We start from the raw sequence: 901,142 nt of genomic DNA, 5'->3' as shown, positions 1-901,142 counted from the left end.
GGCCTCGGCTTCGGCCTGAAGTGGAACATGGGCTGGATGCACGACACGCTGCAGTACATGGCGGTCGACCCGATGTACCGCTCGCACCACCACGGCGACATCACCTTCTCGTTCCTGTACGCCTTCTCCGAGCAGTTCCTGCTGCCCATCAGCCACGACGAGGTCGTGCACGGCAAGGGCTCACTGCTCAGCAAGATGCCGGGCGACCAGTGGCAGAAGCTCGCGTCGGTGCGCGCCTACCTGACCTTCATGTGGGCGCATCCCGGCAAGCAGCTGCTGTTCATGGGCCAGGAGTTCGGGCAGCCGAGCGAGTGGAGCGAGGCGCGCGGGCTCGACTGGTGGATCCTCGACCAGCCGGTGCACCGCGGGCTGATGTCGCTCGTGTCGCAGCTCAACCGCCTGTACCGCGACACCGAGGCCCTGTGGCTGCGGGACAACGAGCCGGGCGGCTTCGAGTGGATCGACGGCGGCAACTCCGCCGACAACCTCGTCGCGTTCCTCCGCTGGGGCGCCGATGGCGACCCGGTCGCGGCGATCGTGAACTTCTCGGGACGTCCCATCGAGGGCTACCGGCTGGGTCTGCCCTTCGCCGGCGAGTGGGCGGAGGCGGTGAACTCCGACGCGGTCGAGTTCGGCGGCTCGGGGCTCGGCAACCTCGGCACCGTGCACGCCGTGGCGGAGCCGTGGGGCGGCCGACCCGCATCGGCGACCATCACGGTGCCCCCGCTCGCAGGCCTGATCCTGAAGCCCCGCGCGACCGAGCCGAAGACGCGATAGTCCAATCGGCCTGCGGCCGGCGCCTCCTCAGCTCGAGGAGCGCGCGGCCGCAGGCCGCGCGCGTCACGAGACCGAAGCCGCGCCAGGTCTCGCGACGGTCGCGGCCTTCGGCCGCACCCTCCTCGACCTTGAGCGCTCCGCACGCAACGCGGCTTCGCCGCATTGCGTGCTGCGCGCTCAACTCAATACAGCAGCGTCGTCAGGCGCTTGCGCGCCGCGTTCACGCGCGGGTCGTCGACGCCGACGATCTCGAACATGTCGAGCAGTCGCAGTCGAACGTGCTGCTTCTCGTCGCCGAACAGCGACCCCATGAGCTCGAGCAGGCGCAGGAACGCATCCTCGACATGCCCTCCCGAGAGATCGAGATCGGCGACCAGCATCTGGGCCTCGACATCGCCGGGCGCGGCAGCGGCGGCCGCGCGGATCTCCTCGGCAGTCCTCCCCTGCAGCCGCGCGAGCAGGCGCACCTGGGCGAGTCCTGCGATCGCCTCGCTGTCGCGCGGATTCTGCGCGATCGCCTTCTCGAACGCGGCGACGGCAGCCGAAAAGTCGCCAGCATCGATCGCGTCGTAGGCCTCCTGGTGGAGCGGCGGCACGGGCGGTGCCGCGGGCTCCGCCGCGTCGTCGTCCTCACCCGCGGGCGCCTCGGCGGTGGGCACGGCGCCGGTGACGCCCTGCTGCCCGGCGAACTCGAGCACCTGGGCCAGCACGTCCTGCAGCTGCTCCTCGGGCAGCGAGCCCGTGAACAGCGGCGCCGGGCGTCCGCCGATGACAGCCGCGACGGTCGGCACCGATTGCGCCTGGAAGGCCTGCGTGATCTGCGGGCTGCGCTCACCCTCGACCTTCGCCAGCACGAGCTTGCCGCGCTGCGCCACCACGAGTCGCTCGAGCATGGGCAGCAGCTGCTGGCTCGGCTCGCTCCACTCGGCGACGATCGCGACGATCACCGGCACCCGGTTCGAGAGCTCGACCAGCGTGGGCAGATCGGCGTCCGTGATCGTGATCACCACGCCGGGCGCACCGCCGTCCGACGCCGTCGGTTGCGGCGCAGCCGCCTGCTCGTGCCGCGCGGCGAGCGCCGACAGGTCGACGGCCCCCGCGATCGAAGCGGGCATGGACTCTGGGATCATTCCTCGACCTCCTTGGCGTCCAGCAGCGACTGCGCATAGCCGACGATCTGGATCTGCGAGCCCTCGGGCGCATCCGCCGGCGGCACCGCGAAGAGCACCTGGATCTGGTACGTGGTCTCGATGCCGCGCCCGGAGGACTCGACGCCGGCGAGGATGCCCGCGCCATCGGCGGTGCTGATCTCCACGCCCTCCTCCGCCGGCGTGGTCCGCTGGGTCTCGTTGAACGACGTCGCGACGATGGCTCCGCCGTCATTGGTGACGAGCATGTGCGGCGGCTGGTCGTCCTCGCTCCACGACCAGTTCAGCTCCGAGAGCTCGTACTCGGGCAGCTGACGCTGCTCGTCCTTCCAGGCGCGACCGATCTGCTCGCGGAGCGCGTCGCCATCGGCCTGGAACCATGAGGCGAAGGGTGAATCGTCGCCGTTCAGCAGCACATCGGCGTATGCCGCGGTGACCTGCGTCGGTCGGTGCAGCAGCAGCGGCGTGTCGCCCGGCAGGCTCGCGGCACCGATCGTCGGGCTCGCGACTGCTGGCAGCTGCACCCCCGAGGCGAGCGTCATCTGGTAGATCAGGCGGTAGTTGCTGCGCGCATCGGTCTGCTCGAAGACCAGCGCGGCCTGCGCCTGCGCGGTGTCCTGCCATCCGACGACGGCCATCACCGTGCGCGGCCACACCTCGGTCTGCTGCGGCAGCAGCAGCTGCACCTCACCGTCGGGGATGCCCTGGATGGCGGCGAGCTCGGCGTTCTGATCACGCACCTCGTAGTTGGTGGCGCGAGCCGCGAGCGCCGGGCCGCTGACCCGCCGCTGCGCGACCTCGGCGGAGCGCTGCTCGTCGGCTTCGGCGACCACGGCGCGGGTGTCGTCGAGCACACGGGTGAACTGGTTCTCGGTGAGCGCCACCTGCGGCAGCGTCTCCTCCAGGGTCGAGGGCGTGGGCTCGACGGCACTCTCGCTCGGGTCGGCGCTGGGCCAGTACTGCGGCGCGCAGCCGGCGAGCGCGAAGGAAGCGAGCAGCGGCAGGGCGATCATTCCGAATCGGCGCGGCCGGCGCAGGGCTCGGCGTTCCGCTCTGCCCTCGCGCGGAGCCTCCCGGGGTGCCTCGTCCGCGGCGTCGATGCTGGGCGCGTCAGTGCTGGCAGCGTCGGTGCTGGGCGCGTCGGCGGCGGGCGCGTCGGCGGCGGGCGCCTCGATCGCCTCCCGGTCGGCGCCGGGCTCGAGCGCGCGCTCGGGCCGCGGCAGACCAGCGCGAGCGTCGCGCTTGAGCTGTCGCCGCTCGGCACGGGAGAGGTCTCGGTGCGAGCGTCGCTGCGGACCGCGACGGCGTCGATGGCGGCGCAGCGCCAGCAGGAACAGCAGCAGCGCGAGCGCGAGGAAGATCAGGCCAGCCGTGATGAGCGGTCCGAACAGCGGCGTCTTGGCATCGAAGGGCCATTCGACGCGCAGGTCGGCCGGTGCCGCGCTGCCCGGCTCCCCCTGGATGAGCATCGAGAAGCCGATCGGCAGGTCGATGTCGAACTGCAGGTCGTCCGCGGCCGCGTACTCCTCGATCCAGAGGTCGCTGCCAGCGATCGGCGGCAGCGCCTCGCTGTCGCCGGACTGCTCGTCGAGCACGAGCTGCGCGCTCTCATCGAGCTGCGCCACGGCGTGCGCACTCTCCCCGAGCCAGCCGAGCACATCGTGATCGCGACCGACCACGGCGGTCACCGGCCCCTCGCCTGCGATCGACACGCTCTGCCGACCGTCGTGCTCGTTCATCGTCGCGCCGGTGATGACGATGACCTGCGCATCGGTGCTCTGCTCGAGCTGCGACACGATCGATTCGGGAGGCGCCCAGATGGTGCGCTGCCCGATGCCGAGGCCGAGCAGGATGAGCGAGATCACGAGGCTCACGGCCGCGAGGATGTATCGCACGAGTCAGGGGTCCTTTCACGCTCTCCCGGGCATGCACGGATCGCAAGGAGCGGACCGCGCCCGGCAGGCAAGCCTCCAGGGTACCGGAATGGTGCCGCCGGGCGCCATCGCGGGTGCCAGCGCGCCGCTCAGGGACGCCCGCCCAGGCACCCTAGGATTCGGGTGTGAACATCAGGAACGGCTTTCTGCTCGGTCTGGTCGGCGGCCTCGGCGTGCTGCTCGCGCTCGCCATCGGCGCCGGGATCCAGCAGATCAGCACCGTGCTCCTGTGGGCGTTCGCCGGCATCTTCCTGGCGCTGGGCGTCGAGCCGCTCATCCAGCTGCTGCTCCGGCGCGGACTGCCGCGCTGGGCCGCCGTGCTCATCGTCTTCGTCCTGATCCTCGGCATCGCCGTCGGCGCCGTGTGGCTCATCGTGCCGACCATCGTGGCGCAGTTCACGCTGCTGGTGGAGTCGATCGTCGCCGAGATCGAGGGCGGAGCCTTCGAGAGCGTGCTCGACTGGGTGCGCGACACGTTCCCGCAGTTCGACGTCGACGGCACGATCGCGCAGCTGGCCGGCGCACTCTCCGACTTCGACACCTGGTCAAGCCTGCCGCCGTGGGTGGCGGAGATCGCAGCCGCCATCGTCGGCGGCGTCGGTCAGGTGGCCTTCGCGCTCGGCGGGCTGCTGATCGTCGTGGTGCTGATGCTGTACTTCACGGGCTCGCTTCCGGCGCTGAAGTCGGGCATGTACCGCCTCGTGCCGGCCTCCTCGCGGCCGAAGTTCATCGAGATCGCGGAGCAGATCATGAAGTCGGTCGGCCGCTTCGTGCTCGGCCAGGGCGCGCTCGGTCTGCTGAACGGCGTGCTCTCGTTCATCATGCTCTCGATCGTCGGCTCAGAGCTGGCCGTCGTCTACGCCTTCATCGCGCTCATCGCGTCGACGATCCCGCTCGTCGGCACCATCTCGGCATCCGTCCTCATCTCGCTGCTGGTGCTGCTGCTCGACGGCCCGCAGACGGCGCTGCCGGTGGCGATCTACTACGCGGTCTACATGCAGGTCGAGGCGTACGTCATCAGCCCGCAGATCATGAATCGGGCGGTGAAGGTGCCCGGCGTCGTCGTCGTGCTCTCCGCGCTCATCGGCGGAACGCTGCTGGGGATCCTGGGCGCGCTCGTCGCCATCCCGGTCGCCGCGGCGATCCAGCTGATCCTGAAGGAAGTCGTCATACCTCGGCAGGACGCGAGATAGCGCCCTGCTGCGCAGCCGTCAGTGCGCGCGCCAGCAGCCCGTGTGCCAGTGGCGTCGATCCTCGATGGCGCGCTCCGCGAAGATCGAGTCCGCGCGCCAGACCACCAGGTGCGCGGTGCCCTGCGTGACGGTGCCGCCGCATCCCGGGCACACGTAGTCCTTCACCGCGCTCGTCGCGGCCATCGGCTGCACGTGCCACTCGCCTGAGCTGCGGCGCTCGGTGCGCGCGGCACCATGCATCAGGCGGTCGACGTCGAGCGGCACATAGGGCTGTGCGCGGCGCTTCGGCCGCCGCCCCGGCATCAGTACCAGCCGACCGACTCGGAGTGCGCCCATGCACCGCAGGGGTTGCCGTAGCGACCGGCGATGTAGCCCAGGCCCCAGCTGATCTGCGTCACGGGGTTCGTCTGCCAGTCGCCGCCCGCGGTCGCCATCTTCGACCCCGGGAGCGCCTGCGGGATCCCGTAGGCGCCGCTCGAGGGGTTCTGCGCGTAGACGTTCCAGTTCGACTCGCGCTGCCAGAGGTTGTAGAGGCAGGAGTACTGGTCGTCGCCCCAGCCGCGGGCGCTCACCATGTCGCGGGCGATCGCCTGCGCGCTCCCGGGGTTGGGGGCGGCGACGCGCGGGATGGCGATCGACGGGGCGCTGCTGGCGCTGCTGCTCGCTTCGCTGGCGGCGGCGCTCGGCGCCGCGGCAGCGACCGGCTCGGGGGTCGGCGTGGGCGTGGGGGTCGGCGTGTGCACGATGACCTGGTCGCGCAGCAGCGCGACCTGCTCGCCGGTGACCGCGTCGAGCGCCTGCCCGGGCCGCTGCTCGCTGGGCAGCTCGACCGGGTCGGCCATCACCTGCGGACTCGGGCTCGCGGCCAGCGTCACGAGCACGAAGCCGGCGGCTGCGAGCAATGAGAGCCCGGAGAGCACGCCGCGGGTGCGCGTCGAGCGCGCGGAGGCGGTGGCAGGTCGGGTGAACACGAGGAGCGAGGTTATCACGAAACGGTAACGAAGCCGAGGGGTCTCGGTCAGCGCACCGCGAGCATCAGGCTCACGACGGTGTCGAGCAGCGCATCGACCTCGTCCTCGTCGTAGCCGCCGAACTGCGCGTCGAACTGCACCGTGCGCACCTCGCGCGCCGTCAGCTCCGGGCCGTCCTGCAGGTACTCGGCAATCCGGTCGGCGAAGCGGTCGACCTCGGCGACGCGGTACCCCCGAGAGATGCGGCTGACGCGCCGGAAGCGCTCTCCGTCCGGCCGAGTGAGCGTCGCGAGCGCAGCCTCGGCGCGCTCGCGCACCTTGGCGAACCACGCGGCCTCGCCGTGCTCGACGACGCCCCGCTCGTGCTCCCGGCGGGCGAACGCCTCCTCCAGCCGCTCGAGCGCCGCATCCACGTGGGCCGGCGAGTAGCCGCCCTTCTGCATCGTGAAGCTGGTGCGCCGGATCGCTGACGAGTCGATGGCCGTGGCAGCCCTGGCATCGGTGGCGTAGGCGCGCCGAGCGTCCTCGAGGAAGTCTTCGACCTGCTCGATGTCGTAGCCCGGCTGGGACCGCCGGGCTCTGGGGAACGTGCTCATCGTCTCCATCATGCCAGCGTGCGCCCGTGGATCACGCGTGCGTGATCTGGAACAGCGCCATCATGACGACCGCGCTCGGCAGCACGGAGTCCAGCCGGTCCAGGAATCCGCCGTGACCCGGCAGGAAGGATCCGATGTCCTTGATCCCCAGATCGCGCTTGATGATGGACTCCGCCAGGTCGCCGACGGTCGCGGTCGTCACCAGCAGCAGGGCGAGGATGATGCCGAACCACCACGGCTGCCCGAGCATCCAGATGGAGAGCGGCACGCCGGCCGCGATCGCGAACGCGGCGCCGCCGAGCAGTCCCTCCCAGGTCTTCCCGGGGCTGATGCGGGGTGCGAGCTTGTGCTTGCCGAGCCAGATGCCCACGGCGAGGGCGCCCGTGTCGATCACGGTCGTCATCGCGATCATCGCGAGCATCCACCACTCGCCGCCGTCCTGCGACGTCAGCAGCACGGCGAACGCCCCGAGCACGACTACGTAGACGATGCACAGCGCACCGGCCGCCACGTCGGCGAAGACAGCGCCGGCGCCCGTGCGGGTCGACGGGTCGGCGAGCTCGACCACGCGGACGACCGCGACGATGGCGATCGCGGCCAGCGTCGACCACCACATGCCCGCGGCGCCCAGGTACCAGGTGACCGGGACGATGGCGCAGCCGAGCAGCACGAGCGGCACGCGCGGCACATCCCGCCCGGCGAACCGCAGCGCGCTCGCGAGCTCGAACAGGGCGAACCCGATGAGCACGGTCGCGAAGACCATGAAGAGCGTCTTGACGAAGATCAGGCTCACCAGCAGCGTGCCACCCAGCACGATCGCGATGACGACCGCCGCAGCGAGGTTGCGGCCGGTGCGCTTGTTCACGCGCTCGCGGGTCGCCTCGATCTGATCCCTGGCGGCGTGGATCTGCGCCTGGATCTGCGCCTCGATCTCGGCGGCGCTCCGATGCTCCCGTCGCATGCGTCGCACTCTGCGTCCCCGATCAGACCTCGAGGAGCTCGGCTTCCTTCTTCTTCAGCGCGTCCTCGATGCCGTCGATCGTCTGCTTGGTGGCGGCCTCGAGCTCCTTCTCGGCGCGCGAGATCTCGTCGTCGCTGACATCGCCCTTGAGCTTCTCCAGATCGGTCATCGCCTGACGGCGGACGTTGCGCACGGCGACGCGCGCCTGCTCGGCCTTGTCCTTGACGATCTTCACGTAGTCCTTGCGGCGGTCCTCGGTCAGCTCGGGCATCACGATGCGCACGATGTTGCCGTCGTTCTGCGGCGAGACGCCGAGGTGCGGGGCCGCGACGATCGCGCGCTCGATCTCCTTGAGGGCGCTCTTGTCGAACGGGGTGATGACGAGCGTGCGCGCGTCGGGCTGCTGGAACGACGCCAGCTGCACGAGCGGCGTCGGCGAGCCGTAGTAGTCGGCGTTCAGTCGCTGGAACAGCGCGGCGTTCGCGCGGCCCGCACTGACGGTCGCGAAGTCGGACTTCGCGACCTCGATCGACTGGGTCATCTTCTCCTTGGCCGAAGCCAGCACATCGCTGATCACGAGGTTCCTTCCGTCGCTGTCGAGTCTATCTGCGGGTGTGCGGCTCAGGCGCGCACGAGCGTGCCGACCGGCTCGCCGAGGATCGCACGGCGCAGCTGGCCGTCGCCGTCCATCCCGAACACGCGCATGGGCATGCGGTTGTCCATGCACAGGCTGAACGCGGTCGAGTCGACGACCTTCAGGCCGCGCACGAGCGCCTCCTGGTAGGTGATCTCCTCGTAGCGCGTGGCCTCGGGATCCTGCTTCGGGTCGGCCGAGTACACGCCGTCGACGCCGTTCTTCGCCACCAGCACCTGCACGGCACCGATCTCGAGCGCCCGCTGGGCGGCGACGGTGTCGGTGGAGAAGTAGGGAAGGCCCGCGCCCGCGCCGAAGATGACCACGCGCCCCTTCTCGAGGTGGCGCTCGGCGCGGCGCGGGATGTAGGGCTCGGCGACCTGGGTCATCTGGATCGCCGACTGCACGCGCGTCTCCGCGCCCGCCTGCTCGAGGAAGTCCTGCAGCGCGAGCGCGTTCATGACGGTGCCGAGCATGCCCATGTAATCGGCGCGACCGCGCTCCATGCCGCGCTGGCTCAGCTCCGCGCCGCGGAAGAAGTTGCCGCCGCCGACGACGATCGCGACCTCGACCGATTCGGCCGCTTCAGCGATCTGCCGCGCGATCGCCTGCACGACGTCTGGGTTGACGCCGAGGCTGCCGGCGCCGAAGGATTCGCCGGAGAGCTTCAGGAGGACTCGACGGCGCGGCTGTGCTGGCATTGGTGCTCCTCCTGCGGGTGTCGGCCCGAGCGCGGACCGTGCAGAAGCCTACCGCGATCGCGGCTGCGCAAGACGCGAAGGGCCGGGGTCTCCCCCGGCCCTTCGCGTGTGATCGAGTGCTTACGCGCCGATCTTGAAGCGCGCGAAGCCCGTGACCGTCAGGCCTGCGGCCTCGAGCACCTTGGCGACCGACTGCTTGTTGTCGCGAGCGTAGTCCTGGTCCAGGAGCACCATCTGCTTGAAGAAGCCGGTCAGGCGTCCCTCGATGATCTTCGGCAGGGCAGCCTCGGGCTTGCCCTCACCGCGCGCGATCTCGGTGACGAGCTCGCGCTCCTTGTCGACCTCTGCGGTCGGGACCTCGTCGCGCGTGACGTAGCGCGGGTCGAACATCGCGATGTGCTGGGCGACCGCACGGGCGGTCTCCGCGTCGTCACCGGTGTAGGCCACCACGACGCCCACCTGCGGGGGCAGGTCCTTCGACGTGCGGTGCAGGTAGACGGCGTGCTCGGCGCCCTCCAGGCGGGTCACCTTGGTGAGCTCCACCTTCTCGCCGATGGTGGCTGCCTGCTCCTCGATGATGGAGCGCACCGTGCCGGACTCGGCCGGTGCCGCGAGGCCCGACTCGAGGTCGGTCGCGCCGGCTGCCGCGACAGCGGCGACCACGCGCTCCGACAGCGCGATGAACTTCTCGTTCTTCGCGACGAAGTCCGTCTCGCACGCGAGCGCGATCATCGTCACGGCGCCGTCGCTCTCGGCGGTGGCGACGAGGCCCTCGCTCGTGGAGCGGTCGGCACGCTTCGCGTTGCCCTTCGCGCCCTTCAGGCGCAGGATCTCGGTCGCCTTCTCGACGTCGCCGTTGGCCTCCTCGAGGGCGGCCTTGGTGTCGCTCATGCCGGTGCCGAGCTGCTCGCGCAGCATCTTGAGGTCGGCGATGCTGATGTTGGCCATGCAGCTGCTCCTTAGTTCGACGTGGACGCTGCGGCGTCCTCGGTGGTCTCTGCGAGGGTCTCCTCGGCCGCGGGTGCCTCGGCAGCCTCGTCCTTGGTCTCCTCGGCAGCAGGCGCCTCGGCCGTCTCGGCGGCGGGCTCCTCGGCAGCGGGTGCTGCAGCCTCGTCAGCGGCCGGCGCGTCCGTGGCGGGTGCTGCCGACTGCTCCTCGAGCAGCTCGCGCTCCCACTCGGCCATCGGCTCGGCAGCGGCGTCGCCGCCACCGTGGCGCTGCATGAGGCCCTCAGCCGCGGCGTCCGCCACGATCTTGGTCAGCAGCGCGACCGAGCGGATCGCGTCGTCGTTGCCCGGGATCGGGAACTGCACGTCGTCCGGGTCGCAGTTGGTGTCGAGGATCGCGATGATCGGGATGCCCAGCTTCTTCGCCTCGTCGACGGCCAGGTGCTCCTTGTTGGTGTCCACGATCCAGATCGCCGACGGCGTGCGCTGGAGGTTGCGGATGCCGCCGAGCGACTTCTGCAGCTTCGTGAGCTCGCGCTTCTTGAGCAGCAGCTCCTTCTTCGTGTAGCCCTGCGTGGTGTCGTCGAAGTCGAGCTCCTCGAGCTCCTTCATGCGGCTCAGGCGCTTCGAGACCGTGTTGAAGTTGGTCAGCAGACCACCGAGCCAACGCTGGTTGACGAAGGGCTGGCCGACGCGCGTCGCCTGCTCGGCGATGGACTCCTGCGCCTGCTTCTTGGTGCCGACGAACAGCACGCTGCCGCCGTGGGCGACGGTCTCCTTGACGAAGTCGTAGGCCTTGTCGATGTAGGCGAGCGACTGCTGCAGGTCGATGATGTAGATGCCGGAGCGCTCCGTGAAGATGAATCGCTTCATCTTGGGGTTCCAGCGTCGGGTCTGGTGCCCGAAGTGCACGCCGCTGTCGAGCAGCTGGCGAGTGGTGACGACGGCCATTGCCGCCTCCTTCTTCTGTTGCGGTTCTGTCGGCATGGCCGGTGGCCGTGCCCCTGGCGCCCTGACCCGCTCCCGCCACCTGTCGGAGCACGAGAGGCTCCGGCGGATGGACCGGTGGAAGTGGTGTCGCGACGGGCGCGCGAAGTCATCGCATAGACGATGCCCTCCTATGCTACATGCCCCGCGCCCGCCCCTGCACTCCGCGCTGTCCACCGCGGCGGCTCGCTCCAGCGCGCGCGACTGCGCGGGTGAGACACCATGCCGTCATGCATCCGCTCACGCTCCTCCTCGTCGCTACGCTCGCCGTCTGGGCCTGGCCGGTGGCGCCGCACGAGGTGGTGCGAGCCTTCGACCCGCCCGCCACGCCGTACGGGCCCGGTCACCGCGGCGTCGACATCGCGGCACCGGAGGGATCCGCGGTGCTCGCTCCGCAGCATGGCGTGGTGCGATTCGCGGGGCCTGTCGCGGGGCGGCCCGTCGTGTCGATCGATCATGCTGCTGGGCTGGTGTCGAGCTTCGAGCCCGTGGAGCCGATGGTCGCGGCGGGCGACGAGGTCGCACAGGGGCAGCAGATCGGGGTGCTGCTCGCCGATCATGTGCCGGGTTCGTCGCGCTTGCACCTGGGAGCTCGGCTCGATGGCGCCTACATCGATCCGCTCACGCTGCTGGGCGTCGAGCGCCCGGTGCTCCTGCCGCGCGCCGAGCAGAAGCTGGGCCGTCGGCCGCGGCGAGCGCTCACGCTCGCGGGTGCGCCGTCCGATACGCGTTCGCGAGCCGATCGAGGGAGACGTGCGTATAGATCTGCGTCGTGCCGAGGCTCGCGTGCCCGAGCATCTCCTGCACGGCGCGCAGGTCGGCGCCGCCGTCGAGCAGGTGCGTCGCCGCGGTGTGCCGCAGCGCATGGGGTCCGTGCGGCCCCGAGCCCGGCAGCTCGGCGAGCAGCGACGTGACCAGCTCGTGCACCCGCCGCTGCCCGAGTCGACCGCCGCGAGCGCCGAGGAAGAGTGCGGGGTGGGGCTTCGCGGGATTCGCGAGCCCAGCGCGCCCCAGGCGCATCCAATCGAGCAGCGCATCGAGTGCGGGCCGGCCGAACGGCACCACGCGTTCCTTCGAACCCTTGCCGACGACGCGCACGGTCAGCCGCTCGAGGTCGACGTCGTCGACGTCCAGGCCCACGAGCTCGCTGACGCGCAGCGCCGAGGCGTAGAGCAGCTCGACCACGGCGAGATCGCGGATCGCCGTCGGCGCTCCCTCCGCGGCCGCCGCCGCGAGACGTGTCAGCACGTCGTCCATCGCCTGCCGGGAGAGCACTCGCGGCAGCTGCCGATCCCGCTTGGGGGTGCGCAGGCGGCCCGCGACATCGGCGCCCCCCTGGGTGGCGATCCACCGGCTGAGTCCTCGCGCGGCGGCGCTTCGACGCGCGATGGTCGCCTTGCCCATCCCGGTCTCCGCGCTGGCGAAGAGCCAATCGCGCAGGGTCTCGATGTCGATCGCATCCGCGTCGTCGATGCTCGCGGCGTCGCAGTGCTCGGCCAGGCTGCGCAGATCGCCCCGATAGGCGCGCACGGTGTTCGCCGAGTAGCCGCGCTCGCGCTCCAGGTGCGCGAGATAGCCGTCGATGGCGGCGTCGAGACGCATGTCAGTCGGGCTTCCTGCTGAATCGCTCCATGCGCTCTGCCGGGTCGAGCTGCAGCACCTGCTCGACCACGTGCGCCGGCAGCGTCTCCCGCGACGGGTGGTGCAGCGCGGGCACGACCGAGTGCGACATCCCGGCAGCGTAGAGCTCGATGAGGTTGAACGACTGCGTGGCATCGATGCCGTGCATGGCGGGCGGCGGCCCGCCCAGATCGTCGGCATAGCTCGTCGCTCCGGCGAGCACCACCGGGATCTCGCAGAACGTGCCGGAGCCGTTGACGTGCAGGTGGCCGGAGAGGATGGCGCGCACATCGCCGTCGCCGAGCACCGCGGCCAGTCGTTCCTCGTCGCGGAACTCCAGCAGCCGCATGAGCCGGTTGCGGTAGGCGAGCGGCGGGTGATGCATGGTCAGCACGGTGCCGAGCGCGGGCGGCTCCGCGAGCGCCGCCGCCAGCCACTCGGCCTGCCCGGGGTCGAAGCCGCCGTGGTGCCAGCCGGGCAGGCTGGAGTCGAGCGAGACGATGCGCAGATCCCCGACCTCGACGATCGAGTCGATCGGGTCCGTCGGCTCGCCTGCCAGCCCCAGGGCTGCGCGCAGTTGCGGCCGCTCGTCGTGGTTGCCCGCCGCCCACACGATCGGGGCGCCGAGCTCGGCCGCGACCGGCTCGATGATCTCGCGCGCGAGCGCGTAGGCCTCGGCCTCGCCCCGGTCGGCGACATCGCCGGAGACGACGATGACATCCGCATCGGCAGCTGCGACGCGGACGCGCTCCATCGTGGCGCGCAGATGCGCGGCGGTGTCCACCAGCCCGGCGAGCGGTGCGCCGCCCGCGAGCAGGTGGGTGTCGCTCAGATGGGCGATCACCACCGCGGGTGCTGGATGGATGCCGAAGCTCACGCGCCCAGGCTAGTCGCGCCGCGCGACGCGCGGCGCCAGCCGCTCGGGTGCTCGACGACGCCGCCGCCGAGCTCGAGCAGCGCCAGTGATGCGCGCACGTCGCGCGGTGCCATCCCGGTGCGGGCCGCCAGGTCGTCGACCGACCGCGAGGCGCGGGTGCTCAGCGCGTCGAGCACTCGCACCTCGTCGCTCGTGACGCCGCCGAGCGGCGCGGCCTCGTCCTCGGGCCCGTCGAGCAGCTCCACCACGTGCTCGGCCCGCTCGATGACGACCGCGCCGTAGTCGCGCAGCAGCCGGTGGCAGCCGGTGCTCGAGCCGGAGGTGACGGGCCCGGGAACCGCGCCGAGCGGCCGGCCGAGCGCGGCCGCATGCCCGGCTGTGTTGATCGAGCCGGAGCGCTGACCGGCCTCGACGACGACGGTCGCGCTCGCGAGCGCCGCGATCAGGCGATTCCTCGCCAGGAACCGCCAGCGCGTCGGCGGCACCCCGCTGGGCGCCTCCGCGACCACGCACCCGGTGCTCACGACCCGGTGGAGCAGCTCGTCGTGGCCGGCCGGATAGAAGCGGTCGAGGCCGCCCGCGAGCACCGCGATGGTCGTGCCTCCGCTCGCGAGCGTCGAGCGATGCGCGGTGCCGTCGATGCCGTACGCGCCTCCCGACACGATGGCGAAGCCCCGGCCGACGAGCCCGGTCGCGAGCTGGCCGGTGACGTGCTCGCCGTAGCCGGAGGACGCCCGGGAGCCGACGAGCGCCGCCGACCGCCCGCACGAGCGCAGCGCCCCGGGGTCGCCGCGCACCCAGAGCGCGGCCGGGGCGTGCGATCCGAGGTCGTCGAGGGCGTCCGGCCATTCCTCGTCGTGCCGGGTGAGGAGCATCTGCCGGTGGGTCGCGCCCTGTGAGAAGGCACCGAGGATGCGCTCCGCGGACAGCCGCGGCAGCCAGCGCGCGAGGGCCTCCGGGACGAGCCGTGCGATCTCCGGATCGTCGAGCGCGAGCGCCCACGTCGCGGCGCCCTCGCCCTCCACGAGCAGCTCCAGCGCGCGGACGTCGCCGAGCCGCTCGCGCACGAGCCCGGCCACGCCGTCGCCGGGCTCGGGCAGCACGGTCCATGCGCCCGCGGCAAAGCGTGCGATGACGGCTGCATCGTCCTGCTCCTGCCTCCCCGGCGGCAGCGTGTGCGCGACGGCCGCTCGCACGTGCGCGAGCTCCAGGCGGAACGGCTTGGGTGCGGGCGTCATGCGGGGATCCCCTTCCTGAGTGCGAGCGCTCGACCGATGTGGGCGCGCGCGGGCGCGGCCGCGCCGTCCAGGTCGGCCATCGTCCACGCGACGCGGACCGCGCGGTCGAGCCCGCGCATCGTGAGCACGCCCGACTCGAGCGCCCGCTCCAGGGGCGCGAGCAGGGGCGCATCCAGCGGCAGATGCTTGCGCAGCCACGCACCCGGCACGTGCCCCATCGCCGTCCATGCCGTGCCCTGCAGCCGCCGCGCCGCTCGTGCGCGCGCCTCACCGACGCGCCCCGCCGCCTCGGCGGTCGAGCGCCGCTGCTCGGACGCTCCCGGGTCAGCCACGCCGACGGTCGCGCGGTCGACGCGCACCTGCAGATCGATGCGATCGAGCAGCGGGCCGGACAGCCTGCCGAAGTAGCGCCGGCGCTGCTGCGGCGCGCACGTGCACTCCCCGGTGCCGAACAGTCCGCACGGGCACGGGTTCGCCGCCAGCAGCAGCTGGAAGCATGCAGGGAACGTCGCGCTGCCTGCCGCGCGGTCGACGGTGATCGTGCCCGATTCGAGCGGCTGGCGCAGCATGTCGAGCACCGCCCTGGGGAACTCCGGCGCCTCATCGAGGAACAGCACGCCGTGCGAGGCGCGGGCCGCGGCGCCGGGCCTGATCACGCCAGAGCCGCCGCCGATGAGCGCCACCCCGGTGGCGGTGTGATGCGGATGCTCGAAGGGCGGCACGAGGTCGAGCGCTGACGGCACCGCGACCCCGCAGAGCGATCGCAGCGAGGCGACCTCCAGCGCCTGCTGCTGCGTGAGGGACGGGAGGATGCCCGGCAGCCGCATGGCGAGCATGGTCTTCCCGGCACCGGGCGGGCCCACCATCATGAGGTGGTGGGCTCCGGCCGCGGCGATCTCCAGCGCCTCCACCGCGTCGCGATTGCCCACCACGTCGGCCAGGTCCACGGTCTCGTGCGGTCGCTGCGGCACGGGATCGCCCGGAACGGGGTCGACCGGTGCAGGGTCCAGCTCGGCGCCCAGCAGCGCGGCAGCGTGCGCGAGGCTCGGCGCGCCCTGCACGCGCAGTCCACCCACGAGCGAGGCCTCGTCGACCGAAGCCGAGGGCACGACCAGCCGCGTCATGCCCGCCTCGGCGGCGGCGCGGGCGAACGGCAGGGTGCCCGCGACCGGGCGGAGGCGCCCGTCGAGCCCCAGCTCGCCGAGCAGCGCGGTGCGACCGTCGTCGGCGGGCACCACCCCGCTCGCGCGCAGCACCGCGATGGCCATCGCGAGATCGAAGTGCGTCCCCGCCTTCGGGAGCGACGCGGGCGTGAGGTTGATGACCACCCGCCCGGTGGGCGCTGTCAGGCCCATGCGGCTGATGGCGCTCCAGGTGCGATGGCGCGCCTGCTGCACGGCCGGCCCCGGCAGCCCGACGATCACCACCGCGGGGAGCCCCGATGAGGCGTGCACCTCGATCTGCACGCCGATCCCCGCGAGCCCGCGGAGCGCGACGCACTGGGCGCGCCCGAAGCCGCTCACGAGATGCCCCGCAGGTGCTCGACCCGCCAGCTCCCGGAGCGCGGAGCGATGACCGCGACCGCATCCAGTCGCACGGGCCCGCGCTCACCGCTCGCCTGCAGCCAGAGCCCGGCGAGGGCGCGGAGCCGTCGCACCTTGGCGGGCGTGATCGCCTCGAAGTGGTGGCCGAAGGCGATGTCGCGCCTGGTCTTCACCTCGACGAAGACGATGGTCTCGCCATCGACCGCGACGATGTCGAGCTCACCGTGGGCGCAGCGCCAGCGACGGTCGACGATGCGCATGCCCGCTCGTTCGAGGTGCAGGCTCGCGGCTGCCTCGCCGTCCAGGCCCAGCCGATCCTTCGCTCGCATGAGCGCAGGAAAGCCCAGGCGCACGGATGCGCGGGCGGACGCGGCGCCCGCCTGTGGAGAAGTCGGCCGGAGCCGCCCCGTCACTCCTCGATCGCGAGGTCCTTCGGCAGCTCCAGATCGCGCGAGGCGAGCTCCTCCACGTTGACGTCCTTGAAGGTGAGGATGCGCGCGGACTTGATGAAGCGGTCGGAGCGGTAGATGTCCCAGACCCAGACGTCCGTGAGCTCGAGCTCGAAGTAGAAGTCGGTGCCCGCGTCGTGGCGGGTGATCTTCACGTCGTTCGCGAGGTAGAAGCGGCGCTCGGTCTCGACCACGTGCTTGAACATGCCGACGACGTCGCGATACTCCTTGAACAGGGCGAGTTCGACCTCGCGGTCGTAGTCTTCGATGTCCTCGGGTTCCACGCCGCCATCCTATGGCCCATCGCCCCGAGGGACCGTCCGCACACGTGCCGCCGGCTCAGTGCATCCAGCGCAGTGCAGCCGGCGCAGCGCAGCCGGCTCAGTGCAGCCGGCGCAGCGCAGCCGGCTCAGTGCAGCCAGGTCTGCCGATGCAGCGCGCTCGGGCCGAGCGTCGCGATCGCCGACATGTGCGCGGCCGAGCCGTAGCCCTTGTTGGATGCCCACCCGTAGCCGGGGTGCTGGGCGTCGGCCTCGACCATCCGGTCGTCGCGCTCCACCTTCGCGACCAGTGCCGCGCCCGAGACCGAGGCGCAGTCGCGATCGGCCTTCGCCCGCAGCGTCGTGCGCAGCGGCGCGCGGAGCGCCGGGGCGAGCCAGTCGAAGGTGCCGTCGAGCAGGATGGCGGAGGACGGCACGTCGATGCCTGCGGCGTGCAGGCCGACGAGCGCCCGCCTGCCCGCGAGCCCGAGCGCCACGGTGAGCCCGAGGCGGTCGATCTCCTCGTTGGATGCGTGCCCGACCGCGCTCACGCCCCACGCTCGCACGTGCGGTGCGGTGGCGGCGCGGCGCAGCGGCGTCATGGTCTTCGAGTCGCGCAGATGCTCTGGCCACGGACCGCAATCGGCGCCGAGCGCGAGGGCGCCGACGCTCACCGGCCCCGCAAGCGCTCCCCTGCCGACCTCGTCCATGCCGATCACGCATGGCGCGTGCGCCCACAGGCCCTGCTCGACCTCGAGCTTGGGCGACACCGCCATCAGCGCGCCGCCTGCGGCGGGTGCAGCCGGCTCTCCGCCCCCTGGGGCTCGACACCGACGAACGACTGCGGATAGTCGTCGAGCCAGGTCCAGCGCTCGACCGGCCAGGAGATGACGATGGCGCGACCGACGACCGACTGCATGGGCACGAATCCGCCACCGGGCGCATCCATGTGGGCGCGCGAGTCGCCCGAGTGGTTGCGGTTGTCGCCCATCACCCACAGGTTGCCCTCGGGGACGGTGACGTCGAACGTCATCGAGCTCGCGGGCTGGCCCTGCTGGTCGAGACGCAGGTAGGGCTCGTCGATGGGCACCCCGTTGACGAGCAGCTGCCCGAAGTCGTTGCAGCACTCCACGGTGTCGCCGGGCAGCCCGATGACGCGCTTGATGAGGTAGCCGTGCTCGTCCTCGGGCGCGAGGCCCACGAACGTCAGGAACCAGTCGAGGGTTCCGGCGATGCCGGTCTCGGGCTCCTGCTGCTGCTCGGGCAGCCAGCCGCCTGGATCCTCGAACACGATCACGTCCCCGTGCTCCACCGCGACGACCGTCGGCGTCAGCAGGCTGACGATGATCCGGTCGTCGACCTGCAGCGTGTCGTTCATCGATTCCGACGGGATCCAGAACGGTCGGATGAGGAACGTCTTGACCAGGAACGAGATCAGCAGCGCGACGAGGAAGATGACGACGATGTCGCGCAGGAACAGCAGCACGCCGCGTCCACGGCGGGCAGTGCCGTCGCTGCGGCTCGCCTCGCCGGCCCCGACCGAATGCGTCATCCCCGCCCTTTCGCCGTCGCAAGTCTAGGCGCGCAGCGCGCGCCCATCGGCCGCGCTTGCCCGCGTTGCATCACGATTCGGCGTCGAACGCAGGAACGGGGCCGGCGTGATGCCGACCCCGTTCACCGCGATGCTCAGTTGAAGCGCTTCTCGCGGATCTTGGCCGCCTTGCCGCGCAGACCGCGCAGGTAGTAGAGCTTCGCACGGCGCACGTCGCCGCGGCTCACGACCTCGATCTTGTCGACCACCGGCGAGTGCACCGGGAAGGTGCGCTCGACGCCGACCTGGAAGGAGACCTTGCGGACGGTGAACGTCTCGCGCACGCCGTGACCCGAGCGGCCGATCACGACGCCCTGGAACACCTGGACTCGCGAGCGCGAGCCCTCGATGATGTTGACGTGCACCTTGACGTTGTCGCCGGGGCGGAAGTCAGGGATGTCGGACTTGAGGCTTGCTGCGTCGACCTTGTCGAGGATGTGCATGGCGATGTCGCTCTCTGCAGCCGCCACAGGCCGACCGCGTCTTGGATAGAAGTTCGAAAGGCGGTGCCTCGCGTTTGCTCCCCTGTGGCAGAGGCCGCCCCTGAAGGCGACGCCGCAAGTGGCACCGAGGGACTATCTTGCCACACGCTGACCACGCTCACCAGCGCGGCCGACGGTCTCAGCGCTGCGGATCGTCCTCGATGCGGATCACGCGGCCCTCCTGCGGGCCGTCGAGGCGCTCGAACGAGGCATCCGCCTCGCGCGGCCGCTGCTCGAGCAGCGGCGCCTGGAGGTCACTGACCACGCGCTCGACGCGGCGCCTGGTCTCGCGGCCGAGCGCCAGCGCCTGCAGCCAGAAGAGCACGATCCCGCCGAGGATCGTCGCCATGATGCCGATCGCGGTGAACGACTGCGATGCGGTCAGCCAGCCGTCGCCGAACCACGCGGTGAGCGCGCTGCCCGTCCGACCGGCGGCGGAATCGACCACGGTGAAGCCCAGCAGCGCGATGACGAGCAGCCACGGACCGACCAGGCGCAGATCGCGCCAGGTGATGGCCCTGGGCCTGCGCACCTCCTTGCGCGCGGCGGTGATGCCGACCACCAGGGCGATCGCGATCGCCAGGCCCGGCCCGAGGAAGGCCTGCAGCAGCAGCGCGTCGCCGAGCGGAGCGCCGGCAAGTGCGCGACCGAACATGATCCACGCCGGCAGCACGACGATCGACGCGGCGAACACCCAGAAGCCCGCGCGCAGCACGGGGTGCCGCCGGGGCCTGCGCTGCTGCGAGGTGCTCGTTGCCATGCGTCGAGGCTACCGAGCGAGGTCGCGTGCCGCCGCAGTGTTCGCTGAGGGCTAGCGGTCGTGGTCGTCGCGCGCGAGCAGGTCGGGCCGCACGCGCCGGGTGCGCTCCAGCGCCTGCTCGTGCCGCCACGCCGCGACGTGCGCGTGATTGCCGCTGCGCAGCACCGCGGGCACCTCGAGCCCCCGCCACACCTGCGGCTTCGTGTACGAGGGATGCTCGAGCAGCCCGGCCTCGTGGCTCTCCTCGACGAGGCTGTCGGGATTGCCGACCACGCCGGGGACGAGTCGCCCGATCGCTTCGATCATCGCCATCGCAGCGACCTCGCCGCCGTTGAGCACGTAGTCGCCGAGGCTCACCTCGAGCACGCGCGCCCGGGTCGCGGCGTAGTCGGCGACGCGGGCGTCGATGCCCTCGTAGCGGCCGCACGCGAAGACCAGGTGCGGCTCGGCCGCCAGCTCGCGCGCGAGCGCCTGCGTGAAGGGCACGCCCGCCGGGGACGGGAACACCACCACCGCATCCGCGGCCTCGTCGGCCCCGAGCAGCTCGTCGAGCGCCTCGCCCCACGGCTCCGGCTTCATCACCATGCCGGCGCCGCCGCCGTACGGCGTGTCGTCGACCGTGCGGTGCCGGTCGTGCGTCCACGCACGCAGATCGTGCACGCCGAGCTCGAGCAGCCGCTCGCGGCGGGCCTTGCCGAGCAGCGAGACGTCGAGCACCCCGAAGAACTCGGGGAAGATCGTGACGATGTCGATCCGCATGGCCTACGCCTGATCGGAGGCCGTTGCCCCGTCAGCGTCGCCGGGCGCCTCCGCGTCGGCCTCCGCCTCGGGCGACGCGTCGTCGTCGGGCTCGAGCTCCTCGAACAGCCCAGGGGGCGGCGTGACGGTGAGGCGGCCGGCTCGCAGGTCGACCTCCGGCACGATCGCCTTCACGAACGGCACCATGACCTCGGTGCCGCCGTGGTCGACGATCAGCATGTCCTGCGCGGGCATCGCGTCGACGCGCACGACGCGGCCGATGCGGCTGCCATCGCGCCAGACCTCGAGGCCGGCGAGCTGGTGCACGTACCAGGCGTCCGGCTCGACCGGGAGCTCGGTGGGATCCTGCTCGACCCACAGCACCGCCTTCACGAGGGACTCGGCCTCGGTGCGGTCGGTGACGCCCTCGAAGAAGGCGACCGGGCTGCCGTTGTAGACGCGCAGCTCGAGCAACTCGAGCGACTTGCCGTGCCACTTCGACGACGTGGGCACCTGCAGCGCGAACCGCGCGCCCGGGACGAAGCGTCGACCGGGATCGTCGGTGTAGAGCTCGACCTTGATCGCGCCCTTGAGCCCGTGGGCCCGTGCAAGCCGTCCGACGCGCAGCTGTGTGCGCGCGGGCACGGCGGGCCTAGCGATCGGTGTCCACCACGTCCACGCGGACGCGGCGTCCTCCGGGGAGCGCACCCATCACGGTGCGCAGGGCGCCGGCAGTGCGACCGCGGCGCCCGATGACGCGGCCGAGGTCCTCGGGGTGCACGCGCACCTCGAGGACCTCGCCGCGCGGTGTGTCGCGCGCGCCCACGCGCACCTCATCGGGGCGATCGACGATCCCCTTCACCAGGTGCTCGAGTGCATCGCGCAGCATGCTCAGTCCGTCTTCTCGGCCTCGCCGGCGTCAGCCGACTCGGTCTCGGAAGCCGGAGCGTCCGCGGCCTCGCTCGACGCCGCGTCGGCGGCCGGGGCCTCCGCTGCGGGGGTCTCCGCGGGCGCCTCAGCAGGCTTCTCAGCCTTGGGCTTCAGGACGGGCTTCTTCGACGCGTCGGCCTCGAAGGCCTTCTTGCCCTCCGGAGCCTTGACCTGGCTCTCGGTGGAGCCCTCGCCCGTGAAGCGACCCCAGTCGCCCGTGAGCTTCAGCAGCGCGGCGACCTGCTCGGTCGGCTGCGCGCCGACGCCGAGCCAGTACTGCGCGCGCTCGCTGTCGATCTTGATGAACGAGGGGTGCTCGGTCGGGTGGTACTGGCCGATCTCCTCGATCACGCGGCCGTCGCGCTTGGTGCGCGAGTCGGCGACGACGACGCGGTAGAAGGGCGCACGGATCTTGCCGAAGCGCTTCAAACGGATCTTGACTGCCACAGTTCTCCTGCTTTGTGTAATGGATGTTGCACCGCGGCCTGCGCATGTGGGGATGCGCGGCCCGCAAAGCTCGGTGAGCATCGCGCGCCGGATAGAGGGTCGGGCGCGTGCTCGACCCCCCATTCTGGCACATCCGCGGACGACGCGCGCGCCATTCGGCTGGCCGCCGTACGCTTCACCCATGAAGTTCGCCGCCTCTGCCCGCTCGTCGCTCGGCATCGAGTGGGAGCTCGCGCTCGTCGACCCGCGCACCGGGGAGATCGCCCCGCGTGCCAAGGAGCTGCTCGCGGCGATCGACGATCGGCGCTTCGACAAGGAGTTCCTCACCGGCATGATCGAGCTGATCACCGGTGTCCACACGACCACCGACGAGGCGATCGACGAGCTGCGGTCGATGCGCGACACCGCGTGCGCCGCCGCCGATCGGCTGGGGGTCGCCCTCGTCGGCACCGGCACCCATCCCACGAGTCGCTGGCGGGAGCAGTCGCAGGGCGACGACCCGCGCTACGCGCGCGTCGTGCAGAAGGCGGGCGACTGGGGGCGCCGGCTGATCATCTTCGGTGTCCACAACCACGTGGGCGTCGAGGACCGCGACAAGGTCGTGCCGCTCATGCGCACGATGCTCGACAAGCTGCCGCTCATCCTCGCCCTCTCCGCCTCCAGTCCGTTCTGGCAGGGGCTCGACACCGGCTTCGCCTCGCACCGCACGATGCTCTTCCAGCAGCTGCCGACCGGCGGCCTGCCGCCGATGCTCGTCGACTGGGGCGAGTACGAGCGCACGCTGCGCGACATGCTCACCGCTGGCGTGATCGACGACGTCGGCGAGCTGCGATGGGATGTGCGCCCCTCCCCCGCGATCGGCACCGTCGAGGTGCGGGTCGCCGACGGCGCGCCGTCGATCGACGACCTCGCAGCCGTGACCGCCCTCATCCACTGCCTGATCGAGGAGGCGTCGCGCTCCCTCGACGCGGGCGAGCCGCAGCGGCACCTGCCGTCGTGGCTCGTGCGCGAGAACAAGTGGCGGGCGGCGCGCGACGGTCTCGACGCGACCGCGATCATGGACGAGGAGGGCACCCTGCAGCCGGTGCGCGACGCGATCGGCGAGACGCTCGAGCGCCTCGCGCCAATCGCTCGGGATCTGGGTGCGACGCGCTCGATCGCGGCCGCCGGCAGGGTGCTCGCTCGCGGCGGTTCCGCAGCGCAGCAGCGCGCCGCCTACGCCCGCGGCGGCCACAGCGCGGTGCTGACCGAGATCCTCGAGGCCATGCGCGCCTAGCCCTAGTCGCCGAGCTTCCCGAACCCGCGCGTTCTGGCGGGAGACCGCTCCGGGTGGGGACGCTCGACGTCAGGCGTTCTTGCGGTCGCGCCAGTCGAGGAAGGGCTGCACGCGGTCGAGGGCGTAGCCGTCCGGCGTGTCGTCGCCCGAGAGCGGGATCGTCAGCAGCCGGGTGCCCGAGGCGTGGAGCGCATCGAGCCGCTCGAACGCGACGCCGCCGACGCCGTCGCGCACGCTCGCGCCGTTCGAGATCTCGATCTCAGCGATGTCGCGCCCGCGCTCCTCGCATGCGCGCCGCAATACGTCGAGCTTGTGCGGCAGCTCGTCGGGCTGGACGAAGGAGTGCCAGATGTCGGCGTGCTCGGCCACCATCGGCAGCGTCTTCCGCTCGCCCTTGCCGCCGATCAGGATCGGCATCTCCCCCATCGGCGGCGGATTCAGCTTCGCCCAGCGCTCGCGGATGCGCGGCAGCGACGCGGCCAGGTCGCGGAGGCGCGAGCCGGGCGTGCCGAACTCGTAGCCGTACTCCTCGTAGTCGCGCTCATACCAACCGCCGCCGATGCCGAAGATGAAGCGGCCGCCGGCGATGTGATCGATCGTGCGCACCGTGTCGGCCAGCAGGTCCGGGTTGCGGTAGGAGTTGCAGAACACCAGCGCACCCAGCTGCACGCGCTCGGTGGCGACCGCCCAGGCCGCGAGCTGCGCCGTGGCCTCGAAGTGCACGCCGTCGGGGTCGCCAGAGAGCGGGAAGAAGTGGTCCCAGCCGAAGACGGCGTCGACGCCCAGGTCCTCCAACCGCTTCGCCGCATCGATGGTGGCCTGCATCGTCGTGTGCTGCGGCGCGAGCTGCACGCCGATCCTCGTGGGTCGATCGATCATGCCTCGAGCCTACGGTGGACCGCTTGTGAGCCGATGGTTCTACCCTGGTGTCGTGACCCAGCTCTCCCCGATCGCCGACCGCGCGGCCGCGCCCGCGACCCTGCCAGAGATCTCCGCGGGCTCGCTCGCCTGGCGTGCCGCCACGATCGACGACGCCGCACGGCTGACGGCGCTGACCAATGCCATGGCCGAGGCTGACGGCGCGCCGTACCGCGAGACCGAGGCCGAGACGCGCGAGGAGCTCGGCGCCGCCTGGCGCGACCTCGAGCACGACACGCTGCTCGGCTTCGAAGCCGATGGCGAGCTGCGCGCCGCGGCGCTCGTGAGCACCGCGCCCGGCGACACCACGACCCTGCGCGTGTTCGCCTTCGGTGGCGTGCACCCCGCTCGACGCGGCGAGGGCATCGGCCGCGAGGTGCTCGCCTGGCAGGTGGCGCGCGCGCGGCAGATCCTGGCCGCATCCGGCAAGGAGCTGCCCGCTCGCATCGCCGTCTACGCCGAGGATGACGACCCCGCCTCGAAGCACCGCCTCTACCTGCACGCCGGCTTCGAGCCCCGCCGCTACTTCTCCGACCTCAAGCGGCCGCTGCAGGGCGACGCGCCCGCCATCCCCGAGGTCGAGCTCGCGGGCTCGCTGCGGCTCGTGCCGTTCTCGTCAGAGGTCGATGATGCGACGCGGCTCGCGCACAACGACGCGTTCCGCGATCACTGGGGCAGCCAGCCGCAGACCATGGAGCAGTGGACGAACGGGCGCAGCGAGTTCGCTCCCGAGTGGTCGTACGTCGTGGTCGACGACGCGCCCGACGTCGACGCGCTGCTGGCCGACGAGGCGACGGATGCCGATACGCGCGCGGCGCTCCAGGCCGGGCAGCCGCTCGTGGTCGCGTATGCGCTCAACAGCCGCTTCGCGGCCGATTTCGAGGTGCGCGGCTACAGCTTCGGCTACACCGAGCTGCTCGGCACGCGCCGCGCCTATCGCGGGCGGAAGGCGGCCATCGTGGCGCTCGCCGCGAGCATGCGGGCGTTCGCGGATGCGGGCATGGAGGCCGCCGTGCTCGACGTCGACACCGAGAACCCGTCGGGCGCGCACGGCATGTACGCGAGCCTCGGCTACACCAAGGAGCACGGCTCGACGATGTACTCGATCGAGCTCTAGCGAGCGCCCCGCAGCGCGAGGAGCGCGCGGGCGCAGCCCGCTCGCGTCATCCCCGCAGGTCGAGGAGCGCGCGGGCGCAGCCCGCTCGCGTCACGAGACCGACAGCGCCTCCAGCGCCTCGCCGACCTGCGTGCCCCCGGCGTTCGCGCGGATCGTGATCCCGCGCAGCTCGGGCCGCGCGACGACCTCGGCGATGAGCCGCGCGACGGTGGCGCGCGAGATCTCGGTCGCTTCCAGCGACCCCTCCGGCTCATCGATCTCGATGCCGCTCTCGTCATCGAGCGTGAGCGTCGACGGTGCCAGGATCACCCAGTCGGCACCGGAATCACGGATCGCCTCGTCGACGAGCGACTTGGCCTCCGCGTACGCGAAGAAGTCATTGTCCTCGGGCACGCCGTGGTCTCGGCTCGCGCCGAAGTAGGACACCATCAGCAGCCGCGCGCCCGAGCGGTCGGCAGCCCTCACCACCTTCAGCGCCGCGTCGTGGTCGACGGCCCACGTGCGCTCGGGGCTGCCGCCGCCGGCTCCCGCCGACCAGACGACCACGTCATACCCCTGCAGGAGGCGGTCGACGGCCGGCTGCTCGAGCGACTCGAGGTCGGCGACCACCGGCTCCGCGCCGGTGGCTTCGATGTCGCCCGCCTGCTCGGGCTTGCGGATGACGCCGTGGACGGTGTGCTCCGCGTGCGCGAGCATGCGCAGCGCGTGGAGCCCCACCTTGCCGTGGGCGCCGAGGACGATGATGCGTGCCATGGCCCCCACCGTACGCGGCTCCGCCTGCGCGCGCGCTCCGGACATCCGCCGCGCCTCCCGCCTGCGCGGTGCCGCTGGCGGGCTCAGTAGTAGACCGCGATCGGGCCGCTGGGGCCGTCGATGACCCGCACGGGAGTCTCGAACACGCGCGAGAGCACCTCGTCGGTCATGATCTGCGCCGCCGGGCCGAACTCGACCACGCGCCCGTCCTTCACGGCGCAGATGCGATCGGCGTAGTGCCCAGCGAAGTTGATGTCGTGCACCACCAGCACGATCGTGCGCCCGAGCTCCTCGGCTGCCCGGCGCAGATGGCGCATCATCTGCACGGAGTGCCGCATGTCGAGATTGTTGAGCGGCTCGTCGAGCAGCACGTACTCCGTGTCCTGTGCGAGCACCATCGCGACGTAGGCGCGCTGCCGCTGGCCACCGGAGAGCTCATCGAGATAGCGGTGCTCGAGCGCGGCGAGGTCGACGAAGTCGATCGAGCGGCTGATGAGCTCCTCGTCGTGCGCCGACAGTCGACCGCGGGAGTGCGGGAAGCGACCGAATCCGACCAGCTGCCGCACCGTGAGCCGGGTGATGAAGTGGTTCTCCTGACGCAGGATGGAGACGACCTTGGCGAGGTCCTTCGAGCGGCTGCTCGTCACATCCATGCCAGCGATCTCGATCGCGCCGTCGTCGAGCGCGAGCAGCCGCCCCATCATCGTCAGCAGCGTCGACTTCCCCGCGCCGTTCGGACCGATGAGCGCGGTGATGCCGCCCCGAGGTATCTCGATCGTGACGGGGCCGATCGCGACCTCATCGCCGTAGTCCTTGCGGACCTCGTGGAGTGTGATCACAGCCGACCCTTCCTGAGGATGACGAAGAGGAACACGCAGCCGCCGACGAGCTCGATGATGATCGAGACCACGCCCTGCGCGTAGAAGACGTGGCGCAGGATGAAGTAGGCGCCGCTGAGCACGACGAACGCGAGCAGCACGGCGACCGGCAGGATGCGTCGATGGTCGTAGGTGTCGGCCGCCTGGTAGGCGAGCGTGGCCACGAGGAACCCCAGGAACACCATGGGTCCGACGAGCGCGGTGGAGACGGCCATCAGGATCGACACCAGGAACAGCACCTGCATGGTCTCGCGGCGGTGGTGCAGGCCCATCCCCATGCTGACATCACGGCCGAGCGCCAGGACGTTGAGCCTGCTGGCACGCAACCAGAGCGCGCCCGCCGCGAGCACGCACAGCGGGATCGCGATCGGCAGGTAGGCCGGGTCGGCGTTCGAGACGTTGCCGAACAGCCTGGCGGTCAGCACGTCGAACTCGCTGGGCGTGAGCAGCCGCTGCATGAAGGCCGAGACCGATCCGAGCCCTCCGCCGACCACGATGCCGATCAGCAGCATCACGGGCAGGCTGCCGTAGCGCCCCGAGAGCAGCCAGCCGTAGAGCAGCAGCGACAGCGCCACCATGAGCACGATCTGCAGCAGGAACTGGGGCACGCCCTGCAGCGCCACGATGCCGGCGATGCCCAGGAAGTACACGGCCGAGGTCTGCACGGCCGAGTACAGCGACTCGAAGCCCATGATCGACGGCGTGATGATGCGGTTGTTCGTCACCGTCTGGAAGCTCACCGTCGCGACCGCCTGGCACAGCGCCACGACCGCCATGACGCCCACGTCGGTCGCGCGCATCTCGGCGATGCGCCAGAACCCGTCCGTGCCGACCGGCATCGGGTTGTCCCACGCGAGCAGCCCGAAGGCGAAGCCGACCGAGAGCACGATCAGCACCGTCAGCACGACGCGGTAGCGACGACCGGCGGCCGGCGTCGGGAACGCGCCAGAGCGTCCGCCTCGCTCGCTCGCCGGTATCGCCGCCGGTGGCCCGGCGCTGCGCAGGTCAACCACGAGGCCGCTGCCGCAGGATCAGGGCGATGAAGACGACGGCGCCGAGCACACCGAGGATCAGCGAGACGGGCACCTCGAAGGGCGCGATGATCGTGCGCCCGACCAGGTCGCAGACGGTGACGATCGCGACGCCCAGCAGGCACACCCACGGCAGGTTGCTCCGCAGGTCATCGCCGCGCACCATCGAGACGATGTTGGGGACGATGAGGCCCAGGAACGGCAGGCTCCCGACGATCACCGTGACGACGCCGGTCGCGACGGCGACGAGGCCGGCGCCCAGCAGCACCACGCGGTGGTAGTCGAGACCGACGTTCGTCGCGATCTCCTCGCCGAGGCCTGCGACCGTCAGGCGGTCGGCGACGACGAAGACGGCGATCGCGACCAGCGCGACGATCCAGAGGAACTCGTACTGGCCCCGGAGCACGGAGGTGAAGCTGCCGGCGAACCACACCCCGAGGCTCTGCAGCATGTCGGTCTGCAGTGCGATGAACGTCGAGACGGCCGACACGACGGCGCCCAGCATGATGCCGATGATCGGCACGATGAGCGATGCCCGCAGCGACACGCGGCGCAGGAAGAGGAAGAAGACCATGGTTCCCACGAAGGCCGCGGCGATCGCTCCCACCATGCGCGGCACGATCCCGGCGCCGGGGATCGCGATCATGACGGTGATCAGCCCGAGGCCTGCCCACTCGGTGGTGCCGGTGGTGGTGGGCTCGACGAAGCGGTTCTGCGTCAGCAGCTGCATCACCAGGCCGCTCATCGCCATCGCGGCTCCGGCGAGCACGAGTGCGACCGTCCGCGGCACACGCGTGATGGCGAACATCTCGGCGCCGTCGGCGGCGCCGACGACGTCGTACACGCCCGTGAAGAGCGACAGCACGAGCAGCGCCGCCACGACCGCGCACCCCACGAGCAGCCGCCAGTCGAGCAGCCGTCCGTCGCGCGCGACAGGCCGACTCGCTGCAGTCGTCGTCATCGCTCCCCCATCGTCGTGCCGCGTCGCGCATGCGGCGGCCGTGCACGTGCACGACCGCCGCAGCAGCCGTCAGTGCGTCAGTTCGCTGCCTCGAGGGCGTCGGCGAACGCGGTCAAGAACTCGGTGTAGGTCTGGATGCTCTCGTTCGTGTAGGTATCGGCCGGCATGTAGACGAGGTTGCCCTGCTGCACCGCGGCGACGCCGGCGAGCGCCTCGGAGTGCTCGAGGATGTCGGCGGCGGGCATGAACTCCGGGTCATCGGCGAGGATCGCCGCGTCGCGATCCATCACCAGGATCCAGTCGGGGTCGGCGTCGGCGATCGCCTCGACCGAGATGTCGTCGCCCTGGTGGTCGTCCGAGGCACCGTCGACCTCGAGCGCGGGCGTGAGCTCGAGCAGGTCGAAGATCGGCCCGAGGGTACGGCCGACCGAGGGCGCGAGGTAGCCGATCTCGCCGCCGGAGGTCGTGACGGCCATCGTCGTCTCTGCGGCGTCGTAGGCGCCGGCGGCGCGCTCGATCGCGGCGTCGAAGTCGGCGACCAGCTGCGCGGCCTCTGCCTGCTTGCCGAACACCTCGCCCAGCACCGTCACCTGGCGCCGCAGCTCCTCGTCCAGACGCTCGCCCTCACGCGGTTCCAGCTGCAGGATCGCCGCCTCGGGCACGAGCGCGGCGAGCTCGGCGTCACGGTCGGAGAAGCGCTGGCCGCTGATGACCAGATCCGGGGCCGCAGCGACGATGAGCTCGAGGTTGGGCTCGCGGTGGTTGCCGACGTCGACGATGGCGTCGTCCTGGGCGTAGGCGATCGTGTCGGGCATGAGCGCCACCGCCGCGGCGGCGAGCTCGACGCCCCAGTCGGACAGCGTCTCGAACGTGCGGTTGTCGAGCGCGACGACGGAGCCGGGATTGGCGGGCACGGTCTGCGTGCCGTGGTTGTCGTCGACGCTGATCGTGGCCGGGGCCGCCGCGGTCTCGGCGGGCGCTGCCGCCGACGTCGAGCAGCCGACGAGTGCGACGGCGGCTGCGGAGAGCAGAGCCAGGGTGGTCAGGGCGCGCTGCACGGGCATGGGTGTCTCCTTAGGAGGGCGGATCGACGACGATCGGGCGGGACGGTGACGCCGCCATCGACGTCACTTAGGCAAGCCTAACCTAACCTGGATCGCGCACGACGCGATGCGCACGCCCCCTCGCCATCAGATGGGCGAAGCGCCCGTCGTCAGCGGTTGCCGAGCATGCGCTGCAGGGTCTCCTGCTCGTCGCCGGAGAGCGCGCCGAACGCGCCCTCGGCCTTCGGCTTGCCGAAGGCGCTGCCGGCCGGAGCTGCCGGCGTGGCCGGCTCGACGCCGCGCTTCGCCGGGTTGCCGGAGCGGCGCTGCTGCTTGCCGCCCTTGGGCGCCGCCTTCTTCGACTGCCGCATGCCCGGCATCGGACCCATGCCCGGCATCTGCGGCACGCCGCCCTTGGCGACGGTCTTCATCATCTTCGCCGCCTGCTCGAAGCGGGAGATGAGCTGGTTCACATCGGTGACCGTGACGCCCGCGCCGCGCGCGATGCGCAGCCGCCGCGAGCCGTTGAGGATCTTCGACTGCTTGCGCTCCTGCGGCGTCATCGACTGGATGATCGCCTCCGTGCGCACGAGCTCGCCCTCGTCGAAGGAGTCGATCGCCTCGCGCATGCCCTTCGCTCCGGGCAGCATGCCGAGCATCTGCTTGAAGTTGCCGGCCTTGCGCAGCTGCTGCATCTGCTTGAGGAAGTCCTCGAGCGTGAAGCCGTCGGTCGCGATCGACTCGGCGAGGCGCTGCCCCTCCTCCTCGTCGAACGCCTTCTGCGCCTGCTCGATGAGCGTCAGGATGTCGCCCAGGTCGAGGATGCGGCTCGCCATGCGATCCGGGTGGAAGGGCTCGAAGTCGTCGAGCGTCTCGCCCGTCGACGCGTACATGATCGGCTTGCCGGTGATGCCGCGGATCGAGAGCGCCGCGCCGCCGCGGGCATCGCCGTCGAGCTTCGTCAGCACGACGCCGGTGAAGTCGACGCCCTCCTGGAAGGCCTTCGCCGTCGCGACCGCGTCCTGACCGATCATCGCGTCGATGACGAACAGCACCTCGTCGGGATCGACGGCCCTGCGGATGTCGGCGGCCTGGCGCATCATGTCGGCGTCGACACCGAGGCGGCCCGCCGTGTCGACGATGACGATGTCGAACTGGCGGCGCTTCGCCTCAGCCACGCCGTCGCGGGCGACCCGCACGGGATCGCCGACGCCGTTGCCGGGCTCGGGCGCGAACACCTGCACGCCCGCCTGCTCGCCCACCACCTGCAGCTGCGTGACCGCGTTCGGGCGCTGGAGGTCGCTGGCGACCAGCAGCGGCTGGTGGCCCTTGCCGCGCAGGTGCTTCGCGAGCTTGCCGGCGAGCGTCGTCTTGCCCGCGCCCTGCAGACCGGCGAGCATGATCACGGTCGGCGGCTGCTTCGCGAGCTGCAGCTGACGGCTCTCGCCGCCGAGGATGCCGACGAGCTCCTCGTTGACGATCTTGACGACCTGCTGCGCCGGGTTCAGCGCCTCCGACACCTCGTGCCCCAGCGCGCGCTCGCGCACCGCGGCCGTGAACGACTTGACGACCTCGAGCGCCACATCCGCATCGAGCAGCGCACGACGGATCTCGCGCACCGTCCCGTCGACGTCCGACGCGGAGAGCTTGCCCTTCGTGCGGAGCTTCGCGAGGGTCTCGGTGAGGCGAGTGGAGAGTGAACCGAACGCAGCCATGGTGCCGCCAGTCTACCGTCGGCCTGGCATGCTGGTTCCGTCACCGCAGAGGGGAGACCGCATGGGCCTTCGAGGCATGCCGCCGACGCACGCGCGGTCGCTCTGGAAGAGCGTGCGCGCGCACGGGTTCACGATCACGGCGCTCGCCCGGCACGCGGCCCGCGTGCACGGCGATCGACTCGGCCTGGTCGTGGACGGCTGGAGCACCACCTTCCGCGACCTGTGGCGGTCGGCGGAGGGCGTCGCCGCCGTGCTCTACATCGGCCCGCTCGAGCGCAGGCGGCTGCCCGTCGTGCTCGCGTGCGCCGGGCCGGCGATGGAGGTCGCGCTGCTGGCCGTCGCTCGCCTGGGGCTCGACGTGATGCCGATGAGCCCGCGGCTGCTCGACGACTTCCGTCGCGCCGTCCCGCGCGACGCGCTGCTCATCCACGACGGCGAAGCACCCGAGTGGCATCGCGGGCCTGCGGCATCCGCCGACCAGATCATGGAGTGGGCGTCCACCGACGGCTCGGGGCTCGGCCACACCCGCCATCGCGCACGCATCGTGCTGCCGTCGAAGACGGTCGCCGGCACCATCACGCCGCACGTGCAGGGAGCGATGGGCGTGCAGGGCCTGCGGCAGCTCGCGGGCCTGCACGACCGGCTCGGCATCGTGGGCACGGATGTGGTGCTCGCCTGCGCTCCCCCGCACCGCGGCCAGGGCCTGCAGATGCTGGGCATGGCGCTGCTGACCGGGGCCACGCTCGTGAGTGCCGCGCACACGTCGCCGGCCGATCGCATCCGCATCATCCGGGAGCGCTTCGTCTCGGTGCTCTCCGCGTCGCCGCTGCAGCTGCGCGGCATCCTCGACGAGCTCGCGCGCACGGGCGAGGAGCCACCGCGGCTGCGGCGCATCATGGTCGCCGGCGACGAGCTCGACGCCGAGCTCGTGCGACGCCTGCACACGACCTGGGGCCCGATCGTGCTCAGCGCTTACGGCTCGGTGCAGACCGGCACCGTGGCGGTCGCCACGCCGGAGGTGCTCGCCTCGCATCCGGGCACCGCCGGGCTGCGGTTGCCGGGCAGCGACTTCGGCATCGTCGGGCACGCCGGCCGCAGCGATGCCACCGGGCTGCTGTGGGTGCGCGGCGCGCACGCCACGGTGATCACGGAGGATCAGGCGCGCATCGAGGACGGCAGGCTCACGATCGTGGGTGCGCTCTCGCAGCCCGACACCGCGGACTGAGGCGGGTCTCGTGACGCGTCGGCCCGCGTCCGCCGCGCCTCGACCGACGAGCCGTCGCTAGCCGACCAGCTGCTCGACGCGAAGGTCCGGTGGACCTTCGCGCGCTCCGGGCGCTGGGGACCCGGTCAGCCGACCAGCTGCTCGACGAAGACGTGGCTCGTGAAGCCCGTCAGGTCGTCGATGCCCTCGCCCTGCCCGATGAGCTTGATCGGGATGCCGGTGCGCTCCTGCACCGCCAGGATGAAGCCGCCCTTGGCGCTGCCGTCGAGCTTCGTGATGACGAGCCCCGTGATGCCCGCCGACTCGATGAACGCCTGCGCCTGCGAGACGCCGTTCTGCCCGGTGGTCGCGTCGAGCACCAGCAGCACCTCCGAGATCGGCGCCTGCTTCTCGATCACCCGCTTGACCTTGCCGAGCTCATCCATGAGCCCGCCCTTGGTGTGCAGGCGACCGGCGGTGTCGATGATGCACATCGTGTGGCCGTGCTCGATCGCCGCCCCGACGGTCTGGAAGGCGACGGATGCCGGGTCCTGGCCCTCGCGCTCCGGCCGCACGATCGCGACGCCCGCGCGCTGCGCCCAGGTGGCGAGCTGCTCCACGGCTGCGGCACGGAACGTGTCGGCAGCACCGACGACGACCGACTGGCCGTTGACGACCAGGAAGCGCGCGAGCTTGCCGATGGTGGTGGTCTTGCCCACCCCGTTGACGCCGACGACGAGGATGACCGCGGGGCGCTCCTGCAGCGACAGCGTCGGGTCGTACTCGGCGAAGCGCTCCTCGAGCCGCTCGCGCAGCATGCGCTTGAGATCCCTCGGGTCGTCGACCATGAGCCGCTCAACGTCGGCGCGCAGCGAGTCGATCAGCTGCTCGGTGATGTCGGGGCCGAAGTCGGCGGTGATGAGCGCGGCCTCGAGGTCGTCCCAGGTCTCCTCGGTGATCGTCTCGCGCTGGAACATGCCCTTGAGGGCGCCGGAGAGAGACCACTTCGCTGCCATGCGTCCATGCTAGGCGGCTCAGCCGCTAGACTCGGCCTTCGGCGAAGGGGAGTATCCCGTCACGCCGCGATCGTCATCACGGAGCCGCAGTGCGGCACCCGGTCGCGGAGGCGCAGGTTGCGTGGGAGAGACGTTCGCGTCCATGCACGCACCCGTTTTCTTCCGAGAGGCCCTCCCCTGTGACCGCGTACCAGATCTTCGAGATCGTATCGATGGCCCTGCTCGTCGCCGTCCTCGTCTTCGACCTGCTCATCGTCGTGAAGCGACCGCACGTGCCGTCGATGAAGGAGGCCACCGCGTGGGTGGTCGTCTACGTCACGCTGGCGCTGGTGTTCGCCGGCGTGCTGCTGCTGATGGGCGATGGCGTCAAGGCCGGCGAGTTCGTCACCGGCTGGCTGCTCGAGTACTCGCTCTCGATCGACAACCTCTTCGTCTTCATCATCATCCTGAGCCGCTTCACCGTGCCCAAGGAGATGCAGCAGCGGGTGCTGATGATCGGCATCCTGATCGCCATCGTGCTGCGCGGGATCTTCATCCTCGTCGGTGTGCAGCTCATCGAGTCGTTCGCCTGGGTCTTCTACATCTTCGGCGCATACCTGGTGTACGTCGCATGGAAGCAGGCGTTCGGATCCGAGGACGACGCCGGCGAGAAGGACAACCTGGTCGTGCGCATGCTGAAGCGGCGCGTCAACCTCACCGACACCTGGAACGGCGGCAAGTCGACGGTCACGATCGACGGCACGAAGTACGTCACGCCGTTCGTGATGGTGATCCTCGCGCTCGGCACCACCGATCTGCTGTTCGCGATCGATTCCATCCCGGCGATCTTCTCGGTCACGACCGATCCGTTCCTGGTGTTCGCGTGCAACATCTTCGCGCTCATGGGGCTGCGCCAGCTCTACTTCCTGCTCGGTGGCCTACTCGACCGCCTCGTCTACCTGCACTACGGGATCGCGGCGATCCTCGGCTTCATCGGCGTCAAGCTCGTCTTCCACGCCATGGAGAAGAACGACATCGCGTGGGTGAACGGCGGCCAGCCGATCGAGTGGGTGCCGCACATCGAGACCTGGCACTCGCTCATCGTCATCCTCGTGTCGATGGTGGTCGCGACGGTTGCCTCGCTCGTCAAGCTGCGCGTCGACGCAAAGGCCACCGGCGACGCGTCGCTGCACCTCGGGCCGTCCGAGGCCGAGCTCGGCGCCGACGGGCACTACCACATCGTCGACGCCATGGGGAAGACCTTCTACCGCCCGCTGCGCGTGGAGCACAGCGAGACCGGCACGCTCCAGGTGATCGACGCGAAAGGCACCGAGGCGCCCGCCGCGGACTTCTCGGCCGACGTGCTCCGCGAGGCGGCTAGGGAGGACATGGACCCCGAGGACCTCGACGAGGTGCGCCGCCGACTGCGCGAGGGACGCGAGTTCGACGAGCGCGGCGACCGCGAGGTGTGATGCGCGCGCCGCACTGCCGCGCGCGGCACGCGTCGTCGCGCTCGTGAGCGCGCCGAGCATCCTCGCCTGGTTGCGGCCGCGTGCGGTGGCGGGTGTCGAGGTCGTCTCGCCGGAGGGCTACCGCCGGGTGCTGCCGGGGCCGCGCGTCGCCGCGGTGCGGGTGAGCGGCGCGACGGCGGCGACGACCGATCCGGACCTCGCGCGCCTGTTCGACCTCGGGGGCGCCGCTGCCCGGCGTGCGGCCGACGACCGGCTCGTGTGGGCGGCTGCTCGGCATGACGTGCCGGCGCTCGCCGCGGCCATCTCCTCGAGCCCGGCGCTGGCGCAGCCCGGCTGCTCGGATGCGCACGAGATGCTCGTGCGGGCGATCGTGGGGCAGCAGATCAGCGTCGTGGCCGCGACGCAGCAGCTGACGCTGCTCGCCGGACTCGGCGACCCGCTGCCGAGCGCACTCACGGAGGAGGGCATCCACCGGTGCTTCCCGACCATGGCGCAGGTCGTCGACGGTGCCGACGTGCTGCGCGGGCCGGCGGCGAAGACCGCGGCCGTGCGGCGCGCGGCGGAGGCCGTCGCGTCGGGCACGATCGCGCTGCCGGCTGCGGCGGCGGACGCGGTGGGGGCCGACCGCGAGCGACTGCGCGCGCAGCTGCTGGAGCTGAAGGGCATCGGGCCGTGGACGGTCGGCTACCTGTCGCTGCGGCTCGGCGACCCGGACGTGCTGCTGCTGGGCGACGTGGCGGTGCGCAAGGGTGCGCGCCACCTCGGGATCGCCGACCTGCCGGCATTCGCAGCCGCGTGCGCCGGACACCGCTCGGCGCTCATGCTGCGCTGCTGGGCCGCCGCCACCCCGCCGAGCGCCGCCTGACGCCCGAGCGCTTCGCGGCGTCCGGGCCATCCGCGGACCCTGCGCGCCGAACGCGACCCGGTGCACCCGGTCGCCGCCGGTGGCAGGGGTCGACTTCGGCGCGGCGGTCCGGCGGGTCGCGGCCGGGGTCAGCGGCGGGTGGCGGTCACCGTGAACTTCGCGTTGCGGCTCACCTGGCGCGTCTCGCCGATCCGGTCGAGCGGCGCGCGGTAGCCGAGCGGGCTGTTCCACACGCACCACAGCTCGCCGCCCGGCGCCAGCGCGCGTCCGGCATCCCGGATCAGACGCTCAGCGACGCCCGTGTGCACGGCGGCGCCGACATGGAACGGCGGGTTCAGCAGGATGAGCGGCGCGGATGCATCGGGCACGCCCTCGAGGCCATCGGCCTGTCGCGCGATCACCCGGTCGGCGACCCCGTTCGCCTCCGCGGTCGCGCGCGTGGAGGCGACGGCTGCGGCGGAGGCGTCGGTCGCGAGCACCTCGATGCCGGGCCGCGCGAGCGCCAGCGCGACACCGAGCACGCCGGTGCCGCACGCGAGGTCGATCGCGTGCGACGCATCCGGGATGTCGCCCAGATGCTGCAGCAGCGTCTGCGCGCCGATGTCGATCGAGGTGCCGGCGAACGCAGCCCCGTGCGCGACCACGGCGAGTGGCCTGCCGGCCACCTCGTGCTGCCGACTCCGGGGCCAACTGATGCCCGGTCGCAGCGGACCCTCGGCGTGCAGCACCCGTGACTTGCGACGCCCGAGCGACGCGTGCACGTGCCGGAAGGATCGGCCGAGCAGCGCGTTCATGCTCATCGACATGTGCTTGACGCGGCCTCCCGCGACGACCTGCACGCGCTCGTCGGCATGCGTTGCGACGAGCTCGGCGATCTCGTCGAGCGCGTCCAGCGAGCGCGGCAGCTGCAGCAGCACGAGCGTCGCACCCTCCACCAGGGCCGCATCCAGTCCATGGTGCTCGAAGCCCGTCATGCCGAGCTCCGCGGCGTTCGCGTCCAGGGCGCGCTCCCCCACCACGAGATCCTGATGCACCCGCACGCGGGCCGCGCCGTCGTGCAGCGCTCCCAGCGTGAGCGCACCGTAGCGGTCGCCGATCACCACGACATCGTCGAGCTCGCGCCCGAGCGCGGCCGCTTCGTCCAGGATGAGCCCGTCGGAGGCGTCGTGCGCCTGCAGCGTCGGGTCCTCGACATCGGGGCGGCGTCGCAGGCGGGAGAAGAGCGCGTCGCGATCGGTCACAGGGTCGATCCTCGCACCCGCGCGGTCTGCTGCACGACCGGAGACTGCACAGTTGGACGATCGGCGGCGCCGACGTCCGACACGTCCGGAACGTTGGGCTGTGCTTCGCGATCCCGCGCCCTAGGTTGAGGCCATGAGAAGCATCGCGCTCGGCGGCCTGGCTGCCGCCATCGTCCTCGGTGTCGCCGGCTGCGCCGGCGCCGGCCCCGCCGCCCCCGCCGCGCCCGTGCCGACCGGGCCGGAGGTGCAGGCGCAGCTCGCCGAGCTGCCCGCGCCCGCGCCCGAGTCCCCGGTGCTGGCGATCGCGACCGTGCTCGAGCAGGACGACGGCGCACTGCTCTGCCTCGGTGCGGTCGCCGAATCCGCCCCGCCGCAGTGCGATGGGCCACGGCTGCTCGGCTGGGACTGGGCGGCGTTCGAGCACTCCGAGAGCGGCGGGGTGCGCTGGGCGCAGGGCGTCGCGATCGAGGGCACATACGACCCGGCGGCACGCACCTTCACGCAGACCGGCGAGCCCATGAGTGTCGCGGCGATCACGATGCCCGCGATCGAGGTCCCGGAGGGAACCCTCGACGACGACACCATCGAGGCGATGCAGGGTGACTTCAGCGCCGTCGAGCGAGCGGATGTGCTCGGCACCTCCGGCGAGCAGGGCACGCTGGTCGTCGAGGTCGTCTACGACGACGGCACGGTGCAGGCGGCGATCGACGAGATCTACGGCCCAGGCGTCGCGTTCGTCATCTCGGCACTGCGCGGTGATGCTGCGCTGCCCACGATTCTCGAGCCGCCGATGGATACCGCCGCGCCCGTCATCACCGGTGAGACGCAGGCCCGGTTGGCGGCGCTGCCGACGCCCAGCGCGACCGAGCCGGTGCTCGCGATAGGCACGGTGCTGGACAACGGCACGCCCATGCTCTGCTCCAACGTCGCGACGTCCCTGCCGCCTCAGTGCGGCGGCCCCGAGGTGCTCGGCTGGGTCTGGTCCAGCGTGCAGCACGAGGAGATGAACGGTGTGCGGTGGACGGATGCCGTGGCGATGACGGTGACCTACGATGCCGCCGCACACGCGGTCACCGTGGTGGAGATGCTGGACCTCGCGGCACTCACCATGCCGGCACGCGAGTCGGTCAGCGGCGACCTGGACGCGGCGACGCAGCAGGCCGTGCAGGACGAGCTCTTCAGCCTGCAGCGCCCGGACGTGCTGGGCGGCGGCGGCGGGAACGGCATCGCCGAGATCGAGGTGGTCTACGACGACGGCTCGATCCAGGCTGCGCTCGACGAGATCTACGGACCGGGTGTCGTGCACGTCTGGTCGTGGCTCCGCTGACCGTCCCGAATGGAGGACGGGTGCTGAGGGGAGGACGATCCGTCCTCCCCTGGTGACCGTTCGACGATCCGTCCTCCATTCGCGACCGGGCGGCCGTGCACCGGGTCGTGGAGGTGCGGCTCGGACGGCGGCGACAGGCGCGCAGGGCTACGCGTCGACCGTCTCGCGCTTCGTGCGCTGGCCGACCACCGCCGAGACGCCGTCCTGGCGCATCGAGACGCCGTAGAGCGCATCCGCGATCTCCATCGTGCGCTTCTGGTGCGTGATGATGATCAGCTGGCTGGTCTCGCGCAGCTGCTCGAAGACCGCGAGCAGGCGCCCCAGGTTGGCGTCGTCAAGCGCCGCCTCCACCTCGTCCATGATGTAGAACGGGCTGGGCCTCGCCTTGAAGATCGCGACCATGAGCGCGACCGCCGCGAGCGATCGCTCGCCGCCGGAGAGCAGTGAGATGCGGTCGATCTTCTTGCCGGCGGGCCGCACCGTCACCTCGATGCCGGTCTCCAGCAGATTGTCGGGATCGGTGAGCGCGAGCGCTCCGGAGCCGCCGGGGAACAGCACCGGGAAGACCTCGGTGAACGCGGCCTTCGTGTCCTCGAACGCCGCCGCGAAGATCGTCTGCATGGTCTCGTCGAGGTCGGCGATGATCTGCTCGAGGTCGGTGCGGGTCCTGGCGAGGTCGGCGAGCTGCTCGGTGAGGAAGGTGTGGCGCTGCTCGAGCGCCTCGAACTCCTCGAGCGCCAGCGGGTTCACGCGGCCCAGCCGCTGCAGCTTGCGCTCGGCCTCCTGCAGCCGCGCCTGCTCGGCCTTGCGGTCCCAGCCCTCGTCGGGCTCGTACTCGGCGACCAGCACGCGCTCCTCGAGGCCCAGCTCGCTGCCGGCGCGCTCGAGCAGGTTCGACAGGTGCAGGCGCTGCTCGTAGGCCTCCATCTCGGCGACGTGCACGTGCTCGGTGAGCTCCTGCAGCCGTTCGCGCAGCCCGCCCTCGTCGCGGCGCAGCCGCGTGAGCTCCTCGCTGCGCTCGCGCCGGGCCGCCTCGCGCTCGGTGAGCACGCGGCGCGCCTCCTGCACGGAGCGCTCGGCGACCGCCAGCACGGGCGGGATGGCGGCGAGCACGCGTGATGCCTGGGTGCGCTGGCGCTCGCGCAGCACGGCGCGGCGGGCGGCCTCCTCGGCGCGGGCCCGCTGGGCCTCGACGTCGCGCGCGAGCGACTCGGCGCGGGCGAGCTCGGCGCGCACCCGCTCTCTGGCGGTCTCGAGCTCGATGCGCAGGTCGGTCTCGCCGGCGCGCGCGGCCTCGAGCTCCTGCAACAGCCCCTCGCGGGCGGACGCGTCGAGCATCGGCCGGGGCTTCGCCTCGAAGCGCTCGAGCGCCTGCTCGGCGGCCTCGACGCCGCGCTGCGCCTCGTCGATGCCGCGCTGCGCCTCGCCGAGCGCAGCCTCCGCGCGCTCGTGCTCGCCGGTGGCCGACTCCAGCCGGGCGCGCGCCCGGCTGCGCTGCTCGCCGCGGGCGGCGGATGCCGCGTCGTGGGCGCGCAGCGCGTCGAGCGCGTCGGCGGCGGCGCGCTTGGCCTGCTGGTGCGCCTGCCGAGCGTCCTCGAGCGCGCCGGACTCCCGCTCGATCGAGGTGGAGAGCTGCTCGAGCCGCTCGGTCGCCGCGTCTCGCTCGGCGATCAGCTCGAGGCGGGACTGCGCGTCGTCGCTGCCGCCCCGCAGGAGGTAGTCGCTCACGAAGTCGCCGCGCTTCGTCACGATGATCGGCGGGCCCGGAAGATCGAGCGCTGCGATGGCGGGCGCGAGCTGCTGGGCCGTCTCGAGCGAGTCGACGATGAAGGTGGCCGCGAGCACGCCCAGCACGCCGGTGGGCGCATCCACCACGGTCGGGGCGTGCACGGCGCCCGCCACGGAGCCGGGCTCGCGGCGCGCGGACTCCGCGTCGGCGACGACCGCCTCGATGCGGCCGAGGCCCTCGCGGTGCGCGTGCTCGATCGCGGCGGCTGCGGCCGCCCGCGACTCCGCCAGCACCGCCTCGCCGAGCGTGCCGAGCGCGGCAGCGATCGCGGCCTCGAAGCCCTTCTGCACCTTCACCCGCTCCGCCACCAGGCCGCCGATGCCGTCGAGCCCGGCGTCGATGAGGCCAGCGGATGCGTTGGCCTTCGACAGCGCCAGGTTCAGCGCCGAGGTGCGCGCGGCGATGGCGTCGCGCTCGCGCTCGACCGCGTGCAGCGCGTCGCGTCGCTCGTCCAGCGCCGCCGAGAGGCTCGCCTGCGCCTCATCGGCGTCCCGGTAGCCGCGCGAGAGCGACTCGGCGTCGTCCGCCTCGTGGTCGTCACCGGTCTCCTCCGCCGCCGCCCGCGCCTCCGCGAGCCGCTGCTCGGCGTTGACGAGCGCGCTCGCTCGCCGCGTGACGTCGGCCTCGCGTGCCGCGAGCGTGGATGCCGCGACCTCGACCTTCGAGCGGTGCCCCGCGGCCTCCAGGTCATGCCTCGAGACGAGCGCCGCCTGCGCGGCGATCTCCTCGTCGAGCGAGTCCAGGTTCGCGCGCGCCAGCGCGGTGGTCGAGGCCGCCCTGCCGAGGCGCGCCTCCGCATCCGCCACCCGCTCCTTGAGGCTCGCGGCCTCGTCGCGCGCGGCGTGCACCATGTCGGGCGTGATGAGCGGCGCGGCCTCGGACGCTTCCGGTGCCTCCTCAAGCAGCGCCAGCCGCTGACCTGCGAGCGCGTGCAGCGACTGCAGCCGCGAGAGCTCGCGCTCGAGCCCGTGCGCGACCGTGCGCGCCTGATCGACGTCGTCGCCGACCATCGCCGCCTCGAGGCGGCCGGCGCGCAGCTGCGCCTGCTCGAGCTGCTCCTGCAGCACGATGCGCTCCGACTTGCGCTCCGACTCGGAGCGGGCGGATGCGTCCAGCTGCGCGCGCAGGCCGATCACCTCGTGCGCCATCAGGCGGGCGCGCGCGTCGCGCACGGTCGCCTGGATGGTCGCGGCCTCCTTGGCGATCTCCGCCTGCTGGCCGAGCGGCTTCAGCTGCCGACGGATCTCGCCCGTGAGATCCTGCAGCCGCGTGAGGTTGGCCTGCATCGCGTCGAGCTTGCGGAGCGTCTTCTCCTTGCGGCGGCGGTGCTTGAGGATGCCGGCGGCCTCCTCGATGTAGCCGCGGCGATCGGCCGGAGTCGCCTGCAGCACATTGTCGAGCTGCCCCTGGCCGACGATCACGTGCATCTCGCGGCCGAGTCCCGAGTCGCTCAGCAGCTCCTGCACGTCGAGCAGCCGGCACGACTCGCCGTTGATCGCGTACTCCGAGCCGCCGTTGCGGAAGAGGGTGCGCGAGATCTGCACCTCGGCGTACTCGATCGGCAGCGCGCCATCCGCGTTGTCGATTACGAGCTCGACGTGCGCGCGGCCGAGCGGACCGGTCGTCGCGGTGCCGGCGAAGATGACGTCCTCCATCTTGCCGCCGCGCAGCGTCTTGGCGCCCTGCTCACCCATCACCCAGGCGAGCGCGTCGACGACGTTCGACTTGCCGGAGCCGTTCGGCCCCACGACGCAGGTGACACCGGGTTCGAACTGGAAGGTGGTCGCGCGCGCGAACGACTTGAAGCCCTTGACGGTCAGGGTCTTGAGGTGCATGCGGCTCCCGATTCGTGGCTTCGAACACCGTAGCCGGGCGTCTCCCCGTTGCGCGCACGGCGCGCGCGGGTCTATTCTGCAACGCTGCCCGCTCGAGCGACGCGCCGGTGGCGACCCGGAACGCCCAGGGAGGCGCCGTGATGGATTCGAGGCTCACGTGGACACCGCTGCCGGTGCCCGCCGACGACTTCGACGAGCCGGCGCTCTCGATCATCGCGCGCTACGTCCGGACCGCGAATCGGGTCAGCCAGCACTTCTGGGGCGACGAGCGGGCCGACACGTCGGTGGAGGAGATCGTCGCGAGCCTGCGCAATGCCGAGGACGAGCTCGCGCTGCGCTGGCTCGTGAGTGAGGCGGGGCGGGACGTCGGCCGGTGCATCGTGAGCATGAGCCGCGAAGCGGGAGCGACGGTCGCCTACATCTCGGTCTGGGTCGTGCCGGAGGCCCGCGGTCGAGGCATCGGACGGATGCTTCTGCAGCGGGTCGAGCGCGAAGCGCTCCAGCTGGGCGCGCGCACCCTGCAGACCTGGGCCGACCACCGGCTGCCGGTCGCCGGCGAGCCGCAGCTCACTCCGGCCAGCGAGCACGGCGCGATCGCCGCGGATGCCCCGGCGCAGCTGCTGCGCTCTGCGGGCTACCGGCTCGAGCAGATCGAGCGCGTGTCCGAGCTCGACGTGCCCGCCGCGCACGGCTCGCTCGCGGCGCACCGGGCCGCGGCGCTCGCGCACGCCGCCGATCGGTACGAGGTGCGCGCGTGGCAGGGCAGCACGCCGCGCCCGCTTCGCGAGGCGATGGCCGCACTGCACGCCCGCATGATGACGGACGCGCCGATGGCGGGTCTCGCGATCGACGCGGAGCGCTGGGATGCCGCCCGGCTGCAGCGGCTCGAGAGCGAGTGGGACGCCGCGCATCAGATCGCCCTGCAGGCGATCGCGATCGAGCGCGGCAGCGGCGAGACCGTCGCGTTCACGGTGCTGCTGCTGCCGGAGCCCGGCAGGCCCGCCGTGCAGGAGGACACCCTCGTGCGCGCCGACCATCGCGGCCATCGGCTCGGCATGCTCGTGAAGGCGGAGAACCTGCTCCAGCTGCGCCGGCTGCACCCCGACCGCACGCGCGTGCTCACCTGGAACGCTGAGGAGAACCGACCGATGCTGCGCGTCAACGAAGCGCTCGGCTTCGTCGCCGTCGGCGCGGAGGGCGGATGGCAGCGACGCGTCGATGAGGATGTCGATGAGGATCCGGCATCCACGGCCGGGCCTGCGAGCATGGAGGCATGAGCGACCAGCACGCACCACGCCGAGCAGACCCATCCGTCGACGGCATCGCCGACGAGCTGCGGCTGCAGGTGACGCAGGGGCTGACCCGCCGGCGCGCCTACCGCGAGCGGCAGCTCGACGCGCTCGTGCGCATGCTGCTGCAGAACGTGTCGCTGTGGGAGGCGGCGCTCGCCGCCGACCTCGGCAAGAGCGAGGTCGAGGCGCACCTGAGCGAGATCGCCTTCACGGTCGGTGAGGCGCAGCACGCCAGGCGGCACCTGTGGCACTGGATGCTGCCGACGCCCGTGCCGCTGCAGCTCGCGCTGCAGCCCGCGCTCGGGAAGACGGTGCCGGAGCCCTTGGGCGCGACGCTCGTGATCGCGCCCTGGAACTACCCGCTGCAGCTCGCCCTCGGGCCCGTGATCGGTGCGCTCGCCGCCGGATGCAGCGTGGTGCTGAAGCCCTCCGAGGTCGCGCCCGCCACCTCCGCGCTGCTCGCGCGCCTGGTGCCGGCCTACCTCGATGCGCGATCGGTGCGGGTGGTCGAGGGCGGCGTGCCCGAGACCACGGCGCTGCTCGAGCAGCGCTGGGATCTCATCTTCTACACCGGCAACGCGCAGGTCGCGCGCATCGTCGCGGAAGCCGCGGCGAAGCACCTGACCCCGACCGTGCTCGAGCTCGGCGGCAAGAGCCCGGTCTACGTGCACCGCTCCGCAGACATCCCGACCGCCGCACGTCGCATCGCCTGGGGCAAGTGGCTGAACGCCGGTCAGACGTGCGTCGCCCCCGACTACATCCGCGTCGACCGCGAGGTAGCGGACGAGCTGGTCGAGCAGCTGCGGCGCGCCACGGCCGAGCAGCTCGGCGATGCCCGCACCTCGCCGGACTACTCGCGCATCATCAACGGCAAGCACCTCGCGCGCCTGCGCGGGCTGCTGGGCGGCGGCACCGTCGTCTCGGGCGGCGACGTCGATGCCGACGAGCGGTACCTGGCGCCGACCATCCTGACCGACGTCGACGAGGATGCGCCGGTGATGCAGGAGGAGATCTTCGGCCCGATCCTGCCCGTGCTGCCGGTCGATGGCGTCGACGCCTTCATCGAGTCGATGCACCATCGTGCCAAGCCGCTCGCGCTCTACGTCTTCGCCCGCGACCGCGAGGTCGTGCGGCGGGTGGAGCGCGAGACGAGTTCCGGCTCGGTCGGGGTGAACGTCGTGGTGGCGCACTACGGCGCGAAGGCGCTGCCGTTCGGCGGCGTCGGCGAGAGCGGCACGGGCCGCTACCACGGGCGCTACTCGTTCGACGCCTTCAGCCATCACAAGGGCGTGCTGTCGAAGCCGACCGCGCTCGACACGCTGCGGCTGCTGTACCCGCCCTTCGGCGAGCTGCGCGCGGCGTTCGTCAAGCGCATCGTGCGCTGACCGCACCCGTCGGCCGAGGAGCGCTCGCCGCAGGCGCGTGCACCCCGTCGTCCGAGCAGCGCCCGCCGTAGGCGGGCGCACCCCCGTCGGCCGAGGAGCGCCCGCCGCAGGCGGACGCGTCACGAGGCCGGTTCAGCGCTTGGGCGCCACGTGCGCCGCCGCCCACCCCACGAGCGGCTGCAGGTCGTCGACGGTGTCGAACAGCGCGTCCAGCAGCCCCGGCCCCACCGCATCCGCCTCGCTCAGCCGACGCCTGGCGGTCATCCACTTGTAGCGCAGCAGCCCGATGCGCGGATGCGCGGGGTCGGTGCCGCGCGGCGCGGTCTTCAGCTGCTCGCCGGCGAGCTCGTAGCCGCCCGCTTCCAGATCGGCGACGACGCCCTCGAGCTCGGTGCCGGCGCCGACCGCCTCCACGGCCGCCCGGTAGGCCTTCGTGAGCGTGGCGTCGCCGAAGAAGCCGCCGCCCAGCGAGACGCCGTCGGCATCCAGGTTGACGAACCATCCGATGCCGGGCGCGCGCTGCGCGAACAGGCCCTGCCTGGTCTTGTAGGGCGTCTTGTCGTGGCTGAAGCGCACGTCGCGATACGGACGGTAGATCTTGACGGCGCTCGCGACCGGTTCGAGCTCCTCTGCCAGCGCCTCGAACGGCGCGCGCACGTGCGTGTCGTAGCGCGGCTTGTTCGCCTGCCACCAGGGCCGCTCGTTGTACACCACGAGCTCGCGGTAGAAGGCGAAGGCGTCGGGCGTGAATCCGTCGAAGGCCATCCGACGAGCCTACGTCCGCCCGCGGCCAGCGCCAATCCGGCCCGCCCCGCGCGCACCCATCCGGCCCGCGACTGGGGCAGGTGCGCCCGACCGGTGCTGGCACGCCGGCACCAGTCAGGCGCAGGAGCACCACTCGCTCAGCGGGAGGGCGCAGCTGGGCGGCGGGGCGGGATGGGGCGGCAGGAGAGCGCAGCGGGCGGCGGGGCGGCGGGGCGGGGCAGCGGGGCGGCGGTCAGGCGACCGCGAGGCCGCGCGGGCGCCGCTGGCAGCGCGGGCAGCGCGTCGAGCCGCGGTTCGCCCACGCCTCGCGCACCATGATCGTGCCGCAGCGACGGCAGGGCTGGCCGCCGCGGCCGTAGGCGTTGAGGCTGTGCTCGAAGTAGCCGGCCTGCCCGTTGACGTTCACGTACTGCGCGTCGAAGGAGGTGCCGCCCTCGGCGAGCGCCTGCGCGAGCACGTCGCGCACATCGGCGAGCAGCGCGAGCGCGCGCACCTGCGAGAGCCGCTGGCCCGGCGTCGCGTAGTGCAGCCTGCTCCGCCACAGCGCCTCGTCGGCGTAGATGTTGCCGATGCCGGAGATCAGCTGCTGGTCGAGCAGCGCCGCCTTCACGCCCTGCCGACGCTGTCGCAGCCGGCGCGCGACCGCGACCGCGTCGAAGTCGGGATGCATCGGGTCGAGCGCGATGTGGGCGGCCTGGTCGGGGATGCCGTCGCGCGTCGGGCGCACCGCGAGACCGCCGAAGAGCCGCTGATCGGCGAAGCGGATCTCGAGCGCGCCGTGCCTCGGCTGCTCGAGCAGCAGGCGGATGCGCGTGTGGCGGTCGGCTGCCGCCCCCGGTTCGCGCACCAGCAGTTGGCCGGACATGCCCAGGTGCGCCAGCAGCGCGTCCTCGCCGTCGTCCAGCGGCACCCAGAGGAACTTGCCGCGGCGAGCGGGCTCGTCGAGCGTGCGGCCGACGAGCGCCGCCTCGAACGCGGCCGCGTCGCCGTCGTGGCGCGAGATCGAGCGCGCGTCGAGCACCTCGACGCCCTCCACGCGCGCGCCGCGGACGGCGAGCGCGAGGCCGGCGCGGACGACCTCGACCTCCGGCAGCTCCGGCACGTCAGTGCTCGGCGCCGGCGGCGGTGAGCTGGCCGTGCGCGGCGAGCGCGGCCGCCATCTCGGCGACCTTCTTGCTGGTGCCCGTGCCGCTCGCGACGGCTCGATCGTCGATGTGCACCGTGGCGGTGAACGTGCGCGCGTGGTCGGGGCCGGCGGCCTCGATCTCGTAGGCGGGGGCGCCCATGCCGCGCGCGGCAGCGACCTCCTGCAGCGCGGTCTTGGGGTCGAGCGCGGCGCCGGTGCGGCCGGGATCGTCGAGCAGCGGTGCGACGAGTCGCAGCACCAGCTGCGCCGACTCGGCGTGCCCCGCGCTCAGGAACGCGGCCCCGAAGATCGCCTCCATGGTGTCGGCCAGGATCGACGCCTTGTCGGCGCCACCCGATGCGGCCTCGCCCTTGCCGAGCAGGATGTGCTCGCCGAGCCCGATGCCGCGAGCCACCTCGGCCAGGGCAACGGTGGAGACGACGCCCGCGCGTCGCTTCGCGAGCTCGCCCTCGGTGGAGTCCGGGAAGCGGCGGTACAGCTCGATCGTGATGGCCTGCCCGAGGATCGAGTCGCCGAGGAACTCGAGGCGCTCGTTGTGCGGCACGCCGCCCTGCTCGTACGCCCAGGACCGATGGGTGAGCGCCAACGCGAAGAGCTCGGGGTCGATGTCGACCCCGAGCTGTTCCAGCAGTCGGCGCTGCGCCGCCGCGGCCGTCGGGTGATCCGATCCGGTCGTGGCGGCCGTGCGCGCGTGCTCCGTCATGCGACGGCGATCCTCGTCAGAGGGATCAGACGTCGGCGACCTTGCGGCCCTTGTACTCCATGTACAGCGGGGTGCCGGCCGAGTCCTCGACCACCTTCGCGCGGTGCGGGAGGCTGTAGACGGTCTTGCCGCCCTCGACCGTCTTGACCAGCGTGGGGGCCTCGGCCTTCCACTGCGAACGGCGCGCACGGGTGTTCGACCGCGACATCTTCCTCTTGGGAACAGCCATTGCTCACTCCTTCTTCGACGCCGGGGCGTCATCATCCGACGAGTCGTCGGCTACATCTTGTGCGAAACCTTGGAGCGCAGCCCACCGAGGATCGATGGTCTCCGCCGGCACGTGATCGGTGCCCGGCTCGAGCCGCTCCCCTGTCTCCGGGTCGAGCCCAGAGCAGTCCGGTCGGTCGACCGGTTGGAACGGCAGCGCCAGCACAACCGCGTCCCGGACCACCGAAAGCATGTCGACTGTTTCGTCGACCACGAGGTAGTCGGATTCCGACGCACCATCATACGCGAAGAGCTCGAGGAAGTCGACATGGAGGTCCAGGTCGAACTCGGTGAGGCATCGCGCGCAGGTCGCGAGCGCCATGGCATCAGCGGTTCCGGTCGCCAGGATGCCCTCGTGCACGCTCTCGAGGCGCAGCACCAGCTCGACGGGCTGATCGGGCAGCACCGCCGCGAGGCCTTCGCCGACCTTCTCCCCGAAGGGTGCGGTCCGATAGACCTCGCGCATGTGCCCCGGCTGGCGCGAGATGTCGCGCACAGAGATCACGAACGGATGGGGGGTGGGCATCCCTCCATCCTACGCCACGCGCGCGCCACGCGCCGAAGGGCGGGGATCGTGCCCGCGCGCCGCACGCAGTTCCTGAGGATTCCTGCCACGAGATGTCATGATGCATCCGTGTCGACCATGCGCGCGCTGCCCCTTGCCCTGATCGGCTGGCTCGTGTTCGTCGAGCTCACGAGCGGCGTGCTGCAGGGCTACTACGTCACCCTCACCCCGGACATCGCCCGCCACATCGGCGTCACCGATGCCGACGTCAACTGGTTCGAGGCCGGGCAGCTGCTGCTCTCGGCGCTCATGGTGCCGGTGCTCGCGAAGCTCGGTGACATGCACGGCCACAAGAAGATGCTGCTGGTCTCGACCGCGATCACCGCCGGTGCGAGCTGGTGGATGGCGTTCTCCGGCGACTTCGTGAGCTACCTCGTCGCCTTCTCGCTGCAGGGCGCCTACACCGTGTGGCTGCCGCTCGAGGTGGCGCTCATCTTCGACCGCGGCCGCCGCATGGGCGCCGCCCCCTCGGCGACCCGTCGCGCCGCCGGCCTGCTGGTCATCGCGCTGGAGGCCGGCGCCATCGTCGGCGCGCTCGGCGCCGCGATGGCCTTCGGCGCCTTCGGCGAGGCGATGTCGCCGACCCTCATGCTGCCCGCCGTCATGGTCACCGTCTGCTTCTTCGCGATCCTCTGGGGCGTGCCCGAGTCGGAGCCGCTCCCCGGCCGCAGCCTCGACGCCGGCGGCTTCGTGCTGCTGGCGCTGTCGCTGCTCACGATCACCTCCGGTCTCACGTTCCTCAAGATCGGCGGCCCCGAGGCGTGGTGGGGCTGGGCCGTGATGGCGCTCGGCGTCGCGCTGCTGCTGCCGTTCGGCAGGTGGGTGCTCGGCAAGGCGGACCCGGCCATCGACCTGCGCGTCATGCGTCGGCCGGAGATGTGGCCCGTGCAGCTCACCGCCGGACTCGTGGGGGTCAGCCTGCTCGGGGCGCAGACGCCGCTGGCGACCTACGCCGGCACCGACCCCGCCCTCGGCTACGGCCTGGGACTCGACGCGAGCGGGCGCTCGATCCTCATCGGCGTCTACCTGCTGTCGCTCATCGTCGGTGCCGCCGCGCTCGCGGTGCTCTCGGCGCGCGTGCGCCCGCGACTGCTCCTGATCGTCGCTGCCACGCTCGTCGGCGTCGGCTACCTGCTGCTCGTGCCGTTCCACCTGGAGATCTGGCAGGTGTTCGCCTGCATGGCCGTCGCAGGCGTCGGCTCCGGCGCGCTCGTGGGGGCGCTCCCGGCAGCCGCTGCAGCGGCAGCGCCACGCGGCCAGACCGGTGTGGCGGCCGCGATGACGAACACGACGAAGACCATCGGCGGCTCGTTCGCCTCCTCGATCTTCGCCATCGTGCTCGCCGTCGGCGCCATCGGCACCGCGGCCAGCATCGGCGGCTACATCGTGGTGTGGATCATCTGCGGCGTCACCGCACTCGTGGCTGCCGTCGGCCTCATCACGGTGCCGAAGCTGGCCTTCGCCGACCCGGAGCCGCAGGCCGAGCAGGCCGCGCCGGTCGGTTAGGCCTTCGCCCGCAGCGGCCCCTTGAACACGCGCCACGGATGCGTCTGGGCGACCGGCTTGATGATCGTCTCGTCGATCGAGACGTGCCCGGGCAGCGCCAGGATGTCGGTCATGACCTGCGCGACGTCGTCGGCCGAGAGCGGATCCTGCACGTCCCGGTAGACCGCGTCCGCCTTCTCCTTGTCGCCCTCGAAGCGCACCAGGCTGAACTCCTCGGTCCAGACCATCCCCGGCGCGATCTCCATCACGCGGATCGGCTCCCCGTGCAGCTCCAGCCGCAGCACGTCGACGAGCTGCTTCTCGGCGGACTTCGCGGCGTTGTAGCCGGAGCCGTTCGGGTACGGCACGGTCGCGGCGATCGAGGTGACGACCATGATCTCGGCGTACGAGCCGTCGACGGTCGATGCGCGCAGCAGCGGCAGCACTGCGTCGATGACGCGCTTGGTGCCGATGACGTTCGCCTCGAACATCCAGCGCCAGTCATCGATCGAGGTCTCGGCGAGCTCGGCCGCACCCTTCGCGCCGCCCGCAACCTGCACGAGGCTCGTGGGGCTGAACGCTGCCGCCGCCCGCGCGAACGCGGCGACCGACGCCTCGTCGGTGAGGTCGGCGACGAAGGTCTCGCAGCCGATCTCGGCAGCGAGTGCCGAGAGCCGCTCCTCGCGCCGGGCGACGGCGAGCACCTGCCAGCCGCGCGCCACCGCCTGCCGCGCCACCGCCTCGCCGATGCCGCTCGATGCTCCCGTGACGATGATCCGCTTCTCGCTCATGCCGCCATGCAACCAAACGCCGACCGGTTGCGCCAATCGATGCGAGTGTTACGTCATGCGACGCCGCCGCCTCGCCAAGCGCGAGGCACCGCCGCACACTGGTGGCACGACCTCATCACCCTGGCTCCGCCCAGGCCCAGCAAGGAGACACCATGAGCGACTGGAAGTTCGAGACCCTGCAGGTGCACGCCGGCGCCCAGCCCGATCCCACCACCAAGGCGCGGATCACTCCCGTCTACCGCACCACCTCCTACGTGTTCGACAGCACCGACCACGCCGCCCGCCTGTTCGGCCTGGCCGAGTTCGGCAACATCTACTCGCGCATCCAGAACCCCACCAACGACGTCGCCGAGCAGCGCATCGCCGCGCTCGAGGGCGGCACCGCCGCGCTGCTGCTCGCCTCCGGCCAGTCGGCGACCACCTACGCGATCCTGAACATCGCCGAGTCGGGCGACCACTTCGTCGCCTCCTCCTCGATCTACGGCGGCACCTACAACCTCTTCAACTTCACGCTCCGCCGGCTCGGCATCGAGGTGACCTTCGTCGCCGATCAGGACGACCTCGACGAGTGGCGTCGCGCCATCCGGCCCAACACGAAGGCGCTGTTCGGCGAGACGATCGGCAACCCGCGCATCAACCTGCTCGACATCGCCGGCGTCGCGTCGGTCGCCCACGACGCGGGCGTGCCGCTCATCGTCGACAACACCATCGCCACCCCGTACCTGCTGCGGCCGCTCGAGCACGGCGCCGACATCGTCGTGCACTCGGCGACCAAGTTCCTGGGCGGCCACGGCTCGGTCGTCGCCGGCGCGATCGTCGACGGCGGCAGGTTCCCCTGGTCCACCTCCGACCGCTTCCCGGGCCTCACGACGCCCGACGAGTCGTACCACGGCGTGACCTACACCGAGGCGCTCGGCGACGCCCTCGCCTACATCGTGAAGGCCCGCGTGACGCTGCTGCGCGACACCGGTGCGGCCGCGAACCCGGATGCCGCCTGGCAGCTGCTGCAGGGCATCGAGACGCTCTCGCTCCGCATCGACCGCCACGTCGCGAACGCCACGAAGGTCGCGCAGTTCCTCGAGGCCCACCCGCAGATCGCGGCGGTGCACTACGCGGGTCTGCCCTCCAGCCCCTGGCATGCGCGCGGCAAGCAGATCGCCCCCAAGGGCACCGGCGCCGTGCTCTCGTTCGAGCTCGTCGGCGGCGTCGAGGCTGGCAAGGCGTTCGTCGACTCCCTCGAGCTCTTCAGCCACCTCGCCAACATCGGCGACGTGCGATCGCTCGTCATCCACCCGGCGTCGACCACGCACGCGCAGCTGAGCCCCGAGCAGCAGCTCTCCGCCGGCGTCACCCCCGGCCTCGTGCGCCTCTCGGTCGGCATCGAGCACGTCGACGACCTCATCGCCGACCTGGTGCGCGGCCTCGAGGCTGCCGCCGCGGTGTCGACGCCGGTGCCGGCGGCGACGGCCTGACGAGCGCGGCAGGCGGGCACCCGTGGACTGGCAGCTGAGCGACGACGCGCAGCCGGCCGCCAGGGTGCCCGCGTCGCGCCTCCATGACGCGGTGCTCGCCGGGCCGGGCCACGTCAGCAGCGGCACCGTGCCCGTCACGGGCGCGTGGCGCCCCGGCGACGATCCCGGCGAGCGGCGCTTCGCCCGCATCGGCGACGTCGACGTCGAGGCAGGCGGCAGGATCGCGGATGCGGTGGTCGCCTACGAGACCTGGGGTCGCCTCAACGAGGCGCGCGACAACGCCGTGCTGGTGCTGCATGCGCTCACGGGCGACAGCCACGTGCGCGGACCGGCCGGTCCCGGACACGCGACCGCCGGCTGGTGGGAGGAGGTCGTGGGCCCGGGCCTCGCGATCGACACCGACCGGCACTTCGTCGTCGCCCCCAACATGCTCGGCGGCTGCCAGGGCACCACCGGGCCCGCGTCGCTCGCGCCCGACGGCATCGAGCTGGGGTCGCGCTTCCCCCGCGTCACGGTGCGCGACCAGGTCGAGGCGCAGCGCAGGCTCGCGGACCGCCTCGGCATCGCTCGCTGGCACGCGGTCGTGGGCGGCTCGATGGGCGGCATGCACGCGCTGGAGTGGGCGATCGCCCACCCGGAGCGGGTCGGCCGGACCGCGCTGCTCGCCTCCAACGCCGCCACGAGCGCCGACCAGATCGCGCAGAACACGCTGCAGCTCGAAGCCGTCACCACGGACCCCGGCTGGCTGGGCGGCGACTTCTACGATCTTCCCGCCGGCGCGGGGCCCGCTCGGGGCCTGGCGCTCGCGCGCCGGATGGCGATGCTCGGCTACCGCTCGCAGCAGGAGCTCAACGAGCGGTTCCAGCGCGCCTGGCAGTCGAGCCTCGACCCGCTCGCCGGCGGCCGCTTCCAGGTCGAGTCCTACCTCGACGTGCACGGCAACCGCTTCACGCGTCGCTTCGACGCCGGCTCCTACGTGCGGCTGGTCGACGCCATGTCGACGCACGACGTGGGCCGCGGCCGCGGCGGTGTCGAGGCGGCGCTCGCGCGCGTCACCTCACCGACGCTCGTCGTCGGCATCTCCAGCGACCGGCTCTTCCCCGTCGCCGACCAGCAGCGCCTCGCCGCCGGCATCCCCACCTGCACCTCCGGTGCCGAGCCCATCGTGCTCGAGAGCGGCTTCGGCCACGACGCGTTCCTCATCGAGTCCGGCCGCGTGGGCGACCTGCTCGCGACGCTCATCGCCTGAGAGGGCGAAGGGCCCCCGGCGCGCCGACCGCACGAGCATCCACACGGCGCCCACCAGGATCCCCACGTGCACGAGGTTGCGCAGCGTCAGCAGCAGCACCGCGAGCGGATCGGCGACCACCAGCGCGTCGTACGTCCACGGGAACTGCAGCTGGGTCAGCACGGCCACGGTGCCGATCGCTCCGACGCCGATCCAGTGGCGGCGCGCGCCCGCCTCGGCCAGCAGCAGCGCCGGGAGCGTGAGCCAGAGCACGAACTGGGGCGAGCCGACCTTGTTCGTCACGATCATCGCCGCGACGAGCGCGACGGCGAGCCAGACGATCGCCTCACGCCCGTGCGAGCGCCGCACCGCGAGCGCCCCGAGCACGGCCAGCGCCGCGACGGTGAGCACGAGCACCGGGGTGGCGAGATCGGCGATCCGCCCGACGCCGTCGAAGTCGACCTGGAACGTGTAGAGCTGACGGTCGAAGGAGACGTGGCCGTCGCCGACCGCCGCGAGCCACATGAACGGCGTGGCCGCGACCGCCTCGATCTGCAGGCCGCGGTCGCCCTGCTGGGTGAGGAACGAGAGCGCGTGCTGCGAGCCGAGCAGCAGCGCCACCAGCAGCACCGCCGCCGACACGATCGCCCCGGCCGCGAGGATCCTGCCGCGCTGCCGGCGCGCGATGAGCAGCGCGAGGTAGAGCACGCCGGGCCACACCTTCATCCAGGCCGCGACGGTGAACGCTGCCGCCGCCCAGCCCGTCCTGCCCTGCCGCAGCACGACCAGACCGATGACGCACACCGCCACCGCCACCGTGTCGATGCGAGCGAGCGCGACCGGCCCGAGCGCGAGCTGCAGGCCGAGCCACACCCACGCGAGCACGTGGCCACGCGGCACGCGCAGCAGCATCGCGAAGGCGACCGCGTCGAGGGCGGTGACCATGAAGATCCACACCAGCGGGAGCAGCTCCGGCCCCAGCAGGTTCGCGACCAGGATCGGCGCCCAGGCCAGCAGCGGATACACCCACTCGGCATCGATGCCGAGCCGTCGACCAGCCAGGCCCTCCTCGACCCAGAAGGGGTAGACCGCGAGCACGTCGCCGTAGGCGTCCGAGACGCTCGGGATGTTCGCGATCGCGAGCAGCGCGTGCACGCCCCCGAACGCGAGCCAGAGCCATGCGCGATCGCGCGTCAGAACAGCCTCCTGGTGGCGTCTCGCACTTCACCCACGAGCTCCTCGATGATGTCCTCCAGGAACAGCAGGCCGGTCGTGTCGCCGTGCTCGTCGAAGGAGCGGGCGATGTGCGCTCCGGTCGAGCGCATGAGCGCGAGCGCATCCTCGACCTCGGCGTCCTGGTAGATCGAGGCGAGCTGCCGGATGCGCTTCGACGGCACCGGCAGGTCGGCGTCGACGTCGTCGGCACCCAGCACGTCCTTGATGTGCACGTAGCCGTTCGGCGTGCCCTCGGCGTCCGTCACGACGTAGCGCGAGAAGCCGCGCTCGCGCACCGCCGCCTCGATGTCGGTGGGGGTCGCGTTCGGCGCCAGCGTGACGATCTCGTCGAGCGGCAGCGCCACGTCGCGCACGCGGCGCTCGGTGAACTCGAACGTGCGGCTGATCGCACCGGTGGGGTCGAACAGCAGCCCCTCGCGCTTCGAGGTCTCGACGATGGTCTCCACCTCGTCGATCGTGAACGCGCTCGCGGCCTCGTCGACCGGCTGCACGCCGAAGGCCCGCAGGATGCCGTTGGCCACCGCGTTCATGATCCAGATGACGGGCTTGAAGACGCGCGAGATGAGCACGAGCGGCGGCGCGAGCAGCAGCACCGCCCGGTCGGGCACCGAGAAGGCGGCGTTCTTCGGCACCATCTCGCCGAGCACCACGTGCAGGTAGGTCACGAGCAGCAGCGCGATCACGAAGGCGACGATCGAGACCACCTCCGGCGGGATGCCCGTCCACTCCAGCGGGCCCTCGAGCAGGTGGTGGATCGCCGGCTCCGAGACGTTCAGGATCAGCAGCGAGCAGACGGTGATGCCCAACTGGCACATGGCGAGCATGAGCGAGACATGCTCCATCGCCCACAGCGCCAGCTTCGCGGCGCGGTTGCCGCGGTCGGCCAGCGGCTCGATCTGGCTGCGCTTGGCGGAGATGACGGCGAACTCCGCGCCGACGAAGAAGCCGTTGGCGGCCAGCAGGATGACCAGCCAGAGGATGCCGAGCCAGTCGCTCATCGCTCCTCCTCCTGCGCTCGCGGCCGGTCGATGTGGCGCACGCGATCGACGCGGCGGCCATCGACGCGCTCGACCCGCAGCGTGCCGCTGTCGATCTCGACGGTGTCGCCGACGGTGGGCAGCGAGCCGAGCTCACTCATGATGAATCCGCCGACGGTCTCGTAGGGCCCGTCCTTCGGGATCGTGATGCGGGCCCGCTCGGCGAGCTCGTCAGGGCGGAACTCGCCGGGGAAGCTCGTCCAGCCCGGCCCCTGGATGACGTCGACGTGCATGCGGTCGTGCTCGTCCGAGACCTCCCCGACGACCTCCTCCACCAGATCCTCCAGCGTCGCGATCCCGGCAGTGCCGCCGTACTCGTCGACCACGATCGCCAGCTGGTAGCCGCTCTCCTTCAGGTCCGACAGCAGCGCATCCAGGTGCACCGACTCCGGCACCCGGTGCGGGTCCTCGGCGATCGCCGCGACGGGCACATCGGCGCGCCGATCGCGCGGCACCGAGATCGCCTGCTTGACGTGCGCGATGCCGATCACCTCGTCGAGGTCGCCATCGATGACGGGGAAGCGCGAGAAGCCGGTGCGGTGCGCGAGCGCGACCAGATCCGCGACCGAGTCGCCGCGCTCGATCGCCTCCACCCGCGGGCGGGGCGTCATCACGTCGCCCGCCGCGAGCTCCGAGAAGCGCAGCGTGCGCGACAGCAGCGTCGCGTGGTCGAGGTCGAGCGCGCCCTCCATGGCGCTGCGGCGCACGAGGGTCGTGAGCTCCTCCGCCGTCCTGGCGCCCGAGAGCTCCTCCTTCGGCTCGATGCCGATCGAGCGCAGGATGCCGTTGGCCGAGCCGTTGAGGCCGAGCACGGCGGGCTTGAAGACGGCGGTGAACGCTCGCTGGAAGGGCGTGACGGCGATGGCGGTGCCGAGCGGCTTCGCGAGCGCGAGGTTCTTGGGCACGAGCTCGCCGATGATCATCGACAGCACGGTCGCCCCGGTCATGGCGATGACGCTCGACGCGGGGCCGGCGACCGGCTCCGCGAGCCCCCAGGAGACCAGCACGGGCGTGAGGAGGCGCGAGATGGCGGGCTCCATCGTGTAGCCGGTGAGGAGCGTGGTGAGCGTGATGCCCAGCTGCGCGCTCGAGAGGTGCGTCGAGGTCTGCTTCAGCGCCTTGATGGTGCCGACCAGCCGGAGCTCGCCGCGGTCGCGCCGGGCTTCGACATCCGAGCGGTCGAGATTCACGAGCGCAAACTCGCTCGCGACGAAGAGGCCGGTTCCGATCGTCAGGATGACGCCGATGGAGATGAGGATGAGGTCCATCAGCCGATCGGATCCGGCTTGGGACTATGACTGTTGTCGTCGTTCACGAGGAGCATCATATCGACCGCGACCCAGGGCACCACGGTGGCGGGCCGCAGCCCGACGGGCGTGGCTCACCAGCTGACCGGGAGCGCCTTGCCCTCCTCGTAGCCGGCCGCAGACTGCACGCCGACGCGCGCGCGATCCCGGAACTCCGGCACGCTCGACGCCCCGGCGTAGGTGAACGACGAGCGCACGCCGGAGGTGATCATGTCGAGCAGGTCCTCGACGCTCGGACGCTGCGGGTCGAGCAGGATCGTGGAGGTCGAGATGCCCTCGGCGAAGAGCGTCTTGCGCGCCAGCTCGTACGCGTCCAGGCCGGCGTTGCGCCCCAGCACCGCGCGCGTCGAGGCCATGCCCCACGACTCCTTGTAGAGGCGTCCGCGCTCGTCGCGCTGCAGCCGCCCGGGCGCCTCGATGGTGCCGGCGAACCACGACCCGACCATGACGCTCGACGCGCCGGCGGCGAGCGCGAGCGCGACGTCGCGCGGGTAGCGCACGCCGCCGTCGGCCCACACGCGCGCGTCGAGCTCGAGCGCGGTCGCCGCCGTGTCCAGCACCGCCGAGAACTGCGGCCGACCGACCGCCGTCATCATGCGTGTCGTGCACATGGCGCCGGGACCGACGCCGACCTTCAGGATCGACGCGCCGGCGGCGACCAGGTCGCGCACGCCGTCGGAGGAGACCACGTTGCCGGCCGCGACCGGCAGCGCGTCGCCGACCGCGGCGCGCACGGCCTCGAGCGCGCGCAGCATGCCGCCCTGGTGGCCGTGCGCGGTGTCGACGACGATGACATCCGCGCCCGCCTCCACGAGCGCCGCCGCCTTCGCGCCCGGGTCGCCGTTGATGCCGACCGCCGCGGCGACGTGCAGGCGGCCGGATGCGTCCAGCGCGGGCCGGTAGATGTCGGCGCGCAGGGCGCCCAGCCGTGAGGCGATGCCGAGGCAGCGACCGCCATCGACCACGGGCGCGACCTCGACGCCGGCGCGCTCGAGCGCGGCGAACATGGCGCGGCCGTCGGCGACGTCGGCGGGCGAGAGCTCCGGCAGGCGGGAGTGCAGCAGGTCGCCGAGCGTGGCGTCCGGCAGCGCCGAGGCCAGCCGCTCGGCCGGGATGGCGCCCAGCATCTCGCCGTCGGCGCCCTCGATCACGACGCAGTGTCCGGGGAGCGCCGGCACCCGCTCGAGCACGGCGGCGACGACGTCGCCGGGCCTCGCCGTGTGCGCCGACTCGAGGCCGATCGGCTGCGCCTTCACCCACGCGATCGAGCGGCACGTGTCCTCGATCGGCGGATCCTGCGTCAGCACGGCGAGCGCACCACGGCGCGCGAGCGTCGCGGCCATGCGCGGGCCGGTGACCGAGTTCATGTTCGACGCCACGATCGGCAGCGTCGCGCGCGTGCCGTCGTCGGGTGAGAGATCGACGCTCATGCGCGACCCGATGTCGCTGCGGCTGGGCACCAGGAAGACGTCCGAGTAGGTGAGGTCGTGCTCGGGGATGTCGTCGATGAAGCGCATACGACCAGGGTAGATGTGCGCGCCGAGCGCTCAGTCCTTCGCCTGGCTCCAGTCCTCGACGATCGCGGTCTGCACGGGGAAGTCGATCGGGAATCGTCCGAACAGCAGCCGGCCGGCCTCCGCCGCGGCCGCCCCGACCGTCTCGGCCACCTCTGCCGCGCGCTCGGCAGGCGCCTGCACGATCACCTCATCGTGCAGGAAGCAGACGAGCGCGGCGCCGTCGATGTCGCGGATGCCGCGCCGGATGCCCGCCATCCAGGCCAGCGCCCATTCGGCAGCGGTCCCCTGCACGACGAAGTTGCGCGTGAAGCGGCCCCACGCGCGCGCCTGTCGCTGCCCGCGCTGATCGTCGCCCCACGGGGCTGGCAGCGGCGAGGTGCGCCCGAGCCACGTGCGCACCCGCTCCCGACGCTCGCCGGCTCTGGCAGCCGACTCCACGACACCCATCGCCTTCGGGTACGCGCGCGCCAGCCGCGGCAGCACCACCGCCGACTCCCCCGTGGTGCCGCCGTAGAGCGCCCCCAGCATGCCGAGCTTCGCCTGCTGCCTCGTGGCGACGACGCCGCGATCGACCAGGCCCCGGTACAGATCGGTGCCGCGGCCCGCGTCGGCCAGCGCCTCGTCGCGCGCGATGGCCGCGAGCGCGCGCGGCTCGAGCTGCGCGGCGTCGGCGACCACCAGTCGCATGCCCGGCTCCGCGGCGACCGCTCCGCGGATCTGCCGGGCGATCTGCATCGCGCCGGAGCCCTCTGTCGCCCAGCGCCCCGTGACGACGCCGCCGGGCACGTACTCGATCGCGAGCCGGCAGCGGCCCTGCGCGTCGCTGCGAGCCCAGCGCTGCGCCCACGACCAGCCGTTCGCGGTGTGCAGCCGCGCGAGGTGCTTGTACTCGATGAGCGGCGCGATGACCGGATGGTCGTGCTCGCGCAGCTCCCAGCGCGCCGTCGAGGCGACGTCGACGCCGGCCCGCTTGAGCGCCTTCAGCACCTCCTGCGGCGAATCGGGGTTGAGCGACGGCGTCGCGAGCGCTGCGCGGATCTCGACCGCGAGCGCCTCCATCCTGCGCGGCCGCGAGCCGGGGCCCGTGCCCGCGTGGCGCTCCCCCAGCGCGCCGACCAGCAGCGCGTCGTGCCGGGCGCGATCGAACGGCAGGCCCTGGCGGCTGAGCTCCACCGACAGCACCCCGCCCATCGACTCGGCGGCGGCGAGCATCCGCAGCCCTGCATCGTCGCCGATCGCCGCCTCCTGCAGCGCCAGCTGCGCCGCGAGCGCATCGAGCGGCTCCGCCTCCGGGGCCAGCGAGAAGAGCCCCCCGGCGTCGGCGCGCAGCGGCCGGGCCCACCGCTCCTCCGCCTCGATGCCGCGAGCCTCGACGAGGATCCGATGCACGAGCCGCACATCCCGCACCCGCTCCAGCGCGAGCCCGGCGTCGAGCAGCGAGCCCGCGATCGCCCTGGCGTCCTGCCAGACGATGCGCGCCCCCGGCGCGGCCACTCGGGGATCGTCGGCGACCCGCGCGCTCGCGTGCACCGCGACATCCCTCGCGCGCCCGTCCGCCAGGGTCGCCACCGCGATGCGCGCCCCGCGGTCGAGCGGTGCGACGCCCACGTCGAAGCTCGCGGCGACCATGCCTGCACGCTAGTGCGCCGCGCCCACTCCCGATGTCGGCCCGGATGCGGCACGATGGACGTCGGAGACAGCGATGACTGCGCAGGTGGTGGTGCTCAACGCGACGCTCGAGCCCATCGGCGTCGCTTCGCTGCAGCGCGCGGTGGCGTTCATCGTCAAGGAGCGCGCGCAGATCATGCTGGCGGCCGATGGCGTCATCCGCTCCAACTCGCTCGAACTCCCCGTGCCGCGCGTGGTGGTCTTCAACGACTACGTGCAGATCCCGCACACGCGCCTGTATGCACCGGTGCCGTGGAGCCGACGCGGCGTGCTCGCGCGCGACGACCACCGCTGCGCGTACTGCGGCGCGCCCGGCGCGACGATCGACCACATCCATCCGGCCTCTCGCGGCGGCGCCTCGACCTGGCTCAACACGATCACCGCCTGCGTCGCGTGCAACGGCGCCAAGGGCTCGCGCACCCCGGCCGAGGCGGGCATGCGCCTGCGGTTCGAGCCTCGCGTGGTCTGGCGGCGCGAGGTGCTGCTGCTCGCTGTCGCAGCCGCCGGCGTCGACCTGCAGGAGCTCGGCCTGGCGCATTGAGCCTGCCGCGCGCGCCACTATGCTTGTCGGCAGTGTCGCCGCGGACTGCCTGCGGCATGCCCGGAGATTTCGAAAGAGGCGATCGATACCGTGTCCACCCCTGCGGACGACAACGATTTCGGAGCGAACGAGTGGCTCGTGGAGGAGCAGTACCAGCTCTTCCTCAAGGACAAGGACTCGGTCGCCCGATCGTGGTGGCCCATCCTGGAGCGCTACGCCGCCCAGCGTGACGCCGGTGGCGCCGCCACCAGCATGAGCGAGGCGCCCCCTGCGAACGCGGCGCCCAAGGCCCCCGCACCGGCACCGGCATCGGCATCGGCATCGGCATCGGACGCACCCGAGCCCAGCGCACCCGAGCCCAGTGACGCACCCGAGCCCCGCGATGCACCCGAGCAGGCCGCCGCGCCCAAGCGACCCACGCCGCCGCGGCAGCCGCAGCGAGCCGAGTCGCGCCCCGACCAGCCGGTCGACTCGGGTGAGGCGCAGCGTGCGCAGGATGCGCCGCAGGAGGAGACCGAGGGACAGGCCGAGACACCGGCGCCCGCGACCAAGGCCGACGGCGGCATCGTCGCCAAGACCACCGGCCAGGCCGCCCGGCCGATGCCGGTGCCGGCGGATGCGCCGACGGCAGTGGAGAAGAAGGCTCCCGCCGACGACGAGCCGAGCGAGGAGCCAGTCGTCACGACGCTCCGCGGCATGCCGAAGACGCTCGCCGTGAACATGGACAAGTCGCTGTCGATGCCGGTCGCCACGAGCGTCCGCACCGTGCCGGCGAAGCTCATGATCGACCAGCGCATCGTCATCAACAACCACCTGCGGCGCACCCGCGGCGGCAAGGTGTCGTTCACGCACATCATCGGCTATGCCCTCGTGCAGGCGCTCAAGGCCTTCCCGAGCCAGAACGTCTACTACGACCTGGTCGACGGCAAGCCCGCGATGATCGCGCCGCCGCACGTGAACCTCGGCATCGCCATCGACATCCCCAAGCCCGACGGCACCCGCGCGCTGCTGGTGCCGAGCATCAAGGCGTGCGAGACGATGAACTTCCAGGAGTTCGTCGCCGCCTACGAGGCGCTCGTGAAGAAGGCTCGGGCCAACAAGCTCGATGCGGGCGACTTCGCCGGCACCACCATCTCGCTCACCAACCCGGGCGGCATCGGCACCGTGCACTCGGTGCCGCGCCTGATGCCGGGGCAGGGCTGCATCATCGGCGTCGGCGCGCTCGACTACTCGGCCGAGTTCATGGGCTCGAGCACCGAGACCCTCGCCAACGCGGGCGTCGGCAAGACCGTCACCCTCACCTCCACCTACGACCACCGGGTGATCCAGGGCGCGGGCTCCGGCGAGTTCCTGAAGATCGTGCACGGCCTGATCGTGGGCGAGCAGGACTTCTACAAGGGCATCTTCGCCGACCTGCGGATCCCCTACGAGCCCATCAAGTGGGCGACGGATGTCGCGGTGCGCGAGGCCGACGAGCTCTCGAAGCAGACGCGCGTCACCCAGCTCATCAACGCGTTCCGCGTGCGCGGCCACCTGATGGCCGACATCGATCCGCTGGAGTACGTGCAGCGCACGCACCCCGACCTCGAGATCGAGCAGCACGGGCTGTCGTTCTGGGATCTCGACCGGGAGTTCGTCACCGGCGGGTTCGGCGGCAAGCGCTCGGCGCTGCTGCGCGACATCCTCGGCGTGCTGCGCGACTCGTACTGCCGCACGATCGGCGTCGAGTACATGCACATCGCCGACCCGGCGCAGCGCCAGTGGTTCCAGAGCCATCTCGAGGTGCCCTACGTCAAGCCGACCCACGACGAGCAGATGCGCATCCTGCGCAAGCTCAACGAGGCAGAGGCCTTCGAGACCTTCCTGCAGACGAAGTACGTCGGCCAGAAGCGCTTCTCGCTGGAGGGCGCGGAGTCGATGATCGCGTTCCTCGACGCGATGCTCGCCGGCGCGGCCGAGTCGGGCGTCGAGGAGGTCGCGATCGGCATGCCGCACCGCGGCCGCCTGAACGTGCTCACCTCGATCGCCGGCAAGACCTACGGCCAGGTGTTCGAGGAGTTCGAGGGCGCCGCCGTCTTCCAGGGCTCTGGCGACGTCAAGTACCACCTCGGCAATGCCGGGGAGTTCACCGCCGCCGACGGCTCGACCGTGCCGGTCTACCTCGCCGCGAACCCGTCGCACCTCGAAGCGGTCAACGGTGTGCTCGAGGGCATCGTGCGCGCGAAGCAGGATCGCCTGGCAGACGGCGACTACAACGTGCTCCCCGTGCTCGTGCACGGCGATGCCGCGAACGCCGGGCAGGGCGTGGTGTTCGAGACGCACCAGCTCTCGCAGCTGCGCGCCTACAGGACCGGCGGCACGGTGCACCTGGTCGTGAACAACCAGGTCGGCTTCACCACGCCCCCGACGGAGTCGCGCTCGTCGACCTACGCCACGGATGTGGCGAAGTCGATCCACGCGCCGATCCTGCACGTCAACGGCGACGACCCCGAGGCGGTCGTGCGCGTCGCCGAGCTGGCGTTCCAGTATCGCCAGGAGTTCAACCGCGACATCGTCATCGACCTCATCTGCTACCGGCGCCGCGGCCACAACGAGGGCGACGACCCCACGATGACCCAGCCGCTCATGTACTCGCTCATCGAGCAGAAGCGCTCCGTGCGCACCCTCTACGCCGAGAACCTCGTCGGCCGCGGTGACATCACCAAGGAGGAGTACGAGGCGGCCCAGGCCGACTTCCAGGGCAAGCTCGAGCGCGCCTTCATGGAGACGCATGCGGCCGCGACGGGATCGATGCCCGTGGTGACGCCGGAGCTGACCGAGATCGCGACCAGCGAGCCAGAGGCCACCGGGGTCGACGCCGCCGTCATCGCGGCCATCGGCGATGCGCATGGCAACCCGCCGGACGGGTTCACCGTGCACCCGAAGGTGCAGCAGGTGCTGGACAAGCGCGTCAAGGCGAGCCGCGAGGGCGGCATCGACTGGGCGTTCGGCGAGCTGCTCGCGCTCGGCACGCTGCTGCTCGAGGGCACCCCCGTGCGGATGTCCGGCCAGGACACGCGTCGCGGCACGTTCGTGCAGCGCCACGCGGTCATGCACGACCGGGACAACGGCCAGGAGTGGCTGCCGCTGGCCAACCTCGGCGAGGAGCAGGGTCGCCTGTCGATCTACGACTCGCTGCTCAGCGAGTACGCCTCGATGGCGTTCGAGTACGGCTACTCGGTCGAGCGCCCCGACGCGCTCGTGCTGTGGGAGGCGCAGTTCGGCGACTTCGCCAACGGGGCCCAGATCGTCATCGACGAGTTCATCGCCTCCGCCGAGCAGAAGTGGAACCAGCACTCCTCGCTCGTGCTGCTGCTGCCGCACGGCTACGAGGGCGCGGGTCCCGATCACTCGTCCGCCCGCATCGAGCGCTTCCTCCAGATGGCCGCCGAGAACAACATGACGATCGCGCGGCCGTCCACCCCGGCGAACCACTTCCACCTGCTGCGTCGGCAGGCGTACTCGCTGCCCCGGCGCCCACTCGTGGTCTTCACCCCGAAGGCCATGCTGCGGCTGCGGGATGCGACGAGCGCGGTCGAGGACTTCACCACCGGTCGCTTCCAGCCGGTGATCGACGACCAGCAGGTGCAGGACGCGGGAGCCGTCAAGCGGGTGCTGCTCCACTCGGGCAAGATCCACTACGACCTCAAGGCGGAGATCGCCAAGCGCGGTCGCTCCGACGTCGCACTCGTGCGGGTCGAGCAGCTCTACCCACTGCCGGTCGACGAGATCAACGCCGCCGTCGACCGCTACCCCGACGCGCAGCTCGTCTGGGTGCAGGAGGAGCCGCTCAACCAGGGCTCGTGGCCGTTCGTGCACCTGGCACTCCCCCGCCACCTGCACGGGCGCACGCTCCGGGTCGTTGGTCGCCCGCAGTCCGCGAGCCCCGCCACCGGCTCGGCCAAGCGGTCGGCGCGCGAGCTCACGACCATCCTGGAGTCGGCGCTGGGCTGATCCAGCCCCGCTGTCGAGCCCGACCCTCAGGAACGGCTCAGCAGGCACGGGTCCCCGCATGCGAAGGGTGCGGGGATCTTTGCGCGCCCGCCGTTGTTGGACCTCGCAAGTTTGCACATACTGTTACCAAACACTGTTATCGCTGACGGATGATCCTCCGGCGGCCAGCAGGGAGCGGGGGCAGACGTGCAGAGGGCAGCAACACCAGCAACAGCACGGTGGTTCGGCGGAGCTCCCGCGGCAGCCGGCGTGGGTGTCCTCCCCGGCCTGCCGCTGACCGGAGCGCAGTCGCCGAGAGCGACCCCCGCCCTGGCCCGACGACTGCAGCGCGACCGCCGCATCCGCGCGCGGCTCTCGCTCACCGACGCATCGATCATCCTCTTCGCGACCGTCACCACGACGATGGGCGTGCTCTGGGCGACACCCAGCTTCGACATCCTCTACCCAGAGCTCGTGCTCGCCACGCCCGCGCTCGCGGCCGCCGTGTGGCTGATCGCGCTGGTCGGCTTCCGCTCCCGTGAGACGGCGATGCTCGGCTCGGGCGCGCTCGAGTACCGCCGCGTCGTGCACGCGACGGCACTCGCGTTCGGCGTGCTCGCCGTGCCGTGCATCGCCTTCGACTGGCCGGCGATGCGGCTGCAGCTGCTCATCGCGCTCCCCGCCGGCCTCCTCGCGCTGCTCGTGGGCCGCTGGCAGTGGCGCCGGTGGCTCATCAGCCGCAGGCGCATCGGCGATCATGTCGCGCGCACGATCCTGGTGGGTGATCGCGACGAAGTGGCCTACGTGCTCGAGCGGCTCGGCAGCATGCGCGACCTCAACTACCACGTGCTCGGCGCCGCGATCGAGGGCGACGGAGGCCAGCCCCTCACGCTGCGCGACCGCACCATCCCCGTGCTGGGCTCCAGGTCCGCGCTGTGCGAGACGGCCGAGCGCATGGGCGCCGACACGGTGATCCTGGCGAGCAAGCCGGATGCCGATCCCGACTACCTCACGCAGCTCAGCCGGCAGCTCGAGGGCACCTGCGCAGAGCTCGTGCTCTTCAGCCGGCTCACCGATGTCGCCGGTCCGCGCATCTCCTTCCGCCCGGTCGACGGCCTGCCGCTCATCCAGGTGCAGATCCCGACCTTCGACGGCGGCAAGCACGTGCTCAAGCGCGCGACCGACATCGTCGTCGCCGGGCTCGCGCTCATCGCCGTCGCCATCATCTCGGTGCCGATCTCGATCGCGATCAAGCTCGACTCCTCGGGCCCGGTGCTGTTCCGGCAGGAGCGCGTCGGCCGCGACGGCCGCACGTTCATGATGCTGAAGTTCCGCACCATGCGGGTCGATGCCGAGCAGCAGCTCGAGGCCCTCAAGGAGCAGAACGACGGCGCCGGCCCGCTGTTCAAGCTGCGGCACGATCCCCGCGTGACGCGCGTCGGTCGCTTCCTCCGCAAGCACTCGCTCGACGAGCTGCCGCAGTTCTGGAACGCGCTCAAGGGCGAGATGAGCGTCGTCGGCCCGCGCCCTCCGCTGCCGGATGAGGCGACCAGCTACGACGGCACCGTGCTGCGCCGGCTGTACCTGAAGCCCGGCATCACGGGCCTGTGGCAGGTCAGCGGCCGCAGCGACCTCTCCTGGGATGAGAGCGTGCGGCTCGACCTCCGCTACGTCGAGAACTGGTCGGTCATGGAGGATCTCATGATCATCTTCCGCACCGCTCGCGTCGTCGTCCACCCGGCCGGCGCCTACTAGGAGCACCCATGCGCATCGCCATGCTCGGCACCAGGGGCGTGCCCGCCGCCTACGGCGGCTTCGAGACCGCAGTCGAGGAGATCGGCGCTCGGCTCGCCGCGAACGGCCACGAGGTCACCGTCTTCGGTGACCGCACCGATCCCGAGATCAGCGAGCACCGCGGCATGCGCATCGTGCACGTGCCCTCCGTGCCGCTCAAGCAGCTCGAGACGCTCAGCCGCACCGGCATCGCCACGATGCGCGCACTCGCTCGCGCGAAGCCGGATGTCGCCTTCGTGTTCAACGCCGCCAACGCGCCCTACGTCTCGCTGCTGCGAGCCGGTCGCGTGCCGGTCGCGGTGCACGTCGACGGGCTGGAGTGGCGCCGAGCCAAGTGGGGCGGGGCCGGCCGCGCCTACTACCGCTGGGCGGAGCAGCGCGCGGTGCGCACCGCCGACGCGCTGATCGCGGATGCGCCGGGCATCGCCGAGTACTACGCGACCGAGTTCGGCGCTCCGACCGAGCTGATCCGCTACGGCGCTCCGGTGCTGCAGCGCGGCGCCACCGCGCCGCTCACCGCCATCGGGCTGGAGCCGGAGCGCTTCCACCTGGCGGTCGCGCGCTTCGAGCCCGAGAACCACGTGCTCGAGATCGTGCAGGGCTACCGCGAGAGCGACGCGCAGCTGCCCCTCGCGGTCGTGGGGTCGGCGCCGTACAGCGCCGAATACACGCGGGCGGTGCACGAGGCCGCCGCGGGCGACGAGCGCATCCGCCTGCTCGGCGGCGTCTGGGATCAGGAGCTCCTCGACGCGCTCTACGCGCACGCCTACACCTACCTCCACGGCCACTCGGTCGGCGGCACGAACCCGTCGCTGCTGCGCGCCATGGGCGCTGGCACCGCGACCATCGCGTGGGACGTCGACTTCAACCGCGAGGTGCTCGACGACGACGCCTGGTGCTTCGACAGCCCGGCATCGCTCGCGGCGATCCTCGCGCAGGTGGAGGCCGACGAGCCGCAGGTGATCGCCCGCGGCCTCCGCAACCAGGATCGGGCGATCCGCGACTTCCGCTGGGACGACGTGGCGCGGGACTACGAGCGCCTCGCGCTGGACCTCGCGGCGGGCGCATCGATCCACACCACGGCGCGGCACGCCCGCCGCGGCGATCCCGAGCCCGATTCCCGCGCCTCGCCCGTGCTCGCATGAGTGGGCAGCGGCACAGCACGGCGACGGCGGAGCGCGCATCATGACCGCGGCGCCTCGCGCGCTCACCTTCGTCACGGTCGTGTTCGAGCCCGAGATCCCGCTGCTGCGCCTCCAGGCGCGATCGCTGGCGCGCTTCCTGGATGAGGCCGCCGTGGCCGAGATCATCGTGCTCGACAACTGCGCCGGCGGCATGCCCGGGCGCACGCGCCGGCGGGTGCTCGCCGAGTTCGGCCCGATCCTCGCGCCCCGCGTGACCTTCCTGCGCACCGCGGAGCTCGGCGTGCGGGGCAGCACGGCCGGCTGGCGCAGCCAGCAGGCGGCGAAGCTGCTGATCGCCCGCCGCATCGGCACCAGCCACTACGTGATCCTCGATGCCAAGAACCATCTCGTCGCGCCGGGGGCGGCCAGCGACTTCGTCGACGCGACGGGCACGGCGCGGGGCGGCACCCACCCCTACACGGAGCACCCGCTGCGCAGCGATCTCGAGCGCACGCTCCGATTCCTGGGCGCGGACGACGCAGCGGTGGCCCGCGCGATCGAGGACTTCCCCACCACCATCACGCCGTTCGTCATCGACACGGCGCTCGCCCTGCGGATGATCGACGACGTCGAGGCGACCGCGGGCGAGCCGTTCGCCACCGCGTTCGAGCGGGCGAGGCTGCTGGAGTTCTTCCTGTACTCCGGGTGGTCGATCCGGCGGGAGCAGCGCGTGCCGGTCAACGGTGCGGCGATCCGGGCGCCCATCATCTGGCCGGGCCGCGCCACGGAGCAGGGCGCGCGCGACGCGATCCGTGAGAGGGACGACGCGGATGCGCGCTGGTTCTCGGTGCACCGCCGCGTACTGGTGCGGGCGGATGCGGCGACCAGGCGACACATCATCGCGTTCTGGACCGAGCGAGAGCTGATGAGCGCCGCCGAGGCCCGCGCCTTCGTGCGCCGCTTCCGCCGCTCCTACGTGCCCGCGGTCGCGCGCGCCCGGATCGCTGAGCGGCTCTCAGTCCTCGGCGGTCGGTGAGTGCCGCGCCGCATGCGGTCGCGAGCCCCGGCGGCGACCATCGCTGGGCGCTTCGGCGTAGTAGGTGTTGCGATGGCTGGAGGCGCGCGCCTTGTTGAGCACGATGCCGAGGATGCGGCCACCGGCCGACTCGATCGAGCGCACGGTGTTCGCCAGCTGCGCGCGCCGGGTCTTCGAGGAGTCCACCACGATCACCACGCCGTCGGCGAGCGGCGCGAGCAGGTTCGAGTCGGCCACGGTGAGCACCGGCGGCGAGTCGATGATCACCGCGTCGTAGCGCTGCGACACCGTGTCGAGCATCGAGCGGAAGGCCTGCGAGGTGACGATCGCCGCCGGATTCGGCGGCACGGCGCCGGAGCTCAGCACGTCCGGGCCCCGCTCGCCCCACGACACGATCGCCTCCGACAGCTCGACATCGCCCATCAGCGCCGTCGTCATGCCGACGGAGCTGTCGTGGCCGAAGAGCTCGCCGACCCGAGGTCGGCGGAGATCCGCATCCATCACCAGGGTGCGCTCCCCGGTGTCCGCGAGCGTCAGGGCGAGATTCGTCGAGAACGTCGATTTGCCCTCGCCCGGCGAGGCGGAGGTGACGAGCAGTCGGCGGGAGCCGCCGTCCAGCGACGAGAAGGCCAGGGCGGATTGGATCCTGCGCATGTCCTCAGCCACGGGACTGTGCGGTTCGCGCGCGACGATGAGGCCCGCCAGCACGTTCCGCTTCGTGCGGGTCACGACACCCAGCACCGGGACGTCCGTGACGCGCGCGACGGCCGCCTCGTTGCGCACCCTGGTGTCGGCGATCGTCGCGATGAACGCCAGCAGCACGCCGAGCAGGAAGCCGATCGCTCCCGCGAGCATCGCGTCGCGCGTCTTGTTCGGCACTGTCTGCACCGTGGGCGGCACCGCGTCGTCGATCAGCGACGCCGTGATGTTCGCCGATCCCTCGACGCCCTCGGCGGCCACATCCTGCACGACGGCCGCCAGCTCCTGGGCGACGCTGTTCGCGATCGCGGCCGCGCGGTCGGGGTCGTTCGACGTCGCCGTGACGTCGAGGATCACCGTGTCCTGAGGGATCGCGATGGCGATGGAGCGGGCCAGCGCGCGCGGCTCGATCTCCATGTCGAGCTCAGCGATGACGGGTTCGAGCACGCGCGAGGATGTCGCGAGCCGCGCGAAGGAGAGCATCTGGTTCTGCGTGTAGGCGGAGCCCTGGTTCAGATCGGAGCCGGACGTTCCCTGGTTGAGCGCGAAGTAGAGCGAGGCGCGGGACTGGAACTGCGGCTCGATGGAGGAGGAGACGAGGTAGCCTGCGCCGGCGGCGAGGATCGTGAGCCCGACGATCAGCGCCCAGAACTTGCGCAGCGCCTCCCAGACGTGAGAGAGGTTCCAGGTCGCGGGCTCGACCATCACCATGTCGGCTCCTCGGCGGCGCGACGAGGGCGAACCTGCGCGCCGGTCTCCGAGCGCTCGTGACGACTGCTCATGGTGGAGACACTACCCGCGCAGCAACCGCACGCCCGCAACAGCGTGCCGATAGCGTGGGGTGGACGGTCTCGCACAGCAGCGGCGCCGTCTCCCCGGGACGGCTGACGTGAGGGAGGTCACGATGCGCGTGCTCGTCGCGTGGGCAGACGACTCATCGCCCAACCTCGGCGTGCGTGCGCTCGGAGAGGGGTCGGCCGACCTGCTTCGGCGGCGCTGGCCGGATGCGGAGTTCGTCTACATGAACTACCGCCGCCGCCCACCGCAGATCGCCTGGGGCACCGGCGCGCTGCTGCGCGAGCGCGTCACCGGCACGACGGGCATGATGGACTGGCTCGCCGGGTTCGATCTCGTATGGGACACCCGCTCCGGCGACAGCCTCGCCGACATCTACGGGCTGCCCAGGCACACGACCATGTCGCTCGTGCACGAGTTCGCGACGCAGGCGGGCGCGGCCGTCGTGCTCGCACCCCAGACGATCGGCCCGTTCAGCACAGCGCGCGGCCGCGCGCTGGCCCGCAGGTCGCTGCAGCGCAGCAGCCTCGTGTTCGCGCGCGATCCGCTCAGCGCCGCGTCGGCGGCTCGCATGGGCCGCAGACCCGATGCGGTGACCAGCGACCTCGTCTTCGGACTCGACCAGCCGGTCGCCGGCACGCCGCGCGACGTGCTGCTGAACGTCTCCGGGCTGCTCTGGCAGGCGGATGACCACATCGACGCGTCCTCGTACCGAGACGCGATCCATGCCATCGTCGAAGGACTCCTCGCCGAGGGCCGCGCCGTGACGCTGCTCCCCCACGTGCTCGAGTCCGGCAACCCGGACGACGACGTGCCGGTGTCGCGGGAGCTGGCGGCGACCTACGGCGACCGCGTGGACCTCCTGATCCCCGCCGATCTGGCCGAGGCGCGCTCGGCCATCGGCTCGGCGCAGCTCGTCATCGGCGCGCGCATGCACGCGTGCTTGAACGCGCTCTCGACCGGCACACCGACCGTGGCCATGGCGTACTCCCGCAAGTTCGCGCCGCTCATGGAGTCGATCGGCTGGGATCGCGTCGTGTCCATCGCCGATGCGGACGACCTGGCGGCAGCCGTGCTCCGGCATGCCAGGCAAAACACGCTGGCAGCGGATGCCGCTGCGGCGCAGCTGCGAGGGCAGCGGCTGCTCGAGCCGCTCGTCGACCGGCTGGACGCGCTGTGACGGACGGCTTCCAGCGCGCCGTCGGCGATGTCGTCGCTCGGCAGGCGTGCTCGGGATGCGGGCTGTGCACGAGGCTCGACGCGTCGCTGCGCATGGCGCTCGACGCCGACGGCTATCTCCGACCGCGGTTCGACGGCGCCTCGCGGGCGATCCCGAACGCGACCGCGATCTTCCGGCGCGGCTGCCCCGGCGTGCTCGTGCGAGCACCGTCACCGCCGGAGGATGCGACGATCCATCCGCTGCTCGGCGCCCACGTCGGCATCTGGAACGCCTGGGCGGCCGACCCCGAGCTCCGACATGCCGGCAGCAGCGGCGGCGCGCTCAGCGCGATCCACACCTGGCTGGTCGACAGCGGGCGCGCGGCGCGCGTGACCGGCGCCGCCGCAGATCCCGCGACTCCTCGGCGCTCGGTGCCCGTCACGATCACCTCCCGCGAGCACGCCCTGCGGGCAGCCGGCTCTCGGTACGCGCCGGTGGCCTCCCTCGACTCGCCCGACGTGCTCCGACCCGACTCGGCCGTCTGCGGCAAGCCCTGCGAGATCTCGGCGATCCGGCAGACCGCGAGCGACCTGATCGACGGCGAAGCGCCGCTGCTGCTGTCGTTCTTCTGCGCGGGCACGCCGAGCCAGTCGGGCACGGATGCGCTGCTGGCCGACCTGGGCATCGGTGCGAGCGACGCCGTCGACGAGCTGCGCTACCGCGGCAACGGCTGGCCCGGCCGCTTCACCGCTCGATCCGAGCAGCGCGTGGTCACCGCCGACTACGACGAGTCATGGGGGCGCCGGCTCGGGCCCACCACCCAGTGGCGGTGCAAGGTGTGCGTCGACGGCGTCGGCGAGTCCGCCGACATCGTCTCGGCCGACTCCTGGGTCTCCGACGACCGGGGCTACCCCGTCTTCACTGAGGGCGAGGGCCGGAGCGCGCTGCTCGCGCGCACACCGCGCGGACGCCAGACCATCCTCGATGCGCAGGCGGCTGGCGTGATCGTGCTCGAGCCGCTGGAGATCGCGCAGCTGGCGCGGGCGCAGCCGCTGCAGACGGGACGCCGACGCTTCCTCAGCGCCAGGCTGCTGGGCTCGCGGTTCGCGGGCCGGCGTCCGCCCGCGTACCGCGGCTACCGGCTCCTCAGGCTGTCGCTGGGCGCGCCGCGCACCGCCCTCCGCGCGCTGCGCGGCACCTTCGCGCGCGTGCGTCGCGAACAGGGAGCTCGGCGATGACGTCGTCGCTCGCGCACGACGCGGCACGCGGCGCCTTCTTCACGCTGGCGGCGCAGGCCGCGCGCATCGTCCTGCAGCTGGTCTCGGTGGTGGTGCTCGCACGGCTGCTCTCCCCGCATGACTACGGCATGCTCGCGATCGTGCTGGTCGCCGTGGGAGTCGGCGAGATCTTCCGCGACTTCGGGCTCACCTCCGCGTCGATCCAGGCCCCGCAGCTCTCCGTCGGGCAGCGCGACAACCTCTTCTGGCTCAACGCGCTCATCGGGGCCGGGCTCGCGATCGTCATGTTCGCGATCTCGTGGCCGCTCGGCGCGGTCATCGGCGAGCCGGAGATCGTCGGCATGGCGCAGTGGCTCTCGCTCGTGTTCGTATTCAACGGTCTCGCGACGCAGCATCGGGCGAACCTGATGCGCGCCGTGCGACTGCGTCCGCTGGCGATCACGGATGTCGCGGCGGCCGCCATCGCCCTCGCGGTCGCGATCGCGGCGGCGCTGCTCGGCGCCGGCTACTGGGCGCTCGTCATCCAGCAGCTGGCCAACGCCGGCATCGTGCTCGTCGGCGTCATGATCGCCGGCAGATGGGTGCCGCGCGCGTACTCGCGCGCGCACAGCGTGCGAGCGCTCGTGACGTTCGGGTGGAACCTCGTCGCCGCGAACCTCGTGCAGTACGCGGCGCGCCAGGTCGACACGGTGCTGGTCGCGATGCGCTTCGGCACCGCACCGCTCGGGCTCTACAACCGTGGCTTCCAGCTGGTGATGACGCCGCTCGGGCAGGTGCGCGGACCGCTGCAGTCGGTCGCGCTCCCGGTGCTCTCCCGCATCCAGCAGGACCAGCCGAGGTTCGACACCTACGTCACGGCGGCCCAGCTCGCGCTCGGCTACCTGCTCGGCATCCCCCTGGCGATCCTCGCCGGGCTCGCCGAGCCCGTCGTCGCGATCATGCTCGGCGACGCCTGGCTGGATGCTGCACCGCTGCTGCGCATGTTCGCGATCGCCGGCATCCTCACCACGCTCTCCTACGTGGGCTACTGGGTCTACCTCGCGCGCGGCCTTGGCGGCCCGCTGCTGCGGTACACGATGGTCACGGCATGCATCAAGATCGCGTGCGTCGTCGTCGGCTCCTTCTTCGGGCTGGTCGGCGTCGCGATCGGCTTCGCCGTGCACCCCGCGATCGCCTGGCCGATCTCGATCGCGTGGCTGTCCCGCGTGACACCGCTGCCGACCCGCAGGCTCTACGCCGGCGCCGCGCGAGTGCTCGCCATCGCCCTGCTCGCCGGCGCTGCCGCGTGGTGGGCGAGCCGGCCGCTGGAGGCGCTCGGGTCGTGGCACGAGGTGGGCGTCGGCCTGGCGGCGGGACTCGTCGTCGCCGCGATGTCGCTGCTGCTGCCGATCTACCGACGCGACGCGGCGTCGCTCATGGTCTTCGTGCGACTGATGGTGCGGCGCCGCCGCCCGGAGGCTGACGCCCAGGGACGAGCCGACTGAGCCGAGGCGTCAGCCGCCGCTCGAGCTCGTCGCGCGGGCGCGCATCCCAGGCGATGGCGAGCCCCGCGAGGAACCACAGAAACATGCCGAACTGCGTGATGAGCGCGACGGCGAGCAGCGCGGGCAGCTGCGCGGTCACGGCGATCGACGCTGGATTCGCACGGCCGCGGAGCAGCCCGGTCGCGGTCGCCACGAGCACGAGGACGACCACCAGCATCGGCACCCAGCCGAAGCGGAGCGCGATCAGCAGCAGTGTGTTGTCGACCGACTGTGCGAAGTTGCCGAGATAGACGCCGCCGACCAGGCGGTCCGCCCAGTCGCCCGCCGTGCCGAGCGGCCGCACCTCGAGCAGCAGGGTGAAGAGGTCGCCGCGGTAGTCGGCACTGCCGCCGGCCTCATCGCCCGCCTCGGCGAAGACGCTGCCGATGAACGAGACGATCAGTGCCCCGGCCGCGAGCCCTCCGGCCACGATCGTCCAGCGCACGGTTCGACGGATGCCCGGCAGCAGCAGCACGCTCAGCGCGAGCGTCAGCCCGAGCGTGATCAGGCCGATGCGGCTGAAGGTGACGACGACGGCGCCCACGAGCGCCGCGAGCGCGAGCAGCGTGACCGGCGTGCGCCAGCGAGCGGCGACCACGAAGGCCGACGACATCGCCAGCGATGCGCCCAGCGCGATCGAGTGCCCGAATGCGCCTTCGGCTCGGAGGAATGCCGCGCGCGGCTGGAGGCTGGACCACTGCGCGTAGGCGCCCTGGCCGGGCACCAGCACGAACAGGTTCGTCCGGGTCGCGAATTCGATGAGCGCGAGCAGGGCTGCGGCGACGGCGACCGCGGCAATGGTCTGCACCACGAAGCGCGCCGGCACCCGCGTCAGCACGAGCCGACCCCAGGCGTATGGCAGCACCCACTGCAGGATGGCGATGATGGATGCGGAGAGGGTCGCCAGGTTCAGGGCGTAGAGCACCAGTACGAGCAGCGTGAACACCGCCACGAACCCGTCGACCACGGTGAGGCGCAGGTCGGCGAGGTTCGCGATGATCGCGGCGATGGTGATGAGCGTCAGCGCTGCCCAGAAGAAGCCGACCGTCGCCCCGATCCAGATGGGCACGAAGAACAGCACGAGCGTCCACGTGACGAACGTCAGCCGTGGACTGGCGCGGAACAGCAGGAGCCCGACCCCTCCCGCACAGAGTGCGAGCGGGGCGAGCAGGAGCAGCGACTCGCTCATGCTCGCACCCTGCGCCGTCGCCTCACGGGCCCAATCTACTCAGGCCACGTTCGACGGCGGGCAGCGCGGATCCGTCAGCCGAGATCGGTCACGCGGAACGCGTCGACGGTGAACACGCCCGTCGTGCTCGCGGAGCCCGACCGGTTCGAATGCACGCCGACGGCACCGCTCGCATCCGGGCCTGCCGCATCGTTCGCCACCACCTGCCAGGTCGCGGGTTCCGGGGTGCCGGTGCGCCAGATGCTCGCCGAGAACGTGGTGCTCGTCGAGCCCGTGACCTCGGCGGCCAGGGTGAACGAGTCGCCCGCGGCCCGCGTCAGCCCTGGCACCGGATAGGTGCTGAGCACCGTCCTGCCGTGCTGCAGCACCAGCCAGACGGTGCCGTTGTCGCGCAGCCAGGTGCGCACCCGGTAGTCGTCACCGCCCGTGGAGCGCGCGATGACACCGAAGAAGGCAGAGCCGGTGGACGGTGCCTGGTCGAGCGAGAAGTCGACCGAGACCCGCACGTCCTGCAGGTCGGCATCGCTCAGCAGCACATTGCGCGTGGAGCCGGCACCGAGCGTGAGCACACCCGTTCCGCCCGACACCGACAGCGGCGCCGAGCTGCCGCTCTCGACGCCCCAGGCGCCGCCGACGTCTGCCGTGCCCCAGCCCTGCGCGACGGTGCGACCGAAGTCGTCCGAGGCCGCGAAGTCGCCGGGCGGTACGACCGGATCCGTCGCCTCTACGCTCCTGGTCGTGGTCGCGGTCGCGCCGTCATCGTCGGTCACGGTGAGGGTCACGGTGTAGGTGCCGGCCGCCGCATAGCTGTGGATCGCCGTGGCACCCGTGCCGGCCGTCGTGCCGTCGCCCCAGTTCCAGCTGTACGAGGTGATGGTGCCGTCGGAATCCGCCGATGCCGCAGCATCGACGGACAGATCGAGGTCGGTCATCGCTGCGGTGAAGGACGCCGTCGGCGCGGCGTTGCCCCCGGGCGCTGCGGTGACCGTCACCGGGCTGCTCGTGGTCGCGGTCGCGCCGTCGTCATCCGTCACCGTCAGCGCGACGGTGTAGGTGCCGGCCGCCGCATAGCTGTGGTTGGCCGTCTCGCCGGATCCGTTCGGCGTGCCGTCTCCCCAGCTCCAGCTGTAGGAGGCGATCGAGCCGTCGGCATCGCTGGAGGCCCCGCCGTCGACCGCGACCTGCAGGTCGGAGACGGTGGAGGTGAACGACGCGGTCGGATCGGCATTCACCGGTCCGCCACCCGTGTTCGGGTCGGTGACGCGCAGGCCGTCGAACGAGAAGGCCGCGGTCGAGGTGGCGGATCCTGCGCGATTCGCGTGCAGGCTCACCCAACCGGAGCCCTGCAGCCCCGCCGTCGAGTCCGTCGTCGACAGCTGCCAGTCGGCCGGCTCAGCGCCGCTCGCGGGCCAGGCCTTGGCCTGGATCGTGGTCGGGCTCGAACCGCTCACCTGCACGCGCAGCTGCAGCTCCTCGCCCGCGGTCCAGTTGAGGCCGAGCGGCACCGCAGACAGCACCGTGGAGCTGCCGGAGCGCTGCGCGACGAGCCAGACGGTGCCGTTGCTGCGCATCCATGCTCGCACCGTGTAGTTCTGCGATGCCGACTGCCGTGCGGCGATGCCGACGTACGAGCTGCCGGTGGCCGGCGCCTGGTCGATCGCGTACGTCACCGTGGTCGAGCTGTCGGCGACCGAGAGGCCCTGCAGCGCCATGTTGCGCGTCTGGTTGGCCGAGAGCGTCAGGATGCCGTCGCCGCCAGCGACCGTGGCCACCGCCGCCGAGCCATGCATCGGTGTCCAAGTGCCGCCGGTGTCGGCGTCACCCCAGCCCGCGCTGACCGTGCGCTCGAAGTCGTCCCTCGCGGCGAAGGCGATCTGGGAGACCGTCAGCTCCCTCGTCGTCGTCGCCGTGCCGCCGAGACTGTCCGTGACGGTCACCGTGATCGTGTAGGTGCCGCCAGCCGCGTAGGTGTGATTGGCGGTCATCCCGCTGCCGGTCGCCCCATCGCCCCAGTTCCACGCGTAGCTCAGCGTTGCGCCGTCGCTCGCCGATGACGCCGCGGCATCGACATCGACACGCAGACCGGACGCGGTCGCGGTGAAGGAAGCGGTCGGGTCGGCATGGGATGCCGTGACCTGTCGGGTCGTCGTCCCGGTCGCTCCACGGTTATCCGTGACCGTCAGCGTGATCGTGCGCTCCCCCGGTGTCGCGTACGCGTGCGATGCCGTGGTGCCGCTGCCGTCGGCCGTGCCGTCGCCCCAGTTCCACGAGTAGGAGGCGATCGAGCCGTCCGGGTCGGAGGATCCGACGCCGTTCACGGCCACGGCCATGCCATCCGCCGAGGTGGTGAAGGAGGCCGTGGGCGACTGGTTGGCGGCGAGCACCGTGACGTCGTGCGTCACCGCTCCGCTCACCCCCCTGCTGTCGGTCACCGTGAGCGTCACCGCATAGGTGCCCGCCGTCGCGTAGGTGTGCGTCGGCGCCGCACCGGATCCCGTCGGCGTGCCATCGCCGTAGTTCCAGGAGTACGACGCGATGGTGGCGCCGGTGTCCGCCGTGGAGGCGGTGCCGTCGAAGGTCGCCGTCAGGTCGTCCGTCGACGAGATGAAGGCTGCCGTGGGCGCCTCCTGGCCGAGCCCCGTCGTGTAGTGGCTCATGACCTGCCCGCTCGTGAGCGCCGTGGGGTAGACCGCGACCTCATCGATGCGTCCGTTGAAGAAGTTCGACGACGGCCGGTTGGGCCAGCCGTTCAGGTTGTCGCCGCCGATGCGCCAGTAGCCGTTGTAGGCCTGGGCCGCGACGGTCGAGGGATCACTGCCGACCAGTGCGCCGTCGACGTAGAGCCGCATGCCCTCGGCGCTCTGCGTCGCCACCGCGTGATGCCACTGTCCGTCGTTGTAGGACTGTGTCGAGTTCACCGTGCGCACGCCGCCCGGGTAGACGCCGAACGTCAGCCGGCCGTTGTTCTGCATGTAGACGTGCCGGTCGTAGCTGGCAGACGAACCCGTCTGCGAGTTGCCGAAGCCGATGATCTTGCCACCCTGGTTGGTGGACGTGCGGAACCAGGCCTCGGCGGAGAACTCGGAGGTGACGGCGCCGCTCGAGGGCGACGAGACACGACCGTTGCTGTTGCCGCCGAAGTTGGTGGCGGTCTCGCCGGTCACGCCCGCGACCGCGCCAGGGGTGATGCTGCTCGTATTGCTGCCGAACACCGGGTTTCCGCCGCCGGCGTAGTCGATGCCGATAGTGCCGAGCGGATAGTAGATGGACGCGCCGTCATCGAGCACGGTGTTGACATAGTCGGACGGGGTGCCGTTGCCGACCGTCACGGTGACCGGTTGGCTCGTGACGGCGTTGCCGTCGCCATCCACGGCACGCACCGTGTACGTGTAGGTCGCCCCCGGTGTCAGTCCGGTGTCGTTGAACAGCACGCGAGGCTGGGACTGCGGCCACCATCCGGAGCCGACGACCTGCGACTGCACGACGCCGGGCGTGCCGGTGCGGCGCAGCTCGTAGGTGAGATCACGGTCATCCCGATCCCAGTTCGAGGGCATGGAGATGCGTACCCGGCCCGCGACCGTGGACGAGGCGGTGGGCGCGCCCCACGCGGAGCTCGCGATGCGCGGTCCCTGCTTGGGCCCGCCGGGAGGGGCGGTCGAGAAGCGCACGATGCCCTCGTAGCGCTGGTTGTTCACGCCAACGAACTCACCGGCGACCGCGAGGTACTGCCCGGTGCCCGTCATGGAGAGCCCCGCCTGGTTGAGGCCGGACGTGTGGCCGATCAGGAAGTCCGGGTACCACGCGTAGGGCTGCGGCGCCGGCGTGCCGCTCCAGTCCTTGTAGATGCTGCTCACGGACGGGCTGCGCGTGAGCGTGCCCTCTGCCGTCGCGCTGAACGCCTCGACGTAGCGATAGGTGCGGGGGCTCAGCTCGGGCGCGAGACCGACGGTGTCGCACTCGTGCGTGTGGCTGGTGGCGTAGACGATCTCGCCGGTCGACCAGACGCCGTAGTGATCGCCGTGGCAGTCGGCGATCCAGCGGATCTCGCCCGTGCCCGCCTCAGCGGCGAAGACGCCCTCGAGGTTGCCCACCGTCGTGTTCGCGTACACCCAGCCGGTCCCGTAGACCCCGGAGTCGTCGACCGCGAGCGCGAAGATGCCGGCCTTGCCTGCAGCCGAGCCCGAGCTCCAGCCGTTGATGACGGTGTCGGAGGCAGCCCACTCGGTGTCGATGGCTCCCGTGATCGGGTCGAGCGCGACGAGGCCACGCTGCACCACGCCGTTGACGAGGTAGAAGCGTCCGGCTGCGATGACGTGCGCGCCACCGGGATCGATGACCATGGCGTCGCCCTGTCGATCCGTGGTCGGCGCCCACGGCCGGAGGGCGCCGTTCGTCGTGTCGAATGCGGCGAGGTTGGTGCGCGCGACGCCGTTCGCCTGCGAGAAGAGACCGGTCATGTAGACGGTGTCGCCCATAACGGCCATGGCGTAGACGCCGGAGCCGCCGATCGCCGGGTTGAAGCCGGGGACCAGCTGGCCGGTCGCGGCGTTCAGCGCCGCGAAGTTCCAGCGGGTCTCGCCGTTGACCGTGTTGAACGAGCCGCCGATGTAGATGCGCGAGCCATCGGGCGAGGCCGCGACCGCGCGGATGACGCCATTGACCTGGGGCGCGAACGGCAGCAGGTTTCCGTTGGTGATGTCGTACGCGAGGATGTTGCTGCGCGGGGTGAGGTTCGTGCCCGGCGAGGCGAGCGGCGCGCGCGCGTTCTCGAAGCCGCCCACTGCGTAGACGGTGTTGCCGATCATCGCCTGCGCCCAGACGTAGCCGTTGTCGATCTGCACCGTCGGCAGCGGATCGGCAGTGACCACCCCGTCGGTGCGCTGCTGGAGCGTCACCGGTCCCGGTGGCACGTCACCGTCTGCGGCGGAGACCGCGGTGACTCCGGTGAGCAGCATCGCACCTGCGGCGATCATTGCCGCGGTGCTGACCAGCGCTGCCCGCAGAGGGCGACGGTGAGCGGGCATGGTGTGCTCCATCTGTCAGGAGGTGGTTCCCGTGAAGACCGCGACGGGTTCGCCTGCGGCATAGTTGACCGACACGGTGATCTCGCGATCAGCTGCCGGGTCGAGCATGAAGATGTAGGTGCCGTTGACGGCGCCGCCCGGCGCGACATCCCCCGACAGCGGCGACGGGTTGCCGGCCGTTGTGCCGATCCCGAGCTCGTCGCCGGCGACGACGGTCACCAGGGCGGAGTCGACCGGTTGCGTCTCGCTCGAGGTGTTGCGAGCGGAGACGGTGACGCGGACCGCGGGCCCGTCGACCTCTCCGGGCGTCTCGGCGGTCACGGTGATCGCATCGACCGCCACGATCTCGATCACCATGCCGGTGTCGAACGACACCGCCTCGTCGATGGCGGCCGCGGTGGTCGGCAGCGGCGCGGCCATGAGCGGGCCGTCGGGCGTCGACGCGTCGACGTCCTCAGCACCGGGCGGAGGAATGCGGGCCGGGCGAGGCGATGCGCTCGGCGTCGGTGCCGCGGCGTTCGGGGCGGCGGAGGCGCTCGGCGCCGCCGACGGCGAGGCAGCGGGCTGCGGGCCGGGCGTGGTGCTGGAGGCGGGCGTCGCGGAAGAGCCTCCGCAGGCCGTGAGCCCGAGCGCGATCGCGGCAGCGAACCCCGCTGCCAGGACTGCTGTCGTCGAGCGATGCATTCGACGAGCGCGTCGTTGGGCGTCCACGTCTCTCCAGACTGTCGTGACCTGCGGCTCCCCGACCGGTTCCACATCCTTCGCAACCTCGCTTTGGGGTACCGCCTGTTCGGAGCGTAGCCATAACGCTGTTACCTATCTACGAGCCCTGGCTTAGGATGACCTCAGGAGCAGGCACACCCACCGGGGCCCCGCCTGAGGAGGTCAGATGCGAGTCCTGTTCGACGCCTACTGGTGGCAGCGTGGACCAGGCGCCAATCGGACGGTGCAGCGAGAGCTGCTGCTGGCCTGGACGAGGGCATTCCCGCACGACGAGCTGATCGTCGCGCTGCGACGGGACGCGGAGGCGGCCGGACTCCCGGATGGCGCGGGCACTGCCAGGACGAGCCTGTGGCCGCATGCGCTGTCGAATCGCTGGGAGCTGCCCCGGATCGCCTCCCGCACGAGCGCCGACATCGTCGTCTGCCACAACTACACGCCCGCGTCCGGCCCCTCGCTCGTGTTCATCCACGACGTGATGTTCCTCGAGCAGCCGCAGTGGTTCTCGCGCGCAGAGCGCGCCTACTTCGCGCCGATGCTCCCCTGGGCGCGACGGGCGTCGATCGTGGCGGTCTCCACCGAGACCGAGGCGGCCCGGGTGCTGCGGCATGCGCCGCGCCTGCGACCGCCGGTCGTCACGGGCCTCGGCGTGCCGCCGGGCCTGCAGGGCGCGATGCAGCGGCCGCCGGCGATCGCCGCCGATGCCGAGTTCGCCGTCACGGTCGGACGGCTGAACGTGCGGAAGAACCTGGAGACCGTGATGAACGCGGCTGCCCGCTCCAGGCGCATCACGCCGACCAGCCCGCTCGTCGTCGTCGGCGGCGTCGAGCACTCCGGTCGCGGATCGACCGTGCCGGAGCGCGCGCGGCCGCTGCTGCAAGACGGCAGGATCGTGATGCTCGGGCCGGTGCCCGATGAGCAGCTCGCCTGGCTCTACGCGCACGCGGCGCTGACGATCTCGCTCAGCCTCGACGAGGGCTTCGGCATGCCATCGGTCGAGGCGGCGAGCTTCGGGTCGCCCCTGCTCGTGAGTGACATCCCGGTGTTCCGAGAGACGGTCGGCGACTACGCGGCGTTCGTGCCGCCGCTCGACGAGGCGGCTGCCGCGGCGCAGCTCGACGCGACGTGGGGTGCTCGGCCGAGCGCAGCGGCACGCGAGCGCGCCATCGCCGACTACACCTGGGACGCCGCGGTGCGCAGGCTGCGCGGCGCGATCCGGTCGGCGCGGCTGGCCGACTAGCTGCCGCGCCCGCCGATGAGCTCGGCGAGCTGGTTGCCGGCGGCGAGTGCCGCACGCATCGCCGCGTGGTGGTCCCGGGCGCCGCCGCCGTGACCGTCCGGGATGTCGAGGGGGTCGGGGCCCGCCCGCCAGAAGCGGCGCCGCGCCTGCGTCGGCAGCGGACGCAGGCCGCGCATGCCGTGGATGTGCTCGCGGAAGGCCGCCACGGCGCGCGGCGCAGGCGTACTGTCGCCGCGCTCGTAGTCGTTGCCGAGCCAGAGGGCCTCGCGCAGCGTGAACACGACGCCTCGCATCTCCGGGGCGGCCGCCACGACCGAGGAGCGCTGCTCGCGCGTGGCCGTCACGACCAGCGCCGCGGCTCGGATCATCGAGGGCTCGAGCGCGCGGGCCCGGTGCTTTGACCCCATCTGGGCCCACGCGGGCTCATCGCGGAAGGCGATCACCTCCGCGCACGCCGACCGCTCCTCCGCCACGCGCACGCCGGCGCTCGCGACCGCGACACCGTCCAGCCCGGCGCGCTGCCCGAAGCCTCGTCGCAGTGCGAACTCGGCCATGGGCGAGCGGCAGACGTTCGCCGTGCAGACGACCAGGATGCCGCCATCGGGTGCGCTCATCGGACGGCCCCGCGAGTCGTGTGCGGCTGCCGGGCAGTGCGATGCTCGCGGACGAGCCGGCGCCCGTCCCGCAGCGCGCGCAGGTATGCCCGCCAGGGCCGGATCGACACCACGAGCTGGCGCCGTCCTCCCCGCAGCAGCACATCCAGCCCGACCCTCGGCGCGGTGCGCAGCCATCCACGCACGTGCTCCTCATCCAGGTGCTTCGCCGCGTAGAGCAGCCGATTCCGGATGTTGTAGTAGTAGTAGATGTCCGACTTGGCGCGGCCGGGCACCACCTCCTGCGTGCCGCCGGCATCGTGCACGACCGTCGCGTCCACGAGCGCCCAGCGCCCTCCCCGGTCGAGCACGCGATGCGAGAGATCGACGTCCTCCCAGTAGAGGAAGTACTCCTCGTCGAAGCCCCCCGTGGCATGCCAGAGCTCGAGCGAGATCGCGAAGCACGCCCCGGTGGCCCACTCGCGCCGGTCGGCGCCGGGGAAGCGCGGCCGCGCTCGGGCGCCGCGCACGGCGCCGTCCGCGAGGTACAGGTCGGCGCCGGCGAACCACGGCTCGCCGCCAGGTCCGACGATCGTCGGCGACGCGAGCAGCATGGGATCGCGCTGCACCGCCGTCACGAGCGCCCTCAGCGATGCTGCGTCGATGCGCGCATCGGGGTTCAGCGCCACGACGACTCGGGCGCCCAGCTCGTCCGCTCGTGCCACGCCGGCGTTCGTGCCGCCGCCGAAGCCGAGGTTCTCCTCCAGCAGCACCGCCGTCCAGCCGTGCTCCTCCGCGAGCTCGCGCACGCGCGCCTGCTCCCGGCTGCCGCTGAAGCAGTCGACCACGATGATCCGGCCACCGGCGGGCAGCTCGATCGACGCGGCGTGCTCCCGCAGCAGCGTGCTCGAGCCGAAGTTCACGATCACGACCGCGAACGCGGGCAGCGGCGCGGCCACCTCGCCCGTCACTGCGAGTCCCGGTCCAGCTGCTGCATCTCCGTGAACCACTTGACCGCGGCGAGCATCAGGAAGGCGGCGTTCGCGAGCGCCAGCGCGGTGTAGATCCAGAGGAAGCCGGTCGTCCATCCCCAGAGCAGGAAGACGAGGCAGAGCAGCCCGAAGTCGGTGGGGATCAGCAGCATCGAGCGGGCGAACGTGCCGCCGCCGCGGGCGTGCGTGGATCGCACGCCGGCCTTGCCCTTCAGCAGGTCGTTCAGCAGCATGCCGAAGAAGGTGACGACGCCGACGATCGAGAACACGAGCGGCACCAGCAGCCACGCTGTGTCGCGGTAGGGCGTGTGCAGCCACAGCGCGAGCAGCACCGCGAGGTGCAGCGAGGCGATCTTGAGCGCATCGACGAAGTGGTCGAGCCACTCCCCCGAGAGGCTTCCTCCCCCGCGCAGCCGCGCGAGCTGCCCGTCGGCGGAATCCCAGGCGTAGCCGAGCGCCAGCAGCACGGCGATGAGCACGCCCGACCACCACTGGGTGGGCAGCGCGAGGAGCAGGCCGATGCCGACGAAGGTGTGCAGCGCACTGAACGCGGTCGCTCCGTTGGGCGTCCAGCCCCACCGGAATGCCGCAGCGGCGAGCACTCGGCCGATGCGGCGATTGACGTAGACCGAATAGCCCGGTGCGCCCCGCGCGTGACCCTTCTGCGTGCTGGCCAGCCTGCGGTACGTGTCGGCGAACGCCTCGGTCATCCTCACACCCCCGCCTGCTTGCCAGAGCCGGACCCCGCTGCGCGCGAGGCGACTGGCGCCGAGTCTAGGCCCAGGCCCGCGCCGCGGGGCAAGGTGGCACACTGGCGCCATGCGCACCGGGAGTCGTCGGCCCATCAGGGTCATGCAGTCCTTCGGCCCGCCTCGGCCGACCTCCAACCCCTACGTGCACATGCTGGATGCCGCGCTGGCAGCCACCCCCGGGGTCGAGCACCTCCGGTTCGATCGCCGCCGCGCGCTCCTCGGTCGCTACGACGCGATCCAGTTCCATTGGCCAGACACGCTCTTCGGTGGGTCGAGCCCGGTCCGCGTCGCCGCGCGCCGCATCTTCGCTGAGGCGCTCCGGATCCGGCTCGCGCTCTCGCGCATCGCCGTGCTTCGCACCGTGCACAACCTCGAGCCGCACGCCAGCTCGACGCCGTGGGAGCGACGCTATCTCGCATGGCTCGAGCGCAGGACCGACCATCGCATCCTGCTGCACGAGCTGACCGGGATCCCCGCGGACGTGCCGTCGACGCTGATCCGTCACGGGCACTACCGCGACTGGTTCGCCGCGATGCCTGCGGCCGAGCCGTCTCGGAACCTGCTCGGATTCGTCGGCCTCGTGCGCCCCTACAAGGGGGTCGAAGAGCTGCTCGACGCCTTCGGCACCACGGCCTCGCGGCACCCGGAGCTCCGGCTGCGCATCGCCGGCAATCCTTCGTCCGAGCAGGTCGCGCGCGAGGTCCGTCGGCGCGCCGCGCTCGATGCCAGGGTCTCCCTCGACCTCCGCTATCTGTCCGAGGAGGAGTTCGTGGACGCTGTTACGCAAGTCTCGGGATTGGTGCTACCGTACCGATTCATGCTCAACTCCGGCACGGTGCTCGCGGCGCTCTCCTTGCAGCGCCCCGTCCTCGTGCCGCGCACGGAGATCAACGAGGCACTGGCGCGCGAAGTCGGGCCAGACTGGATCACGATGTTCGACGGCGCCCTCACCGGCGAGCATGTCGCGCACTTCGCTGCCTCGCTCGACGCCCCGCGCACTGCGGCGCCGGATCTCTCGCTGCGCGACTGGGACCGCGCAGGCCCGCTGCATCGCACCGCGTTCTCGCAGGCGGTCGCGCACCGCGACGCTCGGCGGCGGCCGTGAGGAGCGACGCCGCGGTGCACCGGCCGGTCTTGGTCGCCGTGCCGACGTACTGCCGTGTTCCACAGCTGCCTGCGCTCGTGCGCGCGATCCGGCAGGACGCGCAGACCGTGGAGGCCGACCTCCGGCTCCTCGTCGTGGACAACGATCCCGACCGGTCCGCTGAGCAGACGGCAGCCACGCTCGGCGTCGACTATCTCGCCGAGCCGATCCCCGGCATCGCGGCCAATCGCCAAGCAGCGCTGGATGCGGCGGCAGACGACGAACTGGTCGTCATGATCGACGACGACCTCATGCCCGAGCCCGGCTGGCTCCAGGGCCTCGTCGACGCGTGGCTGCGATATCAGCCGGCAGCCGTGATGGGCTACGTCCGCTACGTGTGGCCGGAGGGCACCGACCCCTGGATCGCGGCCGGAGGCTTCGTGCGGCGCACCGAGTTCCCGACCGGGCAGCGACTGTCGACGTTCGTGACCGGCAACGTGCTCATCGACGCAGCGAAGGTGCGCGCCCTCGGCGTCCGATTCGATGTCTCGCTCGGGCTCTCCGGCGGCTCGGACGTGCAGTTCGGGCGCGACCTGCTCGCGAGCGGCGGTGTGATCGTCGCGTCAGCCGATTCCGTGGCGCGGGACGACATCGAAGCGGCACGCACGACGCGCGCATTCGTGCGCCGACGCACGATCTGCCAGGGTCAAGTGCGAGCGCGCCTCTTCACGAGAGCCGACACCCGCGCCAGCAATCTGGCCAAGCGCGCCGGATTCCTGGTCGGCGGAATCGTCCGCCTGCCCGCGTTCGCAGTCGCCGAGCTGACCGCCAGGGCGCGTGGGGATCTGGCCGGCAGCGCTGGCTACCGGCGGCGGATCTGGTTCGCGCAGGGGCGAATCCTGGGCGCGGTCGGTCGCGACGAGTTCGAGTACGCGCGCGCCACTCCGGCACCGGCGCTGCCCTGATCGTGCCCATCCTGCATCGCGCTCGCGTCGAGCCTCCTGCTCGCACTCGCTCTTCGCGCGGCGTACGGTGATCAGCATGTCCCTGCGGAGCGCGGTGTTCAACGCGAAGGTCAGGACGGTGCGCGCCTCGTCAGGTCGCTTCCTCGACGAGCTCCTCGCCAACGAGCGCATGGCGCCCTCCGCGCTGCGAGCTGAGGAGAACCGGCTCGCCGAGTCGATCGTCGCCTTCGCGATGCGCGAGTCACCGCTCTACCGAGACCTGTACGGCGACATGGGCATCCGCGCCCAGGACATCCGCGATCCGTCCGAGTGGCAGCGCCTCCCGTTGCTCGACCGAGCCATGGTGAAGGCGCGCAGCGGCGACCTGACGACGCGCGAGGCGAGCAGGTCGACCACGCGAACCGCACTGACGGGCGGCAGCACCGGAGAACCGCTGCGGACGATGCACGATGCACGCGTGCCCACCTTGGCGCTGGCGTGGCGGATGTACTCCTGGTGGGGCGTCGGACCGCACGATGACCTGGCGCGGATCGGGAGGTGGAGCTTCGGTCGTCGCGAGGCCGTGCAGAATGCGCTCGCCTGGTGGCCCACTCGGCAGACCTACCTCGACGCCGCACACATCTCCGAGGACTCGATGGCCAGGTTCCATCGCACGATCGTCCGTCAGCGCCCGAAGCTGCTGGAGGGCTATGTCGGCGCTCTGCTCGAGTTCGCCGACTTCGTCGAGCAGCAAGGGTTGCGCATGCCTCCCCTCACCGCGGTCGCGACCACCGCGGCGCCTCTCCCTGCCCCGGCGCGCGCCCGGCTCGAGGCCGTGTTCGGCGCTCCCGTGTACGACGAGTACCGAGGCTCGGAGTTCGGTTGGCTCGCAGGAGAGTGCGCTGAGCGCGACGGGCTGCACATCTTCTCCGACGTGCATCGCATCGAAGTCGTCGGGGCCGATGGACGCAGCCTGCCCGCGGGAGAGGTCGGTGACATCGCGATCACCGATCTGCGCAACCGCGTCTTCCCGCTCATCCGCTATCGCACCGGCGACCAGGGGGCGCTCCGGGAGGGGCTGTGCCCGTGCGGGCGTGCACTGCCGCTCATGGAGCAGCCGAAGGGTCGTGACACCGACATGATCCGACTGCCGAGCGGGGTCGTGCTGGCGCACCGGCTCATGGCCATGTTCGGTGCGCACCCCGAAGCGGTGCGCCAGTTCCAGATCCACCAGCAGCGTGACGCCTCCATCGTCGTGCGCGTCGTCCAAGGCGATGGCGCCGATGCGGCCCGCCACATCGACGCCGCGCTCGCCGGCTTGCGCGACCGGGTCGCGGGCGAGGTGCCGGTGCGCCTGGAGAAGGTCACCGCACTGCCCTACACGGGCGGCAAGACGAAGTACGTCATCAGTGACGTGCCTCGGAGCTGAGGTCTCGCCGCCAGCCGCTCTCCCGCGCCTCCCGAGGATGCAGTACGCTCCGTCGTGTAACACTGTTACGCAAAGGAGGGCGCATGACACGCATCGGGTATGCAGCGGGAGGGTTCGACCTCTTCCACGTCGGCCACCTCAACCTGCTCCGCCAGGCACGCGAGCACTGCGACGAGCTCGTCGCCGGCGTCGTGAGCGACGAGATGCTGCACGAGGTCAAGGGCGTCGAGGCGGTGATCCCCACGCTGGAGCGCGTCGAGATCGTTCGCTCCATCCGCTGGGTCGATCGCGTGCACGTCGAGACGGTGCCCGACAAGCTCGACACCTGGCGAGAGGTCGGCTTCACGCACTTCTTCAAGGGCGACGACTGGCGAGGCACCGAGCGCGGGCTGCGGCTCGAGCGCGAGTTCGCCGAGGTCGGCGTCGAGATCGTCTACTTCCCCTACACGGCGCACACGTCGAGCAGCGTGCTCCGGCGCGCCCTCTCGCAGCTGGACGAGATGGCGGATGCGACGAGGCGCCGGTCTCCTCGCCGCGCTGCCGCCTTCTAGTCGCGCGCAGCCAGGAAGCTGTAGACCTCGGTCTCGTCGACGCCGGGGAACGCGCCCGGCGGCAGCGCCGCCAGCAGGTGCGAGTGCGCCCGCGCGCTCGGCCAGGCCTGGCCCGCCCACTCCTCGGCGAGGTCGGGCGGCGGCTGTCGGCAGCAGGTGGGATCCGGGCAGCGCGACACCGATCGCTCCTTGGTCGCCCGGCCCCGGAACCACTTCGCCTCCGAGAACGGCACGCCGATCGAGAGCGAGAACTCGCCGCTCTGGCTGCGCTCGGTCACCGCCGTGCACCAGAAGGTGCCGGACGGGGTCTCGGTGTACTGCTCGAACGGGTTCACCTTGTCGGCGACGTCGAAGACCTCCCGGCTCGTCCACCGCCTGCAGACCGGCTGCCCCTCGATGGCGCCGGTGTGGTCGGCGGGGAACGTCACACCGTCGTTCTCGTAGGCCTTGTAGATGATGCCCGACTCGTGCACCTTCTGGAAGTGCAGCGGTATCCCCAGGTGCACGGTCGCCAGGTTCGTCAGGCGATGCGCGGCGGCTTCGTACGAGACCGCGTACGCGTCGCGGAGATCCTCGACCGCGAGCTGCCGCTCCCGCTTCGCGTTCGCGAGGAACTCGGCAGCGGTGCGCTCGGGCATCAGCAGTGCTGCCGCGAAGTAGTTCGTCTCGATGCGCTGCCGCAGGAACGCGCCGAAATCCGCGGGCACGGAGTGCCCCAGCACGTGATGGCCGAGCGCCTGCAGCAGCACCGAACGCGGGTCGTGGCCAGTGCGCGTCGAGCGCGAGAGGTAGATGCGCTTGCGCTTGTAGTCCATCACCGAGCGCGTCGAGTGCGGCAGGTCGCCGACGTGGTGGAGCGAGAAGCCCAGCCGCTCCGTGATCGCGGCGATCAGGTGCTGCGACAGCGGCCCCGACTGGTAGCCGACCTTCGCGAGCATCGCCGCGGCCTCCGCCTCGATCTCCGGGAAGTGGTTGTCGCGCGAGCGCATCTCGCTGCGCAGCTGCGTGTTCGCTCTGCGCGCCTCCTCCGGCGTCGCCACGCGCTCCTCGGCGACCCGATCCAGCTCGTCCACGAGCGCCAGCATCGTCTCCAGCACGTCGTCGGGCGTGCGCGGACCGATGCGCATCGTCGGCAGCCGCTTCTGCTGCCACGTGGATGACTGCATGGCGCGCTCGAGGCGCAGCTCCATGGCCGCACGCTTCGACGGCGGTGCCGTGCCGGTGAGCTGCGCGAGCGTGACCCCGTAGAGCGACGCGAGCTGCTGCAGCTGCGAGAAGCGCGCCTCGCGCTTGCCGAGCTCGAAGCCCGACAGCTGCGATGGTGCGAGCCCGATGGCGTCGTGCACGCCGTCGAGCGTGAGCCCCGCCTGCTTCCGAGCGTGGCGCAGGGACTTCCCCAGCTGCAGCGCGTCGACGGGCTCGGGCTCCGGGGCCGATCGCGCGGGTCGGTTCCAGGTGCCAGTGGTCGACGATGCGCGGGTCATGCGAGCACCATACGGCAGAACTGCGCAGGGTGGCAGAAATGCAGAACTTCAATCCTGAGTCGCCACCTCGTGCTTCAGATCTGCCCACAGAGTGGTCATCACCATCCCTCGCACGAGGACCGATCCAATCCAAGGAGCGCATCATGACCGAGCAGGACCGGACACCGGACACCCGGAGCACGCTGGCGACCGAAGCCGCTGAGCTGGAGCTGGAATGGGCGGCGGACGCCCGCTGGAACGGCATCGTCCGGGACTACACCGCTGCGGACGTCGTCCGACTGCGCGGCTCCGTGACCGAGGAGCACACGCTGGCGCGCCGCGGTGCGGAGCGCCTGTTCGAGCGCCTGCACGCCGACCCCACGCCGATCCGCGCCCTGGGCGCCCTGACCGGCAACCAGGCCGTGCAGCAGGTGCGCGCCGGCCTCGAGGCGATCTACCTCTCGGGGTGGCAGGTGGCCGCGGATGCGAACCTGTCGGGCCAGACCTACCCCGACCAGTCGCTCTACCCCGCCAACTCGGTGCCCGCGGTCGTCCGCCGCATCAACAACGCGCTGCAGCGTGCCGATCAGATCGAGCGCGGCGAGGGCACCTCGACCGTCGACGACTGGTTCGCGCCCATCGTGGCCGATGCCGAAGCCGGATTCGGCGGCCCGCTCAACGCCTTCGAGCTCATGCGCAGCATGATCGTCGCCGGCGCGGCCGGCGTCCACTGGGAGGATCAGCTCGCGAGCGAGAAGAAGTGCGGCCACCTGGGCGGCAAGGTGCTCATCCCCACGCAGCAGCACGTGCGCACCCTGAACGCCGCGCGCCTCGCCTCCGACGTGGAGCGGGTGCCGAGCATCATCATCGCCCGCACCGACGCCGAGGCGGCGACGCTGCTCACGAGCGACGTCGACGAGCGCGACCGCCGCTTCCTCACCGGCGGCCGCACGAGCGAGGGCTTCTACGAGGTGGCGAACGGCATCGAGCCCTGCATCGCCCGCGGCCGGGCCTACGCCCCGTACGCCGACCTGCTCTGGATGGAGACCGGCAAGCCGGATCTGGAGATCGCGCGCGCCTTCGCCGAGGGCATCAAGAGCGAGTTCCCCGACCAGCTGCTCGCCTACAACTGCTCGCCGTCCTTCAACTGGAAGCAGCACCTCGACGACGACCAGATCTCGGCGTTCCAGCGCGAGCTGGGTGCGATGGGCTTCCGCTTCCAGTTCATCACCCTGGCTGGCTTCCACGCCCTGAACCACTCCATGTTCGACCTGGCGAAGGGCTACGCCGACAACCACATGACCGCCTACGTCGACCTGCAGGAGCGCGAGTTCGCCGCCGAGGCGCAGGGGTACACCGCGACCAAGCACCAGCGCGAGGTCGGCACGGGCTGGTTCGACCAGGTCGCCACCGCACTCAACCCCAACTCGGGAACGCTGGCGCTCGCCGGTTCCACCGAGTCCGAGCAGTTCGACTGAGCACGCACCGATCGACGCAGGAGGACGACCATCATGCATGACCGCATCCGCATCACCGCCACCGCCTCGGGCCAGGACCGAGTCCTGACCGACGATGCGCTGGAGTTCCTGCTCCAGCTGCACGACGCGTTCGAGTGCACGCGGCGCCAGCTGCTGCAGGATCGCCGCGCGCGCCGCGCCGCGTTCGCCGACGGCGACACCCCGCGCTTCCTGGCCGCGACCGCGCACATCCGCGACGACGCCGGCTGGCGGGTCGCCCCGCCGGCTCCCGGCCTGGAGGATCGCCGAGTGGAGATCACCGGCCCGATCGAGCGCAAGATGACCATCAATGCGCTGAACTCGGGCGCGAAGGTCTGGCTGGCCGACTGCGAGGATGCCTCGAGCCCGCTCTGGCGCAATGTCATCGCGAGCCAGGTCAACCTGCAGGACGCGATCCGGGGGCAGATCGAGTTCACGAGCCCCGCGGGCAAGGAGTATCGGGTCACAGCGGAGCGCACGCCGACCATCGTCGTGCGCCCCCGCGGCTGGCACCTCGACGAGCACCGGATCCTCGTCGACGGCACCCCCATGTCGGGCTCGCTGGTCGACTTCGGCCTGCACTGCTTCCACAACGCCGAGGAGCTCATCGCGAGGGGCGCAGGACCGTACTTCTACCTGCCGAAGATCGAGAACCACCGCGAGGCTCGGCTCTGGAACGAGGTCTTCGTGATGGCGCAGCAGTTGCTCGTGCTGCCGCAGGGCACGATCCGCGCGACCGTGCTGATCGAGACGATCACCGCCGCCTTCGAGATGGAGGAGATCCTCTACGAGCTGCGGGAGCACTCGGCCGGCCTGAACGCCGGACGCTGGGACTACCTGTTCTCAATCATCAAGGCGTTCCGGCTGCGGGGCGAGGCGTTCGTGCTGCCGGACCGCTCACAGCTGACGATGACGGCCCCGTTCATGCGCGCCTACACCGAGCAGCTGGTGCGCGCCTGCCACCGTCGTGGCGCGCACGCGATCGGCGGCATGGCGGCGTTCGTGCCGAGCGCCTCCGACCCGGAGGCCACCGAGCGCGCGCTGGCGGCCGTCGCGAGCGACAAGTCCCGCGAGGCCGGCGACGGCTTCGACGGCTCCTGGGTCGCGCACCCCGGGCTCGTGGCGACCTGCCGCGAGGCCTTCGACGCGGTGCTGGGAGCGCGCCCGAACCAGCTCGATCGCAGCCGCGAGGACGTGCCGGTGGATGGCGATGCGCTCATCGATCTGTCGATCACGCGCGGCGAGATCACCGACGCGGGCCTGCGCTCCAACATCGAGATCGGCATCCGCTACCTCGAGGCGTGGCTGCGCGGGCACGGCGCCGTCGCGATCCACTCGCTGATGGAGGATGCCGCGACGGCCGAGATCTCGCGCTCACAGGTGTGGCAGTGGATCTACACCGAGTCGGCCACCGACGACGGTCGCAGCATCACCACCGCCCGATGCGAGGGCATCGTCGCCGAGCTCTCACAGGACTTCGACCGTGCTCCCGGCAACCGATTCCGTGAGGCGATCGCACTCTTCCGCGAGATCGCGCTGGAACCGACCTATCCCGCCTTCCTCACGCTCGCGGGCACCGAGCGCTACCTCGCCGAGGGTGTGGAGCGCACGAGCACCGGTTCCATCCCGGTGCAGTCCGAGCCCGAAGCGGTCACTGCCGAGGCGGCCGCGTCGATGCCGCTCTCGTCGGCCGGCACGGACGACGAGGCGCGCGAGCGCGAGGCCGCCTGATCCGGCCGAAGCGCACTGCGGATGCAGGAAGGCGGGGCCCCGATCGGGCCCCGCCTTCCTGTCGTCGTCGGTCGCTCAGCCGTGCTGCGCCTGGGCAGCGCGCAGGCTCTCCAGCAGCCGCTCGCGCAGCTCTTCCGGGGCGCGGTCCTTGCATGCGCCCTGGAGCGCGCTCGTGAGGGTCTCCCCCACGTGGTGCTCCGCTGAGCACTCCTCGCACTGCTCGAGGTGCGCACGCACGTCAGCGGCGTCCTCGGCGCAGAGCTCCTTGTGGAGGTACTCCTCCAAGGCCGCGCGCGCCTCGGCGCAGTCCGTCTTCTCCTCCAGGGTGCTCACTGCTTCTTCTCCTTGTCGGTGCTCTCCGGCACTGCGATGCCCTGCTCGCGGGCGTAGTCGGCCAGCAGCCCGCGCAGCAGCCTGCGGCCGCGGTGCAGTCGGCTCATCACGGTGCCCACCGGCGTCTCCATGACCTCCGCCGTCTCGGCGTAGGTGAGGCCCTCGACGTCCACCCAGTAGACAGCCATGCGGAAGTCGGTCGGCACCTGCTGCAGCGCGTCCTTCACGATGCCGGAGGGCATCCGATGGATGGCCTCGGCCTCGGCGCTGCGCGATGTGCTGGCGGTGAAGGACTCGGCGTCGCCGATCTGCCACTCCTCCATGTCATCGAGGGCCGCTTCGAACGGCCGGCGCTGCTGCTTGCGATAGGTGTTGATGTAGGTGTTGGTCTGGATGCGGTAGAGCCACGCGCGCAGGTTCGTGCCCTGCTGGAAGGAGCCGTAGGCGGCGTATGCCTTCAGCAGCGTCTCCTGCACCAGGTCTGCCGCGTCCGCCGGATTGCGCGTCATGCGCATGGCGGCCGCATAGAGCTGGTCGGCGTACTGCATCGCCTGATCGACGAAGTCGTCGCGCTTGCTGGCTTCGGCCTGTTCGCTTGTCATCGCGGGCGAGTCTAGTGTCGCGGGCCCTGCATCGAGCGTTGCAGTCGTCACAGCTTCCTCCTCCAGACACTTGCTGACCGATAGATTGCAACCGATGAGCCACCCAGAGCATTCCCGACAGACCAGCGCGCGCCGCTGGCCCGCCCCGACCGCGTCGACGAGGATCGACGCTCGCGTGCAGCTGCCGGGCTCCAAGAGCCTCACGAACCGCGCGCTGCTGCTGGCGGCGCTGGCCGACGGGCCGTCGACCCTGCACCGGCCGCTGCGCAGCCGGGACGCGACGATCATGGCCGAGGGACTGCGGGTGCTGGGCGCGGTCATCGACGAGGTCGTCGGCGACGGCGCGTTCGGGCCCGACCTCGCGGTCACCCCGCGGCCCATCTCGGGCGGCGGCCACATCGACTGCGGGCTCGCGGGCACCGCCATGCGGTTCCTGCCGATCGTCGCAGCGCTCGGCGATGGCGCGGTCTCGTTCGACGGCGACCCGCATGCGCGCAAGCGCCCCATGGATCAGACCATCGCGGCGCTGCGCGGCCTCGGCGTGCGCGTCGACGCCGACGATGCGCGCCTGCCCTTCACCGTGCACGGCGGAGGCGGCGTCACCGGTGGCGAGCTCGAGATCGACGCGAGCGCGTCCAGCCAGTTCGTCTCGGCGCTGCTGCTCGCCGCGCCCCGCTTCGAGCGCGGGCTCACGCTGCACCACCGCGGGCACCGGCTGCCATCGCTCCCGCACATCGAGATGACCCTCGCGGCCCTGCGGCAGCGCGGTGTCAATGCGCACGCGGTGGGCGAGGCCACCTGGCGGGTCGAACCAGGATCCATCGCACCCTTCGACGAGCAGATCGAACCCGACCTCTCGAACGCGGCGCCCTTCCTCGCCGCGGTCGTCGCTGTCGGCGGGCGCGTCGTGCTCGACGGCTGGCCCGCGCACACCACGCAGGTGGGTGCCATGCTCCCGGAGCTGCTCGCCGCGTTCGGCGCCGAGAGCTCGACGTCCGACGGGTCGCTGACGGTCGAGGCCGTCGGCGGCGACATCCCAGGGGCCGCGCTCGACATGCACGCCGCGGGCGAGCTCTCCCCCACCGTGATCGCGCTCGGCGCGCTCGCGTCGGGCCCCGTCGAGGTCACCGGCATCGGCCACACCCGCGGGCACGAGACCGACCGCATCCAGGCGATGCTCGAGAACATCACGGCGCTCGGCGGCACGGTCGTGGAGCTGCCGGACGGCATCCGGGTCGAGCCGGCGCCGCTCGCGGGCGGCGAGTGGGGCGCCTTCGACGACCACCGCATCGCGACGGCCGGCGCCGTGGTCGGGCTGCGCGTGCCGGGCATCGAGGTCGACGACATCGGAGCGACGGCGAAGACGATCCCGGAGTTCCCGGAGCTGTGGGCGGCGATGCTCGCGGGGCAGGATCCCGCAGCATGAGCTGGATGCAGGAGTTCGACGATCCGTACGAGGAGTACGACGAGTCGAGCGTGCGCGAGCGCCCCAACCCGAAGGCGAATCGGCCGCGCTCGAAGCACCGGCCCGAGCACGACGACGCCGTCACCGGCATCGTCACCGGCGTCGACCGTGGCCGCTACCGGCTCGCGGTCAGGGTCGGCGAGCCCGACGAGGCGGTCGTCACGGCCGCGCGCGCTCGCGAGCTGCGCAAGCAGTCGATCGTCGCTGGCGACCGGGTCGATGTCGTGGGCGACACCTCCGGCGAGACCGGCTCGCTCGCGCGCATCGTGCGCATCCAGCCGCGCACGACCGTGCTGCGCCGCTCCGCCGACGACGCGGATCTGGTCGAGCGCGTCATCGTCGCCAACGCCGACGTCATGCTCATGGTCGTGGCATCGGCCGACCCGCCGCCCCGCGCGGGCATGGTCGATCGCTTCCTGGTCGCGGCCTTCGACGCGGGCATCGCGCCGGTGCTCGTGATGACGAAGACGGATGTCGCCGATCCCGCGCCCTTCCTGGCGAACTTCGCCGGCCTCGACATCGAGGTGTGGACGTCGTCGATCGACGACCCGCCCGCGGAGGCGCTGCGGGAGCGGCTCGCTGGGCACACCACCGTCGCGGTCGGCCACTCGGGCGTCGGCAAGTCGACGCTCGTGAACGCGATTGTGCCGAGCGCGCACCGCGCCGTCGGCCACGTCAACACGGTCACCGGGCGCGGCCGCCACACCTCCTCGTCGACGGTGTCGTTCAAGCTCGGCGACGGCTGGATCATCGACACCCCCGGCGTCCGCTCCTTCGGACTCGGCCACGTCGCCACCGCGAACGTGCTGCGCGGCTTCCCGGACCTCGCGGCGGTTGCCGAGGACTGCCCGCGCGGCTGCACGCACCTCGTCGACGAGGAGTACTGCGAGCTCGCGGTCGCGGCCGCCGACGGCCGGCTGGAGCAGCGCCGCGTCGATTCGATGCAGCGCCTGCTCGGCACCCTCGTCGCGGCGCGCGGGCTGCGGCACCAGGAGTAGGCGGGCATACCCTGGAGGCGTGACCGACTACGACGACGACCTCGCGCTCGCGCTGCGGCTCGCAGATGCCGCCGATCGCATCGCCAGCGATCGCTTCGGTGCCCGCGACCTCACGATCGACACGAAGCCCGACTCGACGTTCGTGACGGATGCCGACCGAGCCGTCGAGCAGCGCATCCGCGAAGTGCTGGCGGCCGAGCGGCCGGACGACGCGATCCTGGGCGAGGAGTTCGGCCGCGACGGCGACGCGCGGCGGCAATGGATCATCGACCCGATCGACGGCACGGCGCACTTCCTGCGCGGAGCGCCGATCTGGGCGACGCTCATCGCGCTCGCGGTGGACGGCGTGCCGGTCGTCGGTGTCGTCTCCTCCCCCGCGCTCGGCGCTCGCTGGTGGGCGGCGCAGGGGCAGGGTGCCTGGAAGCTGTCGGCCGGCGGGGGCGCGCCAGAGCGCCTGCGCGTGTCGGGCGTGGCAGCCATGTCGGACGCCGCGATCTCGTATAACTCGATCCAGGGCTGGGACGGTGCCGGCCGCGTCGACGAGCTCATCGCCTGGCAGCGCGACGTGTGGCGAGCGCGCTCCTACGGCGATGCCTGGAGCTACATGCTGCTCGCCGAAGGCAAGCTCGACGCCGTCGGCGAATTCGATCTGCAGCCCTACGACCTGGCCGCGCTCGTGCCGGTGATCGAGGAGGCCGGTGGGCGCTTCTCATCGATGGATGGGCAGCCCGGCCCGTGGCACGGCACCGCGCTGGCGACCAACGGCCTCCTGCACGACGCGCTGCTGGAGCGCTTCGCGCGCTGATCTCAGCCCGCGGAGGCCGCCGCGAGGCCCGCGACGTCGAGCTTCCGCATCCCGAGCATCGCCCGTGTCACATCGGCAGCGCGCTCGCCCTGCATGAGCTCGCCCAACTGCTTCGGGATCACCTGCCACGACGCTCCCCAGCGATCGCGGCACCAGCCGCACATCGACTCGGCGCCGCCGTCGGCGACGATCGCGTCCCAGAGCCGATCGACCTCCGCCTGACCGTCGACCGTCACCGCGATCGACACCGCCTCCGTCTGCGGAAACCGCGGGCCGCCATCCAACAGCTGATAGGGCACGCCGCCGATCGTCAGGTCGACGACGATCGCCTCGCCCGCCGCCGCCTCGCCGGGCCACGGATCGTCGCGCTCCGGGCGACGCATGACGGCCGTGACCTCCGAGTCCGGCAGCAGCGTCACGTAGAACGCAGCGGCCTCCTCGATGTGTCCGTCGAACCAGAGCACTGTGCGCACCGTCGCCATGGCCGACATCATGCTCCCCGCAGGCCCAGCCCGCTAGCCTCGGCGTATGCAGGAGATCACCCCGAACGAGGTCGCCGACCGCCCGCTCATCGACGTGCGCGAGGCGCACGAGTGGCAGCAGGGCCACGCGGTAGGTGCCATCCACATCCCCATGGGCGAGATCGTCGAGCGGCTCCCGGAGGTGCCGGACGGCGCGGCGATCGTCTGCCGGTCGGGCGCCCGCAGCGCCCGGGTCGTCGCCTTCCTGGAGCAGCAGGGTCTCAACGCGGTGAACGTCGCCGGTGGCACCATCGCCTGGGCCGCCGACGGGCGCCCCATGACGGGCACCGTCGGCTGACGGCACACCCCATCCGCACACGGCTCGGGGCCCTGCGCCCCGCGCCGTGACGACGCGGACGCAGAGCCCCGAGCTGCGGTGAGGGTGCCTTCGGATCAGCTGGAGACGATGAGCTTCTTGTTCATGAACTCCTCCATGCCGTGGGGGCCGAGCTCACGGCCGAAGCCGGAGCGCTTCGTGCCACCGAAGGGCATGTCGTAGTCCTCGGCGCCCGCGCCGTTGATCGCCACCATGCCCGCGTCGATCCGGTCGGCGACCGCGAGCGCGAGCTCGGGGTCGTTGCACCAGATGCTCGAGCCGAGGCCGAAGGGCGTGTCGTTGGCGATGTGCACCGCATCGTCGACATCCTTCGCACGGTAGACAGTGCCGACGGGGCCGAACAGCTCCTCGCGGTAGGCGTCCATGTCGCTCGTCACGCCGCCGAGCAGTGCGGGAGCGACCCGCGTGCCCTCCGACGCCGCGACATCGCCCACGAGCACCTTCGCGCCCTCGTCGACCGCCGAGGCGACCTGCTCGCGCAGTCGGTCCGCTGCTGCCTGGGAGGAGAGCGGCCCGACGAGCGCATCCTCGTCCTCGGGTCCGCCCACCTCGAGCGCCCTCATCGCGTCGCTGAGCTTCGCGGTGAACTCGTCGTAGTGCTCGTCGAGCACGATGAAGCGCTTCGAGGCGTTGCAGGCCTGACCGGAGTTGTCCATCCGGGTCGCGATCGCGGCCTCGACCACGGCGTCCATGTCGTCGGCGGAGAGCACGATGAACGGGTCGGAACCGCCCAGCTCGAGCACGACCTTCTTGAGGTGACGTCCGGCGATCTCGGCCACGGCCGCGCCCGCCCGCTCGGAGCCGGTGAGCGAGACGCCGCGCACGCGCGGGTCGGGGATGATGATCTCGCCGATCTGGTCGTTGGTCGCGAAGACGTTCTCGTACGCGCCGGCCGGGAGTCCCGCCTCTTCCAGGATCTCGGCGATGACGGTCGCCGACCACGGGCACTGCGGCGCGTGCTTGAGCACGATGGTGTTGCCGAGCACGAGGTTCGGGAACGCGAAGCGTGCGACCTGGTAGTACGGGAAGTTCCAGGGCATGATCCCGAGGATCACGCCCTGCGATGCCTTGCGCACGCGCGCGTCGACGCCGGAGTCGACCTCCAGCACCTCGTCGGCCAGGAACCGCTCGGCATTGTCCGCGTAGTAGCGGATGATGTCGCTCGAGAACTCCGCCTCGAACACACCCTGGTCGATGGGCTTGCCCATCTCGGTGCGGATGATCTCCGCCAGCTCGCGCGACCGCGCCTTGAACGCATCCGCGGCCTTGGTGATGATCGCGACACGCTCCGGCAGGGGCGTCGCCGACCAGGTGGGGTACGCGGTGTGCGCCCGCTCGATCGCGCCACGCACCTCATCATCGGTCGCCGTCGGGTACTCCTTGACGGTCTTGCCGGTGTACGGGTCAGTGACTCGGTACTCGCTCACGAACTGCCTCCTCGCAGGGGTCGGGTATGACTCCAGCGTATCGGCGTTGATGATCTGGTGGTCAACAGCGTGCGACTCGACCGATGGTGGAGATGGGGGGAATCGAACCCCCGTCCAACGCTCGGACCGTGCGGCTTCTCCGGGTGCAGCTCAGGGATGGCGTTCTGCTCGGCTCCGACCTTTGTCCTGAGCACCTAGGTCGACGAGCCCAGTCACAGTGAAAGTCCCGCGATCCCCTGTGACGCAGGATCGCAGCAAGCTCTCAAAACGACGCCAGGATCCGGGGCGAGAGCAACCCCGGTCTGACGGACTTCAGGCTCGCTTATGCAGCGAGGGCGAAGTCGGTGCGCTTTGCATTGGCACCTATTGGTTTGCAGGGGGCGTTCAAGAGATAACCCTGCGTCCTCTACCCGCTTCCCGCTCCGACTGAGGCGCTGTCGAAACCGATCATCCCCATGGAGTGGTGCGAGTCGCACGCTGTTGAGTTTCCAAAGCCGGACGCATCCGGCACGCTGGCTGGGCCAGCCCGTCATCATATCGCGCCGTCGGCATCGCGGGCAAGCGCTCGAAGCCCGTCCTCGATCGGTGCATGTGGGTGGCTCGAGCTACCTTCCTCGCGACGAGGGAGTCGGGATGCGCGGCAGCGAGCAGGCGGGAGCAACGCTCGAGTCGGCGCGCGCCCTGCTCGAGGTGTGCCGCTCGCTGGCGCTGGAGCCGAACGACGAGGTGGCCGAGCTGCTGGCGCGCACCGCAGAGCTCGCCCGCATCGTCGATGCCCAGAGCGTGCTGCTCGCGGCCGCGGTCGCCGAGCGCTCCGCCGGCCCCGTCGACGGCTCGCTCTGCCGCCGCCTGGGCCACAGAAGCGCCAAGGAGGCCCTCGCGTCGGCGTTCGGCATCCGGGGTCGACAGGCGACCGAGCTGCTGACCATGGCGGCGCGCACGACCGCCTCCGTCGGCGTCTCCGGCGGGACGGTGCCGGCCCGCTACCCGCACCTGGCCGCGGCGCTGCAGGCGGGCGAGCTCTCGCTCGCGCAGGTGCAGGCGATCGTGCAGACGCTCGACCCGGTGGCACCGCGCGCCGATCTCGAGCAGCTCGCCTGGGCGGAGCGCGCGCTGGTCGACGCGGCGACCGACCCCGCGGCACCGCTCGTGCCCGAGCTGATCCTCGTGCAGGCGCGCACCTACGCCGCGATGCTCGACCCCGACGGCGTGCTGCCGACCGCGGAGCGCCACCGCGCGATGCGCTCGCTGCGGATCGGCCAGCGCGACGACGGCATGTGGATCATCTCGATGGTCGCCACCCCCGAGGCGGGTTCCGCCATCAAGGCGCTGCTGGATGCCTACACGGGCCCGCGCGTGCACGTCGCGTTCCGCGACGATGACGACGGCGGCGACGGTCGTGCGCAGCCGGCCGACGAAGCGCAGGCGGAGGCCGAGGCGGTCGACGACCGCACCCCCGAGCAGCGGCGGCACGATGTGCTGGTCGGGCTCGTGCAGGCGCACGCGGCCTCCGGCGACGCACCCACGGTCGGCGGCGACGCGCCGGTGCTCGTGATCAGCGGCACCATCGAGGCGTGGTCCGCCTACCGTGACGGGCTCGACAACACCGACCGCACCCTGCGCATCGAGCACACCGGCGATCTGCTCCCCATCGAGGCCATCGATCGCCTGCTCTGCGACGCGCGCCTGCAGCCGGTGGTCGTCAATGACTGCCACCACGCCCTGGCGCTCGGCCGCTCGCAGCGACTCTTCTCTCGCGCGCAGCGACGAGCGCTCGCGACGCGTGACGGCGGCTGCCGCGCTCCTGGCTGCCGCATGCCGCCCGCCTGGTGCGAGGCGCACCACGTGATCTCTTGGCTCGCCGGTGGTCCCACCGACATCGCGAACGGCATGCTGCTCTGCAGCCACCATCACCACGAGGTGCATGCCGGTCGCCTTCGCATCGAGCGCAGCGGGCCGACGCCGGGCAGCTGGAGGGTCGTGTCGGTGCTGCGACCGCCCCGACGCGGCGAGGCCCGCGGGCGCAACGCGGCGACGCCGACGAGCACCGTGCACGCGACGGGGACGAGCACCGCGAGCGGCAGCTCCGGCATCGCAGCCGATGCTCCACGGCCGCTCGCCATCCCCGTACCCGCGGTCGAACTCGGGCGGTTGCGACGCCCGGGTCCCTCTGCGGCCCGCACCCGCGGCGGCGCCGCGTCGAGTGCCGTGGAGCATCGAGCCGGCGTGCGCATGCGCGCCCTCGGTCGCGAGCGCGACGCGCGGGGTCGACGCTCCACGCGACGCGGTCCGCGCGCTGTCGCCGTCGACCTTCGACTGCCAGAGCTCGTGCTGCGCAGATGATGGGCCGGTCCGCCGAGCATTCCGCCTGGCGATGGGCAGCTCGGCCGATCAGCCGAAGAGCATCTCCGCTTCGCGGTACCGGTGCGGGGGCACGCGCTTGAGATCGCCCAACGCGTCCGCCATCGGCACGCGCACGATGTCGGTGCCGCGCAGCGAGACCATCGTCCCCCATGCGCGATCGACGATGGCGTCGATGGCGGCGAGCCCGAATCGGGTCGCGAGCACGCGGTCTGCGCCGCTGGGCGCACCGCCGCGCTGGATGTGACCGAGCACCGTCGATCGTGACTCGATGCCGGTGCGCTCCTCGATCATCGGTGCCAGCAGCTCGCCGATGCCGCCCAGCCGCGGGCGGTTGAAGGCGTCCAGGCCCTTGTGCGAGTGCGCCTCCTCCATGCCCTCCAGCTTGAATCCCTCGGAGACGACCACGAGCGGCGCGCGGCGCCGGTCGTAGACCGACTGCACGTACTCGGAGATCCACTCGATGGAGCGCGGCTGCTCGGGGATCAGCGTGACGTGCGCGCCGGTCGCGATCCCGGTGTGCAGCGCGATCCAGCCCACGTGGCGGCCCATGACCTCGAGCACCATGCAGCGCATGTGGGAGTCTCCGGTGGTGCGCAGCCGATCGCCGGCCTCGGTCGCGATCTGCACCGCGGTGTCGAAGCCGAAGGTGTAGTCGGTGGCGTCGAGGTCGTTGTCGATCGTCTTGGGGACGCCGACGACGGGCAGCCCATCGTTGGCGAGGCGATTGGCCGCCGCGAGCGTGCCTTCGCCGCCGATCGCGATGACCGCGTCGATGCCGAGCCGCCCGAGCGTCTCGGCGATCTTCTCCGCGCCGCCGTTGGGTCCCTCGTACGGGTTCGTGCGGCTGGTGCCGAGGATCGTGCCGCCGATGCGGCTCGTGCCGCGCACTGCCGAGCGGTTGAGCACGCGCACGTCGCCGTCGACGAGGCCGCGATAGCCATCGCGGATGCCGACGAATTCGAGGCCGTGGTGCACCATGCCGGTGAGCACGGCTGCGCGGATGACTGCGTTGAGTCCGGGGCAGTCGCCGCCGGACGTGAGGATGCCGACTCGCATTTCACCTTCCCGTCGGAAGGCCCTGGGTGAACGCTGCCGACACTCCATCCAATCGACTGCGAGGGGGTTTGTCGAACGCCCGGAGCTAGTCGCCCATGCGGTTGCGCGTGCGCATGGCGCGATCCGCCTCGCGCTTGTCCTGCCGCTCGCGCAACGCGTGACGCTTGTCGTACTCGCGCTTGCCCTTCGCGACCGCGAGCTCGACCTTCGCGCGCCCGTCGGAGAAGTAGAGCGAGAGGGGCACGAGCGTGTAGCCGCCCTGCGAGACCTTCACCGAGAGCTTCTCGATCTCATCCCGGTGCAGCAGCAGCTTGCGCTTGCGGCGCGGCGGGTGATTGGTCCAGGTGCCCTGGCCGTACTCGGGGATGTGCACGGCGTCGAGCCATGCCTCTCCGCCGTCGATGAAGGCATAGCCGTCCACCAACGAGGCCCGACCCGCGCGCAGCGACTTGACCTCCGTGCCGCGCAGCACCAGTCCGGCCTCGACGCGGTCCTCGATCGTGTAGTCGTGGCGAGCCTTGCGGTTCTGCGCCACGACCCTGTGACCCTGTTCGCGAGGCATGGCTGACTCCTGAGTTCGGTGGCGGATCGTGGTGCCCGAATGACGGGCAGCCGTTCAGTCTAGCCCCTGTCGGCCGGCAGCGGCCGTCGACGACGGCGCGATCAGACCTTCAGGTAGCGACGGATCGCAACGGCCGCGGCGACGCCCGCGAACAGCACGCCGATGCCCAGCAGGATGGGCACCACCACGAGCGCATCATCCACCGCCACGATCGCGATCGTCTGCAGCATCGGCGCCACATAGCCCTGCAGCACGAAGTGCACCACCGCGACCATCGAGCCGGCCGCCAACACCGCACCGATGAGTGCCGCGACGACACCCTCGATGATGAAAGGGGTTTGGATGAAGCGATTCGACGCGCCCACGAGCCGCATGATGCCGAGCTCTCGCTTCCGCGAGAAGGCCGAGAGCCGAATCGTGGTCGAGATCAGCAGTACGGCCGCCACGAGCATCAGCACGGCCACGCCGATGGCGGCGAGGCTGGCGGTGTTGAGGACCTGGAAGATCGGTTCGAGCAGCGCCCGTTGATCGCGCACCTCCAGCACTCCAGGCAGCGCCGAGGTCGCCTCCCGGATCAGGTCGGCGTCGGCTGGCGTCGTGGGCCGCACCCAGAGCGCCTCGTTCATGGTCTCCGGGCTCGCAAACTCCGCGCTCGCCGTGCCCCCGAACTGCTCGATGAAGTGCTGATAAGCCAGTTCCCGATCCTCGAACTCCACGTTGCTCACGTAGGGCGCGATCGCACCGCTGTCGAGCACGTCGCGCACCGCGGCGATCTGCTCCTCGTTCGCGGCCGTCTGCGTGCAGGTCTCGGTGGCATCGACCGGTCCGCAGAAGTAGATGCCCACCTGCGCGCGGTCGTACCAGAAGCCCTTCATCTGGTTGATCTGCAGCTGCAGGAGAATCGCTGCGCCGACGAACGAGAGCGAGATGAAGGTCACCAGGACGACCGACACCACGACCGAAAGGTTGCGGCGAAGGCCGTTCCAGACTTCCTGCGCGATCAGCTGCAGCCTCATGCGAGCTCCGCCTCGTGGTCGAGGCCGAGGTCGAAGTCGGCGAGGTGCCGTCGATAGCTGCCGTGCGTCTCGTCGCGCATGATCACGCCCGCGTCGAGCTCGACGACGCGCTTCTGCAGCTCGTCGACGATCGAGGCCTCGTGCGTGGCCATCACGACCGTCGTGCCGCCCTCGTTGATGCGTGCGAGCAGCGCCATGATGCCGGCACTGGTCGAGGGATCCAGGTTGCCGGTGGGCTCATCCGCCAACAGGATCGGCGGCCGGTTCACCACCGCTCGCGCGATCGCCACGCGCTGCTGCTCACCACCCGAGAGCTCGTGCGGCAGTCGGCTGGCCTTGCCTGCGAGGCCGACGATCTTGAGCACGTCCGGCACAGCCTCGGAGATGAAGCCTCGGCTCTTGCCGATCACCTGCAGCGTGAACGCGACGTTCTCGTAGACCGTCTTGTTGTTCAGCAGCCGGAAGTCCTGGAACACCACCCCGAGGTTGCGGCGGAAGAACGGCACGCGCCGACTGGGCAACGCCTTCAGGCGCTGCCCGAGCACGTGCACCTCGCCGGCGGTTGGCGTCTCCTCGCGGAGCACCATGCGGATGAGGGTCGATTTGCCGGAGCCGGAGGCGCCGACGAGGAACACGAACTCGCCCTTGAGTATCTCCAGGGAGATGCTGTCGAGAGCGGGGCGCGCTTTGCGGGAGTAGGTCTTCGAGACCTCGTCGAAGCGAATCATGGCCTGCTGAGGCTACGGGGCGTCGGGGGCAACGGCGTGCACTGACGCGGCGGGTCATGAAGCCGACCGCAGAGACCCACGCTCATGAACCTGGGAGCGAGCCGAACGCCACGCCGGAGAAAGCCTCAGGCTTTACTGAGCGTTATCGTTCTGTTACGTTGGCTGAGTCGCGCAGCGATCGTGCCTCCCCGGCGCACGATCCGCATTCACGCTGCACACCCCGACGAGGGTCACGAGCTCGTCGCTGGGTCGCGGAATGCCTTCGATCACCGCGCGACAACCCTATCCAACGATCGGGCTTGGCGCCGCCATGCCCTCTCGCGCCCTGCGCGAGACCTCGTGACTACTCAGCAGATTGTGAGAGCGCCTTGCCCCAGCGCACATCCCTCGTCAGCATCGGCGCGGCCACCCTGACCCTTGCGGTCGCCAGCGCCACCGTGCTCGCAAACCCGAGCGTCGTCGAGGCCTATGGCCTGGAGACCGGCGGGTCCGGCACCAGCTACTACCTCAACGACCAGTTCACGCCGAAGGCGAACCACGAGTTCGAGCTCGGACGCGCGGACGACCGCGCCTACTTCGGTGACTGGAACGGCGATGGCGTCGACACCGCCATGCTGCGCCGCGGCGCGCAGTACCTCACCACATCGAACAACGACTCGCCCTCCACCGGCCAGGCCGTGACCATCGGCAGCGCTGGCGATGAGGTCTTCGTCGGCGATTGGGACGGCGACGGCCGCGACACCCTCGCGGTGCGACGCGGCTCGCAGTTCTACGTGCGCAACTCGCTCTCCGCCGGACCGGCAGAGTTCGTCGTCGCCTATGGACGTGCCGGAGACACCATCCTGGTCGGCGACTGGAACGGCGACGGCAAGGACAGCCTCGCGGTTCGACGCGGTTCGATCTACCACGTCCGCAATACGATGACCAGCGGGCGGGCCGACCGGGTGATCGGCTACGGCCGTGCCAGCGACGCCGTGCTCGTGGGTGACTGGAACGGCAATGGTCGCGACACCTTCGCCGTGCGGCGCAGCTCGACCTACTTCATCTCGAACACGATCCGTGAGGGCGCAGCCGACATCACGGTCATCTACGGCCGTCCGGGCGACACCTCGTTCGTCGGCGACTGGAACGGCGACGGCGTCGAGACCCTCGGCGTGCGGCGCGCGACCGCGGCCGCCACGCCCGCACCCGACCCCGTGCCCGCACCCGGCACCGGCGGGATGCCCGGCCCCAACAACACCGGTGTTCCGGCGGGCGTGAACCTGCGCGTGCACAACGGCAACATGGTCATCACCCGCGCCGGCACCGTCATCGACGGCCTCGACATCCGCGGCTTCGTCGATGTCCGAGCAGCGAACGTGACGATCCGCAACTCGATCATCCGCGGAGGCGCGGAGGGCGGCCAGGACTCGCTCGTCCGCAGCGCGTCCAACAGCGCGAGCCTGACCATCACCGACAGCGAGCTCGTCGCATCCGTCGCATCGCCCAAGATCGACGGCCTGCGTGGCTGGAACATCACGGCCGAGCGTCTCGACATCCACCACGTCCTCGACGGCGTGCACCTGTGGGGCTCCGGCAACGTCACGATGCGCAACTCGTGGGTGCACGACATCCTGCACTTCGAGAACGACCCGGGTTGGAACGGCGGACCGAGCCACGACGACACCGTGCAGATCCAGAGCGGCTCGAACATCACGCTCACCGGCAACCGCATCGAGGGCGCGTACAACGCGGGCATCATCCTCACGCAGGACGCCGGCCCGATCTCGAACGTGCGGATCACCGACAACTTCCTCGACGGTGGCGCCTGCACGATCAACATCTCCGAGAAGTCGCACGGCCCGCTGCGAGGCATCGTCATCGACAACAACACGTTCGGCGAGAACTCGCAGCACAACTGCCACGTCATCTACCCGCCCTCGAGCAGCATCTCGCTCGACGGCAACCGGACGGCCAACGGCGGCGCGCTGAAGTACGTCAAGCGCTGACAGCTCCACGCAGTGCACGAGGGCCCCGTCGCAATCGCGGCGGGGCCCTCGTCGTGCGCGTCAGCTGCGGCGGTGCTGGCGCGTCATGACTGCCAACCGGAGACGCGCCCCGTCGCCTTCGCGGCGGCCAGGATGCCCAGCTGCATGCGCTCCGGCTGGCCGAAGTAGCTGCGCTCATAGAGCTCGTGCCTGGCGCCGAAGCCGGTGCCGACCGCATCCCACAGCTCGCCCATGACCTCGAGCCGCTCGCGCGCATCCGCGCCGCCCGATCCGCGCAGCAGCGGCTCGATGGGCGCGACGTGCTCGCTGCCGAGGCTGTCGAGCGGCACCGGCAGATGCGCGAACGCGGAGGCGAGCATCGTCTGCAGGTTGACGCGCATGCGGCTGTAGGCATCCGGACCGTAGGCGGCGAACGCCATCGCGGCCTGCGCCCCGGGCCCGATCGAGTCGCCCGATGGCTCGCTCTGCTCGATCATCGCATCGCGCAGCGCGGCGACCGTGTCTCGGTAGGCGACGAGCTCGCCGAGCGCGGCCTGCACGCCGCGCAGCTCGCTCGTGCCCATGATCTCCGCAGCCCGCACGGCGAGCCCAGCGATGCGCTCGAGTTTCGCCTCGAGCCTGGTCGTCGCCTGGAAGACCAGCCTCGCGCTCCACCCGACCGCCCCCTGATTGAAGGCGAGCATCGTCTCCGGATCGCGGATGAAGACGTCATCCCACGGCACGAGCACATCGTCGAAGACCACGAGCGCGTCGTGCTCCGCGAAGCGATGCGCGAGCGGCTGATCATCCCGAGCGGGCGTGCCGCGCGTGTAGATGCGGACGCCGGGCGACGCGACGGGCACGGAGGCCGCGATCGCGAACGCCTCGGTCTGCACCTCGCCGCCGAAGTGCGACACGAGCAGTCGCTGCGCGGTCGCGGCGCCGGTGACGACCGCCTTCGCGCCGCGGATGACGACCCCCGCATCGGTCTCGCGCACCACGTGCAGGAAGACGTCCCCCACCTCGTCCGGCGGCAGGTCGCGATCGACGGGCGGATTGACGAGCGCCTGCGCGTAGTGGGTGACGTCGCGCTGGTCACGCGCGAGCGCGTTGCGCACCTGGCCCTCGAACCTCCCGAAGAAGGGTGCGTGCGCCGCCATCGACGTGATCACGCTGGCCATGAACTCCGGTGTGCGACCGACCCAGCCGTGCGTCTGGTGCTGCCAGGCGCGGATCGCATCGCGCTGCACGCGCAGATCGTCCCGCGACTGCGGCAGCACCCAGAACGGATGCGTCACACCGGCGCCGTCATCGGTGGGCACGAGCAGCGCATCCGACCCCTCGCCGTGCAGCGTGTCGTAGAGCGAGGCGATCGTGCGGGCGACGCCGGCGAAGGCGGGGTGGTCGGCGACGCGCTCGACCGGGATGCCGTCGTGGATGACCGCGCGCCCGTCGTCGAGGCTCTCGATGTACTCGTCGCCGGTCTGCGGCCTGCTCGGCTGGGCGGGATCCACCTCTGGCACCGTCATGCTGCTCGCCCTAGTCGTCCGTCTCCTGCTGCTGGCGCTTGCGCCAGCGGATACCGGCGGCGATGAACCCGTCGAGGTCGCCGTCGAAGACCGCCGACGGGTTGTTGACCTCGTGCAGCGTGCGCAGGTCCTTCACCATCTGGTACGGCGCGAGCACGTAGGAGCGCATCTGGTCGCCCCAGCTGGCCGAGATGTTGCCCGCGAGGTCCTTCTTGCGCGCAGCCTCCTCCTCGCGCTTGAGCAGCATGAGGCGGCTCTGCAGCACACGCATCGCGGCGGCGCGGTTCTGGATCTGGCTCTTCTCGTTCTGCATCGAGACGACGACACCCGTGGGGATGTGCGTGATGCGCACCGCCGAGTCGGTGGTGTTGACGCTCTGACCACCCGGACCGGACGAGCGGAAGACGTCGACCCGGATGTCGTTCTCGGGCACCTCGACCTGATCGACCTGCTCGAACAGCGGCACTACCTCCACCGCCGCGAACGAGGTCTGGCGCTTGCCCGCGGCGCCGAAGGGGCTCATGCGCACCAGCCGGTGCGTGCCAGCCTCGACCGCCATGTTGCCGAAGGCATAGGGGGCGTCGATCTCGAACGAGGCGGACTTGATGCCCGCCTCCTCCGCGTAGCTCGTCTCGTACACCGAGACGGGCATGCCGTGCTGCTCGGCGTACCGCAGGTACATGCGCAGCAGCATCTCGGCGAAGTCGGAGGCGTCGACGCCGCCGGCGCCGGCGCGGATCGTGACGACGGCCGGTAGCTGGTCGAACTCGCCGTCGAGCAGCGTCCGCACCTCCAGCTCGGAGATCAGCTTCTGCAGGCTCTTGAGCTCCTTCTTGGCCTCGGCCTGCGTCGCCTCGTCGGCCTCTTCGTTCGCCATCTCGACGAGCACCTCGAGGTCGTCGATGCGCGACTCGGTCTCGCTGATGCGCTTCAGGTCTGCCTGCGCGTGGCTGAGCTCGCTCGTGACCTTCTGCGCGGCATCCGGGTCGTCCCAGAGGTCGGGGGCACCGGCAGCCGCCGAGAGCCGGTCGATGTCGGCTCGCAGACGGTCGGCGTCGAGCACCGACTTGATGTCGAAGAAGGTGGAGCGCAGCTCGGCGATCTCGCCGGCGATGTCGATATCGGCCATGATCATCCAGCCTACCGACGCGAGCCCGACCGCCGGCACCGGTGACCCGCCCGACGTAGGCTCGGACGGTGAGCGGTCTCGATCAGTCCGAACGGTTTCCCTGGCGCAGGATCGCGGGCGCCGCCTACGTGCCGACCGCGGCCTTCGCGATCGGCGAGGGCGCCGTCATCCCCTACATCCCGCTCATCGCCGGCGACCTGGGCGCATCGCTCGCGGTCGCCGCCGTCGTGGCGGCCATGCTCACCGTCGGCCAGCTGGCGGGCGATGTGCCGGGCGGCAGCGTCGTCGCGCGGTTCGGCGAACGACCGACCATGATCGGCGCCGGACTGCTCGTGCTCGCCGCCGTGGCGCTCGCCTTCGTCTCGACGACGGTGTGGATGCTGGGCGCGGCGATCTTCATCCTGGGACTCGGCCACGCGGTGTTCGCGCTCGCACGGCACGCGTTCATGACCACCTACGTGCCGCTGCGCTACCGGGCCAGAGCGCTGTCGACCCTCGGCGGCATCTTCCGCATGGGCATGTTCGTCGGCCCGCTGCTCGGCTCGGCGGTGCTGGGGCTCGGCTTCGGCCTGAGCGCCGTGTGGATCGTCTGCGCGCTCGGCACGGTCATCGCGATCGTCGTGCTGTTCGTGCTGCCCGATCCCTCGTCGGTGTTCGAGCGCACGCGGCCGACGACCGGCGTGATCGAGCTGCGGCAGGAGCGGTCGGGCATCTGGACGGTCGTGCGGCAGCACGCGACGGTGCTGCTGACGGTCGGGGTCGGCGCCGCGATGCTGTCGCTCGCGCGGCAGGCCCGCAACGTGCTGCTGCCGCTGTGGGCCATCTCGATCGGCCTCGACGGCGTCACCACCGGCCTCGTCATCGGCATCGCAGGCGGCGTCGACTTCGCGCTGTTCTTCATCTCCGGCTGGGTGATGGATCGGTTCGGCCGGCTGTGGAGCGTGGTGCCGTCGCTCGCGCTCATGGCCCTGTCGTTCCTGCTGCTGGCGCTCACGCACGATGTGGACGCCGCCGTGCTGTGGTTCTGGATCGCCGCGATGGTGATGGCGCTCGGCAACGGGCTGGGCTCCGGCATCCTCATGACCCTCGGCGCCGACCTCGCCGATCCGCGCAACCCCGCCCCGTTCCTGGGTGCGTGGCGACTGACGACGGATGCCGGTGGCGCCGCCGCGCCGCTGCTGATCTCGCTGCTGATCTCGGTGGCGTCGATCGCCTGGGCCGCTGGCGGTCTGACCGCGCTGTGCGTGCTCGGCGCGGCGATGCTGCTGCGCTGGCTGCCGCGCAAGCCACGCGCGTAGCGACCCGCCGCGCGGCTGCCGTCGCGGCCGCCGATGAGGCTGGCCTGACTGAATCCTGCGTTGTCGCACCGGCCGCACGGTGGGATCATTCGGGGCAGGTCGCAGCATCGGCGCTGCGCCGTCGACGGCGTCACGGGCCAACGTGTGGAGGATCCCGTGGAACGACGTCAAGAGTCTCGGAGGGCACCCGTCATCGGGGGCGTCATCGCCGCGCTCGTCCTGAGCCTCGCGCTGCCGGCGCCCGCCACTGCGGCCGATGACGATGCCCCGTTCACGCTCGTCGTGCTGCCGGACACCCAGAACTACAGCTACGCGAACCAGGCGGTGCTGGATGCGCAGCTGACCTGGGTGCGCGACTCGATGGCCGACCTCGACGCTGCGTTCGTGATGCAAGTGGGCGATCTCGTGAGCGACTGGGACAACCCGCGGCACTGGGAGAACGTGTCGGGCGCGTTCGAGATCCTCGATGACGCCGACGTGCCGTACACCGTGCTGCCGGGCAACCACGACTTCGACGAGGCCACGGGCGATGTGAGCGTCTTCAACAGCCACTTCCCGCCGAGCCGGCACGCCGACGCCGCCTGGAACACCGCCGAGCGCCGCTACGGCGGCTACCTCGGTCAGAGCCAGTTCGGCCCCGATCCGATCGACCGCGGGAACGCCGACAACTACGCGCTCTTCACCGCGGGCGGCACCGACTTCCTGGTGCTCAACCTGGAGTGGGAGGCGCCCGGCTACGCGCTCGACTGGGCAGATCGCGTGCTCGACGCGCACCCGAATCGCACGGTCATCATGGCCACCCACAGCTTCCTCACCGTCAACGGCCTACGCATGACCACGCCGCAGCGGCCCGGCGGCACCTCGACGGCCGCGCTGTGGGAGCAGTTCGTCAGCACGCACTGCCAGATCCGCCTGGTGGTCGCCGGCCATTCGAACGTCGGCGATCTCGGCGAGGCGAATCGCACCGATCTCAACAGCTGCGGCCAGCCGGTGCAGCAGATCCTCACCGACTACCAGTCGCGCGCGAACGGCGGCAACGGCTGGCTGCGGTACTACACCTTCGACCCGGCAGCGAACACGATGCGGGCGACGACCTACTCCCCCACGCTCGATCAGTTCGAGACCGATGCGAACTCCGCGTTCACGGTCCCGTTCGAGCTCAGCGAGACGCCACCCACACCGCAGACGGCGATCGCCGCCGACGCCTTCGGCCGCTCGACGGCATCGGGCTGGGGCACGGCGGATGTCGGCGGGCCGTGGACGGTGAGCCTCGGCAGCACCGGCCCACTGTCGGTGAGCGGCGGCGTCGGCCGGATGTCGCTCATCCCCGGGCAGACGCGCATGGCGGGGCTCGACTCCATCGCCACGACCGACGCGGTCGTCGACCTTAAGGTCGCGTCGGGCTCGGCGTCGAGCGGCGGAGCCGCCCACACGACCATCATCGGCAGACAGGTCGGCAGCTCGACCTACGGGCTGAACGTGCGCTTCGAACCGGGCGGACGGCTGCGCCTCTACCTGCTGCGCGGCAACACCGCGCTGGACGTCGCGGACCAGAGCTGGACAGCCGGCGTGCCGCTGTCGATCCGGCTCTCCGTCAGCGGTACCAGCCCGACGCAGCTGGCCGCGAAGGTGTGGCCCGCCGGCGGCAGCGAGCCGACCGGCTGGCAGCTGCAGGCGACGGATGCCGCGGCGGCGCTGCAGTCCCCCGGCAGCGTCGCGATCCGCTCGTCGGTGAGCTCCTCATCCAGCGTGCCCTCGACCGTGCTGAGCTTCGACGACCTCCAGGTCGTCTCCGCAACCGCGCCGCCCCCACCGCCACCGCCGCCCGCGAACGAGCCTCCTGCTGCGGTCATCGGGACGCCGACGATCGACGACCTGACGGTCTCGCTCACCGGTGCCGCCTCATCCGACCCCGACGGCACCGTCGTCAGCCACGCCTGGCTGTTCGGCGACGGCACGGGTGCCGCGGGTCCCACCACGACGCACACCTACGGCGCCGCCGGCAGCTACACGATCACCCTCACGGTCACCGACGACGCGGGGGCGACCGCGAGCGCGACGCGCGCCGTCACGGTCAGCAGCGCGCCGCCGCCTCCCCCGCCTCCCCCACCGCCGCCCGGCGATGACGTGCTCGCGGCCGACGGCTTCGCGCGCACGGTCGGCTCCGGTTGGGGCACCGCCGATGTCGGCGGTGCGTGGACGGTCAGCGCCGGCACCAGCTCGCCGCTGTCGGTCGCCGATGGCGCGGGTCGCATGACGCTCATCCCGAGCCAGACCCGGTTCGCGAGCCTCGCGTCGGTGTCGACGACGGAGGCCGTGGTGGAGGTGCGGCTGCGCTCGGAGGTCGCCTCCAGCGGTGGCGCCGCGCACACGACGCTCATCGGCCGCCAGGTCGGCGGCTCGTCCTACGGCCTCAACGTGCGCTTCGAACCCGGCGGGCAGCTGCGCGTCTACCTGCTGCGCGACAACACGGCGCTCGGCGCCTACACCGGCACCTGGACGCCGGGCGAGGACCTCACCGCCAGGCTCTCCGTCACCGGCACGAGCCCGACGCAGCTCGCGGCGAAGATCTGGCCGACCGGCGGCACCGAGCCCGCCGACTGGCAGCTCGTCGCCACCGACAGTGCCGGCGCGCTGCAGAGCGCGGGCTCGGTCACGATCAAGGGCTCGGTGAGCTCGTCGTCCTCGGTCGCCTCCACGCGGCTCGTCTTCGACGATCTGCGCATCACCGCGCCCGCCGCCCCGTAGCTGCAGCACGGCGGGGCGAGGCGACCCGGCCGGTCGCGGGCCAGCACGCCGGTCAATCGACGAAGACTGCCCGGGCCGTCGAGGTGACATCGAGTCGGATGCCCTCCGGCAGCAGGATCGAGACCACCGGGGCGTGCCACACGCTCGAGACGCTGACGGAGGCGCTGCGGGCATCGGCGCTCGCGCCATCGACGCGGATCGCCGTGAGCTCGCCCGCGGCGCGCGCTGTCCACTCGGCTGCGGCGCGATCGACGGCGGCATCGGCGAGCGCCGGCGTCGCGGCGCCGCCGTCGAAGCGCACCTGCTCGAGCGCGAAGGCCTCGGCGGCCGCGAGCGCCGCTCCGTCGGCCACCGTGAACAGGCGTCGCCGCTCGATCAGCAGGCTCGTCGCCGCCGTCACGGCCAGGATCAGCGCGAGCGCGAGCGCCGCGAAGCCGATCGTGAGCACGAGCGTCGATCCCGCGTCCTCCCTCGCGAGTCGCCGCAGCGTGCCGCTCACGGAACGCCGCCGAAGGCAGAGACCGGGTGCATCGCACGCGCGGACACGGGCACGCCGAGGCCGGTGCCGAGCTCGAGCACCGGCGGTGCCAGCGGCAGCTGCACCGTGGTGGCGATCCGCACGGTCACAGACCCACGGCGCGTGGTGCAGTCGCTCGCCACCGGCGTGCAGGAGATCGCTACGGACACCGCGTCGCGGGCGACGCCCGCATCCGCCATCGCCACGCTGATGGCCCGATCGGCAGCGGCGATCCCGGCGCCGTGCGCGTCAGCCTGCGCGATGACGCGCGCAGCGTGCCGCGCGGCGCCTTCGACGCCCAGCACCGCGTGCTGGATCTGACCGAGCGCAAGCACGAGGTAGACGAGCGGCACCAGCAGCACCACGCCCACGGTGAGGAATTCGAGCGAGGCGGATCCGCCCTCGTCGCCAAGGCGTCGAGCCGAGCGGGCCAGCACCGTGCGCGCCTCAGCCGACCGACTCGACCGGCGCATGGCCCGTCACCTCCAGGGCGGTGGGCCCGAGCAGGCCGAACAGCGGCAACGGTGCCGCGACGCGGATCTCGATCGTCTCGAGGCCGGCGACGGTCGCGGTCGCCGCGGTGATCTGCTCCGTGTATCGCGGCCCGATCGCCGTGGTGATCAGCGCCCGGGTTCGTGCGATGCCCGCCGCCGGATCGGAACCGACCAGCGATGCGTGGCGCGCACCCTCGCGCGCCGCATCCGAGAGCGTCGCCCGCACGTGCATCGCGAGGGCCAGCTGCATGACAGCGAGCACGAGCACGACGAGCAGCCCAGCCACCATGGTGAACTCGGCGACCGCCGAGCCGCGCTCGTCGGCCAGCCGCATCAGAAGCTCGTGACGCGCGCGATCGCCTGCTCGAAGACGCCCGTGAGCGCCGGGCCCGCAACCGTCCAGATGACGATGACGAGTCCGGCCGTCATCAGGGTGACGAGCACCCACCCGGGTACGTCGCCGCGCTCTTCGTCGTGGATGCGCCCGACGAGGCGCTGGAATCGTCGGCTGATCGTCGACATGGTCTCCTCCTCCTTCAGAATCCGACCTGCAGCACGTAGACACCCGGCCACAGCGCGAACGCGACGGTGGTCGGCAGCAGGCCGAACACCAGTGGCAACAACATGGCGTTAAGGTACCTTCATGGATTGCGTCATCTACACCCGCATCAGCCTCGACCGCACCGGCGAAGGCGCTGGAGTCGAGCGGCAGGAGCAGGAGTGTCGCGAGCTGGCTGAGCGCCTCGGGCTGACGGTGACGAAGGTCTACACCGACAACGACATCAGCGCCACCAGCGGCAAGGCGCGCCCCGGCTTCGAGGCCATGCTCGACGCTCAGCCCACGGCCATCGTCGCCTGGCATCAGGACCGGCTGCTGCGCCTGACCCGTGACCTGGAGCGCGTCATCGCACTGAACGTGCCCGTGTACACCGTGACGGCAGGCACTCTCGACCTGACCACGCCAGCGGGCCGAGCCGTTGCGCGCACCGTGGCCGCGTGGAGCCAGTACGAGGGCGAACAGAAGGCCACACGACAGCGGGCAGCCAACCGGCAGCGCGCAGCCAAGGGCGAACCCTCCGGGTCGGTGGGGTACGGCTACCGTCGCGGAACGGACGGGCTGGAGGTCGTTGCAGACGAGGCTAAGACCGTGCGCGAGATCGCAGCCCGGTTGCTCGATGGCGAGTCGCTGCGCAGCATCGCCACTGACCTGAACCGTCGCGGGGTTGAGCCGCCCAGGCGCACGGCTGGCGCGGGCCTGTGGAACGGCACCACGCTGCGACAGATGATCCTGCGGGAGTCGCTTGCCGGTCTTCGTCGCTACCGTGGCCAAGTCATCGGAGAGGGCAACTGGCAGCCGATCATCAGCCGCGACGAGCACGACAGGATCGTCGCCCTGCTGAACGACCCCAGCCGCAAGCGCCAGCACGTTGGTCGAGCACCGAAGCACCTGCTGGCGGGGATCGCGCGCTGCGGGAAGTGCGGCGCGAAGATGAAGCGCGCGCCCGGCAGGCTGACGACCACCAAGACCGGCAAGAAGCGTCAGCCGCCGAGTTACTCGTGCCTTGAATGCTACGGCGTGCGTCGCAAGCAAGACCTGGTGGACGCACTGGTGGAGGGCGTCGTGGTGGGCAGACTGCAGATGCCAGATGCAGCGCAGTTGTTCACCCAGGGCGACCCGGCTGCCCTGCAAGCGGCGCGGGACTCCATCGAGGCCATCGACGCCAGGCTGGCCAACGCTGCCGACCTGTTTGCCACTGGCGACATCGACGCTGCGCAGTTGGCTCGTATCACCGAGCGATTGCGAGTGGACCGCACTCAGGCTGCTGCCGACTTGGAAGCTTCGCTGCCCGCTGCCGTGCCTGCTGAGCTGATGGGCAGCACTGCCCCCGCCACATGGGCCGCACTCAGCATGGACAGCAAGCGCGCCGTCCTTGCGACGCTGGTGACGGTGACCATCATGCCGTCAGGGTCGGGCAGGTCCTTCGATCCAGACCTGGTGCGGATCGAGTGGAAGGGCTGAGCGGTACGGAGCGACCTACGTCGCGGGTGGCCCCGAGTCAATCTCCTCGTTCGGCAGGTTCACGACGAGACCGTTCGGCCCGTGCCAACGGACCTCCCCGGACGAGAAGCGCACCTTGCCTACGAGCCGATCCCTGAGCTGCCAATCAGTGAGGTCGGGCTCGTTGGCCCCGTCCTCGGGCTTGAATCCCCAGATACGGCGGTCTTCACGGCGCACATCCGGCGCGGGAAAACTTGGGGGCACGGGGTGATCCCCACTGACCGAGTACAGGGACCGCCGAACGTACTCGATGTAGTTCCGCAGGTCACTTACGTCGCGCCACCGCAATGAATCCGAACGCTCAGGCTGTTTGGACTGGTTAAAGCGAACCATCCATACCAGGGCCTCCCATCGTTCGCGCAGCTCCGCCGGTAGAGCGTGCGCATGGCTGGACCCCGCTTGCAACAGCGCTGCGGCACGATCGTTCCTTTCTCGATGAACGTCAGGTGTCGCCATGACTCGAACGAAAGAGCCTAAGTCCTCATCGCCTCTTTCGATTGTCGTGAAATTGGCGAGCGCTGCGATCAGCTGATCGGCTGCATACGTTCGCCGCTGCTCTTCATCGACGCGTTGCGCTTCTCTTCGCTCCGTCGCAGCCAGATCCGTCTCGTGCTTCAAGACCTTGGCGGTTTGCCGCGAGCCCACCCAAGCGGAAAGGAGGCCACCAACGAGCGCACCCAGTAGCGCTGCCAGCATCTCAGTCATGCTGAGCAATCTAGTGGCGCGCACCGACACGGCTCGCTACCAGCCGCGCCGCGCGCCTAGCCCTCGCAAATGTCTGCAGTAGCAAATCCTGACGGATGGTCGGCCGCGTCATATCCCGGCGAGTAACGGTTGACGTCGTCAGATACTTCGACGCGGTTTGCCGCAGGCGCTCCATCGCCCGCTTGGTTCGCATGATCGCAGATGTAGAGCATTGCGTCCGCGGCGATCCGCTGCGCCTGCTCATTGGTCGTTTCGGTCGGCACATAGATCGTGGCCTTCCTGCCGGAGAATCGCGCACTGTCGAAGACGACGCCTGACTCGCTCAGGAAGGCCTCCAAGTCGAGTGGGGCAGTCTCGGCCGCAGGCTCGGACACGGTTGGCTCAACCGGACCCGACTGCGTCGGCTGGGCCGGCTGCGAAGGAGTGCTGTCGTCCGGCGGATTGACAACCGCACTGACACCGCCGACGACCACAAGCGCCGCGACAAGCCAGACCCACCACCTCAGGGACCAAGGCCTCTTCGGTACATCTGAAGGCTGAGGGGATCGGGTGGGCATGCGTGGCGCTCCTCTGAAATGTGACTCATAGTCCGTGGACTCATTGTCACCTTAGCGAAACGGTTGGCGGGTGCCTGCTCCATCTCACCGCGCCGCTTTCGGCACGCGCGTGCGGGAGCTCAGAAACCAGCACGGCTGGTCACAAGAGGACTTCGCCCACCGTGCGAACCTCGACCGCACCTACGTCTCCGGCATCGAGCGCGGCCGGAGGAACCCAACGCTCGACATCATCTACCGCCTCGCCGAGACGCTCGACGTGCCAGCTGCCGATCTCCTCTCGGAGCGCGCCTAGCCACACCCTGCGGCCCGCACGCGCGGTCCCCACCAGCAGCTCTCAGCGATCCGCTGGTGCCTTGGCGGCTACCGGCCTACCCCAACCACTTACCCCACACACCAACGGCCCCGGCGAACGCTGTCAGGCGCGCAAGCGCCGCTCCTAGCCCCGGTAGGCGACGCGCCGAGGGGCCGCGAGAATTAGCCAAAAGGGCGGGTTGCGGCATAATAGTGCACATGGAATCAGTCGTCAAGGTATTCTGCGAAGGCGTCGGGCACACCAGCCACGACCCCCTCACCCTGGCGCTGTTCCGCGATGACGGCGACGGCTGGGCACGCGTCCACAATGAGGGCGACTCGGACCCGATCCTGTGGGAGCCGAGCGGGGAAGTCTCCATCAGACACACTCTCGACTGCGATCGCTGTCCGTACAAGGGGTACTTCAAGCCGGAGACGCTGTACCCTCAACTTGACGCGGCACGCGCTCGCGGCTGGATGCCAGCCCCGCGCTAACGCCACGCGCTCTACAACTGCACAACACGGGTTCTCACGCCACGCCTGACGTGAATGGGGGTCTACTCAGGAGCTTCTCAACGGGAGTTCAACACCGGCACCTCGCGTGCCGTTCCGTTGAGGAGCTTTTCCGTTGTCTACATCCCAACCACTCACTCCGCATCAGGCAGTGGGCCTCGTTGCCTACAACGCACGCATCGGTGATGCCGAGGCCGAGAAGGTAGCGCGCCGCAACCTGGCCGAGGCCAAGATTGCCGATGCGATCGAGCGTGCGCTTGCCGTCGCGCCGCCGCTAACCACGTCGCAGATCAAGCGACTGTCGGGCCTGCTGCGCACGGGGGGCTCGAAGTGAACCGCCGTCGTCTGCGGGCCGATTACCCGTCCAGGACCTGGCTGTCCGAGGCCGAGGCGATGAACGTGCTGCGCCGCGGTGCCGATCCTGCGTGGTTCGAGCCTGCATATCAGCGCGCGGTCATTATCCCTCACCGGGCCGATCGTCCGTACAGGTACGGACTCATCCGCGTGTACGGCGACTCCGCCGCACCTGAGGCGTACGACGTCCAGTGGTTCTGGGATCGGGAGGGGCTGTCCTGGGCACTCGAGGCTCAGTGGAGCGGCCTCGTCCCGAACGCTCGTCAGGGTGAGCCTCGCCTACCCTACGACGTGTTCTTCTTCACCGCGGACGAGCCGCTGCGCCTGCGGTTGGTGGTTGAGGTCGGCGACTTCGACGATGACGAAGACGAGGGCGACGAGTGAGCGCCGTCGACATCGCACTCAGTCTCGCGGCGGTCGGCTGGCATGTGTTCCCGTGCACCGCAGAGGGCAAGCCGCTGGTCCGCTGGGGCGACGAGGCCACCACCGACCCGGCAACCATCAAGCGGGGGTTCCGCCGGGGCGAGCGCATCGGCATCCACTGTGGCAAGTCCGGGCTGCTGGTGGTCGACCGGGACCGCAAGGACGACCGAGACGGCTTCGCGAGTCTGAAGGCGGCGGGCATCAAGTTGCCAGCGACGATGCACTACACGAGCCGCAGTGGGCGCGGCAGGCACGACCTGTATGCGGCCCCGGCTGGCATGGACTGCACCATCGCTACCGACGTGCACGGCATGGCGGGCGTGGACATTCGCGCGGGCGTCGGCATGGTCATCTACAACGGGCCAGCGCTCACCGAGGCCCCGAGCCTCGCCCCGGCCCCGGCGTGGGCCATCGTCCACCGCAAGGAGCGCGGCTACTCGTCCACGGTGTCTCTGGAGGCATGGCTGGCCGAGGAACGCACGCCGGAGCCGAACACCAAGGCGCGCACGCTGGCCGAAGCCGTGCCGCTCGACGGCGTCAGCAACGCCAAGCTGCTGCCCCTACTAACGCCCATCGTGGACGCGCTGGTGTGGGGCCAGGGTCGGCGGCAGGCGTACGATGTCGCCCGCGAGCGCTACACGCGCAATTACCCGGACGCTGGCGAGGCGTTCGACCAAGCGTGGATTAAGGCCGTCGCTCGGGTGGAGGCCGACTGGCAGGCGGTGATGCACGCGCCGCCGACCGAGCGCATCGCGCCGACCCGCGCCGAGGCGAGGCCGCGCGCCCGCACGCTACAGCTCACGCCGGCATCGGCCATCAGGCCGCGTCCGGTGGTGTGGTTGTGGGACGGCAGGCTCGCGCTCGGCACTCTGGCACTGCTCGCAGGCCGCGAGGGTATAGGCAAGTCGACCACCGCCTACTGGATCGCCGCACGGGTCACCCGTGGCGAGTTGCCGGGCGAGTCCCTCGGCAAGCCGCGTGGTGTGCTGATCGCCGCTACGGAGGACTCCTGGGAGCACACCATCGTTCCGAGACTCATCGCTGCCAAGGCCGACCTCGACAGGGTGTTCCGCGTTGAAGTGCGCACCGCCGAGGACATCCACGTCGGGCTGTCCCTCCCCCATGACATCCACGCACTGGAGCAGGCCGCGCAACAGACCGACGCCGGGCTGCTGCTGCTGGACCCGCTCATGAGCAGGCTCGGCGAGCAGGACACGCACAAGGACTCCGACGTGCGCATCGCGCTGGAGCCGCTCGTGGCCGTGGCTGACACCACCGGCATGGCAGTGCTCGGCATCATGCACCACAACAAGTCCGGGTCGACCGACCCGCTGCAGCTGGTCATGGGGTCCAAGGCGTTCACGGCAGTCGCGCGATCTGTCCACACGGTGGTGATCGACCCCGACGACGACACCGAGCAACGCAAGCTGTTCGGCACCCCGAAGAACAACCTCGGTCGCACCGACCTGCCGACGCTCACGTTCACGATTGCCTCGACGGGTGTCCGCACTGCCGAGGGCACCGCCTGGACAGGTCGGGTCGTATGGGGCGAGGACCTGCACGAGTCCATCGGTTCGGTGATGGGCCGCACCGGTACCGAGACCGACAGGTCTGCGACAACCGAAGCCGCCGAGTGGCTACAGGACGTGCTCTCCGAGGGAATCATGGCGTCTTCCGCCGTCAAGGAGCGGGCCAAGCGGGTGGCAATCAGCGTCGACGCTCTCAAGCGGGCCTGCAAGCGGCTCGACGTCATCGTGACCTCGGCTGGCTACCCCCGGCGCACCTACTGGGACCTGCCAGTGGGCGCACAGTCGGCGCAACCGCTTAGGGGAGAGCAACTAACTACACCAACCACACCAACTAGTACCCGACTAGGGATGTCGGAAGCCACAGTCGGTGCAGTTGGTGCAGTCGGTGCGGTCGGTGGGGCACCACGCGCGCGCAAGCCCACTAGGGCCGCTGGCGGGCAGAAGCGGAAGCCTCGCGTGGGGAGGACCCCGTGAGGCCCACAAACTCGCCCGGTTGTGTGGACATGTCACTCGTACCGCCGGTGAAGGCCCCCATGACGCCCGCAGTTGCGTGGTCCGCCCTGAACGCCGCACTGGAGGACAACGCGCCGCCGTGCGACGGTCGCGCGCTGTTCACCGCTGACCGGCTGTCCGAAGAAGAGCGCGCACTGTGCGCATCCATCTGTGCGAGCTGCCCCGTACTGGACCTGTGCAATGCCTACGCGGTCGCATCCGGGCCGACGTTCGGCTTCTGGGCCGGGCACGCCTACTCCCTGGGAGGGAAGCAGTGACCCCAAGGGCAGCCCCATCAACCACCGCGCCGGGCGGTCCCCGGCAACCAATGGAAGGAACCACACCATGAGCAAGTACACCGCAAGCGGCGTCGAGAAGAGCATCCAGTCGTCGATCGCTGGCTTCAAGGCACGCGCAACCGTCACCAAGGAGGCCCACCGATCGGAGCGGCAGAGCATCCTAAACGATGTCATGACGTCCGATCTCGCCAAGCAGGAGCACCTGGAGGCTCTGGACAAGCAAACCAGGGGCAAGCTCGACGCGATCAGGGGTGAGCAGGAGGCCTACGTGTCCGGCCTGCGCACCAGCGTCGAGCGCGAGCTGCTCGGCCACCAGCCCACCGACGCCAACAGCGTGCTGCTGCGCCGTGACGCCGCCGACCGTGCTCGGCGCATCGACGACGAGGCCGAGGCGCTGGCCGTACTCGGTGACGCCGTCCGCAGCGGTGACGACAGCCTGGCGCACGCGGTCGGCTACCGTGCGCGTCAGTCGGGCTGGGTCGACGCCCTCGACGCCTACCGGCTGGCGCAGCCGCAGTCCGCGGACGCCGCTGCCGCGCTGGCCGTGGTCGAGGGCCTGGAGCGCGACACCGGCTACAACCTGGCGAACCAGATCACCTACTCGGCACCCTTCTCGGAGAGCGTCGGCGCTGCCTGAGCACCGCCCCGCCGTCGGAGGCCCCTGGCGCTGCTGGGGGCCTCTGGCGTGCGTGTGTGCAGGCTGGCCCCGTTAGGACGCCCTCGGACGTCTGAGCGCGCCTGAGCATGACTTGCGACCGGGCCACGCCCGCCCCGCGCTCCGGACCGTCAGCACCACGCGCCAGCACGCCGCGATCCATCATCACACTGTTTCATCACAGTGTTTGCCAGAAGGGGACCCTTGAGGCATAGTTGCTCGTGTTCGAACAAACGTTCGAATGCATGAGGAGGCAGCCCATGAGCACTATTACCGAAGCCGAAGCCGAAGCCCAGCGCCGGATCGACTGGCTGGCTCAGGCCAGCGCCGAGGACCTACTGAAGCAGTACCGTTCCTCGATCACCCGCATGGAGGCAGCAGTCCCGCTGTCGGATGACTACTTCGAGCACGCAGCCAACGTCACGCTCACGGAGCGCGCCATGCTCAAGCGGATGGGCGCCTGAGCCGTGGCGACCCCGAGCATCTACGAGGTACGCAAGTTCCTGGTCGAGGACAACGGCTGGACCGAGGTCGAGTTCACCGATCTGGCTGAGGCGCACGACCGCTGGATCAACGACGATGGCACCACCACCGCAACCTACGACGAGTGGGAGTACGCCGCTGCCACCTTCACTACTGCCGGAGCGCAACTGTGAGCACCGAGGCTGCCGTGGTGGACGCACGCTTCGCGGGCGGGGCGATCAGCGTCGAGCGCGACACCGAGTATCTGGACGACGGGCACCCTGTCGTCATGCTCTCGCTCCCTGGCCACACGGTCGCGCTGTTCCCGCACGAGGCCAGCGCGCTCGCGGCTACACTCGCCGCGACAGCCACCGGCGCGACACGGGCGCAGAGCCGATGAACCTCGGCGGCTACTGGGCCATGTACGACGTCACGCTTGCCCGCGTGCGCCAGGAGAAGCCCGACACCTTCGCTGCCCTCAAAGCCATCCTGGACGGCTTCCAGCCGCCAAGCGCTGCGGACGCGTTGTTCCCAGGCGGCGCGGACGATGATCTCGCCGACGCCCTGCACGACGCGGGCTGGCACATCCACTTCACCGAGGGCACCTACGTCTACACGGCCACGCATCCGGGCACTGGGGCGAAGCTTCAGCACGTCGAGGGCGACCTGTACGACCGGACGAAGAGGTCCAGCCGATGACGACCATGATCGGCTACCTGCGCGTGTCCACGGAGGAGCAGGCCAACAGCGGCCTCGGCCTGGAGGCTCAGCGCGACACCATCCAGCGCTACGCCGACGCGCACGGCTGGGAGGTGACCTGGTACGTGGACGAGGGGCTCAGCGCCAAGTCGCTCGACCGCCCGCAGTTGCAGGCCGCGCTCGCCCGGCTGCACGTCATCCCGAAGCGCCGCGACGTTGACGGCATCGTGGTGGCCAAACTCGACCGCCTGAGCCGCAGCGTGCACGACTTCTCGGGCATCCTGAAGTTGGCCGCTGCGCGCAAGTGGTCGGTCGTGGCTATCGACCTCGGCGTGGACACCAGCACGCCCACCGGCAAGCTCGTCGCCAACGTCATGATGTCGGTGGCCGAGTGGGAGCGAGAGGTAATAGGCGAGCGCACGTCTGCCGCCATGCAAGCGGCCAAGCGCCAAGGCAGGCACATGGGCCGGGTGTCCACGCTCCCCCAGCGCACCGGCGACCGCCTGCTGGCCCTGCGCGCCACGTACACCCTGACCGCCACGGCTGCCGCGCTCAACGCCGAGGGCCTCACCACGGCGACCGGCGCACCTTGGACGGTCAACACCGTGGCAAAGGTGCAGCGGCGATTGCTCGCCGTCTGAGCGGGCCACGACTGCCGCGCGGCCTCGATGTCAGACCCCGCCTCTACGATCAGCATCATGACGAACGAGACGAAGGCCGCTCTGCAGCAAGCCACCGAAGCCATGTCCGCCGCGCGCGCTAAGGCCGACAGCGCGATTCAAGCCTGCCTGGCACAGATCGCGACCGACCTGCCTGCAAGGGCCGCTGATGCCGCGAAGCGTGTCGCCGTCGATCAGCCTGAAGTGACCAAAGCACTCGGCAAGGAGGGCGTCACCGAGATGCGCTCGGCACTTGGATCCGCCGCCGAGGAACTCGGTCGAGAGTTCGTTGCAGCGACCGACGACATCGACTGGGCAACCATTGCCTACTCCAAGGTCGATAACCGGCATGTCCACAACGCGCTCTTCAAGCGCTTCTATCGCCGCACTGGAGCGCTCAGCCAAGTGCTCAGTGCCAGTGGCTACGACCTCGAAGACCGTGACCCGTTCATCCCCCAGGCGCTGTACGACGAGGCCAAGTTCACCCAGCTCAGCGAGGCATTGACCGCGCTCAACGTTGCGTCGGCCAACGTCGAGAGGGCCCGCAAGGAAGACAACGACGCAGCGGTGGACGACCTTTGGGGCGACTGACGCTTCCAGCCCTGCCGCCCGACCGCGCGCTCGACCGCACTGCGAGGATGGGCACTGTGGACACCGACCAACCCGACGAGGGCTACCGCACCTGCACGACGTGCGGCGGCGACTGCGAGCCGGAGCCGGTGGCTGAGGACGGTCAAGGCGTGCGCATCGCTTTCAGTTGCCCGGAGCACGGCGTGCAGGCGATCGTGGATCCGTTCGACGGGCTGCGCTAGCGCCACCTGTTGACCGTCGTCGCTACGGGGCGAGCAGGTCGCTCATGCGCCCCATCAGCGCGAGGAGTTCCTCAGCCGTTTGAGGGGCCATCTTCTTGGTGTGGGCCCTCAACTGCCGCTGGAGGTACTCAGCCACTTCGTCGGGGGTTGCGGTGTCGCTGTGGCGTCGCAGGAAGGTAATCCAACTGCCAACCGTGATGCCGAGCACCTCGTGCTCCTTCGAGCGGGCGAGGAACTCGTCCATCAAGGGGTGCGCTCGGGGCAGACGCCCGAAGTTGTTACCGCCGTCCTGACGAGGCTTCGCCACCACCAGGTCAGCCTTCGTCGGGTAGGGCGCAGCGCTCTCGGGGTAGTCAATGCCGACGTCCGTGGTCGACGCGCGCACGTTGCGGACGTGCTGCCAGTGGTAGTCGCGGAACTCAGCCGCGTAGCGTGCAGACTTCACCCACGGCTCGATCACCTGAGGGATGCCCGCCACGGCGTCGGACAGGTGCCAGGGCACTACGCAAACCAGGTCATGCGGCGCGCATGCCTCGGGCGTGACCTGGAACCGTAGCGACGGCTCCCCTTCCTTCGAGAGCAACCACCAGCCCTTGAGTTCGATGCCTAGAGCGATGTCGTTCGCGCCCTGATCGCGGCGCACGAGGCGCACGTCGGGGAAAGCTTGCGACGAGCGCTCGAAACGGTACCCGAGCCACTCCTCCTCCGGGTCCCACATCGACCGCAGCTTGTTCAGCGTCCGGACGACCTCCACCTCGATGCCAGCCCCGAGCAACGTATTGAGGTTGAACAGGTCGGTAGCGGCGACTCCGCTGATGGGGTTGCCGAACTCGAACTCGCCAGGCAGCGCGAGGAGGGCCGCGCGCACTCTCGTCTGAAGCGCGGTACGCGGGTCGTCCGGATCGAGCTCTGGCTCGCTGGGCGCGTCGGGGGCATCAGCGTCCACAACCTGGCCGGGGTCGATGGCTTCAGCGGCATCTTCGTCGGTGGGCACAGCGGGACCGACCTCGAACTCATCACTCATGCTGATGCCGCCCCGAAGTAGGTCACCTGCGCGTCGACGAGACGGCCCGCTGCGATGTCTTGGAAGGTCGGATTCAACTCGGCGACGTAAGCGCGCCGCCCGAGTTCGACAGCCGCCACCGACGCCGATGCGAGACCACCGAACGGCTCCCACACCACGTCGCCCGGATCGGTGACCGCCTGCACCTGGCGGCGCATGAACTCCAGCGGCTTCTGGTTCAGGTGGGCGGCAGACTGGACCGAGGGGTTGTGTACGCGCGGCGCGGAACGCTCCAGCGTCCCCTTGAAGCGCTCGGAGTCGTGCAGGGCAGGCCGCTGCCACACGTTGGTCAGACCGTGGACGTGGTTCCACTTGTAGCGGAGGGTGTCCCACTCCTCAGCCGTCACAGAGTGCTCGCCGTCGAGGGAGAAGAACGGACGTTCGTGGGCCACACCGTGCTCGTTCGCATAGGCCGCGAGGCGTGCGACCATCTCGCCGGGGGGCCAATACCAGAGCCAGTCTGCCGTCAGGTACTTGCGCGTCGCAGCGTTCTTGACTCCGCACGCCTCGTTCGACTTGTAGAGGGGCAGGCCGCTGCGCTGCCACTCATAGCGGAGCCAGGGCTTCACGTCGAGAGGGCCGTCGGGGGTGTCGATGATGAAGCGTCGCTGGTAGAGCACGGACACTTCGCTCACGACGGGGAACCGCCGGATCGTGCGACCGTTGACGTTACCGGCGATGTGCGAGACGCCCTTGTCCCAGGTGATCGTCTGCACGTACTCCCAACCGTGCTCGACTAGCAGCGGGTGCACCGTCGCCCAGCCAACCTCGGTGTTCCAGAACCAGAGCGTTGATCCGGGCTTCGCCGCGCGATCCCAGGCCGTCACGTGGGGGCGGTACCAGTCCACCAGCCCGTCAGCGCCTGTCGTGTCCCCGTGGAACCCGCGCACGCCGTATGCGCCATCACTGATGATCGTGTCGGGTGCTTCCCAGTCCTTGTAGGCACGGAGCACGTTCCCCCGGTGCAGCGTGTACGGCGGGCGGATCGGGGTGACTGGCATGCTCACAGACTAGAGGGGGCCGCAGACCTCGCGCGGGAAGGCCCAAGGGGTGTCCCTCAGCCCGAAGGGCGAGTAGTACCTTTATCCATTTGTGTTGGGCACGAGCATCGAGATCTCCTTACGGCCCGCCGCCTCGAGCAGGTCACGCTTCGCGGCCTCCCGGGCGTCGAGCGCCTGAGCCTGCAGCGTCTGCGCCAACGGCGTGCCCCGCTCCAGCGCACCGCGCATCTGGTCGACGCTGCGCGTGACGCCGGCATGGCCCAGCTCGTCGGCGAGCGTCCCGAGCGCCCGCGAGAGGCTCGTGCCCGCAGCGGCATCCGCGACCACGGCCGCGAGCTCCCGCCCGAGCGCGCTGTGGCCGGCCGCGCCGACACGCCGCAGGGCGTCCTGCAGCCCCTCGCCCGCCGCGAGGCTGAGCGACAGGAACTCGAGGATGGACGGCAGCTCGCTCGAGATCCGCGCCAGTCGGCGCTTCGCGCGCCGCTGCAGCAGCCAGTCGATCGCGAACGCACCGATGGCGGCGCCCAATGCCGCGAGGGCAGCGGGCAGCACGACCGGGCCCTGCTGCATCGCGCCAGCAACGCCGAGCGTCGCCCCGAGCGCGCCGCCCACGACGCTCCATCGCAGCTGGCGCCCGCGGAAGTCACTGAGGGTCTCGGCGGCCGACGCCTGCCGCAGGCGACGCTGGATGCTCTCGGGTGCGCCGAGGATGCCGTGGATCGCCGGCGCCGCGCGGTCGCCGACCGGCGACACCATGACACCGAGCACGCGCGCCGGATTCACTCGGCGACGGGCGACCAGGTCGCGGGCGCCGGCGGAGACGTCGAGCACGTAGGGTGCGACGCGGTGCAGCAGCAGCGGCCGCCGGAACACCGGTACGAGACTGACGAGCAGCCACAGCCCGAACCCGAGGCTTGCCCCCAGGATCAGGCTCCACCCGATCTCGGCGCTCATGCGAAGGACCGCGCCTCGGTCGGCAGCGCCCCGATGCGGAGCATCACGCGATAGGCGATGAAGGTCACGATCGCGCCCGCGGCGATGAGCGCGAAACCGCCGCCCGAGTTGTACGCCTGCGCGGCCTCCGGTCGAGTGGAGAGGATCAGCAGCACGATCCACGGCGCGGCGACCCCCAGCCGGGCTGCGCTGACCACCCAGCTCTGTCGTGCCTCGAGCTCGCCCCGGGTGGCGAGATCCGCCCGCAGGTAGGCGGCGAGCTCCCGCAGCACCGTGGTGACCTCGGTGCCGCCGACCTCTCGTGCCATGCGGAGCGTCTCGATGATGCGGTCGCCGACCGGGTCAGCCAGTCGATCCTTCAGCCGGTCGAGCGCGTAGCCGAAGGAGCCTGTCGCGCGCAGGTCTGCGGCGTAGCCGGCGAACGCCGGCCGAGTGACCGCGGGGCCGGCGTGCTCGAGCTGCGACACCGCATCGGGCAGCGCGAGGCCGCTGCGCACCGCGGAGACGAGGTGGTCGACGACGTCGGGCCACACCGCGGCCTGCGCGCGGCGACGCCGCTTCGCGCGCCAGCGGACGGCAAGCGTGGGCGACGCGCCGGCGGCCACGAGCGCGGCGCCCGCGACCGCGATGACCGGTGTCAGCGCGAGCGCGACCCCGGCGGCCAGCACCCCTGCCAGGAGGGACACGGCCAGCAGCGCCAGGGGTGGGATGCCGTCGAGTCCCGCCTGGGTCAGGCGATCGAGCAGCGCAGCCCGCGGGCGCGGATCGCCGGCAGCCTCGACCCGGGGCCAGAGCCAGGGACTGATCGCCAGCACGAGCCCCAGCCCCAGCAGCGCACCCAGCAGCCAGCTCATGCGCTGCCGCCCTGCAGGAGTGCGGTCGGGTCGATGCCTGCGGCTGCGAACTTGGTGACGCGGGCCGGGTGCGACCCGGTCGGCTCGAGCAGCCCGTCGCGCATTCCGAACAGCGTCGAGGCCTCGATGATGCCCGCCGTCGACTGCCCGGTCGGCGCCAGGATCTCGATCACCTGCCGGTTGCCGCGAGCGTCGATCGCAAGGTGCACCACGAGATCGATGCACTGCGCGACGGTCGGCACGACGAAGCCGGCGTCGATGTTGCGGCCCGCGAGCAGCGGCAGCGTCGTGAGCTTCGCGAGCGCATCGCGTGCGGAGTTGGCGTGGATCGAGCACATGCCGCTCACCCCGCAGTTGAGCGCCACGAGCAGGTCGAGTGCCTCCGCTTCGCGCACCTCCCCCACGACGAGCCGGTCGGGCCGCATCCGCAGCGACTCCTTCACGAGTCGGCGCAGCGTGATCTCGCCCGTGCCCTCCAGCGACGGCTGCCTGCACTGCAGGCCCACCAGGTCGTCGACGGGCGGGTCGAGCTCGAAGGTCTCCTCCACCGTCACCACCCGCTCGCCTGGCCTGACGCCGGCGAGCAGCGCGTTCAGCAGCGTGGTCTTGCCTGCGTGCGTGGGACCGGAGACGAGGATGTTGCACCCGGCGACGACCGCCTGTGCCAGGAACGTCGCCGCCTGCTGGCTGAGCGCGCCGCGCTCCACGAGTGCCGCAAGCGAGGAGAGGCGACGCGCGAACTTGCGAATGTTGAGGCTCATCGCACCCCGAGCGACGTCGCCGCTGGCCACGTGCAAGCGCGAGCCGTCCGGCAGCGATGCATCGACGAACGGCGTGCTCAGGTCGACCCGGCGGCCGGTGGTCGAGAGCATCCGCTCGACCAGGTCGCGCACCTCGGTCTCAGTGAGGCGCAGCGGCAGCTGCTCGCTGACGCCGCTGCGAGCGCAGAAGACGCGCGAGCCCTGGTTGATCCAGAGCTCCTCGATCTCGGGATCGTCGAGGTACGGCTGCAACGGCCCGTAGCCCGACACCGCCGCCAGCACATCGCGCTCCGCCTGCCGCTCATCGGCGAGCATCGGCTGCGTGCCGCCCAGTGAGCGTTCCGCGTAGGCGCGCACGGCGTCGCGCACGTAGCGCTCGGCAAGATCCCCGGAACCCGTCAGGTCGATGCCGTCGCGCCGCACCGTCGCCCGCACGTTCGCGGTGATCTCGGCGACGGCTTGACGCATGCGAGCCAGTGAAGCCGAACGGCACCGCCCGCCGCGGAAGTTGTCCACAGCACCGAACGACAGCTGGCAGCGCACGGTCCACTCGGAACCCACCCGGGCATCCGCCGACCCGCGCCTACGATGAGCGCATGTTCGAGCTCTGGATCGCCAGCACGTCAGCCGAGCCGGCCGGAACCGACCTGTGGGGCGTCGCGATCCCCGCGTGGGTCGGCGCGATCGGCTCGATCCTCGCGAGCGCAGTGGCCGCGTGGGCGCTGATCGGCGAGCGCAAGACCTACAAGGGCCTGCGGCAGACGGTCGCCCCCGAGCAGGAGGGCGTCCCCGCGCCGCCGATCGCACCCGAGCGAGCCACCGCGGCCTCGGCCGAGCCGGGCCCGGACGAGGAGACCCGCCGTCGCCTCTCGCAGCTGGACGGCTGGGGTGACGCGGGACGTGCCGCACCGCCCGTGGAGCCGAGCATGCGCCGCTCGGCCCTGCAGATCCGACGGAACGACCGGCGCCACTTCGAGCTCGTGAACGTGCTCGACGTCTCGATCGCCGTCCTCGAGATCCGCCAGGCGGACGCCGGTGAGGACGTCCGCCTGCCCCGAACCCTCCCGGCGGTGCTGGAACCCGGCGAAGGCCTGCCCCTCGTGGTCAAGCGCACGCTCACGAGCCCGGCCGTCATCGGCCTCGACGTCACCTACGGCACCAACGACTGGTCCAGGCGTCGACGCCTCTTCCTCGACTGATCAGGCGCTGGCGGAGTCGCGCTCCGGCAGCACCCAGCCGGGCCGCACGAAGTGGCAGGTGTAGCCGTTGGGGTTCTCCGCCAGGTAGTCCTGATGCTCGGGCTCGGCCTCCCAGAACGGACCGGCGGGCTCGATCGTGGTCACGACCTTGCCCGGCCAGAGCCCCGACGCGTCGACGTCGGCGATGGTGTCGCGGGCGACCCGCTCCTGCTCGGGCGTGAGCGGGAAGATCGCCGAGCGGTAGCTCGTGCCGATGTCGTTGCCCTGCCGATTGCGCGTGGACGGGTCGTGCACCTGGAAGAAGAACGCGAGGATGTCGCGATAGGTCGTCTGCGTGGGATCGAAGACGATCTCGACGGCCTCGGCGTGACCGGGGTGGTTGCGGTAGGTGGCGTGGTCGTTGTCGCCGCCGGTGTAGCCGGCGCGGGTGCTCAGCACGCCCGGCTGCCGACGGATGAGATCGTCGAGTCCCCAGAAGCATCCGCCCGCCAGCACGGCCGTCTCGGTGCCGGGGTCGCTGGTGATCGTGCCGGGGTCGTTGATGCCACTGGCCATGGTGGGTGCTCCTCACTCTGCTGACGGCGCGCGGTGCGACGTCTCATGATGCAACGCTGGCGGGCTCCATTCTGGTCCCGATCGGCGGAGATTCGCTGAGCGTTCAGTCCGGTCGTTCGGCCCAGCGCAGCACGCGCAGCGCCCGCAGCGTGATCCAGCGGTTCGGCTCGCCGACCGCGCCGTAGTCGTTGACGGCGTCGCCGCCGTGCTTGACGTCTAGCGGCCAGCGGCCATCCTCGTCACGCTTGGCGTGCACCAGCTCGAGCGCCTCGCCCATCCGCTCATCCGGCTCCGCGCCCACGGAGCGGAAGTGCTCGAGCGCCCGCAGCGCGTCGTACTCGTGCCGCAGCGGGAACGCGAACTGGGTTTACGTCGGCTTCGGGATCTCACCCGTCGTCCTTCGACGCAGCAGACCGCGCTGCAGCAGGTACGCCTCGCCGCTCGCCCGCGCCTCGCGCACCGCTGCCATCGACACCGACCGTGCGTCGGCCACCTGCTCGAAGGCCGCGAGCGCCTCCAGCACCGCGATGGTGGTGTCGAACGACGAGCGCACACTCCCGCGCTCCTGGTCGCAGTTCCAGCCGCCGTCGGCCATCCGCTCCCCCAGCAGCCGCTCGACGATGCGCGCGTCAACGCGATCGAAGTACATCGCGTTCGTCACGAGCGCGGCGTTGATGCACGGCTCCACCTCGCCCTCGAAGAACGGCTCGTCGTCGTACTCCCAGCGGGTCACGCGCGCCACGTCGTCGATCGCGCGCTGCACCGCGGCATCGGCCGGGTCGGCCCCGAGCAGACGGAGCTCGGTGAGCACGTGTGCCGTGGACGTCCAGGGCTGGCCCGGCAGCGTCGGCTTCGACGCGGGAAAGTTCGCGCCGCCAGCCCACTGGCCATCGGCGCCGCGCGCCGCCAGCAGCGCCGCGCCCCAGCCCTCGGCCGCGACCCGCGCTCGCTCGCGCGCCACCGCTTCCGGCGCCTCGTCGAGCAGGTCGGCCATCACCTGCCAGCGGATCGCCGGATCGCCCTGCAGCAGCCAGTCGATCGTGCTCATGCGCTCACCCAAGCACCTGCCGCCCGCTCGCGCGAGCGGCGAATCCGTCAGCGGTACTCGGGGTTCTGGAACCCGAAGCGCTCGCCGTCCTTCCACGCGCGCCGGTCGTTGCCCTCGGTGGGGATGCCGCCGCGCAGCATGCGCGCCAGGTGCAGCAGGTTCCACGCCATGATCGTGACGTTGCGCTTGGTGAAGTCGTTGTCGGCGCCCGCGCGCGAGCCGTCGTCGAGCTCGTCGCCGTAGCTGGGGCCGGGGCCCGCCTCACCCACCCAGCCGGCGTCGGCCTGCGGCGGGATCGTCATCCCCAGGTGCTGCATGGCGTAGATCACCCGCGATGCGCACGCCTTCATGCCGTCCTCGTTGCCGCCGACGAGGCATCCGCCGACCTTGCCGTAGAAGATCGACTGCCCGGCGTCGTTCAGCAGCCCCGACTCGGCATAGAGCCGCTCGATCACGCGCGTCGCGATGCTCGACGGCTGCCCCAGCCAGATCGGCGTCGCGAGCACGACGATGTCGGCGCGCTGCACCAGCTCCCACAGCGCCGGCCAGGCATCCTCGGCCGCGCCCTGCTCGGTCATGTCGGGCTGCACGCCGGGCGCGATGGCGTGATCGACCGCGCGCACGACGTCGACCTCCACGCCCTGCTTGCGCAGGATGTTCGCGCTCGCCTCGATGAGCAGCTCGGTGTGGCTCTCACCCGGCGACGGCGTGAGCGTGGTGTTGAAGTAGAGGGCGCGAATGGGTTCGGTCATGTCGCTAACGGTGCCACGGACCGGCTGGACGCGCCATGATCAGCGGTCGCGCGCCTCGATGAGTGCTGCGAGCCTGGCGGCGAACTCGGCCGGCGCATCTTCGCCCCTGGGCAGGAACCCGGCGCCCGTCTTCGCACCCAGGTCGCCGCGCTCCACACGCTCCCGCAGCATCGAGGGCGCGGCGGATGCGTCGCCGAGCGTCGGGAAGATGCCATCCGTCACGCTCGTCCACACGTCGAGGCCGCCGAGATCCATGATCTCGAATGGCCCGGCGAGCGCCCATCGCGGCCCCAGCCCGGCGGTCACGGTCGCGTCGACCTGCTCGGCGGTGGCGATGCCCAGCTCGACCAGGTGCATCGCCTCGCGGTAGAGCGCCGCCTGCAGTCGGTTGGCGATGAAGCCCTCCACCTGCTGCGCGAGCGGCACGGCGGTCTTGCCAGCGTGCTCGAGCAGCGCCACCATCCGATCCACGGTCGTCTGCGGCGTCGCCGGACCCGGCACGACCTCCACGAGCGGCACGGTGTCGGCGGGGTTGAAGAAGTGGGCGATCACGAGCCGCGCCGGATCCCGCATGCCCGCCGCGAGCGCGTCCGGCGCGATCGACGAGGTGTTCGAGGCGATCACGGCCCGGGCGTTGGCCGCCTCCACCTGGGCGATGAGCGCTCGCTTCAGCTCCAGCCGCTCGGGCGCCGCCTCGAGCACGATCGTCGCGCCGTCGACGGCCTGCTCGACCGTGTCGAAGGCGGATGCGCCCGCCGACTCCGCGGCGCTCGCCGCAGCCTCAGGCCGCGGGTCGAAGATGCGCACCTCGTGGCCGGCGCGGGCGAGCACGCGCGCGATGCCGGCCCCCATGATGCCGGCGCCGAGGACGGCGATGGTCTCGGTCACGTCTGGGGCTCCCGTTCGTCGATGCGCGCGCCCAGTCCGATGTCGGCGAACAGCCGGTCGGGCATGAGCGACAGCAGCGGCGCGACGAGCCGGTATCGCCAGTCGCTCACGACGATGCCACGGCGCGTGCGCAGCCCACGCAGGCCGTCGCGCACGACGCTGCGGGCATCCGCCCAGCCGGCGCGCGGCACTGCGTCGGGCGAGATGCCCATCCGCTCGTGGAACTCGGTGACCACGAAGCCGGGCAGCAGGGCGGTGACGGTCACGCCGTCGCGGCGGTAGCGCGCGTGCAGCGCCCGCGAGAGCGTGATCACCTGAGATTTCGCGGCCGCATAGGTGCCGCTCGGCAGGCGCCCGGCGAGGCTCGCGACGTTGAGGATGCCGCCCCGGCCGCGCGCACGCATGCCGGGCAGCGCCGCATGCGCGAGCCGCAGCGGCACCCACGAGAGCAATGCGTGCATGCGTCGCTCATCATCGATCGCGGATGCGTGGAACGGCTCAGCGACCGCGAACCCGGCGTTGTTCACGAGCACGTCGACGGCGCGGGTGTCGGCGGCGAGGCGCGCGGCCACGCGCTCGAGGCCGTCCTCCGTGAGCAGATCGGCCACCAGCACCTCGGTCTCGACGGGCAGCTCCGCCGCCAGCGCATGCAGCCGATCCTCATCCCTGGCGACGAGCACGAGCGAGAAGCCGTCTGCGGCCAGCTGCCGGGCGAACTCGGCGCCGAGTCCAGCCGAGGCACCGGTCACGAGCGCGCGCATCTCCATGAGCCAACACTGGCAGAACGTGGATGTCGGCGTGCGTTGCCGCCGGTAGCATCAGAGGACCCACGCGGGAGTGGTGGAATTGGCAGACACGCAAGGTTTAGGTCCTTGTGCCCTCGTGGCGTAGGGGTTCAAGTCCCCTCTCCCGCACTCGACGCACGACGCGAAGGAGCACGAGCGTGCATCCGCTGCCATCAGAGTTCCTCATCGACATCGAGGGCCTCATCACCGGTGCGGGCGTCTGGGCGCTCGTCGTGGTCTGCGCGATCGTGTTCGTGGAGACGGGACTGCTCGTCGGCTTCCTGCTGCCGGGCGACACGCTGCTCGTGATCGCGGGCATCCTGTCGTTCACGGGCGACATCGACCAGCCCATCTGGCTCGTGATGCTCTGCATCGCCGCGTGCGCGATTGCCGGCGATCAGCTCGGTTACTACATCGGCAAGAAGGCCGGGCCACCGATCTTCCAGCGGAAGTCCTCCGGTCTGTTCTCGCACAAGACGATCGACCGCACGAACCGCTTCTTCCTGCGGTACGGCGCCGCGGCGGTCATCATCGCCCGGTTCATCGGCATCGTGCGCACCTTCATGCCCGTCGCTGCGGGCGTCGGCAAGATGCCGTGGCCGCTGTTCTTCCGCCTCGACATCATCGGCGGCCTGCTGTGGGGCGCCGGCCTGCCGCTCTTGGGCTGGGGCGTCGCGCACATCCCGGGCGTCGCGGATGTCGTCACCCAGTACATCGATCTCGTGCTCATCGGCGTCGTGCTGATCGCCATCTCGTTCATCGTGTGGCACGCGATCCAGTCGCGCCGGGAGGTGGAGCGGGAGATCCGCGAGGGCACCGCGACGAACGAGGTGGAGACGCTCGACCTCTCCGGCACGAACGATCAGGGCATCGACCGCTGACGCGCCCGCGGCATCCGCCTGCGCCGCGCCGCGCCGCGCCCGCCCATCCGGCCCCGCGCCCGCGCGCCCGCGTGCACCCGCCGGGCAGAATTGTCGCTATCGGCTGGGAACGAGGCTGCTAGCGAGCAGTTGGCGACATTTCTGCGGCGAGCAAGGCTGCGTCGCGCGGCGGCGCAGCGCGGCGCTGCCGCACAGCAGCGCGACGGCGGAGCAGCGCGGCTACGCGGCGCGGCTACGCGGCTACGCGGCGAGCCAGACCGCCCGCGCGACATCCGGCCCCAGGTCGACCGTGCCCGTCGCGGTGCGCACCTGGATCGATCCCGAGTAGGGCTTCTGCCCCAGCACGGTGAGCTCCGCATCCAGCGCCACCCCGGCTTCGGCGAGGAACCGCAGCATGGCCGGATCATCGTCGGCGATGCGCACCACCGCGCCCTCGTGGCCGACCGCGGCCTCGGCGAGCAGCACCGCCGCGGGTCGCACGGTGGTGCCGTCGGCTGCCGGGATCGGGTCGCCGTGCGGATCCCGCACCGGATCACCGAGCGAGCGAGCGATGGAGTCGAGCAGCCGATCGCTGAGCGCGTGCTCGAGGATCTCCGCCTCGTCGTGCACCTCGTCCCAGTCGTAGCCGTGGCGCTCGACGAGCCAGGTCTCGACCACGCGGTGCCGCCGCACCTGCCGGACGGCGAGCTGCAGACCAGCGTGCGTCAGCTCGATCGCGCCGTAGGGGCGGTGGTGCACGAGACCGGCGGCCGCCAGCTTCTTCACCATCTCGGTGACGGTCGAGTTGGCGAGCCCGAGCCGCGCCGCGAGCTGCGACGGCGTGACCGGATCCGCCTGCCACTCGGTGTGATGGTAGATCGCCTTGACGTAGTCCTCAGCAGCTGTCGACTGCATGCCGCCTCGCTCTCGTCGCTCGCGCCTCGGCACCCCGAGGGGGTCCGACCTGCAACGCTAGCCCGCTTCCTGACCGAGGATGCGCTCGGCGAGCGCCGTGAAGGCGAGCCGACGGTGGCTCCTGGCGTCCTTCTCCTCGGCGCTCAGCTCGGCAGCCGCGCGGCCGCCGCCGTCGTGCGGCACGAAGATCGGGTCGTACCCGAAGCCGTCGTCACCGCGCGGCGCATCGGCCACCTCGCCGCGCCACTCGCCGCGCGCCACGAGCTCGCCGTCGGCATCCACCCACGCCGCGGCGCAGACGAACCGCGCAGCCCGGTCGGTGCGGTCTCCGAGCCGCTCGAGCAGCAGCGCGACGTTGTCGCGGTCGTCGCGCGTGCCGGCATAGCGCGCCGAGTGGATCCCGGGAGCACCATCCAGCGCCACGACCTCGATGCCGGAGTCGTCCGCCAGCGCCGGCAGGCCGGTGCGCTCGTGCGCCGCGCGCGCCTTGATGAGCGCGTTCGCCTCGAACGTGTCGCCATCCTCGACCGGCTCCGGCCCGTCGTCGGGCAGCAGCTCGACGCCCGGCAGCAGGGGCGCGAGGATGCGGCCGAGCTCCTCGACCTTGTGCGGGTTGCGGGTGGCGACCACCACCTGCAGCCCGCCGCCGACCAGGTCGAGCCCGGTCGAGCCGGTGACGCTCACGCGCCCGCTCCCAGCGCCTCGCGCTGGATCTCGGTGAGCCGCGCCGTCCCCGCGAGCGCGAGGTCGAGCAGCTGGTCGAGCTCCGAGCGGTCGAAGGGCGCGCCCTCCGCGGTGCCCTGCACCTCGATGAGCAGGCCGCGGCCGGTCGCCACGACGTTCATGTCGGTCTCGGCGCGCACATCCTCGGTGTAGGCGAGGTCGAGCATCGGCGTGCCGTCGACGATGCCGACCGAGATCGCCGCGACCGAGTCGATGAGCGGCTTCGCGCTCTTCGGCACCCGGCCCTCGCCCTGCGCCCACGTGATCGCGTCGGCGAGCGCGACGTAGGCGCCCGTGATCGCGGCCGTGCGGGTGCCGCCGTCCGCCTGCAGCACGTCGCAGTCGACCGCGATCGAGAGCTCGCCGAGCGCCCGCATGTCGACGCCCGCGCGCAGGGAGCGACCGATCAGGCGCGAGATCTCGTGCGTGCGCCCGCCGACCTTGCCGCGCACGCTCTCGCGATCCATCCGCTCGTTCGTCGAGCGCGGCAGCATCGAGTACTCCGCCGTCACCCAGCCCTTGCCCTTGCCCGCCATCCAGCGCGGCACGGTCGGCATGACGGATGCCGTGCACAGCACGCGCGTGCGGCCGAAGGAGATGAGTGCGCTGCCCTCTGCCTGCTCGCTCCAGCCGCGCTCGATCGTCACCTCGCGCAGCTCGTCGAGGCGCCTGCCGTCCTTGCGTGCCTTGTCGTTCGTCGCCATCGCGACCTCCTTCAGTCGGTGCGACCGGGCAACTGGATGACCCCGGTCTGGTGGAACTCCACGTGCGTCACCTCTGGCCCCAGGAAGCGCCGCGCGAGCCGCAGGAACGGCTCCTGCGCCTCGGTGGTCGCCTCGAAGGCGTAGACCGGCGTCGAGGTCGGCGGTGCCAGCATCTGCCGGTCGCTGAGGATGCGGTAGACGTCGGCGGCGGTCTCCTCGGCACTCGAGACGAGCCGCACGTCGGGGCCGGCGACGTAGCCGATGGCGCCCGCCAGCAGCGGGTAGTGGGTGCAGCCGAGCACGAGCGTGTCGAGATCCTCGGCGAGCAGCGGTGCGAGGTACTCGTGCGCGGCCTCGAGCACCTCGTCGCCGGTCGTCACCCCCGACTCGACGAACTCGACGAAGCGCGGCGCCGCGGCGGCGGCGATGTGGGGCACGCCCGCGTCGCCGAACGCGCGCTGGTACGCACCGGATGCGATCGTGCCCGACGTCGCGATCACGCCGATGCGCCCGGAGCGGCTCTGCGCGACCGCTGCGCGCACCGCCGGCTCGATGACGGCGACCACCGGGATGCCCATGCCCCGCTCGTAGCGCTCGACCGCGAGGTCGTGCACGGCGGCGGTCGCGGTGTTGCACGCGATCACGAGCATCTTCACACCCTGCGCCACGAGCGTGTCGAGCACGTTGAGCGCGAGGTGGCGCACCTCATCCTGCTCGCGCGGACCATACGGGCCGTTGGCGGTGTCACCGATGTAGGTGATGGACTCGGCCGGCAGCTGGTCGATGATGGCGCGGGCCACGGTGAGCCCGCCGACGCCACTGTCGAAGACTCCGATCGGGCGCTGCACGACGGCAAGCCTAGTCTGGCCAGCGTTGCGCCAGCCTCGCACGGTATCGTCGGCACCCCGGCGAGGCGAGGAGCCCCAGGTGATCGAATTCGATGCCGTGCACAAGGAGTATCCCGACGGCACCGTTGCCGTCGGCTCCTTCAGCCTGACCGTGCCCTCCCACAACGTCGTCGCGCTCGTCGGCTCCTCCGGCAGCGGCAAGACGACGCTGCTGCGCATGGTGAACCGGATGGTCGAGCCGACCAAGGGCACCGTGAGCATCGACGGCGTCGACGTGCGCTCGATGGACCGCGTGAAGCTGCGCCGCTCGATCGGCTACGTGCTGCAGGCCGGCGGCCTGCTCCCCCACCGCACGGTGGCGGACAACGTCGCCACCGTCCCCGTGCTCCAGGGCACCAGCCGCAAGCAGGCCAGGGCAGCAGCGCTCGGGCTGCTCGAGCGCGTCGGTCTCGACACGGCGCTCGCCGACCGCTACCCCGCGCAGCTCTCGGGCGGCCAGCAGCAGCGCGTCGGGGTCGCCAGGGCGCTCGCCGCCGATCCGAACATCCTGCTCATGGATGAGCCCTTCGGCGCCGTCGACCCGATCGTGCGCGACCAGCTGCAGACCGAGATGCGCTCGCTGCAGGCCGACATCGGCAAGACCATCCTCTTCATCACGCACGACATCGACGAGGCATTCGCGCTGGGCGACGAGGTGGTGGTGCTGCGCACCGGGGCAGAGATCGCGCAGCAGGGCACGCCAGCAGAGATCCTCGCTGCCCCCGCTGACGACTTCGTGGCGAGCTTCGTGGGCGCCGGCACCCCGCACCGCACCCTGCGCATCCGTCAGATCGACGGCCGCGACGTGGTGGTCGACGGCGACGACCGACCGACCGGGGTGCTCGAGCGGTGAACTGGCTGAGCCAGAACCTGCACATCGTCGGCCAGTTGCTGGCCGACCACCTCGTGCTGTCCGTGCCACCGATCCTGCTGAGCCTGATCATCTCCGTGCCGCTCGGCCGACTCGCCGCCGGCAGCCCGCGGCTGCGCACGCCGCTGCTCACCGGCACGGGGCTGCTGTACGCGATCCCGTCGCTGTCACTGTTCATCATCATCCCGCCGATCCTGGGACTCCCGCTCCGCTCGCCGGCGACCATGATCACGGCGCTCACGGTCTACGGATGCGCGCTGCTCGTGCGCGGCGCCGCCGATGCCTTCGCGTCGGTGCCGGCCGAGACACGCCTCGCGGCGACCGCCATGGGCCACTCGCGTTGGGCGCTCTTCTGGCGGGTGGAGCTGCCGCTCGCCGGCCCCGTGCTGCTCTCGTCGCTGCGCGTCGTCACCGTCTCGACGGTGAGCCTCGTCACGGTCGGCGCCGTCATCGGCATCTCCAGCCTCGGCACGCTCTTCACCGACGGCTTCCAGCGTGGCATCGACGCGTCGATCATCACCGGCATCGTGCTCACAGTGGCCGTCGCGTTCCTGCTCGACGGGCTCACCGTGCTCGCGGCCCGAATCGCGCTGCCTTGGCACCGGGTGGTGAGCCGCGCATGAACCTCTTCGTCGAAGCGATCCAGTGGATCCTCGATCCCGCCAATTGGACGGGCGCCGGCAGCATCGGCCAGCGGATCCTCGAGCACCTCGGGTTCTCGTTCTCGGTGCTGCTCGCGGCCGCCGTGATCGGCATCCCGATCGGCACGCTCATCGGCCACACCGGGCGCGGCCGCGGCTTGATCATCGCCATCACCGGCGGAGCACGCGCCTTGCCGACGCTCGGCCTGCTGACGCTGCTGGGCCTGGGGCTCGGCATCGGCCTGGAGGCGCCGTTCCTCGCGGTGCTCGTGCTGGCGCTGCCGCCGGTGCTCGCCGGCGCCTACGCCGGTGTCGAGTCGGTCGACCGCGCAACGGTCGGCGCCGCGCGCGCGATCGGCCTCACCGAGCGGCAGATCCTCACCGGCGTCGAGCTGCCGCTCGCTGCACCGGTCATCATCGGCGGACTGCGCTCGGCGGCGCTGCAGGTGATCTCGACGGCCACGCTCGCCGCCTACATCTCCGACACGGGTCTCGGCAGGCCCCTGTTCTCCGGCATCAAGACCCAGCAGTACGACGCGATGCTCGGCGCCTCCATCCTGGTCGCGCTGCTCGCTCTGGTCGTCGAGCTGCTGTTCCAGATCGTCCAATCCGCGGCATCTCGCCGCGCCGAACCCCATCGCGCGCAGGCCCCTGCGTCAGAGAGGATCACCGCATGAACATCACACGAGGCAGGGCTGCACGCACGATCGCCGCAGTCGGCGCGGCCGGAGTGCTGCTGGCCGGCTGCGCCAGCGCCGACCCGCTCGAGGAGGGTGGCGAGACCACGCCCGCGGGCGAGGGCGACGCCGGCACGCTGGTCGTCGGCTCGCAGGACTACTACTCCAACGAGATCATCGCCGAGCTCTACGCGCAGGCGCTCGAGGCCGACGGCTACACCATCGATCGGCAGCTGCGCATCGGGCAGCGCGAGGTCTACATGCCGGAGATCGAGTCGGGCTCGATCGACCTCTTCCCCGAGTACACCGGACCGCTGCTGCAGTACTGGACGGAGGAGCCGGCCGAGCGCACGAGCGACGAGGTCTACGGCGCGCTCGTCGAGGCGGCACCCGAGGGCCTCATGATCCTCGAGCAGGCGCCCGCGACCGACCAGGACTCCTACGTCGTGACCCGCGAGTTCGCCGAGGAGCACGACCTCACCACGGTCGCCGACCTCGCGAACATCGACGAGCGGCTCACCATGGGCGCCAACTCGGAGGCGGAGACGCGACCGAACGGGCCGATGGGCCTCGCCGACGTATACGGCATCGAGGTGGACTTCACGCCCATCGAGGATGGCGGCGGCCCGCTCACGATCCAGGCGCTGCAGGACGGCGACATCCAGCTCGCCATCGTCTACACGGCAGACCCGACGATCGCTCAGAACGACCTGGTCGTGCTCGAGGACCCCGAGGGCCTGTTCCTCGCCTCGAACGTCGTGCCGATCGCGAGCGACCGCGTCGACGAGGAGGCGCAGGAGACGGTGAACGAGGTGAGCGAGGCGCTGACCGCGGAGGCGCTCGTCGACCTCAACCGCCAGAGCGTCGAGCAGCAGTCGCCCGCCGCGGACATCGCGCGCGCGTGGCTGGAGGAGCAGGGCCTGCTCGAGTAGCAGCCCCTGCCATCGTCTCGTGACGCGCGCCGGGCGCAGCCCGGCTGATGCCGTTGGTCGAGGAGCGGGCCGGGCGCAGCCGGCCCGCGTCACGAGACCCCGCTGCGGGTTCTCCCGTCGGCGAGGTCTCGTCACGCGGGCGGCCTCGGCCCACGCTCCTCGACCTTGCGGCCTCCGCGCTCACCGCAGGGGTGAGCGCTCCGGCCGCAGCATGCGGTGCATGGGGATGCTTCCCCAGGTCGGGCCCGTCTCCACCTGCTCGTCGAGGTGACGGAATCCGCGCCGTTCGTAGAAGCGCGCGGCGCGGTCGTTGCCGTCGATGAGCCACAGGTAGTGCGGACGCTCGTCGACGACCGCGTCGAACAGCGCCGCGCCGAGCCCGGTGCCATGCATGTCGGCGTGCACGTAGAGCCGGTCGAGCTCGCGATCCGCGGGCGGCGGCACGAGGCCCAGCTGCTCTTCCCAGGCTGCGGGCGCGGTGATCGTCGAGGCAACGCCCACGATGCGACCCTCGTGCCATGCGATCCGCCGCACGGCGGCTCGTCGGCCCGGATCGCCGAAGGCACGCGCGAGCCCGACGATGTTGGCCTGCGCCAGGCCTCGGATCGCGAAATCGTCAGGCAGCTGTCCCGCATACGTGCGCTGCTGCTCCTCGACGAGGAACATCGCCCACGCGGGAGCGTCCTGCGGTGTCGGCTCGCGCAGCTCGACGCCGTCCGGCAGTGGGCGCGTGGTGTTGGACACGGAGTACGGCACCGGGCCACGCTACCCGGCCCGGCTGCCCCACCGCAGGCGGCCGGGCAGCCGTCCGCGCATCCGCCACCGTAGGCTGGCGGGCGTGAACGACACCGCGCTCATGACCGACCGATACGAGCTGACGATGATCGATGCCGCGATGCGCAGCGGCACGGCATTCCGGCCCTCCGTCTTCGAGGTGTTCGCCCGGCGCCTCCCCGGCGCCCGGCGCTACGGCGTCGTCGCCGGCACCGGTCGCTTCCTCGAGCGGCTCGCCGAGTTCCGCTTCGGCGACGACGAGCTGCGCTTCCTGCGCGAGAACGACGTGGTCTCGGCTGAGCTGCTCGACTGGCTGGCCGAGTACCGCTTCTCCGGCAGCATCCGCGGCTATGCCGAGGGCGAGCTCTACTTCCCCGGCTCCCCCATCCTGGTCGTCGAGGGCAGCTTCGCCGAGGCGGTCGTGCTCGAGACCGTCGCGCTCTCGGTGCTCAACTACGACTCCGCCGTCGCCAACGCGGCGACCCGCATGGCGCGCGCGGCGCAGGATCGTCCGGTCGCCGAGATGGGCTCGCGCCGCGCGAGCGAGGAGGCAGCGATCGCGGCCGCGCGCGCCGCGTACATCGCGGGCTTCTCCGCCACCTCGAACCTGGCCGCGGGCGCCCGCTGGGGCATCCCGACCATGGGCACGGCGGCGCACTCGTTCACGCTGCTGCACGACTCTGAGGCCGCGGCCTTCCTGGCGCAGATCGATACGCACGGCGTGGGCACGACGCTGCTCGTGGACACCTACGACATCGAGCAGGGCATCCGCACGGCCGTCGAGATCGCGGGCACGGAGCTCGGCGGCATCCGCCTCGACTCGGGCGATCTCGCGGAGGTCGCGGGTGAGGCGCGAGCACTGCTCGACTCGCTCGGCGCGACCGGCACGCGCATCACCGTCACGAGCGACCTCGACGAGTATGCGATCGCCGGGCTGCAGGCGAGCCCGGTGAACGCCTACGGCGTGGGCACGAGCGTGGTCACGGGTTCCGGCGCCCCCGCCGCGGGCATGGTCTACAAGCTCGTGGCTCGCCAGGGCGACGATGGCGCGTGGGTTGGCGTCGCGAAGCACTCCGAGAACAAGGCGTCGAAGGGCGGCGAGAAGGTGGCTGCGCGACGCATGCGCGATGGCGTCGCCGTCGAGGAGACGGTGCTGCTCGGCGGCGAGCGCGCGCTGGCGGATGCGAGCCTCGACGGCCGCGCACTGCAGGTGCCGCTGGTCACCGACGGCGAGATCGACGCGCGGTGGCTCGGTGCCGCCGGCGTGGAAGCCGCGCGCGAGCGCCACACCCGCTCCGTCGCGGAGCTCCCGGCCGACGCGCACCGCCTCGCCCGCGGCGAACCCGCGATCCCGACGGTCTTCCGCTGACGCATCCGCCCCGATCGTCAAGCGCCAAGACCGCCGAGCACCGAGACGCCGGCCGAGCACCGCGACGCCGGCCGGGCACCGCGACGACCGGCGAGCTTCCCGAACCGACTCGCCTCGCGTCGAAACCGCGCGATCCGGGGAAGCTCGCGCTCTGGGCGGATGTCGAGCTTCCCCAAGCGGCGCGACGCTCGTCGAGAACGCGCGATCCGGGGAAGCTCGCACTCGGGGCGGATGTCGAGCTTCCCCAAGCGGCGCGATGCTCGTCGAGAACGCGCGATTCGGGGAAGCTCGCCGCTGCATAGCGGAGGGCGGCGCTCGGCGGATGCGGGCGGCGCTCGGGTGGCGGTGAGGCGGCTCCCGGGAGCGGCGAGCGGCTCGCGGAGGCGGAAGCCGCGGGCGGGGGCGGTGCGCTGCTCGGTGCGGCAGCTACTCGGTGCGGAGCTTCTCGTAGATCTCCTTGCAGGCGGGGCAGATGGGGAACTTCTCCGGGTCGCGGCCCGGGGTCCACTTCTTGCCGCACAGCGCGCGCACGGCCTTGCCGGAGAGCGCCGACTGCAGGATCTTCTCCTTCTTCACGTAGTGAGAGAAGCGATCGTGGTCGCCGTCTTCGACAGACTCCTCGTTGAGCAGCTGCTCGAGCTCGCGATCGAGCACATCGGTGCCGCCGCCGGTGCCGATCGAGTCGGGTCCTGCGGTGTCGGGTCCTGTCGTCGTCATGGCTCCATGATCCCACGTTCAGCGCATCCCCGGGCCGGATGCGCGAGGATGCTTGCTTGAGCGCGCCGGGGTGCGCGCGCCACGACCACGAGGGGGAATCGATGGGTGAGATCGAAGAGCACGAGGATCTCGGCTGGTTGCTGAAGACGCTCGACGGCATCCTCGGCGTGCAGCGGCCGCTCGTCATCAACCACCTGCGCGCGCTCCGTCGGAAGCACCCGGAGCTGACGCCCGAGCAGGTCATCACGCGGCTCGAGAAGCAGTACCTCTCCGCCGTCTCCACCGGCGGGGCCGCCGTGGGCGCGACCGCGGTCGCTCCCGGCATCGGCACCGCCGCGGCGATCGGGCTGACGGTCGCCGAGACGGTGGGATTCCTCGAGGCCAGCGCGTTCTTCGGCCAGGCCGTCACCGAGGTGCACGGCATCGCGGTGCAGGACGAGGAGCGAGCGAAGGCGCTCGTGATGGGACTCATGCTCGGCGCCGGCGGACAGTCGCTGGTCAAGCGCGCGGCAGAGCAGGCACTCGGCCGCGGGGGCGTGCAGGGCAATACGTACTGGGGCGAGCTCATCACCTCGGCGCTGCCGAGCGGCGCGATGGGCCAGGTCGTCGACTACCTGCGCCGTGCGTTCCTGCGGCGCATGGCGCGCAACACCGGCGCGTCGATGCTCGGGCGCGCAATGCCCTTCGGCATCGGCGCGGTCATCGGCGGCGTGGGCAACAACATCCTCGGCCGGCAGGTCGTGAAGGCCGCGCGTGAGGCGTTCGGCCCCGCGCCGCTGCACTTCGACGGCAGCCTCGTGCCGCGCATCAAGGAGGCGCGACCGAGCCTGGGTGAGCGCATCAACGAGGCCCGGCAGATCGAGCGCGAGGGACTCGGCGGCGGGCTGCGTCGGCTGCGCGACCGTGCCGCGGCCAGGCGCGCCGGCAGCGCCGACGCCGCGGCCGACATCGAGCGGGCCGCCGAGACGCCGAACGGCGCGTCGCCGGCGGATGGGCCGGGCGACGCGCCGTCGGAGGATCGCGGCGCGGGCAGGGCTAGCTGAGCGCCCCCAGCGTCACCTGCACCTCGGCGGTCTCGCCGTCGCGCACATAGGTGACGGTGACGTCGCTGCCAGCGGCGTGCGAGCGCACCTGGGCGGTGGCGTCCACGGCACCCGTGACCGGCTGACCGGCGATCTCGGTCACGACATCGCCGACCCGGAGACCCGCTGCCTCGGCTGCACCGCCGTCCGAGAGCTCCTGGATCTGCGCGCCGACGGTGCCGACGGATGCATCGGTGACATCGCTCACGCTGGCGCCGAGCAGCCCGTGCGTGGCTTCGCCGGTGGCGATGATCTCCTCGACGACGCGCTGCACGAGGCTCGACTGGATCGCGAAGCCGATGCCGATCGAGCCCGCGGACTCGCCGTCCGTGGACCCCATGCTCGCGATCGCCACATTGATGCCGACGAGCTGGCCGCCGCTGTTGAGCAGCGCACCGCCGGAGTTGCCGGGGTTGATCGACGCGTCGGTCTGCACGACCGGGATGGAGATCTCCTGCTGCGCTGCCTGGGCGCCATCCGGCTGCCAGAAGCCGAACGGTGACTGGTCGGACTGCTGCTCGTCGCCGCTCTGCGGCGCGGCGCTCGATGCGATGCGGAGGCCGCGATCGACCGCCGAGACGATGCCGTCGGTGACCGAGTTCGAGAGCCCGAGCGGCGCGCCGATCGCGATCGCGCTGTCGCCGACGCGCACGTCGTCGCTGGAGGCGAAGGTGATGACGGGCAGATCGGCGTCGACCTTGATGACGGCGAGGTCGACGATCGGGTCGGTGCCCACCACCTCGGCTGCGAGCAGCCGGCCGTCGTTCGTCTCGACGGTGATCGACGCGTTCGCGGACTGGCCGCCGAGCGTGACCACGTGGTTGTTGGTCACGATGTAGCCGCCGGCAGCGACGGCGACCCCGGAGCCCTCCCCCGATCCGGCGTTCGACGACGCCTGCACGGTGACCACGGATGGGCCGGCCTGGGCGGCGACGTCGGCGATCGTGCCGGGGTTCGTGACGGGCTCGCCGGTCGCACCGCCGGTCTCCCTTGCCGACTGCGTCTGCGGCTGCTGGGCGTCCCAGAGCGCCGCGCCGCCGAAGCCCGCCGGGATGCCCACGAGCACGGCCGCGAGCAGTGTGCCGAAGACCAGCCCGGTGCGCCTGCGGGGCTTGGCCGCGACCGCGGTCTGCGCGGATGCCGACGACCCGGCAAGGGGGTAGGCGCCGTTGGAGTACACGGGGGCCGAATGCGTCGGTGCTGCGTCCGCCGGGGCGGAGTACGACGGGTGGGCGTAGCCGGAGGGCGCGGCCGGGGCGCTCGCCTGCGGCGTCGAGGGTGCCTGCCACCGCTGCCAGTCCTGCTGTCCCTGCGGCCGGAATGCCTGCTCGGGATGCGCGGGGCGCTGCTGGGGCGGCTGCTGCGGTGCCATCGGATTCGGCACGCTGTCGTACGGGTTCGTCATGGTGACCACCGTGTCACGTGAATCCATGCAGTTCCTACGCGGCGCCGATGTCGGCCGTTCGGAACCAGCGAGAACCCGATAGCGTCGGATCATGGAACAGGCACCATGGCAGCGAGCGGCCTCCGGCGCGGGCCTGTTGGGCGCAGACGGTCGGCTCGCACCGACGATCTTCGCCGAGATGACCGCGCTCGCCACGAAGACCGGCGCCCTCAACCTCGGCCAGGGCTTCCCCGACGAAGACGGCCCTCGTGCTGTGCTCGACGCCGCGAAGCACGCCATCGATCACGGTCGGAACCAGTACGGGCCCGCCCGCGGTGCACCCGAGCTGATCGAGGCGATCATCGAGCATCAGCGGCGCTTCTACGGGATCGGCCTGGGGCGTGGGGATGTGCTGGTGACCGCGGGGGCGACGGAGGCGCTGGCGGCCACGATGCTCGCCTACCTGAACCCCGGCGACGAAGTGGTCGTGTTCGAGCCGTACTACGACGCCTACGCCGCGATCGCGGCGCTCGCGGGCGCCGTGCTCGTGCCGGTGCCGCTGGCGGCGCCCGACTTCGAGCCCGACATCGATCGGCTGCAGCGGGCCACGACACCGCGCACCAAGATGATCCTCGTCAACTCCCCGCACAACCCGACCGGCTCGGTCTTCAGCGAGGAGACCATGCGGCACATCGTCCGGGTGGCCGAGCGGCGTGACGCGATCATCGTCACCGATGAGGTCTACGAGCACCTGGTCTACGACGAGCAGCACGTGCCGCTCGCCTCCTTCGACGCCGCGCGCGAGCGCCTCGTCTCCATCTCCTCGGCGGGCAAGACCTTCTCGCTCACCGGCTGGAAGGTCGGCTGGATCATGTCGACCCCGCAGCGGATCGCGCAGATCGGCGCCGTCAAGCAGTACCTGACCTTCGTCAACGGCACCCCGTTCCAGCCGGCGATCGCGGTCGGCCTGCGCCTGCCCGACGAGCACTTCGACACCACCGTCGCATCGTTCGCCCGCAAGCGCGACATCCTCACGCGCGGGCTGCGCACCGCCGGCTTCACCGTGCACGAGGCGAACGCCGGATACTTCGTGCTCGCGGATGCCGCACCGCTCGGCATCGAGGACGCGACCGCGCTCTCGAGGCGGCTGCCGGAGCTCGTCGGCGTCGTCGGCGTGCCGCTGTCGGCGTTCGCGCGGCCGTCGCGCCGAGATCTGCGCTCCACCATCCGCTTCGCGTTCTGCAAGTCGGACGACATGCTGCACGAGGCCTCGACGCGGCTCGCGGGCCTGCGCGGCGCCGAGCTGCAGCCCTCGCGGGGCTGACGGCTCAGCCGACGCGGTAGCGCCGGTTGGCCAACGAGGGATTGCGCGCGCGCGTGCGCACGATGGCGTCCGGGTCGATCGGCGCTACAGCGATGCCCTGCTCGTCGCCGAGCGCCGCGAGCGGGATCCCCATCGGGTCGACGATGAGCGAGCAGCCGACGCCCAGCGGCGGTGCCTGGTCGGCCGCCACGATGTGCACGGTCGACTCGATGGCGCGGGCAGTGACGAGCGTCGTCCAGTGCCGTTCCTTCTGCGGCCCGCGCACCCACTCGGCCGGCACCAGGATGACATCGGCGCCCGCGTCGACGAGCCGTCGCGTCATCTCGGGGAAGCGCAGGTCGTAGCAGGTCTGGATGCCGATGCGCGTGCCGAAGGCGTCGATCACGACCGCCTGCGCAGGGTCGCCGGCGGTCAGCCAGTCGGACTCCCTGGTGCCGAAGGCGTCGTACAGGTGCACCTTGCGGTAGGCCGCGAGGATCCCGGACGCGTCGACGGCGACGACGGTGTTGGCGACGCCGCCGTCGTGCTGCTCGATGAGCCCGGCGACGACGACGGCACCGCTGGCGGTGGCACGCTCGCGCAGCATCGCGACGAACGGCCCGTCGAGCGTCTCCGCCGCCTCGGCCGCGGTGGACGCGAGATCCGCCGAGCAGTGCTGCGAGTACTCCGGCAGCACGATCAGCCGCGCCCCCCGGGCAGCCGCCAGGTCGATCCACCGCGCCGCGGCGGCGCGGTTCTCGGCCACGTCCTCCCCCGGCGCCCACTGCACCGCGGCAGCCAGCAGCATCTCGTCTCCCTCTCGCATGCCACCAGCCTAGGCGGCGGCGCTCGCGCGATCGGGCACCAGGTGCCAGGATCGAGAGCGACGAAGGGAGCAGGATGCTCGTCGCATTCTCTGTAGCACCGTCCACCGCAGGCCCCGACGGCTCCGTGCACGACGCGGTCGCGGCCGCCGTGCGGGTCGTCCGCGAGAGCGGCCTGCCGCACCGCACGGACGCGATGTTCACCACCATCGAGGGCGAGTGGGACGCGGTGTTCGACGTCGTGCGGCGCGCCACCGACGCGGTGCTCGCCGTCTCGCCGCGCGCATCCCTGGTGCTGAAGGCCGACATCCGCCCCGGCTGGACGGGCGAGCTCGACGGCAAGGTCGAGCGACTCGAGCAAGCCCTGGAGGGGGACGCATGAGATCAGAGCTGTTCGCCGAGGCGAATCAAGAGCGCCAATCGGCCGATCGATGGGTGAAGCAGTCGAGCAAAATGCTGCGGATCAACGTCTCCGGCGGGCGCGACGTGCTCTCGGCCAAGGGCGCGATGGTCGCGTACCAGGGCCAGATCGAGTTCCAGCACGAGGGTGCGGGCGCCGGCCGGATGCTGAAGAAGCTCGTCACCGGTGAGGGCACGTCGCTCATGCGCATGCGCGGCGAGGGCGAGGTCTTCCTGGCCAGGGATGCGGCGAACGTGTTCACCGTGCAGCTCGAGAACGAGGGGCTGTCGGTGAACGGGAAGAGCCTGCTGGCGTTCGACCCGGAGCTGCAGTGGGACATCCGGATGATGCGCAGCGGCAACATCCTCGCCGGCGGCCTCTTCAACGTCGAGATCGGGGGCGTCGGCACCGTCGGCATCTCCTGCGAGGGTCAGCCGCTACTGCTCGACTGCTCGCAGCAGCCGACCTTCGTCGACCCGAACGCGGCCGTGTGCTGGTCGGCGGGGCTAAACCCCAGCGTGGTGAACAGCATGAACATGCGATCGATGCTGCGCGGCGGCACCGGGGAGGCCTTCCAGCTCGCCTTCCACGGTCCCGGCTTCGTCGTCGTGCAGCCGAGCGAGGGGCGGCCGGAGCTCTCCGGCTCGAACGGCGGCGCGCGCTGACGACAGCGCGACTGCGGCGCTGCCGGGCGCCGAGCGCATCCCAGGCGCAGATGCAGAAGAGGCGCCCTCTCGGGCGCCTCTTCTGTGTGCCGCAGTTCGCGGACTTCTTGTTGCGGGGACAGGATTTGAACCTGCGACCTCCGGGTTATGAGCCCGGCGAGCTACCGAGCTGCTCCACCCCGCGGCACGAGATGAAACATTACCAGGGGCAGAGCGGAACGGCAACTCGGCTAGGGCGCGGTGGTCTCCTCCGGAGCGGCGGTCTCGGCCGGCGTCTCCGGTGCGGCCGTCTCCGACGGTGCGACATCGCCCTCGATCTGCGCCGAGAGCTCGATCGCATCCGCAAGCGCAGCGGTCAGACGCTCATCCGCCTCCGCGGCCGCGACCAGATCGTTCTCGGCGTATGCGGCCTGGCGCTCCTGCAGCGCGGCCCCGGCCGCCTGGACTGCCGCGTCGAGGCGTGCCTGCAGGCTGCCCTCGGGGGCGGGCTCCTCACCGGGCTCATCGCCCGGTGCGGCCGGATCGACGCCGGAGTCGCCGGCCTCGGCTCCCGAGTCGCCGCCGAACAGGGCGTCGAGCGCCTCATCCAGCGTGTCCTCGAAGGCGATGTCATCGCCGAACGACACCAGGATCTTCCGCAGCACCGGGTATGAGGTCGCACCGGTCGACTCGAGGTACACCGGCTGCACGTAGAGCAGGCCGCCGCCGACGGGCAGCGTCAGCAGGTTGCCGTTGCGCACCTCCGAGGCTCCCTGACGCAGCAGGTTGAGCTCCCTGGAGACCTGGTCGTCGGTGTCGAACCGGTTCTGCACCTGGCCGGGGCCCGGGATCGACCGGTCCTTCGGCAGCATCTGCAGGGTCAGCTGCCCATAGGTGTCGGCGACCTCGCCGGCCGTGCCTCCGGCATCAGCGTTCACCGACAGATAGCCGTAGAGCACGTTGCGGCCGTCCTGCGGGATGAAGGTCGAGTACAGCGTGAACGCCGGATCCTGCCCGTCGACCGACATCGTCAGGTAGTAGGGCGGCTGCGTGGGAGCGGCCGCCTGCGTCGAGCCGACCGTCGGATCGGTCGGCGTCGCCCACTGGTCGTCGCCGGAGAAGAACGTGCCGGGGTTGGTGACGTGGTAGTTGCCCAGGATCGAGCGCTGCATCTTGAACATGTCGGCCGGGTAGCGCACATGGCTCATGAGCTCGCCCGACATCTCGCTGATCGGCTGGATGGTGCCCGGGTAGATCTCGTTCCATGCCTGCAGGATCGGGTCCTCCGGATCCCACGCGTAGAGCGTGACCGATCCGTCGTAGGCGTCCACGACCGCCTTGACCGAGTTGCGCACGTAGTTGATCACGTCGCCGATCGGGGGCGTGGGGTTCGTCGTGTCGGCGATCGCCTGCGCGATCGAGCGATGCGAGGAGTACGGGTAGGTCGAGGCCGTGGTCATGCCGTCGACGACCCACACCAGCCGCCCGTCGACGATCGACGGGTAGGTGTCGGTGTCGAGCGTCAGGTAGGGCGCGACCTCGGCGACGCGCTCGCGCGGGTCGCGGTCGTAGAGGATCTGCGACTCATCGGTCACCGCGTCCGAGAGGATGATCTGCTCGGACTGGAACTGCAGCGCGTAGACGAGCCGCTTGAAGAGGTTGTCGAGCTTCGGCCCGCCCTCACCGGCGAAGGTCGTCTCGGCGTTGCCGCTCTCGTCGCCGGAGCGCGGGAAGTCGAGCTCGAGCGTGCCGGGGGCGCCGACGATCGAGTAGTCGGGCATCGACTCGCCGAAGTACACCCGCGGCTCGTACTCGCCCAGCTCGCCCTCGGTCGGGATGCCGGACTGCAGGAACACCGGCTGACCCTCGGGCCCGCGCTGGTTGCCGTAGGCGGCCACGACGCCGTAGCCGTGCGTGTAGACGATGTGCCGGTTGTACCAGCTGTCGTCGTCGAGACCCGAGAGGTCGAGCTCGCGCACCGCGATGACGGTGTCCTGCGTCTGCCCCTCGACGTCGTAACGGTCGACGTCGAGCTGCTCGCCGAAGCCGTAGTAGGGGCGGTACTCCTGCAGGTTGGCGAACGCGTCGGTGACGAGCGCGGGGTCGATGATGCGGATGTTCGCGGTCGTCTCCGCGTCCTCGCGCAGCGCGCCGGGCTCCGCGTCCGTGCGCGCATCCGAGGCCGTCTCCACCATCTCGTCCACGCCCCATGCCGAGCGGGTGGCGTCGATGTTGCGCTGGATGTACTCGGCCTCGAGCGTCCTGGCGCTGGGGTCGACCTGGAAGCGCTGCATGATCGCGGGGTAGGCGACGCCCACGACCAGCGAGGCGGCGATGAGCAGCGCCGTGCCCACGATGGCGACGCGCCAGCGACCAATGATGGCCGTGATGATGAAGAAGATCGCGACCACCGCCGCGATGCCGGCGAGGATCTGGGCGGCGGGGATCGAGGCGTTCACCTCGGTCCAGCCTGCACCGGTCTCGAGGAAGCCCTGCGAGGACTGCGCGAGCGACGCGTACTGGCCGAGCCAGATCGACACGCCGAGCACGAGCATGTAGAGCGTCGCGATGACGGCGAGCTGGATGCGGGCCGAGCGCGAGATGCGGAACTCGCGACCCGTGATGCGGATGGCGCCGTAGAGGTAGGCGGTGGCCAGCGTGGCGACGCCGGCGATGAACAGGACCGCGAGCGCGAAGCCCACGACCTGCTGGTAGAACGGCAGCTCGAAGATGAAGAAGCCGACGTCGAAGCCGAACTGCGGGTCGACCTCGCCGAACGGCCGGCGGTGCAGCCACAGCTGGGCCGTCTCCCACTGCGACGCCGCGGCGACGCCCGAGAAGAGGCCGAGCGCGGCCGGCGCCGCCCACATGACCACCCTGCGCAGCGGCTCGACGAGCTCCTGGTATCGGTCGAGCTGGGAGTTGAGCTGCGCGTAGACGGGGCGCGAGCGGAAGGCGATCTGGATCGCGAGCGCGAGCGGCACGGCCATGGCGACGAAGCCGATCGCGAACATCACCGCGATCGACAGCCAGCGCGTCTGCAGCACCTGCACGAAGCCCAGCTGGTCGAACCAGAGGATGTCGGCGTAGAAGCCGGAGAAGAGCACGAAGGCCCCGATGATGGCGGCGACGATCAGGACCGTGATCAGCAGGGGCGACGGACGCTGCCTCCCGGTGGTCGCGGCGGTAGGTCGTTCGGCGTTGGCAGACACGTCGTGGGGCTCCAAAGGCTATGAGGCGGTCCTGCCAATGGTAGCCGCCGAGCCTATGAGGAAGCGCCCGTCCCGCACGTGGGCAGCGCAGACGTGTCGGCGTTCATCGCGACCGTCTCGATCGCCCTGATCGCGTCGTCGAGCGTGTCGACGGCGAAGACCGTCAGGCCGTCGGGCACGTGGCCCACCACCTCGGCGCAGTTCTCGACGGGCGCGAGGAAGTGCGTGGCGCCCGCATCCTCGGCGCCATGCAGCTTCTGCACGATGCCGCCGATGGGACCGACGTCGCCGAGCGCGGAGATCGTGCCCGTGCCCGCCCAGTCGGTGCCGGCGGTCATGGCGCCGGGCGTGAGCTCGTCGACGATGCCGAGGGCGAACATCATGCCCGCGCTCGGCCCGCCCACGTTCGGCAGCTCGATGTCGACGGTGAACGGGAAGGTGAACGCATGCGACGGGTAGATGCCGACGAGGCGCTGCTCGCCCTCCACGATGGGGGTGATCTCGAGCGTCATCGGCTGGCCATCGCGCTCGATGTCGAAGGTGGTCGGGCCATCCGCGGCGGCGATCGCGTCGCGGATGGAGAAGACGTCGTAGGCGGTCTCGCCGTTCACGCGCAGGATGCGGTCGCCCTCCTCCAGCACCCCGTCTGCCGGAGCGTCCGGGATGACGCTCGCGACTCGCACGTCGCTGACGATGTCGATCCCCTCATGCAGCAGTGCTGCCGCGACCGCTGCCTGCTGCGAGTTCTGCATGTCGATGCGGCCCGCCTCGTTCGATTCCTCGATCGAGACGTCCGGCGGGAAGGCGGCGTCCACCGGGATGATCGAATCCGCCGGGTCGAGATAGGCGCGGGCGACCTCGACCCAGCTGAGCGGTCGCTCCCGGCTCCCGTGCAACGCGATCGTCAGCAGCCGCAGCTCCCCCTCGGTGGGATAGGTCTCCACGCCGTCGATCTCGATCAGCGGGCCGGCGTCGGTCTCACCCAGGGTGTCGTAGGTCGGCCCGGCGGTCTCGACCACGTACGGCGACGGCACGAACGCGAGCGCGAGCCCGGCGGCGGCCGCTGCGGCGAGCGAGCCCCAACCGGCACGCCGAAGGCGCCTCGGCCGCAGGTCGGGAAAGCGATGCTGGACCGGCTGTTCGCGGATGGCGGAGGGCGGGATGGCGGGATTCCCGGCGGGTTCGGACATGCTGGGGATAGCGTAGTCGCATGCCTGAGGACTCCGAAGATCGTCGCCCCGAGGACGAGCTGCGCGAGATGCTGCAGCAGTTCCTCTCCGGCGCCGGACCCATCGATCCGTCGCGTCTCGCCGGGGCGGCAGGCATGCCCTCCGACCCGGCCCAGCTGCAGGCGATCATGGCGCAGCTGCAGGCGGCGCTGTCCCGCAGCGAGGACGGCATCGACTGGTCGGCCGCATCCCGCCAGGCGGCCGCGATCGTGCAGCGCGACCCGGGCTCGGTCACGAGCGCAGAGCGCGATGCCGTGCAGCAGGCCGTCGATCTCGCAGCCCTGTGGCTCAGCGAGACCACCGAGATCGGTGCGGCCACGGGACTCACGATGATGTCGCGCCAGCAGTGGGTCGATGCGACCATGCCCGTCTGGCAGGAGATGAGCGAGCCGGTGGCGAACAGCGTCGCGAATGCGCTGACGCGGGCGATGCAGGAGCACGCGCCGGAGGAGGCGCAGGAGATGCTCGCCGGTGCCGAGAAGATCCTGCGGAACGTGGGCGGCACGATGTTCGCCATGCAGCTCGGCAACGTCGTCGGCCAGTTGGCCGGCGAGACCGTCGCCGGCGGCGACTTCGGCTTCCCGCTGCTCGAGGACACGGCGGCGCTGCTGCCGGTGAACCTGCGCTCGGCGGCCGAGGGCCTCGAGATCCCCGAGGATCAGGTGCACATCTGGATGGCGGCGCGCGAGCTCGCCCACGCACGCCTGTTCCATCACGCACGCTGGCTGCGGCTGCACGTGCTCTCCTCCGTGCGCGAGTACGCCGAGGGCATCCACATCGACATCGAGCGGCTCGAGGAGCTCGCGGAGTCCTTCGACGCGACCAACACGGATGAGCTGCGGGAGGCGCTCTCGAGCGGCGCACTCATCCCCCCGAAGACCCCGGAGCAGCTCGAGGCGCTCGCACGGCTCGAGACCACGATCGCCCTCATCGACGGATGGGTGGATGCGGTCACCGAGGCCGCCACCGCCCGCCTGCCGAAGCGGGATGCGATCGCCGAGTCGGTCCGTCGGCGACGCGCCACCGGCGGCCCCGCGGAGAAGGCCTTCGGCACGCTCGTCGGACTCGAGATCCGCCCGCGCCGCCTGCGTGAGGCGGCCGCCTTCTGGCGCAGCGTCACGGACGCCGTCGGCCCAGAGCTGCGCGACTCGCTGTGGGATCAGCCCGACCTGATGCCCGGCTCCGACGACATCGACGACCCGGCTCGCGTGATCTCCCGCCTGCAGGGCGGCGGCGAGCTCGACGAGATGGATCTGGCCCTGCAGGAGCTGCTCGACGACGCCGAGCGCGCCCAGCACACCACCGCGGAGCCCGGCGCCACGGATGCCGCCTCGCCCACCGACGCCGCCGGCGAGCCGGTCGACGACGCAGGCGACGACGCGGGCGACGATTCCGGCAGCACACCGGACGACGAGCGCGGGGGCGCGCCCGGCGCCTGAGCTGTGGAGAGTCGCGGACGCGACATGCCGCGATGGCGCACCATGCGCCCATGCTTCGTCTCGATCCCCATCTCGCCGTCTTCCGCCGCACGCCGGACCGCATCGCGATCGGGGCGCAGGCGCCGGTCGCCGAGCTCGACGCCGATCCGCCGACGCTGCGCGCCATCGCAGCCCTCACCCGCGGCGTGCTGCCGCGCGAGCTCGCCCAGCTGGTCGGGGATGACGCGGCGCGGACGCTCCTGGCGACCATCGCGCCTGCGGTGCTCGACGAGCCGCCGGCCATCCCGACGCTCGTGCGGGGCCGCGTGCCGCTGGCCGAGCGGCTGCACCGCGCTGCCCGCGACTCCGGGCATCCCGCTGGCAATGACGGGGTGATCGTGCCGGTGGCGCCGTGGCGGCTGCCGGACGCCGAGGTCGCGCGCCTGCGAGGCGCCGGCACCGCCCACCTGCCGGTGATCGTCGGCGACGCCTGGCTGCAGGTCGGGCCGTTCGTGCCCGCCGGCGGCGCGTGCACGCGATGCGCGCCGAAGCAGTCACCGGTGCTGCCGGCTCATCTCACGCCCGCCGCGAGCCCGATCGCGGCAGCCCAGTGCGTGGTGACGGTGCTCGACGCGCTGCGGCGCGCGAGCGACGATGCGCTGCCCGCCGGCTGGGCCGTGCGGATCCGGCAGCGGGACGGCACGGTCAGCGCGCTGCGCCGCCGGCCCTGCCCGCACCTCGGCGCGCGCCCTGCGCGCGGGGCGGCGCGATCTCGGCCAGGAATCGCGAAGGCTGCCTGACCGAGTGCCCGGAGCTGCGCGCCCAGCTGAGCGAGAGCGTGCGCTCGGCCCGGGTGATGGCGACGTAGAGCAGCCGCCGCTCCTCGTCGATCTCGGCGAGGGTGGTGGCGTGCGAGATGGGCAGCAGGCCCTCGGCCAAGCCGCACACGTGCACGTGCTGCCACTCGAGGCCCTTGGCGGCGTGGATGGTGGCGATCGTCACCGCCGCGACCGACGGCTCGTGCTCGGTCTGCGCACGACGCTGCAGCTCCTGGGCGAACGCCGGCAGGTCGGTGCCGCCCGCTTCCTCCGCGAGCGTGACGAGCGCGTGCAGCGCATCCCACTGGGCTCGCTCCTCGCCGTGCGTCGCCGGCGGCTCGGCCCGGTACCCGAGCCCCATGACGATGTCGGTCACCGCCTGGAACACCGGTCGGCGGTCGGCGGGCGCGCTGCGCAGCATCATCACCGCGCGCTTGACGACCGGGATCTCGAAGAATCGGGCCGAGCCGCGCACCGCCGATGACAGGCCGACGCTCGCGAGCGCCTGCTCGAGCAGACCGGACTGCGCGTGGAAGCGCGTGAGGATCGCGATGCGGCTGGGGTCGGCACCCGCGTCGACCTGCGCGCGGCAGGCGGCGGCGATCGCGGCTGCCTCCGCCGAGTCGTTCGCGTGCACCGAGAGCGTCGGCTCCTTGCCCGGCTCGCCGGATGCGGCCGCGAGGGTGAGCGCGTCGCGTCCGCGCATGAGCCGGTTCGCGCAGCCGACGACCGCCGCCGTCGAGCGATAGGAGCGCTCCAGCCGCACCACCTCGGCGTCGGGATGCTCGTGCACGAAGCGGCTCAGGCTCGCCGCGTCGGCACCGGCGAACGAGTAGATCGTCTGGCTCGGGTCGCCGACGACGCACACGTCGCGTCGGTCGCCCAGCCAGGCAGCCAGCAGGCGCTGCTGCATGGGCGACACATCCTGGTACTCGTCGACGGTGAAGTGCCGGTAGCGCGCACGCACCTCGTCGGCGGCCACGGGCTCGCGCTCGAGCATGCCGGCGGTGGCCAGCAGCACGTCCTCGAAGTCGATCTGGCGGCGCTCGTCCTTCACCCGCTCGTAGGCCATGTGCAGGTCGATCATCGCCTCCGGCAGGATCCCCGTCGGCATCGGTCGGATGCGCGCCTGGATCCCGTAGTCCTCGATCGTCATCGCCTGCGACTTGCGCCACTCGATCTCGCCGGCGGCGTCACGCAGCTGCGCCGTCGGGAGCCGCATGCGCAGCTGCGCCGCGGCATCCGCGAGGGTCGCCGCCTTCTGCGGCAGCAGCGCGGGCATGCGAGCTCCGGTGATGCGCGGCCAGAAGTGGGAGAGCTGCGCGAGCGCGGCCGCGTGGAAGGTGCGCGCCTGCACAGCGCCGGCGCCCAGCCGGGCGAGGCGCGTGCGCATCTCGCCCGCGGCTCGAGAGGTGAAGGTGAGTGCGAGCGACGCGTGCTCCGCCTGCTCCCCCGTCGCGACGGCGTAGGCGATGCGGTGCGTGATGGCCCGCGTCTTGCCGGTGCCGGCACCGGCGAGGATGGCGACCGGGCCGCCCAGCGTGGTGGCGGCCAGCCGCTGCTGCTCGTCGAGGCCCGCCAGGATGCGGTCGGCGTCGGTGAGCGCGCCCGAGACATCCGTCATCGGTGCATCCGTCATCGCTCCAGCCACGCCGCGAGGATCCAGGATGCGATGGAGGAGCGTCCCGGCAGCTGCACGATGCCCGCGCGCAGCTCGTCGCGGGTGAACCATCGCACGTCGAGGATCTCGACGCCGTCGGGCACGATCCGCTGGGGCTCCGGCGCCACGCACTCGAACCCGAGCATGAGGCTGCGCGGGAACGGCCACGGCTGCGACCCCAGGTAGCGGGGCTCGACGACCTCGAGCCCGGTCTCCTCCCGCACCTCGCGGACCACGGCAGCCTCGAGCGACTCGCCCGGATCGACGAAGCCGGCGATGAGCGAGTAGCGGTCCGTCGGCCAGGCCGCGTTGTGCCCGAGCAGGATGCGCTCGTCCGCCCGATCGTGGATCGCGACGATGACGGCCGGGTCGGTGCGCGGGAAGTGCGCCGCGCCCGTGGCGGATCGTCGCACCCAGCCGGATTCCTCGAACGCCGCGGGCGTGCCGTCGATGGGGCTGTGCAGGCTCTCGCGCTGCCAGACGCCGAGCGCCACGGCCTGCACGAGCACGCCGGCGTCGGCGTCGTCGAGATCCGCACCGACCTCCCGCAGCGAGCGCCACTGGGCGCCCTCGACCTCGAAGGGCTCCCCCACCAGCTGGCTGAGGATGATGGCGCCCCCTGCACCGCCGGGCTCGGGCGCGAGCCTGCCGAGCCAGCTCGGCGGCACCGGCGGCTCGACGTGCTGCATGGTCTCCGGCAGCTCGCCCGGCGCGAACCGCACGAGCCTCCCGTCGCGCACGGGCGACCGGTCGCCCGCGATCACCACGATGCGGGTCGACGGGAGCTCGAGCGCCCGAGCCACGGCATCGGGGGCGACCCGAGACACGTGGTCGCGATCGATCGCGAAGCGCGCCAGCGGGGGCACGGAACCGAGACCTGCAGTGCTTGGCACGTCACCTCCGTCGCGTGGCGCGGCCCCGCCCGTGCGAGTTGCGGCCTAGCCTGGCATCCATGAGCCCGAACCCCCTCACTCTAGCCGCGCTCGCCACCACCGCCGTGCCCGGCCTCGACGTCGTCGGCGCGACGGAGGACGGCTCCGATGAGCACCGCTCGGTCATCGCCGCGCGGCTCTCCGACGAGTCGACGGTGCAGGTCGTGCTGCCTCGCTCGGTCGCCGCGCTGAGCAGCGCCACCGCGCACGCCGCGGCGCTGGGCGCACTCACGCTCGCGACCCGATCGCGACTGCCGTTCGAGGTGCCCGCGCTGCTCGGCACGACCCCGGCCGGCAAGTCCACGCTCTTCGTGCTCACACGGCTCGCGGGCACTCCGATGCGTCTGGCCGACATCTCCCCCGCGCGGCTCGGCCTCGCCGAGAGCGTCGGCCGGGCGATCGCCGCGATCCACGAGCTGCCGACGTCGGTCGCCACCGATGCGGGACTGCCGCACGAGAGCGCGCAATCGCTGCGCGCCCGGCTGCTCGACACCTTCGACCGAGCGGCGGCGACCGGCGCCGTGCCCGCGGCGCTGCTGCAGCGCTGGGAGTCGGCGCTCGGTGACGATCAGCTGTGGCAGTTCAAGCCCACGCTCGTGCACGGCGACCTGCAGGCGCCCGCGTTCCGCATCGACGGCTCCGAGGTCGTCGGCCTCGACGGCTGGCACTCGCTCGCCATCGGCGATCCCGCTCGTGACCTCGCGTTCCTGCTGGGCTCGAACGAGTTCGGCAGCGTCGACCAGGCCTTCGACGCGCATGCGGCCGCGCGCGGCATCGGTGACCGTCAGGTGCGCCAGCGGGCGATGCTGCACGCCGAGCTGGAGATCGCCAAGTGGCTGCTGCATGGCGTCGACCGCGCCGATGCAGCGATCGTGGACGACGCGAAGGGGATGCTCGCCGGCCTGGTCGCGCGGGTCGACGCCGATCCCGACGCGGCGATCGCCCCGCAGCATCTCGAGACGATGGACCTGACAGGGGTGCAGGCCTACCTGGGTGCGGCGAGCCCGGCCACCGGCGCCTCCGAGCACGCGACCGAGGTGATCGACGCCCCGGCCGGCAGCGCCGGCTCGGCTGGCAGCGCCGAAGCCGGCGCGCCGCCGGCCGATGCGCCGCCGGCTGCCACCGCGGCGGGCGTCGAGGCGGATCGCGCGTCGGTCGCGGACGACGACGACAGGGACGACCGGGCCTCAGCCGACCGCTGAGGCCTCGGCCACTGCCTGCTGCGCGGCGAGCCAGCGCGCCTCCAGCTCGGCGAGCGACTCGATGCGCTCCGGTCTGACGATCCGATCGTGCTCGACGAAGTAGAGCTCGGCATCGACCAGCTCAGGCTCCAGCCCCGCGTGCGCCGCGTAGGCGGCGCGGTAGAGCGCGAGCTGCAGCTGACGGGCCTCGAGGTCTGCGGCGCCTGACGGCAGGCGACCGGTCTTCCAGTCGACGACCGTTGCGCGATCGCCGTCCCGGTAGACCGCATCGATCTTGCAGACGACCGTGGTGCCCGCGAGCGGCAGGTGGATCTCGATCTCGGTCTCGGCCGGCTGGCGGTCGCCGTAGGGCGAGGCGAGGAACGTCTGCTTGAGCCGCTCGAGCCGCTCGGCGTCGATGCCGACGAGCTCCTCGTCGAGCGCTTCGTCGTCGACGGCGTCGCCGAGGCCGATCGCCCCGTCGCGGCGCTCCACCCAGCCGTGGAACAGCGTGCCGAGCCGGGTGGCAGCGAACGGCTGCTGCGGCATCGGCCGCGCGAGCTGCTTCGCGACCTCGACCGGGTCGGCAGCCCAATCCTTGAAGCCGGATGCGGCGACGCGGCTCGGGAGCGTCAGCGGCGCCGGCGCGCGGTCGGCCAGCAGCAGATCGATGACGTCGTCCCAGGGCGTCGACTGCGCCGGATCGGCGGCATCGACGAGCGCGGCGGCCCGCTCGACCTCCGGTCGGCGCCTGCCGAGCGGATCGACCGGCCACGTCACGACCGCCGAGCTGCCGGCGCGCGGGTTGCCGTCCTCCTTCGAGGCGGGATCGAGCAGCTCGGTGCCCATCGTGGCGGCGGCGAGCTCGAGCAGCCGGGTCGGCTTCGCGGGCGTCGTGCCGGTGCCGTACCACTGGGCGCCGGAGAGCCAGAGCGCTCGGCGGGCACGGGTGACGGCCACGTACGACAGCCGGTCGCCCTCGGACTCGGCGTGCGAGGCCAGGTCGGCGAGGAACTCGCCGCGCGCCGCGAGGTAGTCGTGCACCGTCGGCTGGTCGTGGTCGAGCACCGGCAGCATCTTCGCGTCGCCTCGCAGCGGGAACGGCAGCTTCCCCCAGTCGAGCCATCCGCGCGTGCTCGGATCGCGGCGAGCCTGCGCGAGCCGGGGCAGGGCGACGACGTCCCACTCGAGGCCCTTGGAGGCGTGCATCGTCAGCACCTGCACGATCCCGGGCTTCGGCTCCTCCTGCGGCGCGTCGGGCCCGCGGCCGCGATCGACCGCTTCCAGATAGGTCAGCAGGGCATCCAGCGTGCCGCGCTCGTCGGCCGAGGCGAAGGCCTGCACCTCGCGCGCGAAGGCGTCCAGCGCGGCATTCGACCGGTTCGGGTTCGCGCCCACCTCGATGTCGAGCCGGAGCGCCCGCTCGACCGCCCGCACGTAGTCGGGCAGCGGCATGCCTGCCTGACGACGGAGCTCGCGCAGCAGCGTCGCGGCCTGCCGCATCCGGGCGCCGCCCTCGTCGGTGGCGCCCTCCAGCGCCGCCCCGTCGACCAGGGCGTCGAGCGCGTCGACGATCGACGACGACGCCTCGGCGACCACCGCACCGCGGTCGCGCGCGCGCTGCTCGTCGGTGAGACCGGCCTTGGCCATGCGCTGCGCCGAGCGCTGCAGCGCCATGAGGTCGGCGACCCCGATCCTCCAGCGCGAGCCGGCGAGCAGGCGCACGAGGCTCGAGCCCTCCTCCGGCCGACCGAGCACGCGCAGGGCCGCGATCAGGTCGACCACGGCGGGATCCTCGAACAGGCCGCCGCCGCCCGAGCGCGAGACCGTCAGTCCGCGCGCCGCGAGCGCCGCGGAGAGGTCGATGGCCTGCCCGTGCGTCCGCACGAGCACCGCGGCCGTGGTGGCGCCCTGGCCGGCGCCGTGCCCGACGAGCCACGCCGTGAGCTCGTCGGCCTCATCGTCGACCGTGCGGCAGTGGCGGACGACGACCTCGCCCGGGCCGGCGCTGCCGCGAGCGCGGAGCGGCTCCACCGGCACCTCGGCCCGGATGGGCAGCTCGGCCGCGATGGCACCGGCGAGCGTGAGGATCTCGGCATCGTTGCGCCAACTGATCGAGAGGGTCGCCTTCGCCGTCGCGCCGAAGTGATCCTGGAACAGCGCGAGCGTGCCTGCACTGGCCCCGCGGAAGCCGTAGATCGCCTGGTTGGGGTCGCCCACCGCCATGACGGGTCGTTCTCGGAAGATCCTGCCCAGCAGCTCCAGCTGCAGCACCGAGGTGTCCTGGAACTCGTCGAGCAGCACGAACCGGTGGCGGTCGCGCAGCTCCTCGATCGCGCCGTCGTGCGCCAGCAGCGCGTCCAGGGCGAATCGCACCTGGTCGCTGAACTGCACCACGCCCAGGCGCCGCTTCTGCTCGTCGAAGGCGTCGACGAGCGCGCTGAGCGGGGCGAGCGCGCCGACCCGGGCGACGTCGGCCGCGAAGTCCTGCTGTGCCTTCTGCGCGAGGGCGCGCTTGGCGGAGGGGTCGGGCGGCAGCGCCGCCTTCGCCGCGAACGCGTCGGCGAAGCCCGCCCGGCGCAGCCGCTCGGTGGAGACGTGGTGGTCGCCGAGCTCGCCCGCGAGGCGCAGCACGTGCTCCGCCACCCTGGTCGCGGAGCCGATGGTCGCCAGCCGCTCATCGTCCGAGGCGCGAGCGATGCGCAGCGCCATCAGCAACGCGGCCGGGTCGGAGAGCACCTCGGAGTCCGGGTCGCGACCGATGAGCAGCGCCCACTCCTTGAACAGGCTGCCGGCGAAGGAGTTGTAGGTCTGCACGGATGGCTTCCGCGTCTGGACGACGTCGACCGGCACGAGCTGCGCGTCGGCCAGTAGCGCCAGCTGCTGGTCGAGACGATCGGCCAGCTCGCGTGCGGCCTTCCGCGTGAAGGTCAGCCCCAGGACCTCATCCGGTTGCGCGACCTCGTTCGCGACCAGCCAGAGCACGCGCTGCGCCATCGTGTGGGTCTTGCCGCTGCCCGCGCCCGCGACCACGAGCGTCGGCGCGGTCGGGGCCTCGATGACCGCGATCTGCTCCTCGGTCGGCAGCTGCGGGGGCGTGCCGGCCGCGTGCGCGAGCCGCTCGGCGAGGTCTGCGGCGCTGTAGTTCATTCGGTGACCTCCGGGAGGACGTGGATGCCGCACTGGCCGTAGGAGAAGTCGTCGAAGCAGTGCTCAGCGGGCGAGGCGGCGAAGGCGACGCCGCCCATGGTGTCGATCGCCGCTCGCAGGTGCTCGACGAAGTGCTCGCGCACCTCCTCGAACGCGGACGCCTCCACGACCTTCGTCTTGGGGGCGATGCGCGGCAGGAACAGCCGCGCCTCGGTCGGCGACTGCGCTGGCACGCGTTCGATGGCGCCGAGCGAGACCGCCAGCTGGTAGGCGCGCAGCTGCAGGTTGCCGAGCTCGGGGTGCGCGTCCGGCTTGTGCGCACCCGTCTTCAGATCGACGACGCGGACGGTGCCGTCCGTGCCGTGCTCGAGCCAGTCGATCGACCCCTTCAGCTGACTGCCGTCGTCGAACTGCACCATGAAGCGGGCTTCGTGCTCTGCCGGCTCGACGCGCCACCCTGCGCCTCGCAGCGCCAGGAAGTAGTCGGCGATCTGGGCTGCGATCGGCGGGATGTCGGCGCGCTGCCGCGCGGCTTCCCAGGTCGACTCGTGGACGAGCTCTCCCACCCGCGCTCCGATCGCGGCTTCCAGCGCCTGGGCGTCCGTGGCATCCGTCGTCTCGACCGCCTCGTGCACGATGGTGCCGAACCCCGCCGCCCGGTTCGAGGTGGAGCCCGCCAACCGGTCGATCACCCACGCCACTTCGCATTCGTCGAGCTTCTGCAGCGACGACGGCGAGGCTGCCACCGGCTCGTCGGTGTCGAGGCGCGCGTCGCTCGTGATCGGTGCGAGCCCGGCCCACTCGGATGTCGCCGCGCCCACCGCGCCGTCGTCGGCGAGGCGTCGCAGCGCTGCGGCGGCGGCAGCATCGCCCCGCGCGGTGACGCGGCTGCGCAGATGCGCGACGAGCGACCGCAGCGAGTGCCAGGCCTCGGCGTACGGCGGCGCCTTCGGTGCGCCGGCCGTGAACGGCGACGCCTGCTCCTCGTCGCTCTCGACCGCGGCGAGCACGACCGTCGTGCGCGCGGTCGAGACCGCCTTCGCGAAGGTCCGGAGCTCGTCGTGCAGCACCGCCGCGCGGGCATCGTCGGTGACGTCGCCGTCGAGCCGGTTGGCGCCCAGCAGCGATCCGCGCAGACGCAGGTTGGGCCAGACGCCCTCCTGCAGGCTGGCGATCACGACGGTGTCGAACTCGCGGCCGACGAACTGACCCGGCGTGCCGATCGCCACCCTGGCGCCCTCGGTGCGGGCCGCGAGCGAGTCGTCGTCGACGTTCGACGCCAGCCAGGAGTCGACGAAGCCGCCGGTGTCCAGGTCTGGGCGTCGCTCGATGAGCCTGGCCACCTGGTCGAACAGCGCCACGACCGCGTCCAGGCGCCGGTTCGCGAGCGCTCGCTCGACGGCGCCGCCCTCGAGCGCCGCCCGACGCCAGGCGTCCGCCACGCCCGCGGCCGCCCACACCGCCCACAGCGCCTGGTCGACCGACGCCGGCGAATCGGCCTCCACCAGCGCCCGCGCATCCGCGAGCATGCGTGCCAGCCGGCGCGCTGCCGACGCGCCCGCCCGCGCACCGCGCAGCCCCTCCAGCCGCTCGGGGTGCTCGATCGCCGCCCGCACGAGCTCGACGCCGGGCACATGCACCTCGCCGCCGTCGGCGATGATCTCGTGACGCAGCGCGCGCTTGAGACGGCGCACGGCGAGCGCGTCGAGACCCAGCAGGTCGCTGCGGAGCAGCTGCTCGGCCAGCTCGCCGGTGAGCGGCACACGGGCGGTCGCGAGCGCGAGCACGTGCACGAGGGCGTCGACCACCGGCGCCTCGCGCAGCCTGGTCGGCGCGCCCGAGGCGATGGGCACGTCGAGCGCCGCGAGCATCGAGGCGAGCTCCGAGGCGATGCGCCCCGTGCGCACGATGATGCCGATCTCGTCGTGCGTGACCCCGGTGCGGCGTCGCTCGTGGATGACGCGCGCGATCTGTCGCGCCTGCTCATCGACGGATGCCGCGACGCGCAGCTCGACCGAGTCGTCGGTGCCCCCGGCCGCGACGGCGCCGCGGTGGTCGCTCGCGCCGGCAGCGCCGATGCGCTGCGCGAGACTCGCCGCGAAGGCTCGCACGCGCTCGCCGTGCCGGTGGTCGTGCTGCAGCAGCAGGCGGTGGCCGTCCTGCTCGGCGAAGCCCAGCCGTGCGGGCAACCGGCCCAGCAGCGCCGGATCCGCACCCCGGAAGCCGCCCGTGGTCGTGTCCGGATCACCGAACGCGATCACCGTGGCGCCGCGAGCGCGGAGCGCCTCGAGCAGCACGACCGCGCCCTCCGTCAGCTCCTGCGCGTCGTCGACGAGTACCAGCTTCGGCAGCGCCACCGCGGTCAGGCCGACCTCGGCCGCCGCCCTGCGCAGCAGCGACGCGGCCGTGACCGCGTCGGCGCCGCGCCGCTCGAGCCGCTGCAGCCGATCGAACTCGGCCATGAACGCCCCCGCGGCCACCCACTCGGGCACCTCGCGCGTCGTGCCCTCGCGCGCCAGCGCCGTCGCATCCATGCCCCGCTCCGCGGCCGCGGCCATGAGCTCGCGCAGCTCGGCGCGGAACCCGGCCTGCTCGCGCACCGCTGGCCCCAGGTGCTCGGGCCACGTCGGCCCGCTCGGCGAACCGGCGGCCGCATCGTCGGCGTGGCCGGCGAGCATGGCGGCGATGATGCGATCCTGCTCGGCACCCGAGAGCAGCTGCGGCGCCGGTCGCCCCTCGGCGAGCGCGGCGGCAGTGAGCACCGCGTGCGCGAACGAGGGCATCGAGCGCGCCATCGGGCCGGGCGTGACGAGGCCCGTGCGCACCGCGAGCCGATCGCGCAGCGCCGTCGCCGCCTGGCGGGAGCCCGCCACGACCAGCAGCTCGGCCGGCTGCAGGCGTGCCGGCGGACGCCCGGTGCCGTGCGCGCTCGAGCCGAGCCGCTCGGCGGCGAGCTCGACGAGCGCCGTCGTCTTGCCCGACCCCGCGACGCCCAGCACGATGGCCGATGCGTTGTCGGGAAGGTCGAGCACGGCGCGCTGCGAGGCGTCGAGGAGCACGGGCTGGTCGGTCACAGCGCCACGGTACCGACGACCGCCGACACCACCGGACCGCCCCACCGCCGGGCCGCGTTCGCCCGGCGCGGAAGCGACGAAGGGGCACGCGCGGATCGCCTATCCTCAGGAGCATGGACATCCGCATCGGCATCAAGGACTCTGCGCGTGAGATCGCGTTCGACTCGGCACAGGCCGCCAAGGAGGTCGAGGACGCCGTGCTCGCAGCGCTCGGGTCGGGTCACCTCGTGCTCGACGACGCGAAGGGCCGCCGCTACATCGTGCCCAGCGCCGGCATCGCCTACGTCGAGATCGGCAGCGAGTCGACCCGCCAGATCGGCTTCGTCGCCTGATGCTCCCGATCCTCGTGCTCGTGCCCATGGTGATGGGCGCGACCATCGGCCTGCTGGCGCGCTACCTGCTGCCGGGCCGGGAGTGGCTGGGACTGTTCCTGCAGCCCCTCGCGGCCGCCGCCGCGTCCGGCATCGTGTGGACGATCGGCGCCGTCCTCGGCGCCGCAGCCGACAACGGCTGGCTGTGGCTGGCCAGCCTGACAGCGGCGCTCGTGGTGTCGCTGCTGATCCCGCGCGTGCTGCCCGCCCGCCGCGAAGCCGCCGACGCGGCATACCTCGCCGAGCTGCGGTCGACGAAGCGGGCCTGAGCCCCGGGCCGAGCCGAGCCTCAGGCCGTCAGGCCGAGCTCGTCCATGCGACGCGTGTGCGAGGCGACGATGTCGTTGAACGCCGGCTCCAGCCGCTTCTGGCTCGGCACCGCACGGCCGGTCTCGTCGGGCCCGTTCACCGCCAGGTACATCTGCAGCAGCGCATCCCCGACCAGCCGTCGACCCCAGACCGCCATGCGGTCGGAGAGCCGGGGATTGCCTGCGATCGACCGGCGCAGCAGGGCGACGAGCAGCGCGTGGGCGCTCTCGCCCCGCAGCGTCCGCAGCATCGCGTCCTGATCGCCCTCCGGCAGGCCCGGAGCGATGGCGACGAAGAAGTCGCCGAGCAGCCCGGAGACGACGTGGATCGCGAGCAGCTGCTCGTACCAGTCGGCGCCCTCGGTCGCGCGAGCGAAGTGGTGGATCGATTCGGCGAACGGGCCCATCGCCTGCTCGGGCTCGACGCCCTCGCGCTCGAGGATGCGCGCGAACGCTCCCGCGCGGCTGGCGTGGACGCGCACCACCTCGGCGAGCTCGCTGCGCGCCGCCAGCGTCGGTGCGTGCTCGAGCACGCGGCCGGCCTTCGCGACCAGCTCGAGCTCGAGCCCGAGCGCCTGGCCGACGAAGGGCACGAGCGCGGGGCGCACGTCGCTCAGCAGCACGCGGTCGCCGACCACCGGCACCCGGTGCTGACGGAGCAGCTGGCGCGTCACATCGCGCGGCGTCCGATCGAACCACTTCACCACGGTGAGGAGTCTACGGGCGACGCCGAACGCCGCGACGCACTCCCCCGGGTAGGATTGCGGGAGCATACGAACAGGCGGAACACTCCTTGACTTTCCAAGACCTCAACATCGACGCCGATATGGTCCAGGCCCTCGCCGACCGCGGCATCCTCGAACCCTTCCCGATCCAGCAGCAGACGATCCCGCTTGCGCTCTCGGGGCAGGACATCATCGGCCAGGCCAAGACCGGCACCGGCAAGACCTTCGCATTCGGTCTCCCCCTCTCGCAGCGGCTGGGCGAGGCGCCCGCGCCCGGCGTGCAGGCGCTCATCGTCGTGCCCACGCGCGAGCTCGCCGTGCAGGTGACCGAAGACCTGGAGCTCATCACCTCCAATCGGCCCACCACGGTCGTCTCGATCTACGGCGGCAAGGCGTACGAGGGCCAGATCGACCAGCTGCGGGCGGGTGCGCAGATCGTGGTCGGCACCCCCGGCCGCCTCCTCGACCTCGCCAACCAGCGCATCCTCGACCTGTCGAAGGTCAAGGAGATGGTGCTCGACGAGGCCGACCGCATGCTCGACCTGGGCTTCCTGCCCGACGTCGAGAAGCTCTTCTCGCTCGTGCCCGCCGTGCGCCACACGATGCTCTTCTCGGCCACCATGCCGGGCGCCATCGTCGGGCTCGCGCGCCGCTTCATGTCGCGGCCGCTGCACATCCGCGCCACCGATGTCGACGAGACCATCGCGCAGGCCAACATCGAGCACATCGTCTATCGGGCGCACGCGCTCGACAAGGACGAGGTGATCGCGCGCATCCTGCAGGCCGAGGGCCGAGGCAAGACGGTCGTGTTCACGCGCACGAAGCGTGCCGCCTCGCGCATCACCGAGGAGCTCATCGACCGCGGCTTCCAGGCCGCTGCCGTGCATGGCGACATGAGCCAGGAGGGCCGCGAGCGCGCCATGGCGCACTTCAAGGCAGGCAAGAAGGATGTGCTGATCGCGACCGACGTCGCGGCCCGCGGCATCGACGTCGACGACGTCACGCACGTCATCAACCACACCATCCCCGAGGACGAGAAGGCCTACCTGCACCGCGTCGGCCGCACCGGCCGCGCGGGCCGCACCGGCATCGCCGTGACCTTCGTCGACTGGGACGACCTGCACAAGTGGGCACTCATCGACCGCGCGCTCGAGTTCAACAAGCCGGAGCCGGTGGAGACCTACTCCTCGAGCCCGCACCTGTACACCGACCTGCGCATCCCCGAGGGCGTCAAGGGCCGTCTCACGACGACCCCGCCGCACAAGGAGGCCAAGCGCGAGGGCGTCGCGCCGCGCGCCCGCGGCGGCGAGCGGAGCGATCGTGGCGACCGCTCGCGCGAGCGCAGCAGCGACCGCACCGGCGACCGCTCAGGCGAGCGCACCGGTGAGCGCACCGAGGGCGACGGCACGCGCAGGCGGCGTCGCGGCGGCCGCGGTCGCTCGAGCGCAGGCGAGGGCCAGAGCGCCGATGCGTCGACGCAGTCGGAGCAGCCGTCGGAGCCGAAGCGCGCCGAGGGCCGCGGCACGCACGACGGCGGCGGCGTCGAGCACCACGACGGCAACGCGTCACCCACGCGCCGTCGTCGTCGCCGTCGCTCCGGCGGCGGCGGCGCGAACGCGCCCCAGGCTCCGCAGGCCTGACGCCCACCCGCGGCAGCCCACGCTGCGAACGGCCGCTCCGCACTGGCGGGGCGGCCGTTCGGCATCCCGTCGTGCCCGTCCCGCTCCGGTCAGGACATCGGCCGGACGCCGATCAGCGCGGCAGCACCGGCGGCCAGCCGGTGGCGCGCCGCACGATCTCGGCGACCACGGCGGCATCCGTCGTGTGCTCACCGAGGCGGTTGGGCTTGCCCGTGCCGTGGAAGTCGCTCGAGCCCGTCACGAGCAGGTCGAGCCGCTCGGCATGGGCGAGGAGCTGCCGACGGTCCGCCCCGTCGTTGTCGCGATGCCAGACCTCCAGCCCGTCGAGGCCCACGTCCACGAGCGCGTCGAGCACGCCCATCCGCAGCACCGGTCGCCCACGGCCCCCCGGATGCGCGAGCACCGAGACACCGCCCGCCTCGCGGATGATCGCGATCGCCTCCTCCGGCGCTGGCGCGCGGTGCGGCTGGTAGTAGCCGCCCTGCCAGTGCAGGATGCTCTCGAATGCCGCGGAGCGGTCGGGCACGATCCCGAGCGAGACGAGCGCATCGGCGATGTGCGGGCGACCGATGGTGGCGCCCGGCGCCGAGTGCTGCTCGACGTGCGTCCACGTCAGCGGATAGTCCTTGCCGATCGCATGCACCATGCGCTCGGCCCGCGTGACTCGCTCGGTGCGGATGCGCTCGCGCTCGCCCATGAAGGCCTGCGCCTCCGGGTCGAGCAGGTAGCCGAGCACGTGCACGCTCGCGGGCCCGATCTGCGACGAGAACTCCACGCCCGGCAGCAGCGCTACGCCGGCCTCCCGCGCCGCCGCGGTCGCCTCCGGCCATCCCGCGACGGTGTCGTGATCGGTGAGCGCGATGACCCCCAGGCCCGCCGCCGCGGCCGCGCGCACCACGTCCCCTGGCGCGTCCGTGCCGTCGGACTCCCGGGAGTGCGTGTGCAGATCGGCCGGTCCGAGCGCGCTCCAGTCGACGTCGGCCGTCTCGCCCCCTGCCCGATGTCGCTCCATGCCGCCAGCCTACGCGCGCCCTCCCGAAGACCCTCTGCCGATCGCCTACGCTCGCAGCATGCTCGCGATCCTCGGCTGGCTGCTCGCCATCATCGTCGCGGGCTGCCTCACCGTCGCCGCGTGGCCGCAGGCGTTCGGGCTCGAGCAGGCGCCGGTCGTGGCGCAGGTCGTCTCGATGCGCATCGGCGTGGTCGGCATCGCCATCGTCCTGCTGCTGCTGTTCCTCGCCTTCGTGGGCTGGCGGCGCGTGCGTCCCTTCGTGCTCGGGATCGTGTCACTGCTGCTCGTGTTCGTGCTGGTCTCCACCGGCATCCACCTCTCGCGCGGCCTCGACGCCAGCCAGACGCTCTCCGACGGGCTCGACGACGACCTAGTGGTGCTCACCTGGAACACGCTCGGCGACGAGCCCGGCGTCGACGAGATCGCGCGTGTCATCGACGAGACCGATGCGGATGCGGTGATGCTGCCAGAGACGACGCTCACCACCGGCGTCGCGGTCGCGGAGCTGCTGCGCGAGGCCGGCAAGCGCTTCTGGGTGCACACCACCGGCTACTCGCCCTCCTACGGGGCGCTGAACACGACGCTGCTGATCGCGGCGGAGCTCGGCGAGTACACGAGAGACCTCGAGGTGGGCGGCACGCGCACGCTGCCGACCGTGGTGGCGCGGCCCGACGACGGCGACGGGCCGGTGCTCGTGGCTGCGCACCCGGTGGCGCCGGTGCTGGGGCAGATGCGCAACTGGCGCGCCGACCTGGAGTTCGTCGCGGGGCTCTGCGATGGCTCCGACTCTGTGATCATGGCCGGCGACTTCAACTCCACCGTGGATCACTGGTGGCAGCTCCGCACCGACGGCGGCGATCTCGGCGTGTGCCGCGACGCGGCCACCGCCCTCGGCGCGGGCGCCGTCGCCACCTGGCCGACCTGGGCACCGACCTGGCTCGGAGCGAACATCGACCATGTGGTCGCGACCCCGGACTGGACGCCCATCGCCGCGCGCGTGCTCACCGGCCTCGACGGCGTCGGCACCGATCACCGCCCGGTCGTGGTGCGCCTGCGCCCCACCAGCTGAGCGGCGAGCGCCCGTCGCCGCTGCCGCGCACTGCCACAGCCGCACATCCGGGGCACGCGTGTCGGGTTGTTGCACTTCCCGCGGCCAATCTCTGCAACAACCTGACACGCGCCGCCGATGGGTGGGGGCGGCGCGGCGCGTCAGTCGCGCGCGGGCGCGGGGCGCGTGAGCGACTCGATGGCGGCGAGCACCGCGGTGGCGGCCTCGGCGGTCGCGAGCGGCCGGAAGTGCCCTTTGGCACGCAGCCGCACACCCTCGGTGCCCTCGGGGATCGCATTGCCGGGGATGTGCGGGTCGAGATCGGGCAGCACCACGCGGATGCGCGCATCGACACTGCGCTCGGCCGCGAGCGCGCGCAGGCGCTCGTTCGTCGGGTCGAACTCCCGGATTGCCGCGTTCCGCATCAGCCGCGCCCGGGACGATCCGGCGAACGGGGTCGCGAGCGCCACGAGACCCGCGGGCTGCGGCAGCTGCGGCTCCCGCGCTCGCTCCACGAGCATCCGCTTGCCCGACAGCCCGCCCTTGGAGTGGCCGACGAGCACCACCTGCGCGTGCGGATGCGCCGCCATCACCCGATCCACCGCCGCCTCCACGACCACCGCGGCCTCGTGCACGGGCATCAGGTGCCGTGCGAGCTCCGGCACGAAGTGCACGGCGTGCCCGGCATGCGCGAGCCGCTTGCCGAGCGGCTCCATGAACGGCCAGCGCTCGACAACGCCGGGGATCATCACGCAGTGCACCCGCGCGCCGGGCATCCCGATGACGTGCGGCGGGCGCGGATCGAGCGTCGACCGCAGGTGCATGCGGGCCGCGAACTGGTAGTCGAGCGCCCACACGAGCACCTCACGTGGCGTGATCGGCACCGGCGAACTCCTCAATCATGGATGCCACGGGCTCTGCGCCGGTGACCATGGCCTCGTGGCCGCGGCCCTCCGCGACGCGCAAGCGGCCATCCGGCAGTCCCGCGAGCACCTCGGCCACCCACTCGGCAGGGGCGACGCGATCCTCATCGCCGCGGATCACGAGCGTCGGCTGCTGGACCCTCGGGAGCAAGGGGCGGATGTCGTGGTCGAGCATGGTGCGGAGCTTGCGCAGGTACCAGCGCAGCCCGGTCTGCAGATAGAGGCGCGCGCCGATGGCGGCGACGATCGGCGGATCGTTCGACAGATCCTGCACCAGCCGCAGCGCCTGCTGCCATCCGCTGCGCTCGGCCGCGTTCACGGTGGGCGCGAGCAGCACGAGCCGCTCCACGAGCTCGGGGTGTCGGACGGCGAGCTCCACGACGACCTGGCTGCCCATCGAGTGGCCGACCGCGACGCAGGGCACGCTCGCGTGCGCGAGGATCGCGTTCGCCACCAGATCGGCGAGCTCGGGCATCGACAGCGACCGCGTCGGCTCGGGCGCGGAGCCGAAGCCTGGAAGGTCGAGCGTCACCACGTCGAAGGTGTGCGCGAGCTCCGCGCGGAGCAGACCGAAGTACTGCTGCCCCATGCCGATGCCGTGCACGAGCACGATGCAGGGGGCGCCGGGTCGCGGCCAGCGGCGCACGATCACCGAGTGCTCCCCCTCGGTGTGTCCTGCGCTCACCGCGTCGGAGATGCCGTCGGCGGCCGCGCGCCATCGTGCGACGCGCTCGCTGCTGAAGATCCCCATCCGGCCAGGGTACGGCCGGTGCCTGAGGACTCCGCCCGCGTCAGCGCTGCGCGTCGGGCAGCTGTCGCAGCTTCCAGAACGGCCCGATCACGACGAACAGCGTCGAGAGCACCTGACCCACGGCCCCGATCCACATCGTCGCGACGACGCCCAGCCAGGTGCCGAGACCACCCGCGAGCAGCGCCGCGATGGGCATCACGCCCCAGACGCAGAACCGCACGGATGCGTTCATGCGGCCGAGCAGGCGACTGGGGGTGATGCGCTGCCGGAAGGTGACCTGCGTGATGTTGTAGACGAGCACGGCGAAGCTGCCGACGAAGAGCTGGCCGACGAGCAGGGGGAAGGCGATGGCGGGGAAGGTGGCGGCGAGCGGCAGCAGGCACGCGGCGAGGCCGAACGCGATCGCGCTCACCGGGATCGAGCGCGCCTCGCCGATCCGGCGCACGATGTGCGGCGTCGCGATCGCGCCCGTGAGCCCGCCGGCCGAGCCGAGCGACAGGATGACGCCCATCGCCGCCGGGCTCAGGCCCAGCTCGCGCAGCAGGAAGATCGGCAGCAGCGTGAACGACACGGTGCTGAAGAAGTTCGAGATGCCGGTCGTGCCGACGATGCGGCGCAGCAGCGGATTGCCGAACACCCAGCGCAGCCCCTCCGTGATCTCCCGCGCGATCGGCGCGCGGTCGTCGGCGACTCGCGGCTCCTCGTGATCGCGCGTCAGCACCAGCGCCACGAGGGACGCGACGTACGTGCCGACCGTGGCGACGACGGCGAACGGTGCCGTGATCGCACCGATGAGCCAGCCGCCGAGCGCGGGCCCGGCCATGTTCGCCAGCTGTCCCGTTGCCTCGAGCTTGCCGTTCGCCTCGGCGATCTGGCTCGGCCGCACGAGCGAGGGGATGACGCTCTGGTACGACACGTCGAAGAAGACGGTCGCGACGCCGACGACGAGCGCGACGACCACCAGATGCCACATCTCCAGCACGCCGGCCCACCACAGCACCGGGACGACCAGCAGCGCGAGCGCCCGCACGGCATCCGCCCAGATCATCACGCGGCGCTTGCGCATGCGGTCGATCCACGCCCCCGCCGGCAGCCCGACGACGAGGAACGCCGCGACGCCGGCCGCGCCCAGCACGCCCACCTCGAACTCGGTGGCCTGCAGCAGCAGCACGGCGAGCACCGGGATCGCCAGCTCGGTCACCTGCGAGCCGACCTGCGCGAGCGCCTGCCCGGACCACAGCGTGAGGAAGTTGGGGTCTCTCCAGAGCGAGTTCTGGGCCGCGCCGGGCTCGCCGGTCAGCGAGGGCCGCTCCGATTGGGACATGCCAATCAGTATGCGACGCTGATTGAGGAGTGTCAATCGGCGTCGCTAGCATGGAGGCATGGCAGACGAGCAGCCCGAGCAGCGCACGGGCGACAGCGACGCCGAGGTGCAGGCGCGTGCGCGGGCGCTCAGCTCGCCCCTGCGCCTGCGGGTGCTGCGGCTGTGCGCGTTCGAGGCGCGCACCAACAAGGAGCTGGCAGAGCTGCTGGGCGTCAACCCCGGCACGATGCTCCACCACGTGCGCACGCTGGCGCAGACCGGCTTCCTCGCCGCCGAGGCCGAGCGCAGCGGCACCGGTGGCGCGCGCGAGGTGCCCTATCGGGCGACGGGTCGCTCCTGGAGCACCCAGGTGCCGGGCCTCTCCCCCGTGCTGCTCGAGACCTTCCTGCAGCAGATCGACGGCGTGCCGCCCGACATGATCGACATCTCCTGGATGGGCCTGAAGCTCAATGCCGAGCACCGCGAGGAGTTCCAGCAGCGGCTCTTCGAACTCATGGACGAGTTCAAGGAGCGCGGCCCCGACGGCGACGGCGAGACGATCGGCGTCTTCACGTCGGTCTACGCCGATTTCAACCCGGCGGCGCCGGAGCGCTGACGCCGCTGCCACTGCCCGCGCCGCCCCGGGAGTGGGACACTGGAGAGCATGAGCAGTGACTCCACCACGACGCAGCCCTCCACCAACCGCTCGACGACACCGACGTCGTCGGCATTCACCGAGCACATCCAGTCGGGCTGGGCAGAGCGCACCGAGACGACGCCGTCGCCGCGCGCCGCAGCCGCCTATGCGGCCGCGCGCCGCGCACGCATCTCGGCGCTCCACCCGGGCGTGCGGCTGGTGATTCCGGCCGGCGGCCTCAAGGTGCGCTCGAACGACACCGACTACCCGTTCCGCGCACACCCCGACTTCACCTACCTCACCGGCTGGGGGTCGGATGCCGAGCCCGACTCGGTGCTGGTCCTCGAGCCCGTCGCGGATGCCGCCGAGCACCGGGCGACGCTCTACTTCCGCGCGCCCGCAGGCCGCGGCACCACCGAGTTCTACGCCAATCCGGCGATCGGCGAGTTCTGGGTCGGACCGCGCCCATCGCTCGAGCACGTCGCCGCCGACCTCGGCCTCGAGGTCGCCGACCTGAGCGAGCTCAGCGCCGCGCTGGAGACCGAGGGCGAGGTGCTCGTCGTCACCGGCGCCGATCCCGCCGTCGAGGCGCAGCTCTCGGCCGCCAACCCCGACGGCGATGTGCTCGCGCGCGACCTGAGCGAGCAGCGGCTCGTGAAGGATGAGCACGAGGTCGTCGAGATCCAGGCAGCCGTGGACGCCACGGCCCGCGGCTTCGACGACGTCGTCGCCGACCTGCACTCCGCGTCGCAGCACGAGCGCGGCGAGCGGGTCGTCGAGGGCGCCTTCCACCGCCGCGCGCGCCTGGACGGCAACGCCGTCGGCTACGACACCATCGCCGCATCCGGGCACCACGCCTGCTACCTGCACTGGACCCGCAACGACGGCGCCGTGCGCGACGGCGACGTCATCCTGCTGGACGCCGGCGTCGAGGTCGACAGCCTCTACACCGCCGACATCACCCGCACGCTGCCCATCTCGGGCTCGTTCAGCGAGGTGCAGCGCCGCATCTACGACGCCGTCCTCGAAGCCGCCGATGCGGCGTTCGCGATCGTCAGGCCCGGCATCATCTTCAAGGAGGTGCATGCCGCGGCGATGGAGGTCATCGCGCGCCGCACCGCCGAGTGGGGCCTGCTGCCGGTCTCGGCGGAGGTCTCGCTGGAGCCCGACCAGCAGCTGCACCGCCGCTGGATGGTGCACGGCACGAGCCACCACCTGGGCCTCGACGTGCACGACTGCGCGCAGGCTCGCCGCGACTTCTACCACGACGGTGTCGTGCGCGAGGGGATGGTCTTCACGATCGAGCCCGGCCTGTACTTCCAGGCCGACGACCTCACCGTGCCCGAGGAGTTCCGCGGCATCGGCATCCGCATCGAGGACGACATCCTCGTCACCGCCGACGGTGCCGTCAACCTCTCGGCCGCGATCCCGCGCACCGCCGACGACGTCGAGGCGTGGATGCGCGACATCCGCGCCCGCTGACCCGCGCTGCCCCCGCCGCGCCCCCGCCGCGCCGCGTGACGTGGTGACGCGTGTCAGGTTGTTGCACTGTTCGCTTCGCAGAAGTGCAACAAGCTGACACGCGTCGGCGGATGCGCGGTGAGGCGCGGGCGGGGGATGTCGCGGCGGGCGGGCGTCAAGTGGTGACGAGCATGACGGCGATCACGAGCATCACGATCGCGATGCCGCCGTCGAGGATGCGCCAGGCGCGCTCGGTGCGCAGCAGCGGCGCGAGGTAGCGGGCGCCGTAGCCGAACCCGACGAACCAGATCGTGCTGGCCGCGATCCCGCCTGCCAGGAACCACCAGCGTGCATCGCCGTAGGTGCCCGCGACCGAGCCGAGCACGACCGTGGTCTCGACGATCGCGTGCGGGTTGAGCCAGGTGACAGCGAGGATCGTCAGGAACGCCGTCATCCGGCCCTTGCCCTTGCGCGTCGCGACGACGGGTGCGGTCGTCACCGCGCCGGTTGCCGTGCTGGCCGTCCTGCTGGCCGTCGTGCTGGCCGTCGCGGCGGCGCCCGTCGTCGCTGCTGCGGACGCGGGCTGCTCCGCGAGCGGCGGCGCCACGGCCGGCTCGTCCGGCGCGGCTTCCAGCGAGCCGCCGCCGCGGATGGCCCGACGGATGCTCAGCGCGGCGAACCCCACGATGAAGACTGCGCCCGCCCAGCGTGCAAGGCTCTCGAGCCACGGCTCGGCAGCGACGAGCGTCGCCACGCCCGCCACGCCGATGACCTGCAGGATCGCATCGCTCACGACGCACACGAGCACCACGATGCCGACGTGCTCGCGGCGCAGCCCCTGCCGCAGCACCACCGCATTCTGGGCGCCGATCGAGAGGATCAGGCCCAGGCACAGCGCGAACCCCGACAGCAGCGCAACGACACCGTGTTCCATGGCTCCGACGCTACGGCGCGGACGAGATGCAGTCCAACGAATCTTTCTGTCGTGACGTAAGCAGAACTGCATCTAGCATGGCCGCATGGAGCTGCCCCTCGATCACCTGCGCACGCTGGCCGCGGTCGTCGACGCGGGCACCCTCGAGCGGGCGGCCTCGACGCTCGGCATCACGCCGTCGGCCGTGAGTCAGCGCCTCCGGGCCATCGAGCACCGCACCGGACGCATCGTGCTGCAGCGTACGAAGCCCGTGCGCCCGACGGAGGCCGGCGAGACCCTCGTGCAGCTCGCGCGCAAGCTCGCCCTGCTCGAGCACGACGCGCTCGCTGCGCTCGGCGCCGTCGGCGGTCCGACGACCGCGCCCCGCGTGCCGCTGGCGGTGAACGCCGACTCGCTCGTCACCTGGTTCATGCCCGCCCTCACCGCCGTCACCGCACAGACGCCGGCCACCTTCGACCTGCACCGAGAGGACGAGGAGCGCACCGCGCAGCTGCTGCGATCGGGCACCGTCATGGCGGCGGTCACCGCGCAGCGCGAGCCCGTGTCCGGCTGCGTCGCGGCGCCGCTGGGCAGCATGCACTACCGGCCCGTCGCCGAGCGCGCGTTCGCCGACCGGTGGTTCGGGCAGGGGCTGACCAGGGCCGCGCTGGAGACCGCCCCCATCGTCGACTTCGACGCGAACGACACGCTGCAGGCTCGCTTCGCGAAGCGGCATGGGGCTCGCACGGCCGCGCCCCGGCACCGCATCTCCGCCTCGGCCGAGTTCGCCCAGGCGGTGCGGATGGGGCTCGGCTGGGGCATGCTGCTGCCCGGCCAGTTCGAGCGCGGCGTGGCCGACGGCTCCCTCGTGGTGCTGGCCGACGACGCGGTGGCGGTGCCGCTGTGGTGGCAGCGGTGGAACATCCAGTCGCCGCTGCTCGACCTCGTGAGCGACGCGGTCGCGGATGCTGCCCGTCAGTCGGGCGCGATCTCCTGACGCCGGCGGGGGCGTCGCGAGGAGACGGGCGGCTCGCGCCGCTCGCACGTTGCTAGGAGACGGGCGGCTCGCGCCGCTCGGGCGCCGGGTTCGAGACGGGCGTGCGCTCGCCCTTCGCCGGCTCGGGTGCGCCCGTCGGCTGCTGCGGCTGCTCCGGGCTACCGTGCGGCGGCGGCGCGCTCTGCAGCTGCGCCTCGCTCGGCGCCACGGCGCCCTCGCGCTGACCGATGACCTGCATCGCGCGGCCGGCGACGGTCTGCGGCGCGACCACGTCGTAGCGAGCGGCGAGCACCTGCTGGGTCGACGCGAAGTCGCGCTTGCGGCGGATGATCGCGTGCTGGACGACCGCGAGCAGGATGCCGAACGCCAGGCCGAGCATCGGGAACACCAGCACCGACGTGAGCGCCTCCGGCACGAACACCAGGAACATCAGCCCGAGGAATGCGCCGAAGCCGAGGCCGCGGATCGCGCCGCGCATGGCGACCTTGCCCCACGTGAGACGGCCGACGATGCGCTCGACGAGCTTCAGGTCGTTGCCGATGATGGCGAGGCCGGCGAGCTCCGTGTCGGAGCTCGAGACCTTCGCGATCGCGGCCTGCGCCTGCGCATACGTCTCGTAGGAGGCGACGACGACGCCGTTCGGCAGCTGCTGGTCGCCGGCGGTGGATCGCTGGAACATGCTCACCCGTCCAGTCTTCCACGCGCCCCCGCGTCACACGGCCCGGTTCGCTGTCGGCGTCAGGCTCGCGCGGTACGTTGGTGGCCATGAGCGCTCCCACGGTCTTCGTCGCCCGCCTCGCGGGCGCGGGCGTGTTCGATCCCGCCGGCGAGCGCATCGGCAAGGTGCGCGACGTCGTCGCCGTGCCGAGACAGGGCGGGTCGCCGCGCGTCGTGGGCCTGGTGGTCGAGGACCGCGGCCGACAGCGGGTCTTCCTCTCGATCGGCCGGGTGCTCTCGATCGGTGGCGGCCAGCTCATCGCGTCGGCCATCAGCGATCGCCGCTTCCGCCAGCGCGGCAGCGAGCGCCTGCTGCTCGCCGACGTCCTGGGCCGCACGGTCACGCTGCAGAACGGCTCCACCGCAGTGCTCGAGGATCTGTCGATCGCCGAGCAGGGGCCGGGCGAGTGGGAGGTCTTCGAGCTCTTCCTGCGCAAGCCCAAGGTGGGCCCGTTCGGCAAGGGTCCGACGACGCTCGCGCGCTGGAACGACGTGCGCCACGAGCTCGACGCCGAGCACGACACCGAGCACCTGCTCGCCTCCCTCGACGAGCTGCCCGCTGCCGACGCGGCCTCCGCGATGCTCGACCTGCCGCAGCAGCGCATGATGGAGGTCGCCGAGGATCTCTCCGACGGCCGCCTCGCCGACATCCTCGAGGAGATGCACGAGGATCGGCAGGTCGAGATCCTGGCCTCGCTCGAGGACGGGCGCGTCGCCGATGTGCTCGACCAGATGGAGCCCGACGACGCGGCCGACCTGCTCGGCCACATGACGGCCGAGCGCGGCGAGACGCTGCTGGGCCTCATGCACCCGGACGAGGCGGAAGACGTCCGCATGCTGCTGTCGTTCGACGCCGACACCGCCGGCGGCCTGATGACGACCGAGCCGATCATCCTCGCCTCCGACTCGACGGTCGCCGAGGCACTCGCCCTCATGCGTCGTCACGAGATCGCGCCGGCGCTCGCCGCGGCCGTCTGCGTCACCCTGCCGCCGTACGAGGCGCCCACGGGCCGCTTCCTCGGCATGGTGCACTTCCAGCGACTGCTGCGCTACCCGCCGAACGAGCGCGTCGGCACGCTGCTCGACGAGCAGATCGAGCCGGTGCTCGCGAGCGACTCCGCCGCGGAGGTCACGCGGCAGCTCGCCGCCTACAACCTGGTCTCGGTGCCCGTGGTCGACCCCGCCGGCCGGCTCGTCGGCGTGGTCACGATCGACGATGTGCTCGACCACATCCTGCCCGAGGACTGGCGCGCGCAGGAGGAGGCGTCGCATGGCTGAGCACAGCGAAGACTTCTCGCGCCCGAAGGAGCAGCGCCGCCGCGTCCGCCGCCGCGAGTCGAAGGATCGCTTCGGTCGCTTCACGGAGGCGTTCGCGCGCGGCATGGGCACCCCGGCATTCATCGTCGGGATGACGATCTTCTGCACCTTCTGGCTCGGCTACAACTCGCTGGTGCCGCCCGAGGCGCAGTTCGACCCGCAGTCGCAGGGCTTCCCGCTGCTGACTCTCGTGCTCAGCCTGCAGGCCTCCTACGCCGCGCCGCTGCTGCTGCTGGCGCAGAATCGGCAGGACGACCGCGACCGCGTGCAGATCGAGCAGGACCGCATGCGCGCCGAGCGCAACCTGAACGACACCGAGTACCTCGCCCGCGAGGTCGTGGCACTGCGCATGGCCATGCGCGACATGGCCACGCGCGAGTTCATCCGCGCAGAGCTGAAGTCGTTCGTCGACGATCTGGACGAGCGCCGCGACCGCGACGCCGCCCAGTGACGATCGTGCAGCGGTGACGGCCCCGTGGTGACCCCGATCGATCCAGCGCTGCAGCGCGCGCTTGCGACCGTCATCGATCCCGAGATCCGGCGCCCGCTGGTCGAGCTCGACATGATCCCGGCCGCCACGCTCGAGGCCGGCGTGGCGCGCATCCGGCTCGAGCTCACGGTGGCGGCCTGCCCGGCGGCCGACCGGATCCAGGCGGATGTGGTGCAGGCGGCATCCTCCGTGCCCGGCGTCGAGCGGGTCGAGATCGACCTGGGCGTCATGGCTCCCGAGCAGCGCCGTGCGCTCGTGGCGCGGCTGCGCGGCTCGCGCCCGCAGCAGTTCGGCCCCGACACCCTCACCCGCATCATCGCCGTCGCGAGCGGCAAGGGCGGCGTCGGCAAGTCGACCGTGACCGCCAACCTCGCGGTCGCGCTCGCGGCGCGGGGGCTCGCCGTCGGCGTCATCGATGCCGACGTGCACGGCTACTCGATCCCTGCCCTGCTCGGCACCGACGCCAAGCCAACGCGGGTCGGCGACATGATGATGCCCCCGGAGGCGCACGGCGTGCGGCTGGTGTCGATCGGGATGTTCGTCGAGGGCAACCGCTCCGTCTCTTGGCGCGGCCCGATGCTGCACCGCACGCTCGCGCAGTTCGTGACGGATGTCTGGTGGGGCGATCTGGACGTGCTGCTGATCGACATGCCGCCCGGCACCGGAGACGTCGCGATCTCGCTCGGCCAGCTGCTGCCGCACGCAGAGGTGCTCGTGGTGACGACGCCGCAGAAGGCGGCGGCCGGCGTCGCCGAGCGGGCGGCGGAGGTGGCGCGGCAGACGGGCCAGAGCGTGCTCGGCGTGGTCGAGAACATGGCGGGGCTCCCCCAGCCCGATGGCAGCATCCTCGACCTGTTCGGCTCCGGCGGCGGCGACGAGGCGGCGCGGCGGCTCGAGGTGCCGCTGCTGGCGCGGATCCCGCTGTCGGTCGCCCTGCGCGAGGGCGGCGACGCCGGTGCGCCGGTCGTGCTCGAGGCACCGGCAGAGCCGGCGGCGGCCGCCATCATCGCGCTCGCCGAGTCGCTGCGCGGCACCAGGAGCATCTCCGGCCGCAGCCTGCCGATCTCGCCTGCCTGAGCGCCGGCGCTTGCGCTAGGTCGCCTCGTCGTCGAAGCGCATCGGCCCGAGGTCGCGCCGGGGCCTCGCGGTCGTCCGCAGCACCCGCGACTTCGGCGCCTCCGTGTGGAAGTCCGCCGGCTCGTCCCGCAGCGCATCCATCACGATGCGGCGCGGGTCGTACTGCCGCGGATCGAGCTTCTTCCAGTCGACGTCGTCGAACTCCGGGCCCATCTCCTCGCGCATCCGCTCCTTCGCGCCGCCAGCGAGGTCGCGCAGGCTGCGAACGAGGGTGCCGAGCCGCTCTGCGAGCATGGGCAGGCGCTCGGGGCCGATGAGCACAGCCGCGAGGATCAGGATGATCATCAGCTTGTCGAGCGTGATGCCTGCCAGGGACACCCCACTAGGGTAGCGAGCACTGCGGCGAGCCTCGGACAGCCCCGGGCACCGCGGTCGCTACGCTCGACGTCGGAGGAACCGTGCAGACATCACCGCTCATCGCCAAGTACCTCGACGACCTCGCCTCGGAGGATGAGGCCCTCACCGGGGCCCGGGACGCCTCGCTCGAGCTCGGCGTCGCGCCCATCGCGCCCGCTGTCGGCGCGCAGCTCGCCGCGATCGCGGCGGCGACGCAGGCCTCCGCCATCCTGGAGGTCGGCACCGGCGCCGGCGTCAGCGGCCTCTGGCTGCTGCGCGGCGCGCCGACCGCGACCCTCACCTCCATCGACACCGAGCTCGACCACCAGCAGCACGCCCGCGCGGCGTTCGCCAAGGCGGGCATCCCCGTCACACGCGCGCGCCTGATCACCGGCAAGGCGCGCGACGTGCTGCCGCGCATGAACGAGGCGAGCTACGACATCGTCTTCCTCGACGCCGATGCGGCGAACCTGCTCGAGTACGTCGAGCATGCGCTCTCGCTCGTGCGCGTGGGCGGCTCGGTGCTGGTCGCGCACGCGCTCATGGGCGGGCGCGTCGCCGATCCCGCGCAGCGCAACGACGAGGTCGCCGACTTGCGTGCGCTGCTCAAGGAGCTCTCCACCTCCGACGCCGTGCGCGCCGCGGTGTCGCCGGTGGGCGACGGCCTGCTGCAGATCGTGCGACTGCCGGAGCCCGCCTCCGCCTGAACCGCTGGCCGGGCATCCCGGCACCGACGACGAGGGGCCCGATCCGCAATGGATCGGGCCCCTCGTCGTCAGCCCTCATCGGCCGATATCGGTCACGCGGTAACGACGACCCCGGCGAGCGCCTGGTGCAGCGCTGCCGCCTCTTCATCGTTCACGGAGACGACCAGGCGTCCCCCACCCTCGAGCGGGACACGCACGACGATGAGCCTGCCCTCCTTGACTGCCTCGAGCGGTCCATCACCCGTGCGTGGTTTCATGGCGGCCATGCGGCTCCCCCTTCAGTTCCTGTAGGGCCATTATCTCACGTTCCGGTGACACAGGACGCCCAGGGCGCACCCATGGCCGCCCGTGCTAGGGCACGGTCCAATCGCTGCCCACCACGTGCCAGCAGCACCAGATCCACACGGGCTGCAGCGCGACGCAGACCGCCAGCAGCGCTGCCCGCGCCCACGGATGCCGCACGCACGCAAGGATGACGGCCACGGGGAAGACGGGCATGAGCAGCCGCCAGGTCGACGACTGCGGGAACCAGACGGCCGCGAGGTAGAGCAGGTAGGCCACCACCCACAGCCTCGCCTCGATGCCGACCGTCGTCGCCCACGGCCCGGCGAGCAGCACCACCGCGAGGAGCACGATGCCGCCGAGCCAGAGCGGCCACCAGGCGCCGAACCACCACTCCAGCCCGATCGGCCAGGTCGTGAAGGGCACGAGTTCCTGCCTACCGATGTACGCGGAGCGCCAGGAGAGCTCGGTCTCGAGGTAGGCGCTCGTGCTGCCGGTCGCGATGGTGCACGCGATCAGCCAGCCGAAGCCCCAGAGCGCGCTCCAGGCGCCGAGCCCGACGAGCATCCATCGCTCCCCTGTCTCGAACGCGTCGCGCTCGCGCCACCAGCGCACCAGGAACCACAGCCCCAGCGCGAGCGCGAAGGCCAGGCCGCCTGGCCGGGTGAGCGCCATGATGGGGATGAGCACCCACAGCCACTCCCACTCGCGCAGCCGCCACGCGAGCAGCACTGCCGCGAGCAGCAGCAGGAACAGCGCCTCGGCATAGCCGAGCTGGAAGACGGGCGCGAGCGGCGAGAGCAGCACGATCGCGAGCGCGAAGCGCTCTCTGCCGGGCGCGATCTCGGCGAAGAGGCGATAGGCGACGAGCGCGAACGCCGCGGAGGCGAGCACCGACAGCAGCACCGCGGCGCCCTCCCACGGCAGGCCCGCCGCCATCAGCAGCCGCGCCAGCATCGGGTAGACGGGCATGAACGCCCAGGCGTTCTCGCCCACGTGGCCCGAGTCGTCGAGCGGCAGCTCGGTGGGATACCCGCTCATCGCGACGATGTAGTACCAGTGGGCGTCCCACATCGTGGAGTAGTCGAGCAGGTCGGGATGCGCGGGCGTCCAGGCGCTCTGCTCCTGACGCCCGGCGAACGCGCCGAGCAGCGCCGTGCTGACCAGGCGCGACACGAGCCAGAGTGCCAGCGGCCACAGCCACCAGCGCTCGCGCATGGGTGCGCGCGGAGCGGTCAGGCTCGCGAGAGCCACGCGCGCAGGCTGTGCTCAGTCGCGAGGATCTGCGCGACCGGCACCGACTCGTCATCGGCATGCGCCTTCGAGGGGTCGCCGGGCCCGAAGTTCACGGCAGGGATGCCGAGGGCCGAGAAGCGGGCGACATCCGTCCACCCGTACTTCGGCTGCGGTGTGGCCCCGACCGCCTCGATGAACTCCTGCGCGAGCGGTGCGTCGAGACCCGGCCGCGCACCGGGTGCCTCGTCGACCACACGCACGTCGAAGCCCTCGAAGAGCTCGACGAGGTGGTCGGTGGCCTCCTCGACGGAGCGCGAGGGCGCGAAGCGGTAGTTGACCTGCACGACGCACTCGTCGGGGATGACGTTGGTGGCGACGCCGCCGGAGATCAGCACCGCGTTCAGCCCCTCGCGGTAGCGCAGTCCGTCGACGTCGATCTCGCGCGGCCGGTAGGACTGCAGCACCTGCAGCACGTCGGCCGCGTCGTGGATGGCGTTGTGCCCCATCCAGGCGCGGGCCGAGTGCGCCCGCACGCCGCGCGTGCGGATCTCGGCCCGCAGCGTGCCGTTGCAGCCGCCCTCGATCTCGCCGTTGGACGGCTCGCCGAGGATCGCGAAGTCGGCCTGCATGAGCTCCGGATGGGTCAGCGCGAGTCGGCGGAGGCCGTTGTGCTCCTCGCCGACCTCCTCGTGGTCGTACCAGATCCAGGTCACGTCGAAGGCGGGGTCGACGAGCTCGACCGCGAGCTTCAGCTGCACGGCGACGCCGGCCTTCATGTCGACGGTGCCGCGGCCCCAGATGTGCTGCTCGCCGCCCACGACGACATCCCGGGTGGGGAGGTTGTCGTTGATCGGCACGGTGTCGATGTGCCCCGCGAGCACGACCCGGCGGTCGCGCCCGAGGTCGGTGCGCGCGACCACGGTGTCGCCGACGCGCGTGACCTCGAGGTGGCCGACGGTGCGCACCGCGGCCTCGATCGCGTCCGCGAGCAGCCGCTCGTTGTCGGAGACGGAGTCGATGTCGCACAGCTGCCGAGTGAGGTCGGTCGAGGATGCGGTCAGGTCGAGCGTGCGCGAGTCACGAGAGGAGTCCGTCATGGCCTCCAGCCTAGACTTGGGGCATGGCTCGCCCCGCACACGGACATGCACTCGTCACCGTCTTCCAGGGTCGGGTGCTGGACGCCTGGTACCCGGCGCCCGCGCTCGGCGCTGCCGCAGGAGACGCCCAATGGATCGGCGGCAGCGACCTGGACGGCCTCGCCGGCGCCGTGCCGGCGCGCGGCGTCGAGCTGGAGCTGCGGCACGTCGAGATCGATCTGGATGCTCCGCCCGCCTCCGCCGAGGACGCCTATCTGCGCCTGCACCTGCTCAGCCACCGACTGGTGCGGCCGAACACCATCAACCTGGAAGGCATCTTCGGCACACTGCCGGTCGTCGCCTGGACGAACGGCGGTGCCGTCGCCCCGGAGTGGGCGACCGCGCATCGCGTCGAGCTGCAGCGCGCCGGCCTGCAGGTGCAGCTCGTCGATCGCTTCCCGCGCATGACCGACTTCGTGGTCCCCGACGGCGTGCGGATCGGCGACGCCAGCCGCGTGCGCCTGGGCGCCCACCTCGCCCCCGGCACCGTGGTGATGCACGAGGGGTTCGTGAACTTCAACGCCGGCACGCTCGGCACCTCGATGGTCGAGGGGCGCGTGTCGCAGGGCGTCGTGGTCGGTGACGGCACCGACATCGGCGGAGGCGCCTCGATCATGGGCACCCTCTCCGGCGGCGGCAAGGAGCGCATCGCGCTCGGCGAGCGTGTGCTGCTGGGAGCCAACGCGGGCGTCGGCATCTCGATCGGCGACGACACGGTGGTGGAGGCGGGCCTCTATGTGACCGCGGGCACCAAGGTCACGCTCCTGCCGAGCGGCGAGCAGGTGAAGGCCGTCGAGCTCTCCGGGCGACCCGGGCTGCTCTTCCGACGCAACTCGGTCACCGGCGCCGTCGAGGTGCTCGCCCGCGACGGCGACGGGGTCGAGCTGAACGCCGCGCTGCACTGACCGAGCCCGGCGCGGCGCAGCCCCTGCGCCGCGCACGCGTGCTGCGCTGATCGATTGCTGAGCGAGCGCAGAGATGCGCGCCCAGCCGGACGCGCGATGATGGCGGCATGCCACATCCTCAGCCCGATGCCGCGCCGCCGCCCGTGCTCGCGCTGCGCGAACTGACGAAGCGCTTCGGGCCGAAGCTCGCGGTCGATCGGCTCTCGCTCGACGTTCCGGCCGGCACCATGTTCGGGCTGCTCGGGCCCAATGGCGCTGGCAAGACGACGACGCTGTCGATGGCGACGGGTCTGCTGCGGCCCGACGCCGGCACCGCGTTCATCGGCGGGGTGGATGTCTGGGCGGATCCGCCCGCGGCCAAGGCCCGCATGGGGGTGCTCCCCGACGGCGTCCGCCTGTTCGACCGCCTGACGGGGGCCGAGCTGCTGCGCTATCACGGGCTGCTGCGCGGTCTGCCGGAGGCCGACGTCGTCTCGCGCGCGGCCGAGCTGCTCGAGGCCCTCGACCTGGACGATGCGGCATCCACGCTCGTCATCGACTACTCCGCCGGCATGCGCAAGAAGATCGGGCTCGCGTGCGCGCTCATCCACGCGCCGCGACTGCTGCTGCTGGACGAGCCGTTCGAGGCGGTCGACCCGGTCTCCGGCGAGACGATCCGCGAGATCCTGCGAGGCTTCGTGGCGTCCGGGGGCACGGTCGTGCTCTCGAGCCACGTGATGGAGCTCGTGGAGTCGCTCTGCGACCGCGTCGCCATCGTCTCCGACGGCCGCCTGCTCGCCATCGGCACCCTCGACGAGGTGCGGCAGGGGCAGCCGCTGCAGCGACGATTCCTCGAGCTCGTCGGCACCCACGCGCTCGGCGCTGAGAGCCTGTCGTGGCTGCGCTCCTCCTAGGCCTGCGCCTGCGGCAGCTGGGGCGCACGCTCGCCGGCAGTCGGTGGGCGATCGTGACGTTCGTCTTCGCGGTGCTGGGCGCTGTCGGGCTGCTCGGCGCCATCGCGATGCTGCTGGCGGCGCTGCGTGTGCTGGCCCCGGAGGCGGCCCCGGATGCGGTCGTGCTGCTGGGCAGCGCACTGGTCATCGGGTGGGCGGTCGCGAGCCTGCTCCTCTCTGCCGATGACGCGCTGGCACCCGAGCGCTTCTCGATGCTCCCCGTGCCCGCCGCCCGGCTGCTGCCGGGCGTGCTGCTCGCCGGAGCGATCGGCGTCGGCGGCATCGCGACGCTGCTCGCGCTGCTGCTGACGCTCATCGGATGGAGCGTCTCGGCGCCCGCCACCGTCGCCGCGGTGCTGCTCCTGCCGCTGCAGCTCGCCACCTGCCTGCTCGCCGGCCGCGCGCTGTCCTCGATCCTCGCGCGGCAGCTGTCGAAGCGCGGCGGCCGCGACCTGATGATCGTGATCGGCAGCGTGGTCGGGATCTCGGCCGGCGTGCTGGTGCCGGTGGTCGCGGCGGGCGTGAGCTCGATCGGCACGAGCGACTCGTGGTTCGGCGCCGTCACCGACGTGCTCGCCTGGACCCCGGTGGGCGCCGCATGGGGCGTGCCGCACGCGGTCGCGGCTGGTGACGCGATGGGTGCGGCAGCGCGGCTGCTGATCGCGCTCGTCACCGCCGTGCTGCTGTGGCAGGTGTGGGCGCACGACTTCGGCGCACGCCTGACCGCGCCCCTCGCGTCCGGCGGTGGGAGCCGGACGCACTCCGGCGCGTGGCTCGACCGGCTGCTGCCGTCGACACCGGTGGGCGCGATCGCGGCGCGCGGCCTGCGCTATCGGCTCCGCGATCCGCGGCATCTCGTCAACGTCATCGGCGTGCCGCTCGTGCCGTTGCTCGTGCTCGGGATGAACCGGGTGGTGAGCGTCTCCTTCGAGTCCCCGTCGGTGGACGCCGCTCCCGACCTCGGCGCTGCCGCCGGCATCGGTGCCATGCTCATGCCGCTGTTCGGCGCCCTGGTGCTCATGACGATCGCGCAGCTCGACGCCGCCTACGACAACTCCGCGGTCGCCGCCCACGTGCTGACCGGCATCTCCGGCACGCAGGATCGCGCGGGGCGCGCCCTCGGCATGGTCGCGCTGTTCGGCCCGCTGCTGATCGCGACCGCGCTCGTCTCGACCGCGATCGCTGGGCGGTGGGATCTGCTGCCGGGATCGCTCGGCGCCACCCTCGGCACGGCCGGCGTCGTCGTGGGTGTCGGCGCTGCCATCAGTCCGTGGATGCCCGGGCAGACTCCGGCGCCGGAGGCGAGCCCGTTCGGCGCTGGCTCCTCAGGCGGCGCGCAGGCGCTGCTGGGCGCGCTGGTCATGATGGCGGCGACGCTGACGGTCGGCGCGCCCGCGATCGGCACGGCGATCGCGTCGGCGTGGATCCCGTGGCTCGGATGGCTGAGCCTCGCCCTCGGCCTCGCGGTGGGCGCACTCGCCATCTGGCTGGGCGTGCGCCTCGGCGGACGGGCGCTCGACCGACGCTGGCCCGAGCTACTGGCGGCCGTCTCGCGCGCCGCCTGACCGCCCGCCAGCCACCCGCCAGCCCGCCAGCCCGCCACCTGCCACCGACCAGCGCGCGTGCCGCCTGCTGCCTGCCGCCGCGCCACCGGCCACCGACGCGTCCGCAGCGGAGGACAGATTCGCGAGACGGCTCGACCGGAGGACAGAACGTCCTCTCCCGGGAACGCGTCCTCCGCTCGGGACGCATCCGGGGCGCCGACGCGGCTCAGGCGCCGATCATCGCCTCGATCGGTCCGCGCGCGAAGAACACCACGAACAGCACCGCGACGATCCACAGCAGCGGCGAGATCTGCTTCGCGCGGCCCGCGACCGCGTTGACGAGCACCCACGCGATGAACCCCACGCCGATGCCGTTGGCGATGTTTTAGGTCAGCGGCATCACGACGATGGTGAGGAACGCCGGGAGCGCGATGCGGAAGTCGGTGAAGTCGATCTCGGTGATCTGCGTCATCATGAGCGCCCCGACGACCACCAGCGTGGCGGCGGCGACCTCGAGCGGCACCACGGATGTCAGCGGCGTGAGGAACATCGCGGCCAGGAACAGCATCCCGGTCACCACCGAGGCGAGCCCGGTGCGGGCACCGTCACCGATGCCGGCGGCCGAGTCGATGAAGACGGTGTTCGACGAGGCGCTCGCGCCACCGCCGGCGACCGCACCGAAGCCCTCGACGACCAGCGCGCGCTTCAGGCCGGGGAACTGCCCGTCGGGCGTCGAGATGCCCGCCTGGCGAGCCAATCCCGTCATCGAGCCGATCGCGTCGAAGAAGTTCATGAACACGAGCGTGAAGATGAACATCGTGGTCGCGAGGATGCCGATGCGCTCGAACGACCCGAAGGAGACCTGGCCGATGAGCGAGAAGTCGGGCAGGGAGAAGATCGAGGTCGGCAGCGCGGGCGGGTTGAGGTTCCACGCGTTGGGGTCGGTGCCGAGCGACGGCCCGACCTTGAAGATCGCCTCCAGCACGATGGCGATGAGGGTCGCGGCGACGATGCCGATCAGCAGGCCGCCCTGCACCCGGCGCGCGAGCAGGATGCCCATGAGCGCGAGCGCGATGATGAACACGACCGTCGGCAGCGACGTGATGGAGCCGCCCTCACCGAGCTGCACGGGCGGCGCCGCGATGCCCGTGGTGCGCACGAAGCCCGCGTCCACGAAGCCGATGAAGGCGATGAAGAGGCCGATGCCGACCGTGATCGCGGCCTTGAGCGGCGCGGGCACGGCGTCGAAGATCATCCGGCGCAGGCCCGTGAGCCCCAGCACGACGATGATGATGCCGTTGATCACCACGAGGCCCATCGCCTCGGCCCAGGTGAGCTCGCCGACCAAGCCGAAGGCGAGGAACGAGTTGATGCCGAGCCCTGCGGCGAGCCCGAACGGCACGTTCGCGATCAGGCCCATGGCGAGCGTCATCACGCCGCCCACGAGCGCCGTCACGGCCGCGACCTGGTGGTTCGGCAGCCAGCCGCCCTCGACATCCACTGCCGCCTGGTCGGCGGAGAAGCCGCCAATGATGAGCGGGTTGAGCACGATGATGTAGGCCATCGCGAAGAAGGTCACGAGCCCGCCGCGCAGCTCCTGCGGCACGGTCGAGCCGCGCTCGGTGATCTTGAAGAAGCGGTCGACGGCGCTCTTCGGCGCTGCCTGCGTGGTGCTGGTCATGGATGCTCCGGGTCAGCCGCGCAGGCGGCACTCAAGGTCGTGCGGGGGGCATGCGGGCGTGGACGCCCGAGAAGGAGACGCTGCGCGTCAGATGTGGCGCTCGGTGGGCCCCACGTAGAGCTGCTGCGGGCGGCCGATCTTCGTCTGCGGGTCGAGCATCATCTCGCGCCAGTGCGCGATCCAGCCGGGCAGGCGCCCGATCGCGAAGAGCACCGTGAACATGCGCTCCGGGAAGCCCATGGCCTTATAGATGACGCCGGTGTAGAAGTCGACGTTGGGGTAGAGCTTGCGCTCCCGGAAGTAGTCGTCGGCGAGCGCGACCTGCTCGAGCTCCTGCGCGATGTCGAGCAGCGGGTCACGCACGCCGAGCTGCGCGAGCACCTCTTCTGCGGAGGACTTGACGAGCTTGGCGCGCGGGTCGTAGTTCTTGTACACGCGGTGGCCGAAGCCCATCAGCTTCACCCCCTGCTCCTTGCGCTTGACGCGCTCGACGAAGCGCTCGACGCCCTCGCCGGAATCGCGGATGCCGCGGAGCATCGTGAGCACCGCCTCGTTCGCGCCGCCGTGCAGCGGGCCGGAGAGCGCGTGGATGCCTGCCGAGACGGAGGCGAACAGGTTCGCGTCCGTCGAGCCGACCAGGCGCACGGTCGACGTCGACGCATTCTGCTCGTGGTCGGCGTGCAGGATGAGCAGGCGCTCGAGGGCACGCACCATCACGGGGTTCTGGATGTACTCCTCGGCCTCGATGCCGAAGTTGAGCTTGAGATAGTTCTCGACGAAGCTCAGGCTGTTGTCCGGGTACAGGAAGGCCTGGCCGAGCGACTTCTTGTGCGCGTACGCCGCGATCACCGGCATCTTCGCGAGCAGCCGGATGGTCTGCTTGTCGACCTTGTCCGGGTCGCGGGGATCGTGGTCGGCCTCGTAGTAGGTCGACAGCGCGCTGACCGCGCTGGAGAGCGCGCTCATCGGGTGGGCGTCACGCGGCAGCGCATCGAAGAAGCGCCGCAGATCCTCGTGCAGCAGCGTGTGGCGACGAACGCGCTGGTCGAAGGTCGCCAGCTCGTCCTCGCTCGGCAGCTCGCCGTAGATGAGCAGGTGCGCGACGTCGAGGAACGTCTTCTGCTCAGCCAGCTCCTCGATCGGGTACCCGCGGTAGCGCAGGATGCCGGCGTCGCCGTCGATGTAGGTGATGGCACTCTGGGCGCTCGCGGTGTTCACGAAGCCGTAGTCCAGCGTGGTGAGCCCGGTGTCGCGCGTCAGCCTCGACACGTCGATCGCGGAGCGCCCGTCGGCCGCCTCGAGCACACGCAGCTCGGTGGAGCCGCCGTCGTGCTGGAGCGTCACGGAACGATCCGCCTCACGGGCGGGGGTCGATGCGGTGTCGTGGGTCGTCACCAGGACACACTATCGGTCGTCAGACCAGTGCTTCTCACGCGCCGTGAGGTCAGCCCCGGAGGCGCGCCGCGGCCGCCGCGATGTCGGCATCGGAGGCGGTGAGCGCGACCCGCACGTGCGTCCCGTCGCCGTAGAACGTGCCCGGCGCGACGAGGATGCCGAGCTGCGCGAGCGCATCGACCTGCCGCAGCGCATCCGTGCCGTCGGTCGCCCAGAGGTAGAGTCCGGCGTCCGACGAGACCGCGTAGCCGCGCGCCTCGAGCGCCGGCAGGAGCAGGGCGCGGCGGGCGCGGTAGCGCTCCCGCTGCTCGGCGACATGCGGCTCGTCGCCGAGCGCGACCGCGAGCGCGTGCTGCACCGGGCTCGGGGCCATCAGACCGAGGTGCTTGCGCACGGCGAGCACCTGCTGCACGAGCTGCGGGTCGCCCGCGATGAAGGCGGCCCGGTAGCCCGCCAGGTTCGACTGCTTGCTCAGCGAGTACACCGCGATCAGTCCGCTGAGGTCACCGTCGGTGACGCGCGGATCGAGGATCGACGGCGACTCGTCGACCGTCCACGGCAGCAGCGCGTAGCACTCGTCGCTCGCGACCACGATCCCCCGTGCACGGGCCGCGTGCACGACGCGACGGAGCGCATCCACGCCCAGCACCGCACCGGTGGGGTTCGACGGCGAGTTGAGCCAGACCAGCCTGGTCGCCTCCGGCCAGTTGTCGGGGTCATCGGCGCGCACCGGCTCGGCGCCGGCGACCCGGGCGCCGATGTCGTAGGTGGGATACGCGATCGACGGATGCACCACGACGTCGCCGGCGCCCAGGCCGAGCTGCAGCGGCAGACCCGCCACGAGCTCCTTCGAGCCGACGGTCACCAGCAGGTGATCGTCGCTCAGGCCGGGCACGCCGCGCACACGGTCGAACCACTCGACGATCGCGGCGCGCGCCTCCGACGAGCCGTGATTGGTCGGGTAGGCGTGCGCGTCGGTGGCCTCGCGCAGCGCCTGCTGGATGAGCGGCGGCGTCGGATCGACGGGCGAGCCGACGCTGAGGTCGATCAGCCCCTCCGGATGCAGCGCGGCCCGAGCCTTCGCCCCGGCGAGCGTGTCCCAGGGGAACTCGGGCAGCAGCATCAGTCGTGCTGCTGCGGCGGCAGGGCAGCGACGATGGGGTGGTCGTACTTGATGACGCCCACCTTGGCGGCACCACCGGGAGACCCGATCTCGTCGAAGAAGTGCACGTTCGCCTCGTAGTACTCGGCCCACTCCTCCGGCGTATCGTCCTCGTAGAAGATCGCCTCGACGGGGCACACGGGCTCGCACGCGCCGCAGTCGACGCACTCGTCGGGGTGGATGTAGAGCATCCGGTCGCCCTCGTAGATGCAGTCCACGGGGCACTCGTCGACGCACGCACGATCCTTGAGGTCGACGCACGGGAGCGCGATCACGTAGGTCATCGGGCTGTCTCCCCTTCTGTCCTGGTCCTGCTGACCATCCTAAGCCGCCGCATCGACTCGGCGTTCGGCCACGCCAGGGCGATGAGCGACGCGAGCGCCGGCACCAGCGACCAGAGCCACCCCGCGGCGTTGGCGGGCACGAGCGAGCGCTCCGTGCCCCACGCCCCGCGCCCGAGCGGGTCGATCGCGATGATCGCGATCACTCCCACGACGCCCAGCACCGCCGCGATGGTCATCGGTCGGGAACCGCTCGCCGCGCGCACACCGGCGATGAGTCCGACGGCGGCGATGAGCGAGAGCCCCAGGCCCCAGGGCAGCTGCTGGTGCGAGAAGGTGCCGACCGTGCCGACGACGATGCCGGCGAGCAGCGCGCCGACGCGCAGCAGCCACCGCGTGCTGCGCTTCGGCCGTGCCTCGATGAGCCGGTAGTGCTCGACCCTGTCGATCGGTCGCCGTTGGCCGCCCACGTGCAGCACGTCATCGCCGTCGACGGTCAGCTGCGAGCCGTGCGCCGCGAGCGCGCCCAGCACGCGCTCGCGCACCGGCTCGAGCTCGAACGAGGCGTCGGCCGCGTGGGGCGTGCGCACGTAGAGCGGCAGGTCGTACCGGCGGGCCACGAGCACGGCGGCGTGGTGCGCAGCGACGTGATCCGGATGCCCGTATCCGCCATCGGCGTCGTAGGTCACGAGCGCGGTCGGATCGACCTCCTCGACCACGACGCTGAGCGCATCCGCGAGGTCGTCGATGTCGGCCCTGCTCATTGAGGTGGGCGGCGCGTCGGGTGCGGCGCCGGCCTTGCCGTTCGCGTGCCACGCCATGCCGGAGTCATCCCAGCCGTGGATGCGGCGGCCGCGAGCGCCGAGAGCCCGGAGGGCCGCGTCGAGCTCGGCGCGCCGCACCTCGCCGATGCCGACCTCGTGAACTGCTGCCAGGCGCTCCGCGCGCACCTCACCGCGCTCGCCGAGCGTGAACGTCACCACCACCGCATCCCCTCCGTCGGCGGCAACGGTGGCGATCGCGGCGCCGGTCGAGAGCGTCTCGTCGTCGGGGTGGGCGTGCACGAACATCACGCGCTCGAGGCGGGAATCCATCACTCTCATCCAACCACTGTCTCGACCCATCGTCGGCCGTGGCCGCCTCAGCACGAGGACCCCTGCCGCCGACGTCGACCCGGTGCACCGGGTCGCTGCTGGCAGCAGGGGTCCTGTTCGCTGCGTGCTAGCCCTGCTTCTTCAGGCGGCTCGCCTCGCGGCCACGCGTGGTGGCGTCGAGGATCACCTTGCGGATGCGCACATTGGTCGGCGTCACCTCGACGCACTCGTCGTCGCGCGCCCACTCGAGGCACTCCTCGAGCGAGAGCTGCTTGGAGGGCGTCAGTCGCTCGAGCTCGTCGGCGTTCGCCGAGCGGATGTTGTTGAGCTTCTTCTCCTTGGTGACATTGATGTCCATGTCATCGGCCCGCGAGTTCTCGCCCACGACCATGCCCTCGTAGACGTCGTCGCCGGGCTCCACGAAGAAGACGCCGCGCTCCTGCAGCGCCATCATCGCGAACGGCGTCGCGACGCCCGTGCGGTCCGACACCAGCGCGCCGTTGCTGCGGGTCACGATGGCTCCCGCCCAGGGCTGCGTGCCATGCGAGATGGCATTGGCGATGCCGGTGCCGCGCGTGATCGTCATGAACTCGGTGCGGAAGCCGATCAGGCCACGGCTCGGCACGACGAACTCCATGCGAACCCAGCCCGTGCCGTGGTTCTGCATGCCGTCCATGATGCCCTTGCGCGCTGCCAGCAGCTGGGTCACGGCGCCGAGGTGCTCCTCCGGAACGTCGACGGTCAGGTGCTCGAACGGCTCGTGCAGCACGCCGTCGATCTTGCGCGTGACGACCTGCGGCTTGCCGACGGTGAGCTCGAAGCCCTCGCGGCGCATCTGCTCGACGAGGATCGCCAGAGCCAGCTCGCCGCGGCCCTGCACCTCCCAGGCATCGGGGCGGCCGACGTCGACGACGCGCAGCGACACGTTGCCGATCAGTTCGCGATCGAGGCGGTCCTTGACCATCCGGCCGGTGAGCTTCGCGCCCTTGACCTTGCCCGCGAGCGGCGACGTGTTGGTGCCGATCGTCATCGAGATCGCGGGCTCGTCGACCGTGATGGTCGGCAGCGGGCGCACGTCGTCCGGGTCGGCGAGCGTCTCGCCGATGGTGATGTCCGGGATGCCGGCGACGGCGATGATGTCGCCGGGGCCCGCGCTCTGAGCCGGGACGCGGTCGAGCGCCTTCGTCTCCAGCAGCTCGGTGATGCGCAGGTTCTGCACCTGGCCGTCGTGGCGCACCCACGCCACCGTCTGGCCCTTGGTGATGACGCCGGCCTTGACGCGCAGCAGCGCCAGGCGCCCCAGGAACGGCGATGCGTCCAGGTTCGTCACGTGCGCCTGCAGCGGTGCCTCGTCGTCGTAGGTGGGCGCCGGGATGTGCTCGAGGATCGCGGCGAACAGCGGCTCGAGGTTCTCGCTCTCGGGAAGCGCGCCATCGGCGGGCTTGACCGTCGAGGCGCGACCGGCCTTGCCGGAGGCGTACACGACGGGCACGTCGAGCACCGCGTCGAGGTCGAGGTCGGGAACGTCATCGGCAAGGTCGGAGGCGAGGCCGAGGAGCAGATCCTGGCTCTCCTCGACGACGGCGTCGATGCGCGCGTCGCCGCGGTCGGTCTTGTTGACCAGCAGGATGACGGGCAGCTTGGCCTCGAGCGCCTTGCGGAGCACGAAACGGGTCTGCGGCAGCGGGCCCTCGGAGGCGTCCACCAGCAGCACGACGCCATCGACCATCGACAGGCCGCGCTCGACCTCTCCGCCGAAGTCGGCGTGGCCGGGGGTGTCGATGACGTTGATCGTGACGGGCTCGTCGGTGTGCTCGCCGGCGTAGCGGATGGCGGTGTTCTTCGCGAGGATGGTGATGCCCTTCTCGCGCTCGAGGTCGCCAGAATCCATCACCCGGTCGTCGACGGCCTGGTGGGCTGTGAAGGAGCCCGTCTGCCGCAGCATCGCGTCGACGAGGGTGGTCTTTCCGTGGTCCACGTGGGCGACGATCGCCACGTTGCGGAGGTCTGATCGCGATGCGATCGGCATGCAGGTGCCTTCCGATATGGGAGTGCGCGACGAACGGCCGCGATCGCCAAGTCTAGCGGGCGACCGCGGCCGTGCTCGTGCGCCAGCGGCTAGAGCTTCTCTTCCTCGTCGAGCGTCTGGTCTGCCTGCCGGTCGTGGGCGATCCGCTGAGGGTCGGCGAGCGCCGGAACGTCGCGCTCCGGCGACTCCTCCGAAGTGCGCGCGAGCACCTCGAGGCGCACGGCGCGGCGCGCGGCCTGCTTGTCGGGGTCGGGCACCGGGATGGCCGCGATCAGTCGCTGCGTGTAGGGCTCCTTGGGCGCGCGCAGGATGGCGTCGCGCTTGCCCTGCTCGACGATCTTGCCGTGGTGCATCACCGCGATGCGATCCGACATCAGGTCGACCACCGCGAGGTCGTGGCTGATGAACAGGCAGGCGAAGCCCTGCTCCTGCTGCAGCTCCCGCAGCAGCTCCAGCACGGTCGCCTGCACCGAGACGTCGAGCGCGCTCGTCGGCTCGTCGGCGACCAGCAGCTCGGGGCTCATCGACAGCGCTCTGGCGATGCCGACGCGCTGCTTCTGGCCGCCGGAGAGCTCGTGCGGGAAGCGGTTGCGGTAGGACTGCGGCAGCCGCACGGCGTCGAGCAGCTCCTCGACGCGCGTGTCGAGCGCCTTCCCGCGGTGGATCTTCGCCAGGTACATCGGCTCGCCGATCGACTCGCCGATCGGCAGCCGGGGGTTGAGCGACGACGACGGGTCCTGGAAGACGATGCCAACCTTGCGGTTGAGGCTGCGCGCGAGCTTGCGATCGATGTTGGAGATGTCGATGCCCGCGACCTCGAGCCGTCCCTCGGCGATGGGCTGCAGGCCGATCGCGGCGCGTCCGATGGTCGACTTGCCGGAGCCCGACTCGCCGACCAGGCCGAGGATCTCACCGGGACGGATCTGCAGCGAGACCCCGTCGACGGCGCGGAAGGTGCCGAGCTTGCCCTTCTTGCCGTACTCGATCGCGACGCTGTCGAGCACGAGCGCGGGCTTGCCGTCGAACACCTTCTCGCTGCGCGTGGCCTCCTCGGCTGCGCGCGCGTTGACCTCGACGCGTCGCTGGAGCTCCTCGTCGGCGACGTCGGCGTGCGTCGAGAGCGCGAGCGCGGCGGTCAGGTCGATGGCCTCCTGGTCTCCGCCTCCCTCGCCCAGCCGTGGCACGGACGACAGCAGCATCTGCGTGTAGGGCTGCTGCGGGTTGGAGAAGATCTCGCGCACCGGGCCCTGCTCGACGATGCGGCCCTGCTCCATCACGACCACCCAGTCGGCGAGGTCGGCCACGACGCCCATGTCGTGGGTGATGAGGAGCACGGCGGAACCGAGGCGATCCTTGAGGTCGCGCATGAGCTCGAGGATCTCGGCCTGCACCGTCACGTCGAGCGCCGTGGTCGGCTCATCCGCGATCAGCAGCTCGGGGTCGAGCGAGAGCGCCATGGCGATCATGGCGCGCTGGCGCTGACCGCCGGAGAGCTGGTGCGGGTAGGACTTGAACGCCTTCATGGCATCGGGCAGCTCGACCAGGTCGAGCATCTCCAGCGCGCGCTCCTGCGCTGCGCTGGGCGCCATGTTGCGGTGGATGCGCAGGGCCTCCATGATCTGGAAGCCGACCGTGAACACGGGGTTCAGCGCGGTCATCGGCTCCTGGAAGATCGCGGAGACGCGGTTGCCGCGCACCTCGCGCATCTCGGTGGGCGAGATCTCGGTGAGCTCGTCGCCGCCCAGCTTGATCGAGCCGCGCACGCGCGCGTTCTTCGGCAGCAGGTCGAGGATCGCCATGGACGAGACGCTCTTGCCGGAGCCGGATTCGCCGACCACGGCGACGACCTCGCCCCTGCCGATCTCGTAGGAGATCTCTCGTGCGGCCGGGATCCAGTAGCCGTCGACGGCGAAGTCGACGCTCAGGCCGGTGATCTGCAGTGCGGGCACATCGCTGTGCTCGCCGTGCACCGGCTCGGTGTGGGTGGAAGTCATGCCGCCTCCTCCTGCGGGGTGTCGGATTCGCCGGGCGCTGTGGCGCCTGCGACGATGAAGCTGTGAACGACGATCTGCGCACCGTGACGGTCCACTCTCGCGTCAATCGGGGCATGGCGATCGCCTCGTGGGCGCTGCTCGCCGTGCTGGGCGTGCTGATCGCGCTGGGCTCCACCCTGCAGGGCGTCGCCGCCGTCGCGCTCGGGGGCGCCTGGCTGGCCTACGCGGTGCACGTCTTCCTCTGGGCTCCGAGCCTGACGGTCGACGACGGCGGCAACGAGATCCGCAATCCGCTGCGCACCGTCAGGGTGCCCTGGGAGGCGCTGATCCACGTGGACACGCGCTTCGCGCTCACGCTGCACACGCCCGGCGCCGCATGGACCGTCTGGTGCGCGCCGCAGGCGAGCGCCCTGGTCGGCCGCGCCAAGGCACGTCGCGCTCGCGAGGATCGCGATGACCGCGATCCGCGCAATCCGCTCGACGCCGGTGTGCGCATCGGCGACCTGCGCGGCACCGAGTCGGGCGACGCCGCCGCGCTCGTGCGTCAGCGCTGGGCGGAGCACCGCTCCGACATCGACGCCGGCGACGTCGCGGTGCCCACGAGCATCCACCGGGGTCGCGCGGTCGCGCTCGTCATCGGCCCCGTGCTCGCGACCGTCGTGCCGCTGCTGCTCTGACACGGTCGTCAGCGACACCGACTCACCCATTGCGGGTGCTGCCCGAATCCTGTGGCAGCTCCTTCGTCCGACGGATCGAGAACCGCTTCTGGCGCGGGTCGAACGCGTCGCGCAGGCCGTCGCCGATGAAGTTGATCAGCAGCGCCGGGACCACGATGAAGGACGCCGGGAACCAGAACAGCCAGGGCCGGGTGGCGAACGCCGACTGGTTGTCGGAGACCAGCAGGCCCAGCGACGCCTCTGGTGAGCGGATGCCGTAGCCGAGGTAGCTGAGCGCCGTCTCGAGCAGGATCGCCGAAGCAGCGATCAGCGATGCCGCGACGATGACGACGCCGAGCGCGTTCGGCAGGATGTGCTTGAAGATGATGCGCGCATCGCTCGCGCCCGCCACGCGTGCAGCCTCCACGAACTCGCGCTCGCGCAGCGACAGGAACTCCGCTCGCACCAGACGCGCGATGCCCATCCAGGCGACGAAGCCCAGCGTGATGGCGAGGTACTGCACGCCGAGACCGCCGGTCATGCGGCCGACCACCGCGCCGACCACGATGAGCGGGATGACGATGAACACGTCGGTGATGCGCATCAGGATCGCGTCGACCCAGCCGCGGTAGTAGCCGGCGAGGGCGCCGACGACGGTGCCGAGCACGGTGGCGACACCGGCGAGCAGCACGATCACGAGGAACGAGTTCTGCACGCCGCGCATGGTCGCCGCGAAGTAGTCGACGCCGATGCGCGTCTGGCCGAACGGGTGCTCGCCGAGCGCGAAGCCCGCGCCGCCGAGCCACTCGGGGATGAGCGAGAGCGTGGGCTTGCCAGCATCCACGACCGGCACCGGCTGGTAGTAGTTGTGGTGCCACCAGCCCGGGATGGGCCCGAGGCCGATCGCCGAGATCGAGAACGCGAAGATCGCGACCAGCAGCACGAACGAGACCATGGAGGTCTTGTTGCGCACGAAGCGCTTGAAGACGAGCGTCGTCTGGCTCTCGCCGGCGGTGCCTTCGCCCGGCGTCTTGCCGTTAGCGGTGGGGTTCGTCACTTGACCCTCACTCTCGGGTCGAGGAGCGCGTAGCTCAGGTCTGCGAGGAAGTTGAACAGGATCGCGGTGATGGCGATCACGATGAAGTAGCCCATGACCGGGTTCACGTCCACTCTGCCGAGCGCCACGGTGAACAGCGCACCCATGCCACTGATCGCGAACACGCGCTCCGTGATGAGGGCGCCGCCGAGCAGCACGCCGATATCGGCGGCGACGATGGTCGTGATCGGAATGAGCATGTTGCGGAACGCGTGCCGCGTGATCACGACGCGCTCAGACAGGCCCTTCGCCCGTGCGGTGCGGATGTAGTCCTGGTTGAGCACCTCGAGCAGGCCGGCGCGCGCATAGCGCGTGTAGCCCGCGAACGAGATGAGCGTGAGCGAGATGGTCGGCAGCAGGAAGTGCGTGAACGTGTCGAGCCCCATCACCCACATGTCGCCGGAGAGCCCGACCGTCTGCTCGCCGACCGTGGCGATGGGCCGGTTGTTGATGCGCGGGTTCGACAGGTACGCGGGCCATGCCTGGAGGAAGCGGTCGGCGATGACCAGCAGCATCCCGAGGAAGCCGACGAGCATCGTCACGCGGATGACCAGGCTCCGATCCGGGCCGCCGATGACCCAGCCGACCACGAAGCAGACGGCGAGTGTGCCGAGCGCGACGATGCCGACGGTCCAGACCGTCGAGATGTCGAACAGGCCCTGGAGCGCGAAGTACGAGCCGTAGGTGAGCACGCCCGCGATGCCCGCGCCCAGCAGCGCCCGCCGGTTGGCGAAGCCCGCCAGCACCGCGACGACGCCGAAGACCGTGCCGCCGATCAGCAGCAGCAGCCCGACAGCGCCGAGCCCCGGCCGCTGGAACCAGTTCACCGCATCCAGGTACAGGAGCATCCCGAGGGTGGCAGCGGTCGCGATGGCGAAGGTGAGCACGCGTCTGCGGACCGAGCCCGCGGTGAGCGCCTGCATGATCGCGCCGATCAGCAGCGCGAAGACGATCGACGGGATGAGCCCGATGCTCGAGTCGCCGTTCGAGAGCCAGTTGTTGAAGTCGATCGCGATGAACTCCTTCAGCAGCACGGCGGCGAGGAACGACGGCAGCGAGTACAGGAAGAAGCTCACGAACGTCATGCCGAGGTCGAACGCCGAGTACTGGCGGAGGGCCGAGACGATGCCCGTGATGACGCCGAACAGGATCGCGAGGATCGTGGAGGCGGCGACCAGCCTCACCGTTGAGGCGGTGGCGTTGCCGAGCAGCGCGGTCACGGGTGTGTAGTTCAGGTCGGTGCCGAGGTCACAGGGCGTGAAGGGCGTCAAGCAGCCCGCTGCGCCTGCGAGCCAGCCGAACCAGCGGAGCGGCGGCGGCACGTCGAGGTCGAGTCGTTCGATGCGCTGGCCGATCAGCAGCTGTGCGTTCGGGGCGTTCGAGCCCTGGAGGTCTTCCAGGGGGTTCCCTGAGTTCGCCGTCAGCACGTACATGATGAACGACGCGACGAGCAGGGTGAGAATGGAGGCAAGGATGCGCCTCACGATGAAGCTGAGCACGGCTCTGGGCTCCGATCAACCGGAAGATCACGCGGGTCGCGCGTGATCGAGGACGGACACGGGTTGGCCGTGGCTGCCGGGACTTGGGTCCCGACAGCCACGGCCGAAGGACTAACTGGGAATCATTCTGTCAGGCGATCAGCCGACGAGCGACCACTCCCAGGTGTTCCAGATGACGCCCGTCTGGCCGCCGTTGTAGACGACACCGTCGACGGCACCGTTCGTTGCAACCAGACCGGGGGTCTGGAACAGCGGCAGGCCGTAGAAGTCATCGCGGGTGAGTGCGTCGATCTCGATCTGGATCTCGGTCAGACGCTCCTCGTCACCGATGGTCATCTGCGACTCGTCGACGAGAGCGTCGACCTCGGAGTTCGAGTAGCCGTTGTAGTTGCCACCACCGTTGGTCTTCCAGATCTGCGGGAGGCCGGCGTAGCCGACACCCGCGGAGATCCAACCGAAGATCGATGCGTCGTAGCTGCCCGATCCGAGCAGGCTGCCCCAGTCGGGCGAGCCGGCGTCGACGATGTTGAAGCCGGCCTCCGAAGCGCTGGCCTGGATCAGCTGGAACGCGTCGACGCGGTTCGGGTTGTTCGTGTTGTAGAGGATGCTGACCGTCGGCGTGGCGCCGGCGAGCAGCTCACGAGCGCCCTCGATGTCGGGCTCGGTGAAGTCCGAGTAGCCGTTGGCGGCCACTGCGTCCTCGTACTGCGGCTGGTTCGTGACGAACTGCTGCGAGTTGAGCACCTCGGCGTCCTCCTGCACCGGTGCCACGATCGAGTCGAGGATCGCCTGGCGCGGGATGGTCTTGAGGAAGGCCTCGCGGACGTTCGCGTCGGCGAACACCTCGGAGTTCATCGTGAGGTCGATGTGGTCGTACGACAGCTGCGAACCCTGGATCAGCGTGCCGCCGAAGCCCTCGATCGCGGCGATGGTGTCAGCCGACGGCTGCGGCTCGATGACCTGCACCTCGCCGTTCTGGAGTGCCGTGATCTGCGCGTTGGGGTCACCGATGAAGCGGATGATCAGTTCGTCGAAGCCCGGGGCCATCTCGCCGCGCCAGTTGGGGTTCGGCTCGAAGGAGATGAAGCCACCGTCGTCGGCCGTGAAGTCCTTCGGGACCCACATGCCGGCACCGACGAGGAGACCCTCGTCCGTCGGCATCGACGTGATGTTGTAGCCCGTGTTCCACAGCTCGGCGAGCGACTGGAGCTGCTCGTTCGGCTCGGCCGGAGCGTCCGGGTTGCCCTCGGGCGTCTCGGCCAGGAAGGTCGCGAGCTCCTCGGTCGAGCCGAAGCCAGCGTGCTCAGCGAACACGTGCGCCGGCTTGCCGATCAGGTTGACGAGGTTCCAGTCGACGTACGGCTCGCTGTACTCGAGCGTCAGCGTGCCGGCCTCTTCGTCGATCTCGGGGAACGACGTGGTGTCAAGACCCGAGGTGGAGCCAGCGAGCTGGAAGTAGACGTTGCCGGAAGCGACCTCGCCCGTCTCCTCGTCGTAGGTCGCGTCGTCGAACCAGCCCGAGCCGATCGCCCACTGCAGCAGCAGGTCGGTGGTCGTCATCGGCGTGCCGTCCGACCAGACAGCCTCGGGGTCGAGGGTGTACTTGACGACCAGCGGCTCGTCGGTGACGAGCTCGACCGTGCCGTTGGTCTCGTCCGGAACGATGTTGAACTCGTTGTCGACGTAGAAGAACGAACCCGGGCCGGTCGCGTTACCCATGAGGTAGTCGATCATGCCGTTGGTGTTGAGGTTGGTCTCCGGCGTGGCCGAGGACAGCGCCGTCGCAGCGTTGGTCTGCGCGATGCTGATCGAGCCACCGGCGCCCGCGCTCGGGTCGGTCTCGCCCGAGGTGCCCGGGTCGGGGGTGGTCGTGGTGCAGCCCGCGAGCGCGACCATGGCAGCGGTGCCGATGGCCATGCCTGCAAGCGTGCGGCCGCGACGCTTGTTGATGATTGTCACTGGTTATCCTCCTGTGCAAGGTGAGCGAGCGGCTTCTTGAGCCGCAGTGCTCTGAGATGAATGCCAGTCTAGGCACGGCCCCAGCGCCCACCACGCGCGGTGATGCGATCGTTACCATTTTGGTGCTTCCACGATCCTGAGGCGCTCTGCCCATAGCGTTGAGGCGTGCCTGCCATGCTGATCCGCCGACGACGCCTCGTGCTCGAGATCGCCATCGTCCTGTTCCTGTCGCTGGGGGCGAGCGCGCTCTGGTCGCTGCTGCAGTACATCGACGTCTCGACCCGCCCGACGCCCATCGGCGAGCAGCAGGTCGCGCTCAATCCGGCGCGCTCCGACCGGCCGTGGCTCGATCTCGCGTACCAGCTCACCGGCATCGTGCTCGACCTCGTGCCCGTGGCGCTCGTGATCTGGCTGCTGTGGCGCCATCGGCGACCGCACATGGGCGCGCTCGGGATCGATGGAAGCCGTCCCTGGCGGGACACGGCATCCGGCACCGCGCTGGTGCTCGTCATCGGCATCCCCGGCCTCGCGCTCTATGTGGCGGGTCGCGCGACGGGGCTCACCGTCGACGTGGTCCCGTCGCCGCTCGACGCTCACTGGTTCACCGTGCCGGTGCTGCTGCTGTCGGCCCTGCGCGCGGGGCTGACCGAAGAGGTGATCGTGATCGGCTACCTGTTCGAGCGGCTGCGACGGCTCGGATGGAGCGCGTGGCAGATCATCGTCGCGACTGCCGCGCTGCGCGGGATGTATCACCTGTACCAGGGCGTGCCGGCGCTGATCGGCAACTTCGCGATGGGGCTGCTGTTCGGCTGGCTCTATCAGCGCACCGGCAGGCTGCTGCCGCTCATCATCGCGCACACGCTCATCGACGTGGCGGTGTTCGTGGGGTATCCGTGGGCGTACGCGACGTTCCCGGGGCTGCTCGGCGGCTGACCTCGGGGTCTGCTCTCGGGGGTTGATCTCGGAGGTTGATCTCGTGACGCGCGCTGCGCGCGCTCCTCGATCAACGAACTCCCCGCAGGGCGAGGAGCGGGTGGGCGCGGCCCGGCCGCGTCACGAGACCGTCGACCGCCGCGGTGATCCGCTACGGCGCCGGCGTCGCGGCGTCGATCGACCACTCCCACGCGTTCCAGGTGAGCGCGGCAGGCCCGGGCCGCGGCGTGACGCCCCGCACGTCGGCGCGCGCGATCGTCAACCGCTCCGGCTCCACGATCGGCAGCAGCAGGGCGTCGGCGACGAGCGAGGTCTCGAGCTCGAGCAGCGTCTCCTCGAGCGCATCCTGATCGGCGGTCGCGAGCGCCTCATCGAGCAGCGCATCGCGCTCAGGGCTCGCGGCCGCTGTGATGCCGCCGCCCCGCCAGCGCTCGGAGATCTCCGCCACATCCGAGGGCACCGGCGTCATGTGCAGCACCGCATTCCAGTCGTCCTGCTCGAGGCCCGCTACGAGGTCGTCGACGCCGCAGTCGCGCACCGCCCACCCCGCCTCGGCGGCCGGGGCCCGCATCGCGGCCACGAATGCGGCCGCGAACGCCTCCGCGCGATCGAAGCGCACGCAGATCTCGGTGCCGGACGCGATCGCCATCGACTCGCGCAGCATCGCGGCCGCCTCGGGATCAGTGTCGCCGAACCTCTCGCCGAAGCCGGCGTCCTCGAGCGCATAGCCGTAGACGCGGGTGTCGGCGCGGAACAGCATCGAGTCGGTCGTCGCCGCCGCGTCCTGGCCGCCCTCCCCATGCGCGGCCTCGATCGCACCCCGACGGTCGACCGACTGCAGGAGCGACGTGCGGGCCTCGACCGACTGCAGCGGTGCGCGGTCGGCGCGCAGCGCCAGCTCCCACCGCACTCCGAAGCTGTGGCTCACGAGCGCCGCGTCGTCGCGCTCCAGGTCGCGCAGCTGCGCGCTGTCGGCATCCGTGCGCGCGATGGTCGCGACGTCGAGCTCGCCCGCGGTCAGACCGGCGAGCGCGGCGCGATCGTCGGCCACCGGCTGCAGCGCGATCCGCTCGATCGCGGCGCCCTGCGCGCCCACGTACGCGTCGTTGGCCACCAGCTCGACGCGGCCGTGCTGCATCGCCTCGACGCGGTACGGGCCGCTCGAGAGCAGCAGCTCGGCATCCGGCGCGAGCGGATCGATCGTGAGCGAGCTCCAGGCCGCCGCGACCTGCCCGAGCACGAGCGGATCGGCGCGGTCGAGGGCGTCGAGCAGCGCCTGCTTCGCCTCCATCGGGTCGGCGATGCCCAGCACCCGCTGGCCGAGCAGGTGGGCGGGCACCGCGACCTCGAGCGCGAGTCGCCACTCGGGGATCGGCTGCGAGAACTCGACATCGACCGAGCGAGCCCAGTCGTCGCGCACCGCTGCCGAGGCGTGCTGCATGCCGCCGGCGTCCGCGACGTCGAACCAGACCGCATCCTCTGGCAGGTCGAGCGCGCCATCGACGCCGCGCAGCGCGTCGATGGCGAGATCGCGCGTGGACAGCGCGTTGGATGCGGCGGCCCAGCCGAGCATGAGGTCGGCGGCGTCGACGGGCACGCCATCGGACCAGCGGACGCCGTCAGCCAGGTCGTAGCGCACGGTGAACGGCGACTCATCGATGATCGTGGCGGTGCCGAAGGTGGGATCCTCCCGCACCTCCCCGGCATCGTCGATGACCGCGAAGGCGCCGCGCGTCATCGCCGCCACGTCGCGGTTGCCGCTCGTCGCGCCCTGCGTGCTCGCTGCGTTCACGGAGGTGAGCTCGCCCGTCCATGCCACGTCGACCGCCGTTCCGGCGACGACGCGCGGGGGGTGGGCCGGGTCGGCGCAGGCGGTCAGGGCTAGGGCGAGGATCGCGGCGGTAGCGATCGCGAGGGGGCGGAGCGGTCTCGTGACGCGCGCGGCTGCGCCGCGTGCTCCTCGACCTACGGAGGGCATCAGGCGAAGGCCTCCACGGGCGGGCAGCTGCAGACGATGTTGCGGTCGCCGTAGGCCTGATCGATCCGCGACACCGGCGGCCAGTACTTGGCGCGCTCGACGCCCGGCACCGGGAAGACCGCCTGCTCGCGCGTGTACGGCCGATCCCACTCGCCGTGCACGATCGATCCCGCCGTGTGCGGCGCACGCCGCAGCGCGCTCTGCTCGAGCGGCGTCTCCCCTCGGCCGATGGCGTCGGCCTCGGCCTTGATCGCGATCATCGCGCCGATGAACCGGTCGATCTCGGCGAGGTCCTCCGACTCCGTCGGCTCGACCATGAGCGTGCCAGCCACCGGGAACGACATGGTCGGCGCGTGGAAGCCGTAGTCGACCAGCCGCTTCGCGACGTCGTCGTTCGACACTCCCGTCGCCTCCTTGAGCGGACGCAGGTCGAGGATGCACTCGTGCGCGACCAGATCGTGCTCGCCGGTGTACAGCACCGGGAAGTGCTCGCGCAGCCGCGCGGCGACGTAGTTGGCGGCGAGCACCGCGCTGGCCGTCGCCTTCGTCAGGCCCTCGAGGCCCATCATGCGCACGTATGCCCACGAGATCGGCAGGATCGAGGCGGAGCCCCACGGCGCCGCCGAGAGCGGATTGGTGCCGAGCGTGAGGCCGTCGATCTGCTGCGAGGCCACGCGCGGGTCCTGCGGCAGGAACGGCGCGAGGTGCGCCTTCGCCGCGACCGGCCCGACGCCCGGGCCGCCGCCGCCGTGCGGGATGCAGAAGGTCTTGTGCAGGTTGAGGTGCGAGACGTCGCCGCCCATGTCGCCGAAGGTCGCGTGCCCCAGCAGCGCGTTGAGGTTGGCTCCGTCGATGTAGACCTGGCCGCCCGCCTCGTGCACGAGGTCGGTCACCCGGCGGATCTCGGACTCGTAGACGCCGTGCGTCGACGGGTATGTGATCATCAGGCCGGCCAGATCGTCGGCATGGCCGGCGATCTTCGCCTCGAGATCGGCGAGGTCGACGTCGCCGTTCGCGCTCGTCGCGACCACCACGACGCGACAGCCGGCCAGCACGGCGCTGGCCGCGTTCGTGCCGTGCGCGGACGCGGGGATGAGCACCACGTCGCGGTGCTGCTCACCGCGCGACTCGTGGTACCCGCGGATCGCGAGCAGGCCGGCCAGCTCGCCCTGCGCGCCGGCATTCGGCTGCAGCGAGACCGTGTCGTAGCCGGTGATCTTCGCAAGCCAGTCGCTGAGCTGGTCGATGAGCGCCAGCGAGCCCTCGGCGTCGTCGAGCGGCGCATAGGGGTGCAGCTGCGAGAACGCCGGCCAGGTGATGGCCTCCATCTCGGCGGCCGCGTTCAGCTTCATCGTGCAGGAGCCCAGCGGGATCATGCCGCGATCGAGCGCGTAGTCGCGGTCGGCGAGCAGCTTCGCGTAGCGCATCAGCTGGGTCTCGGAGCGGTGCGCCGAGAAGACCTCGTGCGTCATGAACTCGGTCGTGCGCACGAGCGACGAGGGGATCGCCTGCGCGGCATCGTCCTCGGCGTCGGCCAGCCCGAGCGCATCGAGCAGCTTCGGCAGCGGCACGCCCGTGCCCACCTCTGCCCAGGTCTCGTCGAACGCGACGTGCAGCGTGTCGTCGTCGACGGCGTGCACGAGGATGCCCGCGTCAGCGGCCTTCGACCGCAGCTCCTGCGCGCGGCCGGGCACGCGCATCCGCACCGTGTCGAAGAACGACTCGTGCACGAGCTCGATGCCTGCGGCACGCGCGGCACCGGCGAAGCGCTTGGCGACGCCGTGCACGCCCTCGGCGATCGCCGTGATCCCCTCGGGCCCGTGGTAGACCCCGTAGAACGACGCCATGACCGCGAGCAGCACCTGCGCGGTGCAGATGTTGCTCGTGGCCTTCTCACGACGGATGTGCTGCTCGCGCGTCTGCAGCGTCAGCCGGTACGACGGGTAGCCGTCGGCATCCTGCGAGACGCCGACCAGGCGACCGGGCATCTGCCGGGTGAGCTTGTCTGCCACGGCCATGTAGCCGGCGTGCGGTCCGCCGAAGCCCATCGGCACGCCGAAGCGCTGCGAGGAGCCGACCGCGATCCGCGCGCCCTGCGTGCCGGGCGCCTCGATGAGCGCGAGCGAGAGCAGGTCGGCTGCCGCGACCGGCACCCCGCCCTGCTCGGCGGAGGCCGCGAAGATCCCGCTCGCATCCCACACGAGGCCGGACGCGCCGGGCAGCTGGGCGATGACGCCGAAGGAATCGGGCAGGTCGGCGGGCTCGAGCGTCGCGAGCGGCAACTCGACCAGCTCGATGCCCGTCGCGTGCGCGCGGTGGCGCAGCAGCGCCTTCGACTGCGGCAGCAGATCGGCGTCGACGACGAAGACCGACGACGCGGACTTCGAGGCACGCCGGGCCAGCAGCATCGCCTCGACCACGGCGGTGCCCTCGTCGAGCATCGACGCGTTCGCGATGTCGAGGCCGGTGAGGTCGGCGACCATGGTCTGGAAGTTGATGAGCGCCTCGAGGCGGCCCTGGCTGATCTCGGGCTGGTACGGCGTGTAGGCGGTGTACCAGGAGGGGTTCTCGAGGATGAGGCGCTTGATCGGCGCGGGCGTCACGGTGCCGTGGTAGCCCAGGCCGATGGCGCTGTGGCGCACCCGGTTGCGGTCGGCGAGGGCACGCAGCTCGGCGAGCGCCGCGGTCTCGGAGGCTGCTTCGCCGATGCCGGTGCCGGCCGAGCGGATGCCGGCGGGCACCGCGGCGTCCATGAGCGCCTCGAGCGAGTCGAAGCCGACGGCCTCGAGCATGACCTGCTGCGCCGCCGCATCCGTGCCGATGTGGCGGTCGACGAAGGGGCGCATCAGGCGGTGAGCTCGCGGTATGCCGCCTCGTCGAGCAGCTCCGGCTCCTCGGTGAAGCGGAGCTTGACGAGCCAGCCATCGCCCTCGGCACCGGAGTTCACGAGCGTGGGGTCGTCGGCGACCTCGTCGTTGACCTCGACTACCTCGCCGGCCGCCGGCGCGATGAGCTCGCCGACAGACTTCGTCGACTCGATCTCGCCCAGCGACTCACCGGCCGCGAAGCTGCGGCCGACGCCCGGCAGATCCACGTAGACGACGTCGCCCAGCTGCGCCTGCGCGTAGTCGGTGATGCCGACCGTCGCGACATCGCCGTCGACGCGCACCCACTCGTGGTCCTTGGTGTACTTGGTCTCGCTCATGCTCGGGCCTCTCGCTTGTAGAACGGCAGCGTGGTCACCGCGGCCGGCAGTGCCGTGCCGCGGACGTCGACGGACAGGGATTCGGACTCGCGGGAGCCGGGCTCGACGAGGGCCATCGCGATCGGGTGGCCGAGCGTCGGCGACAGGGCGCCGCTCGTGACGGCACCGACGACGCGGTCGCCGTCGAGCACCGGATAGCCGGCGCGGGGGGCGCGGCGCCCCGTGGCGGTCAGGCCGATGAGCACCGGGGCGTCCGCTGCGGGCCCTTCCTCGACGGCGCTCCGCCCGACGAAGTCGCCCTTCGTCTTGAGCGCCACCACCCGGCCGAGCCCCACCTGCACGGGCAGCACGTCGAGCGAGAGCTCGTGGCCGTAGAGCGGCATCCCGGCCTCGAGGCGCAGCGTGTCGCGCGCCGCCAGACCGCAGAGCGTCAGCCCGTGCTCCTCACCGGCGATGACCGCAGCCCGCCAGAGATCCTCTGCGGCGTGCGCGGCGATGTAGAGCTCGAAGCCGTCCTCGCCGGTGTAGCCGGTGCGCGCGATCAGCACGTCCTCGCCCTCGAAGACGCCGGGGAGCGCCCGGTAGTACGCGAGCTCGTCGAGCGACGCCGACTCGATGCCCAGCCGTGCCACGATCGCGAGCGCAGCCGGACCCTGCACGGCGATCAGCGCGGTCTGCTCGGTCTCATCCACGATCGCCGCGTCGAAGCCCGCGATGCGCGACTCGAGGGCCTCGAGCGCCGCGTGGCGGTTCGAGGCGTTGGCGACGATCAGGAACTCCGACTCGCCCGTGCGGTAGACGATCAGGTCGTCGACGATGCCGCCGTGCTCGGCGAGCAGCAGCGAGTACTTCGCCTGCCACGGCTCGATGCCCGAGAGGCGCCCGGCGAGCGCGTGGTCGAGGAAGTCGGCGGCGGCCGGGCCGCTGACGCGGAGCTCGGCCATGTGGCTCAGGTCGAACAGGCCGGCGCGCTCGCGCACCGCCTCGTGCTCGGCGAGGTCGGAGCCGTAGCGCACCGGCATCTGCCATCCGGCGAAGTCGATCAGCTGCGCGCCCGCGGCCTCGTGCACTGCCAGCAGCGGCGTCTGCCCTGCCGTCTCCGATGCGGTCATGAGTCCTCCATTGGTCTGGACTCCCCCACAGTCGTCGATCGATGAGACCTGCTCCTGTGTGGCCTTCCCGAGCGGTTCTAGGACCTGAGAGTTTGGCGGGGAGGCTTGCTCCTTCGGTGCTCCCGAAGGAGCTCTCCCGCCCGGGCGTGCAGCGGCCGGCTGTGTGATGCTCCGCTGATCCTAGCGGGTCTCGGCGTCGTCATCCCGATCCTCATCGGGTTCGTCGTCGGAGTCGGGCGTGTGGTCGTCCACCACCACGAGGTCGGAGCGGAACTGGCCGGTCCGGTACGCGGCCTTGCCCATCATCTGGGTCGCCGCCGGCGCCGTCACGAGCTGCAGGCCGGCGGCGAGCACGAGCATCGTGGTGGCTGCCGGCTCGCGCAGCACGAGCGCGAGGCCGGCGCACAGCAGCACAAATCCGAGCGACTGCGGCTTCGAGGCCGCATGCATGCGGTTCAGCACATCCGGCAGCCGCACGAGGCCGATGGCGGCGGTGAGCGCGAAGAACGCGCCGGCCAGCACCAGCGCCGAGCCGAGCACGTCGAGCATGGCTTCCAGGCTCATCGTCCGCTCCCTTCGGCATCTGCGGGCGCGTCGCCCTCGGATGGATCCGCGCCGCCGCGCGCCGGACCGTTCCCCACCACGCCGCCGCGGCCCGCGACGAAGCGCGCCATCGAGACGGTGGCCGAGAAGGCCAGCAGCGACAGCACCAGGATGACGACGATCGTGTCGCTCTCGTCGGTGATGGCGGCCTGCACGGCGAGGGCTCCCGCCACGGTCGTGATGAGCACGTCGGTGGCGACGACGCGGTCCGCGGGCCCCGGCCCGCGGACGATGCGCACGAGCGAGAGCGTCGCGGCGACGGCGAGCATGACGCCCGCGATCATCAGCACGATCGGCATCAGTCCTCCTCCAGCAGCGCGCGGTCGGCTGCGGTGCCGAAGGCGCGCAGTGCGGTCGCCTCGGTGTCGCCCGCGCTCCGCCGTGCGCGCTCGATGCGCTCGGGCGTGGATGCGTCGAACACGTGCACGAGCACCCACCGCTCCCCGGCGTCGAGCGCGATGGAGCCGGGCACGAGGGTGATGAGCTCCGCCGTGATGGCGGTGATGAACATCGAGCTGCTGCGCAGCGGCACCCGCACGATCGCGTTCTGCGTCGGGCGCCAGAAGGCGAGCACCTTCACCGCGACCAGGAAGCTCGATACCGACAGGCCCCACAGGGTCACGACCACGAGCCGCGCGAAACCGATCGGACGGAAGTAGCGCAGCTCCGGCACGTCCGGCAGCGGGAACAGCAGCTGGATCACGAGCGCGACGAGGATGCCCCAGAGGGCGGCGCCGAGCGAGAGGTCGCCCCAGAGCAGCACCCACACGATGGCGAGGCCGATCGTCGCGACGAGCGAGAAGCGGGAGCGGAGCTTGGGTCGGTTCACGGGATCGCCTCCTCGACCGCGACGTCGTAGGTGCCGCCTTGGATGTCGACGGCGGCACGGTAGGCGAAGTCGGTGAGCGGCCCGGCCAGCGCGGTGAGCGCCACCGTGATCGCCACCAGGACGGTGGCCGCCACCACCCAGACGCGGGGCAGCACGCGCAGCGAGTGCACGCGAGTGTCATCCTCGCCCTGGTCCTGCCAGAAGGCCCGCTGCCAGACGCGGATGACGGCGATGAGCGTCAGCAGGCTCGTCGCGACCCCTGCGACGACGGCGACCAGCGCCGGTGGGCTGTCGTGGAGGAGCGCCGCGTCGATCAGCGCGATCTTGCCCAGGAAGCCCGACAGCGGCGGGATGCCGCCGAGGTTCAGCGCCGGCAGCAGGTAGAGCACCGCCAGCAGCGGCACGGAGGCCAGGCCGCCCAGGCGCGCGAGGCTCGTCGATCCGCCGACACGCTCGATGAGGCCCACGACGATGAACAGCGCGGTCTGCACCAGGATGTGGTGGACGATGTAGAAGATCGCCGCCCCGAGGCCCGCCTGCGTGCCGAGCGCGACGCCCAGCAGCATGTAGCCGATGTGACTGACGAGCGTGAAGGAGAGCAGACGCTTGATCTCGCCCTGCGCGAGCGCGCCCAGGATGCCGAGCAGCATCGTCAGGGTGGCCACCACAAGCAGCAGCTCGCTCAGCGGCGAGTCGGGGAAGAGCAGCGTCTGCAGCCGGATGATGGCGTAGACACCGACCTTCGTCAGCAGGCCCGCGAAGACGGCGGTGACGCTCGCGGGGGCGGTCGGGTAGGAGTCCGGCAGCCAGGACTGCAACGGGAAGATCGCCGCCTTGATGCCGAACACCACGAGCAGCAGCAGCTGGAGCGTCAGCTGCAGCTGCGGATCGAGCGCCGCGAGCCGCTCGGGCAGCTGCGCGAAGCTCACCGTGCCGGTGGCACCGTAGACGAGCGCGATCGCCAGCAGGAAGAGCATCGACGAGAGCACGCTCACGACCACGTAGGTCGAGCCGGCGCGCACGCGCTCCCGGGTGGCGCCGAGCATGATCAGCACGTAGGAGGAGAACAGCAGGGTCTCGAAGCCGACGAAGAGGTTGAACAGGTCGCCGGCGAGGAAGGCGTTCGAGACACCGGCGGTCAGCACCAGGAACGTCGGGTGGAACACCGACACCGGAGCCCCGTCGACGCCGTCGGCGATGTCGCGGCGGGAAGGGAAGATCACGACGATCGCGACCACGATGCTCGAGACCAGCACCATGAGCGAGGACAGCCGATCGGCCACCAGCACGATGCCCAGCCCGTCGGGCCAGGCCCCCACCCAGAGCACCACCGGCCCCTGCGCATCCGCCGCCAGGCAGAGGATGAGCGCGAGCACGGCCACGAGCGCGAGCGTCGTGCCGGAGACGACCTTCTGCCACGCCGGATGCCGGGCGAGGATGAGCGTGATGCCCGCGGCCAGCAGCGGCAGCAGCACGGGCAGCGGCACGAGGTTCGACAGGTCCATCAGCGCTCCCCATGCCCGTCAGGGCGGCGGTCGCGCACGGTGCGGCCGCCGGACTCGGTGTCGTCGTCGTCGGCAGAGGACTCGATGTAGCCCTCGCTCGAGAGGTCCGCCTCAGCGCGGCGACGCACGATGGCGTCCTCGACGTCGTCGGCGACCTCGTCGTGCCCCTCCAGCTGGAACGAGCGGTAGGACATCGCGAGCAGGAACGCGCCGGTCGCGAGCGAGATGACGATGGCCGTCAGCACCATCGCCTGCGGCAGCGGATCGGCGATCAGCTCGGGGTCCTCACCGACGATCGGCGCGAGCCCTGCCGGGCCGGACGCCACGAGGAAGAGCAGGTTGATGCCGTTGGCCATGATCATCACGCCGGCGAGGATGCGCATGAGGCTGCGCTCCAGCAGCAGGTAGATCCCGGCAGCGATGAGCACACCGCCGGCGACGGCGAGAATCAGGGTGGGCGTCATCCGCGCATCCCCTCGGCCGGCAGCGAGCGGTCGGAGCGCCACTCCGGGCGCGGCGCGAGGTTCTGCTCGCTGTGCAGGTCGACGCCGGCACCGAGCGATCGCACGAAGTCGAGCATCGCCCCGATCACGATGAGCCACACGCCCACGTCGAAGAACAGCGTGGTGACCAGCTTCTGCTCCCCCAGCAGCGGCAGCACGGTCTCGAGCGCGTAGGACTCGCCGATCCGGCCCCCGATGAGCACCGGCCAGACCACGCTCAGCACGACGGTCGCCAGTCCGCCGCCCATCAGCTTGCCGGCGTCGAACGGCACCGCGTCCAGCAGCTCGTCGCTGCCTCCGGCGAGATAGCGCACCGCGAGCGCGATCCCCGCGACGAGGCCGCCCGCGAAGCCGCCGCCGGGCTCGTTGTGGCCGACCGCCAGCAGGTAGATGGAGACGAGCATCATCACCGGGAACAGCAGCCGCGTCACCACCTCGAGCACCGGCGAGGCGCGCTGCTCGTCGGTGAAGGCGCCGCGCAGCCAGGTGCGGCGACCCGCCGACGACTGCGACTGCTGCAGCACGCCGCGACCGGAGATCGGACGCCGCACGAAGATGAGGCTCGCCACTCCGGTGGCGGCAGCCAGCAGCACGGCGACCTCGCCGAGGGTGTCCCATGCGCGGATGTCGACGAGCGTGACGTTGACGATGTTCTCGCCGTGACCGAACTCGTACGCCTCTCGGTAGAAGCCGTCGGAGATCGGATCGGCCGTGCGCGATCGCAGGGTGGCGAGCGAGGCCAGTGCCGCGAAGGTGCCCACCGCGACGCCGAGCGCGGCGCGCAGGTAGCGCGCCGCGCGCAGCGGGCGGTTCGTGAAGTACTTCGGCAGTCGCCGCAGCACCAGCACGAGGATGATGAGGAAGACGGTCTCGGCGAGCACCTGCGTGAGCGCCAGGTCGGCCGCTCCGTGCAGCAGGAACAGCAGGGCGACGCCGTAGCCGACGACCGAGAGCAGCATGAACGCCTTCAGCCGGCCGCGGGTGGTGGTCGTGGCGATCGCGGCGGCACTCACGAGCACCGCTGCCGCGATCTGCCCCACGGAGTCGAACAGCCGCACGTCGGCCGTGAGCGCGCCGGAGAGCAGCAGCGCGGCGCCCGGGAAGGCCACCACGACCAGCAGGATCGTGGTCAGGTGCATCGGCAGCGAACCGGTCTGGATGCGTCCGGTCACCTCCACCGCCAGGCGGTCGAGCCCGCGCATGCCCGCGTAGTAGCCGCGCTCGAACGGGTCGATGCCCGTCGGTGCCTGACGGCGGGCGCCGTAGCGCAGATGCAGCAGCGTGCCGATCACCCAGGCGGCGACGGAGGCCACGAGCGGGATGGTGATGCCGTGCCAGAGCGCCAGGTGGGGAGCCTCCTCGCCGGTCGGCACCGCGCTGGTCTGGGCATGGAGCAGCGCCGTGGCCGTCTCGCCCGCGAAGCCGGCGAGCAGGCCGCCGATCGCGAGCGCGACGGGGGCGATGGCGAGCCACGCCGACGCCCGCTTCGGCTCGGCGCCGGGCCGCCCGAAGAAGGTGCCGATCACCAGGCGCAGCGAGTAGGCGATCGTGAGCGCTGCGCCGACCGCGATGCCGACGAAGGCCACCCAGCCGAGTGCCATCAGCTCGCCGCCGGCGTCGCTCAGCGCGGCGTCGAGCGCGGCCTCCTTGCCCAGGAAGCCGAGCGTCGGCGGGATGCCGCCCATCGATGCGGCCGCGACGATCGCGGCGCCGGCGATCCACGGCATCCGACGCGCGAGACCGCCGAGCTCGCGCAGATCGCGCGTGCCGGTCGACTTGTCGACCACGCCCACGATCATGAACAGCGCAGCCTTGAAGGCCGCGTGGGCGGCGAGCAGCGTGAGGCCGGCCTGCATCGACGCCTGCGTGCCGATGCCGAGCACCGTGACGAGCAGGCCGAGCTGGCTGACGGTGCCGTGCGCGAGCAGCACCTTGATGTCGACCTGCCGCATCGCGCGCACGGCGCCGAGCAGCATCGTGACGATGCCGAGCGTCACGAGGCTCCAGCGCCACCAGGGCAGCTCCACGAAGGCGGGCGTGAGCGCGGCGATGAGGAAGATGCCGGCCTTGACCATCGCGGCGGCGTGCAGGAACGCCGACACCGGGGTCGGCGCGGCCATCGCACCGGGGAGCCAGTACTGGAACGGCACGATGGCCGACTTCGACAGCGCGCCGACGAGCATGAGCGCCGCGGCCCACGCGACGGTGGCCGACGTCGGCGGGTCGGCGAGCGTCTCGGCGAGCGAGAAGGTGCGGGTCTCCGACGCCAGCAGCATGACGCCCGTGAGCATCGTGAGGCCGCCGATGGTGGTGACGATGAGCGCGGTCTGCGCTGCGCGCCGGTTGTTCGCCGAGCGGTGGTTGAGCCCGACCAGCAGGTAGCTGAAGATCGTCGTCAGCTCCCAGCCGGTGATGAGCACCACGAGGTCGTCCGACAGCACGAGCAGCAGCATCGACGCGGCGAAGCCCGTCAGCAGCCCCACCGTGCGGTTGGCCAGCTTCTTCGACTCGAAGTACCACGCGCAGTAGAGGAAGATGAGGCCGCCCACACCGAGTACGACCATCGCGAGCAGCCACTGCAGGGCGCCCAGCCGCAGATCGATCGCGATGCCGAGCGCCGGCATCCACTCGACCCGCTCCTGCAGCACCGCGCCCTCGGCGATCAGCGGCGCCTGCATGCCGAACCAGACGGCGGCGATCAGGCTCGCGGCAGCGGGCAGCAGGAAGATGAGCCGCCCCACCCGAGCGCTGAGCGCGCTGGCGACCACGCCGAGTGCGGCGAGCATGGTCACGGTCAGCAGCACGCGGACAGACCCTCTCGAGGTGGGGGTGGAGGCTCCCATGATCCTATCGGCGCGCGCGGCCTGCCGATGACGTCGGCGGTGGCCTCTAGCGTGGAGCCATGCGGCTGCTGCACACCTCCGACTGGCATGTCGGGCGCACGTTCCACGGCTCCGAGACCGTCGACGCGCTCGTCGAGGTGCTGCGCGAGCTCGCCCGCCTCGTGCGCGAGCATCGGATCGACGTGGTGCTGGTGGCGGGCGACGTCTACGACTCGGCGATGCCCGCGGGGCGCCACGTCGAGGCGCTCTCCGGTGCGCTCGCCGAGATCCGCGCCGCGGGGGCGGTCATCGTGCTGTCGAGCGGCAACCACGACTCCGCGGCCCGGCTGGGCGCGAACGCCGGCTTCGTCAGCGCAGGCGGTCTCCATCTGAGCACCCGGGCGCTCGAGCCGGAGTCGTGGCGCGTGCAGCTCGCCGACGAGCACGGCCCGGTGCAGCTGTTCGCGGTGCCCTACCTCGAGCCGGTGGCGCTGCGCGCGTCGCTGCCAGAGGCGGGCATCGCCAGCCAGGCAGACGCCATGCGGTGGGCGATGGATGCCGTGCGCGGCGCCCGCGCCGAGCATCCCGGCCGCGCGGTCGTGCTCGCGCACTGCTTCGCGGCGGGCATCGCCGAGCCGGAGGACGACGCGCCGCGCGACATCACCGCCGGCGGGCTGGACGTCGTGCCGCTCACGCTGCTCGACGGCGTCGACTACGTCGCCCTCGGCCACATCCACTCGCGCCAGACGCTCTCGCCGGCGGTGCGCTACTCCGGGGCCCCGCTGCACTACTCCTTCCGCGAGCGCTCCCCGGAGCGCGGCGGATGGATCGTCGAGCTGGACGCCGACGGCCTGGCATCGGTCGAGTGGCTCAGCCTGCCCGTGCCGCGGGCACTCACGACGATCCGGGGCGAGCTCGACGAGCTGCTGGCCGATGCCTCGCTCGCCGGCTCCGAGGGTGACTGGGTGCGGGCGCTGCTCACCGATCGGCTGCGGCCCGTGGACGCGATGCGGCGGCTGCAGGAGCGCTGGCCGCACGCCGCCGAGGTGCAGTGGATCGGCGGCGAGGCGGGCACGACGCCGGAGCTGCGCGCGCGGCTCGCCCGGCGCAGCGAGGCGGAGGTCGTCGACGACTTCCTGGCGCACGTCCGCGCCGGGGTCGGCGCGAATGACGCTGAGGCGGCGCTGGTGCGCGAGGCGCTCGCGCGCGCGTCGGCCGCCGAGGCGGCGCTGTGAAGCTGCTGCGACTCGAGCTCGCCGCGTTCGGACCGTTCCGCGATCGGTTCGAGATCGACTTCGCGTCATTCGATGCCGACGGGCTCTACCTGATCGCCGGGCCGACGGGCGCGGGCAAGTCGACCATCCTCGATGCCATCGCCTACGCGCTCTACGGGAGCGCACCTCGCTACGCGGGCGCGCCGCACGTGCGCAGCGATCTCGCGGGACCGGCCGAGACCACCTGGGTCGAGCTGGAGCTCGCGGTCGGCGACCGGATCCTGCGGATGCGCCGCACGCCCGAGTACGAGCGGCCGAAGCTGCGCGGCAGCGGGCTCACGAGGGAGCGCGCCACCGCGACGCTCTGGGAGCTGCGGGCCGGCGCCTGGGAGACGCTGGCGACGAGCGTCGACGACGCGAGCACGGAGATCGGCCGCATCCTCGGCCTGCGGAAGGACGAGTTCCTGCAGGTCATCCTGCTCGCGCAGGGGGGTTTTGCCGAGTTCCTGCAGGCCGACAGCAAGGCGCGCAAGGCACTGCTCGAGCGCCTCTTCGGCACCGGCAGCATGCGCCGCCTGCGCGAGCTCCTGCTGGCGGACGCGCGAGCCGTCGATGCCGAGCGCGAGCAGCTCGAGCGGATGCGCGACGACCGAGCCGCGCGCGTCCGGGAGGCCGCCGCATCCTTGTGCGCCGACGACGGCACCGCTGCCGCCGCGGACGACGAAGCGCCCGGCGCGGACGACGAGGCGCCGACGGCCGACGACGGCGGCCCACCGGCAGCGGGCGGCGAGGCGGAGCTCGCGGCGCTCGAGGCCGCCATCGCCGCGCACGTCGATCGATGCGCTGCGCGAGCGGCGACCGCCGCGGCGGCGGAGGGCACCGCCCGGTCGGCGCGCGACGCGGCCCTGGCGGTCCTGGAGCGCATCGCGCGGCGCGACGCCGCAGCGGCAGCGCTGGCCCGGCTCGCCGATGCGGCGCCATCCATCGAGGCGGATCGCGCGCGGCTCGCGGACGCCGACCGCGCCGCCGAGGTCGCCGGGGCGCTGGAGCGCTGGACGAGAGCCGACATCGAGGTCGAGACAGCAGCGGTCGCCCTGCGCGAGGCGACGGCCACCTTGCCGGAGGGCGTCGAGCCGCAGCGCGACGCGGTCGAGGTCGAGCACGATGTGGCCGCCGAGGCCGCCGCGCTGGCGGCAGAGACGAGGCGGGTCGAGCACTCCTTGCCGGAGCTCGAGCGCGCCGCGCAGGCGGCGTCATCGGCGGCGTCCGAGGCCGCGGAGGCGGTCGCCGATGCGAAGCGAGCGCGGGCGGCCGCGCCTGCGGCGCGCCAGGCGCTCATCGACGCCAGCGCCGCAGCCGGCGCGCTCGCGAGCGGCGCGGACGCCGCCGCCGTGCGCGTGGCCGCGGCGCGAGAGCGGGTCGCCGCACGCGAGGCCGCCGATGCGCTGGCCGAGCCGATCGCCGCCGCGCAGGCGTCGGCTGCCCGCACCGCGGCTGCGCAGCGGGAGGCGGCAGAGGAGGTGCACCGGCTGCAGGCCGCGCGCGTCGATGGCATGGCTGGCGAGCTGGCGAGCACCCTCGCGGACGGCGAGCCCTGCCCCGTGTGCGGCGCCGTCGAGCATCCGTCGCCGCACGCCGCGGCGCCAGAGGCAGTGACCGCGGACGACGTCGCCGCAGCGTTCGAGCGCAGCACGCTCGCGCTGGCAGCTGCGGGCGCGGCGAACGACGCGCTCGTCGACCTCGAGCGGCAGCGCGCCGGCCATCTCGGCCGCTGCGGCGACGCCGACCGCGCATCGCTCGACCATGAGCTCGACCGAGCGGCGGCCGCCCTGCGGGATGCCGAGACCGCCATCGCCGCGCGCGACGCCGCCGCGCGGGAGCTCGCCGAGCACGACGAGGAGGCGGCGCTGCTCGACCGACGCATCGCCGAGCTGGAGCGGGACGCTGAAGTGCGAGCCGGGAACGCCGCCGCCGCCGGTGCGCGGCTCGACGAGAGCCGCGCACGACTCGAGCACGGCCTGCGCGGCCATCCGGACGCGGCGTCGCTGCTGGCGGCGACATCCAGTGTGCGCGATGCGCTGCGCGGCTGGCTCGACGCGGACGCCGAGGCCGCGCGGGCGCGCGCCGAGCAGTCGGCGGCAGCCGCGGCGGGCACCGCCGCCCTCGCCGCGCACGATCTGCCCGGCCGCGACGCGACCGCGGCGATGCGGCTCGAGCGCGCCGTCCGCGCGGCGACGCGCGAGCGCGTCACCGCGCACGACGAGGCGGTCGCGGAGGCGCGAGGCGTGCTCGCACAGCCCGATCTCGCCGACCTCGGCGAGCCACCCGAGCTCGAGCCGCTCGAGGCTGCGCTCCGCGAAGCCTCGACGTCCGCCGCCCAGGCGGCGCGCGCGTCCGCAGCAGCCGAGACGACCCGTGGGCTCGCAGCCGCCGATCTCGCCGCCGCCAGGGACGCCATCGCCTCGCTCGCCGACGGCGCCGAGCACGCGGCGACGGTGCGAGCGCTCGCGCGGGCGCTCGACGGCAAGAACGAGCGCGCGCAGGACATCGAGACGTATGTGCTGGCCACCCGGCTCGCGACCATCATCGAGGCGGCGAACGCGCGGCTCGCGGCGATGACCGGCGGCAGGTTCACGCTCGTGCACGATGAGGAGCGCGCGTCGCACGGCAAGGCGAGCGGCTTGGGCATCGCGGTGGTCGACGCGCACACGGGCGTCGCACGCACGACGCGGTCGCTCTCCGGCGGCGAGACCTTCCTCGCATCCCTCTCGCTGGCGCTCGGTCTCGCCGACGTCGTGCAGGCCGAGGCGGGCGGCGTCTCGCTCGAGACGCTCTTCGTCGACGAGGGCTTCGGCTCGCTCGACCAGGACACGCTCGAGGCCGCCATGGCCACACTCGACGAGCTGCGCGTCGGCGGTCGCAGCGTCGGCGTCATCAGCCACGTGCAGCAGATGCAGGAGCGCATCCCGTCGCGCATCCGCGTCGTGCCCGTCCCCGGCGGCGGCAGTCGCATCGTCGTGACCGGCAGCGATGCGCTTGGGGATCCCCACAACGGCCGCGACCCTCGGCGGCGGGCTGGGTAGGCTCCCCCGCATGCGCGATTTCGATCAACGACCGCAGCACGGCCGGCAGCTCGACATCTCGTCGCTCGCGGCCTTCGATCACTTCGCCGGCGGGGCGACCAGCATGGATGGCTGGCGGATCCAGGATGTCGACCTGCGGGAGCGCGGCGAGGTGCTGGAGCGCCTGCACGGCGCCGGCTCGCTCTTCCTCGGTGCCGATCTGCCGAGCGACGTCAAGGAGCGACTGATCGGCGATGGCGCACTCGTCTTCGACGATGTGCCCGACACCCCCTTCAACGCCTACCGCTCCGCGCTCTACACGCCCGACGACCTCGTGCAGGGGCTGGAGCACGGCTATCAGGCGAGCTTCGACGCTCGCGTCTACGCCTGGTCGCGCACGCGCCACCACGACGTGGCCGATACGCTCGCCGCCGCGCTGCACGACCACTCGATCGACGACGCACTCGCCGACTGGGTGCAGGGCAAGCAGATCGTCGGCATCATGGGCGGGCATTCGCTCGCGCGCGACTCGGAGGCGTATCGCCAGGCCGCGCACCTCGCCCACGGGCTCGCGCGCGCCGGCAAGGTCGTCGCCACCGGAGGCGGCCCCGGCGCCATGGAGGCCGGCAACCTGGGCGCTCGCGCGGTCGCCCTCTCCCCTGACCAGCTCGACACCGCGATCGATGAGCTGGCCGCCGTGCCCTCGTTCCACGGCTCGATCCCCGCGTGGATCGCGTCCGCGCGGGCGGTGGCGAAGCGCGTCGGCAGCGGCGTCTCGCTCGGCATCCCGACCTGGCACTACGGTCACGAGCCGCCCAACTCGTTCGCCACCGCGATCGCGAAGTACTTCCAGAACTCGGTGCGCGAAGACATCCTGCTGCGGGTCGCGAATGCCGGCATCGTGGTGCTGCCCGGCGCCGGCGGCACGGTGCAGGAGGTGTTCCAGGATGCGTGCGAGAACTCCTACGCCGAGGAGGGCGCCTGGGCGCCGCTCGTGCTGCTCGGCGAGCGCTTCTGGACCGAGACCATGCCGGCGTGGCCGCTGCTGCAGGCGGTGATGCGCGGCAAGCCCGGCGAGGCCGGCATCGCACTGGTCGACAGCACCGCGGACGCGGTCGCGAAGATCGCGGCCTTCGAGCCGCTCCCCATGGAGACGGTGCTGCACGCGGCCGCGCCCGCGGATCGGCGCTGACGGGCGTCGCTACGCCTCGAGCTCGCCCGCGATGCGGCGCTCGATGTCCTGCGTGGTGGCCTCCGGCAGCGCGATGAGCCCATCGAGCTCCTTCTGAGCGCGCCGGTAAGCGCTCTGCCGCTCCGCGGGCGTCGATGCCTCGCTCTCGGCGAGCGCCATGAGCCGCTGCGCCGCCTGCAGGCGTCCCCGCTCGGCCTCGCTGAAGCCCGTCTGCGCGCGCCGCTTCGCCTCCCGCACTGCCGCTTCGAAGGCGACCTCGTAGTCGCGCACCGCCTCGCGATAGCGCTCGAGGGCCCCGTCGGGCCGCAGCGCACTCGGGTCATCCGGCCGCAGGCCGTCGGCGACGCGCTTGGCGCGGTGGAACGTCTGGGTGAGGGGCTCTCGCATGTCGGTCACGAGCGGGTAGTCGATGAGCTTCGCGACGTCGAGCTCGAAGTCGAGCCAGCGACGATCCGCCTCGTCGTGATCGGCGAGCACCCGTGCCGCCTGACGATCCCGCTCCGCCTGCTGCGCCTCGTCGTGCTGCTGCGGCGCGTGCGCCGCGCCCGCCACCGGGATGATCGGTGCGCGTCGCACGCGCTCCAGCTCGATCCGGTCGCGTCGGCGTCGCTCGTTGTACTTCGCCGCGCCGCCGATCCATCCGCCGATGGCGGGACCGATGATGAAGATCAGCCACCAGTAGTTGCCGGCGAACCGCAGGATGTCGTCCACGCTGGCAATCTATCCGCACCGCACGCGGTCAGCGTGGCTCGTCGGCGCGCTCCTGCGCGTGCGCCAGCGGCGCAGGCTGTGCCTCGTGCGCGTGCGCCAGCGGCGCAGGCTGTGCCTCGTGCGCCAGCGGCGCAGACTGCGACTCGTGCGCCAGCGGCGCAGGCTGCGCCTCTGGCGCCAGCTCAACGTGCTCGCGCTCGTCGGGCACGGTGTCGGCGGGCTTCCGCATCCAGAACGTCGCCACGATGCCGAAGATCCACAGCGCTGCTGCGCCCATGAACGCGGCCCGCGCCCCCTCCAGCAGCGCGTCGCCGCTCGCGACCCCCTCCGCGACGAGCTGCGTCTGCCGCGTGGCCATGATCGTGACGAATGCCGCGGTGCCGGCGGCGCCTGCCACCTGCTGCACCGTGCCCACGATCGCCGAGCCGTGCCCGTAGAGGTGCCTGGGCAGCGAGGCGAGCGACACCGTGAACAGCGGCGGGAAGGTGAAGGCGAAGCCGAGCATCAGGACCATCTGCATGATCAGCACCATCCACCACGGCGTGGAGCTCTGCAGGGTCGTGTAGAGCAGCAGCGCCGCCATGACGACCAAGCCGCCCGGGATCACGAGCGGCCGCGGGCCCCAGCGGTCGTACAGGTTGCCGACCACCGGGCCGAGCAGGCCGGTCAGCAGCGCTCCCGGCATGGTGATGAGCCCGACCTGCAGCGGCTCCAGACCCAGGGCGTCCTGCAGCACGAGCGGCAGCAGGATGAGGGTGCCGAACATGGCGGCCATCGCGAACGCCATGATCAGCACTGTGGTGGTGAACAGCGGATGCCGGAACGTGCGCAGGTCGAGCAGCGCGTCATCGGTGCGCTGCAGCCGACGCTGCCGCAGCACGAACGCCGTGAGGCTGACCGCGCCGACGCCGAGTGCGGCCGGCAGCTGCCACGCCGGCAGCCCCTGGGCTCCGATGAGCGACAGCCCGTAGACGAGGCCTCCGAAGCCCAGGCCCGCGAGCGGGATGGAGCGCGCGTCGAGCCGGGGACGGTGCTCCTGCGCGCCGCCGCCGAGGTTGCGAGCGCCGACGAGCAGCATCAGCAGCGCGAGCGGCGCCACGCCCAGGAAGATCCAGCGCCAGGACGCGAACTGCAGGACCGCGCCCGAGACCGTCGGGCCGAGTGCCGGCGCGACGGACATCACCATCGAAATGGTGCCCATGAATGCGCCGCGGCGTGCGGGCGGCACGAGCTCCATGACCGTGGTCATCAGCAGCGGGAAGACGATCGCGGTGCCGGACGCCTGCACGACGCGGCCGAGCAGCAGCAGCGCGAACGACGGCGAGAAGCCTGCGATGAGGCTCCCGACGACGAAGGCTCCCATCGCTGCGACGTACAGGGTGCGCTTGCTGAACCTGGCCATCAGCCAACCGGTGGCGGGGATGACGACGGCCATCGTGAGCATGAAGGCGGTGGTCAGCCACTGCGCGGCACGCTCGTCGATCGCCAGCGTCGGATCTTCGATAAGCGTCGAGATGGCGACGTTCATCGCGGTCTCGTTGAGGATGACCACGAATGCCGAGATCAGGAGCGTGGCGATGACGAGCGCGCCTCCTGCAGGGAGTCGCTGCGGCGTCGCCGCTTCGGTCGACGGCGTGGGCCGCTCGTTCTGGGTGTCGATCTGCATGGTGCTTTCGGGAAGGCGACGAGCAACCCAGCGGAGGCGTCTTCGCTGGGTCGCGTCGTCGCGTGGAAGGAGGCCGCAGGTTCAGCCCTGCGGTGCCTCCATGAAGAAGAAGTCGATGATGTGGCCGTCGAGATCCGTGAGCTGACCGCCGTACATGCCCCATTCGTTCGCCTCGACAGGCTTGGAAAGAGTACCGCCCGCGGCCGTGCCCGCAGAGGAGAACGCATCGACCTCCTCGCGGCTTCCCAAGAGCATTGCCAGCAGGTTCTCGAGCGCTCCCTCGGGAGCCCGCCGCTGATCACCGACGAGGAACTCGTCGAACCGCTCGTGCTCGAGCAGCATGATGGCGACCTGGTCGTTCACGACGATGCAACTGGTCGTCTCGTCGCTGAACTGAGGGTTCACCGCGAAGCCGAGCGCCTCGTAGAACGCAGTGGCACGCGCGACATCCCTGACTGCGTGATTGGGAAAGACCATCTGCACGGCCATGAGGACTCCTTGCGCCGATCGAGTGTGAACGGCGTTCACATTATGCCCGTCGACGGGTACCGTCAAGGGTGATGGCACGATCCGGCTACTTCCACGGCGATCTGCGTCGAGCGCTGCTCGACGCAGGCTTCGATGTCGCGCGAGCGGGCGGCCCCGACGCGGTGAGCCTGCGGGAGCTCGCGCGGATCGTCGGCGTCTCGCCGTCTGCCGTCTACCGCCACTTCGACGACCACGAGCAGCTCGTCTCCGCCCTGGCGCAGCGCGCGCAGGCGCTGGTCGCGGATGCCATGGAGGAGCGCATGGCAATGGTGGCGCCCGGCACCGCGTCGGCGGAGGATCGTCGCCGCTGGGCCGACGGCCAGCTCGCCGCCGTCGGGCTCGCCTACATGGAGTCGGCGTGGCGCGAGCCCGGCCTGTTCCGCCTCGCCTTCCGCGCCCACCGCAACCTCGATGCCGCCCATGACCCGGACGCGCGGGGGGCGTGCGGACGAACACCCTACGAGCAGCTGGAGCGGGCGCTCGACGAGCTCGAGGCTGCCGGCGAGCTCTCGGCCGCCGCCAGGCCCGGTGCCGAGGCGCTCGCGTGGTCTGCGGTGCACGGCTTCGCCACCCTGACCCTCGACGGTCCGCTGCGCTCCATCGACGCCGAGACCCGCGACCACCTGGCGTGGCGCGTGGTCGAGATGGCTCGCCGCGGCCTCGCGCAGGGCGACGCTGTGGGCTCGGCAGGCGACTAGCCACTGGCTGCCAGGAGCGCGCGCGGCGCACTGCCGGATCCCGGTGCGATGGTGCCGCGTCGCGGCATGGGCGCGCCGCTGTGCTATCAAGGGCTCATGCCCCTCATCTCGGCGCGCGACCGCGATCCGGCAGATCCCTACTTCACCCGCATCTGGACGCTGCCGAACGCGATCACGCTCGCACGGCTGCTGCTGCTCGTGCCGGTGTGCTGGCTGATCGTGGTCGGCGCGCAGGGTTCGTGGCTGCCGGTCATCATGCTCGCGATCTGGGCATCGACCGACTGGATCGACGGCGTGCTCGCTCGCGCGCTGCATCAGGAGTCTCGCTTCGGCGAGGTGATGGACCCGGTCGCCGACCGGATCGGCATCATCGGCGTCACGCTCGCGCTCGCGCTCGGCGGCGCCGTCGACTGGCCGATCCTGGGCGTGATCTTCGCCGTCGATGTCGCCACGGTCGTCTTTGCCGGCAAGGCTGCCCGAGCTGGCAGCATCCACGTCTCCTGGACGGGCAAGGCCCGCACCGCGCTGCTGCTGACCGCGATCGTGGTGCTGCTGCTCGGGCACACCGTGCTGCCCTGGGCGATGCCCGTCGGCATGACGCTCATGCTGCTGGGCGTCGGACTGCACGTCGTGGCCGGCACCGACTACATCCTGCAGGCGCGTCGCCACCGTCGGGTGCAGACTGAACGAGAGGCAGACGCTTGAGGGGGGCGCAATGACCGACTGGATGGACGACCGCGAGCGCATCGCAGGCCTGGTCGAGGACGTGATGGCGAACTGGCACGACTCGGTCGAGCGTGTCGCGGGTGAGGAAGGCGACGACGACTCGATCGTCGGGCGCGACGATGATCGCGTCTCGGCGATCCTGCTGCTCGACGAGGCGAACGTCGAGGCGATGGTCGACGCCGAGGCCGACGGCACACTCGCGCAGTGGCTGCGGGAGGAGCTCGCGGAAGACGAGGAGCGCGAGGACGATGACCTCGACGAGCGCGAGGATGTCGATCTCGAAGCGGCCGCCGACGCCTGGCTGGGCGACGAGGAGACCGAGGCCGACACGGTCACCGACGACGTGCCCGCGCCGGCCGCCGGCGCCGCGGTCGGCGACGATGCCGACGACGACTTCGATCTGGACGACTGGGACGACCCCGAGGCAGACGCGCTCATCGACGAGCTGCCCCGCTGAGCGCCGTCGCGGAATAGGCCCGGGCGGTGGGCGTTGCCCACAGCATGCAGATCGATATCTGGTCCGACGTCGCGTGCCCGTGGTGCTTCATCGGCAAGCGCCGGTTCGAGCGAGCGCTCGGCACCTGGGAGCACAGGGACGCGGTCACCGTGACCTGGCACTCCTATCAGCTCGATCCGACGCTGCCCGAGCACTACGACGGCACCGAGGTCGACTACCTCGCCAGCCGCAAGGGCATGGCGGTCGAGCAGGTGCGCCAGATGGTCGAGCACGTCAGCACGCAGGCCGCGGGCGAAGGCCTGCACTACGACTTCGACCGGCTGGTGGTGGCCAACAGCCTGCGCGCACACCAGCTGCTGCACCTCGCCAAGGCGAAGGAAGAGCAGGCGCCGGGTCGTGCGGATGCCGTGAAGGAGGCGCTGCTCTCGGCGCACTTCGAGCGTGGCATCGACATCGGCGACGTCGATGCGCTCGCCGCCATCGGCGTGCGAGCAGGCCTCGACGAGCGGGAGATCCGCACCGCGCTCGCTGACGAGCGCTACCTGTCCGCGGTGCACGACGACGTCGCGCAGGCGCGCGAGATCGGCGTGACCGGCGTGCCGTTCTTCGTCTTCGACATGCGCCTCGGGCTTTCGGGCGCACAGCCCGCCGAGGTCTTCACGCAGGCGCTGGAGCAGGCGCGCGCTGTCGCTTGAGGACGCCGCAGCGAGCTGACCCCGCCGCGGTCGCCACCGGCGCGAGCGGCCGGACGCGAATCCCCGATCCGCGCCCGGCAACTGCCGGTCGCTACGCCTGAGCGCTGCGCGCCGCGACCGCGTCGCGCAGGATGCCGGTCACAGCCTCGAGCCGCAGGTCGCCGCTCGTGGGCTCCTCGCCCGTGGCTCCGTCGATCGCGCGGCCGATCAGCCCCGCCTTGGCGTCGAGCAGCTCGGCGATGCGCGTGTCGATCGTCTGCGCGGCGAGGATGCGCCACACGGTGACGGGCATCGACTGGCCGATGCGGTGGATGCGATCGATCGCCTGCGTCTGCTCGGCGTCGGTCCATGAGAGCTCGGCGAGCACCATGTCGGCGGCTGCCTGCAGGTTCACGCCGACGCCGGCGGCCATGAGCGAGCAGACGGCCACCTGCACCGAGTCGTCGTTCGTGAAGGCGTCGATGGCGTTCTGCCGTTGCGTCGGCGTCTGGTCGCCGCGGATCGAGACCGTCTTGAGGCCGGCCTTCGCGAGCGTGCGCTCGGCCGTGTCGAGCACGTCGATGTGCTTGGCGAAGAAGACCACCTTGCCCACCGAGTGCGCGAGCTGCGCCGCGTAGTCGGCGGCCAGGTCGGCCTTCGCGCGGCCGATGCGGCGGGCGAGCGCGAAGACGTTCTCGCCGGTGCCGCCCTCCTGCGTCTCGACCTCGCTGCGAGCGATGCGGCGGATGAGGTCCTCGTCGACGACGGCATGCTGGTCGGCCGGGCGCTGCAGCAGCGCGGCGTCGTAGCGACGCAGCATCCTATCGATGAGGTCCTGCTCGGCCGCGCGGATGGATCGCACCTCCGACTCGTCGAGCTCGACCGGGATGTCGGCGATGCGACGGGCGGGGATGTCGCTGGCGACGTCGATCTTGCGACGACGCACGATGCCCATGTCGATGACGGCCTTGCGCGCTGCCGGGTAGAAGCCCCGATCCATGGGCGTCAGCCCGATCTCCTCGAGCTCATCCGTGAGCTCGGCGTTGGGCTCCTTCTGGTCGATCCAGCCGAGGAACCGCCAGATCGCACCGAAGTCCTCGATGTCGTTGATGAGGGGCGTGCCCGTCAGTGCCATCAGCAGCGGATTGCCGACGCGCTCGCGGAGCGCGGCCGCGATCTGCAGCACGTGGCGCGACCGCTTCGATCGCGTGTTCTTGATGAAGTGCGCCTCGTCGACGACCATGCCGCGGAACCCGAAGCGCTCCAGCCAGCCCATGTGTCGGTCGAGCACCTCGTAGTTCACGATCACCACGTCGGCGAACGCATCCAGGTTGTCGCCGTCGCCCTGCACCACGGCGGCGCGGCGGCCGGGCACCCAGCGCTCGGTCTCGCGGGCCCAGTTGATCTTGACCACGCTGGGGGCCACGACGAGCAGCGGGAACGCGCCCGCCGCCTGCGCTGCGAGAAGCGCCTGCGCGGTCTTGCCGAGGCCGGGCTCGTCGGCGAGCAGGAACGCACGGTGGCCCTCGCGGGCCGCCTGCACGAGCTGCGCCTGGTGGTGCATCAACTCCTTGCCTCCCGGCGCCAGGCGCTGCTTCGGCTCCGGCAGCGGCATGCAGGCGGGCTTGCCGTCGGCCGCGACCTCGAACGAGAGGTAGAGCGGCGAGAGCAGGTCGAAGCCGGCCAGTCGGTCGCGCTCAGGCTTGCGGCGCACGTGCTCGAGGTCGGGCTCGAGGAAGGGGTTCGCGAGCTGCACCCGGCGCACCGACTGCGGCACCACCTGCGGCGCCTGCGGCTCCTGCCGCTCAGGCTCCGGGGCGGAGTGCTGCTCGGGTTCGGGCTCCAGGCCCGCGTCGAGCATCATCTCGCGCTTGCGCTCCCGCACGGCGTCGCTGATCGGGGCGCCCTCGCCGAGCAGCGGCAGCAGCGTGGGCTCCCGACTGGCGGCCTTCGCGAGGATCATCGCGATGCCGTCGAGCCGCTTCAGGTCCTCGGCGCGCTGGGCGTCGGTGAGGGCGGTGTCGGCGCGCACGCGAGCCCGCTCCTCGCGGGCGAGCATCGCGACGACCTGCAGCTTGACGCGCGTCGAGCGCGAGACCGCGCCGCGCTTGACGCCCGCCTCGACCTGCCGGACGGCGCGGGCGAGCTGCGGGATGAGTGCGTCGCGATCGCGCGCGGGTGCTTCGGGGGATGCGTCCGTCTCGGGAGCATCGATGGTTGCGGCGTCGGCCACATGTCCTCCGTTCGAGGGGAGCCGATGGAATGGCTCCGGCGTTCGTGCCACGACGAGCGCCTCGAGCAAGGCGGCGGATCGTCGCGCCGGCGGCGGCGGCTGCGGTGCGAGGATGCCGCGATGCGGCACCGGCGAGAACCGGCAAGCTGACGCCTGACGCCCATGCTACCCCGTCGTGGCGCGTGCGCGCGCTACGTCCCGTGTGGAGAGTCAGCCCTCGAGCAGCCGGGCAAGCCGGTCGACCGACGCGAGCAGCTGCTCGGCCTGCGTGCTGCGGGCCTTCTTCATCCGCTGCTCGTCGTGCAGGTCGGTCCAGTCGTAGGTGTGCGTCACGCGCGCGCCGGCGCCTTCCGGCTCGACCTCCCACCGCCACAGGTGCCCGATCGGCGGCTTGCCCTCCTCAGCGGGCTTCCAGGCGATCCGGCGGCCCTCCTCGAACTCCACGATGTGGTTCTCGCGCACCGCGCCGTTGGTGAGCCGCATCGAGAAGACCTCGCCGACGGCGTGCACGCGCTGACCCTCCGGTGCCTCGGCCAGGTTGTCATTGCCGTCCCAAGCCGGCTGCTTGGCCGGATCGGCGATCTGCTCGAAGATCACGTCGGCGGGCGCCTCGATCGTGCGGCTGGCGCTGACGATGCGGGACTCGGTGCTGGTGGTGTCGCTCATGCCGCCATCGAAGCACGAGCACGCTCGGCATCACCACCGGCGATGGCCAGCGAGCGCGCGCAGTGCCCGCGGCCCGTTGCCCGCCTCACCGATCGGGAGTAGACAGGAGCCAGGCAGCTGGCCGACGGAGGGAGCTCGCCATGACCACGGAGAGTGCCAGGAAGCATCCGATCTTCCCGCCGTTCACGGAGTGGGTCGATGCGTTCGCGCTGATGGGCGGCTGGGATGGCAAGAGCCCGCTGCCGGGCATCCGCGTCGAGGAGGTCATCGAGGACGACGCGTTCGTCGTCCGAGCGGAGCTGCCGGGCTTGGATCCGGAGCGCGACATCGACGTGATGATCGAGCACGGGGTGCTGCGCATCCACGCCGAGCGGCACCGTGAGCGGCGCGAGCCGCACCGCACCGAGTTCCGCTACGGGGCGCTCGCCCGCGACATCCGACTGCCGCAGGGCGCACGTGACGACGACATCACGGCCGCCTACGAGGATGGCGTGCTCACCGTTCGCGTGGGGCTCGGGCCGGTCGGCACGAAGCTGCGTCACATCCCGATCGAGCGTCGCTGAGCGGTGTCACGAGAGCACGAGCGCACCCCCGACGGTCGGTGGATCGTCGTCGACGGTCGGCGCTGGCGGGCCGAGGATCCGGCGCTGCCCGCCGATGCGGCCGAGCGACTGCGGTCGCACCTCGGCCGCGCACGGTCGGCGGTGCGGCTCGCGAAGTCCGACCGCGACCGCGACGCGGCACGCGAGCGCGTGCAGCTCGCGAAGGAGGGCCTCGGCGAGCGCGGCGATGCCTGGTGGGATCTGACCGAGGCGGATCGGGCGGCGCGCGCCGAGGAGCGGCTCGCGACCCTCGACGAGCTCGCGCCCCCAGCGTCCTGACGCCGGAGCGTCGCGGCCGCCGCTCAGCCAGAAGCGAGGCGGCGCAGCTCGTCGAGCGCCTTCTCGAGTCTGCGCTCACGCGTCTCGGCGGCCCTGGCCTCGCGGATGCCGCGCGCCATCTCCTTCCGCCGAGAGGGAGCGAGGCCCTCGAAGGCGGTCTTCGCCGCAGGATCCTGGGCGAGCGCGGCATCGAGCTCCGGCGGCAGCTCCACCTCGCGCTCCGCATCGTCGAGCGCGATCACGGCATCGACCTCGTCGCCCGCCTCGACGCCGAGCGCCTCACGCCGCTCCTTCGACAGCCCGAGCAGGTTCTCGCCCGCTCGCTGGCCGATGCGCGTGCGCACGGTCGCGTCGCCGACCGTGAGCGTCACGGGCGCGTTCCTCGCGCCGCCCAGCGACGCGACCTGCTCGTCGTCGAGCACGATCGCCGCTGCCGGACCCCGCCGTTCGATCAGGGTGCGGATGCGCAGCTCGCCCACGTCAGGCCCGCTTCCTGAGCGCCGATTCCTTGTGCGCCGCCTTGGCGCCGCTCTTGGCCGACTCCACGATGTAGTAGGGCTCCTCGTCGGAGGCGCGGAACTGCTGGCCGTCGAACTGGAAGTCCTCGACCCGCTGCTCCTGCACCGTGCCATGGGTCTCGCCCTGACTGGTGTTCCAGCTGACCTCGTCACCCTTGCTGAACGCCATGCGCGGCTCCTCTCGATCCGTTGACGGCACTGTACGCCGACGCGGCGGGCGCGCACAGTGCGGCTCAGAGCGGACGCTTGAGCCCGACGTGGCTGTCGTCGTACCCGAGCCGGGCGTAGAAGGCGCGCGCCCGCTCGCGGGTGCGGTCGGTCGTGATCTGCGCGAGTGCGGCGCCGCGGGCGCGGCCGTGCTCGTGCGCCCACTCGAGCATCGCCGAGCCCAGGCCGTGCGAGCGCTCATGCGCCGCCACCCGAACCCCCTCGATCTGCAGCCGGGTGGTGCCGCCGCGCGAGAGCCCCGGCATGATCGACAGCTGCATCGTTCCGACCACCCGCTCGGCTTCGTCGACGACCGTGGCGAGGTAGTGCGTCGAGTCGCGGGTGACCGCGTCGAACGCCGACTCGTAGCGCGCGAGCTCCGCGCCCTCTCGCGCCCGTCCGAGGTCGTCGTCGGACAGCAGCGCCACGAGCGCCGCCACGTCGTCGCGCACGGCCCTGCGCACGCGGAAGCGACGCCCGCCAATCGTCAGGCGGTCACCGGCCGAGGTGCGCGCCTCGGTCCGCAGCCGGGCGACGAGCGCATCGAGCCATGCGCCCACGCTGTCCCTCGCCTCCGCGGTGTCCGGATATCGGCAGCGCAGGTGCAGGCCTGCCTCGTCGAGGATGAACCACAGCATCACGCCGTCGGTGCGGATGGATGCGCCCACGTACTGCGCCTGCAGGCCGGCCGCGTCGATGCGCACCGGCAGGCGTCGAAGGTCGAGCCACGAGATGGCGAACATGCCTGGAGCCTCGGGCATGCCGCCCCAGGGCTGCAGCACATCCTCGAGCGGCCACGAGCCGAGCTGCACCGCCTCCTTGACGGCCGCCGCGCTCGCGCGCGGGCTGGCATCCGCCGACTCGAGCACCGAATTGGTGATGAACCACCCCGCGGCGTCATGCCACTGCGCGTCGTAGCGGCTGTGGACGGGGAACACCGCCCGCAGCGGCGTGCCGGCGAGCTCCTGCGTCACCGCGGTCATCGCCGCGATCACGAGCGCCAGTGTCGAGACGCTCCCGTCGCGAGCCTGCGCTGAGAACGCGGCGCTGTCGTCGACGTCGAGCACGTCGCGCACCTCCACGCGCTCCGACTCCGGCGCCTCGGCCGTGCCCAGCGGCAGCGGGAACCGTGGCATCACCCCGCCGCTCGCCTCGAGCACGTCGGCCCAGCGCCGTCGCAGCGCATCCGGCGCGCGGTCGCGCCGCCGCAGCTCGCGCGTGTGGTCGGCGAAGGCGGGCGCGGGCGGCAGCGTCGGCTCGCGCCCCTCGCGCACCTCGCCCAGCGCCGTGAGCAGATCGCGCACGAGCACCAGCATCGACCACAGGTCCACGTGCGCGTGATCGGCGGCGAGCACCACCGTCGGTCCCTCGGCGGACTCGAGCACGCAGAGCCGGTGCGACGGGGAGCGATAGGGCGAGCAGGCAGCGTCGAGCACGTCGCGCAGCGCGTCGTTCACGGCTTGCCCCGCCGCGATCGGATGCTCGACCCACGCGCCCGGGCGCACCTCCACCTCGTGCAGCCGCGGTCCGTCGGCACCCTGCGTGAACGCCGTCCGCAGCGTCGCGTGCCGCGCGATGACGGCCATCCACGCGGTCGAGAGGTCGTCGAGCGCGACCGGCTCGCGCATCCGGAACGAGAGCGCCATCCAGGAGCCCGCACGCTCGCCGGCGCCGACGTGTCGCCGCTGATCGAACGACACGGGCAGCTCCACGCCGGTCGGCGTGGTCACCACGTCGAAGCCGCGCAGCCGACCGAAGGGCAGTCGCAGGTGCGCCACGTTGGTCAGCCGCATGCCGGTATCCTACGGAGCCCCTGCCTCTGCGACCCGGGAGCCGCCGTGCCGACCTTCAGCGTTCCTGGCGCCGAGCTCGACGTCGAGCTGAGCGACGAGGGCGGCCGACCCGTGGTGCAGCTGCACGGCCTGACCTCGAGCCGCCTCCGCGACCGGCTGCTGCACCTCGACCTGGGACGCGGGCTGAGCGGCACGCGGCTGCTGCGATACGACGCTCGCGGCCACGGTCGCTCGACCGGCCGCCCGGTGCCCGACGACTACCGCTGGTCGGTGCTGGCCGACGACCTGCTGCGCCTGCTGGATGCGTGGTTCCCGCACGAGCGCGTCCATGGCGTCGGGCCGTCGATGGGTACCGCGACGCTCCTGCACGCTGCGGTGCGGGAGCCGGATCGGTTCAGCGGGCTGACGCTCATGGTGCCCGCGACCGCCTGGGAGACGCGCGTGCCGCGCGCGCAGGAGTACCTGCGTGTTGCCGCGCTGGTCGAGCAGCACGGGCTCTCGAGCCTCGTCGCCGCCGAGCAGGACGCCGCCCCGCCCCCCGCGAACGCCGTCGCACCGCCGACGGAACCGGAGGTAGCGGAGGCGCTGCTGCCCTCGGTGCTGCGCGGTGCGGCGCAGAGCGACCTCCCAGCGCCCGAGCTGCTGGCGACCCTCGGGATGCCGACGACGATCCTGGCGTGGATCGGGGATCCGTCGCATCCACTCTCGACCGCCGAGCGCCTCGTGGGGCTCCTGCCCGATGCGACGCTGCACGTGGCGTCGACGCCGGCCGACGTCGCTCGGTGGCCGGGGATGCTGCTCGCCGACGTGGCGCGCGAGTCGTAGGGCTGCAGTCACCCCGCCGGGGCGACCTCCATCTGCCCCCATGGGCTGCCGTACTCCCCCAGCAGGTCGAGGAACGGCTTCGGAGGCATCGCCTCCGGCCCCAGCACGCCGCTGCCCGACCACACGCCGGTCGCAAGCAGCTCGAGCGCGATCACCGGGTTGATGGCCGTCTGCCAGACCACGCACTGGTGGCCGTACTCCTCCATCGACCAGGCGTTGTCGACCACGTGGTACAGGTAGGTGGAACGCGGCTGCCCGTCCGTGCCGATGCCTCGCACCCACACTCCCGCGCAGGTCTTGCCGGTCATCTTCGGCCCGATCGTCGCGGGATCCGGCAGGCAGGCCGCGACGACGTCGCGCGGCGAGACCTCGACGCCGCCGACCCGCACCTTCTCGGTGCTGTCGAGCCCGAGCGTGTGCAGGGTCTGTAGCACGCCGATGAACTCGCTGCCGAGCCCGTACTTGAAGGTCACGCGCTCGCAGTCGATCCAGCGCGGCATGAGCAGCACCTCCTCATGCTCGACGTTCACGCACTCCACCGGGCCGATGCCCTCGGGGAAGTCGAAGACCTCCGGCTCGCTGAACGGCTCGGTCGTGAACCAGCCGCCGTCGGCCTCGCCCTCCCGTGCGCGCTCCCAGATCACCGGCGGGTTGAGGCACTCCTCGATGGTCGTCCAGATCGAGAAGGACGGCGCGAAGATCTCGTTGCCATCGTCGTCGTGCACCGCGAGGTTCGCGCCGTCGCGCGTACCGAGCTCGGTGATGCTGCCGAAGAGCTCGTCGGCCGCGTAGCGCGCCAGCACGTTCGACATACCGGGCTCGACCCCGATGCCCACGAGCGCGAGCCGCCCCGCTGCCTCCCACTCGGCTGCCTGCGCGAACTGCTCGTCGCCGAGCTTGACCCCGACCTTGCTGTGCGGGTGGTCGGGATGCGGCTTCGACAGGCTCATCGCCATGTCGAGGTAATCGGCACCCGCGGCGAGCGCACCGTCGAAGATCGGCATCACGAAGCGAGGATCGACAGCATTCATCACGTGCGTGATCGCGTGCTCCCTGCAGAGCGCTGCCACCGACTCCGGGTCGGATGCATCGACCTGCGCGGCCGAGAACCGGGCGTCGACCGCCGCAGCATGCTGCGCACGGGCCTCGTCGTAGTCGGCGATCACGATCGCCTCGTAGAAGTCTCGCCGTGCCGCGATCGCGGCGAACGCGCCACCCACGCCTCCGGCACCCACCAGCAGGATCCGCATGCACCGCTCCTCTCGCACCGGCATCCCACCGCGCTCCGCCGCGCGGACGATGATGCTGAATGACGGCGACTCTAGTGGAAGGGCGACGGATTCAGTAGTGTCGGCGACCAACAAGTGCGGATACAGCGGTGCAGGCGAAGATGCTCCGCAGTGTCCGCCGACGCACTCCGAAGGGGCGGCCGTGACCGAGGAACGCACCAGCACCGCGGCCGAGAGCCGTCCAAGCCTCAAGGCCGACGCGATCGGCTTCTTCGACGCCCTCGTGATCGGCCTGGCGTCGACGTCGCCCGCGTACACGATCGCCGCGATCATCGGCGGACTCGTGCTCTACACGGGCGTGCACGCTCCCGGCATCATGCTTGCGAGCTTCATCCCGATGCTGCTGATCGCCTCGGCGTTCTACTACCTCAACACCGTCGACCAGGATTCTGGCACCACATTCTCCTGGGTGACGCGCGCCATGGGCCCGTGGCTCGGCTGGATCGGCGGCTGGGCCATCACCATGACCGGCGTGCTGATCGTCGGATCGCTCGCAGAGGTGGGCGTGCGCTACTCGCTGCTCACGTTCGGGCTCGAGGATCTCGCCTACGACCCGGTGCTCATCCGCATCCTCACCGTCCTGCTCATCCTGCTCATGACCGCGATCTGCGTGTGGGGCACCGAGATCTCGGCCCGGCTGCAGAACGTGCTCATCGTCTTCCAGGTGCTCTCCCTGCTGGCGTTCGCGGTGGTCGCGCTCGTGCAGGTGGCCTCCAACAGCTCGGCATTCGACTCGGTCACACCCTCGTGGGAGTGGCTGAACCCGTTCGGCGGCGGCTGGGCCGGGGTCACTCCCGCGCTGCTGCTCGGTGTCTTCGCCTACTGGGGCTGGGAGTCGGCGGTCAACCTCACCGAGGAGACCTCCAACTCGTCGCAGTCGCCGGGCAAGGCCGCGATCTGGTCGACACTCGTGCTGCTCGTCACCTACCTCTCGGTCACGATCGCCGTCGTGGCGCTGGCGGGCGACGCATTCCTGGCAGAGAACGCGGGCGAGGAAGAAGCGGTCTTCCAGGTGCTCGCGAGCGAGACCATGGGCCCCTGGTCCTGGGTCGTCATGCTGTCGGTCGCGACGTCGGCCATCGCCTCGACGCAGACCACGATCATCCCCGCCTCGCGCACCGGCCTCAGCATGGCTCGACGCGGCGCGCTGCCGAAGATGTTCGGCCGCATCCACCCGCGCTTCCGCACGCCCGATGTCTCGACCTGGTGGGTCGCCGGCATCGCGATCGCCTACTACCTGGGCGTGGGCCTGCTGAGCGAGACGGCGCTGTGGGACACGCTCACGGCGCTCGGGCTGCTCATCGCCTTCTACTACGCGCTGACGGGCATCGCCTGCGCGGTCTACTTCCGCAAGCGGCTCACGAAGAGCGTCAAGAGCTTCCTGCTCATCGGCGTCGGACCGGTGCTGGGCTCGCTGATGCTCATCTGGCTGCTGGTCGCCGCGATCATCGACTACGGGAACCCGGAGAACTCCTACTCGGGGACGGCGTGGTTCGGCCTCGGCCCGCCGCTCGTGCTCGGCATCGGGATCTTCGCCACCGGCGTCGTGCTGATGATGCTCTGGTACGTCCGCGACCGCCGGTTCTGGGATGAGCAGCCGAGCACCGCGGAGCAGGCCATCATCCGCGTGGACATGACCGACCCGAACCGCTGATCAGATCCGTCGACGAGGAGCAGCATGGCCGACAGCGAGCACCTGTGGATGCACTTCACGCGCATGGGCAGCGCCGAGCGCACGCCCACGATCGTGCGCGGCGAGGGGGCGTACGTCTGGGATGACCGCGGCAAGCGCTATCTCGACGGCCTCGCAGGGCTCTTCGTCAACCAGCTCGGCCACGGGCGCACCGACCTGGCGCAGGCTGCGGCCGAGCAGGCCAGCACGCTCGCCTACTTCCCCATCTGGTCGTACGCGCACCCGAGCGCGGTCGCGCTGGCCGACAAGCTGGCGGATCTCGCCCCCGGCGACCTCAACCGGGTGTTCTTCACCAGCGGCGGCGGCGAGGCGGTGGAGAGCGCGTGGAAGCTGGCCAAGAACTTCTTCAAGCTCACGGGCAAGCCGCTGAAGCACAAGGTGATCAGCCGCGCCATCGCCTATCACGGCACCACGCATGGTGCGCTCTCCATCACGGGGCTGCCGGACCTGAAGGCGATGTTCGAGCCGCTCGTGCCCTCCACCTTCCGGGTGCCGAACACGAACATCTACCGGGCCCCGCTGCACCGCGATGACCCAGCGGCCTTCGGCCGCTGGGCCGCCGACCAGATCGGCGTAGCCATCGAGCAGGAGGGGCCGGACACGCTGGCGGCGGTGTTCCTCGAGCCGGTGCAGAACGCCGGCGGCTGCTTCCCGCCGCCGCCGGGCTACTTCGAGCGTGTGCGGGAGATCTGCGACGAGCATGACGTGCTGCTCGTCTCGGATGAGGTGATCTGCGCCTTCGGCCGGCTCGGCACGATGTTCGGCGCGGAGCGCTACGGCTACCAGCCCGACATCATCACCTGCGCGAAGGGGCTCACCAGCGGCTACGCACCGCTCGGCGCGATGCTGGCGAGCGACCGGCTCTTCGAGCCCTTCCGCGAGCCAGGGCAGATGTTCGCGCACGGCTACACCTTCGGCGGCCATCCGGTCGCGACCGCGGTGGGCCTCAAGAACCTCGAGATCTTCGAGCAGGAGGGCGTGCTCCAGCACGTGCGGGCCAACGAGGGCGCATTCCGGGCAGCGCTCGAAGGGCTGCGCGACCTGCCGATCGTCGGCGACGTGCGCGGCGACGGCTACTTCTACGGGATCGAGCTCGTCAAGGACAGGGAGACGCGGGAGACGTTCGACGAGGCGGAGAGCGAGCGGCTGCTGCGCGGCTTCCTCTCGGACGCGCTGTTCGAGGCCGGCCTCTACTGTCGAGCGGATGACCGCGGCGACCCCGTCATTCAGCTCTCTCCCCCGCTCATCTGCGACCAGCAGCACTTCGACGAGATGGCCGAGATCCTGCGCGGGGTGCTGACCGAGGCGTGGGCCCGACTGTGACCGAGCCCGACGAGACCGACAAGGCGATCATCGCCGAGCTGCAGCACGACGGGCGCGCGGCGTACGCCGCGATCGCGGCTGCCGTGGGACTCAGCGAGACGGCCGTGCGCAACCGCGTGAAGCGGCTGACGGATGCCGGCGTCATGCAGATCGTCGCGGTCACCGATCCCACGCAGCTGGGCTTCGCGCGGCAGGCGATGATCGGCATCCGCGCCTCCGGGCGTCTCGAGCCCGTGGCCGAGGCGCTCGCGGCGCTCGACGAGGCCGTCTACGTCGTCATCACCGCCGGCACGTACGACGTGCTCGCCGAGGTGGTGTGCGAGAGCGACGCCCACCTGCTCGAGCTCGTCTCCGACCGCATCCGCGCGATCGAGGGCGTGCGCGAGACCGACACGCTCATGTACCTGAAGCTGCAGCAGCAGTCCTACGCGTGGGGCGTGCGCTGAGCGTCAGTCGCCCGGCAGCTGCATCACCGAGACGATGTTGCCCGCCGGGTCGGTCGTCCAGGCGACGTCCGGGCCCTCACCGTTCCCCGGCGCGATGCCGCGCTCGTCCTGGTCGAAGCCCTCGTACCGCTCCCACGTCGCACCGCGCGCCGTGAGCTCCTCGACCGCCGCGCTGAGGTCGTCGACGCCGAGGTGGAGCACCGTGAAGACGGCAGGCGCATGGTCTTCCTTCGGATACACGAGCACGGTCGCGCCGCCGGGCATCGCCAGCTGCAGCATGCCGTTCTCCTCCGACGCCTGCAGGCCGAGCACGTCGGTGTAGAACGCCGTGGCCGCGGCAACGTCGGGCACCGCGAATCCGCTGAATCCTTGCGTGTAGTCCATGATCTGCGCCTCCGAGCGCAGTATCGAGCGCAGGCCGCGCGTGCGCAAGGGGTCGGATGGAGCCGGGCGCTCGACTGACGGGTGCTACCGCTCGACGACCTGGCCCGCCTCGACCCGCCAGTACCGGTCGGTGCGCACGGTCTCGAGCATCCGCCGGTCGTGCGTGACGAGCAGCAGCGTGCCGTCGTAGGTCTCCAGTGCCTGCTCGAGCTGCTCGATGGCTGGCAGGTCGAGGTGGTTGGTGGGCTCGTCGAGCACCAGCAGGTTGATGCCGCGCGCCTGCAGCAGCGCCAGCGCGGCGCGGGTGCGCTCGCCCGGTGACAGCTCGTCGACGGGGCGGCCGACGTGGTCGGCGCGCAGGCCGAACTTCGCCAGCAGGGTGCGCACCTCGCCGGAGGCGAGCTCTGGCACGAGCGCTTCGAACCCTGCCGCCAGTGGCGTCGAGCCGGTCAGCAGCGACCGCGCCTGGTCGATCTCGCCGATCCGCACGCTCGCGCCGAGGCTCGCGGACCCCTCGTCCGGCTGCTGCTGACCGAGCAGGGCGCGCAGCAGCGTCGACTTGCCGGCGCCGTTCGGCCCGGTGATGCCGATGCGCTCCCCCGCGTTCACCTGCAGCGACAGCGGCCCCAGCGTGAAGGAGCCCTGGCGGAGGACGGCGGCGCTCAGCGTCGAGACCACCGTGCCCGAGCGCGGGGCCGCGCCGATGGTGAAGGCGAGCTGCCACTCCTTGCGCGGCTCCTCCACCTCGTCCAGCCGCGCGATCCGGCTCTCCATCTGGCGCACCTTCTGCGCCTGCTTCTCGCTCGACTCCGTGGCCGCTCGGCGGCGGATCTTGTCGTTGTCGGGCGCCTTCTTCATCGCGTTCCGCACGCCCTGGCTCGACCACTCCCGCTGCGTCCTGGCGCGAGCGACCAGGTCTGCCTTCTGCTCCGCGAACTCGTCGTACCGCTCCCGAGCATGCCGCCGGACGGTGGCCCGCTCCTCCAGGTAGGCGTCGTAGCCGCCGCCGTAGATGCGGTTCGAGCTCTGCGCGAGGTCGAGCTCGAGCACGCGCGTGACGCAGCGCGCGAGGAACTCACGGTCGTGGCTGACCAGCACCACGCCGCCGCGCAGTCCCTGCACGAAGGACTCCAGCCGCGCGAGCCCATCGAGGTCGAGGTCGTTCGTCGGCTCGTCGAGCAGCACGATGTCGAACCGCGACAGCAGCAGTGCCGCGAGGCCGACGCGCGCGGCCTGGCCGCCCGAGAGCGCGGTCATCATGGCGTGCTCGGCGGCGTCGCCCGGCAGCTGCAGGCCGAGCTCGGCGAGCACCACCGGGATGCGCTCGTCGAGGTCGGCGGCCCCGCTCGCCAGCCAGCGCTCGAGCGCGCTCGAGTAGGCGTCTGCCGGATCGACGCCGGCGGGCGCGAGGGTGGGGTCGCCGAGCGCCAGCGCTGCCGCATCCATGTCTGCCGTCGCCTGCGCGCATCCGGTGCGACGGCCGATGTAGTCGACGACGCTCTCCCCCGCCACGCGCTCGTGCTCCTGCGGCAGGAACCCGACGAACGCGTCGGCGGGCGCGAGCGCGACCGAACCGGCCTGCGGCTGATCGACGCCCGCCAGCAACCGCAGCAGCGTCGACTTGCCCGCGCCGTTCGCCCCGACCACGCCGACGACATCGCCGGGCGCGACGGTCACGTCGAGCGAGTCGAAGAGGGTGCGGTGGCCGTAGCCGCCGGCGAGGCCCTGGGCCACGAGGGTTGCGGTCATCCGCCCATTCTCTCAGCGCTGCGGGCTGCAACGGCGCTCAGAGCATGTCGCGTTCAAGGATGGCCCGCTCGAAGGCGCAGCACCGTTCGCGCCCATCCGCGCGCGGGACGCGTACGCTCAGGAGCCGGAGCTGCCTTTGGTTCCCGACGATGGGAGTCCCGATGTCCGGTGCCACGCCGACCTCCGTGCCAGAGCCGACCGGATTGTCGAGCGGCGGGCTGCTCGCGCTCGGCCTGCTCGCCGACTCCTCGATGGAGAACGAGCGGCGGTTGCCGATCCACCCGCTCCACCTCGACCGCATCGACGCGGACGTGCGGGAGCGCATGATCGTCGAGCGCGGCTACGGTTCCGACTTCCAGCTGGAGCCCGGCTACGTCGAGTCGCGCGTCGGTCGCGTTGCCGAGCGCGCAGAGGTGCTCGCATCGGCCGACGTGCTGCTGCTGCCGAAGCCGCAGGGGGCGGATGTCGCCGCGATGCCCGAGGGCGGCGTGCTGTGGGGCTGGCCGCACTGTGTGCAGGATGCGGCGATGACCCAGACCGCGATCGACCGTCGGCTGACGCTGATCGCCTTCGAGGCCATGAACCACTGGAACAGCCGGGGCGACTTCAGCCTGCACGTGTTCCACAAGAACAACGAGCTGGCGGGCTACAGCTCGGTGCTGCACGCGCTGCAGCTGATCGGATCGACGGGCGACTACGGGCCGCGCCGCAGCGCGGTCGTCATCGGCTTCGGCGCGACGGCGCGAGGCGCCGTGACCGCGCTCAATGCGCTCGGCATCCACGACATCCAGGTGCTCACGCAGCGTGGCGTCGCGGCGGTCGGCTCGCCGATCCACGGCGCGCACATCACCCAGCTCAACACCGACGGCGGCCCCATCCACCTCAGCGAGGTGCTGACCGACGAGGGCAGCGTGCTGCTGCCCGACTTCCTGGCCTCGCACGACATCGTCGTCAACTGCACGCTGCAGGACGTCTCGGCCCCCATGACCTACCTGCGCACCGAGGATCTCGACGGCTTCGCGGCGGGCAGCCTCATCATCGACGTCTCCTGCGACGAGGGCATGGGCTTCGAATGGGCGAAGCCGACCGGCTTCGAGGACCCGATGTTCACGGTCGGCGAGGGCGTGCACTACTACGCCGTCGACCACAGCCCGTCGTATCTGTGGAACGCGGCCACCTGGGAGATCAGCGAGGCGCTGCTGCCGTTCCTCCGCACCGTCATGGAGGGGCCGGCATCGTGGGACGCCGACCACACCATCGCGCGCGCGATCGAGATCCGTGACGGCGTGATCCAGAACCCGAGCATCCTGAGCTTCCAGAGCCGCGAGTCCGAGTATCCGCACCGCCGGATCGCGGCGCAGTAGGGAGCGCTCGTCACGTGGACGACCTGGTCGTGCCCCCGGGACCGGGAGCGCCGGACGGGCTGGTGGTGCCGGCCGACGAGCTCGTCGAGCAGTTCTCCCGCGCCTCCGGTCCCGGCGGTCAGGGCGTCAACACCACGGATTCGCGGGTGCAGCTGAGTCTCGACCTGCGCACGACCACAGCGCTCACCGACGTGCAGCGCTCGCGCGCCCTCGAGCGGCTCGCTGCGCGACTCTCGGGCACGATGCTGACCGTCACGGCGTCCGAGCACCGCGCGCAGCGGCAGAACCGCACGGCGGCGCGACAGCGGCTGGCTGCGCTCCTCCGCGAGGCCGTCGCCCCGCCGTCGATCCGCAGGGCGACGCGAGCGACGGGCGGCTCGAGGCGGCGGCGGCTCGAGGCGAAGAGCCGCCGCTCCGACGTCAAGCGCAACCGCAGACCACCGCCGACCGAATGAGCACCCGAGGTGCCGATCTGCCTGAGGTACGTTCGGGGCATCAGCGGACGACGAGGAGCGCGATGCGACCGTTCTTGGACAAGGCCATGCCCGAGTCGTGGAAGGCGGCCGAGCTCTCCTCGGTCGCGGTGCGGGATGAGGCGGCCCGGCACGGGCTGCTCCCGCAGGAGGCAGAGCTCATCAAGCTGCGCGCATCGCAGCTCAACGGCTGCGCCTTCTGCCTCGATCTGCATGCTCGACAGTCCCGGCAGTCAGGCATCCCGCAGCAGAAGCTCGATCTGCTCTCGGCATGGCGCGAGAGCGCGCTGTACTCAGAGCGCGAGGCGGCGGTGCTCGCGATCGCCGAAGCGGTGACTCGGATGCCGCTCTCCGCCGATGCCGAGTCCCAGCTCGAGGCCGCGCGCACCACCCTCGGCGATGCGACCTTCGTGGCGGCCGAGTGGGTCGCGGTCACGATCAACGCCTTCAATCGCATCTCGATCCTCAGCGAACATCCGGTGCGCCCTCGCGATGCCGAGGGCAAGGTCGTCCGAGGGGCAGCGTCTACGGGCGTGCGCATCGATGGATGACCAGCGCGCCGATGGCATCGAGCGGCGGCGCCGGGAGGCGGCCGCGGAGCTCGCCGAGGTCGACCGGCAGCTCGCGGATCTCCGACGGCTGCGCGAGACCGTGCACGACGACGATGAGCACGATCCCGACGGCGTCTCGCTGTCATCCGAGTGGTCGCGGCTCGAGGGGCTGAAGCAGACCCGCATCGACGCGCTGGCGGCGCTCGACGAGGCCGCCGCGCGTATCGAGCGCGGTGAGGGCGGGACCTGCAGCGTCTGCGGTGGTCCCATCGCGCCCGAGCGACTGCAAGCCCGCCCGCAGGCGACCACCTGCATCGATTGCGCCCAGCAGCGACGATGACGACGCCGTTCACCGACTACATCGCGCACGTCGGCGACCGCACGGCGCTGTATGCGGCGGTTGCGCGCTGCACCGACGCCCGCCGCGTGATCTACCCGGGCAGCTATCTCGATATCGCGCCGTCCTCCGTGTGGCAGGACGTCACCTACCTCGACATGGATGCTCGCGCCCGTCGCGCCTTCGCGGACGTCGAGGCGGTCGAGCGGCTCGCGCAGCGGCTCGGTGGCGCCGCGGCAGCGCCGAGCATCGCCTTCGTCGACGGCGACTACACGCGCACGCTGCGGGCGCTGCCGGAGGCCGGATGGGATCTCGCGATCTCGCTGTACGCCGGCCCCGTCTCCGAGCACGTGGCCCGGTGCGTGCGACCCGGCGGCTGGCTGCTCGTCAACAACAGCCACGCCGACGCGGGGCTCGCGTTCCTCGACCCGCGGTACGAGCTGGCGGCGGCGATCCATCGTCGGGCGCACGGCTACCGGCTGGTGACCGACGACCTGGGCCGCTACTTCCAGCCGAAGCGGCCGCCGCATCCCGACCGCGCCGGGCTGCTCGCCAGCGGCAGGGGCATCGCGTACACGCGCCCCGCCGACGTCTACCTGTTCCGACGCGTGCCCGGCCCCGCGGCCTGACCGAGGGGCGTCAGCGAAGCCTGCGCGCCACCGCCCGCGCGGCATGCTCGCCCGACACGAGCGCCCCCTGGATGGAGGCCGTCTCGCGGTGGTCGCCGGTGACGACCACGCGCTCGCCGGTCCACGCGGGGCCGCGGTCGATCGGGCCGGGCCGCTGCGCCGGCACCGCGTGCGGGATGACGTGGTGCGCCAGCACCTCCCAGCGCGACGTCGACGTGCCGTACAGCCTCGCCAGGTCGCGGCGCATCTGCGCTTCGCTCGCGCGCCCATCCGGACGATCGAGCAGCGTCGTCGCCTGCACGAGGTGCCGACCTGGCGGCGCGTACGACGGCGCGACCTCAGAGATGACGGCGGTGTTCCAGATCGGTCCGGCGGGCCCGCCGCCCGGCCGCGAGGCGTCGATGAGCAGGAAGGGGCCCGTGCGCGGCTGCCCGGTCGCGCGGAACCACCAGGTCGTCAGCCCGTGCGTCGCCGGTGCCGGGAGGCCGACCAGGTCGCCGACATGCTGCGGCCCGACGGCGACGATGGCGGCGCGCCCGCGGACGGCGCCCGCCTCGGTGGCGACCTGCACGCCGTCGGCCATCTCGCGGAGCTCGCGCGCGGCGGTCCGAAGCCGCACGCTGCCCTCCGGCGTGCCGTTCGGAGGGCACTCGAGCGATGCGGCCAGCTGCTCGGGCAGCGTTTGCATGCCGCCCCGTGGCAGGCCGGGCGCGCCCAGCGCGAACGACCGCAGCAGCAGCCGCACGTAGTTCGCCGAGGTCTCCCCCGAGCTGTCGGCGAGGACGCCGGCCAGGAACGTGTCGAGCACATCGCGGCGCAACGGCCCGGTCAGCCCCGCCGAGTCGAGCGACGCGCGCAGCGTCGTGTCGGAGGCCGCACGAGACGCGACGGTCGGGCGCAGCAGCGTCGGTGCGATCCAGCGCGCCAGCGCGGCGAGGTCGGATGCGGGCGTGCGGCCGCTGGCGAGGGTCGCGAGCAGGTGCCGCGGATGCCGCAGCGGATGCGCGAGCGTTGTCGTGGTCGCGCCGCTGCGCACGATCGCCCCGACGCCGAACGGCTGCAGCGCGAGTGCGGGCAGGTCGATCAACCGCTGCACCGCCGGGTAGGCGGGGTTCAGCAGTTGGAAGCCGCGGTCGACGCGGAATCCGTCGACGAGGTCGGTGCGCACGCGCCCGCCGACCGCATCCGCGGCCTCCAGCACCACGACCGTGAGCCCCGCCCGCTGCAGCGAGCGCGCGGCCTGCAGGCCGGCGAGCCCCGCTCCGATCACGATGACGTCGGCGTCCATGCGACTCCTCCTACAGCGACATCCGCTCGAGCGCCGCCGAGAGATACGGCGCCGTGCGGCTGGCGGTGCTGGCCGCGACCTGCTCGGGCGTGCCCTCCGCGACCACCCGTCCGCCGGCATCGCCGGAGCCGGGACCGAGATCGATCACCCAGTCGGCCTCGGCGACGATCCGCATGTCGTGCTCGACGATGATCACCGTGCTGCCGCCGTCGACGAGGTGGTGCAGGTGGGTCACGAGCCGGTCGGCGTCGGCCGGATGCAGACCGGAGGTGGGCTCGTCGAGCAGGTAGAGCGTGTCGCCGCGCTGCCCCCGCCGCAGCTCGGAGGCGAGCTTCACGCGCTGCGCCTCACCGCCGGAGAGCTGCGGCGCCGGCTGGCCGAGCGAGACGTAGCCGAGCCCGACGTCGAGCAGGGCATCGAGATGGCGCTGCACGTCGTCGTCCGTGAACCAGTCCCGGGCCTCGCTGACGCTCATGGCGAGCACGTCCGCGACCGTCCGGCCGTCGAGCTCGATCTCGAGCGTCTCCGGGTTGTAGCGGCTGCCGCCGCACGTCGCGCAGGGCGCGTGCACGGTCGGGAGGAAGAGCAGCTCGACCTCCATGGTGCCCTCGCCCTTGCAGGTCGGGCATCGGCCGGCGGGCAGGTTGAACGAGAAGCGGCTCGCGCCGTAGCGGCGACGGCGCGCCTCCGGGGTCACCGCGAATAGCGCGCGCACGCGGTCGAACAGGCCCGTGTAGGTCGCGACGTTGGAGCGCGAGGTGCGGCCGATGGGCTTCTGGCTCACCTGCACGACGCGGCGAAGCCGCCCTCGTGGTCCGTGCGCTCGACCCTCCGTCACGGCTTCGGTCGTCTGCGCGAGCGGATCGTCGGCCGACGCCGCGCGCTCGTCGTTCCCGGCCGTGTGCTCGTCGACCTCGCTCGCGAGGCTCGCCCGCAGCAGGTCGGGCAGTGCCTGCACGACGAGCGTCGACTTGCCAGAGCCGGAGACGCCCGTGACGGCGGTGAGCGCTCCGAGCGGGAACGCGACCGTCAGGTCGGTGACGTTGTGGCGTGTGACCCCCGCGAGCTCGAGCTGGCCGTCGCCCGCCCGCCGCTCGCGCGCGGCGTGCGGGGTGTCGAGCGAGTCGAAGAGGTAGCGCCGGGTCACCGACTCCGGTGCGTCGCGCAGCCCCTCGATGGGGCCCGAGTAGACGACCGTGCCGCCCTTGGAGCCGGCTGCCGGCCCGATGTCCACGATCCAGTCCGCCGCACGGATCACGTCGAGCGAGTGCTCCACGAAGTAGACGGTGTTGCCCGCCTCCTTCAGCGTGGCGAGGATGCCCAGCAGCGACTCGGTGTCGGCGGGATGCAGTCCGGCAGAGGGCTCGTCGAGCACGAACACGACGCCGAACAGCTGCGAGAGCACCTGGGTGGCCAAGCGCATGCGCTGCAGCTCCCCGGAGGAGAGCGACGCGGTGGTGCGGTCGAGCGAGAGCGACGCGAGCCCGAGGTCGATGATGGGCGTCAGGTGCGCGAGCAGGTCGGATGCGAGCCGGCGCGCGGCGAGCAGCTGCTCCGGGGCGACATCCTGCGCACCCGACGCGGAACCGTCGACGGGCTTGGGGCTCCAGTCGGGCAGCAGCACCTGCTCGAGCACTGCCGCGACCTCGTCGAGCGGCATCGCCGCGAGCTGTGTGATGTCGTAGCCCTCGAACGTGACCGCGAGCGCCTCGGGCTTCAGGCGCCTGCCGCCGCAGTTCGGGCAGACGACGCTGACCATGAACGACGCCGCCCGCTCGCGCATCTTGGCGCTCTTCGAGCCCGCGAAGGTCGACAGCACGTAGTTGCGCACGCCGAGGAAGGTGCTCATGTAGCTGGGCGCGACGCCCGCGGCGACCGCCTTCCGCACCTCCGCCGGCGGACGGTCGGTGAACACCGGCACCTGCGGCGACTCCTCGGTGTAGAGCGCCCAGTCGCGCTGCTCGCGCGGCAGCTCGCGCCACGGCACGTCGATGTCGTAGCCGAGCGAGACCAGGCTGTCGCGCAGCTGCTTCCCGTGCCAGGCCTTCGGCCAGGCGGCGAGCGCGCCGTCACGGATCGAGAGCGAAGCGTCCGGCACCATCAGCTCCTCCGGCACGTCGTGCACGCGCCCGAGCCCGTGGCAGGTCGGGCAGGCGCCCTGCACGGTGTTCATGGAGAAGTCCTCGGCGAGCAGCATCGGGGCACCCGCGGGGTAGGTGCCGACTCGGGAGTAGAGCATCCGGAGCACGTTCGCGATGGTGGTGGCGCTGCCGACCGTGGACCTCGCCGAGCCGCCGGAGCGCTGCTGCGGCAGGGCGACCGCCGGCGGGAGACCGGCGATGGAATCCACATCCGGAGTGCCGACCTGGCTCATCAGCCGGCGAGCGTAGGGCGCGACGGACTCGAAGTACCGGCGCTGCGACTCGGCGTAGATGGTGCCGAACGCGAGCGAGCTCTTGCCGGAGCCGGAGATGCCGGTGAACGCGACCAGCGCGTCGCGCGGGATGTCGAGGTCGACGTCCTTGAGGTTGTGCTCGCGGGCGCCGCGCACTCGTACGCCTTCGAGCCCGGTCTCGTGCGCTGAGCGCTCTGCTGCATCCATGTGCGCCAGTCTCTCGCGCGGCGCCTGTGCGCTCGTCGGCGGCCTGCCAGCGAGCGCGTAGCGCACGCCCTGCGCGTTCCCACGCTCGTCTGCGAGCATCGCACCATGTCTTCACCGAACCAGCAGCAGCCGCCTGGCGATGACATCGGTCCCGACGACTTCGCCATGCGCCTCGGGCGCGAGGAGATCATCATCCGGGATCGCTACGAGGCACTCAGCATCGCCAACGATGCGCTCATCGGCGTCCTCTTCCTCGCCGGCAGCATCCTCTTCCTCTGGGAGGAGACCGCGACCATCGCCGCCTGGCTGTTCATCGTTGGCAGCGCCGAGTTCGTGCTGCGGCCGGTCATCCGGCTGGCGCGCCGCACCCACCTGAAGCGCTTCGGGCCCGGCGTTGGCCGAAGCGACGACCAGAGCGACTTCTAGGACCGCTGCGCGCCGGCGCCGGCCTCGAAGGCTGCGGCCGCCATCACTGTCCGGGGATGAGCACGATCTTGCCGCTGCCGGACGACTCGCGGAACTCCCGCTGCGCGTCCCTGATCTCCGAGAGGGTGCGGGTGGCCTGGATGCGCGGGCTGACGTCGCCGCGCCGCGCCACGTCGACGAGTCGCTCGAACTGCTCCGGGGTGTGCATCGTCGATCCGATGAGCCGACGCGAGCGGAGATAGAGCTGGCGCAGGTCGAGCTCGATGACGGCACCGGCGACCGCGCCTGCGATCACCCAGCGGCCGCCTCCGGTCAGCGCCGAAAGCAGTCCTCGCGCGACGTCGCCGCCGACGACGTCAGCGACCACGTCGACCTCGCCACCGGCCGCCTCCAGCACGGCATTGGCGAGGTCGGCCTCGCCGCGGTCGACCGTCGCCGCCGCGCCGCTCGCCAGCACCGCGTCGCGGCCTCCGGCGCTGGTGACGCCGATGACGCGGGCGCCGCGCGCCGCGGCGAGCTGCACGAGCGCCGATCCCACGCCGCCGGACGCTCCGGTCACCACCACGCACTCCCCGGCGACGACCTCGGCACGGTCCAGCATGCCCATGGCCGTGCCGTAAGCGATCGGCAGGCAGGCGAGCTCGGCATCCGTGAGCGGCGAGTCCGTCACATCGTGCACGTACGCGGCATCCACGGCCACGTACTCGGCGAATCCGCCGTCGAACTCCGAGCCCATCACCTCGGCGATCTCTGCCGCTCGCCCGGTGACCGGCCGGGCCGGATCGACGAGCACGCGGCGCCCGGCCCAGCTCGCGTCGACGTCGGCGCCCACGGCGTCGACGACGCCGCAGACGTCTGCACCCTGGATGCGCGGGAACCGCAGCGGCACGCCCTTCCAGCCAGCGACCGCTCCCGGATCCTCCGGCGTGCCGTACGCGCCCTCGCGGCTCCACAGGTCGGTGTTGTTGATCGACGCTGCCGCGACCCTGACCAGCACCTCGTGCGCGAGCGGCACGGGTCGCCGTACGTCATCGCGCAGCTCGATCATGGACGTGTCGCCGTGCCCGACGGTCATCGCCGCCCGCATCGTGGTGACGGTCGCGAGGTCGCGCGACGTGTTCCGGCTGGCAGTCATGCCCCAACGTTTCCAGACAAGCGCCGCATCTCCTCCAGCCGCGCGAGCGCCTGGTCGATCCGACCTGGGTCTGTGCCCCGAACGACGATGTTGGTGCCGAAGGCGGAGCCCTCACGGAACGGGTAGGAGCCGATGCTGAGGTCGGGCATCTCGTCGGCGAGCGCGCGCAGCGCCGCGGCGATCCGGCCCTCGCCCACCTCGAAGCGCAGCTCCCGTGCCAGCACGGGTGAGCCGGCCTCCAGCCCCGGGAGGACGGCATCGAGCATGGCGACGAAGATCGCGGGCACACCGGCCATGACGTGCACATTGCCGACGGTGAACCCAGGTGCCGCACTGATCGGGTTGTCGATGAGTGCCGCGCCGTGCGGGATGCGGGCCATGCGCAGGTGCTCGTCGGTGAGCGTGCGGTCGCGACCGACCGCCTCCTGCAGCAGCGCGCGGGCGTCATCGCGCACCTCGATGCCGACTCCGAATGCATCGGCCACGGCATCCGCCGTGATGTCGTCGTGCGTCGGGCCGATGCCACCGGAGGTGAACACGTGGTCGTGCGCATCCCGCAGTGCCCGCAGGGCATCGACGATGACGGCATGGTCGTCCGGCACCACGCGGATCTCGCGCAGATCGATGCCGAGCGCGCCCAGCCGGCCGGCGAGATGGAAGGCGTTCGCCTCGCGGGTGCGGCCCGAGAGGATCTCGTCGCCGATCACGAGCATCGCGGCGGTGGGGTTCGTCATGGCTCCAGCCTGCCGTGCCGCGCTGGGCGAAGCCAGCGAGTGGGCGTCACGACAGTCGCGCCAGCGCAAGCCCGACCAGCGCGAGCACGGCTGCGATGAGCCCCATCGCGGCATACGAGCCGGTCGCCACGGCGACGACAGGGCCGAGCGCGGGCCCGACGGCCGTGACCGCGGTGATCGGCGCCGCGAACGCGCCGTTGATGGCGCCGTATTCGCGCGTGCCCCATCGGTCGGCGACCGCGGAGCCCTGCACCAGGGTCTGCGCGCCTCGCACCGCGCCCGCGGCGATGCCGATGACGATGAGCAGCCAGGGCGGCCCGGGCACCAGCGCCAGTAGCCCCAGCACGATCGCGCTCAACCCGGCGGTCAGCAGCAGCGGCAGCCGCGGCGACGCCGCGTGCGGCAGCACCACGTAGACGATGCGGCCGAGCACCTGCCCGGCACCGACGAGACCGAGCCCCCACGCCGCGAGCTCGTACGTCATGCCTCGCTCCGTGTACAGCGGGATGATCGCGAGGGCCACGCTGTAGAGCGCGGCCGCGATGGCGATCATCGACAGCTGCAGGGCCCAGAAGCGTCGCGTGCGCAGCACGGTCGAGACGGTGTGGTGCGGCTCGTCCGCTACCCGCGGCGGCCGCGGCGACCAGCCGCGCTCGAGGCTCCACCAGTGCAGCGGCGTCGTGCTCACCACCAGGCCGATCGCGAGCACGAGCATGGTCGCGCGCCAGTCGAGCACGCTCAGCATCGCGGCGGTCAACGGCGCGAACGCCGTCGACGCGAGTCCGCCCGCGAGCGTGACGACGGTCATCGAGCGACGCCGGTGCGCCGCCTCCCTGCGCGCGATGACGGTGAACGCCGCCTGGTACAGCACCGCGGACTGCCCCATCCCGGTCACGATCCAGCCCAGCACGAACACCGTCACGTCGGGCGCGGCGCTGACCAGCGCCAGGCCGAGCGCGCCGAGGAGGCTTCCGGCAGTCATGACGACGCGCGGGCTGCCTCGATCGAGCCATCGTCCGACCAGGATGCCGGCGAGCGCGGAGGTGACGAGCCCGACGGAGAAGGCGAGCATCACGGTGGCGAGCGCCCAGCCCGTGTCGGCGGCGATGACCGGCGCGGCGACGATCAGCGCGTAGTAGAGGATGCCCCAGCTGATCACCTGACCGATGGAGAGTGCCGCGAGCCGCCGCTGGCGAGTGCCCGGCGTCAGTTCGACCGCCTCGCGCCGACCGGAGGTGCGCACCGGTTCGCCCCCGTCAGAGGGCGCGCAGCGCTGCGGCCGCGGCATCGAGCGCGGGTCGCACGACGGAGTAGTAGGCCCACTTGCCCCGCTGCTCGCGCTCGACCAGCCCCGCCTCGGCGAGGATGCGCATGTGGTGCGACACCGTCCCCTGCGAGAGCCCGACAGGATCGGTCAGGTCGCAGATGCACGCCTCTCCCCGCTCCCCCGCCGCGATGAGCGAGAGCAGCCGGAGCCGCGTGGGATCGCCTAGCGCCTTGCCGATCCTGGCCAGCCGCAGTGCCTCCTGCTGCGGCAGTCCAGCCGTGGCCGGAGCGCAGCACGTGCTCGCCCTGTCGGTCGCGTGCGCTGTGGTGCCCATGGTGGGAGTCTGCCACACGCATTGACAAACATCGATGCGTTGTTGGAGGATCGTCGCATCGACAGTATTCAATGCGAGGAGCATGCAGTGCCCCACCTTCCTGTCATCGTCATCGGCGCCGGCCCGCAGGGGCTCGCAGCAGCCGCGCACCTGCTCGAGCGAGGCCTCGAGCCGATCGTGCTGGAGCGCGGATCGCGCGCCGGTACCGCCGTCATGGAGTGGGGTCACGTGCGGCTGTTCTCGGCGTGGGACGAGCTGGTCGACTCCGCGAGCCGACGACTGCTGGAAGGCGCGGGACGCACGATTCCCACCTCGGGCTATCCGAAGGGCGCAGCGTGGGTGCGGGACTACCTGGCACCGCTCGCGGAGGCGCTGGGCGACCGCGTGCGCTTCGGCGTCACGGTCACCTCGGTCACGCGGCTCGGTCGCGACAAGGTCGTGGACGGCGGCCGCGACCAGCAGCCGTTCGCGGTGCGCGTCGTCGACCGCGACGGTCGCGAGCAGCGCCTGATCGCGCGGGCCGTGCTCGACGCCTCCGGCACCTGGAGCCAGCCGGGCCCGGCGGGTGCCGACGGCACGCCGGCGCTCGGCGAGCACGCCGCGGCCGGCCGCATCGACTACCGCATCCCATCGGATGTCAGCGCGCTCGCCGGCGCCCACGTCGCCATCGTCGGCGCGGGCCACTCGGCTGTGCACGCGGTGCTGCGGCTCGCCGAGCTCGCGCAGCGACACCCTGGCACGCGCGTCACGTGGCTCGTGCGGCGGCCATCGGTGGAGGGAGCGCTCGGCGGCGGCGAGGCCGATGCGCTCCCGCAGCGCGCCTCGCTCGGCGCGCGCGCACGGCGCGCGATCGAGGAGGGCACGGTGGAGCTCGTGACGGGATTCCGTGTCGACGAGCTGCGCCCGGAGGACGACGGTGTCGTGCTCGTCGCGGAGGACGGGCGCGAGGTCGGGCCGGTCGCGCGGCTCTTCGCGCTGACCGGATTCCGCCCCGACCTGTCGCTGCTGGCGGAGGTGCGGGTTGCGATCGATCCGGCTCTCGACGCCGTCGCCGGCCTCGCTGCGGAGATTGACCCCAACGTGCACTCGTGCGGCACGGTCGCCGCGACCGGCGCGGCCGAGCTCGCGCAGCCCGAACCGGGCCTCTACATCGTCGGGGCGAAGAGCTACGGTCGCGCGCCCACGTTCCTGGCGCTCACGGGCTACGAGCAGGTGCGGAGCGTCGTCGCGGAGCTCGCCGGCGACCACGAGGCGGCAGCCCGGAACGAGCTCGTGCTGCCGGAGACCGGTGTGTGCGGCGGTGCCGGCGACTTCGGCGGCAGCGGCTGCTGCGCCGCGCCCGCGACACCCCAGCTGGCGGCCGCTGCGCGCTGAGGGCGGCGCCGCTCGGCGCGTCGAGTTGCTGCCTGCATCTAGATTCGTCAATATAGAAGCATGTCTATGCAGCATGCGCCCGTCGTCATCGTCGGCTCCGGTCCGAGCGGCTACACCGCTGCCATCTACGCGGCGCGCGCCGGACTGGCTCCGGTGGTGATCGCCGGATCGGTCACGGCTGGCGGTGCGCTCATGACCACCACCGAGGTCGAGAACTTCCCCGGCTTCGTGGAGGGGGTCCAAGGCCCCGAACTCATGGAGTCGCTCCGGGCGCAGGCCGAGCGCTTCGGCGCACGCATCGTGGTCGACGACGCCACGCAGCTCGATCTCGACGGGCCGGTCAAGCGCATCCGCACGGGTGCCGGCGACGACTACGCGGCGACCGCAGTGATCCTGGCCATGGGCTCCGCCTACCGGCAGCTCGGCCTGCCGGCCGAGGGCCGCCTCAGCGGGCATGGCGTCTCGTGGTGCGCGACCTGCGACGGGTTCTTCTTCCGCGAGCGAGAGGTCGCCGTCATCGGCGGCGGCGATTCGGCGATGGAGGAGGCGCTGTTCCTCGCCCGGTTCGCGTCGAAGGTGACGATCGTGCACCGCCGCGACGCCTTCCGCGCCTCGCGCATCATGGCCGAGCGCGCGCTCGCGCACCCGAAGATCGAAGCGGCATGGAACAGCGAGGTCGTCGATCTCGTCGGCGCAGAGCGGCTCGAGTCGATCGCGCTCCGCGACACCAAGACCGGCGCCGAGCGCGCACTCCCCGTGAGCGGCGCCTTCATCGCGATCGGCCACGACCCTCGATCCGAGCTGTTCCGCGAGCAGGTGATCACGGACGATGACGGCTACGTCGTCGTCGATCACCCGTCGACGCGCACCAGCGTCGCGGGCGTGTTCGCAGCGGGCGACCTCGTCGACCACACCTACCGGCAGGCGATCACCGCCGCCGGTACCGGATGCGCGGCCGCGCAGGACGCGCAGCACTACCTCGCGGCGCTCGAGCTCGCGGAGCCTGCCCGCGCAGTCGAGAGCCTCGTCGCGTGAGCCGCGCGACCAGCGCCGAGCAGGCGCCGATCCTGGCAGCCGCTCCCCGCCGACTGTCCCCACTCGACCGCTGGCTGCCGCTGTGGATCGCGCTGGCCATGGGCGCCGGACTGCTGCTCGGCAGCACCGTGCCCGCCGTCAGCGCGCTGCTCGCGAGGCTCGAGATCGGTGGCGTCTCGCTTCCGATCGCGCTGGGCCTGCTCGTGATGATGTACCCGGTGCTGGCGAAGGTCCGCTACGACCGGGTCGCAGCGATCACCGGCGACCGCCGCCTGCTCGTCTCGTCCCTCGTGCTCAACTGGCTCATCGGACCGGCGCTCATGTTCGCCCTGGCCTGGCTGCTGCTGCCCGACCTCCCCGAGTACCGCACCGGCCTCATCATCGTCGGCCTCGCTCGCTGCATCGCGATGGTCGTGATCTGGAACGACCTCGCCTGCGGCGACCGCGAGGCGGCGGCCGTGCTCGTCGCCATCAACTCCGTCTTCCAGGTCTTCGCCTTCGCCGTGCTCGGCTGGTTCTACCTGACCGTGCTGCCGGCATGGCTCGGCCTCGAGGCGCAGGGACTCGACATCTCGATGGGCGAGATCGCGATCAACGTGCTGATCTTCCTCGGCATCCCGCTCGCGGCGGGGTTCGCCTCCCGGTGGATCGGCGAGCGCACCAGGGGGCGGGACTGGTACGAGGGCACCTACCTTCCAGCGGTGGGGCCATGGGCGCTCTACGGCCTGCTGTTCACGATCGTGCTGCTGTTCGCCCTGCAGGGTGAGAACGTCGTGCAGCGACCGCTCGATGTCGCCCGCATCGCCCTCCCGCTGCTGGCCTACTTCGCGTTGATGTGGTCGATCGGTCTCGCCACCGGCAAGCTGCTCGGGCTCGGCTACGCCCGCTCGACGACGCTCGCGTTCACCGCCGCGGGCAACAACTTCGAGCTCGCGATCGCCGTCGCGATCGGCACCTTCGGCGCGGCATCGGGACAGGCGCTCGCCGGCGTCGTCGGCCCGCTCATCGAGGTGCCCGTGCTCGTCGGCCTCGTCTACGTCTCGCTGTGGGCTGGCCGCGTCTGGTTCCGCACCGAGCCGGCGCCTCCTGTCGTCGACGTCGTCCCGCAGCTCAGCCCGGATCGGAGCGCACCGTGAGCACCGCACCCCCAACCGCACCGTGCTCGTCCACCACGACGCACGCCATCAGTGAGCACGCCGCCACGACCATTGCGGTGACGCTGAAGTCGCTCGCCGACCCGCTGCGGCTGCGCATGCTCTCGGCCATCGCCTCCGATCCGCGCGGCGAGTCATGCGTCTGCGATCTCGCCGAGCTCGCGAACGTCTCGCAGCCCACCGTCTCGCACCACCTCAAAGTGCTCAAGGACGCCGGCGTGCTGGTCTCGGAGCGTCGCGGCACCTGGGTCTGGTACTCGATCGATGCGGGCGCTCGTCCCGCTATCACCGCGCTGCTCGAGAGCTTCGCGCCCGCAGCACTCGCGCCGCCCCACGATGCGGACGCCTACCACGGCCTCGACGACGTCGACCAGGCGCTCTCGCACCTCGCCTCCTCGCTGACGTCACGGTTTCCCCAGCTGAGTCCCGACGCCGTGACGGGCGTGGTGCGCGAGTCCTACGCCGGCCTCGCCCGAACAGCGCGGATCACCGCACACCTGGTGCCACTGACGGAGCGGTTCGCCCGGCAGCGACTCTCCGACCTGACGCGCGACCGCTCGACGGGCGTGCCGCAGGTGCTGTTCGTCTGCGTCGCCAACGCGGGCCGGTCGCAACTCGCGGCCGCGCTCGTCAACCAGGCGGCATCCGGCCGCGTCGTCGCCCGCTCCGCCGGTTCGTCGCCTGCCTCCGCCATCCACCCCAACGTGCGGCCGCTGCTCGAGTCCATCGACGGCGCCACCGAGTCCGAGGCCTATCCCAAGCCGCTCACCGACGACGCCGTCCGCGCGGCCGATGTCGTCGTCACGATGGGCTGCGGCAACGTCTGCCCGATCATCCCCGGTGTGCGGTACGAGGACTGGGCGGTCGGCGACCCGGCGCTCGCATCGGCCGCCGGCGCGGCCGCGATTCGCGACGACATCGCACAACGCGTCGAGCGGCTCCTCGCCGAGCTCGTCTGAGCCGCTGTCCATCCCCCTCACCCCGATCGTTCATCCGCACGACACCCCGAACCCCTAGAAAAGCAGCGGTGCCGGTTCCACCGGCACACGACCGAGAGAGAGTCACCATGTCCGAGAAGCCCACCGTCCTGTTCGTCTGCGTCCACAACGCCGGACGCTCCCAGATGGCCGCCGGATTCGCGTCGGCGCTCTCGGACGGCGCCGTCGAGGTGCTGTCCGCCGGCAGCGCACCGAAGGACCAGATCAACCCGGTCGCCATCGAGGCGATGGCCGAGGTCGGCATCGACATCGCCGGGAACACGCCGAAGGTGCTCACGGTCGACGCGGTCCGCGAGTCCGACGCCGTCATCACCATGGGATGCGGCGACGCCTGCCCCATCTTCCCCGGCAAGCGCTACGAGGACTGGGAGCTCGAGGACCCGGCCGGCAAGGACATCGAGACCGTGCGCCGCGTGCGTGACGACATCCGCGGTCGCGTCGAGCGCCTGCTCGCCGAGCTCGTGCCCAGCGCGAGCTGACGATGGACCAGCTCGACGTCGGCGCACGCCGCGGCCTGCCGGGGATCACCTACCCCGAGCGCTTCCTGCACGCACTCACCGACGAGCTGCGGGCCGACTTCGAGGGCATCTTCGCTGCCGAGACGATCGAGCGCTACGTCGTGGAGTCCTACACCGCCCTGCTGCGGACCTCGGCGGTGAAGGCGCACCTCGTCACGCGTGTCACCCGGTTCGCCAAGGATCGGCTGCACGCCCTCGCCGAGGCGAAGGGCGCCATCCCCCAAGACCGCCCCAGCGTGCTGTTCGTGTGTGTGCAGAACGCCGGCCGCTCGCAGATGGCGGCTGCCATCGCGGCAGAGCGCTCCGGCGGCCGACTGGTGGTGCGCTCCGCGGGTTCGATGCCGGCCACCGCCCTGAACCCTGCCGTCGTCTCGGCCATGGCCGAGGTCGGGCTCGACCTGACCGAGGAGTTCCCGAAGCCGCTGACCGACGACGTCGTGCGTGCCGCCGACGTCGTTGTGACGATGGGATGCGGCGATGCCTGCCCGATCTACCCCGGCAAGCACTACGAGGACTGGCAGCTCGACGATCCGGAGCACGCGACAGCCGAGGATGTGCGGCGCGTGCGCGACGAGATCACCGAGCACGTCGACCGGATGCTCGATCAGCTCGGCATCGCTGTCGCCTGAGACCAGCAGCGCCCGCTCGACCCGTCGCCGTGCCAGGCACACGACGTCCCGCTTCCCGGTACCAGCGGGCGCAGAAGAGCGCGACGATCACGACCTCGATCCAGCTGCCCGCGTAGTACATGAGCTGCGCCCCCGCCTGCACCTCAGCGACCGTGTACAGGCCGGGAGGATCGGCGTAGAGCACCTTGGCGAGGATGCTGTGCGATGCCATCGTGGCGAGGAGCGCGACCGCGGTGACCGGGCGAGGCGCACGATGCGGCGACGGGTCGAGGCCGATCGCCGCGGCGGTCAGCAGATAGCCGGCCAGGAGCAGGTGGGCGTGCACCACCACGTGCACCAGCGAACTGGACTGCATCCACTGGAGCAGCGGCGTGGAGTAGAGCAGCCACAGCCCGCCCGCGCTGAGGCCCGCCGCGGTGACGGGGTGCGAGAGCACGCGCAGCGGGCGGCTCCTGAGCACCCGGGACAGCCGGCGCGCCGGCTCGACCGAGAGCGCCCGCATTGCCAGAGAGATCGGTGCCGCGAGCACCAGCAGCAGCGGGGCCAGCATCCCGATGAGGAGATGCGCCCACATGTGTGCCACGAAGCTGGCGTGCGAGGCGGCTGCGAGCGGCCCAGCGACGGAGATCGTGGCCGCCGCGATGCCTGCGCACCACAGCACCAGGCGAGACCATGGCCACGGCCTGCCTTGCTGTCGCGATCGGACGACACCCATTGCATACAGGGCCACGACCGCGACGGCGCCCGCCACCACCATGGCGTCGACGGACGGAGCGCCGCTCGTGTGGCCAGCGTGACTCGCGTGACCTAGGGCGTCTGAGAGCACCGTTCGCTACCGTGCGGCGCGCGTAGCCGCAGCCGACTTCCTGGTGCGCGCAAGCAGCACGTCCCCCGCGACGACGAGCGCGATGGCCGTCACGTTCCAGACCACGTCGTACACGATCAGGTCGTCCACGTATCGGATCTGATGGATGCCCAGCAGCTTGTGCTGGATCACGCCGTCGTAGAGCTGGAACCCTCCGGCTCCCACGAGCACCCCGCCCCACCACCGTGCGGGCCAGAGGCCACCGCGTCGCCGCAGATCGGCGAGGAGGAACAGGCCGCCGATCGTGGCGAACCAACTCAAGGCGTGGAAGAACCCGTCCGACACCAGGCCGAGGTCGGGCGTTCCGAGGTCGTAGAAGTGATGCCAGTGCAGCAGCTGATGGAAGACGGTCTCGTCGATGAACGCGATCAGGCCCACCCCGAAGAGCACTCCCGACAGGGCGTTCCGCCCCGAGTCGCGGCTGCGCGCCATCCAATCGTGCGTTCGCGTCGTTCGATCTGCGGTGGGGGACGTCGCTGGCATACGGGCAATTCTGCACCGCGGGCGGGCCCTGTCTATCGGTCGATCCCCAGGTTCACCGGCCCGGTCTCTTCGGCGCGTGGACCGCGCCGAGCGCTAGACGTTGCAGCGGAGCGCCACCCTCCTCCGTGGGGACCATGAGCGACAACGTCGTCTCATGCCGAGCTAAGGCGCGCGGTGAGCTCGGCTGCAACTTCGTAGGCCGTCTGCGCTGCAGTGTCGAACTCCAAGACCTCATCGGACCACGCGGCGTAGTCAGCTCGCCGGCGCAGCACGTCCGACCACGCCGGCTCACCGACGTGGGCGAGACCGCGATCTCTTTCGCCGAGCCTTCGCTCATGCTCCTGCGCATCGGAGACCACGAGGTGCACGAAGTCGACCTGTGCGCCTGTGCGCGAGCCCGCAGTGCGCCAAGTCTGCCGAGCCTCCTCGCTGTCGTTGACAGCATCGACGACGACATTGCGTCCGAGCCGCAGATTCTGCTCTGCCATCGCACGCGTCGCTTCGTACGCAGCAACGCCGACTCGCCATCCTGGCGGTAGACCGCAGGCAAGGATCGACTCCTCGACCGCGTCGATGGAAAGGTGGACCGACCCTGTGCGTGCGGCGACGAGCTCGGCGATAGTCGTCTTTCCAACCCCCGGGAGGCCGGAGAGCACGATGAGGCGACCGGTCACGCGGCCGCCAGCGGCGCATTCGCTGCGACCATCTCGCGCAGATCTGCCGTCATTCCTCTTCCCCATCGAACCGCTCGATCCGGTCGTTCTCACTGACAGTCGACGAGCTCGACATCCTCCGCACCTCCCTCTCTCCAGATGGAGCAGAGACGTCGCTGCGGGTTGACCGGAACGCCGTGCTGCCCACGAGGGTCGCCGACCAACCGCTCCAGGCGATCGACCAGGATCGAATGAGGCACGTCGCAAACGCTAGACGTTGAAGCGGAACTCCACCACGTCACCGTCGGCCATCACGTAGTCCTTGCCCTCGATGCGCACCCGTCCTGCGGCCTTCGCCTCGGCCATCGAGCCGTGCGCGTCCAGATCCTCGAAGGAGACGACCTCAGCCTTGATGAAGCCGCGCTCGAAGTCGGTGTGGATGACGCCGGCGGCCTGCGGGGCCGTCCAGCCCTTGCGGATCGTCCAGGCGCGCGACTCCTTCGGGCCTGCCGTGAGGTAGGTCTGCAGGCCGAGCGTCTCGAAGCCGATGCGGGCGAGCTGGTCGAGGCCGGACTCCTCCTGGCCGAGCGACTGCAGCAGCTCGAGCGCCTCAGCGGGGTCGAGGTCGACGAGCTCCGACTCCACCTGCGCATCCAGGAAGACCGCCTTCGCCGGCGCAACCAGCGCGGCGAGCTCGGCCTTCCGGTCGGCATCCGAGAGCACCGCCTCGTCGACGTTGAAGACGAACAGCACCGGCTTGGCCGTGAGCAGCCCGAGCTCCCTGATCGGCGTCGTGTCGAAGCCGGCCTGCGAGAGCGTGCGGCCGGAGTTCAGGATCTCGTTCGCCTCCACCGCTGCCGCAAGCACGCCGGGCTCGATCTTCTTGCCCTTCAGCTCCTTCTCGAGCCGCGGGATCGCCTTCTCGAGCGTCTGCATGTCGGCGAGCATCAGCTCGGTGTTGATCGTCTCCATGTCGGAGGCCGGATCCACCGCGCCGTCCACGTGCACGACGTCGCTGTCGTCGAAGCCGCGCACGACCTGCGCGATCGCGTCGGCCTCGCGGATGTTCGCGAGGAACTTGTTGCCGAGCCCCTCGCCCTCGCTCGCGCCCTTGACGATGCCGGCGATGTCGACGAACGACAGCGCGGCGGGCAGGATGCGCTGCGAGCCGTGGATCTCGGCGAGCCGCGTGAGCCGCTCATCCGGCAGCTCGACCACCCCGATGTTGGGCTCGATCGTTGCGAACGGGTAGTTCGCCGCGAGCACGGTGTTCTTGGTGAGAGCGTTGAAGAGGGTCGACTTGCCCACATTGGGGAGTCCGACGATGCCGATCGTGAGTGCCACGACAGATGAGCCTACCGGCGACCCCGGGCGCAGCCCGCCGCAGCCCGGACAGGTCTCAGGCGGGCCTTGTAGCGTGCCGCGTGCCCGCGTAGCGTCGCGAGCACCTCCCGAGCGGCATCCCGCCCTCGGCATCCCAGAGAGGGCGACGACAATGGCCGCAGCGCAGCACACCGATCCGGCATACGACCCGAGCGAGCACCAGGCCCCCGCAGACAGCGGATCGGCCAGCTCGTTCGCCACCCGCGACAACGAGTTCCCGCCCGATGAGGGCCACGAGAGCGCCGCGCACGACCCGAAGACGGGCGCCCCCGTGCACGGCGACGGCACGCCCAACGCCGACCTGCCGGAGCACTGGCAGCGCGGCGACACCGAGGGCGAGGACCCCGCGGCGCAGCAGGTCCAGGAGCGCGAGCCGGAGGACGGCGAGGTCTCACACTGACCAGCGCACCAGAGCGCATCCGCCGCCGCTTCGTCGTGCACGGCAGCGTGCAGGGCGTGGGGTTCCGCATGGCCGCCTCCGCCGAGGCCAGGCGGCTCGGCGTGGTCGGCAGCGCCCGCAACCGCTTCGACCGCACCGTCGAGGTCGAGGCCGAGGGCACCAGGGATGCGGTGCAGGCCATGGCGCGCTGGCTCGAGCATGGCCCGGCGACGGCCCGCGTCGACCGCGTCGAGTCCGAAGAGGTCGAGCCGCGCGGCGACGCGGCGTTCCGCGTCGCCTGACACGGACCGGCACGCGCCGAGCGGTCGAGCTGCGCACTGCCCCGGAGCGTTCGGGGCGTGCACTGCGCACGGCGCGCAACCGGCGAGCGATCGCTTGCGCGCACCGCGCATCCGATCCAAGATCGTGGGAGCCGCGCGATCCGCGGCAGCAGCACTCAACGAGGAGAGCACCATGAGCGCCATCCCTGAGTTCTCGCACGAGCGCGTCCTGACATCGCAGGGCGCCCGCAGCGGGCTCGTCATCACCGTCGCACTGCATTCCAGCGCACTCGGCCCGGCACTGGGCGGCTGTCGAATGTGGACGTACCCGACGTGGGCCGACGGGCAGGCGGATGCGTTGCGGCTCTCCGCCGCGATGACGCTCAAGAACGCGGCCGCGGGCCTGGATGCGGGCGGCGGCAAGTCGGTGATCGCGGTTCCTATGGGTGAGCCGATCGACAGCGCGCGCCGCCGGGCGGCGCTGCTCGACCTCGGCGACCTGATCGAGGTGCTGGACGGTCGCTACCGCACCGCGGAGGATGTCGGCACGACCGAGGACGACATGGTGGTCGTGCGCGAGCGTACGGCCCACGTCGTCGGGCTGCCCGCGGAGCGGGGCGGCGCGGGCGAGCCCGCCGGGGCCACCGCGCTCGGCGTCTACTCGTCGATCGCTCCGACCCTCGAGGCTGCCTTCGGCTCCGAGCGCATCGAGGGCCGATCGTTCGTGATCTCGGGTCTCGGGCAGGTGGGCGGTCGACTGGCGCGCATGCTGGCGTGCGAGGGAGCGCGCCTGATCGTCACGGACATCGACGACCGGAAGCAGCAGCTCGCCAGCGAGCTCGGCGCTCGCTGGATCTCGCCGGAGCGCGCCCTCACCACGGAGGCCGACGTCTTCGTGCCCGCGGGCCTGGGCGGCATCCTCACCGACGATGCGATCGACGCCCTGCCGGTGCACGCCGTCGTCGGACCCGCGAACAATCCGCTCGCCGACCGCTCGGGCGCCGCGCGCCTGCAGCATCGCGGCATCGTCTACGCGCCCGACTTCGTTGTGAACGCGGGCGGCGTCATCCACCTCGAGGGCATGGCCCACGGCATGGAGTGGCCCGCGATCGCCGAGCGCCTCACACAGATCGGTGACACGCTGCGCGACGTGCTCTCGAGCGCGCGCGACCAGGGCACCACCACGCTCGAGGCTGCGGAGGCGCTCGCCTACGCGCGCATCGATGCTGCTCGCGCGCACCAGTCCGTCGGCGTCTGAGCGCGCTGCCGCCGACGCCGGTCGCCGCCCGCGCGGCCACGGCCTGCCCGACGTGCACCGGCTGCTCAGGGTGCGGGCGTAGCGTCGGCGAGCGCGGCGATCGGGCCGCTGACGAGGAGGCAATGCCATGAGCGATCAGCACCAGCAGCAGGGGCACAGCGACGCGGGTCAGGACGAGCCGGTGGGCGGCTACGGCGACTCGACCGAGGCCGAGGCGCTCACCGGCGAGCCGGAAGCCGACGAGGCGACGGTTCCCGCCGACGACGCCGACGCCGACGCCGCGCAGGAGCCGGCCGCAGACTCGGCCTAGCGCGCCCCACCCGCCGCCCCGCGCCCCGCCCGCCCGCGCGGCGGGCGCGACGCGTGTCAGCTTGTTGCTCGAAACGGCGCCGAGCACTGCAACAAGCTGACACGCGCCGCCCGGACCGGGGCGGGGCGGGCCGGGGCGGCCCGGGCGCGGGCGGGTGGCGGACGCCGAGGGGGCCATGGCGCGGCGGCGCTTGCGGCGATACGGTCGCAGCAGGCACGACGACGAGGCCGTGCCGAAGGAGGCAGGGCGATGAGCCACGAAGAGCGCAGCCACGAGCCGCAAGCGACGCATCGGCACCACAGTGCGGCGCAGGAGGCCAGCGTGATCACCGGCGGCGGCCACGGCGGGCATCACGTGCAGCAGCCCACGGTCGGCGAGGATCCCAAGGAGAACCCGGCAGAGGGCTGGGACCCGAATGCGGCCGCCGCCGATAGGCATACTCCGTAGGCCGAGAGGATGCTGGCAAGCCCGACGAGGCCGAGGCGCTGCCCCGGATGAGCGCATCGTCATTCCCCGAAGTGCATCCGGCCGCCGACGGCTCCTCTCCCGACCATCGTCCGGTGGTGCTGCTGCACGGGGGCAACGTCGCCAATTGGATGTGGGAGCCGCAGCTGCCGGCGCTCGCTGACCGACTCGCCATCACCCCGCACCTGCCCGGCTTCGGTGCGCGAACCGACGAGACCTGGCCGGGGCTGGCTGCCGCGGCCGACGACATGGCCGCGCGCATCCGCTCGCTTGCCGGCGACCGACCGGTCGACGTGGTCGGGCTCTCGCTCGGTGGCGTGCTCGCGCTGCATCTGGCGGCCCGCCACCCGGCGCTCGTGGCGTCGGTGCTCGCGAGCGGCGCCGCCGTCGAGCGCGTGGGCGGCGTCGCGCGAGCGACTTCTGCGCTGCAGCTCGCGCTCTGGCACCGGCGCTGGTTCTGGAAGGCGCAGGCCGTTGCCTTCGGGCTCCCGCCGGACTCGCACGAGCCGTACATCGATCACGGCGTCTCCGTGCGTCGCGACACCGCGCGCGCCATGCTGACCGATGTCTACGCGGGTGGGATGCCGAGCGGCATCGCGGCGTATCCCGGACGGATGCTGCTGGTCGCCGGAGAGAAGGAGCCCGCCGTCATGCGCCGGTCGCTCGAGTCGCTGCGACGGACCGTGCCCACGGCATCGACGCGCATCGCCCCCGGCATGCATCATGTCTGGAACGTCGAAGACGTCGATCGGTGGAACGCGACCATGCGCGCGTGGCTCGCGGGCGAGGTGCACGACTGGCTCCTGCCTGCCTGACGGGGTGCGCCCGGCCAGCGCGCCCGCAGTGTCAGTCGGAGTCGGGCGCGGCGGGCCAGTGCATCGCGCCGTCGGTCGCGGACGCCGTCTCGCTGAGCGGATGCGGGCGCAGGCTGCCGTCGTGCATCAGGTGCAGCACGTCGGCGCCGTGGGCCGCGACGGCGACGTCGGCGACGACCCTGCGGTGGCAGCGCCACCACACCGCCTCCGAGCACATGATGGCGGTGCGTCGCCCCGACGCATCCGCGAGCACCGACGCGAGGCCGTCGGCGAACTCGGGCGAGCGCGTCCACGCCGCGTAGGCGCGGAAGGCCGCGACGCGCCACCAGTCATCGGGTGAGGCAGCGTCCTCATCCTTCGTGAGCCGCCGGCGACCGCCCAGCCGCTCCTCCCAGCGCCAGTCGATGCCGCCGGCTGCCAGCTCGCCCTCGATCGCGTCGCGCGACGCCGCCGGATTGCTGCGGCTGCCCGGAAAGCGGCGGATGTCGACCACCAGCTCCACGCCGGCGCTCGTCAGCAGCGCACGCAGCCCCTCGCCGTCGAGACGACCGTGACCGAAGGTGAGCAGCTCGATCGCTACCGCTCCACCTGCAGACCGAGCTCGATCAGCTCGGTGATGAGATCGCGGTAGTCGATGCCGGACGCCTGCCAGACGACCGGGAACATCGAGATCGACGTGAAGCCGGGCATCGTGTTGATCTCGTTGAGCACGATGCCGTGCTCGGGCGAGACGAAGAAGTCGACGCGCGCGAGGCCCGAGCCGTCGATGGCTTCGAAGGCGTGGATGGCGGCCTGCTGCAGCGCCTGGATGGTCGCGTCGTCGAGATCGGCGGGGCACTCAGTGCGGGCGGTTGCGAGCCCGCGGTACTTGGCGTCGAAGTCGTAGAAGGTGCCCTCGTCGAGCACGATCTCGCCCGGCAGCGATGCGCGGGCGCGCATGCCGTGGTGGCCGCCGAGCACGCCCACCTCGATCTCGCGCCCGTCGACGCCCGCCTCGACCAGCGCCCGGGTGTCCTCCGCGAGCGCCAGATCCATGGCGCGGTCGAAGTCGAGCAGCGAGTCGACGCGGCTCACGCCGACCGAGGAGCCCGCGCGGGCGGGCTTGACGAAGACCGGCATCGGGAAGTCGCCGAGCCGCGCGCGCACCGCGTCCCGGTCCGCGGCCCAGTCCTGCCGCGAGACCGTGATCCACGGCGCCACCCGGATGCCGGAGTGCTCGATGACGGTCTTGGCGAAGTGCTTGTCCATGGCGACCGCGCTCGCCAGCACGCCGTTGCCGACGTAGGGCACGTCGACCAGGTCGAGCAGGCCCTGCACCGTGCCGTCCTCGCCGAACCGGCCGTGCAGGATCGGGAACAGGATGTCGACGTCACCGAGCGCCGTGACGACACCCGCGGCATCCGTCACCGTCATCTCGCGGGACGAGGCCGACTCGGGCAGCCGCACGCTGTCTCCCCCGGTGACCTCTGGCACCAGCTCGAGCGCGAGCGGCGCCGGGTCGTCGGGCTGCAGCACGAGCCGGCCGTCACGGGTGATGCCGATCGGCACGACCTCGTAGCGGTCTCGGTCGATGTGCTCGAGCACGCTGCCGGCTGTGGCGCACGAGATGGTGTGCTCGCTGGAGCGCCCGCCGAACAGCAGCGCGACGCGGGTCTTGCGGGTGGTCTCTGCGATATCGCGGTCGGCCACGGTCACTCCTCGATGGGCTCGTCGTCGGTGGTCAGATGCGGGGCGATGTCGCGCGGATCCATCCCGCCGTCGAGTACCAGCTTCACCTGCTCGAGGATCGGCATCCGCACCCCCTTGGCGGCGGCCAGCTGCGAGACGGGGTCGACGGATGCGAGGCCCTCGGCCACCTGCTCCATGCGCTCGACCACATCGGTGCGCGAGTAGCCCATGCCGAGCAGCCGCCCGGCGGTGAAGTTGCGCGACAGCGGCGACGCGCAGGTGGCGATGAGGTCGCCGAGGCCCGCGAGCCCGCGCAGGGTCTCGCGCTCGGCCCCGTGCGCGACCGCGAAGTCGGTGACCTCCGCGAGCCCGCGCGTGATGATCGACGCCTTGGTGTTCTCGCCGTAGCCGACGCCGTCGACGATGCCGATCGCGAGCGCCACCAGGTTCTTCAGCACCCCGCCGAACTCGGTGCCGATCACGTCAGTGTTGATGAACGAGTGGAAGTAGTCGTTGCGCGCCCGCTTCGCGACGGCGCGAGCGGTGTCGGCGCTGGAGGACGAGACGACGGCGGCCGTCGGATGCTCTTGGGCGATCTCGAGCGCCAGGTTCGGCCCCGAGACCACGGCGATGCGGTGCGGGTCGACCCCGAGCTCTTCGGCGATCACCTCGCTCATGCGCATGCGCGTGCCGCCCTCGACGCCCTTCATGAGGCTGACGATCGGGGCGTCCGGCTCGATCGCGTCGCCATGCTCGCGCAGCAGCTGGCGCAGCTGCTGGCTCGGCACGGCCAGGTACACCTGCGACGCGCCCTCCAGCGCCTCGCGAATGTCGCTGGTCGCGTGCAGGCTCGCCGGCAGCGTGATGCCCGGCAGGTAGCGGGTGTTGCGCCGCGCCTCGTCGATCTCGCGCGCCGCCTCCGGCCTGCGCGCCCACAGCGTGGTCGCCGCTCCCCCGTCGGCGAGCGCCTTCGCGAAGGTCGTGCCCCAGCTGCCCGCGCCCAGGACGACCGCGTCAGTCATTCCGCGGTTCCTGTGCGTCACCGGCGCGCGGCTTGCCCTGCTCGTCGATGAAGCGCCCCGTCTCGGCCTGGCCGTGGGCGCTGGGGTTGTAGCGCTGCGCCGGCGGGGTCTCGCCGCGGAGCTCGCCCAGCAGCCCGGCGATCGCGTCCATCACGCGCTCGGTCGCGAGGTTCATCGACCGCTGGTCGGTCTTGCCCGCGAACTCCGAGAGGTCCACGGGCGGGCCGAACAGGATCTCGATGTGCTTGCGCGGCACGGGACGGATGCCCTTGCCGTAGCGCGGCATGAGGTGCTGCGTGCCCCAGTGCGCGGCGGGGATGAGCGGCACGCCCGCCTCGAGCGCCATGCGCACGGCGCCGGTCTTGCCGCGCATCGGCCACAGGGCGGGGTCGCGCGTGAGCGACCCCTCCGGGTAGATGACGACGCCCAGCTCGTCGCGTACGAGCGTGCGCGCCGCATCCATGGGCTCCGACCGACTGTTCGGCCGACCGCTGCGCTCCACCGGGATCTGGCCGGCAGCCTTGAGGATGCGCCCGACGACGGGAATGCGGAACAGGCTCGCCTTCGCCATGAAGCGCGGCACCCGGCCGGCCTTCCAGATGGCCACCGCCATCACCACCGGATCGATCTCGCTGTAGTGGTTCGGCGACAGCACGAACGCACCCTCTGCGGGAATGTGCTCGTTGCCGCGGATGTGCAGCTTGGCCATCGCGGCCATCACCGGGAGGATCGCGGCCGCGAGGCCGACGTAGACGGGGCTGCGCTCTGCCTTGGGTGGATGGCCCGGCAGCGTCATCAGGCCACCACGTCGAAGTCTGCGCCCAGCGTCTCCAGCTTCTCGATGAAGCGCTCATAGCCGCGAGCGATGATGCCGACGTTGGAGATGCGGCTGGTGCCCTCGGCGGTCAGCGCCGCGACGAGGTGGCTGAAGCCGCCGCGCAGGTCGGGCACCGTGATGTCGGCGCCGTGCAGCTCGACCGGGCCGGCGATGACGGCGGAGTGCTCATAGTTGCGCTGGCCGAAGCGGCATGCGTGGCTGCCGAGGCAATCGGTGTGGATCTGGATGCGCGCACCCATCTCGACGAGCGCCTCGGTGAAGCCGAAGCGCTGCTCGTAGACCGTCTCGTGCACGATCGAGATGCCGTTCGCCTTCGCGAGCGCCACGACGAGCGGCTGCTGCCAGTCGGTCATGAACCCGGGGTGCACATCCGTCTCCACCACGACCGGCTTGAGGTCGCCGCCCGGGTGCCAGAACCGGATGCCGTCGTCCTCGATCTCGAATGCGCCCCCGGCCTTGCGGTAGACGTTCAGGAAGGTCGTCATCTCGGGCTGCCGCGCGCCCTCCAGGAACACGTCGCCGCTGGTGGCGAGCGCCGCGCACGCCCAGGAGGCGGCCTCGTTGCGGTCGAACAGCGCCGTGTGACTGTAGCCGACGAGCTTGTCGACGCCCTCGATGCGGATGGTGCGGTCGGTGTCGACCTGGATCTCGGCGCCCATCTTCTGCAGGATCGCGATGAGGTCCATGATCTCGGGCTCCACGGCGGCGCCGGTGAGCTCGGTGCGGCCCTTCGCGCGGACGGCACCGAGGAGCACCTGCTCCGTCGCGCCGACCGAGGGGTAGGGCAGGTCGATCTTGGCGCCGTGCAGGCCGTTCGGGGCCGACATGCGGATGCCGCTGGGCAGCTTCTCGACCACGGCACCGAAGTTGCGCAGCACGTCGAGGTGGAAGTCGATCGGGCGATCGCCGATGTGGCAGCCGCCCAGGTCGGGGATGAAGGCCTCACCGAGCTGGTGCAGCAGCGGGCCGCAGAACAGGATCGGGATGCGGCTGGAGCCGGCATGCGCGTTGATCGAGGTCTCATGCGCGGTGCGCACGTTCGCCGGATCGAAGCGCAGCGTGTCGCCATCCTGCTCCACGGTGACGCCGTGCAGCTCGAGCAGCCCGCGAACGACGCGCACGTCGCTGATCTGGGGCACGCTGCGCAGCTCGGAGGGGGTGTCGGCCAGCAGCGCCGCGACCATGGCCTTCGTGACCAGGTTCTTGGCACCCTTCATCTGGATGCGCCCGCGCAGCGGCTTGCCGCCGCGCACGGCGATGGTGTCGACGTTCATGCCGACGGCGGCACCGGCGTTCTTGCTGAACTCGGTCAAGTTCACTGGGTTCCTTCCCTGACGGGCTGCGTCTTCGGCATCCACGTCGGACGGTTCGCCTCGAACGCCGTGATGGCGGCTTCGTCGCGGAGGGTCAGGGCGATGTCATCCAGCCCCTCGAGCAGACGCCAGCGAGTGTAGTCGTCGATCTCGAACGAATGCGTGACGCCGGCTGCGGTCGCGGTGCGCGCCTCGAGGTCCACGGTGATCTGGGCGCCGGTGGTCTCGCGGGCCACGGCCCAGAGCGCCTCCATCGTCTCCTCGGAGATCTGGCCGATGAGCAGTCCCTGCTTGCCGGCGTTGCCGCGGAAGATCTCACCGAAGCGCGGGCCGAGCACGGCGCTGAAGCCGAAGTCGCGCAGCGCCCACACGGCATGCTCACGGCTGGATCCCGTGCCGAAGTCGTGCCCGACGACCAGGATGCCGCCGTTGCGGTAGGGCTCCTGGTTGAGCACGAAGTCGGGATCCTGGCGCCAGGAGTGGAACAGTGCGTCGTCGTAGCCGGTCTTCGTGACGCGCTTGAGGAACACCGCCGGGATGATCTGGTCGGTGTCGACGTTGGACCGCTCGAGCGGCACGATGGGGCCGGTCAGGGTGCTGATCTTCTCCATGTCAGGCCTCCTCGCCGGTCGTCGACGCATCCGTCAGCTGGCTCTGGCCGTGCTTGGGGTCGCTGTGCTGCAGATCCCACGGGCTCGAGAGCGTGCCGCGGATCGCGGTCGCGGCGGCCACCAGCGGCGACACCAGGTGGGTGCGGCCGCCCTTGCCCTGGCGTCCCTCGAAGTTGCGGTTCGACGTCGACGCGCAGCGCTCGCCGGGCGCGAGCTGATCGGGGTTCATGCCCAGGCACATCGAGCAGCCCGCGAAGCGCCACTCCGCCCCGAAGTCCTTGAACACCTTGTCGAGGCCGAGCGCCTCGGCCTCGAGCCGCACCCGGGCCGAGCCCGGCACGACCATGACCTTCACGCCATCCGCCTTCTGCCGCCCGCGGATGATGTCGGCGGCGGCGGTGAGGTCCTCGACGCGCGAGTTCGTGCAGGAGCCGATGAAGACGGTGTCGACCGGGATGTCCTTCAGCTTGGTGCCGGGGCTCAGATCCATGTACTCGAGCGCGCGCTCGGCGGCGGCACGGTCGGTCGGGTCGGTGAAGGATTCGGGCGACGGCACCTCGCCGGAGAGCGAGACGCCCTGGCCGGGGTTGGTGCCCCAGGTGACGAAGGGCTCGAGCTCGGTCGCGTCGACGAAGATCTCCTTGTCGAAGACCGCGTCGTCGTCGGTCGGCAGCGTCTTCCAGTACTCGATCGCGGCATCCCAGTCAGCGCCCTTCGGCGCGTGCGGCTTATCCTGCACGTAAGCGAAGGTGGTCTCGTCGGGCGCGACCATGCCGGCCCTGGCGCCCGCCTCGATCGACATGTTGCAGATCGTCATGCGGCCCTCGATGGAGAGGGCGCGGATAGCGCTGCCGCGGTACTCGAAGACGTAGCCGGCGCCGCCGCCGGTGCCGATCTTGGCGATGACGGCAAGGATGATGTCCTTCGCGGTCACGCCGGGGCGCAGGTCGCCCTCCACGTTGATCGCCATGGTCTTGAAGGGCTTGAGCGGGAGCGTCTGCGTGGCCATCACGTGCTCGACCTCGCTCGTGCCGATGCCGAACGCCATCGCCCCGAAGGCGCCGTGCGTGGAGGTGTGCGAGTCGCCGCACACGACCGTGACGCCCGGGAGCGTCAGGCCGAGCTGCGGGCCGACCAGGTGCACGATGCCCTGCTCCTTGTCGCCCAGCGAGTGGATGCGCACGCCGAACTCCTCGGCGTTGTGGCGCAGGGTCTCGATCTGCTTGCGGCTCGTCGGATCCTGGATGGGCTTGTCGATCTCGAGCGTTGGCGTGTTGTGGTCCTCGGTCGCGACCGTGAGGTCGGTGCGGCGCATCGGCCTGCCGGCCTGGCGCAGGCCGTCGAATGCCTGCGGGCTCGTGACCTCGTGGATGAGGTGGAGGTCGATGTAGATGAGGTCGGGAGCGCCGTCCTCGCCTCGCACCACGACGTGGTCTTCCCAGACCTTCTCGGCCAGCGTCTTGCCCATACGGTTCTCTCCCACACACGAACGGGCCCAAGGTGCCCGTCTGCCAAGTCTACGCGCGGCGGTGTGCGGCTCCTCTGCGGGCGAACACGCACCGCGCTGCGGGCGGACGCGCGCCGCGCTGGGGCGGACGCGCTCTTGCGGGATGCACGCCGCGGCGCCGCGGAGGTCTCTGGCGCGCTCGAGCGGCGGCGGGCACGATGGAACCATGCACACCGCCGCCTCCCGCTCCGCCTCGCCCGTCACGGTCGCCGTCACGGGCGGCGCAGGCCAGATCGGGTATCAGCTGCTCTTCCGCATCGCGGCCGGGGACCTGTTCGGGCCCGATCAGCCGGTGCGGCTGCGGATCCTCGAAGTGCCCCAGGCGCTGCCGACGCTCGAGGGGGTGGTGATGGAGCTGCACGATGCGGCGTTCCCCCTGCTGGCCTCGGTCGACACGTCCGCGGATGCGGCGGTGGCCTTCGAGGGCGCCGACCACGCGCTGCTCGTGGGTGCCCGGCCGCGCGGCAAGGGCATGGAGCGCGGCGACCTGCTGGCCGCCAACGGCGCCATCTTCGCCGAGCAGGGACGCGCGATCCAGGAGCACGCGAACCCGGGCATCCGCATCACCGTCACCGGCAACCCGGCGAACACCAACGCGCTGATCGCCGCGGCCGCGGCGCCCGACATCCCGCGTGAACGCTTCGCTGCGCTCACCCGCCTCGACCACAACCGCGCGATCGCGCAGCTGGCCGCGAAGACGGGTGCGGCCGTCGCCGACGTGCGGCGCATGATCGTGTGGGGCAACCACTCGGCGACGCAGGTGCCCGACGTGACGCACGCGGTCGTTGCCGGTCAGCCCGCGGTCGATCTCGTCGAGCGCTCGTGGGTGAAGGAGGAGTTCGTGCCGACGGTCGCCAATCGTGGGGCCGCGATCATCGAGGCGCGCGGCGCCTCCTCCGCGGCCTCGGCGGCGTCGGCCACCATCGACCACGTGCGCGACTGGGTGCAGGGCACACCCGCCGACGACTGGACGTCGATGTCGGTCATCTCCCGCGGCGAGTACGGCGTGCCCGAGGGGCTCGTCTCCTCGTTCCCCGTCACGACGGCCGGCGGCGACTGGTCGATCGTGGAGGGACTCTCGATAGATGCCGACGTGCGCGAGCAGCTCGAGAACTCCGTCGCTGAGCTCGCGTCGGAGCGCGACGCGGTGCGAGAGCTCGGCTACCTCGGCTGAGCCAGCCCTCCCCTCCCTGCTCCCGAGCAGAGGATCAATTCGCGGGTTGGTCCGAGCAGAGGACGAGACGTCCTCTCCTCATGACGTGTCCTCCGCTCAGAACGGTGGCGGCCGGCCGCCGGGCCGACCCTGCGACAGCACGGACGCGATGGAGGCGATGGTGCGGTCGCGGTCGTGCACCACATCCGCGTACCCGAAGCGCAGCCAGCGATCGCCCCGATCGGTGATCGCGCGATTGCGCCGCCGATCCTTCGCCGCCTGCTGCGGGTTGTCGTGCCACTCGGACCCATCGGCCTCGACGTAGAGCCAGCCGTCCACGAGCAGGTCGCTGAACCCGCCGCCAGGGGCGGGCACCTGCGACTCCACCCTCCAGCCGCGATCGCGGCAGGGCACCCGCACGAGTGACTCGAGTCCCGACTCGGCGCGCGGATCCAGCAGCCGGCGCCACGCGCTGCAGCGCCGCGGGAGCCTGCGGAAGAGCTCGTCGATCGCCGGCTCTCCCACGAGCCCCTGATGCCACGCGCTGTCGATCGACGCGATCGCATCGTCGCGCGGCACGCGCTTGCTGTGCTGCACGAGCGCATCGAGCACGGTGACGCGCCACGCCCGCGCATCCGGCTCGTACGGCTCCCAGATGCGTTCGGCGGTCGTGATGGCCTCGGTTCCCCTGCTCGGTGCGGTCGCGACTTGGAGCACGGGCACGTGCGTCACCCAGACGCCGTAGCTGCGCAGCGCCGTCGCGCCGCCGAGCACGCCTCGGGCCGTGAGCGCCTCCACGATGGTCGGATCCGCTCCGGGCAGCACCACCCAGGAGCGGCCGATGCGCCGCAGTTCGCCCGATTCGACAGCAGCGCGGATCCTGCGACTCGAATGGCCCAGCGCTCGAAGCGCGCTTCGGGTGGCGGCACCGCCGGCCGCGCGCATGTCGGTACTCAGGTCGCGCATCCGTGCAGGATGCACTGCGGCGCTCGCGCGCGTGCCCGCGAGGAGCTGAGCGGTGGACAACGCGCTCTGGACAACGCGCTGCGGTGGCCGCGCGCGGTGGTGGGCCGCGCAGGGGCGCGGCGGACGGACCGACGTGTCTCGGGCGGAGGATGCGTCGCCCAGAGAGGACGATCAGTCCTCCGCTCGTGACCGATCGTCGATGCGTCCTCTGCTCGGGACCGCGGCGCCGGCGGCGGGCGTGCGGCGGGCACCGACGTGTCTCGGGCAGAGGATGCGTCGCCCGGAGAGGACGATCGGTCCTCCGCTCGTGACCGATCGTCGATGCGTCCTCTGCTCGGGACCGCGGCGCCGGCGGCGGGCGTGCGGCGGGCGAACCGCGGGCGGCGCTTGTCAGTTCTGGGCGGCCGCCCTATGCTCGAGAGCGATAATCGAAGTGCGTGTTCATATAGAGAACAGCACCCCGCGATGACTTGCGTCGTCTCACATAGGAGTGAGGAACCACCCGTGCAGTTCCACCACCACGGATACGTGTCCACCGACCCGCGGATCCAGCCCGCCGCCGGCATCGGCCTTGATCGGCCGGAAGCGCTGCCCGACGAGGTCGACGTGCTCATCGTCGGCACGGGCCCGGCCGGCATGATCACCGCCGCGCAGCTCGCGCAGTTCGCCGATGTGAACGTGCGCATCATCGAGCGCCGCGGCGAGCGCCTGGCGATCGGCCAGGCCGACGGCATCCAGGCGCGCAGCGTCGAGACGTTCCAGGCCTTCGGCTTCGCCGAGTCGATCACCGCCGAGGCGTACTGGATCACCGAGATGGCGTTCTGGAGCCCCGACCCCGAGGACTCGTCGCGCATCATCAAGACCTCCAACCCGCTCGACGACCCGGCCGGCATCAGCGAGTTCAAGCACCTGATCGTGAACCAGGCACGCGTGCTCGACTACTTCGCCGAGGCCGCGTGCAATGCACCCGGCCGCGTCACGCCCGATTTCGGCTGGGAGTGCGAGCGGGTTGAGGTGACCGACGAGGGTGAGTACCCGGTGCTCGTGCACCTGCGCGGCACCGCGCACGAGCAGGAGGGGCAGGAGCGCACGATCCGCGCCAAGTACGTGGTCGGCGCCGATGGCGCACGCAGCAACGTGCGGCGCGCGATCGGCTGCAAGCTCGTCGGCCAGTCGGCGAACCACGCGTGGGGCGTCATGGATGTGCTCGCTGTCACCGACTTCCCCGACATCCGCACGAAGTGCGCCATCCAGTCGTCGTCGGGCGGCAACATCCTGCTGATTCCGCGCGAGGGCGGCTACCTCTTCCGCATGTACGTCGATCTCGGCGAGGTGCCCGAGGGCGGCGACGGCACGGTGCGGAGCACGCCGATCGAGGCGATCATCCAGAAGGCCAACGACATCATCGCGCCCTACACCCTCGACGTGAAGAACGTCGCCTGGAGCAGCGTCTACGAGGTCGGCCACCGCATCACCGACCGCTTCGACGACGTGCTGCCGGAGGATCGCGGCACCCGCACGCCGCGGGTGTTCATCACCGGTGACGCGTGCCACACCCACAGCGCCAAGGCCGGACAGGGCATGAATGTATCAATGCAGGATGGCTTCAACATCGGCTGGAAGCTGGGCCACGTGCTCGACGGCCGCGCCCCCGAGAGCCTGCTCGACACCTACTCCGGTGAGCGGCAGGTCGTCGCACAGAACCTCATCGACTTCGACAAGGAGTGGTCGACGCTGATGGCCAAGCCGGTCAGCGAGTTCGAGAACCCGCAGGCGGTCTCCGACTTCTACACCTCCACGGCGGAGTTCCCGGCCGGGTTCATGACCCAGTACGAGCCGTCGCAGATCGTCGGCGACGCCACCCACCAGGAGCTGGCGACCGGCTACCCGATCGGCAAGCGCTTCAAGTCGGCGCGCGTGGCGCGGGTGTGCGACACCAACCCGCTGCACCTCGGCCACCAGCACACCGCCGACGGCCGCTACCGCATCTACGTCTTCGCCGATCAGGCGAAGCCCGCAGACGCATCCGCCACGCGCGAGCTGGCCGAGTGGCTGCACGGCTCGCCCGAGTCGCCGATCGCCGTGCACACCCCCGCGGGGCGCGACACGAGCGCACTGTTCGACATCAAGGTCATCTACCAGCAGGGGCACCACGACGTCGTCATGACCGACGTGCCGGACGCGTTCAAGCCGGTCGTCGGACCGTTCGAGCTCATCAACCTCGAGAACGTCTTCGCGACGCTGGAGGACGAGGACGTGTTCGACGCGCGCGGCATCTCGCGCGACGGTGCGATCGTGGTCGTGCGCCCCGACCAGTACGTGGCGGCCGTGCTGCCGCTGACCGCCAAGGACGAGCTCGCCGCGTACTTCCGCGGCGCGCTGCTGCCCGCCGCGCGCTGAGCGCCCCGAGCACGCAAAAGAGCCCCGGTCCGTGGACCGGGGCTCTTCGTCTGTGACCCCAGCGGGATTCGAACCCGCGTTACCGCCGTGAGAGGGCGACGTACTAGGCCGCTATACGATGGGGCCGTGCTGCGCATCTTGCGTTTGCAACCTGGATAGTTTGCCACACGATTCGGCCGTGTGCCAAATCGGGTCGACCGCAGCCCGGATCAGGCGACGCGATGCACCTGCAGCGCACCCGGCATGATGCTGCAGCGCACCGGCAGTCGCCCCACGATCTCGCCGTCGGCGCAGACGATCACCGTCTCTTCGCTCGCGAGCTCCGCACTCTCGCACTCGACGATGTGCATGCGCGGGTCGGACTCGTGCCGGCCGCGGATCGCCTTGCTGAGCACCCGCAGGAACGCTGGGTACGAGAGCTCGTCCGCGAACACCGCGGTGAGCTTGCCGTCGCGCAGGTCGGCGCCGGGCGCGATGGGGATGCCGCCGCCGAAGATGCGGTTGTTGGAGATCGCGGCGATGAGCGTCCGCCAGGTGCGCTCGGCTCCCCCATCGAGCCTGACGCGGAAGGTGCGGTGCTTCGGCCGCAGCAGGGTCGCGAGGATCGCAGCCTGGTAGCGGAAGCGGCTCGGCACCTTCGCGAAGCGGAAGGAGCGCACGTTCACGTCGGCGTCGAAGCCGACCGAGACGATCCCGGCGGCGAGCGTGACGCCGTCGGGATGCTCGATGCGCACCAGGTCGATGCGATCGGGCTCGCTCGCGAGGATCGCCTCGAGTGAGTCGATGACGTGGCCGGTCGACCCCAGCTCGAGCGTCGCCGCCAGGTCGTTGCCGCTGCCGGAGGGCACGATCACCAGCCGCTTCGAGGTGCCACCCACGATGTTCGCCGCGAGATGCACCATGCCGTCCCCGCCGACCACCACGAGCACCTCGGCCTGGATCATGGCGAAGCGCGTCTGCTCCAGTTGCCCGGCGAAGTCAACGGCGACGATGTGCTGCACGTCATGGCCGAGGTCGGCGATGCGCGCCGCGACCAGCGCGCCGACAGCCTCGGAGCGGCCGAACCGCGCTGCGGGGTTCGACGCGACCACGATCTGCACGGAGCCAGCGTACGTGGCGCGTCGCCGCAGTCAGACCTCCTGGGCTCGCCGCGTCGGTGCCGCACCGCCTATCGTGGAGCACATGCGAGTGACCAAGCGAGAGCACGCCTGCATGATCCTGGCCGACGAAGGCCAGCAGCTCGTGATCGATCCGGGCAACCAGACCGGCCCCGTGTCGGCACCGGGCCTGGTCGCGATCGTCATCACGCACGAGCACCCGGACCATTGGGACGCCGAGCATCTCTCGGCGCTGCGCGCCGCGCATCCGACCGTGCCGATTTACGGCCCGGCCGGCGTCGCCGCGGCCGCCGAAGGCTTCGACGTCAAGGTCGTCGAGGCAGGCGAGCGCGTCACCGCGGGTCCCTTCCGGCTGCGCTTCTTCGGCGGTCAGCACGCCGAGATCCATCGAACGATCCCGCTCGTCGACAACCTCGGCGTGCTGGTGAACGAGCGCCTCTACTACCCGGGCGACTCCTACGCGGCCCCCGATGTGCCCGTGGAGCTGCTCGCCGCGCCGGCCGGCGCGCCGTGGCTGAAGATCGGCGACGTGATGGACTTCGTCGCAGAGGTCGCACCGCGCGGGACCTTCGCCGTGCACGATGCGCCGCTGTCGGAGATGGGCCTCGGCATGGCGCACGCACGGATCGAGGATGCGGTCACCGCGGCAGGCGGCGAGCACCACCGACTCCAGCCGGGCGACTCGATCGAGGTCTGACTTACGCCGCTTCCCCCGCCCCGGCTTCTCCATAGCTGAACGGCCTGTTCTATGCTTGAGCACAAGCATCACGACGGATGCGATGACGAGAGCGAGCGACGATGCCCGAGCATTCGGCGGCCAAGCCAGCGAGCGGCTCGCAGACGCTCTCGCGCGGCCTGACTGCCCTCTCGCTGCTCGCCGATCACGGCGGCCAGTCCATCCAGTCGCTCGCCGACCTGCTCGGCGTGCACCGATCGGTCGCCTACCGGCTCGTGCGCACCCTCGAGGAGCACCGGCTCGTCGTCCGCGACGCCGCCGGCATCCTCTCGCTCGGGCCGCAGCTGGTGGTGCTCGCGCGCGACGTGGAGCACGACCTGCAGTCGGCCTCGCTCCCCCACCTGCAGCAGCTCGCCGACGAGCTCGGCGTGACCGCCTTCCTCGCGGTGCGCGACGGCGATGACGCCGTCACGCTCGTCACCGCCGTGCCTCGCGGCGTCAACGCATCCGTCGCCCAGCACCCCGGCCATCGGCACCCCATCGCCCTCGGCGCCCCCGGCGTGGCCCTGCAGTCCATGCTGAGCGATGCCGTGTGGCGCGAGCTCGGCCACGACGAGCCGATGCACCCCGAAGTCGAGCGGGTCCGCTCGCGCGGCTTCGCCGTCAGCGCCAACGAGGTGATCCAGGGCATCACCTCGGTCGGCGCGCCGCTGCGGGCGCGGGGCACCACGGATGCGTCGGTCGCCGTGGTCACGGTCGGCGAGCCCGACGCGGACGCGCTGGGCGAAGCCGTGCAGCGCACCGCCCGCGCCATCGAGGCCGACCTGCGCTAGCGGGGTCATGGAGCTGCTCTCACTCGCCATCGCGGCCGTCGCGGTGCTCCTCGGTGCCGCCGGTCAGCGCATGATCGGCATGGGCTGGGGCCTCATCGTGACCCCGGTCGTGGCGCTCATCGCCGGCCCGCTGGCCGCGGTGCTGGTGGTGAACCTGTATGGCGCCGTCGCGTGCCTCATCATCCTGCCGCGCGTCTGGCACGACGTCGACTGGCGTCGACTGGCGTGGCTGCTCGTGCCCGCTGTGACGCTCATGGTGCCGGGGCTGCTCATCGCGCAGGCGCTCGACACCGATCTGCTGCGCGTGGTCGTCGGAGCGATCGCGGTCGCGGGCGTGATCGTCTCGGTCGGGGTGACCAGCACTGCCCGCCATCGTGACGGCCCTGGCCTGCGCCTGACGGCGGGCTCATCGATCGGCCTGCTGAACGCGAGCGTCGGCATGGGCGCGCCGATCGTCGGCCTCTACTCGCTCGTGTCGGGATGGCACGACAAGACCTTCGTCGCGACGATGCAGCCCTTCTGGACGATCGTGAGCGGCATGATCGTCGTCGTCCGGCCGTTCGTCGCACCCGAGGGCGCGCCGGACTGGCCGCTCTGGGGCTGGGTGGCGATGGTGGCGCCGGTCGCGGCCGGCGTCATCCTCGGCGACCGGCTCGCGCATCGGGTGAACCGCACGGCGGTGCGCTGGTCGATCATCGCGCTCTCGCTGCTGGGTGGCGTCTCGCTCATCATCGCCGGTTCGGTCGCGCTGCTCGGCTGAGCGCTCGGGCGCGCGATCGCGGGCATCCTGCCCCTTCCTCGCCGCCGCTAGTCTGGTGCCGGGGCCCCATTGGCGCGGCCGCTGAGGAAAGGTTGGCCGACATCTTCGACTTCCCGCCGCTCGAGGGCGAGACGCACGACATCATGAGCTGGCGCCGTGAGGTCGCGACGAACTTCGTGCCGCTCGACGTGCATCCGCTGGGTGACGACGAGTTCTGGGCGCAAGCCAGCCGCATCGACATCGGCGAGGTGTCGGTCTTCCGCATCACGCACACCGCGAGCGTCGTGGCCCGCACGCCCAAGCTCGTGCGCCGCAGCCCGAGCGACTTGATCAAGGTGAGCCTGCAGCTCGATGGCGAAGAGCTGATCGAGCAGGATGGTCGGGTCGCGCTGCTGCACCCCGGCGACCTCGCGATCTACGACACGTCGCGCCCGTACACGTTGCGCTTCGACGGCACGACCAGCCTGCTGGTCTTCACGTTCCCGATCGGCTACCTCGATCTGCCCCGCGATGAGCTCGCCGAGGTCACCGCGACCGCCTTCCCGCTCGAGTCGCCGCTGGGCCGCGTCGTCAACTCGTTCTTCGTCGACCTGGCGAAGAGCCTCGCCGAGCTGCCGGGCGAGCACGGGCAGCGCCTCGCCCGCACCGGGCTCGACCTGCTCATGACGCTCGTGTCGACGCAGCTGCAGCACGGCGTGCGGCGCGACCCGAAGCGACAGCTGCTGCACGAGCTGCTCGGCACCATCGACCGGCTGCTCGCCGATCCGTCGCTGTCGCCCGCTACGATCGCCGCGGCGCACTACATCTCGACGCGGCACCTGCACGCGGTCTTCGCTGAGCACAGCATCACCGTGGCCGGCTGGATCCGCGAGCGCCGGCTCGAGCACATCCGCCGCGACCTCGCGGACGCGCAGCTGCTCGAGCTGCCGATCGCGAGCATCGCAGCGCGCTGGGGGCTCGTGAACCCCGCCCACTTCTCCCGCCTGTTCCGCACCACCTTCGGGCAAAGCCCGAGCGAGTATCGGCTCGCCACGGCGCTCGAGCCGGCCATGGTGCCCGACGAGCGGGCGGAAGCAAGCAGCCTGCGCTGACGGGCAAGCGGGTGCCGACACCGCCCGCCTAGCGTGGAGGCCACGCTGGACGAGGAGGTCTCATGCCCGACACGACGCACACGCATGGCGCGCGCGATTCGAACCTGACCGAGGTGACGCATCCGCTGGCTCCGCTGGCGCCCACGGAGATCGAGCGGGTGCGCTCGGTGCTCGATGACGCCGGCGAGCTGCAGCCCGACACGCGGTTCCCGCTGCAGGTGCTGCTCGACCCGCCGAAGGCGCAGCTCGCGCAGTGGGGCGCAGGCGACCCGCTCGGTCGGCGCGTGCTCTCGACGCTGCTCGACACCGAGACGGGGCGCGTCCGCGAAGCCGTGGTCGCGCTCGACGACGACAGCCTGGAGTCGATCGAGACGCTGCCGACCGGCGAAGCGCCCTTCGGGCAGCCGCCCTACCTGTTCGAGGAGTACGAGCTCGTCGACGAAGTCGTGAAGGCGGATGCGGGGTGGCGCCGGGCGATGGAGGCGCGCGGCCTCGATGGCCTCGAGCGCGCGCTGGTCGTGCCGCTCGCGCCGGGCCAGTTCAACGAGCCCGACGAGGTCGGCAAGCGCATGATGCGCTCGCTCACGTTCATGCCGCCCGCCGAGGGCGACAACCCCTGGTCGTTCCCCGTCGAGGGCCTCGTGCTGCTCGTCGACGTCACCGAGCGCAAGGTCGTCAAGCTGGTCGACGAGCGCCAGGTGCCGCTGCCGCAGCTCGACGCGAACTACGACGACGCCTCGGTCGGCGAGCGCCGCACCAGCCTGAAGCCGATCGACATCACCATGCCGGAGGGTCCGAGCTTCTCGGTCGACGGCAATGCGGTGACCTGGGAGCAGTGGCGCTTCCGCATCGGCTTCTCGATGCGCGAAGGGCTTGTGCTGCACCAGCTCGGATGGCAGGACGGCGAGGAGCTGCGCCCCGTGCTGCACCGCGCGAGCGTGCCCGAGATGGTGGTGCCCTACGGCGACACGAGCGAGACGCGTCGCTGGATCAGCTACTTCGACGCCGGCGAGTACAACCTGGGCAAGAACGCCAACGCGCAGCAGCTGGGCTGCGACTGCCTCGGCGCCATCCACTACTTCGACGCCCACGTGGCGGCGGATACCGGTGAGCCGATCACGATTCCGCGCGCGGTGTGCATGCACGAGGAGGACTACGGCGTGCTCTGGAAGCACCGCGAGCTCGACGGCGAGACGACGCACGGTCGCCGCTCGCGACGGCTCGTGGTCTCCTACTGGGCGACCGTCGGCAACTACGACTACGGCTTCTTCTGGTACCTCTACCTCGACGGCTCGATCCAGTTCGAGGCGAAGGCGACCGGCATCGTCTTCTGCGGCGCCGACGAGCCGGGCGCGATCCTGCCGCACGCGACCGAGATCGCACCGGCGCTGTTCGCGCCGATCCACCAGCACATCTTCTGCGCCCGTCTCGACTTCGACATCGACGGCACCGACAACTACGTCGACCAGGTCGATCTCGTGCGCGTTCCGATGGGTGACCAGAACCCGTGGGGCAACGCGTTCGGCCACCGCCGCGACCGGCTGAGCGAGGCCGCCGGCGTGCTCGGCGACGGCGCGGTGGGACGCACCTGGCACATCGGCTCGTCGAGTCGAACGAACGCGGTGGGCAGGCCGACCGAGTTCCAGCTCATCCCGGAGGCGAAGGCGACGCTCATGGCCGACCCCGAGTCGACCGTGCACGATCGGGCGACCTTCGCATCGAAGCACCTCTGGGTGACCTCGCACCGCGACGATGACCTGTACCCCGCCGGCAGGTACCCGAACCAGCACTCGGGCGGCGCAGGCCTGCCGGAGTCGGTCGCGGCCGGCGGCGACGTCGACGGCGCCGACCTGGTCGTGTGGCACTCCTTCGGGCTCTCGCACATCCCCCGCCCCGAGGATTGGCCCATCATGCCGGTCGACTACTCCGGCTTCTGGCTGAAGCCCTACGGCTTCCTCGACCGCAACCCGGCGCTCGACGTGCCGGAGGCGGGCGGCGGCTGCGGCTGCGCGGCCGGAGCGTGCTCGTGCGACCACGGGCACTCGGCGCACGGCGAGCCCGAGCATGACTACGACGGGCACCATGGCCACCACGGCGACGACGGCGAGGACCACGTTGCTGTCCGCTGAGCGGCGCGGCCGCGGCGAGCACATCGGGAGGATGCGATGAGCGAGTTCATCTCGGTCGGCGATCTCGGTCGCGGCATGGAGGTGCATGGCGACGTGCTGCCGACGGTCGACGATCTGGCGGGTCGGACGCTCGACCTGGACGGCGAGCAGGTGTCGTTCGGCGACGACGGCACGGCCGACCTCGGCGGGGAGCGTGGCGCGGCCCACGTCACGTCGGTGCGGCCCGGGGTGCTGCTCGTGCGGCAGCTCTCGGGCCCGCGCGGCCTCGAGCTGCTCGTGCTCGCGGACGGCGGCTACACGCGGGTCTCCGCCCGGCTCCCCGACGAGGCGACGGCGCGGGAGAGCGCCTGGACGCGAGTACAGCGCGGCGAGGAGCCGACCGGGGTTGCCGCCGCCTTCCGGCACGGCCGGCTCGAACGCGGCGGGCGGCTCCACGCCCCGACCCGCGAGCTCGTCGGCATGCGCAACCGGTACACCTACTCCCTTACCGAGTCCTACGAGCACATCTACCTCTCGGAGCACCGATACACCTGGCACTGCCTCTCGGGCGTCGAGGCGGGCCTCGCCGACACCGACGCGTGCGACGCGATCAGCGTCGCCGACGGTCTCGTGCTGTTCGTCTGGCGGGAGAAGATCGTGCCGACCCTCGGGGCGGTGCTCATCGATCTGCAGCAGCTGCGGACGGACGGCGCGATCTTCGGCGACGACGCGTTCGAGCCCGGCAACGCCACGGTCTTCCCGGTTGGCAGCCGATTCGAGGTCGCGAACACCACCGCGTACCTCACTCCGGGTTCGTCCTGATGACGTGCGCGATCGTCACCGGAGGCGGCACCGGCATCGGCCGTGCCGTCGCCCTGCAGCTCGCCGCAGAGGGGTGGGACGTCGTCATCACCGGGCGCCGCGCGCAGCCGCTCGACGAGACGGCGGCGCTGGCGCCCAACCGCATCCGTGCGGTCGCGGCGGACGCCTCCGATGGGCGCGCGATGGACGAGGTCGTGCGGAGCGCGCTGGAGACCGGTCCGCTCGGCGCGCTCGTCACGAGCGCAGGCGGCCACGGATACTCCTCGGTCGCCGAGACCACCGATGACGAGTGGGCGTCGTCGCTGCAGGCGAACCTGACGACCGCGTTCGTCGCCTGCCGCGCGGCGCTGCCGGCCCTGGCCGACGGCGGCGGCTCGATCGTCATCATCTCGTCGCTCGCGGGCATCCGCGCGGCGCCGGAGACCACCGGCTACACGGTCGGCAAGCACGCGCTGCTCGGGCTGATGCGGCAGATCGCTCGCGACGGCGGCGGCAGCGGCGTGCGCGCCAACGCCGTGTGTCCCGGCTGGGTGCGCACGCCGATGGCCGACGACGAGATGCGTGTGCTCGTCGAGCAGGGGCGCGCCGCGTCGGTCGATGAGGCGTATGCGCTCGTCACGCGCGACGTGCCGCTCGGTCGCGCTGCGGAGCCTGCTGAGATCGCCACCCTCGTGAGCTTCCTCGCCAGCCCCGCGAGCTCCTACCTCACCGGCTCGACCATCCTGGTCGACGGCGGCGCGCACGTCGTCGACGTGCCGACGCTGGCCTTCGGGTAGCGACCGCCTGCGCAGACGCCCGCGACGCAACGCCGAAGCGGGCCCCGCCGAGAGGCTGGGGCCCGCTTCTTCGTCCCCGCGATCAGCCGTGGATGACCTGCGGCACACCCATCGCCTTGAGGCCGTCGACGCCGAACTCCAGGCCGTAGCCGGAGCCCTTCACGCCGCCGAACGGTGCCATCGGGTGGATCGTGCCGTGCGAGTTGATCCAGACCGAGCCGGCCTCAATGCGGGCAGCGACCTCGCGCGCGGCCGCCGGGTCGGCAGACCAGACGCTCGCGCCCAGGCCCGCCTCGCCGCGGTTCGCGCGCTCGATGGCGTCATCGACGTCGCGGTACTTGAGGATCGGCAGCGCGGGACCGAACTGCTCCTCTGACACCAGTGCCGCATCGTCGTCGAGGCCGTCGATGAGCGTCGCCGGGTAGAACCAGCCCTTCGCGTCACGGTCGGGCTCCCCGCCGAGCAGCACATTGCCGCCGCGCGACTTGGCGTCCTCCACCAGCCGGTCGACGACGTCGAACTGCTGCTCGGTCGTGAGCGGGCCGAGCACGTTCTGCTCATCCGTGCCGGCGCCCATCGGCATGGCGCCGGCGACCGCGACGAGCTCGCGCACCACGTCGTCGTAGACGTCCTCATGCACGTAGAGCCGCTTGAGCGCCGCGCACGTCTGGCCGGTGTTGATGAAGGCGCCCCAGAACAGGCCCTCGGCGATCGCCTTGGCGTCGACATCCGGCAGCACGATGCCCGGGTCGTTGCCGCCCAGCTCGAGCGTGAGGCGCGTGAGGTTGTCGGCCGACGCGCGCATGATCGCTTCGCCCGTGCTCGCCGAGCCCGTGAACGTAAGCTTGCCGAACGCGGGGTGGCTGCTGATCGCCTCGCCCAGCTCCCGATCGCCCGCGAGCACCGTGAACAGGCCCTCGGGCAGGTGCCGGTTCACGAGGTGCGCCGTGGCGAGCACGCTCAGCGGCGTGTACTCGCTGGGCTTCATGACGACGCCGTTGCCCATCCGCAGCGCGGGCGCGAACTGCCAGGTCGCGATCATCGCCGGCCAGTTCCACGGTCCGATCGCGCCGACCAGCCCGATCGGGCGGTAGTACATGGTGGCCTTCGCCTCGCCGTCATCGACGACGACCTCGGGCTCCAGCACGGTCGCGATGGTGGCGCGGAGCCACCCCACCACGGCGCCGACCTCGAAGCGCGCGCCGGGGCCGCTGAGCGGTTTGCCCTGCTCGCGCGCGATCAGCTGTGCGAGCGCCTCAGCGTTCGCCTCCACCTCGTCGGCGGCGGCAGCGAGCGCCGCGCAGCGCTCCTGGTCGGTCTTCGCCGCCCACGCCGGCTGCGCCGCCTTGGCCGCGTCGATCGCGCGCTCCAGGTCGTCGACCGTGGATCGCGGCGCGTGGGCGAAGACCTCGCCCGTTGCGGGGTCGACGACCGGCATGCCATCGGATGCGCTGACTGCGGCCAGCAGGGACTCGGTGGTCTCCATGGTTCCTCACTCTCCATCGAACAGGGTGTCGTCATCGTCGCATCGGGCTCGCGGGCACTGCCATGTTGTGCGCGCACACCGCTTGCGCAATCGTGCACGGTGCTCCGGCCCGCCTGCGGGAGCACGACGAAGGGGACCGGCCGGAGCCGATCCCCTTCGCGAATGCCCGATGCGCTCGGGCGCTCGGTTCAGCGGTTGTCGCGTGCGGCGCCGACGCCGACCTCGGTCGGCTCGCCGTCGCCCTTCTTCCAGTCCTCCCAGTGCCCGCCGTGCTCGAACTCGATGGTGAGCGGGATCTGCGAGCGGTCGCGCAGCAGCAGCGTGCCGACGACGGCGAGCACGACCATGCCGAGCAGGTAGACGACGATCGACCAGGTGGAGCCGGTCGCCTCCAGCAGCGCCTGCGCGATGGTGGGCGCGAACGCGCCACCGAACACGGCGCCGATGGCGTACGCGATCGAGACGCCGGAGAACCGCACCGAGGCCGGGAAGGACTCGGCGTACCAGGCCGCCTGCGCGCCGTAGGTGAGGCCGAGGCCGACACCCAGGATCGTCGTGGCGATCGCCACGCCCCCGACGCCCTGCGCGGTGAGCGTGAACAGCGGCACGACGCCCGCCGCGAGCGCCGCCCAGCCGATCAGGTAGAGCGGCTTGCGGCCGATGCGGTCCGAGAGCCAGCCGGCGAGGAACGTGAAGACCAGCCATGACACGGCACCCGCGAGGTTCGCTAGCTGCACGCCGACCGGGTCGAAGCCGTAGCCGCCCGCGTCGGTGGGCCGCGATGCCAGGCCCTGGATGTAGCCGCCGGTGGTCATGTAGCCGACCGCGTTGTTGCCCATGAAGACCATCGCGCAGAGCAGCACGATCGTGCCGTACTTCGTGAACACCTGCTTGATGGGCGCCGACTCCTGCTGGGCCGTCTCCTTGATCTCCAGGAAGACCGGTGACTCCTCGACCGTGCGACGCACGATGTAGCCGACGATCACGAGGATGATCGAGACGAAGAACGGGATGCGCCAGCCCCACTCGAGGAACGAGTCGCCGGGGAACAGGGCGCGGACGCCGGCGAGCACGCCGGTCGCGATGAGCATGCCCAGCGGCACGCCCGACTGCACGAACGAGCCGAACAGGCCGCGACGGTGCTTCGGGGAGTGCTCGATCGCCATCAACACGGCGCCGCCCCACTCGCCGCCGGCGGACAGGCCCTGCAGGATGCGCAGCAGCATGAGCAGGATGGGCGCGAGGATGCCGATCTGCTCGTAGGTGGGCAGCGCGCCGACCAGCGTGGTCGCCGCACCCATGAGCAACAGCGTGATCACGAGCATCGGGCGTCGGCCGAGCTTGTCGCCGAAGTGGCCGGCGAGGAAGGCGCCCAGCGGCCGGAACAGGAACGAGATGCCGATGGTGACCAGCGAGATGATCTGGCCGAGGCCCGGCCCCGCAGGCTCGAAGAAGAGCTGCGCGAAGACCAGATTCGCCATGAAGGCGTAGATGAAGAAGTCGTACCACTCGATGGTGGTACCGACCACGACGGCGGCGAGCACCTTGTTGCGCTCGCTCGAGCTCGTGTGCGTCGGGCTGTGGGACACGCTGACTCCTTCGTCAGTAGCGGGGAGCGGCCTGGGCCGAGGACTGGCAGGAACATATACGATTTCGTCCACGACCGTCAAGAGGGCATGTCGCGGCGCGCCTGGTCTCGCGAGCGGCGTGGAGGCGAACCTCCCGCGAACCTCTTGCAGACCAGATTTGTAATCGTATACGATGCCCGCATGGATGCATCGTCGCAGCCCCACCGGGGCGCCCCTCAGACCGCCGTCGACGCCTGGCAGCTGCTCGGCTCGCGACCGTCGAAGGTCTTCGCGATGCACATCGGCTACACGGCGCGCGCTGCCCAGAAGGGCCGCACACCGGAGGCCCCCGGCTACTTCCTGAAGCCCGCCACCTCGCTCTCGACGGGCGGCGAGGTCGTCGCGCCGGCCGGCACCGAGATCTTCGGCTTCGAGGGCGAGATCGCGATCGTCATCGGCACGGCGGCGCGCGCGGTGAGCGAAGCGGAGGCGTGGGGTCACGTCTCGCACGTCACCGCATCCAACGATCTGGGCGTGTTCGACCTGCGGTGGGCCGACAAGGGCGCCAACATCCGCTCCAAGGGCGGCGACGGCTTCACCCCCATCGGGCCGAGTCTGCTGGATGCCGCGCGGCTCGACCCGAACGCCATCGAGGTGCGCACCTGGCTCGACGGCGAGCTCGTGCAGGCCGACTCGACCTCGACGCTCATCTTCTCGCTCGCCCAGATCGTCAGCGATCTCTCGCAGCTCGTCACGCTCGAGCCCGGCGACGTCATCCTCACCGGCACGCCCGCGAACGCCTCCACCTTCTCCCCCGGCCAGACGGTCGAGGTGGAGGTCACGGCGACGACGCTGCACGGCGAGCAGGTCTCCACCGGCCGACTCGCGTCGACCGTGCGCGTCGGCGACCAGCGCCTGCCCGCGTACTCGGCGCAGCCGAAGCCGACGGCGGAGCAGTGGGCCGATGCATCCGGCCGCCCGATCGCCGACTTCCAGGAGTCTGCGCCGCCCGTGCTCGACGAGGAGCTTCGCGAGCAGCTCTCCACGATCGCGCTCGCGACGCTCTCGTCCGCGCTCCGCAAGCGCGGCCTCAACAACGTCTCGATCGACGGCCTGCGCTCGACGCAGCCCGGCAAGCGCATCGTCGGCACCGCGCGCACGCTGCGCTACGTGCCGAACCGGGAGGATCTGTTCAAGAGCCACGGTGGCGGGTACAACGCGCAGAAGCGCCTGTTCGACGACCTGCACCCCGGTGACGTGGTGGTGATCGAGGCGCGCGGCGACAACCGCTCCGGCACGCTCGGCGACATCCTGGCGCTGCGCGCGCGGCACCTCGGCGCGGCCGGCATCATCACCGACGGCGGCGTGCGCGACCTCGACGTGGTGACCGAGATCGGCGTGCCGACCTATCACGGTGGCGGTCATCCCGCAGTGCTCGGCCGGCTCCACGTGCCGTGGAGCTTCGACGAGACGATCGGCTGCGGCGGTGCCACCGTGCAGCCGGGCGATGTGATCGTCGCCGACGGCGACGGCGTGCTGGTGATCCCGCCGGCGCTCGTGCGCGAGCTGGTCGCAGAGTGCATCGAGGCCGAGCGCGCCGAGGAGTACATCGCCCAGCAGATGGATGCGGGCGAGCGGCTCGACGGCCTCTTCCCCATGAACGCCGAGTGGCGCGCGAAGTACGAGGCCACGCAGCACGATGCGGACGCGCGATGACGCAGCGGAGCAAGGCCGAGACGGATGCCGCGATGAGCATCCGCCTCGCACCGTCGAAGTCGCAGCGTGCCTACACGCTGCTGCACGACCGCATCGTCGACGGCACCTACTCCCCCGGCTATCGGCTGGTGCTCGACGCGCTCGGGCGGGAGCTCGACATGAGCGTGGTGCCCGTACGGGAGGCGATCCGCCGCCTCGAGGCCGAGGGGCTCGTGACCTTCGAGCGGAACATCGGCGCGCGCGTGGCCGAGATCGACGAGCTGGAGTACCACGACACCATGGAGACGCTCTCGTTCGTCGAGGGCGCCGCCATCTCGCTGGCCGCAGGGCTCTACTCCAAGACCGATGTCGACGAGGCGCGGGCGATCAACGAGCAGATGCGCCAGTCGCTCGCGGCCTTCGACCCCGTGAAGTTCACGGCGCTGAACGAGGCGTTCCATCGCCGACTGAGCGACGTGGCCCCGAACACGGTGCTCCGAGACGTCATCGACACCTGCTGGCGGCGCCTGGCTCGACTGCGCCAGTCGACGTTCTCGTTCGTGCCCGGCAGAGCGCTGCCGTCCGTCGACGAGCACGAGGCCATCCTCGCGCTCATCGAAGCCGGCGCCGACCCGCGCAGCATCGAGCTCGCGGTGCGCGAGCACCGGCTCGCGACGCCCGAGGCCTACTTCCACCGCCCCAGCAGCACCACCGACTGAGCCTCGCCGCGACCGCGCGGCATCCGCACACGTCCCCACCCGAGAGACCCGACCGAGAAGGAGCCATCATGGCCAACCAGCCCGCAGGCATCCCCGACCTGATCCCCCACTACATCGACGGCGAGCGCGTGCCGTCGGTCGATGGCGACACCTTCGGCGTGCTGAACCCGGTCACGAACGAGGACTACACCGTCGCCGCCTCCGGCAAGCAGGCCGACATCGACCTCGCTGTCGCCGCCGCCACCCGTGCCTTCGAGGAGGGCCCGTGGCCGCGCATGAAGAACCGCGAGCGCGCCCGCATCCTCAGCCGCATCGCCGACCTCGTCGAGTCGCGCGACCAGGAGCTCGCGCAGCTCGAGTCGTTCGACTCCGGCCTGCCGATCACGCAGGCACGCGGTCAGGCGCAGCGCGCCGCCGAGAACTTCCGCTTCTTCGCCGACCTCATCGTGGCTGGTCGCGACGACACCTACAAGGTGCCCGGCAGCCAGGTGAACTACGTCAACCGCAAGCCCAAGGGCGTCGCGGGCCTCATCACGCCGTGGAACACCCCGTTCATGCTCGAGTCCTGGAAGCTCGGCCCCGCACTCGCCTCCGGCTGCACCGTGGTGCTGAAGCCCGCCGAGTTCACGCCGCTCTCGGCGTCGCTGTGGGCCGGCATCTTCGAGGAGGCCGAGCTGCCCAAGGGCGTCTTCAACCTCGTCAACGGCTTCGGCGAGACCGCCGGCGACGCGCTCGTCAAGCACCCCGACGTGCCGCTCATCTCGTTCACCGGCGAGAGCAGCACCGGCAAGCTCATCTTCGGCAACGCCGCGCCCCACCTGAAGGCGCTGTCGATGGAGCTCGGCGGCAAGAGCCCCGCCGTGGTCTTCGCCGACGCCGACCTCGATGCGGCGATCGACTCGACCCTCTTCGGCGTCTTCTCGCTGAACGGCGAGCGCTGCACGGCCGGCAGCCGCATCCTGGTCGAGCGCTCGATCTACGAGGAGTTCCTCGAGCGCTACGCGGAGCGCGCCAAGAACATCGTGGTCGGCGACCCGCACGACCCGAAGACCGAGGTCGGCGCGCTCGTGCACCCCGAGCACTTCGACAAGGTCATGTCCTACGTCGAGATCGGCAAGCAGGAGGGCCGCCTGCTCGCCGGCGGTGGCCGTCCCGACGCGTTCCCGGAGGGCAACTTCGTCTCGCCGACCGTGTTCGCGGATGTCGCCCCGGATGCACGCATCTTCCAGGAGGAGATCTTCGGCCCGGTCGTCTCGATCACGCCGTTCGACTCCGACGAGGAGGCGCTCGAGCTCGCCAACAACACCCGCTACGGCCTCGCCGCCTACATCTGGACGAGCAACCTGCGCCGCGCGCACCTGTTCTCGCAGAACGTGGAGGCCGGCATGGTGTGGCTCAACAGCCACAACGTGCGCGACCTGCGCAGCCCGTTCGGCGGCGTCAAGGCCTCCGGGCTGGGGCACGAGGGCGGCTACCGCTCGCTCGACTTCTACAGCGACCAGCAGGCCGTGCACATCACGCTCGGCGACGTCCACACGGCCCGCTTCGGCGCATCCGCCTGAGCCGCCCCGTCACCGACCCCACACACTTCGAAGGAGAAGCAATCATGAGCGACAAGATCCCCACCCCCTCGGTGCCGGCCCCCGACATCGTGCGCTGCGCTGCGATGGATCTCGTGGTCACCGACCTCGAGGCCAGCCGCAAGTTCTACGTCGACCTGCTCGGCCTGCACGTGACGGAGGAGGACGACGAGGCGATCTACCTGCGGTCGTTCGAGGAGTTCATCCACCACAACATCGTGCTGCGCAAGGGTCCGGTGGCCGCGGTCGCCGCGTTCGCCTACCGGGTGCGCACGCCGGAGGACGTCGACGCGGCCGAGGCCTACTACCGGGAGCTCGGCTGCCGCACGGAGCGTCGCACGGACGGCTTCCAGAAGGGCTTCGGCGACAGCGTGCGCGTCGAGGATCCGCTCGGCTTCCCCTACGAGTTCTTCTACGCCACCGAGCACGTCGAGCGGCTCACGCAGCGCTACGACCTCTACTCGGCCGGCGAGCTCGTGCGCCTCGACCACTTCAACCAGGTGGTGCCCGACGTGCCGCGCGGCCGCGCCTACCTCGAGGATCTGGGCTTCCGCGTCTCGGAGGACATCCAGGACGACCAGGGCGTGACCTACGCCGCCTGGATGCACCGCAAGCAGACCGTGCACGACACGGCGCTCACCGGTGGCGACGGGCCGCGCATGCACCACATCGCCTTCTCGACCCACGAGAAGCACAACATCATCCAGATCTGCGACAAGATGGGCGCCCTGCGCATCAGCGACCGCATCGAGCGCGGCCCCGGCCGTCACGGCGTCTCGAACGCGTTCTACCTCTACATCCTCGATCCGGACGGCCACCGCGTCGAGATCTACACGCAGGACTACTACACCGGCGACCCCGACAATCCGACCGTGACGTGGGATGTGCACGACAACCAGCGCCGCGACTGGTGGGGAAACCCGGTCGTGCCCTCCTGGTACACCGAGGCATCGCTCGTGCTCGACCTCGACGGCAACCCGCAGCCGGTCATCGAGCGCACCGACTCGAGCGAGATGGCCGTCACCGTCGGTGCCGACGGCTTCTCGTACACCCGCGCCCCCGGCGACGCCATGCAGGGCGAACCGGCCGAAGAGGTCGGCTTCAAGATGGGCAACCAGGTTTGAGCGCCGGAGCTGTGCCGGCCGGGGCCGTTCCCGCCGGTCCGAGCCGCGGCCTCGACGACGTCACCGTGCGGCAGCTCGCCGACGAGCTCGCGGAGGCCACGCGCTCGCGCGGCATGATCGAGAAGATCTCGGCGCGCTACCCGGAGGCGACGATCGAGGACTCCTACGCGGTGCAGCGCATCTGGCGCACGCGGCGCGAGCAGGGCGGCGCCAGGCTCGTCGGGCGCAAGATCGGCCTGACGAGCAAGGCGATGCAGTTCGCCACCGGCATCACCGAGCCCGACTACGGCGTGATCTTCGCCGATCAGACCTACCGCTCCGGCGAGTCGCTCGAGCATGCGCAGTGGTCGAACGTGCGCGTCGAGGTCGAGCTGGCCTTCGTGCTCAAGGCGCCGCTCGAGGGCGAGGGCCTGACGGTCGAGCAGGTGCTCGACGCCACCGAGGTGGTGGTGCCGGCGCTCGAGATCCTCGACTCCCACATCGAGCTCTCCGGCCGCACCATCGTCGACACGATCAGCGACAACGCGGCGCTCGGCGCGGTCGTCGTCGGCGATCACGAGATCGGCCCGCGAGACCGCAACCTGTCGTGGGTCGGTGCGCTCTGCAAGGTGAACGACGAGATCGTCGAGACCGGCGTCTCCGGTGGCGTGCTGGGGCATCCTGCCCTCGGCGTCGCCTGGCTGGCCGGCAAGCTCGCGCAGCACGGCGACCGACTGGAGGCCGGCGAGCTCATCCTCGCCGGCTCGTTCACGCGGCCGGTCTGGGTGCAGCCCGGCGATGTCGTCCGCGCCGAGTTCCAGGACATGGGCACGGTCGAGGTGACGTTCCATTGAGCACCTTCCGCGACGCCCTGGCGGGCGCTGACGCTCCGCTCGTCGGCCTCTGGAACGCATCCGGCAGCGCCGTGGCGGCCGAGATCATGGCCGGCTCCGGCGCCGACCTGCTGCTCGTCGACGGCGAGCACGGCCCCATCTCGATCTCGGAGATGCTGCCGATCCTGCAGGCCGCCGCCGGCTATCCGGTCACGACCATCGTGCGGGTGCCGTGGAACGACCCGGTGCTCATCAAGCAGGTGCTCGACCTGGGCGCGCAGAACGTGCTCGTGCCGATGGTCTCGAGCGCCGACGACGCACGGGCCGCCGTGCGCGCCGCGCGCTACCCCGGCGCCGCCGGTGAGCGCGAGGGCGTGCGGGGCATCGGCTCGGCGCTGGCGCGCTCGTCGCGCTGGGGCCGCATCCCTGGCTATGTGCAGGACGCCGACCAGCACGTGTCGGTGACCGTGCAGATCGAGACGGCGGATGCGGCGGCGAACGCCGCAGCGATCGCCGCCGTCGATGGCGTGGATGCCGTCTTCATCGGGCCCGCCGACCTGGCTGGCTCGATGGGCTACCCCGGACAGGCCTCGGAGCCCGCGGTGGTCGACGCGGTCGACGCGGTGATCGACGCGGTGGTCGCGGCCGGCAAGCCGGTGGGCGTGAACACCTTCGCGCCGGCCGACGCCGACCGCTGCATCGCGCGCGGCGCCTCCTTCGTGTTCGTCGCGGCGGATGTGACGCTCATGGCGCGCGGCTCCGAGGCGGCGGTGGCGCGGCTGAAGCGCACGCGCACCGAGACCGACTCCTACTAGGCGCGCGCTCGCCAGCGCGCCGCGCGCTGCGCGAGCGGTGCTCTTCTGCCCGAGCGGTGCTGGCGTGCCCGAGCGGTGCTGGCGTGCCCGAGCGGTGCTGTCCTGCCCGCACCGCTCGGGCGCTGCCGCCCCGGTCGCTCACGTGCAGGCGGCACGGATCGCGCCGGGGTACAGTGCTGCCGCATCCGTTCCCGGGCGAGAGGACACGTCGTGTCGAGCAGAGACCCCATTGACGCCACCCTCGACGCCGCGGATGCGCCGGGGCCTGATCATGACGCGAAGCCGGATGATCCGCCCAAGCTCGCGGGATCGAGCTGGAAGTACGCGTTCAAGCGGGCGCTGAAGGAATTCGGCAGCGACCACGCCACCGACCTGGCGGCGACGCTGACGTACTACATGGTCCTCTCGCTCGCGCCGGGCCTGCTCGCGGTGTTCTCGATCATCACGCTCGTGCTCGCGAACAATGCGCAGACCGTGACGACGCTCGTCGACGACGTCGTGCGACAGGCAGTGCCGGAAGACGCCCGACCGATCGTGACGAACCTCGTCGAGACGATGTCCGAGTCCGCGACCGGCGGCGTCATTGCCCTCATCATCGGCATCGTGGCCGCAGTCTGGTCGGCATCCGCGTATGTGAAGGCCTTCTCTCGGTGCATGAACATCGTCTACGGCATCGAGGAAGGGCGCGGATTCCTCAAGCAGACCGCCACGATGCTCCTCATCACCGTGGCGCTGCTCACCGGCGTCGTGCTCATCCTCGTGTCGATCGCGCTCAACGAGGCTCTCGTCACGGGCGTGCTCGGGCCGATTGCGGAGCCGCTCGGGCTTGGCGATCTGCTCGCGTTCATGACGCAGACGTTCCTGCCGATCTGGGCCTGGGTCAAGTGGCCGGTGATCCTCGCGCTCGTCGTGCTGATGATCGCGCTGCTCTACTACCTCGCTCCCAACCTGCAGCAGCCGAAGTTCACCTGGGTGAGCATCGGCTCGATCGTCGCGATCCTCGGCATCGCGATCGCATCCGTTGCACTTTCCGTCTACTTCGCGTTGTCCTCGGGCTACAGTGCCTACGGCGCGATCGGTGGCGTCATGGCCCTGCTGTTCGTGCTGTGGATCTTCAACATCGTGCTGCTGCTCGGCGCGGAGGTCGATGCCGAGGTCGAACGCGCGCGGCAGCTGCAGGCGGGCATCGCGGCCGAAACCATGATCCAGCTGCCGCCGCGGGATACGAAGAAGGTCGAGAAGATGGCCGCAGCGCGCGACGACCTCGAGGCCGACGGTCGGGCGCTGCGCGCGCGGCATCTCGCCGCCGCGGCCGGCCACGATGGGTTCGGCGACGACGACAAGGGCGACAGCGAGAGCGGCGGCAAGAGCGGCAACGACAGCGACCGCGGAAGTGACGGCGCCGACCGCGACGGCGGCGATGATCGCTCCGGCGGCGACGGTCGCGATGTGCGCGAGGGCTCCGGCACCGCGCAGAGCTCGCGCGAATCACGACGATCGCGACGTGGTGCCGCTGGCACAAAGCGGAAGCTCTTCGGAATCATCCCCCTCGGCAGACGCCGCTGACCGCAACGTCCGCCGCTCCGCCGACCCGCCTCGGCGCTCGCACCGACCGACTGGGGCATTTCCGCGCGACTGGTGCTGGCATAGCAGCACCGCTCAGGCAGGACTGCACCGGTCGGCGGAGGGCCGTGCGGCGGCCGGGCGGCAGCGAGCGCAACGGCAGCTCGGTCGGCGGGCGACTCGGCTGGCGGGCGGCTCCGGTCAGTCGCGGGGCGCGCGCGTCGACCAGAGCGCCCAGGCGATCAGCACCGGCTGGAAGAAGAGCCGGCCGAAGCGACGCTCGTCGGTGTCGAGGCCGAACGCGTCGCGGTGGTTCAGCCACTGCGCGATGTTGCCCGGGAAGACCGCGGCGAAGAAGGCGGCTGCAGCCGACCCCACGAGCGGACGGATGCCGCGGGGCGCAAAGGCGATCGCACTGCCCAGCGCGACCTCGACCACACCCGAGGCGAGCACCACCTGATCCTCGTCGAGCGGGCCGAGCTCGACGGCGGTGTGGGGCACCTGCGCACGGAAGTCCTTGCGCGCGAACGTCAGGTGGCTGATGCCAGCGAAGATCAGCGCCCCGCCGAGGGCAAGGCGGGCAGCCCGGCGCGCGCCCCGACCCATCAGACGACCTGCCCGAGCGCGATGAGCCCGGTGACGACAGCGATGGCGGGGAAGAAGCCCTGCACGAGCGCCGGCCGCACTTTCGTCCGGTCGGAGACGACGAGGTACAGCGCGGCGGCGAGCATGATGCCCGTCGCGGTGAGCACTACGGCGATGCCGGTGAGCCGCGCCCCGGCGAGCACCGCCAGCACGCCGGCGATGGCCGCGACGCCGAGCAGCAGGTTGTAGACGCCCTGGTTGCCGGCGAGCTGCTTCGACTGTGCCGCCTGCTCGGCGCTCGTGCCGAAGATCCGCCGAGTGCCAGGAGCCTCCCACCGCAGCGTCTCCAGCACGAAGATGTAGCCGTGCACAGCGGCGGCCAGCGCAGCGGCGATGCTGGCGATCACGGCGATGTCCATGCCGCTCAGTGTAGGCGCCGATGACCGTTCCGAGAGAGACTTCGTATACCCCCTTGGGGTATACGCTTTCGCCGTGTAGAATGATCTGATGGCTACGACCGACATCACCAAGGACACCCTCGAGCAGACGATCAACGACGGCGGCATCGTGCTGCTGGACTTCTGGGCCGCATGGTGCGGCCCGTGCCGTCAGTTCGGCCCCATCTTCGAGCAGGCGTCGGAGCAGCACAGCGACATCGTGTTCGGCAAGGTCGACACCGAGGCCGAGCAGGAGCTTGCCGCCGGCTTCCAGATCACCTCGATCCCGACGCTCATGGCGTTCCGCGACGGCGTGCTGGTCTTCTCGCAGGCAGGCGCGCTGCCCGGCGCGCAGCTGGAGCAGCTGATCACCGCGGTGCGCGACCTCGACATGGACGAGGTGCACGCCAAGATCGCCGAGCAGGCCTCGGCCGAGCAGACGAACGCGGGCGAGGCGAGCGACGAGCAGGTGCACGCCGACCAGGCGAGCGACGAGCAGGTGCACGCAGACCGCGCCTGAGCATCGTCTCTACCGCCAGGGTGGCGCGTCAGTGCGGGTCGCCGCGAGAGCAGCCGCTCTCGCGGCGAGCCGCGGCTGATGGGACTCAGGTGGCCTGATGATGCGGGCGCCTCGCGACGATGCTCGCGATCGCGCTGATGCACGCGGTCCCGATGATCGCGGCAGCGAGCACGATCCACATCGCTGCATCGGCGGCTCCGAGCCCGGCAAGCAGCAGCGCGAACGGCAGCGCCGCACCGCCTGTCGAGCCCGCGGCGATGAGCGCGCTGGCGGCCCAGCGCGCTCGTGCTCCCTCCAGCGCCATACCGATGAGCAGCGAATACATCGGCCCGATCGCGACCACCGCGAGTGCCGCGGCGCCGGTGCCTGCCGCGGGCGCGACGGAGACCGTCGCAGCGGCGACCAGCAGCGCGATGGCGGCAGTCCCGCCCGCGACCGCCAGACACAATCGGGCCGTCGCGCCCGCGTGCATTGCGCTCGACGCGGCGAACCTGCCGCTCGCGAGCAGGATCCAGAACACGGTGGTGCCGACGGCCGCATGCGAAGGATCGAGATCCAGCAGCACGAACGGAACGATCGCCGAATTGCCCGCGAGCACCGACTCCGCGCCCACCGCGAGCGCGAGCGCCAGGCCTGCCGCGGCCAAGCGGATCGGCGCCCGCTCGGCGCCTCCGGCACCGCGCACCGCCCCCACGTGCAGCTCGGGTCGAGTCGACCCATGGTCGCGGGCTGTGATCGCCAGCGCGACCGCCGCCAAGCACTGGAGCACCGCGACCATCACGTAGGTCACATTGGCGATCGCCGACGGGGCGAGGATCGAGACCGAGAGCGGCAACGCGGCGGCGACGATAGCGACGGTGCCGGTCAGTGCCGTCAGCCGTCGGGCGGTCGACGCGCGATCGAGGTCGCGCACCAGCCCGGTCGCCGAAGCCTCGACGAGGCCGAACCCCACCCCGACCAGTGCGGCCAGAGCGATCATCGCGTGAGGGCCCGCAGCGATCAGGAGGCCGAGGAACGCGCCCGACTGAAGCGCGCTCCCGGCGATCGCGATGTGCACCGGAGGTCGCGCCCACCATGCGCTGAGGACGACGCCCACCAGCACGCCAGCGAAGAGCGCTGGCACCGCCGCTCCCACGATGGCCGCTGCCTCCGGCGCGTCGGCGATGGCGGCCGGCAAGGTGGCCGGGATGGCAGCAGCGGACGCACCCAGCGACCCGAATACGAGGAAGAGCGCGCCCATGCGAAGGCGCCGCTGCTGCGCCTCCTGCTCAGCCACCCGCGTGCGCCGCATCCGCAGCCTCCGCAAGCAGCTCGAGCACATGCCGGTACGACTCGCCGGTTGCTCGCGTCATGCCCAGTTCGCAGGTCCGGTTGCAGGATGCGTGCGCATCGCCGCCGATCGCCCGCACCTCGGCTGCCTCCGCCGCCGTTGCTGCCGCGGTGAGCTCAGGATGCAGCATGCCTCGGTCTCCGGCGAACCCGCAGCAGCCCCAGGCATCGGGGATCCGCACGTCGACAGCCACGGCGGCAGCGATCGCGCGAAGATCGGCGTCGAGCCCGAGCTGCAGCGACGAGCACGTGGGATGCAGCACGAGTGTCGGGATGGACCGCTCGACCCGGAGTGCCGGCAGCAGTTCCCGGGACGCGAATGCCAGGACGTCCTCGACTGGGATCGCGGCCTCTGCGAGCAGCGCCGTGAATCCCTCGGTGCAGCTGCTCGCGTCCGTCACCACCGTGAGGCCATCGGCGGCAGCGGCAGCGATCCGCTCGACCGTGCGCGCGCGATTGGCGTCGGCACCGGCGACGAAGCCCTTCGACGACCACGGCGTGCCGCAGCAGGTCGACTCGACGCCCTCGGGCACGAGCATCGCCAGCCCTGCGCGCTCGAGCAGTCGCCGGAACGCGCTCATGACGCCATCGGCGCCTTCCGCCGGCCCGAACATGCTGTTCACGCACGCCGGTACGTAGATGCCCGCGATTCGCCCGTCGGGGGCACCGACCGTGCTTCCGAGGCTGCGCCGGGAGCTGCCGCCACCGGGGAGCTCCGCCGAGTAGCGCGGCATCGTCTCGTGCCCGAGCAACGCGCGTGCGCCGTCGGTGGCGGCGCGCACGAGCGGCGCCGGGGCACGATCGGCGATCGAGAGGGCGCCAGACCCGACCCGCGTGACGGGGCCCCATGCTCGGCCGGCCGCTGCCCAGCCAGCTGCCGCGACAGGGTTCGCCGTCTCCTGCCGCAACCGCTTCACCAGTCGGCCGGTGTCGATCTGCACGGGGCAGGCGGTGCCGCACATCCCGTCGACCGCGCACGTCTGAATTCCTGCATACCCATAGTCGGCGTCCAGCTCCGCGGCCAACGCGTCGTCGCCATGCAGCCGCGCGGTCTCCGCCGCCCGGCGCACCACGATGCGCTGGCGCGGCGTGAGCGTCAGATCGCGGCTGGGGCACACCGGCTCGCAGTAGCCGCACTCCACGCATCGGTCGACCTCGGCGTCGACGGTCGGGGGCAGGGCGATGTGGCGCAGGTGCGCTCCAGGGTCATCCTCGATGAGCACTCCGGGATTCATGATCCCCGCCGGGTCGCACAGCCGCTTGAGCTCGACCATCACCCCATACAGCTCGTCGCCGTACTGGCGGCGGACGTACGGCGCCATCGCTCGGCCCGTGCCGTGCTCGGCCTTCAGGTTGCCACCAGCGTCGAGCACCAGGTCGACCATCGCGTCGGTGAACTCGTCGAAGCGCGCGAGCGCCGCGTCGCTGTCGAAGCGGTCGGTCAGCATGAAGTGGATGTTGCCGTCCTTGGCATGGCCGAAGATCACCGCGTCGCGGTAGGCGTGCCGCTCGAAGAGGGACTGCAGTCCGGCGCAGGTGTCGGCGAGCGCCCCTGGAGGGACCACGACGTCCTCGAGCAGCGCGGTCGTGCCGCTCGGCCGGGCTCCCGCGACCGACGCGTAGAGCCCCTTGCGGAGCGCCCACGCGCGCGCACGTTCGGCGGCGTCCGCGCCGAAGACTGCGGGCGCTCGGAGCTGCGCGGCGGCGAGGGCTGCCGTGCCGGCCGCGCCCGCGGCTGCGAGCGCCTCGGGCTCGGTCGCGCGATACTCGATGAGCAGGGCCGCGTGCTCATCGGGCTCGAACCCGAGGATCGACTCCGGAGCGCCCGCCAGCCGCTGCCCGACCGCGAGCGAGGTCGCGTCCATGAGCTCGATGGTCGCGGCGCCGGAGCCGACCAGCGCAGGCAGCACGCGCGTGGCGGCGTCAAGCGTCGGGAAGACGGCCAGCGCCGTGCTCGCCAGCGGCAGCACTGGCACCGTGCGGAAGGTGGCCTCCGCGACGAACGCCAGCGTGCCCTCCGATCCGATCACGAGCCGCTGCAGCAGGTCGGCGGGCGACTCCGCGTCGAGGAAGGCGTTGATGCCGTAGCCCATAGTGTTCTTCAACGCGAACTGTCGCCGGATGGCAGCGACAGAGCTCGGATCCTCGCGCACGCGGCGCCGCAGGCGCTCGAGGCCGTCCACGAGCGCTGGCTCCGCGCGGCGCAGCTGCTCGTTCGCGTCCTCCCGCCCGGTGTCGACCACAGTGCCCGATGGCAGCACCAGCACCATCGACTCGAGCGTGCGATAGGCGTTCTCGTCGACGCCGCAGGCCATGCCGCTGGAGTTGTTCGCGACCACGCCGCCGATCGTGCAGGCGGTCTCGCTCGCGGGATCCGGGCCGAGGCGATATCCGAGTCGTGTCAGGCGCGCATTCACCTGCGCCACGGTCGCGCCCGACTGCGCGCGCACGCGCCGTCCGCCGTCCAGCACCGTGATGCCGCGGAAGCGCTGCCGCACGTCGACCAGGATGCCGTCGCCGGACGCCTGGCCCGACAGGCTCGTGCCGCCGGAGCGCAGCGTGATCGCGGCGCCCGACTGCGATGCCGCGGCGAGCATGCGCGCGACCTCCTCCGCGGAGTCGGCGATCACGACCGCGGCCGGGGTCAAGAGGTAATGCGAAGCGTCGGCCGCGTACGCCGCGAGATCGATCGGACGGGTGCGGATGCGCTGCGGGTCGGCGATGGCGTCGGTCACGCCCGTCGGCACACCCGGGCGGATGATCGATGCTGGCATGATGCTCCTCGTCGTGCTCTGTGATCTTCCCGGCTCGACGAGCCGGCGTGCGGGCTGTCTAGACGAGCTCGCCTGCGCTGCGCAGGCGCTCGGGATGACGCAATCCCGCCGCCGCGGCCCGATCGACGACCACGGTGACGCGAGGGTGCAGCTGCAGCGCTGACGCCGGCATCGCCGTCGTGACCGGGCCCTCCAGCGCCGCGGCGATCGCAGGCGCCTTGTGCGGCCCGAAGGCGAGCAGCACGATGCTCCGCGCCTCCAGGATCGTGCCGATCCCCTGGGTGATGCAGCGGCGCGGCACGTCGTCGAGCGACGAGAAGAAGCGTGCGTTGTCGCGGCGCGTCTCCTCCGTGAGCCGCGCGATCCTCGTGCGCGAGTCGAACGCGGAGCCTGGCTCGTTGAAGGCGATGTGGCCGTTGCTGCCGATCCCCAGCACCTGCATGTCGATACCGCCGGCCGCCGCGAGCGCATGTTCGAAGCGCTCAGGGGCGCCCGCGTCCCGACCATCGTCACCGGGAGTGCGCACCAGTGCCGGATCGAGCCCAAGCGGGCGGACGATCTCTCGCTCCACCACGGCGCGGTATCGCTCCGGATGATCCTCGGCGATGTCGAAGTACTCGTCGAGCGCGAAGGCGCGCACGCGTGCGAGATCGAGCGCTCGCTCGGCCAGCGCCGCCCAGACGGGCTCCGGCGTGGAGCCGGTTGCGACACCGAGCACGGCGTCCTTCCGCGCGTGCAGCGCGGCCGCCACGCGGTCGGCGACGAGACGCCCGGCGCTGGCACGATCCTCGGCCAGGTGCAGCACCGACGAGCCGCCCATCATCGGCCGGTGGCCAGCGATGCGCCGGGGATCGCTGCGATCAGCTCGCGCGTGTACGCCTCGGTCGGTGCGGAGAAGAGCTGGAGCGGTGTGCCCGACTCCACGATCCGCCCGCGCTGCATGACGTGCACCTCGTGCGCGATCATGTTCACCACCGCGAGGTCATGGCTGATGAACAGATAGCTGAGCGACAACTCGCGCTGGAGGCGGACGAGCAGATCGAGGATCTGCGCCTGCACGAGCACGTCCAGCGCGGAGACCGCCTCGTCGAGGACGACGAGCTGGGGCTCGAGGGCGAGCGCGCGGGCGATCGCGACGCGCTGGCGCTGCCCTCCGGAGAGCTCGTGGGGCAGCCGCTCCGCCGCGTCCGCCGGCAGCGCCACTTGGTCGAGCAGCTCGCGCACGCGCTCCTGGCGCGATCGACGACCGCCCACGCGATGCACGCGCAGCGGCTCGGCGATCGTCGCGGCGATCGTGTATCTGGGGTCGAGCGACCCGAAGGGGTTCTGGAAGACGGGTTGCACGCGTCGTCGCATGGCGAGCACCTCGCGCCGCGAGAGGCCGGTGAAGTCCTGGCCCTCGATCGTGATTCGACCCTCGGTCGCGTCCTCCAATCCCAGCAGCATCTTCGCGGTCGTCGACTTGCCGGATCCCGACTCGCCCACGATCGCGACCGTCTGGCCGCGGGGGATGCTGAAGGACACCTCCCGCGCCGCCCAGAAGTCGGTGTGGCGGGCCGCGCCCCGCAGCCGGTAGCTGCGACCGACGCCCTCGAGCTGCGCGATCGGCGCGGGTCGATCGGCGGCCGCGACAGGCGCGACGAGCGCCGTCGTGACGAGGCTCGGCGCAGCGAGCACCAGTCGCTGCGTGTACTCGTGCTGCGGTCGCTCGAGGATCTCGCGGGCGGGGCCCGACTCGACGAGCTCGCCTCGCAGCATCACGAGCACCCGGTCTGCTCGCTCTGCCGCGAGCGCCAGGTCGTGGGTGATGAGCAGGACGGCGGTGCCGGAGCGCGCGGTGAGGTCGCCGAGCGTGTCCAGGATGCGCCGCTGCACCGTGACGTCGAGCGCGCTGGTCGGCTCGTCGGCGATGAGCAGTCGGGGCTCACACGCCAGCCCCATGGCGATGAGCGCACGCTGGCGCATGCCGCCCGAGAATTCATGCGGGTACTGGTCGAAGCGCTGCTCGGGCTCTGGGATGCCGACCATCGCGAGCAGTTCGAGCGTGCGTGCGCGCCCTCGGTCGGCACCACCCCGGCCGTGGACCTGCAGCGCCTCGGCGATCTGGGCGCCCACGGTGTGCACAGGGTTCAGGTTGGACATCGGATCCTGCGGCACCAGGCCGATGCCTGCGCCTCGCAATCCGCGCATGGTGCGCTCCGATGCGGTCGCGAGCTCCTCACCCTCGAAGCGGATGCTGCCACTCGCGATGCGACCGTTGTCGGCGAGCAGACGGTTGATCGACGACGCGATCGTCGACTTGCCGGAGCCTGACTCGCCGACTACGGCGACCGTCTCGCCCGGCGCGATGTCGAAGGTGACGCCGCGCACGGCTTCGAAGCTGCCGCTGGGCGTGCGGAACGCGACGCGCAGGTCGCGCACGGAGAGCAGGGGGGTCGTCACGGTCGTCCTCCGGTGGTGGGATGCAGGATGGTGTCTGCCTCAGCGAGCGCGGATCGCCAGAGGCGCTCCACGTCCACGAGGTGGTCGATGGTCGGGGCGGGCTGGCCGTGGAGCCGATTGCACAGCAGCGCAATGCGCAGCGCTGGATCCGGTCCGCTGGCCGCGGCGGCGCCGACGAAGGCACCGGTGAAGCCTGGATGGCCGATGAGCAGTCGATCGCGCCCGCGCCAGCGCACGCGATAGTGGCGGACGCCCTGCCCCTGTCCCGGGTCGAGCGCGATGCGGAGCCCTTGCGCGTGCCGAGGTGAGATGCCGAGCATCGCAGGGACGGCGAGCGCGCCGGCAAGGCGGAGCAGCCCGTCGACATCCCCGAACCAGCCGGCGTGCCCGGCAGCGCCGCGGAAGGCGTGGAAGGCGTTGCCGTCCGCAATCGAGCGGCGCACGGGCGAGGAGCGCCAGCCGAAGCCGGTGTCGTCGACGTCGACCGGATAAGGCCGGCCCGTGCGCACCATGGACTGCTCGATCGCGTCACCATCGGGTCCGGTCAGCGTCGGTGCTGCATCGCGGGGCGCGCCAGGCGTCACCGAGGTGATGGCGAGCGGAGCGAGCACCAGCTCGCCGACGGCATCCGCGAACGGCGCGCCCGCGACCGCCTGGACGACTGCCCCGAGCGCCTGCATGCCGAGGTCGGAGTAGCGCCGGGCGGCCCCCGGCTGCCCGGCCGGGGCAAGCGCGAGTCCGGCGGCGACCGGGTCCTCCACCGCTGTCGGATCGAGGTAGAGCGGCCACCAGGGGCGCATGCCCCCGCGGTGGCGCAGCAGGTCGTCGACGGTCGCGTCCCGGTGCTCTCCGGCCCGCGCGCCGAGCATCTCGCCGAGCGTGGACTCCATCGCGAGTTCTCCTCGGCTTGCGAGCGCCTGCACGGCGAGCGTCGTGAGCACCTTGCTCACCGAGGCGAGATCCTGCGCGTGACCGAGGCTGGCGTGCTCACCGAGCTCCAGGTCGGCGACGCCTGCGGAAGCGGCATGCACGTCGTCGCCCTCGGCGATGGCGAGCACTGCCGCGGCCGGCGCCTGACCGTCGGCGCGCCGCCGCACCACCGCGTCCGCCGCAGCCTGCAGCTGGGTGCCGCTCATGCGGCCTCCCCGAGGATGCCCAGCCCAGGATCGTCAGAGAGCAGGAGCGCATCCGCGTCGCTGCGTGCGCCCCCTTCGACCGGTGAGCGGCGCAGCCACTGCGCGGCGTCCAGGTCGTGCACCGCGGGCGGCAGCGTTGCCGCGACGTGCGCCGCCGCGCTCACGCCCACGACCGACTCGAGCATGCAGCCGATGATCACGCCCACGCCGCCCTCGGCCGCGAGAGCGGCCAGCTCGCGTGCGGCTGTGACGCCGCCGCACTTGGCCAGCTTGATGTTGACCAGATCTGCCGCGCCGCGTCGGATCAGCTCTCGCAGGTCGCGCTGGCCCCACATCGACTCGTCCGCGAGCACGGGCGTCGTGACCGCCTCGCGCACCCTGACGAGGGCGTCGACGTCGTCGGCGCGCGTCGGTTGCTCAACCAGCTCGATTCCCAGACCGTCGTCCTCCCAGCCGCGCAGTATCCGGATGGCGTCGTCCGCGCTCCATCCCTGATTCGCGTCGACGCGCAGTGCCGATTCCGACGCGGGCCCGCTGCGGAGCGCCCGCACGAGCCTGTCGTCGTGCGCCGGATCCGTGCCGACCTTGACCTTCAACGTGCGGAACCCTCGGTCGACGTGCGCGGCCGCGTCGGCCAGGGCATCCTCCAGCGGACCGATCGCGATCGTCATGTCGGTGCGCACGCTCGTCGCCGAATCGTTCGCGAGCACCTCGCGCAGCGGGAGCCCGAGCCGCTGCGCATGCAGATCCCAGAGGGCCGCGTCGAGCGCGGCGCGGGCTGCGCTGTTGCGGGCGAGCGCGCCCTGGATCGCGCGCGCCCACACCTGCGGCGCATCGATGGGCAGCCCCAGCACGGCCTCGCGCAGCGGACCCTCGAGCGCCGCCGCCGCGCCCGTCGTGCCCTCCCCCGTGACGCGCCAGCTCATCGCCACCTCGCCCCAGCCTCGGCGGCCGTCCTCATCGGCCACGGCCACGAGCAGCACGTCGAGCATCTCGGTCGAGCGCACTGCGGTCGTGAACGGTCGCCGCAGCGGCACCGTCGCGCGGTGCGTGCGCAGACTGCTGATGCGGCCGGCCATCAGTCCCCCGAGTGGAAGCGCACGGCGCTCGGCGCCGACCGAGGCTCCGGCATGCGCAGCGGGCCAGCGCCCGGCGTCAGTGCTCCCAGGATGCGCTCGCCCGCTGCGCCAGTCGCGCTCGGCACGCTCGCGGGCACGCCGTGCCAGGTCAGCCAGCCGAGCAGCGCCATGAGCACGGCCTCCTTCTCGTCGGCGCCTACGCCCAGTGCATCGGTCGTGCCCACTCGCACGCCGGGCATCGCCTCGGCGAGACCGTCCATCAGCACAGGGTTGCGAGCTCCGCCGCCGGAGACGAACACCTCGGTCACGCCCGCCCCGAGCAGCGCATCGGCCACGGTGCGGGTGGTGAGGGCGGCAAGCGTGGCGAGCAGATCCTCGGTGCCGATGCGCGTGCCGTGCGCGTCGAGCACGCGCAGCAGGTAGTCCATGTGGAAGAGCTCCTTGCCCGTGCTCTTCGGCGCCTGCAGCGCGTAGTACGGGTTGTCCAGCAGCAGCGCGAGCAGCCCGTCGTCGACCGTTCCCGCCGCCGCCAGGGCTCCATCCTGGTCGTAGCCAGCCGGATGGGCATCCCTCGCGACGATCACCGCGTCCATGAGCGCGTTCGCCGGCCCGATGTCCCACGCGAGCGTCGGCGACTCCGGGTCCACGACGGTGGCGTTCGAGATGCCTCCGAGGTTCAGCGCCGCCGGTCGGCCGGCGCGACCCGCGAGCAGCAGCGCGTCGAGGGTGGAGGCGAGCGGCGCGCCCTGGCCGCCTGCCGCGATGTCGCGTGCGCGCACGTCGGCGAGCACGGGCACGCCGGTGCGTTCGGCGATCCACGCCGGCTGGCCGATCTGCAGTGTGCCGAGCACGACTCGCCCATCGACCCAATGGAAGACCGTCTGTCCGTGCGAGACGATCAGGTCGACCGGGCCGGCGGCCTCGATCGCCGCCGCAGCCGCGTCCGCGAACGCCTGACCGATGCGCGTGTCCAGTCGAGCCACCTCGGCGAGATCGCACGGCTGCGGGGGCAGGGAAGCGAGCAGGCTCTCGCGCAGCTGCGCGCTGTACGGGGTGGAGTCGGCGTGCAGGACTCGCCCCTCCAGCGCGTGCCCCTCCGACTGGAACTCGACGACAGCGGCATCGATGCCATCGTGGGAGGTGCCCGAGATGAGGCCGAGGATGCGCATCACTGCCCGCCCTCCAGAACGCTGCGCAGCCGACCGCCCGTGGCCTCCAGCGCATTCCTGGCGCCAGCGACATCCATTCCTCGTCCGAGCATCACCGCTGCAACCTTGACGCTGTAGCCGCAGGCCTCGAGGGCCTCGACCGCGGAGCGCCGACTCGAGCCGGTGATCGTGCGCACGATCCCCACGGCACGCTCCCGCAGCTTGTCGTTGGAGGCGTGCACGTCGACCATCAGGTTGCCGTAGGTCTTGCCGAGCCGCACCATCACGATGGTGCTGAACATGTTGAGCACCAGCTTCTGGGCGCTCCCCGCCTTCAACCGCGTGGAGCCGCTGATGAACTCGGGCCCGACGACGACCTCGATGCCATGCTCGGCCACGGCGCTGAGCTCGGTGCCTTCGTTGCAGGAGAGCCCGATACCGAGCGCGCCTCGCGCTCGAGCACGGCGCACAGCGCCCACCACGAAGGGCGTGCGGCCGCTCGAGGCAATGCCGATGACGGTGTCGAGCGGCCCGACATTGGCCGCGTCGATCGCCGCGGCTCCTGCCGGTGCGTCGTCTTCCGCGCCCTCGACGGCATCCACGATCGCGGCAGGGCCCCCCGCCATGATCGCGAAGACCTGCTCCGGCGGCGACGAGAACGTCGGCGGGCACTCGGACGCGTCGAGCACGCCGATCCGACCGGGCGTTCCGGCACCGACGTAGATGAGGCGACCACCGGCCTGCATCCGTTCAGCCGCGGCCTCCAGGGCCGCGACGATCTGCGGCATCGCCGCACGCACCGCAGCCGGCACTCCGTGATCGGCGTCGTTCATGAGCGCCGCGAGCTGCGCGATCGGAAGCCGGTCGATCTGCGCGAACCGCGGGTCGGCCGACTCGGTCGTGAGCGTATCCAGCTCGAGGGGAGTTCTTGCGTTCACCGTGAGCGCCTTCCGGTCGGGTCGAGGGCGTCGCGCAGGCCATCGCCCAGCAGGTTGAGGCCGACGACGAGCATGATGAGCAGAGCGCCTGGCGCGAGCAGCGTCCATGGCGCCACCGTGACGAGGGTGCGGGCGTCGAAGATCATCGATCCCAGCGATGCGGCAGGCGGCGGTGTGCCGAGTCCCAGGAAGCTGAGCGACGCCTCGGTGAGCACGCCCCACGACAGCGACAGCGTGATCTGCACGATGAGGATGCCGGTGATGTTCGGCAGCACGTGGCGGAGCATGATGCTCGCCGCGTGCATCCCGGTGGCGCGCGCGGCAAGCACGTAGTCTGCCTCGCGCAGGCTGAGGACCGGGCCGCGCGTGACCCGCACGAAGATCGGTGTGTAGACGACGGCGATCGCGATCGCGACGGTGAACCAGGTGCGCTGCAGCACCGACGCGAGCGTCAGCGCGAGCAGCAGCGGCGGGAACGCGAAGAGCACGTTCGTCACACCGCCGATGGCGAGATCCGCCGCGCCTCGCACGAACCCTGCCACCACGCCGGCGAGCGTGCCGACCACGGCAGCGACGGTCACGGCGACGATCGCGACCAGGGCGGAGTTCGCTACACCGGAGGCGACCCGGGCGAAGATGTCGCGGCCGAACTGATCGGTGCCGAACCAGTGCACGGCGCCGGGCGCCTGCAGCCGAACCGCAGGGTCCTGCGCGGCGGGCTCGAACGGCAGCGCGCCGGTTGCCGACAGCAGCGCGAGGACGGCCAGAGTCAGCACGAAGGCGCCGCCGGTCGCGCCGCTCGGGCTGCGGAGCAGCCGCAGGGCGGTGTCGGTGCCCGCGCGCCGTGGCGAGGCGGGAACCGCGGTGGTCGTTGCACTCATGCGGCACGCACCCTCGGGTCGATGCGACGGTAGAGCAGATCCGTCAGCAGGTTGACGATCACGAACATGACGGCGATGACGAGCACGGTGCTCTGCACCACCGCATACTCGAACTGGTTGATGCCGAGCAGCACCTGGCGGCCGACACCCGGCAGCGAGAAGATCTGCTCCACGACGACCGCCCCGCCCAGCAGGTAGCCGAACTGCAGCCCGGTCATGGTGACGATGGGCACGAGCGCGTTCCGCAGCACGTGCCTCCATTGCAGCCGCCTCGGCGGCACACCCTTCGCTCGCGCCGTGCGGATGAAGTCCAGACCCCGCACCTCGAGCACCGCGGTTCGAGTCGTGCGCATGATCGGGGCCGCGATGCCGAACCCGAGCACCAGCGCTGGGAGCGCCATCTGCTGCAGGTTCAGCAGCGGGTCTTGGATGAGGGTCGCGAAGCCGCGGCCGTTGGGGTTGAAGCCGAAGCCGGATGCCGCCACCGCGAGCAGCGTCGTCGCCAGCAGGAAGGCGGGCACGCCGAGCCCGGCGAGGCCGAGCCCCTGCCCGAACCAGTCGCGCAGCGCGTTGGGCTTCGACGCGGCGAGCATTCCGACGGGAACGCCGATGGCGATGGCGACGATGATCGCCAGCACCGCGAGCTCGAGCGTCACGGGCAGGGCCGCGGCCGTCATCTCCAGGACGCTCTGCTGCGACCGCGCGGAGTAGCCGAGGTTGCCGGTCAGCACCGCACCGATCCAGGTGAAGAACTGCACGATGAGCGGCTGGTCGAGCCCGTAATACGCCTCGAGCGCCTCGCGCTGGTCGGGACTGAGCGCCGCGGCCTCTGTGCCGAACGCGGCCGTGATCTGGTCGCCGGGCAGGGCACGCAGCATGAAGAAGACTGCGACGGCCACCCCGAGCAGGGTGAGCAGGGCGCTGCCGAGCCGGCGAAGGCCTGGCGATGTGCGGATGCGTTGAATCATGGTGCTCCGTCGGTCCGGCCGGGGCTCGCGCCCCGGCCGGAGTGGATCAATCGATGGTGACGTCGCGCAGGTGCTGCAGCGAGCCGTTCGGCATCGGGACGAACCCTGCGACACCCTCGGCGGTGGCCGTGTAGTTGAAGCTCGTGAAGAGCCACACCCAGACCGCCTGCTCCTCGAGCTCGGCGGACACGTCTGCGTAGATCGCCTCGCGCTCCGCGAGGTCGCTCGTCGTGCGACCCTGCTCGAACAGTGCATCGAGCGTGTCGGAGCTGTAGCCGGCGACCGAGTTCAGGTTGCCGGTGCTCGTGAAGTAGCGGCCGTAGGCGGCATCGGGATCGGGCTGCCCGCCGTTCAGCGCGACGGCGAGCTGGAAGTCGCCCGCGACCCATCGGTCGACGTAGGCGCCGGACTCGAGCACATCGAGCTCAAGCGTGATGCCGACTTCGGCGAGCTGGGCCTGGATGTTCTCAGCCTCGGCGACCGCGGTCGAGTAGCCGCCCTGCATCACGATGGCGCGGAGCGTCAGCCCCTCGCTGACGCCTGCGGCGTCCAGGTAGTCGGCGGCAGCTGCGGGATCTGCCGTCGGGCACGGGCGTGCGTTCGGGTCGGATCGGAATGCCGGCGACGTGATGGGACCGGTCACCTCGCCCTCACCGAGCGCAGCGGTGTCCAGCACTTCCTGCCGGTCGATCGCACAGGCGATCGCCAGCCGCACGTTGACGTCCTCGAGCGCCTCATCGCGGGCGTTCAGCTGCAGCGCGTGGTAGCTGAGCTGCGCGGTCTCCGTGACCTCGACGGATCCGCCGATGGTGTCTGCGACGAGCGCGTCGTCGAAGACCGCCATCTGCACGTTGCCGGACTGGAGGGCCGAGACGATCGCGGCCTGGTCGGGGATGACCCGGAACTCGACGCCGCCGATCGCGGGTGCACCACCCCAGTAGTCGTCGTTTGCGGTGAGCGTGAGGGCCTCGTTGGGTCGACGCTCATCGAACACGAACGCTCCCGTGCCGACCGGGGTCGACTCGAGGGCGGCCAGATCGGCGTCCGATGGCAGGATCGCCGTGGTCACCGGCGCGAGCTTCGACGGCAGCGCGGCATCCGGCGCTGCGAGCGTCAGCGTCACGCTGTGCTCGTCGGTCGCCTCGATCGACGTGACACTCGCGAGGTTCGTTGCCGACACCGCGGCGGTCTCGGGGTTCTGGATCGCCTCGTACGACGCAACGACGTCCTCGGCCTCGAACGTCGATCCGTCGGAGAACAGCACGTCCTGCCGAAGGTCGAACACCACCTCGAGACCGTCGTCGGAGACGGTCCACGACTCGGCGAGGCCGGGCGTCACATTGAGCTCGGCGTCGAGCTCGGTCAGCGTGCCGTAGACGTTCTGCAGCACGTTGATGGCCTGGAACTGGGTGGCGGTCCAGGGCAGCAGGGTGTCGACATCCGTCGTGACGCCGACGACCAAGGTTGCCTGTGAGTCAGCGTCATCGCTGCCTGCGGGCTCGGCCGTGGTCGACGAGCAGCCGGCGAGGACGAGAGCGGTCGTCGCGGCAAGCCCGATGGATCCGGCGGCCAGGCGCCGGGATCGCGGGATGGTGGTCATGGGTGCCTCCGAGATGGTGGATGGGTTCCGAGCCGATGCACCGAGGTGCCGCGACGTTGCGGACGAGTCTACGGATAAAAAGTACACGAAAGATTACGAGTATGTAACTTCATTCCATGCGCTGTCCCGCGAAACTTCCATGCGGCTACAGTGGCGACGTCGAGAGGAGCGCGATGCGCGCCGCACCTACCCGCCCGGCGCCCGGAACCCTCCTTGTCGAGGTCCGGGGGCTGCTGCCGTCGCTACGCCCTGCGGAGCGGCGCATCGGCGAGGCTCTGCTGAGCGACCCGGAGGGCTTCGCTACCAGCTCGATCGCCGAGATCGCAGAGCTCGCATCGACGTCGACGACGACCGTCGTGCGCTTCACGCGCAGGGTCGGGTACGACCGGTTCAAGGATCTCCGGCACGACCTCACCGAGCAGAACCTCCGCGAACGGATGGCGGCGGACGACGCCTCCGGGTATCCGACCGACATCTCCCCCGACGACCGGATGCATGAGATCGTCGCGAAGATCGCCCGCAACGAGTCGATGTCGATCGCCGACACCGCGCAGGTGATCGACATCGCGTCGCTCGAACGGGCGGTCGCTGCAGTCGATGCAGCGGAGCGCGTCGACCTCTACGGCGTCGGGGCGAGCGCGATCGTCGCGGTCGACCTGCAGCGCAAGCTCTCGCGGATCGGCCGCATCGCACTCGAGTGGCCGGAGTCGCATGCGGCGTGGACCGCGGCGGCCGTGCTGGGTCCCACCGCGGTCGCCATCGCCGTCTCGCACTCCGGCGCGACCACCGACACGGTCGAGTACCTGCGGATCGCGCGCGCCTCCGGTGCCGTGACGATCGCGATCACCAACCACGAGCATTCACCGCTGGCCGCGGCGGCCGACGTCGTGCTGCGCACCGCGGCCCGCGAGACGCCGTTCCGATCCGGCGCCCTGGGCAGCCGAATCGCGCAACTCATGGTCGTCGACTGCCTCTTCACGGGCGTCGCCCAAGCCCGCTACGACGAGTCGATCTCGGCGCTGCGGCGCACGCGAGACGCGATCAGCCAACGTGCGGCGCGCTGAGCGATACCGCGCGCCAGGCTGCCGCGCGCGTCGGGGCGACCCTCAGGCGCGCTGATCGCTGTCGGCACCGCGACGCTGCACCACGATCGCCTGCCCGATGAAGATCGCCGCCGCGACCGCGCCGGCCACGACGATCGTCCACGGACTCGACTGCGCCTTGAGCACGATGAACGCGACGAGGATCGTGGCATCGAAGGCGATCGTCAGCGCCGGCAGCCACCAGCGGGCCTCGAGCTTCTCGCGAAGGCGCCGGATCACGCCCCACTGCACCGCGATATCCATCGTCAGATACAGGACGACGCCCATCGAGGCGATCTGGCTGAGGTCGAGGAACGCCGTAACGATGATCGCCAGACCGGCGGTGATGAGCAGCGGCTGGTGCGGCACCTTCGCCGGCAACGACGGCGCCTGCCGCATGTCCTGGAGCATCGCGTACAGCCGCGACACCGAGTAGAGGCTGGCGAGCAGGCCGGAGACCGTCGCGACCACCGCGACGGCGACCGTCAGGGCGACGCCCCATTGGCCGAAGAGCGGCTCGGCAGCCTCGGCGAGGGCGTAGTCGCGCGCCTCGACCGCGCCGTCAGGGCCGATGCTCGCGGCGACCGAGAGGGTGATGAGGAAGTACAGCACCGCGCAGATCGCCAGCGAGATGACGATCGAGCGGGCGATGTTCTGCTTCGCGTGGCGGATGTCGTCGCCCTGGTTCGTGATCGTCGTGAAGCCCTTGTACGCCAGTACGCACAGCGCAACACCCGCGAGCAGTCCCGGCGGCTCCACCGGGTCGCCGGTCGACTGAGCGAAGAAGCCCTCTCCCGAGACCGCGGCCGCCACCAGGCCCGCGATGGCGAGCGCGGCGATACCGACGATCTTCAGGATCGCGGTGGCCATCGCCGAGCGCTCGACCAGCGCGTTGCCGACGAGGTTCACGACCGCGGCGGCGGCGATCACGAGCACGCCCAGCACCGGCACCAGCACGACCGAATCCTGCATCCCGAAGGGGCGCAGGAGGTAGGTGCCGAAGGTGCGAGCCAGCAGGCTCTCGGCGACCACCATCGAGACGTACATGAACAGCGTGAAGGAGCCCGCGATCACGCCAGGGCCGTAGGCATCCTTGAGCAGCATCGCGATGCCACCGGCGGAGGGATTCACGCTCGAGTAGCGCGCGTAGGCGTACGAGCTCGCCACCGCGACCACGGCACCCGCGATGAACGCGAGCGGGAACCAATCGCCCGCGAGCTCCGCGACCTGACCAACGAGCGCGAAGATGCCCGCGCCGATCATCACCCCGGTGCCGAGCGATACCGATCCCGCGAGCGAGAGCTCCTTGTCGTCAGCGGCCACCCATGCTCCCTCTCGATGCAGCGCGCCGTTCCTGTCATAGAAACGACGAAAGCCCCCGCTTCGCGGGGGCTTTGCAGAGCTGGGGTACCTGGACTCGAACCAAGAACAAAGGTACCAGAAACCTCCGTGTTGCCAATTACACCATACCCCAATGGTCGCAAGCCGAAGCGGGCGAACCAAGAGTCGAGCATAGCAACTCGATGCGCAGAGCGCGAATCACCGCGAGCCCCGAATGGCAACCCCACTCCCCCGCGAGCGCGCTCCCGGCGCTATCGTCACGACATGGACGTCGACGCTGCGACCCAGAAGATGATCGACAACCTGCCATCGAAGACCGGCAGGAGCCTGGAGGAATGGTTCGTCGTGCTCGATGCGGCCGGCCTCGAGAAGCACGGCGAGGCCATGGCGCTCCTGAAGAGCGAGCACGGCATGACACACGGCTTCGCGAATCTCGTGTTGCATCAGCATCGCTCGAGGAACGACGGCCCCGTGACGGGCGATGACTTGATCGCCGCCCAATACTCGGGCGGGAAGGCGGCGCTCCGGCCGATCCTGGATCGCATCCTCGCTGCCGTCGCCGAGTTCGGTGACGACGTCGAGGTCGCGCCGAAGAAGACGGGCGTCTCGCTGCGTCGCTCGAAGCAGTTCGCGCTCGTGGAGGCCGCGAGCGCGCGGCGTGTGCAGCTGGGCATCAATCTCGGGGATGCGCCTGCGACCGAACGGCTGCAGCTCGCGGGCGGCATGTGCACGCATCGCGTCAACGTCGCCGCAGTCGAGGAGGTCGACGCCGAGCTCATCGACTGGCTGCGCGCCGCCTACGCGCTGGCCTGAGCGGGGGTCAGCGGTCTCGCGCGATGAGGTCTCGGTTGATCACCGAGGCCGCCACAGTGCCGGCACCGGCCGCGACCGCAAGCTGTCGGAACCCAGGGGTGATGTCGCCAGCCGCATAGACGCCCTGCACCGAGCTGCGCTGGGCACGGTCGACCACCACGAGACCGTCCTCGTCTGTCTCGAGCCCGAGCGCCGCGGCGAACTCGATCTGCGGGTGCCACCAGGGGCGCACGAACCCGCCGGTGCGCTCGTTCCGGGTGCCGTCCTCGAGCACGATCGCCTGCATGCCGTCACGACTGCCCTCGATGGCCGCGATGGGCGTGCGCACGAGCTCGACACCGTGCTCGGCGAGCCGCGCCTCTCCCGCTGCATCCACCGCATCCGACCCGTTCGTGAAGACCGCGAGGTCGTCGGTGTGGCGCCGGATCACCATGGCCCGGTCGACGAGATCGCCGGTCTCACCGATGAGCGCGAGCGGCTGGCCCCGCTTGTCGTAGCCGTCGCAGTCCATGCACGAGTGCAGGCTCGTGCCGTACCAGGGGCGCACGTGCTGCGACACCGGGAGCGTCTCGCTCAGGCCCGTCGCGATGAGCACTGCGGCCGCGCGCGTCTCGCTCTCTGCGCGCGAGCCGGGCTGCTCCGCCTGCACCGCGAACCCGCCGTCGATCGCCGCGATCTGCATCACGCGGGTGCGCTCGTGCGTGACGGTCGGATACCGCAGCACCTCGTCGCGACCGCGCGTGCGCAGCTCGAGCGGCGAGATGCCGTCTCGGGTGATGAATCCGTGCGACTGCAGGGTCGCCGCATGGCGGGGCCGGTTGGAGTCGAGCAGCGCCACCGTGCGCTGCTGGCGCGCAAGGTTCAGCGTCGCAGCGAGCCCCGCGGGTCCGGCGCCGATGACGACGACATCCGCGTCCATCAGATGCTCGAGGCCAGCCGGTCGATGCGGGCGAGCGTCGCGGCGCGGCCGAGCAGCTCCATCGACTCGAACAGCGGCGGCGACACGCGGCGCCCGGTGACCGCCACGCGCAGCGGCGTGAACGCGAAGCGCGGCTTGAGGCCGAGGCCGTCGATGAGCACCTCGCGCAGCGCCTGCTCGATTGCAGCGGTCTCGAAGGACTCGAGCTCCGCGAGCACCCGACGGGAGCCCTCCAGCACCGCGAGTGCGTCGTCGCCGAGCTTGGCGACCGCGTCGGCGTCGTGGTGGATGTCCTCGTCGTCGAGGAAGAGGAAGCCGAGCATGTCCTCGGCCTGGCCGATGAGCTGCATGCGCTCCTGCACGAGCGGCGCGGCCTGCTGCAGCAGCGCGCGCTGCGCGTCGCTCGGCTTGCCGTCGAAGATGCGGCCGAGGTACGGCTCGAGGCGCGCCGCGAAGTCGTCGGCGTCCAGCATCCGCACGTGGTCGCCGTTGATCGACTCGGCCTTCTTCGGATCGAACCGGCTCGGGTTCGGGTTGACGTCCGCGACGTCGAATGCGGCGATCAGCTCGTCGCGGGTGAAGACGTCGCGGTCGGGCGCGATCGACCAGCCCAGCAGCGACAGGTAGTTCAGCAGCCCCTCGGGGATGAAGCCGGCCTCCCGCAGCAGGAAGAGGTTCGACTGCGGGTCGCGCTTCGAGAGCTTCTTGTTGCCCTCGCCCATGACGTACGGCAGGTGTCCGAAGCGCGGGATCTCCGTCGCGATGCCGACCTCGCCGAGCGCGCGGTACAGCGCGATCTGGCGCGGGGTCGACGACAGCAGATCCTCGCCGCGCAGCACGTGCGTGACGCCCATCAGGGCGTCGTCGACGGGGTTGACGAACGTGTAAAGCGGCGCGCCGTTCGGGCGCACGACCACGAAGTCGCTGAACGAGCCGGCCGGGAAGGTGATCTCGCCGCGCACGAGGTCGTCGAACGAGAGGTCCTCGTCGGGCACGCGCAGTCGCAGGCTCGGCTGTCGCCCCTCGGCGCGGTGCGCCTGGCGCTGCTCCTCGCTGAGCTCGCGCTCGAAGTTGTCGTATCCCTGGCGCGGGTCGCGTCCCTGCGCGACGTTGCGCGCCTCGATCTCCTCGGCGGTCGCGAACGACTCGTAGAGGTGGCCGGATGCGGTGAGCCGCTCGATGATCTCGGCGTAGATCTCGCCGCGCTGCGACTGACGGTAGGGCGCGTGCGGCCCGCCGGTCTCGACGCCCTCGTCCCAGTCGATCCCGAGCCACCCCATCGCCTCGAGCAGCTGCTCGTAGGATTCCTGGCTGTCGCGTGCGGCATCGGTGTCCTCGATGCGGAACACGAGCTTGCCGCCGTGGTGACGCGCGTAGGCCCAGTTGAACAAGGCGGTGCGGATCAGCCCGACGTGCGGCGTGCCGGTGGGTGATGGGCAGAAGCGCACGACGACATCGCTGCCGGTCGCGGCCGAGAAGGGGACGCTCATGATGGCTCCATCCTAGGCGTGGGATCATGGTGGACGATGCCCGCTCCCGACCCCATCGCCGACCTCGTCGGCCGCCTCGATCGCACCGTGATCGCGAGCGCTCGTCGACGACGAGAGGTCGTGGCCGAGATCGAGGGCGACCTGCGCGAGGCGGTGGATGCGCGGACGACGGCCGGCCAGCCCGCGCCGGCTGCAGCGGCGGCGGTCGCCGCCGAGTTCGGCGACGCGCGCGATGTCGCCGCAGCGCTGTCGTTCGAGCTGCTCGCCGCCAGGGGCAGGCGCTTCACCTCGCTCACCGCCGTCGGCGTCGTCGCGCTGCTGATCGCCTGGTACGTCGGCATGACGACGATCGTCGGACTGCCTGGCTTCCGTGTGCCCGCGGAGTCCGGCTGGATGCTGCAGGTCTCGACGGCGCTCGACGTCGCGGGCCCGCTCCTGGTCGGCACCGCGGTCGCCGCGTGGTTCGCCATCCGCCGCTGGGGCTCACCCGCCGCGCTCGCGGCGGTCGCCGTGCTGCAGCTCGGGTTCGCGCTCGTGCTCGTGCTGGGGGCCATCGCGATGGCGGCCATGCTGGCGGTGCCGGCGGCGGGCACGGCAGCGCTCGTCGCACTGGTCGCCTTCACCATCGTGCTGGGGGCCGCGCTCGCGGCATCGTCCGCCAGCGTGCTGCGGCTGTGGGCGGCAGTCAGCCGCGAGCCGCGCCGAGCACGCTCGTGATCAGCGACGCGGTCTTCACCCAGTCGCTGCGCTCGGTCTCGAGCGCAGCGATGCCTGCGCTCGTCAGCCGGTAGACCCGCTTCGAACGGCCGCCGACCTCCCACTCGCCCTCGATGAGGCCGCGTCGCTCCAGTCGCTTCAGCGCCGGATAGACCGTGCCGCTCGGGAAGTCGAGCACGCCACCCGAGCGCTCCCTGATGCGCTCGACCGCACCGTAGCCGTGGACCGGTCCGGCGGACAGCACCGCGAGCAGCATTGCATCGACGTGGCCGCGAAGGGCATCGGGAGAAGCCATGTTCCCACTGTAGCGGGAGACTGCCTGCATATGCAGACAGCCTGCGGTGCAAGGTCAGCCCGCTCGCCCGACGAGACTGCGCGTCAGCGATGCTCGTCGCCTGCTCGGGACCCCGCTCAGACGGTCTGCTGCGCGACCACAGGATTGCGCAGCGTGCCGACACCCGGGATCTCGACCTCGACGGTCTGACCGGCGGCCATCGGCCCGACCCCCTCCGGTGTGCCCATCAGCACCACGTCGCCAGGCAGGAGGGTCATCGATGCCGTGATCCAGCTCAGCACGGTCGGCGCGTCGAAGATCCAGTCGGTCGAGTTGCCGTCCTGCCGCACCTCGCCGTCGAGTCTGGTCAGCACGCGCAGCGCATCCCAGTCTGGCTCCGTCTCGATCGCCGGGCCGATCGGGCAGAAGGTGTCGAAGCCCTTGGCCCTGGCCCACTGCGGCTCACGGCGCTGCAGATCGCGCGCCGTGACGTCGTTCGCGACCGTCACGCCGAAGACCGCGCCGAGCGCGTTCTGCGGCGTGAGGCGGCGGGCGACCCGCCCGATGACGAGCGCGACCTCACCCTCGAAGTGCACGTTCTCCGACTCGGGCGGCAGCACGATGGCGTCGCCGGGGCCGATCACCGAGGTGTTGGGCTTGAGGAAGACGAGCGGCTCCGTCGGCACGTCGTTGCCCATCTCGGCCGCGTGCTTCGCGTAGTTGCGACCGACCGCGACGATCTTCGAGCGCGGGATCACGGGGGCGAGCAGCCGCACCTCGCTGAGCGCGAGGCGCTGCCCTGTGGTGTCGAAGCCGTTGACGATCGGGTCGCCGACGAGCTCGACCAGCGCGTCGTCGTCGAGGACGCCGAAGCCGATCCGGTCGCCATGCGAGAAGCGGATGACGCGCATCAGCGGGCTCCGGTGAGCTGCAGCATCCAGCCGTGCTCGTCCTCGGCACGGCCGTACTGGATGTCGGTGAGCTGCTTGCGGAGCGCGGTCGCCACGGGCCCCGCCGGCGCATGCTCGTCGCCGATGGTCTCGTCGGCGCTCTTCAGCGCCGCGATGGGCGTGAGCACCGCGGCCGTGCCGCAGGCGAAGGCCTCGGTGATCGAGCCGTCCGCGGCGCCATCGCGCCACTCGGCGAGCGTGACCGGGCGCCGCTCGACGCGGTGGCCGGCATCCTGCGCGAGCTGCAGCAGCGAGTTGCGGGTGACGCCGTCGAGGATCGAGTCGGATTCGGGCGTCACGAGGGTGCCGTCGGCCTTGACGAGCACCACGTTCATGCCGCCGAGCTCCTCCAGGTCCGTGCCGCCCTCGTTGAGGAAGAGCACCTGCGCGCAGCCGTTGGCGACCGCCTGCTGGGTCGGCAGCAGGCTCGCGGCGTAGTTGCCGCCGCACTTGGCCGCTCCCGTGCCGCCTTTGCCCGCTCGATTGAACTCGCGGGAGAGCCAGATCGAGACCGGCTTGACGCCGCCGGCGAAGTAGGGGCCGGCGGGGCTGGCGATCACCATGAAGCGCACGGTCTGCGCCGCCCGCACGCCCAGGAACACCTCATTGGCGATCATGAAGGGGCGCAGGTAGAGGGAGTTCTCGCCGCCGCTGGGCACCCACGCCTCGTCGACCTCGACGAGCTGGCGCACCGCCTCGACGAAGTCGTCCTCCGGCAGCTGCGGCAGAGCGAGCCGCTCTGCCGAGCGCTGCAGGCGCCGCGCGTTCTGGTCGGGGCGGAACGTCCACACCGAGCCATCGGCGCGTCGGTAGGCCTTCATGCCCTCGAAGATCTCCTGGCCGTAGTGCAGCACCGCAGAGGCGGGGTCCATCTGCAGCGGGCCGTACGGCTCGACGCGGGCGTTCGCCCAGCCGTCCTCGAGCGTCCAATCGATCGAGACCATGTGGTCGGTGAAGAACTGCCCAAAGCCGGGGTTGGCCAGCACGTCGGCACGGACGTCGTCGTCTGCCGGCCGCGCATTGCGGGTGAGCGTGAAGTCGAGGCTCATGCGTGCTCCTTGGAAGCGGTGATGCGGTCGACGATAGCGGCGCCGATCTCGGTGGTGGTGCGTCGCGAGCCGTCGCGCGCGTCGATGTCCGCGTCGACGGCGTCGCGGATGCGCGCGCCTGCCGCTGCCTGCCCGGAGTGCTCGAGCAGCAGCGCGGCGGAGAGGATCGCGGCGGTCGGATCGGCGATGCCGCGACCGGCGATGTCGGGCGCGGAGCCGTGCACGGGCTCGAACATGCTCGGGAAGGCGCCGGAAGGATTGAGGTTGCCGGATGCCGCCAGTCCGATGCCGCCGCCGACGGCGCCGGCGAGGTCGGTGAGGATGTCGCCGAACAGGTTGTCGGTGACGATCACGTCGAAGCGGCCCGGGTTGTCGACCAGGAAGATGGTGGCCGCGTCGACGTGCAGGTAGTCGACCGCGACATCCGGGTGCTCGGCGGCGACCGCGTCGACGACGCGCTGCCACAGCCCACCGGCGTGCACGAGCACGTTCTTCTTGTGCACGAGGGTCAGCGTGTGACGACGCTGCTCGGCAAGCTCGAACGCGAAGCGCACGACCCTGTCGACGCCGAAGGCGGTATTGACGCTCGTCTCGTTCGCGATCTCATGCTCGGTGCCGGTGCGCAGCGAGCCGCCGTTGCCGACGTACGGCCCCTCGGTGCCCTCCCGCACCACGACGAAGTCGATCTCGCCCGGGTTGCGCAGCGGGCTCTCCACCTTCGGGTGCAGGCGCGTGGGGCGCAGGTTCACGTGATGGTCGAAGGCGAAGCGGAGGCGCAGCAGCAGCCCGCGCTCGATGATGCCGCCGGCGAGGCGCGGGTCGGCGGGATCGCCGCCGACCGCGCCGAGCAGGATTGCGTCGTGCTGGGCAAGCGCAGCGAGCGTGGCATCGTCGAGGATCTCGCCGGTCTCGAGGAAGTGGGCTGCACCGAGGTCGTACTCGGTCTCGACCAGCTCGACCCCGTCGAGCGCGGCGCGCATGGCGCGCCTGGCCTCCAGCGTCACCTCGGGCCCGATCCCGTCTCCTCCGATGACCGCGAGACGCAGCTGCTCCACGCTTCCTCCTTGCGGCGCTCTGCGCGCCCGTCGACTCGCGGCACTGCACCCGCGCAGGCCGCGGTGCAAGCCTAGTCGCGCGCGATTCCCACGCGGTGTTCAGGCGGGGCTGCGTTAGATTGCCTGCAGCGACGGCTTCCCGGCCGTCCCGACGAATGGAGAGCACCTTGAGCATCGGCTTCGGCATCTTTCTCATGGCCGCTGGCGCGATCGTCGCGTGGGCAGTGCCGGGACTGTGGGAGGTCGAGGGCGCCAACTGGTCGCTGATCGGCTACATCCTGCTGGGCGCGGGAGCGCTCGTGACCCTCATCGGCATCATCATGAACGCCCGCAGCGGCCGCACCTCGCAGGTGTCGCGCGCGAGCGTCGACCCGGCGACGGGCACCCGCGTCGAGCGCACCGAGCGCCGCGACGACGTGGTCTGACAGACGACTCGCTGGCCACCGGCAACGGGCAGGGGCGTCGCTTCGGCGGCGCCCCTTTCGCGTGCTCGGTCATGCAGCAGCCTGCGGCACTTAGTCTGGAGCGGTGAGTCACGGCACAGCACAGCACACGAGCACCCGCGCAGAGGATCTCGCACGTCGCGAGGCGATCGAGGCCTACCGCATCCTCGGCGAGCCGCCCGCGGCCGACCTGCAGGGTCTGGTCGAGCTGGCGTCAGCCGCCTGCGGCGTCCGGTTCGCGCTCATCAACATCATCGACGAGGGCACGCAGCACTCCGTCGCGGCGGTCGGGATCGAGGCGAGCGCGTGCTCGCGCGAGGACTCGATGTGCAACATCGTGTTCCAGCAGGCCGAACCCGTCTTCGTACCGGATGCGCAGCTCGACGAGCGGTTCCGCGACAACCCGTTCGTGAACGGTGAGATCGCGAACGTGCGGCTCTACGCGTCGAGCCCGCTCATCGCCCCTGGCGGACTGCCGATCGGCACGCTGTGCGTGTTCGACAACAATCCCGGCGACCTCAGCCCCGGCGGCACGCGCGCGCTGGATGTCCTCGCCCGCCAGATCGTCGACGTGCTGGAGCTGCGCCGCATGACGCGCGAGCTGGTGCGCTCGAACGATCAGCTCGCGCACTTCGCGGGCCAGGTGAGCCACGACCTCCGAAACCCGCTCGCCGCGCTCTTCGGCTTCCTGGAGCTCGCCGCGACGAGTCCCGAGCTGGAGGGTGCCGCGGATGCCGGCTGGGCGCTGGGCCGCGCGGAGGCTGCGGCCAAGCGGATGCTCCTGCTGGTCGACGACCTGCTCTCGTTCGCGCAGCTCGGTGCCAGCCCGCGGCGCGAGCCGGTCGATCTCGCCGCCGTGCTCGCGGCCGCGGTCGAGGACCTCGATGCGGCGGTCGTCGAGACGGGCGCGACCATCGACGTCGGCGCGCTGCCGACGATCATCGGCGATACGACGATGCTGCGGGCGCTGATGCAGAATCTGCTGTCGAACGCCATCAAGTTCGCGGCGGCGGAGGGAGCGCGCCCGCACATCGAGGTGCGCGCCACGCCCGTCAGCGCCGGCTGGCGCATCACCGTCGATGACAATGGTCCGGGGATCGCCGAAGACGCGCGAACGCGCGTGTTCGGACTGCTGGAGCGTGCCGGTCGCACCGACCTCGACGGCCACGGGATCGGACTGTCGACCTGCCGCCGCATCGTCGACGCGCACGGCGGAAGCATCGGCATCGACGACACCCACCTCGGCGGGGCAAGCGTCTGGGCACTGCTGCCCGACCACTGACGCCGCCAGCGGGATCCGTCAGGCGGAGCGCGTCACCTCATCGATGATCGCGGCCAACTCTGCCGGCTTCGACCACATCGGCCAGTGGCCAGTGGGCAGGTCGAGCATCGTCAGCGCCCGGTGCTCCAGCACGCCGGCGAGGAACGGTATGCCCTGCTCGGCGTAGGAGCGGTAGTCGTCGGCCGAGTAGGACGTGCAGACGACGGTGGCGGGCACGTCGAGGCGGCGCTCATCCATCAGCCGTGCCGCCTCGCGCACGGTGCCGCCAGGCTGCGGCACCGCACGTCGGCGGAACTCGTCGAGCTGCGCATCCGTGAGATCGCGCATCGACCCCTCCTCGAGCTCGGCATCCCAGTTCGTCTCGATCGGCAGCGCGTCGCCGGCGAAGGACGCGTCCATCGCCGCACCGTCGACGATCGGCGCCGTGTCGGCCCAGATGGAGTGGGCGATGCGCTCGACGTTGCGGTCGATCGCAACGGAGGCCGGGAATGCGGCGCCGCTGTGCGCGACGAGCACGACGGGGCCATCACCGATGGCCGCCTCGATCGCGCGAGCGTGGTCGTCGAGCGACACGTCGCCGGGCGCGTCCGCGTCTGGCTCGAGCCCAGGAAGCGTCAGTGCGGTCACGTCGTGGCCGAGCGCTCGCAATCGCTCGGCGACGTCGTCCCAGGCCCACGCACCCAGCCAGAAGCCGGGGACGAGGATGATCCGTGCAGTCGTGGTCTCCATGCGGCAGACGCTAATCGACGCCACCCACGCGCGACAGCGCTCAGTCGTCGGAGCCGCGCAGCGTCCACCACGCGACCGCCATCGCGACGAGCATGAGCACGGCGCCCGAGATGCTGGTGGCGATCACGCCGTGGTCGAATGCGGTGCGCGCGGCATCCAGCAGCCGCTCCCCCGCGGCACCCGCGCCCTCGGTCGCGGCGACCGCGCCACCGAGCGTCTCCCTGGCGGCGGCCGCCATCGACTCGTCCGTGCCAGCGGGCACGACGAGCGACGCCCGGTAGACGGCGGTGAGCAGCCCGCCCAGCAGCGTCGTGCCGAGCACGGCGCCGAACTCGTAGGCAGTCTCGGAGAGCGCCGAGGCGGCGCCCGCCTTGGCCGGCGGCACGGCGGTGAGGATCAGGTCGTTCGAGATCGTCTCCGCGGCACCGATGCCGACGCCCAGCAGGGCGAACGCGATCGCGATGCCGCCGATCGTGACCTCCTCGCCCAGCACCGCGAGCATTCCGTATGCGGCCATGGATGAGGCGAGCGCGACGACCACGACGACGCCCGGGTCGATGCGCCGAACGATGCGCACCACCAGCAGCCCGGCAACGATCATGGCGACCACGCCCGGCACGAGCACGAGCGCGGCGTCGAGCACCGGCATCGCCTCGACGAGCTGCAGGTGCTGCGTGACGAAGAACAGGAAGCCGGTGAGCGCGACCACGCTGAGCAGGTTGACCAGCAGCGCGCCGCTGAACTGCGGCAGCCGGAACAGGCCGACGTCGAGCATCGGCTGCGAGACCCGGCGCATCCGCCGCACGAACGCCCAGCCAGCCAGCACGGCGAGCAGTACCAGGCCGATGCCGAGCGGGTCGATGCCGGCGACGGCGATCTCCTTGATGCCGGCCGCGAGCCCGCCGAGCGCGAGCATCGACAGCGCGATGCCGACCGGATCGATGGGGCCGGGCGCGGGGTCGCGCGACTCGTCGACCAGCAGCGGGGCGAGCACGAGCAGCGGCAGCAGCACCGGCACCGCGATCAGGAAGATCGCGCCCCAGTGGAAGTGGGCGAGCAGCGCGCCGCCGACGATGGGGCCGGCGGCGGAGCCGACCGAGAACGCGGTCGCCCAGACCGCCACGGCGAGGCGTCGCTGCTGCCGGTCGAGGAAGATCGTGCGCAGCAGCGCTAGGGTCGCCGGCATGAGCGTGGCTCCGAAGAAGCCGATCGCGGCGCGGGCGGCGATGAGCAGCTCAGCGGTCGGCGCGAATGCAGCCAGCACCGAGAAGACGGCGAAGCCCGACGCGCCGATGAGCAGGATGCGGCGCCGGCCGATGCGGTCGCCGAGGTTGCCCATCGCAACCAGCAGCGTCGCGAGCACGAGCGAGTAGGCGTCGACGATCCACAGCTGCTGCGCCGAAGTCGGCTGCAGCGCCACCGCGATCTCGGGGAGCGCGAAGTTGAGCGCGGTGATGTCGATCGAGACGAGCAGCACCGGCAGCATGAGCACCGCCAGTGCACCCCACGCACGCGCGCCGGCGCGCGGCGTGCCGGTCGAGAGGGTGGGTGCACTGGGCTGGATCTGGCTCATCATCAGATCACTGTACCGTCTGGACGGTTTTTTGTCGAGGTATGGTGGATCCATGAGCAAGGCGGAGGACACCCGAGACCGCATCCTGGATGCGTTCGAGCAGCTGGTGCTGGAGCTCGGCGAGCGAGCTGGCACGATCGCGGCGACCGCAGAGGCCGCCGGCGTGTCGAAGGGCGGGCTGCTCTATCACTTCGGCTCGAAGGCGGCGCTCGTCGAGGGGCTCGCCGAGCGGCTGGACCGCTTCGGGCAGGCCGAGCAGGCGCGCCTCGCGCCGATGGCCGACGCCGTCAGCGTCTTCCTGCACGAGTCGGTGGCGGCCGAGCATCCCATCGACCGCACGCTGGTCGCGCTGCTGAAGCTGGGCCAGCACGACGAGCACCAGACGGCGCGCGATGCCCTCACGCGGCTCGACGAGCACTACCTGGCGGCGCTCACCGAGAGCCTCGGCGACCGCGACCTCGCCCTGCTGGTCGTGCGGCTGAGCGACGGCATCTACCTGCGCTCGGCCTTCGGCGGCGCCGAGTCGCTGCCGCCCGACTCGGTCGACCGCGTGGTCGCGCGACTCGAGCGGCTGCTCGCCGGCTGAGCCCTGGTCAGATCGGGCGGATGTCGATCTGGCGGATCGCGGTCGCCTCGATCGTCTCGCCGAGACGCTCGATGAGCGCATCCGGCGCCGTCTGGTCGATCGTGACGATGGAGAGCGCGTCTCCCCCGGCCTCCGTGCGCGCGATCTGCATGCCGGCGATGTTGATGCCGGCCTCGCCGAAGGCGGCACCGTAGGTGGCGACGATGCCGGGGCGGTCGGCGTACTCCATCACCACGAAGTGCTCGGCGAGCGGCACCTCCACCGACTGCCCGTTGACACCGACGATCTTCTCGATCTGCTTCGGCCCCGTCAGCGTGCCCTCGACGCTCACGCGTCGACCGTCGCTCGTGGCCAGCACGACCTCCACCACGTTGCGGTACTCGTCGCTACGCTCGTCGGCGGTGAGCGTGCTCGTCACGCCGCGCGACTCGGCCAGCACCGGCGCGTTCACGAAGGTCACCTGCTCGCTCACGATCGACGAGAAGAAGCCCTTGAGCGCGGCCAGCCGCAGCACCTTGACGTCGTAGGCGGCGAGCTCGCCGTGCACCGCGACATCCACGGCCTCGACCGGCCCGCCCGCGAGACCCGCCGCGAACTGCCCCAGCCGCTCCGCCAGCGGGATGCCCGGGCGCACGTACTCGTCGATGATGCCGCCGGCGACGTTCACCGCATCCGGCACCAGGTCGCCCGCGAGCGCGAGCCGCACCGAGCGGGCGACGGCAATGCCGGCCTTCTCCTGCGCCTCGTCGGTCGAGGCGCCGAGGTGCGGCGTGACCTGGATGTTCGGGGCGCTCGTGAGCGCATCGTCCTTCGGCGGCTCGGAGACGAAGACGTCGATGCCGGCGCCGGCGATGGTGCCGGCGTGCAGCGCCTCGGCGAGGGCGGCCTCATCGATGATGCCGCCGCGCGAGGCGTTCACGATGCGGAGCGAGGGCTTCGCGAGCGCGAACTGCTCGGCGCCGATCATGCCGACGGTCTCGGGGGTGCGCGGGATGTGGATGGTGATGAAGTCGCTCTCGGCCATCAGCTCGTCGAGCGTGCGCAGCTCGACGCCGAGCTGGGCGGCGCGCGCCGGGCTCACGAAGGGGTCGAAGGCGATGAGCTTGGTGCCGAAGGCCGCGAGGCGCTCGGCGACCAGCACGCCGATGCGGCCGAGGCCGACGATGCCGACCGTCTTCTCGTACAGCTCGACGCCCGTGTATGCCGACCGCTTCCACTCGCCGCGCTTGAGCGACGCATCCGCTGCCGGGATGTGCCGGGCGAGGCCCAGCAGGTGCGCGATCGCGAGCTCGGCGGCCGAGACGATGTTCGAGGTGGGCGCGTTCACGACCATGACGCCGGCCTTCGTGGCAGCCGGGATCTCGACGTTGTCGAGGCCGACGCCCGCGCGTGCCACGACCTTGAGCTGCGGCGCGTGCGAGAGCGCCTCGGCGTCGATCTTGGTGGCGCTGCGCACCAGCACGGCGGATGCGTCGGCAAGCGCCGCGAAGAGCGCCGGACGGTCGGTGCCGTCGACGTTGCGCACATCGAAGTCGGGGCCGAGGGCATCGACGGTTGCGGCCGAGAGCTCCTCGGCGATCAGGACGACGGGCTTGGACATGCGGGACTCCTCGGAGGTTTGGGCAGGCAGCACCTCGTCGTGCCAGGAATCCAGCCTAGCGACCGTCGCGTGCGGTGCCGAGCGCGGGTGTCGCGGCTGGCCTCCTGCCTTGCCGCGCATCTCTCCCGAGCGGCGCCAGCACCGGCGCCCCGGACCCCTTCCGCCCAGCTGGACCCGGTGCACCGGGTCCGCGGTGGTCGAAGGGGTCGGCGGAGCGCGGCGCGCCGCGGGTGCGGGATACTCGAAGCGATGGATCCCTTCGCAATCGCGCAACTGGTGCTGCGCATCATCCTGGCTGCCGCCTTCATCGGCATGGGCATCACGCACTTCGTGCCGCGCGTGCGCCGCACCATGGCGGCGATGATCCCAGCAGGGCTCGCCGGGCCGGAGCGCGGTTGGGCGGTGCCGCTCGTGACGATCTCCGGCATCGCCGAGATCGTCGGCGGCCTCGGGCTGCTCGCGCCGTGGTGGGGCGTGCGCTTCGCCGCAGGCCTCGCGCTCGTCGCACTGCTGATCGCCGTCTTCCCCGCGAACGCCGAGGCCGCGAAGGACCCGAAGCGCTTCGGCGCCGTCGCGATGCCGCTCGTGCCGCGCGCGATCGGTCAGGTCGCGCTGGGCGCGCTGCTGCTCGTCGCAGTGATCTAGGCAGCAGGCGCGGGAGCGGCTGCTCGATAGGTCGCGAGCGTCACGCCGCCTGGCAGCGACTCCATGCCGACAGGCAGGAACTCGCGGCAGCGGGCGACCCGCCCGAACAGCCCGATGCCGTCCCCGAGCAGCACCGGATTGACCTTCAGCTGCACCTCGTCGATCAGGTCGATGAGCTGACCAGCGATGTCCCCACCTCCGCAGAGCCAGATGTCGCCCCCGGACTGGCGCTTGAGCGCAGTGATCTGAGGCGCGAGGTCTCCCTCGATCAGCTCGATCCCGGCCGACTCGGGGAGGCCTCGGTGCGTCGCCACGATCTGGCGCAGGTGCGGGTACGCCCCTGCGACGAGGCCCGCTTGGAGCGCGGGCTCCTGCGTCCTCCGACCGAGCAGCACGGTGTCGAACCGCTTCGGTCCTGCAGTCACGCCGAATGCTTCACGCAGGTGCGCCGGGCAGGTCTCGGGATAGCGATCGAAGAGGTGCTCCAGGGTCTCCGGCACGAGTGGGAAGCACGACACATCGCCCGCGGCATCAGCGATGAAGCCATCGATCGACGCGGCGATGTAGTACACGAGCTTGCGCATCCGGCGCTCCAATCACGGGCTCTCAGCGTTGCGGCAGCAAACTACCACATCCGTTGTGGTTGCCGTAGGCTGGGATGCATGGTCTCGAACCCCGTTCGTCGAGCAGCAGTCACCGACGCGGCGCTGCTCATCCTCGGGCGCGACGGCAGCCGAGCACTCACCCACCGCGCTGTCGACACGAGCGCCGCGCTGCCCGCCGGCACATCCGCCAACTACTTCCCGAGCCGTGCATCGCTCGTGCTCGCCATGGCGCACCGCATCTTCGAGCGGCTTGCACCCACCCCCGCTCAGCTCGAGACGCTCGCGCAGGTTGCTACCGATGACGCGATACCCGAGTACGTGGGAGCCGTCGTCGAGCGCCTCCTCCTGCAGTCGCACCTCGCACGCGCGCTCATCGAGCTACGTCTCGAGGCATCCCGCGCGCCGGAGGTTGCCGAGGTGCTCACGCCCGTGCTGCGCCAGGGCCTCCGCGACGACATCGCCTTCCATGGCGCAAGGGGGCTTTCCGGCGGTGCACACCTGGTCGAGCAGCTGCACCACCTCGTGAACGGGATCGTGCTCGATCATCTGACGATCGCCCTCAACCCGGACAGCGACCCGGTCTTCGCCGCGAAGGAAGCTGCGCGGCTGCTCGCGCACGGCAGCGAGTCGACCAACGTTCCTTGAACCGCGGGGCGGCGCTATCCGCCGAGCGCACTCACAGCGATCTGGCGGGCCAGCTGCTCGGCGAACAGCGCGAGCTGCGCGCTCACGCCGAGCGCGATCAGCAGCACGCCCGCGCGCGGCACCAGCCGCATCCGACGCCCGATCCACAGCGCCGCGAGGAACAGCAGCCCGGGCAGCACGACGCCCGCGATCAGCAGCCACCACGGCACCGAGTCCTCGATGCCGCTTCCGAGGTAGAGCAGCGGCAGCTGCTGCAGGTTGGCGACCGCCTCGATCGTGTCGTAGGCGAAGCCGAGCGCGAGCAGCAGCGCGACGATCCAGGCATCGCCGGGTCGCTCCGAGCGTGCCTCGCGAGCAGCGGGGGCGGCGCTCACGTGAGCATCCCTGCAGCGAGCGGCCACGGCGCGGTCACCAGCAGACCCGCGAACCACCAGCCGGCGCGCCGGTCCAGCGGCGCGACCCGAGCGGCGGTGAACCACCACAGCAGCGGCGTGACCACGGCCAGCAGCTCTCCGAGCTGATACATGGCGAGCCCGACCAGACTGGGCTGCTGCACGGGGTTGGCGACCACGATCACCGCCCATCCGATGGTCGCCGCGACCGCGAGCGCGAGCATCAGCCAGCCGAGCGCTCCCCATGGGCGCGACGGCCGCGCGAGCTGCGTGCGCTGGTCGGCGGGGTCGGTGGCCGCTGCCCTGTCCGAAACAGCCGGGGCGTCGAGCTCATCGCCCTCCCAACGGAAGGCATCTTCATCACCGCTCATCGCGGCAATCCTACCGATTCGAACCTCACGCACGGTCGCACGACAGGGTGAGTGAGGGTAGCCTTACCTACGCCGACGACATCTGGATCGCCCGCGCCCCATCCCGAACTTCAAGGAGCTCCCTTGCCGCACGCGTTCATTCGCCCCACCCGACGCGCAGCCCTGCCCGCCTTCGCCGTGGTCGCCGCCGCCGCCCTGGCGCTGACCGGCTGCGGCGCCTCGACGCCGGACGCGGCAGACTCCTCGGAGCCGGCGTCCAACGCCGATGGTGCCTTCACGCTCTACGCGGGCCGCAGCGAGGATCTCGTCGGTCCGCTCGTCGAGGCATTCGAGGAGGAGACGGGCATCGACGCCGAGGTGCGCTACGCATCCTCCACCGAGCTCGAGGCCCTGCTGCTCGAGGAGCAGGACCGCACCCCGGCCGACGTCTTCTGGTCGCAGGATGCCGGCTCGCTCGGCGCCCTCGCCGAGGCCGGCATGCTCACCACCCTGCCGGAGGAGCTCACCGGCGCCGTGCCCGCCGAGTTCACCTCCACGGATGGCAGCTGGGTCGGCGTGACCGGCCGCGCACGGGTCATCGCCTACGACAGCGAGGATGTCGCGGCGGACGAGGTGCCGACGGCGATCGCCGAGCTCACCGACCCCTCGTACAGCGGTCGCGTCGCCTTCGCGCCCGGCAACGCATCCTTCCAGTCCTTCGTCACCGCAATGCGCGTGCTCGAGGGCGAGGAGGCAGCGGATGCGTGGGTCGCGGCGATCGCCGAGAACGACCCGATCCTGACGGAGTCGAACGGGCAGACGCTCGACCTGGTGGAGTCGGGCGAGGCCGACTTCGGCCTCATCAACCACTACTACTGGTTCGAGGATGCGCAGGAGCTCGGCGCCGACCAGATGCGCGCGCAGCTGCAGTTCCTCCCCGGCGACCCGGGCGGCATCGTGAACGTCACCGGAGCCGGCCTGCTGACGGGCGCGGCCGGCGACGAGGATGCGATGGCGTTCATCGAATACCTGCTCTCCCCCGCGGCGCAGGAGTACTTCGTCACCGAGACCCTCGAGTACCCCCTGGTCGACGGCGTCGAGCCCGCGGCCGAACTGCCGGCCATCGAGTCGCTGGCCGTCGAGGGCTTCGACCTGGCCGACCTCGCCTCGCTGTCCGAGACGCAGGCGATGCTGGCAGAGCACGGCCTGCTCTGAGGTGATCACCGCGCCGAGGAGCGCGCGCCGCCGCGCATTGCCGCGCGGCGCGCGCTTCCTCGCGCTCTTCGGCGTCATCTCGGTCGCCCTGCTCGCCGCGCCGGTGGTGTACCTCGTGGTGCGCGCGCTGGGCGGCGACCCCGCCGCAGCGCTGCCGCTCGTGCTGCGCCCGCGCACCGGGCAGCTGCTGCTGACGAGCCTCGGGCTGGCGCTCACGGTGATGCTGTCGGTCGGCGTGCTCGGCACGCTGCAGGCGACGCTGCTCGCGCGACTCCGGCTGCCCGCGTCGCGGCTGCTGCTGACGGCGGCCGCGCTGCCGCTCGCGATGCCCTCCTACGTCGCTGCGTTCGGCTGGCTCGGCGTCATGCCCTCCATGAGCGGCTTCTGGGCGGCCTGGCTGCAGTTGACGATCGTCTCGACCCCATACGTGACATTGCCCGTCTATGCCGCGCTCCGGCAGGCACCGGCCGGGCTCGAGATCGCCGCTCGCTCGCTCGGGCGCGGCCCGCTCGCCGCAATGGCACAGGTGACCTGGCCGATCGTGCGGCCGGCCGCGACCGCCGGGGCGCTGCTTGCGGGGCTCTATGCACTCGCCGACTTCGGCGTCGTCTCGCTCATGCGGGTCGAGACGCTGTCGACCGGTATCGCCCGCGCCATGGGAGCGGGCTTCGATCGCTCCTACGCCGCGCTCCTCGGGCTGGTGCTCGTGATCGCGGCCATCGCGCTCGTGCTGCTCGAGCAGCGGGTGCGGCGTGCCGTGCCCGCTGCGCGGTCGCGCTCGCGCGCACCGCTGCGGTGGAACGCCGGATGGTGGACCCCGGTCGCGATCGCCGCGGTGCTCGCGACGCCCGTCGCGGCGATCGTCGTGCCGGTGAGCGTGCTCGTCGGCCGCGTGCTGTCGGCCGACGCCGTCGCCGCGCTCGACGTGCCAGAACTGCTCGACGCGGCCGGCACCTCGATGAGCCTCGCCGTCGCGGCGGGACTGCTCGCGGTCGCCCTTGCCGCTCCCGTCGCCCTGCTCGCCACGCGCTTCCCGTCGCCGCTCAGCCGAGCGCTGGAGGGGTCCGCCACGATCGCCCACGCGCTGCCGGGCATCGTGGTCGGGCTCTCGCTCGTCTTCCTCTCGCTCTCGCTCGTGCCGTGGGCGTATCAGTCGTTCGGTTTGCTGGTCGCCGCCACCGCGCTGCTGGCCACCCCGCGCACGGTCGGGGGCGTGCGCGCCGCGCTCGAGCGGGTGCCGGAGCGCTTCGAGCAGCTGGCGCGCGGCCTGGGCCGACGCCGTGTGGACGCGCTGCTGAGCACCACGGCGCGCATCGCCTCCCCCGGCATCGCCATCGCCGCGCTGCTGGCCGCGGTGGCGGCGCTCAAGGAGCTGCCCGCGACCCTGCTGCTGCGCCCGACGGGCGTCGACACGCTCGCGACCGCGCTCTGGGCACGCACGGACATCTCGCAGTATGCCGCTGCGGCGCCCTTCGCCCTGGCGCTTATCGCGAGCGCGGCCGTGCCTGCCATGCTGGTGCTGGCGTCCACGATCGACCGCGAGCACGGCGACGCCATCACCGAGCGGAGCGGACCATGACCGAGTTGCGGGTATCGGCCGCGAGCACCGGGCATCCCGGCGGTGCCGACGCCGTGCACGCCGTCTCGCTGCATGTGCCGGCCGGCGGCGTCGACGCCGTGCTGGGCGCATCCGGCTCGGGCAAGTCGACCCTGCTGCTCGCGATCGCGGGGCTGCTGCCGCTGCGCGAGGGCGAGATCGCGATCGGCGACCGCACGGTTTCGAGCGCGACGCGCACCGTGCCGGCGGAGCGCCGCGGCGTCGGCTGGGTGCCGCAGGATGCCTCGCTGTTCCCCCACCTGACGGTTGGCCAGAACATCGCCTTCGGGTTGCCGCGTGCAGTTCGCGATCCGCGCGGCGCACGCGTGCAGGAGCTGCTCGACCTCGTCGAGCTGAGCGGCTTCGCCGATCGCCCGTCCTCGGCGCTCTCCGGCGGCCAGGCGCAGCGGGTGGCGCTCGCGCGCGCGCTCGCTCCAGAACCCGGCATCGTGCTGCTCGATGAGCCGTTCTCGGCGCTCGACGCCAGCCTGCGCGTCGGCCTGCGCCGTGAGATCGGCCGCATCCTGCGCGCGGCCGGCGCGACCGCGCTCCTCGTCACGCACGATCAGGAGGAGGCGTTCGCGTTCGCCGACCGGGTCTCGGTGCTGCGCGACGGCCGGATCGAGCAGCACGGCACGGCCGAGGAGCTCTTCGCGCGCCCCCGCTCGGCCTGGCTCGCTCGGTTCCTCGGCGAGTCGACCCTCGTGCCCGCCGAGCGCGACGGCGACGTCTGGGCGACGCCGCTCGGACCCACGCCGATCCCGCCCGGGGCGATCGCCGACGAGCGCGCGCTGCTGGTCGTGCGTCCGGAGCAGCTCAAGCCCTTCGCGGCAGGCGTGGTCATCGAGGTGCGGGACGTCGAGTACTCGGGCCACGACCGACTGGTGCTTGCCGAGGCCGCTGGTGTGCCGGGCTCCGTGCTCATGCGCATGCCCGCCGCGATGGGCATCGAGCGCGGCGCCCGCATGCCCGTGCGCGTGCACGGCATCGCCCATGCGGTGCCGCTGGACTGACGGACGGTCGGATCCGGTCTCGTGACGCGCGTCGGCTCCACCGACGTGCTCCTCGACATTGAGGATGGGGGTGGTGGTTCCGGGTCCGTGGCCTGGCCTTCTCCTCGCCCGACTCTCTCGATGTCATTCGTAGGACTTGTCGGTCACGGATCTGGGGCCGCTGCCCTTGGTTCGGTCGGGAGGCCGAGCCGGGCGGGGACGTGACCTAATAGGACTCTGTCCGACCACGACTACTCAATGTTGTGTCCGCCCGGCCCGGTGAGGTCATCCAACCGATCACGATCGATTGGAGACAGAGCCCATGCTAATCACCCACCCCGAGCAGGCGCAGCGGACAATCGTCGTCGCGGGCGTCGACACGCATAGAGACACGCACCACGTGGCCGTGCTCGACTTGGCCGGCCGCCCGCTCGCGATCGAGCAGTTCCCCGCATCACCTCCCGGCTACCGGCAGCTGCTCGCGTTCGTGGCCGCGCACGGCGTCATCGACAAGATCGGTGTCGAACTGACCGGCTCCTACGGCGCCGGCCTCACCCGCCACCTGACCGCCGCCGGGGTGACCGTGATGGAGGTGAACACCACCGACAAGGCCACCCGCGCCCGCCGCGGCAAGGACGACGCGATCGACGCCGTCGCCGCGGCGCAGAAGACACTCTCCGGCATGGCCTCGGCCACGCCCAAGGACACCACCGGCGCCACCGAAGCGATCCGCCTCCTCACCGCCGTCCGCGACCTCGCCGTCAAGCAGCGCACCCAAGCGATGAACCAGGTCCACGCGCACCTGGTCACCGCGCCCGAGCAGCTGCGAGAACCGCTCCGAGGCATGCCGCGGGCGGCGCTGCTGCGCGCCCTGCGCGGACTCCGCCCCGACCGGACACGTCTGGTCGAACCGGTCCAGGCCGCCAAGGCGGCGCTGCGCGCGCTCGCCGAACGGATCCGCGCCCTCGACGCGGAGATCACGACCGCCGACGCCGACCTGGCAGCACTCGTCACCGCGACCGCACCCACCCTGCTCGCCCGACCAGGCGTCGGCGTCCACACCGCGGCCCGCTTCCTCATCACCGCCGCGAACAACATCGACCGACTCCACAGCAGCGCCGCCTTCGCACGCCTCTGCGGCGCAGCACCCGTGCCCGTCTCCTCCGGCAAAACCCACCGCATGCGGCTCCACCGCGGCGGCGACCGGCAAGCCAACCGCGCCCTCCACATGATCATCATCGGCCGCATCAAGAACGACCCACGCACCCAGGCCTACCTCGCCAAGAAACTCGCCGAAGGACACTCCAAACGAGACGCCATCAGAGCCCTCAAGCGCTACCTCTGCCGCGAAATCCTCGCCGCCCTGAAACACGACCTCAACCCCACTTGACTTCCATAGGACTGTCCTACGGAGGCGGGCTCGGCCGCGTGACGCGCGTCGGCTCCGCCGACGTGCTCCTCGACCTGCGGAGGCGGGCTCGGCCTCGTGACACGCGTCGGCTCCGCCGACGTGCTCCTCGACCTGCGGAGGCGGGTTCGGCCTCGTGACACGCGTCGGCTCCGCCGACGTGCTCCTCGACCTACGGAGGCCGCGTGCGGAGTGGGGTGCGGCCTAGGCGCGACGCAAGGCGCGCAGCGGACAGGCGGCCGGCCCCTCGAGCCGTGCGCCATCGGGCGCGAAGCGTGAGCCGTGCGCCGTGCAATCCCACGAGCGCTCCTGCGCGTTCCATGCCACGAGCGCCCCGACGTGCGGGCAGATCGCGGAGATCTCCCGCGTGCGGCCCTCGACCGTCGATGTCGCCACCAGTCGCACGCCGCGGCGCCCGAGCCGCCCCTCGCCCTCCGGCGGCGTCGCGGCGGGCGCGAGCGCCCCGGGCACGGTGCGCAGCTCCGCCGCCGCGACCGCACCGACGGCACCGAAGGTCCTTCCCGCGGCAGCGGGGGTGATGCCGCGGCGGCGGAGCGTCCGTGCCCATGCCGGCTCGGCACCGGCGATCCGGCCCGCAAGGGCGAGCGCGGCCAGCGTGCCGCCCGTCATGCCCCACTTGTCGAAGCCCGTCGCCAGCAGCACGCGCGCGCCGGAGCCTGGTCGGCCACCGATCCAGGGCAGCCGGTCCGGCGTGCGGTAGTCCTGCGCGCTCCAGACGTGGGTGCGCTCAGCATCCGGCCAGTGCGATCGCACCCAGCCGTCCAGCTCTGCGACGAGGCGCCGAGGATCTGCGTGGCGGCCGACCGCATGGCCGGGACCGCCCGCGACGAGCACCTCGCCGTCGGCACTCGACGCCGTGCGCAGCGACCTCGACGGCGAGTCGACGCTCAGCGCCATCGACTGCGGCAACGAGCTCGCGCTGCGGTAGGCGGCCGCGTAGGAGCGGGTGGCCTCCAGCAGCGCGGAGGTCACGCGCGCGGGCACGGGCGAGCCCGTCGCGAGCACCGCGGTCTCTGCGCGCCAGGGCCCGTCATCCGTCTCCACCTCGACTCCAGGGCCTGCGCGTCGCACGCCGCGCACGGTCGCGCGCACGATCGATCCACCGTGCTCGCGCAGCTCGGCGGCGAGTGCCGCGAGCACGGTCATCGGCTGCAGCTGCGCCTGATCGGCGAGCTCGATGGCGCCGGCCGTCTCGAACGGCAGCGTCGCGGCGCCGCCTTCGGTCACGGGCAGGCCGTGGCGCTGCGCGGCCGCCAGCTCACGCTCGAGCGACTGCGCTCCCTCGAGCGTGGATGCGTAGGAGACCGCGGGCCGCAGCTCGAACGACTCGCCGCGGCGCTCGAGCATCTCGAGCAGGAAGCGCTGCCCCGCGCGCGAGCCCTCGACGAAGGCCTGCACTGCATCAGCGCGGGCGAGCCGTTCGATGCGGTGCAGGCGATCGCCCTGCAGCAGGCTCAGCTTCGCCGTCGTGTTGCCCGTCGCCACCGAGCCGATCGTGCGCGCCTCCAGCACCACGACGCTGGCGCCCTGCCGTGCGAGCAGCACGGCGGTCGCGAGGCCTGTGATGCCAGCGCCGACGACGATCGTGTGCGCGCTTCGCTGCGCCGCCTCGTCGAAGTCGATGCTCGGTCCTGTCGCGTGCCAGAGGGATGTCATGCGCTCCACTCAACGCGCGCGACGCGGGATGCACAATCGGCGAGCATCCAGGTACGGATGCGTCCTGCTCGCCCGCCGCCGCGATGCCCCGAGGGAGCCTCAGCGCGCGATGTCGTCGAGCCAGGTGATGGCGGCGCCGTGCGGGTCGGTGACCGCGAGCGGCTGCGCGTCGCGCCGCAGCACGAAGTCGCCGTCGGTCGCCCATGGCGCGGGCGGACCGATCTCGAGCGTGGCGCCCTCGTTCGCCACCCAGGTCACCGGCAGGTCGCCCATCAGGTCGGCGAAGGAGGCCCGGTCGTAGGCGGTGACGTACGCGAGCACGGCGGAGTGCCACACGACCACGGTCGGCGCATGCTGGGCGGCCTCCTCCACCACCGCGCGCGTGTCGTGCCGCAGGTCGCCACGCCGCACGTGCGCGCGCTCGCGTCGGGCGATCGCGAGCGCGGTGCGCAGCCGGTCGACGCGCACCCCGTCGACGTTGCCGTTCGCATCCGGCCACACGAGCGCCTCGAGCCAGGTCTTCGTCTCGGGCTCGTCGGGATCGAGCGGCTGCAGGTCGAGGCCGCCGCGCCAGGCGACGGTGGGCGGATGCTCGGGCAGCGGCGTCGACGGCGAGGCGACGGTCTCGAGCAGCGGCAGCGCGGCATCGCCGACGTACTTGCCGGGGCCGAAGCGGTAGCGCCAGCGGTCGGGGTAGAGGCAGAGTCCGGCGGAGGCGCCCACCTCGACGAGCGCGATGGGGCCGCGCACGTGCGCGATCGCGGGCAGCAGCGTGGCCATGCGCCGCGCCTCGTTCGTCTGGGTCATGTGGGCGAGCATGGTGGCGCGGATGCGGCTCCAGCTGCCTGCGATCATGTCGCGCACGTCGGCCCACGGCTGCAACGGCACGCCCTCGAAGCGCGCAGCGGCGAAGAGCAGATTGGGCTGACGCTTGCTCGGCTCGAGCTCAGCGATCGCGCTGCAGAGCACCGCATCGGCTGCGACGCCGCGCGCCCACTCGGCGTAGCGCGGCGAGCGCTCCTCGGCCTCGACGCGCGCCCACCGCAGGTAGGCCTCACTGACCTTGCGCTCGCCGCTGACGCTCTCCACCCGCCCACCTTGCCACGCTCACCGCGCCGCTGACAGCCGCGCGCCGCTCCGCGCAGCGACGCCAGCTCGCTGCTCGGCCCCGCCCATCCCCGGCCACCGGTACGAAACGGTCGCCTCCGAGGTCGCGACGCGACCATTCGGTACCGGTCCGCCACCCGACCCCGCGCATCCCCCGGGTACCGGTACCAAACGGTCGCCGGCGGGCGCGTCGGACGACATGTGCGTCCCGGTTGGCGGGATGCGGGTGCGGGCGGGCACGACGGAGGGCCGGGATCGTGGGATCCCGGCCCTCCTGGTCGCTGGGTCAGCGCTGGGCGCTGCCGTCGACGTAGTCCGAGTCGGGCTGCTCCCACGCGAACAGGCCGCGCAGCTTCTTGCCGGTCGCCTCGATCGGGTGTCCCTCTGCCTTGGCGCGCAGCTCCTTGAACTCGGGGCCGCCAGCATCCTGGTCACCGATGAAGCGCTCGGCGAAGGCACCCGACTGGATGTCCTTCAGCACCGCCTGCATGTTCTCCTTGACGCTCGGGTCGACGACGCGCGGGCCGGAGACGTAGTCGCCGTACTCGGCCGTGTCGCTGACCGACCAGCGCTGCTTGGCGATGCCGCCCTCCCACATGAGGTCGACGATGAGCTTCAGCTCGTGCAGCACCTCGAAGTAGGCGATCTCCGGCTGGTAGCCGGCCTCGGTGAGGGTCTCGAAGCCGTACTGCACGAGCTGCGAGACACCGCCGCAGAGCACAGCCTGCTCGCCGAACAGGTCGGTCTCGGTCTCCTCGGTGAAGGTGGTCTTGATGCCGCCGGCACGCAGGCCGCCGATCGCCTTCGAGTACGACCAAGCCGTCTCCCAGGCGGAGCCGGATGCATCCGTCTCGACGGCGACGATGACGGGCACGCCGCGGCCTGCCTCGAACTCGCGACGCACGGTGTGGCCCGGGCCCTTAGGGGCGACGAGCACGACGTCGATGCCCTCGGGCGCATCGATGTAGCCGAAGCGCACGTTGAAGCCGTGGCTGAAGACGAGGGTCTTGCCCTCGGTCATGTGCTGCGCGACCTCGTCGTTGTAGATGTGGCGCTGGTGCTGGTCGGGAGCGAGGAGCACGACGACGTCTGCCCACTCGGCGACCTGTGCGGGCGTGCCCACCTCGAAGCCGGCCTCCGTCGCCTTCGCGCGGCTCTTCGACTCCGGCTGCAGGCCGACGCGCACCTGGACACCCGAGTCGCGCAGGTTCTGCGCGTGGGCGTGGCCCTGCGAGCCGTAGCCGATGATGGCGACCTGCTTGCCCTGGATGATGCCGAGGTCGGCACCGTCGTCGTAGATGACCTCAGTCATGGTGTCTCCTTCTGTTCGTTCGAGAGTTCTGGTTGCTGTCGCGCTGCGGCAGGCGACGCGGCGTCAGCCGCGATCGACCTTGAGCGCGCGCTCGCTGATGGACTTGCCGCCGCGGCCGATGGCCAGCAGGCCGGACTGCGCGATCTCCTTGACGCCGTACGGCTCCAGCAGTCGCAGCAGCGCCTGGCACTTGGGCGAGTCGCCCGTGACCTCGATCACGAGCGCGTCGGTCGTGACGTCGACGACGCGAGCCCGGAAGAGCGTCGCCGCCTCCAGGATCTGCGAGCGCGTCGAGTTGTCGACCTTCACCTTGATCAGCAGGTGCTCGCGCTGCACCGACTGCCCCGGCTCAAGCTCGACGATCTTCACGACGTTCACGAGCTTGTTCAGCTGCTTCGTGACCTGCTCGAGCGGCAGCTGGTCGACGTCGACGACGACCGTGATGCGGCTCAGGCCAGGCACCTCGGTGCGGCCCACCGCGAGCGAGTCGATGTTGAAGCCGCGACGGGCGAAGAGCCCGGCGACGCGGGTCAGCAGACCCGGCTTGTCCTCCACCAGGAGCGACAGGACGTGGGTGCTCATCACTCCTCCTCCCAGACCGGGGCATGGTCTTTGGCGTACTGCACGAATGAGTTCGAGACGCCCTGCGGCACCATCGGCCACACCATCGAATCCTTCGAGACGACGAAGTCGATCACCACCGGGCGATCGTTGGTCTCGAGCGCGAGCTTGATGGCCGGATCGACCTCCGCCGCCGTCGTGACGCGGATGGAGAGGCATCCGTATGCATCGCCCAGCTTCACGAAGTCGGGGATCATCTTGGCGTCGTGGCCGGTCTCGAGGTCGGTGAACGAGTGGCGGCCTTCGTAGAACAGGCTCTGCCACTGCCGCACCATGCCGAGCGACGAGTTGTTGATGATCGCGACCTTGATCGGGATGTCGTTGAGCGTGCAGGTGGCGAGCTCCTGATTGGTCATCTGGAAGCATCCGTCGCCGTCGATCGCCCAGACGACGCGGTCGGGCTCCGCGACCTTGGCGCCCATCGCCGCGGGCACCGAGTAGCCCATGGTGCCCAAGCCACCCGAGTTCAGCCACGAGTTGGGGCGCTCGTACTTGATGAACTGCGCCGCCCACATCTGGTGCTGGCCGACGCCCGCTGCGTAGACCGCCTCCGGGCCCGTGAGCTCGCCGATGCGCTGGATGACGTACTGCGGCGACAGCCGGCCGTCGCTCGGCTCGGTGAAGCCGAGCGGGAAGCGCTCGAGCAGGCCGTGCAGCCGCTCCCACCAGTCGGTGAGGTCTGGGCGCCGCTCGGCCGCGAGCTCCTCGAAGGCCATGAGCAGGTCGGCGAGCACTTCGCGCACGTCACCAACGATCGGCACATCGGCCGTGCGGATCTTGGAGATCTCGGCCGGGTCGATGTCGACGTGGATGATCTTGGCGCCGGGGGCGAACTCGTTCACCTTGCCGGTGACGCGGTCGTCGAAGCGCGCGCCGAGCGCGATGACGAGGTCGCTCTCCTGGAAGGCGAGCACCGCGGGTACGGCGCCGTGCATGCCGGGCATGCCGAGGTGCTGGGGGTGCGAGTCGGGGAAGGCGCCGCGCGCCATCAGCGTCGTGGTGATCGGAGCGCCGGTGGCCTCGGCGAAGTCGAGCAGCTCCTTCGACGCCTTCGAGCGGATCACGCCGCCGCCGACGTAGAGCAGCGGTCGCTCGGCCTCGGAGAGCATGCGTGCGGCCGCGGTGATCTGCTTGCCGTGCGCCTTGGTCACCGGGCGGTAGCCGGGCAGGTCGAGCTTGTCGGGCCAGACGAACGGCGCCGACTCCTGCTGCGCGTCCTTCGTGATGTCGACGAGCACCGGGCCGGGACGGCCGGTGGATGCGATGTGGAACGCGGCCTTCAGCGCCCCCGGCACGTCGGCGGCGTCCGTGACCTGGAAGGTGTGCTTCGTGATCGGCATCACGATGCCGGTGATGTCGGCCTCCTGGAACGCATCCGAACCGATCAGGTGACTGAAGACCTGGCCGGTGATGGCGACCATGGGCAGGGAGTCCATGTAGGCGTCGGCGATGGCGGTGACGAGGTTGGTCGCGCCCGGGCCCGAGGTGGCGAGGCAGACGCCGACCCTGCCGGATGCCGAGGCGTAGCCCTCTGCCGCGTGGCCGCCGCCCTGCTCGTGGCGCACCAGGATGTGGCGGATCGCGTCCTGCTGCATCAGCTCGTCGTAGAAGGGGATGATCGCGCCGCCGGGGATGCCGAACACGTCCGTGACGCCGAGCAGCTCGAGCGACTTGAGGACGGCACCGGAGCCGGTCAAGCTCGGCGCTTCGGCGTTGCGCGGGGGCGCGGGCCGAGGTGTGATGGTCATGACTCTCCTGAGCTCGATCTACCTGCGTGCGTCAACCCGTGACTGCGCCGGTGGCGGCGGATTGCACGAGCTTGGCGTACTTGGCGAGGACGCCGCGCGTGTAGCGCGGGGGCAGCGGCTCCCAGCCCTCACGCCGGGAAGCGAGCTCTGCCTCGTCGACGATCAGGTCAAGCGAGCGAGCGGCGATGTCGACCTTGATGCGGTCTCCGTCGCGCACGAAGGCGATCGGACCGGAGTCGACCGCCTCAGGGGCGATATGGCCGATGCACAGGCCGGTTGTGCCGCCTGAGAATCTGCCGTCGGTCAACAGTAGTACATCCTTGCCGAGCCCCGCGCCCTTGATGGCCGCGGTGATCGCGAGCATCTCGCGCATCCCGGGACCGCCCTTCGGCCCCTCGTAGCGGATGACGACGACGTCGCCCGCCTGCACCTCGCCGTTGGTGAGCGCATCCATCGCGGCGCGCTCGCGGTCGAACACGCGCGCCGGGCCCTCGAACACCTCGGCGTCGAAGCCGGCGGTCTTCACGACCGCGCCTTCGGGGGCGAACGTGCCCTGCAGGATGGTGAGTCCGCCGGTGGCGTGGATCGGGTTCGACAGCTCGCGCACGACGGTGCCGTCGATCGGCTGCGGTTCGAGCGCCTCGAGGTTCTCGGCCAGCGTGCGACCGGTGACGGTGAGCACATCGCCGTGCAGCAGACCAGCGTCGAGCAGCGCCTTCATGACGACCGGCATGCCGCCGACGCGGTCGAAGTCCTGCGCGACGTAGGCGCCGAAGGGCTTGACGTCGGCCAGGTGCGGCGCCCGGGCGCCGACGCGGCGGAAGTCGTCGAGCGTCAGCTCGACCTCCGCCTCGTGCGCGATCGCCAGCAGGTGGAGCACCGAGTTGGTGGAGCCGCCGAGCACCATCGCGACCGTGATGGCGTTCTCGAACGCCTCCTTGGTGAGGATGTCGCGGGCCGTGATCCCCTTGCGCAGCAGCTCGACGACCGCCTCGCCCGACTGGCGCGCGTAGTAGTCGCGGCGACGATCGGCCGACAGCGGCGTCGACGAGCCTGGCAGGCTCATGCCGAGCGCCTCGGCGACGCAGGCCATCGTGTTGGCGGTGTACATGCCGCCGCAGGCACCCTCGCCGGGGGCGAAGCCGCACTCGATGCGGTGCAGGTCCTCTGCCGAGATCTTGCCGGCCTTGTAGGCGCCGACGGCCTCGAACGAGTCGATGATCGTCATCGACTGCGGGATGGTGCCGTCCTCGAGCTTCGCGAAGCCCGGTGCGATGGAGCCGGCGTAGACGAACACGCTCGCCACGTCGAGGCGGGCCGCGGCCATGAGCATGCCGGGCAGCGACTTGTCGCAGCCCGCCAGCAGCACGGTGCCGTCGAGGCGCTCGGCCATCACGACCGTCTCGACGCTGTCGGCGATGACCTCGCGCGAGACGAGCGAGAAGTGCATGCCCTCGTGGCCCATCGAGATGCCGTCCGAGACCGAGACGGTGCCGAACTGCAGCGGATAGCCGCCACCCGAGTGCACGCCCTCCTTCGACGACCGCGCGAGCCGATCGAGCGAGAGGTTGCACGGCGTGATCTCGTTCCACGAGCTCGCGATGCCGATCTGCGGCTTCTCCCAGTCGGCGTCGCCCATGCCGACCGCACGCAGCATCCCTCGACTGGTGGTGGCCTCAACGCCGTCGGTGACCGCGCGCGAGCGCGGTTTGATGTCGATCTCTGGCATGCATCGATCCTACGCCGGGGGTGATGTCAGATCTCGCCGGCGACCGAATCCCACGTGCCCGGCGCGCGTGGCGCTCAGTCGGAGGGTCTACCGTCGGAGACATGATCCAGGTCGGCCTCAGCACGATCTCCGTCTTCCCCAAAGGGGTCGAGGACGGCTTCCGCCTGTCGCGCGAAGCCGGCTACGACGGCGTCGAGGTCATGGTGACCACCGACTCGAAGACGCGCAATCCCGAGAAGCTGCTCGAGTTCGCCGAGCGACACGAGCAGCCGATCATGGCGATCCACGCGCCCGTGGTGCTGCTCACCAGCTTCGTCTGGGGCCGCGACCCGTTCGTGAAGCTCGACCGATCGGCGGAGCTCGCGGTCTCGGTCGGGGCGCCGACGGTGGTCGTGCATCCGCCCTTCCGCTGGCAGGGCAAGTACTCGCGCACGTTCACGGATGCGGTGCGCGCGACCGAGCAGAAGCACGGCATCGAGGTCGCGGTCGAGAACATGTTCCCGTGGGCCGCTGGCGGCATCGACCGGCAGGCCTACCTGCCGGGCATCGACCCGAGCGAGATGGATGTCGACCACGCGACGCTCGACTTCTCACACTGCGCGCTGGCCAAGCGCGACTCGATGCAGCTCGCGCTCGACCTGGGCGACCGGCTGCGCCACCTGCACCTCACCGACGGCGTCGCCGCCGAGGGCGGCCGCGTGTTCGACGAGCACCTCATCCCGGGCCACGGCAACGAGCCCGTCGCCGAGGTGCTGCAGATGCTCGCGCAGCAGCATTGGACCGGCCAGGTCATCGCCGAGATCAAGACGCGCCAGGCGCGCTCCGAGCGCGACCGGCTGCGGCTGCTCGTGGAGACGATCGAGTTCGCACGCGAGCACCTCGGTCAGCCGACCCAGCGCGCAGACGCCGACCGGACAGGAAACGCATGACGATCGCGGTCACCGCCGTGTCGGGACGGCTCGGGAGCGAGATCGTGCGTGCGCTCCAGCAGCTGCAGGCCCGCGATCCCATCGTCGGGCTGGCTCGAACCCCGCAGCGCGCCCAAGGGCTCGGCATCGAGGTGCGCCCGGGAGACTACGCAGACACCGAGCAGCTGACGAGGTCGCTCGCAGGCGTCGACACCCTGCTCCTGGTCTCGGGCAACGAGCAGCCGGAGGCACGCATCTAGCTGCATCGCAACGTGCTGGAGGCCGCCACGGCTGCCGGTGTCGGCAGGGTCGTCTACACGAGCGTCCAGGGCGCCGATACGGGCACCGCATTCTCCCCCGTGGTGCAGAGCAACCGCCAGACGGAAGCCGACGTGCGGGCGAGCGGCCTCGAGTGGGTGATCGGCCGCAACGGCATCTACATCGAGCCCGATGTCGAGAGCATCGACGACCACCGGGCGGCTGGCGAGGTCGCCAACTGCGCGGGTGACGCGCGATGCGGCTACACGACCCGGCCGGAGCTGGCCGCCGCCTACGCGCGCCTGTTGACCGAGTCGGCGCACAACGGCGCCACCTTGCGGCTGCACGGCGAGCCCCTATGCAGGCGCAGCTCGTCGACCACCTCAACCGGACGTTCGACACGCAGCTCGCCTATCGGCCCATGACCGTCGACGAATACCGCGCGGATCGCATCGCGGCCCTGGGCGACTTCATGGGGTCGGTGATCGCCGGCATCTACGAGGGCATCCGCACGGGCGTGCACGACACCCCCGGCGACTACGCAGCGGCGGCCGGTCGCCCCCATCAGTCCTGGGACGACTACTTCGCGTCGCTCCGCCCCTGAAGGGGCTCCGAGCGGGTCGCGGCCAGCGACCCGTCCGGCTCGAGGAGCGTCGCGACGAGGTCCACCAGCGCCGCCCGGTCGGGCTTGCGCATCCGGCCGCGCCTGGGCAGCGCGCCGATGGCGACCACCAGGTCCGGCAGCGCGCCATGGTCGATGAGGCCCGGCAGTGCCGCTGCGACGCGGCGGGCGAGCGGATGCGCGGGGTCGGCCGGCAGCCCCTCCGGCGCTCCGTCCGGCACGACGGCCACCACGACGCGGTCGTCGCCGATCGCATCTGGCACGCCCACCATCAGGGCGTCGGCGACCCCGGGCAGGGAGGCGATCACCGGCTCGTAGAGCCCGACGTAGATGTTCTGGGTGCCGCGCAGCAGCATGTCCTTCTTGCGGCCGAGCAGCGTGAGCCGGTCGCCGTCGATGCGGGCCAGGTCCCCAGTGCGCACCTCTCCGAGCTCGTCGGGCAGCTCGTGCACGTAGGCGCGGGCGAGTCCGGGACCGGCGAGCACCAGCTCACCCTCGTCGATGCGGGCGTCGACGCTGGAGGCGACGCGGCCGACGAAGTCGCCGTCACCCGAGGCGTGCAGCTTCTCGGCGCCATCGGCGATCGCGACCGGCAGGATCTCGCTCATGCCATAGACGCAGCGCACGCGTGCGTCGGGGAAGCGCGTGAGCGCACGCTCGATGAGCGGCGGCAGCACCGGGGCGCCCCCGAGCGCGATGAGGCGCAACGAGCCCGAAGGCGCCTGTCGCTCGTCGAGCAGTCGCAGCATCGCGTCGAGACCGGCCGGCGAGGCGAAGACGGCTTCGGCGCGCTCGAGCAGCGGCAGATACCGTCCCGGCGAGGCTCCCGGGTCGAGACCGGCGGGCGGCAGCGTCCAGTGGCTGCCGGCGATGAGCGCGGGGATGCCGATCATCAGCTGGTCTGTCAGCACGCGGAGCCCGGGTTCCAGACCTAATCCGGAGCGGATGTCGCCGAGGCCCGCGCCGAGCGACGCGAGGGTGTGCAGCACGGTCTTGGGTGTTCCGGTGGTGCCGGAGGTGAAGATGAGCAGCGCGTCGGCATCCGGGTCTGCAGGGGGCAGCTGGCCACGGCCGGCGCGGGCCAGGCGATCGAGCCGCAGCGCTCCGCGCGGCGCGCCGGGCAGCGGAGCCCCGGTGACGAGGTGCTGGGCGTCGGGCAGCAGCTCGCGATAGGCGGGCAGATCGATGCCGCGGCGACGGGCGATGCCACGCAGCCCGGGCGCGGAGACGAGATGCAGGACGGACTCTGCGGCGCTCCACCGCGGCTTCGCGAGCGCGAGCCTCGCAGCGAGCAGCTCCGGCCCGGCTCCGAGATCGACGAAGGCGATCTGCCCACCCGCGCGGCAGATCGCGAGCGCGAGCACCACGGCATCGATCGACGGGCGCACCGAGAACGCGACGCGATCGCCCGGCCGCATGCCCGCGCGCGCAAGTCCCGCAGCGACGCGCTCGACGCGGTTGCCAAGCTGGGCGAAGGTGAGCGTGCGATCGCCGAAGGTGAGCGCCGGGCGCGGGGCATGCTCGCGCGTGGCAGTCAGCACCGCCTCGAGCATGCTCATGCGGCGGCCTCCAGCGTGAGTCGTGCGTAGCCGGGCAGCAGTTGCCCCCGTGCGGGCGCTCGGTCGACGACGCGCAGCCGGCGACCGGCGGACTCGACGCGACGCAGAGCCGCGAGCGCCAGCCGGATCTCGGCCATCGCGAGCGGGGCACCGATGCAGAAGTGGGCGCCGGCCCCGAACCACAGCTGCTTGAGGCTCGCGGCCTGATCGGACGCCGGGTCGAAGCCGCCGCTCGCGCGGTCGGCGGCGTAGGTGGCGAGGATGACGCGGTCGCCGGGTTGCACAGCCACTCGGCCGATCGAGCGCGGCTCGAGCGTCGACCGGAGCATCACGGGGGTCGGCGTCGTCCATCGCAGGCCCTCGGCGATGGCACGCTCCGCGCCGTCGGCGTCGATCGACTCCTGCATCGTGCCGCTGTCGAGCAGCAGCGCCACGATGCGCGGGATCGCCGCCGCGATGGTCTCCGTGCCGGTGAGCACGAACGCGCCTACAGCGCCGAGCGCCTCGTCCTCCGAGAGCCCGAGCGCGCGCAGCCGCCCGGGCACCGTCGACTCGTCGCCCCGGTAGGCGGCAGCCGCGTGCTCGCCGAGCGCATCGAGCACGGCGCGGGCGCTGCGCACCTGCGCGGCCGTCAACGTGGGCCGCGACAGCCGCACCATGCCGGTGATGCCCGCGATCTGCCGGAAGAGCCGGTCGTCGACCGCGGCCCGATCCAGACCGACGAGCAGCGCGATGGCAGCGCTCGCCGATCGCCGCGCGTGCGCCGCCAGGTCCACCCGCTCCCCCGCCAGCAGCCGCCGCTCGATCTCGGCCGCTCCCTCGCCGAGCGCCTCCTCCACGAGCGGCTCGACGAACGACGGCGAGAAGATCGGCGCGAGCCTGCGGCGCAGGGCACGGTGATCCTCGCCATGCATGTTCACGAGCACGCGCGCACCGAGCACGGGCGTCCACAGATCGCTCGACGCGCCCCGCCCCTGCTTCGAGAAGCCGGCGCCGTCGAGCAGCACCTGTCGGACGAGGGCGGCATCCTTCACGACCACGCCCAGCCGCGGCACGCGCCGCACGGGCCCCGGCACCGCCTGCACGAGTGGGTAGGCGATCGGGTGCACGGCGCGCATGAGGCGCTCGTCGCGGCGCATCGCGAGCGCAAGCCGCTGCTGGCGGTCGCTCAACGGATGTCCACGTGGTCGGGCCGGTAGGCGTGATCCTTGTACCAGAGCAGCGTGTTCTTGAGCCCCCACGCCTGCACGCGACGCGAGGAGCCGCGCACCAGGACGTCGTTGCGGCGAGCGATGCGACCCGTGAGGCGGCGGACGGCGTTCACGAGCGCGCGGTCCTCGTGCAGATCCTCGATTGCCGTGCGCGGGAAGCCGCCGCTCGCGAGATAGGTGCTGGCGGTGATCGCGACGTTGCAGCCGGCCGCCATCACGTACGGCCCGTGGAACTCGCGCCCGTTGTTCGCCGGCCGCAGCACCCCGAACGCATCCGCGACCCGCACGGCGCCGGTGAGCGCAGTGCGCTGCACGAGTCCGAGCCCCTCGTCGTGCCGCGGCACCAGCAGGCCGGCGACGAGCTCGAGCCCGAGTCCCCCGGCGGCGGTCGGCGCGAGCGCGCGGCGGATGCGGGCCGTCCAGTCCAGCCGCGGCAGGCAGTCGGCGTCGGTGCGCGCGAGCATCGTGGCGCCGGCGGCGATGCCCGCGCGCATGCCCGTGTCGGCGGCAGCGCCGGTGCCCTTCTGTCGCTCGTCGACCACGCGCCAGCGGCGCAGTCCCCGCTCGGCCACGAACGCCTCGATCACGGCGCGGGAGCCGTCGGTGGAGCCGTTGTCGACGAAGATCGCATCGAAGTCGGCGTCTCGCTGCGCGGCGAGATGCCGGAGCGTGGGGCGGATGCCGCGCGCCTCGTTGAAGACCGGCACCACGACGGCGAGCTTGCCGACCGGCTCCTGTCCCCGGCTCACAGCCGCACCAGCGCGACGCCCAGGCTGATGCCGCCTGCCAGCCCGACGAGCAGCGCGAGGCTGCCGTCGCCGACGAGCCGGCGGTCGAGCGCCTGCCGCAGCTGGATCGGCAGCGTCGCGGAGGCGAGGTTGCCGTGCTGCGCGACGGTCGGGAGGATCTTCTCCACGTCGACGCCCAGCCGGTCGGCGATCGGACCTAGGTGCGGCTCGGCGACCTGATGCATGAGCACCAGGTCGAGGTCGGTCATCGTCGCGCCGTTGCGTGCGAGCAGGCCGGTCACGAGATCCGGCCCGAGCGCCATGAAGGCGCGCTGCAGGGCGCGGCCATCGATGTCGAAGTAGGTGGCGTCGAGGTCGCGCGGCCGCATCGAGCCGCCCATCGGCAGCGTGCCGATCGTCCAGTGGTGGCTGGCGGCGGAGAATGCCAGGTCGATGATGCCGCGCGCGCCGGCCGCTGAGCTCCCCTGCGCCCCGCTCGACCCCATCGCCTCGTTCGCCTCGAGGATGAGCGCCGCACCTGCGTCGCTCATCGTGTAGCCGGGAAAGGAGCGCACGAACTGGTGTCGGTCGGCGACCTTCCACCGCACCGCGCTCGTGGGCGTCTCGCCGCTCGCGATGAGCACGCGTCGCGCCTGGCCGGAGACGATCATCGCGTGCGCGACCTGCACGGCGTTGAGCACCGAGTTGCATGCGTTCTTCACGTCGAAGACGGGCACGCCGAGACCGAGCTTCTCGCTGACGATGTGGGAGGTCGCGGGCTCGATCAGATCCTGGCTGGCGCTCGCGAAGATCAGCAGATCGACGGGCGCGGGCGACGCCTCGATCGCCGTGCGAGCGGCGAGCACCGCCAGATCCGACGCCTGCTGCCCCTCCTCGCGCTCGTGCACCCGGTCGACGCCCGTCATGCGGCGGATGAGGCCGACCGGCAGCAGCACGCCCGGGTTCTCGTCGCGGAGCCGCCGCTCCGTCTGCTCGGTGGTGCGGATGCGCGCGGGGAGATGCGTGCCGACAGCGACGATGGCGGAGGTGAGCGGCACAAGCGCGAGCGTAGCCCGTGCGCGGTGGCCCGCCGTGCGCTCAGGCGGCGGCGAGTCCCGGTGTCGGCGCCAGCGTGTCGAGCGCGCGGATGCGCGCTCCGGTTTCGCGTTGCCTCGCGCTGCGCACCGCGAGGTACGCGGCGAGCAGGCCGACACCGGCGAAGACCACGAGCATGGCTACCGCGCCACCCGCCCCGCCGGAACCGGTCGCGATCGCCTGCAGCGCATCCACCGCATGCGTCATCGGCAGCACGGGCGCGATGATGTCGAAGCCGTCGCCCAGCACCGCGCGCGGCACGATGCCGCCGGCAGCCACCGCCTGCAGGCCCAGCAGCACGATCGACACAACGGCACCCACCGGCCCCCACCAGGCGACGAACGCCAGGTGCAGCAGCGTGGCGACGGCCGCGAACAGCAGCGCGACACCGAAGGTGGCTGGCGCGGCCGACCAGGCGACACCGCCGATCGCGTGCACGACGAGCGACGCCAGCAGCGCCTGCGCCGCGACCACCCAGGCCGAGCGCACGAGCAGGGTCGCGAGCACCCGGCCGTCGGTCTCGGCCGAGGCGAACACGCGCCGGCCGCTCCTGGCGAGCACGAGGGCAAGTGCGAGCGCGCCCAGCCACAGGCCGATCGGCACCGCGATCGTGGCGATGCGCGCCTCGCCGCTGGGCACGGCGTTCTGCTCCGCAAGATTGAAGCCGACGGGGTTGGTGGCGACCTCCGAGAGGTTCGCGAGCTCGCTGTCGCTCAGCTGCGGCAAGGCCGCGACCGCGGTGCGCAGCCCGTCGCCGAGCTCGGTCGCGCCGTCGCCGAGCTGCGATGCCCCGGTCTGCGCCGAGCGGGCGCCTGCGGCCAGCTGCACGGCGCCGGATTCGAGCTCGCCGAGGCCGTTGCCGAGCTCGCGCGTGCCCGAGGCGAGCTGCTGCGCGCCGGTCACGGACGATCCGAACCCGCGGTCGAGCTCAGCGAGACCGTTGGAAAGCCCGGAGGCGCCATCGCGCAGCGCGGGCGATGCGGCCGAGGCCTGTGCCGCACCGTCGGCGAGCTGTGATGCACCGTCGCGAAGATCCGCGCCGCCGGCGGTGACCTGCGCGGCACCGGCGCTCAGCTGATCGAGCCCTGTCGTCACCTCGCCGAGCCCGGCCGAGAGCTGCGCAGCGAGATCCTGCTGCGCGAGCTGGTCGAGGCCGCCCGCGAGCTGCTGCGCCGCCGCGAGCAGCTGCGGATCGGCATCGGGGTCGGCGGCGAGCGCGGCAGCGATCTGCGCTGCGCCCGCGCTCGATGAGGCGAGCGCGCCTTGGAGCTCGCCGATGCCGCCTGCTGCGGCGGCCTGCTCGAGCCCGTCGCTGATCTCAGCGCTCGCCTGCTGCACGCCGCCCGCGAAGGCATCCACGCCGGTCGTGTACTGATCGACGCCGTCGCTGAGGGCTGCCGCTCCGCCGGCCACCTGATCGACGCCAGCCGTGTACTGATCGACGCCATCGCTCAGCTCCGCGGCGCCGCCGGCGAGCTGCGAGATGCCCGACTGCGCGCTGCCGAGCCCAGCAGCGAGCTGGTCGCCGCCGTCTGCGAGGGCGCCCGCGCCGGCTTGCGCGCCGTCGACGCCGTCGGCGAGCTGGTCGATGCCCTCGGCGAGGTCACCGATGCCCACCGCGAGCTCCGCGCCGCCGTCGCCCAGATCACCGGCGCCGTCCGCCGCCGAGCCGAGCTCCTCGGCAAGGGTGCCGAGGCCCCCGTAGAGCCCCGAGATGAAGCCGCTCGTCACGACGTCGCCGAACGAGGCCATGATCGACTCACCGGTCTCGGTGGCGAGGCTCGTCGCGAGCCCGCTGGAGGTGGCATCGGTGACGATGCGGATGCCCGCCTGCCGAGGCTCCTCGCCCTGCAGGCTCAGCACGCGCTGCGAGAAGTCGGAAGGGATCGTCACGACCGCCTGCACCTCGCCGTCGGCGAGCGCCGCAGCGGCATCCTCGTCGTTGAGGATCAGGAACTCGAAGCCGTCGTCATCGTCTGCCACTAGGTCGGTGACCACCTGGCGGCCCGCGAACATGGTCGTCTCGGTGCCGTCCTCCGCAGTCGTCGTCAGCAGCTCGTCGAGGTTCACGACGGCTGCCGGCACGTCGTGGTCGCCGTCGGCCGCGGGCCCGAACGACCAGGCCGCGAGCGCGGCGATGGCAAACGGGGTCGCGGCGGCCGCGGTGAGCGCGATCGCCTTCTGGAACGTGCTGGTCATCGGTCTGCTCCCGTGGTCGCGAGTGCCTCGGTGGGCGTCGCGTCGGTATCGGTATCGGTGTCAGCCGCCGCGTGGGCTTCGGCCGTCGCGCGGTCCTCCGCTGCGGCATCGGCGGGTGCGAGCTCCATCGCGGCGCGGCCGTGCGCCTCGGGCGCCGGCTCGCTCGTGACGATGGTCACGTCGTCGCCGCCGATGCGGGCGGCAATCGCAGCGGCGCCGGAGGGCGCCCCGGATGCCGCGTCGATCCAGAGCACGCTCGGCGTGCGCTCCATGGCGATCGCCAGCAGCACCGCGGCGCGCTCCAGCGGCGTCAGGCGAGACAGCGGCGCCGCAGCGTCGATGGGGCCTCCCGCGGCTGCGGCCGCGCGATCGACGAGCGCGGCGGCGCGACGATCGAGCACCGGCCCGACCGCGAACGGCGAGCGCAGCGCGAGCGCCGCCCTGGCCGCCTGGTGCGCCGACTCGACGTTGCCGTCCAGGTCGACGAGCGCGATGCGGCTGCGGAGCGCGGCGATGTCGCCGGGCAGCGCGGCGCCGCCTACATGGGCGTGCCCGCTCGCACCGATGTCGCCCCGCAGCGCGTGCGCCAGCCGCTGGCGGTCGGCGAAGTCGCCGATGAGGCGCACGACCGCGCCGCGCGGCGCGGTGATCGTCCAAGAGGCAGTGCCGGGTGCGTCGTAGCCGAGCTCCGGCCGCAGCCGCTCGAGCGCGAGATGGCCGCCCGCATCCGCCGCCCACGCGAGCGCCGCCCGGTGCCGGCCGAGGCCCTCGCCCTCGACATCCATGTTGGGCAGTGCGCGGTCGAGCCACCTCGGCAGCCACCACGCACGCTCGCCCATGAGCGTCATGAGCGCGGGGATGAGCGTCATGCGCACCAGGAAGGCGTCGACGGCCACGCCGACGGCGAGACCGAGCGCGATCGACTTGATCATCGCCATGCCCTCCGGCACGAACGCGAAGAAGACGAAGAACATGATGAGCGCGGCCGCGGTGACGACGCGCGCGTTGGCCGCGAAGCCGTGCCGCACAGCGCTGACCGCACGGTCCGGGTCCGAGGCGCGCCCGTGCGCGTAGGCCTCCCGCATGCCGGAGACGAGGAACATCTGGTAGTCCATCGCCAGGCCGAACAGCACCGCCATCAGCAGCACGGGCATGAACGACAGGATCGGCCCAGCCTCGGCGTGCAGCAGCTCGATCCCCCAGCCCCACTGCATGACCGCGACGACCGTGCCGAAGGCGGCGAGCACCGAGGCGAGGAAACCGAGCGCGGCCGTGACCGGCACCAGGATCGACCGGAACACGAGCATCAGCAGCACGATCGCGAGCGACACGACGACCGCGCCGAAGGGCAGCAGCGCGGCAGAGAGGCGCTGCGACACGTCGATCTGCACCGCTGTCGAGCCGGTCACGGCGATCGGTGTGCCGTACTCGGCCGCCAGCGTCGGCGCGGCGTCCCGGATGGCGTTCACCACGTCGACAGTCGCCGGATCGGACGGCCCGGTCTCGGCGATCACCTGGATGATCGCGGTGTCGACGGTCTCATCCGGGAACGCACTGCCGATGCGGGCGACGCCGTCGATCTGCTCCAGCTCGTCGGAGAGCGCGTCGAGCGTGCCGAGAATGTTGGTCACCTGGGTGATGTCGGCCATCACCACGAGCGGTCCGACGGAGCCCTCTCCGAACCCGTCCTGCATCATGTCGTAGGCCTGGCGCTGCGTCGTGCCCTGCGCCTCGCCGCCGTTGTCGGGCAGCGCGAGCTGCAGGCTGGCGGCCGGGATCGCGACGACGCCGACGATCGCGAGCACGCCGACGATCGCGAACCACGGCCGCCGCGCGACGCCGGTCACCCACCGCATGCCGAGGGTCGGCTGCGTGTCGACGTCGCGTGCGGCCAGCCGCGCGGCACGGCTGCCGGGCTTCGGCCGCAGCCGCTCCCCCAGCAGCGACATGATCGCGGGCAGCAGCGTTGCGGCGCCGGCGACGGCGATCGCCACCGAGACGGCCGCACCGATGCCCATCACCGACAGGAACGGGATGCCGACGATGAGCAGTCCGGTCAGCGCAACGATCACCGTGAGCCCGGCGAAGACCACCGCGGTGCCCGCTGTGCCGACCGCGAGCGAGCCGGACTCGCGCACGCCCATGCCGGATGCGAGCTGCGATCGATGCTTGGAGAGGATGAAGAGCGCGTAGTCGATGCCGACCGCCAAACCGATCATGAGCGCCATGAGCGGCGCGGAGTTCGACACCGTGACGAGCGCCGAGGCGCCCAGCACCCCGCCCATGGTGATGCCGATGCCCACGAGCGCCGTGATGAGCGGCAGTCCCGCCGCGAGCAGCGACCAGAACGTGACGAACAGCACGACGCCGGCGAACACCACGCCGAGCCCCTCCACCCACGAGATCGGAACGCTCGTGGCCTGGAACGCCTGCCCGCCGAACTCGACCGTCAGCCCGGTGGCGCGCGCCGCATCCGCCGTCGCCACCAGCTCATCGATGCCGGCGGGAGTGACACCCGCGCCCTGCGGCTCGAACTGCACCTGCGCGAAGGCGTACTCGCCGTCGTCGGAGACCTGGTCGGCGGCATACTCGTCCCACGGCCCGACCGCAGTCGCCACGTCGTCGATCGCGGCGATCTCGGCGACCTGCGCCTCGATCGTGTCGCGGTAGTCCCGGATGCCCTCGCCGTCGGGCGCCTGGTAGACGACCTGCACGGCGCTGCCCGCGACCTGCGGGAAGACGCTGCCGAGGCGATCGAGGGCGACCTGCGACTCGGTGCCCGGGATCTCGAAGGATTCCTGCATGTTCGGACCGAGTGCGAGGGCACCGCCCAGCACGCCGCCCAAGAGCACGACCCAGGTGAGGATGACGAGCCAGGCGCGGCGCATGGATGCGGCGCCGACGCGGGCGAGCCAGGTGGCCATCAGGCGTCCTTCCCCTCGGCGCGCGAGCCGGCCGCGAGCTCGGCCGGCAGCGGTGGACACAGGTCGACGATCGTGTCGATCAGCACGCGACGCTGCAGCTCGCGATCGACCTGGGGCATGTTGTCCCGGTCCGCTTCGCCGATCAGGAAGGCAGCGCCCGCGAGGCCGATCGACAGTCGCATCACCTCGGGCTTCTCGGACGCCTCCGCGACCAGCCTCTGCGCGACACGCGCGACCAGCGCGTTCGCGCGCTCGACGACGGGCACCTCCACCAGGGCACCCCGTTGGCTGATGAAGATCGTGACCGCTCGTGCGTGCGCCTGCAGCAGCTCGACGAAGGCGGTGACCATCGCCTCGAGGTCGTGGCGGTCGAAGGCGAGCTGCTGCTCGCGGGTCGGCACCTGCTGCAGGAGGCCGTCGAGCGCATCGATCGCCGGGGCCAGCGCGGCCTCGAGCAGCGCCTCCTTGGCATCGAAGTGGTAGAGCACCGACGACTTCGAGGTGCCGACGTCGTCGGCGATCTGCTGGATCGAGCTGCCGAGGTAGCCGAAGCGAGCAAAGCGCTCGAGCGCGGCCCGGAGGATCGTGTCGCGGGTAGTCACGTGCACCAACACTACTGACCGATCGGTCAGCCTTCGACCGATCGGTCAGGATCCAGAGCGGATGCTGAGCGTCGCGGGCGCTGCTCAGGCGCGCGCCAGTAAGTTGGGTCGCGACGAGGAGGCGACATGCGCAAGTACCTGTTCAACGCGGGCTTCATCAGCTCGCTCACCAGCGCCATTCCGGTGGTGAAGGCAACGAAGTCCGGCCCGCGCGACTGGCGGCTTGCTTTGCTGTGGGCCAGCTGGGGCATCGGCGTCGCACTCGCCCTGGGCGCCGTCGGACAGCGCGAGGATGCGATCAAGCGCAATGAGCTCGAGCGCGAGCTGCGCAAGACCGCGAAGCGCAAGTGACCGGAGCGGCTCAGACGATGGTGCGAGCATGAGCGAGCCCGTCGCCGTCGTCGGAGACGCGCTCGTCGATGAGGTCGACGGCGCGTCGATCGTCGGCGGCGCGGCCCTCAACGTTGCCGTGGGGCTCGCTCGTCTCGGCGTGCCGGCGCGGCTCATCGCCATGGTCGGCGACGACGAGCCGGGGCGGCTCGTGCGCGAGCACTGCGCGACGCACGGCGTGGAGCTGTTGGCGACGGATGCGCCGCACGGCACCGCGGTCGCCGCCGCCGTGCGCGACGGCGGCACGATGCGGTACGAGTTCAACGCAGCGGGCCGGCAGCGCTTCGTCGACCTCGCTGGGCTCGAGGTCGTCCTGGAGACCGCCCCGCTCGTCGTCGTCTCCTGCCTCGCGCTCGAACACCCCGAGCAGATCGCGCCGCTGCTGTCGCTCTCCCGCTCGCGGCAGCGATTGCTCATCGACCCGAACGCACGGCCGGGCTACCTGGGCGCGGAGGGTGCAGGCGCGCGCTTCGCGGCCGGCCTCGACGCGCTCGCAGCGCGCGCGCTGCTCGTCAAGCTGAGCGACGAGGATGCGGAGCTGGTCTACGGCGAGCACGCCGACGACACCGCGACGCGCTGGCTCGATGCGGGCACCGGCGCCGCCGCGATCACCCTCGGCGCCGATGGCGCCGTCATCGCGACGCGCGACGGGCGTGTGCGCGCATCGGTGCCCCAGCTCGACAAGCCGATCGTGGACACGATCGGTGCTGGCGACAGCGTGCTCGCCTCGCTCACCGCATCCGTCATCGCCGGGGATCACACGAGCGGATGGGCTGCCCCGCTCGAGCGCGCGATGACGGTCGCCGCCGCCACCACGCGAAGCGCCGGCGGACTGCTGCAGCTGCCCGGGTAGCCCGGAACTGCCGCACCCCGAGCCACCTGCGCGCGAGTGGCGCTGCGAGCGCGCCTACCATGGTGCAATGGCCCTGAAGTCGCTCGATCAGTCCTCGAAGCTCAAGCACGTGCTCTACGAGATCCGCGGCCCGGTGGCCGCCGAGGCCGCGCGACTGGAGGCCGAGGGGCACCGCATCCTGAAGCTCAACATCGGCAACCCCGCGCCGTTCGGCTTCGAGACGCCCGACACGATCGTGCAGGACATGATCGCGAACCTCACGCTCGCCGAGGGCTACTCCGACTCGAAGGGCGTCCTCTCGGCCCGCCGCGCTGTGGTGACGCGATACGAGGGCGTGGCCGATTTCCCGCCGCTGACGGTCGACGACGTCTTCCTCGGCAACGGCGTCTCCGAGCTCATCACCATGACCATGCAGGCGCTGCTCGATTCGGGCGACGAGGTGCTGATCCCCGCGCCCGACTACCCGCTCTGGACGGCCATGACGTCGCTCGGCGGCGGCACGCCCATCCACTACCTGACGGATGAGGCGAACGGCTGGGTGCCCGACCTGGCCGACGTCGAGGCGAAGATCACCCCGCGCACCAAGGCGATCGTGGTGATCAACCCCAACAACCCCACCGGTGCCGTCTACACGCGCGAGTCGCTGCAGGGCATCGTCGATCTGGCGCGCAAGCACTCGCTGCTGATCCTCGCCGATGAGATCTACGACCGGATCCTCTATGACGACGCCGAGCACATCTCCATTGCGACGCTCGCGCCGGATCTGCTGACGCTCACCTACAACGGCCTCTCGAAGACCTACCGCGCGGCCGGCTTCCGCGCCGCCTGGGTCGCGATCACAGGACCCAAGGCCCATGCCGCCGGCTTCCTGGAGGGGCTGACGCTGCTCGCCTCGACGCGGCTGTGCCCGAACGTGCCCGCGCAGTACGGCATCCAGGTGGCGCTCGGCGGCCACCAGTCGATCGAGGATCTGCTGCTGCCCGGCGGCCGGCTGCTCGAGCAGCGCGACGCCGCGGTGCAGGGGCTGCAGCGGATTCCCGGCGTGAGCGTGGTGAACCCGAAGGGCGCGCTCTACGCGTTCCCGCGCCTGGAGCCCGAGGTGCACGAGATCCACGACGACCGGCAGTTCGCGCTCGACCTGCTGCGGGAGCAGAAGATCCTCGTCACCCACGGCTCGGGCTTCAACTGGCCCGATCCCGATCACTTCCGCATCGTCACGCTGCCGTGGAAGCGCGACCTCGAGGATGCCATCGAGCGGATCGGCAACTTCCTGGCGTCGTACCGGCAGTAGCCGCGCCCCGCGCACGCAGAAGGCCCGGCGCTCAGCGCCGGGCCTTCTCTTACGTACACCCCCCGGGACTCGAACCCGGAACCAATTGATTAAGAGTCAACTGCTCTGCCAATTGAGCTAGAGGTGCATGGCTCTTCAGCCGAGGATCAAGAATAGCAGACGATCTGGGCCGTCGCGCACTGCTTGGATGGAGCGGATGACGCACCTCGAGCCCGGCATGCCCGCACCCGACTTCACGCTGCCCGATCAGGATGGCCGCCCAGCGACGCTCTCGGACCTTCGCGGCAGGAAGGTCATCGTCTACTTCTACCCGCAGGCGCTCACCTCCGCCTGCCAGCAGCAGGCGTGCGACTTCCGCGACCGACTGCCCGATCTCTCCGAGCACGGCTACGCAGTGCTCGGAGTCTCACGCGATCCCGTCGAGCGGCTTGCGAAGGCACGCGAGCAGGACGGCCTGACGTTCCCGCTGCTGAGCGACGAGGACCTCGCGGTGCATCTCGCCTGGGACACCTTCGGCGAGAAGAACAGCTATGGCCGCGTGGTCGAGGGCGTGCGGCGGTCGACGTTCGTGCTCGATGAGGACGGCGTTGTCACGCACGCGTTCTACAACACGAAGGCGAAGGGGCACCTGCAGATGCTCGAGAAGCGGCTGGGCTTCGGGGCGTAGTTCCCCCGCTGGTCGAGGAGCGGGCGGCGCAGCCGCACGCGTCACGAGACCAAGGGGCTAGTCGTCGAGGTCGGGGTTCAGCCAGAGCGTGACGCTCTTGCGGAGCACGAGCGCGAAGACCGTGACGGCGAGCGCCGCCAGGACGAGGGCGATGGGCACCGGCCCCTCTCCCCCGTTGAAGGTGCCGACGGCGACGCCCAGCTGCAGCACCTGCCACACCACGGCTCCCGCACGTGACCACTGCTTGCCGTTGAGCATCGCCCTGCCGACCTGCAGCAGGAAGAACGCGGCGCCTGCCGCGAGCGCGGCGAGGAAGATGCCGCCGGCGATGTGCTCGGGAGGATCGCCGAGCGCCGTGATCATTGTCCACCCGGCCAATACGAGCATGCCGAGCGCCTCCAGCAGCAGCAGACCTCCGGCCCAATTAGCGGTGCCTGGGCGGTTGCGCGGGGTATCGCTCACAGAAGAAAACCCTTGCCTCTCCGGGGGTGCTGTGGAAGCATAGAACCTTGGCGGCACCGGTGCTGCGCCCAAAGATTTCTGCGCCGCGAGTTTCGCGAAGCGCGACCTCCCACCTCCAATGTACAAGGAGTCATGTATGGATTGGCGTGATGACGCTGCCTGCCTCACGGTAGACCCCGAGCTGTTCTTCCCGGTCGGCAACACCGGCCCAGCGCTCGAGCAGATCGAGAAGGCCAAGGCCGTCTGCGCGACGTGCCCGGTCACCGAGATGTGCCTCCAGTACGCGCTCGAGACCAACCAGGACTCGGGTGTCTGGGGCGGCCTGTCGGAGGACGAGCGGCGAGCGCTCAAGCGCCGTGCCGCTCGCGCGCGCCGCGCCAGCTGACAGCAGACGCATCGCAGCGGGGTCGCCTTCGGGCGGCCCCGCTCTTGCGTGCGCCGGGACGAGCAGCTGGCTCAGACGATCTCGTCGTCGTCTCGGATGTAGGCCAGCGGCACCTTCACGGTGACCTCCGTGCCCTCGACCGCACGGGCACCCCAGTCGATCGTGCCCGAGAGCTCGCCCGTGACCAGCGTCTTCACGATCTGCGTGCCGAGCCCCGAGCCGACGCGGCCCTGCGGCAGCCCCGCACCGTTGTCGCACACCCGCACCGTGAGCCAGCCGTCGGCGCGCTCGGCGGTGATGCGCACGAGCCCGTCCGAGCGCCCCGCCAGGCCGTGCTCGACCGCGTTCGTGACGAGCTCGGTGAGCGCGAGCGCGAGCGGCGTCGCATACCCGCTCGGCAGCGCGCCGAAGGAGCCGACCCGCTCGGTGCGCACCTGCCCGCCCTGGGTGGAGGCGACCTCGCTCGTGAGCTTGACCGCTCGGTCGAAGACCTGGTCGAAGTCGACCGACTGGCTGAGGCCCTCCGAGAGCGTGTCGTGCACCACGGCGATCGATGAGACGCGTCGCTCGGCGTTCTGCAGGGCGGCGCGCGACTCCTCGCTGCTGCTGCGTCGAGACTGGATGCGCAGCAGCGCGGCGACGGTCTGCAGGTTGTTCTTGACGCGGTGGTGGATCTCGCGGATCGTCGCGTCCTTGGTGATGAGCGTCTGCTCCTGCGCACGCATGTCGGTCACATCGCGCACGAGCACGATCGCACCCAAGCGGGCTGCGCCGCGGCGCAGCGGCAGCGCGCGCACCGACAGGGTCGCCAGTCGAGTGTCGATATCGGTGCGCCACGGTGCGCGTCCGGTGACGACCAGCGGCAGCGCCTCATCGACCTCGTGCGACTCGTCGATGAGCTCGGTGGTGATGGCCGCGAGCGACTCGCCCTCCAGCTCTCCGCGGAAGCCCAATCGGGTGAACGCCGACAGCGCGTTCGGGCTCGCGAAGGTGACGGTGCCGGCCTGGTCGAGCGTGATCAGGCCGTCGGATGCACGGGCCGCTCCCCTGCGCGGCACTGACGGGGCCGACTGGTCGGGGAAGTCGCCGTCGGCGATCATCCGGAACAGTTCGTCGGCACACGCCCTGAACGTGCGCTCCAGCCGACCTGCGCTCCGGGTGTCGGCGTGGTTGGCGTGGCGCGTGATGACGGCGATCGGACGCGGCATGAGCACGGTCGACGGCTCCGCCTCGCGGCGCCGTACGGGGAACGCGCGCACCTTCGCGTCGGACTCCACCCCCCACTCCGGCGAGTCGGCTTCGAGCGAGATGCCCTCCTCGAACGCTCGCCCGATCTGCTCCCGCCAGTTGCTGCGGGCAGGCTGGCCGACGATGTCGCGATAGAAGAGCGTCGCGGCGCCTGCCGGGCGAGCATGCTGCACCGCGATGTAGCCGTCATCGTCGCCGGTGGGCAGCCAGAGCACGATGTCGCCGATGGCGAGGTCTGCGAGCAGCTGGAAGTCGGAGCCCAGCCGGTGCAGCCAGCGCAGGTCGAGCTCGTGCAGCAGGCCGTAGCGCTCGGCGATCGACGTCAGGCTCGTCACCGGTTCAGCGTAGCGCGGGGCCAATCATGCTCAGCCCGCTGACCTGCGCACCGTCACGATGGCCGCAGCGGTCATTGCCCCTCCGCGCGGAACCAATCGAGCGCGAGCCGCACGACGGCATCGGGAGCATCATCGGGGATGAAATGCGCGGCGTCGTCGACGAAGGCGAGCTCGAAACGGTCGGCGTGCTGGTCGTGCGCGCGACAGATGTGGCGCGCGATCGGCTCGGCGAACGGGCCGTCGTGCCGCCCGAAGACGACGAGCGTTGGCGGGCGGAGGCGCATTCGCCTGTAGACCCCGCGCATGAGGCGCAGCGACATCGGCACGACCATGCCGCGATACAGGTGAGCCACCGCCATCTCGACTTCGAGCCGGGCGTGCACGCGCAGGTATGCGTCGAGCGTCGCCTCGGTCATCGGTCTCGCGGCGTAGCGGGGGCCGAAGATGGAGCGCAGCGAACGACCGGGACGATGCATGATCAGCGCCGGCATGTGACTGAACGCCGGCATGACTCTCGGGGTGAACGCCATGAAGCCCGGAGGCACGGCGAGCTGCACCATCGATCGCACCCGCTCGGGAGCGCGGTACGAGAGCTGCATGCCAGAGATCGCGCCCAGGTCGTGCGTGAGGAAGTGCGCGCGCTCGACGCCGAGCGCGTCGAGCACGGCCATGAGGTCGTCGAGGTGCGTCTCGGGGCCGAAGCGCGGGTCGTCGGCCTCGGTCCATCCGGAACCGCGGAGGTCGGGGCAGATGACCCGGTAGCCCTGATCGGCGATCGCGGGAGCGATCGCGCGCCACTCCCACCAGTGCTGGGGGAAGCCGTGCAGCAGCACGACCGGCTCCCCCACCCCCATGGACGCGACATGCGTGCGCAGACCGCGAGTCCTGACCATGGTGTGCGTGAACCCGGATGCCGCGGGCAACGGCGGCGTCCATGCGCGTCGGGCGGATCCTTGCGACGGTGTCGGTGCGTCCATGACGAGGCCTCCTGCTCAATCGGTCCTGAACGGCTCTACGCGAACGGTACTACGTTCATAGTGATCTGTCACTACGGATGTAGTGTCCTACGCTCGGAGCATGAGCAGCACTCGCAAGCAGGCCCTCGAGGCAGCGCTCGGCCTGGTCGGGTCGGAGGGCGTGCGCGCGCTCACGCACGGACGAGTGGATGCGGCGGCGGCGCTACCGCCCGGCTCGACGTCGAATCACTTCCGCACGCGTGCGGCCCTGGTCGCCGGTGTCATCGAGTGGATCGCAGCGGCGGAGCTCACCGATGCCGGAGTCCCAGAGATCACCGACGAGCAGGGGCTGGTCTCCGCGCTCACGCACATGATCGAGCTGCAGTCCGGCCCCCATGCGACTCGCACGCGAGCGCGCTATGCGCTGTTCATCGAAGCGGACGCGGATGCGAACGCTCCGCTGCTCGCGCAGCGCGCTCGCTTCGAAGCGTGGATCCGCGGCATCCTCGGCATGATCGGGGGGCGCGACGCCGCGAGAGGGACCACGTTCCTCATGGCGAGCGCCGAAGGGCTTCTGCTGCACCGGCTCACCGTTGACACGGAGGCACCGGTGGAAGCGAACGTGCGGCGCGCCGTGCGCGCCGTGCTGCAGACCGCCTGACGGCCCCAGCAGTCAGCGCGCTGCTGGCCGCCATCGGCCGCGCGGCAATCGTGCGGCGCGCAGCGAGGCGCGGCTCACCGGCGCAGTCGGCGCGGTGACCGCGTCGGCGTCGATGAGCGATAGTGCGAACTCCTGCACCCGGCGGCGCAGGCGCGACCTCCCTGCCACGTCGACGAGCGGTCTGCCCTCCAGCAGCGCCGCGTCCGCCGCGCGCCCATCGAACGGCCAGCACGCCTGCGGCGCCACCCCGGCGAGTCTGCACAGCGTCTCCTGCACCGCCGCCTCCGGCGCCATGCCGATCGCCGACGCGCGCACCTTGTTCACCACGACGCGCACGCGCGCCTGGGGAACGAGCTCCTGCAGCTCTGGCAGCGCACGCACGAGCCGCGCCACGCCGACCGTGTCGCCCCCGGCGATCGCGACGACATCGTCGGCGTGCTCGAGCGCGGCGAGGGTCGCTGCATGCCGCCGAGGCGCGAACAGGTCGCTGGAGATGGCTTCGTCGCGCTCGAGGCTGGCGGCCACGTCGACGACGGTCGTGCCCGCCCAATCCCGGCACCGCTCGAGCACCTCGGCCACCCGGTCGCCGCCCAGCTCCGGCCAGCGGCTCGAACGACCGATGCCCGTCAGCACGCGGATGATGCCGCCCATGGTCGGCACCGGCCGCGCGATGCGATCGAGCTCGTCGACGGTGAGACTGCCGGCGCGCGCCAGTCGCGCGGCGGCGGCGAAGCCCGGGGACTCGTCGAGCAGGCCGAGCGCGGGCGCTACCGCGGCGCTCGTGGTGTCTGCGTCGACCAGCGCGACCCGCCCGCCGAGCAGCGCGATCTCCGCCGCGAGCGCGATGGACGCCGTGGTGCGGCCCGGCGAGCCCGCCGGACCCCAGACCGCCACCACCCGCCCGCGGTCCGGCGGCGCAGCGCTCGCAGCATGCGCATCGAGGCCCGCCTGCGCCTCGATGCCGCTGAACCCGTCGGTCCACGCGACGGCGTGCACGCCGAGCGCATGCGCCCGCGAGCGCTCGGCAGCATCGTCTGCCAGCACCAGCAGGCGCAGGCCGCGCTCGTCGCATGCGGCGACGAGATCGCGGTTCGCATGGCGGTCGTCGGCCGCCACCAGCACCAGATCGATGCGCGGCTCCGCGTCGGCGGCACGCGCGCGCAGCCGCTCGATGAGGTCGGCCGCGGACGCCGCGCGGATGGCCACGCGGTGGCCGTGCCGAGCCGCTTCGCGGACGATCGCGTCCTCGCGCTCCAAGGGCGCCGAGACGGCGATGCCGATCACGGCAGTGACCCGACAGGCTGCGCGAGCGGCACGACCGAGAGCATGTGCTGGTTGGACATCGCTTCCAGCAGCATCGCCGTCTCGTCGCTCGGCACCAGCAGCTCGAGCTGCTGCGCGGAGGAGGCGAGAATGCCGTCGTCCTCAAGCACGCCCACGACGATGGCGCCATCGATCAGCACGGCCGGCACGCCGTAGCCGTCATCGGTCGGCGCGGCCGTCCAGACGTCGACGAGCGACCCCGAGCGCACCGCGCTGGGCAGTGCGCCGCGGACATCGATCACGAGCGCCGAGCGGTCGAGGCTCGCTGCCGCGCCGAGCGCGCGCAACGGCAGCACTTCGCCCTCCCCCACCGTCGATGCGACGAGCATGCCCGTCGGCTCCGCGGCCCCGTCCAGGTACCGATCCCGCGACTGCAGCATGCGCACCTCCACCTGCTGCACGTCGGCGGCGGCGAGCGTCTCGCCTGGCAGCAGCGTGCGGGTCGCGACCCAGGCGAGCTCGGTGCGCGCCGACTGCTGCACCACGAACCACACGCCCGCGAGCGAGGCGACCACCAGGGCGATGCCGATCACGAGCCTCGGATCCATCCAGGTGCGGCGTGCGGCCATCGCATCCTCCTCGTCGACGCGCCCAACCTGACACGGTCGCGCGACACGACGAGAAAGTTCTCCACAGCCTTCGCTCACGCCACAGCCGCCTGGCCCACAATGGGGCCATGCCGATGGAACCCCGACGCTTCCTCGCGATCGCCGACGTCGCCGATGTGCTCAGCACGACCCCCTCCGCGGTCGCCGAGCTGCTCGAAACGGGCGACCTGCGCGGCGTGCGCGTGCGCGGCGCATGGCGCGTCGCCGACGACGAGGTGCAGGCCTGGGTCGACCGCCAGCTCGAGCTCGAGCGCCGACGCGCGCTCTGGCGGCAGGCTCAGGCGGCGAGCGTCACCGACCTCTTCGGCGACCGCTGACGTCGACGCGCTAGGGCAGCCGCACCCAGTCGAAGGCCGAGAACGGCAGCATGCGCCAGGAGCGCACCGCCGACGCGCGCGGGTGATCACCCGGCTCGTGCACGGCGAGGTCGAGGTGATCGCGGCCGACCCGATCGATCGTGCCCGCCACCGGCGTTGGCCCCTCGAGGATGACGGTCGCCCGACGTCGCGCCAGGTCGCGCAGCGCGAAGGCGAAGCTCAAGCGCGCCTGCAGGTCTCCGCCGGCCGCGGCCGGGCGCACGGAAGCGGCGGCACCGTCGCCATCGAGCTCGACGCCGACGATCGCGTGCAGCGGCACGAGCGCACCCGTCTCAGCGGGGGCGCCCTCGAGCACGATGCCGTTCAGCCAATCGCGCCCGAGCGCCATGCGTCGCAGCCGCAGCCGGGCACCGGCCCGCAGCGTCAGGTCGAGCAGCCGGGGCGCAGCCGCGATGCGATCGCGCAGGTCGAGCCTGCCGATGCGGAAGCGCTCCTCCTCGGCCCGGAGGTCGCGCTGCTCGGCGCCGAGCTCAGCCTCGAGCTGGCTCTCCAGATCGTCGAACAGGTCCTCGAAGCGCACGCGGCCGAATCTACGGGCGCGAGCGACCGCCGGGCCGGAGTTCTCCACAGGGCAGCGGTGCCCTTGACGCGGACCCCCGCGAGAGGACTACGTTCGTGCCCCACGGCGGTGCCATCGCGGACTCCGGACCGCAGCTGCGGAGGCGAGGGGGCGACGTGCGTGCGACGAGACAGCGGATGACGGCGGTGGATGCGGCCGAGTTCTTCGACTTCCAGCCCTGCTCGTCGCGAGGCCTGCCCGATCCCGCGCCCCTGATCGAGAACCTGGCCACCGGCGTGATCGAGATCCTGCTCGGTGTCCGCGAGGTGCAGCAGATCGCCCGCTGGGTCACGGAGCCGGTCTACGAGCTGCTGCTCGGGCGCTCGCTCAGCGCGCGGCGGCAGCGAGCGATGCGAGCGGAGCGCGACGTCCCGGGCTTCGTCGTCGGCTCGGTGCGCACCTGCCATCCGTCCGACGGTGTCGTCGAGGGCGCCGTCGTGGTGCGCTCGGGCGGTCGCACGAGGGCCGTCGCGGTGCGACTCGAGGGCCTCGACGGCGGCTGGCGCGCGACGGCGATCCGTGTGCTCTAGGGCTCGGCGCGCGGCGGCGCGTGACCGTCGACATCGCCCGTCTCGGCGTGCTGGTTCGCCGCGTCCGCCTCGGCCTGCGCCGCCTCGCGCGTCTCGGCGACCGTCCGCTCGAGCCGCTCCTGACTCTCGGCGACCTCCGCCAGCAGGCGCTCGCGGGCGTCCGCGCGATCGTTGATGCGACGCACGCGCCGATTGAAGTCCCACATCAGCAGCATCACGACCGCGGCGACCAGCGCGATGGCTGCGAACCCGATGACGCCGGGCGTCACCTGGTTCGGGTCATAGGGCAGCTCCTCGACGAACAGCGGATGCATCAGTCCTCCTCGACGCCCGCGAACAGGTCGTCCTCATCGCCGTCGCTCTGCACGCGCGATCGCACCAGCTCATAGTCGTCGGTCGGCCACGCCTGCCGCAGCAGCTCATTGGGCCAGAAGAAGAAGCGCGACTCCGGGTCCACCTGGCTCGCGTGGGCTCGCAGCGCCAGGTCGCGGGCCTCGAAGTGGTCGGCGACGTGGATGCGGGTCGTCATCGTCTCGCCACGGTCACCCATGCGCTCGGCCCACTCGCGCATGAACGGCAAGCGCTCATCCTCGGGCGAGACGCCCTCGAGCGCGGCCAGCAGCGCGCGCAGGCGCACGCCGCTCATCGTGCGGTCGAAGTAGACCTTCTGCACCTCCCACGGCTCCCCGAGCTCTGGCAGTCCGGCGCCGGCGTGCTCAACAGCCCACATCGTGACCTCGTGGCAGCGGATGTGATCCGGATGCGGGTAGCCGCCGGTCTCGTCGTAGGTGACGACCACCTGCGGCCGCAGACGACGGATGAGCCGCACGAGCGGGCGGCCGGAGATCTCCAGCGGGATGGTTGCGAAGGAGAGCGCGCGCAGCGGCTCGCCCTCGTCGGGCAGGCCGGAGTCGAGGTAGCCCAGCCACGTGTGATCGATGCCGAGCGCCTGCTGCGCCGCCGCCATCTCGAGCCTGCGCAGGCCCGTCATGTCCCTGGCAGCGCGATGCCCGAGCTCGAAGCGCTCGTTGAGCACACTGCCGCTCTCACCGCCCGTGCAGGACACGACCGTCACCTGGGCACCCTCGGCCGCATAGCGCGCGAGCGTCGCCGCACCCTTGCTCGACTCGTCGTCCGGGTGCGCGTGCACCGCGAGCAACCGACGCATGGCTTCTCCCTCCCCAGCACAATGCCGCCCGATGGCGCAACGATAGGCTGGAACCGATCCATCCTCCCACGGACAAGGGCTCATGACCGATCTCGAAGCGCGCTACGGCCGCACGCGATCGCGCACCCGGCGCGAGAAGGCGCTCGGGATCGGCGTCGGCGTCGCGATCCTGCTGACGGCGACCCTGTGGGTGTGGTGGGTCGGCACCGATCCGGCCTCCACGCAGCTGCAGTCGCGCACGATCGGCCACACGATCGTGGACGACGCGAGCGTCGAGGTGGTCTTCGAGGTGTCGGTCGAGGCTGGCACGCCCGTGGAGTGCGCGGTGCAGGCGCTGAACCCCGCGTACGGCGTCGTGGGCTGGCTGCAGCTCGATCTGCCGGCCGCCGAGGCGTTCACGAGCACGCATGTCGTGCAGGTGCGCACGAGCGAGCTCGCGACCACGGGATTGGTCTCGGAGTGCTGGGTGCCATAGCATGCTGGTTGGACCGGCCCACTCGGGGCCGGTTCTGTGCATATCGGGAGACGACATGAACGGCACCACGGAGACCTGGCTGACCCAGGAGGCGTACGACCGCCTGCAGGGCGAGCTGGAGCACCTGCAGGGGCCCGTCCGCGCGGAGATCGCCAAGCGCATCGAAGAAGCGCGTGACGAGGGTGACCTCAAGGAGAACGGTGGCTACCACGCCGCCAAGGACGACCAGGCCCAGATCGAGGCCCGCATCGCGCAGATCACGCAGCTGCTGCGCAACGCCACCGTCGGCGAGGCGCCGGAGGCCACGGGCACCGTCGAGCCCGGCACCGTCGTCACCGCCACGATCGCGGGCGACAAGACGACCTTCCTGGTCGGCAACCGCGAGATCGCCGAGGCCGGCGACGAGCTCGATGTCTACAGCGAGGCGAGCCCGCTCGGCAGCGCCATCATGGGCCTGAAGATCGGCGCGAAGACGTCTTACGAGGCGCCGTCCGGCGCGACGATCGACGTCGAGATCACGGACGTGCAGACGTACCGGGGCTGAGCTCCGACGAGAAGAAGGGCCCCGCGGATCGCCGCGGGGCCCTGCTTCGCTCTGCGCTAGACGATCACCGGCTCGTAGCCGGCACGCCGCAGCGCCTCGAGCACCCGCTCGGCGTGCTCCGGGCCGCGGGTCGTGACCGAGATGTCGATGGAGACGTCGCTGATCGACGTCCAGGCGTCGTGCTGCGAGTGCAGCACCTCCACGACGTTCGCCTGCTCGTCCGAGACGATCTGGGCGATGATGGCGAGCTGGCCGGGGCGGTCGGGCAGCGCGATACGCACCTTTAGGAAGCGCTGCGAGGCGGCCAGGCCGCGGCCGATCACCCGCTCCATGAACAGCGGGTCGATGTTGCCACCCGAGAGCACCGCCACCACCGGGCCGTCGGATGCGACCAGACCGGTCATGATCGCGGCAGTCGCGACGGCCCCGGCGGGCTCGACCACCAGCTTCGCCCGCTCGAGCAGCATGATCATCGCTCGCGCGATGTCGTCATCGGAGACCGTGACGACCTCGTCGACGGCGTCACGGATGATCGAGAACGGCAGGGTGCCGGGACGGGCGACCGCGATGCCGTCGGCGATGGTCGGCTGCGTGACGATGGTCGTCGGCGCATCCGCCTCCAGTGACGCGACGTAGGACGCGGCACGCTCCGCCTGCACCCCGATGATGCGCACGGTGCGACCGTCGCGCGCGGCCCGCTGGCGCATGGCCGAGGCGACCCCCGCCGCGAGCCCGCCGCCACCGATCGGCACGACGACCGTCGCGACATCCGGCACCTGGTCGAAGATCTCCAGACCGAGCGTGCCCTGCCCCTCGATCACGTCGGCGTGGTCGTAGGGCGGCACGAAGGTGGCACCCGTGCGCTCGACGTGCTCGATGGCCGCGGCGAGCGCCGTCTGGAACTCGAGCCCTCGCAGCTCGACCGCTGCGCCGTAGTCACGCGTCGCCTGCAGCTTGGGCAGCGCGACGCCCACGGGCATGAAGATGGTCGCCTGCATGCCGAGCTCGCTCGCCGCGAAGGCGACGCCCTGCGCGTGGTTGCCCGCCGATGCCGCGACCACGCCGCGAGCGCGCTGCTCGTCGGTGAGCTTCGCGAGCATGTTGTAGGCGCCGCGGATCTTGTAGGCACCGGTGCGCTGCAGGTTCTCGCACTTGAGGTGCACCTCGGCGCCGAGCATGCCGCTCAGGTAGCGCGAGAGCTCCATCGGCGTCTCCTGCGCGATGCCGATCAGCCGCTCGCGCGCGCCCTCGAAGTCGGCGAGCGAGGGGCCGGGCAGGGTCGGATCGCTCATGACACCACATCCTGGATCGTCGGGTTCGGGTTCGTGCGCCACGAGCCCGTGGCGATGGTCTTCACGAAGTTGTTGAGGAAGGCGACCGTCGGCACGGCGAACAGCGCACCGGGGATGCCCGCGACCGTCGAGCCGGCGGCGACCGCGAGCACCACCGCCAGCGGGTGCACCTTCACCGCTGTGCCCATGATGAGCGGCTGCAGCACGTGGCTCTCGATCTGCTGCACCAGGAGCACGATGCCGAGCATGATGACCCCCGGCCAGACGCCGAAGGAGATGAGCGCGACCAGCACGGCGATCGCCCCGGTCACGACCGCACCGATGATCGGGATGAACGATCCCAGGAACACCAGGATCGCGATCGGGATCACGAGCGGCATCCCGCCCGGGAAGAAGAGACCGAGGATGTAGGCGCCCAAGCCGATGCCGACCGCGTCGATGAACGCGACCAGCACCTGCACGCGCACGAAGTTGCCGAGCGTCACCCAGCCGGTCTTCGCTGCACCGTCGGTGGCGGCGCGCGCCCGCTCGGGCAGCAGCCCCACGAGCCAGCGCCAGATGCCGCGCCCGTCGCCGAGCGTGAAGATGAGGGCGAAGACCGTCAGCAGCAGCCCGGCGGCGAAGTGCCCGAGCGAGGAGCCGACGGTGAGGGCGCTCGAGAGGATCGACGAGAGGTCGTCACGCAGCGTGCCGAGGATGTTGGTGCCGAAGTCGCGCACGTCCTGCTCGGAGATGTCGAACGGGAGCGAGAGCACCCACGCCTGCGTCTCGCCCCAGAAGCTGACGGCGCGCTCCTGCAGCTGGGGGTACTCGACGCGGATCTGCGCGACGGCGAGCCAACCGAGCCCGCCGACGACCAGGACGAGCGCCACGAGCGCGAGCGCCACGGCGAGGCCATGCGGCCAGCGGTGCCGCGCGAGCGCATCCACTGCCGGGCTCAGCAGCGCCGTGAGCAGGGCGGCGACGAGCAGCGGGATGACGATGATGCTGAACTGCATGATCAGCCAGACCACGATGGCCGCCGCGACCGCGATGGCGACGAAGCGCCACGCCCACGCGCCGGCGATCCGCACTCCCCGCGGCACGTCGTCGTGCGCCGCGCCGATGGCGGGTCGCTCCTGCGGACGTCTGGCGAACAGCATTGCTTGATCCTACGTCCAACGGCCCTTCGCTCCCGCCATGTGCAGGTGGCCATTGCTAGCCTCACGACTCGTGACGACTCGCAGGATCTCGGCCGCGCAGGCCCGCCGCATCGCCATCGCCGCAGGTGGCCTCGACGGTGCGCTGCCCGGTGAGCGCGGCCGTGCCGGTCGTCGCACGATCGAGCGCACGATCGCATCGCTGGGCCTCCTGCAGCTCGACTCCGTCAAAGTGTTCGAGCGCAGCCACTACCTGCCGCTGCTCGCCCGGCTCGGCCCGTACGACCGACGTGCGCTCGATCGGCTGCTGCACCACGACCACGGGCGCGGGCTGGGCGGCTACACCGAGTTCGTGGCGCACGAGGCCGCTGTCATCCCGGTCGCCGACTGGCCGCTCTGGCGCTGGAAGCGCGAGCAGCCGATGCGACCCGGCGACGAGCGTTGGGCGGCGGCGAAGGCGAGCCTCATCGATGACGTGCTGGCGGAGTTCACCGAGCGCGGTCCGATGCGCCCGAGCGAGATGGAGCACCCCGCGCACGAGCGGCTGCCGGGCGGCTGGTGGAACAAGTCCGACGCCTACTGGGCGACCACGGTGCTCTTCCGGCGTGGCGACCTCGTCACCGTCGGGCGGTCACGCTTCGAGCGTCGCTACGCGGCGGCGGACGCGGTGCTGCCGCGCGAGGCGCAGTCCGTGATCGCACGCGCGGATGCGCAGCGTGAGCTCGTGCGCCGTGCCTCCCGCGCGTTCGGCGTGGCGACGCTCGACGACCTCGCCGACTACTACCGGCTGAAGGTCGCCGATGCGCGCGCCGCCGTCGCGGATCTCGTCGACGCGGGCGAGCTCGAGCCCGTCGCAGTCGATGGCTGGGCGCGGCCCGCGTTCCTCCGCGTCGGCACCAGGATGCCGCGCCGCGTGCGCTCCACGGCGCTGCTGTCGCCGTTCGATCCGCTGGTGTGGTTCCGCCCGAGAGCCGAGCGGATGTTCGGCTTCGCGTACCGCATCTCGATCTACACCCCGGCAGCGCAGCGCGAGCACGGCTACTACGTGCTGCCGGTGCTCATCGACGACGAGCTGGTCGGGCGCGTCGACCTCAAGAGCGATCGTCGGGCGGGTGTGCTGCGCGTGCAGCACGCCACGATCGAGCCGGGGCACACGGATCGCGCCGAAGCGCTCGCCGGGCGGCTCGCTCCCGCGCTCGCCGAGGCCGCGGCGTGGCAGGGGCTCGACCGGGTGGAGGTCGCCGGGCGGGGGACGTGGGCCAAGGAGGTCGCCGAGGCGGTGGGGCGCTTCTAGGCCGTGTCGAAGAAGTCTTGCCAGGAGGAGTCCAAGCGCTTCGCGCATCTGTGACTGCACATCGGACGGGCTCATCCGCGAGCGTCGAGATGATGGCTGGTCTGCCATCATTGCTTCGTGCTCAACGCCTTGCCGACAGGTCGCACCGATCGGGCACCCGTTGCGCTTGTGACAGGCGCGGGCCGCGGAATCAGGGAGGCGATCGCGCGGGCGCTCGCCGATATGGGCTGTGTCGTCGTGGTCACAGACGCGGTCGAACGTCGTGCGCGGTCCGTGGCTTCCTCCCTCGATGCGGATGCCGCAGGTCTCGATGTCACCGACGAAGGACAGTGGAAGGCAGTCGTCGCTGCGACCGCGCGGCGCCACGGCAGTTTGGACATCCTGGTGAACAACGCAGGCCTCGGGTTCTCGGCACCTTTGGGCCGCACCTCGCGAGCACAGTGGGAGACAGTGCTGGAAACGAACCTCACTGGTCCGTTTCTCGGAAGTCGGACCGTCGCCCCCGTGATGAAGCGCGGCGGCGGTGGGGCAATCGTCAACGTATCGTCGATTGATGCCGTCCGCGGGAGAGAAGGCCTGCACGCCTACGCGGCATCGAAGGCGGGGCTGCGCGGTCTGGGCCAGTCGATGGCGGTCGAACTGGCCGCCGACGGGGTCCGCGTCAACACGGTTCTGCCGGGGCTTGTGCCGACCTCGATGACCTCGCGTGTCGATCCGAGCTCCTTCGATATTCCGCTCGGTCGTGCGGCACGTCCGGACGAGATCGCGAAGGTGGTCGCGTTCCTCGCGTCTCCGAGCGCGAGCTATGTCACTGGCGCGGAAGTTGTCGTCGACGGGGCTCTGACTGCGCGAATCCCCCGACGCGGCGTCTGACACCGATGGACGCGCGCCTGCGGCGCGCTCCTCAGCCGTGATGGCGGAGGACGGAACGCGCTGCGCGCGTTGACACGGCAGGGCTAGGCTTCGCGACGCGCGCGCCTGCGGCGTGCGCTCCTCAGCCCTGATGGCTCCGGGCTCAACGCGCTTCGCGCATTGAGCCCTGCGCCATCAGAACTGGATGCGGGGGGGCTCTGCGACCGCGTTCGAGTGGTCGACCTCGAAGAACTCGCGCGGCGCGGCGACCGAGGCCGCGAACATCGACGACGGGAAACGACGAGCCTTCGCGTTCAGCTCGCGAGCCGCCGTGTTGTAGTCGCGCCTGCGCGCCTGCGTCTCGTCGTCGAGCGCGGTGAGCGACGCGCGCGCCTCCGCCGTGGCCGAGCCGAGCGGCTGCGATCCCGCCGCCTGCATGAAGGGACGCAGCACCCGCTGCACCTCGGCCTCCGCCGCCGCCTTCGCGGAGGGTCGATCGGCAGTCTCGATCGCCACGAACGCATCCGCGACCCGCTTCCGATCCTGTTCCGGCGCTCCGGCCAGCAGCGGCTCGGTGACGGAACTCCGCTGCTCGAGCACCGCGGCGAGGGCCGCCCACCGCTCATCCACCGCGGTGCCGAGTCGACGGATCGATCCGCGCGCAGCGACGATCCACACGAGCGCGAGGAGCGCGATGACGAGCACCGCACCGATGACGATCCAGAGGGCGAGGAGGGATTCCATGGCGTCCACTCTAGGACGATCGCGCGGCGCGCTCTCAGTCGCCGAGCACCCTCCGCGTCCAGTCGCTCGCGAAGATGCGATCGGGGTCCAGCTCGTCGCGCACGGCGAGGAACTCCGCGAAGCCCGGCACGCGTTCGGCCAGCTGCGCGGCACGCAGCGAATGGTGCTTGCCCCAGTGCGGCCGGCCGTCGTGCGCGAGCAGGATCGGCTCGACGAGCTCGAACAGCGGCCGCGGATCCTCCCGCCACCAGCGATGCGCGGCGATGTATGCGGTGTCGCGACCGTTCGCGGTCGACAGCAGCGCATCGTCAGCGGCGATCGCGCGCATCTCGAACGGGAAGGTCGGCACGAGGTTCGCGTGTCGGAGCGCGCGATCGATCTCGCGCAGCGCATCGGGCAGCGCCGCGACAGGGATGCCGTACTCGAGCTCCCGGAAGCGCACGGAGCGGTCGGCGACGAAGACCTGGTGGCTGGGCTCGACGAAGCGACCGCGGGCCATGATCCGCGCGGAGAGCTCGTTGATCGCCAGCGAGGTGGCCGGAGCCAGCGCGCCGAGCGTCAGGAGTGCGCGGTGGCCGATGTCGGTGAGCAGCCGCTCGTCCACGAATCGGCCGATGGCGGAGCGCGGCGCGAGCGGCCCGTCGACGCGGCGGTTCGACTTCGTCACGGCGAGCGAGGTGCCCGCGAACCAGAAGAACTCGAAGTGATCGGAGCGCTGCAGCAGCCCCATCCAGTCGTCGAGCACGCCGTCGAGGCTCACGGGGGCCTCGATCGCCTCGAGCGCGAAGGCGGGCACGCACTGCAGCGTCACGTCGACGAGCACGCCGAGCACGCCGAGGCCGAGACGCACGGCGGGCAGCAGCTCTGGCCGCTCGGTCTCGCTCACGCGCAGCACGCCGCCGTCGGCGGTCACGAGCGTCGCGGCGACGACGGATGCGCCGATCGAGCGGTGGCGGAGGCCGGTGCCGTGGGTGCCGGTCGAGATCGCGCCCGCGATCGTCTGCCGGTCGATGTCGCCGAGGTTGTCGAGCGCGAGCCCGTGCTCGGCCAGCAGCGCGCAGAGGTCACGGATCGTCGTGCCGGCGAGCACCGTGACCCGGCCGCGCGGTCGATCGAGCTCGACCAGCCCGGAGAGCGCGTCGACCGTGAGGTGGGCGTCGTCCGGTCGTGCCGCGGCCGAGAAGGAGTGGCCGCTGCCGAGCGGCCTCACGGTGCCACGGCACTCGCGCACCCGGGCGATCGCGCGGCGCACGCCGTCCACCGTCGTCGGTGCGTGGATCCAGGTGGGCTCGGCGCGGTGCGAGCGCGCCCAGTTCGTCCATGTCACAGCAATTGCCTCCCCTCGCCACGATAGGTGGGAACGCTGCCGACCACCGCATCGCCGCGCACGAGCTGCAGCTCGCGCACGCGTTCGTTCGGCTCGCCGGACTTCGCGCTCCGCATCCAGACGCGGTCGCCCAGGCGCAGCCGATCCGCTGCCGAGCCCAGCACCGGCGTGTGCACCTCCCCCGCGCCCTCGGCGGGGTCGAGCCTGAGGTCGGGCGGCCACGCGATCACGGGGCTGCGGTCGCGGCCGTGCGGTCCGGAGGCGATCCAGCCGCCGCCGAGCAGGGTCGCGACGCCCGCGGCGGGCTTCCGTACGACCGGCAGCGCGAAGGCGAGCGCCGGCGCGGGCGAGAAGCGCCGATACCCGTCGAAGAGGTGCGCACCGAACAGCCCGCTGCCTGCGGCGATCTCCGTGACCGCGGGATCGCTCCCGGTGCTCTCGATGGATCCGGTGCCGCCGCCGTTGACGAACTCGAGCGGAGCCTCCGCGCGCACAGCGGCGACCGCGGCGCTGCGGCGTTCGAGCAGGTCGCTGACCGACAGCCGCTGCATTGCGCGCACCGCGAGCGCCGGCATCGCGCCGCGCCGGTGGCCGTTCTGCACGCCGGCGACTTGCGCTTCATAGGACATCATGCCGACCAGTCGGAAGCCAGCGCGGCCGACGACCAGGCGTGCCATGGCCCGGACCTGCTCGGGGGTCCGCAGCGGCGATCGCCGCACCCCTGCCCGCAGCGGCCCGAAGCGCAGCCCGGAGTCGAGCTCGATCGCGATCCGGATCTCTGGATGGCCCGGTGCCGCGGCGTCGATGCAGTCGAGGTGCTCGACGCTGTCGATCATGAGCGTGACGCGCTCGAGCGCGCGCTCATCGGCGGCAAGCGCGCGGATGCCGCCGCGATCGACCGTCGGATACCCCAGCAGCACGTCGTCCACCGTGGCCGACAGCCAGATGGCCTCCGAGAGGGTCGCGGCGAGCACGCCTCGCCAGCCGGGAAGGCGCAGCACCGCCTCCGTCACGGCTCGGCTCCGCACCGACTTGCTCGCAAGCCGCAGCGGCACGCCGTTCGCTCGCCGCACCATGTCGCGAGCATTGTGCGCGAGCGCCTCGTGCGAGACCGCCACCAGCGGCCCGTCGAGGTGTGCGACCGCGGCATCCAGCCGCTCCCAGTGGCCCTCGGCGACCCACGGGCGCGCATCGATGAGCTCGAGCGTCATCAGTCGGCACCGTCGTCCGCGCCAGGCTGTGCCGCGAGGCTCACCGTCGCACCGTGCCCGATCGCCGCCGCCAGCATGGGCGCGGCATCGTCGATGTAGCGCCGCGCGGCATCCGCATCCCCGGTGCGCAGCAGGTGATAGGTCACGCCGTCGCTGACGTGCAGCACGAGCGTCGCGAGCTCTTCGAGCGGCCGAGCCGACTCGACGCCGGTGCGCTCGCAGACCATCGCAAGCAGCCCCGACACCGCCTCCACGTAGCGGCGCTGCACCGTGCCCGGCAGGTGCTCCAGCTCGGGCGAGCGCCGGCAGTAGGCCATGATCTCCATGATCGCGAGCTCGTACTCGGGTCGGGCGACGAGCTGCTCGATCCATTCCTCCATCAGCGCCCGGATGACCTCGACCAGCGTCGCGTTCGCGGGCAGGCGCGGCTCCTGTGCATCCGGGTCCGGCAGCACCACGTAGGCGTAGGCCTCGCCGATCATCTCGTCGCGGGAGTGGAAGACGTAGTGGAAGGTCGCGAGCGGCACGCCGGCCTCGGCGACGATCGCGCGGACCGTCGCTCCGTGGATGCCCTCGCGCGCGATCACCCTGAGCCCCGCCTCGATGAGATCCCTGCGCCGCTCCGCTGCCGCTTTCCTCGCCACGCGAACTCCCGATGGTCCCTGCACGGTTCCTGGACGATTGTCCAAGACCAACCATACGACAGCGCCGCGCCCTGCGGTGCAGGGCGCGGCGCTGGTGGAGCAAGGCTCAGGCTTCTATGCGTCGACCTTCGGCTTCGGGCGCGATGCGAAGGTCTCGAACGCGGCACGCGGCTGCTCGCGCTCGGACAGCTCAGCGATGTCGCGGCCCAGCCAGAACTGGTTCCACCAGTCACCGAACACGCGCCACTTGCGCTCCCACATCGGCATCGCGAGGCCGTGGTAGCCGCGGTGCGCGAGCCAGGCGAGCGGTCCCTTGATGGCCAGCTTGCCCTTCTGGAACACGCCGTTCCAGAGGCCGAGCCCGGCAACGGCACCCGCGTTGGCGTGGATGTACTCGCGCGGCGCCTCGCCACGCAGCACGGCGACGATGTTCTTCGCGAGCAGCTTGGCCTGGCGCACGGCGTGCTGCGCGTTCGGCACGCAGAAGCCGCCCGGCCCCGGGGTGCTGGAGAGGTCGGGCACTGCCGAGACGTCGCCTGCGGTCCAGGCGTCCGGCACCACGTCGCCGTCCCGCGCGACCTGCAGGGTCGCGAGCGCGGTGATGCGACCGCGCTCGTCGAGCGGCAGGTCGGTGGCACGTACGACCGGGTTGGCCATGACACCGGCGGTCCAGATGATCAGGTTCGAAGCGAAGCGGTCGCCGGTGGAGAGCTCGCACACGCCGTCGACGGCGCTCTGCAGCTGCGTCTCGAGGTGCACGTGGACGCCGCGCTTACGCAGGTCCTCGACCACCCAGAGCGCGGTCTCCTCGCTCACCTCCGGCATGACCCGGCCCATAGCCTCGACGAGGTGGAACTGCACCTCGTCGAAGCTGATCTCGCGGAAGCGCGAGAGGAGGTCCGTGGCGAAGTCGCGCAGCTCGGCGATCGTCTCGATGCCGGCGTAGCCGCCACCGATGACCGCGACGGTGAGCAGCCGATCGCGCTCGGGGCCCGCGGGCAGCGCCGCTGCCTTCGCGAAGTTGGAGATGAGACGGTCGCGGACGGCCGCGGCCTCCTCGATCGTCTTCATGCCGATCGCCTCGTCGGCGACGCCCGGGATCGGGAACGTGCGCGACACCGACCCGGCGGTCATCACGATGACGTCGTAGTCGAGCGTGCGCTCGTCACCGAACTCCGGCTTGATCGTGGCGACCTTGTTCGCGTGGTCGACGTTCGTGACCTTCGCCTGCACGATCTTGCTGCGCTGCAGGTGGCTGCGCAGCGGCACCACGATGTGACGCGGCTCGATCGAGCCGGCGGCCACCTCCGGCAGGAACGGGAGGTAGGTCATGTAGGGCAGCGGGTCGACGACGGTGATCTCCGCCTCAGCGCTGCCGAGCTGACGCTCGAGCCCGCGAGCGGTGTAGAGGCCGGCGTAACCGCCGCCAACGATCAGGATCTTGTTCACAGACGCACTTCTTCCCCGGTATCAGATGTGGATTGCATCCGATTCTACCGTCCTCAGGATGCGCGCGGGACGTCCGCGGTGCCGCGGGCGTCGGGTGCGCACACGCACACCGCCGGCGACCAACCGCTCAGCTCGAGCGTGCGGTCCCCGATCGGATTGACGCCCGGCCCCGCCACGAGCGAGTGCGCCAGCACCGCGTGCAGGCACTTCACACGCGTCGGCATGCCGCCCGCGCTGATGCCCGCGATCTCCTCCACGTGCCCGTGCGCCTCGCGGTCGGCGAGATACGCGGCATGCGCCGCGGCGTACGCCTCGGCGATCGCCGGATCCGTCAGCTGCTCCTGCAGCTCGGCCATGGTGCCGTCGGCCTCCAGCCGGGATGCGGCCGCGGTGGCACCCGGATGGGTGAGGTAGTAGAAGGTCGGGAAGGGTGTGCCGTCGGGCAGCCGGGGGCTCGTCACGACCACGGTGGGCGCGCCGCACGCGCAGCGGGCGCCGACACCGAGCACCCCGCGCATCGTGCGGCCGAGCTGCGCCGCCATGATCTCGAGGTCGCGGTCGGTCGCGGGGTCGATCGAGCGGTCGGTCATTGCGGCTCCGGGACGGGGCCGACCGAGGTCGGCGCCTGGTCGGTCAGGCCAGCGAGCAGGAACGACGACGCGACCGCTGCCGGCCAGTCGCTGCTGGGGGTCTCGAGGGTGGCGGAGGGCACCTCGCCGGAGGCGGTCTCGAGCGCCGAGCGGTCATCGAGCAGGACGAAGCTCGTCTCGCCCGGGTAGACGAAGAAGAGCCGGTCACGCGCCTGCGCCTCGATGTAGGCGGGGTCGTCCCAGCGGGCCACGTCAGCCTCGAGGGTGTCGACGTGCTGCTGCTGCTCCGCCACCTGCGCCTCGAGCGCGGCGATGTCGCGACGCTGCTCCAGCAGCAGCCCGACCGTCGGCGCCAGCACGACGAATCCCGCCACGACGAGCCCGACCGCGATCAGCAGCAGCCACGACACGCGCAGCTGCCCGAGGGCGACGTCAGACGAGGAGGGCACCCGCCGATGCTACCGGCGGGTGCCCTCCTGCGACGGTCGAACCGCCTATCGCTCGCTGATGCGGCGCGCGCCTCAGCCCTGGAAGCGCGGGTAGGCGCCGGCGCCGGCGTACTCGGCGGCGTCGCCCAGGTCCTCCTCGATGCGCAGCAGCTGGTTGTACTTCGCGACGCGCTCGCTGCGGGCCGGGGCGCCGGTCTTGATCTGGCCGCAGTTCACCGCCACGGCGATGTCGGCGATCGTGGTGTCTTCGGTCTCGCCGGAGCGGTGCGAGAGCACCGAGCCGTAGCCTGCCTTGGTCGCGATGCGGATCGCGTCCAGCGTCTCGGAGAGCGTGCCGATCTGGTTGACCTTGACGAGCAGCGCGTTGGCGGCGCCGCGGTCGATGCCGTCCGTCAGCCGCTCGGGGTTCGTCACGAAGAGGTCGTCGCCGACGATCTGCACGCGGTCGCCCAGCTGGTCGGTCATCGCGCTCCAGCCGTCCCAGTCCTCCTCGTCGAGCGGGTCCTCGATGGTGACGAGCGGGTAGGCGCCGACGAGCTCGGTGTAGTAGTCGGTGAGCTCGGCGCTCGAGCGCTCCCGACCCTCGAAGCGGTAGACGCCGTTGTCGAAGAACTCGGTCGCGGCGACATCCATGCCGAGCGCGATGTCGGAGCCGGGCGTGAAGCCCGCCTTCTCGATCGCCTGCATCAGCAGGTCGAGCGCCTTGCGGTTGCTGGGCAGGTCGGGAGCGAAGCCGCCTTCGTCGCCGAGCCCGGTCGCGAGGCCCTGCTCCTTGAGGATCGACTTCAGCACGTGATAGGTCTCCGCGCCCCAGCGCAGCCCCTCGCGGAACGACTCGGCACCGATCGGCAGGATCATGAACTCCTGCACGTCGACGCCGGTGTCGGCGTGCGCGCCGCCGTTGATGACGTTCATCATCGGCACGGGCAGCAGGAAGGCGTTCGGCCCGCCGAGGTAGCGGAACAGCGGCAGGCTCGACGAGTCGGCGGCAGCCTTCGCGACCGCGAGCGAGACGCCCAGGATGGCGTTCGCGCCGAGGTTCTTCTTGTTGTCGCTGCCGTCCAGCTCGATGAGCGTCGAGTCGATGATGCGCTGATCGTCGGCGACCATGCCCTCGATCGCCTCGGCGATCTCCTCGTTCACGGCGTCGACGGCCTGCTCGACGCCCTTGCCGAGGTAGCGGGCGTCATCGGCGTCGCGCAGCTCGTAGGCCTCGAACGCGCCGGTGGAGGCTCCGGAGGGAACCGCCGCGCGGCCGACGGAGCCGTCGGAGAGCAGCACCTCGACCTCCACGGTCGGGTTGCCGCGGGAATCGAGGATCTCGCGAGCCTGCAGGGTGTCGATGAGTGCCACAAGTGCTCCTTGCTTGGGATTGACGGAGTTCAACGGTGGGCCGTGTTTCGAGCCTAGCCCTCAGCGCATCCGCCCACACGGGCCGATCGACGCTGGCCCGTCGCCCGTGCACGCACCCGCGCGGGCGCCGGGCGTCAGCCGATGGGCTTGACCTCGAGGGTGGCGGCGGAGTCGCCGGCGCGGACGACGGCGAAGTGCGTCGCACCGGACGCCGCGAGCTGCTCGAGCAGGCCGGTCACGTTCTTGGAGCGGCGCTGCATGCGCACGGTCTGGCCGGCGGCCACGAGATCGCGCTTGATCGCGACCGCGTCGGCGGGATCGACCGCCTTGTCGAGCAGCAGCGCGATCGTCTCGCCGCCGTCGTCCTGCGGCAGGCTCACGAGGTCGACGAGCCGCTCGAAGCCGAGCGAGATCCCGACCGCGGGCAGCTCACGCCCGAGGAAGCGTCCCACCATCCCGTCGTAGCGGCCGCCGCCGCCGATCGAGAACGGCAGGTCGGGGTGCGCGATCTCGAAGATGGGGCCGGTGTAGTAGCCCATGCCGCGCACGAGGGTGGGATCGAACTCCAGTCGGATCCCGGCGTTCGCGCCCAGCAGCTCCCGCACGGGCTCGAGCACCGCGGCATCGAAGCCGTCGAGCGTGCCGCCCCCATCCGTGGGCTCTCCCGCCCGGATGGCCTCCAGCGTCGCCAGCAGCCGCTGGCCGTCGACGCCGCGCTCGGCGAGCTCGGCCGTGACGCCGTCGGCGCCGATCTTGTCGAGCTTGTCGACGGTGATCAGTGCGGCCTCGTGCAGCGCTGGTGCGATGCCCGCGTGCGCGAGCGCGGCGAACAGGATGCGTCGGTCGTTGATGCGGATGAACGCATCGGGGACGCCGAGCCGCGTCAGCGCATCGCCCGTCGCCGCCAGCAGCTCGAGCTCCGCGGTGATGCCGGGATCGCCCGCGATATCGATGTCGCACTGCATGAACTGGCGGTAGCGGCCGCGCTGCGGACGCTCCGCCCGCCAGACCGGCGCGATCTGGATGGCCCGGAAGACCGGCGGCAGGCTCGACCGATGGGTCGCGATGAATCGCGCCAGCGGCACCGTGAGGTCGAAGCGCAGGCCGAGATCGGCCAGCTCGAGCGGGGCCTCTGCGGTGCGCAGATCGTCCAGCGTCAGTCCGCGGCGCATGACGGCGAAGGCGAGCTTCTCGTTGTCGCCGCCGAGACCGGCGTGCAGGCGCGCGGCATCCTCCACCACCGGCGTCTCGATCTCCTCGAAGCCGTGGTGCTCGTAGGCGCCTCGGATGACGCGGAGCACACGGTCGCGCACGCGCTTCTCGACCGGCAGGAAGTCGCGCATGCCGCGGGGCGGGTTCACCTGGGTTGCCATGGCTCCATTGTTCCGCACGCCGCGGGCCACTCGGCCCGCTCCCCGCCCCCTCTCCGCGTCTCGGTCCGGGCAGCGCGGCCAACGGACGCGCTCTTGTGGAGGCCTCCGCGGCGGCATAGCGTCGTCACCCACCCCGCCGACCCACCGAGGAGGCCGCATGCGCGCCGCTGTCGTCGATCGCTACGGCCCCCCGGCCGTGGCGCGGATCACCGAGCTCGCCGACCCGCGACCGAAGCGAGGTCAGGTGGTGGTGCGGGTCGAAGCGGCTGCCGTCACGTCGGGGGATGCGCGCATCCGGGGCGGACGCTTCCCCGCCGGCATGGGCGTGCCGGCGCGGCTCGCGCTCGGTCTGCGCGGGCCCCGCAACCGGGTGCTCGGCATGGCGGTCTCGGGCACGGTCGGCGCGGTCGGCGCGGCGGTGACCGGGTTGGCGGTGGGCGACGGGGTCGCCGGCATGACGGGCGCGCGCATGGGGGCGCATGCTGAGCTCGTCGCGATCGAGGCGCGTCGACTCGTGCGGAAGCCCGCGGCGCTCTCCCACGATGCCGCCGCCGCCGCGCTGTTCGGCGGAACGACCGCGTGGCACTTCCTGCACGACGTCGCGAAGCTGCGGGCGGGCCAGGATGTGCTCGTGATCGGTGCATCCGGGGCGGTCGGGACGAGCGCCGTGCAGCTGGCGAAGCTGGCCGGGGCGACCGTGACGGGCGTTGCGAGCGACCGCAACCGTGCGCTGCTGCAACGGCTCGGCGTCGACGAGCACGTGGACTACACCACGACCGATCCCGTCGGCCTCGGGCGTCGGTTCGACGTGATCATCGATGCTGTCGGCACGCTCACGCCGGCCAGTGCGCGTGCGCTGGTGCGAGAGGGCGGCACAGCGGTGCTCGCGGTCGCGAGCCTGGGGCAGCTGCTGCGAGCGCGAGGGCCGGTCAAGGCCGGCACCGCGCCCGGCAGCGCAGCGCTTGTGGAGCGGCTCCTGCCGCTGCTGGAGCAGGGTGTCCTCGACCCGGTGATCCAGCAGGCACTGCCTTTGGCCGACATCGCTGACGCCTACGAGATCGTCGACTCCGGCCGCAAGGTCGGCAACGTGCTCGTGCGGCCCTGACCCCGCACGGGCCGCGCCGGGCGGCTCGTGCGGGACAGCTGCGTCAGCGCGTGAAGCGGCGACGGATCATCGGGAGCGCTGCCCCGGAGCACCGGCGTGAGCACGAGCAGCGCGCGCCGTGACCGCGACGGCGGCGAGGAGCGCGCGGCGACGCCGGGCGATGACTGCGTCGATCGCCGCCGGCTGCGGCTGCGCTGCGGTGATCACGCTTCGGTTGCCCCGGGCACCGCCGACCGCGCGGCTTCCTGCACTCGCAGCTCCGCCTCGAGCTCGCGGATGGCGCCGCGCAGCGCTCGCTCCGCGTCGAGCCCGTCGGCGGCAGCGCTGCGCACCATGCTGAGCAGCGCCCGACCGAGCGCCTCCTCGGTGTCGGGCGTGAGCGCAACCGTGCCATCGTCCGCAGGGAGCAGGCCCGCGCGCCGTCCTCGACTCAGGAGCTTCGCGGCCCGGGCGAGCGACGGCAGGCTGGCGGGGATGCCGTCCAGCGCACTCTGGCGCTCGGGCTTCTCGGCGCGCTTGATGGCATCCCAGTTCGCGACCACGTCGGCGACGCCATCGACCGCCGTGTCGGCGAACACGTGCGGGTGGCGTCTGCGCAGCTTCTCGGTGAGCGTGCGGGCGACATCCTCGAGGTCGAATCGGTCATCGACGCGCGCGATGTCGGCGTGGAAGACGACCTGGAGCAGCATGTCGCCGAGCTCCTCGCGCAGGCCCGCGTCGTCGCCCGCCTCGATCGCCTCGGCGAGCTCGTGCGCCTCCTCGATCGCGAACGGCGCGAGCGATGCATGCGTCTGCTCCGCATCCCAGGGGCAGCCGCCCGGCGCGCGCAGCCGTGCCATGACCGCGACGAGATCGTCGAGCGCCGAGTCGGCGTGCATCGAGTCCGCGTGCATCGATCCAGGCTACGCCAATGGGGAGTCCTCACCATTGACCCCCGGCGGCGACGCGAGGAGCGTGAACGTTCCTTGCAACCGACACGAGAGGTCAGGTCGATGCAGACCGACAGCACACCCACCATCACCGCGCCGCCGAAGAAGCGGCGCCTTCGGCGAGCGCTCGCGCTATTGACGGCCGCCGTCGCCGTCGTCGGCGGCACGATCCTCACCGCGCCAGCGACGCCCGCGGAGGCGGACACCTGCTACACCTGGCAGCGCACGCTCAGCGCCGGTGACAGCGGCGCCGACGTGCGAGAGCTGCAGATGCGCGTCGCCGGCTGGAGCGGCTATCGCACGAACCTCGCGATCGACGGATCCTTCGGCCCGGCGACGACGACCGCGGTCAGGAACTTCCAGCAGGCGTACGGGCTCCAGGTGGACGGCATCTTCGGCCCCGCGACGCGTTCGAAGATCTACAGCCTGCAGGATGCCGACTGCAGCCCTGCCCACTTCTCCTGGAGCGAGGTGGATGCCGGCTGCGGCCAGGGCGGGTACTCCGGAGGCAGCGTCAGCGCAGCCACCGTGCGGCAGAACCTGCTGCGCGCGATATGGCGCGCAGAGGCGATCCGGCACCGCCTCGGCGACCGTCCGCTGACGGTCACGAGCGGGTTCCGCAGCAAGGCGTGCGACCGCCAGGTCGGCGGCTCTGGCTCCGGCCAGCACACCTACGGGAAGGCACTGGACCTCGTCGGCGGGGGCGGCCAGTCGCTCTGTCAGATCGCGCTCGCGGCCCGCTACACCTCGAACACGGTGATCCTCGGTCCTGGCTACCCGAACCATCACGACCACATCCACGTCGACAACGGCGGCAGCTACTGGTCAGCTCCGAGCTGCGGCATCTGACACGGTCAGTCCGACGGTGACCCTGCGGCGGGGCTGGCATCGAGAGGCGCCGGCCCCGTCTCGGTCTTCGGCGGAGGGAAGATGGCCGTCAGCAGCGCATCCACCCACGCGACCAGCTCGACGTCGGGCAGCGGCTCGGCCTGCGTGCCGGCGAGCCGGCCTCCCCCGGCGGTCGGGATCGGCACGACGAGCGTCTTGGCGGTGGGGTTGAGCTTGGCATCGGGATACATGCGTCGCAGCCGCAGCTGGACGGAGTCGGCGAGCTCTGCCGGCCCGACCCGGAGGTTCGGCCCGACCGTGATGACCTCCGACAGCTTCGCCGCCTGCGCCTTGCGCCGCAGCCGGGCGATGGCCACGAGCGCCGCCACCTGCGAGGGCGGCTCGCCGTAGCGGTCGCGCAGCTCGTCGAGCACCTGGTCGATCGCGCTGTCGTCTCGCGCGGACGCCGCCGCCGACAGCTTCTGGTAGGCCTCCAGCCGCAGCCGTTCGGAGTCCACGTAGTCCTCCGGGATCACCGCGTCCACCGGCAGCTCGAGGCGCAGCTCGCGCGGCCCCTCGTCCTCCTCGCCGCGGAACACCGCGACGGCCTCCCCCACCATCCGCAGGTAGAGGTCGAAGCCCACCCCCGCGATGTGGCCGGACTGCTCGCCGCCCAGCAGGTTGCCGGCGCCGCGGATCTCGAGATCCTTGAGCGCGACCTGCATGCCGGCGCCGAGCTCGTTGTGCACGGCTATCGTCTCGAGCCGGTCGTGCGCGGTCTCCGACAGCGGCGTCTCGCCGTCGTAGAGGAAGTAGGCGTAGGCGCGCTCGCGACCACGGCCGACACGGCCGCGCAGCTGGTGCAGCTGGCTGAGACCATAGCGCTCGGCGCGGTCGACGATGAGGGTGTTGGCGTTGGGGATGTCGAGCCCGGTCTCGACGATGGTGGTGGAGACGAGCACGTCGTACTGCTTCTCCCAGAAGTCGACGATCACGCGCTCGAGCGCGGTCTCGGCCATCTTGCCGTGCGCGACGCCGATGCGCGCCTCCGGCACGAGCTCAGCCAGCTGCGCCGCGACGCGGTTGATCGACGAGACGCGGTTGTGCACGAAGAACACCTGCCCCTCGCGCAGCAGCTCGCGACGGATCGCGGCGGCGACCTGCTGCTCGTTGTAGGCGCCGACGAAGGTCAGCACCGGGTGGCGAGCCTCCGGCGGCGTCGCGAGCGTCGACATCTCGCGGATGCCGGTCACCGCCATCTCGAGGGTGCGCGGGATGGGCGTCGCCGACATCGAGAGCACGTCGACGTTCGTCTTCAGCGACTTCAGCCGCTCCTTGTGCTCCACGCCGAAGCGCTGCTCCTCATCGACGATGACGAGGCCGAGCTCCTTGAAGTGCACGTTGTCGGACAGCAGGCGATGGGTGCCGATCACGACATCCACGGTGCCGTCGGTGATGCCGGCGATCGTCTCGCGCACCTCCTTGTCGGTCTGGAAGCGGCTGAGCGCGCGCACGTGCACGGGGAACCCGGCGAAGCGGGCGGCGAAAGTCTCGAAGTGCTGCCGCACGAGGAGCGTCGTCGGGACCAGCACGGCGACCTGCGTGCCGTCCTGCACGGCCTTGAACGCCGCGCGCACGGCGACCTCCGTCTTGCCGTAGCCGACATCGCCGGAGAGCAGGCGATCCATCGGCACCTCGCGCTCCATGTCGCGCTTGACCTCGTCGATGGTGGTCAGCTGGTCGGGGGTCTCGGCATAGGGGAAGGCATCCTCCAGCTCGCGCTGCCACGGGCTGTCGGGCCCGAACCTGCGCCCCTTCGAGGCCATGCGCTTCGAGTACAGCTGCACGAGCTCGACGGCGATCTCGCGCACCGCCTTGCGCGCCTTCGACTTCGTCTGCTGCCAGTCGCTGCCGCCCATCTTCGACAGCTGCGGCGCCTCACCGCCGACGTAGCGGTTCAGCTGGTCGAGCTGATCGGTGGGCACCGAGAGCCGGTCGCCGGGATGGCCGCGCTTCGAGGCTGCGTACTCGATGACGAGGTACTCGCGGGTGGTCTTGACGGGGTTGCGACCGCCGGACGAGACGGTGCGCTGCGTGAGCTCGACGAAGCGGCCGACGCCGTGGGTCTCGTGCACGACGTAGTCGCCGGCCTTCAGCTGCAGCGGGTCGACCACCGAGCGGCGGCGGCCCGCGAGCTTGTGCGGCTGACGAGCGTCGACCCCGACGGCGCGCCCGAAGAACTCCGCCTCGCTCACGAGCTCGATGCGCTCATCGGGCAGCGAGAAGCCGTGCTCGATGGATGCCTGCGTGACGTGCACGATGCCGGGTTCGAGGGCAGCCGGGAGCGCCTCGACGATCCGCGCTGCGACCTCGCGCTCGCCCAGCACCTGCGCCGCGCGCTCCACCAGGCCGTGGCCTGCCGCGGTCACGATGATCCGCCAGCCGGCCCTGGCCCGCTCGCGAAGGTGCGCGACGGCCCCGTCGGCGATGCCGGTGAAGCTCGGCACGGGCTCACCCTCGACCGCGGTGACCGTGTCATCGGCGGCGAGCACCGAGTAGCTCCACCAGGGGGTCTCCACTGCTGCGCGCAACTCGTCCAGGCTCAGGAACCCGCTCGAGAGGTCGACGGGTGCGCTGCCGCCGGCGGTCGCCGCGCTCCAGGCCGCCTCCAGGAACTCCTGGTTCGTGTCGTTCAGGCTCGCCACCCGGTCGCGGATGCGCTCCGGTCCCAGCACGATGGTGCCGGCACCGGGCAGGTAGTGCGTGACCGGCACCATCCGCTCGAGCAGCGCGGGCGCGAGCGACTCCATGCCTTCCACCGGGATGCCCTCGGCGATCTTCTCCAGCATCTGCTGGATGCCGGGGAACTCCGGCGCGAGCTGCTTCGCCCGCGCGCGCACCGCAGGCGTGAGCAGCAGCTCGCGGCTCGGCGGGAGCACGATGCGCTCGACCGGCGTCGGGTCGGAGCGCTGGTCGGCGACGTGGAACCAGCGCATCTGCTCGACCTCGTCGCCGAACAGCTCGACGCGCACCGGGTGATCCTCTGCGGGGCTGAAGATGTCGACGATGCCGCCGCGGACGGCGAACTCGCCACGCCGCGTCACCATGTCCACGCGCGAGTAGGCGAGATCGACGAGCTGGCGTGCCAGGGCGCTGAGGTCGATGCCGCGCGCGCCGAGCGTCAGCTCCACCGGCTCGACGTCGAGCAGGTTGTCGGCGACGGGCTGAAGCGCGGCGCGCACCGAGGCGAGGATGATCATCGGCCTGCCCGTGTCGCGCGCCGCCACCGCGCGGAGCGTGGCGCCGCGCTGGCCGACCGTCTCCGCCGACGGGCTGAGCCGCTCATGGGGCAGCGTCTCCCAGGCCGGCAGCTCGAGGATCTGCGCCTCCGGCAGCCACGCCGACAGGTCATCGCGCACGGCTTCGGCCTCGCGGCGGGTGGCGGTGATCACCAGCAGGGGCCGATCGTGCTGATGCGCGAGCGTCGCCACGACGGGCGCACGCATCGCCTCCATCCCGGTGAGCGCTCCGCCGGTCGATGCCTCGACGACGGGTGCGAGCGCCCCGCTCTCGAGCATCTCGAGGAGCGGCTGCAGGCTCACGAGGTCATGACCACTTCGCCTGCCGCGTCCTTCACCTCGAGCTGCCATCCCTGGTCGTTGGGCTCGTAGTCGGGCAGCACGAGCGCGAAGACGGCCGGGGCCTCCGCATCCAGCGAGGTGCCGGCGGTGAGCGGCAAGGTCTGGCCGTGCCAGGTGAGCTCCGCCGTCGTGGCGCCGACCGGTGCGATGACGAGCAGCGTGGATGGCGCCGCGAGGTCATCCCAGCAGATCAGCGGTGCGTCGCCGAGGCAGGAGTGCACGAAGCGGCCCTCCGGCGACTCGAGCATCAGGTCGGTCATGCCGGAGCCGTCGCTGCGGTCGTTCCAGAGCAGCGTGCCGTCGTCGAGCGTCGCGGAGAGCGTGTAGCCGTTGGGAGCCTGCGGGCCCGTCGTCGTCTCGTCGGCGGCGGCACAGCCGGCGAGCAGCAGGGACGCCGCGATGACCGCGGTCGCCCTCATGGCGATTCGGCGCACGGGCGCCCTCCTTCCGATCGGCACTCCATGCTAGCGGCGTGCACCTGCGCGCTAGGACGGCGCATGCAGGTGCTGCTGCGCAGCCAGGAACCCTTCGGCGATGATGCGCTCGACGGCATCCGCGCCGAGCTGCACCAGCAGCTCGGCCTCAGGCTGCTCGGTCTTCGCGAAGGGCTTGAGCACGAAGTCGGCGGCGTCCTGCCTGCCGGGTGGGCGGCCGATGCCGAGCCGCAGGCGCAGGAACTCCGGCCCGCGGGCGGCGATGATGTCGCGCAGCCCGTTGTGGCCTCCGTGGCCGCCGCCCTGCTTCAGCCGCAGCTCGCCGAGCGGGATGTCGAGTTCGTCGTGCAGCACGATCACGTGATCGAGGTCGACGCCGTAGTAGTCCATCAGCTTCGACACCGGTCCGCCGGAGCGGTTCATGTACGACAGCGGGAAGGCGGTGATGACCTTCGGACCGCCGATCACGCGCGACTCGGCGACCAGCGCCTCGGCCTTGCCGTGCCGCTTCGGCGTGGCGCCCGCACGCCGCTCCAGCTCGGCGGCGACCAGCTGGCCGATGTTGTGCCGCGTGCGCGCGTAGTCGGGCCCGGGATTCCCGAGCCCGACCACGAGCCACGTCTGCGCCATATCGGCGTGGGGGATGCCGGTCTACTCGGAGTCGGACTCGGAGGTCGCCTCGGCGGCCTCGGCTGCCTCGGCGGCCGCATCCTCGGCCGCAGCCGCGGTCTCGTCGTCGACCGGCGCTGCAGGCGTCATGACGCCGACGACCAGGGCCTCGGGGTCGGTGAGCAGGGTCGCGCCCTTCGGCATCGGCACCTCGCCGGCGAGGATGTGCGAGCCCTCCTCCATGCCTTCGACCGACACCGTGATCGACTCGGGGATGTGGAGCGCCTCGACCTCGATCGACAGCGCGGTCGTCTCGTGGTTCTGGATGGTGCCGGGGGCCGTCTCGCCCTCGAAGTGGACGGCCACGTCGACGACGACCTTCTCGCCGCGCTTGACGATGACGAGGTCGACGTGCTCGATGCCCTGCATGCCCTGCAGCACCGGGTTGCGCTGCACGTCCTTCACCAGCGCGAGCTGGTTCTTGTCGCCGATCTGCAGATCGATGATCGCGTTCGAGCGGCGCACCAGCAGGTAGAGCGCGTGCGCGTCGACCGTCAGGTGCTGGGGCTCGGTGCCGTGACCGTAGAGGACGCCGGGGATCTTGCCGACGGCGCGCAGCTTGCGAGCAGCGCCCTTGCCGAACGATTCGCGGATCTCGGTCTCGAGCTTGTCGTACTCGGTGCTCATGGAAGTCTCCTTGTGGGCCGCAGCCCGTCATCTTGTCGACTCGAACGCGCAAGCATGAGGACTGGGTCCTGGCTCCCACCGCGTCGATCACGGATGCTCCTGCATCCCTCGCCGAAGTTCAGCGACTGAGTCTACAGCACGGCGTCAGCCGAACAGGCCCGCGAGCAGGTAGATCGCGAACGACAGGATGAAGCCGATGATGGCCATCAGGCCCTGCGCCACCGTCCACGTCTGCAGGGTCGTCTTCACATCCATGCCGAAGAACTTGCTCACCAGCCAGAAGCCCGAGTCGTTCACGTGGCTGAACCCGACCGAGCCGGCGGCGGTCGCGAGCACGATCGCCGCGACCTCGACGGGGTTGAACCCGCCGTCGACGACCACGCCCGCCATGAGCGACGCCGCCGTGGTGAGCGCCACGGTCGCCGAGCCCTGCGCGATGCGCACGATCTGCGAGATGAGGAACGCCGCCACGATGACCGGCATGCCGATCGAGTTCAGCGAGTCGGCGATCGCGTTGCCGATGCCGGTGACGCGCAGCACGCCGCCGAACATGCCGCCGGCACCGGTGACCAGGACGACGGAGGCGATGGGGCCGAGGGCGCTGTCGGCCACCTTCTCGATCAGGGTGCCGGCCTTGCCCATCCCCCAGCCCAGCAGCCACATCGAGACGATGACCGTGATGAGCAGCGCGATGGGCGTCTCACCGAGCGCGCGCAACAGCGCGACGATCGGCTGCGCCTTGAACGCGTCGGCGTCGTCAGTCGTCGACGCATACATGTTGAGGCCGGTGTTCATCAGGATGAGCACGAGCGGCAGCAGCAGCAGCGTGAGGATCTTGCCGAAGGACGGGCGCGACTCCATCTCGCGGTTCATGTCGTCCGAGCCCTGGAGGATCGCCGGCACGGCGATGTTGTACTTGCGACCCACCCAGCCGCCGAAGAGCACACCGACGAGGTACCAGACGGGAAGCGCCACGACCAGGCCGAGGATCAGGACCAGCCCGACATCGGCGCCCAGGATGGCGGATGCGGAGACCGGGCCGGGGTGCGGCGGCACGAAGATGTGCATGGCGCTGAAGGCGATCGCGGCGGGGAAGGCGACCGTCAGCAGCGAGCCGCCCAGCCGGCGGGAGACCGCGTAGATGATCGGCAGCATCACGACGAGGCCAGCATCGAAGAAGATCGGGAAGCCCATCAGGAGGCTCGCGACACCGACGGCCATCCCGGCCCGCTGCTCGCCGAACCTGCCGACGAGCTTGTCGGTGAGCACGCGCGCGCCGCCCGAGGTCTCGATCATGCGGCCGAGCATCGCGCCGAGCGCCACCAGCAGCATGACGCTGCCGAGCGTGGGGTTGAAGCCGAACGCGAGCGCGCCCATCAGCTGGTCGAAGGGGATGCCGGCCGCGACGGCGGTCAGCAGGCTGGTGATCATCAGCGCGAGGAACGCGTGGATCTTGAACGTCATGATGAGGACGAGCAGCAGGGCGATCGCGGCAGCCGCGAGCAGCAGCAGCCCTCCCGTGCCGAGGTCCCAGTTGAGAACGAGGTCGTCCATGGCGGTGACTCCTTGGTGTGCGTGTGCGTGTGCGGTGCAGTGCGGGTGGCCGTGTGCGCGGCCGAGAGATCAGCCGGGCTGGACGTCGATCGTGCCGGTGATCGTCGCGCCCGCGGAGGGGGCGACGGGGCGGCCCGCAGCGCGGGCCATCAGCATGCGCGAGACCTCGTCGACGATCGCGACGGGGTCCTGCTCGATGGAGATGACGATGCCGCTCTCCCACGGGGCCAACGGCTCGAGCGTCTCCATCTGGCTGTCGAGGAGCGTCGTCGGCATGAACGCGTGGTCTCGGTGGGCGAGCCGGTCGGCGAGCAGCGACGCGTCACCGCTGAGGTGGACGAAGATCAGATCCGCAGCGCTCGAGCGCAGCAGCTCCCGGTACCAGCGCTTCAGCGCGGAGCACGCGACGATGACGATGCGGCCGCTCTCGCGACCGTCGGCGATCGTCTGCCCGATGATCTTGAGCCACGGCACGCGATCCTCGTCGTCGAGCGGGATGCCCGCGGCCATCTTGTCCTTGTTGGCCTTCGGGTGCAGGTCGTCGCCGTCGATGAAGTCGATGTTCAGCCGCGTCGCGAGGGCAGCTCCGATCGTCGACTTCCCCGATCCCTGCACGCCCATGATGATCATCGGCGGGTAGCGCGTATCGCTCATCGGCACATCCCTCTAGTGTCCGTCGCTGCCCGAGAATGCCAGCAGCACCTTCGAGGATACGGCCGCGTCGCGCGCGAGCTCGAGGGCGCGCAGGCCGTCGCCGATCGGCAGCTCGTGGCTGATGACCGCTGCCGCATCGAGCGAGCCGTCCGCGAGCGCCGCCAGCACGTCGTCGAGCTCGCCCGTGAAGCGGAACGAGCCCACGAGCGTCAGCTCGCGGGTGATCGTGGTCGCCATCGGCACCGAGATGTCGCCGGCACGCTGGAGGCCCAGCATGACCACCGTGCCGCCGCGGCGAGCGCCGCTGATCGCGGCAGCGAGCCCGGGCACCGTGCCCGACGACTCGATGACCACGTCGGCGTGCATGGCCGCGATCGAGTCCGCATCCGTCGCATCCATCGCCGTCGCGCCGAGGCGCTCGGCGAGGGCGCGCGGATGCTCGTGCAGGTCGGTCGCGAAGATCTCGCTCGCCCCGTGGTGCTTGGCGACGGCGATCGCGAGCGCGCCGATCGGGCCGGCGCCGATGACGAGCACGCGCTTGCCGGTCACATCGCCGGCCTGCCCGACGCCATGCCAGGCGACCGCGGCAGGCTCGGCGAGCGCCGCCAGTCGCAGCTCGAGCCCGTCCGGGATCGAGCGCAGCATGCGCGCCGGCAGCGCGACCCGCCGCGCGAAGGCGCCGTGCGTGTGCGGCATGCGGGCGGCAGAGCCGAGGTAGGTGCCCGCCGGGCTCAGGTTCGGGCGCTCCACGGGGTACGGCGCGGAGCCGTCGTCGATCTCGGTCGCGGGGTGCACGGCGACGCGCGTGCCTGCGGTGGGTCCGCTGCCGTCGGCGGCCGCGGTGAGCACCGTGCCGACGATCTCGTGGCCGAGCACCATGGGCTCGCGCAAGATGGACTGCCCGGCGGCGCCATGCAGCCAGTAGTGCAGGTCGGAGCCGCAGATGCCGCCGTAGGCGATCGCGACGACCGCCTCGTCGGCGGTCGGCACCGGTTCGGGCAGCGCCTCGACGCGCACGTCGTCCTTCGCGTGGGCGACCAGCGCCAGGTTGTCGGTCATCGTGTTCCCTCTCGCCGCGTGCCTCAGACGACCGCGGTCATGCCGCCGTCGACGTAGATGGTCTGCCCGTTGACGAAGGCGCTCGCATCGCTCGAGAGGAACACGAGCGCTCCCACGAGGTCGCGCACATCGCCCCACCTGCCCGCGGGCGTGCGCTGCGCGACCCAGGCCGAGAAGTCGGCATCGTCGACGAGCGCCTGCGTGAGCTCGGTGGCGAAGTAGCCGGGGGCGAGCGCGTTCACGCTGATGCCGTGCGGGGCGAGGTCGGCGCAGAGGCCCTTCGTGAGCATCACGATCGCCCCCTTGGTGGCGCTGTAGGGCGCGATCGAGGGTCGAGCGAGCTGCGACTGCACGGAGCCGATGGAGACGATGCGGCCGGACCCGCGCTCGATCATGCCCCTCGCCACGCGGCGCGAGAGCAGGAACGCGCTCGTGAGGTTGGTGGCGACGAGATCGTGCCAGTCCTCGTCGGTGAACTCGGCGATCGGGTTGCGACGCTGGATGCCGGCATTGTTGACCAGGATGTCTGGGGTGCCGATCCGCGCCTCGACGTCGGCGACTCCGGCGTCGACCGCCTGCGCATCCGTCACGTCGAAGAGCGCCACGTGGGTCTGCCTGCCGGTCGACTCGGCGATCTCGGCCGCGGCGCGCTCGGCCTTGGCGCGATCGCGTCCGTGCACGACGACGGTGGCGCCTGCCTCGGCGAGGCCCTGGGCGAGCGCTCGCCCGATGCCCTGGCTGGAGCCGGTGACGAGCGCGGTGCGCCCGGTGAGGTCGAACAGGGCTGCTGCGGTCGACATCAGTAGAACTCCTTCGTGCTCATGACGTTCTGCAGCGGCTGCCCGTCGAGCAGCCGCGTCGCGTTGGCGGCGAAGAGCTCGGCGATGCGGCGCGGCTCCTGCATCGACAGCGCCGCGGTGTGGGGGCTGAGCAGCACGCTCGGGTGGCGCCAGAGCCGGCTGTCGGTCGGCAGCGGCTCGACGGCCGTGACGTCGAGCGCCGCGAACCCGATGCGGCCCGCGTCGAGCGCGTCCAGCAGTGCGGGCTCATCGACCACGGTGCCGCGGCCGACGTTGACGAGGATCGTGTCGTCGCGTGCGGCGCCGAGCACGTGGGCGCCGATCAGGCCGGCCGTGTGCTCGGTGCCCGGCAGTGTGGTGATGATGGCATCCACCTGCGACGCCGCGTCCACGAGCTCGTCCATCGGCACCAGCCGATCGACGTGCTCGACCGGCGTGCCGCTGCGCGTCGTGCCCCAGACGGTGGCGCCGAGCGCGGCGAACCGCTCGGCGACGACCGCGCCGATGCCGCCCAGCCCGACGACCAGCACGGTCATCTCCCCCACGTGGCGCATCATGCGGCGGCCATCGCCCCACCGGCGGTCGGCTTGGTCGGTCTCCAGCCGGCGCAGATCCTTGGCGCCGGCGAGCACGCCGAACAGTGCCCACTCGGCAAGCGTCGACGCATGCATGCCGGCGCTCGTCGTCACGACGACGCGCTCGAGCTCCCGCTCAGTGAGCGCCGCCGCCCGCACCTGGCCGCCACCGCCGGCTGCCGTGGTGTGCACCCAGCGCAGCCGCTCGTTCGCGCGCACCGTGCGAGCCAAGGCTCGGGGCGAGACGTCCGGGATGCCGAAGAGCGCATCCGCGCTGTCGAGCATCGCCTCGAACGCGTGCTGCTGGGCGGGGGTGCGCTCCCAGGACTGGTCGCCCTCCCAGTCGCCGTGCCACTGCCAGGGCCGCGTGAGCCTCGTGTCGCGCAGCAGCTCGATGCGCGGCTCGAGCTCGCGAATGCGGTCGGCACTCTCGTCGTCGATGCTCACGGCGACGGCGACCTTCAGAGCGGATGCGGTCATGGCTGCCTCCTTCCTGGCAAGGCTATCGATGCCCGGCAGCGGCGGAGGTCTCGCCGCGACGACGCAGTCGGTCGCCGCCTACTGCTGCTGGGCCGACTGCCGCAGCCGCGGTCCGAGCTCGTCGTGGAAGAACGCCATGAACGCATCGGGGTCGGTGCTCGCATCCATGAGTGCGAAGTGGTCGAAGCCGGCGTCGCGGAACTTCGAGAACACCTCCACGTGCCGGTCGACATCCGGTCCGCACGCGAACGCCTCCTCCATGTCGTCGACACGAATCGACTGCGTGGCCTGGTCGAACGCGGTCTGGTCGGGCAGCTCGGCGAGCACCTTCCACCCGAGCGGCCCGAAGCGGAAGCGCGCGTGCGCCGCCTCCGCGCCGGCGCGGGCATCGGGTGCGAAGGCCGTCGGCACCTCGCAGTAGCGCGGGCCCTCACCGCCCGCAGCCGTCCATGCCTCGATGAGCGATGCATCCGGGTCGGTCGAGAACAGGCCGTCACCGAGCTCGGCGGCGAGCGCTGCCGCCTGCGGTCCGCCTGCGGCCACGACGATCTCGGGCAGGGTCTCCGGCAGGTCGAAGACGCGGGCGTCGTGCAGCGTCAGGAAGTCTCCGCGGTAGGAGTGCGTGCCGCCCGACCAGAGCAGCCGGATGATCTCGAGCGCCTCGCGGAACCGCGTGTGCCGGTCGCCGATCTCGGGCCAGCCCTGCCCGACGATGCGCTCGCTGAGCCGCTCCCCCGCTCCGACGCCCAGCGTGAAGCGGCCGTCCGAGATGATCTGCAGCGTCGCCGCGGCTTGCGCGATGATCGCCGGGTGGTAGCGCACCGACGGGCACGTCACGCCGGTCGCGAGCCGCAGCGTCTCGGTCTTCGCGGCGATCGCGGAGAGGATCGCCCACGCGAACGCGGAGTGCTGGTGCTCCGGCAGCCAGGGGTGGAAGTGATCGCTGATCTCGACGAAGTCGAAGCCGGCGCGCTCGGCTTCCACCGCCCGCCTGATGAGCTCCTTGGGTGCGACGTCCTCGGCGAAGAGCTTGTATCCGATCTGCATGGCTCGACGGTAGGGGCCCGACCTGGATGTCTCGTGGTGGTCATCGGTCGGCGGGCGCCGATCGCCGGGGCGGTTGCGGCGGCGCATCCGGCGCTGACTAGCCTTGGGGGCAGACCCGACCCGTCCAGGAGGACACCGTGACCCACGCCAACATCGCCGTCGTCGGCCTCGCCGTGATGGGCTCGAACCTTGCCCGCAACCTCGCATCGCGCGAGGGCAACACCGTCGCGGTCTACAACCGCACGACGTCCAAGACCGACGACCTCATCGCGGCCCATCCCGAGGCCGGCTTCGTGCGCGCCGCCACCATGCAGGAGCTCGCCGACAGCCTGCAGACGCCGCGCACCGCGATCATCATGGTGAAGGCCGGCTGGGCGACGGACGCCGTGATCGATGAGCTGGCCGCCGTCTTCGAGCCGGGCGACATCATCGTCGACGGCGGCAACGCGCTCTTCACCGACACCATCCGCCGCGAGGCGGCGGTGCGCGAGACCGGCATCCACTTCGTCGGCTGCGGCATCTCGGGCGGCGAGGAGGGCGCCCTCAACGGCCCCTCGCTCATGCCCGGCGGCACCGCGGAGTCGTACGAGACGCTCGGCCCGATCCTCACCGGCATCGCGGCGGTCGCGGACGGCGAGCCCTGCGTCACCCACATCGGCACCGACGGCGCCGGCCACTTCGTGAAGATGGTGCACAACGGCATCGAGTACGCCGACATGCAGCTGATCGCCGAGGCCTATGACCTCATCCGTCGGGGCACGGGCAAGTCGCCCGCCGAGATCGCCGAGGTCTTCGAGGAGTGGAACGGCGGCGAGCTGGAGTCCTACCTGATCGAGATCACGGCCGAGGTGCTGCGCCAGGTCGACGCGGACACCGGCCAGCCGCTGGTCGACGTGATCCTCGACGCTGCCGGCGCCAAGGGCACCGGTGCCTGGACGGTGCAGACGGCGCTCGATCTGGGCGTGCCCGTCTCCGGCATCGCCGAGGCGGTCTTCGCCCGTTCGCTCTCGTCGCGGCTCGCGCAGCGCGCGGCCGCGAGCGACCTGCCCGGCCCGGCGGATGCGTGGCAGGTGGAAGACGCGGATGCGTTCATCGAGGATGTGCGGAAGGCGCTCTTCGCCTCGAAGATGGTCGCCTACTCGCAGGGCTTCGACGAGATCGTCGCGGCCGCGGATGAGTACGGCTGGGACATCAAGAAGGGTGAGGTCGCACGCATCTGGCGGGCCGGCTGCATCATCCGTGCGCGCTTCCTGAACGACATCACCGACGCGTACGCCGCGGATCCCGAGCTGCCGGCGCTGCTGCTCGCGCCCTACTTCCGCGAGGCGCTCGCATCGACGCAGGAGGCGTGGCGACGGGTGGTCGTGGCGGCCGCGCAGGCCGGCATCCCGGCGCCCGCGTTCTCGTCGAGCCTGTCCTACTACGACGGCCTGCGCGCCGACCGGCTGCCCGCGGCGCTCGTGCAGGGGCAGCGCGACTTCTTCGGCGCCCACACCTACCGCCGCGTCGACCGCGAAGGGACCTTCCACACGCAGTGGTCGGGCGACCGCACCGAGATCGAGGCCGTCGACACCCACTAGCGCAGCGCGCTCGCAGCTTCCGCCTCGCGCGTGTCGGGTTGTTGCAGTTCTCGCGCGAGATTTCTGCAACAACCCGACACGCAGCCCTGGCGGGCGCGAGCGGTCAGCAGCGGGGCAGGGCGCGACCCAGCGGGGTAGGGCGGCTCGGCGGAGCAGGGTGACTCAGCGGCGCAGCTCGTGCTCGAGTGCTGGCGCCTGCTCGACCGCGGGAAGCGGCGCGTACTCGGCGGGCTCATCGACGGCGTCGCCGGCGTGGAGCATCGCCTCTCGGCGCGCCTCGGCGCCCGCGTCGCCGGTGAACAGGCCGCGTGGTGCGGTGCTGGTGTCCTCCGCGACGGTGCGTGCGGGCGCCTCCTGCAGCTCGACGCGCTGCCGCGGCAGCGCGTGCGGGTGCTGCTCCCGGAGCCAGCCGACCAGTCGCTCGCGCACCAGGTAGCGCAGGTCGGCCAGCTGCAGGCCGTCGGCTGCGCTGATCAGCACGCGCAGTCGCACGAAGCCGCCGACTGCATCGAAGACCTGCAGCACCTGCACCTTGCCGTCCCACGCCTCGGCGCCCTCGAGGATGCGGGCGAGCTCTGCGCGCATCTCGCCGATCGGCACCCGCCAGTCGACGTCGAGCTCGACCGCGCCCATCACCTCGCTCGAGGTGCGCGTCCAGTTCTCGAACGGCATCGTCGTGAAGTGTGTCGACGGGAGCACCAGGCGGCGGTCATCCCAGATCCGCACCACCACGTAGGTGAGCGTGATCTCCTCGATCGTGCCCCATTCGCCCTCGACCACGACGACGTCGTCGACGCGGATGGCGTCGGAAGCGACCAGCTGGATGCCCGCGAAGACGTTCCCGAGCACCGACTGCGCGGCGAGGCCCGCGACCAGCGAGGCCAGTCCGGCGGAGGCGAGCAGGCTCGTGCCTGCGACCCGCGCGGCCTCGAAGGTGAACAGCGTGATGCCGACGGCGATGACGATCACCACCGCGACGAGCACCCGGCGCAGGACCTCGACCTGCGTGCGCACTTTGCGCGCCCGCCGATCGCCGTGAGCGCTGGCGAAGCGCACGATCACGGCATCGCCAGCGACCCGCAGCAGCCGCACAGCCAGCCACGCCGCGACCGCGATGACCACGATCAGCAGCGCGTGCGACGCGACGCGACCGCCATCGCCGAGCGAGGCGACCAGGCCGTTGGCGGATGCTGCGAGGCCGAGAGCGACCACGAACGCGAGCACCGCGGCCGGCCAGCGCAGCTGTTGCCGCACTTCCGACCGCCGCTCACGGTCGCGGACGACGGCGATGGTCGAGGCCTGCAGCACGAGGCTCGCGACCACGGCGGCGACCACGGCGATGCCCACCGCGATGCCGAGCATGATCAGGATCTGGACGACGTCAGGCAACGAGGCTCCTCTCGGGTCGACCGCCCACGGTACGCGTGCCGCGGCGGCGAACGACAGCCGCGCGCGCGGATTCCGCTGCGCGCGATCATCGCGGTCGGCGGCGGCGCAGCAGCGCTCGCCCCGTCAGCCCCAGCGCGAGCCACGCGGCGGCACCCAGCACGCCCGGCCACGGGAGCGTCAGCACGACCCCCAGGCAGGCGACCATGCCGAGCCAGGGCACCCAGGCGGGGAGCCACAGCCGCACCGCGCCCGAGCCGGCCGTGCCCGAGGCGCGCATGTGCGCCCGCCTCGCGGAGCGCATCCGGATCGCCGAGACATGCGCGATGGCGTAGTAGGTGAGCACGCACGTCGAGGAGAATGCGACGAGGGTGCCTGCGGGCAGCAGCAGCACCGCGACGATCGCGGCGACCGCGGTCGCAGCCTCGGCGATCACGGGCGTGCGGGTGCGGGCCGCGATCAGCGACAGAGGTCCGGGCAGGTCGCGCTCGCGCGCCATCGCGAGACCCGTGCGGCTGAGACCCGCGAGGATGCCCATGAGCGAGCCGAGGCACGCCAGCGCTCCCGCGCCGAGCACCAGCGCGTGCAGGCCCGGCTCCGCGACGAGATCCGCCAGCGGGGTGGCCGAGGCAGGCAGCTGGTCGCCGAGCCGCGCGGATGTCGCCCAGCCGACGGCAGCGTAGAGCGCCAGCACGAGGCCGAGCCCGAGCACGATGGCGATCGGCAGCGTGCGGCGGGGGTCGCGCACCTCCTCGCCGAGCGTCGCCATCCGGGCGTAGCCGGCGAACGCGAAGAACAGCAGCCCGGCGGCCGTCAGCACCGGCACCGGCGCCTCGGCGACCGTCGGCGCCGGCACCACGGGCGTGAGCGTGGCGGCGCCGCCTGTCGCGGCCCAGCCGAGCGCGACGAGGACGGCGATCAGCACGAGCGCGACGATCCCGCTCGACACCCACGCGGTCACGCGCACGCCGAGCATGTTGAGGGCCGCGAGCACCACGATGGCGCCCGCGCCGACCCAGGCGGCGTGCTCCGGCAGCAGGTGCCTGCCCGCGATCGCGGCGATCGCGGCCGCCGAGGCGGTCTTGCCGGTGAGGAACATCCACCCGGCCGTGAAGCCGACACGCTCCCCCACCTCGGCGCGCCCGAACGCGTACGCGCCGCCCGAGACGGGATGCTCCATCGCCAGCTGCGCGGTCGAGAGCGCGTTGAGCACCGCGATGCCGGCCGCGATCGCGATCGCCGCCGGCAGCCATGGGCCGGCGATGGCGGCGGCCGGCGCCCAGACGAAGAACAGGCCGGCGCCGATCATCGCGCCGAGCCCGATCGCGATCGCACCGGGCACCCCGATGCGTCGCTCGAGCACAGTCATGCCCGCCACGCTAGCCGTGCCAGCCAAACGCCGAGTTGCCGACGCGTGTCGGGTTGTTGCAGGGAAGTCGCTGCATTGCTGCAACAACTCGACACGCGCGCTCCCGACCCGGGCGCGCGCGACCGGTGGCGCCGCCGAGACGGCGGGTCAGATGATGCGGCGGGTCAGATGATGCGGCGGCCCGCCTTCTTGGCGCGGAGCAGCTCCTGCAGGAAGCTGCGGGCGATGACGAACAGCACCCCGGCGACGATGACGGGCCAGAGCAGCACGTAGATGGTCATTGCAACGGTCATGGTCTCTCCTCGGATCGGGTTCAGTCGCGTGCGGGTGCGGCGTCGCGGTCGCGGTCGGCGTCCGCCTCGGCATCCGCCTCGGCATCGGACGGATGAGCGCGCTCGCGGCCCTCGACATCCGCGGACGCCGTCTCGGGGTCGAAGTCGCCCGTGACGTCGGCGATGGTGGCGAAGTCGAAGCGCTGACTCGAGCGGAACGACAGCAGCGAGCACACCAGGAACGACACCGCGTACGCGAGCAGCGACGCCGACAGCACCGTGTAGTCGCGCAGGAAGAACAGCGTGAACGGTGCCGCGGCCACCACCGCCAGCACGCCGACGCCCACCCCGACGCGCAGCCCGAAGAAGCCGAAGGCCATGATGCCGAGGATCACGCCGATGCCGATCGTCGCGAGGATCTCGAGCGGCAGCCCGAGGATGCCGGTGAGCGACACCCACTCGAAGCGCACCGGGATGAACACCACGAGCGCGGCGATGACCGACGCGGTGAAGGCGAGGTTCGTGACCTTCTTCCAGTAGAACGACGCGATCACCGGGAACACCAGGCAGCCCCACAGCGCGCCGACGAACACCAGCAGGTCGAGGATGTTGAACTGGCTGGTGGCGAAGAACAGCGCGGCGCCGGTGGCGACGATCATCGTCACGCGGCCCACGAGCAGCATCGTCTTCGGGTTGGCGCGCTCCTTGCCGACCGACTGCCCGTAGATGTCGGTCATCACGATCGACGACAGCGCCGAGAGATCGGAGTCGGCCGTCGACGACAGCGCCCCGATGATCATGAGGAACGCGATCGCCAGCAGGATCCACGGCAGGTACGTGCCCGCCAGCTGCGGGATCAGGTTGTTGACATCGCCGTCGATCGGCTGGATGCCGAGATAGAGCGCCATGACGCCGAGCATGCCGATGCCGATGACGGTGGCGCCGTAGCCGACCGTCGCGGTGATGAACGTCGGCCGGATGAGGTCCTCCCGCACGGCGAACAGGCGCTGCGCGATCGTCTGGTTGCCGATCGCGTAGGCGAGCACCGCGGCGATGTAGGGCGCGCCCTGGTTCATGAACGCATCCGACGAGAAGAAGCTCTGCTGCTGCGGCGTCACGGTGCCGTTCGCGACGCCGGCCTCGAACATGGCAGGGCCGCCGGCGGCGAAGAAGATGACGGGGATGACGATGACTGCGGCACCGAGCATCGCGACGACCTGCGCGAAGTCGGTCAGCACGGATGCCCGGAAGCCCGACCACAGCGTGTAGAGCAGCACGCCGCCCGCGACGATCAGGATGCCGGTGCCGAAGCTGAGCGGCGACAGCATGGCGATGAGCGCACCGCCGGCGATGAAGTTCGAGGTGAGCGAGATGAGCGAGCCGAGCACGTTCGAGCCGGCCAGCATGAGCTGCGAGGAGCGGCCGTGGCGGGCGTACATGACCTCGGCGAGCGTGTGGGCACGAGGGGCGACGGCGCGGATGCGCTTGCCGAAGGGGTAGATGAAGAGGATCATCAGCGCGCCCCAGAGCCCGTAGTGGATGGGGCCGGAGACGCCGTAGGTGTAGCCGGCGGTGGCGGACGCATACATCGATGACGCCCAGATCCAGGTCGCCGTCATGGACGCGGCCGAGATGCCGAAGCCGATGCGGTTGCCGGCGGTCATGTAGCCGTCGGCGTTCTCCTTTCGGCGGCCGATGCCGAGCGTCATCAGCAGCGTGCCGCCGTAGAACACCAGCAGCAGCACGACGACGGCGATCACTCCGAGCTGGACGACTTCTTGGGCGGGCGGCATGCGGTTCCTCTCGTCTGGGCGCAGTCGCGACCCGAGTCGGGTCCTGCGCGCGGTCGTCGGCCGGACGGCGCACCCGCGCGCGGCTTGGCGCGGGGCCCGTTCGAGCAGAACCGATGCGGCGCGTGTCGCGCGATCGAGCGGTGCGCGTGCGCATCCTGCTGGGCGCGGCACCGGTCCTCGTCGAAGGCCAGTCCTTCCACCATCGCATCCGGATCCGCGAGAAGCGAATCGACGGCCGAGCGGCGGCGCGGGTCAGCGGCGGGCGAGCTCCACGAGCACTTCCGCGTGCTCGGTGTGCGGGAACATGTCGAAGACCCGGCCCCGCACCGGCCGCAGCGAGGGCATCGCCGCGAGGTCCTTCGCGAGCGTGACGGGGTTGCAGCTGGAGTAGATGACGCGGTCGACCGCGCTCGACTCCAGGCGCGCGGCGAGCGTGCCGATGCCGCGCCTGGGCGGGTTCACCACCACGAGCTCGGGCGCGCCTACGCCCTCGAGATCCACGCCGGTCGCGTCGCCGACCGCGAACGACGCGTCGACGCCCAGCTCGGCCGCCGTCTCGCGGGCCGCGTCGATCGCCTCGGCTGTGACCTCCACGCCCTGCACGCGCCGACCCGCGCGGGCGGCGTGCAGCGCGAAGCCTCCGACGCCGCAGTACAGGTCGAGCAGGCTCGCGGGCGCGGCCTCGTCGATCCAGGCGGTGGCCTCCCGATAGAGCGCCGCGGCGACGACGGTGTTGGTCTGGAAGAAGCTGCGCGGCCGCAGCCGCAGGCCGATGTCGTTGACCCGCATCACGAGCACGCCGGAGCCGGCGAGCAGCATCTCGTCATCGCCCTCCAGCACCGCCTTGTGCTCGGGCTGCAGGTTGACCGAGACGCTCGTGAGCGGCAGCGCCGCCAGCACGTCGAGATGCTTCCGGATGCGCGGCAGCGCCTCGGTCGAGCGGAGCACGATGCGCAGCGCCAGCTCGCCGTCGGGCGATGCGGTCAGGATGAGGTGCTTGAGCTCGCCGCGCCGGCTCGGCACGTCGTAGGGCGTGAGGCGCGCCTCGCGCACGAGCGCCTCCAGCGCCGGCATCGCGGCCACAAGCGGTCGCTCGTGGAGCGGGCATGCCTGCAGGTCGATCCCGCTGCCGTCAGCGGCGAGGATCCCGAGCGTCGGCGCGGCGACGGTGCCGGCGACGGCCATCTTCGCCTTGTTGCGGAAGCCGCCGACGGCGCTCTCGACCGGCGCATCCCAGACGAGCGTCGGCAGCAGCGCCTCGATCCGCGCCTGCTGCTGGGCGAGCTGCCGCGCATACGGCGTCGCCAGCAGCGTGCAGGAGCGGCAGCGGTCGGCGTCGAAGTAGGCGCAGTCGAGCGCCACGCTCGTCGCCGTCATCGCCGCGCTGCGATCAGGCGGCGCCGTCGAACAGGCTCGTGACGGAGCCGTCCTCGAAGACCTCCGTGATGGCACGCGCCAGCAGCGGGGCGATGGAGAGCACCTCGAGTTTCTCGAAGCGCTGGTCGTCGCGCAGCGGCAGCGTGTCGGTGACCACGACCTTGTCGATCACGTCGGAGTTCAGGATCTCGGATGCCGGGTCGGAGAAGATCGCGTGCGTCGCGGCGACGACGACATTGGTGGCACCGTTGGCCTTCAGCGCCTCAGCGGCCTTCACGATCGTGCGGCCGGTGTCGATCATGTCGTCGACCAGCAGGCAGGTGCGGCCCTCCACGTTGCCGACGATCTCGTGCACCGACACCTGGTTCGGCACCAGCGGGTCGCGGCGCTTGTGGATGATCGCGAGCGGAACGCCCAGCTTGTCGCTCCAGACGTCGGCGACGCGCACGCGCCCCATGTCGGGAGAGACGACCGTCAGCGTCTCGGGGTCGAGCGTGTGCCGGAAGTGCTCCAGCAGCACCGGCATGCCGAAGAGGTGGTCGAACGGCCCGTTGAAGAATCCCTGGATCTGCGAGGCGTGGATGTCGATCGACATGATGCGGTCGGCGCCGGCGGTCTTGAAGAGGTCGGCGATCAGTCGCGCGGAGATCGGCTCGCGGCCGCGGCCCTTCTTGTCCTGCCGGGAGTAGGGGTAGTACGGCATGACGACGGTGATGCGTTTCGCCGACGCGCGCTTGAGCGCATCCACCATGATGAGCTGCTCCATGAGCCACTCGTTCACCGGCCGGCTGTACGACTGCAGGATGAACGCGTCCGAGCCGCGCACCGAGCCCTCGAAGCGGGCGTAGATCTCGCCGTTCGCGAAGGTGCGACTGTCGACATCCATCAGCTCGGTGCCGATCTCGGCGGCCACGGCGCTCGCGAGCTCCGGGTGCGAGCGTCCTGTTGCCAGGACGAGGTGCTTGCGGTTCTTCGCGACGATCGATCCCACTCGGGAGCCTCCCCTAGGCGTCAGGTGCTTGCTGCTCGGCCGCCGCTGCCGCGTCGGCCGCTGCCGTCCCAGGGCGATTCGTCTCGACCCAGCCCGTCATGTTGCGCTGCGGAGCGACCGAGATGGCCAGCGCTCCGGGCTCGACATCCTTGCGAACGACCGTGCCCGCTCCAGTGTATGCGCCGTCGGCGATCGACACGGGGGCGACGAAGACGTTGTGGCTGCCCGTGCGCACGTGCGAGCCGACCTCGGTGCGGTGCTTGGCGACGCCGTCGTAGTTGGCGGTGATGGTGCCGGCGCCGATGTTGGAGCCGTCGCCGACGGTCGTGTCGCCGATGTACGACAGGTGCGGGATCTTGCTGCCGGCGCCGATCTGCGTGTTCTTCGTCTCGACGAAGGTGCCGATCTTGCCGTCCGCGCCGACGACCGAGTTGGGCCGCAGGTAGGCCCAGGGACCGACCGATGCGCGGGCGCCGATCACCGACAGGGTCGCGTCGGTGCGCTTCACGACCGCGTCCTCTCCCACCTCCGTGTCGACGAGGGTGGTGTCGGGCCCGATGGTCGCGCCGGCGGCGACGACCGTCGCGCCGTGGAGCTGCGAGCCGGGCAGGATCGTGACGTCCTCCGCGAGCGTGACATCCGTGTCGATCCAGGTCGACGCCGGGTCGAGCACCGTGACGCCCGCGCGCTGCCAGCGGCGGATGATGCGGTCGTTCAGCTCGTGCGCCGCGGCGGCGAGCTGCACGCGGTCGTTGATGCCCCAGATCGCCCAGATGTCGGTGGCCGGCACCGCCTGGATGCGTCCGCCGCGCGCCTGGATCCGCACCGCCGCATCCGTGAGGTACATCTCGCCCTGCGCGTTGTTGCGGTCGATGGTGCCGAGCGCCTCGCGCAGTGCCGCCGCATCGAAGACGTAGATGCCGCCGTTGACCTCGTCGATGGCGCGCTCCGCCTCGCTGGCGTCCTTCTGCTCGACGATGCGCATGAACGAACCGGCGTCGTCGCGCACGATGCGACCGAGACCGGTGGGATCGGGCAGGTGCGCCGAGAGCAGCGTCATCTGGTTGCCCTCGCGCTCATGCCGCTCCACCAGCCGGCTCAGGGTGTCCGCGTCGATGAGCGGCACATCGCCCGAGAGCACGACGACGTGACCGTCGAAGTCGGCGATCGCATCGAGACCCTGCTCGACGGCGCGGCCGGTGCCGGGCACCTCGTCCTGGTCGGCGATCAGCACGTGCGGCGCGAACTCGAGCACGGCCTCGGCCATGCGATCGCGCTCGTGACGCACGACGGTGACGATGCGCTCGGGGTGCAGCTCGCCGGCGGTGCTCAGCACGTGGGCGATGAGCGGCTTGCCCGCCAGCGGGTGCAGCGGCTTGGGGGTGCGGCTCTTCATGCGGGTGCCCGCGCCGGCGGCGAGGACGATGACGGCAACCTGAGGCACGGGCTCTCCCATCGAGATACGAGCGATCGGCTCCAGGCTACTGGCGCGCGCGGGGCCTCGGCGCGCCGCGGTCGCTGCCGCTCGCACCTCGGTCCCCGTCTGGGCCCGAGGGCCGGATGCGATACTGAGGCGTGCCCGAGCAGCGTCCGACGATCGCCGCCCCGCTGCCGACTTCCGCCGCGATCCGCGCCTCCCCTCGAGCACGGCGGGCCCGCACCGCGGTCGAGGTCGCGGTCGTGCTGCTCGTCGCCGCGGTGATGGGCTTCTGGGCGCTCGACCAGGCGAACATCGCCCCGGACGAGCTCGTCTACCAGCGCGCGGGCCTCGCCTACGTGCAGGGCGACACCTCCGCCAACCCCGAGCATCCCCCGATCGCGAAGTACCTGCTGGGCGCCTGGCAGCTCGCCTTCGGCACCGGCGTGCCGAGCGCGCGGGTGCTCATGGGCTGCGTACTCGCCGCCGCGGTGCTCGTCTCCTACGCGTGGCTGCGCGCGGCCGCGGGCGGTTCCGCCGCGGTCATCGGCGCGATCATGCTCGCCGCCACGCATCGCGTGAACGGCACCGACCTCATCGACCGGCAGGTGCTGCTCGAGCCGTACAGCGTGCTGTTCGGCATGAGCGCGCTCGCGCTGCTGTGGCAGTGGACGCGGCACCGCAGGGCGCTGCTCGCGATCGGCGCGGGCACGCTAATGGCGTTGGCGATCCTGTCGAAGGCCTCGGCGGCCGTCCTGCTCGTGGCGGCGCTCGCCTGCGTCCCCTGGCGCGAACTCGGCGACCGCAGGGTCTGGCGAGCCGTGCTCGGCTTCGCGGCGACCGGCATCGCCGTCTGCTTGCTGGCGTACGTGCCGCTGGGCGGCATCCCGGCCGTGCTCGAGATGATCGAGTTCCAGGCCGAGCATGCGCAGAACGGGCACCGCATCGTCATCGCGGGTGAGACGCACCGCTTCGCGCCCTGGTACGCGCCGCTGTGGTTCGGCGGCGAGGTGGTGGGCTGGTTCGCGCTCGCCGCGATCGTGGCGTGGGCGGGCGCTGCCGTCGTGCTGCGCGGCAGGGAGCTCATCGTCAGGATGCTCGGGCTCGCTGCCATCGCGACGCTCGTCGTCATGGCGCTCTCGCCGGTCGTGCTGCCGCACTACACGGGTGCGTGGCTGTGGCCGCTGCTGCTGCTCACGGGCATCGGCGTGCCCGCGCTCTGGCAGCGCGCGCGGCGGCGCGGCGCTCGGGTGCTGGCCGCGGTGGCGACCGCCTGCCTGCTGGTCGGTCCCATCACGGGGGTCGCGCACGTGCTGACGCTGCGCCCGACCGGCGTCGCGCTCATCGATGCAGCGATGCTCGACGATCCGGCGCCCGACGGCACCGTGCTGATGGTGCAGCTGTCGCCGCACGCCACCGATCCGAACGTCGATGCACCGGTCACGACCGATCCCTACCTCGGCGACATCACCGCCGTCGCGGTCGGCGAGGACCTGCGCTTCACCGCACCGCCGGAGGTGCTCGCGGTGGTGATGGCTGCGGAGGAGCCGGCGCTGCTCGACGAGGTGCGCCTGTACCTGCTGGATGCGCCGCTGGACGAGCTGCTCGAGGACGCGGGCGTCCGCTCGCCGTAGCCTGGGCGCGGTGATCGACGCGGCTCAGCGCTCGACGTTGGCGCAGCGCTCGACCCAGCTCAGCGCCCGTCGCTCAGCGCCCGACGCGGGCGCAGCGCTCGACGCGGCTCAGCGGGTTGCCGCGGCGGGCGGCGGACCCTGCTCGCCGCGCCAGCCGTCGCGCGCTCCGCGCACCATCGCTCGCGCGTTGCGCAGGCGCGGGGCGGCGAAGGCGGTCATGCGCGCCAGCTTGAGGAGCATCCGCGGCACGTCCTGCGCCGTCCACACGCGCGGGGTGGCCGGTCGACGCCAGAGGGCGACGCGGTTGCGCGTCATCATGTACAGCCGCAGCGGCGAGTGCACGAACATCGCGCTGCCGCCCGGCAGCCGCACGAGCTCGTCCCCGATCGTGTGCCGCATGCGCGCGTCGGCGACGCCCGCGAGCTGCAGCCCGGCGGCCTTGGCGCGGAAGCACCACTCCATGTCGACGCTGTCGATGAAGAGCCCCTCGTCGAACGCGCCGGCCGCATCGATCGCGTCGACCGGGATGAGCGAGCCGGAGGAGATGAGGAAGTCGACGTCGACATCCCCGCCCGCCGGCGCGTGCAGCTTGTGGTTGAGGGGGAAGCCGAACCGCACGAAGGGCGCGCGCTCGCCCGTTCGGCCGTCGACGAAGGTGGGGCCGACGGCGCCGAGCGGACCGCGCGCCCGCCGTGCGTCCGCGTGCCGCAGCAGCGCATCCACGCAACCCTCCTCGAGCAGCGAGTCCTGGTCGAGCAGCAGCACGTAGCGCGCGCCCTGCTCGCGGGCGATCGCGACGGCGCGGTTGTAGGCGGCGCCGAGACCGATGTTGGTCGGCTCGCGCACGAGCGCCACACCTGCGGGGATCGCGACGCGCTCGCTCCAGTGCACGCCGCCGGTCGCGGGACTGTCGTTGTCGAGCACCGTGAGCGCGCCGACCTGCGCTGCGGCGCGCTCCAGCACATCCGCGATGGCGGCCTCGTCGGGCCGGTAGGTGACGGCGACGCCGAGGACGTCGGCGCGGGTGGAGACCATGCGCCCCAGTCTGGCGGATGCGCGCGGCGCCCGCGCCAGAAGCGTGACCAGCGGCTCGCATCCGCGTGCTTTGCGAGCCGCTGGTGACACATCTGCGGGTTCGGGCCGCGCGGGCGACTAGCCTGGTAGCCGCGATCCGCCATGGTGTAACGGCAGCACAGCGGCCTTTGGAGCCGTTTGTCCAGGTTCGAATCCTGGTGGCGGAGCAGACGACCCGGTGGGTCGTCTGCGACGTCGCCAGTCGCGAGCGCAGCGAGCGCGGGCGGAGCCCCGACCCAGTCGGTCGTCTGCGACGTCGCCAGTCGCGAGCGCCGCGAGCGAGGGCGGAGCCCCGACCCAGTGGGTCGTCTGCGACGTCGCCAGTCGCGAGCGCAGCGAGCGAGGGCGGAGCCCCGACCCAGTGGGTCGTCTGCGACGTCGCCAGTCGCGAGCGCAGCGAGCGAGGCGCAGCTCGTGCCACGCTTGCTCCGTGACCCAGCCTCCGGCTCTCGTGCTCGAGCGCAGCGCCGCGCACCACTACGCGGGTCCGGCTGCGCGGGTGCTCGTATGGTTCGGCATGGTCGTGATGGGCGCCCTGGCGCTCGTGGGGATCGGATGGACGCTGCTGTTCGTCGCGGTCGTCGCCCTCGCCGTGCGCAATCACCGCATGCTGCGCCGCGGCCAGTGGCGAATCGAGGCGGGCCCCGACGCCGACTTCGCGTTCGGCGCCCGTCGCGACCAGCGCATCCGACTCGCCGACCTCGGCGGGGTCATCGTCGTGCACGTGCCCGCCGCCACGAGCCGCGGCCTGCCGATCACCCGTGAGCGCGAGCAGTGGCGCTTGGTCGGGCACGACGGGTCGACCATCGGGGTCGCGGACACCGCCGGGCTGGATCCCGACCAGGTCCGGCAGCTGCGCGCGCGACTCGATGTGCCGTTCGTGCCGCTGCCGATCGCGGCGCGCGCCGACATCCTGCCGGCCGACACCCCGTGGTGGGTGCGCCATGAGGGGCGCGCGCTCGCGCTCGGCATCGTGATCGCCGTCGCGGTCATGGTCGCCGTGATCGCGGCGCCGAGCTACTGGGGCTGATGTGGCCGACTGCGTGGCTGGGATACTGGACCCATGAGCGACCTGCGCGGCGACGATGTCGACCGCATCATCGAGCAGTGGATGCGTGTGCGGCCCGACGCGGATGTCTCGCCCCTCGACGTGCTCAGCCGCATGACGCGCATCTCGCGGCAGCTGGGGCGCATCCGTGCCGAGGCCTTCCAGCTCGCCGGCCTCGAGTCCTGGCAGTGGGATGTGCTGGCGGCGCTGCGGCGAGCCGACAGCGCGCTGAGCCCCAAGGATCTCATCGCCCAGACGATGGTCACGAGCGGCACGATGACGAACCGGATCGAGAACCTGGTCGCCTCCGGGCTGATCGAGCGCGTGGAGGGGTCGACCGATCGGCGCGTGCGCCTCGTGACCCTCACCGACGAGGGCATCGACCGCGTCGACGTGGCACTCGATGCGCTGCTGGAGGCGGAGCGCCGACTGCTCCGCGACATCCCCGCCGACGACCAGTCGCGACTGGCGGAGCTGCTGCGAGTGCTCTCCGACGCGATGGTCTGATCGCCGAGCTTCCCCGAACCGCGCGCTTTCGCGGCCAACCGCGCGCCTTCGGGACGCTCGACGGGTGGCGGGTTCGAGCTTCCCCGAACCGCGCGACTTCGCGCCGAACCGCGCGACTTGGGGACGCTCGCCGCAGGGGGCGGGGGCGAACTTCCCCGGATCGGGCGGATGGGCGACCGAGCGCGCGGTTTCGGGAAGCTCGACGGGGGGGGGTCAGTAGCGGTAGAGGTCGGGCTTGTAGGGGCCCTCGATCGGGACGCCGATGTAGGCCGCCTGCTCGGGCGTGAGGGTCGTGAGGCGGGCGCCGAGCGCGTCGAGGTGGAGGCGGGCGACCTCCTCGTCGAGCGCTTTCGGCAGGCGTAAGACGCCCAGCTCGTAGTCCTTCGTCGCGAGCTCGATCTGCGCCAGCACCTGGTTGGAGAACGAGTTCGACATCACGAACGATGGATGCCCGGTGGCGTTGCCGAGGTTCATCAGGCGGCCTTCCGAGAGCACCAGGATCGCCCGCCCGGAGGGGAACCGCCACTCGTGCACCTGCGGCTTGATCTCGATGCGTTCCGCGCCCGAGCGCTCGAGCGCCGCCACATCGATCTCGTTGTCGAAGTGGCCGACATTGGCGACGATCGCGAGGTGCTTCATCGCCTGCAGGTGCTCGAGCGTGATGACGTGCTCGTTGCCGGTGGTGGTGACCCAGATGTCGGCGGTCTCGAGCGCATCCTCGACCCGGGCGACCTGGAAGCCGTCCATCGCCGCCTGCAGCGCGCAGATCGGGTCGATCTCGCTCACGATCACGCGCGCGCCCTGCCCGCGCAGCGCCTCGGCGGCACCCTTGCCGACGTCGCCGTAGCCCACCACGAAGGCGATCTTGCCGCCGATCAGCACATCGGTCGCTCGGTTGATGCCGTCGGGCAGGGAATGCCGGATGCCGTAGCGGTTGTCGAACTTCGACTTCGTCACGGAATCGTTGACGTTGATGGCGGGGAACTGCAGGCGTCCGGCAGCGAACAGCTGCTCGAGGCGATGCACGCCCGTGGTCGTCTCCTCGGTCACGCCTCGGAGCCGCTCGGCGATCGTCGTCCAGCGCTGCGGATCCTCCGCGAGCGTGCGGGCGATGAGCGCATCGATGACGCGCAGCTCGTCCGGCGCATCCGCCGGCGTGACGGGCGCCGCGCCCGCCTCCTCCGCATCGCGACCGCGGTGCACGAGCATCGTCGCGTCGCCGCCGTCGTCGAGGATCAGCGTCGCCCCGTCGGCGAAGTCGAAGATGCGATTCGTGCACGCCCAGTACTCCTCGAGCGTCTCGCCCTTCCACGCGAAGACCGGCACACCGGCGGGCGCCTCGGGCGTGCCGCTGCCGACGGCGACCGCCGCGGCCGCCTCGTCCTGCGTCGAGAAGATGTTGCAGCTCGCCCAGCGGACCTCGGCGCCGAGCGCCACCAGGGTCTCGATGAGCACCGCCGTCTGCACGGTCATGTGCAGGCTGCCGGCGATCCGCTGCCCGGCCAACGGCTGCGCATCGGCGTAGCGCCGGCGCAATGCCATGAGTCCGGGCATCTCGTGCTCGGCGAGGCGGATCTGATGCCTGCCAGCGTCGGCGAGCGTCAGGTCGCGCACGGCGAACTCGAGCGTGGGAGTGTGGTCGCCGGTCATCTCAGGAGTATCGCATTCGGGCGGCGCGATAGCATCGTGATCCATGCGCCCTGGTCCCGAGCATGCGTCGCCGACGGCGATCGCTCCTCCGGTTCCGGGGGCGACCGTGGCTCGGCACGCGTGGCCGGATGTGGCGCGCGGGATCACGGTGCTGCTGGTCGTGGCGATGCACATCCTGTTCCTGCACTCCATGCCGCTGCTGCCCGACACGCTCGCCGTGCGCGGGCACCTGCCGCTCACCAGCGCGATGACCCACCTGCGCATGCCGCTGTTCTTCCTCGTGTCGGGCTATCTCTCAGCCGCGATGGTGCAGCGCTCGTGGCGCGCCGGATTCTCGGGCCGCATCGCCCCCCGCTACTACCTCTACGTGGTCTGGCTCACCATCACCGCGCTCGCCCTGCGGACGTTCGCCGTCATCGACCAGGCTCCGTTCGACACCTCCGACTACGTCATCTCCCAGCTGCTCGAGCCGCGCGGAACCCTCTGGTACATCTGGGCGCTCGCGCTCTTCTTCCTGGTGGTCCGGGCGACCAGAGCGATCCCCGCCTGGATGCTCGCGATCCCCGCCGCGATCCTGTTCATCGTGGGCCAGATCGCATTCGACCAGCCGTGGCGCGACATCTCCGCCGGTTTCCTGCCGTTCCTGCTCGGCGCGCGCCTGCCGAAGGAGATCCGCGCCCTCACCGACCGGGTGCCGCTGCGCATCGGCGTGCCGGTGCTCGGCGCTGGCATCGCGCTGGCACTGATCGACTCCTCGCTCCGCTGGCCCCTGCCGGTCGGCTTGGCCGTCGCGGCAGTCGCCGTGCCCGGCGTGCTGATGGTGCTCCCCCACATCGCCCAGTGGCGCATCCTGCGGCCCATCCGTCACGTCGGTCGCAACACCCTGGCGATCTTCGCGATCCACCCGCTGCTGATCGTGCTCGCCAACCGGATCGCTCGCGACCAGCCGATGCTGATGGAGGTGATCGGTGCGCAGCCGGTGCTGGCGCTGCTGTGGCCGCTCGCCCTGCTCGTGGGCATCGTGCTCGTCGCCCTCGCGCTGCAGCGGCTGCTGCGAGCGATCGGGCTTCGGCACCTGTTCGAGATGCCGCGCTGGCGGGCGCTCCGCCGCGCCTTCCGGCTCAGGCGTGCGACGCGGCGGGCCCGACGAGCACAGTGATGCGCGTGCGCGCCGCGTTCAGCTGCGCCACTCGCGCCAGGTGCGCTCGATGCCCTCGCGCAGCGGCACCTGCGACACGGTGCCGAAGCGCTCAGCGAAGCGCGTGGTGTCGAGCACGATGTGGTCGACGAACGATGCCGGCACCTCGCGCTCGTCGACGGGCAGCGCCGCACCGGTCGTCGCTCGCACGAGGTCGATGATCTCCTGCACGCTCCGGCCAGCACCGCTGCCGATGTTGAGCGCGCCAGAGAACGACGGGTCGGCGATCACCGGACGCGCCTGCGCGATCACGTCGTCGACGTGCAGGTAGTCGCGCACCATGGAGCCGTCGCCGAGCCGAGTCACCCGCCCGTCCGTCGCCGCGGCGCGCAGCAGCGCGCTCACGAGCCCGAACTCGGGCAGCGTGCCGTCGGCGCGCAGCCCGTACGGGTTCGCAACGCGCAGCGACGCCGACCGCAGCCCGTGCTCGATCTCGAAGTAGCGCAGGTAGTGCTCGGTCGCGACCTTGCCGATGCCGTAGGGCGAGATCGGCATGAGCGGCGCGTCCTCCGGCACGGCGCCCTGCGCGGAGCCGTACACGGTGCCGCCGGAGGAGATGAACAGCACCCGCCCGACGCCCGTGCGCACCGCCTCACCCAGCATGTCGAGCGTGGGCACGACGTTCGCCTGCAGATCCGCCTGCGGACCTCCGAGGCTGTTCGAGGGCGTCGTCCCCGACAGCGCGTGCACGATCAGGTCATGGCCGTCGACGGCCTGCCGGATCTCGTCACCGACCGAGAAGGTGCCGCGGTGCGCACGCGCTGACGTGGAGCGGTAGCGCGGAGCGGTCGAGAAGCGATCGAAGACGTCGACCTGCCAGCCATCGGCGACGAGCGCGTCGACGAGGTGCGCGCCGAGGAACCCGTTCCCGCCGACGACGAGCGCGCGCGCCATCGCCGAGCTCACGCCTCCCGCGTGAGCGACTCGACGTACTCGTCGAGCATCGCGAACTGATCCCGCGGCGCGAAGCCCGTGGCTTCCAGGCGGCTCAGGTCGAGCGAGCTCTGCAGCGGTCGCGGCGCGATGCCGGTCTTGCCCGCGTAGTACTCCTCGGTGGTGACCGGCGTCACCCGGTCGGCCTCATGCCCGGTGCGCTCGAACACGCGCTTCGCGATGTCGGCCCAGCTCGCCGGCTCGCCGCCGTTGGAGACGTTGTAGGTGCCGTGCGGAGCCCCGACCGCGAGCAGGTGGTCGATCGCGCGGGCGATCTCTGCCGCGAAGGCGAGCCGACCGACCTGATCGCCGACCACGCTCGGTGCGATGCCCCGCTCGGCGAGCGACGCCATCGTGGCGATGAAGTTCTTGCCGTCGCCGACCACCCAGGAGGTGCGCAGCACGTAGTGGTGCGGCACGACCGAGACCGCGAGGTCGCCGGCCGCCTTCGACTGCCCGTAGACGCCGAGCGGGCTGAGCGGCTCCGCCTCATCGTGCTGCTCGCGCGAGCCGTCGAAGACGTAGTCGCTCGAGATGTGGACCAGCGTCAGCCCGTGCTGCGCGGCGAGCGCCGCCAGGCGCGCCGGGCCGGTCGCGTTCACGGCCCAGGCATCGACGCGCCCGGAGTCCGTCTCTGCGGCATCGACGGCGGTGTGCGCGGCCGCGTTCACGACCGTGTGGAACGACGACCAGCGGACGGCGTCGAGCGTCTCCGGGCGGGCGAGATCGACGACGTCTCGGCCCACGAAGTCAACGTCCGCGCGGCTCGACCACTGCTGCCGGAGGGCGCGGCCGACCTGGCCGTTGGCGCCCAGCACGAGGACCCGCCGCGGCGCCATGGGGGTGACGTCGGCCAGCTGCGGGTGCGCGCGATCCTTGTCGGACAGCTCCGCCTGCTCGAGCGGGATCGGCCAGTCGATGGCCGCGGTGGGATCGGCCAGGTTGAGGAACGTGTACTCGCTCTGCGCCTCGGCCGACCAGTGGTCGTTGACGAGGTAGGTGTAGGCGGTGTCGGGCTCGAGCGCCTGGAAGGCGTTGCCGACGCCGCGCGGCACGAACACGGCGATCGACGGGTCGATCTCGATCGTGAAGGTGGCGCCGAAGGAGTCGCCCTCGCGGAGGTCGACCCAGGCGCCGAAGACGCGTCCGGAGGCGACCGAGATGTACTTGTCCCACGGCTCCGCGTGGATGCCGCGCGTGACCCCCGGCTGCGCGTTGAACGAGATGTTGTTCTGCACCGGACCGAAGTCGGGCAGCCCGAGCGCCAGCTGCTTCTCGCGCTGCCAGTTCTCCTTGAACCATCCCCGGTTGTCGCCATGCACCGGCAGGTCGATCACCAGGAAGCCAGGGATCGGCGTCTCGCGAACGCGCAGCTCCTTGCCCGTCTCCAGCTCAGCCATCGGGATCAGTGCCCCGCCTGCGCGTACTTCGCCTCGGCTGCCGCCTTCTGCGGTCGCCACCAGGCCTCGTTCTCGCGGTACCAGTCGATCGTGGCGGCGAGGCCCGCCTCGAAGTCGGTGAAGGACGCCTCCCAGCCGAGCTCGTCGCGCAGCTTCGACGCGTCGATCGCGTAGCGCAGGTCGTGGCCGGCGCGATCGGTCACGTGGTCGAACGCGTCCGGCTCCTGCCCCATGAGCGTCAGGATCGCCTGCACGACCTCGAGGTTGTTCTTCTCACCGTCGGCGCCGATCAGGTAGGTCTCGCCGCTCCTGCCCGCCTCCAGGATCCGCAGCACTGCCGAGGAGTGGTCGTCGGCGTGGATCCAGTCGCGCACGTTCTGACCGGCGCCGTACAGGCGCGGCCGCACGCCGTCGATCACGTTCGTGATCTGGCGCGGGATGAACTTCTCCACGTGCTGCCGCGGCCCGTAGTTGTTCGAGCAGTTGGAGATCGTCGCCTCCAGCCCGAACGAGCGCACCCAGGCACGCACCAGCAGGTCCGATCCCGCCTTCGTCGACGAGTAGGGGCTCGAGGGGTTGTAGGGCGTCTCCGGCGTGAACTTCGCCGGGTCGTCGAGCTCCAGATCCCCGTACACCTCGTCGGTGGAGATGTGGTGGAAGCGCGTGCGGTGGCGACGCGCGGCCTCCAGCAGCGTGAACGTGCCGATCAGGTTCGTGTGCACGAACGGCTCGGGATCCGACAGCGAGTTGTCGTTGTGGGATTCGGCCGCGTAGTGCACCACCGCGTCGGCCTCTGCGACCAGCGCATCCACGACCTCCGGGTCGGCGATGTCGCCCACCACCAGCCGCACGCGATCCTCGGGCAGGCCGGCGAGCGTCGCGCGGTCACCCGCGTACGTCAGCTTGTCCAGCACGACCACGTCGTGCGAGGTGTTCGCGACGACGTAGTGGACGAAGTTCGATCCGATGAAGCCGGCGCCGCCGGTGACGAGGAGCTTGCTCATGGCACCAGCGTACTGGCGCGCGTCTGCCGATCGCGCTCGGCCGCCGGTGCCGCGTCAGTCCTCGAGCGTGGGGACGAACTCCCGCAGCCAGGCGCGCAGGCCGGGGCCCAGGTCCTCACGCTCGATCGCGAGCTGCACGTTCGCCTTGATGTAGTCGAGCCGGTCGCCGGTGTCGTAGCGGCGGCCGCGGAAGACCACGCCGTGCACACCGCCGTCCTCGTCGTCCTCCGCCATGGTCAGGAGCGCATCCGTGAGCTGGATCTCGCCGCTCCTGCCGGGCTGCGTCTGCTCGAGCACGGGGAAGATCTCGGGCTTGAGCACGTACCGACCGACGATCGCGAGGTTCGACGGCGCCGTGCCCGGCTCGGGCTTCTCCACCAGTCCGCGCACCCGCACGACGTCGTCCTCATCCGTCGCCTCCACGGTCGCGACCCCGTACATGTGGGCCTGCTCCGGGTCGACCTCCATGAGCGCCACCACGCACGTGTCGCGCTGGTCGTGCACCTCGAGCATCCGCTCGAGCAGGTGGTCGCGCTCGTCGATGATGTCGTCGCCCAGCAGCACCGCGAACGAGTCGCCGTTGACGTGCGCCTGCGAGCGCAGCACCGCGTGGCCGAGGCCCTTCGGGTCGCCCTGGCGCACGTAGTGCACGTTCGCGAGATCGGTCGACTCGGCGACGCGAGAGAGCTTCGCCGCGTCGCCCTTCGTGTGCAGGATCATCTCCAGCTCGGTCGCCCGATCGAAGTGGTTCTCCAGCGCGTTCTTGTTGCGACCGGTGACGAAGAGCACGTCTCGCAGGCCGGCGCGCACCGCCTCCTCCACCACGTACTGGATGGCCGGCTTGTCCACGACCGGCAGCATCTCCTTCGGGAGCGCCTTGGTCGCGGGCAGGAACCTGGTGCCGAGACCCGCCGCGGGAATCACGACCTTGGTGACGTCATGCTGCATGTGCGCAAGGCTACTTGTGCAGACTCGGCAGTGTCACTAGCGCGGCAACGGCGCAACCTCAGGCTCGGATCAGGGCGAGCACCTCGTCGCGCATCGCGACCATCATCGCCTCCGCCTCCGCCTCGGCGTTGAGCCGCAGCAGCGGCTCGGTGTTCGACGGGCGCACCGAGAACCACCAGCTGCGGTCGGGTGCTGTGACCGTGAGCCCGTCGAGCTCATCGAAGTCGCCTCGACCCGCGAATGCCTCGACGATGCGCGTGTAGGCCGCCGGCACGTCCTCAACCGTGGAGTTGATCTCGCCGGATGCCGCATATGGCGTGTAGCGCGCGGCGAGCGACGACATCGGATCGTCGGCGGTGCCGAGGGTCGCGAGCACGTGCATGGCCGCGAGCATGCCGTTGTCGGCGCCCCAGAAGTCGCGGAAGTAGTAGTGCGCCGAGTGCTCGCCGCCGAAGACCGCGCCCGTCTCGGCCATCTTGTCCTTGATGAGCGAATGGCCGACGCGAGTGCGCACCGGGGTCGCGCCGGCGGCGGTGATCACCTCGGGGACGACACGGCTCGTGATGAGGTTGTGCAGCACGACGACGTCCTGCTCGCCCTCTGCGCGCACGCGGGCGATCTCGCGCTCCGCGACGATAGCCGCGACGGCCGAGGGCGAGACCGCACCGCCGTGCTCGTCGATCACGAAGCAGCGGTCGGCGTCGCCGTCGAACGCGAGCCCGATGTCGGCGCCGTGCTCGACCACGGCGGCCTGCAGGTCGACGAGGTTCTTCGGGTCGAGCGGGTTCGCCTCGTGGTTCGGGAACGTGCCGTCGAGCTCGAAGTACATCGGCACGATCTCGATCGGCAGTGCCGGCAGGCCGGCCGCCTCGCCCAGCACGGCCGGCACCGTCATGCCGGCCATGCCGTTGGCGGCATCCACCACCACCCGGAGGGGCCGGATGCCGCCGAGGTCGACGAGCGAGCGCAGGTGCGCCGCGTAGTCGCGCAGCACGTCGCGGGTCGTGAGCGTGCCGCGCTCGGCGACCTCGCTGAGGCCCGCGTCGAGGTAGCGCTGCGCTCCGTCGCGGATGGCGGCGAGGCCCGTCTCGAGGCTCACGCCGCGTGCCCCGGCTCGCGAGAACTTGATGCCGTTGTAGGCCGCCGGGTTGTGCGAGGCGGTGAACATCATCGCGGGCGCGCCCATGGATCCGGATGCGAAGTACGTGCCGTCGGTGGAGCACAGCCCGATCAGCACCACGTCGGCGCCGCGCGCCCGCGCTCCCTCTGCCGCCGCGGCCGCGAGCGCAGGTGACGAGGTGCGCATGTCATGCCCGATCACGATCGGCGCGTCGGTGCCGACCTCGTCGGCGAAGGCTGCGCCGAGGGCCCGAACGACCGTCTCGGTCAGCTGGCCGTCGACGAGACCGCGCACGTCGTACGTCTTCACGATGTCGGTCAGCGACATGGTTCCTCTTCCATCAGGGCGCGTTCCGCGTCAGCGGCTCGCGTGCCCGGGCTCGTAGCGGACGACCTGCCAGCCCGTGGGGCCGGCGTGGCGGTCGGCGTGGGGTTCGCACAGGTCGTAGCTGCCCTCGATCGCTCCGCGCCTGGTCATGGGCTGCAGCGGACCGACGACGAGCATCTGCGCCTCGTAGTCGACCGTCACGGTGCGGTCGGCGTACCGGCGGCATCCGGGTCGCGAGCACGTCCTATCGTCCATCTGGTCCAGGCTAGCGGCGACGCCGGCTGCGGACGCCGCGACACTAGGATGACGGCATGCCTGCGCGCCAGCACTCCCGCGGATCGCGCCACGGCCGCGAGATCCGCTCGTCGATCGCCGGCCCCGTCCTCCCCTTCCTCTCGTCGCGCGAGACGCGCTTCGAGGACATTGCGGCGGACGCCGCCGACTACGTGATGGCACTGTGGCCCGCGGAGCTCGGAGACGTGCGGTTCCGCTGGGCAGACATGCCGCCGCGCGCACTGGCCGATCGGATCGACGAGGTGCCCGAATGGGCCGTCGACACCGCCCAGCGCACGATCACGCTGTATCGACTGCCGCTGCAGCGCCTGCCGCGCGTGCACATCGACGACCCCTGGCACCGGCAGGTGGCCATCGAGGGCGCGGTGTTCCGCGCCGCAGCCGAGCTCATCGGCCGAGACCCGTGGGAGGTCGCGCCCGACCGCTGGCGCCACCATTGAGCCCGCAGCGCTCACCCTTGAGCCCGTAGCGCTCACCCTTGCGGTGAGCGCGTAGGGCTCAAGGTCGAGGAGCCCGCGGCCGCAGGCCGCAGGCGTCACGAGACCTCACGCGCCCGAGCCCGAACTGACCGCCGCGCTCCGGTCTCGTGACGGCCGCGCCCCTGCGGGCCGCAGCCTCCTCGGCCTACGGGCCCTCACGAGACCCACCGTCAGTGCAAGACCCGCACACCTTCCGCGGAGGGCCCCTGCGGGCTGGCGGTGAAGCCGCCCACGCGGCTTGCGTCGCGGTAGCCGATGCCGATCACGAGGTCCTGCCCGCTCACCTCGAACGAGCCGGCCTCCACCCGCTGCTCGAGGATCCCGTTCGCGGGTAGCTGCACGCTCGTGCCGGCGACCTCGATCTCCTGGTCGGTGTCCGACGTGCTGACGATGTGCACGGTCGCATCCGGTCCGCTCGGCACGGCGATCGACGAGGTGCCGGAGCGCGCCTGGCCGCCCGCGACCCAGTCGAAGTCGAGCCCCGCGCCGGCGACCGCGACCGTCCTGGCGCCGGCGACGACCGGGACATCCGACTCGACCCTGATGGCGTGCGTGCCGACCGGGATCTCCTCCAGCGGGAAGTCGGTGACGCGACCCGCCTCGAGGGAGCCGACGGATTCGATCGTGGAGCCGTCGGATGCCTCGAAGACGACGCGCACGTCGCCGCCCGTGGGAGAGAGCAGGCGCAGCGTCGGCACGGTGTCGTCGTAGCCCTCGCGCGTCTCGAGCCCGGTCGGCTCGGTGACGGCGACCCCTGGCAGCACCGAGGAGGTGAGGGCGGTGACCGGGTCGATGATCTCGAAGCCGCCGCGCTCGAGGCCGCGCGTGGTGATCTGCTGCAGGTGCGCGGCGACCGGGGCTCCGGTGGAGGCGACGCGCACCACGGCGTCCGGCACGCCAGGGGCGATCGCCGCGAGATCGAGCACGATCGATGACCCGCCGGAGACGGCGATGCCGCTCGAGCCGACCGACTCGACCGGCCCGTCCGGCCCGAACACCGTGACGTCGACGCTGGCACTGACCTGGGAGGCGTTGGCGATCGTGAGCACCGTCTGCCGACCGGTGCGCGTGGATCCCCCCACGAGCCACTGATCGAGCCGCGTCTCGGCGCATTCGCTCGCTGCGAAGCCGCGCACGGCCTCCACGTCGAGCGCCAGCGCCTGCGCAGCGGAGAGCGTCGACTCCTCGTTGCGCTGCACGATCGACGCGCCTCCCTGCACCTCGGCGGCGCCGGTCACGCTGACCTCGCTCTGGTCGAGCTCGCCGCCCAGGCTCCCCACCTCGATCGCGGGCTCGCCGATGGTCGCGATAGCCAGCGCATCCGCGCCGTCGGCGGTGCCGACCCGGAGCGCGGGCCCGGCGCACACCCGGGACTGCAGCGGCGACGAGGGCTGCACGACGGTCTCCGGCACCGCGCCCGGCGTGCGGAGATCCTCCGGCAGCGCCTGCGCACCCAGCACGGCGCCGACGCCCAGCGCCGCGACTGCGAGTCCGCCGAGCGCCCGCGCGCTCCAGCGCACCACATCGCGGCGCTCGAAGCGCCTGCCGGCCTCCGCGGCCTCGTTCGCGGCCGCCTCGCGGTCGGTGAGCGTGACGTCGCTGGCGATATCGCCGGTCGGCTCGGCCTCCGCCTCGAGCGCGAGCTCCTCCGGCGCCGGGCGGTGGTGCCGGGTCGCCGACTCCTCGGCCATCGGCGACGGATCGTCGTACTCCTGCGAGTCGTCGAGGGGGTCGAGGTCCCTGCCGCTGTCGGTCACTGCCACTCCCCCGATCCTTCGAGCCTGCGGGTCCGCGTGCGCGCGCCGCGGCGCAGCGACGGGAGCGCAGCGACCACGGCCGCGGCGATCGCGACCAGCTGGGCGATGAGCAGTGCGCCGGCCCATCCCGGCCGCTCCGCGGGCGCAGCAGCGGGCGCGTCCGTGCGCTGCCACAGCAGACCCGCCTCGGTCTGGCCGATCGCCTGCAGGTCGCCGCGCGCGTCGAGCGAGCGCTGCGCCCGATCGTGCACGCCCGCGGCTCCCTCACGCTCCTCCTCGAGCAGCACGAACCGCACGCCTTGCGCGTCCAGCAGCGTCGCGACGTCGACGTCACCCCCGGCAGCCATGTCGACGGCGACCTGCGCCAGCACCGCATCCGCAGCTCCGGGGGCCTGACGCACCAGCTCGGCGGTGGCGACCCGATCCAGGGTCGTGCCGCTGCCGCGCTCGACATCGACCTGCAGCACGTCCTGCGCGAGCGGCAGCAGCACCAGCGTGCCGATCGTGGCATCGCCCTCGGCGGCGGCGTCGACGAAGGCGGGCATGCGACGCTCGGGCGCCGCGACCACGGTCGCCGGTGCGAGGAACGAGGTCGCGATGATCGGCAGCGCGGCGAGCAGCGCGGCGAGCGAGACGACCGCGCCGGGAACGGTGGCGCGACGATCGTCGACTTCGACCGCGACGACGGCAAGGCCCAGCAGTGCCGCGAGCGCGAGCGACGCACCGGATCCCGCCCAGACGGTGACCGGCTGGCCCTCGAACGATGTGAGCGTGAGCCGGCTGGATGCGACCGCGGTGGCGTAGCCGGCGAACAGCAGCACCACCCACGGCCACGCCCGCGAGGGCCGGAGCACCACGCCCGCCAGCGCGGCAAGCGCGAGCGGCGCCAGCAGCCCGAGCGCGAACCAACCCGGGTTGCCCTCGGGAGCGAACTGGGCGATCACGCCGTCGAGCGACGCGAAGGATCCGTCCGGCGACAGGAGCGCCGCCTGCAGCGCGGTCGGCGGGGCCGAGGGCTTCGGCACGCCCGGGTCCGCCAGCGCCGAGAGCGGCATGCCTGCCCGCCACCGCTCCGCCACGATCGGTGAGAGGAGCGCGGCCGTCGGCAGCAGCGAGGCGAGCGGACGCAGTGGCGCACGCCAGCCGATCCCTGCGGCCACCAGCACGAGCAGCAGCATGGCCGGCAGCAGCACCGGGGCGCTCGCGAGCACGATCGCCAACGGCAGGGCCGCGAAGCCGGCGGCGCGCCACGACTCCGACGCGCGCAGGACGCCGACGACGGCGACGGGCAGTGCCAGATGCGCGAGCACGGCGCCGAGCCTGCCCTCCACGATGGCCGCCAGCAGCAGCGGCGAGAGCGCCCACACCGCCGACGCGACCGCCGGCGCCCAGCGCGATGTCGTCATCCGTCGCACCGAGAAGAAGGCCGTGAGCGACGCGATGGCGGGCGCGAGGAAGAGCAGCAGCACGATCGCCGTGGAGGGCTGCCATGGCGTGAGCGAGCCGAGCAGCGCCAGCAGCAGCACGAACGGGTCGGGTGCGCCGACGACGTCGCCGAGCGAGTCGCGCGTGCCGGCGAGCGTGCTCGACCACAGCTCCGGCAGCGAGCTCGACAGCGGCAGCAGCGCGCCACCCACCGCGCTCGACGCGCCGATGAGCTGCGGCGTCAGCACCACGCCGACCACCACCGCGAGCGCGGTGACCCACAGTCCGGCCCCCTCGACGAAGCCGATGCGCTCGTCGACCGCGGTGTGCATCCGCTCGGGGTCGCCGATCGCTCGGCGCTGGGATCGCACCGTGCGCCACGAGGCGCGCAGCGGGTGCAACGACCGCCATCGCGTCGTCCGGGTGGCGGCGATGCGTCGCCGTGCGCGCGCGGTGGCCGGGAGCGCGACCAGGGTCACGAGCGTCGCGTGCCACTCGGCCAGCACGGCCGCGGGTCGCTTCGCGAGCAGGTGCACGAGGGTGCGAACGAGCCCGAGCGGCACCAGCAGCAGCCACTGCAGGATGAGCGCGAGCGGGTTCGCGTAGGCGAGGCGGCGGTGGAGCTGCGCGCGACGCGCGATCGCGACCCGCTGGGCGTCGCTGACGGATCGCGCCGCGAAGTGCTCCGGCCCACCGGCTCGTCGCGCCCTGGCGCGCGGCTCGACGGCCACGCGATGCCCGGCCAGCCGGACGCGCACGCCGAGGTCGAGACCGGCGTCGATCGAGCGCAGCGCCGGGTCGAAGCCGCCGAGCGCCTCGAACACGTCGCGCCGGATGAGCACACCGGTCTCCGCGACGCCCAGGCGGTCGCTGTCGTCGTCGTGCTGGCCCTGGTCGAGCTCCCCCTCGTGCAGCAGCAGGCTGCGGCCGAACGGGGTCATCGTCTGCCCGAACTCGGCGAAGCGGTCCGACGCGTCGGCGCGCATGATCTTCGGCCCCACCATCACCACGCTCGGGTTCGAATCGGTGTGCGCCAGCAGCGCCTGCAGGGCGCGCTCGTGCGGCGTCGCGTCGTGGGCGAGCAGCCAGAGCCAGTCATCGTGCTGCGGGTCGGGCAGCGCGGCGACGCCCCTGCCGATCAGCTCGCCGTACGGCAGCCGCGGTGCCACCACGACGCTGCGGGCGCTGGAGGCCTCGAGCAGCGCGCGCGATTCGTCCTTGGAGCCGCCGTCGACGGCGACGAGCCGCTCGGGAGCCACCGTCTGCGCGTCGATCGCGGCGAGCGTCGCCGGCAGATATGCGGCCCCGCTGCTGGCCGCGAGCACGGCGAAGACCCTCGGATGCACCCGGCAAGGCTAGGCGCGGGACGGCTCGACCGCGGGGTTGTCGTCGGTGTGCCGCGCAATCGGGGGGCGGCTCAGCTGCCGCCGAGACGACCGATCGCTCTGCGCGCGACGCCGGCGAGGCGCTGCGACGGAGAGCGCTCGAGCATCGAGACCCGAGCGTGCAGCTGCTCGATCTCGGCGTGCGCCTGGTCGAGATCGCGCTGCAGGCAGTCGGCATGCGCGCGCGTGCCCTGCAGTTGCGCGCTGAGGCTGTCGCGGTCGACCCGGAGCGCATCCGCGTCGAGCCGAGCGTTCGTCAGCTCGTCGAGCGCCAGTCGCTCGAGCGGCTCCGCGGCCGCAGCCCTGGCACGCTCGGCATGCAGGAACGCATCGTCGAAGGGCTCGTCCGCGCTGTCTTCGAGCGCCGCTGCGAGGCGATCCGGCACCACGCCGGCGAGCTGGGTGAGCGATGCGGCGAGCGACGCGTCGGCCCGGTACTCCGGGCCGTGCAGCTCATCCAGCGCGGGCATGCGCCAGGCGACGAAGGCGGTCAGCAGCCCGGCGCGCATCCTGCGCCAGTCGCGCATGCCGTGATGCCGCGGCGACGGTCGCAGCTCCGGGTTGGCGTCGTAGCCCTCGCCCATGTTGCGGGTCTTGCGCTCGATCTGCTCCATGGATCGCCACGGCAGGTGCAGCACCTCGAGCGCCAGCTCCGCGGGCGGCTCGACCCCGGCAGGCGTCGAGACGCCGTGGTTGCCCTGCACCACCTCCACGTCGGGGTCCCCGATGTGGATGGCGTTGCTCGTCGGATGCGCGATGAGCCCCGCAGCCTGCAGCTGCTCCTCGGTGCGCAGATCGCGGTGCGTGAGGCGGCGGATCCCCGACCCCTGGCGCGCGAAGGGACCCACCAGGTTGACCACCGGCACTTGGAACGACCCGACCGCTGCCGGCAGCTGCTGGAAGACCTCGGCGAGCGACAGGCCGGGATCCACCGGACGCAGGAACTCGTCCGCGTCGCCGTTGATCACCCAGTCGGCGCCGTGCTCGGTGGCGGCGAGCCGTGCCATCCGCGTCACGACCTCGGACTGCTGCTTGCGGTGCACCGGATCGTCGAACACCGTCAGGGGTGCGACCCGCGCGTAGTCCGCGAGGATCTCGCGCGTGCCATCGACGGAGCCGTTGTCGGTCACGAGGATGTGATCCACGCCATGCGCGAGGTGGTGCTCGAGCATGGCAGCGATGATGTCTGCCTCGTCGCGCACCATCAGCGTCAGCACCACGGTCACACGCTCACCCTATGCCAGGGCGCTCGACGGTCAGGCGAGCTTGCGCAGCTTCCGCCGCTCACGCTCCGAGAGGCCGCCCCAGATGCCGAAGCGCTCGTCGTTCTCGAGCGCGTAGTCCAGGCACTGCTGGCGCACCTCGCAGGTGTCGCAGATGCGCTTGGCATCGCGCGTGGAGCCGCCCTTCTCGGGGAAGAACGCCTCGGGATCGGTCTCGGCGCAGAGCGCGTCGGCCTGCCACGCCAGCGGGTGGTCGTCCACCTCGGTGCGGACACCGGGAACGCCGAGCATGATCGGGTCGACGAACCAGTCGCCGGGCACGCCGCGTCGCAGCCCGCCCTCCTCCATGCCTCGCGCTGCTGTCGTGCTGCGCTGCACTCCCTCTCGCATGGCTTCCCCCGGTTCTTGCAAGACCCCGGCCGGGCTCGCGTTGCCCCAATTACACCGGTGTAGTTCGCTCCGCGTCAAGTCGGGGATTCTAAGCGTGTCGCGCGCCGCTGGCCGGGAACTCGGTCACGGCGTGTCGAGGTCGAGCGCGAGCCACGCCTCGGCAGCGTCCACGCGGAACGGCGCGTCGGTGTCGATCCATGCCGCCTCGGATGCGGCGAGGCGTCGCCGGTCGCCATCGACGTCGACGGTCGCGGGGCTCACCGCGAGCAATAGCCCCCGTCCGGCGGCGACGGAGTGCGCGCCGTCGACGCGGCGCAGCTCGAACGGCGCCGGGGGCCGGTACGCGACCGCGCCGTCGAGCGGGCGGGACGGCAGTCGCGGATCTATCTGCGGCGTCGTGTCGACCACGGCCAGCAGCTCTGGCACGTCGACGTGCTTGGGCGTGAGTCCGCCGCGCAGCACGTTGTCGCTCGGGCCCATGAGCTCGATGCCGAGACCCTCCAGGTAGGCGTGCAGGTTGCCGGCCGGGAGGTAGAGCGCCTCCCCGGGGGCGAGGGAGAGGCGGTTGAGCAGCAGCGCCACCAGGATGCCGGGATCGCCGGGGTGCGCGAGCGCGAGGCGGCGGATGGTGTCGGCCTCGCCGGGCAGGGTCGCGGCGATGTCGTCGATCCGGTCCGCGGCCGCCCGCACGGCGGGCGCCACCTCCGGCGCGCCGGAGAGCAGCCATGCCAGCCCCCCGCCGGCCCGCACGCGCTCCGCGACCGGCGCGCATCGCGCGTCGAGGGCCGCCAGCCCGTCGAACACCCGCTCGGCGTCGTCCACCGGCCGGAATCCGCTGAGCGCCTCGAACGGGGTCACCGCCACGATGAGCTCGGGCTTCGCGAACGGATCCCGGTAGTTGCGGTGCGGCGCATCGCGCGCGACACCCGCTGCATCTTCGCGCTCGAACCCCGCGCGTGCGCGCGCCGCGTCCGGATGCACCTGCAGCGAGAGCGGCTCTGCCGCCGCCAGCACCTTGAGCAGCATGCTCGGCTGCCGTCCGCCGGCGGCCTCGATCGCGGCGCCGAGATCCATGCCGGCCTGCTCGCCCGCGGTCACGCGCGACGGGCAGCCAGGATGGGCGCCGAGCCACAGCTCGGCCTCCGGCCCACCGGAGGGCTCGCGGCCCAGGTAGTCGGCGAGCAGCGTGCGGCTGCCCCATGCGTAATCCCGCGGCTGATTGGCGATCGGCACAAACACGTCCCGGTCTCCTTCCCGCGGATTGGCACGAGCGTACCAACGGCCGGGTGGATGCCCCGGTGCCGTCGTACCCTGGCGCCAACGGCCGCCTGACGCAGGCACGCGGCCGCAGCCGCCCATCCACAGAACGAGGAGCCATGACCTTCACGCCGCTGACGAGCGATTTCTACGGGTTCGCGACGGATCTCACCGAGACCGAGCAGGCATCGCTCGCAGAGATCCGCTCGTTCATGGAGGAGCGGGTGCACCCGATCATCGACGATCACTGGCACCGCGACGCGTTCCCGATGGACCTCATCCCCGGCATCGCCGAGCTCGGCGTCATCGGCGCAGGATGGCCCGAGTCGGCGCGCTTCGAGAACTCCGCCGTGTACCGCGGCTGGGTCGCGCTCGAGATGAGCCGCATCGATGCCTCCGTCTCGACTTTCGTGGGCGTGCAGAACGGCCTGGTGGCCGGCTCGATCGGCGTCGCCGGCAGCCCGGAGCAGCGCGCCGAGTGGCTGCCGAAGCTCGCCGACTGCTCGGTGGTCGGCGCGTTCGGCCTGACCGAGCCGCTGTCGGGCTCGGACTCCTCGCAGGGACTGCGCACGGTCGCGCGCCGGGACGGCGATGCGTGGGTGATCGACGGCGCCAAGCGATGGATCGGCAATGCCACGCACGCCGACATCGTCGTCATCTGGGCGAAGGACGCCGCCGACGGCACGGTGAAGGGCTTCATCGTGCCGACCGACTCGCCCGGATTCTCCGCGACGAAGATCGAGCGCAAGATCTCGCTGCGCATGGTGCAGAACGCCGACATTGTGCTCGAGGGCGTGCGGGTGCCGGAATCGATGCGCCTGCAGGGCGCGGCGAGCTTCCGCGACACCGCTCGGGTGCTGCGGCTGACGCGCGCGGAGGTGGCCTGGAGCGCCGTCGGCATCATGATCGGTGCCTACGAGGCGGCAGTGCGGTACGCGACCGAGCGGGTGCAGTTCGGCAAGCCGATCGCCGGGCATCAGCTCGTGCAGGACATGCTCGCGAAGTCACTCGGCCACATCACCGCCTCGATCGCCCTCTGCGTGCAGGTGTCGCGGATGCTGGACGAGGGCCGGCAGGCGGACGCGCACTCCGCCCTCGCGAAATCCTTCACGACCTCGCACATGCGAGAGGTCGTCGGCTGGTGCCGGGAGATCTGCGGCGGCAACGGCATCGTCACCGACTACGACGTCGCTCGCTTCTTCGCCGACGCCGAGGCCATCTACACCTACGAGGGCACCGCCCAGATGAACGCGCTCATCGTCGGCCGCGCCATCACCGGCGAGTCAGCCTTCGTCTGACGCTGGCGACGCGGTCGACCGCCGCTGCGCAGGTGCGGCCGATCCCCCAGCCGGTCACGCTCGTCAGCGCCTCGGCGATGATCGCCCCGGTCATCTTCGAGCTGCCGAGCTCGCGCTCGCGGAACAGGATCGGCACTTCGACCACGGTCGCGCCCGCCTCGAGCGCCCGGCGCGTCATGTCGATCTGGAAGCCGTAGCCCTGGCTGCGGACCCCGTCGAGGTCGATGCGGCGCAGCAGCTCGGCGGTGTAGGCGCGGCAGCCGGCGGTCATGTCCTGGACCGATGAGCCGAGCATGAGCCGCGCGTAGACGTTGCCGAGCCGCGAGATCGCCTGCCGGTGGCGCGGCCAGTCGGCGATGCCGCCGCCCGGCACCCAGCGCGAACCGATCACGAGGTCGGCCCCGGCTTCGAGCTGCGCGAGCATCCGCGGCACGGCGTCGGCCGGATGCGAGCCGTCCGCGTCGAACTCGACCACGGCGTCCGCCCCGCGCTCCAGCGCCAGCCGCATGCCATGCAGGTACGCGCGCCCGAGTCCCTCCTTCTGCGTGCGGTGCAGCACGCTGATCCGAGCGTCGGCGTCGGCCATGGCGTCGGCGAGCTCGCCCGTGCCGTCGGGACTCGCGTCGTCGATCACCAGCACCGAGACATCGGGCGCCGCCTGCAGCAGCTGGTCCATGGTCGTCGGAAGCGCCTGCAGCTCGTTGTAGGTGGGAACGAGGACGATGGCGCGCATGGGGCTCCAAGTGAACGGTCAGCGGGGGCGAGCAATCCTCGCACAGCGAGCCGCAGGCGACTCCGAGGCGGCGAGGCCAGTCGCCACGGCAGGACATGGCACGATGGTGCCGTGCCCGGGCAGAGAAGGAGGACGATCCTCGCAACCTGGATCGTCGCGAACGCGGCCTGCGGCGACGCCGTCCGGAACGTCATCGGCTATCCCGCCTGGGGAGCGATCGTCATCGCGACCTTCGCCTGGGTCGCGGTGGAGCTCGTGCTGCTGCGCGTGCGCCTGACGCGGATGCCCGTGCCCGTCGTCGCCTTCGCCGCGATGGCCCTCGTCTCGGCGCTCTGGGCGATCGCCCCCGGCTGGTCGCTGCTCGGCTCGGTGCTGCTGCTCGGGACGATCGCGAGCGCCGTGCTCATCGCCACGCTCCCCTATCGCCTCATCCTCGACCTCACGCACTGGACGATGCAGGGCCTGCTCATCGCGTCGTTCCTGTTCGAGTCGTTCGTCGCGCTCGTGCTCCGCCGCCCGCTCTTCCCGCTGTGGGCCGACTACCCACCGGACGTCAGCGGCGAGCTGCACTGGTCGAGCGGCGCGCTGTTCGACGGCGGGCGCGTGCAGGGCATCATGGGCAACGCGAATCTGCTCGGGATGGTGGCACTCATCGCGCTCATCATCGCCGGATGCCGCGCCGCGGCCGGACTCGACCGCCGCACCTGGCCGCTGTGGGTCGCGCTGCCGATCCTCGCGCACGCCGCCACCCGCAGCGCGACGGTGCTGTTCGCAACCGCGATGGTCGCGGTGCTGACGCTGCTGGTCGTCTCCTGGGTGCGGTGGCGGGGTGCGACCTTCTACCGGATCTTCGGCATGGCCATCGCCGTCGGGCTCACCTGCATCGGCCTGATCATCGGCAACTGGGCGCACGTGACCGACTTCCTCGGCCGAGACGCCGACATGACGGGCCGCTTCGACATCTGGGGCCGGGTGATCGATCTCGGCCTCACGAGCCCGGTCGTGGGCGTCGGCTACCTCGGATACTGGCTGCCGTGGGTGCCCCCGTTCGACACCCTGGGCGAGATGCACGGCATGGTCTACCTGCAGGCGCACAACGTCTGGCTGGATGTCTTCATGCAGCTCGGCATCGTCGGGGTGCTGCTGTGGGCCGCGCTGCAGTACCGGGCGGTCGCCAATGCGCTCGGCGCCCTCTACCGCGCGCCGGTCGGCGAACGGGCGCTGAACACCATCCCGCTGCTGCTGTGGGTCGCGCTGTTCGTGCAGGGGCTCGCGGAGTCCCGCCCGTGGATCGAGTTCGGCATGATGCTCCTTGTCATCTTCGCCATCGGCCCGCTGCGGAAGCAGATCGCCCCGCGCGCGCCGCGCACGGTCGCGATCACGCAACCGATCTGATCACCGCCGGGCAGCACCTCGGTGCGATCGTTAGGCTGGCCCGGTGACTGCGAACCCAGATCCCTCACGCGACGACGAGCTCATCGAGCTGCGCCAGCAGGTCGATGAGCTGCGGGGAGCGCTGCGGGGCGCCGAGGAGCGCGCTGCTCGCACCGACCCGCTCGATCCCCGCCTGTGGGCGACCAGGGCGCAGCGGCTGGTGCGCTTCGGCGGCCGTGCGGCCCGCGCTGTCGTGCACGGCAGGCGTCGCGCAGCCCCCCTCGCCGAGGGCGACGCCGACGCGCCGTCCTCGTTCGAGCGATGGTCCTCCCGCATGGACGCCTCTCGGTTCGTCGGCTTCCCGGTCGACTGGCGATTCAGCCGAGTCCCGGTCGCAGAGCCGGCCGGCGTCGCGGTCGTGCTGCACTGCCACTTCCCCGAGCTGCTGGACGAGCTGCTCGTCGGCCTGCGCTCGATCGACGAGCCCTTCGACCTCTACGTCACCAACTCGTCCGGCACGAGCATCTCCGCGCAGCAGCTGCGCGCGGCCGGCGCCCAGCACGTCGAGGTGCTCTCGGTCGAGAACCACGGGCGCGACATCTGGCCGCTCGTGCAACTGGTCAACGCGGGCATCCTCGACCCCTACCCGGTGGTGCTCAAGGTGCACACGAAGCAGAGCGCCTGGCGCGAGGCGCACGACACGCTCGACGGCGACGGCGCCGCCTGGCGCAAGTCGCTGGTGGATGCGCTGCTCGGCTCGACCGAGAACGTCGGCGCGATCCTCGCTGCGATGCGCGCCGATCCCGAGATCGCTGTGGTGACCGCCGACGGCAGCATCGCCGGTCCCGAGCACTGGGGCGGTGACCTCGGACTCGTGCGTGGCATCTACCGCAGGCTCGGCATGCCGCTGGATCCGGATGCGCTGCGCTTCCCGGCCGGCTCGATGTACTGGATCCGCGGCTTCGTGCTGCAGGGCCTGCGGGCCTTCCGCTTCGAGCGCGACGATTTCGAGGCCGAGGCGGGCCAGATCGACGGCACGTGCGCGCACGCGATCGAGCGCATGGTCGGTCTGCTCTCCGAGGAGGCGGGCATGCGCGTCCTGACGCGCTCCGACCTGCCGGCCGAGCCGGGCGAGGCCTGCACGGCGCCGCGCGCCAGGCTCGTGCCGTTCTACCTGCCGCAGTTCCACCGCGTCGCCGAGAACGATCGCTGGTGGGGCAAGGGATTCACCGAGTGGTACAACGTGGTCAAGGCGCATCCGCTCTACCCCGGCCACGATGTGCCGCTGCGGCCGACCGAGCTCGGCTTCTACTCGCTCGAGCTCGACACGGTGCGCGAGCAGCAGCTCGAGCTCGCACGCACCCACAGCATCGCGGGCTTCATGTACTACTACTACTGGTTCGCGGGCAGGAAGCTGCTCGAGCGACCGATCGAACGCCTGCTCGAGAGCGATCTCGACCAGCCGATCTGCATCATGTGGGCGAACGAGAACTGGACCCGCCGGTGGGATGGCGGCGACACCGATGTGCTGATCGGCCAGGAGTACGAGTCGGTGCCGGCGGAGCAGTTCATCGAGGATGTCATGCCGCTGCTGCGCGACCCGCGCTACCTGCGCGCCGATGGCGCCGCAGTGCTGGCCGTCTACAAGCTCGCGCAGCTCCCCGATCCGGCGGCGACGGTCGCCCGCTGGCGGGAGCGCTGCCGCGAGGAGGGCGTCGGCGAGCTGCTGCTGCTGCAGGTCGACGTCGGCCCGGCCATGGGCAGCCTGCGCGATGCCGGTGCGATCGGCATCATCGACGGGTCGCTCGACTTCGCGCCGCACAACCTGGACTGGGTCGCGACCGAGATCCCCGCCGACCAGTGGGACGCGCGATTCGAGGGCAGGGCGATGAGCTACCGCGCCATGGTCGACGGCTACCGCCGGCGTCTCGCCGCACTGCCGGAGGACGCCTACCCGGGCGCGATGGTGACGTTCGACAACACCGCGCGCCGCCAGTGGCAGCCGGATCTGTTCACCGGCACCAATCCGTACACCTTCCGTCGGTGGCTCGCGGCGTGCGCCGCGGCGGTCGCGGATCGGGAGCCGGATCGCCGCCTCATCTTCGTCAACGCGTGGAACGAGTGGGCGGAATCCGCGGTGCTCGAGCCGACGGAGCAGTACGGCAGGTCGTTCCTGCAGGCGTGCCGCTCCGCGATGGGTGCGGGATGAGGCTGACGGCGAGCCCGCGCCGGGCGCTCGTCTGGGCGTTTCACGACGTCGACGGCGTCCTCGACGCGGCGAACGAGCACTACCTGCGGGCGCTGCTCGAGCACGTCGAGCGCGCGGTCGTGGTCGTCAACGGCGAGCTCGAGCCCGCCGGGCGCCGACGCGTCGAGGAGCTCGGCGCGACGCTGATCGTGCGCGACAACCACGGCTACGACGTCGAGGCGTTCCAGGCGGGGATCGACGCGCTCGCGCCCGCGCTCGCAGAGCTGGATGAGCTCATCGTCGCGAACTCCTCGGTCTTCGGCCCGCTGCGGCCGCTCCGGGCCATGTTCGACACCATGGCCGAGCAGGACATCGACTTCTGGGGCATCACGCGGCACGGCCCCGCCGACCCGTCCGCTGGGCGCGCGGCGCCGCGCACGGAGCGCGCGCACGTGCAGAGCTACTTCACCGTGTATCGCTCGAGCGTGCTCCGCAGCGAGGCGTTCGCGTCCTACTGGCGCGACCTGCCCGCCATCGAGGGCTACGCCGACGCGGTGCGCCTGCACGAGATGGAGCAGACCGGCTACTTCGAGGATCACGGGTTCACGTGGTCGGTCGCGGTCGACACCAGCGATCTCGAGCACCTCTCGACCAACCCGATCATCGGCCTCGCCGCGCTGCTCGTGCGGGAGCGCGGCTGCCCGGTGTTCAAGCGGCGGATGCTGTACCTGAGCAGCCACGAGCTCACGACCCACTCGGACGGCGCGGCCACCGCGGAGCTGTGGAGCCTGCTCTCGGCGATGCCCGGCGACCTCCGGCGCGAGCTGCTCGCCCACGCGATCCGCACCATGCCCGCACTCCGGCTGCGCCGCACGCTGCAGGATCCGGTGTGGCTCGACCAGGCGGGCGAGCCAGGTCAGGTCGACGCGACGGTGGTCGTGCTCGAGGGACCGATGGCAGCCTCCGCAATCTCGGAGTGGAGTCGATCGATCGGCGCCGAGCGCGTGGCCCTCATCAGCGACGCGACCGACTCGGACGCGGCGCGGGCGGCGGCGGTCGCCGGCGTGCGGGTGCTCGCTCCCGTTGCCGGCCCGGCGATGCTCGCCGCCCTCGAGCTCGCGAGCGAACGCTTCCTGCTGCTCGGCGACGACCCGCGTCCCGGCTGGGCCGAGGATGCCCGGATCGCTCGCTCGCATGCGCGCGCCTCGCTCGGCGATGGCACGATCGCGCTGCAGGCCGCGTGCGCCGCCTTCGACGACGACGACACCCTCGGCGCCATCGTGCCCCCCGCGGCGCTCGGCAGGAGGCTCGTCGGGAGCCTCACGCGCACGCCGTCCAAGCGCGGTCGCGCGGCACTGGAGGCAGCGGCGGGCGGCGGGCAGCCGCAGGCACCCGCTGCCCCTACGCCGGGCGCGTCGCTGTGGGTGCGGCGCGAGCTGCTCGAGCGCCTGGCCGAGGTCGCCGCCGGCATGTCCGCTGCGGACCGCGCGCGCCTGGCGCACCACGAGTGGGCCTCGATCATGCTGCAGGGCCTGGCGGCGCTCGGCCTGCGAGCCCGCACGGGCGTGACGAAGGCTGCGGCCATCACGCACCTGGAGATCGGCGACGCCTTCATCGCCGACGTCGCCCGCGCCGTGGGCGCCGGCGCGCACGACACGCTCGGCGACGTGCTCGCTCGCGCGGGAGGACGCCCGCTGGACGCCACCGTGTTCTTCGACACCGGCGGCGGCTACCGGCATGCCGGTGCGCCGCAGTCCGAGCATCCCAACGGCGGCCCGATGCTCGTGGAGGCAGTGGTGCCTGCGGGTGCGATCGGCATCCGCTTCGACCCTGCAGAGGGCACCGGACTGCTCGTCAGCGGCATCCGCGTCGAGACGCCCGGGTATCGCATCCGGCCCGTGAACGGGTCGCGTGCCGGTTCGCTCGACCTGTTCTCGACGCACGATCCCGCCTACGACATCACGGGGCCCCTGCGCGCCGGCGACGTGCTCAGGATCCGGATCGAGCACGCCGAGCGCATCGACGGGTCCACCGCGGCCCTCGAGCGCATCGAGCGCCGCTTCGGGCCGCTCGGCCCGCTCGGCCGCATGCGCTCGCTCGGCGTGCGGGCGACGCGGAAGGCCGTGCGCCTCGCGCGCTCTCGCATGCGCTAGCCGCGAGGCCCGGCCCGGGCGGATGCCCGCCAAGGCCGGACCTCATCGCGGTCGCGTCAACCGCAGGAGCGGTAGGACGCCACGTCGGCACCGAGCGTCGGCACGCCGCCGAGCAGGATGACCTCGCCTGGCCGCCACTCCGCGAGCCGGTCGCCCGTGGGCACCGGCACGCAGGTGCTGTGCGAGAGCAGCAGCGGGGAGCCCGCCGCGCCCGCCGCCGCGGCGCCGGGCAGCGCGTCGGCGAAGCCCTCGCCGCTCGCGACGAGCACGGAGTCGACGTCGCCGAAGAGCCTGCCGAGCTCGGCGGCGGTCTCGAATCGGTTGTCGCCGGCGAAGCGCTCGACAGTGACGCCGCCGGCCCGGACGGCCTGCTCCATGCCGGTCGAGATCGAGCTCGCGTTCCCGACCACGCCGATGTACGACGGGCGGAGCGCGGCGATCGTCGCGCGCGTCGCGGCGTCCGGCGCGGCGGCCGTGCCGTTCACCAGCAGCACGGGGCCGTTGCGGAGTGCGGCGGCCGGTCCTGCTGCCAGCGCGTCCGGGAAGCGCAGCCCGGTGGCGAGGAAGACCGCGTCGGCGTCCCGCCCGAAGGCGTGCTCCGCGACCATCCGGCTGGTCTCGAACCGGTTCGCGCCGTTGAGCCGCACGACCGTGCGGGCGACGCCGAGGCCGCGCACCTGCTGCTCGGCGGCTGCCGAGACCGAGGGCGTGCCACCGACGATGACGATCTCCTGCGGCTTCAGCCTGCGGATCTCGGCGAGCACCTCCTGCGGCACCGAGCCCGCGGGCGTGAGGAGCACCGGTCCGCCGTCGTGCGCGGCGGCGGGGCCAGCGGAGAGTCCGTCGGGGAAGCTCGTGCCGCTCGCGAGGTACACGACGGGCGCCGTGCTCGGGAAGGAGTCCTTCGACACCGCGACCGAGGTCAGGAACCGGTTCGCGCCGGAGATCCGGTCTGCGGAGGGCATCAGCGATGCGAGCGTGACCGACACCGTCCGGCAGCCGAGCGAGGTCGCCGGGTCACCACCGGTGTGATCGAGCGCCGTGACGCACACGCGGTGCTCGCCAGCCCCCAGCTGCAGCTGCACGCGGAACCCGTGCGCCGCGCCGTAGCCCGGGTAGGAGCTCGCGACGTCGGAGCGTGCCACGCTCGCGACGTACGTGCCCACGTCGCGCCCTGCGACCGAGACCCGCACGCTGCTGGAGGCCGAGGTGCTGGGGTCGACCGCCCAGCCGGTGAGGACGACGTCGCCGGTCGAGGTCCGCTCGATCGCCTCGAACGCACCGCTGGGAGGGCCGCCCCTCGGCTCCACGTCACGACAGCCGATCATCCGGTGGTCGCCGCCCTCGACGTTGATCGCGTAGGCGCAGTACGTCTCGCCCCCGACCGGCGCGGGCACCGCGATCTCGTAGCCGTGCGCCGCGCCCGCGGTCGAGACCGCCCGCTGCACGTCAGGGCGCGGCAGGTCCGCGTCGGCCGCGACCTGCGGCTTGCCCACTCCGAGCGGGCCCCCGCGATAGATGTGCACGCGGATCGGCGACTTCGAGTCGGGGTCGTGCGCCCAGCCGCGCAGGAACGCGGTGGAGCCGACCGAGTAGGTGCTGTCGATCTGCCCGATCGGCGTGCCCGCCTTCGGCGTGACCTCGACGCAGCCGATCATCGTGCTGCCGTGCACGGTCGAGTCGAGCGCGTGCACGCACAGCCGGGTCGTGCCGCTGGGCACCGTGAGCGTGCCGGAGAAGCCGAATCGGTCGCTGTTACCGGGCGTGCGCGCGGGGATGTCGGCCCGCTGCTGCTCGGCGATGAGCGTGCCGACGTTGCGGCCCTGCGGGTAGGGGTTGTTCGCGTAGACGTGCACGCGGATGGGCGAGGTGGTGTCGGGATCGAACGCCCAGCCGCTCAGGGTCGCCTGCAGCCCGTAGGTGGTCGCGCTGGCATCGACGGCGCCGATGGGCGGGCCGCTGCCAGCGCCGCGCGGGTCACCGAACCAGTCGGTGAAGATGCGCCAGAAGTTGCGGTTGCCGTAGGCCGAGCACGAGTCGCCCGTGCCGTACATGTTGGCGAGGGCCGCCTTGTTCGGCTGGTACGGCGTGTAGTTGTAGAGCCCGGCGGTGGCCTGGTTCTCGATGTTGACCGCCGACGATCCGCACGCCGCGTTGGGGTGGTAGAGCACCTGGCGCACGCCGACGCGGTGCTGGTAGTTCGAGGGGTACATCGCGTAGCGCTGGAACTGTCGCGCCGCGTTGTAGACCTGGTAGAAGAAGCCGCCGAAGGACGGGTCGCAGGGCGCCGTGTCCGGGCACGCGAAGCCCGTGGCCCGCTCGTACTGGGTGCTCGAGGGCCGGGAGGTGGTGACGAGCGACTGCTCCTTCTCGAGCAGCACCAGGAGCACTCGCTGCGAGATGTCGCACGCCTGTCCGACGCGACCGATGATCGACGACGCGCGCTCATTGCTCTGCCCCGGCATCGCATCGCAGTACTGCGTGCCGGTCATGGCGGGGGTGGCCTGCCGGTAGTCGCGCAGGCACGTGTAGCCGGTCGTGCAGCTCGGGCGCCGCTGCTCGAGGAAGGTCTGCGTCTGCGACGCGGTGAGCGCCTTGCCGTCGAAGAAGTTCGCGTCCGAGATGAGGTTGCCCGGGGTGAAGTCGGATGCGCTCACAGCCTCCGCGGGAGTCGCCGGTGTCGCGGCGACCACGCCCGACAGCATCGCGATCACGGCGACAATCGCGACCAGTGGCCGTCGTCTCAACATGTGGTTCCTCGCATCTAACCTTCAAGTTTCTGTTGAAGTGTAGCGGTCGCGGCGTACCCCGATTCAAGCGGCGCCCTCGCGGCGGCCGCGGCCCGGCTGGGATACGATGGCGCGGTTCACCTGATCGCCCCGAGAACGCACGGGCGCGCGGTCTTCCCGGAGGCAGGAGCACAGATGTCTGACGTCGCGATGACCCGCGCGCAGCGGCTCGCCGAAGAGCCGTGGGAGCACGCCGGAGCTCGTTCAAGCGGCTTCTCCGGCTTCGTCGCCGCATCGAAGGATGTGTGGCACTACCGAGAGCTGCTCGGTCGCCTCACGAAGCGCGAGCTGAAGGCCAGGTACAAGGACTCGAAGCTGGGCTTCGTGTGGAGCCTCGTGCGCCCGCTCACGATGCTGTTCGTCTACGCCGTGGTCGTCGGCGAGTTCCTCGGAGCCGCTCGTCAGATCGAGAACTTCGGCATCTACATCTTCGCCGGACTCGCGATCTACACGGTGTACCAGGAGATCGTCGGCGCGGGCACGAGTGCCATCGTCGTCAACTCGGGGCTCATCAAGAAGGTCTACCTGCCACGCGAGATCTTCCCGCTCGCGACGATCGGCCCTGCGATGTTCACGCTCGCGATCCAGCTCGCCATCCTGATCGTCGCGGCCGCCGTGACGCCCGGCGCGCTGAGTTTCGGCTCGAATCTGCTGTACGCGCCTGCAGCGATCATCCTGGCGATCATCTGGAGCGCGGCGTTCGCGCTCGCGCTCTCAGCGATCAACGTGTACCTGCGCGACATCGCCTACCTCGTCGACGTGGTCCTCGTGCTCGTCATGTGGGGATCGCCCATCCTCTACTCGATCGCGATGGTCGAGGAGCGGCTCATGGGCGGCGCCTTCGAGTGGCTGCTGCCCGTCTACGTGAACAGCCCCGTCACCCTCACCGTGCTGGGATTCCAGGAAGCCTTCTGGCAGGCGGGCGCCGCGACCGCGCACGTTCCGGCGCTGTGGCTCAACATGCTCGTGAGCGCCGGCGTCGGCCTGCTCGCCCTCTACCTCGCCCAGCGCATCTTCGCGCGCCTGCAGGGCGACTTCGCACAGGAGCTGTGATGTCCGGCGTTCCCATCGTGCGACTCGACGACGTGTCGAAGCACTTCACCGTGCGCAAAGACAAGAGCCTGAAGGAGCGGATCGTCAACGCCGCGCGCGGGCGGGCGCACGCGGAGCACTTCGAGGCGCTCAAGCACATCTCGCTCGAGATCGACAGCGGCTCCACCGTGGGCCTCATCGGCCCGAACGGCTCCGGCAAGTCGACGCTGCTGAAGACGATCGGTGGCATCATCCAGCCCTCCAGCGGCACGGTCGAGCGTCGCGGCCGGATGGCGGCGCTGCTCGAGCTCGGCGCGGGCTTCCACCCCGATCTCACCGGTCGCGAGAACGTCTACCTCAACGCCTCCATCCTCGGCCTGTCGGAGCGGCAGACGGATCAGTACTTCGACGCCATCGTCGACTTCTCCGGCATCGAGCAGTTCATCGACCAGCAGGTGAAGTTCTACTCCTCCGGCATGTACGTGCGCCTGGCCTTCGCGGTCGCGGTGCACGTCGACCCCGACCTGCTGCTGGTCGACGAGGTGCTCGCCGTCGGTGACGAGGCGTTCCAGGAGAAGTGCCTCGACAAGATCCGCTCGTTCCAGCTCGAGGGCCGCACGATCGTGCTCGTCACCCACGCGCTCAGTCAGATCACCGACCTCTGCACGCGCGCCGTCGTACTCTCGCGCGGCTCCCTGGTGTTCGACGGGCCTCCCATCGAAGGCGTCGAGGTGCTGCGCGGCGGCTTCCGCTCGCAGCGCGAGTACGAGGACGCGCGCCGGAGCGACGTCGCCGACGTGCAGCAGGCCGCGCCGATCGAGCGGGTCACGATCGACGGCATCCGCATGGTCGACGACGCCGGGCGGGAGATCACCACCACGGGTGTCGGTGCCGACGTCGCACTGGAGGTGGATCTGACCGCCCACGACCCGGTGGAGGACTGGCGGCTGGGCATCGCGCTGGCGACCGGCTTCGGCCAGCTCGCACTCTTCACGACCACCCAGCGGCTGGGCGTCGACACGGGCCGGATCAACGGCCCGGTGCGGGTGCGCATCGACATGCCCGATCTGCATCTGGGCGCGGGCGAGTACACCGTGAGCACCGCCATCGAGCACACGGAGGGGCCGGAGCTGGCACGCGCCGACGAGGCGCTGCGGATCCGCGTGGAGGGCGACGGCAGCTCCACCGGCACCGCCAGGACGACGCTGAGCGGCGCGCTGCAGGCGCGCTGACGCTGCCGCGCTATCGCCCGGCCTGCTCCACCAGCTCGATGAGCCGCGCGGCTCGCGCATCGAACGACTCCTCGGCGCCGACGCGCGCTGCGATCGAGCGCATCCGGGCGTCGTCGGGCCAGCCCTCGTCGTCGTGCAGCAGCGCACGGAGCTGCTCCGAGGACCGGTACGCGCGCACGGCACCGCCGAAGCGCTCCAGGCCCGCGATCGGGTCGGTCACGACCCGAGCACCGCTCGCGACCGCGTCGAACAGGCGGTTGGAGAGAAAGCCGTGCTCCGCCATGTCCGGCCAGTGGTCGTTGAGCACCCGCCGAGCGCTGCGGTAGGCGAGCGCCGCGCGCTCGTTCGGCAGGTGCTGCGCGCGGATGTGCCGGCGGTCGACGAACGGCTCCCAGCCGTCGCCGTACAGATCCACGTCGACACCCGCGCGCAGGGCATCGCGCACGATCGGGCGGAACACCTCCCTGGTCCTGCCGACGAACAGCACGTCGGAGGCGAGCGACGCATCCCGCGGTCCCGGATGGAACCGCGATGCGTCCGTCGCCTGCAGCAGCGTCAGCACCGGCACCGGTGCGCTCGGCGCCAGGCTGCGCGCCCACGGCTCACTCGCCGCCAGGACGAGGTCGTAGGAGCCGATCTCCTCCTCGTGCACCCAATCCGGATGGCTGATGACCCACAGGATGTTGAAGGAGGACGGATTCGTCGGCATCCGGTAGAGCCCGCGGATCGAGATCGTGACGTCGTCGATCTGATCGGAGTGCGGTCGCGCGATGGCGCCTCGACGGTCGACGAACGCCTGCTGGCCAGCGCGTTCGAGCGCCGCCGCGAGTCCAGCGGCGAACGGGGCGTCGCCCCAGCCGTCCCCCACGGGACCGGCAGGGGCTCCGATGCGGATCGCCCAGCGGCGGCGGCCGTCGGTGCGCCGCAGTGCGGGCCGCACCTGGCGCAGCCCCTCGACCAGCTCGTTGCGCTCCAGCAGCGCGTCGTACTGCGCGATGGCCGCACCGTGCCAGCCCTCGACGGCGAGGCCCGCTGATCGCAGCGCCTCGGCGGGCTCGTCGAGCGTCGTCGCGCCGAGCTGGCGAGCGGTGGGCAGTGCCGGGCCGGCCTGCTCGGCGCGCGCGCGCACCGAGGGAACGACCGCGCCGCCACCCGCAGCCGCGGTCGCGGCGCCGATCGCCGCGCCGAGCGGCTGCCCGATCCTCAGCTCGCGAGCCAGCCGACCGCGCAGCAGGACCACGGGCGCGACGATCGCGGCGACCCGGTACGGCGCGGCGGGGAGATCGACCTCGGGGTGCCCCTCCAGCATCCGCCAGGGCGGTGAGGACGGGTGCGCCACGACGCTGCCGGCGTCGAGCACGGTGCCGGCTTCCGCGCCCATCACGACGGGCTGGACCGCCTCGACGGCGCTGTGCTCGGCGGTGTCGATCAGCTCGCCGATCGCCTCGTCGCCGATCTCGACGTCGTGGCGGGCGATGAGCACCCAGGTCTCGTGCGGGAGCGCCGCGACCGCGGCCGCCGCGCCGGAGCTCCAGCGCGCCCCGCTGCGCAGGACGACGACCCCCGCGCGCTCCGAGATCGACCACTGGGGTTCGGGAGACGCCTCGGCGCCCGGGCCGGGGCGCGCGACGAGGCGCTTCGGCAGCACCGCGCGGCCCCAGGATCCGAGCGCCCGCGCGGCTCGCGCGACGACCCCGCTGGCAGGCTCCGCTCCGGTCGTCATCGCTGCCGTCGCCCGACGAGCATGTCCCCGGTGGCGGCCGTGTGCGCGCTCGATCCTCCGTGCAGGATGATGGCGCGCATCGACTCTCCGTTCATCGGCTCTGCCGCGCCGGGCGCAGCGCCGCCAGTCTAGTGCGATGCCCCCAGGGGCGGCCCGAGCACGTCGCGCAGCGTCAGTCCCACGGATCGCTCGGGTACCAGCCCGCGTAGGCGCGGAGATCGGTGCTGAACAGCCGCGCGAGCGAGGCCGCGAAGTGCTCGCCGATGTGGCTGTTGTCGACGTAGGTCACGATCCCGCCAAGGGCCGGCGTGCAGACGCCATCGGGGCAGATGTGGTCGTTGAGGTCGATGAAGACCCCGCCGGCCTCGTGGATGCTGGTCGCGTAGCCCGCCAGGCCCGGCACGGACAGGTCAGCGCTGAACGAGCAGGCTGCGCTGTCGAAGCCCTCCCGCTCGGCGCACTCGAGTGGATTGAAGTCGGTGCGCGGGTTGTCCCGCAGACCGACCACGAGCGTGCCGGTCCGCTCGTGCAGGTACTCGACCCATGCGGGGAAGCTCCCGCCGAAGAGATCCTCGGTGCCGTCGGTGTGCGTGAGCGACGCGATCGTGAAGACCATGTCGGGCGATCGATCCAGGATGTACGCGTTGGCGACCTTCCAGGTGTTGCTGCACCCGCCGACATCGTCCGGCCAGGCGTTCTCGGCGGGCCAGTGGAAGTAGCAGCCCGGCGACGTGAACGTGCGCACGTGCCAGGTCGGGTGCTGCTCGACCGTCTCCATGAGCATCGGCGACATGGCCGTCGAGTGGGAGCTGCCGACGATCACGATCGACCGCTCCGGGGACTCGAGCTGGCCCCAGTCGCGGCAGATGCCGGCGTTGTAGGGATCATCGTCGGCGCACGGCTGCCCCGGCTCCTTCGCGAACGAGGCGGTCAGCGCCTCCCCCGGGTACACCGAGGCGAACTCCCGATCGGGATCCGCATTCGCGCCCATCACCGTCAGGTCGAGTCCGGAGAGGGCACCGGCCTGAGCGTCGGCGGCACGATCGAGCTGCACGCGCACGGCGACGACCGATGCCAGCACCAGCGCGATCGAGACGACGATCGCGGCGATCTGGCGCAGCGCGACCGTGCGCCCGGTTCGCGTGAACCGAGCGACCGGATGCTCGACGAAGTGATAGATCAGCACGCTGGCGACGGCCGAGACGGCAATGATCCCGAGGCCCTGCAACGGGTTCGGCCGCTCGATGCCGGTCGCCGCGGCGAACAGCACCAGGGCGGGCCAGTGGGTGAGGTAGAGCGCGTACATGTACTTGCCGGATTGCTCCAGCACCGGATGCCGCAGCAGCGCATTGCCGTGGTCGCCGGGCTGCCGAGGGGAATCCGCGGCGACCAGCACCAGGCCGGCCGCGAGCACGGGCCAGAGCGCCGCGACGCCGGGGAAGGCGGATTCGACCGGGAGCAGCCAGCCGGTGGCGAGCACCGCCGCGAGCCCGACCCAGCCCATCCACTGCTTCACCCGGGTCGACAGCCGCAGCGACGGCGCGATGAGCGCGAAGACCGAGCCTGCCGCGAACTCCCACAGCCTCCCCCACGTGTCGAAGTACGCGAGCCGCTGGTCCTGCGCGACCGAGATGACCGACCAGGCGAAGGAGGCGAGGCCGATCACCAGGAACACGATGAGCAGGGCTTGCCGCACGCGCGCGCGGAACAGCAGCGCCACCAGCACATGCACGATCGGCCACAGGATGAACATCTGGCCCTGCACCGAGAGCGACCAGAAGTGCTGGAACACGCTCGCGGTCGATCGCGCCTGGGCCAGGTAGTCGACCGCGTTGCCCTGCAGCCAGAAGTTCATCGTGTACGTGATCGCGGCGAGGGCCTGCTGCGCGAGGTCCTCCCAGCTCCGCTGCGAGAGCACAAGCAGCGCCCCCGCCAGCGAGAGCAGCGTCGCCGCTGCCGCCGCGGGCAGCAGCCTGGCGAACTTCCGCAGGATGTACCGCACGAGCGACACACCCCTGCCCTGCTCGGCGGCGGACACCAGGGACCGCGTCAGCAGGTAGGCCGAGACGAGCAGGAAGACGTCGACGCCACCGGAGACGCGCCCGAACCAGATGTGGAACGCCGCGACCATCAGCAGCGCGACGGTGCGAAGCCCCTGGATCTCCGCGATGTAGCGCGGAGCGGCTCCTGCCCTGACCCGTTCGCGGACCGCCGTCGTCACGGGCGCTGCAGCAGGCGGACGAGGTACTCGCCGTAGCCGCTCTTGCGCAGCGGCTGCGCCAGCTGCTCGAGCTGCGCGTCGTCGATCCACCCGGCTCGCCAGGCGATCTCCTCGATGCAGCCGATCTTGAAGCCCTGCCGGTCCTCGATCACCCGCACGTACTCGCTGGCCTGCATCATCGACTCGAAGGTGCCCGTGTCGAGCCATGCGACGCCGCGATCGAGCACCTGCACCTGCAGCCTGCCCGCATCCAGGTAGCGCTCGTTGATGCTCGAGATCTCGAGCTCGCCCCTGGCGCTCGGGGTGATCGACTTGGCGATCTCGACGACGTCGTTGTCGTAGAAGTACAGTCCCGGGACGGCGTAGCTGCTCTTGGGGTGCTCGGGCTTCTCCTCGATCGACACCGCACGCATCTGCTCGTCGAACTCGACCACGCCGTAGGAGCGGGGGTTGGCGACCTGGTACGCGAACACGAGGCCGCCGTCGACCTCCGTGTGCTGGCGCAGGCTGGAGCCGAGCCCCGTGCCGTGGAAGATGTTGTCGCCCAGCACGAGCGCCGCGGGCTCGCCGTCGAGGAACTCCTCGGCGATGATGAACGCCTGCGCGAGTCCGTCCGGGCTCGCCTGCACGGCGTACTGGATGTCCATGCCGAGCGCGGATCCGTCGCCGAGCAGCGCCTGGAACTGCTCGTTGTACTCCGGCGTCGTGATGACGAGCACCTCGCGGATATCCGCCATCATGAGCGTGGAGAGCGGGTAGTAGACCATCGGCTTGTCATAGATGGGCATCAGCTGCTTCGAGATGCCCTTCGTGATCGGCCACAGGCGCGTGCCTGATCCACCGGCCAGGATGATGCCGCGCATCGACTCTCCGTTCGTCGTCTTCGCCACGCCCCGCGCAGCGGCGCCAGTCTAGTGCGAGCCGTCCTCGCCGAATGGGCGCGCGTCGCCCCGGATCCGCTCGAGCTGCTGCGCGCCGAGTGCTGCGGCGACCGCGCGGTCGTTGCCGTCGCCGAACACGTTGCCGACGTAGAGACCGCCGGTCTGCGTGCCGGGCACGAACGAGAAGTTCTCGGAGACCGTCCCGGTCTGCGCGGTGCGGAAGCCGTGGGCGACGGCGCTCGCGTGCAGCCACACGTCATCCTGATGCGGCGTCTGCTCGAGGAAGCCCTCGCCGCCGTCGCGCAGCGCGTCGAGCAGCGCGGCCGGCAGCAGCTGCCCCGACACGGACGTGCCGAAGTGCGCGAAGCTCGGGAGCGTGCTGGAGGCGGGCTGCCAGCTCAGATAGGGCCCGACGGCGTCGCCGACGCAGCGGATCTCGTGCGCGCGATGCGCGATGACGGCGCCAGGGTGCTGCTCGGCGGCATGCAGCAGCCGCTCGAGCCAGTCGGCCGGATAGAGCTGGTCGTCGTCGCTCGTCGCCATCGGCAGTCGGTGCGCCGACTCGCTGAGCACGTGCGGCCGCCACTTGGTGTGCACCCCGAGGCCCGGCGCCACCCGACGCACCTCGAGTCCGCGCGCCTGGAGGCGCTCGAGCGAGCGAGGCAGCGCGGTGAGCGCGGGATCGTCGAGCCACAGGATCAGTCGCGCGGGCCGCACGCTGCCGGCGCCGATCGACTCGAGCGCTGCCCAGACGAAGGCGATCCGGGCGGCGACCGTCGTCATCACCACGACGACGGGCGCGTCGCCGACCACCGCGTCGCGCGATGTCAGGTTGCGCAGCCGCAGACGCACGAGCCAGCGCATGGTGGCCGTGTCGGGTCGATCGTCGTAGACACCGCGGCCCACGCCGACCCCGAGTGCGCGCAGCGCTCGCGGCGCCAGGCGCGCCCTGCCGCTGCGTGCGAGTGCGCCGACGGCACGATGCGCACGCGCTGCGGCGCGCCGTACCGTTGGAAGCCCGCGCATGTCGCTACTCTACCGCCCGCCCTTGACAGGGCCTTCGCGCAGACGTCAGGATGCACTTGTCCCCCAACTGCACCGGAGTCCTGCCATGCCCTTCACACGCTCGTCCGCGCGCGCCATTGCGGACCGCGCCATCGCGGGCCTCGCGGTCGCAGCCGTCGCACTCTCGCTCTCGCTCACGCTCCTGCCCGCCGCCCCAGCGCAGGCGGCCCGGCTCGTCGACCGCATCGACGGATCCGACCGCTACGCCGCGAGCGCCGCGATCTCCGAGGAGCTGGGGACGACCTCCACGGTGTTCCTCGCCTCCGGCCAGTCGTACCCGGATGCGCTCGCCGCAGCGCCGGTGGTCGTCGCGGAGGACGCGCACATGCTGCTGACAGCGCAGCACATCATCCCCTGGACGATCGAGCGCGAGATCCGCCGGCTCGCCCCCACGCGCATCGTCATCGTCGGCGGCGAGCCCACGATCTCTGCGGATGTGCAGCGGCAGGCCGCGGCGATCGCGCCCGGCGCGCGCGTGGAGCGCATCGCCGGCGCCAACCGGGTGGAGACCTCGATGCTGCTGCTCGACCGGCTCCGCCGCAGCGTGCCGGCAGCCGACGTCTGGGTCGCCAGCGGCCGCAACTTCCCCGACGCGCTCGCGGCCGGAGCGGTGGCTGCCAGGGAGGGGCACGGACTGGTGCTCACCACCGGCGCCGACGCGTACTTCGAGCAGCAGGTCTCGGCCCGCCTCGGCGGGACGAGCCGCTTCCTCATGGTCGGCTCGTCGGTCTCGGTCGGCGACGATGTCGCGTCGATGCTGCAGCGCACGGGACGCACCGTCGAGCGCATCGCCGGCCCCGACCGCTACTCCACCGCGGTCGCGGTCAACGCCGCCTTCACGTCCACCGCCCCCACGGGCCAGCTCCTGCTCGCGAGCGGCGCGAACTTCCCCGATGCGCTCGGCGGTGCGGTGCTCTCCGGCGCGACCGGCAGCCCGCTGTACCTCACCAACCCGCCGTGCGCCTCGACGACGGCCGTGGCCGTGGACGCGCACCGGGTGGGCGCGACCGAGACGGTGGCCCTCGGCGGTCCGCCGTCGGTCAGCAGCGCGGCTGCGCAGCTGCGCACGTGCGACTCCATCCCGGCGGCCACCGCGATCGCGTCCGCCGTCAACGCCAACCGTGCCGAGCAGTCGCCGTCCGTCGGCGCGCTCGCTCGACACGGGTGCCTCGACGCGATGGCGCAGGGCTGGGCCACGCAGATGGCGGTGCGCGGGCTGAGCGGCAGCGTCCACAACCCGAACCTGACGGCGCAGGCGCGCGGCTGCGGGATGCGCTCGTGGGGCGAGAACGTCGGCCGCACGTGGGGGGCGCAGCCGAACCCCGAGGAGATCATGGAGCGGTGGCTCGCCTCATCCGGTCACACCGCGAACATCCAACGCGGATCGAGCACCCTCGTGGGCGTCGGTGTCGCTCGCGGCGCCAACGGCTACTGGTACTACGTGCTCACCTTCGGCACCGCCTGAGCGGCTCAGATGGAGGGCACCGGCACGGTGCCCACGAAGACGTCGACGATCCGGTACACGTTGTCGGTGAGGTGCTCGAACCGACCGCCGGGCTGATACCAGCCCTCCTCCGCCGACATGACGAATGCCGCCGCCCCGCCCTGCGTGGCCACCAGCAGCATCGCGATCGCCGTGCAGGCGAGCAGCGTCGGGCCCATGCGGGCGCGGCGCAGCGAGTCGGCTGCCCCGTGCATGGCGAGCGCCGTGATGGGCACGACGGCCGGGAGCAGGTAGCGGCCCTGCACCCCGAGCGGCGTGCCGAAGGCCCGCCAGTCGCCGAAGTTGTGCCAGAAGAGGATCGCCAGGTACAGCACGCTCGAGAGCACCAGCGGCAGCAGCGCACGCAGGCGCGGGGCGGTCGGCCCGACCACGGCCGCGATCGCGACGACCGAGATCACCGCGATCGGGATCGCGACGGAGACCAGGGTGGAGACGTCCGGTCCCGCGAACCAGTACCAGACGGCCTGCAGGTAGACCATCAGCCGCGGCACCCACTCGTCGAACAGGAACTGCGCCATGGCGCTGAACGACAGCGGCGTGTCGGCGAAGGCCGCATCGGCCTCGCGGTTGCGATCCCAGATGTCATAACTCGCGCAGCGCAGCTCGTTCAGCACCGCGGCGCAGTCGGGGGACGGCGAGCCGTACGCGACGATGTTGCCGATGTAGCGCTCGGCAGAGAGCGCCACGAACGCGAGCGCCACGACCGCCGCCGCGCCGAGCGCCACCCTGCTGGCGCGGCCGGTCGGCAGTGCCGGCAACGTCCGGTCGCGCAGCACGGCGAGCAGCACGAACGCGAGCAGCACCAGCACGATCGGCGCGGCGTGGAACTTCGTCAGCACGGCAGCCAGGCCGAGCGCGATCGCGCCGAGCACGCCGAACCAGGTCGTCGGCCCCGTGAACTGGCGCACCGCGACCCAGCCGCACGCGGCGACCAGCAGCAGCATCGCCGAGTCGTAGTTCACCTGTGCGGCCAGGAAGGGCGTGACCGGCAGCGCCGCATAGGCGACGGCGGCGAGGTTCGCCACCGTGCTCGAGACGCCCGCCGCACGCACGGCACCGATCATGCACAGCAGCGCGCCCACGTGCATCGCCACCGTCAGCAGCCGCAGCACGATCACGCGATCGAACTCCGCGGCGCCGGCGTCGGCCATCCACCGCTCCGGGAACGAGAGCAGGTAGTGGTAGAGGTAGGAGGAGCTGCGGCTGATCGCACCCACGCCCTGCTGCGGCGCCTCGGTCGAGAACCAGGGCAGGCCGTGCTGCGCGTGCACCGCGATCGAGGCGAGGTGCCACTCCTCGTCGAACACCATGGGCACCCTGGCGGTCAGTGCGATCCAGGCCGCGCCGAGCCCGAACCAGAGCATCACCAGCGCCGTCGTCCACCGGCTGCCCACGGCGCGAAGCGTGAGCTCTGCCGCCTGTTGCACGCGCGACCCCGCGGCGCGGAGACGGTCATCCACCGTGCGTGTGCGGAGCACAGATCACGACCTCTCAGCTCGGCGACGTGGCCCGCGTAGTCTAGCCAGTGGCAATGACCCCCGACGGTACGATCGTGTCGGTAGAGAGGGCCCCGTGAAGCTGTTCATCCAGATCCCGTGCTTGAACGAGGAGCAGACGCTCCCGCTGGTGCTCGCATCCATCCCGAAGTCCATCCCCGGCGTCGACGAGATCCACGTCCTCATCATCGACGACGGCTCGAGCGACCGCACGGTGGAGGTGGCTCGGGAGCTGGGCGTGCGCCACTTCGTGCGGCACACCCGCAACATGGGCCTCGCCCGCTCGTTCCACGACGGGATCGAGTACGCGCTCTCGCACGGCGCGGACATCGTGGTGAACACCGACGGCGACAACCAGTACCCGCAGGAGATGATCGGCGAGCTCGTGCAGCCCGTGCTGCGCGGCGAGGCAGAGATCGTGGTGGCTGACCGGCAGACCGCGAAGATCGAGCACTTCTCGCCGTTCAAGAAGCTCATGCAGCGCTTCGGCAGCTGGGTCGTGAACCAGGCGGCCGGCACCGACCTGCCGGATGCCGCGAGCGGATTCCGGGCCTACTCGAAGTACGCGCTCATCCGACTGAACATCGTGACGCGCTTCAGCTACTGCATGGAGACGATCATCCAGGCCGGCAACAAGCGGCTGGCGATCACCTCGATCCCGGTGAGCACCAACCCGAAGACGCGCGAGTCCCGGCTCTTCAAGAACATCTGGCAGCACATGCGCGAGTCGGGCCTGGCGATCCTGCGGGCCTACTTCATGTACAAGCCCTACGTGTTCTTCGCGACGCTGGGATTGCTCTTCACGATCGCGGGCGCCGTGCCGTTCGTGCGCTACCTGGTGCTCATCTGGATCGAGACGCCCGGCAGCCACGTGCAGTCGCTGCTGCTCGGCGTGCTGCTGTTCGTCGGAGCGCTCCTGTCGTTCGCGATGGGCGCGATCGCCGATCTGACGCGCATCACCAGATCGCTGCAGGAGGATTCGCTCGAGCTCGACAAGCTCGATCGCTACGGCGCGACGCGGAGCTGGGTCACGCTGCCGCCTGATCCTCGCCACGGCCAGCACCAGGGAGAGGCGACGGCGGCCTGACGCCGCTGCGCCGCAGCGCGATCCAGCCGCCGGCGGCGACGATCACGTCGCCGAGCAGCATCGCGAAGCGGCTCACGAGCGCGAGCGACAGCGCCGTGGGCAGACCGATCGCGCCCCCGAGCGCCAGCACGAGCACGCCCTCGCGCGCGCCCGCTCCCGCCGGCAGGAAGATGATGACGAAGCCGGTCACCCATGCGAAGGCGTAGGCGGCTGCCGCGAGCACGAGCGTGCCCGGCTCCGTCGCGAAGGGCACCACCAGCAGCGCGAACTGGGCGCCGAAGCACACCCACATGAGCGCGCACCAGGCGCTGGCGGCGAGCATGGGCAGCGCCCGCACCTCGACATCGCGGAGCGCATCGCGGCGCAGCACCCGGCCGGCGAGCCGCAGGAGCCGCTGCAGCAGCGGAGGCCAGAGCGCCACGCCGCACAGGAGGCTTGCGGGCACGATCCACCAGTAGGCCAGCAGCACGTCCGTGCCCGCGAGCAGCAGGCCGATGCCGCCGACCAGCATGCCCGAGAGCACGCTCACCAGCATCTGCGCGAGCGACGCCGCTGCCGTGACGGTGCGGCCGATGCCGTGCCGCGAGGCCAGGTCGGCCTGCGCGAGCACCGCCCAGACACTGCCGGGCACGTACTTGGCGAGCTGGCCGACGAAGTAGGTGCTGGAGCTCGCGCCGAGCGGCAGGTGGGCGCCCAGCGCCCGCATGCACGCGCGCCACGACAGCATGCCGGCGGTCACGCCGAGCACCGAGCTCGCCACGGCGCCTGCCAGCAGCCCCGGGTGCAGCCGCACGAGCGCCGCCGCGACATCCGGCCAGGAGACGATCACGAACCACGCGATCGAGAGCACCACGGCGATCGCGAAGGCGATCCTGATGCCGCGCATCACCCGGGCGCGTCGACTGCGCGGCGCAGCGGGTGCGCCGTCGATGGGCGCGCTGGACTCGGTCGGCACGGCTGCCAGCCTAGCCGTGGCCCATCGTGGGACGATGGTGGCGATGGATCGCTCTCACCGCCCCCGCCTGCTCGTCCTGGCGTCGACGTTCCCCGCGAACGACGCCGACGGCACTCCCGCCTTCGTGCGGGATCTGGCGATCGAGGAGGCGGCGGAGTTCGAGGTGCTCGTGCTCGTGCCCAGGGTGCCGGGCGGTGCCGCCGAGGAGACCGACGGGCCCATCCGCGTGCGGCGCTACGCGTACTTCCCCCGCCGCTGGGAGGCAGTGGCGCACGGGGCGATCCTCGAGAACCTGCGCGCGCGCCGCTCCCTCTGGCTGCAGGTGCCGCCGCTGTTCGCCGCGCAGTGGCTCGCCACTCGGCGCGCCATCCGCGAGTTCCGGCCGGATGCCATGCACGTGCACTGGATCGTGCCGCAGGGCATCGTCGCCCGCTCGCTCGCTCGCGGCATCCCGATGCTGGTCACGACGCTCGGCGGCGACCTGTATGCGCTCGATGGCGGCGTCATGCGCCGCGTGAAGCGCTGGGTGCTCCGCGCCGCGGCCGCCGTGACGGTCATGAACCAGGACATGGCGGAACGGGTCATCGCGCTCGGCGCCGCACCCGCGAGCGTCAGCGTGGAGCCGATGGGTGCGGATGCCGCCGCCATGCAGCTCGAGCGCACCACCGCCGAGGCCGGGCGATCGGTGCGCCTGCTGCTGGTGGGGCGACTGGTGGAGAAGAAGGGCGTCTCGGTGCTCCTGGCCGCGCTGCGCGCCGTGCCCCATCGCGATTGGGAGCTCACGGTCGTCGGCGACGGCCCGCTGCGAGCCGCGCTCGAGCAGCAGGCTGGCGACCTGCCCGTGCGCTTCCTCGGGCAGCAGGGCAGGACCGAGCTCGCGAAGCAGTACGCGAGCGCCGACATCGTGGTGGCGCCGTCGGTCATCGCCGCGAACGGCGACCAGGACGGTCTCCCGGTGGCGCTGATCGAGGCGATGTCCGCCGGATGCGCCGTGATCGTGAGCGACCTGCCCGGGCTGGCCGACGTCGCCGCCGACGGTGCCGGCGTGCTGATCCGATCGGGCGACGAGCACGACCTCACGATGGCGCTCACGGCGCTCATGGTCGAGCCCGACCGCATCCGGGAGCTCGGCGCACGCGCAGCGGAGCGGGCGCAGGAGTACGCCATGCCCGCCGTCGGCAGCCGGTACCGCGAGCGCATCCGGCGCGTGCTCGATGCCGCCCCGACCCATCGGTCCTGAGCAGGAGGGAGCGGCCATGTCGACCATCTCGGGCGAGCCTCGCGTGCTCGTGCTGCTCGCGACCCACAACGGTGCCCGCTACCTGCAGCAGCAGCTCGCCAGCATCCTCGACCAGCAGGGCGTCGCCGTCCGAGTCCTCGCGTCGGACGACGCGTCGACGGATGCCACCCCGGCGCTGCTCGCCGCCGCCGCGAAGGATCCCCGCGTGAGCGTGCTGCCCGCCGACCGCTTCGGCACCCCGCAGGGCAACTTCCTGCGGCTGATCCGCGACGCGCAGCTCGACAGCGCCGACGCGGTCGCGTTCGCCGATCAGGACGACATCTGGCACGCCGACAAGCTGTCCAGGCAGCTCGCCCTGCTCGACCGGCACGACGTGCACGCCACCTCCTCCAACGTGGTCGCCTTCTGGGAGCGCGCGGACGGCAGTCGCAGGCAGGAGCTCATCGACAAGGCGCAGCCGCAGCGCGAGCTCGACTTCCTGCTCGAATCCGCCGGGCCCGGCTGCACCTTCGTGCTGCGCAGCGCGGCGTTCCTGGCGGTGCGGCAGGTGCTGACGCAGCATCCGCTCGTGGACCCCTCAGTGCCCCACGACTGGCTCGTCTACGCCGTGACGCGAGCGCTCGGCCTGCGCTGGCGCATCGACCGCACCCCGACGATGGACTATCGGCAGCATGATCGCAACGCCACGGGCGCGAACTCCGGCCTCGGCGCGGCGGTCGTGCGGGCACGACGGGTGGCCTCCGGCGAGTACCGGCTGCAGGCGCTCGCGGTCGCGCGGCTCGCCGCCGCGGTCGCCGAGCCGCCGCTGCGCGCTCGGCTGGAGCGCATCGTGCCGCTGTTCGAGCGGAGCACCCTCGGCACCCGAGCCGCGCTGCGTCGCCTCGTCCCGCAGCTGCGCCGGGCACCCAGCGAGCGCCGCCTGCTCCGCGCGGCCCTGCTGCTCGGCGCCTGGTGAACCGGCTCCTAGACTGAGCAGTCGACGGCGGCGCGACATCGTGCGCCCGCGAAAGGGATGACGCGTGCAACTACTTGTGACCGGAGGAGCCGGGTTCATCGGCTCCAACCTCGTGCGGATGCTCCTCGAGGACCGGCTGCCCGGGCTCGAGGGCGCATCCGTCACCGTGCTCGACGCGCTCACCTACTCCGGCAACCTGGCGAACCTGGCACCCGTGGCCGACCACCCGCACTTCGAGTTCGTGCAGGGCGACATCCGCGACACCGGCCTGCTCGACCGCATCCTGCCGGGCGTCGACGCGATCGTGCACCTGGCTGCCGAGAGCCATGTCGACCGATCCGTGCGGGACGCCTCGGTCTTCGTCGAGACCAACGTGGTCGGCACGCAGCGGCTGCTCGACGCCGCGCTGCGGCACGGGGTGGCGCGCGTGGTCCATGTGTCGACCGACGAGGTCTACGGGTCGATCGAGACCGGCTCGTGGAGCGAGGATCGCCCGCTCGAGCCGAACAGCCCCTACTCGGCGTCGAAGGCCGGCAGCGACCTGCTCGCCCGCAGCTACCACCGCACGCACGGCCTCGATGTACGCATCACCCGCTGCTCCAACAACTACGGCCCCTTCCACTTCCCCGAGAAGCTCATCCCGCTGTTCGTCACGAACCTCATCGACGGGCTGGAGGTGCCGCTGTACGGCGACGGGCAGCACGTGCGCGACTGGCTGCACGTCGACGACCACTGCCGCGGGATCGCGCTGGTGCTCACCGACGGCCGTGCAGGCGAGGTCTACAACATCGGCGGCGGCACCGAGCTGACGAACGTCGAGCTCACCGAGCGGCTGCTCGAGGCGACGGGGCGCGACGCGTCGGCCGTTCGGCAGGTCGCCGACCGCAAGGGCCACGACCAGCGCTACTCGGTCGACATCTCCAAGATCTCCACCGAGCTCGGCTTCGCGCCGCAGGTGCCGTTCGAGCAGGGGCTCGCCGACACCGTGCAGTGGTATCGCGACAATCGCTCCTGGTGGGAACCGCTGAAGGAGCGTGCTGCGCTGTGACCGACACCGACGCGATGGACGACGAGCGACGCTTCACGGTCGTGCTGGATGAGGTGGCGGAGCGCTCCAGGACGGTGGTCGGCCGGTACTCGGCCGAGATCACGCGCGGGCTGATCGCGACGGCGCCCGACGGCTTCGGCGTCGGCGCGCTGTCGGCCAGGATCTCCGACTCGCGCGAGGCGCGGCTGCGCGAGCAGGTCCCTGGCCTCGCAGAGCTCAAGCAGACCGCCGTGCCCGCCCGCGAGCTGCGCGAGGCGTGGCTGCACACGATGACGACGATCCCGGTGCGCGGGCTCGTGCACGCCACCAGCCTGATGGCGCCGCTGGTGCGCGAGCCCGACCCGGCCGACCAGGTCACCGTCACGGTCCACGGCCTGCAGTCGTTCTCCGACCGCACCGAGCGGAAGCAGCGCTGGTTCGACCGCGCGCTCAAGCGCGCACTCGCGCGCGCCGACGGCATCGTGGTGCCGTCGAGCGCCGTCGCCGAGGATCTCGCGCTGCTCGACGACGTCGAGGGGCGCATCCGCGTGGTGCCTCCCGCGCCGTCGGCCTCGCTGCTCGCCGCCTCCACCTTGCCGCCCGCGCGCGAGCTGCAGCTGCCCGACGAGTTCGTGCTCGCGACGACGCACCCGAGCGCGCTCGGCCAGGCCGAGCGCCTCATCGAGACCATCGCGAGCTCGCAGATGCCGGATGTCCGGGTGGTGGTCGCGGGACCGGTCGAGTGGGGCGAGACGCGGCTCGCGGGCCTCGCGGTCCAGGCGGGCATCCCCGCGGGGCGGCTGGTCATGCTGGGCGAGCTGGGCGACGGCGACCTCGCGCTCGCGCATCGCCGCGCCCTGGCCCATCTGCACGTCTGGGAGCAGGACGCCCTGGGGCTGTCGCTGCTGGACGCGGCCGCGATGGGCACCGTCACCGTGCATCCCTCCACCCGGTCGCTCGACGAGATCGCCGGCGATGCCAGCGTGGCGGTGCAGGGCGGCCCGCACGAGCTCGCGGCAGCCCTCGGCGGCCTCCTCGAGGATGCTGATGCGCGCACGAGCCTCGGCCTGCATGCGCAGGACCGAGCGCAGGCCTTCACGTGGGAGGGCGCCGCGCGTCAGGTGTGGCAGCTGCACGCCGAGCTGTAGACCCGGCGCGGCGGCCTACGGCGCTGGTGTCGGGCTCTCGGCCGGCACGATCGCATCGGCCTCGGCGAGCGCCTGCTGCACCATGGCGTGGATCTGCTCGTAGTCGGGATCGCCCGTCGTCACGCCCTCATCGGGAATGAGCTCCAGGTTCGTGATCGGCAGCTGCCGGGTGCGCAGCGCGAGCTCTGACAGCGAGCCGAGCATCGACTGCGGCACGTCCGTCTGCACCAGCTCCTGGCCGGCGGCGGCCAGCTGCTGGTACTTGGTCAGCAGCACGTCGGGCGTGAACTGCGCGATGACCGCCTCCTGCACCTGGCGCTGCCGCAGCATCCGGTCGTAGTCCGAGGTGCCGGTGCGGCTGCGGGCGTACCAGAGCGCGGTCGGGCCGTCCATGCGCTGCACGCCCGGCTCGATGTAGCCGAAGGGCTCCGCGCCCTCCACGCCGAGCGCGACCCGGGTCGGCACGTCGATCTCGACGCCGCCGAGCGCCGTCACCAGGCTCTCGAAGGCGTGCATGTCGACGAGCACGAACGACTGCAGCTCGATGCCGGTGACGCCCTCCACGGCGTCGCGGGTCGCCTCGATGCCCGGGCTCGAGCCGTTGGCGGAGGCATCCGGGTAGAGCTCCGGGTTCGCCTCGCCGTAGGTGTAGGTGCCGTTCAGGAGGCAGTCGCTCGACTCGCAGTTGAAGCCCTCGGGCCAGGGGCCCCACATGGGCGACCCCTCCGAGAACGGCGCGTTGCGCAGGTTGCGCGGCACCCCGATCATGGTCGCCGCGCCCGTCTCGGCGTTGACGGTCACGACGGTCATCGAGTCGAAGCGCAGGCCGACGCGGTCCTCCCCCGCGTCACCGCCGAGCAGCAGGAAGGTGTAGCGGCCGTCGATCGGCTCCACCGGCGGACGCGCGAAGTCGAAGACGCTGGCGACCAGCCCGCGCGTGGCATCGACGAGCGTCGCGCCGTAGCCCGCGAGCGCCGCCGGAGCGACCGTCGCCAGGATCGCCACCATCGCGATCGCGGCACGCGCCCTGCCCGGCACGCGGGTGAGCCGCGCGAGCCGCAGCGTGTCGAGGCCGAGCACGAGCCACAGCACCGCGTAGGCGACGAGCAGCACTTCGAGCACCAGCAGGCCGATCGAGTTGCCGACCACCGTGAGCAGGGCGGCGCGCGCGGCGAACCACAGGATGGCAGCGAGCGCCAGCAGTGCCAGCAGCACGATGGTCGCCACGATCCCGATGCGGCCCAGGCGCCGATTGCCCGCGAGCACCTGCGCGCTGCCCGGGAGCAGGAAGCCGACGAGCACGAGCCACCACCCGCGGCGACGCATGACGTCGGGGTTGCGGTCGTCGGGCGTGCGGAGCGGAGTTCCGGCCGTCAGCAGCGTCATGCGCCCGACGCCACGCGGTCGCGCAGGGTCTGAGCCTTCTCGCCCACCTGCCGCTCGAGCTCGGCGGCGTAGTCGTCGAGGCGTGTCGCCAGCCCGGCGTCGAACGCGCCGAGTATCCGTGCTGCCAGGATGCCGGCATTCTTCGCGCCGCCGATCGAGACGGTCGCGACCGGGATGCCGGCCGGCATCTGCACGATCGACAGCAGGCTGTCGAGACCGTCGAGGGTCGCGAGCGGCACGGGCACGCCGATCACCGGCAGTCGCGTCATCGACGCGACCATGCCCGGCAGGTGCGCCGCTCCGCCGGCGCCGGCGATGATGACCTTCACGCCCCGGTCGGCCGCGCCGCGGGCGAAGTCGACCATCTTCTGCGGGGTGCGGTGCGCCGAGACCACATCGACCTCCGACGCCACGCCGAGCTCGTCGAGCACGGCCTTCGCCGCCTCCATCACCCGCCAGTCGGAGTCGGATCCCATGATGATGCTGACCTGCGCTGCCATGCCGTCCAGGGTAGGCCCGCCGCCTATGCGCGCCGACCGCGCCTCGCCGCCCCGCCCCCACCCGCCGGTCCGTCGAGCCGCGCCGCCCCGCCCCGCCCACCCGCCCGCCGGTCCCGTCGAGCTTCCCCGAATCGGTCCTTTTCCCCCGCAACCGCGCCCGCCGGGGAAGATCGCCCGGCCGGCCGGCGTCGAGCTTCCCGAAACGGCGCGGATGCCGTGCCGAACGGGCGATTCGGGGAAGCTCGCGCGCACGCGAGCGGGTTCTCCACACCGCGTCCCGCACGCGCGCGGCGGCGCCGGCCCGCGTGCGATCGTCGCGCCATGACGGACGGATGGGCACTCCCGGCATCGCTGCAGCAGCGGTGCTTCACGGCGCAGCAGGCAGCCGCAGCAGGGGTCGGCGCGCGACGGCTGCGCAGCAAGCGCGTGCAGCAGCTGCACCACGGCGTCTGGGCGGATGCGTCGGCCGAACTCGACCTCTTCGACCGGACGCGTGCCGCGCTCGCCTCGGTGAGTGCGGAGGCGTGGGCCAGCCACGCGACCGCAGCCCACCTGCACGGGCTCTGGCTGCCCCCGCGACTGCAGACCCTCGATCGCATCGATACGACCACGCCGGCGCCGGTGCACGCACCCCGCGGGCGTCGCCTCCGCGGCCGCCAGCGATCGCTCGCCACGACCGCCGTGACGCTGCTCGAGGGCATCCGCGTCACCACCCCCGCGCAGACCTTCGTCGACGGGGTCGATTACCTCGCTCCTGCCGACCTCGTCGCCCTCGGCGACGCCGTCGTGAACGAGCGCCGACCGCTCGCGACGCGCGTCGAGCTGCAGCAGGCGATCGCCGCGCACGGGCGACGGCGCGGCCATCGTCGCCTGCTGGCGTCGGCGCAGCTCGTCAGCCCGCGGTCGCGGTCTCGCTCCGAGACGCTGGCGAGACTGGAGCTGGACGTGCTCGGTGCGCCGCCGGTGTGGTGGAACGTGCCGGTCGTGCTGGACGGCGTGGAGCTCGCTCCGGATGCGGCGATCTGGCCCGCGAGAGTGCTGATCGAGGTCGAGGGCGACCAGCACCGGGTGGATCGCTCGCAGTGGCTGCGCGACATCGATCGCTACAACTTCTTCCAGCGCCTGGGGATCGAGCCCTACCGGCTGATCGTGACGACGCCGGCGGAGACGCGGGAGCGACTCCGCCCGATCCTGGACCGCGTTCGCGAGCGCTGGGACAGCGGCCGGCAACCTCCGCCGATCACGTCGTGGTTCGAGGGCTCCGCCATCGCCGGCGAGGGGTGGCTGTTTCGCGCGTAGACCACCCGCGTCACACATCCAGCACATCCGGCCTCCACGCAATCCCGCCTCGCAACCCCCTCCTCGCGGCTCCCCCTCGCGAGCTTCCCCAACAGCCGCGTTTCGGGCTCCTCACGCACGATCCGCGAAAGCTCGACCGAGCGCGCCGCGCGGGCGAGCGCGAGCGTCCCCAACAGGCGCGTTTCCGGCTCCTCACGCACGATCCGGGGAAGCTCGACCGGGTGTGCGGCGTGCGCGGGATGCGCGGGCGTGGGCGCTCGGGCGCGCGGCCGCGCGCGGGGCGAGCTTCCCGAACGGGCGCGGATCGCGGCGAAGGCGCGCGGTTCGGGGAAGCTCGACCTCTCCACCCGCCGGCGGGGTGGCGGATGCGGTCAGGCGTCGAAGCAGGCGGCTGCGGCGCGGGCGCGGTAGGCGACCTCGTCCATGTCATCGCCCGTGGCGGTGACATGGCCGACCTTGCGGCCTGGCCGGGCGGCCTTCGCGTAGGAGTGCATCTTCACGTCGGGGTGCGCCGCGAGCGCCGACGCGTAGCGATCGGTCATCGCACCGGAGGCGGGGCCGCCGATCACGTTCACCATCACGCTCGCGGGGGCCACGATCGCGGTCGATCCCAGCGGCAGGTCGAGCACCGCCCGCAGATGCTGCTCGAACTGGCTCGTCACCGAGCCGTCGATCGTCCAGTGCCCGGAGTTGTGCGGCCGCATCGCCAGTTCGTTGACGAGCACCCGACCGTCGCTGGTCTCGAACATCTCGATCGCGAGCACGCCCGTGACCCCGATCCCGGCGGCGACCATGCGCGCCACGTCGTCGACGACCGGCCGGATGTTCGCCGCGTGCGGCGCCGGCGCCAGCACCTCGACGCAGATGCCGTCGCGCTGCACCGTCTGCACGAGCGGCCACACGACCGCCTCACCCGACGGCCGCCGCGCGATCAGCTGCGCGAGCTCGCGGCGGAAGGGCACGAGCTCCTCCACCAGCAGCCGCGGGCCGCCGGCGGCTGCGCCCTCCAGCCAGTCCGCGGCATCGTCGACCGAGCGCACGACCCGCACGCCCTTGCCGTCGTAGCCGCCCGTCGCCGTCTTCAGCACCGCGACGCCGCCGTGATCGGCCAGGAATCGCACGAGATCCTCCGGCGCATCCACCGGCGCCCAATCGGGCTGCGGGGCGCCGAGCTCGGCCATCTTCGCGCGCATCTCGCGCTTGTCCTGCGCGAAGCGCAGCGCGTCCGGCCCCGGGTGCACGGCGACGCCCGCATCGATCAGGGCGCGCAGCACATCCTGCGGCACGTGCTCGTGGTCGAAGGTGATGACGTCGACGCCCTCGGCGAAGTCGAGCACGACGGAGGCGTCACGGTAGTCGCCGACGGCGGTGGCGGCGAGCGACGCCGACATGCCCTCGCTCTCGGCGAGCACGCGCAGCTCGACACCGAGCGCGACCGCGGCAGGGATCATCATGCGGGCCAGCTGCCCACCGCCGACGACGCCGACGATCATGCTGCGGGCACCGTGTCGGGGCGACCGAGGCCGATGACCTTGAAGCCGGCCGCGGCCCAGCGCTGCGCGTCGAGCGTGTTGCGGCCGTCGACGACGGTGCGCGCCCGCGTCTGGGACGCGACGACCGCCGGATCGAGGTCGCGGAAGTGCTGCCACTCGGTGCCGAGCGCCAACACATCGGCGTCGCGGATGGCCTCATCGATCGAGGCGACGATGTCGAGCGTCGGCACCGAGCGTCGAGCGGTCGCGGCCGCCTCGGGATCGAACGCCGTCACCGTGCGGCCCTGATCCTGCAGCCGCCGTGCGACATCCAGCGCCGGCGAGTCGCGCACGTCGTCGCTATTGGGCTTGAACGCCAGGCCGAGCACGGCGACGCGGTCGCCGCCGAGGGCCGCGAGCTCGCGCTCGATGAGCGCCACCATGTGGTCGCGGCGGCGCAGGTTGATCTGGTCGACCTCGCCCAGGAAGCCGAGCGTCTGCGCGTGCCCCAGCTCGGTCGCCCTGGCCCGGAAGGCACGGATGTCCTTCGGCAGGCAGCCGCCGCCGAAGCCGAGCCCGGCGTTCAGGAAGCGACGGCCGATGCGCGCATCGAGCCCGATCGCGTCGGCGAGCTGCGTCACGTCGGCGCCCACGGTCTCCGAGAGCTCCGCCATCGCGTTGATGAAGGAGATCTTCGTGGCGAGGAACGCGTTGGCGCTCACCTTCACGAGCTCTGCGGTCGCGAAGTTCATCACCAGTCGCTCGGTGCCGCGGGCGATGATCGAGGCGTACACCTCGTCGAGCCGGGCGACGGATGCGTCGTCGCCGTCGGCCACGCCGTAGACCAGGCGGTCGGGCGCGACCGTGTCCTCGACGGCGAAGCCCTCGCGCAGGAACTCCGGGTTCCACGCGAGCGCGGCGCCGGTCGGGGTCACAAGGTCGGCGAGCCGCTGCGCGGTGCCGACCGGCACGGTCGACTTGCCCGCCACGAGCGTGCCCGCGCCGATGTGCGGCAGGAGCGAGTCGATCGCGGCGTCCACGAAGGTGAGGTCGGCCGCGTCGGAGCCGGCGCGCTGCGGCGTGCCGACCGCGAGGAAGATCACGTCGCTGCCGGCGACCTCTGCGACGTCGGTCGTGAACCGCAGGGCGCCCGAGTCGATGCCGGCGGTCAGCAGCTCGGGCAGCCCTGGCTCGTAGAAGGGGGGCTCGCCACGACGCAGCTGCTCGATCTTCGCCGCATCCACGTCGACACCGACGGTGTCGTAGCCGAGCGACGCCATGGCGGCGGCGTGCACGGCACCCAGATAGCCGCATCCGATGACAGCGATCTTCATGTGCGCTCCTGTTCGCGCCCGCGGGCGCAGTCGTTGGTCATGCGGACTCGCCGCTGGGAGTTGCGACCCCGCGCGCGCCCAGCTGCTCGGACAGCATCCGCTGCACGAGTGAGGCGAGGGGCACGTCAGACAGGATGACGGCGCGGTCCCCGCCGGTCGACAGCAGCACGTCTCCGGCGCCGAACAGCGCCTGCAGCCCGCGCCGCCGCACGGTCACGTCGTGCACGCGCGAGAGCATCGTCTCGCGGCGCGTGCCGCCGAAGCCGGTGCGGATGATGACGCGCTCGGTCGTGAAGGTGAAGCCGCGCGAGAGCCAGGCGAGCGTCGGCACGACCGTCAGCAGCAGGATCACGATCGCCATGACGGTCAGCACCGCGATGTTCCAGAATGCCCAGTCGACGCGGTCAAGCAGCAGCGTCGCGAGCCCCACCCCGAGCCAGAGCACGAGGACGGGCACGACGAGGACCCGCCCATGCGGTCGCATGCGCGCGATGACTCGCTCCTCGCCGGCTGGCACCCGACGATTCTCCCCCATCAGCGCACGTGCACCACGTCACCGGCCCGCACGTCGATGATTTCGTCGCCGCTGTCGACGCGCAGCTCGCCGCCGGCGCCCAGCCCGACGGCCCGCCCGAGCAGCAGCCCGTCGGGCAGCTCGACGCGCACATCGCGGCCGATCGTGGTGAGGGACGCCTCCACCGCGGTGCGCAGGCCCTCGCTGCCGAGCGCGGGCAGGAGCGCATCGAGCGAGCGCAGCATGTGCCACAGCACGGCGTCGGCGAGCACCGGGGCCGTGCCCTCGGCGCCCTCCAGCGTCAGCGAGGTCGCCTGGGGGGTCGGCAGCTCGTCGCGCTCGAGGGTCAGGTTCACGCCGAAGCCGACCGCGACCGCGTGCTTGCGGCGCTCGCACAGCACGCCGGCGATCTTCTTGCCGTCGATGAGCACGTCGTTCGGCCACTTCAGCCCGGCGCGATCGCCGACCAGCGTGGCGAGGGCGTCCGTGAGCGCGAGACCTGCGGCGAGCGGCATCCAACCCACCGCGTCCTCGCTCATCCTCCGCGTGTGCACCAGCACCGTGGCCGCGAGGCACTTCCCGGGAGGGCTGACCCACTCCCGGCCGAGTCGGCCGCGACCGGCACGCTGATCGAGCGTCGCCCAGGTGGTCAAGTGGTGCGCGCGCTCGTCGACGGCGTCGAAGGTCGAGTCGATGCGGTCGAGCTCGAAGACCGTGGCAATGCGCGCAGCACCCGGGAACAGCATGCCTCCAGGCTAGGCCGCGGCCACGCCTCAGCAAGCACCAGATGGAGACGATCACCACCGAAACCGGCCCGGATGCTGTGGGAGTCGACAAATGGTGCGCATGCGGCGCCGTCTAGAGTGGCATCCGTGACCGACGACACCGAGGCCGCAGTTCCCCTCTCCAGCACTGCCGACCGCATCGCGGATCTGCGTGAGCGCCACCGCGAGGCGGTGACCGACAAGGAGGCGCGCGCGAAGGAGCGCCAGGGCGCCAAGGGCAAGAAGACCGCCCGCGAGCGCATCGAGCAGTTCGTCGACCAGGGCTCCTTCGTCGAGTTCGACGCCTACGTGCGCCACCGCACGACCGCCTTCGGCATGGAGACCAACCGCCCCTACGGCGACTCCGTCGTGACCGGCATCGGCACGGTGCATGGGCGCCGCGTGGCCGTCTACTCGCAGGACTTCACGACCTTCGGCGGCTCGCTCGGCGAGGTCGCGGGCGAGAAGATCACGAAGATCCAGGAGTACGCGATGAAGGTGGGCGTGCCCATCGTCGGCATGCTCGACTCCGGGGGCGCGCGCATCCAGGAAGGTGTTGTGGCGCTCGGCAAGTACGGCGAGATCTTCCGCAACAACACCGCCGCATCCGGCGTCATCCCGCAGATCTCGATCATCATGGGGCCCGCTGCCGGTGGCGCGGTCTACTCCCCCGCGCTCACCGACTTCGTGATCATGGTCGACAAGTCGAGCCACATGTTCGTCACCGGACCCGACGTCATCAAGACGGTCACCGGTGAAGAGGTGGGCTTCGAGGAGCTCGGAGGCGGTCGCGCCCACAACACCGTCTCGGGCGTCAGCCACTACCTGGCCGCCGACGAGGATGACGCGCTCGACTACGTGCGGGCGCTGCTGGCCTACCTGCCCGACAACAACCAGTCGGAGGTGCCGGCCTACGACCACACCGCCGAGCGGGTCGTCAACGACGCCGACCGGCGACTGAACACGATCATCCCCGATTCGCCCAACCAGCCCTACGACGTGCTCGCGATCATCGAGACGCTCATGGACGACCGCGAGTTCCTCGAGGTGCAGCCGCTGTACGCGCCGAACATCGTGATCGGCTTCGGCCGGCTCGAGGGTCGCACGGTGGGCGTCATCGCCAACCAGCCGAACGCGATGGCCGGCACGCTCAACATCGAGGCCGGCGAGAAGGCCGCGCGCTTCGTGCGATTCTGCGACGCGTTCTCGATCCCCATCCTGACGGTCGTCGACGTGCCCGGCTACCTGCCCGGCACCGACCAGGAGTGGTCGGGCGTCATCCGCCGCGGCGCGAAGCTGCTGTACGCCTACGCGGAGGCGACGGTGCCGATGGTGACCGTCATCACCCGCAAGGCATACGGCGGCGCCTACATCGTGATGGGGTCGAAGCAGCTCGGCGCCGACATCAACGTCGCGTGGCCGTCGGCCGAGATCGCCGTGATGGGCGGTCAGGGCGCGGTCAACATCCTCTACCGCAACGAGATCAAGCGCGCGGAGGCGGATGGCGAGGATGTCGCGGCCGTGCGCCAGCGGCTCGCGAGCGAGTACACGTACAACGTCGCCTCGCCGTTCCTGGCTGCGGAGCGAGGCGAGCTCGACGGCATCATCGAGCCCGCGCAGACGCGCGTCATGATCACGCGGGCCTTCCGATCGCTGCGGACGAAGCGCGTGCAGCGGCCGGAGCGCAAGCACGGCAACATCCCGATGTGACGGCCAGACGATGACTGCACTTTCCCCAGAGCGTCACGACGGCACCGCCGGCACCGCCGTGGAGCCGATCATGCAGGTCGTCTCGGGTGCCCCGACCGACGAGGAGCAGGCGGCCGTCGAGGCCGCGCTCCTCGGGCTCGCCGAGGAGTGGGCCGAGACCAAGCATCGTCGCGTGCTCGACAGCGAGAGCGAGTGGCAGGCGAAGTCGCGCACCCCGACCGGACGCCGCTGGAAGAGCGACTGACCGGCACCCAGGTTGCCGTCGCTAGCATCGCGGCATGGCGAGACTGCGCAGAGCGCAACCATCGAAGGACCCCGGCATCCGGCGTCGGCGAGCCGGCAGCGGCTGGTCGTTCCGGCACGACAGCGGGCGCGCCGTCTCGGCCGCCGACCGCGAGCGCGCGCGTTCGCTCGCGGTGCCCCCGGCGTGGACGGACGTGTGGATCGCGGCCGACCCGCTCGCGCACATCCAGGCGATCGGGGTCGACGATGCCGGCCGCACGCAGTACATCTACCATCCGCAGTGGCGCGAGCGACGCGACCGCGTGAAGCACGAGCGCGCGCTGGATCTCGCCGAGGCGCTGCCCGCGATGCGGCGCCGCGTCACGCTCGACCTGGCGCGCGAGGGCCTCGGCCGCGAGCGCGTGCTCGCTGCCGCCCTGCGCGTGCTCGACGCGGTGGCGATCCGCGCCGGCGGCGATGCGTACGCCGAGGAGCACGGCTCCCACGGGCTCATGACGCTGCTCGTGCGGCACGCGAGCGTCGACGGCGACACCGTGCGGCTGCGCTTCCCCGCCAAGTCCGGGCAGCGCTTCGACATCACCATCGACGATGCCGATCTCGCCGCCTGCATCGCGGAGCTGCGGGCCGGCCGCTCTGCGCGCTCGCGCCTGCTCGCGTGGCGGGACGAGCAGGGCGCGCACGCGCTGCGCGATGCCGACCTGAACCGCGCCGTGCGCGAGGCGACCGGCGGCGAGTTCACGGCGAAGGACTTCCGCACCCTGCACGGCACGATCGTCGCGGCCGACTCGCTCGCCCGAGCCCGCGACGTGGCGTCCGCGACCGAGCGCAAGCGAGCGATCCGGGAGGCGATCGTCGAGGTCTCCGAAGCGCTCGGCAACACGCCGACGGTCGCCAAGGCCAGCTACATCGACCCGGAGGTCTTCGAGCGCTTCGAAGCGGGCGCGACGATCGGCACGCGCGGCTCGCGCGAGCGCGCGCTGCTGGCACTGCTGCGATGAGCGCGCTACAAGCCGGCGGGCGCGGCGGGTAGCGTCGCAGCCATGCAGGCGATCATCTCCGGAGCCGGTGTCGCCGGCTTGGCGCTGGCTGGCCGGCTCGCGCTCGACGGCTGGACAGTCGAGATCGTCGAGCGGGCTCCGGCACCACGCGCATCCGGATACCTGATCGACTTCTTCGGCGCCGGCTTCGATGCCGCCGAGCGACTCGGGCTGCTGCCGGCGCTCCGCGCCCGCGCCGAGTCGTTCGACGAGCTGCGCAGCGTCGACGGCGAGGGCCGGGTGCGCGCGAAGCTGCCGATCTCGCTGGTCGAGCAGGCGACCGCGGGTCGATACCTCACGATCATGCGGCCTCGCATCATCGAGGCGCTCGCGGAGGCGCTGCCGGAGTCCGTGCGCATCCGCTGGGGCACGCAGCTCGAGACGGTGCATGACGACGGAACGTCGGTGCGGATGCTGCTCTCGGACGGCGATCGCGTGCAGGCCGACCTGCTGATCGGCGCCGATGGTGTCGGCTCGCGTGTGCGGCAGCTGGTGTGGGGTCCGCATCGCGACTACGTGCGCCCCGTCGGTGACCTGCTGGCGCTCGCCTGGATCGGGGATGACGCCGCGCTGCATACGGATCTCGACGGCCGGGTCGCCATGCAGCTCGAGCAGGATCGACAGCTGGTCGTCGCGCCGCTGGGCGAGACCGGCGTGACGGGATTCGCGGTGCTGCGCGGTGTCACGGCGGCGGCTGCGCGAGCGGCGATCGGCGAGCTCGGCGTGCTGGGCCGTCGGGCGGTGCGCGGGATCCACGACCCCTACATCGACGAGGTCGCGCAGACAGTGGTCGACCCCTGGGTGCGCGGACGCGTGGCGCTGCTCGGCGACGCCTGCGCGGCGGTCTCGCTGCTGGCAGGGCAGGGAGCGTCGCTCGCGATCGCCGGCGCCGAGCGGCTGGCGGAGGAGCTCGCCTTCGCCAAGCATCCCAGCGAGCTGCGCTCGGGGCTCGCCGCCTACGAACGCGACTGGCGACCGACCGTCGAGCGAGAGCAGGCGCGCGGGCGTCGGGCGCAGGCGACCTTCGCGCCGCACACGCGGCTGGAGCTCGAGGCGCAGCGCGCCATCTGGAAGGCGGCGGCGCTGCCGGGCGTCGCGCGACTGGTCGCCAGGGCGGCGGGCGGCGTCTCGAAGGCGCACTGACGCGACCATCCGGCAGCGCACCTGGGTGGTCGCGCGCGTCCCCAGGCGAGGACGTTCCGCGAGACGAGGACGATTCGTCCTCTGCTGGTGCACATCGCCGAATCCGTCCTCCCTCCGTGACCGGAGGGGCGGCGGCTCGGCTCAGTCGCGCTGCGGATCGTCGCGGACGGTGATGACGACGTTGCCGACCTTCTGGCCGGACTCGACATAGCGGTAGGCGTCGGCGATGTCGTCGAGCGGATAGCTGCGGTCGATCACCGGGCGGAAGGTACCGGCGGCGAGATGCTCGCGGATGCGCTCGAGCATCGGCAGCCCCTCGTCCGGCAGCGGGAAGACCACGCGCTGGCCCCTGCGGAGCACGAGGCCGACGAGCGAGAGCGGGATGTTCTGCCAGCCGGGGCCGAGCTCGGAGGAGACGTAGACGCCGTCGGGCTCCAGGATGCGTCGGCAGCGGCTGAAGGTGCTCTTGCCGACGGCGTCGAGCACGAGGGCGAACCGGTCGGGGCCGCGGGTGAAGTCGCCGTCCTCGAGCGCGAGCACACGCTCGGCGCCGAGACCGCGCACCAGGTCGGCGTGCTCGGCATGGCAGACGGCGGTCACGCGCGCGCCCATGGCCGCGAGCAGCTGCACCGCCGCTGAGCCGATGCCGCCGGTGGCGCCGTTGACCAGCACCCGATCACCGGCGCGCACGCCCGCCCGCCGGATCGCGGACGCCGCGTAGTGGCTGCCCTCTGTCGCGGCGGCTGCGGTGACCTGGTCGATGCCTTCTGGCACGGTCGCGACCGCCGAGCCCTGCCGCACCACGAGCAGCTCCGCGTGCGCTCCGAATCGGCCCTCGCAGTAGCCGAAGACCCGGTCGCCGACCGCGAAGCGGTCCACCGCGCCGCCGGCCTGGACGACCTCGCCGACGAACTCCGTGCCGAGCACGGTGCGACGGGGACGGCGCAGTCCCGTGAAGGCGCGCATGAAGAACGGTCTGGCGGCGCGGTACGCGCAGTCGGTGCGGTTGACGGTGGTCGCGCTGACGCGGATCAGGATCTCGTCGTCCGCGGGCACGGGCGCGGGGATGTCGCGCACCACCACCACATCCGGTGCGCCGTAGCGCGCGCTCACCGCCGCCCGCATGCCGCTCCCTCGACCCCGTCAGCGACGGAAGGCCGCGACCGCCTCGATGTGGTGGGTGTGCGGGAAGAGGTCGAAGGCCTCGAGCGAGTCGATGTTCCAGCCGCGCTCGCCCAGCAGCTTCGCGTCGCGCGCGAGCGCCACGGGGTCGCAGGCGACGTAGACGATCTGCGCGGGCTCAAGCGCGACGATCTGCTCGATCACGTCGCGGCCGGCGCCGGCGCGCGGCGGGTCGAGCACGACGAGCCCCTTCGACAGGCGCTCCCGATCCTGCCGGCTGGCTCGCGTGCTGAGCTCTCGCAGCCAGCGGTCGACGCGGCCCGTCTCGGCATTCGCGCCCAACCACTCGGCGAGGTTCTCGCTCGCGTGGTCGGTGGCGACCTCGTCGGCCTCCACGCTCGTCACGCGGGTGCGCTCCCCCAGCTGCTCGGCGATCGTGGCCGCGAACAGCCCGACGCCGCCGTAGAGGTCGAGCGACCAGCCGGCCGGATCGACGCGGTCGAGATCGATGACGCGACGCAGCGCAGACGTCAGCACCCCCGCGGCCTCGCGATGCACCTGCCAGAAGCCCGAGCGGTCGAGCTGGAACTCGCGCCCGCCGACCTTCTCGACGATCGTGTCGGTGCGGCCGCGCTCGGGCGCGCCCTCCATCGCGATCACGTCGACCTCGCCGTCGACGCCCCACTCGACGTAGTCGACCGCGGTGACGCCGCCGAGCCGCTGGTCGAGCTGCGCGGAGAGCTGGATGCCCTTGGTGGCCAGCGGCAGGCTCGTCACCGGCACGACGTCGTGGCTGCGCGGCGCGAAGGGTCCCTGGCGGCCGCGGTCGTCGACGTGCAGGCGCACGCGGGTGCGCCACCCGAGCCCGCCGCGCCGGTCGTCGCCGGGCGCGGCCTGCACGGGCACCGCGCGCGTGATGCCGCCGGTGCGCTCGAGCGCGTCCTCGAGGACCCGCTGCTTCAGCTCGCGCTGGCGAGGCAGCGCGATGTGGCCGAACTCCGCGCCGCCCGCGCGCTCGGCCGGGGATCGGTCGATCGAGGCCTCCGGCCAGACGTGCTCGACGCGGTCGGTCGATGCGACGACGACCTCGAGCGCCACGGCGACGGCGAACGACTTCTTGACCTCCACGATCTGCGCCTTGACCGTCTCGCCGGGCATGGTGTCGGGCACGAAGACCACGCGGCCCCGCTCGTGCTCCGACGCCCCGTAGCGGCCGACGAAGCGGCCGCCGTGCGCGACGTTGTCGATCGTGAGCTCGACGATCTGACCGGGACGGATCTCTGCTGCAGGCATGGGGACATCCTCCCATCCGCGCGACCGGGTCATGCGGTGCTGGCGAGGGAGGCGGCGATGGCCTCCGCGCTGCGGTGCAGCGCCCCGAGCTCATCGTCGTCCATCGGCACCTCCAGCACCCGCTCGATGCCGGCGCGGCCGACCACCGTCGGCAGCGACAGCGCGATCCCGTCGATGCCGTGCTGCCCGGAGAGCACGCTCGACACCGGCAGCACGGCGTGCTCGTCGCCCAGGATCGACTCGACGATGCGGGCAGTGGCGACTCCGATGGCGCTCGAGGTGGCGCCCTTGCCCTCGATGATCCGGTACGCGGCGTGCACGACGTCGTCAGCGATGCCATCGAGCGCGGTGCGGTCGAAGCGCAGCTGCCCTCCCTCGCGCCACTCGCTCACCAGCACCGGGCCGATCCGCGCCCGCGACCAGAGCGGGAACTCGCTGTCGCCATGCTCGCCGATCATGTGCGCGTGCACGCTGCGCGGGTGCACGCCGACGAGCTCCGAGAGCCGCCACCGCAGTCGTGACGAGTCGAGCACGGTGCCAGACGACAGCACCCGGCCGGGTGCCATCCCGCCCTCGCGCTGCGCGATCACGGTCAGCACGTCGCAGGGGTTCGTCACCAGCAGCACGATCGCATCCGGCGCATGCTCACGGATGCCGGGCATCACCTGCCGCAGGATCTCGGCGTTCCGGCCGGCGAGCGCGAGCCGTGTCTCGCCGGGGCGCTGCTTCGCGCCGGCGGTCACGACCACGATGTCGCTCTGGGCGATCACCCGGATGTCGTCGCCCCCGTGGACGCGCGTGCCGGCCAGGAACGGCAGGCCGTGCGCGAGATCGAGCACCTCCGCCTCGACTCTCGCGCGATCCAGGTCATGCAGCGCGACAGAGTCGGCAGAGCCGCGGATGAGGGCGGCGTAGGCGATGGCGACGCCGACCGATCCGGCCCCGATGACCGCGAGCTTCGTCGGACGGGCGGCAACCTGAGCATCCATGACGCCACAGTAGGCGCGACGAACGGGGCCGCGCCAGAGCACTCCGCCGGCTGCGGGTGCGAGGATCGACGCGTGCAGCTCATCCTCGCCTCCGCCTCGCCCGCCCGCCTCGCGCTGCTGCGGCAGGCGGGCATCGAGCCGATCGTGACGCCGACCGACCTCGACGAGGAGTTCCTGATCGTCGCGCACGAGGCGCAGCACGGCCCGCTCGCCCCCGCCGACTACGTGCTGCTGCTCGCGCGGGCGAAGGCCGAGGCACTGCTCGATCAGGACCCGCTGACGGGCTTCGACGGGCTCGTGCTGGGCGGCGACTCGTCGCTCGAGCTCGACGGCGAGATGCTCGGCAAGCCGCACACGCCCGAGCGCGCTCGCGAGCGCTGGCTGGCGCAGCGCGGCAGGTCGGCGACGCTGCACTCCGGGCACTGGATGCTGCGGGTGCGCGATGGCCGCATCCAAAATTCGGCGGGCACCACCACCGCGACGCACCTCGACTTCTCCCCCGACATCGATGAGGCCGAGATCGACGCGTACGTGGCCACCGGCGAGCCGCTGGAGGTGGCGGGCGCCTTCACGATCGACGGCCGCGGCGCCGCGTTCATCGATCGCATCGACGGCGACCCGTCGACGGTCGTCGGCATGAGCATCCCCGCGGTGCGACGCCTCGCGCGCGAGCTGGGCGTCGCCTGGCCGGCGCTGACGAGCTGATGCCACCGGCGGTCGTGACCCCCGCCCCGCGCGCGGCCTGGCTGTGGGTGCACGAGGCCGCCCCGCCCGACGCCGCCGCCGTGGCCGCGTTCCTCGCCGGGCAGCGCGTGCACGAGGCGTTCGTGAGCGTGCCGGGCGCGGGCCCGAGCGAGCACACCCGGGCGTGCGTGAGCGCGCTGCGCGACCGCGGCATCCGTGTGAGCGCACTCGGCGGCGACCCGTCGTGGGTCGAGGGGCGGGGCGCGCTGCGGTGGATGGAGCGCGCCACCGGCGGCCTCGTCTTCGACGGCGTGCACCTCGACATCGAGCCGTGGAGCACGCCGGACTGGGCGGGCAACGAGGATCGGCGGCTCGCGGGCCTCGAGCGCGCCGTGCGCGACGTCGCCGCGCACACCGGACTGCCGGTCGAGGTCGACCTCGCGCCCTGGTTGGCCACGACGCATCCGCCCGCCTTCACGCGCATCGCGAGTGCCGCGGACGCCCTGACCCTCCTGGCCTATCGCGACCGCGCCGATGCCATCCTCGCGATCAGCGCCGCGGCACGCGGGCTGCTGCGCCGGGCACGTGTGCCGTACCGGATCGGCGTCGAGACGCGCCCGGTGCGGCACCCCGCGCCGACCGCCGGTGAGACGTTCGCCGACGAGGGCCGGGCTGCGATGGAGGCCGCCCTCGTCGGCGTCGCCACCCGCATCGATCCGCGCGACCGCTTCGCGGGTCTCGCGGTGCACGACGTCGCCGGCTGGGTGTCGCTCGGCGCGTGAGCGAGCCGCTGGCGCCGCGCCGCCCGCTAGGTTGTCTGCTGCGCGGCGCCAGCGCCCGGCTGCGCCAGCTCGTCCTCCAGGTCGAGATCAGTCGCCGCCTCCTGGAACTGCGCGTTGAGCAGCCGCCAGTACGCCCCTCGCTGCGCGACCAGCTGATCGTGCGAGCCCTGCTCGACGATGCGCCCGGCCTCCATCACCAGGATCAGGTCGGCGTCGCGGATCGTCGAGAGCCGGTGCGCGATCACGAACGAGGTGCGATCGGTGCGCAGCGCGGCCATCGCGTGCTGCAGCAGCAGCTCGGTGCGCGTGTCGACCGACGACGTCGCCTCGTCCAGGATGAGCACGCTCGGCTGCGCCAGGAAGGCGCGCGCGATCGTCACCAGCTGCTTCTCCCCGGCCGAGAGGTTGGAGGCCTCCTCGTCGATCACGGTGTCGTAGCCGTCCGGCAGCGCATGCACGAAGCGGTCGACGTAGGTGGCCTCGGCGGCCGCGCGGATCTCCTCCTCGCTGGCGTCGGGCCTGCCGAACGCGATGTTGTCTCGGATCGAGCCTCCGAAGAGCCACGTGTCCTGCAGCACCATGCCCGTCTGGGCGCGCAGCGCATCCCGCGTCATCGAGGCGGTGTCGACCCCGTCGAGCGTGATGCGGCCCGCATCGAGCTCGTAGAAGCGCATGAGCAGGTTGACGAGCGTCGTCTTCCCTGCGCCCGTCGGCCCCACGATCGCGATCGTCTGCCCCGGCTCCACCTCGAGCGACAGATCCTCGATGAGCGGCTTGTCGGGCGAGTACGAGAATCGCACCCGCTCGAACGTGACCCGACCGGAGCCCTCCTCCGGCACGAGCCCGCCAGCATCCGACGGCTCGTCCTCGGCGTCGAGCAGCTCGAAGACGCGCTCGGCGCTCGCGACACCCGATTGCACCATCGTGATCGTCTGGCCGATCTGACCGAGGTTCTGCGAGAACTGCTGCGAGTACTGGATGAAGGCCTGCACGTCGCCCACCAGGATCTGGCCGGCCGCGACGAACAGACCACCGGCGACGGCGACCAGCACGTAGCCGATGTTGCCGACGAAGGTCATGAGCGGGAACACCAGGCCCGAGAGGAACTGCGCCTTGAACGACGCGTCGAACACCGCCTCGTTCTGCTCGGCGAAGCGGGCGCGCACGGCCTCCTCGCGACCGAAGACCTTCACGAGCGCGTGGCCGGCGAAGGCCTCCTCGACGATCGCGTTCAGCGCGCCGGTGCGCTTCCACTGCTCCTTGAACCGCCCCTGGGCCGGGCCCATCACGGCGCCGAGGATGATGCCGGTGAGCGGCACCGCGATGAGCGCGATGAGCGCCAGCCAGACGTTGATCGAGAGCATCATGACCAGCACGCCGATGACGGTGAGGAGCCCCGTGACGATCTGCGACATCGACTGGGACATCGACTGGGAGACGTTGTCGAGGTCGTTCGTCACCCGAGAGAGCAGATCGCCGCGCTGCGTGCGGTCGTAGTACGACAGCGGCAGCCGGTGGATCTTGTGCTCCACGTCCTTCCGCAGCCCCTGGACGGTGCGCTGCACGATGCGGTTCACGACGTAGCCCTGCAGCCACTGGAAGACGCTGCCGACCAGGTAGACGCCGAGCACCAGCAGCAGGATGCCGCCGAGCGCGTCGAAGTCGATGCCCTGACCGGGCTGCAGGTCGGGCATCCGCTCGATCATGTTGGCGAACTCGTCCTGCCCCGCCTGCCGCAGCCCCTCGACGACCTGTGCCTGCGTGGAGCCGGCCGGCAGCTGCTGCTGGATGAAGCCCTGCACGATGACGTTCGTGGCCTCGCCGAGGATCCTCGGCCCCAGCACCACCAGCACGACGCCGATCGTGCCGACCAGCACCACGAGCGCCAGCCACCAGCGATACGGGTGCAGCAGCGAGAGCAGCCGCCTGCCGGATGACCAGAACGACTTCGCCTTGCCAGGCGGCGGACCCCAGTCGCCGGCGCCCTGCCGCGCGGCCTCGGCGAGCTCCTCCGCGAGGCGCTCCTCCTCGGTGAGCTCGGGCTCCGGATTCGCGGATCGCGCCCTGCGTGCCGCGAGCCGCTCCTGACGCGTCTGCTTCTGCCGCTGTGACATCTCAGGCCTCCACTGCCATCTGCGAGTCGACGATCTCGCGATACGTCTCGCTGCGCTCCAGCAGCTCGGCGTGCGTGCCCGTGCCGACCACCCGGCCGGCCTCGAGCACCACGATGCGGTCCGCGTCGACGATCGTCGAGACGCGCTGTGCGACCACGACCCGGGTGATGTGCCCGACGGCCTCCGCGAGCGCCGCGCGCAGCCGCGCATCCGTCGTCAGGTCGAGCGCCGAGAACGAGTCGTCGAAGACGAGCACGTCAGGCTCGGCGACGAGCGCCCTGGCGATCGACAGGCGCTGGCGCTGCCCGCCGGAGACGTTGGTGCCGCCCTGCGCGATGCGGGCGTCGAGCTGGCCGTCGAGCTGCTGCACGAAGCCCGCCGCCTGCGCGATCTCGAGCGCGCGCCACAGCTGCTCGTCGCTCGCCTGCTCGTTGCCGTAGCGCAGGTTCGACGCCACCGTGCCCCCGAACAGGTAGGGCCGCTGCGGCACGATCGCGATGCCGCGCCACAGCGTCTCGGCATCGAGCGCCCTGACGTCGGCGCCGCCGACCAGCACCGTGCCCCCGGTGGCATCGAACAGGCGCGGGATGAGGTTGACGAGCGTCGACTTGCCGGCACCGGTCGAACCGATGATCGCGACCGTCTCGCCGGGCTCCGCGCGCAGCGACACCCCGTCGAGCACGGGTGTGTCGGCGCCCGGGTACTGGAAGACCACGTCCCGCAGCTCCACGGTGCCGGGCGTCGGCATGGGCACGCCGTTCGCGACCCGCTCGATGGTCGGCTCCGTCTCGAGCACATCGCCGATGCGCTTTGCCGAGACGGCCGCCCTCGGGATCATGATCGTCATGAAGGTCGCCATCATGACGCCCATCAGGATCTGCATGAGGTACTGCAGGAACGCCATCATCGTGCCGATCTCGAGCTCGCCCGCGTCGACCAGCCCGGCCCCGAACCAGAGCACCGAGACCGAGGAGAGCTCGACGATCAGCATGATGATCGGGAACATCAGCACGAAGATGTTGCCCGTGCGCAGCATCGCGTCGGTCACGAGGTCGTTCGCGACCGCGAAGCGCCGCTTCTCGCGCCGCTCCTGCACGAACGCCCTGATCACGCGGATGCCCGTCAGCTGCTCCCGCAGCACCTTGTTGATGGCGTCGATGCGCTCCTGCAGCTGACGGAAGATCGGCACCAGGCGGGTGACGAGGAAGACCAGCACGATCAGCATCAGCGGCACGGCGACCGCGATCAGCCAGGCCAGCGTCGCGTCGGCCCTGATGGCCATGATCACACCGCCGATCGCGAGCATCGGCGCCGACAGCAGCATCGTGCAGCTCATCAGGATGAGCATCTGCACCTGCTGCACGTCATTGGTGTTGCGGGTGATGAGGCTCGCGGCGCCGAAGCGCTGCACGTCCTGCTCGCTGTAGTCGCCGACGGTGCGGAAGATGTCCGCCCGCAGGTCGCGGCCCGCGCGCATCGCGAGACGGGCGCCGAAGAGGATCGCGAGGATGTTGGCGGTCACCTGCCCGAGGCTGAGGCCGAGCATCAGGAAGCCCAGCCGCCAGATCAGCTCGGTGTCGCCCGTGAGGACACCGTCGTTGATGATCTCGGCGTTGATCGTCGGCAGCATCAGCGACAGCACCGACTGCGTGAACTGGAACGCGACGACGAGCAGGAGGGGAAGCCAGGAGGGCTTCACGTAGCGGACGATGAGCTTCCAGAGCATGCTCAGGCCTTCCGGGTCTCGTCGGATGCCGCGGCACCGGTAGGGAGCGAGGCTGCCGGCACGAGCGTCGCATCGTCGCGGACGATGCCGTGCAGCAGCACTGCGAGGATGTCGTCGACCGATGAGACGGAGCCGTGCTCGCCCCAGCTGGAGGCGGCCGCCCAGGCGAGCGTGCGCACCACATCGGCAGCGACCACGGGCTCCACGCGCAGCTCGCCGCGGAATGGCTCGAACCGCTCGGCGAGCCGATGCTTGGAGGCCTCGAAGTCGGCGCGCGCGGACTCGGCCGCACGCTGCCCGATCGGCCCGAGCGCCATGATGAGCCGGAACACGAAGCGGGTGCGCTCGACCAGCTCGTACAACGTGCGGGTCACGACGTCCTCGAGCGTGTCGAGCGGCATCGCGGCGCTCTCGCCGACGTGCTCCATCGTGAGGTGGTACTCGGCGAGCGCCAGCAGCAGCGACTCCTTGTCGCCGAACGCCTTGAAGAGCGTCCCCTCCGCGACCCCGGCGGCCTCTGCCAGCTGCCTGGTCGTCACGGCGCTGCCGTTCGCGAGCACTGCGGGCGTCACCGCCTCGATGATCTGCGCTCGCCGGTCGTCGGTGCTGAGCCGTGGGATGGGGGTCACCAGGCGATCATAAGTGAGTGAGCACTCACTCACCAAGCGCGTGTCGGACATCGCAGACGGCATCGCTGTGGGAATCCGCAACGACATCCCCCACTTCTGTGTGCGGAGTGCACGCATCCGTCATGCGCCGACGCCTAGGCTGGGGAACCATGCCCCGCATCACGAAGGTCCTGATCGCCAACCGCGGTGAGATCGCTGTCCGCATCATCCGCGCGGCGCGCGACGCGGGGATGACCTCGGTCGCCGTGTATGCCGAGCCCGACCGCGACGCGCAGCACGCGCAGCTGGCCGACGAGGCCTACTCGCTGCACGGCTCCACGAGCGCCGACTCCTACCTGGTGATCGACAAGATCCTCTCGGTCGCGCGCCGCTCCGGCGCCGATGCCGTGCACCCGGGCTACGGCTTCCTGGCGGAGAACGCCGACTTCGCGCGCGCCGTGATCGACGCCGGCATCACCTGGATCGGGCCGAGCCCCGAGGCCATCGAGCAGCTGGGCGACAAGGTCTCCGCTCGGCACATCGCCGAGTCGGTCGGCGCGCCGCTGGCACCCGGCACCATCGAGCCGGTCTCGGGCGCGGCCGAGGTGCTGGAGTTCGTCGACGAGTTCGGGCTGCCGGTCGCGATCAAGGCCGCCTTCGGCGGCGGCGGACGCGGCCTGAAGGTCGCCTTCACGCGGGAGGAGGTCGAGCAGCAGTTCGACTCCGCCACCCGCGAGGCCGTCGCGGCGTTCGGCCGCGGCGAGTGCTTCGTCGAGAAGTACCTCGACAAGCCTCGGCACGTGGAGACGCAGTGCCTCGCCGATGCGCACGGCAACGTCGTCGTCGTCTCGACGCGCGACTGCTCGCTGCAGCGCCGCCATCAGAAGCTCGTCGAGGAGGCGCCCGCGCCCTTCGTCACCGACGCGCAGGATGCGGAGCTGCGCCGCGCGTCGAAGGAGATCCTGCGCGCCGCGAAGTACGTCGGCGCCGGCACCTGCGAGTTCCTCATCGGCGCCGACGGCACCATCTCGTTCCTCGAGGTCAACACCCGCCTGCAGGTCGAGCATCCGGTCTCCGAGGAGGTGACGGGCATCGACCTGGTGCGCGAGCAGTTCCGCATCGCGGAGGGCGAGGCGCTCGGCTACGACGACCCAGAGGTGCGCGGCCACTCCATCGAGTTCCGCATCAACGGCGAGGATGCCGGCCGCGGGTTCATGCCCCAGCCGGGTCCGGTGCGCAGCTACCGCACCCCGTCCGGCCCAGGCGTGCGCGTCGACTCCGGCGTGGTGGCCGGCGACGTCATCGGCGGCAACTTCGACTCGATGCTCGCGAAGCTCATCGTCACGGGACGCGACCGCGCGGAGGCGCTGGAGCGCTCGCGCCGTGCCCTCGCCGAGTTCGAGGTCGACGGGCTCCCGACGGTGCTACCGTTCCACCGCCGGATCGTCGACGACCCGGCGTTCGCGCCCGCCGGCGACGCGCCGTTCAGCATCTACACGTCGTGGATCGAGACCGAGTTCGAGAACGACATCCCCGCGTGGGATGGCGAGCCCGGTGAGCTGGGCGGACCGGAGGCGCGCCGCACGGTCGTCGTCGAGAGCAACGGCAAGCGCATCTCGGTGTCGATGCCGCAGCGGCTCTTCTCCGACACGAAGGACGCCAAGGGCCCCGCTCCCCGCCGTACGCGCCGCGCGCTCGAGGGCGGCGCCGGCTCCGGCTCGATCGTCTCGCCCATGCAGGCGACGGTCGTGAAGGCGGCGGTGGAGGTGGGCGACCGCGTGGTCGCCGGCGATCTGCTGCTGGTGCTCGAGGCGATGAAGATGGAGCAGCCGATCTCGGCGCCCATCGACGGCACGATCGCCGCGATCGACGCACCGGTCGGCAAGACCGTGCCCTCGGGCCACGCGCTCGTCACGATCACGCCCGACGCGGACTGACGCGCGGCGCCGTGCTGGGCGCGTCAGTCCTCGAAGCGGTGCATCGCCCGTGCAGCATCGGAGATCGACCCGGTGAGCGACGGGAAGACCGGGAAGACACGCGCGATCTGGTCGACCGTCAGGCGGTGCTCCATCGCCATCGTCACGGGGAAGATGAGCTCTGAGGCCTTCGGCGCCACGATCACGCCGCCGATGACGGTGCCGGAGCCCGTGCGCGCGAAGAGCTTCACGAAGCCGTCCTCGACGCCCATCATCTTCGCGCGCGCGTTGGTCGAGAGGTCGATCCGGTAGATCTCGCCCTGCGCGACGCCCTCCTCGATCTGCTTCTGCGACCAGCCGACGGTGGCGATCTCTGGCTGCGTGAAGATGTTCGACGCGACGGTGCGCATCGAGATCGGGTGCACCGCGTCGCCGAGCGCATGGAACATGGCGGTGCGGCCCTGCATCGACGCGACGGATGCGAGCGGCAGCGCGTCCGCGCAGTCGCCGACCGCGTAGACGTTCGGCAGGTTCGTGCGCGCGACCCGGTTCACGAGGATGTGGCCGGATTCGGCCAACTCGATCTCCGACTCCTCGAGACCGATGCCGGCGGTGTTCGGCACCGAGCCGACCGCCATCAGGCAGTGCGATCCCTCGACCGTGCGACTATCCGTCAGCGTCACGACGACGCCGGAGTCGGTGCGCTCGACCTTCTCGGCGCGAGACTTCGACAGCACCTGCATGCCCTGCCGGCGGAAGACGTCCTCGATCACCGCGGCGGCGTCGGTGTCCTCGCCGGGCAGCACCTGCTCGCGGCTGGAGACGAGGGTGACCTTCGAACCGATGTTGCTGTAGGCGCTCGCGAACTCGGCGCCGGTGACGCCCGATCCCACCACGATGAGGTGCTCGGGGACCTCGTCGAGCGTGTACAGCTGCGTCCACTCCAGGATGCGCTCGCCATCCGGCATCGCCGAGGGCAGCTGCCTGGGCGTGGCACCCACCGAGACCACGATCGTGTCGGCCTCGAACTCGTCGAAGTCGGCGCCCTGCTTGCCGGTCGAGACGACGACGCGGCCGGGGCCGTCGAGGCGTCCCTCGCCCTGCACGATGGTCACGCCGACCTTCTCCAGGTCGGCCTTCATGTCGAGCGACTGCTTCGCGGCCAGCGAGAGCAGGCGGCGGTTGACCGCGCGCAGGTTGACGGCCACGTCGGGCTTCTGCGCCCGACCGGCGTCGCCGCGCACGGAGAACTGCACGCCCAGCTGGTTCGCGTCGCGGATCGCCGCTGCCGACTCCGCGGTCGCGATCAGCGACTTGGAGGGCACGACGTCCGTGAGGATCGCGCTGCCGCCGACGCCGGTGCGCTCGATGAGCGTCACCTCCGCCCCGAGCTGCGCCCCCGCCAGGGCAGCCTCATAGCCGCCCGGTCCGCCACCGATGATCACCACGCGCTGCTTGCGCTCGAATGCACTCACGCGCTCCATCATCCCGCATCCCCCGGCCCTCGACACCCACAGCCCTCCGGCGTGCGTTCCATGCGACAGGATGGCCGGCCGCAGCGGCGAGTCGCGCGGCCGCCGCGGCGGGAGGGTCAGCCCGCTCGGCGCTCGTGGATGGTGGTCGAGAGGGCCTGGCCGTTCACGTCGAGGTAGATCACGCCCTCCGACACCGACAGCACCATGGTCGTCCGCCTCGCGATGGCCTCGGCGACCGCCTCGACGAATCCGGGGTCGAACCACACCAGCCGCACGTCCTCGGGTCGGTGGATGCGCTTGCCCGCCCATCGCGCCGCCACGCGCTCCGGGTCGCGGTGCGTGTAGACGGCGGTGCGGTCGGCCGCCATGCTGCCGCGATGCACGCGCTCCGCGTCGGGCGCCCCGACCTCGATCCACGCGACGAGCGCGCCGGTCAGGTCGCGCACCAGCACCGCCGGCTCGTCGCCGCCGGAGATCCCGTCGCCGAAGACGATGCCCTCCTCGTGCTCCAGGCAGAGCGCGAGCACCCGCGTCGCCATGAACTCCTCGGTCTCCGAGGGGTGGCGAGCGACTCGCAGCGCCAGCTCCTCGTAGACACCGCGATCGACGTCCGAGAGCTGGATGTCGAAGGTGTGCATGGTCGCGCCGATAGCCATGGTGGCCAAGCCTAGGCGAGCGCCGCCCTCCGACGGTCGCGGGCGCGCGCCCTCCAGAGGAGCGGGCGCCGCCACCCCTAGAGTGGGCGCCATGACGCACCCGCTCGACCCGCCAGCAGACCCCCGCGCCGTCGCCCAGCAGGCCGCCGACGACATCCGCCGCATCACCGGCGTCGATCGCCATGACATCGCCCTCACCCTGGGCTCCGGATGGGCGAAGGCAGCCGATCTGCTCGGCGAGACCACGCACACGATCCCGGCCACCGATGTCACCGGGTTCTCGAAGCCCGCGCTGGAGGGCCACGTGGGCACGATCCGATCCGTGCTCACCGACGACGGTCGGCGTGCGCTCGTGATCGGCGCGCGCACCCACTACTACGAGGGACACGGCGTGCGTCGGGTCGTGCACTCCGTGCGCACGGCTGCGGCGGCCGGCGCCTCGGTCATGGTGCTCACCAACGGCGCGGGCGGCATCAAGCCGCACTGGAAGCCCGGCCAGCCCGTGCTGATCAGCGACCACCTCAACCTGACGGCTGACTCGCCGCTCGAGGGCGCCACGTTCGTCGACCTCACCGACCTCTACTCGCCCCGCCTGCGCGACGTCGCGCGCACGGTCGACGGCAGTCTCGACGAGGGCGTCTACGTGCAGTTCCGCGGCCCGCACTACGAGACCCCCGCGGAGGTGCAGATGGCGAAGGCGATGGGCGGTCACATCTGCGGCATGTCGACCGCGCTCGAGGCGATCGCAGCGCGCGAGGCCGGCATGGAGGTGCTGGGGCTCAGCCTCATCACCAACCTCGCCGCCGGCATCCAGACCACGCCGCTGTCGCACGAGGAGGTCATCGAGGCCGGCCGCGAGGCAGAGGGCCGCCTGGGGCGCCTGCTCGCCGACGTGGTCGCCGCGATCGGCAACGAGGCATGAGCGCCGACGCGCTCGCCGCCGCGCGGGCCTGGGCCGCCGACGATCCCGATCCCGAGACCCGCGCGGAGCTCGAGGCCTCGATCGCCGCCGCCGAGGCTGGCGACCAGGCTGCCCTCGTCGAGGTGACGGATGCGTTCACCGGCCGACTGCAGTTCGGCACGGCCGGGCTGCGGGGTCGCATCGCGCCAGGCCCGAACCGCATGAACCGCGTCGTCGTGCAGCAGGCCTCCGCGGGTCTGGCCGACTTCCTCGTGCAGCGCGAGCCGCATCCCTCGGTCGTCATCGGCTGGGACGGCCGGCGCGGCTCCGAGCGGTTCGCGCGCGATGCCGCCGAGGTCTTCGCCGGCAGGGGTGTCCGCGCGATCCTGCTGCCGAGACTGCTGCCGACCCCCGTCACGGCGTTCGCCGTGCGGCACCTGGGCGTGAGCGCGGGCGTCATGGTGACGGCAAGCCACAACCCGCCCGCCGACAACGGCTACAAGGTCTACCTGGGCGGCGACGACGAGGGCAGCCAGATCGTGCCGCCCGTCGACGCCGAGATCGCCGGACGCATCTTGGAGGCTGCCGCGACCCCGGTGGCCGACTACCCCCGCGGCGACGTCGAGGTGGCGGGCGAGGGCGTCTGGCGCGCCTACGTCGACGCCACTGCCGCGATCGGCCAGCCCGACCAGGGCATGCCCGGCGCTTCCGGCCCGAAGGTGGTCTACACGCCCCTGCACGGCGTGGGGCTCGAGACGGTGGCGGCAGTGCTCGCGCAGGCGGGATTCCCCGCGGTCATCGCGGTGCCCGAGCAGTCGCAGCCCGACGGCACCTTCCCCACCGTCGACTTCCCGAACCCGGAGGAGCCCGGCGCGCTCGACCTCGCCATGGCGCTCGCCACCGCCGAGGGCGCAGAGCTCATCGTCGCCAACGACCCGGACGCCGACCGGCTGGCGGTCGCCGTGCCCGACGACGGCGAGACCGGCTGGCGCATGCTCACCGGCAACGAGGTCGGCCTGCTGCTCGGCTGGGATGCCGCACGATCGGCGCGGGGCCATGGCGTGCTCGCCGCCTCCATCGTCTCCTCCCCCGGCCTCGGCGTCATCGCCGAGGCGCACGGGCTCGACTTCGTGCAGACGCTCACGGGCTTCAAGTGGGTCTCGCGCGTGCCCGATCTCACCTACGGCTACGAGGAGGCTCTCGGCTACCTCGTAAACCCCGGCACGGTGCGCGACAAGGACGGCATCTCGGCGCTGGTCCGGCTGCTGACGATCGCGAGCGAGCTGCACGAGCGCGGCTCATCGCTGTCGGAGGAGCTGCTGGCGATGGCCGGCGAGTTCGGCGCCTTCGAGTCGGGCCAGGTGAGCGTGCGGGTCACCGATCTGACGCGCATCCCCGCCATCATGGCGACGCTGCGAGCTCACCCGCCGATCGCGCTGGCCGGATCGAGCGTGCTCGCCGCCGACGACCTGGCGCTGGCCGAGCACGGGTCGATCGGCGACATCCTGCGCTTCACGCTCGACGACGGCTCGCGCGTGATGGTGCGCCCGAGCGGCACCGAGCCGAAGGTGAAGGTCTACATCGACGCGACCTCGACCGACGGGGCCCCCGCGCAGCGCATCCGGGCAGCGCGAGCGCGCGTCGCGGCGCTCGCCGAGGCGGTCGCACCGCTGCTGGAGGCCTGAGCGGCGCCGGCTTCGGCGCGGGCGCGTCGAGCCGGGCCCGCGCAGCTCAGCCGCGGAGGGCCGCGATCGCCTCGTCCCGCGTGGCTGCCGACGCCAGCGCATCGGTGACGCCGGATGCATCCAGGGCGTTGGCGAGCTCTGCCAGCATGCGCAGGTGCTCGCGTGGCCCAGTCGCGGCGAGCCCGATGACGACGCGCACGGGGTCGTGGTGCGGGTGCCCGAAGGCGACCGGCTCGTCGAGCACGACGATCGAGAGCGCGTCGCGACGCACGACGGCGCTGGCCTTCGCGTGCGGCACGGCGACGCCTGGCGCGACGACGCAGTAGGGGCCCGACTGCTCGATCTGCTGCACGAGCTCTTCGACGTACGCCCGCCCCACCGCGCCCGCGGTCACCAGGTCGACCCCTGCGGCGCGCACGGCGGCCCGCCAGTCGGCGGCGTGGACTCCGGGCGCGAACGTCGCCCGATCAAGCGGCAGCGTCATCGCAGGTCGTCGTAGCCGTCGGCGATCTCGTCGGCGAGCTGCTCGCGCTCCTCGAAGGTGCAGAACGCGCTCGCTGCCGCGTTCTGCGTGACCTGCTCGAGGTCGTCGAGATCCCAGTCGAACGCGTCGACCAGCCGGCCGAGCTCGCGCGTGAGCGTGGTGCCCGACTGCAGGCGGTTGTCGGGGTTGACGGTGACGCAGAAGCCCAGCTGGTGCAGCAGGTCGATCGGGTGGTCGGCGAGCGCATCGCCCCACTGCGCGATGGTGCCGGTCTGCAGGTTGGAGGAGGGGCTCACCTCGAGCGCGATCTGGCGATCCTTCACCCACTCGGCGATCTCGCCGAGGCGCACGACGATCGCCTCGTCGGTCTCCTCCTCGACCACGATGTCCTCGGCGATGCGCGTGCCGTGGCCGAGCCGCAGCGCCCGACCGGCGAAGAGGGCATCGGCGATGGAGTCGAGGCCGGCACCCTCGCCCGCGTGCACGGTCGCCGGGAAGTGCGCGCGCGCGAGCCTGTCGAAGGCGGACTGCAGGCGCGAGGCGGGGAAGCCGTCCTCCGGGCCCGCGATGTCGAAGCCGACCGCGCCGGTGTCGCGGTGCCGCAGCGCCAGCTCGGCGATCTCATCCGCTCGGTCGAGGTGCCGCATGGCGCTCACGAGCTGCCCGACGCGGATGCGGCCGCCGTGGGTGGCGACGAGGCCGATCGCCTCCTCGATGCCGGCCTGCACGGCGTCGACCGCCTGGTCGAGCGAGAGGCCGCGCTGGAGGTGCTGCTCGGGCGCCCAGCGGATCTCGCCGTAGATCACGCCATCTTCTGCCAGGTCGAGCACGAACTCCTTCGCGACGCGATGCAGGCCGTGCTCGGTCTGCATGACCGCGGTCGTGATGTCGAAGGTCTTGAGATACTCGGGCAGCGAGCCGGAGTTCGACTGCGCTGCGAACCAGTCACCCAGCGCCGTGGCATCGGTCGCGGGCAGCTCGAAGCCGATCTCGTCGGCGAGCTCGATGATCGTCTGCGGGCGCAGGCCACCGTCGAGGTGGTCGTGGAGGCTGACCTTCGGCAAGGTCTGGATGTCGACGCCGTCGACCTCGTACCGGCTCATCGTGCCTCCGTCATCGGGTGCCTGGAGCCTCGATCGTATCCGGCCAGGGCGTCCGCCTACTACCCGCGTGACCTCGGGCCTAGACGCTCGCCGCCAGCCCGAAGGTCGCGAGGATGATGCCGCCCACCGTCACCCACAGCAGGATGCCGAGCACGAGCATCACGACCGAGAGCCAGATGCCCCAGAGCGCCATCGTGCGACCCTCGGGCTCGCGCTTGCGCGCCATGACGCCGGTGATGATGCCGGCGATCGGCACGAGGAACGTGAGGCCGAGGAACACCGAGGCGATGCCGAGGACGAGGCTCGCGATGCTCAGCATCCGGGGTGCGGGATCACCGGAGAATCCCTGGCCGGCGGGAGAGGACTGCGACGACGAGGCCGGGTTCGGGCTGTTGGTCACGACGAGCTCCTTCGGTTCGATGCCGCTAGCGAACCACACCGCGGCGCCGAGCGCACCCTGCTCGCGTGACGGCCGCGCGGCACGGCCCGCCAGGGGTCGTCTCAGGCGATGCGCTCGCGCACGATCGGCGGCGCGTCGACGACCGTGCCGGGAGCGGCGAGCTCCCACGCGCCCTCGAGCGCCTCGAGTGCGCGCGGGATGCGGGCGGCGTCGTCGGCCGAGATCGTCCAGAGCGGGTCGCCCTTGCGCACCGCGTCGCCCGGCTTCACGTGCAGGTCGATGCCCGCGGCGTGCACGACGGGATCGCTCGCCCGTGCGCGGCCGGCGCCCAGACGCCACGCGGCGATGCCGAAGGGCAGCGCCTCCTGGCGTGCGAGCACGCCGTCGGTCTCGGCGACCACGGTGTGCGTCTCGTTCGGGGTCGGCAGTGCCGCATCGGGATCGCCGTCCTGCGCGAGCACGAACCTGCGCCAGACGTCCATCGCGCGGCCGTCGGCGAGCGCGGCCTCGACGTCGGCATCGCCCTTGCCCACCGCATCCAGCATCTCTCGCGCCAGCGCGACCGTGAGCTCGACGACGTCGGCCGGTCCGCCGCCGGCCAGCACCTCGACCGACTCGCGCACCTCGTTCGCGTTGCCGATCGCGCGGCCGAGCGGCGTGTCCATCGTGGTCAGCAGCGCGCGGGTCTCGACGCCGGCGTCGCGCCCGAGCTCGACCATCGTGTGCGCGAGCTCGCGCGCCTTCTCGAACTCCCGCATGAAGGCGCCGGAGCCGAACTTCACGTCCAGCACGAGCGCGCCCGTGCCCTCGGCGATCTTCTTCGACATGATCGACGACGCGATGAGCGGGATCGCCTCCACGGTGCCGGTGATGTCGCGCAGCGCGTAGAGCCGCTTGTCTGCCGGCGCGAGACCGGCACCGGCCGCGCAGACGACGCCCCCGACCGTGCGCAGCTGCTCGAGCATCTCGTCGTTCGACAGGGCGGCGCGCCAGCCGGGGATCGACTCGAGCTTGTCGAGGGTGCCGCCGGTGTGGCCGAGACCGCGACCGGAGAGCTGCGGCACCGCGGCGCCGAAGGCGGCGACGAGCGGCATGAGCGGCAACGTGATCTTGTCGCCGACGCCGCCGGTGGAGTGCTTGTCGACCGTCGGCGCGTCGAGCGACGAGAAGTCCATCCGCTCACCCGACGCGATCATCGCCATGGTGAGGTCGTGGATCTCGCGCCGCTCCATGCCGTTGAGCAGGATCGCCATCGCGAGCGCCGCCATCTGCGGGTCGTCGACGTAGCCGCGCGTGTACGCGTCGATGAGCCAGTCGATCTGCTCGGTCGAGAGCGGCTGCTTGTCGCGCTTCGCTCGGATGATGTCGACGGCGTCGAATGCTTCTGTCACGCTTCTCGCTCCTTCTGCTCTGCGTACTCCACCAGCTCCGCCGGCCCGAACGCGTCGGGCAGCACCTCGGCCATGGTGCGGATGCCGCGCACGGTGTCGAGCAGCATGCCGGGAGCCGCGTGCTCCGACAAGAGCTGCCGGCAGCGGCCGCAGGGCATGAGCCGCTCGCCCGCACCGTTGACGCACGCGAAGGCCACGAGCTTGCCGCCGCCGCCCATCACCATCTCGCTCACGAGCGAGCACTCGGCGCACAGCGTGACGCCGTACGCGGCGTTCTCGATGTTGGCACCGGAGACGATGCGGCCGTCGTCGACGAGGGCGGCAGCCCCGACCGGGAACCCCGAGTAGGGCGCGTAGGCCTTGGCCGCGGCTGCGACGGCATGCGCGTGCAGGCCGTCCCAGTCGATGTCGTCCATGGGCGTGCTCATTGCTTGATGTACGGCTTGCCGCTCGCCGCAGGCGCCCGCGAGCGACCGATGAAGCCGGCGACGGCGAGGATGGTGATGACGTACGGGAGCATGAGCATGAACTCGCTCGGCACCGGCGAGCCGATCGCGCCGAGCGTCTGCTGCAGCGCAGAGGCGAAGCCGAACAGCAGCGCCGCGAGCGTCGCCTTGATCGGGTGCCACTGGCCGAAGATGACCGCGGCCAGGGCGATGTAGCCCAGCCCCGCCGTCATCTCCCGAGTGAAGGAGCCGTTCGAGTCAAGCGTGAAGTAGGCGCCGCCGAGGCCTGCGACCGCACCGGCGAGCGACACGTTCCAGAAGCGGAGCCGGGTGACCCTGATGCCGACCGTGTCCGCGGCCAGCGGGTGCTCGCCGATGGCACGCAGGCGCAGTCCCCAGGTGGTCCGGAACAGGCCCCAGGCGATGAGCGGCACGACGATGTACATCGCGTAGACGATGATCGACTGCTTGAACATCGCCGGTCCGATGAGCGGGATGCTCTCCAGCAGCGGGATGGGGATCTTCGGCAGGCGCGCGGGGTTGTTGAGCGCCTGGTTGTCGGTGAGCACGGAGGAGTAGAAGAAGTTCGTCAGGCCGGCGACGAGCACGTTCAGCACCACGCCCACGATCACCTGTTCGACGTAGTAGCGGATCGCGAAGACCGCGAGCACCATCGAGACCAGCACGGCGGCGAGCATCGCGGCGACGACGCCGAGCATCGTGACGCCGGTCGCCGAGGCGACCACCGCACCGGTGAACGCGCCGCCGAGCAGCTGCGCCTCGATGGCGATGTTGACGACACCCGCGCGCTCCGAGATCACGCCTCCCATGGCGCCGAAGATCAGCGGCACGGAGAGCCCGATGGTGGCGAACAGCAGACCGGGGATCGGGATCATGGCCCCGGCGCCGGCCCAGCTGAGGAAGCCGATGATGAACAGCAGGCCGAAGGCGATCGGCAGCCAGATGCCGAGTCTGCGCACCGTCGCGGTGGCCCAGAACGAGAGCGCCGTGAGACCCGCGAGCAGGATGACGACCACGATGCCGGTGGGCCGGGCGGGCATCACGGCGTCCGGCAGCGCGAACAGGTCGCCGCGCGAGGCGAGCCGCAGCGTCGCATCGCCGTCCCGGCCGATGATCACCATCAGCAGCAGCGCCACGAGGGTCACCACCGCGTAGGAGATCGGGGCCTTCCAGTGCTTGACGACCGCGCGCTCGAGCTCGATCGTCTCGGCGGGCGAGGTCGGCTGCGCGTCGACCGGCTGCTGCGTGCTCATGCCTGGCCACCCTTCTGCTCGGTCATGGTCTGCAGCGCGGCCTCGTCACGACGCTGCCTGCGAGACTTCTTGCCCCGCTGCGGCAGACCGAACATGGCCCGCACGAGCGGTGGTGCCGCGATGAACAGCACGATGAACGACTGGACCACCAGGATGATGTCGATGGGGACACCCTCTGCGGCCTGCATGCGGAAGCCGCCCGCCTTGAACGCGCCGAAGAGCAGACCGGCGAAGAACGTGCCCCACGGCGTGGAGCCGCCGAGCAGCGCGACGGTGATGGCGTCGAAGCCGATGCCCGCATCGATGCCGGAGGTGAAGCCGGTCGTGACCGAGCCCGTCACCTGCTGGGCGCCGGCGAGGCCCATGAAGCCGCCGGCGAAGACCATCGCGAGCATCGTGATGCGCTTGACGTTCATGCCAGCGTTCAGCGCCGCGTGCGGGTTGTAGCCGACGGCGCGGAACTGGAAGCCGAGGTTCGAGCGGTTGATGAGCCAGGAGCAGAAGACCACGGCGGCGACCGACAGCACGAAGCCCCAGTGCAGGGAGAAGGGTGGACCGAAGATTGACGGCAGGACGGCGGTCTCCGGCATGCGCGGCGAGATCGGGTTGTTGCTGCCCGGGTTCTGCAGCAGGCCGGGCGTGCGCAGCATCCAGGTGATGAACCACAGCGCGACGAAGTTGAGCATGATCGTCACGATCACCTCGTGCGCTCCGGTATATGCCTTGAGCATGCCGGCGATGCCGCCCCAGATCGCACCGGCGACGATGCCGACAGCGATCGCGACCAGCACGTGCAGCACGGGCGGCAGCTGGAATGAGAAGCCCACCCAGCCGGCGGCGGCGGCGGCCCACAGCATCTGACCGCGTCCACCGATGTTGAACAGCCCCACGCGGAACGCAATCGCGACGCCGAGACCGGCGGCGATGAGCGGGGTGGCGAAGTTGAGCGTGTCGGTGAGCGGCTTGATCAGCTGCGCGAAGCCCGCGTCGGCGCGCGAGAAGTTGAGGATGGAGCCCTGGAACAGGGCCGAGTAGGCACCGAAGACCGCACTCCAGATCGCGCCCAGCATGTCGCCGGGGCGCGCGAAGAAGTAGCCGCTGGTCTGCTGCACGCGCTCGTCGGTGAAGGCGATCAGGATGCCGCCCACCGCGAGCGACGTGACGATCGCCAGCAGCGCCATGACGAGGTTGCCGCCCATGATGCGCTGGAAGGCGCTGTTCCAGACGTCCCCGCCCTCGACCTGCCGGTCGTCGGTGGGCGGCGCGACGACGTGGCTGTCGACCTTTGCCTCCGTGGGGGCGTGGACGGCGCCCTGGTTCTCGCCGGAGTCGGGCGAGCCACCGTTGCGGGGCTGCTCCTCTGGCTCGATCGGGTCGTCGGCGTCGCGCGGCTGATCGTTCACGCTGCGGCTCCTTCTGCAGGCTGGGGGTGGCGTTCGCCGGCCATCATGAGGCCGAGCGTGTCGCGGCTGGTGTCTGCCGGGACGATGCCGACGATGCCGCCGCGGTACATCACCGCGATGCGATCGGCGAGCCCGACGACCTCGTCGAGCTCGGTGGAGACGACGATCACGGGGATGCCGGCGTCGCGGGTGGCGATGATCTGGCTGTGCACGAACTCGATCGAGCCGACATCGAGACCGCGCGTGGGCTGCGACGCGACGAACAGCGCCAGGGATCGGCCGAGTTCTCGCGCGAGCACCACCTTCTGCTGGTTGCCGCCCGAGAGCGTGCCGACGTGCGAGTGGATGCCCTGTGCGCGGATGTCGAAGGCGTCCAGGTTCTCGGTCGCGAACTCGTCGCGCTCACCGCGGTTCACGGTGCCCCCGGAGACGAACGGTGCGCCCCGGTAGCGGTCGAGCATCAGGTTCTCGGCGATCGAGAACTCGCCCACCAGCCCGTCGACCTTGCGATCCTCCGGCACGAAGCCGACGCCGGAGTCGAGCACCTGGCGCACCGACTTGCCGAGCAGCTCGGTGCCGTTGAGGCTGATCGAGCCCGCTGCCTTGGGCTGCAGACCGAGGATCGCTTCGGTGAGCTCGGTCTGGCCGTTGCCCTGCACCCCGGCGATGCAGAGCACCTCGCCGCCGCGGACGGTGAACGACACGTTGTTGACGACCTTCTGACCGATCGAGTCGAGCACGGTGAGGCCCGTGACCTCCAGCTGGTTGTCGGTGTGCACCGGGGGCTGCTTCTGCACGGTGAGCTCGACCGGGCGGCCGACCATCATCGACGCGAGCTCGGTGCTGGACGACTCGGGGCTGGCCTCACCGACGACCTTGCCGAGCCGGATGACGGTGATGCGGTCGGCGATCGCGCGCACCTCGCGCAGCTTGTGGGTGATGAACACGATGGCGGTGCCCTCGTCGCGCAGCTGCTGCATGATCGCCATGAGCTCGTCGGTCTCCTGCGGCGTGAGCACGGCGGTGGGCTCGTCGAAGACCAGCACCTTCGCGTCCTGCGAGAGGGCCTTGATGATCTCGACGCGCTGCTGCACGCCCACCGGCAGGTCTTCGATCTTCGCGTCGGGATCGACGTGGAAGCCGAAGCGCTCCGAGATCTCCCGCACCTTCTCCTTGGCTCCGCTCAGGCCGCCGAGCGCCTTCTCGTGCCCGAGCAGCACGTTCTCGGCCACCGTGAAGACGGGGATGAGCATGAAGTGCTGATGCACCATGCCGATGCCGGCGCGCATCGCGTCACCGGGTCCGGCGAAGTGCTGCACCTCGCCCTCGAGCAGGATCTCGCCCTCCTCGGCCCGATACAGGCCGTAGAGCACGTTCATGAGCGTGGACTTGCCGGCACCGTTCTCGCCCAGGAGGCAGTGGATCTCGCCCGCATTGACCACGAGGTCGATGTGGTCGTTCGCGGTGAGCGCTCCGAAGCGCTTCGTGATGCCACGAAGCTCGAGAGTCGAGTGCTCGAGAGTCATGTGTCCTCCTCCGACGTCGCCGACGACGTACGTGAATCTAACCGGTTCTGCAGCCTGCTCGCTCGCGCGCCGGGTGCCGCGCACGCGAGTGGGGGCCGGCTGCAGCCGACCCCCACTCGTGGATGCTGCCTGACCCTACGGGCTGGCGGGCGACTCGACCATGATGTCGCCGGCGATGATGGCGGCACGGATCTCGTCGAGCTGCGCCTGCAGCTCGCCATCGACCTCATCCTCGAAGTCGTGGAAGGGAGCGATGCCCACGCCGTCGTTCTCGAGCGTGCCGACGTACGGCTCGTTCGTGAACTCGCCGGCGGCGGCCTGCTCGACGACGGTCTCCACACCGGTCGACATGCCCTTGAGGATCGACGTGAGGAAGAGGTCGCCGTTGTCGGCCGACGTCTCGTACAGGTCGGCGTCGACACCGATCATCACGATGCCCGAGTCGTCGCCCGCGTCGCGGATCGCCTCGATCGCCGAGAGGAAGATCGGACCACCGACGGGCAGGAGCACGTCAGCGCCCTGTCCGATGAAGGTCTCGGCGATGGCCTTGGCCTCGACGCCGGCGGCGAAGCCACCCGTGAAGGAGCCCTCCTGCGTGTCGACGTCCCAGCCGAGCACCTGCACGTCCGTGCCGTTCTGCTCGTTGTAGTACTCCGCGCCCTGGACGAAGCCGTCCATGAAGATCGTGACCGGAGGGATCGCGATGCCGCCCCAGGTCGCGATCTTGCCCGACTCGGAGTGCGAGGCGGCGGCGTAGCCGGCGAGGAACGCTGCCTGTGCCGTGTCGTACAGGATCGGCTGCACGTTCGCGAGCTCGCCCTCGACCGTGCTGTCGATGATGGCGAAGTTCACGTCGGGGTTCGCCTCGGCGGCGGCACCCGTTGCCTCGGCGAGCGCGAAGCCCACGGAGACGACCATGTTGCAGCCCTGCGCGATGACGCTGTCGAGGTTCGGCGCGTAGTCCGACGGCGACGAGGACTCGACCTCGATCGGCTCGACACCGAGCGTCTCGGAAGCGGCGCGCAGGCCCTCAGCGCCGAGCTGGTTGAACGAGCGGTCGTCGAAGCCACCCTCGTCGGAGACGATGCAGGGCTGGACGTCGACGGTGGGCTCCTCGGCACCGGGCTCGGAGCCGGTCGGTGCGTCGGGAGCGGCGGAGCAGCCGACGAGCAGCAGCGCTGCGCCGATCGCGAGAGCGCCGCCACGGGCGGCGGAACGAGTGAACTTCCTCAAGGGATCCTCCAGTGCACAGGATGCTCGCCGCGACGCGGCAGAGCGCATGATGGCTTGAGCATACGGCGGCGCACCGCAGCCTTGGGTCGCTTCCCGAGCACCGCAACGCAATCGTTGCAAACTCGCTCAGCTTCCGGGGCTGGAGGGCGATTCGATCGTGATCTCGCCCGCGATGATCTGCTGGCGCAGCGCATCGAGCTCCGCCATCGTCTCCTCGCTGATGCGGGACTCGAGGTCGTGGAAGGGTGCGATGCCGACGCCGCCGTTCTCGAGCGTGCCGATGATGGGCTCTGCCGAGATCGTGCCGTCGACAGCATCCGTGACCGCGGCGACCACCGCATCCTCGGTGTTCTTCAGGATGCTCGTGAGCAGCAGCGGCCGGAACTCGGCCGGGAGGGTGTCGTAGCCGTCGTTGTCGACCCAGATCACGAGTGCACGGCCACCGGTGTCGAGCGAGGCGCGGAATGCGCCCTCCCCCACCTGGCCGGCGACCGGCAGGATCACGTCGGCGCCCTGCGCGATGAACGCCTGGGTCTGCGACTGCCCCAGGCTGACATTCTCGAAGTCGCCGGTGAAGGTGCCGTCCTGCGTGGCCGGGTCCCAGCCGAGCAGGCTCACCGAGGCTCCCTTGGCCTCGTTGTAGGCCTCGATGCCGGCGGCGAAGCCGTCCATGAAGAGGGTGACGGGCGGCTGGTTGCCCCCGCCGAAGGTGGCGACCACGCCGGTCTCGGAGACGGATGCGGCGGTGTAGCCGGCGAGGTACGCCGCCTGCGCGGTGTCGAAGACGATCGATCGCACGTTCGGGCCCTCGACGATCTCGTCGACGATGGCGAACTGCACGTCGGGGTTGGCCGCGGCCTGCTCCTCGGTCGCGGCGAACAGCTCGTAGCCGACCGTCAGCACGAAGCCGCATCCTGTGTCGACGGCCGCCTGCACGTTGGGGGCGAGGTCGCTCTCGGTGGTCGAGACGAGCACGTTCGCGGTCACGCCGAGCTCCTGCTCCGCGCGCTCCATGCCAGCCCAGCTGGTCTCGTTGAACGAGCGATCGTTGAGGCCGCCGGAGTTCGTCACCATCTGGGCGCACTCGAGCGTCTGCTCGGCCCCTGGGTCGGCTGGCTCGTCGGTGGCTGCGGGCGGCGCCGCGCTGCAGCCGGCGAGCAGGAGGAGCGCGGCGAGCGCGGGGACAGCGAGCGTGCGGGACAAGTCAGACTCCTTCGTGCGGTGGCGCCATCGTAGCCGGAGGCCTCGTGCGCGGGTCGCTGCGGCGCCTGCGGCGGCCGCCGGCTCGTCCCTGCAACCGGGCGCTCCCGCACCCCAGCGCGCCCGGGGCGCTGGCAGCGCGCTGCGCCCCGCCTTCGGCACGGTGCCGTCAGCACCGTGCCGTCAGCACCGTGCCGTCAGCACCGCGCCGACAGCACGAGCCGGCGGCACCGCCCTCGCAGGTGCGGGCGGCACCGTCCACAGGGGCTGCGATCGCCCCCGCGCACGACCGCCCGCGTGCCCCATCCTCCGCGCATGGATGCACCGCAGTTGTTCTCCGCCTCGCTCGGCGTGCTCACCACCGCGCAGCTGCGGCGGGCGGGCGTGACCAAGCGCCAGATCCGTGACGCGGTCGCTGCGGGAACCTTCACCCGCGTGCGTCGCGGCTGGTTGGCCTACCGAGGCGATCCAGCAGCAGTGGCCGCGGTGCGGGCGTGCGGCGCGGTCAGCTGCTTGAGCGCGATGGAGCATCTCGGGGCCTGGCAGCCGAGGCGCACGCTGGGGCACGTCCGCCGAGCCGACGCGCAGCGCGATCGCCGGGGGCAGCCGAAGGAGTCCCACAGGCCGCCGAGCGGAGCGGCCGCGCAGGGCGCGCGGCGTCCCGCGCGCGATCGGGCCGCGAAGGGCTGCCGCCCGTACGGCAGCAACCCGCCGGTGCTGGCGGCGATCGACGATCTGGAGACGGCGTTCCGGTGCGCGCTCCGATGCGCGGACCGCGAGCAGCTGATCACCGTCGCCGATTCGATCGTGCACCGCAAGCTGGCGACGCTCGACGAGCTGCGGCACTGGTCGGAGGATGCGCCGCTGCGCGTGCGGGCACTGCTCGAGCTCGTGGAGCCGAAGAGCGAGGCCGGCACGGAGTCGATGGTGCGGCTGCGGCTGCGACGCCTCGGCATCGTCGTGCGCGTGCAGCAGTGGATCGGGCGTCGACGCGTCGACCTGCTGATCGGCGATCGATTGATCATCGAGTGCGACTCGGCTGCGTGGCACACCGACGCGGAGGCGTTCCAGCGCGATCGACGCACCGACCGCATCCACGTGGCGCTGGGCTATCTGGTGGTGCGACTGACCTGGGAGCAGATCCACGACGAGTGGCCTCAGATCGAGCAGGACATCCTCGCCATCGTGCGACGCGGCGACCACCGTTGGCCGCCGCGGCTGCGTCCCGCCGCGCGCGCCGCGGACGGGGCGGAGCCGGGTGTCGCCGCCGGATAGCGCTGCCGTCGCGCGCCCAGCCCTGGCGAAGGGACCGACGGCCGACCGGCCGCGGTCAGAGCGCGTCGGTGTTGCCGGAGCGGCGCACCGCATCCACGACCTGCTTCACGCGCTGCGCGTTGTCGGTCGTGGTGACGAGCAGCGCATCCGGGGTGTCGACGATCACGACGTCGTGGATGCCGACCACCGAGATGATGCGCCGCGACTGCGAGACCACGATGCCGCTCGCGGAGTCGGCGAGCACGGTGCCCTCGGAGCCGAGGATCGCGAGGCGGCCCCGACGGCCGTGGTTGTGCAGCTTCGCGACAGCGGAGAAGTCGCCCACATCGTCCCAGTCGAAGTCCCCCGGCACGACGACCATGCGACCGCGCGCCGCGGCAGGCTCGGCGATCGCGTAGTCGATCGCGATCTTCTTCAGCTGCGGCCAGACGCGATCCACCGCAGGTCCGCGCTGGGCCGGCTCATCCCAGACGGCCGCAAGCTCCTCGATCTGCGCGGCGAGCACCGGCTCCTCCTTGGCGAGCTCTGCCAGCAGCACGTCGGCGCGCGCGATGAACATGCCGGCGTTCCAGAGGTAGTCGCCATCCTCGAGGTAGCGGCGGGCGACCTGCGCGGACGGCTTCTCGACGAACTGCTCGACCACTGCGGCGTGGGGGGTGCCCTCGATGCCCAGCGCGTCACCGGCGCGGATGTAGCCGAAGCCGATCGCCGGCTCCGTCGGCGTGATGCCGATGGTGGCGATGTAGCCGGCGCGCGCGGCCGCTGCGGCCTCCGTCACTGCCCGGCGGAAGGCCCGCTCGTCCTCGATCACGTGGTCGGCGGCGAAGGAGCCGATGATGACGTCGGGCTCGCGGCGACGGAGCACGGCGGCCGCAAGTGCGATCGCGACCGTCGAATCGCGCGGATCCGCCTCCAGCACGATGTTCGCGTCCTCGAGCTCGGGGATCTGCGCCTCCACCGCGGCGCGGTGGGCGCGGCCGGTGACCACGAGCGTGCGCCCCTCCCCCGTGAGCGGCGCGAGCCGATCGAAGGTGGCGCGCAGCAGCGTCTTGCCGCTGCCAGTCAGGTCGTGCAGGAACTTCGGCGCGTCCGCTCGCGAGAGCGGCCAGAGCCGCGAGCCGGCGCCGCCAGCGGGGATGATGCTGTAGAAGTCGTCGATGGTGGCCACGCCCCGAGCCTAGTGAGCGGCTAGGGGGCGACCGACGGCGGACGTTCACCCGGCGTTCACCGCCCGACCGGCGAACCCACGGGCGCGCGCTCCTACGGTGGTTACGTGAGCATCGAGCGAGTCGCGATCGTGACCGAGAGCTTCCTGCCGACCGTCAACGGGGTGACGACCTCCGTCTGTCGCGTGCTGGATCATCTGGTGGACACCGGGCGCGAGGCGATCGTGATCACCCCGCGCTGCGGCGCTCCGAAGCACTACCGCGGCGTGCCCGTGCACGAGGTGGCGTCCTTCCCGTACCGCCGGTTCCCCGTCGGCCTGCCCACTCCGCAGGTGGCGGCCATGCTCGATCGATTCGGGCCCGACGTGCTGCATGCCGCGAGCCCCTTCCTGCTCGGCGGGCAGGCGATCGCCGAGGCGGCGCGGCTCGGCGTGCCCAGCGTGGCGATCTACCAGACCGACGTGGCCGGCTTCGCCCGCAGCAACCGGCTGGGCGCCGGATCAGCGGTGGCCTGGCAGATGCTCCGCCGCATCCACAACGCGGCCGACCGCACGCTGGCGCCGTCGTCAGCAGCCATCGACGATCTCGCGGCGGCCGGCGTGCAGCGCGTGCACCGCTGGGCACGCGGCGTCGACCTGACCGGATTCCACCCCGATCGGCGCATGAGCCCGGAGGCGGCGGCACTGCGGCGACGCATCGCTCCCCGCGGCGAGACCATCGTCGGATACGTCGGTCGTGTCGCCCCCGAGAAGGGGCTCGAGCGGCTGCGGGCGCTCAAGGGCATCCGTGGCATCCGACTGGTGGTCGTCGGCGACGGGCCGGGCATGGAGCAGACCCGCAGGCAGCTCGCGAGCCTCCGGCCGGTCTTCCTCGGCCAGCTCGCCGGCGCCGCGCTGCAGAGCGCCTACGCGGCGATCGACGTCTTCGTGCACACCGGCGCGGAGGAGACCTTCGGTCAGACGCTGCAGGAGGCGGCCGCCGCCGGCCTGCCCGTGGTCGCGCCGCGCGCCGGCGGCCCGATCGATCTGGTGGAGCACGACACCACCGGATTCCTCTTCGCGCCCGACGACGCCGCCGAGCTGCGCGGCGCGGTCGAGGCACTCGCCGCCGACGCGAGCCTGCGCTCGCGCATGGGCGAGGCGGGCCGTCGACGCGTGCTCGGACGCTCGTGGCCGGTGGTCGCCGACGAGCTGATCGCGCACTACGAACAGGCGGCGCTGCGCCTCCGACGTCGATCGGAAGACCGCATCGGAGTGTGAGGCACGCGTGCAGGTTGTCCCCCCGTGCGGGCATAGGATGAGAGGACCTTGCCCGGACGAACGACGGAGGGAACGCGCGTGTCTGAGACATCGAGCAGCCTCACCCTCCCCGACCCCGCGCCTCGGAGGACCACGTTCAGCGGCACGCTGTATCGCGGCAACGAGGGCATGTGGTCGTGGGTGCTGCACCGGATCACCGGTGTGGCGATCTACTTCTTCCTGCTTGTGCACGTGCTCGACACGGCGCTCATCCGGGTGAGCCCTGAGGCGTACAACGCCGTCATGGCGACGTACAAGAACCCGATCATGGGCCTCGGCGAGGTCGTGCTGGTCGGCGCGGTCGTGCTGCACGCCATGAACGGCCTGCGCATCATCCTGGTCGACGCGTGGCCGTGGGCGACCAGGCACCAGCGCCTGCTCTTCTGGGTCGTGCTCGGATTCGTGGCCGTGCTGATGGCCTACTTCGTGCCGAATCACCTCATGAACGTCTTCGCGCCGATCGAGGGGGGCCACTGATGAGCACCACGATCGAGAGCCCGAACTACGCCTATCCGGCACGCTCGAGGGGCCGCCGCGGCCCCAACTTCGAGAAGGCCGGCTGGATCTTCATGCGCGCCTCCGGCGTCGTGCTGGTGGTGCTGATCTTCGGCCACCTCGCGTACAACCTCATCTGGACGCCGGGCGGCATCCACGCCATCGACTTCGGCTTCGTGGGCGGCAAGCTCGCGGACCCGTTCTGGCAGTGGTGGGACGTGCTGATGCTGTGGCTGGCGATCCTGCACGGCTCGAACGGCATGCGCACGATCGTCAACGATTACGTGCACAAGCCCGCCGTGCGCTCGGTCATGATCTGGGCGATCGGCGTCGCCGCCGCGATCCTCATCATCCTCGGCACGCTCATCACCTTCACGTTCGACCCCTGCCCGTCGACCGCAGACGCATCGCTGCTGCCGTCGTTCTGCGCAGAGCTCTAACCACGATTCGGAGACCCCCAGATTCATGGCTGACCAGAGTTCCGTCACGGACGGCATCCACTACCACCAGTTCGACGTCGTCATCGTGGGCGCCGGTGGTGCCGGCATGCGCGCGGCGATCGAGGCCGCGCCGAAGGCGTCGACTGCGGTCATCACGAAGCTCTACCCCACCCGCTCCCACACGGGCGCGGCACAGGGCGGCATGGCTGCGGCACTGGCGAACGTGGAGGAGGACAGCCACGAATGGCACACCTACGACACCATCAAGGGTGGCGACTACCTCGCTGACCAGGACTCGGCAGAGATCCTCACGCGCGAGGCGATCGACGCGATCTACGACCTCGAGAACATGGGTCTGCCGTTCAACCGCACGCCCGACGGCAAGATCGACCAGCGGCGCTTCGGCGGCCACACGCGCGACCACGGCAAGGCGCCCGTGCGACGCTCCTGCTACGCCGCGGACCGCACCGGCCACATGATCCTGCAGACGCTCTACCAGAACTGCGTCAAGTACGGCGTGAACTTCTTCAACGAGTTCTACGCGCTCGACCTCGTCATGGCGGAGGTGGACGGCGTCAAGCGCGTCTCCGGCATCGTCGCCTACGAGCTCGCGACCGGTGAGATCCACGTCTTCCAGGGCAAGTCGATCGTGTTCGCGACCGGCGGCTTCGGCAAGATCTACAAGACCACCTCGAACGCGCACACCCTCACGGGCGACGGCGTCGGCATCATCTGGCGCCAGGGCCTGCCGCTCGAGGACATGGAGTTCTACCAGTTCCACCCGACGGGCCTCGCGGGCCTCGGCATCCTGCTCACCGAGGGCGCCCGCGGCGAGGGCGCGATCCTGCGCAACGCCTCCGGCGAGCGCTTCATGGAGCGCTACGCCCCCACCATCAAGGACCTCGCACCGCGCGACATCGTGGCGCGCTCCATGGTGCAGGAGGTGCTCGACGGCCGCGGCGCTGGCCCGAACAAGGACTACGTCTACCTCGACTGCACCCACCTGGGCGCCGAGGTGCTCGAGACCAAGCTGCCCGACATCACCGAGTTCGCTCGCACCTACCTCGGTGTCGACCCGGTGACCGAGCGCGTCCCCGTCTATCCGACGGCGCACTACGCGATGGGCGGCATCCCGACGAACAATGACGCGCAGGTGCTCAGCGACAACGACACCGTGGTGCCCGGCCTGTACGCCGCCGGCGAGTGCGCATGCGTCTCGGTGCACGGCGCCAACCGCCTCGGCACCAACTCGCTGCTCGACATCAACGTCTTCGGCAAGCGGGCCGGCAACAACGCCGTGGCCTACGCGCAGACGGCCGACTTCGTCGATCTGCCCGCGGATGCCGCCGACGGCGTCGTGAAGCTGCTCGCGCAGCTGCGCGAGGGCAACGGCACCGAGAACGTGGCCGAGATCCGCAAGGCGCTGCAGGAGACGATGGATCGCAACGCGCAGGTGTTCCGCACCGACGAGACGCTGCAGACGGCCCTCGCCGACATCGCGGGGCTGCGCCAGCGCTACCCGAACGTGCGCATCCACGACCGCGGTCGGCGCTTCAACACCGACCTGCTCGAAGCGGTCGAGCTGGGCTTCCTGCTCGACCTGGCAGAGATCGTGGTCGTCTCGGCGATCAACCGCAAGGAGTCGCGCGGCGCGCACATGCGCGACGACTTCCCGACCCGCGATGACGAGAACTACATGCAGCACACCATGGCGTACCGCACGGCTGGCGACACAGGCGTGCCGCAGGAGATCCGGCTGGAGTGGAAGCCCGTGCGCATGACGCACTACCAGCCGCAGGAGAGGAAGTACTGATGGCCGAGAGCGAGCAGAAGAACGAGCACAGCGTCGGCAGCGAAGGCGCTTCCGAGGCCGGCGACCCGAGCGCTCAGGCCAAGGCCGCCGTCGACGCGACCACCGCTGACGCTCAGGCGGTGGACGCTGGCGAGACGACGCCTGCCCCTGCCGACTCCGCCGCGGAGGGCACGAAGCGCGAGGTCGAGCCCGTGCCGGTCGACGAGCCGCAGAGCTTCCCCGTCACGGTGATCATCCGGCGCTACGACCCCGAGGTCGACGACGAGCCGCGCTGGGTCGACTACGACGTGCAGATGTTCTCCACCGAGCGCATCCTCGACGCCCTGCACCGCATCAAGTGGGAGCAGGACCCGTCGCTGGCCTTCCGTCGCTCGTGCGCGCACGGCGTGTGCGGCTCGGATGCCATGCGCATCAACGGCAAGAACCGCCTTGCCTGCAAGGCCCTCGTGAAGGACTTCGACGTGTCGAAGCCGATCTACGTCGAGGCGATCAAGGGCCTGCCGCTGGAGAAGGATCTGATCGTCGACATGGAGCCGTTCTTCGACTCCTTCCGCGAGATCCAGCCGTTCCTCCAGGCGACCGGCAAGCCCGAGAAGGAGCGGCACCAGACGATCGCGCAGCGCGAGCGGTTCGACGACACGACCAAGTGCATCCTGTGCGCCGCGTGCACCACCTCGTGCCCGGTGTTCTGGACCGACGGCCAGTACTTCGGCCCCGCCGCGATCGTGAACGCGCACCGCTTCATCTTCGACTCGCGCGACGAGGCCGCCCAGGTGCGCCTCGACATCCTCAACGACCGCGAGGGCGTGTGGCGCTGCCGCACGACCTTCAACTGCACGGATGCGTGCCCGCGCGGCATCCAGGTCACCAAGGCCATCGCCGAGGTCAAGCAGGCCATGATGACGGGCGTCAAGCTCTAGCCGCATCACCACGACTCGAGGGCCGGCACCCGCACGGGGCCGGCCCTCGGCCGTGCGCCGCGGTGTGCGCGAACGCGCGCAGCGCCCGACCGGTACCGATGTGTCGCGCCGAGGGCGCTCCGGCGACCATTTCGTACCGGCGCCGGGCCGCATCGAGACCGGGCAGGACACCCTCGGGGCAGTGCGGCAGACTAGCCGCGTGACCGAAGCGACCATTGCCGCCCTCGACCGGCTCGACGCCCTGCGCGACGCGCTCGAGGATGTCGCGCTGCCGCTCTCGATCGCCGGGGCCGACAGCGCACGGGATGCGCGCAGGTCGGCGGTGCGCCAGATCGACGACTACATCCATCCGCGGCTCAGCAACCTCGATGCACCGCTGCTCGCGGTGGTCGGCGGCTCGACCGGAGCCGGCAAGTCGACGCTGGTGAACGCCCTCATCGGCCTGCCGGTGACCCGCACGGGCGTCATCCGCCCAACCACGCGGCAGCCCATCCTGCTGCACTCCCCCATCGACGCCGGCTGGTTCGCGTCGACCCGCATCCTGCCGGGTCTCGCGAGAGTGACGGGCGTCGTGCGCGAGGCTCCCGCCAACCGGGCGGGCGAGGAGCCCGACGCCTCTCAGCTCGGCTCGGTCGTGATCGTCGCCGACGAGCGGGTGCCGCGCGACCTCGCGATCCTCGACGCGCCCGACGTCGATTCCATTGCCGACGACAACCGCCAGCTCGCGGCGCAGCTGCTCGCCGCCGCCGACCTGTGGCTGTTCTCGACCACGGCCAACCGATACGCCGACGCCGTGCCGTGGAAGCTCCTCGATGACGCCGCGGCGCGCGACATCACGGTCGGCGTCGTGCTGAACCGCGTGCCGCCCGGGGCAGAGGCGGAGGTCGAAGCCGACCTCCGTCAGATGCTGGGCGAGCGCGGCCTCGGCAGCGCGCCCGTCTTCGTGGTGACGGAGGCGGTGCTCGACGAGCGAGGCATGCTGCCGCCGGCCGCGGTCGCCGGCATCCGCAGCTGGCTGGTCGGGATCGCGGGCGACCGCGCCGAGCGCGCCCGGGTCTCCGGCCGCACGCTGGCGGGCACCGTCGAGCGCCTCGGCGTCACCGCGCGCATCATCGCCGACGCCCGCGACGAGCAGCTGGTGGTGGCGGGCGATCTGCGCAAGAGCATCCGCTCGGTGCACGAGGACGCCGCCGAGCGCGTGAACGATGCCACCCGCGACGGCGTGCTGCTGCGCGGGGAGGTGCTCGCCCGCTGGCAGGACTTCGTCGGCACCTCCGACGTCTTCCGCACGCTGGAATCCTGGTTCTCCCGTACCCGCGACCAGGTCACGGCCTGGTTCCAGGGCAAGCCCGCGCCGGCCATCGAGGTCGAGCACGAGATCGAGTCGGGCCTGCATGCGGTGATGGTCGACGCCGCCGGCCGCGCGGCCTCGGACTCCTGGGCACGGGTGCGACAGAGCGCCGTGGGGCGCCAGCTGACCAGCGGCGCCGATCTCGCGCACGCGTCGCCCGATCTGCCGGAGCGCGCGTCGAAGCTCGTGCGCGACTGGCAGCAGGGACTCGTCGAGCTCATCACCGAGCAGGCGGCGGGCAAGCGCACCAAGGCGCGGGTCATGTCGCTGGGCCTGAACGTCATCACGGTCGCGCTCATGGTGGTCGTGTTCGCCTCCACCGGCGGCCTGACGGGCGGCGAAATCGCCATCGCCGGCGGGTCGGCCGTGGTGGGACAGAAGCTGCTCGAGACGATCTTCGGCGAGGACGCGGTGCGTCGGCTGGCAGCCGAGGCGCGGCAGGATCTCGACTCGCGCGTGCGGCTCCTGATGGCTGCGGAGGCCGATCGCTGGAACGCCCTGCTCGACCCCGTCGACGCGGGCGCCGGTGGCGATGGCCTGCGGGATGCGGCGGCCGCGCTCGAGCGCGCGATGGTCGCCGTGCACTCGCGCGTCGAGGGTATGCCGCACCGCGAGCTGCTGCCGAGCGACGTGGTCGAGGGCGAAGCCATGGACGATGCCGCCGAGGCGCCGCTCGCCGGAGAGGCCGCCGAGGTGCGCGAGCTGCCGGCAGGCACGGGGCCGCTGCCCGCCGTCGAGCGCGGCTCGCAGGAGGACGCACGGTGAGCGCGACCTCCGTCGATCAGCTGCTCGGCGCGCTCGGCGAGGCCGCAGCGCTCGGCGCCGGGCGCGTGCCCGAAGACGACCTCGAGGCCGTCCGCCGCGTCGCCGGTCGCGCCAGCGAGCGCCGCGCTCTCTCCTCCGAGCACACGGTGGTGGGCTTCTTCGGCGCGACCGGCTCCGGGAAGTCGTCGCTCATGAACGCGCTCGCGGGCGAATCGGTCGCGCGCACACACGTGCGCAGGCCCACGACCGCTGAGCCGCTCGCCGCGATCTGGAACCCACGCGGGGCATCCGCGCTGCTCGACTGGCTCCAGGTCTCGGATCGTCGCGTCATGGATCGCCCGTTCGCGACCGACCGCGACGGACGCGGACAGGAGCTCTCGCTCATCCTCATCGACCTGCCCGACTTCGACTCGGTCGCGCTCGAGCACCGCGCGATCGCCGAGCGACTTGCGGGCCAGGTGGACGTGCTCGTCTGGGTCGTCGACCCGCAGAAGTACGCCGACGCCGTCATCCATCGTGACTTCATCGCGCCGCTGGCCACGCACGCCGCGGTCACCGCCGCAGTGCTCAACCAGGTGGATCGTCTCGCTCCCGGGGAGGTCGAGTCGGTGGTCGATTCGCTGCGCGGGCTGCTCCGCGGCGACGGTCTCGACCGGGTGCAGGTGCTGCCGGTCTCCGCCACCGTCGGCACCGGCATCGACGACCTGCGCCGGCTGATCGCGCGCTTCGCACTCGAGCAGCAGGCCGCATCGCAGCGCCTCGCGGCCGACGTGCGCGCCATCGCCGGCCGGCTCGAGTCCGCCGGTGTGCCCGGCGCCGTGCAGCGCGCCGACGTGCAGGCGCTCGAGCGCGGCCTCGCGACCGCTGCCAACGTCGATGCGGTGGCGCAGGCCGTCGCGGGCTCCTACCGCAAGCGCGCGGGGCAGGTCACCGGCTGGCCGGTCACCTCCTGGCTGCTGCGGTTCGCCCCCGATCCGCTGCGCCGCCTGCACCTGTCGTTCGGCCGCGATCGCGGCCGCGACGCCGAGGTGCACCGCACCGGCATGCCGCCGATGAACGCAGCGCAGCGCGCGCAGGCAGGGATGGCCGTGCGCGCGTACGCGGATGCGGCCGCCGCGGGTCTCGGCGATGGCTGGCAGGCGGCGATCCACGAGCATGCCGCGGATGCGCTCGAGACGCTCCCCTCGGAGCTCGACCGGGCTGTCGCCAGGACCGATCTGGGCGCCCGCGGCTCGTGGTGGTGGCCGCCGCTCGCGGCACTGCAATGGCTCGCGCTCATCGTCGCCGTCGTCAGCGGGGTGTGGCTGCTGCTGCCGATCCTGCTGCCCCTCGGCGGCATGGTCGCGCCGGTCATCCCGCAGGTGGAGGGCACTCAGACGTGGCTCGACGGCTGGCCGATCCCGCTCGTCGGCCTGCTCGGCGGCGTGCTGCTCGGCATCGTGCTGGGTGTCGTGGGCGCACTCGTCGCGGGCGGCGTGGGCGCCGCACGGCGCTCGCGAGCACGCCATCGACTGCGCAAGCAGGTGACCGCGGTGGCGCGCGCGACGGTGGTGCTGCCGATCGAGGGCGAGCGCGAGCGTGCCCGCGAGTTCGCGGTCGCGCTGGCCCGCGCCTCCGGCGGGCGCTGAGCGGGAGGGTCGGCCGGCGTCGACCTCCGGTCAGGCGGAGGCAGCCTCGCGAGCCTCGGCGCCGGACGTGGCCGCCAGCGCACGCGCCGCGCGGGCCTTCGCCTCGTCGAGCGTGACGGTGAGCAGTTCGGCCCGCACGTCGGCGATCGCCGTCGCGCTCATGGACAGGCTCGTCACGCCGAGGCCAACGAGCACCACTGCGAGCGCGGGATCCGCCGCGGCCTCACCGCAGACGCCCACCGGCTTGCCCGCGGCAGCGCCTGCCTCACCGATGAGCTTCACCAAACGCAGCACGGCGGGATGCCACGGATCCTGGAGGGCCGCGACCGAGCCCAGCTGCCGGTCGGCGGCCATCGTGTACTGCGTGAGGTCGTTCGTGCCGATCGACACGAAGTCGGCCACCTCCAGCACCTGGTCGGCGACCACCGCGATCGACGGCACCTCGGCCATCGCGCCGACACGCTCGAGCCCGAGCTCCTTGCCGAGGGCGACGAAGTACGCGGCCTCCTCACGATCGGCGATCATCGGCGCCATCACGTACAGCCTGGCCTCGGTCGCCGCCTGCGCGTTCGCGAGCGCCGTGAGCTGATCGCGCAGGATCTGCTCGCTCGCCCGCAGCGCGCGGATGCCGCGCAGGCCGAGCGCCGGGTTCTCCTCGTGCGCGTCGTTGAGGAACGACAGCGGCTTGTCGGCACCGGCATCGAGCACGCGCACGACCACCTTCTTCCCCGGGAAGCCCTGCAGCACCTCGGTGTAGGCGGCTGTCTGCTCCTCGACGGTGGGCGCGGTGGTCGCACCGAGGAAGAGGAACTCGGTGCGGAACAGCCCCACGCCCTCCGCTCCGAGCTCGACCGCGCTCGGCACATCCTTGCCGGAGCCGACATTGGCGAGCAGCGGGACCGCCGTGCCGTCGGCCAGCGCGCCCGGCGTCGCCGGTGCCGAGACCGCGGCCAGGCGCGACTCGCGCTCGGCGACGGCGGCAGCGACGGCGCTCTCGTCGGGATCGAGCACGATGGTGCCGGTGCGCGCGTCGACGATCGCCAGCTGACCGTCGGAGACCGCCGCCAGCAGGCCGGTGACGCCGACGACCGCAGGCAGCGACTTCGAGCGCGCGAGGATCGCGGTGTGCGAGGTGGGTCCGCCGTCCTGCGTGACGAGTGCGACCGTCTTCGTGAGGTCGAGCGTGGCGGTGTCGGCGGGCGCGAGGTCTCGTGCCACCAGGATGAACGGCTCATCCGACTGCGGCACTCCCGGCGCCGGCACGCCGCGCAGACGGGCCACGACCCGCTGGGCGACATCGTCGAGGTCGGTGGCGCGCTCAGCCATGTAGCCGCCCATCGCCGTGAGCATGTCGCGGAACGCCGCGTACGCGTCCCAGGTGGCTCGCTCGGCGTTGGTGCCCGCGTCCAGCCGCGACCGCACGTCGTCGAGGATCGCAGGATCCTGCGCCATGAGCGCGGATGCCTCCAGCACCTCCTGCGCTTCACCGCCAGCGGCGACGGCGCGAGCGCGCAGCTCGTCCGCCACCTCCTGCAGCGCGGTCTGCACGCGCTGGTGCTCGCTGTCCGCGGCAGCGGCGAGCGGCTCGTCGCTCGGCGGCGCCAGCGGCTCCGGCATGGTCAGCACGGTCGCGACCGAGATGCCTCGGCCGACTCCGACTCCAGAGAGGTCGCTCATGCGTTCACACTACGCTGGGGAGCCGAACCGACGCCACGCGACTCGGGAGGATCGGGATGCAGCAGCTCATCGAGCGACTGAAGCGCTCGTGGCCCGCTCGAGCGTGGCAGCGCTACTCGGACGAGCGAGGGTCGGTGCTGGCGCAGGGCATGACGCTGCAGGCGTTCCTCTCGCTCTTCGCCGCGCTATTCGTGGCGTTCGCGATCTTCACCGCTGTGTTGGGCGGCAACCTCGAGCTGCGTCGCGCCGTGATCGACTCGATCTCCTCGAGCGTCCCCGGCCTGCTGGGTGAGGGCGGTGCGCTCGACGCGCAGGAGCTGTTCTCGGTCAGCATCTCCGGCTGGGCCGGCGCGGCCGGTGCCATCGCGATCATGCTCACTGCGATCGCATGGATCGCCGTGAGCCGTGAGGGCTTCCGCGCCATGTTCGAGCTCGACTCACCGCCGTCGAACTTCCTGCTGCTGAAGCTCGGCGATCTGGCGGTCGCGATCGGCATCGGTCTGCTCGTGGTGGTCTCCGCTGGCCTGCTCGTGCTCACGCAGGCCCTCGCGGAGTTCCTCGGCCTGGGCTGGACGACGCAGCTCATCGGCTTCATCTCGCAGCTGGTGCTCGACACGTCGATCGTGCTGCTGATGTTCCGCTTCGGCGGCCGGCTGCGGCTCCCCGCCAAGCGCATCGTGCCTGCCGCCATCGCGTGCGCGGTCGCGTTCGCGGGGCTGAAGGCGATCGCATCGCTGCTCTTCCGCGCGGTCGAGAACAACCCCCTGCTCGGCAGCGTCGCGGCCCCCGTGATCATCCTGATCTGGTTCGGCTTCATCATGCAGATCCTGCTGCTCGCGCTCGCGTTCGTAGCCGTGACCCCGACCGGCCGGGCGTACACCCGCCTCGTCGAGTCCGGCGGCATCGACGCGAGGCTGACCCCCGAGCAGGCGGAGGCGCTGCTGCAGCAGATGGAGGCCGGCAGGCAGCCGAGCCTCGACGCGGTCGGCGCACACAAGCGGCTCTCGAGGCGCAGCCGCTGATCCGGTCGCCGAGCATGCCAGCGCACGGCGGCACCGGTCACCATCGGTAGGCTCGAAGGCATGCTCCGCATCGCCTCCGTCAACGTCAACGGCGTGCGCGCCGCGTTCCGCAAGGGCATGGGCGACTGGCTCGAGCAGGGCGGCTTCGACATCGTCGCGCTGCAGGAGGTGCGGGCGCAGGATGAGGATCTGCTGCCGCTCGTGCCGGGCTGGCACATGCTCCACGATCCCGCCACGGCGAAGGGCCGCGCGGGTGTCGCACTGCTCTCGCGCGAGCCGTCGATCGCGCACCGCACCGACATCGGCCTGCAATCGTTCGACACCAAGGGCCGCTGGCTGGAAGCCGACTTCCTGGTGGGCGAGACCGTGCTCACGGTGGTCTCGGTCTACGTGCACTCCGGCGAGGTCGGCACCCCGAAGCAGGATGAGAAGTTCCGCTTCCTCGACTCGATGGCCAAGCGACTGCCGCAGCTGCGCCGCCACACCGAGCACGTGCTGATCATGGGCGATCTGAATGTGGGCCACACGCCGCTCGACATCAAGAACTGGCGCGCCAACCAGAAGTCCTCCGGCTTCCTGCCGGAGGAGCGCTCCTACTTCGATCGCTTCTTCGGCACCGGCATGGTGACGGGCGTCGATGGCGTGCGGGGCCGTGGTCACGGATGGGTCGACGTCGGCCGGGCCGCGCACCCGGATGTCGACGGCCCCTACACCTGGTGGTCGCAGCGCGGCAAGGCGTTCGACACCGACACCGGCTGGCGCCTGGACTACCACGTGGCCTCCCCCGCGCTCGCGGCGGTCGCCCGCGACTACCGCGTCGACCGCTATCCCTCGTACGACACCCGCTGGTCCGACCACGCCCCGGTGGTCGTCGACTACCACCTCTGATCACCCACTTGAGGAACCCATCCATGGCACACCCGCGCCTCTACTCGGGGATGCAGCCCTCCTCGGGCTCGCTCCACCTCGGCAACTACATCGGCGCCCTCCAGCAGTGGCGACGCATGCAGGAGGATCACGACGCGTTCTTCTCGATCGTCGACCTGCACGCGATCACCGTGCCGCAGGACCCGCAGGTGCTGCGCGAGCAGGTGCGCACGCTCGCGGCGCAGTACATCGCCGGCGGGATCGACCCCGACCGCTCCTGCCTGTACGTGCAGTCGCATGTGGCGGCGCACGCGCAGCTCGCGTGGCTGCTGAGCACCATCACGGGCTTCGGCGAGGCCAGTCGGATGACGCAGTTCAAGGACAAGACCGCCAAGGGCGGGCAGGAGGCGGCGTCGGTGGGGCTGTTCACCTACCCGATCCTGATGGCGGCCGACATCCTGCTCTACGACGCCGAGATCGTGCCGGTCGGCGACGACCAGAAGCAGCACGTCGAGCTCACGCGCGACCTGGGCGAACGATTCAACAAGCGCTTCGGTGCCACGTTCACCAGCCCGAAGCCGCGGATCCTCGCTGACGGCGCCCGCATCTACGACCTGCAGACGCCGCAGTCGAAGATGTCGAAGTCGGCCGACAACGACAAGGGCATCATCTGGCTGCTCGATGAGCCCGCGAAGACGGCGAAGAAGATCCGCTCGGCCGTCACCGACACCGACGGCGCGATCCGTGCCGACCGGGCGCAGAAGCCCGGCGTCACGAACCTGCTGGACATCATGAGCGCCGTGACCGGCACGAGCGTCGCGGCGCTCGAGGACCACTTCGACGGCCAGGGCTACGGCGTCTTCAAGACCGAGGTCGCCGATGCGGTCGTGGCCGAGCTCGCGCCCGTGCGCGAGCGCACCCTCGAGCTGCTCGCCGACCCGGCCGAGCTCGACCGGCTGCTCGCGGTGAACGCCGATCGCGCCACCGCCGTCGCGGACGCGACGCTCACACGGGCATTCGAGGCCATGGGCCTTCGATGACAGGACTGGCAGGCCCGACGCTGCCGTTCATGGGCGAGAAGGTGGTGCTCACGGCGCTGCGCGAGCACGACATCGACCGCGTCGTCGAGGCCTGCTCGACCGAGCAGGCGAGGCGCTGGATCGAGACCCCGTGGCCGTACACGCGCGCCGACGGGGAGAGCTTCGTGCGCGAGTTCGTGCCCGCGGGGTGGCGCGGCGAGCACGATGAGCGCGTCTGGGCGATCCGCGAATCGCTGCGGGGCGAGCTCGCGGGTGTCGTGGGGCTGCGCGCCGATGCCCGCGAGGTCGGCTTCTGGCTGCATCCGGATGCCCAGGGCCGCAGCCTGATGGCGGATGCGCTGCGCACCGTCGTCGGGCACGCCGATGGCTGCCTGACGTGGCCGGAGGTGTTCTGGAGCTGCTACGACGGCAACATCGGCTCGATGCGAGTGGCGAAGGCCGCGGGCTTCCGCTACCTCGGCACGCGTGCGGGGACGCAGCGCGGCGAGCCCATGCTGCAGCACCGTGCCGTGCGCGTCCTGGTCGGCGATCCCGTTGCCGGGCTCCCCTGGCCGAGTCTCGACTGACACCTCCCCGCGCCGCCGGGCTGGACCGGCCGGGACGCGGACGATCCACCAGCGGGAATGGGCGGGGCCGAATCCGAGTTGTAGGCTGAGAGCAACGTGCCCGGGGTCAGTGCAAGTCTGAACCGGCGGTGAGAGTCCGCGACCCGAGCATCCCGCGTCGCGACGAGCGGCGGTGATCGGCTGAGCTGGTGGAATTCCAGCACCGACGGTGAGAGTCCGGAGGAGAGGCGCACGTGGGGTCGCCATCGACCCCGCACATCCCCGCGCGCGTTCGGAGAGGATCGAATGACGGGGAACACGGCAGCGGAGCGCGCCGCGATGGCTCGCGCTCGCGAGCTCGCGGTGCATGGTCCTCGCGGCATCAACCCCCAGGTCGGCGCCGTCATCCTCGCGCCCGACGGACGCACGCTCGCCGAGGGCTATCACCGCGGCGCTGGCACCGCGCATGCCGAGATCGACGCCCTCTCGCAGCTCGCGACGGGCGCGGCGCGGGGCGCGACCGCGGTCGTGACGCTCGAGCCGTGCAACCACACCGGCCGCACCGGCCCGTGCGCGCTCGCGCTGCTCGATGCGGGCGTCGCTCGCGTCGTCTATGCGGCGTCCGACCCCGGTGAGCGCTCTCGGGGCGGCAGCGCCCGACTCACCGGCGCCGGCGTCGACGTCGCCCGGCTCGATCAGTCGGAGGGCGAGGCGCTCATCGCGGACTGGCTCTTCGTGCAGCGCACCGGGCGTCCGCGCGTGACCGTGAAGTGGGCGCAGTCGCTCGACGGCCGAGCCGCCGCAGCCGACGGCAGCAGCCGCTGGATCACCGGCCCGGAGGCGCGCGCCCACGTGCACCGCGAGCGCAGCGCCCACGACGCGATCGCCGTCGGCACCGGCACCGTGCTCGCCGACGACCCCCGGCTCACCGCCCGCGTCGAGGGCGAGGCGGATGCGCCGCAGCCCATCCCCGTGGTGTTCGGCGATCGCGCGATCCCCGCGACGGCCGCACTGCGGCAGAATCCGCGCGGCGTTCGCACCGCTGGCCACGACCTCGAGCGCGAGCTGCGCGCCCTGGCCGCCGACGGCATCCAGACCCTGTACGTCGAGGGCGGCCCCACGCTCGCGAGCGCGTTCATCCGCGCCGGGCTCGCCGACCGCCTCACCGTCTACCTCGCGCCCACCCTCCTCGGAGGACCGCGCACCGCCCTCGACGACCTCGGCGTCGGGACGATCGACGAGCAGCGCCGCCTCACGGTGTCGCGGCTCGAGCAGCTCGGCCGCGACCTCCTGGTCGAGGCCACCACAGAGAGCGAGCAGTGATGTTCACCGGCATCATCGAAGAGCTCGGCGAGGTCATCTCGTTCGAGCCCCACAGCACCGACCAGGGTGCCGCCTGGCGGCTGACCGTGCGCGGCCCGCTGGTCATCAGCGACGCATCCCACGGCGACTCCATCGCGGTCAACGGCCTGTGCCTGACGGTCGTCGATCAGACGACGGATGCGTTCACGGCCGACGTCATGCAGATCTCGGTCGACATGTCGACGCTGGGCGACCGCAAGGTCGGCGACCGCGTCAACCTCGAGCGCGCTGCGGCAGTCGGCGACCGGCTCGGCGGCCACATCGTGCAGGGCCACATCGACGGCACCGCCCGGGTGCTCTCGGTGGTCGACGCCGACGGCCAGCGCACCGTGCGCTTCTCGCTCGACCCGGCGCTCGCGCACCTGGTGGTGCGCAAGGGCTCCATCGCCGTGGACGGCATCTCGCTGACCGTCTCGGCCGTGAGCGACCCCGCCGAGCGGGATGCCTGGTTCGAGGTCTCGCTCATCCCCGAGACGCTCGAGTCGACCACGCTCGGATTCCGGGCCGCGGGCGACCGCGTCAACATCGAGACCGACATCGTCGCTCGCCACGTCGAGCGCATGCTGCAGTTGGAGGACAAGCGATGAGCATCACCACCATCGACGCCGCGATCAAGGCGCTCAGAGACAGGAAGCCGGTCATCGTCGTCGACGACGAGGGGCGCGAGAACGAGGGCGACCTGATCATGTCGGCCCAGCTCGCCACCGCCGAGTGGATCGCCTTCATGGTGCGCCACACCTCCGGCTACCTGTGCGCGCCACTCACCGCGGAGCGCGCCGACGACCTCGGTCTGCCGCTGATGGTGCTCGAGAACGAGGATCACCGGCAGACGGCGTACACGATCACGGTCGACGCCGCCGATCGCTCGACCACCGGCATCTCGGCCGACGACCGCGCCCACACGCTGCGGGTGCTCGCCGACACCGACTCCGACGCATCCAGCCTGCGCCGGCCCGGCCACATCGTGCCACTGCGCGCGGTCGAGGGCGGGGTGCGCGCCCGCGCCGGGCACACCGAGGCGGCGGTCGAGCTCATGCAGCTCGCCGGCCTCTCTCCTGTCGGTGTGATCGGCGAGCTGGTCGAGGACACCGGCGAGATGCGCCGGCTGCCCTCGCTGATCGCGTTCGGCGAGGAGCACGACCTGCCGGTGATCACGATCGCCGACCTCATCGACTACCTCGACGCGGGAGGCCTGCCCACCGCGTGCGGCGGCGAGAACGAGGAGTCGGCCAGGGTGTCGTTCGAGGTGGAGACGAACGTGCCGACACGCTTCGGCACCTTCCGCATCGCGGCCTACCGCGACCGGCAGACCGGCGCCGATCACCTGGCGATCATCTCCGGCGAGCAGCTCGGCGACGGCGCGCTCGTGCGCGTGCACTCCGAGTGCCTCACCGGCGAGGCGCTCCACTCGCTCAAGTGCGAGTGCGGACCGCAGCTCGACGATGCCATGGAGCAGATCCAGCAGGCCGGCGGCGGCATGGTGGTCTACCTGCGTGGCCAGGAGGGCCGCGGCATCGGACTCATCAACAAGCTGCGCGCCTACAAGCTGCAGGAGGACGGGCTCGACACGCTCGACGCCAACCTCGCCCTCGGCCTGCCAGCCGACGCGCGCGAGTACGGCGCGGCGGCCGCGATCATCCGGCAGCAGGGCGTCGAGTCGGTCCGACTGCTCTCGAACAACCCGCTCAAGCGCGAGGCGCTCGAGCGGCACGGTGTCGAGGTGCAGGAACTGGTGCCGCTGCTGGTGGGCGTCGGCGCCCACAACGAGCACTACCTCGAGGCCAAGCGCGACCGCATGGGTCACCGGCTGCCAGGGGTCATCACGCAGAACGACGAGCAGGGAGAGGGCTGAGCCATGGCTGGAGAAGGACGTCCCGAGGGCGCCGGGCTGGATGCGACCGGGCTGAGGATCGCGGTCGTGCACGGCCGCTGGCACGAGCAGATCGCCACGGGCCTGCTCGAGGGTTCGCGGCGCGCGCTCGCCGAGATGGGGGCGGAGGTGACCGAGCTGCCGGTGCCCGGCTCGTTCGAGCTGCCCGTCGTCGCGCAGGCGGCGCTCGAGGCTGACTTCGACGGCGCAGTGGCGCTGGGCGTCATCATCCGCGGCGGCACGCCCCACTTCGAGTACGTGTCCGAGGCCGCCACGATGGGCCTGACCGAGATCGCCATCCGCACGGGCAAACCGGTCGGCTTCGGCGTGCTCACGCTCGATGACGAGCAGCAGGGCATCGACCGCGCGGGACTGCCGGGCTCCAAGGAGGACAAGGGGCGCGAGGCCGCGGAGGCGGTCGTCGAGGCAGCCCTGGCGCTCCGCAGCCTCCGTTCGCAGGAGGGCTAGCACCGATGTCCCTCTCTGCCACCCAAGCGGCCTCGCAGCCGTCCGCGCCCGCGAACTCCCGCGGTCGCGTCCTCTTCGCCAGCCTCATCGGCACGACGATCGAGTTCTACGACTTCTACGTCTACGCGACGGCCGCCGTGCTGGTATTCCCGCACCTGTTCTTCCCCACCGGCGACGACACCACCGCGCTGCTGGCGTCCTTCGCCGCGTTCGGTGCCGCCATGGTCGCGCGCCCGATCGGCTCGGTCGTCTTCGGGCACCTGGGCGACAAGCACGGCCGCAAGCTCACGCTCGTCGGCGCGCTACTCACCATGGGCATTGCGACCTTCCTCATCGGCCTGCTGCCGACGTACGGCCAGATCGGCTGGTTCGCCGCGGCGCTGCTCGTGCTCATGCGGCTCGCACAGGGCTTCGCCCTCGGCGGCGAGTGGTCGGGTGCGGCGCTCGTCGCGACCGAGAACGCACCGGCGGGCAAGCGCGCCTGGTACGGCACGTTCCCGCAGCTCGGCGCCCCGCTCGGCTTCATCGTCGCCAACGGCCTCTTCCTGATCATCGCCGCGGTGCTGCCGAGCGATGACCCGTCGATGCCGTCCGAGGCGTTCCTCGAGTGGGGCTGGCGCATCCCCTTCCTGTTCTCGGCCGTCATGGTCATCGTCGGCCTGTGGGTGCGGCTGAAGCTCGTCGAATCGACCTCGTTCGAGAAGGCGCGCACGACCGGCGCGATCCAGCGACTGCCGCTCGCGACCGTGTTCCGCGCGCACTGGCGAGAGCTGATCCTCGGCACCTTCTTCATGCTCGCGACCTACGTGCTCTTCTACCTGATGACCGCGTTCTCACTCACGTACGGCCGCGCGCCCGTGGACGCTGCCGTGCCGGGCCTGGGCTACTCGTACACCACCTTCGTGCTGATGCTCATCGTGGGTGTGGTGTTCTTCGGGATCTTCACGCTCGTGTCGGGTCCGCTCGCGGACCGGTTCGGACGCCGACGCCTGCTGATCATCGTGACGCTCGCGATCATGCTCTTCGGCATGCTGTGGGTGCCGCTCACCGGCGGTGACACGGTCGGGGTCATGCTGTGGCTCATCATCGGCATGTCGCTCATGGGCTTCACGTTCGGACCGATGGGTGCGCTGCTGCCGGAGCTGTTCCCGACGAACGTGCGCTACACCGGCTCGGGCGTGAGCTACAACGTCTCGTCGATCCTCGGCGCCGCGCTCGCACCGTTCATCGCGGTCGCTCTCTGGACGGCGGGCGGCGGGAGCCCCTTCTGGGTCGGTGTCTACCTGGCGGGCGCGGGCGCGCTCACGCTCATCGCGCTGCTGCTCTCGAAGGAGACGAAGGACATCGACATCGAGCGCTGATCGCGAGCGGGCCGCCTCCGGAGCCCTTGGCGGGGGCGCCGGCGTCGTCGTCGGTGAGGATCCCTGACCCGCGCGCAACAAGCAGGTCAAAGCGCTCTGAGCAGCCGCGGACGGCCCGGTGAGCGCCGATGTCGCACTCCAGCCCGCATCAGCGCAGGAAGAGCGCCCGCAGCCGAACGGTCGTGAACCACAGCCCCGCGACGATCATCACCGCGAAGTAGAGCAGGTGGAGCCAGATCGAGGGCTGGATGAGGCCGGTCGTCAGCTGCCGGATCATGTCGACGCCGTGCCACAGCGGCATCGCCTGGATCACCCACTGCAGTCCCTGCGGGTACACCTCGATGGGGAAGAACGTCGCCGAGAGCAGGAACATCGGCATCATCAGGAAGAAGACGTAGTCCAGGTGCTGGAACGTCTTCATGTAGCTGGTGAGCGCCATGCCGAACGAGGCGAAGCCGAACGCGATGATCAGCGCCGCGGGAATCGCCAGCACCGCGGTCCACGACAGGTTCAGCCCCATCAGGGTGGTCACGACCATGAAGCCGCTGGCGTAGAGGAGGCCGCGGAACAGGGCCAGCAGGATCTCGCCCAGCGCCACGTCGAGCGGGCCGAGCGAGGTCGAGAGCATCTGCTGGTACAGCTTCGCGAAGTTCATCTTGAAGAAGACGTTCATCGTCGAGTCGTAGACCGCGCCGTTCATCGCGCTCACGGCCATCAGCGCCGGCGCGATGTACGCCGCATAGGCGACATCCGCGCCGTAGAACTCGACGCTGCCGACGAGCGCGCCGAGACCGACGCCCATCGAGAGCAGGTAGAAGACCGGCTCGAAGAAGCCCGTGAGCACCACCACCCAGTTGGTGCGCGCCATCACCTGCAGGCCGCGCATGACGACCGAGCGGGTGTTGCCGGCGTAGATGCCGCGCAAGGGACCGCGGATGGCCGGAGCAGGTGCCTGCATGAGCTCTGTCACTTGTCGAGCCTCCGACGGAAGGTGCGGATCGAGAGCCAGCAGGTGACGCCCGCGAGCGCGGCGAGGTAGCCGACGTGCACGAGCGCCATGGCGGGGGCGAGCTCCGCGCCGTACAGCGCAGACCTGCCGAGCTCCGCAGCGTGCCAGAGCGGCGAGATCCAGCCGATCCAGTGCAGGAACCACGGCAGCGTCTCGAGCGGGAAGTAGGTGCCGGAGAAGAGCGTCAGCGGCACGACGACGAAGCGCTCGACGAACGAGAGCTGCCCGCGATCCTCGGTCTGCGTCGACACCCACGCCATGACCGCGAAGCCGACGGCGGCGGCCAGGAGCAGGCCGATCGGCACCAGCAGCAGCGCGCCGAGCGGATCGCCGATGTCGAAGATCACCATCACGATCGAGAACGCGGCCAGCGGCAGCAGCACCCGCACGAGCACCGAGACCTGGAACCCGAGCACGATGTGGGCGGCGCCGATGGGAGTGCCGTTCATGGCGAAGAACATCGGGAACCACTTGAAGCCGCCGAAGACGCCGTAGGTGTTCTCCTGCGCGGCCGTCTGCATGGCGGTCGCCATCGACAGGGCCGGGGCGATGAAGACCAGGTACGGCACGCCATCGACGCCCTGCTCGCCCTGGTTCGCGTCGACGAGCAGGCCGAGGCCGAGCCCCAGCCCGAGCAGGAACAGGAACGGAGAGCCGACGCTGATGGCGATCCACGAGGCCACGTACGACCGCATCGCCCGAATGCGGTGCTCGGCGACGAACCACCAGCCCCAGGAGCGCGAGCGCCGCGCGACCAGCGCATGGTCGACACCCACCGCATCGAGCGTGCCGGTCGCGGTCGTGCCCCGCGGGCCGGTGGTGCTGCCGGTCATTCGATCAGCGACCTTCCCGTGAGCCGCAGGAAGACGTCCTCCAGGCTGGAGCGACGCACGAGCGACGTGATGGGGTTCAGCCCCCGCTCGTGCACGGCCGACATCGCTGCCTCGCCGTTGTCGTCGTAGACCAGCACGCGATCGGGCAGCACCTCGATGCGGGCGCCGATGCCCTCGATCGTCTTCGCCGCGGCCTCGTTGCGCGCAGAGCCGAAGCGCACCTCCAGCACCTCGCGCGTGGAGTACTGGCGGATGAGGGCTGCGGGACTCCCCTCGGCGACGATCGTGCCCTTGTCGACGACCACCAGCCGGTCGCAGAGCTGCTCCGCCTCATCCATGTAGTGCGTCGTGAGCACGAGCGTCGTGCCCTCCTCCTTCAGCCGGAAGAGCCGATCCCACAGCACATGCCGCGCCTGCGGGTCGAGGCCGGTGGTGGGCTCGTCGAGCAGCATCGCCTTCGGGCTGTTGATGAGGCCGCGCGCGATGGTCAGCCGCCGCTTCATGCCGCCGGAGAGGCCGTCGACGCGTGCCTTGCGCTTCTCGGTGAGCTGGGCGAACTCCAGCAGCTCCTCGGCGCGTCGCTGCACGTAGGGCAGCGGCAGCCCGAAGTAGCGGCCGTAGACGATCAGGTTGTCGATCACGCGCAGCTCTTCGTCGAGCTGGTCTGCCTGCGGCACGATGCCCAGCTGCGCGCGGATCTCGGGGCCATGGTCGGCCGGGTCAAAGCCCAGCACGCTGAGCTCGCCGGCGGTGCGCGTCGAGGTGGCAGCGATCATGCGCATGGTGGTCGACTTGCCGGCGCCGTTCGGCCCCAGGAACCCGAAGGCCTCCCCCGGTTGGATGGCGAAGTCGATGCCGTCGACGGCGGTGACGTCGCCGTAGCGCTTGGTGAGGCCCTTGGCCTCGATGACGGGTGCTGGCACAGTCCTCGATGCTACGACCTGCCACCGTCATCGGCACGCGGCGAGACGCGGGAGAATGGATGCGATGAGTGAGCGACGAGGGATGTTCGGCAGGCGGCGACAGGACGACGGTCCGCGCGCGAGCGTGCGCGACCTGCTCCCCTACCTGTTCCCGAAGAAGGGCCTGCTGGCCGGGGCGATCGCGCTCTCGGTGGTCGGCGCCGCGTTCGCGCTCGCGCAGCCGGCGCTGGCGCAGGAGCTCATCGCGCGCGTGGAGCAGTCGCGGCCGATGGAATGGCTGCCGTGGGTGCTCGTCGCCGTGGTGATCGTCGGCGCCGTGACCAACGGGTTCCAGCACTTCCTGCTGCAGGTGCTCGGCGAGCACGTGGTGCTGCGCACCCGCCGCACGCTTGTCGCGCGCATGCTGCATCTGCCGATCGCCGAGTTCGACCAGCGTCGCGTCGGCGACCTCGTGAGCCGCGTCGGCAGCGACACGACCCTGCTGCGCGCGGTGCTCACGCAAGGGTTGGTCGAATCGGTCGGCGGAGTGCTCACGCTCATCGGCGCGATCATCGCGATGCTCATCATCGATCCGCTGCTGCTGGGGCTGTCGGTGCTCGTGCTGGCCGTCGCGATCGCGGCGATGCTCGTGGTCATGCCGCTGCTGAGCCGCGCCTCCGGCAAGGCGCAGGAGCAGGTCGGGCACCTCACGAGCGCGCTCGAGCGCGCCATCAGCGCGGTGCGCACGGTGCGCGCCGCCGGCGCCACCGAGCGCGAGGTGCGCGAGATCGGTGCCCGCTCGGGCGACGCGTTCCACGCCGGCGTGCGCGTCGCACGCATCTCGGCGTTCGTGGTGCCGATCCTCGGAGTCGCCGTGCAGCTCGCCTTCCTCGTCGTGCTGGGCGTCGGCGGCCTCCGGGTGGCGACGGGCGAGATCGAGATCTCGCAGCTGGTCGGCTTCCTGCTCTTCCTGTTCCTCATGGTGATGCCGCTCGGGCAGCTCGCGGGCGCCATCGCGGCCGTGAGCGTCGCGCTCGGCGCGTTGGGGCGCATCCAGGAGATCGTCCGCCTCCCCGCTGAGGCCGAGACGGATGCCGACATCGCGCTCGCTCCGCAGGCGGGGGCGGCGATGGTCGCCTTCGATCGCGTCACCTTCGCCTACCCGGCCGCCGACGACGAGCGGGTGGTGCTCGCCGAGGTCTCCTTCTCGGTGCCCGCTGGCTCGCGGACCGCCCTCGTGGGCCCGTCCGGCGCCGGCAAGTCGACGACGTTCGCACTCATCGAGCGCTTCTACGACGCGACCGAGGGCCGCGTGCTCATCGGCGGCGTCGACGTGCGCGACGTCGACCGCGGCAGCCTGCGCGCGCGCATCGGCTACGTCGAGCAGGATGCGCCGGTGCTCGCCGGCACGCTGCGCGACAATCTGCGCCTCGGGGCGCCGGAGGCGACCGATGAGCAGCTGCTGGCGGCGCTCGAATCGGTGAACCTCGGCGACCTGGTGGCGCGCGCGGCGAAGGGGCTGGGCGCCGAGGTCGGCGAGGGCGGGGTGCTGCTCTCCGGCGGCGAGCGGCAGCGGCTGGCGATCGCGCGTGCGCTGCTGGCGTCGACCCCGATCCTGCTGCTCGACGAGTCGACCGCCAACCTCGATGCGCGCAACGAGGCATCGCTGAAGACGGCGCTCGACGTCGCAAGCGAGGGCCGCACGACGCTCGTCATCGCGCACCGACTCGCGACGGTCGTCGATGCCGACCAGATCGTGGTGCTCGACGGCGGTCGGGTGCTCGCCACCGGAACGCACACCGAGCTGCTCGAGTCCTCGCCGCTCTACCGAGAGCTCGCCGCGCACCAGCTGCTGGCGCCCGACGTAGCGAGCCCCCGGTGACGGCCGGACCCCTGCTGGAGAGCCGCCTTCCTCTCGCGGCCGCTCCCATGGCCGGCGGGCCGACGTCGCTCGCGCTGGCAAGGGCGGTCGTGGACGCCGGCGCGTTCGCGTTCTTGGCCGCCGGCTACAAGACCGCCGAGGCCATGGCTCAGGAAATAGCGCAGATGCGCGGCCTCGGCGCCGCGTTCGGCGTCAACCTGTTCGTGCCGACCAGCGCACGCGTCGATCACGGGGCGTTCCGCGCCTACGCCGACGAACTGCAGCCGGAGGCCGACGTCTATGGACTGCGGTTGGACCCCGAGCCGGTCGACGACGACGACGACTGGTCCGCAAAGCTCGCGTATCTGCTCGCCCACCCCGTGCCGGTGGTCTCGCTGACATTCGCGCTGCCGTCGCCGACCGAGATCGCCGCGCTGCGTCGCGTCGGCACTCGCGTGCTCGCCAGCATCACGACGCCCGAGGAGGCGCGCGCTGCGGCGGACGCCGGGGTCGACGGGCTCGTCGCGCAGGGCTTCGGCGCCGGCGGCCACTCCGCCACGCACGATCCATCGAGGCTCCCGGCTCCCGTCTCGACAGCAGCGCTCGTTCGCACCGTGCGGCAAGCCGTCGACCTGCCCGTGATCGCGACCGGAGGTGTCGACGGGCCGGTCGCCGTCACATCGCTCCTGGCGGTCGGGGCGGAGTGCGTCGCTGTCGGAACGCTGCTGCTGCGCACCGACGAGGCGGGAACCTCGAAGACGCATCGCGAGGCACTCCGTCGCGCGCAGCCGGAGCAGACGGTCGTCACCCGAGCGTTCACCGGCCGTCCCGCGCGCGCCCTGCGCAACGGGTTCATCGACCGGCACGGCGCCGACGCACCGGTCGCCTACCCTGCCGTCCATCACCTCACACGTGAGCTGCGGCGGGCTGCCGGACGGGCCGGCGACGCCGATCGCCTGCACCTCTGGGCGGGCACCGGCTACCCCAACGCCCCCGATGGCGCGGCCGCCGACGTCCTGCGGTGGCTTGCCTCGGACGGCGCTCCGACAATGCAGCGCTGACCACCCGCAGCAGCGGGCGGTCAGCGCTCGGGCCGCTATGAGGTGAAGCGGACCGAGGTCGCAGGCGATTCGTTGACGCTCAGTGTGAACACGTCCGGCCGGGCGTAGTGCCCGACGGCATCGAAGTCGAGATGCGATCGGGTCTTCGCGGTGGGGTCGAGCTCTGCGTACAGGATCGTCTCCTCGTCGAACACCGGACCGGCCAGAACGCGCCCGGATGGATCGATGATCACGCTGCCCCCACGCATCAGCGTCTCGCCACCCGGCACGTCGTACTCCACCGGGTGATCAGCCGGGAAGGCATCCCGGGTGATGACCTGGCAGCTGGAGAGCACGAAGGTGCGCCCCTCGATCGCGATGTGCTGCATGGTCGACTGCCACGAGGGCCGATCGTCGGCCGTCGGCGCGCAGTAGATCTGCACCCCCTTTGCATACATCGCCTGCCGCAGGAGCGGCATGTAGTTCTCCCAGCAGATGACGGTTCCGACCCTGCCGCCGGGCGTCTCCATGGTGTCGAGCGTTGAGCCATCACCGAAGCCCCACACCAGTCGCTCGGTGGCGGTCGGCATGAGCTTGCGGTGCTTGCCGACCACCCCCTCGCCTGGCGCGATCATGAGCGCCGTGCAGTAGAGCGTGTTGCCGAGCAGTTCGATGACACCCATCACCAGGTGCACGTCGTGCTCGGTGGACGCCTGCACGAGCCGGGCGACCTGGTCGCCCTCGAGCGTCACTGCCCCGCCCACGTAGCGCTCGTACTCGACTCGACCCGGCTCGGTGCGGGTTCCGATGGCCGTGCCGAATGACGTGCCCTTCGGGTAGCCACCGATGAACGCCTCGGGGAAGACCGCCAGCTCTGCTCCGTGCGCAGCGACCTCGGCGATGAGCGCCTCGGCTCTGCTGGTGGCTGCATCCGCGTCGAACGGGACGGACGCCGCTTGTACGACTGCGACCTTGTACATGGTGCTCCTCTGCTGCGCCCCGGTCGTCATCCTCGAGAGATGTCGCGGTCCTTGGTCTCCGGCAGCATCGGCCAGAGCACCGCGAGAGCGACGATGCCGACCGCGATCACGTAGAAGGCGGGTGAGATCAGCCAACCGGTCGCGGCCACCAGCGAGGCGGCGATGAGCGGACCCGGGCCCGCCAGCACGGCGTACGCCACGTTGTAGCCGATGGCCGAACCCGTCGCGCGGACGGAGGCGGGGAACACTTCGACGAGCAGCACGTTGTTGGTGACCGCGGTCGCGGCGACGAACAGAGCGAACGGCACCAGGCCGACGATCACGAGCCAGGGGCTGCCGGTGTTCATCAGCATGAAGGCCGGCACTGCCCAGATGATCAGGCCGATGATGCCGAAGTGGTTGACGGGCTTGCGGCCCCACCTGTCGGCGGCGACGCCCATCAGCGGGTTGAAGGCCACGTAGATCACCATGACGATGGCGGTGGCCCAGAGCGCCTCGAAGCGTTCCATGCCCACTGCGCCGGTGAGGTGGTTGTTGGCGTAGGTGACCAGGTAGTACAGCGAGACACCGAAGATGCCGGCGAACGCGAGCGTCATGACGAACGCCTTCGCTTTGTCCCCGCGCGAGGTGAACTCGATCTCGTTGGCCTTGCGCTTGCGCTCGACCTCTTCATAGACCGGGGTGTCTTCGAGCTTCCGGCGGATGTAGACGGCCACGATCGCCATCGCGAACGAGGCGATGAATGGCACGCGCCAGCCCCAGCTGGCGAGCGAGTCCGCGTCCATGCTTGCCGTCAGCACCACGGCGGTGAGCGTGCCGACGAGGAACGCCAGGCCAGCGGTGGCTGTGATCAGGCTGGCGTAGAGCCCTCGCTTGTTCGCGGGTGCGCTCTCGCCGATGTAGGCGGCGGCGCTCGTCCATTCGCCGCCGACCATCATGCCCTGCAGCAGGCGGAGCACCACGACGATGATCGGTGCGGCGATGCCGATGGTCGCGAACGACGGGACGAGTCCGATGAGCGCGGTGATGATGCCCATGCCCATCACGGTGATGATCAGCACCGTGCGCCGGCCCAGACGGTCACCCATGGGTCCGAGGAAGAGCGCACCGATCGGCCGCGAGAGGAAGCCGACCGCGAAGACGGCGAGAGCCGACAGCATCTCGGCCGTGGGGTCCCCTGACGGGAAGAACTGCGCGCCGATGATGGCAGCGAAGTAGCCGTAGATGGCGAAGTCGAACCACTCCATGAAGTTGCCGATGCCGACGGCCAGCATGCGCTTCCGTCGGTCGTCCTTCGAGAGCTGGCGCGGCTGGTGCTGGCCGACCTCCTGGTCGGCGCTGAGTGACTGCATGTGATCTCCCTCGTCCACGGTGCAAGATGGCCAGGCTACCGTCATACGGTAATACCGTCCCGTTGCATCGATGATTATCATGGGTACTATGAACACAGTCGATCTGCGTCGGGTGGATCTCAACCTCCTGGTCATCTTTCAGGTGCTCTGCCAGGAGCGTCACGTGACCCGGGCCGCGATGAAGCTCAGTCTCAGTCAGAGCGCGGTGAGCGCAGCGCTTGCTCGGTTGCGGGTGCTCTTCGACGACCCACTGTTCGAGCGCACCCGAGCGGGCATGACGCCGACGCCGAAGGCCCTGGCCATCTCATCGCGGGTTGCGCCGACGCTCTCATCGATCGTCGATCTGATCTTCGACGACGTCGCGTTCGACCCGCAACGCACGACCCGAGTGTTCCATCTCGCGATGTCCGACGACCTCGAGATGGTCTTCGCACCATGGCTCATGTCTCAGAAGCTCGCGGAGGGCTGGGCTGTCGACTTCGCGATCCATCAGACCAACAGCTCCCTCTGGCGCGAGAGCCTCGCTGACCCAAGGATCGATCTGGTCGTGTGCGGCACGCCGCCGCAGCAGCAGACCGCGAGCCATCAGGCAGAACCGCTCTTCTCCGGGGGCTATCTCTGCCTGTTCGATGCCCGAGCCGTGGGTCACTCGCGGCCGATCACGCGGCAGGAGTACCTGGAATCAGACCATGTTCGCGTGTCGTTCGACCTGCAGCGCGGCTGGGTTGACGAGCGCATGGCAGCACTGGGGTTCACCCGGCACACGCTGTGCACCATCAGCCACTTCGCCGGCCTCGGGCCACTGCTGCGCGGAACGCCAGCGATCGCGACGATCCCCGAGCATGCGGCAACCGTCATCGCGGCGACCACCGGGCTCATGACGAGTCCAGTGCCCATCGACTCACCGCGCTTCTCCGTATCGGCGATCTGGAGCACTCGCAGCGACGACTCCACGGAGAATGCCTGGCTCCGGTCCGTCCTGCTGCGCTTCGCGGAGTCGCTCTGACCGGTCGGCCGCCGCCCTCAGCGATCCAGGTCGCGCAGCGCCGAGCCGTCCCCCAGCTGCGACGCTGCGATGACCGAGATCGACCCGTTGGTCTCCAGCACGACGAGCGCGACGTCGGCGAGGTCGCCGACGCCGCTCGAGCGCACCGCCTGGCGCACCTCCGCCTCGGTCAGGCGCGCAGCACGCAGCGCGGCGCTGTCGAATTCCCCGTTGCGCAGCAGCACCTGCGGCGACGACGTGATCGCCTTCCGCAGCGGCTGCCATCTGGTCGACAGCCACGCGATCGCGAACTGCAGCCCCGCGAGCAGGCCGAGCGCGACCACACCCTCCGTCCACGAGACCTCGCTGCTGAGCAGCACCGTCGCGAGCGTGGAACCGAGCGCGACCGTGACGATGAAGTCGAAGGCGTTCAGCTGGCTGAGCGTGCGCTTGCCGGAGAGGCGCAGCACGAGGATGAGCACGGCGTACGCCGCGCCGCCGACGAGCAGCGTGCGGGCGATGTCTGACCAGGTGTCGAACCACATGCGCTCACGCTACGGGGCGGGGGCGCCGCCCCGCAGCGAGGCTCGCCTCAGGCGAACGGGTTCGGCATCAGCGTGTACTTCGTCTCGAGGTACTCGTGGATGCCCTCTGCGCCGCCTTCGCGGCCCAGGCCCGACTGCTTCACGCCGCCGAACGGACCGGCCGCATTGGAGACGACGCCCACGTTGAGGCCCATCATGCCGGTGTCGATCCGCTCGATCATCCGCTGGCCGCGCTTGGTGTCCTCGGTGAAGACGTAGCCGACCAGGCCGTACTCGGTCGCGTTCGCCAGGCGCACCGCGTCATCCTCGGTGGCGAAGCGCTGGATCGCGACGACCGGGCCGAAGATCTCCTCGATCGAGACGGCCATCGAGGCGTCGACGCCGTCGAGCACGGTCGGCTCGAAGAACGAGCCGGGACCGTCGATCGCCTTGCCGCCGGTGACGAGCGTTGCCCCGTCGCTGACGGCCGCGTCCACGAGCCGCACCGCATTGGCGACGGCCTTGTCCTCGACGAGCGGTCCGATCGTGACGCCCTCCTCGGTGCCACGGCCGATCTTCATCGCCTTGACGGCGTCGCCGACCCGCTGCGAGAACTCGTCTGCGATCGACTCGTGCACGATGAACCGGTTCGCGGCGGTGCAGGCCTGCCCGATGTTGCGGAACTTGGCCAGCAGCGCGCCCTCCACGGCCTTGTCGAGGTCGGCGTCGTCGAACACGACGAAGGGCGCGTTGCCGCCCAGCTCCATCGACGACTTCAGCACGTTGTCGGCCGCCTGCTTGAGCAGCTGCACGCCAACGGGCGTCGAGCCGGTGAACGAGACCTTCCGCAGCCGTGGGTCGGCGAGCAGGCGCTCCGAGAGCGCGCCGGTCGACTTGGTGGTGATGACGTTGACGACACCCTTCGGCAGGCCCGCCTCCTCGAGCAGCCCCACGAGCGCGAGCGTCGTGAGCGGCGTCAACGTGGCCGGCTTGATGACGGCGGTGCAGCCGGCGGCGAGCGCGGGAGCGAGCTTGCGGGTGGCCATCGCGAGCGGGAAGTTCCACGGCGTGATGAGGAAGCAGGGGCCGACGGGTCGGTGCGTGACGATCATCTGGCCGGTGCCCTCGGGCGTCATCGTGTAGCGCCCGTCGATGCGCACCGCCTCCTCCGAGAACCAGCGCAGGAACTCGCCGCCGTAGGCGACCTCGCCGCGCGCCTCGGCGAGGGGCTTGCCCATCTCGAGCGTCATCAGCAGCGCGAACTCCTCCTTGCGCTCCTGCAGCAGGTCGAAGGCCTTGCGCAGGATCTCGCCGCGCACGCGAGCGGGCGTTCGCCCCCACGACTCCTGCGCCTCGACGGCAGCATCCAGCGCGCGCACGCCGTCCTCGACCGAGCCGTCGGCGATCTGCTTGATCACGTCGCCGGTCGCGGGGTCGCGCACGTCGATCGTGCCCTGCTCACCGTCGACCCATTCGCCGGCGACGAACAGCTGGCCGTGGACGGAATCGAGCACCTGGGTCTCGGTGGTCGCGCTCATGAGCACTCCTTCAACTGGGGATGATGTAAATCGTATACGAACGTCGCCCTACCGGGCAGCGAGGATGCGAGCGATTGCGCCCTCAAGATATCCCGCGAAGCGCGCCGGATGCTCCGCGTGCGGGAAGTGGCCGAGCTCGACCATGAGCGCGAACGACGAGTTCGGGATGCGCTCGGCGAGCTCTCGCGACGCGTCGGGGGGAACACTCGTGTCGAAGGCGCCGGAGAGCACCGCGATGTGCGGGCTCTCCTCGGTCAGCAGGTGCTCGACCTCTGCCAGGTCCCAGCGCTGGTACCCCGTGATGTCGGCGTCGTATGCACCGTAGCCGCCTGCCGAGTAGCCCCACCAGACGCGATCGCGATGCTCGATCGGAGACGCAGGGTTCATCAGGCCGTAGGTCCATTCGGGCACGTGCAACGCCTGGTTCACGCTTGGCGAGCGCAGCGCCGGTGTGCTCCTGCCGCGCACGAACGGCCCCGCCTGGCAGGACACTGCGCCCGCGAAGCGACGCGGGTGCGTCGCCACAGCGCGAACAACGGCTGCGCCGGCCATCGACGGCCCGACCAGGATCGGTCGATCGAGACCCGCAGCGTCGGCGACTGCGACGATCGTCTGCGTGTAGCCCGCGGGATCGAGCCGGTACTCGACAGGGTCGACGCCGGGGACCGGCATCGACTTGCCGTGCCACGGCAGATCGATGGCGATGAGCTCGAAGCGATCCGTGAGCGCGGTCTCGGTGACAAGACCGTGGAACTGGCTCGAGTCACTGCCCGCGGTGGCGAGGCACAGCAGCTGCTGACCGCTGCCAGCCCGCTCAAGGTAGACGTCGGAGGTACCCAGCGGCCCATCGATACGGACATACTCGCCTCGCATGGAGAGCGGTCGCCGCTCGATCGGCGAGGAGGCGGGTGCGGGGAGCCGAAGGGCCTCGATCAGCCTGCGGACGATCTGCAGGTGCTGCGCGAAGGCGAGCTCGTCGCCCTCGAGCGATGCTCGTCCGTCGCGCAGCATCGGCAGCAGGTGCTGGTCACCGGCTTCGGGCGCCGCTGCGAGCAGTTGCGCCCAGGCGGCGTCGCCGAGGCGGATGGCGAACGCGGGATGCTCTCCGCGCACGATGTCGCCGTCGCGCAGGCGGATCGTCTGCGCGCTGCGATCATCAGCGAGGGTGAGCGTGACGTCCGCTCCCCGGCTCATCGCCTGCAGCCGCCGATCGTCGCGGACTGCCGCCACGATGTCGCGCGGCAGGCTCACCGTTGCCGACCGATCACGGCTGCGATTCCCGGCAGCGGCTCCCCCAGCGGCTCGAACGCTGCCAGCGTGCCCGCATCGTGGCCGGTCAGCACATGCACCGCATCCGACTGCCTGATGCGATCGAGCACGCGGTAGGACTGCGGCACGTCGGCCATGGAGACGAAGAGCATGTCGCGCTCGAGCTCCTCGACGAAGTGCGCGGCATCGCTGGCGATGAGCACGCGTCCCACGCTCGTCTCCACGAGCACCATCGCCTGGCCGGGTGTGTGCCCGCCGACTTCGATGAGTTCGACTCCGTCGGCGATGCTCGCTGTGCCGGTGAACGGCCGCAGCCGGCCCTGCGTCTCGATGCGTCGAAGCTCGTCGACCTCTGCCGGGTCGCCGAAGTGCGAGAAGAGCGGGCGCGTCGCGATCTCGCTGGTCCAGAAGTCCATCTCCGACTGCGCGATGTGCACCTCGGATGCGGTGAAGGCCGACAGGTTGCCGATGTGGTCGTAGTGCGCATGGGTGACGACGACCGGAGCGCCCGACGCCGGCTCCACACCGAGCCGTCGGAGCGCCTCGAGCGGGTCGACGAGGACCTTCCGCCCCCGGGAGGCGCCGCCCACAGCCGAGTAGCCGGTGTCGACCACGATCGCCTCGTCGCCGCGGCGCAGCACCCAGAAGAAGTAGTCGAGCGTGAAGGGCCCGTCGTCCTCGCCGTAGAACGGATAGTTGAGGAAGACCTCGCTGCGGCGAGCGTCGCGCGTGCCGTGCCGCACGATCACGACCTCCCAAGCCAGCTCGCTCGTCACTGCCGAGCCCTTATTCGCCGCCGCCAGAGCCGCCCTCGTGGACGGCGACCGTCGGTTCGATGCCGTCGGCTCCGACGACCTCGCGCCACGCCTCGAACCCGGTCTGGAACGCCACGATGCCGGCCTCGGGCAGCGAGATCTCGATCGCCTCGAGGATCTCCCTCGGCGTGAGCCCGAGGTCGAGGGCGACGCGGATGTGCGACTGGATGTGGCCCTTCGACGCACGCATGACCGTGAGCGAGACGATGAAGATGAGCTCCTTCGTCTTACGATCCAGCGTGCGCTGATCGAGGTAGGCGGCAGACACCATGTGGTTCGCGGCCTGCAGCACGGGGAAGTCCTGCTTGGCCATGACCTTGTGGTAGTCGAGCACGTAGCCGCGCTTGCGCGCCATGTCGTCGATGTAGTCCTGCGGGTCGATGGTCGTCATCGTGCGTTCCCTTCGTCGATGGTGATGCCGGTCGCCGTCGCATACACGCGGGCGATCTCGGTGTGATCAGGAGCGTCGCCGAGCTCGGCGCGCAAGCGGGTGAGCGTCTCGAATGCCGCGCCGGTGACCGGCGCGAAGCCCACCTCGTCAGCCATGCGCCGTGCAATGCCCATGTCCTTGAGCATCAGGTCGTAGGAGAACTTCGAGGCATAGGTGCCGGGCAGGATGTGCTGCGGGAACTTCACCTGCGTGGCCTGGCTCATGCCGGTCGAGGCGTTCAGCACTTCGACCATCGTGGCGGGATCGATGCCGTAGTGCTTCGCCACGGTCACCGCCTCGGTGGCCGCGGCGATGTTCGTCGCGCTGACGAGGTTGTTGAGGGCCTTCGCGGCGTGGCCGGCGGCAGCCGGGCCCACGTGCACGATGGAGGTGCCGACCGGCTGGAGGTGCGGCATCGCGCGGGCAACGGCTTCGGACCCGCCGCCGACCATGATGGTCAGCTGCCCGGTCTCAGCCTTCGAGATGCCGCCGGAGACGGGCGCGTCGACATACTCGATGTTGGCCTCGGCGGCCTCGACCGCGAGCGCCCTCGTGCTGGCGGGCTCGCTGGAACCCATGTCGATGATCAGTGCGCCTGCTGGCAGGCGCGCGAACAGTCCGTTCTCGCCCTGCAGCGCGTCTTCGACGTGCGCGCTGGTCGGAAGCATCAGGATCACGACGTCGACGCCTTCGATGCCGGCGGCGAGGTCGGTGACGGCTTCGGCCTCCGAGGCTGCCGCGACAGCGTGTGCTGCCTCCGCGAAGACGTCGTAGACGCGAGTCGGGAACGCTGCCGCGTGAAGACGCGCCATCGGCGCTCCCATCCGGCCCATCCCGAGGAACAGCGTGGTGCTCATGCAGTGGACTCCAAGTGGTCGAGAGCGATGGCGGAGGCCGCCATCACATGGGCGACGGAGAGGTCGTAGGCACGATCGGCGTCGCCCCGCACGATCGCATCGACCACGGCGCCGAGCTCGGCGCGCATTGCCGGGTGCCGGTTCGGGGCCGAGAGCGTGACGGCACGGAGCTGGCTGATGCGAGCCTGCACGTTCGCGAGCTGCTCACCGATGATGTGGTTGCGGCTGGCGTCGATGAGTGCCGAGTAGAAGCTGCTCTTGATGGCGAGGAGCTCCTCCAGCGTTGCCGGCGGCTCGTCGCCCATCAAGGAGAACGCGGCTTGGAGCGCGCGGATGTGCCGCTCATCGCCATGCCGTGCGGCCAATCTCGCAGCGGTCGCCTCCAGGGCGGCCCGTACCTCGTAGAGCTGTCGCGCCTCGTCGGCGCTGAGCTCGGCGACGACAGGGCCACTCCCGGGTTGGATGCGAATCAGCCGCTCGCTCTCCAACTGCCGTAGCGCTTCGCGGACGACCGTGCGACTGACCCCCAGTCGCTGCTCGATCGCCTTCTCGGTCACGCGCGAGCCGGGCGCCAACTCACCGCGAACGATCGAGGCGCGGATCTCGGCAACCGCCTCTTCCCGCAGCGGCGCGGCTCGTCGTGCAAGTGTCATGTCGCCCTCCTCGGCACTACGACCGTATTACCGTATTACGCTGAAGCGCAAACCCGATCGCACATTGAGGGACTCAGGGCACGGGCAACGACCGCGCGCCCACGCGCATTCGGCCTAGGCCTCGACCGGCTCCGGGCTTGGCCCCGCGGCGTGCTTCGGACCGCGGCGCTCGCGCGCGAGCTTCGACGGCCACCAGGTCTTCGGGCCGATCTCGAGGGCGAGCGCAGGCACGAGCAGCGAGCGCACGAGGGTCGTGTCGATGAGCACGCCGAGCGCGACGATGATGGCGAGCTGCAGCAGGAACAGCACGGGGATGACGCCGAGGGCTGCGAAGGTCGCGGCCAGCACGACGCCCGCCGAGGTGATCACACCGCCCGTCACCCGCAGCCCGCGCAGCACCCCGCGCCGGTGGCCGAGCGTCGCGACCTCTTCGCGCACGCGGGTCATGAGGAAGATGTTGTAGTCGACGCCGAGCGCGACCAGGAAGACGAAGGCGAACAGCGGCACGGACGGATCCATGGCGGGAACGCCGAGGGCGGTGAGGATGAGGGCACCGACGCCCAGCGCCGTGCCGTACGACAGCACGGTCGTCGCCAGCAGCAGCAGCGCGGCGATCACCGAGCGCAGCAGCAGCATCAGGATGAGCGAGATCACCACCAGCACGATGGGGATGATCAGCGCGCGGTCGCGCTGCGAGGCGTCGTTGGTGTCGATCGCAGTGGCGGTCGGCCCGCCGACGGCAGCCGCGGCGGACTCGCCCTGCACCACGGCGCGCATCTCTCGCACGACCGCCTGCGCCGCATCCGAATCCGGTGCGTCCAGGAGCGTGGCCTGCAGCAGCACCTGCCCGTCGACCACCGTGGGCGCCGCGGCCGCGAACGGCGACACGGGGTCGACCGGCAGCGGGATGGTGCCCGACGGCGAGTCCTCGCTCGCCACCGAGACGCCCTCGACGCCGTCGAGGTCGGCGACCGCCTCGGCGACCGCGTCCTGGTCGGCCTCCGGCACGACGATCTGCGTCGGACTGCCGGAGCCGCCCGGATAGTGCTCGGACAGGAGCTCCTGGCCGTCGCGCGCCTCGGACTCGCCGACGACGAAGTCGCTGGAGGGCACACCGTTCGCCTGCAGCTGCGTGAGGCCGAGCGCGCCGGCACCCAGCACCAGCGCCGTCGCGATCCAGACGGTGCGGCTGCGACGGTCGACAAGCCGTGCGACGCCGCCCCAGAAGCCCTGATCATCGGCCTTGACGCGCGGCCGCTCGGGCGTCGGCGCGAGCGGCCAGAAGGCCACGCGGCCGAACGCGAGCAGCAGCGCGGGCAGCAGCGTGAGCCCGGCGAGGATCGAGGTGGCGATGCCGATCGCCGCCACCGGGCCGAGCTGCTGGTTCGAGACCAGGTCGCTCAGCAGCAGGCAGAGGAGGCCGGCGATGACCGTGCCGCCAGAGGCGACGATCGGCTCGGTCGAGCCGCGCAGCGCCGTCAGCGTCGCCTGCCAGCGCGATGGGGTCTGCCCGAGCGCCTCGCGGAAGCGCGCGGTGTACAGCAGCGCGTAGTCGGTGGCGGCACCCACCACGAGGATGAAGAGGATGCCCTGCGTCTGCCCGCTGAGCGTGAGGATGTCGGCCTGCGCGAGGGTGAAGATGATGAGGATCGCAAGGCTGAGCGCTGCCACCGACGTGAACAGCACGAGCACCGGCAGCAGCGGCGATCGGTAGACGAGCACGAGGATGATGAAGACCGCACCGAGTGCGACGAGGAGCAGGATCCCGTCGATGCCCGCGAAGGCGGCGCCGATGTCGGCGCTGAACCCTGCCGGGCCGGTGACCGCGGCCTGCACGCCATTGCCCAGGTCGGCATCGGCGACCTCGGCGCGCAGCGCCTCGGTCGTGGCCGAGAGCTCCTCCGACGACCCGGAGCCGTCCAGCAGCGCGACGATCTGCGCCGCCTGGCCGTCATCGCTCGGCACCACAGGCGAGGCCTGGACCACGCCGTCGAGCCCTGCGATCGTCTCCTGCAGCGCGGCCACCGCGTCGAGCGCGGCTGCGCTCAAGTCGGCTTCCCCGGCGACCACCACGATCGCGGGCACCTCGTCAGCGCCGAGGAACTCCGGCAGCACCGCCTGCACCTCGGTCGACTCGGCGCTGGCCGGCAGGAAGCTCGTCTGGTCGTTGGAGACGACGGTGGAGAGCTTGCCGAAGGTCGGCCCCCCGAAGCCTGCTGCCGCGAACCACCCGAGGATGAGCACCACGGGGATGAGCACACGCAGCCAGGTCGGGACGCTCCGACGATCGCGATCGGGGGCGGTCGATGTCGAAGCCATGTAGGCAGACTACTTGTTGTCGGCTATCTGATCAAACAGCGACCGGACGCGCCGCGCGAGGCGAGTCGCGCGGGAGTCGCCGCGCGGGGCGAGTCGCGCGGGAGTCGCCTGTGGATCGTGTCGGCGCGCGGGTGCGCTGCGCGCTCAGCGCTCGCGGACGACCTCGACGCCGCCGTCACGCATCTCGTCGAGCGCGCTCGCGCGGGAGGCGTCGGTCACGGCTGAGGTCAGCGCATCGATGACGCGCACCGAGATGCCCGCGAGCGCCGCGTCGAGCGCGGAGGCCTTCACGCAGTAGTCGGTCGCGATGCCGACCACATCGAGCTCGTCGATGCCCTGCTCCTCCAGCACCTCGGCAAGGGTCTCGCCCTCATCGGTCGTCCCCTCGAAGGCCGAGTACGCGGGCTCGCCCTGCCCCTTCTTCACGTGCACGTCGATCGCGAGCACGTCGAGCGCGTGGTGGTACTCGGCTCCCTCGGTGCCGGCGACGCAGTGCACGGGCCAGGTGTCGACGAAGTCGGGCTCGCCGGCGGCGAAGTGGCCGCCGTTGTCGTTGCCGGCGTCGTGCCAGTCGCGGCTCGCCGCAACGAGGGCGTAGTCATGGGAGCGCAGATGCGCTGTGATGGCGGCCGCGACCGCGGCGCCACCGTCGGTGCCGAGCGCACCGCCCTCGGTGAAGTCGTTCTGCACGTCGACGATCAGGATGCCGCGAGTCATGCCCCCAGCGTACGCCGCGGCATCCGCTCGCCCTCCCCGACACCGGTGCCGGTACCGGTACCGAACGGTCGGGACGAGCGCCGAGAGGCGACACTTCGGTACCGCTGGAGCTGCGAGCACCGCCGCCGCGACCGGCGCGTTCAGTGGCTCCTCAGGTCGCGGCGGTTGCATGGCCGCCGACGGCAACGCGGCCGTCCAGCGGAAGGAGAAGATGATGACTCACACGATCAGTGCCATGCTCGACAGCTACCCGAAGGATCTCGGAGGCGTGGACCGCAACGCACTCGCCGAGTGCATCGAGGCGTGCTTCGCGTGCGCTCAGACGTGCTCCGCATGCGCCGACGCGTGCCTCGCAGAGGACATGGTCGCCGACCTGCGCGCGTGCATCAGCACGAACCTCGACTGCGCCGACGTCTGCGGCGCGACCGGGCAGATCCTCTCGCGCCGCACGGGCGCCGACATGTCGGTCACGAAGGCCGTGCTGGAGGCCTGCATCGCGGCCTGTCGCGCGTGCGCGGACGAGTGCGAGCAGCACGCGGACATGCACGAGCACTGCCGGCTCTGCGCCGAGGCGTGCCGCCGCTGCGAGCAGGCATGCGAGCGACTGCTCGCCACGCTCAGCTGAGACTCCGCGGGCCACGCCGCTCGCCCGCGTGGAAGACGAGCAACGGCCCCCGTGCCGGGCTTCCAGTGGAAGTCGCGATCGGGGGCCGTTCTGCGTGGTGCCGCCTCGGAGAATCGAACTCCGGACCTATTCATTACGAGTGAATCGCTCTGCCGACTGAGCTAAGGCGGCGTGCCGAGGCACGATCAACGATCATAGCGCATGGACACGGTGCAGCACGACGTCGCCCCTGTCCTCAGCAGTCGATCGGACCGGTCGGCGCTGAGCCCGTCAGGAAGTACTCGTTCACCGGCGCGTCGACGCAGGCGTTGCCGTTGTTGTACTGGCTGTGCCCCTCCGCATCGACCGAGATCAGCACGCCCGACTCGAGCATCGCCGCCAGCTCGACCGCTTGCTGATAGGAGGTCGCCGGGTCGTTCAGCCCACCGATGACGATGATCGGCTCCGCACCGGGTGCGGTGATCTCGTGCGGTGTGCGGGTCGCCTCGAACGGCCAGGCGGCGCACGTGCCGACGCCGACGAAGTCGGGCCCCAGCGTCGGTGCCGCCGTCATGATCGCCTCGGCGTTCGCTCGGATCTCGGCGAAGTCGGTGACAGCCGGCGAGTCGAGGCAGTTCACCGCGATGAGCGACTCGAGCGAGTTGTCCGCGAAGGAGCCGTCGGGGTTCAGCCCGTAGTACTGATCGGCGGCCGCGAATGCCGTCTCGCCTCTCCCCGCTCGCACATCCGCGAGGATCTCCCGCAGCCCGCTCCACTGCCAGTCGGCGTAGAGGTTCGCGGCGATCGCGATGAAGAGCGCGCTGGATCCGAGCTCGCGGCCGTCGGCCACCGGGATCGGATCGTCATCCACCTGGTCGAGCAGGTCGCGAGTCTGCGCCAGCGCATCCGCCTTCGATCCCGTGAACGGGCATTCATCGGTCGCGAGGCAGTCGTCGATGAAGTTGCCGTAGGCGAGCTCGAACCCCGCCGCCTGGAAGAGCGTGCCCTCGAAGTCGGTCGCGTCGGGTGCGACCGCAGCGTCGAGCACCATGCGGCCGACGTGCTCGGGGAAGAGGTCGGCGTAGGTCGATCCGATCAGCGTGCCGTAGGAGACGCCCAAGTAGTTGAGCTGCGACTCGCCGACCAGCGCGCGCAGCAGATCCATGTCGCTGGCCACCTGCTCGGTGCCGACGAATTCGAGCAGCGGCCCGGTGTGCTCCAGGCACGCGTCAGCGAACCACTGCGCAGACTCCAGCTGCTGCTCGAGGTCCTCGTCGCTGAGCGGCTCGGGCGCCGGCCCCTCGGGGATCTCCCACAGCCAGTCGTAGAGCTCCTGCGGGTCGTCGTAGCAGGAGATGGGCGTCGAGTCGCCGACGCCGCGTGGGTCGAAGCCGACCAGGTCGTAGTGCTCTCGCACGTCCGGGTGCAGCAGCTGGTCACCATAGCTGCGCACGTAGTCGGCACCGGATGCGCCGGGGCCGCCGGGGTTGTAGAGGATCGCACCCTGGCGCTCGCCGGTCGCGGGCGCGACCGTCACGGCGAGCTCGATGACGTTCGCGGACGGGTTGCTCCAGTCCATGGGAGCGCTCACCACGCCGCACCACACGCCGCCGCAATCGCTCCAGTCGACGTCCTGCCCGTAGAAGCTCTGCAACTCGGGCGCGACCTGCTCGCCGGTCGGCGCCCACTGCGGAGCGCCGAGCTCTTCCGGCAGCGGGGGCGGCAGGATGCATCCGGTCAACCCGAGTGCGGACGCGGCGACGACGGCGAGCGCGGCGAGGCCGCGACGGGTGCGATGCATGGTTCCAGGCTAGAGGGCACCAGCACCGTTCGATTGCGAGTCGCCCGCGTCGCGGATGCCGCGGCCCGGCCTCAGCGGCGCTGTGCCGCGCGAGCTGCGACGACCAGCATCGCCTCGAGCGCGAGCAGCGGCGGCACGTTCGCCCCGATGCGCTCGCGTGCCAGGCGGATCGCGTCGAGCACATCGATGACCGCGGCCCGCGCGAGGTAGCCCGCCGCCGCCTCCACCGTCGGCCGCATCGCGTGGTTCACGAGCTCGCGGCCGACGCCCAGCTGGGTCATGAGGATGTCGCGGTAGAGGGAGAGCAGATCGACCAGGATCCGGTCGACGCCGTCGCGCATGCCGCGCTTCGCGCGCTGCTTCTGCGCCTCCTCGAGCTCCTTGAGCTGTCGGCGGAGCTGCGGCGGCACCGTGCCGCCCGGCTCGATGCCCAGCTGATGCAGGGCCTGCGCCCGCTCCGCGTCGTCGCGCTCCGCGGAGAGCGCGACCGCGTCGGCCGTCGCGATCTCGACGAACCTCGCGGCTGCGAGCACGGCGGACGCCGCGGTCGAGACGCGCATCGCGATCTCCAGCGTCTCGGCTCGGCGGGCACGGGCATCCTCGCTGGTCGCGAGCCTGCGGGCCATGCCGATGTGGCTCTGCGCCTCGCGCGCGGCGCGCTCGGCGATCGAGGGCTCGACGCCGTCGCGCTCGACGAGCAGCCGTGCGACCTCGATCGGGTCGGGCACCTGCAGGGTCAGCGTCCGCACGCGGGAGCGGATGGTCGGCAGCAGGTCGGCCTCGCTCGGCGCGCAGAGGATCCAGACGGTCTCCGGCGGTGGCTCCTCGAGCGCCTTCAGCAGTGCGTTCGACGTGCGCTCGGCCATGCGGTCGGCATCCTCCACCACGACCACGCGGTAGCGGGCTGTCGAGGGCGCGAGCGCCGCTCGCTGCACCACCTGCCGTGCCTGCGCGATCGTGATCAGCACGCCCTCGGTCGCGAGCGTGACCAGGTCGGGATGCGTGCGCGCCTCGACCAGCGTCGCCACCTCGGGCTCGATGCCGCTGGGCGACGACAGCAGCGCCGTCGCGAACGCGTAGGCGAGGTTCGAGCGGCCGGATCCGGGCGGGCCGGTGAGCAGCCAGGCATGCGTCATGGCACCCGAGGAGTCGGGCCCGTTCCGGTCGGCCGCGGCACGCTGCAGCGTGGCGACCGCGTCGGCCTGGCCGACGATCTCGCTCCACCCGCCCGTCATGAGTGCTCCTCGGTTCTGCTGGCTCAGTGCCGCGCGTCGAGCATGGCACGCACGTGCGACACGACGCTCGCGTGCACCGTTGCCGGCGAACCGGATGCGTCGACGACGGCGAAGCGGGTGGGCTCGGCGTCGGCGAGCTCCAGGTAGGCGGCACGGACGCGCTCGGCGAAGTCGAGCCCCGTGTCCTCGAGCCGGTCGTAGGGCGCATCCGCTCGCCCCGCCATGCGCTCGCGCCCCTCGCCGGGGTCGATGTCGAGCAGGATCGTCAGCTGCGGCAGCAGTCCGTCCGTTGCCCACAGCGACAGATCGCGGATCTGCTGGCCGTCCAGCTCGCGCCCAGCGCCCTGGTACGCGACCGAGGAGTCGAGGTAGCGGTCCTGCAGCACCACCTCGCCGCGCTCGAGCGCCGGGCGCACGAGCGTCGCGATGTGCTGCGCACGATCGGCGGCGTAGAGCAGCGCCTCGGCGCGCGGTGCGATGTGACCCTCGGTGTGCTGCACGAGCCGCCGGATCTCGACGCCGAGCTGGGTGCCGCCGGGCTCGCGGGTGCGCACGACCGTGCGGCCCTGCTCCTCGAGCCAGGTCTGCAGCAGCGCCGCCTGCGTCGACTTGCCGGAGCCGTCGCCGCCCTCGAGCGTGATGAACGCGCCGGTCATGCGTCCGCGGGCGGCGTCTTCTTCGCCGCCGGCTTCTTCGCGGCCGTCGTCTTGGCCGCGGGCTTCTTCGCTGCCGGCTTCTTGGCCGCGGGCTTCTTGGCGGCGGGCTTCTTGGCGGGCGCCTTGCGCGCGGGCTTCTTCGCCGGGCCCTTGTCGCGCTTGATCTGCAGCAGCTCGACCGCCCGCTCGAACGTGACCGCCTCGACATCCTCGCCGCGCGGGATCGTGGCGTTCGTCTCGCCGTCGGTGACGTAGGGCCCGAAGCGCCCGTCGCGCAGCTTGATCGGCTTGCCGCTGACGGGATCCGCGTCGAACTCCTTCAGCGCGCTCGCCGCCTTCCGGGCGCCGTACTTGGGCTGCGCGAACTTCTCGAGCGCGCCCTCGAGCGTGATCGAGAAGATCTGCTCCTCGTCGTCGAGCGATCGGGTGTCGTCGCCCTTCGACAGGAACGGCCCGTAGCGGCCGGGCCGCGCGGTGATCTCGTTGCCCGACTCCGGGTCGATGCCGACCACGCGCGGGAGCGACAACAGCTTCAGCGCGGTCTCGAAGTCGACGCTCTCGGGCTCCATCGTCTTGAAGAGGGATGCGCGGCGCGGCTTCGGCGCGGTCTTGCCCTTGGCGGGCTTCACCGGCTTGCCCTGGTCGTCGAGCTCGACGGGCAGCGCCTCCTCGATGTACGGCCCGAAGCGGCCGTTCTTGACGACCACGTCGAGCCCCGTCTCCGGGTGCGGGCCGAGCACACGATCCTGCACGGGCTCGGCGGCGAAGAGCTCCTGCGCCTTCTCGGGCGTGAGCTGGTCGGGCGAGAGGTCCTCGGGGATGTTCGCGCGCTTGACCTCGCCGTCGGCGCCGGTGCCCTCCAGGTACGGGCCGTACTGGCCGACGCGCAGCGTGACGCCCTCGGCGACCGGGATCGAGTTGACTGCGCGCGCATCGATGTCGCCGAGGTTCTCCACGGTCGACTTCAGGCCCGGGCGGGCCTCGCTGCCGAAGTAGAAGCGCTGCAGCCACTCCTTGCGGTCGAGCTCGCCGTCGGCGATGCGGTCGAGGTCGGCGAGCATCTCGGCGGTGAAGTCGTAGTCGACGTAGTCGCCCAGGTGCTCCTCGAGCAGCTTGATGGTGGAGAAGGCGATCCAGTTCGGCACCAGCGCGCCGCCGCGCTGCGTGACGAAGCCGCGCCGCACGATCGTGTCGATGATCGACGCGTAGGTCGACGGGCGACCGATCTCCAGCTCTTCGAGCGCCTTCACGAGGCTCGCCTCGGTGTAGCGCGGCGGCGGCGTGGTGGCGTGCTCCTTGCGCTGCAGCTCGGCGAGGTCGACCGGATTGCCCTCCTTGACGTCGGGCAGCCTGGAGTCGCCAGAGGACGCATCCGCCTCGTCGGCGTAGCGCGCGACATCCTTCGACTCCTCGTAGGCCTGCAGGAAGCCGGGCTCGGTGATGACGGTGCCGGATGCGGTGAACTCGGCCACGCCGCGGCTGGTCTTGTCGCTCGCGATCGTGATGGTCGCGGTCTGCCCGGTCGCGTCGATCATCTGGCTCGCGACCGTGCGCTTCCAGATCAGCTCGTACAGGCGCTGCTCGTTCGGCGTCAGCGCGCTGCGCACTTCATCGGGCGTGCGGAACTGCTCTCCCGACGGGCGGATCGCCTCGTGCGCCTCCTGCGCCGACTTCGACTTGCCAGCGTAGTGGCGCGGCGTCTGCGGGATCGACCCGGCGCCGTAGAGCGCGGTCGCCTGCGAGCGCGCCGCCTGGATCGCCTGCTTCGAGAGCGAGGGCGAGTCGGTGCGCATATAGGTGATGTAGCCCTGCTCGTAGAGCGACTGGGCGACGGACATCGCCTGCTTCGCGGAGAGCTTCAGCTTGCGGCCGGCCTCCTGCTGCAGGGTCGAGGTGGTGAACGGCGCGGACGGCCGGCGGCGGTACGGCTTCGACTCGACGCTCGCCACCTTGAACGCGGTCTGCTCGAGCTCGGCGGCGAGCGACTCCGCTGCGGCGGCGTCGAGGATGGTGCGCACGCCCTTGATCTGGCCGCGGTCATCGAAGTCGCTGCCGGTCGCGACCCTGGCACCGTCGAGCCGCACGAGCCGCGCGCCGAAGCGGCTGCTGTCTGCTTCGAACTGCGCGGCCAGGCTCCAGTAGTCGGCGGAGACGAACGCCATCCGCTCGCGCTCGCGGTCGACGATCAGTCGCGCCGTCGGCGACTGCACGCGGCCGGCCGACAGCCCCTGCCGCACCTTCCGCCACAGCACCGGGCTGACCTCGTAGCCGTACAGGCGGTCGAGGATGCGGCGGGTCTCCTGCGCGTCGACGAGCGGCATGTTCAGCTCGCGCATCTCGTCCTTGGCCTGTTGGATCGCGTCCTCGGTGATCTCGTGGAACACCATCCGCTTGACGGGCACCTTGGGCTTCAGCACCTCGAGCAGGTGCCACGCGATGGCCTCGCCCTCGCGGTCCTCATCAGTCGCGAGGATGAGCTCGTCGGCATCCTTGAGCGCCTTCTTCAGCTCGGCGACGGTCTTCTTCTTCTCGTCGCTGACCACGTAGTACGGGGCGAATCCGTTCTCGACATCGACCGCGAACTTGCCGTACGGCCCCTTCTTGAGGTCGACGGGAAGGTCGCGCGGGCTCACGAGGTCGCGGATGTGCCCGACCGATGCCAGCACCTGGTAACCATCGCCCAGGTACCGCTCGATCGTCTTGCCCTTCGCCGGGGACTCGACGATGACGAGCTTCTTGCCCATGCTCACGCTCACTGCTTCTTGGGGTTGGTGGACCCGACTGGGTCACGAGTCGACACAATACACACGGTGTGATCGTGCGCTCACCGCCGCAGGGCCGTCGTTCGCTCGCGGCGCAGACGCGCCAGCCGTCGGCCGTGTCACCGCGGCGGGCCCGCCCGCGCTGTGCCGGATGCGCGCAGCGGACCCACCGGAACCGTCACGGCCACGGCGGCGTCGAGGCCGTCGATACGGCAGAGGCTCAGCTGCGCCCCGCTCGCGCCCGCCACCGCCTGAGCGAGCCCGCAGGGGCTGCCGTCGGCGAAGCCGGAGAGCGCATCGGCGGCCGCGAGCGCCGCCGCATCGGCCGCCGAAGCCGCTCTCGCCTGCGCGATCGCTGCCGCACCCGTTCCGACGATCAGCATCGCCAGCAGCAGCGCGGCCGTGGCGATCGCGAGCGCCAGGACGCTCCCCGCCCCGCACTCGTCGTCCCACCGGTGGCCGCCCGCTCTTCGACCGTCGAGGAGGCCGCGGCCCACCGGGCCGCAGCCGTCACGAGACGCCATCGCTCACCGCCCTCCCCCGTGGGCGCAGCTGCGAGCCGTCAGCTCCAGCGCTCCCCCGAGCGCATCCCTGCTGAGCACGGCGCAGACCAGTTCGCCCCGTTGCTCGATCCGCACGGCGGCGCCCTCGCTGTAGGGCGCCGGGTCGTCACCGCGTCCTGCCGCTCGCGCGGCAGCGCCCGCCGACTGCTCCAGGCTCACCTGCGCCGCGGTCGCGGCGACCGCCCCGACGGCGATGCCGATCGCCAGCACCGCAGCCGGCAGCGCCGCCGCGAGCTCGGCGGTCACTGCGCCGAGCTCGCTGTTGCGCCTGCCGCTGCTCCCGCGCCGCCTACTGCACCGTGAGCGCACGCTGGACCATGTCGGTGAGCATCCCGCGCACCTCGTCGCTGCGCAGGATCACCACCAGGAGTCCCGCGAAGCCAACCGCCGCAACTGTGGCACGGTTGAGGCGCATGACCAACGCGAAGCAGAATCGAAGCGGGAATCAAGCATCGATGGGCTACGTTTACCTCAGTGGTAGTTCACTAACCGTCACGAAGGCCAGCGTTGCTCATTCGCAGTGCGGCCGAGAAGAACGATTGGGGCGATGTTGAGTGGCAATGAAGATGAAGAGAACAGCCAAGGCCAAGCTGTCGAAGGCAATCAAGACGGCCCGCTCGAGCAAGACGGAGCGCGTGGTGAAGGTGTTCCCAGACACGCCGAAGACGATCCCGGCCGACTTCACGTTCTTCCTAGACGGAGAGACACAGCTAGCGCTACTCGGTCGAGAGATGGAGCGGACAGCTCCGAGGGTGGAGACGAGGTCGACGAGGCAGAGGAAGGCCTTGGAGCACATTCTGAAATAGAGCGCTCGCCGGAGGAAGTGATCGCCGAGCTCGACCCCGAGGAGCGCCTGGTCATCGGGCGCATGCTCATGGAGTCGACGTCGGGGCCGCTGCCGGACGCGGTGGAGTTGTACAAGTACACCCCGGAGCATCAAGAGCGCATATTCCGGGTCTCAGAGTCCTACACGTCGGACGAGTCGACCCGGCGATCCGAGCTCCAAGCGGCACAGATTAAGCAGAGCGAGCGTGCGCAGTGGATTACCCCCGCGCTCTTCGTTCTCTTCGGCGGTGTTGCGACGTACTTCTACTCCGTTGGAAACTCGCTCGCGGGCACGGCTTTCCTGGCTGTCCCTGTGCTGCGCTTCCTCGGCACGTTCGCGGCAGCGTACACACTGCGGCGCCAGCGCGCCGCGGACGAGGACGACGACTAGAGCTTCGCGAGGCCGCACTCTGGGCAGCGCCAGACGCCACGGCCGCCGGGCTGCATCTCCATCGGCACGAGGCACCGCGGGCAGTTGGGCGTTCCGATGCTCCAGAGGGGATCGTCGTCCATCGCTCCATGATGCAGGAATGCCGCCGAGTCCCCACGACGTCGGCGGCATTCCCTCTGGCCCGCGAGCGGCAACACCACGGAGCGCTCGCGGGAGTCTCTATCTGCGGCGGCTACGCAGGATGCGGCGCAGCTCGTCGACGATCGGGTCGCCGTTCATTGGTCGTCGGCCTGGAAGCGGGCCGCCTGGCGTGCCGAGGCGTCGCCCTCGACGGGCGCTGCGGGCCGGTAGCCGAGGCGTGCGGCCTGTCGCTCGCTGGTCGTGCCCTCGGCCTCGGTGAGTCGTTGCTGCAGCCGCTTGATGCGGCGCTCCAGTCGCTGCTGCTTGTCCTTGGTCACGGTCGGTTCTCCTTGCGTAGGTTCTTGGATCGGAGGCGGCGCTCGCGCAGCGCCGAGAGGTAGAGCGCGTCCAGCTGGCTCAGCTCGCCCGCGGCCTTGAGGTGGCGGCGCTTGCGGTTGGCCTCGCCGTCGGTCATGAGTCGGACGCGCGCCTCGACAATTTCGGCGAGCGCGAGCAGGCGGCCACCCTCGAGCGGTGGCGCTGCGCTTTCCGGGCGGGGCTGAAGCTCGCCCGCGGCGCGTCTGCGCAGCGCGCCGAGGTAGAGCCGGTCGAGCTTGCTGAGCTTGCGCGCCTTGGCGAGGCGTTTCAGGTCGCGGGTCGCCATCGCTTCGTCCACGACCTCCGCGAGCTTCTCGGCAACCGATTCGAGCGTGGGCTCGGCGCCGGCGGCACGTTCCTTCGGCTTGGATTCACGCTTCAGCGGCATCGTCGCCTCCTCGCAGGTTGAGGCCGAGGAGCCGCGAGCGCTGCGCCTCAGCGGCGAGGATGACGCGGTAGAGCGCCGTTCGCTCGCCCTGCGCCGAGGAGAGGGCGACGTCCCGGTGCGCCTTGCGGATGATGTCGTCGATGCGGTCTTCGACCTCGACGCGGAGCTCGTCCGCGGTCTGCGCGCCGAGCCGGGCGTAGGCGACGCGGCCGAGCTCCTCCGCCTCGACCGTCGTGACGCCGATGCGGGCCGCGATGTCGCCCCAGGAGTGCCCCTCGCGGCGCATGACGACGGCGCGGATCGCGGCCTCGACGGTGGCGTCGTCGCTGCGGGTGATGAGTTCACTCGTCATCGTCGTCCGCCTCGACCTCGATGTCGATGATCCGGGCAGCGGCCTCGGCCTCAGCGGCCTCGAGCGCGGCGGCCTCCGCCTCTGCCGCTGCGCGTGCCGCGGCTTCCTTCGCCGGTGCGGCGGCGAGCCGAGCCTTGCGGCGGTCGCTGATCGCCTCCGCCACCCTCGACGCGGCCGCGAGCGCGTCGGCCGTCGCGGTGACCGCCTGATCGAGCGGCAGTCCGACGCCGGGCTCGTTCGCGATGGGGTTCGGGCGCTCGTCGTAGGTGTCGAGCATGCCGAGCACGCCGAACGCGGCGAGCGCGTCCGCCTGCGCCTTCATGAGCTTCGACCGGGCGGTCGCGATGGAAGCGATCGCCTTCTCGGCGTCGCGCTCCACCGCCTCGGCCCAGCGCTCGCGATGCGTGCCGACCGTCTCGGCGACCAGAGCGTGCGCGCGATCCCATGCGACGGCCCTCGCCCGGAGCGTCAGGCGCGCGGCCTCGAGATCGTCCTCGGCGTCACGGACGGCCCGCTGCAGCTCCTTGGCGGGCACGGCGGCCCCTGACGTCGCTGCGGCGTGCGCGTCGGTTTCTGCTGCGGCCTTGGCGGCGCTGAGGGCGTTGTCGGCCGCTTGCACGGCGCGGCGTGCGTCGACGAGCGCGGCGTGCCGCTCGATCGCCGTCTCGACCTCGGCGCGGATGGCCTTCACGGGGATGGCCTCGACGTTCGGCAGCAGGATGCGCCGGCGGGACTCGGAGTTGCGGATGTCGATCATGGCTTTGCCTTTCGGTTGGTCTTGCGGTGGGTGGTGAGTTGGATGGCGGCGAGGCTGACGTCTTCGGCGAGGGTGTACATCCAGAGCGTGCCGAGCTGCTCGTCTGCCGTCGTGAGGAGCCCGAGCTGGTGCAGCACTTGGAGTTGCCGGTCGACGGTCGTGCGCGGCTTCTGCAAGCGCTTGACGACGTTCGTCGTCGTCGCGCCCGGATGCGCGGCGACGTCCTCGAGCACGGCGAGCCGCATGGGCGGCACCGAGTCGCGAGCGACGCGAAGAGCGAGCCTGAGCGCGTCCTCACGGCTGCGCCCGATCGCGACCGCGCCCCGGAGCACCTGGCCGAGCTGCTTCGCGAACCGCATGGGCGACTCCGGTGAGTGCGCGTCGACGACGTTGCCCCGGTAGTCCGTCACGACGTGCGTGCGAGCGCGGGTGACGAGGTCGGCGGCGGCGAGGATCGCTTCGGCCTCCTCGTCGGTCGGCTCGACCGGCACAAGCTCGGCACCCGCGATGACGCCGCCAGCTGCTGCGGCGAGCTCCGCGCGCATCGCAACCTCGGAGCCGGTGTTGCTCAGCGCCTTCCGGCCCGCCTCGAGGCGTCCGCGAGTGCTGTCGACCCGGAGCACGGCGAATCGGTCGCCCATCGCCGCGATGACGCCGTGGGCGTCGTCGTAGGCGTTCGTCACCGCGCCCACGACGGTGATGCGTCCAGCCCATTCGAGCACCCGGCCGCCGTCCGTTCCCACGGTGCGCGACCACTTGCCGTCGTAAATCTCGCGCAGCGCGGCGAGGATTGGCGCGCGCGTCGCGGACGGCATCGACAGGATCGTCGTGAAGTCCTTGAGCACGAGCACGCCGTCGCCAATCTCCCGCAGCAGGCCGCCCGTCGCCTCGCTCGTCCGCTCGCCCTTGGAGGTCGCGGAGAGCAGCGCGCCCTCACTGGCGATCGCCGAGACGATCCGCGCGCCGGCGCCCGAGAGGGTCTGCACGGTCTCGGTCTTCGCCGTCGAGGCTGCGGCGACGATCATCGGCCACACCGGGTCGCCGCTCCCCATCCGCTGCACGGCCGTGGCCGCGAGGCAGAGGTCGATGGCGTCCATGTCGTAGCCGAGGCCGAGCCAGTCACGGAACGTCGCGTGCGCGGCCTCGATGCTCACCGCCTCGACCTTCGGTGCCAGCTCCATCGGCGTGCCGCCGTAGGTCTGCTCCACCGGCTCGGCGGCCGCACGCTCGGCCCCGGTGCGAAGCATCCGCGCAATCTCGGCATTCGCCTTTCGGCCCGGCAGGCCCTTGGAGCCGATGAGGTACTCGCGGTGCAGCCGCTGCAGCTCGTCGAGCGCGGCGGGGACGCCGGGATGCCCCTCGAGCGCAAGCCGGATGGCCTGATACGACAGCCCGAGGAAGTCGTTGTGCCCGACGTGCTCGAGGCCGTGCATCTTCTCGACGAGCTCCTCGACCGCGGGCGACGGGTCGCCGGCGCGCGCTGCGGCGAGAATCTCGTCGAGGTCGGCGTCGGGGTCGACCCTGACCGGCCCCGACGCGAGCACCTCGCGCCACGAGTCGGGCAGAAACGGGATGTCCTCGAGCTGCGGTGGCGCGTCGAGCCGCTCGCCGTCCGGGCCGAACCAGCGGTACTGCTTGCCGGTGTCGGGGTGGACGCTCGGCCAGACGACCGAGTAGCGGTGATGCCGCTGGCAGACCTCGATGCCGTCGGCCGGGTTCGTCGCCAGCATGACGCCCGCGGGCAGGCGGTAGACGTGCTGGCGGCTCGGCGTCGACTTCCCACGCGCGGTGCTCGTGAACGTCGGCGGCAGCGGCTCGCCGGCACGCTGCTCGAGCTGCGCCAGAGACGCCGCGCCCGGCTTGTCGCCGTAGGCGTCCACGTCGATCGCGATCGTGCCGTCGTGACGGATCGCGACGTTATCCTCGGCCCGGTCACGACGCCACGCCTTCACCTTGTCGGGCGTCACGGTGCCGACGTGGCCCGTCGAGCCCTTCGGCGGCAGCGTCTTGCCCTGCACCGGAATCGGCCACAGGCCCGCCTTACGATACGCCTTCGCGTGCTCGCCGTAGATGCCGCTCATCGAACGCCTCGCAGCGAGACGGCGACGATGCTCTTCCACGGCACGACGAGCCGATCGTCGGCGCCGTCCTCGTCGAAGACCACGACGGCCGCGGTCGCGGCGACGATCGTGCCGACCATCGAGTCGCGGAAGCCGCGCACCGTGACGAGCGCCCTCTGGCCCACGAGGCCGTCGAGCACGGCGCTCACCGGTCGCCCCGGTTCATTGCCTCGATCGTCGCCTGCGCGATGGACTGGCGCATGAGCAGCAGCGCCTGGCGACGTCGCGGCTCGGTCGGCCAGTACCGTGCCTCAGGCATCGTCTCGTCGAGGTGCTCGAGCCACTCGGCGAGGTCTTCGTCGCCGATCGGGCTTGACCATGCCTTCGTCGGCTCGCGACCCTCGGCGGCGCGCTTTAGGTTTTCCTTGGCCCACCTCGCCTTCGATGCGCGGCTCATCTGCGCAGACCGTTCCTCGGGGCTCTGCCGCGAGGTCGAGGCCAGGCCACCGAGACGGCCCAGGGCCTTCATGCGGTCGCGGGTCTCGTCCGCTTCAGGGCAGCTCATCGGGCTGCATCCGACAGCAGGGCGCCGAGGCGGGCGCGAAGGTCGGGCGACGGATCGGGCGCCGCGGCGACGGCGGCAGCGTGCACGCCGTCGGGGTCGTGGAGGAGGGGGTCAGGGGTCCTGTCGACGGTCGCGTCGACGATTGCGGTGAGTGCCACGGCTGAGGGCTTTCTGCTCACTGCTGAGGGACGCCGACTCTCGTTCGGCGTGCCGAGCGGTTGCTCGGACTGTCGCTTCGTCGGATTGACTACCGATCGAGGGGCGATTTGCTCCCAGCAGTGGAAGCTGCACTCAGGTCGCGTCTAGCGCCGGTCTGTTGACCCCGGAGCCCTCGGGCTCGCTTTGATTCTACAACATCGTTCCGGTCAGCATGCATGCTGTTCGGCGTGTCGCGCACGGCGTCGAAGAAGCAGCAGCGGCGGCGTTATCTGATATCTAAGGCTGTCCGGTGATGTAAGTGAAGGTGCGGTTGCGTCGAAGCCCCTTTCCTTGGGGTAGGGGGGTTAGTGACATTCCCGGACACTCGAAATCGGTTAACGATGCCGCAAACCGAGGTCTTAGCGCGTCAGCTCGTCGCAGAGCCGGGGCTACTTACATCTCCGGACGCGTTAGGACGTCGAGCCGCGGCGACGTAGCGCGCAGCGCGCGAGGCTCAGCACTAGCGGTTGGTGGCAACGGGCGGCGAGAGGAGGGCCAGATCGGCGCGCCAGACTCGCGCCCCCGCCGCCTCCCCGAGAGCGCGCGGACAGCGCCGGGGCACGCCTTGGTCGCGACGGTGCCCGCTGTCGCACCGCGGGCGTACCCCCGCCTCAGCGACGGAAGTGAATCGAGACAGTGCGGTCGAGCGCGGCGTCGCTCATGCTGCGCCGGTTGCCCTGCCCGACGCTGTGCACCACGACGTCGACGAGAGCCTCGAGGACGGCGCGGCGGCGTGAGAGGGACAGGTCGCGCCACGTCGCCGCCACGTCCTCCGCCGCGACGACCTCGGTGAGTGCACCGTTGTCGAGGCCCGCGCGGAGCTTGGCGTCGAGCTCGTCGATCCGCGCTCGCGCTCGCTTGGTGAGGCGCACTCGCTCAGCGCGGTCGATGAGACCGTCCTGCTCGTCGTCGCCGGCCTGCCGCACGTTGGCCGCGAGCCGCTCCCGCTCGGCGCGCAGCTTGTCGACGTCGGGCCGCTCGCGCTCGACGAGGAGGTCGGCGCCACGTGCGGCGATGTACTGGACGACGCGCGCCTCGACGAAGCGGTCGAGCGGCTCGCCCTGCCGCATGAAGTGGGCCATCGTGCGGCACCGGTAGGAGTGGATGCCGCGAGCGCCGCCGCCCGCGCGGATCGGCTCGCCGCACCGCTCCTCCGCCAGCGCCAGGGCCGCCGCGGCGCGCTCCTGCGGGTCGAGCTCGGCGGCCTCGGTCTTGCCGGTCATCGCGAGCGCACGCGCCTCGATCGCGGAGTCGTCACGCTTGCCGTGCCCGCCGCACACCGCGATGCCCGAGAGCAGCCACTTCCGCTCTGGGCCGGGTGAGGTCTTGCGCTCCGGGTGAGCGAGCCGCGCCCTGGCGGTCTCCCACTGCTCGACAGTGACAAGCGCGGGCCACGCCCCCTCGCGACACGCCTCCCGAGTGATCGCGGCCTGGTCGTATCGCTCGCCGGGCTTCGGCGCTTCGAGCGGCAGGAGCCCGGCGTAGTAGGGCGACATGAGCATGCGCCGCAGCGTCGTCGGGCGGATCGGCCCGCCGTCTGGCTGCGCCTTGGTCGGCGGTGTGCGCTTCCCCTCGCGGTTCCACTCGGCCGCGACCGAGCGGAGCGGCACGCCCGCGAGGAAGTCGGCGTAGAGCCGCTGCACGTCGTCGGCGCGGCTCTCGTCGAGGTCGTAGGCGTAGTGCGCGTTCTCGGCGCCTCGCTGTGCTCGCTTGTCTCGCTCGGCTCGCGTCACCCACTTGTAGCCGTAGGGCACGCGCCCCGACGTCGGGATGCCGTCGCCTCGGCGGTTGGTGTTGGCGTTGACGCGGCGTTCGGCCTTGGTCTCGCTCTCGGCGCGCGCGACGGACGTGATGAGGTTCGCCATGAGTCGCCCGTTGGTCGTGGAGAGGTCGAGCTCGCCGTCTGCGGTGACGATGTGGACGCGCAGCGCGGTGAGGCGTTCGAGCGCGGCCAGTGATCGCCCGAGGCGGTCGACCTTGCGCACGACGAGCACGTCGAAGCGCCCCCCGCGGGCGTCCTCGAGCATCCGGTCGAACGCGGTGCCGGCGCCGCGTTCGCGGTAGCCGCTGGTCGCGTCGTCCTCGTAGACCTCGACGACCTCGTAGTCGCGCGCCGCCGCGAGGTGCGTGCAGCGCTTGATCTGCCCTTGGATGCCGTCGGGCTCGGAGACGGACTGTCGGGCGTAGATGGCGGCGCGGACTGGCGGTGTCGGGGTCATGCCTCAATTCTGCCCCGACTCGCCCACAACCGCCATCGTTGCGATGACGTACTCAGCCGTCGCTGCGCCGTCGTCCTCCTGCACCAGTCTCTCGAGCATCCTCATGCTCGCCTCCTCTCTATTTGGGCCCCAGGGTGCAGGGTCGATGCGCCGGCGCGTGCGCCGCCCAGAGCGACCTGTGGACGGCGAGCCGACCAGTCGCCTGCGCCGCCCGGCGCGTGTCAGGTTGTTGCTGTTCCGGGGCGCTGGAAGTGCAACAAGCTGACACGCGCGGCGCGGCGCCGGCGGCGGCGCGGGGCGGGGCGGCGGCAGGCGGGGCGGCGGCGGGAGGCGGCGCTACGCGAGCGGGGCGAGCGCGCCGTCGAGCATCGACAGCACCAGCGGCACGACGACCAGCAGCGAGAAGGCGGGCAGCACGCAGACGCCGAGCGGCAGCGCGAGCTGCACAGCTGCCCGCTGCGCGCGCGCCTCGCCGTCGAGGCGAGCGCGGGTGCGCGTCGCGGCCGCCTCCGCGACGAGCAGACCGCGCACCGGGACGCCGGCACGACGTGCGAGGTCCAGCGCCGCGTCGACCTCGCGCCATCCGCCCGTCTCCACGCCGGCCGCCTGCAGCGCCTGGGCCGCGACCTGCCGGGCTCGGGCGGCCGCTCCTCCGCCCGCGAGCGCCACCGCGACCAGGTCGAGCGCGAGCCCGGGGGCGGGATCGCCGCGCGTCGCCCGCCGGACGATGGCGCGCGACCACGCCGTCGCCGCGGCCAGCAGCCCCGCTCCCGCGAGCATCGACCAGGTCGCGGGCCCGCCGCCCGCCGCGGCGCCGAGCACGTCGAGCCCCAGCGCCGCACCGAACCCCAGCCCCACGATCGGCAGCACCATCACGAGGTTCGCGGTCGCCCGCGGGCCCGCGAGTGCCGCCGCAAGCGATCGCCGCTGCGCCGCCTGCTCGCGCAGCAGGGCGGCCAGCCGCTCGAGCGTCGGCGCCATCGGCGCGCCCGTCTCCCGCGCGACCGCCAGCACCGCGGTCACCAGCTCGCCGCCATCGCGCGCACCGGCAGCCGCCGCATCCGTGCCGAGCAACGACCACGCCCGCTCGATCGGCAGGCCGCCGGCGACCAGCGCCGCGAGCCGGTGCACGACGGCTGCGGTCTCGTCCTGCTCACCGCTCACGTCGCTCGCACCACCAGCCGCTCGTCCCGCAGCAGCAGCTCACCGATTGCTGCCACGCGGCGCACCTGCCCGCTCCGCTCGAGGTGCAGCACCGCGTCGATCGCGCTGACCGCCTGACGCGCGAGCGCGGCGGGGGTCAGCCGCGCGAGCGCGCCGAGCGCCTCGAGTCGCGCTGGCACGTCGTCGAGCGAATTCGCATGCAGCGTGCCCGCCCCGCCGTCGTGACCGGTGTTGAGCGCAGCCAGCAGCTCGCGCACCTCCGCCCCGCGGCATTCGCCCAGCACCAGTCGATCCGGGCGCATGCGCAGTGCTTCGCGCACGAGCTGCTCGAGGCCGATCGCGCCCGCACCCTCGGCGTTCGCCTGCCGCGCCTCGAGCGCCACCACGTGGGGGTGACGGATGCGCAGCTCGGCGACATCCTCGATCGTCACGATGCGCTCTGCCGACCCGGCCTCCGAGAGCATCGCGCCCAGCAGCGTCGTCTTCCCCGAGCCGCCGCCGCCCGTGACCAGCACGTTCGCGCGGCGCGCGACGAGCGCACGCACGCGATCGAGCGCCACGAGCGAGAACGCCCCTCCCCGATCGAGCTCGTCGAGCGACAGCGCCGCCACCCGCGGCAGCCGGATCGAGAGCTGCGTGCCAGCCACAGCCACGGGCGGCAGCACCGCGTGCACGCGGATGCCATCGTGCAGCCGCACGTCGACGCACGGCGTCGCCTCGTCGACATGCCGACCGCCGGCTGCCACCAGCGCCACTGCGAGCGAGCGGGCGCGCGCCCCGTCGAGCACGAGGGGCGCACGTTCTGGCCCCGCGCCGCGGTCGACCCAGACAGCTCCCGCCACCACGAACACGTCCGTGACCTCCGGTTCGGCGACCAGCGGTGCGAGCTCGCCGAACTCGTGCAGCGCGCCGCCGCCGATCCCCGTGCGCGCAGACGCTGCGCTGCGCGCGGCCGGCCGCGCGCCTCCGGCGACGAACGGGATGCCCGTCCCCCGCCCGAGCGCCGGCCCGGCCCGTGCAGTCATGCCTCGGACGGTAGTGCGGCGGGCGGTCGCGCGCGGCGGACCTGCATCGAGCTGTGGAGACGCGCTCGGCCGCGCGAGAAGGCGGCGCCCACCTGGGGGAGGCGGGCGCCGCCGCAGGAGAGGCGAATGGGGGATCCGCCGTGCACCTGCTCACGTCGGACTGGCCGACGGTGCCATCGTAGGCGGCGAGCAAGGCGGCAGCGAGACACAACACGGCCCGACCCGCGCGCGCCTCCCCGGTAGGCTCGCCCCCGACGACGACGACGTCTGGAGGAGCCCCCTGTGTCTGACCGCATCGACCACCTGATGAACGAGACCCGCCGCTTCGCGCCGCCGGAGGCGCTCGCGGGCGCATCCGGCACGTCCGCCGAGCTCTACGAGCGCGCGGATGCGGACCGGCTGGCGTTCTGGGCCGAGCAGGCGCGCGAGCTCCAGTGGGACACCCCCTTCACCGAGGTGCTCGACTGGCAGCCGCCGCACGCGAAGTGGTTCGCCGACGGCACGCTGAACGTCGCGGTCAACTGCCTCGACCGGCACGTCGAGGCGGGCAACGGCGATCGGGTCGCGCTGCACTGGGAGGGCGAGCCGGGCGACCGCCGTACGATCACCTACGCCGACATGACCGCCGAGGTGCAGCGGCTCGCGAACGTGCTGACGTCGCTCGGCGTGAAGGCCGGCGACCGCGTCGCCATCTACCTGCCGATGCTGCCGGAAGCGGTCGCAGCGATGCTCGCGTGCGCCCGCATCGGCGCCATCCACACCGCCGTGTTCGGCGGCTTCAGCCCGACGAACCTGCGCGGCCGCATCGACGACGCCGGCGCGACGCTCGTCATCACCACCGACGGCGCCTGGCGCAAGGGCAAGGTCTTCCCGCTCAAGCCCACCGTCGACGAGGCGCTGCGCGAGCCCGGTCACGGCGTCACGAACGTGCTCGTCGTCAAGCGCGGCGAGAACGAGATCGACTGGGTTCCCGGCCGCGACGTCTGGTACCACGAGGCGATGGCGGATGCCGAGCCCGAGCACGTGGCACAGGCATTCCCGGCCGAGCACCCGCTCTTCATCCTCTACACCTCCGGCACCACCGGTCGACCCAAGGGCATCCTGCACACCAGCGCCGGCTACCTGACGCAGACCTCCTTCACGCACCGGCACGTGTTCGACCTGAAGCCGGAGTCGGACGTCTTCTGGTGCACCGCAGACATCGGCTGGGTCACCGGCCACAGCTACGTCGTCTACGGCCCGATGGCCAACGGCACCACGCAGGTGATGCACGAGGGCACCTTCGACACCCCGACGCCGGAGCGGCCCTGGCAGATCATCGAGCGCTACGGCGTGACCATCTTCTACACGGCACCCACGGCCATCCGCACGTTCATGAAGCTGGGCCGCCAGCACACACAGTCGAGCGACCTGTCGAGCCTGCGCGTGCTCGGCACGGTCGGCGAACCCATCAACCCGGAGGCGTGGATGTGGTATCGCGACGTCGTCGGCGGCGGGCACACCCCGGTGGTCGACACGTGGTGGCAGACGGAGACCGGCGCGATCATGATCTCGGCGCTCGCGTCGGTGACGACACTGAAGCCCGGCAGCGCGCAGGTGCCCGTGCCCGGGATCGCGGTCGATGTGGTCGACGAGAGCGGCAACCCGGTCGGCAACGGCGATGGCGGCCTGCTGGTCGCGACCGAGCCGTGGCCGGCGATGCTGCGCACCATCTGGGGCGACGACGAGCGATTCCGAGAGACCTACTGGGAGAAGTTCGGCGACAAGTACTTCGCCGGCGACGGCGCCCGCAAGGACGAGGACGGCGACGTCTGGCTGCTGGGACGCGTCGACGACGTGATGAACGTCTCTGGCCACCGGCTCTCGACCGCCGAGATCGAGTCGTCGCTCGTCGCGCACGACGGGGTCGCGGAGGCCGCGGTCGTGGGGGCGACGGATGCGACCACCGGTCAGGCAGTCGTGGCGTTCGTGATCTTGAAGGAGTCGGCCTCCCGCGAGCACTCGGTCGAGGGGGCCGAGCAGATGCTGCGCCAGCACGTCGCGAAGGACATCGGTGCGATCGCCCGGCCACGCCAGGTGTTCATCGTGCCCGACCTGCCGAAGACGCGCTCGGGCAAGATCATGCGGCGACTGCTGCGCGATCTCGCGGAGGGTCGGGCGCTCGGCGACACCACGACGCTCGCCGACCAGACGGTCGTCGACGCGATCCAGTCGCAGATGCGCTGACTCGTAGCGGCCCGGTCTCGTGACGCGGCGCGCTCCGCGCACCGCTCCTCGATCTACGGATGGCGGCAGCCTCGTAGGTCGAGGAGCGGGCGTCCGCAGGACGCACGCATCACGAGACCGAACGGCCACCGGCGCCGGCACACGAACATCCGGTCTCGTGACGCGGCGCGCTCCGCGCACCGCTCCTCGACCTACGAGGGCGGGTCAGGCGTAGGCGACGATCAGCTCGACCTCGACGGGCGCGCCCAGCGGCAGCTCTGCCACGCCGACGGCGCTGCGCGCGTGGCGTCCGTCGTCACCGAAGATCTCGCCCAGCACATCGCTGGCACCGTTGACGACGCCCGGCTGGCCCCGGAAGCCCTCCGCCGACGCGACGAAGCCGACCACCTTGACGATGCGGGTGACGCGATCGAGCGAGCCGATCTCGGCCTCGATCGCGGCGAGCGCGTTCAGCGCGCACTGCCTGGCGTCAGCCTGCGCGTCCTCCGGCGAGACCTCCGCGCCGACCTTGCCGATGCGCGGCATCGCGCCGTCGACCATCGGCAGCTGACCCGAGGTGTACACGAAGCCGTTCGCGGAGACCGCTGGCACGTAGGAGGCGACCGGCGGCACGACGGCCGGCAGCGTGAGGCCGAGTTCTTCCAGGCGCTGCGCGATGCTCACGCCGCGTCGCCCGACTCGACGGGGCGCTTCAGGAACGCGACCATGCCGCCCTCGGGGCCGTTCGCGACGTGCACGAGCTCCCATCCGTCCCCGCCCCAGGTGTTCAGGATGGCGGTCTCGCGGTGGATGAGGAGTGGCGTGGTCGCGTACTCCCAGATGGTCTTCGACATCGTCTGTCGTCCCCTGCCCTCATAGGTTGTTCCCGTACCCTGACATGCTATGGCCGCCACACGACACAAGCCAGGAAGCCTGCTCGGCTCCCTGCTCGGGCTCATCGGGTTCTCCGCGATCGCCGGGATCCTCGTCTCCGCGACGCTGACCCCTGCCCTCGCCGTCGCCTCGAGCGCGGCGAACAGCGGCCTGGACCTCTTCGAGAGCCTGCCCTCCTACGCCCAGATCAACCAGCAGGCGGAGCGCAACCGCATCTACGGCCTGCGCGACGGCCAGCCGGTGGAGATCGCGCAGTTCTACGCGCAGGACCGCCAGGTGCTGCAGTGGAGCGATGTGCCGTCGACGGCCGTCAACGCCCTCGTCGCCGGCGAGGACCGCCGCTACTACCAGCACGGTGGCGTCGACGCGCCATCCGTGATCCGCGCCGGCATGTCGCAGCTCGGCTTCGGCGGGGACTCCGGCGCCTCGACCCTGACGATGCAGCTGGTGCGCCAGCAGATCGCCATGGATGCGTTCATCCGCGGCGACGAGGAGACCTACGCGCAGCAGTACCAGGAGAGCTACCAGCGCAAGCTCGCCGAGATGCGGCTCGCGATCGGTCTCGAGCAGGAGTACACGAAGAACGAGATCGTGCTCGCCTACCTCAACATCGCCAACTTCGGCGGCAACATCTACGGCATCGAGTCCGGGGCGCAGCGCATCTTCAACAAGTCGGCCTCGGATCTGTCCATCGCCGAGTCCGCGGCCCTGATCGCCACGGTGCAGAACCCCTCGATCCGCAACCTGTTCGAAGCGGACAACTGGCCGCGCAACCAGGAGCGACGCGACTTCATCATCAACCGCATGGCTGCGGAGGGCCTGATCACGGCCGATGAGCGTGACGAGGCGCTCGCCATCCCCGTGGACGAGAACTTCGTCGACATCCAGCCCGCGAACAACGGCTGCATCACCGGTTATGACTCGGCGCGCTTCTTCTGCGACTACGTCACCCGCGTGCTGCAGCGCGACCAGGTCGACGGCCACTACATCCTCGGCGCATCGCAGGCCGACAACGCCGCCGCGCTCTTCCAGGGCGGCTACCGCATCTACACGTCGATCGACCTCGACCTGAACGACGCCATCCAGAGCACGGTCGACCAGCTGGTGCCCAACGACGAGACGCGCTGGCAGTCGGGCGCCGCGGTGACGCAGCTCGAGGTCGGCACGGGCCGCGTGCTGGCGATGGTGCAGAACAAGGACTACTACAACGGCGAGGGCGCGCCACCGACCGCCACGAGCGTCAACTTCAACGCGGATGCCGAGCACGGCACCTCAACCGGCTTCCAGCCGGGCTCAGGCTTCAAGGTCTTCACGCTCGCGCAGTGGATCATCGACGGCCATTCCGTGAACGAGCAGCTCGACGCGACCCGCGAGGAGTGGCCGCTGGGCTCATTCACGGCCGAGTGCACCGGGCTCGTCTCGGAGCCCTGGGACCCGCAGAACAACGAGGGCAACGAGTACGCGCGGATGACGCCGACCGAGATCATGGTGAACTCCGTGAACACCGGCATCGCGCGCATGGCCAGCGAGCTGGATCTCTGCGACATCCACGACACCGCGGAGCGGATGGGCGTCTACCCCGCCAACGGCGAGTGGGACATCTTCGCTCCCGCCGTGATCGGCTCCGGTTCGACCGTGACGCCGATGGGCATGGCGACCGCCTTCGCGACCATCGCCAACGGCGGTGTCGCCTGCGAGCCGATCGCGATCGACCGCATCATCGCGCGCGACGGCACCGAGGTCGCGCCTCCCGGGCAGGACTGCCGCCAGGCGATCACGCCGGAGGTCGCGTCGGTGATGCAGCTCGTGCTGAACGAGGTGACCGAGCGCAACCCGATCAACAACCCCGCAGGGCCGACCCCGGTGATCTCCAAGACTGGAACCACCAACAACGTCGTCCAGACCTGGGTGAACGGGGCCAGCCCGACGGTCGCCACCTCGGTGTGGGTGGGCAACATCGTCGGCAACTACTCGCTCCAGGAGCGGTGGAACGTGCGGTCGTCCATCTTCACGGCCGCGATGGGCGAGGCCATCAACCGCTATCCCGGCGGTGAGTTCCTCTCGCCCGATCAGGACACGCTGCGCGGCAACGCCAACGAGCTGCCGAGCGTGGCCGGCCAGAGCGTCGCCGACGCCGAGGCGACCCTGACCGCGGCGGGCTTCACGGTGCAGGTCGCCGATCCGATCGAGGGCCTGCAGGACGAGGGGCTCGTCGAGTACACCGCGCCCGGCGCGGGCTCGCTCGTGACGACGCAGACGCCGATCATCATCTACCCCTCGAACGGCGGCCTGTCGCCGGATGCGGAGCCGGAGTCCACCGAGGCTCCGTCGGGATCGACCTGGCCGAATCTGGTCGGGCAGGCGCTCTCCGATGCGCGCGCGGCCCTGGGCAGCGCCGGCTTCGATGCCGAGCTCATGCAGATCACCTGGCAGGACCACGGCGAGGCCAACGTCTGCACCGTGCTCGCGCAGAACCCGCTCGCTGACGCGCCCGGCGCGCCCGGCGACCCGATCTCGGTCGTCGTCGGCACGAACGCATCCGGAGGCGACCCTGGCTGCTAGCCCGAGAGCGCTCGGCGCGCTCGTCGGCGGCACCCTCGCCGCGGGCGCCGCCGTGGCCGCCTATGCGACGGCCATCGAGCCGCGAGCGTTCCGCGTGCGCACGGAGACGCTGCATGTGCTGCCCAAGGGCGCGCGACCGATCACCGTGCTGCACCTGGCTGACATCCACCTGGCGCCGTGGCAGTCCGACAAGCTCGACTGGCTCTCCGGGCTGACCACCGTCGAGCCGGACGTGATCGTCAACACGGGCGACAGCCTCGGGCACGCCGCTGCCCTGCCCGTGCTGGCCGACGCGCTCCGGGTGTTCGAGGGTGTGCCGGGCTTCTTCGTGCACGGTTCGAACGACGTCTACGGACCCGAGTTCAAGAATCCGCTGCGCTACTTCGGCGGCCCGTCGAAGCCCAGCGGCGGCGCGTCGAAGCGACTGGACACCGAGGGGCTCGAGCGCGCGTTCAAGGAGCTCGGCTGGCTGAACCTCAACAACCTCGCGCGGGCGATCGAGGTGCGCGGCACGACCGTTGCCGCATTCGGGGTCGCCGACCCGCATCGGCACTGGGATCGTCTCGACCAGACCGAGGCCGCGATCTCACGGATGCGCAAGGCCGTCGGCGACGCGCCGCGTGTCACGCTCGGCGTCACGCACGCGCCCTACCAGCGGATCCTCAACGCGTTCGTCGACCTGGGAGCGGATGCGATCCTCGCGGGCCACACGCACGGCGGCCAGGTGCGCATCCCGGGCGGGCATGCGCTCGTCACGAACTGCGACATCCCGCGCGCGCAGGCGTCGGGGCTCAGCAGCTGGACGCATGAGGGGCGCTCGGTGCCGCTGAACGTCTCGCAGGGCATCGGCTCGTCGATCTTCGCCCCGTTCAGGCTGGGCACGCCACCGGAGGCGGTCGTCGTGTCGCTGCGGCCCCGCGACATCGGGTAGACTGGTGCGGTTGCTCTGCCGGGTCTCAGATCCGGCGACGTGACATCGGGGTGTGGCGCAGCTTGGTAGCGCGCGTCGTTCGGGACGACGAGGTCGCAGGTTCAAATCCTGTCACCCCGACCATGTGTGAAGGGCCCTCGCCGGCAGGCGGGGGCCCTTCTGCTGTCCCGGTCTCGTGACATCCGCAGGTCGAGGAGCGGGCGGCGAAGCCGCGCGCGTCACGAGACCGACTGGTCGCGTTCGGTCTCGTGACGCGCTCGGGCTGCGCCCGAGCGCTCCTCGACCTACGGGGGACCTACGGGAGGCCGACGAGCGCGGTTCAGACGCCCAGGCGGCCGCCGGACTCCTGCAGGTAGCAGGTGGCGCAGAGCGACTCGTAGGTGACCGACTCGCCATCGATGGCGACCTGGTCGCCGTCGAAGACGAACGCATCGCCGATCTTCCGGCCATTGAACATGGCCTTGCGGCCGCAGCGGCAGATCGTCTTGAGCTCCTCGAGCGAGTGGGCGAGCTCGAGCAGGCGGGCCGACCCCGGGAACGCGTGCGTCAGGAAGTCGGTGCGGATGCCGTAGGCGATGACCGGCACGCCGCGCTCGACTGCGATGCGCAGCAGCTCGTCGACCTGTCCGGGCGTCAGGAACTGCGCCTCGTCGAGCAGCAGGCACGCGACCGGCTCGTCACGCGTTGCGGCGGCAGCCTCGAACGCGGCCGCAGCGGATTCCTCCGGCCCCACGAGGAAGTCGACCTGCCGGGTGACGCCCAGGCGGGAGACGATGTCTCGCTCGCCCTTCGTGTCGGTCGACGGCTTCGCGAGCAGCACTCGCTGCCCCCGCTCCTCATAGTTGAAAGCGGCCTGCAGCAGCCCGGTCGACTTGCCGGAGTTCATCGCGCCATAGCGGAAGTAGAGCTTGGCCACGGCTAGAGGATCCCGTCCTCTTCGGCACGCGCGATCAGCTGGGCGCGCTTGCCCGCTGCCCTGTCGACCGCGGCGTACTTCGCCCGCACCCGACGGAGGAACGTCTTCGCGGTCTCATAGCCGACCCCCATCTCGGCGGCGACCTGCACGGTGGTGCGCCCCTGCACGTAGTGCGCGAGCGCACGCCGCTCGCTGCGCGAGAGCCGCGGGCGCGGGCGGACGTCGCTGTCGAGCGTGCGCTGGCCGCGTCGACCCGTCGGTCGCAGTCTGCCGATGCGGCTCACCACCGCTGCGGCCGCCTCATCGCGCGGCACGACGGCCACGCCCGCCTGCTCGAGCGCCTCCTGCTGCGCGGCGCTGACGTCGGCATGCACGATGACCAGCGCGCCCGCGGCGAGTGCCGTCTGGGCATGTGCGAAGAGCGCCGCGCCGGACGCCTCAGCGAGCAGCACGACGTCGCCGGGGAACTCCGCCTCCGTCACCAGCTCGGTGAACCGCGCAACGACGCCCGTCAGGCGCAGCGACGGATCCGCATCGACCGCTGCGCGGAGCGCCGCGGCGAGCGCGCCGTCGGCGACCACACTCACCGACCGCTCCGCGGCGATCTCGCGATCGGGAATCGACATGGCTGCGCCTACGCGGTCGAGACGTGCGCGACGCCGGTCGGGTCGGCGTCGGCGTCGGCCGCCTCGGTGAGCCGCAGGACGCGCGCGGTGCGCGCGAGCGAGTCGCGCGCCGCGGCCGCATCCTCGTTCAGCCTGGTTCCGTAGCTGGGGATGAGCTCGCGGAGCGTCTCCTGCCAGCGCGGCAGCTGCTCCGGGAAGCATCGCTCGAAGAGCGTCAGCATCACGTGCACGGCGGTCGAGGCGCCCGGGGACGCCCCCAGGAGGCCGGCGATCGTGCCGTCCGCGCCGGTGACGAGCTCGGTGCCGAACTGCAGCACGCCACCCTTCTCGGCGTCCTTCTTCATGACCTGCACCCGCTGACCGGCGGTGATGAGCCGCCAGTCCTCATCCTTCGCATCCGGCATGAACTCGCGCAGCGCGTCCAGCCGCTGCTTGCGCGACGCGAAGACCTCGCCCATCAGGTAGCCGACCAGGTCGAAGTTCGCGAGCCCGGCGCGCACCATCGGCCAGATGTTGTGGCCCTTGATGGTCTCGAACATGTCGGTGTAGCTGCCGGTCTTGAGGTACTTCGGGCTCCATCCCGCGTACGGGCCGAACAGCAGGCTGGACTCGCCGTCGACGACGCGCGTGTCGAGGTGCGGCACCGACATGGGCGGTGCGCCCACGCTCGCCTTGCCGTAGACCTTGGCCGTGTGGCGTGCCACGACATCCGGGTTGTCCGTGCGCAGGAACGCACCGGAGATCGGGAAGCCCGCGAAGCCCTTGGCCTCGGGGATGTGCGACTTCTGCAGCAGCTTCAGCGCGCCGCCGCCGGCGCCGACGAAGACGAAGCGCGCGGTGACGCTGAAGGGCGCCTGCCCGACCTCTCGCCGCATCTTGATGCGCCAGTCCCCCTCCGGGCGGCGCTTGAGGCCGGTCACGGTGACGCCGGTGCTGATCGTCGCGCCGTTCTCGGCCATCCTGCCGATCAGCATGCGCGTGAGCGCGCCGAAGTCGACATCCGTACCGTCGGTGGAGCGCGTTGCGGCGATCGGCTGCGACTTCTTGCGCCCGGGGATGAGCGTCGGGGCCCAACCGCGGATCACCTCGGCGTCCTCCGAGTACTCGATGCCCGCGAACAGCGGCTCATCCTTCAGCAGCTCCCACCGGCGGCGCAGGTAGTCGACGTTGTCCTCGCCCCAGACGAAGGTCATGTGCGGGGTGGGAGAGATGAAGCCCTTCGGATCGGGCAGCGTGCCGTCCTCGACGAACGACGACCAGAGCTGGCGGGAGAGCTGGAACTGCTCGTTGATCTCGACCGCCTTCGCGGTCGTCATCGAGCCGTCCTTGCCCTCCGGCATGTAATTGAGCTCGCACAGCGCAGCATGGCCCGTGCCCGCGTTGTTCCAGGGGTTCGAGGACTCCAGGCCGACCTCCGGAAGGCGCTCGAAGAGCGCGATCGTCCAGGACGGCTCCAGTCGCTGCAGCAGGGCACCGAGCGTTGCGCTCATGATTCCCCCGCCGATGAGGGCCACATCGATCGTCTTGGTCACGCCTTCGATCCTAGAACAATGCTCGTGGACGGTTGACCGAGTCCCAGGGATCCGCCAGCGGCGGAGCCCTAGCATGGGGCGCATTCGGCAGCGACGCTGTCGGGATCGACGAGAGGAGCCAGTCATGGGAATCCTGGACGACGCCAAGGACAAGCTGGGAGATGCGAAGGACAAGCTGGGCGACGCCGCCGACTGGGTCAAGGATCGCGCCGAGCACCTCGGGGAGCAGACGCACGACGCAGGCCAGACGATCGGCGTGAAGGCAGCCGACGCGAAGCACTGGGTCGAGCAGCGAGTCGGCACGCAGACGGCCGACGAGACCGCGTCACCGCATGCTGGCGGGGGCAGCGACGTCGCGGACGAGCGCGTCGATGCGGCTGCCGACACGGCCGCGCCGGCACCGTCTGAGCAGGATGGGGACGCTCGGGCCTGAGCAACAGCGAGGGGCGCGCCGATGCACCGGCGCGCCCCTCCCCCGACGGGGTGCTCGGGCTCAGCCGAGCCGCTGCGCGACCAGCTCCGCGAGCTGCACCGCGTTGAGGGCAGCGCCCTTGCGCAGATTGTCGTTGGCGACGAAGAGCACGAGCCCCTTGCCGGGCTCCGCGGACTGGTCGGCGCGGATGCGGCCGACCAGGGAGGCATCCGCCCCGGCAGCCTGCTGCGGCGTCGGCACGTCGACGAGCTGCACGCCGGGCGCCGCCTCCAGCAGCTCCCGAGCCTGCGCAGGACTGAGGTCCCGCTCGAACTCTGCATGGATCGCGAGCGAGTGGCCGGTGAAGACCGGCACGCGCACGCAGGTGCCAGCCACCCGCAGCTCCGGGCGCTGCAGGATCTTGCGCGACTCGTTGCGCAGCTTCTGCTCCTCGTCGGTCTCGGCGGATCCGTCGTCGACGATCGCGCCCGCCAGCGGCAGCACGTTGTGCGCGATCGTCTGGGTGTAGACCGCGGGCTCGGGGAACTCGATCGCCGAGCCGTCGTGGGTCAGCCGCTCGGGCTGCTGCCCCTGCGCGCGCTCCAACTGGCCGCGCAGCTCCTCGACACCCGCGAGACCGGAGCCTGAGACCGCCTGGTAGGTGGCCACCACCAGACGCACGAGACCGGCAGCCAGGTCGAGCGGCTTCAGCACGGGCATCGCGGCCATCGTCGTGCAGTTCGGGTTGGCGATGATGCCCTTGATGGCACCGGTGATCGCGTGCGGATTCACCTCGGAGACGACCAGCGGCACCTCCGGGTCCATCCGCCAGGCAGAGGAGTTGTCGATCACGATGACACCCGCGTCGGCGAACTTCGGCGCCAGCCGCTTCGAGGTCGACCCACCCGCGGAGAAGATCGCGATCTCGAGTCCGGACGGGTCGGCCTGGTCGGCGTCCTCGACCGTGATCGCCGTGCCCCGGAAGTCGATCGTCGTGCCTGCGGATCGCGCGGAGGCGAACAGCCGCAGCTCGTCGATCGCGAGGTCGCGCTCGGCCAGCAGGCGCAGCACCACGCTGCCCACCTGACCGGTAGCGCCGACGACGCCGATGCGCACCGCGCGCGTGGCGCCGGGCTCGGCGCTCAGCTGCCGGATCATCGGCCCGTCCCCGCGTGCACGACCGCGTCCTCGGCCGCGTCGAGGTCGAAGGCCGAATGCACGACCTTTACCGCGTCGATCAGCTGGTCGGCGCGCGTGACGACCGAGATGCGGATCTCCGAGGTCGAGATCATCTCGATGTTGATGTCCGACTCCGACAGCGCCCGGAACAGGCGGGCGGAGACGCCCGCATTGGTGCGCATGCCTGCGCCGACGAGCGCGAGCTTGCCGATCTGGTCGTCGTAGCGCAGCTGCTCGAAGCCGACGGCCTCGCGCTGCGACTCCAGCGCGTCGAGCACAGCACCAGCTTCCTCCTTCGGCAGCGTGAAGGAGATGTCGGTGCGCCCGGTCGAGGCCTCCGAGACGTTCTGCACGATCATGTCGATGTTCGCGCCCGTCTCGGCCACGATCGTGAAGATGCGGGCAGCCGTGCCCGGCACGTCAGGCGTGCCGGCGACGGTGATCTTGGCCTCTGACAGGTCGTGGGCGACGCCCACGATCATCGGCTCTTCCATTTGGGACCCCGTCCTCTCTGGGTCGTACACGATGGTGCCCTCGTCGTTCGTGAACGACGAGCGCACGTGGAGGGTGACGCCGTGACGGCGCGCGTACTCGACGCTGCGGATGTGCAGCACCTTCGCGCCGCCGGCGGCGAGCTCGAGCATCTCCTCGCTCGTGACGCGAGGGATGCGGCGAGCCTTGGGCACGACGCGCGGGTCGGCGGAGAAGACGCCGTCGACGTCGGTGTAGATCTCGCACACGTCGGCCTGCAGTGCCGCGGCTAGTGCCACCGCCGACGTGTCGGAGCCACCCCGGCCGAGGGTGGTGATGTCGCCGGTGACCTTGTTGAAACCTGCGAAGCCCTGCACGATCGCGATCCGACCCTGATCGAGCGCGTCGCGCACGCGACCGGGCGTGACGGAGACGATGCGCGCGGAGCCGTGCTTGTCGTCGGTGAGCATGCCTGCCTGGCTGCCCGTGAAGGACACGGCCTCGGCACCCTGTGACTTGATCGCGAGGGCGAGCAGCGCCATGGAGATGCGTTCGCCCGCGGTGAGCAGCATGTCGAGCTCGCGGCCGCCCTTGGGCAGGCTCGGCACGACCTGGTGTGCGAGGTCGAGCAGCTCGTCGGTCGTGTCGCCCATCGCGGAGACCACCACGACGACGTCTTCGCCGCGCCTGCGCGTCTCGACGATGCGCTTGGCGACGCGCTTGATCCCCTCGGCGTCGCCCACACTGGACCCGCCGTACTTCTGCACGATGAGGCTCACGCCGTTCCTCTCCACCCGGATCGTTCAAGTCTAGGCGGGCGTAGGTGCCGCGGATGCCGCCTGGGAGGCGGGCGCCGCAGCAGGGGCGGGGTCTTGGGACGCGGGCGGGCGGGCCGGCGGAGGTCTCGTGACGCGGGCGGCTGCGCCGCCCGCTCCTCGACCTTGAGTCCTGCGCGCTCACCGCAAGGGTGAGCGCTCCGGACTCAACGCTCGACGGTGCGGCGCCCCTCGAAGGCCCGGCCGAGCGTCATCTCGTCGGCGAACTCCAGGTCGCCGCCGACCGGGAGCCCGCTCGCGAGCCGTGACACGCGCACGCCCATCGGCAGCAGCGAGCGGATGAGGTAGGTCGCGGTCGCCTCGCCCTCGACATTGGGGTCGGTGGCGATGATGATCTCCTCGACCGACGTGTCCTGCAGCCGAGTCATGAGCGACGCGACGCGCAGCTGGTCGGGGCCGATCCCCTGCATGGGATTCAGCGCGCCGCCCAGCACGTGGTACAGCCCTCGATACTCACGGGTGCGCTCGATCGCCACCACATCCTTCGCCTCCTCGACGACGCAGATCGTCGTGGGCACGCGGCGCGGATCACGGCAGATGGCGCAGCGCTCCTCCTCGCCGATGTTGCCGCAGATGACGCAGAAGCGCACGCGCTGCCGCACCGTCTGCAGGATGCTCGCCAAGCGGTCGACGTCGAACGTCTCCGTCTGGATGATGTGGAACGCGATGCGCTGGGCCGACTTCGGCCCGACGCCAGGCAGCCTGCCGAGCTCGTCGATGAGGTCCTGGACGATGCCGTCGTACATGTCAGCGCTCCCCTCGCACCCGCGGGCGCTCCTCGATCAGCTCGGCGCCGAGCTCTTCCCGCACCACGGACTCGCCGTAGCGGGCGGCCTGCGATGCCGAGAGCGCCGGCTCGGGCGCGGGCGCGGCCTGCGCGAGCTCGTCGAGCGACGGCCCCGCGGGTGCCGACGCGGGGGCCGGCGCGGCTGCAGTCACGACCGGTGTCGGAGCGTCCGGCGCCGAGACGAACGAGAACGGGTCGGGCTCGTCAGGCAGCGGCTGCTCTGGCAGATCCTCCGGCGGCGCCTCGGCATCGCTCGGAATGGCCGCGACGGCCCAGCCCGTCACGGGCGCAGCCGACTCGGGTGCCTGCCGACCGGCGCCGCGCGAGCCCGACGCAGGCGCCGGAGTCGCCGTCGCTGCGCGCCCCGGCGTCGATGCGGGTGCCGGTGCGGCCGTCGGTGCGGGGGTCGAGGCCGACCCGGATGCTGCACCCGGCTCGGGCGCCGCAGCGGCTGCATTGCGTTGCGGGGCAATCGCGGTGACCGCGGGCGCGTCAGCGGGCGCTGCGGCTCGGTGCACATCGTTGTCAGCGGCCGACGACTGCTCCTTCGCGCCGCGCGCCGACGGCGCGAGGCGAGCGATGTACTTCACCTCGATGCCCAGGAGGCTCTTGATCGCGGTGCGCAGCAGGTCGGCGATGCTGGGCTTCGCGCCCTGCGACTCGCGGAAGCGCTGCACGTCGGCGTCGGACTGGAAGCCGAGCACCAGGACGTCGCCATCCCGGAGGTCGATCGGTGTGGTGTTCGTCACGAGCATCCAGGCGGCGCGGTGCTGATCGGCGAGCCCCTGGAGCACCTCGTCCCAGGCATCGCGCAGCTGCGCGAGCGTGATGGGAGCGGCGGGCGCCACGGCCACATCCGGTGCGATCGCTGCACCCGCAGGCGCGGGCGTGGCTTCCACCGCGGGCGGCGGCGCCTGCGGGTCTCGCGTCGACGACCCGTTGCGCCCAGCGGGACCCGGTGCACCGGGTCCGGTTCGACGGGAGGGGTCCCCCGCCTGATCGGCGTGCGCGGGAGGCTCGGCGGCGGGGGCCGCGGCAAGTGCGCCGGCGGGCACCGCAGGTGCGGCGGGGGGCGCGGCGGCAGGAGGCGCGGCGGCAGCAGGCGCGCCGGCTGGCGCTGCGCCGTCTGACGCCGCAGGCGCGGCGGAGGGCGCTGCGCCGTCGAGCCGCTGCTCGATGCGCTCCACGCGGGCCAGGGTGCCGACCTCGACGTCGCCCGTCTCGGGCACGAGCAGGCGCGCCGCCATCAGCTCGAGATGCAGGCGCGGGCTCGTCGCGCCGGCCATGTCGGTGAGCGCCCTCGCCACGATGTCGGCTGCGCGCGAGAGCTCGGCTCCCCCGAAGCCGCCGGCCTGCGCGACGAGCGTCGCCAGCTCTGCCTCCGGCACGCCGTGCAGGATCGCGGCAGGGTCGGCCGCAGCATGCGCGACGATGAGATCCCGAAGCCGCTCCAGCAGATCCTCGACGAAGCGGCGCGGATCCTGACCGGTCTGCACGACGCGGTCGATCGCCGCGAACAGGCTCGACGCATCAGCGGCCGACAGCGCCCCGATGATCTCGTCGAGCAGCTCGCCGTGGGTGAAGCCGAGCAGCGCCACGGCGCTCTCGTAGGTGACCTGCGCCTCGGAGCCGGCGATGAGCTGGTCGAGCAGGCTGAGCGTGTCGCGCGCAGAGCCTCCACCGGCGCGCACGACCAGGGGAAGCACGCCTGGCGCGACCTCGACCCCCTCCTCGCCGCAGAGCTGCTGCACGTACTCGAGCATGGGCGCCGGCGCGATGAGCCGGAACGGATAGTGGTGCGTGCGGGAGCGGATCGTGCCGATGACCTTGTCGGGCTCGGTCGTGGCGAAGATGAACTTGATGTGCTCCGGCGGCTCCTCGACGATCTTCAGCAGCGCGTTGAAGCCGCCGGAGGTCACCATGTGCGCCTCGTCGATGATGAAGACCTTGTAGCGATCGCGGCTGGGCGCGAAGGTCGCCCGCTCGCGCAGATCGCGCGCGTCATCCACACCACCGTGGCTCGCCGCGTCGATCTCGACCACGTCGAGCGACCCGCTGCCGTCGCGTCCGAGCTCGACGCACGAGTCGCACGTGCCGCACGGCTCGGGTGTCGGGCCCTCGGCGCAGTTGAGGCAGCGCGCGAGGATGCGGGCGCTGGTGGTCTTGCCGCAGCCGCGGGGACCGGAGAAGAGGTAGGCGTGGTTCACCCGGTCGGCGCGCAGGGCGGTGCGCAGCGGATCGGTGACGTGCGCCTGCCCGATGAGCTCAGAGAACGACTCCGGCCGATAGCGGCGGTAGAGGGCGGCGACCATGCGACCCAGGCTACTTGCCACCGCTGACTCGCGCGGACGCCTCCACAGTCGGCCGACCCACGTCGCCCGAAGACGAGAAGGACCCCCCGCGCACCCGCCAGAGCCCGGTTGCCCTTGCTTCGTCTCCGACCTGGGGGAGTTGGCCTGGATGGCGCCACGCGGGGAGCCGCATCCATCCTATCGAACTGTCGGCGTGCTCGCGAAGCGGGCGGCTGTAGCGTTGCCGCATGCTCTCGACCGCCGCAACGGCCAACCCCTTCGACCTGGCGTTCGGCCTGCCGCTGCACCCGCTCGCGGTGCACATCCCGGTGGTGCTCCTGCCGCTGGGCGCGATCGGCGTCATCCTGGCACTGCTCGTGCCCCGCTGGCGCCCCTCGCTGGGCTGGGCAATGGTCGCGGTGCTGGGGGTTGCCACGGCCGGAGCCCTGGTCGCCAAGCTCTCGGGTGAGGCGCTCGCCGAGCGCGTCGGGTCCCCGGGGCAGCACGAGCAGCTGGGCAACTGGGTGCTCATCATGTCGACGATCCTCCTCGGCGCGACGCTCGCCTGGTGGCTGTGGCAGGGCAAGGCCGACCGGCGCAACCGGCCGACAGGCGTGATCGGCCTCATCGTCGGCTCGGTGCTGGCCGCGATCGCCGTCGGCGCGATCATCATCAGCGTGCTCGCCGGGCACACCGGCGCCACGCGGGTATGGCAGGACCGCGTCGCTGCGCCTACTGCGTCGCCGCTGCCGATCGTGCCTGGGCCGACCGCACCTGCGGACGGGGCAGGAGCCGAGATCGGCATGTCTGAGGTCGCGCAGCACGCCGACTCGGCATCGTGCTGGGTGGCGATCGAGGGCACGGTCTACGACGTGACCGCATGGATCGCGCGGCACCCGGGCGGGCCCGATCGCATCCTCGGGATCTGCGGCACCGACGCCACCGCGGCGTTCGATACGCAGCACGGCGGCCAGTCGCTGCCGACCGAGCAGCTCAGCAGCTTCGCGATCGGTGCGCTCGCCGAGCCCTGATCATCCGACCAGCTCGGCCACCTGCCGAGCGATCTCCAGCTCCTCATTGGTCGGCACCACCCAGACCTCGATCGCCGAGCTGTCGGTCGAGATGCGGCGCTCGCCGCTGCCGGCATTCCGCTCGGGATCGAGCTCGATGCCCAGCCCCTCCATGCCTGCCAGCCCCATCTCGCGCACCTTCGCCGCATGCTCGCCGATGCCGGCGGTGAAGGCGATCGCGTCGGTGCGGCCCAGCTGCGCGAGATAGGCGCCCACGGTGCCGCGCAGCCGGTGCGCGACGATCTCGAGTGCTTCGACCGCGCGCGGGATGCCCGCCTCGGCCGCTTGCAGCACATCGCGCATGTCGCCCGTGCCCGTCATGCCGAGCAGGCCGGAGCGCTTGTTCAGCAGCGTGTCGATCTCATCGACCGACATGCCGGCCACGCGATGCAGGTGGAAGACGACGCCGGGGTCGATGTCGCCGGAGCGCGTGCCCATCACGAGGCCCGCGAGCGGCGTCATGCCCATTGACGTCTCGACGCTCTCGCCGCCGCGCACCGCCGTGGCGGAGGCGCCGTTGCCGAGGTGCAGCACGATCGAGTTGACCTCGTCGAGCGGCTTGCCGAGCAATTCGGCGAGGCGGCGCGAGACGAACTGATGACTCGTGCCGTGGAAGCCGTACTTGCGAATGCGGTGCTCTGCCGCGACCCGCTCGTCGATCGCGTAGCGATGCGCCGCCGGCGGGATCGTCATGTGGAACGCGGTGTCGAACACCGCCACGTGCGGGTGCCCGGGGAACGCGGCGCGTGCTGCCGTGATGCCCTGCAGGTTGGCGGGATTGTGCAGCGGCGCGAGCGGTGCCAGCTCCTCGATCTGCTGGGCGACGTCACCGTCGATGCGCGCGGCGCGGTCGAAGCGCGCGCCTCCCTGCACGACGCGGTGCCCGATGCCGATCAGGTCCGCGGCGTGCAGGTCGGGGCCGTGCGCGTCGAACTGCTGCAGGACCCAGCCGAAGGCATGCGCGTGGTCGGTGATCATGCGCCGCTCGATGACGTCATCCGCGCCCGGCACATGATGCTTTGCGACGCCGGTCGTCTCGCCGATGCGCTCGATGAGGCCGCTCGCGAGCGCACTGCCGGAGTCGACATCGACAAGCTGGTACTTCAGGCTCGACGACCCCGCGTTGATCACGAAGACCGAGCCGGTCACGCGGCGCCTCGCGGTGCGGCCGCGTCCTGCGCCTGGATCGCGGTGATCGCGATGGTGTTCACGATGTCGTTCACGAGCGCGCCGCGGGAGAGATCATTGACGGGCTTGTTGAGGCCCTGCAGCACCGGTCCGATCGCGAGCGCACCGGCGGAGCGCTGCACCGCCTTGTAGGTGTTGTTGCCCGTGTTGAGGTCGGGGAAGATGAACACAGTGGCCCGACCGGCGACGTCCGAGTCGGGCATCTTCTGCTTGGCGACCGCGGCATCTGCCGCCGCGTCGTACTGCAGCGGGCCCTCCACCAGCAGCTCAGGCGCTCGCTCGCGCACGAGCTCGGTGGCCGCTCGGACCCGGTCGACCTCCGCGCCCGTGCCGGATGCGCCCGTCGAGTACGAGAGCATCGCGACGCGCGGTTCGATGCCGAAGTCGCTGGCGGTCTGGGCCGAGGAGATCGCGATGTCGGCGAGCTCCTCGACGGTCGGCTCCGGGATGATGGCGCAGTCCCCGTAGACGAGCACGCGATCGGCCAACGCCATCAGGAACACGCTCGAGACGACCGAGACCCCCGGCTTCGTCTTGATGGTCTCGAACGACGGCTTGATCGTGTGCGCGGTGGTGTGCGCCGCGCCGGAGACCATGCCGTCGGCGTCGCCGGTGTGGACCATGAGCGTGCCGAAGTAGCTGACGTCGAGCAGTCGCTCCATCGCCTGCTCGATCGTGACGCCCTTGTGCGCGCGGAGCCGCTGATACTCGGCGGCGTACTTCGGCCGCAGCTCGGGATCGTCGGTGGCGACGATTCGGGCGTCCGCCAGATCCAGGCCGAGCGCAGACGCGCGCTGTCGGATTGCGGCCGCATCACCCAGGATCGTGAGCCGGGCGATGCCCCGCGCCAGCACCGTGGAGGCCGCCTGCAGGATGCGATCGTCCTCCCCCTCGGGTAGCACGATGTGCCGCACATCCGATCGAGCGCGCTCGACGAGCCCGTGCTCGAAGATCAGCGGCGTGACGACGTCGGTCGTCGCGACCTCCAGACGCTCGAGCAACGCGTCCGCGTCGACGTGCTCCTCGAAGAGCGCGAGCGCGGCGTCGCGCTTGCGCTGCGTGCCGTCGATGAGCGAGCCGCGGGTGGTGGCGATCCGCCGCGCGGTCTCGTAGGTGCCGTGCGGACTCAGCCCGATCGGCACCCCGAGGTCGAGGCCGCCGAGCAGCCGCTGCACCGCCGGGTGCAGCTCGAAGCCACCGTTGAGGATGATGCCCGCGATCAACGGGAACGTGTCGGACTGCTGCGCCAGCAGCGTGCCCACGATCACATCCGAGCGGTCGCCCGGCGTGACGAGGATGCCGCCCTCGATGAGCCGCTCGAGCACGTGCTCCATCGACATGCCGGCGACCACCGTGCCGAGCGACTCGCGCGCCAGCAGCTCCTCGTCGCCGCGCACCAGCGTCGCCTCCGCGGCGGCGAACAGCGATCCGACGCTCGGCGCGCTCAGCAGCGCATCCTCCGGGATCGACCAGATCGGCACGCCCTTCGGCACGGCGTCCGCCAGCGCCCCCGGGATCGCCGCGATCGCGTCCGGGTCTGCCCGATTGACGACCACGCCCGCGATGGAGGTGTGGGCGTGGGAGAGCTCGGCGGTGGTCACCTCGGCGAGCTGTCGGAGCTCGTCCGCCGTGCGGGGCTCGTCGGTCTCGGGATCCCGTCCGCCGAGCACCAGCAGCACCGAGGCACCGAGGTTCGCGGCGACGCGAGCATTGAAGCCGAGCTCCGTGGGGCTGCCGACGTCGGTGTAGTCGGATCCGACGATGACGATGGCGTCGAACCGCTCATCGATGCGGTGGTAGCGGTCGACGATGGTTGCGAGCGCCGCATCCGCGTCGTCGTGCACCGCGGCGTAGGTGGTGCCGATCGCCTCGTCGTAGCTCAGGTCGACGGCCTCGTGCGCCAGCAGCAGCTCGAGCACCCGGTCGCGCTGCTGCTCGGAGCGAGCGATCGGCCGGAAGACCCCGACGCGCTCGACCCGGCGGCTGAGCGCCTCCACCAATCCCAGGGCGACGATCGACTTGCCGGCGTGGCCTTCGGGTGACGCGATGACGATTCTGGACGGCACCGTCTCAGGCTAGCGGGGGTCGCAGGTCACGAAACGGTAACGCTTGTCCCCCGCCCGTATCGCCCATCAGGGCGCGCCCATAGATTCGAGCCCATCCGCCCCTCACTCTGTGTGGGGCTTCGTCACGAACGAAGGATCACCTGTGAACACCCACACCCCTCGGCGTGTGCGTCTTCGCCGTGGCCTCGCACTCACCACCGCCCTCGCGCTCAGCGCGGGGGCTTCGGTGCTCGGTGCAGCCTCGGCGAGCGCGGCGCCGATCGAGCAACAGCTCTCGATCGACACCAGCGGCTTCGACAACGGCCGCTACATCGTCGTGCTGGACGGAGACGCGCTCGCGACGTATCGCGGCGGGCTTCCGAACCTGGCACGCACCGCACCGTCCGGCACTGCAGACATCGATGTCTCCACGTCGGCGGCGGCGGCCTACACCGCGCACCTCGAGAGCGAGCAGTCGGCTGTCGCGAACGGGATCGGCGCGCAGATCGCGACCAGCATGACGGTGACGATGAACGGCTTCGTCGCCGATCTCACCGCCGACCAGGCGCTCGAGCTCGCTCGCGACGCTCGCGTCTCCCACATCTTCCCCGATGAGATCCTCCAGATCACGGCGAGCCCCGCCAACGAGTTCCTCGACCTCGAGGGCCTCTGGGCCGAGGTCGGCGGCGTCGACGAGGCCGGCGACGGCGTGGTCGTCGGTGTGCTCGACACCGGCATCGCCCCCGAGAACCCGCTGTTCGCGGGCGAGCCGCTCGGCACCACCGCTGGCGCAGAGCCCTACCGCGACGGCGCGGGCATCGTCTTCGAGAAGGGCGACGGAAACACCTTCGTCGGCTTCTGCGAGACCGGACCCCAGTTCACCGCTGACGACTGCTCGACGAAGATCATCGGCGCGCGCTACTACGTCGACGGCTTCGGCGCCGACCGCATCGGCGGCGCTGCCGAGGGCGAGTACGAGTCGCCGCGCGATGGCGACGGCCACGGCTCGCACACCGCATCCACTGCGGCCGGCAACGCCGAGGTGGCGATCGAGACCGCTGGCGGCCAGGACATCGGCACCATGTCTGGTGTCGCGCCCGAGGCCCGCATCGCGGCCTACAAGGTCTGCTGGTCGGGCCCCGACCCCGACTCGCAGGATGACGACGGCTGCGCGACCAGCGACCTGGTGCAGGCGATCGACGACGCAGTGATCGACGGCGTCGACGTGATCAACTACTCGATCGGCGGTGGCGCTGCCACCTCCGTCGCCACGCCCACGGACATCTCGTTCCTCGGTGCTGCGGCTGCTGGCGTGTTCGTGTCGGCCTCGGCAGGCAACTCCGGTCCCGACGCGTCGACGCTCGATCACGCGGCTCCCTGGTACACCACCGTCGCCGCGTCGAGCATCCCGAACTACGAGGCGACCGTCATCCTCGACGACGGCAGCAAGCTGCCGGGCGCCTCGGTGACCGTGCCCATGGGTGAGGACGCCGATCCGGTCACGGGTCCGTTCGTCTACGCAGGCGACATCCCCGCCGTCGGAGCAACTCCCGCTGACGCGGCGCTCTGCCTCGAGGACACGCTCAACCCGCTGCTCGCCGACGGTGCGGTCGTGCTCTGCGACCGCGGTGTCATCGCGCGCGTCGACAAGTCCGCGGAGGTCGCTGCCGCAGGCGGCATCGCCACGGTGCTCGTGAACGTGACGCCCGGGTCGCTCGACCTGGACGACCACGTCATCCCGACCGTGCACCTGGACGCGGAGTACCGCGACCAGCTGCTCGCTGCCGCGCGGATGCCCGGTGCTGAGGTGACGCTCGAGTCCGGCAACTCGTCCGGCATCGAGACCGTCGCACCGATCGTCGCCGGCTTCTCGTCGCGCGGCCCGGCCCTCGCTGAGGGCTCCGACGTCATCAAGCCCGACGTCGCGGCTCCCGGAGTCGGCATCATCGCGGCCGGCCCCAACCCGGCCGATGGCGAGCCGACCTTCCGGTTCCTCTCGGGCACGTCGATGGCCGCCCCGCATGTCGCGGGCCTCGCAGCCATCTACCTCGGTGCGCACCCCAACGCCACGCCCGCGGAGGTCAAGTCGGCCATGATGACGACCGCGACCGACACGCTGAACGCCGACGGCTCGCCGTCGACCGACGTGTGGGCGCACGGCGCAGGCCACGTGAACACGCAGTCGATGCTGGACGCCGGTCTGATCTACCAGAACGGCACCACTGACTGGTTCGGCTACCTCCGCGGCCTCGGCTACGGTCTGCCGGACGAGTGGGTCGGCAGCGCGATCGACCCGAGCGACGTGAACATCGCGTCGATCGCGGTCGGCTCGCTCGCGGGCACCCAGACGGTGACCCGCACCGTGACCGCGCTCGAAGCAGGCTCGTACTCCGTCTCGACCTCCGGCGTGCCGGGCGTCGATGTCGAGGTCTCGCCTGCCACGCTCTCGTTCGGCGCCGCCGGAGAGACGGCCACCTACGAGGTGACGTTCACGACGACCGACGCGGCCCTGGGCTCGTGGTCGACGGGCTCGCTCACCTGGACGAGCGCCGAGCACACGGTGCGCTCGCCGCTCGCGGTCCGACCGGTGGCCATCGCGGTGCCGACCTGGGTCGAGGGCATGGGCACGTCGGGCGAGACGCCGATCTCGGGCGTCTCGGGCATCGAGGGCAACATCGCCTTCGACGCCAACGGCCTGGCTCCGTTCGTGGAGCTCGGGGCTGACGCCGGTGCCACCGGCGAGGTGTTCATCTACCCGTTCAGCATCCCGGCCGGCGAGCTCGCTCGCTACATCTCGCTCGACGCAGCCGACAACACCGCCGACCTCGACGTCTACCTGCAGCGACTGCAGGGCGGCGTCCCGGTGCAGCAGTGGAGCGGTGCGACCGGTTCAGCTGACGAGACGATCCTGCTCGAGAACCCGACGGCCGGTCAGTACCGAGTCATCGTGGACCTCTACGCCGCAGGAGAGTCGGGCGAGCCGATGGAGTTCGCCGTCGACACGGTGGGCGTCGGCGACGGCCAGCAGGAGGGCGCATTCGCTGCCGACCCGGCATCCGTGATGGGTTCGATCGGCGAGTCGTTCAGCTTCGCAGCTGAGTGGCGCGGCCTCGACCTGGACGCCGAGTACCTCGGCGTCATGGGCTACAGCGGCGCTGACGAGCGGACCTACGTCCACGTCACGACCGGTGAGGTCGCACTGCCCGCTCCCGACCGCCTCGCGGGCGGGAACCGGTTCGAGACCTCGGTCGCGATCTCGCAGCAGGGCTACCCGGACGGCGCTGACGTCGTCTACGTCGCCAGCGGGCTCACGTTCCCGGACGGGCTCACGGCGGCTCCCGCTGCCGCGAGCGACGACGCTCCGCTGCTGCTCACGATGCCGGACGCCGTGCCGTCCTCGGTGATGGAGGAGATCGAGCGCCTGTCGCCCGACCTCATCGTGATCGTGGGCGGTGAGCCCTCGGTCTCGGCCGCGGTCGCTGCCGACCTCGGGGACATCGCAGGGGACGTGGTCCGCCTCGGCGGCGCCAACCGCTACGAGACCAGCCGTCTGGTCGCGCAGTATGCGTTCGCTGAGGGTGCCGACAGCGCATTCCTCGCAACCGGCCGCAACTTCCCCGACGCACTGTCGGCGGGCGCTGCGGCGGGCAAGGTCGGCGCGCCGATCCTGCTGGTGGACGGGCGCGCGGACGGCGCGGACGACGCGACGCTCGCAGAGCTCGACCGCCTGGGAGCGATGAACGCGTACCTCCAGGGAGACCAGCACTCGATGTCGAACGGCATCGAGCTGGATCTCGACAACGAGGGGCTTGCGGTGCACCGCTTCGCTGGCTCGAACCGTTTCCAGACGGCCGTGCTCGTGAACCAGGCGTTCTTCTCCGGCCCCGTGCCGGCGATGTACATCGCCAGCGGCCTCAAGTTCCCGGATGCTCTGAGCGCCTCGGCGCTCGCAGCCGCCGAGGGATCGCCGCTGTACCTCACGCGCCCGACCTGCATCGACTCGTCCATCGTGTCGGAGAGCCTGCGGCTCGACCAGCCGCCGGTGTTCCTGCTCGGTGACGAGGCGACGCTGTCGGCCTCGGTTGCGGAGTACGAGATCTGCGGCTGAATCACCTCTGCATGACGGGGGCGGGGACTTCGGTTCCCGCCCCCGTTCTTCGTAGGGCTAGAATCGCAGGGTTGACCTTTTGAGGTCGGCACGGAGGATTCGCCTAGTGGCCTATGGCGCACGCTTGGAAAGCGTGTTGGGTGCAAGCCCTCAGGGGTTCGAATCCCCTATCCTCCGCCAGCGGCAAGATGGGCCATGCACGGTGTAGCCTGGCGTCACACCGCAGACTCGTCACGTCGGAGCACGCATGCGCCCAAGCCGTCCGCCGTCCCGCACCGCGCGTGCAACGGCCACGCCGTGAGCGCCCGTGTTCTGGTGGTCGACGACGACCGCGACATCCGCGATCTCGTCGCGATCAAATTGGAGGCCGCCGGCCTCGAGGTAGTCACGCGCGCGGACGGCGCGCAGGCGCTCGATGCGATCCGCGAAGGCGGCTGGTCGGTGATCGTGCTCGACGTCATGATGCCCGGAATGTCGGGCGTGGATGTGCTGCGTGTCATCCGGGACGACGGCGACCGCACCCCTGTCATCCTGCTCACCGCTCGGGGCCAGGAGAAGGACATCGAGGCGGGCTTCGCAGCCGGCGCCGACGACTACGTCACCAAGCCGTTCAGCCCCCGCGCGCTCCTGGCCCGCATCTCTGCCGCCGTCGGATGACGCCGCTGCCGCCCGCCGTGATGCTGGCGATCGCACTGACCACGGCGGCCGTGGTCGTCGGCATGCTGATCTCACTGCTCGTGCAGCGCGCCGTGCGGCATCGAAGCCAGCGTCGGCGCGAGCGGCTCGATCGGCGACTCCGGCCGCTCGTCCTGCTCGGAACCGTCGCGGAGGACGACGAGATCGAATCCTTGCTCGCGCGCGTGCGGGCGCTCGGCGACGACGAGCAGCGCCACGTCCGCCGCACGGTCTTCCACATGCTGCGCGATGTCACGGGCGAGGCGGCCGATCGCCTGCGGCTGATCGGTGACGCCGCCGGGATCACCGAGCGAGTGTTCGCGGCGAGCCGCGACCGCAGCGTGTCGCTGCGCGCCGACGCCGCCGAGGGGCTCGGGCTGCTTCGGCCTCCGGGTGCGCTCGAGTTGCTGTGTCGGCTCGCGGGCGACCGGTCGCCGGTCGTGCGCACCGTGGCGGTGCGAGCGCTCGGCGCGTACACCGATACCGTCGCCGTCGACATCGCCGTCAGCGCCCTCGCGGCCGGCAGCGAAGTGCCGAACAGCGTCGCGGCCTCCGCCCTGCTGGACCAGGGCCTCGCCGCGAGCGATCGCGTGCGGGAGGCGCTCACCGACGAGGACGCCGGTGTGCGCCACGGTGCCGCGCGCGTCGCCGGCCTGCTGCAGGTGCCTGGCTCCAGTGACACGCTCGCGCGTCTCATCCACGACCCGCACCCTTCGGTCCGGCTTGCAGCCGTCCGCTCCCTGCGTCGTCTGCCCGCCAGGTCGGCGGTTCCCGGGCTGCTGTCGCTGGCGCTCGCCGACGCGGGCGAAGGCGAGGCCGCGGCACGCACACTGGCGGCAATGCCCGCGGCGTGGACCGCGGATGCTATGGCGCGGCTTGACAGCGACGGCTCGCCCGCGGTGCGGCGCGCGGCAGAACTCCCCCGACGGGAGACGACAGCATGACCTGGTTGCACGACACCCTCGAGGCGATCTTCGCCGTGCTCGCGTGGCCCGCCGCGATCTACTTCCTGCTCGCGAACACCGCGATGCTGCTGCTCGTGCTGCTCGCCGCCCGGCATTTCGCCCGCTACCTCCGCACCCGGCATCACCGAGGCGACGACGCGATGGCGGCATCGCCCCTGAGCCAGGGCGTGACCGTGCTCATGCCGGCCTACAACGAAGCAGCCGTCATCGGGACGAGCGTGCGGTCGGTGCTCGACCTGCGCTACCCCGATCACGAGGTCATCGTGATCAATGACGGCAGCTCCGACGACACCATGCGGGTGCTGCGCGAGACCTACGACCTGGTGCCCGACGATCGCGACCTTCCCGGCCGACTGCCGATCCGCGGCACGGTGCGCGGCGTGTGGCGCGCGCGCGGCGGTGTGGTGCCGCTCGTCGTGGTCGACAAGGAGAACTCCGGTCGATCCGACTCCATCAACGTTGGGCTCGACGTGGCGAGCAAGGATCTCGTCGTGATGGTGGATGCCGATTCGATCCTCGAGCCGGATGCGCTGCTGTCGGTGTCGAAGCCCTTCGCCGATGACCCCGACCGGGTGGTGGCCACAGGCGGCGTCGTGCGCATCGTCAACAACAGCCGCGTCTCCGGTGGCCGCATCGTCGAGATGCGGATGCCGAAGCAGCTCATCGCCCGGATCCAGGTCGTCGAGTACCTGCGCGCTTTCCTGCTCGGCCGCACCGCTTGGTCGGATCTGCGCGCGCTCGTGCTGATCTCCGGCGCCTTCGGGATGTTCCGCCGCGATGTGCTGCTCGAGCTCGGCGGACTCGACCCCGACGCGATCGGCGAGGACTTCGAGCTCGTGATGCGCATCCAGCGCTGGATCCGTGATGGTCGACGCGATGCGCGCGTGGCGTTCGTCGCCGAGCCCGTCAGCTGGACGGAGGCGCCTTCGACCCTGGCCGTGCTCGCGCGCCAGCGACGACGCTGGCATCGCGGCCTGTGGGAGGTGCTGTGGAAGTACCGCAGCATGCTCTGCAATCCCCGCTACGGCCGCATCGGGTGGCTCGCCCTCCCCTACTACTGGCTGTTCGAGCTGCTCGCGCCGCTCTTCGAGCTCGTCGGCCTCGTGCTCGTGGTGCTCGGATTGGCGGTCGGCGCGGTCGACCCGACAATGGCGCTCCTGCTGCTGCTGGCCTCCTACGGCTATGGCACGCTCGTGACGCTCGCCGCCGTGATCGTGGAAGAGGCGAGCTTCCACCGCTACGAGCGCTGGCGCGACCTGGGCGCCACCCTCACCGCTATCGTCGCCGAGAGTCTGGGTTACCGCCAGCTGACCGCCGTGTGGCGGCTCCAGGGCTGGTGGTCCGGCGTGACGGGACAGCGGCAGGTGTGGGGTGAGATGACGCGCACCGGATTCGCCGGCGCGGACGATGTGTCAGGCGCTGGCGGGCAGGCGGAACGAAGCGGTTGAACCGGCTCCCAGCTCGCTCTCGAACGCGATCGAGCCGTCGTGCGCGTCCATGATCATGCGACAGATCCACAGCCCCAGTCCGGCTCCCGGCACCCCCGAGGAGCGCGCGCTCGTCGAGCGGTAGAAGCGCTCGAACACCCGCAGCGCCTCCGCCTGCGGCACACCCTGGCCGTCGTCGATGACACGCACGCGCCACTGCTCGCCTTCGCCGTCGATCCGCACGTCGACCGAGCCGCCCTCAGGCGTGTATTTGATGGCGTTCGAGATCAGGTTCTCGATCACCTGCGTGATGCGCCGCGGATCCGCCTCGACCACCGCCGGCGGGCCGTCCTCGAGGTGCAGCCGCAGCCCGTGCCGGCGGGCGCGGTGGTTGAGCGTGTGCACCGCCTCCGCAGCGAGCACGCGCAGGTCGACGCGCGAGCGCTCCAGCCGCACCTCGCCCCGGCTCATCTCCCCGACGATCAGCAGATCCTCGACCAGCGCGCGGAGGCGATCGCCGTTGCGCTGCACGATCATCAACCACGACCGCAGCGACTCCGGCAGCTCTTCGTCGAGCACCAGTTCGAGGAACCCGGCGATCGAGGTCAGCGGTGTGCGCAGCTCGTGGGAGACGAGAGCGACGAAGTCGTCGCGGTCCTCCAGCATGCGCATGTAGGTCGTGACGTCGTCGATCGAGGCGATGGAGCCGCGGAACTCCCCGTCGATCGTGATCGGGCGCGACGATACCGTCACGGCCGACATCTCGTCGCCGCGATCCGAGCGCGCGACCCAGAACGCGACGTTGTCGAAGGCCTCGCCTCTGGCTGCTCGGACGAACGGCGATGCGTACCGCGGGATCTCCTTGCGGGATTCGAGCTCGAGGATGCGCGCGTGGCGCAGCAGGTCGGACATCGAGCTGCCGGCCAGCAGCGGGTGCTGCGCGAGGGTCGAGTTGAGGCGCTTGACGTTGCCGTCCGCGTCCAGCAGCAGCAGGCCCACCCGGGCCGTCTCGAAGATCGCGTCGAGCAGGCCGGCGTCGGCGGCGCGCTCCTTCGCAAGCGCCGTCTTCTCGCGCTCGCGCTGCATGATCGCCAGCTGCTGCCGCTCGATCGTCCGGGAATAGTTGTATGCGAACCAGGCCGTCGCGATGAGGGCGATCGGCACGAGCACCGCCCCCACGACGTTGGCGGTGAGCGACACCCCGGTGGCATTGAAGGCCCGCAGGATCATCACCGACGCCAGCAGCGCGCTGGCGACCGCGACGATCGCGATGCCGCGCTTGCCGGCGGTGACGCCGAGCCAGAACGCCGGCATCACCATCATGATCGCGACGTTTCGCGGCACCTCGGGCTCCGCGAACAGCGTGCCGAACGCCAGCAGGTCGAGCATGGGCACGACCAGCGCCATGGTCGCGCCGGAGATCTGCTTGGCGAACAGCGACAGCACGGTCGCGATGGCCATGAGCAGCGCAGCGGTCCACACCCACGGGAGCGCCCAGTTGCCGGGGTTGACGATGAAGAACGCGATGAGCACGATCGCGAGGATGCTCGCGACGATCAGCTGCACGCGCTTCAGGCGCAGTGCGCCGATGACGCGCGGGCGGACGTCCCGGGACGTGTAGGCGGTGGCGCTCACCGGCGTCGGTTGCCGAAGATGCCGCGCACGACGTCGCGGATCATCGCCTGACCAGAGCGCGAGCCGAGGAAGTCGGTGATCACGTTGCCGCCGCTCGACGACGACGTGGAGGAGGGCTTCGGGCGGTTGCGCTTGGCCTCCGCCTCCAGGCGTTTGGCCTCCTCGTCCGCGGCATCGCGCGCCGCCGCATCCTGCTCCGCCTTCTGCGCCGCCTGCAGCTTCGCCTGCAGGATCTCGTAGGCCGACTGCCGGTCGACGGCCTCGCCGTACTTCGACAGCAGCGCGGAGGACTGCACGGCGCGCTCGATGTCGGCCTCGGGCGTCGGATCCATCGAGCCCTCGGGAGCGCGCAGCCGCGTCCACGCCACGGGCGTCGGCGCGCCCTTCTCATTCATCACGGTCACGATCGCCTCGCCTATGCCGAGGCTCGTGAGCACCTCCTCGAGGTCGTACGCGCTCTTCGGGTAGGTGCGCACGGTCGCGCGCAGCGCCTTCTCCGCGTCCGGCGTATGGGCTCGCAGCTGGTGCTGCACCCGGGATCCGAGCTGGGCGAGCACGTCGCTCGGCACATCCTTGGGAGTCTGGGTGACGAAGAAGATGCCGACGCCCTTCGAACGGATGAGGCGCACCGTCTGCACGATGGCCGCGAGGAAATCCTTGGAGGCGTCCTTGAACAGCAGATGCGCCTCGTCGAAGAAGAAGACGAGCTTCGGTCGGTCGATGTCCCCGACCTCCGGCAGATCCTCGAAGAGGTCGGCCAGCAGCCACATGAGGAAGGTCGAGAAGAGCGCCGGCTGGTCGGCAACGCCGGGCACCTCCAGCAGGCTCACGACGCCGCGTCCCTCGGGGGTCACGCGCAGGAACTCGCGCGTGTCGATCTCTGGCTCGCCGAAGAAGACATCCGCACCCTGCGCGCTGAAGGCGGTGAGCTCTCGCAGGATCACCCCGGCGGTCTGCGACGAGATGCCGCCCAGCTGCCGCAGCTCCTCCTTGCCCTCATCGCCGGTGAGGAACAGCAGCAGCTCGCGCAGATCCTTCAGGTCGATGAGCGGCAGCTTCGCCTGATCGGCGTAGCCGAAGATGAGCCCGAGGCTGGACTCCTGCGTGTCGTTCAAACCCAGCACCTTCGACAGCAGAGTCGGCCCGAAGTCGAGCACGGTCGCGCGAACGGGCACGCCGTGGCCGACGCCGCCGAGCGCGAAGTACTCCACGGGGGCGGCCTTCGGCACCCACGTCTGGCCGATGCCGGCTGTGCGGGCCAGCAGCTTGTCGCTCGATGTGCCGGGTGTGGCGATGCCGGAGAGGTCACCCTTGATGTCGGCGGCGAAGACCGGAACGCCGGCAGCCGAGAGCTGCTCCGTGAGCACCTGCAGCGTCTTGGTCTTGCCGGTGCCGGTGGCACCGGCGATCAGCCCGTGGCGGTTGACCATCTGCAGCGGGATGCGGACCTGGGTCTCGGCGTCGGCTTCGCCATTGACGAGCGCGCCCATCTCCAGCGCCGCACCGGCGAACGCGTAGCCCGAGCGGATCTCGGCGACGGCCTCCGCGTCGAGCGGCCCGCCGTCCTCGCGCTGCGCATCCGACGGCGCCGCTGCGGGCGCCGCGGTCTGGGACTGCGTGGCAGACGTGTCGTCGCGCGCACGTTCCTCGCTCTGCTGCAGCTCCGCGAGCCGAGCCTCGGCCTCGCGCTGCGCCTGCCTGGCTGCCTCGATCTCTGCTTGGACCCTCGCGAGCTCGTCAGTCATGACGACATCCTATGGCCGCGCGGCACCCCGCTCAGGCGATGGCGGGCACGCTGCGCGGCCGCACGATGAACCAGAGCGAGCATGTGGCGAGCACACCGCAGAGGAGCATGATGACGCCCATGGGGATGGCGTCCTCGATCTCGAAGAGACCCACGATCGGGCTGACGGCGCCCGCGATCGACATGTTGAGTGCGCCGAGCAGCGACGCCGCGGTGCCCGCCTCGTTCTGGTGGCCCGCGAGGGCGAGCGTCTGCACGCACGGCATCGAGAGTCCGAACGCGAAGGTGAAGAGCACGAGCGGCGGCACCAGCCCGACGATGCCGAGCCCCGCGACGTCCAGCGTCACCACCAGCGCCGCAGCCACGACCAGCAGCGCCGTGGAGACAGCGAGCACCCACTGCGGCCCGAAGCGGTTCGCTGCTCGGCCCGCGACCTGGGTGCCGATGAGCACACCGATCGAGCACAGCGCGAAGACGGTCCCGAACTCGGCCGGAGAGAAGCCGTAGACCTCCTGCAGCAGCAGCGACGACGTCGAGATGTAGGCGAACATGCCGCCGAAGATGCTCGCGCCGATGACGGCGACGCCGATGAAGACGCGATCGGTGAGCACCGCCCGGTAGCGCTGCCGGAGCGTGGAGTGCCCGGGCGCGTGCCGCAGCCAGGCAGGCAATGTCTCGCGCAGGAAGAGCAGCTGCAGCACGATCACGAGCGCGGCGTACGCCGCGAGCACCCAGAACAGTCCGCGCCAGTGCATGATGCCGACCAGCCAGGAGCCGACCACCGGAGCCGCGATCGGAGCGATGCCGATCACCAGCGCGAGCCGCGAGAGCGCCGTCGTGAGCTGCTTGCCGCCGAACAGGTCGCGCACCATCGCCATCGCCACGACCGTGCCGGCGGCGGCGCCGAAGCCCTGCACGATGCGCATGAGCGAGAGCGTGAGGAGGTCGGGCGCCATCGCGACCGCGACGCTCGCGAGCACGTGCACACTGGTCGCGATCAGCAGCGGCTTGCGCCGCCCGATGCGGTCGGACAGCGGTCCGACCACCAGCTGCCCGAACGCGAACCCGAGCGTGGTAGCCGAGAGCGTCAGCTGCACGGCCGCATCCGTGGTCGAGAAGTCGTCCTTCACTGCCGGGAACGCCGGCAGGTAGAGGTCGATCGTGAACGGCCCGAGCCCGGCGAGCAGCCCGAGCACGATGAGCGTGATGACGCGGTGGCGCCTGCTGAACGCGACGCCGGTCTCGACCGTCACTCCTGCATCAGCCGGAGCGGCACCTCGTGTCGGGAAGCGATGCGCTCCTCGCCGGTGCTGGCGTCGTGCTCGAAGACCACACGGCCATCGATCAGCACGGTGCGCGGACGAGCCATCGGATCCATCCAGTCGCCGCTCCACACCACGATGTCAGCGCGCTTGCCGACCGCGAGCGAGCCGACCTCTGCGGCGACGCCGAGCACCTTCGCGGGGTTGATGGTGATGGACCGCAGCGCCGTCTGGCGGTCGAGGCCCTCGCGCACGGCCAGCGACGCCTGGTGCACGAGGAAGGAGATGGGGATCACGGGGTGGTCGGTGATGATCGAGATCTCGACGCCGGCTGCGGCGAGCTTGCCCGGGTTCGCGATCGAGCGACCGCGAAGCTCCATCTTCGACTTGGTGGTGAACAGCGGGCCGATGAGCACCGGGACGCCGCGCTCGGCCAGCAGATCGGCGACCACGTGCGCCTCGGTGCCGTGGTCGATCACGAGGTCGTAGCCGAACTCGGCCTGCAGCCGCAGCGCGGTGACGATGTCGTCGGCGCGGTGCGCGTGCTGGCGCCACGGCATCTCACGGCGCAGCACCTTGCTGAGCGCCTCCATCGTGAGGTCGACATCATGGCGCTCGTCGTTCTCGGGATCGGCGTGCCGGCGCTGGTAGTTCTGAGCCGCTACGAAGGCGTCGCGGATGATCTTCGCCGTGCCGAGTCGGGTCGAGGGAGTGACCTTCTTCTCGCCGTACACCCGCTTCGGGTTCTCACCCAGCGCGCTCTTCACCCCCGCAGGCTCTCGCAGCACCATGTGATCGACGATGCGTCCGTGGGTGTGCAGCGTGGTCGCCTGCCCGCCGATGGGGTTGCCGGAGCCGGGGTTGACGTTGACGGTCGTCACCCCGCCCGCGAGTGCGAGATCGAAGCCCTCGTCGAAGGGGTCGATCGCATCGACGGTGCGCACCCCCGCAGTGTTGGGGTTGGTCATCTCGTTGGTGTCGCTGGCGGCGCTGCCGTCGCCCTCGGGATGCACACCGAGGTGCACGTGGGCGTCGACGAGCCCGGGCGTCACCTGCGCTCCCGCGACGTCCAGCACGGTCGCGCCGTCAGGCACGACGATGTCGGTCCCGAGCGCACCGATGCGCCCATCCTCGACCAGGATCGTGCCCTGGAACTCGTCTCCTTCGACGGGCACGACCCGAGCGTTCACGATCGCGAGCAGCATGCTTCCCTCTTCCTGTCAGATAGCGAGTACCAGCCTACGTCTCGTTAGGCCGACGAACGACCGTGTCGTCGTGATCCGCTGCCTGACCGGACGCCGACTATCCCGGGAGCTGCGGAGACTGGCCGTAGACGTGCTGATAGCGCTGGAAGAGCCGATCGATCGCTTCGGGTGCGAGGGCGACGGGATCGCCCAGCTGGCGTGCGATGTGGACCGTGCGCGCGACGTCCTCGCACATCACGGCCGCCTTGACGGCATCCCTCGCGTCACTGCCGATCGTGAACGGGCCGTGGTTCTGCATCAGCACCGCGCGTGAGCGGTGCCCGGTCAGGGTCGCCACGATGCCGCGGCCGATCGAGTCGTCGCCGATGATGGCGAACGGGCCGACCGGGATCTCGCCGCCGAACTCATCTGCCATCGCCGTGATCACGCACGGGATCGGCTCGGCGCGGGCCGCCCACGCGGTGGCGTAGGTGGAGTGCGTGTGCACGACGCCGCCGACATGCGGCATGTGGCGATAGACGTAGGCGTGCGCTGCGGTGTCGCTCGAGGGTGAGCGCTCCGAGCCTTCGCTCCCCGGGATCGGCTGGCCGTCGAGGTCGCAGACGATCATGGACTCCGGCGTGAGCTCGTCGTAGGAGACGCCGCTCGGCTTGATGACGAACAGCTCCTGGCCCGGCACCCGGCCGGAGACGTTCCCGCCGGTCCAGACGACGAGCCCCGCCCGCACGAGCTCGGCGTGCAGCGCGGCGACCTGCTCGCGCGTGCTCCGAATCGCGGCCTCGCTGCTCATGCGGTCGCCTGCAGCGCGTCGCGCCTGATGGCCTTCAGCCGGCGCATCACGTCGTTGCCGTCGCGGCCGAAGTGGTCGTGCAGCGCGCGGTACTCGGCGAAGAGCGCATCGTAGGCGTCCGCTGCCGCCGCGTCGGGCACGTAGGCGTCCTCGTCCGCGGCGCCCATCGCGTCGCCAGCGGTGATCGTGTCGGCGTAGGCGCCGGCGGCGACCGCCGCGTGGATCGCCGCACCGAGCGCCGGGCCCTGGGCGCTCGCGATGACGGAGATCGGCATGCGCAGCACGTCGGCATAGGTCTGCATCAGGCGGCGATTGCGCAGCAGGCCTCCGGCGGCGACGAAGCGCTCGACCGGGACGCCGGAGGCGTTGAACGCCTCGACGATGACGCGGGTGCCGAACGCGGTCGCTTCGACGAGCGCCCGGTAGATCTGTTCGGGACGGGTGGCGAGGGTCGTGCCCAGCACGAGCCCGGACAGGCTGGTGTCGACGAGCACCGACCGGTTGCCGCTGTGCCAGTCGAGCGCGACGAGGCCGTGGGCGCCGACGGGCTCCTGCCATGCGAGCTCGGTGAGGTGCTCGTGCACGCTGCGGCCGGCCGCGCTCGCGGCCTCCTGGATCGCGGGCGGCACCTGGTTGTCGACATACCAGCCGAGGATGTCGCCGACACCGGACTGCCCCGCCTCGTAGCCCCACAGGCCGTCGACGATGCCGCCGTCGACCACGCCGCACATGCCCGGCACCTCGGCGAGCGTCTCGCTCGACATGACGTGGCAGGTGCTGGTGCCCATGATCGCGAGCATGCTGCCAGGGGCGGTGGCCTTCGCCGCCGGTGCCGTGACGTGCGCATCGATGTTGCCCACCGCGACCGCGATGCCGACGGGCAGCCCCGTGAGGGCTGCGGCCTCGGCGGTCAGCCGTCCCGCGCTGGCCCCGAGCGCGCCGATCTCCGCGTCGAGCTTGTCGGCGAAGTCGGCGAAGTCGGGGTTGAGCGCGGCGAGATAGTCCTTGGACGGGTATGCGCCGTCCTGCAGGATGCCCTTGTACCCGGCCGTGCACGCGTTGCGCACGTAGCGGCCCGCGAGCTGCCAGACGATCCAGTCGGCCGCCTCGACCCAGCGATCGATGCGCCCGTAGATCTCGGCATCCTCCTCCAGGATCTGCAGCGCCTTCGCGAACTCCCACTCGCTGGAGATGGCGCCGCCGTAGCGCGGCAGCCATGGCTCGTCGCGCTCGGCCGCGAGCGCGGTGATGCGGTCGGCCTGCGTCTGTGCGGCATGGTGCTTCCAGAGCTTCGGGTACGCGTGCGGCCGCTGCGCCAGGCCATCGACGCGGCACAGCGGGGTGCCGTCATGCGTCACGGGCATCGGGGTCGAGGCGGTGAAGTCGGTGCCGACGCCGATGATCGTCGCGGGATCGATGCCGGCGGCGGCGACGGCCGCGGGGACCGCCCGTCGCAGCACCTCGAGCCAATCGTTCGGCTCCTGCAGGGCCCATTCGGGCGGGAGGCGCTCGCCGGAGGCCGGCAGCCGCTCGTCGATCACCGCGTTGGCGTACTCGTGCACGGCCGCGCCGAGCTCCGCGCCGTCGCCGACCCGGACAACGATGGCCCGCCCGCTCAGGGTGCCGAAGTCGATTCCGACCACGTGCTGCGCGTGGTCGGCATCGGCGGTCGCGCTAGACGCTGCACTCATCGGAGACTCCATCATCGTGGTGATGCGCTCGGCGTGCGGTGTCCGCCGAGCGGCAGTGGTGACACTGGTACGACCGTACCCGTGCGCGGATTCCGACCGATCGCGCCCGCGGCTGTGGTCAGTCGAGCAGCTCCTCGAGCCGCGTGAGGGTGTCCTGCCAGCCATCGCGCAGATCGTCCAGCTCGTCCAGGGGCGCGGTCTGGGTGACGCGCACCATCGTGCCGTCGCCGAGCTCCGTGAAGTCGATGATCACGAGCTGCTCCTCGCCCTGCAGCTCCTCGCCGCCGCCGAGCCAGTCCCAGCTCTGCACGATGCGCTTGGTGTCGTCGAGCTGCAGGTAGCGACCCTGCACGCCGAAGCCACCGGTGGCGGTGCGGAATCGGTACCAGCCGCCCTCCTGCACGTCGAGCTCGTAGCGGGTGTCGTCGAACATCGGCCACCACCAGCGCTCCAGCCCTTCCGTGGTGGTCCAGAGCTCCCAGACAGCATCCGCCGAGGCCGCGACGAACGCGTCGATCTCGATGCGCTCGACGCCGTCGGGAACCTCGATGCGCTCGCTCATGCGGCAACGCTATCCGTGCGAGCCCTCAGCCGCACTATCGTGGTGCCGTCCTGCGATCAGCGCAGCGTGCCCCTGGCGCCCCCGACGAGAGGCCTCCGCATGACCGCTCCCCACGCCCACGACCAGTCCCGGTCGGAGCGGCTCGACCGCCTGCCCTTCACCCGCAAGCACGGACGGCTGCTCGGCACCGCGGGCATCGGCTGGGCGCTCGACGCCATGGACGTGGGGCTGATCTCGTTCGTGATCGCGGCGCTCGCGCAGCAGTGGGCGCTCACCAGGGTCGAGGTCAGCTGGGTCGCGTCGATCGGCTTCGTGGGCATGGCGATCGGTGCGACCGTGGGCGGGCTGCTGGCCGACCGCATCGGGCGCCGGAGCGTGTTCGCGCTGACGCTGCTCGTCTACGGCATCGCCACGGGCGCCTCCGCCCTCGTCGGGTCGCTCGCGGCCCTGCTGGCACTGCGCTTCGTGGTCGGCCTCGGCCTCGGCGCCGAGCTGCCGGTGGCGTCGACGCTCATCAGCGAGTTCGCCCCGAAGAAGATCCGCGGCCGCGTCGTCGTCTGGCTCGAGGCCTTCTGGGCGGTGGGGTGGATCGCCGCGGCGACCATCGGCACCTTCGTCGTCGGCACCTCGGACGACGGCTGGCGGTGGGGCCTCGCGATCGGCATGGCGCCAGCGGTCTTCTCGATCGTGGTGCGCTGGGGCATGCCGGAGTCGGTGCGCTTCCTGATGTCGAAGGGCCGCGTCTCGGAGGCGGAGCGCACCGTCCGGGCGTTCGAGGAGGCCGCTGGCGTGCCGGCGCCGACGCGAGCGGACCCCGAGACACCGGATCGGGTACCGAGCGCGGCCGCCGAGCCGACCCCGTCGATCTGGTCGCCTGCCCTCCGGCGTCGCACGATCGCACTCTGGACCGTCTGGTTCTGCATCAACTTCTCCTACTACGGCGCGTTCATCTGGATCCCCTCGCTGCTCGTCGATCAGGGCTTCTCGCTCGTGCGATCGTTCGAGTTCACGCTCATCATCACGATCGCGCAGCTGCCGGGCTACGCCGCGGCCGCGTTCCTCATCGAGAAGTGGGGCCGCAGGCCAACGCTCACATTGTTCCTGGTGGGTTCGGCGTGCGCCGCCGCTTGGTACGGCACCGCGTCGACGGAGGCGATGATCATCGCCGCGGGATGCACCCTGTCGTTCTTCAACCTCGGCGCATGGGGCGCGCTCTACGCCATCGGCCCGGAGCTCTACCCGACCAGTGTGCGCGGCACGGGCACGGGTGCTGCGGCGGGCTTCGGGCGGATCGCGTCGATCCTGGCGCCGTTGGCCGTGCCGTTCCTGCTCGGCGCGGGAGGGCCGCTGGTGCTGTTCGGCGCATTCGCGCTGGCGTTCGCGATCGCGGCCGCCGCCGCCTGGACGCTCCCGGAGCAGCGCGGCAAGCCGCTGCTGTAGTTCGCGTGCGCCGCGCAACGACCTAGCCGAGCGCCTGCTGGAGATCCTCTATCAGGTCGGTTGCCTCCTCGAGCCCCACGGAGAGCCGCACCAGGTCATCCGGCACGGCGAGCTCGGTGCCCCGCACCGAGGCGTGGGTCATCTCCGTCGGGTAGCACACGAGGCTCTCGACGCCGCCGAGCGACTCCGCCAGCTGGAACAGCCGTGTACGACCGACGAGCTCGTGCACCGCTGATGCGCCGCCCGCGAGCTGGATCGAGACCATGCCGCCGAAGCCGCGCATCTGGCGCCGCGCCAGCTCGTGCTGCGGGTGCTCGGCGAGCCCCGGATAGTGCACCGCGGCGATCGCCGCGTGCCCGACGAGCGACTCTGCCACCGCCTGCGCGCTGCGGCAGTGGCGATCGATGCGCACCGCGAGCGTCTTCAGCGATCGGCTCGTGAGCCATGCGTCGAAGGGGCTGTTCACGGCGCCCACCGCGAACTGCTGGAAGCCCACGCGGTCGGCGAGCGACGCATCCGCCGTGATGACGGCGCCGCCGACCAGGTCGGAGTGGCCGCCGATGTACTTCGTCGTCGAGTGCACGACCGCATCGGCGCCGAGCGCGAGCGGCTGCTGCAGGGCCGGTGTGGCGAAGGTGTTGTCGGCGACCACGATGGCGCCGGCGGCGTGGCCGATCTCGACCAGCCCTGCGATGTCGGCGACCTTCATGAGCGGGTTCGACGGCGTCTCGACCCACAGCACCTTGGTGTTCGGGCGCAGGGCTGCGCGCACCGCGTCGAGGTCGCTGGCGTCGGCGGTGGAGATCTCGATCCCCCACTGCCCGTGGATCTGCGAGACGAGCCGGTGGGTGCCGCCATAGACGTCGTTGCCCATGAGCACGTGGTCGCCGGGCCGCAGCACTGCCCGCAGCAGCGCATCCTCCGCGGCCAGCCCGGAGCCGAAGGTGAAGGCATGGGTGCCGAGCTCGAGGCTGGCCAGCTGCTGCTGCAGGGCATCACGGCTGGGGTTGCCGCCGCGGGAGTACTCGTAGCCGTCGCGGAAGCCGCCGACGCCGTCCTGCACGAAGGTCGACGTCATGAAGATCGGGGGGATCACCGCGCCGGTGCGCGGGTCGAAGGACTGCCCGTCGTGGATCGCGCGGGTGGCGAAGCCCCTGGTCGCGTCGTCGTGCGCGGATGCGCGGGTGGGATCGGTCACGTCATGCCTCCTTCGAGAGGTGGGTCAGCAGGTCGTTGCGGGTGAGCATGCCGAGCGGCTTGGCATCCTGGAGCACGAGCACCGCGTCGTGGACGGCGAGCGCTGCAGCGAGCGCGTCGACCGAGTCTCGGCTGCCGACCTGCGGCAGGCGCTCCCCCAGGTGCCGGGCGATGGGGTCGGTCGGTGCCGCTCGTCCGGCAACGACCGCGTCGAGCAGCGTGTGCTCGTCGACCGCCCCGGCGACCTCGCCCACCACCACCGGGGGCTCCGCGGTGAGCACGGGCAGCTGCCGGACGCCGTGCTCGCGCATGATGGTGATCGCTTCGCGCACCGTGTGGGCCGGCCGCACGTGCGCGAGTCGCGTCGGGTCGTCGCCGGCGGGCGCTCGCCCGCCCGCGCTCGTGAGCACGTCGCGCACGGTCGGCGCACCGACCGGCGGCTCGCCGGGGGCCATGAAGCCGTAGGAGCGCATCCAGGTGTCGGAGTAGAGCTTCTGCAGGTAGCCTCGACCGGAATCCGGCAGCAGCACCACCATGACGGCGCCTGCCGGCAGCTCGCGCGCCACCCGCAGTGCGGCGACGACGGCCATGCCGCTCGACCCGCCCGCCAGGAGTCCCTCTTCCCGCGCGAGCCTGCGGGCCATCGCGAACGACTCGGCATCGTCGACGGCGATGACGCGGTCGACGACGCTCGGGTCGTAGTTGCCTGGCCACATGTCCTCGCCGACCCCCTCGACGAGATACGGGCGGCCGGTGCCGCCGGAGTAGATCGAGCCCTCCGGGTCGGCGCCGATGACGGTGACGCCGCCGCCGGAGGCGCGCCGCAGGAAGCGAGCGGTGCCCGTGATCGTGCCGCCGGTGCCGATGCCGGCGACGAAGTGGGTGAGGCGGCCGTCGGTGTCGCGCCACAGCTCCGGGCCGGTCGTGGTCTCATGCGCCGCGGGCGCCGCCGGGTTGAAGAACTGATTGGGCTGGTAGGCGCCCTCGATCTCATCCGTGAGCCGGTCCGCCACCCCGTAGTAGCTCTCGGGACTGTCGGGCGCGACGGCGGTCGGCGTCACCACGACCTCTGCGCCGTAGGCGCGCAGCGTCGCGAGCTTGTCCTCGGCGACCTTGTCGGGGCAGACGAAGACGCAGCGGTAGCCTCGCTGCTGCGCCACGAGCGCCAGGCCGACGCCCGTGTTGCCGCTGGTCGGCTCCACGATGGTGCCGCCGGGAGCGAGCAGCCCCCTCGCCTCGGCATCGTCGATCATGGCGGCCGCGATGCGATCCTTCACGGAGCCGCCCGGGTTCATGTACTCGACCTTGGCGAGCACCGTCGCCGCGATCCCCTCGGTCACCTTCGACAGCCGCACGAGCGGGGTGTTGCCGATCGCATCGAGGATCGATGCCGCGTAGTGCATGGGACCACCTGCCATGCCGCCCGAGCCTACTGTCCGCTCGCGCCTCGTGCCCCGCACTGCCTCCCACCCAGCGATGCACGGCCGGCGGGCTTGCGCCGTGCACGACGGTCGGGGCTCGGGTGCAGGATGGAGGCGTGGATGCACGCCGGGAGCTCGTGATCGAGCGCGTGCTGCGCTGCGTCGAGCTGGTGCCGGAGGGGCGCGTCGCCGCGTACGGCGTGATCGCCGGCATCTGCGGCATCGGCCCGCGCCAGGTCGGCTCGATCCTGCGTCACTACGGCAGCGACGTCACCTGGTGGCGCATCACGAGCCACGCGGGCGACTTCCCGGGCGACGTGCTGGAGCGGGCATTGCCGCACTGGCGCGCCGAGGGCATCGCCGTGAAGCCGAATGGGCTCGGCTGCCGCTACGCCGACTACGCCGTCGATGTCGGCGAGCTGGCGGCACACTGGCAGGCAGCGGTGGCCGACCTGCCCGATCCGGAGTCGCTCGGCTCCGAAGGCTCCGGCTGACCGACGGCGGCCGCACGCCAAAGGCGGACGGGCGGCCTCCTTGGCCCGCCCGTCCGCCCGGATCCCGCTGCTACTCGGTGAGCGGCGCGAGGTTCTCGTTGTCGGCGTACGCCTCGGCGGCGTTCGCCTGCGTCACGATGACCGGCTCGAGCAGGTTCGCGGGCACCTCGATGGCGCCGTTGTCGGAGGTTCCCGTCGTCGTGGGCTCCTCGCCTGCCTGCAGCGCCTGCGCCATCTCGATCGACGCGGCGACGAGCGCCCGCGTGTCCTTGTAGATGGTGGAGTACTGGTCGCCGGCGACGATCGACTGCACCGACTCGACCTCCGAGTCCTGACCCGTCACGACCGGCACATCGCGCCCATCGTTCTGCACGGAGGTGAGGATGGCCCGTGCGAGGTTGTCGTTCGGGGCCAGCACGCCGTGCAGGTCCTCACCCTGGTAGGAGCTCTGCAGGATCGTGTCCATGCGGTTCTGCGCGTTCTCCGCCGCCCAGTCCTCGGTGGCCGTCTGCTGCACCGTGGTCTGGCCGGAGACGACCGTCAGCGTGCCGTCATCGATCTTCGGCTGCAGCACGCTCATGGCGCCGTCGAAGAAGACCGCCGAGTTGGAGTCGTCCGCCGAGCCCGAGAAGAGCTCGATGTTCCAGGCGTCGAGGTCGCCCTTGCGCTCCTCGAGGCCGTCGAGCAGCGACTGCGCCTGCAGTTCGCCGACGTGGTAGTTGTCGAAGGCGACGTAGTAGTCGACGAGCTCGCTGTTCTGGATCAGGCGGTCGTAGGCGATGACGGTGATGCCCGCGGCCTCGGCGGTCTCGAGCTGCGTCGCGAGCTGGTTGGTGTCGGCGGCGCCGACGATGATGACCTCGGCACCGGCCGCGATCATGCTCTGGATCTGCTGCTGCTGGTCGCCGACCGAGTTCGACGAGCCGGCGTACTGCACGTTGCCGGTGAAGCCGGCCTCTTCGAGGCCGTCCGTGAACAGGTCACCGGCGAGCACCCAGTTCTCGCTCGTGCGGTCGGGCAGGGCGACGCCGATGACGGCGTCAGCGGCGAAGCCACCGGACGTCTCGCCGTCGGTCCCCGCGCTGGCTCCGGGCTCGGCGCCCGTGTCGCCGCGGCCGCAACCGGTCAGTGCGATGCTGACGGCAGCGATGCCTGCCAGCGCCACGATCGTGGTCTTCTTCATCAATGCTCCTGGTGTTCGATGGTGGGTTGGTGGATGGAGTGATCAGGACGAAGCGGTGACGCCATCGCGGTCGCGACCACGAGTGAGACCGCGCTGCAGCAGCGCGATGATCGAGAAGCGCCCCTGGCGCTTGTTGAGCACGTCGATCGCGACGGCGATCAGCAGCACGAGGCCCTTGATCACCTGGATCCAGTCGGAGCCGGTGCCGACAGCGAAGAGGCCGTTGGAGAGCACCGCCATGACCAGACCGCCGATGATGCTGCCGGCGACGGTGCCGATGCCGCCTGCGACGGCAGCGCCGCCGATGAAGACGGCGGCGATCGCATCGAGCTCCCAGCCGGTGCCGTCGGCGGGGCCGGCGGCCTGCGAGCGAGCGATCCACATCATGCCGGCGACCGAGGCGAGCACCGACATGTTGGCCATGACGAAGAAGTCGATCCAGCGAGAGCGCACCCCCGAGAGCTGCGCCGCCCGACGGTTGCCGCCGACGGCATATACGTGCCGTCCGAGCGTCGTGCGCTGGGTGAGGAAGCCATAGGCGAGCACGAAGACCACCAGCAGCATGCCGGAGAGCGGGAAGCTCGTGCCCGGGCGGCCACTCGCGAACAGCAGCGCGGTGGCGACGATGACGGCCGAGACCAGCACGAGCCTCGTGACCAGCACCCAGATCGGCGGGATCTCGGCGCCCATGCGCGCACGGCGGGCGCGGCCGCGCAGCTCGAAGACCACGACCGCGACGATCGCGGCGAGGCCCAGCAGCAGCGTGAGGTTGTTGTATCCGGTGTTCGGCCCCACCTCCGGCAGGTAGCCCGCGAGCACGTCGACGAAGCCACGATCGACGCCGATGCCGCGCGACTGACCGACGAGCTGGTTGAGGCCGCGGAACATGAGCATGCCCGCGAGCGTGACGATGAAGGCAGGAACGCCGACGAAGGCCACCCAGAATCCCTGCCAGGCACCGATCAGCAGGCCCAGCCCGAGTCCGATCAGGATGCTCACGCCCCAGGGCAGCCCCCAGTCGTTCATGGAGATCGCCACGACCACACTGGTGAAGGCGGCGACCGAGCCGACCGAGAGGTCGATGTGCCCGGCGATGATCACCATCACCATGCCGATCGCGAGGATCAGGATGTAGGACTGCGACTGCACCAGGTTGATGACGTTGCCCGGCGCCAGCGTTGTGCCGCTCGTGGCGACCTGGAAGGCCAGCACGATGACGATGAGCGCCCCGAGGATGCCGAACTCCTTGAGCGACCCCTTCTTCCCGAAGAGCATGCTGAACTCCGCCATGAAGCCGCGGCGCTGGGCCACTCGTTCGGTCATGCGTCATCACCCTTCGTCGGCGCCATGCGGCGCATGAGCATCTCCTGGTCGGCATCGGCGGCTCGCAGCTCGCCCGTGATGCGTCCCTCGAAGATGGTGTAGATCCGGTCGGCCAGTCCCAGCAGCTCCGGCAGCTCGGAGGAGATGAGGATGACGCCCTTGCCGGCGTCGGCCAGCTCGCGCACGATCTGATAGATCTCGCTCTTGGCGCCCACGTCGATGCCTCTCGTGGGCTCGTCGAGGATCAGCAGATCGGGGTCGGTGAACATCCACTTCGCCAGCACGACCTTCTGCTGGTTGCCGCCCGAAAGGGTGTCAACGCCCTGCTCGACGCTCGGCGCCTTGATGCGCAGCGACTGCCGGAACTCCTCCGAGACGCTCGTCTCCTGCAGCGCGTCGACCACGCCCGCCGGCGCGATCTTCGAGAGCTTGGCGGAGACGATCGAGCGCTTGATGGTGTCGAGCAGGTTGAGGCCGAGCGCCTTGCGGTCCTCGCTCACGTAGGCGATGCCGTGCGCGATCGCCTCCGGCACGGAGCGCACCTTGATCTCCTTGCCCTCCTTGAGGATCGTGCCGCCGAGCCACGTGCCGTACTGGCGGCCGAAGATGCTCATGGCGAGCTCTGTGCGGCCCGCTCCCATGAGGCCGGCGAAGCCGACGATCTCGCCGCGGCGCACGGTGAAGCTCGACCCTTTCGCGACCAGGCGCTCGGCCGAGAGCGGATGCTGCACCGTCCAGTCGCGCACCTCGAAGAAGGTCTCCCCGGTCTGGTGGGATCGCTCGGGGAAGCGCTGGCCCAGTGTGCGGCCCACCATGCCGCGGATGATGCGGTCCTCGTCGACGGCGCCCTCGGCGATGTCGAGCGTCTCGATCATCTTGCCGTCGCGGATGATCGTGATGGCGTCGGAGATCTGCTCGATCTCGTTGAGCTTGTGGGAGATCATGATCGACGTCACGCCCTTGCCCTTGAGCCCCCGGATGAGGTCGAGCAGGTGCTGCGAGTCCGACTCGTTGAGCGCGGCGGTCGGCTCGTCGAGGATGAGCAGCTTGACGTCCTTCTCGAGCGCCTTGGCGATCTCGACCAGCTGCTGCTTGCCGACGCCGAGGTGCTTGATGGGCGTGTCTGGATCCTCCGAGAGGCCGACGCGTGCGAGCAGCTCCGTGGCGCGGATGCGGACCGTGTCCCAGTCGATCGCGAGCCCGTGGCGGGGCTCGTTGCCGAGGAAGATGTTCTCGGCGATCGAGAGCTCGGGCACCAGTGCGAGCTCCTGGTGGATGATCACGATGCCCGCGCGCTCGGATTCGTTGATGCTCGAGAAGGCGACCGGCTGGTTCTGGTACACGATCTGACCGTCGAAGGTGCCGTGAGGATAGACACCCGAGAGCACTTTCATCAGCGTCGACTTGCCGGCGCCGTTCTCGCCGCAGATGGCGTGGATGGTGCCCTTGCGCACGTGGATGCTCACGTCGTCGAGGGCGCGCACGCCGGGGAACTCCTTCGTGATGCCCTGCATCGACAGGATCACCGGCTCAGCCACCCTTGGCTCCCTTCACCACCGTCGGCATCGACGGATCGCCGATCAACCTACGCGCGCGAAACCTTCACGTCAAGCGATGAACGCAGAACCCGTGAGCGCGATCGTCAGATGAACGCGTTGGCGAGCGCCGTCTGCCGCGCGAGCGTCACCGCTCCGAGCACCTCGGCCCGCGCGCCGAGCGATGAGCCGACGATCTTCGTCGATGTCACGAGGGCATGCAGCGCGAAGCGGCTGAAGCCGTCGCGCACGGGCTCCAGGAGCAGCTCGCCGACCTCGGCCAGCGGCCCTCCCACGACGATGACGGCGGGTGCCAGCAGGTTCGAGAGGTTCGCGATCGAGTGGCCGATCGCGCCGCCCGACTCGGCGACGACGCGCCGGGTGGCCAGGTCGCCGGCGAGCGCCTGCCGCACGATGTCGCCCGTCGCGATCGGTCGGCCGAACGCCTCCGACAGCGACTGCGCCATCACGCGCACCGAGGCGAGCGTCTCCAGGCAGCCCCTGCTGCCGCAGATGCAGAGGGTGCCGCCGGGCTCGACCTGCACGTGCCCGAGTTCGCCCGCGATGCCGAACGCGCCGCGGTGCAGCCGCCCGCCCAGCACCAGGCCGCATCCGATGCCGGTGCCGATCTTCACGAAGACGAGGTCGTCCACATCGGCGTAGGGCCCGAACGTCCGCTCCGCGATCGCGCCGAGGTCGGCGTCATTGGCGACCTCCACGGGCATGCCGAACGCCTCCCCGATGCGGTCGCGGGTCACCCCGTCCCACTCGGGCAGGATCGTGTGCCCGAGGATGGCTCCGGTCCGCAGGTCGACAGGGCACGGCACGCCGACGCAGATCGCAGCGACGTCGTCGCGCCCCAGCCCGGCCCCCTGCAGCAGCCCATCGAGCCGCGCGGCCGCGATCGCGAGGCTGTCATCGGCCTGGTGCCCCACGGGCAGCACCACCTCGTCCTCGATCAGCACCACGGGGTCGTCGGCCGCGACGGCGATGCGCACGTGCTGTCGGCCGAAGTCGACGCCGACCACCGTGGGACCCTCGGCACGCTCGAGCGTGACGAGGCTCGCGCGGCGGCCCTGATGCACGGTCGGTGCCGTCGAGACCGCGCCGCGCTCGCGGAGCTCACGCACGATGTTCGAGACAGTCGCGTGCGCGAGCCCCGTGCGCTCGGCGAGCTCCGACTGCGTGACGGGCGACCCGCGCAGCGCCTGGACGACGCGAGCCCGATTGGCGGCACGCAGCGCTGCCTGCGATCCGGGGCTGCGTCGCTGTGCCATCCGGCAATGATGTCCAGCCGCCGAGTTGTTGTCAAGAAATGAAGACAAGGCGACCTTGCCGTGTGTTGCCGTGCCTCGTCAGGCGAGGCACAGTGCCGCCGCAGTCAGCGCGCAGCCTGCTGCGCGAAGAGCGCCGCGTACGTGCCACCACGGGCGAGCAGTTCGTGGTGCGTGCCGCGCTCGACGATGCACCCGGCGTCGATGACGAAGATCACGTCCGCGTCGCGGATCGTCGAGAGTCGGTGCGCGATTGCGAGCGTCGTGCGACCGCGCGCGGCTTCGTCGAGCGCGCCCTGCACGACCCGCTCCGAGACCGTGTCCAGGGCGCTGGTCGCCTCGTCGAGCACGAGCACCGCGGGATCCTTGAGTAGCACGCGCGCGATGGCGATGCGCTGCTTCTCGCCGCCGGAGAGCCGGTAGCCGCGCTCACCGACGACGGTGTCGTAGCCGTCTGGGAAGCGATGGATGGTGTCGTAGATGCTCGCCGCGCGCGTCGCCGCGTCGAGCTCAGCGTCGGTCGCATCCGGCTTGGCGTAGCGCAGGTTCTCGGCGATCGTCGCGTGGAAGAGGTAGGGCTCCTGGCTCACGATGCCGATGTGGTCGGTCAGCGCCGACGGGTCGATCTCCCGCACGTCGACGCCGGCGAACCGCACCGCTCCCCCGGTCACCTCGTGGAGGCGCGGGAGCAGATAGCCGATCGTCGTCTTGCCGGCGCCGGAGGGTCCGACGAACGCGGCGAAGGTGCCGGGCTCGAGCGTGAACGAGACGCCATCGAGCGTGTTCGCCTCGCTCTCGCGCGCATCCGGGTAGCGGAATTCGACATCGTCGAACTCCACCTCTCCGAGACGATCCATGACCGGCGGCACGGGGTCGGCCGCGGGCACGATCGTGGGGGTGAGGTCGAGGTACTCGAAGATGCGGGCGAACAGTGCGGAGGAGGTCTGCAGGTCGAGCGCGACGCGCAGCAGGCCCATGAGCGGCATGAGCAGTCGCGACTGCACGGTGGTGAATGCGACGAGCGTGCCCGCGGTGACCCCGACATCCCCGCCCGTGATCAAGTAGCCGGCGATGACGTAGATCACCGCGGGCAGGATGGAGATGAAGATCGAGACGATCGCGAAGAAGGTCTGGCCGCTCATCGTCAGCCGCACCTGCAGGCCGATCTGGCGATCGTTCTCGGCGCGGTAGCGGCGCGACTCGTCGGTCTGGCGACCGAAGGCCTTCGCCAGCAGGATGCCGGAGACCGACAGTGACTCCTGCGTGATGGCGGTCATCTCACTGAGCGACTCCTGGGTCTGCGTGGCGATGCGCGCGCGCACCTGGCCGACCCTGCGCTGCAGCACGATGAGCAGCGGCGTCAGCAGCACCGCCGCGATGGTGAGCTGCCACGACAGGATCAGCATCGTCACGAGGCTGGCCAGCACGGTGACGGTGTTGCCGACCACCGAGGAGATGGTGTTCGAGAGCACGTTGGCGACGCCGCCGACGTCGTTCTGCAGCCGCGACTGGATGACGCCGGTCTTGGTGCGGGTGAAGAACGCCAGCTCCATGCCCTGCAGCCGGTCGAAGAGGCTGTTGCGCAGTTCGCCCATGACCCGGTTGCCGACCCGCGACGTGAGCCAGGTCTGCCAGATCCCGAGCAGGCTGGCCGCGACCCAGAGCGCCACCATGGTGCCGACGAGCGTCCACAGCAGGCTCAGGTCGGTGCGACCGTCGGGAGGGAAGAGCGCCTCGTCGAAGACACGCTTGGTCAGGAGCGGCGGGAAGACCGCGATCGTCGCGACCACCAGCACCAGCACCATTGTGAGGATGATCGGGCCGCGGTGCGGCGCGAACAGGCCGAGGATGCGCTTGCCGAGATCGGGCACACGGGGCGCGGTGGCGTTCGCCTGCCGCTGCGCCGACTCGTCTCGCATCGCTACTCGACCGCGTCCGCCCATGCCCATGCTCACGTGCCAACCGTAGCGCCGCGCACCGGTCGCACTCCGCCACCCCGGGCTCGCAGCCTTCCATCGCCCGGTGCTCGAGTGCATGGGTGAGCCCGCGCCCGGCAGATTCGGGGCGCTCCGCCGGTTCAGCTGGACTATCCGCCTACGTGGCCTGAGCGGCACGGATCTGCCGGTGGTCTCCGGCCACCGGCAGCCCGCACATGGCGGGGTCTCCGGGCGAAGCCGCCTCGCGAGTCACCCAACCTGACCTGCCTGCCTGCCTGCCTCGACCAGCGCACGGTGAGGCACCATGCTCGTGGCCACGTCCCGCGGCCGGGAGGGCCTCCGCTCCGGCGTGCACCGCACTTCACGGAGCGAGGTCCTTGCCCTGCTGCTCAAGCGCCCCACGCAGGATGCGAATCGCGCGCGGGCCCACCCCGTGCAGCGCGAGCAGCTCAGCCTCAGTCATCGCTGCGACCTGAACGAGCGTCGTGACGCCGATAGCCAGCAGCGCCTGGGTCGCCGGGCGGCCGATCGTGGGCAGGTCGCCGATCTGATCCGCGGTCTCTCGCCTCGACATGCCAGCCGGCCTGCCACGGGTGCTGACGATCCTGCAGTATCCGGGCTGCTCAGCTGGTACAGCTGGATTATCCGGTCACGTGGCCTGAGCGGCACGAATCCGCGGCAGCCTCCGACCGTCGCAGCCTGCGCATGACGAAGGGCCGCACCCGAGATGGATGCGGCCCTTCGAGGTGTTGCGGGGTGACTACTTGACGGTCACCGTCGCGCCGGCCTCTTCGAGGTCAGCCTTTGCCTTGTCAGCGTCTTCCTTCTTCGCGCCCTCGAGCACGTTGGCGGGAGCGCCATCGACGAGTGCCTTCGCCTCGCCGAGACCAAGCGACGTGAGCGAACGCACGACCTTGATGACCTGGATCTTCGCCGAGCCGGCAGCCTCGAGGACGACGTCGAACTCCGTCTGCTCCTCAGCCTCCTCAGCAGCAGCGCCACCAGCAGCCGGGGCTGCAGCAGCGGCGACCGGGGCCGCGGCGGTGACCTCGAAGGTCTCCTCGAATGCCTTCACGAACTCGCTGAGCTCGATGAGCGTGAGCTCCTTGAACTGCTCGAGCAGCTCGTCAGTCGACAGCTTTGCCATCGTCTTCTCCTTGTTTCTGGTACCGACCGCGCCTTACTCGGCCGCGGACTCCTGCTTCGCACGCAGCGCGTCGACCGTGCGAACGGCCTGCGCGAGCGGTGCGTTGAACATGTATGCAGCTCCGAACAGCGAGGCCTTGAAGGCGCCTGCGAGCTTGCCCAGCAGCACCTCCCGAGACTCGAGGTCCGCGAGCTTGTTGACGTCGTCGGCCGTGAGCGGGTTCCCGTCGAAGAAACCGTTCTTGACCACCAGCGCCGGGTTCGCCTTGGCGAAGGCACGCATCTCCTTCGCGACGGCGACAGGGTCGCCGTGCACGAATGCGATCGCAGACGGGCCGACAAGCGACTCGTCGAACGCCGTGATGCCGGCGTTGTTGGCTGCGATCTTGGTGAGCGTGTTCTTCACCACGGCGTACGTCGCGTGCTCACTGATCGCACGGCGCAGCGTCTTCAGCTGGCCGACGGTGAGACCGCGGTACTCGGTCAGCAGAACGGCGTTCGAGGTCTCGAAGAGATTCGAGAGCTCGGCGACCGCAGCTTCCTTGTTCGCCATGGTGCTCCTAGCTTCGTTGCTGGCTTCCCTGGCTCACACATGAAAATGAGCTCCGGCAGCAGCGCACGGAGCTCGGTCCTCGACGGGACATTCGCACCTGCGCGGGCCGACGCTCTCATGAGCAAGCCTTCGGTTGTCGTACGCCTTTCGAGCACACGCCAACGACCAGCGGTCTTGGGTATGGAATGACTCTACGGCACGACGGATGCGTGGCGCAAGCCGGGCTGGGCGCCGGGGTGGCGACTACTCGCGGGCCGAAGCGGCATCCGTGCCGACGGGCGCGTCCTCGGGCGACGCCGACCGCCAGAGCGGCAGCCGCACGCTGAACGCGGTGCGACCGGGTGCACTCTCGAGCCTGATCGAGCCGTGGTGGGCATCGACCAGGGCCTGCACGATCGCGAGGCCGAGGCCCGACGAGCCCGTCGCGCGCGAGCGGCTCGTGTCGCCCCGGGCGAAGCGCTGGAACACGGTCTGCTGCAGCGGCTCCGGGATGCCCGGGCCGGCGTCGATGACGTCTATGACGGCATCGCCCGCGTCGGCGCGCAGGTGCACATCGATCGCGGTGCCGGCGGGCGTGTGCACACGGGCGTTGGCGAGCAGGTTGGCGACCACCTGCTGCAGGCGCAGCGGATCGCCGCCGACCACCACCGGCTCCTCGGGCAGCTCCAGGGAGATCGGATGCCCGTCCCCCGCCGCCTGCGCGTCGGCGACCGCCTCGACGACCAGCAGCGACAGGTCGACCTCACCCCGCTCGATCTCGCGCCCCTCGTCGAGCCGGGCGAGCAGCAGGAGGTCGTCGACGAGCGCCTGCATGCGGTGCGCGGCGGCCTCGATGCGCTCGAGCGATGCGCGCGAGTCGTCGCTCAGGTTCGCCTCGTGCTTCTGCGTGATCTCGGCGTAGCCGCGCACCGCGGCGAGCGGTGTGCGCAGCTCGTGCGAGGCATCCGCGACGAACTGCCGCACGCGCCGCTCACTGACGGCACGGGCCTCGAACGCCTCCTCGATGTGCGTCAGCATGCGATTCATCGACTCCTGCACGCGCCCCACCTCGCTCGCGGGCTCCTCGATGCGCACGCGGTTCGTCAGCTGCGCGTCGCCGGATGCCAGCGGCAGCTGCGAGATGCGCTCCGTGGTCGCGATGACCGACGTGAGCGGGCGCAGGGCGCGGCGGATGATCAGATCACCCATCAGCAGCACGATCGTGACGGCCGCGATCGCGGCGACCGCGATCACGAACGCGAGCGCGGCAAGCGTCTGGTTCGTGTCGGAGAGCGACATGCCGACGACTACCCGCGCCTCGCCAACGTCGATCGCCAGCACGCGGTACGTGCCGTAGCCCGGGAGTACGGCGTTGACCGGCACGCCAACCGGCGCATCGACCACGGCTTCGACGTCTGCGGTGGAGAGTGCCTGTCGGGTGCCCGTGCGCGTGAAGATGAAGTTGTCGAGCAGGTCGCCGTCGTGCTCGACCACCACGAGCGCACCGGACATGCGCGGGTCGAGCGGCTGCGTCACGCCGGTCGCGAGCGCCCGCTCCACCGCCACCGAGGTGCGGTCGGAGAGGTCGCTCAGCTGCTCGTCGACGCGTGACTCCAGCACCACACGCATCGTCATGACGCTGGCGATCGCGACCGCCGCGGTGAGCACCGCGAACAGCAGCGCGACCACCACGAGCAGCCGTCGCCGCAGCGACCACGACGACGGGTTCTGGATGCGCCTGCCCAACTGGGCTGCGGATGCCGCGGCCTGGGTCACGCTGCGGGGCTCCCGCCGATCACTCGGCTGCGCGCAGCTGGTAGCCGACGCCGCGAACCGTGTGGATCATGGGCGGGCCGAGCGTGTCGATCTTCTTGCGCAGGTAGGAGATGTAGAGCTCGACGACGCTCGCGCGCCCGCCGAAGTCGTAGGACCACACGCGGTCGAGGATCTGCGCCTTCGAGAGCACACGACGCGGGTTGCGCATGAGGTAGCGCAGCAGCTCGAACTCGGTCGCGGTGAGGTCGACCTGCTGGCCTCCGCGGCGCACCTCGTAGGAGTCCTCGTCCATCATCAGGTCGCCCACCCAGAGCACGCTCGACTCCTCGGCGGCGGCGGCCGTGCGGCGGATCAGGCCGCGCAGCCTCGCCACGACCTCCTCGAGCCCGAACGGCTTCGTGACGTAGTCGTCGCCGCCGGCGGTGAGTCCCGCGACGCGATCGTCGAGCGAGTCCTTCGCGGTCAGGAACAGCACGGGCACGTCGAAGCCGGCCGAGCGCAGGCGCTGCAGCACGGTGAGCCCGTCGATGTCGGGAAGCATGATGTCGAGCACGACGGCGTCGGGGCGGAACTCGCGCACGGCCTGCAGCGCCTGCTGGCCGTTGGCGGCGGTCTTCACCTCCCACCCCTCGTACTTGAGGCCCATGGCGACCAGGTCGGCGAGGCTCTGCTCGTCATCGACGACGACGACGCGGATGGGCGAGCCGTCCTGGCGGGTGAGGCGGGGCTGGGCACGCAGCTGCTGCTGAGCGGTATCGGTCATGCGTTCCATTTCGCCAGAGCCTCCTATGGATCGATGTGCGCCTATTCTATGCCCCTCCTGTGCGTATCCTTTTCGCGCCGGCCTCCGCGGTGCGTGGACGCCTCCGCGGTGGCGAGCCGGGTCCGCGGCCACGCCTCGCCGTGGGACGATGAGGGGATGGACCTGCAGCTCGACATCTTCGGCGATCTCGCCGAGACGTGCGAGCCGGCAGCCGCGAGCGAGACGCTGCTCGTCGCCGCTCCCGCGCCCGCCCCGGCGGCTGCGGCGGTCGCGTCCTCGACCGCTCCCCGCGTCGTCATCTCCGGCCACGTGCAGCGCATCGTCGCGCGGTCGAGCGACCGCATCGCCTGGCTGCGCGCCCGGTCGCAGGGCGTGACGGCGACCGACGCCGCGAAGCTCAGCTCGATGCGGTCGATCGAGAACGTCGCGCGCGACAAGTTCAGCCTGCGCGGCTTCACCGGCAACGCGTTCACCGAGCACGGCCGCGCGCGCGAGCCGCACATCGCGAACTGGGTGCACGATCACTTCTCCCTCTCGCCGTCCGACGCGCTCTTCCACTCGGTGCCGGATCGCCGTCATCTCGCCACGCCCGACTGCATCAGCGACGACGGCACGGTGCTCGCCGAGATCAAGACCACCTGCAAGCCCTTCGACCGCATCCCGAAGTCCTACCTGCGCCAGATCTGGTGGCAGCAGTACGTGCTGGGCGCCGAGCGCACGCTCTTCGTCTGGGAGGAGCACTTCGAGTTCGTGCCGGTCGGCCGACCCAAGCACCAGTGGGTGGAGCGCGACGAGGATGAGATCGCCGCGCTCGTCAACCGCGCCGACCTGCTGCTCGAGCTCCTGCGCCGCTGATGCTGCTGGCGCTCCACGGGCTCGGCTCCGACTCGAGCGCGCTGCGCGACTACCTCGCCGGGGCGGTGCCGGCCGGGGTGCGGGTCTTCGCCCCTGACCTGCGCGCGCACGGCGCTGACGAGCGGCTCGGCGGACCGGAGGACTTCGCGCTGGAGGCGATGGCCGATGACGTCGCGGGTGCGTTGATCCGGGTCGGCGACGGCTCGCCGGTCTCGATCGTGGGCGTCTCGCTCGGCGCCGCGCTCGCAACCATCATCGCCCGATCGGGTCGATTCCCGCTCGATCGCGTCGCGCTCGTGCGACCCGCGTTCACGCATGAGTCGCTGCCGCCCAACCTCGCGGTCTTCCCGCTCATCGGTCGCCTGCTGGGCGAGCACAAGCCGCAGCGCGCCCTCGCCCACCTGCGATCCTCCGGCGCGTGGCGCGCGATCGCGCACGAGTCGCTCGCGCACGCTCGGTATCTCGAGACCCAGGTCACGCAGCCGGGCGCGGCCGCGCGCCGCATCCGCCTCACCGAGATCCCGCGGAACGCGCTCGCACCATCGATCGAGCCGCGCATCCCGGCCCCGACGGTCGTGCTCGCGAGCCCGCGCGACCCGGTGCATCCGCTGCACGTCGCCCAGCACTGGGCCGACGAGCTGGGTGCGCGGATGCTCGTCTCACCCGCGCGGGACGATGGCGAGGACGCGATGATGCGGTGGTTCCAGCAGCAGCTGGGGAGCTTCCTGACGGGGATCCGCTAGCCGAGCCGCGGCGCTCCGGATCGCACGTCGGTCGCGAGCGCCGCTTCCGACGGCCGGGGAGCAGGGGCGGGGGCGGCTCGCTGAGGCAGCGCATGCACGATGGCCATGGCGAGCAGCCACACGATCCCGATGCCCGCCGCGATGTACTCGAGCGTCGAGCCGATGTCGGTGTTGCCGCGAGCGAGCGAGATGATGCCGCCGGTGGCGGCGATGCTGCCGACCGCGACGCCTCCGACGATGGAGAGGCGGGCCACCCATCGATCGCTCGCCGTGGCGAACTGCAGCATCGCGAGGCAGCCCGCCGCGAAGCCGAGCACCGCGGCGGCGATGTGCACCCAGTCGCGCCACTGCGCGCCGTCGGTGAGCAGCGACGGGCAGCCCAAGGAGCAGGGCACGGCGGCCGCGATGAGGAAGAGCCCGCCGGCGGCCACGAGCGCGCCAGCCGGCGCCCATCGGCGCAGCACCGGCAGGCGGGTGCGGACGTCGCGCAGCACGACGGCGACGAGCAGGATGCCCGCGATCACGAGGAGGAAGCCGATCTGAAAGCGCGCGGCCGTCGGCATCGTGAGCGCACCCAGCTCGGAGATGTAGAGGAAGCGCCCCGCCGCTGCTCGGGCGCCGCCGATCACGACAGCACCGGCGATGAGCGATGCGGTCGCGAGCACCGCGAGGAGCGCGTCGACCTGGTGGGGGCGCTGGAGCACATCAGCACTGTAGCCGCGAGCGCCGTGGCGTCATAGGCCGTCACACGCCCGACGGCCCGTCGGGGGGTTGCGATAGCGTCGAACCGACGCAGGAGGAGACGCGATGCGAGCAGTGCTGGTGAGGACATTCGGCCCGACCGACCAGGTGGAGATCGGGGAGATCGAGGCTCCCATCAAGCTCGGCACCGAGGTGATCGTCGACGTCCACGCGGCCGGCATGAACCCGATCGACTACAAGACCGTGATCGGGAAGGGCGCGGCGAAGGCGGTCGAGCCGCTGCTGCCGTGGATCCCCGGCGGCGACGTCGCAGGGATCGTGGCGGAGGCCCCCTACGAGGCGCACGACGTGCAGCCTGGCGACGCCGTCTTCGGCGCGGTCAACCACTGGCGCACGCGCGGTGGCTACGCCGAGCAGGCGGTGGTGCCCAGCCTCGCGCTCGCCCCGAAGCCGGAGTCGCTCTCGTTCGCGGAGGCCGCAGCGGTGCCGTGCGCAGCGCTCACCGCCTGGGACGCCGTGGTGCGCGTCGCGAAGGCGCGGGCGGGGCAGCGCATCCTCATCCACGCCGGCGCGGGAGGCGTCGGGCACTTCGCGGTGCAGTTCGCGAAGTACTTCGGTGCGCACGTCGCCACGACCGTCTCGGAGCGCAACATCGACTTCGTTCGCGGCCTGGGCGCCGATGAGGTCGTCGACTACCGTAAGGATCGCTTCGAGGATGTGCTGCAGAAGGTCGATGTGGTCGTCGACCTGGTCGGGAACGTGAGCGACGACACCGGCTCGCGGTCGCTCGACGTGCTGAAGAACGGCGGGCTCTACCTCAACGTGCCGACCGGCTCGTGGCCGGACTACGCCGCCGCGACCGCCGCGCGCGGCATGCGCGCATCGTCGGTGAAGGTGGAGTCCGACGGCTCGAACCTCGGCATCATCGGTCGCCTCATCGATGCCGGCGACGTGCAGGTGGAGGTGCAGCGGATCTATCCGCTCGACCAGGTGCGGGAGGCATTCGCCGCGCTGCAGGGCGGGCACGTGCGCGGCAAGCTCGTGCTCTCGGTGCGCTGAGTCAGCAGAAACGCCAGCGACAGGGCAGGATGGTCGCCATGAGCGACGCACCGAAGCCTCTGCTGGAAGTCTCGGGTCTCAAGGTCGAGTTCACCACGCAGGACGGTGTGGTGACCGCGGTCCACGAGGCCAACCTGTCGATCGCCGCCGGCGAGACGCTGGCGATCGTGGGCGAGTCGGGCTCCGGCAAGTCGACGACCGCGATGGCCGTGATCGGCCTGCTGCCCGGCAACGGCCGCGTGACCGCCGGCAGCATCCGCCTCGACGGCGAACAGCTGGTGGGCGCGAACGAGGCCAAGATGCGACCCATTCGCGGTCGCCGCATCGGATTGGTGCCGCAGGACCCGATGTCGAACCTGAACCCGGTCGCCAAGATCGGCACGCAGGTCGCCGAGACGCTGCTGGCGCACGGACTCGCGACGCGCAAGGACGTGACCGAGAAGGTCGTCGAGACGCTGGAGGCGGCCGGCCTGCCCGACGCGGCAGCGCGGGCGAAGCAGTACCCGCACGAGTTCTCCGGCGGCATGCGGCAGCGCGCGCTGATCGCCATCGGCCTCGCCTGCCGCCCGCAGCTGCTGATCGCCGATGAGCCCACGAGCGCGCTCGACGTCACCGTGCAGCGCACGATCCTCGACCAGCTCGACACGATGACGCGCGAGCTCGGCACCTCGGTGCTGCTCATCACGCATGACCTCGGGCTCGCCGCGGAGCGTGCCAAGCAGGTGGTCGTGATGCATCGCGGGCGCGTCGTCGAGCAGGGTCCGGCACGGCAGATCCTCGAGGACCCGCAGCATCCGTACACGAAGTCGCTCGTCCAGGCGGCGCCGTCGGTCGCGATGGCGCGGCTGCGCCCGGCCGACTTCGCCACGAAGGACAGGGATGCCGCGGCCCCGACCGCGGCCGCCGAGACCCCGCGCGAGACCATCGTCGAGTTCGAGAACGTCACGAAGGAGTTCCCGGTGCGGGGCAGCCGCGAGCCGTTCAAGGCCGTGGACGATGTCTCGCTCTCGCTGCCGCGCGGCACGACCGTGTCGATCGTGGGCGAGTCCGGCTCCGGCAAGACCACCACTGCACGGATGCTGCTGAAGGCCTTCGAGCCCACCAGCGGCACGATCCGCTTCGAGGGCAAGGACGTCTTCGGGCTCTCGCGCGCGGAGCAGAAGGAGTTCCGCCAGCGGGTGCAGCCGGTCTTCCAGGATCCGTACTCGTCGCTCAACCCGATGTTCACGATCGAGAAGATCATCGAGGAGCCGCTGTCGTTCTACAAGAAGGGGTCGCGCTCCGAGCGAGAGCGTCGCGTGCGCGAGCTGCTCGACCAGGTGGCCCTGCCGAGCGACATGGCGCGGCGCTACCCCTCCGAGCTCTCGGGCGGCCAGCGCCAGCGCGTCGCGATCGCCCGAGCACTCGCGCTGAACCCGGACGTCATCGTCTGCGATGAGCCGGTCTCGGCGCTCGACGTGCTCGTGCAGGATCAGATCCTGCGCCTGCTGGGCGATCTGCAGCGTGAGCTCGGCCTCAGCTACCTGTTCATCTCGCACGACCTCGCGGTCGTCCGCCTCATCAGCGACTACGTGGCGGTGATGCAGAACGGCAAGCTCGTGGAGGCCGCGACCTCTGAGGAGATCTTCACGAATCCGCGCGATCCGTACACGCGCACGCTGCTCGCGTCGATCCCCGGCAACGAGCTCAAGATCGCCAGCTGAGCGGCTGGGGCGCGGGGCGCGGCGTCTCGTGACGCGCGAGTGCTGCGCACGCGTGCTCCTCGACCGACGGGGCTGTCGGTGACGTCGGTTCGACCGACGGGACTGTCGGTGCCGCCGTTCGAGAGCTAGCGCTTGCGGGTGCGCGGGTCCATCGCCTCGCGCAGCGACTCCCCCAGCAGGGTGAAGCCGAGCGCGGTGATCATGATGCAGATACCGGGCAGGAACGCGAGCGAGGGCGCGATCGCCAGCTCGTTCTGCGCGTAGGTGAGCATCCGGCCCCACTCCGCCGTCTCCGGCCGCCCGCCGCCGAGGCCGAGGAACGAGAGCGCTGCGGCGTCGATGACGGCGGTCGCGAGCGTGAGGGTTGCCTGGACGATCACCGGTCCGACCGAGTTGGGCAGCAGGTGCGTCATCGTGATGCGACCGGTGCCGAGCCCGAGCGTGCGCGCGGCGAGCACGTAGTCGGCGCCTCGCTGGCCGAGCATCGACGACCGCAGCAGGCGGGCGAAGATCGGCACCTGCGCGACGCCGATGGCGATCATGATCGCGAGTGGCGTGCGACCGAGGACCGCGGCGATCGAGACGGCGAGCAGCAGGTGCGGCACCGAGAGCAGGATGTCGACCAGTCGCATGATGACGCTGTCGACCCAGCCGCCGAAGGCGCCGGCGAGGGCGCCGAGCACCATGCCGCCGAGCAGCCCGAAGAACGTCGAGACCACGCCGATGATGAGCGATGCCTGCGCGCCCCAGATCAGCTTCGACAGCACGTCGCCGCCGAAGCGGTCGATGCCGAGCGGGAAGTCCGGGACGTCCCCGATGCCGGGCAGCGAGGTCGGCCGCAGGTACTCGCGGCCGGGCGTCGCGAGCTCCGGATAGGGCGCGAGCAGCGGCGCGAGGATCGAGACGAGGATGAACAGCAGCACGATGACGGCGCCGACCCAGGCCGCGGGGTTGCGGCGCACGCGCCGCAACACGTCGCCCCAGAAGCTGCCGCTGCGGCGCGGTGCGCCCGCATCGGCATTGGGCTCGGATGCCGGCGGGAGGACGTCTGCGGCGCTCACTGGATCCTCACTCTCGGGTCGATGAAGCTGTAGGAGATGTCGACGAGCAGGTTGATGAGCGCGTAGGCGATGGCGATGAACAGCACGAAGCCCTGCAGCACGGGGAAGTCGCGCGCGAAGATCGCATTCGCGAGGAACGCGCCGATCCCCGGGAAGGCGAACACCGTCTCGGTCAGCACCGCCCCCGAGATGAGCAGGCCCGCCTGCAGGCCGATGGTGGTGACCACCGGCAGCATCGCGTTCCGCAGCACGAAGCGATTGCGGATGAGCGGCTGCGAGACGCCCTTCGCGCGCCCGGTGCGCACGTAGTCGGCGTTCACTACCTCGAGCACGGAGGCGCGGGTGATGCGCACGATGATCGCGAGCGGGATGGTGGCGAGCGCGAGCGCGGGCAGCAGCAGGTGGATGAAGGCGTTCCAGCTGGCGTCGAACTCTCCGGTCAGGAAGCCGTCGAGCACGTAGAAGCCGGTCACATGCGTGGCATCGACGCCCCGATCCTGACGGCCGGTGGTCGGGAGCCAGCCGAGCTGCACCGCGAACAGCCACTTGAGCATGAATGCGAGGAAGAAGACCGGGATGGTGATGCCGAGCAGGCTCAGGCCGACGGAGAGGTGGTCGAAGAGACGGCCGTGGTGGCGCGCCGCCCAGTAGCCGAGCGGGATGCCGATGCCGACCGCGAGGATGAGCGCGAGCACCGACAGCTCGAGGGTGGCGGGGAAGCGGTTCGCGAACTCGTCGAGCACCGGCCGACGCGTCTCGATGGAGTTGCCGAAGTCGCCCTGCACGAGTCGGCCGAGCCAGGTGAGGTACTGCTCAGGCAGCGGTCGGTTGAAGCCGTAGGCCTCGTTGATCCGCTCGATCGCCTCGGGCGTCGCGCGCTCACCGAGCAGGGCGGCTGCGGGCCCGCCCGGCAGTGCCCGCACCCAGAAGAACAGCAGGACGGTCAGACCGAACAGGGTAGGGATCAGCAGCAGCAGGCGTCTGCCGATGGTTCGCAGCACGTCGTCTCTCCGTCAGTGGGTTCGGGGGTGACCGGCCGGGGCCGGTCGCAGCGGATGCCGTGGGACGGGTCGCCCCACGGCATCCGCATGACCGATCGAGACTACTCGCTCAGCTCGATCATGTTGTACACCTCGTCGTTGACGGGGCTTGCGGGGTAGGAGGTCACGCGCGGGTTGAACGCCAGCGACGGCGCCGGGTGCGCGAGCGGCACGCCGGGCTGGAACTGCGCGATCTGCTCGTTGATCTCCTGGTAGCGGGCACCGGCCTCGTCGAGGTCGGGGATCTGCCGTGCCTCTTCGAGCGCCTGGAACAGCTCGGGGTTGTCGAAGCCCCACTCGTTGCCCTGCTTGCCGAAGAAGACGCCGACGAAGTTGTCGGTGTCGTTGTAGTCGCCCGTCCAGCCGAGCAGGTGGATGCCGTGATCGTCGGTGCCCTGGATCTTGTCGAGGTAGTCGACCCACTCATCGGCGACGGGGGTGACCGTGATGCCGACCTGCTCGAGCTGGCCCGACAGCGCCACGAAGATCTCCTCCGGGTTCGGCATGTAGGGGCGCGAGATGTTCACCGGGTAGTTGAACATGAGCTCGAGGCCGTCCTCGTAGCCCGCCTCTGCGAGCAGCTCCTCGGCGCGCGCCGGGTCGTACTCGTAGATCGTCACGTCCTCGTTGTAGCCGTTCACGACCGGCGGGATGAACTGCGTCGCCGGCTCGGTGCCCTCCGGGAGCACCTGCGTGACCAGTGCATCGCGGTCGATCGCGTGGGCGATCGCCTCGCGCACGAGCGGGTCCTGCAGCTCCTCGACCTGCTGGTTGAAGGCGAGGTAGAGGATCGTGAACGGGTCACGCTGCATGACGTTGAAGCCGGCCTCCTCGAGCGCGGCGGTGTCGGAGGGCGCGACCAGGTCGTAGCCGTCCACGTCACCTGCCTCGAGCGCCTGTCGGCGTGCCGTCGGGTCGTCGATCACGCGGAAGATGATCTCCTGCACCTGACCCTGCTCGCCCCAGTAGTCGGGGAACGCCTGCAGCACGACCTCGGAACCGGGGTTCCAGGAGTCGAACACGAACGGGCCCGTGCCGGTCGGGTGCGCCTCGGCGTACTCGCTGTACTCCGGCGCCTCTGCCGAGCCGCCGACGTCGTCGGCGCCGTACTCCTCCATGGCCGTGGGGCTCTGCATCGCGAACGACGGCAGCGACAGCGCGGGGATGAAGCCGGAGAAGGGGCGCGTGAGGTTCACGGTCGCCGTGAGCTCGTCGTCGGCGGAGCACGACTCGTAGAGCGCGTTCTCGTCACCGGCGAACCCGCCGAAGAGCGAGCCGTAGTAGTAGGAGAGGCTCTCGGTCGCGGCGATGCCGGTCCAGTTGTACCAGCGCTCGAAGTTCGTGCAGACAGCCTCGGCGTTGAACTCGGTGCCGTCGTGGAACAGCACGTCGGACTTCAGGTTGAAGGTCGTCGACAGGCCGTCATCCGACGTCGTCCAGTCCTCGGCGAGCAGCGGCTCGGGGTCGGCCGTGCCGGGCGTGACGCCGATGAGGCCCTCGAAGATGTTGCGCGAGATGCGGAACGACTCGCCGTCGTTGGCGAAGGCCGGGTCCAGCCCCGAGGGGTCCGACGAGCCGGCGAAGATGAAGGTGGAGTTGACGTCGCTGTCAGTGGCGCTGCCGCCGCCGTCGCTGTCGTCGTCGCGCTGGCTCTGCACGCAGCCGGTGAGCACGAGCGTCATGGCTGCGCCTCCGGCGATGCCTGCGAGCAGACGCCGCTGTACGGGTGAGATCACGGTGCTGGACCTTTCCTTGTGGGACCGTTCGCGCGCACCGCGGCTCCGCGGCGAGCGTGCGTTGGCTCCAACCTACTCTTCGGATCGCGCAAGCACCGTGCGTCGACCGTCACAATCGCGCAACGCTCTCCCCCCGCACGATTGCGGCGTTTGCCGGACCCTTTCCGCCGAACGCGACCCGGTGCGCCAGGTCGGCTGCGGTGGAAGGGGTCGAGATCACTGGGCGGGTCCGTTGCACGGCAGGGCCCGCGTGAGACGACGAAGGCCCCGCCGGAGCGGGGCCTTCGTGCGAGACGGGTCTCAGATGGTGGTGACGTCCACCGGGATGCCCGGGCCGAAGGTCGTCGAGACCGTGGCCTTGGTGACGTAGCGGCCCTTCGACGACGACGGCTTGAGGCGCACGATCTCCTCGAGCGCTGCCTGGATGTTGTCGGTGAGCTGCTCGGCCGTGAACGAGGCCTTGCCGACGATGAAGTGCACGTTCGAGTGCTTGTCGACGCGGAACTCGATGCGGCCGCCCTTGATGTCCGTCACGGCCTGCGCGACGTTCGGGGTGACGGTGCCCGTCTTCGGGTTCGGCATCAGGCCGCGCGGGCCGAGCACCTTGCCGAGACGACCGACCTTGCCCATGAGCTCGGGGCTCGCGACGGCTGCGTCGAAGTTGGTCCAGCCGGCTGCGACCTTCTCGATCAGCTCGTCGGAGCCGACCTCGTCGGCGCCGGCGGCGATGGCGGCCTCAGCGGCCGGGCCCTGCGCGAAGACGATGACGCGAGCGGTCTTGCCGGTGCCGTGAGGAAGAGAAACGGTACCGCGGACCATCTGGTCAGCCTTGCGGGGGTCGACGCCGAGCTTCAGCGCAACCTCGACGGTCGAGTCGGTCTTGGCCGAACCCGTCTCGCGAGCCAGCGTGACGGCGTCGGCGGCCGTGTAGGACTTGTCAGCGTCGATCTTCGCCGCTGCGGCCTTGTAGGCCTTGGACTTCTGTGCCATGTGATGCTCCTGTTCAGAGTTCGCGGTGCGCGCCTGGCCGGCGCTCCCACTGGATGAGCCGTGCGGCTCGGATGTCGAGGGGTCAGCCCTCGACGGTGATGCCCATGGAACGAGCGGTGCCGGCGACGATCTTCTTCGCGCCTTCGATGTCGTTCGCGTTGAGGTCGGGCATCTTCTGCTGCGCGATCTCCTCGACCTGCGCCTGCGTCAGCTTGCCGACCTTCGTGGTGTGCGGAACGCCGGAGCCCTTCTTGACGCCTGCGGCCTTCTTGATGAGCTCTGCAGCCGGCGGGGTCTTGAGCACGAAGTCGAACGAGCGGTCCTCGTAGACAGTGATCTCGACCGGGATGACGTTGCCGCGCTGGTTCTCAGTCGCAGCGTTGTACGCCTTGCAGAACTCCATGATGTTGACGCCGTGCTGACCGAGCGCCGGACCGACGGGCGGTGCGGGGTTCGCGGCGCCGGCCTGGATCTGCAGCTTGATCAGACCCGTGACCTTCTTCTTGGGTGCCATGTCTCTTCCTTCTTGGTGTGTTGCGGACGCGGGCTCGCCTGTGGAGCACTGGACCGCATCCAGCCCACTCGGGGGCTAGAGCTTGCTGACCTGGCCGAAACCGAGCTCGACAGGAGTCTCGCGCTCGAACAGGCTGACGAGCACGGTGAGCTTGCGGCTCGCCGGCTGGATCTCGGAGATCGTGCCCGGGAAGCCCGCGAACGAGCCCTCGGTGATCGTGATGGTCTCGCCGACCTCGAAGTCGACCTCGACCGTGAGCTGTGCGGGCTTGTGGTCCGGCGTCGACTTCTGCTGCTCGGCGAGCTCCTCGTCGGCGATGGGCTTCAGCATCGTGAAGGCCTCGTCGAAGCGCAGCGGCGCCGGGTTGTGGGCGTTGCCCACGAAGCCGGTGACTCCGGGGGTGTGGCGGACGATCGACCAGGTGTCCTCGTTGAGGTCCATGCGCACGAGCACGTAGCCGGGGATCCGCACGCGGTTGACGCGCTTGGCCTGACCGTTCTTCGTCTCCAGCACGTCCTCGGTCGGAACCTGGATCTCGTAGACGCCGTCGATCTGCATGTTCTCGGCACGCGAGGCGATGTTCGCCTTGACCTTCTTCTCGTAGCCCGCGTACGAGTGGATCACGTACCAGCGACCCGGCTTCATGCGCAGCTCGCGCTTGAAGTCCTCGTAGGGGTCGGTCGCCGGCTCTGCCGACTGCTCGTCAGCGGGGACGAGGTCGTCCAGAGCCTTGTTCAGCTCGATGTCGAGGTCGTTGACGTCAGACACGTATCCACCTTCTCCTTCACGTCTCGAATCGGGCTCAGGCCAGGCCGAACAGCGGCAGGTCGCCGAACATCCAGCCGACGAACGCACCGAACACCAGGTCGAGACCGGACACGATGAGCATCATGAAGACCACGAACACGAGCACGACGAGCGTGTAGCGGATCAGCTCCCTGCGCGTCGGCGTGACGACCTTGCGAAGCTCGATCAGCACTTCCTTGAGGAAGGCGACGAGGCGTGCGAACGGGTTGCGAGAGGCAGCCTCGCGTGAGCGGGGTGCTTCCTCGATCGCGTTCTCAGCCACAGTGACCCTTCGTCTGTTCGGCCCGGCGAGTGCCGGAGCCCGTCAGGCTCCCTTGCTGGAGCCTCGAGCAGGGCGGACAGGACTCGAACCTGCAACCTGCGGTTTTGGAGACCGCTGCTCTACCAATTGAGCCACCGCCCTGGGCTGGTGGCATTCCATGCTCTCGTGCACCCCTGGGCACGCGACAGCATGGCAGTCGTCAACCACCAAGGGAACAGCATACTTCGAGTCGCACGCGCCTGTCCACTTCACCGCGCGTCGCCGGTCGGGACGGCGGTCCTGTGCCACGCACGCGCCGCGCTCTAGGCTGTTGGCGTGAACCGCATCGCCGCGCGCATCGCCGCCATCAACGAGTCCGCAACCCTCAAGGTCGACGCCAAGGCCAAGGCCCTGAAGGCCGCCGGCCGCGACGTGATCTCCTACGCCGCGGGCGAGCCCGACTTCGCCACGCCGCCCAACATCGTGGAGGCCGCCGAGCGCGCGCTCGCCGATCCGAAGAACTACCGCTACACGCCGGCGGCCGGCCTGCCCGCACTCCGGGAGGCGGTCGTCGCGAAGACGCTGCGCGACTCCGGCCTGCAGGTCGAGGCCAGCCAGGTGCTCGTCACCAATGGCGGCAAGCAGTCGGTCTACCAGGCGTTCCAGACGATCCTCGACCCGGGCGACGAGGTGCTCGTGCCGACGCCGTACTGGACCACCTACCCCGAGGCGATCGCGCTGACCGGCGCGACCCAGGTCGACGTCTTCGCCGGCGCCGACCAGGACTACCTCGTCACGGTCGAGCAGCTCGAAGCCGCGCGCACCGACCGCACCAAGGCGCTGCTCATGGTGAGCCCCTCGAACCCGACGGGCGCGGTGTACACGGCCGAGCAGGTGCGCGCGATCGCGGAGTGGGCGGAGGCCAACGGCCTCTGGGTGATCAGCGACGAGATCTACCAGAACCTCACGTACGACGGCGTGCGGGCCGTGTCGATCGTCGAGGCGCTGCCGGCGCTCGCCGACCGCGCGATCCTGGTCAACGGCGTCGCCAAGACCTACGCGATGACCGGGTGGCGCGTGGGCTGGATGGTCGGGCCGGCCGACGTCATCAAGGCCGCCGCGAACCTGCAGTCGCACCTGACGAGCAACGTGAACAACGTCGCCCAGCTGGGAGCGGTCGAGGCGCTGAACGGCCCGCAGGACGCCGTCGCCGAGATGCTCCAGGCCTTCGACCGTCGGCGCCACACGATCGTCGACGAGCTGTCGCGGATTCCCGGCTTCTCGGTGCCGACGCCCAAGGGAGCGTTCTACGTCTACGCGGATGTGTCAGGGCTGCTCGGCCAGGAGTGGGGCGGGGTCACACCGACCTCGAGCCTCGAGCTGGCCGACCTCATGCTCGAGCAGGCCGACGTGGCCGCGGTGCCCGGCGAGGCATTCGGACCCTCTGGCTACCTGCGCTTCTCGTACGCGCTGGGCGACGAGGCGCTGCTCGAGGGCGTGCAGCGGCTGCAGCGGCTGTTCGGCGCGTCCTAGGCGCGCCGCAGGGCGCGCGCCCGGAACCCGCTGAGGCGCGGCGCGCTAGATGTGCTGCGCGTATGCCTTGAAGCGCGCGAGCAGCATCGGCCAGTCGGCGTGCTTGCCGCGCGCCTCGCGGTTCGAGTCGTTCCAGCCGCTGTGCGACAGGCGCACCTCGGTGCCGCCGTGCGGCAGATCCTCGAGCTCGATGGCGATGGTGGTCGGGTCGCCGTGCTCGGTGAGCTGGAACGTGTGCGCGAAGCGCTCGCCCGGCGTTGCCTCCAGCACCTCGCCCCAGACGCGCTCGCGTCCGTCGCGCGCATGCTCGACGATGCGGCCGCCCTCATGCGGCTCGACCTCGATGTGCTCGAGCCTGGCGCTGTAGCCCGTGAGCCCGGGACGCCACCACTCGGTCATGCCGTGCACGTAGGCGTCCCACGCCCGGTCACTGCTGACGGCGACGACGATCGAGCTCTCGATCGGCGACGTCAGATCATCGCCTTCCGGCTGGTCAACTTCGTGCTGATCCATCACACCCCCAAGCCTCGACTCTCCCACGCGCGTCGCTGTGGATCAACCGTCCGCGGCGGCCGCGCCCCCGACGAACGTCTCCTGGCCGTCGAGTTCCTGGAAGATCGTGAGCTGCAGCTGCGCCGGAGCGTCCAGGCGCGCATTCAGCGACCGCCAGGGCGTCTCGATCGGCGCTGCCACGAGCGTCGCGCCCGCGCCCTCCAGCCGCCGCGTGACGCCTGCGGCATCCTCCACCTCGAAGGCGACGCGGATGCGCGGGCTCGGCTGGCCGCCCGCCTCCACCCGATCGATCATGCGCTTCTGCGCCGGGTTCGCGAGCTCGAGGGTTGCGCGCCCCGCGTCGAGGATCGCGACTCTGGCGTCGCCGTCACCCTGGAACGCCGCGACTTCCGGCAGCCCGAGCGCGTCTCGGTAGAACGCGAGGGCCGCGTCGATGTCGTCGACCTCGACGACGAGCCGCAGCTGCTTCGGTGCCTGTGCCATGCCGACCTACAGCGGCAGGTTCACGAGCACCGGTTCTGGCACGAGGTGCACGCCGAACTGGTTCTCGACGCGCGCCTGCACGAAGCGGGCCAGCTCTGCCACCTGCTCGCCCGTCGCTCCCCCGCGGTTCGTGAGCGCGAGCGTGTGCTTCGACGAGATCGCTGCGCGGGAACCCGGCAGCGCGAAGCCGCGCTCGATGCCGGCGTGCTCGATCAGCCATGCCGCCGAGAGCTTCACCTGCGGCACGGGCCGGTCGAGCGACGGCAGCGCGTCGATCGCCGGCGTGTCGGCGTCCAGCGGCAGCACCGTCGCTGAGGGGCGCGGCGCGACCGACCAGCGGGGCGCGTCGGAAGGCAGCTCGTTGGCGAACCTGGCGGAGACGATGGGGTTGGTGAAGAACGAGCCCGCGCTCACCGAATCCGGGTCGTCGGAGAGCACCATGCCCTTCGACCGCCGCAGCTCCAGCACCGTCGTCCGCACGTCCTCCAGTGGCACGCGGGTGCCGAGGTCGACGCCCAGGGCGGTCGCCAACTGCTGGTAGGCCACCGGCTGGCTGCGACCGTCCGGCGCGCGGTGCAGGCGCAGGTCGACCGACAGCACGATGCCGGAGAGCAGCCCCTGCTTCATGGCCGAGTCGCGATAGCCCAGTCGCAGCTCCGACGCGGGCACGTGCCGGACCTCCAGCGTCTCGCGCTCCAGCAGCTCGATGCTCACCAGGGTCGAGGCGACCTCCTGCCCGTAGGCACCAATGTTCTGGATGGGTGCCGCACCGACAGAGCCGGGAATGCCGCTCAGCGCTTCCAGGCCAGCGAGACCATCGGCGACCGTGTGCGCGACCAGTCCCTCCCACGACTCCCCCGCTTCGACGCGCAGCACCACGGAGTCATCGTCGGGCGGCTCCTCGCCCGTCGGGCGATGGGGCGGTTCCGCGGCGGCCTGCGTGCGGATGCCGCGGGTCGCGACCTGCAGCACGGTGCCGTCGAAGTGCTCCGACGCCGCCACCGTGTTGGAGCCGCCGCCGAGCACCAGCAGCGGCGTCGCATCGTCGTCCAGTGCGTCGGCGTACGCGGCTGCGATGGCCTCGCGCGTGGTCGCCACCACCCAGTCCTCGACCTCGCCGCCGACGCGCATGGTGGTGGCGTCCGCGAGCTTGCGAGAGACGGGCGCGGTCTCGGGAGTCGGAGCGCTCATGGGGTCCGTCATCGATCCGTGGCGACGACGACCTGTGCCTTGCCGAGCACGGTCTTCTCGTCGAAGGTGACGATCAGGTCGATGCGTGCGGTGCCCTCGCCGAGCTGCGCGACGGTCGCGACCACGAAGAGGCGCGCACCGGCATCCGCATCGACGACCACCGGACGCGTGAAGCGCACCTGGTAGTCGAGGATGCGCGCGGGGCCGGCCCAGTCGACGACCGGCTGCACGGCTGCACCCATCGTGAGCATGCCGTGGGCGAGCACGCCCGGCAGCCCGACGGCGACGGCGACGTCATCGCGGTAGTGGATCGCGTTGAAGTCGCCGGAGGCACCGGCGTAGCGCACCAGGGTCTCGCGCGTCAGCAGCAGCTCGCGCTCGGCCACCACCTGGCCGACCTCGAGCTGTCCGAGCTCGTTCGACGTCGCGCCCATCACGCCGCCCCCGCCACCACGAGCGACGACGTCGCCGTCACCACGTGGCTGCCGGCCGCATCCGTGACCTCGGTCTCGCAGGTCACCATGTCGTTGCCGCCCAGCGATCGCACGCGCGTGACCGTCAGCTGCGCCGTGAGCTCATCACCGGCGACGATCGGTCGCGTAGCGGTGAAGCGCTGGTCGCCGTGGACGATGCGCTCGAGCACGATGCCCGCGGCGGGGTCGTCGAGGAGCTGGTTCCAGGTGAGCTGCTGGATGACGATCGGGAACGTCGGGGGCGCGACGACATCGGGGTGCCCGGCCGCGCGTGCGGCGTCGACGTCGTGGTGCTGGGGGTGCGTCGCGAGCACCGCGCGGGCGAACTCGCGCACCTTCTCGCGCCCGACCAGATAGGGGGCCGTGGGCGGGTACTGCCTGCCCTGGATTTCGGGGTTCACTGCCACTCGCCCAGCCTAGCGACGGGCAGCGTAGCGACGGGCGGTCCAGTGACGGGCAGCGTAGCGACGGGCGCGCACGTCACCAGAGACGAAGAAGGGCCCGGCCTGCGGCCGAGCCCTTCCTGGCGGTAGCGAGGGCGGGGTTCGAACCCGCGACCTCACGATTATGAGTCGTGCGCTCTCACCAACTGAGCTACCCCGCCAGAACGCCCACCCAAGCACGAAGCATCAAGCGAACGCGAGCCCCGAGCGAGGATCGAACTCGCGACCCCTTCCTTACCATGGAAGTGCTCTACCGCTGAGCTATCGGGGCGCTGCCGTGCAGGCAACCGAACGATCATAGCATCGGCGGAAGCGTGCTCGCACACTCGCGGCGGCGGGGTCTCGTGACGGGGCCGCCGGCCCCTCCTCGATTCGCGGAAGGCGGCGCAGGGCGGCGCTACTCGTCGAGGGTGTCCTTGCTCCAGGCGGCGGTGAGCGTCGGCGCGGCAGCCTCGCCGTGGGCGAGCGCGGCGTCCTGCGCCGCATTCTCGTCCAGCATGTCTCGCTGCGCCTGCTCGTCGTCACCGTCGGTATGCGGCAGCACGACGCCCGGCAGCCCCCAGGCCGCGAACGCGGGACCGGAGCCGGTCAGGCGCACGCCGCCGTCGCCGAAGATGCTGACGCCGCCGTCGCCGAACAGCCGCGTCGGCTCCCCGGCGAGGCCCACGTCGCCCTCGTCGATGACCACGTCATAGAAGCCTCGAGCGGCAACGCACAGCACGCTGGAGTCGCGCGTCTCGCGGATCCACACGAGTGCCTCCTCACCCACGTGCAGCCACCGCATCCCGCCCCCGCGGAGCGCGGGCTGCTGGCTGCGAAGCGCGAGCAGCGCCCGGTAGAGGTCGATGGATTCGGCATGCTCATCGATGGTGTCCCACGGCATGGGCGTGCGGGAATCCTCGCCGTTGGCGCCCGTGAGCCCCAGCTCGTCGCCCGACCAGACCACCGGGATGCCCGGCAGCGCCACGGCCATGCCGAGCGCGACGGGCACGGCGCCGGGCAGCGCGTTGGTGGCGAAGCGCGGGGTGTCGTGCGTGTCGAGCGCGTTCATGTTGTGGAGCCTCGTGCGCCACGGGATGCCCGCGACGAAGCGCTGGTGCTGCGCGTGCACGTCGACACCGGAGTAGGAGGGGATGACCGACCGCGCCATGCCGAGGCCGCCGAACGCCGCCGAGCCCGGCACCGACAGCCAGCCCCACACGGGGCGCGTGAAGTTCGCGTAGGTCATCGCGCCATGCCAGGCATCGCCCTGGAAATCATCCGTCGCGTCGTTGGTCGACTCCCCCAGCAGCAGCGTGTCCGGGTTGATGTCGATCATGGTCTTGCGGATGATCTGCCGCACCTCGGCGTTCAGGTCGTCCGACTCGTAGCGGCCGGTCATGTTGGCGACGTCGATGCGCCAGCCGTCGAACGAGTACGGCGGCCGCAGCCACTTGCCGACCACCGAGTCGGGGCCCTCGATGAACCGGTCGCGCAGCTCCTGCGAGTTCCAGTTCAGCTTGGGCAGCGACCCGTGCCCCAGCCACGAGGCGTAGGTGCCGCCGTCGTGGAAGTAGTAGAACGCGCGCTCCGGGGCATCCTCGTCGGCCTGGGCGGCCTGGAACCAGGCATGCGTGTCGCCCGTGTGGTTGCTCGTCAGATCCCCCATCACCTTGAGACCGCGCGCGTGCGCCGCCTCGACGAGCGAGACGAGCGCCTCGTCGCCGCCGAGCAGCGGATCGACGACGTCGAAGGTGGAGGCGTTGTAGCGGTGGTTCGAGTCGCCGGGGAAGACTGGAGTCAGGTACAGCACCGTGGCTCCCAGCTCGACCAGGTGATCGAGGTGCTCCTCGACGCCGGGCAGGTCGCCGCCGTAGAGCTGGGTGGAGACTCCGGGGCCCGTGCCGATCACCGGCTCGTCCCATGACGCCGCCTGCGCCCACTCCGGGGTCGCGTGCTGCTCGGCCTGCTGCGAGCGCGCGAACCGGTCGGGGAACACCTGGTAGAGCACCGCATCCGTCGCCCAGGACGGCGGCGACGGGTATGCCACCAGCGCGAAGTCCGCGTCGTCGCGGGTCTCGATCGGGTGCACGCCCTCCTGGTTGATCCACTCGGTGTGACCAGAGGCGTAGTGCACGAGCCATCGGTAGCGGTGCACGGGATTCACCACCCGGATCTCGGCTTCCCACCAGTCGTAGGCGCCGGCGGTGCCGACGTGCAGGGCCTTGTTGAAGAAGGGCTCGCGATCAGGGTTGGAGCGCACGAGCACCTCGAGCGGGGTGTCGTGCGAGACGGGCACGCGCAGGCGCACCCGGACGATCTCGCCCATGGTGGGCGTCAGCGTCGAGACGTGGAGGGATGAACCGTCGTGGTGAGGCTGGAGCACTCGACCACGCTAGGTCATCCTGGTCACAGGTCTCGCATCGAGTCCCCGGGCTCAGGGCCCTTGAAACGGATGATGTTCACGATCGCGGCGGTGAGGCCGCCCCACAGGACGACGATGCTGATCGTCATCATCACGATGGCTCCGATGGTCATCGGATCACCTCCTCGTCATGCTCCGGCGCCTCGAGCGGCGTCGCGGACTTCCACTTCGGGATCGAGAGCAGGATCGCCGCGACGAGCGCGGCGCCCGCGGCGCCCCAGCCGAACACGCCGAGCATCCAGGCCGGATAGCCGCCGTAGGGCTCCGCGATCGCGGCGCCGACCTCGAGCACGAGCATGATCGCGATCGCGATCGGGGTGATGACCATCACGAGCGCGACCCACCAGCGCCCGAGCTTCACCGACCCATAGCGGTTCATGTGCTGCGCGAGCGATGGCACGCGGCGCACGCCCCACGCGATGGACAGCATCGCGATGAGCGCGACGAGCAGGATGCCGAAGCGGTTGATGAAGTAGTCGGCGATGTCGAGCACGAGCACGCCGCTCGTGGTCGAGAACAGCACGATGCTCACGGCCGCCATGGGCACCGTGACGATGAGCGCTGCCTGCACGCGGCCGAGCTCGAGCTTGTCGCGGACCGCAGAGATGACGACCTCGAGGACGCTGATGAGTGACGTGAAGCCCGCCAGCACCAGCGAGGTGAAGAACAGCACGCCGAGCAGCGCTCCCAGGGGCGCCTGGGAGATGATCGCCGGGAAGGCGACGAAGGCGAGTCCGATACCTGCGGTCACGACCTCGGAGACGGCGAGGCCGGACGACTGCGCCAGGAAGCCGAGCGCGCTGAACACGCCGATGCCGGCGAGCAGCTCGAAGCCCGAGTTGGCGAAGCCGACGACGAAGCCGGATCCGGTCATGTCGGTCTTCCTGCCGACGTAGGACGAGTAGGTGATCATGATGCCGAAGCCGACGGACAGCGAGAAGAAGATCTGGCCGAAGGCGCTCGCCCACACGGCCGGTTGGAGCAGCGCCGCCCAGTTGGGCGCGAAGAGGGTCTGCAGCCCGTCGAACGCACCGGGCAGCGACAGCGCCTGCACCACCAGCGCGCCGAAGGTGATCAGCAGCACCGGGATGAACAGCACTGCGGTGGCTCCGATGCCCTTCTGCACGCCGAGCGCCATGATGATGATCGTGAGCGCCCAGATGACCACCATCGGGATCAGCACGGCCGGCACGAACTGCAGGGTCACCTCGTTGTCGGCCGCCTGCAGGAAGTCGCCGAACAGGAATCCCTCTGGGTCGTCGCCCCACGCCTGGGTGAACGAGAAGCCGACGTACTGCGCCGACCAGGCGAGGATCGCTGCGTAGTACACGGCGATGACGACGCAGATCGCCACCTGCCACCAGCCGATGAACTCGAGCCTGCGGGACAGCCGGGCGAAGGCCAGCGGCGCGGAGCCGCGCTGCGAGTGGCCGATCGCGTAGTCGAGCAGCAGCAGCGGGATGCCGGCCACCAGCAACGCGATGAGGTACGGCAGGATGAACGCGCCGCCGCCGCCCTCGTAGGCGACGTAGGGGAAGCGCCAGATGTTGCCGAGGCCGACTGCCGAGCCGATGGCGGCCAGGATGAAGACGGTCTTGTTGGAGAACCGACCGCGGTCGATGGGGGCCTTGGTGACGGGCATGGCGGCTTCCTCCCGGGCGGCGGTGCAGACGGTGACGGCCTCACCTTGCCACAGCCGGGGCGACGGCGGGAATCGGCTACTTCACCGCGCCCGCCGTGAGACCGCTCACGATGTACTTCTGCAGCCAGAGGAACAGGGCCATGACGGGGATCGCGGCGAGCACCGCGCCGGCGGCGAAGACGGGGTAGTTGGTGTTCGTCTCCTCGGACACGTAGCGGAACAGGCCCACCGCCAGCGTGAGCTTGTCGGGGCTGTTCAGGATCACGGAGGCGATCAGGAAGTCGTTCGTGGTGCCGATGAACGACAGCAGCCCGATGACGGCGAGGATGGGTGCCACCAGCGGCAGGATGATCGTGAAGAAGATGCGCGCGTGACCCGCGCCGTCGATCTTCGCCGCCTCGTCGATCGATGCGGGCACGGTGTTGAAGAATCCGTACATCAGGTACGTGTTCACGCCCAGCGCGCCGCCCAGGTAGATCATGATGAGGCCGACCAGGGTGTCGAGGCCGATGGCGGGGAAGACCTGGCTGATGCCGCGCATGAGCGCGTAGATCGCGACCACCGCGAGCAGCTGCGGGAACATCTGCACGAGGATCAGCCCGAACAGCCCCTGGCGCCTGCCGGTGAAGCGCATCCGTGAGAACGCGTAGGCGGCGAGCGCACCCAGCAGCACGGTGCCGAGCGATGTGACGATGCCGACGATGAGCGTGTTCGTGAACCAGATCGCGTAGGGACGCCGGGTGTCGGTCAGCAGCTGCACGTAGTTGTCGACCGACAGCGAGCGGAAGAGCTGGTTCGAGCCGGTCAGCGTGCCGCTCGGGTTGAACGAGGCGCTCAGCACGTAGACGAGCGGGAACGTGGCGAAGATCACGATCGCGATGCCGACCAGGTGGCGCCAGCCGAGGGTGCGGAGCCACTTGCCTGCCGACATCCGCGGTCGGGCCACGGGGCGGGGGCGCGCCGTCTGGGCGGCGCCGGGGTCGAGTTCTGTGCTCATCAGTTGAGCTCCTCCAGCGCCTTGGTGCGCGAGAACGCGATCAGCGAGATGGTCGCGACGATCAGGAAGATGATGATCGACAGCGCGGATGCGAGGCCGTAGTCGCGCGTTCCGGCCTCGAAGGCGGTCTTGTAGACCAGCGTGATCAGCAGGTCGGTGTGCCCGACGTTCTCATCCACTCCCGCCATGCGCGGCCCGCCGCGCGTCAGCAGGTAGATGGTGTTGAAGTTGTTGAAGTTGAACGCGAACGACGAGATGAGCAGCGGTGCCGTCGACACGAGCAGCAGCGGGAACTTGATGCTGCTGAAGACCTGCCAGGGGCTCGCACCGTCGACGGTGGCCGCCTCGGTGAGCTCCTCGGGGATGGACTGCAGCGCGCCCATGCAGATGAGGAACATGTAGGGGAAGCCGAGCCAGATGTTGACCAGCAGCACCGAGAACTTCGCCAGCCAGGGATCGGTGAGCCAGGGGATGTTGGCGGAGCCGAACAGCACCTCGTTGATGAAGCCGAACTCGGTGTTCAGCAGGCCGAGCCAGACCAGGGCCGACAGGAACGACGGGAAGGCGTACGGCAGGATCGACAGCACCCGGTAGACCTTGCGCGAGCGCATGCGCGGATCGTTCAGCGTCAGCGCCAGGAACAGGCCGAGCACGAACGTCAGCCCGACTGACAGCAGCGCGAAGCCGAAGGTCCAGACCGTCACGGAGAACAGCGCCTCGCCGTACTTCTGGTTCTGGAACGGGTAGAGGAAGTTCTCGAAGCCGACCAGGATCTGCCAGCCGGTGCCGAGCACCTCGCCCGCCTCGGTCTCGAACTGGCCGTTGCCGAGATCGCGGTAGACGGTGCCGGATGCGGAGTCGGTCAGGGTGTCGGCGTCCGCGTCGTAGACGAAGTTCGACTGGAAGACGAACGCCTGCACGGCATTGGAGGTGCGCAGGAAGCCGCCTTCGAGCTCCTCGTCGAGCGGCACCTGCAGGCTCGTGATCTCCTGCTGGCGCTGCAGCACGTCCTGCATCGACAGGCTGGTCCAGCCCTCGACCGCCGTGGCGCGCGAACCATCCAGCGTCACCGCGGCCGGGTCGACCGGGGCGAGCGCGTCGTCTGCCGTGCCGACGAGCACGGCGCCGTCGGGTGCCGTGGCGAGCAGGCCCAGGCCGGTGAGGTTCTCGACGACCTGCACCTGGTAGACGGGCGACCCCTCGATGCGCTGCGTGTTCTGCGACACGAGCGCGGCGATCGCGTCCTCTTTCGTGGAGTTGTGCCCGTCGCCGTAGTTCGTGAAGGCGATGTAGCAGGAGTACAGCACGACGAAGATCTGGAAGATGGCCAGGAAGACGAGCCCCGGCGTGAGGTACTTCGCCGGCAGCAGCCCGGGCGAGAGGTAGACGATGTTGACCAGCAGCGTCGCGAGCACGAGCACCGCGAGCACCGTCCAGCTCTCCTGGAAGAAGAGGATCGTCATCGCGAACACGGCGATCGCATCGACGATCGCGAGCATCGCGATCTTCACGATCATGGTGCGCAGGCTGGGCGGCTGGTGCATGATGCCCCGCTTCGGGGCACTCGTGCGTGCGGATTCGGACGTCGTCGTCACTCGGGCTCCTCGCCGACGGGCATGGCTGCCTGCGGTGCAGGACAGCGGTGGTGCGATGCAGAGGCTACAGCGGCCGGCCCCCGCAGGAGCCGGCCGCCGCAGCGTCGAGGCGGATCAGTCGAGCGAACCCTGGATCTTGTCGGCCATAGCCGTCCAGAGCGCTGCCGGGTCGCCGTCGCCGGCGATGATCTGCGCCTCGGTGGTGCCCCAGTCGGCCCAGAGCGCGTCCATCTCGGGGATGTTCGGCATCGGCACGCCCTCGGCGCCGACGGCGCCGTAGGCGGCGACGTCCTCGTTCGACTGCGCGGCCTCGAACGCCGACGACAGCGCGGGAGCGCGCTGGCCGGACTCGAAGATGGCGGTCTGCGCGGCGTCACCGGCGATGTAGTCGGTCAGGAACTGCGCCGCCACGATCGGGTTGTTCGCGTACTGCGACACCATGAAGCCCTGCACGCCCACGAACGGCGTCGCGGCCTGGCCGCCGGCCGACGGGATCTCGCTGATCGCGTAGTCGACGCCTGCTTCCTGGAACGTCGAGAGGTTCCAGGGGCCCGTGATCGTGTACGGCGAGGCGCCGCTGGCGAACTGCTCCTTGGCGATGTCCTGCGAGATGTTGAGGTTGACGATGCCGTCGGCGCCCCACTGCGCGAGCGCGGACGCGAACTCGACGTTGCCCTCGTTGCCGAGCTGCAGGTCCTCCGAGTTGTAGGAGCCGTCCTCGTTCATGCCGAAGACCGGGCCGCCGAAGGAGGCCTGCATCGGGTACAGGTGGTACGGGTCGGCGTTGTTCGGGTCGATGCCGACCAGCAGCGGGAACTCCGCCTCGCCGGACTCCACCGCTGCCTGACCGGTCGAGACGAGCTCGTCCCAGCTGGCGGGCGCGTCGGGTGCGAGCGCCGTGTTGCGCACGAGCGCGATGTTCTCGATCGAGACGGGAACGCCGTAGACGGAGCCGTCGTAGGTCATGGCCTGGATCGAGACGTCCTCGAAGTCGCCGGCCAGATCGCCGAGCTCGACCGGCGCGATGACGCCGTTCTGCACGAGCTTGCCGATCCAGTCGTGCGCGCCGACGACCACGTCGGGGCCCTCACCGGAGGGTGCCTGCGTGGTCAGGTCGTCACGGATCGATCCGAAGTCCTTCACGACCACCTCGACGGTCGTGCCGGTCTCCTCCTCGAAGGTCGCGATGACGCCCTCGAGTGCGGTCGCGCGGTTCTCGTCCATCCAGATGACGAGGTCGCCGCCGCCTTCCGGGGCCGGGCTTGCGTCGGTGCTCGACGGGGCGGGCGTGCCGCCGCCCGAGCAGGCGGCGAGCGTCAGCGCGAGTGCGCCTGCTCCTGCCACCTTCATGAGGCTGCTCTGCTTCATGGTGCCTTCCTTCAGCTGTGAGGGCGCATCCCCCGACGGGTGCCGGGGGCAGGGCCCGGCTAATGCTGTCGGCACGTCCCCCGATCTGCAACACGACGCGGCCCTCGGTGACCAATCGTTGGCAAGTCGTGACCATTCGGCCGCGATCGTGCCTGCGGAGCGCGTTGGCACCGCCGTCTCGGCCCGCCGATCATGCGCAACACCGCGCATCCGCATAGCCTTGACGCATGACTGATCTCTCGACGCAGCCCGTCGCCCCCCAGGACTCCAGCACTGCCGGTGCCGAGTGGTGGCGATCCGCCGTGATCTACCAGATCTATCCGCGTTCGTTCGCGGACGCCTCGGGCGACGGCGTCGGTGATCTGCAGGGCATCGCCGCGCGGCTTCCGCAGGTCGCGGAGCTCGGCGTCGACGCCATCTGGCTCAGCCCGTTCTACCGCTCGCCGCAGAAGGATGCCGGCTACGACGTCGCCGACTATCGCGACGTCGACCCGATCTTCGGCACGCTCGACGACTTCGACCGGATGCTCGAGACGGCGCACGACCTGGGGCTGCGAGTGATCGTCGACCTGGTGCCCAACCACTCCTCGAGCGAGCACGTGTGGTTCCAGGAGGCGCTTGCCGCCGGGCCCGGCAGCGAGGCGCGCTCCCGCTACATCTTCCGCGATGGCAAGGGCGAGGACGGCGCACTGCCGCCGAACAACTGGCAGAGCGTGTTCGGTGGCCCCGCATGGACGCGCGTGCCGGACGGCCAGTGGTACCTGCACCTGTTCGACTCCTCGCAGCCCGACTTCGACTGGGATCACCCGGAGGTCGGCGACATGTTCGTCGACGTGCTGCGCTTCTGGCTCGACCGCGGTGTCGACGGCTTCCGCGTCGACGTGGCGCACGGCAACGCGAAGGCGCCGGGCCTGCCGGATGTCGACGAGGAGCTGCTGGCAGCCGGGTCGATGGAGTCGCCCTACTTCGGCCAGGAGCACGTGCACGAGATCTACCGCCGCTGGCACCGGGTGCTGGAGGAGTACGACGGCGACCGTGTGCTCTGCGCCGAGGCCTGGGTGCAGCCGCTGGAGAAGATGGCCCGCTTCGTGCGGCCCGACGAGATGCACCAGGCGTTCAACTTCGTCTACCTCGAGACGCCCTGGGACGCGCAGCGCCTCCGGACGGTGATCGACGACTCGATCAAGGCGTTCGGCGCGGTCGGCGCTCCCCCGACCTGGGTGCTGTCGAACCACGACACCATCCGGCACCGCACGCGGCTCGCGCTCGTCCCACCGCCGCCCCACGGCGCGGGGATCGGCCCGACCTCGATCTCGAAGGCGGATCCGACCGTGTCGTTGCGCCGCGGCCGTGCCGCGACAGCGCTCATGCTCGCGCTCCCCGGCAGCGCATACGTCTACCAGGGCGAAGAGCTCGGCCTGCCGGAGGTCACGGCGATCGAGCCGCACCAGCGGCAGGACCCGACCTTCGCCCGCACGCAGGGCGAGCTGTGGGGTCGCGACGGATGCCGCGTGCCGATCCCGTGGGAGGCCGCCGCGCCCGCCTACGGCTTCAACGCCACGGGCGAGAGCTGGCTGCCGCAGCCGCCGGAGTGGGCGGCGCTCGCTCACGACGCGCAGAACGGGGTGGCGGGCTCGACGCTCGAGCTGTATCGCCGCGCGCTGCGGCTGCGCCGGGAGTTCTCGTTGGCCACGGGCACGCTCGAATGGATCGACGTGGGCCCGACCGCGCTGTCGTTCAGGATCGGCGCTGTCACGGTCGTGGCCAATCTCGGGCATGACGCGGTCGATGTGCCGCGCGGCGAGATCCTGCTGACGTCGTCGCCGCTGGACTCGGCATCGCTCGCGGCGGACGAGGTCGTCTGGGTGCGGACGGGCGCATAGTCGCGCGCCGCCGTGGTGCGGCGCCGGGCCGACCGGCCCGCGCTGCGGCGAGTGCCTAGCGGGACTCCAGGTTCATCTCGCGCGTCTGCAGCCAGAGCATGGGGTCGAACGAGACGTAGTCCGAGTTCTTGAGCTCGAGGTGCAGGTGCGGACCGGTCGAGCGGCCGGAGTTGCCGACCTGACCGACGACGTCGGTGATGTCGACCACCTGGCCGACCTCCACATTGATCGTGCCCGGCATCATGTGCGCGTACCAGGACTGCACGAACTGGCCGTCGATGTTGTGGTCGATGAAGACCGCGTAGCCGCCGCCGCCCGGGTTATTCCCCTGCCAGACCGCCGACACGACGCCGTTCGCGATCGGGCGGATCTCGGTGCCGAGGCCGGGCGTCAGGTCGCTGCCGCCGTGGTAGCCGCCGACGCGGTAGCCGAACTGGCTCGAGACCGGCACCTGGTCCATGGTGGGGAAGGGTGTCTGCACGAACCCGGTCTCGAGCATGCTCCAGACCTGCGGGAACGCGGGGTCGCCCGTGTACGAGCGACCGACTGGCTCGCTGTCGGCGACTGCCTGGTAGGCGGCGCGCTCGCCAGCGGACATCCGCGCGACGGCCATCTGGTCGTTGACCGTCACGTCGTCGCGCGCGAAGTAGGTAGTGGTCTCGGTAGAGACACTGTCGAGCGTCTGCACGTCGTCGTGGATCTGCGCCACTTCCGGGTCGATGCCGGCCGCGGGCTGCACGGCCTGCGCCGGCAGGGAGGTCACGACCACGAGCGAGCCGATGAACAGCAGCGCACCGCCGGCGGAGAGCTTCTGCGCGATGCGTCGGGTGCGCTCGCCCTTGCGCTGCGGCGGCGGCGCGATCGGCGCGCGTCGGACCACGCGCGGCGCGAGTGGCCGCGGAGGCCGAACGGCCGGGAGCGCCTCGCCGCCATTGCCGAGCGACGGCGCAGCGACGGTGATCATCGGAGCCGTGTAGGTCGCCTCGGCGATCGTGACCGGGAGATCCTGCGCGACGCGCGTCGCGGCCTCGCGGAGTGCTCGCCGGCTCGTGTACAGCGGCGCCGCGCCCTCGGCGACGAACACGCGCTCGAGCGCGCGCGCCTCGCTCGCGGTCATCGCGATCGCCGCTGCGGCGCGCTCCTGCTCGCGCAGCGCACGTCGGGTGGGCTGCTCCCCCTCGGCTCGCGCAGCGTCCACAGCAGACGAGCGAAGAGCTCGTCGGGTGGGATACGTCACGCTGGGGCCGTCCTCAGGTCGGGGTCAGTGTCGGATCGCGCTCGCGCGCAGATCCAGGGACCTGTCGGCACCGATCGTCGCATGGACCGGTGCAAGGGTGCAACGGCATGCCGAGTGCACGCGCATTGCCCTGTCCAACCACCAAATATAACGGATCGATAACGGTGTGGCAAGGGTCACACGTCGGCTGGGCGCAGTGGGGCCAGGAGCGCCATGAGCTCGTCGGCCAGCGCCGGTGACGCGGCGAGCAGGAAGTCGCTGCTCGCCGGTGCACCATCCCACCCCCGCACCACGCCGCCTGCTTCCTCCACGATCAGCGCGCCTGCGGCCATGTCCCAGGGCTGCAGACCGCGCTCGAAGTAGGCGTTGAGGCTGCCGCTCGCCACCGACGCGAGGTCTAGGGAAGCCGCACCGATGCGGCGGATGTCGCGTACGGATCCGATCAGGCCCTGCACCACGGCGGCCTGCCGAACCCGACGCTCGCCGTCGTACCCGAAGCCGGTGCCGACGAGCGCGATCTCGGCGGGCACCGCATCCGCCACCGTGATCGGGCGGCCATCCCGCCGCGCTCCGCCGCCGCGTTGCGCCTCGAAGACGGTGCCGGTTGCCGCGTTGACGACCGCGGCGGAGAGCGCACGCCAGGTCGTCGGGTCGGGCGCGCCCTCCACGAGCGCGATCGAGACCGCGTAGGCGGGGATGTCGTAGAGGTAGTTGACCGTGCCGTCGATCGGGTCGATGACCCACGTGAGGCCGGAGGCGCCGACGATGCTCGTGCCCTCCTCGCCGAGGATCCCGTCTTCGGGCCTGGCGGCGCGGATGCGATCGACGATCAGCCGCTCCACCTCGCGGTCGGCGTCCGTCACGATGTCCTCGAGGCTCGACTTGCTCGCGGCGATCGTGACGCCTTCGGCTCGGCGCTGCCGCGCCAGGGTCGCGGCCTCGACGGCGATGCCGACCAGCAGGTCATGGAGCTCGTGCATCCGTCGAATCTATCCGGCACAGCGAGCGCCTGCCGAGGTCGTCGCCCGGCGGTGTCGCCATGTATGCTGGACGGCGGCCGTGATCGGCCACGGCGAGTTACCCAAGCGGCCAAAGGGATCTGACTGTAAATCAGACTGCTCAGCATTCGGGGGTTCGAATCCCTCACTCGCCACTCCAGAAGCCCCGTCCTTGCGACGGGGCTTCGTCGTTGGCCTCAGTCATGAGAGTTGCTGCCCGGGCCGGATCGCCGTTTTGCCTCGCGGAAGGCGACCCTCGGGCTTGCGTTGTGCGGCTGCGCGGAGCGGAACGATGCGTAGGATCGGGGCATGGCAGATTCCTCGTTCGATGTGGTCAGCAAGGTCGACAAGATGGAGGCGGAGAACGCCGTCAACCAGGCGCGCAAGGAGGTCGAGCAGCGCTACGACTTCAAGGGCGTCGGCGCCGACGTCGCCTGGAGCGGCGACAAGGTGCTCCTGAAGGCGACCTCCGAGGAGCGCGTGAAGGCCGTGCTCGACGTCGTGCAGTCGAAGTTCATCAAGCGCGGCATCGAGCTCAAGATGCTCGAACAGGGCGACCCGTACCCCTCCGGCAAGGAGTTCCGCATCGAGATCGCCCTGAAGGACGGCATCTCGACCGAGAACGCGAAGAAGGTCACGAAGCTCCTCCGCGAGGAAGGGCCGAAGTCGGTCAAGGCGCAGATCCAGGGCGACGAGGTGCGCGTGAGCTCCAAGAGCCGCGACGACCTGCAGGCGGCGATCAAGCTGCTCAAGGGCGGCGACTTCGAGATCGACCTCCAGTTCCTCAACTTCCGCTAGCCCGAGCAGTGCCGGTGACCTGCGTGAAGCAGATGCAGTGGAGCTGACGCTCACCCAGGCCCTCACGTGGCTGTACGTGGTGGTCGACGTCGGCCTGCGGCTGCTGGCCATCGTCACGGTGCCGTACAACCGCAAGCCCGCCTCGGCGATCGCGTGGCTGCTCATCATCATGATCCAGCCGATCGCGGGCTGGATCATCTTCGCCCTGCTCGGCAACAACCGCCTGCCCAAGAGCCGCCGCAACAAGATGGCGGCGATCCAGAAGCTCATCGGCGAGACGACGCTCGAGGTCGCTGACGCGGAGGCCTTCCCCGGCCGCCCCAGCTGGCTCGCCGGCGTCGTGGAGCTCAACCGCGAGCTCTCCTCGATGCCGCATGTCGGCCCCGTCACGGGGGTCGTCTGGGGAGAGTTCGACGCGCAGCTCGAGGCCATGGCACGGCACATCGATGAGGCCGAGCAGTTCGTGCACATCGAGTTCTACCTGCTGGTCGCGTCCGAGCGCACCGAGGTCTTCTTCGCCGCGCTCGAGCGGGCCAGGGCACGCGGCGTCATCGTCCGCGTGCTCGTCGACCACCTCACGAGTGTGCGGTATCCGCGCCGCAAGGAGACGCTCGCCCGACTCCGGGGCATGGGTGCGGAAGTGCGCGACATGCTGCCGCTGCGGCCGTGGCGCAAGCAGTGGCAGCGACCCGACCTGCGCAACCACCGCAAGCTCGTCGTCATCGACGGCACGGTCGGCTTCACGGGCTCGCTCAACCTCATCGATCCCTCCTACCTGCTGCGCAGGAACATCCGCCGCGGGCTGCAGTGGCGAGATGCCTGGATCGAGCTCGCCGGCCCCACGGTGGTCGCCCTCGATGCGCTGTTCTGGTCGGACTGGTGGGCCGAGACGAACGAGCTCGTCGAGCTCGCGAGCGAGACCGAGACGCCCAGTGGTGATCTGAACGCATCCGTGATCCCGTCGGGCCCCGGTTTCGAGGGTGAAGTGAACCTGCGCATCTTCCTCGAGCTCGTGCATGCCGCCGAGCAGCGGATCACGATCGTGAGCCCCTACTTCGTGCCCGACGAGGCGATGCGGTACGCGATCACCTCGGCGGCCATGCGCGGCATCGAGGTCGAGCTGTTTGCGAGCGAGGTCGGGGACCAGTTCTGGACCTATCACGCGCAGCGCTCCTACTACGAGGAGCTGCTGCGCGCGGGCGTCAAGATCATCCTGTTCGCCAAGCCGACGGTGCTGCACTCGAAGTTCATGACCTTCGACGACCGGGTCTCGGTGATCGGCTCCTCAAACATCGACATGCGCTCGTTCGGGTTGAACTTCGAGGTGTCGATGCTGCTGGAGGGCACCTCGATGGTCGCGCAGCTGCAGGGCATCGCGGATGCCTACCGGCAGCAGTCGACGGAGCTCACGCTGCCGGCGTGGATGGCCAGGCCGCGGGTCGCGCAGGCCTTCGACAGCATTGCGCGGCTGAGCTCGGCGTTGCAGTAGCGGGGGGGCACGTCCGGTCTCGTGACGCGCCCTGCGGGCGCTCCTCGACCTGCGGGGGGCGGGCGCGTCGGTCTCGTGACGCGCCCTGCGGGGGTGGGGGCTACTCGGGGCGGGAGACGGCGATCATCTCGTCGCGCGGCACGACCTTGATGCGCGCGCGGCCGTGCGGCTCACCGAGCGCCTGCTCGTGCTCGTCGAGACGGATCCAGCCCGCGATGTCCGTCCACGCGACCTCGCGCTCGGCCAGCAGCGCCGGCACGGCATCCGCATCGTAGGCCTGCGGCTTCCACCAGGAGTGCTCATCCGAGAGCAGCTGCTCGATGGTCTCCTTCGCATCCGACTTCGTGTGGCCGATGAGGCCGACCGGGCCGCGCTTGATCCAGCCGGTGGCGTACATGCCCGGCATCGGGCGCGAGCCGTCGTGCACGCGGCCGGCGATGTTCGGGATCACGCCGCGCAGATCGTCGAAGGGCACGTCCGGCAGCGGCGACGAGAAGTAGCCCACCGCCCGGTAGACCGCCTGCACCGGGATGTCGCGGAACTCACCCGTGGCCTCGAGCCCGTGCTCGGCGGGCCGGGTGCGCTCGACGCGCAGCGCCTCGACGTGCTCGTCGCCGAGCACCGCATCCGGCTTCGACCAGAAGTGCAGGTGCAGCCGGCGGCTCGCCGTGCCGGTCGCTCGCTGCCGCCACTGGTCGAGCACGCGCGAGATCACCAGGATCTGCTTGTTCTGCTTCAGCGTCTCCTCATCGGGATCGACGCCGAAGTCCTCGTCGTGGAGGATCATGTCGACGTCGCGCAGCTCGCCCAGCTCGCGCAGCTCGAGCGGCGTGAACTTCACGTGCAGCGGGCCGCGGCGACCGAAGACGTGCACATCCGTGACCGGGGACGCGCGGAGTCCCTCGACGACGTTGTCGGGCACCTCGGTCGGCAGCAGATCCTCGGGGTGCTTGACGAGCATGCGAGCCACGTCGAGTGCGACGTTGCCGTTGCCGATGACCGCGATCTCCTTGGCCTCCAGCGGCCACTCGCGCGGCACATCGGGGTGGCCGTCGTACCAGGAGACGAAGTCGGCGGCGCCGTAGGAGCCCTCCAGGTCGATGCCGGGGATCTCGAGCGGTGCGTCCTTCGTCGCGCCCGTGGCGAAGATCACCCCGTGGTAGTGCTGCTCGAGGTCGTCGAGGGTCACATCCTCGCCGAAGCGCACGTTGCCGAACAGGCGCACGACGCCCGATTCGAGCACTTCGCGGAGCGCCGCGATGATGCCCTTGATGCGCGGATGATCGGGGGCGACGCCGTAGCGGACCAGCCCGTAGGGCGCGGGCAGCTGCTCGAACAGGTCGATGAAGACGTCGCGGCCGTGCTCGGCAGCCGACTTCTTCAGGATGTCGGCGGCGTAGATGCCGGCCGGGCCTGCGCCGACCACGGCGATGCGGAGCGGTTCGCTCACGGTTCTCCTTCAGCGTGCGGGGCGGCTGCGCCGCCGGGGTTCAACGGTCGCGCGAGACGACGTGTCGAGCAAAAGCCTCGAGGCCGCGTCGGACGGTGCCGGAGGGCAGCGCCTGCAGCGCGTCGAGCGCCTGTCGTTGGAAGCGCTCGGCCTCCGCGATCGACTCCTGCACGACCGGGTGCCCGGCGAGCTCGGCGATCGCGGCGGCGAGGTCGGTGTCATCGGCCGGCGACGCGAGCCGCGCGCGGAGCGCGACCGAGGCGGCGTCGTCGCGCCTGGCGAGCAGCAGCACCGGCAGGGTGTCGACACCCGCGCGCACGTCGTTGCCCTGATCCTTGCCGGTGGCCGGGTTCGACGAGAGGTCGATGACGTCGTCGATCAGCTGGAACGCAACACCGATGCGCTCGCCGAACTCGCGCAGCGGTGCGCGGTAGGCCTGGTCGGCATCGCTCATGATGATGCCGAGCTCGGCGGCGGCGGCGATGAGCGAGCCGGTCTTGTCGCTCAGCACCTGCAGGTAGTGCTCGACCGGGTCGGCGTCGCCGGGTCCGAGCGTCTCGTGCAGCTGCCCGAGGCAGAGGCGCTCGAAGGTGCGCGCCTGCAGCTTGGCGACCTCGCTGCCGAGCGGCGCAGAGACGGCGCCCGCGCGGGCGAACAGCAGATCGCCGGCGAGGATCGCGACCGAGTTGCTCCAGACGACGTGCGCGGCGGGCACGCCCCGTCGGGTGTCCGCCTCGTCCATGACGTCGTCGTGGTAGAGGCTCGCGAGGTGGGTGATCTCCACCACCTGGGCGGCCGCGAGCACCTCGTCGTCGATGCCTCGCCCCAGATGGGCGGCGAGCAGCAGCAGCAGCGGCCGCGCGCGCTTGCCGCCGGCCTCGTTGAGGTAGCGGGCCACGGCATCCGCGACCGGGTCGGCGATTCGCAGGTGCTCGTCGAGCAGCAGCTCCAGCCGCGCGAGCCCGGTCTCGACCGCGTCGATGACCCGTCTGTCGGCGGGCGTCGCGAAGCGCGGCCCGCGCAGCCCGAAGGCCGAGGTGACCGCCATCAGACGTCCTGCTCCTCCGGCTGGGCGTGGCGTGCGAGGCGCATCGCGCTCGTGATCTCCGTCGGCTTCCGACCGCGGTGCAGCGCCACGACGCCCATGGTGAGGTTGCGGTGGGCGACGCGCGTGAAGCCGGCCGTGCGGATCCACTGCGAGAGCACCTCCTGCTCGGGCCACGCCCTGATCGACTCGACCAGGTAGCGGTACGACTCGGGGTTGCTGCTGGCCGCGCGTGCCATGCCGGGCAGCAGCGTGCGCAGGTACAGCTCGTAGCTGCGGCGCACCACGTTCACGGGAGGCTGCGAGAACTCGCAGATGACCACGCGCCCGCCGGGCTTGAGCACGCGCAGGAACTCGCTCAGCGCGGCCCGGGGATTCTGCACGTTGCGCAGGCCGAACGAGATCGTGACGGCGTCGAAGGTGTCGTCCTCGAACGGCAGCTCCTCGGCGGTGCCGTGCACGAACTCGATGTCGGGGTGGCGCTTGCGGCCCTCCTCGATCATCCCCTGGCTCAGGTCCAGCGCCGTGACGAGGGCGCCCGCCTTCGCCATCGGCGCCGCGGATGCGCCGGTGCCCGCTGCGACGTCGAGGATCCGCTCGCCCGGCTTCGGCCGCACGGCGCGCTGCATGTGGATGCGCCAGAGCTTGTCGTTGCCGCCGGAGAGCAGCGAGTTGAGCAGGTCGTAGCGCTTTGCCGTCGCGTCGAACATGCCCGCAACCTCGTTCGGGTCCTTCTGCATGTCGGCTCGGCTCACGCCTCCATCCTAGGCTCCCTCGCGCGCGCGTTCCCCGACGAGCGTCCAGGCTCCGCGGGCAGCGCGCGTAGGCTGGCTGCATGCCAGGCCTGCGGGTGCGCACCGAGCGCGCGGAGCTCGGGCGCCTACTGGAGCATGCGGACCCGCGGTTCCCGCTGGCCGTCCGGCGCGGAGCCGACGGCATCGTCGGCCGCGGCGAGGCGCTGCGCCTCGAATTCCGCGGCGCGGCGCGCTTCACCGATGCGGCGGATGCGTGGCGTGCGATCGCCCGCGAGGCCGTCGTCGACGACGCGGTCGGCGTGCCGGGCACGGGGCTCATCGCCTTCGGCGCGTTCGCCTTCGACGATGCCTCCGCGGCGACGAGCGTGCTGATCGTGCCGCAGGTCGTGGTGGGGCGCCGGGGCGACGACGAGTGGGTGACCTGGATCGGCGACGAGGGCCGACTGCATCCGACCGCGGTCGATGAGGTGCGCGTCGAGCTCGTCGACGGCGCGATCGACCCGCCGCGATACCGAGCGATCGTCGCCGAGGCGACCGAGCGGATCAGGTCGGGCGACGCGGAGAAGGTCGTGGTCGCGCGCGATCGCGTCGGGCAGCTGCCCGAGGGCGGTGACGTGCGCTCGGTCGCGGTCGGTCTCGTGCAGCGCTATCCGGACGCCGTCACCTACGCCGTCGACGGCTTGATCGGCGCGAGTCCGGAGACGCTCATCGCCGCCGATCGGGGCCACTTCTTCTCGCGCGTGCTCGCCGGCACCGCCGCGCGGGGCGCGACCCCTGGCCTCGACGCCGAGATCGCCGAGATGCTCGCCTCCGGCGACAAGGATCTCCGAGAGCACCGCTTCGCCGCCGAATCCGCCATGGAGGTGCTGCGCACGCTCGCGCCGGACGCGCGCGCATCGGAGCCGTTCCCGCTGCGGCTGCCGAACCTGTGGCATCTGGCGACCGACATCACGGGCACGCTCAGCGGCGGCTCCACACTCGACGTGCTCGCGCTGCTCCATCCGACCGCCGCGGTCGCCGGTACGCCGCGCGCCGCATCGCTCGCCATCATCCGCGAGCTCGAGGGCGTCGACCGCGGCCGCTACGCCGGCCCGGTCGGCTGGATCGATGGCGAGGGCGGAGGCGAATGGGTGATCGCGCTGCGCGGTGCAGACATCGCCGGCGACGGCTCGATCCGGGCGTTCGCCGGAGCCGGCATCGTGGCTGGCTCGGTCGCCGACGAGGAGCTCGCGGAGACCGCAGTGAAGCTGCGACCGATCACCGACGCGCTCGCCGACCCGCTCCCCTAGCGTGGGCTGCGCGACGACTCACTCGTCCCGTGCAGCCTGCGTGTCGGCCTTCTTCTCGGCCTTCTCCGCCTTCTCCGCCTTCTCCATCGCCTGCTTGGCCTTCTTCTTGGCCTTCTTCGACTTCTTCTTCGGCTTCTCGGCGCGCTCGGAGGACTCCTCCTCCGGCGTGGGCACGCCGCCCAACGCGAGCAGGCGCTCGCGCTCCGCCGCCACGTCATAGTCAGCGAGCGGCCACTGCGGATCGACATCCTCGAGCGCCTCGAGCAGCAGCTCGCGCACCGCGAGCCGCGCGTACCACTTGCGGTCGGCCGGCACGACGTGCCATGGCGCATCCGCTCGAGCGGTGCGGTTGATGGCGACCTGGTACGCCTCCATGTAGGCGTCCCAGTGCTCCCGCTCGTCGACGTCGCCGGGGTTGTACTTCCAGTGCTTGTCGGGGCGGTCCAGCCGCTCCAGGAGGCGTGCGCCCTGCTCCTCGAAGGAGATGTGCAGCATCACCTTGACGAGCCGGATGCCCCGCGCGGCGATCTCGCGCTCGAACTCGACGATCTTGCCGTAGCGCTCCTGGATCTCCTCCGCGGGCGAGAGCTCGTGCACGCGGTGGATCAGCACGTCCTCGTAGTGCGATCGGTCGAAGACGCCGATGCTGCCCGGCTTCGGCAGCGCTCGCTCGATCCGCCAGAGGAAGTCGTGCTTCCGCTCGGCAGCCGTCGGTGCCTTGAACGCCGTGATGTCGACTCCCTGCGGATCGATCAGGCCGACGACGTGGCGCATGATGCCGCCCTTGCCCGAGGTGTCCATGCCCTGCACCATCAGCAGCACCGAGCGCTCGCCGCCCTCCTTGCTGGCGGCGAACAGGCGCTCCTGCAGATCGGCGAGCCGGTCGGCTCCCGCCTCCAGCGCCTCGCGACCGTCGGCCTTCTTGCCGTCGAACCCGGGCGTGGACCGGGGGTCGACCTCTGCGAGCTGGACGGAGCGGGTGATGCGGAGAGCGTCAGTGATCTCGGTCATGCGCTGAGACTACTGGGACGACCGGCCGCCGCCCTGGACGGCGGAATCGCTCGCGCGACCCGTGAAGCCGTCCATGCCCTCGTTGACGCCCAGCGCATCCGCCAGCCAGTCGCCGATCGCGGTCGGCAGCACCTTGATGGCGGGCACGAATCGCACCAGCGGCGGCAGCGCGAGCAGCGATGCGCGCGACTCGATCGCGCCCATGATCTGGGTGGCGACGGAGGCCTGCGACAGGATCGGCAGCAGCGCCGGCACCTTGGTCGTGACGCCCTCGAACATGCCGGTGTCGATGTAGAAGGGCGCGACCGTGAGTGCGGTGATCGGCGAGCCGGTCTTGCGCAGCTCCGCGCGGAGCGACTCCATGAAGCCGACTGCGGCGAACTTGCTGGCGGCGTAGTCGGTCTGCCCGGCGACCCCGATGAAGCCCGCGGCACTGGCGACGGTCACGATGCGCCCGCGTCCCGCGTCGCGCATCGCGGGCAGGAACGCGCGGGTGACCAGCAGCGGTGCGATCGCGTTGACCCGTATGGTGCGATCGATCTGCGCTGCCGTCAGCTCGGTCAACGGCTTGCCAGAGACGACACCCGCGTTGTTGACGAGCACGTCGACCGGGCCCAGCATGAGCGTCTCGGCCGCGGCCAGCTCGATCGCATCGGCGTCCGCCAGGTCGACGACGACGACCGAGCCGCTTCCGCCCGCCGCGTCCGCCTCTGCCGCGACCCGCCGCGCGCTCGGCTCGTCGCGATCCCAGAGCACGACGTGCGCGCCCTTGCGTGCGGCGGCGAGCGCGACGAGTCGGCCGATGCCGCTGCCGCCTCCGGTGATGACGAGCGTGGTCTGCGGGCCGATCCGCATCGCGCTCCGGTCAGAGCTGCTGCGCATCCGACGCTCCTCCTAGCACTGCCTCGATGATGCCCGGCCGGGACTGCGAGAGCGCTCTCCGCAGGCCCGCGCGATCGGTGACGCGCTCGTACGGCCAGCCGTAGGCGGCCGCGAGGTGCTCGAGGTCGACGTCGTGCGGTGTGCGCTGCACCCGCGCGAAGTCGCCCGCATCGGCGCTGCCGGCGACCTCGAGCAGCTCGAAGAGGCTGCCGCCGCGGTCGTTGCCGACCACGATCTGCAGGTGCGGGCGCGTCTCGCCGGGCGGCACGTGCAGCCCACCGGCATCGTGCAGCAGGGCGAGATCGCCGATCAGCAGCCGGGTCAGGCCGGGCTCGCCCGATCGCGCATGGGCGATCGCGACGCCGGACGCGGTGCCGACGGTGCCGTCGATGCCGGCAAGCCCACGATTGGCGCGCGCGGTCACCGCCTTGGGCCCGGCCCAGGTGTCGAGCTCGCGGATCAGGCGGGATGCCGCGACCACCAGCCGGTCGTGCGGCCAGGTGCGATCCCACACCTGCGTGACGAGGTCGCGGCGCGTGATCGGCGCGCGAGCGTCGGTCAGCTCGGACCGCGCGTAGTCCGCACGCGTGAGATCGGAATCGGGCGCGGCATCGGCATCGCGCTCGGCGGCGAGCGCTCGTCCCGCGCGCACCCATCGCTCGATCCACGCCTGCCCCATGCTCTCGGTCTCCGCCTCCAGCTCCTCGACCTGGATGCGTCCGGCGAGCACCGTCGTGCTGCCGGTGCCACGCACGTTGTCCTGCGCGACCCGTCCGAGCACGACGACCTCGACATCCGGCCGGCGGATGAGCCCGGTCACCGCACGGGACAGCGTCGGGTGGCCGATGACGACGACGCGGCGCACCAGGTCGCCGAGCTGCGCGAGCACGTCGCGAGCGTGCGGCACGAGCGCGGGCCCGAACCGCGCGCCGGAGGTGGGCTCGGCGATCAGCGGCGCACCGATCGCCTCGGCGACATCGACCGCGACCGGGCCGGCGTCGGCGCCGGCGATCACGACCGTCGACGCGGCTGCCCGCAGCACCGAGGTGGGGGTCGGCGGCCGCCCGACGGCGTCGACCGCTGGCCCTGACGCTGGCGCGCCGCCAGAGAGCGGCTCGCGGAAGGCGACGTTCAGCTGCACCGGGCCCGGCTCGGTGTGGCCGGCGTCGTCGGCACCGGGGTGCCGCCAGCCGAGCGATGCCTGCACCGCGCGCACCGCGTCGCCCTCTGGGTCGTCCAGCGCATCCGCACCGACATCGAGCACGACCCGCGCTGCGGCTCCGAACAGCCCCGGCTGGACGGTCGTCTGGTTGGCCCGGATGCCCTGCAGCTCGGCCGGCCGGTCGGCGGTGATCGCGATCAGCGGCACGTCGCTGTGGTGCGCCTCGAGCATCGCAGGATGCAGGTTCGCGAGCGCGGTGCCGCTCGTGACCACGATCGCGACGGGGCCGCCCGTCTCGCGCGCGATCCCGAGCGCGAGGAATGCCGCGGAGCGCTCGTCGATGCGCACGTGCAGGTCGAGCAGCCCCTCGCGGTCGGCGCGGGCCGCGGCGAGCGCGATCGCCTGCGACCGCGAGCCGGGGCAGACGACGAGGTCAGTGACTCCGGCGGCGGCGAGCGCGACGACCAGGCGATCGGCGTAGGCGGCGGCCGGGGAGGCGTCAGGCACGCGCGGCGTCGCCGTCGTCAGGGGCGCGATGCTCCTGACCGTCGGCGTCGTCTGCGGGCTTCTGCTTCGGCGACTTCGACTTCGGCGGCGCAGGCTGCGACGGCGCAGGCTTCGACGGCGCAGGCTTCGGCTCCGCCTCGGCAGCAGGCGGAGCGGCGGGCGCCTGCGTGGAGGTCTCCTCCGGCTTCGGCTGCGGCGTGTCCGCGGCATCCGAGGGCTCCGGCTTCGCGTCCGCGCGGGGGTCTTCCTCGTCCAGCGCGGCCAGCTGCGCCTCGATCTCGGCGATGCGGCGGTCGGTCTCGCTGATGCTCACTGCGGAGGGGCGCGAGAACGACGGGTCGTCGTCGGGCGCCATGGGCGGGGCCGTGGCACGCGGGCCCTTGCCCCAGGTCAGCCAGCCGATCGCGCCGACGAGCGGCAGCACCACGATGAGCACGACCCACAGCACGCGGTTGAGGCGGCGGATGCGGCGATCGTCGGTCACCGTGAGGTCGACGAGCGCATAGACCGTGACCACCAGGGCCAGGATCCCTCCGATGATGAGCCAGCGCATCCCCCCAGGGTAGGCCCCATCGCTATGGGTCGCTCATAGACTTGTTCTCATGTCCCCCTCGATGCGCTACCTGATCGTGCGCGCGCTGCTGTTCATCGCACCGTTCACCCTGCTCATGGTCGCCAAGGTCCCGTGGCTGCTGTCGGCGCTCGTCTCGGTGGCGTTCGCCTTCGCGGCGTCGATCGTGTTCTTCCCGAAGCTGCGGAACGAGGCGGCATCCGATCTGCAGCGGATGCGCGAGGGCCGCAAGCGCGACGGCGCGGAGCCCGACGACGCAGAGATCGAGGACTCGCTGGTCGAGCAGCCGCGCGCCGACGACGCCGCGGACTCCGCCGATCCCGCGGACCCCGCCGATCCCGCGCATCCCGTCGACCCTGCGCACCCCACGGACCCCGCACATCCCACCGACCCCGACGCATCCGCTCGCCCCTGACGCTGCCCGCATCGCAACCGCCCGGAGCGCAGAGTTGTCGCATGCGGCGCTCATCCGCCCCGGTTGGGAGCCGTTAGCGACACATCTGCGCAGTCGCAGCGGACGCAGCGGGGCGAGCCCGCTCGGATGCGCGGGTCGCGCTGGGCGAGCCGCTGCGTGCCGTCGCGTCAGCCGACGGTGACGAAGCCGGCCGGGCCGCCCCAGATCGCGATCGCGAGGCCGACGCCGTACAGCAGCGCGGTCAGGCCGGTGAGACCGAGCGCCGTGATGAGGTCGCGCGGCGTGCGCGCCATCAGCACGATGACCATCGCGGGCACCGCCAGGAGCAGCACGGTGAACACCGCGATGCCGTAGGCGAGCGCGAAGGAGAAGACCCAGAGGATGCCGAACGGCACGAGCATCAGCGTCACGTAGAGCAGCTTGGCTGCGCGCCGGCCGATGAGCGTCGCAAGGCTCCGCTTGCCGGCAGCGCGGTCGGTCTCGATGTCGCGCAGGTTGTTGCACAGCATCAATGCCGCGGAGATGGCGCCGATGGCGATGCCGAGCGCGACCGAGTCCTCGGTGATGCGGCCAATGATGGCGTAGGTCGTGCCGACGACCGCGACCGGGCCGAAGAACAGGAACGCCATGAGCTCGCCGAGGGCGTAGTAGCCGTACGGCCGCTTGCCTCCGGTGTAGCCCCACGCGGCGACGATGCAGACGACGCCGACGAGCAGCAGCCACCAGCGACCCGACAGCAGCACGACCAGCAGGCCAGCCACGGCGCTCGCGGCGAGGAAGCCGATCGCGACGTTCCGCACCGTGCGCGGCTCGGCCTTGCCCGCGCCGACGAGGCGGCCGGGGCCGACGCGCACGGCATCCGTGCCCTTGACCCCGTCGGAGTAGTCGTTGGCGAAGTTCACGCCGATCTGCAGGAACACCGCGAGCGCCAGGCACGCGAGCGCGATGCCCAGGTGGTAGCCCTCGGCATTGAAGGCCGCGGCGGTGCCGAGCGCGACGGGGGCGATCGCCATGCCGAGCGTGCGGGGCCGGGACGCGGCGATCCAGTCGCGGGTGGTCGCGGGGCTGGGTGCGGTGCCGGCGATCTGTGCGCGTTTCGCGGGGTTGCCGGAGCGAGGGGAAGCCATCCCCTCGATGCTAGCCGCGCCGCGCCGCGCCGTGCGCCGTGCCTGCGGCGTCAGCCGAAGAAGCCGCGGCGCCGACGCTCCTGCGTGCGGCTGGCGACCAGCCGCCCGAGCCGCTTGCGGTCGGGCTTGCCGGATGCCGTGGTCGGCATCACCGACACCGTCACCAGGTGATTGGGCCGGGCGGGCTTCCCGAGCGCGTTCGCGACCGCCGCGCGGATCTCTGCCAGCGACGGCTTGAGCGTCGTCACCACCGCCGGCACCTCACCCCACTCGGGGTGCGGCGCCGCGACCACCACGGCATCCGGCGCGAAGACCTGCACGACGTGCTCGATGGCGGCGAGCGAGATCTTGATGCCGCCGGAGTTGATGACGTCGTCGATGCGGCCGGAGACCTGGAGCGTGCCTGCCTGCAGCGAGCCGGCATCGCCGGTCTTGTACCAGCGATTGCCGGTGCCGTCGGTGTGGAAGCGCTGCTCGGTGAGCGCAGCATCCTCGTAGCCGTCGGCGAGCTGCGGCCCGGAGATCTCGATCTGGTCGGTGAGTCGCACCTTCACGTCACGCAGCGGGATACCGTCCCAGACGCATCCGCCGACCGTCTCGGTCGCGCCGTACGTGCGCGTGATGCGCCAGCCGAGGCGCGCCGCACGCTCGATCAGGCCGAACGGCGCGCGCTGGCCGCCCAGCAGGATGCGGTCGAGTCGCGCGATGGGGCCGATGAACGAGCGGTCGAGCGCCGCCGCATCGACCAGCCTGGCGAGCTGCGTCGGCACGAGCGACGTGTACTTGCGCTCGTGCTCGAGGCTCTGCACGGCCTCGACGAAGGCCTCAGCGGTGAAGGCACCGGCGGTCCGCACCAGCGGTGCGCCGCTGACCTCGTTGCGCCAGATCACGTTGCGGCCGGCGATGTAGTGGTCGGGCAGGGCGAGCACCCACTGCCCGGGGGCGCCGAGCCGCTCAATCGCGGCATCGGTCGAGGCTGCGATCGCCTCATCCGAGATGATGACGCGCTTGGGCACGCCGCTGGATCCGCTCGTCTCGACGACGACTCCCACGGTGCACCTCCTTGCGCTTGCTGCTCTCGATCCGGTCCCGGTCAGTAGTGGTACGGGAAGGCCGACCAGTCGGGATCGCGCTTCTCCAGGAACGAGTCGCGCCCCTCCACGGCCTCATCCGTGCCGTAGGCGAGCCGCGTCGCCTCGCCCGCGAAGATCTGCTGCCCCACCAGTCCGTCGTCGACCGCGTTGAACGCGAACTTCAGCATACGGATCGCGGTCGGGCTCTTCCCGAGGATCTCGCGCGCCCACTCGACGGCGGTCGACTCGAGCTCGGCGTGCGGCACGGATGCGTTGATCGCGCCCGACTGCAGCGCCCGGTCCGCGCTGTACTCGCGGGCCAGGAAGAAGACCTCGCGCGCGAACTTCTGCCCGGTCTGCCGCGCCATGTACGCCGAGCCGTAGCCGGCGTCGAAGGAGCCGACATCCGCGTCGGTCTGCTTGAACTTCGCGTGCTCGCGGCTGGCGATCGTCAGGTCGCAGACGACGTGCAGCGAGTGTCCGCCGCCGGCCGCCCAGCCGGGCACGACGGCGATCACGACCTTGGGCATGAAGCGGATGAGGCGCTGCACCTCGAGGATGTGCAGGCGGCCGCTGCGGGCGGGGTCGATGCTGCTGGCCGTCGCGCCGTCGGCGTAGCGGTAGCCGTCGCGGCCGCGGATGCGCTGGTCGCCGCCGGAGCAGAAGGCCCAGCCGCCATCCTTCTCGCTGGGACCGTTGCCGGTCAGCAGCACGACGCCGACGCGACTGTCCTGCCGCGCGTCGTCGAGCGCTCGGTAGAGCTCATCGACGGTGTGCGGGCGGAACGCGTTGCGCACCTCCGGCCGGTCGAACGCGATCCTCGCGATGCGTCCATCGCGCGAGCGGTGCACCGTGATGTCGTCGTAGCCGGGCTCGGCGTCCGCCCACTCGGCGGGGTCGAAGAGGGGCGAGATGGTCACCCGGCCAGCCTAGCGATCGGGCGGTGCATGCGCGGGGTCGCGACCGGTCACTCGATGGCCGGGCACGGCTCCGCATCCTCAAGGCCGTAGGCGTCCGGCTCGCTGCAGCGCCACGCGGCCGCGCCACCGGCGGCATCCCGCTCGATCTGCACCATCACCTGGTGCGTCTGCCCCATCGTGGACGTGGAGTTCGTCAGGTGCACGATCACGTCCACCGCCTGCGGCGAGCTCGCCACCACCCACGCGTCGTGGTCGACGCGCAGTGCGCCCTCCTGCGGGAGGTAACAGGTGTCTGCCTGCCTGCAGCGCTCGCCGGCCGCGACCGCGAGCGCCTCCGCATGCGCCGCGACTTCTGGCCGCAGCGTCGTCTCGATGAATGGCTCCGAGGCGGTCGCCGGATCGCCGTCGACGGAGAACGCGTCGGACCGCGCGATGATGATCGGATCGTCGAGCACCGGGTCGAACCTGTAGATGCCGGGATACATGACCATCGGTCGATCCAGGCTGATCTCGAAGTTCGCGATCCGGGCGCCCGCGGTGCCGCTGTACTGGTGGAACGGCACCGCCTCCGTCAAGGGACGGGTGAGCTGCCACGAGCCGTCGACCCGTTCGGCCTCGAGCGTCCGCGAGATGCTCGCCCCATCGAGCGTGTACTCCACTTCAACCGCGGCGGCGTCGCCGTCGATGTGCACGAGGCGCACCCCTGCGTCCGTGATGCGCCTGGCCGACTGCAGCACCGCATCCGGCACCATCGCCGCGGGCTGGACCGGGAGCATCGCCGTGGCATCGCTCGCCCGCCCCTCTGCGATCGCGGTCAGGTACTCCATGGCCACATCGCGCAGGTTGGACTGGTCGCCGCTGACGGCTGCGCGCTCGGCGACCTGGATGCCGCCAGGGATCACCGCGCCCGCGAGCACGCCGACCACGCCCGCGACCAGGACGTGCCGCCAGTTGATGCCGCGTCGCCCATCTCGCATGGCCCGACCGAAGGACGCAGGCTCTGCCGTATGGGCCGGCGGCGGCTCGCTGTGCGCGATCGCCGAATCCGCAGTGGGGCGGGCGGGCTCTGGCACGCCCGCCGGCATCTCGAACTCTGGCATCGACGGCGACACGGATCCATCATGGCGCGAATGCCGGCGATCCGGCCGCACCGCCACAGGCCGTCGCGCCGCGGGCCCCGTCGACCGCTCAGAGCGCGCAACTCGAGAGCGTCTCGCTCTCCCCCGGCTCGCCGCAGCGCCACTCGCTCGGCACGCCATCGTCGTCGAGGATCGCGCGCAGCCGCACGTCGAACCACTGACTATCGGCGCCATCCATCGCCATGATCGGCACCGACAGGTCGATGACGCCGCGCTCCATGTCGACATCCACCGGGTAGGGCTCACCGAGCGGCAGCAGCCGCAGCCCGAACGCGACCGGGCAGCGAGCGCGCATCTGGCAGTCGGCGACGGTGTCGAGTGCGAGCTCGGTGGCATAGTCGCGGATGCGGGGGGCGACACCGGCGGTCACGTACGGCACGGTCGGCGTGCCGAGATCGCCGTCGACGACGAAGCGATCGCCGCCCGAGAGGAAGAACGGCCCTGAGACGGCGTCGATCGTGTAGCTGCCCGGGTAGAGCAGCACGGGCGTGGGGCCGTCCAACGGGACATCGGCGACCTGCACGCGCACGATCGGATCGCTGAAGCGCACGTCGGCGACCTCGGCGAGCGTCGTCCGCAACCGCCACTCGCCCTCGACCCGCTCCGCCGTGAGCGCGCGGAACACCTCGGTGCCGCCGACGCGGTAGCGCACGTCCGCCGACCCGGCGGTGCCGTCGACCTGCACCAGCTGCACCGAGTAGTCGGTGATCGGCTCTGCCGACTGCAGCACCGCATCCGGCGCCACGCGACCGCCGCCGTCGACCGGCACCATCTCGGTCGCCACGCCGGCGCGGCCGGTCGCGATCGCCGTGAGGTACTCGAGCGCCACCGAGCGCAGGCTCTCGACCTCCACCGACGCCGCCGCGCCGTCGAGCGATCGCAGTGTCGCCGGGATGCCACCGCCGACGACCACACCGACCAGCCCCGCGATCAGCAGCTGTCGCCAGCCGAAGCGGCGCCGCAGCCCAACCGCGGGGTTCGGATGGAGAGGAGGATCGTCGGGATGCTCCGCGCTCGTCGCACCGGCTTCAGGTGCGGTGGCGTCAGCGGCTTCTGGCCGAGGAGCACTCTCCGCCCGGGGCGGCATCTCGAACTCCGGCATCGCCGTCGACACGGCGCCATTCTCCCGCGGCGCCGGGATCGGCGGAAGAGACGACTTCGTCGTCGGCGCCGGTCGGGCAGGGACCGGCGAGGAAAGGGCTCAGACCGGGGTCGAGAGCGCCTCGAGGAAGCCCCAGCCGAACGAGGTCGCGGCGGCGAACAGCACGAGGAAGGCGATGCCGAGGGCCGCACCGAATGCGCCCGTGCGGCGCCCATCCGGCGTGGTGGCGCCGACGATGCCGCTGGCGACGCCGGCGAGGCCCACGAGCACGGTGATGCCAATGACGGCGATCAGCCAAGCGAGCTCGCCCGGCTTCGGCGCGAAGAGATAGCTGAACTGCTGCGCGAGCGAGACCACCTGTAGCACCACCGCGAGCGCCAGCAGCGCCAGCGAGATCGGGCCGAAGCGAGCGCGGCGGCGGGAGGCGGCGGAGCGCCTCGGTGCGGGCCGGGCCGGCGCCTCGCCGACGAGCTGCAGGTCTTCGATCATCGGGCGATCGTATGGACCGCACCGGCCGCGCGCGCGGAGGCGCGCCACCGCATCCGCTACTGCAGGATGCCGAGCGCGAGCGTGAGGATGAGGAACACCACAGGGTTGGAGATCACGAGCACGCCGCCGGCGATGGCTGCCATCGTGACGTTCGCGGTGCCGCGCTTGACGAGTGCGGTGATCGCGAACGCCAGCGCGAGCAGCGTGATGACACCCCAGATCGGCAGCCCCCAGACCACGAGCCCGTCGAATTCGGCCCACGCGACGCCCATCGCGATGAGGAAGCTCGCCGCGCAGAGGCCGGCGCCGACGAGTGCGAGCACGCCCCAGACGGGGTTGCGACGCCGGGTCACCGCGCGCGTCTCGATCACCCATGGCAGCTCAGTCACCCGTCGATTCTGCCAGTCGTGCGAGCATGAGCGCGTGGACCTCGACTTCGAACGGCTCGCTGACCGCATGCAGATTGTCTCGCTGCCGCTCGCCACGCGGTTCCGCGGCGTCGAGCACCGCGAGGTCGCGCTCTTCTCCGGCGTCGCCGGCTGGGGCGAGTGGAGCCCGTTCCTGGAGTACGGGCCCGAGGAGGCCGCGCGCTGGCTGCGTGCGGCGCTCGAGGACGCCGACCTGGAGCGGCCACCGCTGGTGCGTGACCGGATCCCTGTGAATGCCACGCTGCCCGCGGTCGATCCCGAAGCGGTCGCGGGCGTGCTGGCGCGCTACGACGGCTGCCGCACTGTGAAGGTGAAGGTGGCCGAGCGGGGTCAGACGCTCGCGGATGACGTCGCCCGCGTCGCCGAAGTGCGCGCGCTGCTGCCCGATGTCCGCATCCGCGTCGATGCGAACGGCGGCTGGAACCTCGATGAGGCGGAGACCGCCGTGCGCGCGCTCGAGCGCTTCGACCTCGAGTACGTCGAGCAGCCGTGCGCGAGCGTGCCCGAGCTCGCCGAACTGCGGGACCGGCTGCACCGGCTCGCGATCCCGATCGCGGCGGACGAGTCGGTGCGCAAGGCCGAGGACCCGCTGCTGGTTGCCCGAGCGGGCGCCGCCGATGTGCTGGTCATCAAGGCGCAGCCGCTCGGCGGGATCCGCGCCGCGCTGGCGATCGTGGCGGAGGCAGGACTGCCCGCGGTGGTCTCGAGTGCGCTCGACTCGTCGGTCGGGCTCTCGCTCGGTGCCGCGCTGGCCGGGGCGATGCCGACGCTCCCCTACGACTGCGGCCTCGGCACCGGCGCGCTGCTGGCCGCCGACGTCACGACCGAGCCGCTCGTGCCCACCGACGGCTCGATCTCCGCTGCTCGCGTCGCGCCCGACCCCGCGCTGCTCGCCGAGCATGCGGCATCCGCCGAGCGCACGGCACACTGGCGCGCCCGGCTCGCCGCGACGCTCCCCCACCTCTGACGCCCCGCCTCAGTCGTCCGCCGCACCAGGCCCGTCAACCGGTTGCTTGGTTTCGCGCGCGGAAATATCGGGTGCCAGACCACCGGCCCGGTCGACGAACGCGACCCCGCAAGCGATTGTTGGGCGACTACCCGAGCGCGGCCATCCACAGCCGCCGCTGTCGCCTCCCCGCCGCGACGGCTCGGGGGCGCACTATGCGCGGCATGGAATTCCTCGAATGGCTCGGTGCCATGGGCGGCGTCTGCACCACTGCCGCCGCTCACGAACAAGTCTCTAGGCCAACGCTGCGCAGGCTCCGTGACAGCGGTGCGCTCTGGGTACCGCTCCGCGGCTGGGTCGCCCTCGGCGATCTGCGCAACGATGCCACCCGCGCTCTTGAGCTCGGCGGAGTCGTGACCTGCGTCTCTGCGCTGCGCTTGCGCGGACTGTGGGTGCCGCACGGCGACACCGACTTGCACGTGCGCCCGAACCGCGAGACTCACAGTGACCGTGTCAGCCGCGCGGAGCAGACGCGCGGCGTCAAGCTGCACCGGCAGCACCGACGGCTGGCCGATCTGCGGCCCTGGAACGGCGTGGACGGCGCGCTGACAGCGCTCGCGACCGCGGCCGCTTGCGCCCCGAAGGACGACGTGACCGCCGCGGCCGCGAGCGCACTCGCGAACGGGGTCCTGCAGCGGGAAGACCTGACCGCGCTCGGTCTGCAGTTGCCGCGACGACGGCGCGAGCTGCTCGAACGAGCGACCGAGCGCTCTGGATCGGGAACCGAGGCGATGTTCGTGGCGATGCTGCGTCGAGCACGGATCGCCTTCGTGCAGCAGCCCGAGCTGTTGCCGGGTGAGTTCTTCGACTTCCTCGTCGGCAGGTCTCTGGTGATCGAGATCGACTCGCTCGAGTGGCACGGCTCGCGAGCACAGATGGCGAAAGACCGCAGTCGCGACGCACGCCTGACGGCGCTCGGCTATCGCATACTGCGGTTCACCTACGAGCAGGTGCTGTTCGACGCCGATGGCGTGATGCGCACGGTGCTCGACCTCGTCCGCCGCGACGTGCATCAGCGCGCGCTGCTGCGTCCGCGCCCGTGACGGCCGCCGCTCGGCCCGCGCTCGACCCGCGCGCACCGCGCGTCGGTCAACCGACCTGGTGGTGCGGCGGGCAGATTACTCGGCTGCCGCGCCACAGAGCCGGTTGACGTGCAGCGGCGCAGGTTGTGGGGGCCACGCGGCCGCCGTCGGTCAACCGAGCTGGTGGTGCGGCGGGCGGATTACTCGGCTGCCGCGCCACAGGGCCGGTTGACGTGCAGCGGCGCAGGTTGTGGGGGCCACGCGGCCGCCGTCGGTCAACCGAGCTGGTGGTGCGGCGGGCGGATTACTCGGCTGCCGCGCCACAGGGCCGGTTGACGTGCAGCTGGGCGGCCGGGGCGGCGGCGGTTAGAGGCCGGAGTAGGCGTGGAGGCCGGCGAAGAACTGGTTGACGATCGTGAAGTTGAACACGATGGCCGTGAAGCCGATGATCTGCAGCCACGCCGAGCGGGAGCCGCGCCAGCCGCGGGTGGCGCGCGCGTGCACGTACCCGGCGTAGATCACCCAGATCACGAAGGTCCAGACCTCCTTGGTGTCCCAGCCCCAGTAGCGACCCCAGGCGTGCTCTGCCCAGATCGCGCCCGCCATGAGCGTGAACGTCCACATGATGAAGCCGATGACGCCCACGCGGTAGGCGGTGTCCTCGAGCGTCACCGCCGACGGCAGCGAGCGCAGGAAGCCGTTGTCGCGCTTCTCCTTCACGAGCTGCAGCACGCTCAGCGCGGTGCCGAGCCCCAGGAAGCCCGTCGCGAGCGACGCCACGAAGACGTGGATGACGAGCCAGTACGACTGCAGCGCCGGCGGCAGAGGCGTCGGCGCGACGTAGTAGTTGAGGGTCGCGACACCGAGGAAGACGACGGCAAGGCCGGAGAAGAAGACGCCGAGGAAGTTGAGGTCCTTCCACAGTCGCGAGAGCACGAACACGCCCACGATGACGGCGACGGCGGTGAGCGCGAACTCATACATGTTCGACCAGGGCACCCGGCCGGCCGCCAGCCCGCGCAGCACGGTGCCGCCCAGGTGCAGCGCCCAGGCGAGCATGGTCAGCGTGAAGCCGATGCGGGCCGCGCGGCCCGGCATTGCCGTGACGATGTCGCCACGCCCCGCGTCGCCCGCGGTAACGCCGGCGGCCGAGGCGCCGGCGGCCGGAACACCGGCGCCGACCAGCTCGCGCACCTCGGCGGCCGCGGGCTTCGCGGCGGAGCGACGTGCGACATCCCACGCGTAGGCGATGAACGCCAGCGTGTAGACCGCCATCGCTGAGTAGACGAGCAGCAGCGAGACGGAGTCGAGTTCTGGCGAGGTCACGAATCGATTGTACTCTCGCGGTCACGGTCGAACTCCGGCGTCGCGTTGTCGGCGACGCGCTTCGCGAGGTCGTCCACGGCGCGCTCGAGCGTCGGATCCTCGCCGCGCGCGAGCCCGGCGATCTCGAGTCCCTCGGCGGTCGCCTTCACCCACATGCGGCGGCGCGGGATGAGCAGCGAGCCGAGCAGCGAGATGAGGATCGTCATGGCGATCCAGAAGACCGGCGTCTGCGTGTGGTCGACATGCACCTCGATGACGCCGTAGCGGCGCACATCCTCGAATGTGATGGTGCCGAGCCCGCCGGGGATCTCGGCGGTCTCACCCGGCGCCAGCGTGAGCGCGTCGGTGCCGGAGTCGCCGCCGGCGACCTGCTGCATCGCATCGGTGTCGAGCGCGTACACGGAGCGCGGGATGCCCCCATCCAGCCCCAGGTCGCCCGTGAAGGCCTGCAGCGACAGCACCGGGTTCGCCAGATCGGGGTAGGCGGAGGCGAGTGCGCCGGTGTCCAGCGCGACCGCGGTCGGATAGAAGAAGCCGCGCAGCCCCAACTGCTCCTCGAGCCCGTCGGCAACCTTGATGACGCCGAGGCTCGTCATCAGGTCGTCCTGCGCGAGGAAGGGCGTGTACTCGTCGTAGACGAGGTTCCCCTCGGCATCGCGCACCGAGATCCTGGGCGCATACCCGTTCGAGATCAGGTAGAGATCGGCACCTGCGACGTCCAGCGGCTCGTTCACCTTGATCTGCGCGTCGCGCTGGGTGCCGTCCTCGGTCACCGTCACGAACGCCGTGAAGTCGAGCGGCGCACCGATCGCATTCGGGTTCTCGGTCTCGTAGACGACGTCCAGATCGTCGAGCTGCAGCGCGAACGGCTCCAGCGCCGCGTCGTCGAACCACTGCCCCTCGGTGAAGGAGTCGTAGCTCGACAGCGTGTTCGCGAACCCGCGCCCCTCGACCACGAGCCGCTGACCGTTGTAGCCGAAGCCGGAACCGATGCCCACCACCAGGATCATCGCCAGCAGCGCGATGTGGAACAGCAGGTTGCCCGTCTCGCGCAGGTAGCCGCGCTCGGCGGAGATCGAGTCGCCGTAACGCGTCGTGCGGTAGCCGAGCCGCTTGAGCACGCCCTCCGCCCGATCCAGGTCGCCCGCGCCGCCGGGCACGACCTGAAAGCCCACCAGCCGCGACAGCCGCGCGGGGGTGCGCGGCGGCAGCGATCGCATGGCTCGCCAGTGGTGGATGAGGCGCGGGATCACGCAGCCGATGAGGGAGACGAACAGCAGGATGTAGATCGCCGAGAACCACGGGCTGGCGTAGACGTCGTGGAGCGACAGCGCGTCGTACAGCCAGACGAGGTCGGGGTTCTGGTCGCGAACCTGGATGACGCCGTTCGGGTCGCTGGAGCGCTGCGGCACCAGGCTGCCGGGGATCGCGGCGACCGCGAGCAGCAGCAGCAGCACGATCGCGGTGCGCATCGAGGTGAGCTGCCGCCACAGGAAGCGCAGCCAGCCGGCCGCATCCAAGCGCGGCCCCGCCGACGACGGCTCGGGCTCCGCCGCGTCGATGTGGTCGCCCGGGCGCAGCGGGTCGGCGCTCGTATTCGCGCTGCTAGAGGATCGTGACATAGGAGGCGATCCATCCCTGCATCTCGTTCATGACGGCGTCCCAGACGCCCGTGAGCATCAGCACCCCGATGACCATCAGGGTCACGCCCCCGCCGATGTTGATCGCGCGCACGTGGCGACGCATCCATGCCATCGTCGAGCCCATCCAACCGAGACCCACTGCAAGCAGCAGGAACGGGATCCCGAGCCCAAGCGCGTACGCGAAGCCGAGGAGCGCACCTTGCCAGGCGCTGCCCGTCGTGACGGTGAGCGCACTGATCGCCGCGAGCGTCGGCCCCGAGCACGGGGTCCAGCCGAGCGCGAAGATGATGCCCACGACCGGAGCCGCCCACATGCCTCCGGCCTTGATCTGCCTCGGCTTCCAGACGCGCTGCAGCACGCGCACCTGCCCGACGAACACTAGGCCGAGCAGGATCAGCAGCACCCCGAGGATGCGCACGAGCAGACCCGACCACGCGAGCAGGAACGAGCTCACCGCACCCACGAGAGCCGTGCCGAGCACGAACACGGCGGTGAAGCCGAGGACGAAGAGCGCCACGCCGGTGATGAGCCTCGCTCGGCCGCCCTCTTCTCCGACCAGGGACCCCATGAGCCCGAGGTAGCCCGGCACGAGCGGGAGGATGCACGGGCTCGCGAACGACACGATGCCCGCGAGCAGCGCGATGGGCATGGAGATCAGCAGTTGACCGCTGAGCACCGCACTGCCTGGATCCAGGGCGACGCTCTGTACGAGCAGCACGCTCATCGCTCGAGCTCCTCCTGCAGCAGCGTCGAGAGGATGCTGGTGTCGGTGACGGCGCCGGAGACCCGCGCGGCGACCCGGCCGTCCGCGTCCAGGATGATCGTCGACGGCACCGCGTTCGGCGCGACGATTCCGGTGAAGGCGAGCTGCGCCTGCGCCGACTCGTCGTCGAGGATCGACGGGTAGTCGATGGCGAACTGCTGCTCGAACGATGCCGCCTGCGCTGCCCCGTCGCGCACGTTGACGCCGATGAAGTCGACGCGATCGCCGAACTCGGCATGCAGGTCCGCGAGCACCGGCGCCTCGACGCGGCACGGCGGGCAGGCGGCGTACCAGAAGTTGACGAGCGCGACGCCGTCGAGCTCGGCGGAGTCGAACGTGCCCCCGTCGGCGAGCGGGCCGCCGAAGGCGTTCGGCGCGGCACGCTCCTCGGGCGCGAACTCCGTCACGAAGCCGTCGCCGGCGATATAGCCCGCGTCGCCGACCTGGCCGGCGACGCCATCGGAGGAGGCGCAGCTCGCGAGCAGGAGCACAGCGGTGGCGGTCGCGGCGAGCGAGCCGGTGACCCGCCGCATCCGACGGCGCGTCACACCGCCCCCGTGTCGATGGCCGCGACCGAGGCGGCCGGCTCGACGTAGTCGATCTCGGTGAAGCGGCCGTCGACGACCGCGAAGCTCGTGATGGAGGACAGCTGGCAGCGGCGCTTGCGGGGGTCGTGCCAGAGGCGGCGCCCGGCGATGTCGAGGTGCGCCATCCAGATGGGCGACTGGTGGCTGACCATGACGATGTCGCCGTCGTCCTCGGACTCGTCGAGCTCGCCCCACGCATCCTCCATCGCGGCGCGCACACGCTGCGCGATCGCCTTGTAGGGCTCGCCCCACGAGGGGCGGTAGGGGTTGCGCAGCATCGGCCACGACGAGGGGTGGCGCAGCGCACCGCTGGCCTCGAAGGTCTTCCCCTCGAACCAGTTCGTCGGCTCGATGATGCGGTGCTCTGTGCGGATGTCGAGGTCGAAGGCGTCCGCCCACGGCTGCGCCGACTGCTGCGCGCGCTCGAGCGGGCTCGCCGCGAGCCGCACGACGGGACGGGCGGTCGCGCCGGTCGACAGGTGCTCGGCCGCGAGCGCCGCCATGCGGTGACCGCGCTCGGAGAGCAGAAAGCCGGGAATGCGCCCGTAGAGCACGCCATCCGGGTTGTGCACCTCGCCGTGGCGCACGAGATGGAGGCGACGAGCAGGCATGGGGACCATCGTACCGGCGCAATCTATGAACACGGGGCCGACAGAATGGCCTCGTGCCTCTGCTCCTGCCGCTGATCCTCGCGCTGCTCGTCGTGCTCGCCGCCACGATGCTGTGGGTGTGGGCGGGCTCGATCGCCCACTTGCGCGACGGCGGGCTGGTCGCGCTCGCGATCGCGCTGCTGGCGGCCGTCGGCATGGTGCTGCTGGTGACCGACCCGTCGCTCGAGTGGGCGGGCTGGAGCCTGCTGGCACTCTCGGTCGTGGCGCTCGTGACCGGCTGGATCGGGCTGGCGCGCTGGGGCAGGCCCGCGCGTCGGTAGGATCGTCGCGTGACTCACCGGACTCTCATCAAGGACCTCGCATCGCTCCCCGACGGCCCCGTGAAGGTGGCGGGATGGGTAGAGACGGTGCGCGACCAGAAGCGCGTGCAGTTCGTGATCCTGCGCGACGAGTCGGGCTCAGCCCAGCTCGTGAACCCCGTGAACGACGAGACGGCGGAGACGGCGGAGCAGATCTCCGCCCTCATGCACGGCTCGTTCATCACCGTCGAGGGAGACCTCAAGGCCGATGAGCGCGTCAAGCTCGGCGGACTGGAGGTGAAGGTGCGATCGCTCACGGTCGAGTCGGTCGCGAAGGATTCGCCCATCGCCGACGACTCCTCGATCGACAAGCGCCTCGACTGGCGCTTCCTCGACCTGCGCCGCCCGGAGGCGCAGCTCATCTTCCGCGTGCAGACCACGATCGAGCACGCGCTGCGCCAGCACTGGGTCGATGAGGGCTTCATCGAGCTGCACACGCCGAAGCTCATGGCGACCGCGTCGGAGTCGCGCGCCGAGCTCTTCGAGGTGCCCTACTTCGAGACCACCGCCTACCTGGCGCAGTCGCCTCAGCTGTTCAAGCAGATGGCGCAGTCGGCGGGCTTCGGCAAGATCTTCGAGATCGCTCCCGCCTTCCGCGCCGACCCCTCCTTCACCAGCCGCCACGCGACCGAGTTCACCTCGGTCGACAGCGAGATCTCCTGGATCGACTCGCACGAGGACGTCATGCAGCTGCACGAGACGCTGCTGACCAAGGCGGTGACGGCGGTCGTCGAGAAGCACGGCGCCGAGATCAGGCAGCACTTCGACGTCGATCTGCAGGTGCCGACCGTGCCGTTCCCGCGCATCACGCACGCCGAGGTCAAGGCGATCGTCGAGGCCCGCGGCCACACGATCGAGCGCACCGACGGTGACCTCGATCCCGAGGCCGAGCGGCAGATCTCGCAGCGCGTGAAGGAGGAGATGGGTCACGACTTCGTGTTCGTGACGGAGTACCCCTCGAGCGTGCGCCCGTTCTACCACCTGCGCCCGGAGGGCGACGGCTCGGTCACGAACTCCTACGACCTCATCTACAACGGCGTCGAGATCTCCACCGGCGCGCAGCGCGAGCACCGCGTCGATGTGCTCGAGGCGCAGATCGTCGAGAAGGGGATGGACCCGTCGGAGCTCGAGGAGTACCTCGACTTCTTCCGCTACGGCGTTCCCCCGCACGGCGGCTTCGGCATGGGCCTGGCTCGCGTCGTGATGCTCATGCTGGGGCTCGGCTCGATTCGCGAGACGACGTTCCTCTTCCGCGGCCCGACGCGCCTCACGCCCTGACGGCCTCCGCCGCCTGACGCACTGCCGGCTCAGCCGGCGGTCGCGTCCAGGCGCGCGCGGATGCGCTCGGTCAGCTTCGCTGCGTCGACGCGCCAGGCCGAGTGGGGCCGTCCGTCGATGAGCACGACCGGGATGTCGTCGCTCCAGCGCTCCTCGAGCGCCGGGTCGTCGAGGATCGACAGCTCGGTCAGCGAGACGTCGTCGAACCCGGCGACGACGCGCTCGACGATGGGGCGCGCCTCGTCGCAGAGGTGACACCCGGGCTTGGAGATGAGCGTGATCTCGACCATCCCATCAGCCTAGACATGCGAAAGCCGGGAGCCTGCAGATGCAGGTCCCGGCTCACGATGCGAAGCAAGCGGCCCGAGACGGGCCCCTACGCTGCGCTACTTGCGGTTGCGACGCTGGTGGCGCGTCTTGCGAAGCAGCTTGCGGTGCTTCTTCTTCGACATGCGCTTGCGGCGCTTCTTGACCACAGAACCCATTGAGGTTCCTCACTTCCGTTAGAGATTGCTCGTCGACGCTGCACGATCGCCAACGCCAGAAGGCGAATCGACATCAGCGCAGGGAAAACGCTCCCGACAGCGTACCGGAATCCGGCTTGCCGCCGCATATCGGTGCGCGGCGCCTCAATCGAGCTTGGCGTCGTCGCCCGTGCGCGCGGGCGCATCGTCGTCGCCGGGGTCGTCGCCGTCGACCTCGTCCTGGCTGCGGATCCTGCCCCGCACGCCGTCGATCCGCTGCGCCGCCCGCGACTGCATCTCGTGCAGACGATCCTGCACCTCGTAGATGCGGTCGCGTGCCTCCTGCACTCGATCCTGCAGGTCGTGCACGCTCTCCGCGGCTCTGCGGCCAAGCGAATTGCCCACCGGCGCTGGGTGCTCGACGCGATCGGTGACGCGGGCGAGTGCCGCCTCGGTGGCGATCCGCGCCTGCTCGGCCGCCTGGCGCGCCTGGTCGGCGGCAGCTCGCAGCGGAGCCTGCACGTTGACGCCGGCCCAGGCGGCGAAGGCGGCAGCGCCGAGGTTCGCCTCCTCATGGTCGCTGTCGGCGAAGATGAACGGCATCAGCCAGTCGTCGAGCGCGTCGAACGGCGCCAGCACGATGGCGTAGAAGCGGTGCTGGCCGTCCTCGCGCACGGTGACGAGGCCGGCATCGCGGAGCGTGCGCAGATGCTTCGAGACCGTCGGCTGCGGCACGCCCAGGGTGTCGACGATCTGGCTCACGCTGGCCTCGCCCGTGGTGCCGCGACGATCCAGGAGCACGCTGAGGATGTCGCGTCGCGTGCTGTCCGCGATCACGCTGAAGATGTCGGCCATGCGGAAAGCATGCCAGCGCCGCGCGGGTGCGACAAACCGCCCTGGCCAGAGACAGCCTCGCGGAAGGACTACGCTGGGCGCGTTCTGCGCCGAGATGCGGCGCTCAGATCTGCGGAAGGCGCGGCACGTGGCAGAGCGAGGGATCGTCGAAGCGGGATCGATCCTCACGCGCCTCCGCGAGCGTCTCGAGTCGTTCACCACCTCGTACCCGGCGCGCTTCGCGATCTTCGTCTTCGCGTCGCTCAACCTGCTCTTCATGCTGCTGTTCATGACGCCGCTCGCGGCCGCCGACGGGCAGGCGACACCCGCGGTCGACGCGTTCTTCCAGGCAGTCAGCGTCGTCTGTGTGACCGGTCTGACGGTGGTCGACATGGCGACGCACTGGAGCCCGTTCGGCAACGCGCTCGTGCTGGTCGGCGTCGAGGTCGGCGGCATCGGCGTCCTGACGCTCGCGTCGCTGCTCGGCATGACGGTCGCCAGGCGGCTGGGCCTGCGCCAGCGCCTCATGGCCGCGAGTGACTCGAACCCCTCCCGCGTGCGCAAGGGCGTCGTCAAGGAGGGCCAGGCAATCCGCCTGGGAGAGGTCGGCGGGCTGCTGCGCACCGTCGCGCTCTCGGTGCTGGTGTTCGAGGCGATGCTGATCGTGCTGCTGTTCCCTCGCCTGCTGCTGGCGGGCAAGGAGCCGCTCGCGGCGCTGTACGAGGCGACCTACTGGTCGTTCATGGCGTTCACGAACTCCGGCTTCATCCCCACGGTCGAGGGACTGGAGCCCTTCTCCACCGACCCGTGGTTCCTGATCGTGCTGATGCTCGGCGTCTTCATCGGCTCGCTCGGCTTCCCCGTCTACTTCGTGCTGCTGCGGCACCTCGGCACGCCGCGCCACTGGTCGCTGCACGTGAAGATGACGATCTCGGTGTCGATCATGCTGTTCCTGGCGGGTGGATTGGTCTACCTGGTGCTGGAGTGGGGCAACGCCGACTCGTGGGGCACGGCGGAGTTCGGGCAGCAGATTCTGCACGCGTTCTTCCTCTCGTCGATGGCGCGCTCGGGCGGCTTCGCCATCGACGATCTCGGCCTGCTCCACAACTCGAGCCTGCTCGTGACCGACATGCTGATGTTCGTCGGCGGCGGCTCCGCATCCACGGCGGGCGGCATCAAGGTCACGACGCTCGCGATCCTGTTCCTCGCCGCGGTCGCGGAGGCGCGGGGGCGCAAGTCGATGGAGGCGTTCGACCGCCGCATCCCCTCCGACGTGCTGCGCCTGGCGGTGTCGGTCACGCTCTGGAGTGCGACGATCATCGCGACGGTGACGGTGGTGCTGCTGGAGATCACCGGCGCCCCGCTGTCGTTCGTGCTGTTCGACGTGATCAGCGCGTTCGGCACCGTCGGACTGTCGACGGGCTTCACCCATGCGGGTCTGGAGGACAGCGCGAAGGTCATCTTGGCACTGGCGATGTTCGCCGGGCGCATTGGTAGTGTGACGCTCGCCGCCGCCCTGGCAGCGAGCCAGAGCACGCGGCTGTTCACGCGCCCCGAGGAGAGGCCGATCGTTGGTTGACAGGATTCCGCACGACGCCCCCGTGCTCGTGATCGGGCTGGGGCGCTTCGGCGCCGCCACCGCCGGCCAGCTGGCGCGCCTCGACCGCGAGGTGCTCGCGATCGACGACGACATCAATCTGGTGCAGAAGTGGTCGGAGCGCCTGACGCACACGGTGCAGGCGGATGCGCGCTCGATCGATGCGCTCAAGCAGCTCGGTGCGCGCGACTTCTCGATCGCGGTCTGCGCCGTCGGCTCCTCGATCGAGGCGTCGGTGCTGATCGTCGCGAACCTCGTCGACCTCGGCATCCCGCAGATCTGGGCGAAGGCGATCAGCCAGTCGCACGGCAAGATCCTCAGCCGCATCGGCGCGAACCACGTCATCTACCCAGAGGCCGAAGCGGGCGAACGCGTCGCGCACCTGGTCTCGGGCCGCATGCTCGACTACATCCAGTTCGACGACCACTTCGCGATCGTGAAGATGTACCCGCCGAAGCACATCCGCGGCGTCACGCTCGCCGAGTCGAAGATCCGCTCGAAGTATCACCTGACTGTGGTGGGCGTGAAGAGCCCCGGTGGCGAGTTCACCTATGCCACGCCCGAGACCATCGTCTCGAACCACGACCTCATCATCATCTCGGGCAACCAGCGGGACATCGAGCGCTTCGCCGGCCTCGGCTCGTGATCGACGACGCCCGCCGCTGCCCCTGCGGCACCGGGCTCCCGTTCGGCGAGTGCTGCGGGCCGATCCTTCGCGGGGATCGCCAGGCGGCGACCGCCGAGGCGCTCATGCGCTCGCGCTTCACCGCATTCGCGGTCGGGGATGTGGACTGGCTGCTCAGCTCCTGGCACACCTCCACCCGACCGCGCTCGCTCGAACTCGACGCCGAGATCCGCTGGCTGCGCCTCGACGTGCTCGGCACGACCGGCGGCGGCCCGTTCGACCGTGAAGGGACCGTGTCGTTCGAGTCGCACTGGGTCGCCGACGGCACCCGCGGCTCGATGCGCGAGCTCAGCCGGTTCCGCCGCGACCGCGGCTGGCAGTACGTCGACGGCGACAGCCTCTGACGCCACGCTGGCGCGTCAGCCTGCGGCGAGCTCCTGCGCGCGCGCGAGCGCCGCAGCGGTCGCACGATCGAAGATGCTGCCCAGGTCGGCCTCCTGGAGCACGCCGATCGCCTGCTCGGTCGTGCCCTTCGGGCTCGTCACGCGGCGGCGCAGCTCCGCCGGCGCGGCAGCAGTGCCCGCGGCGTCGTCCGCCGCGAGCAGCTCGCTGGCACCGCGGAACGTGCCCTGCGCCATCGTGGCCGCCTGCTCGGGCGTGAACCCCATCCGCTCTGCCGCCTTCGTCAGCTCCTCGATGAGCAGGAACACGTAGGCGGGGCCGGAGCCCGAGATCGTCGAGAGCGCGTCGATCTGCGATTCGTCGAGCACGATCACCTCGCCGACCGCCTCGAACATGCGAGCCACGAGCGCCACGTCGTCGTCGCTCGCCCGGCTGCCGCCAGCGACGCCGGTGACGCCCAGGCCAACCGTCGAGGGCGTGTTCGGCATCGCGCGCACGACAGCGACGGATGCCGGCAGCGCGGCCTCGATGGCTGCGGTCGTCGTGCCCGCCGCGATCGAGACGACCACGGCGCCGGGTGCCAGGTGCGGCGCGATCTCGCCCGCCAGGTCGACGATCCCGACCGGCTTGACGCCCAGCACCACGAGCTTCGCGCCGTCGACGGCGCGCGCGTTGCCGTCCGGCTCCTCGGCGAGGGCGATCGACTCGACGCCCGGAAGCTCGATCGCGGCCGCCTTCTCGGGCGTCCGGTTCGTCACGATGATGCGCTCGGCGCCGTGCCGCACGAGCCCCTGCAGGATCGCGCCGCCCATCGATCCGACACCGAGCATGGCAATGGGAGGGAGGAGGTCAGTCATGGCGGCAAGGCTACCGGCGTGCTCAGAGCGGAGGGTCATCGCTCGCGTAGACTCCCGGGGGTGAGCGCATCCCACGGTACAAAGGCGGTCGTCGCGGCATTCTTGGCCAACTCCGGCATCGCCGTCACGAAGTTCGTCGCATGGTTCTTCTCGGGCTCCGCGTCGATGCTGGCGGAGGCCATCCACTCCGTCGCCGACGCGGGCAACCAGCTGCTGCTGCTGCTCGGCGGCCGGCTGGCGAGGAAGAACGCGAGCCGCGAGCACCCCTTCGGCTACGGCCGGGAGCGCTACGTGTGGGCATTCGTGGTGGCGCTGGTGCTCTTCTCGGTCGGCGGACTGTTCTCGATCTCCGAGGGCATCAGCAAGATCCAGGAGCCGCACGAGCTCACGATGTGGTGGCTGCCGCTGCTGGTGCTGGCGATCGCGATCGTGCTGGAGAGCCTCTCGTTCCGCACCGCGATCATCGAGGCGAACAAGGTGCGCGGCGCGTCAGGATGGTGGGAGTTCGTCCGCAAGGCGAAGAGCCCGGAACTGCCGGTGATCCTGCTCGAGGATCTCGCGGCGCTCACCGGCCTCGTGCTCGCGTTCGGTGCGGTCGGCCTCACGGCGCTCACCGGCAACCCGCTCTTCGACGCGATCGGCACGCTCGCCATCGGCGTGCTGCTCATCGCGGTCGCCGCGATCCTCGCGGTGGAGATGAAGTCGCTCCTGATCGGCGAGGGCGCGACGAGGGAGGATCACGCGAAGATCGCGCGGGTGCTGAACGGCAACCCTGGCGTCGAGTCGGTCATCCACATGAAGACGCTCTACCTCGGCCCGGATGAGCTCATGGTCGCCGCGAAGATCGCGTTCCCGCCGCAGACCGACATCGAGCACATCGCCACGACGATCGACGATCTCGAGAAGACGCTGCGCGCCGAGGTGCCGCACGCCCGCGTCATCTACATCGAGCCCGACCTCTACATCGAGCGGCCCGACATCGCTCCGTCGACCGACCACATCGTCATCCAGTCGGGGAACTGACTTCCCGAGCCTGGTTGTGTAGGCTGGCTACATGGACTTCCTGCACTCGCTTCTCGTCGCAACGCACCTCATCGGTGCGTCGCTGCTGATCGGTACCTTCTTCGTGCAGATGCGCGCGAAGGCCGGCTTCAACTTCACGATCCTGCTCGTGGGTGCCTCGCTCCAGCTGCTCTCGGGCGTTGCGCTCTACGGCCTCGCGATGGCGGGCGATGGCGACGTCAACCACATGAAGCTCGGCATCAAGGGGCTCATCGCGCTGATCGTCTTCGCCACTGCCCTGATCGGCTTCCTGCGCCAGAAGGCGATCCGCAAGGAGAAGGCGGGCCTCACCACCGGCGGCGCCGTCTCGGTCGGCAACCTGGAGCTCGAGCGCAAGCTGCTGCCGTTCTTCCACACCACCGGGGCGCTGGCCCTGATCAACCTGCTCATCGCCGTCTTCTGGTGATGTGTGCGGTGCTCCGGAGGCAGTGAGCGCCGGAGCACCGACCGCGGCCTCGGCGAGGCGTCAGCGCCTGCGCGCGAAGAAGTCGCGCAGCTGCGTCTCCGCCTCATCCGCGAGCACGCCCGAGACCACCTCGACCCGGTGCGGCAGCCGACGCTCCCGCAGCACGTCGACGACGCTGCCGGCAGCCCCGGCCTTCTCGTCCCACGCCCCGAAGACCACCCGGTCGATGCGGCTCGCGAGGATCGCGCCAGCGCACATCACGCAGGGCTCGAGCGTGACCACCAGCGCGCAGCCATCGAGCCGCCACGAGCCGAGATGCGCGGCCGCCTGACGGAGCGCCACGACCTCCGCGTGCGCCGTCGGATCGTGCCGCGCCTCGCGCTCGTTCCGCCCCGCGCCGATCACGGTGCCGGATGCGTCCACCACCACCGCGCCGACCGGCACGTCGTCGGTGCGCTTCGCGGCAGCCGCCTCCGCGAGCGCCGCCCGCATGAGCATCTCGTCGCGCGCACCTGGCCGCATCCGAACTCCTCGCGCTGCTGTCTTCGCGCGGGCACGGTGCCGCGCCCACTACCCTGAACCCTATGCGAGTCCACGTCGCCGACCACCCGCTCGTCACCCACAAGCTGACGGTGCTGCGGGATGCGGCCACCCCCTCCCCCACGTTCCGCGCCCTGGTGGGCGAGCTGATGACGCTGCTCGCCTACGAGGCCACCCGCAATGTGCGGGTCGCGCCCAAGGAGATCCAGACTCCGGTCACGACGACCACCGGTGTCTCGATCGCCGAACCGCGTCCGCTCGTCGTGCCGATCCTGCGCGCGGGCCTCGGCATGCTCGAGGGCATGACCGCGCTCGTGCCGACGGCTGAGGTGGGCTTCCTCGGCATGGCGCGCAACGAGGAGACGCTCGAGCCCTACACGTACGCGGAGCGGCTGCCGGACGACCTCTCCGACCGCCAGTGCTTCGTGCTCGATCCGATGCTCGCGACCGGTGGCTCGCTGTCGGCCGCGATGCAGTTCCTGTTCGACCGCGGCGCCGTCGACGTGACCGCCATCTGCCTGCTGGGCACGCCCGAGGGCCTGGAGCGCGTCGAGCGCGACATGGACGGCCAGGATGTGACGATCGTGCTCGGCGCACTCGACGAGGGCCTGGATGAGCGCGGCTTCATCGTTCCCGGGCTCGGCGACGCCGGGGACCGCCTGTACGGCACCGTCGGCGACTGACCGCTCCCCGGGCCGCGTCGCGCGGCCGCTGCGCCGGATGCGCGCGGTCGCGCGTCCACCGACGGCAACGCAAGACTTCGTCATAGTTCGTCACATTGTTGCGATATTTGACACCGCGCACGGGTGGCGACGATACTGGCGAGCATGACGACCACCATCCGCCCACTGTCCGTCCTTGCGACGAACGGGCTGAACGGCATGATGATGCCGATGGTCGCCACCCGTCGAATGTGTGCTTGAGCACAGCTCGCACCGTCCGACCGCTCCATGAGGAGTCGCTGACGCATTCGCGTCGTGCCTCCCGGGCCTGAGCAGCCCACGAGCGGTCCCCGAACCGACATCGGTTCGCGCACCAGACATCGACATCTCGCGTCGACGGTCGCGCATCCGCCCAGACGCGGGCACGGATGCCGCCGCCGACCGCACGCCGGAAGGCCCACCATGACCATCCTCACCGCTCCTCAGCCCACTCGCCCCCGCCGCGCGGCGTCGCCGTTCGCGACCGCCCACGGTTCGTCCGCACTCGCGCCGCGCACGAACGACACGCGGTCGTCGACGCCTCGCCCGGCGGCACCCAGCCCCATCCGCGCCGTCCCCGAGGGCGCCGAGGTGCGCGGCTTCGCGCTCTACGTCGGCCTCGGCGATGGCGCGACATCCGCCGATCAGGCCGAGCTCACGCGGCTCGTCGGCGAGCTGCGCGCACTGACCTCGCGCCTCGCGCCCAGCGCACAGACCCACGCCGCCGTGGCGCTCGCGCCGGCCGGATCCGGTGGCCGGGATGTCGACGTGGTGCGGCGAGCGCTCGGCGATCCGGCCGTGCAGCAGCCGGCGCCGGTGGCGGACCACGGGATCGTCATCGACCTCACCCGCAAGCGCGTCGCGCTCGGTGATGACATCGCACCGCTCACCTACCGCGAGTTCGAGCTGCTGCAGCACATCGTGCTGCGCGAGGGGTCGACGGTCGGGCGCTGCGCCATCATCGACGCGCTGTGGCACGCCGACGCCGACGACCGGCCGAACGAGCGCACCATCGACGTGCACGTGCGGCGGCTGCGCTCGAAGCTGGGCGCCTACGCGCCGATCATCCGCACGGTGCGCGGCGAGGGGTACCGCTTCGACCGGCATGCCGACGTGACGGTGCTCGCGAGCGGCCCCAGCCCGGATCGATTCTGAACCACAGCGAAATCACAGCCAGATCTGGGCGCGCGCGTGCACCGCGCCCACTACGTTCGAGTCACGTTGATCGTTGTGCTGTGGCGATCGGCGGAAGCGATGGCCAACCGCCTCGCTTGGTGCAAGGGACTGGGGCCGACTGAGAGAACTCAGTCGGCCCTGCACCTTGTCGGCGCCCGCCTGCTTGGCTGCCTCCCGCTCGACTGCTACCGATCGGAGAGGAACGCGGAGGCCGCCCGGCGGAAGTGACCGGAGGTCGGCGCGTTCACGTGGTTGCGCCCCGGGATCACCTCGAAGCGGCCGTTCGGCAGCAGCGGCAGCAGCGACTCGGTGTCGCGCGCTCGCCGATCCTTCTCCCCGGTCATCAGCAGCGTCGGCATCTGCGGCGGCGACTCCTCCGGGTCGAAGAGTGTGCGGGAGACCTCGCCCGCGAGCGTCACGAGCGTCGCCGGGTCGTGCTCGGGGAAGACTTGCGCCAGCTCGACGATGAACGACTCCATCGGGCCCGGCTCCGCGTCTCCGTCCAGCGCGCGCAGCGCGAGCTGCAGGTCGAACTGCTGGAACGGGTCACCGGCGGGCAGTCCCCCGAGCACCAGCGACCGGAATGCGTGGGGCCGCGTGCCTGCATGCCGCCAGAGCAGCCGAGCGCCCATCGAGTAGCCGATCGCGCCCGGCGCCTCGGGGAGGGCGAGCTGCCGCAGCACGGCGTCGAGATCATCGACGAACCGCTGCACCTCGTAGCCGGTGCTCGGGTGATCGCTGTCGCCGTGCCCGCGCAGATCCATGGCGATCCCGCGCAGCCCGGCAGCAGTCAGTGACTCACCCCAGCCGCTGTCGATCCAGTTGCGCCGGGCGTTCGAGGAGAAGCCGTGGATCAGCACGACCGGTCGACCATCGGGGTCGCCGAGCTCGTGCAGGGCGATCCGCACGCCGTCGGGCGCCATCGCGTAGACCGTCACTCGGCCGCCGCCTCGGGGAGGATTCGAAGTGCTCGCATGCGCCATAGGCTAGCTCGCAAAGAGAGAGGGCCTCCGTTGCCGCGTTCCGTCCTGTTCATCAAGCACATCGAGTATGAGACGGGCGGGCATGCCACGACGCTGCTGTCGCATCTGCCCACGCGCGAGGCCGTCTTCCCGACCTCCCTGCCGTCGCTCGACGAGCTCGCGGGCGTCGTCATCCTCGGGGGTCAGATGAGCGCCGCAGACGTGGCCGAATACCCCTCGCTCGCACGCACCGCCGACCTGGCGCTGCGTGCCATCGATGCCGAGATCCCGGTGCTCGGCATCTGCCTCGGTCACCAGATCATCGGCCGCGCCCTCGGCGGCGTGCATCGCGAGGGCGCCGTCGACGCCGTCGGCATCCTCGACATCGATCTCATCGAGCCCGACCCGTGGCTCGGCGACCACGTCGGCACGATCGGCGCCATGCGCTGGAACAGCGACGTCGTCTCCCTGCCGCCCGGCGCGACCCTGCTCGCCCGGAGCGCCACGGTCGACAACGACGCCTTCCGCTACGGATCGGCGCTCGGGATGCAGTTCCACCTCGAGGCCGACGACCGCGTCATGCGGCTGTGGGACTCGATCACGAGCCCCACGCTCAGCGAGCTGCGGGACGCGCAGTCAGTGGCCGACTGGCGCGAGCACATCGCGAGCGATCCGGCACTCCTCGACGTCACCGAGCGCGGCTTCGGCGCCTTCGCGGAGGCGTGCGCGGCGCGACTCTAGCCACGCTGCGACCACGAGCGGAACGGGCCTTGTCCGTGCAGCCGTATCGCGGCACGATCAAGCCATGACCCGTCTCCGTCAGCGTGCCCCGTGAAGTTCCTGCTCACCTCCATGGGGATCAGCAACGCGAGCATCGAGGGCGCACTCGTGGGCCTGCTCGGCAAGCCCATCGCCGAGTCCACGGCGCTCATCATCCCCACGGCCGCCTATCCGTTCCCCGTCGGCGCCAGCATGGCGTGGGAGGCGATCTCCGGCAACGCCCCGGGCCCCATGGCCGAGCTCGGCTGGAAGTGGCTGGGGGTCTTGGAGCTCACCGCGCTGCCGACCATCCGCGAGGAGCACTGGGTGCCCGTCGTGCGGAGCGTCGATGCGCTGCTCGTCTGGGGCGGCGACGTGCTCTACCTGTGCCATTGGATGCGGCAGTCGGGCCTCGCCGATCTGCTCGATGCGATGCCCGACACCGTCTACGTGGGCGTCAGCGCTGGCAGCATCGCCGTCACATCGTTCAACCCGGACGCGGCGTTCAACCTCGCGTTCGTGCCCGACGGCAGCGACATGGCGCTGGAGGCAGACAGGACCCTCGGGCTGGTCGACTTCGCCCTCTACCCGCACCTCGATCAGGACGACATGGAGGACGCCTCGCTGGCGAGCATCACCCAGTGGGCATCCGGAATCCCGGCGCCCACCTATGCCATCGACGACGCGACCGCCATCACGGTCGTCGACGGCGAGGTCGAGGTCGTCTCCGAGGGCAGCTGGCAGCTGCTGCCGCGCCCCTGATCGCGCTAGATCGCGACGCGGAGGCGACCAACCGGCTCGTCGGCACTCATCTGCAGCAGGCCGAGCGGCTCGGCGAGCCGCTCGAGCGTGCCAGCGGGGATCGCGCCCGCGCGCTCGAGCAGCGCAAGGGCGACGGGCGCACCGGCGCGCCGGGCGCCGTCAGCCGTCTTCACGACCGCCGTCGTGCCGTCTGGGGCGACCATCGCCTGCGTGCCCTCGGCCCCGAACTTGGTCGTGCATCCCGTCTCGGCGATGACGACGGCGTCGGGCTTGCCGGTGCCGTCGACCAGTGTCGGATGCGCGCGCATGGCCTCGCCGATGAGCCGGTGCGCTCCTGTGCCGTCCGGGGCCAGACGCCGGAAGCCGCGCGCAAGGCCGACCGCCGTGGTCGGGAACACCAGGGCGCCGCAGCCATCGTGCGCGAACTGCCGAATCGGCTCGTCCGCCGCAGCAGCGACACCGTCGCGCAGCACCCTGGCGAGCGGGTGGTCGTCGGCCCAGTAGTCGGCGCTCGCGCCCATGGTGCGCGCGGCAGCCGCGAGCGCGATGTGCTTGCCCACGCACATGTGGGCGAAGCGACGCTGCGTGCCATCGGGCGCCGTCATCGGCAGGCAGCGCAGGGCAGCCTCGTCGACGCCGTGCGCGGTCGCCATGCCTGCGGCAGTGTCGACATGCTGCTGCTCGGCGAAGTGGCTGGCGCTCGCGAGCGCCGCGTGGGCGGGCTCGAGTGCGATCAGGCCGGCGTCGATGAGCGCGGCGGCATAGAGCGGCTTGAGGCTGCTGCGCGAGAGGAACGCCTTGGTGCTGTCGCCGTGCGACTCGATGACGGCGCCGCCGGGATCGATCGCGACGGCGACGCCGTGGTGCTCGGACTCGAGGAAGCCGTCACGCTCGATGACAGCCAGCAGTGCAGTGGAGGGCATGACCACCACGGTAGTCGCGAGTGCCACTGACAGCTCGCGCGCCGGGCGTCGCTGCTAGGTCGCTGCCGCCTCGACGCCGAGCAGCGCGCGCTTCGCCTCGACGCCACCGGCGTACTGGCCGAGCTGGCCGTCGCTGCGCACCACTCGATGGCACGGGATCGCGATCGGCAAGGGGTTCCTGCGGCAGGCCGTGCCGACCGCGCGCACGGCGCGTGGGGAACCCACCGCGTGCGCGACCTGCGCATAGCTGCGCGTCTCGCCGTAGGGGATCTGGCGCAGCTGCTCCACGACCTGTCGGCCGAAGCCGCGCGCGAGCGTCAGGTCGAGCGCGCCCTCGAAGCTGCGATTGCGGCCCGCGATGAGCCGCTCGAGGTCGCGTGCGGCATCGTCGAGTCGGCTCGGCGCCTCCAGCACGCGCGGGCTGATCGCTACCGCGAGACGATCGAGTGTGGCGTCGGGGTGGTCGCCGTCGAATGTCACGGAGACGAGCCCGGCGGGCGTTGCGGCCAGCAGCAGCGACCCCAGCTCGGTGTCGAGCCTGCGGTAGGCGACGTCGAGCAGGCCGTTCGCGGCGGCGCGCTCGGCCAACGTCGCCCGCAGCGCCGTCAGCGGCGCGTCCGGCATCCCCTCCAGCGGCTCAGCCACGGTCGCTGTCCATCAGCTCGCGCAGGCGGCGCATGCCGTCGGCGGACGCGCGACGCGCGGCCTCGGCCGAGCTGCCCACTGCGGTGGCGACCTCGGTGAATGGGAGTCCGCCGAGGTGGTGCAGCACGACGGTCTCGCGCTGCCGCTGCGGCAGCTGCGCGAGCGCTCGTGCGAGATCGAGGTCGCGGCCGCGCGGCGGGGCGGGACGGTCGGGCACGTCGCCGACCACGAGCTTGGCGCGGCGCCGGAGCACATCGATGGCTTTGCGGTGGGCGATGGTCACGAGCCAGCCCTCGATGCGGGTGTCATGCGCGAGATGCGGGTATGCCTCGAGCGCGGCGAGGAACGTCTCGCTCCACGCGTCGTCGGCGTCGGGCTGATCGAGGAGCGCCCGGCACACCCGCCACACGCGCGGACCGTGCTGCGCGACGATCGAGTCGAACGGGGCACGGGTCACGCGACCGAATCTAGACCGCTGGCGCCGTCGAGCGCCGTGCCGGCCTCGTGGTCGAGCAGGAATCGCTTCCGCTCCACGCCGCCGCCATAGCCGGTCAGGGCGCCGGTCGAGCCGACCACGCGATGGCACGGCACGACGATCGAGAGCGGGTTGCGGCCGTTCGCGAGCCCGACCGCGCGCACCGCCGTCGGCTGCCCGAACTGCGCGGCGATCCAGCCGTAGGTGCGGGTCTCGCCATAGGGAATCGTCCGCAACGCCTGCCAGACTCGCAGCTGGAACGGCGTGCCCGCGGGCGCGAGCGTGAGGTCGAAGCTCTTGCGCTCCCCCGCCCAGTACTCGCCGAGCTGTTCCACGGCATCCGCGAACGCATCGTCGTCGCGTGCGCCGAAGGTCGCGGGCTTCGGCGCCGGCTTGTGGTCGGGCATGAAGAGGCCCGTCAGCCCCTGCTGGTCGCGGACCAACGTGAGCGAGCCGATGGGGCTGTCGATGATCGTGTAACTCATGGTCGTATTCCTCTCATACTCTGCCAACGCGCGGCGGAGCCGGAATGTGAGCCTGTGGATGACGAGTCGGTTTCCCGCCGTAGGCTCGGGGTATGGAGATCGCGCTCGTTCGGCACGGCCAGACCGACTACAACCGTGCCGGCCAATTGCAGGGCAGCAGCGACATCGCCCTCAACGCGACGGGTCTGGAGCAGGCGCGCACCGCCGCCCGGCTGCTCGCCGACGATAGCTGGGACGCGGTGGTCTCGTCGCCGCTGCGACGCGCCGCCGTCACCGCCGACATCATCGCGGAGGCCCTCGGGATCACGGTGCTCGGTCGCTATCCGGGCCTCGCCGAGCGCGATTACGGCGCCGCCGAGGGGCTCACGAAGGAGCAGGCCATCGGCGCGTTCGGCAACGTCTGGCCTGGCCAGGAGTCGTTCTCCGACCTGCAGCGGCGCGGCGTTGCCGCGATCGAGGAGATCGCTGCCGAGCATCCCCTGCCGGGGCTCGTGATCGTCGCCCACGGCACGCTCATCCGCGCATTCATCGACCACGTCACCGGCATCGAGAGCGACACCCCAGACAACGCGCACTCGGTGCGCCTCTCGGGCGAGCCCGGTGCCTGGAAGGTCGTGGACGGGCTGCTGCTGCGATGAGCCTCGACTTCCTGCGCGCCGCGCTGCCGGCGCACGTCGTCGTCACCGATGCCTCGGCGCTGGACGCCGCGCGGGCCGACAAGTCCGGCCACCGCTCCGTCTCTGCGCCGCTCGCGATCGTCGAGGCCGAGCGCGTCGAGCACGTGCAGGCGGCGATGCGCTGGGCGTACGAGCACAGCGTGCCGGTCGTGCCTCGCGCCGCGGGCACCGGGCTCGCCGGCGGAGCGATCGCCGGCGCGGGCGAGCTGGTGCTCTCGGTCGATCGCATGCGGCGGGTGCTCGACGTCTCCGTCATCGACCAGTCCTGCGTCGTCGAGCCGGGCATCCGCAATGCCGAGCTCAACGAGCTCCTCGCGACCCACGGGCTCTGGTGGCCGCCCGACCCTGCCAGCCGCGCCATCTCCACCGTCGGCGGCAACATCGCCACCAACGCCGGCGGGCTGCTGTGCGCGAAGTACGGCGTCACCCGCGAATGGGTGCTGGCGCTCGACGTGGTGCTCGCCGACGGCAGCCGCATCTCGACCGGCCACCGCACCGTGAAGGGCGTCACGGGCCTCGACCTCACCGCGCTGCTGATCGGCTCGGAGGGCACGCTCGGCATCATCGTCGGCGCGACGCTCAAGCTGCGTCCGCTCGTGGAGGGCGCGGTCTGGACGGTGGGCGCGTTCTTCGAGGACGAGGCCGCCGCGGCTGCCGCCTGCACCGCCGTGACCGCCGCGCGCATCCGGCCGGCGATCATGGAGCTCGTCGGCCGCGATGCGGTCATGATGCTCGCCGCCTACACCGGCCGCGCGATGTCGGGCGCGTTCGTGCTGGTGCAGACCGACGACCTCGGTGCCGATGCCACCTCGGAGACGGTCGCGCAGATCCTCGCAGCGCACGGCGGTCGGGTCGAGCGCACGGACGACCTGACGGAGTCGGATGCCCTGGTGCAGGTGCGCAGGCAGGTGCACTTCGCGCTCGAGTCGTTCGGCTCGGTGCTGGTGGAGGATGTCTCGGTGCCCCGCTCGCGGCTGGCGGACATGTTCCGCGCCTGCCACGAAGCGGCAGAGCGGCATGGGGTGCGGCTTGCGACGACCGCGCACGCGGGCGACGGCAACCTGCACCCGACCTTCGTCTTCGACGGCCCCGAGCCGAGCGAGGCGATCTGGGCCTGCGCGAACGACGTGTTCGCCGCGGGCATCGCACTCGGCGGCACGCTCACCGGCGAGCACGGCGTCGGCATCCTCAAGCGTCGCTGGCTCGTCGACGAGCTGGGCGAGCGGCAGCTCTCGCTGCAGCACGCCGTGAAGGCCGCGTTCGATCCCACCGGCATCCTCAACCCCGGCAGGGCCCTCTAGACCGCGCCACCCCCGACGCCGAACCGGCCCTGTGGTCTGGCGAGGCGCTGCACGCGCCGCCAGACCACAGGGCCGGTTGAAGAACGGCTGTTGCTACTTGACTGCGACCAGGTCGCAGACGAAGATCAGCGTCTCGTTCGGGCCGATCACGCCGCCCGCGCCGCGCTCGCCGTAGGCCAGGTGCGGCGGGATGACGAGCTTGCGGCGTCCGCCGACGCGCATGCCCTCGATGCCCTGCTCCCAGCCCTTGATGACCATGCCCACCCCGAGCGGGAACTCCAGGGGTGCGCCACGGCCGTAGGAGGCGTCGAACTCCTCGCCCCCGGAGTGCGTCACGCCCACGTAGTGGACGCTGACCTGCTTGCCGGTCACCGCCTCCTCGCCGTCGCCGACGGTGATGTCGGTGATCTCCAGGTCGGTGGGTGCGGGACCCTCGGGTGCGTCGATCTCAGGCTTCTCAGTCATGCGTCAATCTTCGCACGGCGCACGTCATCGCGGTCTCCCTGTCCTTTCAGATTCGACCGCTCTAGCCTGAGGAGGTCGAGCCGATCCGGGCGTCGACGCGATTCAAGGAGGAACCATGGCCATCACGTCGAACGGCAGCGCAACCTGGAGCGGAGACCTCGCCACTGGCAGCGGAACCGCCACCCTCGGCGCCGGCACCAGCTTCGACATGTCGTGGAAGGCCCGCGCGGAGTCGCAGGGCGGCACCACACCGGAGGAGCTCATCGCCGGCGCGCACGCATCGTGCTTCTCGATGGCGCTGTCGAACATCCTCTCGGAGGCAGGCCACACCGCCGAGTCGCTCTCGACGAGCGCCAAGGTGACGTTCGTCGCGGGCACCGGCATCACCAAGAGCGTGCTGAGCGTGAGCGGGCGCGTGCCGGGCATCGACCAGGAGCAGTTCACCGAGTTCGCCGGTCAGGCCGAGCAGGGATGCCCCGTCTCGCAGGCGCTCGCAGGAGTGGAGATCTCGCTCGAATCCGCGACGCTAGAGAACTGACTGCCGATGTGGCAAAGTTTCCACTAGACGTCCTTGCTGCTACCGGCTATAAACGGAAGTAGCGGGGATCCCTGCACGGCGACTGGAGAGCAATGAAGCGATACGAGCAACTTCCCACCCACCTGCTGGTCACGCTCGGCGGCGATGACGACATCATCATGTCGATCATCACCGGCGATGACGACATCATTATGTAACGACCTGCACGAACCCGCGGCCGCGGTACCGACTCCCGAGTCGGCACCGCGGCTTCGGCTTTTCTCGGGCGCGCACGCGGTCGAATCCGGCGCCGAACTGCGAGAGGATTGACGGGGAGGGAGATCTCGATGAGTGAGGCCGACGACTCGGACAGCGAGCGCGCTTTCGCGGTCCTGGAGCAGTACGTGCAGCGAGCCGAGCGCATCGGTCGTCTCGCCGCCATCGAGCACACCCCGCACGAGGAAGCACACCGCATCGCTGCAGCCACTGCCGTGCTCGCCTCGACCGACTTCGGTCGCGAGGCGGCGCGAGCGCGACTGCGACGCGCCCCGCTCATCCACCTGGTGCTCGCGCTCGTCATCCTGCTGCAGCTCACCGCCGTGCTGAACCCCGAGGGGCAGGGCTTCACGCTCTTCTCACTCATCACCATCCTGTACGTCGCCGTGCATGCCGCAGAGCTCACCGTCGGCAACCCGCTGCATCGCGCGGCCGCCCGCCTCCCGGGGCCCGTGCAGCGACTGATCTCCCCACACTTCTTCGTCTTCGAGCACGCCGTGCTGAGCGCCTACTCCGAGGAGTGCCGGAGCATCGGGCACCCCGGCTGCGAGTGCGTCACGTCGACCGAAGGCGCCTGAGCCCACTCGGACTTGCCTGCTGGTGCTCTGCGGTCAGCGGCGCTTATTCGGCACATAGCGCCAGATCCGGTAGATCGCGTCGCTGGGGTCGATCACGAGTTCACCCTGCCCAGCGTCATCGATCGCGTTGAGGCTCTTGCTGTCGAGAGGGTCGAACTCCACGACTCCCGACACGAAGCACATCTCCATCGGGCGCAGCTGCATCATCATCACGATCGTGACGGTGTCACCGGCGACCGGATGGATCACGACGTCACCGTCGTAGACGCCGCCGGCCGTCAACCACTCGTCTCTGCGCTGCAGCACGGCGCAATCCTGGCATAGCGCCACGGGTGGGGACGACGGTCGGGTGCGGAAACCAAGAAGGCCACCTGCTCTCGCAAGTGGCCTTCCGACTGTCTCAACACAGTGCGCGCCCGGAGGGATTCGAACCCCCAACCTTCTGATCCGTAGTCAGATGCTCTATCCGTTGAGCTACGGGCGCCCGGCCAAACGGCCAGCGATCAGATTACATGATCACTGGCCGTGAGGCGAATCGTGTCACGCCGCATGCGGCGCGACGAGACTCACAGGGGGCGGATGTCCGCTGCCTGCGGGCCCTTGGTGCCCTCAACGATCTCGAACTCGACTGCCTGAGCCTCTTCGAGGGTCTTGAAGCCGTTGGACTGGATCTGGCTGTAGTGAGCGAACAGATCCTTGCCGCCGTCGTCCGGAGCGATGAAGCCGAAGCCCTTGCCGGAGTCGAACCACTTGACGGTGCCGGTTGCCATATTTCCTTCAATCAATGCAATGCAGCCGAAGCTGCGTTCAAAAGCGCAGAACAAGATCCGTCCTGCACCTCAACAACACTAGCGGTAGAAGGGTGCGCTCCGCTGACAATCTTTTCTAGTGCCGCTCGGCCGCGTGCTCAGGCGCAGCGCACGAGGTCGGCCACCGTGTCGCGGAGCGTGGCCGTGCCGCCCAGGACCACCAGGGTCTCTGGCAGGTATTCGTCGTGGATGACCGCGACAGTCTCGCGCGGGACGCAGTCGGTGCGAGCCAGCAGCAACGGGCCCGCATTCGAGGCGACCGCGGCGCCCGCGAGCGCATCGGGGAAGTTCAGACCGGATGCCAGCAGCACCTCGACCTGCACGCCGCTGTTCGCCGTCGCAGCCAACTCAAGATTGGTCTCGAAGCGGTTGGCGCCGGCGATGCGCTGCGGTACGAAGCCGAGCTGCGCCTCGAGCTGGCTCGCGACTCCAGCGGAGACGCTCGGCGTGCCGCCCGCGATGATCAGCTCGCGCAGGCTGCTGTTCGCGACGTAGTCCTGCACGACCTGCGGCAGCTGCGCTGCGGGGGTGAGGATGACCGGCGCGTTGCGCCCCGCCGCGACCGGCGCGGCCGAGAGCGCGTCGGGGAAGACCTGCCCGGAGGCGACGTACGCGAGGGTTGCCGCGGGGAAGGCGTGGTCGGCGATCATGACCGAGGTCTCGTAGCGGTTCGCGCCGGCGAGTCGAGCGATCTCCGCATACGGCAGCGCGGCCGCGACCTGCTCGGCGACGCGGGCAGAGACCGAGTGCTCGCTGCCGACGATGACGACCGTCTCCGGCGCCAGCCGGCGCAGCTCGGCGGCCACCGACGCCGCCAGCTCCGCGCGCGGAGTCAGCAGCAGGGCGTTGCCCGGCTGCGCCGCTGCCGGCGCCAGCGACAGCGCATCCGGGTACTTCTCCCCGGTGGCGAGGTAGACGGTGCTCACCTCCGCCGGGTCGTTGTAGCGGGTCGAGATGGCGACCGCGGTCGTGTAGCGATTCGCGCCGGCCACTCGCTCGCTGGGAATCTCCGGGTCCGGCATCGGCACGAGAACGCTCTTGCAGCCGAGGTTGCGGTGCTGACCCGGCCCGAAGCTGTTCTGCGCGACCGCACAGACCTCATGCCGCGCGCCCGGGTCTGCGGCGACGGTCCAGCGGAAGTCATGACCCAGCCGCCACTCCCCGGCACCCCACGGCTCGATCGTGCGGTCGGCTGTCACCGTGGCGCTGCTGCGCCCATCGAGCGTCAGCCGGACCGTGGAGGAGCGATTGCGAGACGAGAAGTCGAGCGCCCATCCGCTGACGGTGATGGTGCCGTCGGACGCGGCAGTGGCGCTCGTGACGTCGCCGACGACGTCGTCGCGTGCTGTGGTGCCGCCGGCCGCGATCCACGCGTCGATCGAGTTGTACATCGGGATCTCGCCGGCGTCGTACCTGCCGAAGTTCACGGTGCCGTACATGAAGTACTTGGCGACGTCGTCGGTGTCCAACGCGATGCCGGGGGCCATCACGGTCGCGTCGGACACCATGATCGCCTCGTGGCCAGAGGAGTTGATCCACTGGCGCACGAGCGCCGCGGTGTCAGCATTGCTGCGCGCCGCGATGATCTCGCCGGCGCGATCCCATCCCGCTGGGTAGAGCTTCCAGTGCAGCTTCCGGTGCTCGAAGCGATCGGTGGTGACCAGCTGGTCGCTCCAGCTCTGGGCGATCTCGAACAGGTCGGGTGCGAACCGGAGCGCTCCGAGTCGCTTGCTGGCGCGGTAGTCGTTGATGGCATCGAAGGTGTCGCGCACCATGTCGAGGTGCTCGACCATGACGACGGATCCGTTGGGCAGCTGCACCGCATCGCTGGCGTCCGCCCGCGATGCTGGGGCGGTGAGCGCGCCCGTGAGGGCGACCACGACGGCAGCGGTGGCGGCGAGGACTCTGCGAAGCATTCGGCATCCAAGGTGAGGGCGATCGAGGAGGCTGCAGCGGCGCAGCGTCCAACGCATCGTAGCCAGTGCCGTATGTGGTGGCCGCCGCGGTGCGCACCGGGCTCGCCTTGGAGGTCGGCAGCGCCGCAGCGGATACGACGAAGGCCCCGCTCGATGAGTGGGGCCTTCGAGTGCGTGGAGACGGAGGGATTTGAACCCTCGGTCCCCTATTGGGGACTCCACCTTAGCAGGGTGGTGCACTCGGCCGGACTATGCGACGTCTCCTCGGCCCGCCAGGAAACGGGCCAGCGGCAACTCTACCAAACAGATGAGAGAGGGATGCGCGGGCTGGGTGGCGGGGGCGAATTCGGTCTCGTGACGCGCGCGGCTGCGCCGCGTGCTCCTCGACCTACGAGGGGGTGAGTCAGCCGCCGAAGGGGACGACGCACGACTCCTGCGACGCATCCTGACCGACCACGCCGTCGAGCTCGTCGGTCGGCGTCGGCGTCGGATCGGCGTCGCCCCCGGGCGTCTCGGTCGGCAGCGGCGTCTCGGTCGCCGCGGGCGACTCCGCCCCCGGCGCGCCCGGCGTCGGTGTGGGGCTCGGCGTCTCAGAGGTCGATCCGATGCCCAGCGAATCCTCGCCGAGCTCGATCGGCAGGTCGAGACGGATGCGCCGCATCAGCTCGTCGGCTGCCTGCTCGTCCGGGTAGACGCGGTTGCCCTCCAGCACGTTCGGATAGAGGACGAACTGCATGGTCTCGAGCGGAATGTCCGCGAGCACGCGAGCCATCGAGACCATGGTGCCGACGTTCGCGAGGCCCGACGAGAGCGTCATGTTGTCGAGCGCCACCTGCGAGATCGCGTAGAGGCGCGTGAAGTCGGTGAGCACCGCATCCGACTGCAGGGTGCGCACGAGCGACGACAGGAAGACCTGCTGCGAGGAGATGCGCGCGAGGTCGGACCCGTCGCCCACGCCGTGGCGCGAGCGGAGGAACTGCAGCGCCTGCTCCCCCTCGAGCTCATAGGTGCCCGCCTCGGGGATCTGCAGGCCGGTGTAGGTGTCATCGATCTCGCCCGCGAAACACACGGGCACGCCGCCGACCGCCGTCGACATGCTGATGACGCCCTGGAACGTGATCATCGCCGCGTACGGCACGTCGATGCCGGTCAGCTCGGTGACCATCTCGGCCACGCACGAGAGACCCCCGCGCTCGAGCCCCTGATTGAACTGCACGTTCGAGGCGGCCGGCGTGACCTCGCCGGTCTCGGGATCCTCGCAGGCCGGGTAGTCGACGACGAGGTCGCGCGGGAAGGAGACGACGCGCGCCAGCTGGTGATCGTCGCTGACGTGCAGGAGCATCGTCACGTCGTTCAGGCGGCCTTCGCCGTAGGCGTCCTCGCCGAAGTCGGAGCCCTGGCCCGTCCGCTGGTCGGAGCCCACCAGCAGGATCGTGAATCCGCCCGCGTAGGGGGCGAAGCCAGCCTGCGCGGGCGGCACGTCGCCGCCGAGGTCGACGGTGGCGATGCCGGTCGACAGGCGGAGTACCGAGACGCCCACCACCCCGACCGCTGCCACGAGCACGACCGCCAGCCCGAGGGCGAGCCAGCGGAACAGGTGCGCGACCCCGGATTGGCGGTGCAGCCGGCCGTGGCGGGGCACCATCGACGAGGTGTCCACGACGCTCGATGCGCGCTCACCACTCATCCGGCACCCCTTCCGCTCGGCTCGGCACTGCGGCGGAGGGCGTGGGATTCGAACCCACGAGGCATTGCTGCCCACCGGTTTTCAAGACCGGCTCCATCGGCCGCTCGGACAGCCCTCCATCGGCCGCTCATGCATGCATGAGGTGACCTCCGCACGATTCTACGGTGCACGCGGATGCGTCGCCCACGACCGTTCCGCCAGGAGCCTGCGGAGGTCTGGCGACGTCGCCGGCCTCAGCTGCGGACGAGCAGGCCCTCGAGCAGCACCGCGAGGCCGTCGTCCTCCACCGTGGTCGTCACCTCGCCCGCAGCCGCCTTCACCTCGTCGGGCGCCTGCCCCATCGCGACGGCACGACCGTTGCCGGCGACCACCCACTGGAACATGTCGATGTCGTTGCGGCCGTCGCCGACGACGAGCATGCGATCGCGGGTGAAGCCCAGCAGGCGCGCGACCCGCTCCAGCCCCGTCGCCTTGTTGACGCCGTCGGGTGCGATGTCGAGCCAGGACGAGTAGCCGATCGCGTAGGAGACCTTGTGCAGGCCCATCGACTCGACGATCTCGAGGAAGTCGTCGACGTGGTGGTCGGGGCTCATCACGACCACGCGCATGGCGGGGATGTGCAGCAGCTCCTCGAACTCGACCTGCTCGGCGCTGTCCAGATCCCAGTCGATCATGCCGTTGGTGAAGCGCCGGTGGCCCGCCGCATCCTCGACCATGAACGAGCCGGTCGGCAGCCCCTGCGCGATCGTGCGCAGCGCGGGGGCGGGATCGAAGGTCTCGACGTGGATGGTCGCGTACTGCTCGCCGCGCAGCTCGAGCACCTGTGCGCCGTTGGCCGCCACCAGGTGGGTCGGCTGGATGCCGAGGCGCTCGGCGGTGGTCACCGTGGAGGGCTTCGAGCGGCCGGTCGCCAGCACCACCTCGTGGCCCGCGTCGACCACGGCGCGCACCGCATCCGCCACCCGTGGGGAGAGCGAGTCGTCCTCGAGCACGATGGTGCCGTCGATGTCGAGCCCGATCAGCAGGCGCTCCATCAGGCCACCGGCTCGATCGTCGCGATGCCGCCCAGGTAGGGCCGCAGCGCTTCGGGCACGCGCACCGAGCCGTCGGCCTGCTGATGCGTCTCGAGCAGCGCGACGATCCAGCGCGTCGTGGCCGCGGTGCCATTGAGCGTTGCTGCGGGAGCCGTCTTGCCGCTCTCCGTGCGGTAGCGGGTGGCAAGGCGACGGGCCTGGAACGTGGTGCAGTTCGAGGTGGAGGTGAGCTCGCGGTAGGTCTGCTGCGAAGGGATCCACGCCTCGATGTCGAACTTGCGCGCCGCTGACGAGCCGAGGTCGCCGGCGGCGACGTCGATCACGCGGTAGTCGAGCTCGCACGCCTGCAGCATCCGCTCCTGCAGCGCCCGCATGCGATCGTGCTCGGCCTCCGCATCCTCGGGCTTCACGTAGGAGAACATCTCGAGCTTGTTGAACTGGTGCACGCGCAGGATGCCGCGGGTGTCGCGGCCAGCGGAGCCCGCCTCTCGGCGGTAGCAGGTGGACCAGCCGGCGTAGCGCAGCGGCTGCTCGAGGTCGACGATCTCGTCGGCGTGGAAGCCCGCGAGCGCCACCTCCGACGTGCCCGTCAGGTACAGGTCGTCGGCGGGCAGGTGGTAGACCTCCGCGGCGTGCTCGCCCAGGAAGCCGGTGCCCTGCATGATCTCGGGTCGCACCAGGGTCGGCGTCATGAGCGGGGTGAAGCCGTCGGCCAGCACCTGGTCGAGCCCCATGAGCATGATCGCGAGCTCGAGCCGCATCCCGATACCGGTGAGGTAGTAGAAGCGGGTGCCCGCCACCTTGGCGCCGCGGGCGATGTCGAACGCCCTGAGACCCTCGCCCAGCTCCACGTGGTCGCGCGCGTCGAAGTCGAGTGTGCGCTCGGTGCCGTGCGTGGTGAGCGTGACGAAGTTCTCCTCCGCGCCCGCGGGCACGTCCGGGTGCACGATGTTGCCGAGCTTCGTCACGGCTGCGTCGAAGGCGGCCTCTGCCTCTGTCACGCGCGCCTGCGCATCCTTGACGCGGGCGGCCAGCGACTTGCCCTGCTCGATGAGCGCCGGCCGATCCTCCTTGGCTGCCTTGCCGACCAGCTTCGAGTGCGCGTTCTGCTCGGCCCGCAGGCCCTCGTACTCGGTGATGGCGGCGCGCCGGGCGCTCTCGGCGAGCAGCGCCTCGTCGACGTAGGCCACGGGGTCGCCTCGGCGCTCCTGACTTGCCTTGACGAGGTCGGGCTGGTCGCGCAGCAGCTGGGGATCGATCACCCCTCCAGTCTATGAGCGCGCGGATCGACCCCGCCGCACGTCGCAGGGAGTCTGCTGAAGCCCGGGGTACGCTTCGACCATGCGCGCAGGAATCGTCTACAACCCGGTCAAGATGGACCGCGATCGCCTCGCCTCCGCGGTCGAGTCGGTGCAGCCGATCGAGTGGTCGGAGCCGGTGTGGTTCGAGACCGATGCCGATGACGCGGGCAAGGCCGCGGTCGAGGCGGCGCTTGCCGCCGACATCGATCTGCTGCTGGTCGCCGGTGGCGACGGCACGGTGCGCGTCGCGGCCGATGCCATCACCAGCACGGATGTGATCCTCGCGATCATCCCCGCCGGCACCGGCAACCTGCTCGCGCGCAACCTCGGCATCGACGTCACGAACCTGCGCACCGCGGTGCGCACCGCGTTCGAGGGCGATGAGCGCGAGATCGACCTGGGCGAGCTCGAGATCGAGGCCCCGGATGGCACCCGCTCGCAGCACGCGTTCGCGGTCATGGTCGGCTTCGGGCTCGACGCCGAGATGATCGACAAGACCGATGAGGATCTGAAGAAGCGGGTCGGCTGGCTCGCGTACGCCGACGCCGCGGGCCGCGTGATCTCCGGTCTCGACAAGGTGCGCGTGCAGGTGCGCATGGATGGCGGTCGCGTCGTGCGCTCGACCGTGAACACCATGCTGATCGGCAACTGCGGCACGGTCACGAACGGCATCGTCGTGCTGCCGGATGCGGTCGTCGACGATCAGAAGCTGGATATCGCCCTCATCCGCCCGCAGGGTGCGCGCGGCTGGATGCAGGTGCTCGGCTACATGGCGCGCAACAACCTGATCGTCACGAAGCTGCTGCGCCGCACGGGGCACCTCGGTCGGCAGCGCACCGGCGCCGCGCTCGGCTACGGCCAGGCGAAGGAGACGCACGCTCGCCTCGAGGAGCCGCGGGCCGTGCAGGTCGACGGCGATGTCGTGGGCGAGGCGATCGCGCTGCGGGCCGTCGTGCGCGAGGACGCGCTCGTGGTGCGCGTGCCGCACCGCCGGGCGCACCAGGGCGTCGCGGTCTAGCCTGCGCGCAGCGAGGCCGCACGGGTGCGGCGGACCGCGACGATGCGCGGCCGGTCAGGCCTCGGGCTCGCCCGCGAGCAGACCCCGCAGCCAGTCGCGCGCGTCCTCGAACGACCGGTCCGTGAAGCGGCGCTCGACATCCGCCCGGTGGCCGTCCGCTCGCGCGTAGGAGCCGAGGAACGTCACGTGCGGCGAGAAGCGCTTGAGACCGAGCAGCGCATCCGCCACGCGCTCGTCGCGGATGTGACCGTCGGCATCCATGACGAAGCGATAGCGGCCGAGCCGGTCGCCGATCGGGCGCGACTGGATGAGGGAGAGGTTGACGCCGCGGGTCGCGAACTGCTCGAGCATGTCGAGCAGCACGCCGGGCTCATCGCTCGGCAGCTCGACGACGAGGCTGGTCTTGTCGGCCCCGGTCGGCTCCCCCGGTGCAGCCGCACGACCGACGAAGAGGAAGCGCGTCACGGCGTCGGGGTTGTCGCCGATGCGGTCGGCGAGCACCTCCAGCCCATCGACCCAGTGGCCGACGGTGGGCGTCGAGAGCGCCGCCTGGGCGGGCCCGGCGCCGAGCTCGGCCGCGGCCGTGACGTTGGAGGCGGCGGGCAGGTGCGCTCGGCCCGGCAGCTCGCGCTGCAGCCACGCGGTGCACTGCGCCCAGGCGACCGGGTGCGCGGCGATGACGCGGATGTCATCCAGCCGCGTGCCCGCGGGCGCGACCAGCGAGAAGTTCACGCTCACGACGTGCTCGGAGATGATGCGGAGCCCCGGCGTTGCCGCGAGCGCGTCCTGGGCCGCGGTCACGCCGCCCTCGATCGAGTTCTCGATCGCGATCATCGCCGCGTCGGATCGGCCCTCGGCCACCGCCGCGAGCGCCTCTCCCACATTGGCGACCGGCATCCGCTCGGCCCCGTCGAGGCCTTCGACCTGCTCGAGCGCGGCCTCGGTGAAGGTGCCGCGAGGGCCGAGGAACGTGACGACGCGCGGCTGACTCATGCGCCCAGCCTAGGGTCGCGGCCGTGTCGCTGCTGCCTACCGGTCAGGCCGCGGCGAGCGATCGGATGGCGGCGAGCGTCCGCTCGATGTCGTCCGGCGTCGTCACCCACGACGACATCGCGCACCGCAGCACCGCACGTCCGCGCCACTCGGCGCCCGTGACCACCGCGGTGCCCTCAGCGAGCACGGCGGCCCCCAGCGCTCGCGTCGCTTCGTCGGTCGCGAGCCGGAACATCACCTGGGTGTAGACCACGTCGTTGACGATTTCCACACCGTCGATCGCGGCGAGGCCCTCGGCCATCGTGCGCGCGTTCGCGTGCAGCCGATCGATGAGTGCGGCGACGCCGGAGCGGCCGAGGCTGCGCAGCGCCGCCCACGCCGGCACGCCTCGGGCGCGGCGGGAGAGCTCCGGCGTCACGTCCCAGGGGTCGAGGCCGGTGTAGACGAGGTAGTCGCCGCCGGTGCGGAAGGCCGCGATCGAGTCGGCGGGGTTGCGCACGATGGCCATGCCGCAGTCGTAGGGCACGTTGAGGGTCTTGTGCGCATCCGTGGCCCACGAGTCGGCGGCCGCGGCGCCGGCGGCCAGGTGCGCCAGCCGCGGGCTCGCCGCCGCCCAGAGGCCGAACGCGCCGTCGACGTGCACCCATCCGCCGTTGCGGTGGGCTATCGGGATGAGCGCGCTCAGGTCGTCGAAGGCTCCTGTGTGCACTTCGCCGGCCTGCAGGCAGACGATGAGCGGGCCCTCGCCGTGCTCCAGGGTGCGCTCGAGCGACACCGGGTCCATCCGCCCCTGGTCATCGGCGTCGACCACGATGATCTCTGCGCGCCCGATGCCGAGGAAGCGCGCCGCACGGTCGATCGTGCCGTGCCGGTCGGCGCCCACGACGAAGCGCACCGGCGGTGAGTCGCGCAGGCCGCGATCGGCGAGATCCCAGCCCGCCCGAGCCAGCACCGCGTGCCGCGCGGCGGCCAGACAGGTGAAGTTCGACAGCTGCCCACCGGTGACGAAGCCGACGCTCGCGGTCTCCGGCAGGTCGAGCAGCTCCAGCATCCACCGCCCTGCGATGCGCTCGAGTGCCACGGTGGTGGGGGTGAGCATCGCGGAGCCGCTGTTCTGATCCCATGCCGCGACCAGCCAGTCGGCCGCGAGCGCCGCCGGCAGCGTGCCGCCGATCACGAAGCCGAAGAAGCGGCCGCCGGGGATGCCGACCAGGCCCGGGCCGGCATCGGCCGCGAGCTGCTCGACGACCGTCGCGGCATCGAGGCCCTCCTCCGGCACCGGTCCTCCGAAGGTCGCGAGCATGTCGTCGAGCGTCGCTCGTGGCCAGACCGGTCGATCCTCGAGCGTGGCGAGGAATGCCGTCGCGCCGCGGTGCGCGGCCTCCAGCGCCCTGCTGCGCTCGTCCATGTGTCGCATGGTCGCACGCGCACGGGAGCGCGGCAATGGGGCACTTCCTCACCGCTGGGGCTGTCGAGAGCCGGACCTCGCCGTCACAGGGGCTCGGTGCTTGGATGGGGTCATGAGCAGAGCAGGCACGGTAGCCCAGCCCCAGGACCTCATCGACGTGCGTGCCCTCGAGCGCGCCTACTTCGATCTCGTCCCCGACGTGACGAACCCGGATCAGGCGGTGGCGTTCGGCACCAGCGGCCACCGCGGCAGCGCGTTCGATACGGCGTTCAACGAGGCCCACATCCTCGCGATCACGCAGGCGATTGTCGAGTACCGCGCCGAGCAGGGCATCACCGGCCCGCTCTTCATCGGCCGCGACACCCACGCGCTCTCGCTGCCCGCCGAGCGCACCGCGCTCGAGGTGCTGGTGGCCAACGGCGTGCGCGTGATGGCGGATGCGCGCGGCTCGGTCACGCCGACGCCGGCCGTCTCGCGCGCGATCCTCGACTACAACCAGCACGCATCCGAAGGTGACAGCGCGGACGGCATCGTCGTGACGCCCTCGCACAACCCGCCCCGCGACGGCGGCTTCAAGTACAACCCGCCGCACGGCGGCCCCGCCGATTCCGACGCCACCGGCTGGATCGCGAAGCGGGCGAACGAACTCATCGCGGGCGGTCTGACCGACGTCAAGCGCGCGTCCGTCGAGGGGTCGAGCGACAACCGCATCGAGCTCTACGACTTCCGCGACGAGTACGTGCAGGCGCTCGGTCGCGTGATCGACTTCGAGGCGATCAAGGCGTCGGGCATCAGGATCGGCGCGGACCCGCTCGGCGGCGCCTCGGTGGAGTACTACGGCGCGATCGCCGAGCACTACGGCATCGACCTGACGGTCACCAACCCGCTGGTCGACGCGACCTGGGCGTTCATGACGCTGGACTGGGACGAGAAGATCCGCATGGACTGCTCGAGCCCCAACGCGATGGCCTCGGTGCTGGCGCGCAAGGATGAGTTCGACATCCTCACCGGCAACGACGCCGACGCCGACCGGCACGGGATCGTCACGCCCGACGGCGGGCTGATGAACCCCAACCACTTCCTCGCGGTGGCGATCGAGTACCTCTACGCCCACCGCCCCGACTGGCGCGCGGACGCCGCCATCGGCAAGACGCTCGTGTCGTCGTCGATGGTCGACCGGGTCGCCGATGCGCTGGGGCGCCGGCTCTGGGAGGTGCCGGTGGGGTTCAAGTGGTTCGTGCCGGGCCTCGTCGACGGCTCGGTCGGCTTCGGCGGCGAGGAGAGCGCGGGCGCCTCGTTCCTGCAGCGGGACGGCACCGTCTGGACGACCGACAAGGACGGGATCCTGCTGTGCCTGCTCGCGTCGGAGATCCGGGCCGTGACCGGCAAGTCGCCATCGCAGCTCTATGCCGAGCTGACCGAGCGCTTCGGCTCGCCCGTGTACGAGCGCGTGGATGCGCCGGCGACGCGCGAGCAGAAGGCACGGCTCGGCAAGCTCTCGGGCGACGCGGTCGAGGCGACCGAGCTGGCGGGAGACCCGATCATCGCGAAGCTCACCGAGGCTCCGGGCAACGGCGCCGCGATCGGCGGGCTGAAGGTCGTCACCGAGCGAGCCTGGTTCGCCGCCCGCCCCTCAGGCACGGAGGACGTCTACAAGATCTACGCGGAGTCGTTCGTCGACGCCGACCACCTGCGTCAGGTGCAGTCGGAGGCGAAGGCGATCGTCGACGCTGCACTCGGCGCCTGACCGCGTCGGTCAACCGGCTCCCTGGCGCGGCGAGCCGGAAACCCGGCCGCCAGACCACCTGACCGGTTGACGGACGGGATCAGGGGGCGAAGGAGTCGCTGATGATGCGCACGTCGGGGCCGAGCGCGTCCGTGACCAGCTGGAGGCCCGACTCGACGGTCAGCTCGTTGCGCCAGGCCGACCGCGTGATCGGCTCGGCGGCGTCGACGAGCGGGTGCAGCTGCAGGTTGCGACGGTTCACCCACTGACGATTGACGAACTGCGACGGCGTCAGGTCGAAGTGCATGTAGATCGGGACAGCGGCGGGGTCGACGACCTCCACCTCGCCGCCGGGCTCCCCCACCAGGTCGAACTGCGCGACCGCGCTCACCACCCGCGGGATCGCCATCTGCGTCGACACCGCGTTGCCGAGCGAGTAGTAGACGAACGCGCGCGAGCCGTCGGCGCGCTCGAGCCACTCGGCCTCCTGCAGCACGTGCGGGTGGGTGCCGAGGATCACGTCAGCGCCCAGCTCGGCCAATCGCTGCGCCTGCTCGCGCTGCCTGGCGTTGACGGTGCCGGAGTACTCGTCGCCCCAGTGCACGGCGACGATGGTGGCGTCGGCGGTCTCGGCCGCCTCCCCCAGCTGCTGCTCGACCAGCGGATCGTCCAGCCACGTCACCGCGTACTCGTTCGTGGGGTTGTTGGAGAGGTCGATGAAGTTCAGGAACGCGACCGTCAGCGACGCTCCGCCCTCGCCGGCGACCTCGGTCGTCGGCACTGCCGCCTGCTCGTTCTCAGAGCGGAACGCGCCGTGGATGAGCAGCGGATCGAGCTCGTCCCACACGGCCAGCGTGCGATCGATGCCCTCCTGGCCGCGGTCGAAGGTGTGGTTGTTGCCGAGCCCGATGGTGTTGCAGCCCGCGTCAGCGATGCCCTCGGCGAACTCGACCGGTGCGTTGAAGGCCGGGAAGTAGGTGAGTCCGAGCTCGACGCCCGCACTGGGCGCCTCCTGATTGCAGTAGACGAGATCGCTGTCGGCCCAGATCGGCCGCGCCGCATCGAAGAACTGCCCGTAGTCGTAGGAGCCGTCGGGCTGGAGCGCATCCGCCGTGACAGAGTCGTGCGGCAGGATGTCGCCCATCGCGCTCACCGAGACGGTGACCGGCTCCGGCGTGGGCGTCGGCGTTGCCGATGCGGCGGGCTCGGTCGTGGCGGAGGGCGACGGGTCGAGCGAGCCCTGCTGGCAGCCGGTGAGCAGCAGCGCGCTGGCCAGGGCCGCAGTCAGCAGGCGCCGCATCATGCCCCCAGCGCGATCAATGCGTAGACGACGACGATGATCACGATCGCCCACAGTGCGCTCGTCCAGTCCCCGCCGGTTCGCGGGGCGCCGCTGCCGCGCGAGGAGTGACGGGCGCCCGTGCCTGACCAGCTCCAACCGCTCGAGCGACGCGAACCGGTGCTGCGGGTGCCGCCGCGCGAGCTGCCGAAGGAGCCACCGCCGCCGGAGCGCGAGCCGCCGCCGAAGAAGCTGCGGGAGCTCGTGCTGCGGCGGAACCCACCGCCGCCGCCGCGGAACCCGCCGCGCTTGGACCCTCCGCCACCGACCTTTGCCATGCTCGCAGGGTACGACCTCTTGCCCGCCGCTGCTCGGTGCATCTGCGCGGTCCACGTGCTCGGTGCACCTGCGCGGTCAGCGGTCGACGAGCGTGACCTCCGGGCCGAGCGTGTCGGCAATTACGGCGCGCTGCGCCTCCGGCGTCGTCTCCCAGGCGGAGCGGGTGAGCGGTTCGGCAGCGTCCTCCAGCAGGTAGAGGCGCGGATTCGAGCGGGTCGCGAGGTTGCCGGCACGCCGATCGGCCACGGTCCAGTCGAAGTGCATGTAGATCGGGATCGCGCGGGGGTCGCGGATCTCGATGCCGTCGGCGCCCCGCACGATGTCAAAGCGGCCGATCGCGCTGAACACCCGCGGCACGTCGATCTGCGACGACAGCCCGTTGCCGAGCGAGTACCAGACCAGCGTGCGCCCGGCGGCGCTCTCGACCCACTCGACGGGCTCGAGCACGTGCGGGTGCGCGCCCAGGATGACGTCGGCGCCGAGCGACGACAGCCACTCGGCCGTCGAGCGCTGCGACGCGTGCACCGTCGGCGCGTACTCGACCCCCCAGTGCGCAGCGACGATCACGACGTCTGCCTCCGCGGTCGCCGTCGCCATCAGCTGCTCGACGACCGCGCGATCCGACAGCATCGTGAGGCTCGTCGCGGGGCCGGCGACGTTCGTCAGCGCCGTCGCCGAGACGAACGCGATGCGGATGCCGTCGACCTCCGTGATCGCCGGCTGCAGCTGCTCCGCAGCCGAGCGCGCGGTGCCGTGCCAGGTCACCGGCAGCGCGTCGAGCACGTCGGCGGTGATCTCCAGCCCGCGCATGCCGGCGTCGAGCGCGTGATTGTTCGCGGTGCTGAAGGCGGTGCATCCGGATGCCGCGAGGTCGGCGGCGAACGCCGCCGGCGCGTTGAACGCCGGGTAGGCGCTGACGCCCAGCTCGTCGCCGGCGACCGGCGCCTCGAGGTTGCACGCCACCATGCCGGATGAGGCGAGCACCGGCGTGATGTCGTCGAAGTAGCGCGTGAAGTCCCAGCCCTCGGCGGTCTGCGCGCCGTCGAGGATCGTCTGGTGCGGGAGCATGTCGCCGAGTGCGGACACCTCAACGACCGTCTCGTCGCTCGACGGCGTCGGCTCGGGCGGCGCGGGCGTGGATGACGCAGGCACGGAAGGCTCGGCCGGCGCGGATGCTCCGGGCTCGGTCGATGGCACCGGCTCCGCTGCGGGGCCGGTGCAGCCGGCGATCGCGACGAGAGCCGCCGCCGCGATCGCCGCCGCACGCAGGCGAGGGATGCGGTCGCGGCTCACGAGGCGTACTCCGGCGCGGGCGCCAGCCCGAAGAACTCCTCGAGCGTGACCGTGCCGTGCTCGTGCATCGCGGTCGTCACGTCGGTGCCGACGAAGCGCAGGTGCCATGGCTCCCAGGCGTAGCCGGTCACCGCATCCGCCCCCGGTGGATACCGCAGCACGAACCCGAACTCCCACGCGTGCTGCGCGATCCAGCGCCCCGCCTCGGTCTCGCCGAAGCAGTGGTCGAGGCGGCACTCGCGCGAGGTCGACTGCAGGTCGATCGCGAGTCCGGTCTGGTGCTCGGAGTGACCCGGGCGCGCGCTCGTCGTGTCTGCCGCCTGCTGCCCGTAGCGGTCGATCGCGTTCTGGTAGTACTGCGCCTGCAACCCGTAGGAGCGGTAGGACGAGGTGACGAAGGTGCCCTCGCCGATCGCTGCGCGCATGGCGGCATCCATCTCGGTCAGGGCGGCATCGAGCTCGGGTCGCACGACTTCTGCGCCGTCCTCGTTCTCGGTCGACACCGGCACGAGCTGGGGCGCGAAGTCGGCCGGGTCCATAGGCCGCAGCTTGTTCACGATGACCTGCAGGCTGGCTGCCGAGTCGACGTCCCACCGCGCTGTCGGCTCGGGCGTGGGCTCGGCGGTCGCTGCGGGCGTCGGGCTCGGTGCCGCCGACGCCGGCTCGGCCGCCCGAGCGGACGCGGTCGGGGACTCGGACGCGTCGACTGTCGCACCCGGGGTCTCGGCCTGGCCGCAGCCGCTCACCAGGAGCGCCGCGAGCACCATCGTCAGCACCTTCCGCACGGCTCCATGGTCGCACGATGCGCGCGCCGGGCCGGGAGCGTGGGATACTGTTTGCGCCCTAGACCGTTCGTCGGGCTAACGACTTCGTCAGAACAGGACCTCCCATGCCTCAGCGCGACACGCGCTCGGGTGACGCCGCCGCGGCGCCTACCCCCTTGATGACCCAGCGCCAGATCACCCTCGTGCTCATCGGCCTCATGATCGCGATGTTCCTCTCGTCGATCTCGCAGACGGTGGTCGGCACGTCGATGCGCACCATCGCAGACGACCTCCAGGGGCTCGAGCTGCAGGTGTGGGTGGTGACCGCGTTCCTCATCGTGTCGACCATCGTCACACCCATCTACGGCAAGCTGAGCGACATCTTCGGCCGACGGCCGCTCTTCCTGGTCGCCATCGCGCTGTTCCTGGTCGGATCGATCGCCTCGTCGTTCGCGCAGGACATGGTGCAGCTCGCGGCCTTCCGCGCGCTGCAGGGCCTGGGCGCCGGCGGCCTCATGTCCCTGCCGCTGACGATCATGGCCGACGTGCTCAATCCCCGCGAGCGCGCCAAGTACCAGGGCTACTTCCTCGCCGTCTTCGGCGTCTCGTCCATCCTCGGCCCGCTCATCGGCGGCGTGCTGGCCGGCACCGAGGAGATCCTCTTCCTGGAGGGCTGGCGCTGGGTCTTCCTGTTCAACCTGCCGATCGGCATTGCCGCACTCTGGATGGTCTTCCGCTACCTCCACCTGCCTGCCCACCACGAGCGGGTCAAGATCGACTGGTGGGGCGCCGCACTGCTCGTGATGGGCGTCGTGCCGCTGCTGCTGGTGGCAGAGCAGGGTCGCGAATGGGGCTGGGCGTCCACGGCCGCGATCGCCTGCTACCTCATCGGCGCGATCGGCATCGTCCTGTTCGTCGTGGTCGAGACCCGCATGGGCGACACCGCGCTCATCCCGCTCCACCTGTTCCGCAACAGCACGTTCTCGATGGCCACGCTGCTGGGCGTCTTCACCGGCTTCGCGATGTTCGCCGCGATGATGATGATCCCGTTCGTGCTGCAGATCGTGCACGGCATGAATCCCACCGAGGCCGGCTTCGCGACCCTGCCGATGATCCTCGGCCTCATGATCGCCTCCATCGCCTCCGGACAGATCATCGGGCGCACCGGTCGCTACCGGCTGTTCCCGGTCGTGGGCCTCGGCGTCATGGCCGTCGGGTACGGCGTGCTCGTGACGCTGCAGTTCAACAGCCCGCTGTGGATGCTGCTGCTGGCTCAGCTCTTCATCGGGCTCGGGCTCGGCCAGCTGCTGCAGACGCTGACGATCGCGTCGCAGAACGCGGTGCGCCCGAAGGACATGGGAGTCGCGACGAGCGCCTCGACGTTCTTCCGACAGCTGGGTGGCACCACCGGCGTCGCCGTCGCCTTCTCGCTGCTCTACACACGGCTGCCGGACGCGCTCGCAGAGGCGTTCGCCCGCCCCGACCTGCGCGCCCAGCTGGCGCAGGCGGCGCAGGAGCCCGACGTGCTCGCAGACCCCGGCAACGCGCGCATCCTCGACGTGCTGCAGCAGCCTGAGCAGCTCGGCAGCGCGCTCGACAACGACTCCTCATTCCTGAACACCGCCGACCCGCGTCTCGCCGCACCGTTCCTGGACGGCTTCAGCAACGCCACCACAGGGCCGTTCTGGGTCGGGCTCGCGGTCGTGGCCGCCGCGTTCCTGCTCGCGATCTTCTTCAAGGCGCCGCCGCTGCGACAGAAGTCGGCGATGGAGGAGGCGCTCGACGAGCGCGCTCGCACGGCGCAGCTCGAGGCCGATGGCTCCGGGCCGGGCTCCTACGCACCGCCCGTCACTACCTCGCCGATCCCGGTCGTCGACGCCGGCGGCCGGCAGCGATCGCGCGACGCGGAGGATTGAGGCGGTTCCCAGGCTGCCCTCCTAGGTTGGATCGCGGAGCAATCGCTCCCAACGATCAAGGAGGTTCGTATGGGTCTCGATGACAAGATCTCGAACGCAGCCAAGGAAGGCGTCGGCAAGGCCAAGGAAGGCCTCGGCGACGCGACCGACAACGAGAGCATGGAGGCGCAGGGCCACACGGACCAGGCCGTCGCCAATGCGAATCAGGCGGGCGAGCACGTCAAGGACGCCGGCAACGACGTCAAGGACACGTTCAACCACTGATCCTTCACAATGATGGCGGGGCGCTCCGGCGCCCCGCCATCATCGCGTCCGTCAGTAGTTCAGGCTCTCCAGCGTGGCCTCATCGGCCTCGATGCCGAAGTCGCGGGCCTGGGTCTGGATCTTCTGGGCGCGCGCCAGGCGCGGGAGGTCGCTGCCGTCGGTGATCTTGCCGCCCGACTCCTCGAACGCGCGCACGAAGGCGTGTGCCCACGCGACCTCTTCCTCACTCGGCGCCAGCCCGGCGTTGATGGTCGCCGCCTGCGTGTGCGTGAGGCACAGCTTGCCCGACATGCCCATCTCCTTCGACAGGCGCGTGCCCTCGACCAGCGCCTCCGCCGACAGGGTGGGGCCATCGATCGGCGCCGGCAGCCGTGCTGCCCGCGACGCGATCACGAGCTGCGAGCGTGCATAGGCCAGCGCGATCGGGTCGTCGCCGGTCGCGGTGTCGCGCTTGAAGTCGCCGGTGCCGAACGCGAGCCGGAAGGTGGCGGGCGCGGATGCGATCCGCTCGACGTGCAACACGCCGCGAGCGGTCTCCACCAGCGCCAGGATCGGCATGCCCTCAGGGAGCCGGTCGGCGGTGTCGTCCACGTGGCTGGCCGACTCGGTCTTCGCGAGCATCACGCCCTCGAGGCCGGGCGCATCCTTCAGGTCGGCCAGGTCGGTGCTCCAGAACTCGCTCGCGGCGTCGTTGATGCGCACCCAGGCCCGATGCCCGCTGGAGAGCCACGCGACGGTGTCCGCCCGCGCCTGCACCTTGTCCTTGGCCGCGACCGCGTCCTCGATGTCGATGATGATCGCGTCGGCGTCGCTCTCCTGCGCGATCTCGAACAACTCCGGCTTGGAGGCGGGCACGAGCAGCCAGGAGCGGGCGATCAGCGGGGAGACAGCGGTACGAGGCACGCCTGCCAGCCTACCGGCGCTGCCGGATGCTCCCACCGTGCGCTCGGCAACGATGGCTAGTCTCCCGGCATGGACTTCATCGAGGGGTACGGACAGGGAGCGAGCATCTGGCTCGCGGCACTGGGCCTTGGCGTGATCGCTGCGGCCATCATGCTGCTGCGCCTCGGCGCGAAGCGGCGACGCAGCACGGAGTCGGGCCAGCCGCAGCTCATGCTCGGCATGGGCGCGCTCGTGCTCGGCACGGTGCTCTTCGTGCCGGGCATCATCTGGTTCGTCATGGCCCTCAGCGACGGCTGAGGACCATCACTCCGCCTCGCGCCCGCGCAGTCGATCGATCTCTCGCCGCTCGCGGCTCGTCGGGCGACCGGCACCCTTGGGCCGGAACGGGATCTGCGCCGCTTCGACCGCCGTGGGCCGTGGCGGCGAGCGGTCCTCGATCGCCTCCGCGGCCGCCGGCGCTCCCACTCGCTTCTTCAGCAGCTGCTTGACGATCACGACGCGGTCGAAGCCGTGGATGCGCACGCGCACCTCGTCGCCGATGCGCACCTGCTGCGAGGCCTTCGCGGGCTGACCGCCGACCTTCACGTGCCCGCCGCGGCATGCCTCGGTCGCGCCGGCGCGCGTCTTCACGAGCCGCACCGCCCAGATCCAGACGTCGAGCCGCACGCGATCGCTCATGTGCTCGCCAGCACCTCCAGCACCGACTCGCCGTAGCGCTCGAGCTTCGACTCGCCGACGCCGGAGATGGTCGAGAGCTCGACCATCGTCGCGGGCTTGCGCTCGGCGATCGCCGCGAGCGTCTTGTCGTTGAACACGACGTACGCGGGCACCGACTGCTCCTTCGCGGTGCTCGCTCGCCACGAGCGGAGCGCCTGGAAGATGCCCTGCTGCGCGTCGTCGAGCTGCAGCGTCGAGGCGGAGCGCCTCGTGGCCTTCGCGGGTGCCTTCGTCTCATGCCGCAGCCGCACCTCGCGCTGACCGGCGAGCACCGTCGTCGACGCCTCCGTCATCGCCAGCACGCCGTACTCGCCCTGCACCTGCACGAGGCCCTGCGCGAGCAGCTGCCGCACGATCCCCCGCCACTGCGTGGCCGGCAGGTCGGCGCCGATGCCGTAGGTGGCGAGCTGATCATGGCCGAAGCGGCGGCTGCGCTCGGTGTCGGCGCCCGTGAGGATGTCGACCAGGTGCCCGGCGCCGTACGCCTGCCGCCGCTCGCGCTGCAGCCGCACGATCGTGGAGAGCAGCTTCTGCGCCGGCACCGTGCCGTCGTACGAGTCGGGCGGCGTGAGGCACGTGTCGCAGTTGCCGCACGGCGAGCTCGGCTCGCCGAAGTAGGCGAGCAGCTGCACGCGCCGGCACTCGACCGTCTCGCACAGCGCAAGCATCGCGTCGAGGTGCATCGTCTGGTTGCGCTTGCGCTGCGCATCACCGACGCCCTCGGAGATCATGCGGCGCTGCTGCACCACATCCTGCAGGCCGTACGCGAGCCAGGCTGTGGATGGCTCACCGTCGCGGCCGGCGCGACCGGTCTCCTGGTAGTAGCCCTCGATCGACTTCGGCAGGTCGAGGTGCGCCACGAAACGCACGTCCGGCTTGTCGATGCCCATGCCGAAGGCGATCGTCGCGACCATGACGACGCCGTCCTCGCGCAGGAAGCGCTGCTGGTTCGCGCCGCGCACCGCGGCGTCGAGACCCGCGTGGTACGGCAGCGCGTCGATGCCCTGGGCGCGCAGCCACTCGGCGGTCGACTCGACCGACTTGCGCGAGAGGCAGTAGACGATGCCGGTGGCGCCCGGGTGCTCGTCGCGGATGATGCGCTGCAGCTGCGCCTTCGCGTCCTGCTTGGGTGCGATGCGGTACTGGATGTTGGGCCGGTCGAAGCTCGACACATACACCTGTGCGTCGCGCAGACCGAGGCGCTCGACGATCTCGGCTCGCGTCTCGACGGTGGCGGTCGCGGTGAGCGCGACGCGTGGCACCTCCGGCCAGCGCTCGCCGAGCACCGACAGCTGCAGGTAGTCGGGGCGGAAGTCGTGGCCCCACTGGCTGACGCAGTGCGCCTCATCGATCGCGAACAGCGCGATCGGTGCGGCGTCGAGCAGGCTCTGCGCGACCGGCAGCCGCTCGGGCGCGAGGTAGAGCATGTCGAGCTCGCCCGCGAGCAGGCGCCGCTCGACGTCGCGGCGCTCGTCGATCGACTGGGTCGAGTTCAGGTAGGCCGCACGCACGCCGAGCTGCTCGAGCGCATCGACCTGGTCGTGCATGAGGGCGATGAGCGGGCTGATGACGACGCCGGTGCCCTCGCGCACGAGCGACGGGATCTGGTAGCAGAGGCTCTTGCCGCCGCCGGTGGGCATGAGCACGACGGCATCGCGGCCGGCGACCACGTCGTCGATGATCGCCGCCTGCTGGTCGCGGAACGCGTCATAGCCCCACACGCGGGTCAGTGCCTCGAGCGGGGTCGCCGCCTTCGCGGATGCGGCCACTCCGGGTGCTCGCACGGGCGCCGAGCGCGGGCCCGATCGGGCCGCTCCTGTCGTGCTCGCGGAAGCAGCGTGCGGCGCGTCAAGGTCGGTCGGCGGCAGCCATCCGTCGTCCGGCGCATCCCAGGAGTCCCAGGGCTCGGGTGCGTCGGCGTCGCTGGGCGGCGCCCACTCGTCGTGCTTCGCGTCCGTCACGAATCCCCCTTCGCGGCCGTCAACCATCCAGCCTAGGCGGCACCGGTGACGCGCCGAGCCGCGGGCGGCGGCGCTGTGGGTGCGATCCGTCAGGCGCGGGCCAGCACGAGCTCCCGCGTGAACGGATGCTGCGGCGCAGCGAGCAGCTGCTCGGTCGCGCCCTCTTCGACCACGGCGCCATCGCGCATCACGGCGATGCGGTCGCTGACCTGTCGGATGACGGCGAGATCATGCGAGATGAACACGATCGCGACCCCTCGGGACTGCAGCTCGAGCAGCAGCTCGAGGATGCCCGCCTGCGTCGTCACGTCGAGCGCCGACACCGGCTCGTCGCACACCAGCACGTGCGGCCGGGCAGCGAGCGCCCGCGCGATCGACACGCGCTGGCGCTGACCGCCGGACAGCTGCGCGGGTCGCCGGTCGAGCACCGACGGCGCCAGGTGCACCTGCTCGAGCAGCTCGGCGGGCGATCGTGCCCCCGAATGGCGGAGAATCTTCTCCACCGTCAGGCGCGGATCGAACGAGCCGAGCGGATCCTGCGGCACGAACCGCACTCGAGCGCCGTGCTCGCGATGCACCCGTCCCCCGTCTGGACGCTCGGCGCCCACGAGCATCCGCGCCAGCGTCGTCTTGCCCGAGCCCGATGCGCCGACGACCCCGAGCACCTCGCCCGCCCGCACGGCCACGTCGACGTCGTCGAGTGCCGTCACCGTGGGCGCGCCGCGGCCGGCGTAGCGCTTGCGCAGCCCGGACGCGCTGATGAGCACCTCGCCGGGCGTCGCATCCGAGCGTGCCTTCGCCCCGCGCGGCACAGCCGCGATCAGCGCGCGCGTCACCGGATGCTGCGGATGCTGCAGGACGCGCGCCGTCGATCCCTGCTCGATGACGCGCCCGCGGTCGAGGACGACGACGCGATCGGCGAGGCGCGCGACGGCGTCGAGATCGTGCGTGACGAGCACGAGCGCTGCCCCCGCATCGCGCGTGCGACCCAGCAGCTCGAGCACGCGGAGCCCGACCGTGGCGTCGAGCGCGGTCGTGGGCTCGTCGGCGACGACCAGGCGGGCCCCGCCGACGAGCGCGGAGGCGATGAGCGCACGCTGGCGCATGCCGCCGGAGAGCTGGCCGGAACGCTGTCGGAGTCGCTCGGCAGCCCGCGGCAGCCCGGCATGCTCCAGCGCGGCCACGATGCGCTGGCGCCGCTCGCGACGGGGAGTCCGGCGCACGGCGAGGGCCTCGCCCACCTCGGCCTCGATGGTGCGCAGCGGGTCGAGCGACTGCATCGCGTCCTGCAGCACCAGCGAGACCTCGCGCCCGCGGATCGCGCGCCAGGTGCGTGCGCTCGCGTGCCGCACATCCCGACCGGCGAACGTGAAGCGGGCCGCCTCGACGTGCGCGGTCGGACCCGCGAGCGCCAGGATGGTGCGGGCGAGCACCGACTTGCCGGCGCCGGATCCGCCCACGACGGCGACGCACTCGCCGAACGAGACCCGCAGATCGACATCGTGCAGCACCTCGCCGACCCGCGGGAACCGCACGTGCAGCGCTTCGACGTCGAGCGCCTCGGCGCGCTGGTCCTCGGCGCGCTGCTCGCCCCCGCTCATCGTTCCTCCGAGGCGGCGAGGCGCCGTCCGACGAGCGTCAGCGCGGTGGCCGTCGCGACGATCGCGAGCCCGGGGAAGACCGTCATCCACCATGCGGTGGCGATGTAAACGCGACCCGCGTTGAGCATCGCCCCCCACTCGGGCGACGGCGGCACCGCCCCGAGCCCGAGGAAGCTCAGCGACGAGACCCAGACGATCGCCTGGCCGATGCCGAGCGTGGCGACCGCGGCCAGCGGCCACAGCGAGTTCGGCGCGGTGTGACGCAGGAACGTGCGCACGCGACCGGTGCCCTCGAGGCGCGCGTACTCGACATAGCCGCTGCGCGCGACGCCGCGCACGCGGGCGCGCAGGATGCGGGCGTAGCCGGGGGCGGTGGCAGCACCGATCGCGATGATCGATGCGGTGGAGCCCGGTCCGATCACCGCGACCAGCAGCAGTGCGAGGACGAGCGTCGGCAGGGCGAAGAGCACCTCGATGACGCGGCCGAGCGCCGCATCGAGCCAGCGCGGGCCGAGCCCCGACGCGAAGCCGAGCACGAGGCCGATGCCGATGCCGATCGCCGTGGCGGCCATCCCGATGCCGGCCGACGGCGCGGCACCGTGGACGACGCGAGTGAAGAGGTCTCGGCCCGATTCGTCGGTGCCGAACGGGTGCGAGAGTGAGGGCGGCTGGAATCCATCGGCCGGTGCCACGGCGAGCGGATCCCCCGGGGCGATGAGCCACGGCGCGACGACCGCGACGACGAGCAGGACGAGCGCGACGAGCGCGGCGATGCCGGACACGCCCCAGGTGCGCGCGAGCAGCGCGAGCCGCGTGGAGCGGTGCTCGGTCGCGACGCTCATCCGCCCACCGTCAGATCGGCCGCGGTCGCGGACGTGCGCGGCTCGACCAGCCGCGGGTCGAGGAGCAGCTCGACCACGTCGCTCAGGATCACGATCGCGACGTAGATGACGGCGACGGCGACGACGGCACCGATCACGAGCGGCACGTCCCGAGCGTTGGCGGCATCGAGCAGCAGGCGGCCGAGGCCGGGCCGGGCGAAGAGCGATTCCACCACGACGGCGCCGCTGAGGAGGCTGCCGTACGCCCATCCCGACAGCGCGACGGCGGGGATGCTCGCGTGCCGCAGCGTGTGCCGCCACAGCACCCATGCCTCCGAGGCACCGCGCGCGCGGGCGCTCGTCGCGAACGGCGCACGGTCGGCATCGTCGAGCTGTGCCTGCATGACCTGGCCGAGGAAGCCCGCGATCGGGACCGCGAGCGTGACCACCGGCAGCACGAGCCCGGCCGGGTCCGTGCCTGCGCTCGTGGCCGGCAGCAGCCCGAGTCCCACGACGAAGACCAGGATGAGCACGGCGCCGAGCCAGAACTGCGGGGTGACGGTGGCGACCACCTCGATGCCGCGCAGCACGCGCGAGACCGCGCGCCCGAACCGGCCGCGCCCGTGCACGGCGATGGTCGCGCCCGTGATCGCGAGCAGCCAGGCGAGGATCAGCGCGAGCGTCGCCAGCAGCAGCGTCGGGGCGAGCTGCTCGCCGATGAGCTCGGCCACCGGCTGCTTGCGGGCGAACGAGTCGCCCAGCTGCAGCGTCCCGATGCGCGCGAGCTGCACGAGGTACTGCACGAGCAGGGGCTGATCGAGCCCGTACTCGGCGCGCGCCGCCGCGACCGCCTCGGGACTCGCCTGCGAGCCGGGCCCGCCCAGGATGGCCTCGAGCGGATCGCCGGAGACCCGCAGCGCGAAGAAGACGAGCGTCGCCACGACCCAGACGACGAGCAGTGCCGCGCCGAGCTTGCCGAGCGCCCAGCGCAGCCCCCGCACGTGCCGCTCAGTCCGTGAGGCGCGCGTCGATGAAGGTCGGCGTCGCGACCGTGCCGAGCACGCGCACGCCCTCGGCGCCGCTCACCAGGAAGTGGTTCTGCTGGTCGTAGAGCGGCAGCACCGTGAAGCTCTCGAGGATCATCTGCTGCGCCTGGGTGTAGAGGTCGGCCCGGTCGGCCTCGTCGACGGTGGCCGCGGCCTCGTCGAGCAGCGCATCCAGCGCCGGGTCGCTCAGCTGCGCGTGATTGGCGAAGTAGCCGCTGGGTGCCGGGACGATGCCGCTCGAGTGGTAGAGAATCCGCAGCACGTCGGGTCCGACCTTCGTGTAGGGCGCGCTGACGGCTTCGTAGGCGTTCTCGCCGAGCGCGCCGTACCAGGCGCTGAGATCGAGCGGCGCCAGCTGCACGTCGAAGCCGACCCCGGCGGCATTGGCCTGGATCTGCTCGAACAGCGACTGCTCCGCCGCGACGGACTGGTTCGTGCTGACGGGGAATCGCACCGTCAGCCGCTCGCCGTCTCGCATGCGGACGCCGTCGGTGTCGCGCTCCGTCCAGCCTGCGTCATCGAGCAGATCGTTCGCCGCATCGACATCCGTCGTGAACAGCGTCGGGTCCTCGTGCGCGAGCGGCTCCGTGCTCGCCAGCGGCGAGTACGACCGGGTCGCGGTGCCGCGGTAGAGGTTCTCGATGCCGGGATTCGGGTCGGCCGCGCGGATGAACGCCTCGCGCACGCGCACGTCGTCGAACGGCGCCTGCCCGCTGTTGAGCTCGATGCGGTTCACGGAACCGGGACGCGGGGCGTCGATGTGCTCGATCGTCGTGCCATCGGCGGCCGCGATCGCATCCGGCTGCGGGTTGTCGATCACGTGCACCTCACCCGACTGCAGGGCTGCGTAGCGCGTGGCGGCATCGGGGATGAAGCGCCAGATGAGCTCGTCCAGGTGCGCGACTGCCGTGTTCTCGGCCTCGGGGCCGGGCGTGCTGTAGTCGTCGTTGCGCACGAGCGTGACCTGCTGCTGCGGCGTCCACTCGTCGACGATGAACGGCCCGGTGCCGATGGGCGCGGCGCAGTTCGCATCCATCCCCCGTGCGATGCCCGCCGGCGACTGGATCGCGGTCCACTGCTGGCTCAGCGACTCGAGCAGCGCCGAATCGGGCGCGCTCAGGTGGAAGCGCGCGTGCGTGGGCTCGACCGCCTCGACCTCGGCGACCTTGGCCATCGCGAGGTAGCCGGTCGAGGACTGCGTCTCCGGGTCCTGCACGTGCTCCACGTTGGCCCGCACGGCCTCCGCGTCGAAGGGGGTGCCATCGGTGAAGGTGACGTCGTCGCGCAGCGTGAAGTCCCACGTGAGCCCGTCGTCGCTCACCTCCCACTCGGTGGCGAGCCACGGCTGGATCACGCCCTCGGCGTCCCGGCCGACGAGCGGCTCCAGGTACTGCGTGCTGAGCAGCGCCTGCGGGTAGTTGCCGCCCACGTGCGGATCGAGGCAGGTCGGCTCCGCGTCGCCGGTCGCGTAGACGAGCGTGCCACCCTCGACGGCCGGAGGGGCCTCCGTCTCACCCGGGGCGGCGGTGCAGGCAGCGAGCACGAGCGCTGTCGCCGCGACGGTCGCGAGCAGGGGGATGCTGTGGGCGGGGCGCATGCGCATGGAGGACCTCTGCTGTCGGGCGATGCCGCGCCGGAATCGGGCGTCCGCGGCGCGTGCCGCCGCCGTCCGGCGAGTTGTTGTATCGAGTCTAACATCGCGAGAAAGGCCGGAGCACGGCATGGATCAGCGTCGGCGCGAGAGCCACTCCTCGAACGTGATCGAGCCCTTGTGCTGCTCGGTGAAGTTGGAGCCGGAGCGCAGGTAGTCGAGCATCGACGGCGGGAACGGTCCGTTGACGATCACGCCCCTGGCGCCCGTCGCCGCCTGCCACGCCTTCGCCAGGTCGCGGGAGAGCCGCACCTGCGGGCCGGCGATCTCGACGAAGCGCTTCCCGCTCGGCTCGAGCGCCTCGTCAGCGCACAGCTCAGCCACCTCGCTGACCGCCACCGGCTGCATCCGCCCGCCCAGCACGACCGGGATCGCGCCGAGGGCGGACCCCGCCTCGAACTGGTCGACCGACCACTCGTGGAACTGCGCGGCGCGCACGACCGATGTCTCGAGTGCCGAGTTCAGGTAGGTGAGCTCCTGCTCGTGCTTGCGGCGGTGGTACGAGAGCTTGGAGCGGTCGACGCCCAGGATCGAGAGCACCACTGCGCGCTGCACGCCGGCCGCTTCGGCGGCGCGCACGATGTTGCGCGCCCCGATGGTGAAGGGCTTCGGATCGATCGGGTTGCGCGAGTTGCACGCGTCGACGATCACTTCGGCACCCTCGAGCGCCGCATCGAGCCCCTCGCCGGAGACGATGTCGGCCTTCACGCCGGGCGCACCGGCGATGGCCTTGCCGGAGCGCGACAGCGGATGCACGTCCGCGCCCCTTCTCGCGAGCGCTCGCACGATGGCCGAGCCCGAGTTCCCTGTTCCGCCGATCACGACGATGCGCATGCTCCAACGCTACGCCAGCCTCGGCACAACGCAAGCCTAAGCACGAAGCAAGCCCGGCCGCAACGCAAGCCTGCCGAAGCCGCGGCGCCAGCGACGGCCCGGATCGCTGGGATTCGGGCCGTCTCGGGCTGGCGGCTGGCGGCCGCGCTGCTAGTGCGCGCCGGTGCCGGCCAGGGCCGGCTCGGAGCTCGCCGCTGGCGGCGCCGTGAGCGTGTCGAGCAGGTCGTCGCCCGGGCGCACCGGAATCATCGGCGCCTCGATCTCGGCACGGTCCAGCAGCTGCTGGGTGCGCTTGCGACGGGCCGGGGCGATCACGGTGACGACGCGACCGTCGTTGCCCGCGCGGCCGGTGCGGCCGGCGCGGTGCATGTAGGTCTTGTACTCGTCCGGCGGGTCGGCCTGCACGACGAGCGCGATGTCGTCGATGTGGATGCCGCGCGCGGCGACATCCGTCGCGACCAGCACGTCGACCTTGCCGCGCTTGAACTTCTCGAGCGAGCGGGTGCGCTTGGCCTGGGTGAGGTCACCGTGCAGGCTGACCGATGCGATGCCGGTGTCGCCGAACTGCTCGGCGAGCCGCTCGGCATAGGCGCGGGTCCGGGTGAAGACGATGATGCGACCGGGGTTGCGCACGATCTGCTCCAGCACCGCATCCTTGTCGTAGCGGTCGGTGACGAGCACCTGGTGGTCGATCGTCGAGGTCGACTGCTCCTCGCCCGCCACCTCGTGCACGGCCGGCTTCGGCAGGAACTCGTTGACGATGGTCTGCACCTCCGCATCCAGCGTCGCCGAGAAGAGCAGCTTCTGGCTGCCCGGCTTGGTGCGACGGAGGATGCGCTGCACGGGCTCGAGGAACCCGAGCTCGCACATGTGGTCGGCCTCATCCACGACCGCGATCTCGACCGCGCCCAGGTTGAGCCTGCGCTGCTCGACGAGATCCTCGATGCGACCGGGCGTGCCGATCACGATGTCGACGCCGCGCCGCAGCGCCTCGACCTGGCGGTCCTGCTTCACGCCGCCGACGATGACGGTCGTGAACACGCCCACCTCGCGGCCGAGCGTCATGATCGTGTGGTTGAGCTGCTGGGCGAGCTCCCTCGTGGGAGCCAGCACCAGGGCGCGCGGTGCACGGCCGAGCTCGCGACGCTCGGAGCGGCCGCGCAGCAGCATCTCGACGATCGGAGCGCCGAACGCGATGCTCTTGCCGGAGCCGGTGCGGCCGCGGCCGAGCACGTCGCGGCCTGCCATGACATCGGGGATCGTGGCGGCCTGGATCGGGAACGGGGAGATCGCGCCCATCCCGGTCAGCGCGCGGGAGATGCTGTCGCCGATGCCGAGATCTGCGAACGAGACCCCCTCGACGTCCTCGGCGCGGATCGAGGTCGCCTCGAGGCGGTCGAGCACGACGTCGTCCTTCGGCTGGAAGGGGTTCGACTCCTTCGACGGGTAGTAGGTGCCGTCGCGGCGCGGCTGCTCGTCGAAGCGGTCCCGGCGGGGGGCGCGGTCGTCGCGGCGGTCGTCGCGACGCGGAGCGCGGTCGTCGAAGCGACGCTCGCCCTGCTCACGGCGGTCGCCGAAACTGCGGTCGTCACGGCGGGGCGCGCGGTCGTCGCGGCGGTCATCGCGACGCGGAGCGCGGTCGTCGGAGCGACGCTGACCCTGCTCGCGACGGTCGCCGAAGCTGCGGTCGCGGTCGTCGCGGCGCGGGCGCTCGTCGAAGCGGCGCTCGCCGCGGTCATCGCGGCGGGGCGCACGGTCATCGCGGCGGGGCGCACGGTCATCGCGACGGGGAGCGCGGTCGTCGAAGCGACGCTCCCCCTGCTCACGGCGGTCGCCGAAACCGCGGTCGTCGCGGCGGGGCGCGCGGTCGTCGCGGCGCGGTGCGCGGTCGTCGAAGCGACGCTGCCCCTGCTCACGGCGGTCGCCGAAGCCGCGGTCATCGCGGCGGGGCGCGCGGTCATCGCGGCTCGGGGCACGGTCGTCGCGACGCGGGGCACGGTCATCGAAGCGGCGGGCGCCGCGATCCGAGGCACCAGCGCCGCGTCCGCCATGCTCATCGCGAGCGCGATCGAAGCCGCGGGGACGCTCGCCGCGGTGCAGGCGGTCGTCGCCCTGGTGGTCGCGGCCGCCCTGGGCGCCTCCGCGGGTGCGGAACGACGGACCGCCACGGTTGGTGTCGCGGTTGCGCTCCTCCGGCGGCGTCCAGTTGGGTCGCCCCGTGCCGGGTCGTCCGCCTGAGCGCTGCGAGGCGCCGTCGCGGCGGTCGCGGTCGTCGCGGTTCCAGCGGCCCTTCGAAGGCTGCTGCTCGCGGAATCCGCGGTGGCCCTTGCTGCGAGAGCCGGGTCGGTTGTCGTCTCGGTCGTTCGGTCGGCGTGCGCCCGTGGGGCGTGAGTCGTTCCGTGCCATTGCTTGTCTTCTCTGTGCGCGCGGGAGTGAACATCGCGCAGGTAGTGCCGCAGTCATCGCGGTGATCGTGGTCAACCGCGAGAGTGCCCGCGGGAATCCGGCCGCGGTGACACTCCATTGCAACGCACATGCGTTCGTCCCGAGCCGACCTGCCTACTGTACGGCACGCGCGTCGTGGCCGACAGGGGCAATTCGGCGATCAGCCCGGCTGGTCGGTGCCGCGGACGCCGCCGCGCATGACCGACGCGGTCCACTGCCGCCCGTCGAACCAGCGGGCGTCGGCCCGTCGGAACGGATCCGGGTACCAGTTCGGCTGCGGCTGCGACGCGTTGGCGGCCAGCCCGATCGGGCGCGGCGCGCCGTCGCCGAGCGGCGGAGCCTGCCGTGCGTGCTGCGACTGCTGCGCCTGCCAGGCGTCGTGGACGCGGCGCTGCGACTCGGCCGCCTCCTGCTCCAGCTGGTGGAACGCAGCCGGCGTCGGGATCGAGGCGGGCAGGTGGTCGTCGAGCGTGTGCTCCCGGCCGTAGATGTCTCGCTCGGAGCGCCCAGAGTGCTCGGAGCGCGCAGCGCCATCAGCGGGCGCAGGGCCATCAGAGGGCGCAGGGCGCTCAGCGCGATCCGCGCGCTGACCGAATGAGGGAGCTCGGGAGGGCTGCGCTGCCTGTCGCGACGACGGCGCCGACGACGACGACTGCACCGGGTCGACGCGCGAGCCCTGCTCGTGGCCGAACGACGACGATGTATGCAGCGGCACCGCCCCGGTCGACCCCGGCGTCGGACCGATGGGCGGCGAGGGCGACTCGACGTGCCCCAGCGAAGGACTGATGACGCGGACGCCGCCGGTGTGCGGATCGTGCTGCGGCTGCGCGTCGTCGCCGTGCTGCGGCGGCACCTCATCCACCTGCTCCGGCTGCACTTCGTCCAGGTGCGGCGCCTGCACGTGCGCCTGCGCCTGCTGCGGCGGCTGCGGGTGCAGCGATGGCGGTGACTGCTCTCGACCCGCCCACGGCATCGGCTGCGTCGGCTGCTGCAGCGCACGAGCGTCACGAGCCGCGTAGTAGTGCATGGTCGCGTCGGCCGACCACTGCCCGTCGATCCGCAGCAGCGAGCGACCACCCGGCTGCAGCGGCGGCACGAAGGTCAGCCGCGTGCCCGTCCCCGCGGGAGCGCGCACCGTGATCGTGGCGCCCTCCACCTGACCGTTCGTGCGCGTCACGTAGACGGTCACGGGAAGGTCGCCCGCCGGCACGTGCAGGGTGATGTCTCCCCAGTCGAGTGGCGCACGCAAGCCGGCGATGTCCAGGGTCGGCGGCTGTCGATACGCGCTCAGCTCGCCGTCGTGCAGACCGGAGTGGATGATCAAGAAGCTCGGCAACGGCAGCCCCTCTCCATCATCCGCGAACCCTGCCATGAGGTGCCCGATCTGCGAGCAGCCCCGAATCTAGGTCATTCAACCAATGCCAGCCAGGGGATCGGCTGGGAACGCGGTCAGCGTCCGCCTGCCGCGGCGAGCTCGCTGCGCCGCTCGGCGCGGGTCCCGGTGCCGCGGCGCACTCGTCGGCGCTCGATGCCGCCCTCGACGAGCAGGTAGAGCACGGGCAGCACGATGAGCGTCAGCAGCGTCGACGAGATGAGTCCGCCGATCACCACGATCGCGAGCGGCTGCGAGATGAAGCCCCCCTGGCCGGTGACGCCAGCAGCCAGCGGGATGAGCGCGAAGATCGTCGCTGCCGCCGTCATGAGGATGGGCCGCAGGCGCCGTTCGGCACCCTCGAGCAGCGCATCGCGCACCGAGCGACCCCGGTCGCGATACTGGTTCACCAGATCGATGAGCACGATGGCATTGGTCACCACGATGCCGATCAGCATCAGCACGCCGACCATTGATGCAACGCCGAGCGGCACGCCGGTGATGATCTGCATCGCGATCGCGCCGGTCGCGGCCAGCGGGACCGAGACAAGCAGCAGGAAGGGCTGCAGCAGGCTCTTGAACGTGGCGACCATGACGACGTAGACGAGCAGGATCGCGACGAGCGCCGCGATGCCGAGCTGCGTGAACGCCTCCGTGATCTGGGTGGCGGCACCGCCGATCTCAGCGGTCGCGCCCTCGTCGAGCGCGAGCGCGTCGAGCTGTGCCTGCACGCGGGCGGAGAGGCCGCCGACATCGGCGGCGTCGGGCGTGACGGTGACGGTCGCGGTGCGGCTGCCGTCGCTGGTCGAGATCGCGACGGGGCCGTTGATCTCGGTCACCTCCGCGACATCCGAGAGCGGCAGCGGCCCGGTCGGCGTCGGCAGCTCGAGCTCACGCAGCTCGTCCAGCGTCGCCGCCGGGGCAATGGCGTCGAGGTAGATGCGCACGAGCGAGCCGTCGAGCTGGATGTCGCCGATGGGCGTCGGCTGCATCGCCTGGGCCACGAGCCCCGAGACCGCCGCCTCGCTCAGGCCGAGGCTGGCGGTGAGCTCGCGGTCGACGGCGACCTGGATGAGCGGCTGGGCGCCGGCGAGCGAGTCCGTCACCTGCGCGACGCCGTCGATGCCCTGCATGGCGTCGGAGACGGATGCGGTGGCTGCCTCGACGGCGTCGGGCGTCGGCCCCTGCACCTCGACGGTGATGTCGCTGCCCCCGAAGCCACCGGAGCCGCCGATCGTGACCTCGCCGGGCGCGGCATCGGCGAGCTCGAGGATGCGCGCGCGCAGCGACTCCATGTCGGTGCCGTCGGCGGCGATGACGCCGTAGCGCACCGAGCTGCCGCCGCCACCACCACCGGTGAAGGCCGCGAACGGGCTGCTGCCGGAGACGGTCGCCGAGACGGTGTCGATGCCGTCGAGCTGCTGCAGCTCGGCAGAGAGCTCCTCCGCGGCCTCGAGCTGGGTCTCGAGCGAGGCGCCGGGCTCCAGCTCCTGCGAGAGCTGCACGGTCGTCTGCCCGTCATCGCCCAGGAAGTTGATGGCCATGAGCGGCACGGCTGCCGCGCTCGCTCCGAGCACCACGGCGGCGCCTGCCAGCACAAGCCACGGCTTGCGCAGCGTCGCCAGCAGCACCGGCCGGTAGGCGCGGCGCAGCCGATCCGTCCGCTCCTCCTGCGGCACGGGTCCGCCAGCCGGCGCAGCGTCGCCGGGCCGCGCCGCGGGACGTGCCTGACGGCGGCGGAGGAGACCGCGGCGCGGTCGCGCGCTCGCCACGACCTGCTGCTCGGTCTCGAGGCGTGCTGCCGCATCCGCTTCCGCCTCTGCCAGCTCCTTCGGCTGCTTGAGCAGCCAGGAGGCCAGCACCGGCACGATGGTGAGCGCGATCACGAGCGAGGAGAGCAGCGCGATCGTCACCGTGAGCGCGAAGGGTCGGAACAGCTCGCCCGTGATGTCGCTCACGAAGGCCAGCGGCAGGAAGACGATGACGGTGGAGATGGTCGATGCCGTGATGGCACCGGCGACCTCGCGCACGCCGTCCACGATCGCCTTCGCCTTCGAGGGCTCGAAGGACAGGTGCCGCTTGATGTTCTCGATCACCACGATGGAGTCGTCGACGACGCGCCCGATCGAGATCGTGAGCGCACCGAGCGTGAGCACGTTGAGCGAGAAGCCGGAGCCCCACATGCCGATGAAGGTCATGAGCACCGACAAGGGAATGGAGATGGCCGTGACGATCGTCGGCCGGAGCGCCCAGAGGAAGACGAGGATGACGAGCACGGCGAACGCGAGACCGAGCGCGCCCTCGACCGCGAGCGCCTCGATCGACCGCTCGATGTAGGGCGCCTGATCGAGGATCGTCGTGATCGTCACGTCGTCGCCCAGCTCTGCCTGGAGCGCGGGCAGCAACTCCTGCACCGCGTGGGAGACGTCGACCGTGTTCGCGGCCTGCGTCTTCGTGATCGAGAGGATGATCGCCGGCTCGCCGTCGACGAGCGCGATCGACGACACCGGGTCCTCGGCCAGCGCCACGTCGGCCACGTCGGCGATCGTGGTGGTGACGTCCGTGCTGCCGCCGGTGAGCGGCAGCGAGGCGACATCCTCGACCGAGGCGAGGCGCGCGCCGATCTGCACGCTGAGCGTCTGGCCGTCATCGTCGACGGTGCCGCCGGGCAGCAGCTGGCCATGCTGGTCGATCGCATCCGAGATGCTCGCGCGAGACAGGCCCAGCGCCGTGAGCGCTGCGTCATCCGGGCTGATGGTGATGCGCTGTCCGGGCGCGCCCTGCAGCTGCACCGCGCGCACGCCGTCGGTGCGCTCGAGCTGCGGCACCGCGACCGTCTCGATGCGGTCGACGAGCGCTGCGGCGTCACCGCCGCCCGTGATGGCGATCTGCAGCACCGGGAAGTCGGCGATCGAGCCGGTGAGCACGGTGGGCTCCGCGCCCTCCGGCAGCTGGCTGCTGATGCGGTTGACGGCCTGCTGCACCCGCTGCTCGGTGGTCGCCATGTTCGCGCCGTACTCGAACTCGGCGACCACGAGGCTCACGCCGGTCGACGACGTGCCCGTGGTGCCCTCGAGCGCCGGCACCGACTGCACGGCCGCCTCGATCGGCCCTGTGATGTCGTCGCTCACGATCTCGGGGCTGGCACCGGGCATCGTGGTCGTGACGACCACCGCGGGCAGCTCGAGCTCGGGCGTGAGCTCGGTCTTCAGGCTCGCGAGCGCGACGCCGCCGAAGATCGCGATGCAGACGGTGACGAGCGCGACGAGCGCCTTGTTCTTCATGCTGGCGAGCGAGAGCAGATGCACCCGACCATCCAAGCACCCCCGAAGCGCGGGGCGGATGGGGGCAATCCCCCGCATCCGCCCCGGTCGCGTCGGCTACCGGCGCCGCCTCGCGACGTACGCCCGCATGGCGTCGCGAACGAATGCCGCACCTTCGCTGCCGCCGTAGTTGGCGGCGAAGCGCTCATCGGCCACGTACATGTCGCCGAGCCCGGCGAACATGTCGAGCTCCGGCTCGCTCTGCCAGCTCGCCCCCACCCAGCGGTAGTGGCGCTCGACGAGCGCCTGCACGGCTGCCCCGTCGACGGGCTCGCCGGCAGCCCGCGCCGTCGCGTATCCGGCGGCGATGTCGAGGTGCTCCTGCTGGAAGCCGCGGCGGTCGTCCTCCGACATCCGCTGCCACCATCCCTGGCCGCGCTGCCACGCCTCCGCGCCCCATCGCTCTGTTACTTCCTGCTCGAACCGACCCTGGTCGAATCCGTCGAGCGCTTCCTCTGCCGTCATGGCAGCTCCTCTCTCTCGTGCCCGCAGCGTCTGCTGGACGGCGCGGATCTGTCGCTGGATGCGCCTCGCCTCCCGCTCGAGGTCGACGAGGTGGGCCGCGAGCGCCTCTTCGTCGGATGCGCGCGCGAGGCTGTCGGCGATCGCCGGGATCCCCACGCCCAGACCGCGCAGCAGCAGGATGCGCTGCAGGCGGGCGAGGGATGCCCCGTCGTACCAGCGCATGCCGCTCGCGTCGGTGCGCGCGGGAGGCAGGATGCCGACGGCGCCGTAGTGCCGCAGCGTGCGGCTCGAGACTCCCGCCAGCTTCGCGATGCGCTGGATGGACCACTCCATGTCACACGACGCTAGAGGTTGACGTTGCGTCAATGTCAAGCCGGATGCGCGCGACACCGCCCCTACGCTGATCGCATGCTGCTCCGCTCCGTGCTCGCCGTGCTCGCGGGCGGCACGCTCGGCACCGCGGCACGCGCGCTGCTGCAGGCGTCGATCCCCGACTGGTGGCTGCTGCTCGCCATCAACGCGGTGGGCTCGCTGCTGCTGGGCGTCTCGGTCGCGGCGCTCGCCGACGCGCCGGCCTGGCTGCGGCACGGGCTGGGAGCGGGCGTGCTCGGCGGCTTCACGACCTTCAGCGCCGTCGCGGTCGCGAGCGTCGCAGCGGATGCGAGCACCGGGGGCATCACGGCCGTCGGGCTGGCGCTGCCCGGCATCCTCGAGGCGCTCGCCATGCTGGCAGCCTCGCTGCTGGGCGCGTGGGGCGGCCTCGTGCTCGGGCGCCGGCTGGTGATGGGAGACGCCGCGTGACCGCGCTCGAGGTGGTGGCCGTCGCCATCGCCGGTGGCCTCGGTGCCGTGCTGCGCTTCCTGGCCGGCGCCGTCGCCCGTGACCGTCCCGTGCGCGCGACCATCGCGGTCAACCTGATCGCCAGCTTCGTCGCGGGGTGCGTGCTGAGCCTGGTCTCGATCGATCCCGCCTGGCGAGCGATCCTGGTGACCGGCTTCTGCGGCGGACTCTCCACGTATTCCGCGTTCGCGACGCAGGCGGTGGAGCAGCTGGAGCGACGCCGCCGGGGCCACGCGCTCGCCACCGTGTCGCTGACGCTGCTCGGCGGCGCGCTCGCCGCATCCGCCGGCATCATGCTCGGCGGCATGCTCACCGCGGTGCAGGCCGGCTGACGGAATCCGAACGCTGTCCCCATCCCGGGCTGAGGCACAGCCGATCGACAGTCTCGGTGATACGATGGAGGTTGGACTTGAAATCGGAAGTTCTCCCACCGTTCGACGGTCACAGTGAGCCGTCGCCAGTAGCAAGGGGGTCCAGCATGGGTCGTGGTCGCCAGAAGGCAAAGCACACGAAGATCGCACGTGAGCTGAAGTCGTTCAGCCCGGACATCAACTACAACGCTCTGCAGGCAGAGCTGGCTGGCTCGGCAGGTGAGGGCGAGATCGACAGGTGGGCCGACTACGCGGACTATGACCGCGCGGCCGACGACTACGCTGACGAGTACCAGACGGGCCGCAGCGCCTGAGCTGACACAATCGGCTCCAGGCGCCCACCAGCGAAGGAGCTGATCGTGACGTCGCACGCCATCACCAACGGCAGAGCACAGGAGCCGACCGAGGTCGGCACACATGCCACCGCGACCGCACCGGTCTTCGAGTCGCTGTCGGTGCTCGATCTGTTCAAGATCGGCATCGGGCCGTCGTCATCGCACACGGTCGGACCCATGCGCGCCGCGCTCGACTTCGTCGAGCAGCTGGATGCGAGCGGCAGGTTCGCCGACACCGCGAGGCTGCGCGTCGACCTGCTCGGATCGCTCGGCGCGACCGGCTCCGGCCACGGCACGGACACGGCGATCATGCTCGGTCTCTCCGGCCTGGCGCCGGACACCGTCGAGACGCCGCAGATCACCGCGACGCTCGAGGACATCCGCGGCTCCGGCGAGCTCTCGCTCGGCGGCCGCCTCACAGTGCCGTTCGACGAGGCGAAGGTGTTCGTGTTCCGCCCGCTGACCGTGCGGAGGGAGCACCCGAACGCGCTGCGCATCACCGCCTACGACGCCGCCGACGACACCATCGCGACGGCGGGCTACTACTCGATCGGCGGCGGCTTCGTCATGCGCCACGACGAGGGCGATGTGCTCTCCCCCGTGCCCGCGCCCGCCACCCAGCTGCACGCCGTGCCGCATCCGTTCACCATGGGTGACGAACTGGTCGCGCTCTGCCGCGAGACCGGGCTCTCGGTGCCAGAGCTCATGCTCGAGAACGAATCCGCCTGGCGCTCCCGCGAGGAGACGATCGCGCAGCTCGAGCGCATCTGGGTCGTGATGCGGGAGTGCGTGACCAGCGGCATCCAGACACCCGGCATCCTGCCGGGCGGCCTCGACGTCAAGCGCCGTTCGCTGGAGTGGCACTCGAAGCTGGTCGAGCGCGACGCGGCACCCAAGCAGGGGCGCCCCGACCTCCTCGAGGGCATGGAGTGGGTGAACCTCTACGCCCTCGCCGTCAACGAGGAGAACGCGGCCGGCGCCCGCGTCGTGACCGCGCCCACGAACGGCGCCGCCGGGATCATCCCCGCCGTCATGCACTACGCCGACCGCTTCGCCAACTGCGTCGAGGACGAGCTGTCGTGGCAGGTGCGGTTCCTGCTGGTCGCGGGCGCGATCGGCATCATCATCAAGTCGAACGCCTCGATCTCGGGCGCCGAGGTCGGCTGTCAGGGCGAGGTCGGCTCCGCGTGCGCGATGGCCGCGGCCGGGTTCGCGTCGGTGCTGGGCGCGACGCCGGAGCAGATCGAGAACGCGGCCGAGATCGGCATCGAGCACAACCTCGGGCTCACCTGCGACCCGATCAAGGGCCTGGTGCAGATTCCCTGCATCGAGCGCAACGCGATGGCCAGCGTGAAGGCGATCAATGCCGCACGCATGGCGCAGCAGGGCGACGGCACGCACTACGTATCGCTCGACACCGCGGTCGAGACGATGCGCCGCACGGGCGCCGACATGAGCGACAAGTACAAGGAGACGGCGCTCGGCGGTCTCGCGGTGGCCTACATCGAGTGCTGACGGCGGCGCGCTCGGCCGCGCGGCAGACGACGAAGGGCCCGCCGTTCGGCGGGCCCTTCTCGCATGATGACCTGGCTCAGTAGCCGTACTCCGCCGAGAACGCGGCGGCGAAGATCAGGGTGATCACCAGCGGCCAGAAGATGAAGGCCCAGATGAAGCCCAGCACCGACGTGACGAGGCCCCAGATGGCCATCGTCTTGCCCTGCGGCTCCTTGGCGAGGCCGATGCCCGAGAGCACGGCGCCGGCGATGGCGTTGATCCAGATCGGGATGATGATGCTGGAGATGCCGAGGATGAGGCCCCACATCGAGAGCTTCTTCGACGTGGAGGTGTTCGCGGCGTAGTTGCCGTAGGTCTGGTCGGCGCCCTGGTACGGCTGGTAGCCGGCGGGCTGGTAGCCGGACTGGCCGGGCTGCTGAGCGGGCTGCTCGGGAGGCGTGTAGGTCATGGGTTTCCTCGGGTCATCGGTGCGTGCGCGTGCGTGCGCGTGCCGTTGCTCCCGAGCCTACGCGCCGCAGCGCACGAACGCGCGCCGCCGCGACCCGCGCGCGTCAGGACGGGCGCGCAGTCAGTACAGACGACCCAGCAGCAGCGCGGAGAAGAACGCCCCGAAGGGCAGCACGTAGAACACCAGCACCCACACCAGGCCGAGCGCCGAGGTGATGAGGCCCGCCGCCGCAATGGACCGGCCGGCGGGCTCGCGGCTGAGCGCGATCAGGCCGAAGACGATCCCGATGATCGGCACGACGATGAGCGTCCAGGCGAAGACGAAGGAGCAGAGGCCGAGCACGAGCGCGGTGATGGAGAGTGCCCGCGCCGGCTGCGGCGGCGGACCGTAGGTAGGCGCACGATACACGGGCACTCCGTAGGCCACGGCACTCGACGCTTGGGCCGCCGCCGGGTGGATCAGCGGTGCATCTCGCCCGTCGAAGGCGTGCCGCTCACCCTGGAAGCCCGGTCGCGGCGCGAACGGGGCGGAGGCGTGGGGCGCAGAGCCGTAGGGCGCAGACCTGTGGGGCGCAGAGCCGTGCGACGCGGACGCCGGTGGCGTGGGCGGCGACTGCTCCGATACGGTGCGCTGCTCGCGCGGCCGGAATCGATCAGCATCCTGCGTCATCCGGCACCTCCCCAGGCCCTGCATGCTCGGCATGCGCGGTACGGCCGAGCGAGTGCGACCCTACGCCGCCCGCATGCGAGGAACCTGGACGCTTGCCCCACATTGACGAACTCGATTCACGACGGGCCGACCGGGTCAGCGGTAGCTGCCGGCCAGGCGCACCGCGCCACCGTCCACGCCCTTCGCGCCCTGCACCCAGCCGGAGACGTCGGCGGGCAGCGCCTGCACATCACCGACGGTCCATGCGGGGATGCCGGCGCGCTCGCTCTGGGCGATGACGCTCGCGGCATCGGCGGCGTCGGTGACGACGAGCATGCCGAGGCCCAGGTTCCAGGTGCCCTCCGCCTCGGTGAGCGGGAAGCCGCCCAGCTGCGCGAGCGCGCCGAAGACCTGCGGCACCTGCCATCCGCTGCGGTCGATCTCGACCGCAGCCTGCTGCGGCAGCACGCGCGCAAGGTTCGCGGCGATGCCGCCGCCGGTGACGTGGGAGATGGACCGGATGCCGAGGCCGGCCTCCAGCATGCCGAGCAGCGGCAGCGTGTAGAGCCGGGTGGGCTCGAGCAGCTGCTCGGCGGCGACGCCGCCCAGCTCGTCGACGCGGTCGGTGAGCGCGATCTGGCGCTTCGCGAGGATGTGCCGCACGAGCGAGAAGCCGTTGGAGTGGAGGCCGGAGGAGGCCATGGCGACCACGACGTCGCCGGTCTGCACGCGGTCGGCGCCCAGCACCGCATCCGCCTCCACGACGCCGACGGCGGCGCCCGCCACGTCGTAGTCGTCAGGATCCATCACGCCGGGGTGCTCTGCCGTCTCGCCGCCGACCAGTGCGGTGCCGGTGGCCTCGCAGGCCTCGGCGATGCCGCGCACGATGTCGGCGATGCGTTCGGGCACGAGCCTGCCGGTGGCGATGTAGTCGGTCATGAACAGGGGCTTCGCGCCCACCACGACGATGTCGTCCACCACCATGCCGACCAGGTCCTGCCCGATCGTGTCGTGCTTGTCGATCGCCTGCGCGAGCGCGATCTTCGTGCCGACGCCGTCGGTCGAGGTCGCGAGCAGCGGATGCGCGTAGGCGCCGACCGCGGAGAGGTCGAACAGGCCGGCGAAGCCGCCGACGCCGCCCAGCACGCCGGGGCCGTGGGTGCGCGCGACCGCGGCCTTCATGAGCTCCACCGCGCGGTCGCCCGCTTCGGTGTCGACGCCGGCGGAGGCATACGGATCGGTCATGCTCCCAGGGTACCGAGCGCCACGAGCGCAGATGGCAGGATGGGCCTCGGCACACCCGCCCCGTCGATGGAGACCTTCATGCATGCACTCGTGACCCGAGGCACGCCAGGACTCGAGCTGGTTGAGATCCCTGAGCCCGAGACGCCGCCCGGCCATGTGAAGGTGCGGGTGCTGCGCGCCGGCATCTGCGGCACCGACCTGCACATCGACGCGTGGGATGCGTGGGCGCAGTCGGCCGTGCGCCCCGGGCTCACGGTCGGGCACGAGTTCTGCGGCGAGATCGTGGAGGTCGGCGACGCCGTCACCGACTATGCGGTCGGGCAGCTGATGAGCGGCGAGGGCCACGTCGTGTGCGGTCATTGCCGCAACTGCCGGGCCGGCCGTCGCCACCTCTGCATCCGCACCTCGAACCTGGGTGTGCAGCGCGACGGCTGCTTCGCCGAGTACGTGGTGATCCCGTCATCGAACGTGTGGGTGCACCCCGGCGTCACCGCCGACAGCGCCACCGAGCTGCAGCTCGATGTGTTCGGCATCTACGACCCCTTCGGCAACGCCGTGCACACGGCGCTGAAGTTCCCCGTCGTCGGCGAGGACGTGCTGGTCACCGGAGCGGGCCCCATCGGGCTGATGGCGGCGATGGTCGCCCGGCACGCTGGCGCGCGCCACATCGTGGTCACGGATCTGTCCGAGGCGCGACTGCAGCTGGCAGCCTCGCTCGGCTTTCTGGCGCTCGATCCGCGCGAGCGGGAGATCAAGGACATGCAGCGCGAGCTCGGCATGACCGAGGGCTTCGATGTGGCGCTCGAGATGTCGGGCGCTCCCGCGGCACTCGTCGGCATCATCGAGAACCTGAACTTCGGCGGCCGCATGGCGATGCTGGGGCTCCCATCGGCCCCGATCGAGCTCGACTTCGGCAAGGTCGTCTCGCACATGCTGACCATCCAGGGCATCTACGGCCGCGAGATGTACGAGACCTGGTACGCCATGAGCGCCATGGCGCAGACCGGCCTCGACGTCTCCCCCGTCATCACCGACCGCTTCGCCTTCGCCGACTGGGAGGGCGCGTTCGAGCGCGCCCGATCCGGTGCCGCCGGCAAGGTCATCCTCGACTTCACCCAAGGAGCCTGATCGTGTTCTCCATCCGCGCATCCATCGCCGACGAGCTCGCCGAGATCGAGGCCGCCGGCCTCACCAAGCGCGAGCGCGCCATCGACTCACCGCAGGCCGCCACCGTGACCGCGAACGGGCGGGAGGTGCTGAACTTCTGCGCCAACAACTACCTCGGCCTCGCCGACCACCCGGCGATCGTCCAGGCGGCGAAGACCGCGCTCGACGACTGGGGCTTCGGCATGGCGTCGGTGCGCTTCATCTGCGGCACCCAGACGCAGCACCTGGAGCTCGAGCAGCGACTGTCGTCGTTCCTCGGCCAGGAGGCGTGCATCCTCTACTCCTCCTGCTACGACGCCAACGGCGGGCTGTTCGAGACGCTGCTGGGCGCCGACGACGCGGTGATCTCGGATGCGCTCAACCACGCGTCGATCATCGACGGCATCCGCCTGTCGAAAGCCGCCCGCTACCGCTACGCGAACCGCGACATGGCGGAGCTCGAGTCGCGCCTGCAGGAGGCCGCCGGCGCCCGCCGCCGACTCATCGTCACCGACGGCGTGTTCTCGATGGACGGCTACCTGGCGCCGCTGGAGGCGATCTGCAACCTGGCGGAGCGCTACGACGCCATGGTGATGGTCGACGACTCGCATGCGGTCGGCTTCACCGGCCCCACGGGCGCCGGCACACCGGAGCATGCGGGCGTGCAGGATCGCGTCGACATCATTTCCGGCACGCTCGGCAAGGCGCTCGGCGGCGCCTCCGGCGGCTACATCGCTGCGCGCGCGGAGATCGTCGACCTGCTGCGGCAGCGCTCGCGGCCCTACCTCTTCTCGAACGCGCTCGCCCCGTCGGTGGTGGCAGGCTCGATCGCGGCGCTCGACCTGGTCGAGAGCGCGGGTGAGCTGCGCGAGCAGCTGCAGCGCAACACGGTGCGGTTCCGCGAGGGCATGGAGGCGGCGGGCTTCGAGCTGCTGCCCGGCGAGCATCCGATCACCGCCGTGATGTTCCACGATGCGCGCCTGGCGGCCGACGTCGCGGATGCGATGCTGACCGAGGGCGTCTACGTGACCGCCTTCTCGTTCCCGGTGGTGCCGCGCGGCGAGGCACGCATCCGCGTGCAGCTGTCGGCCGCGCACACCGACGCGGAGGTCGACCGCGCGATCGCGGCGTTCAGCGCCGCGCGCGAGCGCGTCGCCGCCTGACGCGCGCGAGCACGTCGCCGCCTGACGCGCGCGAGCACGCGACCCCTGCCGCCCAACCGGACCCGGTGCACCGGGTCGAGTCGTGCGGAAGGGGTCGGCGGGCGACAGGTCGCCGCTCAGCGCCGCTCGAGCGCCGCGCAGATGTCGGTGAACAGCTCGGCGTGCGCGCGGTTCCAGGCGATGGTGATCGGCACGGGCAGCGACGACACCTTCGCGATCACGGTCTCGGTCGGCGGGTCGATCCAGACGTACTGGCCGTGGATGCCGGAGGCGTAGACGTTGCCGCGCTCGTTGCCGGTGACCCACCACTGCTGCGAGTAGCGGCCGGCAGGGTGCACCTGCTGGTAGGCGCTGCCCGCGGCGGCGTCGGCGTCGCCGCCGGTGACCGTCCGGTCGATCCACGCCGCCGAGACGATCCGCTCGCCGTGGATGACGCCACCGCCGAGCACGAGCTCGCCGACGCGGGCGAGATCGCGGACCGTGCACGAGATGCCGCCGTTCGCGAAGGCGAAGCCGCCCCGGTCGACCGTGACGAGCGCGTCGCGGTCGGCGCCGAGCCCTGACCAGAGGCGGTCCGCGACGGCGTCCGCGTAGCGCTGCCCCGTGACCGTCTCGACGATCCACGCGAGCACGTCGGTGCCGGCGGAGAGGTAGCGCCAGCGCGAGCCGTGCTCCTGCGTGCCCGCGAGGCCGCTCAGGAACGCGTAGGTGTCGAGCGGGTCGCCGGGCCGCGCGGAGAGCCAGCCGGCGACGCGATCCTGCACGCGCACCTCGGAGTCCTGGTCGTCGTAGTCCTCGGCGTAGTCGACGTCGGCGGTCATGTCGAGCACCTGCTGCACTGTCGCCGAGCCGTACGCGGAGCCCACGAGATCGGGCACGATGCTGTCGACCCGCTGGTCGGTGCGCAGCAGGCCGTCGTCGACGAGGGTGCCGACCACCAGGCCGCAGAGCGACTTCGAGACGCTCATCAGCAGATGCCGGTCGGAGCGGCGACGGCCGGGCGCGAAGTGCTCTGCGACGACCCGACCCCTGTGCACCACGACGAGCGCATCCGTGCACGAGTCGGTGAGGCGCTCGAGGACGGCCGGCACCCCGGACAGGTGGTCGAGGCCCATCGACGGCGCCTCCTCCTCCGGCCGCTGCCGGCTGATCGGCATCGTCGGGACGAGCTGCTCGACGTGGGAGAAGGCCCAGCGGTTGTGCGGAGCCTCCTGCCAGCTGTCGAGCGTCAGCGCCCCCGGCTGCTCGCCGGGATAGCGCGGCGGACGAGCGAGATGGGCTGCGGCACCCGGGATCGTCTCGGTCATGTGACGGTGCTCCTGTCTGCCGCGGGATGCGCTGCCGCGCGCCGCGCGGCTGCGGGCGCTGCGGGCATCGACGCCAGCAACTGCTGGGTGTACTCGTGCTGCGGGTGCACGAGCACGGTGGAGGCGGGCCCGTGCTCGACGATCCGCCCGTGGCGCATCACCGCGGCCTCGTCGCTCATGTGGCGCACGACGTCGAGGTCGTGGGAGATGAGCAGGTACGCCAGCGCGTGCTCGGCGCGAAGCCGGTGCAGCAGGTTCAGCACCTGCGCCTGCACGGAGACGTCGAGCGCGCTGGTGGGTTCGTCGAGCACGAGCAGCTGGGGCGTGGTCGCGAGCGCGCGGGCGATGCCGACGCGCTGCGCCTGACCGCCGGAGAGCTGGTGCGGCAGCCTGCCGGCCTGCGCGCTCGCCAGGCCCACCTCGTCGAGCAGCTCGTGCACGCGGCGGCGCAGCGCGGTGCCGCGCAGTCGCGTATGCGTGCGCAGCGGCTCGGCGATCGACGCCTCGACGCTCGAGCGCGGGTCGAGCGCGGCGATGGGGTTCTGGAACACCACGCCCGTGCGGGCGCGGAGCCGGCGCAGCTCGCGAGCGCCGAGCCCGTCGAGCCGGACGCCGTCGACGGCGCTGCTGCCGCTGCTGGGCTCGATCAGGCGCAGCGCGCAGCGCGCGACGGTGCTCTTGCCGGAGCCCGACTCCCCCACGAGTCCCAGCGTCTCGCCGGGCGCAATCGAGAACGAGACATCGTCGACGGCGCGCACCTCCCGGCGGCGCACGCGGAACACCTTGGTGATGTGGTCGACGGAGAGCACGGGCGTCGCGACGCCGACGGAGGTCGCGGTCTCGGGCGCGGCGCTCATGCGTGCACCCCGATCCGGATGCAGGCGGCCGTGTGCTGTTCGCCCGCGGGCATCAGCGGCGGGTCGGTGGCGGTGCACGCGTCGATCGCGATCGGGCATCGCGCGGCGAACGCGCAGCCCGAGATGGCCAGCAGGTTGCCCGGAACCGAGCCGGGGATCGCGACGAGCAGCTCACCAGGCTCGCGCCCGGCCGGCAGCGCGGCCAGCAGCCCGCGGGAGTAGGGATGCGCGGGCTCGGTGAGCACCGCATCCGCCTGCCCGTGCTCCACGACCCGCCCGGCGTACAGCACTGCGACCGAGTCGCACGCCTCGTGCACCACGGCGAGGTTGTGCGTGATGAGCAGCGCGCCGAAGCCGAAGCGGTCGCGCAGCCTGCGCACCAGGTCGAGGATCTGCTTGGCGACGGTGACGTCGAGCGCCGTGGTCGGCTCGTCGAGGATGAGCAGCTTCGGCTCGCACAGGAGCGCCATCGCGATCATCGCGCGCTGCAGCATGCCGCCGGAGAGCTCGTGCGGGTAGGCCGCCATGACGCGCTCGGGGTCGGGGAGCCCGACCTCGCCCAGCATCTCGAGGATGCGCGATCGCTCGCTCTCGCGAGGCACGCGTCGGCGCCTGAGCACATCCCGCATCTGGCGGCCGAGCGTGAAGACCGGGTTGAACGCGGTGCCGGGGTTCTGGAAGACGATCGAGATGACGTCGCCGCCGAGCGTGCCGGGTCGGGAGAGATCCTGCTCGACGCCATCGACGACGATCCGGCCGCTGGCTCTGGCTCCGCGCGGCAGCCGACCGAGCACCGCGAGCCCGGTGAGGGTCTTGCCGCTGCCGGTCTCCCCGACCAGGCCGAGGATCTCTCCGGGCGCGACCGACAGCGAGATGCCCCGCAGCGGGCGGTTCGTGGCGGTGCCCCTGTCGACGAACTCGATCTGGAGCGCTTCGACCTGCAGCAGCGCGCTCATCGCTGCACCCGCCTCGGGTCGAGGAGATCGCGGAACGCGTCGCCGAGCAGGTTGAAGCCGAGCACCGTGACGAAGATCGCCAGGCCGGGGAAGGTCGAGACCCACCAGGAGGTGAAGATCTGGCCGCGGCCCTCGGAGACCATCAGTCCCCAGTCGGGCGATGGCGCCTGCGCGCCGAGACCGATGAAGGCGAGCGACCCGGCGGCGAGGACGACAGCACCGATGTCGACCGTCGCCTGCACGAGCACGGGCGTGAGGGAGTTGCGCAGGATGTGCCGGGGCACGATCTGCCAGGCCGGCACGCCGATCGCCCGGGCCGCCTCGACGAACGGCCGGTCGCGCAGGGAGCGAGCCTCGGCGCGCACGAGCCGCGCGTACCAGGGCCACCAGGAGATCGCGAGCGCGATGCCTGCGTTGAGCAGGCTCGGTCCGAGCAGCGCGACCGTGATCATCGCCAGCAGCAGCGGCGGGAACGCCTGGAAGATCTCGGTGACGCGCATCAGCAGGCCGTCGAGCCAGCCTCCGCGGTAGCCGGCGATCGCGCCGATCGGGATCCCGATGAGGGCTGCGGCCGCCACGACCGCGAGCGAGATGGACAGCGCGGGGCTCGCGCCCATGATGATGCGGCTGAGCACGTCGCGGCCCAGCTGGTCGGTGCCGAGCCAGTGCGCGGCGCTGGGCGCGAGCAGGCGGTCCGACGCGTTCGTGACACCGGCGCCCTGCTCCGGGTAGGGGGCGAGCAGCGGGCCGGCGACCGCGAGCACGAGCATCAGCAGCACGATCGCAAGGCCGAGCGCCGCGAGCGGGTCGGTGCGCAGCACGCGCGCGAGCTTGCGCAGCGGCGGGTCACCGACGGGGATGAGGGTCGGCATGGGCACGGCGGTCGAGGTCATGCGATGGCCACCCTCGGATCGAGCTTGGCCTGCACCACGTCGACGAGGAAGTTCGCCAGCAGGTAGGCGCCGGCGCCCAGCATGGTGATCGCCATGATCGACGGGTAGTCGACCGCGAGCATCGCGTTGGTCGCGAACTGGCCGATGCCCGGCCAGTTGAAGACGACCTCGACGAAGAAGGTGCTGGTGAGGCCGTAGGCGGCGGCGAGGCCGACGATGGTCATCGTGGGCGGCAGCGCGTTCTTCAGCGCGAGCCGCCACCGGATCAGGCCGTCGCGCAGGCCGTAGGCGTTGGCCGTGAAGATGTAGTCCTGGCTGAGGACTTCGAGCATGGATGCGCGGGTCATGCGAGCGATCAGTCCCGTCGGGTAGGCGGCGAGGGTGATGGCGGGCAGCACGAGGTGCTGGAGCCCGTCGAGCCAGGCCGTCATGTTGCCGGTGATGAGCGCGTCGAAGAGCGCGAAGCCGGTCACCGGCGTGATCGGGCTGATGTAGTCGATCTCCCGCGAGAACTGCCCGGTGGCCGGCAGCAGGCCGAGGCCGCCGACGACCAGCACCTGCAGCAGCAGTCCGAGCCAGAAGTGCGGCATCGAGACGCCGCCGATGGACAGGAAGCGCACCGTGCCGTCGAGCACGCCACCGGGCTTGCGAGCCGCGACGACGCCCAGCACGACCCCCACGACGAGCGCGAGCAGCATCGCGGTGCCGAGCAGCTCGAGCGTCGCGGGCAGCCGCGACGCGAGCTCATCGAGCACGGGTCGCTTGGTCGTCAGCGAGTCGCCCCACTGGCCGGTGACGAGTCCGAGCAGGTAGTTGAGGTACTGCAGCGGCAAGGGGTCGTCCAGGCCGAGCTGCTCGCGCACGCGAGCGAGCTCCTCGGGCCTGGCCCTGATGCCCGCGTACACGGCGGCGGGATTCGAGGGGATCACGCGAGCGAGCACGAAGACCACCAGGCTGAGCACGAGCAGCACGCCGACGGCGCTGCCGAGCCTGACAGCTGCGAAGCGGAACATGGATCGCCTCCCGGCGGGTCGCGGCGGGGGCCGGACGGCCCCCGCCGATGGCTCACTCGGTGGGGCGGATGTTCGCGAAGAACGTCGTGAACGGGTAGTTCTCGTTGAACGGCGCCACCTGCAGGTCGGCCGGCACCACGGTCACCACCTGGGCGTCGTAGAGGAAGGCGCCAGGAGCCTGGTCGACCAGCAGCTGCATCGCGTCGACGTACATCGCCTGCGCCGCATCCCGGTCGGTGCCGGTCAGCGTGCCAGCCTCGTCGACGAGCGCGTCGTACTCGGCGTTGCTCCAGTAGGAGAGGTTGAAGAACGGCTCGTCGCTCGAGTGGAACAGCGAGTAGAGGTTGTCGGAGCCGGCATCCGAGTAGGTGGGCCAGTAGTAGACGACGAAGATGTCCTGCGCGCTGGCGGGGTCAGCCTTGGCGGCCTCCCACTGCTGGGTGAACAGCTCGCCGCGCACCTCCAGCTCGACGCCGATCTGCGCGAAGGAGTCGGCGATGAGCGGCACGAAGCGTGCCTCCGCCGCGTTCTCGGATGCGTAGGTCAGCGACAGGCTGAAACCATCGGCGTTCCCGGCCTCGGCCAGCAGCTCGCGGGCCCGGTCGAGGTCGTAGGTGTACTGGTCGACGTCCTCGGAGAAGGGGAAGATGCCCTGCGGCACCGGACCGAACGACTGCGTGCCGTAGCCGTGCGCGCCGACGTCGATGAGGTCCTGGTAGGGGATGGCGTAGCTCAGCGCCTGGCGCACGAGCGGGTCGTTCAGCGGTTCGCGCGTGGTGTTGAAGTAGGCGAGGAAGCTGAACGGCGACGGCGTGGCCCGCACCTCCGCGTCGATCTGCTCGGCGACCTGGTCGACGTTCTCGAGCGGCAGCGTGGTGGCGAACTGCACCTCACCGCTCGTGAGCATCTGCTGCGCGGTGACGGCGTCGGGCGTGATCGAGACGTCCACGATCTCGTAGTGCGACGCTGCATCGGCGTTCCAGTAGCCGTCGAAGGCCTCCAGCACGACGCGCTCGCCGGGAGCGTAGTCGCGGAGCGTGTAGGGGCCGGTGCCCGCCTCGATGCCCGCTTCGAAGTAGGTCTCGTCGGCGCTCACGGCGTCGAGTGCCGCGGGCGAGACGATCCAGGCACCGTAGGTCGACGCGACGATGAGATCGAGCGGCGCCGCGTAGGCGAGCGTGAAGACCACCGTGCGCTCATCCGTCGCCTCGACGCTCTCGACCGGCGCCCAGATGAACGATGCGCCGCCGCGCTCCTTGGCAGCCTCGACGCTCTGCACGACCGCGTCTGCGTTCAGCGGCTCGCCGTCGTGGAAGCTGACGCCCTCGCGCAGCGTGAACGTCCAGCTGAGGCCGTCGTCGCTGGTCTCGTAGGACTCGGCGAGCAGGTTGGTGTAGTCGTCGTCGGAGCCGACCGGGTTGCGCTGCAGCAGGGTCTCGTAGAGGTTGCCCATGTAGAGGGCCTCGGTCGAGAACGATGCGATCGGATCCCAGGTGGTGACGGCCGCGGAGGCGGCGACGGCCAGCACGTCGGTGCCCCCGTCAGAGGGCGCCTCGCTGCCGCTGGGCGTGCTGCCGGCGGCGCAGCCCGTGAGGGCGAGCGCGACGGCGGCGAGGACCGCGGTGGTGCGGATCGGGCTTCGTGCCATGGGAGGACCTCCATCGGCCGTCCTCCATCGGACGGATCCCTGCCAGGCTAGGCGGCGGAGCCATAACGCGCCAATACTTGCATTGCCCTAAGGTGATGCCTCGGAGGTATCAATGGAGATCCGCGTCGTCAGATATTTCTTGACCATCTGCGAGTTGGGCACGATGCACGCCGCCGCCGACGAGCTCCACGTCGCGCAGCCATCGCTCAGCCGGCAGATCCGCAGGCTCGAGGCCGAGCTCGGATTCACGCTGTTCGAACGAGCCGCGAGGGGGCTCACCCTCACGCCCGCGGGGCACACGTTCCGACCCGTCGCGGCGGAGCTGGTGCAGCGCGCCGACCACGCCGCCACCACTGCGCGCGCCATCGCCCGCGGCTCCTCCGGCGGCCTCACGCTCGCCGCGGCACCGACCACGGTGACCGACATCGTGGCGCCGTTCGTCGCGACCGAGCCCGGCGGGGCCGCCGTGATCGACGTGGTCGAGTCGGCGACCGAGGGCCTCTACGCGCTCGTCGAGCGCGGCGAGGCGGACGTCGCGATCGGCACTCGCGTGCCGCCGAGCACGATGGAGTCGGTCGTGATCGGGTCTGCGTTCCTCTGGGCACAGGTGCCGATCGAGCACGAGTTGAGCGGCTCGCAGGGCGTGCCGCTGCCGCGGCTGCTGCAGGAGCCGCTCATCGTGATGGCGGAGGGGCACGCCGTGCGCCGCATGTTCGAGGCGGCGCTCACCCGCGCGGGACTGACATACTCCCCCGCCTTCGAGACCGGCTCTCCCGCGACCGCCCAGGCTCTCGCCGCATCCGGCCGCGGTGTCTGCATCCTCTCCGACGACCCGCGCTTCGAGCTCGCCGCGGTGCCGATCCTCGATCACCGCCGCACCATGACGATCACCCTCTACGGCGTCTGGCAGCACGGGCACTTCGCTGCCGACGAGATCCGGGAGGTGGTCTCGGGGGTGGGCGACTTCGTCGCGCGGCTCTACCCGCAGGCGGCGCAGCCGCCCGCCCCCTGACCTGCTAGAAGACGGGCTTGCCTCCGGTCACGCCGAGCACCGTGCCCGAGACGTAGCTGGCCTCGTCGCTCGCCAGGTAGACGAAGGCGGTGGCCACCTCGATCGGCTGCCCGGGTCGGCCGAGCGGCGCATCCATGCCGAAGTCCTCGACGGACGGCTTGGTGGCCGGCTGCAGCGGGGTCCAGATCGGGCCGGGCGCGACGGCGTTCACGCGGATGCCGCGCTCGCCCACCTGCGCCGCGAGGTTGACCGTGAAGTTGTTGATCGCTGCCTTGGTCGACGCGTAGTCGAGCAGCGTCTCCGACGGCTCGAACGCCTGGATCGAGGAGCAGTTGATGATGCTCCCGCCGTCGCGCAAGTGCGGCAGCAGCGCGCGCGTCAGGTTGAACATCGCGAAGATGTTCGTCTCGTACGTCTGCCGCAGCTGCTCGTCGGAGATGTCATCGAGCGACTCCTGCGCCATCTGGTAGCCGCGTTGTTGACGAGCACCTCGAGCCCGCCGAGCTCGCGGATGACCGTATCGGCCAGGTCGCGGTTGGCCTGCTCGGTGCGCTGGTCGCAGGGCACCAGCACGCAGCGGCGGCCGGCGGCCTCGACCTGGCGACCGGTCTCCTCGGCGTCGGCCTGCTCCTGCGGCAAGTAGGCGATGGCGACATCCGCGCCCTCCTTGGCGAAGGCGATCGCGGTGGCGCGGCCGATGCCGGAGTCGCCGCCGGTGATGAGCGCGCGCTTGCCCTCGAGGCGGCCGCGCCCGGTGTAGCTCGTCTCGCCGTGATCGGGCACGGGCTGCAGCTCGTCGGTGCGCCCTGGCCACTCCTGCGTCTGCTGCGGGAGGTGCTTGATGGATTCGGTGTCGGGTTGCATGACGCCCACTGTGCCGAGGCCGCCTGGACGTGCGGTGGATGCCCGCCGAGCGTCAGATCTGCGCAACCATCGCGTCGGTGAGCACGGGTCGCTCGATAGGCTTGATCGTCATCCCCGCGACAGAAGGAGCTCGCCTGTGTGCGGCATCGTCGGCATCGTCTCCGACTCGAGCGTGAACCAGCAGGTCTACGACGCCTTGGCGCTCCTGCAGCACCGAGGCCAGGACTCCACCGGTATCGCGACCGCCGAGGGTCGCTCGATCCACGTCAAGAAGGCCAAGGGGCAGGTGCGCGAGGCGTTCCGCACGCGCGACATGCGCGCGCTGCTGGGCGAGCTCGGGCTCGGGCACGTGCGCTACGCGACCCGCGGCGAGGCCGAGAACGAGCTCGAGGCGCAGCCCTTCTACGTCAACGCGCCCTACGGCATCGTGCTCGTGCACAACGGCAACCTGACGAACTCGCGGGAGCTCGAGCGTGAGCTCGCGACCGTCGACTACCGCCACGTCAACACCGGCAGCGACACCGAGATGCTCGTGAACGTGCTCGGTTCCGAGCTGCAGACGCTCGTCGCGAGCGGGGCGCTCGACGCCGACCGGGTCTTCACCGCCGTGCGCCGCGTGCACGAGCGCATCCGCGGCTCGTACGGCGTGATCGCCCTCATCGCGGGGCACGGCATGCTCGCGTTCCGCGACCCCTTCGGCATCCGCCCGCTGGTGCTGGGATCGCGCACGAGCCCCGCCGGGCGCACGGAGTGGATGGTCGCGAGCGAATCGGTGGCGCTCACCGGCTCCGGCTTCCAGCTCGAGCGCGATGTGCGACCGGGCGAGGCGATCTTCATCACGCCCGACGGCGAGCTCATGAGCGAGATGACGCACGACAGCCCGGTGCTGGTGCCGTGCTCGTTCGAGTACGTCTACCTCGCCCGGCCCGACTCGGTGATGAACGGCATCAACGTCTACGAGTCGCGGCTGCGGATGGGTGAACGGCTTGCCGACACCATCGAGAAGTACACGCCGTCCGGTGCGATCGACGTGGTGATGCCGATTCCCGACTCGTCGCGCCCCGCCGCGATGGAGGTGGCGCGCCGATTGGGCATCGAGTACCGCGAGGGGTTCTACAAGAACCGCTACGTCGGTCGCACCTTCATCATGCCCGGTCAGGCCACCCGCAAGAAGTCGGTGCGGCAGAAGCTCAACGCGCTCGAGAGCGAGTTCCGCGGCAAGAACGTGCTCGTGGTCGACGACTCGATCGTGCGCGGCACGACCAGTCGCGAGATCGTCGAGATGATGCACTCGGTCGGCACCAAGACCGTGACGTTCACGTCGGCCGCGCCGCCCGTGCGCTACCCGCACGTGTATGGCATCAACATGCCCTCCCGCGACGAGCTGATCGCCTCCGGTCGGAGCATCCCCGAGATCAACGAGCAGCTGCGCAGCGACTTCCTCGTCTACCAGGAGGTCGACGACCTGCAGCGGGCGATCATCGGCGACGCCGACATCTCGGGCCTCGACATGTCGTGCTTCACCGGCGAGTACGTCACCGGCGACGTCACACCCGAGTATCTCGAGTGGGTCGAGCAAACGCAGCTGAGCTGACCACTCGGCCGCTGGGCGCGCGAAGCCCCGTCAGCTGACGCGCTCGCGGGCGCCGACGCCCGGCGCCCACATGCCGACGCCCGCCACGAGGCAGGTCAAGGCAGCGCCCAGCACGACATCGGGGAGCGGCACGGCGCTGAGCAGCAGGCCGCCGATCCCTGCGCCCGCGGCTGCGGCCAGCACCAGGAGGGCGGTTGCGCCGGTGGCGAGACGCCGCTCGGCGCGGCGCGCAAGCTCGGCCAGTGCGACCGCGGCCGCGAGCGCGACGCCGAGGACGACCGCGACCACCAGGTCGAGCACGCCGGGTCGAGCGATCGGAGCGATGAGCGCAGCGCCCCCGCCGATCACGGCGAGCGTTGCGGCGCCCGCGGCGCTGGCCCCGGCCCCGGCCTCGGGGCGATCGGCCAGCATGGCGAGCGGCGGCCCGAGCAACGCGCCGATCGCGAGCGTGATCGCGATGGCGCCGGCCGGCGCCGGATCGTCGACGCCGACCGCCGAGAGCCCGGGGCGCAGCGCCGCGAGCGCGCCGACGCCGGCCGCGGCGATCGCCAGCAGCGCCAGGAGCGGCGGTGCAATCGGTGCCCGGCCTGGAGCGGCGGCACGACCGCCAGGGGCGACTGCGCTGCTGGACGCCTCCGCCGCGACGGGAGCGGATTCGCGAGCGGCGGCGAGCACGACCACGAGCAGCTGCAGGCCGGCGGCGCCGATGAGCGCGCTCGCCGAGCCGTGCGCGGGCAGCACGGCGGCCAGCGCCGCCAAGGCTGCGCCGAGCGCCGCGGCCAGCAGCGTGGGGGCGAGGCGCACGCGGGGCGCGAGCGATGCGTCGGCAGCGGCAGCGATCCTCATCGCCGAGACGTGCACGCCAGCGGCGAGCCCGAGCGCCACGGCGACGGCGAGCTGCGCGGGCAGCTGCAGCAGCGCCAGCGAACCGGCCGCGGCGCTCGCGAGCAGCGCTAGCGAGCTGGCCGCGAGCAGCCGTGCCCGCGGCGCGACGGCGGCTGGCACCAGCAGGCCGAGCGCGGCACCGGCGGCCGCGCCCGTCGCGCCGAGCGCGACTGCCAGCGACCCGCCGTCGCGGCCGAGCGCATCCGCCGTCAGCGTCGTCGCCGCCAGGGAGAAGCCGACCCAGGCGAGCGCGTTCGTGAGGCCGAGCCGCGCGCGCCGAGTCGCCACCCTCAGGCCGCGCTGCCCGGCGCGTCGTGCTCGCCGCGCGCCTCGATGTCGGTCTGCTCGGCGACGAGCGTGGATGCGCGCTTCGACAGTCTGCGGTCGATGATCACGGCCACGAGGCCGCCGAGCCCGGCGCCGATCGCGAAGCCGAGCACGACCGCCAGGCCGACCACCGGGAGCGTGTCGACCTGCTGACCCGCCTCGTCGACGGCGCGCGGCATGAGCAGCCCGATGATCCACATCGCGAGCGCTCCGAGCAGCGCGCCGACCGCCATGAAGGCGCCGTACCTCGGGGAGCGACGCACGCGCACCTCCACCTCGCGGCGCTGCGCATCCGCCGCTGGCGCGGCGGGCGGGGTCGAGCTCGCGTCGTCGGGCTGCGATCCTGGGGTCGGCTCCATGCCTCCATGATCCCACGCGCGCATCCGAGACGACGCGCACGCGGCCTCGCGTCGCGCGCACCGCGCACGCTGCCCCACCCCTCGGCTCCCACCGGTACCGAATGGTCGCCCCGCGTCCCCCGGGCCGACAATCTCGTACCGGTCCGCGGCCGGTCGCGCGCGCCTGCGTCGAGCGTCGCGTCGCACCCGTACCGATTGGCCGCCTCGCGGGCGCCGGGGCGACGACTCGGTACCGGTCCCCTGGCGCTCGCGCGCGCCTGCGTCGAGCGTCGCGTCGCACCGGTACCGATTGGTCGCCTCGCGGGCGCCGGGGCGACGATTCGGTACCGGATCGCGGGCGGCCGAGGCCACGCGGATGCGGGTGCGGGCGTGAGGGCCACGGCGGGCGGGGTGCGGGCGTGAGGGCCACGGCGGGCGGGGTGCGGGCGTGCGGGCCACGGCGCGCGGGCGTGCGGGCGCGCGGGGCATCGCGGGCGGGCGTGCGGGGGCAGCGCGGGCCGGCGGTGCGACGGTGTCAGCGGTGGCGGAACAGCGAATTCGTGCGCAGCGACGTCTTCGAGAGCGCGCCGGTCGTCAGCGAGGAGCGCACGAGCGTCGAGCCCTGGCGGCGGATGCGCTCGGCGTCGACGAGATCCAGCTGACCGACGAGCGCTGCGGTGGCCTGGTCGAGCTGCTGCGGCAGGCCCTGCTGCGCGCGCTCGGCTGCCATGGCCGCCGCCCGGCGAGCCTGCTCCGCGGCCTGCCGAGCGGCCTGCTGCGGCGCTCGGAGCGCCTCCTGCTCCCGCGCGTCGACGCGCTGACGCAGCTCGTCGATGCGCCGAAGCCGTTCCCCGCCAGGCTGCTGCTGCCGCTGTGGGCTCGGCTGCTGCATCCACTGGCCCTGGCCCTGCTGCTGGCCCTGGCCCTGCTGCCGCCCCTGGCCGAGGTAGGGCTCGCCCGCTTGCTGCGCCTGCCCCTGCCGGTGGTCCTGCCCGTGCTGCTGCGCCTGCCCGTGCGCGACGCTCTGCCGCTGCTGCTGCGGAGCGCTACCGGCGCGCGCCGCGCGCTCCTGCTCGACCGCCGATGCCGCCGCGGCAATGCGCTCGCGCCACGACTGCGGCACCCGATTGACCAAGTGCTCTGCCTGCGAGGAGAGCTCGCCCGAGCGCTGCGACACCTCGCGACGCACCTGCTGCACGCCCGTGCGGGCCTGCTCGGTCGCTCGCGCGGAAGCGCCGCGCGCCACCTGGCGCAGCGCACCGAATCCGCCACGCATCATCAGGAAGCCGATGAACGTTGCCGCGCCCGCGAGCATCAGCGGCACCAGCGCGGTCTCGAGCGCGCTGTCGACGCCGACGATCAGGGAGGACTGCACGATCCACGGCAACCACTGGATGAGCGCCGGCACGCCGTTGAGCAGCAGGATGATGCCGACCACCATCGTGACCAGCGGGCCGATCCAGCCCTTGGGACTCACCACCTGCGCCATGTGCTCAGTATGGCCCGCCGCGCTGGGCTCGCCTAGGCCGACAGGCGGACGAGCGGCAGCCAGGCAGACACGTCGGCGCGCACGCCCGAGGCGTGGACCGCACCGCGCTCGAGCGCCGCTGCCCACGTCTCGGTGCCGGTCGCGAGCGCCAACCACGTCGCGACGTCGAGCTCGATCACGTTCGGCGGGGTGCCGCGAGTGTGGCCAGGGCCCGCGACCGCCTGCACCGCGCCGAACGGCGGCACGCGCACTTCGACGCTCTTGCCGGGCGCTCGCTCGGCCAGGCACTGCAGCGTGTAGCGCACCGCGAGGGCACGCTCGGCCCGCTCGGCGTCGGGCGCGAGGGCCGCGTGCACCGCGTCCATGCCAGCGGGATCGGGGATGCGCTTCGCCACGATCCGAGGCTAGTCGGGGGCGCTGTCATGCGAATTCATGGCCAACGCAGGCCGGACGCAGCGACGATCCATCCACCGATCGACGCGCGGTGCGCCCAAACTTCGTAGAATGGCCAGGTGCGGATCCTGGTTCTCGGCAGCGGCGCGCGCGAGCACGCCATCATCTCGGCGCTCCTGGCGGAGGGTGGTCACGAGATCACCGCGGCCCCCGGCAACGCCGGCATCAAGCGCGATGTGGAGACCGTGCGCATCGACATCAAGTCGCCAGAGCTCGTCACCGAGTTCGCGAGCGACGGCGGCTTCGACCTAGTCGTGATCGGTCCGGAGGCGCCGCTCGTCGCGGGCGTGGCGGATGCCCTGCAGCGGGCAGGCGTGCCGGTCTTCGGCCCGACCAAGGCGGCCGCGCGCATCGAGGGCTCGAAGTCGTTCGCGAAGGACGTCATGGCGCGGGCCGGCGTCCCCACCGGGGTCGACACCACCGCGACGACCATGGACGAGGTGCGAGCGGCGCTCGACGCATCCCGCCCCCCGTACGTGCTGAAGGCCGACGGGCTCGCCGCCGGCAAGGGCGTCATCGTCACCGAGGATCGTGCAGCCGCGGAAGCCCACGCCGAGCAGTTCCTCCCCGATGGCCCAGTCCTGATCGAGGAGTTCCTCGCTGGCCCCGAGGTGAGCTTGTTCGTGCTCACGGATGGCGTCTCGGTCGTGCCGCTGGCTCCCGCGCAGGATTACAAGCGTCTCGGCGAGGGTGACCAGGGACCGAACACGGGTGGCATGGGCGCCTACTCGCCGCTGGCCTGGCTCGCCGAGCGCTTCGGCAGCGAGCAGGCGTTCGTCGATGAGGTCGTCGAGCGCGTTGCACTGCCCACCATCCGCGCCATGGCCGACGCCGGCACGCCCTTCTCCGGCCTGCTCTACTGCGGCCTCATCGTGACGCAGTCGGGCGTGAAGGTGATCGAGTTCAACGCGCGCTTCGGCGACCCCGAGACCCAGGTCGTGCTGCCCCGCATCGAGTCGGGGCTCGCGGATGCGCTGCTCGCGGCCGCGAACGGCACCCTCGGCTCCTCCGCACCGCTCGTCTGGCGCGACTCGGCCGCGGTGACCGTCGTGCTCGCGAGCGAGGGCTACCCGGGCGACCCGACGACGGGTCGGGTGATCACCGGCGTCGATGAGGCGGCGGCGATCGAGGGCGTGCACGTGCTGCACGCCGCGACCGGCGAGGGCGAGCACGGCCTGACGGCGACGGGCGGCCGGGTGCTCAACGTGGTCGGCACCGGCGCGACGCTCGCCGAGGCGCGCGACCGCGCGTACGACGCGCTCTCGCGGATCGAGCTGCAGGGCGGGCAGTCGCGCGGCGACATCGCCGCTGACGCATGACCGAGGTCGCGGGCGAGCAGTTGCGCGGCTGGAGCCTCGCCTACAGCGGCAAGGTGCGCGACCTCTACGTCGCCGAGGGCGAGACGCTCGAGACGGCCGCTGAGATGCTCATGGTCGCCACCGACCGGGTGTCGGCGTTCGATCAGGTGCTGGAGCCGGCGATCCCCGGCAAGGGCGAGCTGCTCACGTCGCTCACCCTGTGGTGGACGGAGCGGCTGGGTCTGCCGACGCAGCTCGCGACCGACGCGGAGGCTCGCACGCCAGCGGCGGTGCGCGGTCGCGCGATGCTGGTGCGCACGCTCGACATGCTGCCGGTCGAGTGCGTGGTGCGAGGACGTGTCACGGGCTCCGGCCTGAAGGAGTATCAGCAGAGCGGGTCGATCTCCGGGGTCGAGCTGCCCGCTGGCCTGGCGGACGGCGACGCGCTGCCAGAGCCGATCTACACGCCTGCGTGGAAGGCTCCGCAGGGCGAGCACGACGAGAACGTCTCCTTCGAGCGCACGGTCGAGCTCGTCGGCCGAGACGAAGCGGAGGCGATCCGGGAGCTGAGCCTGTCGGTCTTCGCGCGAGCCGCGGCGGTAGCCGACGAGGCCGGGCTCGTGCTGGCTGACACGAAGTTCGAGTTCGGGCGCGATCGCGTCACGGGCGCGCTGCTGCTCGCGGATGAGGTGCTCACCTCGGACTCGTCGCGCTACTGGGACGCGGCCGCGCTCGAGGCCGGCCGCGTCGAGTCGTTCGACAAGCAGATCGTGCGCGACTGGCTCGCCGCCAACTGGGACGGCGCGGGAGCGGCTCCCGGGCTGCCGGCCGAGATCGTCGAGCGCACCGCGGCGCGGTATCGCGAGCTCATCGAGCGGCTGACAGCGCGCAGCGCGTAGCCCACGTAGGTCGAGGAGCGTGCGATCGACAGATCGCTCGCGTCACGAGACCGGTAGCCAAGCTCGCGACCCTCTGGTCTCGTGACGCGCGCCGGCTGCGCCGGCACGCTCCTCGACCGACGGGCGGGGCGGGCTAGACCTCGGGGGCGTTCCAGGTGTCGCAGGCGCCGACGCCGCCGTTGTAGCCGTTCATCAGCCACGCCTGGCGCTGCTCGCTCGAGCCGTGCGTCCACCCCTCGGGGTTGACGCCGCCACCGCTCATCTCCTGCAGGCTGTCGTCGCCGATGACCTGCGCCGCGTTCAGCGCATCCGTCATCTCCTGCTCGGTCGGCTGCTCCAGCACCGGTGCACTGCCGTCGTTGTCGTTCGTCTGCGAAGCCCCCGCGATCCAGGCCCCCGCGTAGCAGTCGGCCTGCAGCTCGCTGCGCACCGCGGTGGACTGCGGACCGCTGTCGCCCTGCTGCACGCGTCCGAGCTGGCCCGTGAGGTGCTGGATGTGGTGGCCCCACTCGTGCGCCAGCACGTAGAGCTGCGCAAGGCTGCCGCCCGACGCCCCGAACTGCTGCTGCATCTGCTGGAAGAACGTGGTGTCGATGTAGATGCGCTGATCCGGCGGGCAGTAGAACGGGCCCACCGCGCTCGACGCGGCACCGCATCCGGTCGACACCTGGCGGTCGAAGAGCTGCACCGACGGGTCGGCGTAGTCGATGTTGTTGGCGGCCATGGTCGTGGTCCAGAACTGCGACATCGAGTCGGCACCGCCCTCCATTCGGCAGGTGACGTTCGCGGGATCGTTGGCATCCTCGCCCGTGCAGCCGGTGACCTCTTCGCTGCCCTGCGACTGCGACTGCGGGCTGATCGGGTCGCTCGGCGCGAGGCCCGTGAGGTCGACGCCGAAGATCATCGACAGCACCACCAGGATCACGGTGACGATGCCACCGCCGCCGACGGCGATCGCGCCGCCGCTCGGACCACCGCCGCCGCCGCCCCGGCTCACGGTCGTGGTGTCGAAGTTCGCGTTGCCCCTGAAGGTCATGCGTGCACCCTAGCCCGACCCGCCGCAGATCCCCTGGCGAGACCGGGAGCGCCCCCGCGGGCTGCGCGCGTCGCGCCCGCACGCCGCCATGGTTCGCGCTCTTCCGTAGACTGGGAGCACACCCCCTTTCCACTACCGCAGGGAGCAGCCCATGGCCCTCATCGTCGTCGACGTCATGCCGAAGGCAGAGATCCTCGACCCGCAGGGCAAGGCCGTCACGCGTGCCCTCGCCCGCCTCGGCCACGAGGCTGTCGGCGATGTGCGCGTCGGCAAGCGCTTCGAACTGCGCGTGGACGGCGAGGCGACGGATGCCCTGCTCGAGCAGGTGCGCGACGTCGCCGGCCAGGTGCTCGCGAACACGGTGATCGAGGATGTCGTGGGCGTCAGCGTCGTCGAGGACGCGGCCAAGTGAGGGTCGGCGTCATCACCTTCCCCGGCACGCTCGATGACCGGGATGCGCAGCGTGCCGTGCGGCTCGCCGGCCACGAGCCCGTCGCCCTCTGGCACGGCGAGCACGACCTGCATGGCGTAGACGCCCTGGTGCTGCCCGGCGGGTTCTCCTACGGCGACTACCTGCGCTGCGGCGCGATCGCGGCGCTGTCGCCGATCATGACCGAGGTCGTCGAGGCAGCGAACAAGGGGATGCCGGTGCTCGGCATCTGCAACGGCTTCCAGATGCTCGCGGAGGCGCGCCTGCTGCCCGGTGGCCTGGCGCGCAACGAGACCGGCCTGTTCGTGCGCCGCGACCAGCGGCTGCGCGTCGAGCGCACCTCCACGGCTTGGACGAACCGCTTCGACGAGGGGCAGGAGATCGTCATCCCGCTGAAGAACGGCGAGGGTCGCTTCGTCGCGACGCCCGAGGAGGTCGCGCGCATCGAGGGCGAAGGCCTCGTGGCCTTCCGCTACCTGGGCGAGAATCCCAACGGCTCGATCGACGAGATCGCGGGCCTGACGAACGCCGCGGGCAACGTGGTCGGCCTCATGCCGCATCCCGAGCACGCGGTCGAGCTGGGCTTCGGCCCGACCACAACGCGCATGAAGGCGGGCCTCGACGGGCTGGAGATCTTCAAGTCGGCGCTCGAGGCGGTCGCCGCGTAGGCAACCGAACGCAGGGGGTCCGTTGCTGTAGGCTGTCTACATGACGGACGCGAAACGCACGACCTCCACCGGGTTCACGCCCAAGCGCCTCTACCGCTTCCTCGCCGTCGCCGAGACGATCACCTGGACGCTGCTGATCATCGGCATGATCGGCAAGTACGGCTTCGACTTCGACGGCCTGCTCTTCCCGTTCGGCCTCACGCACGGCACGGTGTTCGTCGCCTACGGCGCCACCCAGATCCTGGTCGGGCTCAACCAGCGCTGGTCGGCGGGGCGCATCCTGCTCGGCATCGTCACCGCGATCGTGCCCTACGCGACCATCCCGTGGGAGCGCTCGCTCGAGCGCAAGCAGGCACTCGACGGCCGCTGGCGCACTGAGGCGAGCGACGACCCGCGCGATGCGCGGCCGCTCGACCGCCTCTTCCGCTGGGCGATCGGCCACCCGGTCCTGCTCGGCGTCATCGTCATCGTCGCTGTCGGCGCCGTCGTGGCGGTGCTGCTGCAGCTCGGCCCGCCCACCGAGTGGATCGACTGAGCGGTCGCCCTGGCCGCGCCGCCGACGCATCCGTCACCTCGATAGGATTGATGCACCGCCGAGCAGAGCCCTTCGAGGGATCTACGCCGAGGAGAGCCGTGACCGCAGCATCCCGCACCACCCCCCGTGACACCGTCGAGGTGGCCGCATCGACCCCGGAGCGCGAGCAGCCGTTCGCCGCACTGGGGCTGAAGTCCGACGAGTACGAGCAGATCCGCTCGATCCTCGGTCGGCGACCCACGAGCGCCGAGCTGGCGATGTACTCGGTGATGTGGAGCGAGCACTGCTCCTACAAGTCGTCGAAGACGCACCTGCGCCGCTTCGGCGAGAAGGTCACGCCCGAGATGCGTGAGCGCCTCATGGTGGGCATGGGTCAGAACGCGGGCGTCCTCGACGTCGGCGAGGGCTGGGCCGTCACCTTCAAGATCGAGTCGCACAACCATCCGTCGTTCGTCGAGCCGTTCCAGGGCGCAGCCACCGGCGTCGGCGGCATCGTGCGCGACATCATCTCGATGGGCGCGCGCCCCGTCGCCGTCATGGATGCGCTGCGCTTCGGGCGCATCGACCACCCCGACACGGCGCGCGTCGTGCACGGCGTCGTCGGCGGCATCTCCTTCTACGGCAACTGCCTCGGCCTGCCGAACATCGGCGGCGAGACCGTCTTCGACGCCGTCTACCAGGGCAACCCGCTCGTGAACGCGCTCGCCGTGGGCGTGCTGCGCCACGAGGATCTGCACCTCGCGAACGCCACCGGCGTCGGCAACAAGGTCGTGCTGTTCGGCGCCCGCACCGGCGGTGACGGCATCGGCGGCGCGTCGATCCTTGCCTCCGAGTCCTTCGACGACGAGGGCCCCGCGAAGCGCCCGGCCGTGCAGGTCGGCGACCCGTTCGCCGAGAAGGTGCTCATCGAGTGCTGCCTCGAGCTCTACGCCGCGGGCGTGGTCGAGGGCATCCAGGATCTCGGCGCCGCAGGCATCTCCTGCGCCACAAGCGAGCTGGCCGCCAACGGCGAGTCGGGCATGCGGGTCGAGCTCGACCACGTGCTGCTGCGCGATCCCACGCTCACGGCGGAGGAGATCCTCATGTCGGAGTCGCAGGAGCGCATGATGGCGGTCGTCGACCCGGCAAAGCTCGACGAGTTCCTTGCCATCACCGGCAAGTGGGATGTCGAGACGAGCGTGCTGGGCGAGGTCACCGGCGACGGCCGTCTGGTCATCACCCACACGGGCGAGACGATCGTCGACGTCGACCCGAAGACGGTCGCGATCGACTCCCCCGTCTACGAGCGCCCGATGGAGCGCCCGATCTGGCAGGACGCCCTGCAGGCCGACTCCGCGTCGGCGCTGCCACGCGTCACGGGCGCCGCGCTCGGCGACCAGCTGCGAGCGCTCACCGGCAGCCCCAACCTGGCCGACGCATCCTGGATCACCGACCAGTACGACGACTACGTGCTGGGCAACACGGCGCTCTCCACCCCCGACGACGCCGGCATGGTGCGCATCGACGAGGAGTCCGGGCTCGGCTTCGCCGTCTCGGTCGACGCCAATGGCCGCTACTGCCAGCTCGACCCGCGCGAGGGCGCCAAGGCCGCGCTCGCCGAGTCGTACCGCAACGTGGCCGTCTCCGGTGCGACGCCGGTGGGCGTGAGCGACTGCCTGAACTTCGGCAACCCCGAGATCCCCGCCGTCATGTGGCAGTTCTCCGAGGCCGTTGACGGCATCGCCGACGGCTGCGCCGAGCTCGGCATCCCGGTCACGGGCGGCAACGTCTCGTTCTACAACCAGACCGGCGAGACGCAGATCCACCCGACGCCGGTCGTCGGCGTGCTCGGCATCATCGATGACGTCGACCGCCGCCTGCCCTCGGGCTGGCAGGACGACGGCCAGGCGCTGTTCCTGCTCGGCACCACGCGCGATGAGCTCGACGGCTCCGCCTGGGCCGGCGTCGTCCACGATCACCTCGGCGGCCTGCCCCCGAAGGTCGACCTGGCTGCCGAGAAGCAGCTCGGTGGCCTGATGCAGGGCATCGCCTTCGAGGGCCTCGCGACCGCCGCCCATGACCTCTCCGAGGGCGGGCTCGCGATGGCCGTCGTCGAGGGCTCGCTGCGCTTCGGCATCGGCGCGCGCATCTGGCTCTCGGGCCTCACCGAGCGCGACGGCCTCGACGACACGGCTGCGCTGTTCTCGGAGTCGGGCGCCCGCGCGCTCGTCGCCGTCGCCCGCGAGGACGAGGTGAAGTTCACCGGCATGTGCGAGGCGCGCGGCGTGCCCGTGCTCCGCATCGGCGTCACCGACGCCACGAGCGGCACGATCGAGATCCAGGATGTCGCGACGCTCTCGCTCGACGAGCTGCGCGCCGCCAACGAGGCACCGCTGCGCCGCTTCGCCTGACCGGGACCGCCGGCGCTGCGCCGCCGCCCGTCGTTCAACCGGGCCTGTGGTCTGGCGAGCCGATTTCCGGCCCGTCGCGCCACTGAACCGGTTGAGGAGCGGCGTCGACGGTGGGGCCTGCGCCGCCTAGGCTTCAGCTATGGAACTCACCGTGCCCGCCATCAACATCTGGGCTGTGCTGCTCGCGACAGTCGCTGCCATGGTCGTCGGCTTCATCTACTACCACCCGAAGGTGCTCGGCACCGCGTGGATGAAGGCCATCGGCCACACCAGCGAGTCGATGGCGAAGGGGCCGAAGCCCTGGGTGTACCCGCTGCTGATCGTGTGCGCATTCGTCACTGCCTGGGTGCTCGCAGGCGCGACCTGGATCTCGTTCGACTTCTACGGCGGCAGCTTCCTGGTGAACGCGCTCGTCACCGGCTGGATCCTCTTCATCGGCTTCACGCTCTCGCGCGTAATCGTGCACGACGCGTTCGATCCGCGCGGCTTCCGCGTGACCCCGCACACCGGTTTCAACGAGCTGCTCACGATCACGGCGATGGCCCTCATCATCGGCGTTTGGCCGCCCGCATGAGCGACATGGCGCTGACGCTGGAGCGCTCGATCGACGCCCCCACGGATGCCGTCTGGCGCGTGCTCACCGATCTGGAGGGCTCGGAGGCGGTGCTGTCGGGCGTCACGCGCATCGAGCGGCTGGCGGGCGTCGGCTACTCCATCGGCACGCGCTGGCGCGAGACCCGCACGATGTTCGGGCGCGCGGCGACCGAGGAGATGGAGGTCGTCGGCATCGATGAGGGCCGCTCCACGATGATCGCCGCAGAGGCGAGCGGCATGGCCTATCGCACCGAGTTCACGCTGGAACCTGTCGAGCAGTCCGACGGTGGACCGCAGACGCTGCTGCGGATGCGCTTCAGCGGCTCGTACCTGAGCCCGTCCTGGCTGCAGCGGGTGATGGCGACGCTGACCGCCAAGCTCGGGATGGCGACGATGCGCAAGGTCATGCAGCAGGACCTCGACGACATCGCCGCGGCCGCCGAGCGCGCCTGACCGCCGCGGTCTCGCGCAGCGGGCACCAGCGCTGCCCTCCCGCTGTGCCCCGCCTGATGCGGCCACGTACCGAGAGGCCGAGCAGTCACTGCCCGCCGTCTCGTAGGCTGATCGCATGTCTGCTCCGTCGACTCCCGGCTGGCACGACGATCCCGACGGTCGCCGGCGCTGGTGGGACGGGCAGCGGTGGGGCGCCTATGCCCCGTGGGACGACCACGGCAGTCCCGAGCGCCCGACCGCATCGCAACGACCACGCCTCGACCCGTCGCTGACCTTCGACCCCACGGCCGCCGGACGCGCTGAGCGCGCGCAGCGATCCAACGGACGCACGCCGAGCCCGCGTCCGCCCGAGCGGCGTTCCCTGCCCGCGCGACCGCCGCATCCACGGGCCCCCAGGGGAGACAGGCGGATGAGGATCGCGTACGCGCTGGTCCTGGTGCTCGGCCTGCTCGGCGCGCACCGCTTCTACCTCGACCGAGTCCGCTCGGGCACGGCGCAGATGCTGCTGTCGTTCGCGGCGGCCGCAGCTGCTGTGGTGCTGGTCGGCGACCCATCCGCACTGGCGCTCGCCGCGGTGCCGATCGCGGCCGTGGGCTGGTGGCTCATCGACCTGTTCCGGACCGCCGGGATGGTGCGCGAGCGCAACCGCCGAGAGCCCGAGCACTCGGATGCGCCGGGCTACGAGCGAGGCTGGCCGCGGCCCTGACCTCGCGGGCCGCTACTCGGTGCCGGCGATCCGCTCGTGGTGGTGGATGACCTCCGCGATCACGAACGTGATGAACTTCTCGGCGAACTCCGGGTCGAGCTCCGCGTCCTCCGCGAGCTGCCGAAGGCGCGCGATCTGCTCGCGCTCCCGGCTCGGGTCGCTCGGCGGCATCCCATGGTCCGCCTTGAGCACGCCGACTGCCTGCGTCAGCTTGAATCGCTCAGCGAGCGTGTGGATGAGGATGGCGTCGACGTTGTCGATCGAGCGTCGGCAACGCTGCAGCTGCTCCTCGGGCGTAGTCATGCCTCCACTCTATTGAGCGCACGCGCCCGGCCTCGTCCCGCGTCCCGAAACTCGGCGTCCCGCCCGCCGACCCCGCCTGCCGCAACGGACCCGCTGCACGGGGTCCGCTGCGGCGGAAGGGGTCCGCGAGACGTGGACCTGGTGGGGCGGGCGGCCCGGTGCGACGATGCATGCGTGACGGTCGATTTCGGCATGGCGGCGAGCGAGTTCTGTGCGCTGGTCGAGCGCGTGCCGCACGAGGCGCTCGACGGTCCCGGCCTCGGCGAGTGGAGCCTGCGGGAGCTCATCGGCCACACGTCACGAGCGATCAGCACCGTCAGCGAGTATCTCGCCGCCCCCTCGCCCGCCGTGAGCACCGTGCACTCAGCGAGCGAATACCTCGAGGTGGTGCTGCGGCAGCAGGGCGACGATCGTGCGATCGCCGAGCGCGGCCGCGCCGCAGCCGCGCAACTCGGCGACGATGCTGCAGGTGCCATCGCGGCGCTCGCGGCCGACGCGATCCGCGCCGTCGGGGCCGCCGCCCCCGACCGGCTGCTCACCGTCGGATCGGATGGCAGCGTCGCGATGCCTCTGCAGGAGTACGTGCGCACGCGCGTGTTCGAGCTGACCGTGCACGGCATCGACATCGCCGACGCCGCGCGCCTCACCTGGACGCCGCCGGCGGCGCATCTCATCGACGCCCTGCACCTGGCGGCCGCGAACGCGACCGCCCGCGACGCGGGTGTCGAAGCGCTGCGCCTGCTCACCGGCAGGCGGCCGGACGCCGGCCTCGACGGCGTGCTCGCGGCCGGCCGGTAGGGCAGCAGCACGCGCCCGGCCGGCGTCTCGGCCCGCGATAGTGTCGGAGGGTTGTCTGACACCGACGAGGAGCCCTCTCTTGACGCAACTCCACCCCCAGCTCGTGCCCGTCTTCGACGATGTGCTGCACAGGAACCCCGGCGAGGCCGAGTTCCACCAGGCTGTCTTCGAGGTGCTCGAGAGCCTGGGCCCCGTGGTCACGAAGCGCCCCGACTACGTCGACGCGCAGATCCTCAGCCGCATCGTCGAGCCGGAGCGACAGATCATCTTTCGGGTGCCGTGGATCGACGATCAGAACACGGTGCAGATCAACCGCGGATTCCGGGTGCAGTTCAACTCCGCGCTCGGTCCGTTCAAGGGCGGCCTGCGCTTCCACCCGAGTGTCTACCTCGGCATCGTGAAGTTCCTCGGCTTCGAGCAGATCTTCAAGAACTCGCTCACCGGACTGCCGATCGGCGGCGGCAAGGGCGGCAGCGACTTCGACCCGAAGGGCAAGTCCGACGGCGAGATCATGCGCTTCTGCCAGTCGTTCATGACCGAGCTCTCGAGCCACATCGGGCAGTACACGGATGTGCCGGCTGGCGACATGGGCGTCGGTGGGCGTGAGCTTGGCTACATGTTCGGCCAGTGGAAGCGGCTGACGAACAGTTACGAGTCCGGCGTGCTGACGGGCAAGGGCCTCACATGGGGCGGCTCACAGGTGCGCAGGGAGGCGACCGGCTACGGCGCGGTCTACTTCCTCGACGAGGTGCTGAAGTCGCGCGGCGACTCCTTCGACGGCAAGCGGGTCGTCGTGTCGGGCTCTGGCAACGTCGCGATCTACGCGATCGAGAAGGTGCAGCAGCTCGGCGGCACCGTGATCGCCACGAGCGACTCCTCCGGCTTCATCGTGGACGAGCAGGGTGTCGACCTGGAGCTGCTGAAGGAGATCAAGGAGGTGCGGCGCGGCCGCATCGCCGAATACGTCCAAGCGCGTCCGCACGCATCGTTCTCGTCGAATGGCCACACGATCTGGACGGTGCCGTGCGACATCGCGATCCCGTGCGCGACGCAGAACGAGCTCGATGAGGCCGACGCGGCGACCCTCGCGGCCAACGGCTGCACGCTCGTCGGCGAGGGCGCCAACATGCCCACGACGCAGGCAGCGGCCCGGGTCTTCGCCGACGCCGGCGTCACGTTCGCGCCGGGGAAGGCGGTCAATGCCGGCGGCGTCGCGACCAGCGCGCTCGAGATGCAGCAGAACGCATCCCGCGACTCGTGGACGTTCGAGCACACCGACGAGCGGCTCGCCGAGATCATGCGCGGTGTGCACGACCTGTGCGCGGAGACCGCAGAGGAATACGGCCGTCCCGGCGACTACGTGAAGGGCGCGAACATCGCGGGCTTCAATCGCGTCGCCGACGCCATGCTCGCGCTCGGCGTGATCTAGCCGCAGGCACCATCGCGCTTGGCGTGATCTCTCCGCAGGCACCATCGCGCTTGGCGTGATCTCGCCGTCGGCAGCATCGCGCGGCACGATTGGCGGCTCACGTCGCCGACCCTTGCGCATCTATGTGGACGGCGTTAACATCGCCGGATGCTGCGCATCGATGCGGCCGCAGCCGCCGCAGCGCACCCGTCGGACGAAAGGCTCGACCATGACAGCGATGTCGATCTACCTCTGGATGCCCGGCACCGCGCGCGAGGCGCTCACCTTCTATCGAGACGTCTTCGGCGGCGACCTCGAGATGCACACCCTGGCCGAGATGGGCCGCTCGGACGGCCCGGCGGATGCGATCGGCCACGGCGCGCTCTCGGGCCCCGTGAGCCTGTTCGCGACGGACGCGGTGGGCGACGAGGAGCCGCTCGCGATGCATGGCGCCGCCGTGGCGCTGCTGGGCACCGCCGATGGACCGACGCTGACGCGCTGGTACGAGGCGCTCGCTCAGGGCGGCACCGTGCTCGACGCGCTGCAGGAGCGACCGTGGGATGCCACCGATGGGCAGGTGCGCGACCGCTTCGGCGTGCGCTGGCTGATCGGCTTCGAGCACGCCGCAGCCTGAGCCCGCCCGGAACCCGCGCGGCGCTCGCCCGGCGCTCGCCCGGCACCGTTTCGCTGACTCACGCCCGTTCGTCAACCGAGCCTGTGGTCCGGCGGGCCGAATATCGGCGCGCCAGACCAGGTGACCGGTTGACGGACGAGGGGCGGCGGGCCCGGGCTGGCTAGTCGATGAGGTCGTGCACCTGGATGATGGCCTCGCGGTCGGCGCCGACGCCGATCGCCGAGATGCGCGACCCGGAGCGCTCCTCCAGGAAGCGCACGTAGGCCTGCGCGTTCGCCGGCAGGTCGGAGAAGGCGCGGGCGCCCGTGATGTCCTCGGTCCAGCCCGGCAGCGACTCGTAGATGGGCTTCGCGTGGTGGAAGTCGGACTGCGAGATGGGCATCTCGTCGAAGCGCTCCCCGTCCACGTCGTACGCGACGCAGACCGGGATCTGCTCGATGCCGGTGAGCACGTCGAGCTTGGTCAGCACGATGTCGGTGAGGCCGTTGATGCGCGAGGCGTAGCGCGTGATGACGGTGTCGTTCCAGCCGCAGCGGCGCGGGCGCCCGGTGGTGGTGCCGAACTCGAAGCCGTTCTTGCGCAGCAGCTCGCCCCACTCGTCGAACAGCTCGGTGGGGAACGGGCCGGCGCCGACGCGGGTCGTGTAGGCCTTGACGATGCCGATCGAGCGATCGAGGCGATTCGGGGCGACACCCGAGCCCGATGCGGCGCCGGCGGTGGTGGCAGTCGACGAGGTGACGAACGGGTAGGTGCCGTGGTCGATGTCGAGCATCGTCGCCTGGCCGGCCTCGAACACGACCGTCTGGCCGGCGTCGAGCGCGCGCGACAGCTCGAGGCCCGTGTCGGCGACCATCGGGCGGAGCCGCTCCACGTAGGACGTCAGGTCGTCGAAGATCTCGTCGCAGGTCACCGAGCGGCGGTTGTAGACCTTGGAGAGCATGTGGTTCTTGGCGTCGAGCGCGCCCTCGATCTTCTGCCGCAGGATCGACTCGTCGAACAGGTCCTGCACGCGGATGCCGACGCGGTTGATCTTGTCGGCATAGGCGGGGCCGATGCCGCGCCCGGTGGTGCCGATCGAGCGCTTGCCGAGGAAGCGCTCCGTGACCTTGTCGAGCGTGCGGTGGTAGTCGGTGATGATGTGGGCGTTCGCCGACACGCGCAGCTTCGAGACGTCGACCCCGCGCGCCGACAGCGCCTCGAGCTCATCGAAGAGCACCTCGAGGTCGATGACCACGCCGTTGCCGATCACCGGGGTCACACCCTCGGTGAGGATGCCGGACGGCAGCAGGTGCAGCGCGTACTTCTCGTCGCCGACCACAACCGTGTGACCGGCGTTGTTGCCGCCGTTGAACTTGACGACGTAGTCGGTGCGGCTGCCGAGCAGGTCGGTGGCCTTGCCCTTGCCCTCATCGCCCCACTGGGCGCCGACGATGACGATTCCTGGCATGGGAGCTTCCCTTCGACGGGTTCGCGTACACCCAAGCCTATCGAGCCGAGCGCCCGCGCCCGCACGGGCCGCCAGCGCGTATTTCGGATGCCCCATCACTATGATTTCGGCCTACCGAAATATGGGGCTAGCATCGTCGCATGCCCGCCACTTCCCTGCCGTCGCGAACCCGCCCGCGCTCCCGCACCGGCCTGCTGCTGCTCGGCCCCGCGCTCGTGGCGGGCGTCGCCTATCTCGACCCTGGCAACGTCGCCGCCAACGTCACCTCTGGCGCGCGCTACGGCTACCTGCTCATCTGGGTCGTCGTGTGCGCGAACCTCGTCGCCTGGCTGATCCAGTACCTCTCGGCGAAGCTCGGCATCGTGACGGGCAAGAGCCTGCCGGAGCTGCTGGGCGAGCGCTTCGGCTCGCGCGCCGGCCGCATCGCCTACTGGCTGCAGGCGGAGGGCGTCGCGATGGCGACCGATCTCGCCGAGGTGATCGGCGGCGCGGTCGCGCTCTGGCTGCTGTTCGACGTGCCGCTGCTGGCCGGCGGCCTCATCACCGGCGCCGTCTCGATGGTGCTGCTCGCGGTGCAGTCGCGCCGCGGCCCGCGCGCCTTCGAGTTCGTCATCGTCGGCCTGCTCGCGATCATCGTGCTCGGGTTCACCTGGGGCGTCGTCGTCGCGCCGCCGGAGCCGGCCGGCGTGATCGGCGGCCTCGTGCCCCGCTTCGAGGGCACCGACTCGGTGCTCCTGGCCGTCAGCGTGCTCGGCGCGACGATCATGCCGCACGCCATCTACGCCCACTCGAGCCTGGCGCGCGACCGCTTCCGCGACCGTGCGGGCCTGACGACCCCGCGACTGCTCCGCGCCACCCGCGTCGATGTGACGGTCGCGATGGTGATCGCCGGCGGCGTCAACCTCGCGATGATGCTGCTGGCGGCGGCGAACCTCGCGGGCGTCGAGGGCACGGACACGCTCGAGGGTGCGCACGCCGCGCTCGGTGCGGCTCTCGGACCGGTGGTCGCCACGATGTTCGCGATCGGCCTGCTCGCCTCCGGCCTCGCCTCCACGTCGGTGGGCGCCTACGCTGGCGCCGAGATCATGCACGGGCTGCTGCACACGCGCATCCCGCTCCTCATCCGCCGGCTCGTGACGCTCGTGCCGGCGCTGATCATCCTCGGCTTCGGCGTCGACCCGACCCTCGCGCTCGTGCTCAGTCAGGTGGTGCTGTCGTTCGGCATCCCGTTCGCGCTCATCCCGCTCGTGCGCCTGACGGCCGACCGCGCCGTCATGGGCGACCACGTCAACGGCCGGTGGACGACGATCGCCGGCGCTGCAGCCGCCATCGCGCTCAGCGCGCTCAACGCCGTGCTGCTGTGGCTGGTGCTGACCGGCGCATAGCCTCCGCGGCCCACCCCGACGAGGCACGGCACCGGGCGCGGTGCGGGCCCTCGCTCGCTAGCGACCGGCCTCGCGCTGTCGGCCGAGCTGGTGCCGCAGCGCATCCTCGAGCCGCGGCCTGCGGAACCGGTGACCGAGCGCGCTGAGCGCCTCGGGCACGACATGCTGGTTCGCGAGCGCCAGCTCCTGCATGCCCTGCTGACCGAGCAGCATGCGCGGCCCGATCGACGGCGTGGGCATCACGGCAGGGCGATGCAGCACGCCCGCGAGCTCGGCCGCGAACTCCTCCTGCCGCACCGCCTCGGGGCTGACCGCGTTCACCGGCCCGGTGACCCGCTCGTCGACGAGCGCGCGGGCGTAGATGTCGACCAGATCATCGAGGTCGATCCAGGATTGCCAGTGCCGACCGCCCGCGAGCGGGCCGCCGAGGCCCGCCTGGTAGATCGGGCGCAGCACCTGCAGCATCCCTCCCCGGCCGCTGAGCACGAGGCCGGTGCGCACCTGCACGCTGCGCACGCCGCGCTCGACGCCCGCCCTCGCCTCGGCCTCCCAGTCGGCGACCACGTCGGCGAGGAAGCCGCCGCCCGCGCCGCTCGTCTCGGCGAGCGAGCTCTCGCCACGATCGTTGCCGTACCAGCCGATGGCGGATGCGCTCACGAACGCGCGCACGCCGCTCTCGGCCGCGCGCTCGGCGAGCAGCCTGGTCGGCCCGATGCGGCTGCTGCGGACGCGGTGGCGGTGCTCGTCGTCGAAGCGTCCGAAGATCGAGGCGCCAGCGAGGTGCACCACGGCATCGACGCCCTCGAGCAGATCCGCGGCGGGCGCCGCGGGATCCCACCGGCGCTCGCCCCCGGCCGCGTCGCGGCGCACGAGGCGGATGACGCGGTGGCCGCCGGTGGTGAGGAACGCGGTCAGCGCGGTGCCCACGAGACCGCTGCCGCCCGTGATGGCGACGGTCATGGGAGCCGCTGCAAGCTCCCTGTGGCGCTGGATGTCGTCGGCGAGCTGTCGGTGGCGATAGACGAACATCGGGCGCAGCAGGTGGGAGCCGACGAGCGTCTCGACGCTGTCGTGCAGCCGCGTGGCGGCATCGCCCGACGTGGACTCGACCGGCTCGAAGCGATGCTCGTGATGCCAGCGCACGGCCGTGAGCGCGGCCGATCGCACCCCGTCATCGACGCGATCGTCGACGAACGAGCGCCCTTCGACGTAGCCGTCGGGGTCGTGCTGGCTGACCCAGATCAGGCCTCCCGGCAGCGCGAGCTCGGCTCGACCGTCCGCGAGCGATCCGGCCTCCCGCCGCACGCGTCCCGGCATCCAGGGGGGCAGCATCCGCTGGAACGCTCCGGGCCTCGTGTGCCAGGCCCAGACCTCGTCGATGCCGGCCGCGATCGTGCTCCAGTGCTGGATACCCATGGAACGACGCTACGCCCCGACCCTGGGCGCCCTCGATGAGGGCAGGGTCGGGGCGCAGCGTCGTGGTGGCTCTGCTCAGCGGGATTCGCTGAGGTCAGCGACGGATCGCGTCAGTTCCCGGTGCTGTCGGTGGAACGCTCGATGTCGCCATCCCAGCCCGACTCGGCCGCGCTCGTCGACGGCTCTGCCTCGGCGAGCTCCTTGAAGCGCTTGAGGTCCTTGCCGATCTGCAGGTCGTCGACCTGCAGCAGCGCGCCGACCGCCTCGACGACGCCCTGCGGCTTCCAGTCGATCTGCACGTTGACGCGCGTGGTCGCGTCGTCGATGCGGTGGAAGGTCACGACACCGGCATGCGTCTCACCGTCGATGCTGCGCCATGCGACGCGCTCGTCCTGGTGCTGCTCGGTGATCTCTGCGTCGAACTCGCGGTCGACGCCCGCGATCGAGACCTCCCAGTGGAGGCGGTCGTCGGACTGCTGCGTGATGGATTCGACGCCGCCCATGAACTTCGGGAAGTCCTCGAACTGGGTCCAGAGCGCGTACACGGCGCTGATCGGTGCCTTGACGTCGATGCTGTCGGTCATCTGGGGCATGATGCTCCTCGTTGTCGTCGTACTCGGATCGTGTTGCGCCAGACGGCGCTGGGTCTGCGAGACGCTACGCCGCGCGGCTGAGCGGTTGCTCCGCGCACGCCCTGAATCGCTGCAGATCGCAACGGATGGTGCGCTCGTCGAGGTCGTGCAGGTCGGGGCCGCTCGGCCCGTCGCCCCTGGGCGACCAGGTGACGCGCAGCGTCACGCGGGTGCGGTCGTCATCGACGGCGTCCAGATCGATCCACCACCCCATGGTGGTCTGATCGACGCTCATCCACGCGATGCGCTCGTCGGGCCGGCACTCCGTGACGACGGCGTAGAAGGTGCGCTCCACGCCCGCGATCGACACGCGCCAGCGCATCCGCTCCTTCGTCTCGGCGTACACCGAGTCGACGCCCGTCATGAACTCCGGAAACCGCTCGAACTCCGTCCATGCGCGGAACACCTCGCTGCGAGGCGCCGCGACTTCGAATTGATCATCGACCTGCAGCATGCTCATCCCCTAAAACCGTGACCGCGGTACCGACTTCGCCGTCGTGTACCCCGTTACGGGATCGTGACATCCGAACCTGAACGCGACAAGGGACGGGTCTGAGAGTTCCCTCACACGGGCGCGGCGCGGGGTGCGGCGCGCGGAACGTAGAATCGAGGCATGTCCAAGGTCCTCTCCTCCCTGCCCGTCGGCGAGCGCGTCGGCATCGCCTTCTCCGGCGGCCTCGACACCTCGTGCGCCGTCGCATGGATGCGCCACAACGGCGCCGTGCCGTTCACCTACACCGCCGACATCGGGCAGTACGACGAGCCCGACATCGATGCGGTGCCCGGGCGCGCGACGGAGTACGGCGCGGAGGGCTCGCGCCTGGTGGACGCGAAGTCCGCGCTCGTGGAGGAGGGGCTCGTCGCCCTCGCGACCGGTGCGTTCCACATCCGCTCCGGCGGCCGCACCTACTTCAACACCACGCCGCTGGGGCGCGCCGTCACCGGCATGCTGCTGGTGCGCGCCATGAAGGAGGACGACGTCGAGATCTGGGGCGACGGCTCGACCTACAAGGGCAACGACATCGAGCGCTTCTACCGCTACGGCCTGATGGCGAACCCGGGGCTGCGCATCTACAAGCCGTGGCTCGACGCCCGCTTCGTGGCAGAGCTCGGGGGCCGCAAGGAGATGTCGGAGTGGCTCGTCGAGCACGGCTACCCCTACCGCGACGCGACCGAGAAGGCCTACTCGACGGACGCGAACATCTGGGGCGCGACGCACGAGGCGAAGACGCTCGAGCACCTGGATGAGTCGATGGAAGTCGTCGAGCCCATCATGGGCGTGAAGTTCTGGGACGAGTCGGTGGCGATCGGCACCGAGGATGTCGCGATCCGCTTCGAGGCGGGGCGTCCCGTCGCGATCAACGGCGTGGAGTTCCCGGATGCGGTGGCGCTCGTCATGGAGGCGAACACCATCGGCGGTCGGCACGGCCTCGGCATGAGCGACCAGATCGAGAACCGCATCATCGAGGCGAAGAGCCGCGGCATCTACGAAGCACCCGGCATGGCGCTGCTGCACATCGCCTACGAGCGGCTGCTGAACGCGATCCACAACGAGGACACCATCGCGACCTACCACGAGCAGGGTCGTCGCCTCGGCCGGCTCATGTACGAGGGCCGCTGGCTCGATCCGCAGTCGCTCATGCTGCGCGAGTCGATCCAGCGCTGGGTCGGCTCGTCGGTGAGCGGCGAGGTGGTGCTGCGCCTGCGACGCGGCGAGGACTACACCGTGCTCGACACCCGCGGCGAGGGCTTCTCGTACCACCCCGACAAGCTCTCGATGGAGCGCGTCGGCGACGCCGCGTTCGGCCCCGAGGACCGCATCGGGCAGCTCACGATGCGCAACCTCGACATCGCCGACTCCCGCTCGCGGCTGGAGGGCTACGCGGCCGCCGGTCTCGTCGAGGGCGAGACGGCCAAGCTGCTCGGTGCGCTGGAGGCGGGTCGCGCGAACGAGATCATGGTCTCGCCCGACGACGACCCCGAGGCGCTCGAGCAATGGAACGACCGCGCCGCGATGGACCTCGGCACCGACTGACACACCCGCATCCGAAGGGCGGGCGCTGCGAGAGCTGCGCCCGCCCTTCGTCGTTGCAGCGTCAGGCGCTACTCGAGCTGCGGCGAGTGCTCTTGCAGCGCCGAGAGGTAGCTCGCGAAGCCGCCCTCGACGCGGCTGCGCGTGCGGCCGGACGTGCGCACCGGCGGGCGGCGCCGGTCGTCGACGACGGCGCCCGCCGCGTGCAGCCGCGCCACCAGGTCGACATCCTCGTGCAGCCGCATCGGCGCGACGCCGCCGATGCGCTCGAGCACGGTCGCCCGGACCCCGAGATTGGCGCCATGCACGGCGGCCCCCGCCGGCAGCGGGTCGTGCGCGGCGTGCCAGGCGGCGAGCGCGGCCGGCGGCAGCACGGCGGCATCGGGCTCCACGCGCCCGACGTGCAGATCGGCGCCGCGGTAGGCGGCCTGCAGCTGATCGAGCAGCCACGAGCGCGGCACGGTGCTGTCGGCATCCGTCATCGCCACCCAGGCGCGATCGAGCTCGCCCGCCTCTTTCCACTCGGCGAGGCCGTGCTCGATCCCCGCCCGCCGCGCGGCGCCGACCGAGGCGGCGTCGATCTCGACCACCGCGGCGCCCGCCGCTCGCGCGATCGCCGCGGAGTCGTCCACGCACGCGTCGGCGACCACCACGAGCCTGGTCTCCACGTCTGGCATGCGCTCGGCGAGTGCTCGCGCGGCGGCGATGCTCTCGAGGCAGGCGCCGAGCGTGGCCGCCTCGTCGCGCGCCGGCACGACGACCAGCACACGCGTGATCGCAGTCGCGCTCATGCGGGCACCAGCACATCGAGCAGGAAGGCCTCATCGCGGTGCTCGACGATGCGACGCAGGCCGTCGATGCCGGCCGCGAGCGCGTGCACCTCGTCGGCCGATGCGAGCATGTCGTCGCTGTCGCCTCGCCAGTGGCAGAGCACGACGTGCGCACCGGCGTCCCGAGCCTCGCGCAGCAGCGCGCGCAGAGCATTCGCGTCGAGGTAGGAGCCGAGCTCGCTGAGCACCACCAGATCGACGTCGGCTACCGGGAGGCCGTCGCGCGCAGCGCGGTGCTCGACCCAGGCATTGGGGATCCCTTCGAGCGTGCGCCGCGCCTCGACGAGCGCCGGCAGCGAGGCATCGAGCCCCAGCGCCGACTCGCAGCGCCCGGCGAGCTCGGCCGTGAGCGTCGCGGTGCCGCAGCCCACCTCGACTGCCATTCGATAGCGCTCCTGCGGCAGCGATGCGAGCACGAGCGCACGCTTGCGACGCTCGTACCAGGCGGACCGGGTCGCCCACGGATCAGACTCCTGCGCGTAGCGCTCGTCGAACGCGGTGCGGGCGGCGGGCGGGGCGAGCAGCAGCCACTCGTCGCCCGCGAACCGCGCGAGCATGTCGGGCGTCAGCACCACGCGGTCGTCGTCGTGGGGCGACAGCGGCGCGACCTGCGACCGATGGGCCGCTATCGCGCGCGCCTTGGCGTCGCGAGCCTCGGCATCCAGCGGCACGCGGCGCAGCGCCGCGTCATCGAACAGGCCCGGCTCGCCCCACAGCCATGCCCAGATCGGAGCCCACGCGCAGTCGCGACCGGCCTCGCGCGCGACGGCGGCCACGGCATCCCCCACCGCCTCGTGATCCGGATGGCCGTCGTGCGCCCACGGTGCCAGCACCAGCGCGTCGTCGGGCAGGCCGGCGATGAGCGGCACGATGGCGCGCACCAGCTCGCTGCGATGCGCGCGCACGGCGCCATCCGGGAGCCCCAGGCGGACGATGCGCGCGCCGATGTCGCCGAGCGCCGCCTCCTGCTCGCGGCGGCGCTGCGCGGCGAGCGCCTGCGGCGAGAGCGTCGGCGAGCCAGGGTGCGAGCCTTCGCCGTCGGTCGCGACGACGACGGTGACGGGGATGCCGCGGCGTGCAGCGTCGAGCATCGACCCGAAGGCGCCCAGCACCTCGTCATCAGGATGGGCCGCCACCACCAGCAGCTCGCCGGGGGCCGCGCGCAGCACGGGCGCGTCGCGGAGCGCGGCGCTCTGCAGCCACGCAGCGATCGGCGTGCCGGCGTCGTCGCCCCGGAAGCGCGGCTGGGTGGGCATCACCATGGCGTCGACCCGTCTGCTGCCCGAGTCTGGATCTCGGTGCCGAGCGAGGCCTGGTCGCGCTCGGCGTGATGCTGCCGCGCGTAGAGCTGCAGGTCGGCGACCCGGCGGGCATGCTGGGCCTCGAGCGCGAGCGGGGCAGGACCGAGCGCGTGGGCGACGCGAGTGAGGGTCTCCTCCACCGCGCGTGCGACGATCCCTCGGGTGCGCAGCGCGAGCAGGCCGGGCGCGACGGAGTCGTCCCCGGCGTCGATGCGACGGCCGGCGTCGGCGAGCGCCAGCCGCGACGCGCTGAGGGCCTCGTCGATGGCGCCCAGGTGCGCGAGCCGCAGCGGCGCGTCGCCCGCGGCGCCCAGCAGCCTGCGCGCGACCGCCACCGCGCCGCCATGCCAGCAGGCGGCGACGCCGATGCCGCCCCACGCGAATCCGGGGCGTCGCAGGTACCAGCCCGGCTCCCCCACCGGCTCTGCCGGCACGGCATCGAACCGCACGGGACCGGAAGGGATGCCCGCCAGACCCCGGGCATGCCAGGCGCCCGGCACGGCCTGCACGCCCGGCTGCCGCAGGTCGACATCGACGAGCACGCGCTCCTCGCCCTGCCAGGCGGAGACGAGCGCCCGATCGAGGCGATCGGCGAGCGAGCACCAGGGCTTCTCCCCCGCAAGGCTGCCGTCGCGCAGCTCGAGCCTCGCGCCCGGGCCCTCGGCCGCGAAGACGCCATAGGCGCCGGCGCCGGGTTCGAGTCCCGCCTCGGCGAGGATCGCGACCGCGTCCAGGTGCGGCTCGATCGCCCGCGCGACCTCGAGGTCGTGCGCGCCGAGCGTCGCGAGCGCCTCGAGCCGCTCGACCGTGCGTCCGGCGCCGGGCAGCGGCACCGCCGCGGCGAGCGCGGGCGCGGCGGCGAGCGCCTCGGCAACGGTCGTCGGCAGCGCGCCGAGCGCCGAGCGCAGCGTCTCGCCGCCGGCGCCGCGCTCCAGCGTCACGGCGGACTGCACCGCAGCGGTCATCGGCGATCCACCAAGACGGGTCGGCGACGAGCGAGGGGTGACAGCAGCGCGGGCATGCCCCCATTCTCCCGCGACGCACCCCCGAGAGCGCTGTGATGCGGGCGGTCACGCGGCGCGCGCGGGGTGCCCGAGCACGGGCCGCGCTGCCACTGTCCGTCACCCGGGCACCGCAGTACGCTCGGCGTGTGATGCGCGCATGAGGCTGCTGCTGGTCACCGCGGGCACGCGCGGGGACGTCGAACCCTTCGTCGCGCTCGCTCGCCGAGCACTCGCGCGCGGTCACGAGGTGGTGCTCGCCGCCCCCGACGGCTCCGGCGCCGATCTCGACGGCATCGACGTGCGCAGCCTCGGCGTCGACTACAGCAGGCTCATCGCCGAGCAGGGCACGTCGGTCGTCGCTGCGGCCAGGAGCTTCCGCACCGTCGTGCGACCGCTCATGCACGCGGTGCTCGTCGAGTCCGCTCGTATCGGCCTCGAGGTCGCACCCGATGTGGTGGTGCATCACCCCAAGATCCTGTCTGCGCCCATGCTCGCCTCCCGCGTCGGCGCCGCCTCCGTGCTGGCCGAGCTCGTGCCCACCGTCACGCCGACGAGAGCGTTCCCCGCCGCCGGCACGGCCCCCGGCAGCCTCGGGCCGTTCAACCGGCTCACCTATGCGGCCGCTGCCGGCGCCGCCGCCATGTTCCGCGGCGAGCTCCGTGCCGCGGCCGCGGTGCTGGGCTCCGACGAGGTGGCACCGACCGCAGCCACCCTCGTGCCGGTGAGCCCGAGCATCCTCGCCCGCCCAGCCGACTGGCCAGCCGACGTGCACCTGACGGGCGCGTGGATGAGCGAGGCGGATCCGAAGCCGCTCGATCCGACGGTCGATGCCTTCCTCAACCGCGGAGCGAGCGCGGTGATCGGATTCGGCTCGATGGCCGGAGGCGATGCGCTCACTCGCGGCCGCGCCCTCGTGGGTGCCGCCAGGAGCCGCGGGCTGCAGTCGCTCGTGATGCGCGGATGGGGCGGCGTCGACGTGCCGCCGGACGCGCTCGGCGACGACGTGCTGGTCGTCGATCAGGCGCCGCATGCGCTCGTGCTGCCGCGGGCTGCTGTGGCGGTGCACCACGGGGGCGCCGGCACCGTGCATGCGGCGGTGCGCGCCGGCGCGCCCTCCATCGTGGTGCCGTTCCTCGCCGACCAGCCGTTCTGGGCGCGGATCCTGCACCGCAGCAGACTCGCAGCCGCGCCGCTGCGCCGCCGCGGTCTCAGCGAGCGCGCCGCCGGGCGGGCGATCGACGAGGCGCTGGGGCTCCGTGAGCACGTGCGGCGCGCGGCCGCCGCGATGGAGCGAGAGGATGGCACCGGCAGCGCGATGGAGATCATCGAGCGGCTGCGATGACGGGCGCCGCTATGCATCCGACACTCGGATTCGCTGTGCTGTACTGAGCGGGTGAGCGACGCGCTCGAGCAGTTCTCCCCCGCCACCCGCGCGTGGTTCGCGGGTGCCTTCCCGGCGCCCACCCCCGCGCAGGCGCAGGCGTGGGCCGCGATCGCCCGGCGTGAGCACACGCTCGTGGTCGCGCCGACCGGCTCCGGCAAGACGCTCGCGGCGTTCCTGTGGGCGATCGACCGGCTGCAGCGCGAGGATGCTGCGCCGCACGCCGAGCGCGAGCCGGGCGTGCGCGTGCTCTACGTCTCGCCGCTGAAGGCGCTCGCCGTCGATGTCGACCGCAACCTGCGCGCACCGCTCGCGGGCATCGCCGCGCGTGGTCGCAGCGACGGCTCGGAGCCGCCTGCCATCCGCATCGGGCTACGCACCGGCGATACACCGCAGGAGGAGCGGCGGGCGCAGGCGAAGCATCCGCCCGACATCCTCATCACCACCCCCGAGTCGCTGTTCCTGCTGCTGACGAGCAAGGCGCGCGAGAGCCTGCGCACGGTGGAGACGATCATCGTCGACGAGGTGCACGCCGTCGTGCCGACCAAGCGCGGTTCGCACCTGGCGCTGAGCCTCGAGCGGCTCGATGCGCAGCTCGCGAAGCCCGCGCAGCGCATCGGCCTGTCGGCGACCGTGCGCCCCATCGACGAGGTCGCGGGGTTCCTCGGCGGGCAGGCACCCGTCACGGTCGTCGCACCGCCCAGCGAGAAGAAGATCGAGCTGACCATCACGGTGCCGGTCGACGACATGACCGATCTGCGCGCGCCGCAGCAGCGTGAGCAGGCCGATGCGGGCGCGACCGGCAGCGCCTTCGGCGCCACCGAGCCGCAGCAGCCGTCGATCTGGCCTCACATCGAACGCGAGATCCTCGAGCTCGTCGACCGGCACCGATCCACCATCGTGTTCGTGAACGCTCGCCGCGCGGCGGAGCGGCTGACCGCGAGCCTGAACGAGCTCGACGCGCAGCGGCTCGACGAGGCGGAAGCTGCGAGCGCTCGGGGGTCTCGTGACGCGACCGACGGGGGTGGCGCGACCGAGGGGGCTGGCAAGGGCGTGGTGCTGCGCGACGTGAGCGAGCACATCCGGCTGCGCCTCGCCGAGCGTGCCGCCGCCCGCGAGGCCGCCGGTGATGAGGCGGATGCGCCGCCGCTCGCGCGCGCCCACCACGGCTCGGTGTCGAAGGAGCAGCGCGCCGAGATCGAGGATCAGCTGAAGTCGGGGCGGCTCCGCTGCGTCGTCGCGACCTCGAGCCTGGAGCTCGGCATCGACATGGGCGATGTCGACCTGGTCGTGCAGGTCGAGGCGCCGCCGAGCACCGCGAGCGGACTGCAGCGCGTGGGGCGCGCCGGCCACTCCGTGGGCGACGCGTCGCGCGGCGTCATCATCCCGAAGCACCGTGCCGACCTGCTGCATGCGACGGTGGTCGCCGACCGGATGGCGCGCGGCGAGCTCGAGCCCATCCGCATGCCGAGGCATCCGCTCGACGTGCTGGCGCAGCAGACGGTCGCAGCGGCGGCGATGGATGAGCTGGGCGTCGACGACTGGTTCCAGACGGTGCGCCGCGCGTCGGGATTCGCCGGGCTGCCGCGGGCCGCCTTCGACGCCACGCTCGACCTGATCTCCGGCGTCTACCCGAGCGACGAGTTCGCCGAGCTGCGCCCGCGCGTGCTGTGGGATCGCGAGGCGAACACCATCGCCGGCCGCCCGAGCGCGCAGCGCATCGCCGTCTCCAGCGGCGGCACCATCCCCGACCGCGGCCTGTTCGGCGTGTTCCTCGCCGGTCAGGAGGGCAAGCCCGGAGCGCGCGTCGGCGAGCTCGACGAGGAGATGGTCTACGAGTCGCGCACCGGCGACGTCTTCGCGCTCGGCGCCACGAGCTGGCGGGTGGTCGACATCACGCACGACCGCGTGCTGGTCGTGCCCGCCTTCGGCGAGCCGGGCAAGCTGCCCTTCTGGCACGGGGACAACGAGGGCCGCCCCGCCGACCTCGGCGGCTCGATCGGGCGCGCCACCGCCGCCCTGGCCGCCGGCACCGGCATCGACCTGCCGCACTCCGACGAGCGTGCCATCCGCAACCTCGACGCCTACGTGCGCGACCAGGTGGCGGCGACCGGCGCCGTGCCCACCGATGCGCAGATCGTCGTCGAGCGCTCCCGCGACGAGCTCGGCGACTGGCGCCTCATCGTCCACTCCCCGTGGGGGCGGCGCGTGCACGCGCCGTGGGCGCTCGCCATCAGCCAGCGGCTGCGCGAGGACCGCGACGTGGGCGCGGCGGCGATGGCCTCCGACGACGGCATCGTGATCCGCATCCCCGACTCCGACGCCGACCCGCCCGGCGCCGACCTGATCCGCTTCGAGCCCGAGGAGCTTGAGCGCATCGTCGAGGTGGAGGCGGGCGGCACGGCGCTGTTCGCCAGCCGCTTCCGCGAGTGCGCCGCTCGCGCCCTGCTGCTGCCCAAGCGCGACCCCGCCAAGCGGGCCCCGCTCTGGCAGCAGCGCCAGCGCGCGTCCCAGCTGCTCGACGTTGCCAAGCGCTACCCCGACTTCCCGATCGTGCTCGAGGCGCTGCGCGAGGTGCTGCAGGATGCCTACGACCTGCCAGCGCTGCGCTCCATCACCGAGCGGCTGCAGCACGGCGACATCCGCGTCGTCGAGGTCGAGACGCCGAGCCCCTCCCCCTTCGCGCACCACCTGCTGTTCGGCTACGTCGGCGCGTTCCTCTACGAGGGCGACGCGCCGCTGGCCGAGCGCCGCGCGGCCGCGCTCACCCTCGATCCGGCACTGCTCGCGCAGGTGCTCGGCACCACGGCGCTGCGCGAGCTGCTCGACCCGGAGGTGGTCGAGCGCACCGAGCTCGAGCTGCAGCGGCTCGCCCCCGACCGGCGCGCCCGCGGCGTCGAGGGCGCGGCCGATCTGCTGCGGCTGCTGGGGCCGCTGCGCGTCGACGAGCTCGCCGCCCGGCTCTCGGGCGAGGGCGATGCGGCCCTCGAGGTCGACGCCGCTGGCGCGATCGCGACCGAGCTCGTCGATGCCCGGCGCGCGGTGCGCGTGCGGGTGGGCGACGAGGAGCGCGTGGCGGCGATCGAGGATGTCGCGCGGCTGCGCGATGCGCTCGGCGTGCCGCCGCCGCCCGGCGTGCCGTCGGCGCTGCTGGAGACGGTCGCCGACCCGATCGGCGACGTCGTCGGGCGGCACGCGCGCACGCACGGGCCGTTCACGGTCGAGGAGGTCGGGCAGCGCTTGACGCTCGCCCCCGCCGTGGTGCGCTCGGCGCTGCGCGCGCTGGAGGCGCAGGGCCGCGTGGTATCCGGCGCCTACCGCCCCGGCGGCAGCGGCGAGGAGTGGATCGACACGCAGGTGCTGGCGCGACTCAAGCGCCGCAGCCTGCAGGCGCTGCGCAGCGACGTCGAACCGGTCGACCACGCCGTGTTCGCCGACCACCTGCTCTCGCATCAGCGCATCACCCGGCCGCTGACGGGCACCGACGGCGTGCTCGAGGCGATCGACCGGCTCGACGGCGTGCCGCTGCCGCTCAGCGCGCTCGAGACGCTCATCCTGCCCTCCCGAGTGCGCGACTACCGGCCGTCGATGCTCGACGAGCTCACCGCATCCGGGCTCATCACGTGGACCGGCGCCGGGGCGCTCACCGGCAAGGACGGCCGCATCGTGCTGCGGCCCTCCGACACGGTCGAGCAGCGCACCAGCGCCCAGCACGACGACCCGGATGCGGCCGCGCTGCTCGAGGCGCTCTCGGGCGGCGGCGCGCTGTTCGCGAAGCAGCTGAGCGACATCCTCGCCTTCGACCTCGCGAAGCTCGCCGACGTGCTGTGGCCGCTCGTGTGGGCTGGGCGCGTCACCAACGACACGATCGCGCCGCTGCGCGCACACCTGCTGGGCGCTCGCGCCCGCAGCGCGCCGGCAGCCAGCCGCCGTGCCGCGCCCGTCAGCCGGCGCAGGCTCGCGACCGCGAGGCCCATCCGCTCTGACGCCCTGCCGACGCTCGCCGGCCGCTGGCTGATGGCCTCGGCGCCCGCGGGCTCGCAGACCGAGCGGGCGGCGCAGGTCGCCGATGCGTTGCTGGCGCGCTACGGCGTCGTCACGCGCGGCAGCGTGGTGGCCGAGGACGTGCCGGGCGGCTTCCACGGCGTCTACCAGGTGCTGAAGGCCTTCGAGGAGGCCGGCCACACCCGCCGCGGCTACTTCGTCGACGGGCTGGGCGCGGCGCAGTTCGCCGACACCCCGGTCGTCGACGCGCTGCGGGCGCGGCAGTCGAGCGGCCCGCGCGACACGGTCGCCACGGTGCCGACCGTCGACCCCGCGAACCCATTCGGCGCCTCCCTGCCGTGGCCGGAGGCGCGCGGCGACCATCGCCCTGCGCGCCGCGTCGGCGCGCTGACGACGATCGCGGCTGGCCGCTGCATCCTGCACCTGGAGCGCGGCGGGCGCTCGCTGCTGACCTTCACCGACGATGAGGAGCTGCTCGTGCGTGGCATCGAGAGCCTGGCGGATGCGGTGGTGCGGCAGGCCGGACGGCGGCGCGTGCTCGAGGAGGTCGACGGGCGCTCGTCGCTCGACAGCGAGGTCGCGGCGCTGCTGGAGCGGGGCGGCCTGCGGCGCACGCCGCGCGGCTTCCGGATCGGTCACTGATGCCCGAGGGCGACACGATCCACCGGGCCGCGGTGCGGCTCGGCCGGGTGCTGGGGGGTCGGGTGCTCGAGCGCAGCGACTTCCGCGTGCCGGCGCTCGCGACCGCCGACCTCGCGGGCGAGCGCATCGACGAGGTGCGCAGCGTCGGGAAGCATCTGCTGATGCGCGGCGAGCGCTGGACCATCCACTCGCACGCCGGCATGGATGGCCTCTGGCACGTGCTCGAGCCCGGTCGGCGCGCGCCCGTCGCGACCCACACCATCCGCGTGGTGCTGACGACCGCCGAGCACGAGATCGTCGGCTCGAGCCTGCCGGTGCTGGAGCTGCTGCCCCGTGAGCGCGACCTGGAGGCGGTGGCGCACCTCGGGCCCGACCTGCTCGATCCTGCGTGGGATGCCGCGATGGCCGCGGAGGCCGTGCGCCGGCTGCGGGCGACGGACGACCCCGTGGGGGTGGCGCTGCTCGACCAGCGCGCCGTCGCGGGGCTCGGCAACGTCTTCCGCGGCGAGCTGTGCTTCCTGCGCGGCCTGCACCCGGTGACGCCGGTGGCGGAGGTCGAGCTGGAGCCGCTCGTCGCGCTCGCGCGCCGCCTCATGGTCGCGAACCGCGACCGCACGGAGCGCACGTTCACGGGCGATACCCGCAGCGGTCGCCGCACCTGGGTCTACGGGCGGGGCGGGCGGCCCTGCCTGCGCTGCGGCACGAAGATCCGGGATGCGATGCTCGGCAAGGAGGACGGCATGCTCCGGCAGGTGCAGTGGTGCCCGCGCTGCCAGCCAGAGCCGCCCTCGGCACCGACGAACCGCGTGGATGCCTCACCGAGAGCCACAAGGTGACGTTCTATGGGGCAGAAGCGGTGCTACTGTCTCCGTTATGACTGTCGAAGCCTCCACCCTGCTCGCCCGCGAGACCGCGCCCGGCGGATGGCTCTCGTTTCCGAACCCGGTGAACGAGAAGGCCGCGCGCGCCGTCGCAGCGCTCGTCGTCGTCTCGACGCTCGCGATCCTCGCGACCGGGACCGGCTGGGCCGCCTGGCTGCTCGCGCTCGGCTTCGCCCTCCGGGTCGCCGGCGGACCCCGCTACTCCCCGTTCGGCCTGCTGGCGACGCGCGTGATCGCGCCGCGGCTCGGCCGGCCGCGGCTGGTGGCCGGCCCGCCCAAGCGCTTCGCCCAGGGCATCGGGCTCGCCGTCTCGCTCGCCGCCGCCCTGGCCTGGACGCTCGCAGCGCCGATGACCGCCTGGGTGCTGCTCGGCGTGCTCGTCGTCGCGGCAGGACTCGAGGCGGTGCTCGGCTTCTGCCTCGGCTGCTGGATCTTCGGCCGGCTGCAGCGCGCCGGCGCGATCCCCGAGTCGGTGTGCCTCGCGTGCGCCGACATCAGCAGCACCCGCGCCTGAGGCCCTCGCGCGGCTCGCCGCCGCACTACCCGGCACGCGTCGCGGGCGCGTGCTCCCGCACCCACTCGTGCATCACGATCGCGGCGGCCGCCGCGGCGTTGATCGAGCGCGTGGAGCCGAACTGCCGGATCGCCACGTGCGCGTCGGCAGCGGCGAGCGCCTCGTCGGTGAGCCCTGGGCCCTCCTGGCCGAACAGCAGCACGCAGCGCTCGGGCAGCGCGGCGGCGTCCACGGGCACGCTGCCGTCGGTGTTGTCGACGGCCACGACCCGGAGGCCGGCGTCGCGCGCCCACGAGGTGAACGCATCCGTCGTCTCGTGGTGGCGGATGTGCTGGTAGCGGTCGGTGACCATGGCGCCGCGCCGGTTCCAGCGGCGCTTGCCGATGATGTGCACGGCGGCGGCGCCGAAGGCGTTGGCGGTGCGGACGATCGAGCCGATGTTCAGGTCGTGCTGCCAGTTCTCGATCGCGACGTGGAAGCCGTGGCGGTGCAGGTCGAGGTCGGCGACGATCGCCTCGAGTCGCCAGTAGCGGTAGCGGTCGACGACGTTGCGGCGGTCGCCGTGCTCGAGCAGCTCGGGGTCGAAGTGCGCGTCGTCCGGCCAGGGACCCTGCCATGGCCCGACGCCGACCGGCAGCTGGGGCTCGTCGGCGTCAGCAGGCATGGCTCCAGGCTAGGCGTCAGACGATGATGGTGGGTGCGGTGGCAAGCATCGTCACCGGTTCATGGGGCGCGGCCGGAACTGTGCGAACCGTCGACGTGGCGGTGCGGTACGCGGCCGCGAAGGCGAAGCCCAGCGCGAGGCCGACGGCCCACCACGGCGGCCCGGGGATGTCGGGCATCTGCACTGCGGCGCTGTCGGCCGCCGGGGTCGGGATGCGCTCGCCCGTGACGATGATGCGGTGGCTGTTGACGCCCAGCGGCGTGCAGGTCACCAGGCTCACGAGGTCGCGCCCGGATGCGGGCGTGAGGATGTCGGTGTCGCCGGGCTCGATCACCTGCACGTCGCGCACCTCGTAGGTGAGCACCTCACCGTAGACGTCGAGCTCGAAGAGATCGCCGACCACGACCTGGTCGAGATCGCTGAAGAGCACCGACTCCGGCAGGCCGCGATGGCCGGTGAGCACGCTGTGCGATCCCGAGCCGCCCACCGGCATCGCTGAGCCGAGCAGGTGGCCGATGCCCTTGCGCAACGTCGTCTCGTCGGTGCCGTGATAGATCGGCAGGTCGACGGCGATCGAGGGGATGCGGATGCGCGCCATGACGTCGGCAGGACCGAGGTTCAGCTGCTCCTCGTAGGCGGCGACGATGGCCCGCTGGTCGGAGAGCGGGGTGCGGCCGTACTGGTCGATGAGGGCGCCGCCGGACAGCGTCTGGTTGTACGCGGCGGCCTCGGCGAGCTCCTGCTCACGGCCTTCTGGACCGAGATCGGTCATCACCTCGGCGTAGGCGTCGACGCGCTGCGACTGCTCGAGTTGGCTGAACCAGCCGGCGGCCGAGGGGTAGAGCAGGATGCTCACGCCGACGACGATCATGACGGCGATGATGAACGAGGAGACGGTGCCGCGGCGTCTGCCGGCCCGCGCGGCGGGCAGGGCAGCGGGGCGATCCAGTGCGGTCGCGACCAGTGCGCTCACGGTGGCTCCTCGTTGGTCTGGGAAGGGGAAGCCCCGCGACAGAGGAGGGATGAGCCTCTGCCGCGGGGCGGTCAATGCGGCTTAGGTGTCTGCCTGAGCCTTGCGGCGGCGGATGAGCATGAAGCCCAGCGCGCCGAGGAGGAGGCCCGCGCCACCGATCATGAACGCGGCCTGGCCGCTGCCACCGGTGACGGGGAGCGCGTAGGCCGGCACCTGCGAGTTCGCCACCCGGACGTCGACCGTCGTCGCCTCGACGTCACCCGCGGTGACCGTGTAGGCGGGGATGGGCGTGGGCGAGACCTCGTAGCCGACCGGCGCCTTGATCTCGACGATCCAGTACTCCACGTCGGCGCGGAGGCCGGGCACGAAGGCGATGCCGTTCTCTCCGGAGGTGAAGGTGTCCTCGCCGTCGACCTCGATCGGGTTGGTGAGCGCGAGCGCCTCCGCCTCGGAGGCGAACACCTGGAACTCTGCGCCCTGCAGCACGCCGGTCATGTCGTCGCTGTCCTCGCGAGCCTCGTACTTGAGGATGGCGATGGTGCCCCACTCGGTGCTCACGACCGAGGAGTCGAAGCTGCCGCCGTTGACCGCCAGGTTCGCCGTGTTGTTGATGATGCCGCTCTCGAGGCCGTCGACGGCCGTGACGATCTCGTCCACCGTGGTGACGATCTCGACCGTGATCGATGCTGCGTTCGCGGCTGCGAGCTTCGCGAGACCCGCCGGGGTGAACGTGACGGTCACGTCCTGGCCGTCCTGCACCAGCGTGTAGTCAGCGGGCACGAGCGTGACCCCGGTGCCGGTGACCGTTGCGCTGACGTAGCCAAGGCGTGCGTCGAGCGAGTCGGAGATGACGAACGACGCAAGGTCGGCGGCGGTGGCCACCTCCGGCACATCGGCCGTGATGGTCCAGGAGACCTCGTCGCCCAAGCCGTAGGCGCTGCTGTCGTCGACGGTCTTGTCGATCGAGGTGATCGAGTTCTTCGGGTAGACGTTGACGTCGTACAGCCACGTGTTGTTCAGCGGCAGCGGCACGCTGACGAGGAACGGCGCCGCCTTGACAGCGATCTGGTTCGGGCCGGTCGCGGTCTCGGTGACGAGGTAGACGCCGATCGGCAGGTCTTCGAACTCGGCGACGCCAGCTGCGTTCGTCTCAACCGCGCCGACGAGCGCGAGGTTCGCGGCGGTGGTGGTCGCGGGCGTCAGTGCCTCCGCTGCCATCCAGCCGGCGGTCGTGGAGAGGTCGATGTTGGTCACGCGCTCAACCGTGAACTCGACGCCCTCGAGCGCTGTGAGTCCCGTGGTGTCGACGACACTGCCGTCGTTCGCGAGACCGGTCGCGACCGCGGGCTCGACGAACTTGTGCACGGTGATCGAGCCGAGCTCGTCAATCTTGATGTTGTCGGGTGCTGCGGACGCGGGGAGCGCTCCGCCGAGCACGGCGAACGTCGCGATCGCGGCGGCGCCGAAGCCGGCGACGATGCGAGCGGTCAGGCTCTTCTTGGTGGATGCCATGACGGCACTTCCTTTCTGGATGAATGCAGAGGGATTGGTGTTCTGGGGTCTGGGGATGTGCATGGAGGGAAGCGTGCGGCTGGGGCCGAGCCTCGTGCGGAGGAGGGGGAATGCGGCGACGAGCAGCCCGAGCAGGAGGAGACCGGCGCCACCGAAGAGGTAGGTGTCGGCGCCGATGCCGCCGGTGAGCGGAAGGGACAGTGCGGGTGCGTCGTCGTTCACGAAGCGGTAGATGGCGCGCTGCCCCGCGGGCACAGTGACCGCAGCCGCCTGTGCCGCAGTGAGCGTCTGCCAGTTGGCGTCTGCTGCCAGCTCGGATGCCGAGGCGGTCGACGGCCCGGTGTAGCGCTGGATCGACTGGCCGAGGTAGGCGTAGTCGCCCATGTCCTCGCTCAGCGCGTAGGCGTGACCGGGACGCACCTCGAACGTGTTGGCGCGCAGGACGGTGCTCGCACCCTCGACGGTGGTGGCGGTCAGGCCGGTGAACGGCGAGGGGGTCGCGGTGAGATCGAACCCGTCGGCCTCGATGGTGCCGCCGTTGTCGTTCACGACCACCTTGAGCAGCGTGAGCATCGCGGTCTGGTTCGTCACGGTGCACGTCACCCGCGCGCCCGTCCGGGTCACGGTCACGTCGGCCGCCGAGCTGACGGCGACGGTGGCGCCGAGCTCGTCCGTGCACACCCAGCTGCCCGTCTGCACGTAGGTTGCGGGTCCGCCGCTCTCCGTCAGACGATAGGCGACGCCCGGCGTGATCTCCGCGGTCGTCAACGATGCGCCCGCGGGCCCGGGGCGGGCGCCCTGCGGACCGGTCGCGAGCAGCCGCCACGACGTCGGGTCAGCGCTGCCGAAGGCAACGCTCTTCGCCAGCGTGAGGGTGGTCGGCAGCACCCGGTTCACGATCGTGCAGTCCACGCTCGAGCCGGGGGCGATGCCGGTGAGCGTCGTGCCCTGCGCGTTCGGGAGCGCGATCTCAGAGGTCGCTCCGGCGATCGTCGTGACGATGCACGACCCCTGGACGAATGCGTGGCCTGCCTGCTGGGTCTCGGAGACCGCGATGCTCGCCACGGAGGTCGTGCTGCCGAAGCGCAGCAGCCAGCTCGCCTCGCCAGCGGCGTCGGTCGTCTGCGTCGCTGCGCCGGGTACCGACGTCACCGAACCGCTGGTCGCTCGGGCATCTGCGGTGACGCTCCAGCCGACCCCCGGATCCTCACCCGTGCCATCCGTGCCCTGCACCACCTTGCGCACCACGACGCTCGAGACGAGCGGTGCGTTGCGGAATGTGCACACGACGCTCGCGCCGCTGCGATCCGGGATGGTGACGGAGCCCGATCGGGCGGAGCCGGATGCGATGGTCGCGCCCGTGGAGTCGACGCACGTGTAGCTCGAGGTGTAGCTACCCGCGTTGGCGGAGATCGTCTCCTGGATCGTGTAGGTCTGGCCGGCGAGCGCTGTGAGCGGCCCGAGCTGCGTCGGCTGCATGCCGTCGGCAGTGCCGCTCGTCGTCACGCTGCCGAGCGCGAGCGAGCCGCGCAGCGCCGAGAGCGTGAACTGGTCGCTGGCCGCGACGCGGCCGACCACGTTCTTGCGGACGGTGAGCGTCGCCGGCGCGAGGCAGCTCGCGAGGTCACCGCTGCCCGACAGCGCGGTGGTGATCGATCCTGAGCGCAGCGAGTTGGTCGACGGGTCGTAGATGCGCACCGTGTCGGAGCTGCCGAGGTAGATCGACCCGTCGCCTTCGAACGCCATGCCGTTCGTGCGGGCCATGCCTGCGAACTGCGGCGAGGCGGTGAAGGGCATCGTGCCGCCCGCGGCGAGCGCGGCTGCCGACACGGTGTAGATCCGCGAGGTGCCGCTGTCGAAGCTCTGCACGACGAAGAGGTTGCCCTGCAGGTCGAAGGCCATATCGCCGTTGCTGGTGCCGCTCATCGCCGTCGTGAAGCTGCCGCGCGACGTGACCGAGGAGGTCGCGGGATCGAACGCGAAGAGGCGGAACGTCGTCGAGCTGCCGGATGTCGTGTACCCGCCGAAGTAGTAGCGCCCGTCGGCCAGGTTCACCGCGCCGAGGACAGCGCCGGTGTTGACGGCGGTGCCGGTGTAGGGGATGCGCTGCCAGCCGGCGGTCGCGGTGTATCGGTGCACTGCTGCGATGGAGCTGGCGCTGCCGCTCGGTCGCTCCACGGCGTAGATCGCCGTGCCGCCGAGTGCGATGCCGAGCGCGTTCATCTGGGCGTTGCTGTCGGCGATCCCCGTGAACTGCCCGAACCGGGTGACTGCGGCGCTGGAGCCGCCGACCTGATTGACGACACCGTTGGTCGAGAGCGAGTAGAAGGTGCCACCGGTGCAGACCGCGGCGGCGTTGGCCCCGGTCGAGAACACGCCGACGTCACCGATGCCGTTGGGGCGGTTCGACCGGTCCGAGAGTCGCCACTCGGTCGACTCCCAGAACGTTCCCGCAGGCGCCTGTGCGGGGCGCACCTGGTACTCGTAGCGGATGCTGCTGGTGTCCTGCGGGATGCGGTGGGACGGACCCGCGTGCGTGATCTGGAACTCGCCGGGGTCGGGATCGAGGTCACCGGTGGACGTGCACTGCCCGACGGCGACGCAGTCGGTGATGGTCGTCGTGCCGGTCCAGCTCGACGCCTCCCAGTAGTAGCCGAACCACCAGCTTCGCGTGACCGTGCGCCGCTCGATCTCGAACGTGGCGCCCGATTGTGCGGGTGAGACGCGCCAGAACAGGTATGGCGGCTCGACCTGGGGCTCGGCGGCATTCACGGCCATCGTGCCGACCGTCGGTGCGGTGTCGCGGGTCGCCGCAGTGGGCGTGGGCGTGGGCGTCGCGGTGGGTGCAGGCGCAGCCGTCGCGGTCGGCGCGGGCGTGGCGGTCGGCGTAGGTGCAGCCGGCGGAGCGGGCGTGGGCACCGGCGCAGGCGTCGGGGACGGCGCGGGGGTGGGACTCGTCGGCGTCGCGGTCGGCGCAGGCGTCGCGATCGGCGTGGGCGCCGCGGTCGGCGTCGGTGTCGCGGTCGGCGTGGGTGTCGGCGTCGGGGCGGGCGTGGGCGCTGCCGTCTGCGATGCGCCGCCGACGTGTGCGGCTCCGACCGGCGCGGCGGCGGCTGCGGCTGCGGCATCGACCACGGGCGTGAGCGGCAGCCCGATGGACACGGCCAGCACGAGCGCACCGATCGACGCGCTCAGCGAGCGTCGGCGTGCGAATGTGCGCGTGAACATGGAGGATCCATCCCTGGAGCAGTGAGAGCCGAGCGACTGCGTCTGCCCGAGCGGGCGAACGATGCGTGCCCTGAGGGGCGTGTCGCTTCGTCACCGAACCTATTGAGCGAACCTCAGGATGGCGGGCTGTAGCCCCCAGCGCGCGCTCAGGAACTCGAAAGTGATTCAAAACTGAATGACCCGAAACATTGTTCGTCTAGAGGTTTCCTCAATTTTGCTTGAGATTTGCTCAAGACGGCCGATGGTCGCCCGTATCGCGCCTGAAACATGCCCCGCGTACCCTGGCCCCATGACCATTCCCCGAACGCGCGCCGACATCGAAAGCTGGCTCACCGACATGGACGGCGTGCTCGTCCACGAGGAGCACCCGCTGCCGGGCGCGAAGGAGCTGCTGCAGCAGTGGCAGGACGAGGGCACCGAATTCTTGGTGCTCACCAACAACTCGATCTACACGCCCCGGGATCTCGCCGCGCGTCTGCGCGCATCCGGCCTCATCGTGCCGGAGGAGCGCATCTGGACGAGTGCGCTCGCCACCGCCGACTTCCTCAAGGATCAGATGCCTGGCGGCTCCGCGTACGTGATCGGCGAAGCGGGCATCATCACCGCGCTGCACGAGATCGGCTTCACGATGACCGACAGCAAGCCGGATTTCGTGGTGATCGGCGAGACGCGCTCCTACTCCTTCGAGGCGATCACGAAGGCGATTCGGCTCATCGCCGGCGGCGCCCGCTTCATCTCCACCAACCCCGATGCGACCGGGCCCAGCACCGACGGGATCCTGCCGGCGACCGGTGCCATCAACGCGCTCATCACGAAGGCCACCGGCCGCGTGCCCTACATCGTCGGCAAGCCGAACCCGATGATGTTCCGGTCTGCGCTGAACAAGATCGGTGCGCACAGCGAGAACACCGGCATGATCGGCGACCGCATGGACACCGACATCATCGCCGGCATGGAGGCGGGCCTGCACACGGTGCTGGTCATGACCGGCATCTCGGATCCCTCGGTGCTGGAGACCTATCCGTTCCGGCCCGACGAGATGCTCGACGGCGTGCACCAGTTGGTGAAGGAGAAGCCGGTCGAATCCGAGCTCGACGAGCCGCACACCGACGTGTAGGCGGCGGATGCGCGCGGTCGCGCCGGTCAGCCCTCGGCGAGCAGGCGGACGACGTGACCGCCGAAGGCGCCGCCAGCGATCGCGGCGGCGACCGCTGCGCCCGGGATGACGATCCGATCGATCGGCCGATGGGCGACTTCGCGGGCATCGAGCCCGTCGAGCCGGATCCAGCCGGTCCGCGCCGCTGTGCCGCGACCGGCGGCGAGCACCGCGAGCGTGATCGCGAGCGCGCCCGCGACCAGCGCCAGCAGCAGCCAGCCGAACCCGATGGCCGCCCCGTCCGCGGCGTTGAACGGAGCGAAGGCGAGTGCGGCGAGCACGATCGGCAGCACCCACCAGGTGACAGGAGGCCCGAAGCCTCGCGCCATCAGGATCCACATCGCGGTGCCGCCGACGAGCGCGACGAGGCCCAGCATGAGCCCGCCCCAGCCCGCCACCTGGCAGATGCGCGCCGAGTTCGCGCCGCACGCGCCGTCGTCGAACGAGATGAGCAGGCCGGCGGCACGGGATGCGGCGACGGCTCCGAAGCCCACAGCAACCCATCCGGTCAGGAGTCCGAGCCAGGCCGTGAAGCGATCGCCGCTGACGATGAGCGGCGGGCGCCGGAAGAGGCGCGGAGTCCAGCGCATGCCTCCACGGTACGCCGTGCGCGGCACGGAAGCGGCCCCGCTACCCCGGCTGCAGCACCCAGGCGATGACGAGCATGACCGGCAGCGACAGCAGCGTCGTCAGCAGCACGATGTCGCGGGTGATCACGGTCGCGCGGTCGTAGCGCAGCGCGTACTGATACATGTTCTGCGCGCTCGGGAGCGCCGCCATCACGGTGCAGGCGTAGACCAGCTGCGCATCCATCGCGAAGACGAACTTGGCCAGCAGCAGCGCCGCGACGGGCATGACGACGTTCTTGAGCGCCACCGCCAGCCAGACCTCGCGGCGGCCGCTACCGGGCTGCAGCGGGCGCTCGCCGGCGAGCGAGATGCCGAAGGCCAGCAGCATGAGCGGCACGGCGGCGCCGCCCAGGATCTCGAGCGGCGCGAGCACGGGCGCGGGCAGTTCGATGTCGAGCGCCGCCACCACCGCTCCGAGCGTGGCGCCGATGAGCATGGGGTTGCGCAGCGGCTGAGTGACGATGCCGACGAAGGATGCGCGGCCGGCGGTGAGGATGTCGAGGGTGGCGAGCAGCACGGGCGCGAGCAGCAGCAGCTGCAGCAGCAGCATGGGGCCGATGAAGCTCGCGTCGCCGATGACGTAGATCGCCACGGGCAGGCCGATGTTGTTGACGTTGCTGTAGCCGGATGCGGTCGCGGCGAGGGCGATCCGGCTCGGGTCCTTCGTGAGCCAGATGCGCGCCACCACGGCGTAGAGCAGCGCGACCGCGACGAACGAGACGAGCGCGACGGCCAGCACGCCGGAGAAGAGCAGACCGACGTCGGCCTGCGCCAGGACGGTGAACAGCAGCGCCGGACTGGCCGCGAAGAACGACGTGCGGTTGAGGACCAGGCGGCCCTCCTGCGACACGATGCCGAGGCGGGCGAGCAGCCAGCCGACCAGGATGACGAAGCCGATGATGGCGAAACCGATCAGCACGCCGCCCATGGCACCTCCTGCATCCGCCGCCTGTCAGATATCAGTGTGGCAGTCGCCGCGGGGTCTCGTGACGCGTGCGGCTGCGCCGCGCGCTCCTCGACCGACGGGGCTGCCGCGCCACCTGCGCCGCCCGCTCCGCGACCGACGACGCTCTACTGGGGGGCGAGGCCGAGGTCGTCGAGCGTGATCGCCGCGCGATACTCGACGCCCGCCGCTTCGATCGCCGCCTGCGCCCCGGTTGCCCGATCGACGATCACGGCGACTGCCACCACCTCGGCGCCGACCTTGCGCAGCGCCTCGATCGCCGCGATCGGGCTGCCGCCGGTGGTGGAGGTGTCCTCCAGCACGACGACCCGCTTGCCCGCGAGCTCTGGCCCCTCGACCTGGCGGCCGCGGCCGTGATCCTTGGGCTCCTTGCGCACCACGAATGCGTCGACCGCGAGGCCGCGCGCGAGGCCACGGTGCAGCACGGCGGTGGCGAGCGGGTCCGCGCCCATCGTGAGGCCGCCGACCGCCGCGACATCCGGGATGTCGGCGATCAGGTCGAGCAGCACGTCGCCGATCAGCGGTGCGGCGCGGTGGTCGAGCGAGAGCTTCCGCAGATCGACGTAGTAGGTCGCCGGCTTGCCGCTGGTGAGGACGAAGTCGCCGTGGAAGACGGCTTCATCACGGATGAGCTGGATCAGCTGGTCGCGCGCGGTCACGGCTCCAGGGTACTTTGCGTGCGACGGCACGCGTGCCGGCGGGAGCCGCCGGCCTCAGGCTGCGCCCGACGCCGTCGGCATCGCGGATGCCGCTGCCGCCGACGACGGCGTGGCGGGGTGCTCACGCATCGGCACGAAGCTGACGCGCGGCTGCCGTCCGGTCCAGGCGGCGAACCGTTCGGACGGGGTCGCGTCGGCAGGCGGCTCGATCGCGGGTTCGAAGATGCCCGGGCGGCGAATCGCGGACTCGTCGGCGCGCTCCCGGTAGTGCTCCATCCACGCGAGCAGCTCGACCGGGAACTCGAGGTTGGCGGCCAGGCCGATCCGCACGGCGCCCCACCGGATGTCCCAGGCATGCAGCGCCATGTCGAGGGTGGCGAGCGGCAGCGAGTCGAACGCCTCCTCCGCGGCGTCGTGCGCGGCGGTGCGCAGCTGTGCCGCGAGCTCCTCCCATGCCTCGACCGAATCCCAATCGGTGGATGCCGCCATCACCGACTGGTGATCGGTGACCGTCTCGTGCGCCGCACGCTCGCGCCCGAGCAGGGCGGCGCCGGCGTGGTCGGCCTGCACGCCGGTGACGTGCCGGATGACGTCGGCGATCGACCATTCGCTGCACGACGTCGGCAGGCCCAGCCGGTCGGCGGCGGTTCGAGCCTCGGCCGAGAAGAGGTCGAGAGCCTGGAGGTAGCGTTCGCGCGCAATGCCCATCGTCCTATCTTGCACCCCGCTCATCGACCCCGTGGCTGGCACGCTGCGAAGCGGCCAGTCGGCCGCCCGCCGCGGCCACCCGGCCGGGCGGCCGCGGCGGGAGCCGTAGGCTCGATGCATGCGCATCGCCACCTGGAACGTCAACTCCGTTCGCGCCCGAGCGGCTCGCATCGTCGACTGGCTCGAGCGCAGCGACGTCGACGTGCTCGCCATGCAGGAGATCAAGTGCAAGACCGAGCAGTTCCCCTATGCCGCGTTCGAGGCGGCGGGATATGAGGTGCAGGCGCACGGCCTGAACCAGTGGAACGGCGTCGCCATCGCATCCAGGCTGCCGATGACGGAGGTCGAGCGCGACTTCACCGGGCAGCCCGGCTACGCCAACGCCGGCGACCCGGTGGTGGAGGCGCGCGCGATGGCCGCCACCGTCGAGGGCGTGCGGATGTGGAGCCTCTACGTGCCGAACGGGCGCGAGCTCGCGCATGCGCACTACGACTACAAGCTCGAGTGGCTGCGTGCGCTCACGGATCTCTCCGGCGGCTGGCGCGGTCGACCGTTCGCGCTGATGGGCGACTTCAACATCGCGCCGCTCGACACCGACGTGTGGGACATCGACGTCTTCGAGGGCAGCACGCACGTGTCGCAGCCCGAGCGCGATGCCTTCCAGTCGCTGCTCGACGCCGGACTCGTCGATGTCGTGCGCGACCGCGCCCCGGGCTACACCTACTGGGACTACAAGGCGGGCCGCTGGAACAAGAACGAGGGCATGCGCATCGACTTCGTGCTGGGCAGCCCTGAGTTCGCCGACCTCGTCGGGCGAGCATCCATCCACCGCGACGAGCGCACCGGGGACGCCCCGAGCGACCACGTGCCCGTGGTCGTCGATCTCGACCTCGAGACCGAGCTCGACGACGACCGGCCGATGATCTTCTGATGGCGGCATCATGACCGGCGAGGAGTGGGAGGAGCTCGAGCCGCAGCGGGAGTGGACCGCCGCGGATCGCTGGCGGCTGGCCACGTGGGTGCTCATCTTCGGCAACCTGGTGCTGGTGCTGCTGGCGGCTCCCATCGGCGATGCGGGTCTCGCGCGCGCGGCAGAGGCCGCGGGCTCGGACGACGGGCTGGCGCGGCTGACGTACTGGATCACGCTGCTCGCGAGCACCATTGTCGGCAATGCGATCGGTGCCGCGGCCGCCGCCACGAAGCAGCGTTGGGCGATCGCGGGGCCGCTGGCTGCGGCCGCCGGCTGCTGGATCGGCTTCTTCGTCGCGCAGTCGCTGATCTAGCTCAGATCCGGCTGGACCGCCGCGGTTCCTCGCCGACTGTCGATGCCGGCTCCGACGCCGTCTCGTCGGCGTCGATGGGGCGATCCACCTGCCGTCCGAGCGCGATCAGCAGGATTGCCATCGCCATCGCGCAGGCGAGCAGCAACCAGGAGGAGTAGAGCAGCGCCGAAGGCACGCCGCGCAGGTAGGCGGGTGTGACGACGAGGAAGAACGAGAACAGGAACGAGAGCACGGCGATGACGCCGGCCGAGGCTCCGAGCCAGAACGCGGAGGCCTGCCGCCACACGATCGCGCGAGCGAGCACGAGCAGCGCCCAGGCGCTGGAGGGTCCGAGCACCGTCAGGAACCAGTAGGGAACCAGATCCGGCACGTCGGGCTTCGTCGCCGCGATCAGCGCCGTGCTGATGGAGGCGTGCAGCACCACGGTGACCGCGACCGGCACTGCGGTGGCGAGCACCGCATTCATCCGGCTGGGTTCAGACTCCTGCACGATTGCTCCAATGGCTGAGCGTATGCCTGTCGTGCCGCGGGCACCACCCCGGCTTTGCTCGCCGCATCCTCTCGCGCTGCTTGCGCGCGCCCCGGCGAGCGCAAGGCGTGCTCGCGCAATTCCGTTGCGGGCGACGGCGACGTCCGTCGCCACGCTCAGAACTGGCAGGAAAGGCGAGGCTGGGCGCAAGATACGCGCGTGAGTCGCCCCTTACGCTGGAAACACGCACCGATCGAGCGTCCTCGCCTCGATCTCCTTGGCCCTCGAACCTCACCAGGAGGCTCCCGTGACGATGACCCAGACCACTGCCGCAGACCTGCGTCAGCACGCCGCATGGCTCCAGATCAAGGCGGCCGCCACCGCACTGCAGCCGATGCAGTCGAAGAACGGTGCCATCGAGGATCCGGCCGACCACGACGCGGCCCGCACGCACGTCGCCGAGCTCGCCCAGGGCATCCGCGACATCGCCCCCGAGTTCCCCCACGATGCCGCCTACCTCGCGCAGGCGGCGAACGACTTCGAGCGCTGGGAGGCCGAGGGCTTCGGCGAGCCCGACTTCTTCGACTCGCTCATGCAGTTCCAGCCGCAGCAGCACCGAGTCGACGGGCTGGCGCACCTGGTCGTCTTCCCGATGTACACGCAGAACGGCTCCACGAAGCGCCTCGTTGAGGCCGTGCTGGTGGAGGTCATCTGGCCCGAGTTCATCGCCGATCTCGAGGCCGGCGACTACTCCAACAAGCTCTTCGTGCCGCTGCGCTTCATCGACTTCACGGCCGGCTACGACACCAACTCGGCCGTGCTCTTCCCCGAGACCGTGGCGATGCGCGAGATCCCCTCGTTCACCTGGGGAGCGATCTTCCAGGATCGGGAGGCGGCCCGCTTCCGCCGCGTGGTCGATGCCGCGTGCGATGTCACCAAGCTGCAGCTGCCGGCGGATGCGGCCGAGCTGCTGCACGACCAGCGGCTGACGGAGGAGACCTTCGTCATGTGGGACCTCATCCACGACCGCACCCACATGCGCGGCGACCTGCCGTTCGACCCGTTCATGATCAAGCAGCGCATGCCGTTCTTCCTTTACTCGCTCGAGGAGCTGCGCTGCGACCTCACCGCCTTCCGCGAGTCGGTCGCGATCGAGCGCCGCATCGCCGCCGACGACCAGGCGACGGATGCCGACCGCGAGCTCGCGAAGCACGCGAAGCGCGTGCAGTACGCCGTGATCTTCGACCGCATCTTCCGCTTCGCGATCACGGGCTCGCGCACCCGCAACTACGACGGCCTCGGCGGCCAGCTGCTCTTCGCGTGGCTGCACCAGCACCGCGTGCTGCACTGGACCGACACGCAGCTCGCCTTCGACTGGGACGAGGTGCCGGACGTGGTGAACAAGCTCGGCGAGGCGATCGAGCAGCTCTACTGGAGGTCGATCGACCGCCCGAAGGTCGCGCACTGGCTGGCCGCGTACGAGCTGGTCTCGTCGGTCGTGGAGCCGCACCCGGCATCCAAGTGGAAGGCGGGCGAGCTGCCGCTCGATGGCGCGCCCCGCCAGCTGACCGACCTGGTCATGGACGACGAGTTCCCGCTGTCGATGTTCTACGAGGCGTTCGAGAAGAAGATGCGCGACGTCATCGCCTCGACCGAGGGCATCACCGCCTGACGCGGCAGGACGGCCCGAGGGAGGCGACTGCGCCGGGCGCCTCCCCCGGGTCGCCGGGCCTCACTCCTTGTGCAGCTTGTCCTGCACCTCGCCAGCGAGCTTCTCGGCGGTGTTCGACTTCGGCGTCGTGCCGTACCAGCGCGCATCCGGCGTCGTCGGCGGCGGCATCGGCACGCCTGCCTCCGGCTCGGCGCGATACGAGAACTCGCCATGGCCGTCGGGCGTCGGGCCGCTCGCCCAGCTGCCCTCGCTGGCGGCCGCGCCGTCGCTGAAGTTGATGTACTCGTACGACACTGCGGTGTGCTCCTTGCGCTGCGGGAAGTTGCTCGGCACCGGCAGGTCCTCGTGGCCCTCCTCGCGCAACTCGGCCGCGGCGGCGATCCACTGGTTCTGGTGCATGGTGTCGCGCGCAAGCAAGAACTTGAGGAGATCGCGCACGCCGTGGTCGTCCGTCATGTGGTACAGCCGCGCAACCTGAGTTCGGCCCTGCATCTCGGCATTGGCGTTCGCCGTGAAATCGGCGAGCAGGTTGCCGCTCGCGGTGATGTAGCTGCCCTGCCAGGGGTTGCCCATCGAGTCGACCGGGCGAGCGCCCGCGCCCGCGACGATCCCCTGCTGGATGTCGGTGCCGCCGACGACCGCGGCGACGGTCGGGTCGGCCTGCACGGCCTCGTCGGTGATGCCGAGCGGAGCCTTCTCGAGCAGCTGCGCGATCATCACGGCGAGCATCTCGACGTGCCCCATCTCCTCGGCCCCGATGCCGAAGACGAGGTCGCGGTACTTGCCCGGCATGTGCATGTTCCAGGCCTGGAACTGATACTGCATGGCAACGCTGATCTCGCCGTATTGGCCACCCAGCACCTCCTGCAGCTTGCGGGCGTAGACGGCATCCGGCTTCTCGGGCGTTGCCGTGTGCTGCAGTTCCTGCTTGTGGAAGTACATCGCAATCCTCCGCTTCTCGGTGACGCGGTCCGGACGGCCCGGGCCGTGGTGTGGCGTGAACGCTACGGAGGCCTGTTGGGGTACGTCAATGAGATTGCCGCGACCATCTCCTGTGAGTTCGGTGCATGGATGCCAGCGCGCGCAGCAGGATGCCTGCGCCGCTCGAGGCAGGCCGTGCATCGCCCTGTCAGCCTCCAGGGTCATCTGCGATAGTGCTGGCATGAGCATCCAATGGACCCCTGATTACGGCGAGCTCCTCAAGCGCGGGCTCACCATTCCGCTGGACGGCAGCGAGGACGATGCGGTGGAAGCCGTGCAGCAGCAGCTCGACGCCGGCGGCGCGGTACCGGCCGAGCCCGAGCTGCGGCAGCTCGTGCAGGACGCACGCAAGGGTGCGAAGCAGCAGGACTGACGCGGCAGACTGGGCGACATGCGCATCCTCATCGCTGGCGCCACGAGCGCGCTCGGCCACGCCACTGCATCCGCCCTGCTTGAGGCGGGCCATCACGTCATCGCCGTCGGCTCTGACGCCGACAGGTTGGGGCTCGTCGACGCGAGCGAGCACTTCGCGTGCGACCTCGCCGACCTCGACGCCGTCGAGGCGCTCGCGGAGCAGGTGGGTGAACTCGACGGACTCGTGCATCTGGTCGGCGGCTGGCGCGGTGGTGGCGGGCTGCCCGGCCAGACCGACGAGGACTGGGCGTGGCTCGAGGCGCGCGTCGTCGGCACGCTGCGCAACACCACGCGCGCGTTCGCCGAAGCGATCGGCCGGTCGGGGGCCGGCGTCATCGCGATCATCTCGACCACGGGTCTCGATCGCCCCACCGCGGGCAACGCGAACTACGTGGCGCTGAAGGCGGCGGCCGAGACGTGGCTGGCCGCGGTCGGTCACGCCCTGCGCGCGACACCCGTGCGCACGGTCGTGAAGCGCGTCAAGGCGCTCGTCTCGGACGCCGATCGCGCCGCGCAGCCGGAGAAGGACTTCAGCGGCTCGACCGACGTCGCGGAGCTCGCCGCCGAGCTGGCTGCGGAGTTCCAGCCCTCCCCCGCCGCCTGACGACGCCGTCGCCGCTGGCCGCCCGCGCCCACGCCGTCCGTCAACCGGGCTGGTGGCCTGGCAAGCCGAAATGCAGGTTGCCAGACCAAGCGACCGGTTGAGGGCGGCGCGTCAGTCGGGCTTGCGCTCCAGCACGAAGACGGGGATCAGCCGGTCGGTGCTCTCCTGGTAATCGGCGTACGGCGGGTAGGCAGCCACCGACCGCTCCCACCATGCGTCGCGCTCCGCGCCGGAGACCTCGCGGGCGATGTAGTCGTGGCGTTCGCCGAGATCCTGCAGCTCGACGTGCGGGTGCGCCTTCAGGTTGTAGTACCAGACCGGATGCTTCGGGGCGCCGCCCATCGAGGCCACGACGGCGTAGTCGCCCTCGTGCTCCACGCGCATGAGCGCCGTCTTGCGCAGCTTGCCGCTCTTCGCGCCGACGCTGGTGAGCAGGATGATCGGCATGCCGCGCATCGTGTTCGCCTCGGCGCCGTTCGACGCCTCGAACTGCTCGGCCTGCTTGCGTGCCCATTCGGAGGTGCTGGGTGCGTACTCGCCCTGCAGCGGCATAGGTGCTCCTTCAATCGTCTCGTAGATGCGGTCGCGGTTGCGTTGCCCAATGCAACGGCACGGCTGGCGGCGCCATTCCGCGGCGTTCAACCGGGCAGGTGGTCTGGCACCAGGATATTTGCGTCGCGAGACCACTGGGCCGGTTGACGGACGGCGAAGCGGCGGCGAAGCGGCGGCGAAGCGGCGGCGGAGCAGCGGCCGAGGCGCGGCGGGTGGATCAGAGGCGGCCGACGCGGGTGACCTGCACGACCGCGACGCCTGCCTCCGCTGACGCCTCGAGGTCGATCGTCGCCCAGATGCGCCAGTCGTGGTCGCCGGCCGGGTCGGCGAGGATCTGCTGCGCCTCCCAGACGGTGTGCCCCTCGTCGATGACGAGCATGCGCGAGCTGCGCGCGTCGGCACCGGTGCCGATGGTCTCGTGCTCGTCGTAGTAGGCGTCGAGCGCGTCGCCCCAGGCAGCCGAGCCGAAGCCCGGGTCGAGCTCGCCGAGCTCCTCGTGTTTGTCGAGCGCGGCGAGCTGCACGCGCCGGAACAGCTCGTTTCGCACCAGCGTCCTGAACGCCCGCGGGTTCGCGACCACGCTCGGCGGCGGCGGCGCGATGGGCGTCTCACCGGGTGCGGTGGGATGCATGAGCTCCTCCCACTCGTCGAGCAGACTTGAATCGACCTGCCGCACGACCTCGCCGAGCCATTCGATGATGTCGAGCAGATCCTCGCTCTTCGCCTCGTCGGGCACCGTCTGCCGCACCGCGCGGAAGGCGTCCGAGAGGTAGCGCAGCACGAGCCCCTCGCTGCGTGCCAGGCCATAGTGCTGCGTGTAGTCGGCGAAGGTCATCGCCCGCTCCCACATGTCGCGCACCACCGACTTCGGCGACAGCGCGAAGTCACTCACCCACGGCTGCGACGATGCGAAGACCGCGAGCGCCTCGGTCAGCAGCTCCTCCAGCGGCTTCGGGTGCGTGACCTCCTCGAGCAGCTCCATCCGCTCCTCGTACTCGATGCCTTCTGCCTTCATCGCCGCGACGGCCTCGCCGCGCGCGAGGAACTGCTGCTGCGACAGGATCGGGCGCGGGTCGTCGAGCGTCGACTCGATCACCGAGATGACGTCGAGCGGATGGGTCGGGTCGGCGGGGTCGAGCACGTCGATGACCTCGAGCGCGAAGGGCGAGAGCGGCTGGTTGAGCGCGAAGTTCGGCTGCAGGTCGACCGTCAGGCGGATGAGCGGCGGGCCGTCGGGGTTGGTCGGGTCGACGTGCTGCTCGACCACGCCCGCGGTGCGGAGCGTGCGGTAGATCGCGAGCGCGCGCCGCTCGAGCGCGAGCTTCGACCGCCACGGCTCGTGCGACGACTCGATCAGGTCGCGCACCTCGCTGAAGGCGTCGCCGCCGCGCCCGATGACGTTCAGCAGCATCGAGTGGCTGATCTGCATGCTGGAGGTGAGCGGCTCCGGCTCGGCCTCGATGAGCTTCTCGAACGAGGGCTTGCCCCACGAGACGAAGCCCTCGGGCGCCTTCTTCCGCACGAGCTTGCGCCGCTGTTTCGCGTCGTCGCCGGCCTTCGCGAGCATCTTGGCGTTCTCTGCCTCGTGCTCGGGCGCCTGCACCACGACCGTGCCGGCGGTGTCGTAGCCGGCCCGGCCGGCTCGGCCGGCGATCTGGTGGAATTCGCGGGCGGTGAGCTGCCGCATCCGCTGCCCGTCGAACTTCGTCAGGCCGGTCATGAGCACCGTGCGGATGGGCACGTTGATGCCGACGCCGAGCGTGTCGGTGCCGCAGATGACCCGCAGCAGGCCCTGCTGGGCGAGCTGCTCGACGAGCCGTCGGTACTTCGGGAGCATGCCCGCGTGATGCACGCCGATGCCGGAGCGCACGAGCCGCGACAGCGTCTTGCCGAACGTGGTGGTGAAGCGGAACTCGCCGATCGCGGCGGCGATCTGGTCGCGCTGCTCGCGGGTGATGATCTTCGTCGACGAGAGTGCCTGCGCGCGCTCGAGCGCGGCCGCCTGGGCGAAGTGCACGATGTAGACGGGAGCCTGGTTGGTGGCGAGCAGCTCCTCGACCGTCTCGTGCACGGGCGTCATGGCATACGAGTACGACAGCGGCACCGGGCGCTCGACGCCGGTGACGGATGCCGTCTCGCGGCCCGTGCGGCGGCTCAGGTCGTCGGCGATCGCGGTCGTGTCGCCCAGGGTCGCCGACATGAGGATGAACTGCACGTGCGGCAGCGTCAGCAGCGGCACCTGCCAGGCCCAGCCGCGCTGCGGATCGGCGTAGTAGTGGAACTCATCCATCACCACCTGCCCCACCTCGGTCTGCCCGCCGTTGCGCAGCGCTAGGTTCGCGAGGATCTCGGCGGTGCAGCAGATGATCGGCGCATCGCCGTTGACGGCTGAGTCGCCCGTGACCATGCCGACATTCTCGGCGCCGAAGACCTCGACCAGGGCAAAGAACTTCTCGCTCACGAGCGCCTTGATGGGCGCGGTGTAGAAGGAGCGCTGCCCCTGCGCGATGGCGGCGAAGTGCGCACCCATCGCCACGAGCGACTTGCCGGTGCCGGTGGGCGTCGAGAGGATCACGTTGGAGCCCGTGACGATCTCGAGCAGCGCCTCCTCCTGCGCCGGGTAGAGCGTCAGCCCGCGCTCCAGCGCCCAAGACTCGAAGGCGTCGAAGGCGGCATCCGGATCCCAGTCCGCTGGGGCGTGCTCGAGGAGTGTCATCGTCTCGAGTCTGGCGCACCGCGCTGGCTTCGCGGCGCGCAGGCAGCCCGCGCTCGACACGGGAGCAAGTGGGCTATACCATTTCGCACACACCTTCACCCCAAGGACGGGAGCAGCCGTGGGCGTCTTCGAAGACATCGTCACCCTCATCACCGACAACTTCCTCAGCCAGGTCGCGCTGCTGATCGGTCTGATCGCGCTCGTCGGCCTCGCGCTGCAGCGCAAGCCGATCGAGCAGGTGGTCGCCGGCGGCCTGCGGGCCACGATCGGCGTGGTGATCCTCAACATCGGCGTCGAGATCTTCGTGGGCGGCCTCGTGGCCTTCCAGGCGATCGTCTCGAGCGCCATGGGGCTCGAGCCGCCGACCGCGACCTCGACGCTGACCGACTTCAACGCCGGTGCGGGCTCGGTCGTGCCGCTCATCATCGCGGGCGGCTTCGTCGTCCACCTCGCGCTCGTGCGCATCTTCCGTGCCGCCCGCTACGTCTACCTCACGGGTCACCTCATGTACTGGATGAGCGTCGTCATCGCGGCCACGCTCGTCGAGGCGTTCGGCGACGTCGACCGCTGGCTGCTCGCGGGCGTCGGCAGCGTGCTGATCGGCTGCTACTGGGTGCTGCAGCCGCTGTGGACGGCACCGCTCATGCGCCGCGTGATGGCCGATGGCGGCGAGGTCGGCCTGGCCCACACCACGTCGACGCTCGCGATCGCCACCGGCTACGGCGCCAAGTGGCTGCGGCTCGGCGACCCGGCCAAGCACGACAGCGAAGCGCTGAAGCTGCCGAAGGGCCTGTCGTTCTTCAAGGACGTCAACGTCTCGACCGCGTTCATCATCGGCGTCATCATGCTCGTCGCGATCGTGTTCGCGGATGGCGGCGTGGTCGAGGAGCAGATGGCCGGCGCCACCGTCATGCCGTGGGTCTGGGGCCTGCTGCAGGCGCTGCGCTTCGCGGCCGGTATCGCGATCCTGCTCTTCGGCGTGCGGATGTTCCTGGCCGAGATCGTGCCCGCGTTCCGCGGGCTGAGCGAGAAGGCCCTGCCGGGCACGCACCCGGCCCTCGACATCCCCGTGACCTTCACGAAGGCGCCGACGGCTGTCATGCTCGGCTTCCTCACCTCGGTCGTGGTCTTCCTCATCCTCATGGGCGTCTTCGCGGCCGGCGGCTGGTTCGTGCTGGTGCCGCCCATGATCATGCTCTTCTTCGGCGGCGGCGCGGGCGGCGTGTTCGGCAACGCCGTCGCCGGCTGGCGCGGCGCGGTCTTCGGCGGCCTCCTCAACGGCGTCATCCTCGCCTTCGGCCAGTGGATCTCGTGGGGCCTCTACTCCGACACCGCACCGGAGCTGGCCACGCTCGCCGACCCCGACTGGTTCGCCGTGGGCTGGCTGCTGATGGGCGCATCGACCGTGCTGGCGCCGCTGGGCGCCTGGTCGGCCTGGGTGGTCGCGGGCTTGGTGCTCGCCATCACGGTGGCCGTGCTCGTGCTGCTCGGGCGCCGACCCGCGCCGCCGATCGACCAGCACTCGGCCGATGCGACGGCCGAGCCCGTGCCGGTCGGCGCGCAGCGCGCCGCGGTGGACGCCGCCGAGCACGATCCCGCCGAGCAGGCGACGGCGAGCGCCTCACGCGCCGGAGCCTCCGCGGCCGCAGCGGCACGCCCGACCCCGCTGCGCGTGCTCGCAGTGTGCGGCGCGGGCATGGGCTCGAGCCTCATCCTCCGTCGCACGGCCGAGCAGGCCCTCGAGCGCCTCGGCGTCCAGGCCGAGCTCGAGCACACCGACGTCGGCTCGGCCCGCGGCACGCGAGCGGATGTCGTCATCGGGCAGCCGACCTACCTGGACGAGCTCGGCGATGGCGACGCGCTGTCGGTGCCGGTCGTGAGCTTCGTCGACGTCCGGGAGACCGAGGCGCGCCTGCGCGCGGCGCTCGAGGAGCGGGGCTGGCTGTGACCACGTTCGGCGCCTTCGTGGACCAGGTGATCGACGCCAACACCGAGCCGCTCGAGCGTGCCGCGCACGCGGTGCTCGCGACGCTGCGCGCCGATGGGCTCGTGCGCACCGCCGGCGCCGGGCACTCGCTCGCCGCGGTGATGGAGTCGTTCTACCGCGCCGGTGGCCTCGCGCAGGTGCGGCCGCTGTGGCATCCGTCGCTGCTGCCGCTCGGCGACGCGGCCGGCTCGACGCGCGGTGAGCGGCAGCCGGGGCTGGGTCTGGATGTCGTCGCGCGCGCTGGCGTGGAGGCGCGCGACACCGTCGTGGTCTTCTCGAGCTCCGGCATCAACCACTTCCCCGTCGAGGTGGCGCACGCGGCCGCGAGCGCGGGTGCGACCGTGATCGCGGTGACCTCGGTCGGCGCGAGCCGCGCCGCCGAGCCGCGGGCGGGCGCTCGCCTGTTCGAGCTCGCGAGCATCGTGCTCGACACCAGGGCGCCGGTGGGCGACGTGTCGCGGCCGTCCGCGGATCCGATCACGGCTCCTGTGTCGAGCCTCGCCACCAATGCGCTGTGGTCTGCCCTGCTCGAGCGCGTCGTGCTGCTCGAGCCGGATGCGCCGCTGTGGCGGAGCGCGAACGTGGCGGGCAACGACGACGCGAACGCCGCGCTCATCGCCCGGCTGTCGGCGCGGATCCCGGAGCTCGGGTCGGCGTGATCGCTGCCGAGAGCGCGAAGCGGTCGGCCGGATAGATCGACACGGTGCGCTCGAGCACCGTGCCTGCGGCCGTCGAGGTGCGCACGAATTCGAGCGCGGGTGAGCCCGGCTCGGCGTCGAGGAGCGCGGCGTCGTCGGCGTCGATGAGGCCGGCATGGATCACCTGCGTGCCGGCGTCGAATCGCACGCCGTATCGGTGCTCGAGCACGTCGTAGAGCGATGCGGTGGAGAAGTCGGCGGCCTCGAGCAGGCCCGGCGCCGCGGTGGCGAGCAGCGACGCTCGCTCGAGCGCCATCGGTCGCCCGTCGGCGAGTCGCACGCGCGTGAGTCGCACGAGCGGCTCGTCTGGCGCGACGGCGAACGTCGCCGCCAGCTCTCCCGCCGGCGCGGTCGTGGCCTCGACGACCTGCGCCGAGGGGACCATGCCCCACTGCAGCATGCTCTCGGTGAAGCTCGTGAGCGTGAGCGGCACGCTCAGCGCGGGGCGCGCGACGAAGCTGCCCCTGCCGACCTCGCGCGTCACCCGGCCCTCTGCGACCAGCATCTCGATCGCCTTGCGCGCGGTCATGCGCGAGACGCCCTCCTCGATCGCGAGATCCCGCTCGCTGGGCACCGGCGTGCCGACCGCCTGTCGCGCGACCTGCTCGCGCAGGCGCGCGGCGAGCTCGACGTACTTCGGAACGGGGCCGGGCATGCCCCGATTCTGCCATCCGAGTTGCTTCGGCAACGTTGATGCGACGCTGAGCGAAGGTGAGGAGGTCACCGCCGGTGGCAGGGTTAGCGTCGACGCATGCTCATCAAGGGAAAGCCGCAGGCAGAGACGCCACACGCAGCATTCGTCCCTGCGAGCGTCGCCGCGGCCATGGCCGCAGGTGCCGCCGTGCTTCTGCAGCTGTCTGCCCTGGCTTCGGCCGGGCCAGCCGGCGTCACCGAGGCGCTCTGGGTGCTCGGCTGGGCGATCGCCTTCTGGTCCGTACTCTCGATGGCCACGGCGATCGTGCTGCTCGCGCGGCCCCGCGAGCGGCCCGCGAGCTCTACCGGCGCGAGTGCCGCGCTCGTCGGCGCTGCCGCACTTCTGCTCGTGGTCTCCGCGTGGCTGCATCCGTTCGTCGGCAGCGGCTGGGGCATCGCCTGACGTGTAGCCGCTAGGAGGCGGGCGATAGAATCGCCTGTGCTCCCCCACCATTCGGATCCCTCTGGCGTGCCCGCTGCCGCGGCCGCGGACGCCGCCGCGGCACTCGACGCCGAGCGCGCGACCATCGATGCGGCCGACGTCGCGACGACCCTCCGCGTCCTGGCGACCCTGCACGAGATGGATCGCGACGACCCGCACTACGTCGCCGTGCGGCAGGCCACCGCGAACATGTTCAAGGAGGTCAAGCTCGCGAGCCGCAAGGCGAAGCACGCGCGCATCCAGGCCGCCGACCGCGCGGTGATCGCCGCGACCGCGACGGGCGCACCCGACCGCATCGACGACGAGACGCGCGGCATCCCGCTGGCGACCAGGGCCGCCGCACCGACCGTCGGCGAGCTGCTGCGATCGCGCGGCTGCTACATCTGCAAGCAGCAGTACACGCTGGTCGACGCCTTCTACCACCAGCTCTGCCCCGACTGCGCTCGCCTCAGCCACGCGAAGCGCGACGCCCGCACCGACCTCACGGGCAAGCGCGCGCTGCTCACCGGCGGCCGCGCGAAGATCGGCATGCACATCGCGCTGCGGCTGCTGCGCGATGGCGCCCACACCACCATCACGACGCGGTTCCCGCGGGATGCGGTGCGCAGGTTCGCGTCGCTGGAGGACTCCGCGGAGTGGCTCGACCGGCTGAAGGTCGTCGGCATCGACCTGCGCGACCCGGCCCAGGTGGTCGCGCTCGCCGAGGATGTCGCGGCCGCCGGGCCGCTCGACATCCTGATCAACAACGCGGCGCAGACGGTGCGCCGCTCCCCCGGTGCCTATGCGCCGCTCGTCGAGGCGGAGTCGTCGCCGCTGCCGGAGCTCTCGCCGCACGGCGGCCCGATGCCGGAGCTCGTGACCTTCGGGCACACGAACGACGCGCATCCGCTCGCCCTCGCGGCCTCGGTCGCGAGCCACCCGATCCTCGCGAGCGCGGCGTCGACGGCCGACGAGCTGACCGCGCAGGCGATGGCCGCGGGTTCGAGCTCGCTCGAGCGGCTGGCGGCCGGCACCGCGATCGACGCCGGCGGCCTGCTGCCGGACGAGGAGCACGTCAACTCCTGGACGCAGCACGTCGACCAGGTCGAGCCGCTCGAGATGCTCGAGGTGCAGCTGGCGAACATGACCGCGCCGTTCCTGCTGGTGTCGAAGCTGCGACCGGCGATGGCCGCGTCGGGCGCGCACCGCAAGTACATCGTGAACGTGTCGGCGATGGAGGGCGTGTTCGGCCGCGGCTACAAGGGCCCCGGTCACCCGCACACGAACATGGCGAAGGCCGCGCTCAACATGCTCACGCGCACGAGCGCCCGCGAGATGTTCGAGAGCGACCGCATCCTCATGACCGCCGTCGACACCGGCTGGATCACCGATGAGCGCCCCCACTTCACGAAGGTGCGGCTGGCCGAGGAGGGCTTCCACGCGCCGCTCGACCTGGTCGACGGTGCCGCGCGTGTCTACGACCCGATCGTGCGCGGCGAGGCGGGCGAGGATCTGTTCGGCATCTTCCTGAAGGACTACGACAAGGGCGCCTGGTGACCGCACCCGGCTCCGCCCGTCGAGGAGCGGCCGCAGGCCGCGTCACCGGCGCGGGTCGCCCCACCCCCGTTGGTCGAGGAGCGGCCGCAGGCCGCGGCACCCCCGCTGGTCGAGGAGCGGCCGCAGGCCGCGTCACGAGACCATGACCCCCGCCCAGCTGCGCGCCCTGCCGCTGGGCACCCGCCTCGTCGTCCGCTACCGCCTGCACGGCCAGCAGCACGGGGCGACGGACGCGCTCGGCGAGCTGGTCGCGGTCGATGCGGCCTCCTGCAGCATCGCCACGCGCCGCGGCGAGGTCACGATCGCGATCGCCGACATCATCGCCGCGAAGGAAGTGCCGCCGCCGCCAGCACCCCGACCGCGGCCGCAGCAGTCCTGACGACATCCGGCCCACATCCGGGCTTCCGGACTACGCTCGGCTTCACGCAGAGTCCCGCGCTGACCGCACCGAGCAAGGAGAGCATCGCCATGAACACGGATCCCACCTCGGACGACCGCCCGCTGCACGACGGCTCCGACCGCACCGCCGCAGATCGCTCGGCGGGCGTGCCCCCGCGCACCCAGGCTTCGAGCACCGAGCGCACGACCTCGAGCCCGACCGAGGCGCAGCGCGAGGACCGCCCCCGCGTGGTCGTCACCGACCCCTCGCTCGACCAGCACCAGGGCCAGGGCATCACGGGCGGCACCTGGATCGCGCTGATCCTCGGCACGCTCATCCTGATCCTGCTGCTCATCTTCATCCTCCAGAACAACGTCGAGGCGTCGTTCGCCTACTTCGGCTGGCAGTTCACGCTGCCGCTCGGCGTCGCCATGCTGTTCGCGGCGATCGCCGGCGTGCTCGTGGCGGGGCTGCTGGGCTCGGTGCGCCTGTTCAAGCTGAGCCGTCGCGTGCGCAGGCTCGAGGAGGAGCGCGCGAACATCAAGCGCGCCCTGCGCTGAACCGCCTCAAGCCCGGCTCACGGCTTCGGTAAGAAAGCCAGCCGACGCCGAGATCGCGCCTAGGCTCCTGGCAACCGGTCAGGGGGCTCCATGCGCGCACGGCGACTGCTCGCGATGGCGACGGCGCTCGGCGCGCCGTTGGGACTAGCGGCGGCGCTCCTGATCGGCGCCGTGCCCGCGCACGGTGCTGCAACGCCGCTGCACGCTGCGACGCCACAGCACGCTGCGACGCCACTGGCCGTGCGGGCATCCGCGCCGACACTGGCGAGCACCGCATCCGACCCGCTCAGCTGCGACGTGCTCGGCGGCGGGCAGGTCGCTGACGTCGTCGACCCGACACTGACCGCCATCGACGACACCGTCACGCTCGTCGAGGACTTCAGCGGTTTCGACGCGGCGCGCTTCACGGATCTCGGCGGCACCGCCTGCACCTGGAGCGTCGGCCAGGCCGTGGCGAACGTGACCTTCGCGTACGCGCCCATCGACGACGAGCAGGCGGCGGCCGCGATCGGCGACCTGGAGGCGGCCGGGCTGGTGCGTGTCGACACCTCCGCAGGCGTGCGGCTCTCGTCGAGCGGGTTCGACCAAGCCGGACCGCTCGACGGCGAGCACCTGATCGCCGACGACTACTGGGTGACGGTGCGACAGCTCAGCATCGGCAGCGGCGGCTACTTCATCGTGCCATCTGCGCCCGCGGATGCGGAGGCGCTGCGCGATCGCGTGCTGCTCGCACTGCCGCCGGCGCCGTCGCCGACTGCGACGCCGACGTCGGCAGCGCAGGCTCCACCGTCCGCTCCCGCCGAGGAAGCGGAGCCCGTGCTGGCCGCCGACGAGGCGAGCGTGCTCAGCGGCCTCACGCCTGCCGGCGCCGCACCCGTCACCGTCGCGAGCGTCGCCTCGACCGCAGGCACCGCCGTCGTGCTCGCGGCACTGCTCGCGATCCCCAACCGCCTCGTCGACATGACTGCTGGCGCGCTCGCCGATCGAGCGCGCCGCCGCTCGGCCGCCGGCGCCACCAGCATCGCCGACCGCATCCGGCACCTGATGCGGCGCGTCGAGCGCGCGCTGCACCCGGTCGCGGGCATCGCGATCGGGCTGGTCGCGGCCGGTGCCCTGACGGCGCTCATCGATCCCCGTGCGGGCGCGACGATCGGCACGCTGCGCCTGGCCGCATCCGCCACCCTGGGTTACGCGATCGAGGGACTGCTCGGCCTGCTGCTGGTGGCATGGATGCTGCGGCGGGATGGCGCCAGCGTCGGGGTGCGGTTCCGCCCGGTGTCGCTGCTCATCGTGCTCGGCGCGATCGTGGTCTCGCGCATCGTCGGCTTCGAGCCGGGCTTCGTGTTCGGCATCGTGCTGGCGCTGATCTTCCTGCGACCGTCTCCCACGCACGAGCAGCGCGCGGCCCTGCTCGAGCTCGGCTACCTCGCGGCGCTCGGTGTAGCCGCGTGGATGGTGTACAGCGTGATCCAGGTGAACGCGCCACCGACCGGCCCGCTCGGGTTGCTCGGGGTTGAGACGCTCGCGGGCCTCACGATCGGCTGCCTGATGGCGCTGCCGCTGCTGCTGAGCCCCGTCGGCGCACTCCCCGGCCGTGCCCTCTGGCGACGCAGCCGGATGCTGTGGGCGGGCATGATCACCGCGGCCATGGCGCTGGTGATCTGGGTGGTCATGCCGTTCCCTGCCGCGTGGGATGCGGTGCACACGCCGGTCGTCGCGTGGGTTGTGCTGCTCGCGGTGTACTCGGTCGTCGCCGCGGCACTGTGGGCGACAGTGACGCGTCCCTGGGATCGAGCGGATGCTTCGGCGGCGCCGACGGCGCCGCGGCAGCCTCCCGCGATCGACCCGGAGGCCCTGGACGCGCCGGTATCGCCGCCGCAGCCGCGCACCGGCGACGCGGATGCTGCAGCCGTCGCGGCACCGGCGGCCCCGACCTCGGCGTCCAACGACCCGACCGCCGCCGCAGCCGCTCCGGGACCCCGACCCTCACTCGACTGACCTGCACGCGAGTCACCCCTCGACGCCTGCCGCGCGCCCTGCTTGGCTTGCTGGCATGGAGCACGCGAGTTCAGCCGATGGCACGCAGATCGCCGTGCATCGCATCGGCACCGGGCGGCCGGTCGTGATCGTCGGCGGCGCGTTCTCGACCGCGGACGCCGCAGGCGCGCTCGTCGAGGCAGTCGCCGCCGAGGGTTTCGAAGGAGTCAGCTTCGACCGCAGGGGGCGCGGCGACAGCGGCGACGCGACCGAGGGGCAGCGCATCGCGCCCTTCTCGCCCGAGCGCGAGGCTGAGGACATCGCGGCCGTCATCGACGCCGTCGGCGGGCGCGCGATCGTGCTCGGGCACTCCTCCGGCGCGCTGGTCGCGCTCCTGGCCGCCGGGCACGGCGTGCCGATCGATCACCTGTTCCTTTCCGAGCCGCCGCTGCGGTTCGGCACGGGAGAGCCGCCCGCGAATCTTCCGCAGCGCCTGCAGGCACTCGTCGACGCTGGCCGAGGCGGGGAGGCGGTCGTGCTGTTCCAGCGCGAGGGGATCGGCCTGCCCGAGCCGATGATCGAGCAGCTCCGGTCGTCGCCGCTGTTCGAGCACCTGACCTCACTGGCGCAGTCGACCGTCTACGACGCGATGATCGCCGCGGCGACATCCGACCCGAGTGCGCAGCTGCTGTCGATCACGGTCCCGACCACCGTGCTGGTGGGCGTCGAGACGATGCCGCTGCTCGCGCGCGCGGCGCCGATGCTGGTCGAGCGGATGCCGGCGGCCGAGCTCGTGCAGGTGCCCGAGTCGATGCACCATGTCATCGATCCGCCAGCGACGGCTGCGATCATCGCCGCTCGCGCAGCATCCCCCTGACGCGCGTCGCCGCTGCCGCCGCCTGCGCCGTCGGCGCTGCCTGCGCCGCCTGCGCCGCCAGCGACGCCTGCGCCGCTCCTCCGCACCGGTACGTTTCTGTCGTCTGACGCGGCCCGGCGCGACGGTTTCGTACCGCTACCCGCAGGGCCCCACGCGCCACCGGTACGTTTCGGTCGCCTCACGCGGCTCGGCGCGACCGTTTCGTACCGCTCGGGTCGGGCGGGGCTGCGCGGGTCGGGGCGGGTCGGGGCGGGACGGCGTGGGATGGGGCGGGGCTGGGCTGCGCGGGACGGCGCGGCGCTGGCCCGGATGGGGCAGGGCGTGGCTGCACGGGGCGCCGCTGCAGACGCCGACGGCCGGCACCATGCGCGAACGCGGTGCCGGCCGTCAGCGAGGGAGTGCCGTCAGGAGGCGGCGCTCCGCACGATCTCCTTGTCGCGCACCCGCAGGCGCTCGCCGAAGAAGCCGCCAGCTGCGGTGATGAGTGCCACGATCGCGAGGATCACCACGGCGGGCCACGACACGGCCTCGCCGCTGAGGCTGATCATCCAGGTCGCGAGGAACGGCAGGAAGCCCGAGAGCGCGCCGGCGATGTTGTAGCCCAGCGAGACGCCGCTGTAGCGCAGCTCCGGCGGGAACAGCTCGGTCAGCAGCGCGCCGGTCACGGCGTACGTGATCGTCAACAGCGAGATGCCCGCGGTGACCGCGAGCGTGATCGCCCACGGCGAGCCCGTGTCGATGAGCCAGAACAGCGGCGCGGCTGCAGCGGCCGTCAGCAGACCGCCCCAGAACGTCACGCGTCCCGGTCCGATCTTCTCGGCCAGGCGGCCGCACAGCAGGATGACGACGATCTGCGCGACCGCTGCGATGAGCGTCGCGTTCACGGCGATGCTGCGGTCGAGGCCCAGCGTGTTCGCGGCGTAGCTGACCACGAACGTGTTCATGACGTAGAAGCCACCGACGCCCAGGAAGGCCGCCATGACGGCGACGATGAGCCGGCCCCATGCCTTCGTGAAGACCTGCAGCGCGGGCACCTTGGCGCGCTGGTCGAGGCGCACGAGGTCCTCAAAGATCGGCGACTCCTCGACCTTGAGCCGGATCCAGAGCGCGATGCCGAGCAGCGGGAAGGCCGCGAGGAACGGCAGGCGCCATGCCCAGGCGTCGAACTCGGCGGGCGGGAAGAGCAGCACGAGCGCGATCGCGCCCGACGACATGAGCGTGCCGACCGGGGATCCGACCTGCACGAGCGCCGCGTAGCGGGCGCGCTGCTTCACGGGAGCGTGCTCGATCGCGATGGTGGTCGCGCCACCCCACTCGCCGCCGACGGCGAGACCCTGCAGCAGGCGCAGCGTGACGAGCAGCGCCGGTGCGAGCAGGCCCACGTCGGCATAGGTCGGCAGCAGGCCGATGATGCCGGTCGCGAGACCGATCAGCACGATCGTCAGGATGAGCGTGGGGCGTCGGCCGATGCGGTCGCCGAGCACGCCGAAGATGAATGCGCCGATGGGGCGTGCCGCGAAGCCGACACCGAACGTGGCGAGCGACGCGAGCACCGCGGCGCTCGGGTCGAGCTCGGTGAAGAACAGCCGGTTGAACACCAGCGCGGCGGCGGTGCCGAACAGGAAGTAGTCGTACCACTCGAGCGCGGTGCCGACGAAGGCGGCGCCAGCGATGCGGCGCACGTCACGGGGACTGACGACGATCTCGTCGTCCGGCGCCTGCTCGGCGCTCTGTGCTTGGGACATGGTGCTCTCCTCATTGAGACCGACGACCGGAGCTGGTCGCGGTGTCGGTGTGCGGGGGTCTGGGGGTGCCGGCGTGCTGTGAGCCAGCGCACGCGAGCAGTCGGGATGCATCCACTGGCGTCCAGCCATCGTCCCGGAGTCGTTTGCACATGCTCAATGGCGGTGTGACGCGCATTCGCGCGCTCGGATTGTGCACACGCCCAGTTCCCTCACGCGCCGGAGCGCTCCGCCGGGGCGAGCGCCGTGGTCGCGAGCAGCACGTGAGCGAGCGCCGCCTCCACGGGCACCTGCACGTCGAGGCCGGTGCGGTCGCGGAACGCGGCGAGTCGGTTGAGCACGGTGTTGCGATGGCAGAAGACGCGCTTGGACGTGACGTGCACGGAGCCTGCGACGAGGTAGGTGCGCACGGTCGTGAGAATCGCCTCGCGCTGATAGTCGGTGAGGTCGTCGAGCGGCGCGAGGCGGCCCGCCGCGAACCCGGGCACGAGCTCGTCCAGGCGAGCGGCCGCGACCGCCGGCCACAGCTCGTCGACGCCGGTGAGCCCGTCGAGCGTCGGCGCCGTCGCCAGGAGCGCGAGTGCGGTGCGGGCTCCGGTCGCAACGGCGGGCAGCCCCGGCAGCCGCTGCAGCAGCACGCCCGACACCTGCACGAGCTCGTCCGGCACCCGCCCATCCGTCCCCCGCACCCAGAACAGGCAGTAGGCGTCGCCGTGGCTGTGCCCGAAGATGCTGCCGGCCGCCAGCCGCGCGTCGGCGGCATGCTGCGCCTCCTCGATGCGATCCACCGGCACCGCGAGCAGGTCGAACTGCGCATCGGCGGCGACCCCGAGGCCCTGCGCGATGGCATCGATCGCGCTCGGCCGGGGCGCGTCGCCGCTCAGCAGGCGGGCGAGGTGGCGCTCGGTGGCCAAGCGCACGTCGCGCTGCATCGCGGCCGTCTCGCGCAGGAACGACTGCTGCACCTCGTCGACGTACTGCTCCACGACCGTCAGCACCCACTCGACCTGCTCGACGAGCGCCGCGCGCTGCTCGTCGCCGGCCAAGCGCTGCAGCCAGCGCCACAGCACCCGGAAGTCGAGTCGCACAGCCTCGAGCAGCGCGTCGAGCTGCACGCCCTGCCGCGCGCGCCGCACCCCGAGCGAAGCCGCGAGCGTCGCATCCTCGGCCGTCGGCGTCCCCCCTGCCATGCGCGCGACGAGCATGCGCAGCGTGTCCTCGGCGGTGTCACGCAGATCCTGCTCGCCGACGGCGTCGCGGTCGTACCTGCCGCGCTCGCTGAACTCGCGCACGAAGTCGTCGACGATCGCGGGCATCTCGGCATCGAGCCGCTCCACGAGCTCGCGCCATGCGCGCGACCTCGGCGCCTGCACCTCTGCCATGGTCGCTCCTCACATCGCCCAACGCACCCGCGGGCTCGCGACCAGCAGGGGCTGTGCTGTTGCACACTCTACCGATCGGTTCCGGTGCCCAGGCCCCATTGCCGCTGTCACCATGCCCAGATTGAATGAGGGTTCTGCAGCAGAGTGGAGGCTCGCGAATGCGCATCGACGCCATCATCGAGAACGCCAGGGTGCTCACCGGCGACCCGTCACGCCCGGTCGCGACGCGCATCGGCATGTGGTCGGGCCGGATCATCGGCCTGGACGACGAGCTCGACGGCGCCCGGCCCGACCGCCGCATCGATGCCGGCGGCGGCGTCATCCTCCCGGGCTTCAACGACGCGCATGCGCACAGCGTCTGGTTCGGGCAGTCGCTCGCCGAGCTCGACCTTGCCGGCGCCGCCACGCCCGACGACATCTACCGCCTGGTCGCCGAGCGAGCATCCGCCACTGACGCCGACGAGTGGCTCGTCGCCTCCGGCTTCAACCCGCTCGGGCTCACCGGCGCCGTCGACCGGGATGCGCTCGACCGGGCCGCCGACGGGCGTCCCGTCTGGATCAAGCACGCATCCGGGCATGCCGCGACCATGAGCGGCGAGGGCCTGCGCCGCATCGGCATCGGCGACGAGCCGCGACCCGATCCGGAGGGCGGTGTCATCGCGCGCGACGATCGCGGCCGCCCCACGGGCCTGCTCGAGGAGAACGCGATGCGCATCGTGCAGGACGTGCTGCTGCCCGATCCGCTCACCGCGATCGAGGATGCGCTGGGCCGCGCGACGGCGCAGTACGCGCGGGAGGGCCTCACCTCGGTCACCGACGCGGGCATCGCCGGCGGCTGGATCGGCCACAGCCCGCGCGAGTTCGCCGCCTACCAGCGCGCCCGTGAGCGCGGCCTGCTGCGCACGCGGATGCAGACCATGGTCACGCTCGACGCGCTCGTCGACCTGCCCGGCCACGCCGACGACCCGAGCGCGATCGGGCTGACGGCGGGCGTGCGCAGCGGCGCCGGCGACGACCGGCTGCAGCTCGGCCCCGTCAAGGTCTTCACCGACGGCTCGCTGCTGGGCTCGACGGCCGCCATGAGCGAGGACTACGCGCACGACCACGGCAACCACGGCTACCTGCAGGGCGACCCAGAGCAGATGCGACGGCGCGTGCTCGCGGCGGCCGCGGGCGACTGGGCCCTCGCGCTGCACGCGATCGGCGACGCGGCGGTCGACTTCGCACTCGACCTCATCGATGAGGCGCAGCGCCTGCACGGCCCTGGACCGATGCCGAGCCGCATCGAGCACGGCGGTGTCGTGCGGCCCGAGCAGCTCGAGCGCATGGCAGCGCTCGGCGTGAGCCTGGTGCCGCAGCCGCGATTCATCACGGAGTTCGGCGACGGCATGGCCGAGCTGCTGGGCGCGGAGCGCACGGCTCGCTCGTACCCGGCCGCGAGCGTGCTGCGCGCGGGCGCGGTGCTCGCCGGCAGTTCAGACCGGCCGGTGGCCCCCGGCGAGCCGCTGCGCGTCGTCCAGGCGTTCGTCGAGCGGACGACCGAGAGCGGCGCGCTGTACGGCCCCGACGAGCGGCTGACCGTCACCGAGGCGCTGCGGGCCTGCACGGCCGGCGCGGCGCAGGCGACCGGATGGGGCGAGCGCAAGGGCACCATCGCGCGCGGCATGCTCGCCGACCTCGTGGTGCTGGCGGACGATCCGCATGCCGTGCCGACCGACCGCATCGGCGCGATCGACGTGGTGGCGACCATCGTGGGCGGCGAGACCGTGCACGGCACGCTCGCCGAATCATGAGCGAGCGGCTCCCTACAACCCATGACGAACTGCCGCATCGAGGCGGCACGAGCGAAGGAGTGACCATGCACGACGAGGCTGCGACAGGCGGATTCCTGCAGGACTTCACGACCATGTCCGGCTACGGGGCGACGCCCGGAGGCGGCGTCGAGCGCCAGGCGGGTACGCAGGCCGATCACGAGGTGCGGGCGTGGTTCGCCGGCTGGCTCGAGCGGGCGGGCTTCGAGGTGCGTCATGATGCGATCTCGAATCAGTACGGCCTCATCGAGCTGGTGCCCGGCGCGCCCTACGTGCTGGTCGGCTCGCACCTCGACTCGCAGCCGCTCGCGGGCCGCTTCGACGGCGCCTACGGCGTGCTCGCCGCCGCCCACGCCGCCCGCGAGGTCGCGCGCCGCGTGCAGGAGGGGTCGCTGCAGCCTGCATGCAACCTCGCGGTCGTCAACTGGTTCAACGAGGAGGGCAGCCGCTTCACGCCCAGCATGATGGGCAGCTCGGTGCTCACGGGGAAGCTGCCGCTCGAGACCGCGCTCGCCGCGACCGATCGATCCGGGACGACGGTCGCCGAGGCGATCGCCGAGCCCGGCGACCGGCTCGACGGCGCGGTCCCGCCCGTCGCCGCCTACGCCGAGATCCACATCGAGCAGGGTCGCGGACTCGAGGAGTCGGGCACCACCATCGGGCTCGTCGACCGCACCTGGGCGGCCAGCAAGTATCGGATCGTCGTGCACGGCGAGCAGAGCCACACCGGCTCGACCGTCATGGCTGACCGCCGCGACGCGCTGTACGGCGCCGCGCTCGTGATCGTCGCCGCCCGCGAGCTCACCGAGGAGCTGCCGGAGGGAACGCTGCACTCGTCGGTGTCGGAGCTCGAGCTGGCGCCGAACTCGCCCGTGACCGTCGCCCGCCTGGTCGAGATCAACCTCGACCTCCGCTCCCCCGACGAGTCGGTGCTCGAGCGCGCCAACGCACTGCTCGAGGAGCGCCTCGCCGCGATCGAGGAGCGCGCTCGCGTGCGCATCGAGCGTCGCCTCACGCACCAGTGGGGACTGCTGTCGTACCAGAGCGAGGGGGTCGAGCTGGCCCGCTCGGCCGCGGAGGGACTGGGCCTCTCGCATGCGCCGACCATGACGGTCGCCGGTCACGACTCGACCAACATGAAGGATGTCGCGCCGACCGTGATGCTGTTCGTGCCGAGCATCCAGGGCATCTCCCACAACGAGGGCGAGCGCACGAGCGACGAGGACAGCCTCGCGGGCGTCGCGCTGCTCACCGAGGTGACGGCGCGACTGGTGGCGGGCGAGCTCGGCGCCACCGCCGCGTTCACGCCCGGCGCCTGACCGCGACCGGGCGAGCAGCCCGGGTGCGCCCGGTGCGACAGCGCCGGAGCACCCGGCACCCGTGCCCCTCCGGAAGGTGTGCGTTCAACCGGTTCCCTGGTCTGGCGAGCCGAATACCCGCTTCTCAGACCAGGGGGCCGGTTGAACGGAGCGCTGCTGCGCTGCGGGAGACCCGGCGAGCCGCCCGGATAGGCTCGAAGCCCGTCCTCTGGAGGTCTTTGCCGTGCCCACCGCCCCGTTCGCCCACGCCGACGATCTCGCCGCGTTCATCGAGGCCTCCCCGTCGAGCTATCACGCCGCCGCGGAGGTCGCCCGCCGACTGGCCGACGCGGGATTCGCTGCGCTCGACGAGGCGGATGCATGGCCCACCACGCCGGGCAAGCACCTGGTGGTGCGCGAGGGCGCCGTGATCGCCTGGATCGTGCCACCGTCGGCGACCGGCACGACCCCGGTGCGCATCTTCGGCGCGCACAGCGACTCCCCCGGCTTCAAGCTCAAGCCGCAGCCGACCACCGGCAGGCTCGGGTGGCTGCAGGCGGGCGTCGAGATCTACGGCGGCCCGCTGCTGAACTCGTGGCTCGACCGCGAGCTGCGCCTGGCCGGCCGACTCGTGCTCGACGACGGCACCCAGGTGCTGGCCGACTCCGGCCCGCTGCTGCGGCTGCCGCAGCTCGCGATCCACCTCGACCGCGAGGCGAACGACGGGCTCGCGCTCAACAAGCAGTCGCACACGCAGCCGGTGTGGGGCCTGGGCGCCGCCGAGTCGGCCGACCTGCTCGCCGAGGTCGCGGCATCCGCCACCGTCGACGGCGACCCCGTCGACCCTGGCCGCATCCGCGGCTACGACCTGGTCACCGCGGATGCCGCCCGCGGGGCCGTCTTCGGCCACGACGATGTCTTCTTCGCCGCCGGCCGCCTGGACGACCTCGCAAGCGTGCATGCCGGCGCGGTCGCGCTCGCGGCGGGGGCGGACGACTTCGACGGCGACCACATCCCGGTGCTGGCCGTCTTCGACCACGAGGAGATCGGCTCGGCGACCCGCTCGGGCGCCGCGGGCCCCTTCCTCGCCGACGTGCTGGAGCGTATCGGGCTCGGCCTCGGCGCCGACCGGGAAGAGCGGATGCGTGCGCTCGCCGCGTCCTGGTGCGTCTCGAGCGACGTCGGCCACTCCGTGCACCCGAACTTCGCCGACAAGCACGATCCGCTCGTGCGACCGGTGCTCGGATCGGGGCCGATCCTGAAGATCAACGCCAACCAGCGCTACGCGACCGACGGCGTCGGAGCAGCGGCTTGGCACAGCTGGTGTGCGCAGGGAGGCGTGACGAGCCAGGAGTTCGTCTCGAACAACACCGTGCCGTGCGGCTCGACGATCGGGCCGATCACCGCCACGCGCCTCGGCATCCGCACCGTCGACGTCGGCATCCCGATCCTGTCGATGCACTCGGCGCGCGAGCTCGCGGGCGTCAGCGACCTCTTCGACCTGACGCGCGTGGCGGAGGCCTTCTTCCGCGCCTGAGCGCGTCCCGCCACGCGACCGGTACCGAATGGTGGCATCCGACGCGCCGCGGCGACAGTTTCGTGCCAGTGCCGCAAGGGTCACCTCGCAGAGTTGTCGCTATCGGTCGCTATGGATGCGGCTGAGCGACCGCTTGCGACACTTCTGGTGCGCGGGCGGCGAGGGCAGCCCGAGCGAACGGGCCGGCCCTCGCCGTGTGCACCGCTCGATCAGCTCTTGCGGGCGGGCGCGAGGCGCGACACGAGCATGGCCACGCCCGCGAGCATCAGCAGCAAGGCCGCGAGCACCCACGAGAGCACCGCTCCCGCGTCCGCCCCGGTCACCGGCAGCTCGTCCGAGCCGTTGTCGCCGCCGGGCTGCTCGGCACCCGGCGCGCTCGGGTCAGGCTGCGCACCGCCGTCCTCCCCGCCAGACTCGCCGCCAGGCTCCCCTGTGCCGGGGTCCGGCTCGCCATCGCCCGGGTCGCCCGCGCCCGGGTCGCCCGTACCCGGCGCGCCAGTACTCGGGTCGCCCGTACCCGGCTCGCCCGTGCCCGGGTCGGGCGTCGGGGTCGTCGCGTCGACGACAGTGAACCTGGCGATCGGTGAGCGATCGGTGGCGCCGAAGACATCCTCGCTGAAGACGTACCAGCCGTACTCGCCGGGCTCCGTGAGCGACCACTTCGCGCTCAGCGGCGTGCCGCTGGCCACGTCCTCGAACGATGCGATGACCTCCGAGCTGAGGATCTCCGCCGAGAACGCATCCGTGCCCAAGGTGCGCACGGTCGGGGTGAGCCGCAGCTCGTCGTAGGTGAGCTCGAACGACTGCATCGCGTCATCGATGCCCTCGTGCTCGGCGTCGTAGTCGTGCAGCGACGGCGAGTAGGTGCGCACCATCATGCGCTCGCCCTCGTTGTCGAAGTGCAGCAGGCGGAGGCAGCCGAGACCACCTTCCGGCAGGCCCTGGTAGTCGAACAGCATCGAGTAGACGGTGCGGTCACTCACGCCGTCCCCGTCGTCGTCGAAGTCATCGGTGCGGGTCTCGGCGTCGTGGTAGTGGCCGGAGAAGACCATGCGCACGTTCGGGTTGGTCGCCACGACCTCGTCCATCACGCGCTGCGGGATCTCGCCGAGGCCGCCGGTGGTGAGGATGAACTCGTGCTGCGCGATGATCGCCGCACGATCGGGGTACTGCGCCAGCACCTCGTTCATCCACGCGATGCTCTCGTCAGCCGGCAGCCAGCCGGTGTACAGCATGATGAAGTCGATGCCGCCTGCCGACAGCAGGTCGTAGTGGCCCTCGTTGTCCTGGTAGCTGCCGCCATGCCAGGGGTTCCCGGCGAAGCGATCCTCCCCGAAGTAGCGGCTGAAGTAGGTGTAGTCCTCCAGGTGCGCACCGACATCGTGGTTGCCGGCGAGCACGCCGTAGGGCAGTCCTGCGTCGTCGAGACGCGAGTACTCCGCCTCGGCGTTCTCCCACTGGTAGATCTGGTCGAAGTCGTCCACGATGTCGCCGGTGTGGAACAGGTACTGCAGGTTCAGATCCTCGCGCTGGTCGAGCAGGTATGTGTGGATCGCCTGCTGGTGGCGGTACGGCTCACCCTCCTTGGTGTTCTCGTTGTAGTACTGCGTGTCCGACTCCCACGCGAAGGTGAAGTCGTACTCCGAGCGGTCGACGTCCTCCGGATGGTGCTGCTCCACCGCAGTGCCCCGGTCGCTGAGGTCCTCGCCCGCGAAGCCCTCGGAGTGCTGCACGAGCAGGCGCACGGCACCGTCGGCGCGGTACCGCGCGGCCTCGACGACGCCCTCGAGCGTGAACGCCTCGCCGCTGTCGGCGACGTGACGGTCGACCTCGTCCCAGCCCGAGCCGTCGGCGCGGAGCGCGTAGAGCATCACGCTGGCGCCCTCGTTCGCACGACCAGACCAGGTCGCACGCACCTGCGCGTCCGCCTCCGCCTCGCTCACCTCGATGTCGAAGAGCTGGTACGGGAACGCCGCAGCCGAGGACAGCTCAGCGAGCCCGTCCACCGCGGTGATGCTGCGCAGCTGCTCGGCCGAGAGCGGCTCCGCGCCGTCCCGCTCCGTGGTCAGCGCGTCACCCACGGTGCCGCCCTGGGCTCGCACACCGGCGTCGCCGAGGTCGACGCGGCGCCCCTCGCGGAACTCGACACGCGCCAGGTCGTCGCCGTTCGGGTCGGCGACGACCGCCGAGAGTGTCACGTCGCCGGCCTCGACCTGGTCGCCGTCGGCGGGCGAGAGCTCGCCGATCACGCCGGGCTGCTCGTCGACGGTCGTGAAGGTCTCGGTCTCGGTCACGGTGTTGCCGAGGCCGTCGGTGGCAGTCACCTCCAGCGTGTGCTCGCCGGGTGTCAGGTCGATCGACGAGGTCGTGTGGGGCAGCGCGCGCAGCCGCACACCGTCGAAGGTCGCGACCGTCGTGATCGCACCGACGCCCGCATCCTCGATCTGCGGATCCATGACGATCTCGCCCTGGAAGGTCGTGCCGTCGACGGATTCGGCGGTCACGAGCCCCGTGATCGTCGGCGCCGTGTTGTCGACGACCACGGTGCGCTCGACGGCGCGTTCACCGTCAGTCGCCGAGATCTCGACCGGGCCGTCGACCACCGCGGTCGTGTCCCATTCCGCCGCACGCGCGCTGAAGGCGTCGTCCGGCAGCGCGAAGCGCGCATCGTAGAAGTCGAGCTTGCCGGTCGCGCCACCGCTCGCGTTCACGCTGTCGCCCATGGCCAGCCGCAGTGCGGGGTCGTCGTAGCCGATCGGGCGCAGCGTGCGCCCGTCGGGCAGGATGAGGCGCAGATCCCAGACGGTGAAGTCGTCGTTGTTCTCGGCGAGATCGATCTCGGGTGCCTTCTTGGTGCCAGCCCAGACGCTCACGACGAGCTCCTCCCCCTGCCGGACATGCTCGAGCGGCACCGGCGTGGCGATCGTGCCACTGCCGGTGTAGATGCCGACGTCGAAGACGCGCAGCACCTCCTCTCCGACACGCACACCGTTCTTGAAGTAGTAGTCGACCCCGGTCGCCTCGAAGGCGAACATCGGCGCATGCTCCAGGTTTGCGGCCGTGTCGACCGGCGCGCCATCGATCGAGAGCTCGATCGACTCGGCGCGCTGCTCGCTCGTGGCCGCGACCGCGGCGGTGCCGCCGACGTACTGCCCCTCGTCGAGGTTGATGCGCAGCGGCTCGGAGCTCGCGCCCGCGACGGTGACGCGGCGGGTGTCCATGACGGTGTGGTTCGTGCCGTCGGAGGCGCGGACGGTGTACTCGTACCAGCGCTTGCCGGTCATGTCGGCGTAGTCGATGTGAGCGCCGAAGATGGCGTCCCCGGTGTCGACGAGATTGAGCGAGGTCGGCTCGGCGTCAACGTCGTTGCGCACGGTCACGCTGACCGTCCGCACCTGCACATCGTCGGTCACGCGGAACTCCAACGGGAAGTCGACGGTCGGATCGATCTCCGCGCCGGTCAGGTCATCGACCGCCGGCGCTGCCGTGTCGGCCGGCACGATGATGAGGCCGCTCGGCACCTGATCGCGCTGCACCGCGCCAGGGGTCGCCGGCTGCAGGTCGAGCAGCTGCTGCTTCGCGACGTCGCCCGTGCTCGTGACATAGCGGATGCCCTGATCGGGGTGCACGTCGTCGACGGCGGCATCCATGTTGAAGAACGCGCTGCTGACGACATAGCCCGTGTTCGTGATCAGTTCGATGCCGCGTGGGCCGCTGTTGGCCATGCCGCCGGAGGAGATCTCGGCGAGGTCCTCGCCGAGCGTCAGCGACGTGCCGAACTCCTCGTTGAACGCGGAGGCGTCCAGCTCGCCGTTGCCGCCGTTCTTGATCCAGAGCACGAGCGTGCCGCCAGCGGGGATGACGATGTCGCCAGGCGTCGCCGGCCACAGCGTCTCGCCCCCGGTAGCGGGATAGACGTAGTTGATGGCGTAGTCGGCGAAGTCGATGGGCTCGCTCGACGCGTTGTACAGCTCGATGAACTCGAAGCCGTCCGAGCCGTTGAGGTTGGTCGCGGCGTCGGGCAGGATCTCGGTGATCTGCAGCGGCGCGCCGACGGCCGCCGGGTCGGGCTGCGGCGCGAAGGCGGGGTCTGCGAGCGCCTCCGGCGCGACGACGCCGGGCGATGCCTCGGCGGCACCGGCGAGCAGCTCCATGGTGACGGACCCGGATGCGGAAGGCAGCCGGAAGTGCGCGGTCTGGCCCGCCGTGGTCGAGCCTGCGGAGTACATCGAGGCGCTCACCACCGTCTCCCCGCCCACGAGACGGATGCCGCGGTTGCCGCCGTTGGCCATGCCTGCCTGGCCGGTGGCGCGCTGCAGGCGGAAGTCGGTGCCTGCCGCGTTCCAGGCCGCTCGGAAGTCGTCGTCGGTCTTCGAGAAGGAGTCGACGTTGCCGCTGGCGTAGCTCAGCCACAGGACGACGGTCTCACCGGGAGCGATCGTGGTCTCACCCTCAACCGTCAGCGGGACGGCGGGCGTGTCGCTGGCGTAGAAGTACTCGAGCCGCATGCTGGCCAGGTCGAGCGCGGTCGCGGTGGGGTTGTAGACCTCGACGTACTCGAAGTCGTCGTAGCCGGTGGAGTCCGGTGCGATCTCGGTGATGATGAGCGGCCATCCGGCGGCGACGCCAGTTCCGGGCGACGGCAGCGGGGTGGGCTCGGGCTCGGGCGTGGGCTGCGCGGGCTCGGCCGGCACCAAAGTCTCGGCCTCGAGACGGCCCGGTGAGGGGTCCGCGTGCTGCGCCAGCACAGCCAAGGCCGTCGCTGCGGGGTCGGCGGGAAGCCGGAAGTGGACCGAGCGCGCCGGCGCCATCGATCCCGCCGGGTAGTACGAGCGCGTCAGGTACGCGCCATCCCGCTCGATCCGGATGCCTCGGTTGCCGGAGTTCGCCAGCCCCGGCTGCCCGGAGGAGCGCACGACCTGCGTCTGGGCGTCGACCGCGTGCTCGGAGCGGAACTCCTCGAACGTGTGCGCATACGAGTCCACGGCCCCGTCGGCGCTGGCGTAGCTGAGCCACACCAGGGCCGTCTCGCCTGCCGCGAGCACGAGCGGCTCCTCGAGCACGAGGTCGACGCCGGTCGAGGTGTCGTCGCTGTCGCTCGACGCGTAGCTGAACGTGAGCTGCTCGGCGTCGAGGTCGAGCACGGCGTCGGTGGTGTTGTGCACCTCGAAGTACTCGAAGTGGTCGTCGCCGACGTTGTCGGCCTGCACCTCGGTGACGATCAGCGGCGGCATCGATGCGGCCGCGACCGCCGGCGGCGGAGCGGTCGCCGGCAGCGGCGCCGCGGTCGCTGACGCCGGCGGCAGCAGCAGGGCAGTCGTGAGGAGCGCTGCGGTCGCGGTGGAGAGGAGCGGTCTGAGAGAGGGCACGGCACATCACCTTCGAGTCGGGATGCGGCCGACGCTACGGATCGCGGGTCGCAGTTCGATGAACCGCAGTTGGCGCGCAGATGACGGGGAGGCGACTCGCGTCGTCACCCGGGCGTGCTACACGCGCCGCCGGTACCGAATGGTCGCCCCGAGTGCGCGGAGGCGACGATTCGGTACCGGTCGCGGCGAGCGAGACGTACAGCCAGATCGGCAACAATCGGAGCATGAGCGCTTTCGCCGATCGCCCGTGGCTGTCCTCCTACGCGGATGGGGTGCCTGCCGACATCCCGGAGGTCACCGAGACGCTCGTCGACATGATCGCCACCTCCGTTGAGGAGCACCGGCAGGCGGTCGCGCTCGACTTCTTCGGCGAGACGCTGACGTATGCGGAGCTGGGCGAGGCGATCGACCGCGCGGCCGGCGGCCTGTCGAAGCTCGGCGTCGGCGCGGGCGACCGCGTTGCGATCGTGCTGCCGAACTGCCCGCAGAACGTCATCGCCTTCTATGCGGTGCTGCGCCTCGGCGCGATCGTCGTCGAGCACAATCCGCTCTACACCGAGCGCGAGCTGCGACACCAGTTCGAGGACCACGGCGCCACCGTCGCGATCGTGTGGGACAAGGTGGCGCCCACGGTGCTCGACATGCCGAGCGACCTGGGCGTCAGGCATGTCGTGTCCGTGGACATGACGCGCGCCATGCCCTGGCGCACGCGCACCGCGCTGCGCCTCCCGATGGCGAAGGCGCGCGAAGCGCGGGCGGCGCTCACGACCGGCGAGCTCGCCCCCGGCGCGGTCGACTGGGCTCGCGTGGCGGGGGCGGATCGCATCTCGCCGACGCATCCGCGTCCCGCGGTCGACGACATCGCCGCGCTGCAGTACACGAGCGGCACCACGGGACGGCCGAAGGGCGCGACCCTTACGCACGGCAACCTGCGTGCGAACGCGGCGCAGGGGCGCGCCTGGGTGCCGGGGCTCACGCCCGGCCGCGAGGTCATCTACGCCGTGCTGCCGATGTTCCACGCCTACGGCCTCACGCTGTGCACCACCTTCGCCCTGAGCATCGGCGCACGCCTGGTGCTCTTCCCCAAGTTCGATCCGTCGCTCGTGCTGAAGGCGATGCGCACCGCCCCGGCGACCTTCCTGCCTGCTGTTCCGCCCATCTACGAGCGGCTGGCGAAGGCCGCTGGCGAGCGGAAGGTGAGCCTGCGCAGCATCCGCTTCGCGATCTCGGGCGCGATGAGCCTCCCGGTGTCGACCGTCGAGCTGTGGGAGCGGGCGACCGGCGGGCTGCTGATCGAGGGCTACGGCATGACCGAGACCTCGCCGGTCGCGATCGGGAACCCGATGGGACCGACACGACGGCCCGGCGCCGTGGGCGTGCCCTTCCCGAGCACCGAGATGCGGGTGATCGATCCCGACGATACGAGCATCGACCGCGGGCCCGACGAGGAGGGCGAGCTGCTGCTGCGCGGGCCGCAGGTGTTCTCTGGCTACTGGAACCGGCCCGACGAGACGCGCGAGACGCTGCTGCCGGATGGCTGGCTGCGCACGGGCGATCTGGTGCGGGCCGACGCCGGGGGCTTCGTGACGATCGTCGATCGGCGCAAGGAGCTCATCATCACCGGCGGGTTCAACGTTGCTCCCTCGGAGGTCGAGGAGGCGCTCGTGTCGCATCCGTCGGTCGACGACGCGGCCGTGGTGGGTCTGCCGAGCCCCAGCGGGGGCGAGTCGGTGGCGGCCGCCGTGGTGCTCGCAGCGGGAGCGGATTCTGACGCGGAGGCGATCCGCCAGCACGCGCGGCAGCGGCTGGCGGCATACAAGGTGCCGCGGCGCATCGTCGTCGTCGACGACCTGCCCCGCTCGCTCATCGGCAAGGTGCTGCGCCGCGAGGTGCGCGAGCGCCTGCTGGCGGAGGAGTAGCGCGCGCCGCCACCGCGACCGCCACCGCCTTCACCACCCCGCCACCGCCCCGCCCCCGCCACCGCCACCGCGCGAGCGGTACCAAACGGTCGCCTCCAGCGCGCCAGCGCGACCGTTTGGTACCGGCGCCGCACCCGCCCGGCGCAGAGTTGTCGCGAAGTGTCGCTATCGGGGCACCGAAGCGACCGCTTGCGACACTTCTGGCGCGCGAGTCGCGCGGGGCAGCGCGCGAGTAGCGCGAGTTGCGCGGGGCACTGCGCGGGGCGGAGGCTCCCGGCGCGGTCAGCGGGCGGGGGCCTCCTGGCGCCGCACCATCTCGGCGATCCAGGCCGGCGCGAAGGGCGAGGTGCAGTTCGGGGGCGTCGGGTAGTCGCGCAGCACCCCGAGGCGCTCGCCGATCGCGAGCGCGCGCGATCGATGCTCCGGATGCTCGATGCCGATGTGCGCGAGGCATTCGTTCATCGCCCACTGCAGCCGCTCGGGCGCATCCTGCATCTCGGCCTCGATCGTGTCGAGCAGGCCGGGCAGGTCGAGACCCGCAGCCGACTTCCGCACCCGCTCGCTCGTCAGCGCCCATCCCGCGCTCGCGACCGCGGCATCCGCGTCGTCGAGCCAGCCGAGCCGCAGCTGCTCGACGTGCTGCGACTTCTTCACCACGTAGTTCACGAGCCAGTCGCGCACCTTGCTCGCCCGAGCCTCGCGCAGCATCGCATCGAGCTCGGCGGCGGCGAACGCCTTCGGCCGGCACACGAGCAGCGCGAGCAGCCGCGCGGCGGTGTCGCCCGTCGCCCAGAGCTCGAGCGCCAGCTCCTGCTGCGTCTTCAGCCGCTTCGCGATCGCGCGCAGCTTCGTGAGGTTGACCCCGTGGTCGTCGCCGTGGCGCTCGTTGACCTCGCGCATGCGCGGATCCTCCAGCGCGGCGAGCTCAGCCCGCAGCTCGGTCACTGTCGATGTCATGAGAGCCTCCGCACCCGTCTCCGCTCAGCCTACGAGCGAGAGGAGGTGCGCGCGACGGCGCTCACGGCCCAGTCAGCTGTTGCGCTCCGACTGGCGGTTGCGGTCGGGCCCGCCGACCTCCTCCGGCAGCTCGTCGATGGGCACGATCACGACATCCGCCACCTTCCAGTCCAGCGCGATGCAGCCGTCCCTGGCCTCCAGCAGCTCCTCCAGCGACGGCATCCGCCCCTCCCTCGACACCACGAACGCCTCGACGTGGAAGACATGCCCCTGGTCGCGCACCCGGGAGCCCGCCTTCGCCACCCACGGCAGCGACCGCAGGTAGTCATCGACCTGCGCGGCGTCCGGATGTGCGTCGTCGTCATCAACGTTGGTGGCGCCTCGGTCGATCAGGTCGGTGATGGCGGCCCGCATGTTCTTGAAGCCGTCGGAGAGGATGCTGCCGGCGATGAAGAGCGCCGCGGCGGCATCCGCCCACCAGAAGCCGAGACCGATGCCCGCGACGCCGACGATCGAGCCGACCGCCGTCATCCAGTCGGCCTTGTTCATGTCGGCGTCAGCGAAGAGCACCTTGTCGTGCAGCTCCTTCGCGAGCCGCATCTTGACGCGGCCGAAGTAGATCGGCAGCGGGATGGTGAGCGCCATCACGCCCATCATCAGCCAGCCGAGCCAGATCGTCTGCCCGAAGAGCTCGACCGAGCCGATCGGGGGATGCTCGGCCTTCAGCAGCCCGGATCCGGAGTCGATGACGAGGAAGACACCCATTGCGAGCAGGGCGACACCGGCGACCAGATGCGCCACGCCGACCGAGCGGTGGTAGCCGTAGGGGTAGCGGCGGTTGGGACGCTTGTTGACGATCCGCACCGCGAGCAGGAAGGCGATCGGTGGGGCGAGCGAGAGCAGATCCTCGAGCCACGCCGCCTTCATCGCCTGCGAGTTGCCGAGCACGAGGTAGATGAGCGTGATCGCCACCGCCAGGAACGCGAGCGTGTACCACTCGAACCGGATCGCCTTCCGTAGCGCCTTTGCTTGCCGGTCGGGCAGCTCCGTGTGGCCGAAGCTGCGTCGCCGGCCGCGCTTCGAGAACACGCTCATCGCCCCGGCTCCTCGTCGAGGAACGTCTCGAGCGCGACGAGGAACGCGTTCTCGCCCATGGGCGTCAGCATCACGTGCCGCTCGGTGCCCCACGGCGCCTCGACCTCGGCGTAGGGCCGCGTGGCCGCACCGACCTCCACCCACGGGGTGTCGTCGAGCAGCCCGCCGATCACCAGGTCGAGCTCGCCTGCCTCGAGCGCGGCCGCGAGGCGCGACTCGCTGCCGTCGGTCCACTCGACCTCGGCGCCGAGCTCGTCGGCGAACGCGACGACGAGCTCGGGCTCTGTGCCCGCGGGCTCTCCCGCGTCCGACAGCTCCACCCATGGCGGATTCTCGGTGACGCCGACGCGCAGCGTGCCACCGCGCACCCGCTCGAGCGTGCCGTCCGGATCCGCGGGGATGCTCGAGCAGCCTGCGAGCAGCGTCGCCGCCGCCACGACCGCGATCAACCCCTTCAGCGCCCTTCGCATGCGCCTGACGCTAGTGGAATCCGCTGAACACCCGGGCCGCGTCGCCGACATCCCTCCACGCTCAGCTGGTCGATGCGCAGTGCACACCCTTTGGGAGTCAAGCATGTTTGACAGTCAAGCGTGCTTGACAGTACAGTCGGTGCGCTCGCTCCTTCCCGACGAAAGGCACCCCGTGACAGCCACCGCCCGCACGACAGCTCGCTTCGGTCGCGCCCGCTTCGGCGGCGGCAGCGTCGTACTGCTCCTGGCATCGGCGGCGGTGGGTGCCGTCCTCGCAGCGGGTCTCGGCCTGCTCTTCGCTTGGCTCGGCGAGCCAGGCGGAGCGGGGCTGCGCTTCACCGTCATGACGGCGGTCACGCTGCCGGTCGCCGCAGCCCTCGCGTGGGCCGCGCTGATCGATCGTGCGAGCTTGCCCGAGGCGACGGAGCGACCCGAGGACTCCGTCGAAGCAGCCTGGTACGACCGCGCGGCGCGAGGAGCCTTCCTCGACGCGTTCGTCACGATCAGCCTGGCCGCTGCCGCATTCTCGATCACCGGCCTCGAGGTCGACACGGGGATGCTGCTGCTGGTCGTCTCGTCGCTCATGGTCGCCGACTTCGCCGGGCGCTTCTTGCTGGCGAAGCGCACCAGCAGCTGATGCGGAACAGCCTCCAGGAGCGCCGCCAGGCACGCGGCTGGTCGCAGCAGCGGCTCGCCGACGAGCTCGGCGTCTCGCGTCAGACCGTGATCTCGATCGAGAAGGGCAGGTTCGATCCCTCACTGCCCGTCGCGTTCCGACTCGCCGCAGCGTTCGAGTGCCACATCGAGGATCTCTTCTCGCCCGAGTGACGCCGCAGGCCGCGGCCGACGAGCGCCGACGGCCTGCGGTCAGCGCGGGGCGACCTGCCGGTGGTGGAGGCGCCCCGCCGACCTCCTACCGCAGCGCGAACGTGCGCTCATCCGCGTCACCCGACGGCAGGTCGCCGAAGGCATCCGCGACCCCGGCGTGCACGATGCGTCCCGCTCGCGTGTTGACGCCGAGCGCGAGCGCCGGGTCGGCCGTGATCGCCGCCTCCACCCCGCGCTGCGCGATGCGCCGGATGTACGGCAGCGTCGCGTTCGTGAGCGCCCGCGTCGCGGTCTGCGGCACGCCGCCGGGCATGTTCGCGACGCAGTAGTGGCGGATGCCGTCCACGTCGAACGTCGGCGACTCATAGGTGGTGGGGCGCGACGTCTCGAAGGCGCCGCCCTGGTCGATCGCGACATCGATGAGCAGCGCGTGCGGCCGCAGCAGCGCCAGCTGCGCGCGCGTGACCACCTTGGGGGCGGCGCGGCCGGGCACGAGCACGGCGCCGATGACGACATCGGCCTGGGCGAGCTCGGCCTCGACGGTTGCGACATCCGACTGCAGCACGCGGGCGCGCCCGTCGAGCAGCACGTCGAGCTGGCGCACGCGCGTCGGCGACATGTCGAGCACCGTCACCTCCGCCTGCATGCCGAGCGCCAGGGTCGCCGCCTGCGTGCCGACGGCGCCGCCGCCGATCACGAGCACGCGGCAGGGCGCGACGCCGGGCGAGCCGCCCAGCAGCACGCCCGGGCCGCCGCTGTGCAGCATCAGGTGGGATGCCGCGGCATGTGCGGCGAGGCGGCCGGCGATCTCGCTCATCGGCGCCAGCAGCGGCAGGCCGGTGCTGTCGGCGACCGTCTCGTACGCGATGCCGAGCGTGCCGGCGGCCAGCAGCGCCTCGGTGAGCGGCCGGTCGGCGGCGAGGTGCAGGTAGGTGAAGACGGTGAGGTCGTCGCGCAGGAACCGGTACTCGTCGGCGATCGGCTCCTTCACCTTCACCAGCAGCTCCGCCTGCTCCCACGCCTGCTCGCGCGTGACGAGCTCGGCTCCGGCCGCGAGGTAGAGCTCGTCCGGGAACCCGGCCCGCTCCCCCGCGCCCCGCTCCACCAGCACGGTGCTGCCCGAGCGCACCAGGTCTTCCGCGCCGGCAGGCGTCAGGCCCACGCGGGCCTCCTGCGGCTTGATCTCCTTGACGACAGCGATCCGCATGTCTGTTCCGTTCTCGTTCAGCTCGTCGCCCGACGAGCGATGTTGTAGAAGCGCACCGACTGGTACTCCTCGAGCCCTTCGGCGCTGCCCTCGCGGCCCATGCCCGACTGCTTCACGCCGCCGAAGGGAGCTGCGACGTTGGATGGCACGCCCTGGTTGATGCCGACCACGCCCGTCTCGAGGCTGTCGGCGACGTTCATGGCCCGATCCATCGACTCGGTGAAGACGTAGCCGGCGAGGCCGTAGTCGGTCTCGTTGGCGCGCTCGATGGCCTCCTCCTGCGTGGCGAAGCGCTGCACGGCGGCGATGGGGCCGAAGATCTCGGTGCCGGCGATCGTGGCGTCGGCGGGCACCCGGTCGAGCAGCGTGGGCGCGAAGAAGTGCCCGGCGCTGTCGTAGCCGTGCCCGCCGAGGCGCAGCTCGGCGCCGCGCTCCAGCGCCTCCTCGGTGAGCGAGCGCATGTTCGTGACCGCGCGGTCGTCGATGAGCGGCCCCATGGTGACGCCGTCGCCGAAGCCGTTGCCGACGGTCGCCGCGCCGAGTCGCTCGGCGAGCCCGGCGACGAACTCGTCGGCGATGCCCTCCTGCACGAAGTAGCGGTTGGCGGCGATGCACGACTGTCCGCCGTTGCGCAGCTTGGCCATGGCGGCGCCCTCGATGGCGCGCTCCAGGTCGGCGTCGTCGAAGACGATCAGCGGTGCGTTGCCGCCCAGCTCCATCGAGCTGCGCAGCACGCGGTCGGAGGCGATCCCCATGAGCGTGCGACCCACGCCGGTGGAGCCGGTGAACGACACCTTCCGCACGCGCTCGTCACGCAGCACGGCCTCGCTGAAGCTCGAGGCGCTGCCGGTCGTCACGACCTGCACGAGCGCCTCCGGCACGCCCGCCTCGTAGGCGAGCTGCACGGCATAGATGGTGGTGAGGGGCGTGAGCGTGGCGGGCTTCACGACGGCGCCGCAGCCGGCGGCGAGCGCCGGGGCGATCTTGCGCGTGGCCATCGCGAGCGGGAAGTTCCAGGGCGTGATGAGCACCGCGAGCCCGACGGGAGCACGACGGGTGAGGATGCTCGCGCCGCCGTCCGGCGCGTCGCGGAAGCTGCCGGCCGGCCGCACGGCCTCCTCGGCGTACCAGCGCACGTAGTCGCTGCCGTACTTCACCTCGCCGCGCGCCTCGGCGAGCGTCTTGCCCATCTCGCGCGTCATGAGGTGCGCGAGCTCCTCGGTGTGCTCGACGAGCAGCTCCCACCAGCGGTGCAGCACGGTGGCGCGCTCGCGCGGGGTGGTGCGTGCCCAGGCGCGACCGGCGGCATCCGCCGTGTCGACCGCCCGCAGGGCGGCGCCGATGTCGGCGTCGGCGACGTGGGCGATGCGCTCGCCGGTGGCGGGGTCGGAGACCGCGAGGCCGTCGCTCGGCAGGCCGAGCCCGGCGATCACGCGGTCAGCGCGCTCGATCGCGGATGCGTCGGCGGCGACGAGCGCTTCGGCGCCGCGGGTCTCGGTCGAGGTCGTCATGGTCATCGTGCTGCCTCCTCGGTGATGGCCTGCTCGATCGCCGCCACGTAGTCGGCGACCTCCTGGTCGCTGACGATGAACGGCGGGCTCAGCTGCAGGGTGTTGCCGCGCAGCGCGCGGGTGATGAAGCCGAGCTCGACGGCCCGGTCGCAGACGCGAGCGTTGTCGAGTCGCTCGTCGAGGCTGATGCCGCCGAGGAAGCCGGCGACGCGCACGTCGACGACCGCGTCGCTGCGCTGCAGCAGGCCGTCGAGCTGCGTGCGCAGCGCCTGCTCGAGCTCGCGCACTCGCGGCACCAGGCCATCGCGCTCGATCACGTCGAGGTTGGCGATCGCGACCGCCGCGGCGGTGGCGTGGCCGGCGTAGGTGGCGCCGTGCCGGAAGATCGGCGTCTCGGCCGAGTCGGCGTAGAACGGCTCCCAGAGCCGGGGCGCGACGAGCACGCCGCCGAGCGGCGCGTAGCCGGAGGTGACGCCCTTGGCGAAGGTCACCATGTCGGGCTCGAGGCCGTAGCGCTGCGAGGCGAACCACTCGCCGGTGCGGCCGAATCCGGTGATGACCTCATCGACGACGAGCAGGATGTCGTGCTCGGTGCAGAGCCGCTGCAGGCCCTCGAGGTAGCCGGGGGCGGGCGGGTTGACGCCGCCGGTGCCCTGGATGGCCTCGGTGACGATGGCCGCGATGTTGTCGGCTCCGATCCGGGCGATGGTCGCCTCGACCTGCTCGATGTCGTCGAAGGAGACGCGCGCGGTCTCGGGCACGAGCGAGTCGGTGCCCATGCCCTCGCGATTGAAGTCGAGGCCGGCGATCGACGTGCCGTAGGCGTGCAGCCCGTGGTAGCTGTGCTCGCGGCTGAGGATGATCTGCTTCGAGCCGCGGCCCTCGCGCTGCCAGTGCCGGCGGGCGAGCTTGCAGGCGACGTCGATCGCGTCGGAGCCGCCGGAGTTGAGGATCGCCTTCGCGCGCTCGATGGGCGAGATGGCGGCGAGCCGCTCGCCCAGCTCGATGGCGCGATCGTTCGCATAGCGCTGGAACACGTGATAGGTCTCGAGCTTCAGCATCTGGTCATAGGCGGCCTGCGCGAGCTCGGGGTGCGAGTGGCCGATGTTCGCGTGCCAGAGGCCCGCGGTGCCGTCGAAGAGGCGCTGGCCGTCGGCGGTGAAGACGTAGGAGCCCTCGCCGCGGTCGATCACGAGCTGGCGGCCGAGCACCGACGGCATGTGCGCCTGCGCCGACCAGAGCGCGGGCCCGTCGACGACTGCCGCGGCCTGCATCGCGTCGATGCCGGGATCTGTGAGCGTCATCGCTCCTCCTCAGTGATTGGAGTGCGGACCACGGGATGCGTGGCCCTCCGCTCACCGTACGAGTCCGCACGCGTTAGGTATAGCGACGGTTGCTTACCGGTTTTCGTCGGCGCTGCTTACATATTTCGAGAGCGCCGCTGCCACCGCCGTGTGGACCGCCTGGAACGCCGGATGCCCGGCCGCGCCGGTGCGCGTGAGCAGCATGATGCGGCGGCCCGGCTCGGTCGGCAGCAGCGGGCTGGGCGTGACGCGGCTGCGCGCCTCGCGCACCACGAGATCGGGCAGGAACGCGGCAGCGAGGCCAGCCTCGACCATCCGTAGGTGGAAGAGCATGTCGGACGACTCGTAGACGACGCGCGGCTCGAACCCCGCCTCGCGGCAGACGCGCATCGCCCACTGGGTGGAGGGGGCATCCGCCGGTTCCATCACCCAGGGCAGCTCGCTCAGCTGCTCGCGCGTGCCCGCGGCGTGGAACTCCGGCAGGTAGCCGCGCACCGGGTCGCGCCCGATCTCGGCCGCGTCGATGACTCCCGGCGGTGCGAGCTGCGTGCCGGCGAAGGTGTCGACGATCACGGCGTCGACCCGGCGGGCCGCCAGCTGCAGCACGGCCTCCTGCGGATCGAGCCGGCGCAGCCGCACCTCCAGCCCGGGCTGCTCGTGCATGAGCGTGCGCAGCGCCGCCGGCATCACGAGCCGCGCGAACGATGAGAAGACGGCGACCGTGAGGATGCCGCGAGGCTGGTGGTGCGATGCGGCCAGCTCGGTCTCGGCGTGCTCCATCGCGGCGAGCACCGCCTCGGTGTTGCGCACCAGCTCGAGGCCGACGGGCGTGAGCCTGGCGGTGCGGCCGACCTTCTCGAGCAGCGCCGTGCCGGTCTCGCGCTCGAGCAGTGACAGCTGCTGCGAGATCGCCGAGTGCGTGTAGGCGAGCTCGCGCGCCGCGGCGCTGATGCTGCCGTGCATCGCGACCGCGCGCAGCATCACCAGGCGGTTGAGGTCGAGCACAGCCGTAGCCTACGGCGGGCTGCGCTACGGCAGCACGAAGCCCGGACCGGCCAGGCAGGTTAGGCCATGTCAGCGAAGGCCAAGCCGGTCCGGGCTCCTGTCGGCCTCAGCTCTCGACGACGTCGACGCCGCGCGCGAAGGCGACGTAGCCGGAGAAGTCGGATCCGACGCGGTCGAACGCGCTCTTGTGGGGCGTCGGGTAGCTCCAGGCGCCGTCGGCGAGCTGCTGCTCGCCCGCGTGCACGTCGAAGTACTGCGCGTCGCCCTTCCACGGGCAGGTGTAGGCCGTGTCGTTCTCGGTCAGCGCGCCCTCACGGATGGATGCGGGCGGGAAGTACCAGTTGCCCTCGATCCGCACCAGGTCGTCCTTGTTCGCCTCGGCGATGGTCTGTCCGTCGATCTCTGCTCGCATGTCTGCGCTCCTTTCGAACTGCGTCGACCGGCGGCGGCTGCCGACGCGGTCGTTCCTTCGGTCCTGCGTGCGTCGCTAGACGGCCGTGTAGCCGCCGTCGACCAGCACGTAGGCACCGGTCATGAAGCTGGCCTTGTCGGAGAGCAGGAAGGTGGTCAGGTTGGCGACCTCCTCCGGCTGCCCCAGGCGGCCCAGCGGGTGCTTTGCCTCCAGGCCCTCGAGCACCTCCTTCGGTGCGGCGGCGAGCAGCGGCGTCTCGATGTAGCCGGGGCCGATCGCGTTGATGCGCAGCCCCTGCGCGCCGTACTCGGCCGCGGCGTTCTTCGTCATGCCCACGACGCCGTGCTTGGCAGCGGTGTAGGCGGCGTTGCCGGGCGCAGCGACGCTGCCGTGGATCGACGCCATGTTCACGATGGCGCCCTCCGCGGCGCCCGCTTCGAGGATCGCGGGCACCTGGTAGCGCATGCCGTAAAGCACACCGCTGAGGTTGATGGCGATGACCTTGTCCCAGTCGTCGACGTCGAGCTCGCCGACCGGGGCGCTCGCGCCTGCGATGCCGGCGTTGTTGACGGCGTAGTTGAGCGCGCCGTAGTTCTCCACGGCGAAGTCGACGGCCTTCCTGTTGTCATCGGCGACGGCCGTGTCGGCCTGGAACGGCACCGCGGTGCCACCCTCTGCGGTGATCTCATCGGCGACGCGCGTGGCGCCATCGAGGCTGATGTCTGCGACGACCACCTTGACGCCGTGCTTCGCGAGGTCCTTGCTGATCGCCTCGCCGAGCCCTGATCCGCCGCCGGTGACCAGCGCGGTCTTGCCTTCGAAGTTGCTCATCGTTCCTCCTCGTCGTCGGGGTGCTGCCGCGTTGCTCTGCGGCGAACGTCGTTCGTCCGTCCCCCGAATACAGCGCCCTCCTCGCGCGAATATTCCGTTCGCGCCGGTCATCCGAGCGATTCACTCCTCCGGCCACAGCGGCACGACCTGCTGCGCGAGGGCCAGGATGCGGTCGCCGTCGAGCATGACGCGCACTTCGCCGATGCCCAACGCGGGCCACTGCATGACGAGCTCCATCGGGCCGCTCGGCGGCAGCGGCCACAGCCACAGCGTCTCGCTCCCCGAGTAGAACCGGTCGCTGCCGCCCGAGCCGCCGCCCGTCCGCACGAGCACGTGGCGCGTCGGCATCACCGTCGGATCCGTCCCCTGGCCGAACGGGTGCGAGTCGAGCACCTGCTCACCGTCGCCCAGCACGACGCCGAAGCGCAACCGGGCCGCCGGATCCTCCAGTTCCCCGAACATCCCGTGCTCGGAGAACTCGGTCATCAGTCGCTGCCACTCCCGCGCTGGCAGGTCGCCGCGCCGCAGGCGTCGCTCGACGCGGAAGGCGACGCCATCGCTGTGCACCAAGGCCCAGACGAGCGCGACCGACGCCTGCTCGGTCGTGCCGAGCACCTCGCGCACCGGCAGCAGCGCCGCCAGCTCGTCTTCCGGCAGCCCCCACCAGCGCGGCTGCTCTTGCTCGGGAGGTGCCGACTGCTCTGGCGGCTCTGGGTCTGCGGAGAAGAAGGTCACATGGTCAGAGCACCAGAGGTCGGTGCCCGGCGTCAAGGCCACAAGCGCTCCGCCTCACGGTCGTCAGCATGGAGCGTCACCCCGTTCTGCCAGCGATGCCGCCGCATGGCCAGTTCGTCGACTCACCGACTGGGCTCGGGCCTGCGCTTCGCGAGGATGGCGAGCCCATTGAGGTCGAGCAGGGTGATGCGGCCGCGGGCCTGCCGGATGAGCGAGCGCGATGCGAGATCGGCCATGGCCTTGCTGGTCGACTCCCGCGTCGCCGCCAGCAGCCCGGCCAACTGGTCATGCGTGAGCCGGATCGTGACGAAGCCCTGCCTGGAGCGTCGCTCGGTTGCAGCGAGCCGCACGAGTGTGCTCGCCAGCCGCGTCTCGAGCGGGCGCACCGCGAGATCCATGAGCCGCTCCTCGAGCACCGCGACCTGCTCCCCGAGGTGCCGGGCGACACGGATGGCGATGCGCGGGTCGGCGAGCAGATAGCGCTCGACCTCGCGCGCCTCGAGGCGGCAGATCACGACATCCTCGATCGCCTCGGCGTAGTTGTCGTACATGCGCTGGCCAATCAGCAGCATCTCGCCGAAGACCGCCCCGGGCTCGAGGATCGCCATGGTGAGCGCCTTGCCGTCCTCGGCGAGACGGAAGATGCGCACGCGGCCCGACTTCAGGATGAACAGCGCCGTCGTCGGCTGGCTCTGGCTGTAGATCAGTTCGCCAGCCGAGAGCCTGCGGCTGGGCGCCAGCTCGTCGATCCGCGCGACTTCGTCGGCGGTGAGATCGGCGAACAGATCGACCGAGCTCAGGCAGCTGAACGGCTGCTCAACCGCGGGGCGCACAGCGTCGACCTCCTGCCCATCGGATGACCATGGCGGCACCCGGAGCAGCGAGGTCGAGACTGCGGCGGCGCATGCCTCCATCATCGCCGCTGGCGCAGCAGGCGTACAGCGACGACTCCGAGGATGCCGCCATAGATGAGGTGTCCGACGAGCGACGGCAGGCTGCCCGCGTCGAACATGAACGGAGCCATGCCCATCATGAGCGGCATCAGCAGCAGCGGCCCAAGCACCCACCAGATGGCGCCGTAAACGAGACCGATCAGGAGTCCCCGCGGGTAGCTGCTGAGCAGCTGCGCGAAGAGCACGGTGAGCCCGAGGCCGATGCCGATGCCGACCGAGATGACCATGTGGATGCCGAAGCCGACGGCGGCGCTCGTCGAGCCGACGAGCGAGGCGATCATCGGCAGCATGCCCATCATCGCCATGAGCGCACCGAATGCGAGGCCGCCGGCGATGCCGCCGACCGCACCCGCGAGCGCTCGTCTGCCTAGCCTTGTCGCGGTCGGTGCCTCTGCACTGCGTGTTGCGGTGTCCATGATGCGTCCTTCCATCGAGGTGGATGCATGCACGGTACGAGCGCGGTCGACGCCGGGTCTGCGACCTGGGACACACTTCGGTCTCCCGCGGCCTCGATAGGCTCCCGACCACATCGACCCTGAGCGCAAGGAGACAGCGATGGCTGACGACTACGACCTCGTCGTGATCGGCGCGGGGATGGCGGGTATGGCCGCCGCGAACAAGTGCGCGCGGGCCGGATGGCGCGTGGCGATCGCCGATCCGCTGCCGTACGGCGGCACCTGCGCCCTGCGCGGCTGCGACCCGAAGAAGATCCTGCGGCGAGGGGCCGAAGTCGTCGACGACGCCTGGCTCATGCGCGACAAGGGCATCGACGACGCCGACATCGCGATCGATTGGGCGCAGCTCATGGCGCACAAGCGCGGCTTCACCGACGCGATGCCCGCGAAGGTCGAGCAGGGGCTCAGCGACAGCGGCGTCGAGCTGTTCCACGCCGCCGCCCGCTTCACGGGTCCAGCCGAGGTCGAGATCGACGGCACGCGATACACATCGAAGCGCTTCCTGATCGCGACCGGTGCGACACCGCGCCCGCTCGAGTTCTCCGGCCACGAACACGTCATCGACAGCACCGGGTTCCTCGACCTCGCCGAGCTGCCGGAGCGCATCCTGTTCGTCGGCGGCGGCTACATCTCGTTCGAGTTCGCGCACATCGCCGCGCGGGCGGGCGCCGACTGCAGCATCCTCGACCGGCACGACCGACCGCTGCGCGGCTTCGACGGCGAGCTCGTCGAGCGGCTCGTGGATCGCTCGGAAGAGGCGGGCATCCGCCTGCGCCGCAACGCCGACGTGGTGGCGATCGAGCGGGCGGACGGCGGCGCCATGGCGGTCACGATCGAGCAGGACGGCGAGCGGATGACCGTGGAGGTCGATCTGGTCGTGCACGGCGCCGGCCGCGTGGCGAACCTCGCGTCGCTGGATCTCGATGCAGCAGGAGTGGAGTGGAGCTCGAAGGGCGTGCAGGTCGAGCCGCACCTGCAGAGCACGTCGAATCCGCGGGTGTTCGCCGCCGGCGACTCGGCCGACACCGAGGGCAAGCCGCTGACGCCGGTCGCGACGGCGGAAGGATCGGTGGCCGCCTCCAACATGCTGAAGGGCAATACTCGTGTGCCCGACTACACCGGCGAGCCCTCCATCGTGTTCACGGTGCCGGAGCTCTGCCGCGTCGGAATGCTCGAGGACGAGGCTCGCGATGCCGGGCACGACGTCGTCGTGCGCTCGCTCGACACGACCGACTGGTTCTCGAACTACCGGCTCGGCGAGACCACGGCCGCCGTGAAGGTGCTGATCGACCGCGAGAGCGACCGCATCCTCGGCGCCCACCTGCTGGGGCCCGGGTACGCCGAGCTCGTCAACGTGTTCGCGCTCGCCATCCAGCTGGGCCTCACGACCCGGCAGCTTCGGTCGGCGCGGATGGGCTACCCGACGGTCGGCTCCGATCTAGGCTCGATGCTGTAGCCACCCGCACCGCGGCAATGGCATATACTGCCAATCGAGGTGATCGCCGTGGCCACGAGGAACGTCGTTCTCAGCCAGCACCAGCATGAGCTCGTCGAGTCGCTGGTGAAATCTGGGCGCTATCAGAACGCCAGCGAGGTGCTGCGCGACGGGCTTCGGCTGCTGGAGCGCGAGAACGCTGAAGAGCAGGCCAAGATCGCCGTTCTTCGTCGAGCCGCTCAGCACGGCTGGTCGGATCTCTCCGCGGGGCGCTTCGACGACGTCGAGGACGACACTCTCGACGACTTCGTGCGGCAGCTCGGCAGTCGCGCGGCAGAGGCTCAGTCAGCCGACTGATGGCGAAGTATCGGCTCACCCACGCAGCCCAGTCCGACATCGTCTCGATTCTCGCTTGGTCGCACGCCGAGTTCGGTGCAGAAGCGCGCTTTCGATACGAGGCGTTGATCACCGCGGCGATCCGAGACGTGGCCTCGCATGTAGACGGGGTCGGGCGAACGATGCGCCCTGAACTCGGGGATGGCGTGTTCTCGTGGCATCTGGCGCAGAGCAACAGGCACTCGGCAGGTGGAAGGGTGCACCGCCCGCGTCACTTCCTGATCTGCCGATACGACGGCGAGACGCTGGTGGTCGGTCGAATACTCCGCGACGCGATGGAACTCCGCAGACACATCGCTTCACCCCAGTCTTGGGAGTAGCCGGCGGCAACGAGCGCGACGACGCCCCCAGGCGTCAGCCGACGATGCCGGCGACCGTCACGATGTGGCCGCCGCGCAGCGTGCGGCGCACGAGCCGGCTGCCGTCGCGCTCGAGCATCCGCCAGGGGCGCGCCTCAAGGTCGGAGCCACCGGCGGCTGCGGCCAGATGCGCGACCGGCGACAGGAACCGGGCCGCGCCCGTCGGCGGCTGCATGTCGACGATGCAGGCGCGGCCGCCCGGCCGCAGCGCCGAGCGCGCGTTGCGCCACGCGGCATCTGCGTCCGGGAACACGCTCAGGGCGTAGGTCGCGAGCACGGCGTCCACCGGTCCATCGGCGAGATCCCGTGGGCCAAAGTCGGTGGCGTCCGCGTGCACGAGCGTCACATTCGCCCAGCCGTGCCGCTCGGCGCGGCGCTCGGCCACCGCAAGCATGTCGGCGCTGCGGTCGAGTCCGACGATGCGACCCGTGGCGCCGACGCGCTTGACGAGCTCCGGCAGGTTGAGGCCCGTGCCGCACCCCAGATCCAGCACGGCGTCGCCCTCGCGCAGCCCCAGCAGCTCGATGCCTGCCACTCGACCGGCGCGGTACACGAACTCGCCCGAGAGCGCGTCGTACCAGCGCGCGCCTCGCCCATAGACGTGCTCTCGATTCATGCCGTGGTGCCCTCCGCGACGACAGCCTCGCGCTCCAGCCGCCGATCGACCCGGATCATCACCGCGACCGAAGCCATGCCGACCACGGCGAACAGGATTGTCAGGAGCGCGAGCCTGTCGAAGGCCAGCCAGGCGGCGAAGACGCCGCCGAGCACGTTGCCGAGCAGGTAGCCGAGGCCGAGCACCACCGAGTAGACGCCCATGATCAAGCCGCGGTCGGCGGTTTGCTCGCCAGAGATATCGGCGAGGTGCATGAGCGCGGCGGGGGTGAAGCCGGCCTCGAGGAAGATGCCGACGCCCACGATCACGGCCGCGATGGGCAGCGGCAGGCCGTGGTTGGCCAGGATCAGGCCGACGGAGGCGAGCACGGCGCCGCCGATCGTGACGAGCAGCGTCGCCTTCGTGGGCACTCGGCCGGCGATGAAGACCCAGGCGGCGACGCAGGCGCTGAAGAACAGCACGTAGCCGCCGAGGATTGCCGAGAGCCAGCCGTCCTGGCCGGCAAGCGATCCGGTGAAGAGCTGTCCTTCGATCTGGCGGTCTCCCGCGAGCACGTAGGTGATCTGCGCCGTGACCCAGGTGCCGAGGATGGCGTTGACGGCGATCCAGGCGGGCAGGAACGCGAGCAGGCGGCGGTTGCCGAACACCGCGATCTGGGCGCGGAGGCCGACCGAGTGCGACCGGGCGACGCTCGGCCCGTCGCGCACGAAGAGCAGTACCAGCAAGGCGGCGAGCAGGTAGATGCCGGCGAGCACGGCGAAGGCGCCGAGACCGGTGATGGCGTAGAGGATCGGGCCGAGCGCGGCGCCGACCGCGATGCCGCCCGCGGATGCCAGTTCGTACAGGCTCGCGAGGCGGCCGCGCCGCATCCGGTCGCCGTCGGTCGCGTCGGCGAGCAGGCCGAGCGTGGCGGGTGCCGCGAGCGCACCGCCGGCACCCCCGATGACCTGGGCGGTGCCGACGGCGGCGACGACCAGGATGAGCGCGGGTGCCGCGTCGCCCAGCGATGCGCCGGGCGTCAGGAGCACGCCCAGCGCGGCGAGCACGGGCGCGATGACGAGGAAGATCCGTCGTCCGCGCCGGTCGCTCGCGGCACCGGCGATGGGGGCGATGATGAGCTCGGCTAGGTAGGCGAGGCCGGAGAGCACGCCCAGCAGCACCGCCCCGACAGGCACGCCCTCCCTCGACAGGTCGACGAAGTAGCTGCCGATCACGAGAGCGGCAGCGGCCGAGGCGATGCGCAGCAGCAGCTGCGAGGTGATGACGGCGCCGAGGCCGCGCGGGCCGGATGTCGCCGGCGCGCTCGTCGCAGGAGCCGCTGCGGCCGCGGATGCCGAGGTCATCGCCGGCGCCGCGCGGTGAGGCTGCGCAGCACGCCGATCGCCGTGCCGGTCGCGCCCTGACCGGCGCGCCAGCGGTAGTCCTTGATCGCGGCATTCCAGAGCGCGTCGTTGTAGGTGGGGTAGGGATGCGTCGCGCCCGCCACATCCTGCGTCGTCAGCCCCGCGTGCACGGCGAGCGAGAGCTCGCCCATGGTCTCCCCCGCCCGCGGGCCGACGATGGTGCCGCCCACGATGCGCCCGCGGCCGTCCACGACGATCGCCGTGTAGCCGCTCGAGTCGCCGTCGGCGATCGCGGGGTCGGCATGCTCGTGCTGCCATTCGACAACGCGGTGGCGGCGCCGGTCGGCGCGATCGGGCAGCACGCCGATGGAGGCGACTTCCGGCGCGGTGAAGGTGACTCTGGGTGTGCGATCGCGGTCGAAGGTGCGTCGCAGCCCGAGGATCGCGTTGATCGCGACCTGGTTGCCGGTGACGCCGGCGATGTGCGTCAGCTGCGGCAGCCCCGCGGTCTCCCCGGCGGCCCAGATGCGCGAGGCGCTGGTGCGCATGGTCGCATCCACCTCGACGAATCCGTCGGCGTCGACGCGCACGCCCGCGGCGTCGAAGCCGAGGTCGGTCGCGTGGGCCTCGCGGCCGGTGGCGGCCAGCAGCACGTCGAAGGGCAGCACCTCGCCGTCATCGAGCGTCAGCTCGCCGGCGACGCCGTCCTCGGAGCGCACCGACACCGCTGCGGTGCCCGTGCGCACGTCGATGCCGTCCGCCCGCAGTGCCGTCTCGATAATGGCGCTGGCGGCCGCGTCCTCCTTGGCGAGCAGGCGAGTGCCGCGCTGCACGATCGTCACATGCGCGCCGAGCCGCGCCATCGCCTGGCCGATTTCGCAGCCGATCGGTCCGCCGCCGAGGATGACGAGCCGCTCGGGCAGTCGCTCGAGCTGCCAGATGTCGCCGCTGGTGCGGATGTGCACGGTGTCGGCGCCCTCGATGCGCGGCACGCGCGGCTTGGTGCCGGTGGCGATGACGGCCTGGGCGAATCCGATCCGGTCGCCGTCCACGACGAGCGCGCGCTCGGAGGTGAAGCGCGCCTCGCCGAAGCGCACCGCAACCCCTGCCGCCTCAAGCGACTCCTGCGAGTCGCTCGGCGCGACGGCAGCGATCGCGGCGTGCACGCCGGCCGTCGCCGCGGCGAAGGTCTGCTGCTGTGTCCGACCCGTCGCCGGCGCATCCTGCTCGGCGCTGTGCCGAGCGGCCGCGATGAGAGCCTTCGACGGCACGCAGCCGGTCCAGAGGCAGTCGCCGCCGAGGCGATCGCGCTCGATGAGCAGCACGCGCGCGCCGAAGCCGGCCGCACTCCTGGCCGCGGTCAGCCCCGCGCTGCCCCCGCCGATGACGACGAGATCCCACTGGTCGGGCTCAGCCATGCGCACCTCCTCATGCTCGCGCTCACTGGTCTCCCAGTCTCACGCTCGAGGTCGGCGACGCACGGTGCGCCGGCGTACAGACAGCGCGCCTTGGAGACGAGGCGCGGTCATACGGACCCGAAGGTCATCCTGCCGCAGTGCGGCCGTGAATCAGCCCTCGCCGCCGAGCTGCCCCGTCATCCGCTCGCGCATCCGCACGCTCGACGCGTTCAGCCCGTGCAGCTCGACCCGCTTGCCGAGCCGCTCGTACTTCGTCTCGATCGCGTCGAGCGCGGCCACCGTGGATGCATCCCAGATGTGCGAGCGCGACAGGTCGATCACGATGTGGTCGGGATCCTCCGTGTACTCGAACAGCGTCGTCAGGTCGTTGGAGGAGGCGAAGAACAGCTCGCCCTCGACCGTGTAGTGCGCAGCCGTGCCGCCATCCGACTCGCGCAGCTCGCGCGAGACATTGGCGAAGTGCGCCACCCGGCGTGCGAAGGCCACCATGGCGGCGATCACGCCGACGATCACGCCGAGCGCCAGGTTGTGGGTGATGACGACGACCGTGACGGTGACGAGCATGACGAGCGTCTCGCTGATCGGCAGCCGCTTGAGGGTCGCGGGCTGGATCGAGTGCCAGTCGAAGGTGCCGACGGAGACCATGATCATGACGGCGACGAGCGCGGCCATCGGGATGAGGCCGACGATGCCGCCGAGGGCGACGATGAGCACGAGCAGGAACGCACCGGCGAGGAACGTTGAGATGCGCGAGCGAGCGCCCGACGCCTTCACGTTGATCATTGTCTGGCCGATCATGGCGCAGCCGCCCATGCCGCCGAAGAGGCCCGAGAGCACGTTGGCGACGCCCTGCGCCCACGACTCGCGCGTCTTGTCGGAGTGGGTGTCGGTGATGTCGTCGACGAGCTTCGCCGTCATGAGCGACTCCATCAGGCCCACGAGCGCCATGGCGATCGCGGTCGGGCCGATGATCGAGAGCGTCTCGAGGTTGAACGGCACGTCGGGGAAGAACAGTGCGGGCAGGCTGGTGGGCAGCTCTCCCTGGTCGCCGACGTTCGGCACGCTCCATCCGAAGGCCAGCACGACACCGGTGATGAGGATGATCGCGAACAGCGGCGCCGGCACCACCTTGGTGATGCGCGGCATGAGCACGAGGATCACGAGGCCGCCGGCGACGAGCGGGTAGACGAGCCACGGCACGCCCACCAGCTGTGGGATCTGCGCCATGAAGATGAGGATCGCGAGCGCGTTGACGAAACCGACCATGACGCTGCGGGGGATGAAGCGCATGAGCTTCGCCACCCCCAGCAGGCCGAGCACCACCTGCAGCACGCCCGCGAGCAGCACGGTCGCAATGAAGTAGTCGAAGCCGTACTCGCGCATGATCGGCGCGATGACGAGCGCGATGGCACCGGTCGCGGCGGTGATCATGGCGGGGCGGCCGCCCAGGAACGCGATCGACATGGCCATCACGGCCGACGAGAAGAGGCCGACCGCCGGGTCGACGCCGGCGATGATCGAGAACGAGATCGCCTCGGGAATGAGCGCGAGCGACACGACCAGGCCGGCGAGCGCCTCGCGGGTGAGCAGGCGCGGGTTGCGCAGGACGGTCATGACGGATGGGTTGTCGCGGTACCGCGCGCGGCGGTCGACGGGGGTGCTGGTAGCCAAGGTGCTCCTCGGTTGGCTCGCGCGGGCGTGCCGCACGACGGGTGAAGTGTGTGGTGCGCGTCATCACGCGGGGCCGTCCAGCCGAACGGGCGAGCCGCAGAACGGGGCCAGAATGGACAGCGAGGTCGCCTGAGCGACCCGGGACACTCTACCCTAACGTGACGGTAGAGTTGAAGAGGGAATCAGATGACCGACCGCACGGCCCCCGCCGAGGATGCACCTCGCGATGACTCCGCCGCCACCATGCACATCGGCGAGCTCGCGGAGCGCACCGGGCTCTCGCTGCGCTCGCTGCGGCATTGGGACGAGGTCGGACTCGTGCAGGCGTCGGGCCGCACCGAGGGCGGCTTCCGTCTCTACACGGCGGCGGATGAGCGCCGCATCCGCCTCATCATGAGCATGAAGCCCTTCGGCTTCACCCTCGAGGAGCTCGCCGAGCTGGCCACCGCCATCGAGTCCTCCCCCACCGACCCGCTCGCCGTCCTGCCCGCCGACCGCGCCACCTTCTTCGCCACCGAGATGCGCACCCGCCGCGACAAGCTGGCAGCCCAGCTCCAGAACGCAGACGCCCTGCTGTCCCGCGTCTCCGCGAATCCGTAGGTCGAGGAGCGGCCAGCCGAAGGCTGCCCGCGTCACGAGACCGGTCGCCCCTCCCCTACGCAGGTCGAGGAGCACGCGGCCTCCGGCCGCGCGCGTCACGAGACCGGATGCCTACTCCCGCACATCCCACCCGTGATCAACCGCAAACGCCTCGAAGACCTCCTCCGCCCCATCCCCGGTGCGCAGGAACTGCGAGCGCAGCGTCGCCGCCAGGTCATCGAGCGCCACCGCCAGCTGCCGCACACTCAGCTGCACCTCGGCCTCCTCGCGCTCCAGCGCCGCATCGCGCAGCCGCAGCGCCACCGGGAGCTGCCGAGCGAGCGACAGCTGCGCCTCGTTCTCGGCGAAGTAGAAGCCCTCGCTGTGCTGCAGGAAGTCGACCCGAACGCTCGCCACATCGTTGGCGACGGTGTCGAGCATCCGCGAGAGCGTGACCGGGTCGAGTGCGGCGATCCGCTCGACTCCCTCAGATTCCACGAACCCGTGCAGCCGCAGCGCAAGCGCGCGACGGCGCGTGAGGGGCGGGTAGATCTGCGTGAACCAGGTCAGCGCCGACGTCAGCAGCGCGAAGCCCGTGAGCGCCTCGAGCGGTGTGGCGTGACGCATCCACGGGTCGATGACCGCGACATCGCCGAACCCGACCGTAGTGAAGGTGACGAACGAGAAGTAGAGCGCTTCTGCGAAGTCGGAGTAGGCGGCCGGGTTGACGCCCGGCGAATAGGTGAAGGCTTCGGGCACCCCCGGCAGATAGATGAGCGCCCAGCCGACGACCTGCAGTGCGACCCAGATGCCGATCACGACCACCATGCCGGCGGGCCCGACGATGGGCCCAAAGCGGTGACCGGTCGCGCGTGAGAGCCGCCAGGCGACTGACAGCACCACCGAGCTGATGCCGCCGCTGCCGGCGGGATGCAGCAGCGTGTGGAACATGTCGCGCAGCGCGACCAGGATGATCGCGATCCCCAGAACGGTCAGCACGACGTCCATCAGAGGCCACCCGCCCGCGGGTCAAGGCCCGCGTAGCCTCGTAGGTCGAGAAGCGAGTGGCCGCAGGCCGCACCCCACCGCAGGTCGAGGAGCACGCGGCCGGAGGCCGCGCGCGTCACGAGACCGACCCGTCTTTCCCGAAGTGCTTCCGAATCCGATCCGCCTGCTCCGGCGTCAGATGCCACTCGGTCCCGATCTCATGCCCCTCGAACGGTCCTCCGCCGTCGGCGGGGTTCCGCAGGAAGCCGCGAATCTGCCGACCTTTGCGGTCCATGCCCAGCTCGCGTGACAGCTCTACCGGTGTGATCGTCTCGTTCATGCTTCGACGCTACTGCCACTTTCGAAGCGGCGCCGCGCTCGGAATGACGCGGTCGGCACTGGTGACCACGCTGGACCAGGCTTCCGCGCGATGGACTTCAGCGGCTCGCAGCAGAAGTCGTCGGGCGGCTGTTTCGCCGATCGCTCAAGAACGACGCCCGGCCAGAGTATCTAGTGAGCCTGACAATCCGGTCCACCGGCTTGAACAGGCCGTCATGGCCGGCGAGCAGTATCGGCTCTCATTCTCGACCGCTGAACACGGCTTCCAGAAGCACACAATCGCGAAGCGGGAGGGGGCTGCTGAGGGCTACTCCCTCAGAATCCTCGCTGAGCAGGTTGTGCCGCACGATTAGCAACAGAGCTGCCCAACACATCGACGGGATCGAGCGCGTCACCACCTGTGCGCCACTGCAAGGGGCGCCGGTCATGATGTTAACGATGCTGATCGCCGCAACCACCACCACTACACGGACGGCAGGTACGCGAGCAAAATTCGATGCTGTCTTAGTGCTCCCCCAGCCATCTGCGGCTCGGGCGTGATGTGACCAGCCAGACCACATTATCGGGACGCTCGCTCTCGTCCGGAAACTCGGGCATACTCAAGGCCACGAGCAAGCCAGATGAATGAGGTTTCGATGCGCGTCGACGGGGTAGAAGTACTGCTGCTTTGCGCAGTTCCAGTTGAATGGGACTCACTCAAAACGCTCGTGAGCGACCCTGTCGAAGATCCTGTTCTCAACGATCCAGCGATACGTGGCCGCCTGGAGTTTGAGGGGAGGAGCCTTTCTGTTGCGCTCGTTGAAGTTGGCGTCGGGTCCACCAAGTCGGGAATGTCTACGCTCAGCGCAATCGAGAAGTACCAGCCGCGTCTCGTCCTGTTCATCGGAGTTGCTGGAGGAATCAAGGACGTTGCAATCGGTGACGTCGTAGTGGCCGACAAGGTTTACTATTACGAATCAGGCAAACTTGTCGACGGCGCTTTTCAGGCGAGATCTGACACAAGAACGGTGCCAGCGACTCTTGCCGGTATCGCGCGAAGAATCCGGGCACAGCCAAATTTGGCGTCATTCCAGATCTTCGTTGGCGCGCTGGCCAGCGGCGAGAAGGTAATCGCGGACGTCAAGTCCGACGAGCTCGCGCGAATTCACGCGCACAGTGGCGACGCTCTGGCTCTTGAGATGGAGGGCAACGCGGTGCTAGCGGCAATCGACCGCGCGGAAATTACACCTGACTTCTTCATAGTGCGTGGGGTGTCAGATCTGATTGCAGCGAAATCGGAAAGCGACGCGGGTGGTAGTCAGAAGGAAGCGACAGAAAACGCGCGGACAGTAGCACTTCGCCTCATCGCTGCTTGGGACAGCAAGCTTGGACTTAGTGTGCCACTCGCGCAGGCGAGCGGAGACGTCCTGGCCGCGGGACTCCCCTTACCGGGGGCGTCGGAGTGCTTCGTCCTAGTCGCCCCCGTCGGCTCCCCGCGAGCCGAAGCAGCGATCATGGGAGGCCTGCCGTTCGCCATGGTAGTCGACCTTGACCCGGCGACCGATGCAGATGGGCTTCTCTCCAAAGTTAGGGCGGAGATCGTCGCGCGGCAGCCTGTGCATCTCGGCTCCCCGACTAACCCTCCTCCGCTCGGGCGAAGTGCCACAGCTTGGCTGAGCGTCCGAGGATTCGACTCGGCAGCCGAACTGACAACGGAGTGGACACGTACGCTGCGCAAGCCTTGGCGTGCCTTGCTTGGCAACTTCTCGGCGACCTTCGGCGGTCGACGGATTACCGTGCTCATTGCTGATGATGCAGGCAGCGAGTGGAGTCCCTGGCTCTCCGCGATAGTCGATGACCTCCTCACGGAATTTGGCGAGCGCGCGTATATCGGCACGCTAGGGGCAGGCCGCGCGCTTGAGCCGGATTTCCGGATTGCGCTCTCTCCGTCTGGTTTGATGGATGCGCTGAGTCCGCTGTCTCCAGCATTAGAATCTCCGTCTCAACGCATAGTGCCGGGGCCGGAAGGGTCGGTCGAGATCTCGCGGGAAGACGCGGCTTGGATCGCCGAGGATGGCACTATCTACTGGGCGGCAGATCCCGACACCTCCACCGCAGACGCTGACGCTCTCGACTTCCTACGTGGCGGAGAACTAACGCCTGCGGCTCTCGCTCGAGACGCTGACGTGACTCGCACCGAGACTGCGAGCCTGCAGCGGCAATTGCTCGGCATGCTCGGTAAGCGCAGAACGGTCCGTCAGAATCTGTTCCACGCTCCTGGCGCCGGCGGAACAACGGTCGCCAGACGTCTTGGGTTCAACATCAGGACGAGATTCCCCGTGGTCTTCCTCCATCGCTTCCGCGAAGGAGAAACGGCCAAGCGTATCGATGCCGTGGTGAGGCAGAGCAAGAACGCCGTCCTGGTGGTGTGCGACTCGCCACACCTTCGGGAAGACCAAATCGCGGCTCTAACCAATGATTTGCACGCGCTTTCAGTTCCTGCTGTGGTTCTGGCCGTGTCGCGTCGTTACTCGCCGCCGTCGACGCAGTCGTCCTCGCCATATCTGCCTGAGGTGCTAGCCGACAACGAAGCCGCCGCGTTCGTCGACGCCTACGCTGCACGCGCCTACACAGCTAAGCGAAATCTCGAAGCGATCGCATCGTATTCAGACCATCGACGAAATGCGTTCTATTTCGGGCTCGTCGCCTTCGAAGAAGAATTTCACGGCCTCGAGTCGTTCGTGTCGGGCAGGCTGATCGGGATTGAAGGCGTCCAGCGGGAGGCCATACTAGTCTGCAGTTTCGCGCACTTTTTCGGCCAGTCCGCAGTTCCCGAGTATGCGCTGGCGCGACTGGTAGGGCTGCCACCCTCACGAGCGGGGGGCTTCGCACGTACTTTGGCGCCTGAATTGCGCGGGTTGCTGTGGAGATCCAGTGATGGCGAATGGAGGACTACCCATGCGCTGATTGCGGAGGAGGTTCTCAGGCAGCTTGGCGGGGGCGACGATGTGCAATGGAAACACGCGCTTGCGAGATGGGGCATGACATTTGCTGATTTCTGTCTTGCCGGTGGCGAGGACGACGCGATGCAGCAGCTCATCGAGAGCGTCTTCACCGACCGCGGGGACGGCGCCGGAGCCTCCGGAGGTGACAGCGCTCGGGAGACGTTCGCCAGGCTAATCGAGCGAATCCCTTCGCGTGACGGTGCCGCGGAGCTCCTGACATATGTCGCTAATCGACGGCCCAACGACGCCCACCTCTGGGCCCACACGGCCCGCTACTTCGCTTTCCGGCTGAACAATTTCGTCAAAGCTGAACACTTCGCGCGGCACGCAAGCAGCCTGGCGCCGGACAACGCCACGCTTCATCACATACTCGGCATGGTCCACCGAGCGCGCGTCTACGACGGCATCGGCCGCCGGATCCCACTGGACGAACTCGCTCCATGGGTCAACGATTCCGCAGAGGAGTTCTCGGTCTCTCGCGAGAAGGGGTCGGGATCAAAGGACTATGGCTTCGTGAGCGAAATTCAGATGCGTATTCGCGTGGTTGAATACGGCACACGTGGCGCGACACTTGCAAAGTATCTCGCTAGTGCCCCACACCCGCTTGTGGTGGCGTGCGTCGAAAAGGCCGAAGACCTGATCTCTACGCTGCGCTACCGCGGCGACCCGCGCCAGCAAAGCGGCTTCGAACAAACAGAAAGAGCGAAGCTCAACCGCTTGTACGGCGACTACGAGCGGTCCTTGCAACTTCTCGATGGCATGCTCACCAAGGGTCCTGTGCCGCCTCCTATAGTTAGGCGCCAGATAGTTTGGACTTACCTTGCCCGCGCGGGCCGAGACTGGCGCTCTTTGACGCCCCGTGAGGTGGTGCGCGTCATATCGCTGCTAGACGAGAACCTTACCCAGGCAGGCTACGCGTCTGCCGACGCGCTGGCATGGTGGAGGGCGGTTCGCCTAAAGAACCCGGCAGTCTCGCACGAACGAGTCAAAGAAATCCTGGCGTACTGGCGTGCGTCCAATCCGTGCCTCGATGCCGAATATTGCTCGGCCGTCGCTTACGCTCTAGACGTCTTGGAAGACCTTCCGAGTTCTCTGCCTGACGCTGTCAAACACGCTAGAAGGAGTGCGGATATCGCACGCAACGAAGGGACGAGAACCCGGTCGTTGGATTGGTACGGCGATGGGGACGGTATTGCTTCGCTCGTACATCACTCTGAACTGGGCCAATGGGACCCCGCTCTGGACTTCTGGGCGGATACCACGCGACTACGAACTGTTCAGGCGCGGGTGAGCCAGATCCGCGGACCGCAAGCCGGCACCGCAGACGTGAAAGGCATGCCGGCTTTTTTCGTTCCGCAGCGAGCTGGCGTCATCAAGGGCCGCCATGACAATGAGCGAATCGAGGGCTATCTGGCGTTCACCCATGACGGCTTACGCCTATGGGAGCCCCGACTCCTCGACCAAGGCTCGTAAAGCTCTTGCAGATCTTCACTCACGCCGGGTCGCCTGCGACGTCGGCGAACTGGATGGTGCGGCCCCTGCACCGGGCTAGAATGGCTCGCCCGGGTACGCAATGGTCCGCGGCGGAGCCCTGTCGCTAGGCCTCTCAGTTGGCGGCTTGTCCCTCGAAGTGCGACGGATCACAGAAGAGGCTGGTCGGCCAGGCGAATGAGCCGGTCGGTGCGCGAAGCGCCCTCGGCGCGAGAGTGCATCCTGCAGAGCGCCTTCCCGTTGCTGAACACCCATGGGCCCGCCCTTCGACCGCGGCATGATGATCAGTCCCACGCGGGGATCAGCGGTGATTCGCAGCTCCAAGCTGCGCGCTCCATGTGGCCGGCCGCCTTCCGAGCATCGGGATTCGAAAGATCAAGATGTCCATCGGCAGCGGAACCAGCCACCAGAGTTGCGACTGGGGCGTCGAGTACGTGGGCGCGAGCATCTACACGAGAATGTTCATCGACTGCTCAGCCGCCTCGACTATTGCGGCCGGCTTCAACCACAGCTGCATCTGATGATCGGCCCGCGACCGGCAGGACCTCGATCGAACGGCTGGGTTTGGTCGATCCGCTCGATACGCTCCATGCATTGCTTCAATGCGGCCCGCGGTCACGCGCCCTCGATCGCCCTCCGGCGAAGCAACAGTCTTCGAGTCGCTGCGCGACCACCCCGGCACCGAGTGCTGGCTCGTCTGGCACGGCCTGTCCATCCGTCACCACGACACTGATGTGGACCGCGACACCGACTTCGTCACCACGGTGCCGGGCGAGGGCATCCTCGTGGTCGAGGTGAAGTTGCACGCGGGCATCAGCGTCGACGACGAAGGATGGCGCTTCGGCGGCGCTGAGCCCACGACGCGCTCCCCGTATTACCGGGCCTGGACACCAGTCGCAGCATCCGGAATTAGATCAAGCGAAAGGGGCGCGTCCCGGGGTACCCGATCTGACAGGCGGTCTGATTCGCGAACATCGGGGGCAAGCTGACGAGGCGGCTTGAGCACCGCACCATCGTGCCGCAGAGCGCCACGCTCACCCGTGCCAATCTCGATCCGAGCCGACTGGTGACGAGAGTCGCGGCGATCCTGCGGCACGGCGCCCACGAACTCGAGCGCCGCGTGCCGCCATATGCCGCGTACCGGCCTGACGAGAGGACATCGAGGAAGCCAGGGACACGCTGATGCCGACCGTGCGGTGGGAGCGCGAGACCACCGAGAGCCGGGCAGCCCGCGCGCGACCTGCACCAGGCGACCGAGCGGCAATTGTTCTCGTGGGGACGCGCGGGGCAGAAAGCTAGCGGCCCCGCGGCTCACACCCTGGCCAGCCAGTCCACAGCCCCGTCACGTCGCGGCGTTGTCCCCTCGCGACAGAGGTAGACTGGCGCGAGCGCTTGTGAGCGATAAGCGCTAGCCGTGAAAACCTGCCACCAACTGAGCCATCGAGGCTCATGCTGCGTCGTGGAGGTCGACGCGCGTTGATCCAGCTTCGCGGGAGGGCAAACAAGGTGTCAACTCCTCTGATCTCGCTTTACTCCGGGACCGGCGGACTAGATCTTGGATTCGTGCGCGCGGGATTTTCCCCCATTTTTGCAAATGATGTCGATCGGTTCGCAGCCTTCAACTACTCTGCGTTGATGGCCAGTGCGGGGATAGTTCTGCCCTCTCGCCATTTCCGCTTAGGTGACATAAGCGATGACTACTCAGTGATCGGTCGCCATGAGGATGCTGTTCTTGTCGGCGGCCCACCGTGTCAGGGTTTCTCGCGAGCCGGCCGCATGGACCCCGAGGACCCGAGATCGCAACACGTCAGACGCTTCCTCGACGCCGTCGCCGCCGTTAGGCCGCGAGCATTTGTGATGGAGAACGTGCGATCTCTGGCACTAGATGCCAAGTGGCGACTCGTCCGCGACGATATACTGCGTCGCGCGGATAACCTCGGTTACGCGTCGAAGATCCTTGTCATGAATGCTGCGGACCACGGGGTGCCACAGACTCGTCACCGCATGTTTCTGGTCGGGATCACGGCGAACGAAGCGTCCGAGGGTACAATGCAAGCATTGGATGACGCTCCGCTAATCACGCCCAGGACAATACGATCAGCGCTGTCCTCAATTTCGCATTTTGAAGAGCAGGAGGTCTGGCAACACTGTCGGGCGCGTATTGTTCCGGCAAGCAATCCGGTCACTCGCGCTTCGCCGTTCGCTGGAATGCTCTTCAATGGTCAAGGACGCCCACTCAACCTGGAGTCTGTCGCCCCAACACTTAGCGCATCTCTAGGCGGGAATCACACGCCCATCATTGACCAGGCATGGCTTGACGACCCCAGTGAAGCCGGTACATCGATTATTGAGTACCACCGTTCGGTGCTCGACGGCGGACACCCCGCTGTTCCCGAAGCGTGGCGCCGACTGTCGGTGACAGAGGCGGCTGTGCTGCAAACGTTCCCGGCTGCTGTCTCCTGGCACAGAACAGTCTCGGCAACCTTGCGCAATATCGGCAACGCCGTCCCGCCCCTGCTGGCCCAGGCGGTCGCAGATACGCTCAGGACTGCGCTAGCCGGTGGAACCACCGAGCGTCAAGACCGCACTCTCGCTGCCTAGTATTCCAGCTGTGCCGAGCGCAACCAGGTCAATGCTTCAACTTCTCCTACCGACACCGGCCCGAGCTTTCCTACTAGGCGCAGTCGATCGACGATAGTCGCCCCGGGCGCGAGAAGATAACGGAAGTGATCGTCCTCCACGTGGTATGGAACGGCGAGCATAGAGATCGGGTTCACTGCCTCTAGTAGATAGTTTGCCCAGTGATGCGCCTTCGGCTCAGCGATTTTTCTTTCCCACTGTGCACTCTCAGTCATTGTCGCCTGAGCAATCAGAATCAGCTGCCCGGGCCGCCGATCTCCCCAGTGTAAAACGGCAATCGCATCCACGCCGGCATCCTTCGCGAAAACCTTCGCTGGCTTCGGCACCGGCGCAGAGAATAGGCCGACTGCCGCGGCCGACTCCTGAAGTTGAAGCGGAAAAGCCTTGCCCTTAGAGGTGGCGGTCCCCATCCCGACAGAGCGAAGCCCCGCTGAGCCGAGGGAGGCGACGACAACAAGCTCGAAGGTCTCGCGTGGATCATTCTCGAGCGGCGCAGAGTGCACGTGCGCGAGGGTCAACGCCAAGAGCCGCGAATATTCTGAGCTTGCAGAATCTGATCGCGCTTCGATTCCGTCACTCAGGACCCGGAAAGGGTACGAGGTTCCGAGCACGTCCAGCCGCTGCCGAATCAACGCCATTGCCCATTGCGGCCAATCCGCATCCCCCGGATCCTCGGTCCCGTCTTCGCCTTCGAGTTCTTCGACCTGGTCGAGCTCGAAGTCCGGATCCACTGTGAACAGGCCGCGTCTGACGCGATGCCAGTTGTCCCGCTCGAGGCTTAGCTGAAGGTCAGTCTGTAGCGCGGAGCCCCTGCGGAGAGCGATCAACTCCAGAAAGTCAGCGAGCAAGCTCGCGCGCGCATATTTTCCGTAGCCGTCGACGGAGATGGAGATCGCCGCAGCGCTCCCGCTCATGCGTCAGCGTCCGCGTCCGCGAACGCCGCCACCGCCGCCTTCAACAGGCGAACGCTCGCGAGCAGGCGATCGGCCAATGATTGGGATTGCCCCGTCATCGCTGCGCCGTCCGAAACCGACTGAACAAGAATGTCCACCCGGTCGACCATCTCTTGTATTTGAGCGTCGACTTCTGGTCGGTTGGCTACCGCGGCTGCCAGATCAAGATTGCCGCTCGCGCGAAGCACCGCCAGTGCCGCTTCGTCGCCGATCGCATCCGAGTAGTCCGTGACTTGTCGGCTGTCTCGGAGCACGGCCTCCGATCTCCCTGGCCGCGGGTGCAAGTCGCTAAGCACTGACTCAAGGCGGCGCTTTGAGACTCGAGAGATCGCTGCATCCACCTCTGTCCGTGTCGTGGCCGATGTGTCCAGCTCGATGAAACTCGCGATGTTCCGGGTGCCCAAGAGACGCGTCCACACTCCGAATCGCTCTGAGAGGACGAAGTCAATGAGACTATCCGCGATCCCCGCACCTCGGCCGAACTCGAGTAGCTCATACGCAATGTACGCGCTTCGCACTCCCCGGGCGTTGCTCCCGACCTGGCGGCCTACAAGGTAGAAGGCCTCCTCAGGCTGAGCAGATTCGGTCACGCGGGACCACAAGTACGCCGCCTTTTCACCCGCCCCCCACATGCGTAGTCCACTGATGTGGCGGAAGCCGAGATACGCCTCAAACTCGTCCGGGTCGTCTACCTCGACTGCCGGGACCGCAGTTGCGTCGTGGGTAACTGCTTGCCCGTCTACTCTGAAGACAAGATCGCCGGCTGTCGCGCGCGGGTCCTGAGCAAGGATGAGCAACGTCGCAAGTCTCCGGTTGCCTTCCAGGACCGTTCGTTTGCCAGATGCGTCGGCTCCCGAAACGATCAACGGCTCACTCGAGAAGTAGCCGTTCGAGTAGATAGATTCTGCAAGCTCTTGCAGAGCCGCGCGGCGATAGAGGTGGACTAGCATCGCCTGTTGAGAGCGATCATCGAGTCCACGCGGCAGTCGAGGATTGTCTGAGTCGAGTAAGAGGTCGGACAGAGCGACATCAGGAATGGTTCGCACGAGGCTCCAATGGTTGCGCTGCACGCCAGAGTAGTTGGTCGTGGACGGCCCCGCGCGCCACTCCTCGGCGGGCGTAGTACGCTGCAAAGCGACGCCGGGTCCTCTCCAGCGCTTTCGTCACGCGGCCGATCGCGAACCGAGCTGACCCCTGGAGTCGGTTGCCAACCCCGGATGACCATTCCTATCTAGTGCAGCGGCGCAGATCCGGCAGTCGTGCGTCACAGACGTCTCGTGCCAAGATTCGTTCACCATGTCACTAGAGAGAGAACTCACATCAGCAACGGCGGCCTTCTCCGCTGTTACGAACGACGATCTCCGACGTTTCGTCGACCCCTCAGACGAGGAGCTTGCGAAAATGTGGCGGCAAGTGCTCGCCCGCGAGGGCCGTGCTGCGCGGGCGGACTTCCTCCCGGTCGAGACGATGCTCTGCTTCGCCCTCGGACTCGCAACGGACCCTTCTCCCAGTGGTTTCGTGAACGTGAAGAAGGCGTCGCCCGTGACGAAGCAGATAGCTGTTCTGCTCGGCCGGCCGCCCGGGAGCCTGCAAAGCAAGCATTCTAACCTCGAAGCGCGACCTGGTCGTGATGGCGGCCGCTTCTCCGACCCAGCAGTCGGCCAGTTCTTCGCCTCAGACCTCGATCGTTTCGCCTCCTACTACGCGCGCGCGATTGACGCTGCTCGCGCAGAAGGGATCAGCGATGACCGCCTCAGTGATTTTCTCGGGAACGGCTCCGGCCAATTGCGTGCGGTCATCGACGCCAGCCGAATCAGCGACGACCAGCTGTGGGAATCAATCGAAGCGAGCTCGACATCGGGCGATGGCGCCCTTACAACAGTGCAGCGCGTCGTATCCGTTCGATTGTCTCAACAGCGTTTCGCAAGGGCTGTTCTGGAACGGTCCAACTTCTGCTGCGTGTTCTGCGGACTGAGCACGCGCCGAGTTGGACTGCCGTCTGCGCGAATGCTGGTTGCTGGCCACATTAAGCCTTGGCGACATTCCTCCAGGACAGAGCGAAACTCTTCGAGCAACGGCTTCGCCGCTTGCCCCACGCACGATGCCGCGTTCGAGGCTCATCTCTTGACGGTGCAATCAGACGGCAGAATTGAAGTGTCTCGACCTCTCGAGCGGGCCATATCTCGTGACGCCTCTTGGCAGGCGGCTTTCTCGCACGTGAGCTCACACGTCTTGCTTCCCGCCTCTGCCATTGCCGCAAGTGCCCCGTGGGTCGAATGGCATCGGTCTGCAGCGCAATCAGCCATTGAGTCTCAGCTGCTGCTGCGTTCGACGCCCCTACGTTCTGGGGGAGAAGCCGTAGGCCTCGACTAGAGCTGGCCGGCTTCCGTGGCCACTTCTTCGATCGGGGCGCTGAGAGTTAGGTCGCTGCACCACGGGCGTCACGCAACGTCACATGCTCGCGCCGTCACCGCATCCGCGAGACAATGTCTGATAGCTCGCCGTCGACGATGAGCTCACCCACCACTTTCTCAGGGCGCTGACCGCGCCCCCGCTTGGAGTTCCATGATCTCGATCGAGCACGTCAGCCGCCGCTTCGGCGACGGCCCCGACGCCGTCGTCGCGCTCGACGACGTCTCCATCGAGGTGGCGAAGGGGCAGATCTTCGGGGTCGTCGGGCAGTCGGGCGCCGGCAAGTCGACTCTGCTGCGCACCGTCAATGCGCTCGAGCGGCCCGACAGCGGCCGCGTCGTCGTCGGCGGCGTCGACGTCACCGCGCTGAGCGGCAAGGCGCTGCTCAAGGAGCGCCACCAGATCGGCATGGTCTTCCAGCACTTCAATCTGGTCGGCAACCGCACCGTGGCGCAGAACGTCGAGTTCGCGCTCGAAGCGGTCGGCACGCCGGGCAAGGATCGCCGCCCGAAGGCGCTCGAGATGCTCGACCTCGTCGGCCTCGCCCACCGCGCCGACGACCGCCCCGGCCAGCTCTCCGGCGGTCAGCGGCAGCGCGTCGGCATCGCCCGTGCCCTCGCCTCCGGCCCCGACGTGCTGCTCAGCGACGAGGCCACCAGCGCCCTCGACCCCGAGACCACCCGCTCGATCCTCGAGCTCATCCGTCGCCTCAGCCGCGAGCTCGGCCTCACCGTGCTGCTCATCACGCACGAGATGGAAGTCGTCAAGCGCATCTGCGACGCCGCCGCACTCATGGAGACCGGCCGCGTCATCGAGCAGGGGCAGCTCGATGACCTAATTCGCACGCCCGGCTCCCGCATCGCCGCCGAGCTCTTCCCCGTCGGCGAGGCGCACTACATGCCCGGCCACCGCGTCATCGACGTCACCTACACGGGCCTCAGCGCCGACCGGCCGGTCATTGCGCAGCTGAGCCGCGACTTCGGTCTCGACGTCTCGATCCTCGGCGCCGCCCTCGAGACCATCGGCGGCCAGCAGGCCGGCCGCACTCGCCTCGCCGTGCCCGGTGACGCATCCGTCGCCCTCAAGGTGATCGACTCGCTCACCGCGCAGGGCGTCACCGCCTGGGAGGTGCACCCGTGATCGACGTCAACGCGCCCGACTTCTGGCAGAAGCTCATCGAGGTGCTGCTCGAGGGCACTTGGGAGACCGTCTACATGACGGGCATCGCCATGGCGATCACCTTCGCCGTGGGCCTGCCGCTCGGCATCATCCTGGTCGGCACCGAGCGCGGGCGCTTCCTGGAGGCGCCGCTCGGCCAGCGCTGGCTCGGCACCACCATCAACCGGCTGCTCGGCTTCATCGTGAACCTCGGCCGCTCGGTGCCGTTCATCGTGCTGATGATCGCGCTCATCCCGCTCACCCGCTGGCTGCTCGGCTCGTTCATCGGCACCGGGCCCGCGATCGTGCCGCTCACGCTCGTCGCCATCCCCTTCTTCGTGCGCGTGGTCGAGATCGCCGTGCGCGAAGTCGACCCTGGCCTGTTCGAGGCGGCCGAGTCGCTCGGCGCCTCGCGCTGGCTGCTCGTCAAGCGCGTGCTGCTGCCGCAGGCATGGCCGGCGATCCTGCTCGGCACCGCCACCACCATCACCTCGATCATCAACTTCTCGGCGATGGTCGGCGTGGTCGGCGGCGGCGGCCTCGGCAACGTCGCCCTCACCTACGGCATGCAGCGCTACAGCGTGCTCCACATCGTCGGCGTCGTCATCATCCTGTTCGTGCTCGTGCAGGCCATCCAGTGGGCGCTGACCGTGCTCGCCAAGCGCCTCGGCGCCGTCCCCAATCGCCGCGGCCCCAAGAAGGACGCGACGACGGATGCGCAGGCGCACCTGGATGCCGACGTCGCAGTCCCCACCACCCGAGCCCAGACGCGCCCGTCTGGCTCCGACTTCTAAGGAAGCCCCATGCAGTTCACCCTCAAGCGTCGCATCGCGACGACCATCGCCGCCGGCCTCACGGTCGCGACCCTCGCCGCCTGCTCGGCGAGCGCCCCCGCCGAGGCCCCCGAGGACGGCTCGCTCGGCACCATCCGCGTCGGCGCCCTGCCGGTGCCGGCCGGCGACATGCTCACCTGGGTCGACGAGAACCTCGCAGCAGAAGCCGGTCTCGACATCGAGTGGGTCGAGTTCACCGACTACAACACCCCCAACCCGGCCCTGACGGATGGCTCCACCGAGGCCAACCTGTTCCAGAACTCCACCTTCATGGAGACCTACAACTCGCAGGCGGGCGGCGAGCTGGTCGCGGTCGGCGAGGTCTACCTGCCGGCTGCCGCCTTCTACTCGGAGTCGCTCTCGTCGCTCGACGAGCTCGAGGACGGCGCCACCATCGCCATCCCGAACGACCCGACCAACGAAGCGCGCGCGCTGGAGATCCTCGCGGCCGAGGGGCTGATCGAGATCGCCGAGGGCACCACCAACCTCGACGGCGTCACCGCCAACCCGAAGGACTTCCAGTTCACCGAGGTCGAGAACGCCACGCTGCCGCTGGCGATCCCCGACAACGACGCCGTCTTCGTCACCGCCTCCTTCGCGCTGCCGGCCGGGCTCACGCAGGAGCAGGCGATCCTCACCGAAGGCACCGACTCCAACTACTTCAACTCGCTCGTCACCACGCCCGAGCTGCAGGACGACCCGCGCGTGACCGCGCTGTATGACCTGCTCACGAGCGACGAGACGAAGGCGTACATCCTGGAGACGTGGGGCGGCCTGATCGTCCCCATCGCCGAGTGACCCGCACCGGCCAGTCGACGAGCCCGCCCAGCGCGCAGCGCTCGGCGGGGTCCGTCGGCGGGCCCCGGCAGCTCGCCGCCTCCGTGCCGATCCGCACGGCGGCCTCCGGCGCGCAGATCGCCATCCCGATCCTGGCGGTGCAGGAGTTCGGCGACGTCGGGCTCGGCGCGATGCTCGTCGCCCTCGCGCTCGTTCCCGGCATCGTCGCGGCACCGCTCGTGGGAGCGCTGCTGGATGGCGCCCACCGGCCTCGCGCGATGATGATGACGGCCGCGGCCGGCACCGCCGCCGCCTACGCCATCGCCGCCTCGATCGGGCCGGTGCCGGTGTGGGCGGTCGCGATCGCGCTCGTGATCAGCGGGCTGCTGACGCCCTTCGGCTTCGGCGGCCTGTCGAGCTTCATCGCCCCGCCAGGCTCCAACGCCCGGCAGGCGTATGCGCTCGACTCGCTCAGCTACAACGTCAGCGGCGTCGCCGGCCCCGCGGCCGTTGCCGTGCTCGCCCCGACGCTCGGGGCACGGGCGGCGCTGCTGCTGATGGCGGCCGTGGCGCTGGCAGCTGTCGCCGCCTACGCGCTGCTGCGCGTGCAGCCGCGCGAGACGGAGCGCAAGGGACTGCTGCGCTCGATGAGCGCGGGCATCGTCACGCTCACCACGCATCGGCCGCTCGCCGTCGTCACCACCTCCGGCACGCTCGCCGAGCTCGGCCGCGGCATCATGCCGATCGCCGCGATCGGCATCGCCGTGGTCGCCGCCGGTGACGCCGCGATGAGCGCGCTCATCGTCGCCGCATTCGCGGTCGGGGCGCTCGTCGGCGCGGTGATCGAGCCGTTGCGCCGCCAGCGCATCTCCCCGCAATTGACGATGGCGATCGGCTACGGCCTGACCGGCCTCGCGACCCTCGCTGCCGCGCTCGACATCGGCCTCGGCTGGACCATCGCGCTCGTCGGCCTCTCGGGCCTCTGCACGGCGGCGCCTACCGCCGCGATGCTCCTGCTGCGCCGCACGGAGAGCCCGGATGACGTGGTCGCGCAGGTGTTCACGGTCGGATCGGCGCTGCGCACGGCCGCGGCCGCGGCGGGCACCGCGATCGCCGGGGCGCTCGCAGGGGTCGAGCCGCTGCTGCTGCTCGCCGGGTCGGGCGGCGTCTGGCTGGTCAGCGCCGCCGTCATGCTCGCCTTCCCGGGTCGCGCGGCAACGGGCTCACTCAAGCTGCCAGGCCAGCCCGCGTAGACGCGGCGACCGAACGCCCGTTCAAGCTGCTCCGAGCGCCGCGCGGGACCAGCCCTCATCGACGGCGCACTCCGCGCACCAGTCGCGGTCCTGACGCGCGTCGAGCTTGTCGATCAGCAGGCCGAAGTGGCCTCAGGGCAAATGTCCCACATGCTGCGGGACGATTGAGAATCCGTAGGGCCGCGCTTCTGCGAAACTGCGCATGTACAGCAATTTCGAGCGCGACAGACCGGCCATCGCCCGGAACTCACTCCGCAGCTCCTGGGCAAGCTGCTGCACGACCTTCCCTCCGCAGCCAGCGACGCGCTGCTGCTCGAGGATGGTGTGGCCGATGTGCCACTTCGGTCCGATGTCCGGCGCCGCTCCTGGGTCCCACACCGGGCACCGATCAGCCGATCGGCACCAGCACCACCGCGTCGCCGCCCGTGATCTCGACGACGCCGCGATCGTCGACGGCCAGGATGCGGTCGTCGCCGACGACTCCGAACGCACCCGCGCCGTCCACCGAGCCGAGCCGCTCCCAGCCCTCGGCCGTCTGCAGCTGCACGACACCACTGGTGTCGACGCCAACGAGTGAGCCGTCGCCGAGCACCTCGATCGTGTACAGCAGCGGTGCACCGTCGAGCAGCGTGAAGCTCGCGCCCCCGTCGTCGCTGCTCTGCACGCCCTGCTCGGTGGCGGCAAACAGGCGGTCATCGGTGGCGGCCAGGTCGACCGCCGCGAGCTCCGTGCCTGCCACCCACCTGGCGCCCTCGTCGGCGCTCGAGAGCAGCTCCGGCGCTCGCGTCGCGATGCCGTGGAGCCTGCCGTCGGGGCTGGCCGTCAGCACGTGGAAGTCGGCCTCAGAGGAGAGCGCGACCGGCGACCACGACTGGCCGCCGTCGTCGCTGCGGATGATGCCGAGGCTGGGGCTGCCGAGCTCAGCCGGCGTCTGCGAACCGGGGTGACCGGACGCGAACAGCGTGCTGCCGACCACGGTGAAGCCCATGCCGTCGAAGTCGTCGCCGCCGATCGGCCCGGCGAGCGTGCCGGCGTCGTCGAGCCGGTAGAGGCCGCTGTGGCTGGCGAGCAGGATCTCGCCGTCAGCTGTGCTGTCGATGGCATGGATGTGGCCGAGCTGCTCCAGGCTGGCCTCGCCCGCGCTGGACTGCGCCGGAGCGTCGGACTGGGCCGTGTTGCTGGGCGGCGCGGCGTCAGATGCCGGGGCGGGGGTCGCGGGCGGGTTGCCAGCGCTGCAGCCGGCGAGCCCGATGACGAGGGCCGCCGCGGCGACGGTGATGGATGGGGTGAGTCTCATAGTGGGCCTTCCGGCGAGGGTGCGATCGATGGAGCGGCGGCAGCGATGGCCACCAGCCGCACGCGGATGGGGTTGCGCCCGAGCGCGTCTCGGCTCGGGCGCAACCTGATGCATCCGTCAGATCTCGGTGAGCAGTTGCCGCATCGTCAGGATCTCGGCCGACTGGTCGTCGTTCATCTGCTGTGCGAGTTCGAGCACATCCGGGTCCTGCCCGTTCTCGAGCTGCATGTCGGTCATCAGCACGGCGCCCTCATGGTGCACGATCATCTGCTCGAGGAAGAGCCGGCTCGCCTCATCGCCGGTCGCCTCCTCCAGCTCGGTCATGTCCGCTTCCGACATCATGCCCTCGCCGGCTCCGTCGCCCATGCCGTGATCGTCGTCGGGCGAGTAGGGCACGCCCCACTCCTCCAGCCAGCCGAGCATCAGCTCGATCTCGGGGGCCTGTGCGGCACGGATCTGCTCGGCGAGCGCGAGCACGTCAGCATCGGCATCCGTCTTCGTGAGCATGAGATCGGCCATCTCAACGGCCTGCTGGTGGTGGGGGATCATCATCGTGACGAACATCTCGTCGACCTGATTGGCCGACGACGATGCCGTCGCTGCGGGGGCGCTCGTCTCGGCGGGCGCCTGGGTGGTAGCGCTGCAGCCGGTGAGGACGAGCGCGAGGGTGAGGGCGCTGGCTGCCAGCGCGCGGCGGTACTGCTTCATGGTGGTGGTCCTGTTCTCGATCGGATGTGTCGGTCTGGCGGCCTCCGCGAATGCGGTGGCCGCGCGGCCTGGCCGGGGGCCAGGCAGACCGATCAGGTCCGACTGATCGAGAGCTGGATGAGCGAGGGAGGCGGCGGCCCGATCTGCGTCGAGCCGACGCTGAGCGCGCCGAGCGCCGGCATCGCCGGCATCCAGCCGCGGGCGAGCACACGCGGCGGCGTCAGCAGGAGGAGTCCCGCGAGCAGCGCGAGCACGCAGGCGACGGCGATGTGCTCGTGGCCGAGCGGGGTGCCGGCGCAGGTCTCTGCACACTGCAGATCCTTGTGCGAGGCGGCGCCAACAGCCGCATCCGCATGAGCGGAGGTGTGGGCATGCTGCAGCGCGACCGCGGGCGGCGAGCCGGCCTCGACATGGTGCGCACCGGTCGCCGCGACCGAGGTGTCGGCATGAGCGGCACCACTCTGCACGGCACCGGCTCCGGTGTGCCCGCCCGTCGAGCCGGCCAGCGCGTGCATCCCCAGCAGTCCCACGATGAGGAGCACGACGGTCGTGCCCATCAGCAGCAGCGCGCGCAACGGCAGGCCGCGTGAGACGACGCGGGCCCGCTCCGGCTGCCAGGTTCCCATCGGCTCCAGTCTACGCCGCCGCCGCTCCGCATCAGGCGGGGGCGGAAATGGCGCAATGCGCGCTACGGTTCCGGCATGCCTGTGGATGTCCGCACGTCGGTCGAGATCGCCCGGCCGCGTTCCGTTGTCGCCGCGTACGTCGCCGACCCGGACAACGCGACCGAGTGGTACGAGAACATCCGCTCGGTCGAATGGGAGACGGAGCCGCCCCTGGGCGTCGGCAGCCGCGTCGCGTTCGTTGCGCGCTTCCTCGGTCGACGCCTCGCCTACACGTATGAGGTGCGGGAGCACGTGCCCGATGAGCGCCTCGTGATGAGCACCGCGCAGGGGCCGTTCCCGATGACGACGATCTACGAGTGGTCCGATGCCCCGGGCGGCACGCAGATGATGCTGCGCAACAGCGGCGAGCCGGCAGGCTTCTCGCGGCTGGCGGCACCACTGCTCGCTGGGGCGATGCGGCGGGCGAACCAGCAGGACCTGCAGCGGCTGCGGTCGATCCTGGAGGGCTGAGCCGGAGCGGCTGCGCCGCCCTCCCCCGCGCGACGGAGCCGACCCGCCGCGTCCGCCCGCCAGTGGAGGGAGGCACGCCGCCTGCCCCACGCCTAGGCTCGAACGCATGCCCGTGCGCCCCGCCCCCGACGCTCGCTCGCTGCGGAGCGATGTGGTGCTCGCCGGCGCGCTCGCGCTCGTCGGCTGCGTCATGGTCGCGCTCAGCGCCATGACCGGGCTGCAGTTCGTCGACGTGCCGATCTGGCAACCGTTGCTCGCCGCCGCGCTACTCGCGGCACCGCTGGTGCTGCGCCGGCGGCATCCGGTGGCCGTGTCGATCTCGCAGGCCGTCGTCTACATCACCGCGGGCGAGCTTGGGGTCGTCGAGCTCTATGCCTCGCAGGTCGCGCTCTTCATGGGCTTCTACTCGATCGGCGCGTGGGACCCGAACCGCAAGCGGGCCCACTGGGTGCGCCTGGTGATCGTGATCGCGATGGCCGCGTGGCTCGCGTCGTCGGCCGTGCGCGGCTTCTTCGACCCGGAGACCGGCGAGCGCGGCGTCTCCGCGTTCTTCGCGCTGCTGATGATCCAGGTCGTCATCAATGTCGCCTACTTCGGCGGCGCGTGGCTCTTCGGCAACCGCGCCTGGGCGAGCGCGCTCGAGCAGGAGCGCCTCGCGGCCGCGCATGCCGAGATCCAGGCGCAGCAGGCGCAGCTCGCAGAGCAGGCGGTCTCGCTCGAGCGGCTGCGCATCGCGCGTGAGCTGCATGACGTCGTCGCGCACCACGTCTCGGCGATGGGCGTGCAGGCCGGTGCCGCGCGCCGGATGCTCACGGTCGACGCGGACAAGACGGCGGATGCGCTGCGGCACGTCGAGCAGTCGGCCCGCGACGCGATCGGTGAATTGCGGTCGCTCGTCGTGACGCTGCGCTCCGAGGACGACGACGCCTCGTCGGCGCCGGGACTCGACGCCCTGGCCTCGCTCGTCGAAGCCGCGAAGACGAGCGGCCAGCACGTGACGCTCACCGAGATCGGCACGCCCCGGGCGGTCTCGCCGATGGCCGGCCTGACGGCCTTTCGCACCGTGCAGGAGGCGCTCACCAACGCGCGCAAGCACGCCGGCCCCGTGGCGCAGGTCGACGTGCGCGTGCGCTACCTCGCCGACGAGCTCGAGGTGGAGATCGCCGACAACGGCCACGGCGCGGGCTCCGGCCCGCACGGGGCAGGCGCCGGCCTGGTGGGCATGCGCGAGCGCGTCGGCGCGATGGGCGGCTCGCTCGAGGCCGGTCCGCGCTCCCGCGGGGGCTGGCTCGTGCGGGCGAGGATGCCTGCCCCCGACCTCAGCGGCAGCTGACGTACTGGGCGCTCGCCGTGCTGATCGTCGGTGGGCCGCCGAGCACGACCACCTCGTCGGGCATGGATCGGATGAGCGCGGTGCGCGTCTCCGCAGGCATGCACCACTTGCTCGTCAGCAGCAGCGGTGCGCCTCGCACCCCGGCAGCGGCCGCCCCGGCCAGCGCGTCTGCGAAGCCCTGGCCGCTCGCGAGGTAGGCGGTGTCGACATCGCCGAAGTCCGCGGCGAGCGCCACGGCCGTCTCGAACCGGTTGCTGCCGGCGTAGCGGACGACCTGGGCGCCGGTGGCACCGATGCCTGTGGCCATCCCCGCCTGCACCGAGGCCGTGTCGCCGACGACCCCGACCCAGCGCACGCCCAGGCGCTGCAACGTGGCACGGGTTGCCGCATCCAGCGACTGCTGCCTGCCGTCGACGAGCAGCACCGGACCATCGCGGCGGGCTGCCGCGGGGCCGGCGGAGAGCGCATCCGGGAAGCGCAGCCCCGTGGCGACGAACGCCGAGGCGGCCCCATCGAAGGCATGCTCGGCGATCAGCCGGCTGGTCGCGTAGCGGTTCGCGCCGCCGAGCCGCAGCACGCCGGAGGTGGAGGCATCCGGCTGCGCTGCGGATGCGACTTGGGCGTCCTCCGGCGCTCGCTCGGTGAGCGAGGGCGTCGGCGTCGACGTCGGGGACGGCTCGAGCGCAGCATCGGTGGAAGCAGGCGCGGGCTCGAGCGCTTCGTCGGTAGGCTCGGGCGTCGGCTCGAGCGGCTCGTCGGTAGGCGCCGGCGTCGGCTCGAGTGCCGCATCGGTCGGCTCCGGCGATGGTGTCACTGTCGGCTCCGGCGACGGCGACGCTGTCGGCTCGGGCGACGGTGTGGCGGTCGGTTCGGGCGTGGGCGTCGACGAACTCGGTAGCGCCTCCTGCTCCGTCACCGCCGCGCGAGTGCCGGAGCCCGGGACGAGCGCTCGGACCGCGGCCTCAACACTCACCGAGATCGACTGCGTATCGCCGACGATGACCACCTGGCGCGGTCGCAGCCGCACGATCTCATCGCGCACGCTCTGCGGCAGCGAGTCGCGCGATGTCAGCAGCACCGGGCCGCCCTGGTGCGCGGCGGCGGCGCTGGCCGAGAGCCCGTCGGGGAACTTCTCGCCGCTCGCGAGGTAGACCACCGGCACCCCGGGCGCGAAGGCACTGCGGGAGACCGCCGCGGCCGTCTCGTAGCGATTGGCTCCAGCCAGGCGCTTGGCGCTGGGCAGCGTCACGGTCGGGTCACCGAACCAGTCGGTCCACATGCGCCAGAAGTTGCGGTTGCCGTAGGCGGAGCAGGCGTCACCGGTGCCGTAGAGGTTCGCGAGCGCCGCCGCGTTCGGACGGTACGGCGTGTAGTTGTAGAGGCCCGCGGTGGCGGCATTGCGGATGAAGATGGAACTGCGGCCGCAGGCCGTGTTCGGATGCCACCAGACCCAGTTCTGCACGCCCGCCCGGTGCGCCCAGCGCTCGGGATGCGCCGCGTACCGCTGGAACTGCCTGGCCCCGTAGTAGATCTGGTAGAAGAAGCCGGCGACGCTCGAGTCGCAGGGCGCGGTGTCGGGGCAGCCGAATCCGGTCGCTGCCGTGTAGGCCCGAGCACTGGGAGCTCGGCTCGTGACGAGCCCCTGCTCCTTCTGCAGGATCACCAGCAGCGCGCGCTGCGAGATGTCGCAGGCCGCTCCCACGCGCGCGATGATGCTCGCCGCCGACTCGTTCGACCTGCCGGTGAAGGCGTCGCAGTAGGCGTCCGCGGCAATCGACGGTGTCGCCTGCGCGTAGGTGTCGAGGCAGGTGTAGCCCGCGGAGCAGCCGGGGTGCACCGAGTCAATGAATGCCTGCACCTGGCTGGCGGTCATCACGCTGCCGTCGTAGAACTGCTGGTCGGAGACCAGGAAGCCGGGGTCGAAGTCGGCGGCGGACGCCGCGACCGCCTCACCGTCGGGGCCAGCGGTGGGGACGACGGTCAGCAGAGCGCCCAGCAGCGCGGTGACGACGGCGGCAACGATCAGACGAGGGCGTGAGCGCATCCTGCAACCATTCGGGTTGGGCAAAGGTTGTGCTCAGGTTAGCGTCAGGATTGCCGCAACGCACAGAAGAATCTCTCGAGTCTGGCGGCCGCTAGCGTGGAAGCGTGACGCGGATTCTGCTGGTGGACGATCAGGCGCTCGTGCGCGCCGGATTCGAGACGATCCTGACCAGCGAGCCCGGCTTCGATGTCGTGGGGCAGGCGAAGGATGGCGCGGAGGGCGTGCGGCTGGCAGCGGCGCTCACGCCGGACGTGATCTGCATGGACGTGCAGATGCCGGTCATGGACGGGCTGGAGGCCACGCTGCAGATCACCCAGGGCTCGGCGCACCCGGCCGTGCTCATGCTCACGACCTTCGACCGCGAGGACTTCCTGTTCGACGCGCTCGCGGCCGGCGCGAGCGGATTCCTGCTGAAGACCGCCGAGCCCGAGCATCTGATCGATGCCGTGCATGCCCTCGCCCGCGGCGACGCGCTGCTCTCTCCGGCCGTGACGCGGCGGGTGATCGAGCGCTTCGCGGCGACGCCCCCGTCGGCGCCGGCGGCCGGCGGCGCCGAGCCCGACGCATCCGCCACCGCCCCCGAGCTCGAGCAGCTCACGGACCGCGAGCGCGAGACGCTGCTGCTGCTCGCCCGCGGCCGCTCGAACGCCGAGATCGCACGCGAGCTCTTCGTCGGCGAGGCGACCGTGAAGACCCACGTGTCGAACGTGCTGCTGAAGCTCGGCATCCGCGACCGCATCCACGCGGTCATCTGGGCCTACGAGCACGGCGTGGTCGCGCCGCAGGGCTGACGCCCACCGACCGGGTGCTGGTGGTCGCGGCGGCCGCGGCGATCTTCATGCTCGTCGAAGGGGCGCGGCTCGGCGGCTCGGCGGCTCGGCGGAGCCTTGACGGCTCGCTCCCCCGCTCGGCGGAGCCGGAACTCCAGCCGTCAGGGGGAGGCCCGCCCGCGGGCGCGATCGTAGGTTTGACGCATGCTCTCCATCCGATCCATCTCCCGCTCGTTCAGCGGGCACCAAGCACTCAAGGACGTCAGCTTCGACGTGCGCGACGGCCTCATGACCGGCTTCGTCGGCGCGAACGGTGCCGGCAAGACCACGGCCATGCGCATCATCCTCGGCGTGCTCGACCCCGACTCCGGCTCGGTGCAGGTGGATGGCCGGCCGGTCACCGCCGATGACCGCGCCCAGTTCGGCTACATGCCGGAGGAGCGGGGCCTGTACCCGAAGATGAAGGTGCACGAGCAGCTCGTCTACCTCGGGCGCCTGCACGGCATGTCGGCGAAGCATGCGGCCGCCCGCGCCGCGACGCTGCTCGAGCAGCTGGGCCTCGGCGAGCGCCAGCACGACGCCCTCGAGTCGCTCAGTCTCGGCAACCAGCAGCGCGCGCAGATCGCCGCGGCGCTGGTGCACGAGCCCACCGCGCTCGTGCTCGACGAGCCGTTCTCCGGCCTCGACCCGATGGCCGTCGAGACGACGCTCGGCGTGCTCCGCGAGGTCGCCCGCTCCGGCGCGCCCGTGCTCTTCTCGAGCCACCAGCTCGACCTCGTCGAGCGCCTCTGCGACTCGCTCGTCATCCTCGCCCACGGCGAGGTGCGCGCCGCTGGCACGCGCGAGGAGATCCGCGCCGCCCACGCCCGCCCCGAGTGGATCCTCGAGACCGACGACGCCGGCTTCGTGCGCGGCATCCCCGGCATCGAGGTGATCGAGTACGACGGCGGCCACGTGCGCTTCGCCGCGCCCACCGAGGCCGACGCCGACCGCGTGCTGCGCGAGGCGATCGAGCGCGGATCCGTGCGCAGCTTCTCCCCCACCGTCCGCCCGCTGACCGAGATCTTCCAGGAGGTCGTCCGATGAGCACCACCACCGCATCCGCCCCGAACCGCGGCGCCGACCAGCGTGGACGCACGGGCTTCTGGCAGGCGACGGGCATCGTCGCCCAGCGCGAGATCCTGACGAAGGTGCGCTCGAAGAGCTACATCATCTCGACCGCGATCCTGCTCGCGCTCGTGTTCGCCGCCGTCATCCTCTCCTCCGTCGGCCCCGAACTCTTCGACGAGGACACCAGCGTCGCGACGACCTCGGAGCTCTCGCCGACGCTGCAGTCGATCGACGGCGTCGCCGTCGAGACGCTCGACGATGCGGATGCGGTGCGGCAGGCGGTGCTCGACGGCACCGCAGAGGCCGGGGTCGTGGCGGGCGATGGCCCCTCCGGCCTGCTCGTCATCGGCGACCGCGAGGCGCCCTCGTCGCTGCTGCAGATGCTCAGCGTCGCGCCGGATCTCGAGCTGCTCGACCCGAACGCGCCCGACCCGATGCTCACGTACCTCATCGGACTGGCGTTCGGCATCGTGTTCCTGATGTCGGCGACGACCTACGGCCAGACCATCGCGCAGTCGGTGGTCGAGGAGAAGCAGTCGCGCATCGTCGAGATCATGCTCGCGACCGTCTCGGCGCGGGCGATCCTGGCCGGCAAAGTGCTCGGCAACTCGGTGCTCGCGTTCGCGCAGATCGTGCTGATCGCGGCCTTCGTGCTGCTGGGCGGCGCGGTCACGGGGTCGCAGCTGCTGCTCGACGGGCTCGGCATGCCGATCGTGTGGTTCGTGGTGCTGTTCACCGTGGGCTTCGTGATGCTCGCCGCGCTCTACTCGGCAGCGGCCGCGCTCGTCTCGCGCTCGGAGGACATCGCGACCGCCACGAGCCCGCTGCTGCTGTTCGTGATGATCCCGTACTTCCTCGTGATCATCTTCAACAACAACCCGGTGGCGCTGCAGGCCATGTCGTACGTGCCCTTCTCGGCCCCCGTGGCGGTGCCGATGCGGGTCTACCTGGGCACGATGGAGTGGTGGGAGCCGTACCTGTCGCTCGCGATCCTCATCGCCTTCACGGTGCTGGTGATCGGCTTCGCCGCCAGGATCTACGAGCGGTCGCTGCTGAAGACCGGCGCGATGGTGAAGTGGAAGGACGCACTGAAGGGTTGACCGCTCTTCCTCGCGTTGTGTCCGGAGCGTCCGGGCAGGCGGCTATCGCCCGGTGGCCGGGTCGGTCGTCGGCTCGGCCTGCCGGGCGAGCACCTCGATGAGGAGCCGCTCGGTGAACGCGGTCGGCAGCTGCTCGATCAGCGCCATGAGCGGCGCCATCCGCGTCGGCAGTGTGGCGCCGGCGCCCCGCCGGCCGACACCGAAGCGTCGCAGGAGCGCCTGCGCCCGATCCGCGGTCAGCTCGCGTCGGAAGGCGCCCGTCAGCCGCAGCGCCCGCACCGCCAGTCGCGGATCAGCCGGCGCCCTGCCGCGCACGTCGTCGGCAGCGCGGGTCAGGGCCTCGGTGAGCTCCGGCAGCCGCTGCTCGGTCACCGGGGTGATCGTCAGGTGCGTGGTGCGGGGCAGGCGGGTGCCGTCCGGCTGCGCGAAGCCCGGCTGCAGCTGCAGCGTGAAGCCGAGCTGCGCGACGCGATCGGCCCAGTGATGCGGGTCGACGCGGGCGCGCTTCGGTTCCGCGGGGTCGGCGGCGACCGCCAGCAGCGGCCCGGTGGGATCGCCCACCACCCGCAGCCCGGCGAGCCCATCGATGTGCGCGTGCAGCTGCTCGGTCGCACGGCGGCACGAGGCGACGAGCTCGGCGAAGCCGTCATCGCCGAGCTGCTGCACGATCGCCCACGCGGCGGCGAGCGCGGTGGCCGACTTCGATCCCAGCAGCGTCGGGTTCACGATCGGGTAGCCGGGCCAGCCGGCGGAGGCGAAGAACTGGCGGCGCTGCCGGTCGCGACCGCGCTGCAGCAGCACCGAGGCGCCCTTGGGCGCGTAGCCGTACTTGTGCAGGTCGGCGGAGATGCTGGTCACCCCGGGCACCGCGAGATCCCACGCCGGCAGGTCGCCCCACCACGGCAGCGCGAAGCCGCCGATGCACGCGTCGACGTGGCACGGGATGCCGGCGCTCGCCGCGGCTGCCGCGACCTCGGCGATCGGATCGAGCACGCCGAACGGGTAGCCCGGTGCCGAGACCACCACGAGGGCGACGTCGGGGCCGAAGCGGGCGGCGATGTCGTCGGTCGCCACCACGCCGCCGGCATCCACCGGCACGAGGTCGAGCTCGAGGCCGAAGTACGCGGCGGCCTTGTGGAAGGCGGCGTGCACGGTGACGGGTGCGATGATCCGCGCCCGTGATCCCGGCGGCCGCTCGGACCGCGCCGCCCAGACCTCCCGTGCCGTCTTGACCGCCAGCATGCAGCTCTCGGTGCCGCCGCTGGTGACCGTGCCGACCGTGGTCTCGTCGCCGTGCAGCATTTGCCTGGCGAAGCCGACCAGCTCTCGCTCGAGTGCCGCAACCGAGGGGAAGACGGTCGGGTCGAGCCCGTTCACCGGCTGCATCAGCCGCATCGCCTGCGCAGCCAGCTCGTCGAGCTCGGCGAGGCCGGGGTCGTACACGTACGAGAGCACCCGACCGCCGTGGGTGGCGGCATCGGCCTCGCGCAGCTGCCGCAGCCGCTCGATGATGGCGGCCGATCGCTCGCTCAGCTGCGCCATCTCAGGCGCCTGCCTGTGCGGTGTCCGTCGACCCGGTGCCTGCCTGGTCGATGTCTGCCCTACGCAGCCGGTAGCGGCGCAGCGTGCCGAGGCTCAGCAGCATCGCGGCGGCTGGCACGACGCTGAAGCTCAGCACGATGCCGACGATCGCGGCGCCGGATTGCTCGACGACCGCGGCACCGACCGATTCGCGATAGCCCGTGATGGCGAGCACCACGGTTAGCGCGGTCGCGCCAAAGGCCATCCCGGCGGTCTCTCCCGCCGTCCACACGCCGCCGAACATGCCGGCCTGGCCCTCGCCGTGTCGCGTGGCGTCGTCCGTGATCACATCCGGCAGCATCGCCAGCGGCAGCGACTGCATCCCGGCGTAGGCCGCACCGGCGACCGCGACGGGCAGGTAGGCCCAGGGGCCCGGGGCCCACAGCAGCAGCACGAGCGAGGCGGTCGCGGCAAGGAAGATCGCGCTGGCGATGCGGAACCCGCGCTCCTTGCCGACCCGTCTCGCGACCATGCCCCAGACCGGCGCCAGCAGCAGCGCGGGTGCGATGAGCGCGACGAACAGCAGCGTCACCGCGGTCTGATCGCGCAGCACCCAGGTGGCGACGTACTGGGCGCCGGCGAGCATCATGCCGGTCGCGAGTCCCTGCAGCATGTAGGTCGCCAGCAGCGCGCGGAGCGGCTGGCTGCGCTGCAGCACCCGGATGCCGCTGCGGTAGTGCTGTGCGAGCGCGACCCGCGGCGCGGCGGCGGTCGCAGCCGGGCCCCGGGGCGCGACCGTCGACGACAGCAGCAGGGCGACGGCGAGCACCGCTGCCGCGACGATCGCCATCACGAGATAGCCCCGGTGCGGGTCAGCCGGGAAGAGGTCGCGCACGAGCGGTCCGCCGGCGCCGAACAGCAGGATCGCCACCGCCAGCACGACCACGCGCCAGGTGAGCAGCCGCGTGCGCTCGTCGTAGCGGGCCGTGAGCTCGGCGGGCAGCGCGATGTAGGGCACCTGGAACAGGCTGAATGCGGTGGCGCTGAGGATGAAGGCGAGCCCGACCCAGGTCGCGGACGCCGCCGGGCCGATGTCCGGCACGACCGAGAAGGTCAGCACGAAGCACAGCGGCAGCGCAACGCTGCCGATCAGCATGAAGCGCCGGCGCGTGCCGTCGCGCGCGAGGCCACGATCGCTGAACCCGCCGATCACCGGGTCGACCACGACATCCCAGACCTTCGCGATCGTGAGGATCAGACCGGCGATCAGCGCCGAGACGCCGAGGGTATCGGTGAGGTAGTAGACGAGCACGAGACCGGGGAGCGTCGAGAAGCCGCCTGTGCCCAGCGACCCGATGCCGTAGCGCCAGATCGTCGATCGCGGCAGCCGCGCGGCCGCCGTGGCGCGGCCGACCGCATCGCTCGGTGCGCTCATCGATCGAGCCCGGTGGGATCGGTGCCCGCCACGTCGAGCCCGGCAACCGCCCGCAGCCACATCACTGCCATGGCCCGATCCTATGCGGATGCGCGACACGCCCTTGACAGGTTGGCGGGTGCCGTGGTTCATTAGTGGAGTAACGAACCAACGGGGTGAGATGCGCAGCTCGTCCCAGACCATCAGGAGGCAGACATGCTCGATGAGAGCAAGCCGATCTTCCAATCGGTAGCCGAGCAGATCGAGGACGGGATCCTCGACGGCACCTACCCGGAAGACAGCCAGGTCCCCTCGACCAACGAGCTGGCCGCCTTCCTCCGCATCAACCCCGCAACCGCCGGCAAGGGCCTCGGGCTCCTCGTCGACGCGGATGTGCTCACCAAGAGGAGAGGGATCGGCATGTTCGTCGCTCCAGGCGCTCGCGAAGCGCTCCGGCAACGTCGGAAGTTCGCGTTCCAAGACCAGTACATCGCACCGCTGCTCCGCGAAGCGGCTCAGCTCGGCATCACGCCGGAAGAGCTCGCGGGCATGATCACCAAGGAGGTCGCACGATGAGCGCCATCGTCACCACCGACATCGTCAAGCGCTACCCGGAGGTCGTCGCCCTCGACGGCGTCTCGCTCCGACTCGAGGAGCACCGCATCCACGGCCTGCTGGGCCGCAACGGCGCAGGCAAGACCACCCTCATGCAGCTGCTCACCGGCCAGGTCTTCGCGACCTCCGGTGAGATGCAGGTGCTGGGCGAGACGCCGGTCGAGAACGTCAGCGTGCTCTCGCAGACCGTGTTCATCCAGGAGAGCCAGAAGTACCCGGACACGTTCCGTGCCATCGACGTGCTGCGCATCGCCGCCGGCGCCTACCCGAACTGGGATCAGGCCTACGCCGACGCCCTGATCGAGCGGTATCGCCTGCCGGTGAAGCGCCGCATCAAGAAGCTCTCGCGCGGCCAGCTCTCGGCGATCGGCATCATCGTCGGGCTCGCCTCCCGCGCGCGGCTGACCTTCTTCGACGAGCCCTACCTCGGCCTCGATGCGGTCGCCCGGCAGATGTTCTTCGACGACCTGCTGGCCGACTTCACCGAGCATCCACGCACGGTCGTGCTGTCGACCCACCACATCGACGAGGTCGCGAACCTGCTCGAGCACGTCGTGATCCTCGACGAGGGCAGGGTGCTGCTCGACGTCGACACCGACGACCTGCACGGCGCGGCCATCACCGTCTCGGGCAGGGCGGGCGCAGTGGATGCGTTCCTGGCGGGCCGCGAGGTGCTCGAGCACAAGACGCTCGGCTCGCTCGCCACCGCCACCTTCACGCCCCGGAACGGCGACGAGCTCGCCGCTCGCGAGGCCGGCCTGGAGATCGGCCAGGTTTCCCTGCAGGCGCTCTTCGTGCACCTGACCACCGCCAACGCGGCCTCGGCCGCCGAGCGCGCGGGCGACCGCGCGACTGTCTGAGAGGAGTCGTCATGCGCATCCGCAACGTCATCCAGCTCCACACCGTCAACAAGCTGCAGGCCTTCGGCTGGCCGCTCCTGATCATGTGCTTCTCGCTCATCATCGTGCTCATCATCGGCGCGCTGGTGATCAGCGTGGGCGGGCCCGAGGCCCGCGCCGGCATGAACATGGGCATGCAGTACAACGGCGCGATCTTCGCGCTGCTCGGGCCCATGATCGGCTTCGGCTTCACCGCGATGGGGCAGTACTTCCCGCTTGCCCTCGGGCTCGGGCTCACCCGCCGCGAGTTCGCGGTCGGCACCACCGCCGTGTTCCTCGGCAACGCTGTCTTCTACGCCGTCCTCATCACGATCGGCAAGGTGATCGAGGTCGCGACCGGCGGCTTCGGGCTCAGCATCCGCTTCTTCGACGTCGCGTTCACGGGACTCGGGCCGTGGTGGCACACGCTGATCCAGACCTTCCTGCTGATCTTCGGTGTCGCCCTCGTCGGCGCCGCGATCACCACGGCGTTCCAGCGCTGGGGCCAGTCGTTCCTGTGGATCTTCTGGCTCTCGCTCGCCGTCGTCGTGCTCGCCATCGGGGCAGGCATGTTCGTCTCAGAGGGCTTCCGCACCACCGCACTGGAAATCGCCGGCATGGGCTGGGGCGGATGGATGGTCGTGACCGCGGTCTGGGGCGCCATCGGCGGTGCCATCTGGCTGACGCTCGTGCGGCGGGCCCAGGCCCGGTAGCGGTCGGGGGCCGGCGGCCAGCACTGCCGGCCCCCGCATCCCAACCGCTCAGCGAAGGCGCTTGGCCCACTCCAGTCGGGCAAGCGCCTCTTCGCGTTCCGCCTTGTGGTCGAGGATGCGCTCCGGGTACCCCTGCGCGAGCGCGCCGTCGACCTTCCACGGCTCGTGCACCGCGGCACCGGGCACGTGCCGCAGCTCGGGGATCCAGCGGCGCACGTAGTCGCCCTGCGGATCGAACCGCTGGCCCTGCAGCACCGGGTTGAAGACCCGGAAGTACGGGGATGCATCCGTGCCGGTGCCCGCCGTCCACTGCCAGCCGTGGTTGTTGGAGGCGAGGTCGCCGTCGGCGAGGTGCCGCAGGAAGTGCCGGGCGCCGATCGGCCACCACACGTGCAGATCCTTGGTCAGGAAGCTCGCCGTCACCATCCGCACGCGATTGTGCATCCACCCCTCCGCGAGCAGCTGCCGCATGCCGGCGTCGACGAAGGGGAAGCCGGTGCGGCCGGCGCACCACGCGTCGAAGCCGTCGCCCGGCTCGTCGTAGGGCATCCCCTGCAGTTGCTCGCCGTAGTCGTGCCAGGCGGAGCGCGGATGGTGGAAGAGCACATCGGCATAGAACTCCCGCCAGGCGAGCTCGGTCTGGAAGCGCTTGAGGGAGCGTTGCGCCGCCTTGCTCCTGCCGGGGGCGACGCGATCGAGGTCGGCCAGCAGCGTGCGCGGATGCACGGCGCCGAGCTTCAGCGCGATCGACAGCCGGGAGGTGCCGTCGAGGTCGGCACGGTCGCGCTGCTCGTCGTAGTCGTCGATGTCGTCCTCGAGGAAGGCGTGCCAGCGCTCGAGCGCGCCCTCCTCGCTCGCCCACGTCAGGTCGGCGGATACCGCTGGCGGCTGCGGCAGCGGCTCGCTCTCGATGTGCCGCACCCAGCGGTGCCCGGCGGGCAGCTCGGCGGGCGCGCGCCAGCCGTGCTCGAGCCAGGCGCGCGAGAAGGGCGTGAAGACGCGGAAGGGGTCACCGTCGGCCTTGCGCACCCTGCCGGGCGAGACGGCGTAGGGCGTGCCGGTGGCGATCAGCGGCACGTCGAGGGCGGCCTCCACGCGACGGTCGCGGCGCCGCCCGAGCGGCGTGGTCTCGCCCGAGACGTGCACGGCGGCCGCGGCCGCTTCGCGCACGAGCGCGGGCAACACCCGCTCGGGTGGGCCGGAGCGCACGACGAGCGCGCCGTCGGTCGCCGCGTGCAGGGCCGCGAGCGCCGTGCGCAGCGCCGCGGTGCGAGCGGCTCCTGCGGCGTCGAACGCCGGATCGACGATGAACACGGGCAGCACGTCGCCCGCTGCCGACGCGGCGGCGAGCGCGGGTTGGTCGCCCACCCGGAGGTCGCGGCGGAACCAGACGATCTGCGTGGTCATGGCCGGAGGCTACCGAGCCGGGCTCCACGACGCCGAGCGAGCGCCGTCGCGGCGCCCGCTCGGTCGTGGAGCGCGCTCAGTCCTTGTGCTCGTGGTGCTCGTGCTCGTGGTGCTCGTGGTGCTCGGTGTGCTCGGTGTGACCGCCACCGCCGGCGCCAGTGCCGTGCTCGGGCGACTCGGCATCCTGCACGTGCGAGGTGCCGCCCACCGCCGGGCTGCCGAGGCCGTCGGCAGGCGACTCCGCCTCCTGCACGGGCGAACCGGTGCCGGTCGCCGAGCCGCCGAGGCCCTCGGAGGGCGAATCCGCGTCCTGCACGGGCGAACCGGTGCCGGTGGTCGACGGCCCGAGGCCCTGCGATGGCGAGTCCTGGTCGGACGTCGACTCGTGCGCCTCGGCCGTCACATCGTGCTCGGCATCGTGCCCGTGGCCGTGCTCGCCCTCATGGTCATGGTGGCCCGGCTGCGTGGTGTCGTGCATCTGCATCTCCGATCGTCTGGCGGTGACGCTCGTGAGCGTCGCCGACTCCGCGGGGTCTCCCCCGGGCTCATTGTGACGCGCGAGCCTGAGTTCTGACAGAGCCTTGGTTGGGGCAGTGCGCATCCGGTCTGGAAAGATCATCGGGTGCAGATCCTCCACGACACCGACCGCCGCGGCTTCGCATCCGACAACTACTCCGGCGTGCACCCCGACGTGCTCGCCGCGATCGCCGACGCGAACGGCGGCCACCAAACCGCCTATGGCGCCGACGACTACACCGCCCGGCTGCAGCAGGTCGTGCGCGGCCACTTCGGCGAGAGCGCCGAGGCGTTCCCCGTCTTCAACGGCACCGGCGCCAACGTCATCGCCCTGCAGTCGCTGCTGCCCCGCTGGGGGGCCGTGATCTCGGCGAAGAGCGCCCACATCAACGTCGACGAGGGCGGCGCGCCCGAGCGGGTCGGCGGCATGAAGCTGCTCACCGTGCCGACCCCCGACGGCAAGCTGACACCCGAGCTGATCGACCAGGAGGCGTGGGGCTGGGGCGACGAGCACCGCGCGCAGCCGCTCGCGGTCTCGATCACGCAGTCGAGCGAACTCGGCACCCTCTACACCGCCGACGAGATCCGCGCGATCGCCGACCACGCGCACGCGAAGGGCATGCTGCTGCACGTCGACGGCGCGCGGCTGTCGAACGCGGCGGTGTCGCTGGGCGTGCCGTTCCGCGAGTTCACGACGGATGCCGGCGTCGACATCCTCTCGCTCGGCGGCACGAAGAACGGCGCGATGGGCGCCGAGGCGGTCGTCGTGCTGTCGGAGCGCGCAGGTGAGGGCCTCGTCTTCCTGCGCAAGCTCAACATGCAGCTGGCGTCGAAGATGCGCTTCATCTCGGCGCAGCTGATCGCGCTCTTCGAGGGCGACCTGTGGGAGCAGAACGCCGCGCACGCGAACGCGATGGCCGCGCGCCTGCGCGCCGCGGTCGAGCAGCTGCCGGGTGTGGAGTTCGCCTACCCGACGCAGTCGAACGGCGTGTTCGCGCGGCTGCCGGAGGGTGTGGCCGACGCGGTGCGCGACGCGTTCTTCTTCTACGACTGGGATGCAGCGGCACGCGAGGTGCGCTGGATGTGCACGTGGGACACGACCGAGGCCGATGTCGATGCGTTCGCCGCGGCGGTGCGGAGCGCCGTCTCCTAGCCGCGCGTCGGTGGCCGGTGGCATGCTGATGCGCATGGCAGGGCAGCCCGGCACCCCCGGTGGCAGCGACGAGCGGCCGGCGGTGTTCTTCCGCGATGCGGCGGAGTTCCGTGCCTGGCTCGAGGCCAATCACGAGACGAGCACCGAGCTCTGGATGGGCCTTCGCTCGAAGCACGTCGAGCCGCGCGGGCTCACCTGGGCGGAGGCCGTGCCGGAAGCGCTCTGCTTCGGCTGGATCGATTCGCTGTCGCAGCGCATCGACGACGACGCGCGCAGGCAGCGCTGGACGCCGCGCAAGGCGACGTCCGTCTGGTCTGCGGTGAATGTCGCGCATGTCGAGCGACTGCAGGCAGCAGGGCGGATGCATCCGGCGGGCCTCCGCGTGTTCGAGGCGCGGCGCGGCGAGAACATCGTCGGCTACTCCTCCGAGACGCGTGCTCGTGAGCTGCCGCCTGAGCTACAGCAACACATCGATGCCTCCCCTGCCGCGCTGGCCTTCCTCGCCGAGGCGACCGCGACGTACCGCAAGGCGGCGATCTCCTGGGTGCTCACCGCAAAGCGCGAGGCGACGCGGGAGCAGCGGGCCCGGCAACTGGCCGACGACTCCGCCGCTGGCCGCCTGATCCCGCCGCAGCGCTACGGCGAGACGCCGAAGTGGGTGGAGCGGGCAGCCGCGGCGGCGGCCGCCAGCGGTCAGCGCTCCAGGTAGCGCGCCAGGTTCGCCAGCGACGATCCCAGCCCCAGCTCGTGGTCCGACTGCGAGATCCCGGCCGGCACATCCGCGGCTGACACGGTCACGCGGGTGCCGGCAGCCACCGGCTCCAGCTGCCACCGCAGCAGCATCTCGCCGCCGAACCGCTCCTGGCTCGACTCGAACGCGACGCTCTGCACCACCCGTTGCCCTGGCACCAGCTCCATGAACCGCACCAGCGAGGCATCCGAATCCGGCGTCGTCTTCGGGTCGACCGGGTCGGCGAAGCGCAGCACGAGCCGGAAGCCGCCACCCACTCGGGCATCCATCTGCTCGATCTCGCCCGTGGCGCCCACGGGCGGCAGCCAGATCGCGAGCGCGAGCGGATCGAGGAGCGCCCGGTAGATCGTGGCGGCGTCGGCGGCGATGACGGTGGATGCGCGGTCGATGCGACCCAGCTCCCGCGTCGATGTCGAGGCATCCGGGTGCGCTCGGCCCGCGGCGATCGCGCGCACCGCAGCCGCCAGGCCCAGCGCGAGGTCGTCGAAGGTGAGCGCCCGGCCGGCGTGGGTGAGCACGGGTGCGCCGACGGCGCTGCCCGGGTCGGTCTCGGCACCGACGGTGGCGACGCCGTGCGACCGCACGGCTGGCACGTGCACGAAGCCGCCGGGCACCTCGAGCCCCGCCACGAGGTAGGCGACGTGGTTGCAGAGGAAGCGGCCCGCGTCGTCGCTGGCATCCGCAGGGAGGCCGACCTGCAGGATCGCGCTCACGAGCGCATCGGCGTCGAAGCCGGATGCGCGTCGCGCGGGCCCGTCCGGATCGATCGCGGTGCCGCGCGGCTGGTCGCCCGCGTTGTCGGGGATGCGCGCGTCGTCCTCGTTCACGGCCCAGCGCTCGGGGGTGATGGCGGTGCGTCCCCCGGCCTCGCCGACGGCGAGCACCGCATCCGGCGCGTGCTGCGCGACGAGCGCCTCGAGCGCGGGCCCCGCGGTGGCGAACACCACCGGCAGCGTGCCCGTGACGAGGTCGATGCCGGGCTGCAAGTCGGCCGCCCACGCATCGGCGAGCAGCTGCACCGCCGCGCGGCTGGCGTTCTCGGCGTCGCCGCCGAAGGGCTCGAACCCGGTCAGGAGGATCTTCACGACTCCCATCCTGCACCCGCGGTCGACGACGCGCCCTCGGTGTCGGCACCATCCGCTGTCGCGTGCTCCCACTGCCGCCCGCGTCGGTGCACCGCACCCCGCCCCAGCTCGACGGCGAGCGGCAGGTGGTCGGAGAGCGGCGGCCTGGCGAGCCGGATCTGCCGCACCGGCGGCAGCGGATCGGGGCTGAGGATGTGGTCGATCTGCACCATGGGCTGCATCACCGGGAAGGTCGCCCCGTGCGCCAGCGCATGCGCTCGCGTCAGCCGGCGCACGACGGTGTGCGGCAGGTTGAGGTCGCCCATGAGGATGCGCGGGCCCGGCAGGCCATGCATCCAGCGCATGACGCGGCGCAGCTGGCGGATGTTCGAGCCCGGCACGAAGCTCAGGTGCGTGCATACGATGGTGAAGACGCCGAGCGGTGAGCGGATGGTCGCGGCGACGGCCGCGCGCGGCTCCTCGCTCAGCCTGTGTGCCATGCCGGTCTCCGGATCCACCGGCGGCATCCGCCGCGCGCCGCCCGGCGCCAGTCGCAGCACGTGCCAGCGCTGCACCGGATACCGCGAGAGCAGCGCGATGCCGTAGCCGTCGGCGACCGCGTCCAGATCACGGTTGTCGGCCGGTCGCCACGAGCGCGCCGGGTCGCCGATGAGCGTCGGCACGAAGCACGCGCTCGCGCCGCCCATGGCCTCGGCCGCGAGCGCCGTGAGGTCGATCGAGTCGGAGCGCGGCTGCCCGCGATCGACCTCCTGCAGCGCGAGCACGTCGGCATCGAGCGCGCGCACGGCATCTGCGAAGCGGTCGGCGTCGACGTGGGCGTCGCCCATGGTCCTGCCGTGCAGCACGTTCCAGGTCACCAGGCGCATGCGGCCCATCCTGCCGGGTAGCGCGCGGATTCGGCGGCGCCGTGCGGCAGGATGAGGTTGTGACAGTCGCAGGCCTCGACGTGGGCGGAACCAAGATCGCGGGCGTTGCGCTCGCCGTACCGGCCGAGGGCCGTGACGCCGCTCGCCCCTGGACGCTCGACGACGTGCTCGCGCGCAGCCACCGGGCGCACAGCATCCACGGTCCGGTGTCGCTCGTGGACGCCCTCGCGGCGGCCGTGCATGAACTCGACGCGCAGCTCGCCGCCGAGGGCCAGCCGCGGATCACCGCCGTCGGCCTCGCCATCGCCGCCTGGATGACGCGCGACCGCGAGACCGTCATCTGGGCCGCGCACCTGGGCGTGCGCGACTTCGGGCTGCGGGCGGCGCTCGCCGACCGGCTCGGCCTGCCGGTGACGATCGACAACGATGCGAACGGCTACCTGGTGGGCGAGGCGGCGATGGGTGCGGCGTCGGATGCGTCGTCGTCGATCCTGCTCGCCCTCGGCACCGGCGTCGGCGGGGCGTTTGTCGCCGACGGGCGGCCGCTGATCGGGGCCCACGGACTGGGCGCCGAGCTCGGTCACGTGACGATCCACGAGGACGGGCCGCTGTGCTCCTGCTCGGGGCACGGCTGCCTCGAGGCGTATGCGGGCGGCAACGCGCTGCGGCGTGAGGCGGCGGGCGTGCCTGCCGCGGTGGCGCTGTCGCCTGGGGGCGTTCCGACGGCCGAGCACCTCGCCAACGCAGCGCGAGCCGGCGATCCCGCCGCGATCGCGGCGATGGACGATGCCGCCAAGGCGGTCGCCGCGGGGCTGCGCCGACTGCTGCCCGCGTTCGATCCGGAGGTGGTGGTGCTCGGCGGCACGGTCATGCTCACGTGCGCCGACCTGCTGCTGCCCGTGATCGAGCGCGAGCTCGACGAGCGCCCGACGCTGCCCGGCGTGCCGCAGCCGCGGCGCCTCGCGCTCGCGCAGCTCGGCGGCCACGCGGCCGCCATCGGCGCCGCGGTCCTGGCCGCGTAGCCCGCGCCGCCCGCGCACCGCCGCGCATCCCGCTCTGCGCATCTCGCTCCGCCTGCCCCGCCTGCCCGCGTGCGGTACCAAAACTTCGCGCGGCGAGGCTCGAAGCGACCATTCGGTACCGCTCGGCCGCGCAGCCAGCGGGCGCCCACCCGCCCGAGCCGCGTTGCGGTACCAAAGCGTCGCGCCGCGGGGCTTGAGGCGACCATTCGGTACCGGTCGGCCGCGCGGCCAGCGGATGCGGGTCACCCCGAGCCCCGAGCGGTACCAAAGCGTCGCGCGGCACGGCTCGAGGCGACCATTCGGTACCGCTCGGCGGCGCGGCCAGCGGATGCGGGCCATCCCAGCCGCGAGCGGTACCAAAACGTCGCGCGGCGGGGCTCGAGGCGACCATTCGGTACCGCTCTACAGCGCGGCCAGCGGATGCGGGTCACCCCGAGCCGCGAGCGGTACCAAAGCGACGCGCGGCGGGGCAGGAGGCGACCATTCGGTACCGGTCGGGCGCGCGGCCAGCGGATGCGGGTCACCCCGAGCCGCGAGCGGTACCAAAGCGTCGCGCCGCGGCGCTCGGGGCGACCGTTTCGTACCGGGGACGCAGAAGCGCCCCTCCGCGTGGAAGGGGCGCTTCGATGCGAGCGGGCTCAGGCCGCGAAGGGGTCAGCCCTGCGCACGACGCGGGGCGCGGCGCTCGCCGCCCGAGCGGCCACCGGAGCGACCGCCCGAGTCGCCACCCTGCAGCGAGCCGCCGCCGGTCGACGACCAAGCGACAGCCGAGCCGCCGCGGGGAGCCGCACCGCGACCGCCGCGAGCGGGCTGGCCGCTGCGCTGGCCACGTGCGGGCTGGCCCTGGCGGCCGCCCTGTGCTCCCTGGCCACCGCGGCTACCAGCTGCGCCGCCGCCCGTGTCCGGGCGACCCGAGCGGTCGCGACGGGGACGGTCGGCACGAGCCGCGCCACCGTCGGCGCCGTGCGCACCCGAGCCGGCGACACCGTCGCGCGAGGCACGCTTGCGGCGCGCGTTGGCGCCCTGTGAGGAGCCGCCGCCGCGCTGCTGCGGCAGCTCGTTGCCCGAGCCGGGGCCACCGGGGGCCGGTGCCACGTGGGGCGCGTACGGCCCGACGAGCGTGTCGACCGCATCCGAGGAGGCGGTGACGATCTGCGGCTGCACCTTGATGTCAGCCTTGCGCAGCAGCGTCATGGTGTCGCGGCGCTGCGCGGGCAGCATGACCGTGGCGACGTCGCCCTGCGAGCCGGCGCGAGCCGTGCGGCCCGAGCGGTGCAGGTAGGCCTTGTGCTCCATGGGCGGGTCGACGTGCACGACGAGCTCGACGTTGTCGACGTGGACGCCGCGGGCAGCGACATCCGTCGCCACCAGCACGCGCACGGTGCCGTCGGAGAACTGCGCCAGGTTGCGGTCGCGAGCGTTCTGCGACAGGTTGCCGTGCAGGTCGACGGCGGGGATGCCGGATGCGGTCAGGGTCTTCGCGAGCTTCTTCGCCTGGTGCTTCGTGCGGGTGAAGAGGATGCGGCGACCCTCGCCCGACGCAAGCCGGCGCACGAGCAGGTTCTTGTCGTCGGGGGCGACCTCGAAGACGTGGTGCGTCATCGCGGCGACCGGCGAGTTGGCCTCGTCGACGGAGTGCATGATCTCGTTGGTGAGGAAGCGCTTGACGAGCTTGTCCACACCGTTATCGAGCGTGGCCGAGAACAGCAGGCGCTGGCCCGACTGCGGGGTCTTGTCGAGGATCTTCGTGACGACCGGCAGGAAGCCGAGGTCGGCCATGTGGTCGGCCTCGTCGATGACGGTCATCTCGATCGCCTGCAGCGAGGCGACGCCCTGCTTCATGAGGTCCTCGAGGCGGCCCGGGCAGGCGACGATGATGTCGACGCCGTTGCGCAGCGCGGTCTCCTGCGGGCGCTGCGAGACGCCGCCGAAGATGGTGGTGACGGTCAGGCCGGCGGCCTTCGCGAGCGGCGCCATCTCGGTGGCGATCTGGGTTGCCAGCTCACGCGTCGGTGCGAGCACCAGGCCGAGCGGCAGGCCCTTGCGGCGGCCGCCGCCGGCGAGGTCGCCGGAGAGGCGGGCGATCAGCGGGATGGAGAACGCGAGCGTCTTGCCCGAGCCGGTCTTGCCGCGGCCGAGCACATCGCGGCCTGCGAGCGTGTCGGGCAGCGTGTCGGCCTGGATCGGGAACGGGTGCTCGCGGTCCATCGACTGCAGTGCGGTGACGAGCCTGGCGGGCACGCCCAGCTCGGCGAAGGTCGTGGCGACCACGGGGGTCGTGATGGTGTCAGTCAAGGTTGCTCTTTCTGTGAGCATGCGCGCGCACCCTGCCGTCTGCACGCAGGTGCAGGCGTTCTTCTTGGGTGGATGCGTCGACGCAATTCGGCGAGCGCGGCGGAGGCCGCGATCGTTCGCCGTGGAAGTTCATCGACGTCCGGAGAACCCGGACGGAGAGAGGAGCGTTCAACGACGCAGGCGAGCCGGCAGCGATGCCCTGCTCGCGCAGTGATCCCACCATAGCAGGTGGGGTCTGACATCGCCGAGCGGTCGCGCTCGAGACCGCTCCTCGCTCGGCGACCGGTCAGGGCGCGTCCGCTAGCGTCGGCCGCGACGGAAGGACGAACCCATGGCGACCGCTTCGACCTCTGACGGCCACGCACCGCTGCGCGACGACACGCTCGCCTTCCTCGCGAAGGGATACGGCTTCGGTCGCCACGTCTGGCGCCGCGCCCACAGCGCGAGCGCCCGCGCCGTGCCGCTGCGGCTGCTGGGCAGGGATTCGCTGCTGGTGCGAGGCGCCGAGGGCGTCGAGCTCTTCTACGACGAGGGCCGCATGCGTCGCCACGGCGCGATGCCCGCGTTCGTCCAGGAGACGCTCTTCGGCCACGGATCGGTGCACTCGCTGGACGGGGCAGCGCACCGCCATCGCAAGGCCACCTTCCTCGACCTCGCCTACGAGGACGAGCAGGTGGCACGGCTGCTGCCCCACCTGGAGCGCGAGTGGCAGGCGGAGCTCGACGCCTGGGTCGCCGGAGGCGAGCGCTCCGCCTACGACGCGGCCGTCGGGGCGCTCGGCCGCGCGATCATGCGCTGGGCAGGGCTGCCAGGCACGGCAGACGCCAAGACGCGCTGGGCCGCTCGAGAGGCGCAGATCGTCGATGGGTTCGGGGTGCCCTACTCGCCCGAGTTCCTGCTCGCGGGCCTCAACCGGCTCTGGAGCGACCGGCATGCGAAGGCGCTGATCGAAGCCGTGCGGGCCGGCACGCTCGAGGCCGCCGAGGGCACCGCCCTGCATGCCTGGGCGTGGCATCGGGATCCCGGCGGAGCGCTGCTCGAGCCGAAGCTCGCAGGCGTCGAGCTGCAGAACGTCCTGCGGCCGACCATCGCGGTCGCACGCTTCGTCGCCTTCGCCGCCAAGCACCTGCACGACCGGCCGGAGTGGCGCGAACGCATCGCCGCGGAGACCGCCGAGCGGCGCTCCCTCGTCGAGGGGCCGCTCGCGACGGCCTTCGCGCAGGAGCTGCGGCGCACCGCGCCGTTCGTGCCGATGCTGCCCGCGCAGGCGACCGTCGACATCGAGCTGGACGGGGAGCGCGTGCAGGCCGGCGATCGCGTGCTGCTCGACATCCTCGGCACGAACACCGACGTCGAGTCGTGGGAGCGCGCACACGAGTTCGAGCCCGAGCGCTTCGTCGGTCGCGATGACTGGGAGTCGATCGCGGCCTTCATCCCGCACGGCGGCGGCGACCCGACCAGCGGCCACCGCTGCCCGGGCGAGAAGGTCGCCATCGCCGGCCTCGCCGCCGCCATCGCGGCTCTGAGCGATCCGCGCGTGACGATCCTCGGCGACGGCCTGGCGGTGAACCGGCGCCGCCTGCCGACCAAGCCCGCGTCCGGCGGCCTCGTGCGTGCCGCATCCGCGCCCGCCGCTGCCCCGCGGTGTCCCTTCCACTGAAGCCGCGCCATCGCGTACGGTCGGAGCACGACGAGGGGGTCGCCATGGATACCGAGCAGCAGCGCAGCGGGCGGCAGCACACGCCGATCAGGCACCGCACCGCGCCCGAGGCGGCGCCGATGGTGGCGGGCCGCGCCACCGGCTGGGGCACCAAGCGACGCACCAGCGTCGGCATCGCCATGCTGGTCGTCGGCCTCGGCCTGACGGCCGCCGCGCTGATCGCGCTCGGCGCCCGGGTGTTCCCGGCGTTCGACGCTGCGCGCGACAGCGGCGTCGACCCCGCCGCGTACTACTTCATGGGCACGAGCGGCTCCGTGCTCGAGCTCGTGCTCGTGATCGGCCTGATCGCGCTCCTGCCGGTCGGCATCGTGCTCGGCTGGCTCGGCTATCGGCAGCTCGTCGACGACGGCCCATCGCTCGCGGGCGTGCACCAATCGAACTCGCCCAACGCCATCATCAATCTCGGCGCCGAATCCGTCTGATCAGTCGCGCTGCGTCTTCGGCAGCGTCAGGATCTCTGCGCCATCGGCCGTGATCGCGATGGTGTGCTCGGAGTGCGCCGTGCGGCACCCGGTCTTGCTGCGCAGCGTCCAGCCGTCGGCATCCGTCACCAGCACGTCGGTGTCGGCCATCACCCACGGCTCCACCGCGAGCATCATGCCGGGGCGCAGCGGGAAGCCGCGGCCGGGGCGGCCGTCGTTCGGGATGTGCGGATCCTGGTGCATCGTGGTGCCGATGCCGTGGCCGCCGAAGTCGGTGTTGATCGCATAGCCGGCCTCGCGCAGCACCGTGCCGATCGCGTGCGAGATGTCGCCGGTGCGGGCGCCCGGCGCAGCCGCCGCGATGCCGGCGGCCAGCGCGCGCTCGGTCACCTCGATCAGCGCACGGCTCTCGTCGTCGCCCGTGCCGCCGATGACGAAGCTGATCGCGGCATCCGCCGCCACGCCGTCGAGCAGCACCGCGAGGTCGAGCGTCAGCAGGTCGCCGTCGGCGAGCCGGTAGTCGTGGGGCTTGCCGTGCAGCACCGCGTCGTTCACGCCGGTGCAGATGTAGTGCCCGAAGGGGCCGCGGCCGAAGGACGGCGCGTAGTCGACGTAGCAGGACTGCGCGCCCGCGGCCTCGATCATCGCCTTCGCCCAGCGGTCGATCTCGAGCAGGTTCGTGCCTGCCTTCGCGCGCGCCTTGAGGCCATGCAGGATGTCGCCGACGAGCGCACCCGTCCGCTTGCCGCGCTCGACTTCTGTCGGGCTCAGGATCTCGATCATGCTTCCATCCTGGCAGTCGCCGGCCGGTGGCCGATGCCCGACGGCCGGCCGCGCGCGGTCACTGCCGCGCGTACGCGCTGCCGGAGGTGATGTCGGCCTCGAGCCCCTCGAGCGTGCGACCGCGCGTCTCCGGCACCTGCGTCGCGACGAACAGCACCGCGAGCGCGCCGACGGCCGCGAAGAGGAAGAAGGTGCCGGTGATGCCGGTCGCCTCGACAAGCGTGGGGAACCAGAGCGCCAGCGTGCCGTTTATGACCCAGTTGGCCGACGCCGCGATGCCGATGCCGAGCCCGCGCATGCGCAGCGGGAAGATCTCCGACAGGTAGACCCAGGTCGCGACGTTGAGGAACGTCTGGATCGAGCCCACGAACGCGACGACGAGCACGAGGATCACGAACGGCCGGATGGGGTTGCCCGGCTCGAGCAGCACGGATGCGATGCCGATCAGCAGGTGGAAGACGGTGGTGAGCCCGAACCCGAGCAGGAACGTCGTGCGGCGGTCGACCCTGTCCATCATCCAGAGCGCGATGAAGCCGCCGATGACACCGATGACGCCCGGGGCGATGTTGGCCACGAGCGCGGCCTGCTCGGAGAAGCCCGACTCCACCAGCACCGTCTGCCCGTAGTACATGATCGAGTTGATGCCCGAGAGCTGCTGGGCGACGCCGATGCCGATGCCGACCAGCAGGATGCGCCGCGGGCCGCGGCTGCGCAGCACATCGAGGAGCCCGGCCTTCGCGAGGCCATCGCCGTCGGCGACGAGCGCGATCTGCTCGAGCTCGGCCACGGCCCGATCCTCCGATCGCACGGTGCGCAGCACGGCGAGCGCCTCGTCGCGCCTGCCCCGTCGCGCGAGCCAGCGCGGCGACTCCGGCATGCGGAGCATGCCCGCGAACAGCGCGATCGCGGGCAGGGCGCAAACGGCGAACATGATGCGCCAGACGCCGTCGAGGTGGCCGAGGGTGATGCCGATCAGGGCGTTGACGATGAAGGCCGCGAGCTGCCCGATCACGATCGCGACCTCGTTGCGGCCGGAGATCGAGCCGCGGATCTCGTACGGCGCCATCTCGGCCAGGTAGACGGGCACGACGGTCGAGGCGCCCCCGACAGCCAGGCCGAGCAGCACGCGGCCGAGCACCAGCACGGCGAAGCCGGGCGCTGCCACCAGCACGACGGTGCCCACGAAGAAGAGCACGGCCAGGGCGATGAGCATCGTGCGGCGACCGAACGCATCCGACAGCCGGCCGGCGATGAGCGCGCCGATCGCGGCGGCGAACACGAGCGAGCTCGTGACGATGCCCTCGGTGAACGCCTCGAGGCCGAGCTCGGCGCTCAGTGGCCGGAGCGCGCCGTTGATGACGCCCGTGTCGTAGCCGAACAGCAGGCCGCCGAAGCAGGCGACGATCGAGATGACGCCGAGCCGGGCGCGGTGCGGGCCGGGCGTCAATGGGGGCAGCGCAATCAATGGACCCCCCCGTGGTGCCCACGCACCTGCCGTCGTCTTCGCGTTCGGCAGCGCCGACATCCCTCCAGCCTACGAGGTGGCGCGGCTCACAGGTCGTCGAGCGGCTCGCCCTCGATCACCTCTGGCTCGCCGTCGCCGGCATCGAACGACCAGCGAGCGGGACGCTCGGCGCCAGCGGGGCCGAGCCACAGCTCGCCGCCACCGGGCGCCACATCGACGACGACGGTGTCGCCGTCGCGCACCTCGCCCGCCAGCAGCGCGCGCGCCAGCCGGTCGTCGATCTCGCGCTGCATGAGCCTGCGCAGCGGCCGGGCGCCGTACAGCGGGTCGTAGCCGCGCTCCCCCAGCCACTGCGTCGCCGCATCCGACACCTCGACCGTGAGCCGACGCTCGCGCAGCCGCCGATCGAGCCCGCCGATCTGGATCTCGACGATGGAGCCGAGCTCCTCGGGCGAGAGTGCGTCGAAGATGACGATGTCGTCGAGCCGGTTCACGAACTCGGGCTTGAACGCCGCTCGCACCGCGCCCATCACCTGTTCGCGACCCTGCGCGTGCGGGATCGTCGGGTCGGTGAGGAACACCGAGCCGAGGTTGGAGGTGAGGATGAGGATGGTGTTGCGGAAGTCGACCGTGCGGCCCTGGCCGTCGGTGAGGCGGCCGTCGTCAAGCACCTGCAGCAGCAGGTCGAAGACCTCCGGGTGGGCCTTCTCGACCTCATCCATGAGGATCACCGAGTAGGGGCGGCGGCGCACGGCCTCGGTCATCTGCCCGCCCTGCTCGTAGCCGATGTAGCCGGGAGGGGCACCGACGAGCCGCGCGACCGAGTGCTTCTCGCCGTACTCCGACATGTCGATGCGCACGAGCGCCTTCTCGTCGTCGAAGAGCAGCTCGGCGAGCGCCTTCGCCAGCTCGGTCTTGCCGACGCCGGTGGGGCCCAGGAACAGGAACGAGCCGGTGGGCTTGTCGGGGTCGGAGACCCCCGCGCGAGTGCGTCGCACGGCATCCGCGACCGCACCGACGGCCTGCCGCTGCCCGACCACGCGGCGCCCCAGCTCGTCCTCGAGCGCGAGCAGCTTCTCTGTCTCACCCTGCAGCAGGCGGCCGACGGGGATGCCCGTCCAGGCTGCCACCACCGAGGCGATGTCGTCGCTCGTGACCTGGTCGCCGACCATGCGCGCGCCCGACTCGGCAGCGCTCGCCTCGGCCTCGTGCAGCTGCTTCTCGATCTTGGGGATCTCGCCGTACAGCAGGCGGCTCGCGCGCTCGAGGTCGCCCTCGCGCTGCGCCCGCTCGGCACGACCGCGCAGCTCATCGAGCGACTCGCGCAGCCCGCCGATGCGGTTGAGGCTCGCGCGCTCGGCCTGCCAGCGCTCGTCGAGCTCGCCCAGCTGCGCTCGCAGTTCCGCGAGGCTCGCCTCGAGGGCGGCCAGGCGCTCCTTCGAGGCGTCGTCGCGTTCGCGCTTGAGCGCGAGCCGCTCGATCTCCATGCGGTCGACGGTGCGCCGCAGCTGGTCGATCTCGGTCGGCGCCGAGTCGATCTCCATGCGCAGCCGGCTGGCCGCCTCGTCGATCAGGTCGATCGCCTTGTCCGGCAGCTGACGCGCGGTGATATAGCGGTTGGAGAGGGATGCCGCGGCGACCAGCGCGCTGTCGGCGATCGTGACCTTGTGGTGCGCCTCGTACCGCTCCTTGAGCCCGCGCAGGATCGCGACGGTGTCCTCGACGCTCGGCTCTCCCACGTACACCTGCTGGAAGCGGCGCTCCATCGCCGCATCCTTCTCGATGAACTCGCGGTACTCGTCGAGCGTGGTCGCGCCGATCAGGCGCAGCTCGCCGCGCGCGAGCATGGGCTTGAGCATGTTGGACGCGCCCTGGCTGCCCTCCGCGGCGCCGGCGCCCATGATGATGTGCAGCTCGTCGATGAATGTGACGATCTCGCCGCCCGCCTTGGCGATCTCGGCGAGCACGTTCTTCATGCGCTCCTCGAAGTCGCCGCGGTACTTGCTGCCGGCGATCATCGCGTTGACGTCGAGCGCCACGAGCCGCTTGCCCTTGAGGCTCTCGGGCACGTCGCCCGTGACGATGCGCTGCGCGAGGCCCTCGACCACGGCGGTCTTGCCGACGCCGGGCTCGCCGATGAGCACCGGGTTGTTCTTCGTGCGCCGCGAGAGCACCTGGCTGATGCGCCGGATCTCGCTGTCGCGCCCGATGACGGGATCGAGCTTGCCCGCCCGCGCGATCGCGGTGAGGTCGGTGCCGAACTGCTCCAGCGCCGACTTCTGATCGTCCTGGTCCGGCGACATGCCGCCCATCCGAGCCATTGGTTCCCCCTGATCTGCGGCCTGGCCTCCCCCGGCCGACCGCTGCTCTCAAACTTGAGTGGTGTTGACTCAAGTTTACTCCCATTCAGCGCGAATGGGTAGATGGGATGCACCTCGGCTCGCGGCGAGTTGTAGCTTCTCAATTTCGATGTCGCATTCTCAATTTCGTGGCGCCGTCGTGGCGCAGCGTTCTCAATTTCGTGCCGTAACGCATGCTCGAGATATGAGCAGCGGCCAGCTGCTTGATACCGACGCGACGGCGGCCGGTACGCTTGGCGCATGCCTGAGAGTTGGTGGGAGAACGGAGCTTCTCGCTCATCCCGACGATCGTGCTCGGGCTCATCTTCTGGATGGTGCTGCGCATGATCATCCGCGGCGACCGCACCGCCCGCCGCGAGTACGACCGCATCGAGGCTGAAGAGCGCGCCTCTTCGAGGTACTGGCCTGATGTCGACGACTGACAGCAGCTCGCCAAGCCCCTCGGCGGCACAGGCAGTCGTCGCGGGGAGCGAAGCCACTCCACACACGAGACCTCGACTGCGGAGGGTGGCCCTGCTCGGCTACGCCACCGCGCTCGCCGCCATGGCGATCGATCAACTCAGCAAGGTCTGGGCAGAGGCGACCCTCGCTATCGGCGAGCGTCATCCGGTGCTGGGCGACATGCTCGCGATGCAACTGGCCTACAACCCCGGCGCGGCATTCTCGCTCGGCGCCAGCGCGACGCCGTTCATCACCGTACTCGCCGCCGCAGGCACGATGTTCGCCGCTTGGCTCACCTGGAGAACCACGTCTTGGCCCAGGGGCGCCCGCATCTGCTGCTACCGCCACCTGCGCCCGCACCGGCCGCGACTGCCGCAGAGCGATGACAGCGGGCGATCGGTGGGCTGGTGAGGGTGCGCCGAGGGAGTGCTGCGGCAACGCGCGGCCATCGAACCAGGGATGGAACAATGTCGCAGTTGTGGCGGGCGTCGTGAGCCGCCCACGATCCATCCCGCACCAGCGCCGAGCAGCGTGTGATCGCTGGGCCGTCGCACCGGATCGCGAGCTTCGGCGATGAGCGGCTCCGACACCGTCGGTCCACTGTTGCCCCCAAGCTTCGACCAGTTCCTGCTCCCGGGCTCTCCGGCCGCGCCGGTGCTGCCGGCGGTCGCGGTGATCCTCGCCATCGCGTATCTGGCGGGTGTCGTGCGTTTGCGGCGCCGCGGGCAGCGTTGGCCGTGGTTGCGCACCGCCTGCTTCCTGCTCGCCTGCCTGCTGATGGCGGTGGTCACCGGTGCAGGAGTCGACGCCTATGGCCAGCTGATGTTTTCCATATTCATGTTCCAGCAGCTCGCGTTGATGGTGGTGATCGCCCCGTTGCTCGCTCTCGGATCTCCGGGAACCCTGCTCCTGCGCGCCATGCCGCATCGTGGGCTTGGCAACACGGTGCTCCGAGTCGCACTGTGTGGGCTGCGCTCGAGAGCGGCCCGATTCGCGCTGCATCCGGCGCTGGTCATCCCGTTGATGCTGCTGTCGTTCTTCGGGCTCTACGCCGGTGGCGTCGCGGATTTGGTTCTGCGAACCCGGAACGGCCACGTCCTCCTTGAAGTCGTGTTCCTCATCGTGGGGATCCTGATCACCGCGCCGCTAGTGTCGTCGGATCTGCTCCCGCGCCGACCCTCGTATCCGAGCCGGATGTTTGACGTGTTTCTCGAGATGCAGGTGCATGCCGCCTTCGGGCTCGTGATGCTCTTCTCGTCCATTGCGGTCGTACCCTACTTCGCGACCTCAACGCCGGAATCCTGGGATGTTGACCCGGTTCGTGACCAGGGGATAGCTGGGATTCTGGCGTGGACGTTCGGGGAGCTGCCATTGCTGGCGATGCTGATCGTCACGCTCGCACGCTGGCGACGCCAAGACACGAGGCAAGCGGGGCGGAACCAGCGCCGCGCCGATGAAGACACGGAGGCGTACAACGAGTACCTGCTGCATCTGCAGCAGCGCGCGCGGGACAGCGACGCGGAACAGCGGAACTGAACAGCCCCCGTCGACCCGGGAGCGATCGCCGACCTACTGCCGCCAAGACTGCGGCCGGGCGGCGAGCCAGTGCTTGACCGCTTTCTTGGAGCGGCCTCGACCGTGTCCATCAACCGCGTCGGCCCGTGTCGTTACGCATCGACGTCGACGGTCACGTAGCGATCACCGCGATGCGCATGACGCCAACCGTGCTCGTCCACGCCGAGCATCGCGAACCCGTCGAAACCTGCCGGTCCGTCGAGCCGGCGACGCCCAGCCCTGCCGCGAACCGGACGACGGTGAGGTGGCCGAGCACCAGCGACTGCAGCACCCACCACAGTCCCGTACGGAGATTCGCCTGTGGCTCTGCCGACGCGACTGTGAGCGGACGCATCCATACGGCCACCGTTAGCGGAGCCGGACACCGCGCGCGTTCAGGAACGATTCAGGGTTGGTCAGTGTGCCGGCGACGCGGAGTTGGAAGTGCAGGTGGCAGCCGGTCGAGTACCCCGTCGAGCCCTCGTAAGCCACGATCTGACCGGCGCTGACGCGCTGCCCGGGGTAGACGTTCGCGGGGCGGATCATGTGGAAGTACTCGCTCTGCACGCCGCCGCCGTGATCGATGTAGAGCATGTTCGCACCGTAGGTGTCGCGCGAGCGCAGCGTGACGGTGCCGTCGGCGACGGCGTAGATCGGGGTGCCGCAGCCGGCGGCGATATCCATGCCGGCGTGCAGCTTGCGGCCCAGCTGCCCGAGGGGGTCGTTGCGCCAGCCGTACGCAGACGTGAAGCGGCCGTAGTGCGGCGTGACCCAGCCGCTGCTGCTCGGATCCGTCACCGGCACGGAGCCGCCACCACCGGTGCCTCCACCGTTCTGGGCGGCCTGCTCGGCGAGCCGTCGCTGCTCCTCGAGCGCGCGTTGGCGCGCCTCCTCGCGCTCACGCGCCTCGCGTTCGCGCCGCAGCCGCTCCTGCTCGGCCAGCCACGCGCGGTGGCGCTGACCTGCCTGGTAGTCGTCCTCGGTCGCCGCACGGTTCTCGACCAGCACTTCGAGCTGCGCCGCGAGCTCGACGCGGCGTTCCTGCTGGGCCACGACAGCCTCTTGCGCCGCGATCGCCGCGGCCTGTGCCGCCGCGTAGGCCTCGTCAGCGGTGACCTTGAGTGCCTGGAGCTCGTCACGGGCGACGGCGGCCTGGTCCTGCAGCGCCTGCGCGGTATTGGCATCTTGCTGTGCCTGCTCGTAGAGCGTGTCTGCGGTGCCGGCGGCACGATCCATCATGTCGAGGCGGTGGAGCCAGGAGTCGGCGGAACCGGGGTTCGCGAAGAGCTCGGCGCTCATGTCGCCGGTGCCGCCCGAGCGCGCGAGCTGCGCGGCGAGCTGGCCGGCGGCGAGCTGCGAATCCTCGGCGCTCGCCGTGGCCCCGTCGGCCTGCTCCTGCAGCCGCTCGGCGACCGCGACGGCCTCGTCGTAGACGCGCTGCGCCTCGATCGCCTCGGCAGCGCGCTGGTCGGAGAGGGCCTGCGCGTTGACCGCGTCGGTCTCCAATTGCGAGATGAGGGCGCGGATCTCGCTGATTTGCTGGTTCTTGGCGCTGACGTTGCCGCGTGCGGCCTCGACCTCCGCCCAGGTGGGGAAGCCGTACTCGTCGACAGCATCGGCCTGCGGCACGCCCGGCACGATCAGCGTCGAGACTATGGCGCCGGCGGCGACAGTCGCAGCGGCGCCGAATCGGAGGCGGCGCCAGCGCGAGCGCGCTCGTTCGGCGCGTGCCGACCAGTCAGGCTGGGCCATCTCTCCCCGTCTCGCAGCGTCAGACCGCTGCATTGTCCGCTGTCGGCACCCGGTTCAGAACAGACGTCACAACCTAAGCCTGAACAAGGTACCAACTTTCATCTTCCACCTGAGAGTCGAGCCTCATGGATCGCAGACAGGCGTGTCCCGAATCGGCACTCCCGCCGTTGCATGCATCACGCCGCGACTAGCTTGCTCATCCGTTACCATTCCGTTACCTTGGTAAGGATCGCGCGATTGACACAGGCTGCTCGCACGGTGACGGCATGAGGGTGAGCACCCATTTCATGCTGTGTCTCGAATTAGATACCTGATCGTTCCACCCCGAGGACCAAGTTTCGCGTGACGCCAGAACCCGACCAGTCACCGGGCGCGCCGCTCGAAAGTACATTCCCGTCGGATACACACTTCCTGACTCGGAAGGCCGCGCGAGAGCATGAGCGCGCCTCTGCGAAGATCGCGCGGACCGCGGCGGAGGCTCGTGCTGGCGCGAGGGCCACTGTCGCTGAGGGCTCCCCGCCGATCTACACGAGCCGGCGCGCAATGCGCGAAGCCGCCACCCGCGCGGCGCACGCTCTCCCGGTCCAGATTGCCGAGCCGACCCACACGGTTCCGCGCATCGTCGTCGACGCACCTTCGCTCGGCACCGGTGGCGAACATGTGCCGTCCGCCCGGGTCGCGCGCCGGATGGTGCCCCGACCCGCGCTCCACTCACCGTCTTCGCGACCGTCCACCACCGTGCGGCGGGCTCGCAGGGTTGTGCAGAAGGTCACCGCTGGCGCGGCCCTGCTGTTCATCGGCTCGCTCGTCGTGGTGACTTCCCTACCTGCCCAGGCGGTGCAGTCGCCGAGCGAAATCGCCCCCGAGGTCGCACAGCTCGAACCGGCAGTGCAGTCACTGGGTCCCGTCACCGGGGATGCGACGACCCTCTTCACCCGCGACGAGATCGGCGTCAACGACCCGCTCGAGACCGCGATGATGTCGCCGGGCGAGCTCGCTGCATTCCAGGCGGTCGCCGATTCCGAGCGAGGCGGCTCTTACTACGGCGGCGACCCGGCCTTCCCCAGCACGTGGGCGATGCTCGAGACCGACTACGTGCAGACGCCGTTCCCGGAGATCGCGCAGCTGCCGGTCTCGAGCGGCTTCGGGTACCGGCCCGGCGGCTTCCACGGCGGCACCGACCTCCCGTTGCCCCCGGGGCAGGAGGTCCGGCCGATCGCGAACGGTGTCGTTTCGGCAGTCTGGCAGGGCAACAACCCCGGTGGCGGCGGCTACGCGGTCTTCGTCGACCACAACATCGATGGCCGATTCGTCCAGTCCTGGTACCCGCACATGCAAGCGGGATCAATCCGAGTCGAGGTCGGTCAAGTCGTCGACGTCTCGACCGTTGTCGGCCAGGTGGGCAGCACCGGCCGGGTCACGGGACCGCACCTGCACCTCGAGATGAAGAACAGCGACTACGTCTCCTTCGACCCCCTCCTCTGGCTGCAGACCCGCGAGACACGCCTCGAGACCGGCTAGCGCGAATCAGCTCAGCTCGGCCTCACCAGCCCGACGGTTCGAGCGTCGACTGAGCGCGAATACGATCCCGGCCGCCAAAGCCAGCAGCGCGGCTACTCCCCCGCCGATGAGCAGCGGCAAGCTTGAGCCCTCCGTCGGCTCACCCGCGGCACCCGCATCGGCCGACGCTGACGGCTGCGGCTCGCTGGACGGTGCGCTGTCCGTGGCCTCAGCGGGAGCGGGCGCCGCCGAAGCCGCAACGCTTTCGCCGCACACCGGTGCCGTGTTGCTACCCAGCGCAGCCTCAACACCCGATGCCGGCTCGAAGGCGAACTCGACCGTGCTGTCGACCGCATGGCCATCCGCGGACACGAGCTGATAGGTCAGGGTGTAGTCGCTGGCGGTCCCGAGCTCGGCGTCGAGCGCGATAGTGTCCCCATCGACGGTGGTGCAGCCATCGCCGTAGAACAGCCCGGCGGCGTCCGTCAGCTGCATCACGTTTGCGCCGCTCGCCCCCTCGATCGCGAGGATTTCCTCGTTCATCACGACACTGAACGTGCCCGGCTGCTCCACCACCACGTCTCCGCTGCCCGGGGTCGAGCCGACAACGGATGCATGGGACGGCAGGAGGATGACGGCCGCTGCAAGGGCGGAGATGAGCAGCATACGACCACCCTAGGTCGACGGCGCCGTCGACCGATCCTCTGACGCCTCCAACCCCACTTCCACTGACCGATGGACCCGTATCCTGGTGAAGCCGTAGGCCGCCTCGACCACCTATGGGTGCCTGACAGCACTGGCCTCCTGTTCGCTGATCTGCGCTGTCTCGATCTGGAAGGTCGAATGGGGCACGGCGATGCGGAAGTGCCCCGCGACGCAGCGCTGAATGTCTTCGAGTACTTCTGCGGCGTGCCCATCGGTGAAGCACCCGTCGCCGACCACCACGTGCGCGCTGATCGTCGGCAGCCCTGTCGCGACGGTGGAGGCGTGCAGATCATGAACATCCTGGACGTGCTCGAGCTCGAGGATGTGGCGACGAACGTCGTCGAGGTCGAGTTCCTTCGGTGTGAACTCCATGAGTACACCGGCGGTCTCCTTCATCAGGATGAACGCTCGCGGCGCGATCAGCGCTGCGATGAAGAGGCCTGCGATCGCGTCGGCCTGCTGGAAGCCGGTCGTCCAGATGATGATCGCCGCAGCGATGACGCCGAGAGAACCGAGCGCGTCGTTCAGCACCTCGAGGAACGCGGCACGCATGTTGAAGTTCGCGCCACGACTCGTCGAGAGCACCACGATCGCGATGATGTTCACGACGAGTCCGACCACGCCGAACACGAGTAGTTCGGATGCTGGGATCTCGGGAGGCTCGAAGAGCCGACGAATCCCTTCGACGGCCGCATACACGCCGACGGCGAGCAGCAGCGTGGCTTGGCCCAATGCGGCGATCACCTCGATGCGGCGGAACCCCCATGTTCGCTTGGATGTTGACGGCTTCCGCATGAGTGTCGCCGCGATCAGCGCGACCAACAGCCCTGAGGCATCAGTAATGGCGTGCGCCGTGTCGGTGAGAAGGGCGAGACTCCCCGTCACGATGGAACCGATCAGCTGGGCAACAACGATCGTGACCGTGAGCCCGAAAGCGATGCCGAGCCGGACTCGGAAGTCGCCCGTCTCCCCAGTGCCGCCAGTCGACCCGTGGCTATGCGTCGTTCCCATGCACATGCTCCTCCCGTGAAGTGCGCTCGACACTGCGCGCGGCGTCGGTGAGATGGGCGCAGAGCGCATACCGCGAGCCGGTAGCCTCAAGCAGCCGCTCTGCAGCGACGATCAGTGCACCGAGCGCCACCGGCTCCGTCAACGCATACCAGGTTGACCGCCCATCGAGCCGCGCATCGACCAAGCCACACTCGACAAGAAACGCGATGTGCTTGCTGACCGTGGATTGTGCGAGGTCCAGGTGATCCACTAGGTCGCGCACGCGGTGTTCGCCCAAGGAGAGATGCTGAAGCAGGCTCAGCCGAGACCGATCAGCCATCGCCTGAAATAGATGGGCGAACGCGTCTGTGGCTTCAATATCCAAGACGGCGCTTTGCCGCTTACTGATCGTCATGCAGCGATGTTAACACCGATAGACGATCTAGGTTTGGCCGCCAGCACCAGAGCCACGCGATCGTACTCCGGCGCTGGGCTCGCGACTCACGACCTTCTGCGTGCGCGCCCTTCTGCTCGTGGCTCGCGTCGAACGCCTGGCGGCGCCCGGCCGAGTCGGCCAATGCGACTGCTGGATGCGAACGCGCCGGATCCTGCGGAATCTCGCGGAACTCGCGTCGCGGCACGCTGGATCTGAGGATTGCGACACGAACGTGAGAATTGCCGGCGCCCAACCGCCTTCCGGCTTCCCCGGAAATGCGCGGATCTCGTGCGACGCGGAGCGTGAGAACCTACACGAGTCGCCAGTGAACGACCGCAGGACTTCCTCAAGGCTCGAGCAACCCTCACGAGTCTGCCTAGGCTGGAGGAGTGACTGTCACCGAAGACCTGCACATTGCCACCGACCGTCGGCGTCGCTGGCTGCTCGTCGGACGCGCCTCGATCGCGGCCCTGATCCTCGCCGCGGTGGTCGGTCAGATGGTGACGAGCCTGGTCTTCTGGCATGCGCAGGGCGCGCACGATCTCGCGCAGAACGTCGCCAACTACCTGTCGTTCTTCACGGTCGAGTCGAACATCCTCTCGCTCGTGCTGCTCGGCATCCTCGTCGCCGCGCAGCTCGGCGGACCCCGACTCGGGCGGCGCTTCGACGTGCTGCTGCTGGGCGCGACGAGCTACATGGTGGTCACTGCCATCGTCTACAACGCGCTGATGCGCGGCATCGAGCTGCCGCCGGCCGCCACGCTCGACTGGGCCAACGAGGTGCTGCACCTGATCGCGCCGCTGTGGATGGTGATCGACCGCATCGCGAGCACGCGCGAGAGCGAGTTGCAGTGGCGCGACGTCGGCACGGTCACGCTCTTCCCCGCGGCATGGCTGGCCTTCACGCTGCTGCGGGCGCCGAAGACGCCCGAGGAGGCGGTGGAGAACCCGTACTGGTACCCGCATCTGGACCCGTCGACCTACGACGACGGCTACTTCGGCGTGGCCACGACGTGCCTCGCGGTGACCGCGCTGCTGGTGCTGGCAGCCGCCGCGCAGGTCGCATATGTGCGCTGGCGGCAGCTTTCGCGCAACTAGGCTGGGCCGCGACGGGGCGCTCGCCCCGAGCACGAGCCGAATCCCCAGGAGCGACCATGTCGACCGCCCCGCAGCCCGCGCCCACCACTCACGCCCCCGCTGCGCCACAGCCGTCGATCGTGCGCCGCGTACTGCTCGTCGGCCGCGCCCTCATCGCGTTGCTGATCCTGGCTGCGGTGATCGGCCAGCTCATCACGAGCGTCACGTTCTGGACTGCGCGCGGCGACGAGTCGATCCCGCTCAACGTGCTCAACTTCTTCTCGTTCTTCACTATCGAGTCGAACGTGCTGGCCATGGTGGTGCTCGGCGTGCTCGTGGCGGCGCAGCTCGGGCGCCCGAGGATCGGCCGCCGCTTCGACGTGCTGCTGCTGAGCGTGACCTCCTACATGGTCATCACCGGCATCGTCTACAACATCCTCCTGCGCGGCATCGAGCTGCCGCAGGGCGCGACGCTGGGATGGTCGAACGAGATCCTGCACCTCGTCGCGCCGCTGTGGATGCTGGCCGACTGGCTGCTCAGCTCCGGCAAGCGCGATGTGCGGTTCCGCGATCTCGGCATCGTGATCGTCTTCCCGATCGTGTGGCTCGCCTACACGCTGCTGCGCGGACCCTTCACGATGGATCAGGCGACCGGTCGCGACTGGTGGTACCCGTACCCGTTCCTCGACCCGGCCTCGCACGCGAACGGCTACGGCGGCGTGGCCATCATGAGCGTCATCATCGCCGTGACGGTGGTGCTCGTGGCCGCCGGCCTCATCGCCTACGCGCGCTGGCGCCGGCGCACATCCGGCGCCGAGGCCGTCGTCGCCTGACACGCCCCACCGACCCCCTCGGTAGCGTGGGGGCATGACCGGCGCGCTCCACACCACGCAGCTCGGTGAGCACGGCTCCCGGGTCACCTTCTGCCACGGCCTCTTCGGGCAGGGCAAGAACTGGACCCAGATCGGCAAGGCGCTCAGCCCCCGGCACCGCGTCACGCTCGTCGACATGCCAAACCACGGCCAGTCCGACTGGACGGAGCGGCTCGACTACGTCGAGATGGCGGATGCGGTGGCGGGCCTGCTCGACGAGCCGGGCGCGCTCATCGGCCACTCGATGGGCGGCAAGGCGGCGATGCTCACGGCGCTGCGGCATCCAGAGCTCGTCGAGCGGCTCGTGGTCGTCGACGTCTCGCCGGTGCAGTATCGCTCGACCGACGAGTTCCGCGGCTTCATCGACGGCATGCTCGCCATCGACCTCGCGCAGGTCGAGTCGCGCGCCGACGCCGATGCGGCGCTCAGCGAAGCCGTGCCCGACCGGGGCATCCGCGGGTTCCTGCTGCAGAGCCTGCGCCGCGACGAGGACGGCTGGCGCTGGCTGCCGAACCTCGAGGTGCTGCGCCGCGATCTCGACGTGCTGCGCGGCTTCCCGGAGACCGACGCCGTCTACGAGGGCCCGGTGCTGTGGATCGGCGGGGCGGAGTCCGGCTACGTGCGCGACGAGTTCGCCGACGCCATGGAGGCGCGCTTCCCGCGCGTGCGACGCGTGACCATCAAGGAGGCGGGGCACTGGGTGCACGCCGAGCAGCCGAAGGTGTTCACCGAGGTGCTCTCGCGCTTCCTCACCGACGACTGACGCGGCGGCCGGCGGCGCACCCGGGGCCGCCGCGCATCCGGCAGAATTGTCCCCATGCCTGCGCCCTCCGAGCCCCTCGCGACGCTCGTCCTCATCGGAGGCGCATCGGGATCCGGCAAGTCGCGCATCGCGAAGCACTCCGGGCTGCCCGTGCTGCGGCTCGATGACTTCTACCGCGAGGGCGACGACCCGGCGCTGCCCCGCCTGGAGTCGGGGGAGGTCGACTGGGATCATCCCGGCAGCTGGCACCGCGACCGCGCCATCCGCGCGCTCGACGAGCTCGCGCGCACCGGCCGCACGACCGCGCCGATCTACGACATCTCGCGCAGCGCATCCGTCGGCGACCACGAGGTGACGCTCGACGGCGCCACCCGATTCGTCGCCGAGGGCATCTTCGTGAGCGAGGTCGTGGCAGAAGCCGATCGCCTCGGCATCCTGCACGACGCCATCGTGGTGCACCGCTCGCGCTGGGCGACGATGGGCCTGCGGTTCGCGCGCGACCTGCGCGAGCACCGCAAGAGTGTCGCGTTCCTCGTCAAGCGCGGCATCATGCTCGCGCAGCGCGAGCCGGTGATCGTGCGGCGGCTCACGGATGCCGGGTGTCGGCCCGTGCGGGTGCGCGCGGCGACGCGGATGCTCGCCCCCGAGCGCTGACGCTGCTGCGAGCGCGAGCGCGCAGCTCGCAGCTCGCAGCCCGCAGTTCGCAGCCCGCAGTTCGCAGCTCGCAGCTCGCAGCTCGCAGCTCGCAGCTCGCAGTTCGCAGAATTGTCATGATCGGCTGCTTCGGCGCCGCGTTGCGCGCCGTTCGTGACACATCTGGCGCGCATCCATGAGCATCTCCGCAGACGACTTTTAGCACTCTCATAGAGAGAGTGCTAACAATGGAGATGGCCCGAGAAGGGCCGCGACAGACACCGGGTCGTCGCGCAGGGCGACGACCTCAGACAAGGAGGAGGTTGTCATGGCGCTGACCTTTGATCCCTTCCGCGAGATGGACCGCATGGCCGCCCGCCTGCTGACGAGCGGCGGCACGCAGCGCTCGGCGAGCTGGATGCCGATGGACCTGTACCGCGCCGACGATCACTACGTGGTGAACGTCGACCTGCCAGGCGTCGACCCCGGCTCGATCGATCTCGACGTCGATGCGAACACGCTCACCATCCAGGCAGAGCGCACGATCGGCGCCGCCGAGGGCGCGCAGTGGCTCGCGCAGGAGCGGCCGGCCGGCCGCTACATCCGCCAGCTCGGGCTGGGGAACGACGTCGACCTGGAGAAGATCCAGGCCAACTACGAGCACGGCGTGCTGATGCTCACGATCCCGATCGCCGAGCGCGCGAAGCCGCGCAAGATCACGATCGAGCACAGCGGTGGGCAGACGGCGATCGACGCCGGAGGCCAGGAGGGCGAGTTCAGCTCGGCGAAGGCCGAGAGCAGCTCATCGGCCTAGCGCTTCGCCGAGCAGCATTCGCGACCGGGCGGCAGCTGCCGCCCGGTCGCACTGCGCGTGCCGCCGGGTCGCAGGTCTCGGTGTGTTGCGGTGCGGTGCGGTGCGCTACACCGGCTCGGAGCCCGCCCGCCGTGCCTCGCGGCGGGCGATCGCGAGCCAGGTGCGAGGGCCCGCGAGCCAGCCGATGAGCGTCGAGATGATGATCGACAGCACCACCCAGATCGACGCGATGATCCAGAAGCCGACGACGCCGGTGAGCAGCACCAGCAGCCCGAGCAGCCAGCTCGACAGCGTCGACAGCACCGCCTGCAGGCCGGTGCCGATCGCCGCACCTTGGAAGGTGACGGCCGTCGCACCGACCACGCCTGCCGCGAGCATCCGCCGCGTGCTCAGCCAGCTGCCGAGCGCGATCGCCCCGACGGCGAGCACGACCAGGCCGAGCACGAGCGGCGTCAGCCAGCCGGGCTGCAGCTGCTCGATCCAATCGACGACGCCCAGCCCCCACTCGACGTCGTCGAACAGGTCGATGATGGCGGCCCGCAGGATCACGAGCACGAGCGCCGCCACCAGCAGACCCCAGAGCAGGCTGGCGCCGGCCGCGACGAACGCGAGGCCGACGGCGCCCGCGGACTGCACCGCTGCCCTCTGCTCCGGACGCAGCGGATCTGGCCGCTCGGGTCGGCGGGTGCGCTTGCGACTCATCGCGGCGCCCGGCCCGGCTCGGCGGCGCCGCCCCCGCGCCTCGACGGCTCGCCGCGCAGCCGCACCCCGGTGAGCTCGGCCTCGTCTGCGGCCCGCGCGGCTGCTTCCGCAGCCTCCGCGATCGCCCGGTAGTCGACGCGTAGACGCGCCTGCGACCAGAAGAGCCAGCCGTACAGCAGGCCGACGCCGCCGGTCAGCACGACCGCGACGGCCAGCTCAACGAACAGCACCTCCCACATCGTGCCGGTGGTGAGCGATGCCTGGTCGTTCGCGAGCACGAGCACGAACCCGCCGATGAGTGCCGCCGGCCAGACCAGCAGCCCGATCAGGCCGGTCGAGGCGGTGGTGCAGAGCCAGGCGAGCCAGGTCGACCGATGTGGCTTGGCAAGACCCGCGGCCCTGCCCCACATCGCCTGCAGCAGCCAGCCGGCCGCCAGGATGCCCCCACCGACCAGCAGCCCGATGAGCGCCGTCGCCCAGACTCGATCGACCATGGTCCAGCGCGCGATGATCGCGGTGAACGAGTCGGCTTCGACGTCGCTCGAGTCGCCCGAGCCGTGCAGCAGGAGCGCAAGGGCGACGATGAGGAAGAAGGCGGCGAGCAGGTGGGTGGCGAGCGCCATCACCGTCTGCCCGAGCCAAGCGCTCAGCAGCGCCGTGCGGCGCTGCGCGCGGGTCCAGGGCACACGCGGGGGTGGTGGCGGCGCCATGGGGGCGTACTGCGGTGCTCGGTGCTGCATCGCGGCGTGCGGCATCGCGGCGTACTGCATCGCGGCGTGCGGCATCGCGGCGTACGGTGCCGCGGCGTACGGCAGCTGCTGCGCGTAGGCGGGGCTCGGCGGCGGAACCTGCCGCACGACCGGCGCACCGCCGAAGGGCATGCCCGCGGTGGGTTTCTGCACCTGCCACTCGGCAGGTACGAAGCGCGTCGGCATCGACTCGGCGACGGCAGGTGCGAAGCCAGGCGGCAGCAGCCGGCCCGGCATGCCCACACCGGGGTTCGCGACCTGCGGCACCGAGGCACCGGCTACCGAGGCGACCCCGAGCCGTGCCCGGCGAGCCTGCTCGCGATCGCGCGCGCGGTTCTCGATCGCGGTCGATGGCACGAGCTCGTCTCGACCGGGTGCGGCCTGCGCCGCGCGCCGCTTCGCTCGGCCGGCGGCCGCCGCCCGCGCACCCGCATCCGCCGGCACGGGGCTGTCAGCACCCGGCGGCGGTGGCGCGCCCGGCACCCCGGCAGTCTCTTCCACGGCCACATTGTGGCACTGCGCCGCGACGTCGCGCGGCGGAAGCCGGCAGCGCTGTGGCCCACGCGCGACGAACACTCATCGCGGTCTGGCAGCCCGCTGCGGCAGTCCGCAGCGGCAGTCAGTGGCGGTGCGGCCGCCAGAGCACCATCTGCCCGGGCTTCGCCGGCCGCACACCGGCGCGCAGCGCGGTGATGCCCGTGTGGCCGACCGCGAACACGCGCCGGCCCGACTGCTGCATCACCGCATCCGCGAGCGCCGCCTCGAGCTCGCGCACGCGCGCACGCAGGTCGCGATTCTCATCGCTCATCTCGAGGATGCGGCGGATGCCCTCGAGCGAGACTCCCTCGCCCGAGAGCAGCTGCACCTGCTTGAGCCGCCCGACGTCGCGCATCGAGTAGCGGCGCGTGTTGCCCGCGGTGCGGGCTGGCTCGACGAGGCCGAGCCGGTCGTACTGGCGGAGGGTCTGGGCGTGCAGGCCCGCGAGCTCGGCGGCCGCCGCGATCGAGAAGATCGGCGACGACTCGTCGAGGCCCTCGGGCACGCCCAGCATCAGGAGGCCTTCGCCTTGGTGAGCAGATCCTCACGCGGCGACTCGGCAGGGCCGGCCTGCACGAACGCCTCGAGGTGGGAGACCTGCTCCTTGGTGAGGTGACCCGGCACCGCCACCTGGATGGTGGCGAGCAGATCGCCCGTGCCCTTCTTGCCGGCGACGCCGCGACCCTTGACGCGCAGCACGCGGCCGGACGGGGTGCCGGGCGCGACCTTGAGCCGCACCGGGCTGCCGCCGAGCGTCGGCACCTCGATCGTCGCGCCGAGCGTGGCCTCCGCGAACGTGACCGGCACGTCGACGCGCAGGTTGAGCCCATCCATCGTGAAGACCGGATGCGGCCGCACCTGCACCGTGAGGATCAGGTCGCCGGGCTCACCGCCGGCGGGCGACGCGTCGCCCTTGCCGGCCAGCTTGATCTTCTGCCCGTCGTGCACCCCCGCGGGGATCTTGACGGTCATCGTCTTGCCGCCGACCGTGAGCTTGAGCGTGTCACCCTGCACCGCCGAGGTGAAGTCGAGTGCCGCACGCGCGCTGATGTCGCGGCCCCTGGGCGGCCGGCGCTGGCCGAAGCCACCACCGAAGCCCGCGCCCCCGCCGCCGAACATGCCGCCCAGCAGATCGTCGAAGTCGCCCTGCGAGTACTGCACGCGCGGGCCGCCGCCGAAGCCGCCGAAGACGTCCTCGAACCCGCCGGAGCCGCCGGGCGCGAAGCGCGGACGGCCGCCAGCCATCGCGCGCACCGCGTCGTACTCCTGACGCTGCTTGGGATCCGCGAGCACCGCATGGGCCTCGGAGATCTCCTTGAAGCGCGCTTCGGCTGCCGCGTCGCCCGGATTGGAGTCCGGGTGGAACTGCCGCGCGAGCTTGCGGTACTGCTTCTTCAGATCGGCTGCCGAGACATCCTTCGCGACGCCCAGCACTGCATAGAAGTCCTTGTCGAACCAGTCATTGCTCGCCATGCGTCACCTCCTCATGTCTCGTGCGGCCGCTCCACATCCTGCCCGGCTCACTCTGCCGGGGCGAACACCGCGACCTTGGCGGCGCGCAGCACTCGCTCGCCCACGCGGTAGCCGGACTGGATCACGTCGGCGACGACCGTCTCGGTCACCTCCGGGTTCGGCAGCTGTGCAACAGCCTCGTGCTTGTCGATGTCGAAGACCTCACCGACCTCACCGAGCCGTTCGACGCCGAGCGCGGCGAAGGAGCCGCGCAGCTTCTCCGCCACGATCGCGAGCGGTCCCTCGGCCAGATCGCCGTGCTTGTCGGCGAGGTCGAGGTCGTCGAGCGCCGGCAGCAGCGACGTGAGGACGGATGCGGTGGTCGCCTCGCGGTCGCCCGCCCGCTCGCGCTCGACGCGGTTGCGGTAGTTGACGTACTCGGCGCGCAGCCGCTGCAGCTCGTCGAGCTGCGCTGCGGACTTCGCCTCGAGCGCCGCGCGCTCGGCGTCGACCGCGGCGGCCTCGCCCTCGAGCAGGGCGCGATCCTCGGCGCTCAGCTCGTCGCCGGCCTCCGGGCTCTCGCCGCTGGCGGCGTCGCCCTCGTCCGTGGCGGGCGCCGGCGCATCCGTCGCCGCCGTCTGGTCCGCGGCGTCGCCGCCGGCCTCGCCCGCCGACGGGGCGGCCCCGGAGCCGGCCTCAGCCGACTCGCGGGGCTCACCCGTCACGGGGTCGATGCGACGCTTGTCATTGACGCGCGGCTCCTCGAACTCCTCGTGATTCGTCATCGCTACTTGCTCTCATCCTCGTCGTCCACGACCTCGGCGTCGACGACGTCGTCGTCAGCGCTCGAGTCGGCCTGCGGCTCCTCGCCGCCCTCGGCGGGCTGCTCGGCCTGGGCCTGCTGGTAGATCGCCTCGCCGAGCTTCGACTGCGACTGCTGCAGCTGCTCGACCGACGACTTCACCGCCTCGTCGTCGTCGCCGGCGAGCGCGGCCTTGACCGCATCCACGTCGGCCTGCACCTCGGACTTGACGTCCTCCGGCAGCTGCTCGCCGTTCTCGGTCAGCACCTTCTCGACCGAGTACACGAGGGTCTCGCCGGTGTTGCGCATCTCTGCGGCCTCGCGGCGGGCGTGGTCGGCGGCCGCGTTCTCCTCGGCCTCCTTCACCATGCGGTCGATGTCCTCCTTGGAGAGGCTCGAGCCGCCGGTGATCGTCATCGACTGCTCCTTGCCGGTGCCCTTGTCCTTCGCGGACACGTGCACGATGCCGTTCGCGTCGATGTCGAAGGTGACCTCGACCTGCGGGATGCCGCGCGGTGCCGGCGCGATGCCGGTGAGCTCGAAGGTGCCGAGCGGCTTGTTGTCGCGCGTGAAGTCACGCTCGCCCTGGAAGACCTGGATGGCGACCGAGGGCTGGTTGTCCTCCGCGGTCGTGAAGGTCTCGGAGCGCTTCGTGGGGATCGCCGTGTTGCGGTCGATGAGCTTCGTCATCATGCCGCCCTTGGTCTCGATGCCGAGCGACAGCGGGGTGACGTCGATGAGCAGCACGTCCTTGCGCTCACCCTTCAGCACGCCGGCCTGCAGCGCGGCGCCGACGGCGACGACCTCATCCGGGTTCACCGACTTGTTCGGCTCCTTGCCGCCGGTGAGCTCCTTGACGAGGTTCGTGACCGAGGGCATGCGGGTCGAACCGCCGACGAGCACGACGTGCGCGATCTCGCCGACCGTGATGCCGGCCTCGCGGATGACGTCCTCGAACGGCTTGCGGGTGCGCTCCAGCAGGTCCTTCGTCATGTTCTCGAACTGGGCACGCGTGAGCGTCTCCTCGAGGTTGGCGGGGCCGTTCTCGGTGAGCGAGAAGTAGGGCAGCTGGATGCTGGTGCTCGACGAGGCCGAGAGCTCCTTCTTGGCCTGCTCGGCTGCCTCCTTCAGGCGGCGCATCGCGATCTTGTCGTTCGAGACGTCGACGCCCGACTGCTCCTTGAAGCGGGTCTTGAGCCACTCGACGATGCGGTCGTCCCAGTCGTCGCCGCCGAGGCGGTTGTCGCCGGCGGTCGAGCGCACCTGGATGGTGGAGAAGTCGTCGTCCTTGCCCACCTCGAGCAGCGAGACGTCGAACGTGCCGCCACCGAGGTCGAAGACGAGGATGAGCTCGTCCTCCTTGCCCTTGTCGAGGCCGTAGGCGAGTGCGGCCGCGGTCGGCTCGTTGATGATGCGGAGCACGTTGAGACCGGAGATCTCGCCGGCCTCCTTCGTGGCCTGGCGCTCGGCGTCGTTGAAGTAGGCCGGCACAGTGATGACCGCGTCCGTGACGGGCTCGCCGAGGTAGGTCTCGGCATCCCGCTTCAGCTTGCCGAGGATGCGCGCCGAGATCTCCTGCGGCGTGAGCTGCTTGCCGTCGACCTCCTGCTTCCAGTCGGTGCCCATGTGGCGCTTCACCGACGAGATGGTGCGCTCGACGTTCGTGACGGCCTGGCGCTTGGCCGGCTCGCCGACGAGCGTCTCGCCGTCCTTGACGAATGCGACGACCGACGGGGTCGTGCGGAAGCCCTCCGCGTTCGCGATGACGGTGGGCTCGCCGCCGTCGAGGAACGCGACGACGGAGTTGGTGGTGCCGAGGTCGATACCGACTGCTCGTGCCATGGTGTTGCCTCCTGTTCGCAGCGGTGCTGCGGTGATGGTGGTGTGCGTCTCTGCCTGATTCCGGCGGAGGAGACCACCGACATCCCCCAACCGCATCCAGTGGATGCGCTGGCGGTGGGCTCGTCCCCCGGAACCGCAGTCGCGACCAGCGCCCGAGCGGACGCCGACTTGAGTCGCGATGGCTCAAGTTTTCCACCTTGAGTCGTGTGGTGTCAAGTTTGGCGGCCATGGGTTTGCCATGGGCCTCAGCCCCGGCGGCGGGGGCGCGCCGTGGCTCGCGCTACGTGCCGACGCGGCGCAGCGACGGCACGATGAAGCGCGCGAGCAGCGGCCCACCGATGGCGGTGATGAGCACGTAGCAGGCGGCGAGCGCACCGATCTCGGGGTACCCGGCGCCCACCGCGAGTGCGGCGATCACGATCGAGAACTCCCCGCGCGGCACGAGCGCGGCGCCCGCACGCAGCCGGCCGCGCCACTGCACGCCGTCGCGACGCGCCGCGATCCAGCCGGTGGCGAGCTTCGTCGCCGTGGTGAGCACCGCCAGCATGAAGGCCGCCGGCAGCACGGGCACGAGCTCGATGGGCACGATCGGCAGCCCGAACGAGAAGAAGAAGATCGCGGCGAACAGATCGCGCAGCGGACTGAGGATGACGCGCGCGCGCACCGCGAGCGACGGCGGCACGGCGATGCCGACGAGGAACGCGCCGACCGCCGCCGATGCGCCGAGCAGCTGCGTGAGCCCCGCGACGAGCAGCATGATGCCGAGCAGACGCAGCAGCACCTGCTCGTCGCTCGGGTGGCTCAGCAGGCGCCCCAGCCGCGCAGAGGCCCTCCGCGAGGCGATCAGGATCGACAGCACGGCGCCGAGCGCGAGCGCGACCGCAGCGAGCGCCTGCCACCACGCTGCTCCGGTCAGCACGGCGATGAGCACGGGCAGGAAGATCGCCATCGCGATGTCTTCGATCACGAGGATCGACAGCACGGCGGGCGTCTCGCGGTTGCCGATGCGGCCCAGGTCGCTCAGCAGCCGCGACACGATGCCCGACGACGAGACCCAGGTGATGCCCGCGAGCGCCAGGCACGCGGGCAGCGGCAGGCCGAGCAGCACGCCCATCAGGTAGCCGGTGCCGGCGTTGAGCACCATGTCGAGCAGTCCCGAGGCGCTGTGGCGCTTGAGCGAGTGCATGAGCTCTTCGGAGGTGAACTCCAAGCCCAGCATCAGCAGCAGCAGCAGCACGCCAATCTCGGCAGCGGGACCGATGAAGGGCTCCGCATGCGAGACGTCGATGAAACCGCCAGCGCCCAGGCCGACGCCGGCGAGCAGCATCAGCGGCACGGGCGAGATGCCGAAGCGGTGCGCGATCAGCCCCAGCAGCGACACCCCGAGCACGACGGCCCCCAGCTCGAGCAGGAGAGGGGCGACGTCGTGCATGAGCTAGGCCGACTGCAGTCTTGCTCGCAGCTGATCGATGCCGGTCGCCGATCCCGTGACCACGAGCACGTCGCCCGCCGCGAGCGGCTGATCCGGGCCGGGTGCGGCGATCACGTCGTCGCCGCGCACGATCGCGACGATCGAGCAGCCCGTGAGCGTGCGCGCCTTGGTGCTGCTGAGCGTCTCGCCGTCGAACGGCGAGCCGGGCTCGATGGCCAGCCGCGCCGAGTCCAGGCCGGGGATCTCGCGGGTCACGTCGAGCATGCCCTCGGCGATCCGCGCGGCGCCCAGCAGCTCTGCCAGCGCATCCACCTCGCGCTCGTTGAGCGACAGCGAGAAGCGCACCTCGTCCGGATCCTCGGCGCCGAGCACGAACACGTCGGCGTGGCCGTCCCTGTGCACGACGAGCGAGAGCGGCACGCCCTTGACCGTCGTCATGTCGTAGCGCATCCCGACCCCGGGGAGCATTGTCTGTGTGATCTCCACGGGGGCATTCTCGCACCGCAGCGTGCCGCCGACGCTTGCCGTTCGCTCGCGTTGCGCCCGGATTTCACTCACGCCCCCTACGCTCAAGCCATGAGCGTCCCTCAGCAGCCGCCTGCCGCCGACGGCACCCCATCGCCCGCAGTCGGCGCGCCCGACGGCCTCGTGCAGCCGTCGCAGATCGGCGTCGAGCCCGTCACGCAGCGCGAGCTGCGGCGCCGCGCCACCGCCTGGGCGATGTGGGATTGGGGCTCGGCCTCGTTCAACGCCGTCGTGACGACCTTCGTGTTCAGCCGGTACATCGCATCCGACCTCTTCGTCGACGCCGAGATCGTGGATGCCGGCGGCGACGGCCTCACGCGTGCACTCGCCGGCAACGCCTCGGTGGTCGCGTGGGCGGTCGCGATCGCGGGGCTGCTCGTCGCGCTGCTCGCGCCCATCATCGGCCAGCGGTCGGATGGCGGCGGTCGCCGCAAGCTGTGGGTCGCGGTGAACACGGGGCTGACGATCGTCGCGATGGTCGGCATGTTCTTCGTCACGCCGGTACCCGAGTACCTCTGGCTGGGCGCGGCGCTGCTGGCCGCCGGCAACCTCTTCTTCGAGTTCGCCTCCGTCAACTACAACGCGATGCTGCACCAGGTCTCCACGAAGGCATCGCTCGGCCGCACCTCCGGCTACGGCTGGGGCATGGGCTACGTGGGTGGCATCGTGCTGCTGGGGCTGCTGCTCGTGCTGTTCATCTTCCCCATCGCCTCCCCCGACGCGGGCGGGGTGCTCGCGGTGCCGAACGGGCTGGCTGGCGGTGCGCTCGACGTGCGCCTGGCGGTGCTGGCTTCCGCCGCGTGGTTCCTGATCTTCGCGCTGCCGCTGCTGCTCAAGGTGCCCGAGCTGCCGCCGACCGGCGCGGTGCCGCCGCGCATCGGCCTGGCCGAGTCGTACCGCATCCTCTTCCGCACCATCGCCCGCATCGGCCGCACGGCGCCGAAGACACTGCTGTTCCTCGCGGCATCCGCCATCTTCCGGGATGGGCTCTCTGGCGTGTTCACCTTCGGCGCCATCATCGCCTCGTCGGTGTTCGGCTTCACCGCGACCGAGGTCATCCTCTTCGCCATCGCCGCGAACGTGACCGCGGGCGCTGGCACCTTCATCGGCGGCTGGGCGGATGACCGCTTCGGGCCGAAGATCGTCATCATCGTCTCGCTCATCGTGCTGTCGCTGTCGGGCCTCGCGGTGCTGTTCGTCGAGGGCAAGTCGATGTTCTGGGTGTTCGGCCTCGCCCTGTCGACGTTCGTCGGGCCGGTGCAGTCGGCGTCGCGCTCGTTCATGGCGCGCATCACGCCGGAGGGCCGCGAGGGCGAGATGTTCGGCCTCTACGCGACGACCGGGCGCGCGGTGTCGTTCCTGGCGCCGACGCTGTTCGGCATCTTCGTCTCGGTGACCGGCGACACCCGCTTCGGCATCCTCGGCATCGTGCTCGTGCTGCTCGCGGGCCTCGCGCTCGTGCTGCCCGTGCACCCGAAGCCGACGGTGATCAGCGACGACCGCACCGGTACCGAAGCGTCGCCTCCCCGTCCCTGACGCGACACTTCGGTACCGCAACCGCCGCGGGCCGCGGGCGACTCCGCGGGCCTGGCGCCGTACCGGTACCGAATCGTCGCGTCCGCATCCCGCGCGCGACACTTTGGTACCGCCCCGCCGCGCGCCGGGGGCGACTCCGCGGGCCTGGCGCCGCACCGGTACCGAATCGTCGCGTCCGCATCCCGCGCGCGACACTTTGGTACCGCAATCGCGCGAGCCGGCGCGCGCGGCGAGGCAAGGCTCCGAGGGGCGACGCGAGGCTCGGCGGGGCGCCTCTCTCCACAGGGCGCGGCGATCGCGCGACGCGCGCCGCTGCCAGCGCCGCACACTGCGCGACATGGTCCGCCACGCTCCGCTGCCCGAACCGCTCGCGAGCGGCCCCTTCTCGGTCGTGCGCGCTCGCGAGGCGGGCGTGACGCCCCGACGCCTCCGCGGCACCGACCTCACCGCGCCGTTCCACGGCGTGCGAGCTGCGTCGCCCGCTGCCGGCGTCCACGAGCTCGCCGAGGCCTACCGACAGCGGATGCGTCCCGGCCACGTGTTCGCAGGCGTGACCGCTGCGCGGCTGTGGGGGCTGCCGGAGACCACCCGATGGCGGCCCGCCGAGCCGCTGGTCATCGGCATCCCCGCCGGGACGACGAGAACGCGCGCCCGCGGGGTGGTCACGCGCGAGTTCGACACCGAGCGGCTAGCGGTGTGCGAGCTCGACGGCCTGCCGATCCTCGATCCGCTGGGCACGGCGATGCTGCTCGCCCGCGAGACGACGAGCGACGACCTCGTGGTGCTCATGGATGCGCTCGTCACGCCGTCGGAGATCTACCGGGGCCTGCGCTTGCCGATGCGGCCGTACTCCAGCATCCCCGCGCTGCATGCGTTCGCGGAGCACTGCCGTGGGCTGCGTGGCGCAGCCGCGCTGCGTGCCGCGCTCGATCGCGTGCGCGCCGGAGCGGATTCGCCCCAGGAGTCGCGCTCGCGGCTTGCGATCGTTGCCGCAGGGCTGCCGGAGGCCGTGGTGCAGTTCGAGGTGTGGCTCGAGGGCATCCTGCAAGCGGTGATCGACCTCGCCTACCCCGAGTGGATGATCGCGATCGAGTACGAGGGCGAGCACCATCTGCTCGACCCGGCGCAGTGGGCGCGGGACATCCGGCGGCAGGAGCTGCTCGAGTCGCTCGGCTGGATCGTCATCCGCGTCACGAAGGCTGACCTGTACGACGGCGCGCGCGGTCTGCTGCGGCGAGTGCGCTCGGCGCTCGCGCGGCGAGGCGTGACCGCGTGAGCGGCGCGCGAACGCCGTCTTCAGCGGTACCAACGTGTCGGCTCCGGCACGCACAGGCGGCCATTCGGTACCGGAGTGTCGGATCCGGCAGGCCCAGGCGGCCGTCCGGTACCGAAGTGTCGGCTCCGGCAGGCGCGAGCGGCCGTCCGGTACCGAAGTGTCGGCTCCGGCAGGCACAGCCGGCAATTCCGTACCGGAGCAGGGCGAAGGCGCCGGCTCGATGCGCGAGCATGGTGCCATGGCTCCCGAGACGAGCGGCATCACCAGCATCGAGCTGCTGCTCGACGACGACGCCGAGGCGCGGATTCGCGCCGAGTGGGAGGCGCTCGCAGCCGCCGGGATGTCGAGCATGGCCGGTCACGAAGCGGCGAGCAATCGACCGCACGTGACGTTGCTCGCGCGGTCGCTGCCGGTGCCGCATCCGCTCCGCGTCGGAGGGGTCAGCCTGCCGCTGCCGATCGTGCTCGGCGCTCCGCTGCTGTTCGGCGAGGGCGATCGACGGGTGCTCGCGCGCTCGGTCGTGCCATCGTCGGGTCTGCTCGGTCTCCAGCGCGCGGTGCTCACCGCGGCTGGAAATGGGGATGGCAGCGGCGGCCCTGACGACGGGCCCGGGCTTGCGCGTGGGGATTGGAGCGCGCACGAGCACGGGCTCGGGCACGGCCACGCAAGCGGGAACGGGAACGACGGCCAGTTCTTCGCGCCGGGACGCTGGACGCCGCACGTGACGCTCGCCCGGCGCATCCGCCTCGTCGACCTGCCGGCCGCGCTCCGGCTGCTCGGGCCGGAGATCGAAGCGCACGGCGTCGCGCTGCGCCGCTGGGATGCGGCGTCGGCCACCGTCTCGAGCGTCGACATCCGCTGACGCGCTCCCCGCGCCGCCCGCGGCACTTGCGGTACCGAACTGTCGGCTACGGCGACCGATCGCGACCGTTCGGTACCGGATCTGCGGTACCGGGCGAGGTTGCGGTACGGAATCGTCGCGCCGGAACGCAAGAGGCGGCACTTCGGTACCGGAAGCGGCGCAGTCGCCGGGTGACGACGGCGAGGGATGGGGCGGGGCCGGGCGAGGGATGGGGCGAGGCCGGGCGAGGGAGGAGGCGGGGCCGGGCAAGGGAAGGAGCGGGGCCGGGCGAGGGGTGGGCGCAGGGGCGCGGCGCGCGTCAGACGATCGGATCGGTGGGGCGCACGCGCTCGGCCTCGATGCCGGGATGACCCAATAGGCGCCCGATCAGGTGGCCGCTGCCGCCGACGTGCGTGATGTCGAGATCCATGTCGGTGGCGACGAACCAGGCGGGGGCTCCGGCGGGCTCGACGGGCCAGAGCGCGTTGGGCGTGCGGCCCTGATACGGCCAGTCCGCGCGCCAGCCCAGGCCCGCTTCGCGCTCCCACGCAGGGTTGCAGAACACCTCGAGCTGCGCGCGGAGCAGCACGTGTCCGCGAGCCTGCTGCGGTCGCGGCAGCCCCAGCACCTGCTGTCGTCGCATCGCGGCGGCGACCTCCGGGTCGACCGCGCTGATGAGCTCCTCGCGATGCCGCCGCTGCGCCGTGCGCTCCAGCTCCTGCCGCTCGGCCGCCGTCATCTGCTCGTCGTCGCTCACCATGAAGAAGAGGCTGGAGCCGGTCGGGTCGAGGCCGCTCCCCTCCCAGACGCCCGCGAGCACCTCGACGTCGCCGTGCTCGTCGCGCAGCACTGCGGCAAGCTCAGCGAGCAGCCCGATCGGGATGTCGCCGAGGTGCGGCGCCAGCACACGTCGGCCGTCGCGCAGCGCGTGCTGGTCGTCGCCGAAGCGCTGCTGCCAGGCGGTCCACCGCTGTCCTCCCGACCGGTCGTCGATGAGCTCGGCGGCGTCGGCCCACGAGATCGCACGCCCGGCGTACTCCGGCACGCTCCACTCGTTCACCTCGCCCGTCGGCGTCTCGAGCGTGGCGGGGTGCAGGATGCGTGCGTAGGCATCGAAGATCGGCGGCACGAGCGTGGCGACCGTGCCGTCCTCGTGCAGCGCCTCCTGCACCCAGCGCGCGCTCGACACATCGGGCTCGACGCGCAGCGGGCCCGCCATTACTCGCTCTCGGCGGCGGGGATGTCGGCGGCAGGAATGGCCGTGCGGTGGAAGTTCTGGAACGAGCGCGACGCCGTCGGCCCGCGCTGGCCCTGGTAGCGGTTGAGATTCGGACCCTGGCCATACGGGTGCTCTGAGGGGCTCGACAGCTGGAAGTAGCAGACCTGCCCGATCTTCATGCCCGGCCACAGCTTGATCGGCAGCGTCGAGACGTTCGAGAGCTCGAGCGTGACGTGACCCGAGAAGCCCGGATCGATGAAGCCGGCCGTCGAGTGCGTGAGGAGGCCGAGGCGCCCCAGCGACGACTTGCCCTCCAGCCGCGCGGCGACGTCGTCGGGCAGCGAGATCCGCTCGTACGTCGCGCCGAGCACGAACTCCCCGGGGTGCAGGATGAACGCCTCATCGTTCGCGACCTCGACCAGCCGCGTCAGCTCGGGCTGATCCTCCGCCGGGTCGATGAACGGGTACTTGTGGTTGTCGAACAGCCGGAACCCGCGGTCAAGGCGCACGTCGACGCTGGAGGGCTGGAGCATCGACAGCTCGAGCGGGTCGAGGCCGAGGGAGCCGGAGTCGAGCCGGGCACGGATGTCGCGATCGCTGAGCAGCACGAGTGCGAGCGTATCGCCCGTCACCTGCCGTCGGCGGACTCGCCCGGCAGGCGAATCCCACGGCTGGCCGATCGGCTAGCGCAGTTCATAGCGGAACAGAGGACGATGGTCTGCATAGGAGGTGCATGATGGATCGCAATCGCAATCGCCGACTCGAGGACTGGGTCGAGCTCGCCGCTGCCGCCGTCGAGCGCTCCCGCAGGTCGATCGGCGCCGACGAGGTGGCTCGCCGCGTCGAGGCATCGGTCTCCGACGAGGACTACGACACGGTCGTGCGCGTGCTGCGCACCATGGGGCGCGATCTGCAGTCCACCGGCGCCGACCTCACGGCGCTCGACGAGCGGCTGCGCGCCTCCGCCCATGTGGAGCACCACCCGCATGTGCCGGAGACGCCTGAGGACGCCGCGACGCATGACCAGCTCGTGGCAGACGTCCCCGAGCAGAACCCCGAGCAGAGCGTCGAGCAGAACCCCGAGCCGACGCTGCGCGACCTGCCGGGCCAGCAGCGCTCCAAGCTGACTCCCGCGCAGCTCGCCCTCCAGCTTGCACGGCTGCGCAACCCGATCCTGCCGCACCCCGGACGCGGTCGCCGCGCCTGAGCGCCACCGCTCTTGCGGTGGGCGTCAGCGATTCCAGAGACCGCGCGCCAAGCAGTACACGCCGTAGATCATCAGGCCGAGCGCGACCGCGATCAGCGCGAACACACCTCCCGGCACCGTCGTGAGCGACTGCAGCGCGCCGTCGAGCCCGGCCGCCTGGTCGGCGTCGTGCGTGAACGCGGCGATCACGAACAGGGCGCCGACGATGAAGATCGCGACCCCCTTCGCCGGATAGCCGACCATGCCGAGCAGCTCGACGGCGTGGCGGAAGCGGGCGGGCGGCGCGACGTCCTCGAGGAACTTCTTCTGCACGCCCTTGATCACGAAGTACACGCCGACCGCGGCGGTGGCGACGCCCACCGCACCGACCAGGAACAGCCCGAACGGCTGCTCCATGAGCGCCGCCGAGAGCGACTTCGCATCGGAATCACCGCTGCCTGAACTGCCGAGCGCTGCCGTGAGGGCGGTCACGCCGACTGCCGCGTAGGCGATGCCGCGGCCCGCGCTCTTCAGCGCATCCGTCCGATCGCGCCGCGAATCGGCGACCGCGGACACGAACGCGTGCAGCGCGAGCGCGAGCATCGCGATCGCGACCGCCCAGATCGCCACGCCCCCGAGCGGCGTCTGCTCGATTGCGCGCATCGCGCCCTGCTGGTCGGCCGAGCCACCGTCGCCGAAGGCGATGCCGAGCGCGATCGCACCGATGATGAAGTGCACCAAGCCGTTGGCGATCTGGCCGGCGGCCGTCACCCAATCGGCCGCGGGGTGGTTCTCGGCGCTCGCCGCCGCGGACTGCGCCTTGTCGGTCGCGTCATCAGCCGACGACTTCGCCTTGGATGCCGCGGAGCCGTGTCCGCCGTTGCTTGCCATGCGCACACGCTAGTCCGTGCGGCTGGGATCAGCGTCCTGCAGGTTCGCGACCGTCGCCGACCCAGGCCACACCGGGGAACGCAAAGGGTTCGCTCGTTACAGTCGCATATGGCCATCTCCATCCGCTCCATCGAGACCGCGGTGCCCGCCACGGAGCTGCGGCAGGACGAGATCCGCGACCTGTTCGCGGGCCAGCCCGACCTCAGCCGCCTGGGCGGCCGCCTCGTGCATGCCGCGTTCGACGCCTCCGGGATCGACACCAGGTACACGGTCATCGACGAGCTCGGCACCGAGCACGGCCGCCGGGTGGTCGACGCGGCGGACGCGGATGCCGAGCGCGCGACGTTCTACGACGCGGCGTCGGGCGCGATCCTCTCCCCCGCCACGGGCAAGCGCAACGACGTCTACACCGACACCTCACCCGCGCTGTTCCTCGGCGCGGCACGCGCCGCGCTCGACGCGGTGCCGGATCTCGACGCCGCCGACGTCACCCACGTGATCACGGTGTCGTGCACGGGATTCTTCGCGCCCGGCCCCGACTTCGCGATCGTGCAGGACCTGGGCCTCGCGCCCTCCACGCAGCGCTACCACCTGGGCTTCATGGGCTGCTACGCCGCCTTCCCGGCCCTGCGCGCGGCCCACGCGTTCTGCCTCGCGGACCCCGATGCCGTGGTGCTCGTCGTCTCCGTCGAGCTGTGCTCGCTGCACCTGGCCTCCTCCGACGACCCCGACACGATCGTCGCATCCTCGGTCTTCGCCGACGGCGCGGCAGCCGCGGTCGTCACCGCGCGCCCCGCACCGGCCGGCGCTGCGGTGCTCGACCTCGACGCGTTCGAGACGGTCATCACCCCGATCGGCGAGGCGGACATGGCCTGGACAATCGGCGACCACGGCTTCGAGATGGTGCTCAGCCGCTACGTCCCCTCCATCATCGAGGAGCACATCGTCAGCGCGCTGACGCCGCTGCTCGAGACGGTCCCGGATGTGGCGGAGCAGCCGCACGCCGCGATCCCCCGGTGGGCGATCCACCCCGGTGGCCGGAGCATCCTCGACAAGGTGCAGGCCACGCTCGGCCTCTCCGACGCGCAGCTCGAGCCGTCGCGCGAGACGCTGCGCACGGTCGGCAACATCTCGAGCGCGACGGTGCTGTTCGTGCTGCGCCGCATCCTGCACGGCGACCGTCAGCACGAGGAAGGTGACCTGGTCTGCGCAATGGCATTCGGCCCCGGCCTCACGGTCGAGACCGCCCTGCTCACCCATCGCGTCGCCGGCATCGGCGAGCCGGCGGCGTGACGCCCCCTCCCGCGTCTGCAGGCGATGGGAACGCGATCC

Annotated in this window: 835 protein-coding genes, 16 tRNA genes, 2 other RNA genes, 8 pseudogenes and 2 riboswitches (1 of these 863 cut by a window edge); of the genes and pseudogenes, 343 read left to right on the top strand and 518 right to left on the bottom strand. The window is 71.1% G+C overall.

What is annotated here, in order from left to right:
• Positions 1-777 carry the final stretch of a 1,4-alpha-glucan branching protein GlgB gene (gene glgB / locus ABG090_RS05125; protein ID WP_347757014.1) on the top strand. Its footprint begins 1,539 nt before the window's first position, so 777 of the gene's 2,316 nt are visible here — the last part of the coding sequence; its start codon lies beyond the left edge, outside the window; the stop codon is at positions 775-777.
• Positions 778-959: 182 nt separating this feature from the next.
• Here the strand turns inward: glgB and ABG090_RS05120 are convergent, their stop codons facing one another.
• Positions 960-1,892, bottom strand: a complete 933-nt coding sequence (locus ABG090_RS05120; RefSeq protein WP_347757012.1) for a tetratricopeptide repeat protein — start codon at positions 1,890-1,892, stop codon at positions 960-962.
• A gap of 11 nt (positions 1,893-1,903) precedes the next feature.
• Positions 1,904-3,799: a hypothetical protein gene (locus ABG090_RS05115; RefSeq protein WP_347757010.1), complete on the bottom strand. Its 1,896-nt coding sequence runs from the start codon at positions 3,797-3,799 to the stop codon at positions 1,904-1,906.
• Positions 3,800-3,984: 185 nt separating this feature from the next.
• On the opposite strand from ABG090_RS05115, the gene ABG090_RS05110 reads away from it, so the two are divergent.
• A complete protein-coding gene (locus ABG090_RS05110; RefSeq protein WP_347757008.1) occupies positions 3,985-5,052 on the top strand; it encodes an AI-2E family transporter in 1,068 nt (355 codons plus the stop codon).
• 18 nt (positions 5,053-5,070) lie between these two features.
• Here the strand turns inward: ABG090_RS05110 and ABG090_RS05105 are convergent, their stop codons facing one another.
• The 8 genes from ABG090_RS05105 to rpsB all read right to left on the bottom strand — a co-directional run bounded on the left by ABG090_RS05105 (position 5,071) and on the right by rpsB (position 10,813).
• On the bottom strand, positions 5,071-5,355 hold the full coding sequence (locus tag ABG090_RS05105; RefSeq protein ID WP_347757006.1) for a hypothetical protein: 285 nt from the start codon (positions 5,353-5,355) through the stop codon (positions 5,071-5,073).
• On the bottom strand, positions 5,355-6,023 hold the full coding sequence (locus ABG090_RS05100; protein WP_347757004.1) for a lytic transglycosylase domain-containing protein: 669 nt from the start codon (positions 6,021-6,023) through the stop codon (positions 5,355-5,357). The genes ABG090_RS05105 and ABG090_RS05100 overlap by 1 nt, the downstream gene beginning before the upstream one ends.
• Positions 6,024-6,070: 47 nt before the next feature.
• Positions 6,071-6,628 (bottom strand): DivIVA domain-containing protein, encoded by a 558-nt coding sequence (locus ABG090_RS05095; protein ID WP_347757002.1) that lies wholly within the window; start codon positions 6,626-6,628, stop codon positions 6,071-6,073.
• A 22-nt stretch (positions 6,629-6,650) separates the two neighbouring features.
• Entirely contained in the window at positions 6,651-7,580 is a 930-nt protein-coding gene (locus ABG090_RS05090; protein ID WP_347757000.1) for a phosphatidate cytidylyltransferase, read from the bottom strand.
• Between the two features lie 22 nt (positions 7,581-7,602).
• Complete coding sequence (frr, locus tag ABG090_RS05085; RefSeq protein ID WP_347756998.1) at positions 7,603-8,157, bottom strand: ribosome recycling factor; 555 nt, start codon at positions 8,155-8,157, stop codon at positions 7,603-7,605.
• A gap of 44 nt (positions 8,158-8,201) precedes the next feature.
• Positions 8,202-8,915 (bottom strand): UMP kinase, encoded by a 714-nt coding sequence (gene pyrH, locus ABG090_RS05080; protein ID WP_347756996.1) that lies wholly within the window; start codon positions 8,913-8,915, stop codon positions 8,202-8,204.
• A gap of 120 nt (positions 8,916-9,035) precedes the next feature.
• Positions 9,036-9,863 carry a translation elongation factor Ts gene (gene tsf / locus ABG090_RS05075; RefSeq protein ID WP_347756994.1) on the bottom strand — a complete coding sequence of 276 codons (828 nt, stop codon included), beginning with the start codon at positions 9,861-9,863 and terminating at the stop codon, positions 9,036-9,038.
• Between the two features lie 11 nt (positions 9,864-9,874).
• Positions 9,875-10,813 carry a 30S ribosomal protein S2 gene (gene rpsB, locus ABG090_RS05070; RefSeq protein ID WP_347756992.1) on the bottom strand — a complete coding sequence of 313 codons (939 nt, stop codon included), beginning with the start codon at positions 10,811-10,813 and terminating at the stop codon, positions 9,875-9,877.
• A gap of 176 nt (positions 10,814-10,989) precedes the next feature.
• Between rpsB and ABG090_RS05065 the strand changes: the two are divergent.
• Positions 10,990-11,409 (top strand): annotated as a pseudogene (locus ABG090_RS05065) (M23 family metallopeptidase); the annotation flags it as partial.
• Positions 11,410-11,548: 139 nt separating this feature from the next.
• Here the strand turns inward: ABG090_RS05065 and ABG090_RS05060 are convergent.
• The 14 genes from ABG090_RS05060 to rpsP form a co-directional block, all read right to left on the bottom strand.
• Positions 11,549-12,451 carry a tyrosine recombinase XerC gene (locus tag ABG090_RS05060; RefSeq protein ID WP_347756990.1) on the bottom strand — a complete coding sequence of 301 codons (903 nt, stop codon included), beginning with the start codon at positions 12,449-12,451 and terminating at the stop codon, positions 11,549-11,551.
• Position 12,452: 1 nt separating this feature from the next.
• Complete coding sequence (locus tag ABG090_RS05055) at positions 12,453-13,346, bottom strand: metallophosphoesterase (protein WP_347756988.1); 894 nt, start codon at positions 13,344-13,346, stop codon at positions 12,453-12,455.
• Positions 13,343-14,584 (bottom strand): DNA-processing protein DprA, encoded by a 1,242-nt coding sequence (dprA, locus tag ABG090_RS05050; protein ID WP_347756986.1) that lies wholly within the window; start codon positions 14,582-14,584, stop codon positions 13,343-13,345. Before dprA ends, ABG090_RS05055 begins: the two co-directional genes overlap by 4 nt.
• Entirely contained in the window at positions 14,581-16,107 is a 1,527-nt protein-coding gene (locus ABG090_RS05045; RefSeq protein WP_347756984.1) for a YifB family Mg chelatase-like AAA ATPase, read from the bottom strand. Before ABG090_RS05045 ends, dprA begins: the two co-directional genes overlap by 4 nt.
• Positions 16,104-16,457 (bottom strand): YraN family protein, encoded by a 354-nt coding sequence (locus ABG090_RS05040; RefSeq protein WP_347756982.1) that lies wholly within the window; start codon positions 16,455-16,457, stop codon positions 16,104-16,106. Before ABG090_RS05040 ends, ABG090_RS05045 begins: the two co-directional genes overlap by 4 nt.
• Positions 16,458-16,537: 80 nt before the next feature.
• The gene (locus ABG090_RS05035) at positions 16,538-16,861 is read right to left on the bottom strand and encodes a DUF2469 domain-containing protein (protein WP_347756980.1); all 324 of its coding nucleotides are present in this window, start codon (positions 16,859-16,861) and stop codon (positions 16,538-16,540) included.
• Between the two features lie 125 nt (positions 16,862-16,986).
• Positions 16,987-17,613, bottom strand: coding sequence for a ribonuclease HII (locus ABG090_RS05030; RefSeq protein WP_347756978.1), 627 nt, complete (start codon positions 17,611-17,613; stop codon positions 16,987-16,989).
• Positions 17,613-18,389: a signal peptidase I gene (lepB, locus tag ABG090_RS05025; RefSeq protein WP_347756977.1), complete on the bottom strand. Its 777-nt coding sequence runs from the start codon at positions 18,387-18,389 to the stop codon at positions 17,613-17,615. Before lepB ends, ABG090_RS05030 begins: the two co-directional genes overlap by 1 nt.
• Before the next feature lie 134 nt (positions 18,390-18,523).
• A complete protein-coding gene (rplS, locus tag ABG090_RS05020; RefSeq protein WP_347757494.1) occupies positions 18,524-18,871 on the bottom strand; it encodes a 50S ribosomal protein L19 in 348 nt (115 codons plus the stop codon).
• 178 nt (positions 18,872-19,049) lie between these two features.
• Positions 19,050-19,670: a hypothetical protein gene (locus tag ABG090_RS05015; RefSeq protein WP_347756975.1), complete on the bottom strand. Its 621-nt coding sequence runs from the start codon at positions 19,668-19,670 to the stop codon at positions 19,050-19,052.
• Positions 19,671-19,721: 51 nt separating this feature from the next.
• A complete protein-coding gene (trmD, locus tag ABG090_RS05010; RefSeq protein ID WP_347756973.1) occupies positions 19,722-20,429 on the bottom strand; it encodes a tRNA (guanosine(37)-N1)-methyltransferase TrmD in 708 nt (235 codons plus the stop codon).
• 3 nt (positions 20,430-20,432) lie between these two features.
• Positions 20,433-21,053 (bottom strand): ribosome maturation factor RimM, encoded by a 621-nt coding sequence (rimM, locus tag ABG090_RS05005; protein WP_347756971.1) that lies wholly within the window; start codon positions 21,051-21,053, stop codon positions 20,433-20,435.
• Positions 21,054-21,060: 7 nt separating this feature from the next.
• The gene (locus ABG090_RS05000; RefSeq protein WP_347756969.1) at positions 21,061-21,297 is read right to left on the bottom strand and encodes an RNA-binding protein; all 237 of its coding nucleotides are present in this window, start codon (positions 21,295-21,297) and stop codon (positions 21,061-21,063) included.
• A gap of 2 nt (positions 21,298-21,299) precedes the next feature.
• Complete coding sequence (gene rpsP / locus ABG090_RS04995; protein WP_347756967.1) at positions 21,300-21,785, bottom strand: 30S ribosomal protein S16; 486 nt, start codon at positions 21,783-21,785, stop codon at positions 21,300-21,302.
• Between the two features lie 181 nt (positions 21,786-21,966).
• Between rpsP and ABG090_RS04990 the strand changes: the two genes are divergently transcribed.
• Positions 21,967-23,061 (top strand): glutamate--cysteine ligase, encoded by a 1,095-nt coding sequence (locus tag ABG090_RS04990; RefSeq protein ID WP_347756965.1) that lies wholly within the window; start codon positions 21,967-21,969, stop codon positions 23,059-23,061.
• Between the two features lie 69 nt (positions 23,062-23,130).
• Here the strand turns inward: ABG090_RS04990 and ABG090_RS04985 are convergent, their stop codons facing one another.
• Positions 23,131-23,940 carry an LLM class F420-dependent oxidoreductase gene (locus ABG090_RS04985; RefSeq protein WP_347756963.1) on the bottom strand — a complete coding sequence of 270 codons (810 nt, stop codon included), beginning with the start codon at positions 23,938-23,940 and terminating at the stop codon, positions 23,131-23,133.
• Positions 23,941-23,992: 52 nt separating this feature from the next.
• Here ABG090_RS04985 and ABG090_RS04980 point away from each other — a divergent pair, with 52 nt between their 5' ends.
• A complete protein-coding gene (locus tag ABG090_RS04980) occupies positions 23,993-25,096 on the top strand; it encodes a GNAT family N-acetyltransferase (RefSeq protein ID WP_347756961.1) in 1,104 nt (367 codons plus the stop codon).
• 90 nt (positions 25,097-25,186) lie between these two features.
• On the opposite strand, the gene ABG090_RS04975 is transcribed toward ABG090_RS04980, so the two are convergent.
• The 6 genes from ABG090_RS04975 to ffh form a co-directional block, all read right to left on the bottom strand.
• Positions 25,187-25,849: an SDR family oxidoreductase gene (locus ABG090_RS04975; protein WP_347756959.1), complete on the bottom strand. Its 663-nt coding sequence runs from the start codon at positions 25,847-25,849 to the stop codon at positions 25,187-25,189.
• Between the two features lie 83 nt (positions 25,850-25,932).
• Positions 25,933-26,688, bottom strand: coding sequence for an ATP-binding cassette domain-containing protein (locus ABG090_RS04970; protein WP_347756957.1), 756 nt, complete (start codon positions 26,686-26,688; stop codon positions 25,933-25,935).
• Positions 26,685-27,731: an iron chelate uptake ABC transporter family permease subunit gene (locus tag ABG090_RS04965; RefSeq protein WP_347757493.1), complete on the bottom strand. Its 1,047-nt coding sequence runs from the start codon at positions 27,729-27,731 to the stop codon at positions 26,685-26,687. The genes ABG090_RS04970 and ABG090_RS04965 overlap by 4 nt, the downstream gene beginning before the upstream one ends.
• 1 nt (position 27,732) lies before the next feature.
• Positions 27,733-28,719 carry an iron chelate uptake ABC transporter family permease subunit gene (locus ABG090_RS04960; RefSeq protein WP_347756955.1) on the bottom strand — a complete coding sequence of 329 codons (987 nt, stop codon included), beginning with the start codon at positions 28,717-28,719 and terminating at the stop codon, positions 27,733-27,735.
• Between the two features lie 77 nt (positions 28,720-28,796).
• The gene (locus ABG090_RS04955; RefSeq protein ID WP_347756953.1) at positions 28,797-29,783 is read right to left on the bottom strand and encodes an ABC transporter substrate-binding protein; all 987 of its coding nucleotides are present in this window, start codon (positions 29,781-29,783) and stop codon (positions 28,797-28,799) included.
• Positions 29,784-29,932: 149 nt separating this feature from the next.
• Positions 29,933-31,477 carry a signal recognition particle protein gene (gene ffh / locus ABG090_RS04950; RefSeq protein ID WP_347756951.1) on the bottom strand — a complete coding sequence of 515 codons (1,545 nt, stop codon included), beginning with the start codon at positions 31,475-31,477 and terminating at the stop codon, positions 29,933-29,935.
• 61 nt (positions 31,478-31,538) lie between these two features.
• On the opposite strand from ffh, the gene ABG090_RS04945 reads away from it, so the two are divergent.
• Positions 31,539-32,702, top strand: coding sequence for an AMP-binding protein (locus ABG090_RS04945; protein WP_347756949.1), 1,164 nt, complete (start codon positions 31,539-31,541; stop codon positions 32,700-32,702).
• Between the two features lie 125 nt (positions 32,703-32,827).
• On the opposite strand, the gene ftsY is transcribed toward ABG090_RS04945, so the two are convergent.
• Complete coding sequence (gene ftsY, locus ABG090_RS04940) at positions 32,828-33,697, bottom strand: signal recognition particle-docking protein FtsY (RefSeq protein WP_347756947.1); 870 nt, start codon at positions 33,695-33,697, stop codon at positions 32,828-32,830.
• 179 nt (positions 33,698-33,876) lie between these two features.
• Here ftsY and ABG090_RS04935 point away from each other — a divergent pair, with 179 nt between their 5' ends.
• Complete coding sequence (locus ABG090_RS04935; RefSeq protein ID WP_347756945.1) at positions 33,877-35,148, top strand: TerC family protein; 1,272 nt, start codon at positions 33,877-33,879, stop codon at positions 35,146-35,148.
• Positions 35,149-35,191: 43 nt separating this feature from the next.
• Entirely contained in the window at positions 35,192-36,013 is an 822-nt protein-coding gene (locus ABG090_RS04930; protein WP_347756943.1) for a hypothetical protein, read from the top strand.
• A gap of 128 nt (positions 36,014-36,141) precedes the next feature.
• Here ABG090_RS04930 and ABG090_RS04925 read toward each other — a convergent pair whose 3' ends face one another.
• Positions 36,142-37,254, bottom strand: a complete 1,113-nt coding sequence (locus tag ABG090_RS04925) for a methyltransferase (protein WP_347756941.1) — start codon at positions 37,252-37,254, stop codon at positions 36,142-36,144.
• A 133-nt stretch (positions 37,255-37,387) separates the two neighbouring features.
• Between ABG090_RS04925 and ABG090_RS04920 the strand changes: the two genes are divergently transcribed.
• A complete protein-coding gene (locus ABG090_RS04920; RefSeq protein ID WP_347756939.1) occupies positions 37,388-38,581 on the top strand; it encodes a hypothetical protein in 1,194 nt (397 codons plus the stop codon).
• A 147-nt stretch (positions 38,582-38,728) separates the two neighbouring features.
• Here the strand turns inward: ABG090_RS04920 and smc are convergent, their stop codons facing one another.
• Entirely contained in the window at positions 38,729-42,205 is a 3,477-nt protein-coding gene (gene smc, locus ABG090_RS04915) for a chromosome segregation protein SMC (protein WP_347756938.1), read from the bottom strand.
• Between the two features lie 140 nt (positions 42,206-42,345).
• Here smc and ABG090_RS04910 point away from each other — a divergent pair, with 140 nt between their 5' ends.
• Together ABG090_RS04910 and ABG090_RS04905 are read left to right on the top strand one after the other, a co-directional pair.
• Positions 42,346-43,482, top strand: a complete 1,137-nt coding sequence (locus ABG090_RS04910) for a GNAT family N-acetyltransferase (protein WP_347756936.1) — start codon at positions 42,346-42,348, stop codon at positions 43,480-43,482.
• Positions 43,479-44,882, top strand: coding sequence for an aldehyde dehydrogenase family protein (locus ABG090_RS04905; protein WP_347756934.1), 1,404 nt, complete (start codon positions 43,479-43,481; stop codon positions 44,880-44,882). Before ABG090_RS04910 ends, ABG090_RS04905 begins: the two co-directional genes overlap by 4 nt.
• 132 nt (positions 44,883-45,014) lie before the next feature.
• Here the strand turns inward: ABG090_RS04905 and ABG090_RS04900 are convergent, their stop codons facing one another.
• The 5 genes from ABG090_RS04900 to ABG090_RS04880 form a co-directional block, all read right to left on the bottom strand.
• Positions 45,015-45,647: a DUF2461 domain-containing protein gene (locus tag ABG090_RS04900; RefSeq protein ID WP_347756932.1), complete on the bottom strand. Its 633-nt coding sequence runs from the start codon at positions 45,645-45,647 to the stop codon at positions 45,015-45,017.
• Between the two features lie 232 nt (positions 45,648-45,879).
• Positions 45,880-46,749, bottom strand: a complete 870-nt coding sequence (mutM, locus tag ABG090_RS04895) for a bifunctional DNA-formamidopyrimidine glycosylase/DNA-(apurinic or apyrimidinic site) lyase (RefSeq protein WP_347756930.1) — start codon at positions 46,747-46,749, stop codon at positions 45,880-45,882.
• Position 46,750: 1 nt separating this feature from the next.
• Positions 46,751-47,497, bottom strand: coding sequence for a ribonuclease III (gene rnc, locus ABG090_RS04890; protein ID WP_347756929.1), 747 nt, complete (start codon positions 47,495-47,497; stop codon positions 46,751-46,753).
• A 25-nt stretch (positions 47,498-47,522) separates the two neighbouring features.
• A complete protein-coding gene (rpmF, locus tag ABG090_RS04885) occupies positions 47,523-47,726 on the bottom strand; it encodes a 50S ribosomal protein L32 (protein WP_347756927.1) in 204 nt (67 codons plus the stop codon).
• 3 nt (positions 47,727-47,729) lie between these two features.
• Positions 47,730-48,290 (bottom strand): YceD family protein, encoded by a 561-nt coding sequence (locus tag ABG090_RS04880; RefSeq protein ID WP_347756925.1) that lies wholly within the window; start codon positions 48,288-48,290, stop codon positions 47,730-47,732.
• Positions 48,291-48,407: 117 nt separating this feature from the next.
• Between ABG090_RS04880 and ABG090_RS04875 the strand changes: the two genes are divergently transcribed.
• Positions 48,408-49,835, top strand: coding sequence for an MFS transporter (locus tag ABG090_RS04875; RefSeq protein WP_347757491.1), 1,428 nt, complete (start codon positions 48,408-48,410; stop codon positions 49,833-49,835).
• On the opposite strand, the gene ABG090_RS04870 is transcribed toward ABG090_RS04875, so the two are convergent.
• Positions 49,832-50,605, bottom strand: a complete 774-nt coding sequence (locus tag ABG090_RS04870) for an SDR family oxidoreductase (protein WP_347756924.1) — start codon at positions 50,603-50,605, stop codon at positions 49,832-49,834. The two genes, ABG090_RS04875 and ABG090_RS04870, sit on opposite strands and share 4 nt — an antisense overlap.
• 152 nt (positions 50,606-50,757) lie before the next feature.
• Here ABG090_RS04870 and ABG090_RS04865 point away from each other — a divergent pair, with 152 nt between their 5' ends.
• Positions 50,758-52,077: a bifunctional o-acetylhomoserine/o-acetylserine sulfhydrylase gene (locus ABG090_RS04865; protein WP_347756922.1), complete on the top strand. Its 1,320-nt coding sequence runs from the start codon at positions 50,758-50,760 to the stop codon at positions 52,075-52,077.
• 22 nt (positions 52,078-52,099) lie between these two features.
• Positions 52,100-53,326 (top strand): homoserine O-acetyltransferase, encoded by a 1,227-nt coding sequence (locus ABG090_RS04860; RefSeq protein WP_347756921.1) that lies wholly within the window; start codon positions 52,100-52,102, stop codon positions 53,324-53,326.
• Between the two features lie 345 nt (positions 53,327-53,671).
• Here the strand turns inward: ABG090_RS04860 and ABG090_RS04855 are convergent.
• The 5 genes and pseudogenes from ABG090_RS04855 to ABG090_RS04835 all read right to left on the bottom strand — a co-directional run.
• Positions 53,672-54,331: pseudogene (locus ABG090_RS04855) on the bottom strand (glycosyltransferase 87 family protein); the annotation flags it as partial.
• 167 nt (positions 54,332-54,498) lie between these two features.
• Positions 54,499-55,539, bottom strand: a complete 1,041-nt coding sequence (locus ABG090_RS04850; protein ID WP_347756919.1) for a hemolysin family protein — start codon at positions 55,537-55,539, stop codon at positions 54,499-54,501.
• Positions 55,536-56,846 carry a hemolysin family protein gene (locus ABG090_RS04845; protein ID WP_347756917.1) on the bottom strand — a complete coding sequence of 437 codons (1,311 nt, stop codon included), beginning with the start codon at positions 56,844-56,846 and terminating at the stop codon, positions 55,536-55,538. Before ABG090_RS04845 ends, ABG090_RS04850 begins: the two co-directional genes overlap by 4 nt.
• A 113-nt stretch (positions 56,847-56,959) precedes the next feature.
• Positions 56,960-58,402, bottom strand: coding sequence for a GuaB1 family IMP dehydrogenase-related protein (locus tag ABG090_RS04840; RefSeq protein ID WP_347756915.1), 1,443 nt, complete (start codon positions 58,400-58,402; stop codon positions 56,960-56,962).
• A 30-nt stretch (positions 58,403-58,432) separates the two neighbouring features.
• Positions 58,433-60,031, bottom strand: a complete 1,599-nt coding sequence (locus tag ABG090_RS04835; RefSeq protein WP_347756913.1) for a bifunctional 3'-5' exonuclease/DNA polymerase — start codon at positions 60,029-60,031, stop codon at positions 58,433-58,435.
• 73 nt (positions 60,032-60,104) lie between these two features.
• On the opposite strand from ABG090_RS04835, the gene ABG090_RS04830 reads away from it, so the two are divergent.
• From ABG090_RS04830 to ABG090_RS04810, 5 genes are all read left to right on the top strand, one after another.
• Positions 60,105-60,611: an HNH endonuclease gene (locus ABG090_RS04830; RefSeq protein WP_347756912.1), complete on the top strand. Its 507-nt coding sequence runs from the start codon at positions 60,105-60,107 to the stop codon at positions 60,609-60,611.
• Between the two features lie 90 nt (positions 60,612-60,701).
• Positions 60,702-64,604 (top strand): multifunctional oxoglutarate decarboxylase/oxoglutarate dehydrogenase thiamine pyrophosphate-binding subunit/dihydrolipoyllysine-residue succinyltransferase subunit, encoded by a 3,903-nt coding sequence (locus ABG090_RS04825; RefSeq protein ID WP_347756910.1) that lies wholly within the window; start codon positions 60,702-60,704, stop codon positions 64,602-64,604.
• Positions 64,605-64,853: 249 nt separating this feature from the next.
• Entirely contained in the window at positions 64,854-66,338 is a 1,485-nt protein-coding gene (locus ABG090_RS04820; RefSeq protein ID WP_347756908.1) for a sugar transferase, read from the top strand.
• 8 nt (positions 66,339-66,346) lie between these two features.
• Positions 66,347-67,522, top strand: a complete 1,176-nt coding sequence (locus ABG090_RS04815; RefSeq protein WP_347756906.1) for a glycosyltransferase — start codon at positions 66,347-66,349, stop codon at positions 67,520-67,522.
• Positions 67,523-67,562: 40 nt separating this feature from the next.
• Positions 67,563-68,537 (top strand): DUF6492 family protein, encoded by a 975-nt coding sequence (locus tag ABG090_RS04810; protein WP_347756904.1) that lies wholly within the window; start codon positions 67,563-67,565, stop codon positions 68,535-68,537.
• Here ABG090_RS04810 and ABG090_RS04805 read toward each other — a convergent pair.
• Positions 68,517-69,947, bottom strand: a complete 1,431-nt coding sequence (locus ABG090_RS04805) for a polysaccharide biosynthesis tyrosine autokinase (protein WP_347756902.1) — start codon at positions 69,945-69,947, stop codon at positions 68,517-68,519. The genes ABG090_RS04810 and ABG090_RS04805 overlap by 21 nt on opposite strands.
• Before the next feature lie 193 nt (positions 69,948-70,140).
• Here ABG090_RS04805 and ABG090_RS04800 point away from each other — a divergent pair, with 193 nt between their 5' ends.
• The 3 genes from ABG090_RS04800 to ABG090_RS04790 are packed head-to-tail and all read left to right on the top strand — an operon-like array spanning position 70,141 to position 73,912.
• On the top strand, positions 70,141-71,211 hold the full coding sequence (locus tag ABG090_RS04800) for a polysaccharide pyruvyl transferase family protein (protein WP_347756900.1): 1,071 nt from the start codon (positions 70,141-70,143) through the stop codon (positions 71,209-71,211).
• Positions 71,208-72,428 carry a Coenzyme F420 hydrogenase/dehydrogenase, beta subunit C-terminal domain gene (locus ABG090_RS04795; protein ID WP_347756898.1) on the top strand — a complete coding sequence of 407 codons (1,221 nt, stop codon included), beginning with the start codon at positions 71,208-71,210 and terminating at the stop codon, positions 72,426-72,428. The genes ABG090_RS04800 and ABG090_RS04795 overlap by 4 nt, the downstream gene beginning before the upstream one ends.
• The gene (locus ABG090_RS04790; protein WP_347756896.1) at positions 72,425-73,912 is read left to right on the top strand and encodes a lipopolysaccharide biosynthesis protein; all 1,488 of its coding nucleotides are present in this window, start codon (positions 72,425-72,427) and stop codon (positions 73,910-73,912) included. The genes ABG090_RS04795 and ABG090_RS04790 overlap by 4 nt, the downstream gene beginning before the upstream one ends.
• On the opposite strand, the gene ABG090_RS04785 is transcribed toward ABG090_RS04790, so the two are convergent.
• The 3 genes from ABG090_RS04785 to ABG090_RS04775 form a co-directional block, all read right to left on the bottom strand.
• Positions 73,842-75,140 carry a hypothetical protein gene (locus tag ABG090_RS04785; RefSeq protein WP_347756894.1) on the bottom strand — a complete coding sequence of 433 codons (1,299 nt, stop codon included), beginning with the start codon at positions 75,138-75,140 and terminating at the stop codon, positions 73,842-73,844. The two genes, ABG090_RS04790 and ABG090_RS04785, sit on opposite strands and share 71 nt — an antisense overlap.
• A 74-nt stretch (positions 75,141-75,214) precedes the next feature.
• A complete protein-coding gene (locus ABG090_RS04780) occupies positions 75,215-80,113 on the bottom strand; it encodes a PKD domain-containing protein (RefSeq protein WP_347756893.1) in 4,899 nt (1,632 codons plus the stop codon).
• A gap of 66 nt (positions 80,114-80,179) precedes the next feature.
• The gene (locus ABG090_RS04775; RefSeq protein WP_347756891.1) at positions 80,180-80,848 is read right to left on the bottom strand and encodes a hypothetical protein; all 669 of its coding nucleotides are present in this window, start codon (positions 80,846-80,848) and stop codon (positions 80,180-80,182) included.
• Between the two features lie 205 nt (positions 80,849-81,053).
• Here ABG090_RS04775 and ABG090_RS04770 point away from each other — a divergent pair, with 205 nt between their 5' ends.
• Positions 81,054-82,124 carry a glycosyltransferase family 1 protein gene (locus tag ABG090_RS04770; protein ID WP_347756889.1) on the top strand — a complete coding sequence of 357 codons (1,071 nt, stop codon included), beginning with the start codon at positions 81,054-81,056 and terminating at the stop codon, positions 82,122-82,124.
• On the opposite strand, the gene ABG090_RS04765 is transcribed toward ABG090_RS04770, so the two are convergent.
• Genes ABG090_RS04765 through ABG090_RS04755 form a run of 3 tightly spaced genes read right to left on the bottom strand, consistent with a single transcriptional unit; the run spans position 82,121 to position 84,419 of the window.
• Positions 82,121-82,738, bottom strand: coding sequence for a hypothetical protein (locus ABG090_RS04765; RefSeq protein WP_347756887.1), 618 nt, complete (start codon positions 82,736-82,738; stop codon positions 82,121-82,123). The genes ABG090_RS04770 and ABG090_RS04765 overlap by 4 nt on opposite strands.
• Complete coding sequence (locus ABG090_RS04760) at positions 82,735-83,688, bottom strand: glycosyltransferase family 2 protein (protein WP_347756885.1); 954 nt, start codon at positions 83,686-83,688, stop codon at positions 82,735-82,737. The genes ABG090_RS04765 and ABG090_RS04760 overlap by 4 nt, the downstream gene beginning before the upstream one ends.
• Positions 83,685-84,419, bottom strand: coding sequence for a CDP-alcohol phosphatidyltransferase family protein (locus tag ABG090_RS04755; RefSeq protein ID WP_347756883.1), 735 nt, complete (start codon positions 84,417-84,419; stop codon positions 83,685-83,687). Before ABG090_RS04755 ends, ABG090_RS04760 begins: the two co-directional genes overlap by 4 nt.
• A gap of 109 nt (positions 84,420-84,528) precedes the next feature.
• Between ABG090_RS04755 and ABG090_RS04750 the strand changes: the two genes are divergently transcribed.
• The 4 genes from ABG090_RS04750 to ABG090_RS04735 all read left to right on the top strand — a co-directional run bounded on the left by ABG090_RS04750 (position 84,529) and on the right by ABG090_RS04735 (position 88,469).
• Positions 84,529-85,566, top strand: a complete 1,038-nt coding sequence (locus tag ABG090_RS04750) for a glycosyltransferase (protein ID WP_347756881.1) — start codon at positions 84,529-84,531, stop codon at positions 85,564-85,566.
• Positions 85,563-86,510, top strand: a complete 948-nt coding sequence (locus ABG090_RS04745; RefSeq protein ID WP_347756879.1) for a glycosyltransferase — start codon at positions 85,563-85,565, stop codon at positions 86,508-86,510. The genes ABG090_RS04750 and ABG090_RS04745 overlap by 4 nt, the downstream gene beginning before the upstream one ends.
• Positions 86,511-86,586: 76 nt before the next feature.
• Positions 86,587-87,918, top strand: coding sequence for a hypothetical protein (locus tag ABG090_RS04740; protein ID WP_347756877.1), 1,332 nt, complete (start codon positions 86,587-86,589; stop codon positions 87,916-87,918).
• An 83-nt stretch (positions 87,919-88,001) separates the two neighbouring features.
• Positions 88,002-88,469, top strand: a complete 468-nt coding sequence (locus tag ABG090_RS04735; RefSeq protein ID WP_347756875.1) for an adenylyltransferase/cytidyltransferase family protein — start codon at positions 88,002-88,004, stop codon at positions 88,467-88,469.
• Here the strand turns inward: ABG090_RS04735 and ABG090_RS04730 are convergent.
• Positions 88,466-89,953 (bottom strand): ImmA/IrrE family metallo-endopeptidase, encoded by a 1,488-nt coding sequence (locus ABG090_RS04730; protein ID WP_347756873.1) that lies wholly within the window; start codon positions 89,951-89,953, stop codon positions 88,466-88,468. The genes ABG090_RS04735 and ABG090_RS04730 overlap by 4 nt on opposite strands.
• 143 nt (positions 89,954-90,096) lie before the next feature.
• Between ABG090_RS04730 and aceA the strand changes: the two genes are divergently transcribed.
• The gene (gene aceA, locus ABG090_RS04725; RefSeq protein ID WP_347756871.1) at positions 90,097-91,410 is read left to right on the top strand and encodes an isocitrate lyase; all 1,314 of its coding nucleotides are present in this window, start codon (positions 90,097-90,099) and stop codon (positions 91,408-91,410) included.
• Between the two features lie 33 nt (positions 91,411-91,443).
• Positions 91,444-93,159 carry a malate synthase A gene (gene aceB, locus ABG090_RS04720; protein ID WP_347756870.1) on the top strand — a complete coding sequence of 572 codons (1,716 nt, stop codon included), beginning with the start codon at positions 91,444-91,446 and terminating at the stop codon, positions 93,157-93,159.
• Between the two features lie 75 nt (positions 93,160-93,234).
• Here the strand turns inward: aceB and ABG090_RS04715 are convergent, their stop codons facing one another.
• Both ABG090_RS04715 and ABG090_RS04710 read right to left on the bottom strand, forming a co-directional pair.
• Complete coding sequence (locus ABG090_RS04715; protein WP_347756869.1) at positions 93,235-93,492, bottom strand: zf-HC2 domain-containing protein; 258 nt, start codon at positions 93,490-93,492, stop codon at positions 93,235-93,237.
• Positions 93,489-94,094: a sigma-70 family RNA polymerase sigma factor gene (locus ABG090_RS04710; RefSeq protein ID WP_347756867.1), complete on the bottom strand. Its 606-nt coding sequence runs from the start codon at positions 94,092-94,094 to the stop codon at positions 93,489-93,491. The genes ABG090_RS04715 and ABG090_RS04710 overlap by 4 nt, the downstream gene beginning before the upstream one ends.
• 94 nt (positions 94,095-94,188) lie before the next feature.
• On the opposite strand from ABG090_RS04710, the gene aroA reads away from it, so the two are divergent.
• From aroA to ABG090_RS04695, 3 genes are read left to right on the top strand one after another with little or no spacing between them, the layout of a single operon-like run.
• Positions 94,189-95,520: a 3-phosphoshikimate 1-carboxyvinyltransferase gene (gene aroA, locus ABG090_RS04705; protein ID WP_347756865.1), complete on the top strand. Its 1,332-nt coding sequence runs from the start codon at positions 94,189-94,191 to the stop codon at positions 95,518-95,520.
• Complete coding sequence (rsgA, locus tag ABG090_RS04700) at positions 95,517-96,557, top strand: ribosome small subunit-dependent GTPase A (RefSeq protein WP_347756863.1); 1,041 nt, start codon at positions 95,517-95,519, stop codon at positions 96,555-96,557. Before aroA ends, rsgA begins: the two co-directional genes overlap by 4 nt.
• Positions 96,558-96,576: 19 nt before the next feature.
• The gene (locus ABG090_RS04695) at positions 96,577-97,362 is read left to right on the top strand and encodes an inositol monophosphatase family protein (protein WP_347756861.1); all 786 of its coding nucleotides are present in this window, start codon (positions 96,577-96,579) and stop codon (positions 97,360-97,362) included.
• Between the two features lie 2 nt (positions 97,363-97,364).
• Here ABG090_RS04695 and ABG090_RS04690 read toward each other — a convergent pair whose 3' ends face one another.
• Positions 97,365-97,844, bottom strand: coding sequence for a VOC family protein (locus ABG090_RS04690; protein WP_347756859.1), 480 nt, complete (start codon positions 97,842-97,844; stop codon positions 97,365-97,367).
• Positions 97,845-97,890: 46 nt separating this feature from the next.
• Here ABG090_RS04690 and ABG090_RS04685 point away from each other — a divergent pair, with 46 nt between their 5' ends.
• The gene (locus tag ABG090_RS04685; RefSeq protein WP_347756857.1) at positions 97,891-98,181 is read left to right on the top strand and encodes a rhodanese-like domain-containing protein; all 291 of its coding nucleotides are present in this window, start codon (positions 97,891-97,893) and stop codon (positions 98,179-98,181) included.
• 95 nt (positions 98,182-98,276) lie between these two features.
• Here ABG090_RS04685 and ABG090_RS04680 read toward each other — a convergent pair whose 3' ends face one another.
• Positions 98,277-99,647 carry an NAD-dependent succinate-semialdehyde dehydrogenase gene (locus tag ABG090_RS04680; RefSeq protein ID WP_347756855.1) on the bottom strand — a complete coding sequence of 457 codons (1,371 nt, stop codon included), beginning with the start codon at positions 99,645-99,647 and terminating at the stop codon, positions 98,277-98,279.
• Between the two features lie 84 nt (positions 99,648-99,731).
• Positions 99,732-100,102: a transfer-messenger RNA gene (gene ssrA, locus ABG090_RS04675) on the bottom strand.
• 178 nt (positions 100,103-100,280) lie between these two features.
• On the opposite strand from ssrA, the gene ABG090_RS04670 reads away from it, so the two are divergent.
• The gene (locus ABG090_RS04670) at positions 100,281-101,990 is read left to right on the top strand and encodes a DUF222 domain-containing protein (RefSeq protein WP_347756854.1); all 1,710 of its coding nucleotides are present in this window, start codon (positions 100,281-100,283) and stop codon (positions 101,988-101,990) included.
• Between the two features lie 48 nt (positions 101,991-102,038).
• On the opposite strand, the gene ABG090_RS04665 is transcribed toward ABG090_RS04670, so the two are convergent.
• The 4 genes from ABG090_RS04665 to ftsE form a co-directional block, all read right to left on the bottom strand.
• Complete coding sequence (locus ABG090_RS04665) at positions 102,039-103,067, bottom strand: 6-phosphofructokinase (RefSeq protein ID WP_347756852.1); 1,029 nt, start codon at positions 103,065-103,067, stop codon at positions 102,039-102,041.
• An 85-nt stretch (positions 103,068-103,152) separates the two neighbouring features.
• Positions 103,153-103,629 carry an SsrA-binding protein SmpB gene (smpB, locus tag ABG090_RS04660; RefSeq protein WP_347756850.1) on the bottom strand — a complete coding sequence of 159 codons (477 nt, stop codon included), beginning with the start codon at positions 103,627-103,629 and terminating at the stop codon, positions 103,153-103,155.
• Between the two features lie 101 nt (positions 103,630-103,730).
• Complete coding sequence (gene ftsX, locus ABG090_RS04655) at positions 103,731-104,645, bottom strand: permease-like cell division protein FtsX (RefSeq protein ID WP_347756848.1); 915 nt, start codon at positions 104,643-104,645, stop codon at positions 103,731-103,733.
• Entirely contained in the window at positions 104,642-105,373 is a 732-nt protein-coding gene (gene ftsE / locus ABG090_RS04650) for a cell division ATP-binding protein FtsE (protein ID WP_347756846.1), read from the bottom strand. The genes ftsX and ftsE overlap by 4 nt, the downstream gene beginning before the upstream one ends.
• Before the next feature lie 368 nt (positions 105,374-105,741).
• On the opposite strand from ftsE, the gene ABG090_RS04645 reads away from it, so the two are divergent.
• Positions 105,742-107,361: a right-handed parallel beta-helix repeat-containing protein gene (locus ABG090_RS04645; RefSeq protein ID WP_347756845.1), complete on the top strand. Its 1,620-nt coding sequence runs from the start codon at positions 105,742-105,744 to the stop codon at positions 107,359-107,361.
• Between the two features lie 83 nt (positions 107,362-107,444).
• On the opposite strand, the gene ABG090_RS04640 is transcribed toward ABG090_RS04645, so the two are convergent.
• Both ABG090_RS04640 and prfB read right to left on the bottom strand, forming a co-directional pair.
• Complete coding sequence (locus tag ABG090_RS04640; RefSeq protein WP_347756843.1) at positions 107,445-108,869, bottom strand: 4-hydroxyphenylacetate 3-hydroxylase N-terminal domain-containing protein; 1,425 nt, start codon at positions 108,867-108,869, stop codon at positions 107,445-107,447.
• A 10-nt stretch (positions 108,870-108,879) separates the two neighbouring features.
• Positions 108,880-109,998: a peptide chain release factor 2 gene (gene prfB / locus ABG090_RS04635; protein ID WP_347756841.1), complete on the bottom strand. Its 1,119-nt coding sequence runs from the start codon at positions 109,996-109,998 to the stop codon at positions 108,880-108,882.
• A 68-nt stretch (positions 109,999-110,066) separates the two neighbouring features.
• Here prfB and ABG090_RS04630 point away from each other — a divergent pair, with 68 nt between their 5' ends.
• Both ABG090_RS04630 and ABG090_RS04625 read left to right on the top strand, forming a co-directional pair.
• On the top strand, positions 110,067-111,296 hold the full coding sequence (locus tag ABG090_RS04630; protein WP_347756839.1) for an MFS transporter: 1,230 nt from the start codon (positions 110,067-110,069) through the stop codon (positions 111,294-111,296).
• Between the two features lie 156 nt (positions 111,297-111,452).
• Positions 111,453-114,044, top strand: a complete 2,592-nt coding sequence (locus ABG090_RS04625) for a PKD domain-containing protein (protein WP_347756837.1) — start codon at positions 111,453-111,455, stop codon at positions 114,042-114,044.
• Positions 114,045-114,096: 52 nt separating this feature from the next.
• Here the strand turns inward: ABG090_RS04625 and ABG090_RS04620 are convergent, their stop codons facing one another.
• Genes ABG090_RS04620 through ABG090_RS04605 form a run of 4 tightly spaced genes read right to left on the bottom strand, consistent with a single transcriptional unit; the run spans position 114,097 to position 115,577 of the window.
• On the bottom strand, positions 114,097-114,543 hold the full coding sequence (locus tag ABG090_RS04620) for a pilus assembly protein TadG-related protein (protein ID WP_347756835.1): 447 nt from the start codon (positions 114,541-114,543) through the stop codon (positions 114,097-114,099).
• A complete protein-coding gene (locus tag ABG090_RS04615; RefSeq protein ID WP_347756833.1) occupies positions 114,540-115,034 on the bottom strand; it encodes a hypothetical protein in 495 nt (164 codons plus the stop codon). The genes ABG090_RS04620 and ABG090_RS04615 overlap by 4 nt, the downstream gene beginning before the upstream one ends.
• Positions 115,009-115,389 carry a TadE/TadG family type IV pilus assembly protein gene (locus ABG090_RS04610; protein ID WP_347756831.1) on the bottom strand — a complete coding sequence of 127 codons (381 nt, stop codon included), beginning with the start codon at positions 115,387-115,389 and terminating at the stop codon, positions 115,009-115,011. Before ABG090_RS04610 ends, ABG090_RS04615 begins: the two co-directional genes overlap by 26 nt.
• Positions 115,389-115,577, bottom strand: coding sequence for a hypothetical protein (locus ABG090_RS04605; RefSeq protein WP_206447062.1), 189 nt, complete (start codon positions 115,575-115,577; stop codon positions 115,389-115,391). The genes ABG090_RS04610 and ABG090_RS04605 overlap by 1 nt, the downstream gene beginning before the upstream one ends.
• A 121-nt stretch (positions 115,578-115,698) precedes the next feature.
• Here ABG090_RS04605 and ABG090_RS04600 point away from each other — a divergent pair, with 121 nt between their 5' ends.
• Positions 115,699-117,075 carry a recombinase family protein gene (locus tag ABG090_RS04600; protein ID WP_347756829.1) on the top strand — a complete coding sequence of 459 codons (1,377 nt, stop codon included), beginning with the start codon at positions 115,699-115,701 and terminating at the stop codon, positions 117,073-117,075.
• A gap of 15 nt (positions 117,076-117,090) precedes the next feature.
• Here ABG090_RS04600 and ABG090_RS04595 read toward each other — a convergent pair whose 3' ends face one another.
• Together ABG090_RS04595 and ABG090_RS04590 are read right to left on the bottom strand one after the other, a co-directional pair.
• Positions 117,091-117,819, bottom strand: coding sequence for a hypothetical protein (locus tag ABG090_RS04595; RefSeq protein WP_347756827.1), 729 nt, complete (start codon positions 117,817-117,819; stop codon positions 117,091-117,093).
• A 56-nt stretch (positions 117,820-117,875) separates the two neighbouring features.
• On the bottom strand, positions 117,876-118,193 hold the full coding sequence (locus tag ABG090_RS04590; protein WP_347756825.1) for a hypothetical protein: 318 nt from the start codon (positions 118,191-118,193) through the stop codon (positions 117,876-117,878).
• A gap of 292 nt (positions 118,194-118,485) precedes the next feature.
• Between ABG090_RS04590 and ABG090_RS04585 the strand changes: the two genes are divergently transcribed.
• The 14 genes from ABG090_RS04585 to ABG090_RS04520 all read left to right on the top strand — a co-directional run bounded on the left by ABG090_RS04585 (position 118,486) and on the right by ABG090_RS04520 (position 125,564).
• Entirely contained in the window at positions 118,486-118,668 is a 183-nt protein-coding gene (locus ABG090_RS04585; protein ID WP_347756824.1) for a helix-turn-helix transcriptional regulator, read from the top strand.
• Between the two features lie 218 nt (positions 118,669-118,886).
• Positions 118,887-119,162 carry a hypothetical protein gene (locus ABG090_RS04580; protein ID WP_347756822.1) on the top strand — a complete coding sequence of 92 codons (276 nt, stop codon included), beginning with the start codon at positions 118,887-118,889 and terminating at the stop codon, positions 119,160-119,162.
• Positions 119,163-119,331: 169 nt separating this feature from the next.
• Positions 119,332-119,514: a hypothetical protein gene (locus tag ABG090_RS04575; protein ID WP_347756821.1), complete on the top strand. Its 183-nt coding sequence runs from the start codon at positions 119,332-119,334 to the stop codon at positions 119,512-119,514.
• A 59-nt stretch (positions 119,515-119,573) separates the two neighbouring features.
• Positions 119,574-119,918: a hypothetical protein gene (locus tag ABG090_RS04570; RefSeq protein ID WP_347756819.1), complete on the top strand. Its 345-nt coding sequence runs from the start codon at positions 119,574-119,576 to the stop codon at positions 119,916-119,918.
• Complete coding sequence (locus ABG090_RS04565; RefSeq protein ID WP_347756817.1) at positions 119,915-121,960, top strand: AAA family ATPase; 2,046 nt, start codon at positions 119,915-119,917, stop codon at positions 121,958-121,960. Before ABG090_RS04570 ends, ABG090_RS04565 begins: the two co-directional genes overlap by 4 nt.
• 59 nt (positions 121,961-122,019) lie before the next feature.
• Positions 122,020-122,256 (top strand): WhiB family transcriptional regulator, encoded by a 237-nt coding sequence (locus ABG090_RS04560; RefSeq protein ID WP_347756815.1) that lies wholly within the window; start codon positions 122,020-122,022, stop codon positions 122,254-122,256.
• Positions 122,257-122,323: 67 nt separating this feature from the next.
• Positions 122,324-122,914 carry a hypothetical protein gene (locus ABG090_RS04555; protein ID WP_347756813.1) on the top strand — a complete coding sequence of 197 codons (591 nt, stop codon included), beginning with the start codon at positions 122,324-122,326 and terminating at the stop codon, positions 122,912-122,914.
• Between the two features lie 278 nt (positions 122,915-123,192).
• Positions 123,193-123,396, top strand: coding sequence for a hypothetical protein (locus ABG090_RS04550; RefSeq protein WP_347756811.1), 204 nt, complete (start codon positions 123,193-123,195; stop codon positions 123,394-123,396).
• A gap of 3 nt (positions 123,397-123,399) precedes the next feature.
• Entirely contained in the window at positions 123,400-123,588 is a 189-nt protein-coding gene (locus ABG090_RS04545; protein ID WP_347756809.1) for a hypothetical protein, read from the top strand.
• A gap of 17 nt (positions 123,589-123,605) precedes the next feature.
• The gene (locus ABG090_RS04540; RefSeq protein ID WP_347756807.1) at positions 123,606-123,794 is read left to right on the top strand and encodes a hypothetical protein; all 189 of its coding nucleotides are present in this window, start codon (positions 123,606-123,608) and stop codon (positions 123,792-123,794) included.
• Complete coding sequence (locus ABG090_RS04535; RefSeq protein WP_347756805.1) at positions 123,791-124,093, top strand: hypothetical protein; 303 nt, start codon at positions 123,791-123,793, stop codon at positions 124,091-124,093. The genes ABG090_RS04540 and ABG090_RS04535 overlap by 4 nt, the downstream gene beginning before the upstream one ends.
• Positions 124,090-124,734, top strand: coding sequence for a recombinase family protein (locus ABG090_RS04530; RefSeq protein WP_347756803.1), 645 nt, complete (start codon positions 124,090-124,092; stop codon positions 124,732-124,734). The genes ABG090_RS04535 and ABG090_RS04530 overlap by 4 nt, the downstream gene beginning before the upstream one ends.
• Before the next feature lie 57 nt (positions 124,735-124,791).
• Positions 124,792-125,343, top strand: a complete 552-nt coding sequence (locus tag ABG090_RS04525; protein WP_347756801.1) for a hypothetical protein — start codon at positions 124,792-124,794, stop codon at positions 125,341-125,343.
• 56 nt (positions 125,344-125,399) lie between these two features.
• The gene (locus ABG090_RS04520; RefSeq protein WP_347756799.1) at positions 125,400-125,564 is read left to right on the top strand and encodes a hypothetical protein; all 165 of its coding nucleotides are present in this window, start codon (positions 125,400-125,402) and stop codon (positions 125,562-125,564) included.
• 22 nt (positions 125,565-125,586) lie between these two features.
• On the opposite strand, the gene ABG090_RS04515 is transcribed toward ABG090_RS04520, so the two are convergent.
• The 5 genes from ABG090_RS04515 to ABG090_RS04495 all read right to left on the bottom strand — a co-directional run bounded on the left by ABG090_RS04515 (position 125,587) and on the right by ABG090_RS04495 (position 130,665).
• Positions 125,587-126,588 carry a hypothetical protein gene (locus ABG090_RS04515; RefSeq protein ID WP_347756797.1) on the bottom strand — a complete coding sequence of 334 codons (1,002 nt, stop codon included), beginning with the start codon at positions 126,586-126,588 and terminating at the stop codon, positions 125,587-125,589.
• A complete protein-coding gene (locus ABG090_RS04510) occupies positions 126,585-127,628 on the bottom strand; it encodes a DNA methyltransferase (protein ID WP_347756795.1) in 1,044 nt (347 codons plus the stop codon). Before ABG090_RS04510 ends, ABG090_RS04515 begins: the two co-directional genes overlap by 4 nt.
• Positions 127,629-127,709: 81 nt before the next feature.
• Complete coding sequence (locus ABG090_RS04505) at positions 127,710-128,582, bottom strand: type II secretion system F family protein (protein WP_347756793.1); 873 nt, start codon at positions 128,580-128,582, stop codon at positions 127,710-127,712.
• Entirely contained in the window at positions 128,579-129,436 is an 858-nt protein-coding gene (locus ABG090_RS04500) for a type II secretion system F family protein (RefSeq protein ID WP_347756791.1), read from the bottom strand. The genes ABG090_RS04505 and ABG090_RS04500 overlap by 4 nt, the downstream gene beginning before the upstream one ends.
• Positions 129,433-130,665, bottom strand: a complete 1,233-nt coding sequence (locus tag ABG090_RS04495) for an ATPase, T2SS/T4P/T4SS family (RefSeq protein ID WP_347756789.1) — start codon at positions 130,663-130,665, stop codon at positions 129,433-129,435. Before ABG090_RS04495 ends, ABG090_RS04500 begins: the two co-directional genes overlap by 4 nt.
• Positions 130,666-130,793: 128 nt before the next feature.
• On the opposite strand from ABG090_RS04495, the gene ABG090_RS04490 reads away from it, so the two are divergent.
• Entirely contained in the window at positions 130,794-131,396 is a 603-nt protein-coding gene (locus ABG090_RS04490; RefSeq protein ID WP_347756788.1) for a hypothetical protein, read from the top strand.
• On the opposite strand, the gene msrA is transcribed toward ABG090_RS04490, so the two are convergent.
• The 6 genes from msrA to ABG090_RS04460 form a co-directional block, all read right to left on the bottom strand.
• Positions 131,397-131,951 (bottom strand): peptide-methionine (S)-S-oxide reductase MsrA, encoded by a 555-nt coding sequence (gene msrA / locus ABG090_RS04485; RefSeq protein WP_347756786.1) that lies wholly within the window; start codon positions 131,949-131,951, stop codon positions 131,397-131,399.
• 103 nt (positions 131,952-132,054) lie between these two features.
• Positions 132,055-132,228 carry a hypothetical protein gene (locus ABG090_RS04480; RefSeq protein ID WP_347756784.1) on the bottom strand — a complete coding sequence of 58 codons (174 nt, stop codon included), beginning with the start codon at positions 132,226-132,228 and terminating at the stop codon, positions 132,055-132,057.
• Positions 132,229-132,318: 90 nt separating this feature from the next.
• Entirely contained in the window at positions 132,319-132,999 is a 681-nt protein-coding gene (locus ABG090_RS04475) for a hypothetical protein (RefSeq protein ID WP_347756782.1), read from the bottom strand.
• Positions 133,000-133,046: 47 nt separating this feature from the next.
• Positions 133,047-133,751 (bottom strand): flavodoxin family protein, encoded by a 705-nt coding sequence (locus tag ABG090_RS04470; protein WP_347756780.1) that lies wholly within the window; start codon positions 133,749-133,751, stop codon positions 133,047-133,049.
• A 39-nt stretch (positions 133,752-133,790) separates the two neighbouring features.
• Positions 133,791-134,639 (bottom strand): 3-hydroxyacyl-CoA dehydrogenase family protein, encoded by an 849-nt coding sequence (locus ABG090_RS04465; RefSeq protein WP_347756778.1) that lies wholly within the window; start codon positions 134,637-134,639, stop codon positions 133,791-133,793.
• Complete coding sequence (locus tag ABG090_RS04460) at positions 134,636-135,406, bottom strand: SDR family NAD(P)-dependent oxidoreductase (RefSeq protein WP_347756776.1); 771 nt, start codon at positions 135,404-135,406, stop codon at positions 134,636-134,638. Before ABG090_RS04460 ends, ABG090_RS04465 begins: the two co-directional genes overlap by 4 nt.
• Before the next feature lie 64 nt (positions 135,407-135,470).
• Here ABG090_RS04460 and ABG090_RS04455 point away from each other — a divergent pair.
• A tRNA-Leu gene (locus tag ABG090_RS04455) sits at positions 135,471-135,553 on the top strand.
• Positions 135,554-135,582: 29 nt separating this feature from the next.
• Complete coding sequence (locus ABG090_RS04450; protein ID WP_347756774.1) at positions 135,583-136,305, top strand: DedA family protein; 723 nt, start codon at positions 135,583-135,585, stop codon at positions 136,303-136,305.
• A 240-nt stretch (positions 136,306-136,545) separates the two neighbouring features.
• Here the strand turns inward: ABG090_RS04450 and ABG090_RS04445 are convergent, their stop codons facing one another.
• Genes ABG090_RS04445 through murI form a run of 4 tightly spaced genes read right to left on the bottom strand, consistent with a single transcriptional unit; the run spans position 136,546 to position 139,474 of the window.
• A complete protein-coding gene (locus tag ABG090_RS04445) occupies positions 136,546-137,199 on the bottom strand; it encodes a metal-dependent transcriptional regulator (RefSeq protein ID WP_347756772.1) in 654 nt (217 codons plus the stop codon).
• A 57-nt stretch (positions 137,200-137,256) separates the two neighbouring features.
• Positions 137,257-137,883, bottom strand: a complete 627-nt coding sequence (rdgB, locus tag ABG090_RS04440; RefSeq protein WP_347756770.1) for an RdgB/HAM1 family non-canonical purine NTP pyrophosphatase — start codon at positions 137,881-137,883, stop codon at positions 137,257-137,259.
• Positions 137,880-138,626: a ribonuclease PH gene (gene rph / locus ABG090_RS04435; RefSeq protein WP_347756768.1), complete on the bottom strand. Its 747-nt coding sequence runs from the start codon at positions 138,624-138,626 to the stop codon at positions 137,880-137,882. The genes rdgB and rph overlap by 4 nt, the downstream gene beginning before the upstream one ends.
• Before the next feature lie 11 nt (positions 138,627-138,637).
• Positions 138,638-139,474 carry a glutamate racemase gene (murI, locus tag ABG090_RS04430; protein WP_347756766.1) on the bottom strand — a complete coding sequence of 279 codons (837 nt, stop codon included), beginning with the start codon at positions 139,472-139,474 and terminating at the stop codon, positions 138,638-138,640.
• Positions 139,475-139,553: 79 nt separating this feature from the next.
• On the opposite strand from murI, the gene ABG090_RS04425 reads away from it, so the two are divergent.
• From ABG090_RS04425 to ABG090_RS04410, 4 genes are read left to right on the top strand one after another with little or no spacing between them, the layout of a single operon-like run.
• Complete coding sequence (locus tag ABG090_RS04425; protein ID WP_347756764.1) at positions 139,554-140,366, top strand: ATP-binding cassette domain-containing protein; 813 nt, start codon at positions 139,554-139,556, stop codon at positions 140,364-140,366.
• Positions 140,363-141,007, top strand: a complete 645-nt coding sequence (locus ABG090_RS04420; protein WP_347756762.1) for an ABC transporter permease subunit — start codon at positions 140,363-140,365, stop codon at positions 141,005-141,007. The genes ABG090_RS04425 and ABG090_RS04420 overlap by 4 nt, the downstream gene beginning before the upstream one ends.
• Positions 141,004-141,702 carry an ABC transporter permease subunit gene (locus ABG090_RS04415; protein WP_347756760.1) on the top strand — a complete coding sequence of 233 codons (699 nt, stop codon included), beginning with the start codon at positions 141,004-141,006 and terminating at the stop codon, positions 141,700-141,702. Before ABG090_RS04420 ends, ABG090_RS04415 begins: the two co-directional genes overlap by 4 nt.
• A complete protein-coding gene (locus tag ABG090_RS04410; protein ID WP_347756758.1) occupies positions 141,699-142,634 on the top strand; it encodes an ABC transporter substrate-binding protein in 936 nt (311 codons plus the stop codon). The genes ABG090_RS04415 and ABG090_RS04410 overlap by 4 nt, the downstream gene beginning before the upstream one ends.
• A gap of 180 nt (positions 142,635-142,814) precedes the next feature.
• On the opposite strand, the gene ABG090_RS04405 is transcribed toward ABG090_RS04410, so the two are convergent.
• Positions 142,815-143,390: a GNAT family N-acetyltransferase gene (locus ABG090_RS04405; RefSeq protein WP_347756757.1), complete on the bottom strand. Its 576-nt coding sequence runs from the start codon at positions 143,388-143,390 to the stop codon at positions 142,815-142,817.
• A 100-nt stretch (positions 143,391-143,490) separates the two neighbouring features.
• Between ABG090_RS04405 and ABG090_RS04400 the strand changes: the two genes are divergently transcribed.
• Complete coding sequence (locus ABG090_RS04400) at positions 143,491-144,777, top strand: nicotinate phosphoribosyltransferase (RefSeq protein ID WP_347757489.1); 1,287 nt, start codon at positions 143,491-143,493, stop codon at positions 144,775-144,777.
• 426 nt (positions 144,778-145,203) lie between these two features.
• Here ABG090_RS04400 and ABG090_RS04395 read toward each other — a convergent pair whose 3' ends face one another.
• Positions 145,204-145,494, bottom strand: coding sequence for a DUF3039 domain-containing protein (locus ABG090_RS04395; RefSeq protein ID WP_347756755.1), 291 nt, complete (start codon positions 145,492-145,494; stop codon positions 145,204-145,206).
• 101 nt (positions 145,495-145,595) lie between these two features.
• Between ABG090_RS04395 and ABG090_RS04390 the strand changes: the two genes are divergently transcribed.
• Positions 145,596-146,537, top strand: coding sequence for a hypothetical protein (locus tag ABG090_RS04390; RefSeq protein ID WP_347756753.1), 942 nt, complete (start codon positions 145,596-145,598; stop codon positions 146,535-146,537).
• On the opposite strand, the gene ABG090_RS04385 is transcribed toward ABG090_RS04390, so the two are convergent.
• Complete coding sequence (locus ABG090_RS04385; protein WP_347756752.1) at positions 146,530-148,008, bottom strand: trypsin-like peptidase domain-containing protein; 1,479 nt, start codon at positions 148,006-148,008, stop codon at positions 146,530-146,532. The two genes, ABG090_RS04390 and ABG090_RS04385, sit on opposite strands and share 8 nt — an antisense overlap.
• 64 nt (positions 148,009-148,072) lie before the next feature.
• Between ABG090_RS04385 and ABG090_RS04380 the strand changes: the two genes are divergently transcribed.
• A complete protein-coding gene (locus ABG090_RS04380) occupies positions 148,073-149,284 on the top strand; it encodes an aminotransferase class I/II-fold pyridoxal phosphate-dependent enzyme (RefSeq protein ID WP_347756750.1) in 1,212 nt (403 codons plus the stop codon).
• Positions 149,285-149,288: 4 nt separating this feature from the next.
• On the opposite strand, the gene ABG090_RS04375 is transcribed toward ABG090_RS04380, so the two are convergent.
• Positions 149,289-150,089 (bottom strand): carbon-nitrogen hydrolase family protein, encoded by an 801-nt coding sequence (locus ABG090_RS04375; RefSeq protein ID WP_347756748.1) that lies wholly within the window; start codon positions 150,087-150,089, stop codon positions 149,289-149,291.
• Positions 150,090-150,163: 74 nt separating this feature from the next.
• Between ABG090_RS04375 and ABG090_RS04370 the strand changes: the two genes are divergently transcribed.
• Positions 150,164-150,469 carry a thiamine-binding protein gene (locus ABG090_RS04370; RefSeq protein WP_347756747.1) on the top strand — a complete coding sequence of 102 codons (306 nt, stop codon included), beginning with the start codon at positions 150,164-150,166 and terminating at the stop codon, positions 150,467-150,469.
• Positions 150,466-151,152 (top strand): AIM24 family protein, encoded by a 687-nt coding sequence (locus ABG090_RS04365; protein ID WP_347756745.1) that lies wholly within the window; start codon positions 150,466-150,468, stop codon positions 151,150-151,152. Before ABG090_RS04370 ends, ABG090_RS04365 begins: the two co-directional genes overlap by 4 nt.
• Before the next feature lie 110 nt (positions 151,153-151,262).
• Here ABG090_RS04365 and ABG090_RS04360 read toward each other — a convergent pair.
• The 3 genes from ABG090_RS04360 to ABG090_RS04350 all read right to left on the bottom strand — a co-directional run bounded on the left by ABG090_RS04360 (position 151,263) and on the right by ABG090_RS04350 (position 155,533).
• Positions 151,263-151,336: transfer RNA gene (locus ABG090_RS04360), tRNA-Met, on the bottom strand.
• A 46-nt stretch (positions 151,337-151,382) separates the two neighbouring features.
• On the bottom strand, positions 151,383-154,343 hold the full coding sequence (locus tag ABG090_RS04355) for a UPF0182 family protein (RefSeq protein WP_347756743.1): 2,961 nt from the start codon (positions 154,341-154,343) through the stop codon (positions 151,383-151,385).
• A gap of 53 nt (positions 154,344-154,396) precedes the next feature.
• Positions 154,397-155,533: a S16 family serine protease gene (locus tag ABG090_RS04350; protein WP_347756741.1), complete on the bottom strand. Its 1,137-nt coding sequence runs from the start codon at positions 155,531-155,533 to the stop codon at positions 154,397-154,399.
• Positions 155,534-155,553: 20 nt separating this feature from the next.
• On the opposite strand from ABG090_RS04350, the gene ABG090_RS04345 reads away from it, so the two are divergent.
• Both ABG090_RS04345 and ABG090_RS04340 read left to right on the top strand, forming a co-directional pair.
• Positions 155,554-157,011, top strand: coding sequence for a zinc-dependent metalloprotease (locus ABG090_RS04345; protein ID WP_347756739.1), 1,458 nt, complete (start codon positions 155,554-155,556; stop codon positions 157,009-157,011).
• Positions 157,012-157,061: 50 nt separating this feature from the next.
• Positions 157,062-157,790: a hypothetical protein gene (locus tag ABG090_RS04340; protein ID WP_347756738.1), complete on the top strand. Its 729-nt coding sequence runs from the start codon at positions 157,062-157,064 to the stop codon at positions 157,788-157,790.
• On the opposite strand, the gene ABG090_RS04335 is transcribed toward ABG090_RS04340, so the two are convergent.
• Together ABG090_RS04335 and nudC are read right to left on the bottom strand one after the other, a co-directional pair.
• On the bottom strand, positions 157,696-159,447 hold the full coding sequence (locus tag ABG090_RS04335) for an ATP-dependent helicase (RefSeq protein ID WP_347756736.1): 1,752 nt from the start codon (positions 159,445-159,447) through the stop codon (positions 157,696-157,698). The genes ABG090_RS04340 and ABG090_RS04335 overlap by 95 nt on opposite strands.
• On the bottom strand, positions 159,444-160,361 hold the full coding sequence (gene nudC / locus ABG090_RS04330; protein ID WP_347756734.1) for an NAD(+) diphosphatase: 918 nt from the start codon (positions 160,359-160,361) through the stop codon (positions 159,444-159,446). The genes ABG090_RS04335 and nudC overlap by 4 nt, the downstream gene beginning before the upstream one ends.
• Positions 160,362-160,420: 59 nt before the next feature.
• Here nudC and ABG090_RS04325 point away from each other — a divergent pair, with 59 nt between their 5' ends.
• Positions 160,421-161,602, top strand: a complete 1,182-nt coding sequence (locus tag ABG090_RS04325; protein ID WP_347756732.1) for a phosphotransferase — start codon at positions 160,421-160,423, stop codon at positions 161,600-161,602.
• Here the strand turns inward: ABG090_RS04325 and ABG090_RS04320 are convergent.
• Both ABG090_RS04320 and ABG090_RS04315 read right to left on the bottom strand, forming a co-directional pair.
• On the bottom strand, positions 161,588-164,731 hold the full coding sequence (locus ABG090_RS04320) for an ATP-dependent DNA helicase (RefSeq protein ID WP_347756731.1): 3,144 nt from the start codon (positions 164,729-164,731) through the stop codon (positions 161,588-161,590). The two genes, ABG090_RS04325 and ABG090_RS04320, sit on opposite strands and share 15 nt — an antisense overlap.
• Positions 164,728-167,805 carry a PD-(D/E)XK nuclease family protein gene (locus ABG090_RS04315; protein ID WP_347756729.1) on the bottom strand — a complete coding sequence of 1,026 codons (3,078 nt, stop codon included), beginning with the start codon at positions 167,803-167,805 and terminating at the stop codon, positions 164,728-164,730. The genes ABG090_RS04320 and ABG090_RS04315 overlap by 4 nt, the downstream gene beginning before the upstream one ends.
• Positions 167,806-167,918: 113 nt before the next feature.
• On the opposite strand from ABG090_RS04315, the gene ABG090_RS04310 reads away from it, so the two are divergent.
• Both ABG090_RS04310 and ABG090_RS04305 read left to right on the top strand, forming a co-directional pair.
• Complete coding sequence (locus ABG090_RS04310; RefSeq protein ID WP_347756727.1) at positions 167,919-168,137, top strand: DUF3107 domain-containing protein; 219 nt, start codon at positions 167,919-167,921, stop codon at positions 168,135-168,137.
• Positions 168,137-168,445 carry a hypothetical protein gene (locus ABG090_RS04305; protein ID WP_347756725.1) on the top strand — a complete coding sequence of 103 codons (309 nt, stop codon included), beginning with the start codon at positions 168,137-168,139 and terminating at the stop codon, positions 168,443-168,445. The genes ABG090_RS04310 and ABG090_RS04305 overlap by 1 nt, the downstream gene beginning before the upstream one ends.
• A 20-nt stretch (positions 168,446-168,465) precedes the next feature.
• Here the strand turns inward: ABG090_RS04305 and ABG090_RS04300 are convergent, their stop codons facing one another.
• Positions 168,466-169,191 (bottom strand): ferritin-like fold-containing protein, encoded by a 726-nt coding sequence (locus ABG090_RS04300; protein WP_347756723.1) that lies wholly within the window; start codon positions 169,189-169,191, stop codon positions 168,466-168,468.
• Positions 169,192-169,277: 86 nt separating this feature from the next.
• On the opposite strand from ABG090_RS04300, the gene ABG090_RS04295 reads away from it, so the two are divergent.
• On the top strand, positions 169,278-170,849 hold the full coding sequence (locus ABG090_RS04295) for a DEAD/DEAH box helicase (RefSeq protein WP_347756721.1): 1,572 nt from the start codon (positions 169,278-169,280) through the stop codon (positions 170,847-170,849).
• Between the two features lie 112 nt (positions 170,850-170,961).
• Here the strand turns inward: ABG090_RS04295 and ABG090_RS04290 are convergent, their stop codons facing one another.
• On the bottom strand, positions 170,962-171,861 hold the full coding sequence (locus tag ABG090_RS04290) for a PHP domain-containing protein (protein WP_347756719.1): 900 nt from the start codon (positions 171,859-171,861) through the stop codon (positions 170,962-170,964).
• Positions 171,862-171,919: 58 nt separating this feature from the next.
• On the opposite strand from ABG090_RS04290, the gene ABG090_RS04285 reads away from it, so the two are divergent.
• On the top strand, positions 171,920-172,930 hold the full coding sequence (locus tag ABG090_RS04285) for an endonuclease/exonuclease/phosphatase family protein (protein WP_347756717.1): 1,011 nt from the start codon (positions 171,920-171,922) through the stop codon (positions 172,928-172,930).
• A gap of 140 nt (positions 172,931-173,070) precedes the next feature.
• Here ABG090_RS04285 and ABG090_RS04280 read toward each other — a convergent pair whose 3' ends face one another.
• The 3 genes from ABG090_RS04280 to ABG090_RS04270 are packed head-to-tail and all read right to left on the bottom strand — an operon-like array spanning position 173,071 to position 175,907.
• Entirely contained in the window at positions 173,071-173,793 is a 723-nt protein-coding gene (locus tag ABG090_RS04280) for a hypothetical protein (protein WP_347756715.1), read from the bottom strand.
• Positions 173,774-174,583: an alpha/beta fold hydrolase gene (locus ABG090_RS04275; protein WP_347756713.1), complete on the bottom strand. Its 810-nt coding sequence runs from the start codon at positions 174,581-174,583 to the stop codon at positions 173,774-173,776. The genes ABG090_RS04280 and ABG090_RS04275 overlap by 20 nt, the downstream gene beginning before the upstream one ends.
• A gap of 40 nt (positions 174,584-174,623) precedes the next feature.
• A complete protein-coding gene (locus ABG090_RS04270) occupies positions 174,624-175,907 on the bottom strand; it encodes an MFS transporter (protein ID WP_347756712.1) in 1,284 nt (427 codons plus the stop codon).
• Positions 175,908-175,965: 58 nt separating this feature from the next.
• On the opposite strand from ABG090_RS04270, the gene ABG090_RS04265 reads away from it, so the two are divergent.
• Positions 175,966-176,502, top strand: a complete 537-nt coding sequence (locus ABG090_RS04265) for a helix-turn-helix domain-containing protein (protein WP_347756710.1) — start codon at positions 175,966-175,968, stop codon at positions 176,500-176,502.
• Positions 176,503-176,550: 48 nt separating this feature from the next.
• Entirely contained in the window at positions 176,551-178,005 is a 1,455-nt protein-coding gene (locus ABG090_RS04260) for an aminopeptidase P family protein (RefSeq protein WP_347756708.1), read from the top strand.
• A 154-nt stretch (positions 178,006-178,159) separates the two neighbouring features.
• On the opposite strand, the gene ABG090_RS04255 is transcribed toward ABG090_RS04260, so the two are convergent.
• Positions 178,160-178,918: a LysE family transporter gene (locus ABG090_RS04255; RefSeq protein WP_347756706.1), complete on the bottom strand. Its 759-nt coding sequence runs from the start codon at positions 178,916-178,918 to the stop codon at positions 178,160-178,162.
• 85 nt (positions 178,919-179,003) lie between these two features.
• Here ABG090_RS04255 and ABG090_RS04250 point away from each other — a divergent pair, with 85 nt between their 5' ends.
• Complete coding sequence (locus tag ABG090_RS04250; protein WP_347756704.1) at positions 179,004-179,894, top strand: LysR family transcriptional regulator ArgP; 891 nt, start codon at positions 179,004-179,006, stop codon at positions 179,892-179,894.
• Positions 179,895-179,946: 52 nt separating this feature from the next.
• On the opposite strand, the gene ABG090_RS04245 is transcribed toward ABG090_RS04250, so the two are convergent.
• Positions 179,947-180,573, bottom strand: coding sequence for a general stress protein (locus tag ABG090_RS04245; protein ID WP_347757487.1), 627 nt, complete (start codon positions 180,571-180,573; stop codon positions 179,947-179,949).
• An 86-nt stretch (positions 180,574-180,659) separates the two neighbouring features.
• Between ABG090_RS04245 and ABG090_RS04240 the strand changes: the two genes are divergently transcribed.
• Genes ABG090_RS04240 through ABG090_RS04230 form a run of 3 tightly spaced genes read left to right on the top strand, consistent with a single transcriptional unit; the run spans position 180,660 to position 183,495 of the window.
• The gene (locus tag ABG090_RS04240) at positions 180,660-181,889 is read left to right on the top strand and encodes a CBS domain-containing protein (protein ID WP_347756702.1); all 1,230 of its coding nucleotides are present in this window, start codon (positions 180,660-180,662) and stop codon (positions 181,887-181,889) included.
• On the top strand, positions 181,882-182,379 hold the full coding sequence (locus tag ABG090_RS04235; RefSeq protein WP_347756700.1) for a DUF1003 domain-containing protein: 498 nt from the start codon (positions 181,882-181,884) through the stop codon (positions 182,377-182,379). Before ABG090_RS04240 ends, ABG090_RS04235 begins: the two co-directional genes overlap by 8 nt.
• A gap of 24 nt (positions 182,380-182,403) precedes the next feature.
• Positions 182,404-183,495 carry an Mrp/NBP35 family ATP-binding protein gene (locus ABG090_RS04230; protein ID WP_347756698.1) on the top strand — a complete coding sequence of 364 codons (1,092 nt, stop codon included), beginning with the start codon at positions 182,404-182,406 and terminating at the stop codon, positions 183,493-183,495.
• 15 nt (positions 183,496-183,510) lie between these two features.
• On the opposite strand, the gene ABG090_RS04225 is transcribed toward ABG090_RS04230, so the two are convergent.
• Positions 183,511-183,873: a hypothetical protein gene (locus ABG090_RS04225; protein ID WP_347756696.1), complete on the bottom strand. Its 363-nt coding sequence runs from the start codon at positions 183,871-183,873 to the stop codon at positions 183,511-183,513.
• 80 nt (positions 183,874-183,953) lie between these two features.
• On the opposite strand from ABG090_RS04225, the gene ABG090_RS04220 reads away from it, so the two are divergent.
• Positions 183,954-184,598 (top strand): class I SAM-dependent methyltransferase, encoded by a 645-nt coding sequence (locus ABG090_RS04220; protein ID WP_347756694.1) that lies wholly within the window; start codon positions 183,954-183,956, stop codon positions 184,596-184,598.
• Positions 184,599-184,690: 92 nt separating this feature from the next.
• Here the strand turns inward: ABG090_RS04220 and ABG090_RS04215 are convergent, their stop codons facing one another.
• From ABG090_RS04215 to dapE, 3 genes are all read right to left on the bottom strand, one after another.
• Positions 184,691-184,864 carry a DUF3117 domain-containing protein gene (locus ABG090_RS04215; protein ID WP_347756692.1) on the bottom strand — a complete coding sequence of 58 codons (174 nt, stop codon included), beginning with the start codon at positions 184,862-184,864 and terminating at the stop codon, positions 184,691-184,693.
• Positions 184,865-184,949: 85 nt separating this feature from the next.
• Complete coding sequence (locus ABG090_RS04210) at positions 184,950-186,134, bottom strand: hypothetical protein (RefSeq protein WP_347756690.1); 1,185 nt, start codon at positions 186,132-186,134, stop codon at positions 184,950-184,952.
• Complete coding sequence (gene dapE, locus ABG090_RS04205) at positions 186,116-187,213, bottom strand: succinyl-diaminopimelate desuccinylase (protein WP_347756688.1); 1,098 nt, start codon at positions 187,211-187,213, stop codon at positions 186,116-186,118. The genes ABG090_RS04210 and dapE overlap by 19 nt, the downstream gene beginning before the upstream one ends.
• A gap of 23 nt (positions 187,214-187,236) precedes the next feature.
• On the opposite strand from dapE, the gene dapD reads away from it, so the two are divergent.
• The 3 genes from dapD to ABG090_RS04190 all read left to right on the top strand — a co-directional run bounded on the left by dapD (position 187,237) and on the right by ABG090_RS04190 (position 190,654).
• The gene (gene dapD / locus ABG090_RS04200) at positions 187,237-188,157 is read left to right on the top strand and encodes a 2,3,4,5-tetrahydropyridine-2,6-dicarboxylate N-succinyltransferase (protein ID WP_347756686.1); all 921 of its coding nucleotides are present in this window, start codon (positions 187,237-187,239) and stop codon (positions 188,155-188,157) included.
• 107 nt (positions 188,158-188,264) lie between these two features.
• The gene (locus ABG090_RS04195) at positions 188,265-189,050 is read left to right on the top strand and encodes an ABC transporter ATP-binding protein (protein ID WP_347756684.1); all 786 of its coding nucleotides are present in this window, start codon (positions 188,265-188,267) and stop codon (positions 189,048-189,050) included.
• On the top strand, positions 189,032-190,654 hold the full coding sequence (locus tag ABG090_RS04190) for a hypothetical protein (RefSeq protein WP_347756682.1): 1,623 nt from the start codon (positions 189,032-189,034) through the stop codon (positions 190,652-190,654). The genes ABG090_RS04195 and ABG090_RS04190 overlap by 19 nt, the downstream gene beginning before the upstream one ends.
• 205 nt (positions 190,655-190,859) lie before the next feature.
• On the opposite strand, the pseudogene ABG090_RS04185 reads toward ABG090_RS04190, so the two are convergent.
• The 7 genes and pseudogenes from ABG090_RS04185 to ABG090_RS04155 all read right to left on the bottom strand — a co-directional run bounded on the left by ABG090_RS04185 (position 190,860) and on the right by ABG090_RS04155 (position 200,269).
• Positions 190,860-192,314 (bottom strand): annotated as a pseudogene (locus tag ABG090_RS04185) (NCS2 family permease).
• An 87-nt stretch (positions 192,315-192,401) separates the two neighbouring features.
• Positions 192,402-193,625 (bottom strand): citrate synthase, encoded by a 1,224-nt coding sequence (locus tag ABG090_RS04180; protein WP_347757485.1) that lies wholly within the window; start codon positions 193,623-193,625, stop codon positions 192,402-192,404.
• Between the two features lie 133 nt (positions 193,626-193,758).
• Positions 193,759-194,832, bottom strand: a complete 1,074-nt coding sequence (dapC, locus tag ABG090_RS04175) for a succinyldiaminopimelate transaminase (RefSeq protein ID WP_347756680.1) — start codon at positions 194,830-194,832, stop codon at positions 193,759-193,761.
• Positions 194,832-195,155, bottom strand: coding sequence for a ferredoxin (gene fdxA / locus ABG090_RS04170; protein ID WP_347756678.1), 324 nt, complete (start codon positions 195,153-195,155; stop codon positions 194,832-194,834). Before fdxA ends, dapC begins: the two co-directional genes overlap by 1 nt.
• Complete coding sequence (locus tag ABG090_RS04165; RefSeq protein WP_347756676.1) at positions 195,152-196,246, bottom strand: PIG-L family deacetylase; 1,095 nt, start codon at positions 196,244-196,246, stop codon at positions 195,152-195,154. The genes fdxA and ABG090_RS04165 overlap by 4 nt, the downstream gene beginning before the upstream one ends.
• Positions 196,247-196,373: 127 nt before the next feature.
• Positions 196,374-198,275 (bottom strand): translational GTPase TypA, encoded by a 1,902-nt coding sequence (gene typA / locus ABG090_RS04160; RefSeq protein ID WP_347756674.1) that lies wholly within the window; start codon positions 198,273-198,275, stop codon positions 196,374-196,376.
• A gap of 89 nt (positions 198,276-198,364) precedes the next feature.
• Complete coding sequence (locus tag ABG090_RS04155; protein WP_347756672.1) at positions 198,365-200,269, bottom strand: ABC transporter ATP-binding protein; 1,905 nt, start codon at positions 200,267-200,269, stop codon at positions 198,365-198,367.
• Between the two features lie 62 nt (positions 200,270-200,331).
• Here ABG090_RS04155 and ABG090_RS04150 point away from each other — a divergent pair, with 62 nt between their 5' ends.
• The gene (locus ABG090_RS04150; RefSeq protein ID WP_347756670.1) at positions 200,332-200,946 is read left to right on the top strand and encodes a PH domain-containing protein; all 615 of its coding nucleotides are present in this window, start codon (positions 200,332-200,334) and stop codon (positions 200,944-200,946) included.
• A gap of 22 nt (positions 200,947-200,968) precedes the next feature.
• Here the strand turns inward: ABG090_RS04150 and ABG090_RS04145 are convergent, their stop codons facing one another.
• The 3 genes from ABG090_RS04145 to ABG090_RS04135 form a co-directional block, all read right to left on the bottom strand.
• The gene (locus ABG090_RS04145; RefSeq protein ID WP_347756668.1) at positions 200,969-201,982 is read right to left on the bottom strand and encodes an ABC transporter permease; all 1,014 of its coding nucleotides are present in this window, start codon (positions 201,980-201,982) and stop codon (positions 200,969-200,971) included.
• Positions 201,979-203,520 (bottom strand): ABC transporter permease, encoded by a 1,542-nt coding sequence (locus ABG090_RS04140; RefSeq protein WP_347756666.1) that lies wholly within the window; start codon positions 203,518-203,520, stop codon positions 201,979-201,981. Before ABG090_RS04140 ends, ABG090_RS04145 begins: the two co-directional genes overlap by 4 nt.
• A 138-nt stretch (positions 203,521-203,658) precedes the next feature.
• A complete protein-coding gene (locus tag ABG090_RS04135; protein WP_347756665.1) occupies positions 203,659-205,479 on the bottom strand; it encodes an ABC transporter family substrate-binding protein in 1,821 nt (606 codons plus the stop codon).
• A gap of 174 nt (positions 205,480-205,653) precedes the next feature.
• Between ABG090_RS04135 and ABG090_RS04130 the strand changes: the two genes are divergently transcribed.
• Complete coding sequence (locus ABG090_RS04130) at positions 205,654-206,412, top strand: CPBP family intramembrane glutamic endopeptidase (protein ID WP_347757483.1); 759 nt, start codon at positions 205,654-205,656, stop codon at positions 206,410-206,412.
• Positions 206,413-206,563: 151 nt separating this feature from the next.
• Here the strand turns inward: ABG090_RS04130 and ABG090_RS04125 are convergent, their stop codons facing one another.
• The 10 genes from ABG090_RS04125 to ABG090_RS04080 all read right to left on the bottom strand — a co-directional run bounded on the left by ABG090_RS04125 (position 206,564) and on the right by ABG090_RS04080 (position 218,951).
• Entirely contained in the window at positions 206,564-208,231 is a 1,668-nt protein-coding gene (locus ABG090_RS04125; RefSeq protein ID WP_347756663.1) for an ABC transporter substrate-binding protein, read from the bottom strand.
• 158 nt (positions 208,232-208,389) lie between these two features.
• On the bottom strand, positions 208,390-211,236 hold the full coding sequence (gene gcvP / locus ABG090_RS04120) for an aminomethyl-transferring glycine dehydrogenase (RefSeq protein ID WP_347756661.1): 2,847 nt from the start codon (positions 211,234-211,236) through the stop codon (positions 208,390-208,392).
• Positions 211,236-211,595, bottom strand: a complete 360-nt coding sequence (gene gcvH / locus ABG090_RS04115) for a glycine cleavage system protein GcvH (protein ID WP_347756659.1) — start codon at positions 211,593-211,595, stop codon at positions 211,236-211,238. The genes gcvP and gcvH overlap by 1 nt, the downstream gene beginning before the upstream one ends.
• Positions 211,592-212,707, bottom strand: a complete 1,116-nt coding sequence (gene gcvT / locus ABG090_RS04110) for a glycine cleavage system aminomethyltransferase GcvT (protein WP_347756658.1) — start codon at positions 212,705-212,707, stop codon at positions 211,592-211,594. The genes gcvH and gcvT overlap by 4 nt, the downstream gene beginning before the upstream one ends.
• A 62-nt stretch (positions 212,708-212,769) precedes the next feature.
• A riboswitch (glycine riboswitch) is annotated at positions 212,770-212,856 on the bottom strand.
• 31 nt (positions 212,857-212,887) lie between these two features.
• On the bottom strand, positions 212,888-213,271 hold the full coding sequence (gene mnhG, locus ABG090_RS04105) for a monovalent cation/H(+) antiporter subunit G (RefSeq protein ID WP_347756656.1): 384 nt from the start codon (positions 213,269-213,271) through the stop codon (positions 212,888-212,890).
• Positions 213,268-213,609, bottom strand: a complete 342-nt coding sequence (locus tag ABG090_RS04100) for a monovalent cation/H+ antiporter complex subunit F (protein ID WP_347756654.1) — start codon at positions 213,607-213,609, stop codon at positions 213,268-213,270. Before ABG090_RS04100 ends, mnhG begins: the two co-directional genes overlap by 4 nt.
• Positions 213,609-214,139 (bottom strand): Na+/H+ antiporter subunit E, encoded by a 531-nt coding sequence (locus tag ABG090_RS04095; protein WP_347756652.1) that lies wholly within the window; start codon positions 214,137-214,139, stop codon positions 213,609-213,611. The genes ABG090_RS04100 and ABG090_RS04095 overlap by 1 nt, the downstream gene beginning before the upstream one ends.
• The gene (locus ABG090_RS04090) at positions 214,136-215,644 is read right to left on the bottom strand and encodes a Na+/H+ antiporter subunit D (RefSeq protein ID WP_347756650.1); all 1,509 of its coding nucleotides are present in this window, start codon (positions 215,642-215,644) and stop codon (positions 214,136-214,138) included. Before ABG090_RS04090 ends, ABG090_RS04095 begins: the two co-directional genes overlap by 4 nt.
• Positions 215,644-216,108 (bottom strand): Na(+)/H(+) antiporter subunit C, encoded by a 465-nt coding sequence (locus tag ABG090_RS04085; RefSeq protein WP_347756648.1) that lies wholly within the window; start codon positions 216,106-216,108, stop codon positions 215,644-215,646. Before ABG090_RS04085 ends, ABG090_RS04090 begins: the two co-directional genes overlap by 1 nt.
• Positions 216,105-218,951: a Na+/H+ antiporter subunit A gene (locus ABG090_RS04080; RefSeq protein ID WP_347756646.1), complete on the bottom strand. Its 2,847-nt coding sequence runs from the start codon at positions 218,949-218,951 to the stop codon at positions 216,105-216,107. Before ABG090_RS04080 ends, ABG090_RS04085 begins: the two co-directional genes overlap by 4 nt.
• A gap of 98 nt (positions 218,952-219,049) precedes the next feature.
• Between ABG090_RS04080 and ABG090_RS04075 the strand changes: the two genes are divergently transcribed.
• From ABG090_RS04075 to ABG090_RS04065, 3 genes are read left to right on the top strand one after another with little or no spacing between them, the layout of a single operon-like run.
• Positions 219,050-220,204, top strand: coding sequence for an exonuclease SbcCD subunit D (locus ABG090_RS04075; RefSeq protein WP_347756644.1), 1,155 nt, complete (start codon positions 219,050-219,052; stop codon positions 220,202-220,204).
• On the top strand, positions 220,201-223,266 hold the full coding sequence (locus ABG090_RS04070) for an AAA family ATPase (RefSeq protein ID WP_347756643.1): 3,066 nt from the start codon (positions 220,201-220,203) through the stop codon (positions 223,264-223,266). Before ABG090_RS04075 ends, ABG090_RS04070 begins: the two co-directional genes overlap by 4 nt.
• Before the next feature lie 10 nt (positions 223,267-223,276).
• A complete protein-coding gene (locus ABG090_RS04065) occupies positions 223,277-224,437 on the top strand; it encodes a Rossmann fold nucleotide-binding protein (RefSeq protein WP_347756641.1) in 1,161 nt (386 codons plus the stop codon).
• A gap of 9 nt (positions 224,438-224,446) precedes the next feature.
• Here ABG090_RS04065 and ABG090_RS04060 read toward each other — a convergent pair whose 3' ends face one another.
• The 3 genes from ABG090_RS04060 to ABG090_RS04050 form a co-directional block, all read right to left on the bottom strand.
• Positions 224,447-225,148 (bottom strand): hypothetical protein, encoded by a 702-nt coding sequence (locus ABG090_RS04060; RefSeq protein ID WP_347756639.1) that lies wholly within the window; start codon positions 225,146-225,148, stop codon positions 224,447-224,449.
• Between the two features lie 28 nt (positions 225,149-225,176).
• Complete coding sequence (locus ABG090_RS04055; RefSeq protein WP_347756637.1) at positions 225,177-226,814, bottom strand: MDR family MFS transporter; 1,638 nt, start codon at positions 226,812-226,814, stop codon at positions 225,177-225,179.
• An 81-nt stretch (positions 226,815-226,895) separates the two neighbouring features.
• Positions 226,896-227,303 (bottom strand): VOC family protein, encoded by a 408-nt coding sequence (locus tag ABG090_RS04050; RefSeq protein ID WP_347756635.1) that lies wholly within the window; start codon positions 227,301-227,303, stop codon positions 226,896-226,898.
• Between the two features lie 71 nt (positions 227,304-227,374).
• Between ABG090_RS04050 and ABG090_RS04045 the strand changes: the two genes are divergently transcribed.
• The 4 genes from ABG090_RS04045 to ABG090_RS04030 all read left to right on the top strand — a co-directional run bounded on the left by ABG090_RS04045 (position 227,375) and on the right by ABG090_RS04030 (position 229,918).
• The gene (locus tag ABG090_RS04045) at positions 227,375-228,040 is read left to right on the top strand and encodes a TetR/AcrR family transcriptional regulator (protein WP_347756633.1); all 666 of its coding nucleotides are present in this window, start codon (positions 227,375-227,377) and stop codon (positions 228,038-228,040) included.
• 96 nt (positions 228,041-228,136) lie between these two features.
• Positions 228,137-228,745: a CDP-alcohol phosphatidyltransferase family protein gene (locus ABG090_RS04040; RefSeq protein WP_347756631.1), complete on the top strand. Its 609-nt coding sequence runs from the start codon at positions 228,137-228,139 to the stop codon at positions 228,743-228,745.
• 10 nt (positions 228,746-228,755) lie between these two features.
• On the top strand, positions 228,756-229,223 hold the full coding sequence (locus ABG090_RS04035; RefSeq protein WP_347756630.1) for a hypothetical protein: 468 nt from the start codon (positions 228,756-228,758) through the stop codon (positions 229,221-229,223).
• A gap of 44 nt (positions 229,224-229,267) precedes the next feature.
• Entirely contained in the window at positions 229,268-229,918 is a 651-nt protein-coding gene (locus tag ABG090_RS04030) for a DsbA family oxidoreductase (protein WP_347756628.1), read from the top strand.
• 91 nt (positions 229,919-230,009) lie between these two features.
• On the opposite strand, the gene ABG090_RS04025 is transcribed toward ABG090_RS04030, so the two are convergent.
• Both ABG090_RS04025 and ABG090_RS04020 read right to left on the bottom strand, forming a co-directional pair.
• Positions 230,010-232,112, bottom strand: a complete 2,103-nt coding sequence (locus ABG090_RS04025) for a DEAD/DEAH box helicase (RefSeq protein ID WP_347757481.1) — start codon at positions 232,110-232,112, stop codon at positions 230,010-230,012.
• A gap of 228 nt (positions 232,113-232,340) precedes the next feature.
• Positions 232,341-232,796 (bottom strand): SRPBCC family protein, encoded by a 456-nt coding sequence (locus ABG090_RS04020; RefSeq protein WP_347756626.1) that lies wholly within the window; start codon positions 232,794-232,796, stop codon positions 232,341-232,343.
• Positions 232,797-232,936: 140 nt separating this feature from the next.
• Here ABG090_RS04020 and ABG090_RS04015 point away from each other — a divergent pair, with 140 nt between their 5' ends.
• Both ABG090_RS04015 and ABG090_RS04010 read left to right on the top strand, forming a co-directional pair.
• Positions 232,937-233,359, top strand: coding sequence for an Hsp20/alpha crystallin family protein (locus ABG090_RS04015; protein WP_347756624.1), 423 nt, complete (start codon positions 232,937-232,939; stop codon positions 233,357-233,359).
• 3 nt (positions 233,360-233,362) lie between these two features.
• Complete coding sequence (locus ABG090_RS04010; RefSeq protein WP_347756623.1) at positions 233,363-233,677, top strand: biopolymer transporter Tol; 315 nt, start codon at positions 233,363-233,365, stop codon at positions 233,675-233,677.
• A 23-nt stretch (positions 233,678-233,700) separates the two neighbouring features.
• Here ABG090_RS04010 and ABG090_RS04005 read toward each other — a convergent pair whose 3' ends face one another.
• The 3 genes from ABG090_RS04005 to ABG090_RS03995 form a co-directional block, all read right to left on the bottom strand.
• Positions 233,701-234,156 (bottom strand): YdeI/OmpD-associated family protein, encoded by a 456-nt coding sequence (locus ABG090_RS04005; protein ID WP_347756621.1) that lies wholly within the window; start codon positions 234,154-234,156, stop codon positions 233,701-233,703.
• 1 nt (position 234,157) lies between these two features.
• Complete coding sequence (locus tag ABG090_RS04000; protein ID WP_347756619.1) at positions 234,158-234,364, bottom strand: DUF2945 domain-containing protein; 207 nt, start codon at positions 234,362-234,364, stop codon at positions 234,158-234,160.
• Between the two features lie 64 nt (positions 234,365-234,428).
• A complete protein-coding gene (locus ABG090_RS03995; protein ID WP_347756617.1) occupies positions 234,429-236,195 on the bottom strand; it encodes a GNAT family N-acetyltransferase in 1,767 nt (588 codons plus the stop codon).
• Between the two features lie 45 nt (positions 236,196-236,240).
• On the opposite strand from ABG090_RS03995, the gene ABG090_RS03990 reads away from it, so the two are divergent.
• On the top strand, positions 236,241-237,020 hold the full coding sequence (locus ABG090_RS03990; protein ID WP_347756615.1) for an alpha/beta hydrolase: 780 nt from the start codon (positions 236,241-236,243) through the stop codon (positions 237,018-237,020).
• An 8-nt stretch (positions 237,021-237,028) separates the two neighbouring features.
• Here ABG090_RS03990 and ABG090_RS03985 read toward each other — a convergent pair whose 3' ends face one another.
• Positions 237,029-238,270, bottom strand: a complete 1,242-nt coding sequence (locus ABG090_RS03985) for a saccharopine dehydrogenase C-terminal domain-containing protein (RefSeq protein ID WP_347756613.1) — start codon at positions 238,268-238,270, stop codon at positions 237,029-237,031.
• A gap of 181 nt (positions 238,271-238,451) precedes the next feature.
• Here ABG090_RS03985 and ABG090_RS03980 point away from each other — a divergent pair, with 181 nt between their 5' ends.
• The 3 genes from ABG090_RS03980 to ABG090_RS03970 are packed head-to-tail and all read left to right on the top strand — an operon-like array spanning position 238,452 to position 241,771.
• Entirely contained in the window at positions 238,452-239,963 is a 1,512-nt protein-coding gene (locus ABG090_RS03980; protein ID WP_347756611.1) for an APC family permease, read from the top strand.
• A 24-nt stretch (positions 239,964-239,987) separates the two neighbouring features.
• Positions 239,988-241,325, top strand: coding sequence for an aspartate aminotransferase family protein (locus ABG090_RS03975; RefSeq protein ID WP_347756609.1), 1,338 nt, complete (start codon positions 239,988-239,990; stop codon positions 241,323-241,325).
• Positions 241,322-241,771, top strand: a complete 450-nt coding sequence (locus ABG090_RS03970) for an Lrp/AsnC family transcriptional regulator (protein WP_347756607.1) — start codon at positions 241,322-241,324, stop codon at positions 241,769-241,771. The genes ABG090_RS03975 and ABG090_RS03970 overlap by 4 nt, the downstream gene beginning before the upstream one ends.
• Before the next feature lie 3 nt (positions 241,772-241,774).
• Here the strand turns inward: ABG090_RS03970 and ABG090_RS03965 are convergent, their stop codons facing one another.
• Together ABG090_RS03965 and ABG090_RS03960 are read right to left on the bottom strand one after the other, a co-directional pair.
• Entirely contained in the window at positions 241,775-242,155 is a 381-nt protein-coding gene (locus ABG090_RS03965) for a VOC family protein (protein WP_347756606.1), read from the bottom strand.
• Between the two features lie 84 nt (positions 242,156-242,239).
• The gene (locus ABG090_RS03960) at positions 242,240-243,904 is read right to left on the bottom strand and encodes an ABC-F family ATP-binding cassette domain-containing protein (protein ID WP_347756604.1); all 1,665 of its coding nucleotides are present in this window, start codon (positions 243,902-243,904) and stop codon (positions 242,240-242,242) included.
• Between the two features lie 161 nt (positions 243,905-244,065).
• Between ABG090_RS03960 and ABG090_RS03955 the strand changes: the two genes are divergently transcribed.
• The 5 genes from ABG090_RS03955 to ABG090_RS03935 all read left to right on the top strand — a co-directional run bounded on the left by ABG090_RS03955 (position 244,066) and on the right by ABG090_RS03935 (position 247,258).
• Entirely contained in the window at positions 244,066-245,268 is a 1,203-nt protein-coding gene (locus tag ABG090_RS03955) for a N(5)-(carboxyethyl)ornithine synthase (RefSeq protein WP_347757479.1), read from the top strand.
• Positions 245,269-245,282: 14 nt separating this feature from the next.
• Positions 245,283-245,723, top strand: a complete 441-nt coding sequence (gene arfB / locus ABG090_RS03950; protein WP_347756602.1) for an alternative ribosome rescue aminoacyl-tRNA hydrolase ArfB — start codon at positions 245,283-245,285, stop codon at positions 245,721-245,723.
• A 62-nt stretch (positions 245,724-245,785) separates the two neighbouring features.
• Positions 245,786-246,292 carry a carboxymuconolactone decarboxylase family protein gene (locus ABG090_RS03945; protein ID WP_347756600.1) on the top strand — a complete coding sequence of 169 codons (507 nt, stop codon included), beginning with the start codon at positions 245,786-245,788 and terminating at the stop codon, positions 246,290-246,292.
• A complete protein-coding gene (locus ABG090_RS03940; RefSeq protein WP_347756598.1) occupies positions 246,285-246,632 on the top strand; it encodes a TraR/DksA C4-type zinc finger protein in 348 nt (115 codons plus the stop codon). Before ABG090_RS03945 ends, ABG090_RS03940 begins: the two co-directional genes overlap by 8 nt.
• The gene (locus tag ABG090_RS03935) at positions 246,629-247,258 is read left to right on the top strand and encodes a hypothetical protein (protein WP_347756596.1); all 630 of its coding nucleotides are present in this window, start codon (positions 246,629-246,631) and stop codon (positions 247,256-247,258) included. The genes ABG090_RS03940 and ABG090_RS03935 overlap by 4 nt, the downstream gene beginning before the upstream one ends.
• 10 nt (positions 247,259-247,268) lie before the next feature.
• On the opposite strand, the gene ABG090_RS03930 is transcribed toward ABG090_RS03935, so the two are convergent.
• Complete coding sequence (locus tag ABG090_RS03930; protein ID WP_347756594.1) at positions 247,269-248,546, bottom strand: NAD(P)/FAD-dependent oxidoreductase; 1,278 nt, start codon at positions 248,544-248,546, stop codon at positions 247,269-247,271.
• A 10-nt stretch (positions 248,547-248,556) separates the two neighbouring features.
• Positions 248,557-251,148 carry an excinuclease ABC subunit UvrA gene (locus tag ABG090_RS03925; RefSeq protein ID WP_347757477.1) on the bottom strand — a complete coding sequence of 864 codons (2,592 nt, stop codon included), beginning with the start codon at positions 251,146-251,148 and terminating at the stop codon, positions 248,557-248,559.
• Between the two features lie 105 nt (positions 251,149-251,253).
• Here ABG090_RS03925 and ABG090_RS03920 point away from each other — a divergent pair, with 105 nt between their 5' ends.
• Positions 251,254-251,574, top strand: coding sequence for a YrhK family protein (locus ABG090_RS03920; protein ID WP_347756593.1), 321 nt, complete (start codon positions 251,254-251,256; stop codon positions 251,572-251,574).
• A 43-nt stretch (positions 251,575-251,617) separates the two neighbouring features.
• Here ABG090_RS03920 and ABG090_RS03915 read toward each other — a convergent pair whose 3' ends face one another.
• From ABG090_RS03915 to ABG090_RS03900, 4 genes are read right to left on the bottom strand one after another with little or no spacing between them, the layout of a single operon-like run.
• Positions 251,618-252,709, bottom strand: a complete 1,092-nt coding sequence (locus tag ABG090_RS03915; RefSeq protein WP_347756591.1) for a zinc-binding dehydrogenase — start codon at positions 252,707-252,709, stop codon at positions 251,618-251,620.
• Positions 252,706-253,443, bottom strand: a complete 738-nt coding sequence (locus ABG090_RS03910) for a molybdopterin-binding protein (RefSeq protein ID WP_347756589.1) — start codon at positions 253,441-253,443, stop codon at positions 252,706-252,708. The genes ABG090_RS03915 and ABG090_RS03910 overlap by 4 nt, the downstream gene beginning before the upstream one ends.
• 46 nt (positions 253,444-253,489) lie before the next feature.
• Positions 253,490-254,686, bottom strand: coding sequence for an MFS transporter (locus ABG090_RS03905; protein WP_347756587.1), 1,197 nt, complete (start codon positions 254,684-254,686; stop codon positions 253,490-253,492).
• Between the two features lie 13 nt (positions 254,687-254,699).
• Positions 254,700-255,044: a metalloregulator ArsR/SmtB family transcription factor gene (locus ABG090_RS03900; protein ID WP_347756586.1), complete on the bottom strand. Its 345-nt coding sequence runs from the start codon at positions 255,042-255,044 to the stop codon at positions 254,700-254,702.
• 87 nt (positions 255,045-255,131) lie between these two features.
• On the opposite strand from ABG090_RS03900, the gene ABG090_RS03895 reads away from it, so the two are divergent.
• The 6 genes from ABG090_RS03895 to ABG090_RS03870 all read left to right on the top strand — a co-directional run bounded on the left by ABG090_RS03895 (position 255,132) and on the right by ABG090_RS03870 (position 260,752).
• On the top strand, positions 255,132-256,418 hold the full coding sequence (locus ABG090_RS03895) for an NAD(P)-binding domain-containing protein (RefSeq protein ID WP_347756584.1): 1,287 nt from the start codon (positions 255,132-255,134) through the stop codon (positions 256,416-256,418).
• 60 nt (positions 256,419-256,478) lie between these two features.
• Positions 256,479-257,453, top strand: coding sequence for a thioredoxin-disulfide reductase (gene trxB / locus ABG090_RS03890; protein WP_347756582.1), 975 nt, complete (start codon positions 256,479-256,481; stop codon positions 257,451-257,453).
• Positions 257,450-258,589, top strand: coding sequence for an ACR3 family arsenite efflux transporter (gene arsB / locus ABG090_RS03885; protein ID WP_347756580.1), 1,140 nt, complete (start codon positions 257,450-257,452; stop codon positions 258,587-258,589). The genes trxB and arsB overlap by 4 nt, the downstream gene beginning before the upstream one ends.
• Complete coding sequence (locus ABG090_RS03880) at positions 258,586-259,566, top strand: metalloregulator ArsR/SmtB family transcription factor (RefSeq protein WP_347756578.1); 981 nt, start codon at positions 258,586-258,588, stop codon at positions 259,564-259,566. The genes arsB and ABG090_RS03880 overlap by 4 nt, the downstream gene beginning before the upstream one ends.
• A gap of 107 nt (positions 259,567-259,673) precedes the next feature.
• Complete coding sequence (locus tag ABG090_RS03875) at positions 259,674-260,084, top strand: arsenate reductase ArsC (protein ID WP_347756576.1); 411 nt, start codon at positions 259,674-259,676, stop codon at positions 260,082-260,084.
• 2 nt (positions 260,085-260,086) lie between these two features.
• On the top strand, positions 260,087-260,752 hold the full coding sequence (locus tag ABG090_RS03870; RefSeq protein WP_347756575.1) for an arsenate reductase ArsC: 666 nt from the start codon (positions 260,087-260,089) through the stop codon (positions 260,750-260,752).
• Here ABG090_RS03870 and ABG090_RS03865 read toward each other — a convergent pair.
• The 4 genes from ABG090_RS03865 to ychF all read right to left on the bottom strand — a co-directional run bounded on the left by ABG090_RS03865 (position 260,700) and on the right by ychF (position 264,097).
• The gene (locus ABG090_RS03865; RefSeq protein ID WP_347757475.1) at positions 260,700-261,467 is read right to left on the bottom strand and encodes a cytochrome c oxidase assembly protein; all 768 of its coding nucleotides are present in this window, start codon (positions 261,465-261,467) and stop codon (positions 260,700-260,702) included. The two genes, ABG090_RS03870 and ABG090_RS03865, sit on opposite strands and share 53 nt — an antisense overlap.
• 117 nt (positions 261,468-261,584) lie before the next feature.
• Positions 261,585-262,049 carry a DUF2243 domain-containing protein gene (locus tag ABG090_RS03860; protein ID WP_347756573.1) on the bottom strand — a complete coding sequence of 155 codons (465 nt, stop codon included), beginning with the start codon at positions 262,047-262,049 and terminating at the stop codon, positions 261,585-261,587.
• A gap of 203 nt (positions 262,050-262,252) precedes the next feature.
• Positions 262,253-262,774: an ATP-binding protein gene (locus ABG090_RS03855; RefSeq protein ID WP_347756571.1), complete on the bottom strand. Its 522-nt coding sequence runs from the start codon at positions 262,772-262,774 to the stop codon at positions 262,253-262,255.
• 249 nt (positions 262,775-263,023) lie between these two features.
• Complete coding sequence (gene ychF / locus ABG090_RS03850; RefSeq protein ID WP_347756569.1) at positions 263,024-264,097, bottom strand: redox-regulated ATPase YchF; 1,074 nt, start codon at positions 264,095-264,097, stop codon at positions 263,024-263,026.
• 151 nt (positions 264,098-264,248) lie between these two features.
• Between ychF and ABG090_RS03845 the strand changes: the two genes are divergently transcribed.
• The 6 genes from ABG090_RS03845 (at position 264,249) to ABG090_RS03820 (ending at position 267,644) form a co-directional block, all read left to right on the top strand.
• The gene (locus ABG090_RS03845; protein WP_347756567.1) at positions 264,249-264,536 is read left to right on the top strand and encodes a hypothetical protein; all 288 of its coding nucleotides are present in this window, start codon (positions 264,249-264,251) and stop codon (positions 264,534-264,536) included.
• A gap of 56 nt (positions 264,537-264,592) precedes the next feature.
• Positions 264,593-264,817: an acylphosphatase gene (locus ABG090_RS03840; protein ID WP_347756565.1), complete on the top strand. Its 225-nt coding sequence runs from the start codon at positions 264,593-264,595 to the stop codon at positions 264,815-264,817.
• Between the two features lie 172 nt (positions 264,818-264,989).
• The gene (locus ABG090_RS03835) at positions 264,990-266,054 is read left to right on the top strand and encodes a Glu/Leu/Phe/Val dehydrogenase dimerization domain-containing protein (protein ID WP_347756563.1); all 1,065 of its coding nucleotides are present in this window, start codon (positions 264,990-264,992) and stop codon (positions 266,052-266,054) included.
• A gap of 127 nt (positions 266,055-266,181) precedes the next feature.
• Positions 266,182-266,364 carry a hypothetical protein gene (locus ABG090_RS03830; protein ID WP_347756561.1) on the top strand — a complete coding sequence of 61 codons (183 nt, stop codon included), beginning with the start codon at positions 266,182-266,184 and terminating at the stop codon, positions 266,362-266,364.
• 249 nt (positions 266,365-266,613) lie between these two features.
• Positions 266,614-266,811, top strand: coding sequence for a hypothetical protein (locus ABG090_RS03825; RefSeq protein WP_347756560.1), 198 nt, complete (start codon positions 266,614-266,616; stop codon positions 266,809-266,811).
• A gap of 47 nt (positions 266,812-266,858) precedes the next feature.
• The gene (locus tag ABG090_RS03820; RefSeq protein WP_347756558.1) at positions 266,859-267,644 is read left to right on the top strand and encodes an alpha/beta hydrolase; all 786 of its coding nucleotides are present in this window, start codon (positions 266,859-266,861) and stop codon (positions 267,642-267,644) included.
• A gap of 31 nt (positions 267,645-267,675) precedes the next feature.
• Here the strand turns inward: ABG090_RS03820 and ABG090_RS03815 are convergent, their stop codons facing one another.
• Genes ABG090_RS03815 through leuC form a run of 7 tightly spaced genes read right to left on the bottom strand, consistent with a single transcriptional unit; the run spans position 267,676 to position 274,564 of the window.
• On the bottom strand, positions 267,676-268,164 hold the full coding sequence (locus ABG090_RS03815; protein ID WP_347757473.1) for a DUF488 domain-containing protein: 489 nt from the start codon (positions 268,162-268,164) through the stop codon (positions 267,676-267,678).
• 56 nt (positions 268,165-268,220) lie between these two features.
• On the bottom strand, positions 268,221-269,333 hold the full coding sequence (locus tag ABG090_RS03810; protein WP_347756556.1) for a D-alanine--D-alanine ligase family protein: 1,113 nt from the start codon (positions 269,331-269,333) through the stop codon (positions 268,221-268,223).
• 2 nt (positions 269,334-269,335) lie between these two features.
• A complete protein-coding gene (locus ABG090_RS03805; RefSeq protein WP_347756555.1) occupies positions 269,336-270,334 on the bottom strand; it encodes an NAD(P)H-dependent glycerol-3-phosphate dehydrogenase in 999 nt (332 codons plus the stop codon).
• Positions 270,327-271,130, bottom strand: coding sequence for a lysophospholipid acyltransferase family protein (locus ABG090_RS03800; protein WP_347756553.1), 804 nt, complete (start codon positions 271,128-271,130; stop codon positions 270,327-270,329). The genes ABG090_RS03805 and ABG090_RS03800 overlap by 8 nt, the downstream gene beginning before the upstream one ends.
• Complete coding sequence (gene murA, locus ABG090_RS03795; RefSeq protein ID WP_347757471.1) at positions 271,130-272,446, bottom strand: UDP-N-acetylglucosamine 1-carboxyvinyltransferase; 1,317 nt, start codon at positions 272,444-272,446, stop codon at positions 271,130-271,132. Before murA ends, ABG090_RS03800 begins: the two co-directional genes overlap by 1 nt.
• A 41-nt stretch (positions 272,447-272,487) precedes the next feature.
• On the bottom strand, positions 272,488-273,096 hold the full coding sequence (gene leuD / locus ABG090_RS03790) for a 3-isopropylmalate dehydratase small subunit (RefSeq protein ID WP_347756552.1): 609 nt from the start codon (positions 273,094-273,096) through the stop codon (positions 272,488-272,490).
• A gap of 1 nt (position 273,097) precedes the next feature.
• Complete coding sequence (leuC, locus tag ABG090_RS03785; protein ID WP_347756550.1) at positions 273,098-274,564, bottom strand: 3-isopropylmalate dehydratase large subunit; 1,467 nt, start codon at positions 274,562-274,564, stop codon at positions 273,098-273,100.
• Between the two features lie 205 nt (positions 274,565-274,769).
• Between leuC and ABG090_RS03780 the strand changes: the two genes are divergently transcribed.
• On the top strand, positions 274,770-275,777 hold the full coding sequence (locus tag ABG090_RS03780; protein WP_347756548.1) for a malate dehydrogenase: 1,008 nt from the start codon (positions 274,770-274,772) through the stop codon (positions 275,775-275,777).
• A gap of 96 nt (positions 275,778-275,873) precedes the next feature.
• On the opposite strand, the gene ABG090_RS03775 is transcribed toward ABG090_RS03780, so the two are convergent.
• Positions 275,874-276,722: a hypothetical protein gene (locus tag ABG090_RS03775; RefSeq protein ID WP_347756546.1), complete on the bottom strand. Its 849-nt coding sequence runs from the start codon at positions 276,720-276,722 to the stop codon at positions 275,874-275,876.
• Between the two features lie 504 nt (positions 276,723-277,226).
• Between ABG090_RS03775 and ABG090_RS03770 the strand changes: the two genes are divergently transcribed.
• On the top strand, positions 277,227-279,122 hold the full coding sequence (locus tag ABG090_RS03770; RefSeq protein ID WP_347756544.1) for an FAD-binding monooxygenase: 1,896 nt from the start codon (positions 277,227-277,229) through the stop codon (positions 279,120-279,122).
• Between the two features lie 53 nt (positions 279,123-279,175).
• On the opposite strand, the gene ABG090_RS03765 is transcribed toward ABG090_RS03770, so the two are convergent.
• A tRNA-Glu gene (locus tag ABG090_RS03765) sits at positions 279,176-279,248 on the bottom strand.
• A gap of 83 nt (positions 279,249-279,331) precedes the next feature.
• Entirely contained in the window at positions 279,332-280,222 is an 891-nt protein-coding gene (locus ABG090_RS03760; protein ID WP_347756543.1) for a diacylglycerol kinase family protein, read from the bottom strand.
• A gap of 82 nt (positions 280,223-280,304) precedes the next feature.
• On the opposite strand from ABG090_RS03760, the gene ABG090_RS03755 reads away from it, so the two are divergent.
• From ABG090_RS03755 to ABG090_RS03725, 7 genes are all read left to right on the top strand, one after another.
• The gene (locus tag ABG090_RS03755) at positions 280,305-280,937 is read left to right on the top strand and encodes an MBL fold metallo-hydrolase (protein ID WP_347756541.1); all 633 of its coding nucleotides are present in this window, start codon (positions 280,305-280,307) and stop codon (positions 280,935-280,937) included.
• Between the two features lie 101 nt (positions 280,938-281,038).
• On the top strand, positions 281,039-281,749 hold the full coding sequence (locus tag ABG090_RS03750; protein ID WP_347756539.1) for a helix-turn-helix domain-containing protein: 711 nt from the start codon (positions 281,039-281,041) through the stop codon (positions 281,747-281,749).
• Positions 281,750-281,756: 7 nt separating this feature from the next.
• On the top strand, positions 281,757-282,509 hold the full coding sequence (locus tag ABG090_RS03745) for a sulfite exporter TauE/SafE family protein (RefSeq protein ID WP_347756537.1): 753 nt from the start codon (positions 281,757-281,759) through the stop codon (positions 282,507-282,509).
• A gap of 92 nt (positions 282,510-282,601) precedes the next feature.
• Positions 282,602-283,600 carry a helix-turn-helix domain-containing protein gene (locus ABG090_RS03740; protein WP_347756535.1) on the top strand — a complete coding sequence of 333 codons (999 nt, stop codon included), beginning with the start codon at positions 282,602-282,604 and terminating at the stop codon, positions 283,598-283,600.
• Positions 283,601-283,662: 62 nt separating this feature from the next.
• Positions 283,663-285,729 carry a primary-amine oxidase gene (locus ABG090_RS03735; protein ID WP_347756533.1) on the top strand — a complete coding sequence of 689 codons (2,067 nt, stop codon included), beginning with the start codon at positions 283,663-283,665 and terminating at the stop codon, positions 285,727-285,729.
• A 36-nt stretch (positions 285,730-285,765) separates the two neighbouring features.
• The gene (locus ABG090_RS03730; protein ID WP_347756531.1) at positions 285,766-286,530 is read left to right on the top strand and encodes a MoaF C-terminal domain-containing protein; all 765 of its coding nucleotides are present in this window, start codon (positions 285,766-285,768) and stop codon (positions 286,528-286,530) included.
• On the top strand, positions 286,530-287,306 hold the full coding sequence (locus tag ABG090_RS03725; RefSeq protein ID WP_347756529.1) for an SDR family oxidoreductase: 777 nt from the start codon (positions 286,530-286,532) through the stop codon (positions 287,304-287,306). Before ABG090_RS03730 ends, ABG090_RS03725 begins: the two co-directional genes overlap by 1 nt.
• An 82-nt stretch (positions 287,307-287,388) precedes the next feature.
• On the opposite strand, the gene ABG090_RS03720 is transcribed toward ABG090_RS03725, so the two are convergent.
• Positions 287,389-288,792, bottom strand: a complete 1,404-nt coding sequence (locus ABG090_RS03720) for an aldehyde dehydrogenase family protein (RefSeq protein WP_347756527.1) — start codon at positions 288,790-288,792, stop codon at positions 287,389-287,391.
• 188 nt (positions 288,793-288,980) lie between these two features.
• A complete protein-coding gene (locus tag ABG090_RS03715) occupies positions 288,981-290,381 on the bottom strand; it encodes an MFS transporter (RefSeq protein WP_347756525.1) in 1,401 nt (466 codons plus the stop codon).
• 180 nt (positions 290,382-290,561) lie between these two features.
• On the opposite strand from ABG090_RS03715, the gene ABG090_RS03710 reads away from it, so the two are divergent.
• The 7 genes from ABG090_RS03710 to ABG090_RS03680 all read left to right on the top strand — a co-directional run bounded on the left by ABG090_RS03710 (position 290,562) and on the right by ABG090_RS03680 (position 298,671).
• Positions 290,562-292,076 (top strand): fumarylacetoacetate hydrolase family protein, encoded by a 1,515-nt coding sequence (locus ABG090_RS03710; protein WP_347756523.1) that lies wholly within the window; start codon positions 290,562-290,564, stop codon positions 292,074-292,076.
• Complete coding sequence (locus ABG090_RS03705; protein ID WP_347756522.1) at positions 292,073-292,774, top strand: GntR family transcriptional regulator; 702 nt, start codon at positions 292,073-292,075, stop codon at positions 292,772-292,774. Before ABG090_RS03710 ends, ABG090_RS03705 begins: the two co-directional genes overlap by 4 nt.
• Before the next feature lie 68 nt (positions 292,775-292,842).
• Positions 292,843-294,336: a 5-carboxymethyl-2-hydroxymuconate semialdehyde dehydrogenase gene (hpaE, locus tag ABG090_RS03700; protein ID WP_347756520.1), complete on the top strand. Its 1,494-nt coding sequence runs from the start codon at positions 292,843-292,845 to the stop codon at positions 294,334-294,336.
• Positions 294,337-294,380: 44 nt separating this feature from the next.
• On the top strand, positions 294,381-295,478 hold the full coding sequence (hpaD, locus tag ABG090_RS03695) for a 3,4-dihydroxyphenylacetate 2,3-dioxygenase (RefSeq protein WP_347756518.1): 1,098 nt from the start codon (positions 294,381-294,383) through the stop codon (positions 295,476-295,478).
• 113 nt (positions 295,479-295,591) lie between these two features.
• Positions 295,592-296,311, top strand: coding sequence for a fumarylacetoacetate hydrolase family protein (locus ABG090_RS03690; protein WP_347757469.1), 720 nt, complete (start codon positions 295,592-295,594; stop codon positions 296,309-296,311).
• On the top strand, positions 296,308-297,105 hold the full coding sequence (locus ABG090_RS03685; RefSeq protein WP_347756516.1) for an aldolase/citrate lyase family protein: 798 nt from the start codon (positions 296,308-296,310) through the stop codon (positions 297,103-297,105). Before ABG090_RS03690 ends, ABG090_RS03685 begins: the two co-directional genes overlap by 4 nt.
• A gap of 210 nt (positions 297,106-297,315) precedes the next feature.
• Positions 297,316-298,671, top strand: coding sequence for a YihY/virulence factor BrkB family protein (locus ABG090_RS03680; protein WP_347756514.1), 1,356 nt, complete (start codon positions 297,316-297,318; stop codon positions 298,669-298,671).
• Between the two features lie 198 nt (positions 298,672-298,869).
• On the opposite strand, the gene ABG090_RS03675 is transcribed toward ABG090_RS03680, so the two are convergent.
• Together ABG090_RS03675 and ABG090_RS03670 are read right to left on the bottom strand one after the other, a co-directional pair.
• Positions 298,870-299,274 (bottom strand): hypothetical protein, encoded by a 405-nt coding sequence (locus ABG090_RS03675; protein WP_347756512.1) that lies wholly within the window; start codon positions 299,272-299,274, stop codon positions 298,870-298,872.
• Positions 299,274-299,672: a DUF1304 domain-containing protein gene (locus tag ABG090_RS03670; RefSeq protein ID WP_347756510.1), complete on the bottom strand. Its 399-nt coding sequence runs from the start codon at positions 299,670-299,672 to the stop codon at positions 299,274-299,276. Before ABG090_RS03670 ends, ABG090_RS03675 begins: the two co-directional genes overlap by 1 nt.
• A gap of 88 nt (positions 299,673-299,760) precedes the next feature.
• Here ABG090_RS03670 and trxA point away from each other — a divergent pair, with 88 nt between their 5' ends.
• Positions 299,761-300,210, top strand: a complete 450-nt coding sequence (gene trxA, locus ABG090_RS03665; RefSeq protein WP_347756508.1) for a thioredoxin — start codon at positions 299,761-299,763, stop codon at positions 300,208-300,210.
• Between the two features lie 85 nt (positions 300,211-300,295).
• Here the strand turns inward: trxA and ABG090_RS03660 are convergent, their stop codons facing one another.
• From ABG090_RS03660 to ABG090_RS03610, 11 genes are all read right to left on the bottom strand, one after another.
• On the bottom strand, positions 300,296-301,501 hold the full coding sequence (locus tag ABG090_RS03660; protein ID WP_347756506.1) for a hypothetical protein: 1,206 nt from the start codon (positions 301,499-301,501) through the stop codon (positions 300,296-300,298).
• Positions 301,479-304,313, bottom strand: coding sequence for an FAD-binding and (Fe-S)-binding domain-containing protein (locus ABG090_RS03655; RefSeq protein ID WP_347756504.1), 2,835 nt, complete (start codon positions 304,311-304,313; stop codon positions 301,479-301,481). Before ABG090_RS03655 ends, ABG090_RS03660 begins: the two co-directional genes overlap by 23 nt.
• A gap of 58 nt (positions 304,314-304,371) precedes the next feature.
• On the bottom strand, positions 304,372-305,136 hold the full coding sequence (locus tag ABG090_RS03650; RefSeq protein WP_347756502.1) for a glucosamine-6-phosphate deaminase: 765 nt from the start codon (positions 305,134-305,136) through the stop codon (positions 304,372-304,374).
• On the bottom strand, positions 305,133-306,755 hold the full coding sequence (locus ABG090_RS03645) for an ABC transporter ATP-binding protein (RefSeq protein ID WP_347756500.1): 1,623 nt from the start codon (positions 306,753-306,755) through the stop codon (positions 305,133-305,135). The genes ABG090_RS03650 and ABG090_RS03645 overlap by 4 nt, the downstream gene beginning before the upstream one ends.
• Positions 306,752-307,891 (bottom strand): serine hydrolase domain-containing protein, encoded by a 1,140-nt coding sequence (locus tag ABG090_RS03640; RefSeq protein WP_347756498.1) that lies wholly within the window; start codon positions 307,889-307,891, stop codon positions 306,752-306,754. The genes ABG090_RS03645 and ABG090_RS03640 overlap by 4 nt, the downstream gene beginning before the upstream one ends.
• On the bottom strand, positions 307,888-308,970 hold the full coding sequence (locus ABG090_RS03635; protein WP_347756496.1) for a dipeptide epimerase: 1,083 nt from the start codon (positions 308,968-308,970) through the stop codon (positions 307,888-307,890). The genes ABG090_RS03640 and ABG090_RS03635 overlap by 4 nt, the downstream gene beginning before the upstream one ends.
• The gene (locus ABG090_RS03630; RefSeq protein ID WP_347756494.1) at positions 308,970-310,139 is read right to left on the bottom strand and encodes an anhydro-N-acetylmuramic acid kinase; all 1,170 of its coding nucleotides are present in this window, start codon (positions 310,137-310,139) and stop codon (positions 308,970-308,972) included. Before ABG090_RS03630 ends, ABG090_RS03635 begins: the two co-directional genes overlap by 1 nt.
• Positions 310,139-311,056: an N-acetylmuramic acid 6-phosphate etherase gene (gene murQ, locus ABG090_RS03625; protein ID WP_347756492.1), complete on the bottom strand. Its 918-nt coding sequence runs from the start codon at positions 311,054-311,056 to the stop codon at positions 310,139-310,141. Before murQ ends, ABG090_RS03630 begins: the two co-directional genes overlap by 1 nt.
• On the bottom strand, positions 311,053-311,937 hold the full coding sequence (locus ABG090_RS03620) for an ABC transporter permease (RefSeq protein ID WP_347756490.1): 885 nt from the start codon (positions 311,935-311,937) through the stop codon (positions 311,053-311,055). Before ABG090_RS03620 ends, murQ begins: the two co-directional genes overlap by 4 nt.
• Positions 311,934-312,836, bottom strand: coding sequence for an ABC transporter permease (locus tag ABG090_RS03615; RefSeq protein WP_347756488.1), 903 nt, complete (start codon positions 312,834-312,836; stop codon positions 311,934-311,936). Before ABG090_RS03615 ends, ABG090_RS03620 begins: the two co-directional genes overlap by 4 nt.
• Positions 312,837-312,951: 115 nt before the next feature.
• Positions 312,952-314,505 carry an ABC transporter substrate-binding protein gene (locus ABG090_RS03610; protein WP_347756486.1) on the bottom strand — a complete coding sequence of 518 codons (1,554 nt, stop codon included), beginning with the start codon at positions 314,503-314,505 and terminating at the stop codon, positions 312,952-312,954.
• Between the two features lie 173 nt (positions 314,506-314,678).
• Here ABG090_RS03610 and ABG090_RS03605 point away from each other — a divergent pair, with 173 nt between their 5' ends.
• Positions 314,679-315,569 carry a MurR/RpiR family transcriptional regulator gene (locus ABG090_RS03605; RefSeq protein ID WP_347756484.1) on the top strand — a complete coding sequence of 297 codons (891 nt, stop codon included), beginning with the start codon at positions 314,679-314,681 and terminating at the stop codon, positions 315,567-315,569.
• A gap of 42 nt (positions 315,570-315,611) precedes the next feature.
• Here the strand turns inward: ABG090_RS03605 and ABG090_RS03600 are convergent, their stop codons facing one another.
• A complete protein-coding gene (locus ABG090_RS03600) occupies positions 315,612-316,910 on the bottom strand; it encodes an APC family permease (protein WP_347756482.1) in 1,299 nt (432 codons plus the stop codon).
• Between the two features lie 79 nt (positions 316,911-316,989).
• Positions 316,990-317,061: transfer RNA gene (locus tag ABG090_RS03595), tRNA-Gln, on the bottom strand.
• 131 nt (positions 317,062-317,192) lie between these two features.
• Here ABG090_RS03595 and ABG090_RS03590 point away from each other — a divergent pair.
• Positions 317,193-317,741, top strand: a complete 549-nt coding sequence (locus ABG090_RS03590; RefSeq protein ID WP_347756480.1) for a DUF4287 domain-containing protein — start codon at positions 317,193-317,195, stop codon at positions 317,739-317,741.
• A gap of 7 nt (positions 317,742-317,748) precedes the next feature.
• On the opposite strand, the gene ABG090_RS03585 is transcribed toward ABG090_RS03590, so the two are convergent.
• Together ABG090_RS03585 and gltX are read right to left on the bottom strand one after the other, a co-directional pair.
• Complete coding sequence (locus ABG090_RS03585) at positions 317,749-318,660, bottom strand: NAD(P)/FAD-dependent oxidoreductase (RefSeq protein ID WP_347756478.1); 912 nt, start codon at positions 318,658-318,660, stop codon at positions 317,749-317,751.
• The gene (gene gltX, locus ABG090_RS03580) at positions 318,660-320,150 is read right to left on the bottom strand and encodes a glutamate--tRNA ligase (RefSeq protein ID WP_347756476.1); all 1,491 of its coding nucleotides are present in this window, start codon (positions 320,148-320,150) and stop codon (positions 318,660-318,662) included. Before gltX ends, ABG090_RS03585 begins: the two co-directional genes overlap by 1 nt.
• A 36-nt stretch (positions 320,151-320,186) precedes the next feature.
• Between gltX and ABG090_RS03575 the strand changes: the two genes are divergently transcribed.
• Positions 320,187-320,867, top strand: a complete 681-nt coding sequence (locus ABG090_RS03575; RefSeq protein ID WP_347756475.1) for a hypothetical protein — start codon at positions 320,187-320,189, stop codon at positions 320,865-320,867.
• Here the strand turns inward: ABG090_RS03575 and ABG090_RS03570 are convergent.
• From ABG090_RS03570 to ABG090_RS03555, 4 genes are all read right to left on the bottom strand, one after another.
• Complete coding sequence (locus tag ABG090_RS03570; protein WP_347756473.1) at positions 320,836-321,162, bottom strand: helix-turn-helix transcriptional regulator; 327 nt, start codon at positions 321,160-321,162, stop codon at positions 320,836-320,838. The two genes, ABG090_RS03575 and ABG090_RS03570, sit on opposite strands and share 32 nt — an antisense overlap.
• A 116-nt stretch (positions 321,163-321,278) precedes the next feature.
• The gene (locus tag ABG090_RS03565; RefSeq protein ID WP_347756471.1) at positions 321,279-322,052 is read right to left on the bottom strand and encodes a fumarylacetoacetate hydrolase family protein; all 774 of its coding nucleotides are present in this window, start codon (positions 322,050-322,052) and stop codon (positions 321,279-321,281) included.
• A complete protein-coding gene (locus ABG090_RS03560; protein ID WP_347756469.1) occupies positions 322,052-323,140 on the bottom strand; it encodes a branched-chain amino acid aminotransferase in 1,089 nt (362 codons plus the stop codon). Before ABG090_RS03560 ends, ABG090_RS03565 begins: the two co-directional genes overlap by 1 nt.
• Complete coding sequence (locus ABG090_RS03555) at positions 323,137-324,195, bottom strand: 3-isopropylmalate dehydrogenase (protein ID WP_347756467.1); 1,059 nt, start codon at positions 324,193-324,195, stop codon at positions 323,137-323,139. The genes ABG090_RS03560 and ABG090_RS03555 overlap by 4 nt, the downstream gene beginning before the upstream one ends.
• A gap of 167 nt (positions 324,196-324,362) precedes the next feature.
• On the opposite strand from ABG090_RS03555, the gene ABG090_RS03550 reads away from it, so the two are divergent.
• Positions 324,363-324,620, top strand: coding sequence for a DUF6458 family protein (locus tag ABG090_RS03550; protein WP_347756466.1), 258 nt, complete (start codon positions 324,363-324,365; stop codon positions 324,618-324,620).
• A gap of 103 nt (positions 324,621-324,723) precedes the next feature.
• Positions 324,724-325,920 (top strand): ATP-binding protein, encoded by a 1,197-nt coding sequence (locus tag ABG090_RS03545; RefSeq protein WP_347756464.1) that lies wholly within the window; start codon positions 324,724-324,726, stop codon positions 325,918-325,920.
• Positions 325,921-325,938: 18 nt separating this feature from the next.
• Here ABG090_RS03545 and ABG090_RS03540 read toward each other — a convergent pair whose 3' ends face one another.
• Together ABG090_RS03540 and ABG090_RS03535 are read right to left on the bottom strand one after the other, a co-directional pair.
• A complete protein-coding gene (locus ABG090_RS03540) occupies positions 325,939-326,649 on the bottom strand; it encodes an alpha/beta fold hydrolase (RefSeq protein WP_347756462.1) in 711 nt (236 codons plus the stop codon).
• Positions 326,650-326,689: 40 nt separating this feature from the next.
• The gene (locus ABG090_RS03535; RefSeq protein WP_347757467.1) at positions 326,690-328,222 is read right to left on the bottom strand and encodes an MFS transporter; all 1,533 of its coding nucleotides are present in this window, start codon (positions 328,220-328,222) and stop codon (positions 326,690-326,692) included.
• A 52-nt stretch (positions 328,223-328,274) separates the two neighbouring features.
• Between ABG090_RS03535 and ABG090_RS03530 the strand changes: the two genes are divergently transcribed.
• Complete coding sequence (locus ABG090_RS03530; protein ID WP_347756461.1) at positions 328,275-328,808, top strand: TetR/AcrR family transcriptional regulator; 534 nt, start codon at positions 328,275-328,277, stop codon at positions 328,806-328,808.
• A gap of 7 nt (positions 328,809-328,815) precedes the next feature.
• On the opposite strand, the gene serA is transcribed toward ABG090_RS03530, so the two are convergent.
• Positions 328,816-330,408, bottom strand: coding sequence for a phosphoglycerate dehydrogenase (gene serA / locus ABG090_RS03525; protein ID WP_347756459.1), 1,593 nt, complete (start codon positions 330,406-330,408; stop codon positions 328,816-328,818).
• A 249-nt stretch (positions 330,409-330,657) separates the two neighbouring features.
• Between serA and ABG090_RS03520 the strand changes: the two genes are divergently transcribed.
• Complete coding sequence (locus ABG090_RS03520) at positions 330,658-331,053, top strand: DoxX family membrane protein (protein ID WP_347756457.1); 396 nt, start codon at positions 330,658-330,660, stop codon at positions 331,051-331,053.
• Here the strand turns inward: ABG090_RS03520 and ABG090_RS03515 are convergent.
• Complete coding sequence (locus tag ABG090_RS03515; RefSeq protein ID WP_347756455.1) at positions 331,050-331,637, bottom strand: dihydrofolate reductase family protein; 588 nt, start codon at positions 331,635-331,637, stop codon at positions 331,050-331,052. The two genes, ABG090_RS03520 and ABG090_RS03515, sit on opposite strands and share 4 nt — an antisense overlap.
• A gap of 78 nt (positions 331,638-331,715) precedes the next feature.
• On the opposite strand from ABG090_RS03515, the gene ABG090_RS03510 reads away from it, so the two are divergent.
• Positions 331,716-332,303, top strand: coding sequence for a TetR/AcrR family transcriptional regulator (locus ABG090_RS03510; RefSeq protein ID WP_347756453.1), 588 nt, complete (start codon positions 331,716-331,718; stop codon positions 332,301-332,303).
• Between the two features lie 14 nt (positions 332,304-332,317).
• Here ABG090_RS03510 and ABG090_RS03505 read toward each other — a convergent pair whose 3' ends face one another.
• Together ABG090_RS03505 and ABG090_RS03500 are read right to left on the bottom strand one after the other, a co-directional pair.
• A complete protein-coding gene (locus ABG090_RS03505; protein WP_347756451.1) occupies positions 332,318-332,677 on the bottom strand; it encodes a hypothetical protein in 360 nt (119 codons plus the stop codon).
• Complete coding sequence (locus ABG090_RS03500; RefSeq protein ID WP_347756449.1) at positions 332,674-333,066, bottom strand: hypothetical protein; 393 nt, start codon at positions 333,064-333,066, stop codon at positions 332,674-332,676. The genes ABG090_RS03505 and ABG090_RS03500 overlap by 4 nt, the downstream gene beginning before the upstream one ends.
• Before the next feature lie 123 nt (positions 333,067-333,189).
• Between ABG090_RS03500 and ABG090_RS03495 the strand changes: the two genes are divergently transcribed.
• The 4 genes from ABG090_RS03495 to ABG090_RS03480 all read left to right on the top strand — a co-directional run bounded on the left by ABG090_RS03495 (position 333,190) and on the right by ABG090_RS03480 (position 338,239).
• Positions 333,190-334,260 (top strand): extracellular solute-binding protein, encoded by a 1,071-nt coding sequence (locus ABG090_RS03495; RefSeq protein ID WP_347756447.1) that lies wholly within the window; start codon positions 333,190-333,192, stop codon positions 334,258-334,260.
• Position 334,261: 1 nt separating this feature from the next.
• On the top strand, positions 334,262-335,839 hold the full coding sequence (locus ABG090_RS03490; protein ID WP_347756445.1) for an ABC transporter permease subunit: 1,578 nt from the start codon (positions 334,262-334,264) through the stop codon (positions 335,837-335,839).
• The gene (locus ABG090_RS03485; RefSeq protein WP_347756443.1) at positions 335,836-336,870 is read left to right on the top strand and encodes an ABC transporter ATP-binding protein; all 1,035 of its coding nucleotides are present in this window, start codon (positions 335,836-335,838) and stop codon (positions 336,868-336,870) included. Before ABG090_RS03490 ends, ABG090_RS03485 begins: the two co-directional genes overlap by 4 nt.
• A 301-nt stretch (positions 336,871-337,171) precedes the next feature.
• The gene (locus ABG090_RS03480; RefSeq protein WP_347755254.1) at positions 337,172-338,239 is read left to right on the top strand and encodes an IS110 family transposase; all 1,068 of its coding nucleotides are present in this window, start codon (positions 337,172-337,174) and stop codon (positions 338,237-338,239) included.
• A gap of 222 nt (positions 338,240-338,461) precedes the next feature.
• Here ABG090_RS03480 and ABG090_RS03475 read toward each other — a convergent pair whose 3' ends face one another.
• From ABG090_RS03475 to ilvD, 6 genes are all read right to left on the bottom strand, one after another.
• Positions 338,462-339,934: an FAD-dependent oxidoreductase gene (locus tag ABG090_RS03475; protein WP_347756441.1), complete on the bottom strand. Its 1,473-nt coding sequence runs from the start codon at positions 339,932-339,934 to the stop codon at positions 338,462-338,464.
• Between the two features lie 99 nt (positions 339,935-340,033).
• Complete coding sequence (locus ABG090_RS03470; RefSeq protein ID WP_347756439.1) at positions 340,034-341,023, bottom strand: DUF2332 domain-containing protein; 990 nt, start codon at positions 341,021-341,023, stop codon at positions 340,034-340,036.
• A 304-nt stretch (positions 341,024-341,327) separates the two neighbouring features.
• A complete protein-coding gene (gene ilvC, locus ABG090_RS03465) occupies positions 341,328-342,353 on the bottom strand; it encodes a ketol-acid reductoisomerase (RefSeq protein WP_347756437.1) in 1,026 nt (341 codons plus the stop codon).
• Between the two features lie 63 nt (positions 342,354-342,416).
• Positions 342,417-342,935, bottom strand: a complete 519-nt coding sequence (gene ilvN, locus ABG090_RS03460; RefSeq protein ID WP_347756435.1) for an acetolactate synthase small subunit — start codon at positions 342,933-342,935, stop codon at positions 342,417-342,419.
• Complete coding sequence (locus ABG090_RS03455) at positions 342,935-344,722, bottom strand: acetolactate synthase large subunit (RefSeq protein WP_347756433.1); 1,788 nt, start codon at positions 344,720-344,722, stop codon at positions 342,935-342,937. Before ABG090_RS03455 ends, ilvN begins: the two co-directional genes overlap by 1 nt.
• 31 nt (positions 344,723-344,753) lie before the next feature.
• Positions 344,754-346,451: a dihydroxy-acid dehydratase gene (gene ilvD, locus ABG090_RS03450; protein ID WP_347756431.1), complete on the bottom strand. Its 1,698-nt coding sequence runs from the start codon at positions 346,449-346,451 to the stop codon at positions 344,754-344,756.
• 101 nt (positions 346,452-346,552) lie between these two features.
• Between ilvD and ABG090_RS03445 the strand changes: the two genes are divergently transcribed.
• The 4 genes from ABG090_RS03445 to ABG090_RS03430 are packed head-to-tail and all read left to right on the top strand — an operon-like array spanning position 346,553 to position 348,221.
• Positions 346,553-347,380, top strand: a complete 828-nt coding sequence (locus tag ABG090_RS03445; protein ID WP_347756430.1) for a sugar phosphate isomerase/epimerase — start codon at positions 346,553-346,555, stop codon at positions 347,378-347,380.
• On the top strand, positions 347,377-347,619 hold the full coding sequence (locus ABG090_RS03440) for an NAD(P)H-binding protein (protein ID WP_347756428.1): 243 nt from the start codon (positions 347,377-347,379) through the stop codon (positions 347,617-347,619). The genes ABG090_RS03445 and ABG090_RS03440 overlap by 4 nt, the downstream gene beginning before the upstream one ends.
• 12 nt (positions 347,620-347,631) lie before the next feature.
• Positions 347,632-348,042, top strand: a complete 411-nt coding sequence (locus ABG090_RS03435; protein ID WP_347756426.1) for a hypothetical protein — start codon at positions 347,632-347,634, stop codon at positions 348,040-348,042.
• Positions 348,039-348,221 carry a hypothetical protein gene (locus tag ABG090_RS03430; protein ID WP_347756424.1) on the top strand — a complete coding sequence of 61 codons (183 nt, stop codon included), beginning with the start codon at positions 348,039-348,041 and terminating at the stop codon, positions 348,219-348,221. The genes ABG090_RS03435 and ABG090_RS03430 overlap by 4 nt, the downstream gene beginning before the upstream one ends.
• On the opposite strand, the gene ABG090_RS03425 is transcribed toward ABG090_RS03430, so the two are convergent.
• The 7 genes from ABG090_RS03425 to ABG090_RS03395 are packed head-to-tail and all read right to left on the bottom strand — an operon-like array spanning position 348,197 to position 358,557.
• Positions 348,197-349,798: a class I adenylate-forming enzyme family protein gene (locus ABG090_RS03425; protein WP_347756422.1), complete on the bottom strand. Its 1,602-nt coding sequence runs from the start codon at positions 349,796-349,798 to the stop codon at positions 348,197-348,199. The two genes, ABG090_RS03430 and ABG090_RS03425, sit on opposite strands and share 25 nt — an antisense overlap.
• Positions 349,795-350,970 (bottom strand): cytochrome P450, encoded by a 1,176-nt coding sequence (locus ABG090_RS03420; RefSeq protein WP_347756420.1) that lies wholly within the window; start codon positions 350,968-350,970, stop codon positions 349,795-349,797. The genes ABG090_RS03425 and ABG090_RS03420 overlap by 4 nt, the downstream gene beginning before the upstream one ends.
• Complete coding sequence (locus tag ABG090_RS03415) at positions 350,967-351,758, bottom strand: glycosyltransferase family 2 protein (protein WP_347756418.1); 792 nt, start codon at positions 351,756-351,758, stop codon at positions 350,967-350,969. The genes ABG090_RS03420 and ABG090_RS03415 overlap by 4 nt, the downstream gene beginning before the upstream one ends.
• A complete protein-coding gene (locus tag ABG090_RS03410) occupies positions 351,755-352,795 on the bottom strand; it encodes a 3-oxoacyl-[acyl-carrier-protein] synthase III C-terminal domain-containing protein (RefSeq protein WP_347756416.1) in 1,041 nt (346 codons plus the stop codon). The genes ABG090_RS03415 and ABG090_RS03410 overlap by 4 nt, the downstream gene beginning before the upstream one ends.
• 40 nt (positions 352,796-352,835) lie before the next feature.
• Positions 352,836-355,031: a YhgE/Pip family protein gene (locus ABG090_RS03405; RefSeq protein ID WP_347756414.1), complete on the bottom strand. Its 2,196-nt coding sequence runs from the start codon at positions 355,029-355,031 to the stop codon at positions 352,836-352,838.
• Complete coding sequence (locus ABG090_RS03400; RefSeq protein ID WP_347756412.1) at positions 355,028-357,955, bottom strand: MMPL family transporter; 2,928 nt, start codon at positions 357,953-357,955, stop codon at positions 355,028-355,030. The genes ABG090_RS03405 and ABG090_RS03400 overlap by 4 nt, the downstream gene beginning before the upstream one ends.
• A complete protein-coding gene (locus tag ABG090_RS03395) occupies positions 357,955-358,557 on the bottom strand; it encodes a TetR family transcriptional regulator (RefSeq protein WP_347756410.1) in 603 nt (200 codons plus the stop codon). The genes ABG090_RS03400 and ABG090_RS03395 overlap by 1 nt, the downstream gene beginning before the upstream one ends.
• Positions 358,558-358,683: 126 nt before the next feature.
• Between ABG090_RS03395 and ABG090_RS03390 the strand changes: the two genes are divergently transcribed.
• From ABG090_RS03390 to ABG090_RS03380, 3 genes are all read left to right on the top strand, one after another.
• Positions 358,684-358,908, top strand: a complete 225-nt coding sequence (locus tag ABG090_RS03390; RefSeq protein WP_347756408.1) for a hypothetical protein — start codon at positions 358,684-358,686, stop codon at positions 358,906-358,908.
• 28 nt (positions 358,909-358,936) lie between these two features.
• Positions 358,937-359,800, top strand: coding sequence for a PfkB family carbohydrate kinase (locus ABG090_RS03385; protein WP_347756406.1), 864 nt, complete (start codon positions 358,937-358,939; stop codon positions 359,798-359,800).
• 67 nt (positions 359,801-359,867) lie between these two features.
• Positions 359,868-361,091, top strand: coding sequence for a pyridoxal phosphate-dependent aminotransferase (locus ABG090_RS03380; RefSeq protein ID WP_347756404.1), 1,224 nt, complete (start codon positions 359,868-359,870; stop codon positions 361,089-361,091).
• Between the two features lie 54 nt (positions 361,092-361,145).
• On the opposite strand, the gene ABG090_RS03375 is transcribed toward ABG090_RS03380, so the two are convergent.
• Positions 361,146-361,218 (bottom strand) — tRNA-Lys (locus tag ABG090_RS03375).
• Between the two features lie 69 nt (positions 361,219-361,287).
• Here ABG090_RS03375 and bcp point away from each other — a divergent pair.
• Positions 361,288-361,758, top strand: coding sequence for a thioredoxin-dependent thiol peroxidase (gene bcp / locus ABG090_RS03370; protein WP_347756402.1), 471 nt, complete (start codon positions 361,288-361,290; stop codon positions 361,756-361,758).
• Positions 361,759-361,815: 57 nt separating this feature from the next.
• Here bcp and ABG090_RS03365 read toward each other — a convergent pair whose 3' ends face one another.
• Positions 361,816-362,220, bottom strand: a complete 405-nt coding sequence (locus ABG090_RS03365) for a hypothetical protein (protein ID WP_347756400.1) — start codon at positions 362,218-362,220, stop codon at positions 361,816-361,818.
• Positions 362,221-362,356: 136 nt separating this feature from the next.
• Here ABG090_RS03365 and ABG090_RS03360 point away from each other — a divergent pair, with 136 nt between their 5' ends.
• On the top strand, positions 362,357-362,605 hold the full coding sequence (locus ABG090_RS03360; protein WP_347756398.1) for a WhiB family transcriptional regulator: 249 nt from the start codon (positions 362,357-362,359) through the stop codon (positions 362,603-362,605).
• 71 nt (positions 362,606-362,676) lie between these two features.
• On the opposite strand, the gene ABG090_RS03355 is transcribed toward ABG090_RS03360, so the two are convergent.
• Together ABG090_RS03355 and ABG090_RS03350 are read right to left on the bottom strand one after the other, a co-directional pair.
• Entirely contained in the window at positions 362,677-364,188 is a 1,512-nt protein-coding gene (locus ABG090_RS03355) for a histidine kinase N-terminal domain-containing protein (RefSeq protein ID WP_347756396.1), read from the bottom strand.
• A gap of 71 nt (positions 364,189-364,259) precedes the next feature.
• A complete protein-coding gene (locus tag ABG090_RS03350; protein ID WP_347756394.1) occupies positions 364,260-365,165 on the bottom strand; it encodes an alpha/beta hydrolase in 906 nt (301 codons plus the stop codon).
• Between the two features lie 100 nt (positions 365,166-365,265).
• Between ABG090_RS03350 and ABG090_RS03345 the strand changes: the two genes are divergently transcribed.
• On the top strand, positions 365,266-365,805 hold the full coding sequence (locus ABG090_RS03345; RefSeq protein ID WP_347756392.1) for a TetR family transcriptional regulator: 540 nt from the start codon (positions 365,266-365,268) through the stop codon (positions 365,803-365,805).
• 12 nt (positions 365,806-365,817) lie between these two features.
• On the opposite strand, the gene ABG090_RS03340 is transcribed toward ABG090_RS03345, so the two are convergent.
• Together ABG090_RS03340 and ABG090_RS03335 are read right to left on the bottom strand one after the other, a co-directional pair.
• Positions 365,818-367,089 (bottom strand): regulator, encoded by a 1,272-nt coding sequence (locus ABG090_RS03340; RefSeq protein WP_347756390.1) that lies wholly within the window; start codon positions 367,087-367,089, stop codon positions 365,818-365,820.
• Positions 367,086-367,697 carry a hypothetical protein gene (locus ABG090_RS03335; RefSeq protein ID WP_347756389.1) on the bottom strand — a complete coding sequence of 204 codons (612 nt, stop codon included), beginning with the start codon at positions 367,695-367,697 and terminating at the stop codon, positions 367,086-367,088. The genes ABG090_RS03340 and ABG090_RS03335 overlap by 4 nt, the downstream gene beginning before the upstream one ends.
• A gap of 107 nt (positions 367,698-367,804) precedes the next feature.
• Here ABG090_RS03335 and ABG090_RS03330 point away from each other — a divergent pair, with 107 nt between their 5' ends.
• Positions 367,805-368,053 (top strand): helix-turn-helix domain-containing protein, encoded by a 249-nt coding sequence (locus ABG090_RS03330; protein ID WP_347756387.1) that lies wholly within the window; start codon positions 367,805-367,807, stop codon positions 368,051-368,053.
• A gap of 10 nt (positions 368,054-368,063) precedes the next feature.
• On the opposite strand, the gene ABG090_RS03325 is transcribed toward ABG090_RS03330, so the two are convergent.
• On the bottom strand, positions 368,064-368,633 hold the full coding sequence (locus ABG090_RS03325) for a hypothetical protein (RefSeq protein ID WP_347756385.1): 570 nt from the start codon (positions 368,631-368,633) through the stop codon (positions 368,064-368,066).
• Positions 368,634-368,788: 155 nt separating this feature from the next.
• On the opposite strand from ABG090_RS03325, the gene ABG090_RS03320 reads away from it, so the two are divergent.
• Positions 368,789-369,202: an Rv3235 family protein gene (locus ABG090_RS03320; protein ID WP_347756384.1), complete on the top strand. Its 414-nt coding sequence runs from the start codon at positions 368,789-368,791 to the stop codon at positions 369,200-369,202.
• Here ABG090_RS03320 and ABG090_RS03315 read toward each other — a convergent pair.
• Both ABG090_RS03315 and mca read right to left on the bottom strand, forming a co-directional pair.
• On the bottom strand, positions 369,199-369,516 hold the full coding sequence (locus ABG090_RS03315; RefSeq protein ID WP_347756382.1) for a hypothetical protein: 318 nt from the start codon (positions 369,514-369,516) through the stop codon (positions 369,199-369,201). The two genes, ABG090_RS03320 and ABG090_RS03315, sit on opposite strands and share 4 nt — an antisense overlap.
• The gene (gene mca / locus ABG090_RS03310) at positions 369,516-370,370 is read right to left on the bottom strand and encodes a mycothiol conjugate amidase Mca (protein WP_347756380.1); all 855 of its coding nucleotides are present in this window, start codon (positions 370,368-370,370) and stop codon (positions 369,516-369,518) included. Before mca ends, ABG090_RS03315 begins: the two co-directional genes overlap by 1 nt.
• Before the next feature lie 82 nt (positions 370,371-370,452).
• Here mca and ABG090_RS03305 point away from each other — a divergent pair, with 82 nt between their 5' ends.
• Positions 370,453-370,845 carry a DUF4307 domain-containing protein gene (locus tag ABG090_RS03305; RefSeq protein ID WP_347756378.1) on the top strand — a complete coding sequence of 131 codons (393 nt, stop codon included), beginning with the start codon at positions 370,453-370,455 and terminating at the stop codon, positions 370,843-370,845.
• Positions 370,846-370,900: 55 nt separating this feature from the next.
• Positions 370,901-371,389, top strand: coding sequence for a transcription elongation factor GreA (gene greA / locus ABG090_RS03300; protein ID WP_347756376.1), 489 nt, complete (start codon positions 370,901-370,903; stop codon positions 371,387-371,389).
• A gap of 56 nt (positions 371,390-371,445) precedes the next feature.
• Here greA and ilvA read toward each other — a convergent pair whose 3' ends face one another.
• Positions 371,446-372,681: a threonine ammonia-lyase gene (ilvA, locus tag ABG090_RS03295; protein WP_347756375.1), complete on the bottom strand. Its 1,236-nt coding sequence runs from the start codon at positions 372,679-372,681 to the stop codon at positions 371,446-371,448.
• Entirely contained in the window at positions 372,678-373,823 is a 1,146-nt protein-coding gene (locus ABG090_RS03290; RefSeq protein ID WP_347756373.1) for an AI-2E family transporter, read from the bottom strand. Before ABG090_RS03290 ends, ilvA begins: the two co-directional genes overlap by 4 nt.
• 70 nt (positions 373,824-373,893) lie before the next feature.
• Between ABG090_RS03290 and ABG090_RS03285 the strand changes: the two genes are divergently transcribed.
• Positions 373,894-375,114, top strand: coding sequence for a crosslink repair DNA glycosylase YcaQ family protein (locus ABG090_RS03285; RefSeq protein WP_347756371.1), 1,221 nt, complete (start codon positions 373,894-373,896; stop codon positions 375,112-375,114).
• 117 nt (positions 375,115-375,231) lie between these two features.
• On the top strand, positions 375,232-375,987 hold the full coding sequence (locus ABG090_RS03280; protein WP_347756369.1) for an SDR family NAD(P)-dependent oxidoreductase: 756 nt from the start codon (positions 375,232-375,234) through the stop codon (positions 375,985-375,987).
• Between the two features lie 174 nt (positions 375,988-376,161).
• Here the strand turns inward: ABG090_RS03280 and ABG090_RS03275 are convergent, their stop codons facing one another.
• From ABG090_RS03275 to ABG090_RS03235, 9 genes are all read right to left on the bottom strand, one after another.
• Positions 376,162-376,710, bottom strand: coding sequence for a LemA family protein (locus tag ABG090_RS03275; protein WP_347756367.1), 549 nt, complete (start codon positions 376,708-376,710; stop codon positions 376,162-376,164).
• Between the two features lie 34 nt (positions 376,711-376,744).
• A complete protein-coding gene (locus ABG090_RS03270) occupies positions 376,745-378,037 on the bottom strand; it encodes a D-arabinono-1,4-lactone oxidase (protein WP_347756365.1) in 1,293 nt (430 codons plus the stop codon).
• A complete protein-coding gene (locus ABG090_RS03265; RefSeq protein ID WP_347756363.1) occupies positions 378,034-379,248 on the bottom strand; it encodes an alanine racemase in 1,215 nt (404 codons plus the stop codon). The genes ABG090_RS03270 and ABG090_RS03265 overlap by 4 nt, the downstream gene beginning before the upstream one ends.
• A complete protein-coding gene (locus ABG090_RS03260; RefSeq protein WP_347756361.1) occupies positions 379,248-379,892 on the bottom strand; it encodes a TetR family transcriptional regulator in 645 nt (214 codons plus the stop codon). The genes ABG090_RS03265 and ABG090_RS03260 overlap by 1 nt, the downstream gene beginning before the upstream one ends.
• A 114-nt stretch (positions 379,893-380,006) precedes the next feature.
• Complete coding sequence (locus ABG090_RS03255) at positions 380,007-381,341, bottom strand: NAD(P)/FAD-dependent oxidoreductase (protein ID WP_347756359.1); 1,335 nt, start codon at positions 381,339-381,341, stop codon at positions 380,007-380,009.
• A gap of 53 nt (positions 381,342-381,394) precedes the next feature.
• A complete protein-coding gene (locus tag ABG090_RS03250; protein ID WP_347756357.1) occupies positions 381,395-381,931 on the bottom strand; it encodes a DUF501 domain-containing protein in 537 nt (178 codons plus the stop codon).
• The gene (locus ABG090_RS03245) at positions 381,928-382,380 is read right to left on the bottom strand and encodes a septum formation initiator family protein (RefSeq protein ID WP_347756355.1); all 453 of its coding nucleotides are present in this window, start codon (positions 382,378-382,380) and stop codon (positions 381,928-381,930) included. Before ABG090_RS03245 ends, ABG090_RS03250 begins: the two co-directional genes overlap by 4 nt.
• A 72-nt stretch (positions 382,381-382,452) precedes the next feature.
• Positions 382,453-383,733 carry a phosphopyruvate hydratase gene (gene eno / locus ABG090_RS03240; RefSeq protein WP_347756353.1) on the bottom strand — a complete coding sequence of 427 codons (1,281 nt, stop codon included), beginning with the start codon at positions 383,731-383,733 and terminating at the stop codon, positions 382,453-382,455.
• A 134-nt stretch (positions 383,734-383,867) separates the two neighbouring features.
• Positions 383,868-385,106 (bottom strand): ATP phosphoribosyltransferase regulatory subunit, encoded by a 1,239-nt coding sequence (locus tag ABG090_RS03235; protein ID WP_347756351.1) that lies wholly within the window; start codon positions 385,104-385,106, stop codon positions 383,868-383,870.
• A 157-nt stretch (positions 385,107-385,263) separates the two neighbouring features.
• On the opposite strand from ABG090_RS03235, the gene ABG090_RS03230 reads away from it, so the two are divergent.
• Entirely contained in the window at positions 385,264-386,211 is a 948-nt protein-coding gene (locus ABG090_RS03230) for an NAD(P)-dependent alcohol dehydrogenase (RefSeq protein ID WP_347756349.1), read from the top strand.
• 203 nt (positions 386,212-386,414) lie between these two features.
• On the opposite strand, the gene ABG090_RS03225 is transcribed toward ABG090_RS03230, so the two are convergent.
• The gene (locus ABG090_RS03225; protein WP_347756348.1) at positions 386,415-387,104 is read right to left on the bottom strand and encodes a MazG family protein; all 690 of its coding nucleotides are present in this window, start codon (positions 387,102-387,104) and stop codon (positions 386,415-386,417) included.
• A 99-nt stretch (positions 387,105-387,203) separates the two neighbouring features.
• Here ABG090_RS03225 and ABG090_RS03220 point away from each other — a divergent pair, with 99 nt between their 5' ends.
• The gene (locus ABG090_RS03220; RefSeq protein WP_347756346.1) at positions 387,204-387,989 is read left to right on the top strand and encodes a M15 family metallopeptidase; all 786 of its coding nucleotides are present in this window, start codon (positions 387,204-387,206) and stop codon (positions 387,987-387,989) included.
• 5 nt (positions 387,990-387,994) lie between these two features.
• Here the strand turns inward: ABG090_RS03220 and mfd are convergent, their stop codons facing one another.
• From mfd to ABG090_RS03170, 10 genes are all read right to left on the bottom strand, one after another.
• On the bottom strand, positions 387,995-391,483 hold the full coding sequence (mfd, locus tag ABG090_RS03215) for a transcription-repair coupling factor (RefSeq protein ID WP_347757466.1): 3,489 nt from the start codon (positions 391,481-391,483) through the stop codon (positions 387,995-387,997).
• Positions 391,484-391,566: 83 nt separating this feature from the next.
• The gene (locus tag ABG090_RS03210) at positions 391,567-392,043 is read right to left on the bottom strand and encodes a hypothetical protein (protein WP_347756344.1); all 477 of its coding nucleotides are present in this window, start codon (positions 392,041-392,043) and stop codon (positions 391,567-391,569) included.
• Positions 392,044-392,094: 51 nt separating this feature from the next.
• Positions 392,095-392,673, bottom strand: coding sequence for an aminoacyl-tRNA hydrolase (pth, locus tag ABG090_RS03205; RefSeq protein ID WP_347756342.1), 579 nt, complete (start codon positions 392,671-392,673; stop codon positions 392,095-392,097).
• 21 nt (positions 392,674-392,694) lie between these two features.
• Positions 392,695-393,339: a 50S ribosomal protein L25/general stress protein Ctc gene (locus ABG090_RS03200; protein WP_347756340.1), complete on the bottom strand. Its 645-nt coding sequence runs from the start codon at positions 393,337-393,339 to the stop codon at positions 392,695-392,697.
• 144 nt (positions 393,340-393,483) lie between these two features.
• The gene (locus ABG090_RS03195; RefSeq protein ID WP_347756339.1) at positions 393,484-394,893 is read right to left on the bottom strand and encodes a GntP family permease; all 1,410 of its coding nucleotides are present in this window, start codon (positions 394,891-394,893) and stop codon (positions 393,484-393,486) included.
• A 69-nt stretch (positions 394,894-394,962) separates the two neighbouring features.
• The gene (locus ABG090_RS03190) at positions 394,963-395,547 is read right to left on the bottom strand and encodes a gluconokinase (RefSeq protein ID WP_347756337.1); all 585 of its coding nucleotides are present in this window, start codon (positions 395,545-395,547) and stop codon (positions 394,963-394,965) included.
• Between the two features lie 12 nt (positions 395,548-395,559).
• The gene (locus tag ABG090_RS03185) at positions 395,560-396,606 is read right to left on the bottom strand and encodes a zinc-binding dehydrogenase (RefSeq protein ID WP_347756335.1); all 1,047 of its coding nucleotides are present in this window, start codon (positions 396,604-396,606) and stop codon (positions 395,560-395,562) included.
• Between the two features lie 23 nt (positions 396,607-396,629).
• A complete protein-coding gene (locus tag ABG090_RS03180) occupies positions 396,630-397,406 on the bottom strand; it encodes a glucose 1-dehydrogenase (RefSeq protein WP_347756333.1) in 777 nt (258 codons plus the stop codon).
• Entirely contained in the window at positions 397,406-398,461 is a 1,056-nt protein-coding gene (locus ABG090_RS03175) for a D-2-hydroxyacid dehydrogenase (RefSeq protein WP_347756331.1), read from the bottom strand. The genes ABG090_RS03180 and ABG090_RS03175 overlap by 1 nt, the downstream gene beginning before the upstream one ends.
• Before the next feature lie 78 nt (positions 398,462-398,539).
• On the bottom strand, positions 398,540-399,508 hold the full coding sequence (locus tag ABG090_RS03170) for a TIGR03557 family F420-dependent LLM class oxidoreductase (RefSeq protein ID WP_347756329.1): 969 nt from the start codon (positions 399,506-399,508) through the stop codon (positions 398,540-398,542).
• A gap of 176 nt (positions 399,509-399,684) precedes the next feature.
• Between ABG090_RS03170 and gndA the strand changes: the two genes are divergently transcribed.
• On the top strand, positions 399,685-401,088 hold the full coding sequence (gene gndA / locus ABG090_RS03165; RefSeq protein WP_347757464.1) for an NADP-dependent phosphogluconate dehydrogenase: 1,404 nt from the start codon (positions 399,685-399,687) through the stop codon (positions 401,086-401,088).
• A gap of 162 nt (positions 401,089-401,250) precedes the next feature.
• On the opposite strand, the gene ABG090_RS03160 is transcribed toward gndA, so the two are convergent.
• From ABG090_RS03160 to glmU, 7 genes are all read right to left on the bottom strand, one after another.
• Positions 401,251-402,477 carry a mechanosensitive ion channel domain-containing protein gene (locus tag ABG090_RS03160; protein WP_347756327.1) on the bottom strand — a complete coding sequence of 409 codons (1,227 nt, stop codon included), beginning with the start codon at positions 402,475-402,477 and terminating at the stop codon, positions 401,251-401,253.
• 85 nt (positions 402,478-402,562) lie between these two features.
• Complete coding sequence (locus ABG090_RS03155) at positions 402,563-403,843, bottom strand: APC family permease (RefSeq protein WP_347756325.1); 1,281 nt, start codon at positions 403,841-403,843, stop codon at positions 402,563-402,565.
• Between the two features lie 164 nt (positions 403,844-404,007).
• Positions 404,008-404,136: a putative transporter small subunit gene (locus tag ABG090_RS03150; RefSeq protein ID WP_347756324.1), complete on the bottom strand. Its 129-nt coding sequence runs from the start codon at positions 404,134-404,136 to the stop codon at positions 404,008-404,010.
• Between the two features lie 20 nt (positions 404,137-404,156).
• Positions 404,157-405,908: a sodium:solute symporter family protein gene (locus tag ABG090_RS03145; protein ID WP_347756322.1), complete on the bottom strand. Its 1,752-nt coding sequence runs from the start codon at positions 405,906-405,908 to the stop codon at positions 404,157-404,159.
• 252 nt (positions 405,909-406,160) lie between these two features.
• Complete coding sequence (locus tag ABG090_RS03140; RefSeq protein WP_347756320.1) at positions 406,161-407,285, bottom strand: methyltransferase domain-containing protein; 1,125 nt, start codon at positions 407,283-407,285, stop codon at positions 406,161-406,163.
• Positions 407,286-407,298: 13 nt separating this feature from the next.
• Entirely contained in the window at positions 407,299-408,276 is a 978-nt protein-coding gene (locus ABG090_RS03135) for a ribose-phosphate diphosphokinase (RefSeq protein ID WP_347756318.1), read from the bottom strand.
• Positions 408,277-408,289: 13 nt separating this feature from the next.
• Entirely contained in the window at positions 408,290-409,732 is a 1,443-nt protein-coding gene (gene glmU, locus ABG090_RS03130; RefSeq protein WP_347756316.1) for a bifunctional UDP-N-acetylglucosamine diphosphorylase/glucosamine-1-phosphate N-acetyltransferase GlmU, read from the bottom strand.
• A 119-nt stretch (positions 409,733-409,851) separates the two neighbouring features.
• On the opposite strand from glmU, the gene ABG090_RS03125 reads away from it, so the two are divergent.
• On the top strand, positions 409,852-411,327 hold the full coding sequence (locus ABG090_RS03125) for a glycosyltransferase family 39 protein (protein ID WP_347756314.1): 1,476 nt from the start codon (positions 409,852-409,854) through the stop codon (positions 411,325-411,327).
• 108 nt (positions 411,328-411,435) lie between these two features.
• Here the strand turns inward: ABG090_RS03125 and ABG090_RS03120 are convergent, their stop codons facing one another.
• Complete coding sequence (locus tag ABG090_RS03120) at positions 411,436-412,362, bottom strand: glycosyltransferase family 2 protein (RefSeq protein ID WP_347756313.1); 927 nt, start codon at positions 412,360-412,362, stop codon at positions 411,436-411,438.
• 135 nt (positions 412,363-412,497) lie between these two features.
• Here ABG090_RS03120 and ABG090_RS03115 point away from each other — a divergent pair.
• The 3 genes from ABG090_RS03115 to ABG090_RS03105 all read left to right on the top strand — a co-directional run bounded on the left by ABG090_RS03115 (position 412,498) and on the right by ABG090_RS03105 (position 413,956).
• Positions 412,498-412,568, top strand: a tRNA-Gln gene (locus ABG090_RS03115).
• 263 nt (positions 412,569-412,831) lie between these two features.
• Positions 412,832-413,431 (top strand): hypothetical protein, encoded by a 600-nt coding sequence (locus ABG090_RS03110; protein ID WP_347756311.1) that lies wholly within the window; start codon positions 412,832-412,834, stop codon positions 413,429-413,431.
• Between the two features lie 33 nt (positions 413,432-413,464).
• Complete coding sequence (locus ABG090_RS03105) at positions 413,465-413,956, top strand: MarR family transcriptional regulator (RefSeq protein WP_347756309.1); 492 nt, start codon at positions 413,465-413,467, stop codon at positions 413,954-413,956.
• Positions 413,957-414,169: 213 nt separating this feature from the next.
• On the opposite strand, the gene ahcY is transcribed toward ABG090_RS03105, so the two are convergent.
• Positions 414,170-415,606 (bottom strand): adenosylhomocysteinase, encoded by a 1,437-nt coding sequence (gene ahcY / locus ABG090_RS03100; RefSeq protein WP_347756307.1) that lies wholly within the window; start codon positions 415,604-415,606, stop codon positions 414,170-414,172.
• 106 nt (positions 415,607-415,712) lie between these two features.
• On the opposite strand from ahcY, the gene ABG090_RS03095 reads away from it, so the two are divergent.
• Entirely contained in the window at positions 415,713-416,765 is a 1,053-nt protein-coding gene (locus ABG090_RS03095; protein ID WP_347756305.1) for an acyltransferase family protein, read from the top strand.
• Positions 416,766-416,783: 18 nt separating this feature from the next.
• Here ABG090_RS03095 and ABG090_RS03090 read toward each other — a convergent pair whose 3' ends face one another.
• The 6 genes from ABG090_RS03090 to ABG090_RS03065 are packed head-to-tail and all read right to left on the bottom strand — an operon-like array spanning position 416,784 to position 422,791.
• Positions 416,784-417,710: an NAD-dependent epimerase/dehydratase family protein gene (locus tag ABG090_RS03090; RefSeq protein WP_347756303.1), complete on the bottom strand. Its 927-nt coding sequence runs from the start codon at positions 417,708-417,710 to the stop codon at positions 416,784-416,786.
• Positions 417,707-419,137, bottom strand: a complete 1,431-nt coding sequence (locus ABG090_RS03085; protein ID WP_347756301.1) for a bifunctional dTDP-4-dehydrorhamnose 3,5-epimerase family protein/NAD(P)-dependent oxidoreductase — start codon at positions 419,135-419,137, stop codon at positions 417,707-417,709. Before ABG090_RS03085 ends, ABG090_RS03090 begins: the two co-directional genes overlap by 4 nt.
• Positions 419,138-419,142: 5 nt before the next feature.
• Positions 419,143-420,141, bottom strand: a complete 999-nt coding sequence (gene rfbB, locus ABG090_RS03080; protein WP_347756299.1) for a dTDP-glucose 4,6-dehydratase — start codon at positions 420,139-420,141, stop codon at positions 419,143-419,145.
• A 54-nt stretch (positions 420,142-420,195) separates the two neighbouring features.
• Positions 420,196-421,089: a UTP--glucose-1-phosphate uridylyltransferase GalU gene (gene galU, locus ABG090_RS03075; RefSeq protein WP_347756297.1), complete on the bottom strand. Its 894-nt coding sequence runs from the start codon at positions 421,087-421,089 to the stop codon at positions 420,196-420,198.
• Positions 421,090-421,147: 58 nt separating this feature from the next.
• Positions 421,148-422,536: a phosphomannomutase/phosphoglucomutase gene (locus ABG090_RS03070; RefSeq protein WP_347756296.1), complete on the bottom strand. Its 1,389-nt coding sequence runs from the start codon at positions 422,534-422,536 to the stop codon at positions 421,148-421,150.
• Between the two features lie 30 nt (positions 422,537-422,566).
• Positions 422,567-422,791: a DUF3499 family protein gene (locus ABG090_RS03065; RefSeq protein WP_347756294.1), complete on the bottom strand. Its 225-nt coding sequence runs from the start codon at positions 422,789-422,791 to the stop codon at positions 422,567-422,569.
• Positions 422,792-422,847: 56 nt separating this feature from the next.
• On the opposite strand from ABG090_RS03065, the gene ABG090_RS03060 reads away from it, so the two are divergent.
• Entirely contained in the window at positions 422,848-423,270 is a 423-nt protein-coding gene (locus ABG090_RS03060) for a hypothetical protein (RefSeq protein WP_347756293.1), read from the top strand.
• Between the two features lie 209 nt (positions 423,271-423,479).
• Here ABG090_RS03060 and ABG090_RS03055 read toward each other — a convergent pair whose 3' ends face one another.
• From ABG090_RS03055 to manA, 5 genes are all read right to left on the bottom strand, one after another.
• Positions 423,480-425,072, bottom strand: a complete 1,593-nt coding sequence (locus ABG090_RS03055) for a DUF5719 family protein (protein ID WP_347756291.1) — start codon at positions 425,070-425,072, stop codon at positions 423,480-423,482.
• Entirely contained in the window at positions 425,063-427,837 is a 2,775-nt protein-coding gene (locus ABG090_RS03050) for a glycosyltransferase (protein WP_347756290.1), read from the bottom strand. The genes ABG090_RS03055 and ABG090_RS03050 overlap by 10 nt, the downstream gene beginning before the upstream one ends.
• A 71-nt stretch (positions 427,838-427,908) precedes the next feature.
• Positions 427,909-429,102, bottom strand: coding sequence for a glycosyltransferase family 2 protein (locus ABG090_RS03045; RefSeq protein WP_347756288.1), 1,194 nt, complete (start codon positions 429,100-429,102; stop codon positions 427,909-427,911).
• 30 nt (positions 429,103-429,132) lie between these two features.
• Complete coding sequence (locus tag ABG090_RS03040; RefSeq protein ID WP_347757462.1) at positions 429,133-429,447, bottom strand: WhiB family transcriptional regulator; 315 nt, start codon at positions 429,445-429,447, stop codon at positions 429,133-429,135.
• A gap of 165 nt (positions 429,448-429,612) precedes the next feature.
• Positions 429,613-430,728: a mannose-6-phosphate isomerase, class I gene (gene manA / locus ABG090_RS03035; RefSeq protein WP_347756287.1), complete on the bottom strand. Its 1,116-nt coding sequence runs from the start codon at positions 430,726-430,728 to the stop codon at positions 429,613-429,615.
• Positions 430,729-430,865: 137 nt separating this feature from the next.
• On the opposite strand from manA, the gene ABG090_RS03030 reads away from it, so the two are divergent.
• Complete coding sequence (locus ABG090_RS03030) at positions 430,866-432,044, top strand: acyl-CoA dehydrogenase family protein (RefSeq protein ID WP_347756285.1); 1,179 nt, start codon at positions 430,866-430,868, stop codon at positions 432,042-432,044.
• On the opposite strand, the gene ABG090_RS03025 is transcribed toward ABG090_RS03030, so the two are convergent.
• A complete protein-coding gene (locus ABG090_RS03025) occupies positions 432,019-432,777 on the bottom strand; it encodes a polyprenol monophosphomannose synthase (protein ID WP_347756283.1) in 759 nt (252 codons plus the stop codon). The genes ABG090_RS03030 and ABG090_RS03025 overlap by 26 nt on opposite strands.
• 111 nt (positions 432,778-432,888) lie before the next feature.
• Here ABG090_RS03025 and ABG090_RS03020 point away from each other — a divergent pair, with 111 nt between their 5' ends.
• The 3 genes from ABG090_RS03020 to ABG090_RS03010 are packed head-to-tail and all read left to right on the top strand — an operon-like array spanning position 432,889 to position 438,492.
• Positions 432,889-434,172, top strand: a complete 1,284-nt coding sequence (locus tag ABG090_RS03020; RefSeq protein WP_347756281.1) for an O-antigen ligase family protein — start codon at positions 432,889-432,891, stop codon at positions 434,170-434,172.
• A 43-nt stretch (positions 434,173-434,215) separates the two neighbouring features.
• Positions 434,216-436,360: a glycoside hydrolase family 99-like domain-containing protein gene (locus tag ABG090_RS03015; protein ID WP_347756279.1), complete on the top strand. Its 2,145-nt coding sequence runs from the start codon at positions 434,216-434,218 to the stop codon at positions 436,358-436,360.
• Positions 436,357-438,492 (top strand): rhamnan synthesis F family protein, encoded by a 2,136-nt coding sequence (locus ABG090_RS03010; RefSeq protein WP_347756277.1) that lies wholly within the window; start codon positions 436,357-436,359, stop codon positions 438,490-438,492. Before ABG090_RS03015 ends, ABG090_RS03010 begins: the two co-directional genes overlap by 4 nt.
• Before the next feature lie 56 nt (positions 438,493-438,548).
• Here the strand turns inward: ABG090_RS03010 and ABG090_RS03005 are convergent, their stop codons facing one another.
• Positions 438,549-441,242 (bottom strand): cell wall-binding repeat-containing protein, encoded by a 2,694-nt coding sequence (locus ABG090_RS03005; protein ID WP_347756276.1) that lies wholly within the window; start codon positions 441,240-441,242, stop codon positions 438,549-438,551.
• Positions 441,243-441,416: 174 nt separating this feature from the next.
• Here ABG090_RS03005 and ABG090_RS03000 point away from each other — a divergent pair, with 174 nt between their 5' ends.
• Together ABG090_RS03000 and ABG090_RS02995 are read left to right on the top strand one after the other, a co-directional pair.
• Positions 441,417-442,334, top strand: a complete 918-nt coding sequence (locus ABG090_RS03000) for an ABC transporter permease (protein WP_347756274.1) — start codon at positions 441,417-441,419, stop codon at positions 442,332-442,334.
• Positions 442,334-443,545, top strand: coding sequence for an ABC transporter ATP-binding protein (locus ABG090_RS02995; protein WP_347756273.1), 1,212 nt, complete (start codon positions 442,334-442,336; stop codon positions 443,543-443,545). Before ABG090_RS03000 ends, ABG090_RS02995 begins: the two co-directional genes overlap by 1 nt.
• A gap of 10 nt (positions 443,546-443,555) precedes the next feature.
• On the opposite strand, the gene ABG090_RS02990 is transcribed toward ABG090_RS02995, so the two are convergent.
• The 4 genes from ABG090_RS02990 to ABG090_RS02975 form a co-directional block, all read right to left on the bottom strand.
• Positions 443,556-445,268 (bottom strand): hypothetical protein, encoded by a 1,713-nt coding sequence (locus ABG090_RS02990; RefSeq protein WP_347756271.1) that lies wholly within the window; start codon positions 445,266-445,268, stop codon positions 443,556-443,558.
• Positions 445,269-445,440: 172 nt separating this feature from the next.
• Positions 445,441-447,489, bottom strand: coding sequence for an acyltransferase family protein (locus ABG090_RS02985; protein WP_347756269.1), 2,049 nt, complete (start codon positions 447,487-447,489; stop codon positions 445,441-445,443).
• Positions 447,486-448,352, bottom strand: coding sequence for a glucose-1-phosphate thymidylyltransferase RfbA (gene rfbA / locus ABG090_RS02980; protein ID WP_347756267.1), 867 nt, complete (start codon positions 448,350-448,352; stop codon positions 447,486-447,488). Before rfbA ends, ABG090_RS02985 begins: the two co-directional genes overlap by 4 nt.
• Positions 448,353-448,400: 48 nt before the next feature.
• Entirely contained in the window at positions 448,401-449,396 is a 996-nt protein-coding gene (locus ABG090_RS02975) for a hypothetical protein (protein WP_347756265.1), read from the bottom strand.
• Positions 449,397-449,481: 85 nt separating this feature from the next.
• On the opposite strand from ABG090_RS02975, the gene ABG090_RS02970 reads away from it, so the two are divergent.
• A complete protein-coding gene (locus ABG090_RS02970) occupies positions 449,482-450,900 on the top strand; it encodes a cell wall-binding repeat-containing protein (RefSeq protein WP_347756263.1) in 1,419 nt (472 codons plus the stop codon).
• Between the two features lie 5 nt (positions 450,901-450,905).
• Here ABG090_RS02970 and ABG090_RS02965 read toward each other — a convergent pair whose 3' ends face one another.
• Positions 450,906-452,333: a hypothetical protein gene (locus ABG090_RS02965; RefSeq protein WP_347756262.1), complete on the bottom strand. Its 1,428-nt coding sequence runs from the start codon at positions 452,331-452,333 to the stop codon at positions 450,906-450,908.
• Between the two features lie 178 nt (positions 452,334-452,511).
• On the opposite strand from ABG090_RS02965, the gene ABG090_RS02960 reads away from it, so the two are divergent.
• Positions 452,512-453,522, top strand: coding sequence for a glycosyltransferase family 2 protein (locus tag ABG090_RS02960; RefSeq protein ID WP_347756260.1), 1,011 nt, complete (start codon positions 452,512-452,514; stop codon positions 453,520-453,522).
• Here ABG090_RS02960 and ABG090_RS02955 read toward each other — a convergent pair.
• A complete protein-coding gene (locus ABG090_RS02955) occupies positions 453,464-454,477 on the bottom strand; it encodes a lysylphosphatidylglycerol synthase transmembrane domain-containing protein (RefSeq protein ID WP_347756258.1) in 1,014 nt (337 codons plus the stop codon). The two genes, ABG090_RS02960 and ABG090_RS02955, sit on opposite strands and share 59 nt — an antisense overlap.
• Before the next feature lie 43 nt (positions 454,478-454,520).
• Between ABG090_RS02955 and ABG090_RS02950 the strand changes: the two genes are divergently transcribed.
• The 4 genes from ABG090_RS02950 (at position 454,521) to ABG090_RS02935 (ending at position 458,847) form a co-directional block, all read left to right on the top strand.
• Complete coding sequence (locus ABG090_RS02950) at positions 454,521-455,717, top strand: glycosyltransferase (RefSeq protein ID WP_347756256.1); 1,197 nt, start codon at positions 454,521-454,523, stop codon at positions 455,715-455,717.
• A 16-nt stretch (positions 455,718-455,733) separates the two neighbouring features.
• A complete protein-coding gene (locus ABG090_RS02945) occupies positions 455,734-456,672 on the top strand; it encodes a glycosyltransferase (RefSeq protein ID WP_347756254.1) in 939 nt (312 codons plus the stop codon).
• A gap of 64 nt (positions 456,673-456,736) precedes the next feature.
• Complete coding sequence (rfbB, locus tag ABG090_RS02940; RefSeq protein ID WP_347756252.1) at positions 456,737-457,720, top strand: dTDP-glucose 4,6-dehydratase; 984 nt, start codon at positions 456,737-456,739, stop codon at positions 457,718-457,720.
• Positions 457,717-458,847, top strand: coding sequence for a glycosyltransferase (locus ABG090_RS02935; RefSeq protein WP_347756250.1), 1,131 nt, complete (start codon positions 457,717-457,719; stop codon positions 458,845-458,847). The genes rfbB (ABG090_RS02940) and ABG090_RS02935 overlap by 4 nt, the downstream gene beginning before the upstream one ends.
• A gap of 15 nt (positions 458,848-458,862) precedes the next feature.
• Here the strand turns inward: ABG090_RS02935 and ABG090_RS02930 are convergent, their stop codons facing one another.
• Positions 458,863-460,233: an LCP family protein gene (locus ABG090_RS02930; protein ID WP_347756249.1), complete on the bottom strand. Its 1,371-nt coding sequence runs from the start codon at positions 460,231-460,233 to the stop codon at positions 458,863-458,865.
• On the bottom strand, positions 460,230-460,733 hold the full coding sequence (purE, locus tag ABG090_RS02925) for a 5-(carboxyamino)imidazole ribonucleotide mutase (RefSeq protein ID WP_347756247.1): 504 nt from the start codon (positions 460,731-460,733) through the stop codon (positions 460,230-460,232). Before purE ends, ABG090_RS02930 begins: the two co-directional genes overlap by 4 nt.
• Before the next feature lie 321 nt (positions 460,734-461,054).
• Here purE and ABG090_RS02920 point away from each other — a divergent pair, with 321 nt between their 5' ends.
• A complete protein-coding gene (locus ABG090_RS02920; protein WP_347756245.1) occupies positions 461,055-462,032 on the top strand; it encodes a hypothetical protein in 978 nt (325 codons plus the stop codon).
• A 371-nt stretch (positions 462,033-462,403) separates the two neighbouring features.
• Here ABG090_RS02920 and ABG090_RS02915 read toward each other — a convergent pair whose 3' ends face one another.
• The 4 genes from ABG090_RS02915 to ABG090_RS02900 are packed head-to-tail and all read right to left on the bottom strand — an operon-like array spanning position 462,404 to position 466,098.
• Positions 462,404-463,525, bottom strand: coding sequence for a 5-(carboxyamino)imidazole ribonucleotide synthase (locus ABG090_RS02915; RefSeq protein WP_347756243.1), 1,122 nt, complete (start codon positions 463,523-463,525; stop codon positions 462,404-462,406).
• Positions 463,522-464,838: a UDP-glucose/GDP-mannose dehydrogenase family protein gene (locus ABG090_RS02910; RefSeq protein WP_347756241.1), complete on the bottom strand. Its 1,317-nt coding sequence runs from the start codon at positions 464,836-464,838 to the stop codon at positions 463,522-463,524. The genes ABG090_RS02915 and ABG090_RS02910 overlap by 4 nt, the downstream gene beginning before the upstream one ends.
• A gap of 37 nt (positions 464,839-464,875) precedes the next feature.
• Positions 464,876-465,355, bottom strand: coding sequence for a PH domain-containing protein (locus ABG090_RS02905; protein WP_347756239.1), 480 nt, complete (start codon positions 465,353-465,355; stop codon positions 464,876-464,878).
• Positions 465,356-465,372: 17 nt separating this feature from the next.
• Positions 465,373-466,098, bottom strand: a complete 726-nt coding sequence (locus tag ABG090_RS02900) for a biotin--[acetyl-CoA-carboxylase] ligase (protein WP_347756237.1) — start codon at positions 466,096-466,098, stop codon at positions 465,373-465,375.
• 126 nt (positions 466,099-466,224) lie between these two features.
• On the opposite strand from ABG090_RS02900, the gene ABG090_RS02895 reads away from it, so the two are divergent.
• The 4 genes from ABG090_RS02895 to ABG090_RS02880 are packed head-to-tail and all read left to right on the top strand — an operon-like array spanning position 466,225 to position 470,249.
• Entirely contained in the window at positions 466,225-467,826 is a 1,602-nt protein-coding gene (locus tag ABG090_RS02895; protein WP_347756235.1) for an acyl-CoA carboxylase subunit beta, read from the top strand.
• 10 nt (positions 467,827-467,836) lie between these two features.
• On the top strand, positions 467,837-468,070 hold the full coding sequence (locus tag ABG090_RS02890) for an acyl-CoA carboxylase subunit epsilon (protein ID WP_347756234.1): 234 nt from the start codon (positions 467,837-467,839) through the stop codon (positions 468,068-468,070).
• Between the two features lie 34 nt (positions 468,071-468,104).
• On the top strand, positions 468,105-469,067 hold the full coding sequence (locus tag ABG090_RS02885; protein WP_347756232.1) for a DNA topoisomerase IB: 963 nt from the start codon (positions 468,105-468,107) through the stop codon (positions 469,065-469,067).
• 42 nt (positions 469,068-469,109) lie between these two features.
• Positions 469,110-470,249, top strand: coding sequence for an FAD-dependent monooxygenase (locus tag ABG090_RS02880; RefSeq protein ID WP_347756230.1), 1,140 nt, complete (start codon positions 469,110-469,112; stop codon positions 470,247-470,249).
• A gap of 141 nt (positions 470,250-470,390) precedes the next feature.
• On the opposite strand, the gene ABG090_RS02875 is transcribed toward ABG090_RS02880, so the two are convergent.
• From ABG090_RS02875 to ABG090_RS02865, 3 genes are read right to left on the bottom strand one after another with little or no spacing between them, the layout of a single operon-like run.
• Entirely contained in the window at positions 470,391-471,374 is a 984-nt protein-coding gene (locus ABG090_RS02875; protein ID WP_347756228.1) for an NAD(P)-dependent alcohol dehydrogenase, read from the bottom strand.
• An 18-nt stretch (positions 471,375-471,392) separates the two neighbouring features.
• Positions 471,393-472,664, bottom strand: a complete 1,272-nt coding sequence (locus ABG090_RS02870) for a TRAM domain-containing protein (protein ID WP_347756226.1) — start codon at positions 472,662-472,664, stop codon at positions 471,393-471,395.
• A 29-nt stretch (positions 472,665-472,693) separates the two neighbouring features.
• Complete coding sequence (locus ABG090_RS02865) at positions 472,694-473,653, bottom strand: L-lactate dehydrogenase (protein ID WP_347756225.1); 960 nt, start codon at positions 473,651-473,653, stop codon at positions 472,694-472,696.
• A gap of 72 nt (positions 473,654-473,725) precedes the next feature.
• Here ABG090_RS02865 and ABG090_RS02860 point away from each other — a divergent pair, with 72 nt between their 5' ends.
• Positions 473,726-474,358 carry a nucleoside triphosphate pyrophosphatase gene (locus ABG090_RS02860; RefSeq protein ID WP_347756223.1) on the top strand — a complete coding sequence of 211 codons (633 nt, stop codon included), beginning with the start codon at positions 473,726-473,728 and terminating at the stop codon, positions 474,356-474,358.
• Positions 474,358-475,119, top strand: a complete 762-nt coding sequence (locus ABG090_RS02855) for a hypothetical protein (protein WP_347756221.1) — start codon at positions 474,358-474,360, stop codon at positions 475,117-475,119. The genes ABG090_RS02860 and ABG090_RS02855 overlap by 1 nt, the downstream gene beginning before the upstream one ends.
• Before the next feature lie 26 nt (positions 475,120-475,145).
• Here ABG090_RS02855 and ABG090_RS02850 read toward each other — a convergent pair whose 3' ends face one another.
• The 3 genes from ABG090_RS02850 to ABG090_RS02840 are packed head-to-tail and all read right to left on the bottom strand — an operon-like array spanning position 475,146 to position 479,588.
• Positions 475,146-477,233: an ABC transporter ATP-binding protein gene (locus tag ABG090_RS02850; protein ID WP_347756219.1), complete on the bottom strand. Its 2,088-nt coding sequence runs from the start codon at positions 477,231-477,233 to the stop codon at positions 475,146-475,148.
• 1 nt (position 477,234) lies between these two features.
• The gene (locus ABG090_RS02845) at positions 477,235-478,959 is read right to left on the bottom strand and encodes an ABC transporter ATP-binding protein (protein ID WP_347756218.1); all 1,725 of its coding nucleotides are present in this window, start codon (positions 478,957-478,959) and stop codon (positions 477,235-477,237) included.
• A 2-nt stretch (positions 478,960-478,961) separates the two neighbouring features.
• Positions 478,962-479,588: a TetR/AcrR family transcriptional regulator gene (locus ABG090_RS02840; protein ID WP_347756216.1), complete on the bottom strand. Its 627-nt coding sequence runs from the start codon at positions 479,586-479,588 to the stop codon at positions 478,962-478,964.
• A 149-nt stretch (positions 479,589-479,737) separates the two neighbouring features.
• Between ABG090_RS02840 and ABG090_RS02835 the strand changes: the two genes are divergently transcribed.
• Complete coding sequence (locus tag ABG090_RS02835; protein WP_347756214.1) at positions 479,738-481,504, top strand: biotin carboxylase N-terminal domain-containing protein; 1,767 nt, start codon at positions 479,738-479,740, stop codon at positions 481,502-481,504.
• 23 nt (positions 481,505-481,527) lie between these two features.
• Here ABG090_RS02835 and ABG090_RS02830 read toward each other — a convergent pair whose 3' ends face one another.
• Positions 481,528-482,967, bottom strand: coding sequence for an NAD(P)H-quinone dehydrogenase (locus tag ABG090_RS02830; RefSeq protein ID WP_347756212.1), 1,440 nt, complete (start codon positions 482,965-482,967; stop codon positions 481,528-481,530).
• Positions 482,968-483,074: 107 nt separating this feature from the next.
• The gene (locus tag ABG090_RS02825) at positions 483,075-483,614 is read right to left on the bottom strand and encodes a YaeQ family protein (RefSeq protein ID WP_347756210.1); all 540 of its coding nucleotides are present in this window, start codon (positions 483,612-483,614) and stop codon (positions 483,075-483,077) included.
• A 91-nt stretch (positions 483,615-483,705) separates the two neighbouring features.
• Between ABG090_RS02825 and ABG090_RS02820 the strand changes: the two genes are divergently transcribed.
• Together ABG090_RS02820 and ABG090_RS02815 are read left to right on the top strand one after the other, a co-directional pair.
• Positions 483,706-484,536: a purine-nucleoside phosphorylase gene (locus ABG090_RS02820; RefSeq protein WP_347756208.1), complete on the top strand. Its 831-nt coding sequence runs from the start codon at positions 483,706-483,708 to the stop codon at positions 484,534-484,536.
• A complete protein-coding gene (locus ABG090_RS02815; RefSeq protein ID WP_347756206.1) occupies positions 484,533-486,200 on the top strand; it encodes a phospho-sugar mutase in 1,668 nt (555 codons plus the stop codon). The genes ABG090_RS02820 and ABG090_RS02815 overlap by 4 nt, the downstream gene beginning before the upstream one ends.
• A gap of 46 nt (positions 486,201-486,246) precedes the next feature.
• Here ABG090_RS02815 and ABG090_RS02810 read toward each other — a convergent pair whose 3' ends face one another.
• The 10 genes from ABG090_RS02810 to ABG090_RS02765 all read right to left on the bottom strand — a co-directional run bounded on the left by ABG090_RS02810 (position 486,247) and on the right by ABG090_RS02765 (position 496,663).
• A complete protein-coding gene (locus ABG090_RS02810) occupies positions 486,247-486,684 on the bottom strand; it encodes a PTS sugar transporter subunit IIA (protein WP_347756204.1) in 438 nt (145 codons plus the stop codon).
• Entirely contained in the window at positions 486,681-487,787 is a 1,107-nt protein-coding gene (locus ABG090_RS02805) for an adenosine deaminase (protein WP_347756202.1), read from the bottom strand. Before ABG090_RS02805 ends, ABG090_RS02810 begins: the two co-directional genes overlap by 4 nt.
• 79 nt (positions 487,788-487,866) lie before the next feature.
• The gene (locus tag ABG090_RS02800; protein WP_347756200.1) at positions 487,867-488,187 is read right to left on the bottom strand and encodes a DUF4190 domain-containing protein; all 321 of its coding nucleotides are present in this window, start codon (positions 488,185-488,187) and stop codon (positions 487,867-487,869) included.
• A 101-nt stretch (positions 488,188-488,288) separates the two neighbouring features.
• Complete coding sequence (locus ABG090_RS02795) at positions 488,289-489,578, bottom strand: thymidine phosphorylase (protein ID WP_347756199.1); 1,290 nt, start codon at positions 489,576-489,578, stop codon at positions 488,289-488,291.
• Positions 489,575-489,994 carry a cytidine deaminase gene (locus ABG090_RS02790; protein WP_347756197.1) on the bottom strand — a complete coding sequence of 140 codons (420 nt, stop codon included), beginning with the start codon at positions 489,992-489,994 and terminating at the stop codon, positions 489,575-489,577. The genes ABG090_RS02795 and ABG090_RS02790 overlap by 4 nt, the downstream gene beginning before the upstream one ends.
• An 8-nt stretch (positions 489,995-490,002) precedes the next feature.
• Positions 490,003-491,298 (bottom strand): ABC transporter permease, encoded by a 1,296-nt coding sequence (locus ABG090_RS02785; protein ID WP_347756195.1) that lies wholly within the window; start codon positions 491,296-491,298, stop codon positions 490,003-490,005.
• On the bottom strand, positions 491,295-492,701 hold the full coding sequence (locus tag ABG090_RS02780) for an ABC transporter permease (protein ID WP_347756193.1): 1,407 nt from the start codon (positions 492,699-492,701) through the stop codon (positions 491,295-491,297). Before ABG090_RS02780 ends, ABG090_RS02785 begins: the two co-directional genes overlap by 4 nt.
• The gene (locus ABG090_RS02775; RefSeq protein WP_347756191.1) at positions 492,698-494,227 is read right to left on the bottom strand and encodes an ABC transporter ATP-binding protein; all 1,530 of its coding nucleotides are present in this window, start codon (positions 494,225-494,227) and stop codon (positions 492,698-492,700) included. The genes ABG090_RS02780 and ABG090_RS02775 overlap by 4 nt, the downstream gene beginning before the upstream one ends.
• Before the next feature lie 135 nt (positions 494,228-494,362).
• The gene (locus ABG090_RS02770) at positions 494,363-495,460 is read right to left on the bottom strand and encodes a BMP family ABC transporter substrate-binding protein (protein ID WP_347756189.1); all 1,098 of its coding nucleotides are present in this window, start codon (positions 495,458-495,460) and stop codon (positions 494,363-494,365) included.
• Between the two features lie 126 nt (positions 495,461-495,586).
• Positions 495,587-496,663: a BMP family ABC transporter substrate-binding protein gene (locus ABG090_RS02765; RefSeq protein WP_347756187.1), complete on the bottom strand. Its 1,077-nt coding sequence runs from the start codon at positions 496,661-496,663 to the stop codon at positions 495,587-495,589.
• Positions 496,664-496,975: 312 nt separating this feature from the next.
• On the opposite strand from ABG090_RS02765, the gene ABG090_RS02760 reads away from it, so the two are divergent.
• On the top strand, positions 496,976-497,935 hold the full coding sequence (locus ABG090_RS02760; RefSeq protein WP_347756185.1) for a type IV toxin-antitoxin system AbiEi family antitoxin domain-containing protein: 960 nt from the start codon (positions 496,976-496,978) through the stop codon (positions 497,933-497,935).
• A gap of 55 nt (positions 497,936-497,990) precedes the next feature.
• On the opposite strand, the gene ABG090_RS02755 is transcribed toward ABG090_RS02760, so the two are convergent.
• Complete coding sequence (locus ABG090_RS02755; RefSeq protein ID WP_347756184.1) at positions 497,991-499,103, bottom strand: mannose-1-phosphate guanylyltransferase; 1,113 nt, start codon at positions 499,101-499,103, stop codon at positions 497,991-497,993.
• Positions 499,104-499,208: 105 nt separating this feature from the next.
• Between ABG090_RS02755 and ABG090_RS02750 the strand changes: the two genes are divergently transcribed.
• The 7 genes from ABG090_RS02750 to ABG090_RS02720 all read left to right on the top strand — a co-directional run bounded on the left by ABG090_RS02750 (position 499,209) and on the right by ABG090_RS02720 (position 507,811).
• A complete protein-coding gene (locus tag ABG090_RS02750; RefSeq protein ID WP_347756182.1) occupies positions 499,209-500,360 on the top strand; it encodes a glycosyltransferase family 1 protein in 1,152 nt (383 codons plus the stop codon).
• 168 nt (positions 500,361-500,528) lie between these two features.
• Positions 500,529-500,876: a succinate dehydrogenase, cytochrome b556 subunit gene (gene sdhC, locus ABG090_RS02745; RefSeq protein WP_347757460.1), complete on the top strand. Its 348-nt coding sequence runs from the start codon at positions 500,529-500,531 to the stop codon at positions 500,874-500,876.
• Positions 500,876-501,334, top strand: a complete 459-nt coding sequence (locus ABG090_RS02740) for a succinate dehydrogenase hydrophobic membrane anchor subunit (protein WP_347756180.1) — start codon at positions 500,876-500,878, stop codon at positions 501,332-501,334. Before sdhC ends, ABG090_RS02740 begins: the two co-directional genes overlap by 1 nt.
• 25 nt (positions 501,335-501,359) lie before the next feature.
• Positions 501,360-503,147 (top strand): succinate dehydrogenase flavoprotein subunit, encoded by a 1,788-nt coding sequence (sdhA, locus tag ABG090_RS02735; RefSeq protein WP_347756178.1) that lies wholly within the window; start codon positions 501,360-501,362, stop codon positions 503,145-503,147.
• Positions 503,147-504,067, top strand: coding sequence for a succinate dehydrogenase iron-sulfur subunit (locus ABG090_RS02730; protein ID WP_347756176.1), 921 nt, complete (start codon positions 503,147-503,149; stop codon positions 504,065-504,067). Before sdhA ends, ABG090_RS02730 begins: the two co-directional genes overlap by 1 nt.
• Before the next feature lie 199 nt (positions 504,068-504,266).
• Positions 504,267-506,183, top strand: a complete 1,917-nt coding sequence (locus tag ABG090_RS02725; RefSeq protein ID WP_347756174.1) for a dynamin family protein — start codon at positions 504,267-504,269, stop codon at positions 506,181-506,183.
• Positions 506,180-507,811 (top strand): GTPase, encoded by a 1,632-nt coding sequence (locus ABG090_RS02720; RefSeq protein ID WP_347756172.1) that lies wholly within the window; start codon positions 506,180-506,182, stop codon positions 507,809-507,811. Before ABG090_RS02725 ends, ABG090_RS02720 begins: the two co-directional genes overlap by 4 nt.
• Positions 507,812-507,841: 30 nt before the next feature.
• On the opposite strand, the gene ptsP is transcribed toward ABG090_RS02720, so the two are convergent.
• On the bottom strand, positions 507,842-509,488 hold the full coding sequence (gene ptsP, locus ABG090_RS02715; protein WP_347756170.1) for a phosphoenolpyruvate--protein phosphotransferase: 1,647 nt from the start codon (positions 509,486-509,488) through the stop codon (positions 507,842-507,844).
• Between the two features lie 56 nt (positions 509,489-509,544).
• Between ptsP and ABG090_RS02710 the strand changes: the two genes are divergently transcribed.
• The 9 genes from ABG090_RS02710 (at position 509,545) to ABG090_RS02670 (ending at position 518,023) form a co-directional block, all read left to right on the top strand.
• Positions 509,545-510,510, top strand: coding sequence for a YihY/virulence factor BrkB family protein (locus ABG090_RS02710; protein WP_347756169.1), 966 nt, complete (start codon positions 509,545-509,547; stop codon positions 510,508-510,510).
• A 60-nt stretch (positions 510,511-510,570) separates the two neighbouring features.
• Positions 510,571-511,398, top strand: coding sequence for an exodeoxyribonuclease III (locus ABG090_RS02705; RefSeq protein ID WP_347756167.1), 828 nt, complete (start codon positions 510,571-510,573; stop codon positions 511,396-511,398).
• 23 nt (positions 511,399-511,421) lie between these two features.
• Complete coding sequence (gene trpS / locus ABG090_RS02700; RefSeq protein ID WP_347756165.1) at positions 511,422-512,417, top strand: tryptophan--tRNA ligase; 996 nt, start codon at positions 511,422-511,424, stop codon at positions 512,415-512,417.
• Positions 512,414-512,983 carry a GNAT family N-acetyltransferase gene (locus ABG090_RS02695; protein ID WP_347756163.1) on the top strand — a complete coding sequence of 190 codons (570 nt, stop codon included), beginning with the start codon at positions 512,414-512,416 and terminating at the stop codon, positions 512,981-512,983. Before trpS ends, ABG090_RS02695 begins: the two co-directional genes overlap by 4 nt.
• A 92-nt stretch (positions 512,984-513,075) precedes the next feature.
• A riboswitch (FMN riboswitch) is annotated at positions 513,076-513,220 on the top strand.
• A gap of 48 nt (positions 513,221-513,268) precedes the next feature.
• Positions 513,269-514,285 (top strand): bifunctional diaminohydroxyphosphoribosylaminopyrimidine deaminase/5-amino-6-(5-phosphoribosylamino)uracil reductase RibD, encoded by a 1,017-nt coding sequence (gene ribD, locus ABG090_RS02690; RefSeq protein ID WP_347756161.1) that lies wholly within the window; start codon positions 513,269-513,271, stop codon positions 514,283-514,285.
• Positions 514,285-514,911, top strand: a complete 627-nt coding sequence (locus tag ABG090_RS02685) for a riboflavin synthase (RefSeq protein WP_347756160.1) — start codon at positions 514,285-514,287, stop codon at positions 514,909-514,911. The genes ribD and ABG090_RS02685 overlap by 1 nt, the downstream gene beginning before the upstream one ends.
• The gene (gene ribB, locus ABG090_RS02680; RefSeq protein ID WP_347756158.1) at positions 514,908-516,176 is read left to right on the top strand and encodes a 3,4-dihydroxy-2-butanone-4-phosphate synthase; all 1,269 of its coding nucleotides are present in this window, start codon (positions 514,908-514,910) and stop codon (positions 516,174-516,176) included. The genes ABG090_RS02685 and ribB overlap by 4 nt, the downstream gene beginning before the upstream one ends.
• Before the next feature lie 3 nt (positions 516,177-516,179).
• Entirely contained in the window at positions 516,180-516,662 is a 483-nt protein-coding gene (gene ribH / locus ABG090_RS02675; RefSeq protein WP_347756156.1) for a 6,7-dimethyl-8-ribityllumazine synthase, read from the top strand.
• A 5-nt stretch (positions 516,663-516,667) separates the two neighbouring features.
• A complete protein-coding gene (locus ABG090_RS02670) occupies positions 516,668-518,023 on the top strand; it encodes an MFS transporter (RefSeq protein ID WP_347756154.1) in 1,356 nt (451 codons plus the stop codon).
• A 148-nt stretch (positions 518,024-518,171) separates the two neighbouring features.
• Here the strand turns inward: ABG090_RS02670 and ABG090_RS02665 are convergent, their stop codons facing one another.
• The 3 genes from ABG090_RS02665 to ABG090_RS02655 are packed head-to-tail and all read right to left on the bottom strand — an operon-like array spanning position 518,172 to position 520,788.
• Positions 518,172-518,981, bottom strand: coding sequence for an ABC transporter permease (locus ABG090_RS02665; protein ID WP_347757458.1), 810 nt, complete (start codon positions 518,979-518,981; stop codon positions 518,172-518,174).
• Positions 518,982-518,989: 8 nt separating this feature from the next.
• Entirely contained in the window at positions 518,990-519,865 is an 876-nt protein-coding gene (locus ABG090_RS02660) for an ABC transporter permease (RefSeq protein WP_347756152.1), read from the bottom strand.
• A complete protein-coding gene (locus ABG090_RS02655; RefSeq protein ID WP_347756150.1) occupies positions 519,862-520,788 on the bottom strand; it encodes an ABC transporter ATP-binding protein in 927 nt (308 codons plus the stop codon). The genes ABG090_RS02660 and ABG090_RS02655 overlap by 4 nt, the downstream gene beginning before the upstream one ends.
• Positions 520,789-520,852: 64 nt before the next feature.
• On the opposite strand from ABG090_RS02655, the gene ABG090_RS02650 reads away from it, so the two are divergent.
• Positions 520,853-522,649 carry an ABC transporter ATP-binding protein gene (locus ABG090_RS02650; protein WP_347756148.1) on the top strand — a complete coding sequence of 599 codons (1,797 nt, stop codon included), beginning with the start codon at positions 520,853-520,855 and terminating at the stop codon, positions 522,647-522,649.
• Positions 522,646-523,689 carry a nitronate monooxygenase gene (locus tag ABG090_RS02645; protein WP_347756146.1) on the top strand — a complete coding sequence of 348 codons (1,044 nt, stop codon included), beginning with the start codon at positions 522,646-522,648 and terminating at the stop codon, positions 523,687-523,689. The genes ABG090_RS02650 and ABG090_RS02645 overlap by 4 nt, the downstream gene beginning before the upstream one ends.
• A gap of 35 nt (positions 523,690-523,724) precedes the next feature.
• On the opposite strand, the gene ABG090_RS02640 is transcribed toward ABG090_RS02645, so the two are convergent.
• Both ABG090_RS02640 and ABG090_RS02635 read right to left on the bottom strand, forming a co-directional pair.
• On the bottom strand, positions 523,725-524,648 hold the full coding sequence (locus ABG090_RS02640; protein ID WP_347756144.1) for a carbon-nitrogen hydrolase family protein: 924 nt from the start codon (positions 524,646-524,648) through the stop codon (positions 523,725-523,727).
• A 26-nt stretch (positions 524,649-524,674) separates the two neighbouring features.
• Positions 524,675-526,000: an MFS transporter gene (locus ABG090_RS02635; protein ID WP_347756142.1), complete on the bottom strand. Its 1,326-nt coding sequence runs from the start codon at positions 525,998-526,000 to the stop codon at positions 524,675-524,677.
• An 88-nt stretch (positions 526,001-526,088) separates the two neighbouring features.
• Here ABG090_RS02635 and ABG090_RS02630 point away from each other — a divergent pair, with 88 nt between their 5' ends.
• Positions 526,089-527,006, top strand: a complete 918-nt coding sequence (locus ABG090_RS02630) for a LysR family transcriptional regulator (protein WP_347756140.1) — start codon at positions 526,089-526,091, stop codon at positions 527,004-527,006.
• 17 nt (positions 527,007-527,023) lie between these two features.
• Here the strand turns inward: ABG090_RS02630 and ABG090_RS02625 are convergent, their stop codons facing one another.
• The 9 genes from ABG090_RS02625 to ABG090_RS02585 form a co-directional block, all read right to left on the bottom strand.
• On the bottom strand, positions 527,024-527,530 hold the full coding sequence (locus tag ABG090_RS02625; protein ID WP_347756139.1) for a YetF domain-containing protein: 507 nt from the start codon (positions 527,528-527,530) through the stop codon (positions 527,024-527,026).
• Positions 527,531-527,577: 47 nt separating this feature from the next.
• Positions 527,578-529,047: an NAD-dependent succinate-semialdehyde dehydrogenase gene (locus ABG090_RS02620; protein ID WP_347756137.1), complete on the bottom strand. Its 1,470-nt coding sequence runs from the start codon at positions 529,045-529,047 to the stop codon at positions 527,578-527,580.
• 48 nt (positions 529,048-529,095) lie between these two features.
• A complete protein-coding gene (locus ABG090_RS02615) occupies positions 529,096-530,298 on the bottom strand; it encodes an alpha/beta hydrolase (RefSeq protein ID WP_347756135.1) in 1,203 nt (400 codons plus the stop codon).
• Positions 530,295-531,092, bottom strand: coding sequence for an N-acyl homoserine lactonase family protein (locus ABG090_RS02610; RefSeq protein ID WP_347756133.1), 798 nt, complete (start codon positions 531,090-531,092; stop codon positions 530,295-530,297). Before ABG090_RS02610 ends, ABG090_RS02615 begins: the two co-directional genes overlap by 4 nt.
• Before the next feature lie 10 nt (positions 531,093-531,102).
• Positions 531,103-531,522, bottom strand: coding sequence for a carboxymuconolactone decarboxylase family protein (locus tag ABG090_RS02605; RefSeq protein ID WP_347756131.1), 420 nt, complete (start codon positions 531,520-531,522; stop codon positions 531,103-531,105).
• Positions 531,519-532,418 (bottom strand): NAD(P)-dependent oxidoreductase, encoded by a 900-nt coding sequence (locus ABG090_RS02600; RefSeq protein WP_347756130.1) that lies wholly within the window; start codon positions 532,416-532,418, stop codon positions 531,519-531,521. Before ABG090_RS02600 ends, ABG090_RS02605 begins: the two co-directional genes overlap by 4 nt.
• Entirely contained in the window at positions 532,415-533,071 is a 657-nt protein-coding gene (locus tag ABG090_RS02595) for a GntR family transcriptional regulator (RefSeq protein ID WP_347756128.1), read from the bottom strand. The genes ABG090_RS02600 and ABG090_RS02595 overlap by 4 nt, the downstream gene beginning before the upstream one ends.
• Before the next feature lie 114 nt (positions 533,072-533,185).
• Positions 533,186-535,390 carry an MMPL family transporter gene (locus ABG090_RS02590; protein ID WP_347756126.1) on the bottom strand — a complete coding sequence of 735 codons (2,205 nt, stop codon included), beginning with the start codon at positions 535,388-535,390 and terminating at the stop codon, positions 533,186-533,188.
• 144 nt (positions 535,391-535,534) lie between these two features.
• On the bottom strand, positions 535,535-536,107 hold the full coding sequence (locus tag ABG090_RS02585) for an isochorismatase family protein (protein ID WP_347756124.1): 573 nt from the start codon (positions 536,105-536,107) through the stop codon (positions 535,535-535,537).
• A 214-nt stretch (positions 536,108-536,321) separates the two neighbouring features.
• Here ABG090_RS02585 and ABG090_RS02580 point away from each other — a divergent pair, with 214 nt between their 5' ends.
• Entirely contained in the window at positions 536,322-536,732 is a 411-nt protein-coding gene (locus tag ABG090_RS02580; RefSeq protein ID WP_347756122.1) for a four-helix bundle copper-binding protein, read from the top strand.
• 95 nt (positions 536,733-536,827) lie between these two features.
• On the opposite strand, the gene ABG090_RS02575 is transcribed toward ABG090_RS02580, so the two are convergent.
• The 8 genes and pseudogenes from ABG090_RS02575 to ABG090_RS02540 all read right to left on the bottom strand — a co-directional run.
• Positions 536,828-536,903, bottom strand: a tRNA-Thr gene (locus ABG090_RS02575).
• A 64-nt stretch (positions 536,904-536,967) separates the two neighbouring features.
• Positions 536,968-538,512 (bottom strand): alpha/beta hydrolase, encoded by a 1,545-nt coding sequence (locus ABG090_RS02570; protein WP_347756121.1) that lies wholly within the window; start codon positions 538,510-538,512, stop codon positions 536,968-536,970.
• A 71-nt stretch (positions 538,513-538,583) separates the two neighbouring features.
• Positions 538,584-539,747 (bottom strand): DNA polymerase III subunit delta', encoded by a 1,164-nt coding sequence (locus ABG090_RS02565; protein WP_347756119.1) that lies wholly within the window; start codon positions 539,745-539,747, stop codon positions 538,584-538,586.
• Between the two features lie 23 nt (positions 539,748-539,770).
• Positions 539,771-540,403: a dTMP kinase gene (tmk, locus tag ABG090_RS02560; RefSeq protein WP_347756117.1), complete on the bottom strand. Its 633-nt coding sequence runs from the start codon at positions 540,401-540,403 to the stop codon at positions 539,771-539,773.
• A complete protein-coding gene (gene topA, locus ABG090_RS02555; protein ID WP_347756115.1) occupies positions 540,400-543,153 on the bottom strand; it encodes a type I DNA topoisomerase in 2,754 nt (917 codons plus the stop codon). Before topA ends, tmk begins: the two co-directional genes overlap by 4 nt.
• 131 nt (positions 543,154-543,284) lie before the next feature.
• Positions 543,285-543,689, bottom strand: a complete 405-nt coding sequence (locus tag ABG090_RS02550) for an Rv3654c family TadE-like protein (RefSeq protein WP_347756113.1) — start codon at positions 543,687-543,689, stop codon at positions 543,285-543,287.
• 3 nt (positions 543,690-543,692) lie between these two features.
• Positions 543,693-543,974, bottom strand: a complete 282-nt coding sequence (locus ABG090_RS02545) for a hypothetical protein (RefSeq protein ID WP_347756112.1) — start codon at positions 543,972-543,974, stop codon at positions 543,693-543,695.
• A 43-nt stretch (positions 543,975-544,017) separates the two neighbouring features.
• Positions 544,018-544,128: pseudogene (locus tag ABG090_RS02540) on the bottom strand (DUF4244 domain-containing protein); the annotation flags it as partial.
• A 160-nt stretch (positions 544,129-544,288) separates the two neighbouring features.
• On the opposite strand from ABG090_RS02540, the gene ABG090_RS02535 reads away from it, so the two are divergent.
• Together ABG090_RS02535 and ABG090_RS02530 are read left to right on the top strand one after the other, a co-directional pair.
• Positions 544,289-544,534 (top strand): hypothetical protein, encoded by a 246-nt coding sequence (locus ABG090_RS02535; RefSeq protein WP_347756110.1) that lies wholly within the window; start codon positions 544,289-544,291, stop codon positions 544,532-544,534.
• A gap of 17 nt (positions 544,535-544,551) precedes the next feature.
• Entirely contained in the window at positions 544,552-544,944 is a 393-nt protein-coding gene (locus tag ABG090_RS02530; protein ID WP_347756108.1) for a hypothetical protein, read from the top strand.
• 275 nt (positions 544,945-545,219) lie between these two features.
• Here the strand turns inward: ABG090_RS02530 and ABG090_RS02525 are convergent, their stop codons facing one another.
• From ABG090_RS02525 to ABG090_RS02470, 12 genes are all read right to left on the bottom strand, one after another.
• Positions 545,220-545,402 carry a hypothetical protein gene (locus ABG090_RS02525; protein ID WP_347756106.1) on the bottom strand — a complete coding sequence of 61 codons (183 nt, stop codon included), beginning with the start codon at positions 545,400-545,402 and terminating at the stop codon, positions 545,220-545,222.
• On the bottom strand, positions 545,399-545,830 hold the full coding sequence (locus ABG090_RS02520) for a hypothetical protein (RefSeq protein WP_347756104.1): 432 nt from the start codon (positions 545,828-545,830) through the stop codon (positions 545,399-545,401). The genes ABG090_RS02525 and ABG090_RS02520 overlap by 4 nt, the downstream gene beginning before the upstream one ends.
• A complete protein-coding gene (locus tag ABG090_RS02515) occupies positions 545,814-546,182 on the bottom strand; it encodes a hypothetical protein (protein WP_347756102.1) in 369 nt (122 codons plus the stop codon). The genes ABG090_RS02520 and ABG090_RS02515 overlap by 17 nt, the downstream gene beginning before the upstream one ends.
• The gene (locus tag ABG090_RS02510; RefSeq protein WP_347756100.1) at positions 546,172-546,939 is read right to left on the bottom strand and encodes a hypothetical protein; all 768 of its coding nucleotides are present in this window, start codon (positions 546,937-546,939) and stop codon (positions 546,172-546,174) included. Before ABG090_RS02510 ends, ABG090_RS02515 begins: the two co-directional genes overlap by 11 nt.
• Complete coding sequence (locus tag ABG090_RS02505; RefSeq protein ID WP_347756098.1) at positions 546,936-549,020, bottom strand: bifunctional DNA primase/polymerase; 2,085 nt, start codon at positions 549,018-549,020, stop codon at positions 546,936-546,938. The genes ABG090_RS02510 and ABG090_RS02505 overlap by 4 nt, the downstream gene beginning before the upstream one ends.
• Entirely contained in the window at positions 549,017-549,208 is a 192-nt protein-coding gene (locus ABG090_RS02500; protein WP_347756096.1) for a hypothetical protein, read from the bottom strand. Before ABG090_RS02500 ends, ABG090_RS02505 begins: the two co-directional genes overlap by 4 nt.
• Positions 549,205-549,564: a hypothetical protein gene (locus tag ABG090_RS02495; RefSeq protein WP_347756095.1), complete on the bottom strand. Its 360-nt coding sequence runs from the start codon at positions 549,562-549,564 to the stop codon at positions 549,205-549,207. Before ABG090_RS02495 ends, ABG090_RS02500 begins: the two co-directional genes overlap by 4 nt.
• The gene (locus ABG090_RS02490) at positions 549,561-549,722 is read right to left on the bottom strand and encodes a hypothetical protein (protein ID WP_347756093.1); all 162 of its coding nucleotides are present in this window, start codon (positions 549,720-549,722) and stop codon (positions 549,561-549,563) included. Before ABG090_RS02490 ends, ABG090_RS02495 begins: the two co-directional genes overlap by 4 nt.
• Before the next feature lie 651 nt (positions 549,723-550,373).
• Entirely contained in the window at positions 550,374-551,981 is a 1,608-nt protein-coding gene (locus tag ABG090_RS02485) for a recombinase family protein (RefSeq protein ID WP_347756091.1), read from the bottom strand.
• A 3-nt stretch (positions 551,982-551,984) separates the two neighbouring features.
• Positions 551,985-552,086: a DUF4244 domain-containing protein gene (locus tag ABG090_RS02480; protein ID WP_347756089.1), complete on the bottom strand. Its 102-nt coding sequence runs from the start codon at positions 552,084-552,086 to the stop codon at positions 551,985-551,987.
• 231 nt (positions 552,087-552,317) lie between these two features.
• A complete protein-coding gene (locus ABG090_RS02475) occupies positions 552,318-553,145 on the bottom strand; it encodes a type II secretion system F family protein (protein ID WP_347756087.1) in 828 nt (275 codons plus the stop codon).
• Complete coding sequence (locus ABG090_RS02470; protein WP_347756085.1) at positions 553,142-554,170, bottom strand: TadA family conjugal transfer-associated ATPase; 1,029 nt, start codon at positions 554,168-554,170, stop codon at positions 553,142-553,144. The genes ABG090_RS02475 and ABG090_RS02470 overlap by 4 nt, the downstream gene beginning before the upstream one ends.
• Before the next feature lie 282 nt (positions 554,171-554,452).
• Here ABG090_RS02470 and acs point away from each other — a divergent pair, with 282 nt between their 5' ends.
• Positions 554,453-556,396 (top strand): acetate--CoA ligase, encoded by a 1,944-nt coding sequence (gene acs, locus ABG090_RS02465; RefSeq protein ID WP_347756083.1) that lies wholly within the window; start codon positions 554,453-554,455, stop codon positions 556,394-556,396.
• Between the two features lie 204 nt (positions 556,397-556,600).
• Here acs and ABG090_RS02460 read toward each other — a convergent pair whose 3' ends face one another.
• Positions 556,601-557,059: a RidA family protein gene (locus ABG090_RS02460; RefSeq protein ID WP_347756081.1), complete on the bottom strand. Its 459-nt coding sequence runs from the start codon at positions 557,057-557,059 to the stop codon at positions 556,601-556,603.
• Entirely contained in the window at positions 557,056-557,229 is a 174-nt protein-coding gene (locus tag ABG090_RS02455) for a hypothetical protein (protein WP_347756079.1), read from the bottom strand. Before ABG090_RS02455 ends, ABG090_RS02460 begins: the two co-directional genes overlap by 4 nt.
• Before the next feature lie 49 nt (positions 557,230-557,278).
• Here ABG090_RS02455 and ABG090_RS02450 point away from each other — a divergent pair, with 49 nt between their 5' ends.
• The 3 genes from ABG090_RS02450 to ABG090_RS02440 all read left to right on the top strand — a co-directional run bounded on the left by ABG090_RS02450 (position 557,279) and on the right by ABG090_RS02440 (position 560,885).
• Positions 557,279-559,831 carry a transglycosylase domain-containing protein gene (locus tag ABG090_RS02450; RefSeq protein WP_347756077.1) on the top strand — a complete coding sequence of 851 codons (2,553 nt, stop codon included), beginning with the start codon at positions 557,279-557,281 and terminating at the stop codon, positions 559,829-559,831.
• A gap of 52 nt (positions 559,832-559,883) precedes the next feature.
• The gene (locus ABG090_RS02445; RefSeq protein WP_347756075.1) at positions 559,884-560,762 is read left to right on the top strand and encodes a metallophosphoesterase; all 879 of its coding nucleotides are present in this window, start codon (positions 559,884-559,886) and stop codon (positions 560,760-560,762) included.
• A gap of 46 nt (positions 560,763-560,808) precedes the next feature.
• A tRNA-Pro gene (locus ABG090_RS02440) sits at positions 560,809-560,885 on the top strand.
• A 196-nt stretch (positions 560,886-561,081) separates the two neighbouring features.
• Here ABG090_RS02440 and ABG090_RS02435 read toward each other — a convergent pair.
• From ABG090_RS02435 to ABG090_RS02425, 3 genes are read right to left on the bottom strand one after another with little or no spacing between them, the layout of a single operon-like run.
• The gene (locus ABG090_RS02435) at positions 561,082-561,678 is read right to left on the bottom strand and encodes a thymidine kinase (RefSeq protein WP_347756073.1); all 597 of its coding nucleotides are present in this window, start codon (positions 561,676-561,678) and stop codon (positions 561,082-561,084) included.
• A gap of 2 nt (positions 561,679-561,680) precedes the next feature.
• Positions 561,681-562,304 (bottom strand): DNA-binding response regulator, encoded by a 624-nt coding sequence (locus tag ABG090_RS02430; protein WP_347756071.1) that lies wholly within the window; start codon positions 562,302-562,304, stop codon positions 561,681-561,683.
• An 8-nt stretch (positions 562,305-562,312) separates the two neighbouring features.
• Positions 562,313-563,794, bottom strand: coding sequence for a malate:quinone oxidoreductase (locus ABG090_RS02425; protein ID WP_347757456.1), 1,482 nt, complete (start codon positions 563,792-563,794; stop codon positions 562,313-562,315).
• A 166-nt stretch (positions 563,795-563,960) separates the two neighbouring features.
• Here ABG090_RS02425 and ABG090_RS02420 point away from each other — a divergent pair, with 166 nt between their 5' ends.
• The gene (locus tag ABG090_RS02420; protein ID WP_347756069.1) at positions 563,961-564,269 is read left to right on the top strand and encodes a hypothetical protein; all 309 of its coding nucleotides are present in this window, start codon (positions 563,961-563,963) and stop codon (positions 564,267-564,269) included.
• A 60-nt stretch (positions 564,270-564,329) separates the two neighbouring features.
• On the opposite strand, the gene ABG090_RS02415 is transcribed toward ABG090_RS02420, so the two are convergent.
• The 5 genes from ABG090_RS02415 to ffs all read right to left on the bottom strand — a co-directional run bounded on the left by ABG090_RS02415 (position 564,330) and on the right by ffs (position 570,004).
• Complete coding sequence (locus ABG090_RS02415) at positions 564,330-565,406, bottom strand: aspartate-semialdehyde dehydrogenase (protein ID WP_347756067.1); 1,077 nt, start codon at positions 565,404-565,406, stop codon at positions 564,330-564,332.
• Positions 565,403-566,677 carry an aspartate kinase gene (locus tag ABG090_RS02410; RefSeq protein ID WP_347756065.1) on the bottom strand — a complete coding sequence of 425 codons (1,275 nt, stop codon included), beginning with the start codon at positions 566,675-566,677 and terminating at the stop codon, positions 565,403-565,405. Before ABG090_RS02410 ends, ABG090_RS02415 begins: the two co-directional genes overlap by 4 nt.
• 203 nt (positions 566,678-566,880) lie before the next feature.
• Positions 566,881-567,480 (bottom strand): recombination mediator RecR, encoded by a 600-nt coding sequence (recR, locus tag ABG090_RS02405; protein WP_347756063.1) that lies wholly within the window; start codon positions 567,478-567,480, stop codon positions 566,881-566,883.
• 1 nt (position 567,481) lies between these two features.
• Positions 567,482-569,833 (bottom strand): DNA polymerase III subunit gamma and tau, encoded by a 2,352-nt coding sequence (locus ABG090_RS02400; RefSeq protein WP_347756061.1) that lies wholly within the window; start codon positions 569,831-569,833, stop codon positions 567,482-567,484.
• A 74-nt stretch (positions 569,834-569,907) separates the two neighbouring features.
• Positions 569,908-570,004, bottom strand: an RNA gene (gene ffs / locus ABG090_RS02395) — signal recognition particle sRNA small type.
• A 56-nt stretch (positions 570,005-570,060) separates the two neighbouring features.
• Here ffs and ABG090_RS02390 point away from each other — a divergent pair.
• The gene (locus ABG090_RS02390) at positions 570,061-570,843 is read left to right on the top strand and encodes a cytochrome b5-like heme/steroid binding domain-containing protein (RefSeq protein WP_347756059.1); all 783 of its coding nucleotides are present in this window, start codon (positions 570,061-570,063) and stop codon (positions 570,841-570,843) included.
• Here the strand turns inward: ABG090_RS02390 and ABG090_RS02385 are convergent, their stop codons facing one another.
• Both ABG090_RS02385 and pta read right to left on the bottom strand, forming a co-directional pair.
• The gene (locus ABG090_RS02385) at positions 570,844-572,031 is read right to left on the bottom strand and encodes an acetate kinase (RefSeq protein ID WP_347756057.1); all 1,188 of its coding nucleotides are present in this window, start codon (positions 572,029-572,031) and stop codon (positions 570,844-570,846) included.
• Positions 572,028-574,136: a phosphate acetyltransferase gene (pta, locus tag ABG090_RS02380; RefSeq protein WP_347756055.1), complete on the bottom strand. Its 2,109-nt coding sequence runs from the start codon at positions 574,134-574,136 to the stop codon at positions 572,028-572,030. Before pta ends, ABG090_RS02385 begins: the two co-directional genes overlap by 4 nt.
• A 142-nt stretch (positions 574,137-574,278) precedes the next feature.
• On the opposite strand from pta, the gene ABG090_RS02375 reads away from it, so the two are divergent.
• From ABG090_RS02375 to ABG090_RS02355, 5 genes are all read left to right on the top strand, one after another.
• Positions 574,279-578,223, top strand: a complete 3,945-nt coding sequence (locus ABG090_RS02375; protein ID WP_347756054.1) for a cell wall-binding repeat-containing protein — start codon at positions 574,279-574,281, stop codon at positions 578,221-578,223.
• Positions 578,224-578,315: 92 nt separating this feature from the next.
• Positions 578,316-578,403: transfer RNA gene (locus tag ABG090_RS02370), tRNA-Ser, on the top strand.
• A 117-nt stretch (positions 578,404-578,520) separates the two neighbouring features.
• Positions 578,521-578,880 (top strand): response regulator, encoded by a 360-nt coding sequence (locus ABG090_RS02365; protein WP_347756052.1) that lies wholly within the window; start codon positions 578,521-578,523, stop codon positions 578,878-578,880.
• Positions 578,877-579,842 (top strand): HEAT repeat domain-containing protein, encoded by a 966-nt coding sequence (locus tag ABG090_RS02360; RefSeq protein WP_347756050.1) that lies wholly within the window; start codon positions 578,877-578,879, stop codon positions 579,840-579,842. The genes ABG090_RS02365 and ABG090_RS02360 overlap by 4 nt, the downstream gene beginning before the upstream one ends.
• Positions 579,839-581,311, top strand: coding sequence for a glycosyltransferase family 2 protein (locus ABG090_RS02355; protein WP_347756049.1), 1,473 nt, complete (start codon positions 579,839-579,841; stop codon positions 581,309-581,311). The genes ABG090_RS02360 and ABG090_RS02355 overlap by 4 nt, the downstream gene beginning before the upstream one ends.
• Here ABG090_RS02355 and ABG090_RS02350 read toward each other — a convergent pair.
• From ABG090_RS02350 to ABG090_RS02320, 7 genes are all read right to left on the bottom strand, one after another.
• Complete coding sequence (locus ABG090_RS02350) at positions 581,276-582,925, bottom strand: ATP-binding protein (RefSeq protein WP_347756047.1); 1,650 nt, start codon at positions 582,923-582,925, stop codon at positions 581,276-581,278. The two genes, ABG090_RS02355 and ABG090_RS02350, sit on opposite strands and share 36 nt — an antisense overlap.
• Entirely contained in the window at positions 582,922-584,670 is a 1,749-nt protein-coding gene (locus ABG090_RS02345; RefSeq protein WP_347756045.1) for a helicase HerA-like domain-containing protein, read from the bottom strand. The genes ABG090_RS02350 and ABG090_RS02345 overlap by 4 nt, the downstream gene beginning before the upstream one ends.
• 31 nt (positions 584,671-584,701) lie before the next feature.
• Positions 584,702-585,922, bottom strand: a complete 1,221-nt coding sequence (locus ABG090_RS02340; protein ID WP_347756043.1) for a multidrug effflux MFS transporter — start codon at positions 585,920-585,922, stop codon at positions 584,702-584,704.
• Positions 585,919-587,136 carry an amidohydrolase gene (locus tag ABG090_RS02335; RefSeq protein WP_347756041.1) on the bottom strand — a complete coding sequence of 406 codons (1,218 nt, stop codon included), beginning with the start codon at positions 587,134-587,136 and terminating at the stop codon, positions 585,919-585,921. The genes ABG090_RS02340 and ABG090_RS02335 overlap by 4 nt, the downstream gene beginning before the upstream one ends.
• A gap of 97 nt (positions 587,137-587,233) precedes the next feature.
• Positions 587,234-587,926, bottom strand: a complete 693-nt coding sequence (locus ABG090_RS02330) for an L-ribulose-5-phosphate 4-epimerase (RefSeq protein ID WP_347756039.1) — start codon at positions 587,924-587,926, stop codon at positions 587,234-587,236.
• Complete coding sequence (gene araB, locus ABG090_RS02325) at positions 587,923-589,617, bottom strand: ribulokinase (RefSeq protein WP_347756037.1); 1,695 nt, start codon at positions 589,615-589,617, stop codon at positions 587,923-587,925. The genes ABG090_RS02330 and araB overlap by 4 nt, the downstream gene beginning before the upstream one ends.
• Positions 589,618-589,735: 118 nt before the next feature.
• On the bottom strand, positions 589,736-590,179 hold the full coding sequence (locus ABG090_RS02320) for an SRPBCC family protein (RefSeq protein ID WP_347756035.1): 444 nt from the start codon (positions 590,177-590,179) through the stop codon (positions 589,736-589,738).
• A 99-nt stretch (positions 590,180-590,278) separates the two neighbouring features.
• On the opposite strand from ABG090_RS02320, the gene ABG090_RS02315 reads away from it, so the two are divergent.
• A complete protein-coding gene (locus ABG090_RS02315; protein WP_347756033.1) occupies positions 590,279-591,619 on the top strand; it encodes an MFS transporter in 1,341 nt (446 codons plus the stop codon).
• Positions 591,620-591,641: 22 nt separating this feature from the next.
• Here ABG090_RS02315 and ABG090_RS02310 read toward each other — a convergent pair whose 3' ends face one another.
• The gene (locus ABG090_RS02310; RefSeq protein ID WP_347756031.1) at positions 591,642-592,817 is read right to left on the bottom strand and encodes a cystathionine gamma-synthase; all 1,176 of its coding nucleotides are present in this window, start codon (positions 592,815-592,817) and stop codon (positions 591,642-591,644) included.
• A gap of 1 nt (position 592,818) precedes the next feature.
• On the bottom strand, positions 592,819-594,219 hold the full coding sequence (locus ABG090_RS02305; protein ID WP_347757665.1) for a cystathionine beta-synthase: 1,401 nt from the start codon (positions 594,217-594,219) through the stop codon (positions 592,819-592,821).
• Positions 594,220-594,353: 134 nt separating this feature from the next.
• Here ABG090_RS02305 and ABG090_RS02300 point away from each other — a divergent pair, with 134 nt between their 5' ends.
• Positions 594,354-594,731, top strand: a complete 378-nt coding sequence (locus ABG090_RS02300) for an MGMT family protein (RefSeq protein ID WP_347756029.1) — start codon at positions 594,354-594,356, stop codon at positions 594,729-594,731.
• A 70-nt stretch (positions 594,732-594,801) separates the two neighbouring features.
• Here the strand turns inward: ABG090_RS02300 and ABG090_RS02295 are convergent, their stop codons facing one another.
• The 10 genes from ABG090_RS02295 to ABG090_RS02250 form a co-directional block, all read right to left on the bottom strand.
• The gene (locus ABG090_RS02295; RefSeq protein WP_347756027.1) at positions 594,802-595,914 is read right to left on the bottom strand and encodes a sugar-binding protein; all 1,113 of its coding nucleotides are present in this window, start codon (positions 595,912-595,914) and stop codon (positions 594,802-594,804) included.
• Between the two features lie 42 nt (positions 595,915-595,956).
• The gene (mmsB, locus tag ABG090_RS02290) at positions 595,957-597,237 is read right to left on the bottom strand and encodes a multiple monosaccharide ABC transporter permease (RefSeq protein ID WP_347756026.1); all 1,281 of its coding nucleotides are present in this window, start codon (positions 597,235-597,237) and stop codon (positions 595,957-595,959) included.
• Positions 597,234-598,751, bottom strand: coding sequence for a multiple monosaccharide ABC transporter ATP-binding protein (gene mmsA / locus ABG090_RS02285; RefSeq protein ID WP_347757663.1), 1,518 nt, complete (start codon positions 598,749-598,751; stop codon positions 597,234-597,236). Before mmsA ends, mmsB begins: the two co-directional genes overlap by 4 nt.
• Positions 598,752-598,879: 128 nt before the next feature.
• Positions 598,880-600,049 carry an ROK family transcriptional regulator gene (locus ABG090_RS02280; RefSeq protein WP_347756024.1) on the bottom strand — a complete coding sequence of 390 codons (1,170 nt, stop codon included), beginning with the start codon at positions 600,047-600,049 and terminating at the stop codon, positions 598,880-598,882.
• Between the two features lie 104 nt (positions 600,050-600,153).
• Positions 600,154-601,995, bottom strand: a complete 1,842-nt coding sequence (locus ABG090_RS02275; protein ID WP_347757661.1) for an ABC transporter ATP-binding protein — start codon at positions 601,993-601,995, stop codon at positions 600,154-600,156.
• 349 nt (positions 601,996-602,344) lie between these two features.
• Positions 602,345-602,557 (bottom strand): hypothetical protein, encoded by a 213-nt coding sequence (locus ABG090_RS02270; RefSeq protein ID WP_347756022.1) that lies wholly within the window; start codon positions 602,555-602,557, stop codon positions 602,345-602,347.
• A 186-nt stretch (positions 602,558-602,743) separates the two neighbouring features.
• Positions 602,744-603,130, bottom strand: a complete 387-nt coding sequence (gene rplL / locus ABG090_RS02265) for a 50S ribosomal protein L7/L12 (RefSeq protein ID WP_347756020.1) — start codon at positions 603,128-603,130, stop codon at positions 602,744-602,746.
• Positions 603,131-603,163: 33 nt separating this feature from the next.
• Complete coding sequence (rplJ, locus tag ABG090_RS02260; protein WP_347756018.1) at positions 603,164-603,682, bottom strand: 50S ribosomal protein L10; 519 nt, start codon at positions 603,680-603,682, stop codon at positions 603,164-603,166.
• A 243-nt stretch (positions 603,683-603,925) separates the two neighbouring features.
• Complete coding sequence (locus tag ABG090_RS02255; RefSeq protein ID WP_347756016.1) at positions 603,926-605,437, bottom strand: HAMP domain-containing sensor histidine kinase; 1,512 nt, start codon at positions 605,435-605,437, stop codon at positions 603,926-603,928.
• 19 nt (positions 605,438-605,456) lie between these two features.
• A complete protein-coding gene (locus ABG090_RS02250; protein ID WP_347756014.1) occupies positions 605,457-606,200 on the bottom strand; it encodes a response regulator transcription factor in 744 nt (247 codons plus the stop codon).
• 156 nt (positions 606,201-606,356) lie between these two features.
• On the opposite strand from ABG090_RS02250, the gene ABG090_RS02245 reads away from it, so the two are divergent.
• Both ABG090_RS02245 and ABG090_RS02240 read left to right on the top strand, forming a co-directional pair.
• Entirely contained in the window at positions 606,357-607,055 is a 699-nt protein-coding gene (locus tag ABG090_RS02245) for a YqaJ viral recombinase family protein (RefSeq protein ID WP_347756012.1), read from the top strand.
• The gene (locus tag ABG090_RS02240) at positions 607,055-607,798 is read left to right on the top strand and encodes an alpha/beta hydrolase (RefSeq protein ID WP_347756010.1); all 744 of its coding nucleotides are present in this window, start codon (positions 607,055-607,057) and stop codon (positions 607,796-607,798) included. The genes ABG090_RS02245 and ABG090_RS02240 overlap by 1 nt, the downstream gene beginning before the upstream one ends.
• On the opposite strand, the gene ABG090_RS02235 is transcribed toward ABG090_RS02240, so the two are convergent.
• A complete protein-coding gene (locus ABG090_RS02235; RefSeq protein ID WP_347756008.1) occupies positions 607,795-608,502 on the bottom strand; it encodes a DUF998 domain-containing protein in 708 nt (235 codons plus the stop codon). The two genes, ABG090_RS02240 and ABG090_RS02235, sit on opposite strands and share 4 nt — an antisense overlap.
• 103 nt (positions 608,503-608,605) lie before the next feature.
• Between ABG090_RS02235 and ABG090_RS02230 the strand changes: the two genes are divergently transcribed.
• Positions 608,606-609,559 (top strand): NADP-dependent oxidoreductase, encoded by a 954-nt coding sequence (locus tag ABG090_RS02230; RefSeq protein ID WP_347756006.1) that lies wholly within the window; start codon positions 608,606-608,608, stop codon positions 609,557-609,559.
• Positions 609,560-609,597: 38 nt separating this feature from the next.
• Positions 609,598-611,262, top strand: a complete 1,665-nt coding sequence (locus ABG090_RS02225; protein ID WP_347756004.1) for an ABC transporter ATP-binding protein — start codon at positions 609,598-609,600, stop codon at positions 611,260-611,262.
• A gap of 125 nt (positions 611,263-611,387) precedes the next feature.
• Here ABG090_RS02225 and ABG090_RS02220 read toward each other — a convergent pair whose 3' ends face one another.
• The 8 genes and pseudogenes from ABG090_RS02220 to ABG090_RS02185 form a co-directional block, all read right to left on the bottom strand.
• A complete protein-coding gene (locus ABG090_RS02220; protein WP_347756002.1) occupies positions 611,388-612,323 on the bottom strand; it encodes an ABC transporter permease in 936 nt (311 codons plus the stop codon).
• A complete protein-coding gene (locus tag ABG090_RS02215) occupies positions 612,320-613,324 on the bottom strand; it encodes an ABC transporter permease (protein WP_347756000.1) in 1,005 nt (334 codons plus the stop codon). Before ABG090_RS02215 ends, ABG090_RS02220 begins: the two co-directional genes overlap by 4 nt.
• A gap of 101 nt (positions 613,325-613,425) precedes the next feature.
• Positions 613,426-615,045 (bottom strand): ABC transporter substrate-binding protein, encoded by a 1,620-nt coding sequence (locus ABG090_RS02210; RefSeq protein ID WP_347755998.1) that lies wholly within the window; start codon positions 615,043-615,045, stop codon positions 613,426-613,428.
• A 354-nt stretch (positions 615,046-615,399) separates the two neighbouring features.
• Positions 615,400-616,089 carry a 50S ribosomal protein L1 gene (gene rplA, locus ABG090_RS02205; RefSeq protein ID WP_347755996.1) on the bottom strand — a complete coding sequence of 230 codons (690 nt, stop codon included), beginning with the start codon at positions 616,087-616,089 and terminating at the stop codon, positions 615,400-615,402.
• Between the two features lie 82 nt (positions 616,090-616,171).
• On the bottom strand, positions 616,172-616,603 hold the full coding sequence (gene rplK, locus ABG090_RS02200) for a 50S ribosomal protein L11 (protein WP_347755995.1): 432 nt from the start codon (positions 616,601-616,603) through the stop codon (positions 616,172-616,174).
• 75 nt (positions 616,604-616,678) lie between these two features.
• Positions 616,679-617,332: pseudogene (nusG, locus tag ABG090_RS02195) on the bottom strand (transcription termination/antitermination protein NusG); the annotation flags it as partial.
• 73 nt (positions 617,333-617,405) lie between these two features.
• Positions 617,406-617,672, bottom strand: a complete 267-nt coding sequence (gene secE, locus ABG090_RS02190; RefSeq protein ID WP_347755993.1) for a preprotein translocase subunit SecE — start codon at positions 617,670-617,672, stop codon at positions 617,406-617,408.
• 68 nt (positions 617,673-617,740) lie between these two features.
• Positions 617,741-617,813 (bottom strand) — tRNA-Trp (locus tag ABG090_RS02185).
• A gap of 174 nt (positions 617,814-617,987) precedes the next feature.
• Between ABG090_RS02185 and ABG090_RS02180 the strand changes: the two genes are divergently transcribed.
• On the top strand, positions 617,988-619,184 hold the full coding sequence (locus tag ABG090_RS02180; protein WP_347755991.1) for a pyridoxal phosphate-dependent aminotransferase: 1,197 nt from the start codon (positions 617,988-617,990) through the stop codon (positions 619,182-619,184).
• Positions 619,185-619,229: 45 nt separating this feature from the next.
• Here ABG090_RS02180 and ABG090_RS02175 read toward each other — a convergent pair whose 3' ends face one another.
• From ABG090_RS02175 to ABG090_RS02115, 13 genes are all read right to left on the bottom strand, one after another.
• Complete coding sequence (locus ABG090_RS02175; RefSeq protein ID WP_347755989.1) at positions 619,230-619,697, bottom strand: SRPBCC domain-containing protein; 468 nt, start codon at positions 619,695-619,697, stop codon at positions 619,230-619,232.
• A gap of 42 nt (positions 619,698-619,739) precedes the next feature.
• Entirely contained in the window at positions 619,740-620,180 is a 441-nt protein-coding gene (locus ABG090_RS02170) for a VOC family protein (protein ID WP_347755987.1), read from the bottom strand.
• 6 nt (positions 620,181-620,186) lie between these two features.
• A complete protein-coding gene (locus ABG090_RS02165) occupies positions 620,187-621,371 on the bottom strand; it encodes a UDP-N-acetylmuramate dehydrogenase (protein ID WP_347755985.1) in 1,185 nt (394 codons plus the stop codon).
• An 8-nt stretch (positions 621,372-621,379) separates the two neighbouring features.
• Positions 621,380-621,805, bottom strand: a complete 426-nt coding sequence (locus tag ABG090_RS02160) for a MaoC/PaaZ C-terminal domain-containing protein (RefSeq protein WP_347755983.1) — start codon at positions 621,803-621,805, stop codon at positions 621,380-621,382.
• Positions 621,805-622,251 carry a MaoC family dehydratase N-terminal domain-containing protein gene (locus ABG090_RS02155; protein WP_347755982.1) on the bottom strand — a complete coding sequence of 149 codons (447 nt, stop codon included), beginning with the start codon at positions 622,249-622,251 and terminating at the stop codon, positions 621,805-621,807. Before ABG090_RS02155 ends, ABG090_RS02160 begins: the two co-directional genes overlap by 1 nt.
• Positions 622,252-622,374: 123 nt before the next feature.
• A tRNA-Met gene (locus ABG090_RS02150) sits at positions 622,375-622,448 on the bottom strand.
• Positions 622,449-622,486: 38 nt separating this feature from the next.
• Positions 622,487-622,558, bottom strand: a tRNA-Thr gene (locus tag ABG090_RS02145).
• A 126-nt stretch (positions 622,559-622,684) separates the two neighbouring features.
• Positions 622,685-624,652, bottom strand: coding sequence for a glycoside hydrolase family 13 protein (locus ABG090_RS02140; protein WP_347755980.1), 1,968 nt, complete (start codon positions 624,650-624,652; stop codon positions 622,685-622,687).
• A 23-nt stretch (positions 624,653-624,675) separates the two neighbouring features.
• A complete protein-coding gene (locus tag ABG090_RS02135) occupies positions 624,676-624,804 on the bottom strand; it encodes a methionine/alanine import family NSS transporter small subunit (RefSeq protein ID WP_347755978.1) in 129 nt (42 codons plus the stop codon).
• Positions 624,801-626,333 (bottom strand): sodium-dependent transporter, encoded by a 1,533-nt coding sequence (locus tag ABG090_RS02130; RefSeq protein WP_347755976.1) that lies wholly within the window; start codon positions 626,331-626,333, stop codon positions 624,801-624,803. Before ABG090_RS02130 ends, ABG090_RS02135 begins: the two co-directional genes overlap by 4 nt.
• Before the next feature lie 76 nt (positions 626,334-626,409).
• Positions 626,410-627,330 (bottom strand): sugar ABC transporter permease, encoded by a 921-nt coding sequence (locus ABG090_RS02125; RefSeq protein WP_347755974.1) that lies wholly within the window; start codon positions 627,328-627,330, stop codon positions 626,410-626,412.
• Positions 627,330-628,925: an ABC transporter permease subunit gene (locus tag ABG090_RS02120; RefSeq protein WP_347755972.1), complete on the bottom strand. Its 1,596-nt coding sequence runs from the start codon at positions 628,923-628,925 to the stop codon at positions 627,330-627,332. Before ABG090_RS02120 ends, ABG090_RS02125 begins: the two co-directional genes overlap by 1 nt.
• Positions 628,926-629,039: 114 nt before the next feature.
• Entirely contained in the window at positions 629,040-630,293 is a 1,254-nt protein-coding gene (locus tag ABG090_RS02115) for a maltose ABC transporter substrate-binding protein (RefSeq protein ID WP_347755970.1), read from the bottom strand.
• 227 nt (positions 630,294-630,520) lie between these two features.
• On the opposite strand from ABG090_RS02115, the gene ABG090_RS02110 reads away from it, so the two are divergent.
• Positions 630,521-632,176 carry a glycoside hydrolase family 13 protein gene (locus tag ABG090_RS02110; RefSeq protein WP_347755968.1) on the top strand — a complete coding sequence of 552 codons (1,656 nt, stop codon included), beginning with the start codon at positions 630,521-630,523 and terminating at the stop codon, positions 632,174-632,176.
• 55 nt (positions 632,177-632,231) lie between these two features.
• Here ABG090_RS02110 and ABG090_RS02105 read toward each other — a convergent pair whose 3' ends face one another.
• Positions 632,232-633,374 (bottom strand): M23 family metallopeptidase, encoded by a 1,143-nt coding sequence (locus ABG090_RS02105; RefSeq protein WP_347755966.1) that lies wholly within the window; start codon positions 633,372-633,374, stop codon positions 632,232-632,234.
• Between the two features lie 215 nt (positions 633,375-633,589).
• Positions 633,590-634,393: an inositol monophosphatase family protein gene (locus ABG090_RS02100; RefSeq protein ID WP_347755964.1), complete on the bottom strand. Its 804-nt coding sequence runs from the start codon at positions 634,391-634,393 to the stop codon at positions 633,590-633,592.
• 91 nt (positions 634,394-634,484) lie between these two features.
• On the opposite strand from ABG090_RS02100, the gene ABG090_RS02095 reads away from it, so the two are divergent.
• From ABG090_RS02095 to ABG090_RS02085, 3 genes are all read left to right on the top strand, one after another.
• Positions 634,485-634,566 (top strand) — tRNA-Tyr (locus ABG090_RS02095).
• A 154-nt stretch (positions 634,567-634,720) separates the two neighbouring features.
• Positions 634,721-635,209 carry a YajQ family cyclic di-GMP-binding protein gene (locus ABG090_RS02090; RefSeq protein ID WP_347755962.1) on the top strand — a complete coding sequence of 163 codons (489 nt, stop codon included), beginning with the start codon at positions 634,721-634,723 and terminating at the stop codon, positions 635,207-635,209.
• Positions 635,210-635,246: 37 nt separating this feature from the next.
• Positions 635,247-636,698, top strand: a complete 1,452-nt coding sequence (locus tag ABG090_RS02085) for a phospholipase D-like domain-containing protein (RefSeq protein WP_347755961.1) — start codon at positions 635,247-635,249, stop codon at positions 636,696-636,698.
• Between the two features lie 100 nt (positions 636,699-636,798).
• Here the strand turns inward: ABG090_RS02085 and ABG090_RS02080 are convergent, their stop codons facing one another.
• The 3 genes from ABG090_RS02080 to ABG090_RS02070 are packed head-to-tail and all read right to left on the bottom strand — an operon-like array spanning position 636,799 to position 639,948.
• A complete protein-coding gene (locus ABG090_RS02080) occupies positions 636,799-638,148 on the bottom strand; it encodes an FAD-dependent oxidoreductase (protein ID WP_347755959.1) in 1,350 nt (449 codons plus the stop codon).
• Positions 638,149-638,188: 40 nt separating this feature from the next.
• Positions 638,189-639,196: a polyprenyl synthetase family protein gene (locus ABG090_RS02075; RefSeq protein ID WP_347755957.1), complete on the bottom strand. Its 1,008-nt coding sequence runs from the start codon at positions 639,194-639,196 to the stop codon at positions 638,189-638,191.
• Positions 639,196-639,948 carry a class I SAM-dependent methyltransferase gene (locus ABG090_RS02070; RefSeq protein WP_347755955.1) on the bottom strand — a complete coding sequence of 251 codons (753 nt, stop codon included), beginning with the start codon at positions 639,946-639,948 and terminating at the stop codon, positions 639,196-639,198. The genes ABG090_RS02075 and ABG090_RS02070 overlap by 1 nt, the downstream gene beginning before the upstream one ends.
• Before the next feature lie 80 nt (positions 639,949-640,028).
• On the opposite strand from ABG090_RS02070, the gene ABG090_RS02065 reads away from it, so the two are divergent.
• Entirely contained in the window at positions 640,029-641,237 is a 1,209-nt protein-coding gene (locus ABG090_RS02065) for an isochorismate synthase (RefSeq protein WP_347755953.1), read from the top strand.
• 189 nt (positions 641,238-641,426) lie between these two features.
• On the opposite strand, the pseudogene ABG090_RS02060 reads toward ABG090_RS02065, so the two are convergent.
• The 4 genes and pseudogenes from ABG090_RS02060 to ABG090_RS02045 form a co-directional block, all read right to left on the bottom strand.
• Positions 641,427-642,248: pseudogene (locus ABG090_RS02060) on the bottom strand (PPK2 family polyphosphate kinase); the annotation flags it as partial.
• A gap of 9 nt (positions 642,249-642,257) precedes the next feature.
• The gene (locus ABG090_RS02055) at positions 642,258-643,130 is read right to left on the bottom strand and encodes an SDR family oxidoreductase (RefSeq protein ID WP_347755952.1); all 873 of its coding nucleotides are present in this window, start codon (positions 643,128-643,130) and stop codon (positions 642,258-642,260) included.
• Positions 643,114-644,799, bottom strand: coding sequence for a 2-succinyl-5-enolpyruvyl-6-hydroxy-3-cyclohexene-1-carboxylic-acid synthase (gene menD, locus ABG090_RS02050; RefSeq protein ID WP_347755950.1), 1,686 nt, complete (start codon positions 644,797-644,799; stop codon positions 643,114-643,116). Before menD ends, ABG090_RS02055 begins: the two co-directional genes overlap by 17 nt.
• Positions 644,792-645,352 carry a PLDc N-terminal domain-containing protein gene (locus tag ABG090_RS02045; RefSeq protein WP_347755948.1) on the bottom strand — a complete coding sequence of 187 codons (561 nt, stop codon included), beginning with the start codon at positions 645,350-645,352 and terminating at the stop codon, positions 644,792-644,794. The genes menD and ABG090_RS02045 overlap by 8 nt, the downstream gene beginning before the upstream one ends.
• A 49-nt stretch (positions 645,353-645,401) precedes the next feature.
• On the opposite strand from ABG090_RS02045, the gene ABG090_RS02040 reads away from it, so the two are divergent.
• A complete protein-coding gene (locus tag ABG090_RS02040) occupies positions 645,402-645,785 on the top strand; it encodes a DUF4229 domain-containing protein (RefSeq protein WP_347755946.1) in 384 nt (127 codons plus the stop codon).
• A gap of 167 nt (positions 645,786-645,952) precedes the next feature.
• Here the strand turns inward: ABG090_RS02040 and ABG090_RS02035 are convergent, their stop codons facing one another.
• The 7 genes from ABG090_RS02035 to ABG090_RS02005 form a co-directional block, all read right to left on the bottom strand.
• On the bottom strand, positions 645,953-646,912 hold the full coding sequence (locus tag ABG090_RS02035) for a 1,4-dihydroxy-2-naphthoate polyprenyltransferase (protein WP_347755945.1): 960 nt from the start codon (positions 646,910-646,912) through the stop codon (positions 645,953-645,955).
• Positions 646,913-646,962: 50 nt separating this feature from the next.
• On the bottom strand, positions 646,963-647,964 hold the full coding sequence (locus ABG090_RS02030; RefSeq protein ID WP_347755943.1) for an AMP-binding protein: 1,002 nt from the start codon (positions 647,962-647,964) through the stop codon (positions 646,963-646,965).
• 41 nt (positions 647,965-648,005) lie between these two features.
• Positions 648,006-648,905 carry a 1,4-dihydroxy-2-naphthoyl-CoA synthase gene (locus ABG090_RS02025; protein WP_347755941.1) on the bottom strand — a complete coding sequence of 300 codons (900 nt, stop codon included), beginning with the start codon at positions 648,903-648,905 and terminating at the stop codon, positions 648,006-648,008.
• A 47-nt stretch (positions 648,906-648,952) separates the two neighbouring features.
• On the bottom strand, positions 648,953-649,882 hold the full coding sequence (locus ABG090_RS02020; RefSeq protein WP_347755939.1) for a hypothetical protein: 930 nt from the start codon (positions 649,880-649,882) through the stop codon (positions 648,953-648,955).
• A 211-nt stretch (positions 649,883-650,093) separates the two neighbouring features.
• Positions 650,094-651,158: a hypothetical protein gene (locus ABG090_RS02015; RefSeq protein ID WP_347755938.1), complete on the bottom strand. Its 1,065-nt coding sequence runs from the start codon at positions 651,156-651,158 to the stop codon at positions 650,094-650,096.
• Between the two features lie 87 nt (positions 651,159-651,245).
• The gene (locus ABG090_RS02010) at positions 651,246-651,635 is read right to left on the bottom strand and encodes a hypothetical protein (RefSeq protein WP_347755936.1); all 390 of its coding nucleotides are present in this window, start codon (positions 651,633-651,635) and stop codon (positions 651,246-651,248) included.
• Positions 651,636-651,691: 56 nt separating this feature from the next.
• Complete coding sequence (locus ABG090_RS02005) at positions 651,692-652,024, bottom strand: hypothetical protein (protein WP_347755934.1); 333 nt, start codon at positions 652,022-652,024, stop codon at positions 651,692-651,694.
• A 67-nt stretch (positions 652,025-652,091) separates the two neighbouring features.
• Between ABG090_RS02005 and ABG090_RS02000 the strand changes: the two genes are divergently transcribed.
• A complete protein-coding gene (locus ABG090_RS02000) occupies positions 652,092-653,030 on the top strand; it encodes an o-succinylbenzoate synthase (protein ID WP_347757659.1) in 939 nt (312 codons plus the stop codon).
• 203 nt (positions 653,031-653,233) lie between these two features.
• Positions 653,234-654,112: a DUF559 domain-containing protein gene (locus ABG090_RS01995; protein WP_347755932.1), complete on the top strand. Its 879-nt coding sequence runs from the start codon at positions 653,234-653,236 to the stop codon at positions 654,110-654,112.
• Between the two features lie 345 nt (positions 654,113-654,457).
• Here the strand turns inward: ABG090_RS01995 and ccsB are convergent, their stop codons facing one another.
• From ccsB to ABG090_RS01970, 5 genes are read right to left on the bottom strand one after another with little or no spacing between them, the layout of a single operon-like run.
• Positions 654,458-655,366 (bottom strand): c-type cytochrome biogenesis protein CcsB, encoded by a 909-nt coding sequence (gene ccsB, locus ABG090_RS01990; RefSeq protein ID WP_347757657.1) that lies wholly within the window; start codon positions 655,364-655,366, stop codon positions 654,458-654,460.
• Between the two features lie 47 nt (positions 655,367-655,413).
• Positions 655,414-657,039 (bottom strand): cytochrome c biogenesis protein ResB, encoded by a 1,626-nt coding sequence (locus ABG090_RS01985; protein WP_347755930.1) that lies wholly within the window; start codon positions 657,037-657,039, stop codon positions 655,414-655,416.
• Positions 657,023-657,784, bottom strand: coding sequence for a cytochrome c biogenesis protein CcdA (locus ABG090_RS01980; protein WP_347755928.1), 762 nt, complete (start codon positions 657,782-657,784; stop codon positions 657,023-657,025). The genes ABG090_RS01985 and ABG090_RS01980 overlap by 17 nt, the downstream gene beginning before the upstream one ends.
• Positions 657,781-658,356 (bottom strand): TlpA disulfide reductase family protein, encoded by a 576-nt coding sequence (locus tag ABG090_RS01975; RefSeq protein ID WP_347755926.1) that lies wholly within the window; start codon positions 658,354-658,356, stop codon positions 657,781-657,783. Before ABG090_RS01975 ends, ABG090_RS01980 begins: the two co-directional genes overlap by 4 nt.
• A gap of 11 nt (positions 658,357-658,367) precedes the next feature.
• Entirely contained in the window at positions 658,368-659,021 is a 654-nt protein-coding gene (locus tag ABG090_RS01970) for a histidine phosphatase family protein (protein WP_347755925.1), read from the bottom strand.
• Positions 659,022-659,074: 53 nt separating this feature from the next.
• Between ABG090_RS01970 and ABG090_RS01965 the strand changes: the two genes are divergently transcribed.
• Positions 659,075-659,341, top strand: a complete 267-nt coding sequence (locus tag ABG090_RS01965; RefSeq protein ID WP_347755923.1) for a hypothetical protein — start codon at positions 659,075-659,077, stop codon at positions 659,339-659,341.
• A gap of 9 nt (positions 659,342-659,350) precedes the next feature.
• Entirely contained in the window at positions 659,351-660,658 is a 1,308-nt protein-coding gene (gene aspS, locus ABG090_RS01960; RefSeq protein WP_347755921.1) for an aspartate--tRNA(Asn) ligase, read from the top strand.
• Between the two features lie 29 nt (positions 660,659-660,687).
• On the opposite strand, the gene ABG090_RS01955 is transcribed toward aspS, so the two are convergent.
• From ABG090_RS01955 to ABG090_RS01945, 3 genes and pseudogenes are all read right to left on the bottom strand, one after another.
• Entirely contained in the window at positions 660,688-660,948 is a 261-nt protein-coding gene (locus ABG090_RS01955) for a glutaredoxin family protein (protein WP_347755919.1), read from the bottom strand.
• A gap of 96 nt (positions 660,949-661,044) precedes the next feature.
• On the bottom strand, positions 661,045-661,143 hold the full coding sequence (locus tag ABG090_RS01950) for an AURKAIP1/COX24 domain-containing protein (protein ID WP_092916513.1): 99 nt from the start codon (positions 661,141-661,143) through the stop codon (positions 661,045-661,047).
• Between the two features lie 570 nt (positions 661,144-661,713).
• A pseudogene (locus tag ABG090_RS01945) lies at positions 661,714-661,977 on the bottom strand (metalloregulator ArsR/SmtB family transcription factor); the annotation flags it as partial.
• A 127-nt stretch (positions 661,978-662,104) separates the two neighbouring features.
• Between ABG090_RS01945 and ABG090_RS01940 the strand changes: the two are divergent.
• Genes ABG090_RS01940 through ABG090_RS01930 form a run of 3 tightly spaced genes read left to right on the top strand, consistent with a single transcriptional unit; the run spans position 662,105 to position 664,582 of the window.
• A complete protein-coding gene (locus ABG090_RS01940) occupies positions 662,105-663,535 on the top strand; it encodes a potassium transporter TrkG (protein ID WP_347755916.1) in 1,431 nt (476 codons plus the stop codon).
• Positions 663,528-664,199 carry a TrkA family potassium uptake protein gene (locus ABG090_RS01935; protein WP_347755914.1) on the top strand — a complete coding sequence of 224 codons (672 nt, stop codon included), beginning with the start codon at positions 663,528-663,530 and terminating at the stop codon, positions 664,197-664,199. The genes ABG090_RS01940 and ABG090_RS01935 overlap by 8 nt, the downstream gene beginning before the upstream one ends.
• Positions 664,196-664,582, top strand: a complete 387-nt coding sequence (locus tag ABG090_RS01930; protein ID WP_347755913.1) for a YchJ family metal-binding protein — start codon at positions 664,196-664,198, stop codon at positions 664,580-664,582. Before ABG090_RS01935 ends, ABG090_RS01930 begins: the two co-directional genes overlap by 4 nt.
• A 15-nt stretch (positions 664,583-664,597) precedes the next feature.
• Here the strand turns inward: ABG090_RS01930 and proC are convergent, their stop codons facing one another.
• Entirely contained in the window at positions 664,598-665,437 is an 840-nt protein-coding gene (gene proC / locus ABG090_RS01925; protein WP_347755911.1) for a pyrroline-5-carboxylate reductase, read from the bottom strand.
• Positions 665,438-665,497: 60 nt separating this feature from the next.
• On the opposite strand from proC, the gene ABG090_RS01920 reads away from it, so the two are divergent.
• Entirely contained in the window at positions 665,498-666,460 is a 963-nt protein-coding gene (locus ABG090_RS01920) for a cation diffusion facilitator family transporter (RefSeq protein ID WP_347755909.1), read from the top strand.
• Positions 666,461-666,491: 31 nt separating this feature from the next.
• Positions 666,492-666,905 carry a hypothetical protein gene (locus ABG090_RS01915; protein ID WP_347755907.1) on the top strand — a complete coding sequence of 138 codons (414 nt, stop codon included), beginning with the start codon at positions 666,492-666,494 and terminating at the stop codon, positions 666,903-666,905.
• Between the two features lie 60 nt (positions 666,906-666,965).
• Here ABG090_RS01915 and tadA read toward each other — a convergent pair whose 3' ends face one another.
• Positions 666,966-667,427, bottom strand: a complete 462-nt coding sequence (gene tadA, locus ABG090_RS01910) for a tRNA adenosine(34) deaminase TadA (RefSeq protein ID WP_347755905.1) — start codon at positions 667,425-667,427, stop codon at positions 666,966-666,968.
• Positions 667,428-667,489: 62 nt separating this feature from the next.
• On the opposite strand from tadA, the gene upp reads away from it, so the two are divergent.
• Together upp and ABG090_RS01900 are read left to right on the top strand one after the other, a co-directional pair.
• On the top strand, positions 667,490-668,128 hold the full coding sequence (gene upp / locus ABG090_RS01905; RefSeq protein WP_347755903.1) for a uracil phosphoribosyltransferase: 639 nt from the start codon (positions 667,490-667,492) through the stop codon (positions 668,126-668,128).
• 441 nt (positions 668,129-668,569) lie between these two features.
• Complete coding sequence (locus ABG090_RS01900) at positions 668,570-669,301, top strand: winged helix-turn-helix domain-containing protein (protein WP_347755901.1); 732 nt, start codon at positions 668,570-668,572, stop codon at positions 669,299-669,301.
• Positions 669,302-669,507: 206 nt separating this feature from the next.
• Here ABG090_RS01900 and ABG090_RS01895 read toward each other — a convergent pair whose 3' ends face one another.
• Positions 669,508-670,260: an alpha/beta hydrolase gene (locus tag ABG090_RS01895; protein WP_347755899.1), complete on the bottom strand. Its 753-nt coding sequence runs from the start codon at positions 670,258-670,260 to the stop codon at positions 669,508-669,510.
• A 75-nt stretch (positions 670,261-670,335) separates the two neighbouring features.
• On the opposite strand from ABG090_RS01895, the gene ABG090_RS01890 reads away from it, so the two are divergent.
• Together ABG090_RS01890 and ABG090_RS01885 are read left to right on the top strand one after the other, a co-directional pair.
• Positions 670,336-671,025: a type 1 glutamine amidotransferase gene (locus ABG090_RS01890; protein WP_347755897.1), complete on the top strand. Its 690-nt coding sequence runs from the start codon at positions 670,336-670,338 to the stop codon at positions 671,023-671,025.
• 90 nt (positions 671,026-671,115) lie between these two features.
• Positions 671,116-671,805, top strand: coding sequence for a Type 1 glutamine amidotransferase-like domain-containing protein (locus ABG090_RS01885; protein WP_347755895.1), 690 nt, complete (start codon positions 671,116-671,118; stop codon positions 671,803-671,805).
• 5 nt (positions 671,806-671,810) lie between these two features.
• On the opposite strand, the gene ABG090_RS01880 is transcribed toward ABG090_RS01885, so the two are convergent.
• Genes ABG090_RS01880 through ABG090_RS01865 form a run of 4 tightly spaced genes read right to left on the bottom strand, consistent with a single transcriptional unit; the run spans position 671,811 to position 674,333 of the window.
• Positions 671,811-672,728, bottom strand: coding sequence for an asparaginase (locus ABG090_RS01880; RefSeq protein WP_347755893.1), 918 nt, complete (start codon positions 672,726-672,728; stop codon positions 671,811-671,813).
• A gap of 54 nt (positions 672,729-672,782) precedes the next feature.
• A complete protein-coding gene (locus ABG090_RS01875) occupies positions 672,783-673,373 on the bottom strand; it encodes a methylated-DNA--[protein]-cysteine S-methyltransferase (protein WP_347755891.1) in 591 nt (196 codons plus the stop codon).
• Positions 673,366-673,830 carry a sigma-70 family RNA polymerase sigma factor gene (locus tag ABG090_RS01870; RefSeq protein WP_347755889.1) on the bottom strand — a complete coding sequence of 155 codons (465 nt, stop codon included), beginning with the start codon at positions 673,828-673,830 and terminating at the stop codon, positions 673,366-673,368. Before ABG090_RS01870 ends, ABG090_RS01875 begins: the two co-directional genes overlap by 8 nt.
• Positions 673,827-674,333 carry a methylated-DNA--[protein]-cysteine S-methyltransferase gene (locus tag ABG090_RS01865; RefSeq protein WP_347755887.1) on the bottom strand — a complete coding sequence of 169 codons (507 nt, stop codon included), beginning with the start codon at positions 674,331-674,333 and terminating at the stop codon, positions 673,827-673,829. The genes ABG090_RS01870 and ABG090_RS01865 overlap by 4 nt, the downstream gene beginning before the upstream one ends.
• A 92-nt stretch (positions 674,334-674,425) precedes the next feature.
• Here ABG090_RS01865 and ABG090_RS01860 point away from each other — a divergent pair, with 92 nt between their 5' ends.
• Both ABG090_RS01860 and ABG090_RS01855 read left to right on the top strand, forming a co-directional pair.
• Positions 674,426-674,971 carry a histidine phosphatase family protein gene (locus ABG090_RS01860; protein WP_347755885.1) on the top strand — a complete coding sequence of 182 codons (546 nt, stop codon included), beginning with the start codon at positions 674,426-674,428 and terminating at the stop codon, positions 674,969-674,971.
• A complete protein-coding gene (locus ABG090_RS01855) occupies positions 674,968-676,311 on the top strand; it encodes an FAD-linked oxidase C-terminal domain-containing protein (RefSeq protein WP_347755884.1) in 1,344 nt (447 codons plus the stop codon). Before ABG090_RS01860 ends, ABG090_RS01855 begins: the two co-directional genes overlap by 4 nt.
• Positions 676,312-676,404: 93 nt before the next feature.
• On the opposite strand, the gene ABG090_RS01850 is transcribed toward ABG090_RS01855, so the two are convergent.
• Positions 676,405-676,776, bottom strand: coding sequence for an FKBP-type peptidyl-prolyl cis-trans isomerase (locus ABG090_RS01850; RefSeq protein ID WP_347755882.1), 372 nt, complete (start codon positions 676,774-676,776; stop codon positions 676,405-676,407).
• A 115-nt stretch (positions 676,777-676,891) separates the two neighbouring features.
• Here ABG090_RS01850 and ABG090_RS01845 point away from each other — a divergent pair, with 115 nt between their 5' ends.
• Both ABG090_RS01845 and ABG090_RS01840 read left to right on the top strand, forming a co-directional pair.
• On the top strand, positions 676,892-677,314 hold the full coding sequence (locus tag ABG090_RS01845; protein ID WP_347755880.1) for an OsmC family peroxiredoxin: 423 nt from the start codon (positions 676,892-676,894) through the stop codon (positions 677,312-677,314).
• 326 nt (positions 677,315-677,640) lie between these two features.
• Positions 677,641-678,147, top strand: a complete 507-nt coding sequence (locus ABG090_RS01840) for a hypothetical protein (protein ID WP_347755878.1) — start codon at positions 677,641-677,643, stop codon at positions 678,145-678,147.
• Between the two features lie 33 nt (positions 678,148-678,180).
• Here ABG090_RS01840 and ABG090_RS01835 read toward each other — a convergent pair whose 3' ends face one another.
• The 9 genes from ABG090_RS01835 to serS all read right to left on the bottom strand — a co-directional run bounded on the left by ABG090_RS01835 (position 678,181) and on the right by serS (position 684,855).
• Positions 678,181-678,453, bottom strand: a complete 273-nt coding sequence (locus tag ABG090_RS01835; RefSeq protein WP_347755876.1) for a hypothetical protein — start codon at positions 678,451-678,453, stop codon at positions 678,181-678,183.
• A gap of 105 nt (positions 678,454-678,558) precedes the next feature.
• Positions 678,559-678,631 (bottom strand) — tRNA-Arg (locus ABG090_RS01830).
• Positions 678,632-678,713: 82 nt separating this feature from the next.
• Complete coding sequence (locus tag ABG090_RS01825) at positions 678,714-678,917, bottom strand: cold-shock protein (protein ID WP_072314408.1); 204 nt, start codon at positions 678,915-678,917, stop codon at positions 678,714-678,716.
• Positions 678,918-679,054: 137 nt separating this feature from the next.
• Positions 679,055-680,872 (bottom strand): cell wall-binding repeat-containing protein, encoded by a 1,818-nt coding sequence (locus ABG090_RS01820; RefSeq protein WP_347755874.1) that lies wholly within the window; start codon positions 680,870-680,872, stop codon positions 679,055-679,057.
• A 175-nt stretch (positions 680,873-681,047) separates the two neighbouring features.
• A tRNA-Ser gene (locus tag ABG090_RS01815) sits at positions 681,048-681,136 on the bottom strand.
• Positions 681,137-681,275: 139 nt separating this feature from the next.
• Positions 681,276-682,559, bottom strand: coding sequence for an LCP family protein (locus ABG090_RS01810; RefSeq protein WP_347755872.1), 1,284 nt, complete (start codon positions 682,557-682,559; stop codon positions 681,276-681,278).
• A 33-nt stretch (positions 682,560-682,592) separates the two neighbouring features.
• Positions 682,593-682,677, bottom strand: a tRNA-Ser gene (locus tag ABG090_RS01805).
• Positions 682,678-682,792: 115 nt separating this feature from the next.
• The gene (locus tag ABG090_RS01800) at positions 682,793-683,593 is read right to left on the bottom strand and encodes an HAD-IIB family hydrolase (RefSeq protein ID WP_347755870.1); all 801 of its coding nucleotides are present in this window, start codon (positions 683,591-683,593) and stop codon (positions 682,793-682,795) included.
• A complete protein-coding gene (gene serS, locus ABG090_RS01795) occupies positions 683,593-684,855 on the bottom strand; it encodes a serine--tRNA ligase (protein WP_347755869.1) in 1,263 nt (420 codons plus the stop codon). The genes ABG090_RS01800 and serS overlap by 1 nt, the downstream gene beginning before the upstream one ends.
• Before the next feature lie 79 nt (positions 684,856-684,934).
• Here serS and ABG090_RS01790 point away from each other — a divergent pair, with 79 nt between their 5' ends.
• On the top strand, positions 684,935-685,912 hold the full coding sequence (locus ABG090_RS01790) for a diacylglycerol kinase family protein (RefSeq protein WP_347755867.1): 978 nt from the start codon (positions 684,935-684,937) through the stop codon (positions 685,910-685,912).
• A gap of 54 nt (positions 685,913-685,966) precedes the next feature.
• Here ABG090_RS01790 and pheA read toward each other — a convergent pair whose 3' ends face one another.
• Complete coding sequence (gene pheA, locus ABG090_RS01785) at positions 685,967-686,905, bottom strand: prephenate dehydratase (RefSeq protein WP_347755865.1); 939 nt, start codon at positions 686,903-686,905, stop codon at positions 685,967-685,969.
• Between the two features lie 43 nt (positions 686,906-686,948).
• Positions 686,949-688,313, bottom strand: a complete 1,365-nt coding sequence (locus ABG090_RS01780) for an aminotransferase class V-fold PLP-dependent enzyme (RefSeq protein ID WP_347755863.1) — start codon at positions 688,311-688,313, stop codon at positions 686,949-686,951.
• Positions 688,314-688,425: 112 nt separating this feature from the next.
• Here ABG090_RS01780 and pgm point away from each other — a divergent pair, with 112 nt between their 5' ends.
• The gene (gene pgm, locus ABG090_RS01775; RefSeq protein ID WP_347755861.1) at positions 688,426-690,060 is read left to right on the top strand and encodes a phosphoglucomutase (alpha-D-glucose-1,6-bisphosphate-dependent); all 1,635 of its coding nucleotides are present in this window, start codon (positions 688,426-688,428) and stop codon (positions 690,058-690,060) included.
• Positions 690,061-690,139: 79 nt separating this feature from the next.
• On the opposite strand, the gene ABG090_RS01770 is transcribed toward pgm, so the two are convergent.
• The 4 genes from ABG090_RS01770 to ABG090_RS01755 all read right to left on the bottom strand — a co-directional run bounded on the left by ABG090_RS01770 (position 690,140) and on the right by ABG090_RS01755 (position 693,735).
• Positions 690,140-691,342, bottom strand: a complete 1,203-nt coding sequence (locus ABG090_RS01770) for a CapA family protein (protein WP_347755859.1) — start codon at positions 691,340-691,342, stop codon at positions 690,140-690,142.
• Positions 691,339-691,656, bottom strand: a complete 318-nt coding sequence (locus tag ABG090_RS01765; RefSeq protein WP_347755857.1) for a hypothetical protein — start codon at positions 691,654-691,656, stop codon at positions 691,339-691,341. Before ABG090_RS01765 ends, ABG090_RS01770 begins: the two co-directional genes overlap by 4 nt.
• A 76-nt stretch (positions 691,657-691,732) precedes the next feature.
• Entirely contained in the window at positions 691,733-692,950 is a 1,218-nt protein-coding gene (locus tag ABG090_RS01760; RefSeq protein WP_347755855.1) for a CapA family protein, read from the bottom strand.
• Positions 692,947-693,735, bottom strand: coding sequence for a M15 family metallopeptidase (locus tag ABG090_RS01755; RefSeq protein ID WP_347755854.1), 789 nt, complete (start codon positions 693,733-693,735; stop codon positions 692,947-692,949). Before ABG090_RS01755 ends, ABG090_RS01760 begins: the two co-directional genes overlap by 4 nt.
• Before the next feature lie 158 nt (positions 693,736-693,893).
• On the opposite strand from ABG090_RS01755, the gene ABG090_RS01750 reads away from it, so the two are divergent.
• Entirely contained in the window at positions 693,894-695,630 is a 1,737-nt protein-coding gene (locus ABG090_RS01750) for an MDR family MFS transporter (RefSeq protein WP_347755852.1), read from the top strand.
• A gap of 69 nt (positions 695,631-695,699) precedes the next feature.
• Positions 695,700-695,894 (top strand): CsbD family protein, encoded by a 195-nt coding sequence (locus ABG090_RS01745; protein ID WP_347755850.1) that lies wholly within the window; start codon positions 695,700-695,702, stop codon positions 695,892-695,894.
• Between the two features lie 51 nt (positions 695,895-695,945).
• Here ABG090_RS01745 and ABG090_RS01740 read toward each other — a convergent pair whose 3' ends face one another.
• A complete protein-coding gene (locus tag ABG090_RS01740; protein ID WP_347755848.1) occupies positions 695,946-696,797 on the bottom strand; it encodes a CoA ester lyase in 852 nt (283 codons plus the stop codon).
• A gap of 69 nt (positions 696,798-696,866) precedes the next feature.
• On the opposite strand from ABG090_RS01740, the gene ABG090_RS01735 reads away from it, so the two are divergent.
• Positions 696,867-697,094, top strand: a complete 228-nt coding sequence (locus tag ABG090_RS01735; protein ID WP_347755846.1) for a hypothetical protein — start codon at positions 696,867-696,869, stop codon at positions 697,092-697,094.
• 6 nt (positions 697,095-697,100) lie between these two features.
• Here ABG090_RS01735 and ABG090_RS01730 read toward each other — a convergent pair whose 3' ends face one another.
• The 11 genes from ABG090_RS01730 to ABG090_RS01680 form a co-directional block, all read right to left on the bottom strand.
• Positions 697,101-697,475: an RNA-binding S4 domain-containing protein gene (locus ABG090_RS01730; RefSeq protein ID WP_347755844.1), complete on the bottom strand. Its 375-nt coding sequence runs from the start codon at positions 697,473-697,475 to the stop codon at positions 697,101-697,103.
• Positions 697,472-699,283 carry a DNA helicase RecQ gene (gene recQ, locus ABG090_RS01725; protein WP_347757655.1) on the bottom strand — a complete coding sequence of 604 codons (1,812 nt, stop codon included), beginning with the start codon at positions 699,281-699,283 and terminating at the stop codon, positions 697,472-697,474. Before recQ ends, ABG090_RS01730 begins: the two co-directional genes overlap by 4 nt.
• A 281-nt stretch (positions 699,284-699,564) precedes the next feature.
• Entirely contained in the window at positions 699,565-701,076 is a 1,512-nt protein-coding gene (locus ABG090_RS01720; protein ID WP_347755842.1) for an ABC transporter ATP-binding protein, read from the bottom strand.
• Positions 701,073-701,918 (bottom strand): ABC transporter permease, encoded by an 846-nt coding sequence (locus ABG090_RS01715; RefSeq protein WP_347755840.1) that lies wholly within the window; start codon positions 701,916-701,918, stop codon positions 701,073-701,075. The genes ABG090_RS01720 and ABG090_RS01715 overlap by 4 nt, the downstream gene beginning before the upstream one ends.
• Complete coding sequence (locus ABG090_RS01710; protein WP_347755838.1) at positions 701,915-702,898, bottom strand: ABC transporter permease; 984 nt, start codon at positions 702,896-702,898, stop codon at positions 701,915-701,917. Before ABG090_RS01710 ends, ABG090_RS01715 begins: the two co-directional genes overlap by 4 nt.
• A gap of 7 nt (positions 702,899-702,905) precedes the next feature.
• Positions 702,906-704,546 (bottom strand): ABC transporter substrate-binding protein, encoded by a 1,641-nt coding sequence (locus tag ABG090_RS01705; protein WP_347755836.1) that lies wholly within the window; start codon positions 704,544-704,546, stop codon positions 702,906-702,908.
• A 123-nt stretch (positions 704,547-704,669) separates the two neighbouring features.
• Positions 704,670-705,428: an NAD(P)H-binding protein gene (locus tag ABG090_RS01700; RefSeq protein WP_347755835.1), complete on the bottom strand. Its 759-nt coding sequence runs from the start codon at positions 705,426-705,428 to the stop codon at positions 704,670-704,672.
• Positions 705,429-705,578: 150 nt separating this feature from the next.
• Positions 705,579-707,834, bottom strand: a complete 2,256-nt coding sequence (locus ABG090_RS01695) for a DEAD/DEAH box helicase (RefSeq protein WP_347755833.1) — start codon at positions 707,832-707,834, stop codon at positions 705,579-705,581.
• Between the two features lie 199 nt (positions 707,835-708,033).
• The gene (locus ABG090_RS01690) at positions 708,034-709,209 is read right to left on the bottom strand and encodes a DUF2510 domain-containing protein (protein ID WP_347755831.1); all 1,176 of its coding nucleotides are present in this window, start codon (positions 709,207-709,209) and stop codon (positions 708,034-708,036) included.
• A gap of 113 nt (positions 709,210-709,322) precedes the next feature.
• Positions 709,323-712,553: an efflux RND transporter permease subunit gene (locus ABG090_RS01685; protein ID WP_347755830.1), complete on the bottom strand. Its 3,231-nt coding sequence runs from the start codon at positions 712,551-712,553 to the stop codon at positions 709,323-709,325.
• A gap of 72 nt (positions 712,554-712,625) precedes the next feature.
• Complete coding sequence (locus ABG090_RS01680) at positions 712,626-713,366, bottom strand: MerR family transcriptional regulator (RefSeq protein WP_347755828.1); 741 nt, start codon at positions 713,364-713,366, stop codon at positions 712,626-712,628.
• Between the two features lie 75 nt (positions 713,367-713,441).
• On the opposite strand from ABG090_RS01680, the gene ABG090_RS01675 reads away from it, so the two are divergent.
• The 4 genes from ABG090_RS01675 (at position 713,442) to ABG090_RS01660 (ending at position 716,094) form a co-directional block, all read left to right on the top strand.
• On the top strand, positions 713,442-713,834 hold the full coding sequence (locus ABG090_RS01675; protein WP_347755826.1) for a CrcB family protein: 393 nt from the start codon (positions 713,442-713,444) through the stop codon (positions 713,832-713,834).
• Positions 713,831-714,205: a CrcB family protein gene (locus ABG090_RS01670; RefSeq protein WP_347755824.1), complete on the top strand. Its 375-nt coding sequence runs from the start codon at positions 713,831-713,833 to the stop codon at positions 714,203-714,205. The genes ABG090_RS01675 and ABG090_RS01670 overlap by 4 nt, the downstream gene beginning before the upstream one ends.
• A 146-nt stretch (positions 714,206-714,351) precedes the next feature.
• A complete protein-coding gene (locus tag ABG090_RS01665; protein WP_347755822.1) occupies positions 714,352-714,558 on the top strand; it encodes a DUF3073 domain-containing protein in 207 nt (68 codons plus the stop codon).
• A gap of 135 nt (positions 714,559-714,693) precedes the next feature.
• Complete coding sequence (locus ABG090_RS01660) at positions 714,694-716,094, top strand: L-serine ammonia-lyase (protein WP_347757653.1); 1,401 nt, start codon at positions 714,694-714,696, stop codon at positions 716,092-716,094.
• 76 nt (positions 716,095-716,170) lie between these two features.
• Here ABG090_RS01660 and ABG090_RS01655 read toward each other — a convergent pair whose 3' ends face one another.
• The 3 genes from ABG090_RS01655 to purM all read right to left on the bottom strand — a co-directional run bounded on the left by ABG090_RS01655 (position 716,171) and on the right by purM (position 718,435).
• Entirely contained in the window at positions 716,171-716,542 is a 372-nt protein-coding gene (locus ABG090_RS01655) for a hypothetical protein (protein ID WP_347755820.1), read from the bottom strand.
• Between the two features lie 120 nt (positions 716,543-716,662).
• A complete protein-coding gene (locus ABG090_RS01650; RefSeq protein WP_347755818.1) occupies positions 716,663-716,950 on the bottom strand; it encodes a DUF4190 domain-containing protein in 288 nt (95 codons plus the stop codon).
• A 396-nt stretch (positions 716,951-717,346) separates the two neighbouring features.
• Positions 717,347-718,435 carry a phosphoribosylformylglycinamidine cyclo-ligase gene (gene purM, locus ABG090_RS01645; RefSeq protein ID WP_347755816.1) on the bottom strand — a complete coding sequence of 363 codons (1,089 nt, stop codon included), beginning with the start codon at positions 718,433-718,435 and terminating at the stop codon, positions 717,347-717,349.
• Positions 718,436-718,513: 78 nt separating this feature from the next.
• Between purM and tdh the strand changes: the two genes are divergently transcribed.
• A complete protein-coding gene (gene tdh / locus ABG090_RS01640) occupies positions 718,514-719,563 on the top strand; it encodes an L-threonine 3-dehydrogenase (RefSeq protein ID WP_347755814.1) in 1,050 nt (349 codons plus the stop codon).
• The gene (locus ABG090_RS01635; protein ID WP_347757651.1) at positions 719,563-720,744 is read left to right on the top strand and encodes a glycine C-acetyltransferase; all 1,182 of its coding nucleotides are present in this window, start codon (positions 719,563-719,565) and stop codon (positions 720,742-720,744) included. The genes tdh and ABG090_RS01635 overlap by 1 nt, the downstream gene beginning before the upstream one ends.
• A gap of 116 nt (positions 720,745-720,860) precedes the next feature.
• Here the strand turns inward: ABG090_RS01635 and ABG090_RS01630 are convergent, their stop codons facing one another.
• The 6 genes from ABG090_RS01630 to ABG090_RS01605 are packed head-to-tail and all read right to left on the bottom strand — an operon-like array spanning position 720,861 to position 727,418.
• Positions 720,861-722,051, bottom strand: coding sequence for a serine hydrolase (locus ABG090_RS01630; RefSeq protein WP_347755813.1), 1,191 nt, complete (start codon positions 722,049-722,051; stop codon positions 720,861-720,863).
• On the bottom strand, positions 722,048-722,908 hold the full coding sequence (locus ABG090_RS01625) for an ATP-binding cassette domain-containing protein (RefSeq protein WP_347755811.1): 861 nt from the start codon (positions 722,906-722,908) through the stop codon (positions 722,048-722,050). Before ABG090_RS01625 ends, ABG090_RS01630 begins: the two co-directional genes overlap by 4 nt.
• Positions 722,905-723,864, bottom strand: coding sequence for an ABC transporter ATP-binding protein (locus tag ABG090_RS01620; protein ID WP_347755809.1), 960 nt, complete (start codon positions 723,862-723,864; stop codon positions 722,905-722,907). The genes ABG090_RS01625 and ABG090_RS01620 overlap by 4 nt, the downstream gene beginning before the upstream one ends.
• Complete coding sequence (locus tag ABG090_RS01615) at positions 723,861-724,757, bottom strand: ABC transporter permease (protein ID WP_347755807.1); 897 nt, start codon at positions 724,755-724,757, stop codon at positions 723,861-723,863. The genes ABG090_RS01620 and ABG090_RS01615 overlap by 4 nt, the downstream gene beginning before the upstream one ends.
• A complete protein-coding gene (locus ABG090_RS01610; protein WP_347755805.1) occupies positions 724,754-725,770 on the bottom strand; it encodes an ABC transporter permease in 1,017 nt (338 codons plus the stop codon). Before ABG090_RS01610 ends, ABG090_RS01615 begins: the two co-directional genes overlap by 4 nt.
• A 52-nt stretch (positions 725,771-725,822) precedes the next feature.
• Entirely contained in the window at positions 725,823-727,418 is a 1,596-nt protein-coding gene (locus tag ABG090_RS01605; protein ID WP_347755804.1) for an ABC transporter substrate-binding protein, read from the bottom strand.
• Between the two features lie 112 nt (positions 727,419-727,530).
• Here ABG090_RS01605 and ABG090_RS01600 point away from each other — a divergent pair, with 112 nt between their 5' ends.
• Positions 727,531-728,430 (top strand): LysR family transcriptional regulator, encoded by a 900-nt coding sequence (locus tag ABG090_RS01600; RefSeq protein WP_347755802.1) that lies wholly within the window; start codon positions 727,531-727,533, stop codon positions 728,428-728,430.
• A gap of 4 nt (positions 728,431-728,434) precedes the next feature.
• Here the strand turns inward: ABG090_RS01600 and ABG090_RS01595 are convergent.
• Positions 728,435-729,294, bottom strand: a pseudogene (locus tag ABG090_RS01595) (SDR family oxidoreductase).
• 136 nt (positions 729,295-729,430) lie between these two features.
• Between ABG090_RS01595 and purF the strand changes: the two are divergent.
• Entirely contained in the window at positions 729,431-730,888 is a 1,458-nt protein-coding gene (gene purF / locus ABG090_RS01590; protein ID WP_347755801.1) for an amidophosphoribosyltransferase, read from the top strand.
• A 30-nt stretch (positions 730,889-730,918) separates the two neighbouring features.
• On the opposite strand, the gene ABG090_RS01585 is transcribed toward purF, so the two are convergent.
• The 4 genes from ABG090_RS01585 to ABG090_RS01570 form a co-directional block, all read right to left on the bottom strand.
• A complete protein-coding gene (locus ABG090_RS01585; protein WP_347755799.1) occupies positions 730,919-732,061 on the bottom strand; it encodes a hypothetical protein in 1,143 nt (380 codons plus the stop codon).
• Between the two features lie 2 nt (positions 732,062-732,063).
• On the bottom strand, positions 732,064-732,459 hold the full coding sequence (locus ABG090_RS01580; RefSeq protein WP_347755797.1) for a hypothetical protein: 396 nt from the start codon (positions 732,457-732,459) through the stop codon (positions 732,064-732,066).
• A gap of 514 nt (positions 732,460-732,973) precedes the next feature.
• A complete protein-coding gene (locus tag ABG090_RS01575) occupies positions 732,974-733,927 on the bottom strand; it encodes a hypothetical protein (RefSeq protein ID WP_347755795.1) in 954 nt (317 codons plus the stop codon).
• Positions 733,928-733,959: 32 nt separating this feature from the next.
• Positions 733,960-734,292, bottom strand: coding sequence for a sterol carrier family protein (locus tag ABG090_RS01570; protein WP_347757649.1), 333 nt, complete (start codon positions 734,290-734,292; stop codon positions 733,960-733,962).
• 147 nt (positions 734,293-734,439) lie between these two features.
• Here ABG090_RS01570 and purD point away from each other — a divergent pair, with 147 nt between their 5' ends.
• On the top strand, positions 734,440-735,699 hold the full coding sequence (gene purD / locus ABG090_RS01565; RefSeq protein ID WP_347755794.1) for a phosphoribosylamine--glycine ligase: 1,260 nt from the start codon (positions 734,440-734,442) through the stop codon (positions 735,697-735,699).
• Entirely contained in the window at positions 735,696-736,577 is an 882-nt protein-coding gene (locus ABG090_RS01560; protein ID WP_347755792.1) for a phosphoribosylaminoimidazolesuccinocarboxamide synthase, read from the top strand. Before purD ends, ABG090_RS01560 begins: the two co-directional genes overlap by 4 nt.
• A gap of 133 nt (positions 736,578-736,710) precedes the next feature.
• Here the strand turns inward: ABG090_RS01560 and ABG090_RS01555 are convergent, their stop codons facing one another.
• The gene (locus tag ABG090_RS01555) at positions 736,711-737,613 is read right to left on the bottom strand and encodes a neutral zinc metallopeptidase (RefSeq protein WP_347755790.1); all 903 of its coding nucleotides are present in this window, start codon (positions 737,611-737,613) and stop codon (positions 736,711-736,713) included.
• A 151-nt stretch (positions 737,614-737,764) separates the two neighbouring features.
• Between ABG090_RS01555 and purS the strand changes: the two genes are divergently transcribed.
• The 7 genes from purS (at position 737,765) to ABG090_RS01520 (ending at position 743,389) form a co-directional block, all read left to right on the top strand.
• Entirely contained in the window at positions 737,765-738,025 is a 261-nt protein-coding gene (purS, locus tag ABG090_RS01550; RefSeq protein WP_347755788.1) for a phosphoribosylformylglycinamidine synthase subunit PurS, read from the top strand.
• Positions 738,022-738,711 (top strand): phosphoribosylformylglycinamidine synthase subunit PurQ, encoded by a 690-nt coding sequence (purQ, locus tag ABG090_RS01545; RefSeq protein WP_347755786.1) that lies wholly within the window; start codon positions 738,022-738,024, stop codon positions 738,709-738,711. The genes purS and purQ overlap by 4 nt, the downstream gene beginning before the upstream one ends.
• Positions 738,712-738,751: 40 nt before the next feature.
• The gene (locus tag ABG090_RS01540; RefSeq protein ID WP_347755785.1) at positions 738,752-739,246 is read left to right on the top strand and encodes a DUF3817 domain-containing protein; all 495 of its coding nucleotides are present in this window, start codon (positions 738,752-738,754) and stop codon (positions 739,244-739,246) included.
• Between the two features lie 98 nt (positions 739,247-739,344).
• Positions 739,345-741,636, top strand: coding sequence for a phosphoribosylformylglycinamidine synthase subunit PurL (gene purL / locus ABG090_RS01535; RefSeq protein ID WP_347755783.1), 2,292 nt, complete (start codon positions 739,345-739,347; stop codon positions 741,634-741,636).
• A gap of 139 nt (positions 741,637-741,775) precedes the next feature.
• On the top strand, positions 741,776-742,210 hold the full coding sequence (locus ABG090_RS01530; protein WP_347755781.1) for a DUF1761 domain-containing protein: 435 nt from the start codon (positions 741,776-741,778) through the stop codon (positions 742,208-742,210).
• Positions 742,207-742,683, top strand: coding sequence for an SRPBCC family protein (locus tag ABG090_RS01525; RefSeq protein ID WP_347755780.1), 477 nt, complete (start codon positions 742,207-742,209; stop codon positions 742,681-742,683). The genes ABG090_RS01530 and ABG090_RS01525 overlap by 4 nt, the downstream gene beginning before the upstream one ends.
• Before the next feature lie 409 nt (positions 742,684-743,092).
• Positions 743,093-743,389 (top strand): NINE protein, encoded by a 297-nt coding sequence (locus ABG090_RS01520; RefSeq protein ID WP_347755778.1) that lies wholly within the window; start codon positions 743,093-743,095, stop codon positions 743,387-743,389.
• Positions 743,390-743,401: 12 nt separating this feature from the next.
• Here the strand turns inward: ABG090_RS01520 and ABG090_RS01515 are convergent, their stop codons facing one another.
• Positions 743,402-743,692, bottom strand: coding sequence for a chorismate mutase (locus tag ABG090_RS01515; protein WP_347755776.1), 291 nt, complete (start codon positions 743,690-743,692; stop codon positions 743,402-743,404).
• A 174-nt stretch (positions 743,693-743,866) separates the two neighbouring features.
• Here ABG090_RS01515 and ABG090_RS01510 point away from each other — a divergent pair, with 174 nt between their 5' ends.
• The 3 genes from ABG090_RS01510 to ABG090_RS01500 all read left to right on the top strand — a co-directional run bounded on the left by ABG090_RS01510 (position 743,867) and on the right by ABG090_RS01500 (position 746,532).
• Positions 743,867-744,490 (top strand): maleylpyruvate isomerase N-terminal domain-containing protein, encoded by a 624-nt coding sequence (locus ABG090_RS01510; RefSeq protein WP_347755774.1) that lies wholly within the window; start codon positions 743,867-743,869, stop codon positions 744,488-744,490.
• A gap of 79 nt (positions 744,491-744,569) precedes the next feature.
• Positions 744,570-745,919: an NADP-specific glutamate dehydrogenase gene (gene gdhA, locus ABG090_RS01505; RefSeq protein ID WP_347755772.1), complete on the top strand. Its 1,350-nt coding sequence runs from the start codon at positions 744,570-744,572 to the stop codon at positions 745,917-745,919.
• 208 nt (positions 745,920-746,127) lie between these two features.
• On the top strand, positions 746,128-746,532 hold the full coding sequence (locus tag ABG090_RS01500; protein ID WP_347755770.1) for a VOC family protein: 405 nt from the start codon (positions 746,128-746,130) through the stop codon (positions 746,530-746,532).
• A 160-nt stretch (positions 746,533-746,692) separates the two neighbouring features.
• On the opposite strand, the gene ABG090_RS01495 is transcribed toward ABG090_RS01500, so the two are convergent.
• Entirely contained in the window at positions 746,693-747,979 is a 1,287-nt protein-coding gene (locus tag ABG090_RS01495) for an adenylosuccinate synthase (RefSeq protein WP_347755768.1), read from the bottom strand.
• A gap of 140 nt (positions 747,980-748,119) precedes the next feature.
• Here ABG090_RS01495 and ABG090_RS01490 point away from each other — a divergent pair, with 140 nt between their 5' ends.
• Positions 748,120-749,364, top strand: coding sequence for an Nramp family divalent metal transporter (locus ABG090_RS01490; RefSeq protein ID WP_347755766.1), 1,245 nt, complete (start codon positions 748,120-748,122; stop codon positions 749,362-749,364).
• Positions 749,365-749,421: 57 nt separating this feature from the next.
• Here the strand turns inward: ABG090_RS01490 and ABG090_RS01485 are convergent, their stop codons facing one another.
• The 3 genes from ABG090_RS01485 to ABG090_RS01475 all read right to left on the bottom strand — a co-directional run bounded on the left by ABG090_RS01485 (position 749,422) and on the right by ABG090_RS01475 (position 751,866).
• Positions 749,422-750,780: a TIGR01777 family oxidoreductase gene (locus tag ABG090_RS01485; protein WP_347755765.1), complete on the bottom strand. Its 1,359-nt coding sequence runs from the start codon at positions 750,778-750,780 to the stop codon at positions 749,422-749,424.
• Positions 750,781-750,890: 110 nt separating this feature from the next.
• A complete protein-coding gene (locus ABG090_RS01480) occupies positions 750,891-751,364 on the bottom strand; it encodes an SRPBCC family protein (protein WP_347755763.1) in 474 nt (157 codons plus the stop codon).
• Positions 751,365-751,437: 73 nt separating this feature from the next.
• A complete protein-coding gene (locus tag ABG090_RS01475) occupies positions 751,438-751,866 on the bottom strand; it encodes an SRPBCC family protein (RefSeq protein WP_347755761.1) in 429 nt (142 codons plus the stop codon).
• A gap of 159 nt (positions 751,867-752,025) precedes the next feature.
• On the opposite strand from ABG090_RS01475, the gene argG reads away from it, so the two are divergent.
• Positions 752,026-753,447 (top strand): argininosuccinate synthase, encoded by a 1,422-nt coding sequence (gene argG / locus ABG090_RS01470; RefSeq protein WP_347755759.1) that lies wholly within the window; start codon positions 752,026-752,028, stop codon positions 753,445-753,447.
• Positions 753,448-753,515: 68 nt separating this feature from the next.
• On the opposite strand, the gene ABG090_RS01465 is transcribed toward argG, so the two are convergent.
• From ABG090_RS01465 to ABG090_RS01455, 3 genes are read right to left on the bottom strand one after another with little or no spacing between them, the layout of a single operon-like run.
• On the bottom strand, positions 753,516-754,235 hold the full coding sequence (locus ABG090_RS01465; RefSeq protein ID WP_347755757.1) for a glycosyltransferase family A protein: 720 nt from the start codon (positions 754,233-754,235) through the stop codon (positions 753,516-753,518).
• Entirely contained in the window at positions 754,232-755,536 is a 1,305-nt protein-coding gene (locus tag ABG090_RS01460) for a PIG-L family deacetylase (protein WP_347755755.1), read from the bottom strand. The genes ABG090_RS01465 and ABG090_RS01460 overlap by 4 nt, the downstream gene beginning before the upstream one ends.
• Positions 755,530-756,540: an acyl-CoA dehydrogenase gene (locus ABG090_RS01455; RefSeq protein WP_347755753.1), complete on the bottom strand. Its 1,011-nt coding sequence runs from the start codon at positions 756,538-756,540 to the stop codon at positions 755,530-755,532. The genes ABG090_RS01460 and ABG090_RS01455 overlap by 7 nt, the downstream gene beginning before the upstream one ends.
• Positions 756,541-756,736: 196 nt before the next feature.
• Here ABG090_RS01455 and ABG090_RS01450 point away from each other — a divergent pair, with 196 nt between their 5' ends.
• The 4 genes from ABG090_RS01450 to ABG090_RS01435 are packed head-to-tail and all read left to right on the top strand — an operon-like array spanning position 756,737 to position 764,002.
• Positions 756,737-757,921 (top strand): glycosyltransferase, encoded by a 1,185-nt coding sequence (locus tag ABG090_RS01450; RefSeq protein WP_347755751.1) that lies wholly within the window; start codon positions 756,737-756,739, stop codon positions 757,919-757,921.
• A gap of 51 nt (positions 757,922-757,972) precedes the next feature.
• Positions 757,973-762,607 (top strand): ATP-dependent helicase, encoded by a 4,635-nt coding sequence (locus ABG090_RS01445; protein WP_347755749.1) that lies wholly within the window; start codon positions 757,973-757,975, stop codon positions 762,605-762,607.
• On the top strand, positions 762,607-763,443 hold the full coding sequence (locus tag ABG090_RS01440; RefSeq protein WP_347755747.1) for a DNA-formamidopyrimidine glycosylase family protein: 837 nt from the start codon (positions 762,607-762,609) through the stop codon (positions 763,441-763,443). Before ABG090_RS01445 ends, ABG090_RS01440 begins: the two co-directional genes overlap by 1 nt.
• 37 nt (positions 763,444-763,480) lie before the next feature.
• The gene (locus ABG090_RS01435; RefSeq protein WP_347755746.1) at positions 763,481-764,002 is read left to right on the top strand and encodes a DUF4395 domain-containing protein; all 522 of its coding nucleotides are present in this window, start codon (positions 763,481-763,483) and stop codon (positions 764,000-764,002) included.
• 25 nt (positions 764,003-764,027) lie between these two features.
• On the opposite strand, the gene ABG090_RS01430 is transcribed toward ABG090_RS01435, so the two are convergent.
• The 3 genes from ABG090_RS01430 to ABG090_RS01420 all read right to left on the bottom strand — a co-directional run bounded on the left by ABG090_RS01430 (position 764,028) and on the right by ABG090_RS01420 (position 769,929).
• A complete protein-coding gene (locus tag ABG090_RS01430; protein ID WP_347755744.1) occupies positions 764,028-764,666 on the bottom strand; it encodes a TrmH family RNA methyltransferase in 639 nt (212 codons plus the stop codon).
• Positions 764,667-764,682: 16 nt separating this feature from the next.
• The gene (locus tag ABG090_RS01425) at positions 764,683-765,639 is read right to left on the bottom strand and encodes a class C sortase (RefSeq protein ID WP_347755742.1); all 957 of its coding nucleotides are present in this window, start codon (positions 765,637-765,639) and stop codon (positions 764,683-764,685) included.
• Between the two features lie 81 nt (positions 765,640-765,720).
• A complete protein-coding gene (locus tag ABG090_RS01420) occupies positions 765,721-769,929 on the bottom strand; it encodes a SpaH/EbpB family LPXTG-anchored major pilin (protein ID WP_347755740.1) in 4,209 nt (1,402 codons plus the stop codon).
• 1 nt (position 769,930) lies between these two features.
• Between ABG090_RS01420 and ABG090_RS01415 the strand changes: the two genes are divergently transcribed.
• Positions 769,931-770,404, top strand: coding sequence for a hypothetical protein (locus ABG090_RS01415; RefSeq protein WP_347755738.1), 474 nt, complete (start codon positions 769,931-769,933; stop codon positions 770,402-770,404).
• A 264-nt stretch (positions 770,405-770,668) separates the two neighbouring features.
• Entirely contained in the window at positions 770,669-771,496 is an 828-nt protein-coding gene (locus tag ABG090_RS01410; protein WP_347755737.1) for an HAD-IIA family hydrolase, read from the top strand.
• A gap of 26 nt (positions 771,497-771,522) precedes the next feature.
• Here the strand turns inward: ABG090_RS01410 and ABG090_RS01405 are convergent, their stop codons facing one another.
• From ABG090_RS01405 to ABG090_RS01390, 4 genes are all read right to left on the bottom strand, one after another.
• A complete protein-coding gene (locus ABG090_RS01405; RefSeq protein ID WP_347755735.1) occupies positions 771,523-772,125 on the bottom strand; it encodes a hypothetical protein in 603 nt (200 codons plus the stop codon).
• Positions 772,126-772,165: 40 nt separating this feature from the next.
• Entirely contained in the window at positions 772,166-773,092 is a 927-nt protein-coding gene (locus ABG090_RS01400; RefSeq protein ID WP_347755733.1) for an AEC family transporter, read from the bottom strand.
• A gap of 143 nt (positions 773,093-773,235) precedes the next feature.
• A complete protein-coding gene (gene pyrE, locus ABG090_RS01395) occupies positions 773,236-773,787 on the bottom strand; it encodes an orotate phosphoribosyltransferase (protein WP_347755731.1) in 552 nt (183 codons plus the stop codon).
• A 54-nt stretch (positions 773,788-773,841) separates the two neighbouring features.
• Complete coding sequence (locus ABG090_RS01390; RefSeq protein ID WP_347755729.1) at positions 773,842-774,495, bottom strand: hypothetical protein; 654 nt, start codon at positions 774,493-774,495, stop codon at positions 773,842-773,844.
• Between the two features lie 118 nt (positions 774,496-774,613).
• Here ABG090_RS01390 and ABG090_RS01385 point away from each other — a divergent pair, with 118 nt between their 5' ends.
• Entirely contained in the window at positions 774,614-775,426 is an 813-nt protein-coding gene (locus tag ABG090_RS01385) for an exodeoxyribonuclease III (protein ID WP_347755728.1), read from the top strand.
• Between the two features lie 10 nt (positions 775,427-775,436).
• The gene (locus tag ABG090_RS01380) at positions 775,437-775,778 is read left to right on the top strand and encodes a hypothetical protein (protein ID WP_347755726.1); all 342 of its coding nucleotides are present in this window, start codon (positions 775,437-775,439) and stop codon (positions 775,776-775,778) included.
• A 1-nt stretch (position 775,779) separates the two neighbouring features.
• On the opposite strand, the gene ABG090_RS01375 is transcribed toward ABG090_RS01380, so the two are convergent.
• Positions 775,780-776,268, bottom strand: coding sequence for a hypothetical protein (locus ABG090_RS01375; RefSeq protein WP_347755725.1), 489 nt, complete (start codon positions 776,266-776,268; stop codon positions 775,780-775,782).
• 292 nt (positions 776,269-776,560) lie between these two features.
• Here ABG090_RS01375 and ABG090_RS01370 point away from each other — a divergent pair, with 292 nt between their 5' ends.
• A complete protein-coding gene (locus ABG090_RS01370; RefSeq protein WP_347757647.1) occupies positions 776,561-777,919 on the top strand; it encodes a DUF6421 family protein in 1,359 nt (452 codons plus the stop codon).
• Between the two features lie 60 nt (positions 777,920-777,979).
• Here the strand turns inward: ABG090_RS01370 and ABG090_RS01365 are convergent, their stop codons facing one another.
• Entirely contained in the window at positions 777,980-778,861 is an 882-nt protein-coding gene (locus ABG090_RS01365) for a manganese catalase family protein (protein ID WP_347755723.1), read from the bottom strand.
• 220 nt (positions 778,862-779,081) lie between these two features.
• Between ABG090_RS01365 and ABG090_RS01360 the strand changes: the two genes are divergently transcribed.
• Positions 779,082-779,273 (top strand): hypothetical protein, encoded by a 192-nt coding sequence (locus ABG090_RS01360; protein WP_347755721.1) that lies wholly within the window; start codon positions 779,082-779,084, stop codon positions 779,271-779,273.
• An 18-nt stretch (positions 779,274-779,291) separates the two neighbouring features.
• Positions 779,292-779,918 (top strand): SDR family NAD(P)-dependent oxidoreductase, encoded by a 627-nt coding sequence (locus ABG090_RS01355; RefSeq protein ID WP_347755719.1) that lies wholly within the window; start codon positions 779,292-779,294, stop codon positions 779,916-779,918.
• Positions 779,919-780,029: 111 nt separating this feature from the next.
• Here the strand turns inward: ABG090_RS01355 and ABG090_RS01350 are convergent, their stop codons facing one another.
• Both ABG090_RS01350 and ABG090_RS01345 read right to left on the bottom strand, forming a co-directional pair.
• Positions 780,030-780,470: a nitroreductase family deazaflavin-dependent oxidoreductase gene (locus ABG090_RS01350; RefSeq protein WP_347755718.1), complete on the bottom strand. Its 441-nt coding sequence runs from the start codon at positions 780,468-780,470 to the stop codon at positions 780,030-780,032.
• A 217-nt stretch (positions 780,471-780,687) separates the two neighbouring features.
• Positions 780,688-783,186: a DUF3516 domain-containing protein gene (locus tag ABG090_RS01345; protein WP_347755716.1), complete on the bottom strand. Its 2,499-nt coding sequence runs from the start codon at positions 783,184-783,186 to the stop codon at positions 780,688-780,690.
• A gap of 118 nt (positions 783,187-783,304) precedes the next feature.
• On the opposite strand from ABG090_RS01345, the gene ABG090_RS01340 reads away from it, so the two are divergent.
• Positions 783,305-785,134 carry a PTS transporter subunit IIC gene (locus ABG090_RS01340; protein WP_347755714.1) on the top strand — a complete coding sequence of 610 codons (1,830 nt, stop codon included), beginning with the start codon at positions 783,305-783,307 and terminating at the stop codon, positions 785,132-785,134.
• Positions 785,131-785,832, top strand: a complete 702-nt coding sequence (locus ABG090_RS01335; protein WP_347755712.1) for a sugar isomerase domain-containing protein — start codon at positions 785,131-785,133, stop codon at positions 785,830-785,832. The genes ABG090_RS01340 and ABG090_RS01335 overlap by 4 nt, the downstream gene beginning before the upstream one ends.
• Here the strand turns inward: ABG090_RS01335 and ABG090_RS01330 are convergent.
• Positions 785,786-786,526, bottom strand: a complete 741-nt coding sequence (locus tag ABG090_RS01330) for a GntR family transcriptional regulator (RefSeq protein WP_347755711.1) — start codon at positions 786,524-786,526, stop codon at positions 785,786-785,788. The two genes, ABG090_RS01335 and ABG090_RS01330, sit on opposite strands and share 47 nt — an antisense overlap.
• Before the next feature lie 96 nt (positions 786,527-786,622).
• Here ABG090_RS01330 and ABG090_RS01325 point away from each other — a divergent pair, with 96 nt between their 5' ends.
• From ABG090_RS01325 to ABG090_RS01300, 6 genes are all read left to right on the top strand, one after another.
• On the top strand, positions 786,623-786,967 hold the full coding sequence (locus tag ABG090_RS01325) for a hypothetical protein (protein WP_347755709.1): 345 nt from the start codon (positions 786,623-786,625) through the stop codon (positions 786,965-786,967).
• 123 nt (positions 786,968-787,090) lie between these two features.
• Positions 787,091-788,542, top strand: a complete 1,452-nt coding sequence (locus ABG090_RS01320) for an SDR family NAD(P)-dependent oxidoreductase (RefSeq protein ID WP_347757645.1) — start codon at positions 787,091-787,093, stop codon at positions 788,540-788,542.
• Between the two features lie 142 nt (positions 788,543-788,684).
• On the top strand, positions 788,685-788,921 hold the full coding sequence (locus ABG090_RS01315) for a hypothetical protein (RefSeq protein ID WP_347755707.1): 237 nt from the start codon (positions 788,685-788,687) through the stop codon (positions 788,919-788,921).
• Between the two features lie 89 nt (positions 788,922-789,010).
• A complete protein-coding gene (locus ABG090_RS01310) occupies positions 789,011-789,481 on the top strand; it encodes a LapA family protein (RefSeq protein ID WP_347755705.1) in 471 nt (156 codons plus the stop codon).
• A gap of 90 nt (positions 789,482-789,571) precedes the next feature.
• Entirely contained in the window at positions 789,572-791,479 is a 1,908-nt protein-coding gene (locus ABG090_RS01305) for a hypothetical protein (RefSeq protein WP_347755703.1), read from the top strand.
• A 55-nt stretch (positions 791,480-791,534) separates the two neighbouring features.
• Positions 791,535-792,335 carry an alpha/beta hydrolase gene (locus ABG090_RS01300; protein WP_347755701.1) on the top strand — a complete coding sequence of 267 codons (801 nt, stop codon included), beginning with the start codon at positions 791,535-791,537 and terminating at the stop codon, positions 792,333-792,335.
• Positions 792,336-792,739: 404 nt separating this feature from the next.
• Here the strand turns inward: ABG090_RS01300 and ABG090_RS01295 are convergent, their stop codons facing one another.
• Both ABG090_RS01295 and ABG090_RS01290 read right to left on the bottom strand, forming a co-directional pair.
• Positions 792,740-794,080, bottom strand: coding sequence for an MFS transporter (locus ABG090_RS01295; RefSeq protein WP_347755699.1), 1,341 nt, complete (start codon positions 794,078-794,080; stop codon positions 792,740-792,742).
• Positions 794,081-794,289: 209 nt separating this feature from the next.
• Positions 794,290-795,459: a helix-turn-helix domain-containing protein gene (locus ABG090_RS01290; RefSeq protein WP_347755697.1), complete on the bottom strand. Its 1,170-nt coding sequence runs from the start codon at positions 795,457-795,459 to the stop codon at positions 794,290-794,292.
• 158 nt (positions 795,460-795,617) lie between these two features.
• Between ABG090_RS01290 and ABG090_RS01285 the strand changes: the two genes are divergently transcribed.
• From ABG090_RS01285 to ABG090_RS01275, 3 genes are all read left to right on the top strand, one after another.
• Positions 795,618-797,252, top strand: a complete 1,635-nt coding sequence (locus ABG090_RS01285) for an amidohydrolase (protein WP_347755695.1) — start codon at positions 795,618-795,620, stop codon at positions 797,250-797,252.
• A gap of 65 nt (positions 797,253-797,317) precedes the next feature.
• Positions 797,318-798,589, top strand: coding sequence for a M20 family metallo-hydrolase (locus ABG090_RS01280; protein WP_347755693.1), 1,272 nt, complete (start codon positions 797,318-797,320; stop codon positions 798,587-798,589).
• Between the two features lie 223 nt (positions 798,590-798,812).
• The gene (locus tag ABG090_RS01275) at positions 798,813-800,105 is read left to right on the top strand and encodes a M18 family aminopeptidase (RefSeq protein WP_347755691.1); all 1,293 of its coding nucleotides are present in this window, start codon (positions 798,813-798,815) and stop codon (positions 800,103-800,105) included.
• Between the two features lie 209 nt (positions 800,106-800,314).
• On the opposite strand, the gene ABG090_RS01270 is transcribed toward ABG090_RS01275, so the two are convergent.
• Positions 800,315-805,474, bottom strand: coding sequence for a lamin tail domain-containing protein (locus tag ABG090_RS01270; protein WP_347755689.1), 5,160 nt, complete (start codon positions 805,472-805,474; stop codon positions 800,315-800,317).
• 224 nt (positions 805,475-805,698) lie between these two features.
• Here ABG090_RS01270 and ABG090_RS01265 point away from each other — a divergent pair, with 224 nt between their 5' ends.
• Positions 805,699-807,393, top strand: a complete 1,695-nt coding sequence (locus ABG090_RS01265; protein WP_347755687.1) for a long-chain-fatty-acid--CoA ligase — start codon at positions 805,699-805,701, stop codon at positions 807,391-807,393.
• Positions 807,394-807,675: 282 nt separating this feature from the next.
• Here the strand turns inward: ABG090_RS01265 and ABG090_RS01260 are convergent, their stop codons facing one another.
• The 3 genes from ABG090_RS01260 to ABG090_RS01250 all read right to left on the bottom strand — a co-directional run bounded on the left by ABG090_RS01260 (position 807,676) and on the right by ABG090_RS01250 (position 809,915).
• Complete coding sequence (locus ABG090_RS01260; RefSeq protein WP_347755685.1) at positions 807,676-808,350, bottom strand: DNA alkylation repair protein; 675 nt, start codon at positions 808,348-808,350, stop codon at positions 807,676-807,678.
• 72 nt (positions 808,351-808,422) lie between these two features.
• Positions 808,423-809,445 carry a cation transporter gene (locus ABG090_RS01255; RefSeq protein ID WP_347755683.1) on the bottom strand — a complete coding sequence of 341 codons (1,023 nt, stop codon included), beginning with the start codon at positions 809,443-809,445 and terminating at the stop codon, positions 808,423-808,425.
• Positions 809,442-809,915 (bottom strand): transporter substrate-binding domain-containing protein, encoded by a 474-nt coding sequence (locus ABG090_RS01250; protein ID WP_347755681.1) that lies wholly within the window; start codon positions 809,913-809,915, stop codon positions 809,442-809,444. Before ABG090_RS01250 ends, ABG090_RS01255 begins: the two co-directional genes overlap by 4 nt.
• 172 nt (positions 809,916-810,087) lie before the next feature.
• On the opposite strand from ABG090_RS01250, the gene ABG090_RS01245 reads away from it, so the two are divergent.
• Positions 810,088-810,552 carry a hypothetical protein gene (locus ABG090_RS01245; RefSeq protein WP_347755679.1) on the top strand — a complete coding sequence of 155 codons (465 nt, stop codon included), beginning with the start codon at positions 810,088-810,090 and terminating at the stop codon, positions 810,550-810,552.
• Positions 810,552-810,743 carry a helix-turn-helix transcriptional regulator gene (locus tag ABG090_RS01240; protein ID WP_347755677.1) on the top strand — a complete coding sequence of 64 codons (192 nt, stop codon included), beginning with the start codon at positions 810,552-810,554 and terminating at the stop codon, positions 810,741-810,743. The genes ABG090_RS01245 and ABG090_RS01240 overlap by 1 nt, the downstream gene beginning before the upstream one ends.
• An 85-nt stretch (positions 810,744-810,828) precedes the next feature.
• Here ABG090_RS01240 and ald read toward each other — a convergent pair whose 3' ends face one another.
• The 9 genes from ald to ABG090_RS01195 all read right to left on the bottom strand — a co-directional run bounded on the left by ald (position 810,829) and on the right by ABG090_RS01195 (position 819,117).
• Positions 810,829-811,950 carry an alanine dehydrogenase gene (gene ald / locus ABG090_RS01235; RefSeq protein ID WP_347755675.1) on the bottom strand — a complete coding sequence of 374 codons (1,122 nt, stop codon included), beginning with the start codon at positions 811,948-811,950 and terminating at the stop codon, positions 810,829-810,831.
• Between the two features lie 17 nt (positions 811,951-811,967).
• Positions 811,968-813,467: an NAD-dependent succinate-semialdehyde dehydrogenase gene (locus ABG090_RS01230; protein ID WP_347755673.1), complete on the bottom strand. Its 1,500-nt coding sequence runs from the start codon at positions 813,465-813,467 to the stop codon at positions 811,968-811,970.
• Positions 813,464-814,765 (bottom strand): aminotransferase class III-fold pyridoxal phosphate-dependent enzyme, encoded by a 1,302-nt coding sequence (locus ABG090_RS01225; protein ID WP_347755672.1) that lies wholly within the window; start codon positions 814,763-814,765, stop codon positions 813,464-813,466. The genes ABG090_RS01230 and ABG090_RS01225 overlap by 4 nt, the downstream gene beginning before the upstream one ends.
• A gap of 93 nt (positions 814,766-814,858) precedes the next feature.
• Positions 814,859-815,770 (bottom strand): LysR family transcriptional regulator, encoded by a 912-nt coding sequence (locus ABG090_RS01220; RefSeq protein WP_347755670.1) that lies wholly within the window; start codon positions 815,768-815,770, stop codon positions 814,859-814,861.
• 106 nt (positions 815,771-815,876) lie between these two features.
• Positions 815,877-816,182, bottom strand: coding sequence for a DUF427 domain-containing protein (locus ABG090_RS01215; protein ID WP_347755668.1), 306 nt, complete (start codon positions 816,180-816,182; stop codon positions 815,877-815,879).
• Positions 816,183-816,257: 75 nt separating this feature from the next.
• The gene (locus tag ABG090_RS01210; RefSeq protein ID WP_347755666.1) at positions 816,258-817,013 is read right to left on the bottom strand and encodes a glucose 1-dehydrogenase; all 756 of its coding nucleotides are present in this window, start codon (positions 817,011-817,013) and stop codon (positions 816,258-816,260) included.
• Between the two features lie 120 nt (positions 817,014-817,133).
• Entirely contained in the window at positions 817,134-817,748 is a 615-nt protein-coding gene (locus ABG090_RS01205) for a hypothetical protein (RefSeq protein ID WP_347755664.1), read from the bottom strand.
• Between the two features lie 122 nt (positions 817,749-817,870).
• Positions 817,871-818,581 (bottom strand): Crp/Fnr family transcriptional regulator, encoded by a 711-nt coding sequence (locus tag ABG090_RS01200; RefSeq protein ID WP_347755662.1) that lies wholly within the window; start codon positions 818,579-818,581, stop codon positions 817,871-817,873.
• Positions 818,582-818,661: 80 nt separating this feature from the next.
• Positions 818,662-819,117, bottom strand: a complete 456-nt coding sequence (locus ABG090_RS01195; RefSeq protein WP_347755661.1) for a hypothetical protein — start codon at positions 819,115-819,117, stop codon at positions 818,662-818,664.
• Positions 819,118-819,256: 139 nt separating this feature from the next.
• Here ABG090_RS01195 and ABG090_RS01190 point away from each other — a divergent pair, with 139 nt between their 5' ends.
• Together ABG090_RS01190 and ABG090_RS01185 are read left to right on the top strand one after the other, a co-directional pair.
• Positions 819,257-820,612 (top strand): NAD(P)/FAD-dependent oxidoreductase, encoded by a 1,356-nt coding sequence (locus tag ABG090_RS01190; RefSeq protein ID WP_347755659.1) that lies wholly within the window; start codon positions 819,257-819,259, stop codon positions 820,610-820,612.
• Positions 820,613-820,660: 48 nt separating this feature from the next.
• Complete coding sequence (locus ABG090_RS01185) at positions 820,661-820,948, top strand: type II toxin-antitoxin system ParD family antitoxin (protein WP_347755657.1); 288 nt, start codon at positions 820,661-820,663, stop codon at positions 820,946-820,948.
• Between the two features lie 393 nt (positions 820,949-821,341).
• On the opposite strand, the gene ABG090_RS01180 is transcribed toward ABG090_RS01185, so the two are convergent.
• The 4 genes from ABG090_RS01180 to ABG090_RS01165 form a co-directional block, all read right to left on the bottom strand.
• On the bottom strand, positions 821,342-821,962 hold the full coding sequence (locus ABG090_RS01180; RefSeq protein ID WP_347755656.1) for a methyltransferase domain-containing protein: 621 nt from the start codon (positions 821,960-821,962) through the stop codon (positions 821,342-821,344).
• Positions 821,959-823,305, bottom strand: coding sequence for an MFS transporter (locus tag ABG090_RS01175; protein WP_347755654.1), 1,347 nt, complete (start codon positions 823,303-823,305; stop codon positions 821,959-821,961). Before ABG090_RS01175 ends, ABG090_RS01180 begins: the two co-directional genes overlap by 4 nt.
• The gene (locus tag ABG090_RS01170; protein WP_347755652.1) at positions 823,302-824,723 is read right to left on the bottom strand and encodes an FAD-dependent oxidoreductase; all 1,422 of its coding nucleotides are present in this window, start codon (positions 824,721-824,723) and stop codon (positions 823,302-823,304) included. The genes ABG090_RS01175 and ABG090_RS01170 overlap by 4 nt, the downstream gene beginning before the upstream one ends.
• Positions 824,724-824,873: 150 nt before the next feature.
• Positions 824,874-826,337, bottom strand: coding sequence for a SulP family inorganic anion transporter (locus tag ABG090_RS01165; RefSeq protein WP_347757643.1), 1,464 nt, complete (start codon positions 826,335-826,337; stop codon positions 824,874-824,876).
• A 243-nt stretch (positions 826,338-826,580) separates the two neighbouring features.
• On the opposite strand from ABG090_RS01165, the gene ABG090_RS01160 reads away from it, so the two are divergent.
• Positions 826,581-826,994, top strand: a complete 414-nt coding sequence (locus tag ABG090_RS01160; RefSeq protein WP_347755650.1) for a MerR family transcriptional regulator — start codon at positions 826,581-826,583, stop codon at positions 826,992-826,994.
• A 111-nt stretch (positions 826,995-827,105) separates the two neighbouring features.
• Here ABG090_RS01160 and ABG090_RS01155 read toward each other — a convergent pair whose 3' ends face one another.
• Together ABG090_RS01155 and ABG090_RS01150 are read right to left on the bottom strand one after the other, a co-directional pair.
• Complete coding sequence (locus ABG090_RS01155; protein ID WP_347755648.1) at positions 827,106-827,981, bottom strand: potassium channel family protein; 876 nt, start codon at positions 827,979-827,981, stop codon at positions 827,106-827,108.
• Positions 827,982-828,096: 115 nt separating this feature from the next.
• Positions 828,097-828,300: a hypothetical protein gene (locus ABG090_RS01150; RefSeq protein ID WP_347755646.1), complete on the bottom strand. Its 204-nt coding sequence runs from the start codon at positions 828,298-828,300 to the stop codon at positions 828,097-828,099.
• A gap of 619 nt (positions 828,301-828,919) precedes the next feature.
• On the opposite strand from ABG090_RS01150, the gene ABG090_RS01145 reads away from it, so the two are divergent.
• Together ABG090_RS01145 and ABG090_RS01140 are read left to right on the top strand one after the other, a co-directional pair.
• On the top strand, positions 828,920-832,756 hold the full coding sequence (locus ABG090_RS01145; RefSeq protein WP_347755645.1) for a 5'-methylthioadenosine/S-adenosylhomocysteine nucleosidase: 3,837 nt from the start codon (positions 828,920-828,922) through the stop codon (positions 832,754-832,756).
• 1,467 nt (positions 832,757-834,223) lie between these two features.
• A complete protein-coding gene (locus tag ABG090_RS01140) occupies positions 834,224-835,375 on the top strand; it encodes a DNA cytosine methyltransferase (protein ID WP_347755643.1) in 1,152 nt (383 codons plus the stop codon).
• Here ABG090_RS01140 and ABG090_RS01135 read toward each other — a convergent pair.
• A complete protein-coding gene (locus ABG090_RS01135; RefSeq protein WP_347755641.1) occupies positions 835,372-836,328 on the bottom strand; it encodes a hypothetical protein in 957 nt (318 codons plus the stop codon). The two genes, ABG090_RS01140 and ABG090_RS01135, sit on opposite strands and share 4 nt — an antisense overlap.
• A complete protein-coding gene (locus ABG090_RS01130) occupies positions 836,325-837,317 on the bottom strand; it encodes a hypothetical protein (RefSeq protein ID WP_347755639.1) in 993 nt (330 codons plus the stop codon). The genes ABG090_RS01135 and ABG090_RS01130 overlap by 4 nt, the downstream gene beginning before the upstream one ends.
• A 346-nt stretch (positions 837,318-837,663) precedes the next feature.
• On the opposite strand from ABG090_RS01130, the gene ABG090_RS01125 reads away from it, so the two are divergent.
• From ABG090_RS01125 to ABG090_RS01105, 5 genes are all read left to right on the top strand, one after another.
• Positions 837,664-838,740, top strand: a complete 1,077-nt coding sequence (locus tag ABG090_RS01125) for an HNH endonuclease (protein ID WP_347755637.1) — start codon at positions 837,664-837,666, stop codon at positions 838,738-838,740.
• 192 nt (positions 838,741-838,932) lie between these two features.
• The gene (locus ABG090_RS01120) at positions 838,933-839,919 is read left to right on the top strand and encodes an ATP-binding cassette domain-containing protein (RefSeq protein ID WP_347755635.1); all 987 of its coding nucleotides are present in this window, start codon (positions 838,933-838,935) and stop codon (positions 839,917-839,919) included.
• Positions 839,916-840,731, top strand: a complete 816-nt coding sequence (locus ABG090_RS01115) for a methionine ABC transporter permease (protein WP_347755633.1) — start codon at positions 839,916-839,918, stop codon at positions 840,729-840,731. Before ABG090_RS01120 ends, ABG090_RS01115 begins: the two co-directional genes overlap by 4 nt.
• Before the next feature lie 9 nt (positions 840,732-840,740).
• Positions 840,741-841,568 (top strand): MetQ/NlpA family ABC transporter substrate-binding protein, encoded by an 828-nt coding sequence (locus tag ABG090_RS01110; protein WP_347755631.1) that lies wholly within the window; start codon positions 840,741-840,743, stop codon positions 841,566-841,568.
• The gene (locus tag ABG090_RS01105) at positions 841,565-842,800 is read left to right on the top strand and encodes an MFS transporter (protein ID WP_347755629.1); all 1,236 of its coding nucleotides are present in this window, start codon (positions 841,565-841,567) and stop codon (positions 842,798-842,800) included. The genes ABG090_RS01110 and ABG090_RS01105 overlap by 4 nt, the downstream gene beginning before the upstream one ends.
• A 388-nt stretch (positions 842,801-843,188) precedes the next feature.
• Here ABG090_RS01105 and ABG090_RS01100 read toward each other — a convergent pair whose 3' ends face one another.
• The 3 genes from ABG090_RS01100 to ABG090_RS01090 all read right to left on the bottom strand — a co-directional run bounded on the left by ABG090_RS01100 (position 843,189) and on the right by ABG090_RS01090 (position 845,431).
• The gene (locus tag ABG090_RS01100) at positions 843,189-844,097 is read right to left on the bottom strand and encodes a hypothetical protein (RefSeq protein WP_347755627.1); all 909 of its coding nucleotides are present in this window, start codon (positions 844,095-844,097) and stop codon (positions 843,189-843,191) included.
• Positions 844,098-844,214: 117 nt separating this feature from the next.
• Positions 844,215-844,805 carry a DUF305 domain-containing protein gene (locus tag ABG090_RS01095; RefSeq protein WP_347755625.1) on the bottom strand — a complete coding sequence of 197 codons (591 nt, stop codon included), beginning with the start codon at positions 844,803-844,805 and terminating at the stop codon, positions 844,215-844,217.
• Between the two features lie 92 nt (positions 844,806-844,897).
• Positions 844,898-845,431, bottom strand: a complete 534-nt coding sequence (locus ABG090_RS01090) for a hypothetical protein (RefSeq protein WP_347755624.1) — start codon at positions 845,429-845,431, stop codon at positions 844,898-844,900.
• Between the two features lie 75 nt (positions 845,432-845,506).
• Between ABG090_RS01090 and ABG090_RS01085 the strand changes: the two genes are divergently transcribed.
• Entirely contained in the window at positions 845,507-845,941 is a 435-nt protein-coding gene (locus tag ABG090_RS01085; RefSeq protein WP_347755622.1) for an SRPBCC family protein, read from the top strand.
• A gap of 106 nt (positions 845,942-846,047) precedes the next feature.
• Positions 846,048-847,274 carry a sensor histidine kinase gene (locus tag ABG090_RS01080; protein WP_347755621.1) on the top strand — a complete coding sequence of 409 codons (1,227 nt, stop codon included), beginning with the start codon at positions 846,048-846,050 and terminating at the stop codon, positions 847,272-847,274.
• Here the strand turns inward: ABG090_RS01080 and ABG090_RS01075 are convergent.
• Entirely contained in the window at positions 847,261-849,318 is a 2,058-nt protein-coding gene (locus ABG090_RS01075; protein WP_347755619.1) for a cell wall-binding repeat-containing protein, read from the bottom strand. The two genes, ABG090_RS01080 and ABG090_RS01075, sit on opposite strands and share 14 nt — an antisense overlap.
• Positions 849,319-849,422: 104 nt before the next feature.
• On the opposite strand from ABG090_RS01075, the gene ABG090_RS01070 reads away from it, so the two are divergent.
• The 3 genes from ABG090_RS01070 to ABG090_RS01060 all read left to right on the top strand — a co-directional run bounded on the left by ABG090_RS01070 (position 849,423) and on the right by ABG090_RS01060 (position 852,298).
• The gene (locus ABG090_RS01070) at positions 849,423-850,109 is read left to right on the top strand and encodes a response regulator transcription factor (RefSeq protein WP_347755618.1); all 687 of its coding nucleotides are present in this window, start codon (positions 849,423-849,425) and stop codon (positions 850,107-850,109) included.
• A gap of 183 nt (positions 850,110-850,292) precedes the next feature.
• Positions 850,293-851,174: an ATP-binding cassette domain-containing protein gene (locus ABG090_RS01065; RefSeq protein WP_347755616.1), complete on the top strand. Its 882-nt coding sequence runs from the start codon at positions 850,293-850,295 to the stop codon at positions 851,172-851,174.
• Positions 851,171-852,298, top strand: coding sequence for an ABC transporter permease (locus tag ABG090_RS01060; RefSeq protein ID WP_347755614.1), 1,128 nt, complete (start codon positions 851,171-851,173; stop codon positions 852,296-852,298). The genes ABG090_RS01065 and ABG090_RS01060 overlap by 4 nt, the downstream gene beginning before the upstream one ends.
• Positions 852,299-852,340: 42 nt before the next feature.
• Here the strand turns inward: ABG090_RS01060 and ABG090_RS01055 are convergent, their stop codons facing one another.
• Both ABG090_RS01055 and ABG090_RS01050 read right to left on the bottom strand, forming a co-directional pair.
• Positions 852,341-853,840 carry an aminotransferase class V-fold PLP-dependent enzyme gene (locus ABG090_RS01055; RefSeq protein ID WP_347755612.1) on the bottom strand — a complete coding sequence of 500 codons (1,500 nt, stop codon included), beginning with the start codon at positions 853,838-853,840 and terminating at the stop codon, positions 852,341-852,343.
• A gap of 1 nt (position 853,841) precedes the next feature.
• Positions 853,842-855,254 carry an MFS transporter gene (locus ABG090_RS01050; RefSeq protein WP_347755611.1) on the bottom strand — a complete coding sequence of 471 codons (1,413 nt, stop codon included), beginning with the start codon at positions 855,252-855,254 and terminating at the stop codon, positions 853,842-853,844.
• A gap of 195 nt (positions 855,255-855,449) precedes the next feature.
• On the opposite strand from ABG090_RS01050, the gene ABG090_RS01045 reads away from it, so the two are divergent.
• Genes ABG090_RS01045 through ABG090_RS01035 form a run of 3 tightly spaced genes read left to right on the top strand, consistent with a single transcriptional unit; the run spans position 855,450 to position 857,439 of the window.
• Positions 855,450-855,809, top strand: coding sequence for a GntR family transcriptional regulator (locus tag ABG090_RS01045; protein WP_347755609.1), 360 nt, complete (start codon positions 855,450-855,452; stop codon positions 855,807-855,809).
• A complete protein-coding gene (locus ABG090_RS01040; RefSeq protein ID WP_347755607.1) occupies positions 855,806-856,708 on the top strand; it encodes an ABC transporter ATP-binding protein in 903 nt (300 codons plus the stop codon). Before ABG090_RS01045 ends, ABG090_RS01040 begins: the two co-directional genes overlap by 4 nt.
• Positions 856,709-856,719: 11 nt before the next feature.
• Positions 856,720-857,439 carry a hypothetical protein gene (locus tag ABG090_RS01035; protein ID WP_347755605.1) on the top strand — a complete coding sequence of 240 codons (720 nt, stop codon included), beginning with the start codon at positions 856,720-856,722 and terminating at the stop codon, positions 857,437-857,439.
• A 48-nt stretch (positions 857,440-857,487) separates the two neighbouring features.
• Here the strand turns inward: ABG090_RS01035 and ABG090_RS01030 are convergent, their stop codons facing one another.
• Together ABG090_RS01030 and ABG090_RS01025 are read right to left on the bottom strand one after the other, a co-directional pair.
• On the bottom strand, positions 857,488-858,846 hold the full coding sequence (locus ABG090_RS01030) for a deoxyribodipyrimidine photo-lyase (RefSeq protein ID WP_347755604.1): 1,359 nt from the start codon (positions 858,844-858,846) through the stop codon (positions 857,488-857,490).
• Between the two features lie 76 nt (positions 858,847-858,922).
• Positions 858,923-859,330, bottom strand: a complete 408-nt coding sequence (locus tag ABG090_RS01025) for a hypothetical protein (protein ID WP_347755602.1) — start codon at positions 859,328-859,330, stop codon at positions 858,923-858,925.
• A 138-nt stretch (positions 859,331-859,468) separates the two neighbouring features.
• On the opposite strand from ABG090_RS01025, the gene ABG090_RS01020 reads away from it, so the two are divergent.
• Both ABG090_RS01020 and ABG090_RS01015 read left to right on the top strand, forming a co-directional pair.
• Positions 859,469-860,515: a beta-eliminating lyase-related protein gene (locus tag ABG090_RS01020; RefSeq protein ID WP_347755600.1), complete on the top strand. Its 1,047-nt coding sequence runs from the start codon at positions 859,469-859,471 to the stop codon at positions 860,513-860,515.
• A gap of 34 nt (positions 860,516-860,549) precedes the next feature.
• Positions 860,550-861,224 (top strand): YdeI/OmpD-associated family protein, encoded by a 675-nt coding sequence (locus ABG090_RS01015; RefSeq protein WP_347755598.1) that lies wholly within the window; start codon positions 860,550-860,552, stop codon positions 861,222-861,224.
• On the opposite strand, the gene ABG090_RS01010 is transcribed toward ABG090_RS01015, so the two are convergent.
• Both ABG090_RS01010 and ABG090_RS01005 read right to left on the bottom strand, forming a co-directional pair.
• Positions 861,209-862,351, bottom strand: a complete 1,143-nt coding sequence (locus tag ABG090_RS01010; protein ID WP_347755596.1) for an SRPBCC domain-containing protein — start codon at positions 862,349-862,351, stop codon at positions 861,209-861,211. The genes ABG090_RS01015 and ABG090_RS01010 overlap by 16 nt on opposite strands.
• A complete protein-coding gene (locus ABG090_RS01005; RefSeq protein ID WP_347755594.1) occupies positions 862,348-863,217 on the bottom strand; it encodes an endonuclease/exonuclease/phosphatase family protein in 870 nt (289 codons plus the stop codon). Before ABG090_RS01005 ends, ABG090_RS01010 begins: the two co-directional genes overlap by 4 nt.
• 59 nt (positions 863,218-863,276) lie before the next feature.
• On the opposite strand from ABG090_RS01005, the gene ABG090_RS01000 reads away from it, so the two are divergent.
• Positions 863,277-864,239 carry an ROK family protein gene (locus tag ABG090_RS01000; protein ID WP_347755592.1) on the top strand — a complete coding sequence of 321 codons (963 nt, stop codon included), beginning with the start codon at positions 863,277-863,279 and terminating at the stop codon, positions 864,237-864,239.
• A 654-nt stretch (positions 864,240-864,893) separates the two neighbouring features.
• Here the strand turns inward: ABG090_RS01000 and ABG090_RS00995 are convergent.
• Entirely contained in the window at positions 864,894-866,555 is a 1,662-nt protein-coding gene (locus ABG090_RS00995; RefSeq protein WP_347755590.1) for a DEAD/DEAH box helicase, read from the bottom strand.
• Between the two features lie 310 nt (positions 866,556-866,865).
• Here ABG090_RS00995 and ABG090_RS00990 point away from each other — a divergent pair, with 310 nt between their 5' ends.
• Positions 866,866-868,194 carry a cytochrome P450 gene (locus ABG090_RS00990; protein WP_347755588.1) on the top strand — a complete coding sequence of 443 codons (1,329 nt, stop codon included), beginning with the start codon at positions 866,866-866,868 and terminating at the stop codon, positions 868,192-868,194.
• A gap of 44 nt (positions 868,195-868,238) precedes the next feature.
• Entirely contained in the window at positions 868,239-868,676 is a 438-nt protein-coding gene (locus ABG090_RS00985; RefSeq protein WP_347755586.1) for a hypothetical protein, read from the top strand.
• Here ABG090_RS00985 and map read toward each other — a convergent pair whose 3' ends face one another.
• The 3 genes from map to ABG090_RS00970 all read right to left on the bottom strand — a co-directional run bounded on the left by map (position 868,677) and on the right by ABG090_RS00970 (position 873,227).
• Complete coding sequence (gene map, locus ABG090_RS00980) at positions 868,677-869,459, bottom strand: type I methionyl aminopeptidase (protein WP_347755585.1); 783 nt, start codon at positions 869,457-869,459, stop codon at positions 868,677-868,679.
• A gap of 58 nt (positions 869,460-869,517) precedes the next feature.
• Positions 869,518-870,906 carry a sugar porter family MFS transporter gene (locus tag ABG090_RS00975; protein WP_347755583.1) on the bottom strand — a complete coding sequence of 463 codons (1,389 nt, stop codon included), beginning with the start codon at positions 870,904-870,906 and terminating at the stop codon, positions 869,518-869,520.
• A gap of 104 nt (positions 870,907-871,010) precedes the next feature.
• On the bottom strand, positions 871,011-873,227 hold the full coding sequence (locus tag ABG090_RS00970) for an AAA family ATPase (protein WP_347755581.1): 2,217 nt from the start codon (positions 873,225-873,227) through the stop codon (positions 871,011-871,013).
• A 311-nt stretch (positions 873,228-873,538) separates the two neighbouring features.
• Between ABG090_RS00970 and ABG090_RS00965 the strand changes: the two genes are divergently transcribed.
• The 3 genes from ABG090_RS00965 to ABG090_RS00955 all read left to right on the top strand — a co-directional run bounded on the left by ABG090_RS00965 (position 873,539) and on the right by ABG090_RS00955 (position 875,261).
• Positions 873,539-873,706 carry a hypothetical protein gene (locus ABG090_RS00965; protein ID WP_347755579.1) on the top strand — a complete coding sequence of 56 codons (168 nt, stop codon included), beginning with the start codon at positions 873,539-873,541 and terminating at the stop codon, positions 873,704-873,706.
• An 85-nt stretch (positions 873,707-873,791) separates the two neighbouring features.
• A complete protein-coding gene (locus ABG090_RS00960) occupies positions 873,792-874,136 on the top strand; it encodes a signal peptidase II (RefSeq protein ID WP_347755577.1) in 345 nt (114 codons plus the stop codon).
• 162 nt (positions 874,137-874,298) lie between these two features.
• Entirely contained in the window at positions 874,299-875,261 is a 963-nt protein-coding gene (locus ABG090_RS00955; RefSeq protein WP_347755575.1) for a cytochrome c oxidase assembly protein, read from the top strand.
• 387 nt (positions 875,262-875,648) lie between these two features.
• Here ABG090_RS00955 and ABG090_RS00950 read toward each other — a convergent pair whose 3' ends face one another.
• On the bottom strand, positions 875,649-877,031 hold the full coding sequence (locus ABG090_RS00950; RefSeq protein ID WP_347755573.1) for a M23 family metallopeptidase: 1,383 nt from the start codon (positions 877,029-877,031) through the stop codon (positions 875,649-875,651).
• Between the two features lie 759 nt (positions 877,032-877,790).
• Between ABG090_RS00950 and ABG090_RS00945 the strand changes: the two genes are divergently transcribed.
• Positions 877,791-878,552, top strand: a complete 762-nt coding sequence (locus tag ABG090_RS00945) for a M23 family metallopeptidase (RefSeq protein WP_347755572.1) — start codon at positions 877,791-877,793, stop codon at positions 878,550-878,552.
• Positions 878,553-878,558: 6 nt separating this feature from the next.
• Here ABG090_RS00945 and ABG090_RS00940 read toward each other — a convergent pair whose 3' ends face one another.
• From ABG090_RS00940 to ABG090_RS00930, 3 genes are all read right to left on the bottom strand, one after another.
• Entirely contained in the window at positions 878,559-879,197 is a 639-nt protein-coding gene (locus ABG090_RS00940) for a copper resistance CopC family protein (protein WP_347755570.1), read from the bottom strand.
• Positions 879,198-879,308: 111 nt separating this feature from the next.
• A complete protein-coding gene (locus ABG090_RS00935; RefSeq protein ID WP_347757641.1) occupies positions 879,309-880,247 on the bottom strand; it encodes a cation diffusion facilitator family transporter in 939 nt (312 codons plus the stop codon).
• On the bottom strand, positions 880,231-880,641 hold the full coding sequence (locus ABG090_RS00930) for a metalloregulator ArsR/SmtB family transcription factor (RefSeq protein ID WP_347755568.1): 411 nt from the start codon (positions 880,639-880,641) through the stop codon (positions 880,231-880,233). The genes ABG090_RS00935 and ABG090_RS00930 overlap by 17 nt, the downstream gene beginning before the upstream one ends.
• A gap of 410 nt (positions 880,642-881,051) precedes the next feature.
• On the opposite strand from ABG090_RS00930, the gene ABG090_RS00925 reads away from it, so the two are divergent.
• From ABG090_RS00925 to ABG090_RS00905, 5 genes are all read left to right on the top strand, one after another.
• A complete protein-coding gene (locus ABG090_RS00925; RefSeq protein WP_347755566.1) occupies positions 881,052-881,759 on the top strand; it encodes a Pr6Pr family membrane protein in 708 nt (235 codons plus the stop codon).
• Positions 881,760-881,815: 56 nt separating this feature from the next.
• Positions 881,816-882,571 carry a Pr6Pr family membrane protein gene (locus tag ABG090_RS00920; protein WP_347755564.1) on the top strand — a complete coding sequence of 252 codons (756 nt, stop codon included), beginning with the start codon at positions 881,816-881,818 and terminating at the stop codon, positions 882,569-882,571.
• Between the two features lie 34 nt (positions 882,572-882,605).
• Positions 882,606-883,373 (top strand): alpha/beta fold hydrolase, encoded by a 768-nt coding sequence (locus ABG090_RS00915; protein WP_347755562.1) that lies wholly within the window; start codon positions 882,606-882,608, stop codon positions 883,371-883,373.
• A 54-nt stretch (positions 883,374-883,427) separates the two neighbouring features.
• Positions 883,428-884,027: an ATP-binding protein gene (locus tag ABG090_RS00910; protein WP_347755560.1), complete on the top strand. Its 600-nt coding sequence runs from the start codon at positions 883,428-883,430 to the stop codon at positions 884,025-884,027.
• 307 nt (positions 884,028-884,334) lie between these two features.
• On the top strand, positions 884,335-884,820 hold the full coding sequence (locus ABG090_RS00905; protein WP_347755558.1) for an Hsp20/alpha crystallin family protein: 486 nt from the start codon (positions 884,335-884,337) through the stop codon (positions 884,818-884,820).
• A gap of 105 nt (positions 884,821-884,925) precedes the next feature.
• On the opposite strand, the gene ABG090_RS00900 is transcribed toward ABG090_RS00905, so the two are convergent.
• The 8 genes from ABG090_RS00900 to ABG090_RS00865 all read right to left on the bottom strand — a co-directional run bounded on the left by ABG090_RS00900 (position 884,926) and on the right by ABG090_RS00865 (position 892,822).
• Complete coding sequence (locus ABG090_RS00900) at positions 884,926-885,522, bottom strand: hypothetical protein (protein ID WP_347755556.1); 597 nt, start codon at positions 885,520-885,522, stop codon at positions 884,926-884,928.
• A complete protein-coding gene (locus ABG090_RS00895) occupies positions 885,519-886,772 on the bottom strand; it encodes a hypothetical protein (protein WP_347755555.1) in 1,254 nt (417 codons plus the stop codon). The genes ABG090_RS00900 and ABG090_RS00895 overlap by 4 nt, the downstream gene beginning before the upstream one ends.
• Positions 886,773-886,890: 118 nt before the next feature.
• Positions 886,891-887,322 (bottom strand): MerR family transcriptional regulator, encoded by a 432-nt coding sequence (locus ABG090_RS00890; protein WP_347755553.1) that lies wholly within the window; start codon positions 887,320-887,322, stop codon positions 886,891-886,893.
• Complete coding sequence (locus ABG090_RS00885; protein ID WP_347755551.1) at positions 887,322-888,281, bottom strand: DnaJ C-terminal domain-containing protein; 960 nt, start codon at positions 888,279-888,281, stop codon at positions 887,322-887,324. Before ABG090_RS00885 ends, ABG090_RS00890 begins: the two co-directional genes overlap by 1 nt.
• Before the next feature lie 47 nt (positions 888,282-888,328).
• Complete coding sequence (gene grpE, locus ABG090_RS00880) at positions 888,329-889,045, bottom strand: nucleotide exchange factor GrpE (RefSeq protein WP_347755549.1); 717 nt, start codon at positions 889,043-889,045, stop codon at positions 888,329-888,331.
• A 2-nt stretch (positions 889,046-889,047) separates the two neighbouring features.
• Positions 889,048-890,904, bottom strand: coding sequence for a molecular chaperone DnaK (gene dnaK, locus ABG090_RS00875; protein ID WP_347755547.1), 1,857 nt, complete (start codon positions 890,902-890,904; stop codon positions 889,048-889,050).
• 280 nt (positions 890,905-891,184) lie between these two features.
• Complete coding sequence (locus ABG090_RS00870; protein WP_347755545.1) at positions 891,185-892,336, bottom strand: cation:proton antiporter; 1,152 nt, start codon at positions 892,334-892,336, stop codon at positions 891,185-891,187.
• A 3-nt stretch (positions 892,337-892,339) separates the two neighbouring features.
• Positions 892,340-892,822, bottom strand: a complete 483-nt coding sequence (locus tag ABG090_RS00865) for a cation:proton antiporter regulatory subunit (RefSeq protein WP_347755543.1) — start codon at positions 892,820-892,822, stop codon at positions 892,340-892,342.
• A gap of 90 nt (positions 892,823-892,912) precedes the next feature.
• Here ABG090_RS00865 and ABG090_RS00860 point away from each other — a divergent pair, with 90 nt between their 5' ends.
• From ABG090_RS00860 to ABG090_RS00850, 3 genes are all read left to right on the top strand, one after another.
• Positions 892,913-894,397: an MFS transporter gene (locus ABG090_RS00860; protein WP_347755541.1), complete on the top strand. Its 1,485-nt coding sequence runs from the start codon at positions 892,913-892,915 to the stop codon at positions 894,395-894,397.
• A gap of 337 nt (positions 894,398-894,734) precedes the next feature.
• On the top strand, positions 894,735-895,673 hold the full coding sequence (locus ABG090_RS00855) for a hypothetical protein (RefSeq protein ID WP_347755539.1): 939 nt from the start codon (positions 894,735-894,737) through the stop codon (positions 895,671-895,673).
• Positions 895,674-895,911: 238 nt separating this feature from the next.
• Positions 895,912-896,535, top strand: coding sequence for a hypothetical protein (locus tag ABG090_RS00850; RefSeq protein ID WP_347755537.1), 624 nt, complete (start codon positions 895,912-895,914; stop codon positions 896,533-896,535).
• A gap of 298 nt (positions 896,536-896,833) precedes the next feature.
• On the opposite strand, the gene ABG090_RS00845 is transcribed toward ABG090_RS00850, so the two are convergent.
• Both ABG090_RS00845 and dcd read right to left on the bottom strand, forming a co-directional pair.
• Positions 896,834-897,733: a hypothetical protein gene (locus tag ABG090_RS00845; protein ID WP_347755535.1), complete on the bottom strand. Its 900-nt coding sequence runs from the start codon at positions 897,731-897,733 to the stop codon at positions 896,834-896,836.
• On the bottom strand, positions 897,733-898,341 hold the full coding sequence (dcd, locus tag ABG090_RS00840; protein WP_347755533.1) for a dCTP deaminase: 609 nt from the start codon (positions 898,339-898,341) through the stop codon (positions 897,733-897,735). The genes ABG090_RS00845 and dcd overlap by 1 nt, the downstream gene beginning before the upstream one ends.
• Before the next feature lie 128 nt (positions 898,342-898,469).
• On the opposite strand from dcd, the gene ABG090_RS00835 reads away from it, so the two are divergent.
• On the top strand, positions 898,470-898,940 hold the full coding sequence (locus ABG090_RS00835; RefSeq protein ID WP_347755531.1) for a hypothetical protein: 471 nt from the start codon (positions 898,470-898,472) through the stop codon (positions 898,938-898,940).
• Positions 898,941-898,964: 24 nt separating this feature from the next.
• Here the strand turns inward: ABG090_RS00835 and ABG090_RS00830 are convergent, their stop codons facing one another.
• Positions 898,965-899,810 (bottom strand): DUF1206 domain-containing protein, encoded by an 846-nt coding sequence (locus tag ABG090_RS00830; protein WP_347755530.1) that lies wholly within the window; start codon positions 899,808-899,810, stop codon positions 898,965-898,967.
• Positions 899,811-899,918: 108 nt separating this feature from the next.
• Here ABG090_RS00830 and ABG090_RS00825 point away from each other — a divergent pair, with 108 nt between their 5' ends.
• Positions 899,919-901,103, top strand: a complete 1,185-nt coding sequence (locus ABG090_RS00825; protein WP_347755528.1) for a type III polyketide synthase — start codon at positions 899,919-899,921, stop codon at positions 901,101-901,103.
• Positions 901,104-901,142: the final 39 nt, after the last annotated feature.

This window comes from Agrococcus sp. ProA11 (assembly GCF_039880525.1).
GTDB lineage: Bacteria > Actinomycetota > Actinomycetes > Actinomycetales > Microbacteriaceae > Agrococcus > Agrococcus chionoecetis.
The sequence above is the reverse complement of the archived record's forward strand: the minus strand, read 5'-3'. Positions and strand labels throughout refer to the sequence as shown.

What these genes read in the sequence shown, in the direction of transcription:
- ABG090_RS05120 (WP_347757012.1), bottom strand. Translation starts at nt 1,892, where the DNA reads ATGCCCGCTTCGATCGCGGGGGCCGTCGACCTGTCGGCGCTCGCCGCG.
- ABG090_RS05105 (WP_347757006.1), bottom strand. Translation starts at nt 5,355, where the DNA reads ATGCCGGGGCGGCGGCCGAAGCGCCGCGCACAGCCCTATGTGCCGCTC.
- ABG090_RS05095 (WP_347757002.1), bottom strand. Translation starts at nt 6,628, where the DNA reads ATGGAGACGATGAGCACGTTCCCCAGAGCCCGGCGGTCCCAGCCGGGC.
- ABG090_RS05090 (WP_347757000.1), bottom strand. Translation starts at nt 7,580, where the DNA reads ATGCGACGGGAGCATCGGAGCGCCGCCGAGATCGAGGCGCAGATCCAG.
- pyrH (WP_347756996.1), bottom strand. Translation starts at nt 8,915, where the DNA reads ATGCCAGCACAGCCGCGCCGTCGAGTCCTCCTGAAGCTCTCCGGCGAA.
- tsf (WP_347756994.1), bottom strand. Translation starts at nt 9,863, where the DNA reads ATGGCCAACATCAGCATCGCCGACCTCAAGATGCTGCGCGAGCAGCTC.
- rpsB (WP_347756992.1), bottom strand. Translation starts at nt 10,813, where the DNA reads ATGGCCGTCGTCACCACTCGCCAGCTGCTCGACAGCGGCGTGCACTTC.
- ABG090_RS05060 (WP_347756990.1), bottom strand. Translation starts at nt 12,451, where the DNA reads ATGCGTCTCGACGCCGCCATCGACGGCTATCTCGCGCACCTGGAGCGC.
- dprA (WP_347756986.1), bottom strand. Translation starts at nt 14,584, where the DNA reads ATGACGCCCGCACCCAAGCCGTTCCGCCTGGAGCTCGCGCACGTGCGA.
- ABG090_RS05040 (WP_347756982.1), bottom strand. Translation starts at nt 16,457, where the DNA reads ATGCGAGCGAAGGATCGGCTGGGCCTGGACGGCGAGGCAGCCGCGAGC.
- ABG090_RS05030 (WP_347756978.1), bottom strand. Translation starts at nt 17,613, where the DNA reads ATGGCGGTGTCGCCCAAGCTCGAGGTCGAGCAGGGCCTGTGGGCGCAC.
- lepB (WP_347756977.1), bottom strand. Translation starts at nt 18,389, where the DNA reads ATGACGCATTCGGTCGGGGCCGGCGAGGCGAGCCGCAGCGACGGCACT.
- rplS (WP_347757494.1), bottom strand. Translation starts at nt 18,871, where the DNA reads ATGCACATCCTCGACAAGGTCGACGCAGCAAGCCTCAAGTCCGACATC.
- ABG090_RS05015 (WP_347756975.1), bottom strand. Translation starts at nt 19,670, where the DNA reads ATGGCAACGAGCACCTCGCAGCAGCGCAGGCCCCGGCGGCACCCCGTG.
- trmD (WP_347756973.1), bottom strand. Translation starts at nt 20,429, where the DNA reads ATGCGGATCGACATCGTCACGATCTTCCCCGAGTTCTTCGGGGTGCTC.
- ABG090_RS05000 (WP_347756969.1), bottom strand. Translation starts at nt 21,297, where the DNA reads ATGCTGCGCGATGCACTCGAGCACCTGGTGAAGGGGATCGTCGATCGC.
- ABG090_RS04990 (WP_347756965.1), top strand. Translation starts at nt 21,967, where the DNA reads ATGAAGTTCGCCGCCTCTGCCCGCTCGTCGCTCGGCATCGAGTGGGAG.
- ABG090_RS04985 (WP_347756963.1), bottom strand. Translation starts at nt 23,940, where the DNA reads ATGATCGATCGACCCACGAGGATCGGCGTGCAGCTCGCGCCGCAGCAC.
- ABG090_RS04975 (WP_347756959.1), bottom strand. Translation starts at nt 25,849, where the DNA reads ATGGCACGCATCATCGTCCTCGGCGCCCACGGCAAGGTGGGGCTCCAC.
- ABG090_RS04960 (WP_347756955.1), bottom strand. Translation starts at nt 28,719, where the DNA reads ATGACGACGACTGCAGCGAGTCGGCCTGTCGCGCGCGACGGACGGCTG.
- ABG090_RS04955 (WP_347756953.1), bottom strand. Translation starts at nt 29,783, where the DNA reads ATGCCCGTGCAGCGCGCCCTGACCACCCTGGCTCTGCTCTCCGCAGCC.
- ffh (WP_347756951.1), bottom strand. Translation starts at nt 31,477, where the DNA reads ATGGCTGCGTTCGGTTCACTCTCCACTCGCCTCACCGAGACCCTCGCG.
- ABG090_RS04945 (WP_347756949.1), top strand. Translation starts at nt 31,539, where the DNA reads ATGGGCCTTCGAGGCATGCCGCCGACGCACGCGCGGTCGCTCTGGAAG.
- ftsY (WP_347756947.1), bottom strand. Translation starts at nt 33,697, where the DNA reads ATGGCAGCGAAGTGGTCTCTCTCCGGCGCCCTCAAGGGCATGTTCCAG.
- ABG090_RS04920 (WP_347756939.1), top strand. Translation starts at nt 37,388, where the DNA reads ATGAGAAGCATCGCGCTCGGCGGCCTGGCTGCCGCCATCGTCCTCGGT.
- smc (WP_347756938.1), bottom strand. Translation starts at nt 42,205, where the DNA reads ATGCACCTCAAGACCCTGACCGTCAAGGGCTTCAAGTCGTTCGCGCGC.
- ABG090_RS04910 (WP_347756936.1), top strand. Translation starts at nt 42,346, where the DNA reads ATGGATTCGAGGCTCACGTGGACACCGCTGCCGGTGCCCGCCGACGAC.
- ABG090_RS04905 (WP_347756934.1), top strand. Translation starts at nt 43,479, where the DNA reads ATGAGCGACCAGCACGCACCACGCCGAGCAGACCCATCCGTCGACGGC.
- ABG090_RS04900 (WP_347756932.1), bottom strand. Translation starts at nt 45,647, where the DNA reads ATGGCCTTCGACGGATTCACGCCCGACGCCTTCGCCTTCTACCGCGAG.
- rnc (WP_347756929.1), bottom strand. Translation starts at nt 47,497, where the DNA reads ATGACGGAGCACGCGCGCACGGCCGCCACGACCGGATCGGATCACCCG.
- rpmF (WP_347756927.1), bottom strand. Translation starts at nt 47,726, where the DNA reads ATGGCTGTTCCCAAGAGGAAGATGTCGCGGTCGAACACCCGTGCGCGC.
- ABG090_RS04880 (WP_347756925.1), bottom strand. Translation starts at nt 48,290, where the DNA reads ATGCCCACCCCCCATCCGTTCGTGATCTCTGTGCGCGACATCTCGCGC.
- ABG090_RS04875 (WP_347757491.1), top strand. Translation starts at nt 48,408, where the DNA reads ATGCGCGCGCTGCCCCTTGCCCTGATCGGCTGGCTCGTGTTCGTCGAG.
- ABG090_RS04870 (WP_347756924.1), bottom strand. Translation starts at nt 50,605, where the DNA reads ATGAGCGAGAAGCGGATCATCGTCACGGGAGCATCGAGCGGCATCGGC.
- ABG090_RS04865 (WP_347756922.1), top strand. Translation starts at nt 50,758, where the DNA reads ATGAGCGACTGGAAGTTCGAGACCCTGCAGGTGCACGCCGGCGCCCAG.
- ABG090_RS04850 (WP_347756919.1), bottom strand. Translation starts at nt 55,539, where the DNA reads ATGAGCGACTGGCTCGGCATCCTCTGGCTGGTCATCCTGCTGGCCGCC.
- ABG090_RS04845 (WP_347756917.1), bottom strand. Translation starts at nt 56,846, where the DNA reads ATGGACCTCATCCTCATCTCCATCGGCGTCATCCTGACGATCGGAACC.
- ABG090_RS04840 (WP_347756915.1), bottom strand. Translation starts at nt 58,402, where the DNA reads ATGCGCTTCATCGACGACATCCCCGAGCACGACCTCACCTACTCGGAC.
- ABG090_RS04835 (WP_347756913.1), bottom strand. Translation starts at nt 60,031, where the DNA reads ATGGTCGCCGCGAGCTTCGACGTGGGCGTCGCACCGCTCGACCGCGGG.
- ABG090_RS04830 (WP_347756912.1), top strand. Translation starts at nt 60,105, where the DNA reads ATGACTGCGCAGGTGGTGGTGCTCAACGCGACGCTCGAGCCCATCGGC.
- ABG090_RS04815 (WP_347756906.1), top strand. Translation starts at nt 66,347, where the DNA reads ATGCGCATCGCCATGCTCGGCACCAGGGGCGTGCCCGCCGCCTACGGC.
- ABG090_RS04810 (WP_347756904.1), top strand. Translation starts at nt 67,563, where the DNA reads ATGACCGCGGCGCCTCGCGCGCTCACCTTCGTCACGGTCGTGTTCGAG.
- ABG090_RS04805 (WP_347756902.1), bottom strand. Translation starts at nt 69,947, where the DNA reads ATGGTGATGGTCGAGCCCGCGACCTGGAACCTCTCTCACGTCTGGGAG.
- ABG090_RS04800 (WP_347756900.1), top strand. Translation starts at nt 70,141, where the DNA reads ATGCGCGTGCTCGTCGCGTGGGCAGACGACTCATCGCCCAACCTCGGC.
- ABG090_RS04790 (WP_347756896.1), top strand. Translation starts at nt 72,425, where the DNA reads ATGACGTCGTCGCTCGCGCACGACGCGGCACGCGGCGCCTTCTTCACG.
- ABG090_RS04785 (WP_347756894.1), bottom strand. Translation starts at nt 75,140, where the DNA reads ATGAGCGAGTCGCTGCTCCTGCTCGCCCCGCTCGCACTCTGTGCGGGA.
- ABG090_RS04780 (WP_347756893.1), bottom strand. Translation starts at nt 80,113, where the DNA reads ATGATCGCCGCAGGTGCGATGCTGCTCACCGGAGTCACCGCGGTCTCC.
- ABG090_RS04775 (WP_347756891.1), bottom strand. Translation starts at nt 80,848, where the DNA reads ATGCATCGCTCGACGACAGCAGTCCTGGCAGCGGGGTTCGCTGCCGCG.
- ABG090_RS04770 (WP_347756889.1), top strand. Translation starts at nt 81,054, where the DNA reads ATGCGAGTCCTGTTCGACGCCTACTGGTGGCAGCGTGGACCAGGCGCC.
- ABG090_RS04765 (WP_347756887.1), bottom strand. Translation starts at nt 82,738, where the DNA reads ATGAGCGCACCCGATGGCGGCATCCTGGTCGTCTGCACGGCGAACGTC.
- ABG090_RS04755 (WP_347756883.1), bottom strand. Translation starts at nt 84,419, where the DNA reads ATGACCGAGGCGTTCGCCGACACGTACCGCAGGCTGGCCAGCACGCAG.
- ABG090_RS04750 (WP_347756881.1), top strand. Translation starts at nt 84,529, where the DNA reads ATGCGCACCGGGAGTCGTCGGCCCATCAGGGTCATGCAGTCCTTCGGC.
- ABG090_RS04740 (WP_347756877.1), top strand. Translation starts at nt 86,587, where the DNA reads ATGTCCCTGCGGAGCGCGGTGTTCAACGCGAAGGTCAGGACGGTGCGC.
- ABG090_RS04735 (WP_347756875.1), top strand. Translation starts at nt 88,002, where the DNA reads ATGACACGCATCGGGTATGCAGCGGGAGGGTTCGACCTCTTCCACGTC.
- ABG090_RS04730 (WP_347756873.1), bottom strand. Translation starts at nt 89,953, where the DNA reads ATGACCCGCGCATCGTCGACCACTGGCACCTGGAACCGACCCGCGCGA.
- aceA (WP_347756871.1), top strand. Translation starts at nt 90,097, where the DNA reads ATGACCGAGCAGGACCGGACACCGGACACCCGGAGCACGCTGGCGACC.
- aceB (WP_347756870.1), top strand. Translation starts at nt 91,444, where the DNA reads ATGCATGACCGCATCCGCATCACCGCCACCGCCTCGGGCCAGGACCGA.
- ABG090_RS04710 (WP_347756867.1), bottom strand. Translation starts at nt 94,094, where the DNA reads ATGACAAGCGAACAGGCCGAAGCCAGCAAGCGCGACGACTTCGTCGAT.
- aroA (WP_347756865.1), top strand. Translation starts at nt 94,189, where the DNA reads ATGAGCCACCCAGAGCATTCCCGACAGACCAGCGCGCGCCGCTGGCCC.
- rsgA (WP_347756863.1), top strand. Translation starts at nt 95,517, where the DNA reads ATGAGCTGGATGCAGGAGTTCGACGATCCGTACGAGGAGTACGACGAG.
- ABG090_RS04690 (WP_347756859.1), bottom strand. Translation starts at nt 97,844, where the DNA reads ATGGCGACGGTGCGCACAGTGCTCTGGTTCGACGGACACATCGAGGAG.
- ABG090_RS04685 (WP_347756857.1), top strand. Translation starts at nt 97,891, where the DNA reads ATGCAGGAGATCACCCCGAACGAGGTCGCCGACCGCCCGCTCATCGAC.
- ABG090_RS04670 (WP_347756854.1), top strand. Translation starts at nt 100,281, where the DNA reads ATGCGCGGCAGCGAGCAGGCGGGAGCAACGCTCGAGTCGGCGCGCGCC.
- ABG090_RS04665 (WP_347756852.1), bottom strand. Translation starts at nt 103,067, where the DNA reads ATGCGAGTCGGCATCCTCACGTCCGGCGGCGACTGCCCCGGACTCAAC.
- smpB (WP_347756850.1), bottom strand. Translation starts at nt 103,629, where the DNA reads ATGCCTCGCGAACAGGGTCACAGGGTCGTGGCGCAGAACCGCAAGGCT.
- ftsX (WP_347756848.1), bottom strand. Translation starts at nt 104,645, where the DNA reads ATGAGGCTGCAGCTGATCGCGCAGGAAGTCTGGAACGGCCTTCGCCGC.
- ftsE (WP_347756846.1), bottom strand. Translation starts at nt 105,373, where the DNA reads ATGATTCGCTTCGACGAGGTCTCGAAGACCTACTCCCGCAAAGCGCGC.
- ABG090_RS04640 (WP_347756843.1), bottom strand. Translation starts at nt 108,869, where the DNA reads ATGACGGTGCCAGAGGTGGATCCCGCCCAGCCGAGCAGGCCGCAGACC.
- prfB (WP_347756841.1), bottom strand. Translation starts at nt 109,998, where the DNA reads ATGGCCGATATCGACATCGCCGGCGAGATCGCCGAGCTGCGCTCCACC.
- ABG090_RS04615 (WP_347756833.1), bottom strand. Translation starts at nt 115,034, where the DNA reads ATGCGCCGGTCGAGTCGGTCGGCTGAGGCGCGCACGGTGCTGGCCCGC.
- ABG090_RS04610 (WP_347756831.1), bottom strand. Translation starts at nt 115,389, where the DNA reads ATGCGGCTGGCCGACGAGCGCGGCTCGGCGGTCGCCGAGTTCACCATG.
- ABG090_RS04605 (WP_206447062.1), bottom strand. Translation starts at nt 115,577, where the DNA reads ATGTCGACGATCAGCCGACGATTCCAGCGCCTCGTCGGGCGCATCCAC.
- ABG090_RS04600 (WP_347756829.1), top strand. Translation starts at nt 115,699, where the DNA reads ATGGATTGCGTCATCTACACCCGCATCAGCCTCGACCGCACCGGCGAA.
- ABG090_RS04595 (WP_347756827.1), bottom strand. Translation starts at nt 117,819, where the DNA reads ATGACTGAGATGCTGGCAGCGCTACTGGGTGCGCTCGTTGGTGGCCTC.
- ABG090_RS04580 (WP_347756822.1), top strand. Translation starts at nt 118,887, where the DNA reads ATGGAATCAGTCGTCAAGGTATTCTGCGAAGGCGTCGGGCACACCAGC.
- ABG090_RS04570 (WP_347756819.1), top strand. Translation starts at nt 119,574, where the DNA reads ATGAACGTGCTGCGCCGCGGTGCCGATCCTGCGTGGTTCGAGCCTGCA.
- ABG090_RS04560 (WP_347756815.1), top strand. Translation starts at nt 122,020, where the DNA reads ATGACGCCCGCAGTTGCGTGGTCCGCCCTGAACGCCGCACTGGAGGAC.
- ABG090_RS04555 (WP_347756813.1), top strand. Translation starts at nt 122,324, where the DNA reads ATGAGCAAGTACACCGCAAGCGGCGTCGAGAAGAGCATCCAGTCGTCG.
- ABG090_RS04550 (WP_347756811.1), top strand. Translation starts at nt 123,193, where the DNA reads ATGAGCACTATTACCGAAGCCGAAGCCGAAGCCCAGCGCCGGATCGAC.
- ABG090_RS04535 (WP_347756805.1), top strand. Translation starts at nt 123,791, where the DNA reads ATGAACCTCGGCGGCTACTGGGCCATGTACGACGTCACGCTTGCCCGC.
- ABG090_RS04530 (WP_347756803.1), top strand. Translation starts at nt 124,090, where the DNA reads ATGACGACCATGATCGGCTACCTGCGCGTGTCCACGGAGGAGCAGGCC.
- ABG090_RS04525 (WP_347756801.1), top strand. Translation starts at nt 124,792, where the DNA reads ATGACGAACGAGACGAAGGCCGCTCTGCAGCAAGCCACCGAAGCCATG.
- ABG090_RS04515 (WP_347756797.1), bottom strand. Translation starts at nt 126,588, where the DNA reads ATGAGTGATGAGTTCGAGGTCGGTCCCGCTGTGCCCACCGACGAAGAT.
- ABG090_RS04510 (WP_347756795.1), bottom strand. Translation starts at nt 127,628, where the DNA reads ATGCCAGTCACCCCGATCCGCCCGCCGTACACGCTGCACCGGGGGAAC.
- ABG090_RS04505 (WP_347756793.1), bottom strand. Translation starts at nt 128,582, where the DNA reads ATGAGCGCCGAGATCGGGTGGAGCCTGATCCTGGGGGCAAGCCTCGGG.
- ABG090_RS04500 (WP_347756791.1), bottom strand. Translation starts at nt 129,436, where the DNA reads ATGAGCTGGCTGCTGGGTGCGCTGCTGGGGCTGGGGCTCGTGCTGGCG.
- ABG090_RS04495 (WP_347756789.1), bottom strand. Translation starts at nt 130,665, where the DNA reads ATGCGTCAAGCCGTCGCCGAGATCACCGCGAACGTGCGGGCGACGGTG.
- ABG090_RS04490 (WP_347756788.1), top strand. Translation starts at nt 130,794, where the DNA reads ATGTTCGAGCTCTGGATCGCCAGCACGTCAGCCGAGCCGGCCGGAACC.
- msrA (WP_347756786.1), bottom strand. Translation starts at nt 131,951, where the DNA reads ATGGCCAGTGGCATCAACGACCCCGGCACGATCACCAGCGACCCCGGC.
- ABG090_RS04480 (WP_347756784.1), bottom strand. Translation starts at nt 132,228, where the DNA reads ATGGGCGAGGCGCTCGAGCTGGTGCACGCCAAGCGTGACGAGGATGGC.
- ABG090_RS04475 (WP_347756782.1), bottom strand. Translation starts at nt 132,999, where the DNA reads ATGAGCACGATCGACTGGCTGCTGCAGGGCGATCCGGCGATCCGCTGG.
- ABG090_RS04470 (WP_347756780.1), bottom strand. Translation starts at nt 133,751, where the DNA reads ATGACCGAACCCATTCGCGCCCTCTACTTCAACACCACGCTCACGCCG.
- ABG090_RS04460 (WP_347756776.1), bottom strand. Translation starts at nt 135,406, where the DNA reads ATGGAGATGCGCGCGCTCGTGACCGGTGCCTCGGCTGGACTCGGCGCC.
- ABG090_RS04445 (WP_347756772.1), bottom strand. Translation starts at nt 137,199, where the DNA reads ATGCAGTCGACAGCTGCTGAGGACTACGTCAAGGCGATCTACCATCAC.
- rph (WP_347756768.1), bottom strand. Translation starts at nt 138,626, where the DNA reads ATGGCGACGAACGACAAGGCACGCAAGGACGGCAGGCGCCTCGACGAG.
- ABG090_RS04415 (WP_347756760.1), top strand. Translation starts at nt 141,004, where the DNA reads ATGAACCTCTTCGTCGAAGCGATCCAGTGGATCCTCGATCCCGCCAAT.
- ABG090_RS04410 (WP_347756758.1), top strand. Translation starts at nt 141,699, where the DNA reads ATGAACATCACACGAGGCAGGGCTGCACGCACGATCGCCGCAGTCGGC.
- ABG090_RS04400 (WP_347757489.1), top strand. Translation starts at nt 143,491, where the DNA reads ATGACCGACCGATACGAGCTGACGATGATCGATGCCGCGATGCGCAGC.
- ABG090_RS04395 (WP_347756755.1), bottom strand. Translation starts at nt 145,494, where the DNA reads ATGACGACGACAGGACCCGACACCGCAGGACCCGACTCGATCGGCACC.
- ABG090_RS04390 (WP_347756753.1), top strand. Translation starts at nt 145,596, where the DNA reads ATGGGTGAGATCGAAGAGCACGAGGATCTCGGCTGGTTGCTGAAGACG.
- ABG090_RS04385 (WP_347756752.1), bottom strand. Translation starts at nt 148,008, where the DNA reads ATGGATTCACGTGACACGGTGGTCACCATGACGAACCCGTACGACAGC.
- ABG090_RS04380 (WP_347756750.1), top strand. Translation starts at nt 148,073, where the DNA reads ATGGAACAGGCACCATGGCAGCGAGCGGCCTCCGGCGCGGGCCTGTTG.
- ABG090_RS04375 (WP_347756748.1), bottom strand. Translation starts at nt 150,089, where the DNA reads ATGCGAGAGGGAGACGAGATGCTGCTGGCTGCCGCGGTGCAGTGGGCG.
- ABG090_RS04370 (WP_347756747.1), top strand. Translation starts at nt 150,164, where the DNA reads ATGCTCGTCGCATTCTCTGTAGCACCGTCCACCGCAGGCCCCGACGGC.
- ABG090_RS04365 (WP_347756745.1), top strand. Translation starts at nt 150,466, where the DNA reads ATGAGATCAGAGCTGTTCGCCGAGGCGAATCAAGAGCGCCAATCGGCC.
- ABG090_RS04350 (WP_347756741.1), bottom strand. Translation starts at nt 155,533, where the DNA reads ATGTCCGAACCCGCCGGGAATCCCGCCATCCCGCCCTCCGCCATCCGC.
- ABG090_RS04345 (WP_347756739.1), top strand. Translation starts at nt 155,554, where the DNA reads ATGCCTGAGGACTCCGAAGATCGTCGCCCCGAGGACGAGCTGCGCGAG.
- ABG090_RS04340 (WP_347756738.1), top strand. Translation starts at nt 157,062, where the DNA reads ATGCTTCGTCTCGATCCCCATCTCGCCGTCTTCCGCCGCACGCCGGAC.
- ABG090_RS04335 (WP_347756736.1), bottom strand. Translation starts at nt 159,447, where the DNA reads ATGACGGATGCACCGATGACGGATGTCTCGGGCGCGCTCACCGACGCC.
- ABG090_RS04325 (WP_347756732.1), top strand. Translation starts at nt 160,421, where the DNA reads ATGAGCCCGAACCCCCTCACTCTAGCCGCGCTCGCCACCACCGCCGTG.
- ABG090_RS04320 (WP_347756731.1), bottom strand. Translation starts at nt 164,731, where the DNA reads ATGAACTACAGCGCCGCAGACCTCGCCGAGCGGCTCGCGCACGCGGCC.
- ABG090_RS04310 (WP_347756727.1), top strand. Translation starts at nt 167,919, where the DNA reads ATGGACATCCGCATCGGCATCAAGGACTCTGCGCGTGAGATCGCGTTC.
- ABG090_RS04305 (WP_347756725.1), top strand. Translation starts at nt 168,137, where the DNA reads ATGCTCCCGATCCTCGTGCTCGTGCCCATGGTGATGGGCGCGACCATC.
- ABG090_RS04290 (WP_347756719.1), bottom strand. Translation starts at nt 171,861, where the DNA reads ATGGAGCGACATCGGGCAGGGGGCGAGACGGCCGACGTCGACTGGAGC.
- ABG090_RS04285 (WP_347756717.1), top strand. Translation starts at nt 171,920, where the DNA reads ATGCTCGCGATCCTCGGCTGGCTGCTCGCCATCATCGTCGCGGGCTGC.
- ABG090_RS04275 (WP_347756713.1), bottom strand. Translation starts at nt 174,583, where the DNA reads ATGGGGATCTTCAGCAGCGAGCGCGTCGCACGATGGCGCGCGGCCGCC.
- ABG090_RS04270 (WP_347756712.1), bottom strand. Translation starts at nt 175,907, where the DNA reads ATGTCCCAATCGGAGCGGCCCTCGCTGACCGGCGAGCCCGGCGCGGCC.
- ABG090_RS04265 (WP_347756710.1), top strand. Translation starts at nt 175,966, where the DNA reads ATGGCAGACGAGCAGCCCGAGCAGCGCACGGGCGACAGCGACGCCGAG.
- ABG090_RS04260 (WP_347756708.1), top strand. Translation starts at nt 176,551, where the DNA reads ATGAGCAGTGACTCCACCACGACGCAGCCCTCCACCAACCGCTCGACG.
- ABG090_RS04255 (WP_347756706.1), bottom strand. Translation starts at nt 178,918, where the DNA reads ATGGAACACGGTGTCGTTGCGCTGCTGTCGGGGTTCGCGCTGTGCCTG.
- ABG090_RS04250 (WP_347756704.1), top strand. Translation starts at nt 179,004, where the DNA reads ATGGAGCTGCCCCTCGATCACCTGCGCACGCTGGCCGCGGTCGTCGAC.
- ABG090_RS04245 (WP_347757487.1), bottom strand. Translation starts at nt 180,573, where the DNA reads ATGTTCCAGCGATCCACCGCCGGCGACCAGCAGCTGCCGAACGGCGTC.
- ABG090_RS04240 (WP_347756702.1), top strand. Translation starts at nt 180,660, where the DNA reads ATGAGCGCTCCCACGGTCTTCGTCGCCCGCCTCGCGGGCGCGGGCGTG.
- ABG090_RS04235 (WP_347756700.1), top strand. Translation starts at nt 181,882, where the DNA reads ATGGCTGAGCACAGCGAAGACTTCTCGCGCCCGAAGGAGCAGCGCCGC.
- ABG090_RS04215 (WP_347756692.1), bottom strand. Translation starts at nt 184,864, where the DNA reads ATGGCCGCCATGAAACCACGCACGGGTGATGGACCGCTCGAGGCAGTC.
- dapE (WP_347756688.1), bottom strand. Translation starts at nt 187,213, where the DNA reads ATGACGGACTCCTCTCGTGACTCGCGCACGCTCGACCTGACCGCATCC.
- dapD (WP_347756686.1), top strand. Translation starts at nt 187,237, where the DNA reads ATGGCTCGCCCCGCACACGGACATGCACTCGTCACCGTCTTCCAGGGT.
- ABG090_RS04195 (WP_347756684.1), top strand. Translation starts at nt 188,265, where the DNA reads ATGCCACATCCTCAGCCCGATGCCGCGCCGCCGCCCGTGCTCGCGCTG.
- dapC (WP_347756680.1), bottom strand. Translation starts at nt 194,832, where the DNA reads ATGCTGCTGCCCGAGTTCCCCTGGGACACGCTCGCCGGGGCGAAGGCT.
- fdxA (WP_347756678.1), bottom strand. Translation starts at nt 195,155, where the DNA reads ATGACCTACGTGATCGCGCTCCCGTGCGTCGACCTCAAGGATCGTGCG.
- ABG090_RS04165 (WP_347756676.1), bottom strand. Translation starts at nt 196,246, where the DNA reads ATGGATTCCCGCCTCGAGCGCGTGATGTTCGTGCACGCCCACCCCGAC.
- typA (WP_347756674.1), bottom strand. Translation starts at nt 198,275, where the DNA reads ATGCCGATCGCATCGCGATCAGACCTCCGCAACGTGGCGATCGTCGCC.
- ABG090_RS04155 (WP_347756672.1), bottom strand. Translation starts at nt 200,269, where the DNA reads ATGACTTCCACCCACACCGAGCCGGTGCACGGCGAGCACAGCGATGTG.
- ABG090_RS04130 (WP_347757483.1), top strand. Translation starts at nt 205,654, where the DNA reads ATGCTGATCCGCCGACGACGCCTCGTGCTCGAGATCGCCATCGTCCTG.
- gcvP (WP_347756661.1), bottom strand. Translation starts at nt 211,236, where the DNA reads ATGCGCCCCTTCGTCGACCGCCACATCGGCACGGATGCGGCGGCGCAG.
- gcvH (WP_347756659.1), bottom strand. Translation starts at nt 211,595, where the DNA reads ATGAGCGAGACCAAGTACACCAAGGACCACGAGTGGGTGCGCGTCGAC.
- gcvT (WP_347756658.1), bottom strand. Translation starts at nt 212,707, where the DNA reads ATGACCGCATCGGAGACGGCAGGGCAGACGCCGCTGCTGGCAGTGCAC.
- mnhG (WP_347756656.1), bottom strand. Translation starts at nt 213,271, where the DNA reads ATGAGCCTGGAAGCCATGCTCGACGTGCTCGGCTCGGCGCTGGTGCTG.
- ABG090_RS04100 (WP_347756654.1), bottom strand. Translation starts at nt 213,609, where the DNA reads ATGCCGATCGTGCTGATGATCGCGGGCGTCATGCTCGCCGTCGCCGCG.
- ABG090_RS04090 (WP_347756650.1), bottom strand. Translation starts at nt 215,644, where the DNA reads ATGGACCTGTCGAACCTCGTGCCGCTGCCCGTGCTGCTGCCGCTGCTG.
- ABG090_RS04085 (WP_347756648.1), bottom strand. Translation starts at nt 216,108, where the DNA reads ATGACGCCCACCCTGATTCTCGCCGTCGCCGGCGGTGTGCTCATCGCT.
- ABG090_RS04075 (WP_347756644.1), top strand. Translation starts at nt 219,050, where the DNA reads ATGCGGCTGCTGCACACCTCCGACTGGCATGTCGGGCGCACGTTCCAC.
- ABG090_RS04065 (WP_347756641.1), top strand. Translation starts at nt 223,277, where the DNA reads ATGCGCGATTTCGATCAACGACCGCAGCACGGCCGGCAGCTCGACATC.
- ABG090_RS04055 (WP_347756637.1), bottom strand. Translation starts at nt 226,814, where the DNA reads ATGCAGATCGACACCCAGAACGAGCGGCCCACGCCGTCGACCGAAGCG.
- ABG090_RS04050 (WP_347756635.1), bottom strand. Translation starts at nt 227,303, where the DNA reads ATGGCCGTGCAGATGGTCTTTCCCAATCACGCAGTCAGGGATGTCGCG.
- ABG090_RS04045 (WP_347756633.1), top strand. Translation starts at nt 227,375, where the DNA reads ATGGCACGATCCGGCTACTTCCACGGCGATCTGCGTCGAGCGCTGCTC.
- ABG090_RS04040 (WP_347756631.1), top strand. Translation starts at nt 228,137, where the DNA reads ATGCCCCTCATCTCGGCGCGCGACCGCGATCCGGCAGATCCCTACTTC.
- ABG090_RS04035 (WP_347756630.1), top strand. Translation starts at nt 228,756, where the DNA reads ATGACCGACTGGATGGACGACCGCGAGCGCATCGCAGGCCTGGTCGAG.
- ABG090_RS04030 (WP_347756628.1), top strand. Translation starts at nt 229,268, where the DNA reads ATGCAGATCGATATCTGGTCCGACGTCGCGTGCCCGTGGTGCTTCATC.
- ABG090_RS04020 (WP_347756626.1), bottom strand. Translation starts at nt 232,796, where the DNA reads ATGAGCGACACCACCAGCACCGAGTCCCGCATCGTCAGCGCCAGCCGC.
- ABG090_RS04015 (WP_347756624.1), top strand. Translation starts at nt 232,937, where the DNA reads ATGACCACGGAGAGTGCCAGGAAGCATCCGATCTTCCCGCCGTTCACG.
- ABG090_RS04000 (WP_347756619.1), bottom strand. Translation starts at nt 234,364, where the DNA reads ATGGCGTTCAGCAAGGGTGACGAGGTCAGCTGGAACACCAGTCAGGGC.
- ABG090_RS03995 (WP_347756617.1), bottom strand. Translation starts at nt 236,195, where the DNA reads ATGCGGCTGACCAACGTGGCGCACCTGCGACTGCCCTTCGGTCGGCTG.
- ABG090_RS03985 (WP_347756613.1), bottom strand. Translation starts at nt 238,270, where the DNA reads ATGCGGATCCTGCTGGTGGGTGCCGGAGGCGTGGGTGGCGCGTTCGCC.
- ABG090_RS03975 (WP_347756609.1), top strand. Translation starts at nt 239,988, where the DNA reads ATGGCCGACAGCGAGCACCTGTGGATGCACTTCACGCGCATGGGCAGC.
- ABG090_RS03965 (WP_347756606.1), bottom strand. Translation starts at nt 242,155, where the DNA reads ATGGACTACACGCAAGGATTCAGCGGATTCGCGGTGCCCGACGTTGCC.
- ABG090_RS03960 (WP_347756604.1), bottom strand. Translation starts at nt 243,904, where the DNA reads ATGACCGCAACCCTCGTGGCCCAGGGCCTCGCCGGCGGCTACGGCCAC.
- ABG090_RS03955 (WP_347757479.1), top strand. Translation starts at nt 244,066, where the DNA reads ATGTCCGGTGCCACGCCGACCTCCGTGCCAGAGCCGACCGGATTGTCG.
- ABG090_RS03945 (WP_347756600.1), top strand. Translation starts at nt 245,786, where the DNA reads ATGCGACCGTTCTTGGACAAGGCCATGCCCGAGTCGTGGAAGGCGGCC.
- ABG090_RS03940 (WP_347756598.1), top strand. Translation starts at nt 246,285, where the DNA reads ATGGATGACCAGCGCGCCGATGGCATCGAGCGGCGGCGCCGGGAGGCG.
- ABG090_RS03935 (WP_347756596.1), top strand. Translation starts at nt 246,629, where the DNA reads ATGACGACGCCGTTCACCGACTACATCGCGCACGTCGGCGACCGCACG.
- ABG090_RS03930 (WP_347756594.1), bottom strand. Translation starts at nt 248,546, where the DNA reads ATGGACGCCGACGTCATCGTGATCGGAGCGGGGCTCGCCGGCCTGCAG.
- ABG090_RS03925 (WP_347757477.1), bottom strand. Translation starts at nt 251,148, where the DNA reads ATGGATGCAGCAGAGCGCTCAGCGCACGAGACCGGGCTCGAAGGCGTA.
- ABG090_RS03920 (WP_347756593.1), top strand. Translation starts at nt 251,254, where the DNA reads ATGTCTTCACCGAACCAGCAGCAGCCGCCTGGCGATGACATCGGTCCC.
- ABG090_RS03915 (WP_347756591.1), bottom strand. Translation starts at nt 252,709, where the DNA reads ATGACTGCCAGCCGGAACACGTCGCGCGACCTCGCGACCGTCACCACG.
- ABG090_RS03910 (WP_347756589.1), bottom strand. Translation starts at nt 253,443, where the DNA reads ATGACGAACCCCACCGCCGCGATGCTCGTGATCGGCGACGAGATCCTC.
- ABG090_RS03900 (WP_347756586.1), bottom strand. Translation starts at nt 255,044, where the DNA reads ATGGGCACCACAGCGCACGCGACCGACAGGGCGAGCACGTGCTGCGCT.
- trxB (WP_347756582.1), top strand. Translation starts at nt 256,479, where the DNA reads ATGTCTATGCAGCATGCGCCCGTCGTCATCGTCGGCTCCGGTCCGAGC.
- ABG090_RS03875 (WP_347756576.1), top strand. Translation starts at nt 259,674, where the DNA reads ATGTCCGAGAAGCCCACCGTCCTGTTCGTCTGCGTCCACAACGCCGGA.
- ABG090_RS03870 (WP_347756575.1), top strand. Translation starts at nt 260,087, where the DNA reads ATGGACCAGCTCGACGTCGGCGCACGCCGCGGCCTGCCGGGGATCACC.
- ABG090_RS03865 (WP_347757475.1), bottom strand. Translation starts at nt 261,467, where the DNA reads ATGGGTGTCGTCCGATCGCGACAGCAAGGCAGGCCGTGGCCATGGTCT.
- ABG090_RS03860 (WP_347756573.1), bottom strand. Translation starts at nt 262,049, where the DNA reads ATGGCGCGCAGCCGCGACTCGGGGCGGAACGCCCTGTCGGGAGTGCTC.
- ABG090_RS03845 (WP_347756567.1), top strand. Translation starts at nt 264,249, where the DNA reads ATGGCCGCAGCGCAGCACACCGATCCGGCATACGACCCGAGCGAGCAC.
- ABG090_RS03835 (WP_347756563.1), top strand. Translation starts at nt 264,990, where the DNA reads ATGAGCGCCATCCCTGAGTTCTCGCACGAGCGCGTCCTGACATCGCAG.
- ABG090_RS03830 (WP_347756561.1), top strand. Translation starts at nt 266,182, where the DNA reads ATGAGCGATCAGCACCAGCAGCAGGGGCACAGCGACGCGGGTCAGGAC.
- ABG090_RS03825 (WP_347756560.1), top strand. Translation starts at nt 266,614, where the DNA reads ATGAGCCACGAAGAGCGCAGCCACGAGCCGCAAGCGACGCATCGGCAC.
- ABG090_RS03820 (WP_347756558.1), top strand. Translation starts at nt 266,859, where the DNA reads ATGAGCGCATCGTCATTCCCCGAAGTGCATCCGGCCGCCGACGGCTCC.
- ABG090_RS03805 (WP_347756555.1), bottom strand. Translation starts at nt 270,334, where the DNA reads ATGACTGACGCGGTCGTCCTGGGCGCGGGCAGCTGGGGCACGACCTTC.
- ABG090_RS03800 (WP_347756553.1), bottom strand. Translation starts at nt 271,130, where the DNA reads ATGACGCTGCCGGGCCATCCACCCAAGGCAGAGCGCAGCCCCGTCTAC.
- murA (WP_347757471.1), bottom strand. Translation starts at nt 272,446, where the DNA reads ATGAACGTCGACACCATCGCCGTGCGCGGCGGCAAGCCGCTGCGCGGG.
- leuD (WP_347756552.1), bottom strand. Translation starts at nt 273,096, where the DNA reads ATGGAGAAGATCAGCACCCTGACCGGCCCCATCGTGCCGCTCGAGCGG.
- leuC (WP_347756550.1), bottom strand. Translation starts at nt 274,564, where the DNA reads ATGGGCAAGACGCTGGCCGAGAAGGTCTGGGAAGACCACGTCGTGGTG.
- ABG090_RS03780 (WP_347756548.1), top strand. Translation starts at nt 274,770, where the DNA reads ATGCACACCGCCGCCTCCCGCTCCGCCTCGCCCGTCACGGTCGCCGTC.
- ABG090_RS03775 (WP_347756546.1), bottom strand. Translation starts at nt 276,722, where the DNA reads ATGCGCGACCTGAGTACCGACATGCGCGCGGCCGGCGGTGCCGCCACC.
- ABG090_RS03755 (WP_347756541.1), top strand. Translation starts at nt 280,305, where the DNA reads ATGCGAGTGACCAAGCGAGAGCACGCCTGCATGATCCTGGCCGACGAA.
- ABG090_RS03750 (WP_347756539.1), top strand. Translation starts at nt 281,039, where the DNA reads ATGCCCGAGCATTCGGCGGCCAAGCCAGCGAGCGGCTCGCAGACGCTC.
- ABG090_RS03745 (WP_347756537.1), top strand. Translation starts at nt 281,757, where the DNA reads ATGGAGCTGCTCTCACTCGCCATCGCGGCCGTCGCGGTGCTCCTCGGT.
- ABG090_RS03735 (WP_347756533.1), top strand. Translation starts at nt 283,663, where the DNA reads ATGCCCGACACGACGCACACGCATGGCGCGCGCGATTCGAACCTGACC.
- ABG090_RS03730 (WP_347756531.1), top strand. Translation starts at nt 285,766, where the DNA reads ATGAGCGAGTTCATCTCGGTCGGCGATCTCGGTCGCGGCATGGAGGTG.
- ABG090_RS03725 (WP_347756529.1), top strand. Translation starts at nt 286,530, where the DNA reads ATGACGTGCGCGATCGTCACCGGAGGCGGCACCGGCATCGGCCGTGCC.
- ABG090_RS03720 (WP_347756527.1), bottom strand. Translation starts at nt 288,792, where the DNA reads ATGGAGACCACCGAGTCCCTGCTGGCCGCAGTCAGCGCATCCGATGGC.
- ABG090_RS03710 (WP_347756523.1), top strand. Translation starts at nt 290,562, where the DNA reads ATGGATGCATCGTCGCAGCCCCACCGGGGCGCCCCTCAGACCGCCGTC.
- ABG090_RS03705 (WP_347756522.1), top strand. Translation starts at nt 292,073, where the DNA reads ATGACGCAGCGGAGCAAGGCCGAGACGGATGCCGCGATGAGCATCCGC.
- hpaE (WP_347756520.1), top strand. Translation starts at nt 292,843, where the DNA reads ATGGCCAACCAGCCCGCAGGCATCCCCGACCTGATCCCCCACTACATC.
- hpaD (WP_347756518.1), top strand. Translation starts at nt 294,381, where the DNA reads ATGAGCGACAAGATCCCCACCCCCTCGGTGCCGGCCCCCGACATCGTG.
- ABG090_RS03690 (WP_347757469.1), top strand. Translation starts at nt 295,592, where the DNA reads ATGATCGAGAAGATCTCGGCGCGCTACCCGGAGGCGACGATCGAGGAC.
- ABG090_RS03675 (WP_347756512.1), bottom strand. Translation starts at nt 299,274, where the DNA reads ATGGGTCGGGGCGCGCGCCGGGCTGCCCGCCTTGCCCTCGGCGGGGCG.
- ABG090_RS03670 (WP_347756510.1), bottom strand. Translation starts at nt 299,672, where the DNA reads ATGGACATCGCCGTGATCGCCAGCATCGCCGCTGCGCTGGCCGCCGCT.
- trxA (WP_347756508.1), top strand. Translation starts at nt 299,761, where the DNA reads ATGGCTACGACCGACATCACCAAGGACACCCTCGAGCAGACGATCAAC.
- ABG090_RS03660 (WP_347756506.1), bottom strand. Translation starts at nt 301,501, where the DNA reads ATGCGGCGCACGCGGGTGGCTGAGCAGGAGGCGCAGCAGCGGCGCCTT.
- ABG090_RS03655 (WP_347756504.1), bottom strand. Translation starts at nt 304,313, where the DNA reads ATGCCAGCATCGATCATCCGCCCGGGTGTGCCGACGGGCGTGACCGAC.
- ABG090_RS03650 (WP_347756502.1), bottom strand. Translation starts at nt 305,136, where the DNA reads ATGATGGGCGGCTCGTCGGTGCTGCACCTGGCCGAGGATCGTGCCAGC.
- ABG090_RS03640 (WP_347756498.1), bottom strand. Translation starts at nt 307,891, where the DNA reads ATGAGCGGCACCCAGCTGCAGGCTGCGGCGGACGCGGTGGTGCGGCGG.
- ABG090_RS03635 (WP_347756496.1), bottom strand. Translation starts at nt 308,970, where the DNA reads ATGGCCGGCCGCATCAGCAGTCTGCGCACGCACCGCGCGACGGTGCCG.
- ABG090_RS03630 (WP_347756494.1), bottom strand. Translation starts at nt 310,139, where the DNA reads ATGCGCATCCTCGGCCTCATCTCGGGCACCTCCCACGATGGCATCGAT.
- ABG090_RS03620 (WP_347756490.1), bottom strand. Translation starts at nt 311,937, where the DNA reads ATGAGTGCAACGACCACCGCGGTTCCCGCCTCGCCACGGCGCGCGGGC.
- ABG090_RS03610 (WP_347756486.1), bottom strand. Translation starts at nt 314,505, where the DNA reads ATGACCACCATCCCGCGATCCCGGCGCCTGGCCGCCGGATCCATCGGG.
- ABG090_RS03605 (WP_347756484.1), top strand. Translation starts at nt 314,679, where the DNA reads ATGCGCGCCGCACCTACCCGCCCGGCGCCCGGAACCCTCCTTGTCGAG.
- ABG090_RS03590 (WP_347756480.1), top strand. Translation starts at nt 317,193, where the DNA reads ATGGACGTCGACGCTGCGACCCAGAAGATGATCGACAACCTGCCATCG.
- ABG090_RS03585 (WP_347756478.1), bottom strand. Translation starts at nt 318,660, where the DNA reads ATGGACGCGGATGTCGTCGTCATCGGCGCCGGACCCGCGGGGCTCGCT.
- gltX (WP_347756476.1), bottom strand. Translation starts at nt 320,150, where the DNA reads ATGAGCGTCCCCTTCTCGGCCGCGACCGGCAGCGATGTCGTCGTGCGC.
- ABG090_RS03575 (WP_347756475.1), top strand. Translation starts at nt 320,187, where the DNA reads ATGCCCGCTCCCGACCCCATCGCCGACCTCGTCGGCCGCCTCGATCGC.
- ABG090_RS03570 (WP_347756473.1), bottom strand. Translation starts at nt 321,162, where the DNA reads ATGGCTTCTCCCGATGCCCTTCGCGGCCACGTCGATGCAATGCTGCTC.
- ABG090_RS03565 (WP_347756471.1), bottom strand. Translation starts at nt 322,052, where the DNA reads ATGCGCGTCATCCGCTTCTCGCATGGCGACCGGATCGGCTTCGGCGTC.
- ABG090_RS03560 (WP_347756469.1), bottom strand. Translation starts at nt 323,140, where the DNA reads ATGAGCCTCGACTTCACGCTCACCCGCAATGCGCGGCCGGCAGACGAC.
- ABG090_RS03540 (WP_347756462.1), bottom strand. Translation starts at nt 326,649, where the DNA reads ATGGAGACCACGACTGCACGGATCATCCTCGTCCCCGGCTTCTGGCTG.
- ABG090_RS03535 (WP_347757467.1), bottom strand. Translation starts at nt 328,222, where the DNA reads ATGAGCCAGATCCAGCCCAGTGCACCCACCCTCTCGACCGGCACGCCG.
- ABG090_RS03530 (WP_347756461.1), top strand. Translation starts at nt 328,275, where the DNA reads ATGAGCAAGGCGGAGGACACCCGAGACCGCATCCTGGATGCGTTCGAG.
- serA (WP_347756459.1), bottom strand. Translation starts at nt 330,408, where the DNA reads ATGTCCAAGCCCGTCGTCCTGATCGCCGAGGAGCTCTCGGCCGCAACC.
- ABG090_RS03520 (WP_347756457.1), top strand. Translation starts at nt 330,658, where the DNA reads ATGGATCCCTTCGCAATCGCGCAACTGGTGCTGCGCATCATCCTGGCT.
- ABG090_RS03515 (WP_347756455.1), bottom strand. Translation starts at nt 331,637, where the DNA reads ATGCGCAAGCTCGTGTACTACATCGCCGCGTCGATCGATGGCTTCATC.
- ABG090_RS03510 (WP_347756453.1), top strand. Translation starts at nt 331,716, where the DNA reads ATGGTCTCGAACCCCGTTCGTCGAGCAGCAGTCACCGACGCGGCGCTG.
- ABG090_RS03500 (WP_347756449.1), bottom strand. Translation starts at nt 333,066, where the DNA reads ATGAGCGGTGATGAAGATGCCTTCCGTTGGGAGGGCGATGAGCTCGAC.
- ABG090_RS03485 (WP_347756443.1), top strand. Translation starts at nt 335,836, where the DNA reads ATGACCGAGTTGCGGGTATCGGCCGCGAGCACCGGGCATCCCGGCGGT.
- ABG090_RS03480 (WP_347755254.1), top strand. Translation starts at nt 337,172, where the DNA reads ATGCTAATCACCCACCCCGAGCAGGCGCAGCGGACAATCGTCGTCGCG.
- ABG090_RS03475 (WP_347756441.1), bottom strand. Translation starts at nt 339,934, where the DNA reads ATGACATCCCTCTGGCACGCGACAGGACCGAGCATCGACTTCGACGAG.
- ilvC (WP_347756437.1), bottom strand. Translation starts at nt 342,353, where the DNA reads ATGACTGAGGTCATCTACGACGACGGTGCCGACCTCGGCATCATCCAG.
- ilvN (WP_347756435.1), bottom strand. Translation starts at nt 342,935, where the DNA reads ATGAGCACCCACGTCCTGTCGCTCCTGGTGGAGGACAAGCCGGGTCTG.
- ABG090_RS03455 (WP_347756433.1), bottom strand. Translation starts at nt 344,722, where the DNA reads ATGACCATCACACCTCGGCCCGCGCCCCCGCGCAACGCCGAAGCGCCG.
- ilvD (WP_347756431.1), bottom strand. Translation starts at nt 346,451, where the DNA reads ATGCCAGAGATCGACATCAAACCGCGCTCGCGCGCGGTCACCGACGGC.
- ABG090_RS03445 (WP_347756430.1), top strand. Translation starts at nt 346,553, where the DNA reads ATGATCCAGGTCGGCCTCAGCACGATCTCCGTCTTCCCCAAAGGGGTC.
- ABG090_RS03440 (WP_347756428.1), top strand. Translation starts at nt 347,377, where the DNA reads ATGACGATCGCGGTCACCGCCGTGTCGGGACGGCTCGGGAGCGAGATC.
- ABG090_RS03430 (WP_347756424.1), top strand. Translation starts at nt 348,039, where the DNA reads ATGACCGTCGACGAATACCGCGCGGATCGCATCGCGGCCCTGGGCGAC.
- ABG090_RS03425 (WP_347756422.1), bottom strand. Translation starts at nt 349,798, where the DNA reads ATGAGCATGCTCGAGGCGGTGCTGACTGCCACGCGCGAGCATGCCCCG.
- ABG090_RS03405 (WP_347756414.1), bottom strand. Translation starts at nt 355,031, where the DNA reads ATGACCAGCACGTTCCAGAAGGCGATCGCGCTCACCGCGGCCGCCGCG.
- ABG090_RS03400 (WP_347756412.1), bottom strand. Translation starts at nt 357,955, where the DNA reads ATGGCCACCTGGCTCGCCCGCGTCGGCGCCGCATCCATGCGCCGCGCC.
- ABG090_RS03390 (WP_347756408.1), top strand. Translation starts at nt 358,684, where the DNA reads ATGCGCAAGTACCTGTTCAACGCGGGCTTCATCAGCTCGCTCACCAGC.
- ABG090_RS03385 (WP_347756406.1), top strand. Translation starts at nt 358,937, where the DNA reads ATGAGCGAGCCCGTCGCCGTCGTCGGAGACGCGCTCGTCGATGAGGTC.
- ABG090_RS03380 (WP_347756404.1), top strand. Translation starts at nt 359,868, where the DNA reads ATGGCCCTGAAGTCGCTCGATCAGTCCTCGAAGCTCAAGCACGTGCTC.
- bcp (WP_347756402.1), top strand. Translation starts at nt 361,288, where the DNA reads ATGACGCACCTCGAGCCCGGCATGCCCGCACCCGACTTCACGCTGCCC.
- ABG090_RS03360 (WP_347756398.1), top strand. Translation starts at nt 362,357, where the DNA reads ATGGATTGGCGTGATGACGCTGCCTGCCTCACGGTAGACCCCGAGCTG.
- ABG090_RS03350 (WP_347756394.1), bottom strand. Translation starts at nt 365,165, where the DNA reads ATGGACGCACCGACACCGTCGCAAGGATCCGCCCGACGCGCATGGACG.
- ABG090_RS03345 (WP_347756392.1), top strand. Translation starts at nt 365,266, where the DNA reads ATGAGCAGCACTCGCAAGCAGGCCCTCGAGGCAGCGCTCGGCCTGGTC.
- ABG090_RS03335 (WP_347756389.1), bottom strand. Translation starts at nt 367,697, where the DNA reads ATGGCCGCACGCCGCACCTGGATGGATCCGAGGCTCGTGATCGGCATC.
- ABG090_RS03330 (WP_347756387.1), top strand. Translation starts at nt 367,805, where the DNA reads ATGCCGATGGAACCCCGACGCTTCCTCGCGATCGCCGACGTCGCCGAT.
- ABG090_RS03315 (WP_347756382.1), bottom strand. Translation starts at nt 369,516, where the DNA reads ATGCATCCGCTGTTCGTCGAGGAGCTGCCCTATGACCCGAACCAGGTG.
- mca (WP_347756380.1), bottom strand. Translation starts at nt 370,370, where the DNA reads ATGCGTCGGTTGCTCGCGGTGCACGCGCACCCGGACGACGAGTCGAGC.
- ABG090_RS03305 (WP_347756378.1), top strand. Translation starts at nt 370,453, where the DNA reads ATGACCGATCTCGAAGCGCGCTACGGCCGCACGCGATCGCGCACCCGG.
- greA (WP_347756376.1), top strand. Translation starts at nt 370,901, where the DNA reads ATGAACGGCACCACGGAGACCTGGCTGACCCAGGAGGCGTACGACCGC.
- ilvA (WP_347756375.1), bottom strand. Translation starts at nt 372,681, where the DNA reads ATGAGCGATCCGACCCTGCCCGGCCCCTCGCTCGCCGACTTCGAGGGC.
- ABG090_RS03290 (WP_347756373.1), bottom strand. Translation starts at nt 373,823, where the DNA reads ATGCTGTTCGCCAGACGTCCGCAGGAGCGACCCGCCATCGGCGCGGCG.
- ABG090_RS03275 (WP_347756367.1), bottom strand. Translation starts at nt 376,710, where the DNA reads ATGGAATCCCTCCTCGCCCTCTGGATCGTCATCGGTGCGGTGCTCGTC.
- ABG090_RS03265 (WP_347756363.1), bottom strand. Translation starts at nt 379,248, where the DNA reads ATGACGCTCGAGCTCATCGATGCGCGCCCGTGGGTCGCCGAGGGCCAC.
- ABG090_RS03250 (WP_347756357.1), bottom strand. Translation starts at nt 381,931, where the DNA reads ATGACCGACCGCTCGATCGACCCCGCGACCGACCGCGACCTCGAGATC.
- ABG090_RS03235 (WP_347756351.1), bottom strand. Translation starts at nt 385,106, where the DNA reads ATGGCAACCCAGGTGAACCCGCCCCGCGGCATGCGCGACTTCCTGCCG.
- ABG090_RS03230 (WP_347756349.1), top strand. Translation starts at nt 385,264, where the DNA reads ATGCGCGCCGCTGTCGTCGATCGCTACGGCCCCCCGGCCGTGGCGCGG.
- ABG090_RS03225 (WP_347756348.1), bottom strand. Translation starts at nt 387,104, where the DNA reads ATGCACGCGGACTCGATGCACGCCGACTCGGCGCTCGACGATCTCGTC.
- ABG090_RS03220 (WP_347756346.1), top strand. Translation starts at nt 387,204, where the DNA reads ATGCAGACCGACAGCACACCCACCATCACCGCGCCGCCGAAGAAGCGG.
- mfd (WP_347757466.1), bottom strand. Translation starts at nt 391,483, where the DNA reads ATGGAGGCGATGCGTGCGCCCGTCGTGGCGACGCTCGCGCATCAGCAC.
- pth (WP_347756342.1), bottom strand. Translation starts at nt 392,673, where the DNA reads ATGGCGCAGACGTGGCTCGTGGTCGGGCTCGGGAATCCCGGGCCCGAC.
- ABG090_RS03200 (WP_347756340.1), bottom strand. Translation starts at nt 393,339, where the DNA reads ATGAGCACCGAGTACGACAAGCTCGAGACCGAGATCCGCGAATCGTTC.
- ABG090_RS03195 (WP_347756339.1), bottom strand. Translation starts at nt 394,893, where the DNA reads ATGGACGACCTCGTTCTCAACTGGGACCTCGGCACGGGAGGGCTGCTG.
- ABG090_RS03190 (WP_347756337.1), bottom strand. Translation starts at nt 395,547, where the DNA reads ATGAGCGATACGCGCTACCCGCCGATGATCATCATGGGCGTGCAGGGA.
- ABG090_RS03185 (WP_347756335.1), bottom strand. Translation starts at nt 396,606, where the DNA reads ATGACCGACAACCTGGCGCTGGTCGCCCACGCGAAGGACGACGTGCGC.
- ABG090_RS03180 (WP_347756333.1), bottom strand. Translation starts at nt 397,406, where the DNA reads ATGTCGACCGCAGCAGCCCTGTTCGACCTCACCGGGCGCACCGCGCTC.
- ABG090_RS03175 (WP_347756331.1), bottom strand. Translation starts at nt 398,461, where the DNA reads ATGACCGCATCCGCTCTGAAGGTCGCCGTCGCCGTGAGCATCGACGAC.
- ABG090_RS03170 (WP_347756329.1), bottom strand. Translation starts at nt 399,508, where the DNA reads ATGCAGATCGGATACAAGCTCTTCGCCGAGGACGTCGCACCCAAGGAG.
- gndA (WP_347757464.1), top strand. Translation starts at nt 399,685, where the DNA reads ATGGGCTCGAACCTTGCCCGCAACCTCGCATCGCGCGAGGGCAACACC.
- ABG090_RS03155 (WP_347756325.1), bottom strand. Translation starts at nt 403,843, where the DNA reads ATGACTGTGCTCGAGCGACGCATCGGGGTGCCCGGTGCGATCGCGATC.
- ABG090_RS03150 (WP_347756324.1), bottom strand. Translation starts at nt 404,136, where the DNA reads ATGACCGTTGCAATGACCATCTACGTGCTGCTCTGGCCCGTCATCGTC.
- ABG090_RS03145 (WP_347756322.1), bottom strand. Translation starts at nt 405,908, where the DNA reads ATGCCGCCCGCCCAAGAAGTCGTCCAGCTCGGAGTGATCGCCGTCGTC.
- ABG090_RS03140 (WP_347756320.1), bottom strand. Translation starts at nt 407,285, where the DNA reads ATGACGGCGACGAGCGTGGCGCTCGACTGCGCCTACTTCGACGCCGAC.
- glmU (WP_347756316.1), bottom strand. Translation starts at nt 409,732, where the DNA reads ATGGGAGAGCCCGTGCCTCAGGTTGCCGTCATCGTCCTCGCCGCCGGC.
- ABG090_RS03120 (WP_347756313.1), bottom strand. Translation starts at nt 412,362, where the DNA reads ATGGTCTCCACCCGCGCCGACGTCCTCGGCGTCGCCGTCACCTACCGG.
- ABG090_RS03105 (WP_347756309.1), top strand. Translation starts at nt 413,465, where the DNA reads ATGAGCGACCTGCGCGGCGACGATGTCGACCGCATCATCGAGCAGTGG.
- ahcY (WP_347756307.1), bottom strand. Translation starts at nt 415,606, where the DNA reads ATGACCGGCGACCACACTCCCACGCTCGAGTTCGCCGTGCGCGACCTG.
- ABG090_RS03085 (WP_347756301.1), bottom strand. Translation starts at nt 419,137, where the DNA reads ATGGCTGAGCTGGAGACGGGCAAGGAGCTGCGCGTTCGCGAGACGCCG.
- rfbB (WP_347756299.1), bottom strand. Translation starts at nt 420,141, where the DNA reads ATGAGCAAGCTCCTCGTCACCGGCGGCGCCGGCTTCATCGGATCGAAC.
- galU (WP_347756297.1), bottom strand. Translation starts at nt 421,089, where the DNA reads ATGCAGCATGACGTCACCAAGGTCGTGATTCCCGCGGCGGGTCTCGGC.
- ABG090_RS03070 (WP_347756296.1), bottom strand. Translation starts at nt 422,536, where the DNA reads ATGTCGCTGACCGACATCGTGAAGACGTACGACGTGCGCGGTCTCGTC.
- ABG090_RS03065 (WP_347756294.1), bottom strand. Translation starts at nt 422,791, where the DNA reads ATGGACGATAGGACGTGCTCGCGACCCGGATGCCGCCGGTACGCCGAC.
- ABG090_RS03060 (WP_347756293.1), top strand. Translation starts at nt 422,848, where the DNA reads ATGCCTGCGCGCCAGCACTCCCGCGGATCGCGCCACGGCCGCGAGATC.
- ABG090_RS03040 (WP_347757462.1), bottom strand. Translation starts at nt 429,447, where the DNA reads ATGGAGGAGGGCGGGCTGCGACGCGGCGTGCCCGGCGACTGGTTCGTC.
- ABG090_RS03030 (WP_347756285.1), top strand. Translation starts at nt 430,866, where the DNA reads ATGACCTTCACGCCGCTGACGAGCGATTTCTACGGGTTCGCGACGGAT.
- ABG090_RS03025 (WP_347756283.1), bottom strand. Translation starts at nt 432,777, where the DNA reads ATGCGCGCCATCGTCCTCGTTCCCACCTACAACGAGCTGCAGGCGCTT.
- ABG090_RS03010 (WP_347756277.1), top strand. Translation starts at nt 436,357, where the DNA reads ATGAGGCTGACGGCGAGCCCGCGCCGGGCGCTCGTCTGGGCGTTTCAC.
- ABG090_RS03005 (WP_347756276.1), bottom strand. Translation starts at nt 441,242, where the DNA reads ATGTTGAGACGACGGCCACTGGTCGCGATTGTCGCCGTGATCGCGATG.
- ABG090_RS03000 (WP_347756274.1), top strand. Translation starts at nt 441,417, where the DNA reads ATGTCTGACGTCGCGATGACCCGCGCGCAGCGGCTCGCCGAAGAGCCG.
- ABG090_RS02995 (WP_347756273.1), top strand. Translation starts at nt 442,334, where the DNA reads ATGTCCGGCGTTCCCATCGTGCGACTCGACGACGTGTCGAAGCACTTC.
- ABG090_RS02990 (WP_347756271.1), bottom strand. Translation starts at nt 445,268, where the DNA reads ATGACGACCGGAGCGGAGCCTGCCAGCGGGGTCGTCGCGCGAGCCGCG.
- rfbA (WP_347756267.1), bottom strand. Translation starts at nt 448,352, where the DNA reads ATGCGCGGCATCATCCTGGCCGGTGGATCAGGCACGCGCCTGTGGCCG.
- ABG090_RS02975 (WP_347756265.1), bottom strand. Translation starts at nt 449,396, where the DNA reads ATGCGCGGGCTTCCAACGGTACGGCGCGCCGCAGCGCGTGCGCATCGT.
- ABG090_RS02970 (WP_347756263.1), top strand. Translation starts at nt 449,482, where the DNA reads ATGCCCTTCACACGCTCGTCCGCGCGCGCCATTGCGGACCGCGCCATC.
- ABG090_RS02950 (WP_347756256.1), top strand. Translation starts at nt 454,521, where the DNA reads ATGGATCGCTCTCACCGCCCCCGCCTGCTCGTCCTGGCGTCGACGTTC.
- ABG090_RS02945 (WP_347756254.1), top strand. Translation starts at nt 455,734, where the DNA reads ATGTCGACCATCTCGGGCGAGCCTCGCGTGCTCGTGCTGCTCGCGACC.
- ABG090_RS02930 (WP_347756249.1), bottom strand. Translation starts at nt 460,233, where the DNA reads ATGACGCTGCTGACGGCCGGAACTCCGCTCCGCACGCCCGACGACCGC.
- purE (WP_347756247.1), bottom strand. Translation starts at nt 460,733, where the DNA reads ATGGCAGCGCAGGTCAGCATCATCATGGGATCCGACTCCGACTGGCGG.
- ABG090_RS02920 (WP_347756245.1), top strand. Translation starts at nt 461,055, where the DNA reads ATGACGGACGGATGGGCACTCCCGGCATCGCTGCAGCAGCGGTGCTTC.
- ABG090_RS02915 (WP_347756243.1), bottom strand. Translation starts at nt 463,525, where the DNA reads ATGATCGTCGGCGTCGTCGGCGGTGGGCAGCTGGCCCGCATGATGATC.
- ABG090_RS02910 (WP_347756241.1), bottom strand. Translation starts at nt 464,838, where the DNA reads ATGAAGATCGCTGTCATCGGATGCGGCTATCTGGGTGCCGTGCACGCC.
- ABG090_RS02900 (WP_347756237.1), bottom strand. Translation starts at nt 466,098, where the DNA reads ATGCTGTTCCCGGGTGCTGCGCGCATTGCCACGGTCTTCGAGCTCGAC.
- ABG090_RS02890 (WP_347756234.1), top strand. Translation starts at nt 467,837, where the DNA reads ATGACTGCACTTTCCCCAGAGCGTCACGACGGCACCGCCGGCACCGCC.
- ABG090_RS02885 (WP_347756232.1), top strand. Translation starts at nt 468,105, where the DNA reads ATGGCGAGACTGCGCAGAGCGCAACCATCGAAGGACCCCGGCATCCGG.
- ABG090_RS02880 (WP_347756230.1), top strand. Translation starts at nt 469,110, where the DNA reads ATGCAGGCGATCATCTCCGGAGCCGGTGTCGCCGGCTTGGCGCTGGCT.
- ABG090_RS02875 (WP_347756228.1), bottom strand. Translation starts at nt 471,374, where the DNA reads ATGCGGGCGGCGGTGAGCGCGCGCTACGGCGCACCGGATGTGGTGGTG.
- ABG090_RS02870 (WP_347756226.1), bottom strand. Translation starts at nt 472,664, where the DNA reads ATGCCTGCAGCAGAGATCCGTCCCGGTCAGATCGTCGAGCTCACGATC.
- ABG090_RS02865 (WP_347756225.1), bottom strand. Translation starts at nt 473,653, where the DNA reads ATGGATGCTCAGGTTGCCGCCCGTCCGACGAAGCTCGCGGTCATCGGG.
- ABG090_RS02855 (WP_347756221.1), top strand. Translation starts at nt 474,358, where the DNA reads ATGCCACCGGCGGTCGTGACCCCCGCCCCGCGCGCGGCCTGGCTGTGG.
- ABG090_RS02850 (WP_347756219.1), bottom strand. Translation starts at nt 477,233, where the DNA reads ATGTCACAGCGGCAGAAGCAGACGCGTCAGGAGCGGCTCGCGGCACGC.
- ABG090_RS02845 (WP_347756218.1), bottom strand. Translation starts at nt 478,959, where the DNA reads ATGCTCTGGAAGCTCATCGTCCGCTACGTGAAGCCCTCCTGGCTTCCC.
- ABG090_RS02835 (WP_347756214.1), top strand. Translation starts at nt 479,738, where the DNA reads ATGCCCCGCATCACGAAGGTCCTGATCGCCAACCGCGGTGAGATCGCT.
- ABG090_RS02830 (WP_347756212.1), bottom strand. Translation starts at nt 482,967, where the DNA reads ATGGAGCGCGTGAGTGCATTCGAGCGCAAGCAGCGCGTGGTGATCATC.
- ABG090_RS02825 (WP_347756210.1), bottom strand. Translation starts at nt 483,614, where the DNA reads ATGGCTATCGGCGCGACCATGCACACCTTCGACATCCAGCTCTCGGAC.
- ABG090_RS02820 (WP_347756208.1), top strand. Translation starts at nt 483,706, where the DNA reads ATGACGCACCCGCTCGACCCGCCAGCAGACCCCCGCGCCGTCGCCCAG.
- ABG090_RS02815 (WP_347756206.1), top strand. Translation starts at nt 484,533, where the DNA reads ATGAGCGCCGACGCGCTCGCCGCCGCGCGGGCCTGGGCCGCCGACGAT.
- ABG090_RS02810 (WP_347756204.1), bottom strand. Translation starts at nt 486,684, where the DNA reads ATGACGCTGCCGCTTGATCGGGCGACGTTCGCGCCCGGAGTCCACGCC.
- ABG090_RS02805 (WP_347756202.1), bottom strand. Translation starts at nt 487,787, where the DNA reads ATGAGCCGGTACGAGGTCGACGGCGTCGACATCCAGACCTTGCCGAAG.
- ABG090_RS02790 (WP_347756197.1), bottom strand. Translation starts at nt 489,994, where the DNA reads ATGGACGACATCGACTGGGACGGCCTGCACGCGCATGCCGTCGCAGCC.
- ABG090_RS02785 (WP_347756195.1), bottom strand. Translation starts at nt 491,298, where the DNA reads ATGAGCACGCAGCAGCCGGTCGACGCGCAGCCGACCTCGCCCGCCGAG.
- ABG090_RS02775 (WP_347756191.1), bottom strand. Translation starts at nt 494,227, where the DNA reads ATGACTCTCGAGCACTCGACTCTCGAGCTTCGTGGCATCACGAAGCGC.
- ABG090_RS02760 (WP_347756185.1), top strand. Translation starts at nt 496,976, where the DNA reads ATGGATGCACCGCAGTTGTTCTCCGCCTCGCTCGGCGTGCTCACCACC.
- sdhC (WP_347757460.1), top strand. Translation starts at nt 500,529, where the DNA reads ATGTGGTCGTGGGTGCTGCACCGGATCACCGGTGTGGCGATCTACTTC.
- ABG090_RS02740 (WP_347756180.1), top strand. Translation starts at nt 500,876, where the DNA reads ATGAGCACCACGATCGAGAGCCCGAACTACGCCTATCCGGCACGCTCG.
- sdhA (WP_347756178.1), top strand. Translation starts at nt 501,360, where the DNA reads ATGGCTGACCAGAGTTCCGTCACGGACGGCATCCACTACCACCAGTTC.
- ABG090_RS02730 (WP_347756176.1), top strand. Translation starts at nt 503,147, where the DNA reads ATGGCCGAGAGCGAGCAGAAGAACGAGCACAGCGTCGGCAGCGAAGGC.
- ptsP (WP_347756170.1), bottom strand. Translation starts at nt 509,488, where the DNA reads ATGAGCGACCTCTCTGGAGTCGGAGTCGGCCGAGGCATCTCGGTCGCG.
- ABG090_RS02710 (WP_347756169.1), top strand. Translation starts at nt 509,545, where the DNA reads ATGCAGCAGCTCATCGAGCGACTGAAGCGCTCGTGGCCCGCTCGAGCG.
- ABG090_RS02705 (WP_347756167.1), top strand. Translation starts at nt 510,571, where the DNA reads ATGCTCCGCATCGCCTCCGTCAACGTCAACGGCGTGCGCGCCGCGTTC.
- trpS (WP_347756165.1), top strand. Translation starts at nt 511,422, where the DNA reads ATGGCACACCCGCGCCTCTACTCGGGGATGCAGCCCTCCTCGGGCTCG.
- ABG090_RS02695 (WP_347756163.1), top strand. Translation starts at nt 512,414, where the DNA reads ATGACAGGACTGGCAGGCCCGACGCTGCCGTTCATGGGCGAGAAGGTG.
- ribD (WP_347756161.1), top strand. Translation starts at nt 513,269, where the DNA reads ATGACGGGGAACACGGCAGCGGAGCGCGCCGCGATGGCTCGCGCTCGC.
- ABG090_RS02685 (WP_347756160.1), top strand. Translation starts at nt 514,285, where the DNA reads ATGTTCACCGGCATCATCGAAGAGCTCGGCGAGGTCATCTCGTTCGAG.
- ribB (WP_347756158.1), top strand. Translation starts at nt 514,908, where the DNA reads ATGAGCATCACCACCATCGACGCCGCGATCAAGGCGCTCAGAGACAGG.
- ribH (WP_347756156.1), top strand. Translation starts at nt 516,180, where the DNA reads ATGGCTGGAGAAGGACGTCCCGAGGGCGCCGGGCTGGATGCGACCGGG.
- ABG090_RS02670 (WP_347756154.1), top strand. Translation starts at nt 516,668, where the DNA reads ATGTCCCTCTCTGCCACCCAAGCGGCCTCGCAGCCGTCCGCGCCCGCG.
- ABG090_RS02665 (WP_347757458.1), bottom strand. Translation starts at nt 518,981, where the DNA reads ATGCAGGCACCTGCTCCGGCCATCCGCGGTCCCTTGCGCGGCATCTAC.
- ABG090_RS02660 (WP_347756152.1), bottom strand. Translation starts at nt 519,865, where the DNA reads ATGACCGGCAGCACCACCGGCCCGCGGGGCACGACCGCGACCGGCACG.
- ABG090_RS02650 (WP_347756148.1), top strand. Translation starts at nt 520,853, where the DNA reads ATGAGTGAGCGACGAGGGATGTTCGGCAGGCGGCGACAGGACGACGGT.
- ABG090_RS02640 (WP_347756144.1), bottom strand. Translation starts at nt 524,648, where the DNA reads ATGTACAAGGTCGCAGTCGTACAAGCGGCGTCCGTCCCGTTCGACGCG.
- ABG090_RS02635 (WP_347756142.1), bottom strand. Translation starts at nt 526,000, where the DNA reads ATGCAGTCACTCAGCGCCGACCAGGAGGTCGGCCAGCACCAGCCGCGC.
- ABG090_RS02630 (WP_347756140.1), top strand. Translation starts at nt 526,089, where the DNA reads ATGAACACAGTCGATCTGCGTCGGGTGGATCTCAACCTCCTGGTCATC.
- ABG090_RS02625 (WP_347756139.1), bottom strand. Translation starts at nt 527,530, where the DNA reads ATGTGGTTCGACACCTGGTCAGACATCGCCCGCACGCTGCTCGTCGGC.
- ABG090_RS02620 (WP_347756137.1), bottom strand. Translation starts at nt 529,047, where the DNA reads ATGAGCGCGACCACCGAGACCCAGGTGCTCGATTCCGTCCACGGCCAG.
- ABG090_RS02605 (WP_347756131.1), bottom strand. Translation starts at nt 531,522, where the DNA reads ATGACGACCATCGACCCGCAGGACTACATCGACGACATGGCGCGCAAG.
- ABG090_RS02600 (WP_347756130.1), bottom strand. Translation starts at nt 532,418, where the DNA reads ATGAGCACCACGCTGTTCCTCGGGATGGGCCGGATGGGAGCGCCGATG.
- ABG090_RS02595 (WP_347756128.1), bottom strand. Translation starts at nt 533,071, where the DNA reads ATGACACTTGCACGACGAGCCGCGCCGCTGCGGGAAGAGGCGGTTGCC.
- ABG090_RS02590 (WP_347756126.1), bottom strand. Translation starts at nt 535,390, where the DNA reads ATGGCTTCGACATCGACCGCCCCCGATCGCGATCGTCGGAGCGTCCCG.
- ABG090_RS02585 (WP_347756124.1), bottom strand. Translation starts at nt 536,107, where the DNA reads ATGACTCGCGGCATCCTGATCGTCGACGTGCAGAACGACTTCACCGAG.
- ABG090_RS02580 (WP_347756122.1), top strand. Translation starts at nt 536,322, where the DNA reads ATGACTCACACGATCAGTGCCATGCTCGACAGCTACCCGAAGGATCTC.
- ABG090_RS02570 (WP_347756121.1), bottom strand. Translation starts at nt 538,512, where the DNA reads ATGCATCGCACCCGTCGCGGCCTCGCCGCGCTCGCCGTCGTCGCCGCG.
- ABG090_RS02565 (WP_347756119.1), bottom strand. Translation starts at nt 539,747, where the DNA reads ATGACGGGCGGGTGGAGCGAGATCGTCGGCCAGGCCGACGCGGTCGCC.
- tmk (WP_347756117.1), bottom strand. Translation starts at nt 540,403, where the DNA reads ATGACCGGCGCGTTCATCACGCTCGAGGGCGGCGACGGCTCCGGCAAG.
- ABG090_RS02550 (WP_347756113.1), bottom strand. Translation starts at nt 543,689, where the DNA reads ATGGCGTCTCGTGACGGCTGCGGCCCGGTGGGCCGCGGCCTCCTCGAC.
- ABG090_RS02535 (WP_347756110.1), top strand. Translation starts at nt 544,289, where the DNA reads ATGAAGATGAAGAGAACAGCCAAGGCCAAGCTGTCGAAGGCAATCAAG.
- ABG090_RS02520 (WP_347756104.1), bottom strand. Translation starts at nt 545,830, where the DNA reads ATGCCGCTGAAGCGTGAATCCAAGCCGAAGGAACGTGCCGCCGGCGCC.
- ABG090_RS02515 (WP_347756102.1), bottom strand. Translation starts at nt 546,182, where the DNA reads ATGACGAGTGAACTCATCACCCGCAGCGACGACGCCACCGTCGAGGCC.
- ABG090_RS02510 (WP_347756100.1), bottom strand. Translation starts at nt 546,939, where the DNA reads ATGATCGACATCCGCAACTCCGAGTCCCGCCGGCGCATCCTGCTGCCG.
- ABG090_RS02505 (WP_347756098.1), bottom strand. Translation starts at nt 549,020, where the DNA reads ATGAGCGGCATCTACGGCGAGCACGCGAAGGCGTATCGTAAGGCGGGC.
- ABG090_RS02495 (WP_347756095.1), bottom strand. Translation starts at nt 549,564, where the DNA reads ATGAGCTGCCCTGAAGCGGACGAGACCCGCGACCGCATGAAGGCCCTG.
- ABG090_RS02485 (WP_347756091.1), bottom strand. Translation starts at nt 551,981, where the DNA reads ATGACCCCGACACCGCCAGTCCGCGCCGCCATCTACGCCCGACAGTCC.
- ABG090_RS02480 (WP_347756089.1), bottom strand. Translation starts at nt 552,086, where the DNA reads ATGAGGATGCTCGAGAGACTGGTGCAGGAGGACGACGGCGCAGCGACG.
- ABG090_RS02470 (WP_347756085.1), bottom strand. Translation starts at nt 554,170, where the DNA reads ATGACTGCACGGGCCGGGCCGGCGCTCGGGCGGGGGACGGGCATCCCG.
- ABG090_RS02455 (WP_347756079.1), bottom strand. Translation starts at nt 557,229, where the DNA reads ATGTCGAAGACCATCTGGGAGTACGCGACCACGCCACTCCTCATCCAC.
- ABG090_RS02450 (WP_347756077.1), top strand. Translation starts at nt 557,279, where the DNA reads ATGGCCGCCACACGACACAAGCCAGGAAGCCTGCTCGGCTCCCTGCTC.
- ABG090_RS02430 (WP_347756071.1), bottom strand. Translation starts at nt 562,304, where the DNA reads ATGTCGATTCCCGATCGCGAGATCGCCGCGGAGCGGTCGGTGAGTGTG.
- ABG090_RS02425 (WP_347757456.1), bottom strand. Translation starts at nt 563,794, where the DNA reads ATGAGCGCAACGCTCGGTGCCCTGCTGCAGCGACTGGAGCCGTCCTGG.
- ABG090_RS02420 (WP_347756069.1), top strand. Translation starts at nt 563,961, where the DNA reads ATGGGAATCCTGGACGACGCCAAGGACAAGCTGGGAGATGCGAAGGAC.
- ABG090_RS02415 (WP_347756067.1), bottom strand. Translation starts at nt 565,406, where the DNA reads ATGATCCGGCAGCTGAGCGCCGAGCCCGGCGCCACGCGCGCGGTGCGC.
- recR (WP_347756063.1), bottom strand. Translation starts at nt 567,480, where the DNA reads ATGTACGACGGCATCGTCCAGGACCTCATCGACGAGCTCGGCAGGCTG.
- ABG090_RS02400 (WP_347756061.1), bottom strand. Translation starts at nt 569,833, where the DNA reads ATGGTCGCCGCCCTCTACCGCCGCTATCGGCCGGAGTCGTTCTCTGAG.
- ABG090_RS02390 (WP_347756059.1), top strand. Translation starts at nt 570,061, where the DNA reads ATGCTCTCGACCGCCGCAACGGCCAACCCCTTCGACCTGGCGTTCGGC.
- ABG090_RS02360 (WP_347756050.1), top strand. Translation starts at nt 578,877, where the DNA reads ATGACGCCGCTGCCGCCCGCCGTGATGCTGGCGATCGCACTGACCACG.
- ABG090_RS02355 (WP_347756049.1), top strand. Translation starts at nt 579,839, where the DNA reads ATGACCTGGTTGCACGACACCCTCGAGGCGATCTTCGCCGTGCTCGCG.
- ABG090_RS02345 (WP_347756045.1), bottom strand. Translation starts at nt 584,670, where the DNA reads ATGACTGACGAGCTCGCGAGGGTCCAAGCAGAGATCGAGGCAGCCAGG.
- ABG090_RS02335 (WP_347756041.1), bottom strand. Translation starts at nt 587,136, where the DNA reads ATGCTGCTCGCGATCGTGAACGCTCGGGTCGTGCCCGTCGAAGGAGAC.
- ABG090_RS02330 (WP_347756039.1), bottom strand. Translation starts at nt 587,926, where the DNA reads ATGAGCAGCGAGGCCGCGATTCGGAGCACGCGCGAGCAGGTCGCCGCG.
- araB (WP_347756037.1), bottom strand. Translation starts at nt 589,617, where the DNA reads ATGAGTGCAGCGTCTAGCGCGACCGCCGATGCCGACCACGCGCAGCAC.
- ABG090_RS02320 (WP_347756035.1), bottom strand. Translation starts at nt 590,179, where the DNA reads ATGAGCGAGCGCATCGAGGTTCCCGACGGCGTCGAGCGCATCGAGATC.
- ABG090_RS02315 (WP_347756033.1), top strand. Translation starts at nt 590,279, where the DNA reads ATGACCGCTCCCCACGCCCACGACCAGTCCCGGTCGGAGCGGCTCGAC.
- ABG090_RS02305 (WP_347757665.1), bottom strand. Translation starts at nt 594,219, where the DNA reads ATGCACTACGCGGCATCGATCCTCGATGCGATCGGCAACACCCCGCTC.
- ABG090_RS02295 (WP_347756027.1), bottom strand. Translation starts at nt 595,914, where the DNA reads ATGAAGAAGACCACGATCGTGGCGCTGGCAGGCATCGCTGCCGTCAGC.
- mmsB (WP_347756026.1), bottom strand. Translation starts at nt 597,237, where the DNA reads ATGACCGAACGAGTGGCCCAGCGCCGCGGCTTCATGGCGGAGTTCAGC.
- mmsA (WP_347757663.1), bottom strand. Translation starts at nt 598,751, where the DNA reads ATGCAGGGCATCACGAAGGAGTTCCCCGGCGTGCGCGCCCTCGACGAC.
- ABG090_RS02280 (WP_347756024.1), bottom strand. Translation starts at nt 600,049, where the DNA reads ATGGCACAGCGACGCAGCCCCGGATCGCAGGCAGCGCTGCGTGCCGCC.
- ABG090_RS02275 (WP_347757661.1), bottom strand. Translation starts at nt 601,995, where the DNA reads ATGGGCATGGGCGGACGCGGTCGAGTAGCGATGCGAGACGAGTCGGCG.
- ABG090_RS02270 (WP_347756022.1), bottom strand. Translation starts at nt 602,557, where the DNA reads ATGTCGAGGCGAGAGACCGCGGATCAGATCGGCGACCTGCCCACGATC.
- rplL (WP_347756020.1), bottom strand. Translation starts at nt 603,130, where the DNA reads ATGGCAAAGCTGTCGACTGACGAGCTGCTCGAGCAGTTCAAGGAGCTC.
- rplJ (WP_347756018.1), bottom strand. Translation starts at nt 603,682, where the DNA reads ATGGCGAACAAGGAAGCTGCGGTCGCCGAGCTCTCGAATCTCTTCGAG.
- ABG090_RS02250 (WP_347756014.1), bottom strand. Translation starts at nt 606,200, where the DNA reads ATGACCGATACCGCTCAGCAGCAGCTGCGTGCCCAGCCCCGCCTCACC.
- ABG090_RS02245 (WP_347756012.1), top strand. Translation starts at nt 606,357, where the DNA reads ATGGACCTGCAGCTCGACATCTTCGGCGATCTCGCCGAGACGTGCGAG.
- ABG090_RS02240 (WP_347756010.1), top strand. Translation starts at nt 607,055, where the DNA reads ATGCTGCTGGCGCTCCACGGGCTCGGCTCCGACTCGAGCGCGCTGCGC.
- ABG090_RS02230 (WP_347756006.1), top strand. Translation starts at nt 608,606, where the DNA reads ATGCGAGCAGTGCTGGTGAGGACATTCGGCCCGACCGACCAGGTGGAG.
- ABG090_RS02225 (WP_347756004.1), top strand. Translation starts at nt 609,598, where the DNA reads ATGAGCGACGCACCGAAGCCTCTGCTGGAAGTCTCGGGTCTCAAGGTC.
- ABG090_RS02210 (WP_347755998.1), bottom strand. Translation starts at nt 615,045, where the DNA reads ATGACGCTCGTGCTCACCGGCTGCGTGCAGAGCCAGCGCGACGACGAC.
- rplA (WP_347755996.1), bottom strand. Translation starts at nt 616,089, where the DNA reads ATGGCACAGAAGTCCAAGGCCTACAAGGCCGCAGCGGCGAAGATCGAC.
- rplK (WP_347755995.1), bottom strand. Translation starts at nt 616,603, where the DNA reads ATGGCACCCAAGAAGAAGGTCACGGGTCTGATCAAGCTGCAGATCCAG.
- ABG090_RS02175 (WP_347755989.1), bottom strand. Translation starts at nt 619,697, where the DNA reads ATGGATCAGCACGAAGTTGACCAGCCGGAAGGCGATGATCTGACGTCG.
- ABG090_RS02170 (WP_347755987.1), bottom strand. Translation starts at nt 620,180, where the DNA reads ATGGCACAGGCACCGAAGCAGCTGCGGCTCGTCGTCGAGGTCGACGAC.
- ABG090_RS02165 (WP_347755985.1), bottom strand. Translation starts at nt 621,371, where the DNA reads ATGAGCGCTCCGACTCCCGAGACCGCGCCCGTCTCTCGCAAGCTCGCG.
- ABG090_RS02160 (WP_347755983.1), bottom strand. Translation starts at nt 621,805, where the DNA reads ATGGGCGCGACGTCGAACGAGCTCGGACAGCTCGAGGTCGGCCAGGTG.
- ABG090_RS02135 (WP_347755978.1), bottom strand. Translation starts at nt 624,804, where the DNA reads ATGACCATCGGAGCCATCGTGATGATGACGATCAGCATCGTCGTCCTG.
- ABG090_RS02130 (WP_347755976.1), bottom strand. Translation starts at nt 626,333, where the DNA reads ATGCCCGTCACCAAGGCCCCCATCGACCGCGGTCGGTTCTCCAACAAG.
- ABG090_RS02125 (WP_347755974.1), bottom strand. Translation starts at nt 627,330, where the DNA reads ATGAGCACAGAACTCGACCCCGGCGCCGCCCAGACGGCGCGCCCCCGC.
- ABG090_RS02115 (WP_347755970.1), bottom strand. Translation starts at nt 630,293, where the DNA reads ATGAAGCAGAGCAGCCTCATGAAGGTGGCAGGAGCAGGCGCACTCGCG.
- ABG090_RS02110 (WP_347755968.1), top strand. Translation starts at nt 630,521, where the DNA reads ATGACTGATCTCTCGACGCAGCCCGTCGCCCCCCAGGACTCCAGCACT.
- ABG090_RS02100 (WP_347755964.1), bottom strand. Translation starts at nt 634,393, where the DNA reads ATGCACGAGCTCCATGACCTGCTGGTCGGCATCGCCGTCGAGGCCGCG.
- ABG090_RS02090 (WP_347755962.1), top strand. Translation starts at nt 634,721, where the DNA reads ATGGCAGATTCCTCGTTCGATGTGGTCAGCAAGGTCGACAAGATGGAG.
- ABG090_RS02075 (WP_347755957.1), bottom strand. Translation starts at nt 639,196, where the DNA reads ATGGCGGTCACCTCGGCCTTCGGGCTGCGCGGGCCGCGCTTCGCGACG.
- ABG090_RS02065 (WP_347755953.1), top strand. Translation starts at nt 640,029, where the DNA reads ATGCCAGGCCTGCGGGTGCGCACCGAGCGCGCGGAGCTCGGGCGCCTA.
- ABG090_RS02055 (WP_347755952.1), bottom strand. Translation starts at nt 643,130, where the DNA reads ATGCGCAGCAGCTCTGACCGGAGCGCGATGCGGATCGGCCCGCAGACC.
- ABG090_RS02045 (WP_347755948.1), bottom strand. Translation starts at nt 645,352, where the DNA reads ATGCGCTGGCTCATCATCGGAGGGATCCTGGCCCTGGTGGTCACGGTC.
- ABG090_RS02040 (WP_347755946.1), top strand. Translation starts at nt 645,402, where the DNA reads ATGTCCCCCTCGATGCGCTACCTGATCGTGCGCGCGCTGCTGTTCATC.
- ABG090_RS02035 (WP_347755945.1), bottom strand. Translation starts at nt 646,912, where the DNA reads ATGGCTTCCCCTCGCTCCGGCAACCCCGCGAAACGCGCACAGATCGCC.
- ABG090_RS02020 (WP_347755939.1), bottom strand. Translation starts at nt 649,882, where the DNA reads ATGCGAGATGGGCGACGCGGCATCAACTGGCGGCACGTCCTGGTCGCG.
- ABG090_RS02010 (WP_347755936.1), bottom strand. Translation starts at nt 651,635, where the DNA reads ATGATCGAAGACCTGCAGCTCGTCGGCGAGGCGCCGGCCCGGCCCGCA.
- ABG090_RS02000 (WP_347757659.1), top strand. Translation starts at nt 652,092, where the DNA reads ATGCAGATTGTCTCGCTGCCGCTCGCCACGCGGTTCCGCGGCGTCGAG.
- ABG090_RS01995 (WP_347755932.1), top strand. Translation starts at nt 653,234, where the DNA reads ATGGAATTCCTCGAATGGCTCGGTGCCATGGGCGGCGTCTGCACCACT.
- ccsB (WP_347757657.1), bottom strand. Translation starts at nt 655,366, where the DNA reads ATGGCGGTCTACACGCTGGCGTTCATCGCCTACGCGTGGGATGTCGCA.
- ABG090_RS01985 (WP_347755930.1), bottom strand. Translation starts at nt 657,039, where the DNA reads ATGTCACGATCCTCTAGCAGCGCGAATACGAGCGCCGACCCGCTGCGC.
- ABG090_RS01980 (WP_347755928.1), bottom strand. Translation starts at nt 657,784, where the DNA reads ATGAGCGTGCTGCTCGTACAGAGCGTCGCCCTGGATCCAGGCAGTGCG.
- ABG090_RS01975 (WP_347755926.1), bottom strand. Translation starts at nt 658,356, where the DNA reads ATGCGGCGGGTCACCGGCTCGCTCGCCGCGACCGCCACCGCTGTGCTC.
- ABG090_RS01970 (WP_347755925.1), bottom strand. Translation starts at nt 659,021, where the DNA reads ATGCCTGCTCGTCGCCTCCATCTCGTGCGCCACGGCGAGGTGCACAAC.
- ABG090_RS01955 (WP_347755919.1), bottom strand. Translation starts at nt 660,948, where the DNA reads ATGGTCGAGATCACGCTCATCTCCAAGCCCGGGTGTCACCTCTGCGAC.
- ABG090_RS01950 (WP_092916513.1), bottom strand. Translation starts at nt 661,143, where the DNA reads ATGGGTTCTGTGGTCAAGAAGCGCCGCAAGCGCATGTCGAAGAAGAAG.
- proC (WP_347755911.1), bottom strand. Translation starts at nt 665,437, where the DNA reads ATGACTGACCTCCTCCCTCCCATTGCCATGCTCGGTGTCGGATCGATG.
- ABG090_RS01915 (WP_347755907.1), top strand. Translation starts at nt 666,492, where the DNA reads ATGGACTTCCTGCACTCGCTTCTCGTCGCAACGCACCTCATCGGTGCG.
- tadA (WP_347755905.1), bottom strand. Translation starts at nt 667,427, where the DNA reads ATGCGGCCAGGTGCGCGCGACGAGATGCTCATGCGGGCGGCGCTCGCG.
- upp (WP_347755903.1), top strand. Translation starts at nt 667,490, where the DNA reads ATGCGAGTCCACGTCGCCGACCACCCGCTCGTCACCCACAAGCTGACG.
- ABG090_RS01900 (WP_347755901.1), top strand. Translation starts at nt 668,570, where the DNA reads ATGACCATCCTCACCGCTCCTCAGCCCACTCGCCCCCGCCGCGCGGCG.
- ABG090_RS01880 (WP_347755893.1), bottom strand. Translation starts at nt 672,728, where the DNA reads ATGCCCTCCACTGCACTGCTGGCTGTCATCGAGCGTGACGGCTTCCTC.
- ABG090_RS01865 (WP_347755887.1), bottom strand. Translation starts at nt 674,333, where the DNA reads ATGAGTTACACGATCATCGACAGCCCCATCGGCTCGCTCACGTTGGTC.
- ABG090_RS01860 (WP_347755885.1), top strand. Translation starts at nt 674,426, where the DNA reads ATGGAGATCGCGCTCGTTCGGCACGGCCAGACCGACTACAACCGTGCC.
- ABG090_RS01855 (WP_347755884.1), top strand. Translation starts at nt 674,968, where the DNA reads ATGAGCCTCGACTTCCTGCGCGCCGCGCTGCCGGCGCACGTCGTCGTC.
- ABG090_RS01850 (WP_347755882.1), bottom strand. Translation starts at nt 676,776, where the DNA reads ATGACTGAGAAGCCTGAGATCGACGCACCCGAGGGTCCCGCACCCACC.
- ABG090_RS01845 (WP_347755880.1), top strand. Translation starts at nt 676,892, where the DNA reads ATGGCCATCACGTCGAACGGCAGCGCAACCTGGAGCGGAGACCTCGCC.
- ABG090_RS01840 (WP_347755878.1), top strand. Translation starts at nt 677,641, where the DNA reads ATGAGTGAGGCCGACGACTCGGACAGCGAGCGCGCTTTCGCGGTCCTG.
- ABG090_RS01825 (WP_072314408.1), bottom strand. Translation starts at nt 678,917, where the DNA reads ATGGCAACCGGCACCGTCAAGTGGTTCGACTCCGGCAAGGGCTTCGGC.
- ABG090_RS01820 (WP_347755874.1), bottom strand. Translation starts at nt 680,872, where the DNA reads ATGCTTCGCAGAGTCCTCGCCGCCACCGCTGCCGTCGTGGTCGCCCTC.
- ABG090_RS01810 (WP_347755872.1), bottom strand. Translation starts at nt 682,559, where the DNA reads ATGAGTGGTGAGCGCGCATCGAGCGTCGTGGACACCTCGTCGATGGTG.
- ABG090_RS01800 (WP_347755870.1), bottom strand. Translation starts at nt 683,593, where the DNA reads ATGGAGCGCCTGCTGATCGGGCTCGACATCGACGGCACCATCGTGCTC.
- ABG090_RS01790 (WP_347755867.1), top strand. Translation starts at nt 684,935, where the DNA reads ATGCGCGCAGGAATCGTCTACAACCCGGTCAAGATGGACCGCGATCGC.
- pheA (WP_347755865.1), bottom strand. Translation starts at nt 686,905, where the DNA reads ATGAGTCAGCCGCGCGTCGTCACGTTCCTCGGCCCTCGCGGCACCTTC.
- ABG090_RS01780 (WP_347755863.1), bottom strand. Translation starts at nt 688,313, where the DNA reads ATGGACGAGCGCAGCAGGGCGCTGGAGGCCGCGCACCGCGGCGCGACG.
- pgm (WP_347755861.1), top strand. Translation starts at nt 688,426, where the DNA reads ATGAGCAGAGCAGGCACGGTAGCCCAGCCCCAGGACCTCATCGACGTG.
- ABG090_RS01770 (WP_347755859.1), bottom strand. Translation starts at nt 691,342, where the DNA reads ATGATGCGGCGCCTGCTGACTGCGGCCCTGGCCAGCGCGCTGCTGCTC.
- ABG090_RS01765 (WP_347755857.1), bottom strand. Translation starts at nt 691,656, where the DNA reads ATGGCAAAGGTCGGTGGCGGAGGGTCCAAGCGCGGCGGGTTCCGCGGC.
- ABG090_RS01750 (WP_347755852.1), top strand. Translation starts at nt 693,894, where the DNA reads ATGACCCAGCGCCAGATCACCCTCGTGCTCATCGGCCTCATGATCGCG.
- ABG090_RS01745 (WP_347755850.1), top strand. Translation starts at nt 695,700, where the DNA reads ATGGGTCTCGATGACAAGATCTCGAACGCAGCCAAGGAAGGCGTCGGC.
- ABG090_RS01735 (WP_347755846.1), top strand. Translation starts at nt 696,867, where the DNA reads ATGGACTTCATCGAGGGGTACGGACAGGGAGCGAGCATCTGGCTCGCG.
- ABG090_RS01730 (WP_347755844.1), bottom strand. Translation starts at nt 697,475, where the DNA reads ATGAGCGATCGCGTGCGGCTCGACGTCTGGATCTGGGCGGTGCGGCTC.
- ABG090_RS01720 (WP_347755842.1), bottom strand. Translation starts at nt 701,076, where the DNA reads ATGAGCGGGGGCGAGCAGCGCGCCGAGGACCAGCGCGCCGAGGCGCTC.
- ABG090_RS01715 (WP_347755840.1), bottom strand. Translation starts at nt 701,918, where the DNA reads ATGAGCGTCGCGACCGAGCACCGCTCCACGCGGCTCGCGCTGCTCGCG.
- ABG090_RS01705 (WP_347755836.1), bottom strand. Translation starts at nt 704,546, where the DNA reads ATGCGCATGCGCCCCGCCCACAGCATCCCCCTGCTCGCGACCGTCGCG.
- ABG090_RS01700 (WP_347755835.1), bottom strand. Translation starts at nt 705,428, where the DNA reads ATGCGCATCGTCGTGATCGGCGGAACAGGGAACTCGGGCTCGGCCATC.
- ABG090_RS01695 (WP_347755833.1), bottom strand. Translation starts at nt 707,834, where the DNA reads ATGGCACGGAACGACTCACGCCCCACGGGCGCACGCCGACCGAACGAC.
- ABG090_RS01680 (WP_347755828.1), bottom strand. Translation starts at nt 713,366, where the DNA reads ATGGAGTGGTCCATCCAGCGCATCGCGAAGCTGGCGGGAGTCTCGAGC.
- ABG090_RS01675 (WP_347755826.1), top strand. Translation starts at nt 713,442, where the DNA reads ATGCTGCTCCGCTCCGTGCTCGCCGTGCTCGCGGGCGGCACGCTCGGC.
- ABG090_RS01665 (WP_347755822.1), top strand. Translation starts at nt 714,352, where the DNA reads ATGGGTCGTGGTCGCCAGAAGGCAAAGCACACGAAGATCGCACGTGAG.
- ABG090_RS01655 (WP_347755820.1), bottom strand. Translation starts at nt 716,542, where the DNA reads ATGACCTACACGCCTCCCGAGCAGCCCGCTCAGCAGCCCGGCCAGTCC.
- purM (WP_347755816.1), bottom strand. Translation starts at nt 718,435, where the DNA reads ATGACCGATCCGTATGCCTCCGCCGGCGTCGACACCGAAGCGGGCGAC.
- tdh (WP_347755814.1), top strand. Translation starts at nt 718,514, where the DNA reads ATGCATGCACTCGTGACCCGAGGCACGCCAGGACTCGAGCTGGTTGAG.
- ABG090_RS01630 (WP_347755813.1), bottom strand. Translation starts at nt 722,051, where the DNA reads ATGACCGAGACGATCCCGGGTGCCGCAGCCCATCTCGCTCGTCCGCCG.
- ABG090_RS01625 (WP_347755811.1), bottom strand. Translation starts at nt 722,908, where the DNA reads ATGAGCGCCGCGCCCGAGACCGCGACCTCCGTCGGCGTCGCGACGCCC.
- ABG090_RS01620 (WP_347755809.1), bottom strand. Translation starts at nt 723,864, where the DNA reads ATGAGCGCGCTGCTGCAGGTCGAAGCGCTCCAGATCGAGTTCGTCGAC.
- ABG090_RS01615 (WP_347755807.1), bottom strand. Translation starts at nt 724,757, where the DNA reads ATGACCTCGACCGCCGTGCCCATGCCGACCCTCATCCCCGTCGGTGAC.
- ABG090_RS01610 (WP_347755805.1), bottom strand. Translation starts at nt 725,770, where the DNA reads ATGTTCCGCTTCGCAGCTGTCAGGCTCGGCAGCGCCGTCGGCGTGCTG.
- ABG090_RS01605 (WP_347755804.1), bottom strand. Translation starts at nt 727,418, where the DNA reads ATGGCACGAAGCCCGATCCGCACCACCGCGGTCCTCGCCGCCGTCGCG.
- ABG090_RS01600 (WP_347755802.1), top strand. Translation starts at nt 727,531, where the DNA reads ATGGAGATCCGCGTCGTCAGATATTTCTTGACCATCTGCGAGTTGGGC.
- ABG090_RS01580 (WP_347755797.1), bottom strand. Translation starts at nt 732,459, where the DNA reads ATGGAGCCGACCCCAGGATCGCAGCCCGACGACGCGAGCTCGACCCCG.
- ABG090_RS01575 (WP_347755795.1), bottom strand. Translation starts at nt 733,927, where the DNA reads ATGGCGCAGGTGGTGAGTCCCAAGGGCTGGATCGGCCCGCTGGTCACG.
- ABG090_RS01570 (WP_347757649.1), bottom strand. Translation starts at nt 734,292, where the DNA reads ATGGACGCGGTGCACGCGGCCCTCGCGCCCGACGCCGAGCGGGCCGAG.
- ABG090_RS01560 (WP_347755792.1), top strand. Translation starts at nt 735,696, where the DNA reads ATGACCGAGGTCGCGGGCGAGCAGTTGCGCGGCTGGAGCCTCGCCTAC.
- ABG090_RS01555 (WP_347755790.1), bottom strand. Translation starts at nt 737,613, where the DNA reads ATGACCTTCAGGGGCAACGCGAACTTCGACACCACGACCGTGAGCCGG.
- purS (WP_347755788.1), top strand. Translation starts at nt 737,765, where the DNA reads ATGGCCCTCATCGTCGTCGACGTCATGCCGAAGGCAGAGATCCTCGAC.
- ABG090_RS01540 (WP_347755785.1), top strand. Translation starts at nt 738,752, where the DNA reads ATGACGGACGCGAAACGCACGACCTCCACCGGGTTCACGCCCAAGCGC.
- ABG090_RS01530 (WP_347755781.1), top strand. Translation starts at nt 741,776, where the DNA reads ATGGAACTCACCGTGCCCGCCATCAACATCTGGGCTGTGCTGCTCGCG.
- ABG090_RS01525 (WP_347755780.1), top strand. Translation starts at nt 742,207, where the DNA reads ATGAGCGACATGGCGCTGACGCTGGAGCGCTCGATCGACGCCCCCACG.
- ABG090_RS01520 (WP_347755778.1), top strand. Translation starts at nt 743,093, where the DNA reads ATGAGGATCGCGTACGCGCTGGTCCTGGTGCTCGGCCTGCTCGGCGCG.
- ABG090_RS01515 (WP_347755776.1), bottom strand. Translation starts at nt 743,692, where the DNA reads ATGACTACGCCCGAGGAGCAGCTGCAGCGTTGCCGACGCTCGATCGAC.
- ABG090_RS01500 (WP_347755770.1), top strand. Translation starts at nt 746,128, where the DNA reads ATGACAGCGATGTCGATCTACCTCTGGATGCCCGGCACCGCGCGCGAG.
- ABG090_RS01495 (WP_347755768.1), bottom strand. Translation starts at nt 747,979, where the DNA reads ATGCCAGGAATCGTCATCGTCGGCGCCCAGTGGGGCGATGAGGGCAAG.
- ABG090_RS01490 (WP_347755766.1), top strand. Translation starts at nt 748,120, where the DNA reads ATGCCCGCCACTTCCCTGCCGTCGCGAACCCGCCCGCGCTCCCGCACC.
- ABG090_RS01485 (WP_347755765.1), bottom strand. Translation starts at nt 750,780, where the DNA reads ATGGGTATCCAGCACTGGAGCACGATCGCGGCCGGCATCGACGAGGTC.
- ABG090_RS01480 (WP_347755763.1), bottom strand. Translation starts at nt 751,364, where the DNA reads ATGACCGACAGCATCGACGTCAAGGCACCGATCAGCGCCGTGTACGCG.
- ABG090_RS01475 (WP_347755761.1), bottom strand. Translation starts at nt 751,866, where the DNA reads ATGCTGCAGGTCGATGATCAATTCGAAGTCGCGGCGCCTCGCAGCGAG.
- argG (WP_347755759.1), top strand. Translation starts at nt 752,026, where the DNA reads ATGTCCAAGGTCCTCTCCTCCCTGCCCGTCGGCGAGCGCGTCGGCATC.
- ABG090_RS01465 (WP_347755757.1), bottom strand. Translation starts at nt 754,235, where the DNA reads ATGAGCGCGACTGCGATCACGCGTGTGCTGGTCGTCGTGCCGGCGCGC.
- ABG090_RS01460 (WP_347755755.1), bottom strand. Translation starts at nt 755,536, where the DNA reads ATGGTGATGCCCACCCAGCCGCGCTTCCGGGGCGACGACGCCGGCACG.
- ABG090_RS01455 (WP_347755753.1), bottom strand. Translation starts at nt 756,540, where the DNA reads ATGACCGCTGCGGTGCAGTCCGCCGTGACGCTGGAGCGCGGCGCCGGC.
- ABG090_RS01450 (WP_347755751.1), top strand. Translation starts at nt 756,737, where the DNA reads ATGAGGCTGCTGCTGGTCACCGCGGGCACGCGCGGGGACGTCGAACCC.
- ABG090_RS01440 (WP_347755747.1), top strand. Translation starts at nt 762,607, where the DNA reads ATGCCCGAGGGCGACACGATCCACCGGGCCGCGGTGCGGCTCGGCCGG.
- ABG090_RS01435 (WP_347755746.1), top strand. Translation starts at nt 763,481, where the DNA reads ATGACTGTCGAAGCCTCCACCCTGCTCGCCCGCGAGACCGCGCCCGGC.
- ABG090_RS01430 (WP_347755744.1), bottom strand. Translation starts at nt 764,666, where the DNA reads ATGCCTGCTGACGCCGACGAGCCCCAGCTGCCGGTCGGCGTCGGGCCA.
- ABG090_RS01420 (WP_347755740.1), bottom strand. Translation starts at nt 769,929, where the DNA reads ATGGCCGTGAATGCCGCCGAGCCCCAGGTCGAGCCGCCATACCTGTTC.
- ABG090_RS01410 (WP_347755737.1), top strand. Translation starts at nt 770,669, where the DNA reads ATGACCATTCCCCGAACGCGCGCCGACATCGAAAGCTGGCTCACCGAC.
- ABG090_RS01405 (WP_347755735.1), bottom strand. Translation starts at nt 772,125, where the DNA reads ATGCGCTGGACTCCGCGCCTCTTCCGGCGCCCGCCGCTCATCGTCAGC.
- ABG090_RS01400 (WP_347755733.1), bottom strand. Translation starts at nt 773,092, where the DNA reads ATGGGCGGCGTGCTGATCGGTTTCGCCATCATCGGCTTCGTCATCCTG.
- ABG090_RS01390 (WP_347755729.1), bottom strand. Translation starts at nt 774,495, where the DNA reads ATGGGCATTGCGCGCGAACGCTACCTCCAGGCTCTCGACCTCTTCTCG.
- ABG090_RS01385 (WP_347755728.1), top strand. Translation starts at nt 774,614, where the DNA reads ATGCGCATCGCCACCTGGAACGTCAACTCCGTTCGCGCCCGAGCGGCT.
- ABG090_RS01380 (WP_347755726.1), top strand. Translation starts at nt 775,437, where the DNA reads ATGACCGGCGAGGAGTGGGAGGAGCTCGAGCCGCAGCGGGAGTGGACC.
- ABG090_RS01370 (WP_347757647.1), top strand. Translation starts at nt 776,561, where the DNA reads ATGACCCAGACCACTGCCGCAGACCTGCGTCAGCACGCCGCATGGCTC.
- ABG090_RS01365 (WP_347755723.1), bottom strand. Translation starts at nt 778,861, where the DNA reads ATGTACTTCCACAAGCAGGAACTGCAGCACACGGCAACGCCCGAGAAG.
- ABG090_RS01360 (WP_347755721.1), top strand. Translation starts at nt 779,082, where the DNA reads ATGAGCATCCAATGGACCCCTGATTACGGCGAGCTCCTCAAGCGCGGG.
- ABG090_RS01355 (WP_347755719.1), top strand. Translation starts at nt 779,292, where the DNA reads ATGCGCATCCTCATCGCTGGCGCCACGAGCGCGCTCGGCCACGCCACT.
- ABG090_RS01350 (WP_347755718.1), bottom strand. Translation starts at nt 780,470, where the DNA reads ATGCCGCTGCAGGGCGAGTACGCACCCAGCACCTCCGAATGGGCACGC.
- ABG090_RS01345 (WP_347755716.1), bottom strand. Translation starts at nt 783,186, where the DNA reads ATGACACTCCTCGAGCACGCCCCAGCGGACTGGGATCCGGATGCCGCC.
- ABG090_RS01330 (WP_347755711.1), bottom strand. Translation starts at nt 786,526, where the DNA reads ATGCCCGGCCCCGTTCCGAAGTACGTCGAGCTCGCCGCGCGCCTGCGC.
- ABG090_RS01325 (WP_347755709.1), top strand. Translation starts at nt 786,623, where the DNA reads ATGCTCATCAAGGGAAAGCCGCAGGCAGAGACGCCACACGCAGCATTC.
- ABG090_RS01315 (WP_347755707.1), top strand. Translation starts at nt 788,685, where the DNA reads ATGACCCCCGCCCAGCTGCGCGCCCTGCCGCTGGGCACCCGCCTCGTC.
- ABG090_RS01310 (WP_347755705.1), top strand. Translation starts at nt 789,011, where the DNA reads ATGAACACGGATCCCACCTCGGACGACCGCCCGCTGCACGACGGCTCC.
- ABG090_RS01305 (WP_347755703.1), top strand. Translation starts at nt 789,572, where the DNA reads ATGCGCGCACGGCGACTGCTCGCGATGGCGACGGCGCTCGGCGCGCCG.
- ABG090_RS01300 (WP_347755701.1), top strand. Translation starts at nt 791,535, where the DNA reads ATGGAGCACGCGAGTTCAGCCGATGGCACGCAGATCGCCGTGCATCGC.
- ABG090_RS01295 (WP_347755699.1), bottom strand. Translation starts at nt 794,080, where the DNA reads ATGTCCCAAGCACAGAGCGCCGAGCAGGCGCCGGACGACGAGATCGTC.
- ABG090_RS01290 (WP_347755697.1), bottom strand. Translation starts at nt 795,459, where the DNA reads ATGGCAGAGGTGCAGGCGCCGAGGTCGCGCGCATGGCGCGAGCTCGTG.
- ABG090_RS01285 (WP_347755695.1), top strand. Translation starts at nt 795,618, where the DNA reads ATGCGCATCGACGCCATCATCGAGAACGCCAGGGTGCTCACCGGCGAC.
- ABG090_RS01280 (WP_347755693.1), top strand. Translation starts at nt 797,318, where the DNA reads ATGCACGACGAGGCTGCGACAGGCGGATTCCTGCAGGACTTCACGACC.
- ABG090_RS01265 (WP_347755687.1), top strand. Translation starts at nt 805,699, where the DNA reads ATGAGCGCTTTCGCCGATCGCCCGTGGCTGTCCTCCTACGCGGATGGG.
- ABG090_RS01260 (WP_347755685.1), bottom strand. Translation starts at nt 808,350, where the DNA reads ATGACATCGACAGTGACCGAGCTGCGGGCTGAGCTCGCCGCGCTGGAG.
- ABG090_RS01255 (WP_347755683.1), bottom strand. Translation starts at nt 809,445, where the DNA reads ATGAGCGTGTTCTCGAAGCGCGGCCGGCGACGCAGCTTCGGCCACACG.
- ABG090_RS01250 (WP_347755681.1), bottom strand. Translation starts at nt 809,915, where the DNA reads ATGCGAAGGGCGCTGAAGGGGTTGATCGCGGTCGTGGCGGCGGCGACG.
- ABG090_RS01240 (WP_347755677.1), top strand. Translation starts at nt 810,552, where the DNA reads ATGCGGAACAGCCTCCAGGAGCGCCGCCAGGCACGCGGCTGGTCGCAG.
- ald (WP_347755675.1), bottom strand. Translation starts at nt 811,950, where the DNA reads ATGCGGATCGCTGTCGTCAAGGAGATCAAGCCGCAGGAGGCCCGCGTG.
- ABG090_RS01230 (WP_347755673.1), bottom strand. Translation starts at nt 813,467, where the DNA reads ATGACCATGACGACCTCGACCGAGACCCGCGGCGCCGAAGCGCTCGTC.
- ABG090_RS01225 (WP_347755672.1), bottom strand. Translation starts at nt 814,765, where the DNA reads ATGACGCTCACAGATCCCGGCATCGACGCGATGCAGGCCGCGGCAGTC.
- ABG090_RS01215 (WP_347755668.1), bottom strand. Translation starts at nt 816,182, where the DNA reads ATGCGAGCAGAGATCGACGGACAGACCATCGCCGAGGCGAACAAGGAC.
- ABG090_RS01210 (WP_347755666.1), bottom strand. Translation starts at nt 817,013, where the DNA reads ATGAGCAACTTCGAAGGCAAGACCGCGCTGGTCACCGGCGGCGGATCA.
- ABG090_RS01195 (WP_347755661.1), bottom strand. Translation starts at nt 819,117, where the DNA reads ATGGACACCGCAACACGCAGTGCAGAGGCACCGACCGCGACAAGGCTA.
- ABG090_RS01190 (WP_347755659.1), top strand. Translation starts at nt 819,257, where the DNA reads ATGGCTGACGACTACGACCTCGTCGTGATCGGCGCGGGGATGGCGGGT.
- ABG090_RS01180 (WP_347755656.1), bottom strand. Translation starts at nt 821,962, where the DNA reads ATGAATCGAGAGCACGTCTATGGGCGAGGCGCGCGCTGGTACGACGCG.
- ABG090_RS01175 (WP_347755654.1), bottom strand. Translation starts at nt 823,305, where the DNA reads ATGACCTCGGCATCCGCGGCCGCAGCGGCTCCTGCGACGAGCGCGCCG.
- ABG090_RS01170 (WP_347755652.1), bottom strand. Translation starts at nt 824,723, where the DNA reads ATGGCTGAGCCCGACCAGTGGGATCTCGTCGTCATCGGCGGGGGCAGC.
- ABG090_RS01165 (WP_347757643.1), bottom strand. Translation starts at nt 826,337, where the DNA reads ATGACCGTCCTGCGCAACCCGCGCCTGCTCACCCGCGAGGCGCTCGCC.
- ABG090_RS01160 (WP_347755650.1), top strand. Translation starts at nt 826,581, where the DNA reads ATGACCGACCGCACGGCCCCCGCCGAGGATGCACCTCGCGATGACTCC.
- ABG090_RS01155 (WP_347755648.1), bottom strand. Translation starts at nt 827,981, where the DNA reads ATGGACGTCGTGCTGACCGTTCTGGGGATCGCGATCATCCTGGTCGCG.
- ABG090_RS01150 (WP_347755646.1), bottom strand. Translation starts at nt 828,300, where the DNA reads ATGAACGAGACGATCACACCGGTAGAGCTGTCACGCGAGCTGGGCATG.
- ABG090_RS01145 (WP_347755645.1), top strand. Translation starts at nt 828,920, where the DNA reads ATGAATGAGGTTTCGATGCGCGTCGACGGGGTAGAAGTACTGCTGCTT.
- ABG090_RS01140 (WP_347755643.1), top strand. Translation starts at nt 834,224, where the DNA reads ATGCTGCGTCGTGGAGGTCGACGCGCGTTGATCCAGCTTCGCGGGAGG.
- ABG090_RS01135 (WP_347755641.1), bottom strand. Translation starts at nt 836,328, where the DNA reads ATGAGCGGGAGCGCTGCGGCGATCTCCATCTCCGTCGACGGCTACGGA.
- ABG090_RS01130 (WP_347755639.1), bottom strand. Translation starts at nt 837,317, where the DNA reads ATGCTAGTCCACCTCTATCGCCGCGCGGCTCTGCAAGAGCTTGCAGAA.
- ABG090_RS01125 (WP_347755637.1), top strand. Translation starts at nt 837,664, where the DNA reads ATGTCACTAGAGAGAGAACTCACATCAGCAACGGCGGCCTTCTCCGCT.
- ABG090_RS01120 (WP_347755635.1), top strand. Translation starts at nt 838,933, where the DNA reads ATGATCTCGATCGAGCACGTCAGCCGCCGCTTCGGCGACGGCCCCGAC.
- ABG090_RS01110 (WP_347755631.1), top strand. Translation starts at nt 840,741, where the DNA reads ATGCAGTTCACCCTCAAGCGTCGCATCGCGACGACCATCGCCGCCGGC.
- ABG090_RS01100 (WP_347755627.1), bottom strand. Translation starts at nt 844,097, where the DNA reads ATGAGACTCACCCCATCCATCACCGTCGCCGCGGCGGCCCTCGTCATC.
- ABG090_RS01095 (WP_347755625.1), bottom strand. Translation starts at nt 844,805, where the DNA reads ATGAAGCAGTACCGCCGCGCGCTGGCAGCCAGCGCCCTCACCCTCGCG.
- ABG090_RS01090 (WP_347755624.1), bottom strand. Translation starts at nt 845,431, where the DNA reads ATGGGAACCTGGCAGCCGGAGCGGGCCCGCGTCGTCTCACGCGGCCTG.
- ABG090_RS01085 (WP_347755622.1), top strand. Translation starts at nt 845,507, where the DNA reads ATGCCTGTGGATGTCCGCACGTCGGTCGAGATCGCCCGGCCGCGTTCC.
- ABG090_RS01080 (WP_347755621.1), top strand. Translation starts at nt 846,048, where the DNA reads ATGCCCGTGCGCCCCGCCCCCGACGCTCGCTCGCTGCGGAGCGATGTG.
- ABG090_RS01075 (WP_347755619.1), bottom strand. Translation starts at nt 849,318, where the DNA reads ATGCGCTCACGCCCTCGTCTGATCGTTGCCGCCGTCGTCACCGCGCTG.
- ABG090_RS01065 (WP_347755616.1), top strand. Translation starts at nt 850,293, where the DNA reads ATGCTCTCCATCCGATCCATCTCCCGCTCGTTCAGCGGGCACCAAGCA.
- ABG090_RS01060 (WP_347755614.1), top strand. Translation starts at nt 851,171, where the DNA reads ATGAGCACCACCACCGCATCCGCCCCGAACCGCGGCGCCGACCAGCGT.
- ABG090_RS01055 (WP_347755612.1), bottom strand. Translation starts at nt 853,840, where the DNA reads ATGGCGCAGCTGAGCGAGCGATCGGCCGCCATCATCGAGCGGCTGCGG.
- ABG090_RS01050 (WP_347755611.1), bottom strand. Translation starts at nt 855,254, where the DNA reads ATGAGCGCACCGAGCGATGCGGTCGGCCGCGCCACGGCGGCCGCGCGG.
- ABG090_RS01045 (WP_347755609.1), top strand. Translation starts at nt 855,450, where the DNA reads ATGCTCGATGAGAGCAAGCCGATCTTCCAATCGGTAGCCGAGCAGATC.
- ABG090_RS01040 (WP_347755607.1), top strand. Translation starts at nt 855,806, where the DNA reads ATGAGCGCCATCGTCACCACCGACATCGTCAAGCGCTACCCGGAGGTC.
- ABG090_RS01035 (WP_347755605.1), top strand. Translation starts at nt 856,720, where the DNA reads ATGCGCATCCGCAACGTCATCCAGCTCCACACCGTCAACAAGCTGCAG.
- ABG090_RS01030 (WP_347755604.1), bottom strand. Translation starts at nt 858,846, where the DNA reads ATGACCACGCAGATCGTCTGGTTCCGCCGCGACCTCCGGGTGGGCGAC.
- ABG090_RS01025 (WP_347755602.1), bottom strand. Translation starts at nt 859,330, where the DNA reads ATGCAGATGCACGACACCACGCAGCCGGGCCACCATGACCATGAGGGC.
- ABG090_RS01015 (WP_347755598.1), top strand. Translation starts at nt 860,550, where the DNA reads ATGGCAGGGCAGCCCGGCACCCCCGGTGGCAGCGACGAGCGGCCGGCG.
- ABG090_RS01005 (WP_347755594.1), bottom strand. Translation starts at nt 863,217, where the DNA reads ATGCGCCTGGTGACCTGGAACGTGCTGCACGGCAGGACCATGGGCGAC.
- ABG090_RS00995 (WP_347755590.1), bottom strand. Translation starts at nt 866,555, where the DNA reads ATGCTCACAGAAAGAGCAACCTTGACTGACACCATCACGACCCCCGTG.
- ABG090_RS00990 (WP_347755588.1), top strand. Translation starts at nt 866,866, where the DNA reads ATGGCGACCGCTTCGACCTCTGACGGCCACGCACCGCTGCGCGACGAC.
- ABG090_RS00985 (WP_347755586.1), top strand. Translation starts at nt 868,239, where the DNA reads ATGGATACCGAGCAGCAGCGCAGCGGGCGGCAGCACACGCCGATCAGG.
- map (WP_347755585.1), bottom strand. Translation starts at nt 869,459, where the DNA reads ATGATCGAGATCCTGAGCCCGACAGAAGTCGAGCGCGGCAAGCGGACG.
- ABG090_RS00970 (WP_347755581.1), bottom strand. Translation starts at nt 873,227, where the DNA reads ATGTCGCCGGACCAGGACGATCAGAAGTCGGCGCTGGAGCAGTTCGGC.
- ABG090_RS00955 (WP_347755575.1), top strand. Translation starts at nt 874,299, where the DNA reads ATGAGCGGCTCCGACACCGTCGGTCCACTGTTGCCCCCAAGCTTCGAC.
- ABG090_RS00950 (WP_347755573.1), bottom strand. Translation starts at nt 877,031, where the DNA reads ATGGCCCAGCCTGACTGGTCGGCACGCGCCGAACGAGCGCGCTCGCGC.
- ABG090_RS00940 (WP_347755570.1), bottom strand. Translation starts at nt 879,197, where the DNA reads ATGCTGCTCATCTCCGCCCTTGCAGCGGCCGTCATCCTCCTGCCGTCC.
- ABG090_RS00935 (WP_347757641.1), bottom strand. Translation starts at nt 880,247, where the DNA reads ATGGGAACGACGCATAGCCACGGGTCGACTGGCGGCACTGGGGAGACG.
- ABG090_RS00930 (WP_347755568.1), bottom strand. Translation starts at nt 880,641, where the DNA reads ATGACGATCAGTAAGCGGCAAAGCGCCGTCTTGGATATTGAAGCCACA.
- ABG090_RS00920 (WP_347755564.1), top strand. Translation starts at nt 881,816, where the DNA reads ATGTCGACCGCCCCGCAGCCCGCGCCCACCACTCACGCCCCCGCTGCG.
- ABG090_RS00915 (WP_347755562.1), top strand. Translation starts at nt 882,606, where the DNA reads ATGACCGGCGCGCTCCACACCACGCAGCTCGGTGAGCACGGCTCCCGG.
- ABG090_RS00910 (WP_347755560.1), top strand. Translation starts at nt 883,428, where the DNA reads ATGCCTGCGCCCTCCGAGCCCCTCGCGACGCTCGTCCTCATCGGAGGC.
- ABG090_RS00905 (WP_347755558.1), top strand. Translation starts at nt 884,335, where the DNA reads ATGGCGCTGACCTTTGATCCCTTCCGCGAGATGGACCGCATGGCCGCC.
- ABG090_RS00900 (WP_347755556.1), bottom strand. Translation starts at nt 885,522, where the DNA reads ATGAGTCGCAAGCGCACCCGCCGACCCGAGCGGCCAGATCCGCTGCGT.
- ABG090_RS00890 (WP_347755553.1), bottom strand. Translation starts at nt 887,322, where the DNA reads ATGCTGGGCGTGCCCGAGGGCCTCGACGAGTCGTCGCCGATCTTCTCG.
- ABG090_RS00885 (WP_347755551.1), bottom strand. Translation starts at nt 888,281, where the DNA reads ATGGCGAGCAATGACTGGTTCGACAAGGACTTCTATGCAGTGCTGGGC.
- grpE (WP_347755549.1), bottom strand. Translation starts at nt 889,045, where the DNA reads ATGACGAATCACGAGGAGTTCGAGGAGCCGCGCGTCAATGACAAGCGT.
- dnaK (WP_347755547.1), bottom strand. Translation starts at nt 890,904, where the DNA reads ATGGCACGAGCAGTCGGTATCGACCTCGGCACCACCAACTCCGTCGTC.
- ABG090_RS00870 (WP_347755545.1), bottom strand. Translation starts at nt 892,336, where the DNA reads ATGCACGACGTCGCCCCTCTCCTGCTCGAGCTGGGGGCCGTCGTGCTC.
- ABG090_RS00860 (WP_347755541.1), top strand. Translation starts at nt 892,913, where the DNA reads ATGAGCGTCCCTCAGCAGCCGCCTGCCGCCGACGGCACCCCATCGCCC.
- ABG090_RS00855 (WP_347755539.1), top strand. Translation starts at nt 894,735, where the DNA reads ATGGTCCGCCACGCTCCGCTGCCCGAACCGCTCGCGAGCGGCCCCTTC.
- ABG090_RS00850 (WP_347755537.1), top strand. Translation starts at nt 895,912, where the DNA reads ATGGCTCCCGAGACGAGCGGCATCACCAGCATCGAGCTGCTGCTCGAC.
- ABG090_RS00845 (WP_347755535.1), bottom strand. Translation starts at nt 897,733, where the DNA reads ATGGCGGGCCCGCTGCGCGTCGAGCCCGATGTGTCGAGCGCGCGCTGG.
- ABG090_RS00835 (WP_347755531.1), top strand. Translation starts at nt 898,470, where the DNA reads ATGGATCGCAATCGCAATCGCCGACTCGAGGACTGGGTCGAGCTCGCC.
- ABG090_RS00830 (WP_347755530.1), bottom strand. Translation starts at nt 899,810, where the DNA reads ATGGCAAGCAACGGCGGACACGGCTCCGCGGCATCCAAGGCGAAGTCG.
- ABG090_RS00825 (WP_347755528.1), top strand. Translation starts at nt 899,919, where the DNA reads ATGGCCATCTCCATCCGCTCCATCGAGACCGCGGTGCCCGCCACGGAG.